Source organism: Leptospira levettii (genome assembly GCF_002812085.1).
Taxonomy (GTDB): domain Bacteria; phylum Spirochaetota; class Leptospiria; order Leptospirales; family Leptospiraceae; genus Leptospira_A; species Leptospira_A levettii.
Genome location: NZ_NPDM01000002.1, coordinates 57,672 through 760,271 on the forward strand (window position 1 = coordinate 57,672; position 702,600 = coordinate 760,271).

The window sequence follows — 702,600 nt, forward strand, 5'->3', positions numbered from 1 at the left end:
ACTTTGGCTGGGTTTATTTCATTTCGGATACTTGATCAACTTTTCCTTTATGGGCCCAGCATCAGCCTATATGCGATGGTTTGTGATCATAGGTGCGATGGCTGGTTCTGTTTATCTCACTGGATTTTTCTTAAGTTATCCTGAAATTTATTTCCCAAGGCTTAAAAAAGCAATTTTTTGGATCTTAAGTAGTGTGGTTGTACTTGTGACTGCATTTTTTGTGTACATCAGTTTGTCAGCTGGTAGATTGTTTTTTTTCAGTGGCCATTATTGGGATTTCCCAGTTCCTATTTTTTATAAAGCATATGCAGTTATCGTTTTAGTCTTTTTTGTTTCCTTTACCATTGTCGCCATCCTGCAATTATTCAAAATGCCAAAAGAATCAAAGTTCACTTTGATTAGCATTCTGATCTCCTTCGTCCTCATTACAATGATTCCTGGTTTTTTGAATGTGTTGTCAAGAGATGGGGCGATTGGAAGGGGTTTGTATCAAACGATTACTGACCTTGTTTTGGTTGTTGGTTTATTTGTTGCCAATGTTGTTTATATCAATAATACAAAAGACAAAACAACTATTTTATCAAGAATCATCGGTATTTCGTTAGCTTCGTTTTTATTGATATTACAACTTGTTGCTTATTCTGTGATCCAACAAACAGAATCTAACTATGATTTGGTGCATACTGCAAGGGCAAAAAATTATATTGCGGGATTGGAAACTGACCAAGTTCCAAGTTTCCATTATTCCTATGATATCCAAAACAGATCTTTTGTCACACACAAAGGATTAGAAGAAACCAAAGTGGAACCAAACGGATATGAAGCTGAGTTTTACAATGTGTGGGCCTTGGAGATGATCTTATCTTTGGAGAAAAGTGAAAATTGGAAATCAAAAGTAAATGAATTATTACTCCGATTGCCAGAAACCAGTAAAGGTTATTCGAATGAAATCAAACGATTGCTAAAAGAGGATAGAATCTCCTCTCCCAAAGAATTAATTTCAGAAATTGAATCTGAAAAACGTAAAATTTTATACACACGTAATAAACTGAGAGAAATTCCTGTTTCCAATTTTACAGAAAAAGCATCTGGTCTTGTCAAAAACGAAGAGGGGGCACTCTCTGGATTTTACGCCGAGGCAAGGAAAATTCTCACTTCTGATCGATCAGAAGAATTAAAATCCAAGACTTTAGACCAAATGTTTTCACCCATGCCTAACCATGGCGAAAGAAACTATCGTGGCCAAGTGAAGTTTGATACAAAAACCCCCGATTTTTCATTTTATGTAAGTTACCTGATCGTTGATAAAAAAAATGAAATCGTTCATGAGGTTGGTTATCCCTACACAGATTACAGAAGTTTCCAACACGAAGTGACTTTGCCTTGGATCATCGGATTACTTGCTCTTGCCGTACTTGTGATTTTGGGATATCGATTGTTTTTTCTCATCGCCCTCATTCGACCAGTGGAACAAATCATTGAAGGATTAACGGAGGTTAACTCTGGAAATTTGGAATACCGGTTAACGGTGCATGTTGAAGATGATATCGGATTTATGGCGAGGTCGTTTAACCGGATGGTGCGTTCGATCCAAGCTGCTCGTAAAAAATTGCAACAGTATGCGGAACAGCTGGAAGAAAAAGTACAAGAACGCACAAGAGAATTAGAAAATACACTAAAGGAAGTTCAATCCTTAAAACACCAACAGGATGGAGACTATTTTCTAACTTCTCTCTTATTACAACCATTTCATACCAATCATGCAAAACACCAAAATGTACGTGTGGACTTTTTATTAGAACAAAAGAAAAAATTCACATTCAAACAATATGAAAAGGAGATTGGTGGTGACCTCAATATTGCCAATCAGATCGTACTCAACAATCGTTCTTACACGGTATTTTTAAATGCAGATGCGATGGGTAAATCGATGCAAGGTGCTGGTGGAGCCCTTGTCCTAGGTTCTGTTTTTGAATCCATTATCACAAGAACCCAACTTTTAAGTGAAGCCAGAAATACGTATCCAGAACGTTGGATCAAAAATACATTTTTAGAACTTCATAAGATTTTTGAAGGATTTGACGGTTCAATGCTTGTGTCACTTGTGTTAGGTGTTGTGGACAATGAAACAGGATTACTATATTTTATCAATGCCGAACACCCATGGATTGTTTTGTATAGAGATGGAATCGCCAGTTTTATCGAAAACGAATTGATGTTCCGAAAATTGGGAACATCAGGTGTCCAAGGGAATTTATACATCAAAACATTCCAATTGGAAGCGGGTGATATCTTGATTGCTGGTTCGGATGGACGTGATGATTTATTAATTTCGCATACGGAAGATGGAAAACGTGTCATCAATGAAGATGAAAAACTATTTCTTAAGATGGTAGAAGCGGGAAAAGGGGAACTTGATTTAATTTATGATGAAATGGCGAAATTTGGAGCTTTGACTGACGACTTATCGATGTTACGTGTTTCTTTCATTGAAGAAAAAGAACGTTATAAAATTGAAAAAGATAAATTAAAAGAAATCCAATCATTACTTGCAAAAGCCAAAGAAGCAAGTGATTCTTCAGATTTGCAGGAAGCGGTTACCTATTTAGAAAAAGCACATTCCTTAGAGGAAAACATTCCAGAAATTAAAAAGAAGTTCATTCAGTTGTATTTGAGACTAAAAGACTATGGGAATGCTAAAAAAATGGCTAAAGACTATAGTTTACTTCGGCCAATGGACACAGAGATCATGTACATCACTGCATTTTGTGCAAGGAAAGTAGCAGATATCAAAACTGCCATTGATTTTGGAGAAAGGGTGCGACTCCGTGATCCAAATCATGTCAAAAACCTAATCAATTTGGGACAAACCTACTTAGCCGATAAAAATTATGGGAGAGCTGAAAATATACTGAGTTCTGCTCTCGAACTTGATCCTGAAAATCCAAGTTTGGTTCGGCTCATTGAACACATTCGGAAAAAACAATTAAAACAAGAAGAAACCCATTAGAGTCTAATCATTTGAGTGGATGAAACAATTAAGATAGGAATATCCCATAGTTTTTTTGAGTTCAAAAAGGAAGAGTGGAACGAACTGGTTCCTAGTGATTCTCTCTTCCAAGAATTTGAATTTTTGTCTGGATTGGAAGAAACAGGGTGCATTGGGAAATCAGATTGGAAACCGGTTATTGTTTCTGCCAGGTTAGAAGGAAAACTTCTGGGTCTTATCCCCAGTTATTTACGGAAAGATTCCTATGGGGAATATATCTTTGATTTCCAATGGGCGAATGCCTTCCATAGGGCGGGTATACCTTACTACCCGAAACTCACAGTCGCTGTTCCCTTCACTCCCGTAACAGGATCTAGGATTTTATTCCATCCAAATTTGACCGAAACAGAAAAAGATTCGTTAGGCCAGAATCTCTTATTGGCTTTAAAAGAATTTGGAGAGAGTGAAGGTGTTTCTTCGATTCACATTTTATTTTGTAAGGACAAAGAACAAACAGTTTCTCAGAACACTGGGTTTCACCCCCGTTTGTCCCACCAATACCATTGGTTCAATCGTGGGTTTTCAAATTTTGAAGAATTTTTGTCTACCTTGGTCAAGGAGAGGCGTAAGTCCATTCGCAGTGAACGTAAGAAAATATTAGAAACAGGACTACAAATCCAAACACTCACTGGGGAACTCATTCAGGAAGAACATGCAAATCTTTTTTATGAATTTTATCAGGACACCCACACTAAAAAATGGGGGCAGGCTTACTTAAACCGAAAGTTCTTTTTAAAGATGGTGGAATCCTTCCGCCATAGATTACTCCTTGTCCTTGCTTCTAAACCAAATGGAGATCCAGTCGGTGGTACTTGGAATTTATACCGAGATGGATTTTTGTATGGAAGGTATTGGGGGGCATTGGAACACATTCCCAATTTACATTTTGAATGTTGTTATTACCGATTGATCGATTATGCAATTGAACACAAAATGGAAAGAGTTGAAGCAGGGGCCCAAGGGGAACATAAATTCCTGAGAGGGTATGAAACAGTTCCCATGTACAGTTCTCATTTTATATACAATGAACAAGGTAGAAGTGCCATAGAATCCTATTTAGAAAAAGAGATCAAAATGGAAAGGGAGAATATTGAAGCATATAATGCACATTCACCTATCAAAGCCTTGAGGGAGGGGTAATGTCTGAAACCAAAAGAAAGTCATATACCGATTTTAACGTCGAATTACTTGAAAAAGAAAAACAGAAAAAACATTTCAAAAAACCAAATCGATTTAAAGTGATTTTAATCAACGATGATTATACACCTCAAGAATTTGTTGTCTATGTTTTAGCAGTTGTTTTTCGGAAATCAATGGAAGAGTCACGACAAATTATGTGGAAGGCACATACAGAAGGGTCTGCTGTTTGTGGGGTGTATTCATTAGACATTGCACGCACAAAAGTAGAGGAAGTACATAAGTTAGCTGATGAGGCTGGTCACCCCTTACAATGCCAATTGGCAAAAGAGGAATAAATATGAATTTTTCAATAGATTTAGAAAAAACCTTAGAACTGGCGCAAAAAGAAGCGACCAAATACCATCATGAATTTGTAACACTGGAACATTTATTATACGGCCTTACCTATAACGAAAAAACAAAAGATGTACTAGTAAATGTGGGTTGTGATTTGGATTTACTTCGTAAGGAGTTACTTGCGTACTTTGAGGAGGATTTATCTTCCATATCCGTACCGAATTTAAAAATCCAACCAAAATATACGGTAGGTGTGCAGTTTGTAATTCAATTTGCTGCCTTTCATGTTCAGAATTCTGGAAAAGAAGAAGTGGATGGAAATAATGTTTTAGTTGCTCTTTTTCGGGAAGAAGATAGCCAAGCTTGTTATTTATTAGCAAAACAAGACATCAAACGATTGGATGTGATCAAATACATCTCCCATGGATTGAAAAAAGAAAACGATTCAAATGAACCAGAAGAATCCTATGAAGAGGAATCCTTAGAGGAAGAAACCGAAGGTAAATCCAAACAGTCTGCATTGGAAAAATTCTGTGTGAATTTGACCGAAAAAGCAAAATCAGGAACATTAGACCCTTGTATTGGAAGGGAAACGGAAATCCAAAGGACAATCCACATCCTTTCTAGACGAAGGAAAAACAATCCTATTTTTGTGGGAGAAGCTGGAGTTGGTAAAACATCGATTGTGGAAGGCCTTGCGGAAAGAGTTGTCCAAGGAAAAGTTCCTAAAAGTTTATTGGGATTGGAAATTTATTCTTTGGATATGGGACTTGTCATGGCTGGAACCAAATTTAGAGGTGAGTTTGAAGAAAGGCTAAAAGCAATTTTACAAGAGTTAGTGGGAAAACCTGAAAAGGTCATTTTTATAGATGAAATCCATACCATCGTTGGGGCAGGAGCGGTGTCTGGTGGGAGTCTTGATGCATCAAATTTAATGAAACCAGCCCTAGCCAATGGTGAACTTAAGTGTATTGGAACCACTACTTATAAAGAATACAAATCCATTTTTGAAAAAGACCATGCCTTATCACGCAGATTTCAAAAAATTGAAGTGGTTGAACCTTCCAGAGAGGACGCCATACAGATATTAAACGGTCTTAAGCCGAAATATGAATCCTTTCATGGTGTCCACTATAGCCAAAAAGCCATTGAAGCATGTGTGGATTTATCTACCTTACACCTTCGGGATCGATTTTTACCAGACAAAGCCATCGACCTTCTCGATGAAGCAGGTGCCTTTGTCAAGTTACGAGACGAAAACAAAGAAAAATCAAAAAAGACTGTTGGTATTTTCGAAATTGAATCCTTGGTATCCAAAATCGCAAAGATCCCAGAAAAAACAGTCAAAGCTGATGACAAAAAGAAATTAGAATCCTTGGATTCCGAAATCAAAACCATTGTTTTTGGACAGGACCATGCCATCGATCAAATTGTGGATGCCATTCATTATTCACGTTCGGGACTTGGGGATGAAGGAAAACCAATTGGTAGTTTTTTATTTGTAGGTCCTACAGGTGTTGGTAAAACAGAAGTAGCAAAAACACTCGCAGATAAAATGGGAATTCAATTTCTCCGTTTTGATATGAGTGAGTATATGGAAAAACATTCTGTATCACGACTTATCGGTAGCCCTCCCGGTTATGTGGGTTATGACCAAGGAGGTCAACTCACGGATGCGATTACCAAAACACCCCATTGTGTGCTTCTCTTTGATGAAATTGAAAAAGCCCATGAGGATATTTATAACATCCTTTTACAAGTGATGGACCATGCTACTTTAACAGATAGTACAGGGAAAAAAGCAGATTTTAAAAATGTAATCCTAATTTTGACAACAAATACAGGAGCACAGGAAAGTTCTAAACCACTTCTTGGTTTTGATTCGGATCGTTATGATGATCGTTCATTAAAAGCAATCGAAAGGACATTTACTCCTGAGTTTCGTAACCGTTTAACAGCAGTCATAGAATTTAATTCCCTATCCATTGCCATTGTTGAACAAGTTGTCAAACGAATGTTTCAAACTTTACAAAATAAAGCAAAAGAAAAAGGAATTCAATTGGACATCACGGAGAAGGCGGTCAGGTATTTAGCGGAAACCGGATATGACAAGGCAATGGGAGCAAGGCCCATCCAAAGGATCATCAATTCGGAAATAGGCAAACCGTTATCGAAAAAACTACTTTTTCATAAAGACAAAGTGAAGGCATTTTTGGTGGACTTACAAGAAAATCTCGGAAATTCAAAATTAGAAATACTAGAAGTAGAAACTTGATGGTTGAATCTTAGAGAAAGGTATTTTCATTTCCATTCAAAATATTCTAATGGGAATGTAGGAATACCTCATCCTCTTTTTTAAAACTTAAGTATCCGAATAGAAAGGCAAAAAACAAGGAGCCTAGGAAAAGGTAAAATGTGATTTGAGTTGTCACCTCACTTGCATTGACAAAATCATAATATGTTCTTTTTGGTTCCAAATATCCCCATATCACAATAATCGCAGAGACCATTTCAGTTGCAAAAAACCAGATTCTTGTCCAAGAAGATTTCCAAAAACCCAAGAAGAAAAAATTAAGTAAACTGATTAAGATAAAAATCGAATTCAGTTTCGGACTTAAAGAGATGGATTCTTTACTTTCAAAAAAAGTAATCTCATAATGGAACCAAGGTAAAACCGCAAACAAAAGTTGGAGGAATAAAAATATAAAAAATATTTTATCATAGAATAGTTTTGTTTTCCAATAACTATATAATGATAATGTAATCCGTTTGCCTAAAAACCACCAAACTTTAAGTAAATCGGGTATTAATTTGATGGTTTCTTTTAGAAAAATTGTAAATTCAGACAATAAATTTAATAATGAATTTGTCATTCTACTTCAACTGTCATTTCTAATTCTACACTTGCATTAAGAGGTAAGGAACTCACCCCGATGGCAAATCTCGCATGTTTTCCATTTTCGCCAAAAATTTGGCCAACAAGTTCAGATGCTCCATTGGCAACTAAGTGTTGTTCTGTGAAGTTTTCATCACTTGCCACATAAACTCCGATTTTCACAACGGATTTTATTTGGTCTAAGGAACTTATCTGCAATAATAAAGCCGAAAGTGCATTGAGTAAACACTGCTTTGCTTCCTCTTTCGCTTCCTCAAGAGTGACCTCTTTTCCAACTTTTCCTATTTTTCGTAATTTTCCGGCGACCAAAGGAAGTTGGCCGGAAGTAAAAACCAAATTACCAGAACGTTTGGAAGGAATATAGGCAGCAAGAGCCGCTGGAACGGGAGGGATTTGGATCCCAAGTGCATTCAATTGATCCGTAATAGCCATTGCCATCCAAACTATGGATTCCTTCCCTATGAGACAAAATTTTTTTTACCGAATGCAAAAATTCTAAATTCGAATTGACAATTGGCAGTCAAATATGTAGAGTGCTAACTAAAGTAGCAGACTACGGATAAGAGTGCTAAAAGGAGATTTTGCATGTTATTTCGAATTCTAGACCCACAAACAAAAACTAACCAGTTTTGGAGAGACTTTGATCGTTTGAACGATGAGTTGACTCGTTCCATTTTGAATGACCAATTCGGAAGTTCATCGCATTTTCCTCCTGTAAATGTGTACACAAAGGAAGATGAGGCACTGGTCACTTGCCTTTTGCCTGGGATGGACACAGACCAAATTGATATCAATGTAAAAGACAATATGCTTTCCATCCACGGAAAGAAAAAGGCGGAAGATTTAGCAGAAGGAACAGAAGTTCATCGAAGGGAAATTTTCCACGGTGAATTCCATAGAACTCTTGAACTTCCATTCCGAGTGAACCAAGAACAAGTTTCTGCAAAATACGTAAACGGTGTCTTAAACATTCACCTACCAAGAAGAGAAGAAGACAAACCGAAAAAAGTATCTATCAGCATCGGATAAGATAAGGAGAAGACGATATGAGTACACTGACAACAGATAATAAACAAACGTTAGATGAAAGAGCTGGGGTAAAGGATGTTCAACCACAAGTAAGGGTTTACTCTCCGAATGTAGATGTTTATGAAACAGAAAACATGATTTTATTCCGAGTAGAAATGCCTGGTGTAGATGAAACATCTGTTGAGATTACAATCGAAAAAGACCAACTCCAATTAGAAGGGAAATTCAAAATTGGAACGGAAGAAAAAGGTCAGGTTCGACTTGCGGAATACAAAGAAGGTAATTATTTCCGAAAGTTTACCATTAGCAAAGCGATCGATTCTGAAAAAGCTGTTGCAAAAATGAAAAACGGAATTTTAGAACTTTCGATTCCAAAAATTGAACCGAAAAAAACAAAAATTGAAATTCGAAATTCATAAATCAACAAAGTATGAATTTGAATCAAGGTGGATTGAGATTTTAACTTTATAGAAACAGAAATGAACAAAATAGAAACCCAACAGAACAGACGTTTTGTTGGGTTTTTTTTATACTAGGTCCTTTAGGGACTGGAAAAGGATATCATTTTCTTCTTTTGTTCCAATCGTAATCCGAATGAATTCCTTACAAATTCCATAGGAAAAATACCGGATGAGGATATTTTTTTCCTTTAAGGAAAGGTATAAGTGTTCTGGAGAAATTCCTTGTTTTGGTTTGCAAAATAGAAAATTAGTAGAAGAGTTTGGGATGGTAAAACCTAAGGATTCCAAATTGGTTTTCAGGCGAGAACGTTCTGATAAAACAAGTTTTCGTTTCTCTAGGAAATATTCTTTGTCCTCATATGATGTTTCTGCAATCACTTGGTCAATGATTCCAACATTATAGGAATCTTTGAGTTTTCGGATCCAGGAAATGGTTTCAAGTGAGGAAACAATGTAACCAACACGAAGACCGGCGAGGGCATATGATTTGGAAAAGGTTCTAGAAACCAGTAGGTTTGGATAGTGTTTGATCTCTGGCATTAAACTAGCGTTTCCATCGGTAAAATCAATGTAAGCTTCATCTGACAAAACAAGACCTGGAAAAGAACGAATTAGATCTAATAGTTTTTCTTTAGGTTCTTCGATACCAGTAGGAGCATTGGGATGGGCAAAACAAAGTAACTTACCTTCTGATTTTTTAAGAGTATCAAAATCAAAATGTAGATTTTCTAAGACTGGAACCGCTTTATATTTGGCTCCAACCATCATTTGTTCGGTAAGCACCGGGTAATAGGAATACGTTGGGTCAGGTGCAACAACAGTGTCACCTGGACCAATAAAAGTTTGGAATAACAAACGTAAGGCTTCATCCGAACCATTGGTGACCAGGATTTGGTTTGGGTCCAAATCATAATCTTTTGCAATGAGTTCCTGTAGTTTCCTTGCATGGTAATTGGGATACTTTCGGAGTAATCCTTTTTCGATCACTTCCTCGATTGCTTTTTGGATTTTCGGAGAAGGAGGATAGGGATTTTCGTTTGTATTTAATTTGATTGTGGAAGTAGTTAGTCCTGGTTGTTCTCCTGGAGTGTAGGGAGAAAAATTTAGGAGTTCCTTTCTCACAAATAATTTTGGATCAAATTGGTTTTCCTTTGAAGCCATTTTTTACAACCGATTCAAAGCATTGATGTAGGCTTTGGCACATGCTTCAATGATATCTGTTGAATCCCCTTTACCCACAACTCGGCGTTCGCCGTCCTCCAATGTGACAGAGGCTTCCGCCATCGCATCGGTTCCTTCTGTGACAGGTGAGATCACAAGGCGAGATAAGAGTGGGGACAGTCCAGTCACGGAACTGATTGCTTTAAAGATACTATCAACAGGTCCATCACCTTTTGCTTCGCCAACTTTTGTTTCACCTTTGCTTTGTAAGTTTACCTTTGCATAAGGTGCTTTGTCGGAACCAGTATTTTGTTCAAAAGAAATCAGTTTATAAGTTTCATCTACTTGTGAACGGCTAATTTCAGATTGGAAAAGGGCAGCAATGTCTTCGTCAAAGACTTCCTTTTTTTTATCTGCAATTTCCAAAAACCGATTGTATGCATTGTCAATTTCTTCTGGTTTTGGATCAAATCCCATACGAATGATTCGGTCCTTGAATCCAGCTCTACCTGAATGACGACCAAGCACCATACGGTTGGATTTTAAACCCACTGACTCTGGAGTCATGATTTCATAGGTTTGTCGGTTTTTGATCACACCATCTTGGTGGATACCTGATTCATGGGCAAATGCATTGGCTCCCACAATCGCTTTGTTAGGTTGTACAACCATCCCTGTAATGGTTTTTACTAAATGAGAACCACGTGTGATGAGTGTGGAATCAATCTTTGTTTCCACACCAAAGGTATCTTTTCTCGTTTTTAAAGCCATGACCACTTCTTCCATGGCTGTGTTACCTGCACGTTCACCGATTCCATTGATGGTACATTCAATCTGGCGTCCACCCGCAAGGACAGTGGCAAGGGAGTTGGCAACGGCAAGGCCTAGGTCATTATGACAATGCGCAGAAAAGATGACTTTGTCCGCACCTTTCACCTTCGTTTTTAAAAATTGAAACAGATCCATGTATTCTTGAGGGGTGGTATAACCAACAGTATCTGGGATGTTGATTGTCGTTGCGCCTTCTTCGATTACAGCTTCAACTAACTCACGTAAGAATTCCCATTCCGATCTTGTTGCATCTTCTGGTGAAAATTCTACATCGGGTACAAAGTCTTTTGCCATTCGAACGGCAATCCTTGCCATCTCTAGGACTTCGGAAGGAGATTTCCCGAGTTTGTGTTTCATATGGATGGGAGAAGAAGCAATGAATGTATGAATGCGTTTGGATTTAGCTGGTTTTAGTGCATCTCTTGCCGCTTCTAAATCTGGGCGGAGGGCACGGGCAAGACCACAAATGGTAGGACCTTCAATTTCGCGAGCAATCCTTTCGACTGCTTTGAACTGAACAGGGGAAGAGACTGGGAAACCTGCTTCAATGATATCTACTTTCATCCTCGCAAGGTGACCCGCAATTTCTACTTTTTCGTCTTCACTCATAGCAGCGCCAGGGCACTGCTCACCGTCTCTCAAAGTCGTATCAAAAATCCGTACGTAATCTTCCATCTCCTTCCAGATCATAGTTTCCCCGAAGTCTGTCAAGGAGTATGGAAAGCACCTGTGATCCAGCGGTATGGTTTCCCATCATCTTGCACTGGCGTTGGAGTTTGTTTGCCTTCTGTCCAAAACCGAATCGGTTTTTCTAGATCATAGGAGACCTCTTGTCTGGTAATCGATTGGTAGAAGGTTTGGACTTCCTTTCGGGGATTGGGAAAAAAACTGAAAATCAAAATCCAAAGGAGAAGGGAAACGGGAAGGATGGGGAGAGGTATTGGATTTCTTTTTTTTGCCAATCCCCAAGAGACACCAAGGAGTCCCAAAAACCAAAGGGGAAAGAGGTAACGAATGGGATAAGGATGGAGGTAAGTAAATCGACCCACCACCACAAGGAGGAAGAGTAAAATTGGAATCAACAAAAGAATCATTTGTTTGAGTTGGTGTGGAAACCGACGAAAAAAGAATACGAACACAAACAACAATCCGAGTAAGGATCGATTCTCATACACTAGCAGTTTGGAAAAATCATATACATAATGAATGGTTAGGAAGCTAATTTCTCCGAATGTTTTTGTTTGGAGAGAACCTAATAAAATTCCAAAACTGTTGGGAATCTGGAGTTTTGTTTTGAGGGAGTAAAGAATGAGTTCCATGATGATGAAATAAAACGGAATGAAAAGAAAGGAAAAAATGGATTTTTTCTGAATCAACATTTTCCAATCTTTAGAATCCATTTCCGAATATTTGATAATGACCAAACAAAAGATCCCAATACAAAAAGAGAATCGATCGGAAATGTATAAGAGGCTAAAACCGAATAAAAATAGAAACCTAGAAACTGGTTTTGGTAAAAACAATTTGGAAAATAAGAAACTTCGATTTATCTTTGTTTTGTGATCATACTCTGGTTGTTTTGGGAAAGAGGAAGTGGGATTTTCATTTGATTGGAATTGGTAATAAAGACTTACGAGGAATAGGCTAAAGAAAAAACCTGTACTATGGTGGGCATTCGAAAGAAAATGCACCAAGGGTAGGGGTTTATCTCCTAAAGATGCACCGAGTAAGGAAAAGACTGTGAATAAGGTTTGGAACCAGATTAAGAATTGGATTGTTTTTTCTTTGGATACCTTCGATGACAAAACCATATACAATCCTAATTGAAGGAAAACCATTTGCACCACACCGTAAATAGTAGGCAGATACAAAAAAGGGAATACCCAGTACAAGATGGCCATACACCCTATGTCGGGAAAAAAATAGGGAGAAGGGGGTAGATACCAATGTAAAATTCCTTCTCCTCTCATCCAATCTTTCACAAATAGTGGTGTATACAGTTGGTCAGCAGAGTATAAGGGAATAAAATAAATAGTTTCGCATAACAAGTAATTAATGATACTAGAAATACTTAAAAATAGTATCAAAACCATTTCTTCTTTCCCTTTGGCCTGTTTCCAAGATGAGTAGAAATATGATTGGAAAAAATTTCTGACGATTAGGATTGGATTCATATGCCAGAACAAATTGTGACTCGTAACAAACCGTTAAACCTCTTCTCTGTCAATTTGGCGGGTGGTGAAAATTGTTCCGAACCTATGCACTTCTACCAATCCATTTTAGGTGGCAAAGTTCTGAAAGAAAGTTTTGGTCATGCGGAACTAGAATTGGAGTCTGGTTTACGAATTGTTTTTTCGAAAGAAACAGAACATTGCCCTGTTCGGGGAGGAACTCTCACTTTACAAGTGGACCAACACGACCCTCTAGACAGAATCCTTTCCCATTGCCAATTGGTACAAGCAGTGCCAACCCAAGGGTATTCGTTATATGAAGACCATTGGGGGAATTGGATCTGGCTTTATTTTGCTAAAAACTGAGCCAACCGATCGGGATAGTCAGTGATAAGACCAGAGACACCAACATCAATGAGAGTTTTCCATTCTTCTTCTGTATTGGGAGTATAAGGAATCACAAGTAAAGACTCAGAATTACATTTGGTTACAAATTCCTTGGAACATGCTGAGAAATGGGGGAGGATCAAATCTGGCTCAAACTCCATATAATTTTCGTTAAGTGAATCTCCTTTTTCAATGAGTAAACCACGTAAAACTTCCGGTTCTTCTTTTCGTACCAAGTCTACTAGTTCCCAATCAAAACTACTCACCCAAATTCGATTTTGTAACTGGAACTTGCGGATGAGTTTGACTACTGCCTTCGCCAATTCTTTTCGTTCTTCTCTTTTGCCTTCACTTTTCAGTTCAATATCAAACACTGTATTATCAGGTAAGGTTTGTACAATCTGGGATAAGGTTGGAATCTGTTCACCTTCAAAATCCTCGGAAAAAAATCCCCCTGCATCAAGCTCGGCTAACTGACGATAGGGGATCTCGGCAACTTTTCCCTCTCCATCTGTTGTGCGGTCAACAGTAAAATCATGGATGACAACCAGTTCCCCAGATCCACATAACATGGTATCCAACTCAAAATAATGGGTGGATTCTGAACCTACCAGAAAAGATACAAGTGTATTTTCTGGAGCAAGACCCCTTGCCCCTCTATGTCCAATATTGACAGGAGTTTTACCGAGGAGAGTATATAATCGTTCGGATCTTGGTTTGAACATGGATTTACCCTGGTTGGATGGAAGATTCATATCCTTCTTCTTCCATCGCTTCCTTGAACATTTGTTGTTTTAAGTTTTCTCCAAGGTATCGATCAATGTAAATGTGGATGGCATACAATACGGGTGTGATGAGGATCGCAACTCCCATTTTGTATAAAAAATTGGTACTGGCAATGGAAACAAGTTTTGGTACTGGGTGGTACTTTCCAAGGGCAATGAAAATCACAACAAAGGAGTCAATGAGTTGTGAAATCACAGTGGAACCAGTAGCTCGTAACCAAATGTGTTTTCCCTTCGTTTTTTTTCGTAAAAAATGAAAGGTATGTAAATCAATCATCTGTCCAATCACATAAGCAATGATGGAACCAAGGATCACAAGACCTGAATTGGCAAACACTCTTTCAAAGGAAACATCATCAATCGGAGAATCAGGGCTTGCTGGAATTTGAATATCAATGACGATGAGAAGGTAGGCAAATCCAATCATTACCATCCCAAGGAAGGTTGTGGCTCGTACCACCTTACGCCCAAAGTATTCATTGAGTAAGTCTGTGATGATAAACGTAACGGGAAATGGGATGACCCCCATTGTCATGGTAAACCCAAAGGCAAAAAATAATTTACTACCCGTAAGTTCCGCAAGGAGTAAAAACGTAAGAAAAAAACTGAGTAGGACAGTATAAAGGATCACCGGTTTTTGTTTTAAGGCATTCATGGATTTCTTTTCCCCCCCAAATGAATTTCGACTAGGAGAGAATGGCTCCTAAAAAATCATGGGATACAGATAGATAGAGTGGGTTTCGATTAATCTCTACTCTTTTTTTCTGAACAGTTCGATAATCAATTTAGTAGAAACGTATATGTCTGAATCACAATCCCCTAATGCCCCAAAACGCCCACTTTCGAATGTGGCGAAGTATTCCTTATTATTTGCCTCTTGGTTCTTTTTATCTGCCATTTCGTTTTATTTGGGAATGAATCTCATGCAAAATTCAGGTTCCACTTTGGTTTTGAAAGACCTTCCTAAAACGGGAAATACAAATCCAAGTGTAGTGGAAGCATCCACTCCTTCTCTCGGCACTCCCTCTGAAATGGAGACGGGCGAGAAAAAAGAAACTGTCACCGTGGAAGAAGAAGTTGTGGAGGCACCAAACTTCGTTCCAGATGAGAATGTCAGTTTTCGGTCTTCCGCTTGGTCCACTGACTGGACGGCGATGAAAAAAACAGTCCACCTCTATAATGAAATCCATCCGTTCATTTACACAATGAAAGGTGGTCTTTCCAATAACGGAGAACTCATCTCCAGTTGGTCAAGTACTTCCCGAAAGGAACGAGTCCAAGAACTCCGTGCCTTAAATCCAAAAGTCAAAATCATCCCTACCATTTTCCGTTGGGAAAACCCAAAAGAAAAAATCCAAGAGAACATTGGTATGGGTGGGCGTAGTGACATCCGAGACCACCACATCCAAGTGATTGTGAATGAAATTATGACCTATGGGTATGATGGAATCGACATTGATTACGAAGGGATGTCTTGCGATAAAAAAGAAAAGTTCGAGGAATTTTTTGCCCTTTTAGCGAAAGAAGTTCATAAAAAAGGAAAACTCATTTCCGTGGCGGTTCACCCAAAAACCCCAGCTGAAAAATCAAAAAAGAAAGAACTACAATGCCGTGGCCTTTCCAAACCCATACACTTGGACTTCCGTGAAAATTGGAGAGGTCCAACAACTCATGATTATGAAGTACTCGCAAAACACGCAGACCGTGTGAAAATTATGGCATATGAACTCCACCCAAGGAAATACCATAACCCAGGCCCTGGACCACAAGCACCTAACGTTTGGTTAAAAGACATCATTTCTTACGCGAAAAAAAGAGTGCCAACTCACAAACTTTATATGGCAATTCCAACCTATGGGTATGATTGGGCACTCAATTGTAAGGCATCTGCAAAAGCGATTTACCATTCGGATGCACAAAGGATCAAATCAGGAACTCACAAAAACCGCCAACCCACTGATATCAACCGCATCTTAAATGAAGAGAATAAAGTGGCAAGTTGGAGAAACTTATCTAAGTTTTCGGACATACATAAGAACAGAGCTTACGAAGATCCATCTTTGTGGTACACAAGTGGTGGTTGTGACCGAGTTGCGTTTTATATGAACAGACGTGCCTTTGAAGAAAAAATGACCCTACTTCGTAAGTATGATTTGGGTGGTTTTTCATTCTGGCAACTCGTAACAGACAATGACCCAGAGATCAATGTGTATTTGAGTAAACTCGTGCAAGGCCAACTCCCACCAGTGGAAAAAGCAAAAGAGGAAGAGGAACCAAAGGAAGAAACGACGATCCAAAATTTGGATCCAAAAGAAGCACTAAAAGTTTCCAATTCACAATCGAAATCCAAATCAAAAACAAAACAGTTTTAACATGAAAACACTTATCTCTTCGGATGTTCGTTTGCTTGCGGACCTCATCCGAAAGGGAGGAGTGGTTGTGTTTCCCACCGAAACTGTTTTTGGAATTGGGGCCTCTAGTTTTAACGAAGAGGCTTGCAAACGAATCTACAAAATCAAAGGGAGACCAAGTGACAACCCACTCATAGCTCATTTTTCTTCCATTGAAAGCATTAAGTTCGTCTGCGAAGTGAGTGAAATCGCAGAACGTTTGTTACTTACATTTTCACCAGGACCTATCACACTTGTCCTACCTAAAAAAAATCCAATTGTGTTTCCAAAAGAGTTACCAACCCTTGGGGTCCGGATTCCAAAGAATCCAATCATCCGTGAGTGGATTGAGGAATGTGGTTCCCCTATCTCTGCACCGTCTGCTAATCTATCTGGTAGACCATCACTGACTCGTATGTCGGATGCTCTTCGGTATTTTGATGGGGTTGTGGATGGGATTTTAGTGGCTGAGGAACCAAATTTAGGAATCGAATCCACTGTGGTTGGGTTGTATGAAGACCCTCCAGTTCTCTTACGGCCTGGTTCCATCGAATCAAATGATCTGAAACGTTTTTTACCAAATTTGGTAATGCCAAATTCTGTGACGGAAAGGGGAGAGTTTGTTCCACCGAGTCCAGGGATGAAGTACAAACACTATTCTCCCAAAGCGAATGTGAAACTCCTCCCATCGGAAAAGTTCCTCTCCGAGTTTCGCAAGTGCAGGAATGATTCCAAAACTGCTTGGATTGGGTTCTCCTATGTGTTAAATCCAAGTCCCGGCGATGAGACTCTGGCAATTGATCCTACTCGAATGAAATTTGTTTCTTCCAACTGGGAATACAGTTCTGCACTCTATGCATTTTTTGAATTTTGTGACCAAATAGGCATCCATACCATCTATTGTGAAGAGCCAAAAGAAGGAGAAGGCAAAGAAGGCCTTCTCAATCGTTTGCAAAAAGCATCTGAAGATAACTAATTCTGATCCAGAGGTTTCCTTCGGACCATGCATAGGTGATTGGAAATACGATTCTATTACCTAAGAGTTTTACCTTCTGTTTTTCCAATGGATTTTGGTATGAGAAAGGAGAGAGACCTCACCGAGAGATTCCAAAAGATTTAACTCAGCAAGTAGTCCACCGAGTAACGGGATTTTATTTTTCAGGTTGTATGCTGGTAATTCTTCAGTCACATAAATTGCCTTTCCGCCTAACTTTTCTTTCACGAGTTTGATTGCATCAAGCAGGCCACCTAATGAATCGACAATATTATTTTCTGTTGTTGGTAGATACACCCTTCCCATTCCAATTTTAGGCAGGGTTTCCAGTGGGATATTTCTTCCTTCCGAAACACGGCGGTAAAACAAAGCCTCAATTTTTTTGATTTGTGCTTCTAAGTACTGAATACTTTGTTTGGAAAGTGGTTGGAATTCGGAATGGATGTCACGGAACGGATAAAACCCGACAGCTTCCTTATTCAATTGAAATTTCTTATATAATTTTTGTAAATTGGCTCGGATGCTCACAGCACCGATGGAACCTGTGATACATACAGGGGATGCAGTGATATGGTCTGTGGCAGTGGCAATATAATAACCTCCACTCGCTACTGTATCTTTAAAGTAAGCTGTTACTAATTTTGATTTTTTTAATTCCAAAATTTCTTGGTGGATTTGTTCGGAATAAAAAGCAGAACCCCCTGGAGAGGAAATTTCTAATATGACAGCTTTTATTTTTTTATCTTCCGCTAATGCCTGTAAAGTGGGTATGAGAGAAAAAGCTTCAATTTTACCATTTTCTCTATTTTTATGTAAGTAGTCTCCGCCAGTAATGTTTCCATCGATTGGAAGTACCACAACTTCCAGTTTCCGTTTCGGTAGAATTGAAAAATCTTTTACGGTTTGGTAAAGAAGGGGAAAACTAGGGGAAAAAAGTTTTCGATCTTCACTAAAAAATTCAGTTTCAGTTTTAATCCCTTGAATGACACCAAAAGAAAGTAAATCATCCGCAGATAACATTGGTTTGTAAAAAAGGGATTCTAGGGATTTTTTTCCCCCTGTGAGTGCATCTAAAATCACGGAACGTAAGTTTAGAATGAGGGATTCTAAATTCTTTTTTGCCTCTTTTGAAAATTCGCTGCGAGTAAAACTTTCGGCAAAAGATTTATATGGGCCTGAGGCAAAGGCTTGGACTTCAATTCCCCAAGTTTTTAGGAATTTACCAAAAAACATTGGTTCGGCGCTCGGTAACATTAAAGTGAATTCGGATTCGGGAGCAAGGTATGTCTCATTTGCGACTGTGATTAATAGTAATGTCCCAAGTCCTCCTTCTTTTGCAAACATCCGAATGGTTTTTCCAGATTCTCGGATTGCCAAAAGTTCATTTCTGATTTCATAAAATTCAGAAAGAGTCCATTCCAGTGGAGGTAAATTGATATCAAGTGATTTGATTTTTGGATTTTTTTTGATGGTTCCGAGTAAGATAAGCAGCTCTAATCTTGTGATGGTTTCTTCTTTCCCTTGCAGTTTTTTGACAAAATAGGATTTGAATGAATCCTCAAACCTAGGTGGCATTTCCAATTCATAAACTTCACGGCCTCTTTGGAACAGGAGGCTTAGACGTAGATAAATTAGGTACAAAAGGCGGAAGGGCAAAAAAAGAATCAAAAAAAGAATTCGAAACACAGGGAGTCCTCTTCCTTCCATTCCTTAAAATTCTTTCCAGAATGAAAGAGGAAAACAAGCTATCCGATGTGGATTCCTTTATTCGTATTCGTGGCGCTCGTGAACATAACCTAAAAAACCTAAACCTCGATATTCCGAGAGACAAACTTGTGGTCATCACTGGTCTTTCGGGTTCTGGGAAGTCGTCCCTTGCCTTTGATACCATTTATGCAGAAGGGCAACGGAGGTATGTAGAATCCTTATCCAGTTATGCCAGACAATTTCTCGGTCAAATGGAAAAACCAGAGGTAGACCAAATTGAGGGTTTAAGTCCAGCCATCTCCATCGAACAAAAAACAACCCATCGTAACCCTCGTTCTACGGTGGGAACTGTCACTGAAATTTATGATTACTTGCGTTTGTTATACGCTCGTGTTGGAAAACCTCACTGCCCAAAATGTGGGACGGCGATCTCCAGTTTGTCAGTCGACCAGATTACAGACAGGATCAATATTTTCCCAGAAGGAACGAAACTTCAGATCCTTGCTCCCGTCATCCAAGGGAAAAAAGGAGAACACAAAGAAGTCCTGGAACGTTTCAAAAAGGAAGGGTTCAACAGGGTTCGTGTGAATGGAGAAGTGTATTCCCTAGAAGATGAGATTCCTTTAAAGAAAAACTTTAAAGCCGACATCGATATTGTTGTGGATAGGATTGTGATGAAACCAGGAATCCAATCTCGGTTGTCGGACTCAGTCGAAACGGCACTCAAAACTGCCGATGGAATAGTCGTTGTGGAAGACGGCGAAAAAGACCACTTGTTTTCTCAAAAACTTTCTTGTCCCAAATGTGATGATGTCAGTATTCCAGAACTCACTCCAAGGCTTTTTTCTTTTAACTCTCCTTTTGGTGCTTGTTCCAATTGTGATGGACTCGGCGCCTTACTCGAGTTCGATGAAGCACTCCTTGTGACGGATAGAGAAGCATCCCTTGCGGAAGGATGTATCGAAGCTTGGGGTGGTTCAAAATCCAATTCTTACTGGTACATGGCCACCATACAGGCGTTATCAAAAAAACTAAAATTTAATTTAAATACACCATGGAAAGATTTATCGGAAAAGGTAAAAAATACAATCCTTCATGGAGATACATCCATCCATATTGATTATGATTTTCGTGGTGCCAACTCACATTATGAATTTTCTCGGAATTACGAAGGTGTGATACCCAATCTAAAAAGACGGTATAAAGAAACCAAATCAGATTCCATGCGCCAATGGTTTGAATCCTTTATGACAAACCATGATTGTGAAGAGTGCCATGGAAAACGACTTCGGAAAGAAGCACTTGCTGTGAAGGTTCAAGGGATTGGGATCGATGCCTATACTGGTTTTTCAATTGAAAAGGCTCTCGAATTCACTAAACAATCGGAATACAAGGGTGCAGAAGACACCATCTCCAAACCCATTCTAAAAGAGATCTTACAAAGGTTACATTTTTTAAATGATGTAGGAGTTGGTTACTTGAATCTCAGTCGTTCTGCAGGAACTTTGTCGGGGGGAGAGATGCAAAGGATCCGCCTTGCAACTCAAATTGGATCAAGGCTTATGGGTGTCCTCTATATCTTAGATGAACCTTCCATTGGCCTCCACCAAAGGGACAATACTAAACTTGTACAAACCTTAAAAGGTTTACGAAACTTAGGAAATACCGTCCTCGTCGTGGAACATGATAAAGAAACCATGGAAGAGGCTGATTTTATCGTGGATATGGGGCCTGGTGCCGGTGTACACGGGGGAGAGATTGTTGCTTTTGGAACTCCCGAACAAATCAAAAAAGACAAACATTCGGTCACAGGAAAGTTTTTATCAGGTGAAAAACGAATTTCGATGCCGGACACAAGAAGGTCTGGAAATGGTAAGTTTTTAAAAATCACAGGTGCTTCGCATAACAATCTAAAGAATATTGATGTATCCATTCCTCTCGGCACTTTAACTGTTGTTACAGGGGTTTCTGGTTCAGGAAAATCCACTTTGATCAATGAAATTCTCTACAAGGAACTCGCAAGTTCTGTAATGGGGATGAAACTTGTTCCAGGAAAACATAAAAAAATCCAAGGGAAAGAACAAATTGATAAAGTGATTAACATTGACCAGTCGGCCATCGGTAGAACCCCACGTTCAAATCCCGCAACCTATACTGGCTTATTCACTTTTGTGCGTGAACTTTATAGTGGTTTAGAAGAAGCAAAAGTAAGGGGTTATGGTCCTGGTCGGTTTAGTTTCAATGTCGCCGGCGGAAGGTGTGAAAAATGTGAAGGAGATGGTATCTTAAAAATTGAAATGCATTTCCTTCCTGATATTTATGTGGAATGTGAAGTTTGTAAAGGCAAACGATACAATAGAGAAACTCTGGAAGTAAAATACAAAGGAAAAAATATTTCGGATGTTTTGGATATGACTGTCGAAGAAGCAGTTGTCTTTTTTGAAAATATTCCCAATCTCAAACGAAAGTTAGATACCCTTATGGATGTTGGTCTTGGTTACATCAAACTTGGACAAGCAGCTACAACCTTTTCTGGTGGGGAAGCACAAAGGATCAAACTTTCCACAGAACTTTCCAAACGCCCGACAGGTAAAACACTCTATATCTTGGATGAACCAACGACGGGTCTCCATTTTGAAGACATAGAAAGGTTATTGTCCGTTTTACAGGTATTAGTGGACAAAGGGAATTCGATGGTTATCATCGAACACAATTTGGATGTGATCAAAGCTGCTGACTACATCATCGACATTGGTCCGGAAGGGGGAGATGGGGGTGGTGAGGTCATTGCCACAGGTACTCCGGAAGAGGTTGTTACTGTCAAACGATCCTTTACTGGTCAATATCTCAAAAAAGTATTGGAAGAAGAAAAGTTACTCGATGCCAAACAATCAAAGAAAAAAGGAAAATCAACTTCGTGAATGAATCTCCTTACCATCTATTTTCCAAATATGGTGAAAAAGATTCAATTTATCCAAAATCAGTGTTAGAAAAAAATGATTTTTACTGCAGTTGGAAACCTTATCTTTTTGCTTCCGGTTTTTATGACTTTATCTTAGGAAAAGAATCATATTTCGAATTCCAAAATAAAATCTCAACACTTGCAGAGGAACCAAATGGAGTATCTCTTGCTCTCTCTTGTATGGTTGAGGTGAATGTAGCAGGGGGGATCCTCCTTCATTCCAAGTACCCAAATCCTGGTTCCCATTTTGTATGGGATGCATTTCTCGGGGTAACACCACCAATCATTCTATCAGTGGGGGTGAGTGAACCTGGGTTTGAGGGTAAGATTAAGAAATTACAATCCTCCGTTGTATCTGGGAAACTAACAGGGATTAAGTCATTTGTGACAAATGGTGGTGAGGCAAATTTTGTATTTTGGGTTACAAAATCAGAAAATGAAAATCCTGTTTACATTGTTCCCATTCCCAAAGAATCAAATTTTCCTTATGTAATCTTAAAAGAAAGTTTCCATACAGATTTTACCCCGCATGTTAGCCATTTAAAAATCCAAGTCAAAGACCTACCGTTAGAAGCTGAGGGTTTACTCATCGAAGATTATGGTGAGTTAGGGATGGAGTTACGACTTAAGGAATTGTGTTCGCTTGTATCTCTCCTCATCGGAAAAACCAAGGTATTATCGACAATAGATTCCGATCTAAATCGGGAACGTAACAAACTCATCCAGTGGAGAGAATCCTATCTCCAAGGTTTCGAAGGAAATCCCACAAAAGAAATGTTACTAGAAGGGTTTCCGTATCCAATATTGCCTCTTTTACTCTCTGTGACAAAGTATTACCAATTGGAGAAACCAGAAGACTTAAAAACCATTGATCCTGATTGGCAATTATTCGTTTGGGAAGATTCCTTAACCAAGTATCTCACCCAATTGAAAAAACGGTCACAATCTCCTTAACTTTCTTAAAATTACCAAATTTTAGGTTCGATGATTTAGGTAAAAGAATCAGTGTTTGTGGGTGTGACCTTTTGGTTTATTTTCTGTATGTTCATGAGAATGACCATGTTCATGCCCATGGTGACCAAATTCTCTTTGTGATTCTCGTACAGTAAGAGTTTCCAGTTTTGAAAGCACACTTGCGGATACAATTTCTACGGATACAAAGGGAACTCCAAATTCTTCTTTTAATACTTTGTGAATTTCGAAAGTGATTTTGTCACGATTTGCAGTATCTTTTACGGCAACTTGGATTTCGATTGAAAACACACCAGAAGTGAGTTTCCGAATCGTAGTTTTAGGAACGGATTCAATTCCTTGTAAAACGTGGATATGTTCTAATAGATGTTCTTTGTCAAAATCACTTGTGTCTGCTTCAATTAAAATTTGGATCGATTCTTTGACGATACCGTATGAAGTTTTTAAAATAAAAAGTCCAAGTAAAATACTGAGGATACTATCGATTTGTTTTACACCAGTAAAATGAATGAGAAGGGCTCCAAAGATCACAGCTAATGTACCTAGCAAATCACTTAACACGTGTAAGTAAGCCGACTTTAAGTTGAGGCTTGTTTTACTCACTCCCACAAGTAATCCAGCTGAAATCATATTAATTCCAAATCCGATGAGAGAATACATAAGCATGGTATCCGCTTCCACTTCAGCATTCCCGTAGTACCGTAGGTAACTTTCATATAAGATAAATAATGCGATGGCAATCAAAAGGAGTCCGTTTAAAAAGGCAGCGATGACTTCAAATCGATGGAAGCCAAAAGGGTATTTTTTGTTAGGTTTTTTAGCAGCGATGATTAGGGCAAAAAGGGAGATGATATGAGCAAATACATCGGTGAAAATATGACCTGCATCTGCAAATAAGGCTAAACTCCCACTTTCTTTAGAACCAATCCATTCAATAAAAAAAATCATCACCGACAAAATGCCGGAGAGACTCAAAAAGAAGATGAGCTTACGCCTTCTTGGCCTTTGGTTAGTCATTATTTCCACCCAAAGAGCTTGTTGCTCTTGGTATCACAACAATATCTACCCGACGATTGAGTGCTTTGTTTTCTTTTGTGCTATTGGGAACAATGGGTTGGTATTCTCCATACCCTGCACTGGAAAAGTTTTTAGGGTTAAGGTTTTTATTCTGTAAAATAAATTCTAAAACAGATAATGCTCGTTCGCTCGATAAGTGCCAGTTATTTCTGAATTTGGTTTTGATAGGAACATTGTCTGTATGGCCTTCCACAACAATGTAGTTTTCTGGATACGCTGCTAAAATTTCTCTAATTTTTTCAATGGCAGGGAGAATTGCAGGTTTTAGTTCAGAGGATCCACTATCAAAAGAGATTTTGTCATCGATGTTGATGATGAGTTTGTTATGAAATCGTTTGAGTCGAATTTGTCCAGAGGTGATTTCTTTTGCGAGTTTTTCTTCAAATTCCTTGGTTTGTTCGGATAATCTTTCTAGTTCTCGTTTCTGTTCTTTGGTAAGTTTACGCAAATTGGCAAGTTCTTCTTCTAAATTGCGAATCCTTTCTTTGAGTTCATCCATTTTGGATTCGTAAGTTTCGCGGAGTTTTTGTTCCTTTTGTAGGCACTCTCTTTCTTTTTCTTCTAACTTACGTTTGAGTGCGTCTATTTCAGCCCTATCTTTTTCTTCTCGTTTTCGATTCTCTTCTGCGAGCGTTCGTTCTTTGTCGGTTCCTTTTTTTTCAATACTACGAAGGCGCATATCGTAATCGCGGAGTTTATCGGAATACTCATCTTGTTCTTTGGCACGATTGCGTTTTTCCAGTTCTAAATCTTCTGTGAGGTTTCGAATTTGGGATTGGAGATCTTTTTTTTCTTCTTCTAATCGATTCAGTTCGTTTTGGTGTTGTTTGCGAATGTCTGCAAGTTCCAATTCCAGCGCATATTTTTCTTTGTAAATTTGGTTGTATTCATAAGGAAAGTACACCCAATCGGCATACACACTCCCTGGTGTAACAAAGAAAAGGGTAAAAAAGAGAACTGTGAAGGATGAAAAGAGGTTCTGTTTATTTAGAATCATCGAAACTATCCTCTAAATTCACCTTCGGTAGGCTTGGTGCTTCTGTTTTGATTCGTTCCCAATCGGATAACCTTCGTCTAGCATCTGATTTTTTTTCAGCATACTGAGTTTCATAGATTTCTTTTTTTACATATTCAGGATCAGCTGGTGTTTTTCCTTGCGATTCTTGGAATTTAACAGCGATTTCTGATCGTACTAACTCGAGTTCTGCGATCATTTCACCGAGTGTCGCTTCTTTCATTTCTAAAAATGCTTTATCTTCTTTTTCTTTTTGCACCCAGGTTTTGTATCTGGTTTCTTCTTTTGCTCTTTCCAATTCAAACATTTGGCTTTCTTCGAGGTAACGTTTGGAAGAGGCAGAGTCTTCTTTTAAAGTAAAGTAGGATTCTTTGGCACGTTTGAGATCTCTTTCCGCAGCATGTTTGTTCACCTTGGCTTGGGAAATTTTAATCGCCTGGGATGTCAGTGCATTTGCCTTTCTTTGGTTTGTGACTTCATTATTGAGTTTGATGATTTTTTCAGTGAGGATTTTGGTAGCATTCTTTTGCTCTGCATTCATCACTTCTTCCCTTACATAAGCGTCTGGGACTTTGTTTAGTTTTGGTTCAAATAAGACACATTGTGAAAAAACTAGGATGAAAAAAAGATTCGTTTTCAAAAAAGGAACTCGTGCCGACATAGGATATAGCCTATGCTTCACGTGACATAACCGTCAATTGGAAAATTCAGGAAATCCGCTGATTTATGGAAGAAGAAAGAAAGAAAGAATCCGAATTCCGAATCAAAATCGACAGAGAAAGTGATTCCTATGAAGAGTTTGTCGAACAAATCAAATCTTCCATTGAAGCAAAGGACCAATCCCATCTTAAGTCACTGCTCGATGGAGCTCACCCAGCAGACGTTGTCACCTTATTCAAAGATTTAGAACGAGAAGAAGAGTTATACCTTTTCCGGTTATTGTCGATTGAGGACCAAGCATATTCCCTCATCAAAATGGAAGAGGAGACACTGGAGTCCTTTTTAGAAGAACTCTCAGTGGATGAAATCTCAAAAACTCTAAGCCATATTGAAACAGATGAAACTACGTATTTATTATCCTACCTTCCGAGTGCCAAACGAGAACTAGTCTTAGCCAATTTGAGTAAAACCGATAGTTTCGAAATCAGGTCCCAACTTGGATTTCGGGAATACTCTGCAGGTCGACTCATGTCAAAAGACTTTGCGACTGTTTCCATTACAGACAATGTCCGCAAAGGGATCATCAATGTCCGAAAAAAAGCAAAGGAAATCGAAGACATTTACCAAATTTATGTAACCAATGAAGATGGTGTTTTGGAAGGATTTATCCCTTTAAAAGATTTATTCCTCACACCCATCAATACAAAAATAGCAAAGATCACTAACTTCTCCGTCTTTGCCTTCCATTATGATGTGGACCAAGAGGAAGTTGCCAATACATTCAAAAAATATGACTTAGTGAGTGCTGCAGTAACTGATGATTTAGGAAGGATCATCGGTCGCATCACTGTGGACGATGTGTTAGAAATTGTGGAAGAAGAAGCATCGGAAGATATCCTCCTCATGGCAGGGGTTTCGGAAGATGAAAGGTTGTCTACTCCCATCTTACAATCTGTCAAACGAAGGATCATTTGGCTCAATGTGAATTTACTAACTGCTTTTGTGAGCTCGAGTGTGGTTGCTTTTTTTGAAGATACCATTTCCAAAATTGTTGTACTCGCGACACTCATGCCGATTGTTGCGGGTCTCGGTGGAAATGCAGGAACACAATCTGTAACAGTTGTGATTCGCAATATTGCAACAGGTGATTTGTCATTTTCCAATTGGTGGGATGCTGTGCGGAAAGAATTCACGATTGGTGTATTGAATGGATTGGCTTTGGGTACAGTTACATTTAGTATGATTTACCTAGTGAAAGGCAACTTAACCTTGGGCCTTGTTGTGGGTACTGCGATGCTCGTGAATATGATGGTTGCTTCACTTGTTGGTTCCCTCGTTCCCATTTTACTAAAAGGAATGAAAATTGATCCTGCCATTGCTTCTTCCATTTTTGTAACAGCAACAACCGATGTTTGTGGGTTTTTCTTTTTCCTAGGACTTGCCACGGTGTTTGCAAAATATTTGGTTTAGGGATTCTCCTTTTTCCCTTAAATTTCTTGCCAGGGGAAGAAACCACCAAATACTGATGTGCAAATGAAATTTTCGTTTCACTCCGCACTTTTTTTCCTTCTTTTTTACCTTGTTTCTTGCCAATCCACAAAAGACTCGACGCAGTCAAAACAGGACGAACCAAAAACGGAACCATCCATCACCAAAGAAATCCTCCCACCTCCAGGTGGCGAAGGGGAAGTGATCCTGAATGAAAGAGGAGAAGAAGTACAAAACCATACAGGAGAAATTCCCTTTTTCCAGAAAAAAAGTGAACTACCCTTAGAAGTGTTCCGTGTTTATATTGCCTCCGATTCTTATATGGTGAGACAGATCCGTTATACGGACAAAATCCGCAGAAAAGCAGATTTAGGAGGGGACGAACTTTCAAAAGAAGAAATGAAAAAATACGATCTTTTGAGTTTTGTCGATGATGGTATCATCTCCATTGGACTCAATACCGTTACAGGCAAACTCGAATCAATTGCCTTTGATAGAAGGGTGCCACGTATCAATGACATTGCAAAAATCATTCAAAATGACGCCTCTCGGTTTAATTATGAACATGCATCAAAAGATGGGACACCACTCATCACACGTTTTTTAATCACCTATCAAATCCGTTTGCACCCTGGTAAAACCAGGGATGAAATCAAACAGATGTTACAGAAGAAAAAATAGATCCTTCGGAGTAAAAAGGAAGCAAATTACAAAAGGAAAAACATTACCATTGGAACTTTCCTTTTTTCTCATACGAAAAGGGAATGTTTTCTCGGAGATTTGGAACAAGGAAACCAGAGTCTCCTCTCAGTTGGTACAAAGCTTCTTTCGATTGAATGGTTTTGTAGAGTGAGGTACCAATGGATGTGATTGGGAACTCATTTGATACTTTGACCGTCGATTCTTTTCCTGAGTTGATGATTTCTTTCGGCGATCCTGTCAGAAAATTTTCACCAGCTAACTGTAGATTGTATTTTAAATCAGTTAAATTTAGATTTGCTGCTGCTTGGTTGGAAAAAACAAAATCAAATTCTGTTTTTAAATTCAATTTCAAGCCGGCTAACCCTGCTTTGGCGGCAGAGGTAACAGGAGTTTTTGATCCTCCGAGTAATCCTTTTAAAAAATTTGTTGTGGTTCCCACCATGGATTCCGTATTCGATGCACTCAAAATTTCTGATTCCGTTGGCATTAAAATCTTAAAGTTTCGAATTTCCACATCAGGTAAAACCGCAGGGATTTCTTTTTTTTGGACAAAGGGAAAACTAATCGAATCCTTTCCTAAAAGTTGCCACTGTTTGGGAATTGCCACCTTCATATTTCCTTCTGCACTGACTTCTAACATGGGTTTTGTGGGAAATTTTTTATACAATTGGACTAAGTCTGTATATTTTAATTTTACTTCTAAGGGAAGGGCTTTGGTTTTTTTTGCTTCAATGATTCCCAAATCTGTTTTGATTTGAGATAATTTCATTCCTTCAATTTTGATATCCATATCCAAAAAAGAACTGGGAAGTGAAACTGGGTAAGGATTGGTAACCGATGTTTCCACACCAAGGGTGATGTCTGTAAACGTAATTTGTTTGATATGAAGGGATTCAAAGGAAAATTCAGGAGTTGGGATTTTGTCTTGGAGGACACCAAGGACAGAACATTGAAAGTGTAAAAAAAGTGGAATGAGAAATAGGATACGTTTCATGAGAGAAGAATTGATCCGAAAAAGAACATTCTGTCAAGAGAATTGGACCTCGAGTACCACGGGGGCGTGGTCTGACATCACAGGCTCTTTTGCAATTTTAGAGTTTAATAATTGAACAAGCTTTGATTTTGTTACAAAAAAATAATCGATCCTCCAACCTTTATTGTTTTTCCTCGCTTGGAACCTGTAGGTCCACCAAGAGTATTCATCCCTTGTGTCTGGGTGTAGTGTTCGAAAACAGTCAAAAAAACCTAAGTTTAAAAAATCGGTCATCCACTTCCGCTCCTCAGGTAAAAAACCCGAATTTTTTTCATTCCCTTTGGGGTTATGGATGTCCATCTCCGTATGGGCAATATTGACATCACCACAGACGAGAAGTGGTTTTTTCTTTTTTAAAAATGGTTTTGCGAGAGCCATAAATGAATCTAAAAACTGATATTTGATCTTTTGGCGTTCTTCTCCACTCGTACCTGAGGGAAAATACAGATTCCAAAGGTAAAACTCATCAAATTCCAAAAAAACAGAGCGACCTTCTGATCGAAATATCCCATCACCATAGCCAATGGACACAGATTTTGGTTTTGTTTTGGTGAGAACTGCCGTTCCACTGTATCCAGGTTTTTCTGCGAGACAGAAATAAATTTCATAACCCAATTCCCGAAACTCATCCCTAACAATTTCTTTTTCGGGAGCCTTCGTTTCTTGGAAACAAATCATGTCAGGATTTTCGTGACGTATAAATTCGAGTAAACCTTTGCTGAGACTGGAACGAATTCCGTTGCAATTTAACGTGATGATTTTCATCTAGAAATGAGATCGATTGAATGCCCATTTAAGTCGATACTAAAAACAGTATGTTAGAAATTTCTGCCGAAATTCCGTTCCTTAGAACGTCCAAACTCACTTTTCTTGTCTGGGATGAAACTCCTGGAAGTTTAGAATCATGGAATGGGGACGACGGGATTACTATATTCTTCCAAACGCGAAGGACAAGGGAATTGGAGTTCCGTTTTGGACCACCTCCTTGGGGGATTCAATTTCCTAACAATCGATTTGAATACCCTTATGTATCCGTTCATCAGATTTCATCTAATAAGTATTTGGCGAAAGCTCTATCCACTGCAAGTGAAGGTAAAAATCTTTTTGTCATTTATCCTAAGTCATTGGAAGTCGAAGTTAGGTCTGTTTTTGCAAGGCTTGAGTATTTATATGATGATCGAATTTCGCCTGATCGAATCTCTCATAAATTTGGACTGACAGGAAAAACCAGTTCCATTCCAGAAATTGTCAGTGGAAAAACAAAAGAAATTGAAACTAAAGTTTTATCTTTCCCACCTTTGGAACTTGTTGGCAGTTCTGGGAAAACAAAAATTCGTCAATTTGAATTAACAACTATCGGTGTTGGTGAAAATGGAAGTTCCAATGGACACCACCAAGCGGAATCCTATTTACCAAGTTCAGAATCTTCCATTGAAAAAGAATCGGTAGTATCGGAAGTTGAAACTGATCCGAATCACCCTTATGATTTGATCGAATCCTCATTTGCATCGGATGGAGGAGATTTCCAATCAGAACCTGCGGATTCGAACGATAAGAAACGGGCATTAGGTGATTCTCCATCAATAGAAAACAAACCAATTCCAGAATCGAAAGACAAACAATCAGATGTTATCGAATCTGGTTTAGCAATTGAATCGAATGTAAACACTAAGTTTTCTCTACAATTAAAGATGATGGGTGTCATTAGCCTTCTGTTTGTTTTGTCAGTTGCCAGTATCATTATTTTTGCTTCTTTTTACTTTAAACGTTCCATCGAACTACAGTTACGTGATAATAATATTCGAATTGCGGAAATCATTGGATCCAAAGTAAAATCTGATATTTTAGGTGTAGTGGAAAAAGGTCGCCAAATTGCCATCACACTCACCACTCAGGGACTGCCTGAAGAAGATCGAAAATTACTCCTTAAAACCTTTTTCCAAAATGATAAGGAATTTATCTACTTAGGTATTTTTGAAAAGAGGGACAACATCCTTGTGATGAAACGAGAGGTGTTTAATGAAGAAGAACTCAAAAAAAGTGCAGTTACCGAAGATGATTTTCATGCAGTTGTCAACAGAAACCGCGATGAATTAGCAGAAGCCTTTAATGGACAAGCCGTTCTCCTCAATTCAAGTCCCGGATTTGTCGAGCCATCCTTTGCTATTGCCATTCCCACAGCAGAAAATGGTGAGTTAGACAATGCTCTTGTCATCATTGTCAAATTAGATAAAATTATTGGAGCATTTTCCAAAAAGGGAATTGAAACAACATTTTTAGTGAATGGTTCAGGCACTGTACTGGCACATCCTAAAGAAGATTTAGTGCTTGCTGCAACTGATTTAACAACGATGCCCATCGTCAAAACGATGCTAACGAGTGCCCCGAGCACAGGCCAGATGAGTTATTTGGATGAGGAATTAGGTGGGTCCTATTTAGGTTCCTTCCAAAAAATTGGATTTGCTGATGCAGGTGTCATCACAATTGTTTCCGAAGAAAAAGCGTTTGCTGATGTTTACAAAAGCCAAAAGACAAACCTTTACATAGCAGGGATTGGATTGTGTTCTGCTCTTATTTTTGTCTTTTTCTTTTCAAAAACAATCACAAAGCCCGTATTGCAATTGTTAACAGCTACTCTTGAGATTGCAAAAGGTAATTTTAAAATTGGAATCAAACCTACAACCCAAGACGAGGTTGGTCTGTTAACAAAATACTTTATCGATATGGGCCAAGGTTTAGAAGAAAGAGAAAAAGTGAAAAACATTTTGGGTAGTATGATTGATCCAGTTGTGGTTCAGGAAGCCATGGTTGATCTTGCTGCTTTAAAACGTGGATCGGAAACTCATATCACTGCATTTTTTTCTGACGTTGCCAGTTTTTCTACAATCTCCGAACAGTTAAAAAGTGCAGATCTCGCTGCACTTCTCAATGAATACCTATCAGCGATGACCCTTCTTTTAAAAAAACACGAAGGTGTTTTGGACAAATACATTGGAGATGCTATTGTTGGAATTTTCAACGCACCAGTACCTGTGACCGACCATGAACTGAAAGCAGCTAGAGCTAGTGTGGATATGGTTTTGAAGCTACAAGAGTTAAGGGAATACTGGACTACCAATAATCTTTATTCCAAAGAAGCACAAGTAATGGATGCAAGGATTGGTCTCAATTCTGGCCCAGCAAAGGTTGGGTTTATGGGAACTGATGCACTCGCGTCTTACACGATGATGGGTGATACTGTCAATTTGGCAGCACGACTGGAAGCAGCTGGTAAAGATTATGGAGTTAACATCCTCATCACAGATCCGATTCGTGAAAAAATCCAAGAAGAGATGATCACTCGGTATGTGGACCTAGTTCGTGTGAAAGGTAAAAACGAACCAGTTCGGATTCACGAATTGGTAGGCTATAAAGCCCTGGTGACACCCAATCTTGTGGAAGCAGTCCAATTGTATGAAGCCGGTTTTCAGGAATACTTAAATCAAAATTGGGCAAAAGCAATTCAGTTGTTCAAAGATTCGGAAAGAAGTAAAGGTTCAAAAGATAAATCCAGTCATATGTTGATCGAACGTTGTGAAGAATATAGTCTCAATTCCCCAGGGAAAGATTGGGATGGGGTATTTACGAGGACACATAAATAATACCATGCGTTTGTTAAATGATACAAGATTTGTAGTAACAGCATTATTATTATTAATTTTGCTTTTTTCTATATTATTGTATCGTAATTTGAATTTTAGAGCCAATGATTCCACTGAACCAACGATAGGTGTGATTACGTTTAAAAATAAAACGGTCTTACGAAAGTACAATGATGCCGTTGTTTGGGATTTAATAGAATCAAAAACAGAAGTCAAAAATAGAGATACAATCCGCACAGAGGGATTGTCAGATGCTATCTTAACTTTAAATGATGGAACTAAGATTAATATTTCAGAAAATTCCATGATTTTACTCGATCTTTCTGACAAAAATATCAATATTAATTTTGCCTATGGTTCCTTTGAAGCAGCGCGAGTATCAGGTTCATCTGGTGATGTAAAAATGAATATCACCGCAGGTGACAAAACCGTTGAGGTCACAAATGGTGATGTAAAACTCGATAAAACAAAGTCTGAGTTAAACATCAAAGTTGACCAAGGGGAAGCAAAATTAACCTCCAATGGAAAAGAGGAAACAATTGTCAAAGACCAAGTTGCCAATGTTTCTGAATCAGGGGTAAAGGTAGCCAAACAAATGTTTCGTCTTGTCAGTCCAGATGACAGAAAAAACATTCTTTCTGAATCTGGAGTGGAACGGATTAACTTTTCTATCGCTGGATGGAATTCGGATTCCGTAAAACGTGCTTCTCCCATGATCGAAGTTTCTTTATTCCCGGATTTTTCCAAGTCACTTGTCAGAGAAAAGTTAACATCTGCTACTATATCGAAAAAATTGGAACCAGGTTCTTATTACTGGAGAGTTTCTTATAATGATCCAAGTACTCAAACTAGATCCGTGACAGAAGTATTCCAATTTAGGATTTTAAACGATCCATCATTGAAATTATTATCTCCAAAAAATGAAGAAGTGATTTCATTTTCAAATGAAACTCCTGTTGTACGATTTGTTTGGAATGTTTTAGACTTATATTCGTCCTATTCTGTTCAAATTGCTCGCGATAAGGCTTTTACGGATATTGTCACTTTAAAACAAACTCAAAACCAATCATTAGCCTTTGATAATTTAAAGGAAGGTACATATTTTGCGAAGATAAAGGCAAAGTCTAGTTTACCAGGAATTGAAGAAAAAACATCAGCAGTGATTTCCTTCCAAATTCAGAAAAAAACGAATAGTTCACCACCTGAATTATTGGAGCCGAGTAAGGGTAAGGTGATCGCAGAAGAACAAACCAAATCACAATTATTCTTTTCATGGAAAGATGATAAGGATTTTGATTTTTACCAATGGGAATTGAGTAGTGATGTAAATTTTTCTACCATTCTCCAAACAGAAAAAATTAAAAATAATTTTTTTAAATCCACAACAGGATTAAAACTTGGAAACTATTTCTGGAGAGTAAAAGGGATTTCAAAGCAAGGGACTCGAATTGATTCCAAATTTTCTTCCTTCACTGTCATTGCAAAAGAGGAGTTGGAATTAGTTTCGCCAAACCAATCTGCAGAAGTTGAGGTGGATGATCGTAACCTTGTGGTTCTCAAATGGAAAAAACTGACTGGAAAATCGAACTATGAAATCCAGGTTTCCAAACAAGCCGACTTCCAAAGTTTGGTCGTGAAAGAATCAGTAGTTGGGAATTATTACGAGTTTAAATCAAAAGATTTTGGAAAATTTTATTGGCGAGTAAAACTTGCTGAAGATGAATCTACGGTAAGTCCCACAAGAAATTTCCAAATGGTATCCAATATTGAACCTCCCAATTTATTGTCACCAGGGAGGAATGAAACAATCGATCTTTTCACAAAAAATTACATCAGTTTCTCCTGGAAACCAGTGGAAAAAATTACGGCATATCGACTGAAGCTCATTGATGTTTCAGGCATTCGAGAAAAGGTAATACTGAATGAACGAATTAGTTCGAACAAATTCCAAATGAACGAAATCCAAAAATTAAATGTGGGTAGATTTCGATGGGAAGTTTCTTCTTTTTATAAAGCGAGTGATGGTTCAGAAAGAGAATCCGTTGCAAACAAACAAGATTTTTTCATCTCTGTTCCCGAACTAAAAATTCCAAAAATCCTCACACCAGGTACTATCTATGTGGAATAAACAGGGGATAATCGTTTTCATTTTTATTTTCATTGGTTTTCCCATTTGGGGAGAACCAGATGGTGAAGAGGGCACACAACACCAGTTACGTTGGATGGAAGTGGAAGGTGCTACTGGTTATGTTTTGGAAATAAAAAATTCCAGTGGGTATTTGGTCCTATCCGAAAAAGTGAAAGGAACCAGTTATGATTTGGTCAATTATACTTCTGGTGTTTATGAACACCGAGTAGCAGTGATCAACAAACTAGGAAAAGTTGGTAGTTATTCTGATTGGGTGAAATTTGAAGTAGTTGTATCTCGTGTTCCCACTCTATCAAAAGATTCTGTGTTTTCTGTATCAAAGGAAGAAAAGGAAAAAGTTTTTTTACTCGAAGGTAAAGATTTTATCCATCCCATGAAAGTATACATGGTCACAGGAGGAAAACGAATCCTTGCCAAAAAAGTAGTGATAGAATCTGATTCGATTGCAAAAGCTACATTTGCCGTTGATCCTGATACGGACACCGGGATATATGATTTGGTCTTAGAAAATCCTAGGAACAAAACACTGACAGTCAAACAACGTGTCGTTTTGTCTGATTCAAAAGAAAGAGCAAATAATTTTGCAAAACGACAAGAGAAAATCATTCGTAAAGAAATACCTGAAGATTATTATGAAACTCCATATTGGTCTACCTTGTGGCGATCTTCTATTTTACCTGGATGGGGGCAAAAGTACATTGATGGAAAGGATTGGAAATTGTATGTGTATCCTGCCATTGCCATTTCTGCAGTTGCTGTTTATGCGAATTCATACAATCGTTTTTTAGCGGCAAGGTCTGATTACCAATCTGCTGTTTTACTTGGAGCTATACTCGCTGACCGAGCTGACACTCAAGTTTTATGGTTACTCAATCGAAATAATGCGGAAACAAGTTTTAATCGCGCAAAATCAGAGTTAGGCGTTATCCAGGTAGGGGCTGGAATCCTTGGGGCATTTTTGATATATAATTTGGTAGATTCGTATTTCTCTGCCAAACGGAATGTGGCGAGTTATGAACCAGGATTTCCTCTTGGAAATGAAAACCAAAGAGTGTATGCCTCAATGCAACCAGAGTCTGGTTTTTCCCAAACCAAATTGGTTAGGGAAGTGGGTTCCCGATACCAAATCGAAATCTCCTCTCGTTTTTGACAAAAAGCTTGTTTAGGAAGGCACTTCCTTCCAAGCTGAAATTATGCCGATTCCCATTCTTTCCTGTGATCGAAATTCTAAAGAGGTATATTCTCGTTTTCTCTCGGGTGCGAGGGAAGACTTAAGTACTGCCACGAGTCGGATTTTACCCATACTGGAAGATGTGCGAACCAAAGGTGATTCTGCTCTTTTTTCTTATACAGAAAAGTTTGATGGCATCAAATTATCGAAACTGACGATCAACCCAAAAGAAGTCCAAACGAATGTTGATTCCAAAACCAAAGAAGCTTTTTTAAGAGCAAAAACCAATATTGAAGCCTTCCACATGGCTCAGAAACGAGAACCTTGGTCCAAGGTGATCGATGGAAATCGTTTGGGTGTGAAGTACACTCCCATTCCATCCCTTGCTGTGTATGCACCAGGTGGGAAAGCATTGTATCCATCGAGTGTGCTTATGGGAATCATTCCTGCAAAAATTGCTGGAGTTAAGTCGATCCAACTCATCACACCACCACAAAAAGAAGGGATCCCAGAAATTTTAGTTTGGTTAGCGCAAATATTGGAGATTGACCGGATTGTGACTGTGGGTGGAGCTCAAGGAATCGCGGCAGCTGCGTATGGTACTGAGTCAGTTCCCAAATCAGAGTTTATTGTTGGACCCGGGAATTCTTATGTTGCCGCCGCCAAATCCTACTTAAGTGGCCAAGGACTTATTGGGATTGATAGTCCTGCTGGTCCAAGTGAAGTTTGTATCATTGCCGATGGAACATCAAATCCAAAGTGGATCGCCTGTGATATGTTATCTCAAGCGGAACATGGTGAAGATAGTTCTGCGATTTTACTCACCACAGAAGTTTCACTTGCGGAGAAAGTAAGAGACGAATTAGAAATTGCATTTCGTGAACGACCCAAACGTTTGGAAATGAAACAAAAGGCTATTTATGAAAATTCAAGCATTCTTGTATTTCCTTCCATTGAGGATTGTATTTGGTTTTCCAATGAATTGGCACCTGAACATTTAGAAATCCAAACAAAAGATAATGATTCAGTATTCTCCCAAATTGAACATGCAGGCAGTGTTTTTTTAGGTCCTTATTCTCCAGTTGCGATGGGTGATTATATTTCAGGGACCAACCATATTTTACCAACTGCCAGAGGCAGTCGAATTTACTCTTCCCTCGGTGTAGATACGTTTTTAAAACGGGTAACCTACCAAGAAGTTACGAGAGAATCACTCGAAACACTTTACCCCTTTGTGAAACTCATGTCGGAACTAGAAGGCCTTGATGAAGAACATGGAACAAGTGTAAAGGTTAGAACCGAAGGCCATACATGAAAGTTGTCTCCGAAATTTCAGAATTAAAGCAGATCATTCAGGAATGGAAACAACAAAAGGATATTCTTGGTTTTTGTCCTACCATGGGAACCCTTCATGCAGGTCATATGGATTTAGTACGCCAGTCGAAAAAACAATGTACAAAAACCATTGTCTCCATTTTCATCAATCCAACCCAATTCAATGATCCAAAGGATTTTGAAGCTTATCCCAAAAACACGGAAGCTGATTTAAAGTTATGCGAAGAAAATGGCGTAGATTTAGTTTTTTTGCCTAGTGTTACTGTCATGTATCCAAAAACAGAGACACCCATCCAAATGAGCATACCCTCATTACAAACAACGTTATGTGGAAGGACTAGGCCTGGGCATTTTGAAGGTGTGTTACAAATTGTATCAAAACTCTTCCATTTAACAGAGCCAGACTATGCTTTTTTTGGATTAAAAGATTACCAACAATTTCGAGTTATTTCGACTTTAGTTGAGGAACTCAATTTTCCAATGAAAATTGTAGGTGTCCCCACAAAACGAGAAGCAGATGGACTTGCGATGAGTTCTCGAAATTTACGTTTATCAAAAAAAGATAGAGAAACAGCTACCCTTGTACCAAGAATGTTCCAACTTGCCAAAAAGACTCTGTTAGGTGGCGAAAAGAACTTAACAGTATGGAAAGAAATTCTATCTGATTTTCTTTTAACAGGTCAAAATGTCAGAATTGATTATTTAGAAGTGGTACACCCTCACACATTACAACCAGTCAAAGAATTGAAAGGAAATGTACTACTAGCAACAGCTGTATTTGTAGGTGAGGTGCGATTGATCGATAACGAAATACTTGTATGTCCCGAATGATCCAAAATGACTAAAGAAATTCAAATTAGACCATACGAAGCAAAGGAAGTATTTACTGAAGCAAAAGACACTCTTGTGAGTCTCAGTGGAATTCCTGAGTCTGCTCATTCTTTTGTCACAAGTGAACTTTTTCAGAGCAAATACGCAAAAAATACGTTTGTCGTTATCCTTCCGACAAACCAAGATGCAGAGAGTTTTTCACGAGAACTTTTAAGTTTTGAATCAAAAGAAAATATCTATTTTTTTCCAGGTCCCGAAAATATTCCGTATGAATATACAAAATGGCAGGCGGAATGGAAAAGAGATCGTATCCTAACGATTAATCGAATTTTATCAGGTGACCGTTGTTTGGTGATAACTTCGGTATCAGCATTTCTTCGTAAACTTCCTAACAAAGAAAGTCTAAAAGGAAAATCCATTACCTTAAAACTTGGTGTCGATTTTCCCTTAGAATCTCTATTATCTGAACTTGTTCAACTCGGATACCATCGGGAAGAAGTTTGTGAACAATTTGGCCATTTTAGCTTAAAAGGTGGAATTCTCGATATTTACACACCTTATTTGCCAAACCCTGTTCGCATTGATTTTTTTGGAGATACTGTAGATGAAATTAGAACATTTGATCCTAACACTCAAAAATCAATTTCAAAAATTAGTGAAATTGTAATCACGGCAGCTAATGAAACGATTGTTACAAAAAGTGAATTAGAAAAATACCATACTCTACTAAAAAAATATACTGATAAACGAATTCCTATTGATTCCGAATTAGAAATCATTGAGGAACATTTACCTCTGGTGAGAAAACAAGAAGGTTTTTTGCAGTTTTTTAAAGAACCACCGATCCTCATTTTTCCGAAATTTCAGGAAACAAAAGAAAGATCCTATGGAATGGAAAGAGAATACAATACCTTATTCGAGAAAAAAAAAGAAGAATCGGTTTGTTTACCTCCCAGTGAGTTATTATCGTTTGGTCCCGAATGGAATGCATTAACCTCTGATGACACGAGTGGAATTCAATTTACACTTCTTCCAAATCTAACAAATAATTTTGGGTATGCTCCAATCACAGAGGTAAAGGGTTTTCGAGGGAAAATCAGAGAAGCAAAGGAACATTTTTTAGAATTACTCTCCGAAAATCCAAATCAGAGTATTTATATCACTTCGTCTTTTCTCGCACAAATGTTGCGTTTAAAAGGTTTATTTTCTGAAACAGAAGTAAATACCATTGGCGAAAATTCGGAAGAACCAATCCCTTTTCCCTTTGCCAATACAAAACCTGGAATCCATTTGATTTTATCTGAGTTAAAACGTGGCTTTCATTTAGTAGAAAGGGGTATCCACGTTTTTACAGATAATGATTTGTTTGGACGTCAATACAAACGTAAAACCCGATATAAAAAACAATCATCTCAAATGATCGAATCCTTCATCGATTTAAAAGAAGGTGATTACATCGTTCATGTGAATCATGGTGTGGGTCGTTTTATTAAAATGGAACGAACAAAAGCCGATGGAAAGGAAAGAGATTTCCTTAAATTGGAATATGCAGGTGGTGATAGTTTATTTGTTCCATTGGACCAAATTTCCCTCGTACAAAAATACATTGGAGGGACTGATTCTCCTAAACTCGATACCTTAGGTAAAAATTCCTGGAAAAAAGCGAAAGAGCGGGTTCAGGAGTCAGTAGATAAACTTGCCGAAGAACTCGTGTTACTGTATTCAAATCGAATGAAACTAAATGGTTTTGCATTTCCGCCTGATACAATTTGGCAGGAAGAGTTTGAAGCTGCTTTTGAATTTGAAGAAACTCCTGATCAAATTTCAGCCATTGAAGCTGTGAAACAAGACTTGGAGTCATCTCGACCTATGGATCGTTTGGTATGTGGTGATGTTGGTTATGGGAAAACAGAAGTTGCGATTCGCGCAGCATTTAAAGTCATTATGGCTGGTAAACAGGTGATGTTACTCACGCCAACAACCATCTTGTCACTCCAACATTTTAATACATTCAAACAAAGATATGAGAATTATCCGATTAAAATTGCTTTTGTTTCTAGATTTAGATCCCCTGCTGAAATTCGAGAAGATTTAAAGAATTTTACTGAAGGTAAAATTGATATGTTGATTGGAACACATGCAATTTTGTCTTCAAAGGTAAAACCGAAAAATTTGGGACTACTCATCATCGATGAAGAACAAAAATTTGGTGTCACTCATAAGGAATCGATTAAAAAATTCAAAAACCTTGTTGATGTCTTAACATTAACAGCAACTCCCATCCCACGAACTTTACATATGGCACTCACTGGAATTCGAGAGTTGTCTATCATTTCCACCGCACCTAAAAATAGACAAAGTGTCGAAACTTATGTTTTAGAAGAAGACGATACCCTAATCCAAGAAGCAATTCGAAAGGAAATTGAAAGGGGTGGGCAAGTATTCTATTTATACAACCGAGTTGAGTCAATTGAAGAAGAAGCCTCTTACGTAAGGTCCTTAGTTCCTGAAGTTTCCGTTGGAATTTTGCATGGACAATTAACTGAAGATGAAATCGAGGAAACTCTCGTAGATTTTTATGAACGAAAGTATGATATTTTGGTGACTACTACGATCATTGAATCGGGTATCGATATGCCAAATGTGAACACCTTAATTGTGAAACGGGCAGATATGTTTGGTTTATCACAATTGTACCAAATCCGAGGACGAGTGGGAAGGTCGGATCGAAAAGCATATGCTTATATGTTTTATCCTTCCAAAAAACTAATGACGGAACTTGCCGAAAAAAGACTCAATACTATTTTCGAATACCAAGAGTTAGGTTCAGGGTTCAAAGTAGCGATGCGCGATTTGGAAATTCGCGGAGCTGGGAATTTATTGGGTAAAGAACAGTCTGGCGACATTATGGAAGTTGGTTTTGATCTCTATGTAAAAATGTTAGAAGAGTCCATTTCCCGTATCAAAGGAGAAGAAGTTCGAGTAGAAGTTCGAACGGCAGTCAATTTAAAAACCAATTTTTATCTTCCCGATGAATACATCCCTGATACAAAACAAAAAATTGAATTTTATAAACGTTTTGAAGGGTCTGCCAATCTGGATGAAATTGAGGAATTGGCTCTTGAGATGGAAGACAGATTTGGTGAACTCCCTCAGATTGCAAAAACCTTTGTCGAATTGGAAAAAATTAGAACTCTTTCCTCCAATTTAGGTTTCGAATTTGTGACAGAAAAACCGGATGAGGTTCTGTTCAAATGTGGTACATACTTTAGGGGGAATCCGGACAGAGTGATCCAAGCCATGGGCCAATTTAAAGGGCTTACAATCGCTCCTTCAGAACCATCTGTTCTTCGTTATACGAACATTGAAAAAGATGATTTGAAAAAAATCAAAAAACTTTTGGGTATTTTGGAATTCTTGGCCGCTTAAATTTTAAGCATAGGAATCAAGTTTCCGTTGGCAAAAAAAGATAGACATTGAGGGAATTGGAGAAACCATCATCTCAAATCTATTTTGGCAATTAAATAATATGAAAAAAATCCTTCCTTTGTTTGTGTTTTTGGCATCTTTCGCCCTAGTACAGTGTTCTGACTCTTCTCCAGTCATCGAAACCTTAGACAACCATAAGATTACAGTAAAAGACTTTGAAGCAGCTTACGACACTGCCCTTGATTCCATCAGCCGTTTACAAAATATTGAAAAGAAAACACTCTTAGAATTCATTGAAAAAGACATCAACGAAGTTCCACCAAATTTCCAAGATCTCAATTACCAACTCCAAAAGAAAAATTTCTACCAAACTTACAGACAGATGATCATGACTCGTTTGGTAGCAGAAAAGAATGGTTTTATTTCAAGACCAGATGTAGCAGAAGTGATCAAACAAGTTGAAATGCAAACAATTGCACAAATGTATGTTTCTGAACAAGTTGAGAAAAAAATCCAAATCACGGAAGAACAAGCATTAGCGGAATGCGAAAGAATGAGAAAGTTGGATCGTAATTTTAACTTAACGATCGACAAATGTAAAACTTTTGCAAAAGCACAATTGAAACAAATGCAAACGAGAGAATACCTTCCTTTAGTAGTAGAAAGAATTAAAGAAGAAGTTAGTATCAAACGAAATGAAAAATTTGATTTGGATGCATACCTTGCTCCAAAGAAAAAAGTAGAAGAACCAACTCCAACACAAACTCCAAATAACTAAGTTTTAATGGATAATACTTTAAATGCGTTTTTACGTGGCATCATAGAAGCTGCCACGGAATTTTTGCCAGTGTCATCCACTGGCCATTTGTTTTTATTTAGTTATTTTTTCCCGTTTCAAAACCTTACTGTCCCTCACGAGGCATTTGAAGATCTGTATGATATTTTCATACAAACTGGTGCCATTTTATCTGTTGTTGTTTTGTATTATAAAACACTTTGGGGCCATTTGAAAATGGCAGTTCAGTTTGGTTTCAGACAAACCACTGACAAGGCCGGTTTCCAATTTTACCTCAATTTACTCATTGGTATTTTACCAATTTTAGTATTAGGATTTGTTTTCAAATCCCAACTCGACCAAATTAAAATGAGACCTGATCTATTATTGATCCTTGGTGTATCATGGTTCGTCGGTGGACTTCTCATGGTCATTGTTGAAAAAAGACATCTGGATGAAAGTCAAGGTAAGTCAATTGGATTCAAGGAATCATTGATCGTCGGTTTTTTACAATGTTTTGCTTTGATTCCAGGTGTATCAAGGTCAGCAGCAACTATCATATCAGCAAGAACTTTGGGTGTATCAAAAAAAGATAGTGCTGAGTTTTCTTTTTTTCTTGCCATCCCTGTTTTAAGTTTGGCCGGATTGTACAAACTATACAAACATCGTCATATTCTAAATTCAGAAACAATAGGTCTTTTATTGTTTGGAAGTATCATCTCTTTTGTTATCTGTTATTTTATCATCAGACTATTTATGGCCTTTATCCGTAGAAGGAGTTTTATTTCCTTTGGAGTGTATCGGATTCTTTTAGGGGCATTCGTTATATTGTATTTCCTTCGTGGCTAAGAAATTCTAAGTAAAAACTCTTTTTATCAAAGTTTTCAGTAAGGTCTAGTAACCGAAAAAATAGTTTTGTGTTTTGTTTGTGAGATTTATTCCTTAAGAATAATCGTTCACACCAGATAACGGCATCTTCGATTTTACCCAATTGGAATTCAGATTTAGCAATCATATACAATAGATTTTCTTTCGACTGGTTTTCATTGAATGCAAGTTTCAGATGGTTTAAGGCTTCTATCCACTTCTTTTGGTGGAAGTAAATTTTCCCTGCAAATGAATGGAAGTTCGGATGCGAAAATTGAGACAAAAGGGGGATCAACTCCGAAAGTGCATTTTCATAATTTCCTTTTTTGGCATCCGTTTGGATATTTAGGAATGTTCTACGAATTTCTTCTGAAATGGAAAGTTTTGGAATTTCCGATTGGTAAGCAATTCTTAAAAAAGATATGTCATCTGTGATTTCCCCGTTGTTTTCTATTTCCTGTACAAGTGGTAAAAGTTTTGCATCTGTTCTCTCCACAAAACGAAGGATCAAAGTTTCATCTTCGTTGATATAGCGGTTCTCTGTTTCACTCATCAATCCAATATCATCTCTTCCATCGGAACCAACGAGAAGTACATCTCCATCCAATAGTGAAAATGTTTTGATTTGAAAGTGTGAGTTGTTTCTTGGAAATCCAAGTTTGCGCATTGAGAGTTCCGTTTCGATAAAGGAAGCCACACCATCTCTGTATAAAATACTCCAAGGGTGTTCAGCATTGATGTAGTAAATGTATCCATTTTTACCTACCATGCCGAGTACCACACTTGATAACATGGAACCATCAAAACTAGCGAATACAGATTGTAATTCTACATAAAGATCTTTTAGCCAAAGTTCAGGTGGTCTTCTTTTGGTATAACTGGATTTTGCTCTCGATAAGACAGCTTGGAATACAACACCTAATACAAGAGCTCCTCCTGCGCCTTGGATTGATTTTCCCATTGCATCGGCATTCGCAAAAACAGTGTATTCTCCTGATTCTAAGTGAATCGAACCAACGATACAGATATCTCCACCAATTTCTCCATTTTTCCCCCTAAATTGAAACTTTTTCTTTTGGTTGGTATAGGATTCAATTTTGAGTTCAGGGATTTTATTTTCAATTCGTGCTAATGGTTGGATGAGGAGTGATGTTAAAAAATAATCACCATCTTGTTTTTCTTTTAAGATTTGTAATTGGTTGAGTGATTCATTTAATGCGTCAGTTCGATCCTCAACTTTTTTCTCCAAGTTTTTATTTAGGTCTTCAAATTCCTCATTTAATTTGACAAAAGAATTCGCAAGTATCATCGCAAGTGAGATGTTAAAGAACAAAAATGCATATCCCATGATTCTAGGGAAAACCCAATAATTTCGGTTTGTTGCCGTATCAATGATAGCTGCTATTAAAACAATGGTAAGTCCGATCGTAATGTAAATTGCCCTTTTTTCTTTTTTTCTCAAATTGCGAATCAAATTGGAAAAAATGAGGATTACATAGAGGATCCATGTTGGTTGCACCAAATTGGAGAGAACAAAATTGAAGTGTTCAATGTTATTGGAAAACAAGAAAAAAGAAAACACAAGTAATTGGAATCCATCTAAAATTTTTGCAAAGATTACATATTTATCTTCAAATAATGTCCGCAAAAAATGGTACATAAATGGAATTAACAACAAAATTGTTAAGTATTCCAATTTTTTCATTTCTAAGAAAGAAAATCCTAATTCATATTTTAATTGGTTCCTTAAAAAATTATAAAGTACGAATGAGAAAGAAAAGAGTGAAAAGAATAAATTTTCCCTGTCTTTTCTCCTTCTAATAAACAAAAATAAGAAGTAACTTCCCACTGTGATATAAATTGTTAAGAAAATTAATTTTATGAATTCATCTTTATAAAAACGATTTTGGATGTTTGTACTCGGACCCAATAATGTTTCGTCTTGTTCAATCCCTCCTGAATTTTGAAAGTACAATTGGATTTTGATTAACAAAAGATTCTTCTTTTTTGGTAAAATTAAATGGGAAGGAATTGAATAGATCCTTAATTTATCATAATTTTGTGGAAAGGGAGAATCCCATTCTCCTGTTTTTCCGATAAGTTTTCCATTTAAGTAAGTTCGGTCACGGTCATTGATGATCCCCAAACGAAAACTATACTGAATGTTAGGATCAACATCCATCTCGATCCATTTCGCTAAAATCACAGTCCTTTTCTGTTTTTCATTCTCTTTGGGAGGGGTTAAGTTTCCGGGAACTTTGATTCGTTTCCAATCGTACTTGGAAAAATTTTCTTCCGTTAGATTTTGAATTTCACTTTCCTCTAGTCCATTTTCCTTCATGTACCAAAGGGAACTTGGATCGTTTTGGTTTGAATCCAAGCTTGTGATGGAATGGGGATGATTCTGGATGGTAAAATCTAAAAGGGGGCTAGATTCCAATTGGGAAAAAGAAAAGACAAGAACAATCAGTAACTTTTTTATCATATTTATACGGGGGTAATCACTCCCAAAACATTTCGTAAAAACAATTGGATGAAGAATGGTCATTCGCTTAAAGAAGAATAAAGAAAAAGCTATATTAAATTTTCATCCTTGGGTATTTTCAGGTGCCATTGATTTTGTTGAGAAACATTGTAAGGCAGGCGATATCGTAGAGGTGCAATCTTCCAATGGTTCCTTTTTAGGTTGGGGATTTTTTGATCCCAGTAGCCAGATTCGAATTCGACTGTTCTCTTTTGAAAAAGAAAAGGATGGAATGTCGGAGTCGTATTGGATTTCCAAATGGAATCAAATACTAAATCTGAAGCTTGCGCTATTGCCAAACGATACAAATGGATTTCGTTTGTTTCACTCTGAGGGTGATGGTGTTCCTGGGATGATTGTGGATATCTATAATGATACTGCTGTTCTACAATTAAAAATCCCCGGTGTCATTCGATTGAAGTCATTACTCGTACAATTCTTAGAATCAGTTGGTTACCAAACAATTATAGAAAAACACGAAAAACAAGATTCGAAAAAAGGGGAAGAAGTTACTCTCGAAAAAGGGGTTCTTTCTGAATGTATTTTTCTAGAGAATGGATATCGTTTTATTTCCGATATTGAAAAAGGACAAAAAACAGGATTTTTTTTAGACCAAAGAGAAAATCGGGCACTCCTGGGTAAATATGCAAAAAATCGGACTATACTGAATACATTTGCCTATTCAGGTGCTTTCTCCGTATATGCGTTGTTAAATGGAGCTAAGTCCGTTCACAGTCTTGATATTTCAAAACAAGCATTAGAAATATGTGAAAAAAATTTGAGACTGAATGGAATTGAGTCTTCTGTTGAAAACGGGACACATAAGAGCATTGAACATGATTGTTTTGATTTTCTAAAACAAATGGAACCTGATTTTTATGATTGTATCATCCTCGATCCACCGGCATTCACGAAAAACATATCTACTGTAATGCAAGCGAGTAGAGGATACAAAGACATTAATATGAGAGCTATTTCGAAAATCCAAGATGGTGGGCTTATATTTACCTTTTCTTGTTCACAACACATTTCCTTTGATTTATTTAAAAAAATAGTTTTTGGAGCAGCAAAGGATGCAAAAAAAAGAGTTAGAATTTTACACCACTTAACCCAAAGCCCTGACCATGGATATTCTGTTTTCCACCCGGAAGGAGAATACTTAAAAGGACTTGTGATTCAGGTTGATGGGGAAATATAAATGAAAATATTGGTGATATCTTAGAATGAAATTTACATCGCTTAGTTTCCTTTTGTTTTTTATTGTAGTGTATGCACTACACTGGTCTATACGAGGTAAGTTTAGACTTGTATTTCTATTTTTGGCATCCTTTGTTTTTTATGCAGCTTGGTCGATTCCATTTGCATTTCATTTTTTAACTTTGGTTTTGATCAATCATTTGTTGAACAAACAAATTCTAAAAAATAAAAACAGTTATTGGTATCCCATATCCTTATTCATCAATTTTGGAAACTTATTTCTCTTTAAATATTTTTACTTTTTATGGTCTCTATTGTTTCAAATCACAGGGAGTTTTTGGTTTTCCAATGAATCTGTTCAGGTTTTCTTAAATTCCCAATTCGGTTTTGATTCCATTACTTTGCCTCTTGCTATTAGTTTTTATACCTTTCAAATGGTTGCCTATACGATTGATGTCAAACGAGGGAATGCAGATGAGAATCCAAGTTTTTTGCAATTTGGATTATTTATCTTCTTTTTTCCCCAATTGGTTGCAGGACCGATCGTAAGGCATGGAGAATTTTTTTACCAATTAGAAGTTTGGAATGCTAAAAAAGAACAATTATTGGAAGGATATTACTTAGTTTTTCTTGGATTATTGAAAAAGGTAGTGATTGCTGATAATTTATCTCCCATCATTGAGCCTATTTTCCAAAACCCAGATTCATATGATGGGGTATCCAATGCACTCGCAATGTTTGGATATGCAGCACGTGTTTTTTGTGACTTTAGCGGGTATACGGACCTTGCTCGTGGTTTAGGAAAATTATTAGGGATCAATTTACCTGAAAACTTTCATGCACCTTATTTGTCAGCATCCGTTCGTGAATTGTGGACACGTTGGCATATGACGCTTGCTACATGGATTAAGGATTATATTTATTTTCCGCTAGGTGGTTCACGCGTAACAGAAGGGAGAGGGTATTTTAACCTTATCCTTACGTTTACATTAGCTGGATTTTGGCATGGCGCCAATTTTACATTTATCATTTGGGGATTTTTACATGGACTCATGCTTAGCATCGAACGAAAGGTAGAAATGATTCTCAATCAACCAAAGAAAGAAACTGTGGTTCTATGGAAAAAATGGATAGGGATCTTTTATACCTTTCTGTTTTTTGTAATCACAATTCCGTTTTTTAACGCACCTACAGTCAAGAATGCAGTGTCGATGTTGTGGCGTTCCTTTGTGAATGCACCAGGAGAAAGAATTGGTCAGTTAGAAAAAATTCTTTATTCTATATTGTTAACATTCCTATTAAACTACTTACAAACAAAACCTAGTTTTCCAAGAGAATCATGGACAACGAAGTTTAGTCTTTTGTTTTTATTTTTGTTTTCTTTTGTTGTGACAGTTTTGTTGGGTTATTTAGCACCTGGAGGTACGGAGTTTATATACTTCCAATTTTAATATGAAAAATAAATTTCCAATTGTTTTGTATCCACTTCTTCTCGCATTTTCACTGTTTTTGTTTGATAAACTTTTTTTCCTACCTGTAATTGTTGAAAACACTTATAGTTGGAAAAAAATTGAACGTAAGTTTTACGAACTAAAAGAAGATCTTTTTGAAGTGATGCTTGAGGAATCAAAGAAAAATCCAGGGAAACAGATAGGTCTTATTTTAGGAAGTTCTCGTTCTGGTGAATTTGATTCCGAAATGGTGGAAGAATTTTTTCCGAATACAAATTCTTTTAATTTTGCTGCTCCCTTTGGTCCCCCAAGTTTCCAAGCATATTGGTTGGAACGAGTGCTAACAACAAACTTACCAATCCGATATGTTTTGTTAGAAGTGGATCCTCTTTTATTTTCTAAATCCGCTATCGACTATTCCTTAAATGGATCATATGATAATCTTTATGTACTCAAACATTTGGATTTTTTTAGAACAAAAACAAGTGATCCATGGTCCACTCAAACAAATGGATTTTCGCTTGATGAAGCAGAAGTATATTTTCTAAAAAAATTATTTGCATTGTATAAATACCCTTTAGATCCCACAGCGATTAAGGCCAATAACAAACTGATTGAAATCAGTTTTGTTCCCGGTATGTCAAATGGTTACACTGGAAAGGAACACAAACGAGCATATGTAGAGAGAATCAAAATGGTAAACCGTGTCAAGTTTGGCGCCTTACCTAATGAGATTAAATTTGCAAATATGGATTTATTTTTAGAGCGAGATGCGGAAGCAATGTACAACCAGTACTTAAGAGGTTCTTCCTTAGCCCCGACTCAAATTTTCTTTTTTAAGAAGATGTTACATCTATTAGAAGGAAAAGGAATTCCTGTCATTGTCTATTTTCCTGCTGTTTCAGAACCTCTACGACGAAGGATGAAAACAGATGGTTTACTCGATCGTTTTAATGCTGAAGTTAGGAAAGAAGTGGAAGTTATCTCACATTCACCAAATTCCAAATTTATTGTGATCGATCCAAATGAAGATCCAAATTGGAAATGTAAAGATTTTGTCGATTCGCTCCATTTGAGTGGTGCATGTTTTCCGAATTTACTTCCCATTTTATTTCCGAAGTCAATTCGTTAAAGGCGAGATTCTTTTCTTTTTTTTAATTGTTTTGGTATGTAAAAAAATCGGAAGAGTAGGTATCCAAAACCGCTGAATCCCAAAAATAGAAAGGAAAGCAGATTAAAGAGAAAGTCATTTTCTTTTGGTGATTCCCCTTCATTTTGGTGGAGTAACGATTGGAATAAAACAATTCCTGAATACAATAACAGGTTGATCACAAGATAGATGGTTGTCTTTTTTAATACCCATAAAGTATCTCCCATCTCACCTTTGAATTTTGAAAACTCGCTGAGAATTTCTTGGTAGGATTTTTTATGACCCAAGCGGTATATGTCGTAAGCCTCTTCCATTTCTGGGTCTTTTGCTTTTCCATCGAGTAATACAAATTCAAAATCCAAATCTGAATCATAGACTTCTCTTTTGTTAGGATCACTTAAAGTCATATAGGCCCTTGTTAGTTCCAAAATTTTTTCTTTTGCCTCTGGACTCCTTGCCTTTTCAAGTTGTTCCCAAAAGAGTAATTCACGAAGGTAAACAGCTTCGATGCCACTTGTAGGAAAATCTCTAGAAATTCCTAAAATTTCATAAAAAGTCTCCCGTTTTGTGTTCGGCATATACCCCTTCCTATCCATTCTTCTTTGCTTTACAAGGAATTTTCTTGGGAAAACATATCATTATGAACCCTACCTTGACAGAAAGCTTAGACAGTATTCCCTCCCTCCAACTGGGAAAGGTCTATGTGGAAACTTACGGCTGCCAAATGAACGAATACGATTCAGGCATAGTAAAGGAACTATTCCGTAAGGAACATTACGAAACCACAAATTCAGTGGAAGACAGTGATATTATATTTTTGAATACGTGTGCCGTCCGAGAAAATGCACACGCCAAGATTTATGGACGACTCCAATCCCTTGGTTACCTCAAGAAAAAGAATCCAAATTTGGTCATCGGTGTTTTGGGCTGTATGGCACAGAATTTAGGAGAAGACTTATTCAACCAAGAATTGCCCCTCGATTTGATTGTGGGTCCAGATAATTACCGTACGTTACCAGAACTCATTCAAAACATTCGTAAGGGAGAAAAGGATGTCCAACTCACAAGGTTATCCAGGACAGAAACGTATGATGAATTAGAGCCAAAAGTTGTCAATGGTATCCAAGCATTTGTTACCATCATGCGTGGATGTAATAATTTTTGTACATTTTGTGTTGTCCCTTACACGAGAGGAAGAGAAAGGAGCCGTGAACCGCAGTCCATCATCCATGAGATCAAACAGTTGGAAACGATGGGTGTCAAACAAGTCACACTTCTTGGACAAAATGTAAATAGTTATTCCTATGAGAATTTTGATTTTTGTGCCCTTGTAGAAGAAATTCTAAAACAAACTAGTATCGAGCGAGTTCGGTTTACAAGCCCTCATCCCAAAGATTTTCCTGATCATCTCATTTCACTCATGGCTAGGGAGGAAAGATTTTCTTCTCAAATCCATATGCCACTACAAGCAGGAAGTTCCAAAGTACTCCGCGATATGAAACGTAGTTATACGAAGGAAGAATATTTGGATTTGGTTCAAAAAATCCAAGCGGTGATTCCAGATATTGGAATTACATCCGACATCATCGTAGGATTTCCAGGAGAAACAGACGAGGAATTCCAAGAAACATTAGAAGTTGTAAAACAAGTCAAATTTGACATGTCTTATATGTTTAAGTATTCCGAACGAGAGGGAACTATCGCAAAACGTAAGTTTATTGACGATGTTCCTGAGGAAGTTAAGAGTAAAAGACTAATCGAACTCGTTGAACTCCAAACAAAAATATCTTTAGAGAAAAATCTAACAAAAATTGGAAAAGAATTTTCCATTTTGGTGGAGAATACTTCAAAAAAATCAAAACAAGAGTTATGCGGAAGATCACATTGTGGTCGGATGGTTGTTTTCCCGATTCCTGAAGGAATGTCTCAAGACTTATCAGATTGGATTGGAAAAACGGTAACCGTACTCATTGAACAAGCAACAAGTGCTACTCTCAAAGGGAAATTGATTGTCTAAACCTGTTGATTTAAGAACCGTTAGGGTTCATTCCAAAGACGATTTACCACCAGATTTTATGGTGGATACGGATAGGTTAGGAAAGTGGAAACGTTTCAAACCTTCCATTTTAAGGATTTACATTCTGAAAGAGATATTAAGTCCGTTTTTGGTTGCTCTTTCTTTTTTTACAATGATCTATATGGCAGTTGCCATCCAAAAGATGATTGGACTTTTTGTTGGAAAGGGGGTCGATTTTTTCCGTTTATTGGATTATATGGGTTATGTTTTTGGGAATACTCTTCCCATGACCATTCCCATGGCTTGTTTGATGTCTGGAATCATGGCGGCTGGTCGGTTGTCTGGTGATTCCGAAATCACTGCGATGAGAGCTTCTGGGGTTTCGTTTCCCTATATCTACAGTAATTTTTTAGTATTTGGCTTTCTTATGACACTTCTTGTAGGGTATCTAAATTTTTATTTAGGACCAGAGAACACTCGTAAGATGAAAGATTTTGATAATTGGATAGCTTCCTATAATCCTTTACTTGCGATCCAACCGGGTCAATTCTCTGGGGATAAAACACAGGATTTTTTCTCAGAGAAAGGTCGTACCATGTATTCTGGTGGTGTGGATGAAGATGGTAACCTAAGTAATGTCCAAATTCGAGAATGGGCAATTTCTGCTAGTGGAACGGATTATATTATGGTGAACAATTTGGCTGTCCCAATGGGTGGGTCAAAAATGTTACAAATCATCAATGCCAAAGAGGGTTTACTAGTTGAAAAGAAGAACTCAGTTGGTGAATACGAAAAGTCAGTTCGATTGAGAAAAGGTTATGTGATTGAATGGGATCCTGAAACCAATGCGATTGGTGTCACCAATTTCATGAATGGGGAAATGGATTACAACACACCAGCAAAAAAAGATACAAAAACATTGAGTATCAATGTAAAACCAGATACGTTCTCCTTACCAATGTTAATCGAGATCAGAAATGCTATAGAATCGGAAGGATTGGAAAATATTCCTGGTTTGGAAATTTTAAAAGAATATGGTTTGTCTATCAAAGGTGTTGGTGGGCTTAAACAAATGGTGGAACAATTCAAATATGAAATCATCATGGGTGCAAATTCAGGGAACCAAGAAGAAATGGCACAAAAATTTGCCTTGTTTACACAGTTGTCTGAACTTCTAAATGAATCCAAAAAAACCCTCACTGGTTTTAATGTGGAAATCCATAAACGGTTTGCAACTCCACTCTCGTGTCAGATTTTTTTCTTCTTATCCTTTCCCCTGGGTCTTGTTGTCAAACGATCTGGAAAGGGTATGAGTTTTACTCTGGCAGTTGTTTTTTTACTCATTTACTATACATTTTTTATCTTTGGTTCTGGGATTTCTTACAAAGAAAACGTTCCGGATTGGGTGGGGCCTTGGTCTGCCAATATCGTGATTGCAACCCTTTCGATTTATATCATGATTTCAAGGACAGATGCAAAATTACCAGAGTCTATCCGAAACAAGTTTGGTTTTTATTTTCGCTGGAAAGACAAGTGGGATGAAACATGGGAAATGTTAAAAAATCGCTTCGCAAGGAAGAAATAATAGAAAATTTGCTAGAAAATTCCCCTGTCTACGGTCCCATAGAGAGTAGTTGTCATTTAGGAGATCGGGTTTGAAAACTTCTTATATTTGGAATCTTTCCCAGGGCCGTCCGTTTCCCGTAGAGCTTTGGAAACATTCAAAAATCAAAATCCAAGTGAACCAAATTGGTTTGTCGGAATTGGATCAAATCACAATCACACCAAACGATATTCATATCCTTTTTATCCAAGTGACGTTCAAAGAATGGAATGAGATTCTACCAAAAATCAAATCCACATTTGAAATGAGTCCTTTTGTTTCTTTGATCTTAGTTTCTTCCGAAGATGGTGTAAACCAAATCCAAGAAATGGTACAATCCCAACCCAAATACCTGGTCTTAGAAAACCCTCTACATGTGCGGGAACTGAGAATGATTTTGGACCGAACCATCCAATCAGAATCTTACAAGGCAGCTGCATTAGATATTGGAAATTCATGTTTAGAAAACGTGGGTTTTTTTGAAGGTGTATTTTCTTTAGCACACCAAGAATACGAAGAATCAAAAAAAGAAAATGAAGCTTTGCGTTCGATCCTAAAGTATGAGGAACTTGTAAAACGTTCACAAGCTGGGATTAATTCTGCACTAGAACGTGTGAATGATATGAAGAACCAAGAACTCATTGAGTTACACCAAAGGGTCAAAGCTATCCAACAATTGGATGAACTTCGGGAAAAGGAACTCAAACAAGCCCTTGAATTACAGAAAGCAACGGAAGAAGTATTAAATTATTCGCGAATCGAAGAAATGAATTTGGATAAAATTTTACGAGCACAAGATCGATTGTTTGAGTATACGGAACAAGAAATCAAAGAACTTGTGGAAGAAAATAGAGCACTAAAGAAAAAACTTGGGATGTTATAATTCAAAAATCCTTTCCGACTTTTTCCTCTATCGCCGCGTATTCCTTTGATTCGCGGCCATAATGCAATTCTGCAAATCTTAATAAGTGTTTTTTCTTTAATTCTTTGAATTCATAATAGAGTTCTTGGTTCTTGGAACGAAAGGCTGTTTGTTCCATTTTCTCATAGGAAAGAGCAAGAAGTCTGTGGGGTTCTGCTTCCATTTCATTTTTGGATGAGATTTCAATATAACGAGTTGTAAAGTCTATGACCTGTAAGTAGTTTTTAAAGGACTCTTGGTGTTTGATGTACTCTCTATAAATTCCAGATTTTAAATCGATATACGAAGCACTTTCTTTCACCTTTGGATTTTCAATTTTATCCAACAAATTCATCGCTTTTACAAGGCGAAGTGTCGTTTGGGTCCTGAGTTCATAGAGTTGTTTTTGGAATTCTTTTTCCTTGTTTTCTTTTCGTGTTACTTTCTGCCATTCGTAACGATCTTCGTAAAAAACTTCTTTTTTAAAATCCTCTCTCCTTTTATCGATTCCCTTTTTTCCAGTTTCAAAACCATCCAAAGCAAGTGAGTATTCTTTGTTTGCATCCGACCATCGTTTTTGAGAGTTTTTTTCATCGACAAAGTCGAGAACAGGTATGGTTCCAATGGCTTGGGTAGAATCACCCCAAGGTGAACCTGATTCTGGTCGGGTAGGGAGAATGGATTCTACCCTTGTTTCGCCCGTTTGATTTGGATCAGTAGCTCCCAGTGGAATCTGGAAGGAAAGGAGGAGGAGGACCCAAAAAAATCGGCGATGGTTTACCATTTCAGGGAAACTTTCCTTGAATCCAGGATATTGGCAAGAACTATCACTTTATGGTACTAATTCAGAGAAAAATGGAAACAACGAAAAAGATCGTTCTCATCGCACATGACAATCGAAAAGAAGATTTACTTGATTGGGTAAAATTTAACCGGGGAACATTGAGTAAACACCATCTTTCAGCAACAGGAACAACAGGAAAATTGATCCACGAACAAATTGGTTTGCCTGTTTTTCGTTTCATTTCGGGTCCACTTGGTGGAGACCAACAAATTGGTGCAAAAATCGTAGAAGATTCAATTGATTTTATGGTGTTTTTTTGGGATCCACTTTCTGCACAACCACATGATCCAGATGTGAAAGCTTTATTACGTATTGCAGTATTATATAATATTCCAATGGCATGCAATCGATCAAGTGCGGATTTTTTGATCTCTTCTCCACTGATGGAAAAAGAATACAATCGGCAACTAATTGATTACGGTTCGAGAATACCCGCTAAAAATTAAATTTGCTTTTACCGTGAAATAATCAGCTGTGAGTTTGTGGCGTTTTTTGAACATAAAATACAACATTGGGTATAAAAAGTATTTGGAAATGGGCCAGAGGTAAAAATTGATATCAATCTCATCCGATAATATGGATTCTTTTTCATTCACTTTGATAAACCGATGTGTATGTATAAACTTTAAAAATGGTCCTTTTTCTTGGGAATCTTGGAAAAGGGAATTTTTCTCGTATTTAGTATGTTTTGCGATCCATTGGGTGTAGAGAAAAGGCAGGATTGGGACCTTTAAAATGGCTGTTTCACCGACATGTAAAGATCTAGGTTTTTGGATCACCTGGATCCCTCGATTTGCCTTCATTAATGTTTCAAAACCGATTGGATCTTCATGGAATTGGAATAACCTTTCAATCGGCACTTGGAATTTTGATTGGTAAATAAATGTATCCATACTCTTTAGAAGGTAATTCATTCCATTATGACTTTGTTTTTTAAGAAAAAGAAACATTCGGTGCCCAAATTACACTCAGAAGTAATCGAAAGGATTAAGGAAGAGTCAAAAAGGCAACAAAGGGAGCAAGTGTTATTGGTACAAATGGTTCGAATCCAAAGCGGATTGGGCGAAGTGCAAGTGAGTTTTTCTGATCGTTTAGTGACGGATTCAAATTGGATTCGTTTTGCCAATGAAGATTCCAAAGAAAGATTACATCACGGCGAATTTTCTATCGAAAACGGAAATATATATTACCATCCAAATGTAGAGTTGAATTGGCAAAATACTCCCAAAGATACAATCCATAAAATTGTATCCAATTATCAATTTACCAATGGGAAAGTTTATTTGGATCGAAAGGATTACGATCAGTTAGTGCCTGTATTAAAAAGTTGTTTTCTATCAGAACAAGTGGATTCTGTTTTTATGGATGGAAACATTTGCCAATTGGAAATTAAATCTTTAGATGATGCCAAAGAAGAACGGATTTCGGATGTTTTATTAACCTTTTTTTCGTCTTTTTATCCTAGTCCGTTTTTAGAACCACATCGTCCCCAGTAGCTAATTCTTTTTCCCATCCACGTTGTTTCGGTTTGATGTTTGAAATCGATTTTCCTAAAGAAATGATTTCGCCTTCAAAAAGAGTTTTTCCTCTTCTTTGGAAAACTGGTTTCGAATCCAATTTTAATCCATCATCCTTACCAAGAGATACGATAACTTCGTCTTTTTTTACCTTAAGAATTTTACCTTCGATTGGCAGAGTCGATTTAATTCTTTCCGCAATTCGATGTACGATGGTTGGCAAACTATCGCGTCCTCTTTGGTTTGTTTTCCAATTGGCGATATCTTTTAATTGATCTCTGTCATAGATAGAAATATCAAATTTAATATCACCATTTTCAATTTGGTATTTTCCATGGACCACATAACGAATTTTAGTTGCATTTCGTCTTTTGGAATCCAAGTGATGTAAGTTATCGATCGAAAAAGGTATTGTTTGAGAAAAAGGATGATAACTGGATTCTTTTAATAAATTACGAATGGACTTAAATTCACTTCCCTCAACCACTCTTACTGATAACATGTTTTTTAATTGGTATCTTAAAACTTCTGCAAACAAACGTCCAGCTTGGAGATGATAAGGAAAAGGACTTACCGATTCTAAATCAAAAACATAAACTTCTGGACTAAACCTAACCGATAAATCGGAAACAGAATTTGGATCAATTTGAATGTATCCTTCCTTAAATTCGATCGAATCCTTTAGATTTTTAATCACAAATTCCAGTTTATTTTGTAATTTAAAAGAATTTGGATCTTCTTCTCGCAAGCGTAATAATAGATTTATATATTTAACAGAATCACCTGATAAATTATAAAAATCTAAAAGTTCTTTTCTGACTACTGGTGTTTGAGCGCTTAAGTCCCTAGCTCTAAATAAATGGAATAAACTACTCTTATGGTATAAGGAATGTTTTTCAGCATAATAACGATCCCTTCGGTAATCCCCCAACTCTCGTCGTAGTTTGGATTCTTCCTTTTCGGAAGAAATAACATACTCTTCTGCTTCAAAACGTAATATTTCATCTAGATCATCGAGTGCTAATGCTCTTCTGTAATGGTATGAAGCAAATTTAGTTTCACCCAATTCCCATGCAAGATTCGCTTCAATGCTATGATAGAGTTGGTTTTCTGGGAACTCTCGTGCTAGTTCATAAATTCGTTTAAAAGCTTTTGTTTTTAAGTCTTTGTCATTATTTGCATTAGCTAAAATCAAATCATGATATACAAAATAGAATCTAGCTTCTTCGTTTTTATCATCTAAATTCAAAGCATTTTCGAGCGTTTCTTTTACACTGGGTAATACGGAAACCAAAGCCCTTGGTTGGAAGTAATTTTCATACAAAAGAACTTTAGCTTTGAAGGAGAAACCGGATGGATCGTTTGGCTCTTTTTTTGTATAAGAATCAATTGTGTCCAAGGCATTTTCAAATTGTTTTTTTGAAAAATACAACTCAGCTAACATTCTCAATAAATCAGAAGGTTCTCCTAATTTATCAGATAAAGATTTTATTTTGTAAAGAGCTGAATCCGTTTTACCTTGTTTTAAAAGTGATTTTGCTTCTGTGATCCTTAAGCTAGTGTGATTTGGAAATTCAGTGAGTAGGGGTTGGATTAAATCATAAACCGACTTAAACTCACCATCCATTAAATAGATTTCAGACAAACCTGTGACTGCTGGTATGTATTTGGAATCTCTTTGTAAAATTTCTAAGTAAAACTTTTTGCTTTCTTTGTAGGATCCTAATACAAAACTACAATCAGCGATTCCTAACTTAGCATCGATGGAATTTCTGTTTTTTTGTAACGCAGATTGGTATAAGGGAATGGCTTTTCTGCAATTATTGTTTGATTGGAAATTTTTGGCTTCTGCAATGTCATCTAATGCACTCGGTTCAGCAAAAACAAATTGTGTGAAAAAAAATAGTATCCCAAGTACACTGTATTTTTTGGTATGTTTATCGAGGTTCTGGAACAAAATAACCTCCTTCGTCCCTTCCTTTTACGCCTCTATGATCTACACCAATGCCTATTTTGATATATCGATTGATGAGTTCAGGATTTGTATCTGTTTTATAGGAAAGAATATAACGGTAATCTAAATGAGATCTAAAGAGCTTGTATAAATCTCTTTCTTCCCCTTCACCATCCAAATAGATATACTTTCCATTACTTGGACCTGTTAAATCAGACCAAGATTCTTCATACGATGGATTGGAATTTGTTGTTAATACATAAATCGGAATGGAATGTGCTTTAGCATAAGATACGATTCTTGATTTTTGGTATTGTAAAAAACTATCTTCTTTTGCTTCTTTTGAAACCAAATACACGAGGATTTTTGGTCCCGTTTCCATTGATAGTTTTTTTAAGGCGGCAATACTTGCTTTGCCAAAATTGTATTTTTCTTCTGCTTGGCTATCTCGGATTTTAGCAAGAATGTCTCTGAGTGATACTGTATCTGGTAAAATCAATTGGCTATCTTTTCCAGCACGATAAAGTGTTATATGGTCTGTATCATGTAAGGACCGAAAAAGAGGGAATAAACCATCTTCTAAATTTGTTTTTCCTTTTTTCAAACTTTCGCTATTTTCATAAACAATCGCAATGTTCAATTTTTCGTTAATTTTGTTTTTGTTCGCTAAAGAGAAGAGTGGGGTCATATTGTCGTTTTCGAAGATTCGAAAACTCAAACGATCAATCCCAACTAATTCTTTACCCCCTCTATTTTTAACGCGAGTGTAAATATGAATATTGGGGAAGTCCGACGTATCAATTGATTCGATTTTTAGGTCAAGATTTGAAAGTAAATTGTTCTTATGCGAAAAAATATCAATTCTATGTTTTCCAAAATCTACAAAATACATACTTCCTGTAGAATCCATATTTGTAGCAAAAGGCCGGTATAATACTCGATAAACACCATTTTTATCTCTGAATTTTGGAAGTTGTCTCCAATCTCCATTTAACATCGAATAGTTCCAAATCCCTGTTAACTCATCCGTTAGAAAAATTTGGTTATCTAAAATTCGGATATTTCGCGGTTTTTTCCATTCTGATTTGGAAATGGTTTCAATGGTATTGCCATCACCATCAAACACAAAAACTTTTAGTTTATCTTTATCGACTACATAGATTTTTTGATTCTCAATTGTAATCCCAGAAGGATTCACAAGTTTGGAATTTCCAATTCCAAGGATTTCTAATACAAATTGTCCATTCTGATTAAACTTTTGGATTCGACCGTTTCCAGAATCAGCTACATATAAATTCCCTAATGGATCAAAACAAATGGAAGAGGGTCCCCGGAATTGGCCTGGATTTTTTCCAGGTCCACCAATAGTTGCCAAATAACTTCCATTCAAGTCAAAAACTAAAACTTCATCTCTAACAAAATCAGCGATATAAACTTTTTGGTTTTGGTAAACGAGTGAAACTGGTCTTTCGAGTTTTCTTGTGATTCCACCTCTCCAATTGGAGATGGGTGTTCCTTGTGCATTAAATTTAACCACATTGGAAGTATCAAAGCCTGCTACATAAAAGTTTCCATCTTCATCAAATGTGATATCAACTGGATTTCGAAAACGATACCCACGAATGGAATCACCTTCTATAGTTTTAAAGTAGATTTTTTCTTTTTCTGTGACACCACCTGCGATCGCTAAGCGGAGAGTCTCAATTTTATTTGTTATAAGCAGGTCATTTTTTGCTTTGGTAGCTAAAATTTCTAATTCATCTAAGGCTTCTTCCCATTCACCTAACAAGTAGTAGTTATTTGCCAATTCTAAACGAGCAAGGTGGAAATCCTTTTTTAAATTCACCGCTTTTTGGAATCGTTCTTTCGCTGCGGAATATTCTCTTAAATTTTTATAGGTGAGCCCACGTTTGAATTCTTCCTTGGCATTCTCTTCCCCCAGGGAAAAATTGGGAAAGTCTAGAGGAAAGATTTGGGTGCAGACCAAAAGAAAGATGATGGATACAAACTTTCGCAAAAAACTTCCCCTCTGTCCCCCATTATAATGGGACATAATATTGTAGTCAACCCCTTCCTCAGAGAAAGGGCAAAGCAATCATTCTTTATTCTCGACAGATTCACCAAATTCGACAACATGGAATAGTCATTATGTCCCCTGATACCATCGAAAAAGAAGTCAATCGACGGAAAACCTTCGCAATCATTGCCCATCCCGACGCGGGAAAAACAACACTCACCGAGAAATTACTGCTCTACGGAGGTGCTATCCAACTTGCAGGGGCTGTGAAAGCAAAAAAGGAAGGAAAATCTGCCACCTCCGACTGGATGGCAATGGAGAAAGAAAGGGGGATTTCCATCACCTCTGCCGCCTTACAATTTGAATACAAAGGTCACATTCTCAATTTATTAGACACCCCTGGCCACGAAGATTTTTCGGAGGATACCTACAGAACGTTAATGGCAGCCGATACCGCTGTAATGGTGTTAGATGCCGGAAAAGGGGTCGAACCACAAACCATTAAATTATTCCGAGTTTGCCGAGACCGAGGCATTCCCATCATCACCTTCATCAACAAAATGGACAGACCCACAAAGGATCTTTATGCTCTTTTGGATGAGATTGAAAAGGTTCTAGAAATTAAGGCAGTTCCCGATGTATGGCCACTCGGTACAGGTTTTGATTTTAAGGGAGTTTATGATTTGAGGGATGCACAATTGTATCTTTTTGATCGAACTCCAGGTGGAAAACAAAAGGCCGGATTTCGGATGGCTGGACCCAATGATCCTAGCCTCGACGAACAATTCGATGAGGAAATTGTAAAAGCTTTCCGTGAACAAATTGACCTGGTAGAAAATGGCATTGGCCAAGTGGACAAAAATTCCTTTTTACTGGGAAAAGAAACTCCCGTGTATTTTGGTTCTGCAGTGAACAATTTTGGGATTGAGTTATTCTTAAATAAATTTTTAGAACTCGCACCCGGACCTGACCATATCCCACTTCGGGATGGTAATTACTTAGATCCCGTGAATTCTCCATTCAGTGCTTTTGTATTTAAAGTACAAGCAAACATGAATAAGGCGCACCGGGACCGAATTGCTTTTTTACGTATTTGTTCTGGTGTTTTTGAACGCGGACTCAACGTAAACCACAATCGTTTAGACAAACCAGTGAAATTGTCCTCTAGTTTTGCATTTTTTGGACAAGATAGGAACACTGTCGATTTGGCATACCCGGGTGACATCATTGGTCTCGTAAACCCAGGAACCTATAAAATTGGTGACGTACTCTCGACTGGCAATACGCCACCACTTAGACCTCTTCCTAGTTTTGCTCCAGAACTCTTTGCAACCATATCCTGTAAAGATACATTACAATTAAAGTCTTTCAAAAAGGGATTGGACCAATTAGCAGAAGAAGGAATTTTGCATCTTTTCACATCACGAACGATAGGTGGCGGTGTACCTATTATTGGTGCTATGGGAAAGTTGCAATTTGAAGTTTTTCAAAGAAGGTTAAAGGATGAATATGGGGCGGATACATCTATCAATGTCCTTCCTTATGGAATTTCTCGTTGGGTAAAAAAAGAAGACCGAACTAAAATTCCATCAAATGCAAATTTGGTTGAAGATTTATTCGGGAATATGGCTTTATTGTTTGATACCGAATGGGATATGAATTATTTCCACAAAAATAATGAAGGAATTGAGTTATTAGACAATCCACCACTTGAATATTAATTAGATGATATCAATACCAATCCAAGTGATATCATCTAATAATTCTTTCCCTTCTGAGTAAGATCGAATTTTGAAATCTAATTCTTGTTTGACGAGTGACATGTGATTACTTGTCATTTGTGAAAAAAATTTGAGTAATTCCGTTTCCCATAATTTTTCCTGACTTTTGTTTTCCACGTCTTTTAAACCATCAGTGAATAAATAAAATCGGTCCTTTGTAGTGATGGGAAATTCCAATATTTTGGGATTCAGTTTTGGTATCATCCCGAACATAGGATTCAGTTTTTCATAACAATGGAAATTTCCATTGGAATAATGGAGCATTCCTGGGTGGCCTGCATTTCCATAATAGACTTTATTTAAATCCAAATCAAAGAGTAAAAACAAAAAAGGAACAAATGCGTAAGGATCAGGGAAATGAGTGCTTACCCCTTCATTCATCTTTAATAATATATTTTTTGGATCTGTTTCTGTTTTTGCAATTTGGTGAAATAATACTTTGAGTACTGTCATCATCATGGCTGCTTTCACGCCATGTCCAATCACATCTCCTAAGGCAAAAATATATCGATTGTCTCCTAAGTTTATATAATCATAATAATCACCACCGACTTGGATAAGAGGTCTGTAAAGAATCTCATAATCTAATTTGGGAAAGATATGAATTCGAGATGGCAGGTATTTTTTTTGCAAATCCTTTGCATATTCCATCTCTCTTTCGAATTCTAATCTTTTTTTTGTTATATTTTGTATGAGTATTAATGCACCACTTGCAAATTGATTATTTTGTTCTAAGAACCAAATTTGGTAGGTGATTTCTAGAAGTATGGTAGATCCATCACTGATAAAGACTTCCAATTCCTCTTTTCGTAATTCTTGTGTGTGATCATTTTGTTCTTTGATTTCTCTTAAAAATTCAGATACTTCTGTTTTTAACCATTTTGCCAAAGGTTCTTGGTAAATATAAACATCTGATACTTGTAGTTTTTCTTCTATGAATGGATTTTCAAGTAAGACATTTCCCAAGGAATCAAAAAGAATCGCTGCATGTGGGTATTCATTTAATATCAACTTTAGTTTTTGTTTGGATTCAATTTCCCTTAGCGAAATGAAGATAGAAAAAAGAAATGTGAAGAATAAAATACCAATGAGTGTTGTAATATTTGTTTTTAATGAGGAGATAATTGGTTGTAATACTAGGTTTATAGGACTTACAACAAAAAGGTGGATGGGAAGTCCATAAAGAGGAACACCTACTAGAAAAAAACCTAAATCATCTTTTTCAATTTCTTTCAAAGTTGGTAAATTGGAATTTGATTGTAAGGAGGATTTAGATTTTTCTTTCCATTCTTCCGAAACCAGAAAATTATCTTCAATAAATCCAGAGATTCCAAAATCACCATTTTGATTTAATAAAAACAAACCTTCATTCGGATCACTAAAGGATGAGTCGAGTAATGCTTCTTCCATGAATACCGTCGGATAAAGATACATTCCTTTTTCATCGGTAATTAAAATATAAGAAGCAACTGTATCTGAATGATTACAAGAAATGAATTGGATGGAAGATTTTTTCTGGATTCTGGATAAATCATTTGAACAATACTGATTTAAATCCGTTGGATTTTTGATTGGGATTAAATCTCCTGTTGGTTTCGAAAATTCATTTTGAATCTGGTTTCGAATTTGATTTTCGATGTCGATTGCTAACAGTTGAATGCGAATTAACTGGAACCTTTGGTTCCAATCCAATGCTTCTTTGTATTCTACATAAATCATCCTTCCAATGAGTAAAGCATAAGGAAGTAAGATGAACAAAACTAGTGAAAAAAAGAGCTTAACAAAGGATAAAGATCGGATGACATAAACAAAATTAGAAACGATACTCCGCATCCGATTGTGGAGATTTTCCATTTACTCGGCCTTTTTTAGACTCTGAATGAATATTTGTTTTGGGACTTCTTCATTCCCTAATCGGTCGACAGCACTGATTTCTAATCGGATGTTTTTTTCACAGCCAGAGAGTATCTCCTTCCAAGAGGTCTCTAACCATATCTGGTATTCGGAAACTTGTTCATCACCGCATGAGGTTCTGTACCGAATGTTGGAAAGTCCTGACCCTTCATCAGAAGAACGGAGTAACAATCCGTTTTTAGGAGAAATAAATGTGGTTCCATTTTTTTGGAATGATGGACTTAAAAAGGAAATTGAAGTCACGGGTGGTCTTGTATCCACCTTAAATTCCCACACTTGCATCCCATCGGAAACACCTAGTTCATTGGTGACCTTGTATTCCAAACGGTAATTACCATCTTTTGAAAAACGTAAGAGAGGAGATGTAGTCGTTTGCCAAGGGCTACCATTGATTCTGTACTGGATACGAATCTTTTTTTCGGCTAAAGTTGGAACGATTGTAATTTGATTGGTTGTGAGAAATAACTCAGGTTTTCCTTCCTTTGTCGGAATGGGTACGAGAACATCTGTTTTCACTTGAATTTTTTCGACTGGCTTGGCAACGGGTTTTGGTTTTTTACCAAACAAAGCCACCTGGTACAACTCGGTCCAAAACCCTCTCACTTTCCGTTTGGCAACGGCTCGGATTCGAAAGAATTCATACCCATCTGGAATGAATAAGTTAATAGGACCTGGATTTGCCAAAACTCGAAAGGGAATTTCTTCTCCCAGTTCATCGGATTTCCAAAGTTCAATTTCATATTGAATGATGTCTTCACGATCTGGAACCAGAGAGAATTGAATTTGTTTTGCGTGTAACGGAAAGTGGCATGTGAAGCTGATTAAGAATAATAGAGCACGTATTCGTAAAGGATTGTACCTGAATAAACAGAAATTCATTTGTTTTCGGGAATAGGAGGATTGGGAACTTGGAATGGTTTTAAAGGTGGTTTTCCCTTTTCAACAAAGGTTGCATACCCAGTGTTAACGAGAACTGTAACTTTTTCTGCCGTTACAGCAACACTTCCTTCATAACAACTGAGAGTGGTATTTCCATTTGCATCCACTTCTGTTAAAAAATCAGTACCTTTGACAACAGATTCAGCAGATTCCGTTTTGAGTAAAAACATCTTTTGGTTGGGAGCAGAGGATTTTGGAATCAGAGAACGAATTCTTCCTTGCTTTAAAAAAATTTCATCAGGTTCGGTATCTGATTTTCCACGTTCCATAATGACATGGCTATTTTCTGTGATTTCAAACCGAGATCCAGATAAAAAAACAAACTGTGCTTCCGATTCCTTGAGAGTTCTCACTTCATCCTTTGCATAAAGTCCTTCTCCATTTTTTGCTTTAGCCCAATCATTTTGTTTTTGTGAGATTTTTAATACCTCTGTCGTACCAGTAAACCGTTGTAAGTCGGCAAGTGGTTTTTTTCCCAAACTTTTAGGGATCCATAACTTCATTCCGGGAATGATTAAGTTTGGATTATCAATTTGGTTGGATTTGAGAAGTTCTTTCCATTTCCTTGGATCATCCAAATAGGTTTTGGAGATGATACTTAATGTTTGTCCTTTTTCTACTACGATTGTAATCCCATCATCTGGATTCGGTTGTATGATTTGTTTTTTAGATTCGGCAAATGTTTGGGAGAGTGGAAAAAGAAAAGTTAGGATGAATAAGGGATGAATGATAAACGAAAGTTTTGAACAATTACTTAGAAATAAAAAATCCAAAAAAGAGTAACCAGTGTTACACTTTTTTGGATTTATGAATAACCCAGAAAAGGGGAATTGGATATTTTTCATCTAGTTCCCCTTTTTTAATTGTTAGTCGATATTTTCGGCGACTAGTTCCGCAATGTCTTTTACTTTTACGGAATCAATTTTTTCTGCCGCTTTGACACCATCTGTGATCATAGTGATACAGAATGGACAAGCAGTTGCGATGGTCGTAGCACCTGTATCAAGGAGTTGTCCTGTACGTTTGCTATTGACTCGCATACTTTCTGGATTGGATTCATCCACGTGTTCTTCCATCCAGTACTGCGCACCACCCGCACCACAACAAAGACCTTTGGAGTGATGGTCGACTGCTTCTTCAATTTTTCCACCGGATACTTTTTTCACAACATCACGAGGGTTATCGTAATTGTTGTTATATCGTCCGATGTAACAAGAGTCATGGTAAGTATACTTTCCAGTGTTTGCATCATCAGCCACTTTTACATCGATTTTACCTTCTTTGGAGAGTTGATTGATGTATTCCGAGTGGTGGATGACTTCGAAGTTTCCACCAAATTGCGGGTACTCGTTTTTGATAGTGTTATAACAATGTGGGCAAGCAGTTACGATTTTTTTGATACCGTATCCGTTGATTGTGTCCACGTTGGTTTGTGCTAGTGTTTGGTAGAGGTATTCGTTACCACCACGGCGAGCAGAGTCTCCTGAGCATCCTTCTTCTGTTCCAAGGATACCAAAGTTTACATCCGCTTTTTGCATGATTTTTACAAAGTCACGAGAGATCTTTTTGTTTCTTTCATCAAAAGCACCCGCACAACCTACCCAATAGAGTACGTCTACGTTTTTGTCTTCTGCTTCTGATAGAACTTTTACATTTAATCCCTCTGCCCAGTCGGCACGAGTGTGTGCACCAACACCCCATGGATTCGAATTGTTTTCCATATTGGTGAATGCTTTTTGAAGTTCAGGACTCATTTTTGATTCTGCAAGAACCAAGTGACGACGCATTTCAATGATGGCGTTTACTTGGTTGTTTCCAACAGGGCATGCTTCTACACACGCATAACAAGTAGTACATCCCCAAAGTGCTTCTTCACTGAGACCTTCGTGTGAGTTGATCACTCCTGTTTCAAGTGCTGCTACTGCTTCCGCTGCTTCTTCTGGCGATTTACCAGCACGTGCAGCAGCCACTTCTGGCATTTTTTCCAACATTTGGTGTTTGAGTTCCACGATGATGGCTTTTGGATTTAATACTTTGCCAGTTCTGTTGGCAGGGCATTCCACTTGGCAACGACCACATTCAATACAAGACATACCGTCGAGTAGGTTTGGCCAAGGGAAATCTTCCACACGGTTGGATCCCCAAACAGCATTTTCATCATCCAAATTGAGTTTGGAAAGTTGTCCTTTTGGAGTGTCAGTTGCGAGGAAATAGTTAAATGGAGCAAAAATTAAGTGAGCATGTTTTGAAGTAGGAACATACAACATAAAAGAGAAAACAGTGATGATGTGACCCCACCACATAATTTGGAAAACGATATCAGCTGAAGAGTTGGCAACTCCTACTGATTCCCAAAGTTTTCCAATTGCACCGTCAATCAAACCAGCATGAGTGTAGTAAGTTGCAGCAACTGTTTTGGCACCGTTTCCAAGTAAGGTGGTGACCATAAGGGTAGCAATCATACTGATGACGATAGCAGAAGCAGGAGAATGAACATCTAGTCCTTTTGCTTTTTTGATCCAACGTCTCCAAGCAAAAAACCCAAGACCAGTTAACACTAAAATGGATACATAGTTAACTGCTTGTTCGTAAATATGGTTAGCGGCTTCCCCAAATAAGAAATTAGGTAGTGCAAATTGGTAAGGATCTTCCATAACATAACCGAATACACCTGCGATCATTTGGCTTGTTGTATGGATCGTATAGACGATAAATCCATAAAAAACAAACGCGTGCATGATCCCACGTACTGGTTCGCGGAAGTTCTTTTTTTGTAAGATTACGTTTAGGAAAAAACTTTTTAAACGGAATCCGATGTTTAGGTTCTTTTTTGCATCTTCATTAAAAAATGCAGGACGACCGTTGAAGATCAATCCGAGCCTGTAAAGGATAGCGCGGACAAACACTACGTTTGCCACGACGAAAAAAGCTGTGAATAATAGGTGAAAGAGAATTCTTCCGATATCCATTTATATTTATGCCCTTAAGGTGTTTGGTATTTCCTAGGATTTCTATAGAAAAATCAATGTCCAGGAAAATTCGGTTTTTACAGGGATATGTCAGAAGATTTCCTGTCCAAGTAGGTAGAGATATGAACTTGTCCTCTTTTTCCCTGAACCCCAATGACCCAGCCGATGTTGTCCTTCTCAAAGCAGTGGATGGCAAACGAATCTCTCCCAGTGAAGCTCTCGTTTTGTACAAGGAAGGAGACTTTCTAAAAATCCAGATGGTAGCCCGGTACCTTCGTGAGAAGGTTAGGCCCCATTCGGAAGCCAGTTATACCATGTTTCGGGTGGTGAATTATACCAATTATTGCAATGTTGAATGTAGTTTTTGTTCCTTTATGGATGAAATTGGAAATGGGAAGGGATATGTTCTCTCAAAAGAGGACATCTTGCAGAAGATGGATTATGCTGTGGAAGAAGGTGCCGACCAAATGTTCTTACAAGGTGGGGTGTATCCGGAACTTCCTTTTGAGTATTATTTGGATGTGATCCGAACCGTGAAGTCAAAATACCCAAAGATGCACATCCGCGCCTTTTCTCCAGTAGAAGTCATCAATTTAGAAACCATTACTGGAAAACCTCTCAGAGAAGTCCTACAAATCCTAAAGGAAGCCGGTCTTGATTCTGTCCCTGGTGCCGGTGCAGAAATCCTTACGGAGAGGATGCGCCAAATCATCTCTCCGAAAAAAGCTTCCGTTGCGGAATGGGTTCGCGCGATGGAAACCTGCCATGAAGTGGGACTGAGAGGCTCTGCCAATATTGTGTTTGGCTCGGAAGAAACAAAAGAGGAAGTCATCGAACACTTGCAAGTGGTGCGTGATTTACAAGACAGAACTGGTGGATTTTTGTCCTTTATCCCTTGGACATTCCAACCACAAACCAAACGGTTTAAGGTAAGGCCTGTTCCGACACATGAATACCTAAAGGTTCTTGGAATTTGCCGTATCTTTTTAGATAACATTCCACATATTGAAACCTCGGTCATGGTGCTTGGCAAAGGGGTAGGCCAACTGGCATTGTATTCGGGTGCGGATGATATTTCCTCTGTTGTGATAGAAGAAAATGTCCTTAGGTCGTTTGGATTAAAAACGGAAAAAGAGGCACGAAAATTTTTGATGGAAGGGGGGTTTCGCCCGGTCCGAAGGAACCTCAATTACGAAGAAGTGAGTTCCCCACTAGAAGTAGTCTAAAATCACATTTTTCAAAAGACCGTTTGGTCTCGAAAGAATTTGGATAGGGAACTGCTTTAGGCAAAAAAAAAGATGGGGGATTTTCCCCATCTCGTAAGTTTTACACCTTATCCGTAATGGACATAAACTGAGAATCAGTCTCATTTGTAAGGTTAGAATCGAATCCTAATTCCGTCGATCTTTTTTTTACATTTCTAGGAGTGTGATGCGGTTTCTGCCTTCGTTTTTGGAAGTGTAAAGTGCCGTATCTATTTTATGGTAGAGTTCATCAAAACTGGGGTCGTCTTCTGGATGGAAAAGAGTGCCACCGATGGAAACCGTAAGAGTCAGGGAATCGCTCGGGTCGTTATAGATCGGAATTTGTAATTCTTCCATTTTTTCCCTGATGGATTCCGTTAACGTATGGAGTCCCTCTTTATCAATGGGAGAAACTAACAAACAAAACTCATCTCCCCCAATCCTTGCTGCAATGTCTGTGATACGAGTTCTAGACTTTAATGTTTTGGCAAAAGCTTGGATCGCAATGTCACCTTGTTTGTGTCCATAACGATCGTTAATGGTTTTAAGTTTGTCTAAATCCAAAATCACAAGACCAATCACAAATCCTTCACGGTGTGATCTTTTTTTATACAGATCAAATTGTTCTAATAGATGCCTTCTGTTAAAAAGTTCCGTCATGGAATCTACACGGGACAAATCTTCTATTTTCTGATTGATGCGTAGGAGTTTACCAACCGTTATGTGGAGTTTTTCTTTGATCCTATACTCTTCAAATCTCCAGTAATTGATGAGGAAATTGGCAACAATTCCAAAGGCTAACAAAAAGGAAACAATGAGAACATCCTGGTAGAAAAAATACCGATCAAATCCTTGGATGCGAGAAAAATTCAAATGAAGAGGGATAAAAATGGAAATATAAATCAAAGATAGGATACAGATTCGAATTGGCTCTAACCAGAGTAAGATGGAAGCTCCAGCGATCACAATTGCAGAACCGAATAAATAATAAGCATGGTTAGGGTTATCAAAAACCATCATCGGGATATAAAGAGTCACGAGTCCAATGAGTACAAGACTTGTGATTCCTAAGATTTGTTTTTGGTATCGTTTGATTCCTCTTTTTGCTAAGAGATAAACAGAAAAACAAATCGCAAGGGATGAAATTCGAAAAAATGCGATCCAAAAACTAGCTTCTTTTGTTCTCACAAGTGAGTCCACAAAGAGTAAAGAGATGATGGATGTAACAGCAGTCATTACGCTGAAAATTTGTAAAGAAGAAGCAATATCATCTAAATTTGTGGAGATAAACTCTGGGTGGTAGGGGCGTAAAAATAATTTACGCAAAACAAAACCGTATCGTTTGAATGTATACCTACGCATGGTGGAAACCAATCTTGAGAATACAGTTTGTCGTTTCGTTGTAAACCATTTAGTGGGTTAGAACAAAATCACTTTTCGTTGCGTTTTGGCTAAGACATCCGGTAAGGACATTCCATCACTTCCCAAAGTCCGGATCCTTTCTCCATTTGAATATAGTACAACTCCTTGGATTCCGAAATTCCCTACGTAGGTAAAGGTAATTTGGTCCAAACGGTCTTTTAAGATTTCCATACTACCTCCTGAACTCAATTCTTCCGAAATGGAAATGTGTAAGATTCCGTTCTCCAAACGATAGTTTGGTTCCATTCGGATTTTTTTAGTCAGAGCAGAAAGTACACCTTTTGATTTTTCAGTCACCGTTGGTCCCTTGGTGAGTTCTTGGAATAAAAATACAATGGGGTCCCCACCTGGAAATTCGCGGGTGAGTTTTACAAGTTGGGACTGGCTATTTTTTCCAGAACCATAAAATTTGAGAAAGTACACAGGAAGGTAGCCAGGCTCAGCACTGATTCGTTTTCCTGCACCAGGGAACCTGTCTTCTGGAAGAGTGATCTCAGGAATGGTTTCATCGATGACTTTTGTTTGTTTGGTGGACTTTGTATTTGTAGGGTAAGAATGATTGAATACTTCTTCTTCCCAATTTAAATCATCTTCAAACGTTTCACTTTGAAACGGATCCACTGGTTCGGCAAATTTTGTTTTTTCAGCTTGTTTTCCAATGTTACGGAACCCCTGTTTTGGAAAAAAATTTCCAGAAACTTTGGGATCAAACCCCATGGACTTTTCAATTAGGACGAGTACAAAGAAGATCCCGCCAAGGAAATAGCGTAATGATTTCCATTTGTCTTCTTGGATTTGGGGATGTACCGCCACAGTATCAATGTCGGAAATGTATTGGATTTCGAATTTAAAAAAATTGTTTTAAATTTGTTAAATCTTCAATTTTCCAATCAAAGTCTGGAATTTCGCCTGGAACTCCATGACCATAGGTGCAAAAACCAAATGGGCATCCATTTTGCCGCGCTGCCTCCCAATCACTGAACCGATCCCCAATCATCGCAATGGAATTTGGTTCTAAACTGTATTTGCGCACATACTCAGCTAAAATTTCACCTTTGGTGTGGATGGTCTCTTGGTTGATCACAACAATTGGTTCGAAGTATTGTAATACGCCGGCTGTATCGAGAACGGTTTCAATATAAGGTTTTCGACCATTGGAAGCGCAAGTGATCGTATAACCTTTTTCTTTGAGATAATGAATGGTAGAACCAACACCAGCGTAAAAATCCCCGCCACCACTGCGGATGGAATCACACAGTAAATCTAAAACTCTAGCCGAAATGGAATCTCTTTCGACTTCTGGTAATGAGGGGAGGAGGTTTGCAAAAATAGTCCGCACTGGTTTTCCAATTTCATTGATGATCTGATCGTGTGTGGGTAGGGATGTAATTTTTCCCGTTTTCTTAGCAAACTCTTCGATTGCCTGCACATACGTCTTAAAGATTATGGATTCTGAGGAAAATAAGGTCCCATCGACATCGAAGGCGACCATACGGATTTCCCCCAAGCGGTTTTCTTGCATTACCACCAGAAAAGAATTTGGTGGTCTGTTGGCAAGTAAGGAATAAAATCTTATGCTCGTGCAAAACAGTTTATCAGAAGTTCTTCGGGCCAGAGAAGAATTGTTTTCCAGGACAATTTGGACTGATCCCACATCACAGTTGCAAAACCGAGTGAAAGGATCGGAACTTTCTCGTTATTTTTTACTCACCGAATCGGAACGAATAGGGATTGAACAAACCATCCGATTATTAGTTTCGACCACTCCCTATTATTTATCTTTGTCTGATCCCACGGACCCAAACTGTCCCATACGAAGGATGATTGTTCCAACAGCGGAGGAGGCAGTATTTTCATTAGAAGAAAGTTCCGATCCTTTGGATGAGGAACGACTAAGTCCTGTTCGTGGGCTCACTCATATGTACCCAAATCGTGTCCTTCTGTTTTCAAACCATTCGTGCAGTGTATATTGTCGCCATTGTATGCGAGGTAGAAAGGTATCTTCTAGTGGGGAAAGAATGGAAAAAGCAGATTTAGAGACTGCATTTGATTACATACGAAACCATCCTGAAGTAGAAGATGTAGTGGTGAGTGGTGGAGATCCATTAAATCTTGCAGATGCAAGGCTTGAGTGGATTTTACAGGAACTAAATCAAATACCACACGTTCGCATTTGTAGGCTTGGGACAAGAAATCCAGTCACCTTACCATTTCGCATAACAGATGAATTGTGTAAAATCATTGAAAGGTATAATGACGATAATTTATCGATATTCTGTCATACCCAATTTAACCATCCAAAGGAATGTACAAAGGAAGCTAAGGATGCTGTATTACGTCTGTTAAAAGTAGGAGTATCTGTAGGGAATCAGGCAGTATTATTAAAAGGCATCAACGATGATGAAGAAATAATGCTCACACTTCATAAAAAGTTATTGGAAATGCGAGTTCGTGCCTATTACCTTTATGACCCAGAACTCATTCCTGGTTCCAGGGGTTTTCGCACTCCACTTGCTCGTGGGATTGAAATCGTAGAGTATATGCGAGGAAAAATTGGAGGGATGGGAATTCCTCATTTTGTCAATGATCTTCCTGGTGGTGGCGGTAAAATTACCATCGGTGCCAATTGGTATTTAGGTTATTATCCAAAAACAAGACAACATGCCTTTCGTTCCGCAGTGACTAAAAAAATACATTTTTCATTTGAACCAGTTGGTTCCGACAAAGAATCTTATTATCCAGTTCTTTTAGATGCAGATTGGGAGAAATTCCAAGCCGAATGAAAACAGTCATTCTTGCATGTGATATTTACAATCCAGACGATCCAAAACGTTCCCAGGAATGGGAATCGGAAGAAACCATATCGCTTATGGAAAATACCATTCGTTCCTTAGGGTATAATGTTGTGTCACTTTCGGATGCAAAAGAAATTACATCTGTTCTTTCCAATATTCCAAAGGGTAACAGGGAAAATTGGATCGTGTGGAATCTTGTGGAAGGTTATACATCTACCTCAAGAGAAGCATACATTCCTGCGTTATGCGAATATTTAGGAATCCCACATACGGGAAGTTCAGCTTCCGTCCAATGTTTCACTTTGGATAAATTTAAAACCAAACTTTTTTTGCATTCGATGGGAATTCGAGTAACGGATTCAGAACTACTGACAGAATTTCAAACCAAACCGAAAATCAAATTTCCAGTATTTGTGAAACCCAATGGAGAAGGATCGAGTTTGGGAATTTCAGAGTCGAATACAATCCAAGACCAAGGAGAATGGGAAGATACAATCCCAAAACTTTTAGAGGAACACTCTCCACTTTTAATAGAACCATTTTTAACTGGAAGGGAACTTACGGTAGGTGTGATCGGAAATTTGAACCACTACCAAGTTTTACCGATAGCATATGTGGATACTCCTTCTGGGATTTACCATGAAGGAATCAAATCTAAATCAGAATTTTTAGAATCTTTGGACTTCGAAGTTCCGATTGCCCTCCAAAAGGAATTAGAATCCACTTCTTTGAAAATTGCAAAATTTCTTGGAAGTTCTGGTTATATTAGAATCGATTATAAATTGGAAAAAGAAATACCTTATTGTTTGGAAGTGAATGCTACACCAGGTTTTTCTAAGATTTACTCCACCTTGCCGATGTTATGGGAAAAATCAGGGAAATCATATTCGGAATTATTAGAATTATGTATCAATTTAGGTTTTGAAGAATACCAAACTCATCCGCGTTACCAATATGGAAAGGACCAAAACGTATGAATCTCATTGGAATGTTAAAAAGGGAAGTGGAAACTCATTCTGTTTTACAAACAAAGTGGCTAAGAGAAAGAAATATTAGAATGAGTTTTGATGATTTAATCCTTTGGCTTAGCCAAGAATACTATGTATCCATTGGATTTGTCGATTGGTTTTTGTTAGTTGCTGCCAATACAAGAGACCAAAATGCCAAAATAGTCCTTGTCGAAAATATTTGGGAAGAATTGGGAGAAGGGAACATCTCCGAAACACATGTATCGATACTTACAAGTTTTTTGGAACAACTTAATTTTGATTTTTCGAAGCATCAAATTTTACCTGAGACAAAAACCTATCTAGATAAAATGAAATCGGTAATTGATTTGGGTTTTTTTTATGGGTTAGGAGCACTAGGACCTGCCAATGAATATTTACTTAAATTGGAATACTCACAAATTGCGAACGCATACCATCAATTGAAAAGAGAATTCAATTTGCCAGAAGGTAAATTTTTTCAGGTGAATTTAGATGCAGATGAAGGGCATAGCAAACGATTGTTTGATCTCATAGAAACTGTTTGTATTACGGAGGAATCCAAAAAACAAGTGATCGAAGGGAACCGATTGGCACTAGATGCAAGAGAAGATTTTTATTTGGGTTTGTCTCGTTTGGATGAAGGGAAACGTTACTTAACCAAGTGATTTCTTAAATTTTTTAAGTAGTACCATTACAAACATTCCTAAAAATGGAACGAGTGGCAAATACAGAATCCAAACAAAATACCGATAGAATCGTAGATTCCATGCCAAAACTCGAACTCCAAAAAAACCAGGAAATCGGTTTCCATTTTGGATGATTTGTACTTCTCCTTTGCATTGATCCTTTGTTAATTGCGAATGGATTTTCTTTAAATCCTCTTCAGAAAAGGTATGGTAAGATACGATTTCAATTGGTTTGATGGACTGTTTTTGTAAGGAAAACGCCAATCGCGTACAAAAGGAACATTCTCCATCATATATTAATTTCATTTTAGTTTTACGTTAATGGAGTTGGTAGACCAAAGTCTTCTGGTTGGGATTTCAGAAGTGAGATGATTCCAGGGATGAGTGATTGGTCCACACCGAGCCAATAATAATACCAAGAGTTATCTTTTTCTATTCCTTGTGCAATGGACATATACCATTTATTGATTGTATTGTCAGGTTTACTCCGCCAAAAAAGAGGACTACAGTGTTCTAAAATTTGGTCCCAAATGTCTCGACCAACACCTGCACCTCTTGCCACACCATTGACAGCAAATTTAGATAACAAATAACCATATTCGGTTTTTTGCATCCAAGCGCAGGCACGATAGGATTCTTCTAAAAATAATACATCAAACTTACTTTGAAAAAAATCTGGTTTTAGTTTTTTTCCAAACGATTCTTCTATCAAACGAAAGAGACGCACCATATCCACACCATCAGTGGATTCAAACTTATGGATTTTATTTTTACGTTTTACAAGGGTTCCACTTCCTTTTACAGTAAAAAGTTCCGTTAACAGTGTGAAAGGTGAAGTGAGAACAATACTGAATTTTGGATCCTCAATTTTGGATAACATTGCCTCAGAAAGTTGGATGAATTCTTTTTGGCTTTCTGTAATGGTGAACCCACTGGGAATCGGAAAGGTATTTTCCATTTGTAAAATTGATTTTACTTTCCCAGAATTTGGATCTTTCAAAGGTCCATCGATGGATACATAAATCACTTTTGAGGAATGTAGGATAGCTCTGCAACGATCTAAGACGGATTCGAGTTTTTCAATTTCATCATTCCAAAGTAAGATTGGGATTTTTTTCTTATTAATAGAAGTTTTAACCGATTCACGAAGTGGTTCATCTCTTGCGATGATTTCATATGAAAATCCTAGTGTCTTTTCATCATTCGGATTGGCTCCCATTTGTTCGAGTGGGAAAAAAACTTTTAAGTACTGAAAACTATCCTCTTCCAAAACAACAAAGGGAAATAAATCCAATTGGTAGAGGAGTTTTAAGTCAGAAAATAAGGCCTCGGAACTTTCAAAGATGGTTTCGGAATCTGCATACAGAATGGCAAACGATTCGGGAGAAAGGGATTGGAATTCTTTTAAGAAGAGAAGACCATCTCTTGGATCTCTAGTGATTTCAAAAACACGACTTAAAATGTCCTTTGATTTCATTTCCCCCCTCTTAACTCATAATCTACGATTTTTGCCTTTAAATTTGCATGTTTCAGTGTGATGTGTTTGTTTTCTTTTAGACCAAATTTCCCAAGGAGAGAAAAATCAGCGCATAATACTGTAAACTTCCAACCACCAAATTCGTTTTTTAAAACTTTACCAAATTGAAAGTACATCTCCCGTAGATCTTCCATTGGTTTACCGATACGGTCACCATAAGGAGGGTTTGTGACTAAGTGACCTTTCGAACCAAATGTATTCTTTAGTGTTAAACAGTCTGAGACTTCAAATTTGATAAAATCTTCCACTCCTGCTTCATAGGCATTTTCCTTGGCAATGCGGATGGCTTCAGGGTCTATATCAAATCCATACAAATGGGGAGAAGTTGGGTTTTCCTTTTTTCTTTCTGAGAAAACATAGGTTGGAAATAAAGTTTGGAAAATAGGGGATTCTGCAAAGAGGAATCTGTTGATTTCACCAAACAAGCGTTCTCTGAGTGCAGCTTCGATCAGAACTGTTCCCGATCCACACATTGGGTCAACTAAGGTTTCCCCTTCCTTCCAATCAGACATTTCAAGCATTGCTTGTGCAATAGGTTCTCTTACAGGGGCATTTCCTGCATGGAGTCTGTAACCTCTTCTTCCCACCGGGTCACCCGATAACGAAAGTTCGACGCTAAAACGATCTGTATGTGACCTGACGACGATGGTAATATCCGCTAAACGTTTCTCAATTTCAGGCAGAGGGACTTTTTTGGCCCTGAGTCTGTCAAGGATGGCATCCTTTGTTCGATGCATTGTAAATTCAGAATTTTTTAATTTGTCTTTAGTTTCTGCATCGATACGAAAACTCACATTGGGACCTATGTATTTTTCCCAAGGGATATCGGATGTTTTGGTATAAAATTCGTCGTAGTTTTGAGCATTGTCGTGGAGGAGTTGCAAATTCACACGAGAGGCAAATTTAGTATGGATGGCAAATTGGATGACATCCTCTTTTTTGCCTGAGAAAAAAATTCCACCACGGTTGTGATTACTGATTTTTAGATGAAAGGATTGGATTTCCGTTTCCAAAAGCGGAGAAAGTCCTTCTCCGCAAATGGCATGATAGGTGGGATGAGTAGGTTTTATTCCGAATCTCCTAATTTTTGAGCCAAATAGTTTTGTAAACCAATGGATTCAATGAGCGAAGTTTGAGTTTCAATCCAATCAATGTGTTCTTCTTCCGAGACTAGGATTTTTTCCAAGAGTTCTCTTGTTCCATTGTCTTTACTTGCCACACAAATATCAATCCCACGGTTCAATCGTTCTACTGCATTGTATTCCAATTGTAAGTCATGTTGTAACATTTCAGGAACAGTTTGGCCTACATTGATTTTCATGTACTTTTGTAAGTCAGGGATTCCATCAAAATAAAGGATGCGTTCCATGATTTCGTCAGCATGTTTCATTTCTTCAATGGATTCTTTTCTAAGATACTCGGCAAGTTCCATGTATCCCCAATTTTTGCATAATTTTGCGTGAATGAAATACTGATTGATGGCTGTGAGTTCCGCAGAGAGAACTTCTGCTAATATGTCGATTACTTCTTTTTTTCCCTTCATATGGGTAACCTCAAATTCTCGGTTCAATTGGAAAGATAATTGGTTTTCATAGAATAGGCAAGCGGAAACTATATTCGAATGAAGAAAGTTTACATTCACAATCCTGCGATGAGTGTATTTGGTAAACACAAAGGATCACAACTCGATTTGTCCTCTGTTACCGCAAAACAATCTGTACATGAGTTTCAATCTCACAAAATTCAATTCATCATCTATGCAAGTTTTTCACCAGATTCCTATAATCAGGAATTTCATCTTTCTGCAAAAATTGCTGCCAGGTTAGGACTAAAAGATCTTTATTCCATCCGGATGGAAACAGCATCCTCTTCTGGTGCAGCAGCGTTCCAATTGGGAGTGAATTTGATTCTCAGTGGTCGGTTTGACCATGGACTTGTGATTGCAACAGAACTCATGTCACAACTCAACCGAGAAGAAAGCAATTTATTGTTAGGTTCAGTTCTCTCTGATTCACAACGCAAACTGGGAATGTCAATGGCACAAGGTGGTGCTATGATCACAAACCAATACCTACATGAATATGGCTACGAGGCAGAGGATTTGTTTGCCATTGCAAAAAAACTGCATGATAATGGATTACAAAATCCAAAGGCACATATCAAAAAAAATCTAACCCTGGAAGAATACAAAAACCAACCTAAGATCACAAGTCCTCTGGGGCTTTATGATATCTCTCCTTTATCTGATGGGTCGGTTGCCTTGATTTTATCCAAAGATCCAAGTTCGGTATCTGTCAAAGGAATGGGTTCTGGTTTATCTCCTTTCCTTCCGAGTGCAGAACCTAGTTTTTTAGCCAATCGGATTGCTTTTGCGAAGGCATACGAGGAGGCAGGAGTGGGACCAAGTGACATCCATTTTGCGGAGTTACACGATGCATTTACCCCATTTGAACTTGTGGGTGCCGAAGACGCTGGTTTTTTCAAACGTGGTGAGGCCTTATTCCAGGTAAAAGCGGGTCTAACTCATCCAAAAGGCAAATTACCGATCAATGCTTCCGGTGGGCTGAAATCACGGGGCCACCCCGTCGGAGCATCGGGACTTGCACAAATTGTGGAACTTTGTAGGTTCTTTTCTGAATGGCCTGAAAAGCGGTTGGCAGTAGCACAAAGTATAGGTGGACTAGCTACAAACAACTTTGTGTCGATATTAGAAAGAGTCTGATGCCTGAAAAAATCCTCATCATCCAAACCGCTTTCCTTGGCGATTTAATCCTCTCTACCTCCTTTTTTCACGCTGTGAAAATGGAACACAAGGAAAGTGAAATCCATGTGTTAGTCAATTTAGGTACGGAATCAGTATTAGATCATAATCCCGATATAACGCAAGTTTGGTGCCTAGATAAAAAGAAAATTAAAAAGAACCCATTTTTTTTCTTAAAGTTCATCCAAAAATTGAGAAAAGAAAAGTTTGATAAAGTGTATTCTCCCCATTTTTCTTATCGTTCCAGTTTAATTTCTTTTTTCACAATGGCTCCAATACGAATTGGTTACAAAGAATCTGGTTTTTCCTTTCTTCATACCAAGTTGGTTCCAAGACCAAAACAAGGTCCTCATGAAGTGGAAAAATTATTTTCATTATTGTTTGAGCCATATGATTTCCCAACAGGAAGGGAACGAAGGCCCTATTTGTATCCAAGTGAAGAAGAGGAATCTTCCTATTTTGCCAAAAGGACAAAACTTCTTAAAAACGAAACAGGTTACATATTAATTGCTCCATCTTCCTTATGGGAAACGAAACGAATGCCAGAAGAAAAATTTGTAAGTGTCATCACACAAATTTTAAGAAAGAGAAATGAATCGGTGATTCTCATTGGAAGTAAGGCAGATTTAGAAATCCAAGATCATATTTTTCGAATGATGAAAACAGAACCATTAGAAATCAAAGAAAGAGAAAGGTTACTTTCTTTAGTCGGACAAACAAGTTTAAAAGAACTTATGGTTTGGATTCAAAATGCAACTGCTATCATTTCCAATGATTCGAGTCCTATTCATTTTGCTTCTGCATTTAATACACCTACGGTTATGATCTACGGCGCAACAATCCCAGAATTTGGTTATGGAAGTTTGTCAGACAAACATCGAATCATGCAAGTGAATGGTCTAAACTGTAGACCTTGTGGAATTCACGGAGGAAGGATTTGTCCTGAAGGCCATTTCCGTTGTATGTTAGATCAAAATCCTGTACGCATTTTTGAAGCACTTGAGGAAGTGATTAAAACATGAAACAACCGCAATTAAAATCTAAAGAATATGATGCATATACGTATCAAAAAAGAATCTCTAAAGTTCAAAAAAAATTAAAAAATGGAGAAATTCTGATTCTTTTTGCGGCGAATCATAAAATTCGTAACCGTGATGTAGAATATAAGTTTAGACAAAATTCTGATTTTTATTATCTAACAGGGATTAAAGAAGAAGATTCTATTTTAATTATAACCTCCGAAACAGTTGGTATGTTTTGTTTGCCCAAGGACAAAGAGAGAGAAATTTGGACAGGGATTCGATTGGGTAAAGAAAAAATTAAATCGATGTTAGGTTTAAATTTTGTTTATGATTTAAATGATTGGGACAAACAAAAATCAGCAATTCTATTAGGAAATCATACATTATACTATTTTTTTGGCGAAAACCCAGATAGAGACCGAGAACTTTTATTGGAATGCAAACAGTTATCGGAACGAGCAAGAGAAGGAAAATTTGGACCACATCGAATTGAACATCCCAATTTTTTGCATGAAGAACGACTCACCAAATCCAAAGAAGAAATTCAAATTCTAAAAAATGCTGCTGAAATCACCAAACTAGGGCATATGCGGATCATGCGAGAAAGTAAACCTGGTATGTACGAATATGAATTAGAAGCCTTACTAGAACAAGAATACTTAAAGTATGGTTCCATAGGTGGAGGGTATGGGCATATAGTTGCTTCTGGAAAAAATGCATGTATTTTACATTATGTAAACAATGATGATAAACTTTCGGATGGAGATTTGGTATTAGTTGATTCAGGTGCTGAATGGAATTATTATACGGCTGATGTGACGCGAGTTTTTCCTGTTGGTAAAAAATTTTCCGAATCACAAAAGATGATCTATGAAGTTGTGTTGTATGCGCAGAAAAATGCAATCCAACATTCAGTCGCAGGAATACCATTCAATGAAGTACATGAAAAAACAGTTCGCTTTTTGGCAGACTGCCTTCGGGAAATGGGATTTTTAAAAGGCAACTTGGATGAAATTTTAGAAAAAGAAACTTATAAAAAGTATTATATGCATCGTACGGGACACTATTTGGGAATGGATGTTCATGATGTCGGCAGATACTTTTTAGAAGGTAAATCAAGACCTTTAAAAGACGGGCAAGTAGTCACTGTCGAACCTGGATTGTATTTTGATCCGAGTGATGAGTCGATTCCAAAAGAGTTTCGTGGGATAGGCATTCGTATAGAAGATGACATTCTCATCAATGGAAAAACTCCTATCAACTTAACAGAATCAATTCCAAAGGAAATATCAGAAATCGAAGCTTTGAAAGCGTAACGATTTTCATTCGGATCATGCCAAGAGAACTGCCAAAAAGGTTTCGCTCCGTACGTTATTTTGATCGTATCAGTTCAGAAATTGCTGATATTGTTCGTATCGAAATGGAGAAGTTAGGTTATCCTGGACTCACAACTTCTCATTTTGAAATTTTAACATTTTTGATTCGAACATCGAAACCTATCAATATGACTCAAATAGCCAAAACGATTGAAAAAACCAAACCTACTTGTACTGTGCTCGTGAATCGATTGGTAAAAGAAGGTCTTGTGGATCGAAATCCGTCTCCCAGTGATGGTAGGGAATGGGCTATCTTACTTTCAAAAGAGGGAAAAAAAATACGGAAAAAAATCGTAACCATTTCCGCAAAATTATTATCCCTGCAAACTTGGGGAATTTCAAAAGAAAGCGAGGATATTTTGTACCCTATCCTCGATGAAATTTATAAACACATCCGAGACAGAAAAGGAATTGTGTAAATTTTTAAGAAGTAAACACAGGTCTTCTGACTTCAACAGATGCGGAGATCCCTTCTTTAGCATCAGGTGATTGGATACTTGCAATCGTGTTTTTAACATCTTCACTCACTAAATCAAGTAAAGGTTTGTGAACACTTAAAATTCCTTTTTTTGTATCTTTCATAGCTGAGTAAGAATTTTTTTTCAGTTTGGTTTGTAATGACTTTGATTTCTTTTTCAGATCATCTTCTGTTTCTGAAATTTCTTCAAATAAAGTAGGGTATTCCTTAGCTTTGAAAGCATCACCAAGCAATACATGACGTTTTGCTAAATCATAACCAACGGCTTCACCCATCAGTGCATACACAAAAGAAGGGACTTGAATTCCAATTTTTACTTCTGGTAGTCCAAAACGAATGTCAGAAGTGGCAAATCTATAATCACATACAAGAGCAAGCATCGCACCATAACCTAACGCATGTCCTGAAACTTCTGCAATGGTAGGCATTGGTAGTTGGTAAATTTCAGTTAAGTTGTGATAAAATAGTTCTAAGAATGGAGCTAGGTCTTTTGACATATCCATCGAACTAACAGTTGTCAAGTCTAGACCCAATGAAAAAGATCCAGGAGAAGTGCTTCTTAAAACCACAACCTTTGCCTTTGAATCCTTAGCTTCTTTGATTGATTGTTTTAATGCCAAAAAAGAATCATTGGAAAAACTGTTCTTGTCATTAATCGCAAGTTGAATGATTCCGATTCCATCATTCAGTTCAAAACTTATCATAATTCCCTCGATTTGGTTAGATATCTAACTAATAATGGAAAGCGATTTAAAAGCAAGGAGAAATTTATGAAAAATCTTGGAGGTAAGTGTGGATGACTTCCTTCATAACGGCAAGGCCAATGGGAAGAGCATCTTCGTCAAAATCAAAAAAGGAACTATGATGAGGGTGGATAAATCCCTTTTTCTCATTTCTAGATCCGATAAAAAAATAACACCCTGGTTTTTGCATGAGAAAAGCAGAAAAGTCTTCTCCACCCATGGTGCGAGTATTTTCTTCCGTAAGGCAACTTTCACCCAGAACTGATTTTGCAGCTTTTCTGACAACATCAGCCATCACAGGGTCATTGATGGTTGGTTTATCAATGCGTTTGTAATCCAATTGAATTTTGGCACCAAAACCAGCACCTACTTGTTCCACTAATTGTTTCATTCGATTTGGGATCATGTCGTAGACTGATTTTGAATAAGTACGAACTGTCCCATGTAAAACCGCTGTTTCTGGAATCACATTAAAAGCATTTCCAGAATGGAATGATCCTACAGTTACAACACATGGTTCTAAAGGATCCACATTCCTTGAAACGAGAGTCTGTAAGGCAGTAACTAAATGGCTCCCGACAAGAATGGGATCAACAGTATGTTGGGGCATCGCTCCATGTCCAGAGGTTCCTTCAACAGTAATTTTAAATTCGTCAACGGAAGCCATCATGGTTCCATTTACGACTCCCACTTTTCCTAAATCAATATGGTTCCAAACGTGAAGGGCAAAGACTGAATCTACTTGGTAACGATCTAAAATGCCAGATTCAATCATCCTATCGGCACCAGAACCACCTTCCTCTGCTGGTTGGAAACAGAGTAGAACTCTACCCTTCGGTACAAAACTAGAAAAATCTTTTTGTAGATCAGAAGCTAACGCAAGTAAGATACTAGTATGCCCGTCATGTCCACAGGCATGCATTTTCCCTTCATTTTTGCTTTTATATGTGTGTACATTTTCCTCATGGATAGGAAGGGCATCCATGTCTGCCCGTACCAAAATGGTTTTTCCTGGTTTTCCAGAATCAAATAAGGCCACAAGACCAGTCTCAGCAATTCCTTCTTCGACTGTAAATCCTAAGGATTCTAAGTGCTTTTTTGCAAAACTTGCTGTTTCCTTTTCTTCATATTTGAGTTCTGGATTTTGATGGAAAGTACGTCGGTATAATACCATTTCATCTTTTCTATGTGTTGGAAACGATTTCATAATTTATCAGTTTCGACTTTAGCTCGTTTTTCTACTTCTTCCAAAATAGAATACAAATCTAAACCATACTTTTCAAATAAAGAATTTTTGGCTAATTCGTAACGAACTAAATTGATATTAAAATTAATTTTGGCTTGGGTGACAGCAAGTTCTGTATTGGCCAAACTATCAAGTGCATTTTTGACATTAACTGCTGTATAACGCCCTTGTCTAAAACGTTCCATAAGACCGTTATAAAATGTTTCAGTTTCTTTTTTAGTTTTCTGTAAGTCTTTGAGTAAAGCATGACTTGCAATTAAAGCTTCATGTCGAATCGCAATTTCTTGTTCAATTTCTTGTTCTAAATTCTGAATCTTTAGTTCATTGATTTTTAAGTTTGTTTCTGCATCACGTATGGCAGCTTTGATTCCCAAATCCCATAATGGATACGACATTTTTAATTCGGCTGCTATTTGCGGATACATAAAGGATGTAACACCACGTTGTCTTGCTATGAAGTTTTCTTGTGGAGACAAAAAGTTTTGTCCAATAGAACTATAAGATACTGTTGCCAAAAGAGAAGGATCATCTTCAGCCAATGCAGTGTTTAATGCCAGTTTTGCGATCTCTCTTTCTCTTTTTAGAATTAAATAATCAGTTCTATGTGCTAATGCATACTCGATATCAGATTTTATATTAATATTAGTAGGTAAAGTTTCGCTTAAATCGGTAACACCTTCTATCGATGAGGATGTATCAACATTTAGAATGCGGATAAGATTTCTTTCTGCTTCAATTCGATCCACTTTTGCTTTTTCAAGTAAAGACTGTGTTTTGAGGTAAGCTTGGTTCCATTGGTTTACTTCGAAACCTTCTGAAAGTCCAAGTCCAGTTTTTCGAAGTGTTAATCTTCGGATTTCCTCAGTATTTTTTGAAACTTTTTCGTAAGTTGCAATTCGGGAATCAACAATACTTAAGGACCAATAATCAACTAAGATTTTAACGACAAGTTGTGTTAAGATATTAATATAATTTTCCCTAACCAGTAGTGTTTGGTTTTTTAATAACTTTTCTTTTTCTTCTTCGTTTTTACCAAAACTATACTTCAGTAATTCCTGTGAAAGGGTCGCCGAAATCGCTCCTGTATACATAGGAGGTGCAGCAAGTAAACTTGCAAAACCCGATGTAGAGGAATCTGGGTTTTCAAAAGCGTTTACGTCAAAACGAATGGTGCTGATTTCCGTTTTAAAATAAGTTCCCGTTTTGAATTGTTTTTCAATCCCAGCAGATATTTTATCTTGAGAACGAATTGTTCCCGCGAAGATGTTATTTCTGTTACTTGGGAATAATTGTTTTGCAGATTGGATACTGGCGAGAGCCCTCCAAGAATACTTGGATTCATTTTTCCATTCAGGACTGTCTGCTTTTACAATTTCCAATTTTGCATTTTGTACGATTGTATTGTTTTCAATGACTTGTTCAATTGCTTGGGCAATGGACAATCGAAGTTTTTTGGGACCTGGCCCTTGGAGAGGTTCCGGTACAACATCACCATTTTCCCACTGTGCAAGCTGCATCCGTTTGATATCGTCATCAAAGTCAGAATCTGCCAAAATTGGGAAAGTTAATATACTCAAAGATATTAACCAGCTGGTCAACTTTTGAGATTTTGTGAGAAAACGTTTGGGGATAAAATTTTGTCTTTTCAATGGAAACTTTTTAAACCCCTTACAGAGACAAGATGAAAAAATCAATGTTGTCAATCAACCGAAAATGTAAAAAGCTTGGCTTGGAAAGCTTCTTTTCTGGGAGAACATTGTGGCAAATTTGTCTAAAAAACCGAATCGTTTGGTTCATGAAAAAAGTCCTTATCTGTTACAACATGCACACAACCCAGTGGATTGGTTTCCCTGGGGACCGGAAGCTTTCGAAAAAGCAGTCAAGGAAGATAAAGTCATCCTTTTATCCATTGGTTATTCCACTTGCCACTGGTGCCATGTGATGGAACGCGAATCCTTCGAAGACGAATCCACAGCAGAAGTTTTAAACCGAGATTTTGTATGCATCAAGTTAGACAGAGAAGAACGTCCCGACATTGATAAAATTTATATGGATGCATTACATGCGATGGGTACCCAAGGCGGATGGCCTCTCAATATGTTTCTGACTCCAGAAAAGGAACCCATCCTTGGGGGAACTTACTTCCCACCTGAAAACAAGTATGGGAAACGAAGTTTTAAAGAAGTCCTAAAACTTGTGAACCAGGCTTGGACCCACCAGAAAGGAGAACTTTTACAAGCAGCAAAGGACCTTACGATTTATTTAAAAGAGAATGAAACACGAACCAATGCCGGACAAGTTCCTGAAAAACAAATTCTCACACAAAATTTCAATCGATACATCCAAGTATACGATAAAGATTATTTTGGTTTCAAAACAAATTCCGTGAATAAATTCCCACCGAGTATGGCTCTTAGTTTTTTACTCGATTATTACATGGTCGAAAAGGACAACCGTGCGTTAGAGATGGCATTTAATACAATGTATGCCATGAAATCGGGTGGAATTTACGATCAAGTTGGCGGAGGAATCTGTCGTTATGCGACAGACCACGAATGGTTAGTTCCGCATTTTGAAAAAATGTTGTACGACAACTCTTTGTTTGTCGAAAGTTTGGCAAAATTATACCGAATCACAAACGAAACTTTCTTTTTAGAAACCATACAAGAGATCATCTCTTATATCGAAAGGGATATGCGCCTGAATGTAGGTGGAATTGCTAGTGCTGAGGATGCAGATTCTGAAGGGGAAGAAGGTAAATTTTATGTTTGGAAAGAAAGTGAAATCAAATCCTTGGTTTCCGATGAAGAAATCCTGAATTTCTGGAATGTAACTGAAGAAGGAAATTTTGAACACAATCAAAATATACTCAATGTTTATTTTAAAGGGAAAAACCCCTTCCTTGATGGAATCCAATTCAAAAATGATTTTAAGGAACGGATTCAGAAAACAAAAGAAATTTTGTTAGAGAGGAGGAACACAAGGATACGACCATTACGTGATGATAAAATTTTAACTTCTTGGAACTGTTTGTGGATACGCGCATTACTTGCCAGTTACGAAGTGACTGGTGAAACCAAATACTTAAACCAAGCAAAAGAAATATACCAATTTCTTCTCTCTTATTTGGTCAAAGAAGATGGATCCGTTTTACGAAGGTTTAGAGATGGGGAAACCAAATACTTTGGAACATTGCCTGATTATTCTGAGTTGATCTGGGTATGCCTTCGTTTGTTTCAGTTAGCTGGTGGTATACATTACTTTAATCAAGGAATTCAAATTTGGGAATACTTAGAGAAACATTTTTTATCGGATGTTGGACCTTATTTCGAATCCTATGAAGGGAATGAAGACTTAATTGTACGCACGATTGAAGGATACGATGGCGTGGAACCGTCAGGCAATTCTACAATCTTACATTGTTTCTACTATTTAAATTCTCTGGGTTTTTTAAATGGAAAATTGGAAACAAGAGCCAATTCTATCTTTGCTTATTTTTTACCAGAACTCACTCAAAACTCGCTCAGTTATCCTTCAATGGCTTCTGCCTTTTTAAAATTCCAAACTCCGTCAAAAGAAGTTCTAGTGGTTTATCGTAACCAATCCGAGGAAACTATAAAAAACCTTCGTTTGAAATTAAGCCAAATCAAAGATCCAGCTCTTGTTTGGTGTGTCTTAAGTGAGGAAGAGTGTCGTTCTTTGGAAAACAAGTTGGGTTTGTTACAAGGACGGGATGCCGGAAATGGAATCCGCTATTATGTTTGCCAAAATTTTCATTGTGAATTGCCAAAAGACAATTGGGAAGAAACCTTACAACTTATAACGTTATAGGAGAAGCATCTCCCCAAAGTCTATCAAGTGAATAATAATTTCTCATTTCGTCTGTCATGATGTGTACACAAATTTCACCATAATCAAGAAGGATCCAACCTGTCGCATCCTTTGGTAAATCAGTCAAATTTTGACGTTTGACTGCCAGTTTTAAAGGTTTCATATACTTATCGATATCTTTCGCACAAGATCTTCCTTGTGTTTCCGTTTTCACAGTGGCGATTACAAATAATGATAAATAGGAATTAACATCTTTAAGATCAAGAAATTGAATATTTTCGCACTTTTTATCAATTAACGTTTGTTTAATTTTTTTTAGATGTTCTAAAGTTTCTGAACTGATATTTGGCATTTTAGTCCTTGGAATTTTGAAAGTCTTCTCCGAGTATCACAGTTGCATCAAGGCCTAAGTCTTTTCGCAATGAAAAGAATACCTTTCTACCCTGAAATGTTTCAGAAATTAAATCAGTATATTGTGTGTTTCCAGAACGATTTAAAATCACAGTGGATTTAAAATTCGAATCCCAAGCATTGTCAACGGTGAGAACTTTCAGACCTTTATCATTGAGTAATACTTTTCCATATCTGGCAAGTCCATTTTTTGCGGTTCCATTGAGCACCTCAATTCTTGCTCTTTCCCCTTCACTGAAACTAGGAGACCTAAGTTCCCCAGAAAATTTATAAAATGCTACCTTAATTGTTTCTTCGTTAGCTTTTAAGATTTGGTCCTTGTATTTGGGACGTAACACTGGTTCACCTGGGACTTCAGAAACTCCAAATTGGATTTTTTCCTTCTTCAAAAAGTCGATCAAAGTTTCCCATTCTTTCGAAGATAGGTTTGTTGTCATTTGTCCATGCAAATAGGTGAGTTTTTGTTTACTCAATGAATCACGTTTTTCATGAATGGTTTCAAAAAGAGTTAACATCACAGTCTCTTGGATTTCTAATCTTCGAAAGTATGAAATCATAGAATCATCAGAAAGAGAGCTCATCCAATCAAAACAATCTTCGCCGTCTAAAACATAAGATTCTTTGTTTCGATTATAGTTTTTAGTGATGTGTAATGACTTTGGTTCAAAAAACAATTGTAATCCACCAAGTAAATTCACCCAATTTTGAAATTGTTCTTTGGTCCAAACAATTTTGAAAGGAATATTGGAATCCAAAGTATCCTCTAAAACAGATTCAACATAGGAAGGAGCTGAATTACCTTTCTCTTTCAATGATTTTTCACCATCATCAAAACTGGTTTTAGGATTTACAAAAAATAGTGCAGCCTTTCTTTCATTCGGATAAAATTCAGCATACAAAGAGAACAAGTATTCTTCTTTATCACCTAGAACTGAAAATAGAATAGGCATTCGTTTGCTTTGGGAAAATTTTTGGTCTAGAGAAAATCCTGTTTTTGACTTTAATATTAAAAATAAAATGGCAAAAATAAAAAATGCACCCGCTATTATGAGAAGTGTCTTTGCCGGTATGGTTTGTTTTTCTTTTGATTCACGTAACATGTATTAAATTTCCTTTAACGATAACAATGATTGGTTATATGTAAAAAAAGTATGGGGATGGATGATTTCTTTTTTTTCCATTAGAAATGTGATTGTCTGGAATGCTTTCATAAAAATGCCAAAATCTAAGTTTTCTTTGGTTTTTTGAAACCAATCCTCTAACTCCATTTTTCTATGACAATAATCCGATCCTAAAAAATCAGCGGCATATAGAATCTGATCAAGTAATGAAGGGTTCGGATTTCCTAAGGTATGATTTCGGATAGCGGATTGGATTTCCTCATCGTAAAAATTATAATTTTTTTTAAGAAAAAGGGGAGCCGAATATGCATGTAAAGCTTGGAAGGGAATCCCATCTGTTGTCAAATGATATTCAGTGAACAAACTTTGATGGACTTTCATTTTTTTTTGTTTGGTGGTATCATGGCATAAACCTGCTAAATACGCCTTCTCTGGATCTTCGTATCCATGAATCAAAGCTAATTCTTTTGCATAGAAAGCCACTCGTAAAATATGTTGCCATCTAGTGTCAGTGACATGATTTGGGATTTCATTTTGGAAGAATTGTATCCATTCCTTCACTTGAGTGGGAGTGAGATTCATTTTTTTTCTCCTCCGTTGGATTTCCCAGTTTGTAAATAGGTATTTAGTAATGATCTTGTTTGGGGTAAAATCGAATGATTTTGCCATTCACTGTTTGGTTGGTTCCTGATTTCAGTGCTACTCATTTTGACAATGGGGTTATTTAAAACCAATACTTGTTTTTCATTTAAGAAGTTTGGTATCAAAATTGGCTTTGGAGATTCTGTGTTTCTTCTAACAACGATTAGTTTGTGTATATTCTTGAGTATAAGATCGTAAGATTTCCATTCGTTAAAATTTTCTAAATTATCTTCACCGATGACAAGGGAAATAGAGCCATCCTTTTCTAAGGATTGTAAACTTGTTAAGGTATCAATTGTGAAACTTGTAGTCTCTTTTTTGATTTCTTCATCCCATAAGATTACATGATTGGATAAAAATTCATGGAATTCTGATTGGCATAAGGACCAAATTTCATCTCTAGAAAATTTTTTTTCATTCAATTTAAAAGGAGATAAAAAATTCGGACAGATATAGATTTTGGATTCAGGAAATTGTTTTTGTAGGGAAAAAATCACATGTCTATGACCAATGTGTGGAGGATTAAAACTTCCACCAAACAAAATCACATCCATTTTATCCTCGGACTTGTCCTTTTCCTGTAACATAAGTTGTGGTGGTTGTTAGGTGGATGAGTCCCATAGGTCCTCTGACATGTAATTTCCCTGTTGAAATTCCCACTTCCGCACCAAGTCCATATTCACCACCATCATGGAACCTTGTAGAACAATTCACAAAAATTGCCGCACTATCCAGTCCTTGTTGGAATGTTTGGATTTCGGTAATGTCTTCCGATAAAATGCATTCCGTATGACCAGAGCTATACTTTTGGATATTTTCCATAGCTTCTTCCACTGAACCAACAATCTTGATACTGAGTCTTGTGTCTAAAAACTCTGTGGAATAATCGTCTTCCGTTGCAAGAGGAATTGTTGGATCCAGTGACTGGATGGATGGATCACCGAGGATCTGAACCCCATTTTGTTTTAATTCATGTAACAAAACTTTGGTGTTTGGGTAATTTTTGTGGATGAATAAATTTTCCAATGCATTACAAACACCTGGTCTCTGGATTTTAGAATTAACTAAGATTGGTAATACAATTTTTTCATCCGCTTTGTCAGACAAATATAAGTTAGTCACACCTTTATCGTGTTTGATGACCGGGATTTTGCTATTTTCTGATACAAATCGAATGAGAGCCTCTCCACCCCTTGGTACAATGACATCAATTAAATCATCCAATTGGAAAAAAGGAAGCATGGCTTCTCGGTTTGTATTATCTACAAAACTTACCACTTCCTTACTCACTGATTCTAATTTTGAATCTTCAATGGCTTTATGGAAGAGGGAGGATAAAATGAGATTTGAGTGGTAAGCTTCACTTCCTCCCCGTAAAATACAAGCATTCCCAGACTTAAAAGACAACGAGGCGATGTCTACAATGACATTTGGTCTCGATTCAAAAATCGTCATCACAACACCGATGGGAACACGTTTTGTTAAAAGTTCGAGTCCATTAGGAAGGATGGTCCCTCTGACGACTTCCCCCACTGGATCTGGGAGGTTTCTAATTTCTGCAACACTTTTTGCCATCCCATGGATTCGTTTGGAATCGAGGAGCAAACGATCCATCATTGACGGACTTAATCCTTTATCTTTTCCATTTTTTAAATCGATTTGGTTTTTTGAAATGATCTCTGCTTCATTTTCTAATAACAGTTTTTCAAATCGAAGTAAAACCGCATTTTTTTGGTTAGTTGTCAGTCGTTTTAAACTTCGACTTGCTTCCTTTGTTTTTGTCGCTATGTTTTTTGCATAGTTGGTGTAGTCTTCAGCCATCATTTACTCCGTAGGGAAAGAAAAAAAGTGAGATTGGATTTCGGAAGCAGTAGGAATTCGGTGAGGGAATCCATCATTGGCAATCAAAGTTCCAAACGTTTCGTTCGTGAAAAATTGGCCAATTGCATGATTTTTTTCACCGTTCACAATTCCCGTTTTGATTCCAAATGGTAACAAGAGTTTTGCGGCATTAATTTTCGTAAACATCCCACCTGTTCCAGGGCCAGAAGGTCCTGTTGCCAGAGATTCTGTTTTTTTTGAAATTTCGGTAAACAAATCAATTTTACTATTTCCCTCTAAAAATCCATCCACACCAGTGAGAATGAGGAGTAGGTCAGCACCTACGATTGAAGCGACGATGGCTGATAAAATATCATTATCGCCTAAATTCAGTTCTTCGGTAGAGACAGAATCGTTTTCATTGACGATAGGTAAAATTCCCCAATCCAATAATTGCCGAAAAGTTTGTTTGAGATTTGTGAAACTGCTATCTTCATTTAAGTCTTTACGACCAAACAAAATTTGAGCAATGGGAATATTCACTCGGCTAAAAAAACTTTCATACAAATTAAGAAGTTTGTTTTGCCCCATTGCGGCAAATGCTTGTTTTTCTGCGAGAGACGTTTTACCATTCGGTAAAACTCCCGTTCCACTTTTGTCAACGAGTAGTTTTTTCCCTTGGGCAATTGCTCCAGAGGATACGAGGATAATTTCTTTCCCTTGGTCGCGTAGATTACGTATATCGCCCACTAAATCATATAAAAAATCATTGATTTTGGTTTCTTCGCCAGATACACGAGCACTGCCAATTTTAATGACGATTAGTTTTGCTTTGTCAAGTGAATCTAAAAAATCCTTACGTGTTTTCATAAACTAACTTTGCTTTTTCGGGAAAAAATACTTTATCAATTCTTTCGAGTAGGTATTCCAAATTATTTTCTTTGTCAGCAGAGATACAAACAATCTCACCGAGGTTCGAATATTTTTTTTTGATTTCTTCGGTAAAACTAGGGTCGTTGTCCCATATGTCCATTTTGTTGATGACAATGAGGTATTTTTTATGTAAAAGAGACACGTTATAATTTCCGAGTTCACTTCGTAACATTTCCAATTCTTCTTCTAATTGTAAATTCCCACCATCAAATAAAAACAAAATCCCTTGTACACGTTCAATGTGTTTGAGAAAACTAATCCCAAGGCCCACACCCTTGGAAGCACCTTCTATGATACCAGGTATATCTGCGACTGTGTAACGAAACAGATCTTCATGCCTATGCACAACACCTAAGTTAGGTGAAAGAGTTGTAAATGCATAACCCGCAATTTTGGGATGGGCATGGGTGATTTTGGCAAGTAGGGTGGACTTACCAGCATTCGGTAATCCTACAATCCCAATGTCTGCGAGGAGTTTTAATTCGAGCCGTAAGGAGAATGAATCTCCTTCTTCACCAGGTTGGCTATAACGAGGTGCTTGTTGGACTGAAGTTTTAAAAAAGGTATTGCCTTTGCCTCCGCGTCCTCCCTTGGCGATGGTGAATGTTTCACCATCATGGCTAAAGTCGTAAATGAGTTCCATGGTGACCGCATCAATGATTTGGGTTCCAATGGGAACTTTCAGGAGTAAATCTTCTCCATTTTTTCCATTTCGGTTTTGGCCAAGGCCAGGACCTCCATCTTCTGCGGCATATAGGCGGTCGGGTAGGTAATTTTCCAAGGTCATCATACGACCTTCGGCAACAAAGATCACATCGCCTCCTTTGCCTCCATCACCACCGTCTGGTCCTCCAAATTCGACAAACTTCTCTTTATGGAAATGAACAGAACCTGCCCCTCCGTGTCCGGCTCGAATTTGAATGGGTACTTCGTCGATAAATCCGCTCATAATTTCCTTTGGTCAAAAAAAAACCCGTTTAAGGATTTCCTAAAACGGGTTTTGCCTCTCAATTGTATGAGAGGATTAAGCTTTCGGGTAAACGGAGATTTGTTGTCTTTCTTTTGTTACGTGTTCAAAAGTCACAACCCCGTCAACGAGTGCATATAGAGTATGGTCACGACCAATCCCTACGTTTTTACCAGGTTTGTATTCAGTTCCTCTTTGGCGCACAATGATGTTTCCAGCAATTGCTTGTTGGCCACCGTATACTTTTACACCAAGTCTTTTCGATACCGAATCACGACCGTTCTTTGTGGAACCACCACCTTTTTTTGTAGCCATTGTTTACCCCTTTATTAGTTCGTCTTGGATGGAAATCGCATTTGAGTGGGAATGTTCTAAACTTCTCAAACCAAACAGAACCATGGCAAGTAGGCTTTGGTAGCCATCTCTCTGGTTTTGTTTGACAAGAAACCGAAGGTATCCGTCTCGTTTTTCTTCTGATTCCAAACTGCCTTGTGATGCCAAATACGAGTGAGCACTCTGAACGAGTGTTGAAACTCCTGCACACAAAAGATTTTCGCCTTTCGAACCGAGGTTCGTTGGAGAATGTCCTTCCAGTTGGATTCCTGCGATTTTCCCTCCTATATCTTTAAAAATTGTACTATAAATCAATTAACCGCTGATCGAAACCACTTGGAGTTTTTGGAGTTGTTGTCTATGACCCCAAGACTTCTTGTAGTTCTTTCTTTTTTTGTATTTGAAACCGTGGATTTTTTCACCTTTGCAGTCTTCTAATACCTTTAAAGTGACTTTTGCCCCAGACAATGCTGGTGACCCAATGTTCACTTTGTTATTATCGGAAAGGAGTAGGACTTTCGTTTCTACTGTGCTTCCAACCGTGTTTCCTGTTTTTTCTGCGACGAATACCTGGTCAGGAGACACTTTAAATTGTTTGGCTCCAAGTTCAATGATGGCGAACATATAACTATCCTAATCTCTTTCTCGAATGTAGTTCTTACCAGGATTTCTGACGGGCACCTCTTGTCAAACTGAAATCCCCATTTACAGCCTAAGCGGATTGGAATTTCTGGTAAAAACAATGGAAATTCGCAACATCGCCATCATCGCACACGTCGACCACGGTAAGACGACACTAACAGATTGTATCCTTCGCCATACGGGCGCCGTAACCGCAAAAGAAGACCGAGAAAGAATCATGGATTCCAACACTTTGGAACAGGAAAAAGGGATTACAATCCTTGCCAAGAACACTTCGGTAAAGTACAAAGGAACTCGCATTAATATTGTAGACACTCCAGGCCACGCTGACTTCGGAGGAGAAGTGGAACGAGTTCTGTCCATGACAGACTGTACACTTTTACTTGTGGATGCATTCGACGGACCTATGCCGCAAACCAGGTTTGTTCTAGGGAAATCACTCCAACTTGGCCATAAACCCATCGTGGTTGTGAACAAAGTGGACCGTGAAGGGGCAAGACCAGGATTTTCAGTAGACAAAGTATTTGATTTGTTTAGTGACCTTGGTGCCACCGAAGAACAGTTAGACTTTCCTATCATCTATGCATCTGCAAAACAAGGATGGGCAGTAAACCAACTTTCCGAAGTTCCAGGAACAAACATAGAACCACTACTTGATAAGGTTTTGGAACATGTTGCTGCTGTTAAAAACGAAAGTGACAAACCATTACAATTTCAAGTCACAGCGCTTGATTATAATGAATATGTAGGTCGTATCGCCATTGGAAAAATCTACCAAGGTACCATGAAAAAAGGTGCTGATGTAACCCTTGCCAAAACAAACGGAACAACTGCTAATTATAAAATCACAAAACTTTATGGTTATGAAGGACTCACTCGGTACGAAATCGACGAAGCGGGATCTGGGGACATCGTTGCTATGGCAGGAATTCCTGATGTTTTCATTGGAGATACTGTTTGTGATATGGGTAATCCACTCCCTCTCCCTGCGATCCAAGTAGAAGAACCGACTGTATCCATGTTCTTTATGGTCAACAACTCACCATTTGCTGGAAAAGAAGGTAAGTTTGTCACCACACGTAATTTAAGAGAACGCCTTGACCGCGAACTTGAAACCAACGTGGCACTTCGTTTAGAAGAAACAGAAGACAAAGATCGTTTTAAAATTCTAGGACGTGGGGAACTCCACTTATCCATCCTCATCGAGAACATGAGAAGAGAAGGATACGAACTCCAAGTATCTCGCCCTGAAGTGATCATCAAACACAACGAAGCTGGTGAAAAGATTGAACCTTACGAAACTCTTGTGATGGATCTTCCAGACCAGTATACAGGTGCTGTCATCCAAGAACTAAACCGCCGTAAAGGTGAGTTAACAGGTATGGATGCTCACACTTCCGGAATCACTCGCGTGGAATACATCATTCCGACTAGAGGGATCATTGGGTTTCGAGGGCATTTTATTTCGGAAACACGTGGTGAAGGGGTTATGTCTAGCCGCTTCTTACGATTTGATAAATACAAGGGTGAAATCCCAGGCCGTAAAAACGGAGCTCTGATTTCTATGGACTCAGGTGAGTCCACTGCGTATGCTTTATGGAAAGTACAAGAACGTGGGGAACTTTTCATTGAACCACAAGTAGCTGTGTATCCTGGTATGATCCTTGGGATGAATAGTAGGGACTCTGACTTGGAAGTAAACCCAGTGCGTGAGAAAAAACTCACAAACGTGCGTGCTTCTGGATCGGATGAAGCAATTCGTCTTGTTCCACCGAAAAAACTCACACTGGAACAATCCATTGAATTTTTAGATGATGATGAACTTCTGGAAGTGACTCCAGCAAGTTTACGACTTCGTAAAAAAGTATTGGATTCTAGTATGAGAAAAAGGTCGAATAACGGTCGTTAAGATCCAAATTCATCCAAAACCAAATTTTTAGGAAACAAAATTTGGTTTCAAAAACAAAAAAGGGACTAAGTGATTAGTCCCTTTTTTATATCAATCGAAGTGAAAGATTAAAAAAAAAGAATAGGGAACTAAAATCCCAATCCTTTTAACGCATTGCCTGCACCAGGAATCTTTTTTAATGCATCTCCCGCTTTTCCCTTAATCACTTCTTTGACTGCACCACCAATGAGGTCCGTTAGAGTTCCGATTCCAACTCCAAGTTCTACATTTGGATTTCGAATGTCTCCATATGTCCGAAAAGGGATAAACAAACGTTCATCCTTCACCAAATTCCCTACGATTTTATTCCGAAGTTCTTTTGGATCCCCTTGTCCTTTGGTCGCTTGTTTGATTTTTTCATCTACAGATGCTAAGGATTTTTTGGATTCAGCTTCATCGTATAACATCCCCATTCTCATTTCATGGTAGTTGGTGGTGGTAACGATATAAGATCCTTTTGTGATCTGAAGGTCATAATTTTTCGTTGGGAAAGTCGGTTCGTCAAGGAAAGTCACCTTTCCGTTGCTATACTCTACTTGGAAACTTACATCTTTTTTAAGTTCTGCTTTTTCTTTTAATTTGTCTAGTTTGAGACCAGCTTGGTTTAGGGTAGGAAGTTCACCAGCAATCGCATCAAAGGCAGCAAATCCTGATAAAAATGAATCTTCTTTCATTGTAACTTCGTAAATTACCTTTGGATTCACTAAACCAGTTTTTTCCACGAATGGAGTTACCTTTCCGCCAGTTTCTAATAAAAACTTTGCAGCTTCTTTTTTGTTTTTACCAATGATTGTGACATCAGTATCAAAATTGACCTTTAGACTGTTATGCGAAGCTAAATCACTGCCATCAATATCAATGTCTTTTAATTCCAAATCCAATTTTTGGACTAGGATTTGTTGGCCAGTTTTACGCATGTTCACTTGGATATTCCCTTCTTGGATTCCAACAAGACTCATTTGAATCGCAATCGGAATGTCTTTGATCGAAAAAGGACCAGAAGGTGGTTCGTTTGCTTTTTCTTTTGCCTCTTGTTCTTGTTCTGCTTTTTTCTCAGCTATTGCTTCTGGTGAGAGAGCAGGATTTTTTTCGCCATTCACAATTTTGGGAGTTTTGAAAAGTGAAGTTAAATTATTGCCACCATCTTCATACATGGTAAGAGCGATATCTGGTTGTTTTAAGACGAGTTTGTTGACCTTAACGGTTTTTGTTAAAAGAGCTAAGAAGGAAATTTTTACATCTACCTTGCCAAGTTGGATTGTACCTTTTGGTTTCGATTTTCTTTCTTCCAGAGGAACCCCTTTGTTTGCTACTTCATCCCTTGGGGCAAGGACGATACCTTCAATTTCGATTCCTGAAAGAACATTGAAGAGATTGATATTTACTTTTTCAACATGTGCTCTGACATTTAAGGAAGATTCTATTTGTTTGACTAGAAAGCTCGGAGTGATGATACTTCCTGCAAATACAAATGCGATGATAATGATTAAAAGAATTGAGGCAAAAAACCCAACAATTCCATAACCTATTTTTTTCATAGTAACTCCTGATTCCATCTAAAACGGTGGACTAGAGACTATATCGATTTAGGAAACTGTAAAGTAAAAAAGGAAAGAAATTAATTCAAAAACCTTACGGAACTTATGATATTGGTTAATTGTTGGAATAAATCATCTCCCACTTCTTCATCAGAATTGTAAGTTAAGAGGATCATTCTTTCTTTATTTGCTACCATATACACCATCCAAACACGATCTTCTCTTTGGAATTCGCAAGCTCGAATGCTTGAACCTTCGTTATTTTCAAAAACCGCAACTTTCTCTGGGTCGTAATCAATTTCATGAATTTTGAGATAATTTTCTAATTCCTTATCCACATCAAAATGTTCTAGTTTTGATTCAAAGGCATAGACTTGTAAGGCACCACCACCTTCGGGGTGGAAAAATGCGGGAATTTCTTCTACCACCATATGTTCCCAGGTAGCTGGAAATAAAAAAGAATACCACCCTTGTGGAGAGCGAAATTGTTTGTACATTGGTTTTGTCATAAGAATTCCCTTTTCTTTCCAGTAAATCAATGGAGGAATGGCAGTAAATGATTTTCAAATCAAAATGGCATTACTTAGTTTCGGTTTTATGTTTTGGTAGTTTTTCCTTTTTACCCTTACACGCCCAAATCTCTGGGTATGACGTTGCCTATCCCTCTGCTTATTTACTTGGACTTTCTTCACAAGGTGTAGTGAGTTCCAATCCAATGTCTAGTTTGTACGGAAATACTGCATTTTTATCATACCAATCCAAACACATGTTAGATGTATCTGCAAATGCAAGTTATGCGAATCCAAACTTTTCTCCTCTGTATTTATCAGGTGCAGGATATCTTTCCTTTTCTGAATCCATCGGATTTGGGATTCGTGGAAAACCGGTTTACTTACGTTCATTTCCTGCTGATGAAAGGTATTCCAATTATGCATTCCAAGCGTTTGTGAATTGGAAGTTCAATCCTTATGTTTCTTTTGCCATACAAATCGGTCCTGGAGTTTCAGGGAGAATTGGAGGTTATAGTTCTTATTCATGGAATGTTTCTCTATCCACAGCCATTCAATATGAAAATTTCAGAATTGGAATTTTATTAGAATCACCAGGCACTTATCGGTTTGATGAATACTTAGGCTCTGAACGATTGAGGGAAAAATTACCGGAGAGGTTCATGTTAGGAATTGGGTATAAATGGAATGATTGGGTGGAAATACAATTGGAAGGTTCTCGAAAATTTTATGAAAACACATCCGTTGATCTAAATCATAAATCACAATTTATACCTTATCCCGTTAGGACAATGTATTCGGGTAATGTCAGTTTGGCGATTGGTAAAATAGAATCATTCCAAGTATTAACAGGTGTTGGACGAGAGATTCGTATGGAACAAAGTTTACGAGGATTTACGACAGGATCGATTGGAGTTGCAGGTTCCTTTTTCCCAAGTTGGTTTGGGGAAGGGTTGTTTTATGCAGTTTCTCTCCAAAGGTCTGGTATCAGTGTCAAAGAAAGGGATGGAGGAGAATCCAGGATGGCCATCCAATTGCAGACACAGTTCTAATCAAGAACACCATTTGCTAATAATATAAGCATTTTGGTTGTTTTCCATAAAGACAAATTTTACGTTTTGTGCAAATTCCATCCAGTTTGTAGAGAAATATAGGATATTTTTACTTCTTTAGGCGAGATGCATCGTCGGTACGATACTTGCATCTCAATGGGAAAGGTATCCAATATGGTTGATTTCAAAGTTTCCAAACGAATGCTCGTCAACTTCCGCGGTCAGAACAAAGTTGTGGGAGGGTTAACAGATAAAGATAAAATTGCAATCCTCCTTTATATCTCCAAAGAATTTGCCAATTTAGATAGAGAAGACCAACTCTTTTCCAAGGTCATCCTGATATGCCAGGAAATATTTGAGTCGGACAACACCACACTCAGGTTATGGGATGGTGAGTTCTTAGTCCCAGTAAAATTTGTCAAAGAAACAGAACCACCTCGTAGGAATTTAAAAATGGGTGAGGGTTACTCGGGGACAGTCTTTGAAACCAAAGAACCAATCCTTGTGAACGATTTGTCCCGTTCTGCTCATTATTTTGATGAAGGGGAAAAAACAAAATCGGTGATGTGTGTCCCTATCATGCAAAAGGAAGAAATCCTTGGAACACTCGCAGTGGAGAGTGAAAGGGAAAATTTTTATATCATTGATGATTTGGAAATTCTCGAAGCATTAACATCACAATTGGCACTAGCTCTCTATGGAGTGCGACTCATTGAAGGACTTGTTACGGCAAGGGCAAGAGAAGCTGCCATCCTAAACCAATTAGAATGGGATTTGAAAATGGGACGAAATGTCCAAAGCCAAATCCTACCCCAAGACTTAAGTGCTTGGAATGGTATTTATTTTGCAAGCCATTACGAACCGATGGCAGAAGTCAGTGGTGATTTGGTCGACATTGTAAGGCAAGGCCATTCACTCACTGCCATTAACATTGATGTATCAGGTCATGGAATTCCTGCAGCACTCGTCACAATGGCCATCCACCACCAGTTCCGTCGTTCTGTGATGGCAGGACTAGGTCTCACTGAAATCATGGAGGAGTTAGGTGAAAAATTACGGGAACAACTCCCTGAATCTACTTACTTTACTGCCTTCATGGTACGTATTTTTAGTGATTATACTTTTGGTTATGTGAATGCAGGCCACCAACGGATGTTACATTACAAAGCATCCGATGATACTTTCATTCAATATGATACAAAAGGAGTTCCTCTTGGAATATTGCCAGTCCGAAAAATCGATTACGAGGAAAAACAAGGAAAACTCGAACCTGGTGATTTTTTACTTTTGATCTCAGATGGATTCAGTGAACAACGAAACCATTTAAAAGATGAAGTAGGTGTGGAGAGAATCCAAACTTGGTTACATGACGAAAGAGAAAAACTAGTTATAGAGGGAAGAGGGAAAGTCGATCTGAAAAAGTTAGCATCCTCTTTTATCAAACGGTTCCGTACTTACCAAGGAGAAGTTCCGAATGGTGACGACTTAAGTTTTCTCTTTCTGTATTGTGGTGATTCCATCCCTGAAGCATCTCATTACATCCAATTAGCAAAACAATCCAATTCTAAAATGAAAATGGAAGAAGCGTATGCACAAGCGCTTAAAGCCTTTAGTATTGATTCTTCCTTAAAAGAGATATTGGTATTTCTTGGGAAAATGTATTACAGAGATGGAAAGTATACGGAAGCAATTCGTTACTTAGAAGAGTATTTGCGAACTTCTGGTGATAATACAGCTGCTTCTCATTTTATGATGGGCAGAGCTTATTATAAAGCAGGTATGATTTCGGAAGCAAAACGGGCATTAAAGATGGCACTTTCCAGTGACCATAGTTTTGCGAAAGCAAGTATCTTACTTGCGCAGTGTTATTTAAAAGAAAATGCGAAACCAAAAGCGATTAAGGTATTACAACAAGGCGTAAAAAACACACCTCAAAATCTGGAATTAAAAACTTCTCTTTTGAGATTAGAATCACATACCCAAAAGGTCAGTTAAGGAACGTTATATGAGATATTTCGGAGTTTATTTTAGTTTAATAGGATTACTTTTGGCAAGTAATGTATTTGCGGAAACGCTTGTTACTCCAGAAAAAGAAAGTTTTGAATCACTCGCCAAAGAAATGGCAGAGATCAAAACCTCACTTGCAGAAACAAAACTTGCTTTGGAAACCACAAAACAAGAAGCAAATTGGGTGTGGACTTGTATTGCTGCCTTCCTTGTATTTTTTATGCAAGCTGGTTTTGCCTATGTGGAAGCGGGATTCACTCGAGCTAAAAATGCAGTAAACATTCTAATGAAAAACTTTTCCGACCTTACGGTGGGAGCTATTGCCTATTGGCTCATTGGATTTTCGATTATGTTTGGTCCTCAAATTGTGAGTGGATTTGGAATTGGACTTCCGTCATTTGCTGAATCTCTCATCAATGCAGAAGATGGAAGTATGGATCCTTCCAAGTATACATTTTTTATCTTCCAGATCGTTTTTGCTGCTACAGCTGCAACGATTGTTTCCGGTGCAATGGCAGAACGAACTAAATTCTCCGCATATCTGATCTTCTCTGTGGTGATCACTGCTTTCATCTATCCTGTGTTTGGTTCATTTGCTTGGGGGAGTTTACTTGGGATCTCAACTGGTTTTCTTGAATCTTTAGGACTTGGTGGTGGAGAAGGCGTTGGCTTCCATGATTTTGCTGGTTCAACAGTGGTTCATAGCATCGGTGCTTGGGCAGGGCTTGCAGGTGCGATTGTAGTTGGACCTCGTATGGGTAAATTCCAATCCGATGGACGAGTGTATCCAATTCTTGGTCATAATATGTCGATGGCAGCACTAGGTGTATTTATTTTATGGTTTGGTTGGTTTGGATTTAACCCTGGTTCGACGACTTCGATCGAGGGAGGAAGTTTTGCTAAAATAGCTGTTGTCACTCATATGGCTGCTTGTGCCGGTGCGATTAGTGCGATGGTTCTCACTTGGTATTTGTTCAAAAAACCAGAAATTGGTCTCACTCTCAATGGTGGTCTTGCAGGCCTTGTTGCGATCACGGCACCTTGTGACAATGTCAGTATCTTCGGTGCCGTTCTCATTGGACTTGTGGCAGGAGTCCTTGTCATCATCTCCGTTCTCTTTTTAGACAAACAAAGGATTGATGACCCTGTGGGTGCAGTTTCTGTTCATGGTGTTTGTGGTGCATGGGGGACTATGGCTTACGGTCTTTTTAGCCTTGATACAGGCCTCTTTTATGGTGCAGGTTTTGCCCAATTCGCGGCACAGGCCATTGGTGTTGTGACAGCATTTTTCTGGGCATTTCCCGTGAGCCTATTGGTATTTTATTTGATCAAAAAAACTGTTGGCCTTCGGGTTTCGGAAGAAGAAGAATTATTAGGATTAGATATTTTGGAACACGGAAACGAAGCTTATCCCGTTTCGAAATAGTCCTTGACCCTAGATTTTCTCTATGGGGAAGTCTAGGGTGTGTTTCGTTTTTTTCTATTTTTACTCCTTTTTTGTTATGGTTGTTTTGAATACGAGGAGACCATTCTCTTTCGTAAAATGAGTTCTGGAACGGTTGAAATTTCCTATACCGTTCCACTCAAAAAAGATTCCAACGAATCTCTAATAAAATTTTTGCCTACTTCGAAAGAAGAAATACTAACGTCTGTTAAAAAGAAATCAAATAACAATTTGCAAGTAAGAGATTTTACCTTTCGAGAATTAGAAAAATCAGAAACAACTGATATGTATTTCAAACGAAAAGGAAAGGTTTCCTATAAATTGGATTTTGAAGATCCAGTTCACCTAGAGGGTGTTCTCATCGGTACATTTTCGATCAAACAAAAACCAAGATCTTTGACTGTCAAAAGAGACTTCCCCAATCTTACGGACAATGCTATTCTTGATTCCAGTGCTGGAGAGAAAAAAATCATTTCGGAAACCTCACGTTTGTTAAGGGAAGGTAAGATCCAATTCAAAGTTCTGTTTCCGAAAGATTCTGAATGTAGTTCCAATCGTGGTTTTATTGGACTTGGTAATTTGGTCTACCAAATCCCATTACAAGAGACTTTAGAAAATCCAGATACAAAAACCTGGGAATACAAAATCCGGTTTTTTTAAATTAGAGTAGTCCCAAACTCCTGGCGGTTTGGATGAATAAGGCAAAACCATCTAAATTTTTTTTCTCGGGAATATAGTGTAACTCTTGTTTGAGATAACGCTCAGTTATGGCAATAGGAAGTCGTTTTTCTTCGCTGATGATGGTTGGAAGTTCTTTGAGTCCATACTCGAGTGCTTTCAAAAAGATTTGGTTGTCCCATTCTTTTCCTTTTGGATAAGCCCAAAACGCAAAACAAAAATAAAGTCCCGTGATTCGATTCCACCACTCGGCTAGGTCAATGGCGCGGTTTCCATCGATAGGGGTTTGTAAAAGAGCATGGTCTCCAAATAATAAATGAGAACCAATCCCTGAATCCATCATTTTGGAAATTTCACGAGCATCAGTGGGAACTACTTCGATTTTTTTCCCATATTCCAAATGGAATAAACATTGTAATAAACAAACACTGGACCTTGAACCTTTGTCTGTGTAAACAATATTGGGAATCCCTGGTTCTGTTTGATTTTGGAAGAATAAAACAGAACGCACGACGTCACGAGCACAAACTCCTACAATCTTTGTATAATCAAATTTGTCTTTGTTTCGTTCACATTCGATGGAAGAAACTAGCGCACAGTCGAGTTCTCCCTGTTTTAATAGTTCGATGAGGACACTTGGGTTCTCATACACGGGGGTAAATTCAGGGGACTTTTCAAAATAGAGGGTAAGTGGGCGTGCATTTAGGTGTTTTACGATACCAATCTTCAAGAAGCGACCTCCATTGGAAAAAACAACTTGTCAGAATCAAAAAACTCTGTTGAATCTTCGTGAGGGCAAATTGGACTTTCGAACATCTTTAAACACAATCGGTGATGCCGAGTTTGAATTCATCAAAAATTTAGTGTACAAACAAGCAGGAATTTTCCTTGCTCCGCACAAAAAAATCATGGTGCAGTCTAGACTCAACGCAAGGTTACGTACACTTGAGATCCAAAGTTTTGAGGATTATGTGGCGAAACTCAAAATGGATCAAAATTTTGCGACCCAGGAAATGCAAGAACTCATCAATCGCATAACAACGAATAAAACAGATTTTTTTCGTGAAAACCACCATTTTGAATTTTTAAAAAACGATTATTTCCCTCAGTTGGAAAAAGAAGCCCAAGAAACAGGGGCTTCAAAAAATTTGCGCATCTGGTGTTCTGCATCTTCCACAGGAGAGGAACCTTATTCGATCGCAATCACAGTGTATGATTATTTCCAAAACAAACCAGGTTGGAATTGTAAAATTTATGCATCCGATATTGACACCCAAGTACTCACCACTGCCAAAAAAGGTGTCTACCGGGATGATCGATTGGAACCTGTCTCTGAAACATTGAAGAAAAAACACTTCAACCAATTCACCGAAAAAGACCATGTGTTTTATGAAGTAAAACCTCACTTGAAGGCGCTCGTTGACTTCCGTCAAATTAACCTTCTGCATTTTCCTTTTCCGATCACGGACAAACTTGACTTGATCTTCTGTCGGAATGTAGTCATTTATTTTGACAAGCCGACACAAAAAACTTTGTTCCAAAATTTTGAAGTGAGTTTGAAACCGAAGGGGTATTTGATTTTAGGCCATTCAGAAACAATGTTTGGAATCTCTGACCAATTCAAATTTCTTGGCCATACGATTTACCAGAAAAAACAGTGAAGGTTTACCCTTCTTCTTTCGACCAAAGAGTCTTTAGGTCTTCCCACATTTGGTAGGGTTCATAGATGACAATCCTTGTATTGGAAAGAACATCTAAAAATCCTGCTTCATTCGGAAACCTAGGTACAATGTGCTCATGGATGTGTGGGATGGAACCACCACTGTTTTTTCCTAGGTTGTACCCTGTGTTAAAACCTTGTACCTTCCATTGTTTTTCTAAGATCCTCATTGTTTTTTGGGTGAGGATGTGGATGTCCAATGCTTCTTCACTAGTCAATTCCAAATAACTGATGATGTGGCGTTTTGGGAAAATGATGATATGGCCAGGATTGTAGGGAAATAAATTGATGGATACGATGGAAAGTTCTGTTTCCGCAATGGTTAAGTTGGGAACGATTTCGTTTTTGTCTCTGACACCACAAAGGATACATTCCACATTGGGTCTGTCCCCTTTGGCATAACCCAATTTGCCGACACTAAAGAGGTTTTTTCGTAAAGAATGTTCTTCATAGGAACTCATGGATACTTTCAATCTCAGAGAAGGATTAAAGGATTGCAAGGATTTTGACAGCTATACAGTAAGAAAGTAACAGTGTTAGAATCTCCCCACATACCAGTCCTACCGATCGAAGTTATTTCCTTATTACAACAGGCACAAAATCCAAACCCAATGTGGTTTTTGGATGGGACTGCTGGAGAGGGTGGCCATTCCAAACTGATCTTAAAAACCTTCCCTGAAGCAAAACTCATCCTGATCGACCGTGATGCCGTTATGTTAGAACGGGCAAAAAAAGAAATCCAAAAGGAAATTGGTTCACTAGACAGGGTACATGCCTTTCAAATGAACTTTTCAGAAGTGGACCGCACTTTACTCGAGGAAGTTGGTTGTTCGGGTCTTGATGGAGCCCTTGTGGATTTAGGAGTTTCACTTTTCCATTTTCTGCATTCAGGACGTGGTTTTACCTTTAAAAACGAGGAACCATTGGATATGCGCCTGGAACCTCAAGTAGGTCAAAAAACAGCTGCCGATGTTGTGAATTATAGTTCGGTCTTACATTTAAAAAAAGTATTTTGGGAATACGGGGAAGAACGTTGGGCATTAAAAATTGCAAATAACATCGTACAGTCGAGACACAAAAAAAAATTCGAAACCAACACTGATCTTGTGAAACTCGTCGAAGCTTCCATCCCAAGAAAATTTTGGCCTAAGGAATCACATCCTGCGACTCGTATTTTCCAGGCACTTCGCATTGAAGTGAATGAAGAATTAATCCATGCTGAAAAGGGAATTCGTTCACTTGCAAACTGCCTACAAATTGGGGGAGTTCTCACATGTATTTCTTTCCATTCTTTGGAAGACAGAATTGTCAAATGGACATTCCGGGACTTAAAAGCGACAAACGAATTCGAAATCCTTACCAAAAAACCGATCTTACCGACTTACCAGGAAATCAAAGAAAACAGAGCCTCTCGGTCAGCAAAATTAAGAGGTCTTCGAAAAATTGAACCGATAAAAGAAAGTAGATGGGAAAAATGAGCCTTTCATTAAAATCGTTCCCCAAAATGGTTTTCGAGTTTTTGGAGCCACTCCAAGGACTCGTTTTGTTGTTCCCATTTTTAGGTTTTTTTTTCTTCCATGTTTGGCAAGGATTGGAAAAGGCCAAATTACAAAGGTATATCCATGAACGTACGACCACCAAAGAAGAGTTAAAGCGTAAGAATGACGAATTAAAAATTGGAATTGTATCGTATACCTCTGCAGAACGAATTGAAACTTTATACAGAAGGACCTATCAATTTTTACCCATCAGTCTTGGCAATCGAACCGTAACCATCGAACTTCCACCGATACCGGAATTACCTTCTAAATCAAATCCATGAAACTCATTGATATCCTAAAAAAAATTCCAGAGATTAAACTCATTAAAGGAGAGAGTGAAGTTTTAATTCACTATGTTTGGGCTGATAGTCGCAAACTGACTCCGAGTGATATTTTTGTCCTTCCTATGGGAAGTGATGATGTATTAGAATCTTATTTACAAATGGCTCACAAGTTGGGTTGCCAAGTGGTTTTGGTTTCCAAACGAAATTTAAAATTAAAGAGTCTTAGTTTATTTTCCACTCTACTGGAATCAGATGAGCCGTTAGGTGATCTACATGGAAAATTAGCATCCTTACTCTTGGGATATCCTTCCAAAAAATTAAAAATCATTGGGATTACTGGTACAAATGGAAAAACTTCCTTAACCTTCATTTTGTTCCATATTGCAAAAAAATTAGGTAAAAAAGTTGCTCTTATTGGTACAGTCCAAATCCAAATTTTAGATCGTATTTTAGAATCTGGTTATACCACACCGGATGCTTCTTCCCTTAATTTATTACTCAAAGAGATGGTAGAAGAAGGTGTGGAATATGTATTCATGGAAATGAGTAGCCATGGATTAAAATTGGGAAGGGTTTCTGGTCTTGAAATTACTTGTGCTGGATTTACGAATTTAACTCAGGATCATTTAGACTTCCATGAAAGTATGGATGATTATTTTGAAAGTAAATTTAAAATCTTTCAATTACTCGAACAGTCATCGGTAAAAAATAAATTCGGACTTGTTGCGGGAGATGTATCCTTTGGTGACAAAATGATCCAAAGGATAAGAGAATCTAATTTAAAATCACCCATCTATATTCTAGGTAAATCTGGAGAATTTCATTATAGTAACACAAAACTTTCGTTATTGGGAAGTGAATACAGATTTCATAAAAAGGAAAAAAATCTTCCTTTTATCGAGGTGAGAACTGTTCATACAAACTTACTCGGTAATTTTAATGTTTTTAATACGGCTTTTGCAATGTCCATTGCATACGAACTTGGGTTTCCCTGGGATGATGTGGTAAAAGCAGTGGAAACAATTCCTACAGTTCCTGGACGTTTTCATGTAGTTCCATTTCCTGACAAATCTCGCATTGCGGTGGTTGATTATGCTCATACACCAGATGCTTTGGAGAATATCTTAAAGAGTTGTGTTGAAATTCGACCAAAACAACTCATATGTTTGTTTGGATGTGGTGGTGATCGTGACCGAACAAAACGTCCGCAAATGGCTAAAATTGCCGAAACTCTAGCTGATTATGTGATATTAACATCTGACAACCCAAGAACCGAAAATCCTGAAATGATTCTCGATGAAATTGAAGCAGGTTTTTCTCGTGGTTTCAAACGGTATGAAAAAATTACAGACCGAAGCCTTGCCATTAAACGAGCTGTTTCCTTTTTAGAAAAGGATGGAATTTTGGTAGTGGCAGGAAAAGGTCACGAAACATACCAAATCCTTGGAAAAGAGAAAATTAAGTTCGTTGATTTTGAAGAAATAGAAAGTGCATTTTTAAATTTAAACACCTAACGATAGAGGATAGAGTATGTTCCAATGGATTTATGAAACATTTGGTAATGATTATGGTTTTTTAAGAGTTTTTAGTTATGTAACTCTCCGTGCAATGATGGCAGGGCTTACTTCTATGTTTATCACATTTATTTTTGGGAAATCACTCATTTCCTTTTTATTATCCTTAAAATTTCGTGAGTCTGTGAGAAATGATGGGCCACAATCCCATGCAACCAAATCAGGAACACCTACAATGGGGGGATTGATTATGATTTTATCATTAACCATCTCTACTTTGTTATGGGGCAATTTAACCAATCTAAATGTTATTTTACTTTTAATCTCTGCCATCCTATTTGCTGGACTTGGATTTACTGATGATTATATGAAGTCTGTAAAAAAAATCAAAGGTGGGATGAGAGCAAGGACCAAATTTGTTGTCACAATACTATTTGCTGTGACAATCACTACCTTATATTTTTATTATACTGGCAAATCCAATACAAATCCGCAAAAAGGAATCATTTTTACAATTACTGATTTGTTTTTACCTTTTGTGAAAGGTCCAGTTTGGAATTTAGGATTTTTGGCTGTTCCATTCGCAATACTCGTGTTAATCGGGAGTTCTCATGCAGTAAATTTGACAGATGGATTAGATGGATTGGCATCTGGCACGGTTGTGATTTCAACAGCAACATTTGCACTTATCTCATATGTATCAGGCACTCCCTCAGCTGCCAATTATTTGCACATTCCTTATTTACCAGGTTCTCACGAATACTCTGTTTTCCTTGCTGGACTCTCAGGTGCTTTACTTGGATTTTTATGGTTCAATTGCCATCCTGCACAAGTGTTTATGGGAGATACAGGATCTCTGTTTTTAGGTTCGACTCTTGGGCTTGTGGCTATCATGTTAAAAAAAGAAATTTTACTCGTGATCCTTGGTGGCATTTTTGTGGCAGAAGCTGTTAGTGTCATTTTACAAGTAGGATCATTTAAATTAACTGGAAAAAGAATTTTTAAAATGGCTCCTCTCCACCATCATTTTGAGCTTTCCGGTTGGTCAGAAGAGAAAGTGGTCATTCGATTTTGGATCATTGGGATCATCCTTGCCATTATCACTCTCTCTACATTGAAAATCCAATAATGGAAATATTTCGTTCCATACGAAATTTATTGCGATTTGGTTCGTCTCGTTTTGACGGACCATTACTCTTTTTCATGTTTTTACTTTTTGGAATGGGAATCATCGTGATGTTCAGTGCTTCTGTGATTCCAGCCGAAAGAGAGTTTTCCGATTCCTATTATTATTTAAGAAAACAATTGTTATGGGGTGCAGTAGGAGTCGTTTTATTTCTTATTTTCTGCCAAATACCATACCAATTTTTGGTTAAATGGTCATTTGTTTTTTCTCTCCTTAGTTTATTATTACTTGTTGCTGTTTTCATTCCTGGTTTGGGTAAGTCTGTTGGAACAAGTTACGGGCGTAGTTTTAACCGTTGGATCCAAATTGCGGGATTTCAAATCCAACCTTCAGAATTTTCGAAGATCAGTATTTTGCTTTTTGCTTCTTACTTCTTTTATAATTTTGATTTTAAAAAAATCAAATGGGATCAAAAGAAGATCGTTTCCTTGGTTGTTATCTTTTTAACATTACTGCTCATTGTGATTGAACCTGCATTTGGAACGACAGTTGAGTTACTACTAGTTCTTTTTTTCTTTGTATTGTTAGCTGGTTTCCCAATGAAACGATTGTTTATTTTAGGTGCATCAGTGATTCCACTTTTAGTTGTACTTGTGACACAAGTAGGTTACCGTAAAAAAAGACTCGAGATATGGCTCGATCCTTATAAGTTTCGGTTTGATGAAGGGCACCAATTGGTTACAAGTTTTCGTGCTTTTTTTGATGGTGGAACAAGTGGAAAAGCGATAGGAACAGGTTATGCCCACAGGTATTTAGCTTATAGCCATACAGACTTTGTATTGTCTTCCTATGTAGAAGATTTTGGTTTTGTTGGATTTTGTTTTTTTCTTTTGGTTGTTTTGTTTTTGATGGTTCGAATTTTTCTACTCTTACAAAGAACGAAAGATAAATTGGGTTACTTCTTAGGTGCGGGGATACTAATTTTATTTGGATTCCAAACCATTTTAAACTTATTTGTGATCACAGGAATTGTGCCCGTGACAGGAATTTCTCTTCCTTTTTTAAGTTATGGTGGTTCTTCCTTACTTACAATTTTTATCCTTTTCGGAATTCTTGCCAACATTACGTGTAAAGAGAATTTGGTCGTATGAGTGGATCGATAATGATTGCAGCGGGTGGAACAGGTGGGCATATCTCACCGGGTGTAGCACTCGCAGAAATTTTAAGTGAAAAAGTAAATGTGTTTGGTTTTGAGTCTGTATACATCCATTCACTTGTGCGGAACCAAAACAATCCAGACCTTTTAAATCCTCCTTGTGAAGTGATTTGGCATAATATCCCCCAATTGGGAGGAATCAAAACGATTCTTTATCCTATTTTATTCATTTTACCATTTATCAAAACAATTATTGTATTTCGAAAGTTAAACGTAAATGCGGTCATTGGAATGGGTGGGTATTCCAGTTTGCCTGCAATTCTATATGCCATCCTTTTTAGAAAACCTTTGTACCTTTGTGAACAAAATTGTGTTCCTGGGAAAATCACTCGTGTATTTGCGAAATTTGCCAAAAAAATTGCCTTTAGTTTTCCTATTGTAGAAGAATTTAAGATACCAGGGAAAATCATTGGAAATCCCATTCGTAAACGTGTAGTTCCAGAACATCTAAATATCCGCCAAAATGAAAATCTACATGAGGGTAAAAAAAACACTATCAACGTTCTTGTATTAGGTGGATCACAAGGTGCAAGACAACTAAACCAAATGATTCTTAAGGCAATGGAAAATTCGGAAATTGCATCTAAGTATAAGTTTCGATTATTAACAGGTACAAACCTTTATGATGAAACAAAGAAAAAAGCGAATGATGATGCAGAAATTATATCATATGCCAATGACATGAAACCAAATTATGAGTGGGCAAATTTAGTAGTTGCAAGGTCTGGAGCAGGTGTTGTTGCAGAGTGTTTGGTTTTTGGTTTGCCCATGATCTTAATCCCGTATCCATTTGCAGCTGATAACCACCAAAAGGCAAACGCCAATTATCTGGAGAAAGAAGGTGCAGCAGTCACGATTCATTCAACCAGTGAGGATCCAACACAACTTGTAAAATTTCTATTATCATGGAAGGATCATTCTGAAGTGTTACGAGAAATGGGTCACGTTAGTTTAGCACTATCCAATGTAAATGCAGCTTACCAAACGGTTTCATATTTTTTTTCGGAAACTAAATAGGCCTTAGCAATGATAAAGGGTCCAGTATTATTTTTAGGAATTGGTGGTAGTGGAATGTCGAGTTTAGCTCATATGGCACTCGATTTAGAAATCCCGGTCATCGGATACGATCAAAAAAATTCTGATATTACTGATTATTTGAAAGAACGTGGAGTGGTTTTATACCATTCTATTGAAGAAATTCCTTTAAATGGAATTCAAATGGTTGTCTACAGTTCCGCTATCAATGACAAACATAAAGAAGTTTTCAATCGTATCAAAGAACAAAACATTCCTTTGAAACATCGATCTGAGTTCATGCACTTACTTGTTTCCAAACAAAAATCCATTTCGGTTGCTGGTAGCCATGGCAAAACTTCTACTACAACCATGGTATCTCAAATTTTAACGGAAATGGGGCTCAATCCAACCATCATGATTGGTGGTGATACCAGTTTGTTACAAAAAAGAGGTGGGAAAATTGGATCAGGTGTTTACGCAGTCTATGAATCAGATGAATCAGATGGTACTTTTTTAAAACACAAAGCCAATTTCCGTCTGCTTACAAACATTGATAATGATCACTTGGACTACTATCATACCCGAGAAAATCTGGAACAAGCATTCCTAACATACATGGGATTTGATGTTCCTGGAGAAGCTGTATTATTTGCAAATGATCCAGGCATTACGTCTGTCTTAAAATCAAACTACAAAACGATAGTTTTTGATAAAGAATTTCACCTCAATATCCTAGTATCAAAAGAACAAACTTACGAAGAATGGTTTCAATATTTAGATTCAAATTACCAAAATCAAATGACTGTCATTGAATATGAAATCACTTCTGATTGTTTGTATTTTGTATTTGAAAATGTCAAATATTCACTTACCTTACCTTACCCTGGTATCCATTATTTAACCAATGGACTCGTTGCCATGACTTGTGCTTTAAGATTAGGAATCATTCCGACAAAATCGATTGAAATCCTCTCTCGATACATTGGAGTCAAACGAAGACAAGAAATTCTTGGAACTTGGAAAGGTGTAACTGTTATCGATGATTATGGTCATCATCCTACAGAGATTCGTATGGTAATCCAATCCTTAAAAGAGAAAAATAAGGCAAATGGGAAACTCCATGTTGTTTTCCAACCACATCGATATACCAGAACCAAATTATTGTTAAATGAACTTGCGGATTCACTATTGGGTGCAGATTATTTATACCTATTACCCATTTATTCAGCTGGAGAAACTCCGATTGATGGGATCTCATCGATGAGTTTTTTACCGTTGGTAGACAAAACCAATACTGTTTTTTTGAGTGGACTTGTGAAGGAAGATTTAAATGAAATCCAATCTAAATTACGGAAAGGTGATATACTGCTTTGTTTGGGAGCCGGAAATGTTAGAGATTGGGGAACTTACTTATTAAATCATCAAAATTAAAATTTTCGATTATAACTCATGGAATAGGGGATTTACTTCTTCCAGGGTTCCCTTAAAATTCATATGACCCATTTTTCTGCCTGGTTTTGCTTCTTCTTTACCATACAGATGCAAACGGTACCGATCGTCTTTTAAGAGTTCCTCAGTGATTTTCAAACTTTCATGATACTGATTACCCAATATATTTTTCATTAAAGTTGGCTTCGGTCTAACATCTGTTGGTGGAACATTTCCGGAAATTGCTTGCACATGAAGGTAAAACTGAGAAAAACTTTGACAATCTTGTGTATAATGACCAGTGTTATGTGGTCTTGGGGCAAATTCATTTAAGTACAATAAATTGTCTTTTACAAAAAATTCTACACCCATCGTTCCTACATACTGTAAGGATAGAGCAAGCTTAGAAGCAAGTTCAATCGATTCTAAATTAAGTCCAATTGGGATCCTAGCAGGAAAAATTGATAAATCTAAGATATGATGTTTGTGTTCATTTTCAACTGCACCATAACAAACAATGTCTCCATTTTGGAAACGAGTTAAAATGATACTAATTTCTTTCTGAAATGGAATCACTTCTTCAATCAAGTATTCAGAACCTTCGTTTTGGAAAGCTTTCTCTAAAAAAACTTTGTAATCAGTTAGGTTCTGAATTTTCACTTGTCCTTTGCCATCATAACCAAAACGCAAAGTTTTAATGATCCATGGAAATGGAATTGATACCTCAAATTTTGAAGTCTCTTTGGTTAAATGAAAAAATTCAGCAGTTCGAAAACCAAGTTTGCGGAAATGTGATTTTTCAAGAAAACGATCCTGTGCAATGATGAGTGCTTGTGCTTGCGGATAAACAGGAGTATCCGTTTGTTGTTTTAGAAACTCTAAAGTTGGTTTGGGAATATTTTCAAATTCAAAACTTAATACATCAATATTCCTCAGAAATTTTTTTAAATCAGCAGTAGATTCGTAGGATGCAACTGTCTCTTTTGCTCCAACTTTCTGTGAAGGTGAATTTTGATCTGGTGAATAACAATAAAATTCGTGACCAAGCGGAATTGCTTCCAAACACATCATTTGCCCTAATTGGCCCGAACCCAATACACCAAGTTTCATTTCAATTTCCTAAACCAATTGGTCATTTTTCGAAAGAGCAGAGACCCGATTTGTATTCGCATATTCTTCCAGTTTTTTAGAAAGTTTTGGATCCAGTAGAGAAAGGATACGAACCGCAAGTAAACCTGCATTCGCTGCACCGCTGGTTCCAATGGCAAGTGTTCCTACTGGCACTCCTTTAGGCATTTGTACGATTGAAAGTAAACTATCCATTCCATTTAAAGCTTTTGATAGTATTGGCACACCTAATACGGGCAATGTGGTTAGGGAAGCTGTCATTCCAGGAAGATGAGCAGCACCACCAGCACCTGCAATGATAACACCAAATCCATTTTCCTTTGCATTTTTTGCAAAATCAAACATTCGTTCAGGCGAACGGTGAGCGGAAACAATTTCCTTCTCAAATGGAATACCAAATTCAGTCAGGATTTCACAGGTTTCCTTCATGGTATCCCAATCAGAATAAGATCCCATAATCACTGCAACTTTTGGTACTAGGTTTGTCATACGTTGAATCTAAAAAAACCTATTTCGCAATCAACCTTTAAATGATTCAAGTTCAGAGGTAATTTCTTCCATTTTCATAGACCTAGATCCTTTGATTAAAATCACAGCACCTCTCGGAATCTCATTTTTGATATAAGAAATGATACCTTGTTTATCCTGAAAATATTTTCCGCGTGAAAACTGTTTTACCATAGGAATTGTATCTTCGCCAAATGCGAGTAAGGTTCCTTTACTCGTTTTTTCCAATTCTTTCCCAACTTTTTCATGATAATATTTGGAAAATTTTCCAAGTTCCTTCATTGTCCCTAAAACCCAAACAATTTCCTTTCCTTGGGCATATTGCAAACTTGCATCAATACTGGATAAAACAGACTCTGGGTTTGCATTATAACTATCATCAATGATCGTAAAATAACCTTTTTTGATGTTGAGTCGTTTGTTTGGACTTTTGTATGATTGGATTGTTCTTTTCATTTGGTATTCAGGAATTCCAAAAAAAGAACCTACAGCGATCATACCACGTACATTACTGAGAAGTTTGGAACCAGGAATTTTCCAATGAATGATTTCCTTTTTCCATTGTAGTTTAAATCCATTTTTTTCGATCGAGTTGATTTTTAATTCAGGATTTTTTGCATGTTTCCAAACAACCATTTTTACATTTTGTTTTCTTGATTTCTGTTTGATACGATCCAAAAAATCCAAATCATCTGGTACAAAGAGTACTCCAGATGCCCTTAATCCCAAGATAATATCAGATTTTTCCTCTGCAATATTCTCTCTCGATTTTAGATTTTCAATATGTGCTGAACCAATATTGGTGATTAAAGCATGAGTAGGTTCTGCAATTTTTGATAATCTTTCTATTTCCCCTCGGTGGTTCATACCCATTTCACAAATAACAACTCTTGTTGATTCCGTGATCCGGAAAAGAGTAAATGGGACACCAATTTCGTTATTGTAATTTTTTTCTGTTATCACAATGGAATTTGAATCCAAATAGGAAAAAAGACCACCTAATAGATCTTTTGTGGTAGTTTTACCTGAGGAACCAGTGATGGCAATGATTGTTGGGTTAAAACGATTTCTGTGGTAATTTGATAGCTTCCCTAAAGCAACTAAAGTATCTTTGACAAAAATTGCTTTTTTTTGGTCTTCCTTTGAAAGTGTTTTGAGAATTGGATGATTTTTCTCACACAAAAATCCAGAAGCTCCGGCTTTCAATGCATCTGCAATGAACTGATGACCATCTCTTTCTGCACGAAGAGGGACAAAAACTGTGTCCTTTTTGATTTCCCGAGACGAGGTTGAAATCCATCGAAATTTTGGATTCTTTGGGTTCTCCCAATCTGGTTTCATCGAAAACAAACTTAGAATAGTTGACAGGGAATATTCAAATGGTGCGATCATAGCTTCTAAGCCAGATTCTCCAAGAAAGAAAGATTTTAAAGAAAAACTTAAATGAAACCAACTAAAATCAAAACGATTCTCATTGGTCTTGGACGAATTGCTTCCAAACTGGAAAAGGATCCTTTTCGGAAAAAACCTTGCACTCATATGGGTGTGCTCATGTCTCCTTGGGGAAAAAGCCATTTTCAATTTGTATCCGGTTTTGATTCGAATCCTGAGGTATGTTTAGAATTCCAAAACCAATGGAAAACACAGTCGGAAACAGTGTTTCCAAGTTCGCTTGTCGAAAACAAATCGTTGCCCATTGATTTCGCGATTATCGCAACTCCGAGCCATACCCATGAAATGGTTGCAAAGGAATGTTTACAACTTGGAATCAGAAACCTCCTCATTGAAAAACCAGTCGCTATGTCCAAAAAGGGAGCGATGGCGATTGCAAGATTGTCAAAGGCAAAAAATGCGAAGGTATGGATCAATCATGAAAGGAGATACCACCCAAGTTATCTTTTTGTACGGGATGAATTAAAAAAAGGGAATTTCGGAATCTTAAAATCCATTCGTGCCTCCGTTTTCACTTCAGCAAAAAATCCAGGAATCGCATTTTCAAAGTTTGGTGGTGGGCCATTACTCCACGATGGAACACATGCATTGGATCTCATCCATTGGCTTGTTGGAAAACCAAAACTGATTTATGCAAAAATGGAAAGACCAAAAAAAGGAATGATCGAAACAAGGGCATTTGCTTGTTTTGAGACTAAACAAAATGTAGAAATTATTTTAGATGTATCTGGTGGAAGAGATTATTTTCAATTTGAAATCGATATCCATACAAGTTCACATCGTATCATATGTTCAAATGACGGTTTTCAGTTTTTTGAGTCAGCACCTTCCCAATTGTATAAAGGATTCCATAGCCTCAAATCCTACATACCCAAACAGTTTCCAAAACCGGAATCTTCCAATGCGTTTTTGGGAATCTATAAAGAAATTCAATCTGTCATTCATGGGAAATCAAATCATATGGAAGGAACATTGTCCGAGAATATCCAAATTTTAGAAAGTATCGAATCTATTTATAGGCACTAATTCATGAAACCAAACAAGAATCGATCTGTATCTGTTTATTCATTTGTTCTCAAAACATACCTTCAGTATCTTTACCTTACCAAATGGATCAAAAGAATATCTTCAAAAGAGAATTATGAAAGAAAGCGGATACTTTTTTTGAAAAAAAAAGGGATCGAAACTAAGAACTTATTTTTTCAACTAGGGGGAGTTTACATCAAAATAGGTCAGTTTGTCAGTAACCTGTTTCATATCCTACCTGAAGAATTCCTTTGGGAATTACAAGACCTACAAGATAAAATTCCTCCAAGAGACTTCTTTGAAATCAATACACGTTGGCAATTAGATTTTGGAAAACCCATGTCTGAACTTTTTGAAACATTAGACAAAGTATCCTATGCAAGTGCTTCGACAGCGCAGGTCCATATCGGCACTTACCAAAACAAAAAAGTAGCCATTAAAACTTTATACCCAGGGATAGAAGAGACAGCCAAATCTGATCTAAAAACTATTTCTAAAGTAGTTTGGATCATTGATCGTTTTGTCATTCAAATCTCAGGCAAAGAGGTAATCGAACAACTACAATCCATGATCCATGCTGAATTGGATCTTAGAACAGAATTAAAGAATTTGAAAATCCTCAAACAAATGTTTGCTTTAGAAAAAGATTTTTACATTCCAAATCCCATTGAGGAACTTTGTGGTCGGCATACCTTAGTCACTGAATTTGTAGAAGGAAAAAAGATTACTGAATTAGAAGGGGAACCCCTTTATTCCAAACGAAATCCAAATTTGGAAAAATTAATCAAAGCATATATCTTAATGGTATTTGATTATCGTTTTTTCCACGCTGATCCTCATCCAGGAAACCTGATTTTTATGGAAACAGGAGAATTATGTTTAATCGATTTTGGTGCCGTTCAGTCAATCTCTGAAGAAGAAACACAAATCCTTGAGCGAATCTTAGTGGGTGCCATGCGAAAGGATTACCATCTGGTTTCAGAATCCATGTATGAATTAGGTGCCGTAACAGAATCCTTATCGAAAGAAGAACTAACTAAGATTGTAAAATACTCATTGGAAAAACTAAATCGAATTTTAGCAGACACAAACCATTTTAGAAACTTAAGTTTAGATACATTACGTCCAGGAGATGATCTGCGTTTTTTAAAAGAAATCCAGGTTAGTTTAAAACAATTGTTAGCTAGTTTGAAACTCCCACCAAATTTCCTAAGTTTACATAGAGTTTTAGCATTGCTCCTTGGAAATTTTTCCTATTTAGATCCAACTCGATCCATGATAGAATATGCTGAGAAACCCTTTTCACAAATTGTACTCAAAGGAAGTAGTTTTAAGAAACTTTGGCGAGACGAAGGGGAAGAATTTCTAACGAGTTTGTTTTCTTTACCCAAAGAACTAAACGATTTTTTATATAAGTGGAATCGAGGTGAATTTCAGCCTAAACAAGATCATAAATGGGCAGAACTAAAACTTAGAGAAATTCTCACTTTTGGAATTTTAGGCACACTATTTTTCTATTTTGGAATGCATTATGCTGAAAAATTATGGAAAGAACCAAGCATAATATTTTATATACTATCAGGACTTAGTTTCTGGTCACTTGCAAAATCCAGTCTAAGTTTCTGGAAACTAAAATAAACGTAAAAAAGAACGATCCCCCGTATGAAATTACCTAACACACCATTTTTTTCTGTATTTAAACCTGGTTACTTGGCATTTGTGGCCTTTGGACTTTTTTTAGATTTACTCACTAAATATATCATTATTACAAAGATGTACGCACATGAAAGTATTCCTGTGTTAGGTGATTTTTTTAGACTTTCACTTACTTTTAATACAGGATTTGTGTTTGGATTATTCCAAGACAATGCATTACCTTCTTTATTCGCAACAGGATTTGCGATTGTTTTTTTAATCTTTTATCGATGGCAAAATTCTGATTTAGGAAATGTTTGGGGTTGGAACTTTGTTATGGCAGGTGCCTTTGGTAATTTTTTAGACAAATTTTTTGTCAAAATTCCAGGTTCGGGATTCCGATTTGGATTTAGCCCTGAAAAACCTGGGATCGAATTTATCGGAGTTGTAGACTTTTTGGACTTTGAATGGCCAGACTTTTTGCTCTTTGACAGATGGCCTGCGTTTAATGTAGCAGATTCTTGTGTTTCCATCGGAATCGTGATTTTATTGTTCACAATGGATTGGAAGGAATTGGATAAAAAATAATCCAACTTTTAATTAGGAACTAATCTACCCATTTAAGAAGTTTGTAATCCTCTAAGATTTCTTAAATGGTTGAGTGTTTTCGGTACCTCTAGGTTTTTTCTTGGAACTGTTTCCGATTGGGAATTTATAGTAAATAACTTCTCATCACATTGACAGATAAGGTTTTAAAAACATCTTTATCTTCTTCAATTTTTCCCACTTTCCAATTAATGCCTGAGGGAGATGCATACAAACTTCTAGCAGGTTTGCCTTCCGTAGATCCACAAACACGAATTAAATGAATGTTTTTTTCTTTTGCAAGGTTTTCGTAATCACTTAAATCATCTTCATATGTCCGATTAGGATTTGCAGTATCCAAATGGAAAATGATTTCAATATTTTCTTTTTTGAATTCTTCCCATATGGATTTGTTTTGTATATCTTCACCAAGTAATAATCCAAATCGAAGTCCACCCATAATGAAAATTGACTCCGTTACACCTTCCTTCACTTCAATGTCCACAGATGGATTAGGTGTTTTTTTCTCATAAAAATCAACTAACACAAGTGATTGGACAATCGGTAATGCAGCCACAAGTTTTCCACTTTCATTATTTCGGTAGTGACTACCACCTAGAATCACTCCAGTAAATTTCTCGGAAATTTCTAAGATATGATCTTGGTATTCTTTTTCGTGTTTTGTTCCTTCTTTCGGAGAAACACTTTGAAACAGGTGAGGGTAACCTTCAGGGAGTAATAAAAAATGTGCCTTACTTTGTTGGATTTTTACAATTTCATCATGGGTAAATCGTTTGTGCAGATTCTTTTGGTAAATTGCGATTTTTATGACTGCCATTAAAAAGGGTTTCCTTTTGGTAAAATGTCATCATCAGAAAGGTCATCAATACTGTCTTCATTTGTTTCATCTAGGTCAGATGTCTCAGTTGCAGTTGTTTCAATTCCTGTAGATTGCACTTCTCCGTTCCCAGACTCGGTTTCATTCTCCAAATCACTAGCATCTGGTGAATTATTTTCTTTCGCAGATTCTGACTCCACGCCAAACGATGACTTCATTTGTTCTGGAGTGAGCTCAACTAAGCCACCAAATAGATCTCCCGTTTCGATACGATCATGTAAGGCAAGTAAGTAACAATAAGCTTCCATGATACATTGTTTGACTGGTTTTTTATTGAGTCGTTTTCGCGACTCCATCGAATCCAATGTCAAAATATCATTCATGTTTGCTACAATTTCCTTTTTCCCCTTCATATCTTTGATAAGGGTGAGAAGGGAGTCTCTTGACTTTAAACTAAAATCTTTAATGGCCATCCTTACTGTTCTGGATTGTCCGGTTCGTTTTTGTTCGATTCCCGTTAGCTTTTTAGATGCTTCAATGTAATTTGCACCAGGATTTGCTTTGTGTTTTTCTAATTCTCTTAGTATATCGTGGTAAATTCGAAATTGGTCTATGATGGTTCTTGTACTTTCGTAAATGTCCAACATCTTTTGACGGTAATCAACCTTTACCCCGTTTATCGATCCAGGTTTGATATCGATTTTTTTGGTTGTCATTACAAAGGAATATTCATCATCAAATTCGTAAAAATAGAAAAGGGCGAGAAGGGCTTTATCCGCATCGGGAATGTTTGCATATTCATTTTTCGGATCAAATTTTTTACGCAATTTTGGGATTGAATACATTTGCATCAAACGTAAGCCATAAGCTTGTTCTTTGGATAAAGGAACTTCTTCTTCTTTCTCCTCTTCTTTGTTTGCGTTTTCTGCTTCTTTATCTTCTTTTGTTTCTACTGGTTTTCCACCTGGAACATTTTCCCCAGACTTTCTTTGACCAGGTTTGTCTTCAGGTGTAATTCCGAGAAGATTCTCCATATAACGAGATATCAGCGGGATATTTTTATTTTCTGCTCGAATCACAACTAGATACAAACGATCAAAAAATCCATCAAACAATGTGTCTATTTCTTGCAAAACTTTTCGTTTTTTGTTCGCATAAATCAGAGCAGGTTTCCCTTCTAACTTTTGTAATTCGTCGTAAGCTTGCGAAAACGATTTTTTTAACGTTTCTTGGTATGGATAAAGAATGTACATTCTTTTAAACAAAGAATAAATTTGGTTTCTGACTCGTTCAATGGCAACTGGAGATTCAGGTGCAGCCATGATGGGTTCAGTGATGTCTGTCAGTTCGGGGCCATTGTATAATTTTTGGCCCATCGCTAAAAGTTCGACGAGTAATGGGTTTATCCGATCGAGTGCTTTACTGAGTTGTGGTGAATACTGTTGGTTTGCGAGTAATTCATTTCCACTGTATTGGAGTTCGATCAGAGCCTGTTTTCCACGGATCGAAAAATCATGCATGAACTTAGGTGTTAGGTCACTTGACCCAAAGGAAGTGACTCTTGCTAACCAACATTTTAATTTGATCGAAAACCTTGCGGAAAAACTGCTGATTTCTTTTTCGTACTGTGCTTTGGAATCAAGTTGTGATTTGGAAGAACTCGAATCTTGTTTGGAAGGACTGCCTCCGCCACTGCCACCTCGGTTTCCTTGCCGACTGTCCTCATTGCCACGAGATACTGTGCTTTGTCGGACCTTTGGCTCTGGACGAGATTTTTTATTGTCATCATCCTTTGCAGGAGTTTTCTCTTTGATGACTTCTCCACCAGCGCTCTTAAACTTGTTGAACATATCCTTTCTTTGGGAATCGTCCAGTTTTCCTACGCCAATGGCTCGCTTGGTATTATCGAAATCGCCCATATATTTACTATCGTTCCAATTTCTCAATATGGGAACCCAATTTCTTTCAAAAAGCAATTTTTAGTAGATTCCCCCGTTTTTCGAAAAAGATTGGAGTCCAAAAGGAAAGACTATGGCAGATTATATCCTATCAGAAGATTTAAAAGAAGCAGTACAAGTGGCAGAGATCACAAAACGTCCGCTCCTTTTGAAAGGGGAACCTGGAACGGGAAAAACCCTTCTTGCAAGTTTCCTTGCAGAAACCAAAAATCTCCCTTTTTACAGATGGCATATCAAATCAACGAGCTTAGCCAAAGAAGGGTTGTACTTCTACGATGCGGTCTCCAGGCTCAATGACTCTCGTTTCCCTGAAGAAGAAGCAATGAATCGGGTGCGGGATGTCAAAAACTACATTCGTCTTGGTGCACTTGGGGAAGCTTTCCTTCATCCAAAAAAGTCAGTGGTTCTCATTGATGAAATTGATAAAGCGGACATTGAGTTCCCAAATGATTTATTACTCGAACTTGATAAAATGGAATTTTTTATCCCAGAAACCAAAGAACACATTGTAGCTAAAGAACGCCCGATCGTCATCATCACTTCTAATAATGAAAAGGAACTACCTGATGCGTTTTTACGTCGTTGTATTTTCCATTACATCGAATTTCCCAAACGTGAATCGATGAAAGAAATCATCAAGGCGCATTATCCTTCCATTGAAACTGAATTTATGGAAAAAGCACTCGCCATGTTTTATTCGATACGTAAAATAGAAAGCCTCCGAAAAAAACCATCAACCAGTGAGTTATTGGATTGGATCCAGGTATTACTAATTTCTGGAGAATCGTTAGAATCGAATAAAATCCCGTTTGCTGGTACATTATTCAAGTCAGAAGATGATTATAGGGTGTACTTAAACTAATATGTTCCTCGACTTTTTCTATAACCTGCGAAAAGAAACAGTTCCTTGTTCCACGGGAGAACTCATCGCGTTTTTAGAAAGTATTCGTAAACTCACAGATCCCACAGGTTATATTTCCCTCGAGCAGTTGTATAGGGTAGGAAGGCTCAATTTTGCAAAGGATTTAAAACACTACGATTCTTATGATGTAGCATTTGGAAAAACATTTGGAAGTTGGAAGGAACAAAGGATTCAGTTTCGTGAAGTTCTTTTGGAATGGTTAGAAGAAAATATTCCAAAAGATCTCTCTGATGAACAAAAACAAAAAGCACCTAACCTTAGTATGGAAGAAGTCATTGAAGAATTAAAAAAACGACTCGCCGAACAAAAAGAGAGGCATGACGGCGGAAGTAAGTGGGTTGGAACTTCTGGCACAAGTCCTTTTGGAAATTCTGGTTTTAACCCCAATGGATTATCAATTGGTGGGAATACTGAGGGAGAAGGAAACAGGTCAGGTGTTAGCCTTTGGAATGAGAGAAAGTACAAAGCGTACCGGGAAGATGAGGTTTTAGACACTCGTTCCATCCAGTTAGCTTTGAAAGAACTCCGGTTTTTGAAAAAGGAAGGAAAACGAGAACTCCATGTTGACAAAACCATTGACAAAACCTGTGAAAATGGCGGAGAAATTGAACTTGTAGAAGAACGAGAGAGAAAAAATTCCCTAAGGCTTGTCCTCATCATGGACATTGGTGGGAGTATGACCCCACATTCAGACAGGGTCAGTAAATTATTCAGTGCCAGCAGAGGTGTGTACCATTTCAAAGAAGTACATAATTATTTTTTCCATAATATCTTTCATGAATACCTATATGCAAATCATGAATTCCAATCTCGGATTTCCTTAAAACATTTTGAAGAAAAGTATAGGAAGAATACAAAACTTATTTTTGTAGGGGATGCTTACATGGCTCCTTACGAACTTATGGGAACACCTTACAATGTATATGCGTATCATTCCCATTCGAAAGAAGAAAAAGAAAAAAAAGCGAAGAGTGGGTTGGAATGTTTGAAGGAATTGGTTGGTTATTTCCCTGATTCTGTTTGGTTAAATCCAGAACCAAAACGATTTTGGGGAGCACCTACCATTGAGGCCATCGAAGATGTTGTGCCAATGTTTCCACTGACGATAGAAGGACTCAGAAAAGCTGTCAAACATTTGGTTTGAAGAAAAGATTCCTTCAGATTTGATTCATTTTCCCCTTTGTATTTGTCGTTAATTAGAGTAAATGTCCATTCAAATCTCCATTCCCAGTCTGGTCATTTGTCTCATTAACCTTTGTACTCTCGCGTTTTATTATTCGTTCTATCGCTTCCATTTTTATCGTTTTACAGAAGGTTTTTTACAATACACAGCCCTTGCATTTTCCTTATTTAGCGCAGGGATTGCCATTGGGTTACAAGCAATGTTTTTGCAATTGGTACCAAGTGGAGGACCAATTTGGAATTCTTTTTTTCTATCTTCCTTTGTGGAAGAGTTTGCGAAGTTACTTGGCATTTACCTCTTTTTTAGCAAAAACCAAGATGAGTTCACTGTGACCGATGGAATTTTTTATGGATTGGTTTTGGGAGGAGGATTTGGGTTAGTTGAAAACATTCTTTATTTTATTAACACTGGACTTTGGTCCCAAGTCTTACGATCCATCACGGCACTTCCCATTCACATGATGAATGGAGGTCTCGTGGGAGCCTTTACGATGATGTTTCTCTTCCATAAAAATCCCGTTTTTAAATGGGGGAATTTACTCAGTGGATTTTTAGTCTGTGTTTTTTTCCACGGGTTGTACAATCTTTCTCTTTTCCAAGAAATTGACCTCCTTCTCATTTTACCCATTTGTATTTTGGCATTGTTTTTTTTACTTGAGGTCACGATTGCAAAATCAAGGATCCTTGTTCCAGGTCATATTTTAAAATTGATGGATATGAGTATGGAAGAGTATGAAATTTTGAGCAGGCACAATCGTCATGAAGGATGGATACAAAATGTCCAAAAACATATTTCCACTTCAGGCATTCGTTTATTCCAATACCCAAATCTCCGCCATACCATACTGACGATTTTCTTTTTAGTACCAGGGATTTTTTCGATTTATTTGTTATACGATTCACCTGAATGGATCGGTAGAAAATTTCCAGATTTAGCCCTCCAAGATTATTTTGCTTTATTTGTGATGTACCCAATTGTCCTTGCTTTGATGTTTTTCTTTGCAGGAATTTTAAATCCCTATTTTTTTAGGGATCGAATGTTAGCTGTACCATTGTTTAGTTCCGTTGACATGCATGTTGGAAACAAAGAAGAAAATTCGGCAATTTTTCATATCAAAGCCAATCTCTTTTATCTACCAACCTCACAAAATTATGAAAAGGAAACGAAAGCCAGTTTTGATTTATGGTTAGGACTCAATTGTTTTTCGGGATTAAAAGGAAAAGTCCTTTGGAGTCGCGAAAATGAAGAAGGGAATTGTGGAGTGATGTGCCAACTTGATTCGATTCCATATGCTTTTTTATTGAAGTGGAACTACTTTCGCTTTAAACAGAATTTAAAAAATCTATTCCTTAGAAAAGTCCAAGTATAACTGCGTTAACATTCAAAATTTAGATTCAAAACTAAAACCATATTGTAAAAACTCATTTGGTTTTTGTGAATACACATTCAATTGGTTAAACAATGTGTTTGGTTTGTAGTCTAACATCGGTTTTAAATAGACAGCTTGTGAATTTTCTTTATTTGATTCTCTTTGTCCTAAATAAAAACTATCTATAAAACTATATGTCAAAATAGAAGCAAAAACAACTCCATAAATGGTAAACCTTTGCCTGTGGAAATCATAACGATCATTACCGATGGTATTCGCAAATAAGAATACACGTCCATCTCCCGTTGGGATGTATTCAATGTCTTGGTTAATTGCTTTAACGGACATATTGTACTCATATGCCATACCGATACCTGAAAGAAATGCAGACCCAAACAATATTGCCGCTTTGCCATATTTTTTTTCAGAAATGGAAGCATAGCCTGGAATCACTTTTGGTGTTTCTTCTTTAATCACTTTAGCAATGACTGATTTATTTTGGTAATCAAAAGATTCAAAATCGAGTGCATCAGCTGATTCTATTTTTTTATCTTCTGTTTCAAAGTTCATCTTCCCTCGGTCGAGGGATTTGTATGTTCCGAAGATTTCTTTGTTGCTAAAAACCCATTTTCCTTTTGCACCAAATTGGATGTATCGATCCACTGGGAGACCAGATTCTTTTTTGATCTTAAGTGTTGTGATTTTTCGAATTGGGATTGTTTCCAATTCCAAGGGACTACTTTTTTTGGAAAAACTAGCACTTGTTTTTGTGAGCCTTGTGAGGATTAGATCACAGTCTTCCACCCCAAATGTTTTGTAATCAGCACAAGCGGGCAGGCCATCGTAACCTACATCAATTCCTAACACGTCTTCATTGGGGAATTTATACCGTTTGACTTGGTCCACCCATTCCACATGAGTGGGGGTAACATTCTGGACTTTACCATTCAGTACTTCCCCCGATTTTAAGCGGATTTTGTCAGCAAATAGATCGAACCCAAATAGGACCAACCCAAGGAAAAAAAGGGTAGGTCCAATCTTACGAATCTTTGCTATGTGGAACATTAAAACCAATGGAAATTCTCAATTTTGTGATAGATTTCTATCACTTGATTATCGACAATACTAGTAATTGCCGTGAACAAAAGCAAAATCAAAACGACGAATTCCTTACGCTTTAAGATTGGACTCTTTTATTCTCTCTTAGCCTTCCTTAATATCATCTTTTTTACGGTGATGATCTTCGAAAACCAGTCAGATTTACTCCTAAAAAACTTCCAGTTCCAATCCGAGAATTTGGCTAATACCATCCTTACCGACATCCAAACCATCGGACTTTCGAGTGAAAGGGATGAAAGTTTTGAAGTTTTCCGAAAAACTCTCAAACTGTATGAAATTAACAAATTTTCGATCTTTGATGCCGAAGGAAAAATCCTACAAGCAGAACCTGAATCAAACACTTCAAATGTAACCATCCCTGATTCCGTACTCAAAAAAACGAAGGAAGTTTCCGCTGATAAAGAAGGAAACTTATTCAAAGCCAGATACAGCTTGGATTTAAATGAATCCGATTTTACTGTCGATTTTCTTTTACCAATTCGCCTCTCTGAAGGAAAGGAAGTATTTTTATACACACATTTTAATATTTCAAGTATCCAAGACAGATTGAAACAACTCTACATCCAAGTAGGTTATGCTGTCATTTGGGGAGTTGTCTTTCATATCATTTTTGCAATTCTTGTGTATCGAGCGATTTTCAAACGTGTAGGTGATTTGGAAATTGCATCTAAGGATATGGCAACTGGTAATTTAGAATCAAGGGTCAATTGGAAATTTAAGAGTGATGACGAACTAGATAGTTTAGGTAAGTCATTTAACCAAATGGCTGAAGAGATTCAAAATAAGGTAACAACCATTACTCGCTTAAACCAAGAGATTAACCAAGAACTCCAAATCGGAAAAGAAGTTCAGGAACTCTTTTTACCGTCAGTTAAAAAATTCAAAAAATTCAATATCGGAAAATTATACCGACCTATGCGAGAGGTTTCGGGGGATTTGTACCAATACTTTCAAATTCCTGAAAAAAACTTTTATGGATTTTTTTTGGCGGATGCATCGGGACATGGAGTTTCCGCTGCTTTAGTAACGGTTGTTATGGCAATGTCAATCCAATCGATCATGAAGGAAAATCCAGCGCCAATCCACGCAATAAACTCGTTAGGTGAAGTGATTGCAAATCGACTCCAAGCTTCCTTTTTTGCTACAGGTGTATTTGTGGTTTTTGATGAACCAGGTGTTGTTAAATTTGTAAATGCAGGCCATAATGCACCATTTATCATACGTCCTTCCACAAAAGAAGTTCGATTTATCGACAGTTCTGGTCCACCGCTCGGAATGGGAGATGACATTCAGTATTCCCTTGAATCCTTTCCAGTTGAACCAGGTGATAAAATCATTCTGTATACGGATGGGGTTGTGGAAACACCAATCAAAGAAGGTGGTTTGTTTGGTTTAGATCGTTTTACGGAAGTAGTATTAGAAAATATTCATTTGTCCAACGCTGAAATTGTAGAGAAGGCGATGGCACTCCTTGATGAAAAACATGAAGAGTATAAGGATGATGTTACGATGTTAGTCCTTGATGTACCAGAATGAAAAAGTTTTTCTTTTTCTCTATGTTTGGATTTTTATTCTTATTCTTCGCAATGGCATCAGAAGCCATTGTGAGTGTTAAATTACAAGAATTAAGATTTGGAATCTTAAGAGACCAATTGATGAATTACGAACTTTCATCGCAGACTTTGCGTGAACGTTTAAAACAAATGTTCTTATCAAAAGATGATTATATGACTGAAGTGAAAGTGAATATCCTTGAATCTGGGATCATGAACTCAGAAACAGAAGGATTAGATCTTAAAATGAACTGGAAAGATAAATTTGGTTTGTATGTCATCAATTCTGTTCGATTTCTCAATTTAAAGTCTCCTCTAGAACTAGAAGAACAACAAAAAACAATCATCCGATTACAATTTGCTTTTTATATGGAGAGAACGAGGAAATATCCGATTGCTTCCAAAAAATACCAGGAACTTGAAGAATCAATAACTGCTACTTTATCAGATGAGATGGCTTTCACATTATTACACCACGGATATTGTTTGGTGATGATGGGAGACCGCGATAAAGCGTATGTAAAACTCAATAAAGCTATCGATTTGTTCCCGGGATCTCATTATGCAGAAAATGCATCTCTTCTCATCAGTTTTCTAGAGGATGGACAAAAGAAAAAAGAAGAACTTAAATCCAAAAAGAAATCACCTGAAGAATTGGCATATTCACTTTTCCAGAGTGGCGATTATGAAGAAACACTCAAAACCTTAGAAAGTTTACCTACACTAACCAATGACCAGTCATATATAAAAGCTCGTTCCATGGAAGAACTGGGAAAAACTTCCAATGCAGTAAAAGAATATATCCAGTTGGTAAAACAAAAAGAAAATAAGGAAGTTGCGATCCGTGCCAATCGAAGGTTACTCCTGATTGGAAATTTTTACCAAGAGAACAAATCATTAGTTGCCTTTTCTAAAGAAGAAGCAACCAAGTTAGGTGATAGTAAGGCTGCTGAAAATATCGAAGAAGGGAAAAGTTTAGTCCTTAAACCTGTCATCATTGAAAAAATCCTAAAAACGGAAAGTTCTGCTAATTTATCAAAAGAGGAAACAACGGAACTCAACCAAATCAAAGATGAAATCAAACTTTCGTTAGAGGATTCCAAACAAGAAACAAAAAATTTAGCCTTAGTTGTTTCAGAAGAAAAAATACCTCTTGTTCCAGAATCAAGTCCCACATCAGAAAAAAAGGCAGAGGAACCGCCTAAGAATCTAACTCAGAATAAAGAGGCAAATGCCCCTCTCAAATTAAAAGTGAAGTTAAGAGATGGAAGGGAAGTTGTCTGCGACGAAGTCCTCATTGAAGGGAACTTAGCAAGCCTTAAGTTAGGTAGCTTTGGTTTGAATTTGCCTTATGATCTCATTGTGTCTGTCCAATCAAGCCAACCCAAAAAAGGGAAAATCAAAATTGGAACGAACACTGGCGTTGCAGGTGAAGCTTCAAAATGGATCCAAAACCAAAGTGGAGATTGGGTGTTGTCTAAGGATTCGGAAAATCCAGTGACTAGAGCCGAGGTAAAGTACTTTCGGCTCTAAGGATAGGAAGGTGGATTACGGAAGTTCCGCTTCTCCACCTAAAATGGTAAAAAATTTGTCCAAACTGGATAATTTCAAAATCACCATCACATCTTGGCTCACATTCAGAAGGAAAAATTGACCTTCTTCTGATTTGAGTTTCTTTTGCAAATTGGCAAGGAGAGCAATCCCAGAGGAATCTAATAATTTGATATTAATCATATCAATTGCTACCGATTCTGCTCCATCATCAATGATCTTATGGAGCTCTTTTTTGAGTGCGGGTGCAGAATAAATATCGAGGGAACCCTCTAGAGTAACAACTGTATGATTTTTAACTTGTTTTGTTGTGAAATTCATTGAACTTCCTACTGGCACGTATACTATCTGTTTTTACACAAATTTTGTAAAGAATTTTTGTAGATTTGGTTCCCAACAGGGACCTTCGTTACCAATCTACTAGAAAAAACCCTAGTTTTGCAATTTTTTCAAGACTAAAGTGATCGCTTGGTTGAATCCATCATAACCACCTTTATCATAGTCATTCAATTCTTTGTATTCCAAATCATTCATATCTAGCAATAACTTTCGTAACTCGTGTTCTAAATACTCTTTTCGGATATAACTCGTTTCAAAAACCTTCGGATGCACAGAGTCCATTTGACGAAAAATCATTGAAAATTCGAATCATTTTTAGGTTGAGATTTTTAGAATTTTCCCTATTCTGAACGAGGGAGAACCGCCTCACCACAACCATAATGGGAAGTCCAATCAGTGTTTTAATTCTAGAAAACGATTCCAATAGCGTTTTTGATATTGTTCGTGAAATGAAATCCAATGGACTGAGTCCACTTTATAAAGTTGTCGAATCCTTTGGTTCTTTTGAAACCACTGTCTTGGAAGAAGATTGGGATGCGATCATTTGTAGTACACGAAAACCATTTTATTTAGAAATTTCGCTTTATCTAAAATTCTTAAACGAAAAAAAAATCGATATCCCGGTCATACTTTTATCTGACCCTGAAGACTTTCAAAAAAATTTACAATATATGAAGTCTGGCGTAAATGATATCATTGATCGCAAAACCTTACTTAGGTTAGGGGAAGTGTTAGAAAGAGAAAGAAGGGAATTGGTTTATCGAAAGGAAAAAAATACCACTGAAAGTTTTTTATTCCAATCTTTAAAAGAAATCCAATTGCAAAAATTTGCATTAGACCAAGCCAATATTGTTTCAATCACTGATGCAAATGGAATCATCACTTATGTAAATGAAGCATTTTCAAAATGTACTGGTTATTTAGTTACGGAATTACTAGGACAAAATCATAGAATTTTAAAAAGCCAAAACAAAACAAAAGATGAGTGGGCAAAAATTTGGGAAAACATTCACAAAGGAAATGTTTGGCGAGGCGAAATACTCAATACTAAAAAAGATGGAAACGGGTTTTGGGTTGATACAACGATAGTACCTTTTATTGGAACAGATGGGTCGGTGTTTCAATACATTGCAATCCATCATGACATTACTGATCGAAAATTAGCAGAAGAACAACTAACTCACGATGCATTTTACGACAATCTAACAGGATTACCCAATCGTGCCTTGTATCTTGCAAGGATTGAACAAAAAATTTTCACCTATAATATCAAAAAAGACGGATATCCAATCTTATTTTGTATCAATATAGATAATTTTAAACGCATCAATCACTCTCTTGGGAATGATGCCGGTGATAAAATTCTAATTATTTTTTCTCAAAGGTTAAAACAGTTCTCTGATAAAGAAGCCGTCATCACTAGGTTAGGTGCAGATAATTTTTCCATTTTACTCAACCATCTGCTTTCGATTGAAGAAGCTTTTGATTATGCATACCGATTACTTGAATACATTGGTGATCCAATTCCAATTGGTGGATATGAAATTTATTTAACAGCTTCCTGTGGGATCTCTGCTTTTGGACTTGGTGGAAAAGAAGCAGATGTATTACTCCGTAATGCTGAGATTGCAATGTTCCATGCAAAATCGCAAAAAGTGGGCACTGTGGCAGCTTTTAACCAAGCAATGCAGGAAAAAATTCACTTCCAACTTGAAATCCAAAATGATTTAAAAAGAGCACTCAATCAAAACGAAATTTCTGTTTTTTACCAACCAATTTTAGACTTAAATACTAACAAAATTGGACATTGGGAGGCGCTCGTTAGGTGGCGTCATCCACAAAGGGGGATGGTATCACCCGCAGAATTCATTCCACTTGCAGAAGATTCTGGTTTGATTGTCCCAATTACCAGATTTGTTTTAGAACAAACTGCCAATGTGATCGAAGAAGTACAAACCAAAAAAGGTTATCCAATTTCAATTGCAGTGAATTTGAGCCCTCAGGTGTTCTTTGATCAAAATATCTTTCATTGGATTGTTGACTTACACAAACAACGAAAAATTCCATACACTTCACTTCAGGTGGAAATCACTGAAAGTTTAGCTATGAAGAATTTATCAGAAACTGTACCTATTTTATCAAACCTAATTGATATAGGTGTAAAAGTGGCACTAGATGATTTTGGAACTGGTTTCTCTTCTTTATCTTATTTAGAAAAACTTCCTCTTTCCATTTTAAAAATTGATAAATCATTTTTAAATAATGTGCATGTAGGGTCGAAAGAAAGTTATTTACTAATTTCCATCATCAATATGGCTCACGATTTGGGTTATTCGGTCGTCGCAGAAGGTGTTGAAGAGTTAGAACAACTAGAGCTCCTGAAGTCATTTAAATGTGACGAAATCCAAGGTTATTGGTTATCTAAACCAATACCATTCCCTGAAATCATTCCATTCTTAGATTCATTTTATAAAAAGGAAAATAAATGAAACACTTACGAATTTTAAGTCTAGTTCTTTTTGTCTTACACTGTAATACTTCACCAACAGGTAGAAAACAAATTATTTTGGTCAGTGATGGCGAAATGAATGAAATGGGAACTCAAGCTTTTGATGATCTAAAATCAAAAACACCAATTGATTCAAGAAACAATACAAATTCATATGTAAAATGTATCGTTGATTCAGAGTTAGGTGTTACTACCGATACAACAGGTGTAGATTCTTGGGAAGTGATTGTATTTAAAGACAATACTCCCAATGCATTTGCCTTACCTGGTGGGAAAATTGGAGTCTTCACTGGAATGTTTTCTGTAGCAAAGAATAAAGACCAACTAGCAGCGGTGATAGGGCACGAAATAGGACATGTCATAGCAAGGCATGGAAATGAAAGGGTTTCCCAAAATCAATTGGCTTCAGGTTCTGTGAAACTACTCGAAACCCTTGGGAAACCGACTGTGGCAGGAGCTCTCGGAATGGGTGCAAAATTTGGTGTTTTGTTGCCATTCTCAAGACAACATGAATCAGAAGCAGATTTGATTGGTTTAGAAATTATGGCAAAAGCAGGATTTGATCCAAGAGAAAGTGTCAATCTCTGGAAAAATATGAGTGCACTCGGTGGTGGAAAACCAAACGAACTTTTATCAACCCATCCTTCTGATGAAACAAGGATGAAACAATTAAACCAAGCCATGCCGAAGGCAATGGCATTGTTTGAATCTGCACTACAATCTGGGAAAAAACCAAATTGTGTTATGTGAAGGAGTTACTCACAAAGTAACTTCCTTCCTGCAATTTTACAATTTCTAGATTTACCATCATCCATTAATACTCCGATACCTTCTTGGCCATCGGAGGTAAAATCTCCTGAAACCGATTTTCCATCTTTGAAACTATAGGTTCCTTTTCCATTGATTTGGCCATTCTGGAATTCTCCAACATACTTATCACCGTTTTTGAAATTGTATTCACCAGGGCCTTGTTTTTTATCTTCCACATAAGTTCCATTGAACTTTTCACCATCGGCATAGAGAAAGTTTCCAGCACCATCTCTTAAATCGTTTTTGAAGGAACCTGTATAAATGTCTCCATTCTCATAAACATATTTACCAACACCATTGACACAATTCCCTTCGATACATCCAAATTTTTTCCCACCTTTTTCGGGGTCTTCCATATTCACATTACGTGAGTTAGATTTAGTATCCTGGTTTTTGGAATCTGTAGTTTCTTTTGGATCATTGGATGCACATGATACAAATACTAATAAAAATGAAGTAATAAGAATGGTTTTCCAGTGATTCTTCATAAATCCCCCAATGGCTTAAATGATCCGAGATGGCAGTAGAAAAATCAATTCAAAAAGTAATTTTGGATATTCTGAAAGGAAGTACTAGGTGGATTGTTTTCCTGGACTTTTCCATTTTTTTTAGCATTGGCTATGTTTTTTGGTTCTAAAGTTTCATATAATTTTAATTCTTTGTCCAAATCTGACAAAAAACGACTAACAGAAGTAAAATGATTCTTATCATTAAATGCCGGATTTGTTAGAAAAAGTAGATCTTTTGCTCTCGTTACTGCCACATATAACAAACGTCTTTCTTCTTCGAGTTCTTCTTTTGTCCGAATACGATGGTTTGGTAAATTTCCCTCAACCACCTGCATCGTAAATACCACTTTCCATTCTAATCCTTTTGCAGAGTGGATTGTGGATAATGTCAAATATTCATCTTTTGATTCATCAGAGTTTCCAATGAGTTTCCCTTCTACAGGATTGAGAATTAAATTGGAAAGATAATCTGATAACTGAGTTTCGTTTTTTGATAAGAGTAAAAGAGAATCCAAATCCTGTTTTCTTTTTTCCGAATCATCATAGTTAACTTCTAATACTGGAATATAATGAGTTAAAATGAATTCCAAAACTTGGTTTGTAGATTGTTGGACAGGGGATAGTGAGTCTAAACATCCCATCAGTTTAGAAAAAGATTGTTTTGTGTTTTCTGGTAATCCAAGGAAAAAATTGGGATCGTTTTTCCATTCGAATTGGTTGGATTCCAATCGTTTGTATAATATTTGAGAATACTTTTTACCTATATGTTCTTCTAATAATAAAATTCGATTCCAAGAAAGGATGTCTCTTGGATTCTCAACCACTTTTAAATAGGCAATGACGTCTTTTACATGAGCCAAATCCAGAAATCGTTTTCCACCAAACTTACGATAGGGGATTTTTTTTGCGTTTAACTGGACCTCCAATAAATGCGAAGAGAAACCTGAACGAAATAAGACGACCATTTGTGACAAGGGGAACCCTTCTTCGTAAAGCTCTAAAATTTTTTCTGCCATCCATTCCGCTTCTTCTTCATAAGACTCGATTGTTACCAAATAAGGAGGTAAGGATTGTTTTTGTGTGGCTGCGATTAAATTCTTTTTATAATTTTCTGAACTTTTTTCTAATACTGCATTCGCAAGGTTTAGAACAGGTTGGACACTTCGGTAGTTTTTTGTGAGTTGGATGGTTTGTGTATTGGGGAAAATTTTAGGAAAGTCCAACATGTTATGAACACTTGCTCCACGAAAACCGTAAATACATTGTGCATCATCACCTACAACTAAAATGTTTTGATGAATACTTGCCAGTAAACAAGCAATATGCGCTTGAATTTTATTGGTATCTTGGTATTCATCTACTAATATGTATTCATAAGTAGAGGACATTTTTTGCCGAATTCTTTCATCCGAGACAAGAATTTTGCGAGTGAATTCTAATAAATCATCAAAATCGAGTGAGTTGTGTTTGGCTTTGAGATCGACAAACTTTGTTTTGATTTCTTGGATTTCTTTTGTGATACCAAGAAACATTGGATATTCTTTTTGTAGGTATTTTTCTAATGAAATTTGTAAATTGAAACAAGATGAAAAAATTTCGGCGAGTGTTTCTTTTTTAGGAAACCGCATCTTTGTTCCTGTTGTGACAACCTGTTCTCTCGCCATTCCAACTAATCCAACAGTGTCTTCTTCATCCAATATCGTAAAATTAGAATCTAATGAGATAACACTGGCAAACTTACGTAAAAAATGATGGCAGAAGGAATGAAAGGTTCCCCCCCGAACAGACATCATACGGTTGTCCAAAATTCCAGAAGCTCGACCCAACATTTCTTTCGCAGCACGCCTTGTGAAGGTAAGTAAAAGGATGGATTCAGGATTTGTACCACTTTTTACCAGATGGGCCAATTTATGGACGAGGGTATTGGTTTTTCCTGTCCCCGCACCAGCAACCACTAAAATCGGGCCTTTCTCAGCCAAAACCACTTGTCTTTGGGCATCGTTCAGTTCCTGGTCCACAATACAGAGATTCGTTGTCGGGATTCTGTTGACAAACGGAAATTATTCTATTTGATAGTGGAGACTGGTTGTATAAAACAATGACATCTATTGTGGAAAATCAAAAAGAAACTGATGTAAAAAAAATCCTCGTTGTCGAAGACGAAAGGATCATTGCGATCAATATTTGTTCAACCTTAAAACAATACGGTTACAATGCCACCTATGTATCGGAAGCCAATGATGCAATTGAACAAATTGAATCCGAACACTTTGACTTAGTTCTCATGGACATTATGTTGAATGGTCCGATGGATGGAATTGAAATTGCGGGTAAAATCAAACGAAGTAAAGAAATTCCTGTCATTTACCTCACTGCTTATTCTGATGAAGCCACAATCAATCGTGCCAAAACCACTGAACCATTTGGTTATTTGATCAAACCATTTAATAGTCGTGATTTGTATATATCTGTGGAAATGGCAATTTATAAATCACAAGTACAAAAACACATCCGGGTGGTAGAAAGTCGATTGGCTGAAAACCAAAAATGGGAAACAATCGCACTTGTTGCTTCCGGTATTTCGCATGAAATTAATAATCCTCTTACATCCATACTCAATCTAGCGGATCTGATTCTCTTAGAGGCAAAAAAAACATCGAATTCAGCCTTAAAGGAAAAAGCAGAAAAAATCACAGAAGAATCAGAACGAATTGCAAAAATTGTGAAAAACTTAGTTTCGTATTCGCAATCAACTAGTTCCCAATGGACTTACTCCAATTTAGTTAGCATTTTAAATGATACACGTTCTTTCCTTCACCAATACTTTTTAAAAGAAGGTATCCAGTGTGAATTGGAAATGGGCGATGTCCCTCATGTGTATTGCCAACCTCAAAAAATCAAACAAGTCCTTCTCAACTTAATCCAAGACGCAAGGTTACGAGTGAATACGAGAGAGGATTCCATTGGCAGGAAAATTTCAGTTTCCTTGTCAGTCATAGGTGAGGAAGGAAAAGAATTTGTCAAAATCCAAATCAAAGACAATGGTGCGGAAGATTTGATGATGGGAATTTCTCAAATGAATTCTTTAGATGTCACTCGTAGCATCATTGCCGAACACAAAGGAAGCCTATCTCGAGATGAAGAGGTTTCGTCTTGGGTGTTTACCTTACCCATTGTAAAACCAGTTTAACTAAAAAACGATTAAGAAAGATTCCCTGATAGGATTGGTTTTTTGTCCAAATGGGGAGTTTCTAATAATTTAAAAAATAATTCGATTCGATTGGAATGTAACAACCAATTGTCTTCTGACAAAAGACCTGCTAAGAAAAAATTAAAATCTTTGTAATAGGCAAAGGAAAGTTGAGGGTTTTTCGTAAAGTCAAGGAGAAGAGCAAGGGCTAATCGGTTGGCACTTTCCTCTGGACCAAAACCATCCGTAAGGATTTGGATCGACGGTTCTGGAACTTGGACAATGTGTTCTTCTCGTCCGTCTCTTATTTTAAGGTTGTACCGTAAGGTACCTGGAATGCGTTCTCCAGAGTAGGTTTTAGCCATTCAAAACTCACCTATGCCCAAGTCTCGAGCCTTTTGATTATGTCCATTCCTCGGAAACTTACGCAACCTCTTTTTCACAGAATTTACAAGATTCAGGTCCGAATTTCTACCTGGTTTTCCATTGATTTTTTCGATAGGGGTAAAACTCTCGTTCTATACTTCCAAAGCCCGCTGTGCAAAAATCCATTCATTTTCTCATACTATTTTGTTGTTTTCTTCTCGGAATGGAAATTCTGGCACAGGATACAAATGGCTTAAAACTGCTATTCCCTGACCAATCATTACCGACAAAAAACCAACAAGAAGAAGAAAGAAAACAGACCACAACACAAATCCAACGAGGCATTGTTCGCAAATCAGTTGATGTGATGACGGACCGAGAAGTGGACGATAACCTAAGAAATTTAGGTTTGAATCCAACAGGTACGATCTATACCAAACGGGAACGATTAAGGGAAGCACTTGTCCCTCCAGAGGAAGTTCCACTCACACCCGAATCCTTACTTGCTTCCCAACCAAAAAAAGGCCCACCCATTCAAATCCAGAATGCTGCCGAGGGCCAACTCATGAACATCGATAAAACAAAAGGTGGAGTTCTTGTTTTAAGAGGGAAGGTACGTGTTAAAATCAAAGCGGGAGAATTGATTGCTGATTCTGTTTCCATCGACGCGAATCGACAAGAAATTTATGCGGAAGGTGGAGTAGAATACAAAGACGGAAATGCTAAGGTGATCGGAGATCGTATGATCTATGATCTAAAATTAAACCAAGGTGTTGTATACAATTCTAAGTTAAGTATGTTTCCATCCCACTTCATTGGTCAAAAGATCAAACGATTGGATGAAAAACGATACCTATTAGAAATGGGTTACTTTACTGCTTGTAACGCGGAACTCCCACATGAATCATTCCAAGCCAAACGGATTGTCATCCATGATGATCGAACTGTAGTTGCGCAGTGGGTTTCTTATAAAGTTGGTGGCACAACTCTATTTATGTTACCGTTTTTGTACAATTCAGAATCCGGTAATGGTGTTACAACACAGTTTGGTAAAAATAATACACAAGGTTGGTTTTGGCAAAACTCATACCAGTGGTCAGATTCTTATCCCAACAGTTTGTTCTTAGCAAACGGATATAAATTTCGTTTTGATATGTATGAAAAAACGGGGCAAGCTGCTCAGTTAGAGATGTGGAAAGTTTCACCCATTCTCAATTATAATATCAACTTAGGTTATGCCAATTATAAAAATACAGCCATCACTCCTGTATATGAAGATCGATTTAAAAATGGTGGAATCGGAACAGTTGCGGTAACCAATAACGTAGACCGGGGAGAATTATTTCCCAATTCAGGTCTTCCTTATCGTAATACGGGTGTTAACTATGATCCATGGTGGAAAGCTGACTTACGTTTAAATGCTAAATTTAATGATTTTTCAAAAGATTACACTCGAAATTTTCAATTACAATACGAAAATTATAGCAACCGATTGTTTGATTATGAATTTGGAAATCGATACCAACCATCCAATTCTTTACAATCATTGTACACTTATCGAGACGTACGTTTTGGACTGATCCGAAACCTTCTAAACTGGAACTTCAATTATACGGAAAATAGAGGGGATTTGAGTGTTGGTATCTCCATGAGTCGAACTCTCATTTACCAAATACAAGCAAATCAATTCTTTGCAGCACAAGATACATTACCAGCTGTCACCATTCGGAATTCCAGTAATATTGGACTCATCCCAGGAACGGCAAGCCCAGTTTATTGGGATTTATTATTCCAAACAAACATCAATCGAATTTATGGTCCTCCACAACAAAAGCTAAATCCAACAACCGGTGTTGTGGATCCAAGAAGCCAATACCAAGATTATGTATTAAGGTCACAAACAAATGTGGTAGGAGAAACAGGATTTCGTTCCCCGATTGCGATGGGAGCATATATGTCCTTTACTCCTTCCGTATATATGGGAGCCACAAAACAATCTGTTGAATTTCCAGGAACAGGAAGTGAGTTAAATGGACCAGACCGCGATGTAAACAAAGCATACGCAACTTTACTCAAACAACAATCATATCAATATGTAAGACAATCACACACAGTACGGATGGGGATTCCAGAAATTTTTCTTTCTACTACGTATCGCAGATTAGATGCAGATAAAGCAGAAGCAAAAGATCCAATTTTAGGAAATCTACGACAACATGAAGCTGAATTTTCATTAGAAAGTTATGCTTTAAATGATTGGGATATTTCAGTTCGAACCATCAGGGACTTACGACAATTTTCATCTTCCTATAACCCAGGTCTTACCAATATGCAACGTTGGTATTATACAGTTGTTAGGATTGGTGGTTTTTTTGATTTTGTGGATGGCTTCACAACGAGAAGACCAAGTTTGTTAGAACGAAAAAGGAATTTTTATTCGGGTATTTTTATCAATAATGATTATGTACATCATACTCCACAAAATAGGTCACTATCCAACAATTTAACTGTATCATACAAAATGGGTGGATTTTCTTGGCCCATCATTCGTGCTTTTCGAAGTTTGGAAATCGGTTCAACTTGGTACCATGTTTACAAAGATAGTTTTTTAGATAGTTATCGCTTCTTTTTCAAAACAGATGTGAAGGTCACTCGTTACACAGGACTCGAATTGGAGTTAGATTCCAGAGTAACGGAACCTTGGCGCCTAACAGCTCTTGCACAAGGTCAGTTTTATGCATTAAATACAAGTCCTGAACTTTATACGGCACAAACTGGAACCAATTATGACCAAACGACTATTTGGGAAGACTTGGCATCAGGAACAGGGGCTAAAGGACAAACGGAAAGACAAAAAACTGTTTTTAATATCAACAGGTTTATGATGACGTTTAAGATGGACCTTCATAATTGGGAGTATCGATTGGGATATAGTATGAACCTTCGTGCTTTACCAGGAGGTCTTGCTCTTAACAACCAATTGACCTTTTACGATCAATCCGTATATTTATCTGTAAATTTAACAAATTTCAGTTTTGGAGATTCAGCATCCGCCCAAGCAACAAGGGTAAGACTGTATCGATTCAGAAAACGTCCATTAGATGGGACTTCGACAGATTTAACTGATTAAAGATGGTAACCATATGCTAAAAGAAAGAAGTCAATCATTCAAATTACTATTTTTAGTTACTGATTTTTTTATAGGCTTAGCTAGTTTTTCAACAGCTTATGTAGTTCGGTATTATTTATCACCAGATTCAAGTTTCCAAATCCAAACGATCGATCCTGTAAATTATTTGATCCTGGGAATAGTGCTTGGATTTTCCCAAGTACTTTCTTTTTTATCAATCGATTTATACCACCCAAGGAGAGGATTATCTTTTTCAGATGAACTTTTTGCCATCATCTCCGGAGTGATCCTCAATCTTCTAGTTGTATTATCTCTTCTCTTTTTCTTTCGTGGGGAAAGTTTTTCTCGATTGGTGATTGGATACTTTGCAATATGTACGGTAATCCTCACTTCCTTTTCCCACTTTGTGCTTAGATCACTCATGCAGTATCTAAGGAGTAAAGGTTATAATTTAAAATCTGTTCTCATCATTGGAACTGGAAAATCAGCCATCAACTTTTCGAAAACATTACAAAAACATTCTATTTATGGGTATACTGTCAAAGGGTTTGTGGCTGGTAAAAAAAACCTTTCCCCAAAACAAATTCAAACTATCACCTCTACAACAAAGTTAGAAAATTTTGTAGAACAAAACCAAATTGATCTAATTGTTTATGCACTTTCACATGAAGAAGGTGATTCTTTAAAAGAAGTGATCGATATTGCTGATTTCCATGGTATCGATTTAAAAGTAATTCCAAGTTACGAAGAGATTGTCACTGCCAAAGGTAGAGTGGAAGTGTTAGATGGGATTCCTATTATTTCCATTCGTAATATTCCTTTGCGCTTAGGTTATAATCTAGTATTAAAGAGAAGCTTCGATATTCTCTTTTCACTGTTTTTTATCCTCTTGTTTAGTCCATTTTATATCTTAATAGCATTACTTGTGAAATTAACAAGCAAAGGTCCAATCTTTTATAAGCAAGAGAGAGTTGGCCTTGATAACAAAGTATTTGGAATGATCAAATTTCGTTCCATGGTTGTGCAAGCCAAAGAAAAATCAGATACTTTATGGACAGTAAAAGATGATCCACGAGTAACTCCCGTAGGTGCTATCCTACGTAAATTATCTTTGGATGAAACACCACAATTTTTCAATGTGTTACTTGGTGACATGTCAGTTGTTGGACCTAGACCAGAAAGGCCATTTTACGTAGAAAAATTCAGAAATGAACACCACCAATATATGCGTCGTCATGCGGCAAAAGCAGGCATCACTGGTTGGGCACAAGTCCAAGGATATAGAGGTGATACCTCAATTGAAAAAAGAATCGAAGCAGATATTTTTTACATCGAAAACTGGTCTTTACTTTTGGATATAAAAATCATTTTACTCACACCTTTAAAAGCGATTATAGATAGGAATGCATACTGAGGAAACCTTATGGATGAAAAAGAATTAAAGAACATTGCTAATTTAGCAAAACTCAATATTGAAGACAGTGAAATTGCAGGTATGCTCAGTGATTTCTCGAGAATTGTACAGTATGTGGATGAAATCAAAAATCTAGATACATCAAAAGTTGGTGATGATGAGATTTATGAACAAATTTTCTATGAATTGAGAAAGGATCTAAGTGAAAACTCACTGAAACGTGATGATTTATCAAAAATAGCTCCTTCCTATGAAAATGGTTATGTGGTTGTTCCTAAGGTGATTGAAACATGAAAGATATTATATTTTTAACTTATTCCGAAATCAAAAAAAAACTGAATGACGGAAGTTTAACCTCACAAGAGTTAGTTTCTGCATATTCAGAAAGAATTAAGAGTAGTGATTCAAAAGTGAAAGCATTTTTGAATCTAAATGCAGACAAAATACTTACTGAAGCGAAAGCAAGTGATGATAGAAGAAAAGTTGGTAAACCTTTCTCTGAATTCGATGGAATCCCAATCGGAATCAAAGACAATATTTGTATCAGAGGAGAAATCACTTCTTGTTCTTCTAAGATTTTGGAAAATTTTGAATCACCATATGATGCCACTGTTATTACAAAACTAAAAGAGAAAGGTTTTGTTTTTTTTCCAAGACTCAATATGGACGAATTTGCAATGGGTTCTTCCACAGAAAACAGTGCATTCCAAACATCTAAAAACCCATTTGATACAGATCGTATTCCAGGTGGATCGAGTGGTGGTTCAGCAGCAGCAGTAGCAGCTTCGATGTTACCAATTTCACTCGGTTCCGACACAGGTGGATCGATTCGCCAACCAGCATCACTTTGTGGTATTTGGGGATTAAAACCTACGTATGGAAGAGTATCGCGTTATGGACTTGTTGCTTATGCATCCAGTTTAGACCAAATTGGACCTTTTTCCAATGACATGGAAGGGATTAGCGACCTATTAGAAATTTTATCTGGACTTGATTCAAAAGACCAAACAACCGCTAAAGTAGATCACTTTGATTCCAAATCTGTGAGTTCAATGGATTGGAAAGGTAAAAAAATTGGAATCATGAAAACAGAAGATTTTAATTTTTCACCTGATGTGAATGCAAGGTATTTAGAAATTTTGAAATCTTTGGAAGAAAAAGGTGCAGAGTTAGTCGCATTGGACTTTTCTCTTTTGAAATATGCAATTCCAGTGTATTACTTAATCGCAACTGCTGAATGTTCTTCCAATTTAAGTCGTTTTGATGGAATTCGATACGGATTACGAAAAGAAACCTCTGGAAAATTGGATGATCTATATTCAGAATCAAGAAGTGCCGGATTTGGAAAAGAAGTCAAAAGAAGGATATTACTAGGAACATTCTCGTTGAGTTCTGGGTACTATGACGCTTATTATGGTAAGGCACAAAAAGCAAGGGTTCTCATCCGAAGACAATATGCAGATTTTTTTAAATCAGTAGATATCATTGTACAACCAACATCTCCAACAACTGCATTCAAAGTGGGAGAAAAAACAAAAGATCCCATTCAAATGTACCAAGCAGACATTCTCACAACTTCTGTGAATTTAGCTGGAGTTCCAGCGATTAGTTGTCCTGCAGGTGTTGATCAAAATGGTCTTCCAATCGGAATCCAATTAACAACTTCTCATTTTGATGAAGTTAAATTACTCAGTTATGCTAAATCACTCTCCCAATTAGATCTTTGTAAGATTACATTGCCTAAAGAGATCAAATAAAATGGATGAATTAACCAAAAGAGTCATTCCTTGTTTGGACATCAAAGGAGGAAGAGTGGTAAAAGGGGTCCAGTTTGTCAATTTGATTGATGCTGGAGATCCTGTTTCTTGTGCAATTGCATATGAAGAAAACAAAGCAGATGAATTGTGTTTTTTAGACATCACTGCTTCCTCTGACAAACGAGACATTCTTTTGCATTTAGTAGAAGAGGTTGCGAACAAATTATTTATCCCTTTCACTGTCGGTGGCGGAATTCGAACCATTGATGATGTCAAAGCCGTGCTTAATAAAGGTGCCGATAAAGTTTCCATCAATACAAGTGCCTTTCAAAATCCAAAACTTTTAAAAGATGCAAGTGAGATTTATGGATCACAATGTATCGTATGTGCAATCGACGTAAAATTCCATCCTGAACGAAAACGATATGAAGTGTATCTCAATGGTGGGAGAAATGAAACTGGTCGTGAAGCATTAGATTGGGGACGTGAGGCATCTGAAATGGGTGCTGGTGAAATTTTACTCACATCCATGGACAAAGATGGAACAAAGGATGGATTTGATATTACATTGATGAAATCATTCACAAATCACCTTTCAATTCCTATTATTGCGTCAGGTGGAGCTGGTAATCCAGAACACATGGCGGAAGTGATTTTACGTGGTGGAGCTGATGCTGTGCTTGCTGCATCGATCTTTCATTTTGGGGAATTTTCCATACAAGAAACAAAACAAACCATGAAAGAAATGGGCATCAAAGTTAGGTTATGAATTCATTTCATATCTTAGATTATTTCTTCTTTCTTTTTCCCTTTTTCATTATTTTTTTCATTTTATATCGTTTCCGTGCTAAAAACAATTCCACAAAAGAATATTTCCAAGCTGAAGGAAGTTTAAATTGGTTTGTTGCAGGAACTGCAATGGTAGCTACAACCTTTGCTGCGGACACACCTCTCGCGGTAACAGAGATTATTCGAACGCAAGGTATCTCTGGAAATTGGATTTGGTGGTATATGGCTGTAGGTGGGTTTGTCACTGTATTTTTCTTTTCAAAACTTTGGAAACGATCAGGTGCAAGTACTGACTTAGAACTCATTCAAATTCGTTATAGTGGTAAGGAGGCAGAATTTCTAAGAGGATTCAAAGCATTTGTGATTGGATTACTTCTAAATTTAGTGATCCTTGGTTGGGTAAATCTTGCCATGTTAAAAATCATTCCTGTTTTTTTCCCAAATACCAACGCATCACTTGTTTTAGTATTTTTATTGTTATTCGGTGTCATTTATACAGCAATTGCTGGGTTACGTGGTATCTCTTATATTGATGTTTTCCAATTTTTTTTAGCGTGGATTGGATGTATCCTATTTGCTTATTTTGCTCTCCAACTTCCATCAATAGGTGGATTGGAAAATTTAAAATCACAATTACCAAAGGACAAAATCCTATTTTTTCCCAATGGGGATCATGGATCCCTGCCTTGGGATCATTTTTTAATCTTACTAACAGTGCTTTGGTGGTCAAGTTGGTATCCAGGTTCCGAACCTGGGGGTGGGGGATACATTGCACAAAGAATCCTTGCTACCAAAAATGAATCTGCAGCACTAAAGGGCAGTTTATGGTTTGTGATTGCTCATTATTTTGTCAGACCTTGGCCTTGGATTTTAGTAGCACTTGTATCCATTGTCTTATACCCAAATTTATCAGAGGTAGAAAGTGGTAAGGGATTCCTTATGGTTTTACAAGAAGGAATGCCAAATGGAATGAGAGGACTCATGTTAAGTGCATTTTTAGCTGCTTATTTATCCACCTTAGCAACTCATTTGAATTGGGGAGCATCTTATTTGGTCAATGATTTATGGAAACCATTCACGAAGGGACAAAAGTCTGATTCCTATTTTGTAAAAGTTTCTTATCTCATACAACTCCTAACAGCAGTCTTTTCGTTTTTTCTGGCAGTCTATGGAATGGAAACCATCAAAGGTGCGTGGGTATTTTTACTCGAAGCTTCTTCTGGAATTGGTTTTGTATTAATTGTTAGATGGTATTTTTGGAGAATCTCTGCTTGGACTGAAATTTTAGCTCTTATACTTTCACCAATTTTATATATTGTATATTCACATTTATTAAATTCTCCATTTCCTTATTCCATACTTTATACTGCCATAAGTTCTGCGATCATCTTACTCCTTTCCACTTATGTATTACCCCATTCAAAAAAAGAAACCTTGTATTCTTTTTATGAAACAACGAGACCTCCGTATTTTTTTTGGAGGGGGTTTTTCAGAAACCATCCTGAATTCAAACAAACTGAATATCCGAACGATATCTTCGTATCTATGGTGGGAACAATATTTGGATTGAGTTTTGTATTCGGCGGACTCTATACGATTCAGTGCCTTTTTTGGAAAGAAGGAGAAATTAAATTTGGAATCTTATTTTTTCTAATTGGTCTTCTTGGACTTATATACTCTCTTCAAAAATTACAGTCTAAATCCAAACCGTAATACTTCATTATGGATGATTTCGAATTTCAGTAATCACTTGAGAAAATAAATTCCGACTTTTTGTATCATCTACATTGATAGTCTGAAATGCCATCATGGAATGATCACAATCACTTACATTGATTTGTTTGCTACTGAGGTTTCCAATCCTTGCGCTGTTGACAGGAACGATTCCATCTGATTGAGTAAATCCCGCATTGGAAAGTAGGGTACATCCAGTGTTATAGTAAAATGTTTCACCAACACTACAGCTACTTAATACCCCTGCAAAACTAATAAACTTACTATTAAAACCTGATTTGAGATAGGAATCATTCAAAGCATCTAACACGAGATTTGTGGCACCAGCTAATACTGGTTGTAAATTACCTTGATTGGTATAAGCAAGTTCCTGGCCACCTTGGGTTTCTACTAAATAGGATCCTAATTCATTTACAAAGGGATTGGAACCTAAAAAATCACTTGTAGCAAAAGGTGATCCGAATTGCGGACTGGCAAGGGTCACGACCAAACGTACGAATGGTAACTCTCCAGTTTCTTTTGCAAGAGCAACACGAGTCACAAGGCCACCCATAGAATGTGCAACAATATAAACGGAATCGGTATCTGCAAAACTTGCACGTAAAGTTGCATAAAACTGTTTACCATTAGTTATTATACTGTTAGAAGTTCTATAAGTATATACATACAAATCAAATTCTGATTTTGCCGAATCCCTTCCTTCTTGGTAATGAATTAAACCATTAGAGAATGTATTTTTTATATTCTGAATTTTTTTTTCATCGTTTGTGATTGGATCAGAATCTCTTTCCGCTGGGTTCCAACCATGAACAAAAATAATCTTTTTGGAATTGGTTTTTGGAAACCAGTCAAGCGATACAAATTGTGAATTTGCCAAATTTCTGGAACTTCCAGGAATAAAGCCAAATAATTTTTGGTTGGGATTGGGTAAAAGTCCAAGAAAAGCAAGTAACAAGGCTTCTTCGTTTTTGTCTTTTTCCGAAACAAATTCTTTTCTGTAAAAATCGTATAAACAAGATTGAAATGTGATGATTGAGAAAATGAAAAATAAAAAAATTCGCATGCTTCGCTTATTGCGAAACATGATGTAGTCGATCCAAGGTAATTCCACAAGCAACTACCACATTGAGCGAAGTAACCGCGCCATATAAAGGAATTCTAGCTACATAATCCGCATCTTCAAGTAAAATTCTTTTGACTCCCTCTCCTTCATTCCCCATGATAACTGCCATTTGGGAAACATCAGGTAAATTTTCCCAGATCTCTTCTTCACCTTCTTCATCAGTTGCAAGGATCCAATACTCATTTTTTTTTAGAAACTCGATTCCGTGTTTTAAATTCGCCACTCTATAAATTTGGATATGGTGGATTGCCCCAGCAGATACTTTTTCAACAACGGGAGTAATAGGGGAAGTGTCCCTATCAGACATTAACACATGTTTTACGCCCATACATTCTGCAGTGCGGAGTAAGTTCCCCAAATTTCCTGGGTCTTGGATACGATCCAATATCAGAATTGGACCTTCGTTTGGCTGAATGTTTTGTTTGAATTGTTCAAAACCAAGGGATGTAAAAGATTTTTGTTTTGTACGAATGATCACATACCCTTGGTGATTTTTATCTTGCGCAATTCGATCTAGTTCCCTGCTAGAAACTGTTGTGAATTTTACAGAATTCAGTAAATAAGACTTTATCCTTTGTTTTTCCTCATTTCCAATTCCATCTTTGACAATGACTTCCCGAATGGTTTTGATTCCTCGTTCCGGCGCCATTTGTTCCAATGATTCCAAAAATTCAAAAAAATTTCGTTTCCCAAAAAGTATTTCTACGGGGCTTTTTTCCATGTTGTGATTCCTTCTTTTGTGTCAGCGAGAAGGATGCCTTTGTTTTCCAACTCTTTTCGTATATTGTCAGCAGTAACAAAATCTTTATTCTGTTTTGCAAATTTTCGATTTGCAATTTGTTCTAAAATCCACTCTTCAGTAATTCCATCCAAATTTGTTTCTGGTTTTTCAAATGAGAATACCGCAAATAGTTCATTCATTTGTATGAACAAACGAAGAGCTTGTTCATAAAAAAGATCTGCATTTTCCTTTTTAGTTTGGTCTAGAGTTTGGTTTACAATACGTACAAGCTCATGAAGAATAGCAAGTGCCTTAGGTATATTGAGATCATCTGCCAAAGCATTTAAAAAATCTTCATTCAGTTTAGTCAGTTCAGGGAGGGAAAAAATCAAATTTTTTCCGTCTTGTGGAATAAAATTCCATAATGAACCACTCTCCAATAACCGAAAGATTGTATTTTGAATTCTATCTAAAGATACTTTCGATTCTTCCAATTTCGCCATAGAAAAATTCAACTTACTTCTGTAATGCGCTGAGATTAAATGAAAACGAATGACTCTTGGTTCGTATCCTTTTTCTAAAATATCCCGTAAGGTATAAAAATTACCCTTACTCTTTGACATCTTTTCACCATCAACTAATAGGTGCTCGCAGTGGAGCCATGTTCCTACAAACTCCTCGTTTGGATAAGCACCTGTCGTTTGGGCAAATTCATTTTCATGATGAGGGAATAGTAAATCAATCCCACCAGTATGTATGTCAATTCCGGAACCATAAATTTTCCGAATCATGGCAGAACATTCTAAATGCCAACCTGGTCTCCCCGTACCTAAACGTGTATGCCAACATTTTTCATCTTTAGTTTTTTGATTTTTCCACAATACAAAATCTCTGACATCGTCTTTTTCGTATTCATCTGCATCGTAACGAACACCAGATTTCATTCCAGATACATCTATTTTTGATAATTCACCATAACGATTGAATTTTTGAATAGAAAAATAAACATTCCCTTCTCGTTCATAAACTAAACCATTCGATTGTAAAGTTTCGACAAGAGACACCATATCTTCAATGGATTCTGTCGCTTTTGGATAATGTTCCAATGTTTGAACATGTAGAGTAGATAAATCTTTAAAAAAAGCCTCAGTCCAAGGTTTCGTAAATTCTTCAACACTAATGTTACGTTTTATGGACTCATTAATGATCTTATCATCAATGTCAGTGATATTCATAGACTGGTTTAACTTATAGCCACCTAACAAAAGTGACCGGCGCAAAATATCTACGAATAAAAATGACCTGATATTTCCAATATGAGCAAAATTATATACAGTTGGACCACAGGAATAGATGGAAACAGAGTTAGGATCTTTGGGTACAAAAGGTTCTTTTTTACCAGATTTTGTATTTAAAAAGACAAAAGGAATCAAACTCATAAGGCAAAAATTTCTTTTACGAATTCTAAATTCGCTTGTGGTTGTTTTTCTTTTCCAGCTTCGTTTCCTTCTGTTGGATATAACTGCATTCTTTTATCACAGTTCATATGATTAAAAAGTGCAAATGTTGATTTAGGATGAGAGATTTGATCTTCCATTCCACAAGAAAATAGAGCAGGTATTTTAATTTTTTTAGCAAAATTCATCGCATCAAAATAAGATAATTCTTTTTTGTAATCGATTTTCTTAGTAGCTCGTTTCTCAAAAAATGGAGTGAGTTCACGAACCCAAGGGTTTCCTTTTAAGGACATTTGTTCCTTATCAATATAACAAAATGAAGGTGTTTCTAAAATCAGACCTTTGATTCGATCAGAATATGCTGCACCAAACACAGCCAAGGCTGATCCAAGTGATTTTCCATGGAGAATGATTTGATCGCCATCAATCCCATCAGAAAGTCTTAGAAACTCTATCGTGCGGATCACATCTAAATAGAGTTTTCTCATATAAAACTCTTCTTTTTGGTCAAGGCCATGGACAAAGTAATTGGGTGTCCAACCAATCGGCGATTTACCAGTAGTTGGATCTACTGGAATTTGGATCATTTCTTCGCCATGTCCACGTAATGTGATGTGAAGTTGGGCTACACCTAAATCAGAATAACCTTTTTGGATTTCCTCTGGAATTGCCAGGTAATCGTGAAAATAAACAACAACAGGGCGATCCCCACGTTTTCTTGGAATTGCTAATTTTCCATGTAACACGTGGTTGTCGATACTCTGAAAACTAATATCATTCAAAGATTCCCAAATGAAAGAACCCTTTAAGACTGTTTTATAGGTTGCTTTGATTGGAACTTTTTTAAGTTCACTAATCCCTGATTTCCAAAAAGTATCTAAATCACTTGGAGGATCTAGTTTTGGAATTGTTTGAAAACATTCATCAAAACTAACGGTTTGTGGCATGAGAATCCAACTTAGGAGAAAATTGACCTAAAAAACTATACATGGTCTGTAAAAGGAGAACGGAAATGGTCATCGGGCCCACACCACCAGGAACTGGAGTGTAGTAGGAAGACTTATCTTTTGCTTTTGAAACTTCGATATCGCCCACATTACCGACGTTATACCCAGCATCTAAAATCACTGCACCTTCTTTGATCCAATCTGCTTTGATAAATTCAGGTTTACCCACAGCACCTACAATGATATCAGCTTGTTTGACTAAATCGGGTAGGTTTTTTGTCTTGGAATGGCATAGGGTGACAGTAGCATTCAAATTGGTTAACATGATCGCCATAGGTTTCCCTAAAATTGGTGATCTGCCTACAACCACTGCATGTTTTCCTGTTACATCAATTCCATATTCTTGCAAAAGCAAAATCATACCGTACGGAGTGCACGGAAAGTAAGCTTCACTATTCATAGATAAATTTCCAAACGAAATTGTTGTCACACCATCTACGTCTTTTTCTAATGCAATTTCATCAAAAGCTTTACGTTCGTCAATTTGGTGGGGGACAGGGTGTTGTAATAAAATTCCATTGATCGATGGATCCGAATTTAATTTACGAATTTCGACTAAGAGTTCTTCGGTGGTAGTTTCTTCTTTCAAACGAATGTACCGCGAATTCATTCCTACTTTTTCACAGGCTTTCACCTTCATATTGACATAGGTTTCTGATGCAGGGTTATTCCCCACAAGGATGGTGGCAAGTGTAGGAATTCCCTTACCTTCCGCTTTCGCTTTTGCTAATGTTTCTTGGATTCGATTTCGGATTTTTTCGGAAATCGCTTTACCGTCTAATAGGATGCTAGATTTCATTCTGTAAGTTCAAAATTTCAGAGAAAATTGAACTGGCAAACAGAAAAAACCATCCATGATTCCAAGTTTAGATCCAAATTCATCCCATCCTACTATGTCTGACGAATCCCTACCATTACAAGGTTGGGTGCAAGGCCTTCGAGGCAATAACCACGTCCAATTCTTACAACTCAGGACCAATGGGAAAATCCTTCAAGTGGTCTGTGAAAAGGAATCCCTTGGGGAAGACCTCTTCAAACAAATCAAAAGTTTACCCCAAGAAACTTCGCTCTTAGTGAATGGGAACTGGCAGGAAAATGAAAAAGCACCTGGTGGACGGGAGCTTACGCTTTCCTCTTTTATCATTGTAGGTCCATCGTCTGATTATCCCATAACACCGAAAGAACATGGACCCGACTTTTTACACAATCATAGGCATTTGTGGTTACGATCCAAACGGCAACTTGCCATCCAAAGGGTTCGGTCTGAATTGTCATTTGCGATCAGAGAATTTTTCCGTAATGATGGCTATACGCTAATTGATACACCTATACTTACTGGATCCATTGGTGAATCCGCAGGAACCTTATTTTCCACTGAATATTTTGATTTGGGCCAAGCGTATTTGGCACAAACTGGCCAATTGTATCTAGAAACTGCTGCTTTTGCACACTCGAAGGTGTATTGTTTTGGTCCCACATTCCGAGCAGAAAAAAGTAAAACCAAGCGGCACCTAACTGAATTTTGGATGTTGGAAGCAGAAACTGCCTTCCTTGGGCAAAATGGAAACTTGGAATTACAAGAACGATTTGTAAAATCAGTTTTAAAAACGACCATAGAACGCACAAAAGAAGACTTAAAGACTCTCGAACGAGACCATTTGCCACTCCTGCAAACCCTGGAGAAACCGTTCCCTCGCGTGGAATATGGAGATGCCATCCAAATCTTAAAAGATGCGGGAGAGAACATCGAATGGGGAGAAGACATCAATGCAGAAAGGGAACAAATCCTAACCACTCATTTTGGTACCGCCATCTTCATCCAAAATTTTCCTAGAGCCATCAAAGCTTTTTATATGAAACAAAATCCTAATGACCCAAGGACAGTCCTCTCTGCCGACTTAATCGCACCAGACGGAATTGGTGAAATCATCGGTGGGTCAGAAAGAGAAGAGTCATACGATAAAATTGTAGAACGCCTAAAGGAAGAAGGTCTACCTCCAGATGATTATTCCTGGTATTTGGACCTAAGGAAGTATGGATCGGTCCCACACGCAGGTTTTGGAATGGGCCTAGAACGAGTGATTGCTTGGGTCTGTGGGTTACCCCATATCCGAGAGTGTATTCCTTTCCCTAGAATGATTTACCGATTGACACCATAATTTTTTTTAACGGAAAAAATGCCATAAGACCGATCCTTTTATAGAAAGAGAGGTACCTTATGGCACAACAAGCAACCCAAGTTTTAACTACAACAGTCGAAAAAGAAGCTTGGGATTTATATGAGGTAGGTTCCAACGAAGATGTTGTGGTGCTTGCAAAACGCCATCCTGACAATTTTTATGTGCAACATCTCAGTTATTTAGCACTTTACGAGCTGACTGGACGGGCAATGGTTCAGGCACCCAAAGGGATTTCCAATTTAGCACCTCTCGTAGATGCCATTCAAAACTTTGAATTGGGAAAAAATGGGGAAGCTTGTAAAAATTTAAATTTGTATTTCCAAACACAAACGAATCCTCTTTGTTTTTCCATCATTCAAACTGCGATCAAAATTTACTTCCGAGCAGAAGCGTATGAAGATGCAAAGAATATAATCGTTCGTTATAAAAAACAATGGAATGATCTTTCCTTTATCAAAGAAGAATTAATATGTACTTATTACTTAAAACGTTATGATGAAGTGATCAAAGTGTTTCGTGATAACATGAAACTCTTAAATGATTCTGATATCCATAAACTAGTTGGAATGGCTTTACTCTTTTTGGATCGTCATAAAGAAGCCAATCTCATTTTTGAAAACATTCCAAACAAATTAAACCTTCCTAGTTTTGAAGAAAAAAGAAAAATGTATGATTCGGTTTACCGTAACATCAATGAACTAGAAAAAAAATCTGGTTCTCTTGCACATAAAGACCTAGAGGATATGGGTTTTGCTTATTTGTTTAATGGTGAATACGGGAAAGCGGAAAAAATGTTTTTGTCTCTCACTGAGAAACTAAAATCAAAACTCTGCAACGTGTAATATTCTTTCGTGTTTCGGGGTGGCTAAGAAGTTTAGCTGCCTCGTCAGTGGGAATGATTAAATCAGTTTGGTTTTTCCCTGCAGTCGAAAGAGCGAGTACAAAATAGGGATTTTTTCCAACCTTCATCTCATACGACTTTCCATTCTGATCTTCTCTATAAACGATATACCCTGTTTCGATCGCGTATGCTTCTTTTACATACAAAGGGGAGTAAACATCAAGCCCTCGATCCGTTTGGATTTTGGGAAATAACGCTCGTTTGACTGGCAAGTGCCTTGCATCCACAACTAGCCCAGAAAACTCCACAGGGATCATTTCTTCACTAAATTCAGGGACTTTTTCAGTTCCATATTCGATCGGAATATGAGCAAGGATCCCATCTTTTCCTTTGATCGGGAGACTTGCTTTTGCTTCCAAAACATTTTTGACAAATTGGAAATCATATTCTTCTTTTTCTGCCCCAATGTAAGAATTGAGACGTAACCGAGCATGTTGGTTCACTTGGGTATATTCAAAAATTGTATAGTCCGCATTGAACAATAGAGACTCCAAACGTTGGCTCAGTCTCACTTTTAGTTTTTCCTTGGCTTTTTTACGAGCCATGGAATGCGCTTTTCCTTGGCTTGTTGCCGTATTTTTGCCGGAAAATTCTGGATCATCCTCATCAAATACAATTTTGGGAATGGTTTCTTTGACGTTAGAAACAATGATCTGATCAGTCCAATTGACGATTGAGGCATAAATATCTTTATCCACAATTGGTTTCGATAGAAGAGTGAAAGAGAAGATTACAAAAGAAAGGAAAATTGTTACAATTCGTTTCATACAAATCACTTCGGCAATAAATGGAATTTTCTTTCCAATTCGTTAAATTCCGTTATGAGAGGAACTCCTTTCGGTAAACTTTGCAACACGTTTTTTCCGTAGGATTTTGTATGGATCCTTGGATCAAGGATACTCACCATGCCAGTGTCAGATTGGGATCGGATAAGCCTTCCAAACCCTTGGCGGAGTAACAAACATGTTTTTGGAACTTGCATTTCCCAAAAAGGGCTTTTCCCTTTTTTTTCCATATCTTCCATTTTTGCCTGTAAAACAGGTTCAGTGGGAACTTGGAAGGGAAGTTTCGTGACAATCACATTCCGGAGTTTATCTCCTTTGATATCCACACCTTGCCAAAAACTTGACACTCCAAATAATACACTATTCTGGTTGGCAAGAAACTCACGTTTGGCGGCGATTGGCCCCATCTCCGTTTGGGCAAAAATAGGATAGGGAACTAAGTTTCGAATTTCTTCGTAAAGTTCCGAAAGAAGTTTATTGGAAGTAAATAGTACAAAAGCATCTCCTTCCGAAAGTTTTAACAGGCGAGTAATCCAATAGGATAAATCTGTTTTGTTACGTTTGGGATCTGATACTGGATCTGCAATTTGTTTGGGTACAAATAATAGAGAATGTGTATTGTAGTGAAACGGGGAACTAAGAGTTTTTGTTTTTACGTCACTTGTACCCACTTCTTTCAAAAAATACTGAAAATTACCAGAAGTGGGAGAAAGAGTTGCTGAGGTTAACACGACGGAATCCATGTTGGGAAACAAGGTATTTGCCAGTATCTCATCTGTGTTTTTCGGTTGAGAAAACAAATAATAAAAAGGATCTTTTGCCACTTGTGAAGGAGGTTCGATCCAAAATACTAAATTTGGATTTGTTTTCAACCGGAAGTCAGTGAGAAAAGAAGAAGCTTTTTTTAAATTTCCTGAAACCATCTCAAGTCCCAGAGCAAGTTCCTTTTCTTCGATGTCATCACTGTCTTTTTTATATTTTGATAACATGGATTCTAAACTTGAGGATAGATCTGCTAATGTATCCTCCAAAGCACCATTATCAAGTTTGATACGTTCCGTATGGCGAGTGGCAAATTGATTAAACTGTAAAGGAATTGCAGATAGTAACATACGAAAAAAATCATTCGCATAACCAATACTTGCTTCAATTTGTTTTATGATTTTTTCATTTGCTTTGAGTTTTAAAACAAGACCTGTTCTTTTTTCTGGAAAATATAAATAATGGAGCAAATTTAGAATCAGTTCATATCGAATTTCCGAACCGAACGCTTTGCCAACAATTTCAGGAAACACATGGGCTTCATCAATCACCAATTGGGAAAATGGTGGCAATAATTTAAAATCTCCAGCCAGGTGACTTGCGAGCAAATGGTGATTTACAATTAAGATATTTGCTTTTTTCCATTTTTCTTTTTCTAAAAAATAATAGGAGGAATTAAAATTAGGGCAATTTCTCCCCAAACAATTGTCAGACTCTCGAGCAACTGATGACCAGAAAGAATTTGATAGATACCCATCATATTCTGCTCGAATTCCACTTTCGGTTTGTTTCTCCCAATTGACGAAGTAAGAAATTGATGATTCCATTTCAGGTCCAAAATCCCCACGTTCCATCACACGATTGTATTTACGTTTGCATAAATAATTATTGGCACCGAGAGCAACCATTGCATTGATTGGAACACCAAGTGCTTCCGAAACAAGAGGAATGTCTTTGTATAATAATTGGTCTTGTAAGGATTTTGTTTCTGTTGATACTACAACAGTACATTCATTTTCTAAAGAAAACAGAGCACTTGGGATGAGATATGCCAATGATTTTCCAACGCCCGTACCTGCTTCGATCACCCAGTTGGTTCCTTGGTTAAAGGCAGACTCAATGGCTTCGGACATTTCCATCTGTTCTTTTCGAACTTCATAATCTTTCCAAAGTTTTGGAAGTTGTTTTGTAAAAACGGAAGATACGTCCAAACTTTAATGCCTATTCCGAAACAAAAGCACGACACAAACAATCGTTAAACTAGTGACAGAAATTAAAGAAACTGCCATGATCATCATCCCTTGCCAATTGAGCTCAACTGCAGTGTTCATTTTGTGACCTTCTCTGTCCTAGAATCGAGTGCTTTTGAGACTAATAAATAAATAAAACCGTAAATGAGTATCAGACCGATCACAACTGACCTCGCCACAATTGCTTTGGTTTTTGCATCGTCTACATTCTGACCTTTATTTTCGGCAAGAAGCCCCATGACCTCAGGATTCATCTTATCCAAATATTCAGGTAAGTTCATATAACAGAAGGAAACAAAGATAAAAAGTAAAAACCATGGAGTGATGTATTTTAGAACAAATTTTATGAGTTTGGGAAAAGGAATGAGACTTCCTTCGTTAGCGTCTGCCTCTCCTCTGTCCACACCAATCTTAAAAACAAAGATAAAGATTTGAATGGATGCCAAAATATAAATCATGATGGTTCCAATATAAAAATCGGCGATATCTAGAGCGGCAAAATCTTTATTAAAATATACGATAGGCAAACACAATACAAAGGTAAAAAGGAAAAGTAATAGGGAAGACTTACGCCTTCCGATTCGGTATCCTTCTTCTAAAAATAAGATGCCAGGTTGTAACATAGTCACCGAAGAAGTAATGGCAGCAAGGAATAGGACTAAAAACCATAGTCCTCCAAAAAAATTCCCTCCAGGCATCATCCCAAAAACAGATGGTAATGCAATAAAACCCATTCCAAAGGTTCCAAAAGATGTTGCCTGTATGCCTAAAAATAAAAATGCCACAGGGATTGTGATCATTCCACCAAACACAACTTCTGCGAATTCATTGAGTGATGCTGAAGACAAACTTGATAAAACTACATCATCTTTTTTCTTAAGAAAACTGGAGAATACAAGAGCAATTCCAAATCCTGTTGATAAGGAAAAGAAAATTTGCCCAGCAGCACTGATCCAAACTTTAGGTTCCGTTAGTTTCGACCAATCAGGATTCCACATAACCGCAAGTCCCTTTTCAATTCCAGGAATTGTGAGAACTCTCACAAGGATGATTGTGGCACAGATACCCATGAGTGGCATTGCAATTTTTGCAAACGCCTCTAGACCCTTTGAAAGACCACGGTAAACGAGTAAAAAATTAAATAATACACAGACTAAAAAGAAAAAGAGGATAGGTGATTGGAAACTGGATCCGTTTTCACCAGCGCCAGTCAGACTCATAAAAAAGGAAGCGGCTTCACTTGTCATACCATCCCTTGTGGTTGCGGATAATGACATTTGGCCTGTTAAGAAATAATAAGCGTAGGCTAAACACCAAGATTCAATGAATATATAGTACACATAAATCATTACTGGAATCATCACTCCAATGGTTCCAGATAGTTTGAGAGGAAATCCTTTTAAGTATTCCCGAAAGATGAAAGGTGTGCTATGACCATGTTTACCACCCATCCTTCCCATTGTCCATTCTGCCAAACAAACAGGGATGCCGAGTAACAGAAAACTGATGATGTAAGGGACCATGAAGGCGCCACCACCGTTTTGTGCTGCTTGCCCAGGGAAACGCAGAAAATTTCCAAGCCCAATGGCTCCACTGGCAACTGCTAAAATTAAACCGACTCGACTGGCCCAACCATCTTGGTGTTCCGCTTGTCTCTCTTTCATCAGGGACTATTGAATGGTTTAGGAATTATGTGACAAAATCTTTTTGTTTTGGTGGGAGAAAAAGCAAGGCTTTTGGAAGCCTTGCTTTGGTGATTTTCAATTTAGCCTAAAAAAAGCTCGTTTTTTTCCATTTTGAGAACTTTAGATACCAGGTTCTTAAAATCTTCTGGTGGTTCTAAAAGTCCAAGTTCCACTTTTGACAGAAACGGAGTCGAAACTTTTAATTTCTTTGCGAAATCATATTGTTTGATTCCTAACTCACGTCGGACTGCCCAAAGTTTGTTTTTCAATCCATTGGAAAACTCAGGGTAGATGTCTTCCACAGCGCTTTCGTTAAAGAGTTTATCAACGGACGTTTTGAGATACTTGGCACAAGATGACTTAAACTTTTCAGTCGGATCTTGGGCACCAGTCTCAATTTTGGAAAGATAACTCGGAGATACCCCCAAAGCTCTTGCCATATCGTACTGTTTGATGCCTCTCTTCTTTCGAAGCATGTAAATGTGATTGTTCATTTATCCCCCCTAACAGTCAAAATATGTCAAATATGGCAAAATTCAATAAAAAAATTTTGCCATATTCCAAAACTTGGTGGGAACTATAATGTAACTTCTTTTAGACGATCGCTTGCGATCACTAAGTTATAAGTAGTTTTTAGGCCAGATACTTTTTGTTCAATGAACGAATTTCGTTGAGAACCTTCCATTTCTGATTTAATTCGTTCTCTTACCGCTGCATATGGCTTCGGAATTCGATTTTGTGGATTTTTAGGATCTTGGTCAGAATATGCATACAATTTTCCAGCTTCATACGCATCACGCATTTGAGTTTCGGTCACAGTTACCGGGATGGCTTTGATTTCATCTTGAAGGGATTTTAATGCCAAACTCACTTTCATTTTATCTAATTGCATGAGGTAACCAATTTCACTATCTACGTTTTGCACTCTTTTAGATGTCTCTGCAATTTTTCCTTGGAGGATTGTAGATTGGAAAAGGTTCAACATATCCCAAGTTTTTGCTTTTTCCGTTTTATACTCTTGTTTGAGTTGGGAAGGGATTGCATCAAAATCAGCAGTTAAATCTTTCCATGTATAACTTTTCCCATCTTTATTAGAATATAAGCTATATTCTGGAGTGAAAACTTTTGGATCAACATCATCCGGTCCTGTGAATCTAGGAAGGTTTGCGACAGTGATTCCACTTTCCTCTGTGATTTTTTTAAGTTCTTTTTGGTACAAACCTTGCTCATACTCTTTCATAGTATGCGATGCAAATTGATTGGCTTTATCTGCAGATTCACCTTCGGTAAAGTATGCAATACTTGCCTTGGTTTCTGCGTCTTCATGGGTTTTACCATATTCCATTGCTTCTTCTTTGAATTCATCAAAGACTGATGTAAAATATTTACGAAGTCTTTCTGGGTGTACTTTTTCCGTTCCGAGAGAACGTACTACATAAGCAATTCTTCCTTCGCCTTGTTTTGCGTAGGCGATAAATTTACCTTGTTTCACACCTCTAACTTCACTTAAAATGTCTTCGAGTGGAGTCTCTGCGCAATTCGTACAAAAAGGTTCTAATTTTCCGCCGATTGGTTTCCTTGTCATATCATCAGTTGATTTTGCGATTTCGATGGCTACTTCTTTGTCTGACATTGTGTTCAAACGGTTAGCAAGATCTTGGGCTTTTTTCAAATTTTCCGCCTCATCTTCACCACGGACTAATGCAAGTTGTAAATTGATAAATTCTAATGGTTTTGATTTTAATCCATTTTTTACATACTCACGCATATAAACATTGAGTTTTAAAAAATCTTTTACTAAAGATTCAATTTTAGTCACATCTGCTTCAGAAACTTTATTGGCTTTGATTGCATCTTTGAGTAAAATTTTTTCCAAAGCGATACTTTCTAATATTTTTGCTTGGATGTCAGCACTAATGGGTTGTGGTTCCGTGTTTCCACGTTTTGACGCTTCAATTACAAAATTCATCTCTCTTCTAGTTACAGTCCCACCATCGAACGTAGCTAGGATTTCAGAATCCTTAGCACAATTGATCAGGGGCAGGAGAATTAAACCGAGTAACATCACTCGATGTATTAGTTTGTTTCGAATCATTGGGGTTCCTTGTCTTTTACAGTCTTTAAATCAATTAATATTTGCGAACAGGTCGGTCTGGTTTTTTCGGTTCCGGGGGAAGGGTTGGACTAATTTCTTTTTTTGTCACATCTACACTTCGAGTGTCAGTTGTTTTTGCCTTTAAGGAATGGACCGAGGTTCCTTGTTTTTCAATGTTTAGGCCTAAAATTTCTGCCTTTTGGTCTTCTAATTTCGACATTTCCGATAAAAATGTTTCTTTTAAGATAGGAGAATATTCTCTGTCAGTAGCAAGCCTGTCGGTGAGTTTTTTTAATTCCACAACATCACGGTCGAGTTCTTCCAGTTTTTTGTAGAGATGAGCAACAGTTACCTTCAAAACACACTTCCTTCCAAAACTTTTATTTACTTGCAATAGAGTGCAAGAATGAAATAAGAAAATTAGAAAAATTTATGAGTTTAGACGATTTAGTAGTTTCCACTGAAAAAATTGATACCGTTTACGTAACCAAATTACAGGGAAATCTAAACAACTTCACAGCAGAAAAGTGCATCAAATCGGTCACCAATTCCTTAAAACATGGGTCAGTCATTCTTGATTTAGAGGAACTGAACATGGTCACAACCCAAGGCATTGTTGCTTTCAAAACATTAAATGAAGAAGCATTTTTACAAAAACACAAAATCATTCTCATCAACCTTCCGTTAAGCGTAAGACAAGCATTCCTAATGGCAGGTGTTCGCAATTTATTCCCCATCGCAAATAATGAAGAAGCCGCGTTCAAAATGGCTTCAAGACCCAGTAGGTAAAACAAAATGAGTTCAGGATTTAATTTTTTTCGTAAAATTTGGCATGTATTGGGACTCATCATTCCCGTTACTTTATATTTGGATCCATTCCGAGATGCTTTCGGACTTGTTTATGCCACTCGAGCCATCCTCGTGTCTTCACTCGGAATTTTCCTTTTAGCACTTTTTCTATTGGAAATATTTCGTTTGAGTCATAGTGGATTTGAAGCCTTTTTTTATCAGTATTTTGGATTTCTCATGAAAGAATCTGAACGAAAACGATTTAATGGGACAGTTCCATATTTTCTTGCCAACTTAATCGTTGTTTGCTTTTTTCCAGCGGAAGTCGCTATCCTTGCAATTCTATTTTTAGTCATAGGAGATCCATTTGCTGCTTATGTGGGCAGTAAATATGGCAAACATCGTTTTTATAATGGGAAATCCATCGAGGGTGTTTTTGGTTTTTTGATTCCGGCTTTTATCTTTTCAGTTTTTGTTTTGTATCTCATCACAAAATCTCACCCTGAAAGTTTTCTTTCTCTGTATGATCACCATGGATTTACTTGGACTCCCATCGTGATCGTTTTTGTATCGGTTGTTTTGTCTTGTGTTACGGAGTTTTTTTCCAATACGACAGCAAAAGGATTGGTTGATGACAACCTCCTCATTCCTGTGGTCGGTGCAATTTCCCTTTCCGTATTATCGTTGTTATATTTAGATTATACACCAATGGATTTTTTCTTTGATCCAAATGCATTGTACATTCAAAAATAAAGATTAAAACTTACGGTTTCCAGCGGAGTTGGATTGTCCTTACTTTGGAAATTGGTTCTTTACCAGGTATTTCCACAATGTAAGTCAGAACAATAGGACCTAAGGCTTCGATTTGAAATGGATTTTTGGCGATGCCAATATGACGGAATTCTTCTTTTAGCAAAGCACCTAAATAATGGAAGGAAACCACCGTTTTTGGTTGGAAAGAATTCCCTTCCATTCTTTCCTTTGCACTCCCATAAACTAAGTAAGCATTGTAATGACTCCGAAATTCTTCGGATGTTTTCCCGTTCCAAGCAGTGTCTAAAACCAATCGAAAACCTGGCGTTTCTCTTGCTGTAAAATAGAGAAAATTGCCAAAATCTTCATAACTTGGATTTTCTTTTTTAAATTTAGATCGGTCCAGAAAAACAATATCATTTTCAGTTTTAGGTTCGATGCACTTAAGTTCATCATTAAAATTATCACAAAATTGAAATACTTTGTCTTCTGAAAGATTACATTGGGATAAAAATAAAAAAGAGAGAATCAATAAAAAAGGAAATAGGAATATGTTCAAAATAACTATTGGTTGCTTAAGATTTAAATTTGTTAAACTCATATGATTCCCTGAGTGTATTAAAAAAATAAATTACCTCTTTTTCTTTGAAATAATTTTGTGTGGAAGGAAGAGGTTGTAAGATGCCCCTAGAAAAATAATAAACTGTTTCCGCATAGACCCCTTGGAACAAATACATACGGTGGAAATCATCCTTAGATTTCGCAATGACTATGTTATGTGAAGTAACATAACCAGGAATTAGTAATGTACTTAAATCCTTTTTTTGGAGGATTGACTGGAATTCTAAACAGTCTTTTTTTTTCTCAACAATTTCTTCTCTATGGATTCTTTGTTTGAAAGACAAAACCTTTGTAAAACGACCTGGATAGGAAAATTCACGTTCCGATTCATCGGGAATCCATCTTGGTAATAGTAATGACTCATAAAGTATTTTAGAAAAACGTTTTTCGCTTAAATTTTTTAATTCAAATAATGTATCTTCATTCTCATAAGATACTATGAGAAAAAATGATGCGCCTGCTGGTCTCTCTAAAATCTCTTGGGGCATGTTTAGTTTTCCATAACACCAGTAATTGTAAATCCATCGAGTAACATATAGGGAACAAAGGATGATTCTCCTATGAGTTCACCCTCTTTTGAAATTGCTTCAATTTGGTTTAAAGCATCAAATGCATTACCTACAATTTGAACTTCGCGAACTGGGATTTTTTCTCCACCCTCTAAGAGATAACCACCTTTCACAACTCCAGAAAAATCTCCCGATGCTCCATCTTTTGTGCCTGAGATTCGATTCACAAAAAGTGTTTTGCCTGGCAGTTTAAAAAACTCATCTTTGTTTGCATTTCCTGGAGCAATTTGTAATTGTTTTGGCCCACAACCTGGTAGGCTTTGGGCACCTCCAGTCGCACATCCATTGGAAATGGGAAGTTTCGCTTTTTTAGCTTCATATGTATTATAAAAATAAGATTCGAGAACTCCTTCAGTTAAGACTTTTTTGAAAGAGGTAGGCATTCCTTCTCTGTCAAAACCAGTCGATCCCATAAAACCTTTGTTTGTTGGATCATCCCATATGGAGAGTAACGAAGAGGCAACTTTTTCACCAATTTTCCCTGCCATTTTTGATTTTCCTTTTCGTAAACTAGTTCCATTCAAGGATCCAATAAAAAGCCCTAGGAAAAAGGAATACACGGCATCTGGTGGGAGTAAAACTTTACCTTGGAATCCAGTTGTTGGTTTTGCATACAAGGCTCCCATACATTTATCTCCGAAATTATGGAACGCCTTTTTCCAAAGTGACTGGAATTGGTCTTTTGTGAAACCACTTGCAGAATCATAGTCAAAACTACCAACGAGATCTCCGTCCACACCCATCCCCATAACAGAAGCAGAAAGTTCAGCACCAAGTTCATGAGCCATCACTCCTTTAGAAGATACGATTAACTTATAACCTTTGCTAAGCGAAAAATCACCTGAGTCAATATTGATTTTATCATACAAATCATTTCGCCAACCTAGTGCTTCTTTGGCGTAGGAAACGAGGTCTTCAATCCCCATCGTATCAAGGGAACTATCATAGGTATCAAATTGGTTTGTGATTGGTCGTGTTTCTGGTAATACTAAATCCGGATCTGGAGTGGACTGGCTTTTTGCCAATTGATATGCTTCTTCGATCGATGTATACAAACTAGGAATGTGATTGGAAATGAGAAACCCTTGGTTTCCTTCATGGATCACGCGGATCCCAAACATATTTTCTTCTGTTGCTGTACAATTATTAAGATCGTTTTTTTCTAAACTTACATCCTCTGAATAACCATAACTGGAATAAATCTCTACTTGTTCGATTCCATTTGATTTTGCTTTCGAAATTAAATTGGTAAGTAAATCTTTCTGGTCGCTTAATCGTTTTTCTATCGCACCACGATCCATTATTTACCACCTAATAAAACTTTTGTGCGAACATACGGTCCACCGGCATCAACTTTCGCAGGTTGTCCTTTCCCACAATGGCCCGATCCCAAATCCCATTTAAATTCTTTGGAAACCATGTCTACATTTTGTAAAACATCAAAGGCAAGACCAGAAACAGTTACCCCTTTCAGCAAATTGGTGATTTTTCCATTTTGGATTCGATACGCTTTTTGTACGGCAAACATAAACTCACCAGTCGCATCCGCTTGGCCGTTTTTAGCTCCATCCAGATAATACCCATCTTTGGTATTAGCAATCATCTCTTCTAAACTAGAATCACCAGGGAGTAAAAATGTATTTCGCATTCGAATGAGAGGAACATCTCCATATTCCCAAGCTCTCGCAGAACCAGTAGGTGCAACTCCAAATCGTTCCGCAGTCTCACGGTTATGGAGGTAAGAGGAAAGAATTCCATTTTTGATGATGACTGTATTTGTTGGTATCACACCTTCGTCATCCACAGGGATGGTACCACCAGCCCCTTCATAAAATTCGGAAGCTCCCGAATCGCATAACGTCACTAAGTCGGAACCAACACGGTGGCCAATTTTCCCTTGGGCAACAGAACCTGAGAGCACAAAATCGGCTTCAACGGTATGTCCAATCGCTTCATGGACAAGCAGTCCAACAATGGAAGGACTGAGAATGACTGTTGATAACCCACCCAGTGGAAGTTCGCTGGAAAGTAAATCCACAGCAGTTTTGCAGGCTTCTTCCGATATCTGAGAAGGGGATTGGCTTCGAAACAAACAATCCCAACCACCAGTGACACCTATGGAATGGGAACCTGATTCCAATTTTCCATCATCTTTGGCAACAGCAGAAACTCGAAATTCTGGTCTTACCAAACTAAAAAAACTGTTTGCCCCATCTGTTGTGACAATGGCTTTTTCTTCATAAATTTCTGAGTAACCACAACCAACTGACTGCAGTTTGTTGGAATGTCTCGTCGCTTCGTTTTGGATATCAAGAACCATTTTCAATTTTTCTTCCACAGAACGAGAACGAAAGTCTTCGATCCCTTTTCCAATAAAGTCACCAACCGCAAAATTTGCCTTTGGTAAATTTGGGATTTTATCTTTGCGTAAGGCAGAAGAAAGCCTAGCTGCTTTTTTTGCGATTTGCATCGCGTTTTGGATAGAGGCCTTTGTGATTTCACTAGTAGAAGCAAAACCCCAAGTCCCTGATTCTAATACTCTGACACCAACCCCTGTACGTTTCCGTAAAGCAGTGGATTCCACACGCCCACGTTCTGCAAAAAAGGAACGACTTTCTTTGTGATGGTAACGTAACTCAACAAATCCAGATTCTTCTGACAAACATTCTTTTAAAAGGTCACGCATCACAAACCATCCTAAGTTTTATTGTTTTATTAAATGAGATTAGATTTTGGAATCAAAAAAATCGAGAAGTATCTTCGGTAACCAACGTCCTTCTGGATTGTCAGGAGATGGATCGCTGATAAAACCAACATGACCACCTTTCTCTGTGAGGACAGTTTGTAACATAGGGAATGACTTCCAACGAATTTCATGCCATACTTCAGAAGGCACAACAGGATCATCATCGGCATGAACAATGAGCCCAGGGATTTTGATCCCAGGTAAATATTTTAAACTAGAACAAATATTGTAATATTCCAAAACATTCGTATAACCAGAGACTGGTGCAGTAAAAAAATCATCAAAGTCAAAAAAAGACTTACTACGTAGGACTTGTTCTTTTCGTTTCTCCGTAATGTCGTAAATTCCACTGGAAACCTTTTCTTTCATTGTTTCCAAAAAATGATCTCTGTAAAAATTCCCTGCACGAGAATCGATAAAATCACAACTACGTTTTAAGTCTAGAGGAGGGGATGTAGCCGTAAATGCTTTTGCATAATGTTCTCTCTTTTCCCCAAAAAACTTTAATACCATATTGGCTGATAAGGAAAAACCGGAAACCAAAATGGATCTCGAAAAATGTTTATAAATATATTTTAATACTACGTCGATATCTTCCGACTGACCAGCATTATATGGTTTTCTTGCAAGGCCTAAACCTCTTCCACAATTCCGAAGGTTCATACGAATCACCCCATAACCTCGGTTTAAGGCTTCTTTCCCAACACTTACCATATAATGGGATTCGGAACTTCCTTCCATTCCATGTACGAGCATGATGTAGGAACCATTCCAAGGGGAAGATTGTTTACGAATTTTGGAAAGAGGGGGATTGTGTTCGAGCCAAAGTATATCCCCAGACCCATCGTTTGTGGGAATGAGGATACTTTCTGAATAATACTCATCCTCCAGTGCATTGTCTGGAGGAAACAGTACATTGTAGACAGTTTGAAGGTGACGACCTTCTAAAAATCTTCTAGGTTTAAACTCTTTGTTAGACGACGTCAATTGTGTTTACGATTTTATCAACGATGCCATAAGCAAGTGCTTGTTCTGCATCCATATAATAATCGCGATCAGTGTCTTCCACCAATTGTTCGTAGGATTTTCCACAAGCTTCTGCTAACATCTGATTGAGTTTTTCTTTGGTTTTGACTATGTCCTGTGCATGGATGAGTAAATCCGTTGCAGGTGCTTGGATTTGCCCACCAATCGATGGTTGGTGGATCATCACACGACCATTCGGCCATATGTAACGATTTCCTTTTTTCCCACCAATGAGTAAGATGGAACCCATGGACGCAGCCATACCCATACATACTGTGTGCACTGGAGAGGAAATCATTTGCATCGTGTCATACACGACGAGTCCCGAGGTGACAACACCACCAGGGCTATTGATATAAAATGTAATTGGTTTTCCAGGATCAACCATCTCTAAATACATGAGTTTGGCTGTCAGTTCCTTGGACGATTCGTCAGTCACAGGACCCCAGAGAAAGATTTTCCGTTTTTCCAGGAACTTCTTTCCCATGTTTTTGTCGCTAATGAGATCTTGGATGGTTTCGGTGATTTCTTTTTCTGGTGTTTCTTCTTCTGGCATATTAGTTCAGTCTTTTCTGGTTAGACGTATGAGGCAAGCGTTTCAGCTTGTAGTACACACCTAGAATCAGGAAAACACTGAAAGAAATAAAAAAGAATCGTAATAAAAACAGAGGTGGTTCTTTCCACTCTCCACCTAAACCTGCTTCTCGGATGGATGTAGGAAGAGCTTTTGGTTTGGCACCAGTTTTCTCTGGAAATTCTTCAAATTTTAGCACATGTGCCGTTTCTGAAAGTAAGTAGTACTTTCGGGCTTCTTGTTCCAAGGCATAGGCATCATTTTTGAGTAACCTTTCCTTTTCTTCAAGCCCTTGGTTTTCTACCTCAAGCCTCTCCACCTCTGCATTGAGATTCATGAGTTCCTTTTCTAAACGCATACGTTCTGCAACCCCCGACTCGGACAAAAGTCCGAGGTAGAGACAAGCACAAACATAGGTTAAGAGAAGAGAGGCTTTGGTTGCTGTCATTTTATCTTAGGTTGTAAAACGTACCCACTCCACTGTAAGTTGCATTTTTTCCGAGTTCTTCTTCGATGCGAAGGAGTTCGTTGTACTTTGCAATTCGGTCTGTTCGGCTTAAGGAACCTGTTTTGATCTGACCTGAGTTCGTCGCAACAGCAATATGAGAAATCGTCGCATCTTCAGTTTCTCCCGATCTATGGGAAACAACTGCAGTATACTGCGCTTTTTTCGCCATTTCGATGGCACTAAGGGTTTCTGTGAGAGTTCCAATTTGGTTCACTTTGATGAGAATGGAGTTACCAATCCCTTTTTCGATCCCTTTAGAGAGTTTTGTGATATTGGTTACGAACAAATCATCCCCCACAAGTTGGATCTTTTTCCCCAGTTTTTCGGAAAGTTTTTTCCAGCCTGTCCAATCGTTTTCATCCAGACCGTCTTCCATGGTAATGATCGGATACTTGGACACTAAATTTGAGTAGTATTCTACGAGTTCTTCGGCGGTCTTCTCTGGTTTTTTCTCTGCTTTGAGAACATACTTTTTCTTTTTCTCATCATAAAACTCAGACGCAGCACAATCGAGACCAATTTTGATGTCGAGGTCTGGTTTGTACCCAGCTTTTTCGATCGCTGTTAGGATTACTTCGATGGCTTCACTGTTACTAGTTAGGTTTGGAGCAAATCCACCTTCATCACCGACAGCAGTATTCAGGCCTTTGCCTTTTAAAACTGTTTTTAAGCTATGGAACACTTCCGCACCCATTCGAAGGGCTTCTTTGAAGTTCGGTGCCGAAACAGGAAGGATCATAAATTCTTGGAAGTCGATGTTGTTATCCGCATGGGCTCCACCATTGATGATGTTCATCATAGGAACGGGAAGTTCACGGGCAAAAGTACCACCAATGTAACGATACAGGGGAAGTCCAGCATGGGCTGCTGCTGCTTTTGCCACTGCCATTGACACACCTAAGATTGCATTTGCACCTAACTTAGATTTATTGGAAGTTCCATCGAGGGATATCATCGTTCCATCAACAAGCAGTTGGTTTGTGGCCGAAAGGCCAAGGATGGATTTAGAAATTTTAGAATTAACGTTATCGACTGCTTTTTGTACTCCTTTTCCAGAGTATCTTTTTTTATCACCATCACGAAGTTCTACCGCTTCGTGTTCACCAGTGGATGCCCCAGAGGGAACCGCCGCACGACCAAACGAACCGTCTTCTAAAGTGACATCCACTTCAACGGTTGGATTTCCTCTCGAATCCATAATTTCACGGGCTTTGACGGAACGAATGCTATCTTTTTGGGACATCGGGATTTGTTTCTCCTAAGGGATAATTTCCTTCCAGTCTTAGGAATTTTAAGCCTCTGACAATAAACTTTTTCGACAAAGAGCCTCGTTCCAGGAAAATGACTTAAAAAGAAGAGGGAACCGTGAACGAACGCCAAAAATTCACCCGCAATTTTTCCATCATCGCCCATGTCGACCATGGAAAGTCCACTCTGGCGGATCGTTTGCTTGAGATTGGTCTTGTCACAGACCAACGTACCAAAAAAGACCAAATCCTCGATTCCATGGACATCGAAAGGGAACGTGGGATCACGATCAAAGCAAACAATGCTTCTTTCGATTACCATGCCAAAGACGGAAACATCTACCACCTGAATTTAATTGATACCCCAGGCCACGTTGACTTTACGTACGAAGTGTCCCGTTCTCTCGCTGCTTGCGAAGGAGTTCTTCTCATCGTAGATGCAAGCCAAGGAGTCGAAGCACAAACTCTTGCTAACTTATACCTTGCGATGGAACTAGACCTTCGCATCATCCCTGTCATCAATAAAATTGATCTCCCCTCTGCAGACATTGATAAATGTAAATTGATGATCGAAGAGTCTCTTGGACTAAACCCAGAAGAGGCAATTCCAATATCAGCAAAAACTGGGCTAAATGTCCAAGAAGTACTCGAAGCCATCTGTTACCTACTTCCACCACCAGTTGGGGATGTAGATGCACCACTCAAAGCACTCATCTATGATTCCTTCTTCGATACCTATATGGGTGTTGTCGCAAAAGTTCGGTTATACGATGGAAAACTTCGTAAAGGGGAAGTAATCCACATGATGAACATTGGTCGCCAGTTTACCGTGACAGAAGTGGGAATAAACCGCCTCTCCATGGTGGCTTGCGAAGAACTCCAAGCGGGGGATGTGGGATATGTGGTTGCTGGTATGAAAAAGATGGGAGATGCCAAAACAGGAGATACCATCACTCATGCCAATCGCCAAACAGCAGAAGACGTAAAAGGGTTTAAAGACGCAAAACCAATGGTATTTGCAGGTCTATTTCCTATCAACGGGGAAGACTTTGATGCTCTTGTGGATGCAATCGAGAAACTAAAGTTAAATGACTCTGCTCTTACCTTTGAAAGGGAAAATTCTGCAGCCCTAGGGTTTGGATTTCGAGTAGGGTATCTTGGACTCCTTCATATGGAGATCGTACAAGAACGGTTAGAAAGAGAATTTAACCTAGCCCTCATCACAACAGCTCCATCGGTAAAATTTCGCATTACAACAACCAAAGATGATGTGATCGAAGTAGACAACCCAAGTAAATGGCCTGACCCCATATTAATTGGAAAATCCGAAGAACCTTTTGTCAAAGCAACGATCATTGCCCCAGAATCGTACGTCGGAAATATCATGTCTCTTGTGATCGAAAAACGGGGGATCCATCTGGATACTGTCTATTTATCAAAAGACAAATTGCAGTTAACGTACGAACTTCCCTTGGCAGAGCTTATTTTCGAATTTTATGACAAGTTAAAATCCTACACCAAAGGGTATGCCTCTCTTGATTACGAAGAAGTGGGTTACCGTGATTCGAAACTAGTGCGAATGGACATCCTTGTAAATGGGGAACCAGTGGATGCACTGTCTTCCATCGTGCATAAGTCCAAAGCAGAAGAAAGGGGAAGGGTCATCATTGAAAAACTAAAGGACCTCATCCCAAGACACCAATTTATGATTCCCCTGCAAGCTGCCATAGGATCCAAAGTGGTAGCGCGGGAAAGTATCTCTGCCCTTCGCAAAAACGTAACCGCAAAATGTTATGGAGGAGATATTTCTCGTAAGAAAAAGCTCCTAGAAAAACAGAAAGAAGGAAAGAAGAGGATGAAACAGATTGGAAACGTGGAAATCCCACAAGAAGCCTTTTTATCCATTCTCAAAACAGGGGACTAAACGATTCAATTGTGCCTAAATAGAATTCAGGCACAAAAAAAGATTTCTGATTCTCCAAAGATAAAACTCCCGAAACTTTTTTTTCGCCTAACGAAACTTTTTTGATCATAATAGAGGAGTAGAGTTACATTCAAAATTGATGTTTCACCATGGTAATCCTGATCTTCCCATACGAATGACAAAATTCGCCGATTTTACGATGGTAAGAGATGACCTGCTTCCTTTTGGATTTGGGACCAAGTGGCGGAAAGTTTCGGGAATCGTTCGTGATGCTAACAAAAATGGTATCAAACGGATTCTCCTTTGGGGTGCAGTCCATGGAAATTACTTAGCAAGTTTTACTTCAATCTTAAGATTCTCAGGTTTTTTTGTCGAAACCATCGCATACACTAAAAATCCGAATCTAAAAACATACAACGAACGTTTGGTGAGAAATCACTCTCACAGGTTCCAATGTTATGCGAACCGCTCTCTTGCCTTGGAAGCATTTCAAGAAAGGAGCCAATCCTTTGATGGACTCAGTTTACCTGAATTTGGAATCAACCCTAGTCAAATTGTTGGTCTTTCCCAATTTTGGCAGGATCTGGAGAATCGAATCTTCTTGGACCTTGGAGATCGAAAAATGACGAACTCGTCACAAACAATAAACGCAATCCTACAAATGGAAATTGGATCTGGAGTGAGTTTTTTATCTGCCAATGATCATTTTCACCAATCTTCCATCCAAATCCAAGCGGTGATGGTTGGTGAATCCAAAACAACATGGTTAAACAAAACAAAAGAATTACAGAAACATCTTGGGTTAAAACATTTACCTGTTAGAGAAGAGAACTTGATTGAAATTACAAGTAACGATGCTCCTCTCCCCGAAGCCATCGATGTCCTGAATCGAAACACCGAAAAGAAACAAACAATTCGGTTTGGAAAACAAAATCCTATGTTAGAAACTTGGATCCAAGAGTTTTACAAAAGAAACCAAGTCCTTTTGGAACCCATTTATAGTGCCAAATCCGTTCACCAAATCTTGACAATGGGAAAACGATCCAAAAAAGAAAATCTAGAACCACCATTGTATTACCTACACCAAGGAGGACAGATACAACACCTTGATTTAGTACTCTCGAGGCAAACTCCTTCATGAGCTCAAAAACTCCACTCATATCAATCGTAATACCAACATATAACAGACAACATCTGATAGAGCGTGCGGTCCAATCTGTTTTCAGACAAACTTATCCTCATTGGGAGCTCCATATCATCGATGATGGCTCAACAGACAATACTTGGTCCTTTCTTTTGGCAAACCTTCCCAGTTGGAAACGACAAATCCAATCCTTCGGTCGGAACAATAAGTCAATCCAGATCCACCAAACAGAACATAGGGGAGTGAGTCATGCACGTAATTTTGGGATTGGAAAATCAGTGGGCGAGTGGATCTCTTTGTTAGATTCCGATGATGAGTGGTATCCAGAAAAACTAACCAAACAAATCGAATTCCATCATGAACACCCAGAAATTCTGTTTTCCCAGACCAAGGAAGTTTGGAACAAAAAAGGGAATCTCCTCGAACCAAAGGGAAAGTATCAAAAACGTTCAGGTAATTTTCTAAAAGAATCCTTAGAAATTTGTATGGTCACTTGTTCTAGTTTTATGGCACACAAAAAAACATGGGAGTCAGTGGGAAACTTTCGAGAGGAAATGAAAACCTGTGAGGACTATGATCTATGGAATCGAATCCTCTTAAAACAGTATCCAATTGGCCTATTAGCAGAAAATCTGCTCGTTCGGTATGGTGGCCATGAAGACCAACTTTCAAATCAGTTCCAAGCAGTGGAACGATTTCGACTCTACTCTTTATTATCAACGAGAAACGAACAAATCTCAAATGGGGAATCCATCCAAAACAGAAATCACCTTTCGGAAGAGAATCAAAGTTTCCACGGAAATTCACGAATTTTACTTAAGGAAGCTATCTTGGAACGGATGGATACTTTGGTCCAAGGAAGGAAAAAACGAGGAAAAGACGTTCAATTTTTAACCCATTTCCAATCACTCTTTTTGAAAGATGAACCCATTCCCCAAAAGGATTTGTTGACTTTGTTAGATGACTCCTTATTCTAATCGATACGAATTGAGGCCTCTATGAAACAACGTCTGGTATTATTAGTTATTTTTTTCACCTTTACGCTGATTGTCCCGATCCATTCCGAACCAAACCCTCCTTATGACATTCGGTTTCGGGTTTCCGTTAATAATGTTCCCTTTCCAACAGAGACCAATCCTTATTACCTAAGCCATATTTTGGAGATGCGGATATTCCGACATTTAAAGTTGGATCTTTCACCAAGTGAAATTGAATCCATGGTGGATTTTATGATCACCCATGCTTCCAAAGATTACCCAAATCAAATTTATTTGCCTGGGTTTGAGAAAGATGCAGATCTTATCATTGGATTTCGTTACATCGAAAAAGAAGGAGGAGAATTACTTTTCTTAGTTGTCACCAATTTTAACGTAGAGACTAACAAAATTGATACTAGCGATTTCCAAAAACAATTGGCTACTATTTGCCATGTAAAGTCTAATCGATTTGTTTATTTTGAGGATTTGTATTCGGATAAAAAAGAAGCAGAATACAAGGAAGAAGGTAAACTACTTAGTTTAGCTAATTTGTATTTAATGGACGAAGATCCAAATAACGACCATTTAGTGGAGCCTTTACTCGATAAAATCCTTAAAGATGAAACAAAACATCCTTTAGAAAAATTTTATGCGTTTTTAACAAAAGGACAACATGCATTGATCCAACGTAATTTTGTTGTAGCTGAAGACATCAAATCAAAGTCATCAACATATCTTACTTCTCTGAAAGGAGAAGACAAAGAACGTGCAGAATATATCCTAAAATTGTTTTCAAAAGAATTGGAAACAATGAAAGTATTTCAAAAAACAAATAATAAACTTTTCAAAGTTTAAATTTTGGCATAAAAAAACCCGGGGATTGATTTCCGGGTTTTTTCCTTTTAGAGAAATATTCCAGTGACTTAGCTAGAAATGTATTCTCTGTTCAGACGTGTGATGAAATTGACTGAAATCTCTTTCGGGCAAGCAGCTTCACACTCGTATTGGTTTGTACAATTTCCAAATCCTTCTTTATCCATTGCACTTACCATTTTACGAACTCTTTCTTTTTTCTCCACAACACCTTGTGGTAAAAGAGCTAAGTGTGAAACCTTAGCCGAAACAAATAACATAGCAGAGGCATTTTTACAAGCCGCAACACAAGCCCCGCAACCAATACAAGTGGCAGCGTCCATCGCAAGGTCCGCATCCACTTTGGGAATTGGCAATGCGTTTCCATCGGGTGCTCCACCTGTGTTCACATTGATGTAACCACCAGCTTGGATGATGCGATCAAAGGCAGATCTGTCCACAACTAGGTCTTTTGTCACTGGAAATGCTTTTGCTCTCCAAGGTTCAATCACAACGGTATCACCATCTTTGAACTTACGCATGTGTAATTGGCAAGTAGTGGTTCCTTTTTCAGGACCATGAGGAACACCGTTGATCACCATAGAACAAGATCCACAAATTCCTTCGCGACAGTCATGGTCGAAAGCAATTGGGTCTTCTCCTTTTTTGATGAGGCCGTCGTTCACAACATCAAGCATTTCCAAAAAGGACATATGTTCATTTACGTTGTTTGCTTCGTAACTGACCATACGACCTTTGTCGTTTTTGTCTTTTTGTCTCCAAACTTTAAGGTGTAACTTCATATTATCCATTATTTGTAGCTCCTTACGGCTAAGTGGATGTTTTCGTATTCGAGTTTTTCTCGGTGTTCTACTGGAGTTTTGCCTTCTCCTTGGTATTCCCAAGCCGATACGTGGCAGAATTTATCATCGTTACGTTTTGCTTCGCCATCTTCTGTTTGGTGTTCTTCACGGAAGTGACCACCACAAGATTCTTCTCTTGTCAGTGCATCGAGACACATGAGTTCACCAAATTCTAGGAAGTCGGCAACACGACCTGCTTTTTCTAGTTCTTGGTTCAGTTCCGAACCAGAACCTGCTACTTTTACATTTTTCCAGAATTCCTCACGGAGTTCAGGGATTTTTTTCAAAGCATCTTTTAGGCCTTTTTCGTTTCTTGCCATACCACATTGGTCCCACATGATTTTTCCAAGTGCTCGATGGAAATCATCTGGAGTTTTATTCCCATTGATGGAGAGGAATTTGTTTGTCATTTCACGAACTCGGGCCTCTGCTTCTTTGAATTCAGGACGGTCTGTGGAAATGTTTTTAGCTCCTTCTTTGGCAAAATAATCACCAATGGTATAAGGAATCACAAAATATCCATCGGCAAGTCCTTGCATGAGAGCCGATGCTCCTAAACGGTTGGCACCATGGTCAGAGAAGTTTGCTTCCCCAAGGACATGGAGACCTGGGATATTAGACATGAGGTTATAATCCACCCAAAGACCACCCATCGTGTAGTGAACCGCAGGGTAAATTCGCATAGGAACTTTGTATGGGTTTTCGCCAGTGATTCGCTCATACATTTGGAAGAGGTTGTCGTAACGGTCAGCGACAACGTTTTCACCCAAACGTTTGATGGAATCAGAAAAATCCAAATACACACCAAGTCGTTTGTCGCCCACTTTTGGACCAACACCGAGACCATTGTCACAAGCTTCCTTTGCAGAACGGGAAGAAATGTCACGTGGAGCAAGGTTTCCGTAAGAAGGGTATTTTCTTTCTAGGTAATAATCCCTTTCTTCCTCTGGGATTTCGTGAGGGGGACGAAGGTCATCTTTTTTCTTTGGAACCCAAACGCGTCCGTCATTTCGGAGGGATTCCGACATGAGCGTAAGTTTGGATTGGTAGTCTCCCGATTGTGGGATACATGTTGGGTGGATTTGTGTGTAACAAGGATTTGCAAACGCCGCCCCTTTTTTATAAGCACGATAGGTTGCAGTTACATTGGATCCTTTGGCATTGGTAGAAAGGTAAAATACGTTCCCGTAACCACCAGTAGCCAAAATCACCGCATCCCCAGCATGGGAAGAAATTTCACCAGTAACTAAGTCACGAACGACAATTCCTTTTGCATGGCCATCCACAAGAACTAACTCTAACATTTCTGTTCTTGGGTACATTTTCACAGCACCACGAGAAATTTGTTTTTCTAGAGCAGAGTAGGCACCAAGGAGTAACTGTTGTCCAGTTTGGCCTTTTGCATAAAACGTACGAGAAACTTGAGCACCACCAAAGGAACGATTGGAAAGTGTTCCACCATATTCACGAGCAAACGGTACACCTTGTGCCACACACTGGTCAATGATGTTTGTGGAAACTTGTGCCAAACGATAAACGTTTGCTTCTCTTGCACGGAAGTCTCCCCCTTTGACTGTGTCATAAAACAATCTGTAAACAGAGTCACCGTCGTTTTGGTAGTTCTTTGCAGCATTGATTCCACCTTGTGCTGCAATGGAGTGTGCTCGTCGTGGACTGTCTTGGAAACAAAATACGGATACTTGGTAACCAAGTTCGGAAAGAGTTGCAGCGGCTGATGCACCAGCAAGACCCGTTCCTACGATGATTACTTTGTATTTACGTTTGTTAGCTGGATTGACTAATTTGATATCTTGTTTGTGTTTGTCCCATTTTTGTTCTAATGGGCCCGATGGTATTTTTGAATCTAATTTCATATTCTCTCCTAAAACCCCTTAGCGAACATACCCGAGTAAAATCGAGATGGGCATGGAACAATTTCCAATCAAAACAAGAAGTCCAAGTCCTGTGGAAATTTTTTGAATTGTGGGATTGTGTTTTGGTGCGAGGATCCCTAATGTTTGTAACATTGAACCCAATGCATGTGAAAAATGTAATGCAAGGAAAACCATAAAAACAATGTAACTAATGGCGATTGTTGGGTCTTGGAATCCAAGGATTACCATTGCATAAACATCATGCACTACATCACCATTCTTCAGAATGTATTCGTGAGTGTAGTGGTCAGGGTTAGTATAACCCAATGTAAAGTGAGCTAAATGGTAAACAAGAAAGGTTAAAAGTAATAATCCACTGTATGCCATAGTTCGCGATGCAAACGATGCTTGAATGGTTGTATTCTTTGCGTAAGAAACTGGTCTCGCAGAACTGTTTTCAAGCTTCAGGAGAATGGCAGTGCATACGTGTCCAAAAAAAGCCACGATGAGTCCAATCCGTGCTACCCAAAGAAGGGGTCCTAAATCTTTGAGAAACTTTGCGTAGGTGTTTAATTTTTCTGGTCCTTGGAAAACTTGTAGGTTTCCGACCATGTGAAGGATCACGAATCCAAACCAGATAAATCCGGTAATGGCCATTATGATCTTCTTTCCAATTGAGGATCGAAAGAAGTCTAGACTCAACGTCATTGAAGAGCTCCTGTTAGAGTATAGGTGTAAATTTTTCTATTACGTCCAGATTTAGACAGATTCCACTTTCCGTAAATTCATAAATCTTGGTAGGGTCAAAATGAGATATTGAGTTTGTTTCTCAATAAAGAAGAGAATCGGAATGGAGTACGAAAAGGGATTGAGTTCCTCCTTCCGGAAAATAGGATAAACAAAGTTTGTTTAACTTCCACTGGAAAAAACCCATTCCTACAATTTTCATTCGAAACCGCTTGTATTTGCCCTTGCTTGTAACATACCTTGCCTTCGTGACCTGTGGTCCAACGAGAGACAAAACCAATTTAGAAACACGGAAAGAGTATCTTAAAGGAGTAGGTTTACCCATCCTTGTATCGATCCAACCCAGGCATAATAGGGATAAAAAAGAACTTCAATTATTTATCAAAACTGAAAACCTAACGAAGATTAAAATCCATACATTTCAGATTTTATTTTTTGCAAGTGACCAAAATCGTCAATTTTTGATCCCAGATGAACAGAAAACTCCTGAGCTCATTTGTTTGATTCCGAAAACCATCCTACCGGACACAATTTATAAATGTAATGTCGGACCTTTTGTCTATAGCCAGTTATGGAATTCGATCGTCATCCATTCGATCTCATTCACTACAGAAGACAAGGTGCGCCATGTGATCAGTGAAGATGACATCGACGATGTCGTAATTTGGCTATAATCTTTTCATACCATCACAAGATAAGCGAACAAATTGTTACATTAGAATCGACTCGTTTCATCCATTCGTCTTGACAAAGGATGCGAGTGAAAATACCGTTTCTAGACCGTTATGTTTTCCCATTTAAAACAAGACATTCCTTCTGGACTCGTTGTATTTTTAGTAGCTCTTCCTCTTTGTTTAGGAGTCGCACTTGCTTGTGGTGCACCTTTATTATCAGGAGTAATTTCAGGAATCGTTGGTGGAATCGTAGTTGGTTTCCTAAGTCACTCCCGTACAAGCGTAAGTGGTCCGGCTGCAGGCCTAGTCACGTTAGTCCTCGCCGCAACTTCTGCATTAGGTGACTACCAAACATTTTTATTATCCGTATTTTTGGCAGGTTTCATCCAAATAGGACTTGGTATTTTAAGGCTTGGGTTTATCGCAAACTACGTACCATCCAATGTGATCCAAGGATTACTCGCATCTATTGGGATCATCCTGATATTAAAACAAATACCACACTCGGTTGGATTTGATATCAATCCAGAAGAAGATTTTATCTTTTTCCAAAGGGATGGAGAAAATACATTTTCAGAATTATTAAACATTCACAAATATTTTTCGTGGGGAGCAGTGATCATATCATCTATCTCTTTGTTACTAATGTTTGTTTATGATCAATTAAGATGGAAGGTGCTTCGTTATATTCCCTCTCCCATTTTAGTGATTCTTGCCGGAATTTTGTTGAACCAAATTTTTAAGAATTTTTTACCAGAGTTCTATCTTTCAGAAAAACATTTAGTAACAATTCCCAATGTGAATCGCTGGGAAAGTATTTTTATGTTTCCCAATTTTTCGATGATTGGACATACGGAAGTTTGGTATTTTGCATTTACAATTGCTGCCTTTGCCACATTGGAAACATTACTGAACTTAGATGCTGTGGAACGTATTGACCCACACAAACGACTTTCGTCACCTAATAGAGAACTATTTGCACAAGGAGTGGGCAATAGTTTGTCAGGGCTCATTGGTGGACTTCCCATCACCTCTGTTATTGTCAGAAGTTCTGTGAATATTTATGCAGGAGCAGAATCAAAACTATCCACAATGGTTCACGGGGTATTCCTTGCCATGAGCATTCTTTTTTTAAGTTCATCTTTGAATTTGATTCCACTTTGTTCTTTAGCAGTTGTTCTTGTTGTGACTGGTTTTAAACTCACAAATTTATCTGTGTATAAATCATTGTATAAAAAGGGACTATACCAATTTTTACCTTTTATAACAACCATTCTTGCAATCATCTTTACTGACTTATTAACAGGTGTGCTCATTGGACTTTGTATTAGTTTCATTTTTATCTTAAAAAATAATTATAAAAATCCTTTTTCTGTTGAAACAGAAAACTTAAATATCGGAGAAACAATCAGGATCGAATTACCCAACCAGGTTTCCTTTTTAAACAAAGCCTCCATCAAAGACACTCTTTGGTCACTACCGGACCACGCAAAACTCATTGTTGATGCCTCCAATTGTAATTTTATTGACCACGATATTCTAGAAGTGTTAGAGGAATTCAAATCAGTCGTTGCTTTAGAAAAGAACATCCAACTGAATTTAGTTGGTGTTAAAGATCATTATGAACTCAATGATCAAGTACAATTTGTAAACATCTTGGACAAAGAAGCACAACAAAAGTTAACTCCAGATGAAATTCTTGAATTCCTTAAACGGGGAAACGAACGATTTGTAAAAGGCAAATGGTCTGAAAAATATTTTAAACACCAAGTAAACGCAACAGCCTTTGGCCAAAATCCAATTGCAGTTGTTCTTTCCTGCATTGATTCAAGAACAAGTCCAGAAATTATCTTTGATGCAGGACTCGGTGATATCATTTCCATTCGGATTGCAGGAAATATCGTGAACCAAGAGATCCTCGGAAGTTTAGAGTTGTCCTGTGCAAAAATTGGGACCAAACTCATCGTCGTACTTGGACATTCAAACTGTGGGGCTGTTTCCAGTGCGATTTATGCATTAAAAGATGGCAACATCGCGAGTATCACAAACAAAATTGAAAAAGCCATTGGAACCTCAGATCCAATCACAAAACAATCAAATCCAGGAAATGAACATATTTTTAATCATGTAGTAAAAACCAATGTGTTAAATTCAATTGATGAAATTTTAGATTCGAGTGAATTTTTGAAACAAAAGGTAGATGCAGGTGAATATAAAATTGTGCCTGCTTTTTATGATACATCTTCCGGCGAAGTTCAGTTTTTTCATACAGTTCAAACTTCACCGAAACGTGATTAAATATTTTTACAGATTATACTTTGTGAACAGGAACAAACAATGGTTTGTAAGCGGAACGATTATAATACGCTAAAAATGCATTTGCAATTACAACAAATATTCCAACTGGCAAACCATCTTGAGCAATCATCAAATGGACTAAAAAGATATTGATAACCACTGGTGCTATCACAACCGAAGCCAAAGGAACAAACCTTCCAGATAAAAAAGCAAGTGCACAAACTAGTTCTGTTACTTTAATCAATGTTAATAAATAACCAGTGGCCTTCATTCCATCATTGAATATCTTAATATTACCAGTCACTTCAGGTTGTTGTACTAAATTGAATAATACAACAACAGATGAAAATAAAAACAAGGCGCCTAACAAAAGACGAACGATTGTATACAAAACTTTCATAAGTTATTCCTTTGGTACTTTCACAAGGGGAAAACTGATTCACTTACCGAAAAAGACTCCCATTGGAAACTATCTACCAAATTTAAAGGGGGAGGGTTCTCATTTCCACCCACAATTTCTAGATTTATTCTAATTTTACTCATTTTTTTGGAAGAATTGGCAATATAATTCCTACTTTTTGGCATTGATACATTAGGAATTCTCAATGAAAATCCGAATTTTCCCTATTTATCTACTGGTATTTTTCTTCACTGTTTGCCAAACAAACCAAACAAACGGACCTGAACATTCCAACTCTAAAGAATCGAAATCATCTTTTACACTCCAATACGAAATGGACTTACCAACCAAAGTTTTGAAGGTGGGGCCAAATCTAGAAATTTCAATCGGTAAATTTGCCTTACATTCCTTTAATCATTTGGCTTCCCAGATATTCAATGTTAGCTCCTATAGTGCAAGAAAAGAGAATGATCCGCTAGAACCAGGAACCATCATTCTCCGTAAGGTCCAAGTCAATCGATCCATGGTATTTGAAGAAGGAACTACAAAATTCCAACATGCTACCTTTGCTTCCATTGTTGAATTTTTATTGGTAAAAGAATCTGGTGAAACCTACCGAATCCTCGGTCAATCCGATCCAATCCAAACGAGTACCATTCCATTTACTTCCAATGATCATGATTCAGAGGAAAAAATAGCAAGTAGCATCCAGTCGGCCATTGCAATTGGACTGAAAAAAATGACCCAACCTAAGGAAGATTGGAAATGGGATGGTAGTCAAATGATGTTCCAACAAGGAAATGGAAATTAAGAAATCCAATGCCATCCTCAATCGCGTCTGAATCTGGATTTTTGTGATCCTTTATTGAAAGCATGTATTGAAACAAAACTGTAAAGGATGTACGAGTACACTCAAATTCGGTATGGGAAGGTCAGATAGGTAACAAAAGAGACAACTCACATAGGTAACACCTACAATGAGTATCGGAGGACAATCCGATGCCTTGGAAGGAAACCAAAGTGATAGAAGAAAGAATCAAGTTTATAGCAGCTGTTAAAAGTGGCGAATGGTGTTTTGCTGATCTTTGCCGGGACTTCAACATCTCAAGAAAAACTGGATATAAGTATCTAAAGAACTACGAGTCGGAAGGAATCGATGGACTCAAAGATAAATCCAGAAAACGAATCACCCAATCCAATGAAACTCCAGAAAAAATTGTTCGATTGATTGTAGATTTACGAGAAGAACATCCATCTTGGGGACCCAAGAAACTTCGACCCATATTAAAAGCTCGATTCCACAGACTAAAACACATTCCCAGTGAAACAACAATTGGTAATATTCTTAGGAAAAAAGGACTTATTAAACCAAAGAAGAAACGACCGAGAGTTCCGCAATCTCTCTTTCCATTTTCTGATGTTGCTTCTCCTAATGATGTCTGGTGTGTCGACTTTAAAGGGCATTTTACTGTAGGAAACGGGCATCGTTGTGATCCATTGACGATAACCGATGCACATAGTCGTTATCTACTTGCCTGCGAAATCTTAAACAAAACGAATGTAGAGCAAACAAAAGCCGTCTTTGAAAGGGTTTTTAAAGAATATGGACTTCCAGTTGCTATAAAGTCGGACAATGGTGCACCATTTGCAAGTAAGGCGATTGGTGGCCTCACAAGTCTTTCTGTTTGGTGGTTGAAACTAGGGATTCGACCGGAACGGATCCAACCTGGGAAACCATCTCAGAATGGACGTCATGAAAGAATGCACCGAACTCTAAAAGAAGAAACTGCTTTGCCACCAAGGTCAAGCCTTGAAGCTCAACAGATTTCCTTTGATAACTTTCGATATGAGTTCAATCATGTTCGACCTCATGAAGCATTGGGATTTCTAACTCCAGCTAAAGAATACAAAAGGTCCATTCGCGAGTTTCCAAAAAGGATCTTAGAGGTTGCATATCCAACTCATATCGTTACTGATAAAGTTCACGAAAGTGGTTTTGCGCAGTACGGGCCCCATCGAGTCTTCTTTGGAAATCCCTTTATTGGAGAGGTAGTTGGCTTTGAAGAGATCTCAGACAGACATTGTCGCCTTTATTTTGCGAACGCAATTCTTGGAATTTTAGATTTGTATACGAGTAAAGTGTTGAAATACCAGAAGCTTTTGTATAGAATTGACGAATCAAAGTGTAACCCATGTGAGTGATCTAATATGTTACCGATGTGCCTTTCTATACAATTCCGCCCACACCTAATGCGACATAATACTAATTATGGGAAGTAACTCACTGCATCACGTAATAATCTACTCGAAACACTAGTCGATTGAATCATCTTAAAATCTAATTGGCACTACATTCAACTCAAACAGCTTTTGTGAAGGTTTCCAAATACTTTGCCAGATTTCCAACATGTTGTTTTCCACCTTCAATGGCTCCATATTTTTGGTTCACTCGTTCTAGTTCATCTTTTGAGGAAAACACTTGTACCATCGTAAGGTTTGTACTGTTTCCTTGGTTCGTAGGTTCAAATACAATTTCAGACAAAAAATTGACATCTTCGTCGCCATCTCCATTGCCTATGTGTTTGTAAGAGATCAAACGAGGTTTTTCAATTTTTAAGAATTGGATTTTATTTTTATAATCATGACCATCTGGACCATGCATCACAAATTCAAAGATTCCACCATTTCTAAAATCAAAAGAGATAACGGTCAAAGTAAAACCATCTGGTCCCCACCATTCTTTTAAGTGATCAGGACTAGACCAAACTTCAAATAATAATTCGTTTGAAACATCAAAGGACTTTCGATAGATCACTTGGTTTTCTGAAATTTCTGTAATCAATTCGGTTGAGCTCATATTGTTTTTCCTTTTTTCAGTTTTAATGCATAACGTTCTAAGCGGTTCAATCGTTTACTCCAATCTTCTCTCACTTTTAAAATCAACTCTTCCATTTCAGAGAAACCATCCAAATTTACAGAATAGATTCTTTTTTGAGCTTCTTTTTTTACATTCAATAATTGTAATTCTCTTAATAACTGTAAGTGTTGGGAGATAGCAGGAGCACTGATGGAGAAATGTTTCGAAATAGCAGTGGAAGTCATCTCACCATTCTTTGCGACAAGGAGTATGATTTCACGTCTCGTATCATCACCCAGGGCTAAAAAACTATTCATACCAAAAATTAATATAGGATTTGCTTAATTAAGTCAACTCTTAATTAAGCAAAGAATTCAGAAATTTATATGAAATGACTCATTTGATTCTCTTTATTTCTCTTCTTTCAAAATTTTAAAACATTAGATCATCTTTGAACATCTACCACCAATGTTCCCTATTGAATCTCTGCTTTTAGAATCACTCTGATTATAATTCTTGAAACCAAATTACCTTTTTCATCTTCTTTATGTTTTTTTGATTGCAAATGTAAGTAGAATTGATTGAATTTTCTTCCAAAGATTAAAAACGGAACATTGTTCAACCCAATGAATTCGGTGTTTTAGGAATGAGGAAATCAAATGGCCAATCAAACAATCAGGGATCCAAAAGTTGTCATCATAGGCGCTGGAATGACAGGAATCCTACTCGCAATTGAATTCAATCGAATCGGAGTGAAAGACATTACTATTTTAGAAAAAAAACATGATTTAGGGGGAACTTGGAGGGAAAACACATACCCAGGTGTGGCTTGTGATATTCCTGCGCACATGTATACATATAGTTTTGCACCCAATCCTGAATGGAGCCACAGGTTTGCCCATGGAGATGAAATCCAATCCTATTTCAAACGTGTGAGTGATGAATACAAAATCACACCTCAAATTCATTTTAACGAAGCAGTCACAGAAGCATCTTACCAAAACGGAAAGTGGACTACAAAAACCTCAAAAGGAAATACATATGTTTCCGATTTCCTCATCTCAGCCACTGGTATCTTACACCACCCTGCAAAACCTAACATCCCCGGACTCGAAAGTTTTAAGGGAAACTGTTTTCATACAGCAGAATGGGATCATTCTGTAAATTTAGAAGGAAAACGGATTGGGATCATTGGAACTGGATCCACTGCAGCGCAGGTCATTCCTGAGATGATCAAAATTGGGAAAAAAGTTTCGGTTTTCCAAAGGACACCACAGTGGATCGTCAAAGTTCCTGATACAACCTACACAGAAAAAGACAAAATAAAATGGAGAAAGGAACCTAACATTCTCAAACGGTTTCATAAATGGTATACATTTGCTGTGGAACAAACTTTTTCCAAAGCTGTGATTGGTAAAAAAATCCCACATTTGCTCATGAGTTTTTTGTGTAAAAGGAATTTACGAACTTCCATTAAAGATCCTGTTCTTAGAAAAAAACTAACTCCAAATTATCGAGTTGGTTGCAAACGTGTGATCGTAAATTCCACATTTTATGATGCCATCCAAAAACCAAATGCTGATTTGGTGACAGAGGGGATTGAAAAAATCACAGAAAAAGGTGTCATCACAAAGGATGGTAAATTACATGAATTGGATGTACTCATCTTGGCAACGGGATTCCATCCATTTAATTTTATGCGCCCGATGAACCTAACGGGAGAAAATGGAATTTCAATTGAATCTGTTTGGAAAAAGAAAGTACAAGCTTACCGTTCCCTATTTATACCTCACTTCCCTAATTTTGTTTTGATGTTAGGACCAAACACTCCAATTGGAAATTTTTCTGTCATCGCCATGAGTGAAGTCCAAACTAAGTATATCATCAAAATCATCGAAGATTGGAGAAAAGGAAAATTTAATGCCATTGATGCAAAGGAAGAAGCCTTACAACGTTTTGCTGCTTATCTCAAAAAAGGGATGGTTGGCACAGTATGGCTCGGTGGTTGCCAAAGTTGGTATTTAGATCCAGATGGAGATCCTGCGATGTGGCCTTATACATGGAGTCGTTGGGAAAAAGAAATGAAATCTCCCGATTATAAAGATTTTAACCTAACCACTACTTAAACTTTTTATAAAATCCTAAACAACATTTTTGCCGGTAATTTTTCTGAATTACCGGCTTTTTTGAACCATTAATTTTGGATTGCCTGTAAATTTCCCTCTAAATAACGAAATGATTTCTCCATCACCATTAAGTTAGTGGTTTCGATCATTTTTTCGACGTTAGCAGTACGAAAAAATCCATAAATTTCAATGGTTGTTTCCGCCTCTTCTGTTATTGTATTTTTTGCAATGAGTTTTGATCCCTGATAAAGGTTGTAATCCAATTGAACCTTATAAAAATGATCCCGAATTTGCACTGGCCAATAAAAGGTTAATGGGTAAATGGCAGGCCAAGTCCACCAATAATTGTACGTATTGGAATACAGAGGCGTGATTGTCACATCAATCGTATAATCTTCGGAAGTGATTTTTGAGTTCAGATCGGGAATTGATACTTTTTGAAATATCCGAGCCGATTTTAAATGGTCGATAAAAACGGTTCTCCAACTATTCACAAATCGCATTCGATCATGCGTAATTATATCAAATTTACCGATATATAATTGGTTTGGGTATTTTGCAATAGATGAAACTGAATCTTGTTTGGAAGGTGGGACTTGTCTGATATCAACTTGGCAAGAAACAAAGATGAGTAAAAATAATAGACTAACGAAGTAATTACGCATATTGATTGTTATTCCTGAGGAACTAACAATTGTCAAGTTTAACTATGATTCTATTTTGATTTTATTCAATGAATCTTCTAGAAAATAACTTTTAGATATCAATTTTCAGATGAGAAAGAGATGATGAGAAATGGATTTTTGTTCCCATCCAAACTATCTACTATTTTGAATAACGTGTCCCGGTTTACACCTACACAACCTGACGTAGGTTTGGTTTCACTCCAAGGATGAAGGAAAATCATACTTCCCATACCAGGTAAACTCGGATTTGTATTATGTTCGATGACCACAAAGAGCTCATAAATATCAGAATCCCATAAAGAATGGACACCTTTTTCTTTTTTTGAGACTAGTTGATTATAGTGCTTTGAATTTGGATCATCATTCCAAAAGTGAAACTTTCGAATTTGAGTGTATTCTAATTGACGAATGGTCTTTTTTCTTTTTCCAAGAATTCTTTTGATGGGAAAATACCCTTCGGGTGTAAATCCGTCTCCTTCTCGTTTGCGATTGGATAGTGTCAGTCCGCTGCGACCAAACCAAACGGGAACTTCTTCGAAATCGGTTTTCCACTCACCTTCCACAAGAGTGAATACGTATAGTTTTCCTTTTGTTTCCCCTGGTCGTCCGACTATGAGTATCACTTGTTCTGTCTGGAAAAACTTTGGTGGGAAAGTTAAATCCGTTGGATTCCCTTCGGGAAATACATTGAATCTGGGCAAAAATAGGAATAAATAGAGAAAAAATCGGGAAATGGGTACAAGTTGGCACGAAAAAATTAGGGAAATGGAGGAATTTCTTTTGCGAAAACTGGGAAATTGGGTAAGATGGATGAATTCCAAATGGCGAATCAGAAGATCCGCTCCCCCTGCTGGGCTCGAACCAGCGACCCAATGATTAACAGTCATTTGCTCTACCGACTGAGCTAAAGGGGAATCTCGAATCTGTGACCATGCTACGGAGAAAGCCTGCTAGGTCAACGAAAAAATTATGTCATAGCGACGAGAAAATTTGCAAAAATTCTAAAAAATCCGATCCCAAGTCTTGAAAAAATAGATGTTTCCAACTTAAGATTCCTTCATTGTGACATAATCCTCTCCGCTCCTGGTAGAGGAAAAAATAGAAATTTTATATGTTGTTTGAGATGGGGTTCTTGCATGAAGATTGAGAGGCATTTTACCAAAGGGAACAAGGGTTTATACCCGAATTTGACATGGGTTCGTAAGGACTCAAAGATTACGAATACGGACGGGTCGGTTGTGTTTGAAGCAAACGGCGTCGAAGTTCCCGATTTTTGGTCGCAAGTGGCTACCGATATCCTCGCACAGAAATACTTCCGCCGCAAAGGTGTTCCGAAGTATCTTAAAAAAGTGGCAGAAAAAGGAATCCCGGAATGGTTACAACGTTCTGTCCCTGATGATGAGAAACTCGTCGCTCTAAACCCCGAAGACCGTTACGTAGGAGAATCAGATTCCAAACAAGTATTCCACCGTTTGGCGGGATGTTGGACGTATTGGGGTTATAAATATGGGTATTTTTCGGATGAAGATAGTGCCCGTGTCTTCTATGAAGAAGTCATCTTTATGCTCGCAAGCCAAATGGCTGCCCCTAACTCCCCACAATGGTTCAACACTGGACTCCACTGGGCGTATGGAATTGATGGTAAGTCACAAGGTCATTATTATGTAGATCCAAAATCGGGAAAATTAGTAAGATCCGCCTCTTCTTATGAACACCCACAACCACATGCATGTTTCATCCAATCTGTGGATGATGATTTAGTGAATGAAGGTGGGATCATGGACCTTTGGGTCAGAGAAGCTCGCCTCTTTAAATACGGTTCGGGTACAGGAACCAACTTCTCCAACCTTCGTGCTGCCAATGAGTCTCTTTCTGGTGGTGGCAAAAGTTCTGGTCTTATGTCCTTCCTAAAAATTGGGGACCGTGCTGCTGGTGCTATTAAGTCTGGTGGTACAACTCGCCGTGCGGCAAAGATGGTTTGTCTTGATATGGACCACCCTGATATCGAAGAATTTATCGATTGGAAAGTCCAAGAAGAGAAAAAAGTGGCTTCCCTCGTCACAGGTTCCATTCTAAACAACCGACTCTTAAATGAAATTATGACGGCTTGTGCTTCCGCCAAACAAACACTTGGTGAGGAAAAAGCATATGACCCAACTGCCAACGTCGAACTCAAGAAAGCGATTCAGAAAGCAAGAAAAGCGTTTGTTCCAGACAACTACATCAAACGAGTGATTGATTTGTCGAGACAAGGATACAAAGACCTACTCTTCGAAGAACTCACAACCGATTGGCAATCCGAAGCATACAACACAGTTTCTGGACAAAACTCCAATAACTCCGTACGAATCACTAATGAGTTTATGGAAGCAGTCGAAAAAGACCTCCCCTTCCACCTTGTGAACCGTACAGAAAAGGAAAAAGCTCGCAAAGAAGGTCGTGAACCAAAAGCGGCAAAAACCTTACGGGCTCGCGACCTATGGGAAAGAATTGCAAATGCAGCTTGGAACTCAGCTGACCCAGGAACACAGTACCATAGCACAATCAACGAATGGCATACTTGTCCAGAAGATGGAGAGATCAATGCATCCAATCCGTGTTCTGAATACATGTTCCTCGACAACACAGCGTGTAACTTGGCTTCTGCGAACCTTGTTAAATTCCTAAAGGAAGATGGATCCTTCGATGTAGAAGGATATCGTTACCTGAACAAAATCTGGACTATCATCTTAGAGATTTCGGTTCTCATGGCACAGTTCCCATCGAAAGAAATTGCGGAATTGTCTTACAAATTTAGAACCTTAGGTCTCGGGTATGCAAACCTTGGTTCCCTACTTATGATCATGGGAATTCCTTATGACTCACAAGAAGCAATGGCTGTGACGGGTGCCATTTCTTCCATCATGCACATGACTGCGTATGCAACGTCAGCAGAGATGGCAAAGGAACTCGGACCATTTGCTGGTTACGAAAAAAACAAAGACCACATGTTGCGTGTGATCCGTAACCACAGACGTGCAGCATATAATGCTCCAAAAGAAGAATATGAAGGACTCACTATCACTCCTGTGGGAATCAACCCTTCTTTCCTACCGTCTTATTTACTCGAAGCAGCAAAAGAAGATTCAGATAGAGCATTGGCAATGGGAGAACAATTTGGTTACCGCAATGCGCAAGTAACAGTGATTGCTCCTACAGGAACGATTGGTCTTGTGATGGATTGTGATACCACTGGAATCGAACCTGACTTCGCTCTTGTGAAATATAAAAAATTGGCTGGTGGTGGTTATTTCAAAATCATCAACCAATCGGTGCCTGCAGCCCTAAAAAAATTGGGTTATAGCCAAGCAGAACAAGATGCGATTGTGAACTACTGTAAAGGCCATGCAACTTTCAATGGAGCCCCTGGTGTTAACACTGCACGTTTGAAAGAAAAAGGATTCACCGAAGATGTATTAGAAAAATTGGAAAAACAACTTCCGTTTGTGTTTGATATCCAATTTGCTTTCAACAAATTTACATTAGGTGAAGATTTCCTTGCCAAAACCTTGGGAATTGACCCTTCCCTTTACAATTCCATGGGTTTCAATTTACTCGAAACATTGGGGTTTACTGCAGATGAAATCGCACAAGCAAATGATTATGTTTGCGGAACGATGACCATCGAAAACGCACCATTTATCAAAGAGAAGGATCTTCCTGTTTTTGATTGTGCAAACAAATGTGGTAAATACGGAAAACGTTTTTTGTCTTATCAATCACACATCCGAATTATGGCAGCGGCTCAACCATTCATTTCGGGTGCAATTTCCAAAACAATCAACCTTCCAGAAGAGGCAACCATCGAGGATGTAAAAAATGCATACCTCATGTCCTGGAAAGTAATGATCAAAGCAAATGCTCTCTACCGAGACGGATCAAAACTTTCACAACCACTTAACTCCGTATTCCAACTGTTAAGTGCTGTGGGAGAAGAGGAAGAAGAACTAAGCTCTACTTCCGCACCGAAAACGGTAACAGAAGTGGCAGAAAAATTGGTGTATAAATACATTTCGGAAAGAAGGAAACTTCCACACCGACGTGCAGGATACACTCAAAAAGCGATGGTGGGTGGTCACAAAGTATACCTCCGAACAGGAGAATACGAAGATGGCCAACTCGGTGAAATCTTTATCGATATGCATAAAGAAGGAGCGGCTTTCCGTTCCCTCATGAATGCGTTTGCGATTGCGGTTTCCCTTGGCTTACAACATGGCGTTCCTTTGGAAGAATTTGTAGAAGCATTTACATTCTTCAAATTTGAACCAAATGGAATGGTATCTGGTAACCCTCACATCAAAATGTCTACTTCTGTGATTGATTACATCTTTAGAGAACTTGCGATCACTTATCTTGGTCGATACGACTTGGCACAAGTATCACCAGAAGACCTAAGAACAGACGAAGTGGGTAGAAAAGCAGAACCAACACGTGATACTGTGGGAAAGCAGGAAAGTAGCGTTCCCCGTACTCCGCTACAAGTAAATGCGATTTCTATGAAATCAGTTCTCGAAGACAAACCGGAAGTTGTAGCAGTGGCAGGTCAAACTCCGCAACAACCAACCCAAGCACAGTCAGCAGCAGCAACACTAAAGATCATTGCGGAAGCAAGAACCAAAGGATATACAGGAGATTCCTGTACAGAATGTGGTTCCTTCCAAATGGTTCGAAACGGAGCCTGTCTCAAGTGTATCTCTTGTGGGTCCACGACAGGTTGTTCCTAAACCCGAATCCAACTACCATCTAGTTTGTAAAAACTAGATGGTGAATCTACATGAGACCTAAAAAAAAAGGGTCACAGTAGGATCTAACAAAAAACAAAAAGGGACTGATGTTTCAGTCCTTTTTTTTTGCCACCACGTGTTTTCAATAGAAAGGAAAGTTTGATTCGTATCTAGATGATCGTTTTAGGGATACAAAACTTTTGATGAAGTTTAAGGAGTAGGTGCCGGTTCAATCGAACCTTCTTCTGGTTTTGGTGCCGCTCCGCCTAATTGGTTTAAGTTGGGAAGATCCACTTTTGGAGAAGAAAAAGTACCACGAACTGGGATACAAGTTTTGCCTGCTTCTTGTGGTAATAAAGCTACCATCCCAACTAAATCTTGCCTTTCTTGTGCAAATTTTTCGGTTAAGGAAAAACATACTTTTAGATCCAATTGAGAAAACGAAATGGTATCAGACAAACGAACGACACCTTGGAATTGGAATTTTGCTAGATTGGAATCAAGACTTCCTCTTTCAATGAGAAGTTTTCCTGATCGAATTTTAAAGAGTAAATTTGCTCGTTTGATATCGGTTCCTTTTAAAGATCCCAAAAAAGGGATGTCCATCGATTCTTTGATTTTGCCACCAGCTAGAGTAATTTCCCCTTCCCCATTCCATTTGGTAATTTTTTCGTCTAACGGCGACAAACGGATGGGCAAATCTAAGGTTTGAATTCCAATCGAAAGATCACTCCCTTCATAACTAAAATACCCTATATTAATATCCCCTTCCAATCGGGACTGCAAAATTCCAAGTACCGAAACACCGAGGCTCACTTCTTCCGCTTTTAAAGATGTTCCCGTGGGAAAACTAACAACAAAACTATCAAAAGACTTCCTACCAATCATGGGAAAATGGATTTCTTTCGCATCCATTAAGATTCCCGTTTCTTTGCCAGTTTTAATTAGGACAGACCTGACAATTTCATTGAGAGGGAAAATAAAAATCGTAAACAAAAGAAAGGAAACAAATGATATTGCAACGAGTGTGAGAATTTGTTTTCGATTTACCTTCGAATGTTCTTCATCAGAATCTTCATCAAAAAGTTCACTATCCTCTTCCAGTAATGATTCTTGAATGGCAACATCATCATCTAAATCAAAGTCTTCTTCCAATTCGTTTTCTTTCGCCATTTTTATTTACCTTTCGACAAACGACTATACGATGATACTTTTAAATTGACATCATAGATTTCTTTTTCTGCAAATGGTTTCCGAAAACTAAGTAGGTCTACTTTTGCTTGGATTTGTTTGTTTTTTTCGATGTCGTAAACCAGTTTAATGATATCTTGTAATAAAACAGAACGAAAGGATACATCAATTGTAATTTTGTTATAGTCCTTTTGGATGACATTACTTGTATCCTTCATGGTTTGCACTTTGTCTTTCAAATTGTATCGAACTAAAATTTGATCGAGTTTAGAATACATAACACTTACGTCTTCTTCACTGCCACCTGATTGTAACCCACGTAAATAATTGTATTCTCGTATCACTCGGTCGAGTTCACCCGCTTGTGATCTTGTTTCGAAAATCTCATCGGATAATCGATTTCTTAAATCGGATAACAAGGTCACAATTGTATAAACACCAAGTAGTGACACAAAACTAATCAGTCCAATCACAAGGACTCGTTCTCTATCATTCAAACGATCAAACATTAAGGTTCATCCTTTGGTGTCACAACATCCATTTTGATTTTAAAACTAACTTTGAATTTATTCACACCTGTGATGAGACGTTTGTTTTGGATTTGGATATTCGTGAATTTTTCTGATTTTTCAAGTGCGGATTGGATGGTACCAATTTCACCAAATTCGTTTACCCTGCCATAAATTTGGATTTCCTTTTCTTCAAAGTTAAATTGATCCAAAATAAAAGGTAATACTTCTGGAGATGGGAATTGTTCGGTTGCTTCATTTAAAACGTCAAGAACACTTTCTTGAGACAAAAACAATCTGTAAATTTCAGTTTTTTTACGTTCTGCTTTAAGCTTCTTATTTGCGGCATCCAGTGGATCTTCGTCTTCCCCTAACTCTCCTCCGATACCATTTTTGTACTTCTCGATTAATATTTGTTTGTTGGCAGCAATTTTTCGTTTATCCAAAATAATGCCAATCAGGAATACACCAAAAAGAAGGATTAGAGAAATACTCACCAAAATGATATGAGGTTTAAAGGCTGCGAGTTTGAACCGATTGGTATGAATTTTTTTTGCAAAACCAGTTTCTAAAAAATTCACCCGGTTTCGAGATTCAAAGTGAACACCAGTAGCAACTGAAGTGACAAAACTTGGATCATTGATTCCTAAGAATTCGTATCGTCCTGTTTTGATTCCTAATTTCTCTTCCAAATACCCAGTCAGTTTCGGATAGAGACTTGCCCCACCAGATAATAAAATGAGGGTTGGTCTCTCTTGTTCTGGAAGAGAAAAAATACTGTTCTCAACTTCGTGAACCACTTGGTCAAGTTTTGCTAAAATAAATTTTCGTAATGATTTAAATTGGATGGCACTGATGTGAAACTGATTTAAAAATTTTGTTTCTTCGGACTTATCCATAGAATCAAATAAAAATCCAACGGGAAGTGATTCTTTGATGAGTCTTGCTTCATCCAAATCAACTTTGAGAATACTTGCAAACTCTGCTGTAATTTCTTCACCGCCAATATAAATTTGGCGTGTGTGCCTTAATTTCCCTTCATGTAAGACGTTTAAGATACAATATCGTCCACCCAAATCTAATTGTAAGATTGATTTTTCAGCAACTAACAGGGGATAATTTTTAGTAATCAGTGCAGAAAGAACAAAAGAATCTAAAGATAGACAACTTAAGGTCAAATCACCTTTGGCAAATGGTTTTAGAGCACGGAATAATTCGGAATGGTGTACATTGAAAGTGATTACATCGGAATTATCTTTTCCTGTTCTCCAAGTTTTACCAATAACCTCTAGTTCTTCCATAGGGTAAGGGACTAAATTTTCCACTTCAAATGGCAAAACTTCTTGGATGGCTTTTTCAGAAACCAATGGAACTGTAAGGTCCCGTACAAATAAATTATGGATCCCTAAATTGATTAAAAAACGATTTTCCTCTGGAAAAAAACTTTGGATAAATCGAATGATATTGTATTCGAATGGGTCCCCTTCATTTTCATCTAGTTCCACAACGGGTAAACTTTCAGTACGAAGGATCACTACTTTGCCTAAAACTTTTTTGAATAAAACACCTTTTAGGAAGGTAGAGCCGTAATCGATTGCAAGGTATTGGTCAAATGATAACATAATTAATCTTCAGTATAGTATAACATCTGGTTGTTGGTAAGATCAAATAATCCCGTTACCTTACGAACCACTTTATCCTTTATAATCCCAACCCCTGTAATTTTGTAAACTTCACCCTTCGTTTTGATCCGGCCACCAGATACGTCGGTTCCTTCCCCTGCAAGTTCCTTATACAAAGTGAGGTCCCCTGTGGTTTTTACTTGGAACTCAGGTTCTGTCTCCAGATCTTTCAATTCTTTAATATAGCCTCCTTTCTGCAACTTGAGTTTCAAAATTTTCATGGCCGCCTGTTTGGTCATAAAATCAGAAAGGGAAATAAGCACAAAATAAGGAGCCGTATTGATATTAATCCGGTCATCATACGAATCTCCCGCAGGTAGGTATGCAGTGATATTATTGGAAAGCACATAGTCTTTATCGGAACGAAGTGCTCTTTCCTCTTCTGTCATAAAGTCTTTGGAATTATTTTTGTCATAATCCTTTGGTTTTAAACTTTCATACACCACGGAGCGGTCGTAGCCCTTCACATTTAAAAGTTCAGAAAGGGAATAAAAAGGAGCATTTTTGATCTTTCTTGGAGGGCTCAAACGACTGTAATAATACTGTTCCGCTCCACCCCCTGTTTCCTGATGGTTTTCATCAATCCAATCGAGAATGGGAAAAATCATCTCTCGTTTCAGACCGAACTGATAGAATAACCGAGTGACCATTTCAATGGTCCTTTGGTTGGGTTGGTCGTCATAAATTTTGACAAGAGAGTTGATGTTAATTTTTCCATCTTCGGGGCTCATTGTGTAATAGATCACACCACCTCCGAGTGGAATGGGGGGAGGATCCATGGCAAGTCCAGATTGGTACAATACTTCTTCTGGGATTTTTTTTAAAGCCCCGACAGCTCCCATAAACCCAGCCTTTGCTAACATATGGGCACGAAATCCATCTGCCTGTGCCCTTGCCACTCGGTATTCTGTGGCAGCATCTTCAAAAAATTTCGAAGCAGTAAACAAAGACGCGGTTCCGATGGCCATTACCAGGAGATAGACCATAAAACCTTTTTTCCAGTGTTTATTTGTAGAGAATGACCGGATGCGCAAGTGATTCATATTTAACAAAAGCACTCCCCACTAATGATATAATTTCAAATCGAATGAGTCTTGGAATTTTTTTGGTTGTACGGGAATTCCAATCATCTACCCATTTGTCTCCACGTTCCGAGAATTTCATTTGGAAACTTTTTACATTCTCAAGCAAAATGTGTTCCACTCCACCTTGTGTCGGAAAGGTATCAACCATTTCGTCTTCTCTACGGATGAGGTAGGACAATCCTTCCATTTTTGGATTGGGCATTTTACGTAAATAAAAGGAAACTTCCCTAACAGATGCTTGGCCCTCTTCTTCCGAATTGGGATTGGAAGTTGCAAACACGATCCGATCGTTCCTTGCTCCCGTTACGCCTTCTTGTTTACCCACAAATAAAATTCGTTTTTGGTTATCGATGAAATAGGTACGAGCAAGTGTTCCTCGGATATTTTCCATTGCATACAAAATATCCTTTCTGTTAGCCCCTTTATTCGAAGCTCCTTTTTTGGAGATTTTATTGGCAGTATAAAAAACTGAAAATATTCCCGTAAAAATAACAGCCATAATCATCACAACAATGGAAATCTCTACGAGAGTGAAACCTCTCCGACTATGACTGGATCGATACAAACGATAGAATTTCCACAAAACATTCATTAGTATTTAGCACTCCTGAATGTTTCAACACTATAGGTTTCCTTTTTATTTCCATCCATGTAAAAGATAGAAACTTTCACTCGGAATACTTTTAATACTCCCCCAGTTTCAAAACTTTTTTTTTGGCCTCGTTTTTTCATGAGGTCACTTAAGCCCACATCTTTATCACCTAACATATCTTTTGGTGCTTTTTTACGAAGTTCTTCGGCATTCGGACCACCCGCAAGTTTGAGTAAATCCATTTCTTCTTCTTTGATTTCCGTTTCAAAGGTATACCCAGGGAAGGCATCGATGGAACCTCGAGATGTATCTGTTTGCATGGTTGTGGAAGAATCGACTTGTGCCATTTTAATTTTCGCCAAATGAACCGCATTGGCAAGTAAGACCGCTTTTTTTTGATACGAAATTCCTTCCGCAATCATTGAATAGGTATAGGTCATCACCATGGCTGCCATCGCCATAGCAATTGTGACTTCAAATAGAGTAAATGCATTACGGGATTGTTTAACGAGGTTGAGTTTTTGCATTGGAATCTACTTGTTCGTCTCGTTCATCTAATCCATAAGACACTTTCTGGATAGGATTTGAATCAGGTTCCGGGAAAAATTCCATTTTATGGATTTTGATTTTTCCACCATATCGATAAATTTGAATTGTACGTTTGATTTCTGTATCGGAACCAATGTATAAAAACAAATCCGTGGTGGTCCCTTGTGGAGTGAAAACAATTCGAATTTTACCTTCGTTTCTTGGTTTACCACCTAAATCGCGTACGCTGACAATTTTAGAATAAAAAGGGAGGGTTGTCTTTTTTAAGATAGGTTCCTCTTCTAACCCACTTTCTTCTCGTTTGAGTAAAAAGAATTGGTATTCTCTTTTTTCAAAATCATAAACAAACAGTACGGATTGGTTTGTGAGTTGGGCTTTGTTATAACCAAATTTAAAGGATTCCTGTAATTTGACTGAAATGTCCTCAGTAGATGGGATGATGAGGTTACGTAAGGACCCTCCCACAATCACCATGAGAAGCCCTAGTATAGAAATGACAACGACGATCTCAATGAGAGTGAGACCGTCGCGGATTTGTCTTTTCCATTTCGGAAATCGTTTTTTATCGGAATGCGGCTGGATAATCATCAGGAGATAGGATATTAAAATCTTTATTTTTTCCATCTCCACCTTCTTTCTTATCTTCACCGAGTGTGAGAATTTGAGGGACAGCACCTTCAAATTTTAACACATACGGTGTTTTCCATGGGTCTTTTAAAACTGCCTTTTCCCGAATGATTGGTTCATAATCATCACCAATCTTGTCATCATCTGGTTTTTCGATTAACGCCTGTAAACCTTGTTCCTCAGAAGGGTATTTATCATAAACTTCCAAATAACGTTCCAATGCAGTTTTTAAAACAGCACTGTCATTTTTCAGTTTTAGTTTTTTTTCCCCTTCACCGCGGTTACCGATACTTGAGTAAAGAATCGCCATAAGGGAACCTAAAATAAGCATCACCACTGTGATCTCAATTAGAGTGAGTCCCTCACGGATCTTTCTGTTTTTTCCTTTCATTTTCATAAACTCTACATCCCCTGGATTTCTTGAGTTAGTTTGTACATTGGCGTCATAATCGCCGCCATAATGGTAAAAATAATTCCACCCATTACAATGATCATCATGGGTTCTAAGGATTGGGTCAAAGATTTTATTGCTGTATCAACCTCAGATTCATAGATTTCTGAGAGTTTATTCATCATTTCAGGAACCTTATCGGAAGCTTCCCCAGCGCTTAGCATCCCGAGAACCATCTGTGGGAGCACTTGCGAACCTTGTAAGGAATCGGATAATTTTCCACCTTCTTTGATTTTGATAATCGCAGCATCAATTTCTTCTTTAAAAACAGTATGCCCAACCACATCCGATACAATATTCAGAGAAACAATTAAGGGAACTCGATTCAGGAGTAAAATAGAAAGGTTTCTTGCAAAATTAGAAACTAAAATTTTACGGAGTAAGGTTCCAATGACTGGTAGTCCCAGTAAAAATTTATCCCAAACTTTTTTACCTTCTTCCGAACTTTTCCATTTCAAAAATCCAAGAAAACTAAACGAGATCAGACCCAAAATAAAATACCAATAATTGGTTAATACATAGGATAAAAAAATCACAGCTCGTGTGAGAAGTGGAAGTTTTGCATCAAAGGATGCAAATAATTGTTCAATTTGGGGAATCACAACAACAAGTAAAAAGATAGATACACCAAGAGAAAGAAGTCCCATAATCATAGGATAAATCATTGCCACTTGCACTTTCGATTTCAATTCAGAAGACTTTTCTTCTAGTTCCGCTAACCGGTGCAAGGTGTTTTCATAATTCCCTGTAGACTCACCGACAGAAATCAAACTCGGATATTGGTCAGGAAACACAGTTTTATGTTTTTTCATCGACTCGGAAAGGCTTGAACCTTCCGTGATATCGGCCCTCATCTCAATTAAAACTTTTTTGAAATAGATATTTTCGACTTGGTCAATGATGGATAATAAACATTTATCAAGAGGAATTCCCGCTCCAATGAGAGTTCCTAGTTGTTTACAAAAAAGTCCAACTTCCTTTCTAGGAATTCGGTACAGCAGTTTGGATAAAAAAGGAAATAATTCTCTTTCTTCTTTTTCTCGATCTTCCTGGATCGAACGGACATACAATCCTTTTGCTTTTAATTTATTTCGTGCTGCTTGTAAATTGACAGCATCGATGATGTTCTTTTCTTCTTTTCCTTTTTTATTAAAGGCAACGTACGTATACAGTGGCATAAAACTTAAGATACCCGAAGGACTTCTTCAGGAGTAGTCACTCCCTCGATGACCTTATACTTTCCGTATTCTTGTAAGGTGGAAAGACCATTTTTGACTGCAAGTTCTTTGATCCGATTGGCATCAGCACCCTGTAAAATTGCACGTTTGATCTCATCATTCATGGTGAGGAGTTCATACAAACCAGTTCGTCCTTTGTATCCAGAATTGAGGCAAGAACTGCAACCTTTACCACGATACAATACACCATTTTTCAGTTCTTTTCTTAGGATGCCAAGTCCCGCCAAATCTTTGTCAGTTGGCCTGTAAGATGTTTTACAATCTTTACAGATCACACGTACTAACCTTTGCGCCATAAAACCAAGTACAGAACTTGTAATCAAATAAGGTTCAATCCCCATATCCACAAGCCTTGTCACAGCAGAAGAAGCATCGTTTGTGTGAAGGGTGGAAAAAACCAAGTGACCTGTAAGGGATGCTTGGATCGCAATCCTTGCAGTTTCTTCATCACGGATCTCCCCCACCATGACAACATCCGGGTCTTGTCGTAAAATCGAACGAAGTCCCGCTGCAAAAGTCAGTCCAATTTTATCATTCATCTGCATTTGGGAAATTCCATCCATTTGGTATTCCACTGGGTCTTCACAAGTGATGATGTTTCGTTCTTCTGTATTGATTTCAGAAAGTGCAGAATAGAGGGTTGTTGATTTTCCAGATCCTGTTGGACCAGTTACCAAAATAATTCCATACGGTTTATAAATGAGTTCTTTAAATTCTTTTAGGATTTGTGGGTTAAAACCCATCGTTTCAATGGAATACTTTTGATCGGTTTTATTCAATATCCTCATTACAATTCGTTCTCCGAATTGGCAAGGGATAATGGACACCCGAACATCCACATCTTTTCCAGCTAACCTAAGTTTGATTCGTCCATCTTGCGGAAGCCTGTTTTCCGCAATGTTTAGGTTCGACATAATTTTAATACGAGTCGAAATACCAGCCAAATAGGATTTTGGTGGATTTAATACTTTTTGTAAAACACCATCCACACGGTATCTGACCACAACAGACTTTTCAAATGGTTCAACGTGGATATCCGATGCCCTTTCCGAAACGGCTTGCGATAAAATCACATTCACCATTTTAATGATAGGTGCTTCATTGGATAAATCTAATGCATCGGATTCAAAGGCATCGGAAAGTTCTCCAAAACTTCCGTCCATCTCATCCATCATCTCTTTTGCTTCTGCAGTTGTTTTATCAAACTGAGAGTGGACGATTCGCATAATTTCGTTTTCTGTAGCAAGAACGAATTGGATTTCGTATCCTTTTAAGAAGGAACGCATATCATCCATGGGATGGAGATCCGTTGGATCACTTGTCGCAACAAAAACCTTTTTCCCTTTTACGAGGAAGGGAACAATTTTCGAACGTTGTACAAGTTTTAGTGGGATTTTGCTAAAAATTTCATCACTAGCAACAAACTCAAGTTTGTCGTAAAACTCCATTTTATGGAGTTTTGCAAGTGCCTTTAAGATATCGGTCTCAGAAGCGAGACCTTTTTTTTGAATGATGTGAGTGATGGGAAGGTTTGTTTTTTCCTGTTGTTTGGAAATATCTTCCAAATCCTTAATGGTAAGGATTCCATCTTCTAAAAGAATCTGACCTAAACTTTTTCTCATCTCAGTTTCTTTTCTCGTTCATCTACCATCCTTTCTTGTTCATTTTTCTTTTGGATGGTCATACGATCCGATTTATCTCGATCATCTAGGATATGCGGAGTTAAAAATACCATCAAATTGGTTTTTCGATTTTGATTGGTAGTGCGGCGAAATAAAGTTCCAAGGAGTGGGATCTCACCCAAAATTGGGATCTTTTGCACTTTTTTCTGTTTGTCATTCGAAAGAAGTCCTCCAATCACAATGGTTTGGATATTGTCCACAACGATGGTTGTTTTGATATCTCGTTTGTTGAAGGTTGGGTTTCCCCCCGTTGCTTCCGAAGAAATCCCCGCTACGTTTTTGATCTCTTGGTACAAATCAAGTGTGATCCGATTGTTTTTATTGATGTGAGGAGTAAATTTGAGTTTAATCCCTGTTGGACGGTATTCAAAGTTTGCCACTGTTACCGCATTGTCTCCACCAAGTCCCGCGTTTCTATTTTGGGTACGAACGGGAACGTCCTGACCCACATTGATCTCTGCTTCTTGGTTGTCTAGGGTCAAAATTTGAGGAGCAGACAATACATTGAAATTTTCATTGGTTGAGTTTGCGTTTAAGATACCAATGATTTGTTGTCCACCACGTCTGATAAAGCCAAGTGAAAATCCTGAAAGTGTGTTTACGTTTGTTGGTCTTCCATTTTTATCAATCACACCCCCTTGCGCCGCAAGACCAGTGTTAAACTGTCCATAGGCAAGTTCTTGGTATCTCCAATCGATACCAAAGTCATTTAGGTCAGTCGAACTGAGTTCGACAATGAGCACCTCAAGTAACACCTGTTTTCTCGGTGTATCTAAAATCTTAATGATCTTTTTGATTTCTTCCCATTCTTGTGGGGTTGCTGTCACAATGAGTGAGTTTGATTCTTTATGGGCAACTGCTTTGATTTTATCTTGTTTGCCAGGCACTCTCTGTGCTTGGGGATTTTGTTGTGGAGGAGGAGTTTGTTTCACTTCTTGCCCCGCTTCCCCAGGTTGGGTTTGCGCGGGAGCAACTGGTGCATCCGGCATATCCAATTTGACAAGGATGGCAGCTAGTTTTTCTGCTTCATTGTATTCCAATGTGTAGATATGAATGTCACCAGCAGACGAAATGGATCCTGGACCATCAGCTCTTACATCCAAATTATCAACTAACTTTAGTAACTTGTTAATGTCAGCAGTTGATCCTGAAAAGATAAGAGTATTTTGGTTTTTAGGAATGATGATATCTGTATCAGGACTTGTCACTCGTTTGAGAATTGGTTCGAGTTCGATCGCATTCGAAAATTCTAAAGGAACAATTTGTGTAATCGTTTTGTTTAAGGCAACTTCCGATTCAGAAACAGGTTCTTTTCCAATTCTGACAATTTGGGATTTGGCAAGTGCATCTTTGATCTTAACGACTTTGATGAGATCATTCTCTTCAATGAGTCCAAAACCTTGTGTTTCTAAAACAGACTTCATAAACCCAAACGCATCTTCAATGCGAACACGTTTTTGAGAGATGATGGTGATTTTTTTACCTTTCACCGCATCATCAATTAAGATGTTCTTTTTGATGATAGCACTCATTCCCATAAGGAAGTCTTTGAGTTCTGTGTCTCGCCAATCTGCAGTGAAACTAGCTGGTTCTTGAGACGTTTTTGCTTTTGGTTTCCCTTTCTCTTGGGAGAAATTGGGTGTCACAATTAAATAAAGGCAAATGCATAGTATAACGAATGGGAGACGATTTCTCATTTTAATTCCGAATGATAAATTCATATGTGATTATTTTGCCTTGTCGTTCTAAATCCACTGTAATTTTCGGAGCCTGTTTGATCGAACCCCAAATTTCCAACATTTTCTCTGTTTCATTGAGTGGCATTCCATTGACTCGTTTGATGATATCACCACCCCGCGCGCCAAGTGAATAAAAGACATGGTCTTTTGCCACCTGATAGATTTTGTAACCCTCGATCTTTCCGTCTACCAAATGAGGGCCAAACCTTGCATTTTTGTAAATGGTGTTTGGGTCCTTTAGCTTACGATTGACATCTTCTCTGGATAGAACTTTTTGAATGGTTTGGCTCGAAGGTCCCAAATTGGAGACAGCTGCCGCATCTTTTGGCCGGATTCTTTCTTTGGCTTGCGCTGGTGTTTCCCCAATATTGACGCGAAGGCTAAGGCCCCCTTTTTTAAGCACTACATAGTGTTGTTCAATGGTTTGGACTTTGTAACCACCTACCATTTCCCCTACACCATATTCTTCAGAATCATTGTTTTGTTTTTCCCTGATGGTAACCCGCGCAAAGGACCAGTGGCCAGACAAAGTACCTGTGACAAGCATCTGGTCATCATCTCCATTGTCTTGGGCGATTTCTGGGTCAAGAGGGCTTCCGTCCGCACCCCGTTTTGTGGCATCGTTCGGATCGAATACTTGTCCACGGATGAGATTCCCAGTGACTATATCTTCATAAGTACTAACAGCAAGGATGACTTCTTGTCTTGTTTGTTTGGGACGGACTTGGCTCCCCACATTCATCCCAGTTTCAGTCGAAAATAAAAGGAGAAGGACAAGTTTTAATAAATACGCAAGGGAAAACGAAAATAACAAAACCACCGGAATCAATGTTAAAAACTGACTCGATTGGATTCTTTGAAGGATTAAATTCATGCTCCCCACAAATCGGAGAAAAACTCCGATTACATTCCGGCTACTTCAGATTTGGGAAGTTTTGTGACATGTTTTTCTGTCATGCCAAGAGCTGATTCAGGATTCATAATTTTCCCGTTTCGGAACACTTCAAAATGCAAATGCGCCCCAGTTGCAGTCCCTGTCCTACCGACAAGTGCTACTACCCGGCCCATCTTCACCGTTTCCCCAACCTCAACTAAAATCTGAGAACAATGGGCGTAAACTGTTTTATACCCATTTTTGTGTTGGATGGTGACAGAATTTCCATACCCACCATTTCGACCCGTAAATACAACTTCACCATCTGCAGCCGAAAGGACAGGTGCCCCCACTTTTGCTGCTAGGTCTAGACCTGAGTGGTACACTCGGTTGTATTTGTTAAACGGGTCCACACGGCGTCCAAAACGAGATGTGACTCGGCTTTGTGGTACAGGTAAAATGAAAATCTTTTTTAAAACTACTCTGGAAGAGGATGCATTTTTGACTTGGACAGGCACTTCTAACACTTGGCCTACCTTCAATTGGTCATTCGTTAGGGAATTTGCTTTTTTAAGTTTCGCAACATCGATGGAAAAGGAACGGGCAATTTTGGAAAGATTGTCCTTTTTTTGGACCGTGTATTTTTTCACAACAATCCCAGATTCATGAACCACTGTGTTACTGACAACTGGGGATACATCGATATATTTCGGGAGGTCTAGTGAGGCAAGTTCCACTTCTTCCTCTTCTGATGTTTGGTTCACACCGACCGAGAATAATTTGTGAACTTCTGATTCTTGGGATTGGTTACTAAAAAGGCGAAATACCGTTCCATCACCAGAAGGAAGGCTATCATTGATTTCTTGGTGGATTTTTTGGAATGGATTGGCAGAAACACCTGTCCCACCCACAAACAACAAAACGAATGTTACCAACCGAAGAACCTTCACAGATATCCTATCGGGAACTAAACCGAAGATTCTTGAATGAGAAAGAAAGAAAGCTGGAAAATCAAAATAATCGAACAATGAGAGCATCCCAAACCTTTATTTCTTTGTTTTTTTGGCGTTTTGTTCCATGAGTGTGAATTTTTGGTTCACCCACTCTTCCACGTCCGCCAAGTCATATTCTCTTTTTTTCACATCATCATTGATGATATAGTCTGCAAGTTTTCCCACCGAAGACTCACGTGATTCTTGGATTGGGTATACTTTCAATTTTAAAAGAGAGGGAGTTGATTCGATGTAGATCTTAACTAGGGTACCTTTTTTCCAAACTTCCGTTTGGGAAAATTTGATATCATCACGCAGTGCGTATGTTTTCCCATCATAGAATTCATTGATCTCCCTTAACTTTTCTTTTTTGATCAGCCGTTGTGAACACTGGCTGAACACAAGGACAAGAACGAGGGGAAATACACGAATGATACTACAAACCAAAGCAAACTCTCAGGAAAAGTCACCATGATGCCTTAATTATGAAAAGTCTTTTTTATTTTTTGGACCAAAAGCGATTCATTCTACCTCTTTTCAATGTGGGACCCAAACGTGCAGAAGTTGGAAGTTTGTTATACGAATGGAATGGTACAAAAGAGATCCAAGTGGAGGTTGGGATTCGGAGGGGTTTCCCCCATTTTCAAATTTTGGGCAATGTCACTCAGGAAACAAAGGAGGCCAGAGACCGCATCCGTTTGGCAATAGAGGCCTCATCCTATGATTTTCCCATCGAAACCATCATCATTAATGTAAAACCCACACACATCCAAAAGAAGAAGGTCTGTTTGGATTTGGCAGTGGCAGTTGGAATATTACAAGCAACAGACCAAATCCAGATTCCAGACCCCAACATCCTCTATTTGGGAAACTTGGGCCTTGACGGTAGCCTTGTGGGAGGAAAAGAACTCCTCCCCTTCCTTTGGCAACGCGAAAGAGAAGAAAATAAAATCCTCTGTGTTCCGACGAGTTTGCGTTTCTTTCCCTTGCCAGAAGGTGAATATTATTTCCTTTCCCACTTACAAGGATTAGAATCCATCGGAAAACAAAAACCAGAAATTCGAAACCAAACATTCGAAACGAATGAGTCCCTTTTTTGGGAGGAAGTTCTCTTAAATCCCTATCAAATGAAAGTTTTCCAGGGATTGTTATATGCCATACTCGGTAACCACCATAGCATTTTACTAGGAAGTCCTGGTGCCGGGAAAACCATGTTACACCGGTTACTCGAACCCCTCCTCCCACCACGAAACCCTTCAATTTCCAAGTTGATTGGAAATTGGACTACAAAAGGTGACTTTGAGATCCCCACAAACAAACCTCCCTTTCGTTCGCCTCATCATTCTACCACTGAAGTGGGTTTAATTGGTGGTGGCCTTCCTTACCAACCTGGCGAAATCACAAAAGCAGAAGGAGGGATTTTGTTTTTAGATGAAGCACTCGAATTTAAGGATCGAATCTTAGAGAGTTTACGAATGCCAATGGAAGATTCTTATCTAGAAATCACAAGGATGAATGAAGTCACAAAAATCAAAACAGATTTCACGCTTTTACTTTCTTCGAATCCTTGCCCATGTGGAAATTACCAAAGCCAAAACCACTGCCATTGTTCCTTACAAAAAATTCGTTTGTACCTTCAAAAAATAAGTGGAGCATTTATTGATCGTATCACCGTATTCCAAACTTTATTTGAAACTTCAGAGGATCGGAATATACGATTGGAAGAAATTCGATTAAAACAGATTGTAAAAGAAAGATTTCGATTTCGAAAGGAAAAAACAATTCCTACCGGAGAACCACTCTCTATCTTGAAACAATTGGAAATGGGTAAAGATACAAAACATTTATCCCTACGAAAGAAAAAACAAATTGTTTCTCTCGCAAGGACGATTGCAGATTGGAACCTCTCCCCTAGAACAAAGGAAGTACATATTCAAGAGGCTTTGGATTATACTTTGGGATACCAGTGGATTTATAGCCTAGGTTGATTATTTGGAAATAAAATGTGATATTTCCATTGCAATCTTATTGATCGCATAATCCATATAGGCAGGATCATCGATTTTTTTCTTATAGGTATCAAATTTTTTTTGGATGGTAGATGCCATTCCCCTCTTGCGAAGGAGTACAGGATCAGGTCCAAATTCATCGGTTTCTGCTAAATTCCCAAATACACTAAATTGACTCATGTGGTTACTTCCTTGTAACAATCAAACTCTCATCCTTGAGAGCGTTTCCCTTGTGGGATACAAAACCAATCGGTTCGGTACAAAATTCCCTTGATGAAGTATTTAGAAGATTGACGAATAAAAACGCACTTCCTTTTTTTCGGTGATATGGAGCAAATTAAAGCTAGTTGTTAGGTGGTAGAAGGCAGGTATTTCCTGTAATAAAGAGAAATATACCTTCCGCATTCGATCACGTTTTGTCACATGAAGGCACTCCTTGGGAAAAAATCCATTTTTTTCATTCCAAGTTTTGACTTCCGAACAATGAAGGGTTTCGTTCTGGAGACTAATTATGTCAATTTCACCGATCCGTTTTCGGTAGTTTTGGAAGAGAATGGTATGGCCTTGGGATTCTAAAAACTCACATGCAAACCTTTCCCCGAGTTTTCCAATCGTTGTTTTATTCAAATTAAAAACCTTTTCATCTATATCTCCTTCTCCTTTTTTATAAAGGAAACATGATGGGTTCACTAATCCCTAATAGATCTGAGAGAATGGAATCGCTTGTTGGATGTACAAATTTAAATCTTTCATTAAATCTACAAATTCAAGGTGTTTGAGTCGTTTGCCATCTGCATCCTTTGTAACACGGATAACAGGCCTTAGTGGTTTGTCTTTATTGGATTCAATCACCATACCCATTCTGAGGTCAGAAAGTACAACTCCGGACCCCACAGGAAACATAGAAAGTTTATTTAAAAAGAGCCTTACCATTTTTAAATCAAAACGGTTCACATTTTCACTAATCATGATCTTCATCGCTTCATACGGAAGGATCGCGGCGCGGTAGGGCCTTGGGTGGATCATAGCAGCAAATTGGTCGGCAATCATAAACACTTTTGTTAGTTCTTCAATTTGGTTGGCAAGGATACGTTGTGGGTAACCGGATCCATCAACTGCTTCATGGTGTTGCAAAGCAACAATCGCAAGTGAGTTTTTTAATTTTAACCTTTGGGTAAGGATTTGGTATCCTGTGACGGGGTGGCGTTTGATGGTCTTTAAATCCAGTTCCGTTAGGTTACCCTTTTTTTCAGAAACTTCTTCGGGAACAGTCACCATTCCAATGTCTGCAAAAAGAGAAGCAAGTGCCAAATCAATGAGTTTGGGTCTAGAGAACTCTAAGAAGTTTCCTAACATCACGGAAAAAAATGTCGCATAACAAATATGAGTGTATAGGTAATATCCAGAGTGGGAATGTGATAAAAGCAAAATAGGGATCTGTGCGTTTGTTTTCGTGTGGTCAGCGATTCGTTCTGCAATTTCACGAAACTCTCTAATTTCCGTATAACGACCTTCAGATGCTGATTTATACGTTTTTTGAACTAAGTCAAAACAATCCTTAAATACTGCATTAAATTCAACTTTGGATGAATTTGCCTTTTCTAGAAGGTATTTATACCGAGTGGAATTTTCGTCATCTTGGTAAAATGGAAGGTTGGTATCGAAATAACCAGGACCAGTTGTACCAGATGATTTATCATTTTGATCCGCAGTGACTTTTTCACCATCAGTCAGGATAAACGTGATCCCAAATTGCACAAGGCGGTCTAAGTCTTGTTGTGTGATTGGTTGGTCGGCTCCAACAAAAACAGTGTCCTTATCCAGGTAAAGAGACTTGGTAAACTTAGAACCTGCCTCTAAGTCACGTATGGAGATTTTCCGCATAATTGCGTAAATCTTAGTAAGAAGCGTAGAAACTTCAATTGTTTTTCTTTTCTCTTTCTAAAACCAGGATCCGAAAGACAGCTGCGACCACTTCATACAATTCTCTTGGAATTTCTTTGCCATTGGGGAGATGTTCTAATGTACTTACCATCACTTCATCCTTTACAATGAGGACACCTGCCTCTTCTGCAATCCGAACTAAGTGATTTGCTAAATTCCCTTCGGCCTTAGCTACAACTTTTGGAGCTACATGTTCTTTCGGGTTGTAAGCAAGAGCTACCATTTTTTGTTTCATCTATAATCCCCGTTATAGGAGGATTGATTCCATTCATCAAAATTGATACTTCCAATTTGAGGGAAGTCCCGTAGTAAATCCTGTAACTTCTGTTTGAGGTCTGGTGAATCCGAAAGACTTCCTACCTTTTCCATTCCATGACTCACAAACTCGATGTGCACAGGATTTTGGTGTTCTGGTTCATAATAAAAAAGAATCCCTAATGGACCAAAATCCTCTGCCTTCCAAAACACATAGAGTGTGAATCCTTTTTCATTTGGTTCCACTACCATCTCTAGGTTTTCTTTTTTTTCACGTTTATGAACCGAAAAAAAATCTGTTCCCTTGGATTCTCCGAGGAAAAAATTCCAAATGTTTTTTAGGGAAGTGGGTTCACTTGTCCTGGAATCGTTTCCACTATATAACGTGAAGGATTCCCAACGAGATAATTCCTTAGCCTTCTGATTTGTAAGATGATGGGAAACAGTTAGTTTCTCTTTTTGTAAGGGTTTTTGATTTTCAAAAACCAACTCTAGGGAAAGATTCCCTGCCTTTTTTGGGATTGGGTGGACTGTTTTTTTGGCCAAACTTCCGTTTGTTTCTAATTCTTGTGGGAGCTTTTTACCGATCGAATGTAGGAGTTGGGAAAAGGCATTGCCAGAAACATTAATGGGAGAAAAGAGAGGGCTCACTCCCTTCCCTTCGGAGAAAATCACAAAAACTCAACCTGTGGATCGGAGAAATTCCAAGTTTTCGTAGAGCCTCCCGGTGTTCTTCCGTTCCATACCCTTTGTGTTTGGCAAAACCATACCCAGGGTATTTGGAATCCATCTTTTCCATAAATTCATCTCGGAAGGTTTTCGCAAGGATTGAGGCAGCAGAGATTGATGGCACTAAATCATCCCCCTTCGGAATGGATAGATACCCTTCGATTGGGTTTGTGAGTTTGAGTTTATAATTCCCATCTAAAAACAGAAAGGGTTTCCTTTCTAAATTCGAAACGGGATCTAAATCTTCTTTTTGGGAATTGGGAATCAGATTCCCAATTTGTTTGGTTCGTCCCATATCGGCCGTAACTTTCGGCAATGCACGGCTTATCCCATAAAAGATGGCTTGGTTGATATTGAACTTGTCTATGTATTTTGCACTGACAAAAGAAACATGCCAATACTGGACGTGTTTTAAAATTTCTTTGCGGAGTTCGAGGCGTTTGGGTTCTGGGATTTTTTTAGAATCGCGTAGGCCTTTTAATATTTCACCTGATTGGATTTTTTGTAAGGAAAGGGAATCAAAAGAAACACAACCTATGGATACAGGACCCGCAAGTGTGCCACGGCCTGCTTCATCAAATGAAAAGCTAACAAATTCGGGGATTTGGAATTCAGGAAAAAACGGCCGTTTGATGGCCGTTAGATCGAAAGAAATTATGCGCTAGGTGCTTCTGCGGTAGCGGCTTTCGCTGCTTTAGAAGCTTCGTCCTGTCTCTTTTTGTCTTTGGCAACAATTGCTTGTCCGCCTTTTCTTTCTTTGATACGTCCTGCTTTTCCTTTTTTATCTCGGAGATAAAAGAGTTTTGCACGACGAACAGATCCTTTACGAACGAGTTCAATTTTTGCAATTCTTGGGCTATGGAGTGGGAAAATACGTTCCACTCCGATATCGTAAGAAACACGTCTTACAGTGAAAGTTTTGCTTTGTGATTTGTTCGCGATAGAGATCACAACACCTTCGTAAACCTGAACACGTTCTTTTCCAGATTCAACGATTTTGTAATGAACTTTTACAGTATCACCAATTTCGAAATTAAGTTCGTTCTTTGCTTCGCCTGCGAGTGCTGTTTCTAGAATCTGATTCATGGCTTCCTCTAAGAATGATTTCTTGTTTTGCGGTTTTTTTGCCGCCATTTCCGGATCTCTTCATGATGTCCACCGAGGAGCACGTCAGGAACAGTCCAACCCATAAAATCATAGGGTTTCGTATACTGGGGGTATTCTAATTCTTCCGTTTCGTTGTGTGATTCTTCGAGAAGGCTTTCTTCCTTCCCCAAAAACCCCGGTACAAACCGAGACAGGCAATCTGCCACAACGAGAGCAGCTAAATCCCCCGATGAAATAACATAGTTTCCAATGGCCACTTCCCTGTCAATTAAATGCTCCGTGACACGATGGTCGACCCCTTCATAATACCCCGAGATCAAGGTAAAGGTATCAGAGGATTCAAAAATCTCACGAGCCAGGGTTTGGTTGAAAAGTTCCCCAGAAGGACTGAGTAAAATGACCTTCCCTTTTTTGTCTCCGAGGGATTCGAGGGCACGGTAAATGGGTCCCACTTGTAATAACATTCCGGGACCACCACCGTAAATGGTATCATCTACCTTTTGGTGTTTGTTGTCGGCAAAGTCACGTAAGTGGACTGTATTAATTTCCACAACCCCTTGTTTCACGGCTTTTCCAGGAATCCCTGTGTCAAAATAAGAGGTGATCTTTTCTGGGAAAAGGGTGATGAAATTAAACCTCAAACCACTGCTCCCATTGGATCATCTCAATTGTTTTTGCTTCTAAATTCCAATCCCCTACAAATCGATTGAGAAAGGGAACAAGGATGGTTTCCCCGTCGCCAGAGATGGGTTTGCATTCTAAGATAGGGTGAGCTGGGTTATCGATAACGTCAGTGACTTTGTAAGCGAGTGGTGATTTGGTTTCTTTGGAAATGGTTTCGAGACCAATTAAGTCTTCTGTATAAATTTCCCCAACATTTGGCTTGGGGAGGTCTTCCTTTTTCCAAAGCAGAGAAAAACCACGATACTTCACAACTGTCTCAGGTGTGTCATACCCTTTGATTTTTACGAGAAAATGATTTCCGTTGGGTTTGATTGATTCAATTTCAATCGTTGTGGTTTTGCCTAGAGGGTCCTGGACGGTGCAGGTGGTAGGACTTTTCAGGGAACCAAGTGTTTCCCCTTCTGTGAAAACTTTGATGAACCCTTTGATTCCATGTGAGGATCCAAAGACCCCCACTTTCACTAAACTTGGTTTAGTCGACAATTTCTAAAGTATAGTTTTTGCCTTGTTTGGTTCCCGCGGCTTGTAACACCGTACGAAGAGATTTCGCAATCCTTCCGTTTTTTCCGATCACCTTCCCGAGGTCTTTTGGAGCCACCCGAAGTTCGATCACAGTTTCTTCCTCTCCGGGTACTTGGTTGACCGCTACCTGGTCTGGTTGGTCAACGAGAGATGTCACGATATAACGAACTAAGGAATCCATGAATCGACTAACCTTTGAATTTTGACCAAACGTCGTCTTTTTTCAAAAGAGCGAGTACAGTCTCAGTTGGTTGTGCGCCTTTTTTTAACCAAGAAAGAGTTTTTTCTTCGTTGAAAGTTGCTTTTTTAACAGCAGAAGCAGTTGGGTGAAAGTGTCCGATCGCTTCGATGAATTTACCATCTCGTGGTGCACGAATGTCTGCTGCAACAATGCGATAGTGCGGGTCTGCTTTTGTTCCCGTTCTTTGTAATCTTAATTTAACCAAGGAAAAATACCCCTTTTCTAGCGAGTTTTTTAAATAGGGACGTTCTGTCAAGAGCGAGTTCTGGCACTTGCAGCAAGTTCCTTTAATTTTTTACCCTGAGCGTTCGGATCACCCGTTTTGTAGAGCCCAGAGCCTACGACAGTGATGTCCACACCCAGTTTTGCGAGTTCTTCCATATTGGATTCGTTCACTCCCCCATCCACTTCCAGTTCGATATTGTATGGTTTTGTGAGTTTTCGAACCGCAGCGATTTTTTCAAATCCCGATTTCACAAAGGATTGCCCATAAAAACCAGGGTCAACAGTCATCAGAAGAACAAGGTCCAGATATGGCAAAATTTGAGAGATCGATTCGGGTGGTGTTTGGGGATTTAAGGAAACACCCACTTTAATCCCTGCTTTGCGGATCTCTTCTGCGAGCCTTACTGAGAAATTGGTCGTTTCAATATGGAATGTAATACAATACGGCTTTAAGTCAAAGTATTTAGGAACATGGAGTTCTGGGTTACTTACCATCAGGTGAACGTCTAGAGGGATGTCTGTGTGAGACTTCACTTCCTTTGTGAATGCTTCCCCAAAGGAAATTTGTGGTACAAAATTCCCATCCATCACATCGATATGGATGAGATCGATACTATCTTTTTTGTAAGTAGGAAGTTCCTGGGAAAGACCAGTGAGTTTTGCTGCAAGAATCGAAGCAGATATTTTCATCTTAATAAGTACCTTTTAATTTCCAAACTTTGGCTACACCCGTTTCTTTTCCCAAAAGAGTGACTTTGGTATTGGCAAAACGATGGATGACAAAACGCACCTTTTCATCTTCTTTGAGAGATTGGCTTGTTAAGATCTCTTTTTCGATTTCTATGTCTTCACCTGGCTTCGAATAACTTACCTTAGCTGAATATACATCATCATCATCAATTTCGTATTCCAAAAATTCATAATCTTGGACAAGTGAAGTAGAAGGTTTTAGATAAAATGCTCCAATTTCGGCACCTGTTGGTTTTAATTCAAAAGAAGAAACAAGTCCATGGCCTTCACGAAACTCAGGTTTTGTGGCTTCTTTAATCCGATATGGAATTTTTTTCCTCTGCAAATAATCAACGGCAAAAGGCACAGGAATTCCAACTAACTTCGATTCATCGGAACCGTCTTTTGCATTTTGGCTCGTTTTTTTCTCCGGATTTGTTTCTGTCACAAGCAGGTAAATTTTTTCGCCGGAATGGGTTTCTTTTCCCGGTGCAGGAATTTGGTCAATGATGGTGTCAGCGGGTTCATCTCCCACTGCAGGAACATATGTGATCCCACCTATTTGTAAGGGAACATACACTTCGCCAGATAATACCTTTTCGAGAATTGCCTTGGCACGTTTGAGATCTTGTCCTTTGACATCGGGGATTGTCACTCGGTCAAACCCAATGTTGACAGTAAGATACAATTTGGATCCAGCCTCTACTTCTTTTCCCGCATCAATCGATTGGCTTAAAATGATCCCATCTGTTTTTTCAGGGATTCGTTCCGATTCCAATCTCACTTTGAGTTGCAAACGTTGTAGTTCGTTATGTACTTCGATGTAGTTTTTCCCAATCACATAAGGCATCATCACCTTTTGTTCTTCTTTGGTACGAACCACAACCACAAGAAATGCTGCGACAAAAAACACTAAAAGTCCTAAGGAAACAAATAGAACATAACCACTGTAAGGTAAAATTTTAAGAAACTTTTCTTTCACGTAAATGATTCTCCGGCCAAAACCCGCGCCCCATTAAAAAATTCAAAACCTTTCATGGGTTTTTTCCCTTCGGGTTGTAAGGTATCTATACCAAGCAGGTTTCCGTCTCCACAGAGGCAGAAAAGCCTTTTTTTCTGGTGAAGAAAAAAGGAACCTGGTTTTGTTCCCTCTGGGATCGGGATCTGTTCACCTTGTTCCTCAGGTAAAAAAGAAGAGATAAGGATTAGCTTTTTCTCTCGGAATTCAGTGGTTGCCAGAGGGTCTGGGTAAAGTGCCCTGATTTGGTTGTGGATTTCATTTGCCGATTTTGCCCAGAGGACTGGCCTGTGGTTTGCCGTGATCTTTTGGCAATGTGTGGCTTCCTCTTCCCTTTGTGGGGTTCCATTCAAACGTTCTCCAGTCGATTCTACCGTTTTTAAAAGTTGGATGATCTCTTCCCCACCCACCTTTGTGATGGTTCGCAAGAGAGATCCTGTTGTCTCTTCCTTTGGGATCTTCCAAGACTTTTGGGAAATGATATCCCCTGAATCAACTTCTTTCGCAAGGTATTGGATGGTAAAGCCAGTGACTTCTTCTCCATGGAGGAGAGCACTTTGTACGGGAGAGGCACCTCTGTATTTAGGAAGGAGACTTCCATGTAAATTGATACTGCCCCATTTGGGATCCAGAAACACTATATCAGGGACGATCGAACCATAAGCATACACCACATGCACGGGAGACTGGTAAGATAGGATTTTTTTTTGCGCTTCCTCATCGGTGCGAAGTCGAACCGATTGGATGATGGGAATTCCTTGTTCCTCGGCGAGAATTTTCACAGGTGTGGGTGTTACGATTTGTTTTCGTCCTACAGGTTTGTCCACATTGGTCACTACATAATCTACTTGGATCCCAGCATCGAGGATCATACGTAATAATTCTTTGGAATGTTCCGGGGAACCAAAATACCCAATTGAGAGTTTCATATCCTTTCCTTATACAAGTTCCAAAGGATCCAAATCATATTCTATATAACATTTTGAATCCACTTTGAAGTTTTGTTTCGTTTCTTTTAATAAATTACGGAGTGATAAAATCGATTTGCTTTTGAGTAAAATATGATACCGGAAGTTATTATCAATTTTATAAAATGGACATTGGCTTGGTCCTAACATGATAATGGAATCATCTTTTTTATCTTTGATGAGTTCGCTATAAAGCACTGATTGTTTGTTTGCTACCTCTTCGTATTTGGAACGAAATACAAGCCTTGCAAGCCTAGAAAAAGGTGGATAAAACAAATCCTTTCTAAATTGTAATTCCCATTCAAAAAAAGCAGGGTAATTTTGTTCCTTTGCCATTTTGAGTACAGGGTGTTCAGGATCGTTCGATTGGATGATCACCTCACCCGGTTTTTCCCCTCGTCCGGCACGACCGGCAACTTGGGAGACAAGAGCATACGTTCGTTCACTACTACGAAAATCAGGGACACCTAACCCATGATTGGCGTTAAGGATACCAACCAAGGTCACATTGGCATAATCTAGGCCTTTTGCTATCATTTGGGTACCTGTCAAAATATCGAGTTCCCCTTCCCCCAATTTTTCTAATACGGATCTAGTTACATCTTTGTTTTTAGAACTGTCCTGATCAAGGCGTTCAATCCTTGCTTGTGGGTATAATGAAAGTAAATACTCTTCTAACTTTTGTGTCCCGGCACCAAAAAGTTCCAAATCTTCACCCATCATTTGTTTTAAATTGCGAAAACTAGATTTATAACCACATAAATGGCAACGTACGGTTTGGTCGGAATGGTAACATAAAGTAGCAGTACATTTTGGACAATGAACAAACTCTTTCGTGTTAGGTGAAAAAATAAAGGGATTATAACCACGCCGATTCAAAAGTAAAATGATTTGTTCTTTTTTTTTCAGACGATCTGCGATTTTAAACTGTAAATCACCTACGATGAGATTTTTGTCTTCTTGTTTTTCAGCCATCTCAACCGTTGGCAGTTTTGCCAAAGGATTGGCACGTTTTTCCAATTGTGAAAAGCCAATCTGCCTTGATTTGGCAAGGTAATACAATTCGACACTTGGTGTTGCAGATCCGAGTAAAAGTTTACCGCCTGATTTTTGGATTCTTTGTAATGCCACTTGGCGAGCATGGTAACGAGGGGAACCGTTCTCTTTATAAGACCCGTCATGTTCCTCATCCATAATGACAAGCCTTAGGTCAGAAACGGGGGCAAAGATGGCAGATCTTGTACCAATACAAATACGTTTTTTCCCTTCCTTTAAATCCAAATAGTTTTGGAATTTTTCGGAGATACGTAAGTGTGAGTGTAAAACGGCAACTTGGCCTGGAAAAATAGTTTCGATTCTAGAAATAGTAGGATAGGTAAGAGAAATTTCAGGCACAAGGAAAATGACTGTCCCTTTTGGTTCTTTCAAAATCTCCAACATCAAATGAAGGTATACTTCTGTTTTTCCACTCCCTGTAATTCCGTATAACAAATGCGTGTTGGAATCCTTACTGTTTTTAATCTCTTGGAATGCTATTTTTTGTGCGTCATTTAACGGGTGTAAACGTTCCGATTGGATGGTAAAATCTTTTACCGTATCAATTTTCCGCTTTTTACCTTTTGGTACCATAAGGAACAATGCTTCTCCAAGAGAAGAAAGATAATGGTCTGCCATCCAAGTGGCTAAATCTAGTTGTTCCTTTGTAAGAACGGGTTCTGTGTCTATTTGTTTGAGAATGGTTAATGTTTCGTAATTTGGTTCGTTGTGGTGGAGTTCGATGACAACACCATCCCATTCTTTTCCATTGAGTGGAACAACTACTCTTATGCCTGGTTTTAAACCAGTCATCTCATTTGGGACTACATAAGTTAAGGTTTTACTTTCCCAAGATAAGTTAAGAGCAATTTCCGCATATTGAATCATTTTATAAATATGGTTTTAATATGGATAAATGGGAGACAAAACTATCTTCTAAGTCTTGTTTTTCTTTGCCATATTGGAAAAGATTGGTTTCGGAATCTGCTTTTTTAGCTTTTTCTCCAAGGAAAACAAGTGCTTCCGGTGACCTAGTTGTGAGTAATGGAATTTTTATCCCACCTAACTCCCATTCCATCACTTTTCCCAATTGATCCTTTGCTTTTTCTGCACCAAAAAGTAACCTAGCAGAAGATCCTAAGATTACAATGCCTTTAATTCCAAATTCCTCAACTGTCTCTTTCACATGAACCTTACAGTTTTCCAATCTAGAGTTCCAATCAGAATCTTTTGAATCTGTATGAGAAAATGTACAGGCAGGATACTCTTCATAATAAAACTCTTCATATGAAAACCCAAATACTTTTTTCACAATCCCATCCCAACTGACTTCTGTTAGTTTGTCTTTGAAGATCTGATTGGGTCTTGTTTTTGTGAATGGTTTTTCTTTGGCAGTGGTTGCACCAGAATAATGTAATACCAATATGGGTTTACGTCCTTTGTGTAAAAACTGCCTAACTCCGCTTAGTTTTCCTTGGCATAATGTGCAAGTAAAATTGATAAGTTCTCTGTTTTTCCTTTGGCTTTCTTTTTGTTGTTTTTTCTGAATTTCCAAGGATTCCGGGACCTTGGATTTCCAAGGAAATGCATAATCATTAGGATCTTTTTCATTTTGAAAACGAAATACTGATACAGATTGGTTTTGAATAAGAAATTTGGTTTCTTTTAAGATATCGGAGAATGTTTCTAAGATCGTTTTTTGGTTCATATTATCCCTCTATCAATTGTTCCACAGAAATATTGAGGGAACGTAATTTTCGATACAAATGTGTTCGTTCGATCCCTAGTGCTTTTGAAGTTCGGGTCACATTTCCTTCACAAATTTGTAGAGTTTTGATGATGTACTGGCGTTCAAACTCTTCTTTTGCATGTTTTAAGTCCCCCCTTGCCACCATTTCATTCGCTTTTTTGAAACCATGAAGTGCCTCTTTCACATCTTTTGCACGGATTGTATCTCCAGGAACAAGGATACTCAATCGCTCAATGATATTGGTTAGTTCTCTGACATTGCCTGGCCAAAAATGGGAGGAAAGAGCATCGAGACCTTCTCGATCAATTGTTTTAGGGGATAAATTGTTTTTCGAGATTGATTTTTTTAAATAAAATTCTGCAAGCAGGGGAATGTCTTGATTTCTTTCACGTAACGGAGGTAATTCGATTGGAATCACATTCAATGCATAATACAAATCTTCTCGAAATTTACCTTCACGGATTGCTTCTTCTACATTAGAATTAGTAGCAGCTATGATCCTGACATCTACAGGAATAGATTCCTTCCCTCCAACTCTTTCCATTTTTTGATCGAGAATGACTTTTAACACCTTCGACTGTAGGGATAAACTCAAATCACATACTTCATCCAAAAAAAGTGTGCCATGTTGTGCCAGTTCCCATTTTCCGATTTTGATTTCGTTTGGTTCCCCTTGGACACTTTCAGATCCAAATAACTCCTGTTCTATTGTATCTTCTGGCAAGGATGCACAATTAAATTCAATGTAAGCTTCATTTTTGCGTTTCGAATTTTGATGGATTGATCTGGCAGTTAATTCTTTTCCAGTTCCATTTTCACCAAAAATAAATACACGCGCATTGGTTTCAGCTGCTTGGAAAACAGAAAATTTAACACGAGTGATGGAAGGAGACTCACCTAAAATTTGGTCTACCTCGAGTTGAAAATCAGGTAATTCTGAATCTTTTGTTTTTTCAATCGAAGTTTCGATTGTTTGAATCACTTTTTCGATGGACAATGGTTTCTCCAAAAAATCAATTGCTCCTTTTTTTGTAGCATTCACTGCCAGTTCAATCGTTCCATGTCCAGAAATCATCACAACAGGAAGACTTGGGTAAAGTTTTTTACACTCATCTAAAATGACTAAACCATCTTCCTTTCCAACCCAAACATCTAATAACAATAAGGAAGGTCTTTCCTTTGATAAAGCTTTCATTAACATTTTGCCATTTGAAAAATCCTCAACAAGATAATCTTCATCTTCCAAAATGACTCGTAATGTCTTACGAATTTCTTTCTCATCATCTAATATATAAATAATTTTTTGCATCAGGAAAGTTCCAAGGGAAGTTCAATTCGAAACTTACATCCACCTAACTTTGAGTTTTCAACCGAGATATGACCATGGTGATCGATAATTGTTTTTTGGACAATGGTCAGACCGATTCCTGATCCATGTTTTTCCTTTGTTGAAAAATAGGGTTCAAATATTTTTTCCTTCCATTCTTCCTTGAGACCAGGGCCAGAATCATCAATCTCAACAATGACACTTTTCCTCAGTGCTTTTTTTTGCAGTTTTGACATGACACGAATTTTTTTACGTTTTGTTTCTAAAATGTCCATATCTTCTTTTGAATTGTCAAATGACAATATTGCTTCCACTGCATTTTTGATAAGATTATTGATCACACCAAGAAACAAACGTTTATCGAGGAATACCTCTGGTAAATTTTCCGCTAATTTTAGTTCAAATTCTATATCAGAGGTATCTCGAAAAAGGGCTACCGCTTCTTCCAAAATAGGATTGATGTGTTGGTTGATGAGGACAGGAACTGGCATCCTTGCAAATTCACTAAACTCCTTAACCAAATGTTCGAGCACGCGCACCTGCCCAATGATGGTCTCTGTTGCATCAAAGATCACTGATTCCAAATTTTCCTTTTTTGGATTTTGGAATTTTCGCTGGATTCTTTGAGCTGAAAGTTGGATGGGAGTGAGTGGATTTTTGATTTCGTGCGCCATACGTTGGGCCACTTCTTTCCAAGCGGCAATCCGTTGTGTATGCATGAGTTCATCAGACTTTGCTTTTAAATCACTTACCATTTGATTGAAACTATCAATCAAAATCCCCATTTCACCTTCTTCTGTTTTTTCTAATCGAACATCAGATTCACCAAGAGAAACCTTTTTTGTCGCATTCGCCAAATCGATAATGGGTTTGGAAATTCGCCTTGCAAATAAAAAGGAAAACAATATTGCAATTAAAAACATAGAGAATGAAAAACTAGCAATCGTAATGCGAACACTAAATGGAATTTTTTCTTTCCACAAACTTACTTTTTCATATGTAGATGTTGCATTAATAATATTCAATACATCCGCTTCCATCCCTTTATGGATTCTCTCTGCAATAATAACTGTTCGATCACCTTCTAGATCAAATTTTGCCACCAAATAAGATTTTTCTGGATCATAATAGCGACTTAAGTAGATTCCGCTTTTACTTGATTCGGTATACTCTAGAGCAGAAAATTGACGGAATAAATTTTTGGATTCAAACTGAACTTTATTTTTTTCACGGTAACCCAAATAGTATTCATTTTTTTCAATCAGTCCATCTTTGATGCCATTTTGAAAAATCATAAACCCATCCGATTTTTCACGAAGTAATCCTGAACGAAAACGAGAGACTAGTTCCAAAAAAGATTTTTGATTTTCCCTCTCTACTTGGTGGACAAGTAAATTTGCAGAACGTAAAGCATTCGATATATCAACTCGATAAAAACCTTCAATGAGCCTTCCCGTCAGATTCGATGACAAAATAAAGATAGGCAAAGAAGGCACAAGGGCTACAAATAAAAAGGCAAGTGTGAGCCTGTACCGAATGGAACTCCGAATTTTACCTGTTTCACGATTCCTACGATTCCTATAGATATAACTCAAAATGAGTGATAGGATAAAAAACGGAATGAGAATGAAGACGTAAGTATCTAATTTTGAGTAAAAGGATATATCTTCTTCTTCTCTGAAGAAAACAAGTTCAGAAAAACCAACGGAGATGGCTAATGTTAAAAAAAAGATAAAAATATCACGTAAATAATAACGATTTTCGTCAGACAGGGATGGCAAAAAACGAAAGTATTTACTTGGCATTTGTTTCAAAATTTTGAGTCACAAGAGTTTCTAAAGCTTGTAATGCCTCCTCTTCCTTGTTTCCATCAGCCTTTACGGAAAATACGGTTCCTGGTCCTAAAGCAAGCATCATAAGGCCCATAATTGATTTCCCATTCACTTCAATGTCATCTTTCATGACAAAAATTTCACAAGGAAAACTAGCGGCAACCTTTACGAATAAAGATGCTGGCCTTGCATGAAGTCCCGTACTATCTTCTCTAATCTTTAATTGGATTTGTTTCAATGGTGCTCTGCTGGATATAGGTATTGAGTTTATTCGAAAATTCTTTTGCGCTATTTTTTCCCATCTTACGTAACCTTTGGTTCATAGCCGCTGTTTCAACAATGATAGGAATATTTCGGCCAGGTTTTACTGGGATTTCGATATAAGGAACGGAAACTCCTAGTATTTCTTCCATACTTTGTTCAATTCCTGTTCTTTCGTAATCTCCAGAAGTTTGTTCTTCCCATTCTTTTAAATTGATGATGAGTTCTATCAGTTTATGATCCCTAACCGATCCAACACCAAACAGATCTTTGATGTTAAGGATACCTAGTCCCCTAATTTCCATATGGTGACGGAGTAAATCGGAACACGATCCTATCAAATAACTTTCACTGAGACGCCTGATCTCAACCATATCATCGGCAACTAAACGGTGGCCTCTTTCAATGAGTTCGAGAGCGGTTTCACTTTTACCTACTCCAGACCGGCCCGTCAGTAAAGTTCCAATCCCAAATACTTCAATGAGGACACCATGTCGCATGGTCCTTGGTGCGAGGGCTCTGTCCAATATCTGCGAAATCAATGTAATGAATCGATGGGTGGCAATTTCTGTTTTGAATAATGGAATTCCTTTTTCTTTTGCTCTTTCCACAAAAGGAATTTGTGGTTCATTCCCATGTGTGTAGATGATACAATTGAGATGGAATTCAAAAAACTTATCTGTGATTTCGTTTAGTTTTTCCCTAGACAAAGAATTGAGATAAGCCCATTCCCCTTTGCCTAAAATTTGAATACGATCGTTGGCAAAAAAATCAAAAAAACCTGTAAGGGAAAGACCAGGTCGATTGATCTCAGCACTATTAATTCGATTCGAAAGTCCAACTTCACCAGTAACCAGTAAAAGTTGTAAATCTTCATGGTCTCGAAGAATGGTTTCCACTGTAATTCCTGGAACTGGCATCGTTTACCCCTTGAGTGAACTGATTCGCTTTCTTTCGTTGGATGGAAGGATGCGTAAAACCTTACGGTATTTTGCCACAGTCCTTCTTGCAATTTCAATACCTTTTTTCTCCATCAGTTCTACGATGTCTTGGTCAGAGAGAGGATTGTTTTCATCTTCTTCTTTGACCAAATTTCGAATGATCTCATGTATTTTTTTGGAACTTTCTTTTCCACCCTCAGCAGATTTAACACCAGAGGAAAAAAACCACTTCAATTCAAAAATTCCCCAAGTGGTTTGGATGTATTTATTGGTGGTGATACGAGAGATTGTTGATTCATGTAAGTTCAGTTTTTCAGCAACCTCTTTGAGAGTGAGAGGTTTGATAAAACCAATCCCACCTCTAAAAAAATCAACTTGGAAATCGATGATACAACTGACAACTCTCTGTAAGGTCTGCCTTCTCTGTTGGATGGACCTGATGAGCCACTGCGCGGAACTATACTTTGTCTGAAAGTATTCCTTCTCTTTTGGTGGAAGTTTATGATTTAATAATTCTTTGTATTCCTCTTGGATCGTGAGTTTTGGTAACCATTCGTCATTGATAAATATATTAAATTCATTTCCCACTTGTTTCACAACAACATCGGCAACAACATAATCAATTTTTCTACCTTGGTAAGTTGTCGCAGGGTATGGTTCTAATTTTTTAATTAATCTAGCTAAATTGAGAATTTCTTCTTCTGTGATTTTTAAATTTTTTGCGATTTTTTTATAATCAACCTTTTCTAAATCAGAAAGGAATTCCCCTATCAGCTGGTGCAAAACGATGTTATCAGGAAACAAAATCCTTCCTTGGATGAGAAGGGTTTCTTGCATATCTTTGGCACCAATTCCGATTGGGTCCAATTCATTGATCACTTGCAATACCCTACGAACTTTGGTTTCTGGATACCCCATCTCTTTGGATACCAGTGACAAATCATCTGTGATGAATCCTTTTTCATCGATCATACTGATGAGCACTTCGCCAATTTCAAATTCTAATTTCGTAAGTTTGATGAGACGTAGTTGGTTCAGTAAGTGTTCTTCTAACGTTTCCCCTCGAGTAGAAGATTCAATGTACTTTTGGTTTCGATCACTTGCTTCTGTATCATAGGTTCTTGGACCTTCTAACGAATAACTATCTTGCCAATTAACATCTGTACTTTTTTCGTGATTGAGTTTTTCCAACCGTTTCACTTCGTCGATGGAAAAAAGTTCGGGCATTTTGGATTTTTCATCAACTCCCACTTCATCAAGTAATGGGTTTTCCAATAATTCGTTTTGTATTTTATCTGATAATTCTAATGTTGATAAAGATAAGAGTTCAATGGACTGACGTAAGTCCTGGGTCATCACCAGTTTTTGCGTTTGGCGTTGTGAAAGTGAAGCCCCGAGTTTCATCTAAAGTTTAAAATCCTCACCTAAATAAATTCGCCTTGTTTCTGGATCGTTGATGAGATCATCCGCAGTTCCCGATATCAAAATTCTACCACTATACATGATATAAGCTCGGTCTGTAATCTTTAAAGTTTCCCTAACATTATGGTCAGTAATTAAAATCCCAAGTCCTCTTTCTTTCAAAGATTGTATCACATTTTGAATATCTTTCACTGCGATTGGGTCAACACCCGCAAACGGTTCATCTAACAAAATGAAGTCGGGATTTGTAACTAGTGCTCTCGCAATTTCACATCTTCGCCTTTCTCCACCAGAAAGTGTATAACCTTTTTGATTTGCCACTCGCATGATTTGTAGTTCCAAAAGAAGTTCATCCCGACGACGGATAATTTCATCACCAGGTAAATTCATTGTTTCCAAAATAGCTTCCAGATTTTCCGCAACTGTGAGTTTACGAAAGATACTGGCCTCTTGGGCAAGATAACCAACACCCATACGAGCACGAATGTGCATTGGTGCTTTCGTTAAGTCCTCATTATCGATAAATACATGGCCTTCATCGGGAGTCACGAATCCAACACTCATATAAAAACTTGTCGTTTTTCCGGCACCATTGGGTCCAAGAAGACCTACAATTTCACCTTTTCGGATATAAAAGCTGACTCCATCCACAACTTTACGTTTGTTATAGATCTTTACCAGATTCTCCATCCTAAATGTTTTTACATTTGGATCGATTTCCTTCTTTTTATCCGCTACTTTACTTTTTTTCACCATTCGGGATTACCTTTAGCCCATCAGTTAACAAGGCTTTGTCCGATTTTGGAAACAAGATGATTTTCCCAGCAGATACTTTTGTAGAGTCTCTCACAAGGGTTGGGTTTCCTTCCAATACTAGTTCATCTTTTTTTTCATAATAAGTGGCAAACTCACCAGTGGCTTTCGCTGATTGTGTTTCTACCTGCACATCACCCCGAGCAACTGTTTCATTTTTTTCATCAAATCTTTCAATAAAGACCGATGTTAATTGTCCACGTTCTACTAAATCTTTTTTATTTAAAAAAACAATTTTGGGAGATTCGGTTAAATAAGAATAACCCTTTTCTTTATCATAAAATAGGATTCCACCTTCCATTCTATAACCATTTTCTTTATCCAAATAACTCACGTTACCCGTAGCTTTTATTTCTTTATTACTTTTTCTACTTTCCAATAAATCAGCTTTAAATTCAGAATTTTTTCTGTACATAAACGCATCACCATTCATAGAAGTAACGGTTTCTTTGCCTTTATTTAAGTGAGTCAAGGTTTTGCCTGAAAACAATGTTAGGACTCTTTCTTTTGTGACTGTATCTTTTTCTTTATCTTTTTTATTTTCGTAACTCACTTGGTAGATGGTTGCGTCTCCATCCAGTTGAATACTTCCTTCTTTCACAAAATAAGAAAGAGTTTGTCCTATGAGAAATCGATTTTCTGAGAACAAAAACGGTTCTCCTTTTAAATCGATACGATCTTCCTTTTCGGAAAAAACTGCATCCTCGCCGAAGACTTGGAATTCTTCAGAGGTAACAACTACTTTTCCTGCGAGAGTTGTTTTTGCTTCTTCCAAATTCCGAAGGATGGATTGGCATTTAATCCTAACCATTTTTCCATCTTTTTTTTGAGTTAAGATGGGATGATTTTCCAAACTAACAGTGCCAGCAACTTTATCATAAACACCTTTTGTTGCGGTGAGTGTCACTCCATTCTGAATGTCTTCAACAATCACTTGGCCTTTTAGGTTTCCGATAAGAGCTTCTTCACCAATGATTTCAATTTCCTTGGCACTAAGTTTAATGGACTTATGCATAATATAAGCCCCACCACCTAAGATAAAAACTTTTACTGGAAATCCATTCACCACTCTTTCTTCTTGTGTGAGACTACTTCCGCCCCAAATGATTGGGATTTTATCTTTTTTCGATTTTTTATCTTCGTTCTTTAGAATTGGATCATCCGATTTAAAAAAATCATCGTTCCCATACAAAATAGGAATCGGCGAAGTATTTAATTGCAAAACAAATCCTAAGAATAGAGATACAACCACCAATTGTCTCATGGTTTTTCCTTCAGTGGATTGGATCCGCCAACTGTGACTGCTTTTGGTTGGATGATTGTGAATTTATTTAAACTTTTATCAGCTCGTAATCCTTTCCCACGAATGGTGGTTCCATCAGAATAAACAAGGACATCCGCTTCAGAAGCGAGAGTTTTTTCTTCTAAATTATAAGTAAGAGATTCTGATTCGATAAATTTTCCGTCATTGGTTCTTAGGCGAACTTTTCCTTCTAATACTACTGTTTTGGTTTGGTGGTTAATCTCACCTCGATTCCCTGTCATGAGAGAGGTAACCTTACCTTTTTCAAACTGATTGAACTCAAATCCATACACAATGGTTTTGTTTTCTTTAGGAAAAATATAAGATTCTGCTCCCTTTAGTTTCCATTCTAATTCACCAGATTCTTTGTAAGAAGCACGGCTAAAGTTTCTCATTGAAACCATGGATCCAGATTCTTTTTCGACTTCGATGCGAAGGTATTCCTTGTCTTTACATGTTGTAAAAACTAAGAGGAAACATAATGTCCATACCTTCTTTTTCATGGGAGACGGACTAGTCCTCTAAAAACTTCGTTTTTACCAAACGATCCAATTCTAAAAGTTGAGTGAGTAATCCCTTTGCCTTTGCTAAAGGGAATTGTGTTGTTGCATCCGATAAAGCCTTTTCAGGATCAGGGTGAACTTCCATAAAAAGTCCCTCCACACCTACAGAAACTGCACCACGCATCATATGTGGAATGAACTCTCGCAAACCACCTGTTATGTTACCAGCAGCACCAGGTAACTGCGCTGAATGTGTTCCATCAAATACAATGGGAATTCCATGTTTATGCATCATAGGAATCCCTCTCAAATCAAACACAAGGTTTCCATATCCGAAACTCGCACCCCGTTCGGTGACCATGTACTTTTCAGAACCAGACTCTTGGATTTTTGTTTTGATATGCCTTGTGTCATCAGGGGCCATAAACTGGCCTTTTTTTACATTTACCCATTTTCCCGTTTCTGCTGCTTTTGCAATAAGATCCGTTTGTCGGCTTAAGAAAGCTGGAATTTGAAAAATGTCCACTGTGTCTTTTAATGGATCCACTTGAATGGTTTCATGGATGTCTGTCAGTACGGGAACATTGTATTTATTTTTGATAAAATCAAGAAGTTTCCGTCCTTCATCCAAACCTGGACCACGATAGGAATTGATAGACGAACGATTCGCTTTGTCAAAAGAAGATTTAAAAATATAAACAATGCCTAACTCATCACAGATGGCCTTCATTTCACCACAAACACGATCCAGTAAGTCTTTGTTCTCCATGACACAAGGCCCAGAGATTAGAAAAAACGGCTGACGACCTCCGATTTTTTTTCCAAAAAATTCTCTTTCTTCAATTAAATCGTACATCTTAATCCTCCGATTTTTTCGCTAATTTCGATGCAGCCTTGATAAAACCTGCAAAGAGTGGATGTGGATCAGTTGGTTTTGATTGGAATTCTGGATGGAATTGAACTCCTATGAACCAAGGATGGTTTGGAATTTCAACTATCTCCACCAAACTACCATCAGGTGAAAAACCAGATAAATTCATTCCTTTTTTCTCAAAATCATCCTTAAATCGAAGTGTAAATTCAAAACGGTGTCTGTGACGTTCTGAAATTCGATCAGCTTTATATTCACTATAAGCAAGTGTTCCTTTTTTAACCACACATGGATAAGCACCAAGGCGCATTGTTCCACCCATACGTTCGATTTCTTTTTGTTCTTCAATCATAGAAATCACAGGGTATTCAACATTTGGTTTGAATTCCGTTGAATTGGCGTCTTTGAAACCTAAAACATGGCGTGCAAATTCAATCACTGCACATTGCATTCCTAAACAAATCCCAAAAAATGGAATCTGTTTGGTTCTTGCATATTGGATGGCTGCAATTTTTCCTTCGATCCCACGTTCCCCAAACCCACCAGGAACAAGAACCCCGTGAACACCCTTAAGCAGTTCTTTGGTATTTTTGGAATCAATGTCTTCCGGATTAATTTTGACAACTTCCACTTCTACATCATTGGCGATTCCACCATGAGCCAAAGATTCGTAAACGGATCGATATGCATCTTGTAAGGAGATATATTTCCCAATTAATGCTATTTTTACGGTCTTTTTTGTATTACGAATTTTTTTAACCATATTTTCCCATTGGGAAAAATTAAGTTTTCGTAAATCCATACCGAGTGCATTGAGAACAACTTCATCCAATTTATCTTCTCTATACATCAGAGGAATTTCATAAATGGAAGTTGTGATATCAACAGCAGAGATTACATTTTGTTCTTTCACATTACAAAAGAGAGAGATTTTATTTTTCATCTCTTTTGACATTGGTTTATTGATCCTACAGATTAATACGTCTGGTTGGATTCCTAGTGCGAGTAATTCTTTTACTGAGTGTTGGGTAGGTTTTGTTTTAGCTTCACCAGCTGCAGTAATCGTAGGGACAAGTGTTAGGTGAAGGAATAAAACCTGGTTACTGCCATGTTCATATCGCATTTGGCGAATTGCTTCCAAAAATGGAATGGACTCAATATCTCCGACAGTCCCTCCAATTTCTACAATCACAAAGTCTGTTTCTTGATCACGCGTTAGATTATAAATACGATTTCGAATTTCATTGGTGATATGGGGTACAACTTGTACGGTTCTTCCAAGGTAATCCCCTTTCCGTTCCCGTTCGATGACTGCGTGGTAAATTTGACCCGTGGAAACAGAATTTTTACGGGAAAATTTTGATTTGGTGAAACGTTCATAATAACCTAAATCTAAATCCGTCTCTGCTCCATCTTCGGTCACATAAACTTCCCCATGTTGGTAGGGACTCATTGTACCTGGGTCAATATTGATATAAGGATCCATTTTTTGTAAAGAGACGGTATAACCTCTGGCTTCTAACAAACAACCGAGAGCGGCGACAGTGACCCCTTTTCCCAAAGAAGAGGAAACACCACCGGTAATGAATATATATCTGGTCTTGGACAAACTGGACCTCAAAAAAGAATGTTTTTTACAGACTGTTGGGATTTGGGTCCAAAATCAATACGTTTAGGAAGGGGATTTCGCTTTTTCTAAAATCTTGGTAGTGGATTTTCCGGAAACAAATGGCAAAATTTGAATATCCGCACCCATCTCCTTTAAAATTTGGTATTCTGGGAGGGTTTCAATTTGGTAGTCCCCACCTTTGGAATGGATAGAAGGTCTCACCTTTTTTAAAATTTCTAAGGGAGTATCTTCTGAAAAACTGGAAACAAAATCCACGGAAGATAAAGCAGCAAGCACCATCATTCGATCTTCACAGGAATTAATAGGTCTAGATTCACCTTTTAACCTTCTGACACTCTCATCAGAATTCACACCAATCCAAAGGTAATCTCCTAAATCACGAGCCTGCGCTAAATAACTCACATGACCTGGGTGTAAAATATCAAAACAACCATTCGTAAATACGATTTTTTTCCCTTCGAGAGTCTTACGTTTTGGTTCGATCTCTTCTTTTGAGATGATTTTACTTTGTATTGACTCGTAAAAATTCATATTGATTCCTCAAGATATCCCAAAGTCCGAAGAGCCTCTTCGATCTCAGATTGTGTCACCGTTGCCGCACCCAATTTCCCAACGACGATTCCAGCACTTACATTGGAGACTAGAGCTGCTTCCCCAATGTTCATCCCACTTGCAACAAACGCTGTATAGGTGGTGATTACCGTATCCCCTGCCCCTGTTACATCAAATACTTCCTTTGCAACGGTTGGGATATGGTAAAAACGATTGGATGTCCTTTCATAAATTGACATACCTTTTTCCCCTCTGGTAATCATCATCGCATCAGGGGTAATTTTCTCAGAAATTTCGCGACAAGCGAGTTCGATTTCAGAATCACTGGATAGTTTTTTACCTAATGCCTTTCCCGCCTCATGATGGTTTGGCGTCATGATATGTATGTTTTTGTATAAGAAAAAATGGCTTACTTGAGGATCAACAGTCACAATTTTTTTTTCTACATTACATAGAGAAATCACAGCTTGGATCAAAGAAGGGGTTAAATAACCCTTATCGTAATCAGAGAGGATTACGGCAGAAGCTTCTTTGATTTTCTCTTTTAATCGTTCCAAAATTTGTTTTTCTTCGTCATTTGTCAGTGGAACAATTTCTTCTCTGTCCACACGGCAAACTTGTTGGTGCGAAGCGATGATTCTTGTTTTTAGAATCGTGGGAATTTGTTTGGATTTTAGTAAGGCTAAGTCTTCTTTTGCTACCGAATTAGAAAGTAAAATTGATTCTAAATTTTCACCAGCTTTGTCTTCCCCAATTCTGCCAAAAACAATACCTCTAACTCCAATGGATGATAAGTTTTGAACAACATTACCTGATCCACCTAAAGTTTGTTTTTCGCTTCTAACCCAAACAACGGGAACAGGTGCTTCGGGAGAGATCCTTTCCACTGAACCAATTAAATATTCATCTAAAATCAAATCTCCTATGACGAGAACTTTGATTTGGGAAAGTTTGGCAAAGGTTTGGTGGAGCAAAGATTTTTTGATTTTCAACAAAGCCGAATCCTTGAATTGGTTTACAACTAAACATGGAATCTAAAACCTTTCTCTGTGTCAACCTTCCCCTTACCTCTATTTCCCTTACCAGATGTATTTCTGTTTCCTGGGATGTTTTTACCCTTACATATCTTTGAGCCGAGATACCGAATGTTACTGGATTTTTGTTTGGAAAACGGAGGAGAAATGGGTATGGCACCTTATCCGAAAGGTTATTTGGGAAATGGATTACCTCCTATTCCTGAGGTTGTAGGTTTTGGACATATCATCCAAAAGGAATCTTTACCTGATGGAAGATCCAATATCATTTTAGAGGGATTAGGAACTGCAGAGATTGTCAGCTTAACATCCACCGAACCCTTTTATATCGCACAAGTATCAAAACGAGAACACCAAAGAAATAAAAATGTTTCGGAGGAATTAAAAGAAAAAATTGAAGAATTGTTAGTTCTCACCAAACGAATCTTACTTGCTGAAGGAGCTGAAGAAGACCTAATTCTAAAAATGAACCAAATTTTGGTTCACCCATTTCCTGTGGATTTTATTGCTTCGCTCATTTATTTTGATTTTAAAACAAAACAAACCATTCTGGAAACAACCAATTTAGAAATCAAAGCAAATTTACTGAAACAAGTGTTAATGGGTCTTAATTTGGGAGAATAACCGTTTTATTTTTTAACTCTGCCACTAAAAACAAAAAGGACGGAAACTCAGAAGTATTCTCTCGATAAAACACCCTTGGATTTGTTTCCTTTGCGTTTAGATAGAAATAACTAGAGTTCTCTTTTCGTATGTATGCTCTTTCCAGATAATGGTTCGTTTGGGAATATAACAAAAAATCTTTCATTAAATCACTAATGGCAACATCAGTTTCACTTTGTTTTTTGGTCGCGATAAAAAACAAAGAAGTGGAATTACCCTCTTTTTTCTCGTAATGAAACTCGTTAGCCCAATGGCCTTTTTTCCCAAAACCAGATTCAGGAGAAGGTGTATCCCCTACCAAGTTAGGAATAAAATCCAAAGTTTCCCAAGGAACTTGTTTCCCTAAAAAATTTTCTTTAGCAAGGAAAGAACGCCACTGTTTCGAAAGGCCTCTCACTTGGAGTTTTGGTAACTCTAAATCTTCCCGAATGAAACCGCGAAGGGTCAAAAATCCAAGAAAACCCAACTGGACCTGTGAAATGGATTGGAAATCCCAAATTTCTTCCTCTTTCAGAGGGGATAAAAACAAGGAATCCATGGCATAAAAATCTTGGTGTTGGTATGGGTAAAATACCCCAGATTGGGAAGAAACGACTGATCCATCTAAACGATTCACAATAGAAGTATCGACGGACTTTGGAAAAGAGAAGAGTAAATTCCGCCCCTTCATTCGAGGCGGAAATCTTTACTTGCAAGGCGAGAAATTAGTCACTAGCGTAAAGTGCAGTAATTTTATCTTTGTATTTCTCAGTGATCAAATGGCGTTTCATTTTAAACAGGTTAGTCAATTCATCACCCACTTCAAATGGTTTTGTGATCAGGATGAAAGGAGTCACTTGTTCAAAAGACTTAAATCCAGTTTTGGTATTGTTCAGTGCTTTGATTTCTTTTTTGTAGAAATCGAGGACTTTTGGGTTTTCAATGAGTTTCTGTTTATCAGTTTCTCCGATACCATTTTCCTTAGCCCATGCCGTTAACTGTTCAAAATCAGGGACAACGATGGCACCTAAATTCTTTTGGTCTTGGCCAATCACCATACACTGTGAAATAAAAGGTGACTCAGTGAGTTTGTCTTCAATCGGAACTGGCTCAACGTTTTCACCACCAAGAAGAACCACTGTGTCTTTCGCACGGCCTGTAATGGTAAGGGTTTTTTTGAAATTGAACATTCCAATATCACCAGTGTCCATCCAACCATCTTTCAGAACTTTTGCTGTGGTTTCTGGGTTTTTGTAGTACCCTTTCATCACTTGAGGTCCACGGATGTGGATGACACCACGTTTGCCATAGGCTCCTGAAACCAATTTTTGGTTTGCATCAATGTGTGTGAGAACCTTTCCCAAATCATCTCGGATTTGTAATTCAGTCTCAGGAGTGATCACTCCAACGGAACCTTGTACCAATCGTTTGAAAGTTCGAACTGAAATCACAGGAGAAGTTTCTGTCATTCCGTATCCTTCCAATACATTGATTCCAATATCATTGAAGAATGCATCAACGTGTCTTTGTAAAGCACCACCACCAGAAACAGAAGCTTTTAACTCACCACCAGTTGCCTCACGAATTTTCGAAAGGACAACCAAATCGAGTAAAAAGTAAGGAATTGCTAAAACGATAGCAACCGTTAGATAGTATACACCTTTAAAAAGGGAAACGATCGGATTTCGCCCAACGTAATCAACTTGGTTTCCTTTTAAAAACCGAGTCGCTGCATTGAAGTGTTTTGAGAAAAAATAAGCCAAATTGAAAAGACCTCTGCGGATTGCAGGTGTTTGTTTTGGATCATTGATTCTTGTATAAATACCATTATAGATACTTTCCCAAAGTCTAGGAGCAGATGCCATAAACGTGGGTTTTGCTTTTTTCATATCATCACGAAGGTCACGAACATTCGTATAATACGTAGCACATCCCGCAGCAATCGCAAGGTATTCGAAAACTCGTTCAAATACGTGCCATACTGGCAGAATAGATAACATTCGTTCGTCGGCCTTGATTTCAATCATACTACCAAGAATGACTCTTGTTTGGTGGAGCATGTTACTGTGTTTTAACATAACCCCTTTTGGCATACCAGTTGTTCCTGAAGTATAAATGATGGTAAAAAGGTCATCAGGAAGAATGGATTTCATTCTTTCTTCTGCTTTTTTGGAACCTTTAGCTCTCAGTTCTTTCCCTTTTTCAATCAGGTCATACATTTTTAAGACACCAGTTGCTGTGGATTTTTTATCCATCACAATGAGTGTTTTTGCAAATTCTAGTTGGGAACGGTTCTTTTGGAACTTTTCCAACATTTTATCATTTTCTAAGAAAACAACTTTTGCTTCACAATGATTGAGAATATAAACAATTTCGGAATCGGTAATATCGGTTCCGCGTGGAACATCAGCAGCACCTGCCATCAAAATTCCATAATCGGAAACAATCCATTCCAATCGGTTATCGGCAAGCAATGCTACATTTTCTTTCGCATTCACACCTAAATCAATTAGAGCTTCTGCTAAGTTGATACCAAGATCATACACTTCTTTGAAGGTGACTGGTTTATAAGACTTCGATTCGTCTTTACTAACGAACGCGGGGCGGTTCCCAAATTTTTCAGCACTCTGCTGGAAGAGTTCGGGCAAATTGGCTGGCATGATTCTGACTCCTTTCTGAAAAGAAAACGGTAAAAGGTATCTTTAAGGGACTTTTTTAACGAACATGAGTCAAGACATTTTCATTCTTGCCATTGAAATCAAGGAACCCGCAAATATTTGTTTGGCATTGCACAATTATGGCAGATCAGACTTTGCCCAAACATGAGAACGGATGACGAGCCCTGTTAGGTCTTCTTTTTCCAAGCCGTACTGACGGTACACAATTTTTCCAGAACGATCAAAAACAAGAACACAAGGTATCCCTTCCACTTTGTAAAAATCTGTCATTTTCCAGTCTTTATCAAGTAAGGTGGGATAACTCATCTTCAATCGAATCATATCCTTTTTAATTTTGTCTAGTGGTTCTGTAGTGTCTGTGTTGATCCCTCGAAAAATAAAATCCGTCTCGGAAACCGAGTGTTTCCATTCGTTGATCGTGGGTACTGCTTTTGCGCATGGTTCACACCAGGTGGCCCAAAAATCCAAAACAATCACTTTGCCTTTCCAATCTGACAAAGTCTCAGTGGTTCCCATAATTGTTGGAAGTGGGTCTGGATAAAAATCTACTTTTACTGCTTCTGGTTTACAAAAAAAGAAAGAAAGGAAAACAAGAAGATAAAATCTGGAAGATATCAATTGGGAGAATACGGTTTTACTTTTTGGAATCATTGATTTATAACTACTTCTCCAACTTAGACGAATGGAATCTTTACGTAAAGGGAAACTGGAAAGGTAAAGGAATTTCGATGATCCCTTCATTCAGAGAACCTTATGAATCTGGTGATGAAACCCTTGTTATATGGAAATTTCAAGAAAATCAAATCAAATCCGTTTTTTCTCGAGGAAAATCCAAATACCACTTCCATTGGTCAGTGGAAGGTGACATCCTTTGTGACCGTATCAAACTATTCGCCAATGATGAAGATTGGGAATGTGAAATCCAGGCCATGACCAAGGAACGATTTCATTTACATGTGGTCCCCAAACAAGACAAAACTAAAATTCTATTTTCAGGTGTAGTGACAAAAAAGAAGGGGATTTTATCCTTCTTCTAAAACGGATCTAAACACAGATTCTGTGATTTTAGCTGCATTTTCCCAACGAAATTCATCAATCGAAACATTCACTGGAGATGGATTTTGAAATAAAAGATCAATTGTCTCTGCCCATCGTTTTGTATCCTCTTTCGAGTGAATGGGTAAATAACAAACATCGTCTTTACCAATTTCATGAAAGGTAGGAATATCGGAAACAATACATGGGACCTTATGAAATAAAGCTTCCACCATCGGAATTCCAAATCCTTCATATTTACTCGCAAAAACAAATAGTCCAGCTCGTTTGTAAACATGTTGCAATTCCGAATCGGAAACTGAATCCAAAATAAAAATATCCTTATAAAGTGTTCTTTCTTGGATTAACTCCTCAATGAATTCGGGAGATTCCCATCCGATTTTTCCAACAATCACCCATGGTCTGTAGTGGTGGGGATTTTTTTTTCTGTATTCTCGATATACTTCTAATAAAAAAGGATAATTTTTCCTAGGTTCGATTGTGGAAACAGACAAAAGATAACCAGTCCCTAAGTCTTTCACTCGGTTTGACATGGGTGTGTCTAATAACTTTGTCATTTCCACTGGATTCACACCTGGATACGCAACTCCAGTTTTTTGAACTGGGTAATCAAATTTTTTACACATATCATCACTTGTTTGTTTGGATATGGATAAAATAAAACTAGATCGCATAACGGAATAACGTTGGAACAATCTTTGTTGTAACCTTGCAATCCAACGCATCGTATTTGGATATAAATATAATACCAAATCACAATAGGTAAGAACTGCCTTGAGTTCCCTTGGCAAAAATGGCGGCAGTACTTGTTGTGAACCCCAAAACAAATCCAATCGATGGGTTAAGAGATAAAAAGGTATGTAGAGATTAAAATACAATCCACCTTTCCATTTCAAAAAACCTCCACCTTCTACCCACTTAACATTTTTTAACCCAAGGACTGCTTTATGGTCAGGATGTATTGGCAAATGTGAAAACAATAAAAACTCATATTTTTCCTGGTTGGGGAAAGCTTTTAAGGTTTCTGCAATGAGACGTCCTATACCTGAAACTCTAGTGGATAAAGGACGAGCATCCAATCCAATTTTATAAGTTTTCACCATCGTTCCTTCACCTTAAGTGAAAGTTGATGGAAATCAATTTTGCTTTCCAAATATTCAACAGCTTTTCTTTTTCCGGCAACAAGTCCAAAAGATAATGTTGTTTTTTGGTTAAATGAATAAGGTTTATCTTTTAATGGGAAAAATGTAAAATTTTCCTCATCTAATAATGCAATCCCACCACAGATATCCCATTCATTTTTAGGTTTTAAGGAAACGATTAAATCGATAAAACCAGCAGATAATAATCCAAGTTTGTAAGCAATGCTACCCATAGATCGAATTTCAAAATCTTCATGCCAAAACGAATCGTCAAAAAGACCTTCGCGCATTTCTGAAGCGGAAACAATTAATACAGGTTTTTTATTTTGCGAATCTGATTCTTGTAACGGATGTAATACGGAACCACTTTCAACAAGTAAGGTTCTAAAATTTTCATCTGTTGCATATGGTGCTTGGAGTTTTGCAAAAAAACTATTTTTTCCTTTCGAAAAAAATTCACCAGTTGCTGGGTTAAAAATAATCCCCCAAATTGCCTCTCCATTCCGAACGAGTCCCAAACTGAGTGCAAATTGATCATTTTTTTTAACAAATTCGCGCGTTCCGTCAATTGGATCTAAAATCCAAACCCATTCCTTATCTAAACGAGAAACCGTATCCGCTCTTTCCTCTGATAAAAATCCATGTCCAGGAAATCGATTGGATATTTTTTCATACAAAAATTCACTCGCATACAAATCTGCTTCCGTAACAGGATCGTTACCACCCTTATCACGAATTTGAAAATCGGTTTTATAAATGCCTAAGATGGAATCCCCAACGGATAGAACCCACCTCCATACTTCCTGAAACTCTTGTTCTTCCATTCCGTCCTTTTTTCTGGACCTAATTAATTCTTTTTTTCTTCTTTATGTGCACCAGAACTTAAATCCAATCCTTCTGGTTTCTCTAATACAATTTCTTCTACAGGTGAAGTCACATATGTTTCTGGATCCACTGGGAATTGGTATTGAAAATAATAATTTTTATACTTCACATAAAAAGTATTTGTACCTTCTGGACGTTCAGTTTGCAGGTCTTGGAATTTTAAATCTTTTAATTCTTTTTTAGGATTTGCAAATCGTTTTGATAATGTACTACGAACGGAACTTACCATATTTGCTTCAAAGTTTTTTTTCTTTTGTTCTTCAGTTAGTTTTGGGTTTCTTAAATGGTCCTCTAATTTGGTAAACTCTTCCGCCAAACCAGTGCTTTGTTGCGAAAATAAAAGTGTAACACTGCAACTCAAGATTACCAATACTTTAATCAAAAACTTCATAAGTTTACCCCTGATTCCTCATGATATTATCTCTAATGGTGTATATGCCAATAAGAATTTTTTATCCAAATGGGATCCAAATCTCACTTCTACCTTTCTATTGTCCCCAGAACCAGACAAATTCAATATACGTCCTTCTCCGTATACTTTATGTCTAACTTTCATTCCGATTTGGAAATCACTGTCTCCTGATTTCGCAAGGACCGATTCAAATTTTTCTTCGGATTTTTGGAACCTTTCCGCACGTGGAGTGGCATCGGGCCTTCTAACACCATAACGATTTTCGGTAAATTCCCCTTCCAAATATTCTTTTGGAATCTCCTCCAAAAATTGGGATGGTAACCTTGCATCCACTTCTCCAAATTTTCGAGTAAATCGACTAAAACTAATTTCTAAATGTTCTCTCGCTCGTGTGATTGCAACGTATGCAAGTCTTCTCTCTTCTTCAATTCCCTCAGGCGAATCAATGGAAAGAAAATGAGGAAAAGTCCCTTCTTCCATTCCAGTCATAAAAACATGAGGGAATTCTAATCCTTTCGCATTGTGAACTGTCATAAGTATCACGTAATCGGGAAGATCTTTTGAATTTTCTTCGCTAGTGATAAGAGAGATATTACTTAAGTATTCTTCTAAGGTTGCTTCCGAGTTGGTTTCTTCAAATTCCTTGAGTGCATTCACAAATTCATTTAAATTGGAAAGTCTCGAAAACGAATCCTCAGTACCTTCATTTTCCAAAAATTCACGATAACCAGAATGTTCCAAAACATCATAAGCAATTTCGGAAGGAGTTTTTTTTCTTAAATCTTCCATTGCTGATTCAAACATACGATACAATGAATGTAATTTTTGTGAGGTACCCTTTTTTATTTCAGGAATCGGTTGGCCTAAACACTCAAATAAAGATAATCCCTCTTTTACAGAATGTGTCAGAAGTCGATTGACAGTCGTATCGCCAATTCCTCTAGGAGGAGAGTTTATGATACGGAGTAAGGATGTTGAATCAACTGGATTCACGACAACTGACAAATAAGCAATTAGGTCTTTAACTTCTTTTCTGTCAAAAAAACGAAACCCTCCAAAAATTTTATAAGGAATTGCTCTTTTTCGAAGTGCCTCTTCAAAGTATCTGGATTGTGAATTGGTTCTGTAAAAAATAGCAAAATTGGAGTACTTTTTTCCTCTCCGGGAACCAGACAAAATTTTTTGAACGATTCCTTCCGATTCTTCCATTTCATTTTGATAGGCAGTAAGTTTAATTTTATCACCTAACGGGTTTTCAGTACGCAAGGTTTTGTTCGTTCTTTGTTTGTTATTCGCAATTAAGGCAGCCGCGGATTCAATGATGGTTTTTGTAGACCGATAGTTCTCTTCTAATTTAACAACAACTGCTTCAGGATAGTCTTTCTTGAAATTTAGAATATTCGAAATATCTGCGCCACGCCAGGAATAAATGGACTGATCATCATCTCCAACAACACATAAGTTTTTATGGAAGGATGAAAGTGACTGAACCAAATGGTATTGAATTTTATTGGTATCTTGGTATTCATCTACCATGATATATTTCCATAATCTCTGGTATTTCTCCAAAATTACGGGGAAATCACGAAATAAAATCACTGTCTTGAGAATCAAATCACCAAAGTCCAATGCATTACGTAATTGTTTCCTTTTTTCATATTCCAAAAATACGGAGGCAATAGATTTTGAATAAGCATCATCAGCCTTTTTTTTAGCAAATTCTTCAGCTGTTAAAAAGGAATCTTTGGCTTGTGAAAATTGGTTCGCAAGACTTGAGGGACGAAATTCTTTTGTGTCCATTTCCTTTGACTTTAAAATTTCTTTGATCAGTGACTCTTGCATATCACTGTCATACACTGTGAAATTACTCCCAAGTCCTAAAACCTTACCTTCTCTCCTCAATAAATACAAACAAAGTGAATGAAAGGTACGGACAAAGGGTTCATAGGTTCCATCCGGCAGTAAACTTCTGCATCTGGAGCGCATTTCCTCCGCAGCCTTATTTGTAAAAGTAACTGCCAAGATTTGGTTTGGATAAATTTTGTGATTGAGTATTAAATTTGCAATTCTGTAGGTGATCACCCTAGTTTTGCCAGAACCCGCACCAGCTAAAATCAGAAGTGGTCCATCGACCGTTTCAACAGCTAGTTTTTGTTCTGCATTTAGACCAACTAACTCCACTTAAAAACGCATGTCCCCAATTCCAAATACAAACTGGAAACTATTATTATCGGGATACAATCCAAAAGGTCTATCTTCTACACCCGTATAACGTATCTTTTGTGCAAAATACAAACGAAGAGGTAATACTGGAATTTGGATCCTTAAACCGAAACCCCAAGAAAATCGAAAATTAGACATGGATAGGTTTTTACTTGAAAGCACCAAATTCCCCGGGTCGTTCACTACAAGTGGAGAATCGTAGATTTTTTTACCAAAAGAATTATAGTTTTCAAATAGGTATGTTTCGACTGGTTCTGTTGATCTTTGAGATGCAACCAAACTATCATAGTTCTTAAAAAATTCCTTTCGTTCTCCGACGGCACGATTGATCTGCTCATACATCGAACCTGCATCAAAGAAGATCACAAACCATAATAAGGAAGGCTCAATTGGAAACCTTAATTCAGATGTAAATAGAACCCTACTGGATGCGCCGTCTTTCCATTCATCAGGATAGTATTTATCATCAAAAAACCACCCTCGTAAGGACTCATAACCACCGAGAAATAATCTGTCTTGTACTTGGATATATGGAATCCTTTCTTTATCTTGGTTTCTATACTTTGGAGTCCTTTCAAAAGTAAAAACAGAGGAAGTTCTAAATTGTTGGACAACTCTCCATCTTCGCAGAGCATTTTTTCGGATTAAACCAAAGAAGGTATAATCGAACCATGTATGATAATATTCTAATATAGGACTAAATTGGTCAAAATGGCTTTCTCCACCTAAAAATTGACCCACATTATCAACTGAAAAAATTAAGTGAAAACCTTGTGTTGAGTTAAATATGTTGTCACGGCTATCGTAGGCTAGACCATTCGTCAACTGTGAACGAAATTGCCATCCGCGATCCACTTCGGCAAGTACTTGGTCTGATACAAGGGAAGTAGGCCTTGTTGAGGCAAAAAAGGATGGAGAATAACGATGGAAATGTGTCCAGTTAATGAGAAACCTGTGTCCAATACCAGCACTGACTCCCACTCCTGATCTTTCATAGGAAGCAACTTCTTTAATCCCTTGGTTGTTATTTTCTGTAATGGAAGTGGCTCCCACAAACAAAGTACGTGAGGAATAAAAAGCAGAAAGAGTTAAGGACCAAGGTTTGTCCATAAACCATGGTTCTGTCCAAGAGATTTGTAAGTACCTTCGAATGGGACCAAATTCCACCCTACCTGTAATTTGTTGCCCAGATCCGTTTAAGTTATTTTCCCCTAACTGCGTGAAAATGGAAAATCCAGTGATGGTTCCGTATCCACCCCCCATCGAAACAGTTCCTGTTGGTTGTTCAACAAGTTCGATGATTAGGTTCATTTTTGTCTCATCTGAACCTGGTCTCATATTGAAGTTTACTTCTTTAAAGTAACCCAAGTTAAAGATCCTTTCCCTGGATCTGTTTACTAGAGTGGAGTTAAATAAATCACCTGGTTTGAATAATAATTCGCGTCGAATGACTCGGTCTTGGGTTTTTTTATTTCCCTTAATGATGATATTTTCGATGAATGCTAAGTTATTTTCACGGATCGTAAAATCAACGTGGATGAATTTTTTACCACGTAACTTCGGATCTTCTTCATAAATTTTTCTGAGTTTTGCAACGTTTAGTCGGCTGTATTCTTCATTACAATCAGCAATTGCATCGGGATTTCCTCTTTTATCACAATTTTCATAACGTGACAAGGATCCATCACTAAGTTCTATGACTTTTCTTCTTGGAATTACCTGAGCAAATAAGTATCCTTTAGCCGAATAAGCTTCGTTAATCGAGGATCTATCCTTTTGAAATTTTGTCTCATCAAAAACTTCTCCCACATCGGCAGGAGCAAATTCAAACTGGTCTTCTAAAAATTTAACAGGGTAAACAGGAGACCACTCCTCTTTTGGAGTTCCAATTGGATTGTTTTCTTTATTTAAAAACTGTGGCATCCCATTAGGAGCAATGGTTAAGTCGTGATTCGTTGTATAACCGTTATAAAAGTATTGTTCCCCTTCTATAATCTTAAAATTAACAATGACAACACGTTTATCTTTTTTCTTGGGATTTTCCCAACGGATTTCCCAGTTTGTACCTTCATTACTAATTTCTGCGTCTACATATCCCCTAGATTTTAGATAAGCAGCAATTTTTTGTTTGTCTGATTCAAAAGCAGACTCTTTGAATACACCCGATTCAATGATACCACTTTCCTTCAAATCCATGATACCTTGGATATCGTATGTATCGATTTCATTATTACCAAAGATATTGATTTTACTGACAGGAATTTCTTCACCCTCATCAATAATAAACTTTACCTTAACCGTATTTGTTTCTGGATTCACTGGTTCCGTTTCAAAACGGACATAGGCTAGAAAAAATCCTTCATCTCGGTATTTTTTCAATATCACTTCCTTTGAAAGAGTCACTTTCTTCGGAGTAATGACTTCGTTTTCCTTCAGTGGAATTTTATCTCTTAAGTCAGAAGGGAAAACTTCATCAGCACCTATAAAATCAATATCTTTTACTCTTGGTCGTTCTTTTACAAGGACTAAGATTTTGACTCCGTCACCATCGGCTTCCCCTTGGATGTCGATGTGATAAAAAAAACCAGAAACAAACAATGCTCGCATATCAGCATTGAGTAAACCCTGGGAAAGTTGGATCCCAGGCCTCATATCCATTAATTCTAAAATATCATCCGAAGATGTATTGATGTTTCCTTTAAATTCTATTTTTGTAATGACTTTATCGATAAATACAGATCGGTTTGACCATAATGATACCCACTCTGCTGATGTTATCAAAAGCAAAGACAATACAAATAGACTAAGGTATTTTAAATTTTTACGAAGTTTCAAAAATTACTTTGTAGTACCTTTTACCATTGCAAGATTAAAGCGACTAACACCTGCAGCATTCACTGCATCTATCACTTTAACAACAACTTGGTAGGAAGCACCACCATCTCCGCGAATGATCACTTTGTTTTTTTTGGGATCTCTTTCTTTTTCTGGTCCTAAAAAACCATTTATTTTATCCGTCAGTCCTTCTAGGGGAACTGGTTCGGAATTTTGATCCAAATAAATTTTGCCCTGTTTATCTACAGTGATAACTAGTTCATCTTTTTGTTTTTCTTTTGCAACACTTGAAGATCTTGGCAATTCCACTTTTAAAGCAGTATTTTTTTCCAATGTTGCATTCATTAGAAAGTAAATTACAATAAACGAAATCACATCGATTAGCGGTGCAAGTTCGATATTATTAAATGACTTTGTCGTTTTACGAAATTTCATTTTTTGTTATCGTTTGTTCAAATGAGGAAGAACTAAATCTGTTACGTTTTCCATTTCCGTAATTTTTTCTTCCTTCATTCTAGAAAAAACATTATAAAAAATATAAGCAGGGATGGCAATTCCAAGTCCCATTGCAGTCGTGATGAGTGCTTCCGAGATACCCACTTCGGCACCTTGTGTTCCCGCACCTTCTGCAAAGGACCTTACAATACCAATCACAGTTCCAAGAACCCCTAACAATGGTGCAATCGTTGCAATCGTCCCAAGTCCAGTGAGGTAACGTTCCATCAAATAAATTTGTCGGAAACCTTCCTGTTTGATATCCTCTTCCCAGAACGACACACCCCGGCGTTTTAAGTCAAAAGCCATTCGGAGTAAGATTGCTGCGGGAGATTGTACGTCTTGTGTGAGGACATCCTTTGCATCATCCCACTTACCTTCCCTGGCAAGTTCTCTTACCCTACGAAAGTGATCTTGTGGGATACTTTTTAATCTCCAATAATACACAAGTCGTTCCACGATGATCGTAAAACCAACGATGGATACAAAAATGATTAGGATGGGAATGGTTTGTGGAGGAACCGATGAAATGATTGAATCTGATTTAGCGAAAGGAAAAGACATGAATGAGACCCCATTGAAGGATTACGAATAGAGTTTTCAGTCTTCCCTTTTTCGCCAAATACTATTTTTAAAGGACTAACCAGCTTTTTTCATCAAAAGGTCAGTTGCTGCTTTGAGAACCGCTGAGGTCACCTGTTTTCCCCCAATCATCCGTGCCAGCTCCCGTTTCCTCTCTTCAAAATCCAAAATCGATGCTTCCGAGACAGTACGACCACCTTCTTGCCGTTTTTCGATCTTAATTTGGTGGTCTCCCGCCGCAGCCACTTGTTGGGTGTGAGTGATGAGAAGGATTTGTGAATTTCGTGCTAGTTTTTTAAGCTTTGTGGCCATTGCCTCCGCCGCTTCACCGCCAAGACCCGTATCCACCTCGTCGAGAACGAGCATTTGAGGTGAAGGAGCTTGTTTGCCAAGGACACTACGAAGTGCAAGCATCACCCTAGACAGTTCACCCCCAGAAGCTACTTTGCGAAGAGGTCGCGGTTTTTCGCCTGGGTTGGCGCTGAAATAGAATTCGATTTGGTCAAGCCCTGATTCTGACAGAAAATAGGACTTAGATCCTTCCTCAACTTCACCTTCAGGATTTTCCTCCCAACGAAGGACAACTTGGAGTTTTCCTCCCTCGAGGCCCAAGTCCACCATTTCCTTTTGTACTTCTTCTTCAAATTGCGAAATGGCATTCCTTCTTAACTTTGAAAGTTGGAATCCTAATTCTTTGAGTTCCGCCAAACATTGGTCTTTTTTGATTCGTAAAAAATCTTCATCACCAGCCTGTTCTTTCCAACGTTCTAGTTCTGATTTTTTTTCTTCTAGGAGTTGGTTGATTTCTCCAATACTACCATTGTATTTTTTCTTTAATTTTTTAAGGTCTTGGAGCCTTGCTTGCACCATATCTAACCTTTCCGGACTGAAGAATAATTCTTCCTCTTCTTCCCGGATCACAGACTTCAAAGATTTAAGTCTGTCATACACTTCTTCCCATTCCTCTAACATATCTCTTTTTTCAGGGATGAGAATGGTTACTTTTTGGATCGCATGGATGAGGCTAGGGAATACTTTGAGGATGGAATTTTCCTTTTCCGAAAGTTCTTCTAACACCAAACGGTAGTTTTCTGCTAATTTTTCTCCATTCGCGAGTAAACTTTCTTCGGAACTTAAACTTTCTTCTTCTCCGTCTTTCGGAGCAATTGCCTCTATTTCTTCTACCTCATATTCTAAGATCTCTTTTCGTTTTAACATGGTTTTCCGAGTTTCTTCAAAATCAGAAAGTTTTTGTTTCCAGTGACGGTATTGTTGTAAGGCAGATTTGAATTTAAATTTTAGCGACTCCAAATTTCCAAATCGATCTAGAAATTCCAATTGGTTGGATTTTTCTAATAGAAAGAGTTGTTCGTTTTGGCAATGGATCTCAGCCATTGTTTTGCCTAGTTCCCGTAAATGAGTGGTGGAAGCAAGACTCTCACCGATTTTCACTCTTGCCTTTCCATCTTTCATGAGTTCCTTTGTGATGACAATTTCATCACCACTATAACGAAAACCTTGTTCCATCAAATAATCTTTTGTTTGGTTTTGGCCAGTGAGGGATAAGACGGCCTGTAAGGAATAACGATCTTTCCCCTGCCGAATATTGGCAGTAGAACACCTTCCACCAAAAAGCGAAGCCAATGCATCGAAAATTAAAGATTTTCCAGCACCAGATTCTCCAGTGAAGACGGACAAACCATCCGAGAGGGAAAGTTCAAGAGATTCAAAAAGGGCAAAATCCTTAATTTTCAAATGTGTGATCATGTAGACTCCTGTTTGCTATACATATAGTTACTACTTAACATATAAGTAGTCAACGAAATTTTTTGAAAAACTTAAAAATTCTCAATTTCTCTTCCCTTCCTTTTTGAAACTCTGGTGGAAAAGGCAGCTTATGAAAGATCTTGAAGGCAAAATCCACCTCGTTTCAAGTTTACCCCTATTCCGTAGTCTTTCCAAAAAAGAAAAAACTTGGGTGGCAGAGTCAGTTCACATTGTGGAAAGAGAACGAGAGGAAATTCTTTTCACAGCGGGTGATAGTGATCGCAGTTTATTTTTAATTCTTTCGGGCGGGATTAAATTGTTTCTCCCCAAAAAAGGGGAAGGCAAACGGGAAGAAGAAGTTCAATACTTAAAAAAAGGGGAATATTTTGGAATCCAAGCTTTATTGACGGGTGAAAAACACAACCATACTGCCGTTACAGTAACTGAATCAAGATTTTTAGTTTTATCCCAATCAGAATTCCAAAAATTAATCCAAAAAATTCCATACCTTTCCATCACCTTTTCCAAAATGCTGACTAAATCCTTACGTGGAGAACTGTTAGGCGGAAAAGAATACTTTCGCAATTCTGTTGTATGTTTGGTTCATTCCGATCCGATTACCAAAGACCGATTTGCCGATGAACTTGTAAAAATGATCGAATTGGAATCTGGTAAAAAAGCCATTATCCTCCATTTTTCCCAAAACGGAGGAAACAATTCTCCTTATTCTAAATCGTATAAATTTAAAGATGAGGACCGTATCAAGGAAACTTTAGGCAAACATTATGCAAGCCATTCCTTTATTTTTTTAGAAGTATTCCCTGATACAGATCATGAATTAAAACAACTGTTTCTAGATGAAGCAGATCATATCGAAAATCTAATCTCTAAAGAATTCTCATCTAATTTATGTGATTCGATCACAAAAGATGCCAAAGAAAGCCAAATCCTCTACCATGAAACCAATATCAGGGATATTTTAGACCACGGCAAATGGGATATTTTCATTCGTAGGAAAGCAAGAGAACTTTCAGGGGTAGAGGTGGGTGTAGCACTTGGTGGAGGGGCTGCCCTTGGTCTTGCGCAAGTGGGGATCATGAAGGTGATGGAAGAAGAAGGTATCGTCCCCGACATGATCGCTGGAACTAGTATCGGTGCCATCATCGGGGCGTTTTGGGCGAGTGGCCTTGGTTACAAAGGGATCCTTCCTTTACTCGGTGAAATTGATAGTCTTTTTAAAATGTTCAAACTGGTCGATTTATCCTTTCCGGGACAAGGTTTACTTCACGGAAAACATGTAAGAACACTCCTCGAAAAATACTTAGGTGATTTGTACTTTGAGGATTTACCAATCAAACTAAGGCTCATTAGTTGTGATATCTCAACAAGGCAAGAAATTGTTTTATCGGAAGGTAAGGTCCTCGATGCAGTGATGGCAAGTATTTCCATCCCAGGAGTCTTTGTCCCCCAACCACAAGAAAATGGAAAAACCTATGTAGATGGGGGGATTGTAAACCCTCTCCCTGTATCTGCACTCACCCAAGAAGGGATCCAAAAAATCATCGCCATTAACTCCATGCCGAGTTCCAAAGATGAAATGAAAACAAACAAACTCCTCAATCTAAATGTACTCGATATCATTGTGAACAGTTTGTATTCGTTGCAGTACCGAATTGGTAAATATAGCGCACAAGAAGCAGATGTCTATTTAAATCCAATCCTCCCCAATTCAAATTGGTTTGAATTTTGGAGGAGTAAGGAGTTTATTGAACTAGGGGAAACAGTGGCAAAAAGTTCGCTTGATGAAATCAAACAACTGTTTAGCGAAAAAAATTAATCCCTATCAGGCGATAAAATCACAATATTAAATGGATTTCTTTCATTTTTCTCTGATTCCGATAGTGTTTCGGAAAATCGAAGGGCACCGGTAATCACAGTACCAGTTGTCAGACCAGCAAAAATCCCTTCCTTTTCATAAAGGTCAGCTTGCAGGTGTAAGGCTTCGTCTTTTGTTACATGGAAATAATGGTCAATGAGTTTTGGATCATAGACTGCAGGAAGGCGAATCCTTTCTCGTTCTTTTGGATTGTCTGTTTTTCCATATTCCATAAAAGGAGAGTTTTGTTTTCCAGCAATGATGACCTTTACCCTTCTGTCTTGAGACTTCAAGTAACGACCAATTCCCGTAATGGCCCCACCAGAACCAGGAGCAGAGATCACAGCACCAACCTTCCCTTGTAAATCACGCCAAATTTCAGGACCAGTTGTTTTAAAATGAAAATTGGGATTGGCTGGGTTTTCGAGCTCATCAGGCAAATATCCACCCATTTTTTTGGATTTCTCTTCCGCAAGTTCCACTAACTTCAAAGGATCGGATTCATTTGTCACTGTCACTTCTGCACCATAACTCCTGAGGAGTTGGACTCGTTCGGGAGAGGTTGTGAGTGGAACCAGGCAATAAACGGGGTACCCTTTCACTTTTCCGATCCATGTGAAACTGACAGAAGAAGATCCAGCGCCGGAAAGGATAATCGGCATTCCTTTTTTTAATTTTCCACGTTTTTCAGCATCTAATACCATCGCAATGGCAGTTCGATCCTTTGCAGAACCAGTAGGGTTTAAAAACTCGGCTTTTAAATAAAACTGAACTCCCGCATATTCGGAACCGATTCGATTCAATCGGATAAGCGGGGTATTGCCAATCAATTGTAAGACATTGTCCTTAATGGGTTTGGCAACGGAAAGTTCCTTTCCAAAGATACCTTGTACATTGTTTAGCGCTTGCAACAAACTGTTGCCAAAGTCATCAATCCCTTTGGAAATTGGATCTATCATTTATTTAACTTTGATTAACTCAACATCAAACACAAGTGTAGAGTTGGCAGGGATTGGACCTACAGCTCTGTCACCGTATCCAAACTTTGGAGGAATGGTAAGTTTACGTTTTCCACCTTCCTTCATACCAACAATCCCACGTTCCCAACCTTGGATCACTTGGCCTTGTCCCAATTGGAAACTAAATGGTTCCCCTCTGTCGACAGAAGAATCAAATACCTTTCCATTGGTAAGTTTTCCCGTATAGTGAACCACCACGGTAGTTCCACGGATCGCCTCTTTCCCTAACCCTTGTTTGGTGTCTTGGATAAGTAGTTCGTCAGCAGAAAGCCCTGTCGCGAATAGAAATAAACTGAGAGTTAAAAATAACTGTTTCATGTGGCTAATTATACACTCTTTCTGTACAACCAGGGAACATCTTTTAGGTTCTTTTCTTCAAATTTTTGAATAAAATCTGCTTTTTGGAGGGTAAGGCCAATGTCATCCAAACCATTGAGAAGGCAATGTTTACGGAAGGCATCCACTTCAAATGGGTATTTTTTCCCTTCCTCTGTGATGACAACTTGGTTTTCCAAATCAATTTCCAAATTGGCACCAGGTTTTTTGTCGATCGTTTGGAAAATTTCTTGGATTTGGGATTCAGGCAAAACAATCGGTAACATTCCGTTCTTAAAACAGTTATTGTAAAAAATATCTGCATAGGATGGAGAAAGGATGGAACGAAATCCATAATCTTCAAGTGCCCAAGGTGCGTGTTCACGAGAAGAACCACATCCAAAATTGTCACGAGTGACAAGAATTGTGGCACCTTGGTATCTAGGTGCATTGAGGACAAAGTCTGGGTTTGGTTTTTGCCCTGCATCATCCAGAAATCTCCAATCATGGAATAAATGTTTTCCAAACCCTGACCTTTCGATTTTACGAAGGAATTGTTTGGGGATGATTTGGTCTGTGTCTACGTTTGCTTTGTCAAGTAAGGCTGCGATCCCTTTTAATTTCGTAAATGCTTTCATCTTATTTCCACTCCCGAATGTCTACAAAATGACCTTCAACAGCAACTGCTGCTGCCATTGCTGGTCCTACTAAATGTGTCCTTCCACCTTTTCCTTGTCTTCCTTCAAAGTTCCTGTTGGAAGTGGAAGCACAACGATCCCCTGGAGATAATACATCATCATTCATAGCAAGGCACATAGAACAACCTGGGTTACGCCATTGGAAACCAGCTTCGAGGAAAATTTGATCGAGTCCTTCACTTTCCGCTTGGCGTTTCACACGACCAGAACCTGGAACAATGATGGCTTCCACATCTTTACTCACCTTTTTCCCTTTGACCGTGTTTGCGACAACACGAAGGTCTTCAATCCTTGAATTGGTGCAGGATCCAATGAATACTTTATTCACTTTTACGTCTGAAAGTTTTTGTCCTGGTTTAAGATCCATATACGCTAACGCTGATTCTGCGGATTTACGTTGGACAGGGTCTGTAAAATCATTTGGACTTGGAACTGTAGCCGTTACAGGAATGACTTGGCCAGGGGATGTTCCCCAAGACACCATAGGTGCAATTTCATTTGCATTTAATGTAACAGTTTTATCAAACTTAGCACCTGGGTCAGTGGCATACGCTTTCCACTTAGCAGCCGCTATCTCAAACTGTTCTCCTTTCGGAGCAAAGTCTCTACCTTTGATGTAGTTAATAGTCGTTTCATCAGGTGATATGAGACCTGCTCTTGCGCCTGCTTCAATCGCCATATTACAAATGGTCATTCGTCCTTCCATACTGAGGGAACGAATGGCTTCACCCGTAAATTCGATCACATAGCCAGTTGCACCGTCTGTCCCAATTTTTCCAATGATCGCAAGCACAATGTCTTTTGCGGATACAAGTGGAGAGAGTTTACCATCCACTCTGATTTCTAAGGTTTTTGGTTTTTTTTGGACGAGTGTTTGTGTTGCTAACACATGTTCCACTTCCGAAGTACCAATTCCAAATGCAAGGGCACCAAAAGCTCCATGTGTCGCCGTGTGAGAATCCCCACAAACAATTGTCATACCAGGATGGGTAAGTCCAAGTTCTGGTGCAACTACGTGAACAATCCCATTATCAGGATGGTTGATATCAAATAAAGTAATGCCGTTTTCTTTACAATTATCCATCAATGTTTGCATTTGCAAAACAGAAATGGGATCCACTGATTTCCAATCTCTTGTTCTCGTGGATACGTTGTGGTCCATCGTTGCAAAAGTTGCATCGGGACGTCTTACCTTTCGGTTGGTTAATTTTAAACTTTCGAAGGCCTGTGGGCTTGTTACCTCATGGACCAGGTGTCTATCAATATAGATTAGGCAGGTCCCATCTTCCTCGTGAACCAAATGGTCATTCCAAATCTTCTCAAACATGGTTTTCATAACTAGACTCCCCCACTTCCAGTCATAACTCGGACATGGGGGTCTGTGTCCAGGGAATTTGAAAAAATAGATTGATTCTTAAGGTGTTTGGACTGTTGAGCCGTCTACATAGGTCCCAGAAATACTGGAACAGTGGGCAGCTGCCGTGCCTGCCCCGCCAGTCAGAGGTGCTGTGTAGACACTGATGATGTATCCCACACTGGATTGGGTTACTTTGCAAGAACCGACGACACCCGTCTCTGTACACTTAGCCGTTTGTTTTGTCCCAGAGAGACAACTTGTCAAATACCCATAATAATTTTGGCAAACCCCTCCGCCAATCGCACAAGCAAATTTGTAGGTTTTGGTGGAACCTCCATTTAATAAATCAGTGAGGTCCGAATCGGAAACAGTTTGTACCGCAGTCCCATCAGTCAGTACAGTCAATGGATTTGTAGTACCACTTTCCGATTGGTAGACATAGAGGAGGTAACTCCCTGATTTGGTGAAACTAATGATTGTTTGGGTTGAGTCAGTTTTGGTGTATTCGGTTCCCTCTTTGGCAAGAGGGGCAACATTTAATTCCAAGGGGCAACTTGAGGAAGTATACACTGCTACCTTTGTGACTCGGGACAAAACGACTCTGGTCCCGATTTGTGCACCTTTGATTTGCATCACGGCGTAATAGGTATCTCCAGCGAGTAAAAATGAAACTGACTGGGAACTTGTGGTGATCCCTGTATAACCCGCTTTCAGCTGAGAACCAAGTCCTGCTACCGTACAACCACTTGCTCCCGATTCCTTTGCAAGGTAAAGTGAAGTAGCTGAATCATTTTTTTTAGTTTCACCAGAACAAAATAAAATTACAGAAAGGAAAACAAAATAAACAATGAACCATTTTACGTTTCTCAATTTTCCAACTGTCGACATTTTAGTATCTCCCTCGAAATGTAAGGATGGTTTTACCCAATTGTATCTCATCCAAATTGTGCAAAACTTTTGGACGTAATAATTTTTTGCCGTTTAAGTATACACCCGAATGGGAGAGACAATCAAACAATATATATTTACCCTTTCGGTTTTTTATCTTTGCATGGATGCCTGAAACATTCGGATCATGTAAGACAATATGATTGGATTCAAAATTGCCAATCGTCATCTCATCCCATTCTAATGGGATAGGTTCATACATTTGGCTCCCTTCTCTTACCTGGATTACCGCATATGTATAGGCAATTCCTGGCAAAATTTCCTTTTCTTTTGTCGCTATCGCAATTTCTCGATCCCTTGCAGCCTTCTCTAAAGTTTCTCCATACATACGATCATAAACGGCAAGTTCATCCTTTCGTTCCAGGTTTTCACCTTCAGGAACTAGGACTGCAGTTTTTTCGATTCTTTTATTGCGTTCATTCTGAACGGGTTCAAACCCTCTTAAATAATAAAGGGAAGCAATACAAAGTAAAATGAGAAAAAGACTGACTGGAAAAAAAACAAATGGATCTGAGATTTTAAGATATAAGGTTTGGAATGGAGATATATCATATTTGAATTCAAAACGAACACCATTGGTAACGGAAGTGAGTGTCCCAAAAATTTCATTTTCTTTCCATAGTGATAAATTCCAAGGAGAAGGATAAGAAATCACCCAATCAGGACTCATTGTTGCTTTTAGATCGGAAAATAAAAATTCAAAACTTTCCGACTTTGAAATTGGATAAAAATTTCCCTTTGTATAACTCACTAGTTTATTCGCTTCCAATGAATTGGGTGAAAGCACAATCAAACGGAAGTTCTTGTCGTTGATACGCCGAGCAAACTCAGGAATTTCAAATCGATCAGGCCATTCATTTGCAAAACTCACAAGCAACAAGATATGATCCTCGCTTGTTTCATTCGTTGGAATCGAATCAACAAATTGTTCCCAATTACGAATTGGAAACTGTGAGTTATTTTCCTTTGGGAAGGGAAAGGATACATCCAAAACTTGGGAGCGAATCCGTTCAAACACATGAAATGTTTGGTCCGACTGGATATGGAGCTTAGAATGGCCTCCACTTTGTTCCGACATTTTGACAAGTTGTTGGACAAGATGGAGTAACCACCTTCTGTCTTCCGCATTTGTATAACTGGGAATGGAAATATTCAGATAAAGTGGGTTTTTCGTTTCAAGTTGAGATAAATGGATATCTTCAGTGAGTCTTACGGTATTTCCCAATTGTTCTTGCAGGGTGTAACCACTTGGATGTAGATTTCCATTTACATGCAAACGGAGTTTTACGTCTGGATAGGACCTTAAGTCAATGGAACGTAATGAAACTGTGCCTTCTGGAAATAGGGCAACGGGCATAAGAAAAAAACAAAGGAAAACAACCCTACTGAAATAAAACAGATGCTTCCTTAAGTTGTTTCCCATATTCCGAATTTGGCTCCAATTGGTGGTTGTTTATGGGAAGCGTTTCAATCACTTCCCCTTCTTTCATTATCGTAACTTGGGATGCTAGACTTTCGATGATCCGAAGTTCATGTGTAATAAAAACAACTGTCATCCCTGATTTTGCAAAGTTTTGCACAGTTTCCAAGACAATTTTTTCAGAAAAAGCATCGAGCCCCGTTGTTGGCTCATCCAAAACTAAGATTTTTGGTAAACGAAGGAATGCTAACGTGAGTAAGATCCTCTGTTTTTCTCCACCCGAAAGGTTTTTGGCAACCCGATTCCAATGCCCGCGTGGGATGGATAATTGATCAAAATAGGATAAAACCATTTCTTCTGAAACAAGGGTTAAATTTGATAGTTTCAAAAAATCTAATACTTGGCTCCCAATGGTTCGATACGGATGGAAAGCTAAATTGGGGTTTTGTGGGACGAGGAAAACATTTTTTTTCTCAGTGAAATCTTTTGAAAAAACGTCACAACCTAACACAGAAAATTGATCATAAGTAAATTTGCTATCGTCTGGTAAAATGGAAAATAAAGCAAGAGCAAGAGTCGATTTTCCTGATCCAGATTCGCCGATGACACCATGAATGGTTCCGGCTTTGATTTCCATTCCAATGGATTTCCATATGGAATGGCCTTCTTTTGTGATTAACGAGGCATTTTTGATTTGGATGACAGGAGGATTAGTCGAGTCCAAACAATTCCTTCTCTATGATACTACAAAGTATATGTCCAATTAGAATATGGGATTCTTGAATCCTTGCAGTGACTTTAGAGGGAACAATCATTTCAACATCTGCTTTTCCTTTCAATTTCCCACCATCTCCACCAAGCAGTAAAACAACTTTCATTCCAATTTTTTTAGCTTCTTCAACCGCCAAAATGATGTTTTGCGAATTTCCAGAAGTTGTTAACCCAACAAAAACATCTTTTTGTTTCCCAAAAGCTTGGACTTGCCTTTGGAATAAAAATTCATATCCATAATCATTGGAACAAGCAGTTAACACCGCTTGGTCACTATTCAGTGCGATCGCAGGAATTGCTTTCCTTTCATTCCCTGATTTATAACGGACAACCAACTCCGCTGCAATATGCGATGCATCACAACTAGATCCACCATTTCCACAAAAAAACAAAGTTCCATCATTTCGTAATGAGTCGACTAACACGTTTCCTGCAGCGGATATATTTGGTAATAAAGAAGGAAGGAGTTGCTCTTTGACTCGGATGGATTCCTCAATTTGGGACTGGATGATTGTACTATGCTCCATGTTCTAATTCCTTTTCTCTTCTTTCTTGTATCAGATTGATTTTATTACCAAATTCTTTTAATGCAGAACCAAAACCATAAAGATTTTTTGTTTTGGAATGTGGGTTGTTTTGGTTACTCACTCCTAGGTTCAAATAAAACAATTCATCCCTTACGAGGCGTTTTTGCCTTTCGGTTGCGATTTTAACAAAAAAATCTTTACACTCGTCTCCAATGGCCAACATCGCAAGTGCCAAAGAGTTCGGTGACATTTGTAATAACAATTGTTCCTGCCAAAATCTTTCCCAACCCAGTACAACCCGCCAATCATCTCTTGGAGCATCGGTCTCTAAAAATAAATCAGCTTTTGGTATGGCAAATTGATTTAGAAAGTCATCCAATTTCCCAATTTCTTTGGTAAGATTTTGGTTCAAATCACCCTCATCAACAAATAACACACCTGCCCATTTGCCATCTTTATTTTTATACAAATGGTTATCGGCGACTAAGATGATGGAATAATCTTCACCTTCGATTCGAAATAGTTTTTCATTTGTTTTTGTTAAGCGAAACTTTTTTGTCTCGGTCACTAGACCTGAATTGACCTGTTTTGTGGGGAGTTTCTTTTTCCAAGATTCGTTTGCGGTAGCCCATTCCATAAGAAACGATTTTGGTTCTTTTTTTCGTTTTTCAGAATCGAGTCCTTTTTCACTCTGATCTGATTGGAATAGGGATAGGATTTGATTCCAAAATCCCCTTTTCTTTGGTGAACTATTTTTTGCCATAGTCTTTTCTTACATTGGAAGGTCGTTCCAACTTCAATTTGTCCAGTTCATATAATTTCGCATATTTCAAAAAAGTCGAAAATGAGGAAGCAAGGGCGATCCATAAACCTGGGATTCCATCTAAAAATCCAAATTTAAATACGTAAATTTCAATGAATTTTCCGAGTGGCTTCAAAATCGTTTTGAGTAAAGAAAAAGATTCTCCTTTCGCATAACGAGTATAAGCAACTATACTTGAGAATTGATTGATCGTATTAATCTGATGGCTAAAATCAGTAAAACTGTAATGTAAGATATCACCTTTCATTACCTTTCCCCGAGATCCCGTTTTTAATTCGATAAAGTCATGAGGGTTTTCACCGACCCAACCTGCACTTTCCTTTCGGAACAATCGGTAACGGCGTTGGGGATACCAACCACTATACCGGATCCACTTTCCTAAATGGAAAGTAAGCCTTGCTATTTTAAATCCCTCACAATGGATTTCCTCTGCTTCGAGGAATGTAAGGATTGATTTTTGGAGTGTTTCATTTGCTCTTTCATCTGCATCTAACGATAAAATCCAATCATTGTTACAATAGGAGATAGCCTTGTTTTTTTGTTCGACATGGCCGGGAAAAGGAGCTTCGTAAAATCGAACGGATGGGAATGAAGTTGCGATTTCTTTTGTTTTGTCTGTACTGAAGGAATCAAGTACAATAATTTCATCTGCAAATGTTAAAACAGATCGAATACAATCACCAATATTTTTTTCTTCATTGAAGGTGATGATAGCCACCGACAATTTTCTTTTTCTCTTGCCATCCATAGGAGTTAAAACCTATTCTTAGAACCAAATATGATTGGGAAAGAAACATTTCATACGGTTTCCTATGTTTTTCTCTGGCTTTTTTTGGCATTTTCCCCTTTTTCCATAAGCCTAAGCCAAATCTTCGCAGGGTGTTCCCTATTCTTTTTATTCGCACACCAAATCAAAAAAAAAGAAATGCCCAAGTTCCCAAATGCACTTCTTTTTTGGATCGGTCTCTACATTAGTTTTTTAATTTTTCCCCTCATCGAATACCAACAGATCCATTGGAAAAAAGACATCGTAAAATCGGAATTTGGTGATCTCTGGATGGGATTTTTACTCCTCCACCAAACATCTCTCACTAACATACAGAAAAAAAAATTACAAAAAGCAGTTCTTTGGGGAGCTTTTTTCCTAATCCTTTCAGGAATTGTTTCTTCGATTTTCCCATATAGGCTTGCTCCCTATGTGATGGATGGATTTCGTTATGTGGAAGGAAAACGGCTACCCCATTTACTCACAAATAGTAACGGCATTTCGATTTATTTGCCAATCGGTTTCCAGAGCACCCATTTAACTTATGGTGGCCTACTTGCTTTATACCTTCCTTCGTTATGGGAAAAAACCTATCGTTTGTGGAAACACAGTAAGAGTCGGTTTCTGTTTTGGAAGATGAGTCTTGTTTCTCTACTTGTTTCTGGATTGGGATTTTTTCTTTTGGTTTTGAACCAAAGTAGATCGATTTGGATTGGGTTTATCTTTGCTGGGTTTCTAGTCTTACAGAAAAGAAAAGGTTCCATTCGGAACATCCTTCCTTGGCTTGTCGCTTTTATATTTTTTATCTTAGCGATTTTTATACTTTTTTATCATACCAATTGGATTTTCCAAAGAGCCATCGACGATTTATTCGCTAAACGTTCGTTAGAGAACCAAAGAATCTGGATTCATAAAATGAACTTTTCTATCCTAAAAGAACATTTTCTTTTGGGAATTGGGGCAGGCAATTACGGAGAACAATTCACAAATTTCGCCATTCCCATTGTGAAAGAATTTCCTGCTTTATATTACGATTTATTCATCACCCCAAAATCCCATGCTCACTTTGATTTTCTACACGATGTTTTGATGGGGGGTATTTTTGCGTTTTGTTTCTACCTGGGATTTTTGTTCTTTGTCACCAAACAACTAGACCAAACGAAAAGTAAGTTTCTTTTTTTCTTGGGTATCTTTGTCATCTTTGTCGCAGGGAGTTTTCAATGTTATCTGTTAGATGATGAAGTGCTCCTTCCGTTCATGGGCCTTTTGGCATTACTTCCAACAAAATATAACTTAGTGCAAACAAAAAAGCAAAAGAGCCAAATTTCCATGTCCACGTTTCTTGTTTGGAAACCAGTAGGAAATGTATCGTTTTCATTTGTGTTTCTTGTCTTATGGTTATCTCTCTCCCTGACAACCACCTACCTTTGGAGTCGTACCGAACCAGGGGATTTGATCCTCCATAGAACAAGGACCAAAGATAACTTTCCAAGTCCCTTCTCACAAATATCCATCAGTGCTACAAAACCTGTCCCACTTCCACCGAATACCAAGGATTGGTATTTCAAACTTTCAGGCTGTTTGGACAAAGAAGTGAATTTTAGAACAAATGCTGTCGTCAGAAAAAAACCAATCCAGCTGAAACTGCTTTGGGATTCCGATTTTAAGGAGCACTTACCCAATTCGATTCGAGTGGAAATTCGAAAACGAGAAAGTTTTGACCAAGACAAAGAATACAAAGTGCACAGTGAACGTGTTCTCAAAACCATTTCGCTCCCCATCACAGGAAAAGATCATCTGGTCACCGTAGATTCAAGTGATATGAAACAGGAAGCACCAGAATTTGTTGATTTTGGATTTTGGTATGTGTGGGAATCGAATACGCCTTATTTACCTAGGATTCAAATCAATGGGAATTGTGAGTGAAGGTGTATTCTTTAGATTGGAAGGAGCGATTGGCTGATTCTTTTTTACCAGGGAAGTCTCTTGAGTTTGCAATGAAAGTCTAGAAATTGCAATGAAAATATTCTAATACACCGGAACTGCATCCCAATACCGACATTCAATCTGTTCGCTTTGTCGATATTTTTTTCTATCCCTTCTCTGCGCCCAATAGCACGTACCGTCAACAACACTTTCTGGCCAATAGTCGCCATCCTTCCAATGTTTTTTATCTTTAATATTGGAAAACTTACCCGGAATCCATGGACTGTTTCGATTAGCTACTTCTTTAATTGAATGATCTACTATATATTGTTGTACAATCCCATCTTTATCAAAGAATACATGAAAATATAGATAATCCATGCCTATATATCCACCATTCGGCAGAGGTGCTGTTACGTAATTTACATAGGCGATAATCTTTTTTATTTCAAACTTACGTCCCATGATTTCTTTAACGATTGGCTTTTTAAATGTCATTCTTAACCAAGGACTATGATACATACCGAGTAGTTCTTGTTCTGTTGTCTTTCCAATCACTGGCAATTTGGTTGGATCATATTGGAATTTTTCCGGTCCGTGAAAAATGTCATCGGCGAAATCAGGATCATTTTTAAACAATATCCCACATGAGATGAATCCCCATTTTATAAGAATTGATAATAATTTTACTAATAAATTAGAATGCTTCATTTTTTTCTGCAATTTCATCGATCACTTCACTATCTTAATGAAAGAACCAACTTAATTCCTTCTTCAATTTGATTGATACTTTTTGTTTTTAATTCTGATACCTTACTCATGAATCTTTCTCTATCAAGAGTTACGATTTGAGAAACATTCACAACCGAATCTTTGGATAGGTTTGTCTCTTTTCGAGTCAGCAACACATTCCCAGGAGCCTTTGCTAAATGCATATTCGTTGTCAAGGGTACGACAATGATTGTATTGATATTGCTTTCATTAAAAGCATCATTTTGAATGATGAAAACAGGTCTTTTGAATCCAGGTTCACTTCCAAATGGAATCCCTAGATCTACCCACCAAATCTCACCACGAGTCATTTTTTAAACTATTTCTCAGCATTGCCACAGAAGCTTCAGAAAGGGAGTGATCCTTGTTATTTGCACCATTTACATAAACTTCATTCAGTTTCTCAGTAATCGTCTCTTTGGAATGATTCTGTATGAATTCTTCCAGAGCTTTTGCAAATAATTGACTTCTTGGAATTCCAAGTTTTTTAGCAGTATTTTCAGCAGATACAAAAAGATCATCTGGTATCGAAATAGCTGTCTTCATACCTCAAGTATAACCCGGGTATAACCATAATTCAAGTTTTTTTCAAGACTTGTGAAGAGAAAGAAAAGGATTCAAAATGAATCTAAGGCGAGATATTGCAGTTCGAAACAGGGGGAATGATTGTTTTGTTTGATTTGGATGGTCAGTAAGAGATGTTGATTTGAGTTTTGTTTGATGATTTGTGTCCGCGGGAATCACTTCCGTCTTCGGCCTTCCTGGCCTTTCGACTTCAGCCCGTCCTACTCGCGACTTCGGACATCCTGTCCTCAGAAAAATGGCTTCACGCTCCCTATAGGTCGCTACCATTTTTTTCGCTCGCAGTCGTTCGATTCATACCTGGAGCGGGAATCGAACCCGCACGGGATTACTCCCACAGGATTTTAAGTCCTGTGTGTCTACCAGTTCCACCATCCAGGCGTTTGTTGTAAGACTAGGCGTCGGCCGGATTCGAACCGGCGGTCAAGCTTTTGCAGAGCCATGCCTTACCACTTGGCCACGACGCCAATCGTGACTTTGGATAGGCTAAAATAGGAGACCTAGGTGTCAAATGGAAACTGAATTCACTTTTCATCGGATTGTAACATTTCTTCCAAAAATCAAATTGCTCCCCCGATTTTTGCAAGTTGCAGTGCAAATATGAAGCTCCAAAGATTTGTTTTTGTAACCATTTTATCATTTTTCCTTCACCCACTTCTAGCAGACACCGTGAAGGTAAAAGCGACAAAAGAAGTATTAGAAAATGTAAAAACTTCTTCTCCAACCGCAAATTATGTTTTAGTGGAATCACAAGATGGCACAAAACAAGCGTTTAAGAAAAATGCCGTTGAAGTGACAACACTTCCAGTCGTTTGGGAACAACCGAAGGAAGAAGATAAACCTGGATTTTTTTCAGGATTATTTGCCTCAAAAGGGAATTCAGAAGGACAAAAAACAACTGAACCGAATGCGGAAGGAAACCAAGAGGCATCCAAAGAAGGGAAAGAAAACGAGAGTATGTTCTCCAAACGGCTCCCTGAGCTCGCTATGGGTGGTATGGCACTGCTATGGATCCTACTCCCGTAATCGAGAAGTAGGACAATTTTTTTCTTCTAAAAACAACCTGAATTGAATCTCTAAATACAAACTTCCTATTCCCATTCAATGGTGCCGGGAGGTTTGTGAGTGAGATCATACATCACAAGTGAGATATTGGGAAGGTTTAATAGCTTGTTTGTGATCTGAGATAAAATGTTTCGGTTCATTTGGTAAAAATTGGCCGTCATTGCTTCTGTCGATTCCACAGGTCGTAACACAACACCATAGGAATTTTCGCGTAATCCAACCGGAACAAGAACAACTGGCATCTGCCAAATTTCATTGTGGATTGATTCTTCATAGAGGATCTGGTTCACAATTGCATCTGCTTCTCGCAAAATATCGGAATGTTCTTTGTCTAACGAAAGTTTTGTGTAAAAGAATTCCCTTTCAAAATGAGTGATGCCTGGAGCAAATACCACACGGTTGATCTCTTTTTTGGTATTGGTGATTTCAACAGACAATTGGTCGAGTTCCTTCCAATCGGAAGTAAAATCACTGAGGACTGCACAGTGAGCATAACTCCTTTGGTCACCTTGAACACCAACCGATAAAATCGGTAAAATTTTGATCTCTGCTTTTGGAAATTTATCGTTCCAGACTGCAAAATCAATGGGAGGAGGATTGGTTTTGGGACTAACAATCATACGAACGACAAGGCCAGGCCCTGGGAAAGGGTGGCGTTCAATCCAACGTTCAGGCAAACCAAGTTTTCGGCCCAAATCTCGGACTTCGTCCTTGTACAAGTCCGCGATTGGTTCTACAATTTTTCCTTCACGGATGAGTGCTTCTATCTGAGGAACACGGTTGTGGTGGGTTTTGATTTTATGAGAATGTTTGGTTCCACCAGACTCAATGGTATCTGGATAAATAGTCCCTTGGCCAAGTAACCAATGTTCGGCGTCAAGCCCAAGCGAGGTTGTGGCTTTTCCCTGTGCTTCTAAAAATAGATCACCTACAATCCTTCTTTTTTTTTCAGGTTCAAATTCATTTTGTAAGTGTTTGTAAAAAACTTCACTTTCATCCCAAACGGTAAGATCAAATCCAACTTGGTGTAAATTGTCCATCAGGTCTTTGACTTCATTTTTCCTCATAAACCCAGTATCCACAAGGAGTCCCTTGACACGGTCCTTTCCTAAAGCTTTTGCGAGGAGTAAATAGGCAACAGAAGAATCCACTCCTCCTGAAACGAGTAAAAATACATTTTTTCCAGATGGGACTTTATTTTGTAAGGTTTGGATTTGTTCTTCTAAAAACTGCGATATACTCCATGTAGCGGAAGCACCACATAACTCTACAAAGTTTTTGAGTAAAATTTCACCTTCTTCTGAGTGGGTAACCTCTGGGTGGAATTGGATCCCATACAGTTTTTTGGAAGTATGGGAAACAAACGCATAACGGCAGTGATCCGATTGTGCGATCACTTGAAAATCATTTGGTAGACGAACCACTTCATCTCCATGGCTCATCCACACTTTTGTTTTTAATGATAACGATTTTGATAATTCCGAATTGGCATTTTCGATCTCAAGAATGGCTGGACCATATTCTTTAGTGTTGGCGGAGACTACCTCTCCCCCGAGGGCACGCATCATGAGTTGGTGGCCATAACAGATTCCTAAAACAGGAACGGAGGTGTTAAAAAACCCAGAGGGTAATTGAGGTGCACCCGTTTCATAAACACTGCTTGGTCCACCGGAAAGGATGATCCCAGCATAGGATTCATAAACAGACAATGGTTCTTCGTTGGAAAGGATTTCTGTATAAGCTCCGAGTCTGCGAATACGGGAAGCAATCAGGTGAGCATACTGGCCGCCGAAATCGACGACTGCGATTTTTTTATCACTTTTCATGGGATGGTTCCAAAATATTTTTGTTAATGTCGGGGTAAACAAATGTCGGAAAAAAAATCAGAATCTTCTTACGAGGACAAACAGGACCATATCCCGTCTTGGACCACCCCTCCCATTGAGTGGTTTGCCAACGTTTACGCTGGCAGAGAGTACAATATCGAATTTACGATTCCCGAATTTACAGCTGTGTGCCCGAAAACAGGACTTCCTGATTTTGGAACCATTTTCATCGAATACATACCCAGAGAAAAATGTGCTGAACTAAAATCCCTCAAAGAATACATGATGTCCTACCGGAATGTAGGTATTTTTCACGAAAACGTGGTAAATAAAATCTTAGAAGATTTTGTGAAGGCTGTAGACCCCATTTATGTCAAAGTGATAGGTGATTATAATGTTCGAGGTGGTGTGAAAACCGTCGTAAAACGAGAGTACAGAGCATAAATGGAAAACTTAATTGGGTATGTGGCTGCTTTTTTAACTACGGTTTCTTTTTTACCACAAGTCCTTCGTGTTGTCATGACCAAACAAACTAGGGATATCAGCCGTAATATGTACATCATGTTCTTTTTCGGAGTGGTGTTGTGGTTTGTATATGGAGTTTTAAAATCAGATTTTCCAATTATCCTCGCAAACGTAGTCACTTTATTTTTTGTAACAATCATTCTATACTATAAACTCAATGAAGGGAAAGAAACATGAGAAAGGCTTATGTAGACAAAGACAATTGTACTTCCTGTAACCAATGTGCAGATAATTTACCTAAGTACTTTATGATGGATGATGATGACTTGTCCCAAACCCATATCGGTGGTGAAACGATCAACGACGCGATGATCCCAGATGAAGACGAAAAAAAAGTGCAAAAGGAAATGGATGAATGCCCAGGGGAATGTATCCACTGGAAAAAACACTAATCAAATCACCTAAACCTGATTCCATTAGGGTTTTGTGGAAACACTTGGCCCTTTGGTTTTCCTTTCCTTTAAACCTAATATTTCTTTTACGATAAAAAATACATCTTTTACTGAATGAAACTGGTGTTTTTTACCTGTTGGATCGTAAACAAATCCGATGGTTTTCATCTCTGAATTCTCATTCCAATACCCATGGCCATGGATTTTACTAGATGATGTTTGGAACAGATCCCCTTTTCTTGTCCCACTAAAAAACAAGTTTTGTTTGGTTAAGAGGATTCCTAGTGCTCGCGGATGGATTTGTGACCTCATTCTTTGATTGGTATTTTCACCAACAGAAACTGTTTCACTCGTCGGTAAACTTGTAAAATCCAACCATTCTGCACCTGGACAAGAGTTCCTAATTTCAGTCACAAGATTTGTGATGGTTTCTTTTGGAAGAATTCCATCGGTCCCAGGCAAAAGGATTGAGATCCCACCAGAACTTTTAAAGGTAAGATGAAAGGTACCTGTTTCATCATTGATGTATCCTTTTTGTTTTAAAAGTACATTGGGCGCACAGACTGACTCAGCGGAAAAAAACCCATGGTCAGATACAATCACAATGTTCGGACTGTTTTTGGTAAAAGCACCTACAGATTTTAGAAAGGTAAAAATGGCTGTGTCAATTTCTGCCAAACGAACCAAGGCTTTTTCGGATCCTGGCCCAAAACCATGGTGCATCGTATCCAAATCAGTTGTATAAACAAACATTAAACTCGGTTTTTTTGTTTGGAAAAGCCAAGTAGCTGTCTTTAACTTCACTTCATCTTTTGCCACATCGTTTAACGGAGAACCAATGGCTAGTTCGGCTTCCTTATGAAGTCCATTTGTGGATATCACACGGAGAATTTTATCATCCTCTGGTATTTTTTTCCTCCAATACTGAGGAAGGTTCCAATTGATATTTGCCCCGACGGTAACAGGCCAGAATACATTGGCTGTTGTTTTTTTATTTTGATTTGCCAAATCCCAAAGAGTTGGAACTAGAATGTCTTCTGCATACCACATCCATCCGCCGTCATTTTTTTCAAATGGATCAGACAATGTATTATTGAAGATTCCATGTTCCCCTGGATCTTTTCCCGTCACCATTGAAGTATGAGCAGGATACGTGACAGAAGGATTAACTGTTTGGATTTCCGAAACACCGTATGTCTCGAAAAGTTCGACTAAATGGGGAAAATAAGAATGATACTTCGGATCTCTCCAATAATAAGAAGGAAAACCATCAATTGAGAGAATGATTGTTTGGCGAGTGGAATGAATTTGTCTGGCGTGAAGATCCGATTCCTTTCGTTTTTTCGGTTTTGCAACTAATGAATTAAATTCACTCAGAGAGAAAAGTAGAGAGATCAAAAAAAGGAAAATCCCAAAATTCCGAAACGAACGAGTCAATGCATATTTCCAAACCAATGGATCCAATCCAATGAGGCGATTCAAAAGTCTGAAAATTCGCATGATACTTGTTTAGCGAAATTTTCTAATATTCCTGTTCTGAACGAGTGGAACCGAGAAGTTCATCTGGGATGTCCTCGATACTATCTCCAATTTGAATTGCGAGACGATTTCCAACACGTCCTGGAGTTGCTTTGAATTTACTGCGATCGCCAACTTTTACCATCAAATCAGTTTTGATAGGAGTGTTTTCTAGTTTGATCACATCACCCACATGGAGATTCATAAGATCATTTAAGGAGATGTCGACACTCCCTACTTCCGAAATCAGAGGGATTTTCACTTGGTCAAGTCGCTCTTGGATCACCGCACGGTTTTCGTCTACTTCCCCTTTTCGAATGGAGGAATACCAGTACTGAGCTGAAAGTTTATTAATGATAGGTTCAATCGTGATATAAGGAATACAAAGGTTAGTCATTCCTTCCACTTCTCCCACTTTTGTCTCGAGAGTGATTAATACCACCATGTCATTCGGGGGAACAACCTGGGCGAACTGTGGGTTTGTTTCGATGTTCCCAAGCCTTGGGCGTAAGTCAATAACCGTCGACCAAGATTCCCGTAAGTTTCCAAGGATCCTTACGATGATCCCTTCCATAACGGATAACTCAATATCAGAAAGTTCTCGATTGACCTTAGAAGACTCACCCTTACCACCAAACAGACGATCAATGATGGTAAAGGAAATGGAAGGGTCAATTTCTAAAATGGCGGATCCGCGAAGAGGATCCATATTGATCACAGCAAGTGTGGTTGGGTTCGGAATGGAACGAATGAATTCTTCATAAGTTAACTGGTCAACCGATGCTACGTGGACCACAACAAGGGCTCGTAACTGTGCAGAAAGACCCGTGGTTGCCAAACGCGCAAAAGTTTCGTGCATCATTTGTAACGTACGAATTTGGTCTTTTGAAAATTTATCCGGACGTTTGAAGTCGTAGATTTTGACTTTTTTTTGTTCCCCTACCGATGAGTATTCATCCTCGGAAACTTCTCCTGAGGAGATGGCATTTAACAGGGCATCAATTTCGTCTTGGGAAAGGATTTCCGTCATTTTTTTACCTTTACGAGTAAGTTTTTAATCTGCCAAAATCCAACACGGTTTCCTTCTTCTTGTCTCAAGGTGTATATATATTCGTACCTTGTTTTGAACCGACCCATCATTCTTTCAACATAAACCTGCACACGAGCATCTCGTTTGGAAGGATAGTCAACACTCATGACTTTAAAGTATTTTAACACACCTGATGGTGATTCCGTCAAATATTCTTTAAATTCTTCAATGATTGTTTCTCTCTCGCCTACACTTGCTTCTGCATAAGCACTACTATACCTGTCATACGCTAAGATGTATTCCGAAAAATCGATCCATTTAAAATGGTACTCCCATCGTTTTTTCATCTCAGCACCAAGGAATAAAAAAATAATTTCTTCAGGAGAAAGGCCACCGTTTTCTGTGATTTGGCGGTTAACCGATTCTTTTTTGATTTGTTTGGAGTTTTGGAATAAAAATCCAACTGTATTTTGTGACCTTAAAAATGCAGATTTATCTTCTGTATAATTGGGATAAAAATACCCTGTGATGTAAAATTTTTGGTCCGGCAAAAATTGGTAGTACTCATCCAAATAGATAGTTTTGGAAAATGATTCGTTTCTGTGGAGGCTAATCTCTTTATTTTCATCGCCAACCAAGTTTACGATTGTGGTTCGCCTTTTTAAAATGGGATCTGGAAACTCAGGGTCCTCAATGGGTGTGAGGATTCGATCGTTTTCATCCTTTACAATAATTTGGAAGGAATAACGAAAATCAAAAGAAGGGAAAATCCTGACAACTTCCTTACCTGTATTGGTTACCGTAAAGGTAAGCGGAATCCTTTCCGAAGCTTCATAACTTCGTTTGGTGAGAGTAAGGCTTATCTTGGATTGGAGAGCGACAAAATTATCAACCCTTTCCCCCCTAGCATCTCTGTCAGGGAATGCAAAAAGGGTCTCGGAAACCAAGAATCCTAATAAAATGAAGGTTTGGAAAGAGCGCATTCACTATTCAATTTCGGCAAAGGTGGAATTTTCCGAAAGAAAATTTACTAGATTTTCCACACTTGACTTTGTGCCTAACTAGTTCCGAGCTTTGCTTCCTCTAGGATATAATCTGCGATTCGTATCAGGCGGACCATAACGGAGCTGAGTTTTTTGTATTGGTAATAGTTTTCCCTTTGTTTATCCAAATGTGGTTCTATAAGGGCAACTGTCTTGGAAGCCAATTTTAGGTTTTTGATTTCATTATCAGTCACTCCATAAAGATTTGCTTCCGAAACAAATCGATTGAGTTCTTTCACCAAACTTTCATCGGTTAGATCTTGGATTTCAAAAACCTTTTCGATTTTTAATATAAAATCGGTGAGTGTTCGTTTGATTTTTGCCTCTTCTTCCGTTGGTCTTTTTTTTGAGGTGATCTGGTTTAGGGATTCGTATTTATCTAGAGCAGTTTCATATAAATGATTCATTTTTGACTTTTGGCCTAAAATGAAACTGATAAAACTAAGCAATCCAACAAAAGTATCAGGGTATTTATTAATCCCTCCAATTTCGTCCAAGGCATTGGCAAAGGCTTCCTCATTATGAGGTACCGTCATTATAAACTTTAACACAGGTTCTACGGAAGAACCTGATGTATACTTTTGGATTACCTCTATGCCTTCTAAGTAGTTCATTGTCTTTTGTCTATGACGAGAACCTTACGAATGGTAGTTTGGAGATTCCCTTTTTCAATGATTCGATCCAGTACATCATAACCGGTGATTAAAAATCCAAACACCGTATGGAGTCCATTCAGGTGAGGTGTATCCACTTGGTTGATAAAAAACTGAGAACCATTTGTATTGGGTCCTGCATTAGCCATGGCGAGAGCTCCACGAGTTGCTTTTTTGCTTGGTAACACTTCATTAAATCGATACCCAACTCGGTATAAAACTTCTAATACAGGGAGTTCCATTGCTTCCTGGTACGCTTTTTCGACTTCAGTCCTTTTTTCTTCGAATTCTTGTCGTGACTTGATATTAAATTCAGACAAAACTACTCTTTGTAATTGCGATTGGTATTCAGGTGCATCTTTGATTTTCAGTTTGTCTAGTCCAAGTGCCTTCCCATTGATTTCATCTTCAAATTGAAATCCAGGTCCACCCGTTCCATCCCCTCTTGGGCATCCCCCTTGTGCCATAAAATTTTCGATCACCCTGTGGAACTTTAATCCATCGTAAAACGGGCGTCTTTCGGAACCTTTTTCGGTTTTAAAATCTTTTTCTCCTTGGGCAAGATCGATGAAATTTTGAACTGTTTTAGGAGCAGCTTGGTCGTAAAGTTCAATGACTAGGTCACCTTGTGTTGTTTGCACCACAGCATATATGGCAGGTTTTTCAGGAAGTTTAACGGTAGTTTGGTCAAATCGTTTGACTAAAACTTTGGTTGGGGAGTATGTTATAGGTTCGTAAGTAATTTTTTTAAACGTTTGGTCACTACAAAAAGCAGTCTGGCTCATGAGTAGGAAAAAAATGGAAAGGGATTTTAGATGAGAAATGGAAACTCGATTCATAATTATTTTTTACCTTTGGATTCTATCGCCTTTAATTTTTTGGTCAATTCGTTTAACTTGGCTTTGGCCTTTTTGATCTGTTCTTTTTGACGAGGGAGAGCTGTGCCTCCATAAACATCTTTTTTATCACAAGAAGTTTCGAGAGAAATGGCAGCTTCATACCCAGGATCCGTGAGGACGGCATGGATTTGACCCCTTTCTCCACTTGGGATTGTGAACAAATCCATCCCTTTTGCAGAACAATGTTTCACAAGTTCCCCCACAATTTCATGGGCGGAACGGAATGGTATCCCTTTGGTACTAACAAGCCAATCTGCTAGGTCTGTGGCAGTGGAAAATCCATTCCGCAAACTCCGAACGGCATTTTCAGGGAATATTTGAATCCCTTCCACCATATCCCGTATCCCTTCTGTACAAATTTTGATTTGTTTGACTGTGTCAAAGAGTGGGAGTTTATCTTCTTGGAAATCGCGGTTATAGGACAAAGGAGTTCCCTTTAACATTACAAGTAGATGATTGAGATTCCCAATCACACGCCCAGCTTTCCCTCGAATGAGTTCCGCTACATCCGGATTTTTTTTCTGAGGCATAATTGATGAGCCTGTAGTTAGGTGGTCAGGCAATTTAAAATAACTAAACTCTTGAGAAGTGTACAAAATGATTTCTTCACAAAACCGAGAAACATGGATCATCAATTGGGATGACGCAAATAAAAATTTAAAAATATGATCTCTTTGGCTTACTGCATCCATAGAGTTTTCAGACATTCGACTCAAATTTAAATCTTTCCTTAAAAACTCTCGATCGGTTTCATAATTAACTCCAGCCAACGCACCTGAGCCTAACACAAGTTCATCTGCTCTATCATAAGCTGATAAAAAATCCTCAAAGTCGCGAACATTCGCCCAAAAATGAGCTAAAAAATAATGCGAAGCTCGGATGGGTTGAGCAATTTGCAGATGAGTGTAGCCAGGGATAATTGTTTTTACGTGAGATTCTGCTTTTTTGACCCAAACTTGTAACAAGTCATATACGAGAACTAAAATGGAGTGGATTTCTGTTTTAATGTACAACCGAACATCTTGTGACACTTGGTCGTTACGACTTCTTCCTGTATGTAATTTTTTCCCCAAATCGCCTAGAAGTTCCGTTAGGCGAGATTCAATGGACATATGAATGTCTTCATTTTCAATTTTAAATTCAAATTTACCAGAATCAATTTCTTTAAGGATTTGGTTGAGTCCAGTTTCAATCTTTCTTTGTTCCGACTCGGAGAGGATTCCGATTCGTTTTAACATACGAGAATGTGATATGGAACCAATAATGTCATGTTGGTAAAGTTCTTTATCAAAACTAATGGATTCACCAATTCGAATCATTAGAGAAGAAGGTGGTGCATCAAACCTTCCACCCCATAATTTTTTTTCCTTCATTCCGATTCCTCACTGAATTTGTTTGCCCAGTTTTTCAAAACCTCTTTGTCCTGATCAGATAATTTGGCACTAGGATGCATCAAAAGGTAATCGATAGGTGGCATTTCCCCTTCATCCACTTGTTCCCAAACTTCATATATTTTTTTGTTTTGTTTTCTTTCCGGTAATTTTCCAAATTCAGAAAAATTCAATTCTTCTCTTCCTTCCGTCACATGGTTGGAAACCAAATAGGAAACAGGAAACACATAGGAATAAAAAGGCCAGGTTGTCTCATTCGAATGGCAATCATAACAACTTCTTTTTAGTATTTGTTTTACTTCATCCGCCACGACAATCTCAGATGTCACTGGTGGATTTTCTCTGGGAACAGGAAACAATTGGAAAAAAAGGAAAACAGATAATAAAAGGTAAAATATTCGTTTCACACTAGACAGCTTCTTTGCCCTATCTCGTGAATCAAAGTATTATTTTTCTTGCCATGATCTGATTGGAACTGTCTACTTCCTTAGAGGATCACACATTGGATTTGATTTTGGCAAACACAGCATACTTATGGATTTTAATCGGAATTGTTCTCCTCTTTTCTGAATTCCTATTGCCGGGAACCTTTGTGATGTTTTTAGGAGTTGGTGCCATTTTTACTGGAATCCTTTCCCGTTTGGTTCCCATGGAGTTTTACACCGAAGTCATCATTTGGGTGGTTTCCAGTTTGATTTCCATCCTCCTCGGAGGATCTCTCATTAAAAAGTTTTTTAAATCAGAATCAAGTGTGGATCCTTTTATCCAGGATGATTATCTAAACCAAATCGTACCTGTTGAAACCGATATTTTAGTGAACCGCCATGGTGGGAAAATCCGTTTCCAAGGAACTGTTTGGGATGCCATTTCGAAAGATTCAAAAATTCCAAAAGGGGAATATGTAAAGATTCTTTCCCGTGAAAATTTGACCTTCACTGTGGAAAAAGTGGAATCATAAAGCCCACCGTTCATTTTTTTTACAAGGTTCAAAAAAAACCCTTTTCTCTTTCGAAAGTCCATGTACCGTCTCCAAGTCACAGAGGAGGAAACAATGGGCGCAACCGTCATCGTTGTCTTTTTGGTCGTAGTTTATATCATCAAAAAAACAATCATCATCGTACCAGAACAAAGTGTTTTTATAAAAGAAAGATTAGGTGTTTTGAATGGAGTTTTAAAATCGGGATTTTATTTTATGATCCCTTTTGTCGACCAAATTCGTTACAGACAAAACCTCAAAGAACAAACCATTGATATCGATCCACAAGTTTGTATAACAAAAGACAACGTCTCCGTAGAAGTGGATGGAGTTTTGTATTTAAAAGTCATCGATGGTGAAAAGGCTTCTTACGGAATTGATAACTTTATGTTAGCAACCACCCAACTAGCACAAACCACACTTCGTTCCGAAATTGGTAAGTTAATTTTTGATAACTTACTTTCCGAACGAGATGAAATCAATGGCCGAGTAGTTTCCAATATTGACAGAGCCACAGACCCTTGGGGCATCAAAGTCACTCGTTATGAAATCCGAAACATCACTCCACCCAAACAAATTTTGATTGAGATGGAAAACCAAATGAAATCCGAACGGGAACGCCGAGCAGAGATCACCATTTCCCAAGGGGAAAAAGAATCCCGAGTTAATCATTCCGTGGGAGAAAGACAAGAATCGATCAATATCTCCGAAGGGGAAAAAATCCGATTGGTAAATGAAGCAGATGGTCGTGCACAGGAAATCACACTCATCTCCAATGCTACGGCAAAAGGACTTCAACTTATCTCAGAAGCCATTAGCAAAAAAGGGGGAAAGGAAGCTGTGAGTTTACAAATCACACAAGAGTACTTGGATGCACTGGGGCATATCTTAAAAACATCCAAAACAACTGTTGTACCTGAAACCTTAGCCAATATCGGTGGGGTCTTCGAAGGGCTTTCCAAAATCACAACCAAAATCCCACAGGTAGGAGAATAAAATGGAATTTGTTTATTTAGCATTTTGGGCAGTTGTTGCCATCTATTTGATTTATAAAATCTTCCGATGCATTCGCATCATTCCTGCACAAGATGTTCTCATTGTGGAAAGGCTTGGGAAGTATTCTCGTTCCTTACGAGCAGGGTTTCATATCCTCATCCCATTCATTGATAGAGATGCATATTACCATACATTGAAAGAACAATCCATTGATGTACAACCTCAGATTTGTATCACACATGATAACGTGCAAGTGAAGGTAGATGGAGTGATTTACTTAAAAATCATCGATCCAGTACGTGCTTCTTATGGAATTGAAGACTTTCAATTTGCTGCGATCCAATTAGCACAAACAACCATGCGATCAGTGATTGGAACCATGGAACTTGATAAAACCATCGGCGAAAAAGACTTAATCAACTCAACCATTGTCGCGGCCATTGACCAAGCATCAGAACCTTGGGGGATCAAAGTAAATCGATACGAAATCTTAAACATTGTTCCGCCTAAATCCGTGTTAGATGCCATGGAGAAGGAGAAAAAAGCACAAATTGCAAAACGTTCCCAAGTCCTTTTATCGGAAGGGGAAAGAGATGCTCGTATCAACCGCTCCCTCGGATTTAAAGAGGAAGCAGTGAATAAATCCGAAGGGGAAAAACAAAGAAGGATCAACTCAGCAGAAGGTAAGGCAACAGAGATTGAAGCTTTGGCTGTCGCAACTGCCAAAGGGATTGAAGCCATAGCGGGTGCCATTTCCGACCAAGGTGGTGCTTCTGCGATCAAACTACAAATCACCAAAGCCTTTATCCAAAACTTCTTACATGTTGCCAAAGAAAGTACGGAAATTCTTATCCCAGCAGATGTGATGAATTTACCAACTCTCATTGCTAACCTAACAGAAGCAAAAAAACCAAAGGCATAGTTTTCTCGACTAACCTAAAGATTCCGGTGGGTCGTCCACCGGAGTTTCCGTAAACAATCGAAAACTTGGTTTGGCCATGGCTTGTGCTGCAAGTGACACAAGTAGTGCCTCATTATCATCAGGTCCAATCCGATTCGCATGGATCACCCCACACCCTTTACAACGATGTAAAATCACCCATTCCCCTTTTCGTACCCAAATGGAAATTGCTTCCATTTTACTCCCACAGGTTGCCTTTCGATCACCAGGTGTATTGTCCAAGTGAAGGCTTGTGAGGCAATTTGGGCAATGGTTCCTTTGGTCGGTTCCGAAACCAGGAGGAAACACCATTTGTTTGCATTCCACACAACGGAACTCTTCTGTATCGGAACGATACCTGTGAGATTTTTTTTTGGATTGAGAATGTGAGATTTCCTCGTCTTCATCCTCAAAACGTTTTTTCTTCGAAATTTTTTGGAAATTCGTTTGGTCATTGTTACGTGACATACCCAGTTTTTGCGGCAAAACAAAAAGGGACACCAAAACAGTGGATGAGAGGGAATAAACCGCCTGCGAAGAGATAGCCGCCTCCTAATATAATTTAGGCGGGGTATCCAAAACAAGATCACCGTTTTGGCGGTTTACACAATGGCTAGAGTTAACATAGATTTACAAACTGTTTGGTATGAGAATTCCCGTCAAGGAGAATCCTTTGTCAATTTTTTACAAAGGAAATAACAATTCTGTCCTTCTGGGTAATTGGGGATGATACCTACTTCTTCGTACCCAAGTTTAGTATAAAATTTAGGTGCTTGGAACCCAAAAGAATACCCAAACACAAGAGTGGCTCCCAATCGAATTGCCTCTTGTTCAATCTCTAGTAGGAGTTTTGTTCCTAAGTCTTGCCCACGTTTTTCTTCGGCAACCCAAAGGAGTTGTAGATTTAATCCTTTAAAGAAGAGATAACAAAGAGAAGCTGCAATGAGTGTTTCCCCTTCTTTGACTAAAATGGCAAAAAATTCTTTCGAGGAGAGAGAATCATCCCCTAACTTGGAGATGCTGTAATCATGTAAACGTTTCCAAAGGTCTTCTTGTAAAGATTCAGAAGGATTGGTGATCCTTTCGATTTGGTATTCGAACTTATTGGTTTCCAAGCGTGAACCATCCTTCTCAGTTTAATATGAGACAAACACTCTTATAAAAAGGCAGGGCCACCAAGGCGTTCCATGGGATCCACAATTTGGGTGATTTGGATTCCGTAATAATCATCGAGTACGATGAGTTTCCCTCTTCCAACAAGTTTTCCATTGGCCAGGATATCGAGTTCTTCTCCAATGTTTTTGTCGAGTTCGACAACAGTCCCTTCTGTGAGTTGTAACACATCTTTGATGAACATTGTTGTTCTACCAAGTTCGATTGTCAGTTGTAAGGTGACATCCAAAAGGAGGTTGAGGTTTGCAGTGTTATTGCCAGAGCCGGATTGTGCTTTTGACTGGGCCCTTGTTGGTGCCGGGGTAGCGCTTGGTCCAAGGGCTGCTGCAATGTCGGCAAAAGAAGGTCCATTGTCATCGCCTCCACCACCGCCGACTAAAGCATCTAGGTCGTCGAGTCCACCGCCACCTCCGCCAGAACCACCACCCGCAGGTGTGCTCCCGCCACTAAATCCACCGAGTAGCGCGTCTATGTCTTCTTGTGATAGTGAACCTTCACCCATAATCCTACAACCTCTACAATGTATTCGTCGGAGGAAATCAAAATCCTTCCTTGAAAAAAAAGCCAATCTTCCCTATTTTGTTCCTTATGTCCAATTCCACCCCTGCCCTGGATTTTTTTAAGGCCAAAGACCTATTTGCCACTGAGTTAAAACAGGCAAATTACCAATTTGTACAAGAAAAAGAAGAAACCATCTTTCGGTTCCGCCAAAATACAGTGGGAAAAGAAAAAATCCTAGATTGCCTTGGAATCGTTAGGAACTACATTGAGAATTTCCGCATTTATAATTTTGAAGAAGGATACTTGAGTTTACAAACATTAGGTGACAACTTATTCGAACCGCAAAAGAATTTATCGGCGAGATTTCGCATTCGCTTTTCGTTTAAATCGGATCTCAAAGTGGAATGTTCAAAGTTAGGAGATTTATCCACAAAAGAAATACAAACCATCATCCACCTTTTTCAATTTTTGAAATTGGAAGGAGGTATAACAAAAGACCCGAGGTCCATCTTGGAACCTCTCGGTGTAGAAGTTTATGACCCCATTTTAGAAAAAGCAAAAGGAAATGATTTGGGATTTGATTCAGTTTTTGGTTATGATTCCGTAAAAGAACAAATCTTAGAAAGTTTAGTGTTCCCACTGAGACAACCAGAACCCTTCCTTGAGATCACAAAACTCACACGAATGAAACCAACAGGGAATCTACCACGGGCAGTTTTATTCGAAGGGGAACCTGGAGTGGGAAAAACCAGTATGGCAAAAATAGTTTCCCACCTTTGTGGTGTTCCGATGGTCTATGTTCCCATCGAATCCATATTGAGTAAGTACTACGGAGAATCATCCCAGAACTTGGCAATGGTATTTGATGCTTCTGCTTTGTTTCCAAAATGTATTTTATTCTTAGATGAAATTGATTCCCTCGCAACTTCACGAGAAGACGGACTTTTTGAAGCCACAAGGAATTTGCTAAGTGTATTACTACGAAAACTGGATGGTTTTGCGGAAAAAACCGGCACCATCACAATTGGAGCAACCAATCGTAAAGAAGACCTTGATTCTGCCCTTTTATCCCGTTTTGACAGAAAAATCAGATTTCCCCTACCAAACCGAGAAGAAAGGACCAAAATCCTAGAGGGTTATGCCAAACAATTGGACAAGAAGGAAAGGGAACAGATTGCCGATATGTTAACAGGAGCCTCAGGAAGGAATTTGAAGGACTACTGTGATTATGTAGAAAGGCGTTGGATCACCAAAAATTGGAAACAATTGGAAGAGTTGACCGCCCCTGGACTTGCATTTTATTTGGAATCCTTTCCAGATTTTGGATGGAAACTCTAAAAAGAGAGAGATTCGGCTTCAATCTTATTCAGGATTTTACCGATACTATTTACAGGATATTTGTTTACGCCCATGGGACGTTCCTTGGTATCCTCAAATTAACCTTTTAGGAAGATTCGGACATGAAAATAAAATCAATTCTCCCCATTTTACTACTTAGCATTGGGGTTTTCGCTCAAACTGGTAGCTCAGAAACAGGCTCTACTTCTGCAGGAATCGATCCTTCTCAATCAGGGAAATCGATGGCTGATACAGAAAAAGAACTCGATGATAATATCTCTGAAGTGAACAAACGCCTTCGCCTTCATACTGTTCTTTTCAAAATGAAAGTAAGAACTCTTCCACACAAAACTGTATTGTACAAAGGTAAACCAAGTGCAGACGGCGAACGTTGTGAAGTAGCTGATAAACAAGAAGCACAAGATAACACTTGTTTGCACCTTGAAGTATTTGATTTTGTTGGAAGTGAAGATGGAAAATCTTCTAAAAACTTAGGTGCAAAATTCAAAAAAATGGAACTCTTTTTTGAAGGATCTAACAACGCAGATCCAGATCCAAGAAAAGAACAACCACGGAACCTTACTAAGGTGAGAACTTACATTTACCAAAACAATTTTGTTTTAGAAGATAAAGTAATTTCTGTGATTGCTGACGTAGCTCCTAATGGTGATCCAGCACATAATGACAAAATTGAATTATTTTACCAACACGATGATTATCCAGTTTGGGGAACTCCAGAAACACCTTCTGAAAAAGGCGTTGGTAAATACATTCTCGCAAACGTGGAAAACACAAAATCAAACCCAATCCGAAATAACTTTAAAAAACAATTTTATTTCAAAAACCTAGATTATTTTGATAAACTATTCACTAAAATCTTTGATTATAATGATCGTGACTCAAACAAACATTATAAGAAAAACGTTGAAGCATTGAAAAGTTCTTTGAAATACTAAGAACATACAGGTTCTTAATTGAATCGCGTAAAACAATGTCCGAATTGTTCCACGATGTTACGGTTCCCTGTTACGCAGGGAACCATTTTGGTTCAATGTCCCGTCTGCTCTCACCGATTTACTTTTGATCCTGAAATCGAAATTGAAGACAGTTTTAATGTCAGTGAAGTTGAAATCCCCTCTTTTCAATTCAAACCAACATTCCAAAATTATAAAGATCTGATTGTTGATTTATTATATGCACCGATTGATTATCTAAAATCAAAACGTGGGAATCGAAAAAATGAAATCCCATGGATACCGATTCTACTTTTTTCCATACTCTTACTGTATGTTTGGAAATGGTCCAATACAGAAGCCAATATGGAAAGAGATTCTCATAAAGATCCAATCTTCCAAGAAGAACCACAGAAAGACCTCCAGCCATTCGAAGTACCACCTGTCGATTCAGAAGAGGAAGGTTTAGAACCCATAGAGCCTAAAAAACCAAGTATCGAGATTTAAATTTTGAATTGGATACTGATTCAAAAAGAAGAGTTACACTTAGATGAGTCGGTAACCCTTAAGGACGAACGCCATATCCATATCAGAACCATCTTAAAAAAAAGACCTGACGATGAGGTTCAAGTTGTGATTCAGAATGAAGGGAATTATATATTTCGAGTCATTCAAATCACAGATATGGAATCTATCCTTGTTAAAAAAGAAACGCTTTCGCTCACATTAAATCCATTACCTATCCACTGTTTTTTTTCTTTACCAAGACCCCAGACCGCAAAAAAAATCCTTCACCTAGCAGGCGCATACGGAATTCATTCACTTAGTTTTTTTGCAACGGAAGCAAAAAACAAAGAATATTGGACTTCACCCATTTACACTAAGGATTGGAATCAGTGGATTCATACAGGAATGAGCCAAACTGGGAATGTACTTTTTCCAACAGTTCAGTTTGGACAGAAAAAAAATTGGAAAGAGTTTCTTTCGAATTGGGATGGGAACGTTTTTGTGTTGGACCGATTGGGAGAATTTGATCTCAAAACATTCAAAGAACCTTTAGATCAAATGCAAAACATCCTTTTTGTTTTTGGTCCAGAATCAGGTTGGAATGAAAACGATATGAAATATTTTAATCAACTAAGATATAAAATAATTACTTTAGGGAATATCAATCTAAGAACAGAATTTGCCTTCTCTTCTTTATTGTATCTTATGTTCAGAAACTAATTCCACCTGAAACCAAAAAACGAATTTCATCGATACTTAGGAAAGTTTTCTCACTGGAGTCCAGATAATACTTACGATAATTCTGAAGCCGTAGGACAATGGGTCCAAATGCCTTTGAAATTTCAGCAGCAGCTTGGGTATTATTATCCATCTCAAAGGCTTTGCCTTGCGAATCAAACCCTTTCTTTGTATAGTAAAAGGACATGAGGAATGAGGAACCTAAAGGAATATAAGCTGCAGCAAACACACGTTTGTTTCCTTTGATTCCATAATCTTCCACAGCAAATTCAAAACCAAGATGGTAAAAATTCACATAAATCGTATGATAATAACCAGTCACTTTTGCATTGGATTGGTTCTCTAAATAATCATATTTAGGTCGGATTGGAGCGGATACTGGGAATTTTTGAAATCGTTCCACTTCATAAAAACTATCAAAGTACATAGGAGCATAATTGGCAGTCATTTGGCGAAACTCAGGTTTTAAAATGACATTCAGATCCTTTGTTCCCAATCGAAAAATAGATCCATAGTGGGCACCCTGTGCACCATCCAATCCCTTGATTTTATTAAAGTCTACATAAGGTGTAAATTCAACAAACGGCAGGTTTAGTAACCTATATTCAATGTCCATTCCTTCAATGGAAGCTCTTGTAACTTCTGTTGTTTTTGGGTTGTCTAACTTTTTCTCAGTAACTGGGGAACCATTTGTATTGTATGCCATTTGAACGGGAGCTTGCCTATCCCATGCTTGTGTATAACCAATCGTCAAACGGTTGTACCATGGGTCATTGTCGACAAGTTCCATACGAGAGTCTTTACTGACAGGACGGATTTCTTTTTTGCGAAGTTCTTCTGCTTTTTTCTTTTGAATTTCTTCAGTACCTGCTTCTTCTTCGACACTGAGTCGCCCCGATTCATCGAGAACATTCCCTCTTAAGTCCATTAAATAAACAAGATCTGCTGATTTATCAAATAAAGAATATAATGATCTTCCAATTGCAAGTGGTTTGATATAAACCCTTGCTGCATTCACTTCAAAATTCACTACTGAATTGGCGAAGTATTGTACACCACCATAATCAGTATTTAAGTCTGCCATCACACCAGGGTTATAGGAATCAAAACGAGAAGAACTTTGGTATTTGTTAACTATCGTTCCATGTCCAATATAACCATCTACCATCTTACCAGTATAAGCAGAATATGTTACCTTTCCTGGAACTTGTTGGTTATACGTTCCATACGATATATAATTGAGGACCCTTGCATAGTCGTTACGGCTATTGTAATCCATTTCACGGATTTTGCCAGCTTTACTCTCTAATTGAACAGGTTCCTTATCCACTGCGAGAACATTGATGGGAAGTGAAAAGGAATAACCAAATTGGCTACCATGATTGAATGTAAAATTGGGTGAGATGAATCCGTAATAATCTTTTTGAAAACTAGATCCACCTGCATCAAATTGGACAGCGGAGGCTCGTCTTCCCTCTGTACCGGTGGGAACCCAAACTTGGGCGATGAGGGTCTGTGTTACCAGAATTTGTGTAACCAGTCCTAAACAAAGATAACGACAAAACTTACCCACGATACGTTCATTATCGTATGATCCATCATTGAAAATAAGAAATAATCTCACCATGGTGCATCCAATAAAACAGAAATAAATTCTATTTTATTGGAGATTTTATTGACAAATGAGAAAGGATGAGAAAACTAGGCGATACCATCGGGGGAATCTATGCCACGTCAATACAAACCAGAAACCATCGCACTCCACGGAGGCCAAGAGCCGGACCCAACCACTACGTCCCGCGCTGTGCCTTTATACCAAACAACTTCCTATGTTTTCAAAGACACAGACCATGCAGCAAGATTATTTGGTCTCCAAGAGTTTGGAAATATTTACACAAGACTTATGAATCCAACCACTGATGTGTTGGAGAAACGTGTTGCTGCTTTGGAAGGTGGTGTTGCTGCTCTGGCAACAGCTTCTGGTCAAAGTGCTGAAATGTTAGCCCTTCTGAATATTGTGGAAGCTGGCCAAGAAATTGTCGCCTCTTCTTCGTTATATGGCGGAACCTATAACCTACTCCATTATACATTTCCAAAATTGGGGATAAAAGTTCATTTTGTTGATCCTTCCAATCCAGAAAATTTCAAAAAAGCATCGAATGACAAAACTCGAGCTTTTTATGCAGAAACTTTGGGAAATCCAAAATTAGATACACTTGACATTGCAGCTGTTAGCAAAGTCGCAAAAGAAGTGGGAGTTCCACTTGTTATCGATAACACAATGCCATCACCATATCTTGTAAACCCACTCAAACATGGGGCAGATATCGTAGTTCATTCCTTAACAAAATTCTTAGGTGGCCATGGAACATCCATTGGTGGTATCATCATAGATGGTGGAAGTTTTAATTGGGGCAATGGTAAATTTAAAAATTTCACTGAACCTGATCCATCTTACCATGGATTAAAATTTTGGGATGTATTTGGAAAATTTGAACCATTCGGTGGTGTCAACATTGCATTCATCTTAAAAGCTCGTGTCCAAGGATTACGTGATTTAGGTCCAGCTATATCTCCTTTCAATGCTTGGCAAATTTTACAAGGAGTGGAAACTCTCCCACTTCGAATGGAACGCCATTCCCATAACGCACTTAAAGTGGCTGAATTTTTACAAAAACATCCAAAAGTGGAATGGGTGAATTATCCAGGTCTTACTACTGACAAAAACTATGCGACTGCGAAAAAATACCATGAACGTGGATTATTTGGAGCAATTGTTGGTTTTGAAATCAAAGGTGGTGTGGAAAAAGCTAAAAAGTTCATCGATGGACTCGAACTCTTTAGTTTACTCGCTAACATTGGTGATGCGAAATCATTAGCAATTCACCCAGCGTCAACGACACACCAACAATTAACCAGTGAAGAACAAATCTCTGCCGGTGTGACGCCAGGATTTGTCCGACTCAGTGTTGGATTAGAAAACTTGGATGACATTCTAGTAGACTTAGAAGAGGCATTAAAAAATATCTGATAATACTATGCCTACCTCCGAAACAAATGAATTTTTTCACGGATCCGTAGGTGTCGTACAGACAAACATTGTCACATTTGAGTCACTAACTCTTGAGGGGGGTGAAACCATCACTCCTCTTGAGATTGCTTATGAAACTTACGGCACTCTCAATGAAAAAAAAGACAATGCAATTTTAGTATGCCATGCTCTTTCTGGGGATGCACACGCGGCAGGCTTTCACGAAGGTGACAAACGACCTGGTTGGTGGGATTATTATATCGGACCTGGCAAAGCCTTTGATACCAATCGTTATTTTATTATCTCTTCTAATGTCATAGGTGGCTGTAAAGGATCCAGTGGACCACTTAGTCTCAATGGCAAAACAGGCAAATCATTTCAATCCACATTTCCTTTTGTTTCCATAGGTGATATGGTCAATGCACAGGAAAAATTAGTCCGCCATTTTGGAATTCATAAATTATTTGCAGTCGCAGGTGGATCAATGGGTGGCATGCAAGCCTTACAATGGTCAATTGCTTATCCAGATCGTTTAAAAAACTGTATCGTCATGGCCTCTTCTTCCGAACACTCTGCCCAACAAATTGCGTTTAATGAAGTAGGAAGACAAGCTATCTTATCTGATCCTAATTGGAACCAAGGTTTGTATACACAAGAAAAACGCCCAGCCAAGGGACTCGCCCTAGCTCGTATGATGGGTCATATCACTTACCTCAGTGATGAGATGATGCGCGAAAAATTTGGTCGTAAACCTCCAAAAGGAAATATCCAATCTACTGATTTTGCAGTTGGAAGTTATTTGATTTACCAAGGGGAATCCTTTGTTGATCGATTTGATGCGAATTCTTATATTTATGTAACCAAAGCATTGGACCATTTCAGTTTAGGTACAGGAAAAGAACTCACAAAGGTTCTATCGAAAGTTAGATGCCGTTTTCTAGTCATTGCCTATACTTCTGATTGGTTGTATCCTCCTTACCAATCAGAAGAAATTGTAAAATCTTTAGAAGTGAATGCAGTGCCTGTGAGTTTCATTGAGCTAAATAATCCTGCTGGGCATGATAGTTTTTTACTGCCTAGTGAAGAACAAGATTCTATTTTGAGAGATTTTTTAAGTGCAACAGATGAAGGAGGATTCTTTTGAATATCCATACAAATGAAGCACTTGGCTTAGATTTAAAAAATAGACCCGATATATCCTACATTGCAAATCTCATCAAACCTGGTGAAAGAGTTTTAGATTTAGGATGTGGGTATGGTGAACTCATGTTGATTTTAAAAAACAAAGGAGTTCGGGTACAAGGCATTGAAAAAGATGATAAGTGTATCATCCAATGTGTAAAAAAAAGTTTATATGTCCACCACGGCGACATTGATGATGGATTAAAACATCACTTAGACCATAGCTTTGATTTTGTCATCTTAAACCAAACCATTCAACAAACATTAAATCCAGGTGACATCATCAAAGAATGTTTGCGGATCGGTAAACAGGTAATCATTGTATTCCCCAATTTTTCCCATTGGCAAATCAGAACTTCAATTTTACTAAGTGGAAAAACACCTGTCACGGATTTAATGCCGTTCCATTGGTATGACACTCCAAATTTACATTACCTTTCAGGAAAGGACTTTGAAGACTTCTGTGAATTTGAACGTATCAAAATATTACACAAAGCATTTTTCAATCGCACTCGTCAGATTAAGTTATTTCCCAATCTATTTGCTACCCTTGCATTATTTGTGATACGAGCTTAATCCAATCGATTTCGATTCATTCTGAAACACATCTTACATAAGCCAGCAGATCTTTGTTGAGGTAAGATTCATTTCCTGGATTAAAATTGATCATATATGCCTGTATATCTCCACCACCTGGAAACGTTTGTGAACTCCAGTAGTTATCAGCGATAGTTCCCGGAAATAAAATTGGATCTGCAGTCGCACCAGGATATTTAGTTGCGTCTCCCACGGTGAGACAACCATCTTCCCCTGTGATCACTCCAGTATTTGTAGCGCTACAACGAATAATAGAAAACATTTCAGTGTATAAAGGAAGTCTCCAATTAGAGCTGCCATAACGTTTCGAATTACGACTGTTTAAGCAGGCCGAAAATATAGGTCCTGAATCCACTAAAAGAGAATTATTTCCATCATTACAGGCGTTAGGGTTGGTTGCAGGGTTGTATCCCTCTCCTGTGGTGCAAAAGCTCAATGCTGTTGCATTACCTAAAGTACAATCTCCATTGCCAATTCCCGTGCTATTTCCATCAGGATTCCAACTTGTCCCATATGTACATCGATCCCAAAGCAGTGTTTTTCCAGAAACTATAGTTTTAGCAAAAGGACAAGTAATTTGGATATTATATTGTTTGGTGCCATTCCAAATACCTCTATCCCAAACAATACAATGAAGGTTATCTGGTTGCACAGAAATACGAATGTCGAAGTATTTTGGGGATGCAAATACAGTCATAGAAAAAGTGCCATTTGCACTAATTGGAAGTGAGGTTCCATCAGAGGAAGATACAATGGTTATAACATTTTGATACAATCCAGACACTTTACCTTCAATGACAAAAGTTCGAGGATAAGCGACCAACCAATCCTCAACAAACCTAGTTTGCCAATAATCCTTCGTGAAGGGATCACCTGCATTGTGTTTCCAATCCAAGTTGCAGTTTAAAAAACATAAACAGACAAATAGTATATTATAAAATAGATGATTTGTACACTTCACTGAAACCAATGCATTCTCCTCTAATTTCCAGGAAATAAAATTATGAGCAGATTCTCAATGAAAGAATTACAAACAAAGAATTGTTTTTGTGGTGAATTATGTTACGAAACTTGGTCTCGGAAGGTATACCATCCCCGCCCTATTTGAACTGGGTGGGGTTATTCACCCGCCACCCAATACGGCCTACATATCACAATTCACAATAAAGCAAAACCACAACTTGGTTCCCTGAAATTTTTATAGAAGAAAAGTTCATCTTAATGCAAAAAACCCGGCAATCACTCCGGGTTTCTTAGCTGTACGGCGATCAAAGGATCATTTCTTATATCGATCTTTTTGGAAATTCCTTTAGGAAATTCATTCGAAATAGAAAAAATGATTTATAGGATTCACTTTTACAAATTCTGGAAACATTTGTTTTTTATTTTAAATTAAATATTCAAATAGATTTTCGTCTTCATTGATGACTGTAAAATTCAATCGAAATTCTTTCATCCGAATTAATAAACTTTGAAAATCATCTTTTGATTTTAATTCAATTCCGATGAGTGCAGGCCCAGATTCTTTATTATTCTTTTGGATAAACTCAAATCGAACAATATCATCATTAGGTCCTAAGATTTCATTTACGAATTGTTTAAGTGCTCCCGGTTTCTGTGCAAATCGAACAATAAAATACTGTTTTAATCCTTCAAACAGTAAGGACCTTTCCTTTATTTCTTGCATCCTATCGATATCATTGTTTCCACCACTTAAGATACAAACAATCGTTTTCCCACGAATGAATTCCTTGTAATCATCTAATGCAGCGATACTGAGAGCACCAGCAGGTTCACTCACAATGGCATCTAAATTATAAAGATTTAAAATTGTCGTACAAACTTTGCCTTCTGGAATTAAGACTAAATCACTTAAAACAGATTGGCAGATCGGGAAAGTAAGTTCCCCCACTTTTTTGACAGCGGCTCCATCGACAAATTTATCGATTTTCTCCAACGAGATTGGTTTTCCCGCCCTTAATGCTTCTTTCATTGATGGTGCACCCATAGGCTCTGTGCCAATAATTTTTGTGAGCGGAGAATGAATCTTAAAATAGGATCCTACACCGGCACATAGTCCGCCCCCTCCAATTGGCAAAAACAAATAATCAATCTTTGGAAGTTCAGCTAATATTTCTTTCCCGACAGTTCCTTGTCCTTCCATGATTTTATTATGGTCAAATGGAGGGATAAAAGACATCTTGCTTTCATTTGCGAACCCAATTGCTTCTTTTTGGCATTCATCAAAAGTATCTCCAATGAGTTTGATCTCTATAAATTCACCACCAAACATCCGCACTTGGTTAATTTTTTGTTTGGGAGTAACTTCAGGCATATAAATGACTCCGTAAATCTGCAGTAATTTACATGAATATGCGACTCCTTGTGCGTGATTGCCTGCGCTTGCACATACAACTCCATTTGTTCGTTCATCCAGAGTTAAACTTTGGATCATATTGTAAGCCCCTCTAATTTTATAGGAACGTACAACTTGTAAATCCTCTCGTTTGATATACACCTGGGCACCATACAACTCCGACAATCGAGAATGAAATTGTAACGGAGTTTGATTGATGATTGGTTTTAATATCTGATAGGCAGAGTCAATTTCTAAAGGCATCGGTTCCACTTTCTTAAATTATTCAAAACAGAATTCTTGATTTTATTTCCTTTTTCCATTGCTCAATTTTCTTTGTTATGGGAAAAATTTACTTACAATAACTATTGCAATATTTCCATGATATGATAAGATAACTTCAATTTTGCAACATCATATGCAGTTTGACCTTGCTTGTTTTTAATTTCTTTATTAATTCCTCTTTGCAATAAATACTCAACAATTTGTTTGTTTCTATTAAATGCGGCCCAATGTAAAATTGTATCACCCTGATTTGTTGTTTCATTTAAATTCCATTTTTTGAGAGAGTCAATGTATTTAACCAATTCCAAATCATTAAAATAAACAGCATATGTAAGGGCAGTAAATCCAAGTTTGTCTCTATATTGGAAATCCACTTTCTTTTCTAACAAATATTGAAAAATTTCTCGATTCGCTCTCACATTCAATGCATGTTGGAAAAGATTTAATTCAATGGTATTATTCTCATCATACAATATAATGTGTGTATCATTTTGAATACTACCGTTTGCAAAAAGTTCTTTCAATTTCGGCAAATCATTGTTAGTAATCGCGATGAAAGCAAGTCTTGGCCCGTATGATTCTTCACGTGTTACGTCATAGATTTCGATCGAAGGCTGTTTGTTTTTCAATGTATATAAAATACTATACATAAAAGATCCCTTTTTGTCTGCGGTGGGAATTTCAAGAGATGCTTTTTTATCTTTATGAACTGTTGCTTTGGCACTTGCGTTTTCACTCGAATATGAATCTGATCTTCGTGACTCACCTGTTGTAAGGTTCACACTTGCATTAATTCGATGGATTGAGCGACCAAATGAAAACGCTAAAACAGCATCATTTGAATCAATTTGCTCAACACATCCAGCCAATGTAGTCGTTCCATTCATGATATAAAAATCTGGCTCAACAACTGTAAGCCAAGTGATCTTACATTTCGGATTTAGTTTGACGTTATCGATGACTTGGAATTTTGGAATTGTTTTGCAACTAACGGAAAGTAGAAGTAAAAATAGAACCGAGACTTTTTTCATATGATTAAAAATACGGTATTTTCGATTTTGTCAAATCAAAAAGGGAAGTTAGGGTTTTAAGATGAAAGTGAAGATTGAGGAATAAAATTTGATATTAAAAGAAAACATTAAAATAGAAAATCGAGAAACCAAAAATCCAGGCCCCAACCACCCTGCCCGGAACTTTGGTTTCTCTTATCCTATTACTGGAGCAATCTCATCACTGACTGAGACTTCATGTTTGCTTGCGCAAGCATTGATGTAGCAGCCTGAGTTAAGATTTGGTATCTCGTGAAGCTGGTCATTTGTTCAGCCATGTCAGTATCACGGATACGAGACTCAGAAGCTTGTGTGTTTTCATAAGCATTCATAAGTCCTTTCGCAGCATGCTCCATACGGTTGTAATAAGCACCAAGGTCAGCTCTTTGTTTAGAGATCACTCTTAGGGCATCATCACAAAGTCCGATTACGGAGTTTGCTTTACCTGCAGTCGAAAGAGAGATGAAAGTAAGAACCGTAGGGTTTCTTAATCCCAATGCCGCAGTGTTCATTGTTTCAATGTACACGCGCTCTCTTTGGTGCATGTTAGCTCCAATATGGAACCACATACTAGCAGTTGGGTTGAGACGAGCAAAAGCTCCTGTAAGCAGTTTCATTTTGTTGAATTCTGCTTGAGAAGCAATACGATCGATCTCGTCCACTAGCTGTGAAACCTCGACTTGGATCTGTTGTCTATCTTCTTCCGAGTAGATACCGTTCGCAGCTTGCACCGCGAGTACACGAACACGTTGAACGATTTCGTGTGTTTCTTGAAGATATCCTTCCGCCGTTTGAATGAGGGACATACCATCTTCAGTATTCTGTTCTGCACGTCGAAGACCAGCAATCTGAGTTCTCATTTTCTCAGACACTGCAAGTCCAGATGCGTCATCTCCGGCTTTGTTAATACGCATACCAGAAGACAACTTTTCGATATCTTTGCTCAGGTTCGCGTCGTTAGACTTCAAAGTTCTGTGTGCAAAGATCGCACTTACGTTGTGGTTGATAATCATCCGGGTTCCTCCTTGAATCCGTTCTCTCACCGCTCAAAGTTTTCACCTTGAACCCAAGAAATTGATGAATTTTCGAAGAGGCCATCCTTGGCCTTTTCAAGATAAGGATCGGTCATTCTGGGAGGGAGGATAATAGGGAAAATGAAATAAAATTTGAATAAAAACAGAACTTCCCCTTTTCTAAAATATGTCCTAGGAATTCTATGGAAATGGACTTGAGTGAAAAGGTAGGTTTTTCGTGTTAGAAACGGTTTATTTAGCAAACCCACGAGGTTTTTGTGCAGGTGTCAAATATGCGATTTCTTATGTGGAACAGGCTTTTGAAGAAAATTCAGGTAAACCTCTTTATGTGAGAAAAGAAATCGTCCACAACCAAAGAGTCGTGGAAGAGATGAAAAAAAAAGGAATCCAATTCATTAGTGAACTCAGCGAAGTTCCTGATGGTGCAACGGTGGTTTTCTCCGCCCACGGTGTTTCCCCCGAAGTGGTAAAAGAAGCCACTGATCGAAAAATGAAAATTGGAGATGCCACCTGTCCACTTGTCACAAGGGTTCATAAAAAAGCACGAAACATCAAAGACAGCCACCAAATCATTTATATCGGGCACAGAGGACATGACGAAGCCATTGGCACCATGGGAGAGGCAATGATGTTCCTTGTGGAATCTCCAGAAGACGTGGAAAGTTTAAAAGGAAAAATAACTTCAGACAAACCACTAACCTATTTGATGCAAACCACACTTTCGGTAGCGGATACCAAAAATATTGTCAAAAAAATTGAAGAAGTTTTTCCATTTGTGGAACATCCGCAAAAAGATGATATTTGTTATGCGACAACGGAAAGGCAAGATGCAGTACAAAAAATGTTGGAGTCCGTCGATGCCATGTTAGTTATCGGTGCTGAAAACTCATCGAACTCAGTTCGACTTTGCCAATTGGCCAAAAAAACTAGACCATCAAGTTTCCAAATTTCGAAAAAAGAAGATGTAAATCCAAATTACATTATCAAAGAGGGAATCAAAACTTTAGGGATCACTGCTGGCGCATCAAGCCCACAAGTATTGGTTGATGAAATTGTAGAAGAAATACTCAAACATTTTCCCAATGCAAAAGTATCTCTATACCCAGAAAGTCGTGAAGATACAATGAGTTTCAAACTACCAAAGGAACTCTTAAAACAATTTTAATATGATCCAAGATCCCTTGTCATTATTTAAAGCCTCTTTGGAGGGAAATGATTGGGGAACAGCCATTATACAAATTAATTTAAAAGAAAAGAATTATGCAATTTTATTAAAAAACTCCAACTTCGCACAATTTGAAGAAGAGTTTGACGTACCCAATTTTTTAAAAAACAAAATCGCACATAAAGATTTTAATACGGAAATCGTTTACAAAACAGATGGAAAAGTATTAGAGACATCCTTTGGGCATTTTGATTATCCATCTGGTTCCAAAGATTTCCAATACACAAAGTTTTTTATACGTGATATCACAATCAAACAAAAACAAGAAGAGGAAATCGCATGGCGGCTTCGGTTTGAACTAGGAGTTGCTTCCTCCATCCAAATTCTCATTCAAAAACCATCCATCCGTGAAAGTTTACCCCAAGCCCTTTACCAACTTTTATATTTCACGGAGATGGATTCGATTTTCTTTTTAAAAAATATTGGAACGGATGAATCACAAAAATTTGAAATTTGGGTGAATGAACGAAAGTCCACCGAATACCCGTTACTTCCAAAAAAATTCGAAACATTAGATTGGAAAAAAGAAGGGATAAACCGATGGCTCCATAAATTAAAAAATGGAAAGATCATTTACCTAAAAAAAGAAAAAGCATTACCAAAAGAACAATGGTATTTTGAAGAATCAAAAGCAGAGTCGATTTTATTCATTCCGGTAAAATTCGAAAACAAATTCCTCGGCATTATGGGATTCCAAAAATATGTTCCCAATTTTGTGATTCAACATGAAAATTTACTCATTTACCAAACTGTGAGTCGGTGGATGGGATTATTTGTACAAAGAGATTCCGATTTAACGGAACTCAATCGTTACAAGTCTACATTGGAATCTTTAATCTTAGAAAGAACTTTGGATTTATCCAGAACCAAAGAAGAATTAGAACGTGCCTACAAAGCAAAAACAGAATTTTTAGCCCATGTCAGCCATGAACTTCGTACCCCTCTGAATTCCATCATAGGATTTTCGAAACTGATCCAGTTGCCCGAAGGAGATGTGACAGGGAAAGAATACCTGCATTACATATACTCAGGTGGAACGAGACTTCTAAAGATGATCAATGAAATTCTCAGTTTGATGAAAATTGAATCTGGTCAAATCAACATTTTGTATTCTGAATTCAAACCCGAAGAAATCTGCAGACAAAGTTTAGAATTAATCCAACCACAGGCAAATGCCAAAGGAATGGAAATCCGTTTTTTCCCTCCTATCCAATCGAAAACGATTCGTTCCGATAGCGGAAAAATCCAACAAATCCTCTTAAATTTACTTTCGAATGCGATCAAGTATGCTGACCATTCTTATGTCGAATTCCATTGTGAATGGTCCGATTTTGGGGTGAATTTTTCTGTTCGCGATTTTGGACCAGGAATTTCACAAGAAGACCAAAAAAGGATCTTTCATAGTTTCACAAGACTCAATGACGATGGAAAAATCGAAGGAACAGGACTTGGTCTTTCCATTTCCCAAGGACTAGCTGAAAAATTAGGAGGGAGTATCACTCTCCATTCAACTCCAGGTGAAGGTTCCACTTTTATACTCAATATACCCGAAAATATTAAATAAAGGTATTGAACGGATTCGGAAACTCGAATAGAATTTCCGATATTCTATATGGTGGAACCAATCTATACGACATATACTTCTGTTTCCAAAACAGAACACCAACGTAGGCCGAAAGAACCTATCCTTATCATTGAAGATAAAAAAGAAAATCAGGTTCTCTTAGAAGGGATCTGTAAACGCGTTGGTGTAGCTTACGAGGTGGCTGAAAACGGTAAAATTGCCTTGGAAATGGCAAAAAATAGGTCGTATAGCCTCTATTTGGTGGATTTGATGATGCCCGTGATGGATGGGAAAACATTCATCGCCGAACAACGAAAATTCGATCCGAGATCGGTTTTTATGGTACAAACTGCCATCGACCAAACAGAAGAAATCATCGAAATCATGAAAATGGGAGTTTATGATTACCTAATCAAACCTCTCCATGTAGAAATTGTCGCCGATCGTCTGGAAAAAGCATTAGAATACGTCTACTTAAAACGGATGGAATCTGTTCTCATTGATGAAGAATCTAAAGAATTAAAAAGCCAATTAGAATGGCTCAATTATAAAGAGTCTCATCGCAAAACCAATGAAGTGAATTCGGAACTAAATTCAATTTTGAATTTAAAAACCACTTTAATGCAAGGTTCTGGTCTTGGTGCGATGACAACCATTATTGATTCAATCGAAAAGATGAAAACGGTTGAAAATGGAAACTATATCATTCCAAAAGATTTTTGGGATTTACTTTCTGAAAACCAAGAACATAACAAAACAATGTTGAAAGGCCTAGATATGGCCGTGGAAACGATCCAATCCCATATACAATTATCTAAAATCACAAGTGACGAGTTGTTACGGATCCTTCCTGAGATTGTAAAAGAATTCCAAAAGGAAACCGAAGCCAAAGAAATCAAAATCAACCTTCCCGTTGTAAAACAAACAGTAAAATTAGAAGTCAATTTGGATGCGATACGAACCATCATCCATGAAATATTTACGAATGGATTAAAGTATTCCAAACCCAAGTCCAATTTTGATATTTTTGTAACTTTCGTTGATGGTTACTTTTGTTTATCCGCTAAAAACAATTTAATCGAAGATGATTATGCAAAACAACTCACAGTCTCAGAAAAAAAATTAGTAGAACCATTTTACAGAATCCATCCACCCGTTGAATCATTCCACCACAAAGAAAAATTTAGCCTGGGTCTAGGACTGACTATGGTTGATTTTTTATTACATAAACACAATGGAATGTTTTTTATCCGAAATGCAATTGATCACACGACCGAAACAAAAGCATCTTGTGTGATCGCAGAAATTTTTCTCCCGATCCAATCTTAAAAGGAAAACAAAATGAATAGAAAAATCTTAATTATTGATGACTCAGCAGTGTTTCGCAAGATCATCTCTGTCCACTTAAAGAATGCCAATTTTGATCTCATTGAAGCTGGGGATGGACTAGAAGGCCTAAAACAATTAGAATCAAATCCTGTCGATTTAATTGTATCTGATATGAATATGCCAAACATGGATGGGATTTCTTTTATCAAAAAAGTAAAAGAAAATGCAAAGTTTAAATTCACCCCCATCATTATGTTAACAACTGAATCACAACCAGAAAAAAAACAACAAGGTATCGATGCTGGTGCAAAGGCATGGTTAACCAAACCTTTTTCCCCTGAAGAATTGTTAGATACCATTACAAAATTATTACCTTAACTATGGAACCAAAACAAACCATTCAAAATACGAAAGAAGGTATGGAGATCCAATGGCATGGATACCTGACTGTACCTTTCATTAAAGAATGGTTAATATATACAAACCAATGGGAGACCCAAAAAGGGAAAAAGATCATTTTACATTTGAATGGAATTGAAAGAATCGATTCTTCAGGCATTCAATTTTTGGTGTTTTTAAAAAAACGATGCCAGACTAACCAACAAATTTTGTCGTTAACAAACCACTCCTTACCAGTGTTAAAGGTATTGGATTTACTTGGTTTGGTTTCATTTTTTGGCGATCGTATCAAAGTGAAAAAAGAACATTCAAATGAAGTCGAATTTCGTTATGGAACAAGGAAAGTATCCTAATGGACTTATCCGAAGTCATAGATGCCTATTTAGTTGAATCCGATGAACTCTTACGAGAGATGGAATCAATTTTACTCCGAACAGAATCTTCATTACCAAATGATGAAGACCTCAATGCCATCTTTAGAGCAGTGCATACCATCAAAGGAACTGCGGGTATGTTTGGGTATGAAACCACTGTTTCGTTTACACATGTTGTGGAAAATTTATTGGATGAACTTCGTTCCCATCTCATTCCATTCCAACCAATCCTCACGGAATTATTACTCAAAGCAAAAGACCATTTATCCTTTTTAGTTTCAGAAGAAACAAAGGGTAAAATCAAAAATGAAAAAATAACGTTTGGCCAATCTATTTTGGATGAGATGAAACCCTTCCTTCAGTCGTCGTCAGGAGCACCCGAAACGAATCGAGAAAACAAGGAAAACCAAATAGGGAATCAGGAAGAATCCAATACAAATGAACTCAAGAAAAGCGGAACAAATCCTGGTGTAGGAAAAAAAATAACAGAAACGACAAGTTACCTGATTTCCTTCAGACCCAATCAAAATGTATTTTCCCAAGGTCTTGATCCCATTTCGTTTATTGGATACTTAAAAAAGATTGGTACCATCCTCTCCCTGAAAACCATTGATCAATTTTTACCTGATCCGATCGAATTTGATCCTGAAAATTGTTATTTAGGATTTGAAATCAATTTTAGTTCAAAAGAAAATTTGGAAACAGTTCAAAATGTTTTTAACTTCATTGAAGCAGATTGTTTTTTGCACATTTACCCTCCTGGGTTTTCCGTTGAGGATTTGGTAGATTTATCAAACCAACTCCCAGAAGAAGAAATTTATTTAGGCAATGTTTGGAAAGAAATCCAAATCCTCGACGACAATCTTTTCCTAACCTATCTTGAAGAGATCAAATCAAGAAAAACAGGTATCCCTTCTCTCTCTTCACTGGTATCCCAAACAAATCAGAAAGAGGAATCGGAATCAATCGCAAAGAATCAAAATGCAGACCAAATCAAAGATTCTCACAAATCTTCCACGATCAAAGTAGATTCAAAACGAATTGATAATTTAATCAATCGAGTTGGAGAACTAGTGGTGTCTTGTGCCAATATGAACCAACTCATTGGTGACTCAGACGATTCGAATTTGCAAGAATCCTCTCTCATTGTGATGAGATTACTAAACGAAGTCAGGGAAATTTCCTTAAAACTCAGAATGGTTCCCATTGGAGAAAGTTTTCAAAAGTATTCTCGAATCGTACGTGACTTAGGAAAAGAACTGAAAAAAGACATTCGTCTCATAACAGAAGGAGACGAAACAGAACTTGATCGTAATATCGTAGAAAAATTAAGTGATCCCCTCACCCATTTGGTACGCAATGCATGTGATCATGGATTAGAGTTACCAGAGGAACGAAAAAAGAATGAGAAGGATCACCAAGGAACTGTTAAACTCACTGCCTATCATGAAGCAGGAAATGTGATCATAGAAGTTTCAGATGATGGAAACGGAATCTCTAAAGAAAAAGTTTGGAATAAAGGCATTGAAAAAGGCATTGTTTTTGGTGAAATGCCAGACTCTGATGAAGAAGTATACAAACTCCTATTCCACCCAGGATTTTCAACTGCATCTCAAATCACCAATGTATCAGGCCGAGGTGTTGGTCTTGATGTAGTTTATAAAAATATAGAATCATTACGCGGATCCATTTCTATTAAATCAATCCCAAACCAAGGTAGCAGATTTATTTTGAGGTTACCTCTTACTCTTGCCATCATTGAAGGATTTTTGGTAGCAGTGGGTAAAAGTCATTTTATCATTCCGATGGAAATGGTTTTGGAGTGTTTACACTTTTCAGATGACCACAAAACAGATTCAAATCAATTTTTTGCCTTACGAGGTAATTTAATTCCCTTCCTTCGACTGAGAGACTATTATCCATGTGATGTTGATTCAGAACAACCAAGGGAAAATATCGTAATCGTTCGAAACGGAGATAAAAAAGCAGGCATCGTTGTCGAAAAATTATTAGGCGAATACCAAACAGTGATTAAACCGATGGGATCTGTTTTTCGCCATGTAAAAGGTGTCAGTGGATCAAGTATCCTTGGCGATGGAAATGTTGCACTCATCATAGATGTTCCTTCCCTATTCGAAAGAACAATCACAGTAGAAAATCAGAAATTTTATAGTCACAGAGGTTAATATGAAGTCAATTAGCACAAACACAAAGTTAGTCGGGTATTTTTTAATCGGAGTTTTGTTTACCATCTGGATCAATATGTATCAATATGGATTATTCTCGAAACAAGACACTCCAAGTATTAATACGGAAGAAAAAATCCAAAAGTCGGACTCCATTACTCATTTAATCCAACTGAGTTTATCAATTCAGGAAGAAGTCACAAATTTACTGCTGTCATCCGAACCACAGGAATCACAGATTGCGAAAATCAAATACGATATTGAAAAATTAGACAAATCATATGAGATTGTATCCAATCTTTTCACCAAAGAAGAGGAAAAGAAAAAACTTCAAACAACTATTAATGACAAAAACATATATACAGAATCTGTTCGTTTTAGTTTAAGCCAACGCGAATCACAATCCAACAATAAACAAAAAGAAAGTTTAAATCCAGATTTATCTACTAAATGGAAAAATTATTCTAATAGTTTACAGGAGTTACAAAAATTCTTTTTCGAATCAAATTTAAAAGAAGTGAATGTTACTTTATCGAACCAATCAAAACAAGACTTATCGATCCCAACTGTTAGCATAGTATTCCTCGTAATTTCTCTCATTTTATTACTTTTCCTCATCAAACAAATTTCTAAACCCTTTAAAGAATCAATCCAAATCAAAACCGCACTTGATTCTGTTTCTACAAATGTGATGATTGCAGACTTGAATTTAGATGTTGTTTATATGAACAAATCAATTCATAAAATGTTCTCTAATTCGGAAGCAGACATCCAAAAACAAATCCGAAACTTTTCACTTAAAAATCTTATGGGAAGTAACATAGATGGATACCATAAGGACCCAAGCCACCAAAGAAGGTTACTTGGAACCTTCACTTCTGAACATCGGACAAACATCAAAATAGGAAATCGGGAATTCAATTTAATTGCCAATCCCATTCTTACGGAAACAGGAGAAAGATTAGGCAGTGTTGTTGAATGGGCAGACGTAACAGAAACAAATGCACAATCTAGAGCGGTAGACAGGTCTCAAGCGACTATCGAATTCCAAATGGATGGAACCATCATCACTGCCAATGAAAACTTTTTAAACTTAATGGGGTACAATTTACCTGAAATTAAAGGCCAACACCATCGAATGTTTGTGGAATCAAAGGAGTATTCTTCTGATGCCTATAAACAATTTTGGGCTGCCTTAAACCGTGGGGAATTCCAAACCGCTGAATACAAACGGATTGGCAAAAATGGAAAAGAAGTTTGGTTACAAGCAACTTACACTCCAATCCTCGATGCGAATGGAGTGGCCACAAAGGTAATTAAGTTTGCAACTGATATCACTGAAAATAAAAAACGCACCCAAGAATTTACAAGCCAAATTGAAGCTATCAATCGTGCACAAGCTACCATTGAATTTTTAGTGGATGGAACCATTTTAACTGCAAACGAAATCTTTTTGAATACAATGGGTTATTCCTTATCAGAAATCGAAGGAAAACACCATCGTATGTTTGTGGAACCAAGTTATGTGAATTCGGAAGAATACAAACAATTTTGGGCATCTTTAGCACGTGGTGAATTCCAAACAGCCGAATACAAACGAATTGGGAAAGGTGGAAAAGAAGTTTGGTTACAAGCAACTTACAACCCTATTTTGGATTTGAACGGTAAACCATACAAAGTCATTAAATTTGCAACCGACATCACGGATCAAAAAAAATTGGCAATCGAAACAGCAAGGATCGTGGATGATTTAGTGGTTGGACTTGCCGCTCTTGAAAATGGAGATTTAACACAGCTGATCACAAGCCATTATGAGGGTGGATTTGCAAAACTAAGAGACTCCTTCAATAATACAGCCAAAAAACTGGTTGAGATCATTAATGATGTAAGAACAAACACAGATGCCCTTGTTTCTGCCGCAGATGAAGTTGCATCCACAGCAAGTACGTTATCACAAGGTGCAAGTGAACAAGCAGCCTCAGTCGAAGAAACATCTGCATCTCTTGAAGAGATGGGTGCATCCATTGACCAAAATGCAGAAAATGCAAAACAAACCGATACCATTGCAACAAAATCTGCAAAAGATGCAAAACAAGGTGGTGAAGCAGTCAAAAACACTGTGAAAGCAATGAAAGAAATTGCAGATAAAATTTCCATCATTGAAGACATTGCTTACCAAACCAACTTACTTGCATTAAATGCCGCGATCGAAGCAGCAAGGGCTGGAGAACATGGAAAAGGTTTCGCTGTTGTCGCCTCCGAGGTGAGAAAACTCGCAGAACGTTCCCAAAAATCAGCAAATGAAATTGGAACCCTTGCGGGAAGTTCCGTTCAAATTGCAGAATCAGCAGGTAAGTTAATTGAAGAGATTGTGCCCGCGATCAATAAAACGGCAGACCTAGTGCAAGAAATCACTGCAGCGAGCCAAGAACAATCATCTGGCGTCAATGAAGTGAACAAAGCCATGGGCCAACTCGACCAAGTATCACAACAATCTGCAAGTGCATCGGAAGAACTAGCAGCAATTGCAGAAGAATTACAAGCGCAGTCGGAAAGGCTCATGTCTTCGATTAGTTTTTTCAAATTAGGAAAGTTATCAACTGTAACAAACCAAGTGGAAAACAAATCGAGTAGACTTTCTCTCTCAAAACAACCCACAGGGAAAAAAGAAAGTGGAAATACAAAAATAGACCATTCCAATGATCATGATAAATTCCAAAAATATTAAGGGAGGGAAACAAAATGCAGGAAATTCAATACCTAACCTTTTTACTCTCCAATGAATTATTTGGATTAGGGATTTTATACATAAAAGAAATCATCGAATTTGATTCAGTGACTCATGTTCCCATGATGCCAGAATACATTCCAGGAGTGATCAATTTACGAGGAAATGTAGTTCCCGTGATTGATTTAAACATGCGGTTTTATAAAAAGAAAACGGAAACCAATCGCAAAACCTGTATCATCATCACTGAGATCAAATTGGAAAAAGAAACAATTGATGTGGGTCTCCTGGTTGATGCGGTCAATGAGGTAGTAGACATTCCCGAAAACCAAATCGAAGATGCACCCAGTTTTGGATCCAAAATTCGTTTGGATTTTATACAGGGGATTGGGAAATTAGAAAATCAATTTGTCATTATTTTGAAAATCAACCAAATCCTCGATTTAACAGAAATCCAAACCATCCAAGAAACATCATCACAAGTGAGTTAAATGGAACCTCCTGTTGAAGTGATAGACCGGTTTCTAAATCCTGGAGAAATTTTCTTCGGTGATAGTAACTATCGGGTACGTACACTTCTTGGTTCCTGTGTTTCCATCGTATTATGGCATCCAACCCTTTATATCGGAGGTATGTGCCATTTTTTACTTCCCTACCCTGCTGACATCAAATTGGAAAAAACATACAAATACGGAATCGATGCATTTCAGTATTTTATATCTGAGATCAAAAAAAAACACACAAAACCCAATCAATATTCAGCTAAGATATTTGGTGGTTCGAATATGTTTCTCGGCGAGGAAAGGGAAATTTTTCGAAATGATACAACAACTCTAATCGGTACCAAAAATACAGAATTTGCAAAAAAAATTCTATTAGAAAATCAAATTAAAGTTATTTCAGAAGATACTGGTGGAAACCAATCGAGAAAAATTTATTTTTCGATTTGGGATGGTGAAGTTTGGGTAGAAAAACATTAAGTTATGAATAAAATTAAAGTTTTTGTCATCGATGACTCTGCTGTCGTAAGACAAGTGTTAACCGAAATTTTTAAAACAGATTCAAATTTCCAATTTTTAGGAAGTGCCTCTGACCCTATTTTTGCCTTGGACAAAATGAATAATGATTGGCCTGACGTAATTGTTCTCGATATTGAGATGCCTAGAATGGATGGTTTGTCATTTCTCAAAAAAATCATGACAGAGAGGCCAACACCGGTTGTCATCTGCTCTACCTTAACAACAGAAGGTTCAGAAACGGCTATCCTTGCAATGAACCTAGGTGCTTGTGATATCATCACCAAACCAAAAATTGGACTAAAAGACTTTTTAAATGAAAGCACAATTGCCCTCACGGATGCGGTGATTGCAGCTGCCTCTGCCACCATCAAACATTTACCTAAACCAAGTCATTCGAATGAATTTAAAATCCAATTGGATAAAAAACAAGAACTCTCATCTTTACAAGCCACAGAAAAAATAGTCGCAATCGGCACGTCAACAGGTGGCACCATTGCCCTGGAACACGTGTTAACCAAATTGCCAAAAGATAAAACTCCTGGAATTGTCATTGTGCAACATATGCCAGAAAAATTTACAGAGGCTTTTGCCAAACGATTGGATTCCATATGTGAAATTGTTGTGAGAGAAGCAAAACATGGTGATCGGGTTGTCAAAGGACTTGCCCTCATTGCTCCTGGGAACAAACATATGACACTCAAACGTTCTGGAGCTCAATACTTTGTAGAAGTTGTGGATGGACCTCTTGTCAACCGACACAAACCATCTGTAGATGTTTTATTTCGTTCCGTGGCCAAGTCAGCTGGGAAAAATGCCAGAGGTATCATCATGACGGGAATGGGTGACGACGGGGCATCAGGTCTTGTTGAAATGAAAGAGGCTGGAGCAGAAACAATTGCCCAGAATGAAGAGACATCTGTGGTGTTTGGAATGCCTAAAGAGGCAATCAAAAGAGGATGTGTAGACCACATCCTCCCTCTCGGTGAAATTCACAAATCCATTGTAGGCTTCGGTTAAATCAACCGAGCCCCAATTCCTTTGTTACCTTTACTTTTCTTGCTCGAATTTCTTCGGGAGATTCTTCCTTCAAAATTTCGTCTGGTTTGATTTTGAAGATAGGTTGTGCTTTTGTCACAATCTTTCCATCGGAATCCACCATCAAATTTTTCACGATTGTCCCACTCACTGGTGCCAGGATTTTGTTAAACATCTTCATCACTTCAATGATAAAGAGTGGTTGTCCTGCTTGGAAATGGTCTCCTTCATTGATGAGAGGTGGAAGGTTGGGAGCTTCTTTGGAATAGAACATTCCTCCCATCGGAGCAACAATTTCATCACCTGACATTTTTGGTGGAGGGTTTAGTGTTTTGATGAACGCATCGCGTGTGTCTTTGTTTTTGAATTCATCTGGAACAACTCCATCCAAATCCGCATTCACATCTAAACCAAAAAAATTCGATTTCAATCCGATTTTGGGAAGTAATAACAAAGTTTCGAGTCCCGCTTGGAATCCGTTATGACTTGCTTTTACTTTTTCCCAAAGTTCATCTGAAATTTCTTTGGATGGGTTTTTCCCTTTCGCAAACACATCGACGATTTCTTTCCAACTTTTAAGACCGGTGCGTTTAGAAAATTCAGAATAAAACTCTTTTGCTTCGATGAGTAAGTTTTCGTCGTGATCCCAAATCTTTTCTGAACTTGCTTTTTGTTCCGTCGCATCTAGATTTAAGTAGTAATACAAAGAATCTAAGAATTGGATTGGGTTTTCGTTGAAAGAAACTTGGTTTCCTGTTCGTGACCATAGTTTACCATCAAAGTATCCTAAAAATCCACCTAGTAAATGTGGATTGGCAAGCAGTCTTTCCATAGGTCGGATCACAAGGGTCATTTTTTTCCCAAGGACTTTCTTTAGATCAGCATCTGCTGCCTTGGTTTTTTCCGACCAAAGGTATTCCAAATCCAAATCATTGATAATGGATTGTAAAGCACCAATCCCTGCTAGATACGATATCATAAACGCAGTGGAAGGTTTGAACATCGCATCCTTACCTAAAATCCATTGGATGAGACCATAGTGGACAAGTAAGTTGGTTTCAAGGTTTTGGCCTCTAAGTTCTGTTTTTCGAAGAATGTTCCCTAACACTTCTAAGTTTTCAGAACGGCTATTGCCATAAGAAACGATGAGGGCCACATTGGAATCGTAAGCACCAGCCAAGTTGTAATGCACAAATGCTCCCGTGTCTGGGTTTCTTGTACAAATCCCTTGGTCATCTCGAATCTCTTCTGGAAGTGGGTTTGACCAGTTTTGGATGATTCCACCTGCGTGTGGTTGTAAGGCACGGTTAGTGGCATTGATACGAACTTCTGCCCCAGAAACATTTCGCACGATACGTTCTGGTTTTGGAACACGTGGTCCGTGGATGGAAAGAACTGCCATCGCTTCCACTAGAGAATCTATGTAGAAGAAGTCATTTGGATCGTTAGGATTGGTAAACTTCATCTTGTAAACCATCTCGGTCACACGGTGTTCTACCTGGATCCGAGTGTTTACTTCCATAAAGAAAAAACTATTCCCTTCTACGATACACTCAAATGTTGATACGGAGTTAAGGCGAATTGCCTTCCCAAACACTTCTGCTTGGTGTTCCATGTCTTTCAGCGTTTGCACATCTTTATCTAAGATAGCTGCTTTTTTTGCATTCGAAGAACGAACTAGGTCAGCTTCTTTTTGTAAAAGTTCCACAGTTTGTGAAATCTCTAAGAGTTTTTGTTCGTGCATCTGAAGGGAACAATCACGTCCCCCAAGAGACAAGGACCATTCACCGTTACCGATAAGCTGGATTTCATTGTGACGAGTGTTTTCGATATTTAACTCAATGAGGAAGTTTCTGTTGGATCCAACGGCAGTCACTTTGGACTCTGCTAAGATTTCCATCACAGCAGATTCGATTTCTCCTTTGGAAGAAATCACACGTTGGCCTTTACCACCACCACCACCAATGTATTTGAAGCGAATTCGTTTGCCTGGATACTTTTTCCAAATATCTTCACAAAGGATTTCTGATTCTTTTTGAAGGTCAGGAATGGAAGTGATGTCGATCGTTTTTTCGTAAGACAATTGGAGTAAATTTTCCGCATTGTCTTCTAACGATTTTTTTTCATCAAAGGAGAAGTTTAAGTTATTTTCTTTGGCTACCTTTAGAAGGCCGTCCTTGGAATTCCCAGTTTTACGAAGTAAAGCAAGTGCTGTGATATTATCCACACCAGGGGTAACAGAAACATTGAGACTACGTGCCAGTTTTTTTGCTTCGTCTTTAGCACCCGCACCTTTTGCGACATGGGAACTTGGTCCCATAAAAATGATGCCTGCTTTTTCAATGGCTTCGATGAACTCAGCATCTTCAGCCATAAATCCGTAACCTGCAAAGATATGAGTGTATCCATTGTCTTTGGCGATTCCAATGATTTGGTGAATTCTTTGTTCTTTTTCTTCCTTGCCTGCTCCCATATAATCCGGAACTCGGTGGATGTTTTCTGGGAAACGGAAGTTACGAAGTTCTGGAGCCAGTGCCTTTGGGTAGACAATGGAATCTTTTTCAGAAAGTAAAATTCCATATTCTTTCACACCAATAGCATCAAATACATCCATGGTTTCCTTACGAACTGGACCACGGCAAACGATGAGGCACTTGATCGATTCCACACTGAAGGAACGAATCCATGCGGATTCTGATTCTTGGAACTGAATGCGTTTTAAATTCTTATCTAACATGGAAATTATTCAAACTCCCTTTGAGGTCCGGACATTTCCGCCGGTTTGTATTTCGACATCAGGAAACTTAAGTTTTTGGATAAAACATTACGAGTGTAACCTGGTAGGATGATGGAAGAAACAGAACCAAGAGAAAGAGCTTCTTTTGGATTCATCAGCTCTTTTTCGTATCGTTGGCCAATTTCAAAGAGTTTTCCATCTCGAATGGAAATCGCTTCTTTTTCACTCATTCCTTTTTTGATGTTGGCAAGGTATTCTTTTTGAACCCCAGTGATTTCATCTTTATAGACATACTCTTTTCCAGCAGGTCCCATAACGGCAATCCTTGCAGTCGGAAGAGCAAATACCATCGATGCTCCCGTAAAATAGGAGTTAAATGTAGCATAAGCACCACCAAACGCATTCCGGATGATGAGAGTCAGTCTTGGTGTACGAAGGTCAATGATGGAATCGAGGAGTTTTCTTCCTTCGAGTACAATTCCATTATGTTCTTGGTCACGACCTGGTAAAAATCCAGTCGTATCTTCTACAAACACCATTGGGATATTGTACAAGTTACAGAATCGAACAAAACGAGTCCCTTTACGAGACGCTCCAATGTCAATCTGACCAGAAGACACAGCAGAATTATTGGCAAGAAAACCAACAACATGACCACCAATTCGACCAAAGGCAGTGACAATGTTTCTTGCTCTTTGTGGTTGTAGTTCAAAGAACTCACCGTGGTCACAAATCTGTTGTAAATAGAGTGTGATGTCAAATGGAGTGTTCATTCCTGTAGGGGAATTGAAGGTTTTTCGGAACAGAATGTCTTCTTCGTAAATAAATCTGTCAACAGGGTCTGAGGTTGGGTAAAAAGGCGCAAAACTATGGTTATTGTCTGGTAAATAAGAAAGAAGACGGATTGCTGTGCGAAGAGATCCCAACTCATCACCTGTGACAAGGTCAACCACACCAGATTGTCCGTGTACTTTGGGTCCACCTAAGTCTTCCGCAGAGATATCTTCTCCAAGGACTGACTTTACAACTCCAGGTCCAGTCAGACCAAAAAAAGTACCATCACATTGGATCATAAAGGATCCTTGGCGTGGGAGGTAAGCACCACCACCAGCGTTAAACCCAAACATCAGCATCACAGAAGGAACAACACCACTGATTTTACGTAAGGCAGTGAAGGCTTCCGAATAACCGTCTAGACCACCCACACCCGCTGGCACATACGCACCTGCAGAGTCGTTCATCCCGATGAGTGGAATTCCATGAGTTCCAGCCATTTGGATGAGTCGCGCGAGTTTACTTCCGTTCGTCGCATCCATGGATCCAGCACGAAGGGTAAAATCATGACCGTAGACCGCAACGTCGCGACCTTTGATGTTTAGAATCCCCGTAACAATGGAAGCTCCATCTAAATTGGGACCCCAGTTTTGGTAGGTGATATTTGGTTCTTCGTCTGTGAGAACTTTAATTCGTTCCCAAACCGTCATCCTACTTTTGGAGTGTTGGACACGAATTCTGTCTTCACCACCACCAAGAAATGGTTTTTCGATTAATTCTTTTCCAAGTTTGAGTGCATCATCATAAATTCCGGTTTTGGTCTCCGGAGCCTTGGATTCTTTGAACGGGTTGTTTAGGGAATACTGCATGGTTTCCATAAGTTTTTTTCCAATGTTTTGTTTAGGATCACTTAGAAAAGTGATTTTTACTTTAAAGCTGCTTCTAAATCAGGATAAATTGTGAATAACTGCTGCATCCCGATGATATCAAAGACTTTCTCAACTGCTGGTTGTAAACCACAGATGGAAATGCTGATTTTCTGTTCTTGGCAATGCCTAAGGGTTGTGACAAGGAGGCGAAGTCCGGCAGAAGAAATAAAAGGCACTTCACTCAAATTAAAAATCACAGACTTTCCCGAAGAACTAACGAGAGTGAGTAAATCTTTTTCAATTTTGTGTGTGTTGTGAACATCCAAATTGCCTTGGACGTGTACAACCATCTTGTTTCCCAATTCTTCCGAACGGATTCCAATTTTATCTTCGTTCATACGATTGTTTTCTCCAAATAGGTTATGTTTTGTTTCCCATTGTATTCATACGATACTTTGTCCATAAGGGTTTCCATGAGATAAACACCGAACCCTCCCTTTCGTTCACCTTTCAAATTGGCTTCCACGGAAGGTTTAGGAACTTTTTTCCTGTCGAAAGGTTTCCCTTCGTCTACGAGAACAATTTTTAACTTATCTCCAATGAGTTCAAATTTACATTCAAACTTTGGATTCTGCAGATTCGTATCTTTGTAACTATGCATCACAATATTGGTAGCTGCTTCATCCAAAGATATTAAGATGTCATCAAAGGCAAAAGGTTTTGTGATTTTCTTCTCTAAATGTTCGGAAATAAAATCACGTAGTTTTGGGATTTCATTCGGGTGTGCATCAAAGGTTTTTACCATTTCAAAACTTTCCACCTCCGCAAACTTCAAAATCATAACGGTAAAGTCATCGTATTGTTCTTCCGCCTTTGAAAAAGACCGAATGTCATCATAAACGGATTCGATAATCGTTTGAGATGATTCCTCTCTTCGTTGAATGATATAATCAATGAAGCGGTCGAGACCATATTCTTCCCCATCAGGACTTTTTTCCTCAATGGCTCCATCTGTATAAAAGACCAAAATATCACCTGGTTCTAATTGGATCTCACCACCATGGTAATTGGTATGAGGGACCACACCCAGAGGTGCCCCTTTTCCTTTTAGGAGTTCAAAACTTCCATCCTTTCGGATCCATATTTGATCGTTATGACCTGCGGATGCAAATTTTAGGGTTCGGGTTTTTCTTTGGTAATTGACTAGGAATAAGGTAACAAACATCCCCGACTGCGAATCTTCATAAATCAATTGATTGGCCCGATAGAGTAATTCGGAGGGAGACATATCCGTAGTTCTGGAAAGTGTTCGGATAATCGAACTGGACATAGCCATAAAAATAGCAGCAGGTAAACTTTTCCCAGACACATCGGCCACAAGAAAGGAAAACTGTTCATCCCCAAAAGCATGGAAATCATAAAAGTCACCTGACACCTCTTTGGCGGCAACTGACTTTACACCCAAATCAAATAATGGGGATTGGATAAGAGCATTGGGTAAAATATTGTTTTGGATTTTTCTTGTGATTTCGATTTCTTTTTCGATCGATTTTTTGGTAATGATTTCTTGGTTAAGGCGTAAATTTTCGTAAGCTTTGGCTAACGGCGAGGATAATGTTTTTAACATCCGAAGGTCTGTTTCATTAAAGGAATGTGCGGAATGTTTCCCACTAACATACAGCGCCGCGCGTAAATTCCCTCCCCTAGGAGAAATGGGCAAAATGAGAAAATTTTTCCTAAGTGTATAAAACTCCAATTCCAAAAAAGATTCTTCCAATTGGGGAGTGACGACTGCCATTCTAGGATTCCCAGATTCCATAAGGCTTAAGAACAAACGACTTTCAAACATGGGGAAAAAGGATTCCCTTACGATCCCCAACTGCCTTGCATACACTTGGATTCTATTTTTGTTTTTTTCCTCAATGATAACCATTCCCGCATCTTCACATGACAATTCTTTGGTGAGAATGCTAAGGGTTTTTGACATAAGACCCAATTCATCATGCGATTCAAGAACCGCTTGTCCCAAATCAAAGATAGATTCAAGAGTACTTAACTTTTGTTTGAGTTCTAAGTTTGTGACATTTAGGTTATCTAATAACCTTGTTTTTTGTATCGCAACTGCACACGCACTGGAAAAAGATAAAAATGTATCAATATCATCTTGGCTAAAATTGTTCCGATCAATGGTGTTAATTGCCTCAATCACACCAATCACTTCGTCTCCCACAATGAGAGGACTTGCCAATATATTACGGGTCACAAAATTGGATGCTTTGTCCACATCCCGAAAGACCCTGTCATCATTTTGTGCATCATTGATGATCATCGGCTGTTTGGTCACCGCTACAGTGCCTGCAATTCCCTGCCCCACAGGTACTTTGATTTTCGAAACCTCTTCTCTTTTTTCACCAGTTACCGTATGAAAAACCAAATACTCTTTTTTATCATCTAACAAAAGTAAGGAACTCGCTTCTGTCCGAAACACAGATTTTGCAGATTCCATTACCATTACAAGTACATGTTCCAAATCAACACTTGTATTGATGAGAACCGCCACACGAATGATTTCCTCCAAAAAGTATTGGAGACGATTATTATTGTTATGAATATTTGCGTTATCAATCAGAAGGAGAACAGAAGTTGTCAGTGAGTTAAAAAACTGAGGCTCAACATCAGAAAAAACAGTGTCTTTAAATAAAGCGTTTAAGTTGGCACTAAAATAATTGATAAGATCTAAATCTTGTTCTGAAAAATTTTGGAAATGTTTAATTCCTTCCAAAACCAAAACACCAAGGGACATGTCCCCTATTTCATCTCCCAAATAACAAGCTATATATGATTCCGAAACAGGCGCATCATTCGTATTTAACTGAGTACCTTTTTTAACAAGAATGCTTTTTTTAGACTTAAACACATGTTTGGCGATGTGTCCGGCATTTGTTTTGTCTGCGACTAACCCAATTTTACTTAAATTCCCTTTTCCATTGCGAAGGTATAATGCCGCTGATTTTGCAGAAACAAATCGTTTCGCTTGTCCTAAGATAAAATGGTATAAATCATCTAGTTCGTTTGAGGAAGAAAGATAAAATCCGCCATCTTCGTTTTTTAAGATAATCGGCGGAAGGGAATGAGGTTTCAATGTTCTAATCTTTGCTAAACTTTAAAGATTCTTCTCTGAGTTTACGGTTTGCATCTTCGAGAGATTTGATTTTATCAAATGCGGACATAAGTTCATCACGACTCAAATTAGATACCATTGTACTTGCTTGGACAGTTTCTTTGGCTTCTCTTAATTCTACTCGTGAGTAATCGATGATTTGTTCGTACATACGAATGATCTCGTCTGCGTTTGCTAATTCTTGTTCATTGAGCCTAAGAACTTTTTCATAACCTTTAATGATATCCGATTGGATTTTCAATTTTTTAGTGAGTTCTTCTACCGTATCTTGTCCCATAAAGTCTTTGGTTCCTTAGCCATTTTGGGATTCTGTTGACAGACAAACGCGGTCTCGCACCTTGGAAAAGCACAAGGGGACGTAGCTCAGTTGGGAGAGCGTTTGAATGGCATTCAAAAGGTCGGGGGTTCGATTCCCCTCGTCTCCAAAATCCCTCACGAGATTTCAGCGTTTTAACCCCAGACTGTCAAATTCTTTTTCAATCGATTAGGAGTTCACTTGATCATTCAGTGACCTTTTTCAATCTATTCCATATTAGATTATGGCAGTACGTAAAATTCTTAAAATTGGTAATCCGCTCCTTAGGCAAACAAGTGAAGATGTGACCGAATCCGAAATCCAAACCAAGGATTTCAAAAAATTGATACGCGATATGTTTGAAACCATGCGCCATGCGGATGGAGTGGGACTTGCTGCCCCACAAATTGGAGTTTTAAAAAAATTAGTGGTCGTAGGGCAAGAAGATGACAACGAACGATACCCAGGAACCCCTGAAGTCCCAAACCAAATTATCCTAAATCCAGAGATCACCCCGCTTGCTCCTCCAGGGGATGGATTTTGGGAAGGATGTTTATCGGTTCCTGGAATGCGTGGGTATGTAGAACGACCTAACAAAATCCGAATGAAATGGCGTGATGAAAATTTCGAAGAACACGACGAAATCATTGAAGGGTATAGAGCTATCGTATTACAACATGAATGTGATCATTTATTCGGCGTATTGTATGTAGATCGATTAAAAAGCACAAAACTGTTTGGTTATAACGAAGACATTGATACCGCAGGTAAATTGTTAGATTAAAATAAATTTCATTTTGATTTTTATAGGTTCACTCTTATAGGAGATTCCATGGGTTCATCCATAGTACAGTATTTTCTTTCCAAAAGTTTATTCGTAAACCTATTAACTTTTTTAATCATATTAGTTGGTGGATTCACTGCTGCTACGATGAACAGAGAAGCATTTCCCAATATCAATTTCGATATTGTGAGTGTAACCACTCTTTATCCTGGTGCAGCTCCTGCTGATGTGGAAAAACTTGTCACCAAACCATTAGAAGATGCGATTAAAGAAGTAGATGGAATCAAAGAATTTCGTTCTGCTTCGTTAGAAAATCGTTCTGGGATCATCATTACAATTGATCCGAATACAAAAAACACTCAGAAAGTGGTAGATGATTTAAAATCAGCAATTGATAGGATCCAAGATTTACCAACCGAAGTAGAAGATCCCATTGTCACAGAGATTACAACAGCAAGACAACCTGTGATTGAAATCCATCTCTCATCGACACTAAAAGACGGAAAACCAATCCTGAGTGCAAAAGAACTCAGAGACCAAGCAAAAATTTTAGAAGAAAAACTAAAAGACCTACCTTCTGTTGCAAGGATCACCAAACGAGGTTGGCGTGAACGAGAGATGAAAGTGGACTTAGATCCTGATAAATTGAGAGCATTCTCTCTCTCTTCCACACAAGTCATCAGTGCCCTTCGCCAAAGAAACATTAACTTTCCAGGCGGAAACATTAACGAAAAAACAAGAGAAATCATTGTACGAACTGTTGGTGAGTTTGATACTGCTGAGGAAATCGAAAACGTCTTTATCAGAACCAATGATGCTGGTAGATCCGTTCGGATTCTAGACGTAGCGCGAGTCACAGAAGGGTTTGAAGATTCAGAGTATCTAGATAAATCAAATGGTAACATTGCCATTGCACTTACTGTCATCAAACGTGAAAAAGCAGATGCCATAACTGTTGTAGATGATTCTAAAAAAGTAGTCGAATCGTTTATTAACTCGTCAAATGGAGCCATCAAACACGCGTTTGTAAACGACTTATCAAAATACATCAGAAGGAGACTTGGAGTATTAACTTCAAATGCTGTATCTGGTTTATTTTTGGTAACAGCATCCTTATTTGTATTCCTTGGATGGAGAATGGCACTGATGACAGCACTTGGAATTCCCATCTCCATTGCTATGACCTTTGTTGCCATGAATTATATGGGACTTACTTTAAATCTCATTTCGATGATGGGACTCATCATTGTAGTGGGAATTTTGGTCGATGATGCCATTATCATTTGTGAAAACGTATACCGCCATTTAGAAATGGGAGAAGAACCATTTGAAGCGGCCATGCGTGGGACCAGTGAAGTATTGGCGCCAGTAACTGCTACGGTAACAACAACCATCGCAGCTTTTGGACCGATGTTATTTATGACAGGGATCTTCGGAAAATTCATCCATTCCATCCCCCTTGTGGTCATCCTTTCTTTGTGTAGTTCGTTGTTTGAAGCTTTTTTTATGTTACCGTCTCACTTATATGACGTGAGTAAGGCAAGTGATATGAAAGGTGAAGTAAAAGAAGAATCACACTGGTTCATCAAATTTAAAGAAAACACCTACCTTCCCCTCTTACGTTTTGCTTTGAGTAATCGTTGGAAAATGGTAGGTTTATTACTTGGATTATTTGTTTTTTCATTAGCGATCCAAACCAAATTCGGGAAATTCAAACTTTTCCCAGGTGCCATTGAAACATTCCAAGTGAGAGTCACAGCGGAAACAGGGTTAAAACTTGAAGAAACCGATCGTTTCATTCGAGCGATTGAACATAGTATCGCCAAACTTCCGGAAGGTGAAGTTGAAAACTTTATATCCAGAGTGGGAATCATCCAAAAAGACCCGAATGACCCATTTACAAAACGTGGAAAAAACTATGCTCAAGTTATGGTGTATCTAACACCAGATGACAACAGGGATCGTTCAACAGAAAAAATCATCGAAGTTGTTAGAGAAAACACAAAGTATCTATTAAATGAAAAGGCTCTTGCTTTACTCGAAGAAAAATTAGCAAAAGAAAATGTAGACAAAAAACAAGAGGATAAAGTTCAAATTGATGCCATTCCGAGTGAATTTTTACCCTTAAAAGGCAAACTGGTTAACTTGGAATTTGAAAAATTAGCAGGTGGACCACCCGTTGGAAAACCAGTAGCAATTGAAATCAAAGGAGACGACTTTGCCACCTTACTTAAAATTGGTGCCGAATACAAAGCCGCTTTAGCAAAAATCAAAGGTGTTACTGATATCGGAGATGACTTTAACGAAGGAAAAGACGAAATTCGTGTCTCCGTTGACGAATCACTAGCATCGTTTGCAGGTGTGAGTGTTCAGTCAGTTTCCCTTGCGATCAACACTGCTTTACAAGGGACTGTTTCCACCAAAATCAAACGTGCGGATGAAGAAGTGGATGTACGTGTTCGATTCCCTGAGGAATACAGGTCATCTCTTACACATTTGAATAAAGTATATGTAAATAACCTTACAGGAAACCTAATTCCCGTTTCACGATTGACAAGTTATGATCGGAATCCAGGCCGTGCATCAATCAACCATTTGGATGGAAAAAGACTTTTAACCGTTACTTCGAATATTGATGAAACGGTTTCCACATCGAGACAAGTGAATTTGGAAGCAAAACAACTCACAGAAGGAATTATAGCCAAATATCCCGGTTATTCGGTCCGTTTTTCTGGGGAAAATAAAGACACAGAAGAATCAATGGCATCCCTTGGGCGAGCTTTCCTTGTGGGACTACTCATCATTTATATGATCCTTGCCTCCCTCTTCCGGTCCTTAGCCCAACCTCTCATTGTGATGAGTGCCATTCCATTTGCTGTCATTGGTGTGATTTTTGCCTTTTTACTTCATGGGCAACCATTTTCCTTTTTGGCCTTCCTTGGGATCATTGGACTTGCGGGGGTGGTCGTAAATGACTCCATTGTACTTGTGGATTGTGCAAACCAATTACGCATTGAAGACCCATCCAAATCCACCTTTGAATTGTTAGTGGAAGCAGGAAGTATCCGCTTACGTGCAGTGATGTTAACAACCGTTACTACTGTCCTTGGTCTTTTACCAACCGCGTATGGAATTGGAGGAAAGGACCCTTTTCTTGTTCCTATGGCTCTTGCATTTGGTTGGGGACTTGCTTTTGCCACGTTTATTACTTTGATTATGGTTCCTGTCTTTTACTTAAACTTATATACGTTTAAAGACAGTGTCGTGAATCGGTATCAAAATCGAAAAAAGAGATTTGTCTAAGCGATTAGTCTCTTGAGTGATCCCACTGTCCAAACAAAACAGTGGGAGAAAAAATCTCTGAGCGTTAATCTTTTTTATCGTTTAGAACTTCAGAAAGGGTTACAAATTTGTAACCCTTTTCTTTCATTCTTTCAATGAAAGTAGGAAGGATATAAATCAATTTATCAAATTTTCGAGGACCACCAAGGTGCATGAGGATAATCGCACCGTTCATTCCATTTGGATCCGCTTTTTCCCAATTGTCTAAAAACGTAAGAGTTTCCTCCCCTGTTTTGTAATGTGGGTTTTTTACGACTTCCTTTTTGCCTTTTGACGTTTTTTTATAAAGGAATTGTTTGCTGATATAATCTGGTAAATCAAGAGAGCCTTTGGCATTATTTGACCACATAATGTGATCCGTATAACCAAGGCTTGCATGGGCATCTAAAATCAATTGGCTAAGAGCTCCATAAGGCAAACGGTAATATTTTTTTAACTCTTGTTTGGTGAGAGAATAAAAGGTATCTTCCACTCGTTTGAGTTCTTCTGCCATACGAGGGAGGTCGAGTACTGACTTAGATAAGTATTCGAGTACCATTCTTTTTTTTAAGGAAGTTTCAGTCACAGAACGTTGGTAGTTAAAATGGGACCAAGTATGATTCCCAAATTCGACAGCACCAGTTTTTGCCATCCGTTTGATATAATCCAAATTTTGTCTGACAAAAAAGGAACCATTGATATCGGATGGTCTTTCATTGGATAAAAACAAAGTCACTTTGATCTTATGTTCTTTTATGTAATTATAAAGTACAGGAAGTTCTTCGCCAGTTGCCAAGTCAAAGGTCAACGCAATTTCCTTTTGAGATTCATTCCCACGTAAGATGTTACGACCTTTGGTATTTTGACTTACTTCCTTTAAAAACTCGATATTTTCTTCGACTTGTTTGGCAAGTTCGGTATCAGGTTCGGTGTCCCCTGCCAGAGCATTCTCTTCCCTGAGTTGTTCTTGGTACATCAAAGAAAAAAGAGACTGTTCCAATTCTCTTAAACTTCGGTCTTTTTCTTTTACTTCAGATTCGAGTTTTGTGACACTGAGGCTCAAATAGAGCATATAACTAAGTAGTACAAAAACAGTAAGTCCAACAAAGGATAAGGCAGAGATAAAGGCAAAACGACGGAGTTTTTTAGCAAACAATCGATCCTTTTCTATGTCCTTAGAAAGTTCATGGACAATGTCCTGGATTTCTTTCTCTTCGTTTGTCGGATCGAGTGACATGTAGGTATGGCTTTCCTTAGTATCGATTATCGGAATTGGGACTAGGGTTCTATACTAGTCCCACTCCCAAGTTTAGGTTTTGATCTTTAAAAATTTCCCTTTTTTACCTTGCCTGATGAGGTATTCTTTCCCCTGTTCTAAAACAAGGCCAGGGTCTGTTATCTTTTCCTCATCCAAATACAATCCTCCAGCTTGGACAAGCCTTCGGCCTTCCGAAACACTCGGTATGAATTTGAGTTGGGACAATACATACACAAGGAGGGGTGGTTTTTCCGCAAAATAACTGGAGTCCAAACTTTCGGTTGGTATTTCGTCTGGGAGTGCTCTGTTTTTGGTATTATGGATTGCTGTCCACTCTTCCACAGCTTTCAGGTTCTCTTCTTTTGCATGGAGTTGGTCCATGATGAGAAGTGCGAGTTCCGTTTTCACTTCTTTCGGGTGAAGGGATTTGGAACGAATCCCTTCTTTCCGTTTTTCCACATCTGCCATCGGAAGGTCAGTCAGTAGTTCAAAATAATTCCACATCAAATCGTCAGAGATAGACATGATTTTACCATACATGTCGATGGGTTTTTCAATGATGCCCACATAATTACCAAGAGACTTGGACATTTTTTTCACACCATCAAGCCCCACTAAGAGCGGCAAGGTGATCACTGCTTGTGGTTTTTGACCGTATTCTCTTTGTAAGTCGCGACCAACGAGCATATTAAACTTTTGGTCTGTTCCTCCAAGTTCCACATCGGACTTCATTGCAACGGAATCGTAACCTTGTACAAGTGGGTATAAAAACTCTATCATTGAAATGGGTGTTCCCGCTTTATGGCGTTTGGTGAAATCATCTCGTTCCAACATTCGGGAAACTGTATACTTTGAAGTCAGAACCAATACATCTTCAAATTTTAGTTCCGAACACCAATGTGAATTGTAAAGGATACGAGTTTTATTTGGGTCCAAAATTTTAAAGACTTGGGTTTGGTAGGTTTTGGAATTTTCCAATACCTCTTCTTTGGAGAGTCGTTTGCGTGTTTCCGATTTTCCCGTAGGATCACCAATCATCGCCGTAAAATCACCGAGCATAAAACAAACATCATGGCCCAAATCTTGGAAATGTTTGAGTTTTCTCAGTAACACAAAATGACCTAAATGTAAATCAGGTGCCGTAGGATCAAATCCTGCTTTGATGGTTAAGGAAGGTTTGGATTTGATTTTTTCTAAAAGTTCCCCTTCACTGATGATTTCGACAGTGCCTCGGCGGATGGTTTCTAATTCTTGGTTCAATTCTCTTTCAGTTTTCATAACAATTTCAAAAATTTTCGATGGTAGAAAAGGTGACTTTTGACAACACTAACCTTAGAATCTCTATAGGCAACCACCAAAGTACGTAAAAACCCTTATGAACCATTTAGATGAAAGAAAACAAACGCTAAAACATTTAGAATCAACCCAGTATGATATTTTAATTTTGGGTGGTGGTGCCACCGGTTCCGGTACTGCCCTTGATGCCAGTCTCCGAGGTTACAAAGTAGCCTTATTGGAAAAAGGAGACTTTTCGCAAGGTACAAGTTCCCGATCTACAAAACTCATCCACGGTGGTGTGAGGTACCTTGCCCAATTCCATTTTAAATTAATTTACGAAGCATTATCAGAGCGGAAACGGCTTCTCATCAATGCACCTCACTTAGTCAAACCACTTCCATTTGTTTTACCAACCTATGTTTGGTGGGAAAAACCGTTTTATTCCATTGGTCTTACAATGTATGATCTCCTTGCTGGGAAATCCATTGTCCCAGGCCATGAACGAATTTCGAAAGCAACTGCCCTCGACTACTTTGCCTCCCTCAAAAAAGAAAACTTAAAGGGTGGAATCTCCTACTATGATGCACAGTTCAATGATGCAAGACTCAATGTAACAACCATTCGGGCTGCAAAAGAAAATGGTGCGGACATTGTCTCAAGGATTGAAGTGACATCCTTTTTAAAAGATACAAATGGAAAAATCATTGGTGTCACTGCAAAAGATTCTCTTACCAAAAAGGTTGTCTCCATCAAAGCGAAAGTAGTCGCAAACACAACAGGTGTTTGGATTGATTCTCTCCGTAAACTAGATGATCCAAAAGCAGAGAATGTACTTGCTCCAAGCCAAGGAATCCACCTCGTATTTGACAAAGAGAAACTGCCTTGCCGAACAGCAATGATCATTCCCAAAACAGCTGATGGCAGAGTGGTATTTGTGATCCCTTGGGAAGGGAAAGTACTCCTTGGAACCACTGACACTCCCATCCAAAAAATTGACGATGAGCCACTACCATTACAATCCGAAGTGGAATTTTTACTCCAAACTGGAAATGATTACCTTGATACAAAATTAACAAAAGACGATATCGAATCCGTGTTTAGTGGTTTACGCCCTCTCATATCCACTGGAGACAAAAAGGACACAAAATCCATTTCCAGGGAAGAAGCCATCCTCGTTTCGGATTCTGGTCTTGTGACAATGTCAGGAGGGAAATGGTCCACTTTCCGCAAAATGGCGGAAGACCTCACAGACAAATTAATTTCTGTTGGAAACCTTCCTTCTAAAATGAACTGTGTCACAGCAAGTTTTGCTTTCCCTGGTGCAGATGGGTATAGCAAACATTTGGTGGCAAAGATCCAAACGATGTATGACCTTCCTTATGAGACAGCCGTTCGACTCGTGGATTCTTATGGAGGGGAAGTGCCTCTGATCCTAGGTAAAAAACCAAAAGAAATCAAAAAAGGGTCAGGTTACTTCGCAGAAGAAATCAAACATTTTGTGAAAAAGGAATTTGCACTTTCTGTTTCGGATGTTCTTTCCAGACGATGGAGAGTGGTTTTTCTAGATCTAAAACTGGCAGAGTCACTTGCCGTTCCAGTCAGCAATGTGCTCGGGAAAGAACTCGGATGGAAAGAAACAGAAAAAAAATCCTCATTAAATGAACTTCTCAAACACATCAAGGATTTAAAGAAAACAATTTCCTAACGAAAAAAGACTTAGAACATAAATTAGGTGCTGGATTCTCTTGCACCTAATTTATTTCGGAATGGGCAACTCATAATGATAAAAGGTTCTTCCCGTTTCTTTTTCCTTCAATACAAAGAGAAAATGGGTTTTGGGTTGGTAAACTTCTGAAAACTTCGTTCCTAGTTTTGTCTTAAAATTTTCATAATCTTCATCACCAACTTCCGCTCGTTTGAAGATCCAAGATATATTCCTTTCAATCCCACCTTGGTCAAAATAACTGAGATTGATTTCTAACCCTTCCTCTGTTGCTTGTAAGATTGTGTAAGTGCCAATGAGTGATGGTAAAAAACTAGTTGGGTCACCTTCCCCATACATCTCAGAAAAACTAAAGGTTTGGTCTGGTTTAAAAAAAACAGGTAAAACAGTTCCTTGGTCGTAAAATAAGATTGTACCCTTTTCGTTCGCCAAAACTAATTGTTTGAAACCATATGCATGTCGTTCCGCCTTAACAAATTGAGAAATGGCCAATTTGATTTTATCAAAGGACACCCAAGGTGATGCAGAAAAACTATCTTTAATCATCTCTCCCATTTTGACTTCCGAGAGACAAACACGACTAGTACTACCAAGTCCATAAGTCTCTAAAATCTCAAAACGAATCACATTCCCTTCGAATGTAGAATCTAAATCCAAAACTTGTAGACCTTGTTTCCCAAATTTTGCCTTGGAAAGTTCAACATCTTTGGTTCGGTCGAGTTTAAACTGATTTTTAGAGTCGTTTTTCTCCATCCAAAACGATGAAACTCTCAGTTTTTTAATCATATCATTGGACTTTAGATCATTTACAGAACGATGGTATCCATTTAACAATTGCAATGCTGTAAATTTCGTTTGGTTTGATAAAAATAAAGTAAATCCAGATCCTATCTCTTTTGCATTTGCACAAAATGCAGTCCCATATTTTTCATCCAACGCAAATTCAGGGCTAAACCTCCAAGGTTCTTCGGGACTCACTTGGCCAACACTTTGGGTTTTCTCGTAATCCAATTGTTTTTCCGAAGCTTTACAATGAATCAGGAAAACGAGAAGAAGGATAGGAACGAATGTATAAACATGATGGAAAAAAATTGGTACTTTGAACTTTTTCCCAACGTTTCGAGATGAATCAAACGGAAACATTTTGTTTTGAGTATAAAAAAAGAGATCCATGGATTTTCCAAACCATGAATCTCTTCCAAAGACCAATCAAGCGAAAAACAATTTTGTTTAATCGATATAGTCTTTGAGCTTTTTGGATCGACTTGGGTGGCGGAGACGACGTAACGCTTTTGCTTCAATCTGACGAATCCTTTCACGAGTGACTTTAAATTGGTAACCCACTTCTTCAAGTGTTTGTGCATACCCATCATCCAAACCAAAACGCATACGAATGACTTTTTGTTCACGAGCAGGAAGTGTTTGTAACACCTGTCTGATTTGTTCGGAAAGGATAGAAGATGCCGCTGAGTTCAGAGGTGAAATCACTTCTTTGTCTTCGATAAAATCACCAAGTTCTGAATCCTCTTCGGAACCCACTGGTATCTCGAGTGAAATTGGTTCCCGTGCTACGTTTTTCACTGCCTTTACTTTTTGTACAGGCCATCCTAATCGTTCTGCAATTTCATCATTGGACGGATCACGCCCAAACTCTTGGACAAAGAGGCGAGTTTCACGGATCACTTTGTTTACCTGTTCAATCATGTGTACAGGTACACGGATGGTACGCGCTTGGTCAGAAATGGCACGTGTGATGGCTTGCCTGATCCACCAAGTGGCATAAGTGGAAAACTTATACCCCTTTTTGTATTCAAACTTATCTACTGCACGAATGAGACCAATGTTTCCTTCTTGGATGAGGTCAAAAAAATGCATCCCACGGTTTGCGTAACGTTTTGCAATGGATACCACCAAACGAAGGTTTGCTCGCACAAGTTCTCGTTTTGCTTGTGCAATTTCCCTTTCCCCTTTGATGATTTTTTCACCCCAGTCTTTGATTTCCCCAACGGGAGAACCAGCTTCCTGTTCCATTCGACGAAGTTTACGTTCGTTGTTACGAATGTCTTTGATGACTTCTCTCACTTCATCAATGTCACAACCCATCATCTTTTCGATTTCATCTAGGTTTTCATTTTTTTCGATGAAACGGTTGAGAGCTTTGATTTCACGAACATCATGACCGTATTTGGCTTTGATTTTTAAGAAATGTTTTTCGATTTCCTTAACACGGAAAACCATCGACTTAATCTTTTGAGAGATCTTTTGGATTTCTTTTTGAGAAACTCCAATTTTGCGAATGGCCTCATCAATTTTGCCCGTAGACATATCGATTTTTTCTTTGAGTTCTTTGAACTTCTTAGAATTTTCAGAATACTTACGAATACGGTTTGTGGATTCGTTGAGAACTTTTTCATCCTGTTGGATGAGTTCCATATTTTCAAAAAATACTTTTTCTAATTTGTCCGCTTGCTCTTGGTTGAGTGCGTACATTTTGTCCACTTTTACCAAGTCATACACTTTGATTTTTTTGGACTTAATCTTTGGAATGAGTTTTGCGAAGTTTTGTCGGAGGATCGAAGAACTAAGGATCGTTTCTTCAATGATTTTTTCACCCTTCTCGATTCGTTTCGCAAGGAAAACTTCTGTTTCCCCAGAGATCAGAGAAACTTTACCAATTTCTTTTAGATAAAGCCGAATCGGATCCTCAGAACTCGAAGAAACACTGGACTCTCTTTTTTTACGTGCCGGTTTTTCTTTTGTTTCTTTGGTAGTTTCTTCTTTAGTCGTCGTAAGAGAACTGGATTCTTCCAAAGATTTTTTGGAATACTCCTCTACAATTTCAATCCCCATCTCGTGTAACAAGGTGAAGACATCGTCAATCTTTTCGGAATTTAGAATTTTATCCGGTAGTATTTCATTGATCTCATCATACGATACCTCTCGGTTTGCTTTTCCGATAGAGATAATCTTTTGTACTTCTGGTAGGCTTGCTAGATTTTCCATTCTACCTTTATCCTCTTTAGACTTCTAACGTTTGGATCGTTCTGAGATACACAGATCTCTTATTTTTTTCACTCTTAAGGAGTGAAAGTTCTGACAGTAGATTGTTCTTTTCTTCAATCGTTAAGTCAGGTTTGGCCATCTCTTTCACAAGTTCTTCCATCCTTGCGTCATCCAACAAATCCGCATGGTAAAGAAACATCGCTTTAAATGTAGCTGGGGTCACTGATACATCGGCCGAAAAATGTTCAGCAATTAGTCCCAGGTATTCCGATGGAATTTCTTCCCTCGAAAGAATTTCTGCAGCCGTTAGGTTCTCATTCTGCAAATACTTTGTATATAAATAGTCCCAAAAAAAGGCAGATACCTCATCACGAAACTCGAGCGACAACAAATCATCAGCAAAACTGAATAACTCCAAGTTTTGGATGAGCATGGCGATCATTTTCCGTTCACAGACAAGAACGGGAGAAGGTTTCCCCGGTTTTTGAATGGAACGGTCTTTCTTAGTATCGACAACGGCAGGGGTCGAAGTTACACCTGGTTTCCCACGAAAGTCCTGAAAAAGAGAAGAAAACGAAAGCCCCAGTTGGCGTGCGCCCTCTTCTAAATAGACCTGTTTGTCGGTTTCCTTCTCCATAGGTTTTAGGAATTCGAAAAGTTTTTTCACCCCAGCTTGTTTTTCTTCTGCAAGAGATGTGGGACCGGCCCCACCGAGGATCTCTCGGATCATAAACTGAGAAGCAGGTGCAGCACCCTCGAGTAAATCTCGGATTTCTTGTTTGTTATGATGGAGGGAATAATCAAAAGGATCTTTTCCTTCTGGGATATGGCATACTTTGACAACCACTCCTTCTTTGGAGAGAAGGTTCACCGCACGGAATGCACCTTTGGTTCCCGCTTTATCAGAATCCATCATGAGATACACTTTGTCTGCCATGTTCTTTAAGATACGAACATGCCCTTCCGTAAATCCCGTACCCAGTGGAGCCACAACAAATTCGATTCCCCTTCGAAAGAGTCCAATGGCGTCAAACACACCTTCTACGATGACGGCTTCCCTCGTTTTTCGAATGTTATCTTGGGCTAAATTTAAATTGTAAAACGTACGGCTTTTATCGTAAATCAGTGAGTTAGGGCTATTGATGTATTTGGCTTCTTCGGAATCTCCGAGGATCCTACCCGAAAAGGCAACCACTCTTCCCCTGGTATCAATGACAGGGAACATGATCCGATTGCGAAAAAAATCATAAGGGTCTTTGTTTTGGTCTTGGCGTTTGAGGAGACCTAACTGTTCCCCTAATTTGATTTCGGCTTCTGTTTTTAGTAATTCACCACGCAAATTTCCAAATCCAGGAAGACCAAATCCAATTTGAAACACTTTAATGTCTTCACTATACAACCCACGTGATTCCAAATACTTTAATGCAAGTTCGCCGGCAGCCGTATTTAGATTTTTTTGGAAGTATTCAAGAGCTTTTTGGGAAATTTGGTAAAGTGCTTCTTTTTTTCGCTCAGACTCTTCCTCTTCTTTGGTTCGTTCGACAAGGGGAATGCCAGAGTATTCCGAAAGGATTTCGAGTGATTTTAAAAAATCAACCTTTTGGTAATCCATCACAAAACGGAATAAATCACCAGATGCCTTACAACCAAAACAATGGTAAAAACCACCTTCTGGGTTTACATTGAATGAGGGAGTTTTTTCATTATGGAAAGGACAAATACCAACTAGGTTCCTACCCATTCGGCGTAAGGGAACAAAACGGTTGATGTAGGAGTCAATGGAGACTTCTCTGCGAACTCTTTCTTTAAAACTTTGGTAAGGATTCACAGTTTAGTTATTTTAACTGGCGCTAAGTGCTTGTTTAACGAGGGAGGATACCTTGGAGCCGTCTATATTTTGTCCTTTAAATTTTGCCATTACATTCCCCATCACCTTTCCCATATCCTGAGGTCCACTTGCACCTAACTGGGTTACAGCTTCTTTTACTGCTTTGTTAATTTCTTCTTCGGAGACTTCTTTTGGAATATAACGTGAGATGATTTCTGCTTCTTCAATTTCCTTACTCGACAGATCGGGACGATTCGCTTTGTCATATTCCAAAGCGGTATCCTTACGGCGTTTGTAATTGGATTTGAGGATCTGCATGACTGCAGTATCCGAAAGTTCAGAAGCGCCAGTTTTCGTTAATTCATATTGAATTTCTGCTTTCATTAGACGTAAGGTGCCGAGGACTTTTTCATCCTTGGCTTTTAACGCCGTTTTTAGATCGGAATTGATCGTCTCTTGCAGGGTCATAGGAAAACCGGCTTAAAGATTAAAGTTTATCTTTTTTAGCAAATAATCTTTTCTTTTTGTCTCGTTTGCGTTTTGCAGCTTCCACTGCTTTTTTCTTAATGACACTTGGCTTTTCAAAGTATTCACGGCGTTTGATTTCGCTCATGATACCAGCATTTGCACAATCTCTTTTGAATCTACGAAGCGCTGCCTCAATAGATTCCCCTTCTTTTAAATAAATCCCTACTTGTGGGGTCATAGACAAACAACTGTCCTTTTGTAAAAATGGTCTAGTTTTGACGGTATCGGAAACCGCCCTATTCTGTCAATTCAGCGTAAAAATGCTTTTAGAAATTTTCAAGAAAAATGGACGAAAACTTGGCATCATCAGCCAAAACGTCCCCATCGATCGGGAAAATCTTCAATTTATAGTCCAAAATCAAATGTTTGGAGGGAAAGTACAACGATCCAAACCGATGGTTTGCTCCATCCAATGTTTCTCCAGGGCAAAATAAAAAATAAGACCTAGGGTTCAGTTGGAAATTAAATTCATTTTCCCTCGTTTCCTTGTGGAGGGTGGCAGTGACTTCTCGCAAAATTTCTTGGCTTTTGATGACCCCCATCGGTTTAAAAAAGGGGCTTAAGTCTTGGAGGTGGAAAAAAGCGATCACTCCCGATTTTGTATCTCCCAGGAATGCCTTCTCCATTCGTTTGCGAATGGGTTCTGTGATGGTTTCAAAATCGAGTAAATTCTTTTCGCGAAGGGAAATCCCTGTCGCACAAAACGTGAGGACTTGGTTCGACAGATCTTCCCAAACCCTAGGGGGTAAACTTTGCCCTTTTTCCAAAAAAACCAAAACAAAAACAGGAACTTCTCCTTCAGGCAATCGGATGACGGATAATTCCACTTCCCTCTCATTCTCACGAAAGGACTCGATGGTGGTAGGAGATAAATACCCCATACTTCGGGTCCACTGGGAGTAAGAACTGGATACAATCCCTCGGATCTTCTCTTCTTCCTTCGTTTGCCCAAATTCATACACCAATTCTTTTCCCAAATACACCCAACCAAGATAGGCACCGACACTGGCAAAACTGAGTCCTAAACGGCGGGAATGGTAGTCGGTCATCTGCATAGAAGGAGAAGGGATTAGGTGCATTGGCTCAGTCATGGAGGTTCTAACGTACAGTATCGGATTTGTCATCCACTTTCAAAAGGAGAAAGGATTTGCTCCCTACCCACAACCACAAAAATGGTGTAAAAAACATCCTCGGGGAACCTGTGAACGCAACACCGAAACAAAAAAAACTCATTTCTCTCTCACAATTCATCTTAGAAGAGCAACTCAAAATCCCACACGCATCGGGAGAATTCACTGCCCTTCTCAGTCATTTGGTTTATGCGGCAAAAATTGTAGGCCGTGAAGTGAGAAAAGCGGGTCTCCTAGATGACATTTTGGGTGCCACGGAAGACACAAATGTCCAAGGCGAAACCCAGATGAAACTGGACCAATACGCGGACAATGCGTTTAACCAATCCTTAAAAATCTGTGGTCACCTTTGTGTACTCGCAAGCGAAGAACATGAAGCCATCATCCCCATCCCAGGAGGATACAATATTGGAAAGTACACAATGGCGATCGACCCACTCGATGGTTCTTCCAATATTGACACCAATGTCTCCATCGGAACGATTTTTTCCATCCACCAAAGATTAGAGCCTAATTCCAAAGAACCAGGAACCGAAAAAGACCTGCTCCAAAAAGGCCATTTGCAACGTTGTGCTGGTTATATCATTTATGGATCCTCTACCATGTTAGTTTTATCTACCGGCAAGGGAGTTTCTGGATTCACACTTGATCCAAGTGTGGGTGAATTTTTACTATCGCACCCAAACATGCAAATGCCAGAATCAGGGGATATTTATTCTGCCAATGAAGGGAACGCATCCTATTGGTCACCAGAAGTACAAGCCTACTTACAAAAAATCAAATCCATCGAAGGGGGAAAAAAACCAAAAACAGCACGTTACATTGGTTCCCTCGTGGCAGACTTCCATAGAAACCTTTTAAAAGGTGGGATTTTCCTCTATCCTAACGATACAAAATCCAGCAAATACCCAAATGGAAAATTGCGTTTGTTATATGAAGCAGCTCCCATGGCCTTTATTGCCGAACAAGCAGGTGGTATGGCAGTGACCGTGAAAGGAGAACGAATTTTGGACCTAACTCCTAAGGAACTCCATGAACGAACAACGCTCATCATTGGAAGCAAAAGAGAAGTAGAAGAATTCCTTACATTTGTTCCGAAATAAATTCTTTAGAAATTTCTGATTCCATTCAGAAATTTCTTTCAATGGAAACGAAGATCGTGTAGTTTTGGCAGAATTAAAAGATTTTTAGGAGAAAACTTTCGATGAACAAAAAACTACTCGTTTTAATTCTCGGTGTAACTATGGCTTCTGGACTTGCATTCTGCAAAAAAGAAGAGCCAGTTGTAGAAGAAAAAATGGAAACTGTTGAAGATGCAGCAAAAAAAGTAACTACTGAAGTTGAGAAAAAAGTAGACGCAGCGGTAAAAACTGCTGAAACAGAAGTAAAAAAAGCTGCTACAGGCGCTGTTAAAGACGCAACAAAAGACATTAAAAAACCAGCTGGTTTCTAATTATCTTTCGATCGTTTTTAAAACAAAAAACCAACCGATCTTCGGTTGGTTTTTTTTTGCCCTTTTAGGAATCAGTGTATTTGATTTTTGCGTGAAGCTCTTCCTCTAACGCACATTTGGGATAGGTTCCAACATCTAATGCAGTACCAATGTAACCGAAAGGATCTTGAGGAGAAATAATCCGAAGGTCCCAACCATTCACAATCCATGGGCATTGGTAATTTCGATCCTTACAAACAATCTGCGAAGATTTTGGTTTTGGATAGGCCCATGCGGATGTTTGGAATTTACATTTATTTTCGATTTCGGCAATGGTACGAATCCTTTTGATCGCATGATCAAATTCTTTAAACCGATCAATCATTGGATCTGCCAAATCTTTTCGGAAAAGTCCCTTCTCTGCATTATAAGTAAACATCACCAGGAGTTTTTCGGAAACATGTTCTTTGTCAGTTGTGACCTTTAGGTTCTCCATGATATACCGAGCAATCTTTAATGCATCTAACGTGACTTCTGCAGTGTTATCAGCATATTCTCCCGCTTCTTCCTCATCATCACTTGCATCGTCTTCCATTCCACTGCCTAGTAGTAAGTCTTGGTTCAATTGGTGTTTTCTTAAGTCTTCTACATTCACATTCGCTGGGTTCACACCTGGAATTTCAAAATTAGAGTTTCCATGATTGTTAATTGCACTGATCACTTCTTCTGGCAAATTGAGTTTACGTGCAATTTCGATACTGAGGTTTACTGCAGTTGACAGAGAAGAACCAAAAAAACTTTGTCGATACAAACCTTCTTTGGATACAGCTATATCAGCGCATAAACCTGCTAAAAAACTATAACGGTTCACCATTTTGAAACCATATTGTTTTTGGATGACTGAACCCAAACTGAGTAGTCCAAAGTCCGCTAAATGATTAAAAAATTCTTTATGTGAAAGTAAGATACGAAAGAATGATAGAGCGACTGTCTTCGAATAAAATGAGTTTTGAATGATCCCTTTAAGACTTGCCATCCGTTCTGCATTTTGTTCATAAAGGTGGAAAATAAATTCATTCGAACGATCATCAATACGGTTTAAGATCGCTTTTGACAAAACTTGTCTTAGCATCTTCATTAAATCTTTTGACATTGCCAGTTTGAAGGAAGGAATATAATTCCCTTCTAGGCCTTCCAATTTTTTTAATACGTTTTCTTTGATTGCTACTTTTTCTTTGATAAGAATGTTTCCATTTTTATCTACAACAGGTTCACTGAGTGAGACAGAACCTAACAGATCATAATCCACAGCAAAATTTTTAAATTCATTGAATTCTAGGAATTCGATACCAGCACTCGTAATTTTCATAAAGGTCCTAGGGAAACTGTCTTTTATGTTCTTTTAAGAGCAAGATTTTTGCTTTCTTTCTTTGTCTAAATAGTGTAGTTTTTTAGTGGTTTTGGAGGTTCTATTTGGTTTCTTCTATCCCCAAAGACTCACAATCTGTGAGCGAATTACAAGAGTTCTACAGACAAATGGTACTTATACGAAAGTTTGAAGAGGCTGCTGCGAAAGCATACAGTGTTGGAAAAATTGGTGGGTTTCTCCATTTGTACATTGGGCAAGAAGCAGTTGGTGTTGGTTCCATTGCTTCTCTCACTCCTCATGACTACATTGTCTCTACTTACCGCGACCATGGACATGCTCTTGCACGTGGTCTCCACCCGAGCCCACTCATGGCAGAACTTTTTGGAAAGGCAACTGGAGTCTCCAAAGGGAATGGAGGATCGATGCATTTTTTTGATAAAAATGCACATTTTATGGGCGGGCATGGAATTGTAGGTGGCCATATATCACTTGCTGCTGGCATTGCTTTTGCTTCCAAATACAGAAAAGAAGATTCTGTCACCATATGTTTTTTTGGTGAAGGAGCTGCTAATATTGGTTCTTTTCATGAAGGGCTAAACCTTGCTGCCATCTGGAAACTACCAGTTGTTTTCATTTGTGAGAACAACCATTATGCGATGGGAACACCCGAATACAGAGCCCTTGCTGTCAAAGATGTGTCAGTGAGAGCATACGCTTATGATATGGCGAGGGACCATATCGAAGGGGATGAAGTCAGAAAGGTGAGAGACCATGTAAAAGTCGCTGTAGACAGAGCTCGCAGAGGGGAAGGTCCAACACTCATCGAAGTATCCACCTACCGGTTTCGTGGTCACTCTATGTCAGACCCAGCCAAATACAGAACAAAAGAAGAATTAGATGCCTATAAAAAAAAGGACCCACTAATGCGTGCAAGACATGAACTTGAGTTAGGTGGAATTAAACCTGAAGTTTTGGACAAATTAGAAATCGATATCCAAACCCAAATTGATGAAGCATATGCCTTTGCGGAAAACTCTCCCGAACCACCCCTTTCCCAACTCCACAAGTATGTGTATGCGGAGGATAAATAAATGGCAGTGTTAACCTATAGAGAAGCACTCAACCGTGCCATGGTGGAAGAAATGGAAAAAGATCCACTGATTTATCTGATGGGAGAAGAAGTGGGCCATTACCAAGGTGCCTATAAAGTTTCCCAAGGGATGCTCGATAAGTTTGGAGAGGCCCGAGTGATTGATACCCCCATTTCCGAAAATGGATTTGCAGGGATTGGAGTGGGATCGGCGATGGTAGGACTTAGGCCCATCATTGAATTTATGACTTGGAATTTTTCACTGGTTGCAATCGACCAAATCATTAACTCGGCAGCTAAGATGAATTATATGAGTGGTGGTCAATTTCCGATGCCTATCGTATTTCGCGGAGCTGGTGGTGCAGGAGGAAGGCTTGGGGCTCAACACTCACAAGCATTTGAATCCTGGTATGCCCACTGCCCTGGTCTTAAAGTTGTATGCCCAGCCACACCAAAAGATGCCTATGGTCTCCTCAAATCTTCGATCCGGGATAACAATCCAACCATCTTCATTGAATCAGAAGTTTTGTATGGTTCCAAAGGAGAAGTCCCTGAACAGGAATATACGATTCCCTTGGGACTTGGCGAAATCAAACGAAAAGGAACTGATATAACAATTGTTACCTGGTCAAGGGCTCTCAGTTTTGCAGAGGAAGCAGCAGTCATTTTAGAAAAAGAAGGAATCTCTGTGGAAATTGTGGATTTACGCAGTTTACGACCGTTAGATGAAAATCTAATTTACGAATCGGTCAAGAAAACAAACAGAGCCATTGTAGTTGAAGAAGGGTGGCCTGTTGCCGGTTTTGGTGCACAAATTTCTCACCTCATTCAAAAAAATGTTTTCTCATACCTAGACCACCCTGTCGAACGAGTCACACAAATGGATGTTCCGATGTCCTATGCTGCAAACCTAGAACGAATGAGTTTGCCGAATGCCAACCGAGTGGCAGATACCATCCGAGAGATGTTACGTTAAGGAGACCAGAGTGGCAAAAATACAAGAAATGACCCAATTATCCCCTACGATGGAAGAGGGAACCATTGTGAAATGGCTGAAAAAAGAAGGTGATTCCGTAAGCCCAGGTGACATCCTCGCGGAAGTGGAAACTGACAAAGCAGTGATGGAAATGGAAGCGTATGATTCAGGAGTGATTTTAAAAATCATCCAAGGAGAAGGCACCAAACTAAAAGTAGGTGAAGCCCTCGCCGTCATTGGAAAACCAGGAGAAGACATCACATCCCTACTCACAAACCTTCCGAAAAAATCTCCAGGTTCGACGCAAACCACAACGAGTGAAACTCCAAAAGAGGTGGTCCCTTCTACACCAAACGTTGGAACAAAAGAAACTGCTTCTAAGGAAACTTCCAATCTACAAACTCAAGCCGTTCCCCAAAGCCAAACTACGACCCAAGTTCCAACACCAACTCTCCCCAAAGAGACAACCAATGGAACTCCGTCTGTACCACGAGGAACACTTCGTGTCCTTGCTTCTCCTTTAGCAAAATCCATTGCCATCGAACATGGAATCGACTTACACAAAGTCATCGGAACTGGCCCCGAAGGAAGGATCACAAAAAAAGATGTCCTAGATACCTTAACACAAGGAATCGGAACAACTAGTGGTGGGTTTGATACACAAGTGAGTGATGAAGTGATCAGTTTGAATGGGATGCGTAAAACCATTGCCAAACGACTCACCGAATCCAAACAAAACCTTCCTCATTTTTATTTGAATGTTGATGTCAATGCGAAAGCACTTGAGAATTTGCGAAAAGAAATCAATGATTTCCAAACCGCACAAAACCCAGAATCACCTACTAAGGTGAGTTTGAATGACATCATAGTCAAAGCGACAGCTTCTGCCCTCAAACTCCATCCCAAAGTGAATGCAAGTTTCCAAGGAGATTCCATATTACAATTTGGTCGCATTGATGTGGGAATCGCTGTGTCCATTGATGGAGGCCTTTTAACACCTGTCATCCGTGACGCAAACAGAAAGTCCATCCAACAAATCTCAATTGAGGTGAAAGAACTCGCAAAAAAAGCAAGGGAAAGAAAGTTAAAACCAGAAGAGTTTACCAATGGTACTTTTACCATTTCCAATTTGGGTATGTATGGAATCAGTCGGTTTACAGCCATTATCAATGAACCAGAAAGTGCAATCCTTGCAGTTGGTTCTGTAGAGGATAAACCTGTTGTGGAAAACGGAGCTGTGGTTGTGGGAAGGATTCTTTCTCTCACACTCTCCTGCGATCACCGTGTGATCGATGGAGCTGTGGGAGCAGAGTTTTTAAAGACTTTAAGGAGTTTATTGGAAAAACCAAACCTTCTCCTTGCAGTCGGTTAAACAAGTTTGGACTTAAGCAGCAAAAAAATCTGCACTTTGGATATCGGCAATGGGAATGCGGACTACACCAGTGGCCAAATTCCCGATCACAACATCGTCCGTCATTTGTCGGTTTTTATCGAGTTCGATACTCTTCCCATCTTTGAGGTGTAAAACGATATCAATTCCTCGGTAGTGGATGTAACGTTCGAGTGTGTTTTTGAATTTGTGAGCTTTGTCCATCTGGTTTTCGTTCCTTTATCTTTGTAACTTACAAAGGGTATCGTACGAAGTGAATGAGACCTTTAGAAAATTTTGTCTCATTAGATAAGTTTTTTTTGACATCCATGGGAAACTAAGAGAATTATGTCACATGAAGTCTGAGAACCCAACCTCCGCCACTCCTGGCGTACGAAAAGCTGCCCTCCTCCTCCTATCCCTTGGCAAAGAAAGAGCTGCCGATGTTCTAAGACACCTAGACGATTCCATGTTAGAGGCCGTGATTTTGGAAATGTCCAAAATTAGGTCCGTTTCCAAGGAAGAAAGGGAAACCATTTTAAAAGAATTCCATCATACCATCGAAGACATTTCCGAATCCACTTCGGGTGGATTGTCAACGGCAAAATCCCTACTCGAACACACGGTGGGATCTGAAAAAGCCAATGTGATCCTAAAAAAGATCCACAAAGAAGAAACAAAGAATGATTTTGAATTTTTAAACTTAGTAGAACCGACTGTCTTACAAACGATGCTCGCGACAGAGTCACCACAAATCATAGCTGTTACCCTTTCGCACCTAGATCCCAAAAAAGCAGCTGACGTTTTGAAACTATTCCCGAAACCAGAACAAGCAAAAATTGCCGTTCGGCTTGCCACCACTTCGAAAACCCACCCTGATGTGATCCAAAACATTGCAAGGATCTTAAAAAAACGGTACGAAGAAAGAGACAAACAAGAGTACTCAGAAGCCGGTGGTGCTCACGTACTTGCAAACATCCTTAATTTTATGGAAAAGGGTGCAGAAGAAACCATCCTTTCTGAATTAGAAGAATCTTCACCGGAAGTGGCAGACCAAGTCCGCGAAAAATTATACACATTTGAAGACATTTTATCTCTCGATAACAAAGAGATGCGCGTACTCATCAATCGATTGGCGGATGATACATCCATCTCTCTTGCCATTCGTGGAGCTGGAGATGAAATCCGAAAAAAATTCCTAAACAATATGAGCCAAAACCGAGCGGAAGATATATTAGATATTTTAGATATGAAACCGCGAGTCACCTTACGAGAGATAAACGAAGCACGTAGTAAAATTGTTCAGGTTGCAAGAGTGTTAGAAGAGGAAAATCAAATCCTATTCAAAAAAGACAAAGAAGAATACATCGAATGAAAGTGGGATGAAACAGAAGGGAAATTCCCGATGGCGGAGTTGACGGGGCTCGAACCCGCGACATCCTGCGTGACAGGCAGGCACTCTAACCAACTGAGCTACAACTCCATCGGAATAAAAACCAAGGTATAGATTCGACTCCAATCGTCAACATTGTTTTCATTTGTTTTCTTGCCTTCGGTTAGAATTTTGAGAATCTGGCATAGGTTCTATGCAAATCGAAGAAAAAAAAGCCAAAGACCTTTTTCAGGATCGAATCTTCACTCTATCCAATTTTTTATCCATATTCCGTGTATTGTTATTACCATTTTTTTTCTATAGTACGTATGATTATGCGAAAGACCCATCGAACTTGAGTGCATTCTTTGCATCCATCGGTTATGCATTGGTGGCCGTTATCACTGATTATTTGGATGGACTCTTTGCAAGACTCTTACACCAAGAAACCACACTTGGTCGTTACCTAGATCCTGTTTGTGATAAACTGGTGACCTTAGGTGGACTTTCCGTAGTAACACTTCATTTTGATTTTCCCAGTTGGATCCTCATTGTTTATTTTATACGTGAGGTTTTAGGTGTTTGGCTAGGTGGGTTCTTGTATTTAAAACGTGGGCTCCAAGGAAGGCCGAATTGGTGGGGAAAATTTGGTGTGGGAATTGTTGCCGTCTCTGTGATTTGGTACATGTCACTTCCCTACTTCCACCAATTTGGTGCCCCTTATCCGTTTCTATTACACCCCGTGATTTCAGCTTATGTTTTACTTTTTGTACTCACAGCAGGTGTCATTGCTTATGTTGTTCGGTATTGGAATATTGTCCTACATCCAGAAGCAATCGAACTAGACCCAGAAAACAAAAAACAAGCGAAGAAATACCAAAAGATCTAAATGATCAATTCTGATTTTGTCTGATTTGTATCTGGAAAGGTGAGATGTATGGAGAGATTAAGGGATAATAGCTTCAATACATCTGAATACCAATGGGTATGATGTTCGAATCTATTATCCCAAAGGGATTAACGTCGTTTTTTCTTTGCCGCTCTTTTTTTAGATGCTTTCTTCTTTGCACCTTTCTTCTTTTTAGGAGCAACTTTTTTTGTTTTTTTCTTGGCTGCTTTTTTCTTTTTAGCTGCCTTCTTCTTCTTAGGAGCTGCTTTTTTTGCTCTTTTTTTCTTTGCCGCTTTCTTTTTGGCTGCTTTCTTCTTTTTAGGAGCTGCTTTTTTCGCAACAACTGTTACTTCAGGAGCAGGTTCTTCCATTACTACGGGCATTTCTATTGTTTCGTTTTCTTCCATACATGTAACCTTATGAAGATTGGTTCTATCTTCCGTCTGGAAACGATAACAATGGTTGGATTCTAAAAAGTAAATTCATTTTTATTTTCTAAAGATGATCTGACCTAATTTCTTTCCAATTTAAATTGAGAATGTTTTCAAACCTGAAATCTCATACGATGATACAAAGAATTACATACGATTTTACCATATTCATAAAGCGATCCCTCAATTTGTAGATGATTTCAACTTATGGTAAATCGACACAACTTCCTTAGCACGTTCAGGACGTTTTGATTTTTGGTACAATTTGATTAGGACTTTTAATACAGGTAAAACATCTGGTTTTCGACTATAAAGTCTCTCTGCTAAATCGATGGCTTCTTCTATCATACCGGCTTTCGCATATTGAATGACACCATTCCAAATCATCTGTAAACCTGATGGATGGACATTCGAAAAAGATTCTGCAGCATGTCCCGCCAAGGCAAACTTACCTAATTTACGATACAATTGGTACAATACTTTCCAAAATAAGGGATTTTCATTTTCAATCTCTAACTCTCCCTCTAAAACATGTAATGCTTCTACATTTTGGTTTTTCTCTACCAAATGGATGCTTTTGTCGATTGATTCGGATCGAAAATTCCTTCTCGGGGGTTCCATTGGTTGGAATTTGATGCTAAGAAAGGACAAATCATCTGTTAACTCACCAATCGATTGTAATCTGAATCCCAATGCAATGACGTCTGCTTTCGTTTCTTCCACTTGTTTTAAGATAGAGGTATGATCAAAATTGATGACTCGTTTTTGGGATGCATCCAAACCCAAATCCAAATCATCTCTGCCATCACTTCCTAAAATGATAGTGTCTCCTGGTCGAATCCAACAGGTTTCAATCTTTGCTCTCTCCGTTTGCATCCCTAATTTAAAATTTGTGGCTTGTTCGGAAAGGAACTGTGCTTTTCCCTCTCGGTATCGTATCGGAAAAGGATGTTCTGCATTGATATAGTACATATATCCATTTTTTTCATCAACAAGTCCAAAAAGTAAGGACATTGACATTGATCCATCAAACCCTTCAAAAACATTATTCAAATCATTGAGTGCTGTGTGTAACCAACGTTCGGGATAGTAAGTGGATAACACCCCTTCTCGATTCGTTCGTTCGATGAAAGCACGAAAGGCTGTTCCAAATACTAAGACCCCACCTGCTCCTTGCATGGATTTCCCCATCGCATCCCCGTTCGCAAACACACAATAACTACGCCCTCGTAAAACAATTTGGTCAGTAACACAAATATCCCCTCCCAATTCATACTCTCGGTCCTTAAAATGGAAAGATTTCTTCTGTTTGACATAGGATAAAAAAGACACTGATTTAGAGTGATTGCGAATCCCTGAGAGTGGACGTGTGAGAAGTGAAGTGAGATAATAGTCACCGTCTTGTTGTGACTTCAATCGACTTACTTCCAAAATCGCATCTTCATAAGAACGATTCAGTGTGCGTAACATGAGTCCTAACAATAATAAAACAGAAACTGCTGTGATGAGGAAATCCTCACTCCTTGCTTTTAAAGAAGAATAATCGGAAAACCATTCAGGAAATCCATCTTGGATTTCACTGATCACAAACAAGAGTGAAACAAAAAAAAGGATCGCAACACTATCCCATTTTTTGCCGAGAATTAACATATTCAGAACAAGGATAGGAGCAAGTAACATCACATTGGCACTGACGATTCCACCGCTGTATTTAATTTGTAAACAGGCAGTGAGAGAACTGATGATGAAAGTGGGGACAATTAAAATTTGAAAGTAACGTTTCACCCGAGACAAATAATAAAATAAAATGGTAAAACCAAATGCTGCCCATAAAGCAAGTAATCCTCCCATTTCAAATCCTTCTCGGAAAAACTCAGATCCAAGTCCAACTAACATGGCTATGAGTCCCGCAAACAATGTGCCATTCAAAATCCGGTGGCGCATCACAAATAGGTCAGTAGGACCAAGGACATTCACGATCCAAACGGACAACGTTCGTTTGCAGAAAGAAAGGACTAATGGGAAATACGCATGTTTCATCTCTTCAAAACCTGGTGTAGTTTGCAATTTTACCGACATTTGTCGATAAATTAAATGACAAAAAGGAACTCAAAACAGTGGACGAATCGACAAACGGGAGTATTTTTTAGTCGACAATTGTCGACTATTGTTCATCTTAGGAAAGGAAGGAAAATTTGATGACCCTCGACCCAAAAAAAACTAAATCCATCCAAAAAGAGATGATAACCGCCTGTATTCAGTTAGCTGATCTTGGTTTTTTGGCTGGGATCGGTGGTAATTTAGCTGTACGTGTGGATGAAACCTATATGGTTGTCACACCTTCTGCGAGTGATTATTACACAATGAAACCGGAAGACCTTTGTGTTTTACGCATTGATAACTTACAGATGGTAGAAGGGACAAAACAACCGACAACCGAAAGTGGTATCCATGCTAGTTTTTTTAAGAAACGACCAAACATCAATGTGAGTTTACACACGCACCAACCCCTAGCAAGCGCCATTACATTACTTGGGAAAGATTTAGAATTGAGAGAGAAAGAAACAACAGAACGACTAGGGGATCGATTGATCATGGTTTCCTATGCTCCTTCTGGAACCTCCTTTTTAGTACGAGCCTTTCAATCAAAAATTTCAGACAAATCAAATGGATACTTACTCAAAAATCATGGAATTGTCTGCGGAGCAAAGGATTTAAAATCAGCTATCCGATCTGCTTCGCTGATTGAAAAAGAAGCTTCTGAATTTTTACGACATTCCATTCAAAATCAACAAAATCAAAATCGGCTTTCGTCACGAGTACTCAAACAAATCAATACGATATTCTTAAGTGCACGACATACTTAAGAAACAATAGGAATCATCATGATCCAATTAGCTAAAAAAACAAATCGGGTGAAAAAAAATCAATCTCCAGACGAATTGGAGTTACTTGACCTATGGAACCGATTGGAATCAAAGGGTTTGTTCCAAAACCTAACAGCAAGTTTGTCCTTTTTATTGCCTGGTGAAGGTAAAATGATCCTAATGGTGAAAGGGGAAGGAAAAAAGAAACAACCGCTTGTCGGAATTTATCATCTAGAAAATCCAAATACAATGTTAAGTGGAGATGATTCATTACCCAATCTCCCATCCTTAATTCGTTTCCATGTTGACCTTTATAAAATTCGCCCTGATGTAGGAGCGATTGTGAGATTCATTCCCCCTTGGAGTTCTCATTTACATGAGATCGACCACCCTCTTCCTCTGGTTTTTGACGAACAATGCCGGCAATTAGGGGCACCAGTTTTACAATTGCCAATCGATCTAAATGGAAATTTACTACCAAGTCCAACGCTAACTTCCGGTGCCAACGGATTTCTGTTAGGTGAAGAAGTGATCATCACGAGTGTGACTCGTGAGAAGGCTATTTATAATTGTGAATTGATCGAAAAATGTGCCAAAGCATACCTATTAGCCATTGCCACTGGGGGCAAGGTAAAACAAATTCCATGGTTTGTCCGTTTCATTGCAAAAAGTCGGTTATTAAAAGATGAAAAAAAAGCGATGGAATTTTACAAACGTGGAGAAAGGCCAACTGGTTTCAAAGCCTACTAACAATTGGAACGTCGGGGTATAAAATCAATTCAGCTTTGTTTTATTGATTTAAAATAGGTTCAATTTTTTAATTTCTCTATTTCTTCTGGCCATTCTGCTTTGATTTCTAAAACTTTAGGTAACACCTTTAAGAACTCTTTTACCAATTGAGGATCAAAGTGAGTTCCAGCTTCTTTTTGTAAAAACGACAATGCATCCTCGACTTCCCATGCTTTTTTGTAGGGTCTTACTGTTGTTAAAGCGTCAAAAACATCGGCAATTGCAATGATCCTTCCTTCTAGTGGGATATTTTCCCCTTTTAATTGGTAAGGGTATCCAGTCCCATCAAATTTTTCATGGTGAGTGAGTGCTATGGATTTTGCTAATTTTAACAAACTGGAATGATGGTCTCCTATGATTTCTGCTCCAATTTGCGGATGCCGTTTCATAATCTGCCATTCTTCTTCCGTGAGTTTTCCTGGTTTTTGGATGATGGAATCTGGGATCCCAATTTTTCCAACATCATGCATAGGTGCTGCATTCAGAATTTCTTCTGCACCTTCTTCACTGTATCCGATGGCAAGAGCCAGAGTTTTGGAATAGTGGCTCATACGAATGACGTGCATCCCCGTTTCATTGTCTTTATATTCTGAAGCCATACCCAATCTTTGGATGATTTGTAATCTAGTAATTTTCACTTCTTCACTATCCACGAGCGACAAATGTGTTTTGACTCTCGCTTTGACAATAGAAGGACTTACTGGTTTTGTAATATAATCAACAGCACCTAATTTAAATCCTTTTTCTTCATCTCCTACGTCAGTGAGAGCCGTAACAAAAATCACAGGAATGTATTTGGTACTTGGGTTTTCTTTTAACCTTTGGATGAGTTCATAACCTGTGACTTCAGGCATCATTACATCCAAAAGAATTAAATCAGGACTTTCGCGATTGGCAAGTTCCCAACCTTTCTCTGCATCCTTGGCAAAAAATAGGATATAATCATTTTTAAGAATTTCGTTTAAAATTTGCAAATTGGTAGGTTCATCATCAATGATTAGGACCTTTGCTTTTGTATTCTGTATCATCTATCGATCTCCTAATTGTTGTTCCAGTTTTTTCAAACTTTGTATGGATGTTTCAAAATCAAATTGTTCAATGGATTTTGTAATCGAGTGAATCTCTGTTAGAAATGAAGGTAACGATAGTACCTTCACGAGTTCCTGCCAATCAGTTGGGTTGAGATTTCCTTTTTCGAATGAGAGGATTAGGTTTTGAATCAATTGGATGGCTTTTTTGGCATCTAAAGGATCCAAAGTTTTATTCTCATTAAGATCGGATTGTGGCTCCGTTTCCCCATTGTCTTGGGATAAAATACCTAGAAGGTTTTGGAACTCCGTTTGGACCAAATTCCATAAGGTATGGAACTCAGATTCAGCATGAGATTCGTTTTCCCAACCTTTTAGAATTTGTAAGACTGATTTGATACCCAAATTTGAAGTGACTCCTTTCCATTTATGGATCACTTCCGTGATTTGGTTTTGTGTAGTCATTTGATTTTGGAAATCGGGTATGGTTTTGACTTGTTCACGTAAATAATCTAGCAACACATGTATGTATTTTGTTTTGGAACCATAAATTTTAATCCCTCGATCCCAATCAATTGGAGTTTGGAATGGATCTTCCAGTGTACTTTGATTTTGCAAAGGAGTTTGTTTCTCTATAGAACCGTCCGAAACTTGTTCTGTCTTGGGACCCCGACGTTTCAAAATCCATTTCGCAATTTCTTCGTAAAGTTCCTCTACATCTATGGGTTTAGATACAAATCCATCCATTCCAGCAAGTCTTGCTTGTTCTTTGTCCTCTTCAAATACACTTGCAGAAAGGGCAATAATTGGAGTACGATTTCGCAATTGAGTCGATTCAAACACACGCATTTGTTTTGTAGCTTCTAATCCATCCATCTCAGGCATCTGGATGTCCATTAGAACCAAATCAAAAAAATTTGTCTGAAACGCATTCAGTGCTTCTAAGCCATTATGAGTAACTTGCACCTTATGTCCGTTTGTTTCCATTAAGATTTGGATGAGTTCCACATTTTGTTTGACGTCATCGGCAATGAGCACATTTAAATTGGGAAGGGAATGAAATTCTTTGTTTTGGATGAGAGTTTCTAAATTCCCTTTTTTCAATGGTAAACTGAAATAAAAATCACTCCCCTCTCCCATTTTACTTTCTACCCAAATTTTCCCACCCATCAGCTCCACCAATTGTTTGGAAATGGTTGTACCAAGGCCTGTTCCTCCGAATCGGCGACTCATCGAAACATCAGCTTGTGTGAATGGTTCAAAAATTTTTTCGAGTCTATCTTCTGCAATGCCAATCCCTGTATCATGGATATGAAACAACACCTGATTTTCGTTTGGTGTGACTGAGAGATGGATATTCCCTTCTTTTGTAAATTTAATCGCATTGCCAATTAAATTAGTTAAGATTTGCCGAATCCGAAGATTATCCCCCTTATAATAATCTTCCAATGAATCTGAATAAAATGTAGTAAATGGTAATCCCTTTTTCTTTGCCTCCATGGCAAATGTTGAGGATACTTGGTCGATGAGAGAGAGTAAAGAAAAGTCAAAAATTTCTAACTCGACTGAACCACGGTCAAGTTTTGCTGAATTCAATATATCATTTAACAGACGTAATAGAGATTTTGCTGCATTTCGTATGGTTTCTAAATGTTTTTTTTGTGGATTGGGTAGAGAGTCCGCAAGTAAAACTTCTGTAAATCCGATGATGGCATTCATAGGAGTACGAATTTCATGGCTCATATTCGCTAAAAAAGTTGTTTTGGTGATCGAAGCCATCTCTGCTTTTTCTTTTGATTCAATCAGAGCCTCTTCAATCATTCGTCTGTCAGTATTATCGAGTATCACTCCATCCAAAAATTTTACTTCTTTGTTTTCATCGTAGACAAGACCACCATATTCCAAAACCCAACGAATGTCCCCACTCCTATGTAAAATTCGATAATTTAATACAAAAGTATCAGAAGTAGCAATTGCATTTTGAATCGTATTTGATACATGATCTTTGTCATCAGGATGGATGATGTCCGAAAAATTACGAATACGATTTGGTTCTAAAAAATCACTCGCAGGATAACCAGATAAACTATAAATTGCATCACTTAAAAAAATAGAAGACCAATATTCATCAACCAAACACCTATATACAACACCAGGAATGTTTTGGATAAATGATTTTAATTGTTCCTCATTGTCTTTTAAAGCATTTTCAATCATGATTCTCTCTGAGATATCACTAATGAGTCCAACAAAAATATCGTCTTGTGGTAGTTTGGTGTGCCCGATTGCAAGTCGAATTGGAAACGTAGTTCCATCTTTACGAACTGCGATAGTTTCCCTACCAATGCCTATGATTTTTGCTTCACCTGTATTCAGATAATTGGATAAGTATCCATCATGTTCTTCTCGAAAAGGGCTTGGCATCAAAATTTTTACATTTTTTCCAATGATCTCCTTAGATGACCAACCAAACATTCGTTCTGCTGTTACATTAAATTCCTGAACAATGCCACGTGTATCAATCATTACGATGGCATCAGCTGCCGTTTCAATGATTGCTCTAAGTCTAGATTCACTTTTGACTAAGTTTTGGAATAAATCCTTGTAGCTGATAAACGCGATTGTAACAACTGCAGAACCAATCACGAATAAACTTCCAAAACCTACTAAAAAGGCTAAAAACAATTGGTCATTTGTAGAACCTTCTACACTGGTTCCAATCGGTACAACAAAACGAGCAGCTGCCATACCTGTGTAATGCATTCCAGAAATTGCAGAACCCATAACAATTCCGCTAACTAATGTTAAGTAAATACTTCTAATCTTTAGGTTAGAGTTTTTTAATCGGAATTGAATGAAAATGGATAGAATCGAAAGTGCAATGGCAACAACGAGTGAAACCAAAAAAAGAATAGGATCATACATCAATTTTGGTTTCATCTGCATAGCAGACATCCCCATGTAATGCATAAATCCAATGCCAACACCCACAAGAATCCCGACAGATACCAATTCAAATTTCGAGATTTGTTTTTTGCTGAGGGTCTGCAGAGCAAAGAAGGAAGCAATAAAACTAGGAAGGATGGATAATGTTGTGATCACCTTATTATAGGTTACGGTAGTACATAACTCAAAGGAGATCATTCCGATGAAATGCATGGACCAAACAGCACCACCAAGAGATAAACTTGCCGTAAACAATATCGCAAATCGATAGAATTGATTCCCTACTTCAGAGAATCGATGTAATAGGTATAAAGAAATCCAAGACGCAAGGATGGAAATGAAAATGGATAACAGTACAAACCACGGGTTGTAAGTTCCTTCGACAAAGTACACATTGGTGGGTGAGATGATGAAAAATTCCTGCAATAAATCCATACGTAAATAAACAGTGGTTTAGAAAAAACGAATGTTTCGTCCCCATTCTTTGACTCTCGATGGAGAGGGAAAGGAAGTATTTTGAATCATCAAATTTCAGTTTCCTCCTATCCGTACTATTCCTAAAAAAATCGATTGGAAACAGATCAAAAGTAATGAGATTCACTATGGAGACAAAACCTTTGCAAGTGTGAATCATGTCTTTTACCAACTGGAGATTCGAGTGAGACAAAACCTGTCCTTATCCCAATTTTCTCATTTTACTTTTAGATAAGCAGGAACATTAGAAGGAATGAATATCCTTTCCAAACGAAAACGACAAACCTTTCCTCTCTTACGATTCAAAAAGTATACCGAACGGTTCACCATTCAACTAACATGGAAATAAAATAGATTGCCATTCTCCTGATTCTTCACAACTTACGTTTATGGATAAAAGTTTAGTTGGAAAAAATGCAATCGTAACAGGAGCGGCACTGGGAATCGGAAGGGAAACCTCTCTCCTACTTGCGAAAAGAGGAGCCAATGTCATTGTCTCCGATATCAAAGAAGAAGAAGGGAATCTTTTGGTAAACGAAATCCAAAGTTTTGGTGGGTCTGCATCCTTTGTATATTGTGATGTTAGTCGTGAAGAGGATATTATCCAGTTAACCAATTACCTTCCAAACCAAAACAAACGGATCGATATCATGGTGAATAATGCTGGTATCGCCAATAAACCAACATTCATGCACAAAGTTTCAACGGAAGTTTGGAACCAATTGATTTTACTAGACCTAACGAGTGTATTTTGGTGCCAAAAGTATGCAACAAAATTGATGTTAGCCGACAAAAAAGGTGGTTCCATCATCAATGTGGCATCCATTGCAGGGCTTGGTGCCTCCCCTTCCCTTGGTCCCTATTGTGTCGCAAAAGCAGGTGTAATTGAACTATCGACAACTGGTGCTTTGGAAGTTGCCAAGTATGGGATTCGGATCAATGCGGTCTGCCCTGGTTGGACAGAAACTGCTATCCTCGATGTGGCAGGAGAACGAGGAAAATCAGCGATGGAAAAAAACATTCCCATGGCTAGGCTTGGCAAACCATCGGAGGTAGCAAACTTGATTGTTTTTTTAGCATCAGAGGAATCGAGTTTTATCACTGGATCCGTGTACCGAATTGATGGGGGGACTAGGAGTTAGGTTTGGGAAAGGGATCTGCAGGGCTCGGTCTGACGAATGTCAGACGGGAGCGTTTAGCGCACCCCGAAGGAGCCCGGTCCCCGAAAAAAACCAATTTTGCATTCAAGTAGAATTGAATGTACCAATTGAATCAATTTTTCGGGGATTCACCCTAATCTCTAAGCTCCAATCCGCACAAATCCCCTAATTCCGCCAAAGAATCTAACGCCTGTGATCCCAAAGCAGGCTCTCCCAACGTATCCCCTTCTCCAAACCTTTCCCAACGAACTTCAGCCTCTACAAATGTATCCTCGAAGCAAATACACCCTAACAAACCTACTCTAAGGACTAAAAAAGTATCACCCAAATTATCCTCAAAGGGTAATGTTACACCTGCTACCTCAAAGTCTACAAGCGATGGTGCTTACGTTCCCTCACCTACCTCCTCAAAGCTACACTTAGAAGGGGAAAATAATTACCACTCTAAGGAGCATCTTTATGAGAACCTTACAGATGATATATTTGTAGAAGCAGAGGCTTTTAAGGACTTTAAGTATAAATCTACTTCGGGAATCCATACAGAGAAATTTCAAAAGCTCACATATAAAATCCTCTATGATCTTTACCCGAAGTATTGCCCTAAGTGTAATGTAATTTTATCAAAAGGTGTAAAAAATAGACCAGACCTTGTAAGATGTGGGAATAAAAACTGTCACCACCAAGTATCTAGGCTCTCATATACACCATTACATCATTTCAAGCTCCCCATTTGGATGTTTGGATATATCTTAGAGGAATCTATCCTACAATTTCCAAAGGTAATTACTTCTGTAGAAATTAGTAAAAGGTTAAGCATATCATATAAGTCTGCGAGGCTTTTGAAGCAACGTTTACAGGTGTTTTCTAGCCATCAGGTAGAGGTACTTAGAAAATTATATTACAATGACCTCAAGGAAACTTTTAAGAATGTTACTCTTCCAAAAGTAGAAGATGGTAAGGATGTAAAGAAGCACTTAGGTAAAAAACTTTATAGAAAAATACCACATACAGATACCGCAGTCCTCTATTCTGCTTCACAGAGGAGTAATCAACATCGTAAAAGATTTCGTCATGGTGGTCTCACTGCCAGTATCTATCAAAGTGATTCAGTTGGTGGTAGGCAGATAGGAATACTTGTAAGCACTATAGCTACTCAAAATGGTTGTGTTTTTTTTGATTCAGTTCCAGATCAAAAAGCTAATACTTTAGGAACCTTACTACGCAAAACTGTTCCCTATGAGTCTCCCCTTTTTAGTGATGAAGGGTATCCCTGGTTATGGGGTATTTACAAGAAGCATAGAACAATAAATCATCAGGCTCATAGTAAGGACAAAAGGTATAAGTTCGCAAAGAATCGTTGGAGTAAATTTTCCATTCACAATCAAGTTGCTGAAGGTAATCAGAGATTATTAAAAAGTGCTTTTAGTGCTTACTGTTATATAAAACCAACTTACTCACAACTCTATTTGAATGAGCTGTCATTCTATAAATCCATAGTGGCTGTTGGGATGGATAGATTAGTGACAGCTCAGAGGGAAGGAGTTGTGCTGAATGTATCTAGGATATTCACCCTACCTCATCACTTCAAATAAACGGCCGAGTAAACTATCTTGTGTTTGCATGGTTTTGGAATTGGCTTCATAAGCACGGTTCACTTCAATCATATCCACCATCTCTGTCACAACCGATACGTTAGATGCTTCCAAATACCCCTGTAACACTTGCGGGGCAAGTAGTTCTGGGAAAGGAGTTGGTTCACCCGATTCCGGAGTGTCGGAATAAAATGAATCCCCTTCCTTGTCGAGATGGCGCGGGTTTTCCACTGTGCGGATTTTCAATTTATCAAGTAACACTGGTTCTTCGAAACGATTTTCGCTAAAATTGGTTCCATCCTTTGGTGCGGTTCCAAGTTTGGCATTGATATAAATCTCACCATTTTCCTTCACAAGGAAATTTCCTTGGTTCACTTGGATGGGACCTTTTTCGCCAAGGAGAGGAAATCCTTGTGGGGTTACGACAAAACCATTCTTATCGAGTACAAAACTACCACTCCGAGTGAGGCGTTCACCCCGGTTGGTCAGAACAGAAAAAAAGGCAGGTTTTTCCATTCCTGGTTGGTCTTGGACCATAAGGTCGAAGATATTGTCAGTTTTTTTCACTGCCCCTTGTTCAAATCTTGTGTACACTTCGTTCACTTCGGCACCAAACCCTAGTTTACCGACAACTGGAGAGGTATCAAAGGAACCCATGGGAGTTTTTCCAATCCCATCTTCAGAATAACGATGTAATAACATTTCAGGAAAGGTTTTGAAGACAGTGGTATCTTTTTTGAATGCAGTTTTATCCACATTGGCCAAATTATTGGCAATCACATCCATACGCACCTGTTGGGAAATCATCCCGTTTGCACCAGTATACAATCCTCGTAACATAAGTCCCTACCTATGTTTCCAATCGACCAAATCCCCGATTTCCCCAAGAGAAAATGCGACATAGTCAAAAAAGAGTTGAAGTTTTGGAGATTTTTTCGGAAAAATGAAGGACATGAAGTTATCTATCGGAAACCTCCCCCAATCACTTACGGACGATGCCCTCGAGAAACTTCTTTCCGCACATGGAAAGGTAACACACCTACAAATCAAACGTGACAAACTCACTAAGGTTTCACTAGGGTATGGAACTGCTGAAATGGCTGATGCAGATGCGGAAAAAGCCATCGCAAACCTCAATGGAAAGGAATTGGAAGGGAAAAAAATCGTCGTGGTCAACCAAGAAGAATTGACCAAAGCGCAAAATGAAGCCCAAAAGAAAAAAGGAAGTCCTGCAGTTGCAAAACCAACCTTTGGTAGAAACCAAACATCGGGTGGCGGTAATACAGGAGTCCAACGCCGTGGTGGTTCTCGCGGGTCATAAATGAAACAATTACATGGAAGTTATCTCTCCGTTGGTGCCGGAGAGAACCAAATCCCTCTCATTCGCGCAGTGAAACAAAGAGGACTTAAGGTCATTGCTGTGGATAATAATCCAATGGCACCTGGCCTTATTGAGAGTGATATTAAAATATTAGAATCTACTCACGAATACCGTAAAATTTTACACGCAATGAGTAAGGTCCCTCTTCCCTATAAATTACTTGGTGTGGGATCGAGGTCTTATGGTAAAGCAGTGTATACGGTTTCCTATCTTGCTGAAAAACTAAAACTACGTGGAAATCCAAGAGAAAGCACAAATCTATTTTTAGACAAAGAGAAGTTTAAACAATCAGTTTCCAAATATGGAATTCCAGTTCCATCCCTGATTCCCACTTCAGTTTCAACAAAAACAAAAGATAAAAAATTAGATCTACAATTCCCATTGATTGCCAAACCCAAGGAAGGATCTGGCAAAAAAGGAATTACGATCCTTGAGTCAGAAGTTGATTATAAAAAATTCTTAAAAAACAAATCGAGTGAGACGTATTTAATCGAACAGTATACTCCAGGAGATGAAGTGACTGTCCTTGGGTTTGTCATCAATAAACGTTTTTATTTAATATCACTTACCGACAAAGTCACAACAGGTATCCCTCAATTTATGGAAGTGGCGCACATAACTCCTTCGCAACATTTAACAATGGCAGGAGAATTAAAAATGATCTGCCAAAGCATTGTCACCGCTTGTAAATTAAAAACGGGTCCCTTTGTTGCTGAATTTAAAATCACCAAAAACAAAGAATGTATTCTCATTGAAGCAACACCTGAAGTGGGCGGTGAGTTTTTAGCAGACCAACTATTACCTGCACATTATGGGTATGACTATTTCAAAGATTTACTTTCTGTCACGATAGGTGAAAAAACAAGACCTCAATTTTTAAAAACTCCCGGAAAAGGGATCATACATTCTGGTATCTTTTTTATCCTTCCTTCCACCAAACAAAAAAAGGTGACGGAACCAAAAGGCTTCGTTCCCAATTCGATGGAAACTTTGTTCTTTCAAAAACAGTTGATACCAACGGGAACAAGTTTGGAAACACGGGAAGGAAACCACAGACGAACCTACGCATTTGGTATCTCTACCAAACAAAATATTTCCCAAAAAGAATGGTACAAGTCAATCCTTGACCGAATGGAAACATGAAAAACGTCTGGGACAAACACTACGAAAGACCAAAATCAAAACTAAATTTCCCGGATGAGAATCTGGTACGCCTACTGTCTAAAATTGATCCACCAAATCGAAAGGCATTGGATTTTGGTTGTGGATCAGGTAGGCATACTTTCCTTTTACAGAGTTTTGGATACGAAGTAAAGGCTTGTGACAATGCCAAAACCACCATTGATTTACTAACAAAATCGGAACCATCCATTGAGTTCCTCCACACTCCAAACCTCCCATTACCATTTGGACAAAACGAGTTTGCTGTGATTGTCAGTTGGGGAGTATTTCATTATAACAATCGCAGTGATGCAAAAGAACTCCTTTCTTCTCTTTACCAATCTTTAACACCAAACGGGTATTTGCTTGGTTCCATTCGAGCTGAAGGTGATACACATTTAGGTTTAAGCCAAGGTACGATCAACCTAACTGATCTTAGCGGAGGGTATGCCGAAACGTATTCACTCCAAGACCTTAAAGATTTTTTATCGATTTTTTCCGAAGTTTCGATCGGTTATACAGAGAGAACACCACTCGGTAAACTCACAGAACGAATTTGCCACTGGTTTTTCCTTGCGAAAAAATAATGGATGAGTTGGATTCTTTAAGAAAAGAATGCCCTCTCCAAGGTGAGTGTGATTGGAAACCACTTTACCAAACGAAAGGCCATTACAAAGGTTTGTCCATTGTTGAATGCCAAACCTGCAAACTCCAAGCACTTTCACCACGACCCAACCAAAAAGAATTATACACAAAAGAGTATTACCAAGGGAGAGCCGATTACAGTTATATAGATGAACGAGAACAAAAACCATTTTTTCGTTTTGTCTGGAAGGCAAGGATCCAAAACATCAAACGTTTTTGTCCCACTGGCCATTTTTTAGACATTGGTTCTTCCTTTGGTGGATTTTTGGAAGTAGCTAGGGAAGAAGGTTACTCTGTCCAAGGAGTGGAAATTTCCGCATATGCAGCTAGTTATGCGAATGAAAATCAAATCCCAACATTCAATGGCAATCTTTATGAGGCAAATTTTCCAAATCAAAGTTTTGATGTGATCACAATGATCGAAGTGATCGAACACATAGAAAATCCACTTTCCTTTTTCCAAGAATTAAATAGGATTTTAAAACCTGGTGGGTTACTACTTCTACAAACTGCAAATTTTGAAGGTTGGCAGGCAAAAACGGAAGGTTCTGGTTACCATTATTATATGCCAGGGCATGTGTTTTATTACTCTGATACCCTGTTAAAAAAAATATTGACTCGTCTTGGATTTGGAAGTTTCGTATCTTACTTCGGTGTGGATTTTCCATTAATGGCTAAACTCAAAAAAGTAAGGGGTTCCTTCCAAACTTGGAAAGATTACCTGAAATGGTTTCGCATTTCCTATTATCATTTTTTATCCAAAATGAAACGGAATGGATTCCCCCTCACCTCTAGTTATGTTTTGTATGCATTTAAAAAATAGGACAGTTTATGAGCGACACCATCAAAACCCCTCTCCTTGTTCGTCTGACAACCATTCCAGAAACACCTAGTATCAAACAAAAAATCATTTTAGGTTTACGAGTGTTACTTGTATCGGTGCACCGATTTATGAAAGATGATTGTCTGATCATTGGCTCAAGTTTAGCTTACACAACAATAGTTACACTCATTCCAACATTAACTGTCGCTCTTGCTCTCATCACGGTGGCGTCCGGAGTGCACACAAACCAAGGGGAACTAGTTGATAAAATCAATTCATACTTATTACAAAACAATATCCAATTTGATATCACTCCCTATTTAGAAACTCTAACAGATATTATCTCCACAGCAACACAAATTGGAGCTGTTGGATTTGTAGTATTCATCTTTTCTGCCACAGCTGTATTACGTTCGTTAGAAAAAGCATTTCATATCATTTGGAAAATTGACTTTCATCGAAATTTTATCAATAAATTTGTGTTTTATTTTTTCCTAATTTCTTTCGGACCATTGTTATTCGTTGTTGGTAAAAATATTACAGATACAATTTCTGATTCTGTTCGTTCACCACATTTAAAGTCTATTGTTGCAACGAAACATGGAGAAATTTGGGTGGCGGGAGAAAAAGGGAATATTGGTGTGATGCGAGAGTTGAACAAATCCATTTCCTTCATTCCGGAAGCAAGTATTGATTTTGAAAATATGCTCTGTATTGATATGGAAACCGTCGAAACAGGAACATGCAAAAAACCAAATATCAGAAAAGAAAACTTTTTTCGAATCCGAAGTGTAGGGAATGATTTATTTACCATTTCGGAAGAAGGTACTTTTTTATACTCGAATGATTTAGGAAAATCTTGGAAAGTACATGCACTAAAAGGAATTTTAGTTTCCGATTTTGGTGCGATTGATTACGACACACTCTACATTTTAACAAAAGATACAAGAACCTTACGTTATGACTTAGGAAAACCATTTAAGGAAATCAAACGATTCCATGATGAAGCAATCACACCAATCCGAGTTCGATTTTTCTCCGAAAAAGACGGATTCATTTTGGACCGAGAAGGAAGGTTATGGAAAACGAGTGATGGTGGTACAACATTTTTCCCACAAGAAATCTCTAGCAAACCTCTAAACGATATCTCCTTTCTCAATCGTAGTGTGGGTTTTTTAGTTGGAGATAGTGGCGCTATTTTCAAAACAACTGATGGTGGTTATACTTGGACAGATCTTAGCCATAGAAAATATTCGTATGAACGTGTTTGGGTATTTGTTTCTCCAAAAAAACAAGACTATGATATCTTTGTTTTAACCTCACTCGGAGACATTCTCCTATCAGAAGATGAAGGTGAAAATTGGTCAGTTGCTTACAAAGGAAAAGCAGGAATGATCTTAGACATGTTATTACTCTCTAAGAAAAAATCAGATTCTAATTTAGAAAATGGAGTCCCAAAAGAGACAGTTTCTTCCATTGTTTCTAATACGTTAACATCCGAAGAACCAATTGAAATCGAAAACCAAAATGAGGCAGAAAGTCCAAATGAGGGAATGTTAGGAATTGTTGGAGTTGGTGAATTTAATAAAATCATTCGTGTGGAAGAAGATGGGAACGGCCAAACCATTTGGAAAAAATACCAAGGAGGGAAACGGTTTTTTTCCCTTTATTCCATTTTTCAATTTTTATTACCACTGTTAGCATTATGGTTATTCTTCTTACTGATTTTTAATATCATTCCGAACACAAAAGTTCCACTCAGAGCCTCATCGATTGGTGCTGCCGTTACAGGTTTGATTCTCATTTTGTTTTTTTGGGGGTTTATCAATATTTACCTCACTTCTTTCACCGAAAAAACAATGTTAGTCTATAAAGCATTGGCAGCCATTCCCATCACCTTACTTGCAATTTATTCCATTTCACTCATCATCTTGTATGGAGCAGAAGTAACGGCAACCCTTCAATTCCCTGATCGATACTTACTTCCGAAACATCCTTTTGATGATATTGATGGAACACTTTCCTTTGAATTTTATAAAATTCTGCAAGTATTAACACTCACCTATTCTCACCAACAGAACCAAGGTGAACTCATCAAACTTTCACAATTACGAAAGTCACTTGTTTTACCTGAAAAGGAATTAAATCAAATATTGGACAAATTAACAGAGGCTCAATTCATCCAAATCACGGAAGACAAACGTATCACACCAATGAAATTAAAAGAACAAATCAATTTGGTATCAGTGTATGAAGAAACTTCTAGTTTTAAATTGGGTGCACCAAAAGAAAGGGCAAGTTTGTCGCCAAAACTAAACGATAACCTCACCCAATTGGAAGAAAAATGGAAAGAAGAACTTCGAAAAACTTCTTTCTCGAATTTGATTTAAAGATACGGTTTTGATTTCACAGGCGGAAGAGACGCAGACATTTGTTTGTAGATCTCTTCTGCAAGTCCCATGGATTCATTTTGTGAAATATTCTTAGCATACTCATCATAAAGCATATCTTCAAAAATCTCTTCAGCATACCCACCATCGATGAGTTTTTCTTTATGGATGGTGTTTTTCATTTCTTTTAACATCATCTTCACAAATACAGATTCAAATTCCACTGAAGCATCATATAATTTTTTACGATACGGATCCGCAGTAATTTCCTCACGGATGTTTTGTGGTACTTTTAAAGAAGAGGAACTCACCTTTCCCATGAGTTCTTCATGGGTCTCGAGTAAATTCTGGAATTCCGAACTATTTTTTCCGTTTGTTTCTTTCCCTTTGGGGTCAGATAACGACTTCATCCGATTCAGGATGGTTTCGTCTTTGGATCGGCTGAGTCTTCCTGAGTAATCTTGGATTTTGTGAATGTCCATATTATGTCTACTTAAAGTATCGGCAGAATTTCCAATTACTGGATCACAAGTTCTGCTTTTAATGCCCCTTGTTTTTTTAAGGCTTCTAAAATGGAGATGATATCCTTTGTGGAAGCTCCCACCTTATTTAGGGCTCCTACCACATCCGATACCTGGGTGGTTTCCTTCAGAACAAAAACAGACTCACCCTTCCCATCGTCTTGGATGGGGAAAAAATACCGTGATTTGTCTCTGTTGGCGATTTGGATGGATAGACCTTGTTGGGAAATGGCCACCTCATCAATGGCAATGTTTGCTCCCATCACGATGGTTCCCGTGCGTTCATTAATGACCACCCTTGCCACGGGAGACGAGTTGATGGTTAGGTTTTCTAATTTTGATAAAAAAGTTAAATCTAGTTTCGGTGCACCTGTCACCAATTCACCATTAGGACCAGTTGAGTCTTTTGCCATTGGTAGAGGAACGAGTATTTCTGTTGGTGACACCACTTCAGGAACCACCGATAACTCAGAGGTAATGGTATCCACAATGGCTCCCATAGTGGTATAATCCTTCTCTAGTAATGTGAGTTTCACTGATTTGGTGATGGGAGCATTCGGGATGGACTTCTCCAAAATGGCTCCAAACGGAACAAGTGCCGTGTTCGAACCAGATTTTTTATCAGCGCCTCTCTTCTTCTCTTTACCACCAAACACAAGTACACCGGAAGCAACTGCAATTGTTTCTCCATTACCAGCTTTCAGTGGAGATTGGAGTAATACTCCACCTTCTAGAGAACGGGCATCACCTAGAGAGGATACAACAACATCAATTTTATCCCCTTCTTTTAAATTCACAGGGACATTGGCAGTGATGAGTACGGATGCAGTGTTTTTCGCATCTCGCAAATTCTTTTTCGTATTCACCCCAAGACCTGCAAGGTAGTTTTGGAGTGCTTCTTCTGTTAAAGGGTTTTTGGTATCCCCTGTTCCATTAAGACCCACCACAAGGCCAAATCCTGTCAGTTGGTTTTCCCGAACCGCATCAATTCGCACGAGATCTTTCAGCCTTGTTTCCACTGCAAAAAGGGAACCGTTGAGACAGAAGAAAAATAAGAGAAACAGAAATATCGAAACTCCCTCTCTTCGAATCAGTTGAAGAATTGTTGGCTTCAAGTTTGCATTTGCGACAAATTCCAACTTTGTGAAAGTTTTTTTTAGTTTGTTGTTTCGAATCATAAAGGATTACTCACTTTCACCTAAGAGTCGTTTAATGTTTTTTAAGATGATTTCTTGTTTTTCTTTGTCAGAGAGTTCTGCTTTTTCTGTTACAGATCCATCTGGATTTGTAATCCGTTTCATTTGGATATTGGGATCATTTAATTCTTTCGGATTGAGTGTTCCTTGGTATTCCACTCGCAGATTGGCAATCAGGTCACTGGCAATGAATCGATTTTTATCTAGGTCTTCTGGTGAAATCGTTCCCGACAAACGAAGGTTAATTCTTTCTTCCGAAAGATTAAATACACGACTGCCTTCTAATTCTAAATTACCAGTACCTGGATCTATGCCAGTCACAAGAACTGCCATCACACCCACCACTTTCCCTTGGGATTTGGATTTTCCCACTTTGGATCGCATATAGGTAGAGTTTGCGGTATAATTGGGAAGGTCTGGGACTAATTTTTTATCAGGAACGGTTTTGATATCATTGTCAAAAGTTGCTTTGTATTCCGATTCGTATTCAACGCGAAGTCCGTTTTTCAAAACCACTTTCACAACGGTTCCTGGTTGGATGGTTTTGGGATACGAATACGGGTCCTTGTCCTTCCATAAAGATTCTGCATGTAAGGTAGAAGTCATTGTTAGGGAAGACAATGATACCAGAAATTCGCAGTAGGATGTGATCATAAAACAAAAAAAGACAACAAAACACTGAGCCAAAGGACGTTTCCAAAGAGATCGAAAAACCAAAAAGGAAGGACTGTGTTTCACGACTGTTTTCCATTTTGCAGATCTGGAATTGGATAAAAACTTGGAATTGGATTTTAAATCAAACATCACTTATCTCTCTTCCAAAAGGCAAACACCTTCGTTTTGTACACGTGCTTTGATCGTCTTTTGCGTAGCCAAATTCAAAAGCGGAATCTCTTCTCCCTGATTCCCTGACGAAAGAGCTCTTGTTTTGATTTTTAATAATAAATTTCCAGTTGTGTAGACAAGTTCCACTTCCTGGCCACGTTCGATGGTATGGAGTGTGCGCACTTGTTTTTTTTCGATCGCAGTGTCAGGCAAAAATCCATTGAGTGCTGTTTTACCAACGGGGTTTTCCTCCGTGAATTCCCGAAATGAATCGGCGGAAAAAAAACTGCGTAGTTCCACATCGTTTTCTGTTAAAACCGTTTTTGCTGGAATTTCTTTCGTCGTGAAGTATGCTTTTTTCTTTTCTTCAATGAGGAAGGGTATGGATTCTGAATGCACGAGTTTCCCTTCGAAGTAAAAATCCAAGGGAAACAAACGTTTTCCGGGATGAAGGGAACGGCCAAGGCTTCGCCAAACAGGAGAGGTCCCTGAAATGATAGGAAAGGATTCCTTTTCGGATTGGATCCGAAAGTTTTCTCCCATTTCGCCTAAACCATTTTGGTTCGAAAGTGAAAGTGCTTTCCAGAGAGAATCTTCTAATTCTTTTTTGGAGGCATTGGATGTTCTCGGAAGTAGGATCCCTTCTTTTCCCATCACTTCAAAGGATGTTTCTCCTCCAAATTCTTTGGAATAAAGAGTTGTGATCGTATCTGTGAGAAATTCAGGACTGATGATGATCGGTGCTTTTACATTGCGGAATACAATTGGATTCCAATTTCCTTTCCAGTTGGTAAATTCTGACAACCGTACCTCACCAACACCAATAATGGTTTTTGGTTTGAGATACAATCGGTTGTTTTCTTTGTTTGCAAACAAAGACAAACAAAACACCATACTAGTGAGAATGGAAATCCAAACTTTCATTAACGTTTGAGACCAATCGCCGTAGAAAGCATGTTATCCGAAGTTTGGATGGTTTTGGAATTGGATTCGTAAGCCCTTTGTGCTACAATCATATTCACCATCTCTTCTACGATTTTTACGTTACTCATTTCTAAAAATCCTTGTAAGACACTCCCATACCCTTCTTGGGAAGGCATTCCTGGAATTTCTTGGCCAGAAGCAACAGTTTCTCGGAATAAGTTTTTACCCACAGCTTGTAGGCCGGCTGGGTTTACAAATCGATAGAGTTCCAATTGGCCAATGGTTGTCGGACGAATATCATTCCCAATTTTCACTGTGACTTCCCCTTCTTCAGAAACCATAAGGGTATTTAAGATGGCATTTTCAGGAAGGATGATAGGTGGTTCGAGTAAGTACCCGTTTGAAGTGACCACTTGTTGGTTGGAATCTATTTTAAAGGATCCGTCTCGGGAATACGAAAAAGTGCCATCAGGCATTTGGATTTTGAAAAATGCCATCTCCCCTGTGAGTGCTAAATCTAATTTATTTCCTGTTGCTTGGAAGGAACCAATTTCGAATAACTTCTGTGTGGCGGCAACTTTCACACCATGCCCCACATTCACACCAGTAGGAATTTCGGAAACAGAGGTAGCTGGAGTTCCCGCAAGCACTTGGTGTTGGTACACTAAATCTTCAAAGTCCACACGGTTTTTCTTAAATCCTGTGGTGTTTACGTTGGCAAGGTTATTGGCAACGGTATCAATATGAAATTGTTGGGCAATCATCCCGGTAGCGCCGGTCCAAAGGGATCGCATCATAAAAAGGCACCTCTACAGCTTCTATCGGAAGACTGTCAAAAAAGCTAAGTGTCTTTTTTTATGATTATGTCTTATTTTCCTGTACTCCCAAACCCACCCGTCCCACGTTCTGTGGAACCGAGTTCCGGTACCACTTGGATGGGAAATTTTACCACTGCTTGGACCACCATTTGGGCAACACGTGTGCCTGGCTCTAAAAGGAAATCCGATCCGCTGAGGTTTAGAAGTGGGATGAGGATCTCACCCCGGTAATCGGAATCAATGGTGCCAGGGCTATTCGGCATGATGATCCTTTGTTTTGTGGAAAACCCACTCCTAGGTCTGATTTGCCCTTCATACCCATCGGGAATGGCCATCGCAAGACCTGTCGGAACCAGGACCACTTCCCCTTTCGGGAGGAGAAGGTGTTCCGAAAGGCAAGCAGAGAGATCCATACCAGCTGCCCCATCTGTTTTGTATTCAGGGACTGAAGCCCCCTCTCTTAGAATTTGGATTTGCAAGTATTTGTGAGAAGCTAACATAAATTCCTTTGTATCATACTAAAATTGGATGTCCCAGAATCAAAATCTTGGATTCGAAAACGGAAGCAATGCAATCATCGCAAGGAACCCGAACTTTGGAAGACTAAACTAGTTGGTTTCCGTTAACCGCCAAATTGCACAGGGATTTTGGCAAATTGGGTTTCTGTCATATCTCCCACACAAGACAAATGCACTTTGTCTAAACCAAACATCTCTTTGGCAGCTAGATTAATTTCCTCTAAGGTAACTGACTTAATTGCCTTCATACGATCTTCCAAAGAATAATAGGTTCCGTAATAGATTTCCTGTAATCCAATATTATTCATTCGGTTTTCAGGCAGTTCATACCCGATGGCAATCGAGCCCATTTGATTGGATTTGGCATCCGCAAGTTCAGATTTGGTAAAACCATTTTTTGTAATCGTTTCCAATTCCTTAAGAATGAGTTCCACACAACGTGCTGCTTTTTCTTTGGACGTAGCAGACGAGATCGAAAAAAGCCCTGTGGTTTTGTAATAGGAAGGAAAACTATAAATGCTATAACAAAGCCCTTCTTTTTCACGGATGTTTTGGAAAAGACGAGATGCCATTCCTCCACCGAGAATGGTGGAAATAAGTCCAGAAACAGTCACAGTTCGGTAGTCTCTTTTTTTTCCATTCACACCGAGCATGATATGAAACTGTTCAATTTTACGACGTTCTAAATGTTTCGAATAACTTTTTTTAGGTGCTGGAATGATGAGTTCTGACGGGTTTTTGCCTTTTGGGTTTTCAAAGGAAAAGTATTTTTTGGTGAGGTCTAACACCTTCTCCCAAGTAAAATTTCCCGAAACAGAGATCACCATATTCTTTGGGAAATAATGTTTTTCAAAAAACGTCCGTATGGATTTTTCTGTAACACCTGTTACTGATTTTTTCGTACCAATGATATCACGTCCGTAAGGTGACTTCCCAAAGATATTGCGAAAGTAATAATCGTATACAAAGTCATCAGGTGCATCTTCATAGGAACGCATCTCTTCCATGATGACACCCTTTTCGGTATGGATGTCTTCTTTTCGAAAGAGGGGTCGAAAGAGCATGTCAGATAAAATTTCAAAGGCAAGTTCCGCTTGGTTTTTGATGGCAACTACATAGTATTGTGTGTATTCACGTCCAGTAGACCCGTTTAAAATCCCACCCACTCGTTCGATGGATTCTGCGATTTCTTTACTTGTGCGCGTTTCTGTGTCTTTGAAGAGCATATGCTCTAAAAAGTGAAAGTAACCATGTTCGGAATTGGTTTCAGCAAGACTGCCTTGTTTTAAAAAAACACCCACCCCCATAGAGGATGCGTGTTTCATAGGTTGGAAAAGAACTGTAAGACCATTGGGTAATACAGTTCGTTTGCATTCAATGACGGGTGCCATTTGGTTCACTCCCCCCAAACAGAAGTTTGGGGACTGTTTAGTTGTCTAAAAGGACATCCTTTCTGGAAAGATCAATTTTTCCCATTTTATCAACGGAAATCACTTTCACTTTGATTTTTTCCCCTTCGGAAACAATGTCACGAACTGATTGAACTCGTTTCACATCTAATTTAGAGATGTGGCAAAGCCCTTCTTTTCCTGGTAAAATTTCAACAAAGGCACCAAAGTCAGCGATTCGTTTGATGACACCTTCGTAGATTTTTCCTACTTCGATTTCTTCAAAGATTCCATCGATCATGGCAATGGCTTTTTCTTTGGACTCTTCACTTGGAGAGGCAATGGTTACCTTTCCAGAATCATCCACAGAAATTTCCGAACCCGATTGTTCGATGATGGCACGGATCATTTTCCCACCAGGGCCAATGAGTTCTCCGATACGATCTTTTGGAATTTGTTTTTGGGTGATACGAGGAGCGTTCTCGCTTAAGTTTCCTTTGACAGAAGAAATCGCTTTGTTCATCTCACCGAGGATATGGTCACGACCCACTTCGGCTTGTTCGATGGCTTTTTGCAAAACTTCGAGTCCAAGACCATTGACTTTTAGGTCCATTTGGAAGGCAGTGATGCCTTTTTTCGTTCCAGCAAGTTTAAAGTCCATATCACCAAAGTGGTCTTCGATCCCAGCAATGTCAGATAGTACTGCAAAACGACCTTTTTCATCACTGAAAAGTCCCATGGCAATTCCTGACACAGGGCCAGAAATCGGAACCCCACCCGCCATAAGCGCTAAGGTACCCGAACAAACAGATGCCATAGAAGAGGATCCATTGGATTCTAAAATTTCAGATACAAGTCTTATCACATACGGAAACTCAGTTTGAGTCGGAAGGACTTTTTTAATGGCACGTTCTGCAAGGTTACCGTGACCAATTTCTCGCCTTCCAGGGCCTGAGTTACGTCGCACTTCACCTACTGAAAACGCAGGGAAGTTGTAGTGTAACATAAAATTCTTTTCTTTCGAACCTTCGAGTGTTTCGTACCTTTGGTTGTCCGAAGTCGTTCCGAGTGTCATCACTCCAAGAGACTGTGTTTGCCCTCTTGTGAAAACAGCAGAACCATGTGGTCCAGGTAGCACATCAATCTCACAGGAGATTTGTCGGATTTCGTTTGTTTTACGACCGTCAAAACGAATCCCTTCACCTAGCACGAGTTCACGAACGACTTCATATTCTAATTCATGAAGGAAATGTTTGATTTCTTTGGTTTTGTCTTCTGGAGCCAATAAGGTTTTAAAATGTTCAACCGTTTCTTTGTTAATGGCTTTGATGTCATCGTTACGTTTTGCTTTGTCTGCATTTTTGTTAGCAGCAGTCAAACGTTCGAATGCGAACTCACGAATTTTTGCATGGAGTTCTTTATCAGGAGTTTTTAAAACGACTTCTTTTTTAACAGTTCCGTTTTTCTTCGCCAATTCTTCTTGCATTGCCACAGCCACTTTCAGCTGTTCTTGTGCAAAACGAAGGGCTGCCATCATGTCTTCTTTGGAGATTTCACTTGCTTCGCCTTCGATCATGACGATGGCATCTTTGGTTCCTGCGACTACTAAATCCAAATCAGATTTTGTGATTTCTTCATTGGTTGGGTTTAGGATAAACTCACCAGCAATCCTTCCGATACGAGCACCCGCAATCGGGCCTGCAAACGGAATGGAAGAAACAGAAAGTGCCGCCGAAGCTGCGTTAATCGCATGGCCTTGGACAGAAACTTGTTTGTCAGCAGATAATACTTGTACAAGAAGTTGGACTTCAGAGAAGTAACCTTCTGGGAACATCGGACGGATGGGACGATCTAGAATTCTAGAAAGTAATACTTCGTGTTCGGCAGGTTTTGCTTCCCGTTTGAAGTAACCACCAGGGAAACGACCTACTGAGTAAGCTTTTTCCGTGTATTCGCATGTAAGAGGGAAAAAATCTTGGCCTTCTTTTGGTTCGTCCGCTGCACAAACAGTGGCAAGCAGAACCAAATTTCCGGTTTTGTATACAACCGACCCGTGAGCTTGTTTCGCCCACTTGCCGGTCTCTAGGGTAATGGAATCTCTACCCCAAACACCAGTGAACTCTGTAGCCATAGGAATTATTTCCTAAGGCCGAGTTTTTCAATCAGCTTTTTATAACTTTCTAAGTTGGAACGTTTTAGGTATTCCAACAAACTCTTTCTCTGATTTACCATAGCGATAAGGCCACGGCGAGAGTGGAAGTCCTTCTTATTTGCTTTGAAGTGTTCCGTAAGGTCTTTAATACGAGAGTCGAGAAGAGCGATTTGTACTTCTGCAGAACCTGTGTCGTTTGGTTTGCTACCGAATGTAGCAATGATCTGCTGTTTTTGTTCTTTTGTGATCATACTAGTGTCCAGATTTTAAGAAGGACTCATTTAGAAAACATAATTTTTGCAGAAGGGTCAAAAAATACTTTTCGGTAGCGGTAGGGAATGTGGTTCGGTTTCTCTTCGTAAGAACACCAGGCAAGGATTGTGGTTTCGTCAGCATCCACGATGTAAAACCCAAGGGAATCGGCTTTGGGGAGTTTGTCCCAGATATACCCACCATGGATGACTGCTTTTTTCTCAGCCTCGTCTACGATCCGTAACGGCAATGGAAACACTTCTTTCCAGTTTTTGAGGTCAGTTGCCGAGACCTCCGCTAGAGTTTTGGCAGAAGAGACGTTATACTCTCCGATCGATTCCCGCACAAGCCTACCCAGGGAAAGTGGAATCCCCCATTTGTCAGAAAGGTCAAGGACCAGTTTTCGAATGTAGGTTCCAGAGCTCACATGGACCCGGAAAGAGAACCCAATTTCTGTTTTTTGGATGTCTTTTACCGAATGGATGGTGATGGTCCGTTCCTTTTCTTCCACCTCAGTTCCCTCTCGAAAGAGGTCGGATTGGCGTTTGCCCCCTACTTTCAGAGCCGAGATTTTGGGTGCTTTTTGTGTTGTGAGTTTTGTGAGACTTTGTAGTTCCTCTTCCAATTGTTGGACGGAGAAGAGCGATTCAAATTGTTTGCGGGAGGATATACGTTCGTCAATTTCTACCATTCCATCCGGGTCACCTGAATCGGTGCGGTATCCCACAATCACTTCTGCCAAATAGGTTTTGTCTTTTCCGAGGAATACTTGAGAGAAGGCAGTATAATCCCCACAAGGTAAAATGAGTAAACCTTCGGCAAATCGGTCGAGAGTTCCTGTATGCCCTACGGATTTTTGATTTAACAAACGTTTTGTTTTCAAAACCAAATCGGAACTTGTAATCCCAGGTGGTTTGTAGACAAATAAAAATCCGGATACATAGGGTTTTGCCATTCGAGGTCACCAAATTCAATTTAGGTGCTTATTATTTATTTTCTTTTGCAGGAAAATCCGATTGCGAATCTGTGGTTTCCGTTTCGGAATCGTCAGACTCTGCTTCTTTGCCTTCCTCATCAGTGTCTTCATCCTCATCTGTTTCATCGGGATGGAGTTCTTCAAATAAAGTTTTTGGGGCAGATTCATCGATGAGGCGATTCACTTCTAAACTTTTGATATAGTTATTATCCCAGACAAAACTAAACTTTGGGTTCGTATGTAAGTGGAGGTTTTTTCCAACAAGTGAAGATAAAAACCCCGCACAAGAAACAAGTCCTTGTGTGAGTTTTTTTCGTTCGTTGTTATTACAAAGGGCTGTGAAGTAGACCTTCGCATACCGTAAGTCTTCGCTGATTTCAATCCTATGGAAACTTGGTAAAAAGACCCGAGGGTCCTTTACCTTGCCTTCCAAAATCGCAGAGGAGATGAGGCGAATGATCTCCGATTCGAGTTTTTTCATTCGAATGGGATTCATTTAGACCGCCTTATAGTTTACGAGCAATCTCGCGAATCTCGTATGCTTCGATTTCATCACCCACGGAGAAGTCATTGAATCCATCGAGTAAGATACCACACTCAAATCCAGTGAGAACATCAGCCACATCGTCTTTCATACGTTTGAGGTTTTTGATTTTCCCTTCCCAAGTGATCTCACCTGTTTCGCTGGAAATCACACGAACGTATGCTTGTTTGGTCACCTTACCGGATTTCACCATACAACCTGCAATGTTCCCCACTTTGGAGATTTTGAATACATCACGGATTTCGACTTTACCAATGATGTTTTCCACTTTTTCAGGTTCGAGCATTCCTTCCATGGAAGCTTTCACTTCATTGACCACATCGTAGATGATGCTATAGTATTTGATTTCGACTTTTTCTTTCTCAGCAAGAGAAACCGTTTTTGGATTCGCACGAGTGTGAAAACCAATCACGATCGCATTCGATGCCGATGCTAGGATGATATCGGAATCCACAATCGCACCAGTTCCTGCATGGATTACGTTGAGGCGAACATCTGCCGTTGAAAGTTTTTCAAGGGCTTCTTTTACCGCTTCTGTCGATCCACGTACGTCTGCTTTGATGATGACTTTGAGTTCTTTGAGGGCACCTTGTTTGATGATCTCACTCATATTATCGAGTGTCACACGAGTTGCCGCATTTTTCGACTGGCCAAGTCTTTCATAATCTTGACGGCTATGAGAGATGGTTCGTGCTTCTTTGTCGTCAATCACCACATCAAATGGTGCTCCTGCATCTGGTACTCCATCGAGTCCCGTGACAAGGGCTGGAAAGGATGGACCTGCTTCTTTGATGGAACGACCAAGGTCGTCATACATCGCACGGACACGTCCTGCATGTACTCCCGCAACAAAGGCATCACCCACACGAAGAGTTCCGTTTTGGATGAGAACGGTTGCCACAGCACCACGACCTGGATCGAGTTTTGCTTCGACAATGGTTCCTTTTGCTTTTCGTTTCGGATTGGCTTTGTGATCGAGAAGTTCTGCTTGGATGATGAGCATCTCAAGGAGTTTATCAATTCCAATATTACTTTTTGCTGATATATCACAGAAGATGGTAGTTCCACCCCATTCTTCTGGTTGTAAACCGTAGTTTGAAAGTTCTTGTCTCACCTTTTCTGGGTTAGCTGCTGGTAGGTCAATTTTGTTGACCGCAACAATGATCGGAACTTCTGCTTCTTTGGCATGGTTAATCGCTTCAATGGTTTGAGGCATCACACCATCATCTGCAGCAACAACAAGGACAACAATGTCAGTTACCGATGCTCCGCGTGCTCTCATCGAAGTGAAAGCCTCGTGACCTGGTGTATCGAGGAAGGCGATTTTTCCGCGTTCCGTTTCTACTTGGTAGGCACCAATGTGTTGTGTGATTCCACCAGATTCCCCTTCTGCCACTCGAGATGACCGAATGGTATCGAGGAGTTTTGTTTTACCATGGTCAACGTGACCCATGATGGTGACAACAGGTGGACGAGTGATGTAATCTGCTGGATCATCTTTTTCTTCTTCAATGACAGTTTCATCATAGAGGGAAACAATCTTCACCTTACAGCCGTAATCGTCTGCTAGGATGGAAGCAGTTTCGGCATCGATCACATTATTGATCGTTACCATCATCCCCATTTTCATGAGTTTACTAATCACTTCACCTGGTTTTAGGTTTAGTTTTTTAGCAATCTCACCCACTTGGATGTTTTCTAAAATTGAGATTTCTTTTGGTACAGCGGCTAGTGCTGCCGCCTGTGCCTTTTGTTTACGAAAGGATTGTTTGAAAAACTTAGTGTTTTCGTTTTCTTCCCTTCCGCCTTTTTCTTTATCAAAAACTTTCTTTTTGGCGCCACCTGGTCCACCTGCACCCGGGAGTCCTCCTGGAGGAGCACCAAACGGAGCATCACCTGGAGGTCTACCACCACCGCCTGGCCCACCTTGTCCAATTGGTCTTGCACCGCGGTTTCCTTGGTACCCACCACCTGGTCCACCTTGGCCTGGTCCTCTGTTCCCTTGGTAACCACCACCTTGTCCTGGTCCGCGATTCCCTTGGTATCCACCACCTGGTCCACCTTGGCCTGGTCCTCTGTTCCCTTGGTAACCACCGCCTTGTCCTGGTCCGCGATTCCCTTGGTATCCACCACCCTGACCACCTTGGCCTGGTCCTCTGTTCCCTTGGTATCCGCCACCTTGGCCTGGCCCACGGTTTCCTTGGTAACCACCACCCTGTCCATCTTGTCTTTGTGGACGTGGGGTTGTTGGTCGGCTGACAATGGGATTACGGTCTTCTTTTCTAAAATAACCTTGGTTTCCACCACCTTGGCCACCACCAGAACGGTAGTTTGGCGAAGATGTGTCCCCAGAAAGAATGGATTCCGGCTTGCGGTCCATCTGCGGTTTTTCTCTTTCGATTTGCGGAAGAGGTTCCGGTTTTCTTTCAGGACGAGATACTATCGGAGAGGCTTGGGAAGGAGCTTGCGGACCGGATCCGAGACCTTGTCGTTTTGCTTCTTCGCGAATGAGTTCGTTTAAATCCTTTTTTTTGTCCCCACCAGAAGTGGAAGGTTGTTTCACTTCCGCCGCTTGTTGTTGGCCTTGGGAACCGGATTCTTTTTTCTCATCAGAAGGGGCCGCTTTCTTTTTGATGACAAGTTTTTTCTTGGTTTTGTCACCACTGGCTCCCTGCTGGAGGGTTTCTTTGATCGATTTTTGCTCTTCCATATTATGCCTTAAAACTTAACCCTCTTCTACCCATTCGATTGACTCACGTAACAGACGTAAAATTTGTTCTGCCGTGGTTTTTCCGATTCCGGAAATTTTCGAAAGTTCTTCCTGGCTGAACTCAAGAAGGGTTTCCACATTTTTGATCCCACCAGCCTCTAGTAGGCCAACGATTCTTGGTGTGAGACCAGGGATTTCAGAAAGAGGTGTGTAACCAGAATCTTCTTCCTCTTCTTCTTGTCCCGATTGGTTGTAATTGTCTTCCGATTCTTCCATTGCTTCTTGTTGTGCATTGAAAAGTCGGTCGAGTTTTTCGCGTGCTTCAGGCGACGCGAGTTCTTGGTTGTATTGTGATACAGTTTTGATATCGATTTTGAATCCAGAAAGTTGGGAGACAAGTTTTACATTGGACCCGTTAATCCCAATCGCAAGCGATAAAGATTCATCTGGAACAATGACTAGTGCATCCCCACGTTTTCTGTCCACATGCACTTCCACAGGTTTTGCAGGAGAAATCGCGTTGGCAATAAAAACACTTGGCTCATCGGAATGGAGGACAATATCAATCCTCTCATTTCCTAGTTCCCTAACAATCGCCTGGATCCTTACCCCTTTCATTCCCACACAAGCTCCCACTGGGTCTACATCGGACTTACTTGTGGTCACAACCACCTTTGTTCTGTAAGATGGAATGCGGGCAACATCTCTGATTTCGACAATCCCATCATACACTTCCGGAATTTCCATTTCAAAGAGTTTTTTCACAAAATCACCAGAAGCACGTGAAAGTGTGATCACTGGCATTGGTTCCCGTGGGCGAAGTTCCACACGAGAGATAATGGCTTTGAGACGATCCCCTTGGCGGTATTTTTCACCTGGGTTTTGGTCTTTTTTCAACATAATGCCTTCTACCTTACCTAGGTCGATGGACATGATGTCTTTTTTCCAACGTTGGAAGTACCCGTGTGTGAGTTCCCCTTCTTTGGATTTGTATTCTTGGTAGAGTAATTCTTTTTCCATATCGCGGAGGCGTTGGAAAACCATTTGTTTGGCTTGGCTCGAAAGGACCCGAGACAAGTCTTGTGGTTTTTCAAACACTCGGATTTGGTTTCCCACTTCAATTTTTGGATCGATTTTAACTGCATCTTCCAAAGAGATTTCAAGTGGGTTTGTTGTTTTCCCTTCTACGACATCGCGTAAAACAGAGATGATGATTTCATTTTTATTATCGGAGCCAAATTCCACTTGGCAACGATCATCGGTTTCCGCTTCTAAACCGACTTTTTTGCGATAGGCAGCAAGGAGTGAGTCGCGGATGACACCGTATACGAGATCTTTATCAAGAGATTTATCCTGACAGAATTGTTGGATGGCTTCGAATAGCCCAGTTTCTTTCGTTGCTTGTTTTGTCGCCATAGTCTTAAATTTCTAAATACAAATTTCCCTTTCGTATTTCTGCGATGGGCATAGATACCGATTTTTGGTTCTTTTTGTGTCGAGTTTTACGATCGTAAAGCGTAAGCTCAACGGAATCCCCCGAAACCGGTCCCAAACGAAATAATCGTTTGTCCCATTTCCCTGATTCCAGCGGCACTTCTAGTTTTGCTAAAAGTCCTTGGAAACGAATTAAATCCTCCGGCAAACGTAAAACACGTTCTGCTCCCGCGGAGGAGACTTGGAGAGTGAAATCAAATTCCTCTCCCCATTGGTCCAGCTCCTCTTTGAGTCTCCTAGACACAGTCTCACAATCTTCTAAACTAGCAGAGCCAGTTTTGTCTGTGAGATGATCAAGTTCTATCTCAATGAGGGCGTGGTTTTTCCGATTCTGTACTTGGAGCGAAAAAAGCGCTAGAGGTGGAGCGAGAACTCGTAAAATCAGTTCTCTGATGTTTTCCTCGGTATATACCAAACCATATCCAAAGATTCCAATAGGAATCTGTATAAGAGACCAAAGCTCATGCTAAAATTTAGCACGTCTCATGACAGGCTAGGAAAAGCGAGTTGTCCTGTAAATAAAAAATTAGGGAATGGATGTTGCACCATGAGACCCCTGTATTTTAGCCTCCTTCTTTTTGTTTCCGTTTCCTGCTTACGTTTCCGTGTTGAGAACCTAAAAGAAGAAATCCTCTTCCGAATCCCCCTTGGGGCGACTAATGAAACCTTTGAAGGTGTGGTGGTAAACCAGGTATTGACCAATGTTCCCTTAACCATCCCTACATCCTCAAATATTTCAGCCCTAGCCGACAACAAACAGTCGGTGATCAAACTATTTGATCGGAATGGAAGGCTTGATGCCACCATCGGGAACCCTGATTTTAAATCGGTTGCAGGGATCCCCCATTACCCTTTTCGCTTCGGTGGGATCGGAATTGTGGCAATGAATGAAGACGGAGACCTCGTGGTCCAAAACCGAATTTCTTCCAAAGGGATGGAACTCCCCCCCGGCCAAGAAAATTTATACAAAACCTATAGTGGTGCTTTTTCCACCCAAGGGACTACCGTTCTCCCTTCCTTTCTTGTCCAAATCACCCAAAAAGGTGTTGTGAAATTTATGTTAGGTGCTTCTGGGAAAAACTCAGAACCATTCCGTTACATTGAATCCATTTTACCTGGTGAAGGGGATAAATTATTTGTATACCATCGGATTGCAGAAGAAATGCGACTCTCGTATTTTGAAGAAGGAGAACTCAAAGGGAATTTAAAAGAATCCACTTTGGATGTTTTCAATAGTAATGATGCCAAAGAATATGACATCACGTTAGACAAACTTCTCCCCCACCCAGAAGGAGAGTATGTACTCGGTTCCTTTAGTTATGATTCCAAAAAAGACAAACGTTTTAAATTTCGTCGGATTTACAGGTTTCAATTTGATTCCAAACAATCAGAACTCTTAAAAGAAATCCAAGACCCTTCTGAGATTTTATTTTCCATCCGGAATAATGGTGAATTTTACATTTGGGAAACAGAAGATGGAGGAAACTCTGTCCGTCTCCAAGTGCATGACAAAGAAGGAAACCACATCAATAACAAAAGAATTCCGTTTTCGAGTCCACGAGGACAGTGGAGGGAAACCTACACGGATGCCTTTGACACCATTTATTCAGTTCGCATTCGAGCGGGTGCCTTAGAAGTGTACCGCTGGATTTAAATGAAACAAATCCCTCTTTTTACAAATCAAGAATCGAAACATTTAGATTCATTGGCAATTTCCTCTCTCGGGTTTTCTGAACAAACTCTTATGGGTATGGCCGCCTTATCAGTGTTTCACGCAAATGAAGACCTTTGGAAAACGGCAGAATCCATATGGATTGTTTGCGGAAGTGGTGGAAACGGTGGTGATGGTTATGCACTTGCCCACACTCTTTTCCAAGAAGGATATGATGTTAAAGTTTACCAAACTTCAACTAACAAAAATATTGCGGGGAGATTTTATGAATCACTCGTGAAATCTACCTTAAGCAAGATTGGAGATTTACAAAAATTCGAATCTGATTTGGAAGATGGGGAGACAGATTCAGTCCTACTCGTAGATGCACTCCTAGGAACTGGATTCCAATCCCCAATCACATCCCAATTAAAATCCACAATTGAAGCCATTAATGATTCCGATGTTATTTTTTACAGACTATCACTCGATACACCGAGTGGCTGGGATCCATACCAATTAGGTTATCAAACCAAAGAGAATCATGTTTTTGTGTATGCCGATTCCATTGAAGAACTTGGCACTCGCAAATGGGAAAATGTAGGGTATATTTATGAAAAAGACAACCTGATCCCCAGGTATTATGAATCGATTGGATTTCCCATCCGCACCCATTTATCAAACATTCATTTTTCCAATCGTTTTTATCTAGAACCAGATCCAGAAAAAGCCACCCAAGTCCTCAAACGAAAACAAAAAGCACATAAATACAGTGCAGGGTCTGCGATGTTTTATGGAGGTGGCGAAGGAATGGAAGGTGCCATCTTACTTTCGGAATCTGCTTTTTCCAGATTGGGTGGCGGAATCTCAAAAGTATTTTCACCATCAAAATCCATCACAAACTTAGTTTTAAAAGAAGACTTATCGAAGATGGCATTGACTTCTGATTTTTTGTCAATGGTGAGTGATCCCTTTTTTGCTAAAACCAAAACGATCGTTGTAGGACCTGGTCTCACTTCTTATCCAAAAGGACTGGAAGGATGGAAGATGGAACCTGGCAAAACATTGGTTTTGGATGCAGGTGCGATTCCAAGTATTGGAACCAAACTACCCATTGGGGATCGAGTGATTCTTACACCGCACGTAGGGGAACTAAACCGTATGACTGGTAAAATTCACAACTCCGTACAGGAAGCCTATGATACCTTGGTTCCTTTCGCAAAAGAAAACCAGGTGTATGTACTTTTAAAATCATTCGTAAGCCTTCTTGTATGCCCTGATGGAACCAGTTACGTTTGGGAATCTCCGAATCCAAAACTGGCAACCATGGGAACAGGTGATTTATTATCAGGAATCCTTGCACGTTATTTTAGTTTGGATTTGGATTTGTCAGTAGTGGAAGTGGTTTTACTTGCGTTATCGTTCCTCGACCAATCCAAACAATTAGAGGAACCCTATCCTACTGCAAACCAAATCTTAACATCCCTTGTGGAGACATTATAATGGGAAAAGGTTACCACTCACGTTCTCCAGAAGAATTTCGTGACTATCTAAAACAAATCAATGATAAACACAAAAAAACAAGATGGAGGCAAATTGTCCTTTTTATTGATTTGGTTTTAGTTGTTCTCATTTTTTATATTGGTTTCAAAGCTCTGAACCCAGGAAGTTTTCAAAATAGCACAAAGTCCGACAAACAGGTGGTAGATGGATATCCTACTTATTTAAGTTTATCAAGAGAGGAAGACCCAACATACCAAGGTTATTTTTTATTCATTGAAAATCATACAAAATTTGAAACCAAAGTTCCATTTGCCACATGGAAATCTGAGTTTCGAATCAAAACAAAAAATGGTATTTTGTGTTTTTCGGAACCCATTGAATGGGAAGAAAGAACCATTCCTTCCGAGGCTAATGGATTTTTATACCATTCCGTTTCTAAAGAAAGATGGAAGTCACTTGTGCCAGATTGCCGAAAGGAAATTTTTGATGAGGAAGCATCCATCTTTCGTTCCAAATTTCGGTCCCTTGATTTAGGGTTTTATGCGCAAGTGGTTATCCATACAAATGATAGGTCTTACACCTTTCAAATCAAACAAAAACCTTATAAATGAACTTCTGGGTACTCCTCAGTATAATTTTCCCCATTCACACCATAATAAATGACTTTCCTTCCAATCAAATCAACATCATAACCGATTACTCCTGCCTCCCATGTTTCCTTTAAAAATTCTGGGAAAGTACTTCCACCATTTTGGTCTTTTCGGAGTGCCTTAATCAAATTTTCTCTTTGAAAAACAGGTATTTCGTGAACACCTGAAACAATTGGAGTTCCTTGTTGGAGAACAGATCCACCTTGCATCTGATAAACGGCTTGGCAAGATGGTAAGGTCCAACGGTTTATGATCACACCAGCTTGCCTTAATACTTCAGCAAGGACGGGAAATCCACCCACTTTTGGTCGGATGGACATGGCATACTTTTGTGCTTCTGTCAGCTTTGTCACTAGGTTTGACATTGGTTATTACCTCATTCAATAGGATTTGTATTTAAATTATGTAAGTTCGTGAGTTTCTTCAAAATGTTTCGAAGTTGTTTTTTTTCCAATCCAGTTAACTTTGAAAAAAAGGCATCATCGTTCTCGTCCGCTATTATTGCTAGTTTTGGAACCAGTGTTTTTCCTTGTTTTGTGAGTTTGATCTCTTGGTATCGCCTGTCGATCGTTCCTTCTTCACGACTCACAAGTCCTTTGTGTAACAGTCGATCAATGAGTTTGGAAACTGCCCCTCTGCTAAGACCTGTAATTTCAGCAACAATACTAGGTGATGTATTTGTTTCATGAGAATACATTTCTCTGAGGATCACCCATTCAGCAACGGTGACATCCAAATTGGTTAGTTTTTTGGCAAAAGTATGTGACACTGCATTTGAAACCACTCTTAAATGATAACCTAAATGCGATTTTAAATGGCTAGGTTCCACTGACTTTGTTTTCTTCACACACAAATTATAGTTTCCTAGTAAACTATTGTCAAGACAATTATAAAGTCTTTTATTTAGAATGAAGTAGATTCTCGGAATTTTTGATTTCAATTGAATTCATTCATATATTTGAAAGAGGAAGAAAATAGTGATTAATGTTAGAGACGATAGTAGGGAGAAAACGGATTGTCGGATTGACTGATTCCCCTTTCTCCCCAAGAGCAGGTTTATTTTACACAAACGACACAATTTTGAATATTGTCAGCAAATTGCGACATGTAAATCTCCCCTTGTGGGCCATAATTGGATCCACTAGCTCTTGAATAAAAACTCAATTGGGCAGATGTTAATCCACTGATTGTAGAAGCAGAACAGATTAAATTTGATACGCTGGAAGAAGGTGCGGTTGGACTTGTCGCTGACCGGATATATGGTAATTGCATATAATCTGTGTAAGCGATATTCCACCCAGTTGCACATGAGGTTGTGCCCCATGCAACATAAGTAGCGCCAATTGCAACGTCTCCTCCAGCACCAGTTCCCATAAATGCCGACAATCCCAAAACTGCCATGAGTCAAAATCCAACATCACTCCAATTCTTTTTCTAATCTTCTTTTGACAACATCCAATACCATAACACGTGCATGGTATTTATCGTTTGCAGGTACTAGGTGCCAAGGAGCTTTTGGAGAGTCTGTTTTTTGGAACATTTCATTTGCGGCTTCTTCATACAAATGCCATTTGTCTCGGTTACGCCAGTCTTCCTCTGTTAATTTCCAACGCCTAAGAGGATCATTTTTTCTTTCCTCAAATCGTTTGAGTTGTTCGTCAGAACTGATATGCAACCAAAATTTAATGATGATGGTTCCAAAACTCTGGAGTTGTTCTTCAAATAAAAAGATTTCTTCATAAGCCCTTTCCCATTCTGAATCCTTTGCAAATCCTTCCACACGTTCCACTAACACACGCCCATAATAGGAACGATCGAAGATTCCAATTTGACCAATTTTTGGAATTCGATTCCAAAAACGCCAGAGGTAATGGTGTTGGATTTCTTCTTGGTTAGGAGCAGAAATATTGTGCACTTCAAATAAACGAGGATCAATTTCAGATGTTAGCCGACGAATGGCTCCCCCTTTACCTGCTGCATCCCAACCTTCAAAAACTACCAACACAGGTGTATCCTTCGTTTTTGCCAAAAAGGTTAATTCTCGAATTTTATTTTTTAAATCTTTCATTTGGATTTGGTATTCGTCACGTGTAAGTGCCAAACTAAGATCCAATTGATTCAAATTTAAGATACGTGATTTTGTAAGATTTTGTTTCATGGGATTAGTTCCATACCGTGGTTGATCAATTGTAAGTTTGCTTTGGAATCAAAATTTAAGGTACGTTCCAATCGTTCCAAAATTGCCTCAAAGACTAGTAGTTTTGTATTTTCCTTTTGATCACTCGAAATGACAAGCCAAGGCGAGTCAATCGTACGGGAAGAACTTAAGATTGAATCGAATATTTCAAAATAACGTTTGTAATGTTCTCCTTGGTCCTTGTCATAACTCGAAAGTTCCCATACTTTTTTCTTTTTTTTAGCATCCTCGAATCGTTTTTTTTGTTCTTTTTTGGAAAGATGCAAAAAGAATTTATGAACAATAATTCTATCTTTCGATAGTATTCGTTCTGTATTCAAAATTGATAAGAGTCGGTGGTCATATTCGGAAATACTAATTTTTTTCTGTGACCTAAGATACGCCAAACGGCTGTAATATGTATTTAAATAAAATAAAAATTCACCATACCTAGGTAAAACCTTCCAAAAATTCCACAAAAAAGGATAACCTCTATCTTCTGATTGGTCTACATAGGGAGAATATACTTTGAATTTTCTGGGATCGAGACGAATGGTTAATGACTGTAAGATGGAACCTTTTCCAGTGGAGGCATACCCTTCCAAAATAAAGATATGTGCGATTTTTTGGTTCGCACTTTCTCTTTGTAAGAGGAAAAAACGTTCTTGTAAACTCTCGATACCATCAAGTGAAGTATGAGGGATTTGGTTTGTCGGGTGTCTTTCTAAAATCACAAAGAAAAAGTCTAAGGTGATTTTTCAAAACCTCCAACCATTTTTTACATGGGTTTTGGAAATCCTGGCCCTATTGCCTGCGCGATGTGTTCAATTCCTCGTGTTTGGCCTTCAAAACGTGGAACCAAATGGACATGCAAATGTGGGACTCTTTCTGCAATGGCAGTCAAATATACTTTCTCAGGATGAAAGGAACCTATGATCTCGATTCCTTTGTGGAGAGCGCGTCCATATGCTTCCAATTGTTGCAAACTGAGTCCACTCCAAGATTCTCCATGACCTTTTAATTCTAAATAAAGATATCCTTCGAGGTTTTGGTTTGCTTTTCGTAAGACCCAAGATTCATTTTCAAAGAGGATCTCCTCAGGATTTTTATGGGCTTGGCAGATTGGACAGTTCATCATTGTCCCCTATTTTGCCGATACTAAGGAAGATGAGAATCTATTTTTTTGTGCTCTTCATCTTTCTTTTCTCACTTTTATCCCCTATCTCCGCAGAAGGGACCATGGAGAAACAAGACCCAATCACAGAATTATTACTCACTCTATCAGAAGTTGTATTTTCTGATCCTTTTCAAAAGGAAGAAATTGAAATTCGAAAACGACTTTTAGAAACAAACCAATCCGAAATTCGTGATCTACGCATCCGTTTGAAACATACACTACGCAATCGTACGATCCAAAAAGAATCATTTGTTGAAAAAAAAGGAATTCCTTCGGAATGGGAAAATGATTTAGAACAACTGGGAAATTTGGGTGGATTTCTCTGGAAGGATGACAGGGGAACCATTTACCAATGGGGTGATTGGTCAGATTTTTATGAAGATGGATTTAGCAAAAACAAAATCAGACTCGAAGGCCAAATCCCCTCCTTTCCTTATGAAGGTGGGACCATTTATTTTTTCATTCGAAACCCACCTGGTTCGTTTCCAATCCATTTTGATTTTATAGGTTGGGAAACTTCCTTTTATGCATTTGGTGATGAAGGTTCATTACGTTATACCAACGATTTTGCTTTGGACCCTTCCGAACGATTAGGCGAATTTCGAAAGAACTTTGATGCCATCCGTAAAAAAATCCCGGGATCCCTCCTTTTCCAAGCAAATGACTTAACCATCTTTCTTGTTCCAGGGAAACCCAGACCAATTTACTTCGTCTTTTTGTTCTTACGAATTTTACTTGTGGTATGGACCATCCTACTCTTTCTCTACATTGTCCGAATGAGTTTTTCTTTTCCAAAAAATCAATTGCCCGAGGACACGGCCCACCTATCCTGACAATACATCCCAATCCCATGCCCTGGTAGTTCAACGGATAGAACATCGGTCTTCGGAACCGACAGTGGGGGTTCGATTCCCTCCTGGGGCACCAAATTTAAATTCTAAAATCAAGTCCAACTAACACAAATAATTCGGGAATCGAACAGTTTTGTGATCAGAAATGAGAACGACCCATAGGGAGTGAGCATTTCTGTCCCGTAGCCAGGATGGCGAAGGGAGAGCAAAACCGTGCCTCGGAGCGAAAGACAACACAGGATGTGTTCACAGCGGAAAGGGTGATTCCCAAATTGTGTTACTAATTTTCCAATCAATTGACTTTAAATCGGAACTTCTCTACCAAAACCATTAAGTGTTCAGACTGACGACTCATTTCATTTGCTGTTGCAGATAGTTCTTCAGAACTTGCGGCATTATTCTGTGTACTTTCATTTACTTGGGTCATAGCATCTGTAATTTGTTGTACACCCATTGCTTGTTCTCTAGATGAATCAGAAATTTCTTGAACAAGACTTGCTGTTTTCGCAATGGAAGGCACAATTTCGTCAAGTAGTGATCCAGCTTCTTTTGCAGTGATCAAACTTTTATTGGCAAGTTCACTGATTTCTTTGGCAGAAGCTTGGCTACGTTCAGCAAGTTTACCTACCTCTGAAGCCACTACGGCAAATCCCATTCCTTGCTCACCTGCTCTAGCTGCTTCAATCGCAGCATTTAAAGCAAGTAAATTGGTTTGGCTTGTGATCTCGTTTATGATGCTTATTTTTTCTGTAATTTTAGACATGGCTAGGACAGTGGCATTCACTGAATCTCCCCCTTTCACTGCATGTTCTGCAGAAAGTTTCGCAATTTCATCTGTATTTTTTGCATTAAAGTTTGTCTGAGATATTGAAGCTGACATCTGTTCTACGGCAGCAGTTGTTTGTTCAATATTTGAAGCTTGGACTGTAGTCGCTTCCGCTAACGATTGTGAGGTAATTGAGATTTGAGCTGAAGCTTGTGATATGACAACTGCAGAACTTCTAACTTCGGAAAGTGCTTGTGAGAGAGTATCCAAGGTATTGTTTAAAGAAGTTGCTAATGTCTCAAAATCACCCAAATAGTGAGATGATACTCTTTGTGTTAAATCTCCATCGGCCATGGCAATTAGGACATGATTCACATCGTCGATAATATTTGAGCTAGTATCTGAAAGTAAATTGATACTGTTTCCCAAATCTTTCGCAAATCCTTGTTTATTTTCCAGATTCACTCTTAATTTCAGATTCCCTTTTCCAGCTTGGTCAACGACATCTTGGGTTTCTTTAATCATATATTGTAATCGAGTGACCATACCTTTAATTGAGTATAACATACTCATTTGGTCGCTAGGAATCGTTTCTATATCTATATTTAGATTCCCTTTCGTTACTTCTGATACAATTCTGTTCGCATAAGCGGGCTCACCACCCAAGTATTGGAATAAAAGTTTTAACTGGATTCCTGCATACAAAAGGATACCAAGAGTGATGATGACTACGAAGATCACTACATAGATCCAAAAATTTTGGTTATAAATAGCATCATCTACTTTCTTTTGTGTCCGATGATCTAAAATTTGAAAAAACTCGGAGACCGGTTTCATAATTTTTGCTTTGTTTATATGATATTCATCGTTATGCATCAATCTCCGTGCTTCTTCAAAATCAGGAGTTTTTTTGATCGTAAACTTTCCTTCACTATCAACATAAAGACCTTTCACCATATTCATCGCAATGGTTTCCGTTTTCACTAATGCGTCAGAAATTTCCTTTGCCTCATCTAGTTTTTTCAATTCTAATTGAGAAAATCCTTTTTCTTTCATAAGGTCAAGTAACGCAATTGCCTTGTCTTTGGGACGAGGATTCAAATCTCCAGCTGCTACAAAATCCCAATAGATATTTTCGTAATGGACTGGCCTTGGCAAAATTCCATTTCGTATATCAAGTATTTCAAAATATTGTTTTTCCCATTTGGGATCTCCACCAGAGATTACATAAGTTCTAGCTAAACGAGTTAAATCATCCGAGCTTTGTCTCATCTCATCTGCTAACAAATACGACTCATACCTGGATATCGTAGCTTCAGCAAGAGATTCTGATGCTCTTCTCAATTGTAGGGTCACAAAAATCAATGCAGTGATCGAAACTGCAATACTAACAAACACAATAATGAAGATGGAACGCATATTCTCTTTCATAGTTTAACCTTTATTCTCGTTTATATTAAAATTTCATTGAATAGCCAATTTGAATCACAAAAGTATTTTTTACAAAATCTTGTTGTTGGTATTTATAAACCAATTTCTGTCTTAAATTTGGATCAACTGGCATATGATTGATAGCATCTATATTAATCTGATTTGCTAAACCATACCTTTTCGAAGGATCGGTAATTCTCTGATCATTTTGATTGTTATCCGCATAGATCACACCTGTTTGTGGGTTAAAAGTTGCATTATCCCATAAATAGGTATCTGGTCTATATACATGAATTGCTTTTACAAAAAAGTTTAAAATACTCAATTTAAAACTAGTGTTTACATCTGAGATACCTCTTCTTTGCAAAGTTACATCATTCACATATTGGTATCCGATATGTGTTGCTGGAGTTAAGAAAATATTATCAGAAATTTGAAACTGATGATGAAAGGCTAAATTTTGATATACACTTCCTGTTCCATAACCACTAAACTCTGATGTGAATTTATAGTATGTAGATAGTGTGGGATTTATATATTTTAAAAAAGGAGTCCTCCAAATAAAGGTATAATCAGAAGTAGCAAATCTTGAATTGTCACCTACATTGATGAGAACATAAAGTCCGGTCGAAAAAGATCCCGCACGATTTTCCCAATTAAAATAAAATTCGCCTAAGGCAGAATCACCTAGAGCATTTTTTTCACGCCTTCTTTTGACAAGATTTGGATCCGTTGTTAATGTCCCTGTGGACAATTGATTGATAACTGTGTTTGTTTGGTCTATTCCACCTGGCTTATCCTGAAAATAGGAATCGTTGTCACGATTGGTTCTACCCACCATTGGATTAAAAAACATCATATTGGTGGTAAATCTTTTATCACCAGTATGAAAGGCTAGTTCCGTTGTCAGAAACCAAGCATCGGGAACCGATTTGTATTCGGTATTATTCCTCCTAGCATAACGATCACCATAGACACTAATCCCTCGGAAATTATTCTCATTTGCCACATACTGTGTGAGTGTAATCACTGGTTCAGAATTTGTTCCTTGGTTAACATCTGTGCCAACACCCAGTGAAACAGAATCTGCATCTTTATTTTTCTTCAATCTCCGCTTCTCAGAAAAAACAGAAGAAACACCAAAACATAGGAATATAAGGAAGATGAAATATTTCAATATTGTACCAATCCATAACGAAATTACAAAGCAAAGAAACGACGGTTTTCAATTATGTGGCACAATATGTGACATACGAACATATTGTAACAATTTTTACGACTAAATCCAAGGTTCAGAGGAATGGTTTTTGTGCAACTATAAATTAAGAAGTATAAGGCGAGTTAGACTTTGATCACATTAGGAGAAATCACTAATATTAATCTTGGGATTTCCCTATAACGAAAATTTGATTCCATTTCGAAACGAGAAAAATATTCGATTCAGCATTCATTTCTTCGAATATATAAAAATACAACTGTTATAAATAAAAGGCTTCGCCTTGCAAATTGATTCGTATATTAGTATATAATATTTTAATTATGCTTAAAACGATAACACTGAAACGAATTTTTCTCAACTTTGATCCTATTTTCATTCCATTTCTGTGCCATGAATCATTCCACATGGTCATGCCAATGGGGACAAATTACCCGTTACAGTTTTCTAATCATGTACCAACGAAAACAAAAGGCAAAACTTGAGGTAACTAAATGATTTCGAAAAAAAGATACGTTGCTATTTTGTTTCCCACCCTCTTTTTAAAAAATGAGTGAATACTCACTTTTTGTATTGACAATTCTTAGAATTCATCCATTTTCCTCCTCTTATGGGTTTTGGTTCGGAACTTCGTTTGGCAAAAAAAGGATTCTATGTGTTCGTTATTGTCTATTTGGGACTCAGTCTGGGACTGAAGGCACAAGAAGCAATCCCGGAGCCAGGTTGTATCAAAGACCCTCCTCCCAAGAATCTTCCCTTTCCCATGGATGTTTCCAAACAACTTTGTAAAAAGGACATTGAAGACAAAAAGGATGGTTGGTACCCAACGGGCCTACCCTTAATCAATTCCGATCCTAACGAAGGCATCGGTTACGGTGCAAGAGCCTATATCTACAATAATGGACCAAAAACTGATCCATTGTTCCATTACACACCTTACCGAATGAGGCTCTTCGCTCAGTATTTTAATACAAATAAAAATGCACAGTACCACCAGATCAGCTTAGATATGCCTTTTATCGCTGACACACAATGGAGACTTCGTGCAGATGCATTTTTAACCATCACTCCAACTACCTTGTACTTTGGTATAGGTGAATCAAGTATGAGGTCTTTGTCTTATTTAGAGAGGAACCAACCATACAACCGTCAGGTGAACAATGCTAGTTTTGTCGACCAAGAAACCAATTTGACTTTTTATCGTCCAGGGACTAGTTCTGATCCTTTTTCTGTCGGAGGAAAAACGTTTTCAGGAATTCCGCAGATGCCTGGTTATGTGGTGACTGACAGAATGTACAACCGGTATACCATTGAAACTCCAATGGCTACAGTGAGTGGAGAGAGATCGTTTGTTGGTGGAACGGTTCGATTGGTATCAGGTTTAAAATTTTCAAACAATATCATACGAACTTATGATGGGAAAATGGTACGAGGTGTGGATCCAACATTTGACCAATTATCTGCAGACGTTCCTAATGGAAAAACAAGACTCACGGAAGACTATGAGGGAAAAAAAATAATCGGTTACCAAGGTGGCTATGTCAACGCATTACGACTAGGAATTGTTTATGATACTCGTGATTTTGAACCAGATCCTAATTCTGGAATTTTTGCAGAAGTTACGTATGAAAAACATAGTAAAGCATTGGGTTCGGATTTTCAGTACCAAAAGTATTTTGCCCAAACTAAAATGTTTTGGAGCCCTTTTCCTAAGTTAGTTGATAAATTAGTTGTGGCAAATCGGTTTGGACTTGGTGTTACAGAAGGAGAAGCACCTTTTTTTGAATATAGAAATATGTGGGGAACAGAAGGTCTAGTGGGAGGACTTGGTGGACTTCGTACCTTACGTGGATTCAAACAAGATCGTTTTGTAGGACGAGCAATGGGATGGGGAAATTCGGAAATTCGATGGAAATTTGCAGAAGCAAAATTAGGATCGGAGTTTTTTGCCTTTAATATTGTACCGTTTTTTGATTATGGAAGGGTTTGGGATGATGAACATAAAATTAATTTAAAAAATTATTTTTATTCCAAAGGTCTTGGTTTACGCATCGCTTGGAACCAAGCAACTATCATTATGATTGATTATGCTAAATCAAGAGAAGACGAACAATTATTCGTTAACTTTAGCCATGTCTTTTAGATTTTGAAAAAATCAATAGTTTGTCTTAAGTTAGAAGCTTTATTAGACAATGCCGAACACAACTTATCAATATCATTCACAAATTGATTTAAGTATTCTGTCCCTTCTGTAATGGTTGCAATACTCTTTGCAAGTTCTTCCGAAGTACTAGCCTGTTCATTTGTATTTTGTTCAATCTCCATTGCAGACATTGTCAATTTCTCAATATTTTCTTTTACATTTTTCACAAGATCTAATTGTTGTTTTGTCATCTCACTTGATTGTTTGATAAGTTCAATAGTTGTGTGAACAGACTTTCCAATTTGAGTGAAGGTTTTTTCTGTATTGGACACAGCAAGCCTTCCTGATTTTGTCGAAGCGGATGCTTTTGAAACCGCTTCCAAAATTCGTTTTGTGTTCGAAAGAGTTTGTTCCCCTAATTTAGAAATCTCACTTGCAACGACTGCAAATCCTCTACCCGCATCCCCTGCCCTGGCAGCTTCAATCGAAGCATTGAGTGATAATAAACCAATTTTGTCTGAAATTTCCCCAATTACCTGGATTACATTGGATGTGTTTTCAACACTCGATTCGATATCAGACATCGCAACCAAAGTAGAGTGAAGAGCAGATTGACCTAATTTCGTTTCCTCTTCCATTTGTTTGGTTTCGGTTTGTGTTAAATTCATCATATCATGGATTGATACAATAGAAGACTCCATATCGGTGACTAAATTTTTTGCTTCTTTTGTAATATCATGTTGTTTTTTGGCGCCAAAAGCAGTAGAACGAATGCTTGCTGACATTTCCTCCACACCTGCAGACATCTCTTCCGAAGATGATGCTTCTTCCATCATTGCTTGAGTTAACCCTTGTGTTTGTGTTGCAATAACCTTCGCATCCGAATTCACCTTATCTGATTCTTCAATCACAATAGATGTAATTTTTCGAATACTTGTGATGAAAGAATTGAGCGAAATAGATCCATGTCCTAGTTCATCCGTCGAAATGATTGGAACCGATTCACTTAAATCCCCACTTGCTAAAGATTTATAACGATTTGCCATTTGGATGGTGTTAAACTTCATTGCTTTTACAAAAAGAGAAGTAAGTACAAAGATATTGATGGTGATAAAAGCTGCCATCAATACCAGAGTAACTTCTGCATTTAGGATTTGTACAAATTTTGTAACTTCTGCCAAAAGAAGGTACCCTAATGCAGTGAGTGTCATACTAAACACAGCAGACATTGTAAAAAATATTCGAGCATAAATTCCAACTTTTGGAATCGATTCAGCATTTAATGGTAAATCTTTTAACTCTGGTGTAATCAAAACTTCAGAGATCACAAGTTCGCTTAAAAAAAAATGCGAAACACCTAATACTGGATAAATGAGAATTGGCAAAATAATATAAGGCAGGTATTCCGCAAGTGTTGGAGTAAAAAATTGGAATGTCACGAACGCAGCAAATGGAATTCCGAAACTCCATTGAATCAAAAAATAACTCAAATTATGTTTCGGAAATTTTAAAAGTGTTAATTTGATCTTTTGTTTTTCTTCCAGTGATAACGAGTGAAATAAATCGGGAATGGTTTTCTTTAGTAATTTTTTAAGTCTTAAGAAACGAATGGTAGGGATAACATAAGAAGTAAAGAGTGCAATGGTTGCACCTAACACAACAAGTAAAGACTTTTCAAATGAATATACACCGGCTATGACAATGAATAACACTGCAGTTGGTACAGCAAGCACCGCTGTCAATAATTCTAGTCCTATTGTCAACCGCCAACATAAGGATTTAATTTTGGCTCCATCCATTTCCGCTTTTTCCTTTTTCAGGACAGTGTAGGAAAAGCAGAGAATCGTATAGTATTATTTTGACGTACGGGTGTAAACGCCATCCCAGTCGACAGGTGGTGGGTTTTGGAACAAAGTTTGGCAACGTTTGATAAGTAAGTGGCTACTCACATCTTCTTTCCCTAGTATTTTAGAAACATTCTTAAAATGTTCGATGGCAGTTTCCCAATTTCGTTTGGAATATTCGGAAAAACCGAATTCATACTCTTCGAATGCTTTGGCAGAAACTGGCGAAATTTCATCTTTAAATGATTCTAAACTATAGATTTTCACTGGAGCTTCTTTTCCCTTCACACGGATCCAATCCAAAAATCGAAAGGAAAATGTGTCCTTACAAGCGACTTCGATGTTTTCTGAAACTAAGATTGAGACACCATAATCTTTGGCAGCAGCTTCTAACCTCGCAGCTAAGTTTACTGTATCACCCATCATCGTGTAGGATGCCAAACTATCTGTTCCCATAAATCCAACTTTAGCCAAACCACAGTTAAGTCCGATACGAAATACCATAGCGCGTGCTAGTGGTGTATAATCCCCTCTTTCATTCCATTCTTTTCTTAAACCTTCCAACTCTTTCACCATTTCAAGAGCGGTCTTACAAGCAAGTTTTGGGTGTTCCATGTTTTGGATAGGAGCACCGAAAATACCAACGATTGCATCGCCAATGTATTTATCCAAAGTTCCTGAATTGGCTTTTAAAACATTGGTCATAGCGGAAAGGTATTCATTTAATAACTTTGCTAAATCTGTTGCACTTAATTCCTCACTAATGGAGGAGAAACCAGCAACATCCGAAAAAAAGGCAGTAATTTCCCACTCCCCTCCTCTTTTTAAGGATTCCATATTCTCGAGAGCAACACTCACCACTTCAGGATCGACTAAGTTCCGTAAGATGTGATTGAATTTTCGTTTTTCCTTTCCTTCTGTGTAAGTTAAATAAGCAAATCCAAGTAAGTAGGAAACTGGGAATCCAAACACAAAAGAATAAGTAGACAATACATAATCCATTCGATAAAGGAAATAGAACAATCCGAGAAACAAAGAGATTGCAAATATTGGATAAATATTCTTCAATAAATGCCATTGGTTAATAAACAAAACAAGAACACCAACAAACAAAATTAAAATTGTAAATAGAAATCCATACGCCACAGGTAATTCTTTTAGTAAATGCCCTTCTGTTAAATTCGAAGCAAACACAGCCTGAGCAATCACACCAGGAAACAATCCGTGGGGAGTGACAACATCATCATGTGTAGCTGCAGCAGAAGTACCAATTAGGACAATTTTATCTGCAAACAATTTGGGAGGCACAAGGAGTGTGTCTGGATCTTCCACCTCACCACTGTTTAACTTTTCTAATGATTCAATGATCCCTGCTGCTGAATACCTAGGAATATTTCTCAACTCATCTTCTGTATAAAAATAAGCTCTTACGAGCCCATCTTTTCCAATGGGAATGATTCGTTTTGTTCCTTCTTTTTCTAAGTAAACATTGGATTCTTTTGTTTCTACAGTGAAAGGATCACCTAATGCGAATGCTTGCGTCGCAAGTGTTGGGAAATACAATCCATTCCAGCTTACAAAGGGGGAAAATCTCCTTAATATCCCATCACTATCCGATATCACATTCACCACATGGATAGTGGGAGCAGTTTCTGCAATTTGACCAATGGGAAAGGATGCATTTTCATATTTTGGAAAAGGAATATTTGTACTCAAAGGAACACTGAATTTTTGACTAATGGTATCGATACTTTTTCTAGGAATCACTATCCCACCATTTCGGAAATTAGCTGCATGGGAAATCTCCCCCAAACTTTCGTTAGCGATAACCAAAGCATCATCATAATCCGATCTCTCAGTGAACATGATATCGATGAGTGTAAATTTCGGTGGGGTGAGGAGTTTTGTGTATCCGATGAGAGTGGGATAAATATGACGTTTCCAAGGCCACTGCCCGAGCTCTGGATGGTCTGCATATTTGGCAATACTCTGCTCATCGATGTCAATGATCACAATGTCTTTTGAAAATGTATGATGGGAAGGTAATAGATGAAACAATGCATCTGATAATTTTCGATCTAATGTCGTAGAAAATCGGAAAAAGGAAATGAAAGTAGTGAGTAAAGTCGGAATCACTACCATTAAAAAAATTGGGAAGAGTATTTTATTTTGTTTCATTTGTTGTTAATCGTTTTTTGTAATCACTCCAACGGTCAATGATGACAGGAGTTCCTTCCATTGACACCGAAGATTCAATAAACACGAGTTTTGCGATTCTTAAATTTGTTTCAGGATGTGTTTTTTTCAGAAGGTCCGTACCTTCTGATTTTGACATTGTATTTAGATAACTAGACAATCCCAGTGGAGAATATCCTATTTGAGAAACAAGACCTACAGCTGCCTCATCCGCCTCTAATTCCACCTTTGCATCTCGGCCTGTTTCAAAAAATTGTTTTTCCATTTCAGTGATCGCAGTTGCCATCGCTGAATTGACAACCTCACTGCCTGGTGGAGATAATAATCCAGAAAGGATATCAACAAATACATTCGATTCTTTGAATTCACCATTATGAAATAAAATCACATGACCCATCTCATGTGCAATGATACCAGCTAACTCTGCCTCCGTTTGGATTTTTTTTAGAGTGCCTGTGGTGATAAACAAATAACCACCAGGACAGGAAAATGCATTTACTTCTTGTGAATCAATGATCCCTACTCGAAATTCCAAATCTTTACGAGATGAAACAGAACCTAACTTTGATGCGATGGAATTGAGATACCTTGTGAATTCTAAATCACGAACTAAATTGTATTTTTTCAATAGTCTTGCCGCAAGTGAACGGCCCATCTTCACTTCCGCTTTTGTTTCCCCAAGTACTGGTAATCCAGAATTAGATGAGAATGAAAAAAAACTCGAACTTTGTGTGATCCCAGTTTTTTTTTCTTCTTTTGGATTTGTTTCCTCAAAAGCCAATGGTACGGATTCAAGCCAACGTAAGGATTCAAAATCATACAATTCTCCTTCTCCACGCACTCTCATCTTTTGGGTTTCAGATAGCCCTCTTGCAGCAGCGGTTTTCGTAAAATCAGAAGCACGTTGCCTCGCCACAACAGCTTCCGAGGAATTAGAAGTGATGCCTAATTTCATCTGTGTTCCAGGTGGGAGAGGAGAAACAAATAATTTTGAGACCCAACCTGTTTTCTCTTCGACTCGCACTTGGACAAAGAGCCCTTGTTCGGTGATAGGCGTTAGTACTTCTCCTATTTTTAAAAGACTTCCTTCTGCATTTAACTTAGGTTGCGTCAGTAACTTTGCTTTGTTGCTTTGCACATAAACATTACCTTTTGCAAGTAGTGAAACACTGACAAAAAGGAATAAATAGGATAAAGTGTTCGACTTCATTACCAATGAGTGTTGGGTTTCATCTATCTTTGAAAACTCTTTTTTTAATTTTGACTTTCGAATTGACAATTCTTATCCATCCATTGTGATGAACGGGCAATGAAACATTTTTTTCTACTTCTCATCGTATTGTTTATGACGTTCGAAGGTTGTAAAAAAGAAAAAGATGAAAGTAATACTCTCAGTGCATTAGCCACTCGGTTTTTCATTCGTACATTATTTTCTTCCAATATCAATACAGAACTTCCTTCCAACCTCAGTGTGGCTGTCCCTCGTTCGATTCGGAAACCTTCCAGTGGATTAGGTGCAAGTTTTTTGCGCCAAAATCGTTCTTCCAAAATGGCTTTTACCAACAAAGGAATTGCACAAGATACTTTGGATTACGGATTTACTGGACAAAACTTTTTAACAGAAGGAACAAGTATCGTCGCTGAGATATTGAGGGATTCTAAAAAAGACTTAGTACTCATCAGCGGTTCCTATGCAATTGCAAAAGCAAGTCCAGGAGTGTGTATCCCTGGTGGTACGGGAACTGTGCGTATCACACAAAGTATGGAAGAAGAGTTCCTGGAAGGGATCGAAAGGCTTGGCCTAAGCCCAGAAGAAGCAAGAGGAGAACTCGTTAGTTTACAAAACGAAGGGATTTTACCATTCACTGGCCAATCAGTGCCAACACCTGCCATGGTGTATAAACGATTGAGTAATGATGAATATGATGTTGAAGTTGAATATTCGTTTGCTGATGCGATCGGCACCCCTCAACCTTGTCCTTCCAATAATAAATTCCAAAAGGCAATCAAATTCAAAACAGATAAATCGAAAGTATTTAGTTCAATCAATCGTTCCTTAAAAGTATTTGGAATTTCCTTAAGTGTAGAAGCATCGATCACTTACATCACACAAGCAGGGAAAAAAGACAAAGCCATCCTCAATATCAAACAAGTGACAAGTGGATCCGGGAATACTGACAAATCCACAACACGGTTTACCTTCGAAGAATGTGAGAAGGATACAAGTGCCAATGCCAATAATTGTGTCACATTAAATTATAGTAATGTTTATGATGACCCTGCTGGGAATAAAATCACAACCTCAGTCAAAGGGAGGACGAATGACCTAGGAGGTTATGTCCTGACGGAATACATAGATAATGCCGATAATTTTGAATATTATTTAACCGAAACTTATGATCCGAACGGTGATATCACTTATTTTGCTGTTGATTATTATGACATTGGAACCCCTGCTAACGATGATTATGAAGAATTAGGAGTTCTTGATACAGATCTTTACGGTGAGTTTATCGAAACCACTTATACCTTTGAATGGGATGCTTATGTTGATTTTACAACTGCACTTCCTGGAGGCGGAATTGGACAAGGAGCTGGATTTACTGAATATGATGCATATGTCATCATGCCTTCTGGAGTTGATCCCAATGTATTTCCAGATGAATTTATAGGATGGGGAGAATTTTATAATAATGTCAATAGTGGTGGTCCAGTTTATTATGTAGACTTTTATGGGACAGCCAATCAAATTCCATCAGCAGTTGTCTGGCGGTATGCAATTGATACAAACGGAAACGAAGTATATACTATTCGAGCAAATACTGTCGTTCAAATTTAATTGAAATTCTTATATTTGGAACCAAACAAAACGAAATTTATATGTTAATCCTTAAAAAAAATCGTAAACACAACTTAAATACAATTCAGAAATTCATAATTCATTCCATATTATTTTTGGGTATCTGTTTTTTACCTGTCTCATTGTTTCCTTCGGAACCATTTAACAACATACAAGGATTTTATGGAGAAAGAGCAGCGGGACTAGCAGGTGCCTTTACTGCCATCGCTGACGATCCATCCGGTGCTTATTACAATCCTGCAGGGCTTGGGTTTACTCATAATGATGGGATATCGATCTCTGCGAGTAATTTTAAAGATGTCAAACGTAGTTATATCAATATAGACACACCAGGCCAAAGATACAACCAAACCCACCAAGGTTTTGATCCCAATTTCATTGGACTACTTAAAAACTTTGATCGATGGAAGTTTGCCTTTTCAATCGTCAATACTTATAACTATTCCTATAATCGAGTTGATCAGGTGAACTACCCTCTTGTATCTCCTTCGATTAATTCCACTCGGAATTATACAAAAGAACGATATAACCAACTTTTAGTCGGACCCAGTTTGGCATACCTTCTCAATGATAAACTTTCTCTAGGTGCCACACTGTATTACTTGAATGACACGAAGGAAGTTTCGAGAACCCAATTCCAACAATTCTCAGATCTAAGTTATGTGATGCGCTCGTATGTAGACAATCGTCGCACATCAGGACTCATGCCAGTCCTTGGGATCCAATACCAACCAAATCCTAAACTATCTTTAGGATTTAGTTATCGTCGAATTTTTGTTACCGGTGGGGACAGATTGTACAATGAAGTTTATGTTGATTCTACACGTAGACCAGGTTCCTCTGCTGTTGACTTTATTGAAGGGACTGGAAGTGGAGCCTCTTCGATTGAACAAGGAGTATTGACACAAAAACCGAAACTTGTCACGTCCATTCCGCAAACACAAGAAATGCGATTTGGTGTGGCTTTTTTCCCAACGGCAAGATTCTTAGCATCCTTTGATATGATTCATACCTCCGGTTATAAAGTAAGAAGGAACCAAGATGAGATTAGTACCTTCGGTCGACGTGTCACTTACACAATCAATGATACAGAGGTTAGAGAACTAACAAGGTATTCCACCACTAATTTTGCTGCTGGTATGGAATACTATTTGGCAGACACTTTTTCTGTGTTAGGTGGTATTTACACAAACGAACCAAATACAAAACCAGTTTCATGGACAGAATCGGCAGTTGATTTATACCTTCAAAATACCTTTGGTAACCAAGTATCGGCAAGTTCTGGTGACGCGAGTGTCATTTACAAAGTTGCTCGTTCTGGAACAAATCCTCGAAATGAATATTCAAGGAACAAAGGTTTCAGTTTGGGATTTTCATGGGTGACTTCAAAATCGTCAGTATCTGTTACCTATATCCGCGAAACAGGATATGGAAATTCTAGGATCGACCCAAATTCATTAGCCCAATCCTTTGAATATATGGCCCAGTCCATTTATATTATGGTTAGTTCCAGGAATTGATCATTTTTTCTTAGATTTGGTTTGGAAAAATTCTTTAGTGTCATCATAACCTTGCACTAAGAGTTTTTCAGCTTGTTCTTTCTTAAAATTGAGAATACTACCAAAACCTAACATTTGTTTTGGGGCGATGACAGAAATTTTAGCGTTCGTAAATTGTGTCCTTAGGTTCAGGAGAAAATTCTCAATTGATGTGAGACCATTCATCACAGATTTTCGGTATTCCAATCCTTGTTCTACACTTTTATAGGAACCAAGTAAGTAGAGTTCAAATAACCTTTGTAATGCCTCATCCTTTGTCACAGGAGTTTCCATAATCGCCGAACTTCCAACGGGCGAAAGTAATACCACAACGATATCGGAAGCTTCATGTGTTAATGCTGGAAGAATCGGAGTATTTGCCATCACCCCCCCATCCCAATAAGGTTCTCCATCAATCACTTGCCACGGAAAAATCATGGGAATGGCCGAAGAAGCAAGTAAATGTTCAATCTGCAGTTTTGGATTTTCAAAGAATCTAAGCTCTGATGATAAAATATTAACGGCCGAAATGATTACCTTTGTTTTTGACTCGTTTAAGTGACTAAAGTCTAAATGTTCATGAATGAATTTTTTTAAAGGATATGTCTCTACCAAAGGATAGTATTTTCTTCGAAACAATCCTTTTAACATATTCCATACCGAATAACGCATGATATGTTTTTGATTCAGTTTTAACCATAATTCGGATAATTTTTTTGAATCCATTCCAGAACCAATGGCACATGCATTGATCGCTCCAACAGATGTTCCACAAATTATATCTGGTTTCCAATTGATTTCTTCTAAATATCGTAACACACCTGCTTGGTAGGCACCTCTTGCACCACCACCAGACAATACCAATGCTTTCTTTTTTGCCATATCAATTGCCACTAAAGAAAGATATCTCTACCTGTAACATACCTTTCCTTCCACCATTTTTCATCTAGGGATTGAATGACAACACCTCTGCTCGTTGAAGCGTGGATAAATTTTCCATTTTCTAATACCATACCCACATGTGTGATCTTTTTAGTATTGGGAGACGCAGAGAAAAAAACCAAATTTCCAATTTCTTGTTTTTCCCTGGGAACAAATTTACCAATTTGTGATTGGTCTTTTGCTGAGCGAGGAATGGCCTTCTCCTTCATTCCAATTTTTGGATCCGTTAAGATGGATTTTGTCAATCCAGAACAGTCAACTCCTCGTTTGGAATAACCTCCATACAAATATGGTGTTCCGATCCATAATCTACCAACTGGATCCACTAACTTACGTTTGGAAACATTCTGTGCTTCTGTTGTTTGGGAGGTAGTTTGTTCTTCCATAAAAATGAGATTTGGATCTAGTTTTGGTCTTTCATTTGTGATCCATTCTCCTTCTTCATTCCAAATTATTTCTGTCCTACGATCAGAAACTTTAAAATCATCAATCGTATTTTTCCCAGAAAGAACAGAGATCGTATCCTCAATGACCGTATTCCAACGTTTGGCAAAATCAGAATTCTTTGACTCTGGTTTCATCTCTAACATCAGTTTTTTTTGTTTTTCTGAATTGAGTGTAAGGATATTCTTGGGTATTTTTTTTTCTAATTGTTTGAGAATTACATTTGGATTGGATTCTTGTTTTCGCAACAGAACATACAATCGACCAACCACAAATAATGTTTCGCCCGTCCAAGATTTACTCTTTGCAGTTTGGAAAAAATTTAACATTTCTTCCTCAGACAGTTGGCTTAATTTCATTTCCCGATAAAACTTACCTAAAAACGGAATCTCTTTTTTGTTAGGTTTGGTTGTGATGAGATAGGGAATTAAATCTTCCGTCTCTTCCCAATCATATCCGTGATCTTTTAAAATCACAAACCTTTCTACTTCCAATGCAAATTCCGAAGGTGACATGGTTTCAAATACCGCCCACACACGTAAAGATTGGATGATGTTTTGGATTTCTTTTTGGTTTGCTCGGTCACCTAGTTTCTTTCGAATTTCACTTCGAATGAGTAAGGTTTCTTGTTTATTATAACCTGATTCTAAAAGTGTGTCTAAATTTTGTGAATGTAAAAACCAAGGGAAAAGGAAAACCAATATAAAAATAGATAGATGGTATTCTTTTGATAACATGAACCAAGGAGTAAAGGAATCTAAACTGATTGTAAAGAAGGATTTAAAAATTTCTCTCGGTTCATTTTAATTTTCTGGGAAGAGGAAATATATCCAAGCTCAATCAAACGTTCATACGCAAACCAATCAAGTAATCCAAAATTATTGGTAGGGATTTGTAAAAACAAATCTGAAATTTTTTCTGTTTGGCGGATTCGTTCTCGGCTCGATGCTAAAATCGATCGGATGATGATATCTCCAATAGGTGGAAATTTCGGTTTTAAGATGTCTTGGAAATTGATAAGGTTTGTCATTTGAAAGATGGGATTTGTCATTACACCAGGTTTGTTTGCATCAAAGTATTCACAAAGTTCGCGGTCTTGGTCTGGATAAATGTCACCAAATACATCTACCGAAATCACTTTTCCAACACCTTTCTCCTTTAGAGTGATGCCAGGAACATTGTCAAGAACTCCCCCATCCACATAAACGATTCCATCATCAATAAAAGGAGGTACAATACCGGGAATGGAAGTACTGGCACGGATTGCTTTCCATAGACTCCCAACTTCTTGTACATGGATTTCGGAATGCGAAAGATTTGTTGCGACTGCAAAATAAGGAATCCACAAGTCTTCAATCTGAATCTCTCCAAAAAAATTCCGAATGGCTTCCGTGTATTTTCTCCCAGTTGTTAATGATAAAATAGGAATTGTATATTCATTTAATAGATCTTTTGATACCCAAAATTCCTTGGCTTTGACTTTACTCCCTTCACTTGATTCCCCCATCGCAATGAGAGCAGCAAAAATGGAACCGGCACTTGTACCAGAAACCATATCAATGGGAATCGAATTTTCTTCTAAAGCTTTTAATACACCTAAATGGGCAAACCCTTTGGCACCACCACCACCTAATGCAAGGCCTATTGATTTTCCAAGTAAACCCCTCCCCAATCTTTCCCAAGTGTCCATTCGTTCTAAATGGACATGGAAATGACGATGGAATCTCCTTTTCTCTAGATGTTTAATTGTTCCTTCGCGAACCAATTCTCGGTTTGGCTGGAGTAAGACAAGAACATGATTACGATCACTAAACTTACGTTTATCGATGAGTGATTCCAATTGGATACAATTTGGATCCTCATCTGCATCTTTGATATAAACAAATGTATCAGACTGGCGTAAAGTCCTTTCGGCATAAGGACTTAATTTGCCTTCGTCCTTCACAAGATAAAAAATATAATCGTATTCGGCTTCAATTTGAGTGAAAAAGCGAATGATCCAAGGTTCACGATCTGCTTCCTCTAATTTGTCCAATTCCTTCATTCGATCGTTGAACATCGATTCATCGACAACATAAAAAGATCCATACCGAAGGAAAACGATTCCTAGATAATGAATCATATCCAAAATCACTTTTTCAGGCAGTGAGGAAAGTAAGGTGAAGGTTTTTGCCTGTGGGACAAAACCTTTTGTTTCCGTTTTGGCATGAGCCAATCGTTCTGCGATGATTTTCGTAATCTGAAGTAAACTTTCTGGGTATTTTAAAAGAATGGATAAAGCCACTTCTCTTGGAACTCGGATGAGTTCGGAGTCTCGCACTGCCTTTACAGTCGCAGAACGTTTTTCTCCTGTAAATAAACTCAGCTCCCCTATGATATCGAGACGTTTGAATTCACCTACATCTCGGATACTACCATCTGCACTTCGTTTTTCGTAACGAAGTTTTCCGGCAGCCAAAATGTACAAATCATTTCCATCCGATTGTTCCAAAAAGAGAATCTCTCCCCCTTTTAAAAATTCACGAACTGTATGTGCCATCATTTCGCGTAACACGGAATGTGGGAGGTTTTTAAACAAATCCGCCAATGTCAAATACTGTGCAAGAGTCGGAATTTTAGATTTTCGGATCCGTTTCACAACAAAGGTTTTAGTAGGATTTAAAAGAAATTTCAAGCAACCTTTTCTTTGTTTTTGTGTCAACGAACAGATTCGTTTGAAAAAAGAAGAGTAGTCATAATTCTTCCCTCCCTACAATGGGAAAGGAGAAGAGGATTATGATCGCAAGTTTACGTGGAAAATTACTCCAATTAGAGATTGATCGTTTGGTTGTGGAAGTGTCTGGCGTGGGTTATGAAGTGATGATCCCTTTCCCTTTGCACTTAGAATGTAAGGATAAAATTTCGACTGAGATTTTTTTACATACCTTTCATTCCATCACAGATCGTGGACAAAGGTTATTTGGATTTTCCTCAAAAAAAGATCGCGAATTATTTGAACTCATCAAATCCCTTCATGGAATTGGCGAACTTACGGCATTAAAAATATTATCTTTTTTCCAAGCAGATGATCTCTACCAAATCGCAAAAGCCGATGACAAAAAAACTTTGGAAAAAATTCCAAAAGTGAAAGGAAAAACTTCAGAAAAGATTTTATTTGAAATCAAACAAAATTTAAAAAAATTTGAAATGTTCTTAAATGAAGGAACAACAGAATTTAGTATTGTAGACAGAGAAACAGATTTAGCAACCCTTGCTCTCATCCAACTTGGTTTTGATGAAAAAACTGCCACCAAACAAGTAACTGATGCAAAAAAAACAAACCCTGGTTTGTCGGCATCCGATATTGTAAAACAGGTGATCACAGGGACCAAATAAATCAAAACATTCTATGTAAGTACCAATTGTTTCCTGTTTTAATAAAACTCGGGTTGATCAAATAACGTTCTAGTTTGGGATTTGAATCAAATCGAAATTTGAGTTCCACCTCTTCTTTTGATCCAACATAAATATCAATTACCACAGGACCCGCTTGTACAAATACATCACGGATCGTAAGATTCCCTTGGTTTCCTTTTTTTAGGTCTAGTTTTTTCTGATCAAAATAATACAAAGAAAAATATCCATTTGGATCTTTTAAGTCCAATGCCACTTCTTGTTTGGACCAATACCCTTTGGCATCAACAAATAAACCAGTTTCTGCATCAACAAAACCTAATAGGTGAGAAAAATGCCCCTCACATAAGTCAAATAACAACTGCTTTGTTATAAACATTATAAAAGTTGAATCAAATTTAGAAATTCCTTTTCCATACACGACCCCTTGTTTGATAGGGAAAGGACAGTTAATTTTTATGATATTTCGCGATTGAGGGTTTTCTGTTTCAATGTTTGTGTTTTTACTAACACAGGAGGACAAAAATAGGATAAGTAAAACGTGTATATACAAGCAGTGGAAATGTTTGGAGAAAAGAGACCGCATTACATAGTTTTGTTGAGAAGATCCTCAAACAAATCCCCCGAATACATTTCAAGTGCTCCATTACTTGCTGCGATGATTTTTTTACCAGCTTCTGTCACATCAAAATTCCCAATCACAAACCCTTTCGTAGCACCCATATCTTCCATTTGGTTTGTCATCTCTCGTAAAAAAACATCCGATACCTTTGCGTCTTTCCACTTACGCACTCGAAAGAGGGCACGTTTGTTTACATCTTCTTTGGAAGACGCAAGTAAATTGACTCCATCTGCCTCTGGGTTTGCAATTTCCTTAGTGACTCGATAACCAAGGCTCATGACCATACGAGTGGCTTGGTTTTTAAAATTGGTTCCTGGCAAACTAATGAATTTTTCAAATTTATCGAGGCCCAACATATCCAATTTGGATGTGAGTTTTTTTCCATTTTCATCCACCATCCCTTTGATATTAAAAGGTTTGGAAGAACGCATTCCACTTAACTCAAAATAACGTGAGTTAGGAAATAAATTCACAGACAATAAATTTAATTCACGTGTTAGGTCGTATTCATGAGTTAAGGATTCGACAGTACCAGTTCCTCGTTCCAATCGGTATTTTAAATTGGCTAAAGCAACAACGTCTGGATCATCTAATCTTTCTGCTTCGGCTTCAATTAAGTACTCAGCACCTTCTTCGTAACGACCCATGTATGTTGTGATCATCGCAAAATGGATACTACACTCTGTAATTTCACTTTGCCAAGCATTGAGTTTTGCCATTTCCAGACATAACCTTCCATACTTTAAGGCTTCCGGAAAATTTTGCATGAGGATGGCTTCTGTCATCAGGAATTGGAATAAGGTGAATCTCACAAATTCATCTTCGATTTGTTCACTGATGGCGATGGCAGTTTTCACTGCATCTTTGTGTTTGTTTTCTCTGGAAAGGGATAGAGCATATAAAAATCCAGATACTGGAGTCTTTTCAATTTTATATGCTTTTTCAAAGTATTCTCTTTCTTTTCCACCACCGGTCACACCAGAGATCACACCTTTGGCAATATAATACGATGTGAGATTGACCTTCTCTTCAGGGATCCTCGCAAAAAAATGGTCAGCGATTTTGAATTCTTTTTGTCCGAGCGCCATAAAACCCAAACGAATACAAGCAATCGGATTGGATCTGTCCACTTGGAGTGTGTCTAGGTAATGGAAAAAGGCTTCTTCAAAAAAATCTTTGTTATAATAAATCTCAGCAATCCGGTTGGAAACCGTGACCGGATCAATTTCCTTGGTGTATCGGTTATTTTTTTTGATGATTTCGAGGTGTTTTGCTTCGTTGAGTGGGTCATTCTCCATGGCATAAATTTTTGCCATCACGTAATGACCATAGGGATTTTGGTGGTCTTCTTCTAGTTTTTCCCTCACAAGTGCCCTTGCATCTAGAAAATTCCCTAAAGTGGCAAGGCTTAAGGCTTTTGCATAACTATCCCGCCTCTGTCCAATGACAAAGGTCAAAAGAAACCCAAGTAAAATCACTGCGGCTCCTACAAAGATAAAAAATGCCAATTTCGAATACTTCCTATTTTCCTATTTTGGTTGGTAAAAAAGAGTCTTACGCCAATTCTGTCCTGGAAGTGATACAACTCACCTACATTTCGTTTGCTCTTCGACTTCTCGTTAGAGATCGTCTCTATTCCTTGGCGTATGGCCTTGTAGGAACTCTTGTTTTTACTTTCCTCGTCCTAGCAGTCAGGATCCACTTCCATTTGTATGCGGGAGTGTCTCTTACTAGTATCGTTTCCTTTGACAAGTCTCCTCAGATTCTTTTTTACGCTACTAGCTTTGCACTCATGACTTTATTTTTCTTCCATTGCCTTCATTCCCTCGGTGATATCGGTGTGATGATGGCTGTCGGAGGCAATCGTTTTGGCTGTATTCTACTCCATTCTTTGTCCTTATTTTTCCTATTTTTACCAAGTTTCCTACTCGCGGTCGTCCTGAACTTGGGACTCCTTATTCCTCCACCCGACTTTGGCCTTTTTGCGGAAGTAAAATCCATTTTCACTTGTTTGGTGCTTTTTCTTTTTTTAGGAATCCTTGTCTCCTTTCCCACCGTTGGCATCAGTACCTTCATTGATCCTTACAAGTCCATACGGAGGCAAAAATAATGTTACTCCGTGTCCACAATCTCACCAAACGTTTTGGAAACGAAGAGGCAGTGAGTTCAGTCAGTTTCGATGTGAACCAGGGAGATTATGTTGCCATCATCGGTCCCTCCGGTTCCGGAAAAACAACTCTCCTTTCGATGTTAACAGGAATGTTATCTCCAACAGAAGGGGACATTTTGTACGACCAAATCAAACTCTCGCAGATTTCCAAACAGGAACTAGCGGAAATTAGAGCTCGTGACCTGGGACTCGTGTTTCAATTTTCAGAGTTAGTCGGGAACCTAACCATCAAAGAAAATATCCTACTCCCTGCTTTGTTTACTAAAAAATTTTCGAATGATGATTATATCCGTAAATGTGATTACCTCATCGATCACCTAAAATTAGGTGACATCCAAAATTCATTGCCTAGGACTTTGTCAGGGGGACAAATCCAAAAAGCAGCTATTGCTCGTTCTCTCATCAATGATCCTGCGATCCTGTTTGCGGATGAACCTTCTGGGGATTTGGATCCCGAAAATAGTTATTTAGTCCAATTATTACTCAATGAATACAATAAACGAAATCATTCGATCATACTTGTCACACATGATATGAAACTTGCTTTTGATGCCCAAACCGTTTATGAAATGAAAAACGGAAGGTTCGAACAAGTGATCAAGGGCGAGTGAAGTTTTGAATCAGGCAATTGGTGTTGATATTGGTGGTGGGAGTATCAGAGTTTCTCTCTTTAATCAAAAAGGGGAAGAACTGAAGTCCAATCACAAAAAAACACCAGACCACTTAGACAATGATTCGTTTTTATCCGTTTTAATTGATGCCATCCAACCTTTGGCAAAAGAATGTATGGGGATTGGTGTTGGTTCCCCTGGCCCACTCAATAATGAAACAGGTGTTTTGCTGAAAAGTGCCAATATGATTGGTCTAAACAACCTACCCATCAAATCTTCCTTAGAAAAAAAATTTTCTCTTCCCGTATTTTACGAAAATGATGCAAACTGTGCAGCATTAGGAGAAGCAATTTTTGGTAACTACAAAGACTGTGAGTCCCAACTGATCCTAACTTTAGGTACAGGAATTGGTGGCGGGTTTGTTTCAAATGGCAAATTGTATTCAGGGTATTTAGGCAATGGAATTGAAATTGGTCATACCACTTCTGTCATTGGTGGAGCAATTTGCGGGTGTGGAGTGAGAGGTTGTGTCGAAAGTTATTTTTCTACGATAGGATTTCTCAATCGTTATTTAGAAAAAACAAATTCCAAATTATCCAATGCTGAAGTTTTTTTCCAATTGGTAAAAAATGGAGACTCCGCGGCAAAGGAAATATTAGAATTTGGAACCACGGCACTTGCGCATGCAGTTCGCGGAGCCGTGCATCTACTCAATCCAGAGGCAGTCGTTTTTGTGGGTGGGATTACCAAGTCTTATGATTTATTTGGAAGTGCATTGGAAACAGAAATTCGCTCTTCCATCTTCCCCGTGTTAAATGAAAGATTAAAATTAGGGCCAGGTGGGAATGTATCTGGAACGTTAGGTGCAGCATCTCTAGTATTCGCAAAGGAAAAAATTTAAGATGGAAAACTGTATTTTTTGTAAAATCATAAAAGGTGAAATCCCTGCCAAAAAAGAATATGAATCTGATTCTATCTTTGTATTTCACGATATCACCCCCCAAGCGCCAATTCACCTACTCATTATTCCCAAAGTCCATATCAATAGTATGAATGAAATTTCGTCATTGGATCCAAAGGTAATCCAAGAAATCTTCCAGGTGATTCCAAAACTTGCTGAAAAAAATGGAATCCATGAAAAAGGATATCGTCTCGTCAATAACTGCGGAAGCCATGGTGGCCAAACAGTTGGACACCTCCACTTCCATCTATTAGGCGGAAGGCATTTACAATGGCCACCAGGGTAATAACACAATGAGAAAATTAATCTTTGGAATCATCGTTTCAGGCATTGCCATTTATTTTTTACAAAAAAACTTTGATATCAGTGAATTCAAACGTTTAGAAGGAAAAGTCAATTGGTGGGTATTCCCACTCCTCATCCTTTCCAACCTTTGGGCCTTTGTTCCATTTTCCATTCGTTGGTTCCATCTTTTAGAGAAAAAAATCACCTTTACCCAATCCTTCACTACTGCAATCATTGGAGTTGGATTGAATATGGTATTACCTGCGCGCGGTGGTGATTTGGTAAGACTACTCATGAACAAACGAGATTCGGATTTACCTCTCACTCATCTCTTAAGCCGAATATTTTTGGAAAAAGTAATGGATTTGGGTGCAGTGGTTGTGATAGGTGCTGGTGCTCTTTTTTATATGGGACTTGGCCAATCAAAAAATCTTAGCCTGTTACTCATATCTGCACTCGTCATCTTGGCAATGTTAGTTGGACTAATTTTAGTCAAATACTTCCTATCCACTCTTCAAAAACTTTTATTAAATATTTTTTCTCTGATCGGAAAACAATCCTTTTATGAAACAAAACTAGACCACCACCTAGTTGAATTTTCAGAATTTTTGCAAGGTGACAAACTGATCAAACCTTTGGCATATTCACTTCCTACATGGATTTTTGGTTATGCGATCACGTATTACTTAGCTGGTATGCTTATCGGTATGCCAATACGATTCCCCGAAGCCTTACTCTTTATGTTTTTAGGGGGAATGGGAGTTGCGATCCCTTCTGCACCATCTGGAATCGGAGTATTCCACGCGGCAATCATTTCAGGGTTTATCATACTCGGAAGGGACCCTGGGGAAGGGCTTGTGTATGCAACTGTTGTCCATCTAACACAGTTTCTCATCACAACATTCTTAGCTTGTTTTGCTTATCTGCACTGGCGTTTTTTGCACAAAAAAATGTTATAGATTCCATTATTTTTTGAATCAAATATTCTTTCTTTTCCACTCTAAGAGGAGATGGAAGGGAATTTATATTTCAACCAAAAATGGAAAGTTTTGTGTTTCTATATTTTAATCGTAACATTTTTCCAATGTTCTCCATCACTTATTCCAAATGATAAAAATTCGTCAAATTCCGAAAACCCATTCCTTCCATTCCTTTCTGTTAGTTTAGGAACTTACCTTTCTCCTTCGCGTTTTGATGTCTTTGCAGAAAAAAATATAGATTGGAATCGATTTTTAGGAACATGGTATGAGATCAAACGGATTGACAATCCATTCCAATCTGGACTTACCAATGTCTCTGCCGAATACTCCCTAAGAGAAGATGGGAATATACGAGTAAAAAACCAAGGAACATCCGCTAACGGTCCAATTACGATAGAAGGAGTTGCTCTTTTACCAGATCCGAATCTTGGCAAATTAAAGGTTAGTTTTTTATACCCAATTTTTTTTGGTGATTATTTGATTCTAAAGGTTGATCGTCAAGGGTACCAAACAGCCCTAATCGGTGGGCCAGAATCAAATTTTTTGTGGATTTTTGCCAGAGAAAAAACGATTCCGCAATCAATTGAAACTGAATATATACTGTATGCACAAACGATTGGTTATGATACCAACCGTTTGCAAAAATTCTAAGAATTAACCTAGCGCTTTGATCACATCCTCTGGAGCTTGCACTAATTCAACAAGTACCCCTTCACTACAAAGTGGGAACTCTTCGTTTCCTTTCGGGTGGATGAAACAAACATTATACCCCGCAGCCCCTTTTCGAATTCCGCCAGGAGTGAACCTAACACCTTGTTTGGTGAGGTATTCTACACAGGCTTCTAAATGATCAATCCAAAGGCCAATGTGATTGAGTTTTGGATCGTGTACTTTGGGACTTTTGTTTGGATCAATCGGTTGCATCAGATCAATTTCTACTTTGTAAGGGCCATTCCCCATAGAAAGGATGTCCTCATCAACATTTTCTTTTTCACTTTTGTAATCGGATACTTTTGTAAGTCCCATTACTTCAACCCAGAATTTTGATAATTTTTCTTTTGATTCTCCACCAATCGCAACTTGTTGGATTCCTAATACTTTAAATGGACGTGACATATAAATTCCTCTATCAATAGAACAATAAAGATTTCTTCTTCACCAATGTAAAAAACTTACCTCTGGAAGAAACTTATTTTTCAAATGCATCCAAATCAGGAATACTGATTTTAAAAATTTAGGTAATTATTCCGCTAAAATCAGTAGTGTACTAAACTGAGAGTTTAAGATTTGGAATTTTTGTAAAAATTCTTTAATCCCTTCCTCACTCACACCACCCGAATAATCAAAATCACTCTCCAATATGAGCCGGCCATCAGCATCCATATAACTTCTTGAATACCGCATTTTCTGATTCCATTTATTGGCTAATTCGATTTTATTTTTTTTATCTGTGTTGAACGATGAATAAAATTGAATGGATGAGTCATTGCCGGAGACAAGTCCTACCTTATAATCTTGGTAGGATACGATCAGAAGTTTATCTTCATCACTCAAAATTTTATAACCTAATTCTACCAAAAGTTTTTTGAGCAAATTCTTTTCGACTTTGTAATGTAAGGTGACAGACTTAGAAGCTAATTCTGTTTCCTTTCCTTTGACTGACTGAGCACCCAAGCTAAAAAATAAAGAGAAAAACAAAAGGGATGAAACAAAAAATCTCACAAAAACCTCGGAACCTGTAGTGTTAAATTCAACGGTAAATGGAGGAAAAAAATTCCATTTTACCAATCTAATTACAAGATTTGGTATTTAATCAGAAAGAATTCAATCCATTTCTATGCAAAAATTTTGTAAAAGGAAAAAAAGTAGAATAGCCAAAGAAATTCATTTGCTTTTCCATTCACCTAGGAACTGCTAAACCATTATCCATGAAGATTTTGTTTCCTTTTTTTGTGATTTTAAGCCTCTTTTCCTTTTCCCTATTTAGTTGCAGACCAGGTCAGACAAAAACCAGAAACCATTCTAACCCAAAGATTGATTCCATCGAAACTTTTAAAAAGGAATCTAAATACCCCTACCTCTATACTGGAAAAATCAATTTAGAACATTTCATCAAATTAAAGAACGATATTGCCATACTTCACCTTACTAACGATAAACTGAAAACCAATGCATTCATTGCAGGTGCCATCCGAAAGGCTTACGAATTCGTATCCATTGATTTTACTCCCAAAAGTTTTTATGAATTGAATTTAAAAAATCATGATATCATCCCACAAGGAACCATACTCCCCACAGAGGACCAAACGTATGTTCTCATCAAAAAAAATCCCTCTTATAAAATTGAAACCAAAGAATGGGACATCAAAAAACGTATCGAGTTAAATCAACATTTTGCCTCTTTAAACATAGATATTCATGATTTGGAAACACATTTAGATAAAATTTATTCAATTGCCAAAAATGATCCAAATCAAATGCAAAATCAGAATGAAATCCTAGAAAAAATTATTTTTCTCGCTATGTTAGGTTATACAGAAGAGATTGATCCACACACTCGTGTTTACGATGCAAAAGAAATTAAAACTGATACATCATTTAATGTTTTAAACAATATTTCCCACCGAATCATAACTGGTTACCCCGATATACTTTATATCAAAATTAAAAATTTCCTTCAATTTAATGATAACTTCACCATTGCCAGTGCGACTAAAAAAATCATCGAACATGAATTAGCAGAAAAAAAGAATAATCAGAATACAATTGGCGCTCTACTCATAGACCTTAGAGAAAGTGAACAATCAAATCTCATCGAACTTAGAAAATTCCTCTCATTATTCACATCTACTCAAAACTTGTTTAGCATTCGCAGCAGGTATGAAACCAATATCTATCCTTCACTTAAAGGAGATACGATCCTTTGGGATGGTCCTATCGGAATATTAGTTGGTCCCAAAACGACTGCAGGAGGAGAACTAGTTGCTGGAAGTTTAAGAGAAAACAAAAAGGCAATCATTTTAGGTTCAAGGACTTTTGGACAAGGCACCTTTCAATTGTTTTACGAAGTTGGTAAAAAAACAGGATACTTCTATGCGATTACAAATTCAAAGATGGTGTTACCTTCAGGCGAAGAAATCCAAGGATTTGGAATTTTACCTGATATCATCATTGAGGATCCAAACAAAGAATCAAGTACCCCACACGAAACAAAATTTTGGAACTGGATCAAACCTACAAATGCCAAAAACCCATACATTCCAAAAAACATCCAAACCAAACTGGAAGAAAAAATGGGGTTAAACCAAACAAACAAAGGTTTGTTTGCGGAAGAAAATCCTACTGACTTAGACCCATTACTCACCCAATCCATCGAATACTATAAAACATATTTAAGCACTAATAATGAACTCAATTTAAAATAAGAATTCCATCGCAATTAAAATCAAATATGATCCCAATTGTCTGTTACGATTTTGAGTCGATTTTAAATTGATAAGCAATGTCTTTCATATCAATTGCAGTTTGGTTTAATTCAGCGGAACTATCTGCTGTTTGCATCGAAACTTCACTCATTTGATTGGTTCCGGAACTGATTTCCCCTAATGCCAAAGCATTTTGGTTCATCGCTTCGGAAACGGAGATGATTGCATGGTGGACTTCGCTGATACTACCACTGATTTCTTTTGCCAACATAAATGTTCGTTTTGCTAGTGTATTAATCTCTTCCGATTGACTTTTGTATTCTTTTCCAGAGGCAACTACTGTTTCATAATCAGGAATCACTTTGCCAGTGATCATATTTAATAATTCTTTTACAGAATCTACCATTTCCATCATTGCCTTTTCTAGTTTGTGATTTAACTCCACAATCTTTTTGACGGTATCTTGTGATTTACCGGCTAAATTTGAAACCTCTGTAGCAACGACTGCAAACCCTCTTCCATGTTCCCCTGCTCTTGCTGCTTCTATGGCAGCATTGAGAGAGAGTAAATTTGTTTGGTCTCCAATTTCAGCAATCATACTTGCCAACTCACGAATCTCTTTGATTGCCTCCGCATCTTTTACTGCACTTTGGATTTTGACATTGATGGTTTCAAATAAAGATTTAGCATCGACTAAAGATTTCCCGACAAAAGATTCCAATTCACTTGCTTTGCCTTCAATTTTTTCTGCCCCTTTCGAAACCAGTTCCATTTCGGTTCCCAATAAATTTAAGGTTTCAATCATGGAATTGGATTGAGATGAAATTTCTTCGGCAGATGCGGATACATTTTCAGCACTTGCAGAAAGTTCTTGGACCGAGGATGCAATTTCTTCAATGGTAGCGGAAGAATCAGAAGCTAACGAAGACAAATGAGAACTTTTTCCTGTAATGGATTCGGATAAACTTTGGATTTTTTGTACAATTGAAATTAGGTTATGGCGCATTTTTTCTAAACTTTTTGCCATTCCTCCAATTTCATCATTTCGTTCTAATTGGACTTTTGGAACTTCAAAAGACAATTCATTATGAGAAATTCGATTCATCAACATAGAAGCTTCGCGAATTGCATGTGTTACCTTTGTTAATACATAACCCATCCCTATGGATACAACGATCACTGAAAATAAAATACTAAAGATTGTGAAAAGAGCAATAGAATCCAATGACTTTGTCATGGCAGAAACAGGAACACGGTATATCACTCGCCATGGAACAGAATGCAATTGGTAACTACCATATAAACACTGTTTGCCTTTTGAATCCTTTCCTGCAAAAATAAGTACAGGTTCCTTGGACGCTTTTAATGAAGAAGCCACTTCTTCGGGGAATGTATCGCTTACATCTTTGTCTAATAATTGGCTATCAAGGGCAAGTTTGATCTTCCCTTTCCCATCCACGAGCCAACTTTCTCCCCCAAATTGGTCTTGTTTTGTGAATTGTTTGGAAGCAACCGATACATCGATGCCTAATGAACTAATCAATACTGGATTTCCATTTTCAAAGGAGACACCATTTACAAAAATAGCATACGATTTGTATTCCGCCGTAAAATCCATATTGATCACAAGTTCCTGTTTCGATTGCATGAGGTTAAAAAACCAACTATCATCAGGATCCTTATCACTTAATGTATCAATTTTTTTGGCAGAATGATTCCAATAGTTCCGAGTCTTAGGATTGATAAGTCCTAAATACGTGATGTTACTTAATTTTTCTTTGTAAGAAGATAAATTCTTAAAAACTTGTTCCGCTGGATCTCCTGTTGGTTCTCCCGCCTTTGCCCAACGAATGGTATTATGATCGGAAACAATGATCACGGCAGTTTCCTTGGCGCGTTCCAAAATAGAATCAATGGTTGCTGATTTGGACTCTAAAATCTTTACCATATCAAAACTTTCTAATTTTGAAATGATCGTACTTCTCCCAACATAATAACTGAGAAAACCAGTTAGGCCACAGGCAAGAGTGACGGAAAGAATGGTTAAACTAATGAGTTTTGTACGAAGCGAATTTGGCTCCCATTTGAATTTCATAAATTGTGAATCCTTTCCTAAGATTATTAGAATGTTTTCTTGCTAAAACAAAGCTTCTAGTATAAAGTGTTCTAACATTTTTGCATCCAATGTCACAAGGAAAAAATAAAACATGAAGTCTCTTTTTTATATTCTTTTCTTGGGATGGATCATCACAATGCAATCTAGTATCATTGCGGAAACAAAAGAAAAGGAAGAAACAGTTTCTAAGGATCCAACCTCATTGTATCCAGCAAAAACATTGGATACTTCACAAAGCCAACAAACAACGCCAGGTGAATTGAGTTACCGTTTGACGGGAATGTTAAAAACAGATTTCGCTTATGCCAATCATTCTCTGTTATCGTTTGGTTTTGATAATTTAGTGGGTCCAACAGTTGCCAAAAGACAAGTGCAAGCAAGAGATTCCGAACCACGTTCGGGGATTTACCCCACAAGCTCCTTACTCGGGACAGAGATTAGTTATGGCACAAAAGCCAAGGCAATCTTCGAAGCAGACTTTGTAGATCTTACGAAAAGTAGTGTAGGAGCAGAAACAAAACCAAGGGTCAGACAAATGTATTTCCAATACAATCCCAGTTCCCATTTACAATTGTTTTTAGGACGAACTTGGGATATGTTTGCAGGAGTTTTCCCTCAATCTTATAATGCGAGTGCCTTTATGTCTGCCTCTGGGAATATCGGTTGGCAAAGGGAACAAATTGGACTTTGGTACAAATTAGGTGAATTCAAGTTTGGTTCTGCCATTGGAACAACAGGTTTTCATAATGATCCAAATGTAAAAACGAATATTGAAAGGAATACGATGCCAACCATCACTGTTCGTTTGGATTGGATCCCTTCCACAAATTTACTTTTCACAACCTCGGCAATTGGAACCAAACTGAAAGTAAGTGATCCGAGAACCGATTCGGCAAGAGATGGTTTACCTCTTTATCCAGACCAAACGATTGATCCAAACCCCTCACTTGCCAAAACAATCACGAGTCAAAATGCAAACCAAAGAACCACCCTCGATTCAGGTGGTGTTTCCTTTGGATTTGTTTGGAAACAAGGGAAATTTGAATCACGAGGTGAGATCACTTATGGGAAAAACATAACATCGATTACATCAGGTGGGATCGCACCATTCCAAACGACAACTTATGGGGAAACATTTTCCGATAGTAGTCTCGGATTTTTATCAGGTGGGATTGGTAGTGATGCCAAAACAAATAACAAACGAAAATTTGAATCACCAAAAGAAGTCAGTGGATTTCTCAGTTTGAATTATGAAATTACGAAACAGTTTGGTTTTGGGATTCATGCGGGTATCTCCAAAATAACAAATCCAGAAGTACTCGTGGGTGCAGATTTTAATTCCCTCTCGACAAGTCGTTCCGATCAATTCCAATGGACCTCCAATCCTAAAATTATGGGATCCATCCGGGAAAATTTGAATTATGGATTTCGAATGAATTATGATCCAGAAGAAAGGATTCGTTTTTTTATACAAACAGATGTATTTCGCACCTACTACAAAGATGTAGATCGTTATTCAGGTGTATCAGCACATATCGGAAGTTATGACCCCATTACCCAAATAGGTGAATTGCGGGATCCAGGAAACGAGTTTAGCCGTTCCAGTGCCGTTTCAGAATCACTCATGATCCGACTCGGTGGATTATTTCGATTTGATACTTGAGTTTTTATTTTCTAACCATTTCAAAAGCATTTGTTTTAGATTTTCTTTATGAATTGGTTTACTCAAATAATCATTCATTCCCACTTCAAAACACTTTTCTTTTTCACCAGCAATGATTCCCGCTGTTACGGCAATGATCGGTATATTTTTCCCTTTCTGTATTTTCCGAATTTCGATTGTGGCATCATAACCATTTTTAATCGGCATTTGGATGTCCATGAGGATTAAATCGGGAGATTCCTTTTGAAACACTTTGATTGCTTCCTCTCCATTTTCGGCTTCAAGAATCTCTGCATCGAAAATAATCCGTTTGATAAAATTTTTCATCAAACCCATATTCACAACATTATCCTCTACCACTAAAATTTTGATCCTACGTTCATTTGAATTGGAATCAGAAAATCCTTTAGATTCAATAACCGGTACGTTCGATTCTATTTGTAAATTTTGATCATGTTCTGGAATACGAAAAGGAATCTCAAAATAAAATTCACTTCCTTCCCCTACTTCGCTATTCAATTTTAACTTTGACTTCATCAAACTCAAAAGTTGCCTACATATGGCAAGTCCTAGACCAGTTCCACCAAACTTCCGTGTTGTGGAAAAATCTTCCTGTGTAAACGAATCAAATATTTTCTTTTGGTTTTCTTTTGCGATTCCAATCCCCGTATCTTTTACAGAAATTCTAATTCTAACTTCATTTTCTACACTTGTTTTCAAACGCACAAGTTTACATTCGATAAATCCTTTTTCAGTAAATTTAATTGCATTTCCCATTAAATTCAAAAGAACCTGCCGTAAACGATTGGAATCAAACATTAAAGTTTGTGGAATATTCTCATCCACGTACAATCGTATATCCAAACCTTTTATAATTGCTTGGATATCCATAATTTTGATTGCTTCTAGGACTAATTTTTTTAGGTCACTAGCTTCTTCTGCTAATTGTAATTTTCCTGCTTCAGCCTTTGAAAAATCCAATATATCATTAACGATATTTAAAAGAGTATGTGCTGATTGTTTTATAATTTGTGCGTATTCATTGAATGAAGTATCAACCAATGTTTCTGCAAGTAAATCCGAATAACCGATAATTCCATTCAGAGGAGTGCGAATTTCATGGCTCATATTCGCTAAAAATTCAGATTTGGCATTGTAGGCATTTTCAGCCAATTCTTTGGCATGTTTTAACTCAAGTTTGGTTTCGTAGGATTCAGTGATATCTCTTGTGAACATTAAAATACCACCAATTCCACCAGAAAGTAAACTCCAAGGCCGTATTTCCCATTGGATCACTTGGTCTTTTTCCCAACCAGGAGGCCGCCAAATATCCTCATCCCTTTTTAGAATTTCACCTTTTAATCCACGAGAATGGATCTGTTTCCATTCCTCCCCAATATTGGGAAAAATTTCATAATGGCATTTACCAATGATCTCTTCTTTAGATAGAGGGATTTTATAATCATCAATCCATCTCTGGCTGAGAGCAACGTAACGCATTTCTTGGTCGAGCATGGCAACTGCAGCAGGTGCATGTTCTACAAAAGACCACAAAATCGCTGTTTGGGAGGCAAGAGCCATTTCCCATTTTTTTCTTTCGTTTATGTCTTGGATGATCCCATAAATTTTGACTACACGGTTATCCTCATATTCTGCACGACCGATAGTTCTAACCCATGTTTGGTTACCCTTAGCGGTAACCATTTCCAACTCTAAATCATATTCTTTACCAGTTTCCAAAAGCTCTTGTACTGCATTTGTAATCTTATTTCGACTTTCTTCACTATGATAAAATTGTAATCCTGTTTCTACGCTTGGTACATAGTCATCACTCACTTCGTGGATTCGTTTTGTTACATTGGTCCAATTGGCTTGATTTGTTTTTAGATCTAAATCCCATCCTCCAATTTTTGCCAAATTTGCCATTTGGTCTAATAACCGCGAGATAGATCGAAGTTCCATTTCAGATTGGATGGAATCTGTGATGTTTAAAATTTGAGCCAAATAATAGATGGGATTTCCTATATGATCACGAATGATGGATTTATTAAGTATTGCCCAAATAGTTTGGTTGTCTTTCGTTAGATAACGTTTTCTAATTTGGAAACTTGGTATGAGTCCTCTATTTAATTTTTCTAAGTATGCCAATTCCAATTCAAGATCATCGGGATGTGTGAATTCCGATAAAGTTTTTTCTTTTAACTCCTCCGCTTGGTAACCAAGCCATTCGCAAAAAATTGGATTCACTTCAATCATCTCTCCGTGCGGATTTGAGATTTCCATTCCAATATTCGAATACCGAAAGGAAGATATAAATAAATCTCTAGAAATTTCTAAGGATTGCAAAATGGGAGGTAATACTTTTTCCTTTCCTTCTGAAAAAGAATCCAAGGCAAGTAAGATGAATTTTCTACCCAATTCATTGAATTCTTTTGTATGGAATCGAAATGGAAAACCAGAACTATTACTGGGATCAAAACAAATTCTACCTAAAATGGAATCGGTGATTGTTTTTTCGGATTGTATCTTAATACCAGAGTGGGTTAAAATACATTGCTCAGGGAATGGTTGGTCAATGGTGAGACCCATTGATTTTGTTGCTACTGGGCTTGGGTATACAATGCCCACATTTGTATCCCATACTAAATATCCGAACGAAGCTTTCTCAAATACAAATTCACATAACTCTGGTTTGTTTGCGATGAATTTGACTGGACTTAACATATTTTATCTTCAGAACTTCATTTCTTAAAATTGACAACAAAGAGTCCACGCAGATCTCCAATTTGGTAATTGGTTGCCAAGTCATTTGGGTAGAGTTTGTTTAGGGTAGTTTTGGTTTCGGTTGACATTTCTTCTTTTTTTCCATGGCAGGGAACACACTGTCCCATAAGTGCAATGGGAACATACACTGTCACGTTCTTATCAGACGAAACAACTCGATTTGGAAATACACCTTCACTTGATTTCTGCTTTTGGATTTCCTGAAACACCATCATCTCTTCAGGGGAAAGGCGGTTATTCTCATTACGAGGTTTATCCGTAATACGTTTTAAAGTTACATTGTTTGCTTTTCCCATTTTTGCGGTGAAACCTAAGGCATTCTGTTGGCAAAAAGGTATCGCAGCAGTTGTGCCTCCTTCAGCTAAAGCAGTCGAAAGTTTTTTTTGTAAATTGGATTTTGCTTCCTTTGTAATCTGAATTGCCAATGATTCATAATTCAAAGATTCTTTTTGGCATTGGTAAAAAGTGATTGGAAAGAGGAAAAAAACGAAAAGGTTCCATTTGATCTGAGTCATACATATTTCCTTTGGTTATTCATTTGATTTGAGGAGAGGTAAGTTCACAATAAATTCCGTTTTCCCTGGATGGGACACAAAGGATAGAGTTCCATTATGTTCTTCTATAATGGTTTTGCAAATGAAAAGACCAAGTCCAATTCCTTCCCCTTTCTCTTTGGTTGTATAAAATGGTTGGAAGATATGTTTTTGTGAGTCGATGGGAATTCCGATCCCATTATCGATGATTCTGATTTCAATCCTTTCCGAATTATCTGAGGATAGTTTCACTTTGATTTCCCCTGTTTTTGGCTCTGTGGCTTGGATGGCATTAAAAATCAAATGAGACCATACTAATTTCAAAGATGCTTCATTTACATAAGTCGAAAGTTGGTCATTGATTTCTGTAACAAGGAGACGGTTCATTTCCCAATATTGGTTATATAAAATGAGAATATCACGTATTCCATTCCCAATCCGAACATAGGATTTTTCTTTATCGGCAAAAGGTTTTGAAAATTGTTGGAAAGTTGAGATTACTTTTTCCGTTCGATCAATTGCATTCGTAATGAGTAAACTTGCATTCTCCATGGTTTTGTATTTTAACCATAAAAAAATAAAATCCCAGGAAGTTTTGTCTTCTCCCGAAATCCCTTCAAAACTTTTGTAATCAATACCGAGTTCGATACAACGATCTGCAAAATAAAAACGATCTTGGCGTTCGAGAAAAGGAAATAGTTCGAGGATTACATCTAATTCCTCTCTCTTTTCTTTTTTTGTACGGTGTTTCCAATGAATTTGTTTTTCCTTTTCATACCAAAGTGGATCTTTGTTTGTAAGATAATTTTGTTCTTCACTCAAAAGGTAAGACACCATTGATTTAATGCCAGCAAGTGGATTTTTGATTTCGTGAGCAACGTTCGATGCAAGAGACCCAAGAGTCACAAGACGATCATTTTGAATCAAACTTGTTTCTCTTTGGTTTAATTCTTCTGATAATTTTTGGTTATTATTATCTAAAATATCGAGTAAAAAGGAAACTAGTTTAACAATACAGATTGTCTTTGCTAACAAGAGTATGACTTTCAAAATTTCCAAAACAAAAACAATCCGATTGGGTCCTTGTGGAGTGAGTTGGTATCCAAATTCAATTAAGGCACCTCCTAGGTACGCAACATACATACCACATAGATACCCAAAGATGACAACAACCCCCATTACCATGGAAAAAGTTCTGTGTAAAAAAAAGGAAATGTAGAGTTGGAATAAAAAAAACAAAGTAAAAAAAATTGAATTTTGGATGGGCAAGGCTTTCAAACCTTGTGGGTGCAAAATAATCGAAGCATAAAAACCTCCAAGTAAAACGAGGTAATCCACCACTAAAAAAAACATGATCGTTGCATTGGAAAGTTTGTTAGATGTTTCCTTCTGAACCAATTTTTTACCAATAAAAGATGTAGTAAAAAAATAGAATGTAAAAACTAGAGCAATGGTAATAGGAGGTTTTCCAAAATTCAAAACAGAAGCTATCACGCCAACCCAAGCAATCACCATTCGGATGGAAATCAAAATCAAGAGACCTTTTGATTTCATCTGGTTTGCAAACTGCTCAAGTAAATTGGAAGAAGTCACCATATATTTTTTAGTCAGATCATTACATAGGCTGATTTGGGAAAATCAAGCATTTCTCTTGCAGAGCCGTTTGACATAGGAGGATTGTCCTAAAATCTTGGATTAGGTTCCCTCATATGAAACAAACAAAAATTGCAATTATTGGTGCAGGTGGGCTTACAGGCAAGGAGCTTGTAGGATTACTGGCTCACCACCCACATTTCCAAGTCGTTCATATTACTTCCAACCAAGTTGATGGGAAACATATCCGTGAGGTTTTTCCAGACCTTTCCCACTTACCTGACTTAAGGTTTCAAAAACACGATGCACCCATTCCAGAGGATGCCCATATTGTCCTTGCAACTCCTAATGAAGTTTCCTTAGAAAAGGCTCCAGAGTTTTTACAACAAGGAAAGAAGGTCATCGATTTATCGGGAACATTTCGACTCCACGACCAAAACCAATTTGAATCCGCATACAAATTCAAACACACAAAGTTTGAATGGATGGACAAGGTTGTATTTGGACTTCCTGAATTATTCCGTGAAAAAATTAAAAATGCAAACTTCATATCCAATCCAGGTTGTTTTGCTACTTCTGCTATACTTCCTATTGCCATTTTAGGAAATCTTAGAAAAAAAATCCAAGGACCTGTCATCGTTGATGCAAAATCAGGAGTGAGTGGAGCTGGAGGAAGAACAGAAGAAATTAAATATGCATACACTCATGTTTATGAAAACTTTAGAGCTTATAAAGTATTAAGCCACCAACATGAACCAGAAATGGAAGAATATTCGTTTGTTGGATCAGATCCTAAAAAAATCCATTTCACTCCTCACCTACTGCCTGTTTACCGAGGTATATTGGCAACAATTTATATCACATTCGAAAACCCAGTCGATCCAAAAGAAGTAAAAGAGAAAATCCAATCTGTTGCAGACAATGAAACCTTCATTCGTTTTTACGAAACTCCGGAAGAAATTGAAATCAGAAAGGTACAAAACACAAACTTCCTAGACATCGGATTTACCACAAAAGGGAATACCTTAGTACTCGTAACTGCACTTGATAATTTAGTCAAAGGTGCTGCAGGACAAGCATTACAAAACTTGAATTTAATGTTTGGTTATCCGGAAACCTTGGGCCTTGTTACCATTTAATCCAAAACAAACACTTGTTACTGGTGCTTTTGAGGGAGAGGTAAATCTATTAAAAAACCACCCCCAATTTCCATATGTAAAAGAGATGGGAATTGGAAATTTAGAACAAGCTGTACAATTATTTGCCTACCTAAACCAAAACCCACAGATTCAAAACATTGTGTTTTTAGGATCCTGTGGTGTTTACCCTTGGTCAAAAACCAATCCTAATACAATTGTTTCTCCGAATGTCGTATGTTCATTGGAACTCTCGGCAAGTTTAGGTTTTTCCAAACAACTACCACAAAGTCCCCTATCCTTTCCTCTCGTAGCAGATCCCATGTTTGCGAGTGGAATTTGTAATGCGCCAACTTGTATCACACTCCAAACACTGGATTCTCCACCCGAAGGAAATTGGAGAACTCTTTCGTATGAAAATCTAGAGTTATTTGGGCTTACGAAAGTGGCAAACGAGTTCAAAATCCCTGTCACAGCATACTTAGCTGTGACAAACAAAGTTGGTCCACAAGGTTCTACCGAATGGGCAAAAAATTGGCGGGAACTCTCAAACAAATTACAAAGTTATTTCCTACCTGCCTAAAGAAAGACAAGGAACACAGTTTATGGGAAAAGAACTGCCTTGACAGCTCGTTCTTCCATCACTCGTTTGATCCAATTTTGTACGGAATCGGGAGTGTTTGTATCCATCATTTGGTTGTGTTCTATAAATGGAGCATATAAAATTTCCAAAAGTCCAAATTCATTCACAAACAAATATTGGTCTTTGGAAAGGATAGAATCAATGATTTCCAAATGCCTTCCGATTCGTTTCGAAGAGTCCTTCATTCGTTTTGGTTCCCATTTTTCTTCTGGGATAAATTTTTTAGAGAAATAAACCACACTATTTGGAAAACAATATTCTGATTCACATTGGTTCACCATTTGGTTTAGGATTGCCCTCTTTTGTAAATCGGAAGGGAAAAGTGGATTCGAAAACTGATGTTTCTCTTCTAAATAACGAATGATCGCAGAGGATTCCGAAAGTAAAAACTCTCCATCTTTTAAAACAGGAACCTTTCCATAGGGATTGATGGATAAAAATGGTTTTTTTCGATTTTCCAATTTGTCGAGAGCCACATGGATCGTTTCATATTCCAAATTTCGATACTTCATATAGATATGAACTCGTTTGCTATAGGTGGAATTTGGATGGGAATATAGACTGTACATATTTACCTCAATGGTTTCAATTCAAATGGTAGACTCAAGATAATTTCAATAAGGAAACCAAAAGATCCCTTCTCGTTTTAATTTTTCAATGGCATAACGATCAGTCATACCTGCGATATAATCGCAGATAATTCTCATCCTTCCATCTTCCTCTTCTCTGTTTCGGTAGGACTCAGGGATGGAATTTGAAAGGTTTTCAAAATGTTCAAATAACAAATATATGATTTCTTTACCCCTTTCGCTCATCCTGGAAACTTCAGAATGACGATACAAATTTTGGAATAAAAATTGTTTGAGTTCGATGAATTCTTTTTGTAATCCTTCTGAAAATTGAACGATTTTGATTTTTTTTATATATAAATCGGAAATTGATTCTCTTGTATTAACATCATATTGAATCAATGTTTGGTGAATGTTTTCAATCAAATCGGAAACCATTAAATTCAATAATACTCGACCGATTGACCTAGAAATGGAATGAATCTCTAACCCAGATTTTTTTTCGGTTTTAGGCAAACTATCATGGATTCGTTTCCAAATCGAAAGTGATTTCACTTCGTCCAATTGTAATAAACCACTTTCCAATCCGTCTTCCAAATCATGTGCAGAATAAGTAATCTCATCGGAAGCATCCACAATCATTGCTTCTAAAGATGGACCTTTTTCCCTTCTCACTGTAAGTAAGTTAGTTGGTTCGTACCCACCACCATGTTTCATAATGCCAAGCAAAGTTTCTTCGCATAAATTGAGACCAGGAAATTCAGGATACCTCCTTTCCAACTTTTGTACGACCCTAAGTGATTGTTTATTATGTTCAAAACCACCTTTTTCTTTCATGAGTTCTGCAAGTGCATCTTGGCCTGCATGTCCAAAAGGAGAATGGCCCAAGTCATGGGCAAGTGCGATGGACTCACTTAAATCTTCATTGAGACCAAGAACTTTCGAAATTGTTTTCGAAATCCCTGCCACTTCTAAGGTATGAGTCAATCGATTTCGAAAATGATCTCCTTCTGAATACACAAAGACTTGTGTTTTGTATTCCAATCGTTTGAATGCATGTGAATGGATAATCCGATCCTTATCCCTTTGGAAGGGCAATCGATACGGATGCTCTGGTTCCACAAATGCACGAGCGCCAGAATGACGACTTTTGACAGCATAGGGTGCAAGGATTTTTTCTTCTTCAAGAAGGAGTTCATTTCTCCCTTTCTTCATAAATCTCTTTCCTTTTTCGGCGAAACCATAAAATCAGTATAAATCCCTCATGGACTTTCTACAAACCCTAGTTACGATTTTTATGCAATACGGTTATTTTGCCGTTTTTGGAATTCTCATCCTTTGTGGATTCGGACTTCCGGTTCCAGAAGACATTTCTCTCACTGCAGGTGGTGTCATCTCGGGGCTTGGTTACGCCAATGTTCATATTATGTTTTTTGTGGGTATGGCAGGGGTTCTCATTGGAGACAGTTTTGTTTTTTGGTTAGGAAGCCATTATGGGGAAAGGGCATTGACCCTACCGGTTCTACGGACGGTTCTCCACCCAGAACGATTTGATAAAGTCAGAGAACAATTTAAAAAATATGGACGTTGGGTTGTATTTGTGGGAAGGTTTATGCCGGGGCTTCGTATGCCTATATTTTTTACAGCAGGGACCTCCAAACAAATTAGTTTTTTCTTATTCCTCTTAACAGATGGATTTGCAGCCCTTATCTCTGTTCCCATCTGGGTTTACCTAGGGTATTATTTTGCCCATAATTTTGATGAACTCATGAGTTGGGTGCGTGGGGGCCAAACGATCATCTTAATCCTCGTAGGGATCCTTGTTGGCGTTTTATTCTTCTACTGGTGGCGGAGGAAACACCAAGAGGGAAAAGGAGACAAATGAACCTACCACGGGCAAAGTTTGCTTCTTTTCTGTTACTCACCTTCGTTTGGGTCTGGAATTGCACCAATTATTCCACAACAGCTTCTGTCCAAGCACCACCCACTCTCATTTCCATTACTAATAATGGAAATTCTAATTTTACCATTAAAGTGAGAGCTCAAAATCCGGAGTTCATTTTCCAAGGGTATCGTTTGTACCAAGCGGCGACAGAAAGTTTGGCACAAAATCCTACAGATACAAACTTAGGAACCGATTGTATATTAGCCCAAGCATCCATTGTCCAACCGATTGAATATACCTTTGAGGTTGATCCTACCACAAAGGCGAATACAGCTGGGGTTTCTTGCCGCATTTTTGCCACATTATCCCCAGGATCCTATATTTCGATGAGAACCCTTGGACTAGCCGTAAACCTTCAAAATAGCACAAGTTCCTACCGAGTTTCTCTCCCATCTAACGCGCTTATTGTCCCATAAAATAAAACTTTCTTGCATTTAAGTCAAATGCGTGTATTTTTTTCCGGAATCATGGGATTTCTTTGTGCTTTTTTTAGAATTTTTCTAAAATTTTGCCCCAAACTGTCCCGTTGGTGATACAAATAGAAAAGGAGAAATCCTAAACATTTTTGGAGGATGAGAAAAAAATGAACCAAACGAAACATTGGTCAAAAATCGCGCTCGCAACTCTGGTACTTGTGTCAGTCGTTGCTTGTGGAAAATCAAGACAATTGAAAATTACAGCATCGGATGTGACTCGTGCAACCACACCAGCAAAACTTCCTGCTGACATCGAAAAACTCTGGAAGAACCGTCACAACGAACAAGATCTTAGACAAGCGCTTGTTAGTTTAGAAAAATTTGCAACTGAGAACCCACAATATGCAGATGTAAAAGTTTTATTGTGTCGTGGAAATTATTTGATGGGTGATGGCCACTTATGGCTAAAACTGACTGGCGATGCAGATGATGATGCAAAAGTAAAAGAAGAATCCATCGCATTTTATGATGCTGCAGTGACTTGGTGTGAAGCCGCTCTTGCTATGAATCCAAAATTCAGAGACAAAGTTCTTAAAGAAGGTTTAGAAATCGAAAAGTCTCTAGATGTACTTGGACCAGAAGACATTGATGCTCTCTATTGGAGATATGCATCTCTCGGAAAATGGTCAAGGTTGGTTGGTTTTACTACCCTTCTCAACAACCGATCTAAATTTACTGCTATGGTAAACCGCGTAAAAGAAATCGAAAAAGCAATGGGTAAAGAATACTTTTATTCTGCTACTCTAAGATATGATGCAGCAAGTAACGCTCTTTCACCAACTGGTGATAAAAAATTAGCTGATAAATATTTTGAAGAAGCAATTGCAAAACACCCAAATTATTTTGCGGTTCGAGTTCTTTATGCAGAAAGCCGTTTAAAAGGTAACGAAGAGAAATTCAAAAAACAATTAGATTACGTGATCAAAGGGAAAGCAGCTTCTTTACCAGAAATTGAACCTGATCAAATCGTTGAACAACGAAAAGCTAAAAAATTACTCGACGAATTATAATCGATCACTAGGAGAACTAGATGTTTTTAAAGCAGTTAAAATATTTAGTTTGTGTAACTATGGCCCTCACAATCAGTGGGGGTCTTTTTGCTCAAACAACCGTTAAATTGGCTACAGTTGCACCAGAAGGATCACCTTGGGCCAACGAATTAGCTAAAATCAAAAAGAAAATCGAAAGTGAATCACAAGGACAAATTAAATTTAAAATTTATCCTGGTGGGCAAATGGGTGGAGAAAATGAAATACTCCAACAAGTCATTCGTGGAAAACTGCAAGGGGCAGGTTTAACAGCTGGAGCTCTTGCCAACACAGTCAAAGAATTAAACGTACTCGAAATTCCATACCTCTTTAATTCATATGCACAAGCGGATTGTGTTCTCGACGATCATCTATTAGAAGATTTTAGAAAACTTTTTGAAGCAAAAGGACTTATTTTTGTCACTTGGGCAGAAAATGGATACAGGTCCATCGGAACAAAATCCACTCTCGTGAAAAAACCGGAAGACCTAAAAGGGATCAAAATCAGAATCCAGGAATCTCCTGTTCACATTGCGTATTGGAAACAATTAGGTGTGAGTGGAATTCCCATTGCAATCCCAGAAGTTTTACCATCGTTACAAACTGGTGTGGTAGAAGGATTCGACAACACTCCTCTATTCACTCTTGCAGCAGAATGGCAAACAGCGATTAAGTATTTTACATTAACTCGCCATATTTACCAACCTGCAGCAATCCTTTACTCTAAAAAGTATTGGGACACACTGAATGACGAACAAAAAAAGACACTTATGGGTGAAGGTAACAAACTCGCTCCAGGTGCAAGACAAGCTGTTCGTTCCATCGAAAAGAACATGATTGCTACTTTGAAAAAAGCAGACGTACAAGTTTATGAACCTTCGAGTGCAGAACTAGCAAGTTTCAAGGCAGCTGGAAATGCAGTCGCAGGACAAGTCGTTGGAAAAATCGGTGGTCAATCGAAACAAATTTACGATAAAATCCAAAAAGCGAAAGCAGCTTGTGGTGGTTAGAGTAAGGTAGGATATAGATAAATGAAATTCGTCGAACGAATTCTAAATACTTTGAGTTTCGGCGAGAAATGGGCAGGGGGAATTTGTTTCCTTCTGCTCACTCTTCTCATGATTGCTGACGTTTCCAAAAGAGAAGTCATCGATAAAGTGTTAGGTTGGACATTAGAAGCCTCAGAAGCATACCCAAGTACCGGTGTCGCAGGACTCATTGGCGATTGGAGTATCTACATTGCAGAGTCCATTCACAGTGGAACTTCCAGCTTCTTAGAGTGGATGGGCCTCGGTGGAATCATTTGGGCACAAAAATTATCCCTTTATTTTATGTTATGGGGTGGTTTGTTCGGATCTGCATTGGCAAGTGCCAAAGGCTCACACTTACGCCCAGAAATTGCAGACAAGGCATTACCAAAAGCCGTTTTGCATTATGTAAAAATCATCGAACAATGGGTGATTTCGATTTTCTTTTTATTCTTAGCTTACTTATCAGTCATTTATGTTTTAGAAAGTATTAGTTTGGATGAAGTCAATCCAGTGACAGAAATCCATTTATGGAAAGTCCAATTGATTTTTCCTTACATTTTCCTTTCTATGGGATTTCGACATTTGTGTTATGGAATTTTTCCTTCACTCATCCCTTCCGACATCAATGAAGCCACTGAGGCTTTGGAACTTGCGGAAAAAGAACTTTCCGAATCAAATTCAGGAGGGAAACGTTAATGGGTTCTTGGGGAATACTCATACTCTTACTTGCCTTAATTTTATTGAGGCAACCATTGATCGTTCTCATGGGTGCGATCACAGTATACTGTTATTACTTTTTACCAGATCCACCTCTTGAGTCTTTTCATGAACTCAATAGTATCATTGGAGATTTATTTTTTGCAGGTGATAAAGAGATCCTTCTTGCGATCCCACTTTTCATCATTGCTGGAAATTTGATGACCCATGGTAGTATTGCAAGACGACTCATCCGCATTGCACAAGCAATGACAGCACCGATTCCAGCAGGGCTTGCCATTGCAGGTGTTTTCTCCTGTGGGATATTTGCTGCGATTTCTGGATCATCCCCAGTGACACTCATTGCCATTGGTGGGCTCATGTATCCTTCTCTTACCAAAGCAGGATACCCAACTCAGTTTTCCATGGGACTACTTGCTTCTGGAGGTACACTCGGTATCATCATTCCACCGAGTATTCCGATGATTGTGTATGCAATCATGGTAGGAGTATCCGTAACAGATCTATTCATTGCAGGGATTGGACCTGGAATTTTACTCATGAGTTTACTGATGATTTATTCCGTGTTCCGTGCAGGGAATGTTGGTCGAGGGAAATGGGACTGGGCAGAAATTCGAATCGCTTGGAAAGAAGGGATTCTTGCTCTCATGATGCCAGTTGTGATCCTTGGTGGAATCTATTCTGGATTTTTCACTGCGACTGAATCGGCAGCCATTGCCGTATTTTATGCAATCCTTGTAGAAGTATTCATTCACAAAGAATTGAGTTTTCCGAAAATTCCGAAAATCATGGCAGAAAGTGCGGAGATGCTCGGGATCTTATTTCTCATCCTCATCCTTGCGGTCAGTTTGAATAAGTTCATGATCGAAAATGAAATTCCACAAAACCTAGTGGCAAAGATGTCAGAACTCATTTCAAGTCCTGTCACCTTTCTCGTTGGTGTGAACATTCTACTCCTCATTGTAGGTATGTTCATGGATATCATGAGTGCGATTCTAGTACTTGCTCCTCTACTGGCTCCAATGGCTATCAATTATGGAATCAACCCAGTTCACTTTGGGATCATCATGATTGTCAATTTGGAAATCGGTTACCTGACTCCTCCTGTGGGTGTGAATTTATTTGTGGCTTCAGGAATCTTCAAACAACCGTTAGGAAAGGTGATCCAATCAGTGGCACCCATTGTGGGAATGTTTCTTATTGGACTTATCCTGATCAGTTGGATCCCTGAAATTTCACTCGGCCTTCTTGGTGGAGAAGCGACGACACCTAGCCCTTAAGACTAGTAGTCATTAGATTTACATCCTCTTTTCTTTTGTTTCTTTCGCTAAAGGAAACGGGAATCGTAGGAGGGAATTGAAAAAAGCCGGAGGTAACACTTCGGCTTTTTTATTCTTTTGACCACCAAACACGAAGTCGCTCCAAGGAATTTTTTGCATCATTCGCCCATAAACTTGTGGGATGTTGTTTGAGTATATTGGCATACACTTGCAAAACAGGTTCCAATTCTTTTTGTAATTGAACGAGTTCTTTATTCAATGCACTCGAAAGTTCGATGGGATGTAGGTTTCGTTTTTCAAAATAACGTAGGATCACTTCCGTCTCTTTTTCTTTGGCTAATTTGTACTCTTGGAAAATCGGATCCTTGGAAGGTTTGTTCTCCAAACTTTCTTTTATACTTTGGTTTGTATTTTTGGAATGCGAAACGTTACCATCTGGATCCACATAAGTTTCTTCTGGGTGGATGAGTAGGAATTCCTTTAAATTCTCGTAATGTTTGTTTAACTCTACAAACATTACATCACTTGTAAATTCACCACTATCAGGGTGGTATTTTTTTGCTAATTTGTGATAAGACTCTTTTAAATCAGACTCTGTAAATCCAGAACTTAACCCTAAAAAATGCAATGAATCATTTAACAGTAATTTTTTGTCCATGAAAGACCAGAGGAAAATACCAAATGAGATTTTAATCTACGTTTGATACTGAACTCCCAATATTCTTTTTTACTCTCATTCATTTCGAATACAAGTAATTCTTGGACTTTTTGTTGAAGGGTTCTTGCTTCATCTAATTTAGAAAAAACAGTTTCGGAAAGGGCAATTTCTTCTTCCGTATGAACATCTAATTCTTGGTGTTCTAAAATTTCTGCATCCAACTCTTCCAATTTACGAACAAGGGTTTCATTTTTAAACTCAATCTTAACAGCTGTATCTGCATCTCGATAAGATAATAATTCTTCTTCTCGTTTTAGATTTGTGATCAGGGAATTTAGGAGCTGGATTTTTTTATGCAGTAAGTGTTTATACGATATTTGTTTCATAAGCGTTGATAAAAAATTAACCAGTAATGGAAATGCCAGTCGATCTTTGGCCTAAATTTTGTTGTGGAGATTGTGGTTCCTTCTTCTCCAACTCTTCCCAAGAAACTTTTAGTTCTCCTAAAATTTTGATGCATTCGTCAATGATGGCTTTGTCCTTACGCATATTCGCTTCGAGTAGTCTTTTTTTGAGATAAATGTACAAAGACAACAGGTTATTTGCGACTTCTTTCCCCTCATCCATATTGAGTGACAAAAGTAATTCTGTGATGATGTCTTGGGTTTTGATGATGTTGTTGTTTACGACATCATACTTTCTTGGAGTCATATTGTCTTTTGCAACACCAAGGAAACGGATGGCCCCATCAAATAACATGACAATCAATTTGATTTGGCTAACGGTAGAGATCTCGTTGGCTTTGTATTCATTGTAAGCAGAGGCACCGGTTTTTCTCGCAAGCGACATTTTTTTCTCCTGTGTATTCCCATCGACCAAAAAGGATACTTGCTTAATGATCCATCTGAATATTCTTAGATTATCACATGGGAAAAACAAAACGTGTTGTTTTTTTGGCTTCTGGCAGAGGGTCAAATTTTTCGGCTTCCGTCGAATATATCCGTAAAAAGAAGCTGAAACTAGACATCCAGGCCTTGGTTTCCGACAATCCAGAAGCAAAAGCCCTTACCATTGCTAAAAAATTCGGGATTTCCACCAAAGTGATCCCATACCAAACCTATTCCTCCAAATTGGATTACCATAGGGACTTACTCCACCAAGTGGAATCCTATTCCCCAGACCTAATTGTCGCCTGTGGGTATATGAGAATTCTAAAACCAGACTTTGTGGGGCGTTTTCCAAACCAAATCATCAATGTCCACCCTAGCCTCCTCCCAGCTTTCCCAGGGCTCGACTCCCAAAAACAAGCTTTGGAGTACGGCGTTAAAATTGCAGGTTGTACGGTCCATTTTGTCTGGGAAGGAGTGGATACAGGCCCCATCATTTTACAAAAAGCGATTGCCATTCGTCCTGAATGGACTGAAAAAGAATTATCATTGGCAATCCTTAAGGAAGAACACAAAGTCCTTCCCCTCGCTATACAACTGTTTTGTGAAGATAAATTAAAAATCAAAGAACGAAAGGTAGAAATCCTAAAATGATCCAAATCAAAAGAGCACTTGTTTCTGTTTCTGATAAAACAGGAATCACTGAAATCTGTTCCTTCCTTGCAAAAAACGGAGTGGAAATTTTGTCCACTGGTGGAACCTATGATGCTTTATCGAAGGCAGGCATACCTGTGAAAAAGGTAGATGAGTTTACTGGTTTTCCAGAAATCTTACATGGCCGCGTAAAAACCCTCCACCCTAAAATCCACGGTGGTTTACTTGGTGATACAACGAATCCCGACCACGTGAAACAAATGGAAACCAATGGAATTGTACCGATTACTCTTGTGATCGTCAATTTATACCCATTTGTAAAAACTGTGATGAAACCTGATGTGACTCTCGAAGACGCAATTGAGAACATTGATATCGGTGGACCATCTATGTTACGTTCGGCGGCAAAAAATCATAAAAACGTTGTTGTTTTAACGGATCCAAAAGATTACGAATCTTTCCAAAAAGAATTTACGACGAACTCAGGCAAAATCTCAAGAGAAACTGCATTTAGTTATGCGGCAAAAGTGTTTTCAGAAACAGCATCGTATGATTCAGCAATCTCAACATACTTTAACAAGCGTTTAGGAATCAAATACCCAGACAAAATTACATTTGCATTTAATAAAAAACAAAAACTTCGTTATGGTGAAAACCCACACCAAGATGCTGCTTTTTACGAACCTTTGTTTCTGAAATCACAATTTGAGGCTTTACAAGGAAAAGAACTTTCCTTTAACAATATGTTGGATTTTGACGCAGCATTCCATGTTGCAAGTTTACTTCCGAAAAATGCAGTTTCCATTGTAAAACACCTAAATCCATGTGGAATCGCATTTGGAGAAACTGTTTTGGAATCGTTTGAACTCGCGAGAAAAACAGATCCTATTTCTGCTTTTGGTGGAATCATCGGAATCCATGGACGAGTGGAAAAAGAGTCAGCAGAAGAAATCACAAAAAACTTTGTAGAAGGTGTAATTGCCGAAAGTTTTTCAAACGAAGCATTGGAAATTTTCTCAAAAAAACCTAACATCCGTTTAATCCCAATTGCTAAGTTTGACGAAGCACTTGATGAATTGGATTTACGCTCCCTCCACCATGGACTTCTCATCCAAAACAGAGATTATGATCTCATCACCAAAGACAAATTGAAAATCGTTTCGAAAAAACAACCCACGGAAGACGATTTGGAAGGTTTGATGTTTGCTTGGAATTGTGTAAAGTTTATCAAATCCAATGCCATCGTATATACAGACCAAAATTCAACACTTGGAATTGGCGCAGGCCAAATGTCTCGTGTGGATTCTGTTGAACTTGGTGCAATGAAGGCTCAAAAAGTAGGACTATCTGTCGTTGGATCCTATGTTGGAAGTGATGCATTTTTTCCATTCCGTGATGGAATCGATGCGATTGCAAAAGTGGGAGCAAAAGCAATCATCCAACCAGGTGGTTCCATCCGGGATGAAGAAGTGATCCAAGCAGCGGACGAACATGGACTCATTATGGTCTTCACTGGAATGAGGCATTTCCGTCACTAATGGAATTTTTTCTTTTCCTACTCTTTCTGATTTGTTTTGGACTGCTGACTTCCGTAATTTCCTATTACGTAAAAATATTATTTTTTTCAGCGAAATCCAATTACCGAAGAGAGGAACTAACAGACATTCGAGGGGATGTGATTCGCATTTTCCTCGATCTGTTAGAATCAAACGGGAACATTCTGTACGGAAGTTTGGCTTTTTTTCTGAGTGCGCTTTTTGTATGGCTTTGGTCCCTTCTTGGTTCGTTACTCGGAGAAAAGGGACCTGGTGTATTTGAACATATTTTCCACATGCCGATTTTCTTTTTGGCCCTATTTTTTTCCTATCCTGTCATAAAAGAAGCCTACCAGGAACGGTCCCTTTTAGGACTCTGCAAACCCGTTTTGTCTGGATTTGCCCTTGGCAATTTATCGAGTGGAGCCGTTCATTATGGCCTCGATCGGGATTTGTATTTTTTATTCTACCTCCTTCTCTTCTTTTTGCAAATCCCTGTTCTTGTTTTCCTTTGGAACCAGGAACCAATTTTTGGGGTTAGTTTTGAAACCACACCTTCTTACGAAGGGGAATCAGATTGGGGAGGCTCGGATTCCATTGAAGACTCCTTTGGTGAGAGTGGTACGACCACAGATGATTTGGAAGAAAATCCTTTTGCCGATGAAACCGACTCATATGGGCTCGGGGACGATCCTTTCTCCGAAGAATTTAAGTGAGAAACGAGTTCTCTTTTTTCGGAGAATGGCCGATAGAAATCTTATGAAGAAATATCTGCTAGTCCTCCTATTTTGTTTTCCTGGTTATCTATTTTCGCAGACAGAAATACCAAATACTTTGGATGGATTTGCGGAAGCCTCATGGGGGATGACCTTTGAATCCATCCGTGAGAAATTCCTTTCCATGGCGACAAACCCAGAATCAAAAGAGAAAATTGAGATCTTAAATGAAAAAAAAGATGTCAGTTTGCTCATCCGCCGGAATGGGATCCTTTACCTCTATCGTTTTTATAAGACCCCAGAACTCCTAAAAGAAGTCCGCCCCAAACGAGAAGGACAACCAGAAACGGACCCAACAATCGATGGTCAAACAGAGTTCCGAGAAAACGGAATTCTATTCTCAGTGGGTGTGACTTTCAATTTGGTTCCCACTGACAAAATCAAAGAGAAATTAGAAAAGAAATATGGAAAACCAAGAAAGGAATCCATAGGGGATGATAAAGTTTCGGGAGCTGCGATTTGGGAACTTGTGGAACGCCGGGAAAACCCTCCAAGGGGTGGGTTTGCTGTCGTTTGGCGTGAAGGTTACAAAAAACTCCCCTACACACGTCGCATTGATTACTTTTCAGCCAATATCCGAGACATCATTGCCAAAGATTACGTGGATTTCTTCAGCGTTCAAGAAACAAAAACCTTGCGGGATTTAATCCCGTAGTTACCTTGTCTCGTGAGGCTCGGAACTAAAGTTCCGAGCAGACGAGGCAAAATGAATTTATTTTTAGACACAGCCAACATTGACGAAATCAAAAAAGTCCATGAATTAGGCTTACTTGACGGTATCACCACTAACCCATCCATCATTGCAAAATCTGGTCGCAAATTCACAGAAGTCATCAAAGAAATCTGTAGTTTTGTAAAAGGACCTGTCAGTGCAGAAGTTCTTGCAACTGATGCTCCTACCATGATCAAAGAAGGTTTAGAACTTTCTAAAATTGCGGAAAACGTTGTCGTAAAAGTTCCTTTAATCCCAGAAGGGATCAAAGCGGTCAATGCATTTGCAGAAAAGGGAATCCAAACAAACGTTACACTTTGTTTTACAGCAAACCAAGCGTTACTTGCAGCAAAAGCGGGAGCAAGTTTTATTTCTCCATTTGTAGGTCGATTGGATGATGTTGGTTATGATGGACTCGATCTTATTTCTGAGATTCGTGAAATCTATGATAATTATGGAATCGAAACACAAATCCTTGCTGCATCCGTTCGCCATCCGATCCATTTCAAAGAAGTTGCGTTACGTGGAGCTGACTGTGTGACATTACCATACTCTGTCTTTGAAATGTTATTCAAACACCCACTCACTGATAGTGGTCTTGCTAAATTTGTGGAAGACTCAAAAAAACTAAATTGGTAATCTAAAACCAAACCACCGGATACTTCCGGTGGTGCACTAAATTGTTCACAACAAGGGCATTTACTAACAACACAAATACCCCTACCATGACTGGGAAAAAAATAAAATCCACTCCCACTCCTCCGATCACACCAATCAGTGCTGTGGCCCCTCCTGGTGGGTGTAAGGTATGAGTTAGGTACATCACAAGAATCGATAACCCAACCGATAAACCAATTGTGAAAAAATTGGTCCCAAACAGATACACAAGTAAAACGGCAATCATTGCTGATAAAAGATGACCACCTATCAAATTTCTTGGTTGTGATAAAGGTGCATCAGGGACTGCAAATAACAAAACCGAAGTGGCACCAAAGGATCCGATGAGAAGAGTATGACCAGAGAGATTGGTGATGATTAAAATCGACCAAATGGAAATTGTACTACTTAAAAAACTCCATATCGCAAACCGGTAGGATATTTGATTCCGTTTTGCGAGAAGTGGTGCCTTAATTTTATAAGGAATATTTTTAAATCTACTTTTCAGCGGTATTGATCCAAATTTCTTTCATCTGGTCTACAAAACAAAATGCAGATTGGTGAGACGCATCATTGAACAAATCGCAAGTATTCGGCGTATTCCAATTGAGTGTATTTGCATCATATTTCTTTGCCAATGTTTCAACTTTGTTCCACCAAACTTCTTTTATATGAAATTTTTCGTAATAAGAATAATAATCTGGAAAAACTTTTGGCCACAATACCAAGGTTTTGATTTTTTTCTCTTTAGTGATTTTTAATATTTTTTCTACATAGGGAAATTGGGAAGAACCAATTGAATAGGATCTCATGTACAAATTTCCAATTCGAATCGTGTCATTTTTAATTTTTTCTATTGGATTGGATTGAACGCCATACATCAAATATTCACCCTTCGTATAATTGATAAGCTGAAATTCTTTGTTGTGTGAAGATTTGTATTCTTTTAATTTTCCTTGTTTGAGCCTGGAAGTAAAAAGAGATAAATTGAATTCTATACTTCGGATGGCAAATACTCGATCTAAAAGGTAATCCCACTTTTCTTTGAAAGGGACATCTTCCCAAACAGTCTCAATACAATTGGAATCACATCCCATTCGTAAAAATGGAGATAGAATAAACCCTTTGGAATCATCAAAGGCCTCAGGGCTTAAAGAAAGAATGACAAAATCGGGAGTAACACCAGATTCCAAAATTTCTTGGAACTGGATGTAGGAATTCATTGGAATTCCTTGTGGGCTGCTGAAATTATAGAGTGTCCAATTTTTTTTATAAGGTTCAGGGATTCCTATTTCTGAAAAAGGATAAGAACGAGAATCTCCAAAAACCAAAGTCAGTTTTTTTTCCTTCAAATCTGGATCTTTTAGCAAACGATCTTTTAAAACCTTTCTTTGAAAGTAAAATACTGAATTACCAGCTTGCAAAAATTCATCATGAAAGATGGGTAATAAAAAAATTTTATCTATGACAAAGATAAATAAAAAGACTACGACTGGGTAAAATAAAAATGGTTTTGATTTCAAAAAAACAAATCCCCTAACCTCACCATTTTATGAGTCGAGTGGATTCTTCAACTAAATTAAGAACTTGGATTGCCTAGAACTTGTCCTTCTGTGACCTCTTTGTATTTTCCTTCTTCCAAATGAAAATTGCGGAGATCCAATTTACCGATCCGAATTCGATACAAATCAAGAACAACTAAATCCTTTGTTTTACACATCCTACGAATTTGTCTTTTTTTCCCCTCTTTTAGGACAATGCTAAGGTAACTTGTAAACCCTGGTTGGGTTTTTTCGGGAACCACATTGGCTGGTTTTACAGATAGGGCACGTAGAGTTTCTCCTCCTTCTCTTACACCTAACATAAATTCTTCGGCAATTTTTTTCCAACTCACAGGTTGTTTTAAACTGATGATGTATTCTTTATCGATTTTGTTTTTGGGATGTGTTACTTTTTGGATAAAATTCCCATCGATAGACAAAAGGATTAGTCCCCTTGAATCTAAATCCAAACGGCCGGCATAATTGTATTTTTGGAACGATTCTGGTAATAAGGTGAAGATGGTGTTCTCATGGTGTTTGTCTTCATGAGAGGTGAGAAATCCAGCTGGTTTGTTGAACGCTATGATTTTTGGTCGAGAGTCAAATCCTTCCTCTTTTCCGACTGGTTTTCCATCGAAAAGGATGGTGTCATCCTCATTGACTTGGAAGGACAAATCCGTGATCGTACTACCATTGATTTTGACCCGGCCCGAAAGGACCAATTCTTCCACTTTTCGTCGGGAACCTAAACCTAATTTGGCAAGAAATGCATTGATCCTCATGTTTTTCCATTTTACAAAGTGGCCTCATTTCAAAAAGTCTAAAGAAGGTATGAATCCACTAAAAAAGAAACCTCGCTCAAAACATTTGAACCCCACCCAACCTCTCCCAGATTGGATGAAGGTGCGAGTGAGTTTCCCAAAAGAGTCCGATGCCTTATCAACAGTTCGGGCGGAGGTGGAAACCAAACAATTACATACTGTTTGTGAGTCGGCAAGTTGCCCAAACCTCAACCATTGTTGGAACCGAAAAACAGCTACCTATATGTTGGCAGGGGATATTTGTACAAGACGTTGCCAATACTGTGATGTGGCGTTTGGAAAACCAAAACCCCTTGAAATGGATGAACCAGAAAAAGTAGCAAGGTCTGTTGAAGCACTGGGGCTTAAACATGTGGTACTCACTGCAGTCAACCGAGATGATTTAAAAGATGGCGGGGCAAACCATTTCGCAGAAACCATCACAAAAATCAAAACCTACCGACCTGAATGTTCCATCGAAGTACTCATCCCTGATTTTAAGGCCAAAGAAGAATCCTTACAAATTCTATATGCCGCCAAACCCAATATCATCAACCATAACATTGAAACCGTGGAACGACTCTTTCCCACAATCACTCCCCAAAAAAATTACCGTAGGTCCCTCGAAGTTTTGACTCATATCGCAAAACATGGATTCCTTACAAAAAGTGGACTGATCCTTGGACTTGGGGAAACAGAAGAGGATGTCAATCAATGTTTACAAGATTTATATGATCATGGAGTGCGAATGTTGACCATTGGGCAGTACCTTCAACCTGGTCCAACTCATTACCCAGTCCAAAGTTTTATCCCCCCAGAAACATTCCAATTGTGGAAAGAAACAGCTTACAAAATTGGATTTAAAACTGTCGCATCTGGCCCACTTGTCCGTTCCTCTTACCATGCAGACGAATATTTTACTGAGGATTCTCTGAATCTACCGAAAGAGTAGATATGAACGAAGAGGAATCAGCGGAATTTCAACGAGAACTCGCCAAAACTTTTTTTTTGTCCATCCTAAAGGACTTAGGTGAGATCGATGAAACACTTTCTGATTTTGAAGTAAAAGTCCTCATCCAAAAAGCACTTACCCACCATCCAGAATTACAAGTAGAATGGGGAGAAATGGACCGATTTGGCCAAAACACACTCCTTGTGAAATACCAAAACAATTTACTTCTCATCGAGGTTAGTCCTCTCATCAATGCCATTCGGATCCTTTGGAACGAATACAAAAACGCGAGTACATAAAAAAAGCCCGAAGGGAATTCCCTCCAGGCTTCTTTTCTACGTAAGGGTGTGGTTGTTTTAGAATTTGGATTTTTGTTGAAGGTCGTAAATGACTTCTTCTACATTGTCCATATCAATTTTTTTAACACCATTTTCAGTGTGAACAATCAATTGACCATTTTCTTGGTTGATGATTGCACCAATCACTGTTTTTCCATCGACTAACACGATTTTTTCGATTCTTTCGTAGTAGTTTACGATGTCTTTTTTAGATTTGAATTCTTTTGGTTGGCTAGCTAAAGATTCTTCGAATTTTTTCTTCTCTTCTTCTTGTCGTTTCGCTACTTCTTTTTCGATCGCTTGCTTTTTAGTGTCGATTTCTTGTTTTTTCAATTCATCGAGTTTATCAGTTTGAGCTGATTCACTAAGTTTTACAATCTCTTGTGCTGTCTGTTTGTCAACAGTCACGATCGTTTTGATTTCTTGTTCTTCGTTTTTAGTAAGTTTTGCACTTTCTACTACGAGTTTTTCTTTCTCAGTAGTTTTGAATGCTTTTGATAAATCCAAAGATTGAATGTCAGCTGACTTCGCAAGTTCTGCAGATTTTGCTGATTGAGTAGAAGCTTGGTCTTTTTCCAAGATCACTTCAGCCTTTGCAATTGACTCTTGTAGTTTTTTAAGGTCAGCGTTTTTTGAAATTTCTTCTTCAGAAAGTTTCTCTAAAGCTGGAACCCGTGGAGCAAATGCTACTGCACCTTCAACCACTTTCACTTTTGCTGGTTTTCCTTCAGCTGATTCTACGATGAAAGAAGTTCCTCGCACACCCGCAATTGCAGTTGGTGTTACGACAGTAAAGTTGTCTTCTTTTTTTGCTTTGTTAACTTTCGCGAATACTTTTCCGGAAACAAGAGCAATTTGAGTGTCTGTTGTTCCAGCGTTGTCTTGAGAAAGTTTTGCAAAGTCAATCGCGGACTTTGGAGAGATACGAATGCTCGAGCCATCTGCAAATTGGATGTCTACTTTTCCATTGTCGCCTGTGACTACATTATCCCCTGTTTTCAGAAGAGCACCAAGTTGTGCTTTTTCTTCCGTTTGGTCTGCGTGTTGGATTTTAGAATCTCCTACCGCAAATACGACTACCGCAGATAAGTCTGCTGGTTTTTTAGGTGCTTCTGATACTTCTGCCTCTGGTTTCTTACAAACTGTAAGCCCAGTGAAAAGAAGCGCAAGTCCCATGATGGTTAGTTTCGATGCTTTCATATCGTCCTGTCCCTTAGTGAAATTGTACTTTCGTTACTCTCTAATCAACAAACTGAGCTAGCTAAAATTCCCAGTTTTTTTGTATTTTTTTCTAGAATGAAAAAAATTTCATTAGTTCGGAAAAAAAATAATTTAGCGATCGGATTTGTAAACGAATATTCAGTATTTTCGTTCGGATCCTACGTTTTTCGGGGGTTTTTCGCTCGTTCTCTGGGAAAATCGCTTTGTCTAAGAGAAAGGAAGAAAAAAACTCCAAATATGGCTGAAACCTCTACATTGCACCAAAGACCTGCCTCCTCCCTCTCTTTATTAGAAGAAATGGAAAGAACGTATAAAGACTTACCTATGGAAGCCATTGTCAAACAAGACATCTTAAGACAAGGGATTCATTTTTTCCCAGAGGCCTTCCAAGTCAAAGACCCTTATAAATCTAAGGATTACTTTATCTTTTCCTTTGATCATATTCCGCTAGCGGACCTAAAAGATGGAGCAGATACCAAAGCCCCAGAAGAAATCAAAATCAGCGGTGGCCATTTTGGACTTTTAAAGACCGTCATCTCCACACGAAATAACCCAAATTCCCCGTACAAAATGAAACTAAAAGAGGGAAAACCAACTCTGTTTTTAGAGGATACAGAAATTGGAACAGCAGAATACCCACCCATTCCTTCTTGGTACAGACACAAAACAAAATCCGGAAAACTTCCTGGTGAAATTGCACCTGTCATCGAATGGGGTTACCTTCTGTATTTAACTGTCTTTCGTAACTGCCAGTACTTTGGAAAAGACGAAGAATGTGCGTATTGTGACATCAACCATAACTACCGCCAACAAAAAGGAGCGGGTCGTCCTTATACGGGAGTCAAGGATGTAGAAGATATTTTAGAAGTGTTATCTTGGGTAGATGCAGAAGACGAGATTGCAAAAGTGTATACAATCACAGGTGGATCCGTCCTCACCAATCTTAAGAAAAAATCGGAAGTTGATTTTTACTTACAATACCCTGAAGCCATTGAAGCTAGGTTTCCGAAACGATGGATGGGAAAACTGGTAGCTCAAGCCTTTGAAAAGGAAGATTGCCAAAAATTCAAAGATGCAGGGATTCAAATTTACCATCCCAATTATGAAGTATGGGACAAAGCACTATTTGAAAAAATATGCCCTGGGAAAGCAAGTTGGATTGGGTATGAAAATTGGATCCGAAGAGTTGTGGATTCAGCAGAAGTATTTGGACCCGAAAATGTAATTCCTAACTTTGTAGGTGGAGTTGAACTTTCTGAACCTTGGGGATTCAAAACAGTAAAAGAAGCCATCACATCCACAAAACAAGGGTTAGACTTTTTTATGTCAAAAGGAATTGTGCCTAGATTTACAGCATGGTGCCCTGAGCCATACACAACTCTTGGCCAACAAGCGGGCCCTCCTCTTGTTTATTTTTGTGAACTGTTACGAGCATGGAAAGAAACGTTCGAATCTTATGGTTTACCAACCCCTCCAGGGTATGGCGAACCTGGGCCAGGAAAGGCTGTTTTTTCTGTTTCTGCATTTATGGATGTCATAGGATATACTGGACGAAATTAGTTCTTTCCATTCCATAGATAGAAAGAAACTAAAGAACATGCGAAAGAGTTTTCTGGGATTGGTCTATGCCTCCATTGTCTTATGTTTTTGCCAGTGCCAAAACCCAGACTTCGATCGGAATTTACACTTCCGCCAAGGTGTATTAGATTTAACAGAAATCACCTTTAAAGAAGACACAGCGATCGATCTAGAGGGGGAATGGGAATTGTACTTTGGGGAATTCCACTACCCTCCTTTTCATGGAAAAAAAGAACTCACAGGTTACCTAGCAATTCCCAACTCTTGGCAAAATGAAGAGTATGGAGGAATCGAATTACCTAGAACGGGGAAAGTCACCCTACGTGCATTCATCCACATCAACAAACAAACCGTAGGCCAAGAACTTAGGATTTATATTCCAGATATCGCCACTTCCTATCGGTTTTTTGCCAATGGAGTTCTCATTGGTGGGCAAGGAAAACCAGGCATCAACCAATTTGATGACACTCCTAGGATCAAATCCAAGTATTATACTCTCATTCCTGATGATGAAGTGATCGAACTTGTGTTTCATATTGCCAATTATGAAAACAATTTTGGTGGGTTTTGGGGAACTCCCATATTAGGAAACAAATATGCGTTAGATCGGGAAAAGATGTTTTCCAATGCGAGAGAATTGTTTTTACTCGGCGCACTATCACTCATAGGTTTATATCATTTTGGTTTATTCTTTTATAAACGAAAAGAAAAATCCATTTTTTACTTTGCGATCTTTTGTGTATTACTTGGAATACGCCTTGCATTTACGGGTGAAAGGTATGTTTTAGAACTGTTTCCAAAATTCCATTGGCCAACAGCATTTCGAATTGAATTTGCCTCTTATTACTTTGCTGTTCCTACGTTTTTATTATTCATTCATTCTTTATTTCCAGAAGAATCAAAGGCAAAACACGTTCGTCGTGCACTCATTGTTAGTTGCCTTTTTGCTCTTACATTGTTTTTGCCAATTTCAGTGTTTACCATTTTACTCTATGGTTTTCAAATACTGGCGTTTGTCATCATTGGTTATGTCATACATATTAATTTAAAAGCAGTCATCAATAGCCGACCAAATTCAAAACTATTTTTGATTGGTTTACTGATATTAGCATTTTCTGTTTCTTTTGATATTCTAAAACATAGTTTAAACAGTCGAGGGATTGGACTTACTCCCTATGCCTTATTGTGTTTCATTTTCATCCAATCTCTGATCCTCTCAAGTAGGATCGCTAATGCATTTGTACGGGCAGAAGAATTGGCAGAAAGTTTAAAAATTAGCAATGAATCTTTGTTAGCTGTTACTGAGAATTTGGAACAAATTGTATCGGAACGAACTTACCAGTTGAACTTTTCTTTAAATCGTATCAAAAAAGATCTATTACTCGCAAAAAAAATCCAACAAAAGATCTTACCGGAAGATGGAATCAAGTTTGATCCATTAAAAATCCATCTCTACTTCCAGCCCCAAGACGAAGTGGGTGGAGATTTTTATGATATCTTTGAATTGGATAATGGAACGGTTCGTTTTTTTGTAGCGGATGCAACAGGTCATGGAATCCAAGCAGCCCTTTACACAATGGCCATCAAATCGGAATATGAGGCCATCAAACGATTTATCACCAAAACAGATGATTTGATGAACCATCTCAACCAAAAGATCCAAAATAAATTCTCAGGTTTGAAAATCGTATTTTCAGGATTTTTATTGGACATTGATACCAAAACGAAAACGGTCTATTATTCTTCAGCGGGCCACCCCAATCAGATTTTCCAATCTGTAGGAAATCAAATCATACTAAACCGAACAGGGAATATCATTGGTTTAAAGAAGGACCAACCTTATACCCAAAAACAATTCCAAATTATGGAAGGGGATCGTATTTTACTTTTTACCGATGGAATGTTGGAACAAAAAAATGAAGCAAGAGAAGAGTTTGGTATGGATCGAATCCAAAAAATTCTTTCTGATTTTCAAAATAAAGAATCAGAAAGGGTTCTTGCCGAACTAGTCATCCAATTGTTTTTATTCCAAGGAAAAGAAGAACAAGAAGATGACCAAACGATGGTACTCATTGAATGGGAAAAAAATGATTCCAATCAAAACTTAATTTAAGTGTTGAATTCTCATTACTTTCCCTTCGGTTGTTTTACTTTTTTAAGAACAAACGATCCACACCATTCTTTTCAAATTCAGAATCATATTTTTCTGCTTCTTTGGCTACTTTTGTTTCGTAGGTTTCTGGTGCTAATGCTTCCAATTCTTTTTCTGACATAGAAAGTTCCAAATCTCTTTGGGCTAGTTCTGTTGTGAGTTCAGTCCAAAACACATCATCGTTATATGGTTCTATATAAGATTCAAATACTTCTTGGAAATATTCTTCCGCGATGGTATACATTCCGTTTTCAGATACAATTGGACTATTTTCCATTGTTTTGGAAAGTTTTCCGAGTAAGGATTGGAGGAATCCATCCACACTTGGATCGGATTCTTCATGGGGAGCATTACTCACCCATTCAAATACAGTGAGTGCATCTAAAAGTTGTTTTGTTTCTTGTGGAGTGAGATCTAGATTCATAATTACCTACTTTCCTTCCATAGAAATAGGAAAGGGAATGTGAAGCAAATCAAAGAATCACTGTAGACCTGTTTTCCTTATAGTTTTGGTAGATCTGTTCCACAATCATCCTAAAGTTAGGATCATCTTTGAGGATTTCCAATTTTTCCTCCAAACTGAGGACAGAAAACTTTGGATGTAAAGCTTTGGTGACAGCAGGCTTCATACTTATTAAGTAAACATACATATAGCATTTGTCAAACAAAATTTACTATACGTTTGTTACGTAATTATGTCGCGATAAACAGAAACGATCCGCTTTACACCCTCTTCCATTTCAAGGCTTGGCAAAAAACTATAATTCATTCGAAAGAAGGCAGAATCTTTACCTACCAAACGAAATTCATTTCCAGGAACCATCACAACTTTTTTATCCATAATACCCTCCATCATATCCTTCTCTGTCACATTTGGGTATTCTGTCCAAAGGAACATCCCTCCTTTTGGTTCCTCAAATCTAACTTCGGGAAGGTGGAACTTCAGAAGTTCTACCAAATGTTCCTTTTGTTTCGCATAATACGATTGGATTTTGGATAGGTGTTCTTTCCAATCCAAAGAAGATAGGAGAAGGTCCATCACAACTTGGGAAAATTGATTGGTGTTTAAATCATTTCCTTGTTTGGCATTGGTGAAAATTTTTTGGTACAACTCGGGAACGACTACCCATCCCAACCGAAATCCTGGCGAAATAATTTTTGAAAAACTTCCTAAAACAAACGTTAGGTCCAGCCTTTCCCGAAAAGAAGATAGGGAAGGATAAACAACACCCTTAAAATCTAAATACTTATAGGCTTCATCCTCAAATATAATAACTTCATATTGATCCAAAAGAGAGGCAACAAGCTTTCTTTTTTCCAATGACCAAGTAATTGTCGATGGATTTTGGTAACTTGGGTTTGTGTAAAAACAATGGATCTTTTCTTCCGAAAGGATTTTTTCCAGTTCCAAAAGATTTGGTCCATCAGACTCCATGGGTAATGGAATCATATTAGGTCTGTAAGGTGAAAAAGCCTGTAAAGCACCTAAATATACTGGTTCTTCTAATAAAAGAGTTGTGTTTTCATCTAAGAACAGTTTACCGAGAAGGTCCAATCCTTGTTGTGAACCATGGGTGATGAAGATAGAATGACTGTGAACCTGAACATCCAAAAACTCAAGTTGGATTCTTTTTCTCAGTGATTCGTAACCTGCAGAATCTCCATATTGGAACGCAACTCGACTGTAAGATCGAATCGTCTCTTCTGTTGCTTTTAATAGTAAATTCTCGTCCAATAAATTTGGATTGGGAAGTCCACCCGCAAACGACAAAAATTCGGAATCCTGTACTGTTATTTTTAATATTTCTCGGATGACTGAAGATCGAATTCCGTTTGTCCTTTTTGCTAAAAATTGGTTTGCAAGATTCGTTTCCATAATGATAATTTATCAGATAGAGAAACATCTGTCCATATACAGATCATTATAACTATAGGTATACAGATGGTAAAAACTAAGTACGAACAACTCGCCATTGATTTAAAAAATGAGATTCGATCAGGATTTTATTCAGAAAATGAGAAAATACCATCTTTAAGAGAAATCCAATCTATCAAATCCTGTAGTCTTACCACTGCAAAAGAAGCCTATAGGATTTTAGAGGAAGAAGGTTACATTTATGTACAAAATAAATCTGGATACTATGTTCAAAAAAATATAAGTTCACTCATCCTCGGACCTCAAAATGAATTTTATGATACTGTGGAAGCAGATGATAGAATCCAACAAATCATGAATACAGTGATGGATCCGAAACTCATCTCTTTTGGAGCTGCAATTCCATCCGAGGCCTATTTACCAATCCATGAGTTAAACAATGCATTCAAAAAAGCACTCTTACACAAAGAAATATTTAGGTATGGTGACCTTCAAGGGAATCCCCACCTGAGAGAATGGTTAGCAAAACGTACTTCCATGTTCGGTTACAGAGTGAATACAAACCAAATTCAAATCACATCTGGTTGTACAGAAGCAATCACCTATTCTCTGATTGCTGTCACAGAACCTGGTGATACTGTCATTGTCCCGTCTCCCATTTATGTTGGCCTATTCCAAATCTTAGAAACACTAAAATTGAAAGTTGTAGAAATTCCCTACCGTGGTAAGGAAACGATCAGTATCTCGGAATTTGAAAAACTGGTCAAACGCCACAAACCAAAAGTATTTTTGTTTGCTTCCAATTTTAATAACCCAAATGGAATTTTATTCAGTGATGAAACAAAACATAGCCTAGCAAATGTATCATACAAATATGGAATTCACCTTGTTGAAGATGATATCTACGGTGATTTGTACTTTGAAGGAACTAGGCCAAAACCATTAGTAAGTTTTTTCCCTCATACAAACAATGGTCCAAAATCATTCTTATGTTCATCCTTTTCAAAAACACTTTCACCAGGCCTTCGTATGGGTTGGGTTGTGACAAAAAACGGAATCCATTCGGTTTCCAAAATTGCAAGAGCTTTCAAAATTGCAGAAAACCATCCAACTCAAATCTGTGTACTTGAATTTTTGAAAAGGCAAACTTACGAAAGGCATTTGAAATTTTTAAGATCTGAATATAAAAAGTTAAGCAAAGAAACTATGGAATTACTCATCACCCAGAGTGATGGAAACCTCAAAATCACAAAACCAGATGGTGGATTTGTTCTTTGGATTGAATCCGCGTTAGATGGAGATAAATTATTATTAGAAGCAAAAAAAATAGGAATGGCGATTGCACCTGGATCTTTATTTGGACTCTCCAAACATTGGAATCATTTTTTCAGACTGAATGTTTCCGTTGGGCAATCATCCAAAATCCGAGAGAATCTGATACTCTTTGCAAATCGTTTTCAGAAAAATGGAAATCGAAAAAAAACTTTTTAGTTGCTCGTAAACGAAACCAAAATCAACTTTAGGAATATGTCTGAACAAGCGCGAAAGTATTTGGAAACTTCCCAAATCATTCCTTCCAAAGGTATGTCTTATACCATGTATGAAATTGAAGGCCAAGATACCATTCTGAGAATGTTAACCTTCATTCCCGATAATGACGAAATCCACATCTACCCAAAACCTCCAGTGAAAAAACTATATAAACCTGAACTTTGTAAAAAAGTAGAAGAGAACGAATTTTTAGGTCTTTGGTCGATGGGAGAAGAAAGAAAGGTAGGAAAATAGGTAACCTTGGCCCCGGACAGAATCGAACTGCCGACACGAGGATTTTCAGTCCTCTGCTCTACCGACTGAGCTACAGGGCCTCGGTTACGACCAAAGTATTTTTTCATAGCCCTCTGTCAACGAACCTTTGAATTTTTTGTAAGGACCAAAATGAAACCAAACCAAACACTCAAACTCACCATTCTTCTAGTCGTTTTTAGTATCTTAGGATGTGCATCCAGTCTTCACAAAACAGGCATTAGCATCGAAAGATTCAGGTCTGACTTGGAATCAAAATCGATTGTGGTTGATGATTTGGTATGGAAGTATACGGAAAAACCTGGGAACGGAGAAACACTTCTCGTCGTACACGGCTTTGGTGGTGACAAAGACCATTGGACACGTTTTTCAAGACACCTTCCCAAAAACATACGGGTAATCGCACCTGATTTACCTGGATTTGGCGAATCAAGTAAACCCGAATCCATCCCATACACCCAAGAAGCACAAGCGGTGCGTCTGCAACAATTCACGGAAAAATTAGGGCTTACCGAATTTCATATCGCAGGAAATTCAATGGGTGGTGGGATATCAGGAATTTTTGCAGCCAAATACCCGAAACTTGTGAAGTCACTGATCCTATTTGACAATGCAGGGATCAAAAGCCCTGTCCCAAGTGAAATGCAAACAATTGAACTTACTGGTAAGGAAAGCCCACTGCTTGTCAAAGACACTGAAGATTTTGACAGACTTCTCAAATTTACATTTGTAAAACCACCTTACTTACCATCTTTTCTTAAGTCCTATTTTGCTGAGAAATCTGTAGCCAATCGAGAGTGGAATGGACAAATATTAAAACAAATCAGGAAAGAGGGTTATGTCTTAGAGTCACAACTGGATAAAATCCAAGCTCCTTGCCTTACCATTTGGGGAAAAGAAGACAAGGTAATCCATTATTCGGTTATGGATGTATTAAAAAAGAAACTAAAAACAAAATTGGAAACCGTACTCCTTGAAAATATAGGACATGCTCCCATGATTGAAGACCCAGAATTGTCCGCCAAACTCGTACAAGACTGGATCATCAATGGAACTGTAAACAAAAACTAATCGAATAAAACTTTAGTATTTTTTTTCTAAAACTGGATAAAAAAATACTTGTACTTTCACGGGTTTTTTATGTTATAAACCCGTGGCACTCGTTTCCAACAAAACATTAATTGGGATCACTGGATCGATAGGATCAGGGAAATCCACTGCACTTTCCATCTTTGGAGAATTAGGTGCAGTGACGATCAGTTCTGATGCGATTGCCCGTACATTCACAGAACCAAATAGCCCAGTCAAATCAGAATTAATCTCTATTTTTGGACCTTCCATTGAACTGGAAGATGGTACAATCAATCGTACTAAAATTGCCGAACTCGCTTTTAGCAACGAATCAAAGTTAAAGTCATTAAATGAACTCCTACATCCTTTGGTCAGAAAATCATTCCTTCAATTCTTCCAATCCCAAAAAGAAGGGAGTATTGTCGCTTGGGAAGTTCCACTCCTATTTGAGACTGATGCTCATACCATTTGTGATTTCACGGTGACAGTTTACCTTCCCAAAGACCAAAACTGGGAACGAGTGAAACAACGAGGCGGGATGGAAAAATCTGATTTTGAAAGAAGAACTTCATCACAGATGGACATTGAGAAAAAAAAGTCTCTCTCTGATTTTGTCGTAACGAACGATACTGATAGAGAAGGCTTAAAAGAACAAATCGTAATTATCTATAAAGAAATTCAAAAAAGGATTCAAAAATGAAAGAGAGAGTTTTTTACGTTATCAATTTAGACAAACAAAGGATTGGAGTATTATCACTCTTTCTATTTGCCTTATTTTTTTCGATTTTCTTCTTAGGAGTTTCAGTCGGGAAAGGGAAAACGGAAGAAACACATACTTCCATGAAACCGGCTCTCGCTAACACAAACCCAGAGACTACGGAAACGAATCTACCTACTCCCGATTCATTGGCCAAAAAAGGAGAAGAGACTACAAATTTGAATCCGCAAGGAACTCAAGTTGCTTCCTCTTTAGTCCAAGGTACAAAACCAAAAGAATCCGTTTCTTCACAAGAAATTCCAATGGCTGATATTGGGAACCATCCATACTACATGGAAACTTCAACAGCGAAAGATGAGGAAGAAGAAAAGAAACAACAAGTTGTTGATTTGACAAAATCAAAAGAACAAAGAAATGTTTATGTGGCAAAAGAAGAGAAATTAAAAAACATTTCTCCTGTTTCCAAAGGAAAAGAAAAACCAAATCATGTTTCTTCCAACATTCCAAAATCGGTAAAAAATAACGACGGAAAGTATTTAACCATCCAATTAGCTGCATTTACAAACCGTAAATCAGCAGAGACATTTTTATCCCAACTCCAAGCGGATAACCAAGGCAAACTCAAATCTAAATCATTCATTGTAGTGAAAAATGGATTTTTTGTGGTACAACTTGGTAAATCCAAAGATAAGGATTCGTTGTTAAAAACGTTATCCAAAACAAATATGCCGAAAGAAATTAAGGCAAAAGCAATGGTCATCCAATACCAACCATTATCATAAAAACACAAATCGTCTATCCTTGGCAACTTGGCTTTCCCGTTAATCATGGGAGAGCCTTTTTCTTTATTTAATGTTTACCACCATGAAACAAAAGTTCCCATTCAAAAATAAATTCTATGGAAAGATCATTGGTTTTGTCTAAAAGATAATATGGAAGAATCCACGATCCCCCACCACAGCCTCACATATGGAACCAGTCGACTAGCACCCGCAATTAGTTTGGTGGATCGTGCAAAAGAAATTGAATTGGCGGAAGAATCAGTCAAACTCCATGTTCATGGAAAGTTGGAGGTCATTGCCAAACAAATTCGTGCTTTGAAAGAAGAAGCTGAACTCATCCTCAAACAAGCGGAAAAGGATATTGAACTGCATAAGGCAAAATGCCAATTTGAAAAAAAACCAGGTCAGGTGATTTACCTTTATTCGAAAGAGGAAGGAGATTATTTTTCTCTTCTATCCCCAATCGAATGGGGAGGAAATCCTCCACATCCTTTTAAAGGGGCTTATACCATGAACCCTGACCGCAGTTTTTCAGAAATCAAAGATAATATCTAAACAATTTTGATCACCCTATTTAGTGAATAAGGATGCCAAACTGGAAAGTTGAGAAGTGATGTCTCCAGATGGTTCATTGCCATCAGGTGATAATTTATCAATAACGATAGGCAATAAATTTCCAACAAGCCCTGCTGTAGCGTCAGTATCAAGACCCACTTTTTTCGCTAGTTCCTTCACTGAGTCATTTCCTAAGACCTTCAAAACATCATCGGCACCGATGCTTACATTTTCACCAGTTCCTACCCAAGAAGAAGCAGCATCTGCAAAACCTTTTTCTTTGAATTTTTGCACAATTCCCGATACTCCACCATTTTCTTCGATGATCTTTTGGATCCCAGAAACAACTTGGGGATTGTTTTGGACTAGCTCTACTGCCTGAGCTGCGACGGCTTTTAAACTTTCAAAAAAACTCATGCGGAGTATGGTCTTTGAAGCAAAAAGAAAAGGAAAGATATTTTTTTCTAAAAATCTCGATTTCTCTCTGGAATCATCGCAATTATTGATTGCCTTCCCGTAAACAAAATCAAAACATCAACTCATTGTTAGTTGTAAACAAAAATGGCAAAACGTGTTTTTTTTAACATATTTAAGCGAAGTATTGTTGCCATTGGTTTTTTTCTATTTTTATCCAATTGTTGGGCAAATCCTTTAACCCACCCTCCTCTCGAATGTCTGATGAAGTTAGACAATTTCCTTTGTCCAAATAAAGATTTGCTCAAACGATATTCACCTGGAATTTATTTATATTTATTACCAGAATCTAGAGCTACCATTTCCAATTTGACAAATTACTCCATCGTGGAGACGGGCTTTGTTGTAGGAACTGCACCATCTGACGTCAGTTTTGTGAATGTCGGTTATGATGACGCCCCACCGACAAGAGTCCCTGTTGTCAATGGAAGTTGGAGTTTTCCTTTACCAGCAAAAGCGATAACAAATAGTTTTTGGATCTATGGAAGTTTGCACACTATTTATGTACAAATCCCATTAGAAAAACCGAATGTTATCCTTGTTCGTAAAGGTACAAATAAAGACACGAACGGAGATGGGTATCCTGATTTGATTGTGTCGGCGAATAATTCAGCTGCAAATATAGGATATGGATACGTATATACAACAAACATTAATACAAAACAACTGAATGTTACACCGAACACAAGTTTAACGGATGGGATCACGCAAACTTATTTTGGTTCTCGGATTGCATCTGGAGATTTCAACGGAGATGGGTTTGCTGATGTGTTTGTTGGAGCTCAAGCTTACACTCCCGCTACAAATTATCTAGGTAAAGCATATCTTTTCCTAAGCCGTGGTCAATCAGGTATCCCATCCCAAAATCTAAATTCGGGTGGAACAGCGGACGCAGTTCTTAGCGGATTGTCTGGGACAGGGAGATTTGGAACGAATATTATCGGAGCCGACATTAACAACGATGGTTATGATGACGGAATTTTTGCATCTCCTTGGAATGATGAAGTATTTATATTTTATAGCCAAGGATCTCCTGCAATCAAGACACAGGATACCAATACTGCTGATATATCGTATAAACCAAATGTTAACGATAATTTCGGATCGTATGCATTAGCAGGAGATGTGAATGGAGATGGTTATTTAGACCTTGTTGTCAGTGCAGCTACCTATTCCTCTAGTTTGGGAAGGATCTATATTTTTATTTCCAATCAAGGATTATTGCCATCATCTCCCCAGCAATTTTTGGTTGCCCCAGTTGTACCTTCCCCTGGTTGTGCGACGGGAACTGGTTGCCAATTTGGGGCAAATTTTGTTTTGGATTATTTTAATTCAGATCGTTGTATCGATCTTGCTGTTGGTGGACCCACCTTCAATACAAACCAAGGGATTGTTTTTGTATACCATTCCAATTGTGATTCCACAAGTCCTTATCAAAATCAGCCAGTGTCAACATTCATTGGACCTCCTACTCTTAGTTGTAATGGTAGTAGTTGTTTGTTTGGAGGTACTCTTGCATCAGGTGATTCAAATGGAGATGGATCGCCTGATCTTTTGATTGGATCCACTGGTGCTAGTTCTGGGATCGGTGACGTTTATTTAGTGTTAAATGATCAAAACACAGGATTTCGCAATATGGATCTAAGCGCCGGAGGATCATCGGCTAGTCTCTTTTCAGGTTCATTTGCAAATCGAAATTTTTCCCAAGGAATTAGATTCCAAGATACCAATGCTGATGGCCTACAAGACATTGTGATCTCTGAACCAACAACCACCAATCAAGTATATACCTTCCATAGCATCCGTGGAGGAGTTCCAACAAACCAGAACCTAAATTCTGGTGGTGTGACAAGCCAAACACTGATCCCTCCAGCTGGAACTGCTTTTGGGAATACAATTGCACAATTGAGAAACAAGGCAGAAGAGTATTTGATTGCAATGATAATGAAAGCTAAATTCTTTATGGGTTGGATTTAGTACAGTTTCATAAAAACCAAAACAATCATAAATTCATTGGAACTAAAAACTCTCCCCCAAAGGAGATGATCTTCCCTCCCACTTTTCCACCTCACTCCACTACTGCATGGGGGAAATAAACACCTTGGTAATCCAAAGATAAAACATTTTGTTTATTCACTTCCACATATTGGTATTTGTTTTCATTGATTTGTTTTACTTTATAGTAAGTTTTGTTTCCAATAAAGTCTGAATCCAATAAAATAGGATCTGTGATTTCTAACGTAACGAGTTCAAATTCACAATCTTTTAACCAATTGATTTTATTTTTCACATAGAATTTATCGATAATGCGATGGAAGGTTGCAAATTCATTTGTGATTTCGACATGGATATTTAATTCTCCATTCTCCAAAGGAATTGTCTCCAAGTAATAACCAGTTTTCAGACGACATTCTAAATTTGATTGGTTTGCATTAGGAATGGAAAAAAGCCTAGCAGAATGAAGCTGAAAACTCATCGCAGTAACTAAAATAAAAGAGAATAATAGTAATTTCTTTGGAATCATAAAATAACCAACTTACCACTAACAAAAAGTAGAGTAAGAATTAGGAAAGATATTTTTAGAACCATTTTTAAAAAACTGGTATCTAGAAAATTAATAAGAAATACCGACACCAAACTTTGCCGAATATTCTTTCAAAGACCAAATGTGATCCAATTTTTCTCTAAAAAGATTCGCAGCTGTTGGGCTTGGTGTTTTTTTATGGGAATCATATTGATTGCCTATAACTTCTACCATCAAATAAAATTGATCATGTAACAATATTCTGGAACCTAACGTGAGGTTTGATTGGACTAAATAGGAATCTGTAAATCGTTCCCTACCCAATCCAAATCCAACACGGACATATGGATCAAATGTGGAACTTTCTAAGAAATGGTATCCCAATTGAAACGAAAGGTACCGCATATGTAAAAAACTATTATCATTATAGGTTTGGTATGGTAATAGGATTTCATAAGCAATCAGATGATTCATATCATAACTTGGAAAATTGGGAAGTTCTCGAGTCAACAATCCTAAATTAAAGATGGTATTTGATTTATCTGGCCGAATGTCCTTTGCCTGAAAATTTGAACTATTAACACTGATTCCAAGACCAACTCCAGATTTGAATACAGATTCATAGAATAGAGAAACATTTTGACCATCGAGTTTTGGTTTGGGAGCATTTTCAAATGCGATCCAACTTGCCACTTTTTGTTCGTGAGTCCCATAATGGTTTGTTAAATTTCCAATGACATTGGAGCGGTTGTTGATATTGTTTTCTGTATTTGAATAACTGCTACTAATTTTGTAAGGACTAAATTGTGGGTAAGCCACAACTTCCGAATAGGCACCTTCAAAATAAGATTTTTCTCTAATTTTATTTTGAGAATAGATTCCTAAATGAAAGAAAAGAAATAAAAAGAAAACCACAACTTTATTTTGATTCATTTTACTTCGAGCTACCATTTATCTTTTAATTAATTTCTTCTTCCGAGTCATGTATAAATTTTCCATTATACTCATATTCATAATACAAAAGTTGTTCTCTAGGTGTTACCACCTTCAGCTCATTTGTACCTTTCTTTTGTATAGAACCATCAAACTCGAGTAAATTACGAACACAAAAGTACTGGTCATAACCTGTCGTTTGTTTCCATTCGTTCTTTGGATACCGTTCCGATTGGTAATACGGCAATTTTTGCCGAATCCGATTTCCCTTTTTATAATAAGAGTATGGATATAAATATGAGATTTTTGATTTTGGTTCGTTTCCATTCCATTCAAATTGATACTGTTCCTTATCCTCATCTATTTGGATTGGTTTTGTTTGGTCGTAACAATATTCAAAAAGGATCCTAACAGAAGACTTATCTTTGGAAACGGAATCAAACAATTCCTTATGATTGAGTATGTGATTGTTTGGGTCAGACAGAAGAGCATCCAAATTTTCTGGTTCCATATAAAAAGCAGTTTGTGTATAATGCCAAGTACCATAATATGAGGCTTCTAACATCCGAATTCCGCCAATTGATTTGAGTCGGTAATCAGATGTTACACCTGGCGAAACGATCGTCAGATAATAACGAGAAGAACAAAGTTGAAAAAGAAAACAAAAGAGAAAAAAACCAAAAATTCGAATGATCATCTTTTGAATATAATTCTCTTAGCTCACATCATACCGCAGGAAACTACAATTCCATTCCATTGAGTATCACAGGCTCTTAGATCGTTTGGATAGATGATTCTACAAACTTGGAATAATTTCCAAGCATCAGAACAAGCTTTACTCGATGAGCCAGTTTCTTTTTCGGTATTGAACTCACAGTTGGTAAAACATAAAAAACAAATAACGAATGTAAAGACATAAAGACGCATAAATCAAAGACCCTCTTAAAGTTAACTCATTCACTACAAATTTGTTACATTTTCCACCTAACAAACTAGTGAATACAAGAAAATTTTAATTTAACAATATGAATTGCTCGTGAGAATGTAAAATTCGTTAGTTGGCTTACGATGGCATTATTGTTCGAAGCGATTTTGCTTCGGGACTTGACCTCTCCGCGGCAAACACTTCGTATGTTTGTCACGCTCCGAGGCACGGCTCCGCTCGACGTTTGCCTTCCTGGCAAACTTACAGAAACTATGACTCCCTATGGGTCGTCACAGTTTCTGGTCGCGTCACTGTTCAAGCCCCTCCGGGGTTGGTGATTTGTTTGAATGTTGGTGAAAAAATGAAAGGAGTGTTTTGCGGGCGGAGGGACTTGAATTCCTAAGCGATGATTATGTAGCATAAAAATGAAGTTAACTATGGTTAGCGTTTTTCCGTATTTTAAATATGGAAAAATTCAAACTCTCTAATATTCTAAATCTTCCTGTTAGCAAAAGAGAACTCAACAGGTTTTTATCCTTTTATAAATCGCTTAACGGAAAACAAATCACATCGGAAGCTATCATCCGTTATCTTCTCACAAGAAGGCAAGCTGGTATCACTTCCAAAACCTTGAAGGCAGATAAATCCGCTATTTTGCACTGCTTAAAAATCCTCTCTCTTGGTTCTGAAAAATCTCAACTCGAATTAACAAAGATTAGATCCATTGTGCATGAATCAGTCAAACTCCATTGTCCACCTACAAGAATCAGAGAAACCGATTTAATCTCTGAATCGGAAATGAAACTCTTCATGAAGCAAGCACCTTTACGGCTTCGCCTCATCGCCTATTTTCTTTGGACAACAGGACTCAGGCCACATGAATTGCTTAACCTAAAATGGAAGGATGGGATCCAGAAAGGGGAATTCGTAGAATTCACGTTAAAGGGCAAAGGAGAAAGGATCCGACACATCCTAGCACCTTCAGAACTTGTCGCAAAGCTATTCCCTACTTTCCAATCTAAAGACTATCTATTTGCAAATTTAAAGGGAGAGCAACTTACCCAAAACGCACTAAACAAAATGTTTTCTCGTTATGGTGTAAGGATCTTAGGAAGGCGAGTGTTCCCCTATTTGTTCAGGCATACTTTCGCAACTTCTCAAATCAAAGCTGGAATCGATATCGGAGCAATCTCCGAGTTTATGGGTAACTCACCTGAACTCTTGGTTAGGGTATATCTTCACTCATCTATGAAAGCAGATTCAATCATGAGCCAATACCAACGGATAGCATAACAAAGGATAAACAAAAAAATGAAAATAGAAACCAACGGGAACCTTCTGTCTTTTCCAATGAGACATAACACATTAAAGCCATGCTCTCGATGTAAGAGAGTAACGAACCTATTTCAATACAATCTTTGTCGGGTTTGTTTGAATCAAGATTTCAAAGATATCAAAGAAGAATTTGCAAAGCATGGAGTAACATTCTGATGATTGAACTCGTACAAAAAGAACTACAGAAGTCTATCCCTGCCAAATATTACGAAAGTTTTTTTGCAAAGATGACTCTCGTGAAAATGAATGAAACTAGAATCGTTTTCGGCTTAGAAGGATCAGGAGCTTCCACAACAAAGAAGCATATTGAAAATAAATATTTCAATGAACTTGAATCAGCCGTTTCCTCTTCTGTCGGGAAAAGGAAAATTGAAATCCTTGTATTAGAAAAAATAGATACAACGAAAACGCCTAAACAATCGGACAAAATAGATTATGACGGCGAAGTCCACAAAGTCGAATCCTATTTAAAAGATCATCTTACCATTCGCTACAATGTTCTAAACCGATGCTTAGAACACAAACCGAAAGGAATGAAAGACTTTGTCCTTTGGAGTGATCGAGATTTTTCAGACCTTTATTTAAACCTACGAAGACAAAAGGAATTTAAGTATGTTTCGAGAGATACTCTCCTTGCGATACTTACTTCTAGTTTTGTTCCTTCTTTCCATCCTGTAAGAGAATACTTCCCTTCTATTGCTGACCAGTGGGATGGAAAAACAGATTATATTGGACAGGTCTGCTCTTGTGTAAATGTGACGAATGATATCAAGTTTAGACAATTCTTTGAAAAATGGCTCTTTGCTTCCTTACATACATTGTATTCAGAAAGACCATTTAAGAATGAATACTGTTTAATCTTCCAAGGTTCTCAAGGCTGGTTTAAATCGACTTTCATTGATGGATTGATTCCGAAAGCACTTGCACCTTATTATAACTCTAGAATTCCAGAGAATCTAAAATCAAAAGACTTGGTTATCATGGCTTCTAGTGTTTTCATTTGGAACCTTGATGAAATCGATAGCATCACAAGAAAAAAGGAAGCGGCTGAACTCAAACAGTTCCTTTCCAATTCAGTAGCGATTGAAAGAGCGGCTTATGGTCGAAATATGCAATCATGGACTAGGATATCAAATTTCCTAGGAGCATGTAACAAGGTTGAATTCCTCATCGATGAGACAGGAAACAGAAGGTTTATTGTTTTCTCACTTGCTGAAGCAATTAAGATAAACAAATTTCAAAAGATACCAATTGAAAAGTTTTGGGCACAAGTTTACTGCAAATACAAAAAAGCAAAGACTTCTCAAATTTATATGTCACCAGAAGAGAAGTTAGCAATTGCAGCTAACAACCTTCAATACGAATATCATAACAATGATTATGAAATCATTCTAAAATACTTCCAAATGCTTCCTTTAAATCAATACGATTCAAAGAACAAGAGTCATCAATGGCTGAGTGCAACCGATATATTTTTATTCATACATTCAAAGCACCCTACCTTTAAAATGAATACTGCCTGGATCGGCAGAGGACTGATGCAATTAAAATTCGAGAAAAGACGAACCAATGCAAACGGTAAACAATTTCTCGTTTCAATCCAAAATCAAAAAAACTAGCCATGTCGGCATGTCGGCATTTTCAGAAAAACTCTAGGATTTGAAAAATGGAAATAAAACAAGAAATCAGATTTAGTCATCGATACTTTAAGTTAAAGACTCTTGGTGGCTATGTAGAAGAGGCTCATCTACTTGCCGTTATTCGAATTGATCTTGAGGATCTTCCAAAGGTTTTCAAAACATTCGATTGCATTCATTCTGATGGGAAATATCCACTTCCTGACTTTGGCGAGTATATGCTATTGCTATTTCAAAAATCTGGATGGTGGTCTTTGTTTCCAACTCTCAGAAGATACACCCCTAGCAAGTTCGAATATTACAACGGTCTCATAGGACAAACTTTCAAAGTAATCATTAAGGAGTAACGCATGACAAAGACTAAAGGAAAACAAGCCTACCAAGAATCATCTGAACTAAAACCCGTATGGGCCAATGAACTTGAAAGAATCAATATCAATATCGAGGCCTTTCGAAACAAAGTCGGAAATTTGATTTATGCTCTCAACTCAACTCAGGTTGAACTTGAAAAACTAATTGCCCTTAGAAGCAAACTCCTGGCAGAGAGAAAACAACCAGGACTAGGGTTAAAAGCATGAACGTAGAATTAAACGAACATGAGTTATACCATATTGCTCTAGGCTTACGAACTGTATACGAATACCAAGGGAAATTACTAGAGAGTTTAGAAAGAAATCCCAAATTGCATTCAATAGGAAAAATCGAGAATCTAAGAAAGAATCGAAACGAAGTAAAAGAGATGTTGGATAAATTTCATTTATTGACTTCCTCTTTGACAAAGGGAGAGACCAATGTTTCCTGATGAATTATTAAACTGGAATTCCTTTCGTATTGGTTGCCTAATAGCTTCGGCTTTGCTGATTTTAATATTAGACGAACACTTAAACAACAAACAAGACTAACTTTCTTCTTGACAGCTTTCCCTCCATTGCCTTGGACTTAGGCAATGGAAATGAAACTTACACAAAAACCCCTAGAGTCATACACTCAAACCGTTAAGGAAGTCTTTCGGCTTTCTGAAAAATATTTCAAAGATTTATTGGAATTCAATAAACATGGTAAACCAATCGCATCTTTTGAACCTATTGAATTTTTCAAATATGTTCAAGATTGCGAATATGTGAAAGATCCACCTGGAATCGAATTCGTAAACCGTCCAAAGATATCTTTGTTGCTTGCTGGTAGTGGTCATCCTTTTGATTGCGATGATAGAACCATTCTCTCCTTAGCATATTTCAAACTAAGGAACTATACTCAAAAGCTATTAGGTAGAAAAGAACTTTTTGACTATAGAGTGTTAGTTGTCGGGAAAGCAGATAGACCACATCACATCTACATTGAATTCAAAAACAAAACAGATTCAAACTGGATCCCATTTGATCCAACTTACCCTTACAATGTTTTCGGAGTTAAACCTTTTACTCCTGGATTCATAAAGATTTTTTACGAGAACGATCTTTAACTTAGTATTATATAAAAACTATTTTGTATCAAAATGATATATAGTCACTGTTAGTTTATTTAATTCTTGTACTTTTTCTCATTAGTTTTAATTGCTTAGTTAAGTCATGCAACCAACTCTAATGACACTTGAAGGGAATCGATCCGAAAGCGATTTGATTCTAATCCCTCAGACCAAAGAACATAAGGCGGAGGGTGTTTATCTTTTTGGTGATAACCAATCAGGGAAACAATTTAAAGTTTCTCTTAATGGTGATTACATCGAACAGTTTGAATACTCTCCGCTTTATCGTCAGTATTTACCTTCAAACAATGGGTATGTTGAAGCCAAAGATTCCTTTATGGATGAGGAAGGTGTATTATGGCATTCAGACAAAAACGGCTTCCTTTTAGGTTGTTCTGTTTGTGTCAGCAATCAAACCCTTGCAGGTGACGAACCAGAAATTTTCTATCATTTCAATTTAGATGGATCTATGGCAGGTTATTCCTTGCCAGACCAAAGCGGACGTTATGTGACGCTTTCAGGTGTAGATGAACTCGGATTCTTCAAAGGTCTTAAAATGCCTTCCTTCAAGGTTCCTAAGATCAGTATGCCTAAGATGAGTTTTCCGAAAATTAGCCTGCCTAAGTTTTCGATGCCAAAGATTAACATACCAAAGATATCTATTCCAAAACTTCCTAAAATCAATACGAGTGGAATCACTAAAGGGATTTCAAATGTAGGCAAAAGTATTTCCAAAGTTGGAAGTAAAATTGGCCAAGCTGTCGATACTCATTTTCAAAAAGTTGGCGAAGCAGTTTCCAAAGCTGGTGAATTCGCAAGTAACATCGTTTCTACTGGATTGGATGTTGTATCCAATTTGATGCCAGGTGGACAACAACAAGCAATGCCAGAACAGGATCCAAATGCGGAAGATCCGTATGCAACGGATCCTTATGGAGAGCAAATTCAGGAGCAACCTATGGACTTTACAGTTCCAGGATACCAAGACGAACAAGGCTATACTGCCAGCGATGGAATGTATTATTTAAACGATGGAACGGGTTTCCTCAATCCTCAAACCAATGAATGGTTCAAGATGGATGGAACGTCTTATGGCTCTACAAATCAATCCTATGAGCAAATTTACACCGATTCACAATACCTTTATGGAGAGAACGCAGAGTTAGGATTTCTTCCTGCTTTGGCGGCTGCTCTTCCTATGATGTCGTCTGCAATGCCGATGATGCAAAATATGATGCCTGCAATTCAAACAGCAGTGCAAAAGCCAAACAAACCTGATAATTCAGCTTTGTTACTTGCTACACTTAATAAACTGACAGCGGCTAAACAAAATAACCAACCAGTTGCAGTGAGACAGGCTCCGCCTCCTCCTCCTCGAATACAACCGCAAGTTCAAAGTCAAAATACAAATGTAATTTCAAGATCGTTACCGGCTCTTCCTCCTCCTCAACCAGCAAAGACAGATGATAACAAAAACCTTATCATGTTCGGTGGATTAGGTGCTTTGGCTTTAGTCGGAATCTTGCTATTAAAAAAATCTTAAACAAAGGACATAAGGAATGAGTGCTAGAAAACCAAGGCGACCAAAATTCCCAAAGAAACCTAAATCGAATAATCCAGAAGCTTTAGAGCGATGGGTAAAGCGATGTAGTGAACTCCGATCGGACTATGATAAAAAATACTCCGAATGGAAAAAGAAAAACGATCGTGTCAAATCATTGATCGAGAAAGGCAACAAAGCCAAGGCAGTAAAATAAGATGAGCAAACAAGTAGTTGAATCCGTAAAACTCGCAACTTCTGGGACTATCTCATTCTTACTCACAAGAGCAATTGCAAAAGCTGACGCTGTGAGAAAAATCGGTGAAGATAAATATCCTGGTGTTGGCCCTGCTTTGGTTTCAGGTGGAATCTTTGCCGGTGCAGTCAAGATGGGAAAAAACATCAAAGACGGTGCGATTCGAACAGGTGTTATCGTTGGAACTGGTGTTGCCACTGGTATTGCGATTGCAAACGTTGACAAAGTAAAAGAGAACCTTCCTCCTTCTCTCCAAAATCTTTTAGCTGGTGATAGTTCTCCTTCCAATGCAGTTGTCGTTGGTTCTGGTGAACTTGAACAAATGGTAAGTGCAGAGGCTCATCGAATTGCTAACAAGGCTCTCATCGATGCAGGTTTTGTCATCGAAAACCAAAATCATTCACAACCTACAATTACAGATTCAGTTTCTGAATCAACTGTAGACGGTGATGAAGAAATCTATTTTGTCGGACAGGATGAAATCTATTCTTCAATGACATAGATCCTTAATCGCTTTCGGTTCGGTTCCCTTCAAGTGTTAGGTGTTGGTTGCAAATAACCTAGTAAGGTAACAAAATGAATCCACAACTTAAAAAACCTACAGACCTCGTTCGTAGCGTAATCGAACAAGGAAAACTGTTCGATACAAAACAATCGGCTTTCAAATGGGAAGAAACTTCATCAAAGTTCAATGTCTTTGGTGGAGAAGAGATCCGCAAAAGCTATCCAGAATATGCTCTATACAATACGAGCGGTAAAAACCCTTTCGATGGAAACAAAGGATCCACATTAGGAATTAAATTCTATTCCATGGGTGCGAACTTTGAACCATTCGATTTAGCAGGGCCAAACTTTGATTTTGCTCCGTTAAAAGCACTTAACAAAGTTCTTAATCTTTCCAAAGTAAAAGTAACACTCGGAAAGGATGAAGTTCGTTCTTTCTTTTTAGCTGAAGCACACGATCCAATTCCACAAGTAATCAATCACTTGCGAGTTGGTGCTGGTATTACACCTGCAAACGTAACTACAGCGGCGGTTCTTCCTCCTCCTGGTTCAATTGAAAACGAAAGAAATATCATTCGTTTACCGTTGAAACTTCAAGATGGACTTACTCTCAAATTTGAGGGTGAACTCTTGGGAGGGATACAAGCAGGAGCTGCACTTGCTAACACGTTTTTGGTAGCAAGACTCTTCGTAATCGAAGAAAAATCAGAAAACAAGTAACTAAACTTAGGTGAGTCAATAACTGGCTCACCTATTCCGAGGATATATGAAAGACTCAAATTCTAAATCACAAAATCATTTTAACTTTATGTCTGGAACTTCAAAAGCGATTCCAGCAAACTCAAACTCATACCAAAGGGCAATCGTTCTTAGCAGTGCAAAGAATATTCGAAAACGGGTCCATGGAATTGTAATTCGTTACAAATCAGGACTTGAAACTTGTGGTGTTCAAATAGAATCATTCTCTCTCAAGAATTTAATAAAAGGTTATCTTCCGTTAGGTGTATTAGGATCCGAATTTAACACACCTGGATTTCATATCTTCCCTTTCCTTGGAAAAAAACCGATCATCAAGGGTAACGAGCAAATTGAAATCAAAATTCAAACCAAAGGGCAAGAGATAGAAGCGGATGATGTTTCCTGCACTTTGTTAGTTGAAGAAATTACTCACGATGATGGAGAACAGGAAAAGAAAAATCCTTTCTATATCCTTGCGGGAATATCTGACAGCGTAGGCGTAAACCAAACTGACAAGAAAGCAATCCTTCTCGCAAATGATTTTAGTTCAGATGTTAAAATCCATGGTTGGGTCATGCGATACAAAGAAAATTTGGATAAGTTGAAATTCGATATCTATTCAGCGAATTTACAAAGATCAGGTGGAATCATAGAAGGGCCAATGTCTTTTGCAGTTGGTGGAGCACCGTTTGGATCCCCTGCTTTTGATATGTTTCCTATTCCTGGTAAAAAACCTGTTTTTGAAACAAGTGATAGTTTGGAAATCCAAGTAACAACCAGTTCAACTATACAGCTAAACGCGTTAGAATTAGGAATTGCTTTAATTGTAGAGGCTATCTAATGCAAGCAACAGTCTCACATCAATTTGTCTACGGTCAATCTTACAGAAGGCAAGATCAATTGCCTCCTCCTGATGATTTTCCAAGATACACTGAGTTCTCATCGATTACAAAAGTTTCAGTTGAGAAAGCAAAATCTGTTAGGGTTAGTAATCCCGTCTTTATGGTGAATACCTTTAGATCAAAGCTAGCAGTCCGAACAGGCGTTCAACTTGCAATGTTCTTAGCTAACGAAAACATTGAACAAGTTTTCAACGATCCCTTTCAAAAGCTTTTGGATCCAAACTTAGGAGTTTACGGAATTACTTTAAATCCAAATGAAGAGTTTCCAAACATCATTCGTCCTGAAGTCGTTCAATCTCAAGAACCATTTATTATTTGTTACGATGTAATTCCTGAATTTGCAGACTTCCCGACAAACTCTGTGAACAATCGATTAGAAGCAAAAACAAGTAAGATCGTTTTAGATAACTCTCAAAAGAGACAACTGGTAAGCATTCATCAAATTCAATCCGCTACCTTTTCAACAAACAGTGACATTGTAGTTGAGAATACAGATGGATTTGAATTTCTCTATCTCGTTCCATACATCGACCTCTTGCAACGAACTGAAATCACAGTTTCTGGAAGAGTGAATTTCATGTTAGAGTATGAAAGATGATTACATTTGAATATGAAGTAAAAGGAATTCCATTTCTTTTAGAATGGCTCGATTTTATTGTTACTTCTAAAAATGGTGAATACCTTGGAGGAGATGCTACTGGTTTCCTTTTAGATGAAACTGACTATGCAGAGTTAGCGAATGCAATTTCTGATGTAGGAAATAGTATAACAGATTTCTCAACACTTTTAGGAAATGAGGTTACTGCACGTTCGGAAGGTGATGAATTTCTTCAGGAGCAACTATTCCTTTTAGATGAAAGAATCAATAACTTACTTTTTGATCCAGTTGACAATTCTGATGTCATGGATGGTGCGAGAAAGTATGTAAGCGATTTTATAGAAGTTTTTTCTACCGATCAAGTAGACGGTTTAAATCAGAAGTTTGCTCTTTTTACAAATGTTTTAAATTCAAAACTTTCTGACATTAATGCTTCAGCTGGGACAGGATTACTCATTGATAAATCAAATCCAGCATTCCCTTTGATTACACAAAATCGACCTGCATGGAATCAAGTTCAAAACAAACCAATGTTATTTCCACCTGAAGCACACAATCACTCAGTGCCTCAAATTAATGGTTTGTTGTCTCTTCTAGAACAAAAAGTAAATAATGTTGAAAAAGGAGCTGCACTTGGTGTTGCTTCTTTGGATGCTTCTGGAAAAGTGCCAGCTTCTCAACTACCTGCTTTAAATACATCATTCCAAATTGTAAATACTATTGCAGATCGCAATGCACTTACTCCTACCGTTAATCTTTTAATCTATGTTAAAAATGCAACAAGTGATCCAACCGTTTCAAGTGGAGGTGCTTTTTATCTTTATGAATTAGCAACCGAAACATGGATAAAAGTTTCTGAAATTGAATCAATGGATATCATCCAATCATGGGAGAATATAACAGGAAAGCCTACTTCATTTAATCCTTCATCTCATGGCCATTCACAATCTGAAATATCAGGATTAGAAACTCTTTTAGCAAGTCTTCAAACTCAGATTGATGCTTTAACAAGTGGAGGCACTTCTTTAGATGCAATTCGAATATACTCAGGCTGGTTTACCGATCAATGGTTTTCAAGAACAAGTGCAGTTGATAATGCCTGGCGATCAGTTTGTTGGTCACATGAATTGAATTTATTTGTTGCTGTTGCAAGTTCTGGAACAGGAAACCGAGTAATGACTTCTCCTGATGGAATCACTTGGACTTCTAGAACGAGTGCAGTTGATAATGCCTGGAATTCAGTATGTTGGTCACCTGCATTAGGTTTATTTGTTGCTGTATCTACTTCTGGAACTAGTAACCGAGTAATGACTTCACCTGATGGAATCGCTTGGACATCTCGAACTACTCCGAATAATAATTGGAGTTCAGTATGTTGGTCACCTGCATTAGGATTATTTGTTGCCGTGGCTATCACCGGAACAAGCAACAGGGTTATGACTTCACCCGATGGAATCACTTGGACTTCTAGAACAAGTGCTTCAGATGATGGTTGGCGTTCAGTTTGTTGGTCTGCTGAATTAAGTTTATTTGTTGCTGTTGCTGATTCTGGAACAGGCAACCGAGTTATGACTTCATCCGATGGTATCAATTGGACTTCTAGAACAAGTGCAGTCGATAACGCATGGATGTCAGTTTGTTGGTCTGCTGAATTAAGTTTATTTGTTGCTGTTGCTAACACTGGAACAGGCAACCGAGTTATGACTTCATCCAATGGTATCACTTGGACTTCTAGAACAAGTCCAGCCGATTATCAGTGGAATTCAGTTTGTTGGTCACCTGCATTAGGTTTATTTGTTGCTGTTTCCTTTGATGGAACAGGTAACCGAATTATGACTTCGCCCAATGGAATAAACTGGAGTTTGAGAACGAGTGCAGTCGATAACGCATGGATGTCTGTTTGTTGGTCACAAAAATTAGGAATTTTTGTTGCCGTGGCTATCACTGGAACGGGAAACCGAGTTATGACAACTAGAACATTAGGATTAGGTCATACATAATGGAAATAGGAATTAAAGAATTACTAGGTATTGCAATTGGAGTTTCAATCTATTTTGTAAGGAATGAAAACTTAAAAGGGATCCTTAAACTTGAAAAAGAAACAAACGAAAAGATCCAAGCAAACAAGGACTTAATCATTGAGGTTAAAAATGAAAATGAAAAATCAAATGAAAGAGTTATCTCTAAACTAGGAAACATCGAAGACGATGTGAAAAGAACTGAATACTCCATTAAAACATTTGCAGGGGAATCCTCGGCAACAAGAGAACTTGTTTTAAAAATCTATGAAGAAGTGATGGGGATCGGGAAAACCAAATCTCAAAGGAGAAGCAAATAATGGCCTTATCATGGGGAATTTGTTTACCAGGTGGAGCGGTTCAAACTGGACGCAAGGTTAGATTTGCAATCGATTATAAATCTTTTCCATTCAATCCAGTTATAACTTCATCTATGAAATCAAGATATGGATTCGTAGACAATAGAGATAAGAAAAGAATGTCAATCTTAGTGAATCCACAACTTACCAAGAGATGTGATTTCACTACCAAATTGATGACCGAGGATCCAATAGCAGAAATCTTTTATAATGAATTCATTGATGCTCAAATGATTAACCTACCCCAAAAAACTTTGGTAACGACTCTTATTAGTTATTATGTTTTCGATGAATCAGGAACGGACATACCATTAATTCCAAATAAAAACGATATCACTTCAGCTACTGGAATCGATGAATTTTCAAATACATTGAAGTCCTTTGGTTTTCCAGTTCTCATTCTAGGTGGACTCTACTTCGGAAGACCTTACCTAAAAAAATTATTCAAAAAGAAGGGAAAAAGATAAATGAACGCTTGGATACCGATAGGAATTGTTTCCTTGTTTTTTTTTTGCAAAACTCACAAAGGAGGATCCGCAAAGTGATAGATCCTAAACAAAGAGAAAGAATCAAATCTTTCATAGCCAATCAATACAATGTAAACTTTAACGAGTGGGTAGTTGTTGGAATTCGAGGCGGTCTTCCAAATGACAATGGAATCATTATTCAAAACTCAAATGCAAATGATGAGTGGAATGATACAATCATTCGGATTAAAAATGATACTGCCTTAGCATACCAAGGAACATTGGACGCAGGCAAGAAATGGATCGATGCTCCAATGAATCCAAAAGGAACCTTTCGAATCGGAGAGGGATTACACTATTTTGGTCCCGGTCTACATGACAACAAACCTGCTTTTCGTGCGATGTCCAAACTCTATGGATCCCGTGACTCAAACAAGGATGGTAAGTGGACTGCAAGTGATTTGCAAGTAACAGAATCTTATCCAGGTGAATTTGGAGTTAATATTCATGCAATGTATCGAGACGGGAAAGTTCACGGTAACTCTGCTGGTTGTATCGTATTAAGACATTTTTGGAATTCTTCAGATTGGAATGAATTCAAAACCTCGCTTTATAAATTACAAAAGTTTCCCGTTGTGATTCTTCCAGCGGAAAGGATATCTTAAATGAAAAAGAGAAATAGAAAAACAGAATTTTCTTTTAATGATCTTAGTTTCAGAATCCCTGGAATCGTTATTTTAATTTTCTGCATCATTGCAGAATTCACAATAATTCTTTCTGGAAGATCCTCACAAGTTCAACTAACAGAAAATATTTCCTTCCCTGGTTTCTTAGCTTTGGGAATGGTCGGACTTATAATGTTTATCATTCCATACATTCTTATGGGATACGACATTTATAAGAAGAAAAAAGAATCAAAGAAAAGTATTGATAAACAAAATTCAAAAGGAGAATAAAATGTTACTATCACTTGGATCAAAAGGCCCATTAGTTGCCACTCTACAAAACAACCTTACTCGTTTAGGTTTCATTTTAAAACCAGATGGAATCTTTGGCACTGCCACTAAAGCGGCTGTCATAGCATTCCAGAAAAAACATGGACTTGTTCAAGATGGAATTGTAGGCCCTGCAACTAACAGTAAAATCAATTCTGAACTCTCAAACGTGAATCCTGTAACAGCGGCTTACAATACAATGATATTGCAACCAAAACCAACAGATCCTGTTCCAGTGACGAATACGAGTGCCCCTACTCCTACCATTCCAATTGCAATTCCTCCGGTGCAAATGCCAACGTATGCGGTAACTCAAGACAAACCTCAAACAGAAGCAAAAGGCGGATCCTCTTTACTGCTTTGGTTTGGTGTTGGTGCAGTTGCATACTTTGTAATGAAAAAATAATGAAACCAATTTTAATAATCGGATACATTGTCTTTTCTATAGTCTTCTTTCCCTTTTGTTCTTCTCTAGAGAAACAAGAGGGAAGCCTTACAAGACAACTTGCACTTATCGAAGATTTAGAAACTCACTTGCCTGAAGCAGAAAGAAAAAGATTTCAGAAGTTCAAAGAGAATTTAATTCAAGAGGATAAAATCATAGATAAGTCTTTGGCAGAGTCAAAGGAAAGGGTTATTAGAAACCAAGAAATAGCATTAGAGAAGTCGGAAGACTCCGGGAAGTGGAAAGGGATACGAAACGGTTTTATTTTACTTGGAATCGGCTTCGGACTGTTTTTTATCTACCGAGTATTTAGATCCAAGCTTAGTCCTCTTTAAATTCTCGGATCTTGCTTCAAAATAGGAACAACCAACTAGAATAAAATCATCTCTACAAATCAGGCCAACCGAAGAGACCTTTTCATTAAAGAGATTACAAAAAACAACATGACCTTTCGAACCGGCATAAGTTGAAGCGTAATTTTGATTTATACATTTTGAACACTTAGGAATACCATTGAACAATCTCGGAAATTTTATTTCAGGATTCACTTGCTAGGCTGATTCATTTTGTCCGGATCAAAATTATTAATGATATAACGGAGGGCCACACTATCGGAAATTTTCTGCATCAAAGAAAGTTCTAAAGTGGATTTCACTTTCAAAAACTTTTGATACTCCTCTCCTTTTACACTTCCTTGAACTCTGTAAGCATTCATACACGTATACAACCAAACACAACCTGTTTAGTCAAGCCTAACACGTACTATTTTCTAAAATCAAAATAAAATACTTGTACTTATAACTGGAATCGTACTACAACACAACTAAGCGTTAACTAAAATCAACTAAGATCAACTTAGAAACGGAGATTTAAGCTATGATTCAATTAGATTCCAGTTGGAAAGGTTTTCGGACAACTTTGGCAAGGATCAAAAAAGCCCTCGATGAGTCCGATTCGGATAAAGAAATTTCAATTACCATTGAAGGCGACAATGGAATTCAAGAATATAGTTTCGAAACAGTTCCAACTTCAGAAGCGATCAAAGAAATTTTTGCAGGATCCAAAAAACTTATCGGATATGTTTATATTTCAGATCGATTGAGACACAAACAAATTCTATTTGAAGAAATTCAATCAGTGAGTGCAGATCCAACTCCCACAAAGCAAAGTGAACCTATAGCAAATTTTGGGAACTCATTGGAAAGTTTTATGGCTCAAATGAAACTTATGATGCAAGCGAGCGATGAGATCAATCGACAAAGAACCCAACTACTAACAGACTCTTTTAGCCAACAGTTAAACGCTACAAAAGTAATGTATGACGAAAGAGACAAGGTTTTCACAGAATTGCAAAGAAAAGAAATCGAACTTCGTATTAAAGAAGTCGAGATGTCTCAAAAGAAGAAAACAGAACTTCTCGAATCTGTAATTGTTGGAATCGGCTCTGGAATCAAAGAGACCATCTCATGGGCCAAAGAGAACCCTGGAGATTTTGCAGAAATATTTTCCTTACTCAGATCAAAACCAACTAACTAGAGATAATATACATGAACGATATTGATAAACTAAAATCAGACAATAAGAACCTCAAAACAATAGTATTCAATCTTTTGGATATCATTGAAGAGAAAAAACTCTTTTCCTTTGCTGTAAAGAAAACTCCTCAATACCAAAACATAACAAACGCAATCCATGAATTACAAAAAGGAGATTAAACAATGGATATTACTGAAGTTTCGAAAGGGATCGTTACCCTCTTAACGGAAATCAAAGAAGCAGTTTCTCGACCAGGAACCACTTCAAATCCAATCAAAGTAGATTTGGATCTACAAGTCATCAAAGAGCACACGGAAGCTTTAAACGAAAACAATCGTCTTTTAGCAAGGCTCATTGAGATTCAACAAGAAACTCCGAAACCTGCTTAGGCTTTGGCGGTTTCTATTAAGTAACTTTATAGGGATCGAAAGATCCCTTTTTTATAAGGAAGGTATAAAATTGGAATGGCTATTAGACTTTTATTTCGATATGTCGATTAACTCGACCCATGTCGAAGATCATGGACTCTCTCTAAAAGAAGTTTATCAATTTTTCGAACAAGAAAATTACTTGGAATATAAACGAAAAGATGGTAGCTTTGAAGCTGTGGGAATAATCGGGTCTAAGGAAATCAAAGTGATTTTCAGAAAGAAAGTGAATACGAAAAAGAAGAAACACTTCTTTGTTATCACGGCTTTCCCTTACACATTATCAGAACTTGACCATATCAATTTAGAAGGTAATAAGTATGAAAACTAAAGTTAGTTTTAATGTTGTTATTCCATCAAAAACGGAAGATAAGAAAATCAAAAAGTTACTAGCAGAGATTGAGAAGGAAAAGAAAGAGAATTCAGGTTGGGATTATAAAAAAGTAAAACATCCCGATGGTTCTCCTGTAAAGCATCGAAGCGTTCCAAAGAAAAAGAAAACGGCTTAATCTATAACAAAATCAATTTGATGAATCACTTTCATCACCAACACTTGATAAGAAACTCTTTATGCCGACACCTCCGAAAATTCCTGCAACCATAGACAATGCAGATGAAAAAATCGTAATACCAAAAGGATGATTTACATAAAGCAGGAAGCAGGAAAATATTAAAACTCCTGCACCGACTAAACACATCCCTGTAACTATTTTATATTTTCTTTTTTGAGTTTCGTTGTAAGCAGTAAAGTGAATTGAAAGTTTTTCGGTCTCAATTTTTTCTAAAGCAATTGCTGTTTCCATTTCTTTGAAACGAATCTCTTTATTACTTTCAATTTCAAGCCTCTGGTTTTCTTTTTCAGCTGCTTGAACAGTTAAGTATTTATTAAGAAATTCGTCTTTGCTTTCTGATGGACCTTGATTTGACACGAACCCTCTCTCCAACTTTTTGAAAGTATTCAGCGTATGTCATTGAAACAACACTGACTTTAGAAGTATTTACAACAATTCTATGAATCAAAGAGGGATCTTCTTTAAATCTCTTCTTGATTTCAACGATTGCAAACTTAGGGTTACTAAAACTTTTATCCGTCGGTAAATTGACTGACTCTAGGGTAATATCCTTAGTTTTCATTCAGAGACTTCCTAAACACGTAAGTTAGACAATACAAACTTCGGCTGTCAAACAAATAATTATCCATTTATTTTAGTATATATTTCTTTTTTGAGCGTTTTTGACAATACAATGCTTGCTTTCAAAAACTCATTTTTCCCTTTCCGAAAACCGATTTTGCCACGTCCAAGAGGGTTTGGTCAAAATGGACCCGATTGACACTCTCGGGGTAATTGTGCTGAATTTCGATATCGGACACCCTAGAGGATGGATCCATATTTACTTTCTCATGTGCTAGATCGATTAAGTGGTTATTGAGATCCACCATCTCTTCACAGATCCGATTGAAAGCCTCGTAAACCTCTATATCTAGTTTATCGGTAATCATTAACTTTGAGTTAATAGAATCGAAAGCAGACTTTATCGATTTTTGGCCTACTCTGAAATTTTGATAGATGGTTTCAAAATCGGATTTTGACAACTTTGGAATTCCATTGGATTTGAACTTACAATATTCGGAGAAAGCGGAATCTATAGATTCCAAAACTATTGGATCTAACTTTCCATTCTCGATGAATTCTTTGAAATCATTGAATGACTTTAAAGAATCGGTAAGGTCTCCCGTTTGAATAAAATCCTGGATTGCATCAAACATAAATAAGTCTCTAATTGCTTGAGCACGAATCCAATTTCCGAATCCATTATCCTTCTTTAATTCTTCATCATTCAACGTAGAATACCTCGTTAGTTTATTAAAATCTCATTTTTGGCTTTCGGGAAAGTGATTTTTCATTCCTCCTCCGGAGATTGCCCTAAAAAGTATTTTTCTGTTTGGATAAGTTTTTCAGAAAATGCCGACATGCCGACATGGGAATAAAATATGATAAAATAAACAAAAATAATATTGACATAATTCGGCTTTGGTTTAATTTTCGGGTATCCTTCAAGGAGGTATATATGGCGGCAACTAACAAAGAAACTAGAGTTTCAGTGATTTTTGATAACGAAACAATCCAACAAATCCAGAGTTATGCTCAGGCAAATGAAATGGATGTTTCTAAAGTTATTCGACTATCAGTGAAGAAGTTTTTAATGCCGCTTAACGGGAAAACTGCAAAGCAAGGTTAACTGTTAGGCTACAATCTTGTGGTGGGTTTTTGTCCCAATAATCGTCTGCGGGCGGAGGGACTTGAACCCCCACGCCTCACGGCGCCAGAACCTAAATCTGGTGCGTCTGCCAATTTCGCCACGCCCGCATTGTGGTTGTATAAGCAGGTTTTTGTACTAATGAAATCTGTCTAGTGAGATTTTGTGATTCACTTGCCTTTGTTTTGGAATTTTATAGTACTGTCAGATATCTATAGGATAAGTCCGATGAACATACTTGAATTTATGCAAAACATCTCCACACAAGTGTATCTAAGGGGAGATGTTATCTTTCGGGAAGGGGATCCACATGACGGAAGTATGTACTGCATCATGAGCGGTATGTTCGCTGTCACCAAACGGATGCCAGATGGTTCACAGGAAGTGATCAAAGGGCTTGGTCCTGGTGAATTTTTTGGCGAACTTTCCCTCATCACAAGAAGGCCACGAGCCATGACGATAAGTGTGGTATCTGCCAATGCACGAGTTGGCATTTTACGAGAGGACCAGTTCGAAAAACTAGCTCGTATCAATACGCATTTTTTATTCCAACTTACGAAAAGTACAGTCGAAAAACTCCATCGAGCAGAAGCAAGACTGGCAGAACTCGACAAAATGATCGAAGAAATCCAAAAAGAGGAAACCAAATGAATGTAGAACACTTACGTAAATACATTACCGAAGTTCGCATCGACCATTTTGCCCAAGGAACAAAAGTATTTTCGGAAGGGGAAGAATGTAATGGTAAAATGTATTTTGTTTTTTCTGGATTGTTACAGGTTTACAAACGGAAAGCGACTGGCGAAGAACAATATATAAGAGATATCAAACCTGGAGAATTTTTTGGTGAGATGGCACTTGTATTCCCTTCTCCAAGAGCTGCATCCATTGTAGCAGCGGCAGAGGATACAAAAGTGGGAATCATCACAAAAGATATTTTTATGGGTATGGGGAAAGAAAGCCCTGGCTTTTTATCCGTCATCCTTCATAGTATCATCAATCGACTAACAGCCGTAGAAGATTCAATCTCTGAAAAACAAAAAGAATTGCATATTCTAATCAATGGAATCCACCAAAAAGAGGGAGAAACAACGAACACAGAAACTGTCACAAAGACTGAGGACAACACACAGGATTCTGAACCAGTTGTAGCTGAAACAGAAGAGAACTAAAGACTTAAGTTCTCCTGTTTCAAAACCCAAACTTCAAAAATAAGTTGACTAAACTTAAAAAAAGCAGTTTCCTTTTCGGGTGACATTTCGGTTCTTCAATTACCCTATTCCAGTTTTACTTGTAACTCTTGGTTTTTTTGCCGTACCATTTGTTATATTTTTTGCCATTGCGTCCCTTTACGATTTGGACTTCGATCATGTGGGAATGATCCTCACGCGGATCCAACCATGGCAGTATGTTTTTTCGTTTTTAAGTGCTATCATTGCTTATGGCCTGATCACTAAAAAAAAATTTGGTTATTACCTATTCCTTTGTTTCACCTTCCTCATCCTCACATATAATTTCTGGATGGTTTTATCTGTTTCTCTTGGGAAAAAATTCTTCCTTGCAGGCATTCGTATCAAAACAGACGACATTGTTTGGAATATGGGAATCACAACGATTCTTCTTGCGATTGCCTTCTATTTTTTGAGAAGGGAAATTGCAGCTCCTTATTTAAGTTCCACAAGACGGGGATGGCGCACAAAATACCGAGAAACACATCCCATTCCTTTCCATTGGACCAATGCAGATGGAGAAAGAGAAGGAGACGGACTCACCATCAATATTTCCAAAAATGGCGTATTACTGCCGTTAACCAAACATCATTTTTTAAACCCTGGTGATCCAATTAACCTTCTTTTAAAGTTGGAAAAAGAAAATAGAGAACCAGCTTCGATTTCAGTACAAGGAAAGGTAGTTCGAATCGATAAGGAATCAGATGGAACTGAAATTGCGGGCGTTCAATTACAATTTCTCATCGCACAGAAAGAAGAAAAACAAATTTACGATTCGTTTTTACACCGAGTATTTGCCCCTCGTTACCCTGTTTCAAACCCAGTCCAATTTTTCAAATCAGAGGACAAAACATACAACGGTACCCTTCTCAATGTTTCCTTAGAAGGTTTGTACATCGAATCAGAAGTAGTGTTTTCTGCTTCCGAGTATTGCCGAGTGAAGATTCAAACCCGTTCAGGTGAAATTGCCGTAGGTGGTGTTGTTAGGTGGTCTAATCCCCAAGGGAAGTATGGAAAACCAAAAGGATTTGGGATCCAGATTGATTCCATCGAAAACAAAAACCTATTTCGAGTTTGGATTTGGAAACAAAGGTTTAAATTATTCCACGGTAGATAATGATTAATCGTTGGTATAGAGGGAATCAGCAAGGACCAAATCACCTGGACTTGTCACTTTGGTATTGTGAAAGTCAGTTTCCACAATCCCTACTCTTCGTTCCCCCATCCAAGTACATAAGTCTGTTGGGTGGTGTTTAGGATTTTCTGGCAACGGATCTACCAACAAATCTTTCAGCATAAAACCAGCCACTGCTTGAGGGGTTTTCACGGCATAGACTTCTTCTCTTTTTAATGGTTCCTGTGAATAGTTTTGGTGGAGTTTCACTCGCACTAAACTTTCTGTTACAGGACAAACTAATGATGCACCACCAAATATTTTAGTTTGTTCCACTAACTGATAAAGTTCGTTTTGTTTGAAATTGGGACGAGCCACATCATGGATAAAGAATATATCTTTTTCATCATATGAAATGGATTGAATTCCATTTAAAGTGGAAAGGTGCCTTGTTTCCCCTCCTTCCACAATGCAGTCGTTAGGTTCTAATAAATCCTCTAATTCTTTTTCAGTCTCCAAAACCCAATCGGGATGGGAAACAACAGTGATGGATTTTAAGAGACCAAACCTTTTGAATCGTTTTACCGAATGCCTAAGGAGTGATTCACCCCTTAGTTTCAAAAATTGTTTAGGAACATCAGATCCCATCCTACTTCCCGTACCTCCGGCAAGTAGGATCGCATATAAATTGTTCATTCCACCACTAAGATTTCGTTTCGGAAGATTTCCATCACCGGTTCTTTTTTACGGATGAGTTTTGGAGTTCCATCTTTTCGGATCAAAACTTCTTGTGTTTCTGGAAAACTATTGTAGTTCTTAGTGGACATACTGGAACAATACGCACCAATTGCTTCCATCACAACATAATCACCAATTTCAGCCTCTCCCATTAGTCTTGTGATTGGTTCCCCACCTTCTTTTTGAGTGAAAACATCGCCTGATTCACAACAATGCCCAACAACAACATATTCCTTGTTAGACTGTGGTGTTCCACCATCTTTTTTGACAGTGATGAGGGGATGGCGTGCACCATAAAGAGATGGTCGAGTATTTGAATCCATCCCAGTGTCCAATTTTAAAAACTGGAATCCATTTTTTCCTGTGTCTACTTTGTCATCCACAGTGGTTAGAAGTGCCCCACAAAGTGCAATGAGGTAAGTGCCTGGTTCAATTTCTAAAATGAGTTTTCTACCGTGTTTTACGGCAAATTCTTCAAATTGAATTTTGACAGGTGCACCTATCTTTTGTAAGTCGGTTGTTTTTTCATCTTCCATCCGCCCAACTTTGTAACCTCCACCAAGGCTCACAACAGTAACTGATGGGAAACTTTCTGCATATTCAAGTGTGTATTTGGCAACAGCCTTCCAAACTTCAGGGTCACTTCCCGATCCAATATGAGTATGGACCTTTTCGACAACGAGGTTGTATTTGTTTACGATCGCTTTGACTTCATCCAGTTTTTCATGCCAAATTCCGAAGGAAGAAGTAACCCCACCCACATCGGTTTTTTTGGTATGACCAGAACCAAGTCCTGGGTTAAAACGAATGGATACTGATTTTCCTGGGAAGGTTTGGCCAAAGAGTTCCAATTGGCGGAGAGAACAAGCATTGAACTTCACACCCTTCGCAATGAGTTCGGCAAATGCCTTTGGAAATTCTTGGGAAGTGAGCATGATGGATTCTGGAGAAAATCCAAAATGCAGGGCACGTACCACTTCATGTTCCGAGGAAGCATCGATGAGGATGCCTTTTTTTTTCATGATTTGTAAGATATTGGAATTGGGATTTGCCTTCATGGCATATCGGACTTGTAATCCGAAAGCATTCGGAAATGCCAATGTGTCATCGCATTTTTGTTCAATTTCTTTCTCAGAATAGACAAAGAGAGGGGTTCCAAATTCTTTTGCCAAAGCTCGCACTTGGTCTTCTTTCAAAAACTTTAGTTTTTCGATTGATGTCATAGGATTTAAGATAAACCTTTCAATAGGTTCCAATCCATAAAGTCAAAAAAGTAGAAAATGGCAGGAAAGATCACACATATTGAAGCACTCTCCCAAGTGAAAAAACACTTGGAACATGGCAATGCCACTCAAAGGAAAATTGCCAATTTACTCTCTAGGCCTGATGTGGCATCGTACGCCAACTTAGGTGCTGTTGCCCCCGATATCTTTTATTTCTATCATGTATTACAACCCAAACGTACAAAAAAAGCAGCATTCTTTGGAGACTTGGCCCACCACCACAATGTGGCAGAGTTAATCTTAAGTTTCCTCGACCAAGTGTATGATACCGAAATGGGATTGTACCGGGACAGATTCCTTGCTTTTACACTTGGTTACATCTGCCATTGTGTGGTGGATATCCAAACCCATCCTTATATCTTTTATATCTCAGGTGATTACTATAACAACGATAAGAAGATTTCGTACCAAGCACAAGTGAACCATATGAAAGTGGAATTTGGTTTGGATACCTTACTCATCAACCACCGTTGGGGGATGAGTGCAAGGGAATATGATTTTCCACAGTACATTGATATCCGCCACCGAACCGTTGGAATCAAAAACAAAATGGATCCAGTCCTTTGGAACTTTTGGTTGCAGTCTTTAAAAGAAACCTTTCCCAAAGAATTCCAAACTTCTTATATTGGATCTGAAAAAAAAATCATCCCAGGGGATATCTTAAACGAATCCTATCTTGGGTTTTACCGATTTACCTCTACATTGGATTCGAGAAGTGCTTTTATGCGAGGACTTGTGAGTGTAGTGGATGCACTTACTTTCCATAAATACAATGCCTCAGTTTTAATGTTACCAACACTTGAGGCGATCAATCCGAAGATCATGAACGACGAAAAAAGAGAATGGTTTTACCCAGCTGATCCGAATCGTAAGTTTAACGATTCGTTCATTGATTTACTGAACCAAGCAAGCCAAGCAAGTAAGGAAATTTTGACCCGCGCCTATGAATATAGTTTTTCACCTGAAAGCCGTTCTAAGATTCTGGACTCACTTGGTGGTTATAATTTAGATACTGGCCTTCGATACCACGGCATTGATCACATGAAGGAATTTTCCCCACTCGTTTAGTGGGAATTTGAAAAAGGAAATTGTATGAAACAAGAACCCGTTGGGCTCTTTGAAAAGTATTTTATCATTTGGTTTCGAATCGTAACAGAAAGGATTTGGACAGGAGACAAAAAAGTTAGGAATACCTTCCTTGCCATTTTGGGTTTTGGGGTTCTCAATGTTTTTTTACTCACAGGTTCCATTAAAGATTTTTTTCGTCTCGATGAAGCTGCTGTTTACGATATCCCATCCACCTTATACGGGCTAAATGATAAAGGGGAATATGAACCCATTGCCGAGTACTATAAATTCTCTCGTATCCCTGTCAAATTAGAAGAACTTAAACCAGAGTCTACAGATTATTCCGCGGATAACCGTCACAAAGTGATCCAATGTTTTTTATCCACTGAAGACAATTCGTTTTATTCCCACAACGGGATTGATCTGAAAGGGATTGCCAGGGCTTTTGTGGTAAATCTTATGGCGGGTCGAGTCAAAGAAGGTGCATCCACCATCACCCAACAAGTCGCAAGGCTTAAGTTTTTATCCATTGAACGTTCCATTGCAAGAAAAGCACGCGAAGCTTGGCTTGCCATTTTACTCGAACTCGTTTACCCAAAAGACAAAATTCTGGAAGTGTATTTAAACGAAATCCCACTCGGGCACGGAACCATTGGTGTTGGTGCTGCTTCCAGGTTTTACTTTCGTAAAGAAGTACAAGATGTCACTTGGGGAGAAGCGGCAATCCTTGCAAGCCTCACCACAAGACCCACTCAGTTTAGCCCGATTGTCAACCCAGTATCCAGTATGAACAAGGTGCGAGTTGTTTTTCGAAAACTAGTTGAGAACGGAAGGATGACTGTAGCGGATGCAGAAAAAGAATTTGCAAGCTTAGAAGAATATTATACAAACCTCAATCGATCCCCCAACGATTCTGCGTTTTCCGACAGACTCAATCGTTTTCCCTATGTCACAGAATACATCCGTAAAAACCTAATTCGTTCAATTGGTTCCAGTCGGTTGTACAATGGTGGACTCAAAATTTACTCCACAATCCAAATCCGCCACCAAGAAGAAGCAGAAAAAGCCCTTCTACCTGCACTCCAAAGGCAAACAATTGAATCCAACCAACGTGCCTTCCGTAACATTGATGCCTTTGATGATTTGTATGGAAGTGGGTATTCCTTAATTGCTGATTTATATGACTTACCTGAATTTAAATTTAAAATTTCGAAAATAGAACGTACATTTTCCTCTGCTTACCAAGAGGACATTCGTGATGAATTTTATGCCCTCAATTTACTGATAGGTGACGACTTTCTCGGGGATACCCTTGACAAAAATTACACATCACAAAGTACAAAGGACCATTTACTCCCAGTGGAAGGATCACTCATTGCCATTCGTCCGGAAACTGGTTACATCACAGCCCTTGTTGGTGGGTCAGGTTTTCGTTCTGATAACCAACAAATCCGTCCTTTCCAAGCCTTTCGCCAACCAGGTTCCGCCTTTAAACCAATCTTATACGCAGCAGCAATGGACTATTCAGGAAAAAACCCAGATCCTGAAAAAAATGTAACACCTGCTACACTCTTTGCAGATTCTCCCTTACAATACCTAATGGAAGATGGAGATGAGTGGGCTCCCGAAAATTACAGTAGTGAATACTCTGGATTTATTTTGTTACGAAAGGCATTGGAACAATCTAAAAACTCAGTTGCAGTGCGGGTATTAGAACAAGTGGGACTTTCCAATTTGATGGATAGCCTACGCGGATTATTACAATTACAAGGAAGGGACATCCCTTATAATTTTAGTGTTTCGCTTGGATCCTTTGAACTCACTCCCTATGAACTCACTCGTGCTTATGCGGCCCTTGCTTCCGGTGGCAAAACAGTCAATCCCATCTCCGTTTTATATGTAGAAGACAATGCAGGCAAAGTCATCAAAGACTTTCGTAAAGACTACGAAGATGTAGAACGAAAACAAATCATCTCCAAAGAAGCGGCCTTTCTCATCACTTCTATGATGAAAGATGTTGTGGAAGAAGGAACAGGACGTGGTGTCCTCTCTTATGGATTAAACCGAAAAGCCTACGGGAAAACAGGTACCACAAACAATTTTAGGGATGCTTGGTTTGTGGGTTACACCCCAGAACTTGTCACCTCGGTATGGTTTGGTTACGATGTGGGCACCATTTCCCTTGGTCGTGGGATGACAGGCGGAAAACTTTCTGCCCCTGTATGGGGACGGTTTATGGCTAGAGCCCTGGAAAAAGAACCAGCCAAAGAATTCCCTTGGCTCGCGGATGTCAAAATCACAAAACGAACCGTTTGCCGCATGTCTGGGAAACTCCCCGGTGGCCAATGCCATGACCTACTGGAAGAATACTTTATCCCCCAAACGGTTCCAAAAGACGTTTGTAACGACCATGGATCCGCATGGAATGTAGTGGAATCCAAACCACAACCCCAATCCACTCAAATTGCCGTGGAGAAGAAAAAACAAGACACCAAAGTGGAGAAAAAACCCACACAAGGCAAACCTCCGAAACGAAAAAACTCAGTCTTTAGCGGAGATGAGGAAATTGATTACTAAAAAGGCTTGTCAGATAGACCGAAAATTTTGATTCTCACAGAAGGGGAAAAGGAGCAGGAATGGCAATAGGTAAGGATTCCATCAACAGCGTTATCGGACCAGGGTCGATATTTGAAGGTAAATTTTATATCGCAGGTTCACTTAGAATCGATGGAAAATTCGAAGGTGATATCAAAACAGAAGACGCTCTCGTCATTGGAGAGACCGGAAAGGTAAAAACCAATATCAGCGCAAGAGAAGTCATTGTCTCCGGAACCCTCATTGGCAATATCAAAGCCGAAAACGAAGTCAAATTAGAAGGGACAGGACGTATGTTAGGTGACATCACTGCTCCTTATTTAGAACTTCAAAAAGGTGTCGTAGCAAAAGGAAACATCACTATCACAGGCGGACAGAAAAAAGACGTTCGTAAGATAGTAGAAGAATCTTTTGGCGGAATCAAATCTTTAGATTCAAAGGACTAACCTAAACTCCATTTAACACATGCTACTTCGTTCACCTGAAAAGTCTACGATCGGCAAGCATGTGTTACGTTGGGGAAACATAAACGTCATCCAAGTTTCCCCAGGTAAGTATTTTTATAACCTACAATCACAATCGAGCGTTTTACACGGGACAATCGATCTCAACCGCAAACGATATCGAATTTTACCCCTACTCGGTTTTTCATTTTTATTTGCTTTTTTACTCTCCATCATTGTCGACAAACAAACTTACGAAGAAAGTTTAATGGAAAAAGAATTCCTCAGTATGTCCACTGAGGTCGAAGAAAATGATACAAAAGACAAGGAAGCAAAACTAGCAGACGAAAAATACTTACAAGAAACCGAAGATAAAAAAATGGCGATCCTTCGGTCGGCAGAACTAGATAAACTCGCAGACAATAAAAATAAAAAACTAAAAGTCACTCAATACAAAGTCAAAAAGAATGAATCCTTATCGGACATTGCTCGAAGGTTTAAGGTTTCTGTTGAATCGATTGCAGGTAGTTCTGGAATCAATCCAGAAATTTCCCTCATCGCTGGCCAAATTTTAAACATTCCGAACAAACACGGCCTAATGTACAAACTTAAAAAAGGGGATACATTGGCAAAAGTAGCAGATTATTATAAAGTCAAAATTGATGACATTTATGCGGAAAACCAATTAGAAGATTATGATTTATTTAAGTCTGGACAAAAAGTATTTTTACCTGGTGCAGTGATCCCAGATACAGGTCCCGTTTGGAGGATTCCTGTTTCATCTAAAGTCATCACTTCTGGATGGGGAACACGTTCCTATCCACAATACAAATTCCATATGGCCCTTGACTTACGTGCTAATTATGAATCAGTGTATGCAGCAAGGAAAGGGAAAGTCACCTACTCAGGTTGGATGGGTGGATACGGAAATGCCATCATCTTATCTCATGACGACAATTACCAAACCTTATATGCTCATAATTCCAAACTTTATGTGAAAGAAGGGGATTATGTGAGTGCTGGAAAAATCATCTCTCGTTCGGGATGTACGGGGTATTGTTTTGGTCCTCATTTACACTTTGAAGTCATCAAAGACGGGAAAAATATCAATCCGACAAAACTCATCAAAGGATTTTCGTACAAATGAAACAATTCAAATCAAATCACTCCAAATCCTTTCCAAAACACAATATTCCCGGAATCACTTCCTTGGGTATACAAAAGAGTATGCCCACTTCCCTATTGATTTGTTTGGCACTTACATTATCTTTACTCATTTCCTGTGCACCAAAAATTGGAGAACAAATCAACAAACGATTGGTTGATCCCTTTGATGAAACTAAAAACATCAACGTTCATTTTGTTACAACAAGAAGGGAAATGGGAGCCAAAGATCGTTGTGATGGGAATAGTTTTGGTTTTATTACCGATATTAACCCACATTTTGGGATTTGTATCGTAAACGTTCCCGCAAAACACATCATTGGTGATATTTCCTTGGATAATGACCAAGACAAAAACAGTTTTTTCCAATTCAAAGGCCGAGTGAACACAGATGACAGAGAATTTTTATCCAAATTAAAATCATCTGCAAGTGAAGAAGTATTAGTTTTTGTTCATGGATTTAATGTCAATTTTGATGAGGCAGTGTTACGAGCTGGCCAAATTAAATATGACCTCAAATTCCCAGGGGAAGTGGTTGTGTATTCATGGCCGGCTGGAGCCGATGTTGGTTTACTGGGACAAGTGATGGTGAAATCAACCTATGATTTGAACTTTACAGAAGCAAAAATCAATCGTGAACCATTTGCAAATTTTCTAAATTCCATATCTTCCATTGGGAAAAAAATCCATTTAGTGGTTCATAGTATGGGTCACCAAGTTGTTTTACCTTCCCTTGCCTCCCTTTCTAAATCTGGTAAAAAACAATTTCTCTCTGAACTCATCCTCAATGCCCCCGACTTCGACAAAAACGAATTTGAACTCATCTTATCTGATTTGAGTAAAACCTCAGAAAGGATCACCTTGTACTGTTCTCCAGGTGACAATGCCTTGGTTGCCTCTCAAAAAGTAAATGGTGCTCCAAGGGCTGGAATGTGTTTTAAGTATTCTGGGGTTGATGTGATCAATGTGAACGAAGTGGATGACCCAGTGCTCGGTGTGGGCGGACTAGGCCATGGATATTATTCATCAAGGCCAATCCTTACAGACATATACCAAGTGTTACTCGGTGTATCTGTTGAAAAACGCCTCTTTATCCGAAAATCAGGACCCAAAAATGGGGAGAACTTTGTTTTACGCAAGTAGATTAGAGTCGTTTCCTATTTAAGGAACCACAACCTCTTCTCCTGATTGGATTGCACGATTTCGCATTTGGTTCGGTTGGATCTCTAGAGATTCCTCACTGGTTTCTCCTTCTCCTTGTTTCAAAATGGAGAGTTTCATTTTGATTTTTTTTCCCAACGAAAGTTGGTCTTTTGTGAGTTGCACCAAACGATCCCCTCCTGAAATTTTTGGATGTGTAGGAGTTGGTAATACAGCAAATACCAAATGCCTCGCATAGGTAACACCTGGTTTTGATTTTGGAGGAGAAAGAGGTTCCATCGGAATCCATCCGTAACCATCTATCCATACCTCTACATATTTATGATTAAAACTCATTTCATCAGAAGTTTCAGTTGGTAAATAATTCCATACCAATCTAGCAGGAATTCCTTTTCCACGTAACAATGACATGGTGACATAGGAATGTTCCGTACAACCTCCATTGTTTTTTTGGATCACATTTGGGGCTGATTCAAACTTGCCTGATTTATAAGGGATTGAGGAAACATATTGGGATGTCTCCATCAGTAGTTCTTTGATTGAAGTCTTATCTTGGAACAATTCTTTTCGTTTTGTGACAACAATCGGATCCTCAAGTTTGACAAACCAATCATCTCGGAGTTCGTTTGGATGTTTGGATTCATTTTCCTCTCGATTGACAATTAACCCTGGATCGAGTTTCCAATGGATTTTATAACGAGTGAGTTTTCCTCGATACACAGAAATGACTTTTGATTCTCCTTCTTTCATCGGAGGGACTTTCACAGTGAGAGTACGATTACCAAAATCATCCAAACTGAATGTGCTAGGAGAATAAAACGATTCTTCTCTTAGCTCCTGGGAATAAGTATCTTTTTTGGGAAGGATCACATGGAAATTGGATTCAGGGATGTCTGACATTGATGTTAAATCCAATTGGTATTCGAGATTCGATTTGATGGGTGAAAACCTAACTGCCTTTTCGTCGGAACGCATAAAAAGTCCATCCCCAATGGGAAAAAAATGTTCATCAAAGAAAAACCATTCCCCATAAATTTTAGTAATTGGATCAAAAATTAAAAACCGATCAGATCCAAGGGAAACCATTTTAAAAAGAGCTCTATGGTTAGTTGGGAATTTCCATTCTTTTGATGTTGTTCCTTCCTCCAAAGAAAACACCTGAATTGTATTCCCCGCAAAAGAAGAAACCAAGAGGATTTCGGAATCACTGTGTTTGATGATCCTTTGAACTGATTTCATGGGAAGCGGAAGCTCCGAAATTTTTTCAAAAGAATTTACATCCAAAACTTCTAATTGGTCCTTATCCAAACGAAACATTTTATCTTTCACACAAACAAAATCCTTCCACCCATTGGATTTACTTGTTAGATTGTATTCTTTTTGGATCACAAAAGAATCTAACGATACAGCATATAACATTTGTTTGGTCTGAACATAAACACTGCCACTACACAAAGCCCAACCAAGAACCCTTCCCTTATCCCAGGAGATGGGGGTTATTTTTTTTGTTGGTAAATCGTATTGGTAAAGATGGAATTCTTTGTCTTTATTTTTGGTTTGGAAATAAAGTTGAGATTTTACCTGTAATAAGGACTCAAACAATTCGACAGACTCTGCATCAGGAAAACTGAAATTAGGATCATATTCATATTTTGCACCAATTTGTTTCCATTCAAATGGAACTTCCCCTCGTTCCATTGCTAGGAGTGAACCACTTGTGAATACAATCAGGAAACCTAAAATCCAATGTTTCATTTGATAATCCTTGCCTTTTTTGAAACCATATGAAAGATTTTTTTAGTATATGGATGAGGAAAGAAAAGGAAGTCTTTTTTATTTTGGAGAAAGGATTCTCCTTGGCACACAAGGCCTTGTCACCGAACCACATTCCCACTATGCAGTTTCGATTCTAGTTTCCAAACAACTGCCATTTCGATTGACTACAAAAGAGAATCAAATCATTGAAACGAAGGGAATCATCATCCCTCCCAATTATTTCCACCGCTTAGAAGCTAATCATACTGAAATTGTTGTGATCCAATTGGATCCAAAATCAGATGAATACAAAAAAATTGAAATGAAGGACCCCTACACTCAATTAGAAACAAAGACGATACAGAGAATCCAATCCTTATCCGAACCGTTATTTGGCAGCGGTTTAAACTGTACAAAAGCGAAATTAATTTATGAACAGATTTTAGCTGAACTTGGTTCCCAAAAATCAGTGAAAACTTGGGATCCAAGAATTGACATAGCCCTTACAAAAATTAAAGAAACACTTCCAAACACAATCAATGTAGCATTTCTCTCCAATGAAACAGGAATCTCAAAGGATCGGTTTATGCATTTGTTTAAAGAAAATATGGGAATCCCACTGCGACAGTACTTACTTTGGCAAAGATTACACATAGCAGCAAGGCTTTTGCAAAGTGGGGAGAACCTAACAACTGCATCCCATGCAGCGGGTTTTAGTGACCAAGCTCATTTGTCTCGAACCTTTAAAAAGATGTTTGGTGTAAAACCCTCTTTATTCCTCGGAGGGTCACATTTACACCAAGTTTGTTTTTGCGATCAAATTTAATTTATGCGGTTTTGTGGACGCTAAAGTCTTTCCAAACTCCTTTTTGTTTTAATTCATCTTCCACTGCTTTTTTTAATTCTGATCGATATCCTAATTCAAAGAACACATCTGCCACGACAAAGAGTGGTGCAGAAACAAGTGCTTGGAATAAATTGTCGAAAAGTGCTGGTCTACTTTTCTCAAAGATAAAATGCCCATAAAACTGGGATCCCCAACCTACCACTTGACCAATTCCAAAAATAGTCCATGCGGTTTGAGATGGGAGTTGCACTGTGATCCATTCAGCAGTCACAAACAATCCACCAAACAATAATGTTGCGATAAATGCAAAAAATACATCTAAGGTATAATAATACCCTAAAACACCCAAAGTAAATACAAGAGATGCAGTTACGGAAAAACCATTGTATTCAAATAAAGAAAATCGACTTAGTACAACAAAGAGAGTAAACGTAATCGTTGGTACTCCTAAAACGTGAATCCAAACATTTCGTTTTTCTTGATGGTAGGCAGAATAAAATGCCATTTCTTTTGCAAATCTCAAAGGGAACCTCCAAAGTAGAGTTCCACTTTACCAAACAAAGTGAAAATCCACTTGAACGATTCTGTCAAAATTTAAAAAAATTCTAATTTCTTCCGGAAGAATGAACGAGTTTGCGTAAGGTAAAATTACGTTTGAAGTCTTCCGCGTAGTCTTCTATGAGAATCGGAAACCGGTAGGTCCAATTGGAATGGTCTGGGGTTCCTGGGTAATTGATTCTGTGTTTTTCCGGATTCAACAAAACGTCGGAAACACCGAAGGCTAGATCCTGAAAGAGTTGGATGCTAAATACACTTTTGGTTTGGAACACAAAATCGAGTAAACCTTCCAAAATTTGGTCTTCTGATTCGGGTCTTGGTTTTCCCAAACGGTCAAAGAAAAACTGAAGTTTTGGTTCTAATTCTCCTTCTCGATTCCACCACTCCATCACCAAACTCGTGTCATGTGTTGATAAGACAGATATCGCATTTTCACGGTAGTGGTCTTCTTCGATGTAGTCCCCAGTTGTAAATGATTTTGTCCAACGTACAACATCAATCCCAATCATTTGGCGTTCAAACAAGGAATCACGAATGAAAGTAGGAACTGAACCCAAATCCTCGGCACAAGGAACCATGGAGGAAAAGGACTCAAAAATTTCTAAAATGGTCTCCCCTGATTCTTTCCAATGTTTCTCTTCTTCATTGATATGAAGTTGAGACAGAGGAAATAAGTTAGCTTTCATTTCCTCAGGAAGAGACTGGTAACCTTCCTCTTTCCAGAAGTCCCAATAAAAAATATAATGATTGGGTTTGAATTCATGGATGAGTCCGCGTTTTTCCATTTCATTTGGATCAATGCCAACTTTTAAAAATTCACTAGTCTCAATTCCAAATTGAGGGTGAAACCATCCCTTTAATGCGGTTCTGTGTTCTTTGGGAATGGCCCAAATGCGGTACATACCAATCACATGGTCAATGCGGTACAAATGGAAAAAATTTTCTAAATATAACAGACGATCTTTCCACCAACTATAATGGCTTTTTTGTAACACTTCCCAATTCAGAACAGGGAAACCCCAGGTTTGACCCGTTTGTGAAAAATGATCTGGGGGTGCACCTGCTTGTAAATCCAACAAAAAGTTTTCAGGGTGTTCCCAAACATCACAGGAATTACGAGCTGTAAGGATAGGCATATCACCTTTTAAAAAAATTCCATTGTCCTCTAAATGGAGTTTGACGGCATTTAACTGATCAAATGCGATTTTCTGTAAATATACCCAGAACGATGCTTCTTCTCTTTGTTCTGTGAACACTTTGTCCTTTGCATTGTATGGATCTTGGAATTCTTTTGGCCATTCCCACCAATTTTTTCCTTCGTATGTTTCATACAATACCCGAAACGAAACATATGAATAACACCAAGGTTGTTTTTCTAAAAAGTTAAGAGCATCTCTCATAGACTCTTTTTGATGAGAAAGATAAAATTCTCTTAGGTATTTTATTTTTAAATCTCGTACTCTAATAGGATTGTTTTGTAAGTTTACGATTTGGTTTTTACGTGATTTGTAAGGCAAACCAAGTTTGTATAAAGATATGTATAATGGATCAATTGCAAAAGCTGAAATGGCACTATAAGGTGAATAACCATAACCAGTATCATTGAGTGGTAATAATTGGATGATACTAAATCCAATGTCCTTTGCCCAGTCACAAAGTGGGTATAAACTATAGATGTCTCCACATTCGAATGAATGCCTAGAAACAATTGAGGACAGAGATACAAGTACCCCTGCCCTTCTTTGTTTGATTGGAATCAATGAGCCCAATGTTTTACATTAAGCAACTGTGATTTCTTTTGAAAGATAAACGTCTTGGATTGCGTGTAATAGTGATACACCTTCTTTCATCGGTTTTTGGAACGCTTTTCTACCAGAAATGAGTCCCATACCACCAGCACGTTTATTGATGACCGCAGTTTTTAATGCTTCTTGTAAGTCATTTTCTCCAGATGCCCCACCTGAGTTAATTAGCCCTGCTCTTCCCATGTAACAATTTGCTACTTGGTAACGAGTGAGGTCAATTGGATGCTCAGAAGTCAAATCAGAGTAAATACGTTTATCAGTTTTACCGTAAGAAGACTCTTGGTTGAGTACATTGTAACCACCATTGTTTTCAGGTAACTTTTGTTTGATGATATCCGCTTGGATGGTGACTCCTAAATGGTTTGCTTGCCCTGTTAAGTCAGCAGAAACATGGTAATCTTTGTCTTTTTTGAACGCATTGTTTCTGATATAACACCAAAGGATCGTAGCCATTCCAAGTTCGTGTGCCATTTGGAACACTTTTGAAATTTCAACGATTTCACGACCAGCATCAGCAGATCCAAAATAGATTGTGGCGCCGATGGCAACACATCCTTGGTCATAGGCTTGTTTTACAGTCGCAAACAAAATTTGTTCACTTTTGTTTGGGTAAGTGAGAAGTTCGTTGTGGTTGATCTTTAAAATAAAAGGGATTTTGTGAGCATACTTACGAGCCACAGAACCTAACACACCTAAAGTTGTAGCCACACCATTACAACCACCTTCTATTGCGAGTTTGATGATATTTTCGCCATCGAAGTAAATTGGGTTTTTGGCAAACGAGGCACCAGCGGAGTGTTCAATCCCTTGGTCTACCGGAAGAATGGATACATATCCAGTTCCACCAAGTCGGCCATGACCGAGTAAAGTTTGAATGCTTCTGAGAACAGGGATGGACCTGTCTGAAGGTGCAAAAATTCTGTCTACCCAGTCGCTACCAGGTACGTGAATGAGTTCTTTTGCGATTTTTGGTGATTTGAATCCAAGGAGGGATTCCGCGTCGTTTCCAAGATGTTTCGAGATTTCGTCGAAGTTCAAAGTTGTTCTCCTTAAAAATAAATTCTCGGGTTGGGCCAAGGTGACAACATCTTTTTTTGCTCGTCGTCCTTCCCCATACCCTTATCTTGATTTAAGAGGCAAAATTGAGAGGATCAGCACAATTTCGTATGTTTTTTTCCCTGGCCTGGCTCTCCCTCACTCTGTCACTTGGAGTCTGGTGGTGGATTTTAGGGTTTCGCCAAGCCAAAACCATTTCTGAAATTTCTGTTAGCACAGAAAGACAGTTTGAACTGAACCGAGTGAATCGGATGTTACAACTAGAAGGGTCATTTTTCTTATCGATGTTAACCCTGGGTGGTGTGACTCTCGCCGTTTTATCCTACAGAGACCACAAACGTTCCAAACTCATTGCTGATTTTTTCTCTACAGTCACTCATGAAATGAAAACTCCAATTGCCAGCTTACAACTGCAAGTTGAAGTCCTATTGGAAGATACAAAAGATTTAGAACTGAAAAGAAAATTGGGAAAAATCTGGAAAGAAAACTTAAGGATTGAATCCCAAATGGGAAATGCCTTTTATCTGGCAAGTCTCATGCAAGGAGAAGCTCTTTACTTAGAAACGTTAACCTTACAAGAAATCAAAGATTCCTATTCCCACCATGAACCAGATTTGCTTTGGGAAGTATCCATCCCTCTCTCAAAAAAAGTACACCTCGATAAAAAAGCATTTTTTGCCATGTTAAAAAATCTGACTGAAAATGCAAAACGACATGGAAAAGCAAACCAAATCAAACTTCACATTGACCAAGAAAAAGATCGAATTTGTTTTCTGTTAGTAGACAATGGATCTGGTTTTATGGGGAATAAAAAATACCTCACCCAACCGTTTCTCCGCCATTCGAATACGAGCGGGAGTGGGATTGGACTTTATATCGTTAAAAAATTAATTGAAAAGATGAAAGGTAAAATCGAATTCCCGGACAGTCCGTACGGTTTCCAAGTCAAACTTTGTGTGAGAGAGGTCATATGAAACCAAGGATTTTACTTGTGGAGGATGATGAAGGACTCGGAGAAACATTAAAAGAAAGATTAGAACAAGATAACTACCGAGTAAAATGGGCAAAAACCGTCTCGGAGGCAGAAACTCTTTTTGCACCAAATTTGTATGATTTAGTTGTCCTCGACTTACGCCTGCCAGATGGAAATGGATTTGAACTCGCAGAGACGATGGTTTCTCTAGAAAAGGATCTTCCTTTTTTATTTTTAACAGCCCAAGCAGGAGCTCAGGAACGACTCCGTGGGTTTGAACTCGGAGCAGCCGAATTTATCCCCAAACCTTTCCATCTCAAAGAATTTCTCATCCGTTTAGAAAGGGTTGTTTCCCTCACTCGTCCCCATTTTGGTCAAAAATGGCAAATGGATTCGAAAGAAATCCATTTGGATTCCTTTTTAGTGAAAAACAGGGATGGTTCCAGTATCCTACTTTCCAAACGTGATTGTTCCCTCTTGGCTTTACTTCTGAGTGATCCCGCAAAAGTATTCAGTCGCTCTGAAATCCTTGATGTCATTGTGGGAGAAGACAGTTTTCCCACGGAAAGGACCATTGATAATGCCATTGTTCGGTTGCGGGATGCCTTAGGGGAAGATTCCATTCGCAATGTCCGAGGGGTTGGTTACCAGTGGATTGCAGAAGTCCAACCTCTGAAATAAACCAGTTCTTCCTTATGGAAACTGGACGATCCTCCGATATTTGATCCTGATGAAACGAGGATTTTTTAGCATTTGGATTTTTTGTATCTCCTTGTTTTCGCTTTCTTTAGGTGCCTGGGAAACAGACATTGATTACAATTATGAATACCAAAAAAACGGACCCTATACAAAATTTTCAGACTGGGTTCCTTATAAATTACACAAATGGGAACCTAAATACTTAGAAGATTTTTACGAATTGTACAATCTGAAACAACATTATAATGATAATGAACTGCGTAAAAATATCTATTGGTTAAAAATAGCACTAGGCAAACGATTCCGACATCCAAAACACGCATTATGCGAAACTAAAACGGAACAAGAATACTATAAATATCGAAATTTGATGTTTATGCATATCAATATCCAAATCATGCGATCTTATATGCGACTTGGTTCCAAATTTGACAAACGCCATGTATACTTTTACAACCTCGACTTTGCTCATGAACTAAAAGAAAGTTTCACAGTGGCAGAGAGTTTTTACAAAGAAGCAATTCCCTATTGGGAAAAAGCAAAAGAATATGCAGACAAAGCCAATGAAGTGCCTGTGGATTTGGATTTAGGAACTATCGAAACCGAACGATATGAAATTGTGACTGGAAAATTAGATTTTGGTCATATCATTGATACACATTTAAACCGACTAGATGGCAAAAAGAAAATTGTATCGGAGTATTTGGCGAAGTATCCAGAAGCGGATGCCAAAGCTCTCGACCTCATCGACCAAACGAATTAAAATTCCAAAAACAAAACTGCTATATCATCATGAATGATTCGTTCCTTTTCCACCAGGCAATTGGCAATCATCTTTTTGATGAGGCTATCAGTATCTTCTGAAACAGAAATCATCTCAGAGAGTTCTTGTAAAAAAACATCAAGTCCAATATAACCGCCTGTTTCTTCTTCCAATTCATAAATCCCATCGGAATAAAGTAAAAGACGATCTCCTTTTTCAAAGGTTTTTGAAATGTTTTTCCCTTTCCAATCATCAAGGAGTAATATCGGATACATTTCATCTTTTACAAATTTCATCACACGGTCTTTCTGGTTCCAAAAAACACCTGGTGGATGGCCAGCAAAACTAAACTCGATCCTTCTTTCCAAGGGATATATCCGCATCACACAGGCAGAGATATGGTGTTTGAAAATAATCGTTTTGAGTTCAATGTGCATCGCTTCCAAAATGGCAGCAGGTGAAGATTCTACTAATGAATGTTTTTTAAACGAAACGGCAGCAATACCTGAAACCAAAGCAGAGGAAATCCCATGCCCAGAGATGTCTCCAAAAAATATATCAATACAATCCGGTTTTGGTTTTTCGTATAAAATTAAATCTCCCCCAATTTCATCATAAGGTAAAAACCTAGATTCTATTCTTATATTGGGAATCGTACCAAAATCTTTTGCGACCCAAGCTTCTTGGGTAAGTTTTGCAAGGGCTAAGTCTTCTTTTACATCAGAATAAAATCTTTGCAGAATTTTTTCCTTTTTCATCAGTTTGATTTCGTTTTTGGCACGAACCAAACCTTGTGAAACAAATCCTGCAACCAAACCTAACATTTGCTTGGTCTCACTTGTCCAATCACCTAAAGATTGGTATGTGGTCACACCAAGGATTCCAATTAAATTCCCTTCATCCCGTAATCCAATGACCAAAATAGAACGAACTTCTGCTGATTTAAATAATTGTAAATGCCAAGGTTCATCACTCAGTGCTCGTGTATCGGGAATATAAATCACACCATCACCAGCAAGAACCCCTAACCTTTCCGGGTTCATTTTGGCTATGGGAAGTTTTGTTCCCACTTCAAAGAGAGATGGCACACCACCAGTTAACCATTCATGGCTAACTGATAAAAATTGTTTATCAGAAGAGATCTCTGCCACAAAAACCCTATCTGCTTTTGAATACTTTCCCAATTCCTCTAAGGCAAACTGAATGGCATCGGAAACAAATTCAGCTTTGGTGTGAACAAACATTTTTGAAACTTCAGTCACAATTTGGGAAAACTGCAAAAGACCCGAAAGTTTCGACTCAGACTCCCGAATATTGGAAATTTCAATTTGTTGGCCCCAAATCCGAACCAGATGCCCATCGACAATTTGCCCATGGGAATTGATGAGATAAACACGAGGCAAAATGGATGTATTTTCTGTGTATTCGTAATCCTCTAATTGGTAAGAATTCTCAATGAACTTACGGAGGAGATGGATACTAGTTAAAGAAACAATTTCTTTCAGGTATTTACCATTCACCTCTTCCAAACTTCGGAATCCATTCAGCTTCACCATGGCGAGGTTACATTCCCGCACCACAGAATGGTTCCAAATGTATTCCATCTGTTCTTCCAAAGGCAAAGAAATGGGCATTGGGATGTCTAGTTCATAACACCAAATGGCGTCTTTCGAAAGGTGGATAAAACTCTCCAAGTGTTGGAAACGACCAAAATCTGGTTTGCGAGAGCTCATCGTCCTCTACAGTTTCTTTTGATCCTTTGATTGCCACAAAAAAAACATACATTGAAGGGTTTTCGAAAAAATTTCAATTTTGAAGAAAAAAAATCCTGATTCCGTTGACCAAGGAATGCCCTTTTCCTAAAATACATTGGAATGGCGGAGGCTTAGATACCGTGTATTATGCACATATTTTAAGCATTTATCATTTTAAATACGCAATCTGTTTCGTGCCTAAGCACCAATTTCAAAACAATCTGCTTAGAAACTCCACGAAACCCTTATATTTCGGTCGAAATGCCTTGGTATAAATCTTGCATTTAAAGTGGTAACAGATTACAACAATCAGACCGACCTCTGAACGAAGGAGAATCAAATGCAGTTCGCAACCCCAAAATTTACTTCCGGAAAGGAAGTGGTTGAGTATGCCAAAAAAAATGGAGTCCTTTTCTATGACTTCCGATTTACGGATATCAAAGGAATGTGGCACCACGTTTCGTATTATGTGAATTCCGTAAATGAAGATACATTCAAAGGAATTCCTTTTGATGGATCTTCGATTGCTCGTTGGCAGCCAATCAATGCTTCCGATATGCAATTACATCCAGAAATTTCTACGGCATTTTTAGATCCGTTCACAGCTGACAAAACACTTGTTATGTTCTGTGATGTTTGGGACATCTATAAAAACCAATACTATGAAAAATGCCCAAGATCCATCGCGAAAAAAGCATTAGAATTCATGAACAAATCTGGAATTGCAGATACTGCATACTTTGGACCAGAAAATGAATTTTTCGTATTCGATAGTTTGAAAGTTCGTGATGAAATCAACTGCCAATACTATGAGTTAGATTCAAACGAAGGGATCTGGAACACTCACTCTGAAATTCCAGGTTCAAACAACACAGGAAAAATTAACTTTAACTCTGGACACCGTCCTGGAACAAAAGGTGGTTACTTCCCAGTTGCTCCAATTGACTCTCAAGTTGACTTAAGAGCAGAATTTGTAAAAACATTAGAGGCCATTGGAATGGAAACGTTTGTGGTTCACCACGAAGTTGCCCAAGCACAAGGTGAGATTGGTGTTAAATTTGGAACACTCATTGAAGCTGCTGACAATGTTCAAAAACTAAAATACATCGTTAAGATGGTTGCTCATAAACACGGAAAAACTGCTACCTTCATGCCAAAACCACTTTTTGGTGATAACGGTAACGGTATGCACGTTCATATCTCTCTTTGGAAAGGTGGAAAAAACCTTTTTGCCGGAGACAAATACCAAGGTCTTTCTGACTTCGCATTCAACTACGTTGGTGGAGTTCTGAAATATGCAAGAGCGTGTGCTGCATTCACAAATGCATCTACTAACTCTTACAAACGACTCATCCCTGGTTTTGAAGCACCATCGATCTTAGCTTACTCTGCACAAAACCGTTCTGCTTCTTGCCGTATTCCTTTTGTGAGTGGCGAAAAAGCAAAACGTGTGGAATTCCGATTCCCAGATTCTACAGCTAACCCATATTTGGCGTTTGCTTCTCTTCTTATGGCTGGTATGGCTGGAGTTGCTGAAAAGATTGATCCAGGTCCTGCTCGTGAAGAAGATCTTTTTGAACTTTCATTGGATGAGATCCGTGAAAAAGGAATCCGCCAAATGCCTCACACACTTCGTGAAGCAATGGAAGAGATGCTTGCTCAAAGAGAAATCTTCAAACAAGGAGATGTTTTCACTGAAAACTTCTTACAAACCTACCAACATTATAAGTTTGAGACAGAAATTTGGCCATGGGAAGGTCGCCCTCACCCGTACGAATTCCTCACTACTTACTCTTGCTAAGAGAAAAAGCCCCGGCAACCGTCGGGGCTTTTTTTTGTTTACCATTCCCTATCCATTCAAAAAATGACAAAAGAACTAAAGATTTAGTTCAACCAAACGATCTAAGGTTATAGGGCGAGGTAGCTCAGATGGTTAGAGCACAGGATTCATAACCCTGAGGTCACGGGTTCGACTCCCGTCTTCGCTACCAAAGATCGAGAGGACAAGGTATGAAAAAAACAAACCGTTTGTTTTCAATTTTGGTTCTAGTGTTATTCACTGGATCCATCCAAGCAGCAGATTTTCCTAAGTGTAAAGAAGCTTGTGATAAGTTTTACAATTGTTCGGTCCAAGTGAATCCGAATGCAACTGAAGAACAAAAATCAACTCTCCGCAGAGGTTGTGAGTTCAATTGTAACCGACCTAAATACTACAATAAAATTGCTAGTTGCCTCACTGCAGGTGACAGTTGTAAAGCCTTCTCTACTTGTATCATGAAAGAGATGCAAGCAAACAAATAGAATTTCCATTGTCTTACGTCAGATTCGAAACAAAAGAAAAAACCTAGGGGATCACTCTCCTAGGTTTTTTTATACCTATCGACTTTGTTTCATTTTAACAAGTCTTGAGGGTATCCCATCCCAAAGAGATAGGATAGGAATTTACCTCTGTCCACTTTTTAGCTATTAATTTTCTGTTCCTGTCTTTTGGGAAATTTGTTTCGAAAAGGATTTTGCTTCATCGAGTCGTAACGAAAGGATCTTTGAAATCCCTGGTTCTTCATTGGTGACTCCAAATATTGCATTGGCCCTTGAGATCGTGGATTGTGCGTGAGAGACAACAATGAATTGAGTTTTGTCTTTGAAACGGTCAAGGATTTGGCAAAAACGAAGTTTGTTTGCTTCATCAAGTGCTGCATCAATCTCATCTAAAAAGCAGAATGGACTTGGTTTCACCATGTAAATTGCAAAAAGAAGTGCAATCGCCGTGAGTGATTTTTCACCACCAGATAACAAACGTAAGTTTTGAACATGTTTGCCCGGAGGTTCTGCCATAATTTCAACCCCAGAATTCAAAGAGTCTTCTTTTTCTGTAAGTTCTAAAGTAGCTCGTCCCCCATTAAACAATGTGGAGAATGTTTCTTGGAAGTTTTCCTTGATCCTTTCAAAGGTCAATTGGAAGAGTTTTTCTGACTCTTCATTGATCCGTTTTAAAACTTCTTCGATATCTTTTTTCGAACTTTCAATGTCTTGTTTTTGTTTTAAATTGTGTTCGAAAATTTCTTTGATATTGCGATACTCTTCAATGGCAAGTGGGTTGATGGAACCAAGTAGTTGGATTTCTGATTTGGCAGAACGTAGGCGTCTTTCTTCTGCTTTTTGTTCCAACTCTAGACCTCCCCTTTCAGCTTCTAACTCTGAATCGGTTAAGGAATAATCGTTGTACAACTCTTCCACTAGGGAATCAATTTGTACTTTTAGTGCAGAACTTGTTCGCTCTTTTTCAGAAAGAAGTGGAAGTAAATTTTGGAATACTTCTTGGTTTTTGGAAATATTCGATTTGATCCCAGAAATTTCTTCCACTAAAGTTTGTAAGGTTTCCTTTTCTGATTCCAAAATACGACTCATCGAAAGGAATTCCTGGTAAGCTTCTTCAATTTCCTTTTCTAAGAACTCAACTTCCTTTTCAAGACTTTCCTTTTTCTCTCGGATCACCGACTCTTGTTCTTTGGCACTGGTGATTCGGAATTGGATTTCACCTATCCTTTCCTCAAGGACTGAAATTTCCTTTTGTTGGTTTTCCAACCTTGAATTCGATTCGAGTAGTTTTTTCTCTAACTCTACAATTTGAGTTCTAGTTTCTTCCCATTGGTTTCTAAAAAGAATGATATTACTCTGGTTATCTCGAATACCACGCGTTAGGTTTTCGTTTTCTAATATTAAATCTTCGATCTCTTGGTCGATGGATTCTTTTTTGGATAAGATTCCATCTTTATCAAACAGAAGGTTTCTAAAATCATCTTCTTTTTTGAGGAAATCAGTGAGTTTTTCAGAATACAGATCCAAACGAATTTCTTTTAAAACTTCTTTTGCTTCCGTAAGTTTAGAACCTTCTAACTCTTGGAGTGCCGATTGTAATTTGATTTGGAATTCACTGGTAAGAGAGACTAGTTCCAACTTGTTTTGGTTTCGAATCTCTTCACCTTCTTTGGATTCTCTTTTTTTGTTTTCTAACTCTTGGATGAGTTCGAGGATGACTGTCTTTTGTTTTTCGCGAAGGATGATATGTCGTTTTTCATTTTCCCCAATGCGAATTTCCTTCTCTTCGATTGCTTTTTCTTCTTCTTTGATGGAAAGTTCTAAAGAAACACGTTTGGATTCTAATTCTGTAATTTCTTCTTGGAGAGTTGCTTGGATTTCCCTTTGGCGTTCGTTTTCGAGTTCAATTGCCTTTTTTTCCACTTCCAATTTGATTGTGGCTTGGTTTTCCAATTCTAAGGAAGATAAGATTTCACCAATGCGTAATTCATATTCTTGGATGAAGGTTTTGTTTTTTGCGATTTTTTCTTTTTGGATTTGGCTTTTAGAAAGATGATCGAATAATTTTTTATCAATCTCTGCAATCTCTCTTTCTTTTGCTTCCTTGATCGTTTCCTTTTCGGAAATCAAATTGGTTTCATTCTGGATGAGGGATAAAATCGATTTGTTTTTTTCCCGGATTTCTTGTAGTTCCTCATCCGATTTTTTCATCCTACGTTTGAAGTCTCTCAGTTTGAGGTAACGTAAGTTTTTATCGGATTCATCTAAATCAGATTTGAGTTTGAAGTATTGTTCTGCTTTTTCGGATTGTTTTTCTTTAACTTCCAAATCCTTTTGCATGGAACTCATAATGTCGTGGATACGAAGTAGGTTTTGGTTTGTGTCTTCTAATTTTTTAGTCGCTTCTTTACGGTCTAATTTAAAACGACTCACACCAGCAGCTTCTTCAAAGATAGCACGTCTTTCTTCCGGTTTGGAATTGAGGATTTGGTCCACTCGACCTTGTTCTAGAATGCTATAACTGGATTTACCAATCCCTGTATCGAGTAAGGTTTTTTCGATGTCCTTTCTTGTGGTACGGATATCATTTAAGTAGTATTCATTTTCACCATCAGGGTAAAGCCTACGAGTGATTTTGACGGAAGGGTAATCGATATTAAAAAAGCGGTCATCATTATCAAATAAGATGGACACTTCGGAAAAGCCAGCGGCTCGCCTACTCTCTGTTCCGTGAAAAATAACATCGTCCATTTTTTCGCCGCGGAGTCCTTTGGCACTTTTTTCACCAAAAACCCATTTTACGGAATCGACAATATTTGATTTTCCCGAACCATTAGGTCCGACGACTGCGGTAAACCCTGGATCAAAATTGATCTCGGTCTCATCTGCAAAAGTTTTGAATCCAACAATGTTTAGGCTTTTTAAATGCATATCTGTTTTGCCGTTTGATTTCCTTGTTTCCCAGTTGACAGACCCTGAGAGACATAAGAAAAAACCTTAGATAGTATTATGTCCCAAATGATCGATCCGATTTCCAGTGAAATTTTTGAACGGAAGCCCTACTTACAAAATTATTTCAAAAACTTTGTGTCCGATCACAAGTGGGAATTGGCTTCGGCAAAGAAGGAAGGAGAATATTATGTCTCATTAGATGGGAACCCACTCTCTTCTTCCTTCTCCCCCCTAACCCAAGCAATACGGCTACTCGAAACCTATTCTTTAAAAGCGACTGATATAGTCATACTATTTGGACTCGGGAACCCACACCTTTTAACGAACGTTAATGAGAAACTAAACCCGGGACAAATTGTAATTTTTGTGGGAGAAGAGGAAACTCTTGTTCCAATCTTATGGGATACTTTCTTAAAACCAATTTTACAAGTGCCAGGAAGGCATTTGTTTTCGGGAGAACTCTTTTATCCTTTATTTTTTAATTACTTAGAATCCCTTCCCATTGAACGAGTGAGTGGACTGAAGATCATTCGCAACCCCACAGACACAAATCGAAATCCCATTTACAAAGAATTAGAAGACAAAACACAAACTGTTTTTTCTGCCAAGATGAGCGACCTACTCACCAAGTTTGAGTTTGAACGGTTATGGATCAAAAACAGTGTTTATAATTTAGTTCATGCAGAAAACTCCCCTCCAATCAAATTTCCAATTTCGTTTTTACGAGATAAATTCAAAGGCCTCACCGCTGTACTGGTGTCAGCTGGTCCAAGCTTACGAAAGAACCTTTCTTGGTTACAGGAAGTAAGAGACAAAGTTTTCATTCTATCTTGTGATACTTCATTGAAAGTACTCATCAAAGCAGGAATCAAAGCAGACGGTGTTGTCACACTCGATGCCCAAACCAATTCCTTTTTTCATTTTATGGGTGAGTCACTGAGAGAGATCCCACTGTTTGCCGACCTTGTGAGCTCCCCCACACTACTCCGCGAACCAATGTTCCAAACTGTTTTCCATTCTGTGACTGCAAAATACCAAGTGGATGCGGAAGGATCCCTTGTCAGAGAAGTGACAGCAGGTGGGGAACTTGCGGAACATGTATTCCAAGATGTAGGTGATATCCAATCAGGCGGGTCTGTGGCAACCACCGCCTTTGACATGTTACGGTTTATGGGATTTGGAAGTGTTTATTTTCTAGGTCAGGACCTTGCGTATTCTGGACGTGAAATTCATTCCACAGGTACCCATCATAACGAAAAATGGTTAACCTTAGTCAGTCGAAAAAACAGTCTCGAACGCATCAATGAAGTCATCATCAGAAAACGCGAAACTCGTTTTGTTCCCTCTTGTAGCGGTAACGAGGTGTTAACGGATTATGTTCTCGATTTATACCGTCACTGGTTTGAGGAGTCAGCGACTAGTGTGAAAGAGATGTCACTCTGGAATGTGAATGAAGATGGTGCAGAGATTGTAGGCATTCCATCACTTTCTCCTAAGGCCGCCAAAGACAAGTTAACTTCTGTTCCCAATCATCATTACCCTTGGAGAGACCATCCAATTTGGTCGGGAATACTAGCGAAAGACAAAGTTTTTGCTGGCAGATATGAAGGAAAAGGCCTCACGAAAGGATTTGATACCAAAAAAACCAAACAAAATCGTAACGACCGAGAGACAATCACCACACAAGGCACCATTCCCAAAAGTGGAGAAGGACTTTTCCAGAAGATCAAAACTGACCTAACCTTTATCGAATCCAAACTAAATGTTTTTGAGATGGAAACTTCGGATACCTCCTTCCAAGATTCTGAAATTTGGATTTGGATGCAAAGTGAATCCTATTTACGGAGGCTCATCCGAAAAACAGAAATTTATTTATTACGCCATAAAGATTTGGATTTAAAACGAAAAAACCAGATCCTCATCCAGTCCATCCGTAAAGAGATCCGGTATTTGAAACGAAGTCTTTATCCGATGATGGATTCGTTTCCAGAAAAAGGATGAAAGACTGCATTGTCTTCAAACTCTGGGAAATAATCAAAAAATAATTTTTGGGAGACCACTCGGTAAGCAAAAGGATTTTTTTCCGCATAACCATCCGTATGTGGTAATGCTGGCAATTGGTGGAAATTGATACGCTCTTCAAAATTAATAAAATCACGGCGAGTGAGTTCGGGGCGAAGTTCAAGCACTGTTTCTTTTAATAAATTCCAATCCAATTTGAAACTCATCCTTGCCCCGCGGAATGCTGGGGAACGTTCGAGTAAATTCACAATCCGTTTGACGGGGCAATCCATATGGTAATACTTTGTGAGGTATACTTTTACATACCTAGCGGCAAGACCAACGGGTTCCCAAACAAGTTCTGATTCTACATTTTGTTCTTCTTCTTTTTTAATTTCATTAAGGACTAAGTGAAGTTCAGGGATCGAAAGTTTTCCTGTCATGATGAGTGTGGATTCTTCCATTCCAAACTCACCATAATACAACCATTTGTAGAAGTCTTGGATTTCCGCCTCTGGGTGGTCTTCTACAAACTTAGTGATGAGAAAGAGTTTTTCTTTCTGCGAGAGTGTAGATTCCCTTTCATTTTGCATATTGGGAAGCTCTCAGTTCCTTACCTGAAATGAGACGTTTGATATTTTCCCGATGGGAATAGGTGATGAGAAAAAAAGTAGCCACTAACACAAAAAAGATGATTGGTTGGTAGTTGGAACTAGGTAATACTTTAGAAGAACCAAAATACCAAAAGGGCATGGAAAGAGTTCCGATGATAGACCCAAGGGAAACAAATCCAGAGATTTTATAAACGATAAAAAAGATCAGAAGAGCACAGAGTGTTACAATGGGGACAAGGGTCATGTACACACCAAGGGCTGTTGCGACACCTTTGCCACCTCGAAAGTGGAGAAAGGGTGTGAACGTATGGCCAAGGATGGCGACAGATCCAAGAAGGATTTCGGTTGTTGTGAGGGAGTAAGGGGAATCAATGTAGGAGGCTGAAATGACAGGGATGGCACCTTTTAGTGCATCAAGAAGCAGAGCTAAAAATCCATACTTCCAACCAATCACTCGGCCGACATTTGTGGCGCCGATATTACGACTCCCGTGCTCACGGATGTCAATCCCTCGCACTTGTTTGGCAAGGATAAACCCCACCGGAATGCCACCAAAAAGGTAACTGAATAGGATCGCGGCAAGAATCATTCCCTGCCCTCCTTTCCTTCGTTTCGGTTCCGGAGTTCGATCTCAACCGCAAGGCCGTCGAGTCCAAATTCCTTTACAATACTCTTTCGGTAGAAACTCAAAATATTTGAGGGAAAGAGTTTTGTGTCGTTCACGAAGAACAATATTTTAAAAGGGATCTGCGAGACCTGGGTGGCGTAATACACCTTCGGAGGTCGGTTTGATGCCTTCTGTACCTTATTTTTTCCCCCCCACTTGCTTAACCAGTCATTTAATTGGCGGGTTGTGAGCTTTTTTTGGGACTTTTCAAAGAGGGAAACCACTTCCTCTAAGAGTTTGTGGGTACGGAGTTTTTCTTTTGCTGAAAGAGAAAGAAGTGGGCGTTCTTTTAGAATCGAAAGTTTTCCTTCCATTCTGTCTTTGTAGTGTTTCCAGGAATTGGATTCTTTTTCAGGAACCAAGTCCCATTTGTTCACTGCGACAATCATCGGTTTACCGAGTTCTTGGATTTCCCCAAAGATCTTTTTGTCAAATTCTCCAAGGCCTTTCATGGCATCGACAAGGAGGACAACCACGTCAGCTTCCCCTAAACTATGTAAGGTTCGTTTGTAAGAATAAAATTCCAAACTTTCGCTTGTTTTGGATTTCCTTCTGATCCCCGCCGTATCGATGATTTCCAATTTATGGTTTTGGAAGTAAAACTGATCGGAAACAGAATCCCTTGTTGTGCCAGGGACATCACTCACCACTGCACGTTTATAACCAAGGAAGGTATTGAGTAGTGACGACTTACCAGAGTTTGGTTTTCCGATGATGGCAATTTTGCAATACGGATCCTCTTGGGTTTTGATTTTATCTGGAAGGAAAAAATTAATCTTTTGGTAGAGTAAATCAAAATTCCTGCGACCCAGGGCAGAGATCGGAAGTAGTTCGTTTAACCCCAGTTTGTAAAATGGTTCCAGATCATATTCGTCTTGTTCTGTATCCACTTTGTTGATAAGTGTTAGTACATTTTTACTTTTAAGAATTTCATCTTTTTTGAAAAGATCAATGAGTTTATGATCATACTTCCGTAAGTCTTTGTGATCGATCACATGTAGGATGAGATCAGAATTACGTAAGTGTTCAAAGGCAATCTCAATGATTTCTTTTGAGATTTCATCAATGTTTTCAATGTCAAGACCTGGTGTATCAGACAACGTAAAAGGAATTTTAAACTCAGAACGTTCGACAGTCTTTTGTAAAACATCCCTGGTTACACCCGCTGTGTTTTCTGTGATGGCACTTTGTGCTCGGAGAATGGCATTAAATAATGTGGATTTTCCCACATTTTGTCTACCAACAATGGTAACGACGGGAAGTCCCTTCATTTGCGTAAATGTTCCTTCATGGCTCTTTCCATATCGATTTTGGCTTCCTTCTTTTGGATATCGTCACGTTTGTCGTATAATTTTTTTGGTTTGGCTAAAGCGACGTCAATCTTAACCAAACGATTGTTCTTAAAGAAACAACGTGTGGCAACTAACACAAGCCCCTTCTCTTTGATGGAACGATCTATCTTCTCAATTTCTTTTGCTTTGAGGAGGAGTTTTCTAGGGCGAATTTCTGGGTGATTCGCATAACCCCCGTTTTTGTAAGGAGGGATTTGAAAGTTTTCTAAAAACACTTCCCCGTTCCTTACCTTCGCAAAACAATCGGTAAGGTTTCCTTTTTTTTCCCTAAGAGATTTTACCTCAGAACCCGTGAGTACAACACCTGCTTCGAACGAATCTAATAGTTCGAAATTGAACTTTGCCTTTTTGTTGATTAAAGGATCGGTTCCGCGTGGTTTATCGTCTTTTTTGGTTTTGCCCATATAGATTATTGTCTTAAAGAATGGTGGATTTGTACAAGCCTTGCTATTTCTGCCCCAATGAGATTTGGCATCGAATAAAAATTGTCAGCCGTGATCTGAAGTGAGTCGTGGAACACATGTTCTGCAATGTAACGAGAACCAAGTCCTACCCCTAAAAATACATAATTTTTCTCTTCGTTTTTCAGTACAGCTTCTTTCATTTTTCTCGTGTCAAAAGAAGCAAGTTCATCCTCTATGTAGGTCTTGGCACGTTGTCCTCGGAAGTCAGAAAGGATCACAATAATTTTGGTTTGGGCATCTGGCGAAAAGTAACGTTCACAATTGGAAAGGACTTGGAATTCAGGAATGCTATCTCCTTGCCAATTTTTGCAAAGAGCACTGAATACTTCCTCTTCCTTCTCAGGAGTGTAATCTTCTTCTGCTGATTTGAGATTAAAAATATCAACAGTGTCTTTTGAGTTTTTGATATCACAAAATGTATGAACACTTGTTTTGATATCATGTTCGTTTAGGATATGCAAACTCACAAGAAGGGCCGATAACATCGCAATCGAATACTCAAAGTTAAAGATCCTTCGGCATTTGGAAACGAGGAAGGTAACCTCTACTCCTTTCAGTTTTTCATCATTTTTTTCAATGGTGGTTTTATCAAAAATTTTGGTATCACCCCTTCCACTTTTGTAAGAGATGTACTTCCTTGCATCCACACGTGAGCCTTCGTTTTTGTACATGCGGTGGATGTCAATTTCTGGATCAAAGAGTTGTTCTAAGTTGAGTTCCACTTCTTCCAGTTCTTTTCCAAACACTGACTTAAATTCTTCGAGACCCACCATAATGGAATAATCCCATAGAAGACGTCGTTTTTTTAGGAATTGTTTGTAGAGTTCCTCGGTACGATACCCCCAAGCACCACCACCACCTTGTGGTTCGCCCTGGCCTTGGTTCCCTTGTGTGTCCTGACCATACCAAGCATCAGGTCCTTCTTTCGTTCCACCACCCGTTTCGGGTGTATTGATTTCAATTCCGCGTCTCGTTTCTTCGCCAGAGTTTAATTTTTTAGCAACACCTGTTAGGGGATCCCGTTTGTGAAGTTCAGGATCCCACCAATTCTTTCGATTTAGCCCTGATTCAACGGTAAATGTTTTTTTTTTCTCTTCGATTTCCTCGAAGAGTGTTGAAACCAATTCCACACCAGAAAGAAAGCCCTCTAACAGGCGTTCTAACTCTTTTCGTTCCTTCGGATCGGCAATTTGGTTCGTGTAATAAATTTTTCCACCCCGAATCGCAATGTCTTTAACATCCGTTTGGTTGTAACGGTAAATATGGTTTTTCCATTTGAGAAGGTTTGCGATTCCAAATCGGTAAGGCATGAGGTTCGCCGAACCAATGGTGCGTTTTTCAGAAAGTTCTTTTGCCTTGAGGTGAAAACGAGCAAGAGACCTTGGTAACACACCTTCCGGTAAAAAGAATTCCAAAATTTCTTCCAGGACTTTTACATCTTCCAACTCAGGAAATAAAATGGGTGTAAAACGGTTACGGAAAGCACGAGAAATCGTTGTCACAGACTTGGAAGCACGAAAGGACTTCATCCCAAATACCACAGAGGTTTCTGTCAGTTTGACGGGAAGGTATTCTCCAGACTCTGGTGGAAGAGTGAGTGACCTTGCATCATCCGTTAACATATTCATTTTTTCAACAAGTTCCGCACCTGCAGATTCCAAACCTGAGATGAGGATGATGTGACCATTTCGGATAGCACGCGTAAGGGGGCCATCCACCCAAGTGACACTTTCGATGTTTCCCTCTTCTGTTGGTTTTAACGCACCTACGACATCAGAAGTATGCATCCCTTTGGATAACATTACCGATTCAAGTTGAATCCCTGTGAGTTCTGTAAATAAAGGTAAAAATTCTTGTGGGTCCTGGTCTTCCCTGTATTCGATGAGGATGTTTTCTTTTGCTTGGATGGCGGTAAACACTTGGTCTAGGAAATGTAGGATTGGTTCTGGAGTTGGGTATTTGGAAAGTAGAGAGATGGTTTTTGTTTCGTCCCAAGTTTTAATTTCTTTGTCATTCCAGAATATGGTTGAGCTTTGCACATAACCTTTGGTTGGCACTAGTTTTACAGAACCACCAAACTCTGACTCGATAAGTTCTCTTTGTTTTTCACGATCTTCTTTTTTACGAAATGGTTCTTCAAAGAGATACAATGCTTCGCGAACGGAAACCGTTTTGTCTTTGGTGCCAAATAACACCAAACGGTTACAATACTTTTGGAGAGTTCGTAAATTAAAATGGTATTTTTCTAAATCCCCTTTTCCGATTTCACCTGATTTGATTCGTTTTTCTGATTCGATACTGATACGAATGATTTGTTTCAAAACCTCTTCCGATAACATGGGATAAAGTTTTTTTAAGATATAGAACATCTCATCCGGGGTATATGGATCTACATACACGACTGCAAAATGTTTGGTGATATCAAAAGGCAAGGGTTTACGACCTTCAAATCCTTCACTTGGGTTTTGGGTTCCAATAAACCAAAATCCAGTTTTGCCTTTGACTCGTTCTCCACTCCCTTCGAGTAAGTCGAGGTAATTGGATTCATAGACCGAGGAAAATCGTTTGATGATGTTTGGTGCACAAAGATTCATCTCATCAGCCACAAAACTTAAACCCTCAGAGAGGGCATTTGTGAGTGGGCCATTCGACCAAGTGAAACCTTTTCCATCGAGAAGGATTCGATACGATCCAATCAAATCTTCTGGGAGTGTGTCCTCGTTAAAACTGAACCGAAGGGTCGGTTGTTTCCGGAGGGAATTGATGTAATAGATTAAAGCGTTTTTTCCAACCCCAGCATCTCCTACAAGGAGGACAGGCATTCCTTCGAGCATGGGGTAGAGGATTTTTTGTAAGGTTTGTTTCACCGAGTCAGTTTCAACAAGGCTAGAAGGGAAAACGGGAAATTTTTCGGAGTGCGGGAGAACCGGCACTTTCACATCGGCGATGGTTACAAATTCCATATCCTTCAGATTTCTACTCAATTCCAGGGTGTAAACCAAATTCTATTGACCCGTACCTCCCCAAAAAACCATGATGATTCCATGGAATTTGCCAATAGAATGAATGGGATCGACTCCTCCCCCATCCGTAAAGCTTTCGAACTTGCAAGGAGCATCCAAAACCCGATCAATTTGAGTATCGGTCAGCCTCATTTTCCTTGTCCACCTAACATCATCGAAGCGATGAACAAAGCTGCCATTGAAGGAAAAACTTCTTACACCCTCACAGCAGGAATTCCTGAATTAAAAACGGCGATGGCCGAAAAATATAGAATCCAAAACCATATCAAGTATGCCCATGAAGATCGTATCCTTGTGACTGCTGGAATTTCTTCTGCACTCTTTTTAATCTTTAACGCGCTCGTCAACGAGGGAGATGAGTGCCTTGTGATCTCTCCTTATTTTTTAATGTATCCTGCCATGCTTAAATTTTACGGAGGAAAGGTTGTCCCTCTTTCGGAAGACTTCACACCAAACGATGTTGAGGCACTAAAAAACAGAAAATTCAAACTCATCATTTTTTCGAATCCTTCCAATCCAACAGGAAAGGTGTTATCCAAAGAACAACTCCGTGCTCTTGCCAATTTAGCGGAAACCACGGGAGCCTACCTCATCAGCGATGAAATTTATGAACTCTTCGATTATGATGGGAAGTTTTTTTCAATTGGAAGTGAGTATGAAAAAACCATCACCCTTACTGGCTTTTCCAAAACGTATAATATGACAGGGCTTAGACTTGCAACCATCCTTGCCGAAGACAAAGTCATCAAGGCACTAACCACCTTACAACAGTATACCGTAGTGTGTGCCCCTTCCATCACACAGTGGGCCGGCATCGAAGCTTTAAAAACAGACATGACAACTTACATCCAAGATTACAAAGAAAAACGTGATTTTGTATACGAATCCTTAAAAGACCATTACCCAATCCAAAGATCAGGGGGAGCCTTTTATTCCTTTTTCCAAGTGCCTTGTGACGATGAGGAATTCATCAAACGTGCTGTCAAAAAAGACTTAATCCTTGTTCCTGGTTTTATTTTCTGTGAATCCAAAAACTTTGTCAGACTGTCCTTTGCCACCGAATGGGAAACACTGAGACGGGGAATGAAGGCATTACAAGAACTTTCGAAAGAAACATAAGTCTTTCGATGATTTAGGTATGATTCGTGGATTTTTTTGAAGATACAAATTGGTTTTTCCTTTGGAAATTGTCCACATATACCATCTTGTTTTTGTTTGGTGGGGCACTTGCCAGTTTTTATGCTACACTTGCTGACCGAATTTTATATTACTGTTATGAAAAAGGTAGAAAAGAGTTCAAAGGGCTCAATCGTTGGCGGGTCATCTTCACAAAACCTAGCCACTGCCCCGAATGTAAAACTCCCATAACCAAACTCTATTTGGTTCCTATTCTAGGATGGTTTTTAACGAAAGGAAAATGTACTCATTGCCATACAAAGGTTCCCAAACTCTACCCATTGTCTGAATTTTTATTTGGAATCATTGCTGTGGTTGTGTATTCCATTTCTGATTCCCTATTTGGTACAATTTGCCTACTATTTTTATTGGGACACCTTCTCATTTCCATGATGACGGATGCAAAAAAATTATCCCTCGATTATGAAAACTTACCCTTCCTTTTGGGATTTGGTTTTTTATCCAATTCTCTTTTGTTTGGTGAATCCATTGGCCAAGAACATTTGGTTGTGTACTTTGGTTTTTTGGTTTTTTATCTTGTCATCTATCTATTGTTCCGTGGGGGAACTGGCCTCGGGGATGTGCTCTTTTCACCAGTTTTTGCGACCCTTGCAGGGAATCCTTTTTGGATCGTTTATTTGAATACTTCTTATCTACTAGCAGTCATGTTTAGTTTATTCCTTCGAAAAAAAGGAGAACCCCTCAAAGGAATGAAGGTTCCCATGGGACTCTATTTTTCGATTGGACTCTTTTTTACTTTTTTTTGCAAACTCATCGTTCACAATTATGAATGGGAAGGATTTTCAGATTTATGGAACCAATAAATGATCTCGCACATATGCGCCAATCTTACCAACGTTCTGTTCTTTCAGAAAACACAGCAGGAACTGATCCTCTGACACTGTTTTCCCTTTGGTTTTCTGAAGCAAAAGAAGAGGGAGAACCAGAACCTAATGCAATGAGTTTAGCCACGGTAAACAAAGAAGGACAACCAAGCGTACGGATTGTACTCCTCAAAGGTCTTATCCGTAACGAATTTCAATTTTTCACGAACTACCATTCTGATAAAGGGAAAAACATCAGTGAAAACAATCGAGTGGCATTAAATTTTTTTTGGCCCAAACTCGAAAGGCAAATCCGGATTGAAGGGATTGCCAGTCAAATTCCGAAAGAAGAATCAGAACGTTATTTTGCAGTTCGCCCTAGAGAATCCCAAATTGGAGCTCATACATCAAACCAAAGTTCTGTGGTGCCATCTAGAGATTATTTAGAAGAAAAGTTTGTCTCACTTTCCAAACAATGGGAAGGAAAGGAAATTCCGATGCCTGAGTATTGGGGTGGATATTCTGTATCCCCTACCAAAATCGAATTTTGGCAAGGAAGAGTTGGGAGATTACACGATCGGATTTTATTTGTAAAACAAAACGACAATTGGGAAAAAACAAGGCTCTCTCCATAAGGAAAAGGGCCTTATCATCAATTTCAACCGTGAAGGTTTAAGAGATGTCCTAATTTCGTTTTTTTAGTCTGTAAATAACGAGAATTTTCTTCCACAGGGTCAATTTCAATTGGTACCCTTTCTGTTACGTGCAAATTGTATCCTTCAAGTCCCACAATCTTACGAGGGTTATTCGTGATGAGTTTCATCTGTTTTACCCCGATATCTCGGAGGATTTGTGCTCCAATTCCATATTCCCTAAGGTCAGGAGCAAATCCTAATTTTTCATTGGCTTCGACTGTATCGAGGCCTCCCTCTTGTAAGGAATATGCTTTGAGTTTATTGATGATGCCAATCCCACGGCCTTCTTGTCTCATATAAAGTAAGACACCTGTTCCTTCTTTTTCAATCATTCGAAGGGCATTATGAAGTTGAGGACCACAATCACAACGTTGCGAAGAAAAAATATCTCCCGTCAAACACTCGCTATGTACTCGAACAAGCACTGGTTTATTTGGATCGATTTCACCCTTAACAAGTGCCATATGAATTTTATCATCAATTTGAGTGGAATATGCTTTGATTTTAAAATCACCAAATTCTGTGGGAAGGTTTGCTTCCACTTCTAAGTGAATGAGTTTTTCTTTATGACGACGGTATCGAATCAGGTCTTCAATGGTATAAATATTCAGACCATGTGTTTTGGCAAATTTTTCCAAATCGGGAATTCTTGCCATCGATCCATCATCATTCATAATTTCACAAATAACACCACTTGGATAAAGACCAGCTAACTTAGACAAGTCGACTGCAGCCTCTGTATGACCAGCTCTACGTAATACACCACCGGTCACAGCCTGTAAGGGAAATAAATGTCCAGGGCGCATCAAATCATCAGGTTTAGTTTTTGGATCTAGTAAGACTTCAACTGTTTTTGCTCGATCATGTGCAGAGATTCCTGTTGTTGTTCCCTGTTTGGCATCAACAGAAACAGTAAAGGCAGTTCCATGTTTGTCACCGAGAGATAGATCATCGACCATTTTGCCAAGACCCAGGCTCTGTAACCTTTCTCTCTCCATTGGGACACAAATGAGTCCCCGTCCATGGGTCGCCATAAAGTTGATTTTGTCTTTGTCTGCAAATTGGGATGCACAGACCAAATCTCCTTCATTTTCCCTGTCTTCAGAGTCGACGAGGATGATCATTTTGCCTTGGCGGATTTCTTCGATTGCTTCTTCGATCGGACGTATCATGGGGAAAGGCCTCTATATACTAAAACTCTGAAAGCCGTTCCGAATTAAAGAAGATTCCCAAAGAAATTCATTGATTTTTCCTATTTCTTTTGTCTAAATGTTTCGATCGGAGGGAGCTTTGGAGCTAAAATTAAACACCACAGGGAAGATCAAAACGATAGAAATCGCAGGTAAGTTTGATATTGAGTCAACAGAAGAATTTGAATCGATTTTTAACAAACTCATCGAATCCAGTCCCAGTCTTGTTTCGATTGAAATGAGCCGACTTGATTACATTGACTCTTCTGGAATTGGATCTCTCATCAAAAGTCTCAATTCCTTAAAAAACAAAAAAGGAAAACTCCTCCTCGTTGGAATGAAACCCATGATCCAAAATGTTTTCAAACTGGCAAAACTAGATATGTTTTTTGAAATTCTTAGTACTTCTGATTTTCAAACGAGATACGTCGATGGGGATTCGGATGATTCTGACATCGACGATTTATTAAAAAGAAATTAATTTCCTTCCGATTCCCCTCTTTTTGCCAAATAGTTTTCGATGTATTTGGCAAGAACATCCACTTCCACGTTGAGTTTTCCATCCACTTTCCAAAACTTAGCATTTGTTTTTTGCATGGTCTCTGGAATGAGGATGAGTTGGATTTTGCCATCTACTACATCTACAACAGTTAAGCTGATTCCATCTAATGTGACAGACCCTTTTTTCACAAAAAAACGGAGAAGGTCTTTCGGGATTTCCACCCAAAACTCTTCCACTTCATTTTCAATTTGTTTTCGACTGGTAATTTTTGCGACTCCATCGACATGACCTTGGACCATATGACCACCAAACCGTTGTCCCATGGCCATAGCTCGTTCCAGATTGACAACAGACCCTTCCCCTAATCTCGATAAGTTGGTAAGTTCCAAAGATTTAAATGAAGCATAAAATTGAAAAATATTTCCCAAATTAGAAAATTTGGTAACCGTCATACAGGCACCATTGATTGCAATGGAATCACCTAATTTTAGATCGGGATTTTCCCATTCTGTAACAACTGTAAATTGAATCCCTGAATCAATGGGTTCAATTTGGATGACTTTTCCAAGAGTTTCAACAAGGCCTGTAAACATAGTTTAAATTCTCCTTTTTAGTTTCCGAATGAAAATAGAATTGGAACCAATCGAAAATTCAGAATGAATTGGTTCATTATGGTACAAAAACGGAATTCCATCGGGAATTGATTTTTCCATATTTCGTATCTCCAAAATACAATCTTCATCGGTAAGTTCATTCTCTAAAAAATTCGGGAAAAAACTTCCTGCCTCACATAACACAGTATTAATGCCAATTTTACCCAATGTTTGTAAAAACAAATTCCCATCGGATTTATTGATTGGAAATACAGGATGGAGAGAAAGGGTTTCGATTTTTGTTTTGATGGGATCTGGTAAAACATGACTCACACCAAACTCAGTATTCAGTAGGAAAAAAAGACAAAGTTTTTTTCCATACCGTTCGGTAAGTTCTTCTTGTTTTTTCCAAAACGATTCATTGGGAAGGGTTTTCGAGTCCAACACAAAGACACGGTAGGGTTGGTATTTTTCTTCTTCTAATTGGTGAGTCGCAACAGATTCTTTCCCCCACTGTGTGAGTGCAGAAAACAAATTCGTAGCAGCGTCAAAAAAAGGAATCAGACTTGTGATACGTTTGGGAATTCCAACCTTCTCAATCATAGAGTCAGTGATCCGAAAGTGTAACGATGGTTCGTCAATTTTGGTTGTATTGGGACCTACAGCCACAGCATCAAATTTCCCACGTAACATTTGCAAATATAAGTCTGAGTCTTCGCCACTGATTCTTTCTTTTTGATAATCAGAACTCGTATAATTACCTTCTTTCGAAGTGGCAACTTTGATCCATACCCATGGAGATCCAGTTTTCATTCGTTTGAGAAACCCTTGTAAAAATGGTAAGGACGTATTCGCAAGAACAGGATCCAATCGAACTTGTATTCCCTTTTTTTGATAAGAAGACCAATCTCCAGATGTTATGAGTGGATTTGGGTCCTTCCATCCCAGAAGTAATTCTTTGGGTTGGTATTCTAACACCAAATCTCGACAAGGTGGTGTTTTACCAAAATGAGTACAAGGTTCTAGACTAACTGATAGAATGGAATCAGAAAGAATTAAATTTGGTTTGGTTAAGGATCGGGTATGTTTCTTTTCAAAGAGTGAGAAAAGTTCTCGTTCCGCGTGGTTTCCACCAAATTCTTTGGTATGTGCTTTTTCTAACACATCCCCCTTTCCATTGGTAAGAACTGCTGAGACAGGGGGGTTTCCACCCGTTTTGCCCATGCCAAGAAACCCGAGTAAGGAATGTAGAGAATAAAGTTCCTTCTTTTTCCCTACATCCATCTAATTTGGGTTAAGCGAATTTTTTCTTCCTGAGCCTGTCATAAATCTCAGAAATAGGTGCTGCAATGTAAATTGAGGAATAAGTTCCAACAATTACACCAAATAATAATACAAACGCAAAGTCATATAATTCTGCTGCTCCACCAACGATAATAGCCACAACAGAAATCATTGTTGTAAACGATGTATTGATGGTTCTACCAAGTGTTTGCGCAATGGAAACATTGATTATATTGGAAAGAGCTAAATTATCTTTTCCATGTGCATTCTCACGAATCCTATCAAACACCACAATTTTATCATTAATGGAGTACCCAAGTAACGTAAGAAGTGCTGCAATGATTGGTACACTTGGTTTGATTTGCAAAAATCCAATAAGCGCAAGTGTCATCAAAATATCATGAACAAGTGCGATAGCCGATGCAAGGGCAAATTTAAACTGCGATCGTATGCTCAAATACAATAGAATGATAGCAAGTGTCGTTAAGAGTAAGGTGATTCCAACTTCTGTTAATTCACCACCCACTACGGCACCCACTTGGTCAGCAGAAAGAACTTTTTCTTTGGGAAGGTTAAACTCAAAACGTAAAAGTTGAACAAATCTGTCAATCGCTGACGTAGAAGATTCTCTTTTGTCTTCTGGGATTTCTTTGTAAAGGGTCTCGATGGTAGGAAGTGATCCTAGACCAATATCTAATTGGTAAATATTCTTTTCCTTTTCGAGTAAAATCACAACTGCTTCAATTTGTTTGGATTGGAAATAGGTTTCAAGATCCGTTCTTGTTTTGTCTTTCGGTAGTTCTACAACTGTTCGAAGTCCCCCATTAAAATCGAGGGAGTGAGCAAACCCACCGTATTTCGAAAATGTCACAACAAAACCGAATACAATTGCTAAAAAAGAAAGACTAAGAGTGAAGTATTTGTACTTCGTGAAATTGATATTACGCATGTTTACCCTCTTTTTTTCCAAAGAAAAAAGGTCTTAAGTTCAAGTGGTGAATTCCCATTCGGTTCACAGAAAGTTCCATAAACAAACGAGATAAAAATAAGGATGTGAAAAGTGTTGTTACAATTCCCCAACAAAGTGTGATCGCAAAACCTTTGATAGGTCCATTTCCAAGTCGGATCATTAGAATTCCTGCAATGAGGGTTGTAACGTTTGCATCCATAATGGTCCAGAAGGCATTTTCAAAACCCCTCGTGACAGCAATGGACAATGCCCTTCCTTCTTCGATTTCTTCCCGTATCCTTTCATAAATGATTACGTTTGCATCTACAGCCATACCAGCTGTTAAGATAATCCCCGCAATCCCAGGAAGGGTAAGAGTAAAATCCATGAGAGTTAATAGAGCCGCAAGGATGATGATATTCACAAGTAAGGAAAGATCAGCAATAAACCCACCTAACCGGTAGTAGAAGATCATATAAACCATCACTAAGAAAAATCCAATCGCAACCGCTTTTACACCGACTTCAATGGATTCAATCCCAAGAGTTGGTCCAATAAAACGCATTTCTAAAACGGAAAGAGGAATCGGAAGAGCACCTTCTGAAATCACGTTTGCCAATCGAATGGCTTCTTGTTCCGAAAAACTGCCAGAAATTTCTGCACGCCCACCCGCAATAGGATCATTGATCACTGGATTGGAGATCACTTTGTCACCCCAAACAATCGCTAGGTTACGACCTCGGTTTTCAGAAGTTAGGTCAAAAAATTTCTCAGCACCATTCGGTGTTAGAGTAAAACTTACCATCCATCCATATGAATTGGAGTTATAAGATGGTTGTGCATTGGTCATATCATTCCCAGAAAGAGCAATTTTACGTTCCAATACCACAAAACTTCTAGGGAGTAAAGTTGACTTAGCCGAATTCCCACGAGCCCACATCGCATACACTTTGTAGTCTTTTGGAATATTGTATTTTCTTTCTAGTTCTGCCAAAAACTCATCTTGGGCTTTTTTACCTGCTTTGTTTTTTACAAGTTCTTGGAATACATAAATGTCAGTTTTTTCCCTTTGTCCAAGATCCATCATTCGTCTCTCGTTTTCAGCAATTTGAGATTTGAATGTAAATGGATTTGGTTCTTCTAAGCGGTATTCAACAGTTTCCGTGTTTTGTAAAATTTCTAAAATCGCAGCAGAGTTCGAAACACCAGGAAGGGAAACCTCAATTGCATCTTGTTCTTTTTGGATCCTAACTTGTGGTTCTGTTAAGTTTTGAGTTGTGAGACGATTATCAATGATCATCTTTGCTTTTTCTAACTCAACGATCTTTCGCATCGGAGATAAATCAAAACTAGATTCAATTTCAGATAATCGATTTTTTGCTTTTTCTTTCTCTTCCGGTTTTGCCGCTTGGTTGTTCAATGTAAGATTTAATTCAGCAATTTCTTTTGCATAAAGGTCACGAAGTTTGGAAGTGTAATCCTCAAAATCCCCTTTTAATACAACTCGCATACCACCTTGTAAATCGAGACCAAGTTTGATGGACAAAGATTTTCCACCACGGATCATGTTTTCAATCCATGTTGGTTCCAATTTGTTTTTGGATTCATTCACCAGACTTTGGTTTTCTTGAGAAATTTGGTTTATTTTTGCAGATGTGATAAATCGTCCCTTTACTATATAAAAAGGATTTTCTTTAGGAGGGAGTGTTCCTTTTGGTTCGATTGTCCAACCAGAACTTTTTCCATAATCTTTTTCCCAACGATCAAAAAGCCCACTAACAAGCGTCTTTTGCTCTGCTTCAGGAAGTGAATACACATCCTCTCTTACAACCACTTTTAAAGTACGGTCGGCAAAGTTTGGGTATAAAATGGTAAAGGATACCACTAATATGAAAAACGGTAGAAGTAAGAGTCGATACGATTGCAAGTTGGTTTGCTCCTAAAAATTTTATCTTCTATATGAACGGCTGCTAGAGCCTGGACGTGCGGATCTAAGTCTATAAAAAGCAAATAGAATGATAATTCCAAGGATCATCATTGCTTTTTTGTATTTCGCAAAAAAATCAGAAAAGTTAAAGAACGATTTTCCTGAATCTTTGTTTACAGTTGATTCAGAACCGACATTCGTAACTTCAGAATTTGCTAATTTTAAGTCTGTGGCAAAACCTGGAAGGCCTGTTGGTTCCACAGAAACTTGTGGATCTAACCAATTTGCATTGGTTACAACTTCTTCCTCTTCGGTCACAAGTGGTTGTTTTTCCACTGGATTCAAAGTTTTTTCAACTACAACAGGGTTACCATTCTGATTCGACACCAAATTGTTGTTTTGTGGAAGGGTTTCGGTAGCCAGTTGGTTTTGTTTTGATTTCTTTTTGGATTTTTTCTTCTTCCCTGTTGTGGTTCCAGTCTGTGTTACAACAGTTGATTGTTTTTTGGATGTCGTTTGGACTGAATCTTCCTTGGGTTTAGTGGAAGTTTTAGGTTTATCATTCACCTTATCCAAAAAATCCAAACCCTCTTGTGATAAGAGGGAAGTTGTCAAAACGAGAAGCAGTAATAGGGAGAAGAATGATTTCATCTTATGCTTTTTTCTTGAGGATAGCGCTAGTATCAAATGTTACATTTGTATTCGCTGCCACATTCAAAACAACTGTTTCATTATTGTCTTTGAATTCTACAATTTTACCGTGAAGGCCACTGCTTGTCACAACAGTATCACCTTTCTGGAGGTTCGTGATCATTTCTTTTCTTTTTTTCTCTTCCTTTTTGTTAGGAAGGATCACAAGAAAGTACATCGCGACGAGCATGATCGGAATGATAATGAGCGACTGAAGAGAAGACTTAGCTCCTTCTTCTTGGGCAAGGATTAGGAATTGGGATGTGAGAAAATTTAAATTGAGCATAGCTATTTATCCAATGTTTACAGGCCTTATGTTAAATTCAATGTTTCACGAGTGAATCGGAGAACTTTTTTCGATAATAATGCATCTTTGGCAATCTGATAACCAGTCGGAATGTCTTTCACTTCACCGAGTAAAAATAAAGACACTCCGACGTTCAGTGCCACCATCGCCGTTCCACCCGTTGCTGCTTGTGGGTCAAGGACAGCGCGAAACAGTGCCTCTGCCCCCTCTTTGGAAGAAGAGAACACTGTATTTCGATCCAATTCACTAACCTCCAAACGGAGTTCTTTCGGATCAAAACTGAGTTCTGTTGTGGTCTTTCCATCAAAATAAGCATAATCCGTTGGTTCAAAAATGGAAAACTCATCGAGCCCATCCCTGGAATGGCAAACGAGTGCCCCTTTTGCCCCTAATTTTGCCAATATTTCCACCATCGGCAAACACAAAGAACGGTCATACACTCCCACAATTTGGTGTGTGGGGGAAAAGGGATTGGAAAGTGGCCCTATCAAATTAAAAAATGTTCGAAAACCTAGTGCTGTCCTTACGGGACCCGCATATTTCATCGCCGGGTGCCAGGATGGTGCAAACAAAAACACAAAACCAGTGCGCACAAACTCCGCTTCACATTCCCCATGAGTTCGTTCTAAGGGATAACCAAGTTTGGAAAGGATATCTGAACTTCCGGAAAGGGAAGAAACGGATCGGTTTCCATGTTTTGCCACTTTGTGGCCAAGGCTTGCCAGAGTGAGGGCCGATAAAGTGGAAACGTTGAGTGTTCCCTTTCCATCCCCACCAGTCCCACAGGTATCTAAAAAATCGAAACCAAAATTTGTTTTAGGTTTGATGGCATGATTCTGCATTGCACGAACAAATCCGTACAGTTCGTCCGTTGTTTCCCCTTTCATTTTCATGGCAGTGAGAAAGGAAGCAAGGACTGGTTCTGTCACTTTACCATCCATCACTTCATTTAAAAAGTATTCTGCATGGGTATCCACCAAATGGTGTCCAGACACCACTTGGCCGAGGATTTCCTTACTTGTGAGAGCGGTCATAAAATATCCTTTTGAGATTGGAAAAGGTTAACAATTGATAATTGGTAATGATATACCGTAGTCCTGAAATCACAGTGATAAAAGTGGTAAATAACATTCCAAAATAAGGAACAAACGAAGCAATGGAATCAAAAATATCTTTCCAACTGATACTTTCAGAGGTTTTAACCAAAGTATAAAACTCATTAGCATGCTGGGACGCCACTTCGAAAGTTGAATACCCTGCGAGTTTTCCCATGGCATAAGTTTCATTGATCATCGCCCGGCGTTTTCCAGAGATGAGCATAAAAACCACGAGAATGATGAGGATGGCTCCCATCTGGAATGCCGTTTTTACCTTTCCCATCATTGTTGTTCGCAAACTATTACCAGAACGAACCGCAATGTAACGAAGGAAGGTGATGAGCATATCCCTACCAACAATGAGGACAACCATCCAAACTTCTATGGGTTCATGGATGAATAAAAAAGTAACAAAACAACCAATGACTAAAAATTTATCAGCGAGTGGATCTAGGAATTTTCCAAACTCAGTTTGTTGGTTCCATTTTCTAGCAAGATAACCATCCACTAAATCGGTGAGTGATGCGAGTGCAAAAAGTACAAAGGCAAAAATTTGGTATTCCCATTCCTTTTGGAATAAGGCAAAGATAAAAAACGGTAATGCCAATACACGTAGTACGGTTAGTAAATTAGGGATATTGGCAATGGTTTTCCAATCTTCCACTATTCCACCCAAGTCCCTGACATATCGAGTTCATAAAAAGAATCCACTCGCACTTTACCATACTGACCAACTTTTAAATTGGAAGCATCCACATACACCACTTCATCAATTTCAGGTGCATCTTGCAAGCGACGTACAATCGCGCCTTCGTCTAACACTTCATCTACGACACATGGGTATATTTTTCCAATTCGGTTTTGGTGGATGGTTTTTAAGGTTCCAAGGTAGGCTTCCCTCACAAGGTTCACTCGGCGGGCAATTTCTTTGTCTTTCAATTGTCCCTCCATGGTGGCTCCTTTTGTACCATCTTGTGGAGAATAAGGAAAAAGATTCACCTTTTCTGGTTTTACATCTTCCACAAACCGAATGATCTCTTCGACATCTTCCATCGTTTCGCCAGGAAAACCTAAAATAAACGAAGTTCGGATTTCTAAATCAGGGCGGATGTCCCTTGCTTTTTGGAATAAGGATTTAAAGAATTCATAATCACCAGTGCGGTTCATGGATTTCAAAACGGATTTGGAAACATGTTGTAAGGGACTTTCCAAATACGGAGCAATTTTAGGAATTTCTCTGTACAAATCGAGTAACTTTTCTGTTTTTTTATCAGGGTATAAATAGAGAAGTCGTAAGATCTCAAGTCCATCCACAGCTGCCACAGAACGAACCAAATCCATGAGTTTGTCTGTGTCCTTTCCATAAAAAACTGTGTCTTGGGAAACAAGGCAGATCTCTTTGGAACCTGCTTTGACTGCAAGCCTTGTTTGTTCTAGGACATCTGTAATTTCTGTGTCTCTATATTTCCCACGTAAATTGGGAATGATACAAAAATGGCAACCACGGTTACACCCGTCTGAGATTTTTACATACGAATAAGGTTTCGAATAATTTTCGATGCCTTTTGAAGTTTTGAGTCTTTCCAGAAGGTCTTCGTTGAATTCAGTTAGGTCTTTAAAATCGAGAGGGAAATGGGAACGTAAAATTTCACCTGCTTTGTCATACTTACCTGTTCCGAAATGTAAATCCACTTCAGGAAGGTCGGCGGAAATTTCTTTTCCTGCCCTTTCTGCAAAACAACCCACCACAACTAACTTCTGTTTGTTCTTTTTCTTAATATCGATGGAATCAAGGATGGTTTGGATGGTTTCCTTAGTGGCATCTTGGATAAACGTACAAGTATTTACCAAATGGAAGTCACTGGCTTCAGGGTCAGCAGCTGGAAGGAGCCCTTCTTTGAGTAAGGACTGGTGCATGGCCATGGAATCGACAGTGTTTTTGGGACAACCAAGAGTCGTAATAAAAAACGACTTTGGTGTTTCTTCCGTTTGGTCTTTGGACTTTGGCATTATTCGCCTAACTCTCCAATGATGGACTGAGTGGAGTCATATGGATTTGCTTTGCGGATAAAGATTTTTTTCACAAGTTTGCCTGGTTTTCCAAGGACCACTCGTTCCTTTCCGTTTTGTACCATCTCCACGGCTCCACCGTCCCCTACTTTGATCTCAAGTCTGTCACGAGCTTCTAAGTGTTTTACTTCTCCCGCAGAAACAAGACCACGTTCGCCCATTTGACCATCTAACACGAACTCAACGTAACTTGGTTTCGAGAAAAATAATGTCACTTGGATCGGAACATCTCCCACAGGAGATTTCACAGCGACCCCTTCTCTTTCTTCTTTTAAGGTCACAAGGACTTTTGCCGATTTTTCAGTAACTGCTTGGGTCACCACACGGATGTCACGACGTAGCGATGCAAGCTCTTCAATTTTATAAGAAAGAATGGTTTCTTCCCCTTCCGCTGTTTGGAAAAAATACACATTTTTTTCAGGAAAAATATTAAATCCTAGGTTTGCTTTTCCATTGGAAACACCTCTGATGAACATCTTACACTGTTGGTTGTTCACACTGAAACTCACACCACGATCTTCTGTGAGGATAAAAGGCACACTTGCATTTTCAGGAACACTTTGGCTCACAAAGTTGATACCGGAAGGAATATCAGAACTACTTGTAGGCTCAACACTTTGGCTTACTTCTGTATTTTCCTCATCCATAGAAACCGAACCAGAGTCTTCAAAACTAATGTAGATGATATAAGCCGAGATCACGAACAAAAAGAGAGAAACAAGACTTATGATCTTATTACGATCTAAACTAAACGGAGTGGTTGTGGGACGAGTGAGTTCTTCGAGAGGTGCTTGTGATTCTTCGATTTGTTCCCCACGATACAAATTGAGTAACATCGCTGTATCGAGTTTTAGGTAACTTGCATAGTTCTTTAAAAAACCAAGGGCAAACGTTTCTGCTGGGAACTGAGAATAATCTTCTGTTTCTAATGCGATGATGTATTTTGCCGCAATGTTTGTTTCTTTTGCGACATCTTTCACAGAAAGTTTTTTGTCTTCTCTTGCTTCTCTTAGGATTTGACCAACACGTTTTGTATTCAAAATGAACTCCTCTTAGGTTTAGTTCTCAGAGACAAGTGGGTTGTTGACAATCTTCGCGTTCCCGCTCATATGAAAATTGAAAACACCATCTTGGATATCTTCCGAAAAATTAATGTTTGAAAATGAAATCGTTGTTACTTTGCCACGACCATCTGTTGCGACTGCTTTTTTGATGAGGTAAGATTCTGAATCCACAAAAAGTTTCATCTTTTCGAACCCACCAATTTTTTCCCTTTGGTCTAAATCGAGGACAAAGTATTTTGTAGCATCACCCATAGAACGCGGTTGTTCAATGGTATCAAATTTATAATGGTATTTACGAAAGAGACGGTTGAGTCCATCAGGACTGTTTGTGGTAAAGATGGGACCTGAGGAATTTTTACGATCGAGTGTAAGGTCTTGTTTTCCCACAGCACCTAACCGTTTGATAAAGATATGGAGAGTTTTTCCATCGGAAACAATTTCGTCCCCTTCTGGTTCGACAAAATTATAACGAATTTTTCCAGGGCGTTTGTAAAAACATTTCCCGCGCATTTGTTTTTCTTTTTTGTTGTCTTCCGTTTTGATGAGAAAATCAGCGGAATACGAATTGATTTCGCTGAAGTTTTTTTTGATCTTTTTGACAACTTCGGAAGGTGAATGCCAATTGTGAGCCGGACTTGTTTGGGCCTCCAAAGAAACTCCCAAAACAAGTAACAAAAATCCGATCCATACTTTCATAGATTCCCAGTTTTTCAGACAAACTTCTCTTGTCGATGATTTACGCTGAACGTAAGATTTCCCGAGGTTTTGCCCCGACTTGCGGAGAAACATAACCCCTCATTTCCATGAGTTCCATTAGCCTTGCCGCTTTGTTGTAACCAATCCTCATCCTACGTTGCAAATAACTGGCACTGGCTTTTTTCTCAGTCACAACAATATTCCAAGCCTCTTCGAATAATTCTTCGTCCTCGTCAGAGGCCATTTCAATATTCGTTTCATCATCCCAGTTCATCTCCACATAGGCTGGGGCCCCTTGTTTTTTGGCCTCTTCCACAATGGAATCAATTTCTTTCTCTTCAATATAAGGAGCTTGGATCCGCATGAGGTCACTCGATGTAGGCGAACGGTACAAAAAGTCCCCTTTTCCCAGGAGGGTTTCCGCCCCACTGGTATCGAGGATGGTGCGAGAATCTGTTTTTTGTGCCACCTGGAAGGCCACCCTTGCTGGGCAGTTTGCTTTGATGACCCCGGTGATCACATCCACGGATGGCCTTTGGGTTGCCATCACCAAGTGGATTCCAACCGCCCTCGCTTTTTGGGAAATCCGTTGGATCTGTTCTTCCAAATCCTTACCGGAAACCATCATAAGGTCTGCAAGCTCATCAATGAAAATCACAATGTAAGGGAGTTTTTGGAAACCTTTGGCATGGGCATATTCCTCTACTTTTTCATTAAAACTTTTAAAGTCCCTACTTTTCAATTGGGAGATCATTTGGTACCGACTCTCCATTTCTTGGATCGCCCAGGAAAGTGCCTTCGTTGCTTTTTTCGGATCGGTGATCACAGGCATGAGTAGATGAGGGATCCCTTCATAAAGAGTCATCTCCACCATCTTTGGATCGATCATAATGAACCTTACTTCTTCTGGGGAACGAGTGCAGATAAGGCTTGTGATCATCGCATTGATACTCACCGACTTACCAGATCCAGTGGTTCCTGCGACAAGTAAGTGAGGGAGTTTTGCGATATCGATCATCACAAGTTTTCCCGAAATATCCTTTCCGATACAAATGGAAAGGTCTTTTGTTTTGTGTTGGAGGATAGTGTCTTTTAAAATCTCTGATAAAAACACATCTTCTCTAACACGGTTCGGAACTTCGATTCCGATGGACGCCTTACCAGGGATAGGTGCTACAATCCGGATGTTTTTCACTTCGAGGTAAGCCCTGATCTCATCTGACAAAGACACAATTCGGTTGAGTTTGATACCATTCGGGATCGTAATTTCGTAACGAGTGATGATGGGTCCTCGTTCTTTGGTAATCACCTTGGATTCAATTCCAAAGTGACCCGTTGACTCTTCGATTTTTTTAGCGATGAGGTCAAGTTCCGAATCATTTTTTAGAATATTGGCAACAGGGACTTGGTGGGACGCAAGCAGTCTTGGAGAAATATAATATTTCCCTTTTTTCAATTTTGGTTTTGGCACCATCGAACCAAACATCAGTTCTTGTTCGGTTTTAGTTTCCTTCGGAGGTTGTTTTTTCTTACCAAAATTTCCCGCACTCAAATTGGAAGGAACAAGAGGTGAAGATTCCTCGACAACCAAGGTTTCTAACGTTTCTTCTTCCAATTCTCCTTCGGAAAGAGAAAATGATGGTTCCGAATCACCTGTTTCATCCCATTCTTCTGTTTCTAAACCCGTTTCTTCTACAAGAGACAATCGAACCGATTCAGGAATCGGAATGGTAAGAGATTGAGTTTTGTTCTCTCGGGTAGAAAGATTTTCGTCATCCTCTTCCAATGACTCAGACTCTTCCCAATGTCCACTAGCTTCCATCGATTCATGAGTCTCGTCTTCATCCCAATTGCCCTCTTCCGTGTTTTCATCAAAATGAGAAACACCAAACCCGACGTCTCGAGTTTCGTTTTTTCCGAATCGACTTGTATTGGTCAGAGGTAACTGGTCCCCGAATCCATGTCTCATTGGTTCTAATTTGGGAAGTTCTAAACCTTCGAGTGAAATTTCCTTGTCCAATTTTGGTTTCCATTTTGCTTCTGGGAACTGGAAGAGGATTTTGGATTCACGTATGGCTTCTAAATTTTGGGTGTCAGGAGAATTAATTTCTTCAATCTCACTTAACTCCCGTTTATCGACAACATGTAACTTTGGTTGTGATTTCAGATTACGATTTGATTCGGTGTGTTGTGTTGGCCTTTGTTTTTGGAAACGAAAAACATTTCCTGACGCATCAAAAAATCCTTCAAACAGTTTGGCATTCTGGAAAACCACTGTTTGCGATTTTGGTTTTTCTTTGGATGGGTGTGTTAACGAATTTTGGAATGAGTGATTGTCCTCTTCCATAGTACGAGAGGAAGGAGGAAAATCATTCTGGAAACGATATCCCTTTCCTGTTTCATTTGCCACGACATTCCAAAAATGACGAGCGAGGTCATCTTTTGATTCCCCTTCTGTTTGGATTTGAAACCAATCCTTTTGTCTCACTTCGTTCACAGGGGCACGGCGTGTGGAGACCGCCGATTCCATAAAGGAAGGAAGTTTAAAATGTGGCAAATCTCGCCTTCCTCCCATTAGGTGGTAGAGTTTTTCAGAAACGGAATGGATGGTAGAAAATGTATAAGACCAAGCCCCGTCTTCTAACCAAATCACAGCAAAGTACAAATACAGAAAAAAGACAACAAGCACTCGACCTGTTTCCCCAAATAGATAGGAAAAGATCCAAGAAAAAAATTGGCCAAGGATACCTCCACTATCACCCACATGTCCCATGGGCGTTTCGAGAAGGTTCAAACTCACCGTTGTGGCAATGAGGAAAATGGGAAAAAATAAAGCCTTACTTAAGGCATCAAAGTCGGGGTTCCGTAACGAAAGGACACCTAAGAGTAATACAAACCCAGCGAGTAAAAAGGAAGTTTTTCCGAGTAGGTAAAAAAGGGTAAGAGCAATGTAATGCCCGAGCCTTCCAAACCAATTAAAAAGTGATCCATCCTCTCCTTCTTGGAAGGAAAAAAGGGATAACAGTAAAAATACTCCAGAAAATACAAATAAATACGGGAGGAAATCCTTTCTAGGCAAAGTCCATCCCCATACGGATTTTTTAGGGTCCATACGGGAAATATCGGACGGTTTCGAGACATAGACAGAAAAAATTTGGAAGCCAATACGGCTTTCCTTTCTGTCAGGATTTACCCTTTGAAGTTCGTAAAATTGGCGTCAAAATTGAAATTTGCATTGCGAATGGCTGCCATCACCTCTTGCAAATCGTCCTTTTTTTTACCTACCACACGCACCGAATCCCCTTGGATGGTCGCCTGGACTTTTAATTTTTGGTCTTTGATAAGGGTTGTGATTTGTTTCGTTTGTTCTTTGTCCAAACCGTTTTGGATTTTCACCTTCATCCGAACCGTTTGCCCTGTGGCGGGTTCCACTTTGGAATCAAAATCGAAGGCTTTCAGACTGATGCCACGTTTTGCCATTTTGGTAGTAAGGACATCAATCACTTGCTTCAATTTGATTTCGTTTTCCGAAGTCAAAACCAATTGGTCATCTGTGATTTTGATTTCGGAATTGGATCCTTTAAAATCAAAACGAGTTTGGATCTCGTTCATCGCTTGCGAAACAGCATTTTGTAATTCGGGGCGATCGAGTTTTGATACAATGTCAAAGGAAGGGTCTTGAGCCATTTGGATTCTCCTATTCTGTTTCCTACAAACTGAAATTTACGATAATTTTGTTTTGGCAAGGGAAAGGGCAAACTCTAAGGACTTGGCCACAGATTCTGGTTTTTTTCCACCACCTTGTGCCATATCAGGGCGTCCGCCCCCTTTTCCATCTAACATTACTAAGGTTTCTTTTAGCATCTCACCACAGTGGATACCTTTGTCATTGAGAACCTTATTGCACATAAAAACAAGAGTACTTGATTCCCCTTCGGTGGTTCCAAACAAACAAAGGATCTCTGGTTCTTTCGCTTTGAGTGAATCAGCCAAATCTTTCAGAGCCTTTGCATCAACTGATGGAAATACTTCTGTAACCACTTTGCCTTTAGCGAACTTGTGTGCCTTTTGTAAAAGACCATCTACAAGCTCAGGGTTCATTTGGAACTTTTGTTGTTCTAATTTCTTTTTTGCCTTAAACAGTGAAGATGATTTTTCTTCCAGTTCCGCTTCGAGTGATTCTCTGAGTTTACGAAGACTTGCCACCGCAGTTTTCCCATCTTTTAAAAAGATGGATTGAAGACTTTCTGGAGAAGGAACTTCTTTTGAAATACCAAACTCTTTCAAATCACCAAACGTTTCTTTGGCGGATAGGTTATGTGTTTCGATTTTGGATGCCAAGGTTTGGAACTGGTGTAAAAAATAAGACACAACCGATTCTCCACAAATGGCCTCAATCCTTCGGTTTCCGGCACCAGGGCTTCCTTCTTTGACAATCGCAAAAAAACCAATGTCTTTGGTGTTTGAAACATGGGTTCCCCCACAGAATTCTTTTGATTTTTCTCCCATGGATACAACACGAACAAGGTTTCCATACTTTTCATCAAACATGGAAAGTGCCCCAGATTCTTTGGCTTGGTTGATATCCAATACTTCTGTTTTGACTGGGATATTCGCACTCACGGCCTCATTCACATCGGATTCAATTTGGATGATCTCTTCTTGGGATAAGGCTTTGGGATGGGAAAAATCAAATCGTAAGTAATCTGCCGATACGATGGAACCTTTTTGGGTCACATGTGTTCCTAAAATCCGTCGGAGTGCACCGTTTAACAAGTGTGTACCGGAGTGGTGGTTGGCAAGGTTTTGCCTCCGTTCGATTTCAATTTCGGTATCCACTACATCACCAACGGAAATATTTCCTTTTAAGACCATACCCATATGAAGGAAGGTATCATTTTCTTTTTGGGTGTCTTGGACTTGGAATTGGAAACCATCTTTTTTGAAGTAACCAGTATCACCAATCTGCCCACCACCTTCTGCATAAAAAGGAGTTTTATCGAGAACGATTACAACTTCTTGCCCTTGTTTGGCAGAAGCAACTGACTTTCCATCCACAAAAAGATACAAAACCTTTCCCTTTGTTTTGGTTTCAGTATACCCTAAAAATTCTGTTTTTAATTCAGGCGAAGCAGAAAGTCCAGTGAGGTATTGGATTTTTTTCCCTTTCCAACTCGCACGAGATAAGTCGCGGTCTTTTTCCAGTTCTTCTTCAAATCCTTTGTCATCGAAACTAAAACCCCGGTCTTCCACAAGTTCCTTTGTCATCTCACGAGGGAACCCGTATGTGGAATACAATCGGAATCCTTCTTTTCCAGTAACAAACGTTTGTTTGTTTGCCGTTAGATGGGAAAGTAAAGATTCTAATTCTTCGAGTCCCACTTCGAGTGTATGTAGGAAAAGTTCTTCTTCTTTTTTTAAGATGGATTCAATGTCTTTTGCTTTGTCTTTTAGTTCTGGGTAACGAACCGAATACAAGTCTTTTAGAGTACCAACTAGTTTGTATAAAAACGGCTCATGGATTCCGAGTTTTCTTGCAAAAAGGGAGGCACGTCTGATGAGACGGCGGATGACATACCCACGTCCTGTGCGGTCAGGGTAAATCCCATCCCCAAGTGAAAAAAAGACAGAACGGGAATGGTCAGTAATCACGCGGAATGATTGTTTGGTGGACTCATTATATTGAAAACCAGAGAGTGTTTCAATTTGTTTGATGATGGATTTTAATTCATCCGAATCATAAACAGAGTCTACTTCTTGTAATAACATAGCCACACGTTCGAGGCCCGATCCTGTATCAATTCCAGTTTGTTTGAGTGGGAGAAGTTCTCCCGAAACCGTTTGGTTGAACTGGTTAAATACTAAATTCCAATATTCTAAATAACGGTCACAGTCACAACCTGGTTTACAATTGGGGTTATTGCCACAATTGGGACCACCTTTTTCAGGCCCTCTGTCCAAATACAATTCGGAACAAGGACCACAAGCTCCACTGTCGCCAGCAGGTCCCCAAAAATTATCTTTTTTACCAAGGCGTACAATTCGTTCTTCTGGGATCCCTGCATCCATCCAGATTTTTTTGGCTTCATCATCATCGAGGTAAATTGTCACCCAAATTTTATCTTTGGGAATTTCTAAGTGGTTCAGTGAAAAGTCTAACGCGTATTCGATGGCCTCTTTTTTAAAATAATCGCCAAAGGAAAAATTTCCTAACATTTCAAAAAACGTACAATGCCGTTCCGTTTTCCCGACTACTTCCAAATCAGTGGTACGAACACATTTTTGAATGGAGGCAGCTCTTGTGTATGGGAGCTCCACTGCTCCAGTAAAAAGAGGTTTGAACTGTACCATCCCTGCAGTTGTGAATAAAAGTGTAGGATCCCCTTTGGGAATGAGACTCGAGGAAGGCACAATGGTGTGTCCTTTCTCTTGGAAATAGTTCGTGTACAACCTTGCGATTTCTTGGACGGTTTTCGACTTCATACACTTACACGGAAATCGAATTTGCCTCCTAGGGCAAGGAAATTCGAATTTAACTTTGCCTTAAATCTTTGTAACGGAAAAAAGAAAATAGGGAGATCACAAGAAACCCCATACCAAGTCCCGTAAATGTCCAAAGGCTTCCCACTGTATCATTTAAAAAGGCAGCAAAAAATCCAGAAACAGCCGGTGTGAATTGGAAACAAACTGTATAGAGGGATAAGATCCTACCTCTAAGTCCGTCCTCTGCACGTTTTTGTAATATCGCCGGCATCAGGCTCGAAAGTACTCCACCCGAAACTCCAAAACAAAAAAGAAAGATGGAAGTGGCCTTTGCCTCAAAAAACGGGACAAATCCTAAAAAGAAAAATGAGGACAAACCAAAGACAATGAGTAATACCAACCCTTTTCGTTCCAAATGGTGGTAGAGGATGGTGAAAATCCCACCTAAAAATAATCCAGGACCAAGAAACATTAACACAGATCCCCGTGCCAACTCTCCTAGTCCCAATTCTAGTTTTACATATTGGGGAAGGACCACCTGGATGGGACCTAATGCTAACATACTAAAAATCGCAATCCACATCACCTGTCTGGAGACAGGGTCCATATGCAAAAACCCTAATACTGCTCGTAAATTTTCTCCAAGTGATGGAATTTCAGAATTTGGGATTCTTTTTTGAAGTTTTGTTTGAGAGGAATTGGACATTGTTTCCTTCTCGTTTAACTTTAATAAGGTAAAAGCAAACATCGACAAAACATGTAAAAAAGCCAAAAAGAGAAATAGTATTGAGTAAGATTGGAATTCTCGTATCCAACCCACAACAAGGGGACTCATCCCAAAGGAAAATATCAGAAGTAAATTCCCAGCGATCGTGTGGAATACGAGTCGGTGTGATTCCATCACTTCACAGAGAAGTGCCATCCTCCCTGGCAATACCGTTGTCATACCAATTCCATTGAGAAATGCCAAGGGTAACAACAAAAGAGGATAGGTTTCAAAAATATGGGTCAATCCACCTAACAAAAATGCTGCTAAAAATAAAAAAAACTGAAATCCAACTACTACCCACCTCTTGGAATAATGATCGAGCAGGTAACCAGTATACAAAAAGAAAAGTGGAAAGGGTAAAAACAAAAAGAAAAAAACAATCCCAGAATACCCTTTTACAACCGTTAGAGTCTGTGTAAAAATCACAATTGAATATAAAAAACAACTGCTGGCAAAAGTTCCAAAGGCGAAGGCAAGGTAAAAGATGATTTGGTTCATAGGTGGAACGGTTATCCTAACCGAAAAAAAAAGCCTCCCAAAGGAGGCTTCTCTATCGGAAAAAAAAGAGGAGTTTTCCGATTAACGTTTTGAGAACTGAGTTCCGCGACGAGCTTTGTGGAGACCGTATTTTTTACGTTCCACCATACGGCTATCACGAGTGAGGAAACCTTCTTTTTTCAAAGTAGGTTTGAGTGATTCATTGAAAGCAACAAGAGCACGAGCCACTGCGTGACGAATTGCTCCTACTTGTCCAATCACTCCACCACCAGTAACATTGAGTGCGATATCATATTTGTCACGAGCATCTAAAACAAGAAGAGGCTCAAGTGCACGACGAACTAAGTGTTCTCCGTTTTTGATGTAATCTTTTACATCTTTGTGGTTTACTGTGATTTTTCCTGTTCCAGAAGCGATTTTTGCTCGTGCAACAGATGTTTTGCGTCGGCCAACTGCCCAAACTGCTTTTTGCGCCATATTATTTCAACTCCAGTTTTAGGGGCTTTTGAGCTCCTAGGTTGTGGTCATTGCCTGCGAACACTCGGCAATTTTTTAACATTTGGTCACCTAATTTTGATTTAGGTAACATTCCTTTCACTGCTTCCATGATCACTCTTTCTGGGTTCTCTTGGATGAGTTTGTGGAAAGCGATCGCAGTCATACCACCTGGGTAACGGGAGTGGTGGTAGTAAATTTTTTGTTCTCTTTTGCGACCAGTCACAGCCACTTTAGAAGCATTAACGATGATGATGTTATCTCCACAATCTTGGTTCGGTGTGAATGTAGATTTGTGTTTTCCGCGAAGTCGGGAAGCGACTTGACTTGCCAATCTTCCGAGAGTCTTATCAGTTGCGTCCACAACAAACCACTGTTTTTGTACGGCTTCTTTTGCGATAGAAGGGGTCTTGTGGGCTTTAGACAATAGTTCCATAAGTACGAGATTTTCCTCTTTTATGTCAGGATTTTCGGTTTTCACAGTGGGTCAAACAAATTTATTGGAAACGAAGCTTTGAAAGAATCAGATATCATCCGTACTCTTTTTGGAACAACTCCTCCCCCAGAGGACGATTGTTATTTTTTGGCACCGAACCGCCTTGTCACAACGGATTCCCTCTCCGAAGGAACCCACTTCCTCCATGAATGGTCAACCCCCGAAGTCCTAGCAGGAAAACTAGTGGAAGTGAATGTCTCTGACATCACTGCATCCGGAGGGGTTCCGAAAGAATGTTTTTTAAACCTCGGTCTATCTCCTACCTCCCGGAAAAAAGATTGGGTGAAGAGGTTTGCCAAAGGACTGAGGGTTTCCCTCCACCAATATGGAATGAAACTCGCTGGTGGCGATACCTTTTCCTCCCCCACAACCCAATTGGCACTGACTGTGGTGGGAACGGTCAAAAAACCTTGGCTACGATCGGGAGGAAAACCAGGTGATTACCTCTATGTCACAGGGGATTTAGGCCAAAGCCTTCTTGGGTATCATTCTTTAAAAAAGAATTGGAAGGAGAAAGATTTTAAACCTGCTATTGAAAAACACCTTTTGCCAAAATCAAAACAGATCCTGCTAAAACCACTCTCAAAGTATAAAATTCACGCCTGTATGGACATCACAGATGGGCTCATCCAAGATGCGGAAAGGTTAGCACTTGCCTCCAAAGGAAAACTCACAATCCAAGTGGAATCTGTCCCCTTACACCCGCTTGCTGTACGAAAATTGGGAGTGGATTTTTGTCTGGGTTCTGGTGAAGAATTGGAACTTTTATTTTTATCACCGAACATCCTACCAAACGAAATTAACTCCATTCCTGTGACGATGATTGGTAGATTTGAGTCTGGAAAACCAGGAACAAAATTCTTAAGCGAAGGAAAAACATACCTTCCCAAAACCAAAGGTTTCCTTCACTTCAATGAAGAAGAATGAGGGAGTGTGATCTTAAACTCAACCTTAGGTTCTACTTTGTCTCCTAAGTGATCAAATATATTGGATACTAACACTGAACCACCAAACTTTTGTATGGTTTCTTTCACAAGTGAAAGCCCGATTCCGAAATCGAGAGTTTCATACCGTTCGTAAAGGTTCTTTGTTAATCGGAAAAATGGTTCAAACACGAGGTCCAAATATTCATTTGGAATCCCTTCCCCTATTTTTAAATCACTTCCCACCGAATTGATGACGGAAAAAGAAACAGAATCTGATTTTAATTGGAGTAATACAAAAATAGAAGATGAGTCCAAAGAAAACTTCATTGCGTTGATGAGAAGTTCCCTTATAGATTTATGAAAGTACTCGCGATTCCAACGAATGGAAATCGAATCCATTTGAACTGAACTAACATCGGTCATTTGGATGGAGTGGTGTTTGATTTTTGTTTGTGATTCTAATTCTTTTATAATACTAACTATCTCTTGCCATAAAACGGATAAAGGTACTACTTCCTCATTGACTCGATCGAAAATAATATTTTCAATTTCAGAGAATGTATTTAAAACTTTTTTCGAATAATTGGCATTGTCTTCTAAAATGGATAAAACTTCTTTTTCTAAGATATAATCTCCATTTTCCGTTTGTTTCATCCCTTTTATAATATCGATGATTTGAACTAAGATTCCAAAACCAGCACCTTGGGATAAACTAGCACGCAAAACATGGAATAAATTTTTATGTAACTCTTGGGCATTAAACTCACCCTTTTCCAAAGATCGATTTTTGAAACTATACCAATCCAAAAGTTTTTCAAGAGAGATGATTTTTTCTTTTTCTAATATGGAAGTTTTATAATCCAATGAACGTTTGGAAAGGTGGTATTCCACTTTTTTCAATAATTCCTTTGGAAATACAGGTTTGATCAAATAATCCTGCACATTTTCCTTCATCACTTCGATGATGGAGATGGAATCGGATTCGGAAGTGACCACAAGGATGGGGATCTGTGAATTTTTTTTCCGTATTTCCCTTACTAGTTCGGTGCCAGTTCCATCTGGAAGTTTTAAGTCAGTTAGGATAAGATCAATTGATTCAATCCCATCTTTTTGTAAGAGGTGTAAGACTGGTTTGATTCCAGAAAACACAACAAAATTAGCATCAAGCGAACGTAAGGCCCCTTGGTATAAGAGTGCCGTTGTTGGGTCATCTTCAACGATTAGGATTTTATTTTGGGTGATCATTCCATAACTCCCAGATCATTCGACGAGAGTTATGGACAAAAATCTTATCAAGAGTCTAAGGAAAGTCTGTTATTCCTCAGTATCTTGATGTTCTAATGAAGGGTTACGATTTTCGTTTGCCTCACCTTTCCCATTTTCATGAGTTTGGTTTGACCCAGAATCTTGTTGGTTCTGGTTCCCGTTCCCTCTTCGATCTCTATGTTTTTTGCGTGGTGGGCGTTTTTTATTGCCTTCTTTTTTTCGGTTCTGTTGGCCAAACTGGTGGCTATCTGGCTTTGGTCTCTGCCTGAGAGATATTTCCCAGAAAAATGCAGTTTGTACAGCAGCTTCGTTGTTTTCAGAGATAGCAACAATTTTGTACACCATAAACGCATCGTAAAAATAATCTTTCTTTTTGAAGAAAGAATTTTGCCTTTCTTTTTCATCATCCGTGATGTGAAAACGAGGTTGGCTAATGAAAATTTTTACTAAATTGTCTTGTTCCCGTTTAGGAATTCCCATACGTTCAAAAACAGGTTGTAAACTTTCTTTGATGTTATGCGCTAGGTGACCACGATCGTTTTCATACAAATCTTTTACGATATCGTAAAAAATTAACGAATAAAAAATCGCAGGAGTCATCTCCTCTCTTGCTGAGAGCAGTTTGTCAGTAACAGCGAGTCTTTTCCCAAGTGGTGTGTCCATAAAATGTTCACGCCATTCTGGGTCGGTTTTTTTCAGTTTGTCCGCTGGTTCCTTGAACAAAACATCGAGTAGGTGGTTTTCTGCAAGTCCTTCAAAGATAATCGATGTTTTCCAAGTACGAAACATTTTATTGTATTCTTCTAGTAGTCTTGCTGTGGATGATTTTTCGAGTTCCAAACGATTCTTTTTAATGGCCAGTTTGGTTTTTTTCTCGATATCAAGTCCGAGCAAAACGGAAAACTTCACTGCTCGTAACATACGAACAGGATCTTCTTTGAAAGAAATATCAGGATCACCAATGACCCTAACGATTTTCTTTTGGATGTCTTCAAATCCACCTACGTAGTCCAAAATGGAATCGTTTTTAGGATCGTAAAACAATGAATTGATGGTAAAGTCGCGTCTTGCCGCGTCTTCCTTTGCTGTACCGAAGGAATTGTCCCGCTTGATGAGATAATCGTTTTCTGCTTTGTGTTTTTCCAAACGATGTTCCGGTAGTGAACGGAACGTAGAGACTTCAATAATTTTGCCTTTAAAAATGATGTGTACAATTTTAAATCGTTTACCGATGATCCGGCAGTTATTGAAGATCCTTTTGATTTGGTTTGGTGTCGCACTTGTGACGATGTCAAAATCTTTTGGGCGTTTGCCCATCAGCAGATCTCTGACTCCTCCACCGACTAAGTAGGCCTTGTAACGAAACTTGTTCAATCGATTGATGATTTTGATGGCATCTTCATCGATATTGGCCCTGCGTATGGAGTGAGTTTCTCGATAGTATCTCTTTCCCTCGGGGTACATCAAAAAGGAATCGACAGAGTCGGCTTTCTTTCTGAAAAGAGAAGTGAGAAATTTAAACATATTGGATTCATCCACTTTCCCCTGAAAAATGGCATGGGCAAGGAAAAAATTGGCTGGATAACGAACATTGGCAGAAACTTACGTCACAACCGCCTACGAAAGGCTCCAAATTGCACATTTACGGTGGCGAAAACGCTTACAAAAGTGGATTTCCCGCAGCCGAGAGAAGGTGAGTTTTGTCCTCATCCCGAGTGACGAAAAACCCCTCGCCCAAATCGAGATCTCAGTCGGTATGCTTGGGTTCCTCTTTGGACTCTCTCTATCCCTTGTACTTTTATCCTTTGGCCTACTTGTTTATTTTTCCTTTTTCTTTGAAAGAAACCTTTCTCTCGAAAAAAAAACAGAAACCCAACTTGTATCGTTTTTATTTTATGACCTACTTTCCAAGGATTTACGCGAATCCGTTGAAGAACTGGAATCCATGACGGAATCTCTCAATTTACTTGCCTGGGAAGAAATCCCAGAAAAGGAAATGATCACACAAGATTATCTCTTAAAAGAAGAGTTTCGAAAAGACGCCAGTGAACTCGATTCCAATTTATTACTCTTCCAACAAGTTGTCACCACTTACACCCAGTTTGGTGTAAGACTGGGAAACCTTGTTCCTAATTTTCAAAATGCCATTGATTATCTTTCCATGCGAGAAAGTATCTTTTATTCCATGCCAAGGGGCCGGCCTCTGAAACCTGGTGTGGGAGTTGTGACTTCCACCTTTGGGTATCGTAGTGATCCATTTGGAATCTTACCTGTTGGAGAATACCACTCAGGGATTGACTTTGCCGCAGGGGAAGGAACACCGATTTATGCAACAGGTCCTGGGATCATTGCTGTGGATACAGCGGTTGGGGGTCTTGGAAAATCAGTACGCATCAACCATGAAAATGGATTTTTCACTTTGTATGGCCACTGTTCTCTCATTTTAGTCAACCCAGGGGACCGAGTCAAACGTGGGGATAAAATTGCCCTTGTGGGACAAACGGGAAAAGCAACGGGAGCCCACGTCCATTATGAAGTGAGAATTGGACTTGATGCTCCCCTTGACCCAGAAGAATACATCAACTTAGATTGATGCCCTAGGAATAGCAAAACGAGTTTTGGACCATTGATTCTCTTTGAAGCAATGACAATAGAAGGGATTGGGAAAAAACTAGAAGGGTTTTCGAAATCGCTAATAGATCTTTTGTGATGAGAACCAACTAACCTTGTTTAGAATTTATCTTCCAAACAAAGATTAGTTGAGAGTATTCTTTTAAGAAAAATTGGTCTTAGAACTTTCCAATTAAGTTAAAATCAACAGAATACACACCTGCTCCACCAACAACGAGAGCAATGAGAAGTCCCGCAGCTAAGATATGGAATTCATACCCTTCCCCTTTTTGGTTTCCATTCCAATTGATGAAAAAACCATTCTGTCTGTGCGCGATGAATGCGGCACCGATCATGATGATGGTAATGGACAATGCTGCAAATTTAGTTAAAAATCCCACAAGTAAAAGAAGAGGTCCAAAAGACTCACCTAGTATGATGAGAACAGCAAGGATCCCTGGGAATTTCATGGTTCCTGTGAAAAATCCATACGTTCCTTTGAAACCGTATCCACCAAACCAACCGAGGAGTTTTTGGGCACCGTGTGGGAAAATCACAACAAAAGCTGTGATACGAAGGATGAGTGGGATGATGTCCCCGGATGTAGAAAATAATAAATCAAACATAGTGAATTCTCCTTAAATCAATATTAGATAGTTTAATATTGAACTATCTAGGGTCAAGCTATTTTTCCTTCCTTTTTTCTCGTTTATCCCGATTTAAATTCTCCTTTCCCCTGTGGGCATAGAATTTACCCTTTCCCCTATGTTAGATCGAATTCCGATTCCCAATCCCTTTGGCTGGGAGGGTCTGTCCACTTTCAGCCTTCTTATGATGTTAGCCTTTCTTGTTGGTTCCTATCTTCTCCCAAAGGAACTGGAACGAAAAAAATTAGATCCATACCACTCCGATTGGTTGATCTTTCTTGGGATTTTAGGCACACTTGTGGGTGCAAAAATATTCTTTATCTTTGAAATTTGGGACCAAGTGTTCATCGATGTCCCTGGTTATGATGGCAAGTATTCTTATCCTCTGACCCACTGGAACGGTTTCCCAGGCCACCCAGGATTATGGTCCTCTCTTTTTAGTGGTGGTGGTCTTGTCTTTTTTGGTGGCCTTCTTTTTGGTTGGCTCTTTATCACCTTATACTTTCGTTACTACAAACTTGATATCGGTGCTTATTATGATGCAGTCATTCCGGCAATTAGCATGGGTTATGCGATTGGTAGACTAGGGTGTTTTGTGAGTGGTGATGGTTGTTATGGGTTTGCTACCGATGAAAGGATTCCATTTTTTGTATTTGAATTCCATGGAGCTCACCCGTCTGGTGTTCCCGTTTGGAATACACCTGTGATGGAATCCATTATGGCCTTTGGTTACTTTTCCTATTTTCAATTTTGGGCACGTTACCAAAACTTTCGGAAATGGAGTATTGGAGCGCAGTTTCTCATCATCCATGGTTTTGCAAGACTCATCATTGAATTTTTGAGAGTGAACAAAGCTGTGATTCCTTTCTTTGACCCACCTACCCTTGTCAACATTCCGGATGCAAATGGAAATCCAACATTCCTCACAGGTTATTACTGGCATGGTTTTTCCCAGTCCCAATACATTGCAATTGGACTGATCCTATTTGGTGTGTATCTGATGGTTTCCAAAAAACTTTGGTTAAAGGAAGAAACAAACGTATGAACCCATCTCCCTTTTTTACAATCGAAAGAAGAAAAAATATTGCGATTCTTTGGCTGAATCGTCCTGAAAAAAGAAACGCGATGAATTGGCCTTTCTGGCGTGACCTTCCCGATATGGTGGCCGAGATTGATGCCGATCCAAAAATTCATTGTTTTGTGATCGCAAGTAAAGGGAAATCCTTCTCCACTGGCCTTGACTTAGAAGAGTTTTTCCAAGAGTTCAAACCGGTTGTACAAGGTGAACTTGCTGATGGTAGGGAAAAACTCTACCAACTCATCCTTACCATGCAAAAAGGGATCAATGCCGTTTATAATTCAAAAAAACCATCGATTGCACTTGTTCAAAAACATTGTATCGGTGGTGGACTGGACTTAGTCTCTGCATGTGACATTCGTTATGCGTCTGAAGATGCGGTATTTTCCTTACGGGAATCAAAAGTCGCAATTGTTGCGGACATGGGTTCCTTACAAAGGCTCCCCCATCTCATTGGAAATGCTCACACAAGAGAACTTGCCCTAACCGGAAAAGACATCACAGCGACAGAAGCATTCCAAATGGGACTTGTGACAAAGGTCACTAAGGATTTTGATACCTTACTTACAGAAGGATTAAAAACAGCGGAAGAAATTTCAGAAAATCCAACCATTGTCATCCGTGGTGTCAAACAAGTGTTAAACCATGGCATTGGGAAAACCATCGAAGAAGGTTTGGATTACGTAGCAGTATGGAATTCCAGTATGCTCGATTCCAAAGATTTCAGAAGTGCCATAAATGGGTTTATGGAACGAAAACGACCGGTTTTCAATCCAGAAACCCGTGTGGACCAATGATTCTGAAAACGACTTAGCAGTAGATGTCGAGTAACCTTTCGCTATTTGCCACAGGACCCAGTTTTTCTTCCACAGCCAACTTCATCAGTTTTTCGGTGAGTTGGTTTTGTGCCTGGAAAATTTCCTTCGGCAAATTGACAATTGGGTTGATAAGTGTAGATGGAACCATAAGTGGACCTCCTTTTACAATCTTTACTCCCTATTCTACGCATCGACGAATCCGTGATTTCCTGAAGTAAAAAATGTTGATGAATCCTTTTTTTTCTCTGATCCGTGAAGCAAAACAATTGGAAGAGGAAAAGGATTTTACACGGGCTTTCAATTTGTATGCAGAGAGTGAAGCCTATACAAAAGACGAATCCGCTCTCATTAAAATCAAAGCGAAAAAAGCTTGGTGTTTGTATTCGGTTGGTAATCCAAAAGAAACAGAAACTGTTTTCCAAGACATCATCCAAAACTATCCATCCCACCCCTTAAGTATTACCGTTTATTCACGTTATCTCATTAAATTAAAAAAATTTAAATCGGCAAAGGTATTACTCCAAAAAAGTATACTCCAATTCCCATCTTACCTAGAAAACTACCTCCTTCTCGCTTCTCTACTAAAGGATATGGAACGATCCGAGGAAGCGATTGAAGTTTTGAAACAAGCATTGTCCCAGGAACATCTGAGTAATGGTCGTGGGATTGATCGCAAAGACATCTGGGCAGAACTTGGCTCTTTGTATTTTTCAAGAGGAGACTTCAACTCTGCCCTTGCCTCTTTGAAAAAATCATTAAAAATGGTGGAACCGGAAGAATTCCTACACTACGACTTACTAGCGTTATGTTATTTGGATGCTGAAGATCCGGAAAATGCCCTCTCTTCCATACGTACCCATATTGAATACTGTAAGGAAATAGATCCTGAAACTCTTATCATTCTTGCTCGGGCACATTGCCGTTTAGGAAAGTTGGATGAAGCAGCAAATAACCTAATCCAAGCTTATTCCATAGAAGATTCGTTATATTTAAAAGCAGCTGATTTTATTGATTTTGCACCACTACTTAGAAATGGTTTTTTTACAACTTTGGAGAATATTGAATGGGAAGATCCATAAAACAGTCGTTTGATTCTCTTGAGGATGAAATTAATTCCATTGAATCTTTATTAGTAAAAGAAAGAGAAATTGAAAGAAACCTGTACTTAGAGAAGGAATCCGAATCCCAAATCATTAAAGTTGCTACATTTGTTGATCTTCGTTTTGTTGTGGGAAATACTTGGAGAGCTGAATTCCAAGTCAATTTATCAAATAAAGCCAAACTCTGGACCAAACAGGGAGTGCCTGTTTTCATCCAAAACCAAAACGAATCCATTTATGGAAACATCTACCAATGGTCAGATACAAAACTCATCATCCAAGTACGTGGTGATTATGAATGGGAAGGAGAAGAATACCAGATTCGCAAATGGTTTCCAGAATCTACTTACGATTTGTACAATGAGATTTTTAAAAAAGTCAAAGATGAAAAAGATTCTCCATCCTACAAAAAACTTAAATGGATTTTGGGTTATAGTTTAGGTGACAAACCAATTCCACCCAAACAATCAAAGGAAAACTCTCCACTAGAAAGGATATTTTCCATTTTAGATTATGGAATGGTTTTTGGACCACCAGGAACAGGAAAAACCACCTTACTCATGCAAGCGGTCACGGAAATTAAAAACAGAAACCAATCTGTCCTTACCCTTTGCCCTACCAATTTTGCTTGTGATTATATTGTAGAACTTGCCTGCCAAAATGGAATCCGTGTGGTTCGTTTGGGAAACTCCACCAAAATCAAAGAGAATGTTCTCCCTTACCATATTGATCATCTTATCGAAACCCATCCCGATCAAAAACAAATCCAAAACTGGACAACAGAACTGAAAGTAATCCAGAAAAAAATCAATTCATGGAAACGTAAGTTTGGCAAAGAAGAAAGAGAAGAACGAAACCAATTACGAAAAGAAGCAAAGTTTTTATTGAAAACCATTCGTGATGCAGAAACAAATATTCGAACGAGGTTACTGGATGCAAGTGAACTCATTGTCTCAACCTTTGCAGGTTTTGGAAGTGAGTTTAAAAAAGGAAGAGAATTTGATTTTGTATTTGTAGATGAAGCAACCCAAAGTGTGGATCCAGGTTGTTATATGGCACTTTTCTCTGGGAAAAAAACATTTTTTTTCGGAGACCCAAAACAACTAGGTGTGAACTACTCCTTACCAGAACACGAATCCTTCGATAGTTTTTTGGAAAAAGCAATCGAACATGATTCAGGAGAACGGACGATTTTTTTAGAAAAACAATTTCGGATGAAACCAGAAATCCTTGGTTTTCCTAACAAGTCTTATTATGGGAACCAGGTTTTTACACACCCAGACCTGCAGTTCCAAAACATAGAAGTCATGAAAGAGATTTTTGGATCCGATTCCGCCATTCTATGGATTGATACTGCAGGTAGTGATACGTTAGAAGAAACAGAAGGTGAGGAACTGAGTTTCATCAATGAAACAGAAATAACACTCATTGAAACTCTTATAGAAAAAGGTTTACCCAAGGAATCCACTACCATCATATCACCTTACAGAGGGCAGGTGGAACGCCTCATCCAAAGAGCAAATGGAAGGTGGTATACGCAAACCATTGATTCGTTTCAAGGAAGAGAGTCTGAGATAGTGATCCTCAGTTTGGTACGTTCGAATCCAGACGGTGAAATCGGTTTTTTAATGAATCCAAAACGATTGAATGTGGCCCTTACCCGTGCGAAGTTCCATTTGATATTGATTGGAGATTCGGCAACTCTCTGTGGGCACAAAGAATTCCAAGATTTGTATAACTACATAGAAACCCATGGCGAAATTCGGTCCATTTACGAATTTATGGAATGAAGCTTTTTACAAAACTACCCATTTCGGTTCATCAAGTGTATAAAGAAGTTTGTAGGCACCATCCGAACCTGGTGGGATATCTTTTATTGGTTCAAAATCAAAATCCGTGGTTTCATCAGCATTTTCTTTCACAGCACTTGTCACAAGGATCTCCCAAGCTTTGGCTGTATCTTCCCCTAGTTTGGACGCAGCATTCACTTCGGCACCAAACACATCAGTATCCCCAATTTTCAAAATTTTTCCATAACCTAAACCAACACAGAGAAGGATTTGTTCTTCGGCAATTCTACCTTCATTATACCGTTTGCAGGCTTTTTGCATATGGATGGCACATTGGATCGCTTTATTGGTATTACGAAAGAGTACCATAAGGCTATCCCCTTCATCTTTCATCAGGATTCCATCATACTCATCTAGAACAGGAATGAGGATACGTTGTGATTCATAGATAGTCTGTAAAAAATGGATGATTCCAAATTTAGCAACACCTCTGGAAAAACCGGAAAGGTCAGTAAACATGACACACCACGTTTCTCCAAATAAATCCCAAATTCGTTTATCAATGATTTCATGATTGGAACCTTCCGTTAGTCGTTCTTCTAAAAGTTTTTCCAATCGTTCTTCTGAGGCGGAGGTGGCAATGGTACGTTTTTGACCCATGTGTGTGAGTATAAGCGATTTTAGTGGAATGTCAACGGCATTGCGATAGTAGATGGTCACGAAACGAAAGATATAAGGAATCGTATACTTTGCGATCATTCATTACTTTACCCATTGCGAAAGTAGCTTCTTGGAAGGTTACAATAAATTCCGCGAGTTTAAGTGTATCTGTTTTTGGTTTTAGGATTTTTTTCTTTCGGGCAATATCCAAGTAAGTTTTTGTGTTCTGAATCCAATTGGACAAAAGTTCCTTCGCTTTTTTTTGGAACTCAGGATCAATCGAAGACATTTCTTGCCCTAAATTATTCAGTGGACAACCCCTCGAAACAAATTCATCTGGCCATTCGTCAAAAGTTTTTTTATATGTATGAATGATTCCTTCGACTGGATTATCATATTGTTCCAAAGGCAATATCCAACGATCCAAAATACCTTTGGATAAAAACTCATCAATGATGGCATAACCCACGTGATTCTTTGTAGGAAAGTGGTAAAAAAAGGCACCGATGGTTAAATTTGCTGAAAGTGCAATTTCACGAACCCCCACGCCTTGAAATCCGTTTTGGTAGATCAGTGCAAATGCAGACTCAATGATCAGTTTACGAGTTTCCTCTTGTTTCCCCATCCTGCACTTGTTCCTTCATCTCCTATAACACAAACACAAAAGAGAAGACCAATTTGCCCCGAAATCGAGGCCACTCCACGTTCAATCAATTCAGTTGGTTATGCATCGAAATTTTATTGACAACATATCACTTGATATGTTTTTATTGCAAGAACGTTTTTCAAGCAGGTGATGTTATGAACGAAATTAACCAATCCCCAACCTACCTTTGGGTGGGACGAATTTTAAGTGGCCTAGTAATCGCATTTTTACTCTTCGATGCAGGCGGAAAATTAGCTAAGATTGATCCAGTGTTAAAAAGTATGGAAGAACTGGGACTACCTGCCCAGAGTGCAATGACGATCGGCGTCATTCTATTGGTGATCACTGTTATGTATGCCATACCGCAAACTGCCGCACTTGGAGCTCTCTTACTCACTGGATATTTAGGTGGTGCGGTTGCCATCCACGTTCGTGTGGAAAATCCACTTTTTAGCCACACTTTATTTCCCGTTTATATAGGAATTCTCCTTTGGGTAGGACTTGCCTTACGTAACCCAAAAGTAAAAGACCTATTTTGGAATTTCTAGAACAATCAATACAGAATTCTAGGCAAACATATACTAAGTATTAAAACAATTGCTTATCGATTCGATGTTTATTTTATCGAATTAACTTGGATCAACTGTTATGACCATCACATAACGGTTGAAGAAACCAAATCATTCCAATCATTTATATTCCTTAACCATTCATATTTAGAATTTTAATGGTTAGTGGTACCATTAAAATCGAAATTCCAATATAAATAATAACACGTATATAATTCCAAATCACCCATTTCTTAATATCACTGAATACTTTGATTGAATGTTTATCGATTGTATTTGCCATAGATTGGAACCAAATAATTTTATTTGCGAAATAAATGATAGTCCAAGCTCTCACTCCTATATGTAGGATAAAAAGTAGGAACAAATCGTTACCAATCCCATTTATTTGGTAACAAAATATAAGTGATACTAAGAAGATAATTTCATGTAATGAATGAAACAAAATCCAAAAGTATTTTAAATCTGCAGACTTATACTCTGTATTTAGTAAACCCAAATCAGGAACTGTTCCATTAGCCCAACGTGGTACAAAAACAATCGTTTCAAAAATTTGAGCTCCATTCATTAAAAAATAGATTAGTAGATTTAATAATAAAGTATACTTAGCAATTGATAAAGATTGGTGGGAAACAAAATTGGTTACATCTGAAAGTCCAAACGTTGTTGCAAAAACAAAACAATTTTCTACTATCATATTCATATCCCATTCGTATCCTTTAAATTTTTTGAAACTTTATCCATTATCTTGATCGCAGATTCGAAATAACGATGGACGACTTCTATCTCAAGACTTGAAAAACTAGAAATCAATTGGTCCGTTTCTTTTTGTAATTTTTTAAAAATTGGTGAAAACAGTTGGTTTGCCTTCTCCAAATTTGGAACAATGAAAACCTTCCTTCTATCCGTTTGTAAAAATTTCCTTTTTACGAGTTTACTCTTCTCCAATCGATCAATGACTCCAGTGATCGCCCCAGTAGTAAGCCCAGATAATTTTGCCAGTTCCCCCGCAGTCATCTCTCCATTTTCAAGTAGGTATCCTAAAAATTTATGATCTGTGCCTGAAAGCCCAACATGCGTTGCGATCGATTCATGCATAAAAAGGGCTGTTTCGAAATACCGACGTGTAGTTTTTTTAAAAATTTCTATTTCCATAAAAAATCCATTAGTTAACAAACTGATTATCTTATTAACTTAAAGTCTTACTATCTAAGATATTCTGCGATTGTAAATCCTAAAATTTCAAATTTTGGAATAATTTTCGAAAGATAGTTTACCTGCGTTTTAGAATCGAATTTGAAATAGCATAAGATTATGGAAAATCTCATAAATTCCAAGAATCAAAAGCTGGTATTTTCCTGATTAAATTGATTACAAATAAAATTCAAAATTGTTGAATGGGGATCAAACTCCTTTTTTAAAACTGCAGATTATAGGAAACAATGGAACCTCGCCCGTTTTCGAAAATAAGGAGTAAAACAATTTAGGACTGAGTTGATGATACAAAAATTATTCCAAAAATTCCAACCTTATACGATTTTTTTATTGGATGCCTTTGGTGCATCTATATCCTTACTCGTGTTATTTGGTGTGGTTCTGCCCTTTCAACCTTATTTTGGGATGCCCACAGAAGTGTTATACAAATTAGGAATCCTTGCCGGCATTTTGTTTTTTTATTCCAATACCTGTTTTATGCAAAAATCAAAACACTGGAAAACGTTTCTTCTCGGTGTGATCTTTGGCAATCTTACTTATTGCGGTGTTTCTATGTATTTTTTGATCGAAAATTGGAATGTGATCCAACCTCTCGGTGCCTTTTATTTCATTTGGGAAAAATTCGTGATCTTGGCGATAGTAGCCTACGAGATAGTCTTACTAAAGAAATAAAAGAATCTTCACAATCCGCAAAAAAAAAGACCCTTGGTTTCCCTTGGGTCTTTTCCAAAACATCTGCCAGTAGAATCATTCCCACTAACAGCTGTCGCTTTGTTTTTACAAAAACATCTTAGTTTTGTTTCAACATGTTTTTGTTTACGTAAGTTTCTTCTTCCAAACCTTTTGTGAGTTCAGAAAGAGGGATTTTTTCCTTTGGAAGGTCCTTCAAATTTCCATACTCAGTCCCTCTTGGGTAATGAGCTTTGTCTGTCGGATCATAAAAAGGTTTTGAATCTGTTACGAGTCCTTTGGAGTATCTCCAAACACTATTTGCCGGATCTTGTCCAACAACAAAACATCTAGGACTCATATAACCTTCGTTTTTTGCTGTTTGAACTTTGATAAAGTATTTTGGTGCCCATACGTTATGGTTACGAGCATCAAACACCTTTACAACAGTTCCTACTGGAACAAACTCTACCACCTTAGAATTAGAATCTGGTTCTGAATACAAAGGAACAGTAAAATCCAAACTTGCTTTGTTGGTTTTGGCATCACAATTTTTATGCCAAGTTACCTCTGCGTTTTTGGAACAAGCTGTTACGCTCATCCCAACGATCAAGAATGCTACTAATTTCAGTTTCAAAACAATTCTCCTATTGGTGGTGGTGAAGGCACTCATCTAAACGAGGGTCACCGACCGGAACTAAACTATGTTTTTCGAACTTTTTGAAGACAAAGAAACCAAAAAGACCAACCACTCCCACTGTTCCGCCAAATGCTAAAACAAAGTGTAGGATTGAGAATTTTTCAAAATTTGCAGGGAATACCAACCAGAAGAGTTCAAAGAACTGAACTGTCAAAATCCATGCCGCTAATTTCCAAAGGAAATTAATGTTTCGTTTGTTAGGACGATTGAGTAATAAAAGGAAAGGGATCACAAACTTCACAAAAGGAAGAAGTAATGTTGTATAACCCCATCCACCTGTCATACGCATTTCATAAAAGAATGTTTCTTCTGGAATGTTTGCATACCAAATGAGCATAAATTGTGAGAATCCCACATAAGCCCAGAAAGTTGTCATACCAAGTAAAAACTTTGAAATATCGTGGTAATGGTTTTCATTCACTGCCTCGCCGAGGTATCCATTTTTCTTAAGTATCGCAATGACAATCAAATACGATGCAAGAGATGTTTGAAAAGCACCAGCAAAGGCATACACACCAAACATAGTGGAGAACCAGTGTGGGGAAAGGGACATGAGTAGGTCAAACGACATGAGACACCAAGAGACTGCAAAGAAGAGTATAAATCCTCCAGCAACCTTAGCAAGAGTCTTAGTTGTATCCACAACCTTATCTTTGTCTTGGCCAACAGACTTTCCATGAAAGATGTAAGCAAACACAGACCATACCCCAATGAAGAGTACACATCTGATGATGAAAGAAGTAGGATTTAAGTAACCTGATTTGTGGTGGATGAGGTGGTCGTTTTCACGAACTGTCGCATCTGCCCACTCATATAGGTCATGCATTCCAAAGATAACTCCCACTAAGAGAAGTCCAGCTACTGGTGCAAAAAGTCCATACGTTTCGAAAATCCTACGAACCGTCACCGACCACTGTGAACCAGTAAGGTGTTGGATCGCTGTAAAGAAAATCCCTGTGATGGAAAGACCAATCACAAAGTAAGTACCGATGAGTAAGATATGGTATCCTAAATTCGTATGGTGGAAATGACCAGCTTCGTCCATATGACGAGACGTCTCATGACCAAATCCAAAAAAGGCGATGAGAAAACTCACCACTCCAATTCCGATCATGGCAATGAGGGCATTACGAAGGGATCCTGGCAGTTTAAACTGCAATAGTGTTTCGTCTAGTTTCGCTGCTTTTGTAGAGCTCATAATTTCCCCTAGTTCGCCTTTTTATTTTTCACTTCATATTCTTGAAGTTTGCGGATGTAAGCAATGAGCTTCCATCTGTCTTCAGGTTCGATTTGGTAAGCATAACTTCCCATGAGACCACGACCCATCGTGATGATGTGGTAGATTTGTCCATCGGACCAACCGCGGATCTTGTCAGAAACAACAGAAGGAGGTGGTTGTTGGAACTTAGGTGCAGGTCCTACAACAGCTCCGTTTCCAAGACCTTGCACACCATGACAAGGAGTGCAATATGTTTGGTAACGTTTTTCCCCAATCATCAAATCCCCCAAACTCACCTTTCCAATTGGATTTTTTAATCCTTTGTCTGGACCAGGAAGGGTATCAGGAGTTGCTTCCGCCGCGTATGGGTATGGAAAGTATCCTACAGGGATTGCACCTTTTGGTGGAATCCGGGAAGCAGAACCATTGGCAGCAAAGGAATCCGCTTCTTGCGATTCTCTAGCAGGAGAGTCATACATATTCGGAAAGTATTCGTAAACGGGAGTTTTATAATCACAATTTGCGACAAAAACCAACGCCACAAGTGCAAAAACTCGAAAGATGTTTTGTTTCATTTTTGGTTCTCCGGTTTCACAACGGTTACTTCGGATCCGCCAAGGCTTTTGACAAACGAAACCACATCGGACTCGTTATAACCTTTGGCAGACTTTGGAATCCAAAGACCGAATTTATGAGACGTCAAATCTGGGTGAAGGATCCTACGTGTCGCTTTGGGAATACCGCTTAAAAAACATAAAGCAGCTACTGTATAAATCCCTGCGGCAAATACAGTTAATTCAAAGATGATTGGCACATAGGCAAACCAAGCATTGAGAGCTTTTCCCGAGATATTGAGAGGCCAGTCATGTGCATGTGTTAGGTATTGGAATAAAATTCCAATCGTGCATCCAAAAATCCCAGCAAAGAAAGTGACCCAAGGGAGTCCTGATCTAGGAGTTCCCATGGCTTCATCAATTCCGTGCACCGGATAAGGAAGGATACAATCAAAACCAATGTAATCCTTTGCCTTTGTTTTTTCCGCAGCATGCATAATGGCTTCGGGAGTGTCGAAAATTCCGAGGACTCCTTCATCCATTTCTTTGTATTTATGAAACTGTTCTAATTTTGGAAGATACATACTAGTGGTGTGCTCCTTCTTTTTGTGGCATCACTGTTTTTACTTCTGCAATCGCAATCACCGGCATAATTCGGCACCAGAGAAGGAAGAGAGTAAAGAAGATACCGAACGTTCCGATTAACATCGCGTAGTCGAAAAGTGACGGTGTATACATTGCCCAGCTGGATGGTAAAAAGTCGCGGTTCAGTGTCATCATGATCACAAAACGTTCGAACCACATACCTACGTTCACCACAAGGGAGGCAACAAACATCACAGGGATGTTGTAACGAAGTTTGCGGAACCAAAACACCTGTGGTGAAAGCACGTTACAGGAAATCATAATGAAGTAAGCCCAACCATAAGGTCCGAAAGCTCTATTCCAGAATGCAAACACTTCGTATTCGTTACCAGAATACCAAGCGATGAAAAACTCTGTTCCATACGCAAGACCCACGATAAGACCAGTGACCATCATGATTTTATTCATGTTGTCCAAGTGTTTCATTGTGATGTAGTTCTTTAAATTAAACACTTCACGAGCAATGACCATAAGGGTTACCACCATCGCAAATCCGGAGAAAATCGCACCGGCAACGAAGTATGGAGGGAAGATGGTCGTATGCCAACCTGGAAGGATGGAAACTGCGAAGTCGAAGGATACGATGGTATGCACTGAAAGAACAAGTGGAGTGGAAAGAGCTGCCAAAATCATGGAAACGATTTCCAAATGAGACCAAGCTCTCGCCGATCCCACCCATCCGAAAGCAAGAACATTGTATAAGTTCTTTCTCCAAGTTTCTGTCGCACGGTCCCTAAGGGTCGCAAGGTCAGGAATAAGACCTAAGTACCAGAACACCATGGAAATGGAAAGGTAAGTCGATACCGCAAACGTGTCCCAAATCAGAGGGGAACGGAAGTTCACCCAAAGTGGACCTCTTTCATTTGGATACGGGAAGAGCCAGAATCCGAGCCAAGGACGACCAACGTGGAGGATGAGGTTCGATGCCGCAACTAGTACGGCAAAGATGGTCATCGCTTCTGCGGCACGGTTAATCCCTGTTCTCCAACCTTGGCGGAAGAGGTATAATACCGCAGAAATCAAAGTTCCTGCGTGACCAATACCAATCCAAAATACGAAGTTGACGACGAAAAATCCCCAACCCACTGGGTTGTTAATCCCGAGGAGGTAAAGACCTTCGTAAAACAAATACCCGATAATGGCTACGTCGATCAGGGTGATCGTCAAAACCAAAAGGAAGGTATTCCACCAAAGTTTGGTAGGGAAATCTTCGTTTGGTTTTGCGATATCAACGGTTACATCTTTAAGCGATTTCCCGCCTGTTACCAGGTCGGGGATATCTAATTTATCTCTAACTGCTTGTGTTAATGACATTCCCTTTGTGTTCTCCCTGTTAAACTTCGTTTCGAACTCGGGTCAAATAACTGACGGCAGGTCCGATGTTTAGGTATTCCAGAAGTTTGTAAGACCTAGGGTCTTTCAAGAGCTTCGCTACTTTTGATTCAGGATCATTTACGTTACCGAACACAATGGCTCCAGATGCACATGTTTGTTCACAAGCGGCTTTCACTTCCCCATCTTTCAGAGTTCGGCCTTCGTTTTTCGCTGCGATTTTTTTCTCAGCAACTCGAGAAGCACAGAAGTTACATTTTTCCATAACTCCACGCGAACGAACGGTTACATCTGGGTTGAGGCCTAAGTTTCTTGGAGGACGAGCCTTAAAGGTAGGCATTGACTCTCCGAGTAAGCTGTGTTCATTCCAATGTTCTAACCAGTTAAAACGACGCACTTTGTAAGGGCAGTTGTTCGAGCAGTAACGAGTTCCCACACATCGGTTGTAAACCATATCGTTGGTTCCTTCCGAACTGTGAACGGTTGCTGCCACTGGACAAACTGTCTCACAAGGAGCGTTATCACAATGTTGGCACATGAGTGGTTGGTGTGCAATTTCGAGTGATTCTGGTTTTTCAGGATCACCGATGTAGTAACGGTCAATCCGAAGCCAATGCATCTCACGACCCATTCGCACTTCGTCACGTCCTACCATAGGCACGTTGTTTTCAATGTTACATGCAACCACACAAGCACCACAACCAGAACAAGAAGTTAAATCAACTGCCATACCCCATTTGTATCCTGGGTATGCAAATTGGCTTCCTGGTTGGTCAGAAGGAGCGTTTGCTCCTTGTGCTCTTTGGAGTTTTCCATCCACTAAGATTTTTGGGATCTCAGGCTCAGGGATTCCGGCACTTGGATTTTTAGTATAGTCTTGTAGTTTTGCGGAGATGATAAGAGGTCTCTCTTTCCATTCCACACCCATCATCACACCAGGGCTCATCATATGGTGGTCCTGAGTGGTAGCGAGTTTGTATTTTTTACCTGTAGGGGAAAGTGTGATGGATAAACCAGAGTAAACATAAGATCCGTTTACTTCTGTTGCAAGGACACTTGCATTTTTACCAACACCATTTCCGATCTCACCAACGTTTGTTCTTCCGTAACCAAGAGCAATTCCCACTGCTTCTGGATGAAGACCTGGTTGGACAAGAGCTGGAAGTTCGAAGGACTTACCGTTTACAGTCACAGTCACAACATCATTGAGTTTGATTCCCGACGAACGAGAGTATTGTGGGCTGATCGCAACGTAATTATCCCAAGTCACTTTTGATACTGGATCTGGAAGTTCTTGGAGTTGGGAGTTGTTTGCTCTTTCTCCTTGTCCGAGAGCCGTGCTTTCGTAAAGAGAAACAGTTAAACCAGACTTAGATGCTGAAAGTGGTGCGATGGTTCCTCGGAAAGAACGACCACCCTTGTCTGCTTTTGGATTTCCAGAAACAAGGACACCTTTTCTGAGTAAGTCTTCCCAGTTGGTTTTTTTAGAATATTTTGCTTTGAGGTATTCGTAGAGAGACTCGGATCCAAGTAACTTTCCACCAGCCCAACCAATGAGCATATCTTCAAATGCTTTGGATTGGAACAGAGGTCGGATGGTTGGTTGTTGCACCGATACAATCCCTGTTACGGATTCGTTATCACCCCAAGACTCAAGGAAGTGTGATACAGGAGCAAGCCAGTTGGACGCAAGTGCAGTTTCATCCGCACGGTCAGAAACTTGTACGACTTGTGCTGCTTCATGAAGGAGTTTTTTCCACTCATCTCCATTTGGCGCTTCATACACTGGGTTCACACCAAAAAGAATGACCACTCCGGCCTTTCTTTCTTTTAAGTCTTTTGCCAATGTTTTTAAGTTTTCAGCGTAGTTTGACTTTCCTTCTTTCAAAGGATTTCCTGGATCGATGGTTTTCCCATCGTTACCGAGCATGCTGTTTAACATGTTCACAGCGATTTGTAAATCCACTGCATCTTCTGTTAACGTGTTCGAACCACCAGCGATGACAAGAGACTCACCTTTTGCGGAAGCGAGTGCTTTTGCTGTACGAACCACAACTTCTTTGGAAATTCCAAGCTCAGATGCTGTCGTATCTACATTGATTCCAGAAACACCCGATCCCCCGCCTACTCCCAAATCAGAAAGTGCCTTTGCAATTAAGAGGGCAAACTTTCTTTGGTCACCTGGTTTTAATGGAACTCTTTGGTCCGCATTGGAACCTGTCATGGACGGGTGAGTTTCTGCAGCGATAAAGGAATTGAATGACTTTGAATTTTTTTGTAAGTCTCTTCGTTTTGAAAAGTCATTGTGGTAGTTGACTTGGTTTAAGAAGTCACTATCGATGGAAAGGATTACTTTTGCTTTGTCAAAGTGGTAGTTTGGAAGAACTGCCTTTCCGTATGATTTTTCTTGAGCGATTGTAATGGCGTCATCAGAAGAAGCAAATGCAACTTCTAAGTGTTTTCCACCACCAACAGAACGTAAAAACTCAGAAACAAATTCTTTTGTCGCAGGAGATGTGAGTGGTTTTGTTACCACAACCGTCTTACCTTTGTTTGCCGCGAGTTTTTCTTTTACGTCTTTATCAAGAACAAACCAATCGCTAGACTTCGCAACACCATTCACAATTTGTTGTGGTTCTTTTGCTCTGTCTGCATCATAAAGATCAAAAATAGAAGCTTGTCCAGAAGCACATAAAGCACCTTCTGAAATTGGATGGCTTGGATTTCCTTCTAGTTTTAAAGGACGACCATCTTTTGCTTTTACAAGTACCCCACAACCAACAGAACAACCGCCACAAACCGAAGCATAGTGGTAAGAGTGTCCATGTTTTACGAAGTCGTATTGTTCTACTTCGTTGTTGTCTGGATTTTTAATGGTGAGGTTCACATAAGGAACAATTTTTTCAGCAGGTTTTTGGATACAACCAACAGTTGTCATCACAACTGATGCACCCATAAACTTAAGGAATGTTTTTCTATCAAAGTCACCTTTTTTGATTTTAGCAATCAAAGGGTCTGGTGATTTGTAGAACTCTTGTTTTTGGAGTTCTTTTTCGCGAGAAGTACCGCGAAGTTCATAAGACTGCCAAAGTGACTTTTTTTCTTTTTGGAAACTATCGTCTTTCATCATAAATTATTACTTGTCTCCCGATTATCTGTGGCACGTAGAACAATCGTTAGGAGCATTGTTCTCTCTATGGCAATCGACACAAAATCCCATATTGAGGGACTTGGACTGTCTAACCTTTACCATCTCTGCCATGTTGCCATGACATGTGGAACAATCAACGCCACGTTGCACGTGTCTTGAGTGGTTGAAGTATACGAAGTCTGGTTGGTCATGGACCTTCACCCACGAAACGGGAGTGTTACTATCGTACTGTGCTTTGAGCCACTTAACATGTTCTTGGTTGCCCGCTACGTTACCTGCTCCATGGCAGTTCATACAAGTGGAACTTGGAGGAACTGTGGCATGGGCCGAGTTTTCAACGCCTGTATGGCAATACTTACAATCGATTTTGTTATCGCCTGCATGTATCTTGTGGTTGAAGGGGATGGGCTGGTCGGGTGAATAGCCCACATAACGGCTAGGTGAAAAAATCAAATATGCAAGCGCTGCAATCGCAACGATAGGCACAGAGATCTTGAGTATTTTTATATTCATTCGCAGATTTCCTGAATCCGTTTACACTGTCTTCTGACAAGGAAAGGTAAAATCCGAAAAAAAGCAAGTATGTAAGGGTTTTGGTCGTGAAAAAACATTAAAAGAGACATAATCTGAAATTTTTTCTGAACTTTCTTAGTTGAAACTTAGTCTCAACTAAACACCAAAATACCACCAAACAAATGTTATGAAACTTGAAATCAAAAAGTCTGAATCCATTCAGAATGAGGAATCAAAGGGAAATACCGAATGTGTTGGTAGGAAGGGACAAAAAAAAAGGCCCTGATTTTGACATCGAAGGGCCCTAAAAACCAGACTTACACAATTTAGCCTAGTTATACTTTCGAGTTTTTAAATGATTTCCCCTGCATTTTTTTCACCCAAACCAAAGAAATTTTCTTTGTGACCAGGTTTCTTGTCTCTTTTTTGAGAAAAGCGATCGTTGGTGTTGCTACTTTGAAGGATTCTTTTTCCATAACAGGTATGATTTGGTATTCTGTACCCACCATCTCTTGCAGTTGTGGTAACTTATCTGATGGGAGTACGATGAGTCGCTCCGATTTTTCGACCCACAACCTGTCCAATTTTTCTTTATCATAGATATTTCTAAAATTTCGTTCGGCATAGAACCCATAGGAACGTTTCGAATTGGACATCCAGAAGGTATAAAGGACTGGTTCATTCGGCTCTAATTCTTTAATCTTGGCTCCAAATTCCCTAGAAGGTTGAAAACTGGTAAGGAGCGGATAAAACTGTAAGCTAATCGCACAAAAAAACAAAGTAGCACCCACAAGGGTCAGTAGGATTTCCAAAGGAATGAGTTGTGCGGAAAGTAAAATGAAAAGGATCCCAATCGCTCCGAATACATAATACAGTATGCCAACATCGGAAACAAAGACAGGAAAGAGAAAATACCCTACCAAATACACAATCCCTGCGATGAGAAACGATGGACGTAACCTGGCGACATTGGACTGGAACAAACTTTCTTCCATGATTTTCCCAAAGTACAAAGCGGCACCAGGTAAAACCCAATAGGTATATTGTGGGAGTGGGTAACGAGAAAACGAGATGAGGAACAAAAAGAGAAAGACCCAGAATGGAATCACAAAATCCACTTCTTTGTATTCATTGGCACGGATCTTACGTAGGATCTCTTTCCAACCCAATGTTTTGGTATACTGGTAAGAATGGAAAATCACGTAAATGACCATAGGCAAAAGCCCACTAAAGAAAGCCCATGAGAATGATTTATAAAAATAAAATGGATCAAACTTCACATCATACATCTCGCGATAAAAGCGACCAAATGATTGGATCCATAAAAAGAAAACAGGCCCGTATGAATTAAAGTTTTTGAATAAGAAAAAACACCAAAGTGCAGGAAGTGATGCCAATACAAAAATACCAGTCGGGATTCTCATAGAGAGTAAAAGTTTCCAATCTCTTCGGAATAATATATCCCCTCCAATCGAAATGGCTGGTATGACTACGGAGATAGGCCCTTTTGTGATAAATCCCATCGACATCATGAGATACATCAGATAAAAATAATTGGGATTTTGTTTTTTACCTAAATAATAAAAATGATATGTGAATACAAGATAGGCTGTGAGATATACATCGATTTTGGGATCCACCACCATCGCATACACACCAGGTGCGAGTAGATATGCTATGGAAGCTAAGTAACCTTGCCTCTCCTTTCCACCAGATAAAATGGTGATTCGGTAAATCGAATAAACAGAGAGTAAACTTAAAAAAATCGCAGGGATTCGAAAGGCGATGTTACTAATGCCAAAGAAAAAAAACGAAGTGGCAATGGTCCAAAAAGTAAGGATGGGTTTATCCAAATACCTTCTTCCATTATCGATGAGTGTGAAAAAATCATTGGATAGGACTAGTTCACGACTGATGCCCGCATACTGTGCACTATCAATATCAATGACATCCAGTGGCAAAGTAAACAAAATCGGCAAAGATGCCATCAATAATAAAATACGATAAAAGATGCGTTCGGAAGGAGAAAGTGATTCTTTCATTCAAATGTTCCTATTTGTACCAAACATTGGCCGAATCCTTTACAAGAATTTGGCTCTTGGTCAAAACACTGGAGGATATCACTATTATGAGTGGTACATCCGTCCATACATTGGATCCTACCTGTGCGTTTTACATCAGGTGCCAAAGTAAGTTTGAGTTCTTCTTCTGTACATGTGACAAATTTTTCACATGCTAATTGGCATTTTTGTTCTACTATGTCTTGGCAATTGTTACCAAACAAAACCAAACATAAAACCAATATCCATTTACTTTGTTGTTTCACTTCGAATTCCTTTGAGAGCTAACATACCACAAGCACCGTTGATGTCCCTACCTGGACTACGGCGATTGAGGATGGGAGCAGTCGTTTTAGCTTTGAGATGCATTACAAATTCTTTGACTTCATCATCAGTTGGTCTACGCCATCCCGTAAAATCAGTGTTTAACGGAATCACGTTGATTTTACATTTGTTCACTGACCTTGCAATTTTTGCGAGTCGTTCTGCATTGTCTCGACCCATGTTTACATCAGGGATCATCACGTATTCAAATGTGATGGCCCGATCAAGTTCCTTTGTGAAACGTTTCGCTGAATCAATGAGTTTCTCCAAGGGGTGTTTGTCGTTTACATCCATCACAGAAGAACGTGCATTGGGATTGGGATGGTTCAGTGAAATGGCAAAATTAAAAGGTTCTTTGTTCTCAATGAAACGATTGATCCCCGTTGTCACACCAGCGGTTGAAATCGTGATCCGAAGGGCACCAAGTCCAAAAGCATCTTGGTCTCTTAGGATATGGGCAGCTTTCATCACTGAAAAATAATTGTGCATGGGCTCCCCCATTCCCATAAACACGATGTTTGTGGCACGGTCTCCCACAAGTCGTTCCACTTGCAGGACTTGGTCAAGGATCTGCCAAGTGTGTAAATTGCCTTTGTATTCCAAAAGGCCAGTGGCACAAAATTTACAATTGAGGGTACATCCGATTTGGGAAGAGATACAAATGGTTTTACGCCCACCGTCTCCCGATGGAATCCAAACCGCCTCAATCTCTTTGTTTTCGCCTACGTAAAATGTAAACTTACGAGTCCCATCATCTTTGGAAACCAGATCACGTCCAATTTCAATTTCGGGGTAGGAAGTATGTTGTTTTAACTTTTCCCTAACTTCTTTTGAGAGGGTTGTAAATTGGTCAATCGTCGTATAACGACTCTTATAAATTCCTGTATAAATCTGTGCTGCTCGGTATTTTTCAAGACCTAAGGAAACACATATCTCTTCTAGTTCTTTTTTGGTTTTCCCTTTGAGAACCGGTATTTCCTCTTTCATTGTGTAGGTCCCTTCACCATTAGCCAATCTTTTCTTTGCCACCTTACGGGACAAGAAATTACACTCTTTCTAAATGTCTTACTCCAAAAAGCCCTGTAGAACAAGTCTAAATTCACAGAATCGTCACAAAGTCGCTAGTTTCCTCGGAAGAAATGGACATTGACTTAGTGGACATGATTCAAAAGCCTAGTCGTTAGTGAGGAAAATACACGCATGAATAGCGATGCCTTTATGGAATACGCCTTTATCGTCATGGTCGCACTGATCGGGATTGAAATTTTTGTTTCTTATATGAAGGGCAAACAGTTTTACCGATTGAATGTTCTTATAGCGGATGTTAGCACAGGTGTGATCTTTGCACTTGTTGGGGTTGTCATCCTACTTGGGGCTTTATATGTTTACGACATCATTGAAAAGAATTACTCTTTATCTGCTCTTGGTTATCATTTTTTCCCTCTGACAAGTCCTTTCCAATTTTCACCAAGTTTTGTTGTGAATTGGCATGCACTCGGTGCCTGGACATTTTCTGTTGTGTTGGCTGATTTTATCTATTACTGGTTTCACAGACATTGCCATGAGATTAATCTTTTCTGGGCAACCCATGTCACCCACCATTCCACACAAGAAATGAACCTGTCCGTCGCTTTCCGAGGGAATGGATTACAACGAATTTTTGAATACATGTATTTCCTTGTGATGGCTCTCCTTGGTATCCCATGGGCGATGTTTTTACTCAGCCACAGGATATTAAAAGTGTACCAATTTGTGGTGCACACTCGTTTTATTGGGAAGTTAGGATTTTTAGAAGAGTTTATGGTGACCCCTTCCAACCACAGAGTCCACCACGGAACCCAAAGGAAATACCTAGACCGAAACCATGGTGGAATTTTTATCATTTGGGACAGAATGTTTGGCTCCTTTGAATGGGAAACCGACGAACCCATTTATGGTTTAACAAAACCTGTAAACTCATTTAACCCAATCACTGTCAACTTACACGTGTTTAAGGATCTGTTCTTTCAAATCTTCAAATGTAAGTCGATAGGAGATGTGTTTAAAACAATCTTTGGTCCTCCTGGTTGGAAACCAACTTACCTACAAACACCAGACGATGTATTCAAAGAACCAGCTTATACAGAAAAATATGATCCAAAACCACCAATGGGTGTAATGGTATATGTAGCGTTACAAGCAGCGGTTCTTATGGCAGTGGGACTTGTGATTTGGAAAGTAGCAAAAATCAACTTAGAACAAGATATGACAATGCTTGGTATTTTATCTGCAGTGATTATCTTTAGTTTGTTTTCCATTGATCGTACAATGGAAATGAAACGTTGGTCAAGAAGGACAGAAGTAGTGCGTAACGTACTTTTTATCTTTGCGTTTGTTCTCACCCTACTTTATTCCAACATTCCAAACATCGCGATGTTTGCGATCCCTCTCATTGGCCTTTCGCTTGTTTCCTTATTATGGATCATCATCAAACGAAAGACATTCTTTGATTTGAGTAATATTTCTAATACTTGGTATTAGTTTTTATCGATTGTAAAACGGACTCCGAAGGGAACAATTTGTTCGACTTTAGGAGTTCGTCTCCCATATTCAAATAGGCTTTTGTTTTCTCAGCATGTTTGTTACAGAGACTTAAATCTTTGTAACAAAGGCCTAGATCCACAAATGGTTCTTTGATGGTTTTTGTTTCCCCTTGTCCGCCTGATACTGATTGGTAGTATAAAAAATCATCCTCAATCCAACCAAAGATATTTCCATATGCGAAGTAAGCAGAGGATCCTTTTACCTTTCGCAAATCTCGGCCCATCACACTGAAATATACCTCTCTTTCCATAAAACCAAGAATCGTTGGAATTAGATCAAGTTGTGATGTTACATCTTCCCTTAACTCTGGTTTGATTTTGCCAGGAGCATAAATGAGGAGAGGGACATTTCGATCTTCATAATAATTTAGGAAACGATGGTGGCTATGATCTGATACAAAAAAGAAAACAGTGTCTTTAAAATAAGGAGCTTTTTTGGCCTTTTCCATGTATTCGGCAAGTGCAAAGTCAGCATAATGCAAAACATTTAAGTATTCGCTGTCTTGAGTGTCTTTTCCAAACAAACGGTATTTTTCATCTGGGACTTTGTATGGGTAATGGGTTGTACCTGTATGGATCACAGAAACAATTGGTTTTTCTGGACTCACATTTAACAGACGTTTGTGCATAGCATCAAGCGATGCTTCATCTAAGTAACTCCAAGGCCCAGTTTTATATTCTGGATTTTTTTCCAACTCTTGTTTCCCAACTAGTGTATCAAAACCCCAGTGGTACATGATACTACCCTTATTATTGAAGCTTAAATCTGTTCCTGTTACAAAAAGAGTTTGGTAACCTATAGTTTTTGCAATGTTTCCTAGGCCTGAAAACCTGTTAAGAATTTGTGGTGTTCTGACAGCAGTGAGCCCTGGCCTGTCGGGGATACCTCCCATCAGTGCCATCAGTCCATTCGTAGTTCGTCCGCCGCTTGCAAAAAAATGCTTAAAGAACATTCCTTGGCGGATGAGTTGGTTGAAGAATGGTGTGACTACTTTTCCTTCCACCTTCCCTGATCCAATGATATCAATGAACTTTCCAGTCCAACCTTCGAGAACGATGACAACAATATGAGGTAAAGGTTTTTTAGAAGTGATATTTGTTTTACGAAGCAGAGGATACTCTTCCGAAATAAACTCAGCTCCTGGATACGAAACTTCCTTTCTGACAATGGATGTTGCATCCGATAACTTCATCGTATGCCGATCGTCCACTTTTGTCATTTTGAGATCTGTGATGACCGTAAACCCAGGGTTTAAAACCAAATCATTGGTAATCGTTTCTTTTGTGATAATGGCATCACTTGTACGAAGTGGACTTGTTTGGATTCCACCTCGAATGCCAAGAACAAGTAAAGCCAACACAATTAGAAATTGTAGACCAGCCCATTTGTAATGTAAGTTCACATGTGAGTATGGAAATTTTGATTGGATTTTATAAATACCAAATCCAATTCCCAAAATGATGAGTAAACCGAGTAAAAACAAAAATGGATTTTGTGAAAAAGCAGATCCAACTAGTGGTAACATTTCGAAACCTAAGTAAGCAAAGGCTTCATACCCCAAATGTTTGTTTCCATTCTCATAATAAATCAAATCGGCAATGAGTAAAAAAAGAAGTAAGATGATAAAGATAACAGGAATTGTCCTCCATACAGATCTGTACCACCGATTCCGATTTAGAAAATGAAATGTTGAATAAACAAGACTAAATCCAAGTAACACACATAAGACGGAAATATCAAAACGTGCACCTTTTGCAAATGCTTTCAGAATGATCCAAAATGATTTATCATTCATCCGATAGGAATACATCAGAAAAAAAGCGACACGGTAAATGGTTAAAAAAACAATTCCGAGTCCAGCAAGAAGCAGGTGGAAACGGATATAAAAAGGGACATGGGTAAACAATTTTTTCATAGAAGGATCAACTTTTAAATTTTAAACAATCAAATGGATCTTTTGTTCCAATACTGATGGGTTACGGTTTTCCCAATTTGTAAATGGTTCCTGATTGGTAATCAGCAACAAAAATTTCACCATCATTATCTTTGCCAAAGGTTGGAATGAGTAGGTTCCACTTTCCAAGTGCAATGGTTTCTGTACTCTTTTGGTTGGTTCCAGGTTTTGGCACTTCAATCGCCCAAATTTTTCCTTGGATAAAATCACCAAAAACGTATTTTCCCTTTAATTCAGGAATAGAAGATCCTGTATATACATACCCACCCGTAATGGATTGGCCTTCTTCACGGCCATATTCATAAAATGGAGGTTGGTACAAAGAGGGATTACATCCATCTGTAAAACAATGAAAACCTTCTGTTTGGTTCCATCCATAATTTTTTCCAGAAAGGATAACATCTACTTCTTCATAAGCATCTTGTCCTACATCAGCTACAATCAAACGACCGTCAGGTGAAAAACTCATCTTCCAAGGGTTACGAATCCCATAGGCAAAAATTTCAGGCAAAAAACCTTGTTTTCCAAGGAAAGGATTATCTTTAGGAATGGAATATGGTTTTTTTCCATCGACATCTGGCATGGGAGAAATGCGTAAGATAGAACCAAGTAAGGTGTTTGGATTTTGTCCGTTGTTTTTTGGATCGGCTCTCCATCCCCCATCTCCAAGACCAATGTACAAATACCCATCAGGCCCAAAACCAATTTGGCCTCCATTATGGTTTGGATATGGCTGTTCTACTTGCAATAACACACGTTCATTTTTTAGAACCATGGATTCATATGAGTTGGGATTTTCCACTAACCATTCAGCAATCACTGTCATATCTTTACTTGCAGAAGAGATTACCGTATGGGAATACACCTTTGGTTCTTTCGGATAATTCGGGTGGAATGTAAAACCAAGTAGACCTTCCTCACTATCTGTGATGACGGGAAATTTATGTAACACTCGTTTGGTTTTTTTTTCTCTATCAAAAAGAATGAGGTCCCCTGCTTTTTCCAAAATAAACATAAAAGGACTCTCGGCAGGTGGAAACTGAATGTCGGTTGGTTCTTTGACCTTCACCACTTCTGTAAGTGAAATCGATAGTTGTTTGCGGAGAGCATCGGGGCCAATAAAAATTGGTTTGGATCCTAATACCTTTCCATCTGTTTCATATTTCTTATTGAATGTTTTTAATATCTTTCTGCCTAAATCATCACAAGCGAGAGAAGATAAGGATACGGTAAAAAAGGACACGGATAATAAGATTTGGATTTTCATACGCGGGTTTCTCCTTTTAGGATAATTCGCTTGGATTTGTATCCGCAATCAAAAAACTTTGGAAACTGTGATGAAACTATTTTCCCTCATTTGTATTCCCATATTCTTTTTATTTGCTTACTTGCAATTGAACGATCCAGATCCGTATTTATGGTTTCCGCTCTATGCAATCGTAGGAATCCTTGCTACTGTTCGTTTTTTCCGTCGATTGCCAAGATGGGTGGGAACTGTTCTCATTCCCTTGTATTTGGTTCTATCAGTATTTTATATGACCGAAGCACCTTATTTTGGAATGGAAGTGGAAGAAGTGAGAGAAAGCCTCGGCCTACTCATCGCAAGTGTAAGCCTCTGGGTTCTGGTATTGAAACGATAAACCTTGTTTTGGTTTTTTAAGTTTCGGAGATGACTTTTCCGTCTTCCAGGATCATTCGAATGAGTTTTGTCATCTCAACCGAATATTCTACATCTAAGTGTTTGGTGACCCCTTCACAAAAGCCATTGATGATGAGTAGTTTTGCATCGTCTTCTGACATTCCGCGAGACTGAAGGTAAAACAATTGGTCATCATCAATTTTGGAAACAGTTGCTTCGTAGTTGAGAGTTCCCTCTTCCCCTGACACATCGTTGTATGGATAAGCATGAGACTGGGAACGGTTGTCCATCATAAGACCATCACATTTGATGTGGCTGTACGATCCTTTACTGGATGGTTCAAATTTAACTAGACCTCGGTAAGAATTGATCCCTCCGTCAAGGGCAACCCCTTTTGCTAAAATATTGGACCTTGTGTTTTTTCCCACATGGATGATCCGGGCCCCCGTGTCTTGCACTTGGCCATTCCCAGCAAATGCGAGTGAAAGTACATCTCCCGTGGAATGATCCCCTTGTAAGATGATCCCTGGGTATTTGATGGTATTGGCGCCAATATTACAATCAGTCCATGTGATGTGAGCTGCCTCTTCGCATAGCCCACGTTTCACTGTCCAATTATACATATTCTTTTTCCAGTTTTGGATGGTGGTATAGAAGATTTTAGAATTCTTTTTAGCAACCAGTTCCACAACAGCTGTGTGGAAATTCGTACCCTTATCTTGGACAGAAGTACAACCTTCACTGTATTCCAAATGGGCACCTTCATCTGCAATGAGAAGAGTGCGTTCGTATTGTCCAGAACTAGCAGCTGTTACTTTGAAATATGCCTGAAGCGGCATAGGAGTTTTCACTCCTTTCGGAATGTAAGCAAATGACCCACCACTAAAAACACAAGAGTTGAGGGCTGAGAATTTATTATCACCAATGGTAACAACAGTTCCCAAATACTCGCGAACGAGTTCTGGGTATTCGCGGATGGCAGTATCAATGTCACAAAAAATAATTCCCAAATCAGTGAGTTCCTTTTTGACATTGGCATAAATGGTTTCGGAATCGTTCATTGTCTCGATTCCTGCTAAGTATTTCCGTTCGTGTTCAGGGATTCCCAGTTTTTCGAAACTACGTAGAATTTCGGGATCCACTTCATCCCATGATTTTTTCTTTTTCTGGTTGGAACCTACATAATGTACATAATCATCAATGTTGATTTGGAATTGTGGGATAAAACCCCAGGTTGGCATTGGTTTTTGTTCATACACCTCAAAGGCTTTTAAACGAAACTCACATAACCAACTCGGTTCATTTTTAATATGGGAGATGGACTCTACAACCTTACGTGTCAAACCTTTAGGAAAATTATCAGCCTTATAAAATTCGACATTCGGTTTTTCTGTATTTGTTGTAGATTCCATTAGTTCTCCCATTTTCTCGTTTTAGAGAAACTGCAATTAATTGACGGAAGCGAAGTAAGCTTTTGATCCAGTAGGATCCGCTTTCATCGTTTTTTTCCCTTCATCCCAGTTTGCAGGACAAACTTCACCGTGTTTTTCCACAAATTGGAAAGCTTTGATGAGTCTGAGTGCTTCTTCAATGTTACGTCCTACTGGAAGGTCGTTAACAGTTGCTTGGCGGATTACACCTTGTGGGTCGATGATGAAAGTTCCGCGAAGCGCAACCCCAGCATCTGGACCTGACTCAATGAGGACACCAAAAGACTTTGCAATTTCTTTTGTTTTGTCTGCAATGAGTGGGTATTTAATCTCACCAATACCACCTTCTTTTTTAGGCGTTTTTTTCCAAGCTAAGTGTGAAAATTCGCTATCTACAGATACACCTAAAACTTCAGCTCCGATCTTTTTAAAATCTTCTAGTTTTGCATCGTATTCAATGATCTCTGTAGGACATACAAATGTAAAATCAAGTGGATAGAAAAAGAGTACCACCCATTTTCCTTTGTAATCAGATAATTTGATTTCTTTGAAACTGTCCCCGATCACTGCGGTTGCTTTAAAATCAGGGGCATGTGATGTCACTTGTGGCATAATGTCACTCCTTAGAATTATTCTAAGTACAGTCCTTAGATTCTGTCTAGATGTTTTTCAGTGAGCCGGAAGTTTTCCAATACCCACTCTCTCGTTGTCACTGTTTCCACAAATCGCCGATCATGGCTCACTACAAGGAGAGCCTTTGGGAAACGCCCGAGTGATACCTCTAAGGCTTCTACCGATTTTAGATCCAAATGATTGGTAGGTTCGTCTAAGAGCATCACTTCAAAACTCTCTTCTAGGTGGAGAGACAGATACAGTTTTTTACATTCTCCTGGACTCAAAGACTCGGACTCGGCAAACCGTTTGGGATCACTGCCTAAACGATGGAGTGACGAAAGAACTTTTGCTCTTTTTATGTCCGAGAGGTTTTGGAACTCGTTGTACAATTGGAATACCTCCTCATTCGAAAATTCTTGTGGGAGGTAAAACGTGCTTATCCCTTTTTTCTGCAATTGATTTGCCAGATATAGGAGTAAGGTTGATTTCCCAACACCGTTTTTTCCTGTGATGGAAATCCTATCATGAGATTGGATGTCCAAATTTTTTTCTAAACTCAATTGCAAAAATCCTAAATCCAAATTACCACCATCTAACAAACATAAGTGACTCTTTTTGTATGGAGTAGACAACCAATCGATCCCGATTGTTTCCTTTTCGGGAAGTGTTTTCCCAATTTCTATTTCTCGTTTTTTAGAATGTTCGGTTCTTGTTTCAATTTGGTTTTTGAGTCGGCCTGCTTGGCCATCTTTCCCTGACACTCGAGCCAAATTGATTTTGTGGCGTGCATCGTGGTCATGGAGGTCTAAACCTTTTTTTGATCGGTGGATGTGGGAAAGTTTAGCCACCTCTCTCCTTCGTTTTAATTCAGCATCGAGTTTTTTTCTTTCCCGTTTTACAATTTCCCAATCATGTAATCTCTCTCCTTTTTCACGTTCCAGCTCAATTTTCCCTGCAGAATAATTTCCATTCCTTTGGCTCACAAAGTTTTTTTCGAGGAAAACACATGAATTGACGACACCATCTAACAAGTCTCTGTCGTGGCTAATGAGAATACCAATTCCTTTGTATAACAAAAGTGATTCCCGAATGATCTTGGCACTGTAAAAATCCAAATGATTCGTGGGTTCATCTAAAACCAAAACATCTGATTGTTTTGATAAGACCATTGCAAGTAACAATCTTCTTTTTTCACCAAAGCTGAGAGTCGAATAGTGATCCATCGATTCGAACTTAACTTGTAAGAGATTTTTCCAGTACCCAAATTCTTGGTCCTCATCATATAAAAATTCTTGGAGTCCATCACTGGTTATCTCTGTACCTTGCGAAAGAAAAGTAACAGACTCGTTCCCAAGGACAATCCCCTTTGCTGTTTCAATTTCACCACATATGATTTTTGCTAACGTGGATTTACCACTTCCATTTTTCCCAACAATTCCCGTCCATCCTGTAGTAAAATGAAGGTTCAGGTTTTGGAACAATGGTTCCGATTGAGATTCGAATTGGAATGTAAGGTTGTGAACGGAAAGAAAACTAGACATAGAACAAACTCCCATTGTTTCCAAGTGGAAATCGGTAAGTATGCCTTGTCCTAAAAACAAAGGAGAAGTGTGGATTGGTTTTAAAATTTACTTACCGATTGTTTGTTTGGATTCTCATCGGAGTGTACCTTGCCTGTGTTTGTTAGACTAAAAAAAACAAAGCTAAGTTGTCAAACAATTCCATTTGAAGATGGGATCAGTTTCCTTTTGCCATTAGGAATTTTTCCATAAACTCTGTGATGTCTCGAATGTTTCGATTGATCATCTTACGAAGTTCAGGTGGGATATTTTGGGATTTGATCACGCGGTAATAATTGAGAGCATTTTTTAACATCTTACGACGGGCAAACTCTTGTGCTTTCATGAGCATCGGTTTGTATTTATAATACGAATATTCCATAATAGAATAATTCTTAGATAATCGGAACGCATGTGGGATTTTTCCAAAATCATAAGTCAGAGTTAAAAACGGAGCATCATCCGCTTCTGGTGGTTTTAATTCCAAAACCCCATGGATGATTTTTTCAGGTTCATCCTCTGTGGCTTTTTCGGCCATCTCCTCGAGAGGCATAGGAGATTCTTCTTCTGCGATCTCCCCCAAATCCCCATCGACAATTTCAATATCAGGACCATCTACATCATCAAACGAAGGGCCTTCTGTTTCACCTTCTTCTTCTTTTCGTTTGCGATCACGAAACACTTCATCCGCATCAGGTAAACCGATTTTAATATCATCAGCGACAAGTGGTCTGTTTGTAAGTTCCACTTGGATGGGCATATCCGTTTCAATAATCGTTTCCGACTTATGTTTGTTAGGATCAACTGCTTCTGGGAGTTCTACTTTTGAAGAAATTAATTCATCAGTTTGTGGATCAACTGGATCAGGGAGTTCCAGTTCTTTGCGTAAAGAATCAGTCGTATCTTGGAACCAATTTGGTTCCTCACCAGTTTGTTTCCTCTCGTCTGGATGGAGAAGAGGTTCTTTTTCATCCCTTCTCAGGTCATTTGGATCTGGTAATCCAATGGGTTCGAGGTCCCATGATTCAGGTAATTTTAAATTGGGTTGTTCTGGAAAGTATGATTTTAATAAATCATTGAGAGATGATTCTTCCCCTTTCGCTTCAAATTCTTTTGCTTTTTTTTCTAGTTTTTGAAGGGCTTGGTTTTTTAAGAACTCTTCTCTTTCTTTAAAACGATCACGTTTACGTCTGTCTTCCCCGGACCTTCTATCTTTCCTACCAACTAAATTGGTTCTTCTGTCAGGATTTTTCCTTCGCTCTTCCCCAGACCTTCTATCAACGAGAGGTAAATCTTTAAACTGTTTCCAATCATTTGAAAAAAATGTATCTTCAGGTAAATCAAGCTCAGATACATCTTTTTTAGAAATTTGCTCCGCTAACTCCTGCAAGTCGAAAGGTTTTCTTTCTTCTTCTTGCCTTTGTTTGTTTTCTGGTGGAACAAAAAATGGACCTACAATTCCAGAACCTGCTGGTGCCATAGGAATACCAGCTTGTGAAGGTGTTAATCCTCCAGCTGTCAAACCTTGGTTCAAGGATTGTAATAATTGGTCTTGGTTTTGTAAAAGTTTTGGATCGATGACGCCAGGAGATTGTGGACTTGATTGTAAAAACTGATACACAATTGGATGTACCAATTGGTTTCCACCTTCAACCGTTTGGTTGATTTGTGGTCCACTGGGAGGTTGTGGATCATTTTTCCCTTTTGGGAGTGGAGGTGGTGGGAAGTCTCCCAAATTTTGCCCAGGAGGTAAAGATGGTTCTTTTGGCAAATTTGGAAAGTTAGGTGGTGGAGAATTTTGTGCAAATTGAATGGCACGAGCAATTGATTCCGCAAATAATTCGGATACTTCTTTTAGGGCATGCACCAAATCACTTAAGTCTTTGTCTGATTTCTCTAAATTCCCTGGTGGTTTTGGTTTGGGTTTTTTCGGAGATTCATTGTCCTGGGTTTTGCCATCTTTGCCAGTTTCTTCGGATCCTTTTTCTGGATTGTCCTCTAAAAACTCTTCTAAATCCTGAATGTTTTTTTTGATTTTTTCTTTGATAGCAGGATCAGGAATACGATTGCCAGTCCTTTCAAAGATCTCAATTGCTTCCTCAACTTGTTCTGCTTCGACAAGTGCTTCCGCATTGAGAAGTGGCCTACGATGGAAACTATACTTCGAATTTTTAGAGATAATATCATCAGCTGAAAAACTAATCTCAGGACTCTCTCGCCTAGGTCTAGACGGTGAATCTTCAACCTCAGGATTTTCTTCACCAAAGTCACCTAACGGAAGCTCGCTCAGTGATTTAGGAGGTTTTTGTTTTTCTCGTTTCCTTCTTGGTGTATTCTTAGTTTCATCACCACCTAAACTTGGTTCGTCGAAATCTTCTTCTAAGTTGGGTAAGTCTGATAGTTTTTCAGAGAATGATTTTGGTTTTGATTTGGGACTTTTGGTATCTGTTTGGAAACCAAGTTCCTCTCCCCTACTTTGTTTGTTCCCTTTCTCGCGGGAAGATATCCCACCACCTTTTTTAGGAACTTCTGCCTCATCAGTTTCATCACCTTGCTTCTGTTTGAGTCTCCGTTTTTGCCTTGGACTCAAAGACGCACTGGACTCACCACTCCCTTCACGACGAGAGATCTCATCGAGATCGGCGCCAGCACCAGAGAGACCGAGTAACATCATAAGGGTTGTTAACATAAAAGGGTTCTACTCTTTATTTTCGAGGTTTAGAGAGGCGTAACTTAAGAAAATACCAAAGAATATTGCATTTCCAAGTATTTTACGAGGCTTTTTAAGCCAAACTGACCGCAAGTTCTTTTTCTGCTTGACACAAGAGAATTTCTTGCGTTCCATGGTGGCATGAAATCCGTTGCGAAAAAAAATCTCAGCTTTGCCTCCTCTCCGGACAATGCAGACGGGTTGCAGTTAAAAATCACATTCGATGAAGACACAAAAACTGCCTTCGGTGATTACACCTGCCCCGAAAAATACCAGGGTTTACCAGATCAAATCCATCCAGGGATTATCTCAACCATCCTTGATGAGATCATGGTCAAGATCAATGAAGCGATGAATTTCGAAACCACAACAGGGGAACTAACCATTCGTTTCCTACAACCTGCAAAGGTGAATGAACCTCTTCACTTACGTGGATGGTTTGTGAAAAAGAACAAAAAAATCATCGAAAACCGTGCTGAAATTGAAAATGAGATCGGCAAAATAGTGGCCCGCGGAAAAGGTAAATATATCGAAGCTGAAGACTGATAATGCCGATGTGGTGGAATTGGTAGACGCAGTGGATTCAAAATCCACCGATGGTAACATCATGCCGGTTCGATTCCGGCCATCGGTACCAAAAGTTATTTAGTTCGAAATCTCGCACAAGCTTTTTGATAAAACTCCTTTTCGATTTTATCAATTGCTTGTAAAACGAGATCCATCTCTTGCCTCGTTAACAAATCAAAAATTTTCTGTCCTTCCTTTAGAATCGAAACTCCAAGTGAAATTCCATTTTTATCATTCTCTGTATAAAGAGATTGTTTCGATTCCATCTTCAGAAGGATATCTTCCATAATCAATATGATCTTTCGAACGAGTTCTTTGTCAGAAAAAATAGAAAAGAGTGAACACACATCTTTCCGAAAAGCATCTGCTTTCTCTTTTTCCACAAAGGAGATGAGTTTCTCCATTGCAAAGTTCGATTCTAAAAACTCTTTTGGATTCTCTTGTGCATCAAGAGCCATCACCAATTCTTCTTCAAAACTATGAGCTGTCACATAAGAATGAAGAGCTGACATTCCCGCTTTTAATGCCATAGGAAAATGTTTACCAAAACGAAAGATGGACATAGCCAAGTTTCCGAGTATCCCCCATATTTTGGAAGGATGGTTTACAAATCCAGATAACGCATCAAAGGCGGCATCTAACTTTTTTCTTTTTTCATAAGAGGGATACAAATACTCTAAAAAAAACGTTAGCAGTTCTTGGATTGTTTTTTCCGAAATGGAATGGAATTCTGGATAATTCTGTAAATTATCTTTTGAATAACGAATCACCAAAGACTTTTGGTATAACTGGATAAACTCAGGAAACAAGGAATGATGTAAAACTTTAGATGTTTCTTTTTTTGGCTTCATATACTGTTAAGATTATAATACGTCTTCAAAATAAGTTTCATATCGTTCCCAATTTACCTTTTTTCCCTTGGGGTTATAAGGAAGGTTTGGATTTTTTTTCACATCAAGTCCAACAAACAAAGAATAAATGCCGACTGCAAGCGAGATGGCTGTTTCCTTTTTATTTTGGGTTAAGTATTTGATATCACGGCTTCGGTTCACATACCCAATTTCGATAAAAGCACAAAGTGCATTGGTATATGTAGGTAAACTATAGGTAGAAATATATGGCTTTTGGATAGGACCAAGTTCTGGATAAGGAGAATCTTTTTCTTTTAGTTGGATAGGAAGCCCATATTGGACAAAACGCATCAGTTCCCGTGATACATAATGGTTGTCACCTCCAAACCCTTCTTTCCCACCTTCTCTCCTCCACTCCTCTTTTTTCCCCATTTCCCGTTCCCAAAATCGACCCGACTCTAAAAACTCTTCGTGTGTTTTGGCATAAGGACCCTTTTTCCCAATATTTTTTTCCCAATTAGGATCGTCAGCATACTTCCAACTAATCATGTTTTGGCGGTAACCTTCAAACTTAGATAAGTCTGTTTCCTTTCCATTTTTTTTGGACCAATACCCATGTAGGTAAATCCAAGTATCGGCTGTAGCATTTTCTAATTTACTCCAACCAGATTGGAAAATAAGCCAATCAGACCAAGGACCTTTCAAAAATACACTCTGTGATTTTTGTTTTTCAGATATTTTTTTTAGATTAGAAAAAGTTTTGTACCCGGGAGTGAGAACTGCTGCCATTCCTCCTTTTTGGCCTTTACTAGCAGGGTTTAGGTGGAGGGATAAAACCAAATGGGGTTTTAGTTCATTGATTTTTGACAACCTACCTTTTTTTCTGATTCCAGATTTGGGATCGGGAAAATCATAAAGGCGGTACGGTGCATTTGGATCTTCTGAGATGGCATCATCATCAAACGATGTTTCTCTTGTTAGGTGGCTTAAGAGTTTCACACGAGTGAATTCATGTTTTTTGGAAAATAATTTGAGATAACCTTCAAATTCTTTCCAACCAACCTCGGTCTCAGTTAATTTTAATACCTTGTGGACTTCTTTTGCTAAATCAAGTACAACCTTTCTTTCCGTAATACTTCCATGTTCTGTACCTTGTTTGTATGTTTCCAAATAAGTTTGTGTGACACTGTCATATTTATCTCCATGTTGAGCTTTTGGATCTTTGGCAACGCCACCATGGCCAGGATCAATCACGATACGGAAACTTGGTTCCGAAAAAATAGAACTAGTAAAAACGAAAAAACAAACAGGCAATAACCGAAGTAAAAATGAAAGGTAGTTTGGATAAGATTGAGACACGCTTGTGCCATTCTCCGCCCTATAGCGAGCGGAGAAAAGAAAAGTTTGAAGGTATTATTTTGTGTTTTGGCTTACGATTTGATTTTTGTTATCAACAAGATCTTTCGCATATTTATCAGTGATCACTTTTTTATCTGCTTCTTGTTCTTTGAAATCAGTTAAAATTTTGATTCCATAGTCCTTTGCGATTCGGTAATGTACGATAGCATCGTAGTAACGATCATCCCTTGTCATATCTGTCGCTAACCCAAGTTGTCCATAGGCAATTCTTAGTTTTTGTTGTGCTTCAGCAATTTCACGGTATGGCACAACTGGTTTTACACCTTCTGTCGAAGTATCAACCAACTGAGCTTGTTCTTGGCCAGTAATGGTATCAGCACACTCAGCAAGTAAGTTTTGAGTTTTGGTGTCGTAACTTTTGGCAAATTTACCAAGTAGGGCATTGATGTCTTTTTCAAGAATCACCATCGCCTTACCAGAAGCAATATATGCCCTTCGGTAGTAATAACGTAATACAATTTGGTAGTCTTTTTTGATTTTATCTAATGCTGTTTTGGAGTCTGGAACTTCGTCTCCAAAGTTTGCCGTAACAATCGTTAACAATTTAATCGAATTGATGACTCTGTCTTTATTGTTTTCAGAAATATTTTTGTATTGTTTTCGTTCTAAATTGGTTCCTTGGTCCAATTTGTCTAATTCTTCAAAGGATTCCTTTCCTTTTTCAGGTGCACCTGATTCCTGTGCCGTTACCGAAAGACTCAAACAAACCATAGACAGAATCAAAAAACTTTTTTTTAACACGAAACGTTTCTCCTTAAACCAAGGAGCAGATTACACGAAAAGTTCTAGGTTTGACTACTATTTTTTCTACTTCCGAAAAAAGAGTAAGCCGTCTCCGACGGGGAACAAGGTATAGTCCGAAACTTGGGATTTCACCGCATTCCAAAGTTCCATCACTGCCATATCGGATGGTTTTTTGGGGTCTGGATGCAAAACTCGCCCATGCCAGAGTACATTATCAAATACAAAACTGGAGCCCTTTTTTGCCTTAGGCCAAAGGGTTTGGAAAATCTTTGGGTAGGTGATTTTATCACAGTCCACAAAATAAAAATCCGTATCGATCCAAAACATTTCCTCTTCCAAAGCTTCCAAAACAGAACCTGTCACCCGAGTAACATCCATTTGGTCTTTTACACCCATTTTTTCGGCATACACTTCTAATAATTTTGCTTGTTCTTCATGACGGTCCACCGTAACGATCTTTGAAGATTTAGATCCATAAAACATCCAAAGTGTTGAATAACCAAGACCAGTCCCTAATTCTAAAATGGTTTTAGGTTTGAGAAAGGAAACCAAATGGGACAAAACACCACCCGTTGCCGCAGTCACAATGGGTATGTTTTTTTCTTTCGCATATGCTTCCATTTCTGAAAACACAGGACTTGGTTTGCATACAAGATCTGTGTCAATAAATGGTTCTAAACCTTCAATGAAAATGCTGGGTCTCGGTTTCATGATTTAGGAGGTAAAAACAAAGAGATTCGATCTTTTAAAATGGTAGGGACTTTTTTTCGCAATAGATCGTTTAACTCACGATAACTGTAACGTTTGGAAGGATGGATAAGGACAATCGCTTCATTCTCAAAGGAGGAAGCATGTTCGACAATTTCATCAAAATGGGTATGACCCCACTCCCTAGCTCGACTTACATCTCGTTTCTCACAATAATAAGTACATTCCATAAAAAGGATTTTACTCTTACGAACGTCTTCGTTGGCTAAAACATATTCAATTTTGGAATCCCCAGAAAAAGAAACAAGAGGGACTGAAATTTCTTCTGTAGGATCGATTCCGTTTTCTTTTGATTTTCGAATTTCATCGGAGTGAAGAGATGCAAATTCTTTCTTTAACTTTCGTTTGGTTTCATATACTGTATATCCTTGCGAAGGAACTCTATGAAAACTTTCTAAAGGTTTAAAAAAATAACCCGGTTTTAAATCAACTCTATCTCCAAAATTTAATCCATAAAGTTCACATTCATAATCAAATTCTTCTATTTCGGAATAGAGTTTTAAAATTTGTGAGAGTTTTGGTTCGAGCGCCTTTGGTACATAAATTTTAGGTACGGGAAGTTTTCGAAGGCTTCTCTGTGAAACATAGTATGGGATTCCACAAGAATGGTCTAAATGTGCATGGGTAAGAAGGATTTTACCAATATGAATTTTATCAGGATTGATGTATCCAAAATCAAACATAAAGTCAAGCGAGGGACAAATAATGGAAGTGCGGATCCCACCTTCGGAGATCCCTTCAAATTTAATTCCTTTGTATTCAAAACTTGCTGTTAACATCAATCTTCTGGTTGTAAAACTTTCACTGAACCTTTCCAAAAACTTGTCAGTGATTTTGGACCAACTATGGTTGTGATCATTTTATCCGATTGGAAATAAAGATTTCCCACTCGTTTTAAGTCTGCAAGGGTTACTTTTTCAATTTCTTTACGAAAGTTTTGTAAGTATCCTTCCGGCATTTTGTGATCACGCCTTCTCACTTCACTTGATAGTGTTCGTTTATCATCTTCAAATTGAAACACAAACTGATTGATGATGGCATTTTTTGCACGTAACAATTCTTCTTCCGTGAGAGAATTGATGAGTTTTGGTTGGATGAGTTCTTTCATTAAAGACAAAACATCTTTTGCAGATTCTGATTTTGTCATGGCATAAAATTGGATGGTTCCATAATTTTCTTGAAAATCAGTATTACTGCCTGCGGAATAAGCGAGTCCTCTATTGTTTCGGATTTCTCTCATATAATACGAGTTAAACCCCCCGCCCCCGATGATATAATTTAATACTTGAATCGCATAAAAATCAGGATGGTTGTGTTCTGGTAAAACTCCCATCATGGAGATAAAAGTTTGGTTTACATCTTTTGTTACCAAACGAATGTCCTTACCCTCTTTTGTAACATTCTCACTTAAAATAGAAGGAGTGATCATTTCGTCTTTTGATTGAATCGTTTTTGGTAGATTCAAAAAAAATCCATCCCAAGATTTTAAATCAAAATCACCCGTGATGAGTAACCTTCTTTTTGATTCAGAAAGGATCTGAGATTGAAAAGTAAGTAGTTCATCCATACTAACAGAATTTATATTTTCTTTTTTCATGGAAGTGCCGGCAATGGTCCCGCGAAACATTGCTTCTTTTGCTTTCCTACTTCCTAAAGCAGAAGGATTATCATTCCTTCGATTGATCTCTTCCGTTAACTTTCCTTTTGTGACTTTTAGTAAAGTTTCATCCAAATTTGGATTCTGGAAAAATGATTGCATCACTGGTAATACAATCGACTCGGTTTTCTTTAAATAAGAAAGACTTACGATCGTTTTTTCATAATCCACTGAAACAGAAAAAGATGCCCCGTAAAATTCGAGGGTTTCTAAAAACTTTTCTTTTGGATATGTTTTGGAACCAGACAATTCCCAAGTATCTTCCAAGATTCTCGCAATTTCGACAGGGCGAGACCCTAAATGTTTTTTTCCATGGTAAATCAAAATATCTGCATATACGATAGGAAATTCTGAATTCTTTAAGGAAAATACTTCTACACCTGAAGGATTTGTAGAGGAAGTAATTCCTGGAACATCGAATTGTAAAGGTTTGATCTGGATATCTTTTACAAATTCTCCCATTTCGCGAGAAAACAAGGGAGAGAGACAAAGGATCAGTAAAATTAGGATTCGTTTCTTCATTATTTTTTCCTTACATCCTCTAATACACCGATGACTACATTTTCTTTCGTTAGGTATTTGGGAATCAAAGATTGGATTTCACTGCTTGATGCATTCATAATGGTTTGGTATTGTTTGAATAACCCTGACCAATCTCCATATAACAGCTGATAATAACTTAATAAGTCCGCAATTGTTCCATTTTCATCTAATGTTTTGATAAAATCAGATACCATTTGGTTTTTTACCTTATCCAATTCCTCTTTTGGAATTCCGTTTTCTTTAATTCGGTTGATTTCTTCCCAAATGATGGACTCTATTTTTTCAATATTTGCACCTTCATTTGGCTTAATGAAAAAAACGAAATAATTTTGGTATCGTTCGCCAGGGTAACCGTTGGCAGCACCAATGCTCAGCACTAACTTTTCTTCCAAAACCAAACGTTTATAAAGTCTTGAACCAGTACCAGAAGTTAAGATTGTAGAGAGAACATCAAAACTGGAATTATCTTTATGAGGATAAGGTGGTTTTAACCAACCCATCATCATTTGGCTACCAGAGGGATGGTATACCTTAAACCGTTTTTCACCAGGAAATGATTTTTCCTCAACTTTGTAATTGGGTCTTGGTTTACCAGGTTTTAGATCGGAAAAATATTTACGGATGATTGATTCCGTTTCTTCCATATCAAATTGGCCCACAATGGAAATCACCATTCTGTCTGGAGTATAATGTTTTTTGAAAAATTCCTTAGTTTCATCAATTTTGAGAAAAGGAAGTCCAGTGGAATAACCAATCACAGGTTTTCGGTATGGATGGCTTTCAAATGCTAAAGAAAAAAACTTTTCTCGCAAAACACCTGCTCCACTATCATCAGTTCTCATCCTTCTTTCTTCAATGACAACATCACGTTCTGTATAATATTCACGTAAGATTGGATCCTTTAATCGGTCGGATTCAATTTTTGCCCAGATTTCGATTCTGTTGTTTGGTAATTGGATTTGGTAATTGGTTACATCTTGCGAGGTGTAAGCATTAAATCCAACTTCTCCATTTTGTTCATAAATATAAGAATCTTCATTTTTCACGATGAACTCATCTTGTAATTGGATGAGATTTTTTAACCTTCGATTTAATGTTTCGATTTCAGATTCCAAAGAAGTGGGAACCATCTCCCCTCTTGTTAACAAATCCCTTCTTTGTAATTTTAAATTGTCGAGCTCAGTTCCCCAAACTTCGATTTGTTTTTGGTATTTTTCTTCTTTTTGGTAGTCAGATGTGCCAACATATTTTGTTCCTTTGAAGAGCATATGTTCCAATAAATGTGCGGTCCCTGCTTCTTCAGGCGTTTCATCCACAGCTCCCACCAAAAATTTGATATAAAGTGCAACTGTCGGCGAAGTTCCTCGTTTCATCATCACAACCGTCAGTCCATTTTCTAATTGGATGGTTTTGATTTTTTCGCGGAATTGGGACTCGGAAGTTCCAAAAAAAGAATCCTCTGAAAAAAGAGGTAAAAATTGTAGAAGGAAACAAAGGAAAAAGATTCGTAATTTCGACATCATCTACTAGTCTTGAAGTTGGAAATGGTTCGTAAACTTCTAATTTTAAGTCTCTTTTGTTCCTGCCGCCTCTTTACGATCGCCGATCCCAATTATGTGGAACGTGCCTTACAAAACGAATCGGATGAAGGTTTTATCTCTAGGGAATTTTTCCAAATCAAAGTAGAGATTCCCGTCACCTATCGTGAGATAGCAGGAAAAGAAAGAAGAGAGGAATGTAAAAAAAGAGCATTCATCGAAAGAGAAAGCCTAAGTTTGCCCTTCCTTCTCAAAATCCAGAGACAACAGCATCGATTTGGTGAAGGTTTAGATACTTCTTCGAAGTCATTAGAAGGTAAAGATCGGCAAACGAGACTTGTGACAAACGCACCTCAGATGACGACTGCCACAGGGACTATCGCAACCACTTCTACAACACATACAGTTGTTCCGCAGAGCCAACAAAGTGTTGGCACAACCAGTAACACAAATACAACACCGAATCCAACCCAGAACCTAGACGGAGTTAGGGGGATTCCCCAAACCCAAAAAAAGAACGACCGAGAAAACCTTCACAACTTTGCTTGGTTTTTCGACAGTTTACACTTATACAAAGAAGATTACTCAGACCCAACAAAATGTGCTTTCCTATTCCGAAATATCCAACCTAAACTAATGGAACGAGTGGAAAAAACACCGATCTCTGATTTCAGGAAACAATAGATGAACAAACACCTAACAATTGCATTGCTATCAATTTCGATTTCTTTTCTTTTTTTTCAATGTAAATCCAAAGAAATAAAAGAAACAAATGAACCCAAAGAAACAATAGAAACCAAACCTGAAGAGTCACCACTCGTCATAGAATTTACGAAAGCAAAAGAAGGATTTGTAACGGAAAGTTTATTCCAAGTAGCAGTTTCCAGTGTTCTCCCAACAGAAAAAGAAAGAGAAGAAGAAGCTAAGTCAATTGCAGAACAAAAATCACTCAACCTACTGAAAACGTATACCATTACCAACTTATCTGACAAAGGGAAAAAGGAACTGAGAGAAATCTCAAAAGAAGGAAAAATCGTCAACAAAAACGTTTCAGTAGGTGGCAGGTACTTTTTTCTTTACCAAATCCAAAAACCTAACTTAAAACGTCTTGTGACGAAAGACTTAGAATAACACTAATTAGATGGAAAAAGTTTTTGTAACTTTTGCCGGAATACAAATATTCTTAAGAAAGTTACAATAAAATAGTTTTCCTTCCATTAACAATTTCCCTTTTCCTTCCACTTGGAAGGTTAAGGGTTTTACATATTCAAAGTATTCTGGTTTTTTTGGGTGTGTTGGTCCCGTTAGTTTTAATTCTGCAGTCGTTACTTTAAGTCCTTCCGAACCTGATAAAAAAATTCTATGGGGGGCTTCGATTTGAAATCCAAAATCTTTCGGTAAGAACAATTCTAACTCATACTTACCTGATGATTTTTCCTTAATGGAGACTTCAATGGGATGTGATTCCATTGTTTCTCCCACTTGGACTTCCTTTGACTCATTACATCCAACAAATCCAAAGATTAAGATCGAAACAAACAAAGATGTTACAAATTTCCAGTTCATATCCTTTAGACTTATAACACTTTCCTTAGCACTACACAACGGTTCGAATTTGTTCCCTTTTCGTTGTTGGAGACTTGCCAACAATTGGATAGTTTTGTAAAACTTTGGGTATGGACATAGGTTTTGTTCCAAACAAGACCCGTTCCTTCCGCCATCCTAACCACATCTTCATCGAGGTACAAAATGGAATTTCCTTTTTTGACTTCACCCACTTCCATCACCATATAAGCACCTTTCTTTAAAACACGTGCCGATTCTTTCAGTGTAGATCGTATAAACTCATTCCAATCATTGAGATTACTAAAAATACTGAGTTTACGGTCTTTTGATTTTTCTATATCTAAAAACCAGTGGCGTAACCAATTATCCCCTTCATAGTCAACTTTATCTAAAAAAGGTGGAGAGGTAACAATCAAATCCACTGATTCTGATTCGACATTTGGAACAGAATTTGCCGAATTCAGAGAGTACAAATTGTTCTTAGAAAATTCATGATAAAAAGGTGGGATGGGCAGAGCCAAATCACGTTTCATCTTTTGGTAAATTCTAGGTTTGATCGGCCGGTATTCCGGGTTTATCCCTTTTTTGGCATTGTTTTTTGCCTGAGCTTCTGGAGGGATTGATACTTGTGGGAAAGTATACACTGAAAAAAATCCAGTACTATGACCATGTAACCGAGACAATGCGATAAGGGAAATGAACTTCATTTCAACGGAATCATCAATCGCCATATATTTTTTGAGATTTTTAATCTCTTTTAAGGTTTTCGGATGGAAAAAAGGAAGTAAATTGACATCAAAAGGATCTTCTTCCACTTCTTTGTCTAAATCTAGAGAGTTTAATTTTTTTTCCAAATCAACTAGTTTAGGAACATATTGTCTCGAACTTGCTAAAAAGATTGAAAGTGGATGGATGTCATTGTGAATCGCCGCATGACCTTCAATATTTGCTTGGATCGCTGTTGTTCCACGTCCACCAAACGGATCGTATACGACTCTATTTTTCTTTTTAAGAAATTCCTTCATAAAAAAAGAAGGAAGCTCTGGTTTAAAAGATGCTCTATAACTAACGGTATGATGGATTGGATGTCCTTGCCTTTGTTTTGCTGTCCAAAACTCACCAAAAATAATCTTATCCGAATCTTTAAGTAATCTGCCTGCTCCTGCCATCCTTTGCAAAAGCCTCCTCTTTCTTTCTTAAAAGATCGGAGGAAAGGTAAATCTAGAGTTGGATTTTTATTAAAATCTATGGGACATAGTTTTTCCAATTGGGGAAGTAAAAATCCATTTCATTCATTGGATTCGAATGAACATGTACTATTTGGTTTGTTCTTTCGTCCACAAAACGTATGCTATATGCATGTAACAACTGCCTATCAAAAACCAACTCTTCTTTTAAAGCTTCAGTCATTCCAGAATTAACAAAATCTAAAAAGATTGATTCCCTGTTTCCATACATTTTATCACCCAGGATAGGATAACCCAAATACAATAAACTGGCACGGATTTGGTGGATCCTCCCCGTAATGGGTTTCACAAGAACCAAACTCATGTCCTTCTCTTCGTTGTATAAAATAGGGAAAAAATGGGTTTGGCAAGTTTTTGATTCAGGAAATTCATCTGATGAATACACCATTTTTTTTCTGATCGCAGAATGAATATCTTTACCAATAAACCCATTTAACGTTTGTTCTGTTTTAAAATTTCCAGAAACGATTGCAAAGTATTCTTTATACACTTCTCGGTTTTCAAATTTTTTCTGGAGCCACATCCTACTCTCTTCGGATTTTGCAAAAATGACAATCCCAGATGTTTCGCGGTCTAGCCGGTGTACGGGAATGATTTTTGGGTATTTGGTTTCCAAAAAACTGAGTAAGGTTTTCGTTCGATAACGACCGGCTGGGTGCATGGGAAGATTGCCCGGTTTTTCCACAAAAAGGAACTCATTTGTTTCTTTCAGAATGGAATAATTTTCATCCACTTCTGGTTCAAGAATCCTGCCTGGAATTGGTTCGTATTCCAAGAGATCACCATCTGACAATTGTTTGTCGCCATTAACAAACTCACCTTCTACCTTAATGCGATTTTCAGCGATTAAAAATTCCCATTCTTCTAGACTATGATATGGAAATTTTTGTGTGAGATAGGTGATCACCGTTTTCCCAGTATAGGGTGGACGAATGACAGACCGGTAAGAAGTCATTTAATTAGGTTCTTCTGGATTCTCTGTAAAATTGTCTTCCATATGATTGGCAAATGGATCTGCCTCAGAACCTTCTTCCAATACTGTTTGTGAACTTTCACCTTCAGAAGTAGTCGATGTGGAATCAAAATTCTCTTCATTTTGTTCCCCTTCGTTTCCATCAGAACTTGCATTTTCTTGTGCTTCTTGTTCTTCAGGGTTCGGAACTTCTTCTTTTCCAACATTTAAAAAATCTTCGAGAGTCTCTGTATCTTTTTCTGTTAGGTTGTAGAACTGGCAACCAACCCGAAAGTTTGTTTCCTGGTTTCTAATATTTTTAATGATACCACGGATAGTTACTTTTTTGCCAGCTTCTAAGTTCAAATCAAAAAGGATGGTACCATTTAAAGTAACAGACCTAGAAAAAGAACGGGAAGGAGCATGGATAAAACTAATCCCTCCCATACTTAAGTCCATTACCTGGCAGACATCTCTAGATTCTTGGAATACACCAGTGTTAATGATATCGCGACTCACTGCATTCGCAAATGTTTGGATTTGTTTGTACACTTCAAACTCAAGTGGTTTTTCGGATAACACCTGTACATACCCTAAGTGAACATATCCTTTGTATTTGATGGGAACACAAATCTCTGAAATATAATTGTCAGGGATTTTGGAATTATCGAAAATCCGTAGATACTCATCAAACGGAAAAAAAGCTGGTGAGGCTGTTGATTTTTCTTTTCGGTCTACTATGAAGATATCTTTGTCATAATGGTGCATTAGACGAAGACGGTTGTCCATTCTCCCTGCAAAAAAAATGGAAGAAAGTGGGAAAGCTTTAGCCAGTTTCGTACGGTATGCAAGTAAAATAGCATCCACTTTTTTATCATCAAAACCAATGGCTTTGGATACATCGTTAACATTGATTATATTGGTAACAACCATCCCAGTTTGGATTTGGCTTGCTTCAACCCTTGTTCCCTGTCTAGATGCTGTAGCAATTTGTATTTTAACAGGTGTTAGAATTTCAATTCCATTCCCATCTCCACCTGCCAAATTAAAATGTGCTAAAAATTTGCTTCCATTATGTACAACAGTAAGAATACGTTCCCGTGTTGGAAACTTTAGATTGGTGTTGATGATGAGTGCTTTGTTTTTGAGGGCAATGATTTTGACTGGAAATTCTTTTTCTGAGTTTACGATATAAGCAGGTAATTTTCCAAATAAAGCAGTAATTACCTTCAAAATACCTTCAGGGTCTTTGATTTCTTTATCCATACTCAACCGTGTAGTTTATGAAGCAACATAGAGCGCTTAATGTCCACTAAAGTTTTTGCACCTGTCACACTCATTGACTGTTTTAGTTCTTCCGAATATTTTTGTAAAAGAAATCGTATCCCTGCGTCTTCCCCACCAACAAGTGAAATGGCAACTGGTCTTCCGACAAGAACAGAGGATGCTCCAAGGGCCAACATTTTGAACACATCCATACCAGAACGAATTCCCCCATCCACAAGGACTGGGATTTTTCCATTGACGGCTTCTGCAATTTTGGGTAATACCCTGGCAGTTCCTGGCATTCCATCCAAAACTCGACCACCATGGTTCGATACTACAATAGCAGAAAATCCACCTTCCACTGCTAATTTAGCATCTTCCTCATTCATGATCCCTTTTAAGATAAAAGGTAGTTTTGTTTTTTCACGGAGCCTTATGAGTTTTTCCAAAGGTCTCGTTACACTCGATAAATTTTTCTGTACCATTGTTTTAAAATTCACAGCATCGATGTCCATACCGATGGCGAACACTCCGTCCGCTTCTGCTTGTAAAAAACGTTCGAGGAGTAAAGATTCATCTTCCCTTGGTTTACAAATGAGAATTCCTTTTCCAGAAACTTTTTTAAGTGCTTCTAACATGATTTTGTATTTTTCAGGAGAAGCTCCATCACCAAGCCAAGCAAGGCTTCCATTTTGCGAGAAGGACCGAACAACAGTTAAAGCATAATCTGCGTCGGTCATGACAAAATTCATATTGGTGCCCACACCTGTCATAGGTGCTGCCATGATGGGAGTTTTTAAATCATAACCCAAAAACTTTGTATGTATTTCAGGACTTACATGTTCCCTGATATAACCTGGTAGGATTTTAAATTCGGAAAGGGCTTCATAATTGTCCTGAAATGTTTCCATAAGGCCAACACCACCCATTCCAGGTATCCCAGACGCACAATTTTTCCCATCACATACTTTACAGACCCAACAGATTTCTTTTCCAAATCGAATCCGAGCTTGGTCTCCAATTTCTTTTTCCGTAATCGAAAATTGTTCATCAACTTCAAATACGATGGTTTGTTTTACTTTCTCAAATACAAGTTCTGCTTCTTTTAAACTGTCTGAGACGATGATCACATGACCCGACTTATCAATGTTATTTGTCGGTTCTTTAATAATATCTCCAGGTTTGGACTGAAGGAAAACTTCAGAAACCCCTTCAATTTTTTTGATTTCCTCAACACCACTGATAGAGATGAGTTTTCCAGGTTTGGAGAGTAAGGATCTTTCAATGGAAACTCGATTCACGACTGGCTCTAGATTGTCGGGAGTTTCACCAAGTGAAATGAGTAGTGCAGCGCGGTTGAGATTCACTCCTGTAGACAATGGATAGGTGAATGCTGACATAAAACCACCAGAAAGCCTTGCAGCAATCTCACCAATTTTTACACCGTCTTTTGTAACCTTGATATCACCTTTCCCAGCACCTAAATGGATTCCGAGTGCCCTCATTCCTCCCGCCATCACACGTTCCACTTCATCTAAGACATCTTTTGGCATCGCCGAAGGCATGTTATGTCCGACTTCGATAAAATATGGTTCCCTTTCAATGATCCGATCGGCAATCCCTGTCATATGAATTTGGCCTTGGAATGCTAAAGCATCCACTGAAAGTTCTGGCCCTTCCATATATTCTTCTAAAATCAATTCACCTGTGGGGCAAAACCTCTTTGCATGACGGAAAGCAACTTGTAAGTCATCACGGTTTGTGACCTTAATCACACCTCGTGCTCCCATATTATCAGCTGGTTTCATTACAAGAGGAAAGGTCAACTCATCTAACGCATCTTTTGCGTCCTGCATCGACCAAACTGGAGCAAAACGAGGAATGGGAAGTCCAAATTCTTTCAGACGTTTTCGCATCTTTACTTTATTGGATGCTGCTTCTGCATCAACAAATCGAATGCCAGGAAGTTGTAAGGCAGAGGCAACAGCGGCTACTGTCATACTCGCATCTGTTCCTGCGGTGATCACACCATGGATTGTATTTTTTTGGGAAAACTTCTTGGCTTCACGTACCATACCTTCCACATCCTTTGTGGACATGAGGATGGTTTCGTCAGCAATTTGGAATCCTATCGAAGTGGGATTCATATCAGCAACAACTGTATGCAAACGCATTGTTTTTGCTGTTTGGATGATGGGAACCTGTAACAACCCTCCTCCTATGATGAGGATTGTTTTTCCTTCAACTGATTTCAAATGGGAACACTCTCCCTAGATACTTCAATGTTTGATTTCACTTTACGTGTGATGGAACCTTTTTGGATGATACCACCTGCATAAAGATAATCTCCATTTGTTGGATAAAACGTTGCAGATTGACCGGGTGTAACACTTTTTACGTCTTCTAAAAATTCAACTTTCCAAGTATCACCAAGTGAAGTCACCTTACAATGAACAGGTGCACTTCTATACCTGATTTGCACCTTCATTTCGAGGGATTGTCCAGGTAACAAAGGAGTTAATGCTTGGTAAGTGATTTCTTCCAAGACAAAAGATTCAGAAACTGTTTCTTCTTCTTCTCCTAAAATGACAGTCCCATCATCTTCAATGGAAAGTACATAGAGAGGATTTTTCCAAGCGATCCCAAGGCCTTTTCTTTGGCCAATGGTGAATCCTTCTTTTCCTTGGTGTTTACCAATGATTTGTCCTGAAGCTAATTTAAAAAATCCAGGGGTAAACTCCATTCCCTTTTTTTTAAGGAAGGATCTGTAATCATTTTCAGGGATAAAACAAATTTCTTGAGATTCTGGTTTTTCGGCAACAGGGAGACCCATCCGTTTGGCAATTTCTCGGACTTGTGATTTGTCCATCTCACCTAATGGAAAAACTGTATTTTTAATATTTTCTTGGGACAAACCGTACAGGTAGTACGCCTGGTTTTTCTTCATATCGACAGCATTACGGATCGCATAACGACCGTTTACTTCGATGACTCGTGCATAATGGCCAGTGGCGATTTTATCAATTCCTAATTTTTTGGCTTGTTCAAATAAAGCACCAAACTTCACAAAGGTGTTACATTCTACACAAGGATTTGGGGTTCGGCCATCTTTATAATCACTGATAAATCGATCGATAACACGTTCTCCAAATACCTTTTCCATTTTGATGACGTAAAACGGAATGTTTAAGGAAAGACCAACATCACGGGCATCCCGGATGTCTTCAGGGGAACAACAGGATTTTTTAGTGGTATCACAAGCAGGTGCTTCGTATTCCCAAGTTCTAAGGTTGACACCAATGACATCGTAACCTTCTTCCATAAGAAGTCCCGCTGCAACAGCACTGTCTACGCCACCACTCATCGCCACTATGATTTTTTCTTTTTCTTTCACCTTAGTTCTCTTGGTGGATGATCCCAATACGGTTCCGAGAAAAATCCCAAAACAGAGGACGAGTCCTCAAAATACCAAGCCCAATCACCCAACCCTCTTCCTTATCCTTGTCCCCTGATAAATGGAAATTCTCAAGTGAAATTCCTGTGAGAAACTCTACGTTCTGGTAATCTTCCCGAAATCCTGATTTGGCGATGAGTGTGAGAGGTTCCATGGACCGCCAGTGGTTCATGATGAGGATGGAATTCCCTGGCCGAAAGACCCTCCTTTCCCCTAAAAACTCATCGTCCCCTCCTTTTGGTAACAAACTGAGGGAAGCTCCTGTATCGATATGAGCATAGGACTGGAAGGATTTTGGGTATTCAAAGGATACAAATGTATGTTCTCCCTTCTGTTTGGTAGAAAGGATTTTCAATTGGGTGCCAAGGTATGCATCCGGGTGGACACAAAAAGGGGAATTCTCCGAAAACCAATACAAGTCCTTTTGGTCCCAAAAGATACAAGTCCCTCGGAAGAAATCAAGACCCACCAGCCCTTGGATGCCTTTGGGTAAAATCCCCTCTCCCCTTCGAATTGATACAACTTGTCCACCAATTTGGAATTCTTTGGAATTGGAAGGATCTGTTCCTTCATAAAAACTGATATTTGAACCTGTATCCCATAAAAAAGAAAAGGATTCATTCCCTGATTGGAACCCAAGTAGTAATAGGGAAATCCCAGTATCTAACACTTGTATTTTGGTATGAGGAGGAAGGGTTCTAGGAAAACGAAACGAAGAGGGAAAATTTTGTGAGGACTTCAATTCTTTTTTAGTGGGGGTTGGCAGACACACCCACAAACAGATGCTAAGAGATACTAAACCAATTTTTTGATACAACGAGAATGTGGGCATCTGGAATAATCTACCGTACAATCTCTGTATTCAATCCCTGTGTTTGCATCTTTTGTTTTGTATTCAATGAAACAAGAGTATGGTTGGAAATTGAAGGAAGACAACCCAAGGGCACGGTTACGGATGGATTCGTATACATCTGAGGGAACAGAAGGAGAAAGGTCTTTGAGTAAGTATGCAGGTTCTGCCATACTCTACCCATCGGCTATTTTCCTAATCTTTATAACAAATTGTGCGGTTTCTTCCAGAATGTTTGGCTTGGTACAGGGCTTTGTCCGCACGTTCAATCAGATCTTTATTGTTTCTGTCAGTGGCACGAAAACTAGAAACCCCAACAGAAAGTGTGACTTTTAAGTCAGAACCATCGTTTGGATTTTTGACTACCATTTCTTCCACTGCTTTTCGGATTTCTTCCCCTTTGGCAATGGCCTCCTCTTCTGTGGCGCCAGGCATCACGAGGCAAAACTCTTCTCCACCATACCGTGCGGGGATATGATGGCGTTGTGCTTTCCCAATGAGTTGTTTTGCCACTTCGATGAGGACAACATCCCCAGCTTGGTGGCCATAGGTATCATTGAACGTTTTGAATTTGTCCACATCCGTAAAAAGTAGGGATAGTTTGGTGCCTTTTTTACGACAACGTTCCATCTCTTCTTTGAGTTTGGTTTGGAAGTAGTGATGGATTTTTAAACCCGTCATCATATCGACGGTGGCAAGTTCATAAAGCCTTGCATTGTCCACTGCAATCCCTGCGAGGTTTGCAAGGGTTGTCATAAATTCTTTTTCATCTTCCAAAAATTCTTCGGAAGTCATTTTGTCCCCAAGGACAAGTAACCCGTTGACCTTACCTTTTGCATTGAGAGGGACAAGGATTTCTGCTCCCATTTTGCGAAGGTAAACAATATCAGGAATTTTGTTTAGGACTTCCATCTGCAAAATTTGGTCCATTGTGATGGCCTTCGGTTTTTCTTCAAAATAATGGATGAGTGGGCTATCGATTTTGATTTCGTAGTTTTGTTCGTCTGTGCTTAACTCAAATCCTTTGATGGATTGGGGTTCTAATTTAAAAATTCCAAGGTCAATTTCTGGTTCAAGGTACATGGCGGCATGCAGGGTCTGCAACTGCGCCAAACAGATGTTAAGAATTGCATCAATTAAATACTTATAGTCTAACGTGGAATTTAATGCACGGGAGATTTCCAGTAGTTGTTTTTGGTCGTAGATTTTTTTTTCGTAATGCTCAAAAACGATATCAGTGTTTTCTTTAAAAGACAAAACGCACCGCCAGAATTCTATATAAGATAGGAATCATTCGTTATATTTGACACCTGTAAAGTAAGATTTATGCGGAAATCGATAAATTTCAGTTGGGTAGTAAAAAGGAAAGTTTCTGTATTCATTTTGTTGACAATAAACGAATCTTTAAAATAATGGTCGTATACCGCGCGGTGGAGCAGCTGGTAGCTCGTTGGGCTCATAACCCAAAGGCCACAGGTTCGAATCCTGTCCGCGCAACCGTTATCATCCCTTTCCCAATTCTTTACTTCTCTCTGTTGCTCTTCTGACAGCATCCCGAACTGCGGTAGAAAAACCGCCTCGTTCCAAAGCATCTAGTCCATGAATGGTAGTCCCTCCTGGGGAAGTCACCCAATTGCGCACTTCCATAGGATGAAGTGTGTGGTCTTTGGAACGTAACTCACGGAAATACACAAGAGTTCCTTCGATGGTCTCCATGGCAAGACCCAAGGATTCCTCATAACTGAGTCCCTCTTGTAAGCCTGCTTCTGCCATGGCTTGCAAAAACGTAAGCACATAGGCAGGACCAGATCCTGACAATCCAGTGACAACATCCATCAGAGATTCCTTGCTGATACGAATTGTCTCCCCCATTCCATAAAATAGTCGTTCGGTATGGGACACCGCTTCCTCTTCACAATAATACCCCATCGCACCTCGATTGGACACAAGTGGTAAATTTGGCATCACTCGTACACAAGTGGATCCTTTAGGAGTGGATTTCACCAACTGTCCATAAGAAATACCTGCTGCAATGGAAACAAAAATCGCAGGTTTCGTAAATTCTCCTAGGACTGGTTCTACTAGATTTGGTTTCACTGCGATCACAAACAAACCTGCTTCCTTTTCTAATGCATCCAAAGTGGAAACCAAACTAACACCTTCGATGGGAGATTGTTTGAGGTTTGGATCAAATGCAAAAAGTTTTGTTCCTTGGGCCACAAGTGCTTTGGCAATGGCTCCTCCCATTTTCCCAAGTCCAACCATCCCAACTGTTTTAAACGGAGTGTGTACCATAATCCCTTTCTCCAAATATTTTTGATCCAATCCGAACAAAGTTAGATCCAAGTTCCACCGCTAATCCATAATCCCCACTCATACCCATCGAAAGTTTTTTTTCTGGAAAATGTTCTTCACGTAACTTAGCTAAATTTGTAAAAACCTCTTTTGTTTGGTTGGGATCTCCCGAAGAAGGTCCCATTCCCATAAACCCTTCCCAAATACAATACTCGTTCTGGTATTTGGATAACTCATCTTTGTTTGTTAGAATCGTTTCTAAACTAAAACCATGTTTGGTATTTTCATTTGTCAGGTTTGTTTGTAAAAAATAACGAATTTTCTTTTTCTCTTTTTCAGCTCGTTTTAAAAGTTCACTCAAACTTGAAAAAGATCCCACACCATGTGTATAAGAAAATATACCGAATAACTTACGTAAGGTTCCAGATTGAACGGGTCCTATATGATGGACATTGACATTCGATTCTGACTCTGGAAATTCTTCTCGCAACCGAGTGAACTTATCAATTGCTTCCGGTATATAGTTTTCTCCAAATTCTCGAATCCCTTGGAGGTATGCTTCCTTCACAACTTCATAGGGTTTGGTTTTGGAAACTGCGATGAGGGTTGGAGGATTCCCTTGGGAAAGGGAATTCATTTCGTGTTGGATGGACTGGTAAACTGAAATGTAATCAGACACGATTACTTAGCTAATGCTTTTTCTAAGGAATCAATTCTACGTTCGATTTCCAAAAATCGTTTTTCATTTCGATCGTTGGAAGAGTTGAGTTTTTGTTCCACTTCTTTCATCCGAACTTCCAAAGAAGAAGAATTTCCCGTCTGTTTGGAATTTGTCTTTTTACTCACATTTGATTCTTTGTAAGTTGTGGTTTGTGTTTTGTAACTGAGTTTGGAACTCGATTTTTTACGTTTTGACTTGGGGGTAACAGTAGAAGTTTCTTTTACAAGTTTCCCTTGTTTTGATCTTTGCACTGTTGTTTTAGGTTCCGAACTGAAGTCTTCTTCGTTTTTGGAAGTAACTTGTGGTGTTTCACTCACAGATTGTTTTTTCACAACTTCTTTTGTTTTCGGCTTTTGTGATTCTTTGTTTTCTTTGGGAGAAATTTGTTCTTCTACTTGGTCTAGTTTTTCTTGTAAACGAGAGCTACTGTCTTTTGGTTCTCTCGTTTTGGCACCTGATGCAACAGATACTGACCTAGGTCTTTGTGACTCCGGTTCCATATCATCCAAACTTGGAAGTTCTGGGAGTTTGGAACGGTCTTCCCTAGATTCCCTTTCATTTGGTTCTTCCATCAGATCCTTAGGAGGCGTCATGGAATCAGGTGCTTTGGTGATTTCTCGGTCAACCATCTCAACTTCTTTGTTTTTTCCGATGGTTTGGAGCTTTTGGTAAATTTCATTCCTATAGATAAATGCGAAAATGAACGATGAAAGAAGTAGGACCACTAGAATGGCAGTTGTGAGTATTTTCAAATTGTCGCGGCGGCCCATGACGTGCGGATTCCTTTCCTTTGATACGGATAGAGTACACGTTTTTGCGCTTTCGAAAAGTGAGAAATCATGCAGAACATAAAAAAATTCACATTCTTTCTAGGTTTCTTACTGAGTTTTGCCAGTCTTCTGTCTCTTCCGAGACCCCATGACCCAGACGAACTTGGCCGAGTGCAAATTTTAAAATCTGCTCTGGCAATGGACACACATTACCTACTCTACCTTGTCGAAGACTTTGAAGGGGAAAGGCCTTGGGATTTTTACCGAGTGGATTCCTTTTTGGCGGAAACACAATTTGCAGCATCCGTTTCCAAATCGGATGCCTTTTTAGAAGAATCAAAATTACTAAAAGAATCTGGTTATCCCAACTTACAAAACCAAACCAGTTTCCTTGTGCAAAGTTATGTCGAAAACCCACGACTCGACCACTGGGAAATCAGACCCAAAGAACCAGTCCTTCTCCCTTTGGGAATGCCCATCCAAGGGATCCTTTGGGTGTATTCGGAGGGCCACCATATCAATTTGAGTATGGGCCTCTCACAAAAAAAATCGAAGGACTTGTATTTTGATTTGGGAACTCTCAATTTTGTTGGTTGGCGAAGGCTGGAATTTAAAATCACTTTGCCAAAAGAAAATACGAGACTCATCCAATCGATGTCCTTTCCCATCTCGTTTGCTTCCTTTCGATTAAAAAGTTTAGCGTCTCAAAAAAAAGGTGAGTTCCATTTGTATTTTGATAATCTTTGTTTTGTGATTGATAAACGTACTTTTAGTTATCCAGGTGCCGAAGTGAATGATACTTGGGGTAACAAACGCTAAATGGTCTATTTTTTTTACAATATCCTTTTGTTCAAAATTTGGATCTTATTAAAATTAGTTTCCCTTTTCTCAAAAAAAATCCGGACTGAAATTTCCAAACGAAATCGTTCTTTGGAAACTTTGTACAAAAATCCCCCGAATGGAAAAACTGTGATTTGGTTCCACTCAGCAAGTGTAGGAGAACTAGACCAAGCAAAAGCATTAGCAGAAACCATACGCCGGCATAGACCAAATGTGTTCATCATCCAATCCGTATTTTCCTCATCCGTGAAAGAATCCGCTTTTTCGGATCCTCTGGCAAACTGTTACTTTTATTTGCCCTTTGATTTACCGTTTGCTTATAACAAAATCTTTAAACGATTTCGTCCAAAATTTTTATTCATCATGGCTTGGGACACTTGGCCTAATCTTTTAAAAAAAGCAAATCAGTTTGGAACAAAATCCTACCTTTGTTGCGCCAGTTTGTCGTCTCAGTCTTCCAGAAAAAATCCATTGGTGCGCCTTCTGACTAAATCTTCTTTTCGATACCTTTCTGGAATTTATCCAAGCCACCAACTAATGGCAAAGGAATTTGAAGGTTTGGTTTCCACAGAATCCGACTTTTCGGTATTAGGTGACACAAGGTTCGAATCGGTTTGGAATAAATTGGAAACAAAATCTCCAAATCCAATTTTTACAGATTTTATACAAAAACAAAAAGAGTTTCTGAATTCAAACAAACCAGTGATCCTTGGTTCCACCTATCCAATTTGTGAGTCACATTTTTTAAAGTATTTAGGAACACATAAAGACCATCATTCCTATTGGATATTCCCACACCAATGGGAATCCAAACGGATGATGGAATGGAAATCAAAACTGCAAGATTATGGTTCTGTGAGGATTTTTTCTGAACTAAAAGAAAAGGAAACCCTACCAAAATTTTTACTTTTTGATCTTTTGGGGATACTTGCATTTGCATACCAGTATGCTAGTTTTGCTTATGTTGGTGGAGGTTTTCACAACCGAATCCACAATACCATCGAACCTGCTGCTTTGGGCCTACCCATCATCACAGGTCCCAGAATCCAAAATGCACCAGAAGCAATCGTTATGCAAGAATTAGGTGGTCTTTTCAAAACGGTATCAGAATCAGATTTTTGTTCCCATTTTTATGAACTGACGAAAAACAGTGAACTTAGGGAAAAGATGGGAAGTATCAATCGAAACTTTGTTGTAGAAAATAGAGGTGCATCGGAAAAGATTTATAACCGAGTTTTTCCGTATGACAAAATCTAAAATTGCCGCTGTTTCACTGAATACGACCCCTCTTGATTTTTTAGGCAATTTTGAAAGTATCGTTTCTGCCATCCAAAACAAAGAATCAGAAGATGCCGATCTCATCCTGTTTCCAGAACTTTGTATTTCAGGGTATGGTTGTGAAGATGCATTTTACCGACCAAGTCTTTGGGAAAAATCAATCGATGTTCTAAACAAAATCAAAACCATTTCTCCCAAACAAGTGATAGTGGTTGGCCTTCCTCTTTTTGTAGATTCATTTTTGTACAATTGTATGGCGGTTTTGTATGATGGTAAAATCCAAGCACTTGTTCCCAAACTCAATTTGGCAAATACAGGCGTACATTATGAACGGCGTTGGTTCCACTCACCACAATCATTTACAAAGAAACGGATCACCATTGGGGATACAGAAATACCCTTTGGCCATTTTTTGTTTGCAATGAAAAACTTCACCTTCGCGATTGAAATTTGTGAAGACAGTTGGTCTACTCAGAAACCCTCTCTGTTTTATAATTTATCAGGTGTGGATGTTGTTCTTTCACCAGGTGCTTCCCATTTTGCGATGGGAAAACAAAATACCCGTAGGCAAATTTTTAAAGAAACAAGCCGTAACCAAAACAATTTACAAGTCTTTACCAATCTCTGTGGAAATGAATCGGGAAGGATCATCTTTGAAGGGGGTGCATTTTTTACTTCTTGTGGTTCTATTTTAAAAGAAGGCCCAAGATTACACTTCACTCCTTTTGCCATCACGAGTTTTTCCTTTGATCCAAATGAAATGAAAGCTTCCAAAGCAAGGAATTTACGAGAACCAAATCCTAAACCCGACGGAAACGAACTCACCACAATCAACTTAAAACCAAATGGACAAAATGGAAAAGAATCCCGAGTGAACTTCCAAATTTTAGACAAACGTGGGGAAGAGAAGTGGGAAAATCTTGTTTCGACAGAATCCTTAAGCCCTTTTGAAGAATTCACAAAAGCAGTTTGCCTTGGGTTATTTGACTATTTGCGAAAATCCAAAACTAAAGGGTATACCCTCTCACTCTCTGGTGGGGCCGATAGTGCAACCTGTGCCCTACTTGTTTCCACGATGGTATCGATTGCCAAAGAAGAAAATGGTGAATCCATATTCACCAAACTTGGGTTAACCGAAAAAAATCTCCTGGTTACTTTGTACCAAAAAACAAAAAATAATTCACCCATCACGGAAGAAATCGCAAAATCCTTAAGCGAAGAATTGGGATGTGAATACCATTCGATATCCATCGATGAAATGGTTTCCAGTTCCGTTTCCATCATCGAATCGGTAAAGGGAACCAAACTCAATTGGAAAGAACATGACTTAGCTTTACAAAACATCCAAGCAAGGGTGCGTTCTCCACTCATTTGGTTACTGGCAAACCTAAATGGGCATCTCCTACTTTCCACAGGGAACAGAAGTGAAGCAGCTGTTGGTTACACAACGATGGATGGAGATTCTTCAGGTTCCATTGCCCCACTTGCTGGTGTGAGTAAGGAATTTTTACTCGACTGGTTAGATGATATCCAAAAGGGAAACAATCGATACATCACTCCGAAACAATCTATTCAGATGTTACGAAATACAAAACCAACTGCTGAGTTGAAACCTCTCGCCGAACACCAAGAAGATGAAAAGGATCTCATGCCATATCCCATCCTCAATTCCATTGAACGGAAATTGGTGTACTTGGGAATGGAAGAATCCAATGTCTTAGATGAGTTAAGAAGAGAATTCCCCTGGGAACGAGAGGACAATTTATTCGGTTATGTCCAAAAATTCAAAAAACTATTTGGGATTTCGCAATGGAAAAGAGAAAGGCTCCCTCCCTCTTTCCATTTGGATGAGTATGGACTAGATCCTAAATCCAGTTACCGGTATCCAATTCTTTCAAACGAAACTTAAGTAGGTGGTGGAAGTCCTGCTTTTGCATAAGCACTGGCAGCTTCTTTTTCGATTTGTTCGTTTTGGAATTGGATGTTTTTTAATATCTCTTGGAACTTTTTATCCATTTCAGGATCATCCCCACCTTGAGATTCGATGAGATAATTAATGATCTCAAGTCGATCCTTTCCTTGTTTTCGCACATGCCCGTAATACGTGGTTAAATCGGAAGCATTTGCATTACCACCAAACACTGAATTAGTGGCTCGAGTGAGTTTTTGATTGAACTCAGCTTGTTTTTTCTTTTCTTCTGCCGTCATTCGTTTTGGAATGAGGTCATTGTCAGGGAATTGTTCTCTTAATTCCTCAAAGGCTTGCATTGCTTCAGGAGGATATGGTTTTCCTGTTTGGGGGTTAATCGGAATTTCTCCTGATTCCCCAGCTGCAATGTTTGGGTCATCTTCATACCGCATCCCACCCGCATTGTAATAATCGGAATCAAAGATGGAACCCGAGTCTTCTCCACGAACTCCCAATCGATTTGTGCCTTTGGGATTGTTCGAACCTCCTCCGAATAAAGCAAGGGCCTGCGAACTTCTTTCTTTTTTACGACGGAGCTCATCTTCATCCTCACCACCGAGCATAAGGAGGATGAGAAAAAAAAGCCCAATGAGGGAAATGGAGACAAAGAGTAATTTTTTTTGGATTCCCATAGATTGAATTCCTGAAAACTTGGAAGGGAAACGAGAAATAGAATGCGTTTTCCCTCTTTACATCCAATTTACTATATCTGCGTATCTTTTCTCTCTTTTTTTCATTGTGGAGTGAACACAGACACCCCGGTAGCCCCATTTGTATTTTTAGTGCCACCCAATGTTCCACAGCTCCTTTCTGTGGTTGCAGTGAATAGTAACATCACAAACGACTTCCAAACTGATATTCTCAATTATAATGCTGACCCAAGACCTGAATACATTCTGAAATACTATGTTACCAATAGAGAACCTCAGTTTGTTGGGTATAATTTGTATGTGACAACCGCCTTCCCTGGGATCATCCAAACTGTCCAAGGAGAATGGTTAGAAGATGGGGTACAACCCAGTTTCCCACATTTGCCATATGAAGCTTCCACTTCTTCCAGTCGGATCATGGTCAAACGGATTCGGTTTGCCGTCCCACCCCCTGGGACTGAATTTTTCCAAAAATGCCAAATCTACAACTTCACCATTCGTGCCATGCTGACAGGGGGTCTTATTTCCAATCCATCAGCTGCTGTGAGCACATGTGCCATTCCCAACCGAGTGAATGACATCCAAACTCTATGTTCTGTTGGTGTAGGTTGTAATACAACTATCTGTTCCAATCCTGCTTGTACAACCCCATCCTCTTGTGCGTTAGGAACTGCTTGTAACCCTTGCACCAAGGGGAATAATGATTTGGGTTGTACTTGTCCTGCGGGACAATCTCCTCCTGGGTGCCAGTACGTTGGCCCATAAACGCGAATCCGGAAATTTATATGTTGTGGCCACTCCCATTGGGAATATGGGAGACATCACCCTTCGAGCCATCGAGGTTTTCAAAGAGGTAGAACTTGTACTTTGTGAATCCACGAAGGAAACCAAGTCCCTTTTCCACAAACTCGGGATCGTGACTCCTGTCCTTGCCCTTTACAAAGACCATTCCGAATCTCCGTATGCCAATGTCCTCGACCAATTGAAAAAAGGGAAATCCATGGCACTTGTTTCCGATGCAGGAACCCCAGGTGTTTCCGATCCGGGAAGCCAAATGGTTCGCACCGCAAGGGAAAATGGAATTGCGATCATCCCCGTTCCAGGTGCGTCCGCCTTAACTGCTCTCCTTTCTGTTTCTGGGTTCCAAGTGAATCCTACTTATTTTTTAGGTTTTCTCTCTGAAAAACCGAGTAAAAAACGCCGAGAATTAGAGAAGGCAAAGGAAATTGAGGGACTGATCGTCTTCTATGAATCTGTCCACAAACTCCCAAGGTTATACCCTCTACTCGAGGAATTGTACCCCGAAACAGAGGTTCTTGTGGGAAGGGAGTTGACAAAGGCCTTCGAAGAGGTACTTTATTATGCAAATCCAAGGGAATTGGCAGAAAAACCTCCCAATGCGAAGGGAGAATTTGTATTTCTCTTAAACCATCGAAAAAAATCACTTAAGGGAAATTCAGATTCCTCCGATATGTGATGTAGGAAGAGGACTAAATATATGAACATCGATAAAGTAGGTCGAGTTGGTGGTTACGGTTACGAACCAAAAAAACCACAAGGGCCAAAGGAAACAGAATCCCAAACACCGGTAGATACAATTTCGATCTCCGATGCAGCTAAAAAAATTGCTTCGGAAGCAAAACTCCAAGCAGAAGTAAAACAAATTGCAAAACAAATTGTTCAAGCTCCTCCAGAAGAGGATCGCACTGAAAAAATCAAAGCGATCAAAGAACGATTGAAAAACGGAGACTATGACACTCTTTCACCAGAGATGTTAGATAAAATTTCCGACCAAATTGCAACGTCTTTCCTCGGACAACAGTAAAAAGGACAGGTGGTGAGGGATCCTTTTTTATTGTCCTCTCCGAGGATTTCTCACGCTTCGCTTATTCATAGTTAGGGGATCATATGCCAGTTCTCCCCGAATGGATCAATTTTCAATTTCCTCCGAAAATACATTTTGAAATCGATTGTGGTTATAAACTCGGTTCCTTTGTCAAAAACATTGGATCGAGAGTTGTACTCATTACCACACAAAAAGAGTTAGAAAACTCGGAAGAACTTTCCATTATCAAAACCAGTTTAGAAAAACACGCAGAAGGTGTGATCATTTATGATGACATTGTTGACCGTGTTCATTTCAAAGACTTAGATACTTGTGCTCATTTTTTACGAATCTCCAATGCCGATTGTGTGGTAGCCTACGGTTCCTTTGAATCGATGAACGCTGGTAAAGCGGCATCTCTACTCGCAACAAACGACTTGTTTGCAGAAGAACTTCTTGTAGGAAGAAAACAACCCAAGAAAAAAGGCCTTCCTCTTGTGGTTGTTCCCACAAAACCCCTACTCGGAAATGAGTGTTCTCCATTTTTCTCCATTGTAGATGACAAAGACAAAAACAGAAAGTACTTCGCTCATGAATGGGCTTTCCCCGAACTCATTGTTTCTGATCCCAAAATTGGTGCGGGAATGTCTAGCTCAGAAACAGCAAAAACAGGAATCTCCATTTTATCAGCTGCAGTCGATAGCATTCTCTCTAAGTATGCAAACGAAATCACTTCTTCCACTGCGTTACGTTCCATCGAACTCATTTCGAAAAACATTGTACCTGCCATTCGGGAACCAAGAAACTTAGGACCAAAAAACTCCATTTATGCGGCAAGTTTACTGGCAGGGATTGCCCAATCCACAAGTAGCCTTGGACTCTGTTATGCCCTTTCTTTGGCAGTGACAACTGTTACTAACTTAGATATCTTTCAAAGTATGTCGATCCTACTCCCACACGTTATGGAATACAACCTAACTTCTTCTGCTGGTAAGTATGTAATGATCGCAAGAGCCCTTGATGAAGATGTGACAAACATTTCCGTGATTGAAGCGGCGATCAAAGCGGTGGAAGGGATCCGAAAAATTTATCTCGAATTACGGATCCCACAACGTCTCTCTGAGTATGAAGTGAAAAAAATCGACTTACCTGGGATTGCGACACTTGCTGCAACGTATTCATTTCTTGATTGTCTTCCAAGAGAACTTCCTAAAAATGAAATCGAAACCATCCTCGTGGCTGCGTTTTAGGAAAATTTTGATCCAACTCACAGAATTTGAACAAAGACTCTTAGAAACATTTTCCTTAAGTGATAGAGATGCAAGGCGTTTGCAAAGAGTGATCCAAGACTTATCGATTGTGGTTGGGATGGAACACGAAGAGATCTTTGACTTTATGCGTTTTGGTGTAGACCAGGAGTTGGAAATTTTAAAAAAAGATTACAACTGGGAACACTTTCGCATTCGCATCCAAAAGAAATTAAAAAAATCCCCACCTGTTTGATTTACCTCCAAGGAAACAATACCCATTTTTTTTTAGCAGACTTAGATTCTGTTGCTCGTTTTGTGGCTTCTCCCGATCCCTTTTACCCAATTCCTATCAAAAAAATCCCATCACTGCCTTCTGTATCTACTGATCCGATTCTATTCCCACGTTTTTTATACAATCTTCAATATGCCCGCCAAACTTTTGATAGGACAGCTGTCTCCACTCCTCCCTACTACAATAGTCCCGACCAAAAAACAGATTTTTTCCAAAAACCAAAACCAGGATTTTTACCCACCAAACGAACTATTGGTGGAACAAAACAAACCAAAACAGATTTGGTACGGAGCAAACGGGACAAGTTCAATCAAACAAAATACTTATCCCTTCGAGACATCGTAAACCCTGAGTTTGATGAATCCATGGTGCTAAAGGAAATAGATTCCTTGTACATGGACAAAAAAAGTAAACTCTACTTAAATCGACTCGTTGCCATCCTTTATTCTGGAACCAAAGAAGAAGAAATGAGAATTGTAACAAACCTCTTTCGGTTTGAAACAGACTTTGCATTTTTTTTAAGCAAACAAATGTTCACGGTGGAACTCATACCTCTTATCCATGGACTCTTTTTGCAAGAAATACTCCGCACACATGATGAACGGTATTTTCATTTTATTCTACCTAAACTTTCCCCACCTGTTTTAGGAGTGATTCGAAGATCCATCTCCAAAAACAAAATGAAACAAATTGAATCTGCACCCAGCGTTAAACCACCTGAAGGTGAAGATTTAATTTCCATCATCGAATCAGAACTTTATAAACGATTTGCGAGGAATTTGTATTATGAAGAAGGAACCATCTTCACTTACAGAGAAGATGGTGATGAAAATGGAAAAGAAACCATAGCTTTTGAGGATTCCAAACGATTTGATTTTTGTGTGAATGGTGAGTTTTTAGAATTTTATGGGAAAACAAAAACCAAACTATTTTTCAAAACCAAAGATTGGATGGAAACCATTCGATTTGATTTTTTTCTCACAAGAAAAGAAATCGAAACAAAAGAATTCCACCGTTTGCCAAAGGACCTCATCCTTGAGATCCCTTATTATGAAACGGGTTTGTTCCTGGTAGGGGCTGGGATCACCAAACCAAAACAATGTTTTGAATTTTCACTGTTATGGTTTGATTACTAATTAATTTCCAGTTTTAACCCTACTGATTGCAGAATTCCATTTATCAATTTCTTCTTTTCGTTCTGCCTCTTTCATTTTTGGTGTGAACTGAGTGGTTTTGGTTTCTTCTTTTCGCAGATGTGCTACTGATTTGAAAAACCCTCGTTCAAGGCCGGCTAAATAGGCTGCACCAAGGACCGTTGTATCCACGTTTTGTGGCCTTATGACTTTTGTTCCTAAGATGTCTGCTTGGAATTGCATAAGCCAAGCGTTTGCAGTTGCCCCGCCATCCACTCGTAAAAACTTAAGTGGTTTTCCTGTTTCTTTTTCCATCGCATTGGCCAGTTCGTATGATTGTAAAGCGATTGCCTTTAGGGCAGCCCTTGTGATCTGAGCTGGTGTTGTGTCACGAGAGAGTCCAAAGATGGCTCCACGTGCCTCTTGGTCCCAATGAGGGGCACCAAGTCCCGCAAAAGCAGGAACAAAAACAACATCATCTTTTGTTTTAATCGACTTAACCAATTTTTCAGAGTCTTTGGAGTATTTAAAAAATTCTAAATTGTCTCGGAGGAACTGAACAACAGCTCCACCAATAAACACAGATCCCTCTAAACAATAGACGGTTTTCCCTTCAGGACCGAGTGCCAGTGTGGTGATAAGACCTTGGTTTGAAATTCGGAATTCATCCCCAACATTGAAGAGTAAAAAACAACCGGTTCCATATGTGTTTTTTGCTTCCCCTGGTTCTGTGCATAACTGCCCAAATAAAGCACCTTGTTGGTCACCTACAAGGGAAGAGATTGGAATTCCATCAGGGATGGATTTAACATTCGATGTAAACCCAAATAGGTTTTTAGAATTAAAGGCTTTCGGCAACATCGACATGGGAACTTTTAAAATCTTACAAAGTTCTTCATCCCATTCCTTGGTCTGGATATTGAAGAGTAAGGTACGCGATGCATTGGTATGATCGGTTTTGTGTTCTTTGTGGCCAGTGAGTTTGTACAATAACCAAGTATCGATGGTTCCAAAAAGTAAGTCACCACGTTCTGCTCTTTCTCTTGCTCCTTTCACATTGTCGAGGATCCATTGGATTTTGGTTCCTGAAAAGTATGCATCTAACACAAGTCCTGTTTTGTTACGGAAGTTAGAATCTAGGCTTTGTTTTTTTAAATCCTTACAGATATCGGATGTCCTTCGGCATTGCCAAACGATCGCATTATAAACTGGTTTTCCTGTTTTTTTATCCCAAACAACGGATGTTTCCCGTTGGTTGGTAATCCCAATGGCAATGGCATCTTTGGGATTTAATTTTCCATTTTTGATCGCAAGTGCGATGAGTTTTTGGGTTTTTTGCCAAATCTCTTCTGGGTCATGTTCCACCCAACCTGGTTTTGGATAGTATTGTTTGAATTCTTGGTAGGCAGATGAAATCACTTTTCCTTTGTCATTAAAACAAAATGTTCGAATCCCAGTTGTCCCCGCATCAATCCCAATGATGTAATTTTTTTTTGCCATTTTATACCTCTATTTCCAAACCTTCATAAGCCATAATGATTTCTAATTTTCCATGTGGATCAAACATCTCTTTGTACTTTAGTGCACGTAAGTATACCAAATCTAACTTCTCATCATCGTAAGAAGGGTCATGATGGAACATTACTAATTTTTTTACTTTTGCCCTGAGAGCAATGTCAGTGGCAATGGAGGCCGAACTATGGCCCCAATCAATTTTTTGTAAAGACTCTTCAAAGGTATACTGTGTATCAAAAACCAATACATCCGCATCTCGGAAATAATCAATGTAAGTATCAATGTTTTCCATTTCTTCCAAATTGAATTCGGCATCGGATGCAAAGATGATCGATTTCCCATCTTCCGTAAACCGGTAGGAAAAACTACCTCCGGGATGGCGCACAGCTTTGCTAAACGCTTGGATGTTTGGACCAAGGGATACAACCTCTCCTTCTTCAATGAATTGAAAGGTTTTTTTAGCTGCATAATGATCAAAGGAAACAGGAAAATGTGTGAATACAAATTGGTGTTCTAACCTTTTTTCGGTATCACTCATGGACGAAATGAACTCAAAATGATTTCCAGGTAAAAACAAAGGAATAAAAAAAGGGATTCCTTGGATATGGTCCCAATGTGTATGAGTGAGAACCCAATAAGCATGACCCACACCCTTTCCAAATTGAGATGACATCATTTGGTTTCCAAGTTCCCGTAAACCAGTCCCACCATCGATGATGATGAGAGTTCCTTCTTTGTCTCGGATTTCAACACAGGTCGTATTACCACCGTAAGTCGAGGAAGAGGAAAAACTAAGCGAATTTAAAAAACTATGAATACTTTGTTCGTTTTGGATGTCGGTTGGACTTGCCAAAGAGAGAATTTTTTCGATTTTATGTTTTACGTTTTCTGGCCGGATGGGTGAACCTATGGAACCTCGAACACCCCAAAACTTAATTTTCATTGCTCTTTTTCTAGAGTCCTTTTTGGAAAAATCAAACGTTTTTTGATTGTATTTCCTCTTTCAGATGTTGTCTTAACTGAAGTTATGTTTCAGTATGAAATCAAACGTGAGAATTCAAAAGCCATCATCGATCTGAATGGTTCCTTATCATTAAGGGACACACCCAAATTAAAATTGGAAATTAAGGAATTGATCGATTCAGATTCGGTCACAGAACTGGTTTTCGATTTCCAACATTTGACGTATCTGGATTCTTCGGGAATCGGAATCCTACTCCACACCTACAGTTGGACAAAAGAAAAAAACAAAATCGTAAAAATGGTCCATCTCTCGAGTGAAATCAGAACCATTTTTAGCGTCGCAAATTTATTAGAAATTTTCCAAGTCGAATAACTATACTCGGTAGTCTTGGATGGTTTGGATGAGAAAGGACACTATCCCCGAGAACACATAAAAACCAACCGCACCATACATCACATAGGGCCATCGGTAGAATCCAATCGCAAACAAAATGAGTCCTAACCCAAGAAGGCTAATTCCTAATTTTTTCCAAGAAAACAACCCACGCATTGCCACTTGGGGTTTGCTGTATCGTAAAGTGGAAACCATGAGTAACGCCGTGATCACAAAAAAAGTAACAGCAGTCCATAACGGCACTTGGGATACAGAAAATACGAGGGGGAAAATTCCAATCACAACACCTGCCACAGGAGAAGGGAGTCCATTAAAAGACTTTGGATCGTGTGCCACATTGAACCTTGCTAATCGATAAGCGGCACAAATTGGATACAAAGCAGCGATAAACATTCCAAGTGGTAAATAATCTGGTTTATCAAAGATATCGAGTTTGATATCAAAAAAGAACATTTTATACGCTAAAAAACCAGGTGCAATACCGAAAGTGGTAAGGTCAGCTAGGCTATCTAAATCAGCTCCTAGTTCACTCGTACAATTGAGAGCTCTTGCTGCCATACCATCAAAACCATCGAATAACGCAGCTAAGATGATAAATACACCTGCGAGGGAATACAATTCATGTGAATTTGGTTGGCTTGGGTTTGTCTCAGAGACAAGTAACATGGAAACAAAACCTAAAGTCAGGTTTCCGAGGGTTAAGGTATTGGGGATCCAAGTTAATTTTAGTTTCATAGTATTTGTTCAAAGTTTCGTTTTGGACTGACTTTAAAATCGAGTCCTACAAATTTTTTTTCTTTCCAAAGATGGTATCCAAGACATGCCACCATCGCTCCGTTATCCGTGCAGTAAATTTTTTTTTGGGGGTAATACAATTGGAACTCTCGATTTTGGGCTTCTTTTTGGAGGGTAGACCTAAGTGTTTCATTCGCCATTACTCCCCCAGCAGCCACAACCGTTTTGATTTGGGTTTTTTCGATCGCTTTTGTTAAATTCCGTACTACGAGCTCAAAGGCTGTTTTTTGAAAGTAATATGCAATTTTTCCAATGGGCGGAGTTTCTGTGAATGACTTTATGTAATACAACACTGCTGTTTTTAAACCACTGTAGGAAAATCGAATTGTATCTTGTGTGTCTTCCTTTAATAATTTTGGAAAGGGGCTTTTTTCCCCTTTCTCTGTTTGATAAGCAGAAGCCATTTTTTCAATGATGGGACCACCTGGGTAAGGTAAACCCAAAATGGCACTGACCTTATCAAACGCTTCGCCAAGAGAATCATCCCTTGTATCGGCAAGTAACTCCAAATCACCAAATCCTTTGTAGACGTAAATGGATGAATTCCCACCAGAGAGAAGGACACCTAACCAAGGAAATGCGGGCAATTCGTTTTCGAGTCCAATCACAGTTAAATGTGCTTCTAAATGGTTCACAAGAACAATGGGGATTGAATGGACAAGTGAAATACACCTTGCCAGTTGTGCTCCAATCATGAGAGAACCAACAAGCCCCGGATAGCCCGTTACTGCCACATATTGCAGATCAGAAAACTTCAAATTTGTTTCTTCCATACAAACAGAAAGAAGTGAATTTATTTTTTCCAAGTGAGCACGCGAGGCTATTTCTGGAACTACTCCCCTATAGGGAGAATGTGTTTCGATTTGACTATATACTTTGAGTGAAACTAATTCTTTGCCATCTTTGACAATGGCAATTGACGTTTCATCACAACTGGATTCAATCCCAATTCCATAAACCATTTATTTCAATAGGTTAATTGCTTCTGATAATTGGATGTCCAAATCGAGTCTTGGTTTGGATTGGGAAGAACCCATTCTCATTTCATTGAATAAAAAAATACGAATCACAGAATCAGAAATCTTCAAATTCTCTTTTTTTAGGATATCCTTAAAATCTGTAATCGATGATTCATTAAATTCAGAATGAGATTCTAAAAAAGGCCGAATTAAGTTTTTCTTAAATAGTTTTTCCAATGCATACTTTTCGTCTTCATTAGCAGAAACTGGATTGATAACATGGTCAGGAGTGATTCCTTTTCCATGGATGGATATCCCAGATGGTGTATAATATTTTTGAATGGTGATTGCTACACCAGCACCAAAGGATAGAGGAATGATGGACTGAACACTTCCTTTTCCAAAACTCTGAGTCCCAACAATTAACGCCCGTTTGTTGTCCTTTAAAGCTCCAGCTAAAATTTCGGATGCACTCGCAGACCCACCATTGACCAAGATGGCAACAGGTAAATCCAAGAATTTTAAATCACGATCTTCTGACTTAAAACTTTTAATGAGAACTCCGCCTCTTCCTTTTACAGAAACTATATCTGAATTGGGAGGAAGGAATAAATCGGCTAAATCAATTGCTAGATCAAGGAGTCCTCCTGGATTCATTCGCAAGTCGATCACAAGTTTTTTGGCACCTGAGTCTTTTAAGTTTTTAACAGCAGTTGCAAACTCTTTACCTGTATCTTTGCCCATGAACTGAACTAGTTTGATGTAACCGGTTTCTTTTTCAGGAAGGTAAAAGGAACGTAAAAATCGAATTTGAATGAGTTCTCTTACTAAATTGACAACAAAAGGTTCTTTTAATCCCTTCCTTTCAATTTTCATGGAAATAGAAGTGCCCACTTCGCCACGCATCATGGCAAAGGATTCTGCCTGGGATAATGATTTGACTGGTTTCCCATTGATTTCGATGATTTTGTCCTGTGGTAATAGACCTGCTTTCCAAGCAGGAGTTCCTTCAATCGGTGCTACAATGACAAATGCATTTTCTTGGTAGTTGAGTTCTACACCTATGCCACCAAAACTCCCCTTGGTTTCGTTTTGTAGTTCTTTAAATTCATCCACATCGATGAACCGAGTATGTGGGTCACCTAAACTATGTAAGGCACCTTGGATTGCTCCAATGTATATTTTTTTCTCTTCTTGGGGTTCAACAAAGTCGTTTTCGATATAAGCGACAACTTCATGTAATATTTGTAAGTATTTTTCCCCATCAGAGGAGATAGCTTTAACTTTTTCAATGCTTAGGAAAAAAACTAATCCTAACAGGGACAAGGTGACACTTATCCATAAAAAACGTTCTGAAAATTTCACTTTATTCATTTCCATAAATTGACTCGTATAATGCCTTATTCTCTTTTTTTAACATTTCTTTTGCCTCTGGAATCGACAAACGATACACATCACATGCTTCTTCAAATAGTTGTACATCTGATGGAGTTGGTCGTTTAGTATCTGCCATCAGCCCCGTTTGGATTCGGTTTTGAGCAAATCGTTCCAAAACACGTTTTAAATCATAAGCATTGATTTCTTGTTTTTTGGGAGCACAACTGACAAGGAAAAGGGAGAGTGTGATACAGGCGAGTGAGAAGAGATGTTTCGACATCCCTTCTAGGATGAAAGGAAACCTACTCTTGGTCAATCAGTAAATACGATAGAGACCAATGAGTTTTCCAATTATCGTTGCTTTCTTTGTGCGAATGGGTTTGAGTTTTGCGTTCCGAGGTTCCAGACGGATCATGTCTGGTTCTTTGTAAAACACCTTGAGAGTGGCTTCATTATCGATCATCGCTACGACAATTTCACCATTCCGTGCCGTATCTTTTTTTTGGATGATGGCGATATCCCCATCACTGATCCCTGCTTCCACCATAGAATCACCTTTTACCTTTAAGGCAAATGTTCCGGGTTTTGTTGCCAAATCATCTGGAACGGCAATGTATTCTTCAATATTTTCTTCCGCAAGGATGGGATTTCCTGCTGCCACTTGGCCAAGGAGTGGGATCCCAGAAGCACGAACGAGAAGTGCTTCGTCCGCATTCCCTTTGAGAAGTTCGATGGCACGGCTTTGGTTTTTGGAAGTGCGGATATAACCTTTTTTTTCAATCGCTTTTAGGTGGTCGTAAGCACCTTTGGCAGTGATTCCAAATTGGTCACCAATCTCACGGATGGTAGGGGGAAATCCCTTTTCTCGGACCGTGTCCGAGATGTATTGCAAAACAGATTCTTGTTTTTCCGTGAGGTCTTTCATACTAAACAGATAAATAGGAAATGGGCGTTATGTCAACAAAAAACTAGTGATTAGAGTTTCAAATATTCACTTTTTAAGACAAAACTCCCCTCTTCCACGATGGCTTCTCCCGATCCAACACCATCTGTCACTTCTACCCAATTGTCATACGTTTTTCCGATACCAATTTTTTTCGCAGAAAAAGAGCCATCCGGATTTCTGACAAAAATAAAATTTTCCCCTTCGATTTTATGAATACAATTAGATGGAATCACCTTTGCTTTGTTAACCGATGATGTGACCATTGCGCCAACGACAGTCGCTGTGACACTTTGGCCAGGGCGTAATCTACCTTTTGAGTTGCGAACTTCCAACCGTATCTCTGCTGTTTTTTTCACAGGGTCAATTACGTCACCCACATGAGAGACAACGGCTTTTAATGATTCATCTTTAGAGCCAATGGGAATGACTTTTGCTTCATTTCCCACACGAATCGAAGCCAAATCCTTTTCATACACCTCTAGATTAATCCATAACACTGATAAATCGGCAACAGTGAATAAATTATCACGTGCATTGACTGCTTGTCCAATGATCGCTTCCCTTTCTGTGACTGTGCCTGAGATGGGAGTTCGTATATATAAATTTTTAGAATTGTATTTTCCAGCCTCTAAATTTGCGATTTCAGTTTCATTGAGACCAAGGTTTTCTAAGGCATTCCTCGATGTCTCCATCTCTGCCTTCACGGATTTATAATCCATAAGAGACATTTCATATTCTTTGGCAGATGTTACTTTTCGTTCATACAAATCTTTTGCACGATCAGCTTGAACTTTTAATGCTTCAAGTCTTGCGCGAGCTTTCAAGTAATTAGCTTCTGTTGTTCCTAAATCAACAGATTGGATGGAAGCAAGTGCAGTACTTTTTTTTACGTATTCACCTTCTTTCACAAAAACTTGAACGATTCGGCCATTCACACGAGAACCAACTTTTGCCACATTATTCATGTCATACGATACTGTTCCTGGAAGTTGTAATTCTTCTTCTAATGCTCTTTCCTGTAAATAAACCACAGAAAATGGATGGTTTTTTTGGATTTCATTGGAAATGATAAATTTGGATTTATCCTCGGTGAGAGCTTCTGTTTTTTTTCCAGATCCAAAGAACTTTGTATAACCAAAATACAAAACACTTCCAAGTAGAACGAGAATACTGATATTTCTAATTTTTTTTAAATTCAATTCATTTTGCATGTTGGGTTAAAACTCCGAGTTTTCCATTTTTCCTATGGATGCTTTATATCCTTCCAAAGCGTTGTAATAAAGGTAAATGATTTCATAATAACTTCTAAGCACACTAAGATAGTTTTTTTCCGCTTCCAAAAATGTAACTAAATTGGAAGCACCACGAATGTATGCAAGCCTCGATTTTTCTTGCACTTCTTTGTTTTTTTCTAAGAGTCCCATTTTCTGGTAATCAAGTAACTGTGACTCTCTTGCTTGTAATTCTTTGATGGCTGCAGATATTTCCGATAAAATTTCATTTCTTTTCGCATCTACATCAAATCCTAATTTTTTATATGATTCTTCTGATTTTAAAATTTCACCTTGTTTTCGATCAAAAAGTGGAAGTGGAGTGGCTGCATAAATACCTGCAACATTTTCATTTCCTTTATTCAAAAACTCTACTCCAAGGGTTAGCGGAGGAATGATTTCTCTTTTTTTGAGTTCAATATTCATCCGTTCTCTTTGTTGTCTGATTTTTAAAGCAACAAGGTCTGGTCTTTCTTCTATATCAAAATCATTCAGATCAATTCCGAATTCCTTTGTGGAGATAAATTCTAACCTTCCTTTAATATTGAGAGGTGAATTGATATCAGAAATCCCAATTAACACTCGTAAGTTTTTAACAACTTGAGCACGAAGGATCCTTGCATTTCGGTATTCTCTTTCGATTTGAACCCTTTCCAGAGCCAAACGGTCGTACTCTAAAAACGAAATATCCCCTTTCTCGGCACGTAACTTCGTTAAATCGAGAAGGTCTTGGTAATTCTCTAAAAATTCTTTTTGGTAATTAATCTGTTCTGTAACGTATAAGTAGGTCCAAAAATTTTGGCGGAGTCGTAATCGAAACAACCGATCAAAATCCCGAAAACTAGCAATTGTAGCCAAAAACTCTTGTTTGGCTACCTTTTCACGTTGGGGGATTACACCACTCATATCAAAAGGTTGGTTGTAAATGATCGATGTTTCGGGAAGACCTGTTGCTGCTTTGGAAGAGGCACCCATAAACTGCTGTTGCATGTTCACAATGGGATTGTAATACAAACTCGCAGTGATCACATCACCACGGGCCATACCAATATTTTGTTTTTCTCGCAAATACAGTGGATTACTCGTGACTGCAAAATTTTCCAATTCGTCTAAATTCCATTTTTCTTTGGAATCCTGCGCTCTTGAATCTTCGCCCAAATAAAACAACTCATCCTTTGAATGTAATTCATATACAGCTTTTTCCTTTGAAAAAACTGCACTTGCCATGAATCCCAAAAAAGGAATGAGTAGATATCTAATTAATTGCTTCATACAGTTACAAATTTTTTGATATAATCCTCTATACCAAATTGAATGACCTTGATCGCTTCAGCCCGATCATACACTTCTGTTATTTCGACTGTTCCCGTGGATGGAGAGTTCGGATCTAATTTATAAGTGAGAAAATAGTGATGGAGTTTGTTAATGAGTGCTTTTGGTACTTCTGAAATGTCTTTGATTTGACCAAATACTTCATCTCCTTTGAGTACAGCGACAATTTTGTCATCTGCTTCCCCTTTATCAATCATACGTAATCCACCAATCGGAATCACAGTCAGAATCATGTTACCATGAGTGATTGGATTCACACTCAATACACAAATATCAATTGGATCTCCATCACCCACAATATCAGGTCTTCCCACTACATCAGAACAATGTTTGCCAGAAGCTTCACCGGAAAATGTACGAGGGATAAAGCCATATAAAGTAGGAGAACGGTTGCTATACTTTTGTGGTCGGTCTACACGAATAAAACCAGAAGCTTTATCAATTTCATATTTCACTGTATCTTGCGGAGTCAGTTCAATGAAAACATCTAACTCATCTGGAGCTTTTGGTCCTAATTCCAATCCATGCCAAGGGTGTGCTACGTAATAATTTGGTTTCATCTATGTCCTCTTTCGTTTTGATTTTTGATTTTGTTTTGATTGTTTTGGATCTTCTTCATCTTCTTGGACTTCCTTTACTAAGTGAGTTCCATGGGAATGGTCAGTAGAATGGAATGAATCTGATGCTTTGTATTTTTTCATTTCTTCTACAAAGTAATCGTTCATCTTTCTTTCTCGTTCCATTTGTCTTAGTTCTTGTCTTTGTGCTAGTTTGACTAAAAACTCAAATGCAATTGGTAATAAAAATCGAGACAAAATGGTAGCAACAAGTACCCCTCCCATCACCACTGTGGCGAGTGGCCTTTGTACTTCCGCTCCAGCACTCGAAGCAATCGCCATCGGTAAAAATCCAATGATGGCCACAAGTTCTGTTGTCGCTACTGCTCTTAGGGTATAAACAGCAGCTTCAACCACTGCGATTGATGGATCCCTTGTGATTTTTAATTGGTCTTTTAATGCAGATGCATACACAACCCCGTTTAACACGGAGATACCTGCTGCTGCGATAAACCCAACACCAGCTGGAATTGAGAAGGGAAGCCCCCTCATCACAAGAGATAAAATCCCACCTGACAATGATAGAGGAACAAGGATAAATACACCTAACGCATAGTAAACACTGCCAAATGCAATGAATAACATTCCAAAAATAATAGCACCTGCAATGGGAATTACAATTGCCAACCTGTTTTTGGCACGAGTAAAGTTCTCAAATTGTCCACCCCAATCCACATAATAACCTTGTGGTAAACTTGACTCGATGGACTCCGTTGCAGATTGTACATCATTCACAAAACCAATCATATCTCGTCCGCGAACGTTTACTTCTACAAGGATTCTACGTTTGAGTCCCTCGTGATACAATGCAGCAGGACCTTCTGTCATTTGGATATCTGTGACCTGACCTAACGGAACAGTTCCTCCGAGCTCAGTCATGACGGGCACATTCTCAATCACACCAATATCTGTTACGTCAGCATCAAGGCGAACAATCAAATCAAATCGTTTGTAACCTTCATATACTTTACCCGCGTTAAACCCAACACGAAGTGTTTCGATGGTTGTTAAAACTTCCTCTGCTCTGACCCCGTAACGAGCCATATTGCCACGGTTCATTTTGATCTCGAGCAGAGGTAGACCGAGTAACTTTTGAACTCGTAAGTCAGCAGCACCTTGGATCTTTTTGATTTTGGATGCATAATTATCTGCGATTGATTTTAATGTTTTTAAATCATCACCATAGATTTTAATCACAATATCTGCTTTTGATCCAGATAACAAAGCATTCACGCGATTTTCGATCGGTTGCGACAAACTGATGTAAGAAGAAGGAACATTTTGGTTGATTGAGACTTTCATCTTCTCCATCAACTCTTCTCTATCTTTTGCGGTGACCCATTCTTTCCTTGGTTTTAACTTCACCATCATCTCACCTTCTTCCGAACCTATGGGTTCTGCCGCAGATTCCCCACGGCCTTGCCTTGAGACAACACTCACTGTTTCTGGAAACTTCAAAATCACCTTCTCCATTTCCAAATTCAAATCCCTGGAATGGTTGATCGCTGTAGAGGGAAGGCGTTTGATATCAACTGCGATTTCACCCTCATCAATCCTTGGTAAAAATTCTGAACCTAGAGTAGAGGCGAGCATAAAGGAAATGACAACTACTCCAATCCCTGCATAGGTAAACTGGCGTTTGAATTTCATTCCATACGTTAAAATTTCAGCATATTTGTTTTGGAATTTTTCCCAAAAAGCGGACTCATGTAAAATTGGTTTTTTGTAAATATAGGACATGAGGGCTGGGAATGTTGTGATGGAATAAAGGAGTGCTGCACCTAACGCAAATGCTACGGTAATTGCCATTGGACGAAACATCCGCCCTTCCACACCTTCCAGTGTCATCAGTGGTAAATATACGAGTAAAATAATCCCCACACTAAATGCAGAAGCCCGTACTACCTTGATGCAGGATTCCATGATGACATCTTCCATTCCATCTTCCATGTCTTGGGCAGAAGTTTTGGAGAGAAGGAAACTTTTTCGAATGAGAAATCCATGGAGAGTGGATTCTAACATCACAATGGAACCATCCACGAGGAGTCCAAAGTCAAGTGCTCCGAGAGACATTAAGTTCCCCACAATCCCAAAGGCATTCATCAAAATTGTGGCAATCATCATCGAAACGGGAATGGCAAGGGCAACAGCAAACGCACCTTTAACGGTGCCAAGTGTTAGGATCAAACAAACTAAAACGATGATGGCGGCTTCCACTAAATTGGTAAAAACTGTGGAGAGTGTTCGGCCAATGAATTCAGACCGGTCATAATACACTTGGATCTTCATCCCTTGTGGGAGTCTTGACTCAATTTCCTTCATCTTCTCTTTCACTCGGCCTACAACTTGTAATGAGTTACTACCAAGTAACATCATGGCAGTTCCACCTACCACTTCTCGTTTGCCATTCATGGTACTCAGACCAAACCTGAGTGCAGGTCCTGTTTCCACTCGGGCAATTTGACCGAGTGTGAGTGGGATCCCATCTCTTGAAGTTCGAACCGATAAACGAGCGATATCATCGATGGATTTAAATTGGCTTTCTCCCCGAATGACAAATTGTTCCTCACCCTTTTGGATGTATCCTCCACCCAAGTTTACATTGGCTCCTTCTAAAGCTTCTGTGATATGGGAAAGAGTGAGATTATGAGATAACAGTCGTTTGGGGTCGATTTTGATTTGGAATTGTTTGGCATCTCCTCCCACAACGTTTACATCAATGATCCCTTTGACCGAACGAAGTTGCCTTGCGACTTCCCATTCCATCACTGTGCGGAGTTCTTCTGGAGTATGACTTTCTGATACTAAAGCAAATTCATAAATATCACCAAGACCTGTGGCAATAGGAGAAAGTTCAGGTCTACCATATGATTTCGGAATAAAATTCTCAGCCTGTTTTAGACGTTCATTTACAAGTTGCCTTGCAAAGTAAATGTCGGTTCCGTCCTCGAATATAACAGTTACCGAACTCACACCTGTTCTTGAAATGGATCGAATTTCGGTAACTTTTGGCATCCCGTTAAACTCAAGTTCAATGGGATATGTGATAAATTGTTCTACCTCAAGAGGAGATAAACCTGGAACGGAAGTAACGGCGGATACTTGGACGTTTGTCACGTCCGGAATCGCATCAATGGATAAATTGAGTGCATTATAAAAACCCACAAGGGTGAGTACTGCGGTGATCACAAGAACTGTTGCCCTTTTGTGGATGGAAAACTGAATGATTTTTTCTAACATAATACCTATTTCAAATATGAAACCACCCTATAAAAATTTTACAGGGAATGGACGTAAATTACATGCAACGTTTACGCCAAAAAGGGCGGAGGTAGGTAAAGAAAGAAAAATAAGATAGAGATTTCGGTAAAAAATTCAGTTTCTGTCGTTAAAATCGAAAATCGATTGAGGCAAATTTTGACAAGGGAATGTTCTCGTTTGCTCGGAACGAGTTTGAGAACCTGATTGGATTCCTTAGAGGAAGAAAGCACACGAGTCGTTTCCTCCAACTCGTAAGATTGGTATTGGAAATCCAAATCTTCGAGGGGTGAAACAAACCGGTCGTCAACCAGATTTAGATTGATGAAAACCGCTAGAAGTAGGATGAACCCAGACTTCCAGAAGCGCCTAATTTTCACTGCTGTTTCCTATTCTTTGAGACCCAGTTTCAGAGATGGAACCAGTGAGACAAGAGAATTCCCTTCAAAATATGAACTTTTTTCCGTTTAATTCAAAACACCGAAAACGATAGAGTTGCCAAAACTTAACTATGAAAACACACTATCCCTACTGATGAAAGACGAATCGATAGACACAATTATAAGCGACGACATCACGTTTCGCGGAACCCTTTCCTTCAACCAAACATTAAAAATCAAAGGCCAATTCAAAGGTACCATTACTTCCCATGGCAAACTCATCATCGATGAAACGGGTGATGTAGAAGCGGATGTGGAGGTAGGAAGTTTAGTGGTTCTTGGCAATCTGAAAGGGAATGTCGATGCGAAAGAAAAAGTGGAACTAAAAAAGAATGGAAAGGTAGTTGGTGATATCAAAACACCAGGACTTGAAGTGGAATTTGGTTCCAAAATTATTGGCAATTGCATCATGTAACAAAGGTTCACTTCGGACCAACTTTATCCGAAGTTCGAACCAAAGTTGATTCTAAAAGACCCATCCTTCGGTATTTAGTCGATCGAAGGGAGGGTTTCCAAAGCATACACCCAAAAGAACTCCTTCATTCTGATTTTTCCTGTTTCCATTCTCCTTTTTCCCTTCCTGACATGGGAGAGGCAGTTTCTTTACTGTTAACAGTAGTAAAATCCAATCGTAAGATCTTACTCTATGGAGATAGAGATTCGGATGGAGTCAGTTCCACTTGTTTACTTGCATTCTTTTTAAAATCACATCCAGAATTCCAATCTGCCAATTTAGAAGTGATGGTTTCCTCTGAAAGTGATCCATACGGACTTTGTAAAGAAGCAGTTTCTAAAATCAAAAAAGCAAAACCCGATTTATTAATCACTCTTGATTTTGGTTCAAGCCAAGCAGACGAAATTGATGAATTAACTTCCCTTGGAATCCAAGTGATTGTCCTCGATCACCACGAAGTACCAGTTCGTATTCCCAAAAATTGTGCTCTCATTAACCCAAGACGCACCGACTCAGAATACCCAGAAAAAAAAATCTGCACCGCTGCCTTGTCGTTTAAATTAGTTACGGCGATTTTATTCCACCAAAGTTCTGAATGGAATCAGTATTATTCCAAAACCATTCTAGCAGAAGATGGTTCGAAAGTTGTTCAGTATTTCCAAAATGGAATCAAACTAAGCTCCGAAACCACAAATACGATAAACTTTTCGAATACGACTGTAAATCCTTACCCAGAAGATTTTTCCACAAATATTCCGTTAGATGACGAAAGAAAATTATTCTATTTCCAATGCCAAAAAATCCCTCAGTTTTTTGAACAATTGGAGGAAGAAACAGACCTTGCAGGCATTGGAACCATCACCGATATGATGCCTCTTGTGGGAGAAAATCGCCATTTTGTGAAACTTGCTCTAGAATCCCTCACCAAACTCTATATAGGTGACAAAAAAAGAAAAGGCCTTAAAGAACTTCTCAAAGAACTCAAACTCAATCCAAATGGAATCACAACCAAAGATTTAGGATGGTCCATTGGTCCCGTTGTGAATGCCGCAGGTCGGATGGGGAAAACGGAAGAGGCAGTTTCCCTACTTTTATCGGAATCGGAATCCGACGCTAAAATACGAGCCAAACTCCTCCTATCGATCAATGAAGAACGGAAAGAACGTACCAAACGGAATATGGACCGTGTGGAACGATATTTTGCCAGAAAACCAGAACGAACAGGGAAAGAAGTGGTGTATTGTTACGAACCTGATATGGAACCAGGTGTCAGTGGAATTGTTGCCACAAGAATGGTAGATACATATAAAAAACCTGCTATTTTTATAGCACCTGACAATGGTGATGCGAGAGGTAGTATCCGTTCTTATGGACAAGAGAATGTACTCCAACTCTTAGAATCACTTTCTCATCATTTTTTACATTTTGGTGGTCATCCCGAAGCAGGTGGTTTTTCCATCACGATTGATCAACTTCCAAAATTTGAATCCGAATTGTATGAGAAAGCAAAACTTTGGTTAGACGAAGATAATCTAAGTAAGAATATTCATCAAATTGAGACTGACTTTACTGTTTTACCCGAAGAAATGGGTGATAAACTTTTAAAGGAATGGAAAGACTTAGAACCATTTGGCCAAGGGAATCCTGACATCAAATTAGGAATCAAAAATGCCAAAGCAATTCATCTAACTCCTCTGAGCGGAGGGAAACATGTTAGGTTCCATATTGTGGGGAGTGGTTCATTAAAGTTTATGATTTGGAACAAAGGGGAAGAATTCCAAAACTTTATGTCAAAACATGGAAGTTTTGATTTGGTAGGAAGTTTGGAAGAAAACTTTTACCAAGGAAGGAAAACCTTACAATTCATAGTGGAATGGTTTGGAATTTCTGAATCTGATGGACCCAAATCAACATAACTGAATTAAAAAAACTTAAAAAACCCGAGTCCCAACGAGAATCCTTGCGTAACATTTTGCCGTAACCCACCCACCCGAACAAATCGGGAGAATGGTTTTTATCAGAATGTTAATTCTATTTTTTAAATCTCTTATGCATTGATGAGAACTTTTGACTCATCTACATACACAGGGGTCCAACCAGAATTATCTTTAAAATAACGAACTGCTTTGATTCGTAAATTTTTGTCCAATGTGAACCAATGGTTTGTATTTGCAGGGATGGAAATAAAGTCTCCTTTTCCCACATGCACTTCAAATCGTTCTCCATCGATGATAAATCCAAAAATTCCACTTCCATCGATGATATAACGAACTTCCTCATCAGTATGGATATGGAGTTTGTCAAACTTCGCGAGCATATCATTGATGCCAGGAACTTCATCATGTAGGACCACAAGGTCATTTGCTTTATAACCATGCTCTTTTTTCAATTGGTCAAAACGGTATTCCAAACCAGAAAGTATTTCTTCTTTTTCCGCATCGGATAAACCTTTTTGGCCAAGGATAAGATCTAATGACTCAGGAGTTTTATAAGACTCATACACGAGACCTTTTTGGGTGAGGAATGCTTTCACTTGGTCTTTGTCCTGGATCGTTTCGTTTTTTCTGACTATCGTTGCCATTCGAATTTACCACCTTTCCACTAGCCTTTTCCCGTTCCTCTGGGAATCAACTTGTTTTTCGCTATCCTGGATGTAATTCTGCTATAACAGATTTAGAGTAAGGCACCTGGTTGGAAAAAAAGCCATCCTGCAGTAAAAAACACGCAGAGTAAAAAGACCAAAAATCCAAGTGTCGGCATTGTTGGCAAATCTCGTACACCTGCGACTGTGCCTGTTTCCTGTTTCATATAGGATTGGATTGTGATTTTCATATAATAATAAAAAGCGATACAGGAGTTTGCCACCGCACCAAAGAGTAGGACACGATTGAAAAATAAATCCGATTCTGCCATTTTCTGTAAAAGGAAAAGTTTAGTCCAAAATCCTATGAGTGGGGGAAACCCAGCAAAGGATAAAAAAATCACACTGAGAGCAAGAGCAGTTAACGGATGTTCACCGCTTAAGTGAGAAATTCCACTCACAGTGACTTCATGTTTCCCTTGTTCCAAATAGGAGATAATAGCAAATGCAGCTAGGTTGAGTAAAGAATACGAAAAAAGATAATATAAAGCTTCAAGTGAAGCACCACAAGCAATCCCGGCAACAATATATCCCGCGTGTGAAATGGAAGAGTAGGCTAACATTCGTTTTAAATTTTCTTGTTTGAGTGCAACGATATTTCCCCATGTCATGGAGATTAGTGCAATTGAACCCATGAGTATTTTCCAAACATTCCCAATCTCACCGACAGGAACATGATTAAAAATGATGATTACAAGTCCAAGAGCAGAAGCTTTTCCAGCACTTGCCATAAATCCAGTGATTGGAGTTTGAGCACCTTCATATACATCGGGTGTCCAAGAATGAAAAGGAACCAACGCAGCTTTAAAGGATACTCCAACTAAAAATAATCCAAGACCTAACTTTGAAAAGTTGGCTTCGTATCCTTTTAAAAATAAACCTCGTAAAGCTCCATCTAAATTCGTTGTACCAGAACCACCATACAAAAAGGCAATACCAAGTAACATAAAACCAGAACTAAAACTTCCTAACAAAAAGTATTTCATCGCACTTTCTAAAGCTGAAACGGAAGTCCTTGCCATTCCAATCATCACATACAATGCAAGGGAAAGGATTTCCAATCCAACAAAAATGACGATGAGATCATAACCCGAAGTGAGAAACATCATTCCCGACAAACAGAAAAGTAATAAGGGAAAAAACTCTGGGAATAGAGTTTTGTGTTGTGATAAAAAAGGAGGTGCGATGAGTAATGTGATGAGACCTGCAATTAAATAAATAGCACTGAGCCAAACAGTTAGAGGACTGATTGATATTTGGGATCCAAAAAATTTTCCATACCCTGGAGAAGATGTAATGTGATAAAGCGCATACATTGCAGCAAGAATTCCCAATACAGAAAGGATCCAAAGTGGTTTACCCTCTTCCTCTTTCGGAATTAAAAACTGAACGACAAGAGAAAGTAAAGCAATTCCACATAGAATAAGCATAGGAGAGATTGCGATTAAATCATTAGAAGAAGGAGTATAAGACATGTTAGTTTCCTTTTTTCTCGCTAGGAGTTTGTTCCAATTTAAAATCGGATTCAATGGAGTTCTCTAGATTCTCCAAGTTCTCTTCTACTTTTGGAATTGATTCTTGGTTTATGGCCATAGTAGGTAATGCAAATGAAGATTTATAAGATCCTAATCTTTCTTCAAAAGTTTTTGGTTCCTTACCTAAACTAATATAATCTGCAAATAATCTTTGTTCGCCTGTTCCCAGAAAATCCTTTTGGATTTGTTTTCTTTCTGAAACAGATTCGATGGATCCAGCATTCAAAAAAACATTCGAGGATGAATGTAAAATTTCTAAAAATGGTTTTGGATAAAGACCGATCCAAAAAATCATTACGACAAGTGGACTTAAAATTCCCATTTCTCTAAATGTGAGATCTTTGTATGGTTTTGCTTGTATGGTTTTACTCACACCAAAAAGGAAACGTTTCACAAACCATAACAGGTATAAGGCTCCGAGCACTACACCAGTTGCGGCAATGCCTCCAAGCCATACATTGGATTTGATCGCTCCCATTAGGATGAGAAACTCTCCTACAAACCCATTTGTTCCGGGTAGGCCAATGGAAGAAAGTACTGCAATGAGAAAAAAAGTAGAAAAGACTGGCATCTGGCCCGCAAGACCACCAAACTCGGATATGTTTCTGGTATGTGCTCTTTCATAGATCATACCAATCATAAGAAAGATCATGCCAGTGGAAATTCCATGGGAAACCATTTGTAACATCCCACCCACTACACCTTCTGTAGTAAAAGAAAAGATACCGATGATACAAAATCCGAGGTGGGACAAAGAACTATAGGCAACGATTCGTTTAATATCAGTTTGCACAAGCGCTGCCATCGATCCATATACAATCCCTATTACGGCAAGGGTTTGTACACCTGTTTGTGAAAAAAGACTTTGTTCTGGGAAAAACGGAATACAAAAACGGATGAATCCATAAGCACCAATCTTTAATAACACACCTGCAAGGTCGACCGAACCGACTGTAGGTGCTTGTGTATGGACATCTGGCATCCAAGTATGGAATGGGAAAAGTGGGATTTTGATCGCAAAGGCGAGAAAAAAACTAAAAAACAAAAACCATTGAAGGGGCTCTGAATACAGAGCTAAACTTGCAGTGGAAAGGGATTCAATGGAAGTTTTCCCTGTTTTAAAATAAAGTGTTAAAATCCCACCTAACATAAACAAGGATCCAGCCATCGAAAATAGAAAGTATTTGAGTGCGGCTTTCGTTCTTTCTTCCCCACCCCAAATTCCAATCATAAGAACCATCGGAAGCACCATGAGCTCCCAAAATACATAAAACAAAACTAAGTTCCCTGCGGCAAATACCCCAAGCACTGCCGTCTCCAAGACAAGTAAACAGATATGGAATTCTTTGATCTTTTTTGGGATATTGGACCAAGAGGCAATGCTCGACAAAAAGAACATAAAGGCAGTGAGGGCAAATAAAAGTAAGGAAACTCCATCGAGACCTACGTGGTAATCCACACTGAGTTTGCCTGAAAGGATCCAATCCGGAATCCAATGGACAAATTGTAACCCAGATTTAGAAGCATCATAAAAGAAAAAGAGACCCACAGATAGAATCGTCGTAAACGCAGAGGATAATGCAGAGATGACAACCACTGCTCCCACACGTTTTTGTACTACGATGAGAAAAGAGGAAACAATCGGTAAAAAGATAATGATGGATAAAATTTGTTCCGGCACCTTACACCCCCCTTGTTAATAAATATACCAAGATACAAAACGTACCAAGAACCACATACAAAGCATAATCACCGATGAATCCAGATTGGAGTCTACGTAACCCATTGGCAATCAAACCAAAACTCCCACCAATCCCCAGAAAAAAACGATCTAGGATTTTGACATCAAAGGTAAATGCAATGCCTTTGGATAGGAAGACATAGGGTTTTACAATAAGCACATCATAGAGTTCATCAATGTAGTATTTATGAAAGAGTATCTTACGAAAACCTGTATGTTCCTCGAGGATTGGACTTTGTTTCCTTTGGTAAATCAAATAGGCTAAGAGTAGTCCAATACTTGCGATGGCGACAGAAAAAGCCGCAAGGGAAATCTCAACTTGATGAGTGAGTTCTGTGTGTTTGGTAAATGTTCCCATTTGGTTGGCAAGCACAGTCCCCCGTTCCAAAACTGGAGCAAAGTATCGTTCCAATGTATCGATGTGCAAAAAGAAATGAGGAGTGAGAAAAAATCCACTCAAAACTGCTCCCACAGCCAGTACCACAAGTGGTAACGTCATGGTCCAAGGAGATTCATGTACTTTATGATGGGAGTCTATATTGTCCTTTCCAAAAAATACAACAAACACAAGACGGAACATATAAAACGAAGTGAAAAAAGCAGCCACAACACCCACTGTCCATAGGATGGAACCAAACGCACCGTAGGTGTAAGTTTTTTCTAAGATTAGATCTTTTGAAAAAAATCCAGAAAATGGGAAAAAACCAGCAATCGCAAACGTTCCGAGTAAAAAGGTTAAGGAAGTGATTTTGATTTTTCCAAAGAGTTTCCCCATATGTTTGATGTTTTGTTCATGATGAAGGGCATGGATAACAGAACCTGCACCAAGGAATAACAATGCTTTAAAAAATGCATGGGTCATTAAATGGAATAGTCCTGCCACATAACTCATGCTACCCATGGCAAGGAACATAAAACCTAACTGGGATACGGTGGAGTATGCGAGGATTTTTTTGATATCGTTTTGCAAAAGCCCAATGGTTGCCGCGAATAAAGCAGTGAGAGCTCCAATGCATGCAATGAAAAAGGAAGTATCAGGTGCGAGGAAAAATACAAAGTTAAGCCTTACAATGAGAAATACTCCTGCAGTCACCATAGTGGCCGCATGGATGAGAGCCGATACAGGAGTTGGACCTGCCATCGCATCTGGTAACCAAACATAGAGTGGGATCTGTGCTGATTTACCCATCGCAGCAATAAAAAAGAAAAGGGCAATGAGATTTGCGTAATTTGCAAACCCAGACAGTTCACTCAAATTGGTTTGTAGGGTAAGGTATTGCAAACTCCCACCTAACCAAAAAAGAAATCCTGTCCCTAAGATAAAACCAACATCCCCAATTCGATTTAAAATAAATGCCTTCATCCCTGCTTCTGCTGCAGAGGATTTGTCATAATCAAAACCGATGAGTAAGTAGGAAGCAAGACCAACCCCTTCCCAACCGAGGAAGGTCAGAACCAAATTGTCACTCAGGACAAGGTTTAACATACAAAAGATAAATAAATTGAGGTAAGCAAAAAACCGGTTGTATCCTTTATTCCCTTTCATATAACCCATCGAATACAAATGGATGAGTGATCCAATTCCTGTAATGATGAGAGTCATGTAAAGCGACAGTTGGTCGATTTGGTAACCAAAGGAGGATTTAAAATCGCCAATCACAATCCAATCAAAGACTGGCACAAGATGTGGTGCTGTTCGTTCCATTGGATTAAATTCGTTAAACGCACCTAAGGTGATAAGGAAAGGGATAAATACGGCAAGGGTTCCAATGGCTCCAGCAAATCGATGCGGGATCCGGTCTTTTAAGAGTCCGTTATGCAAAAAACCAAGCAGAGGGAGGAGAACAACGATTGGAAATAAATCTAACATAGGTTTACCATTTCATCGATTGGAGTTCATCCACATTCGTGGATTTTTTGTGACGGAAAATCGCGATGACAAGAGCAAGGCCCACAGCTGCTTCCGCTGCAGCAATTGCCATCACAAAGAAAACAATGGTTTCCCCATTGATATGAGATAAGGCTTTGGAGAAAGTAACAAAGACTAAATTCACTGAGTTGAGGATGAGTTCCACAGACATAAAAATGATCACAATGTTTCGTCTGATGAGAACTCCAAGTACCCCAATGGAAAATAGGATTCCCGCAAGGCCGAGGAGATAGTGAACGGGGATTCCGTTGATAACTGGATTCATAAAACCGTATCCTTTGTTTGGTCGATTTCTGTGAGTTTCTTTTTGGCAAGGATCACTGCCCCAAGAACTGCCACAAGTAACAGAATCGAAATCATTTCAAATGGCAAAAGGTAATCCAAATAGGTGGATGCACCAACAGTGGCAACATTCCCTTTGGCATTCACAGTGGCCGTTCCTTGGATGGGGAAGGAATACTCTGCATTCTCATAGCCTTTTCCCATTTGTTCCGAATGAGGGACACCGGTAGTGAGTGCCGAATAGAGCAGGAAAAAAAATCCGATCACAAATACAGTTAATAATACCAAACGAATGGGGTGTTTGCGATAACGAGACATTGTTTCTGCTCTTTGGGAAAGTAACATGAGAACAAACACAACAAGCACCATAATGGCGCCCGCGTACACTAACACCTGCATGGTGGCGATGAACAAGGCTCCCATAATCCCATAAATCCCTGCGAGGGAAAAAAAGGTAAAAACTAGGGAAACTGCTGAGACTACTGGATTTTTTTGGAAAATCACACTTAACGCTGTGATCACAGTGACTGTTCCAAAAAACACAAAAAGCAAAAGTGATGGAGAAGTTTCTAGGTTCATATAAATAATTTCATCCATCCTTCTTTCCAATACACTGTATAGATGGAGGCAAAACACACAACAAATAGCCCCCAAGGGATCATCTTTTTCCAACCGAGTTTCATGAGTTGGTCATAACGAAATCTTGGAAGGGTCCAACGAACCCAAATGAACAAAAAGGCAAAAAACAATACTTTTAAGATAAAAAACCCAAGTCCAATGAAGGCTTGGTATTCTGATCCGGCTCCAATATGGAATGGCACATTATATCCACCAAAGAAAAGTAAGGTGGTTAGGCAAGACATGGTGATCATGTTCATGTATTCTGCCAAAAAGAAAAGTGCAAACTTAAACGCACCGTATTCTGTATGGAAACCAACCACAAGTTCCGACTCAGCTTCCGCTAAGTCAAAAGGCAAACGGTTCGTTTCAGCAAACATAGCCGTCACATAGATAAAAAACGCAACAAAACCAGGTGGGGATAAGATATTCCACATGTCTTTTTGAGAGTCACTGATGTCTGTGAGTTTGAGAGAACCAGTCATAATCACAATCGACACAATTGAAAGTCCCATGGGAAGTTCGTAACTAATCATCTGCGCTGTCGAGCGAACTCCACCGAGTAACGAGTATTTGTTGTTACTTGACCAACCAGCAATCATGATTCCGTACACTGACAATGAGGAAATCGCAAGCATGTACAACACGCCAGAGTCTGGGTTTGCAATTTGTAAGTCGATGGTTGTCACACCGGTAAGTGCAGTCAGCCACTCTGGTGCAGGAAGTGTCCCACCAAAGGGGATCACAGCCCAAGCCATGATTGCACACGTCATAGAAATTGTGGGTGCCAGGAGGTACATTCCCTTCGAGACATTTTTTGGAAAAATTTCCTCTTTGGCAATGAACTTAATCCCATCAGCCAAAGGTTGGAAAATTCCAAAAGGACCCGCACGGTTAGGGCCAGGTCTGTCCTGAATGAATCCAGCAAACTTTCGTTCGGCGAGGGTATAATACGCAACACCAGTTAAGATTACAAAAAACAAAGAGAGGATTTTAATCCCCCAAGCAAGTATTAAAGCCCAGTCCATCGTATTTGGTGACCTTTAGTGAGAAACACTCACTTCCTTTTTCAATCGAAGAGAAAACTCTTCCTTAAATTTCGTCATCGTAGGCCGAACTGCCATCACACAAGCATCCGCTAACGGACAAATGGTGGTGCCACCTTCCATATTTCGGGAAAGAGAAAAGATGAGTTCTACATCTTTTTCTGTCCCTTCTCCCACTTTGATTTTGTGGAGAAGGTCTTTGACCCAATGTGTTCCTTCGCGACAGGGTGTACACTGCCCACAAGATTCATGAGAATAAAATTCTGCCAAACGGTATGTGGTTTCCACAAGATCTGTTTCTTCCGATAAAATGATCACTGCCCCAGAGCCTAACATGGATTTGAGGGAAGCAATGGATTCATAATCCATTGTTGCCGTCATTGCTTCTTCTGCTGTGAGGATGGGTGAAGAACTTCCACCAGGGATCACTGCTTTTAGAGATTTATCGTTTTTGATTCCGCCACAGATGTCAAAAATGAGTTCCTTCATCGGAGTTCCCATTTCCACTTCATAAATCCCAGGTTTTTTCACATGCCCACTGACAGCAAAAAGTCTCGTGCCTGGAGATTTTTCGGTTCCGATTTTTTTGTATTCCTCCCCCGTCATACGAATGATATGCGGGACATTACAAAATGTTTCCACATTATTCACAACTGTTGGGCAAGCATAGAGTCCTGATACCGCAGGGAATGGAGGTTTAAGGCGTGGGTGGCCCCTCCGGCCTTCGAGAGAATTAATCAGAGCAGACTCTTCTCCGCAGATATACGCACCTGCACCAGAATACACAGCCAAATCAAAATCATACCCAAGGCCTAAGATATTTTTTCCGAGAAGTCCTGCTTTGTAAGCTTCTTCCACAGCGGTTTCCACAATCCGAATCCCCTTGTGAAATTCACCGCGGATGTAAATGTAACCTTGGTGGGAGTCAATGGCTTTTGCAGCAATGATCATGCCTTCAATGAGCATGTGAGGGAAACGTTCGATGAGCATTCGGTCTTTGAATGTCCCTGGTTCCCCTTCGTCCCCATTACAAATTAAGTATTTTGGTTTGTCGGTTTTAGGAATGAATCCCCATTTGTTTCCAGTAGGAAACCCAGCTCCACCCCGACCACGAAGCCCAGAATTTTTGACATCGTTTACAATTTGTTCGGCGGTCATACTGGAGATTGCTTTTTTTAAACTTTCATACCCACCTACCGATTGGTAATGTTTTAATGTATGAGAATCTCCGGCACCAATATGAGTTGTGAGTAAGGTTTTAAGTCCCATGTTATCCTTCTTTTTCCAATTCAGAAAGAATCTTTTCGATGGATTCTGGAGTTAAATTTTCATAATATTTGTCATTGATCTGAGCGACAGGTCCAAACCCACAAGCACCAAGACACTGCACTTCATCCACAGTGTATTTTTTATCCTTCGTGGTTTCCCCTTTACCGATTCCCAATTTGGAACAAACATGTTCAGTGATAGAATCAGAACCTGCCAGATAACAAGAGATATTCGCACAAATTTGGATGTGGAATTTCCCAACCGGTTTTTTGTTGTACATCGTGTAAAACGTAGCTACACCGTGCACATGTGCGAGGGACACTGGTTCACCAATCCGATCGGCGATGTATTGCATCCCTTCCGTATCCACAAAACCTTTGTCAGCTTGTAATAAAAAAAGACATGGCAAAATGAGAGAACGTTTGCTTGGAAATTGTGGGATAAGTCTTTGGAACCGTTTTTCCGATTCTTGTGAAAATTGATACGCCATTAACAATCAAGCTCCCCTGCAATGACATTGAGTGAGGACATCGTCGCAATGGTATCAGCAAGTAGTCCACCTTTCACCATCTCTGGGAATGCTTGGTAATACCAAAAACAAGGACGTCGCACATGCACCCGCCAAGGAGATTTTTCCCCTTCGGATACTACATAAAATCCAAGTTCCCCATTGGCCGCTTCTGTGGCATGGTAGTATTCCCCCGGTGGAACTTTGACTCCGTGCATAATGATTTTAAAATGATAAATCAGTTCTTCCATATTGTGGTACACACGGTCTTTCGGTGGAAGGAAAGTGTGTGGTACATCTGCGTGGTATGGTCCTTCAGGAATCCCATCAATCAGCTGTTCAATGATCCGCATGGACTGACGCATCTCTTCCATACGAACAAGAGTCCTGTCAAGAGCAGAGCCATCTTCTCCTACCGGGATGTCAAAATTTACCTTATCATAAAACATATAAGGATCATCTTTCCTTACGTCCCAAGGAACCCCTGCTGCACGTAAGTTTGGTCCCGAAAAACCATAAGCAATGGCACGTTCCGCAGAAATCCCACCAATGCCTTTGGTCCTTTCATTGAAGATTTTATTCCGAATGAGGAGTTCTTCGAATTCATCTAACGCTGGTTTGAGACCTTTTAGAATGAGTTTGATCTCAGATTGGAACTCAGGGTAAATATCACGTTCCATTCCACCCACACGGCAAAAGGTAGTTGTGAGGCGTGCTCCCGTGAGTTTCTCTAAAATTTGGTAAATGTTTTCGCGGTGGTGAAAAAGGTGTAATAAACCAGAGAAGGCTCCAAGGTCCACACCCATAATCCCATTACAAATGATATGATCCATAATCCGAGAAAGTTCTGAGATGATCATACGAACGTATGTCACACGATCAGGGACTTGGATTTGCATCATCTTTTCAACGGTAAGGATCCAACCGATGTTGTTGAGTGGAGTGGATACATAGTTCATTCGATCCGTACAAACTAAGAACTGGTTATAGTCGTAACGTTCCCCTAATTTTTCAAAACAACGGTGCACATAGCCAATCACAGATTCGGTGTCGACAACTCGTTCCCCATCAATCTGGATTACGTTTTGTAAAATTCCATGGGTAGCTGGATGGCTTGGTCCTAAGTTAACGAGTAAATGACCTTCTGGTAGGTCTTTGAATTTTTGGCCAAAGTGTTCGGCTGTTTTTTCGTACATTACCATATTGATTGTTTACCGCCTAACCGGCAATATCCTCTTCTACGTGAATGGTCAGTAAATCCTCGATGAGATAATCTTGGCCTGGACCTTCGAGTGGGTAATCTTTCCTGAGTGGGTGACCCACAAAGTTATCAGGCATAATGAGTCGTTCCATTCGTGGGTGGTTGGAAAATGAAATCCCCATCAGATCAAATACTTCTCGTTCGGGCCAATTCGCAGCAGGGAAAATTCCAGCAATGCTTGGAACCGATTCCCCTTCTCCCACAGGAACACGGAGTTGGAATCGGAAATGGTTGTTTTTTGGGGAACGAAGCAGGTATACCACTTCAAATCTTGGTTCCCTTTTTCCTAACCAATCGATCGATGTGAGATCATTTAAAAAAGTAAATGCAAACTCTGGATGATCCTTTAACGTCTGTACGACGGTAGTAAGACTTTCCTTTTGGATGCTAAAGTAGAGGAGATTAGTGTTTATGTCCCTTTGCGGGAGTAAACTATCTTTGAATTGCGATTGGATAAATTCGGTTAGTTTTTCTTTCATGCCACTACGAGGGGTTTGTTACGTTCGTTGATCTCTTGGATCTTCTTCATGACTTCTTGGCGGCGAGCTTCCAAACCTTGGCTTTGGACTTTTTTTTGTAACTTCACAAGGGCATCAAGCAACGCTTCTGGTCTAGGTGGACAACCGGGAACATACACATCCACTGGAAGGATACGGTCTACACCTTGTAACACACCATAGGTGTGAAACATCCCACCGGAGGAAGCACAAGCTCCCACAGAAATCACAAATTTAGGTTCTGCCAATTGATCGTATATCTGGCGTAATACGGGAGCCATTTTATAAGTGATGGTTCCGAGCACTAAGATCATGTCAGCTTGGCGAGGAGAAAAGGAAGGTCGTTCGGCACCAAAACGTGCGATGTCATAATCAGCACAAGAAGTACTCATGTACTCAATTCCACAACAAGCCGTCGCAAAAGGATAGGGCCACAAAGAAAAACTTTGTCCCCACTGTACCACATTGTCGAGTGTGGCAACTTGGAACATGTCACCAAACATCTCACCTGGTTTGGATAGTGTTTCTGTTAATCCCATTCCAGTGCTCCTTTTTTCCAGATATAGTATAGACCCACCACAAGGATGAGTAAAAAGAAAAACATTTCGAAAAGAAAAAACGTACCGAGCCCTGCTTCTTTGAATCCAATGAGATTTACAGCCCAAGGGTATAAAAACACTGCTTCAATATCAAAGAGGATAAAGAGGACTGCTACCAAGTAAAACTTGATGTTAAATAGTCCTCTGGCATCTCCATAATACGTAACACCACATTCAAAAGTATCTTGTGGTTTTGATTTTTTCTTTGGGTTTAAAAGAAAGGCAAGTGATAAGATCAGAGCGGAGAAACCGACTCCGAGCAAAAGTTGTAAGAGGATTGGTGCAAAACTATCCGGTGCGGATCCCATGTATGAAAATGCTCTCACGAAAGGGGTTAGTTGTCAAGATGAGAAAGAATTTCCCCTTTGTTTTCGTGTATTTTTCGCGATGGGAGGCAAAATCTCTAATTTTTGAGATAAACTCTCAATACCGGTCTCCCCATAACCTTTCCAATTGTTCTTTTAGATTTTTCTCCATCCCTTGGTTGGAAGGAGAATAAAAACTTGGTGGGTTCGGATAAAAGGACTCAGGGAAGTATCGTTCTTTCAGGAAATGTCCTGGAAAATCATGTGGGTATTTGTAACCTTCTCCCGCTCCTTCGTTACGGTGAGTGGCAGTGGGTGCATTTCGTAAATGGTTTGGGATTTGGAAGGAACGATTCCTTGCCTTCACAAAGGCCAATGCTTCATTGATTGCCACATAACTTGCATTAGACTTTGGTGCGGACGCAAGGAAAGTGGTACATTGCCCAAGAGAGATTCTTCCTTCTGGCATTCCTACACGTTCTACCGCCTGCCAAGTAGCAATTGCGAGAGGAAGAGCATGTACACTTGCATTTCCTACATCTTCACTGGCAAAAATCACAAGCCTCCTAGCAATAAAAAGTGGGTCTTCCCCACCCTCGAGCATGAGCGCCAAATAGAATAAAGCAGCATCCGGATCACTGCCCCGAAGGGATTTGATAAAAGCTGAAATGATATCATAATGGCTTTCACTATTTTTATCATAGGTAACAAGGGTGTCCCCAAGGATGACGGATAACTTTTCTTCTGTGACCTCTTCCCCTTCCTTTGTGGCACTTAAGATTCGTTCTAGATACCCAAGGAGTTTTCGTGCATCCCCAGCACTCCTTCGAAAGAGTTCCTGTTTCACCACTTCTGGAATCGTTCGATTTGAGTTTTGTTTGGTTAGGCAGGAGGAAAATATTTGGTCCTCTTCTTCTTCCGTGAGAGTCGTGAGCCGGTAGACCAACATACGAGAGAGTAAGGCCTTATTCACTCGAAAACTTGGATTTTCAGTGGTGGCGGCAATGAGGATAATTTCCCCTTCTTCCACAGCTGATAACAACGCATCCTGTTGGGAAGAAGAGAACCTGTGGATCTCATCCAAAAAAAGGACAATGGTGCCAAGTCGTTTCCCTTCTTCCAACACTTCCCTTACTTCTTTGACGCCACTTGTCACACAACTTAAGTATCGTTTTTCCAATTTCCAAGATTCGGCAAGGAGGTGTGCAAGAGTGGTTTTCCCAGTACCGGGTGGACCATAGAATAAAATGGATGTGGGTTTTGAAATGGAACGTAAGGCAGAGACCACTTTTGATTGGCCCACAAATTCGGACCAAGTTTTTGGCCTCACCAAGTGGGCAAGAGGGACTTGTTTGGAATGAGAAAAAAGGGAATCCAATTTAGTTTAAATCCAATTCCTTTTTCACTGCCATATAACAGTTGTAAATGGTTTCATTACACACATCACAACCTGAATGGCAACAGATAAGAGCACGTTCGGAAACCTTTCCATCGATCAGGTTTTTGACAAAAGCTGCAGTCCTATCTGGTAAAAAGAAAAACCTGACTTTTTCTAAAATCACTTCGTCGACTGACTTAGGGAATAGTCGTTCCTCGGTCATCTTAACCTCCCGTGATCCAACCGATGTACATAGCATAAAAATAAACAGAGATACGAACAAACCGAAAGAGAGACCCGAGAAAAAACAATCGGTATGGCATCTTAAACGTTCCAACTGTATATGCCATCCAAGAATACGGAATCGGAGTCAGGGCACTGAGAACCACGGCACCAAATCCGTACTTTCGAATGTAAGGAAGGAGTTTGTCTTCGTAGTGTAAAACCATTTGCCGGCCCAAATGGAATCTTGGGATAAGATAAAGCCCAATGTAATAGGCAATGGTTCCACCAATGATACTACCAACTGACATCGATAAAATGGTCTTTAGAGGGTCCATCTCTCCTGTAATGGCTAACATCAAAAAAGCATCGGGTGGGACAAAGGCAGGTAGGCTATCGGAAAGGATCATTCCAATGAATAGTCCGAGGAATCCAAAAATTCGGACAAAGTGTTCGCTAAACCCAAGTAGTTCTTTACGAAAAAAATAAGCAAGGCCAAACACAATGGCGAGAACGATTACAATCGAAAGAATGGTTTGAAAAAATAAGGTTCGTAGATTGATGGATGTCTCTTGTTCTTTTGACATTTGTTATGCCTTGGTTTCTTTTAAAAGGAGGTTACGACTCGTTCGGATCCAATCTTCGATTTTGGAAACAGAGTCTTTGATGAGTGCCTGCAACTGTGTTTTTTCTTCCGCGTAGAAGTTTTGTAAAACAAAGTCAGCCACGTCCATCCCCCCTTTTTCCGGTTTGCCCACACCAAACCGTAGCCGATGGAATTCTTGGGACCCGAGTTTTGCCACGATATCTTTTAGACCATTATGGCCAGCAGTTCCCCCACCAATTTTGTTTTTGATTTTTCCAAATGGCAAATCGACTTCGTCCTGGACCACAAGGATTTGTGAGGGTGGAATTTTATACAAATTGGCAAGAGTTTGTGTCGCTTTGCCCGAGAGGTTCATAAACTCCAAAGGTTTTAGTAAATGGATTTTATCACCTTCCCAAGTATGTGTGGTTTCAGCATATTTTTTGGCGTCCTTAAAGGACACACCAAATTCGGAAGCCAAAACATCTAAGATCATAAACCCAATATTATGCCTGGTGTTTTTGTATTTGTCTCCAGGATTTCCAAGACCAACAATTAAAAAGTGAATCATAAACTCCCAAGAATTATATGTAACATTCGTTCGGTGGCTTTGACTGCAGCAACCTGTTGGTCCGAATCAATACCGATTGTGCGGATGGGGTGACCTTCTCCCTCTTTTTTCCAAGTGATGACAGTCTCCACGAGTGCATTGGTATTCCCACCAGGTGGAATCCTCACTTCATAATCAAAGAGTTTTGGGATTTGGATCTTCAAGGTTTTTAAGATGGTTCCGAGGGCATTCATAAACGCATCGTAACCACCATCCCCTTCTCCTTTTCCTTCATAGAGTTTGCCTTGGTACATCACTTTCACTTCCGCCTTTGGTTTGACACCAATGCCACTTGTGACTGTACATGTTTCGATCCGAAAACTAGATTCTAAGTTTTCCCCTGTGATATCAGAAATGATATAAGGTAAATCTTCTTTGGTGACAGTTTTGTTTTGGTCCCCAAGTTCGATGACCCTTGCGAGAACCTTCTTTTCGATCTCAGGGGAAAGCACCATTCCCAATTGTTTTAAGTTCTCGGTGATACTTGCTTTCCCTGCTAACTTACCGAGTGCATAAACACGGCTCCTTCCAAATCGTTCGGGAAGGATGGGATTTGCATATAAATTACCCTTTTTGTCTCCATCGGCATGGACACCTGCTGTTTGTGTGAATACATCTTCTCCCACAATCGGTCTGTTATCCGAGATTCGTTTTCCTGAAAATACTTCCACAAGTCTTGAGGAACTTGTGATTTCCTTTTCGACAACTGAGGTTCTAAATTTGGTTTTGTCATGAAGGGCAGTCACTACCGCTTCCAGTGGAGAATTCCCAGCTCGTTCCCCAAGACCGTTCACAGCGACATGGAGTCCTCGAACCCCTGCTTTCACTGCTTCCAAACAATTTGCAACAGCTAGGTCATAATCATTATGCCCGTGAAACTCAAACCATAAATTGGGAAATAGGCTAACAAGATCTGTCACCGCGGTTCGCACTTCTTCGGGGGATAAAACACCCAATGTATCGGCTAAATAAAAACGTTTGATAGGAAATTTGGAAACTGTTTGTAAGTATTGAATGACGTAATCTCTGGAATGTAAGTATCCATTGGACCAGTCTTCTAAATAAACATTCACTGTGATCCCGGCTTCTTGAGCAAATTCCACAGTTTGTTTGATATCGGAAAAATGTTCTTCGGGAGTTTTTCGCAATTGGTTTGTTAGGTGATTAAGTGATCCTTTTGTCAAAAGGTTTAAAACCTTAACCCCAGTGCCCTTCATCCACTCCACAGTTTTGTCTACGTCAACAAATCCTAAAATCTCAATCCGGTCCTGAAGACCTTCTCCTTTTGCCCATTCAATGATTTTCCTAACAGCTTCAAATTCTCCAGGGGAAACTCTTGCACTCGCAATTTCTACTCTGTCAGTTTTTAGATCCTTTAAAAGGTGTTTGGTGATGTTTAGCTTTTGTTGCCAAGAGAATGATACACCATTGGTTTGTTCCCCATCCCGTAAGGTTACGTCTAAAATTTCTATTTTGGAATTTGGTTCTGTCATGCTTTCAATCGATTGATGTATTCTTTGGAAGGTGCGAGGATTTCCACAAGGGTACTACCTGGGTTCTGCCGAAACATTGGATCGGATTCCACTAATTTCAAAAACCCTGAGCTAGTCACGTAGTCAATCGCCATTCGGCGTAATACCCCTTCCCCGATTCCATGTAGGATTTCCACATAGGTTTCCCCATCCATAAAGGCTTCATGGAGTTCCCTCTCGAGTTTGGTCCGAGCTTCTTCGAATCGGAGTTTACGAATGTAAATGGTACGCACCGTAAGTCCAAAAAAATGGACTTAGGTCAAATTGCAACAGAAACGAACTGCATCCAATAGTTCCTTGGTATTCCAAGGTTTGGAAAAAATCGCATAGGTTTTGGCTTCTTCTTTTACACGGTTGATTGCATCCCTGTCTGCATGCCCAGAAATGAGGATGGATTTGATGTGAGGGTATTTTTGGTGGACTTTGATGAGAAATTCGTCTCCCCGCATCCCGGGCATGAGCCAGTCCGATAAAATGAGAATCACTTCCACACCTGATTGGCAGAGGTCATCAATCACTTCCATGGCTTCTTCTGGGTTTTGAGCCGTTTCATATGTGTAACTGCCCCCGATCTCTCTTTTGAGTTCTTGTACGAGAGAAAGAAGGAGGATTGGTTCATCATCAACACATAGAATGGCATTTTTCTCGTTTTTGATCTGCGATAAATTCAAACTCTTTCCCCTTCCATTACTTTTGGTATGTACACCCTGAATTCCGTTCCAGTAGGATCTGAAATAAAATCAATTTTTCCATTCATTTTTTCCACGATTTGTTTACAAATGTCAAGCCCAAGCCCAATCCCCTCTCCATGTTTTTTTGTCGTAAAAAAAGGCAAAAAAACTTTGTCTTGGATTTCGGGATCAATTCCTTTACCATTATCCTTAATCGATGTTAGGATAAAGTCTGATTCTGTTGTGACTGAGATTCTAATTTTACCCTTATAATCCATTGCTTGTAAAGCATTATTGATTAAATTGATCCAAACTTGGTTGAGTTTATCTCGATCCGCCAAACAAGAATCAGATGTAAAATAGTTCTTAATGATTTCCACATCTTTTTTAATTTTTGCCTGGTATAAAGTTAAAATTGAATCCAATTCTGAAGGAATATTCACATGTTGTGAGTTAGTGTCGGCAACAGATTGGTCGGTATACAAATAATGTTTGAGTGCATTCACTACATGTGAGGCTTTTTCCGTAGCAGATTGAACCACGTACACCAATCGATACAAACTTCCCAAAGTCACAACATTTTGTAATAAGAGATTCGCTCCTGGTTTTTCTATAATGGAAAAGATTTGAGAGTCCCAGATAGTGACTCCAATTGATGTTAGATGGTCGAGTATATCTTCAGGATTGGGAATATTTTTTTCTTTGAGTTGTGCCATCCTTTCCTTTTTTTCCGCTCGACTCATAAGACCAGAACTTCTATCTCCAAAATTAACACTTAACATGAGTAATGTTTGAAAGTCTTCCAATTCATCATGGTTTAATTTTTCCAAAAATTGTGGAAGGAGTAGGATATCCTTTTTTAAAATTTCCGACATGGCACGCACGCTGGAAGAAATTGCACCAAGTGGTGTATTCAATTCATGAGTGATGCCTGCTGCAAATTGTCCTAGTGCTGCTAATTTTTCACTGAGTAATAACTGGTTTTGTGCATTATGTAGATCGAGTAAAATTCGTTCTTTGGTGGCAATGGTTTCCAGTAAATTCTTGTTACTTTCCATAAGAGCAACCGTTCGGTCATTGACGATTTTTTCCAAATTAGTATTGGTTTCCATCACCATCCTTTGGCTTGCACTCACCCTTTCGAAACTGGATTTTAATTCCCTCGACATAAAACGGAATGCATCCGAAAGCCCTCGGAGCTCAGCAATCATACTCTCACCCACAGGAAAGTCCCAATCTCCTTTTGCCAGTGATTTGGATGCAGAAGAAAATCGTAAAATTGGACGTGTGACAAGTTCTGCCAAAACTACAGCTAGGATCAGACTCAAAAGAATGGCCCAAGCAAATACCATAGCTGACTCACTATTCCCTGTATACACTCCACTCAAATAAAAGGAATAAGGAAACAGTGTAACTAGGTAGATGGATTTTTTTTCTTTTGGGATTTCGAATCTCGAAACATTGGCATTCCAATTTTCTCTCGATAGTGGTTTTTTTGTCACAACAGAAAAACTCAAATGTGTTTCTGGGTAATGAAGGTCACTTGCTTGTTTTTTTAATTCGACACGTAAAGTTTCCAAAAGACGAGAAGATTTTGGTTCGTTCGATAGACTAGAAATGAGTGTTAGGTGAGAATCCAACAAGTACACTTTTCCTTGGGTGTTCACCATGGAAACATCCAATAATTGTTGGAGTAAAATGGGACTTGCGTTTATGGAGCCAGTACTTGATTCCAATTCTGATAATTGTAATTGAATGTTTTTTGACCATTGTTTGTGTAAAATTTCAACCATATGGTATGCAGATTCTTCTGCATTTTTTAAAGTCACATACGATGTAATCCCAACTAATAACAAAACCAAACAAACAAATGGTGCCACAATGAATAATTGTAAGGATATCCCGGTTCTATCTTCAGCATATTGTTCATTTGAAGGCCCAAGATTCGATGCTGATACCCAAACCATTCTTGGTTCTGTGATGCTAACTTCCTTTACTTGGAATGGGATCTCAGCCCAAAAATATCCAATTTTTTTAACAATGGGAAACAACAAAAAAGTGATGAGCGGAGCTAGGATCCAGGTGATTCCAGTTGTGAAAATAAGAGCTGAACTAATGGTATGATAGGAAATTTCAGATCCAAATTGTTTGGAACATAAAAACCCCCATAAAAACGGTTCGAGTAATAAAAACAAAAAAACAAATATGAAATAATAAATCCAGACTCTCACCTTACTAAAATTTGGTGACTTACCAATCATTTGGTAAGAGAGCCAAAACATGGATGGATTAATGAAATACCCAAGTAACCAGTCCCATAAAAAGTCTGGAGGAACCCCTTCGATCAAATCGGATAGACCATAAGCAAAAGGCACTGCAAGTAATGCTGGGTATCCAAAAAAATTAAGGCATAAAAAAACAGATAAATCCTTAAGACTTTCTAAGGTCTGTGCTCCAGGGATGAGGACAATGGAACTCCCTAAATAACCAGTTGCAAATATGGAGATAAAGGTAATGAGAAAAAAATAGAAACTTTTGAGATTCCATGTCCAGACTTCCCTCGAGATCCGGAATTGTTTTCCATTCCTAAATGTAAATCCAGTATAAGCAAAAACTGCAATGAGAGATCCCAATAAAAACGAAAATCGACCCCAGACTTCTAAAATAGGCAGTGGGATTTTGGAAATGACAAACTCTAACCAAACGATGATCTCTGCCATGACCAAAAAATCGTAGGTGGTATTTTAAATTAGTAAAGCAAAATCTTTTTTACTTTCTTTGCAAGTGAGGAAGGGAACTCGGTTTCAAGTGAATCCAGTTTTACCCATTTAAATTCAATATTCGATGTTTTCAAAAAAGTTTCCAATTCCATTGTCTGATTTAATTTTAAATGGGGAACAGAATATTCTAATTTATGATGAGTGATGGTATGTTTGATGGTTCCTAAGTTTTGGCATTGTCCTTGATACGATCCTAAAAAATGAAAAAAATCGGAAGGATGATATTCATTGTTAGGTAGTTCACCTAAAAAACCATAGGGAAGATGGAACATACCTTTTAAAAATCGATTTTTATGTTCTTTAATGAGGAGGTAAACATCGTCCTTCTGGACAATCCATATCTCACCTTGCAAAACAATTTGTTTTTGATTTTTTTCGCGAATGGGGATTTCTTTTGTTTTCCCATGGATTCTAGCAAAACATCCTTCCATGAGTGGACAAACCAAACATTTAGGTGATTCAGGTAAGCAGATTGTTGCCCCAAGTTCCATCATGGCTTGGTTATGGTCACCAGGAAATTCCAAGTTTAAAAATTCATTTGCCTTTTCCTGCAGTTCTAAATCTGCTTTTGGACCTAGAATGTTTTTCACATAACCAGTGTAACGCGAAAGCACGCGTTTTACATTTCCATCAAGTACTGCATAAGGTAAATCATAGGCAATCGATAAAATAGCACGTGCTGTATAATTCCCAATGCCTGGTAACTTTAATACCAATTCTAAGTCTTTTGGAAAGGAACCATTGTACAAATTGACAATTTGAATGGCAGCTTTTCGTATGTTCCGAGCACGGCTATAATACCCAAGGCCCTTCCAATGAGCAAGGACTTCTTCTTCACTTGCCTTAGCCAACTCTTCTGGGTTTGGAAAACGTCTTAGGAAATTTTCAAACAAGGGTAACATCGCCGCAACTCTTGTTTGCTGCAACATCACCTCAGAAATCCAAATGGGATATGCTTGTTTTTTTTTACGAAAAGGTAAGTCACGTTTGTGTAATAAATACCAATCGTGAAGTTTTTTCTGTGGGCTCAAATGTCCGAATCTTGTATGCTATAACGAAGGTAGGTATTACAACTTCCCTCTTCCGTATACCGAACCAAGTCATAATCCAAACGGGTGGATCGGAAAAATTTGGAATGAGCCAATCGTTCGCGGATTTCCTGACGGATGTGGTCACGAGCTTCTTGTCTTTTATCATAATAGGCAGGTGATAAAATTTCACTTTTGTAAGACAAATTTCCCTCACGGTAAATCGCTACAGTCACCTGCACTCGGTATTTGCGTTGTAATCCTTGTTTTACTTCCGTATTCATTGGTTCCAAAAAGCCCAGGTTTTCTTCCTAAATTGATTTTCGGTTTGGAAGGTAGTGAAATTGAAAGCCACAGATTTTTTTCATACTGCTTGCCCAAATTTTCGAATTTAATTTCCTAGATAATGAGAACATAAGATTCAAATGAGCACCAAATATAACGAATCGCCATTTTTTTACAGAAGAAGACCTACAAGAGAAGTGAAAGTGGGAGATGTTGGAATTGGAGGGAAAAACCCAATCCGTGTCCAATCGATGATCACATCTAACACAAGAGATACGGATGCGAGTATCCAACAAATCTCAGATTTAGAGAAAGCTGGTTCGGAAATCGTTCGCCTAACAGTACCTAGTCAAGCTGATGCAGATAACTTACCAAATATCCGAAAACGGATGAAAGAACTTGGTCTAAAAGTTCCTCTTGTAGCTGATATCCACTTCACACCACAAGTTGCATTAAAATGTGTGGAATGGGTTGAAAAGGTGCGCATCAACCCAGGAAACTTTGCTGACAAAAAAAAATTTGAGATCATCGAATACACTGACAAAGATTATAATGAAGAACTAGAACGGATTGAAGAAGTATTCACTCCTCTTGTATTAAGAGCCAAAGAACTTGGTGTTGCCATGAGAATTGGAACGAACCATGGAAGTTTATCGGATCGTATTATGAATCGATTTGGGGACACACCTCTTGGAATGGTAGAGTCTGCATTGGAATTCATCCGAATTGCTGAAAAAAATTCGTATCGAGACATTGTTGTTTCCATGAAAGCATCCAATCCTCAAGTCATGATACAAGCTTACCGTATGTTAGTTGCTAGATTTTATGACTTAGGAATGGATTATCCACTCCACTTAGGTGTGACAGAGGCCGGAGATGGTAAAGATGGAAGGATCAAATCAGCGATCGGAATCGGAAGTTTACTGGAAGATGGTCTGGGTGATACAATTCGTGTCTCATTAACAGAAGATGCCATTTTTGAAATCCCCGTTGCGAAAGAACTGGTTCAAAAATATAACAATCTCTATTTTCATTCCTTAACGGCAAAAGAAAATCCAGTGGTGCGAGATAGCATATATTCGGAATTTCGAGACCCTTACCAATACTCTCGGTTTTATTCCAAAGAAATTGCAGTTGGGGAAACAAAAATTGGTGATACAAATCCAGTTAGGATTGAATCCTGTTTTCCTTTTTTTGGAGAAGGAACTGCAGAAGAAGTCCTGCATCTCATCCAAAGGGGAAGCAAATCAGGTCGAGTTCCAGAACTGATTCATTTTAACATTGATTCCGAATTCGATTTACTAACTCTTGGAACGATGGTAAGGAGAGGATCATTCCCATTACCTGTTTCCATCGCACTTTCTGAAGAACTAATGTACCAGTATGATACCTTTGCTGAAGATTTGTATAAGTTTCAAAAATGGGTCATCTCCCCTTCTCTCTTTTTAAAAGAATCGGAAGAATCCTGGGATGACCTTTTACAATTTGTACATCGATATGCAAAAGACAAACGATCAGTGGAATGGACTTTTTCATCATCTAATGTTGAGCAGGTGTCTATTGTCTTAAAAGAATGCAAAAAAAGAAAAATTGAAAATATTCTTTTTTCAACTTCAGATGGTGACTTACTCACAACCCGAAAACTAGCATTCTTATTAAGAGAATCCGATTACCCCATTGTATTAAATGTTTCTGGAAAGAACAAAGACCAATTGATGTATGATGCTTCGATCCAAGCAGGAGGAAGTTTATTAGATGGAATTGGAGATGTCATCAGACTATCCTACGGTGACGGAGAAGCAGAAGAATGTTTGCATTTAAATTTTGATATTTTGCAAGCAACTCGGCTTAGACTTACCAAAACAGAATACATTTCCTGCCCTTCGTGTGGAAGGACCATGTTTGACTTACAAACAACAACAGCAAAAATCAAAGAAAAAACGGGCCATCTAAAAGGTGTAAAAATTGCTGTGATGGGATGTATTGTGAATGGACCAGGTGAGATGGCAGATGCTGATTTTGGATATGTTGGGGCAGGAATTGGTAAAGTCCACCTCTACAAAGGGAAAGAAATTGTAAAAAAAGGAGTCTCTGAAACGGAAGCTCCCGACCTACTCATCGAACTCATTCGTGAAAATGGGATGTGGAACGATCCAGAATAAAAAATAGTTTCCTTTTGTTTCTTCCATCTGTAACTTCACCCAGGTGGAAGAAAAAGAAAAAAAAGAAATTTTATCCAAAATCCAATCGATGGAGAAGGAACTTTTTTTCTTAAAAGAAAAAGTCCTTTCTCTATCAGAACCAAAAGTGATATCCAAATCGGAATCATTTGAAAGTCCAAAACAAACACTTGTTATAGAAGAAACCGAACCTGTCTCGATTGAAGAAGGTCCCAATTGGTTTATCCAATGGATAGGACAAAATTTATTTGTAAAACTAGGTGTGTTTTCACTCATCCTTGCGTCGATTTGGTTTTTTTATCTAGCAATCGAAGAATATTGGATCAACGAATCCGTTCGCATTTGGATTGGTATTCTCTCATCTCTTCCCATCCTCTGGTATGGTTACAAAACAAGGATAACAAGACCTTATCTTTCACCAAGTTTATTTGGACTTGGGATTGCAGTCTTATTTTCAGCTTATTATTCAGGATATGTTTGGTATGATTTGTATGGTACGGAAACTTGTTTTGTTGGACTGATCCTATTAAGCCTAACAGCTGTTGGAATTTCTTACGCTGAAAAAAGTGAAGTATTATTTGGATTTGCGAGTTTGGGTGTGTTCCTTTCCCCCATTTTAGTTTCCACAGGACAAAACTCTTATCCATTTTTATTTACCTATTTACTCATTTGGAACGTATTATTCTTCTTTATCCGCAAGGAAATGCCTTGGAAGGTAATCCCTTTACTCATCCTAATCGCAAATCACTTAATTTTTGCAACCTGGGCAGAATCCAAATTAGAAGAATCTAAGATCTTTTTTCCATTCATCTTCCAATTGGGTGTATACCTTCTATTTTTACTTCGAGAATTCGATGTTTTAAAAAGAACCATCGACAACAATCCAAACCTAACATTGGTTACTATCGGACTTACGTTAGGTCTTGGTTTTATCCAATCCTTTTGGATGTTTGGAATCTTTTACCCTACACTAAAACCTTTTCTCCTAACCCTTGTCCTCATCGTATTTTATGGAATCTACCAAAGGTCTCTCCGTGAAATCACACTTACGAGTGAAACAAAAAAAGTGTACGATATCATAAGCCTTTTTGGATTACCACTCATTATCAGCGTGATTGTGATGGGAATGACAGGTAAAGTATTGGCATTTAGCCTGATTAGTTTTGCATTTGTTGTGACAATAGCAGCAACGTATTCCAAACAATTGTATATGTATTTGGCAACATTCCCTGTTTGGTTTTTTGCTTTGTTTTATATTTTCGCGTTTACCTATCGAACATACAATGAAGTTCCTTTTCTAAATGGTAGATTTCTCATTTTTACGACGGGCAGTTTGTATTTAGTATTATCGTATTGGTACAGTAGACATTTTTCCAATTTTTCAAAACTATTTTTATACGCTGCTTATCCTTATTTCCTACTGGGAAACTTTGTAGAAATCCATTTAGGTTTCCCTGAAGAAAAACGAATGTTTTTATACACGATTTGTTTGATTTTTTATGGATTTGCAACACTCGTGATTGGATTCAAAAAACACATTCACTCCATAAAAGTGGTTGGATTTGTTTCTTTGGCCCTTGTTGTTGCTAAATTTTATTTATATGATTTTTGGAACTTATCGCTTGGATACCGTATCCTAGCAGGTTTGTTTTTAGGAATCACTCTTATCGTTACAGGAACGTTTTACAATCGAATCAAAAAGGAAACTACATGAAAACTTCATACACAATTTCATTACTGATCATTTTACTTACGGCAACAAACATTTTCGCAAGACCCTTACCTGTTGAGAATTTTAAATATAAAAAAGACATCACACTCCCTTCCAAAATGGGAGAGAGTCAAATTGTGAAAGTTTTGCTCGATGAAGAGTTTTATAAACATTCTTTTTATGGCGATTTACGTTTGACTCTAAATGGAGAAATTGTTCCTTACAGAATTCAAAATGCTGAAGAAATTAGCAAATACACGGAAAAACTAAAACCAGATTTACTTTTCACCAAAAAAGATGAAATGGAAATTTATGTATTAGAACTACCAAAACTTCCGGAAGGAATGTCCTACTCAAAATTGACAGTGACGAGTTCATATGATTACGAAACCTCTATCACACTTAAGTTAGGTGATAATCCAGACAGTTTTTCAGAAACGAAAAATGTATTTTTGTACAAATATGGTTCACAGACTTCTGGAGAAATTGATTTAGGAAATACCAAATACCGATACGTTCGATTAGAAGTGGAAAATGGATCCAATTTAAAATTTCCGTCCGTCACACGCTCAAAAGAAAATAAACACTTATATTTTGAAAAAAAACACCAAGTGCCCAATCCATTACTCGAAGAAAATGCAGTGCTTTTTTCATTCCCCAATGAAAACCAAACTAGTTTCCAGAAACTTAAACTATCTTTTGAAGAAAAAAATTGGGAACGTATGATTACAGTTCGAGGGAAAATAAATAAAAAAGAATGGGACACAGTATTCCAAGGTACTATCAACCATGATGAAAAAGAGGGAAATTTTGCAGAAATCCCAATCTCTTCTCCATTGAGCTCCGAATTTACAATCCAAATTGAAGACGGAGAAAATCAAACCTTACATTTAAAGGAAGTGGTCACCGTACAACCATTAGAGGAGATATTATTTTTTGCGGATAACCTTACCAAAGATTCACATTACAGTTTGTATTATGGAAATCCATACCAATGGCCTGCCAATTTTGATCCTTACACTTTCCCCTCTTCTGATGATTTGAGGGAAAAAACTCCACTGGAAGGCAAATTAACCAAGGAAGTTGAGAATGCAGAATTTGGATATAATTTGATTTACCCTCCCATGTCTGGATATATCACAACTGGACTTTTTTATCTCGGAATAGGAACACTTCTTGTGTTTATCTTTTCGATTTTACGATCAAAACGACTTGTTGCCAGTGAAACAGTCTAACAAAAGTATTCTGGCATTTCATTTGAAACCATTCTAATGACAAAGGATTTGCCAGGTTCCAAAAAATTTGCAAAGATTCAAACAGGTTCAATAGGGGATAAATATGAAACAACTAAACTATACAACAAACCTTATAGGTATACTCACCTTACTCTTCATTTTGAATTGTACGGGAACAAGACCAGACAATTTGGGAATTCGATCTGGAAAATTATTAGAATGTCCAAAAACACCAAACTGCATTAGTAGTTATTCAGATCCTACGGACAAAGAACACTATCGAAGTTCAGTATCGTATCAAAAACCAACAGCAGAGGCAATTTCCATTTTAAAGGAAAGAATTCTAAACCACCCTAGAACCAAAATCATTAAAGAAGAAAACAATTACCTATATATCGAATTTACAACCCTTATCATGCGTTATGTGGATGACGTAGAGTTTTATTTTGATGAAAAAACAAAACAATTACACTTTCGATCAGCTTCTAGACTCGGAAAGTCTGATTTGGGATTGAACCGAAAACGAATTGAAACCCTCTTAAAGGACATTCAAATTTAAATCTTTAATTGTAAGTTAAGATTTCATAAGAGAAAGTAGATACGATTCCAAACTAAAAAAGCTTAAGAATCGTATCGATTTTCTTTATTTCTTTTTATGAATTTCCTGTAATGAATTTACTGAATACCCTTTATCTTTCATTTCCACTAGTCCATGAATCAAAGCTTTTGCAGCTTGGGATGTTGTGAGACAAGGCACTTTGTATTTAATTGCCGCTTGGCGAATCGTAAATGCATTTTCTCTTGTGACTCTGGACAAAGGAGTGTTGATGATTAAATGGATTTTTTTCTCTTTGATGTAATCAATTACATTTGGAAAATAACCATCGTAGATTTTATTAATTTTACTCGATAAAATTCCATTATCAGATAAAAACTTATGAGTTCCTTCTGTCGCAATGATATTATAACCCAAATTTGACAATGACCTAACAGGTTCTAATAATTCTTTTTTGGTTTTATCATTGATGGTAACAAAAACAGTTCCATGTTTTGGAGGTTCTTCCCCTGCCATAATCTGAGCTTTGACAAAAGCTTCTCCTTTTGTGGAGGCAACTCCCATCACTTCTCCAGTTGATCTCATTTCTGGACCAAGGATTGTATCTACACCTGGGAATTTACTAAATGGCAAAACAGCTTCTTTTACAGTGATCATCGGAGCAGAAAAACGCTTTCCTAATTTGAAAGACGCCAAAGATTCACCTAACATAAGTCTAACGGCAATTTTTACAACTGGGATTCCGATTGATTTTGCAACAAATGGAACTGTTCTTGATGCTCTTGGATTTACTTCTAGGACATAGAGAGTTTCATCTTTAATTGCATATTGCACATTGATAAGACCCTTAACATCTAATTCCAATGCAAGTCGGTATGTTGCTTCTTCAATTTCTTGGATCATTCGTTGGGAGATACTTTGAGGAGGTAATACACATGCGGAATCACCAGAGTGGATCCCTGCTTCCTCAATATGTTCCATAATACCTGCGATAAACACATCCTTTCCATCACATAAAGCATCTACGTCTACTTCCGTCGCATCTTGTAAAAAGGAATCTACAAGTAGTGGCCTATCTTCAGAAACCTCTTCAGCTTCTTCCATGTATTTGTCTAATTCTGTTTCTTCATTGACAATCAACATAGCTCGACCACCTAACACATAAGAAGGTCGAACGAGCACTGGATAACCGATTTTTCTTGCGATTTCTCTTGCCTTGTCTTTAGAAGAAGCAATTCCGTTTTCTGGTGATTTTAAATTTAATTTATCTAATACTTCAGCAAATCGTTTTCGATCTTCTGCTCGGTCAATGGAATCAGGGCTTGTTCCAAGAATTGGGACTCCTCTTTTTTCCAAGGATTTAGCTAGTTTGAGTGGCGTTTGCCCACCTAACTGCACAATCACACCATCAGGCCTTTCTTTTTTGAAAATTGCCATCACGTCTTCTAAACTGAGTGGCTCAAAATACAACCTGTCCGATGTATCGTAATCTGTGGAAACTGTTTCAGGATTGGAGTTTACCATGATGGACTCAACACCAGCTTCCTGTAAAGAAAAGGATGCATGACAACAACAATAATCAAATTCGATTCCTTGCCCAATTCTGTTTGGTCCACCACCGAGGATCATAACCTTTTTCTTAGAAGTTACATCAGATTCATCTTCTTCATCATACGAAGAATACATGTAAGGAGTAAATGCTTCAAACTCACCCGCACAAGTATCAATCCGTTTATAAACAGGATGTATGTTTTTCTCTTCTAAGTAAGATTCAATTTTTTCTTCTTCTTCTCTTAAAGTTTTATCAACCTTTGCTTTGGTGATATCAATAGCAGCACCACTTCGGACTTGTGCTAAAATCTGTTCTTCCTTCGATAGGAAAGCAAGTTGTCTATTGGAGAAACCAGCTTGTTTCATTTCTTCAATGATGGCATTCCCTTCTTTTCGATATTTATTTTCTAATTGGAAAAGTTCTTCAAATTGGTATAAGAACCATGGATCTATTTTACAAATCTCATGGATTTCTTCGACACTCATTCCAAAATCAAATGCCATCTTTACATAATAAATTCGTTTGTCAGTTGGCCGTTTAACTTTCGCAGTAAGCCATGTTTTTCTTTCTTCTTTTGGAACAGCTTCCCATTCCATCAGTTCTTTTAAATACCCATCACTTCCAAAACCAAATCGGTCTGTTTCAAGTGAACGTAATGCTTTTTGAAAACTTTCTTTAAAGTTTCTACCGATAGCCATTGCTTCCCCAACAGCTTTCATTTGGACACCTAATGTGTTGTCAGAACCTGGAAATTTTTCAAAAGCAAATCGAGGGATTTTGGTCACAACATAATCGATGGAAGGCTCAAAACTAGCAGGAGTTACGCGAGTGATATCATTGCGAATTTCATCCAAAGTGTATCCGATTGATAACAAGGCTGCAATTTTTGCGATAGGAAATCCAGTTGCTTTTGAAGCAAGAGCCGATGATCTAGAAACTCTTGGGTTCATTTCAATGACAATTACGTCCCCATTTTCTGGGTTAACCGCAAATTGAATATTGGATCCACCAGTTTCCACACCTATTTCTCGGATGATATCAATCGACATATCACGTAATCTTTGGTATTCTTTATCACTTAACGTTTGTTGTGGAGCAACAGTAATAGAGTCTCCTGTATGAACACCCATAGGATCTAAATTTTCAATGGAACAAATGATAACTACGTTATCATTTAAATCTCGCATTACTTCTAATTCAAATTCCTTCCAACCCATTACAGATTCTTCTACAAGGATCTGTGAAATGGGAGATGCTGATAATCCTTTTTGAGCAATATCATCAAATTCAGATTCATCATAACAAGTTCCACCACCAGTACCACCCAATGTGAATGCAGGCCGGATGATGATGGGAAATCCGATTTCGTCTTTTGCTTTTCTCGCTGCATCCATGTCGGACACCATAAAAGACTTAGCAACTCGGATACCAAGTTTTTCCATCGCTAGTTTAAAGAGTTCTCTATCTTCTGCTTTTCGAATTGCTTCTACTTTTGCACCAATGAGTTCTACATTGTATTTTTCTAATACACCTTCTCTATGTAAGGCGAGAGCTAAATTGAGAGCAGTTTGCCCACCAACTGTTGGTAAAATGGCATCTGGTTTTTCTTTTTTGATGATTTTTTCGAGAACGGGAACGGTGAGAGGTTCAATGTATGTAGCATCTGCAAGATCAGGATCAGTCATGATGGTCGCAGGGTTTGAGTTTACCAATATCACTCGAATCCCTTTTTCCCGAAGTGCTTTTGTTGCCTGCGTTCCTGAGTAGTCGAACTCACATGCCTGCCCGATGACGATTGGTCCGGAGCCGATGATCAAAATTGATTTTAAGTCGTTACGTTGCGGCATAGTTTCCTCTTTTTTTTCTTATTAATTTTCATTGATGTCAGATAAAGAACTTGGGATTAAATATTCTCCTGCCAGTGAAGCATTCTCCCACTTCACTACAGTTTTGTATAAGGTTTCTCTCATTTTTGAAGCCATTGGATGGTTGGGGTATAAATTATTTTTGTTCAAAGGATCTCTCATTCGGTCATACAACTCAAACTTTACACCTTCCCTTGTGGGAATATAGATCAATTTGTAATTTGAATTTTGTATACTTCGGTGTTTCGAAAATGCAATGGTTTCACGATAAATGGGATCTGTGATCATGATTTGGTAGTCTTCTTCAGGTACAACTTGGTGCAGTGAGAGTATATTCGGATATGGGATTCTTTGTTTTTGGAAAAAATGGTTACCAACATCGGAAAACCAAATTCCAGTTTCAGAATAAACAAATCGATCTTCCCTCCAATCCTTTTGTCCAAGGATGGTTAACAAGGATTTACCAGGGTATTCCAATTGGGAAGGGATTTCAAAATAATCCAAAAGAGTGGGAACTAAATCAATACTGGAAGTAATGCCATCGAAATATTTTTCAGTCGAGGGAATGGATTCGAACTTGGATGATTTCGGGAATTTGATCATCAGTGGAACATGGGTGACAGATTCACCACGAAGGTGTTCTCCATGGCCTTGGCCATGAATGTCCTCATACAATGCTTCTCCGTGGTCGGCAGTTAAAATGATGATCGCTTCATCATAAATCCCTTTTGTTTTTAGATAACCAACCATTTCACCAAATTCTTGGTCAAAGGCATAAACTGCGCTATCAAATAAGCTTCTGATTTGAGAGATTTCTTCCTGATTGGGAAGACTTGCGTCTGTCGGATCAACAAATTTGAGATACTTATATTTTCCATAATACTGGGAATTCGTAAAACGTTTGTAATGTGGATAAGCAGGTGTATACGGAAAATGAATCACACTGGAAAAATAGGTAATGGAATAAGGGGATTTGCCCCTTTCATTCACCAAAGAATCAAATCTTTTGAGTAAACGGGTCCCATCTCCCCAAGTGGAAAGTCCATCCAGTTCTTCTAAGTATTTTTCACCGGAAAACCAAGAACCAACAAGGAATGGCAAAATTAGAATTTGTGTTTCTGTTGTCCTTTGGACCGTCATAATCCTTGCATTAAAATTGGGAGCATACACTTCATCAAAACCGAAGTTGGCTCTTGGAAATATGTCTGCCGCAAAACTACCAATAGCAAAGTGATCGTATCCAATTTTTTTAAGGATTTGTTGGAGTGTAGGAAAGGAAGTAGAGCCAATCCTTTGTTTTTCTTCGGGTGACGGGAACATGTCTCGAATTTTATGTTCCATCGAGTATTTACCAGTTAGAGTATCTGCCCAACTCGGGAAAGTTCGTGGAATCGTTGTATGGTGGTCATGAAATACAAAACTATCTTTCGTAAACAAATCGATATTTGGTGTGATGGATTGGCCATTGATCTTTGCACCAATCTTATCGTAACGTAATGAATCTGCTGATAAGATAAAGATAGGTGGTTTCCCTTTCACTTCTGAGTAACGTAAGGAAGAAATTCCCATCCATAAACTTGGTAGAACATACAAAAACAAAAGGAAAATCAATAGAAGGCCATATGTTTTGATATGAACATTCTCATAGTGTTTCCCTTGCAGTATCACAAACACAAAATAAAGTAATCCAAGTAAGTACAATCCATGGGAGTGTATAAACCCTAACACCAAAACATGTAAGATGGCAAAAAAACTTTCTTTGTTTTTATGAAGGTACACATGGCGCCCTAAAAGTACAAAGAGAAGTAAAACCAAAATCCCCAAAACAAAATTGAGAAATATTGGTGAGATAGTATCTGTTAAAAAATAGAGAAACGGTGCAAAACTAGGATACCGAAAGAAGAAAAATTCCCCATAAATTTGAGGGAACATGATCATTGATTGGAAAAGAGCGAAACATTCTATGATTAGAACACTTCCCACCAAAAAATACCATTTAACAACGGAACGATTCCAAAAGGAAAAACCCAAGTGAACCAGTGTGAATAAACTTGTATGGATAAAAAGAGAAACGGCAAAAACTTTAGCCGTAGTGGTCAAATAAACACCAAAAAAGGCACCTAAGTATTGTTTAAGGAAGTCGCCAACGTCGACACCCATAATGGTAAAGCTGGTATTAAAAAGGAGAAAGAATAGATAAAAAAAAACTGAATAATAGAGGGAAATTTTAAAAATTCGGATGGGGAAAAAAGGGGCTTGGTTCGGACCCATTAGAGTCATCATTCCAAACCCACTTTATCCGTAAACTTTTCCTAGTCCTTATTTTCCGAAATCCTAACGATTTCGTTAGGCCATTCGGCATGTGTTTCAGGTGAATACATGGCTTCCACACGTGTTGGTGGTAGGATAAAATTCCCCACGTGGTTTAATCGGTAACTGTGTTCGATCACATGTTTTCCCTTCGGCAGGTATTCAAAATAAGCTCGGTAGAGGGATAAGGTTTTTTCCTCAAAACTCAAGTAATAGGAAGTATCCCCTGGTTTGTCCTGGTTTATCTGTGATTCCCTACCGAACCCACGCCCAAGAGGTAGGGATCCAGGTGGAATTGGATCTTCCACTACCACCCAAGTTTTGTCAGAGTCTGCCTCAATTTCTAACTTGATTTTGATCGTATCTCCCTTTGATAATACCCCTGGTTTTGCCACTTGCACAGGTTCAAAAGAACGTTTCAGGCGGTAACCACTGGAGATTGGAGTTTGTAAAGGAAGGACAGATTGAACGGACCATTCCAACCATGGTTTTCCTTTTCCATCATAACTCACGGTGAAGGTTTCTGGATTCATTCCCAGAGTTTGTGTGACGGTTTGTTTGCCATTGGGTTCCAAACTTAAGGATTCTTTTTCTGTTTGGATTTTGACTTTTCCACCACTCACCTTTTCGCCTTCCAGAAGTTTACTCACACGATCAAAAACTAAAACCGAATAAGCATTCCCAAGTGTGCTATCATACCTTCCTTGTTTTTGCATTTTGACAAATGCTTTGACGATTCGTGGCATATCTTTTTTGTATGCGGGTTCCGAAATGGACCATAACAAAAATTTTGCCATCGTATAATCTTTACTTCCAAGAATCCACCATGGATTGGTAAAACCAGAATCAGCAATGATTAACTCGGATCCTTGTAGGTTTAGTTTTGATCGCAAAACACTGTACAGACGATTTTTGACTTTTGGATCGGCTCCATTCACACGATTGTAAATTTCAGATAAATCAATGAGTGATGCAGTCGGTAAAAATTCCAGGTTATCAAAAATGGGACGCACTTGTTCCCACTCATACGTTTGGTAACGAGTTAATGCCTCCCATACGATGATTTTTCTGACAACAAGATCGGCACCAAATCGATACCTTTCACCATAAACCCTTCCGTCCAAAAATCCTTGTAAACCATTCATAATCTTTGATAAAACTTCATCAGGAATGGTTTTATTTGTCAGTTTAGCAGATGTTAAAACATACGCAGAAAGTAACTCACTTCCATAATCCATTCGAGCAAAATACTTCACAAGACCATCTGAATCTAAAAATGAATTTAGATCGGCTAGAACATCATTCCATAATCCATCCGATCGTAATCCTATCGCTTTTGAAACTCGTTGTTCCATACAAGAATAAGGATAGGTTTGGAAATACTTTTGGATTCCAGATGTACTGGTTAAAATAGTAGGTGAAGCTTTCCAAACCATCTTGCCAGTATTTGGTTTAGAGCCTGGAGGAGTTTGTGCTGATTCCTTAAATGGTGCTTCATATAATAGAAGCCCTGCTTGGTACACTCTTTCCGTAAAAGCTGGAATCACATTTTGTTCCACTGACAAAGAATCCATCACAGTTCCGTTAGGTGAAGAAACTTCTAATGAAAATTTACGTTTCACAATCTCTTCTGGAACGGTAAGATCCCAAGTGATCACTTTTGATTCCCCAGGAGATAACATTGCCGATTTGGTTTCTAATTCTGTTTTGTTTTCCGATCCATTTTTTGTGTCTACGACACTGAGTCGAAGCCGAAGTTGTTCTTTGGTATCACTTGCGTTTCGCAAAGTCACTTCGTGGTGCAAACTATCCCCCATGCGAACAACTGGTAGGATTCCAGAAAAAGTTTGGATTTTTTGGGAGGTTTGGATTTTTGCCATCCCTGTTCCAAATTCTTTTGGACCGGAACTGGCAACGGCAACGATACGAAAACTGGTGAGTGAGTCGTTTAATGGAAAACTAAATTTATACTTTCCATCTTTTCCTACAATCACCTTTCCTTTCCAATACAATAAGGTTTCAAAAAGAGAACGAGTGGATTGTTTTCCCCCACCACCTCCTTCAGGTTTTGCTTTGAGCCCAAAATGACGTTTCCCAATGATTTGTGATTGAGCTGTCGACGTTACCACTTGTAGAGGTCTTGTCCCCATCATCGCATCTAATAAATTCCAAGTTGGATTGGGAGAAAGTTCTAATAAGGCTTCATCCACAACTGCCAATGTAACTTCCGTTGACTCGGATGGGATTTTACCATCTGATGATTTAATTTCCAATTCCACTTCTGCAGTTTCTCTAACCTGGTATTGTTTTTTATTGGGAGTGACCGAAACGGACAAACTGTACGGTTTGTATCCAACTTTCAACATAGAAAGCCCCAAACGGTAACTTGGTTTGGCTAAGTCAACAAGGCCTGTTGGTTTTGGATCCCCCATTCGCCCACGCACAAGAAAAACAGAAACATAAACATTGGGAGCATATTCTTTTTTGATTGGAATGTTGATAAAGGGATCTTTTCCACTCACTGGTGTAACAAAATAATCGATCACACCTTCTCTCTCTAAACTGACTAGAGCAGTTCCCTCCCTAAAAGGAGATCTAACCTGAACCTTGATGGTTTCACCAATTTCAACGGAGCGTTTTTCAGGTAAGATGTCCATTCGGTTATGATCACTGACATCAAACCAAATTTCTTCCTTAGAACTCACCCATACATTATAAGTGGAGTTAGTTTGATTTCCATTTTTATCTTTTGTTTCCGCAACAAAAACGATGTCACCTGTAGCTGGTGCTTTTGCTTCACAAATTAGAATCCCTTTGTTATCCGTTTTTCCTTCGCAAAACTCTCCTAACTGATTGACTTCTTCATAGTGTTCGTAAGCATAAAAACCTCCAACGAGTCGTTTCCGATTGGAATAAAATTCTTTTTTGTAAGCATTTACCTTAATTTTCTGAGATGGAACGGGTTTGTCTTTAGCATCCAATACAACTAACTGTAGTTTTACTTTGTCTTCTGTGAAATACCATCCGTCAGGTAAAATTCCTAAATGAACTTCTGATGGTGAAACAGGAAAACTCCTGGAAATCGTATGAATTTCTCCAGTTGGGTCTGCATATTCCATTTCCACTTGGAAGTTGCCATACCCTGGAAGGGATTTTAAATTTTCAAATTTGTATTCTAAAAATCCTTTTGAATCCGTTTTTGCATTTGTGGAAAGGACCTTTGGTTTTGTTTCCTCAACTTCCTCTTCCTCATACCCACTCACCTTCCACTTTCCTTCTTTGATGGTTTCTGGCGAAAATGTAAATTCTGAATATTCTTCTTTTGGACTATAATAACCTGGCACCACTTGTGAACGAATTTTCACAGGAGTAAGTGATGCACCACCACCTGACAGGTATTCCAATCCAAAAAGTACCTTTGTTTCTTTGGGAGAAACAAGGCTTTGTGATTCGGAAGATAGTTGTATATTCCCCTTTAGGACTGGCAGACGGAATTCTTCCACACGAAATTGTGTGATGGTTCGACCATAACTTGTATCTTCTTGGTTATATGGATAGGTTACTAGATAAACACCATGTTTTGCATTTTTTGGAATTTTAAACTCGGACTCGGCGTGGCCTGGGAATGACCAAACCAATGGTGTCGTATAACTTTCACCAGAACCTTCATGTTTGATGACAACAGTATTCGGATAGTCTTTTGGTTCTGCAGGTATTAAACCCTTATTTCCAAAACTACGTCTAACGTGTTTTAGGTGAACAGTTTCCCCTTTTTTGAAAAGTGTCCGATCAAGAACAATGGATTCTAAATAATTTGCGTATCCTGCACTAGTTTGTGGAAGTTGGTAACGCCAACTCTCAATTCCCTTTTCCCATGTACTGGAAGTAAAACTGATATCATCATTTTTTTGAGCAAAAACGGTAAGACCAGAACCCAGCTCATGATAACCACAATACGGTACTTCCTGGAAATTGATATTTCCAAAGAGCATGGTTCCATCCTTTCCAGTGATCCCAGCTCCTCGAATATTACCGTTACAATCTAAAACTTTAATTTGTACGCCAGCTTCAGGAAGACCCGTATCCAAACTTGTCACCCAAACTAAACTAGTATCCTTTCCCCATTTAAAATGTGGAGATAAATTGGTAACAAGTGCCGCACTCGATACATACATTTTTTTACCTTCTCCTTGTGCAAAGAGATGGTTTGCAAGTACTTCACTCGTTAATTCAACAACATAAAATCCAGGTGAATCAAAAGGAATTCCGACAACTTCCATTGGTTTTTTGCCATTCGGTTTAGGTAACTGGAAAGAATTTATTTTTGTATTGGAGATAGGTGATTGGAAAACAGATTGGTTCCTTTCCACTTTGGATAGAGTTTGAAACCACTTTTGGATTTCTACAATGTCCATCGTTTTTTGACTTTTTGCACCCATTCCCAGGGAAGTCGATTTGATAGGCAGACTTGCTTCTAAGTTACGTAAGGTGACAGGAAGTGCAGGATTTGCTTTTGCTTCCAAAATTCCAAACTTTGCACTAAATTTTGCAAGGGGAGGAAATTCATCCGTTTTAAATTTTAATGGGAAGGCCGCGCTATTCGCCAAACTCCTGTTTGCATCATCTACTATGTCGGGAATCTTAATCTGGAACTCAGCATTTTCTGGGAAAGGACCTGGAAAACTTACCCAATCCGAATATTCGTTCCCTTTACTTGTTACTTTTTGCTTTGGATACTCTTTTCCATCCTTATCCACCAACTTAATTTTTTCAATTAACTCTTGTGAGACGGGTGAGTTAAAAGATAAACTTACTGGAAGTATGGGAATACAATTTGCATCGGCGGTTGTCCTCTCACAACTAAACCGTGCAGAAAATACAGGTCTTACCGTGAAAGTGAGAACTTCATCTTCTGGGATGGCACCACCCCATACAGACTTAATTCCTTTTCCAAGCACAAGTTGGATTTGTTTTTCTGGCAAAAACGTTTGTTTGGATTTTAAAACAATGGTTTCTTCTTTGTCCTTTTTCCCCATTGTTTGCAAAAATGTTTTTCGTTCAGAACCAGTGATGATTACAACTGGAATACGATTTCCCAATTCTTCGGAACGAAAGTACGCAAATTTTTGAAAACTACCAAGGTCAGGTATTCCATCTAAGTTTAATATAAATACTTGGTCTTCCGCAATCGTACTTTCTTGGTAAGGGGTAACATGCTTTACAGATGGTCCACCTGTGTGGAATCCAAACGATCTTTCCCCTTGTATCTTTTCACCACTAAATGACTTAATTCCCTCTTTTAAAACAAAGGAACACTCCACTCCGCCTGGTAATTCTTTTTCAAATTCATACACCCAAGTGGTGGAATCAATGAACCGACTGGTTCCAGGAAAAGGACACTTCACTTGGAAAATTTCAGTTTCTGGGCGGACATCACCCAGCGCCACCATGGGTTTTGTGAAACGAGCGGTTACTTGTTTGGGTTCTTTGACAAAACCATTGGGGGTAAAAAATTCAATGGAAGGTGGTGAAACTTGGGAAAAATCGGAACGCACCAAAATAAGAGAGAGAATGACGGACAAAAAAATGCGGAATCGAAAGAACATGGAAAGAAATTAGAAACGGGAACTGGATTGGAAAGAAAAAAAAGAAAATCAGGGATATTGGCCCCTCCCTGCGGGTCTCATAAGGAGAAACATCTATGAACGAAATTTAGACCTCGTTTTCTGAAAAAAGGTTTTCACTTTTTAGATCCTTTCCATCCCTGAATGCCCTTTTAGGCCCAAACAAAACGTTATCATTTCGGTTCCTTCGTTTAGTCAGAGTTTCTACTACAATCATAATGATACACTCACAATCATTTCAAAAACCAGATGCCTTAATGGCATTGTTTGAACATGGATTATTGTTTGGATCACAACTATACATCTTAAAGGTAAATGTTTGATTGGAGTTTGGTCTTTGCGTACTTGTGCCAAAATTTGTATTATTGGGAGGTGAAAATCCAAGGGAGTTACAATTTGATAGAGAAAGATTCCACTTTTCTAAATCCGTATTGAATATCCCTCCAGAACCTCCTTGCGGCGTATTATAATAGTTAGATGGACTCACAACAATTCCAACCAAAGTGAAACTGTCATAACATTCTCCTGTAAAGGATAGGTTTACAAGGTCGGCTCTTTTGATATGGACTAAAGATCCATTATTGTATTTATCGGATACAGCTCCATTGGATGCATTATTCAATAACAATGCTGTCATTCCATCTGTATTTTTAACTTTCGATTGAACACAATACATCTGTAATACGATAATTGATATGATATAAAATTTTTTCATGTTAATTCCTCTAATTTGATCGATAACCATACGATTCTGGAGATGTTGTGCCTGTCCAAAAATTTGCTTGTACTTGGAGGTATATCCTTCTGTCATCAATGAGCATTGGGCTTCCCGTATTCACATCTCTATCAAGTTTGTTTGCAAGGATTTCATAATAAAGTTGTACTTTATAATGATGTTTATCACCAAATAGATTTAATCCAATCCAATAGATACGTAAGGTTTCATTTGGATCATGACGATTACCATTTCGATTAAAATCTCCCATCAATTGGTCATATTTAAAGATTGGCATTAGATAAAATTTGTTAGTAATTGGGATATTGTATCCAAATGTTGTATGCCAACCGATAAGACCGTTCGAAGCAGGCCCACTCATTTTTGTATAAGCAGTATTGAAATAAAACCCACTCCAGGTAAAGGTAGCATCATATGTATGGGCAATTAGCCCCATCTTCGTACGTCCTGGAGTTGTGCCACCATTTTGTGTATTGTATCCAAGTGTTGAACTTCCTCCATCAGCGGAAGGGTACCCATTCACTCCTTGGGGAGTAACAAATGCGATTCCATTTGTTGTTCCAGCATTATATTCCATTGCAGATACAGCAGGTGTGACAAGGTTTTGAGTTTGTTGGAAAGCCGATCCTAAAGATAATTTCATATCCCTTTGGAAAATTTCCTCTCCCTCTTGCCAATTCACTTCACGGCCATCGGATTCTCGTTTTAAACTTCCCAAGACATTCCAAACTGCCCTACCATAATATGTTGGAGAAATATTAACAAAACCGTAACGATTGGATGTGGTAAGGTCTTGCCTTCTTCCAGTTCCATAATCACCACCCCCACCTTTTCCATTTCCCACCATAAACGATAGATGTAGGTAACGTTCGTACTTCGGATGAATTTCCTTCAATGGTGTTGCTTGTAACATGATACCATTGTCGAATTGTGGAAGAGCCGCTGTCACCATACTCCTCTCCAAAGAAACAAGATTGGCACTTGAACCAATGTATTCTCTGTTAAATGGCACATTGATTTGGCCTAATGTGATTCGACCACCAGCATATGGAAGTTTTGTATAAATCACTGCTTCTTGGATATAACCTCTGTTGTCTTTTAATCGTTCGTTGGTTACAACATTAACACTTCCTGGCCTTCCACTCGCATCCGTATAATTTACGGTTTGTGTTGTTTGAGAGAGATCAACACGATTCAACATATTCTCTAGTCGAAGTTGGATACTTGCTCCCCACCAATCGTTCTCATACATTGCACCTAAGCGTAACCTGCGAAATGCATAATCAATGGCATTAAAATCTCTATGTCCGTTGGAAAGTGGAGATTGTGCGGTTCCACTGGCACCTCGAAACTGAACCCTTCCTGTAATCGTAAGTTTTTCTTTACTGACATCATCAGGTCGATGTGCAAAGGCATCTGGTAATGTTGTTACATTGTGATTGGTTTTGTTTGTACGATCATCAGGAACACTTGGGAATTTATCTATCTTAACCCGATTATTCCCTGGTTTCGTAAAAATTTGTCCTGTATCCTTGTCCTCATATAACTCAGTTGCACTTTGAGATAAAACTGGTTGGAAAAGAGAAATACTACTGAATAAAAAAAATAAGATGATGTTCCTTTGTGGGATACGTACCCCATAAGGATTTTTAAAGAGATGAAACATTTAATTCTCCAAAATAAATAGAATCTAATATTGGTTAGCCCAATGAATTGGGTTACCGTTTTGGTTTTAAAGATTGAATTTAAATTAGAGAAGGAGGTGGGATGTTGTATTCGTGATAATAACTTAATTTGTGAAAATAGTATTGATTTTCGAAATGATTCCTTTGGCATTCGATGTTTGGTTCGATTTCCTTAGGACAATTCAAAAAACAGAGGTTTGATTCTACAAAAGTTTGACCTTCTTCTTCTTGGTCGTTTGTATCAGATTCATTGATTAAAAACGTTTCTTCAGGATTAGCAGGAAACTGCTTCGTTGCATGGAATACCATTCCAAGGGAAGGTTCCTCTAAATCTTGCTTATATAGATTTTCTTTCTCGAAAAGAAGGTTACCCGCAAATCCTGCTAATAAAAAAACAAATAGTAGGTTTCGATAGACGGAACTAACTCGGGAACTCTTTATCTTCATTTTTGAAACAAAATGCATAGGTAAATAACAATCTGCTATTAATTTAACAGTATGCAGGACTATTGTTACAAATAGATTACATTCAGTTTACAATTGTCTCTTATTTGCAATGGAATTGAGATGGAACAAAACCAGAAGGAAACTCAAAATTTCAAAGAAAATGCTACAATGACTAAATCTTCTTTTTTTGAGGTCAGCCCATCTCGGTAGGCAAATATAGAATCGGCGGAACGTCGGTAAACATATTCCAATCGTAATAAACCGGGATCAAAACTTAAAATATCAAAAGTAGTTGTGTAACCATTGGCCATAAATCCATTCCTTGTTCCAGTGGTAGCTAACACTTGCAAAGGATCATAAAAACGTTCCAGTCGAAAACTCAAACGGTATTCTGGGGTTAATAAAAAACTAGCCCAAATCGTACCATGGTACCATTGCCGATACGCATTGGAAAGAGTCTCACGATATTCTCCTAAACTTGGATCATATAATGCCAACCATGGCGCATATTCAAAACTTTGTTTTGCTTTCTGTGCACCTATATCAAATTGACCAACTAGTTTGAATCGATCAGTAACATTCCACTCCAAAATTGTATTATTGTAGTAACGCATCTGTTTTCTTTCGAAGTTAGGCGCTTCATTCCCAACAAATTGATTGAGTGTAAGAGTAAAATATTGATTGAATATATATTTTATCTGGCTTCCAAACGATTTGTCTTTATTATTATCCGTTATGTTTTGCCAACCGTTTAAGATTTGAATCTGTCCACTCAACTTGTCAGTAAATTGGTGAGACAAACGAACCCCGGAAGAATAGTAAGGTACATAATCTAAGGCAAACGCTCGTGTGTAGTTTACATTATTATGTGAAATCCAAGACTCATACCCAATATTACCAAAAAAAATTCCCATATCGATCCAAGTATCTTTCCCAAGTTTGAAACCAGTATAGGCTTCTTGGATATTCTTAACAGAAGCCTGATTTGAGTATTTTTCAGTCGTCACTTCAGCCGCATAATTCGCGTTCACTGAGGTTCCCCACTGAAATGCCAATCGACCACGATAATTTTTTTCTTCAACTTTCGCATCTAAATATGCTAAATTGATATTAAATTCACCATTCCGAACAGCTTGTGTCGTGTAGTTTCTTTCGGTAACTTTGGGAAGATTTCGGTTGTATGCATAATACGAATCAATAAATCCACCAAACTGAAAGGAACTAGGAAGGGTTATTGTTTTTTGTTTCAAAGCAGACTTGGTATCATCCTCTGTTTCTTTGTTTCCTTCTGATTGGATCGGAGAAAACAAGAGGCAAAAACCAAAAAGTATCAAAACAAATTTTACAATTGATTTCACTTGTAAAATATTTGAAAGGTAAAAATGAATTGTGACTTGATTCAACATGATACTAATACGGTATCAGAAAAAGATCCATGCCACAAGCGTTGAGAGATTATGAAAAACGATTTCGAGTTAAGAAAACATTAAGAATACAAAATCCATTCAAATGACAAACAATCAAAAGAAATGGTTACAGAGTGGAATGAACTAATCTGCCCATCGGTAACCAACACCTGGAACTGTTATGATCCACTCTGGTTGGTTAGGTGTATTTTCAATTTTTTTACGCAATTGGGTGATATGGACACGAAGTGAATTCATCTCATTTTGTGCCATTTCTCCCCATATGGTTTTAATTAAGAGTTCATGAGAAATGATTTTTCCTGAATTTTTCACAAGAAATGTCAAGATTTGAAATTCAGTTGGTGTTAATTGAATGGTCTGATTACTTTTTACCACCTGGTGGTTAAGAAAATCAATGACCAAGTTTTCATTTTCCCAATTGATAGGAGTATCTTCCGTTGGCAATCTACGAAATGCAGTGCGAATCCTGGCAAGGAGTTCACCCATACTAAATGGTTTTGTGATATAATCATCTGCACCTGCATCAAGTAAGGCAATTTTATCTTCCTCAGAATTCATTACTGACAATACGATAAAAGGAACATCGGAAAAGGTACGCACTTCTTTGATTACCTCCAAACCATTTCCATCAGGTAATTGTAAGTCGAGTAAGACTAGTTTTGGAGAATGTAGCGCGATTGATTCAATTGTATCTTTTTTAGAAACAGCTTCCATGATCTGATACCCTTTTGCCTCAAGTGCAATTCGTAACATTTTTCGAATGGCACCATCATCATCTACCAATAGTATCATATCATGATTCATATATTTTTTTTATGGCCTTAAAGAGGAATGTCAATGACAAACTTTGCTCCACCTTCCTTACGGTTTACAGCTTCAATTTGACCGCCATGTAATTCTACTATCGATTTTGTAATGGCAAGGCCAAGCCCGGTACCAATTTTACCAGACGATTCACCTCGATAGAACTTCTGAAATATCCTAGAAGAATCGATAGGCAATCCATTCCCATTATCTTCCACAACCCAACGTAAACTTTCTTCATCCAATTTCTGAATTGAGATCCAAATTGTTGATCCAGATGGTGTGTACATACATGCGTTGTATAATAAATTAAAGATTGCATGTGAAAACAAAACACGGTCTAAATCCATAACAAAATCATTTTCATTTAAATTTGTAACGATCGTATGATTCAATTTGTTTTTACCAAGGTAAGAAATGGCATCGTGAATAATGTCGGAGGGATATACCTTTTCTTTTTTAATGGTCAAATACCCCGATTCGATTCGACTTATATCCAATAAATTCCCCAATAACAAATTCAATACAAGTGAACTTTCTTGGATTTCCTCAAGTAATGCCCTCCTTGCCTTCGGATTAGATTCGATATCTGGATCTAATAAGGCTGAAGCAGAACCCCTAATAGACGTTAGCGGTGTTTTCAATTCATGGGAAAGAGAATTGAAAACTAAATTGTATAACTTTTCCGACTCTTTGATCAAATAGTTTTTTTTCGCATCTTCCGAGAGAGCATCCCTATCGAGGGCTAAAGCAACTTGGTTAGCAACAGTATTTAATAAAATCTCCATTTCCAAACTTGGCTCAATACTCGCTTTCACACTAATAACTCCTGTTATACCACCTGGTGACACCAAAGGATAAAAGGTTGTATTCGAAAGTGACAAAGTATCAGTATATCTACCCGCTGGTTTTCCGTTCTTAATGGTCCATGAGGCAACTGCTAAATCTTTTTGGTCTAAAATACTTGGAATAAATTCACCTGATTGGTAAAAATGTAATTTCACTGGGAATGGAAAGATGCGCTTAAAAAAGGAATCTCCTGTTTCTACAATTTCTTTGGATGTCGATGTCTTAGATAAGTTTTGTGCTAATTCATATAAGATTGATAATTTTTCTTCACGGGATCTAAGTTTGGTTTCATTTTTTTTCAGTCTAGCTGTCAATCCACCGTTTATCAAAGCAATCAACATAAAGATGATAAACATCAAGGCATCTTCTAATTTGGAAATATAAAAAGTATACAGAGGAGGTATGAACAAAAAATTCCAAAAACTTGCAGATAAAATGGCTGCAAGTAAGACAGGACCTCTGCTAAAAAACATTCCCAGCAGAGCAACGTAGAACAAATATAAAATAGAAACGGTCCAGTATCCTATATAAGAAATAAAAAATAAGTTAATGACTGTAACAAAGGATGTTAATACAAAGATAGCAACGTATTGTCGTAAACTAGAAGAAGGAATTAATTTTTGATAAAACTCAAAATGGAATTTGCGATCATCATGGTAGGGAATGATGATCACTTCTACATCTCGGAGTTGGTTTAAGATTTTTTCTGTAATGTTTTTGTGTAACAAAGAAAAAAAACCACGTTTTCTCGATCCCCCGATCACCAAACGATGGATTCTTTTTTCTTGTACAGCAGAGACAATTCCCACTACAGGATCTGATTCAAATGAATGAACCACTTCTGCACCAAGTTCTTTTGCAAGGCGGATGTGGGAACGAATGGCATGGGCAGATTCTGAGTCTTTTGTTTCCTCACTTTCAGAAAAAAAAGCATACAATTCGGAATTCCGCTCTAAGGACAAACGTTTTGCATTCCTTAACAATGTTTTAGAATGAGGGCTTGCCGAGATTGCAACCATTATCCTCTCTCTACCTTGAGGCATTCTTTTTTCAACATACTTGGCTGTATAGGTAAGTGATAATTCCCTGAGATACGTTAGATTTTCTTTTCGAAAAAAATTCTCTTTGGCTTGTACTATTTTATCGGCAATATACACTCTACCTTCAGAAAGTCTTTTTAACAATTCATCAGGGATAATGTCAATTAACACAAGTTCGTCTGCTCTCTCTAAAACACTATCTGGAATGGTTTCTTTTACTGGACTTTGTAGAATCTTTTCGATCGAATCAACTTGGCTTTCTAAATGTTGGACATTGACTGTTGATAAAACATTGATTCCTGCATCTAGTAGTAATAATACATCCTGGTATCGTTTGTTATTGACTGACCCTGGAATATTTGTGTGCGCCAATTCATCCACTAATACATAACTTGGTTTTTCTTTTAGGATCGTTTCAACGTCCATTTCCTCCCAAAACTTTCCACGGTATTCAATTTTTTTGAGTGGAATCCTTTCCAATCCATCCACTAAAGCTTTTGTTTCAGCCCTACCATGTGTTTCAACAATACCAATTTTAACATTTTCACCATCTTGTTTTAGATGGTGAGCTTCCGTTAACATCGCATAGGTTTTTCCTACACCAGGAGACATTCCAAAATATACTTTTAAAGTTCCAAATTTGTTTGTCTCTAACTGGTTTGCAAGAGACAAAAAATCTTCAGGTCGTTTGCCTTCATTCATTTTGGATTTGTTCCCATTTGCATTTGTTTCCATTTTTGGTTTAATTTGGTAACATTCACTCGCCCGTGCCCGATAAAACCAAACAATGGAGATTCCACATATTGTAATACGAGAGTTTTTAGAGAATCCAAATTGACTCCTGTCACTGAACTTAAGTGTTTTGTTTGTTCTAAAGCACATTCCTTTGTGATATGTGGATCAAGTCCAGATCCAGAAGTATACAAAAGTTCTTGGCATATGATTGGGTTTATGCCCATCAACATTAATTCTTTTTTCCTCTCTTCCACCAAATCCTTTAAATCCAAACTGGAAGGACTTAAATTTGATGCCCCACTTGGAAGAGTAGAATAAGACGCAGCACTTGGACGGTAGCGAAACAATAACTCGGATGTTTCCTTTTTTGCAAAAAGCTCAGTTCCCACAATTTGCCCATTTGATTCGATTAAACTTCCCTTTGCTTGTTTAGGAAAAAGAAATCCCCCAATCCCTGTGATGGTAAGTGGATATAAAAAACCGAGGAATATGATCGATAGAAAAAGGAATCGAATTGTGATTTCCCATTGGTGTGTTTCTTTTGATTTCATTAAAATCCTCCTGATAAAATCCAATCGATCAATTTGATACCAAAAAAAGGAAACACCATACCACCACCTCCATAGATTAGAAAGTTCCTTAGTAGAGCTTGGTCCGGTGATTTGGGAACATACTTAACTCCACGGAGTGAAAGTGGAATGAGTGCTGGAATTACCAAAGCATTAAAAATCACTGCCGAAAGAATCGCATTGTCTGGACTAGACAATTGCATGATATTTAAAGGAGCCAAAGGTAAAAACAAGGCAGGCAGGATTGCAAAGTATTTGGCAACGTCATTTGCGATACTAAACGTTGTGAGTGCACCTCTTGTCATGAGAAGTTGTTTCCCAATTTCAACAATTTCAATCAGTTTACTTGGATTACTATCCAAATCGATCATATTACCTGCTTCTCTTGCTGTTTGGGTACCTGTGTTCATGGCGACTCCCACATCTGATTGGGCCAGAGCAGGTGCATCATTTGTACCATCTCCAATCATTGCCACCAAATACCCGTTTGCTTGTTCTTCTCGGATTCGTTTTAACTTGGCTTCTGGAGTGGCTTCTGCGATAAAATCATCAACACCTGCTTCAGCAGCAATTGCAGCTGCAGTAAGTGGGTTATCTCCTGTGATCATCACAGTGCGAATCCCCATTCTCCTTAGATAGGCAAACCTTTCCTTTAAACCACCCTTCACAATGTCCTTGAGTTCAATCACTCCGAGTAATTTTTTTCCCTCGGAGACGAGGATTGGTGTACTCCCTTTTCTAGAAATTTGTTCAATCATTAATTGGTTCTTATCTGAAACCACTCCACCCAATGATTCGATATGTTTTTTGATAGAATCAAACGCACCTTTTCGAATGTTTCGAACTTCCACTCCTTTTTCATATACTTCCACACCACTCATCCTTGTTGATGCTGAAAATGGAATCCACCTAACATCTAATGCATTTAAGTTTCTTTCTCTGATTGCGTATTTTTGTTTGGCCAAAACGACAATCGAACGTCCTTCTGGTGTTTCATCGGATAAGGAAGAAAGTTGGGCGGCATCAGCGAGTTCCTCTTCCGAAATACCATCAACAGGATAAAATTGATGTGCTTCCCTATTGCCCAATGTAATTGTTCCTGTTTTGTCAAGTAATAGGACGTGGATGTCGCCTGCTGCTTCCACAGCTTTTCCACTTTTAGCAATGACATTGTACCGAATGAGTCTTTCCATACCAGAAATCCCTATCGCACTTAACAAGGCAGCGATCGTTGTTGGTATTAGGCAAACAAACAAGGCAAGCCAAACTGAAAAATCAAAATTCCAGTTTTGACCAATTTGATTTCCCACAAAATTCGCAATCGGTATCAACGTGACGACACCTAAAAAAAACAAAATGGTTAAAGCGATTAATAAGATTCCCAAAGCGATTTCGTTAGGTGTTTTTTGCCTAGAGGCTCCTTCTATCATCGAAATCATTTTATCAATGAAACTTTCTCCAGGTTTTGCCGTGATTTGGATATAAAGATAATCCGAAATGACCTTCGTTCCTCCTGTCACTGCAGAACGATCGCCTCCACTTTCGCGGATCACTGGAGCAGACTCACCAGTCACAGCGGATTCATCCACACTGGCGATTCCCAAAACCACTTCCCCATCTCCGGGAATGGTAAAACCAGCTTCCACGAAAACAATGTCTCCCACTTTCAATTCACTCGATGTGATCTCGGTAAATTTTTTATCACCTGCTGTGTTTACTTTTTTTGTAAGAGTAGAAGATCTTGTTTTACGAAGGTCATCGGCTCTTGCCTTACCTCGTCCTTCCGCAACACTTTCTGCGAAATTGGCAAATAACAAAGTCAATACTAACCAGAAAAAAATTGGAAACTCATTCTTTAGAGTAACTCCAATGGCTAAATAATATAAAATTTGAATGAACAGTAGTAAGGTTCCGATCCAAACCGTGGCCATCACTGGATTGGAAAATGCATACTTCGGTGAAAATTTTTGGAATGCATTCCCAGTAGAGGAAAGAAACAATTCCTTTGAAATAAAATAGTTAGACTTCATATATAATTCCTCTTAAAAGAAAATTCCACTTCGCATCAGTAACTCTTCCAAAATCGGACCAAGAGCCAACACTGGAAAAAAAGACAAACCACAAACAATCACAATCACACTGAAACTTAGGACCCCAAACAAAACTGTATCCAATCGAAAGTTTCCTTCTGATGACTTTGTTGTGATTTTACTGCCTAAACTCGCAGCTACCATGATGACTGCATAAATCACACTAAAACGACCAACAAACATACAAAATCCGAGAGATAAATTCCCCCACATGGTATCTGCTCCAAATCCAGCAAAGGCAGATCCATTATTGCCTGAAGCAGAACTAAAAGCATAGAGGATTTGAGAAAGTGCATGGGGGCCTTTTGCGGTAAAACCAGAGTTCAAAAAAATAGTAATCGTTGTTCCGATCAAAATACAAACGGTTGGTGCTAAGATTCCAAACAAGGTCCATTTGATTTCATAACTTCCGATTTTTTTACCAAAATATTCTGGTGTTCTTCCTGTCATGAGACCTGATAAAAATACGGTAAGGATGAGGAAAAGAACCATTCCATACATGCCTGCACCAACCCCACCAAAGATAATTTCACCTAACATAATCTGGAATATAGCAACTCCGCCAGCTAACGGAGAATAACTATCATGCATCGAATTGACAGAACCGTTCGATGCTGCAGACGTAATCGATAACCATAAGGAAGATTCCGTTAATGAAAACCGAGTTTCCTTTCCTTCCCAAAATCCTGGGTGATTCCATTCGGAAAAGAATACGGCAAAAAAACCTAAAATGAGCAAACTCAGCATAACAAAAAATACAACCCATGCATGTCTGAAGGAATTGGTAATCTTTCCATACAAAAATACACAGGAAGCAGGGATAAAGAGAATCGAAAACATTTCGATCAAATTAGAGATTGGTGTTGGATTTTCAAATGGATGTGCACTATTCACTCCAAAGTATCCTCCACCATTGGTTCCAATTTGTTTGATCGCGATTTGTGATGCAGCAGGACCAAGTGGGATCGGTTGGTAGTCTGTTCCCAGAAGAGAAATCGGTTCCCTCAAAGTTTGGATGACTCCTTGTGAGATCAAAAGAATCGCAACAAGGATCGATACGGGAAGAAGGATATAAAATGTAGAACGAAACAAATCTTGCCAAAAGTTTCCAAACTTTTGTTCAGAAGAAGAAACCAATGCCCGGCTCACAAACGCTAATACAGAAATCCCAACACCAGCACTCAAAAAATTCTGAGGTGTAAGGCCAACCATTTGTGAAAAGTAACTGAGTTGGCTCTCTCCCGAATAAGCTTGCCAATTGGTATTCGTAATAAAGGAAATGGTAGTGTTCAGAGCCAAGTCCCAATCCATACCTTCGATTTTCATCGCATTCAGAGGTAAAACATTTTGGTATCGTAACATCAAAAATAGGAATGCCCCACCTAGTAGATGAAACCAAACTAAACTCTGCAAATATTGTTTGGCATTTTGGTTAGTTGGTTCACCGGAGTAAAGGAATCGATTCAAAATACCTTCACCAGGCAAAACGTTTGCATTCAAAATGAAGGCCATGTAATAACCGAAAAATGGTGAAACTAAAATCAGTAACCCAATGTAAAAAGGAAAATAGAGTAATTCTACCATACTCTTATCTTCCCATAAAACAGGTTTCTAGTAAAGACTTGGCAGTTTAAGGATAAACAAGATTACATTAAGATAGTATTAAGATAAAAATTTTAGTCTGCTCAATTTCTAAGAGGCAAATAAACCACAATGCCCCAAACAAGATGGAGTAAAATTAAAAATAAAAACGAAAAGATACCTTTCGTTTCATATTCAGAATCCAATCGATCTTTCCAAATGATAAAAATAGAATCTTGATTCAATTTTGTTTCCTTTGTTTCCCAGATTGTTTCTTTTAATAAAACTCCTCCCGAAAATAGACTTGAGACCGAACAATTTCCATTCTCTTTCGAATAACACAATGCATACATTGGCAATTTAGTATCCTTTCCAGAAACTGCACGAATCCTTTTGTATTGGAAGGTAATGACGGGACCATAAACAACACTACCTGATCTACGTCTGACAAGTAAGGGAGATCGAAATGAACCGGAATCAGAATCATCCAAATAAAATTCTCTTAAATATAAATAACGATTCCCCAGTGCCAAATGTGACTCTTCTGGTAAGACATCAAATTGGGAAGTGAGACCTACCTTGTAGCCAATGGCGTCCCCTAAAAACAAAAGAACGTTCCCTCCCGCAAGTAACGACAAAAAAACAGCAAAGAGGATTATATACCCACTTGATTTGATAAAGTGAATTCCTATAAAAACCAAAGGTAAAAAAAAGACCAGTAAGATCCAAATAGAATGAGAAAGTGGCCAATAAACACCAAACGGTAACAATACGACGCTAAAGACAAATATAAATGCCAAACCTAACCATAGTTGAAAGAATAACGACGGAGACCCATCACTCGGTTCGGGTTTTTTCCGGTATTTATTTTCAACAAAAGAGACAAACATATTGGTTCCTAATCGATTTTAATCTTTCACAACAAAACTACTTCGAATCGTATTCCAGTACTCATCTGCTTTCTTTTTTTCTCGTTTTGGATAGGATAAGGCTAAAAAATAACCTCTCGGAGAATTGTATAAATAATATTCCTTCATTTCCATTTCAATTCGGTTTCCAATATCATCAACTTCCACCCATTCACTCAAATAAACATTCTCTTTTTCAGAACGTTTGAATTGTAGTTTTCTCATTTGGCTTTTGTTTAAGGAACGAACAGAGTCCCAAAACACAAAATAATTTTTGGTATTACGGAGAGGCCTTACTTTATCAAAACTAGAACCAATTGACAAAATGATTTTTGGTAATGTTTTCTTTTTTTTACCAGAGACCTGCAAAAGAAATGCCTCTTCCCATTCTGTTTGGCCTTCGGGAAGGTAATTGGATAAAAACTCAACAAAACGTACGATCCTATAAATGTTATCTCGATTTTCGCCATAAATCCCAAGTCGATTTCCATAAAGACCTTCATACCGTAGACTCGATGGGATTTTTAAGCGATAACGAAACGATTCCGATTCCAGATACAAATAATCTCTGAAGGAAACTTCATCCACATAACAACCATAAGGATCACTTACTAAATCTAATGGAATCGTTTGGTCAGACCATTCATTGGCCGCACGATTTGTAATTTGATTCGACTGTATCAACCATTCGGGAAAAAAACCTGGATCCTTTTCTTGTTTTAAACGGTAACAAAGATGGATCCCCTTTCCCAGGAATACAACATCCTTTTCCTTTCTTACTTCATACAATACTTCTAATTCTTTTGCTGCAATGTCCGCTTCTACTTGGAGTGGAAATTCTTTATAATACTCATCATCGATAAGGAACCTGATTTTGCCTGACGGTGACACCAGGTAATTCCTACCAAATCGGTCTTTCTTTTTTACAGAGGATTGTTTGTTCTTAAACTCACTTAAAAATCGATGGTAACTTCTTGTCTCTTCCTCTTCTGCATCTGGGATCCATGGTTTTTGGAGGAGAGGATCAACGATGACACTCGGTTGGTTTTGGGAGTATAGATTTGAATTCCCTAATGCAAAAAGAATCGCTAGTGAAATACAACAAACACCAAAAGACCAATTCCAACCTAAAAAAGAGAGAGAATTTTTCTCTCCAGTCATCCCTTATACCTGGAATTTGGATTGGATAAAATTGAGAGCCATAGTAAAGATTTTTGAAAATTCTTTTTTATGGGCATCGCCATTCACTCGTGACAAAATACCACGTAACAAAGTTTGCACTTGTTGGTAGTTTGGAACTTCATAAAACGATTTTTGGATATGAGGCCATGCCATTTTGACAATCTGCATAAATTCAGGACTACCTTTTTTGAACTCCTGAATCATTCTATCTAACGTAAGTTTCACGATCTGGAAATTTTTGATTTTTTTAACAATGCCTTTAAGGACATCGGGTTTTAGTTCTGATTTTGAACTCATCATTTGGAAAAGTGAATTCCAATCAACAACCTCATTTTTTTGTTCTTTTAGGACTTGGGTTCGTAATGATACAACTGCTTTATCAAACTCAGATAGGGTTCTTAACCAATTTTGATAACCTACTTGGTCACCTTTAGTTTGATAGGTGGTAATGGTTTGCACGAGGTCCATAAATTCTTTTACAGAATAATTTCCCAATCGTATTAAATTTAAGTCAACTGGAGGAGGAGCAGGTGTCTCTTCTTCGTATTCAATTCCTAAATCATCAGAAAAATCATCGTGTTCTTCCGAATGAGTTTCGTTTGTTTGACTCGATTCTGAATCTGATGAATCATCAAATTCAAGATCTTCTATTTCATATTCTTCGTTTGTTTTGGCAGAATTGCCATTTGTATTGGATTCTAAGTGAGGAGTGTCTGTTACTTCTGGACCGATTTTTACCTCTAACCTTTCCCCTGTTAAAACGTCACTGAAGGTTTCGGCGATTTCCTGTAAGATGGATTTTTCTTTTTCAGGAATCAATGATTGTTTTTTTGCGATGGGAGTGGGAGGTGCATTGGCAACCGCCAGTGCTTCCGTTAAGGATACTGGTTCTTTTTCCGATTCCGAACCTGATGGAATTGATAATGCCGCTTTTGCCGATGCAGCCATAAGACCTTGTGGTTCAATGATCTCACCCGTTAAAGGATTTTCTAAAACCATCAAAATCCCTTTTTGAGCAAAAACAAAATCTGTGGGATGAGTAAAATGTAATCCTTCTACAATTTCTTCGGCAATGGAAGAAAAACTAGGAACTGGAGCATTTTTCATTTTTTCCAATTCTTGGGTTTTCAGTTTTTCTTGTACTTTGTTTAGGACTTCTATAAAATTCGAATTGAGATATGCTGATACTTCTTCTTTGGAGACACCTAACAACGTCGCAAACTGTGGGAGGTGTTCAAAAAATTGATCCGTTTTTTTGATGTTCCCCGTCATGTAGGATTTGATTTGTTTGGCGACTTCTTCCACTTTTGCGGGATCCATCTTTTTGGCTTTTAAGAGGCGTTTGAAAATATCAATATGGGCATGGAAATAGGACAAAAATTCCCCATACGCGGTGAATTCATATTCCCCTTGTCCTTTTTTCTCTAAGACTTTTTTGCTAGTTTCTGCCATAATGGAATCTCATCCAAAACATAGGAAAAGAAACAAGGGTCAAGATTTTTACGAACCGATTGACGAAATGCAAGCAGAGAGGAGTCTATACGATATGAAACGTTTTTTTTTACTGGTGACACTTGGATTTGTCGTGTTCTTTTCTACATCTTGCCAAAAACGACAAGATAAAACTCTGGAAAGAAACTTATTCACATTCATCGTTTCCTGCACTGGGGGTAGTCTTACTGCATGTAATGCTGATTGTGCAGCCAAATACCCAAACATCACTGGTGACAATTATCCGACTGCTTCTACCTGTTTCAGCAATTGTTCCACCAATTGTAGTTTGTCAGCGACCTTACTCCTCTTAACCAACAAATAAACTGGCCTTACGTGCCATAGACCAAAAAACTTGCGGCAACAATCCCGCAAGTTTCCGTCCTAAGGACACCGCCAGGTAAAGTCAATTTCGGAATCTGATTGTGTTCCATCCACGTTTCTTCTTCCTCATGGAAACCACCTTCTGGTCCGATCACAGGAATTTTGTTTACCAAACCGGACAATTCGAACGGTTTTTGTCCAAAAGGATGGAAGACCACCAAACTTTCTTTATGTGCTTCCATCCAATTCTTTGCTGTTTCAATCGATAGTTTTAAGATTTCAGTCTGTTTGGATTGTGCTGCCGCTTCCTTTACAATCTTTTCAGCTCGTTCCAAATTAAATTCTTTGCGGATGGAATGACGAAACACTAAAAATACCACTTCATTCAGTCCAATCTCAGTCACCTTCTGTAAGAAAAAATCCAAACGATTTCCTTTTGGTAAAGCGATGGCAATTTTTTTTCGATCGGCTTTAGGAGGAACAAATGTTTCTCTTTGGAACTTTAGTTCCTTCGAATGGGGAGTGATTAGGTAATCATACAATCCACCCTGCCCATCCCGAATTTGAATGATGGTGGCTTCACTACCTAAACGAAGTGCACGAAGGTGATTCACTTCTTCCTTCGTTAATTCAATTTTGTCTTTTTTTTGGAATGGAATGCGAAATAGGATGAGACCCGGTTCCAATGATTATCTACTTAAATTATCTACATTAAAGAGAGAAGCGTCTGGGTTTACAGTTTTGTCCACTTCTTGGATTTCCCAAACCGTGATACTACCTGTATTCAAATCTAACATTTCCAAACGAGAAGCTTTTTGTACATCTTCCACTTTTCCCGTTGCGTCTTTGATTTTGACAGGTCCATATTTTAAGTTTAATGTTTTAAATAAAATACCATCACGGTCATGAAAGTCAACGCGGTAAGGTTTTAAATCTTTTTTACCAACGAGTAACACCAGTTTTTTGTAGAAATATGGTAAAATTGGTTTGAGAGAAACTCTGTAATACATCTCTCCGCCAATTTCCAAATCACCATTCACAAGTGGGTTGTAATTAGCCTGATAGGAATATCCAGACAAATCTACATAAAAAAATCCAGTTCCCATTAGGGATTCGTATTTTTCGTCATCTGTTTTTCGAAACAGTTTGGCACTGAGAACATTGAAGAAAAATACATTTTCCCCTTCATCCTTTGTTAGCAGTTTGGATTCGAGGCCTCGCCCTTTTCTGTCAAAAAGAAGCAAAGCGTCTTCCCCATTAAAAAATCGATTGATTCTCCATGTTTCCGATGTTCCGTTCCTACGAATGAGAACATAGGTTCCTTTCACAAGGCCCTTTCCATAATCCATTTCTCGGTCAAGCCTCGCGAGTAATTCTTGGGCCGATAAACTAGTGTCAGGTGCTTGGGCCTCGAGAGATACAAAAGAAATCAAAAATAATAAATACCAAAGTTTTCGCATGTGATTTCTTTATTCAGCTCTCATTGAAGGTTTTGTATAGGAATACAATCCATGCACACTACCTTGTGCTTGGGCTGATTCTGTCCTACGTTCAAAACGAAGTTGTCCTGCACGTAATGCCTTATGAAGGTCAGGAATATTTCGGTATCCCATGTCTTGGAAACTTTGTCTGAGACCTTGAACTAGGTAAGGGATTAGATTTAAAACAGATCCTTTGTCCACAACATAACCAGAAACACCTTGTGCGACTTTGATTTTTTGGGATTCAGAGAAATACCGTTTGTCTCCACCTTTGTTCATCGCTTCTAAACTTGCCATTCCTCTATATTTCTTTAGACGAATCCCATTCTCATAAAAATACTCACCAGGTGCTTCTTTTGTTCCTGCAAACATAGAACCCATCATACACATGGATGCACCAATTGCGAGAGCATTGGCGATATCACCAATGTTTGAAATACCACCATCTGCGATCACAGGAACCCCGTGAGCTTGTGCATACTCTGCAGTTTTAAATACAGCAGTTGCTTGTGCACGTCCCACTGCCATTGTATCTTGTGTGATACAAATAGAACCAGGTCCCATACCAATGCGAAGACCATCCGCACCAGCTGCAATGAGGTTTGCCGCTTGTGCTTTTGTGACAACGTTTCCACCAATCACATCAGTATTTGGGAAATTGGATTTAATCCATTGGATCATTTCCATTTGGTAACTTGAGTTTCCTTGAGCGGAATCTATAATGATTGCATCCACTCCCACTTCTGCAAGAGCTGCCATCCTGTCACGTGACTCTGGTAAGGTGGAAAGTGCAGCACCCACTCTTAATCTTTTTTGATCGTCTTTTGAGGATTGAGGGAATTCTTTATTTTTTTTCAGGTCACTGCGGCAAATGAGAGCTACAAGTTTCCCTTGTTTGTCAACAATTGGCAGTTTTCCTTTTTTACTTGTACGAAGGATGTCATTTGCTTCTCGTAAGCTGATTCCCACATTTGCGGTGATGAGCTCCGTAGTCATCACCTTCCCTAATTTGATGTCGCGATCTCTTTCAAAATCTACATCACGGTTGGTAACAATACCAACTAACTTGGTTCTTGCGGTGCCATCTTCCGTAATTGGGATTCCACTGAATCCATATTTTTCTTTCACAGCATCTAAATCAGCAAGTGTGTGTTCAGGAGAGAGTAAAATTGGATCTTTGATAAAACCATTTTCAAATCGTTTTACCTTACGCACTAACTCCACTTGTTCTTCAATTGTATTATTATAATGAATGATTCCAATTCCACCCATGAGTGCCTGCGCAATTGCCATTTCTGACTCTGTGACAGTGTCCATAGGAGAACTCATAAGAGGTCTTTTGAGTGTAATATTTTTAGAAAGTTTTGTTTCGAGATCAACATCGCTTGGATTGAAGTCTATATACCCAGGTAGTACTAAAAAATCTCGATACGTGAGTCCCATGTTGACCGAGAAGAGCTCTTGTCCACTGACTCCATCGAGAAGCTCAGATCCTGGTAGGGGGTGATTTGACATAATTATCCTTCCTTTTTCTACTTTAGGTAAGAAAACTCTAAGTGCAAGAGAATTTCAGGAGAAAATTGACCGATAATAGTGAGTACCACGACCTTTTATGGAAACAGTAGAAAGAAACAAACGTTCCTTGGATGTTTTTTCCGACACGGAAAAAAAACTGCATGTTTTGACCAAATTTCTATTAAATCAGGAATTAAACCTGAAGGACGATATCCATTCGGGAGAAATTTGTTACCTCAAAAAAGTGTCTCAAGACGGGAACAAAGTTCTTGTGAGCGTAAGGCCAACCATCACCCTTTCTGTGGGTCAAAAAATCACTCTCTACAAAATCCTTGGCCGTTACCTCCACTTAGAATGTACTGTGGAACAAGATAAAGGTGAATCTCAATACATCCTGCATTTGAACAAAATTGCCATTGCTAAAAAGGATAGAGAAAGTTCGAGGATTCCTGTCCCTCCTGGATCCGCTTGGATTACCAATGTGGTGTCCAGTAAGGCAAAAATTGAAACTGATATGTTTCATGTTCCTACGGCAGTGAAAGTCAACTTCCAAGACTATGAAACCAAACTGAAAAATTCAGTGGATTTTATCAAAATTTCCACATTTAATTCCCGTGAAGATGGTGAAATCATACGCCTCATCAAAAAAACAAAAAAAGGATTACTTCTCGAAGATGTCAACAATCGGGAATGTTATGAAACTTCACCTAACGAAGATTTTATAGTTTTTGCTGACGAAATTGAAGAAGATATCAATAAAGAAATCAACAATCGTCGTAATTTAAAAATCAAATCGGAACTCATTCTACCGATTTTGTATTTAAACGATGAAGAAGAATCCATTCCCATCGGATACATCCACATGCAAAGTAAAACTGAAAACTTTGATCTCTTAAAAGCAATGGAGATGAAAACTTTGTGTTTTGAAATGGTGGATCGAATTCGTCATTCGAATATGATCAAATCAGATGGTAAGTTTCCAGTGATTGATATTTCAGAAGGTGGATTAAAAGTGATTGTAGACCACCCAGATCTCATCCAAAGCCTTCCCAAACTCACTGGTTTTCAGTTTGATATTTTCTTTAAGATGCAATCCCCTCTCACTGCTTTTGGACAGATCAAAACGATCACTAAAAATGAAGAAGGCCACCTAACAGTGGGTCTTGCAATTGCAGGGCATTCCTCACGTGCAGGTGAGAAAAAACGATTCTTAGAAAACGTAGAATTTTTCCGAAAACAACTCCAGAAAAACTAAGCACTTGGGATTGCAGAATAGGATCGGTTTATAATTCTCCGTAACCCAATACTTCCATTGACCATTTTTCTTCCCAGTTTCTACTTGTGAACGTGATTGCCTCTGGGTCCAATTGTTTTAACAATTCCCAATCTTTCGTTGTGATTGTTTCACCTGAAACCAAATAAAAAAACGAATCTTCAGGATCTAATTTGGAAATGGTTTCCGGATGTATCCTTTCATAAACCAAAAAGGATTCTTCTCCAGTGAATGAATCCCTCCAATTCCAGAATGAATCTTTTCCTTCTGGGAACACAAAAACCAATCGGTGTTGTAAATTTTCACCTCGGTATTCTAAGGTTTTTGCCAAATAGGAATTTCGTTTGGAATGGAGTAAGTTCTCTAAACTTGAGATTTCATTTAGTTTTGGAACTTCTAATAACGGGATCACAAAATCGATGGTACAAAATGGTTCTGCTTCTATTTTTTTTTCGATGACATCCATAATTTCCAATCGATCTTTCGAAAGGGAATCGGTATGGAACCAAACACTTTGGTGCCTTGTCCCACGTTCTATGGTTTCAGAAAAATACGATGTAGATTGTTTTTTGTCTTTTGGATACCAGTCAAATCGATCATTTTTGTCTGGTGCCACATCACATAAAAATGGCCTCGGAAATTCATCTAACCTTCGTTCCAATAAATCTTCTGCAAAATATACGGAATCACGTAAAGCTTCTGGGGTAAAGCTTGGTGTTTGGATGATCCGATAAGGAGGTGTTGGCATATAAACGAGGCCTTCTTTAGCTGCATCTTTACGCATACTTGTGCCAGGCAATACAGAAAGTGGGAAGGCTTGTACCCATTCACCTAATCCATGTTCCAAGAAAAAATGAATCCCTCTTTCGACATCATCTGGAGTATCACCAGGAAGACCAATGATCAAATCAAGTAGTAGATCAATCCCTTCCCCTGCCAACATCTTGGCAACTTCTGCTACTTTATGAGGACTACCAAAACGTTTCACACGTTTTAAAGTTTCTTCATTCACAGACTGTAACCCAAGTTCAATCCGATTGAACCCAGCTTTTCTTAGTTTGTTGGCAAGTTTTGGAGTCACACCCTCTGATCGAAGTTCTGCGAACATGGTCATTTGGCCATCAGAATTCACTTCTGCAATTGCATCTAAAAAAGAATCAAAACCTGGTCTATGATTGAATGTTGGATCTAAAAATACAAGTTCCCGTGCCCCCTTTTCTTTTAAGTTTGATATCAAGTGGATAGTTTCTTTGATATCAAGTGTCCGAAGGTTTTGGGATGATTTTGGATAAAAACAATATGTACATTGAGACTTACAACCTCTAACGGTTTCTAAGTAAGTAGACCGTTTTGGATTCACTAACAAATGACCAGTTGTATAAGGTGATGGAAAATCCGTTAATGGAAAGTTAGCTGGCGATGGAATTCCAAATGGACTTAAAAAACCATCCTTTTTTCGATAGGCAACATTTTCTACATTCTCTAAAGATTCCTTGTTTAACAAAGCCTTCATCAAACTTCTAAAATTATGTTCTGCTTCTCCTGAGACTGCAATATCATATCCATCTTCTCCAAGAACATATGGATTGTCTTCGTTGACTTCTGGTCCACCGATTAGGATCTGAATCTCTGGGTTTCTCTTTTTGACTTCTTTGGCGATATAAAGACTTCGTTCTGTATTCCATAAATACAAAGAGAGTCCCAAAAAATCAGGACCTTCTTTACAGATTCGATCAATTAAGTCTTTATCCCCCAAAGAGTCTGTGTCTTCAGGCGAAATGACAGAAGGGATTATCCCTTGGATAGGATCTTCTTTGGATTCAAGGCAACTCGCCAAACTAGCAGCCGCTAGAGGAACATTTCCTGTAGCCGCAAAATAACTCGGTGGAGGAACGGGTAACTGCAAAAACTGGATTTTTGCCATATCTCTAACCAGTTTTCATGTTCCGATTGGTTCGGCAAAAACTTTCAGCTGCGAGACACGATTACATCGATAAATAAAATCAAATTCTCGGACAAGTTTCTAGCAAATGTCCGTAACATCATCCGTTCCGAAATGTCATGGTACATTTGAGAGAGAGTCCATGCGTCTCGGCTCGTTTTGGATTTATGTAAATGTTCAAAAAAATAAGGCCGAAACGACCAGTTTTTTCCAAGGATGGAATAATCAGGTTTCATTTCTCCCGTTTCCGACCTTGCATAATTGGGAGAAACTTGGAAACCCATATGGTTCGTAATGTACATCCGAAAAAAGTCCCCATCACCAAAGACGGATGTGGAAAAATCCTCTTTCCATTCCCAAATCCCATCTTCTTCCCCAAACCCCATCACAATTTCAGAAAGTTTATTTTTCCAAATGGTTTCCCATTCAATTTGATGGTTCATCTCTTTTTGTTTTCTTGCATGAAAGTATTCCAAAGAAGATTGCATTTCCGATCTGTATTCAAACCGACCAGAAAAATTCATCTCTGGTTTTGCAAAGTAATACCCTTGGATGTACCTGGCTCCGTAATTCAAAGCATTGTACAATTCATCTTCTGATTCAATTCCCTCAAATAACAGGCTACTACCGAGAGACTCACCTAATTTTGATAAGTTGAGTAATATCTCTTTAAAATTTCTTGAAAATGTAGATCTGCGTAACATCTGTAAATCCACTTTGATGATCTCAGGGTGAAATAAACCGATTCGATCTAAATTACTTGCCTCAGAACCCGCATCATCTACGGCGATGGAAAATCCTTCCTTTCTATACAAATTCAGAACAGGTTTTAAGAGTTCCAAATTATGGGGAAAACGTTCTTCGGTAATTTCAATCACGATCCTAGAAGGATCAAGTTCCACTTCTCTCACCATTCGAATGGTTTGAGGTAAGGTTGTTTCCAAATTAAGGAGAGCATGGTACAAAATGTTCGGTGATATGTTTAAAAAGAGTTTGGTTTCCGGAGGTGCTTCTTTTGCAAATTTCTGTAAGGCAGAAAATCGAATTTCTTCATCCACCTGTTTTTTCAGAAAAAACAATTCATCATAACCCAAGGTATGAGTGAGAAAAAAATCACCTAAACTAAATAAACCTTGGTCTGTGGACAATCGGCCGAGGAGTTCATAACCATAAATTCCAGTCGATTCAGAGGATAAAATAGGTTGGAAAACGGGTGTGAGTTCTCCACTGGCAAGCCACTCTTTCCACTCGCGAACCAGTTTATGACTTTCACTTTCTATTTGCATAGAGGGGTACATACATTCCTGTTGCAAGAACGGTACCAATGAGCAATGTAGTGAAGATTACTGCATCATGCTTGTTTTTTTAGCATTAGAGAACAAGGATTGTAAAAATCTGTAATTTTTGTAGAAGTTTTTAGCAAAATGGTAAAAAAAAAGCCACCCAAGTCTCCTTGAGTGGCTTCCGAACAGAAAGTATCAATTACTTGATGTCTCTTGCTCTTGTTTTGAATGAGTCATCCAATTTTGGCTTTTTAGAAGGTTTTGGTTCTTCTACCACTGGCTGAGTCGGTTGTTTCACTTCTTCAGAGGCACAGTTGATCATAAATACAGCCAATAAAGCAATGATTAGCATAGACGAAATTTTTTTCATGTATTTGCTCCTTAGACTAAACTGTCGAATTTCGTAAATAAGTCGAGGAAAAAACGATGATTCTGAATATGGAGGAGATATGACAGTAAAGTCGCAGTTTTTTGTGTTCGAAGGGATCGATGGTTCAGGGAAAACAACAGTTTCTAAAAGAGTTTCTGAAATTCTAAATGAAAAATTGTTCCCAAATGTCTGGCACAGGGAACCTACCGATAGTGTTTTCGGACAAAAAATCCGAGAATTCCTCCAAGGTAAAATCAAACTCAACCAAGAAGAACAGTTAAAACTTTTTTTACAAGATAGAGAACTATCAGTTCAGGACATCATCTTACCAACGTTAAAGAATGGTAAGTCAATTGTACAAGACAGATACTATTTTTCAACTGCAGCTTACCAAGGTAGAGACGAAGAACATGCTGCGGACATTTTGTACATGAATGAAGACAAAGGTTTCCCAGAACCAAACCATGTTTATTTTTTAGACTTATCTCCAGAAGAGGCCTTAGAGAGAAGGAATACTCGTGGAGGAAAACAAGAAGTGTTTGATGAAAGTTCCGAACAAACGCGTATTTACCAAAACTATCTGGCAATTTTACCTGAATCGACAATTTTTGTAGATGCTACTGCCGATTTAGATGAGGTTGTTTCCTTTTGTGTTGAGGATATTTTAAAATCACTTTCCGTCTGATTTGTCTTTAGTCACACGAAAGACCATCATGTCTCCCATTTGGAACCATTTCACAAAACGATCAAAAAATGCCTTTCGCAATCGAAAGAAAACGCTGGCATTTTTTCGGCTTGTGAGTCCACTTCCATAGGTAAAGGCTTTGGGAGATTTGTATCCAAGCGAAATGAGTAACTGTTTTAATCCTGAAAAAGAATAATAATATAAATGTTCTGGTACATTTAAATACCTCCAATGGATTCCATTCCATTTTGCAAGGAATCCATACCGACAAGTAGACAAAATCAGAATTCCACCAGGTAACAAGTGTTTCATAATTTTTTCTAACGTTTCTTTTGGTTTGTGTAAATGTTCGATTGTAGCCCAAAGAGTAATGACATCAAATTGGTTTTGGTAACCAAGGTCCCATTCTAAAAAATTTTCTTGGAAAATCGAAAGTCCAAGAGTTTCCCTAGCATACTTAACAGGACCATCTGCAATTTCAATGCCTTTGGCATCATACCCTCTTTCTTTCATATATGCGACGAAGTATCCTGCAGCACAGCCAATGTCCAATGAGGAAAGTTTGGTAATCTCAGATTGTTTGACTTGGATTCGATTTTTCTCCCAATGAAAAAAATCTAAATCTTGTAGATTCAGTTGGAAAACACGAGAGATTTCTTTTCGGAGGTCACTGGAATAATAATTATCATACCCACGTTCTGTCCTTTGGGTAAAATAGGAATCATCATAGTATTTTTTAACTTCTAACAAACTTGGCTGTGGGTTCACCTGCACAAGGCCACAATGGTCACAACTAACAATCGAAAATGATTCCCCTAACGGGCTATTTTTCGTATGCAAATGGGAAAAAGAAAGTTTGCCACAGGTATTACAAGGAATGGTTTCCACAGATTTCCTATCGGCTTTTTTGCGAAAAAAAGGAAGTGATTAGAAACCGACTTATATGAATAAAAAATGCAAAAAAACAAAGAACAAGGATGATACTGGAGGAAGTGGGAAAATATATCATTTCTCCGTTCCTTTCCAAACCAATAAGGGATACCATAAATCCTAAATATGTCGAAGTAATTGAAAACAAAACACATACAACAGTTAAAATTTTTAAAGAACGAATGATGGGAAGTAAAGCAAATACAGGGAGTAAAAGATGAGCAATGCTGTAAAAGGTTCCAAGTAAATTAACCGCAACTGTTAGAGAGGCAGCAAGGATGATATAAAACAATAGATCAAACGGAAGTGGGTTCCCTACTTGGATTTTGTATTCGTCTCGATCAAAACTAATAAACAAAAACCTACGAAAAAAACTCAAATATAAGATAAAAAAGAAAATGGCAACATAAATGCCCCAAGAATCAGCTCTGACTTGTGAAGTTAAAATATCTCCAAAAAAAGCTGCCATTAAATGATTTTGAACGTTTCCACCGAGCGCCAACATAAACTGCGATGCTGCCGAAAAGAAAACAAATAAAATACCAAGGATCACTTCTTCCTTCATCCCAGGAAGTTTTCGCACATACAATAATGGAAATACTAAGATACAAGAGAATAGGATGGGAAAAATTTCACCAGGCCATTCCATAAATAAAGACAAAGCCACTGAAAACGTAACCGCTTGGGATAGGGTCACACCAAAAAATGTCATTCCCCTTAAAACTATCAGGATTCCGATGACAGACAATAAGGCACCAACAAGGCTACCTACTAAAATTTGAGGTAAAAATAAATTCCAACTGGAAAGGAGACTAGTCATGGTGGTGGCAATTGGGAGGCCTTTCTCCTTTTGTGATGTTAAATAATTTCCCTTCATCAATTTCCAAAACTTCATCAAACCCAAATCCCCAATCGTGTTCTAGGCTATGGGTGATGAAAAACAAAGTCCGATTTCCTTGTTTTAAATATTCTGATAAAACGGATTGGAAAAGTTCCCGAGCGTTATGGTCTAAGGAATCCATTGGCTCATCTAAAAATATCAAATTCGCTTTTGTCAGTAAGGATCGTAAAATCAGTACTTTTTGAAGTTGCCCACCACTACATAATGAAATTTGTTTATTTAAATAGGAACTAACACCCGTTCTTTCAATGAGTTCCCTATCCTCTTCTGAAAATTTAGATTTAGGCAAAAAACTAAGTCCAATATTTTTGGGCATGAGTAAAACATCTTCCACTCTAAGAGGGAAATCCAATGCCATCTTTTTCGCTTGAGGAACATAGGAAGTGGTAATTGATTTAGAGAAAGTGATGGTTCCCGCAAGTGGAGGGAGTAAGTCAGTGAGTGTTCGGAACAATGTTGTTTTTCCGGCACCATTTCCACCTACGAGGGCATATGTTTTATTGGATTCAATGTGTAAGTGAATGTCTGAGACAACAGGAAACTCTTTCCTATAGCCAACAGACAAGTGGTCTGCATGGATAAAGGTGGTTTGGACCTTAGGATTATTTTGTTTTGTCGCTTGCATCGCGTATCTTTTGTAAACTCAAACGTAAGGTCTCTTCATAACTAGTTGTGTCTAGTGCACCCACGGAAACAGGGAGTGTGACCACAACCGATCCCGGCACCTTGGACGATACGTACTCAGCATATTTTGGATTATGATAGGGACCGATCAAGATAATTTTTATCTTTTCTGCGATCATATAACTGATGACTTGGTCCATATAACGAACAGAAGGTGGAACTCCAGGACGTTCTTCTATGGTAAGATTGGCATTAAATTTAAACCGAGATGCCAAATACACAAATTGATCATGGAACACGGCTACTTTTAAGCCAAAATAGGGTTCCATTTTTTTCATCTCTTCTTTTGTCACTTGGATGAGACGTTTTTTAAATGAATTAAAATTATTCTCATAGTATTCCCCGTTGAGTGGATCCACTCTTGTGAGGGCATTTTTGATGTTTTGTGCCATTTGGATGGCATTGATAGGGTCATTCCAATAATGAGGGTTTCCATAAATGTGCATGTCTCCCATAGACCGATCCATCATCACTGTTGGTTCCCCAAGGATTTTGACTCCAAATGATGTGTCACAATACCCAGGTTGGCCTTTTTGGATTTTCATATTCCTAGATTGTTGTTGGAGATAAGGGATCCAACCAATCTCTAAATCCAGTCCCACAACACATAAAACATCTGCTTCACTGAGTTTGACCAAAAAATCAGGACGAGTCATCACAAAATGCGGATCATCCACACCACGGATCATTCCATACACATCGGCTCTATCACCTGCCACCTGTTCAGCGATATACTTGATATCAGAGATACTGGCAACAAGTGATACCTTTCCGAATACAGGTGAGGTAAACAGAAAAACGAAAAAAAGGATTAGAATAAGGAAGATATGATTTTTCTTCGAATGTTTATGATGGTAAAATGAAGATTCAAATTGAGGCATGATTTCCTGTTTCCTTAATAACTATGTGCTGGATGAGAACCTAAAATGGCGACTGCTTGTACATAAAATCTCCACTCGCGTTGTTCCTGGAATTCTTGTTTGGAAAAATCCTGGATGTATCGCCTTTCGATTGAACCACGAATCCTTCCAAATTCTGAACTATGAAAGGTGATTTGAGTCGAATGGGCTTCTATTGCATTGTCTGCTAGTTTTCCATTTTTGTCGACAAGTGATTTATCAGTAAAATAATCATAGCGATACCCAAGTGACCACAATTGGTGGAATTTATAATCCACAAAAAAGTAATAACCCCATTGGTCTCTGGATGCGGCTTTTGATTTTTGGAAAGTGCTTGGGTCCATTTGTTCTGGGAAAATTTCTTGTTGGTACCACCCTTCGGACATGATCATAAGTTCCCTAAGATTGGAACGATTCCATCTTAATACTGCATCCATTCCATACAAATACCGTTGGTTTTTTCTGTCTGTTGTTGGTTCATACCGAACTCCAGAAAATCCAAATTGGGTTCCCCAGTTATTTCCAAAATAATAAAAATGTTTTAGGTGGGCATAACCCATAGGGTTATTTTTTTGTTGGCCTTCCGTATGGGCGTGACCCCATTTTCTTCCATTTGTTGCACCTAACACTAATTCTTGGGTAATCCATTTCCATGGTAATAAAATACTAAACTCTGCTCCTGTATCCATCGCAGACTCAAAACCTATGAATTTTTCGTGTACAATTGGATTCATCGTAAAAGGTCTATCGTGAAGGTGGATTCGATTTAACCTTCCAATATCGAGAAACATCTGTCCAACTTTGAGTGAAGTATTAAATGGCAAAAATGGGAACAAAACATTCGCTTCATGGACTTCAAAATAGTATTTACCATCTTCGCCATGTGCCGCCCCTAAAAAATTGGCTCGCATCCATTGGTCAACCGCTGCCGTAAATCCAAACTCAGCAGAACGAACATCCATTTTATTATCGATACGTTCCCCTGTTCCCCTTGGTTTGTTTCGATCCCATGCACCAACAATGTCTATAGCGGCTGAAACATCCATCATCAAGTTTTGTGCAGAACGATTGATTTGGTTGGGCTGTTGTACGTTGGATGTGACTCCACGACTTCCTTCTGTACTTTTACTTCTTGTTTCTTGGTCTTTTAAATCTTTGTCAAGTTCTGCTTCCCAATCATTGGGTTCTGGATTTTGTGATTTGGTTTTAAGTGAACTTCCTTGTTTTTTGGTATCTGGTTCTTCTAGTTCTTTTTCCCAGTCATTTGTATCCGCATACAACCAAAATGCAAAAAAGACTGGTAACATAACAACCACCAGCCGAAGAAAAGAAAAATGTTTATGGAATCCAAGTTTCACAATGATGTCTTTTTTTTACCTATCGAATCATTCCAGAAGTGCCAATGACAGACGAATAAATTGTCATCGATTTGACAATGACTTGATTCAGCCTAAGCCCAACGCGATCACCATTTACATTCACTGTCACACTGTCCTCTTCAAATTGGTATGTTCCCCGATTGACAGAATCACAAGATCCTTCCCAACCAAAGATATGAGCACCATTTTCTTCATGTACTTCTAAACATAGAGTTTTTTCAATCCCGAGAGAAGTTCCCCATGATGCAGGAGTGCTAAAAGCGGAAGATACATTATCCACTAATTTCTGAATGGTAGTAGCAGATATCAGAAAACCAGGTCCATTGAAATTGGTTTCTCCAGGCAAAATTGCTTTTAATGTGGACGAACCTGAATTCAAGACGTATGTAATTTCAATCCCTGCTTTTTTTTCCCCACCAGAGGAAGATAAACTACTGGCACGTGTGACAATTGTAGATGCATCACTAGTTCCTGAAAGGCCACCATTAAAACTCACATTCTGCGCAGTAAACCCTAAGCCAAGTAAGGTTGTTGTCGCGTCACCAGAACAACCAAAAAAATTATACCTCGTTCCATTTCCCGCAGCTCCAGAGCGTGCCGATTGACCGCAAGAACCAGAGTTTGCCAATAGAGCAGCAAAAATCGCATCATTATTATTGTCTTTTTTGGAAGCTTGGAAAAGTTCCGCACAATTGCCCAGAGAGACAAATACCACAAATACAATGATTGGTTTTAAGAAATTCATAAGTACCTCTGTTGGGACATCATTTGCAACGCTGTTGCAAATGCAACCACGTTTCATTTAAAAAATCGGTTTTTAGCGTTTTCGAAGAGGATTTTATGTTTGGCTTTGTCGGAGATGGGGAGGTCCAAAAATTTGGAAATGGGATGGTTTAGATTATAAGGGATATTCGGAAAATCGGATCCAAAGTAAATCTGATCCTTGTAACGTTCCAAAAGTGGGATTGCCTCATCCACATCGGTTTCCTTTCCAGTCGCTAAAAAATCTACAAAGACCATAGTTGTATCCAAAGCTAAATTGGAATACTCATCAAGTAACGAAGCATAGGCGGATATTTCATGGGCTCCCATATGAGCGACAATTACATGTAATTTTGGGTAGGTTTGGATAAATGGTTTAAAAAATTGAATCCCTGTAAATTCGCCAGGCAACGGAGCCGTACCAGTATGGATGACGATCGGGATTTCTTTTTTTTCCAAATATCCAAAACAATCGCTGAGTTCTGGATCATTTAAGTTGAGTTTGGAAACTTCACAGTGGAGCTTAAAACCTAAAAAACCATACACCTCAACTGCTTCTTTAACATAGGAGTACACTCCTTCTTCAGGATAAAAAGTTCCGAAGGGTATAGCACCTTGCCAATTTTGATAATTGTGATAGGTCCAATCATTCAGTGATTTTGCCATATTTTTTTTATGAGCATAGTTGAGGGTGGTAAATTGTTTGATCCCATTATGGTGCAAACGGTTGACCCTTTCCATTTCCGGCAGGCGGTAACCGATTGCCCAGTTCACATTGTCAAACCAGCGCCAAATGAGTTTCATAATGGTTTCTGGAAAAAAATGAGTGTGGATATCGAAGATATGAGGGATGCCTAAATCGGAAATCTTTTCTAAGTGGTCGGGGATTGGATCGTCAAGAATGGGAGGAAAAAAATCTCCCCTCCATGAAAAGGGAGAGGAGAATCGTGTGTCTGTAACATTTGCAGAAATACCATCTTCTACTTCCTTCGCAAAACAAGCGTAACAAGGAAGTAGAGGTGAATCCAGTTTGTGGTTATGCAGTGACTGGAGTTTTTTTCTTTCCACGAATTTTAGTTAGGTTAGATGCCAAGATAGCTGCACTGTCTAAAATATAACTTTCAGTAAGTGTCTTTCTATGATTTCGTCTTTCTACTTTGGATCTTCCAATACTTCTTTCGAGTAACAAACTATTATGGAATCTTGCAGCAGATTCTACCACTTCAAATGCTAACTCTTCACGAAGAGGTGTTGAATCAATTTCAGCATATTCTGCCACAACAGTTTCAAATTGTTTGAAGAGTTCGTTTAATTCAGAAGAAGAAACAAAACCAGACATTTCCGATTTTAAGTATTCACGGTAAATTCCAGTCTCTGTCATACCAGAAACGATACCACCGATACAAGCTACTGTTTGGAGTTGTGTGGTTCCTTCGTAAATGTTTGTAATCCGCACATCTCGATACAACCTTGCAACATCATAGTCTTCCGTATAACCAGAACCGCCATGGATTTGTAGGGCATCATAAGCAACTACGTTTGCCATTTCCGTAATGTAGTATTTGGAAAGTGGTGTGAAGAGTGAGGCTAGTTTTTCCCATTTTTTGAAGGTTTCATCCTTTTTGATGTCCTTTTCAGTAAGGCCTTTCATTTTTCCTCGTTCTTCTTTCCAACGGTATTGGTCGACTGCAAAACTAGCTTCGTATAAAATACAACGCATTGCAGCAACTTCACGTTCCATTCTTTCTAACATTTTTTTCACAGCAGTGATGTTACTGATGGTTTTTCCAAATTGAACACGTTCTTCTGCATATTTTTTTCCTTCAAAATAAGCAGCTGTTGCAATTCCCATCGCTTGGGCTGCAATGTTTAACCTTGCTTGGTTCATCATTGCCATTGAATACTTAACGAGTCCTTTTCCTTCTTCACCAATCAGAATACCTGGAGAATTTTCAAAGACAACTTCACAAGTAGGTGAACAATGAAGACCCATTTTCTTTTCGATGGATGCAACAAATACATCTTTTGAATGAACCAAGAAAAAGGAAAGTCCTCGTGCTCCACTGGTTGTAGTGCCAGTTCGTGCTAAGGTTAAAATGATGGAAGGTGCATTCCCAAACCCACACGCATGTGTGATAAATCGTTTGGTTCCAGTGATTTTCCAAACGCCATCCTCACCCTTAATTGCTTTTGTTTGCAAATTAGGGAGATCTGAACCATAGTTAGGTTCTGTGAGTGCCATAGCTCCACAAAGTTCACCAGATGCCATTTTTGGAACATACTCATGGATCATCTCATCAGTTCCAAATCGCTCCACAGTTTCTGCAAGGTTCATACAACCAAGAGTAATCGCAAGAGATCCATCACCACGTGATACACACTCAGATAACATAGATTGAACGACAGATGGTAATCCAAGTCCACCGTAGTGTCTATGGATTCCATAGGGCAATAAACCCGCAGATTTAATTTTTTCTACGACGTCTAACATTGGTTTAGGGAAACCAACTTGGCCATCTTTGTATTTGAGTCCCTCTTCATCCATTTGTTTGGCAACTTGAGAGATGTCATTTCCAGCAATGTCCCCACCTGCTTCGAGTGTGGATCTGTAAAATTCAATTGCATCTTCGTAATTACCAGGAGCGAAGGTGAGTTCCTCTTTCCCTGATTTTTGGAATTCTGCAAAATCTTCGAACCCTTGTTCGTATTGGTCGATGACCGCATTCCAAGGTGTGAGAGAATCAAAATGATCAATTAGGTCATCATTATCATTAAAATAGTTATTAGATATCATACAATTATTGGCTCCTAACAAGGACTTTCACTCACGTTTCAATATCGTGAAAAGAATTACAAATAATTTTCCCTGGTGGATTCCTGAACGAATGTCCAATCCGTTAAGTTAATGGTGTTAAACAAGGATCATTTGATGCGATTGGCAAGGACCTGGATGTCTTCGATGTGTTCAGCAAGCACCCTTGTGTTCTCTGCGACTACTTGGACTGCATCTTCAATGTTTTGGGCAGCACGCATCACTTCCTGGTTTCCTATGGATTGTTCTTTGGCAATGGTTTCCAGTTGGGAAGAAATATCTTTTAATTCTTTTTGCGAATCCACTACCCTTGCATTTAATTTTTGTAATTCGATGATTTTTTCATTAAAACTAATGACTTTGACTTGGATGTTTAACATCTCCTTTTCTTGGTTATTCGCAAGAGAATTTGCTTCTTTTGCAGATAAATTCCCTTTCATCAAGTCTGACTTTGACTTCAATATGGTTTTGGAAATGATACTAGCATTGGTTGCAGAATTATCCGCTAGTTTGGCTACTTCTTGTGCGACTACTGCAAATCCCCTTCCATGTTCACCTGCCCTCGCAGCTTCAATTGAAGCATTTAACGCAAGTAAGTTGGTTTGGTCCGCGATTTCTTTCATGATTTGATTGACATCTTCCACTTTTTGAAAACTGACACTGACTTCGGAGAGTACATTGTTTAGATTTTCCATGGAAAGTGTGACCAAATTACTGAATTTGGAAGACTCTTTAATTAACCCAGAGATCAATTCAATTTCAGAACGAACCGAAGTGACAATTCCTTCTAACGTTTTACTTTCTTCATTTAAGGATTCAATCCTTTGGTACTGATCTTTGACAAAGGAAAAAGAATTTTCTGTTGATTGGGCAATTTCAGTAAGGGAAGCAGATATTTCTTCAATGGATGCGGCTTGGTTTTGGACAAGACCATTCAAATCATCAGTAAACACTTTTAAAGCAGCAACAGACTGGTTTAAGTTTTCGCCTGTTTCGACCATTGCTTCTTTTTGGGCTGATACTACTTTGGCATGGGAATCTGCTTCTTTTTTCCCAACCATTGCTTCTTCGCGAATGGAGATCAGAAGTCCCACCATCTTACTCATAAAGTAAGTTGCTAAGATTAAAAAAACAATTTTGACAACCTCAATTGGTAAAGATAAGGAATGAGGCAAATGATGGACATCGTTTCTATCTACAAAACTTACCCCCATCTTGTATGAAAATACCAAAGAACCTATATGGATGAAAATCAGAAGTACACCAACGATAATAGTTTGTTTGGAAGAAAATAAAAACCCGGAATACAAGATCACAAAAAAACAAATCGTGTAATTCACGCCTAGTTTTAAAGCCGCAGCTGATAAATCTAAAGTGATGAGTGATTGGCCCCAAGTGGAAATTCCTACTAAAATTGCATCACCAATCACAAACAAAAAAGGATAAGGATTCCGATTACGCTTAAATAAATACAATTGTGTAAAGGCAAAAATCCCATAAAAGACTGTTGCAATGACCATCACAACCAATTGGTCGGTTCGAAGTGAACCTAAACTTCCTAATATACCCATTACATAAATTCCAAATAAAATAAAACGTATGGTATTAATGGTTTTGGCTGATTGTAATTTGTATTCGTCCATGGTTTTTTCCCTTACTTATTCCCCTATCAAATTGATAGAGGAAACAAAAATTAAGACATCAGTTGACTCTTAATTCTTAATTTTATTACTTAGTAATCGATTCCGTAATGCAAGAAAGGGTTTTTCAGTGATTAGGTAATACAAATACGCATAACCTAGGATAATGACTCCAATTGGAATTGTCCAAATCAAAATTTCATAATAATGAATTTTATGATACCCAATGAATTTTTTCGAAAGAAACCCTAAACACAATAAATGTATAATGTAAGCGCAATAAGATAATTTAGCAACTGGTGAAAAAATTCGAACTGACAATACTTTATAAGTCAAACTGTTTTCATCTAATGTTTTAATTAAGATTATAGACCATGCGATAGAAGCAAAAAGAAAACGGAAGACGCAAGTAAATAAGTCTGGCCTATCTTCCGATGTGAACATCATGATGGAAATTAATGTTAATAAGGACATAGCCAATACAAATACTGATTTTTTGTTCTTCAAAAACTGATCAATTTTTTCGGGAAAGTAACTTTGAACCGCTGCAAGCAAAACTCCAAGAAACAAACCATCCATTCTTGAATGAAATGGATAATAAAATGTAACCGAATATTTCCAAAAATCCAATTCATCGGGACTGATCTGTAAAAATTGAATCAACCGTATGATGGTTGGTAATATCACCAATATAGAAAGAGAAAACAAAACTTGTTTTTTTTGTTTCAACTTTAAAATAAAAAAAAGTAACACGGGCAATAAAATATAGAATTTTTCTTCAACACTTAGTGACCAACCATGAATCATAATTCCTGCGAAATAATCGCTCATATAAGCATAATCCCAAATCACTTTTTTCACTAACTGTAGCGATTCAGTTTTAATAAGTTCATCAGTTGCAAATTTTGATAGATTGTAGATAAATATAAATTGAAAGGTTAAAAATATATAATAGGGAGGGAAAATTCTTAACACACGTTTTGTGATAAAATTTCCATAATTAATTGAATTTGTTTTGATTTTTTCTTTTAATAACTGGCCGCCAATCAAATAACCGCTTAATACAAAAAAGGCATCCATACACAAGGAGCCATTGTTTAAAAAATTTTCCATCCAAACATTTGGTTCATAAAATCCAAAAAGTTTGTAAGGTCTAAACATATGAGTGTAAATCACCATAAAAAATGCGATCCCACGAATTCCATTGAGTCCCTTCATTTCTAGGGGATTGGTTTTAAAAACGGATAAAAAATAATCTTTCATGAAATAATCTGTCGATTTCAGGAAACCAAACTTATCCTTTCGGTCACTTTATTTTTTTACTGGGTGAAAAAATTACTTCTCTCTCGATTTTGCACTTCACCTTAGGCCCTTAATATTCAGGACATCCTTTCGCAACATAGTTGCATTTGTGTTTGACAAAAATACTCTCCTTTTTTAAATGCAACTTAATTGCAAAAGGATGGTTTCCCCATGGACCAAAGAATACCGGTTACGGTTCTATCAGGATTTTTAGGAGCAGGTAAAACAACTCTTCTCAACCATGTTCTTTCGAACAGAGAGGGTCTACGTGTTGCAGTCATAGTCAATGATATGAGCGAAGTGAATATTGATGCCAAATTAGTAGCGAATGGAGCTTCACTCAGCCGAACAAACGAATCTCTCGTCGAAATGTCCAATGGTTGTATTTGCTGTACATTACGAGAGGATCTACTCATTGAGGTTACTAAACTTGCAAAAGAGAATCGTTTTGATTACATACTAATCGAATCAACTGGAATATCAGAACCATTACCGATTGCTGAAACATTTACTTTTGAAGATGAAGCAGGAGTTAGTTTATCAAACCTCGTTCAACTTGATTCCATGATCACAGTTGTTGATGCTGTCAATTTTTTAAAAGACTTTGAAAGTTTAGATTCCTTAAAAGAACGAGAATTAGGTGCAGGTGAAGAAGATGATCGAGATTTAGTTGATTTACTGGTAGACCAAGTTGAATTTTCGAATACTTTGGTTGTTAACAAAATTAGCCTCCTATCCGAATCAAACAAAAACAAACTTCTCACAATTTTACGTTCGCTCAATGCTGAAGCTGAAATCATCACTACAGATTTTGGAAAAATTCCTCTTAATAAAGTATTCAATACGGGCAAGTTTGATTTTGACAAAGCGAGTCAATTTCCATTGTGGTTGAAAGAATTAAGGGGAGAACATATTCCCGAGACCGAAGAATATGGAATCAAAAGTTTTGTGTATGTAAATCGGAAACCCATGCACCCAAAACGTTTTTATGACTGGTTGGAATCTGAAAAAGAAGGTCTTGTTAGAGCCAAAGGATTTGTATGGCTTGCCTCTAAAATGGATTGGGTGGTGTTATACTCACAGGCTGGCAACATTTCTTCATATAAACCAGAAGGGTATTGGTGGGCAAGTATCAGAGATGAGGACATTCCTGACGACCCTGATGTTCTAGAAAATCTAAAACACCATTGGTTGGAACCTTGGGGTGACAGACGACAAGAAATTGTCCTTATCGGTCGAGACATGAATGAAAAAAAAATAAGATCTTCTCTCAACAAATGTTTGTTAACCGACGAAGAGTACAATCAAGGACCAGATTTTTGGGCAAACTTTGATGATCCATTTCCCAATTGGGAACCATTGTTGGAAGAAACAGAGGAAAAACAAATCCAGATTATGGATTTGCCTTCGCCCAAACATTCCACTCTCTAGCCGTTCTAAATTTTTGACCAGTAATGGCTGTTAGCGCATAATAACTTAATTTGCGTTTTTCAGCGTTATCACCGTTTACAAATGAAATCAGGAGTGGAATTGATTTTTTGTCTTTTCGTTTGGCAATTTCTTCCATCGCAGGTCGGTATACTTCTGCATCCTTAGAGCGAGTGGAATCTTCGATGAGATACCTTGCCTCTTCGGTTGGTATCAGCGCAACGGTTGATAGAATTTGAGGAGCCATTTTAGGACGGTCTGATAATAGTTCCTTTAGTTTTGGTAAGGTACTTGGATCTGCAATGGACCCGAGTGCTTCCAATGCATATCCCATCAATTTGGCATCCCCTTTGTCTAAGGCTTTCATGAGATCTGGTACGGCTTCTTTTGCTCCCATAACACCGAGTGCCCAAGCAGAACCATAAGGTCCCTCTTTTTCCCCAGAGAGTAAAACTTTGCGTAGGATAGGAATAGAACTTGGATCTCCAATCCATCCAAGTGCTTCCGCAAAATTATCTCGTTCCGGAGTAGATGGTTTTTGGAGTAATTCTTCGATTCGATTTTTTCCTTCTTTGTACTTTTGGCGACCAATGATTTTTGCCGCATAACCCCAGTTTCTCGTTTCATCTGAAGTTAAGATTCCAAAGGCAAGTTTTGCTGCCTCTTTAGAAGGAATTGCACATAAGACATCAGTTGCATACATTTTAGATTCAACATTATCTGATTTTAAAACATCAAATACTTTTGGTACAACAGTTGGATTAGCAATTTCAATGAGTGCCATGGAAGCATTTTCCTTTCCTTTATCATAAGGTAAGGTAAGGGCTCTGATGAGGACATCACTAGCATTTTTAGCCTTAATCCTACCGAGAGCTAAATAGGATGCTGCGAGTGTTGGAGTTTCATCTTGGATTTTTGTTAGACCAAGTAAATACGATTCAGCGGAAGATACATTTAATTTTCCGAGAGCCATTGCAAAGGTTTTGTCTTTTTCTCTGTTTTTGTTTTTCAAAGCCAACGTTAAAATTTGAGAACCTACGGATCGATTTCCAATCTGCACCAATGCATCTACAGTTTGTAATCGTAGAGTTGCATTATCATCTTCTAATAATGGATAAATGCGATTCACTACGGAAGGTTCTTTCATTCGAGTTAAAGCATCTAAGTAAACATCTTTTGGATTTTCTGTATCGGACCACATCAAATTGGCAATGGTAGAGGAAGAAACTTTGTCCTTTAATTCTCCAAGGGCAATGGCTGCTCCCGCCCTTAGGCCAGGATCTTTTTCATTTAACATCTTTCGAAGACTTGGAATTGCTTTTGTGATCCCACGGCTTCCCAGTTGGATCGCTGCTTGTCCTCTATCAAAATTGGAACCAGATTCCAATGTTTTCATGAGAATTTCAGTCGGAATCTCTTCTTCCACAGGTAGTACCTCCTGAGTTTCAGGTTCGTTTGGACCACCGAAACAATTTAGGCTTAGGCCAAATACGAAAAGGAAAAGGAATGATTTTTCTAAGATTTGCATGGATGTATCTATGGTTTTAAATTTGGTGAGGATTGTAAAACAAAAAGCTTCCTAACACTAGGAAGCTTTATTCTTTGGAATGATTTGAATGTTTAACTATTTGGAACTTGGTTCCTAACTTCTTTTAACGTCGCTAGTTCTTTGCGCCAAACTTGTAAATCTTTCTCAGCAGAACCTTTGACTTCACTATCCGGTTTTTTGTTTTCGAGCCAATATTCAACCATTTGGATACGTGACTCTAACTCATTGATTTTAAAATCAAAGTAAGCTTTTTGCGCTTTAGGCGTAGGACGTTCTCCCGCATTCGGCTCTTCACTCGAAGGTTTGTCTGCCCACTTTTCCTTTGATTGGCTCGCTGAAAAACTCGCATCCATAGCAGTAAAAGAATCCAACATATCGAGTTGTTCTTTCTCTTGTTTTTCAGTGAGAGGAGCACGAATTTCACGAGGAATGTAGAAATTATTTGGGTATTTCGCCGCAAAATCTCTCCACTCCTCCTTAATCTCTTCCTTACGGTTTGGTTTTTTTTCGAGAGCAAACGGCCATAGTACTTCCGCTTGTGCTAATTCCAATTCTTCAGGATTGGGAGCATCCGCAAATTCTGGATCATCAAACAACGAATTTGCGTGTTTTTCTGAACTGCCAAAATCGGAATTTGACACAACTGTATCTTGTTTTGTTTTATCAGAAGTGAACTTCCATATCGAAAAAACAAACAAAGCTAAGAAAAAACCACAGACCGAAAGAATTCCTATAAACCGTTTACTCATCGTTAACACCTTATGTAAAGATAGATACTACCCAAGAAATTGCCTGACCGAAAATATTCTCTGTTAAGAATTTTTTCAAATCAACTGGATTTCGATTTAATGTATCGTAATACCAAGCAGTATATTCACTTACTTGCGGAATTGAATATCCATAACGAGTGTTAATTGCTTTAATCAACTCGTTTGCGAATAATGAGTGACCATACATATTTGGGTGAACTCCATCTAAACCAAAAACACCTGGTTGGTTAGGAAGTGGCCAGTTTGCTCGTGCATTTCCTGGTGACCAACCTGAAGCACTACGAATCGGTCTTCCGTTTTCTTTTAGGTCATCAAAAATCACTCGTAAGTCAGCAACCGCAAAACGCATTGTAGCAGCCTGAGCTTTGATTTCGTTGTTCAACATATTTAAGAAGTTGGAAATCGTTCCGATTTCATTTGCATCTAAAACTTGGTTCGGATTTGATACAGAGTTTCTAAAAAATGCTTTGAGTCCAGAGTAATTTGCTCTGCCACTTGGATCTCTATAAGGTTCAAGGAAAGCAATTGCTGTTACATTAGGAACAGTAAATAAAACCCCACCTTTTAAACTTCCCATAGCTGCCATTCTTCTGAAAAATTCACGAATGTCTCTTTTGAAACGAGCTTCGTCTAAACAATCAGTAGATGTATGGAGTGCAGTACAGAGTACGTGGTTTGCTCCAGCAGAACCAAATAAGAAAGTTGGTTTTACTTTTTCCATCACTTGTGCTTGTGTTCCTGCATCACGTAAACCAAATCTGTGGAATTTGTCTGGTTCTTTGCAATCAGCAACAGTCACCCAACGGTAAGTATACCAATACCACTTTGCCCAGTACCATTCTTTTGCTTGTTTCGTAGCTGTGATATCTTCACATTTACCAGATGTTTTTAATAGTGTTGTATACTCTGCGCCTGTGATACCTGCATGTGATGGCAAGGAAACGGTAGATTTGTTTCCACCGATGATACTTTCTGCAATACAAAAAATCCCACAGTCCCACTTAAGGACATCTTCTAAGTTTACGAAAGGTCCTTTTAAAACATTATAAGAAACAGATGCTCCTGCTTGTTTTGAGACAAGAACGGGATACGCCCAGTCTTGTGTTTTTTTCTCTACGGTAACACCAAAGAACCCTTGGCTTAAGGAATCACCTACGACCCCAACTCTTTGGAACATTTCACCTTGTGTTTGTGCAGATAAAGATCCTGCCAGAAACAAAGCGAGCACCAAACTGAATGCTTTATTTGTCTTCATATTTCCTCCCAATCGGAACATTTTCAACATATTTTAAACAATTGAGACAATTTGGTGTCTTTTTGAACGAGCGTCAAATAATTTATTTCCGAACCATTGCAATTTTTTGAACTAAGTTCATAATAAATCCCACTACATTTGGTTCCATTTTTTCATTTACGGGAGGGACCCACCTAGAGAACCTTGTTTAATTGACAATGAGATTAAATCTCATTCGCAAGGGAGATAAACTGCCGATGTTCTGGATGCGAATTTTTACCATCGTACTAATACTTGGGATATCCACGATAGGATGCACCAAACAAGAAAATAACGAAACTTCCCTACTTGCTTCCTTAGCACTTGTTAGTGCGGGTGGAAACCAAACTGCCTTTTTAGAAACCTATTCACAAATTGCCTTCCAAAACTATAGCGATGCGTATGCGGACGTTGTATTGATGCGAGAAAAGGTAACTACTTTTACGCAAAAAGCCTCACCTACTCTTTCCGAACTGAATGAAATCAGAACCCTTTGGAGAAAAGCAAGGAGGAGTTACTTACAAGCAGAAATTTTCCGTTTTAGCCAAGGACCAGTAGATAATCCAAATCTTACAGGTGGTGTGGAACTAGAACCATTGATGAATTCCTGGCCATTAGATGAAGGTTACATTGATACAGTTGTGTTAGCAGGAACTGTCACAAAACAAGGATTAATCGACAAAAACCAAGGTGACTGTTCTGGAGGAACTTGCCCAGATGGAGATACTGCGAAAAATATATCCGTTGGTTGGCATGCCATTGAATACATCTTATGGGGAGTTGATGCACCAAATAACTCAACACCAGGAACCACCATCACACAAACGAACTTTACGACTGCGAATGGATCAGGAAGTGCGCAAGCAAAACGTTCCGCTTATTTAATGTATGCCACTGAAATATTAGAATCACATTTACTGCTCATTAAAAATGCATGGGATCCTTCAATCACAGGTTCCTATGTTCAAAAATTCAAAACAAGTTCCACCTCTTTTGAAAATATCCTAAGAGGGATTGCCAAGTTTGCAGGTGGTGAATGGGGAGGAGAAAGAATGACTGGTGTTTTTGGTGGAGACCAGGAAGAGGAACATTCTTGTTTTTCCGACAATACAAAAGCTGACTTTTATTATGATGCAAAAGGTTTGGAAAATATCTTTAACGGAACCTACACTGGTTCCAAGACCATCACAGGGTATGGACTGAAAAATCTTTTAGGCAAAGAAACAAATTATATCAAAGAAAGGATTTCAACTGCTGAACAATTCTGTTTGAATGAATTTGTGGAAGATACTTCCCTCAACCAAACCTGCAGTGGCAACCTTATCTCCAGCCGATTTGATCGAATGATCGCAACTGTCAATGCTTCAGGTTCTGCTACTGAAAATGCAGATTACCAACTCTTTCGATATCAAATCCAACCAGCCGTACAGGAAATCGCAAAGTCAATGCAAAGAACCGCTGCGAGTTTCGGAGTTTCCATCGGCGATGATGGTCTTGTGATCCAATAAAAAGAAAAAAATGAAATACATCCACCTTATCCTTGTTCTAATATCAATTGCATTTGGGAATTGCAAAACTCATGCAAATGATGATGAAAAAAACTCAGTTTTACTTTTGGCAGTTTTATCCGCTACTTCCTGTTCTTCAGGAGATTCATTGAATGACCCTTGTGAACAATACAGTGGTGGAGAAACAACAACATTCGATTCAACAGAATCCGCATTTGATCTAGAAGCTGCGAATGTTCTAGATTCAAAAAGGTCCATTGATTTCCAAGATGGAAATGCTAACTTTAATCGGACTTGGTTACCAGCAGGTAATTCTTCTGTTGCTGGACTTGGACCCGTTTTTAATAACAGGTCTTGCCAAAGTTGCCATGTCAAAGATGGACGAGGTCGTCCCCCTGCGGACGGAACAAGTTTATCCTCTATGTTAATTCGTTTGAGTGTTCCAGGAAATAACCCAACAACTGGGGGACCTCTTGCCATGACAAATTTCGGAACACAATTAAATACAGAAGGGATTACCGAATATGGGACTGGCACACAAATTCCAAAAGAAGGAATTGTTACGATTACCTATACAGAAGAACCAGGCAACTTTCCCGATGGAGAAACCTACTCTTTAAGGAAACCAAATTATGCAATCACATGGAATGTGGGAGGTGGTGCCACACAAATCAATGTCACAAATCCTGGCCAACCTTACCACCCAACAAACAATGCTTCTGGATCCTATTTCATCTCACCAAGAACTGCTCCTATGATGCCCGGACTAGGTTTATTGGAAGCAATTCCAGAGGCCACCATACGATCGTTTGCTGATGAATTGGATACAAATGGTGATGGGATTTCAGGTAGACCCAATATTGTATGGGATACCTCACAAGCAAAAACCTTCTTAGGAAGATTTGGTTGGAAAGCAAACCAACCGAATTTAAACCACCAAAATGCAAGTGCCTTTCTTGGTGACATGGGACTCACTACTTCCGTTTTTCCAACAGAAAATTGTGCGACAGGACAATCCTTATGTTCTTCTAGTCCCACTGGGAACGGAACAAATCCAGAAATTTCAAATGATCGATTAGCGAGAGTTACATTCTATACTAGTTTAGTTAGTGTACCTGGACGAAGGGGATGGAAAACTGAAGATGTGAGAAGAGGAAAAGAAATTTTCATTCAAATAGGATGTGCATCTTGTCATATCCCAAGAATCAAAACAGGCGACCACCCTATCCCTGAAATTGCAAACCAAGAGATTCGTCCCTATACGGATTTACTCATCCATGATATGGGTGATGGACTTAGCGATTTTCGATCTGATTTTAAAGCAAACGGAAATGAATGGAGAACTACACCTTTATGGGGATTGGGACTCATTGAAAGGGTCAATGGACATGAACTTCTGTTACATGACGGAAGGGCAAGAGGAATCCAAGAAGCGATTCTTTGGCATGGTGGCGAAGCCGAACAAACCAAAAATAATTTTAAGTCATTATCAAAAGACCAGAGAACCAAATTAATTTCATTTCTAAAATCATTATGAAACAAAATAGTATTTTATCAAAAATTTTATTCTATAGTTTCTACATACTTTTGATTAGTTGTGGTCCAAAACCTGGCCAATCCTCAGACAATTCCCAAATATTAGGACTTGTTGATACTTACTTTCGAAATTATTCAACTTCCAGTTTGTTACTTGACATTTCGAATAACCTAATCCTTCCTAAGTATACCAATTTAAACAATAAAATCACAAATCTTCAGACTGCAGCCAATACATATGTAACTACAACCGATGTGACAAACCTTACAAATCTAAGAAATGCTTGGATAGAAGCAGATTTAGCATATCGGCAAATTGAATGGGCATATTTTGGACCTGCTTCTATTCCTTATAATGTATATTTATACTTAGATAGTTTTACAAGATCCTATCCGATTGACCCAACTTCGATAGAATCCAAAATCACTTCTAATCTAGCACCAACGGGATTAAGAGTGGATGGTATGGATGCAGTAGAATACCTACTCTTCAAAGACAATGCAACAACTACCAATACAGCTTTTGCCGATACAAATCGAAAAACATACCTAACAAAACTCATCCAAGATATCAAAACACAATCAGGATTATTACTATATCATTGGGATCAATCGAGATCATCTTCCTTTTATAATTCCTTCACAAGTGCGGGAAAAGGAAGTGTTGAATATCCAAATACAAAAGACGGTTTAACGGAAATTACAAACCAATTGGTTTTTTTCTGCAATACAATGATCGATATCAAAATTGCTGAACCGTCCGGATTACGTGCATCCAATCTAGGTGTGAAAGATATTACAAAAGTCGAAACTCCCTATGCAAATTTATCTTTTGACTCACTCATCCAAAACTTACAAGGTATTTCTGATTTAGGAGATGTGGGACTTTATCGATTTTTAGATATTAGAAATGAATCCATCGTCCCAAGATTACAAGATCAAATTAAAACAACAATTTCATCTGTTAATTCCCTCAAAACAAAGTATGGAACGTTCCAAAATGCAATCACAAACGGAAACCAAGATGTAGAAGCAATGTTAGGTGAATTCAAAAAACTCCGAGTGATTATCAGTACAGAATTAATCAGTTCTCTTGGCGGAACCATTGGGGCCAGTACAAATGACGGTGATTAAATATCTTAATCAACCCGTCTCCTCATTATCCTTACATTTCTTTCGTTTTGGTTACGGGCTTGCAACTACCATCATCATCATTCGGTATTTTTATTTTGGATGGATCCATACATACCTAATCCAACCAACTTTTTTCTTCAAACATTTTGGTTGGGGATGGGTTCCAAATTTACCTCCAACTTTTACATACCTATTATTTATCATTTTGCTCTTGAGTTCGATTGGTATTTTATTTGGTTATTTTGTTCGAACAAATCTTTTGGTTTTTACAATCGGTTTCACTTGGTTCCATTTTTCAGATGCGACCATTTACCTGAATCATTATTATCTGGTATCAATTCTTGGTTTTTTACTCTGGTTATCGCCGATCTCAAAATACGATACACCAATTTTCGGAATTCAAAATTGGATCCAAACTCCAATGCCAATCACCAAACTATGGGTATACGCATTCCGATTACAAATTGGATTGGTCTATTTTTTCGGTGGAATTGCTAAACTACAACCTGATTGGATGTGGGAAGCCTTACCATTAAAATTATGGTTGTACCAATCGGAAGGGAAACTACCTTGGCTCGATCCAATTCTTGGATTACCAGTTACCGCATATGTTTTCTCCTGGATTGGAATCCTCTTTGATCTATCGATTCCTTTTTTATTAGCTTTCAGCCGGTATCGATTGGTAACATGGAGTGTAGTCCTTCTCTTTCATACGTTTACTTCATTTTTGTTTCCGATAGGCGTTTTCCCAATTGTGATGAGTTTATCCTCGCTCATTTTTTTTCCACCTAACTGGCCAAAACAAATATGGAACGGAATTTTAAATCAGAATGATAGACAAGTTCAGTTGGAAAACAAATTGGATGAAATTTCATCAAACAGTCGTTTATTTATAACTGAATGGATTCTCGTTGTTTTTCTCTTATTCCAAGTTTTGATTCCTTTTCGCCATATATTTTATCCTGGTCAGGTAATTTGGACTGAAGAAGGAATTAAATTTTCATGGCAAGTGATGGTAGCTGATAAAGTAGGAGAAGCTCTCTTTTTTGCCCAAGGAAAAACCATTGATCCAAGAAACGAACTAACAGAATACCAATACAGAATGATGGTGATTCAACCCGAACACATCATTCAATATGCCAAACACATCCAATCAAAACTGGCGCTCGAGACAGGCCAAAGAGACATACCAGTCTATGTACAATCCAATGTCTCATTGAACGGCAAACAAGCAAAACCTTTGTTTGCTCCAAATTTAGATATAACGAAAATCGAACCAAATTTTTTACCATTAAAAGGACTCAATCGATGAATACTTTCCGATTCCGTTTTCTATTATTTGTTATCCTCTTTTTCTTTCTTAGTCATAACATTTACACACAATCTAGTACAGAAGAGAAAGAAACAGCTCCTCAAAAAAACGAAGGAATCCATGTCATTGGTAACAAAAAAGAAGACCTAAAAAAAATCCCAGGTTCAGCCTATATTCTAGATAATAAATATCTACAAGAAGCATCACCAACTGATCCAATGGAAGCTTTACGGAGAGCTCCTGGAGCAAGTGTTCGGTTCCAGGATGCTGCAGGACTCACACCTAATATTGGTTTTAGAGGAGTAAGTAATGAAGAATCAAGGAAAACTTTAATCCTTGAAGATGGGATTCTCACATCACTTTCTCCATATGGACAACCTGAAAGTTATTATTCACCCTCTATTGAAAGAATGGAACGAATTGAAGTGATCAAAGGATCTGGTTCCATATTATTTGGACCAAATACGATTGGTGGAATTGTGAATTTTGTCACCAAACGTCCACCAGTTGAATCAACCTTTTATACAAAAAACGTAGGCGGTGAAAATGGATACCTTTCCACCTATAATTCCTATGGTAAAAGTTTTGGATCCAGTGCATTTGAAGTTTCTCTTCTAAGAAAACAAGGAAATGGATTTCGTAATTACCAAAATTTTGACGTTACAGAAGGAAATGTAAAATGGATCCAAGATTGGAATGAAAACCATAGTACTACTATCAAATTAGGTTATCATATGCAAAATGCCCAGTCGACTTACTTAGGTTTGTCGCAAGGTTTATTTTGGAAAGACCCAAGAATTAATCCTGCCAAATATGATGAAAAACAATTAAATCGTAGCCAAACCGTTATTTCTCATAACTGGAAATTAACAGATGAACATTCCATCATCATTCGAGGATATGTTTCCCAAGCGGAAAGAAATTGGGCAAGGCAAGACTTTTTATCTGGAAAATCAGATGAAGGGGGATATTTGAATCCACCAACCGATACACTTAGGACCTACTCGCCAGGAATCATTGGCAACCGACCTGGTGACAGTATCTATATGCGGGAAACATATACGAGCAGGGACCAATCCTTTTTAGTTGGTGGATTGGAAACAAAACTGGAATCCAAATTTTCTACCTTTGGTATCAAACACGAAACTGACCTTGGAATCAGATTCCATGGTGAAAATAATCTTACCCAAACGAATGTTAAAAAAACTGATGATCCATTAGGGTATCTAACCAAAGCAAGTTTGCAAGAAGAATCCCTAACTAATAATTTACTACAACCTTCACTGCCGAATTTTAATCTAAACCGACAAGAAAGAAAAATTGAAGCCTTTGCCTCTTACTTCCAAGACAGAATCCAATTATCAGAGAACTGGAAATTGATTCCAGGGATTCGATATGAAGAAGTGAGACAAAAAGCAATTACAACTAGAAGGCAAGCGACACAAGAAGATTATAGATTAGGCGCTGTTTTACCCAATGATGTTTCTGTGAATAGAAGAAGTTCAAGTGAATCCAGAACTCATATCATACTTCCTGGAATTGGAATTACATATGATATCACAAAAAAATTCATTTGGTTTTCGGGTGCACACAAAGGATTTTCTCCACCTACCTTTGGTACTTCCTTTAGCCCACAAGGGAATGACTATCGACTCAAACCAGAAACTTCTACAAATTACGAATCCGGTATACGAGGTGATTTAACTTCTTATCTTTATACAGAGCTAGTTGGATATAAAATGTATTTTCGTGATCAAATCATCAATGTGAACGAAGTTGGTGGTGAAAATGGAATACGACCTGCAAACACTGGTTATTCGACACATACTGGTGGAGAGGCTGTTGTCGTTTGGGATCCAGCAAAAATGCAAAAATCAGAATGGAGAGTTCCCATTGAGCTGATCTATTCTCGTATTGAAGCAAAATCAAGAAGTTTTAATCCTTTCCCAGTATCCCAAACAAGTGATGGCCGAGAATTGATAGAGATATTACCAGCTTATACAGTCAATAACTACCAATTCATTTCAAGTGATACAACCGGAAACTATTTGCCCTATGTTCCCAAAGAAACGATTACAACAGCAATTTCTGTTTCGTCACCACAAGGATATTATGGTCGTTTAGAATACCAATACATTGGAAAACAATATTCAGATCTACTAAACACAAAAGATGAGTCGGAAGATGGCAATAAAGGAATCATTCCTAAAGTCGAACTATGGAATACAAGTTTTGGGTATCGATCTCCCGATAAATGGTCGGTCTTCATCAACGCAAAAAACATTCAAGATAAACAATATGTATCTGGAAGATTACCTACAGGAATCCAACCAGGGCCATTCCGACAAGTCAATGTTGGTTTTACCTTGGAGTTATAATTCAGACAATAGGATACAAATTCATTCCTATTAAATTTGCTTACGGAAGAGATTAAAAATATTTTCCCACTCGATCATAATTTAATAGAGCTGATTGTAATGTTGTTTCTTCCCATGAATCAAGGACAACACCATTACCCTTTAAATACACCAATACATCGTTTCGTTCTGCAGTTGGTATTTTAGTGAGTTCTTTTAAGACGAGAGACATACGATTGGAATTTCTTTCCTTGGGAGTTAAATTGATTTCTTTTTGCAAATCATACTTATCTTTTATTTCCTGACAAAAAGTTTCCCAAACATGAATGGAACTTAATATGGTTTCAAGTCGTTTTCTGTTTTCAATTTCCTTTTCACTGATTTCCTCATGTTTTTGATTTCCAGAAACCATCATCATTCTTAAGTAATAATACAAAGTATGACTGTTTAATAATATTTTGCGTATTTCGTTTTCTCTTAAGTTTGAAAATATACCAAGCAAGGTTTGCATTGTCATATTTTTTTCTTCCAAGAGATCAAAGTATGCTTCCCATGTTTGAGGATCCAAATTGGAAAGTAGATGAATTTTTAAAGTGGGATCACGATCCATCTCTTCACCAAGAGATAAAATTCTTAAACTTTGAGCAGAATCAAACATACCTCGAATTTGCAAAAAATATGCATTCGAATCAAAATGATCCAATAAAAACTGTTTTCCATATCCAAAATAAATAAATCTCATCAATAGTTCTGGAGTTATGTTGGGATCGTTTAAGAATTGTTTTGTTGCATCCTCTGTGCGTAACAGCCATAAATATTCAAATACTAAGTCACAGAACTCAGGATCTGATAACATGTGTTCTGCTAATGATTTAAGATCTTCCCCTTTATCAATGGAGGAAAAAAATGATAAAAGCTCATTTGGCGATGCGTTTTTCCAAAATTGAGAGGCCTTCCATCGCATGACTATTCATAGTGTGAAAAAAGAACAAAGTCAATTGAAATTTAGATCGTTCTTTTTTTTAGTATATTAATATACATTCCAATACGAACTAAGGAGAAGATTTTTACAAATTTTTCCTCTAGAACCAGTATTAATCGTTAGGATTGAATCATACGTATGTGGCACAGCCACTATCTTTCCGTTAGGTGTTAAAACACCATCTCCCCATTTATTTCCACTTCCAATACCAGTATTATGTGTTGTATAAGCAAAACTGACAGGATCTATCGCAAGTATATCTGTGATATCAGCAGGAATTGCGATTATCCTACCATCTGCAGAAAAAATTCCACCCCTCCATTTTCCTGTCCCTCCGACTGGAGAAACACGTAAAGATACGGAATCGTTAGAAGGGTCTAAAAAGATAAAATCTGAATCGTTGGAGGGAATACCAACTAACATACCATCAGATGTAACAACCGAATGCCTCCACTTTCCTAACCCAGTTTTAGGTGATGGGATTGTATACGTTCTTTCCGAATAAGGATCCAATACAAAAATAGAATCGATATCAACAGGGAATGCATAAATTTTTCCATTGGGAGCAAGCACTCCCCCTTCCCACATATTTGATAATGACACAGGAGAAGGAATCGTTCGAATCAAATCAGTTTGTGGGTCTATGACTAAAATTTGATTTGCCGAATTGGGAATTCCATAAATGAGACCGTTCGGAGCAAGCACACCACCACGCCACTTACCAACACCTGTTAGTGGGGAATTTAAAAAATAACTTTGATTTGTGAGTGGATTAAAAACAAGGATTTGGTTTGCATCCCTTGGAATTCCATAAATTTTACCATTTGGTGCGAGAACTCCCCCTTCCCATTGTGCCGATCCAGTCGATGTTGTATTCACATTGCTAGAGGAATTTTGTGTTGGATCAATGACGAGAAGATCGGAACGATTGTAAGGAAGAGAATACACCAACTCTTGGTTCGAGAGAACACCACCAAGCCATTTTGCTAAACCAGTTTCCGGTTGGGTGAATGTTTGAAAACTCACTCCGTCAGTACCTAATGCAGCTTGTTTTTTAAGTTCTTCCGCCACATACTTCCAACGTCGAGGTTGGATGATGGAAAGTGGGTCCATATCACAGATTGATTTATTGGGAGCTCGTGAACCACAAAACTCTCGGTCATCATCAGTAAGGATCCGTGCTAGATAAAAATCGCGGAAGGATTCTGAGTTAGGATCACAACCATTCCCAAGTTTTGGGAGTTGGCAATTCAGGATCAGTAACGATACAAGGAGAATTACGTATTTATAATATTGGTTTCCTCGAATTTCCAATCCAAACCCTCTAGATAGAATGATTCCAACCTAGATCGTTAATTTGTCAAATGAAAGAAATTTCTTGCCATTAAGGAACTGTCTCAAGTTTTTTTCAGAATACAAATGAAGATCTGAAAGATAAAATGAAATCGGTGTTTCGTATGTAGAGTCAGACAAAAAGAAATAACCAAGTTCCATACGAATTTAATTTCATTGACGTAGAGCAAAAAGACAATTTATTTGAGACGTCGTCATGGTGAAGTCCCTTACCTTTTTTGATTCCCTTCCTTTTTCTCAGGACTTGTCCCTAGTATACACAATCATTTATAGATAGAACCAATCCTCAATGAAATCGAACACAGAACATTTAAACCTTAGAGTGAGTTCCCAAACAAACTCTGGATCCGAAAAATTCCAAACAGCAAATATAGCGAGGTGTATCTATACCCTTGTCATGGTATTGGTTTTTTACCACTTCCAATTACCTTGGATTGTTGCGATTGGTTCAGTACATTTAGTTTTTTCAGTGATTTGGTTTTTACTCATCCACTTCGACATCTTAGTAGAAAAAGATGTTTGGTGGAGTGGTTACGTTCCAGCAACTTTCGATTTGATATGGCTCACTGTCCTTGCTTATGGTACAGGGCATATCACTTCTTTTTTTATACTAGGTTACCTTGGCTCAATTGCCCTTAGCAGTATGTCTCTTGATCGAAATTATGGCGTTTACAATGCCTTTTTAGCAACTGTGTTATTTAGTGCAATGGGTTTTTTTGTGTACTATGATGTTATACCACTCGTAAATATCTTAATGCCACCTGTAAAACCTACATTACTCAGTATCTTTATTTCGTCGTTATTACTTGGTGGAAGTGCATTCATAGTAAATCAAATCGTTTCAAAGTTGTTCTCTTCATTAACGGATGTGAACGAAAAATTATTAGCAATTGCGATGACCGATCCACTAACAGGAATTTCAAATCGGAGATCTTTTTTTTCCAATTTAGAAATTGAAATGGCAAGGCAACACCGTAGCACATCACCCTATCCCATTGCATTCCTTTTGTTTGATTTAGATCTCTTCAAATCCATCAATGATACATATGGACATGAAATCGGAGACTTAGTACTCATTGAATTTGCAAGTGTCTTAAAAACGTCCTTACGAAAACAAGACTTTCCTGCGAGATGGGGTGGCGAAGAATTTTTGGTGTTATTACCCAATACCGATTTGGATGGAGCCATTGCCACCGCTGAAAAAATCAGAAGCACATTCCATTCCTTAAAGATACCGATGAAAGGTAAGGAACTCCAATGTTCTACTAGTGTAGGGATCTCCATCCTTAGGGACCAAAATACGAATCCAGAATCTGCCATCAATCTTGCAGATGAATATTTATACGAAGCAAAACGAAAAGGTAGAAACCAAGTTTATTCTGAGAAAAATCTTTGATCACCTCATCAGATAGAGTGGATTTTATAAATTGGTAACAACAGAACTGGTATTAAACATTACGAAAATTCTTTAACGAGTCTGTCAAAACCAGCATTTGTCCCTTCGATTCTACCTTCAATTTCGATTTTTTGGACTCCTTCATCGGAAACTTTTCCCAAGAGTACAATTTGTTCGGTAAATGACATTTTCGTTCTACCCTCTATTAACGTATCAAAAATGACAGTAACCAAAGAAACGGAAATTCGGATATCATTCATATACATACCAAATGCATACACAATTCTTTCATTTGGAATGATATCATAATAAGTAGCATCAAAAACATGTCTATTTCCAGAAGGTGTGATGACTAAATTAGATTCTTTTCCACCCACTTTAAAATCCATACTGAACTCTACAGTTTTCCAATCATCATGACATGAAAACCATCTACGTTTTGACTCTGGGTTTGCCCAAGCTGCAAAAACTTTTTCTCTTGAAGCAGGTAAAATTCTTTCAATCGTAAAAGATGTATTGTTGACTACCATTTGGTTTTTTTATACTCCATCCGAGTTTTCTTCTGACGTTTCAATTAAAAATTGGCTCAATCGATCAAAACTACGATTCCAAGCAGACTTCCTTTCATCTAACCATGCATTGATGCCACTCAATTTAGAAAAATTTAATTCGTATGTTCGAACTCTGCCTGATTTATTGGAATGCACTAATCCACCATTTTCTAAAACTTTTAAATGTTTTAATACTGAAGGTAACGCCATATCCAATGGTTCAGCTAATTCCTTAACGGAAGCAGAGCCCAAACTCAATCGTTCTACCATTTGCAAACGACTCGGATCAGCGAGTGCATGAAAAATTTGGTCTAGTCCAGGATCGGTCAGTTTCATAATGGAATCAATTCAGTGTCTAAAAACCAGAAATAAAGTCCTTACTTTTTTTCTTTCAAAAATCTTTTTGGAATTTGATCAAAAAATGGATACATATGGAAAAAAGGTTCTGCTTCGTCTAATGTCCGCTTTACGGAACTTTTTTCTAACAATCTTTCAAAATAATTGGTTAGCTTTGGGTAATCCTTTTGAAAACTCAAAAGAGTATCTGCATAAAACAAAGCAGGTACTGCAGCACAATCTGCCATGGTAAAAGTATCGGAAACAATATATTTTTTTGCATCCAATTGTTTTTCTAACATACCATAGGCGACAGACAAACGTTCATATGCTCGTTCCACACCAAATGGATCTTTTTGTCCTTCAAGTCGAATGCGATCCAAAACAATTTTTTGAACAGAATCACTGATGTACAAATCAAAAAATCGGTCCCAAAGCCTGACTTCAATGGCTTTTTGTGGTTCAGATGGTAGTAAATTGGCTGTCCCTGGATAGTATTCGCAAATGTATTCAATGATGACACTTGTTTCAGGGATGATTTGATTCTGCATCCGATCCCGTAATAATGGAATTTTCCCGACAGGCCAATAGGCAAATAATTCTGATCTCGATTCTTCCTCGGATAGGTCTACGAACCTTGGTTTGAATTCCGTTCCATTTTCATACATTGCAATGAGGACCTTGTGGCAAAAGGAAGCGAGCAGGTGGTAGTAAAGGAGCAGGTTTTTAGAGCTATTGTTATCCATTTGGCTAACTTTTCAAATCAAACCCGCCTGGCAATCCAAATAGTTATCTATTTGGGTAAGTATTCATCTTTTCCCACACATTCCCACCTTGGGGAACAAAAACATGAACATTCTAGCAAAAAAATGTTAGCCACTGGGTTCTTTCTTTGCAAATGAGGTGGGTGTGATAAAGGGGGAAGCGCCACCTGCCCACGAGCCACTCCCCTCCACCCTAACTCGGGAGGGGGATTTTAGATTCACAGCAACATTATGTCTCATAACAAGCCTCTTCTTCCGGGCGAGCCCCGAGCACGGTCCTTCAAACTGCATTGGTTTCGTGTTTCTTGTGACGATTCGTTGATCGGGGTCAGGCTATCCAGGGCTTCGGTCGCAAAATGCGACCGCTGTCGCGCCCTTTCTATCCTTCTCGCATGGTAGTCTCTTGTAACTCAATTCCTATATAGAAGAATGAATTCACCAACACACTTCTAAAAATGATCGTTCCATCCTTTGTCTTGTTTCAAATTCCAGAATCTCATTTGTATGTTTCAAAGTGATATCGATGTCGTCCCAACCATTGCGGATCCGATTGACGGATGCGGAATCCAATTGGAATGGAAAGGTATGTTCTAAAGTTTTCACTTCCAATCTTTCTAAATCAATTTGGATCTCTACAACTCCTTGTTTGGAAACCCATTCTTGTAAAGTTTGAATATCTCCTTCTGGCAATCGAACGAGTGCGATTCCATTTTTGGCAGCATTGATCGAAAATATATCTGCAAAAGAGGGAGCAATAATCACTTTGAATCCAAAATCGGCGAGTGCCCAAGGTGCATGTTCCCGACTCGAACCACATCCAAAATTTTTTCCGGCAATGAGAATACTTGCATGTGAATATCCCTCTTGGTTCAAAACAAATTCTGGATTCAACACCTTTCCTTCAAAATCTAAATACCGCCAATCGTGGAATAAATGATTTCCAAAACCATTTTTATCGATTAACTTCATAAATTGTTTAGGAAGGATTTGGTCTGTGTCAATGTCCTCTCTTGGAATGGATACAACCACACCTGAATGGATAGTCCAATGATTTGTTTTCATGCGAATCTCCTTACATCTGTTAACTTTCCAGTGATTGCTGCTGCAGCTGCCATTGAAGGACTCACTAAATGTGTCCTACCTCCTCTTCCTTGCCTTCCTTCAAAGTTTCGATTAGAAGTAGAGGCACATCTTTCTCCTGGTTGTAAAACATCGTCATTCATGGCAAGGCATAAGGAACAACCAGGTTCTCTCCATTCAAATCCTGCTTCTAAAAAGATTTTGTCCAAACCTTCTCGTTCTGCTTGGCGTTTGACTCCACGAGATCCAGGGACCACAAGAGCTTGTACACTCGGATGAACTTTTTTCCCCATCGCCACTTCAGCAGCAGATCGTAAGTCTTCAATTCTACCATTCGTACAAGATCCAATAAACACCTTATCGATGTTAATTTCAGAAATGGGAGTTCCAGGTTTTAAATCCATATACACCAAAGCATTTTTTGCAGATTCTTTTTTCTTGTTATCTTCTATCTCTTCAGGATTTGGAATGACCGCACTGATAGGTAAAGTCTGTGATGGATTTGTCCCCCAAGTGACTTGTGGTTCAATTTTCGAAATATCCAACTCAATCTCTTGGTCAAAAATTGCGTCGACATCTGAAAAAAATGTTTTCCAATATTCGACTGCTTTTAAAAAACTTTCCCCTTTAGGAATAAGTTTTTTATCTCTTAAATATTCAAATGTAATCTTGTCTGGTGCAATCAGACTCGCCCGAGCACCAGCTTCGATACTCATATTACATAAAGTCATCCGAGCTTCCATAGACAATGATTCAATCCATTCTCCTGAATATTCTATCGTGTATCCTCTTCCTCCGGATGTTCCAATTTTTGCAATGAGTGCAAGGATAATATCTTTTGCCGTAATCCCAAATCCTGGTCTTCCAATAAATCGAACTAACATTGATTTGGTTTTTGTCTGTTTTAAGGTTTGTGTCGCGAGAACATGTTCCACTTCACTTGTACCAATTCCAAATGCTAAGGCTCCAAAAGCACCATGGGTTGCTGTGTGAGAATCCCCGCATACAATGACTGAACCTGGGATTGTAAAACCTATCTCTGGACCAACAACGTGAACAATCCCTTGATTGGGATCCTCTGGACCATACAATTGAATTCCAAACTCTTTGCAGTTTTTCTCCATTGTATCAATTTGCAAACGTGAGACTGGACCTGCAGCATCTCTGTTTTTTCGATCTCTTGTGGAAACATTGTGATCCACAACTCCAAAACAAAGATCTTTCCTTCTTACATTCCGATTTTTAGTTCTTAACCCTTCAAATGCTTGGGCGGATGTCACCTCGTGAAGGATATGCCTATCCACGTATAATATTGTTTCAGAATCAGAACTTTCTATGATCCGATGGTTTTCCCAAATTTTGTCGTATAGAGTTTGTGCCATATTTTCCTCTTGGTAAATACGATATCAAAATTATCAGCATAATGCAAATAAATTGGTTTTATAAATTCTATAACTATAAGTTATATGATAATTATGGAATTCAGACAGATTACTTACTTTCTAGAAATCGCAGAATCAGGAACATTTCAAAAAGCAGCAAGTCGATTGGGATTAACACAACCAGCACTCTCCAAACAAATGTTCCTTCTTGAAAAGGAATTGGGGATCACTGTATTGGAAAGAGGAGGAAGGTCGGTTCGACTCACACATGAAGGGGAAAGGTTTTATCAATATTCAGTTAGGATGAAAGAGTTGTGGGAAGAAATCCAAAATGCGTTTTCAAAAGAAAATGAATTAAAAGGTAACTTTTCTATTTCAGCAGGTGGAACAGTATCCGCTTGGATCTTACCTCAAATCCTAAAAGATATTTTAAAAAAAAGACCTGGGCTTTCTCTTTCTGTTCGAGAAGGAGATGCTTCTGAAACAAAGAACGCAGTATTAAAGGGCGAAGTTGATCTTGGTATCTTAACAGGACCTATTTCTGAACCGAGTTTGAATGTATTGGAATTTTTATCTGACAAAATCTATCCTGTTGCCGCAAAAGACCATCCGATCTTTCAAAAAACAAAAATCAAAATTGAGGATATAAAAAAACAACCTTTTGTATGTTTCCACCCAGGATCAGCCCTGAGAAAAGCTGTCGAAAAAAAAATTAAATCGTTTTCAAAAGATTTTGGTCCAAACATCGCCATGGAACTTAGGAGTGTGGAATCTGTGATTCAATCATTAGAAGCAGGACTCGGGATTGGATTTTTATCTGAATATTCAATTAACTCCAAATTGAAAAAAATTAATTTCCAAGACTGGAACACCGAACGAAAATTTTATCTCTGTTATCGCAAAAAATCGGGACCAACACTTGCTTACCTAGCAGAAGAAATACTTAAATCTGCTGAAAAATGGAAATTGGAACGGGAGTAAGTGATCAAATGAAACTTTATAGAATATCTAACAAAGAGTATGCGAAGCAAATTCAAAAAAAGGATTATTGTTCCACACAGATTAACTGCTGATTACTTAAATTACAAGGATCAGGTGTCCAACCAGCTGTAATATCAGCAATCAATGTAGAATTTCCTTGCCCCATCACTCCCGTAAAGGATCCAGTTGCACTTCGCCACAAGTCACAAGTATTACTTGTATTTGTTGTCCAATTGGTATTTAATCCAGTCCAATACTTTGAATTGACGGAGAATCTCACTGACAAGGCAGTTACGAATAATCCCGCCGAATTCGTTGTACTAATAATTCCTTCTGATTGGCGATATGTCCGATTCGGTGCAAATACCCAATCGATTTGTCCATCACCTACATTGGCAGTGTTCGATGCGTTTCTCGTTACCCCATCAACTACCATCGCCTTATAATTTCCAGTTCCAGGATAATTCCCATCAGCCATACACGAAGTATCAAAATTCTTTGCACTTCCTGGGTTTGGAGGGTATCCAGCAATCGTTAGGAACAAATTACAAGGATTACATGTGGGAGCACAAGTAACGGAAACCGAATTTACATCAGAATTTTTAACGATGCCATCACCATTGGTGACCGTACATAAAAAACCGGCAGGTTGGCTTGAGACCTTTACTGTATACGAAGATCCGCTGGTGAGTAAGTTCAAAAAATAAAAATTTTTACTGCCACTCTCAACTGGTAAAGTAACAATTCCATTGAGAGAAAGTTTTAATCCAGAACTATTCAATCCTGTTATTGATCCAGTAACTGAATAAGGGATGATGTTTGAAATATAATCTTTCCCACAAAGAGGAGAGTTATCCTTAGTAAGGATTTTCGAAATTTGTACTTCTTTAAAGGTATCTGAATTTGGATCACAAAGATTGTTATTTTCTAATGGCTTACAATCTTTTAAAATTAGAATCAATAAAGAAAATTGGAAGACGAGAAGTAAAAATCTTTGCCTCTTGGGATTCATTTTGAAGCCTATTGGAAATGATTTTTGATTTCTCAATTCTATGCAATAAATTATTGCATAGGATTGGATTTTATTCAAAAGGAACTGTATTCGATTTGTAGTAAATTATGCTTATATCCTTACGTCTCGTTTAAAAATTAAATCGATAATTTGCACCAACTTGAACATAGGTAAGGATTGTCTTTGAATCCAATAACATGGGGATGAGAATTTGTGGAACATATACTTTCACTAAAATTTGAGAAGGGTCAGAATTCCCCCCACCTCCATCGTTTTCTGAAATATAACCTGATCCCAATTTATTTTTTAAGACCATATTACTTGCTTCCAAAAAGAAACTAACATCACCTTTGATCTTTGTGGAAAATTTTACATTCACTTCTGTTCCAGTAGATTTCCATTGGTAGTCCAACCCAAATGGTCGGTATTTAAATGGCGACGCATCAAAACTAAACTCATTATTTTGAAATGAGGAAGGTCCTTGCATATCCAAATGTAAAATCTGACCTTGCAGTGTGAATCGATCCCAAAATTTCCATTCATAACCAATCCCAACACTATACCCTTTGAGTGAATGACTTGATTCACGGTAACTAATACGATTAGGATTCACGCCAGTACTTGTGAAAGCACCAATACTATCCACTTCGTGATTGGATCTAGTCCAAATACGTTCCACACCTGCTACAATTTGAAAGTCAAAGAAAGGGTGTGGGTAAGGAGTAAATCCAATCCGAGAGGATACTTTTTGAAACTTTGTATCACCATGTCCAAATAATGCATTCGATGTTCGCTCTGTACTAGTAGAAGAACCGCCGCCTCCACCGAAAGCCAGAGTTTGGAATCCACTTACATTATAATTTCCATTCGCTTCTGTCCCGCGAATTTCAAACGTAAATCGATTCCACGCATAAAACAATCGAGGTGTAAAACTGTGATTTTTGGTTTTGTAAGGTGTAGTTTGTAACTCGGTTTGTCCACCTCCAAACAGAAGTCCTGCGAATTGAATGGTTTGGAAGAAAGGACGGAGTTCCATCTGGTTCTCTCCACTTCCGACTCCTAAGGAACCTTCTAGATAATGGCGTTTTGCATTTGAAAGTTGTTCTTCTCTTTTTTTGAGTTTATCTTCTTTGGCCTTGAGTTCTTCTGCTTCCTGTTTTTGTTTTTCAGCAAGTTCCTTTTCTTCTCTCAGTTTTTTTTCTTTCTCTGAAGGTTGAGGTTCTTTTTTGAGAGCCGCAGTATCTGTTTTACGCCCATATAAAACTTTTTGGATCGACGTCTTTGGATACACTTTTGTATTTCCGTCTGCCAGCTTAATCGTCACTGAATCCTTATCTTGGGCTAAAACAGAACCTTCTATTTTTTCTCCTGACTTAAAAAGAATGGTTTCACTACGAAGGGAAAGATTGGCAAAAAGAAGAATGGTAAATAGCAAAAGTAAATATTGTTTCATAAAGTGGGCAAACGGATTCCTAACGTCCTTATATGATAACACATAAACGGGAATACTGCAATTCGATTCAAGAAATCTGAGAACAATTTTAAAGTAAAATTATATAGCCAATTGAATCAACTCGAGTTCTTCCTTATGTTAAAAATACCATAACTTACGTTTTCGAAAGATCCAAAACCAACTAAAATCAAAATACTTGGCTATGCAGATTTCCGAAAAATAATGGCTGGAATTTAGGGAAAGTTCCTATCAAAACCACAAAGAGTGAGTAAACAATCACTTTCACAAGAGCTAAACTTCGAAAATCATCACAGACCTTTAATTTTGAAAAATTGACAGAAAAAAAAGCAAATTCGCCATTCAAATTTTGGTCTCTTATGATAAATTTGTATGGTATGAAGTCACTAACACTTTTCGTTTTCACTTTCCTATTCTTTAGTTTCATAACCAATCATGCTCAGACTGGAAGTACATCGAACGAACTCAGAAAAAAGCACTTCCGCTTAAATCATCATGGCGTCGCACTCGATGGATATGATCCAGTTTCATATTTCTCTGACAAACCTACGAAAGGGAAAAGTGAACTTAGCTTCGAATACAAGGGAATCATTTATCATTTTACATCCATCGAAAACAGAAAGAAATTTGAGAAAAATCCAGAAAAATTTGAACCCGAATATGGTGGTTGGTGTGCCTTTGCAATGGGAGAAAACGGAGATAAGGTTGAAGTGGATCCAATGAGGTATAAAATTATCAATGGAAAAATCAATTTATTCTATAATGGAATTTTGGGTGATACTTTAATACCGTGGAATGAAAACGAAAAAGAATTAATTCCTAAAGCAAACGCAAATTGGAATATGGTAATGAAATAACAATACTTAGTTAGTAGGTAATAAATTTATAAAATTTTCCATAATAAAATAGAAAACAAGATTCTAGTCCATCATCCATTCGAATCATTCAAAAGATGAAGGTTATCGATTCACCTGCTGAGTAGAGTAAGCGATTCCAAATCCATCACCCACAATGATATTTGGAAAAGAGGTTAAAAGTGCAATTTTTATTATGGCTAAATGATGAACTGCATGTTCATTACAATAAGCGAGTTCACGTAAGCTTGTACTCGCAAGTAATGGTCTTACGTTTTTATCATGAGTGGAAACTCGTATCGCAATTGGGATGTCGACAAATCCTTCAAACAATTCTTTTTGGATTAAACGTATTAATTCAAGAGCAAATTCAGGGTTTTCTTCTAACTGCTTTGACCTTTTTCTTTGATCAAAATCGATTTCTCCATGTTTTATACCAAAATTAAATTCCTGATAAAATTCTAGAATATGACGTATGTGCTGCGAAATACTTCCATAGTTCAAAATAGAAAGGGGCATAGAAAATTCTTTTTGAGAGAATTGCTGGATTAACTCTGAAATTGAATTTGTAATGAGTCGAGTTTCTTCGACAAGAATCGTAACTTTTTCTTCTACTGTTCCCAAATTTTCCACATCATTTCACGTTCGTTATATATAAGGAAAGAACAGCCTATAAAATTAATGATTGCAAGACAAAATAACAATCCATTGCCTTGTGATACTTCAATTCCAATGCTAAAAAAATGAGCTAAAATAGCTCCCAACATTGCAAACAAACCAAGCGTTGCACCTAACCAAACAATTCGAGGAATTAATAACATCAATACGATAATTAGTTCAACAAATCCAGTTCCAATTCTTCCCCATGGCTCAACACCAAGTTTAGAAAAAATATAAACAGATTCTTCTGCTCCACTAAATTTAAAAAATAAAGTTTGTAAAAAAATGACTCCTACTGCCAATTTCACTATATTCTTAATCCAAGATATTTTCATCTTACAAATGCATTCCTGGTTTAGGTTTAAATTGCAATTTATACTTTGGTAGAGTATATCAATTTGATTCACAAATGCAATGGACAAACTGGAATATTTTATGTCAATTTTTCCTGATTCGAAACGCGGTAGGAGATTTCCCTGTGATTTTTTTGAATAATTTACTAAAATGACTGGAATCTTCAAACCCTAACTCCTCCGAAATTTCGTTTACTGATTTAAGAGTGAATAAAAGCATACGTTTTGCTTCTAAAATAGTCCTTTGGTGAATTATTTGAAGCGGAGGATCTAATTTTGCATAACGAAACAATTCAGACAATTTTTTAGAAGATATATTTAACATAAAAGCGTATTCAGAGATTTGTTTGCATTTCCTAAAATTCTGTTCTACTAGTAAATTAAACTTACGAATGGTTTCAATACTTTGATAATCACTTTGTATTCCTACAATATGATTTCGTCCAATTCTGGTTAATCGTATGATTAGTA

General features: G+C 38.5%; 651 protein-coding genes and 11 tRNA genes (1 of these 662 cut by a window edge). 260 read left to right on the forward strand and 402 right to left on the reverse strand.

The window, feature by feature from the left end; all coding sequences use genetic code 11:
• The 4 genes in view from CH354_RS07910 to clpA are tightly spaced (at most 15 nt apart) and all read left to right on the forward strand, a layout consistent with a single transcriptional unit that may run on beyond the window.
• Positions 1-3,010, forward strand: partial view of a SpoIIE family protein phosphatase gene (locus CH354_RS07910; RefSeq protein WP_100766472.1) — the 3' portion only. Its footprint begins 140 nt before the window's first position; only the last 3,010 of its 3,150 coding nucleotides appear in the window; the start codon falls outside the window, past its left edge; its stop codon occupies positions 3,008-3,010.
• A gap of 15 nt (positions 3,011-3,025) precedes the next feature.
• Complete coding sequence (locus CH354_RS07915) at positions 3,026-4,189, forward strand: GNAT family N-acetyltransferase (RefSeq protein ID WP_100728032.1); 1,164 nt, start codon at positions 3,026-3,028, stop codon at positions 4,187-4,189.
• Positions 4,189-4,524, forward strand: a complete 336-nt coding sequence (clpS, locus tag CH354_RS07920) for an ATP-dependent Clp protease adapter ClpS (RefSeq protein ID WP_100766393.1) — start codon at positions 4,189-4,191, stop codon at positions 4,522-4,524. The genes CH354_RS07915 and clpS overlap by 1 nt, the downstream gene beginning before the upstream one ends.
• 2 nt (positions 4,525-4,526) lie before the next feature.
• The gene (gene clpA / locus CH354_RS07925) at positions 4,527-6,800 is read left to right on the forward strand and encodes an ATP-dependent Clp protease ATP-binding subunit ClpA (RefSeq protein WP_100728034.1); all 2,274 of its coding nucleotides are present in this window, start codon (positions 4,527-4,529) and stop codon (positions 6,798-6,800) included.
• A gap of 46 nt (positions 6,801-6,846) precedes the next feature.
• On the opposite strand, the gene CH354_RS07930 is transcribed toward clpA, so the two are convergent.
• Together CH354_RS07930 and CH354_RS07935 are read right to left on the reverse strand one after the other, a co-directional pair.
• The gene (locus CH354_RS07930) at positions 6,847-7,398 is read right to left on the reverse strand and encodes a hypothetical protein (RefSeq protein WP_100728721.1); all 552 of its coding nucleotides are present in this window, start codon (positions 7,396-7,398) and stop codon (positions 6,847-6,849) included.
• A complete protein-coding gene (locus CH354_RS07935) occupies positions 7,395-7,853 on the reverse strand; it encodes a RidA family protein (RefSeq protein WP_100728100.1) in 459 nt (152 codons plus the stop codon). Before CH354_RS07935 ends, CH354_RS07930 begins: the two co-directional genes overlap by 4 nt.
• Positions 7,854-8,006: 153 nt before the next feature.
• Here CH354_RS07935 and CH354_RS07940 point away from each other — a divergent pair, with 153 nt between their 5' ends.
• Positions 8,007-8,450 (forward strand): Hsp20/alpha crystallin family protein, encoded by a 444-nt coding sequence (locus CH354_RS07940; RefSeq protein WP_100728096.1) that lies wholly within the window; start codon positions 8,007-8,009, stop codon positions 8,448-8,450.
• A gap of 17 nt (positions 8,451-8,467) precedes the next feature.
• Positions 8,468-8,869, forward strand: a complete 402-nt coding sequence (locus tag CH354_RS07945) for an Hsp20/alpha crystallin family protein (protein WP_100728095.1) — start codon at positions 8,468-8,470, stop codon at positions 8,867-8,869.
• A 108-nt stretch (positions 8,870-8,977) separates the two neighbouring features.
• On the opposite strand, the gene hisC is transcribed toward CH354_RS07945, so the two are convergent.
• From hisC to CH354_RS07960, 3 genes are read right to left on the reverse strand one after another with little or no spacing between them, the layout of a single operon-like run.
• Complete coding sequence (gene hisC / locus CH354_RS07950; RefSeq protein WP_100766394.1) at positions 8,978-10,072, reverse strand: histidinol-phosphate transaminase; 1,095 nt, start codon at positions 10,070-10,072, stop codon at positions 8,978-8,980.
• A 3-nt stretch (positions 10,073-10,075) separates the two neighbouring features.
• Entirely contained in the window at positions 10,076-11,593 is a 1,518-nt protein-coding gene (locus CH354_RS07955) for a 2-isopropylmalate synthase (protein ID WP_100766395.1), read from the reverse strand.
• 17 nt (positions 11,594-11,610) lie between these two features.
• Positions 11,611-13,077, reverse strand: a complete 1,467-nt coding sequence (locus CH354_RS07960; protein ID WP_100766396.1) for a hypothetical protein — start codon at positions 13,075-13,077, stop codon at positions 11,611-11,613.
• On the opposite strand from CH354_RS07960, the gene CH354_RS07965 reads away from it, so the two are divergent.
• On the forward strand, positions 13,078-13,440 hold the full coding sequence (locus CH354_RS07965; RefSeq protein WP_100766397.1) for a VOC family protein: 363 nt from the start codon (positions 13,078-13,080) through the stop codon (positions 13,438-13,440).
• Here the strand turns inward: CH354_RS07965 and CH354_RS07970 are convergent.
• The gene (locus tag CH354_RS07970; protein WP_100766473.1) at positions 13,422-14,186 is read right to left on the reverse strand and encodes a glycerophosphodiester phosphodiesterase; all 765 of its coding nucleotides are present in this window, start codon (positions 14,184-14,186) and stop codon (positions 13,422-13,424) included. The two genes, CH354_RS07965 and CH354_RS07970, sit on opposite strands and share 19 nt — an antisense overlap.
• Before the next feature lie 4 nt (positions 14,187-14,190).
• Positions 14,191-14,901, reverse strand: coding sequence for a queuosine precursor transporter (locus tag CH354_RS07975; RefSeq protein ID WP_100728090.1), 711 nt, complete (start codon positions 14,899-14,901; stop codon positions 14,191-14,193).
• Positions 14,902-15,046: 145 nt separating this feature from the next.
• Here CH354_RS07975 and CH354_RS07980 point away from each other — a divergent pair, with 145 nt between their 5' ends.
• Entirely contained in the window at positions 15,047-16,618 is a 1,572-nt protein-coding gene (locus CH354_RS07980) for a glycosyl hydrolase family 18 protein (protein WP_100728089.1), read from the forward strand.
• A gap of 1 nt (position 16,619) precedes the next feature.
• On the forward strand, positions 16,620-17,612 hold the full coding sequence (locus CH354_RS07985) for an L-threonylcarbamoyladenylate synthase (RefSeq protein ID WP_100728088.1): 993 nt from the start codon (positions 16,620-16,622) through the stop codon (positions 17,610-17,612).
• A 69-nt stretch (positions 17,613-17,681) separates the two neighbouring features.
• On the opposite strand, the gene CH354_RS07990 is transcribed toward CH354_RS07985, so the two are convergent.
• On the reverse strand, positions 17,682-19,205 hold the full coding sequence (locus CH354_RS07990; protein WP_243396014.1) for a S49 family peptidase: 1,524 nt from the start codon (positions 19,203-19,205) through the stop codon (positions 17,682-17,684).
• Between the two features lie 152 nt (positions 19,206-19,357).
• On the opposite strand from CH354_RS07990, the gene uvrA reads away from it, so the two are divergent.
• Positions 19,358-22,258: an excinuclease ABC subunit UvrA gene (gene uvrA / locus CH354_RS07995; RefSeq protein ID WP_100728087.1), complete on the forward strand. Its 2,901-nt coding sequence runs from the start codon at positions 19,358-19,360 to the stop codon at positions 22,256-22,258.
• Positions 22,255-23,253 (forward strand): acyl-CoA dehydrogenase, encoded by a 999-nt coding sequence (locus CH354_RS08000; RefSeq protein ID WP_243396015.1) that lies wholly within the window; start codon positions 22,255-22,257, stop codon positions 23,251-23,253. Before uvrA ends, CH354_RS08000 begins: the two co-directional genes overlap by 4 nt.
• Positions 23,254-23,301: 48 nt before the next feature.
• On the opposite strand, the gene CH354_RS08005 is transcribed toward CH354_RS08000, so the two are convergent.
• From CH354_RS08005 to CH354_RS08015, 3 genes are read right to left on the reverse strand one after another with little or no spacing between them, the layout of a single operon-like run.
• Positions 23,302-24,288: a cation diffusion facilitator family transporter gene (locus CH354_RS08005; RefSeq protein ID WP_100728085.1), complete on the reverse strand. Its 987-nt coding sequence runs from the start codon at positions 24,286-24,288 to the stop codon at positions 23,302-23,304.
• Positions 24,281-25,345 (reverse strand): OmpA/MotB family protein, encoded by a 1,065-nt coding sequence (locus tag CH354_RS08010; protein ID WP_100728084.1) that lies wholly within the window; start codon positions 25,343-25,345, stop codon positions 24,281-24,283. Before CH354_RS08010 ends, CH354_RS08005 begins: the two co-directional genes overlap by 8 nt.
• Positions 25,332-26,024, reverse strand: coding sequence for a hypothetical protein (locus tag CH354_RS08015; RefSeq protein ID WP_100728083.1), 693 nt, complete (start codon positions 26,022-26,024; stop codon positions 25,332-25,334). The genes CH354_RS08010 and CH354_RS08015 overlap by 14 nt, the downstream gene beginning before the upstream one ends.
• 65 nt (positions 26,025-26,089) lie before the next feature.
• Between CH354_RS08015 and mgtE the strand changes: the two genes are divergently transcribed.
• Both mgtE and CH354_RS08025 read left to right on the forward strand, forming a co-directional pair.
• On the forward strand, positions 26,090-27,493 hold the full coding sequence (gene mgtE / locus CH354_RS08020; RefSeq protein WP_100728082.1) for a magnesium transporter: 1,404 nt from the start codon (positions 26,090-26,092) through the stop codon (positions 27,491-27,493).
• Positions 27,494-27,556: 63 nt separating this feature from the next.
• Positions 27,557-28,192 (forward strand): LA_2219 family laminin/E-cadherin/plasminogen-binding protein, encoded by a 636-nt coding sequence (locus tag CH354_RS08025; protein WP_100728081.1) that lies wholly within the window; start codon positions 27,557-27,559, stop codon positions 28,190-28,192.
• Positions 28,193-28,235: 43 nt separating this feature from the next.
• Here the strand turns inward: CH354_RS08025 and CH354_RS08030 are convergent, their stop codons facing one another.
• Together CH354_RS08030 and CH354_RS08035 are read right to left on the reverse strand one after the other, a co-directional pair.
• Positions 28,236-29,207 carry an LEA/WHy family protein gene (locus CH354_RS08030; protein ID WP_100728080.1) on the reverse strand — a complete coding sequence of 324 codons (972 nt, stop codon included), beginning with the start codon at positions 29,205-29,207 and terminating at the stop codon, positions 28,236-28,238.
• A 33-nt stretch (positions 29,208-29,240) separates the two neighbouring features.
• On the reverse strand, positions 29,241-30,011 hold the full coding sequence (locus CH354_RS08035; protein WP_100728079.1) for an exodeoxyribonuclease III: 771 nt from the start codon (positions 30,009-30,011) through the stop codon (positions 29,241-29,243).
• A gap of 50 nt (positions 30,012-30,061) precedes the next feature.
• On the opposite strand from CH354_RS08035, the gene CH354_RS08040 reads away from it, so the two are divergent.
• The 8 genes from CH354_RS08040 (at position 30,062) to CH354_RS08075 (ending at position 43,426) form a co-directional block, all read left to right on the forward strand.
• Positions 30,062-32,887 (forward strand): adenylate/guanylate cyclase domain-containing protein, encoded by a 2,826-nt coding sequence (locus CH354_RS08040; protein WP_100728078.1) that lies wholly within the window; start codon positions 30,062-30,064, stop codon positions 32,885-32,887.
• A 4-nt stretch (positions 32,888-32,891) separates the two neighbouring features.
• Positions 32,892-35,015 carry a FecR domain-containing protein gene (locus CH354_RS08045; RefSeq protein ID WP_100728097.1) on the forward strand — a complete coding sequence of 708 codons (2,124 nt, stop codon included), beginning with the start codon at positions 32,892-32,894 and terminating at the stop codon, positions 35,013-35,015.
• Complete coding sequence (locus CH354_RS08050) at positions 35,005-36,186, forward strand: LIC11435 family protein (protein ID WP_100728077.1); 1,182 nt, start codon at positions 35,005-35,007, stop codon at positions 36,184-36,186. Before CH354_RS08045 ends, CH354_RS08050 begins: the two co-directional genes overlap by 11 nt.
• Before the next feature lie 43 nt (positions 36,187-36,229).
• Positions 36,230-37,522 (forward strand): histidinol dehydrogenase, encoded by a 1,293-nt coding sequence (gene hisD, locus CH354_RS08055; RefSeq protein WP_100728076.1) that lies wholly within the window; start codon positions 36,230-36,232, stop codon positions 37,520-37,522.
• Positions 37,519-38,373, forward strand: a complete 855-nt coding sequence (panC, locus tag CH354_RS08060) for a pantoate--beta-alanine ligase (protein ID WP_100728075.1) — start codon at positions 37,519-37,521, stop codon at positions 38,371-38,373. The genes hisD and panC overlap by 4 nt, the downstream gene beginning before the upstream one ends.
• Before the next feature lie 6 nt (positions 38,374-38,379).
• A complete protein-coding gene (gene mfd, locus CH354_RS08065) occupies positions 38,380-41,802 on the forward strand; it encodes a transcription-repair coupling factor (protein ID WP_100728074.1) in 3,423 nt (1,140 codons plus the stop codon).
• A 100-nt stretch (positions 41,803-41,902) separates the two neighbouring features.
• On the forward strand, positions 41,903-42,580 hold the full coding sequence (locus CH354_RS08070; RefSeq protein WP_100728073.1) for a lipoprotein LipL31: 678 nt from the start codon (positions 41,903-41,905) through the stop codon (positions 42,578-42,580).
• A 6-nt stretch (positions 42,581-42,586) separates the two neighbouring features.
• Positions 42,587-43,426, forward strand: coding sequence for an undecaprenyl-diphosphate phosphatase (locus CH354_RS08075; protein ID WP_100728072.1), 840 nt, complete (start codon positions 42,587-42,589; stop codon positions 43,424-43,426).
• On the opposite strand, the gene CH354_RS08080 is transcribed toward CH354_RS08075, so the two are convergent.
• Positions 43,401-45,929 carry a 7TM diverse intracellular signaling domain-containing protein gene (locus CH354_RS08080; protein ID WP_100728761.1) on the reverse strand — a complete coding sequence of 843 codons (2,529 nt, stop codon included), beginning with the start codon at positions 45,927-45,929 and terminating at the stop codon, positions 43,401-43,403. The two genes, CH354_RS08075 and CH354_RS08080, sit on opposite strands and share 26 nt — an antisense overlap.
• Before the next feature lie 55 nt (positions 45,930-45,984).
• Here CH354_RS08080 and CH354_RS08085 point away from each other — a divergent pair, with 55 nt between their 5' ends.
• Genes CH354_RS08085 through CH354_RS08095 form a run of 3 tightly spaced genes read left to right on the forward strand, consistent with a single transcriptional unit; the run spans position 45,985 to position 49,748 of the window.
• Complete coding sequence (locus CH354_RS08085) at positions 45,985-47,166, forward strand: class I SAM-dependent rRNA methyltransferase (RefSeq protein WP_100726891.1); 1,182 nt, start codon at positions 45,985-45,987, stop codon at positions 47,164-47,166.
• Positions 47,167-47,191: 25 nt separating this feature from the next.
• Complete coding sequence (locus tag CH354_RS08090; RefSeq protein ID WP_100726890.1) at positions 47,192-48,616, forward strand: MBOAT family O-acyltransferase; 1,425 nt, start codon at positions 47,192-47,194, stop codon at positions 48,614-48,616.
• A 1-nt stretch (position 48,617) separates the two neighbouring features.
• On the forward strand, positions 48,618-49,748 hold the full coding sequence (locus tag CH354_RS08095) for a DUF1574 domain-containing protein (RefSeq protein WP_100726889.1): 1,131 nt from the start codon (positions 48,618-48,620) through the stop codon (positions 49,746-49,748).
• Here the strand turns inward: CH354_RS08095 and CH354_RS08100 are convergent.
• Positions 49,745-50,344, reverse strand: coding sequence for a DnaJ domain-containing protein (locus CH354_RS08100; protein ID WP_100726888.1), 600 nt, complete (start codon positions 50,342-50,344; stop codon positions 49,745-49,747). The two genes, CH354_RS08095 and CH354_RS08100, sit on opposite strands and share 4 nt — an antisense overlap.
• Before the next feature lie 62 nt (positions 50,345-50,406).
• Here CH354_RS08100 and miaB point away from each other — a divergent pair, with 62 nt between their 5' ends.
• The 3 genes from miaB to CH354_RS08115 all read left to right on the forward strand — a co-directional run bounded on the left by miaB (position 50,407) and on the right by CH354_RS08115 (position 54,269).
• Positions 50,407-51,783 carry a tRNA (N6-isopentenyl adenosine(37)-C2)-methylthiotransferase MiaB gene (miaB, locus tag CH354_RS08105; RefSeq protein WP_100726887.1) on the forward strand — a complete coding sequence of 459 codons (1,377 nt, stop codon included), beginning with the start codon at positions 50,407-50,409 and terminating at the stop codon, positions 51,781-51,783.
• Positions 51,776-53,368 carry an LptF/LptG family permease gene (locus CH354_RS08110; protein ID WP_100726886.1) on the forward strand — a complete coding sequence of 531 codons (1,593 nt, stop codon included), beginning with the start codon at positions 51,776-51,778 and terminating at the stop codon, positions 53,366-53,368. Before miaB ends, CH354_RS08110 begins: the two co-directional genes overlap by 8 nt.
• Positions 53,369-53,438: 70 nt before the next feature.
• Positions 53,439-54,269: a hypothetical protein gene (locus CH354_RS08115; protein WP_100726885.1), complete on the forward strand. Its 831-nt coding sequence runs from the start codon at positions 53,439-53,441 to the stop codon at positions 54,267-54,269.
• A 1-nt stretch (position 54,270) separates the two neighbouring features.
• On the opposite strand, the gene CH354_RS08120 is transcribed toward CH354_RS08115, so the two are convergent.
• Positions 54,271-55,071 (reverse strand): FcpA-related putative periplasmic flagellar protein, encoded by an 801-nt coding sequence (locus CH354_RS08120; protein ID WP_100726884.1) that lies wholly within the window; start codon positions 55,069-55,071, stop codon positions 54,271-54,273.
• Between the two features lie 71 nt (positions 55,072-55,142).
• Here CH354_RS08120 and CH354_RS08125 point away from each other — a divergent pair, with 71 nt between their 5' ends.
• On the forward strand, positions 55,143-55,577 hold the full coding sequence (locus CH354_RS08125; protein WP_100726883.1) for a methylglyoxal synthase: 435 nt from the start codon (positions 55,143-55,145) through the stop codon (positions 55,575-55,577).
• Here the strand turns inward: CH354_RS08125 and CH354_RS08130 are convergent.
• On the reverse strand, positions 55,539-56,081 hold the full coding sequence (locus CH354_RS08130; protein WP_338092380.1) for an SRPBCC family protein: 543 nt from the start codon (positions 56,079-56,081) through the stop codon (positions 55,539-55,541). The two genes, CH354_RS08125 and CH354_RS08130, sit on opposite strands and share 39 nt — an antisense overlap.
• A gap of 3 nt (positions 56,082-56,084) precedes the next feature.
• Between CH354_RS08130 and CH354_RS08135 the strand changes: the two genes are divergently transcribed.
• Positions 56,085-56,627: a hypothetical protein gene (locus tag CH354_RS08135; RefSeq protein ID WP_243396016.1), complete on the forward strand. Its 543-nt coding sequence runs from the start codon at positions 56,085-56,087 to the stop codon at positions 56,625-56,627.
• Here the strand turns inward: CH354_RS08135 and CH354_RS08140 are convergent.
• Both CH354_RS08140 and CH354_RS08145 read right to left on the reverse strand, forming a co-directional pair.
• The gene (locus tag CH354_RS08140) at positions 56,593-58,605 is read right to left on the reverse strand and encodes a tetratricopeptide repeat protein (RefSeq protein ID WP_100728584.1); all 2,013 of its coding nucleotides are present in this window, start codon (positions 58,603-58,605) and stop codon (positions 56,593-56,595) included. The two genes, CH354_RS08135 and CH354_RS08140, sit on opposite strands and share 35 nt — an antisense overlap.
• A complete protein-coding gene (locus CH354_RS08145) occupies positions 58,586-60,655 on the reverse strand; it encodes a 6-bladed beta-propeller (protein WP_243396017.1) in 2,070 nt (689 codons plus the stop codon). The genes CH354_RS08140 and CH354_RS08145 overlap by 20 nt, the downstream gene beginning before the upstream one ends.
• A gap of 95 nt (positions 60,656-60,750) precedes the next feature.
• Here CH354_RS08145 and CH354_RS08150 point away from each other — a divergent pair, with 95 nt between their 5' ends.
• On the forward strand, positions 60,751-62,340 hold the full coding sequence (locus tag CH354_RS08150) for a peptide chain release factor 3 (protein ID WP_100766398.1): 1,590 nt from the start codon (positions 60,751-60,753) through the stop codon (positions 62,338-62,340).
• Here CH354_RS08150 and CH354_RS08155 read toward each other — a convergent pair whose 3' ends face one another.
• From CH354_RS08155 to CH354_RS08170, 4 genes are read right to left on the reverse strand one after another with little or no spacing between them, the layout of a single operon-like run.
• On the reverse strand, positions 62,341-64,254 hold the full coding sequence (locus CH354_RS08155) for a PP2C family protein-serine/threonine phosphatase (RefSeq protein ID WP_100728586.1): 1,914 nt from the start codon (positions 64,252-64,254) through the stop codon (positions 62,341-62,343).
• A complete protein-coding gene (locus CH354_RS08160; protein ID WP_100728587.1) occupies positions 64,255-65,193 on the reverse strand; it encodes an LBF_2017 N-terminal domain-containing protein in 939 nt (312 codons plus the stop codon).
• A complete protein-coding gene (locus tag CH354_RS08165) occupies positions 65,190-66,098 on the reverse strand; it encodes a FecR family protein (protein ID WP_243396018.1) in 909 nt (302 codons plus the stop codon). The genes CH354_RS08160 and CH354_RS08165 overlap by 4 nt, the downstream gene beginning before the upstream one ends.
• 21 nt (positions 66,099-66,119) lie before the next feature.
• A complete protein-coding gene (locus CH354_RS08170) occupies positions 66,120-68,222 on the reverse strand; it encodes a (Fe-S)-binding protein (RefSeq protein WP_100726876.1) in 2,103 nt (700 codons plus the stop codon).
• Between the two features lie 122 nt (positions 68,223-68,344).
• Here CH354_RS08170 and mqnC point away from each other — a divergent pair, with 122 nt between their 5' ends.
• Positions 68,345-69,448, forward strand: coding sequence for a cyclic dehypoxanthinyl futalosine synthase (mqnC, locus tag CH354_RS08175; protein WP_100726949.1), 1,104 nt, complete (start codon positions 68,345-68,347; stop codon positions 69,446-69,448).
• Between the two features lie 186 nt (positions 69,449-69,634).
• Here the strand turns inward: mqnC and CH354_RS08180 are convergent, their stop codons facing one another.
• From CH354_RS08180 to CH354_RS08190, 3 genes are read right to left on the reverse strand one after another with little or no spacing between them, the layout of a single operon-like run.
• Positions 69,635-70,828, reverse strand: a complete 1,194-nt coding sequence (locus tag CH354_RS08180; protein ID WP_100726875.1) for a GGDEF domain-containing protein — start codon at positions 70,826-70,828, stop codon at positions 69,635-69,637.
• A gap of 57 nt (positions 70,829-70,885) precedes the next feature.
• Positions 70,886-71,701 carry a GerMN domain-containing protein gene (locus CH354_RS08185; RefSeq protein WP_100726874.1) on the reverse strand — a complete coding sequence of 272 codons (816 nt, stop codon included), beginning with the start codon at positions 71,699-71,701 and terminating at the stop codon, positions 70,886-70,888.
• Positions 71,702-71,735: 34 nt separating this feature from the next.
• Complete coding sequence (locus CH354_RS08190; RefSeq protein WP_238761094.1) at positions 71,736-72,380, reverse strand: HAD family hydrolase; 645 nt, start codon at positions 72,378-72,380, stop codon at positions 71,736-71,738.
• An 82-nt stretch (positions 72,381-72,462) separates the two neighbouring features.
• Between CH354_RS08190 and CH354_RS08195 the strand changes: the two genes are divergently transcribed.
• From CH354_RS08195 to CH354_RS08205, 3 genes are read left to right on the forward strand one after another with little or no spacing between them, the layout of a single operon-like run.
• Positions 72,463-73,671: a KamA family radical SAM protein gene (locus CH354_RS08195; protein WP_100726872.1), complete on the forward strand. Its 1,209-nt coding sequence runs from the start codon at positions 72,463-72,465 to the stop codon at positions 73,669-73,671.
• Positions 73,668-74,660 (forward strand): D-alanine--D-alanine ligase family protein, encoded by a 993-nt coding sequence (locus CH354_RS08200; RefSeq protein WP_100726871.1) that lies wholly within the window; start codon positions 73,668-73,670, stop codon positions 74,658-74,660. Before CH354_RS08195 ends, CH354_RS08200 begins: the two co-directional genes overlap by 4 nt.
• Positions 74,657-75,337 carry an iron-containing redox enzyme family protein gene (locus CH354_RS08205; RefSeq protein ID WP_100726870.1) on the forward strand — a complete coding sequence of 227 codons (681 nt, stop codon included), beginning with the start codon at positions 74,657-74,659 and terminating at the stop codon, positions 75,335-75,337. The genes CH354_RS08200 and CH354_RS08205 overlap by 4 nt, the downstream gene beginning before the upstream one ends.
• Here the strand turns inward: CH354_RS08205 and CH354_RS08210 are convergent.
• The 4 genes from CH354_RS08210 to bfr are packed head-to-tail and all read right to left on the reverse strand — an operon-like array spanning position 75,326 to position 78,438.
• Complete coding sequence (locus tag CH354_RS08210; RefSeq protein ID WP_100726869.1) at positions 75,326-75,664, reverse strand: DCC1-like thiol-disulfide oxidoreductase family protein; 339 nt, start codon at positions 75,662-75,664, stop codon at positions 75,326-75,328. The genes CH354_RS08205 and CH354_RS08210 overlap by 12 nt on opposite strands.
• A 7-nt stretch (positions 75,665-75,671) precedes the next feature.
• A complete protein-coding gene (locus CH354_RS08215; RefSeq protein ID WP_100726868.1) occupies positions 75,672-76,835 on the reverse strand; it encodes an acetylglutamate kinase in 1,164 nt (387 codons plus the stop codon).
• A complete protein-coding gene (locus tag CH354_RS08220) occupies positions 76,832-78,013 on the reverse strand; it encodes a THUMP domain-containing class I SAM-dependent RNA methyltransferase (RefSeq protein ID WP_409036404.1) in 1,182 nt (393 codons plus the stop codon). Before CH354_RS08220 ends, CH354_RS08215 begins: the two co-directional genes overlap by 4 nt.
• A complete protein-coding gene (gene bfr, locus CH354_RS08225) occupies positions 77,962-78,438 on the reverse strand; it encodes a bacterioferritin (protein ID WP_100726948.1) in 477 nt (158 codons plus the stop codon). The genes CH354_RS08220 and bfr overlap by 52 nt, the downstream gene beginning before the upstream one ends.
• A 78-nt stretch (positions 78,439-78,516) precedes the next feature.
• Between bfr and CH354_RS08230 the strand changes: the two genes are divergently transcribed.
• From CH354_RS08230 to CH354_RS08245, 4 genes are read left to right on the forward strand one after another with little or no spacing between them, the layout of a single operon-like run.
• Entirely contained in the window at positions 78,517-79,617 is a 1,101-nt protein-coding gene (locus CH354_RS08230; protein WP_100726866.1) for a thiolase family protein, read from the forward strand.
• Positions 79,617-80,678, forward strand: coding sequence for a lipopolysaccharide heptosyltransferase II (gene waaF, locus CH354_RS08235; RefSeq protein WP_100726865.1), 1,062 nt, complete (start codon positions 79,617-79,619; stop codon positions 80,676-80,678). Before CH354_RS08230 ends, waaF begins: the two co-directional genes overlap by 1 nt.
• Positions 80,675-81,994 (forward strand): aminopeptidase P N-terminal domain-containing protein, encoded by a 1,320-nt coding sequence (locus CH354_RS08240; RefSeq protein WP_100726864.1) that lies wholly within the window; start codon positions 80,675-80,677, stop codon positions 81,992-81,994. Before waaF ends, CH354_RS08240 begins: the two co-directional genes overlap by 4 nt.
• A gap of 17 nt (positions 81,995-82,011) precedes the next feature.
• Entirely contained in the window at positions 82,012-82,473 is a 462-nt protein-coding gene (locus CH354_RS08245) for a MarR family winged helix-turn-helix transcriptional regulator (protein WP_100726863.1), read from the forward strand.
• Between the two features lie 4 nt (positions 82,474-82,477).
• Here the strand turns inward: CH354_RS08245 and CH354_RS08250 are convergent, their stop codons facing one another.
• The 3 genes from CH354_RS08250 to CH354_RS08260 all read right to left on the reverse strand — a co-directional run bounded on the left by CH354_RS08250 (position 82,478) and on the right by CH354_RS08260 (position 86,038).
• Entirely contained in the window at positions 82,478-83,236 is a 759-nt protein-coding gene (locus CH354_RS08250) for an enoyl-CoA hydratase/isomerase family protein (protein ID WP_100726862.1), read from the reverse strand.
• 64 nt (positions 83,237-83,300) lie between these two features.
• Positions 83,301-84,482, reverse strand: a complete 1,182-nt coding sequence (locus tag CH354_RS08255; protein WP_100726861.1) for a M20 metallopeptidase family protein — start codon at positions 84,480-84,482, stop codon at positions 83,301-83,303.
• Positions 84,479-86,038: a TolC family protein gene (locus CH354_RS08260; protein WP_100726947.1), complete on the reverse strand. Its 1,560-nt coding sequence runs from the start codon at positions 86,036-86,038 to the stop codon at positions 84,479-84,481. The genes CH354_RS08255 and CH354_RS08260 overlap by 4 nt, the downstream gene beginning before the upstream one ends.
• Before the next feature lie 241 nt (positions 86,039-86,279).
• Here CH354_RS08260 and CH354_RS08265 point away from each other — a divergent pair, with 241 nt between their 5' ends.
• Positions 86,280-88,352, forward strand: coding sequence for a thioredoxin domain-containing protein (locus CH354_RS08265; RefSeq protein WP_100726860.1), 2,073 nt, complete (start codon positions 86,280-86,282; stop codon positions 88,350-88,352).
• Here the strand turns inward: CH354_RS08265 and rsfS are convergent.
• From rsfS to rplU, 10 genes are all read right to left on the reverse strand, one after another.
• A complete protein-coding gene (rsfS, locus tag CH354_RS08270) occupies positions 88,339-88,704 on the reverse strand; it encodes a ribosome silencing factor (protein WP_100726859.1) in 366 nt (121 codons plus the stop codon). The genes CH354_RS08265 and rsfS overlap by 14 nt on opposite strands.
• A 1-nt stretch (position 88,705) precedes the next feature.
• A complete protein-coding gene (locus CH354_RS08275) occupies positions 88,706-89,863 on the reverse strand; it encodes a LytR C-terminal domain-containing protein (protein WP_100726858.1) in 1,158 nt (385 codons plus the stop codon).
• A 3-nt stretch (positions 89,864-89,866) separates the two neighbouring features.
• Positions 89,867-90,466, reverse strand: coding sequence for a bis(5'-nucleosyl)-tetraphosphatase (symmetrical) YqeK (gene yqeK, locus CH354_RS08280; RefSeq protein ID WP_100728588.1), 600 nt, complete (start codon positions 90,464-90,466; stop codon positions 89,867-89,869).
• Positions 90,463-91,080: a nicotinate-nicotinamide nucleotide adenylyltransferase gene (locus tag CH354_RS08285; protein WP_100726856.1), complete on the reverse strand. Its 618-nt coding sequence runs from the start codon at positions 91,078-91,080 to the stop codon at positions 90,463-90,465. The genes yqeK and CH354_RS08285 overlap by 4 nt, the downstream gene beginning before the upstream one ends.
• Before the next feature lies 1 nt (position 91,081).
• On the reverse strand, positions 91,082-92,347 hold the full coding sequence (locus CH354_RS08290; protein WP_100726946.1) for a glutamate-5-semialdehyde dehydrogenase: 1,266 nt from the start codon (positions 92,345-92,347) through the stop codon (positions 91,082-91,084).
• Positions 92,348-92,350: 3 nt separating this feature from the next.
• Positions 92,351-93,217 carry a glutamate 5-kinase gene (proB, locus tag CH354_RS08295; protein ID WP_100726855.1) on the reverse strand — a complete coding sequence of 289 codons (867 nt, stop codon included), beginning with the start codon at positions 93,215-93,217 and terminating at the stop codon, positions 92,351-92,353.
• Complete coding sequence (gene obgE, locus CH354_RS08300) at positions 93,204-94,229, reverse strand: GTPase ObgE (protein WP_100726854.1); 1,026 nt, start codon at positions 94,227-94,229, stop codon at positions 93,204-93,206. The genes proB and obgE overlap by 14 nt, the downstream gene beginning before the upstream one ends.
• Before the next feature lie 75 nt (positions 94,230-94,304).
• Positions 94,305-94,562, reverse strand: a complete 258-nt coding sequence (gene rpmA, locus CH354_RS08305) for a 50S ribosomal protein L27 (protein WP_015678054.1) — start codon at positions 94,560-94,562, stop codon at positions 94,305-94,307.
• 3 nt (positions 94,563-94,565) lie between these two features.
• A complete protein-coding gene (locus tag CH354_RS08310) occupies positions 94,566-94,895 on the reverse strand; it encodes a ribosomal-processing cysteine protease Prp (RefSeq protein WP_100726853.1) in 330 nt (109 codons plus the stop codon).
• A complete protein-coding gene (rplU, locus tag CH354_RS08315; RefSeq protein ID WP_012388757.1) occupies positions 94,896-95,204 on the reverse strand; it encodes a 50S ribosomal protein L21 in 309 nt (102 codons plus the stop codon).
• 118 nt (positions 95,205-95,322) lie between these two features.
• Between rplU and typA the strand changes: the two genes are divergently transcribed.
• A complete protein-coding gene (gene typA / locus CH354_RS08320; RefSeq protein ID WP_100726852.1) occupies positions 95,323-97,131 on the forward strand; it encodes a translational GTPase TypA in 1,809 nt (602 codons plus the stop codon).
• Between the two features lie 128 nt (positions 97,132-97,259).
• Here typA and CH354_RS08325 read toward each other — a convergent pair whose 3' ends face one another.
• Positions 97,260-98,708 (reverse strand): AsmA family protein, encoded by a 1,449-nt coding sequence (locus CH354_RS08325; protein ID WP_100726851.1) that lies wholly within the window; start codon positions 98,706-98,708, stop codon positions 97,260-97,262.
• An 80-nt stretch (positions 98,709-98,788) separates the two neighbouring features.
• Positions 98,789-99,217, reverse strand: coding sequence for a hypothetical protein (locus CH354_RS08330; RefSeq protein ID WP_100726850.1), 429 nt, complete (start codon positions 99,215-99,217; stop codon positions 98,789-98,791).
• A 47-nt stretch (positions 99,218-99,264) separates the two neighbouring features.
• Between CH354_RS08330 and CH354_RS08335 the strand changes: the two genes are divergently transcribed.
• The 4 genes from CH354_RS08335 (at position 99,265) to CH354_RS08350 (ending at position 104,380) form a co-directional block, all read left to right on the forward strand.
• Positions 99,265-100,269 (forward strand): hypothetical protein, encoded by a 1,005-nt coding sequence (locus tag CH354_RS08335; RefSeq protein WP_100726849.1) that lies wholly within the window; start codon positions 99,265-99,267, stop codon positions 100,267-100,269.
• Between the two features lie 174 nt (positions 100,270-100,443).
• The gene (locus CH354_RS08340; protein ID WP_100726848.1) at positions 100,444-102,264 is read left to right on the forward strand and encodes a GAF domain-containing SpoIIE family protein phosphatase; all 1,821 of its coding nucleotides are present in this window, start codon (positions 100,444-100,446) and stop codon (positions 102,262-102,264) included.
• A 10-nt stretch (positions 102,265-102,274) separates the two neighbouring features.
• Complete coding sequence (locus tag CH354_RS08345; RefSeq protein WP_100726847.1) at positions 102,275-103,702, forward strand: ammonium transporter; 1,428 nt, start codon at positions 102,275-102,277, stop codon at positions 103,700-103,702.
• Positions 103,703-103,741: 39 nt separating this feature from the next.
• The gene (locus CH354_RS08350; protein ID WP_100726846.1) at positions 103,742-104,380 is read left to right on the forward strand and encodes an LIC11874 family lipoprotein; all 639 of its coding nucleotides are present in this window, start codon (positions 103,742-103,744) and stop codon (positions 104,378-104,380) included.
• 1 nt (position 104,381) lies between these two features.
• Here the strand turns inward: CH354_RS08350 and CH354_RS08355 are convergent, their stop codons facing one another.
• Positions 104,382-105,128 carry a menaquinone biosynthetic enzyme MqnA/MqnD family protein gene (locus tag CH354_RS08355; RefSeq protein ID WP_100726845.1) on the reverse strand — a complete coding sequence of 249 codons (747 nt, stop codon included), beginning with the start codon at positions 105,126-105,128 and terminating at the stop codon, positions 104,382-104,384.
• Positions 105,129-105,198: 70 nt separating this feature from the next.
• Between CH354_RS08355 and CH354_RS08360 the strand changes: the two genes are divergently transcribed.
• Entirely contained in the window at positions 105,199-106,059 is an 861-nt protein-coding gene (locus CH354_RS08360) for a CheR family methyltransferase (RefSeq protein WP_100726945.1), read from the forward strand.
• A gap of 4 nt (positions 106,060-106,063) precedes the next feature.
• Here the strand turns inward: CH354_RS08360 and CH354_RS08365 are convergent, their stop codons facing one another.
• Positions 106,064-106,579: an HIT family protein gene (locus CH354_RS08365; protein WP_100726844.1), complete on the reverse strand. Its 516-nt coding sequence runs from the start codon at positions 106,577-106,579 to the stop codon at positions 106,064-106,066.
• A gap of 72 nt (positions 106,580-106,651) precedes the next feature.
• Here CH354_RS08365 and rsmH point away from each other — a divergent pair, with 72 nt between their 5' ends.
• From rsmH to murC, 7 genes are read left to right on the forward strand one after another with little or no spacing between them, the layout of a single operon-like run.
• Positions 106,652-107,596 (forward strand): 16S rRNA (cytosine(1402)-N(4))-methyltransferase RsmH, encoded by a 945-nt coding sequence (gene rsmH / locus CH354_RS08370; RefSeq protein WP_100726843.1) that lies wholly within the window; start codon positions 106,652-106,654, stop codon positions 107,594-107,596.
• Positions 107,593-107,940: a hypothetical protein gene (locus CH354_RS08375; RefSeq protein ID WP_165780338.1), complete on the forward strand. Its 348-nt coding sequence runs from the start codon at positions 107,593-107,595 to the stop codon at positions 107,938-107,940. The genes rsmH and CH354_RS08375 overlap by 4 nt, the downstream gene beginning before the upstream one ends.
• The gene (locus tag CH354_RS08380; RefSeq protein WP_100726841.1) at positions 107,937-109,457 is read left to right on the forward strand and encodes a UDP-N-acetylmuramoyl-L-alanyl-D-glutamate--2,6-diaminopimelate ligase; all 1,521 of its coding nucleotides are present in this window, start codon (positions 107,937-107,939) and stop codon (positions 109,455-109,457) included. Before CH354_RS08375 ends, CH354_RS08380 begins: the two co-directional genes overlap by 4 nt.
• 16 nt (positions 109,458-109,473) lie before the next feature.
• Positions 109,474-110,586, forward strand: a complete 1,113-nt coding sequence (gene mraY, locus CH354_RS08385) for a phospho-N-acetylmuramoyl-pentapeptide-transferase (RefSeq protein WP_100726840.1) — start codon at positions 109,474-109,476, stop codon at positions 110,584-110,586.
• Positions 110,586-111,734 (forward strand): FtsW/RodA/SpoVE family cell cycle protein, encoded by a 1,149-nt coding sequence (locus CH354_RS08390; protein WP_100726839.1) that lies wholly within the window; start codon positions 110,586-110,588, stop codon positions 111,732-111,734. The genes mraY and CH354_RS08390 overlap by 1 nt, the downstream gene beginning before the upstream one ends.
• Positions 111,731-112,816, forward strand: coding sequence for a UDP-N-acetylglucosamine--N-acetylmuramyl-(pentapeptide) pyrophosphoryl-undecaprenol N-acetylglucosamine transferase (locus tag CH354_RS08395; RefSeq protein WP_100726838.1), 1,086 nt, complete (start codon positions 111,731-111,733; stop codon positions 112,814-112,816). Before CH354_RS08390 ends, CH354_RS08395 begins: the two co-directional genes overlap by 4 nt.
• 9 nt (positions 112,817-112,825) lie before the next feature.
• Positions 112,826-114,247 carry a UDP-N-acetylmuramate--L-alanine ligase gene (gene murC / locus CH354_RS08400; RefSeq protein ID WP_243396019.1) on the forward strand — a complete coding sequence of 474 codons (1,422 nt, stop codon included), beginning with the start codon at positions 112,826-112,828 and terminating at the stop codon, positions 114,245-114,247.
• Positions 114,248-114,256: 9 nt separating this feature from the next.
• Here murC and CH354_RS08405 read toward each other — a convergent pair whose 3' ends face one another.
• Genes CH354_RS08405 through CH354_RS08415 form a run of 3 tightly spaced genes read right to left on the reverse strand, consistent with a single transcriptional unit; the run spans position 114,257 to position 117,271 of the window.
• Positions 114,257-115,354, reverse strand: a complete 1,098-nt coding sequence (locus CH354_RS08405) for a 5-(carboxyamino)imidazole ribonucleotide synthase (RefSeq protein ID WP_100726837.1) — start codon at positions 115,352-115,354, stop codon at positions 114,257-114,259.
• Positions 115,355-115,363: 9 nt separating this feature from the next.
• A complete protein-coding gene (gene purE, locus CH354_RS08410) occupies positions 115,364-115,861 on the reverse strand; it encodes a 5-(carboxyamino)imidazole ribonucleotide mutase (protein ID WP_100726836.1) in 498 nt (165 codons plus the stop codon).
• A 30-nt stretch (positions 115,862-115,891) separates the two neighbouring features.
• Positions 115,892-117,271 (reverse strand): UDP-N-acetylmuramoyl-tripeptide--D-alanyl-D-alanine ligase, encoded by a 1,380-nt coding sequence (locus tag CH354_RS08415; protein WP_100726835.1) that lies wholly within the window; start codon positions 117,269-117,271, stop codon positions 115,892-115,894.
• A gap of 51 nt (positions 117,272-117,322) precedes the next feature.
• On the opposite strand from CH354_RS08415, the gene CH354_RS08420 reads away from it, so the two are divergent.
• From CH354_RS08420 to CH354_RS08430, 3 genes are read left to right on the forward strand one after another with little or no spacing between them, the layout of a single operon-like run.
• Entirely contained in the window at positions 117,323-118,357 is a 1,035-nt protein-coding gene (locus CH354_RS08420; protein WP_100726834.1) for a Gfo/Idh/MocA family protein, read from the forward strand.
• 3 nt (positions 118,358-118,360) lie between these two features.
• Positions 118,361-119,995, forward strand: a complete 1,635-nt coding sequence (locus tag CH354_RS08425) for an ABC1 kinase family protein (RefSeq protein WP_100726833.1) — start codon at positions 118,361-118,363, stop codon at positions 119,993-119,995.
• Between the two features lie 24 nt (positions 119,996-120,019).
• Positions 120,020-120,580 carry a lipoprotein signal peptidase gene (locus tag CH354_RS08430; protein WP_100726832.1) on the forward strand — a complete coding sequence of 187 codons (561 nt, stop codon included), beginning with the start codon at positions 120,020-120,022 and terminating at the stop codon, positions 120,578-120,580.
• Between the two features lie 124 nt (positions 120,581-120,704).
• Here the strand turns inward: CH354_RS08430 and CH354_RS08435 are convergent, their stop codons facing one another.
• Together CH354_RS08435 and CH354_RS08440 are read right to left on the reverse strand one after the other, a co-directional pair.
• Positions 120,705-121,415, reverse strand: coding sequence for an amidohydrolase (locus CH354_RS08435; protein ID WP_100726831.1), 711 nt, complete (start codon positions 121,413-121,415; stop codon positions 120,705-120,707).
• Entirely contained in the window at positions 121,415-123,334 is a 1,920-nt protein-coding gene (locus CH354_RS08440) for a hypothetical protein (RefSeq protein WP_100726943.1), read from the reverse strand. The genes CH354_RS08435 and CH354_RS08440 overlap by 1 nt, the downstream gene beginning before the upstream one ends.
• A 112-nt stretch (positions 123,335-123,446) precedes the next feature.
• On the opposite strand from CH354_RS08440, the gene CH354_RS08445 reads away from it, so the two are divergent.
• From CH354_RS08445 to CH354_RS08455, 3 genes are all read left to right on the forward strand, one after another.
• Positions 123,447-124,235, forward strand: a complete 789-nt coding sequence (locus CH354_RS08445) for an AAA family ATPase (protein ID WP_100726830.1) — start codon at positions 123,447-123,449, stop codon at positions 124,233-124,235.
• Position 124,236: 1 nt separating this feature from the next.
• Positions 124,237-125,439, forward strand: a complete 1,203-nt coding sequence (locus CH354_RS08450; protein WP_100726829.1) for a vWA domain-containing protein — start codon at positions 124,237-124,239, stop codon at positions 125,437-125,439.
• Between the two features lie 61 nt (positions 125,440-125,500).
• Positions 125,501-126,847, forward strand: coding sequence for a PrsW family glutamic-type intramembrane protease (locus CH354_RS08455; RefSeq protein WP_100726828.1), 1,347 nt, complete (start codon positions 125,501-125,503; stop codon positions 126,845-126,847).
• Between the two features lie 12 nt (positions 126,848-126,859).
• On the opposite strand, the gene CH354_RS08460 is transcribed toward CH354_RS08455, so the two are convergent.
• Positions 126,860-127,912, reverse strand: a complete 1,053-nt coding sequence (locus CH354_RS08460) for an LB_137 family protein (protein WP_409036350.1) — start codon at positions 127,910-127,912, stop codon at positions 126,860-126,862.
• Positions 127,913-127,984: 72 nt separating this feature from the next.
• On the opposite strand from CH354_RS08460, the gene CH354_RS08465 reads away from it, so the two are divergent.
• The gene (locus CH354_RS08465) at positions 127,985-129,502 is read left to right on the forward strand and encodes a PP2C family protein-serine/threonine phosphatase (RefSeq protein WP_100726826.1); all 1,518 of its coding nucleotides are present in this window, start codon (positions 127,985-127,987) and stop codon (positions 129,500-129,502) included.
• A complete protein-coding gene (locus CH354_RS08470) occupies positions 129,499-131,052 on the forward strand; it encodes a tetratricopeptide repeat protein (protein WP_100726825.1) in 1,554 nt (517 codons plus the stop codon). The genes CH354_RS08465 and CH354_RS08470 overlap by 4 nt, the downstream gene beginning before the upstream one ends.
• A gap of 15 nt (positions 131,053-131,067) precedes the next feature.
• Here the strand turns inward: CH354_RS08470 and CH354_RS08475 are convergent, their stop codons facing one another.
• Positions 131,068-131,391, reverse strand: a complete 324-nt coding sequence (locus CH354_RS08475; RefSeq protein WP_100726824.1) for an STAS domain-containing protein — start codon at positions 131,389-131,391, stop codon at positions 131,068-131,070.
• 111 nt (positions 131,392-131,502) lie between these two features.
• Positions 131,503-131,682: a hypothetical protein gene (locus tag CH354_RS08480; protein WP_100726942.1), complete on the reverse strand. Its 180-nt coding sequence runs from the start codon at positions 131,680-131,682 to the stop codon at positions 131,503-131,505.
• A gap of 107 nt (positions 131,683-131,789) precedes the next feature.
• On the opposite strand from CH354_RS08480, the gene CH354_RS08485 reads away from it, so the two are divergent.
• Both CH354_RS08485 and CH354_RS08490 read left to right on the forward strand, forming a co-directional pair.
• Entirely contained in the window at positions 131,790-133,898 is a 2,109-nt protein-coding gene (locus CH354_RS08485) for a putative bifunctional diguanylate cyclase/phosphodiesterase (protein ID WP_100726823.1), read from the forward strand.
• A complete protein-coding gene (locus tag CH354_RS08490; RefSeq protein WP_100726822.1) occupies positions 133,895-134,668 on the forward strand; it encodes a M48 family metallopeptidase in 774 nt (257 codons plus the stop codon). Before CH354_RS08485 ends, CH354_RS08490 begins: the two co-directional genes overlap by 4 nt.
• Before the next feature lie 5 nt (positions 134,669-134,673).
• On the opposite strand, the gene CH354_RS08495 is transcribed toward CH354_RS08490, so the two are convergent.
• Positions 134,674-135,216 carry an MORN repeat-containing protein gene (locus tag CH354_RS08495; protein WP_100726821.1) on the reverse strand — a complete coding sequence of 181 codons (543 nt, stop codon included), beginning with the start codon at positions 135,214-135,216 and terminating at the stop codon, positions 134,674-134,676.
• Between the two features lie 44 nt (positions 135,217-135,260).
• On the reverse strand, positions 135,261-137,255 hold the full coding sequence (locus CH354_RS08500; protein WP_100726820.1) for an ATP-dependent helicase: 1,995 nt from the start codon (positions 137,253-137,255) through the stop codon (positions 135,261-135,263).
• Positions 137,256-137,335: 80 nt separating this feature from the next.
• Here CH354_RS08500 and CH354_RS08505 point away from each other — a divergent pair, with 80 nt between their 5' ends.
• Positions 137,336-138,427: a response regulator gene (locus CH354_RS08505; RefSeq protein ID WP_100726819.1), complete on the forward strand. Its 1,092-nt coding sequence runs from the start codon at positions 137,336-137,338 to the stop codon at positions 138,425-138,427.
• An 11-nt stretch (positions 138,428-138,438) separates the two neighbouring features.
• On the opposite strand, the gene CH354_RS08510 is transcribed toward CH354_RS08505, so the two are convergent.
• Entirely contained in the window at positions 138,439-138,792 is a 354-nt protein-coding gene (locus CH354_RS08510; RefSeq protein WP_100726818.1) for a hypothetical protein, read from the reverse strand.
• A 224-nt stretch (positions 138,793-139,016) separates the two neighbouring features.
• Here CH354_RS08510 and CH354_RS08515 point away from each other — a divergent pair, with 224 nt between their 5' ends.
• The 6 genes from CH354_RS08515 to CH354_RS08540 are packed head-to-tail and all read left to right on the forward strand — an operon-like array spanning position 139,017 to position 147,596.
• Positions 139,017-141,923: an LPS-assembly protein LptD gene (locus tag CH354_RS08515; protein ID WP_100726941.1), complete on the forward strand. Its 2,907-nt coding sequence runs from the start codon at positions 139,017-139,019 to the stop codon at positions 141,921-141,923.
• 13 nt (positions 141,924-141,936) lie between these two features.
• Positions 141,937-143,337 (forward strand): undecaprenyl-phosphate glucose phosphotransferase, encoded by a 1,401-nt coding sequence (locus CH354_RS08520; protein ID WP_100726817.1) that lies wholly within the window; start codon positions 141,937-141,939, stop codon positions 143,335-143,337.
• Positions 143,338-143,346: 9 nt separating this feature from the next.
• Positions 143,347-143,631, forward strand: a complete 285-nt coding sequence (gene gatC, locus CH354_RS08525) for an Asp-tRNA(Asn)/Glu-tRNA(Gln) amidotransferase subunit GatC (RefSeq protein WP_100726816.1) — start codon at positions 143,347-143,349, stop codon at positions 143,629-143,631.
• Positions 143,628-145,094: an Asp-tRNA(Asn)/Glu-tRNA(Gln) amidotransferase subunit GatA gene (gene gatA / locus CH354_RS08530; protein ID WP_100726815.1), complete on the forward strand. Its 1,467-nt coding sequence runs from the start codon at positions 143,628-143,630 to the stop codon at positions 145,092-145,094. The genes gatC and gatA overlap by 4 nt, the downstream gene beginning before the upstream one ends.
• Position 145,095: 1 nt before the next feature.
• Positions 145,096-145,863: an imidazole glycerol phosphate synthase subunit HisF gene (gene hisF, locus CH354_RS08535; protein WP_100726814.1), complete on the forward strand. Its 768-nt coding sequence runs from the start codon at positions 145,096-145,098 to the stop codon at positions 145,861-145,863.
• Positions 145,860-147,596, forward strand: coding sequence for a sodium:solute symporter family protein (locus CH354_RS08540; RefSeq protein ID WP_100726813.1), 1,737 nt, complete (start codon positions 145,860-145,862; stop codon positions 147,594-147,596). The genes hisF and CH354_RS08540 overlap by 4 nt, the downstream gene beginning before the upstream one ends.
• A 7-nt stretch (positions 147,597-147,603) precedes the next feature.
• Here CH354_RS08540 and CH354_RS08545 read toward each other — a convergent pair whose 3' ends face one another.
• Genes CH354_RS08545 through folD form a run of 5 tightly spaced genes read right to left on the reverse strand, consistent with a single transcriptional unit; the run spans position 147,604 to position 152,724 of the window.
• Positions 147,604-148,701 carry an alpha/beta hydrolase gene (locus tag CH354_RS08545; protein ID WP_100726812.1) on the reverse strand — a complete coding sequence of 366 codons (1,098 nt, stop codon included), beginning with the start codon at positions 148,699-148,701 and terminating at the stop codon, positions 147,604-147,606.
• Positions 148,688-149,461, reverse strand: a complete 774-nt coding sequence (gene rlmB, locus CH354_RS08550) for a 23S rRNA (guanosine(2251)-2'-O)-methyltransferase RlmB (RefSeq protein WP_100766399.1) — start codon at positions 149,459-149,461, stop codon at positions 148,688-148,690. The genes CH354_RS08545 and rlmB overlap by 14 nt, the downstream gene beginning before the upstream one ends.
• Complete coding sequence (gene cysS, locus CH354_RS08555; RefSeq protein ID WP_207762684.1) at positions 149,443-150,894, reverse strand: cysteine--tRNA ligase; 1,452 nt, start codon at positions 150,892-150,894, stop codon at positions 149,443-149,445. Before cysS ends, rlmB begins: the two co-directional genes overlap by 19 nt.
• Positions 150,895-150,896: 2 nt before the next feature.
• Entirely contained in the window at positions 150,897-151,865 is a 969-nt protein-coding gene (locus CH354_RS08560) for an acetylxylan esterase (RefSeq protein ID WP_100726809.1), read from the reverse strand.
• The gene (gene folD / locus CH354_RS08565; protein ID WP_100726808.1) at positions 151,849-152,724 is read right to left on the reverse strand and encodes a bifunctional methylenetetrahydrofolate dehydrogenase/methenyltetrahydrofolate cyclohydrolase FolD; all 876 of its coding nucleotides are present in this window, start codon (positions 152,722-152,724) and stop codon (positions 151,849-151,851) included. Before folD ends, CH354_RS08560 begins: the two co-directional genes overlap by 17 nt.
• Positions 152,725-152,779: 55 nt before the next feature.
• Between folD and asnS the strand changes: the two genes are divergently transcribed.
• Positions 152,780-154,084: an asparagine--tRNA ligase gene (gene asnS, locus CH354_RS08570; RefSeq protein WP_100726807.1), complete on the forward strand. Its 1,305-nt coding sequence runs from the start codon at positions 152,780-152,782 to the stop codon at positions 154,082-154,084.
• 59 nt (positions 154,085-154,143) lie between these two features.
• A complete protein-coding gene (locus CH354_RS08575) occupies positions 154,144-154,947 on the forward strand; it encodes a hypothetical protein (protein ID WP_100726806.1) in 804 nt (267 codons plus the stop codon).
• Here CH354_RS08575 and CH354_RS08580 read toward each other — a convergent pair.
• The 6 genes from CH354_RS08580 to CH354_RS08605 all read right to left on the reverse strand — a co-directional run bounded on the left by CH354_RS08580 (position 154,910) and on the right by CH354_RS08605 (position 161,941).
• Positions 154,910-155,773 carry a hypothetical protein gene (locus CH354_RS08580; RefSeq protein WP_100726805.1) on the reverse strand — a complete coding sequence of 288 codons (864 nt, stop codon included), beginning with the start codon at positions 155,771-155,773 and terminating at the stop codon, positions 154,910-154,912. The genes CH354_RS08575 and CH354_RS08580 overlap by 38 nt on opposite strands.
• Positions 155,774-155,778: 5 nt before the next feature.
• Positions 155,779-157,764: an ATP-dependent DNA helicase gene (locus CH354_RS08585; RefSeq protein ID WP_100726804.1), complete on the reverse strand. Its 1,986-nt coding sequence runs from the start codon at positions 157,762-157,764 to the stop codon at positions 155,779-155,781.
• A 116-nt stretch (positions 157,765-157,880) separates the two neighbouring features.
• On the reverse strand, positions 157,881-159,467 hold the full coding sequence (locus tag CH354_RS08590; RefSeq protein ID WP_100726803.1) for a sodium:neurotransmitter symporter family protein: 1,587 nt from the start codon (positions 159,465-159,467) through the stop codon (positions 157,881-157,883).
• A 101-nt stretch (positions 159,468-159,568) separates the two neighbouring features.
• A complete protein-coding gene (locus CH354_RS08595; RefSeq protein WP_015678327.1) occupies positions 159,569-159,964 on the reverse strand; it encodes a helix-turn-helix domain-containing protein in 396 nt (131 codons plus the stop codon).
• A 101-nt stretch (positions 159,965-160,065) separates the two neighbouring features.
• The gene (locus CH354_RS08600; RefSeq protein WP_100717008.1) at positions 160,066-161,583 is read right to left on the reverse strand and encodes an LIC12015 family putative lipoprotein; all 1,518 of its coding nucleotides are present in this window, start codon (positions 161,581-161,583) and stop codon (positions 160,066-160,068) included.
• A 34-nt stretch (positions 161,584-161,617) separates the two neighbouring features.
• Positions 161,618-161,941 carry a hypothetical protein gene (locus tag CH354_RS08605; protein ID WP_100717009.1) on the reverse strand — a complete coding sequence of 108 codons (324 nt, stop codon included), beginning with the start codon at positions 161,939-161,941 and terminating at the stop codon, positions 161,618-161,620.
• A gap of 74 nt (positions 161,942-162,015) precedes the next feature.
• Here CH354_RS08605 and CH354_RS08610 point away from each other — a divergent pair, with 74 nt between their 5' ends.
• A complete protein-coding gene (locus tag CH354_RS08610; RefSeq protein ID WP_015678196.1) occupies positions 162,016-162,372 on the forward strand; it encodes an STAS domain-containing protein in 357 nt (118 codons plus the stop codon).
• 6 nt (positions 162,373-162,378) lie between these two features.
• Positions 162,379-163,125 (forward strand): diacylglycerol/polyprenol kinase family protein, encoded by a 747-nt coding sequence (locus CH354_RS08615; RefSeq protein ID WP_100717010.1) that lies wholly within the window; start codon positions 162,379-162,381, stop codon positions 163,123-163,125.
• A 10-nt stretch (positions 163,126-163,135) separates the two neighbouring features.
• Here CH354_RS08615 and CH354_RS08620 read toward each other — a convergent pair whose 3' ends face one another.
• The 8 genes from CH354_RS08620 to eno are packed head-to-tail and all read right to left on the reverse strand — an operon-like array spanning position 163,136 to position 170,412.
• Positions 163,136-163,726: a hypothetical protein gene (locus tag CH354_RS08620; protein WP_239671180.1), complete on the reverse strand. Its 591-nt coding sequence runs from the start codon at positions 163,724-163,726 to the stop codon at positions 163,136-163,138.
• Complete coding sequence (locus CH354_RS08625; protein ID WP_100726802.1) at positions 163,701-164,234, reverse strand: DUF4416 family protein; 534 nt, start codon at positions 164,232-164,234, stop codon at positions 163,701-163,703. Before CH354_RS08625 ends, CH354_RS08620 begins: the two co-directional genes overlap by 26 nt.
• 2 nt (positions 164,235-164,236) lie before the next feature.
• Positions 164,237-165,616, reverse strand: a complete 1,380-nt coding sequence (locus CH354_RS08630) for a TldD/PmbA family protein (protein ID WP_100717012.1) — start codon at positions 165,614-165,616, stop codon at positions 164,237-164,239.
• Entirely contained in the window at positions 165,616-167,001 is a 1,386-nt protein-coding gene (locus tag CH354_RS08635) for a TldD/PmbA family protein (RefSeq protein WP_100717013.1), read from the reverse strand. The genes CH354_RS08630 and CH354_RS08635 overlap by 1 nt, the downstream gene beginning before the upstream one ends.
• A 39-nt stretch (positions 167,002-167,040) precedes the next feature.
• Positions 167,041-168,048, reverse strand: coding sequence for a YheT family hydrolase (locus tag CH354_RS08640; protein WP_100717014.1), 1,008 nt, complete (start codon positions 168,046-168,048; stop codon positions 167,041-167,043).
• Positions 168,035-168,643: a ClpP family protease gene (locus CH354_RS08645; RefSeq protein WP_100717015.1), complete on the reverse strand. Its 609-nt coding sequence runs from the start codon at positions 168,641-168,643 to the stop codon at positions 168,035-168,037. The genes CH354_RS08640 and CH354_RS08645 overlap by 14 nt, the downstream gene beginning before the upstream one ends.
• A gap of 1 nt (position 168,644) precedes the next feature.
• A complete protein-coding gene (locus CH354_RS08650; protein ID WP_100766400.1) occupies positions 168,645-169,109 on the reverse strand; it encodes an FtsB family cell division protein in 465 nt (154 codons plus the stop codon).
• 1 nt (position 169,110) lies between these two features.
• Entirely contained in the window at positions 169,111-170,412 is a 1,302-nt protein-coding gene (gene eno / locus CH354_RS08655; RefSeq protein WP_100717017.1) for a phosphopyruvate hydratase, read from the reverse strand.
• Between the two features lie 122 nt (positions 170,413-170,534).
• Here eno and lepA point away from each other — a divergent pair, with 122 nt between their 5' ends.
• From lepA to CH354_RS08675, 4 genes are all read left to right on the forward strand, one after another.
• A complete protein-coding gene (gene lepA / locus CH354_RS08660; RefSeq protein WP_100717018.1) occupies positions 170,535-172,340 on the forward strand; it encodes a translation elongation factor 4 in 1,806 nt (601 codons plus the stop codon).
• 139 nt (positions 172,341-172,479) lie between these two features.
• Positions 172,480-173,481, forward strand: coding sequence for a hypothetical protein (locus tag CH354_RS08665; RefSeq protein WP_100726801.1), 1,002 nt, complete (start codon positions 172,480-172,482; stop codon positions 173,479-173,481).
• Positions 173,478-174,461: a glycosyltransferase family 2 protein gene (locus CH354_RS08670; RefSeq protein ID WP_100726800.1), complete on the forward strand. Its 984-nt coding sequence runs from the start codon at positions 173,478-173,480 to the stop codon at positions 174,459-174,461. The genes CH354_RS08665 and CH354_RS08670 overlap by 4 nt, the downstream gene beginning before the upstream one ends.
• Before the next feature lie 21 nt (positions 174,462-174,482).
• A complete protein-coding gene (locus tag CH354_RS08675) occupies positions 174,483-175,316 on the forward strand; it encodes a hypothetical protein (RefSeq protein WP_100726799.1) in 834 nt (277 codons plus the stop codon).
• Positions 175,317-175,384: 68 nt separating this feature from the next.
• Here the strand turns inward: CH354_RS08675 and CH354_RS08680 are convergent, their stop codons facing one another.
• The 3 genes from CH354_RS08680 to CH354_RS08690 are packed head-to-tail and all read right to left on the reverse strand — an operon-like array spanning position 175,385 to position 178,758.
• Complete coding sequence (locus CH354_RS08680) at positions 175,385-176,116, reverse strand: succinate dehydrogenase/fumarate reductase iron-sulfur subunit (protein ID WP_100717114.1); 732 nt, start codon at positions 176,114-176,116, stop codon at positions 175,385-175,387.
• A gap of 8 nt (positions 176,117-176,124) precedes the next feature.
• On the reverse strand, positions 176,125-178,050 hold the full coding sequence (locus CH354_RS08685) for a fumarate reductase/succinate dehydrogenase flavoprotein subunit (protein ID WP_100717022.1): 1,926 nt from the start codon (positions 178,048-178,050) through the stop codon (positions 176,125-176,127).
• A gap of 18 nt (positions 178,051-178,068) precedes the next feature.
• Positions 178,069-178,758 carry a succinate dehydrogenase cytochrome b subunit gene (locus CH354_RS08690; protein WP_100717023.1) on the reverse strand — a complete coding sequence of 230 codons (690 nt, stop codon included), beginning with the start codon at positions 178,756-178,758 and terminating at the stop codon, positions 178,069-178,071.
• Positions 178,759-178,955: 197 nt separating this feature from the next.
• Here CH354_RS08690 and CH354_RS08695 point away from each other — a divergent pair, with 197 nt between their 5' ends.
• Positions 178,956-179,471, forward strand: coding sequence for a hypothetical protein (locus CH354_RS08695; protein ID WP_243396021.1), 516 nt, complete (start codon positions 178,956-178,958; stop codon positions 179,469-179,471).
• Positions 179,472-179,582: 111 nt separating this feature from the next.
• Positions 179,583-181,769 carry a bifunctional SulP family inorganic anion transporter/carbonic anhydrase gene (locus CH354_RS08700; RefSeq protein ID WP_100726797.1) on the forward strand — a complete coding sequence of 729 codons (2,187 nt, stop codon included), beginning with the start codon at positions 179,583-179,585 and terminating at the stop codon, positions 181,767-181,769.
• Positions 181,770-181,782: 13 nt separating this feature from the next.
• Here CH354_RS08700 and CH354_RS08705 read toward each other — a convergent pair whose 3' ends face one another.
• Entirely contained in the window at positions 181,783-182,169 is a 387-nt protein-coding gene (locus tag CH354_RS08705) for a DoxX family membrane protein (protein ID WP_100717025.1), read from the reverse strand.
• A gap of 205 nt (positions 182,170-182,374) precedes the next feature.
• Here CH354_RS08705 and CH354_RS08715 point away from each other — a divergent pair, with 205 nt between their 5' ends.
• A complete protein-coding gene (locus CH354_RS08715; protein ID WP_100726795.1) occupies positions 182,375-182,980 on the forward strand; it encodes a hypothetical protein in 606 nt (201 codons plus the stop codon).
• A gap of 188 nt (positions 182,981-183,168) precedes the next feature.
• Entirely contained in the window at positions 183,169-184,371 is a 1,203-nt protein-coding gene (locus CH354_RS08720; protein ID WP_100726747.1) for an integrase core domain-containing protein, read from the forward strand.
• 157 nt (positions 184,372-184,528) lie between these two features.
• On the opposite strand, the gene CH354_RS08725 is transcribed toward CH354_RS08720, so the two are convergent.
• Both CH354_RS08725 and CH354_RS08730 read right to left on the reverse strand, forming a co-directional pair.
• Positions 184,529-185,026: an SRPBCC domain-containing protein gene (locus CH354_RS08725; protein WP_100726746.1), complete on the reverse strand. Its 498-nt coding sequence runs from the start codon at positions 185,024-185,026 to the stop codon at positions 184,529-184,531.
• Positions 185,023-185,343 carry an ArsR/SmtB family transcription factor gene (locus CH354_RS08730; RefSeq protein ID WP_100726745.1) on the reverse strand — a complete coding sequence of 107 codons (321 nt, stop codon included), beginning with the start codon at positions 185,341-185,343 and terminating at the stop codon, positions 185,023-185,025. The genes CH354_RS08725 and CH354_RS08730 overlap by 4 nt, the downstream gene beginning before the upstream one ends.
• 342 nt (positions 185,344-185,685) lie before the next feature.
• Between CH354_RS08730 and CH354_RS08735 the strand changes: the two genes are divergently transcribed.
• On the forward strand, positions 185,686-187,152 hold the full coding sequence (locus CH354_RS08735) for a flavin-containing monooxygenase (protein ID WP_100726744.1): 1,467 nt from the start codon (positions 185,686-185,688) through the stop codon (positions 187,150-187,152).
• A gap of 68 nt (positions 187,153-187,220) precedes the next feature.
• On the opposite strand, the gene CH354_RS08740 is transcribed toward CH354_RS08735, so the two are convergent.
• The 3 genes from CH354_RS08740 to CH354_RS08750 all read right to left on the reverse strand — a co-directional run bounded on the left by CH354_RS08740 (position 187,221) and on the right by CH354_RS08750 (position 188,752).
• Positions 187,221-187,817, reverse strand: coding sequence for an LBF_2127 family putative lipoprotein (locus CH354_RS08740; RefSeq protein WP_100728730.1), 597 nt, complete (start codon positions 187,815-187,817; stop codon positions 187,221-187,223).
• A 98-nt stretch (positions 187,818-187,915) separates the two neighbouring features.
• Entirely contained in the window at positions 187,916-188,461 is a 546-nt protein-coding gene (locus tag CH354_RS08745) for a L,D-transpeptidase family protein (protein WP_165780335.1), read from the reverse strand.
• Between the two features lie 218 nt (positions 188,462-188,679).
• Positions 188,680-188,752, reverse strand: a tRNA-Asn gene (locus CH354_RS08750).
• 222 nt (positions 188,753-188,974) lie between these two features.
• Between CH354_RS08750 and CH354_RS08755 the strand changes: the two genes are divergently transcribed.
• Positions 188,975-192,601: a vitamin B12-dependent ribonucleotide reductase gene (locus tag CH354_RS08755; protein WP_100766401.1), complete on the forward strand. Its 3,627-nt coding sequence runs from the start codon at positions 188,975-188,977 to the stop codon at positions 192,599-192,601.
• Positions 192,602-192,811: 210 nt separating this feature from the next.
• On the opposite strand, the gene gspN is transcribed toward CH354_RS08755, so the two are convergent.
• The 14 genes from gspN to CH354_RS08825 form a co-directional block, all read right to left on the reverse strand.
• Complete coding sequence (gene gspN / locus CH354_RS08760; RefSeq protein ID WP_100766402.1) at positions 192,812-193,774, reverse strand: type II secretion system protein GspN; 963 nt, start codon at positions 193,772-193,774, stop codon at positions 192,812-192,814.
• 2 nt (positions 193,775-193,776) lie between these two features.
• Complete coding sequence (locus tag CH354_RS08765) at positions 193,777-194,301, reverse strand: hypothetical protein (protein ID WP_100717035.1); 525 nt, start codon at positions 194,299-194,301, stop codon at positions 193,777-193,779.
• Positions 194,301-195,923 carry a cell division protein FtsA gene (pilM, locus tag CH354_RS08770; RefSeq protein ID WP_100766403.1) on the reverse strand — a complete coding sequence of 541 codons (1,623 nt, stop codon included), beginning with the start codon at positions 195,921-195,923 and terminating at the stop codon, positions 194,301-194,303. The genes CH354_RS08765 and pilM overlap by 1 nt, the downstream gene beginning before the upstream one ends.
• 2 nt (positions 195,924-195,925) lie before the next feature.
• The gene (locus CH354_RS08775) at positions 195,926-197,026 is read right to left on the reverse strand and encodes a type II secretion system minor pseudopilin (RefSeq protein ID WP_238761049.1); all 1,101 of its coding nucleotides are present in this window, start codon (positions 197,024-197,026) and stop codon (positions 195,926-195,928) included.
• Positions 196,989-197,660, reverse strand: coding sequence for a type II secretion system protein GspJ (locus CH354_RS08780; RefSeq protein WP_100717038.1), 672 nt, complete (start codon positions 197,658-197,660; stop codon positions 196,989-196,991). Before CH354_RS08780 ends, CH354_RS08775 begins: the two co-directional genes overlap by 38 nt.
• The gene (locus CH354_RS08785) at positions 197,660-198,187 is read right to left on the reverse strand and encodes a prepilin-type N-terminal cleavage/methylation domain-containing protein (protein WP_100717039.1); all 528 of its coding nucleotides are present in this window, start codon (positions 198,185-198,187) and stop codon (positions 197,660-197,662) included. The genes CH354_RS08780 and CH354_RS08785 overlap by 1 nt, the downstream gene beginning before the upstream one ends.
• Positions 198,165-198,797, reverse strand: a complete 633-nt coding sequence (locus tag CH354_RS08790; RefSeq protein WP_243396022.1) for a prepilin-type N-terminal cleavage/methylation domain-containing protein — start codon at positions 198,795-198,797, stop codon at positions 198,165-198,167. Before CH354_RS08790 ends, CH354_RS08785 begins: the two co-directional genes overlap by 23 nt.
• Positions 198,772-199,233, reverse strand: a complete 462-nt coding sequence (locus CH354_RS08795) for a type II secretion system protein GspG (protein WP_100717040.1) — start codon at positions 199,231-199,233, stop codon at positions 198,772-198,774. The genes CH354_RS08790 and CH354_RS08795 overlap by 26 nt, the downstream gene beginning before the upstream one ends.
• Positions 199,234-199,238: 5 nt before the next feature.
• Positions 199,239-200,465, reverse strand: a complete 1,227-nt coding sequence (locus CH354_RS08800; protein ID WP_100717041.1) for a type II secretion system F family protein — start codon at positions 200,463-200,465, stop codon at positions 199,239-199,241.
• 5 nt (positions 200,466-200,470) lie between these two features.
• Positions 200,471-202,147, reverse strand: a complete 1,677-nt coding sequence (gene gspE / locus CH354_RS08805; protein WP_100766404.1) for a type II secretion system ATPase GspE — start codon at positions 202,145-202,147, stop codon at positions 200,471-200,473.
• Positions 202,144-203,904, reverse strand: a complete 1,761-nt coding sequence (gspD, locus tag CH354_RS08810; RefSeq protein ID WP_100726932.1) for a type II secretion system secretin GspD — start codon at positions 203,902-203,904, stop codon at positions 202,144-202,146. Before gspD ends, gspE begins: the two co-directional genes overlap by 4 nt.
• 1 nt (position 203,905) lies before the next feature.
• Positions 203,906-204,820: a general secretion pathway protein GspC gene (locus CH354_RS08815; RefSeq protein WP_100717044.1), complete on the reverse strand. Its 915-nt coding sequence runs from the start codon at positions 204,818-204,820 to the stop codon at positions 203,906-203,908.
• Between the two features lie 29 nt (positions 204,821-204,849).
• On the reverse strand, positions 204,850-205,770 hold the full coding sequence (locus CH354_RS08820) for a peptidoglycan DD-metalloendopeptidase family protein (RefSeq protein ID WP_238761047.1): 921 nt from the start codon (positions 205,768-205,770) through the stop codon (positions 204,850-204,852).
• A 96-nt stretch (positions 205,771-205,866) separates the two neighbouring features.
• Complete coding sequence (locus CH354_RS08825) at positions 205,867-206,259, reverse strand: type II secretion system-associated lipoprotein (RefSeq protein ID WP_238761046.1); 393 nt, start codon at positions 206,257-206,259, stop codon at positions 205,867-205,869.
• A gap of 38 nt (positions 206,260-206,297) precedes the next feature.
• Here CH354_RS08825 and CH354_RS08830 point away from each other — a divergent pair, with 38 nt between their 5' ends.
• Positions 206,298-207,800 carry an ATP-binding protein gene (locus tag CH354_RS08830; protein ID WP_243396023.1) on the forward strand — a complete coding sequence of 501 codons (1,503 nt, stop codon included), beginning with the start codon at positions 206,298-206,300 and terminating at the stop codon, positions 207,798-207,800.
• Here CH354_RS08830 and CH354_RS08835 read toward each other — a convergent pair whose 3' ends face one another.
• The 28 genes from CH354_RS08835 to rfaE1 form a co-directional block, all read right to left on the reverse strand.
• Positions 207,801-208,001, reverse strand: a complete 201-nt coding sequence (locus tag CH354_RS08835; RefSeq protein ID WP_012476271.1) for a hypothetical protein — start codon at positions 207,999-208,001, stop codon at positions 207,801-207,803. It abuts the gene before it with no gap.
• A gap of 102 nt (positions 208,002-208,103) precedes the next feature.
• Positions 208,104-208,448 carry a YraN family protein gene (locus tag CH354_RS08840; protein WP_100728731.1) on the reverse strand — a complete coding sequence of 115 codons (345 nt, stop codon included), beginning with the start codon at positions 208,446-208,448 and terminating at the stop codon, positions 208,104-208,106.
• Positions 208,449-208,517: 69 nt separating this feature from the next.
• Positions 208,518-209,705, reverse strand: coding sequence for an HD-GYP domain-containing protein (locus tag CH354_RS08845; protein WP_100717045.1), 1,188 nt, complete (start codon positions 209,703-209,705; stop codon positions 208,518-208,520).
• Between the two features lie 34 nt (positions 209,706-209,739).
• On the reverse strand, positions 209,740-210,000 hold the full coding sequence (locus tag CH354_RS08850; RefSeq protein WP_100717046.1) for an EscU/YscU/HrcU family type III secretion system export apparatus switch protein: 261 nt from the start codon (positions 209,998-210,000) through the stop codon (positions 209,740-209,742).
• A complete protein-coding gene (locus tag CH354_RS08855; protein WP_100726736.1) occupies positions 209,997-210,671 on the reverse strand; it encodes a hypothetical protein in 675 nt (224 codons plus the stop codon). The genes CH354_RS08850 and CH354_RS08855 overlap by 4 nt, the downstream gene beginning before the upstream one ends.
• The gene (locus CH354_RS08860) at positions 210,646-211,407 is read right to left on the reverse strand and encodes a ribonuclease HII (RefSeq protein WP_207762682.1); all 762 of its coding nucleotides are present in this window, start codon (positions 211,405-211,407) and stop codon (positions 210,646-210,648) included. Before CH354_RS08860 ends, CH354_RS08855 begins: the two co-directional genes overlap by 26 nt.
• Entirely contained in the window at positions 211,404-211,835 is a 432-nt protein-coding gene (rplS, locus tag CH354_RS08865) for a 50S ribosomal protein L19 (RefSeq protein WP_100728732.1), read from the reverse strand. The genes CH354_RS08860 and rplS overlap by 4 nt, the downstream gene beginning before the upstream one ends.
• Before the next feature lie 8 nt (positions 211,836-211,843).
• Positions 211,844-212,497 (reverse strand): tRNA (guanosine(37)-N1)-methyltransferase TrmD, encoded by a 654-nt coding sequence (trmD, locus tag CH354_RS08870; protein ID WP_100717050.1) that lies wholly within the window; start codon positions 212,495-212,497, stop codon positions 211,844-211,846.
• Positions 212,487-213,023, reverse strand: a complete 537-nt coding sequence (gene rimM / locus CH354_RS08875) for a ribosome maturation factor RimM (protein WP_238761041.1) — start codon at positions 213,021-213,023, stop codon at positions 212,487-212,489. The genes trmD and rimM overlap by 11 nt, the downstream gene beginning before the upstream one ends.
• On the reverse strand, positions 213,013-213,243 hold the full coding sequence (locus tag CH354_RS08880) for a KH domain-containing protein (RefSeq protein WP_012388646.1): 231 nt from the start codon (positions 213,241-213,243) through the stop codon (positions 213,013-213,015). The genes rimM and CH354_RS08880 overlap by 11 nt, the downstream gene beginning before the upstream one ends.
• A 7-nt stretch (positions 213,244-213,250) precedes the next feature.
• The gene (gene rpsP, locus CH354_RS08885) at positions 213,251-213,508 is read right to left on the reverse strand and encodes a 30S ribosomal protein S16 (protein ID WP_100717122.1); all 258 of its coding nucleotides are present in this window, start codon (positions 213,506-213,508) and stop codon (positions 213,251-213,253) included.
• A gap of 47 nt (positions 213,509-213,555) precedes the next feature.
• On the reverse strand, positions 213,556-214,218 hold the full coding sequence (rpe, locus tag CH354_RS08890) for a ribulose-phosphate 3-epimerase (protein ID WP_100717051.1): 663 nt from the start codon (positions 214,216-214,218) through the stop codon (positions 213,556-213,558).
• A gap of 1 nt (position 214,219) precedes the next feature.
• Entirely contained in the window at positions 214,220-215,239 is a 1,020-nt protein-coding gene (locus CH354_RS08895; protein WP_100726734.1) for a PASTA domain-containing protein, read from the reverse strand.
• On the reverse strand, positions 215,236-216,204 hold the full coding sequence (fmt, locus tag CH354_RS08900) for a methionyl-tRNA formyltransferase (RefSeq protein ID WP_100726733.1): 969 nt from the start codon (positions 216,202-216,204) through the stop codon (positions 215,236-215,238). Before fmt ends, CH354_RS08895 begins: the two co-directional genes overlap by 4 nt.
• Before the next feature lie 9 nt (positions 216,205-216,213).
• Positions 216,214-218,166, reverse strand: a complete 1,953-nt coding sequence (gene priA, locus CH354_RS08905) for a replication restart helicase PriA (RefSeq protein ID WP_100726732.1) — start codon at positions 218,164-218,166, stop codon at positions 216,214-216,216.
• 1 nt (position 218,167) lies between these two features.
• Positions 218,168-218,986: a hypothetical protein gene (locus CH354_RS08910; protein WP_100726731.1), complete on the reverse strand. Its 819-nt coding sequence runs from the start codon at positions 218,984-218,986 to the stop codon at positions 218,168-218,170.
• 1 nt (position 218,987) lies between these two features.
• Entirely contained in the window at positions 218,988-220,337 is a 1,350-nt protein-coding gene (locus tag CH354_RS08915; protein WP_100726730.1) for a sigma-54-dependent transcriptional regulator, read from the reverse strand.
• Positions 220,337-222,160 (reverse strand): LIC_11548 family sensor histidine kinase, encoded by a 1,824-nt coding sequence (locus tag CH354_RS08920; protein WP_100726729.1) that lies wholly within the window; start codon positions 222,158-222,160, stop codon positions 220,337-220,339. The genes CH354_RS08915 and CH354_RS08920 overlap by 1 nt, the downstream gene beginning before the upstream one ends.
• Positions 222,150-222,425 carry an HPr family phosphocarrier protein gene (locus CH354_RS08925; protein WP_100717058.1) on the reverse strand — a complete coding sequence of 92 codons (276 nt, stop codon included), beginning with the start codon at positions 222,423-222,425 and terminating at the stop codon, positions 222,150-222,152. The genes CH354_RS08920 and CH354_RS08925 overlap by 11 nt, the downstream gene beginning before the upstream one ends.
• Positions 222,400-223,368 carry an HPr(Ser) kinase/phosphatase gene (gene hprK / locus CH354_RS08930; RefSeq protein WP_100726728.1) on the reverse strand — a complete coding sequence of 323 codons (969 nt, stop codon included), beginning with the start codon at positions 223,366-223,368 and terminating at the stop codon, positions 222,400-222,402. Before hprK ends, CH354_RS08925 begins: the two co-directional genes overlap by 26 nt.
• Before the next feature lie 3 nt (positions 223,369-223,371).
• Positions 223,372-224,793, reverse strand: coding sequence for an RNA polymerase factor sigma-54 (rpoN, locus tag CH354_RS08935; RefSeq protein ID WP_100717060.1), 1,422 nt, complete (start codon positions 224,791-224,793; stop codon positions 223,372-223,374).
• Positions 224,794-225,501, reverse strand: coding sequence for an LPS export ABC transporter ATP-binding protein (gene lptB / locus CH354_RS08940; RefSeq protein ID WP_100717123.1), 708 nt, complete (start codon positions 225,499-225,501; stop codon positions 224,794-224,796).
• A 49-nt stretch (positions 225,502-225,550) separates the two neighbouring features.
• Positions 225,551-226,888: an LptA/OstA family protein gene (locus CH354_RS08945; RefSeq protein ID WP_100766405.1), complete on the reverse strand. Its 1,338-nt coding sequence runs from the start codon at positions 226,886-226,888 to the stop codon at positions 225,551-225,553.
• Positions 226,885-227,430: an LPS export ABC transporter periplasmic protein LptC gene (gene lptC / locus CH354_RS08950; RefSeq protein WP_100726726.1), complete on the reverse strand. Its 546-nt coding sequence runs from the start codon at positions 227,428-227,430 to the stop codon at positions 226,885-226,887. Before lptC ends, CH354_RS08945 begins: the two co-directional genes overlap by 4 nt.
• Before the next feature lie 10 nt (positions 227,431-227,440).
• On the reverse strand, positions 227,441-228,286 hold the full coding sequence (gene kdsA / locus CH354_RS08955) for a 3-deoxy-8-phosphooctulonate synthase (protein WP_100717063.1): 846 nt from the start codon (positions 228,284-228,286) through the stop codon (positions 227,441-227,443).
• A gap of 1 nt (position 228,287) precedes the next feature.
• Positions 228,288-229,910 (reverse strand): CTP synthase, encoded by a 1,623-nt coding sequence (locus CH354_RS08960; protein WP_100726725.1) that lies wholly within the window; start codon positions 229,908-229,910, stop codon positions 228,288-228,290.
• Between the two features lie 63 nt (positions 229,911-229,973).
• On the reverse strand, positions 229,974-230,462 hold the full coding sequence (rfaE2, locus tag CH354_RS08965; protein ID WP_100717065.1) for a D-glycero-beta-D-manno-heptose 1-phosphate adenylyltransferase: 489 nt from the start codon (positions 230,460-230,462) through the stop codon (positions 229,974-229,976).
• On the reverse strand, positions 230,459-231,478 hold the full coding sequence (gene rfaE1 / locus CH354_RS08970) for a D-glycero-beta-D-manno-heptose-7-phosphate kinase (RefSeq protein WP_409036352.1): 1,020 nt from the start codon (positions 231,476-231,478) through the stop codon (positions 230,459-230,461). Before rfaE1 ends, rfaE2 begins: the two co-directional genes overlap by 4 nt.
• 111 nt (positions 231,479-231,589) lie before the next feature.
• Between rfaE1 and CH354_RS08975 the strand changes: the two genes are divergently transcribed.
• Positions 231,590-232,141: an LON peptidase substrate-binding domain-containing protein gene (locus CH354_RS08975; protein ID WP_243396049.1), complete on the forward strand. Its 552-nt coding sequence runs from the start codon at positions 231,590-231,592 to the stop codon at positions 232,139-232,141.
• Here CH354_RS08975 and CH354_RS08980 read toward each other — a convergent pair.
• The 3 genes from CH354_RS08980 to CH354_RS08990 all read right to left on the reverse strand — a co-directional run bounded on the left by CH354_RS08980 (position 232,125) and on the right by CH354_RS08990 (position 235,488).
• Positions 232,125-232,850 (reverse strand): LIC11631 family protein, encoded by a 726-nt coding sequence (locus CH354_RS08980; RefSeq protein ID WP_243396025.1) that lies wholly within the window; start codon positions 232,848-232,850, stop codon positions 232,125-232,127. The two genes, CH354_RS08975 and CH354_RS08980, sit on opposite strands and share 17 nt — an antisense overlap.
• A gap of 34 nt (positions 232,851-232,884) precedes the next feature.
• The gene (locus tag CH354_RS08985; protein ID WP_100726723.1) at positions 232,885-234,819 is read right to left on the reverse strand and encodes an AMP-dependent synthetase/ligase; all 1,935 of its coding nucleotides are present in this window, start codon (positions 234,817-234,819) and stop codon (positions 232,885-232,887) included.
• Between the two features lie 135 nt (positions 234,820-234,954).
• The gene (locus CH354_RS08990; RefSeq protein WP_100726722.1) at positions 234,955-235,488 is read right to left on the reverse strand and encodes a TlpA family protein disulfide reductase; all 534 of its coding nucleotides are present in this window, start codon (positions 235,486-235,488) and stop codon (positions 234,955-234,957) included.
• 77 nt (positions 235,489-235,565) lie between these two features.
• Between CH354_RS08990 and CH354_RS08995 the strand changes: the two genes are divergently transcribed.
• The gene (locus CH354_RS08995) at positions 235,566-235,874 is read left to right on the forward strand and encodes a hypothetical protein (protein ID WP_100726926.1); all 309 of its coding nucleotides are present in this window, start codon (positions 235,566-235,568) and stop codon (positions 235,872-235,874) included.
• On the opposite strand, the gene CH354_RS09000 is transcribed toward CH354_RS08995, so the two are convergent.
• The 8 genes from CH354_RS09000 to recN form a co-directional block, all read right to left on the reverse strand.
• Positions 235,860-236,996 carry a glycosyltransferase family 4 protein gene (locus tag CH354_RS09000; protein ID WP_100726721.1) on the reverse strand — a complete coding sequence of 379 codons (1,137 nt, stop codon included), beginning with the start codon at positions 236,994-236,996 and terminating at the stop codon, positions 235,860-235,862. The genes CH354_RS08995 and CH354_RS09000 overlap by 15 nt on opposite strands.
• Positions 236,990-237,859, reverse strand: a complete 870-nt coding sequence (locus CH354_RS09005; RefSeq protein ID WP_100717070.1) for a 3'(2'),5'-bisphosphate nucleotidase CysQ — start codon at positions 237,857-237,859, stop codon at positions 236,990-236,992. The genes CH354_RS09000 and CH354_RS09005 overlap by 7 nt, the downstream gene beginning before the upstream one ends.
• A 23-nt stretch (positions 237,860-237,882) precedes the next feature.
• Complete coding sequence (locus CH354_RS09010; RefSeq protein WP_100726720.1) at positions 237,883-238,311, reverse strand: LIC11625 family surface-exposed protein; 429 nt, start codon at positions 238,309-238,311, stop codon at positions 237,883-237,885.
• Between the two features lie 18 nt (positions 238,312-238,329).
• Positions 238,330-240,513, reverse strand: coding sequence for an ATP-dependent helicase (locus tag CH354_RS09015; protein WP_100726719.1), 2,184 nt, complete (start codon positions 240,511-240,513; stop codon positions 238,330-238,332).
• Complete coding sequence (locus CH354_RS09020; RefSeq protein ID WP_100726718.1) at positions 240,514-243,390, reverse strand: BamA/OMP85 family outer membrane protein; 2,877 nt, start codon at positions 243,388-243,390, stop codon at positions 240,514-240,516. It lies immediately after the preceding gene.
• A 3-nt stretch (positions 243,391-243,393) separates the two neighbouring features.
• Positions 243,394-243,825, reverse strand: coding sequence for an ExbD/TolR family protein (locus tag CH354_RS09025; protein ID WP_100726717.1), 432 nt, complete (start codon positions 243,823-243,825; stop codon positions 243,394-243,396).
• Between the two features lie 6 nt (positions 243,826-243,831).
• On the reverse strand, positions 243,832-244,449 hold the full coding sequence (locus CH354_RS09030) for a MotA/TolQ/ExbB proton channel family protein (protein WP_100717075.1): 618 nt from the start codon (positions 244,447-244,449) through the stop codon (positions 243,832-243,834).
• Positions 244,450-244,524: 75 nt separating this feature from the next.
• Complete coding sequence (gene recN, locus CH354_RS09035) at positions 244,525-246,234, reverse strand: DNA repair protein RecN (RefSeq protein ID WP_100726716.1); 1,710 nt, start codon at positions 246,232-246,234, stop codon at positions 244,525-244,527.
• 130 nt (positions 246,235-246,364) lie between these two features.
• Between recN and CH354_RS09040 the strand changes: the two genes are divergently transcribed.
• Entirely contained in the window at positions 246,365-248,071 is a 1,707-nt protein-coding gene (locus tag CH354_RS09040) for a patatin-like phospholipase family protein (RefSeq protein ID WP_100726715.1), read from the forward strand.
• On the opposite strand, the gene CH354_RS09045 is transcribed toward CH354_RS09040, so the two are convergent.
• The 10 genes from CH354_RS09045 to CH354_RS09090 all read right to left on the reverse strand — a co-directional run bounded on the left by CH354_RS09045 (position 248,068) and on the right by CH354_RS09090 (position 256,736).
• Positions 248,068-249,069, reverse strand: a complete 1,002-nt coding sequence (locus CH354_RS09045; RefSeq protein WP_100726714.1) for a PLP-dependent cysteine synthase family protein — start codon at positions 249,067-249,069, stop codon at positions 248,068-248,070. The two genes, CH354_RS09040 and CH354_RS09045, sit on opposite strands and share 4 nt — an antisense overlap.
• The gene (locus CH354_RS09050; RefSeq protein ID WP_100726713.1) at positions 249,070-249,447 is read right to left on the reverse strand and encodes an FKBP-type peptidyl-prolyl cis-trans isomerase; all 378 of its coding nucleotides are present in this window, start codon (positions 249,445-249,447) and stop codon (positions 249,070-249,072) included.
• An 8-nt stretch (positions 249,448-249,455) separates the two neighbouring features.
• Complete coding sequence (gene leuD, locus CH354_RS09055) at positions 249,456-250,082, reverse strand: 3-isopropylmalate dehydratase small subunit (protein WP_100766406.1); 627 nt, start codon at positions 250,080-250,082, stop codon at positions 249,456-249,458.
• Position 250,083: 1 nt separating this feature from the next.
• Entirely contained in the window at positions 250,084-251,478 is a 1,395-nt protein-coding gene (gene leuC / locus CH354_RS09060) for a 3-isopropylmalate dehydratase large subunit (RefSeq protein ID WP_100717081.1), read from the reverse strand.
• A gap of 78 nt (positions 251,479-251,556) precedes the next feature.
• Positions 251,557-252,387 (reverse strand): hypothetical protein, encoded by an 831-nt coding sequence (locus CH354_RS09065; RefSeq protein WP_100726711.1) that lies wholly within the window; start codon positions 252,385-252,387, stop codon positions 251,557-251,559.
• 1 nt (position 252,388) lies between these two features.
• A complete protein-coding gene (locus CH354_RS09070; RefSeq protein ID WP_100726710.1) occupies positions 252,389-253,870 on the reverse strand; it encodes an FHA domain-containing protein in 1,482 nt (493 codons plus the stop codon).
• Complete coding sequence (locus CH354_RS09075; protein WP_238761027.1) at positions 253,830-254,591, reverse strand: ATP-binding cassette domain-containing protein; 762 nt, start codon at positions 254,589-254,591, stop codon at positions 253,830-253,832. The genes CH354_RS09070 and CH354_RS09075 overlap by 41 nt, the downstream gene beginning before the upstream one ends.
• Complete coding sequence (locus CH354_RS09080) at positions 254,578-255,165, reverse strand: D-sedoheptulose 7-phosphate isomerase (protein WP_100726709.1); 588 nt, start codon at positions 255,163-255,165, stop codon at positions 254,578-254,580. The genes CH354_RS09075 and CH354_RS09080 overlap by 14 nt, the downstream gene beginning before the upstream one ends.
• Positions 255,155-255,928 (reverse strand): LBBP_01157 family protein, encoded by a 774-nt coding sequence (locus tag CH354_RS09085; protein WP_100726708.1) that lies wholly within the window; start codon positions 255,926-255,928, stop codon positions 255,155-255,157. The genes CH354_RS09080 and CH354_RS09085 overlap by 11 nt, the downstream gene beginning before the upstream one ends.
• Positions 255,915-256,736, reverse strand: a complete 822-nt coding sequence (locus tag CH354_RS09090) for a glycosyltransferase family 2 protein (RefSeq protein ID WP_100726707.1) — start codon at positions 256,734-256,736, stop codon at positions 255,915-255,917. Before CH354_RS09090 ends, CH354_RS09085 begins: the two co-directional genes overlap by 14 nt.
• A gap of 30 nt (positions 256,737-256,766) precedes the next feature.
• On the opposite strand from CH354_RS09090, the gene CH354_RS09095 reads away from it, so the two are divergent.
• A complete protein-coding gene (locus CH354_RS09095) occupies positions 256,767-258,680 on the forward strand; it encodes an O-antigen ligase family protein (RefSeq protein ID WP_100726706.1) in 1,914 nt (637 codons plus the stop codon).
• Positions 258,681-258,782: 102 nt separating this feature from the next.
• Here the strand turns inward: CH354_RS09095 and CH354_RS09100 are convergent, their stop codons facing one another.
• The 5 genes from CH354_RS09100 to CH354_RS09120 all read right to left on the reverse strand — a co-directional run bounded on the left by CH354_RS09100 (position 258,783) and on the right by CH354_RS09120 (position 260,500).
• Entirely contained in the window at positions 258,783-259,409 is a 627-nt protein-coding gene (locus tag CH354_RS09100; protein WP_243396026.1) for a hypothetical protein, read from the reverse strand.
• Between the two features lie 11 nt (positions 259,410-259,420).
• Entirely contained in the window at positions 259,421-259,762 is a 342-nt protein-coding gene (locus CH354_RS09105) for a type II toxin-antitoxin system PemK/MazF family toxin (protein WP_100726705.1), read from the reverse strand.
• Positions 259,749-259,997, reverse strand: coding sequence for a ChpI protein (locus CH354_RS09110; RefSeq protein ID WP_100726704.1), 249 nt, complete (start codon positions 259,995-259,997; stop codon positions 259,749-259,751). The genes CH354_RS09105 and CH354_RS09110 overlap by 14 nt, the downstream gene beginning before the upstream one ends.
• 333 nt (positions 259,998-260,330) lie before the next feature.
• A tRNA-Leu gene (locus tag CH354_RS09115) sits at positions 260,331-260,414 on the reverse strand.
• A gap of 15 nt (positions 260,415-260,429) precedes the next feature.
• Positions 260,430-260,500 (reverse strand) — tRNA-Cys (locus tag CH354_RS09120).
• A 133-nt stretch (positions 260,501-260,633) separates the two neighbouring features.
• Here CH354_RS09120 and CH354_RS09125 point away from each other — a divergent pair.
• Positions 260,634-261,059 carry an LIMLP_04285 family protein gene (locus CH354_RS09125; RefSeq protein ID WP_100726703.1) on the forward strand — a complete coding sequence of 142 codons (426 nt, stop codon included), beginning with the start codon at positions 260,634-260,636 and terminating at the stop codon, positions 261,057-261,059.
• Between the two features lie 65 nt (positions 261,060-261,124).
• Here CH354_RS09125 and guaA read toward each other — a convergent pair whose 3' ends face one another.
• Complete coding sequence (gene guaA, locus CH354_RS09130; protein WP_100726923.1) at positions 261,125-262,924, reverse strand: glutamine-hydrolyzing GMP synthase; 1,800 nt, start codon at positions 262,922-262,924, stop codon at positions 261,125-261,127.
• Positions 262,925-262,966: 42 nt separating this feature from the next.
• On the opposite strand from guaA, the gene queF reads away from it, so the two are divergent.
• Genes queF through CH354_RS09145 form a run of 3 tightly spaced genes read left to right on the forward strand, consistent with a single transcriptional unit; the run spans position 262,967 to position 263,841 of the window.
• Positions 262,967-263,368 (forward strand): preQ(1) synthase, encoded by a 402-nt coding sequence (gene queF, locus CH354_RS09135; protein ID WP_100717090.1) that lies wholly within the window; start codon positions 262,967-262,969, stop codon positions 263,366-263,368.
• A complete protein-coding gene (locus CH354_RS09140; protein ID WP_100726702.1) occupies positions 263,369-263,626 on the forward strand; it encodes a SemiSWEET transporter in 258 nt (85 codons plus the stop codon). It begins immediately after the preceding gene.
• The gene (locus CH354_RS09145) at positions 263,623-263,841 is read left to right on the forward strand and encodes a ferredoxin (protein WP_100717092.1); all 219 of its coding nucleotides are present in this window, start codon (positions 263,623-263,625) and stop codon (positions 263,839-263,841) included. The genes CH354_RS09140 and CH354_RS09145 overlap by 4 nt, the downstream gene beginning before the upstream one ends.
• Positions 263,842-263,865: 24 nt before the next feature.
• Here CH354_RS09145 and CH354_RS09150 read toward each other — a convergent pair whose 3' ends face one another.
• From CH354_RS09150 to CH354_RS09180, 7 genes are all read right to left on the reverse strand, one after another.
• Positions 263,866-265,341 carry an alkaline phosphatase family protein gene (locus tag CH354_RS09150; protein ID WP_100726701.1) on the reverse strand — a complete coding sequence of 492 codons (1,476 nt, stop codon included), beginning with the start codon at positions 265,339-265,341 and terminating at the stop codon, positions 263,866-263,868.
• 22 nt (positions 265,342-265,363) lie between these two features.
• Complete coding sequence (fliM, locus tag CH354_RS09155) at positions 265,364-266,389, reverse strand: flagellar motor switch protein FliM (RefSeq protein ID WP_002974265.1); 1,026 nt, start codon at positions 266,387-266,389, stop codon at positions 265,364-265,366.
• Complete coding sequence (locus tag CH354_RS09160) at positions 266,386-267,372, reverse strand: hypothetical protein (RefSeq protein WP_100717094.1); 987 nt, start codon at positions 267,370-267,372, stop codon at positions 266,386-266,388. Before CH354_RS09160 ends, fliM begins: the two co-directional genes overlap by 4 nt.
• Positions 267,373-267,446: 74 nt before the next feature.
• Complete coding sequence (locus tag CH354_RS09165; RefSeq protein WP_100717095.1) at positions 267,447-268,046, reverse strand: hypothetical protein; 600 nt, start codon at positions 268,044-268,046, stop codon at positions 267,447-267,449.
• Positions 268,043-268,870, reverse strand: a complete 828-nt coding sequence (locus CH354_RS09170; protein ID WP_243396050.1) for a peptidylprolyl isomerase — start codon at positions 268,868-268,870, stop codon at positions 268,043-268,045. The genes CH354_RS09165 and CH354_RS09170 overlap by 4 nt, the downstream gene beginning before the upstream one ends.
• A gap of 56 nt (positions 268,871-268,926) precedes the next feature.
• The gene (gene argH, locus CH354_RS09175) at positions 268,927-270,357 is read right to left on the reverse strand and encodes an argininosuccinate lyase (protein WP_100717097.1); all 1,431 of its coding nucleotides are present in this window, start codon (positions 270,355-270,357) and stop codon (positions 268,927-268,929) included.
• Complete coding sequence (locus CH354_RS09180) at positions 270,354-270,782, reverse strand: heme-binding domain-containing protein (RefSeq protein WP_100726698.1); 429 nt, start codon at positions 270,780-270,782, stop codon at positions 270,354-270,356. The genes argH and CH354_RS09180 overlap by 4 nt, the downstream gene beginning before the upstream one ends.
• A gap of 107 nt (positions 270,783-270,889) precedes the next feature.
• Here CH354_RS09180 and CH354_RS09185 point away from each other — a divergent pair, with 107 nt between their 5' ends.
• From CH354_RS09185 to CH354_RS09195, 3 genes are all read left to right on the forward strand, one after another.
• Entirely contained in the window at positions 270,890-271,333 is a 444-nt protein-coding gene (locus CH354_RS09185; protein ID WP_238761020.1) for an NfeD family protein, read from the forward strand.
• A 93-nt stretch (positions 271,334-271,426) separates the two neighbouring features.
• Entirely contained in the window at positions 271,427-272,347 is a 921-nt protein-coding gene (locus tag CH354_RS09190) for an SPFH domain-containing protein (RefSeq protein WP_100726922.1), read from the forward strand.
• Position 272,348: 1 nt separating this feature from the next.
• The gene (locus CH354_RS09195; RefSeq protein WP_100726697.1) at positions 272,349-273,269 is read left to right on the forward strand and encodes an SPFH domain-containing protein; all 921 of its coding nucleotides are present in this window, start codon (positions 272,349-272,351) and stop codon (positions 273,267-273,269) included.
• Between the two features lie 9 nt (positions 273,270-273,278).
• Here the strand turns inward: CH354_RS09195 and CH354_RS09200 are convergent, their stop codons facing one another.
• From CH354_RS09200 to fliN, 3 genes are all read right to left on the reverse strand, one after another.
• Positions 273,279-273,755, reverse strand: a complete 477-nt coding sequence (locus CH354_RS09200) for an RNHCP domain-containing protein (protein WP_207762671.1) — start codon at positions 273,753-273,755, stop codon at positions 273,279-273,281.
• Positions 273,756-273,946: 191 nt separating this feature from the next.
• Positions 273,947-274,402: a GNAT family N-acetyltransferase gene (locus CH354_RS09205; protein ID WP_100726696.1), complete on the reverse strand. Its 456-nt coding sequence runs from the start codon at positions 274,400-274,402 to the stop codon at positions 273,947-273,949.
• Between the two features lie 41 nt (positions 274,403-274,443).
• Complete coding sequence (gene fliN / locus CH354_RS09210) at positions 274,444-274,962, reverse strand: flagellar motor switch protein FliN (protein ID WP_100717103.1); 519 nt, start codon at positions 274,960-274,962, stop codon at positions 274,444-274,446.
• An 86-nt stretch (positions 274,963-275,048) separates the two neighbouring features.
• Between fliN and CH354_RS09215 the strand changes: the two genes are divergently transcribed.
• The 4 genes from CH354_RS09215 to CH354_RS09230 all read left to right on the forward strand — a co-directional run bounded on the left by CH354_RS09215 (position 275,049) and on the right by CH354_RS09230 (position 278,479).
• Positions 275,049-276,299, forward strand: a complete 1,251-nt coding sequence (locus tag CH354_RS09215; RefSeq protein WP_243401546.1) for an AAA family ATPase — start codon at positions 275,049-275,051, stop codon at positions 276,297-276,299.
• Between the two features lie 122 nt (positions 276,300-276,421).
• On the forward strand, positions 276,422-277,255 hold the full coding sequence (fcpB, locus tag CH354_RS09220; protein WP_100717105.1) for a flagellar-coiling protein FcpB: 834 nt from the start codon (positions 276,422-276,424) through the stop codon (positions 277,253-277,255).
• An 87-nt stretch (positions 277,256-277,342) separates the two neighbouring features.
• Positions 277,343-277,759, forward strand: coding sequence for a hypothetical protein (locus CH354_RS18455; protein WP_243396027.1), 417 nt, complete (start codon positions 277,343-277,345; stop codon positions 277,757-277,759).
• A gap of 3 nt (positions 277,760-277,762) precedes the next feature.
• Positions 277,763-278,479 (forward strand): RsmE family RNA methyltransferase, encoded by a 717-nt coding sequence (locus CH354_RS09230; protein WP_100726694.1) that lies wholly within the window; start codon positions 277,763-277,765, stop codon positions 278,477-278,479.
• Here the strand turns inward: CH354_RS09230 and CH354_RS09235 are convergent.
• The gene (locus CH354_RS09235; protein WP_243396028.1) at positions 278,469-280,124 is read right to left on the reverse strand and encodes a hypothetical protein; all 1,656 of its coding nucleotides are present in this window, start codon (positions 280,122-280,124) and stop codon (positions 278,469-278,471) included. The two genes, CH354_RS09230 and CH354_RS09235, sit on opposite strands and share 11 nt — an antisense overlap.
• A 99-nt stretch (positions 280,125-280,223) precedes the next feature.
• Between CH354_RS09235 and CH354_RS09240 the strand changes: the two genes are divergently transcribed.
• From CH354_RS09240 to metW, 3 genes are read left to right on the forward strand one after another with little or no spacing between them, the layout of a single operon-like run.
• Positions 280,224-281,528 (forward strand): O-acetylhomoserine aminocarboxypropyltransferase/cysteine synthase family protein, encoded by a 1,305-nt coding sequence (locus tag CH354_RS09240; RefSeq protein WP_100726693.1) that lies wholly within the window; start codon positions 280,224-280,226, stop codon positions 281,526-281,528.
• 7 nt (positions 281,529-281,535) lie between these two features.
• Entirely contained in the window at positions 281,536-282,672 is a 1,137-nt protein-coding gene (gene metX / locus CH354_RS09245; RefSeq protein WP_100726692.1) for a homoserine O-acetyltransferase MetX, read from the forward strand.
• Positions 282,669-283,286 (forward strand): methionine biosynthesis protein MetW, encoded by a 618-nt coding sequence (metW, locus tag CH354_RS09250; RefSeq protein WP_100726691.1) that lies wholly within the window; start codon positions 282,669-282,671, stop codon positions 283,284-283,286. Before metX ends, metW begins: the two co-directional genes overlap by 4 nt.
• A gap of 16 nt (positions 283,287-283,302) precedes the next feature.
• Here the strand turns inward: metW and CH354_RS09255 are convergent, their stop codons facing one another.
• The 4 genes from CH354_RS09255 to CH354_RS09270 form a co-directional block, all read right to left on the reverse strand.
• A complete protein-coding gene (locus CH354_RS09255) occupies positions 283,303-284,202 on the reverse strand; it encodes an Lcl C-terminal domain-containing protein (protein ID WP_243396029.1) in 900 nt (299 codons plus the stop codon).
• Between the two features lie 492 nt (positions 284,203-284,694).
• Positions 284,695-285,927, reverse strand: a complete 1,233-nt coding sequence (gene ilvA, locus CH354_RS09260) for a threonine ammonia-lyase IlvA (protein ID WP_100726689.1) — start codon at positions 285,925-285,927, stop codon at positions 284,695-284,697.
• Between the two features lie 101 nt (positions 285,928-286,028).
• A complete protein-coding gene (locus CH354_RS09265) occupies positions 286,029-286,979 on the reverse strand; it encodes an ankyrin repeat domain-containing protein (RefSeq protein WP_100726688.1) in 951 nt (316 codons plus the stop codon).
• A gap of 182 nt (positions 286,980-287,161) precedes the next feature.
• On the reverse strand, positions 287,162-288,010 hold the full coding sequence (locus CH354_RS09270; protein WP_002974229.1) for a flagellin N-terminal helical domain-containing protein: 849 nt from the start codon (positions 288,008-288,010) through the stop codon (positions 287,162-287,164).
• A gap of 238 nt (positions 288,011-288,248) precedes the next feature.
• Between CH354_RS09270 and ispH the strand changes: the two genes are divergently transcribed.
• The 10 genes from ispH to CH354_RS09325 are packed head-to-tail and all read left to right on the forward strand — an operon-like array spanning position 288,249 to position 299,872.
• On the forward strand, positions 288,249-289,196 hold the full coding sequence (gene ispH / locus CH354_RS09280) for a 4-hydroxy-3-methylbut-2-enyl diphosphate reductase (RefSeq protein ID WP_100726686.1): 948 nt from the start codon (positions 288,249-288,251) through the stop codon (positions 289,194-289,196).
• Position 289,197: 1 nt separating this feature from the next.
• Positions 289,198-290,820, forward strand: a complete 1,623-nt coding sequence (locus CH354_RS09285) for a sensor histidine kinase (protein WP_100726685.1) — start codon at positions 289,198-289,200, stop codon at positions 290,818-290,820.
• A 48-nt stretch (positions 290,821-290,868) separates the two neighbouring features.
• A complete protein-coding gene (locus tag CH354_RS09290) occupies positions 290,869-292,149 on the forward strand; it encodes an ATP-binding response regulator (protein WP_100726684.1) in 1,281 nt (426 codons plus the stop codon).
• Positions 292,150-292,161: 12 nt separating this feature from the next.
• Positions 292,162-292,527, forward strand: coding sequence for a response regulator (locus CH354_RS09295; RefSeq protein ID WP_100718518.1), 366 nt, complete (start codon positions 292,162-292,164; stop codon positions 292,525-292,527).
• A gap of 2 nt (positions 292,528-292,529) precedes the next feature.
• Positions 292,530-292,901 (forward strand): STAS domain-containing protein, encoded by a 372-nt coding sequence (locus CH354_RS09300; protein ID WP_100726683.1) that lies wholly within the window; start codon positions 292,530-292,532, stop codon positions 292,899-292,901.
• Positions 292,901-295,108, forward strand: a complete 2,208-nt coding sequence (locus CH354_RS09305; protein ID WP_100726682.1) for a chemotaxis protein CheA — start codon at positions 292,901-292,903, stop codon at positions 295,106-295,108. Before CH354_RS09300 ends, CH354_RS09305 begins: the two co-directional genes overlap by 1 nt.
• 1 nt (position 295,109) lies before the next feature.
• Positions 295,110-297,836 (forward strand): methyl-accepting chemotaxis protein, encoded by a 2,727-nt coding sequence (locus CH354_RS18565; protein ID WP_100726681.1) that lies wholly within the window; start codon positions 295,110-295,112, stop codon positions 297,834-297,836.
• 14 nt (positions 297,837-297,850) lie between these two features.
• Positions 297,851-298,327 carry a chemotaxis protein CheW gene (locus tag CH354_RS09315; RefSeq protein ID WP_100718522.1) on the forward strand — a complete coding sequence of 159 codons (477 nt, stop codon included), beginning with the start codon at positions 297,851-297,853 and terminating at the stop codon, positions 298,325-298,327.
• A complete protein-coding gene (locus tag CH354_RS09320) occupies positions 298,328-298,816 on the forward strand; it encodes a chemotaxis protein CheD (RefSeq protein ID WP_100726680.1) in 489 nt (162 codons plus the stop codon). It begins immediately after the preceding gene.
• Positions 298,817-298,819: 3 nt separating this feature from the next.
• Positions 298,820-299,872 (forward strand): protein-glutamate methylesterase/protein-glutamine glutaminase, encoded by a 1,053-nt coding sequence (locus CH354_RS09325; RefSeq protein WP_100726679.1) that lies wholly within the window; start codon positions 298,820-298,822, stop codon positions 299,870-299,872.
• A gap of 1 nt (position 299,873) precedes the next feature.
• Here the strand turns inward: CH354_RS09325 and CH354_RS09330 are convergent, their stop codons facing one another.
• From CH354_RS09330 to CH354_RS09350, 5 genes are read right to left on the reverse strand one after another with little or no spacing between them, the layout of a single operon-like run.
• Entirely contained in the window at positions 299,874-302,627 is a 2,754-nt protein-coding gene (locus CH354_RS09330) for an ATP-binding protein (RefSeq protein ID WP_100726678.1), read from the reverse strand.
• A gap of 5 nt (positions 302,628-302,632) precedes the next feature.
• Positions 302,633-304,279, reverse strand: coding sequence for an acyl-CoA carboxylase subunit beta (locus CH354_RS09335; RefSeq protein ID WP_100726677.1), 1,647 nt, complete (start codon positions 304,277-304,279; stop codon positions 302,633-302,635).
• Between the two features lie 47 nt (positions 304,280-304,326).
• Complete coding sequence (locus CH354_RS09340; protein ID WP_100718526.1) at positions 304,327-304,668, reverse strand: STAS domain-containing protein; 342 nt, start codon at positions 304,666-304,668, stop codon at positions 304,327-304,329.
• A complete protein-coding gene (locus tag CH354_RS09345) occupies positions 304,665-307,412 on the reverse strand; it encodes a SpoIIE family protein phosphatase (RefSeq protein ID WP_100726676.1) in 2,748 nt (915 codons plus the stop codon). Before CH354_RS09345 ends, CH354_RS09340 begins: the two co-directional genes overlap by 4 nt.
• A gap of 4 nt (positions 307,413-307,416) precedes the next feature.
• Positions 307,417-307,728 (reverse strand): hypothetical protein, encoded by a 312-nt coding sequence (locus tag CH354_RS09350; RefSeq protein ID WP_012388560.1) that lies wholly within the window; start codon positions 307,726-307,728, stop codon positions 307,417-307,419.
• Positions 307,729-307,803: 75 nt separating this feature from the next.
• Here CH354_RS09350 and CH354_RS09355 point away from each other — a divergent pair.
• From CH354_RS09355 to CH354_RS09365, 3 genes are all read left to right on the forward strand, one after another.
• Positions 307,804-307,876: transfer RNA gene (locus CH354_RS09355), tRNA-Ala, on the forward strand.
• Positions 307,877-307,990: 114 nt separating this feature from the next.
• Positions 307,991-308,530: a peptide deformylase gene (gene def / locus CH354_RS09360; RefSeq protein WP_100726675.1), complete on the forward strand. Its 540-nt coding sequence runs from the start codon at positions 307,991-307,993 to the stop codon at positions 308,528-308,530.
• Between the two features lie 48 nt (positions 308,531-308,578).
• Complete coding sequence (locus CH354_RS09365) at positions 308,579-311,833, forward strand: efflux RND transporter permease subunit (protein ID WP_100726674.1); 3,255 nt, start codon at positions 308,579-308,581, stop codon at positions 311,831-311,833.
• Between the two features lie 64 nt (positions 311,834-311,897).
• Here the strand turns inward: CH354_RS09365 and CH354_RS09370 are convergent, their stop codons facing one another.
• Both CH354_RS09370 and tyrS read right to left on the reverse strand, forming a co-directional pair.
• Entirely contained in the window at positions 311,898-313,088 is a 1,191-nt protein-coding gene (locus tag CH354_RS09370) for a polysaccharide deacetylase family protein (protein WP_100718530.1), read from the reverse strand.
• A 72-nt stretch (positions 313,089-313,160) separates the two neighbouring features.
• Complete coding sequence (gene tyrS, locus CH354_RS09375) at positions 313,161-314,387, reverse strand: tyrosine--tRNA ligase (RefSeq protein WP_100718531.1); 1,227 nt, start codon at positions 314,385-314,387, stop codon at positions 313,161-313,163.
• A 97-nt stretch (positions 314,388-314,484) separates the two neighbouring features.
• Here tyrS and CH354_RS09380 point away from each other — a divergent pair, with 97 nt between their 5' ends.
• Positions 314,485-316,092: a glycerol-3-phosphate dehydrogenase/oxidase gene (locus CH354_RS09380; RefSeq protein WP_100718532.1), complete on the forward strand. Its 1,608-nt coding sequence runs from the start codon at positions 314,485-314,487 to the stop codon at positions 316,090-316,092.
• Between the two features lie 51 nt (positions 316,093-316,143).
• On the opposite strand, the gene CH354_RS09385 is transcribed toward CH354_RS09380, so the two are convergent.
• The 6 genes from CH354_RS09385 to CH354_RS09410 form a co-directional block, all read right to left on the reverse strand.
• Positions 316,144-317,283: an NADase-type glycan-binding domain-containing protein gene (locus CH354_RS09385; protein ID WP_100726920.1), complete on the reverse strand. Its 1,140-nt coding sequence runs from the start codon at positions 317,281-317,283 to the stop codon at positions 316,144-316,146.
• Positions 317,284-317,340: 57 nt separating this feature from the next.
• Positions 317,341-319,113 (reverse strand): RNA polymerase sigma factor RpoD, encoded by a 1,773-nt coding sequence (rpoD, locus tag CH354_RS09390; protein WP_100718534.1) that lies wholly within the window; start codon positions 319,111-319,113, stop codon positions 317,341-317,343.
• Positions 319,114-319,129: 16 nt separating this feature from the next.
• A complete protein-coding gene (dnaG, locus tag CH354_RS09395) occupies positions 319,130-320,941 on the reverse strand; it encodes a DNA primase (RefSeq protein ID WP_100718535.1) in 1,812 nt (603 codons plus the stop codon).
• A 12-nt stretch (positions 320,942-320,953) separates the two neighbouring features.
• Entirely contained in the window at positions 320,954-321,409 is a 456-nt protein-coding gene (locus CH354_RS09400) for a GatB/YqeY domain-containing protein (protein WP_100718536.1), read from the reverse strand.
• 19 nt (positions 321,410-321,428) lie between these two features.
• The gene (rpsU, locus tag CH354_RS09405; RefSeq protein WP_012388550.1) at positions 321,429-321,647 is read right to left on the reverse strand and encodes a 30S ribosomal protein S21; all 219 of its coding nucleotides are present in this window, start codon (positions 321,645-321,647) and stop codon (positions 321,429-321,431) included.
• Between the two features lie 88 nt (positions 321,648-321,735).
• Positions 321,736-322,560: a hypothetical protein gene (locus tag CH354_RS09410; protein ID WP_165780334.1), complete on the reverse strand. Its 825-nt coding sequence runs from the start codon at positions 322,558-322,560 to the stop codon at positions 321,736-321,738.
• A 110-nt stretch (positions 322,561-322,670) separates the two neighbouring features.
• Here CH354_RS09410 and fbp point away from each other — a divergent pair, with 110 nt between their 5' ends.
• Together fbp and CH354_RS09420 are read left to right on the forward strand one after the other, a co-directional pair.
• Positions 322,671-323,702 carry a class 1 fructose-bisphosphatase gene (gene fbp / locus CH354_RS09415; RefSeq protein ID WP_100718555.1) on the forward strand — a complete coding sequence of 344 codons (1,032 nt, stop codon included), beginning with the start codon at positions 322,671-322,673 and terminating at the stop codon, positions 323,700-323,702.
• Positions 323,703-323,803: 101 nt separating this feature from the next.
• Positions 323,804-324,052: a hypothetical protein gene (locus CH354_RS09420; RefSeq protein WP_100718538.1), complete on the forward strand. Its 249-nt coding sequence runs from the start codon at positions 323,804-323,806 to the stop codon at positions 324,050-324,052.
• Positions 324,053-324,116: 64 nt separating this feature from the next.
• Here CH354_RS09420 and CH354_RS09425 read toward each other — a convergent pair whose 3' ends face one another.
• A complete protein-coding gene (locus CH354_RS09425; protein WP_100718539.1) occupies positions 324,117-325,400 on the reverse strand; it encodes a hypothetical protein in 1,284 nt (427 codons plus the stop codon).
• Positions 325,401-325,504: 104 nt separating this feature from the next.
• On the opposite strand from CH354_RS09425, the gene pdhA reads away from it, so the two are divergent.
• The 3 genes from pdhA to CH354_RS09440 are packed head-to-tail and all read left to right on the forward strand — an operon-like array spanning position 325,505 to position 328,838.
• Complete coding sequence (gene pdhA, locus CH354_RS09430) at positions 325,505-326,491, forward strand: pyruvate dehydrogenase (acetyl-transferring) E1 component subunit alpha (RefSeq protein WP_100726672.1); 987 nt, start codon at positions 325,505-325,507, stop codon at positions 326,489-326,491.
• Complete coding sequence (locus CH354_RS09435) at positions 326,492-327,466, forward strand: pyruvate dehydrogenase complex E1 component subunit beta (protein WP_100718541.1); 975 nt, start codon at positions 326,492-326,494, stop codon at positions 327,464-327,466.
• A 10-nt stretch (positions 327,467-327,476) separates the two neighbouring features.
• Positions 327,477-328,838 (forward strand): pyruvate dehydrogenase complex dihydrolipoamide acetyltransferase, encoded by a 1,362-nt coding sequence (locus CH354_RS09440; RefSeq protein WP_100726671.1) that lies wholly within the window; start codon positions 327,477-327,479, stop codon positions 328,836-328,838.
• A 12-nt stretch (positions 328,839-328,850) separates the two neighbouring features.
• Here the strand turns inward: CH354_RS09440 and CH354_RS09445 are convergent, their stop codons facing one another.
• Positions 328,851-329,060: a hypothetical protein gene (locus CH354_RS09445; protein ID WP_012388542.1), complete on the reverse strand. Its 210-nt coding sequence runs from the start codon at positions 329,058-329,060 to the stop codon at positions 328,851-328,853.
• Between the two features lie 130 nt (positions 329,061-329,190).
• On the opposite strand from CH354_RS09445, the gene fliG reads away from it, so the two are divergent.
• Positions 329,191-330,210, forward strand: coding sequence for a flagellar motor switch protein FliG (fliG, locus tag CH354_RS09450; RefSeq protein WP_100726670.1), 1,020 nt, complete (start codon positions 329,191-329,193; stop codon positions 330,208-330,210).
• A 31-nt stretch (positions 330,211-330,241) separates the two neighbouring features.
• Here fliG and CH354_RS09455 read toward each other — a convergent pair.
• A tRNA-Asp gene (locus CH354_RS09455) sits at positions 330,242-330,318 on the reverse strand.
• A 103-nt stretch (positions 330,319-330,421) separates the two neighbouring features.
• On the opposite strand from CH354_RS09455, the gene CH354_RS09460 reads away from it, so the two are divergent.
• The gene (locus CH354_RS09460) at positions 330,422-331,096 is read left to right on the forward strand and encodes a CDP-alcohol phosphatidyltransferase family protein (RefSeq protein WP_100718544.1); all 675 of its coding nucleotides are present in this window, start codon (positions 330,422-330,424) and stop codon (positions 331,094-331,096) included.
• Positions 331,097-331,224: 128 nt separating this feature from the next.
• Here CH354_RS09460 and CH354_RS09465 read toward each other — a convergent pair whose 3' ends face one another.
• Positions 331,225-331,503 (reverse strand): hypothetical protein, encoded by a 279-nt coding sequence (locus CH354_RS09465; RefSeq protein WP_100726669.1) that lies wholly within the window; start codon positions 331,501-331,503, stop codon positions 331,225-331,227.
• Between the two features lie 207 nt (positions 331,504-331,710).
• A complete protein-coding gene (locus tag CH354_RS09470; protein WP_420843823.1) occupies positions 331,711-333,606 on the reverse strand; it encodes a SpoIIE family protein phosphatase in 1,896 nt (631 codons plus the stop codon).
• Between the two features lie 119 nt (positions 333,607-333,725).
• Here CH354_RS09470 and CH354_RS09475 point away from each other — a divergent pair, with 119 nt between their 5' ends.
• Together CH354_RS09475 and CH354_RS09480 are read left to right on the forward strand one after the other, a co-directional pair.
• Entirely contained in the window at positions 333,726-334,394 is a 669-nt protein-coding gene (locus CH354_RS09475) for a class II aldolase/adducin family protein (protein ID WP_100726668.1), read from the forward strand.
• 18 nt (positions 334,395-334,412) lie between these two features.
• Entirely contained in the window at positions 334,413-335,144 is a 732-nt protein-coding gene (locus tag CH354_RS09480) for a class II aldolase/adducin head domain-containing protein (protein WP_100726667.1), read from the forward strand.
• Positions 335,145-335,203: 59 nt separating this feature from the next.
• Here the strand turns inward: CH354_RS09480 and CH354_RS09485 are convergent, their stop codons facing one another.
• Both CH354_RS09485 and CH354_RS09490 read right to left on the reverse strand, forming a co-directional pair.
• A complete protein-coding gene (locus CH354_RS09485; protein ID WP_100718550.1) occupies positions 335,204-336,211 on the reverse strand; it encodes a response regulator in 1,008 nt (335 codons plus the stop codon).
• Positions 336,212-339,592, reverse strand: coding sequence for an MHYT domain-containing protein (locus CH354_RS09490; protein ID WP_100726666.1), 3,381 nt, complete (start codon positions 339,590-339,592; stop codon positions 336,212-336,214). It abuts the gene before it with no gap.
• Positions 339,593-340,020: 428 nt separating this feature from the next.
• Here CH354_RS09490 and CH354_RS09495 point away from each other — a divergent pair, with 428 nt between their 5' ends.
• Both CH354_RS09495 and CH354_RS09505 read left to right on the forward strand, forming a co-directional pair.
• Positions 340,021-340,773: an SDR family NAD(P)-dependent oxidoreductase gene (locus tag CH354_RS09495; RefSeq protein ID WP_100726665.1), complete on the forward strand. Its 753-nt coding sequence runs from the start codon at positions 340,021-340,023 to the stop codon at positions 340,771-340,773.
• A gap of 857 nt (positions 340,774-341,630) precedes the next feature.
• Positions 341,631-342,383, forward strand: coding sequence for a transposase (locus CH354_RS09505; RefSeq protein WP_243396030.1), 753 nt, complete (start codon positions 341,631-341,633; stop codon positions 342,381-342,383).
• Here CH354_RS09505 and CH354_RS09510 read toward each other — a convergent pair.
• Entirely contained in the window at positions 342,363-343,223 is an 861-nt protein-coding gene (locus CH354_RS09510; protein WP_100718909.1) for a flagellar hook-basal body protein, read from the reverse strand. The two genes, CH354_RS09505 and CH354_RS09510, sit on opposite strands and share 21 nt — an antisense overlap.
• Before the next feature lie 112 nt (positions 343,224-343,335).
• Here CH354_RS09510 and CH354_RS09515 point away from each other — a divergent pair, with 112 nt between their 5' ends.
• From CH354_RS09515 to CH354_RS09535, 5 genes are read left to right on the forward strand one after another with little or no spacing between them, the layout of a single operon-like run.
• Positions 343,336-343,704 (forward strand): RNA recognition motif domain-containing protein, encoded by a 369-nt coding sequence (locus tag CH354_RS09515; RefSeq protein WP_100718907.1) that lies wholly within the window; start codon positions 343,336-343,338, stop codon positions 343,702-343,704.
• Complete coding sequence (locus CH354_RS09520; RefSeq protein WP_100726663.1) at positions 343,705-344,907, forward strand: ATP-grasp domain-containing protein; 1,203 nt, start codon at positions 343,705-343,707, stop codon at positions 344,905-344,907. It abuts the gene before it with no gap.
• Complete coding sequence (locus CH354_RS09525) at positions 344,904-345,512, forward strand: class I SAM-dependent methyltransferase (protein WP_100726662.1); 609 nt, start codon at positions 344,904-344,906, stop codon at positions 345,510-345,512. Before CH354_RS09520 ends, CH354_RS09525 begins: the two co-directional genes overlap by 4 nt.
• Entirely contained in the window at positions 345,512-346,393 is an 882-nt protein-coding gene (locus CH354_RS09530; RefSeq protein ID WP_100726661.1) for a class I SAM-dependent methyltransferase, read from the forward strand. The genes CH354_RS09525 and CH354_RS09530 overlap by 1 nt, the downstream gene beginning before the upstream one ends.
• 8 nt (positions 346,394-346,401) lie before the next feature.
• Positions 346,402-348,783 carry a YhjD/YihY/BrkB family envelope integrity protein gene (locus CH354_RS09535; RefSeq protein WP_100726660.1) on the forward strand — a complete coding sequence of 794 codons (2,382 nt, stop codon included), beginning with the start codon at positions 346,402-346,404 and terminating at the stop codon, positions 348,781-348,783.
• Here the strand turns inward: CH354_RS09535 and CH354_RS09540 are convergent.
• The 14 genes from CH354_RS09540 to rimP all read right to left on the reverse strand — a co-directional run bounded on the left by CH354_RS09540 (position 348,780) and on the right by rimP (position 363,516).
• Positions 348,780-349,265 carry a rod-binding protein gene (locus tag CH354_RS09540; RefSeq protein ID WP_100718902.1) on the reverse strand — a complete coding sequence of 162 codons (486 nt, stop codon included), beginning with the start codon at positions 349,263-349,265 and terminating at the stop codon, positions 348,780-348,782. The two genes, CH354_RS09535 and CH354_RS09540, sit on opposite strands and share 4 nt — an antisense overlap.
• Before the next feature lie 35 nt (positions 349,266-349,300).
• On the reverse strand, positions 349,301-350,482 hold the full coding sequence (locus tag CH354_RS09545) for a flagellar basal body P-ring protein FlgI (RefSeq protein ID WP_243401512.1): 1,182 nt from the start codon (positions 350,480-350,482) through the stop codon (positions 349,301-349,303).
• A gap of 6 nt (positions 350,483-350,488) precedes the next feature.
• A complete protein-coding gene (locus tag CH354_RS09550) occupies positions 350,489-351,154 on the reverse strand; it encodes a flagellar basal body L-ring protein FlgH (RefSeq protein ID WP_243396052.1) in 666 nt (221 codons plus the stop codon).
• A 153-nt stretch (positions 351,155-351,307) separates the two neighbouring features.
• Positions 351,308-352,249 (reverse strand): flagellar basal body P-ring formation chaperone FlgA, encoded by a 942-nt coding sequence (flgA, locus tag CH354_RS09555; protein ID WP_100726659.1) that lies wholly within the window; start codon positions 352,247-352,249, stop codon positions 351,308-351,310.
• Positions 352,249-353,046, reverse strand: coding sequence for a flagellar basal-body rod protein FlgG (flgG, locus tag CH354_RS09560; protein WP_012388518.1), 798 nt, complete (start codon positions 353,044-353,046; stop codon positions 352,249-352,251). Before flgG ends, flgA begins: the two co-directional genes overlap by 1 nt.
• A 71-nt stretch (positions 353,047-353,117) precedes the next feature.
• Positions 353,118-353,567 (reverse strand): dUTP diphosphatase, encoded by a 450-nt coding sequence (gene dut / locus CH354_RS09565; protein ID WP_100726658.1) that lies wholly within the window; start codon positions 353,565-353,567, stop codon positions 353,118-353,120.
• A gap of 122 nt (positions 353,568-353,689) precedes the next feature.
• On the reverse strand, positions 353,690-354,976 hold the full coding sequence (locus CH354_RS09570; protein WP_100726657.1) for a M16 family metallopeptidase: 1,287 nt from the start codon (positions 354,974-354,976) through the stop codon (positions 353,690-353,692).
• A gap of 37 nt (positions 354,977-355,013) precedes the next feature.
• Positions 355,014-357,104, reverse strand: a complete 2,091-nt coding sequence (gene pnp / locus CH354_RS09575) for a polyribonucleotide nucleotidyltransferase (RefSeq protein ID WP_100726656.1) — start codon at positions 357,102-357,104, stop codon at positions 355,014-355,016.
• A gap of 5 nt (positions 357,105-357,109) precedes the next feature.
• Complete coding sequence (gene rpsO, locus CH354_RS09580) at positions 357,110-357,376, reverse strand: 30S ribosomal protein S15 (protein ID WP_012388514.1); 267 nt, start codon at positions 357,374-357,376, stop codon at positions 357,110-357,112.
• A gap of 26 nt (positions 357,377-357,402) precedes the next feature.
• Complete coding sequence (truB, locus tag CH354_RS09585) at positions 357,403-358,332, reverse strand: tRNA pseudouridine(55) synthase TruB (RefSeq protein ID WP_100726655.1); 930 nt, start codon at positions 358,330-358,332, stop codon at positions 357,403-357,405.
• Positions 358,333-358,363: 31 nt separating this feature from the next.
• Complete coding sequence (gene rbfA, locus CH354_RS09590; protein ID WP_100726654.1) at positions 358,364-358,849, reverse strand: 30S ribosome-binding factor RbfA; 486 nt, start codon at positions 358,847-358,849, stop codon at positions 358,364-358,366.
• A 10-nt stretch (positions 358,850-358,859) separates the two neighbouring features.
• Entirely contained in the window at positions 358,860-361,607 is a 2,748-nt protein-coding gene (gene infB, locus CH354_RS09595; protein WP_100726653.1) for a translation initiation factor IF-2, read from the reverse strand.
• A 15-nt stretch (positions 361,608-361,622) separates the two neighbouring features.
• The gene (gene nusA / locus CH354_RS09600) at positions 361,623-363,023 is read right to left on the reverse strand and encodes a transcription termination factor NusA (RefSeq protein ID WP_100718894.1); all 1,401 of its coding nucleotides are present in this window, start codon (positions 363,021-363,023) and stop codon (positions 361,623-361,625) included.
• 4 nt (positions 363,024-363,027) lie between these two features.
• Complete coding sequence (gene rimP, locus CH354_RS09605) at positions 363,028-363,516, reverse strand: ribosome maturation factor RimP (RefSeq protein WP_238760995.1); 489 nt, start codon at positions 363,514-363,516, stop codon at positions 363,028-363,030.
• Positions 363,517-363,648: 132 nt separating this feature from the next.
• Between rimP and CH354_RS09610 the strand changes: the two genes are divergently transcribed.
• Genes CH354_RS09610 through CH354_RS09620 form a run of 3 tightly spaced genes read left to right on the forward strand, consistent with a single transcriptional unit; the run spans position 363,649 to position 366,866 of the window.
• On the forward strand, positions 363,649-364,755 hold the full coding sequence (locus tag CH354_RS09610) for an LIC_12708 family protein (RefSeq protein WP_100726652.1): 1,107 nt from the start codon (positions 363,649-363,651) through the stop codon (positions 364,753-364,755).
• Entirely contained in the window at positions 364,756-366,255 is a 1,500-nt protein-coding gene (locus CH354_RS09615) for an NAD(P)H-hydrate epimerase (protein WP_100766409.1), read from the forward strand. It abuts the gene before it with no gap.
• On the forward strand, positions 366,255-366,866 hold the full coding sequence (locus tag CH354_RS09620; protein ID WP_100718890.1) for a hypothetical protein: 612 nt from the start codon (positions 366,255-366,257) through the stop codon (positions 366,864-366,866). Before CH354_RS09615 ends, CH354_RS09620 begins: the two co-directional genes overlap by 1 nt.
• Here the strand turns inward: CH354_RS09620 and CH354_RS09625 are convergent.
• From CH354_RS09625 to CH354_RS09650, 6 genes are all read right to left on the reverse strand, one after another.
• Positions 366,857-367,270, reverse strand: coding sequence for a DUF1398 domain-containing protein (locus tag CH354_RS09625; RefSeq protein WP_100718889.1), 414 nt, complete (start codon positions 367,268-367,270; stop codon positions 366,857-366,859). The two genes, CH354_RS09620 and CH354_RS09625, sit on opposite strands and share 10 nt — an antisense overlap.
• Positions 367,271-367,281: 11 nt before the next feature.
• A complete protein-coding gene (locus CH354_RS09630; RefSeq protein ID WP_100726650.1) occupies positions 367,282-367,752 on the reverse strand; it encodes a MarR family winged helix-turn-helix transcriptional regulator in 471 nt (156 codons plus the stop codon).
• A gap of 209 nt (positions 367,753-367,961) precedes the next feature.
• Positions 367,962-368,306: a hypothetical protein gene (locus CH354_RS09635; RefSeq protein WP_100726649.1), complete on the reverse strand. Its 345-nt coding sequence runs from the start codon at positions 368,304-368,306 to the stop codon at positions 367,962-367,964.
• A gap of 16 nt (positions 368,307-368,322) precedes the next feature.
• The gene (locus CH354_RS09640) at positions 368,323-369,063 is read right to left on the reverse strand and encodes a UDP-galactose-lipid carrier transferase (protein WP_100726648.1); all 741 of its coding nucleotides are present in this window, start codon (positions 369,061-369,063) and stop codon (positions 368,323-368,325) included.
• Positions 369,060-369,815, reverse strand: a complete 756-nt coding sequence (locus CH354_RS09645) for a polyphosphate kinase 2 family protein (protein ID WP_100718886.1) — start codon at positions 369,813-369,815, stop codon at positions 369,060-369,062. The genes CH354_RS09640 and CH354_RS09645 overlap by 4 nt, the downstream gene beginning before the upstream one ends.
• Positions 369,816-369,859: 44 nt before the next feature.
• Positions 369,860-370,216: an HIT family protein gene (locus CH354_RS09650; RefSeq protein WP_100726647.1), complete on the reverse strand. Its 357-nt coding sequence runs from the start codon at positions 370,214-370,216 to the stop codon at positions 369,860-369,862.
• A 32-nt stretch (positions 370,217-370,248) separates the two neighbouring features.
• On the opposite strand from CH354_RS09650, the gene CH354_RS09655 reads away from it, so the two are divergent.
• Together CH354_RS09655 and CH354_RS09660 are read left to right on the forward strand one after the other, a co-directional pair.
• Positions 370,249-371,091, forward strand: a complete 843-nt coding sequence (locus CH354_RS09655) for a hypothetical protein (protein ID WP_100726646.1) — start codon at positions 370,249-370,251, stop codon at positions 371,089-371,091.
• Positions 371,092-371,110: 19 nt separating this feature from the next.
• Positions 371,111-371,185: transfer RNA gene (locus tag CH354_RS09660), tRNA-Arg, on the forward strand.
• Between the two features lie 216 nt (positions 371,186-371,401).
• Here the strand turns inward: CH354_RS09660 and CH354_RS09665 are convergent.
• Positions 371,402-373,306, reverse strand: coding sequence for a methyl-accepting chemotaxis protein (locus CH354_RS09665; protein WP_100726645.1), 1,905 nt, complete (start codon positions 373,304-373,306; stop codon positions 371,402-371,404).
• A gap of 25 nt (positions 373,307-373,331) precedes the next feature.
• Entirely contained in the window at positions 373,332-374,414 is a 1,083-nt protein-coding gene (locus CH354_RS09670) for a hypothetical protein (RefSeq protein ID WP_243396031.1), read from the reverse strand.
• A gap of 718 nt (positions 374,415-375,132) precedes the next feature.
• Between CH354_RS09670 and omp85 the strand changes: the two genes are divergently transcribed.
• Positions 375,133-376,665: an Omp85 family outer membrane protein gene (gene omp85, locus CH354_RS09675; RefSeq protein ID WP_243401508.1), complete on the forward strand. Its 1,533-nt coding sequence runs from the start codon at positions 375,133-375,135 to the stop codon at positions 376,663-376,665.
• On the opposite strand, the gene CH354_RS09680 is transcribed toward omp85, so the two are convergent.
• From CH354_RS09680 to CH354_RS09690, 3 genes are read right to left on the reverse strand one after another with little or no spacing between them, the layout of a single operon-like run.
• The gene (locus CH354_RS09680; RefSeq protein ID WP_100766410.1) at positions 376,662-378,464 is read right to left on the reverse strand and encodes a methyl-accepting chemotaxis protein; all 1,803 of its coding nucleotides are present in this window, start codon (positions 378,462-378,464) and stop codon (positions 376,662-376,664) included. The genes omp85 and CH354_RS09680 overlap by 4 nt on opposite strands.
• A gap of 54 nt (positions 378,465-378,518) precedes the next feature.
• A complete protein-coding gene (locus CH354_RS09685) occupies positions 378,519-380,687 on the reverse strand; it encodes an adenylate/guanylate cyclase domain-containing protein (RefSeq protein ID WP_100726643.1) in 2,169 nt (722 codons plus the stop codon).
• Positions 380,674-381,915: a M48 family metalloprotease gene (locus tag CH354_RS09690; protein ID WP_100726915.1), complete on the reverse strand. Its 1,242-nt coding sequence runs from the start codon at positions 381,913-381,915 to the stop codon at positions 380,674-380,676. Before CH354_RS09690 ends, CH354_RS09685 begins: the two co-directional genes overlap by 14 nt.
• 99 nt (positions 381,916-382,014) lie before the next feature.
• On the opposite strand from CH354_RS09690, the gene CH354_RS09695 reads away from it, so the two are divergent.
• Positions 382,015-383,544, forward strand: coding sequence for a hypothetical protein (locus CH354_RS09695; protein ID WP_100726642.1), 1,530 nt, complete (start codon positions 382,015-382,017; stop codon positions 383,542-383,544).
• Between the two features lie 41 nt (positions 383,545-383,585).
• Complete coding sequence (locus CH354_RS09700; RefSeq protein ID WP_243396033.1) at positions 383,586-385,085, forward strand: OmpP1/FadL family transporter; 1,500 nt, start codon at positions 383,586-383,588, stop codon at positions 385,083-385,085.
• Here CH354_RS09700 and CH354_RS09705 read toward each other — a convergent pair whose 3' ends face one another.
• Genes CH354_RS09705 through CH354_RS09715 form a run of 3 tightly spaced genes read right to left on the reverse strand, consistent with a single transcriptional unit; the run spans position 385,086 to position 389,127 of the window.
• Positions 385,086-385,985 carry a patatin-like phospholipase family protein gene (locus CH354_RS09705; protein WP_100766475.1) on the reverse strand — a complete coding sequence of 300 codons (900 nt, stop codon included), beginning with the start codon at positions 385,983-385,985 and terminating at the stop codon, positions 385,086-385,088.
• Between the two features lie 11 nt (positions 385,986-385,996).
• Positions 385,997-387,226 (reverse strand): C40 family peptidase, encoded by a 1,230-nt coding sequence (locus CH354_RS09710; RefSeq protein ID WP_100726641.1) that lies wholly within the window; start codon positions 387,224-387,226, stop codon positions 385,997-385,999.
• A 20-nt stretch (positions 387,227-387,246) separates the two neighbouring features.
• Positions 387,247-389,127: a patatin-like phospholipase family protein gene (locus CH354_RS09715; RefSeq protein ID WP_100726913.1), complete on the reverse strand. Its 1,881-nt coding sequence runs from the start codon at positions 389,125-389,127 to the stop codon at positions 387,247-387,249.
• 137 nt (positions 389,128-389,264) lie between these two features.
• Between CH354_RS09715 and ruvA the strand changes: the two genes are divergently transcribed.
• Positions 389,265-389,864, forward strand: coding sequence for a Holliday junction branch migration protein RuvA (gene ruvA / locus CH354_RS09720; RefSeq protein WP_100726640.1), 600 nt, complete (start codon positions 389,265-389,267; stop codon positions 389,862-389,864).
• Position 389,865: 1 nt separating this feature from the next.
• On the opposite strand, the gene CH354_RS09725 is transcribed toward ruvA, so the two are convergent.
• Both CH354_RS09725 and CH354_RS09730 read right to left on the reverse strand, forming a co-directional pair.
• Positions 389,866-390,261, reverse strand: coding sequence for a hypothetical protein (locus CH354_RS09725; RefSeq protein WP_243396035.1), 396 nt, complete (start codon positions 390,259-390,261; stop codon positions 389,866-389,868).
• A gap of 206 nt (positions 390,262-390,467) precedes the next feature.
• Complete coding sequence (locus CH354_RS09730; protein ID WP_100726639.1) at positions 390,468-392,012, reverse strand: restriction endonuclease; 1,545 nt, start codon at positions 392,010-392,012, stop codon at positions 390,468-390,470.
• Here CH354_RS09730 and CH354_RS09735 point away from each other — a divergent pair.
• Genes CH354_RS09735 through CH354_RS09760 form a run of 6 tightly spaced genes read left to right on the forward strand, consistent with a single transcriptional unit; the run spans position 392,006 to position 396,162 of the window.
• Entirely contained in the window at positions 392,006-392,614 is a 609-nt protein-coding gene (locus CH354_RS09735; protein WP_100726638.1) for an ABC transporter permease, read from the forward strand. The genes CH354_RS09730 and CH354_RS09735 overlap by 7 nt on opposite strands.
• On the forward strand, positions 392,614-393,285 hold the full coding sequence (locus CH354_RS09740; RefSeq protein ID WP_100716774.1) for an ABC transporter ATP-binding protein: 672 nt from the start codon (positions 392,614-392,616) through the stop codon (positions 393,283-393,285). Before CH354_RS09735 ends, CH354_RS09740 begins: the two co-directional genes overlap by 1 nt.
• Before the next feature lie 4 nt (positions 393,286-393,289).
• Complete coding sequence (locus CH354_RS09745; protein ID WP_100726637.1) at positions 393,290-394,186, forward strand: ROK family protein; 897 nt, start codon at positions 393,290-393,292, stop codon at positions 394,184-394,186.
• 1 nt (position 394,187) lies between these two features.
• Entirely contained in the window at positions 394,188-394,532 is a 345-nt protein-coding gene (locus CH354_RS09750; protein ID WP_100726636.1) for a histidine triad nucleotide-binding protein, read from the forward strand.
• Positions 394,533-394,539: 7 nt separating this feature from the next.
• Positions 394,540-395,490, forward strand: a complete 951-nt coding sequence (locus CH354_RS09755; protein WP_100726635.1) for a lysylphosphatidylglycerol synthase transmembrane domain-containing protein — start codon at positions 394,540-394,542, stop codon at positions 395,488-395,490.
• A 51-nt stretch (positions 395,491-395,541) separates the two neighbouring features.
• Complete coding sequence (locus CH354_RS09760) at positions 395,542-396,162, forward strand: lipocalin family protein (protein WP_207764237.1); 621 nt, start codon at positions 395,542-395,544, stop codon at positions 396,160-396,162.
• A gap of 3 nt (positions 396,163-396,165) precedes the next feature.
• Here CH354_RS09760 and CH354_RS09765 read toward each other — a convergent pair whose 3' ends face one another.
• Positions 396,166-396,627, reverse strand: a complete 462-nt coding sequence (locus CH354_RS09765) for a VOC family protein (RefSeq protein ID WP_100726634.1) — start codon at positions 396,625-396,627, stop codon at positions 396,166-396,168.
• Between the two features lie 126 nt (positions 396,628-396,753).
• Positions 396,754-397,233 (reverse strand): YbjN domain-containing protein, encoded by a 480-nt coding sequence (locus CH354_RS09770; protein ID WP_243396036.1) that lies wholly within the window; start codon positions 397,231-397,233, stop codon positions 396,754-396,756.
• 206 nt (positions 397,234-397,439) lie between these two features.
• Here CH354_RS09770 and CH354_RS09775 point away from each other — a divergent pair, with 206 nt between their 5' ends.
• On the forward strand, positions 397,440-398,936 hold the full coding sequence (locus tag CH354_RS09775) for a S41 family peptidase (protein WP_100726633.1): 1,497 nt from the start codon (positions 397,440-397,442) through the stop codon (positions 398,934-398,936).
• A 43-nt stretch (positions 398,937-398,979) separates the two neighbouring features.
• Here CH354_RS09775 and CH354_RS09780 read toward each other — a convergent pair whose 3' ends face one another.
• Positions 398,980-401,031 (reverse strand): methyl-accepting chemotaxis protein, encoded by a 2,052-nt coding sequence (locus CH354_RS09780; protein ID WP_100726632.1) that lies wholly within the window; start codon positions 401,029-401,031, stop codon positions 398,980-398,982.
• Between the two features lie 112 nt (positions 401,032-401,143).
• Between CH354_RS09780 and CH354_RS09785 the strand changes: the two genes are divergently transcribed.
• Positions 401,144-402,715 carry a hypothetical protein gene (locus CH354_RS09785; protein ID WP_100726631.1) on the forward strand — a complete coding sequence of 524 codons (1,572 nt, stop codon included), beginning with the start codon at positions 401,144-401,146 and terminating at the stop codon, positions 402,713-402,715.
• On the opposite strand, the gene CH354_RS09790 is transcribed toward CH354_RS09785, so the two are convergent.
• Genes CH354_RS09790 through CH354_RS09800 form a run of 3 tightly spaced genes read right to left on the reverse strand, consistent with a single transcriptional unit; the run spans position 402,695 to position 407,628 of the window.
• Entirely contained in the window at positions 402,695-405,439 is a 2,745-nt protein-coding gene (locus CH354_RS09790; protein WP_100726630.1) for a PAS domain S-box protein, read from the reverse strand. The two genes, CH354_RS09785 and CH354_RS09790, sit on opposite strands and share 21 nt — an antisense overlap.
• A gap of 17 nt (positions 405,440-405,456) precedes the next feature.
• A complete protein-coding gene (locus CH354_RS09795; RefSeq protein ID WP_243396037.1) occupies positions 405,457-406,014 on the reverse strand; it encodes a Tll0287-like domain-containing protein in 558 nt (185 codons plus the stop codon).
• Between the two features lie 15 nt (positions 406,015-406,029).
• Complete coding sequence (locus CH354_RS09800) at positions 406,030-407,628, reverse strand: sensor histidine kinase (RefSeq protein ID WP_100726629.1); 1,599 nt, start codon at positions 407,626-407,628, stop codon at positions 406,030-406,032.
• 113 nt (positions 407,629-407,741) lie between these two features.
• Here CH354_RS09800 and argC point away from each other — a divergent pair, with 113 nt between their 5' ends.
• On the forward strand, positions 407,742-408,764 hold the full coding sequence (gene argC, locus CH354_RS09805) for an N-acetyl-gamma-glutamyl-phosphate reductase (RefSeq protein ID WP_100726628.1): 1,023 nt from the start codon (positions 407,742-407,744) through the stop codon (positions 408,762-408,764).
• Entirely contained in the window at positions 408,751-409,344 is a 594-nt protein-coding gene (locus tag CH354_RS09810; protein WP_100726627.1) for a phosphorylase, read from the forward strand. The genes argC and CH354_RS09810 overlap by 14 nt, the downstream gene beginning before the upstream one ends.
• A 20-nt stretch (positions 409,345-409,364) precedes the next feature.
• Here the strand turns inward: CH354_RS09810 and CH354_RS09815 are convergent, their stop codons facing one another.
• The gene (locus CH354_RS09815; protein ID WP_100726626.1) at positions 409,365-409,973 is read right to left on the reverse strand and encodes a glutathione S-transferase family protein; all 609 of its coding nucleotides are present in this window, start codon (positions 409,971-409,973) and stop codon (positions 409,365-409,367) included.
• Between the two features lie 45 nt (positions 409,974-410,018).
• Complete coding sequence (locus CH354_RS09820) at positions 410,019-411,188, reverse strand: deoxyguanosinetriphosphate triphosphohydrolase (RefSeq protein WP_100766411.1); 1,170 nt, start codon at positions 411,186-411,188, stop codon at positions 410,019-410,021.
• A 49-nt stretch (positions 411,189-411,237) separates the two neighbouring features.
• Between CH354_RS09820 and CH354_RS09825 the strand changes: the two genes are divergently transcribed.
• The 6 genes from CH354_RS09825 to CH354_RS09850 all read left to right on the forward strand — a co-directional run bounded on the left by CH354_RS09825 (position 411,238) and on the right by CH354_RS09850 (position 416,450).
• A complete protein-coding gene (locus tag CH354_RS09825) occupies positions 411,238-411,858 on the forward strand; it encodes a DedA family protein (RefSeq protein ID WP_100726624.1) in 621 nt (206 codons plus the stop codon).
• Positions 411,855-412,334 (forward strand): LIC11661 family lipoprotein, encoded by a 480-nt coding sequence (locus CH354_RS09830; RefSeq protein ID WP_100726623.1) that lies wholly within the window; start codon positions 411,855-411,857, stop codon positions 412,332-412,334. Before CH354_RS09825 ends, CH354_RS09830 begins: the two co-directional genes overlap by 4 nt.
• Before the next feature lie 167 nt (positions 412,335-412,501).
• The gene (locus tag CH354_RS09835) at positions 412,502-413,404 is read left to right on the forward strand and encodes a TRAP transporter TatT component family protein (RefSeq protein WP_100726909.1); all 903 of its coding nucleotides are present in this window, start codon (positions 412,502-412,504) and stop codon (positions 413,402-413,404) included.
• Positions 413,405-413,424: 20 nt separating this feature from the next.
• On the forward strand, positions 413,425-414,432 hold the full coding sequence (gene dctP / locus CH354_RS09840) for a TRAP transporter substrate-binding protein DctP (protein WP_100726622.1): 1,008 nt from the start codon (positions 413,425-413,427) through the stop codon (positions 414,430-414,432).
• Between the two features lie 21 nt (positions 414,433-414,453).
• Positions 414,454-415,149, forward strand: a complete 696-nt coding sequence (locus tag CH354_RS09845; protein WP_100716756.1) for a TRAP transporter small permease — start codon at positions 414,454-414,456, stop codon at positions 415,147-415,149.
• Positions 415,149-416,450, forward strand: a complete 1,302-nt coding sequence (locus CH354_RS09850) for a TRAP transporter large permease (RefSeq protein ID WP_100716755.1) — start codon at positions 415,149-415,151, stop codon at positions 416,448-416,450. The genes CH354_RS09845 and CH354_RS09850 overlap by 1 nt, the downstream gene beginning before the upstream one ends.
• 109 nt (positions 416,451-416,559) lie before the next feature.
• Here CH354_RS09850 and CH354_RS09855 read toward each other — a convergent pair whose 3' ends face one another.
• The 3 genes from CH354_RS09855 to fliS are packed head-to-tail and all read right to left on the reverse strand — an operon-like array spanning position 416,560 to position 417,957.
• Positions 416,560-417,108 carry a J domain-containing protein gene (locus tag CH354_RS09855; RefSeq protein ID WP_100726621.1) on the reverse strand — a complete coding sequence of 183 codons (549 nt, stop codon included), beginning with the start codon at positions 417,106-417,108 and terminating at the stop codon, positions 416,560-416,562.
• Complete coding sequence (locus CH354_RS09860) at positions 417,087-417,494, reverse strand: flagellar protein FlgN (RefSeq protein ID WP_100716753.1); 408 nt, start codon at positions 417,492-417,494, stop codon at positions 417,087-417,089. Before CH354_RS09860 ends, CH354_RS09855 begins: the two co-directional genes overlap by 22 nt.
• Before the next feature lie 16 nt (positions 417,495-417,510).
• Complete coding sequence (fliS, locus tag CH354_RS09865) at positions 417,511-417,957, reverse strand: flagellar export chaperone FliS (RefSeq protein ID WP_100716752.1); 447 nt, start codon at positions 417,955-417,957, stop codon at positions 417,511-417,513.
• Positions 417,958-418,034: 77 nt separating this feature from the next.
• Here fliS and purN point away from each other — a divergent pair, with 77 nt between their 5' ends.
• Genes purN through fsa form a run of 5 tightly spaced genes read left to right on the forward strand, consistent with a single transcriptional unit; the run spans position 418,035 to position 422,311 of the window.
• Positions 418,035-418,649, forward strand: a complete 615-nt coding sequence (gene purN, locus CH354_RS09870) for a phosphoribosylglycinamide formyltransferase (protein WP_100716751.1) — start codon at positions 418,035-418,037, stop codon at positions 418,647-418,649.
• Positions 418,646-420,187 (forward strand): bifunctional phosphoribosylaminoimidazolecarboxamide formyltransferase/IMP cyclohydrolase, encoded by a 1,542-nt coding sequence (gene purH / locus CH354_RS09875; RefSeq protein ID WP_100766412.1) that lies wholly within the window; start codon positions 418,646-418,648, stop codon positions 420,185-420,187. The genes purN and purH overlap by 4 nt, the downstream gene beginning before the upstream one ends.
• Positions 420,187-420,900, forward strand: coding sequence for a hypothetical protein (locus CH354_RS09880; RefSeq protein ID WP_100766413.1), 714 nt, complete (start codon positions 420,187-420,189; stop codon positions 420,898-420,900). The genes purH and CH354_RS09880 overlap by 1 nt, the downstream gene beginning before the upstream one ends.
• 43 nt (positions 420,901-420,943) lie before the next feature.
• Positions 420,944-421,615, forward strand: a complete 672-nt coding sequence (locus CH354_RS09885) for a hypothetical protein (protein ID WP_100726618.1) — start codon at positions 420,944-420,946, stop codon at positions 421,613-421,615.
• 51 nt (positions 421,616-421,666) lie between these two features.
• Entirely contained in the window at positions 421,667-422,311 is a 645-nt protein-coding gene (fsa, locus tag CH354_RS09890; protein ID WP_015675796.1) for a fructose-6-phosphate aldolase, read from the forward strand.
• A 1-nt stretch (position 422,312) separates the two neighbouring features.
• Here fsa and CH354_RS09895 read toward each other — a convergent pair whose 3' ends face one another.
• From CH354_RS09895 to CH354_RS09905, 3 genes are read right to left on the reverse strand one after another with little or no spacing between them, the layout of a single operon-like run.
• Positions 422,313-422,843 carry an HPP family protein gene (locus CH354_RS09895; RefSeq protein ID WP_420843828.1) on the reverse strand — a complete coding sequence of 177 codons (531 nt, stop codon included), beginning with the start codon at positions 422,841-422,843 and terminating at the stop codon, positions 422,313-422,315.
• On the reverse strand, positions 422,827-423,852 hold the full coding sequence (locus CH354_RS09900) for a DUF1574 domain-containing protein (RefSeq protein WP_100766414.1): 1,026 nt from the start codon (positions 423,850-423,852) through the stop codon (positions 422,827-422,829). Before CH354_RS09900 ends, CH354_RS09895 begins: the two co-directional genes overlap by 17 nt.
• 56 nt (positions 423,853-423,908) lie before the next feature.
• On the reverse strand, positions 423,909-424,652 hold the full coding sequence (locus CH354_RS09905) for a pseudouridine synthase (protein WP_100766415.1): 744 nt from the start codon (positions 424,650-424,652) through the stop codon (positions 423,909-423,911).
• A gap of 49 nt (positions 424,653-424,701) precedes the next feature.
• Between CH354_RS09905 and lipA the strand changes: the two genes are divergently transcribed.
• A complete protein-coding gene (gene lipA, locus CH354_RS09910) occupies positions 424,702-425,622 on the forward strand; it encodes a lipoyl synthase (RefSeq protein WP_165780333.1) in 921 nt (306 codons plus the stop codon).
• A 2-nt stretch (positions 425,623-425,624) separates the two neighbouring features.
• Positions 425,625-425,921: a hypothetical protein gene (locus tag CH354_RS09915; RefSeq protein WP_100726614.1), complete on the forward strand. Its 297-nt coding sequence runs from the start codon at positions 425,625-425,627 to the stop codon at positions 425,919-425,921.
• Positions 425,922-425,978: 57 nt separating this feature from the next.
• On the opposite strand, the gene CH354_RS09920 is transcribed toward CH354_RS09915, so the two are convergent.
• Positions 425,979-427,160, reverse strand: a complete 1,182-nt coding sequence (locus tag CH354_RS09920; RefSeq protein ID WP_100766416.1) for a lipoprotein LipL45 — start codon at positions 427,158-427,160, stop codon at positions 425,979-425,981.
• Between the two features lie 258 nt (positions 427,161-427,418).
• On the opposite strand from CH354_RS09920, the gene CH354_RS09925 reads away from it, so the two are divergent.
• Both CH354_RS09925 and CH354_RS09930 read left to right on the forward strand, forming a co-directional pair.
• Entirely contained in the window at positions 427,419-428,741 is a 1,323-nt protein-coding gene (locus CH354_RS09925; RefSeq protein WP_100726908.1) for a radical SAM protein, read from the forward strand.
• A 37-nt stretch (positions 428,742-428,778) separates the two neighbouring features.
• Positions 428,779-430,872, forward strand: coding sequence for a PP2C family protein-serine/threonine phosphatase (locus CH354_RS09930; protein ID WP_100726612.1), 2,094 nt, complete (start codon positions 428,779-428,781; stop codon positions 430,870-430,872).
• Between the two features lie 34 nt (positions 430,873-430,906).
• On the opposite strand, the gene CH354_RS09935 is transcribed toward CH354_RS09930, so the two are convergent.
• Both CH354_RS09935 and CH354_RS09940 read right to left on the reverse strand, forming a co-directional pair.
• On the reverse strand, positions 430,907-431,335 hold the full coding sequence (locus CH354_RS09935; RefSeq protein ID WP_100766417.1) for a hypothetical protein: 429 nt from the start codon (positions 431,333-431,335) through the stop codon (positions 430,907-430,909).
• Between the two features lie 261 nt (positions 431,336-431,596).
• Positions 431,597-432,787: an aminotransferase-like domain-containing protein gene (locus CH354_RS09940; RefSeq protein WP_100766418.1), complete on the reverse strand. Its 1,191-nt coding sequence runs from the start codon at positions 432,785-432,787 to the stop codon at positions 431,597-431,599.
• A 66-nt stretch (positions 432,788-432,853) separates the two neighbouring features.
• On the opposite strand from CH354_RS09940, the gene CH354_RS09945 reads away from it, so the two are divergent.
• Positions 432,854-434,278, forward strand: coding sequence for an aminotransferase-like domain-containing protein (locus CH354_RS09945; protein WP_100726609.1), 1,425 nt, complete (start codon positions 432,854-432,856; stop codon positions 434,276-434,278).
• 36 nt (positions 434,279-434,314) lie between these two features.
• Entirely contained in the window at positions 434,315-434,572 is a 258-nt protein-coding gene (locus CH354_RS09950; RefSeq protein WP_100716785.1) for a hypothetical protein, read from the forward strand.
• 7 nt (positions 434,573-434,579) lie between these two features.
• On the opposite strand, the gene CH354_RS09955 is transcribed toward CH354_RS09950, so the two are convergent.
• Positions 434,580-434,652 (reverse strand) — tRNA-Phe (locus CH354_RS09955).
• Between the two features lie 70 nt (positions 434,653-434,722).
• On the opposite strand from CH354_RS09955, the gene CH354_RS09960 reads away from it, so the two are divergent.
• From CH354_RS09960 to CH354_RS09975, 4 genes are all read left to right on the forward strand, one after another.
• Complete coding sequence (locus tag CH354_RS09960; RefSeq protein WP_100726608.1) at positions 434,723-435,661, forward strand: alpha/beta fold hydrolase; 939 nt, start codon at positions 434,723-434,725, stop codon at positions 435,659-435,661.
• A gap of 82 nt (positions 435,662-435,743) precedes the next feature.
• A complete protein-coding gene (gene coaE, locus CH354_RS09965) occupies positions 435,744-436,361 on the forward strand; it encodes a dephospho-CoA kinase (protein WP_100726607.1) in 618 nt (205 codons plus the stop codon).
• Entirely contained in the window at positions 436,358-437,161 is an 804-nt protein-coding gene (locus CH354_RS09970; RefSeq protein ID WP_100766419.1) for an SPOR domain-containing protein, read from the forward strand. The genes coaE and CH354_RS09970 overlap by 4 nt, the downstream gene beginning before the upstream one ends.
• Before the next feature lie 150 nt (positions 437,162-437,311).
• Complete coding sequence (locus CH354_RS09975) at positions 437,312-437,716, forward strand: DUF2452 domain-containing protein (protein WP_100766420.1); 405 nt, start codon at positions 437,312-437,314, stop codon at positions 437,714-437,716.
• Positions 437,717-437,731: 15 nt separating this feature from the next.
• Here CH354_RS09975 and CH354_RS09980 read toward each other — a convergent pair whose 3' ends face one another.
• Positions 437,732-438,133, reverse strand: a complete 402-nt coding sequence (locus tag CH354_RS09980) for a YidB family protein (protein WP_100716733.1) — start codon at positions 438,131-438,133, stop codon at positions 437,732-437,734.
• Positions 438,134-438,277: 144 nt separating this feature from the next.
• Between CH354_RS09980 and CH354_RS09985 the strand changes: the two genes are divergently transcribed.
• Positions 438,278-440,167: an FG-GAP-like repeat-containing protein gene (locus CH354_RS09985; protein WP_243396038.1), complete on the forward strand. Its 1,890-nt coding sequence runs from the start codon at positions 438,278-438,280 to the stop codon at positions 440,165-440,167.
• Positions 440,168-440,258: 91 nt separating this feature from the next.
• Here CH354_RS09985 and CH354_RS09990 read toward each other — a convergent pair whose 3' ends face one another.
• The 4 genes from CH354_RS09990 to CH354_RS18290 form a co-directional block, all read right to left on the reverse strand.
• Positions 440,259-440,714, reverse strand: coding sequence for a hypothetical protein (locus CH354_RS09990; RefSeq protein ID WP_100726603.1), 456 nt, complete (start codon positions 440,712-440,714; stop codon positions 440,259-440,261).
• 90 nt (positions 440,715-440,804) lie between these two features.
• Positions 440,805-441,647: a porin family protein gene (locus CH354_RS09995; RefSeq protein WP_125172397.1), complete on the reverse strand. Its 843-nt coding sequence runs from the start codon at positions 441,645-441,647 to the stop codon at positions 440,805-440,807.
• A gap of 25 nt (positions 441,648-441,672) precedes the next feature.
• Complete coding sequence (locus CH354_RS10000) at positions 441,673-442,344, reverse strand: hypothetical protein (protein WP_100726601.1); 672 nt, start codon at positions 442,342-442,344, stop codon at positions 441,673-441,675.
• Between the two features lie 23 nt (positions 442,345-442,367).
• Positions 442,368-442,574 carry a hypothetical protein gene (locus CH354_RS18290; RefSeq protein ID WP_125172395.1) on the reverse strand — a complete coding sequence of 69 codons (207 nt, stop codon included), beginning with the start codon at positions 442,572-442,574 and terminating at the stop codon, positions 442,368-442,370.
• A 463-nt stretch (positions 442,575-443,037) separates the two neighbouring features.
• On the opposite strand from CH354_RS18290, the gene CH354_RS10005 reads away from it, so the two are divergent.
• From CH354_RS10005 to CH354_RS10115, 23 genes are all read left to right on the forward strand, one after another.
• Positions 443,038-443,865 (forward strand): tyrosine-type recombinase/integrase, encoded by an 828-nt coding sequence (locus CH354_RS10005; protein WP_100766421.1) that lies wholly within the window; start codon positions 443,038-443,040, stop codon positions 443,863-443,865.
• Positions 443,866-444,062: 197 nt separating this feature from the next.
• Complete coding sequence (locus CH354_RS10010) at positions 444,063-445,526, forward strand: VapE domain-containing protein (protein WP_100766422.1); 1,464 nt, start codon at positions 444,063-444,065, stop codon at positions 445,524-445,526.
• 47 nt (positions 445,527-445,573) lie between these two features.
• Positions 445,574-445,891, forward strand: coding sequence for a hypothetical protein (locus CH354_RS10015; RefSeq protein ID WP_100766423.1), 318 nt, complete (start codon positions 445,574-445,576; stop codon positions 445,889-445,891).
• A gap of 3 nt (positions 445,892-445,894) precedes the next feature.
• On the forward strand, positions 445,895-446,122 hold the full coding sequence (locus CH354_RS10020; protein ID WP_100766424.1) for a hypothetical protein: 228 nt from the start codon (positions 445,895-445,897) through the stop codon (positions 446,120-446,122).
• Positions 446,119-446,346 carry a hypothetical protein gene (locus CH354_RS10025; protein ID WP_100766425.1) on the forward strand — a complete coding sequence of 76 codons (228 nt, stop codon included), beginning with the start codon at positions 446,119-446,121 and terminating at the stop codon, positions 446,344-446,346. The genes CH354_RS10020 and CH354_RS10025 overlap by 4 nt, the downstream gene beginning before the upstream one ends.
• 150 nt (positions 446,347-446,496) lie before the next feature.
• Complete coding sequence (locus CH354_RS10030) at positions 446,497-447,006, forward strand: hypothetical protein (RefSeq protein WP_100766426.1); 510 nt, start codon at positions 446,497-446,499, stop codon at positions 447,004-447,006.
• Positions 447,007-447,112: 106 nt separating this feature from the next.
• Positions 447,113-448,552, forward strand: coding sequence for a hypothetical protein (locus CH354_RS18570; RefSeq protein ID WP_243396039.1), 1,440 nt, complete (start codon positions 447,113-447,115; stop codon positions 448,550-448,552).
• A gap of 215 nt (positions 448,553-448,767) precedes the next feature.
• Positions 448,768-449,307, forward strand: coding sequence for a hypothetical protein (locus CH354_RS10045; protein WP_100766429.1), 540 nt, complete (start codon positions 448,768-448,770; stop codon positions 449,305-449,307).
• A gap of 74 nt (positions 449,308-449,381) precedes the next feature.
• Positions 449,382-450,029, forward strand: a complete 648-nt coding sequence (locus tag CH354_RS10050; protein ID WP_100766430.1) for a hypothetical protein — start codon at positions 449,382-449,384, stop codon at positions 450,027-450,029.
• Between the two features lie 46 nt (positions 450,030-450,075).
• A complete protein-coding gene (locus CH354_RS10055) occupies positions 450,076-450,888 on the forward strand; it encodes a hypothetical protein (protein WP_100766431.1) in 813 nt (270 codons plus the stop codon).
• Positions 450,888-451,547, forward strand: a complete 660-nt coding sequence (locus CH354_RS10060) for a hypothetical protein (RefSeq protein WP_100766432.1) — start codon at positions 450,888-450,890, stop codon at positions 451,545-451,547. The genes CH354_RS10055 and CH354_RS10060 overlap by 1 nt, the downstream gene beginning before the upstream one ends.
• On the forward strand, positions 451,544-453,547 hold the full coding sequence (locus CH354_RS10065) for a beta propeller repeat protein (protein WP_100766433.1): 2,004 nt from the start codon (positions 451,544-451,546) through the stop codon (positions 453,545-453,547). Before CH354_RS10060 ends, CH354_RS10065 begins: the two co-directional genes overlap by 4 nt.
• Positions 453,547-453,885 carry a hypothetical protein gene (locus CH354_RS10070; RefSeq protein ID WP_100766434.1) on the forward strand — a complete coding sequence of 113 codons (339 nt, stop codon included), beginning with the start codon at positions 453,547-453,549 and terminating at the stop codon, positions 453,883-453,885. The genes CH354_RS10065 and CH354_RS10070 overlap by 1 nt, the downstream gene beginning before the upstream one ends.
• Before the next feature lie 158 nt (positions 453,886-454,043).
• Complete coding sequence (locus tag CH354_RS10075; protein ID WP_125226280.1) at positions 454,044-454,391, forward strand: hypothetical protein; 348 nt, start codon at positions 454,044-454,046, stop codon at positions 454,389-454,391.
• A gap of 74 nt (positions 454,392-454,465) precedes the next feature.
• Complete coding sequence (locus CH354_RS10080) at positions 454,466-455,056, forward strand: hypothetical protein (protein ID WP_125226281.1); 591 nt, start codon at positions 454,466-454,468, stop codon at positions 455,054-455,056.
• A complete protein-coding gene (locus CH354_RS10085; RefSeq protein WP_100766437.1) occupies positions 455,057-455,347 on the forward strand; it encodes a hypothetical protein in 291 nt (96 codons plus the stop codon). It begins immediately after the preceding gene.
• 1 nt (position 455,348) lies between these two features.
• The gene (locus tag CH354_RS10090) at positions 455,349-455,792 is read left to right on the forward strand and encodes a peptidoglycan-binding domain-containing protein (protein ID WP_100742661.1); all 444 of its coding nucleotides are present in this window, start codon (positions 455,349-455,351) and stop codon (positions 455,790-455,792) included.
• Positions 455,792-456,166, forward strand: a complete 375-nt coding sequence (locus tag CH354_RS10095; protein WP_100766438.1) for a hypothetical protein — start codon at positions 455,792-455,794, stop codon at positions 456,164-456,166. Before CH354_RS10090 ends, CH354_RS10095 begins: the two co-directional genes overlap by 1 nt.
• 541 nt (positions 456,167-456,707) lie before the next feature.
• Positions 456,708-457,367 (forward strand): hypothetical protein, encoded by a 660-nt coding sequence (locus CH354_RS10100; protein WP_100766439.1) that lies wholly within the window; start codon positions 456,708-456,710, stop codon positions 457,365-457,367.
• Between the two features lie 11 nt (positions 457,368-457,378).
• Positions 457,379-457,546, forward strand: coding sequence for a hypothetical protein (locus tag CH354_RS18340; protein ID WP_165780940.1), 168 nt, complete (start codon positions 457,379-457,381; stop codon positions 457,544-457,546).
• A gap of 3 nt (positions 457,547-457,549) precedes the next feature.
• On the forward strand, positions 457,550-457,756 hold the full coding sequence (locus CH354_RS10105; protein WP_100766440.1) for a hypothetical protein: 207 nt from the start codon (positions 457,550-457,552) through the stop codon (positions 457,754-457,756).
• A gap of 100 nt (positions 457,757-457,856) precedes the next feature.
• Positions 457,857-458,126, forward strand: a complete 270-nt coding sequence (locus CH354_RS10110) for a hypothetical protein (protein ID WP_100766441.1) — start codon at positions 457,857-457,859, stop codon at positions 458,124-458,126.
• Complete coding sequence (locus CH354_RS10115; protein ID WP_100766442.1) at positions 458,116-458,304, forward strand: hypothetical protein; 189 nt, start codon at positions 458,116-458,118, stop codon at positions 458,302-458,304. Before CH354_RS10110 ends, CH354_RS10115 begins: the two co-directional genes overlap by 11 nt.
• Before the next feature lie 12 nt (positions 458,305-458,316).
• On the opposite strand, the gene CH354_RS10120 is transcribed toward CH354_RS10115, so the two are convergent.
• Positions 458,317-458,724, reverse strand: a complete 408-nt coding sequence (locus CH354_RS10120; RefSeq protein ID WP_100766443.1) for a hypothetical protein — start codon at positions 458,722-458,724, stop codon at positions 458,317-458,319.
• A 326-nt stretch (positions 458,725-459,050) separates the two neighbouring features.
• Positions 459,051-459,638 carry a hypothetical protein gene (locus CH354_RS10125; protein WP_100766444.1) on the reverse strand — a complete coding sequence of 196 codons (588 nt, stop codon included), beginning with the start codon at positions 459,636-459,638 and terminating at the stop codon, positions 459,051-459,053.
• 227 nt (positions 459,639-459,865) lie between these two features.
• Between CH354_RS10125 and CH354_RS18345 the strand changes: the two genes are divergently transcribed.
• The gene (locus CH354_RS18345; protein ID WP_165780941.1) at positions 459,866-460,036 is read left to right on the forward strand and encodes a hypothetical protein; all 171 of its coding nucleotides are present in this window, start codon (positions 459,866-459,868) and stop codon (positions 460,034-460,036) included.
• 46 nt (positions 460,037-460,082) lie between these two features.
• On the opposite strand, the gene CH354_RS10135 is transcribed toward CH354_RS18345, so the two are convergent.
• Positions 460,083-460,164: transfer RNA gene (locus tag CH354_RS10135), tRNA-Leu, on the reverse strand.
• Between the two features lie 118 nt (positions 460,165-460,282).
• On the opposite strand from CH354_RS10135, the gene CH354_RS10140 reads away from it, so the two are divergent.
• The 3 genes from CH354_RS10140 (at position 460,283) to CH354_RS10150 (ending at position 462,400) form a co-directional block, all read left to right on the forward strand.
• A complete protein-coding gene (locus CH354_RS10140; RefSeq protein WP_100716729.1) occupies positions 460,283-460,705 on the forward strand; it encodes a cyclic nucleotide-binding domain-containing protein in 423 nt (140 codons plus the stop codon).
• Positions 460,702-461,226, forward strand: a complete 525-nt coding sequence (locus CH354_RS10145) for a Crp/Fnr family transcriptional regulator (protein WP_100726600.1) — start codon at positions 460,702-460,704, stop codon at positions 461,224-461,226. The genes CH354_RS10140 and CH354_RS10145 overlap by 4 nt, the downstream gene beginning before the upstream one ends.
• A gap of 79 nt (positions 461,227-461,305) precedes the next feature.
• The gene (locus CH354_RS10150; RefSeq protein WP_100726599.1) at positions 461,306-462,400 is read left to right on the forward strand and encodes a PilZ domain-containing protein; all 1,095 of its coding nucleotides are present in this window, start codon (positions 461,306-461,308) and stop codon (positions 462,398-462,400) included.
• Positions 462,401-462,403: 3 nt separating this feature from the next.
• On the opposite strand, the gene CH354_RS10155 is transcribed toward CH354_RS10150, so the two are convergent.
• Both CH354_RS10155 and CH354_RS10160 read right to left on the reverse strand, forming a co-directional pair.
• The gene (locus tag CH354_RS10155; RefSeq protein WP_100726598.1) at positions 462,404-463,093 is read right to left on the reverse strand and encodes an IspD/TarI family cytidylyltransferase; all 690 of its coding nucleotides are present in this window, start codon (positions 463,091-463,093) and stop codon (positions 462,404-462,406) included.
• Complete coding sequence (locus CH354_RS10160; protein ID WP_100716725.1) at positions 463,090-464,358, reverse strand: diaminopimelate decarboxylase; 1,269 nt, start codon at positions 464,356-464,358, stop codon at positions 463,090-463,092. Before CH354_RS10160 ends, CH354_RS10155 begins: the two co-directional genes overlap by 4 nt.
• A 57-nt stretch (positions 464,359-464,415) precedes the next feature.
• Here CH354_RS10160 and CH354_RS10165 point away from each other — a divergent pair, with 57 nt between their 5' ends.
• The 5 genes from CH354_RS10165 (at position 464,416) to CH354_RS10185 (ending at position 470,831) form a co-directional block, all read left to right on the forward strand.
• Entirely contained in the window at positions 464,416-465,486 is a 1,071-nt protein-coding gene (locus CH354_RS10165) for a zinc dependent phospholipase C family protein (RefSeq protein WP_100716724.1), read from the forward strand.
• A 24-nt stretch (positions 465,487-465,510) separates the two neighbouring features.
• Complete coding sequence (locus tag CH354_RS10170; RefSeq protein WP_100766446.1) at positions 465,511-468,063, forward strand: penicillin-binding protein 1A; 2,553 nt, start codon at positions 465,511-465,513, stop codon at positions 468,061-468,063.
• Positions 468,064-468,122: 59 nt separating this feature from the next.
• On the forward strand, positions 468,123-468,527 hold the full coding sequence (locus CH354_RS10175; RefSeq protein WP_012388418.1) for a bactofilin family protein: 405 nt from the start codon (positions 468,123-468,125) through the stop codon (positions 468,525-468,527).
• A gap of 19 nt (positions 468,528-468,546) precedes the next feature.
• The gene (locus CH354_RS10180) at positions 468,547-469,671 is read left to right on the forward strand and encodes a peptidoglycan DD-metalloendopeptidase family protein (RefSeq protein WP_420843824.1); all 1,125 of its coding nucleotides are present in this window, start codon (positions 468,547-468,549) and stop codon (positions 469,669-469,671) included.
• Between the two features lie 80 nt (positions 469,672-469,751).
• Positions 469,752-470,831, forward strand: coding sequence for an alpha/beta hydrolase (locus tag CH354_RS10185; RefSeq protein WP_100766478.1), 1,080 nt, complete (start codon positions 469,752-469,754; stop codon positions 470,829-470,831).
• Between the two features lie 18 nt (positions 470,832-470,849).
• On the opposite strand, the gene CH354_RS10190 is transcribed toward CH354_RS10185, so the two are convergent.
• A complete protein-coding gene (locus CH354_RS10190; protein ID WP_100766447.1) occupies positions 470,850-472,604 on the reverse strand; it encodes a transglutaminase-like domain-containing protein in 1,755 nt (584 codons plus the stop codon).
• A 49-nt stretch (positions 472,605-472,653) separates the two neighbouring features.
• Here CH354_RS10190 and CH354_RS10195 point away from each other — a divergent pair, with 49 nt between their 5' ends.
• On the forward strand, positions 472,654-473,430 hold the full coding sequence (locus CH354_RS10195) for a helix-turn-helix transcriptional regulator (RefSeq protein ID WP_100726595.1): 777 nt from the start codon (positions 472,654-472,656) through the stop codon (positions 473,428-473,430).
• Position 473,431: 1 nt separating this feature from the next.
• Here the strand turns inward: CH354_RS10195 and CH354_RS10200 are convergent, their stop codons facing one another.
• The 3 genes from CH354_RS10200 to CH354_RS10210 form a co-directional block, all read right to left on the reverse strand.
• The gene (locus CH354_RS10200; RefSeq protein WP_100716720.1) at positions 473,432-473,974 is read right to left on the reverse strand and encodes an Mpo1 family 2-hydroxy fatty acid dioxygenase; all 543 of its coding nucleotides are present in this window, start codon (positions 473,972-473,974) and stop codon (positions 473,432-473,434) included.
• An 82-nt stretch (positions 473,975-474,056) separates the two neighbouring features.
• The gene (locus tag CH354_RS10205; RefSeq protein ID WP_100728804.1) at positions 474,057-475,778 is read right to left on the reverse strand and encodes a 4-alpha-glucanotransferase; all 1,722 of its coding nucleotides are present in this window, start codon (positions 475,776-475,778) and stop codon (positions 474,057-474,059) included.
• 9 nt (positions 475,779-475,787) lie between these two features.
• Complete coding sequence (locus CH354_RS10210) at positions 475,788-476,852, reverse strand: class I fructose-bisphosphate aldolase (RefSeq protein ID WP_100726906.1); 1,065 nt, start codon at positions 476,850-476,852, stop codon at positions 475,788-475,790.
• Positions 476,853-476,980: 128 nt separating this feature from the next.
• Here CH354_RS10210 and CH354_RS10215 point away from each other — a divergent pair, with 128 nt between their 5' ends.
• Genes CH354_RS10215 through CH354_RS10225 form a run of 3 tightly spaced genes read left to right on the forward strand, consistent with a single transcriptional unit; the run spans position 476,981 to position 479,305 of the window.
• The gene (locus CH354_RS10215) at positions 476,981-477,844 is read left to right on the forward strand and encodes a sensor histidine kinase (RefSeq protein ID WP_100726593.1); all 864 of its coding nucleotides are present in this window, start codon (positions 476,981-476,983) and stop codon (positions 477,842-477,844) included.
• On the forward strand, positions 477,841-478,524 hold the full coding sequence (locus tag CH354_RS10220; RefSeq protein ID WP_100716717.1) for a response regulator transcription factor: 684 nt from the start codon (positions 477,841-477,843) through the stop codon (positions 478,522-478,524). The genes CH354_RS10215 and CH354_RS10220 overlap by 4 nt, the downstream gene beginning before the upstream one ends.
• A 49-nt stretch (positions 478,525-478,573) precedes the next feature.
• A complete protein-coding gene (locus CH354_RS10225) occupies positions 478,574-479,305 on the forward strand; it encodes a hypothetical protein (protein WP_100726592.1) in 732 nt (243 codons plus the stop codon).
• Here the strand turns inward: CH354_RS10225 and CH354_RS10230 are convergent.
• Positions 479,302-481,038, reverse strand: a complete 1,737-nt coding sequence (locus CH354_RS10230) for a GAF domain-containing SpoIIE family protein phosphatase (RefSeq protein WP_100726591.1) — start codon at positions 481,036-481,038, stop codon at positions 479,302-479,304. The genes CH354_RS10225 and CH354_RS10230 overlap by 4 nt on opposite strands.
• A 361-nt stretch (positions 481,039-481,399) precedes the next feature.
• On the opposite strand from CH354_RS10230, the gene glnA reads away from it, so the two are divergent.
• The 3 genes from glnA (at position 481,400) to CH354_RS10245 (ending at position 483,360) form a co-directional block, all read left to right on the forward strand.
• Positions 481,400-482,860, forward strand: a complete 1,461-nt coding sequence (gene glnA, locus CH354_RS10235) for a type I glutamate--ammonia ligase (protein WP_100716713.1) — start codon at positions 481,400-481,402, stop codon at positions 482,858-482,860.
• Between the two features lie 113 nt (positions 482,861-482,973).
• Positions 482,974-483,050: transfer RNA gene (locus CH354_RS10240), tRNA-Met, on the forward strand.
• 19 nt (positions 483,051-483,069) lie between these two features.
• Entirely contained in the window at positions 483,070-483,360 is a 291-nt protein-coding gene (locus tag CH354_RS10245) for a Cys-rich protein (RefSeq protein WP_100726590.1), read from the forward strand.
• 165 nt (positions 483,361-483,525) lie between these two features.
• On the opposite strand, the gene CH354_RS10250 is transcribed toward CH354_RS10245, so the two are convergent.
• Positions 483,526-486,309 carry a chromosome segregation SMC family protein gene (locus CH354_RS10250; RefSeq protein ID WP_100726589.1) on the reverse strand — a complete coding sequence of 928 codons (2,784 nt, stop codon included), beginning with the start codon at positions 486,307-486,309 and terminating at the stop codon, positions 483,526-483,528.
• A gap of 78 nt (positions 486,310-486,387) precedes the next feature.
• Between CH354_RS10250 and CH354_RS10255 the strand changes: the two genes are divergently transcribed.
• Positions 486,388-488,331, forward strand: coding sequence for a motility associated factor glycosyltransferase family protein (locus CH354_RS10255; RefSeq protein WP_100766448.1), 1,944 nt, complete (start codon positions 486,388-486,390; stop codon positions 488,329-488,331).
• Here the strand turns inward: CH354_RS10255 and CH354_RS10260 are convergent.
• The 5 genes from CH354_RS10260 to CH354_RS10280 are packed head-to-tail and all read right to left on the reverse strand — an operon-like array spanning position 488,295 to position 494,391.
• Complete coding sequence (locus CH354_RS10260) at positions 488,295-488,924, reverse strand: hypothetical protein (RefSeq protein ID WP_100716709.1); 630 nt, start codon at positions 488,922-488,924, stop codon at positions 488,295-488,297. The two genes, CH354_RS10255 and CH354_RS10260, sit on opposite strands and share 37 nt — an antisense overlap.
• Positions 488,914-489,534: a glycerol-3-phosphate 1-O-acyltransferase PlsY gene (gene plsY / locus CH354_RS10265; protein ID WP_100726587.1), complete on the reverse strand. Its 621-nt coding sequence runs from the start codon at positions 489,532-489,534 to the stop codon at positions 488,914-488,916. Before plsY ends, CH354_RS10260 begins: the two co-directional genes overlap by 11 nt.
• Positions 489,531-490,883, reverse strand: coding sequence for a ribosome biogenesis GTPase Der (gene der, locus CH354_RS10270; protein WP_100726586.1), 1,353 nt, complete (start codon positions 490,881-490,883; stop codon positions 489,531-489,533). Before der ends, plsY begins: the two co-directional genes overlap by 4 nt.
• Complete coding sequence (gene smpB, locus CH354_RS10275; protein WP_002974168.1) at positions 490,880-491,368, reverse strand: SsrA-binding protein SmpB; 489 nt, start codon at positions 491,366-491,368, stop codon at positions 490,880-490,882. Before smpB ends, der begins: the two co-directional genes overlap by 4 nt.
• Before the next feature lie 5 nt (positions 491,369-491,373).
• Positions 491,374-494,391, reverse strand: coding sequence for an AAA family ATPase (locus CH354_RS10280; protein WP_100726585.1), 3,018 nt, complete (start codon positions 494,389-494,391; stop codon positions 491,374-491,376).
• A gap of 81 nt (positions 494,392-494,472) precedes the next feature.
• Between CH354_RS10280 and CH354_RS10285 the strand changes: the two genes are divergently transcribed.
• From CH354_RS10285 to pdxH, 3 genes are read left to right on the forward strand one after another with little or no spacing between them, the layout of a single operon-like run.
• Positions 494,473-495,570, forward strand: coding sequence for a pyridoxal phosphate-dependent aminotransferase (locus CH354_RS10285; protein WP_207762680.1), 1,098 nt, complete (start codon positions 494,473-494,475; stop codon positions 495,568-495,570).
• A gap of 26 nt (positions 495,571-495,596) precedes the next feature.
• Positions 495,597-496,451 (forward strand): prepilin peptidase, encoded by an 855-nt coding sequence (locus CH354_RS10290; protein WP_100726584.1) that lies wholly within the window; start codon positions 495,597-495,599, stop codon positions 496,449-496,451.
• Positions 496,448-497,086: a pyridoxamine 5'-phosphate oxidase gene (pdxH, locus tag CH354_RS10295; protein ID WP_207762679.1), complete on the forward strand. Its 639-nt coding sequence runs from the start codon at positions 496,448-496,450 to the stop codon at positions 497,084-497,086. The genes CH354_RS10290 and pdxH overlap by 4 nt, the downstream gene beginning before the upstream one ends.
• A 23-nt stretch (positions 497,087-497,109) precedes the next feature.
• Here pdxH and CH354_RS10300 read toward each other — a convergent pair whose 3' ends face one another.
• Positions 497,110-498,318, reverse strand: coding sequence for a bifunctional 3,4-dihydroxy-2-butanone-4-phosphate synthase/GTP cyclohydrolase II (locus CH354_RS10300; RefSeq protein WP_100716704.1), 1,209 nt, complete (start codon positions 498,316-498,318; stop codon positions 497,110-497,112).
• A gap of 118 nt (positions 498,319-498,436) precedes the next feature.
• On the opposite strand from CH354_RS10300, the gene CH354_RS10305 reads away from it, so the two are divergent.
• Positions 498,437-498,817 carry an STAS domain-containing protein gene (locus tag CH354_RS10305; protein WP_100716778.1) on the forward strand — a complete coding sequence of 127 codons (381 nt, stop codon included), beginning with the start codon at positions 498,437-498,439 and terminating at the stop codon, positions 498,815-498,817.
• Here CH354_RS10305 and CH354_RS10310 read toward each other — a convergent pair.
• The 17 genes from CH354_RS10310 to rplM form a co-directional block, all read right to left on the reverse strand.
• Entirely contained in the window at positions 498,814-499,431 is a 618-nt protein-coding gene (locus tag CH354_RS10310) for a riboflavin synthase (RefSeq protein ID WP_100716703.1), read from the reverse strand. The genes CH354_RS10305 and CH354_RS10310 overlap by 4 nt on opposite strands.
• Positions 499,432-499,434: 3 nt before the next feature.
• Positions 499,435-500,655 (reverse strand): dihydrofolate reductase family protein, encoded by a 1,221-nt coding sequence (locus tag CH354_RS10315; RefSeq protein WP_338092383.1) that lies wholly within the window; start codon positions 500,653-500,655, stop codon positions 499,435-499,437.
• A gap of 70 nt (positions 500,656-500,725) precedes the next feature.
• The gene (secF, locus tag CH354_RS10320; protein ID WP_100726582.1) at positions 500,726-501,664 is read right to left on the reverse strand and encodes a protein translocase subunit SecF; all 939 of its coding nucleotides are present in this window, start codon (positions 501,662-501,664) and stop codon (positions 500,726-500,728) included.
• The gene (secD, locus tag CH354_RS10325) at positions 501,657-503,591 is read right to left on the reverse strand and encodes a protein translocase subunit SecD (RefSeq protein WP_100726581.1); all 1,935 of its coding nucleotides are present in this window, start codon (positions 503,589-503,591) and stop codon (positions 501,657-501,659) included. Before secD ends, secF begins: the two co-directional genes overlap by 8 nt.
• Before the next feature lie 21 nt (positions 503,592-503,612).
• A complete protein-coding gene (locus tag CH354_RS10330; RefSeq protein ID WP_100716699.1) occupies positions 503,613-504,242 on the reverse strand; it encodes an SRP-less Sec system protein in 630 nt (209 codons plus the stop codon).
• 1 nt (position 504,243) lies between these two features.
• On the reverse strand, positions 504,244-504,567 hold the full coding sequence (gene yajC / locus CH354_RS10335) for a preprotein translocase subunit YajC (RefSeq protein WP_100716698.1): 324 nt from the start codon (positions 504,565-504,567) through the stop codon (positions 504,244-504,246).
• Positions 504,568-504,593: 26 nt separating this feature from the next.
• Positions 504,594-505,622, reverse strand: a complete 1,029-nt coding sequence (gene trpD, locus CH354_RS10340) for an anthranilate phosphoribosyltransferase (RefSeq protein WP_100726580.1) — start codon at positions 505,620-505,622, stop codon at positions 504,594-504,596.
• Positions 505,603-506,349, reverse strand: a complete 747-nt coding sequence (pgsA, locus tag CH354_RS10345; RefSeq protein WP_100716696.1) for a CDP-diacylglycerol--glycerol-3-phosphate 3-phosphatidyltransferase — start codon at positions 506,347-506,349, stop codon at positions 505,603-505,605. Before pgsA ends, trpD begins: the two co-directional genes overlap by 20 nt.
• The gene (locus CH354_RS10350) at positions 506,349-507,695 is read right to left on the reverse strand and encodes a MiaB/RimO family radical SAM methylthiotransferase (protein WP_100726579.1); all 1,347 of its coding nucleotides are present in this window, start codon (positions 507,693-507,695) and stop codon (positions 506,349-506,351) included. Before CH354_RS10350 ends, pgsA begins: the two co-directional genes overlap by 1 nt.
• Complete coding sequence (locus tag CH354_RS10355) at positions 507,695-508,795, reverse strand: helix-turn-helix domain-containing protein (RefSeq protein WP_100716694.1); 1,101 nt, start codon at positions 508,793-508,795, stop codon at positions 507,695-507,697. Before CH354_RS10355 ends, CH354_RS10350 begins: the two co-directional genes overlap by 1 nt.
• An 18-nt stretch (positions 508,796-508,813) precedes the next feature.
• Positions 508,814-509,515, reverse strand: a complete 702-nt coding sequence (locus CH354_RS10360) for a LolA family protein (RefSeq protein WP_100716693.1) — start codon at positions 509,513-509,515, stop codon at positions 508,814-508,816.
• Positions 509,516-509,555: 40 nt separating this feature from the next.
• Positions 509,556-512,627, reverse strand: coding sequence for a DNA translocase FtsK (locus tag CH354_RS10365; protein WP_100726578.1), 3,072 nt, complete (start codon positions 512,625-512,627; stop codon positions 509,556-509,558).
• A gap of 77 nt (positions 512,628-512,704) precedes the next feature.
• Positions 512,705-513,202 carry a YajQ family cyclic di-GMP-binding protein gene (locus CH354_RS10370; RefSeq protein WP_100726577.1) on the reverse strand — a complete coding sequence of 166 codons (498 nt, stop codon included), beginning with the start codon at positions 513,200-513,202 and terminating at the stop codon, positions 512,705-512,707.
• Between the two features lie 36 nt (positions 513,203-513,238).
• On the reverse strand, positions 513,239-515,998 hold the full coding sequence (gene alaS, locus CH354_RS10375) for an alanine--tRNA ligase (RefSeq protein ID WP_100726576.1): 2,760 nt from the start codon (positions 515,996-515,998) through the stop codon (positions 513,239-513,241).
• A 49-nt stretch (positions 515,999-516,047) separates the two neighbouring features.
• A complete protein-coding gene (locus CH354_RS10380) occupies positions 516,048-517,265 on the reverse strand; it encodes an MFS transporter (RefSeq protein WP_100726575.1) in 1,218 nt (405 codons plus the stop codon).
• Positions 517,266-517,346: 81 nt separating this feature from the next.
• A complete protein-coding gene (rpsI, locus tag CH354_RS10385; protein WP_100716688.1) occupies positions 517,347-517,742 on the reverse strand; it encodes a 30S ribosomal protein S9 in 396 nt (131 codons plus the stop codon).
• Between the two features lies 1 nt (position 517,743).
• A complete protein-coding gene (gene rplM, locus CH354_RS10390) occupies positions 517,744-518,196 on the reverse strand; it encodes a 50S ribosomal protein L13 (protein WP_015675928.1) in 453 nt (150 codons plus the stop codon).
• Positions 518,197-518,274: 78 nt separating this feature from the next.
• Between rplM and thiL the strand changes: the two genes are divergently transcribed.
• Positions 518,275-519,183, forward strand: a complete 909-nt coding sequence (gene thiL / locus CH354_RS10395) for a thiamine-phosphate kinase (RefSeq protein WP_100726574.1) — start codon at positions 518,275-518,277, stop codon at positions 519,181-519,183.
• Here the strand turns inward: thiL and CH354_RS10400 are convergent.
• Both CH354_RS10400 and pcnB read right to left on the reverse strand, forming a co-directional pair.
• On the reverse strand, positions 519,162-520,427 hold the full coding sequence (locus CH354_RS10400; RefSeq protein ID WP_100726573.1) for an ATP-binding response regulator: 1,266 nt from the start codon (positions 520,425-520,427) through the stop codon (positions 519,162-519,164). The two genes, thiL and CH354_RS10400, sit on opposite strands and share 22 nt — an antisense overlap.
• A gap of 69 nt (positions 520,428-520,496) precedes the next feature.
• Positions 520,497-521,972 (reverse strand): polynucleotide adenylyltransferase PcnB, encoded by a 1,476-nt coding sequence (pcnB, locus tag CH354_RS10405; protein ID WP_100716685.1) that lies wholly within the window; start codon positions 521,970-521,972, stop codon positions 520,497-520,499.
• A gap of 67 nt (positions 521,973-522,039) precedes the next feature.
• On the opposite strand from pcnB, the gene CH354_RS10410 reads away from it, so the two are divergent.
• Complete coding sequence (locus CH354_RS10410; protein WP_100716684.1) at positions 522,040-523,041, forward strand: M23 family metallopeptidase; 1,002 nt, start codon at positions 522,040-522,042, stop codon at positions 523,039-523,041.
• 196 nt (positions 523,042-523,237) lie between these two features.
• Here the strand turns inward: CH354_RS10410 and CH354_RS10415 are convergent, their stop codons facing one another.
• Complete coding sequence (locus tag CH354_RS10415; RefSeq protein WP_100716683.1) at positions 523,238-523,684, reverse strand: DoxX family protein; 447 nt, start codon at positions 523,682-523,684, stop codon at positions 523,238-523,240.
• Between the two features lie 139 nt (positions 523,685-523,823).
• On the opposite strand from CH354_RS10415, the gene CH354_RS10420 reads away from it, so the two are divergent.
• Both CH354_RS10420 and CH354_RS10425 read left to right on the forward strand, forming a co-directional pair.
• Positions 523,824-524,750 (forward strand): prolipoprotein diacylglyceryl transferase, encoded by a 927-nt coding sequence (locus CH354_RS10420; RefSeq protein WP_100716682.1) that lies wholly within the window; start codon positions 523,824-523,826, stop codon positions 524,748-524,750.
• The gene (locus CH354_RS10425) at positions 524,747-525,580 is read left to right on the forward strand and encodes a crotonase/enoyl-CoA hydratase family protein (protein ID WP_100716681.1); all 834 of its coding nucleotides are present in this window, start codon (positions 524,747-524,749) and stop codon (positions 525,578-525,580) included. Before CH354_RS10420 ends, CH354_RS10425 begins: the two co-directional genes overlap by 4 nt.
• 13 nt (positions 525,581-525,593) lie before the next feature.
• On the opposite strand, the gene CH354_RS18350 is transcribed toward CH354_RS10425, so the two are convergent.
• Positions 525,594-525,749, reverse strand: coding sequence for a hypothetical protein (locus CH354_RS18350; protein ID WP_165780332.1), 156 nt, complete (start codon positions 525,747-525,749; stop codon positions 525,594-525,596).
• A 79-nt stretch (positions 525,750-525,828) separates the two neighbouring features.
• On the opposite strand from CH354_RS18350, the gene CH354_RS10430 reads away from it, so the two are divergent.
• Positions 525,829-526,680 (forward strand): tetratricopeptide repeat protein, encoded by an 852-nt coding sequence (locus tag CH354_RS10430; protein ID WP_100716680.1) that lies wholly within the window; start codon positions 525,829-525,831, stop codon positions 526,678-526,680.
• A complete protein-coding gene (locus CH354_RS10435) occupies positions 526,665-528,491 on the forward strand; it encodes an AAA domain-containing protein (protein ID WP_100726572.1) in 1,827 nt (608 codons plus the stop codon). Before CH354_RS10430 ends, CH354_RS10435 begins: the two co-directional genes overlap by 16 nt.
• Before the next feature lie 6 nt (positions 528,492-528,497).
• Here CH354_RS10435 and CH354_RS10440 read toward each other — a convergent pair whose 3' ends face one another.
• Positions 528,498-529,151, reverse strand: coding sequence for an adenylate/guanylate cyclase domain-containing protein (locus CH354_RS10440; RefSeq protein ID WP_100726571.1), 654 nt, complete (start codon positions 529,149-529,151; stop codon positions 528,498-528,500).
• A 31-nt stretch (positions 529,152-529,182) separates the two neighbouring features.
• Positions 529,183-529,776 (reverse strand): TetR/AcrR family transcriptional regulator, encoded by a 594-nt coding sequence (locus tag CH354_RS10445; RefSeq protein ID WP_100726570.1) that lies wholly within the window; start codon positions 529,774-529,776, stop codon positions 529,183-529,185.
• Positions 529,777-529,952: 176 nt separating this feature from the next.
• On the opposite strand from CH354_RS10445, the gene CH354_RS10450 reads away from it, so the two are divergent.
• A complete protein-coding gene (locus CH354_RS10450) occupies positions 529,953-530,345 on the forward strand; it encodes a DoxX family protein (protein ID WP_100728874.1) in 393 nt (130 codons plus the stop codon).
• 154 nt (positions 530,346-530,499) lie between these two features.
• Here the strand turns inward: CH354_RS10450 and CH354_RS10455 are convergent, their stop codons facing one another.
• Both CH354_RS10455 and CH354_RS10460 read right to left on the reverse strand, forming a co-directional pair.
• Complete coding sequence (locus tag CH354_RS10455) at positions 530,500-531,063, reverse strand: hypothetical protein (RefSeq protein WP_243396040.1); 564 nt, start codon at positions 531,061-531,063, stop codon at positions 530,500-530,502.
• A gap of 2 nt (positions 531,064-531,065) precedes the next feature.
• Positions 531,066-531,521 carry a MarR family winged helix-turn-helix transcriptional regulator gene (locus CH354_RS10460; protein WP_100726567.1) on the reverse strand — a complete coding sequence of 152 codons (456 nt, stop codon included), beginning with the start codon at positions 531,519-531,521 and terminating at the stop codon, positions 531,066-531,068.
• A gap of 342 nt (positions 531,522-531,863) precedes the next feature.
• On the opposite strand from CH354_RS10460, the gene CH354_RS10465 reads away from it, so the two are divergent.
• Positions 531,864-532,253, forward strand: coding sequence for a hypothetical protein (locus tag CH354_RS10465; protein WP_100726566.1), 390 nt, complete (start codon positions 531,864-531,866; stop codon positions 532,251-532,253).
• Positions 532,254-532,371: 118 nt separating this feature from the next.
• Here CH354_RS10465 and CH354_RS10470 read toward each other — a convergent pair whose 3' ends face one another.
• The 10 genes from CH354_RS10470 to rlmN all read right to left on the reverse strand — a co-directional run bounded on the left by CH354_RS10470 (position 532,372) and on the right by rlmN (position 543,735).
• Positions 532,372-532,887: an Lsa16 family lipoprotein adhesin gene (locus CH354_RS10470; protein ID WP_100726565.1), complete on the reverse strand. Its 516-nt coding sequence runs from the start codon at positions 532,885-532,887 to the stop codon at positions 532,372-532,374.
• A 10-nt stretch (positions 532,888-532,897) separates the two neighbouring features.
• The gene (locus CH354_RS10475; RefSeq protein ID WP_100726564.1) at positions 532,898-534,148 is read right to left on the reverse strand and encodes a hypothetical protein; all 1,251 of its coding nucleotides are present in this window, start codon (positions 534,146-534,148) and stop codon (positions 532,898-532,900) included.
• Between the two features lie 8 nt (positions 534,149-534,156).
• On the reverse strand, positions 534,157-534,744 hold the full coding sequence (locus CH354_RS10480; RefSeq protein ID WP_100726563.1) for a c-type cytochrome: 588 nt from the start codon (positions 534,742-534,744) through the stop codon (positions 534,157-534,159).
• Positions 534,741-535,307, reverse strand: a complete 567-nt coding sequence (locus CH354_RS10485; protein ID WP_100716672.1) for a DUF3341 domain-containing protein — start codon at positions 535,305-535,307, stop codon at positions 534,741-534,743. Before CH354_RS10485 ends, CH354_RS10480 begins: the two co-directional genes overlap by 4 nt.
• Position 535,308: 1 nt before the next feature.
• Positions 535,309-536,682 (reverse strand): NrfD/PsrC family molybdoenzyme membrane anchor subunit, encoded by a 1,374-nt coding sequence (gene nrfD / locus CH354_RS10490; protein ID WP_100726562.1) that lies wholly within the window; start codon positions 536,680-536,682, stop codon positions 535,309-535,311.
• 19 nt (positions 536,683-536,701) lie between these two features.
• Positions 536,702-539,827, reverse strand: coding sequence for a TAT-variant-translocated molybdopterin oxidoreductase (locus tag CH354_RS10495; RefSeq protein WP_207762676.1), 3,126 nt, complete (start codon positions 539,825-539,827; stop codon positions 536,702-536,704).
• A 24-nt stretch (positions 539,828-539,851) separates the two neighbouring features.
• Entirely contained in the window at positions 539,852-540,364 is a 513-nt protein-coding gene (locus tag CH354_RS10500) for a cytochrome c3 family protein (RefSeq protein WP_100726560.1), read from the reverse strand.
• Positions 540,365-540,699: 335 nt separating this feature from the next.
• The gene (locus CH354_RS10505; protein WP_100726559.1) at positions 540,700-542,406 is read right to left on the reverse strand and encodes an ArnT family glycosyltransferase; all 1,707 of its coding nucleotides are present in this window, start codon (positions 542,404-542,406) and stop codon (positions 540,700-540,702) included.
• Positions 542,403-542,690: a Cys-rich protein gene (locus CH354_RS10510; RefSeq protein WP_100720603.1), complete on the reverse strand. Its 288-nt coding sequence runs from the start codon at positions 542,688-542,690 to the stop codon at positions 542,403-542,405. Before CH354_RS10510 ends, CH354_RS10505 begins: the two co-directional genes overlap by 4 nt.
• A complete protein-coding gene (gene rlmN / locus CH354_RS10515; protein WP_100720605.1) occupies positions 542,674-543,735 on the reverse strand; it encodes a 23S rRNA (adenine(2503)-C(2))-methyltransferase RlmN in 1,062 nt (353 codons plus the stop codon). Before rlmN ends, CH354_RS10510 begins: the two co-directional genes overlap by 17 nt.
• A 213-nt stretch (positions 543,736-543,948) precedes the next feature.
• Between rlmN and CH354_RS10520 the strand changes: the two genes are divergently transcribed.
• Positions 543,949-545,268 (forward strand): sterol desaturase family protein, encoded by a 1,320-nt coding sequence (locus CH354_RS10520; RefSeq protein WP_100726558.1) that lies wholly within the window; start codon positions 543,949-543,951, stop codon positions 545,266-545,268.
• On the opposite strand, the gene CH354_RS10525 is transcribed toward CH354_RS10520, so the two are convergent.
• A complete protein-coding gene (locus CH354_RS10525; protein WP_100726557.1) occupies positions 545,252-547,246 on the reverse strand; it encodes an LTA synthase family protein in 1,995 nt (664 codons plus the stop codon). The genes CH354_RS10520 and CH354_RS10525 overlap by 17 nt on opposite strands.
• Before the next feature lie 61 nt (positions 547,247-547,307).
• The gene (locus CH354_RS10530) at positions 547,308-548,552 is read right to left on the reverse strand and encodes a PQQ-dependent sugar dehydrogenase (RefSeq protein ID WP_100726556.1); all 1,245 of its coding nucleotides are present in this window, start codon (positions 548,550-548,552) and stop codon (positions 547,308-547,310) included.
• Between the two features lie 70 nt (positions 548,553-548,622).
• Between CH354_RS10530 and CH354_RS10535 the strand changes: the two genes are divergently transcribed.
• Entirely contained in the window at positions 548,623-548,925 is a 303-nt protein-coding gene (locus CH354_RS10535; RefSeq protein ID WP_100720599.1) for a transmembrane 220 family protein, read from the forward strand.
• Between the two features lie 16 nt (positions 548,926-548,941).
• On the opposite strand, the gene sufB is transcribed toward CH354_RS10535, so the two are convergent.
• From sufB to CH354_RS10555, 4 genes are all read right to left on the reverse strand, one after another.
• Positions 548,942-550,336, reverse strand: coding sequence for a Fe-S cluster assembly protein SufB (gene sufB, locus CH354_RS10540; protein ID WP_100726903.1), 1,395 nt, complete (start codon positions 550,334-550,336; stop codon positions 548,942-548,944).
• A 36-nt stretch (positions 550,337-550,372) separates the two neighbouring features.
• Positions 550,373-550,966, reverse strand: a complete 594-nt coding sequence (locus CH354_RS10545; RefSeq protein WP_100720598.1) for a peroxiredoxin — start codon at positions 550,964-550,966, stop codon at positions 550,373-550,375.
• Between the two features lie 35 nt (positions 550,967-551,001).
• Positions 551,002-552,510 carry an ATP-binding cassette domain-containing protein gene (locus CH354_RS10550; RefSeq protein ID WP_100726555.1) on the reverse strand — a complete coding sequence of 503 codons (1,509 nt, stop codon included), beginning with the start codon at positions 552,508-552,510 and terminating at the stop codon, positions 551,002-551,004.
• Positions 552,511-552,706: 196 nt separating this feature from the next.
• Positions 552,707-555,217, reverse strand: coding sequence for a hypothetical protein (locus CH354_RS10555; protein ID WP_100766449.1), 2,511 nt, complete (start codon positions 555,215-555,217; stop codon positions 552,707-552,709).
• Positions 555,218-555,379: 162 nt separating this feature from the next.
• Between CH354_RS10555 and CH354_RS10560 the strand changes: the two genes are divergently transcribed.
• Together CH354_RS10560 and CH354_RS10565 are read left to right on the forward strand one after the other, a co-directional pair.
• Positions 555,380-555,784: a PaaI family thioesterase gene (locus tag CH354_RS10560; protein ID WP_002973585.1), complete on the forward strand. Its 405-nt coding sequence runs from the start codon at positions 555,380-555,382 to the stop codon at positions 555,782-555,784.
• Positions 555,785-555,788: 4 nt separating this feature from the next.
• Positions 555,789-555,875 (forward strand) — tRNA-Leu (locus CH354_RS10565).
• A 4-nt stretch (positions 555,876-555,879) separates the two neighbouring features.
• Here CH354_RS10565 and CH354_RS10570 read toward each other — a convergent pair.
• The 7 genes from CH354_RS10570 to CH354_RS10600 form a co-directional block, all read right to left on the reverse strand.
• Positions 555,880-556,656, reverse strand: a complete 777-nt coding sequence (locus CH354_RS10570; RefSeq protein WP_100726553.1) for a hypothetical protein — start codon at positions 556,654-556,656, stop codon at positions 555,880-555,882.
• Between the two features lie 12 nt (positions 556,657-556,668).
• The gene (locus CH354_RS10575; protein ID WP_409036362.1) at positions 556,669-558,015 is read right to left on the reverse strand and encodes an N-acetylmuramoyl-L-alanine amidase CwlD; all 1,347 of its coding nucleotides are present in this window, start codon (positions 558,013-558,015) and stop codon (positions 556,669-556,671) included.
• A gap of 54 nt (positions 558,016-558,069) precedes the next feature.
• Entirely contained in the window at positions 558,070-558,816 is a 747-nt protein-coding gene (locus CH354_RS10580; protein WP_207762668.1) for a hypothetical protein, read from the reverse strand.
• A gap of 66 nt (positions 558,817-558,882) precedes the next feature.
• A complete protein-coding gene (locus tag CH354_RS10585) occupies positions 558,883-559,530 on the reverse strand; it encodes an O-methyltransferase (RefSeq protein ID WP_100726552.1) in 648 nt (215 codons plus the stop codon).
• Positions 559,527-560,366, reverse strand: coding sequence for an MBL fold metallo-hydrolase (locus CH354_RS10590; RefSeq protein WP_100718095.1), 840 nt, complete (start codon positions 560,364-560,366; stop codon positions 559,527-559,529). The genes CH354_RS10585 and CH354_RS10590 overlap by 4 nt, the downstream gene beginning before the upstream one ends.
• Complete coding sequence (locus tag CH354_RS10595; RefSeq protein WP_100726551.1) at positions 560,366-561,766, reverse strand: M16 family metallopeptidase; 1,401 nt, start codon at positions 561,764-561,766, stop codon at positions 560,366-560,368. The genes CH354_RS10590 and CH354_RS10595 overlap by 1 nt, the downstream gene beginning before the upstream one ends.
• On the reverse strand, positions 561,766-563,310 hold the full coding sequence (locus CH354_RS10600) for a M16 family metallopeptidase (RefSeq protein ID WP_100726550.1): 1,545 nt from the start codon (positions 563,308-563,310) through the stop codon (positions 561,766-561,768). The genes CH354_RS10595 and CH354_RS10600 overlap by 1 nt, the downstream gene beginning before the upstream one ends.
• A gap of 21 nt (positions 563,311-563,331) precedes the next feature.
• Between CH354_RS10600 and CH354_RS10605 the strand changes: the two genes are divergently transcribed.
• Positions 563,332-564,009 (forward strand): hypothetical protein, encoded by a 678-nt coding sequence (locus CH354_RS10605; protein ID WP_100766479.1) that lies wholly within the window; start codon positions 563,332-563,334, stop codon positions 564,007-564,009.
• A complete protein-coding gene (locus tag CH354_RS10610; RefSeq protein ID WP_100726549.1) occupies positions 564,010-564,456 on the forward strand; it encodes a lipoprotein in 447 nt (148 codons plus the stop codon).
• Between the two features lie 6 nt (positions 564,457-564,462).
• Here CH354_RS10610 and mpl17 read toward each other — a convergent pair whose 3' ends face one another.
• The 9 genes from mpl17 to CH354_RS10655 all read right to left on the reverse strand — a co-directional run bounded on the left by mpl17 (position 564,463) and on the right by CH354_RS10655 (position 573,917).
• Positions 564,463-564,891: a cell surface protein MPL17 gene (gene mpl17, locus CH354_RS10615; protein WP_100726548.1), complete on the reverse strand. Its 429-nt coding sequence runs from the start codon at positions 564,889-564,891 to the stop codon at positions 564,463-564,465.
• 11 nt (positions 564,892-564,902) lie between these two features.
• Positions 564,903-566,060, reverse strand: coding sequence for a DNA methyltransferase (locus tag CH354_RS10620; RefSeq protein ID WP_100726547.1), 1,158 nt, complete (start codon positions 566,058-566,060; stop codon positions 564,903-564,905).
• A 76-nt stretch (positions 566,061-566,136) separates the two neighbouring features.
• Positions 566,137-567,093, reverse strand: a complete 957-nt coding sequence (locus tag CH354_RS10625) for an RluA family pseudouridine synthase (RefSeq protein WP_100729033.1) — start codon at positions 567,091-567,093, stop codon at positions 566,137-566,139.
• Entirely contained in the window at positions 567,094-568,356 is a 1,263-nt protein-coding gene (locus CH354_RS10630; RefSeq protein WP_100726545.1) for a PilZ domain-containing protein, read from the reverse strand.
• 2 nt (positions 568,357-568,358) lie between these two features.
• On the reverse strand, positions 568,359-570,611 hold the full coding sequence (locus tag CH354_RS10635) for an alpha-hydroxy-acid oxidizing protein (RefSeq protein ID WP_100718088.1): 2,253 nt from the start codon (positions 570,609-570,611) through the stop codon (positions 568,359-568,361).
• Positions 570,608-571,750: a tRNA 2-thiouridine(34) synthase MnmA gene (gene mnmA / locus CH354_RS10640; RefSeq protein WP_100726544.1), complete on the reverse strand. Its 1,143-nt coding sequence runs from the start codon at positions 571,748-571,750 to the stop codon at positions 570,608-570,610. The genes CH354_RS10635 and mnmA overlap by 4 nt, the downstream gene beginning before the upstream one ends.
• A 1-nt stretch (position 571,751) precedes the next feature.
• Entirely contained in the window at positions 571,752-572,552 is an 801-nt protein-coding gene (locus tag CH354_RS10645; protein ID WP_243396042.1) for a hypothetical protein, read from the reverse strand.
• A gap of 53 nt (positions 572,553-572,605) precedes the next feature.
• The gene (locus tag CH354_RS10650) at positions 572,606-572,833 is read right to left on the reverse strand and encodes a hypothetical protein (protein WP_012388329.1); all 228 of its coding nucleotides are present in this window, start codon (positions 572,831-572,833) and stop codon (positions 572,606-572,608) included.
• Positions 572,834-572,855: 22 nt separating this feature from the next.
• Positions 572,856-573,917 carry a sensor domain-containing diguanylate cyclase gene (locus tag CH354_RS10655; RefSeq protein WP_100718085.1) on the reverse strand — a complete coding sequence of 354 codons (1,062 nt, stop codon included), beginning with the start codon at positions 573,915-573,917 and terminating at the stop codon, positions 572,856-572,858.
• Positions 573,918-574,084: 167 nt separating this feature from the next.
• On the opposite strand from CH354_RS10655, the gene CH354_RS10660 reads away from it, so the two are divergent.
• A tRNA-Met gene (locus CH354_RS10660) sits at positions 574,085-574,157 on the forward strand.
• A 6-nt stretch (positions 574,158-574,163) separates the two neighbouring features.
• Here CH354_RS10660 and CH354_RS10665 read toward each other — a convergent pair.
• From CH354_RS10665 to CH354_RS10675, 3 genes are read right to left on the reverse strand one after another with little or no spacing between them, the layout of a single operon-like run.
• On the reverse strand, positions 574,164-574,955 hold the full coding sequence (locus CH354_RS10665; RefSeq protein ID WP_100766450.1) for a pyrroline-5-carboxylate reductase family protein: 792 nt from the start codon (positions 574,953-574,955) through the stop codon (positions 574,164-574,166).
• Entirely contained in the window at positions 574,936-575,634 is a 699-nt protein-coding gene (locus CH354_RS10670; protein WP_100718083.1) for a YggS family pyridoxal phosphate-dependent enzyme, read from the reverse strand. Before CH354_RS10670 ends, CH354_RS10665 begins: the two co-directional genes overlap by 20 nt.
• Before the next feature lie 2 nt (positions 575,635-575,636).
• The gene (locus CH354_RS10675) at positions 575,637-576,446 is read right to left on the reverse strand and encodes a hypothetical protein (protein WP_100766451.1); all 810 of its coding nucleotides are present in this window, start codon (positions 576,444-576,446) and stop codon (positions 575,637-575,639) included.
• 69 nt (positions 576,447-576,515) lie between these two features.
• Between CH354_RS10675 and CH354_RS10680 the strand changes: the two genes are divergently transcribed.
• From CH354_RS10680 to nadE, 3 genes are read left to right on the forward strand one after another with little or no spacing between them, the layout of a single operon-like run.
• Positions 576,516-577,265: a flagellar filament outer layer protein FlaA gene (locus tag CH354_RS10680; RefSeq protein ID WP_100766452.1), complete on the forward strand. Its 750-nt coding sequence runs from the start codon at positions 576,516-576,518 to the stop codon at positions 577,263-577,265.
• Complete coding sequence (locus CH354_RS10685) at positions 577,266-578,543, forward strand: 3-deoxy-D-manno-octulosonic acid transferase (RefSeq protein ID WP_100766453.1); 1,278 nt, start codon at positions 577,266-577,268, stop codon at positions 578,541-578,543.
• Entirely contained in the window at positions 578,530-580,473 is a 1,944-nt protein-coding gene (gene nadE / locus CH354_RS10690; protein ID WP_100766454.1) for an NAD(+) synthase, read from the forward strand. Before CH354_RS10685 ends, nadE begins: the two co-directional genes overlap by 14 nt.
• Here the strand turns inward: nadE and CH354_RS10695 are convergent.
• On the reverse strand, positions 580,470-581,165 hold the full coding sequence (locus CH354_RS10695; protein ID WP_100766455.1) for an LIC_20245 family lipoprotein: 696 nt from the start codon (positions 581,163-581,165) through the stop codon (positions 580,470-580,472). The genes nadE and CH354_RS10695 overlap by 4 nt on opposite strands.
• Positions 581,166-581,207: 42 nt before the next feature.
• Here CH354_RS10695 and CH354_RS10700 point away from each other — a divergent pair, with 42 nt between their 5' ends.
• The 6 genes from CH354_RS10700 (at position 581,208) to CH354_RS10725 (ending at position 585,686) form a co-directional block, all read left to right on the forward strand.
• Positions 581,208-581,948, forward strand: coding sequence for an LIC11073 family putative lipoprotein (locus CH354_RS10700; protein WP_100726536.1), 741 nt, complete (start codon positions 581,208-581,210; stop codon positions 581,946-581,948).
• Positions 581,938-582,660: a 16S rRNA (cytidine(1402)-2'-O)-methyltransferase gene (rsmI, locus tag CH354_RS10705; RefSeq protein WP_100718076.1), complete on the forward strand. Its 723-nt coding sequence runs from the start codon at positions 581,938-581,940 to the stop codon at positions 582,658-582,660. Before CH354_RS10700 ends, rsmI begins: the two co-directional genes overlap by 11 nt.
• A 21-nt stretch (positions 582,661-582,681) precedes the next feature.
• Entirely contained in the window at positions 582,682-583,008 is a 327-nt protein-coding gene (locus tag CH354_RS10710) for a flagellar biosynthesis anti-sigma factor FlgM (protein WP_100718075.1), read from the forward strand.
• Positions 583,009-583,091: 83 nt separating this feature from the next.
• The gene (locus tag CH354_RS10715) at positions 583,092-584,258 is read left to right on the forward strand and encodes an iron-containing alcohol dehydrogenase (RefSeq protein ID WP_100718074.1); all 1,167 of its coding nucleotides are present in this window, start codon (positions 583,092-583,094) and stop codon (positions 584,256-584,258) included.
• 7 nt (positions 584,259-584,265) lie between these two features.
• Complete coding sequence (locus CH354_RS10720) at positions 584,266-584,511, forward strand: hypothetical protein (RefSeq protein ID WP_100718073.1); 246 nt, start codon at positions 584,266-584,268, stop codon at positions 584,509-584,511.
• A complete protein-coding gene (locus tag CH354_RS10725) occupies positions 584,508-585,686 on the forward strand; it encodes a flagellar motor switch protein FliG (protein WP_100726535.1) in 1,179 nt (392 codons plus the stop codon). Before CH354_RS10720 ends, CH354_RS10725 begins: the two co-directional genes overlap by 4 nt.
• Here CH354_RS10725 and glpK read toward each other — a convergent pair whose 3' ends face one another.
• The gene (gene glpK / locus CH354_RS10730) at positions 585,687-587,183 is read right to left on the reverse strand and encodes a glycerol kinase GlpK (RefSeq protein WP_100718071.1); all 1,497 of its coding nucleotides are present in this window, start codon (positions 587,181-587,183) and stop codon (positions 585,687-585,689) included.
• Between the two features lies 1 nt (position 587,184).
• Complete coding sequence (locus tag CH354_RS10735) at positions 587,185-588,141, reverse strand: MBL fold metallo-hydrolase (protein ID WP_100718070.1); 957 nt, start codon at positions 588,139-588,141, stop codon at positions 587,185-587,187.
• A 42-nt stretch (positions 588,142-588,183) separates the two neighbouring features.
• Here CH354_RS10735 and CH354_RS10740 point away from each other — a divergent pair, with 42 nt between their 5' ends.
• A complete protein-coding gene (locus tag CH354_RS10740) occupies positions 588,184-588,534 on the forward strand; it encodes an STAS domain-containing protein (protein WP_238760863.1) in 351 nt (116 codons plus the stop codon).
• Here CH354_RS10740 and CH354_RS10745 read toward each other — a convergent pair whose 3' ends face one another.
• Genes CH354_RS10745 through CH354_RS10785 form a run of 9 tightly spaced genes read right to left on the reverse strand, consistent with a single transcriptional unit; the run spans position 588,535 to position 599,092 of the window.
• Entirely contained in the window at positions 588,535-589,290 is a 756-nt protein-coding gene (locus CH354_RS10745) for a CDP-alcohol phosphatidyltransferase family protein (RefSeq protein ID WP_100718069.1), read from the reverse strand. It abuts the gene before it with no gap.
• A complete protein-coding gene (gene tsaD, locus CH354_RS18465; RefSeq protein ID WP_100726534.1) occupies positions 589,287-590,312 on the reverse strand; it encodes a tRNA (adenosine(37)-N6)-threonylcarbamoyltransferase complex transferase subunit TsaD in 1,026 nt (341 codons plus the stop codon). The genes CH354_RS10745 and tsaD overlap by 4 nt, the downstream gene beginning before the upstream one ends.
• Positions 590,313-591,674 (reverse strand): S41 family peptidase, encoded by a 1,362-nt coding sequence (locus CH354_RS18470; RefSeq protein ID WP_207762667.1) that lies wholly within the window; start codon positions 591,672-591,674, stop codon positions 590,313-590,315.
• Position 591,675: 1 nt separating this feature from the next.
• Positions 591,676-591,966, reverse strand: a complete 291-nt coding sequence (locus tag CH354_RS10760; RefSeq protein ID WP_100718101.1) for an LA_1448 family UV-C exposure upregulated protein — start codon at positions 591,964-591,966, stop codon at positions 591,676-591,678.
• 36 nt (positions 591,967-592,002) lie between these two features.
• Positions 592,003-592,611 (reverse strand): transcriptional repressor LexA, encoded by a 609-nt coding sequence (gene lexA, locus CH354_RS10765; protein ID WP_100718067.1) that lies wholly within the window; start codon positions 592,609-592,611, stop codon positions 592,003-592,005.
• A 50-nt stretch (positions 592,612-592,661) separates the two neighbouring features.
• The gene (locus CH354_RS10770) at positions 592,662-593,843 is read right to left on the reverse strand and encodes an efflux RND transporter periplasmic adaptor subunit (RefSeq protein WP_100718066.1); all 1,182 of its coding nucleotides are present in this window, start codon (positions 593,841-593,843) and stop codon (positions 592,662-592,664) included.
• 6 nt (positions 593,844-593,849) lie between these two features.
• On the reverse strand, positions 593,850-595,175 hold the full coding sequence (locus CH354_RS10775) for a TolC family protein (protein WP_100766456.1): 1,326 nt from the start codon (positions 595,173-595,175) through the stop codon (positions 593,850-593,852).
• On the reverse strand, positions 595,172-595,795 hold the full coding sequence (locus CH354_RS10780; protein WP_100718064.1) for an inorganic pyrophosphatase: 624 nt from the start codon (positions 595,793-595,795) through the stop codon (positions 595,172-595,174). The genes CH354_RS10775 and CH354_RS10780 overlap by 4 nt, the downstream gene beginning before the upstream one ends.
• Positions 595,796-599,092 (reverse strand): efflux RND transporter permease subunit, encoded by a 3,297-nt coding sequence (locus tag CH354_RS10785; RefSeq protein ID WP_100726532.1) that lies wholly within the window; start codon positions 599,090-599,092, stop codon positions 595,796-595,798. It lies immediately after the preceding gene.
• Positions 599,093-599,644: 552 nt separating this feature from the next.
• Here CH354_RS10785 and CH354_RS10795 point away from each other — a divergent pair.
• Both CH354_RS10795 and recJ read left to right on the forward strand, forming a co-directional pair.
• Positions 599,645-599,965 (forward strand): bactofilin family protein, encoded by a 321-nt coding sequence (locus tag CH354_RS10795; protein WP_012388301.1) that lies wholly within the window; start codon positions 599,645-599,647, stop codon positions 599,963-599,965.
• Positions 599,953-601,920, forward strand: a complete 1,968-nt coding sequence (recJ, locus tag CH354_RS10800) for a single-stranded-DNA-specific exonuclease RecJ (protein WP_100726531.1) — start codon at positions 599,953-599,955, stop codon at positions 601,918-601,920. The genes CH354_RS10795 and recJ overlap by 13 nt, the downstream gene beginning before the upstream one ends.
• 131 nt (positions 601,921-602,051) lie before the next feature.
• On the opposite strand, the gene CH354_RS10805 is transcribed toward recJ, so the two are convergent.
• The 23 genes from CH354_RS10805 to CH354_RS10915 all read right to left on the reverse strand — a co-directional run bounded on the left by CH354_RS10805 (position 602,052) and on the right by CH354_RS10915 (position 623,327).
• Positions 602,052-602,585 carry a cupin domain-containing protein gene (locus CH354_RS10805; RefSeq protein ID WP_100726530.1) on the reverse strand — a complete coding sequence of 178 codons (534 nt, stop codon included), beginning with the start codon at positions 602,583-602,585 and terminating at the stop codon, positions 602,052-602,054.
• Positions 602,586-602,677: 92 nt separating this feature from the next.
• The gene (locus tag CH354_RS10810; protein WP_100726529.1) at positions 602,678-604,120 is read right to left on the reverse strand and encodes an NADH-quinone oxidoreductase subunit N; all 1,443 of its coding nucleotides are present in this window, start codon (positions 604,118-604,120) and stop codon (positions 602,678-602,680) included.
• 1 nt (position 604,121) lies between these two features.
• Complete coding sequence (locus tag CH354_RS10815; RefSeq protein ID WP_100718058.1) at positions 604,122-605,861, reverse strand: complex I subunit 4 family protein; 1,740 nt, start codon at positions 605,859-605,861, stop codon at positions 604,122-604,124.
• A 1-nt stretch (position 605,862) separates the two neighbouring features.
• Positions 605,863-607,791, reverse strand: a complete 1,929-nt coding sequence (gene nuoL / locus CH354_RS10820) for an NADH-quinone oxidoreductase subunit L (protein ID WP_100766457.1) — start codon at positions 607,789-607,791, stop codon at positions 605,863-605,865.
• A gap of 4 nt (positions 607,792-607,795) precedes the next feature.
• Positions 607,796-608,116: an NADH-quinone oxidoreductase subunit NuoK gene (nuoK, locus tag CH354_RS10825; RefSeq protein ID WP_100726527.1), complete on the reverse strand. Its 321-nt coding sequence runs from the start codon at positions 608,114-608,116 to the stop codon at positions 607,796-607,798.
• A complete protein-coding gene (locus tag CH354_RS10830) occupies positions 608,113-608,730 on the reverse strand; it encodes an NADH-quinone oxidoreductase subunit J family protein (protein WP_100726526.1) in 618 nt (205 codons plus the stop codon). The genes nuoK and CH354_RS10830 overlap by 4 nt, the downstream gene beginning before the upstream one ends.
• Positions 608,709-609,779: an NADH-quinone oxidoreductase subunit NuoH gene (nuoH, locus tag CH354_RS10835; protein WP_100718054.1), complete on the reverse strand. Its 1,071-nt coding sequence runs from the start codon at positions 609,777-609,779 to the stop codon at positions 608,709-608,711. Before nuoH ends, CH354_RS10830 begins: the two co-directional genes overlap by 22 nt.
• Before the next feature lie 15 nt (positions 609,780-609,794).
• On the reverse strand, positions 609,795-611,066 hold the full coding sequence (gene nuoF, locus CH354_RS10840) for an NADH-quinone oxidoreductase subunit NuoF (protein WP_100718053.1): 1,272 nt from the start codon (positions 611,064-611,066) through the stop codon (positions 609,795-609,797).
• A gap of 1 nt (position 611,067) precedes the next feature.
• Positions 611,068-611,556, reverse strand: coding sequence for an NADH-quinone oxidoreductase subunit NuoE family protein (locus tag CH354_RS10845; protein ID WP_100718052.1), 489 nt, complete (start codon positions 611,554-611,556; stop codon positions 611,068-611,070).
• Positions 611,556-612,776, reverse strand: coding sequence for an NADH-quinone oxidoreductase subunit D (locus tag CH354_RS10850; RefSeq protein ID WP_207762666.1), 1,221 nt, complete (start codon positions 612,774-612,776; stop codon positions 611,556-611,558). Before CH354_RS10850 ends, CH354_RS10845 begins: the two co-directional genes overlap by 1 nt.
• A gap of 16 nt (positions 612,777-612,792) precedes the next feature.
• Positions 612,793-613,314 carry an NADH-quinone oxidoreductase subunit C gene (locus CH354_RS10855; RefSeq protein WP_100726525.1) on the reverse strand — a complete coding sequence of 174 codons (522 nt, stop codon included), beginning with the start codon at positions 613,312-613,314 and terminating at the stop codon, positions 612,793-612,795.
• The gene (locus tag CH354_RS10860; protein ID WP_100718050.1) at positions 613,311-613,871 is read right to left on the reverse strand and encodes an NADH-quinone oxidoreductase subunit B; all 561 of its coding nucleotides are present in this window, start codon (positions 613,869-613,871) and stop codon (positions 613,311-613,313) included. The genes CH354_RS10855 and CH354_RS10860 overlap by 4 nt, the downstream gene beginning before the upstream one ends.
• Entirely contained in the window at positions 613,862-614,239 is a 378-nt protein-coding gene (locus CH354_RS10865) for an NADH-quinone oxidoreductase subunit A (RefSeq protein ID WP_012476226.1), read from the reverse strand. Before CH354_RS10865 ends, CH354_RS10860 begins: the two co-directional genes overlap by 10 nt.
• 115 nt (positions 614,240-614,354) lie before the next feature.
• Positions 614,355-615,614, reverse strand: coding sequence for a replication-associated recombination protein A (locus CH354_RS10870; protein ID WP_100726524.1), 1,260 nt, complete (start codon positions 615,612-615,614; stop codon positions 614,355-614,357).
• 1 nt (position 615,615) lies between these two features.
• Positions 615,616-615,837 carry a hypothetical protein gene (locus tag CH354_RS10875; protein ID WP_100718048.1) on the reverse strand — a complete coding sequence of 74 codons (222 nt, stop codon included), beginning with the start codon at positions 615,835-615,837 and terminating at the stop codon, positions 615,616-615,618.
• A 1-nt stretch (position 615,838) separates the two neighbouring features.
• Complete coding sequence (locus CH354_RS10880; protein ID WP_100718047.1) at positions 615,839-616,423, reverse strand: YqaA family protein; 585 nt, start codon at positions 616,421-616,423, stop codon at positions 615,839-615,841.
• Between the two features lie 3 nt (positions 616,424-616,426).
• Entirely contained in the window at positions 616,427-616,993 is a 567-nt protein-coding gene (gene pth / locus CH354_RS10885; protein ID WP_100726523.1) for an aminoacyl-tRNA hydrolase, read from the reverse strand.
• Positions 616,990-618,525, reverse strand: coding sequence for a (R)-citramalate synthase CimA (gene cimA / locus CH354_RS10890; RefSeq protein WP_100726522.1), 1,536 nt, complete (start codon positions 618,523-618,525; stop codon positions 616,990-616,992). The genes pth and cimA overlap by 4 nt, the downstream gene beginning before the upstream one ends.
• Positions 618,522-618,797, reverse strand: a complete 276-nt coding sequence (locus tag CH354_RS10895) for a Smr/MutS family protein (protein WP_100718044.1) — start codon at positions 618,795-618,797, stop codon at positions 618,522-618,524. The genes cimA and CH354_RS10895 overlap by 4 nt, the downstream gene beginning before the upstream one ends.
• Positions 618,798-618,818: 21 nt before the next feature.
• On the reverse strand, positions 618,819-619,235 hold the full coding sequence (locus CH354_RS10900) for a response regulator (protein ID WP_012388280.1): 417 nt from the start codon (positions 619,233-619,235) through the stop codon (positions 618,819-618,821).
• Positions 619,232-621,955, reverse strand: coding sequence for a sensor histidine kinase (locus CH354_RS10905; protein WP_100726521.1), 2,724 nt, complete (start codon positions 621,953-621,955; stop codon positions 619,232-619,234). The genes CH354_RS10900 and CH354_RS10905 overlap by 4 nt, the downstream gene beginning before the upstream one ends.
• Before the next feature lie 29 nt (positions 621,956-621,984).
• Entirely contained in the window at positions 621,985-623,046 is a 1,062-nt protein-coding gene (gene mutY / locus CH354_RS10910; protein WP_100726520.1) for an A/G-specific adenine glycosylase, read from the reverse strand.
• A complete protein-coding gene (locus tag CH354_RS10915) occupies positions 623,043-623,327 on the reverse strand; it encodes a hypothetical protein (RefSeq protein WP_100718098.1) in 285 nt (94 codons plus the stop codon). Before CH354_RS10915 ends, mutY begins: the two co-directional genes overlap by 4 nt.
• A gap of 141 nt (positions 623,328-623,468) precedes the next feature.
• On the opposite strand from CH354_RS10915, the gene ispG reads away from it, so the two are divergent.
• The 4 genes from ispG (at position 623,469) to CH354_RS10935 (ending at position 629,013) form a co-directional block, all read left to right on the forward strand.
• Positions 623,469-625,490 (forward strand): (E)-4-hydroxy-3-methylbut-2-enyl-diphosphate synthase, encoded by a 2,022-nt coding sequence (gene ispG / locus CH354_RS10920; protein ID WP_100726519.1) that lies wholly within the window; start codon positions 623,469-623,471, stop codon positions 625,488-625,490.
• A 43-nt stretch (positions 625,491-625,533) separates the two neighbouring features.
• Positions 625,534-627,222, forward strand: a complete 1,689-nt coding sequence (locus CH354_RS10925) for a DUF2339 domain-containing protein (protein WP_100726518.1) — start codon at positions 625,534-625,536, stop codon at positions 627,220-627,222.
• Positions 627,219-628,454, forward strand: a complete 1,236-nt coding sequence (locus tag CH354_RS10930; protein ID WP_100726517.1) for a hypothetical protein — start codon at positions 627,219-627,221, stop codon at positions 628,452-628,454. Before CH354_RS10925 ends, CH354_RS10930 begins: the two co-directional genes overlap by 4 nt.
• A 103-nt stretch (positions 628,455-628,557) precedes the next feature.
• On the forward strand, positions 628,558-629,013 hold the full coding sequence (locus CH354_RS10935; RefSeq protein ID WP_100718038.1) for a DUF1499 domain-containing protein: 456 nt from the start codon (positions 628,558-628,560) through the stop codon (positions 629,011-629,013).
• 84 nt (positions 629,014-629,097) lie between these two features.
• Here CH354_RS10935 and carB read toward each other — a convergent pair whose 3' ends face one another.
• The 15 genes from carB to CH354_RS11010 form a co-directional block, all read right to left on the reverse strand.
• Positions 629,098-632,409: a carbamoyl-phosphate synthase large subunit gene (carB, locus tag CH354_RS10940; RefSeq protein ID WP_100726516.1), complete on the reverse strand. Its 3,312-nt coding sequence runs from the start codon at positions 632,407-632,409 to the stop codon at positions 629,098-629,100.
• Positions 632,410-632,430: 21 nt separating this feature from the next.
• Positions 632,431-634,698: a sulfatase-like hydrolase/transferase gene (locus tag CH354_RS10945; RefSeq protein WP_100726899.1), complete on the reverse strand. Its 2,268-nt coding sequence runs from the start codon at positions 634,696-634,698 to the stop codon at positions 632,431-632,433.
• Between the two features lie 41 nt (positions 634,699-634,739).
• Entirely contained in the window at positions 634,740-640,343 is a 5,604-nt protein-coding gene (locus CH354_RS10950; protein WP_100766458.1) for an alpha-2-macroglobulin family protein, read from the reverse strand.
• A gap of 256 nt (positions 640,344-640,599) precedes the next feature.
• Positions 640,600-641,076, reverse strand: a complete 477-nt coding sequence (locus CH354_RS10955; protein WP_100728796.1) for an LA_3150 family lipoprotein — start codon at positions 641,074-641,076, stop codon at positions 640,600-640,602.
• 10 nt (positions 641,077-641,086) lie between these two features.
• Positions 641,087-642,763 carry a hypothetical protein gene (locus CH354_RS10960; RefSeq protein WP_100766459.1) on the reverse strand — a complete coding sequence of 559 codons (1,677 nt, stop codon included), beginning with the start codon at positions 642,761-642,763 and terminating at the stop codon, positions 641,087-641,089.
• Positions 642,764-642,842: 79 nt separating this feature from the next.
• Entirely contained in the window at positions 642,843-643,229 is a 387-nt protein-coding gene (locus CH354_RS10965) for a hypothetical protein (protein WP_125169762.1), read from the reverse strand.
• A gap of 143 nt (positions 643,230-643,372) precedes the next feature.
• Complete coding sequence (locus CH354_RS10970) at positions 643,373-644,635, reverse strand: porin (protein ID WP_100728793.1); 1,263 nt, start codon at positions 644,633-644,635, stop codon at positions 643,373-643,375.
• A 144-nt stretch (positions 644,636-644,779) separates the two neighbouring features.
• Positions 644,780-645,460, reverse strand: a complete 681-nt coding sequence (locus tag CH354_RS10975) for a response regulator (protein ID WP_100718155.1) — start codon at positions 645,458-645,460, stop codon at positions 644,780-644,782.
• Positions 645,461-645,477: 17 nt separating this feature from the next.
• Positions 645,478-648,051, reverse strand: a complete 2,574-nt coding sequence (locus CH354_RS10980) for a sensor histidine kinase (RefSeq protein ID WP_100728797.1) — start codon at positions 648,049-648,051, stop codon at positions 645,478-645,480.
• On the reverse strand, positions 648,048-648,635 hold the full coding sequence (locus CH354_RS10985) for a potassium-transporting ATPase subunit C (RefSeq protein ID WP_100728794.1): 588 nt from the start codon (positions 648,633-648,635) through the stop codon (positions 648,048-648,050). Before CH354_RS10985 ends, CH354_RS10980 begins: the two co-directional genes overlap by 4 nt.
• Positions 648,635-650,683: a potassium-transporting ATPase subunit KdpB gene (kdpB, locus tag CH354_RS10990; RefSeq protein ID WP_100728795.1), complete on the reverse strand. Its 2,049-nt coding sequence runs from the start codon at positions 650,681-650,683 to the stop codon at positions 648,635-648,637. The genes CH354_RS10985 and kdpB overlap by 1 nt, the downstream gene beginning before the upstream one ends.
• A gap of 12 nt (positions 650,684-650,695) precedes the next feature.
• Positions 650,696-652,327, reverse strand: a complete 1,632-nt coding sequence (gene kdpA / locus CH354_RS10995; RefSeq protein ID WP_100766460.1) for a potassium-transporting ATPase subunit KdpA — start codon at positions 652,325-652,327, stop codon at positions 650,696-650,698.
• Positions 652,328-652,428: 101 nt separating this feature from the next.
• Positions 652,429-653,214: a hypothetical protein gene (locus CH354_RS11000; RefSeq protein ID WP_100766461.1), complete on the reverse strand. Its 786-nt coding sequence runs from the start codon at positions 653,212-653,214 to the stop codon at positions 652,429-652,431.
• 18 nt (positions 653,215-653,232) lie between these two features.
• Positions 653,233-654,393, reverse strand: coding sequence for an LIC10775 family protein (locus tag CH354_RS11005; RefSeq protein WP_100729084.1), 1,161 nt, complete (start codon positions 654,391-654,393; stop codon positions 653,233-653,235).
• A 3-nt stretch (positions 654,394-654,396) separates the two neighbouring features.
• On the reverse strand, positions 654,397-655,866 hold the full coding sequence (locus tag CH354_RS11010; RefSeq protein WP_100729083.1) for a hypothetical protein: 1,470 nt from the start codon (positions 655,864-655,866) through the stop codon (positions 654,397-654,399).
• A gap of 94 nt (positions 655,867-655,960) precedes the next feature.
• Between CH354_RS11010 and CH354_RS11015 the strand changes: the two genes are divergently transcribed.
• Positions 655,961-656,230 carry a hypothetical protein gene (locus tag CH354_RS11015; protein WP_207762665.1) on the forward strand — a complete coding sequence of 90 codons (270 nt, stop codon included), beginning with the start codon at positions 655,961-655,963 and terminating at the stop codon, positions 656,228-656,230.
• Between the two features lie 7 nt (positions 656,231-656,237).
• Here the strand turns inward: CH354_RS11015 and CH354_RS11020 are convergent, their stop codons facing one another.
• Genes CH354_RS11020 through guaB form a run of 3 tightly spaced genes read right to left on the reverse strand, consistent with a single transcriptional unit; the run spans position 656,238 to position 659,225 of the window.
• On the reverse strand, positions 656,238-656,915 hold the full coding sequence (locus CH354_RS11020) for a 16S rRNA (uracil(1498)-N(3))-methyltransferase (protein ID WP_100766462.1): 678 nt from the start codon (positions 656,913-656,915) through the stop codon (positions 656,238-656,240).
• Positions 656,916-656,918: 3 nt separating this feature from the next.
• Entirely contained in the window at positions 656,919-657,689 is a 771-nt protein-coding gene (locus CH354_RS11025; RefSeq protein ID WP_100718147.1) for an outer membrane lipoprotein-sorting protein, read from the reverse strand.
• Positions 657,690-657,698: 9 nt separating this feature from the next.
• Positions 657,699-659,225 (reverse strand): IMP dehydrogenase, encoded by a 1,527-nt coding sequence (gene guaB / locus CH354_RS11030; RefSeq protein ID WP_100718146.1) that lies wholly within the window; start codon positions 659,223-659,225, stop codon positions 657,699-657,701.
• 97 nt (positions 659,226-659,322) lie between these two features.
• Between guaB and CH354_RS11035 the strand changes: the two genes are divergently transcribed.
• Positions 659,323-660,480 carry a DUF1577 domain-containing protein gene (locus tag CH354_RS11035; protein WP_100718145.1) on the forward strand — a complete coding sequence of 386 codons (1,158 nt, stop codon included), beginning with the start codon at positions 659,323-659,325 and terminating at the stop codon, positions 660,478-660,480.
• 28 nt (positions 660,481-660,508) lie between these two features.
• Here the strand turns inward: CH354_RS11035 and CH354_RS11040 are convergent, their stop codons facing one another.
• From CH354_RS11040 to CH354_RS18360, 3 genes are all read right to left on the reverse strand, one after another.
• Positions 660,509-662,422, reverse strand: coding sequence for a B12-binding domain-containing radical SAM protein (locus CH354_RS11040; protein WP_100766463.1), 1,914 nt, complete (start codon positions 662,420-662,422; stop codon positions 660,509-660,511).
• A 44-nt stretch (positions 662,423-662,466) separates the two neighbouring features.
• Complete coding sequence (locus tag CH354_RS11045; protein WP_100718143.1) at positions 662,467-663,726, reverse strand: EAL domain-containing protein; 1,260 nt, start codon at positions 663,724-663,726, stop codon at positions 662,467-662,469.
• Positions 663,727-663,922: 196 nt separating this feature from the next.
• Complete coding sequence (locus CH354_RS18360) at positions 663,923-664,093, reverse strand: hypothetical protein (RefSeq protein WP_165780331.1); 171 nt, start codon at positions 664,091-664,093, stop codon at positions 663,923-663,925.
• A gap of 79 nt (positions 664,094-664,172) precedes the next feature.
• Here CH354_RS18360 and tmk point away from each other — a divergent pair, with 79 nt between their 5' ends.
• Positions 664,173-664,778: a dTMP kinase gene (gene tmk, locus CH354_RS11050; RefSeq protein ID WP_100726502.1), complete on the forward strand. Its 606-nt coding sequence runs from the start codon at positions 664,173-664,175 to the stop codon at positions 664,776-664,778.
• Here tmk and CH354_RS11055 read toward each other — a convergent pair.
• The 10 genes from CH354_RS11055 to CH354_RS11100 all read right to left on the reverse strand — a co-directional run bounded on the left by CH354_RS11055 (position 664,764) and on the right by CH354_RS11100 (position 676,048).
• Complete coding sequence (locus CH354_RS11055) at positions 664,764-665,666, reverse strand: class I SAM-dependent methyltransferase (RefSeq protein ID WP_100726501.1); 903 nt, start codon at positions 665,664-665,666, stop codon at positions 664,764-664,766. The two genes, tmk and CH354_RS11055, sit on opposite strands and share 15 nt — an antisense overlap.
• Positions 665,667-665,673: 7 nt before the next feature.
• The gene (locus CH354_RS11060; protein ID WP_100726500.1) at positions 665,674-666,528 is read right to left on the reverse strand and encodes a metal ABC transporter permease; all 855 of its coding nucleotides are present in this window, start codon (positions 666,526-666,528) and stop codon (positions 665,674-665,676) included.
• Complete coding sequence (locus CH354_RS11065) at positions 666,521-667,234, reverse strand: metal ABC transporter ATP-binding protein (protein WP_100726499.1); 714 nt, start codon at positions 667,232-667,234, stop codon at positions 666,521-666,523. Before CH354_RS11065 ends, CH354_RS11060 begins: the two co-directional genes overlap by 8 nt.
• Positions 667,212-668,174, reverse strand: a complete 963-nt coding sequence (locus CH354_RS11070; protein WP_100718138.1) for a metal ABC transporter substrate-binding protein — start codon at positions 668,172-668,174, stop codon at positions 667,212-667,214. Before CH354_RS11070 ends, CH354_RS11065 begins: the two co-directional genes overlap by 23 nt.
• 14 nt (positions 668,175-668,188) lie before the next feature.
• Entirely contained in the window at positions 668,189-669,499 is a 1,311-nt protein-coding gene (locus tag CH354_RS11075; protein WP_100726896.1) for a hypothetical protein, read from the reverse strand.
• Between the two features lie 70 nt (positions 669,500-669,569).
• A complete protein-coding gene (locus tag CH354_RS11080; RefSeq protein ID WP_100726895.1) occupies positions 669,570-670,316 on the reverse strand; it encodes a hypothetical protein in 747 nt (248 codons plus the stop codon).
• Between the two features lie 53 nt (positions 670,317-670,369).
• A complete protein-coding gene (locus tag CH354_RS11085; protein WP_243396053.1) occupies positions 670,370-671,305 on the reverse strand; it encodes an amidohydrolase family protein in 936 nt (311 codons plus the stop codon).
• A gap of 64 nt (positions 671,306-671,369) precedes the next feature.
• Positions 671,370-673,127: an acyl-CoA dehydrogenase family protein gene (locus CH354_RS11090; RefSeq protein WP_100726498.1), complete on the reverse strand. Its 1,758-nt coding sequence runs from the start codon at positions 673,125-673,127 to the stop codon at positions 671,370-671,372.
• 128 nt (positions 673,128-673,255) lie between these two features.
• On the reverse strand, positions 673,256-674,788 hold the full coding sequence (locus CH354_RS11095; RefSeq protein WP_100726497.1) for a methyl-accepting chemotaxis protein: 1,533 nt from the start codon (positions 674,786-674,788) through the stop codon (positions 673,256-673,258).
• Positions 674,789-674,857: 69 nt separating this feature from the next.
• Positions 674,858-676,048 carry an acyltransferase family protein gene (locus CH354_RS11100; RefSeq protein ID WP_100726496.1) on the reverse strand — a complete coding sequence of 397 codons (1,191 nt, stop codon included), beginning with the start codon at positions 676,046-676,048 and terminating at the stop codon, positions 674,858-674,860.
• 210 nt (positions 676,049-676,258) lie between these two features.
• On the opposite strand from CH354_RS11100, the gene zigA reads away from it, so the two are divergent.
• Positions 676,259-677,518 carry a zinc metallochaperone GTPase ZigA gene (gene zigA, locus CH354_RS11105; RefSeq protein ID WP_100766482.1) on the forward strand — a complete coding sequence of 420 codons (1,260 nt, stop codon included), beginning with the start codon at positions 676,259-676,261 and terminating at the stop codon, positions 677,516-677,518.
• On the opposite strand, the gene CH354_RS11110 is transcribed toward zigA, so the two are convergent.
• The 3 genes from CH354_RS11110 to CH354_RS11120 form a co-directional block, all read right to left on the reverse strand.
• Positions 677,481-679,043 (reverse strand): HEAT repeat domain-containing protein, encoded by a 1,563-nt coding sequence (locus CH354_RS11110; RefSeq protein ID WP_100766464.1) that lies wholly within the window; start codon positions 679,041-679,043, stop codon positions 677,481-677,483. The two genes, zigA and CH354_RS11110, sit on opposite strands and share 38 nt — an antisense overlap.
• 92 nt (positions 679,044-679,135) lie before the next feature.
• Complete coding sequence (locus CH354_RS11115; protein WP_100726893.1) at positions 679,136-679,813, reverse strand: hypothetical protein; 678 nt, start codon at positions 679,811-679,813, stop codon at positions 679,136-679,138.
• A gap of 10 nt (positions 679,814-679,823) precedes the next feature.
• Entirely contained in the window at positions 679,824-681,089 is a 1,266-nt protein-coding gene (locus CH354_RS11120) for an SGNH/GDSL hydrolase family protein (RefSeq protein WP_420843827.1), read from the reverse strand.
• A gap of 197 nt (positions 681,090-681,286) precedes the next feature.
• Here CH354_RS11120 and CH354_RS11125 point away from each other — a divergent pair, with 197 nt between their 5' ends.
• From CH354_RS11125 to CH354_RS11145, 5 genes are read left to right on the forward strand one after another with little or no spacing between them, the layout of a single operon-like run.
• Positions 681,287-682,615 (forward strand): imelysin family protein, encoded by a 1,329-nt coding sequence (locus CH354_RS11125; protein WP_238760800.1) that lies wholly within the window; start codon positions 681,287-681,289, stop codon positions 682,613-682,615.
• A 10-nt stretch (positions 682,616-682,625) separates the two neighbouring features.
• A complete protein-coding gene (locus tag CH354_RS11130; protein WP_100728751.1) occupies positions 682,626-684,152 on the forward strand; it encodes a di-heme oxidoreductase family protein in 1,527 nt (508 codons plus the stop codon).
• Complete coding sequence (locus tag CH354_RS11135) at positions 684,149-685,285, forward strand: imelysin family protein (protein WP_100728750.1); 1,137 nt, start codon at positions 684,149-684,151, stop codon at positions 685,283-685,285. Before CH354_RS11130 ends, CH354_RS11135 begins: the two co-directional genes overlap by 4 nt.
• Positions 685,272-686,597 (forward strand): HTTM domain-containing protein, encoded by a 1,326-nt coding sequence (locus tag CH354_RS11140; RefSeq protein WP_100766465.1) that lies wholly within the window; start codon positions 685,272-685,274, stop codon positions 686,595-686,597. Before CH354_RS11135 ends, CH354_RS11140 begins: the two co-directional genes overlap by 14 nt.
• Complete coding sequence (locus CH354_RS11145; RefSeq protein WP_100729017.1) at positions 686,594-688,975, forward strand: TonB-dependent receptor family protein; 2,382 nt, start codon at positions 686,594-686,596, stop codon at positions 688,973-688,975. Before CH354_RS11140 ends, CH354_RS11145 begins: the two co-directional genes overlap by 4 nt.
• Before the next feature lie 52 nt (positions 688,976-689,027).
• Here the strand turns inward: CH354_RS11145 and CH354_RS11150 are convergent, their stop codons facing one another.
• Positions 689,028-689,918: an LBF_1199 family protein gene (locus tag CH354_RS11150; RefSeq protein ID WP_100729018.1), complete on the reverse strand. Its 891-nt coding sequence runs from the start codon at positions 689,916-689,918 to the stop codon at positions 689,028-689,030.
• A 66-nt stretch (positions 689,919-689,984) separates the two neighbouring features.
• A complete protein-coding gene (locus tag CH354_RS11155; protein WP_243396044.1) occupies positions 689,985-691,250 on the reverse strand; it encodes an NHL repeat-containing protein in 1,266 nt (421 codons plus the stop codon).
• Between the two features lie 328 nt (positions 691,251-691,578).
• On the opposite strand from CH354_RS11155, the gene CH354_RS11160 reads away from it, so the two are divergent.
• Positions 691,579-692,685, forward strand: coding sequence for a GGDEF domain-containing protein (locus CH354_RS11160; protein WP_207764239.1), 1,107 nt, complete (start codon positions 691,579-691,581; stop codon positions 692,683-692,685).
• Positions 692,686-692,744: 59 nt separating this feature from the next.
• On the opposite strand, the gene CH354_RS11165 is transcribed toward CH354_RS11160, so the two are convergent.
• From CH354_RS11165 to leuC (CH354_RS11190), 5 genes are all read right to left on the reverse strand, one after another.
• Complete coding sequence (locus CH354_RS11165) at positions 692,745-693,215, reverse strand: SRPBCC family protein (protein WP_100728981.1); 471 nt, start codon at positions 693,213-693,215, stop codon at positions 692,745-692,747.
• Positions 693,216-693,224: 9 nt separating this feature from the next.
• The gene (locus CH354_RS11170) at positions 693,225-693,572 is read right to left on the reverse strand and encodes an ArsR/SmtB family transcription factor (protein WP_100726489.1); all 348 of its coding nucleotides are present in this window, start codon (positions 693,570-693,572) and stop codon (positions 693,225-693,227) included.
• A 41-nt stretch (positions 693,573-693,613) separates the two neighbouring features.
• A complete protein-coding gene (locus CH354_RS11175) occupies positions 693,614-694,318 on the reverse strand; it encodes a glutathione S-transferase family protein (protein ID WP_100728980.1) in 705 nt (234 codons plus the stop codon).
• 453 nt (positions 694,319-694,771) lie between these two features.
• Complete coding sequence (leuD, locus tag CH354_RS11185) at positions 694,772-695,398, reverse strand: 3-isopropylmalate dehydratase small subunit (protein ID WP_100728979.1); 627 nt, start codon at positions 695,396-695,398, stop codon at positions 694,772-694,774.
• On the reverse strand, positions 695,395-696,798 hold the full coding sequence (leuC, locus tag CH354_RS11190) for a 3-isopropylmalate dehydratase large subunit (protein WP_100728978.1): 1,404 nt from the start codon (positions 696,796-696,798) through the stop codon (positions 695,395-695,397). The genes leuD (CH354_RS11185) and leuC (CH354_RS11190) overlap by 4 nt, the downstream gene beginning before the upstream one ends.
• Positions 696,799-696,891: 93 nt before the next feature.
• Here leuC (CH354_RS11190) and CH354_RS11195 point away from each other — a divergent pair, with 93 nt between their 5' ends.
• Positions 696,892-697,779: a LysR family transcriptional regulator gene (locus tag CH354_RS11195; protein ID WP_100766467.1), complete on the forward strand. Its 888-nt coding sequence runs from the start codon at positions 696,892-696,894 to the stop codon at positions 697,777-697,779.
• A 64-nt stretch (positions 697,780-697,843) separates the two neighbouring features.
• On the opposite strand, the gene CH354_RS11200 is transcribed toward CH354_RS11195, so the two are convergent.
• Both CH354_RS11200 and CH354_RS11205 read right to left on the reverse strand, forming a co-directional pair.
• Entirely contained in the window at positions 697,844-698,791 is a 948-nt protein-coding gene (locus tag CH354_RS11200; protein ID WP_100728976.1) for a DUF1554 domain-containing protein, read from the reverse strand.
• A gap of 130 nt (positions 698,792-698,921) precedes the next feature.
• On the reverse strand, positions 698,922-700,244 hold the full coding sequence (locus CH354_RS11205; protein WP_100728975.1) for an LA_0442/LA_0875 N-terminal domain-containing protein: 1,323 nt from the start codon (positions 700,242-700,244) through the stop codon (positions 698,922-698,924).
• A 395-nt stretch (positions 700,245-700,639) separates the two neighbouring features.
• Between CH354_RS11205 and CH354_RS11210 the strand changes: the two genes are divergently transcribed.
• Positions 700,640-701,119, forward strand: coding sequence for a YHS domain-containing (seleno)protein (locus CH354_RS11210; protein ID WP_100729073.1), 480 nt, complete (start codon positions 700,640-700,642; stop codon positions 701,117-701,119).
• Between the two features lie 102 nt (positions 701,120-701,221).
• Here the strand turns inward: CH354_RS11210 and CH354_RS11215 are convergent, their stop codons facing one another.
• The 3 genes from CH354_RS11215 to CH354_RS18400 all read right to left on the reverse strand — a co-directional run.
• The gene (locus tag CH354_RS11215) at positions 701,222-701,740 is read right to left on the reverse strand and encodes a hypothetical protein (RefSeq protein WP_100729069.1); all 519 of its coding nucleotides are present in this window, start codon (positions 701,738-701,740) and stop codon (positions 701,222-701,224) included.
• Positions 701,728-702,111: a DoxX family protein gene (locus CH354_RS11220; protein WP_100729070.1), complete on the reverse strand. Its 384-nt coding sequence runs from the start codon at positions 702,109-702,111 to the stop codon at positions 701,728-701,730. The genes CH354_RS11215 and CH354_RS11220 overlap by 13 nt, the downstream gene beginning before the upstream one ends.
• A 103-nt stretch (positions 702,112-702,214) precedes the next feature.
• On the reverse strand, positions 702,215-702,600 hold a 386-nt coding region (locus tag CH354_RS18400; protein ID WP_207764240.1), incomplete at its 5' end, for a helix-turn-helix domain-containing protein.

Bases quoted from the DNA above. Each gene is read 5' to 3' on its own strand.
- CH354_RS10570 (WP_100726553.1), bottom strand. From the start codon at position 556,656: ATGAAGCCAAAAAAAGAAACATCTAAAGTTTTACATCATTCCTTGTTT.
- CH354_RS09385 (WP_100726920.1), bottom strand. From the start codon at position 317,283: ATGGATCTCTTTTTTTATACTCAAAACAAAATGTTTCCGTTTGATTCA.
- CH354_RS09915 (WP_100726614.1), top strand. From the start codon at position 425,625: ATGAACGAAGAGGAATCAGCGGAATTTCAACGAGAACTCGCCAAAACT.
- CH354_RS08685 (WP_100717022.1), bottom strand. From the start codon at position 178,050: ATGAAATTAGATTCAAAAATACCATCGGGCCCATTAGAACAAAAATGG.
- CH354_RS09285 (WP_100726685.1), top strand. From the start codon at position 289,198: ATGATCCAAGATCCCTTGTCATTATTTAAAGCCTCTTTGGAGGGAAAT.
- CH354_RS09885 (WP_100726618.1), top strand. From the start codon at position 420,944: ATGAAGAAATATCTGCTAGTCCTCCTATTTTGTTTTCCTGGTTATCTA.
- CH354_RS10190 (WP_100766447.1), bottom strand. From the start codon at position 472,604: ATGAAACATTGGATTTTAGGTTTCCTGATTGTATTCACAAGTGGTTCA.
- CH354_RS11075 (WP_100726896.1), bottom strand. From the start codon at position 669,499: ATGTTACCAGTCTTTTTTGCATTTTGGTTGTATGCGGATACAAATGAC.
- CH354_RS08165 (WP_243396018.1), bottom strand. From the start codon at position 66,098: ATGAAAAATATCCAATTCCCCTTTTCTGGGTTATTCATAAATCCAAAA.
- nusA (WP_100718894.1), bottom strand. From the start codon at position 363,023: ATGGCGACAAAACAAGCAACGAAAGAAACTGGGCTATTCGAAGCCATC.
- CH354_RS08180 (WP_100726875.1), bottom strand. From the start codon at position 70,828: ATGCGTAGGTATACATTCAAACGATACGGTTTTGTTTTGCGTAAATTA.
- CH354_RS08030 (WP_100728080.1), bottom strand. From the start codon at position 29,207: ATGAAACGTATCCTATTTCTCATTCCACTTTTTTTACACTTTCAATGT.
- CH354_RS09040 (WP_100726715.1), top strand. From the start codon at position 246,365: ATGAAAGATCTTGAAGGCAAAATCCACCTCGTTTCAAGTTTACCCCTA.
- CH354_RS10255 (WP_100766448.1), top strand. From the start codon at position 486,388: ATGTCCCAAATGATCGATCCGATTTCCAGTGAAATTTTTGAACGGAAG.
- CH354_RS08615 (WP_100717010.1), top strand. From the start codon at position 162,379: ATGAGTTCAGGATTTAATTTTTTTCGTAAAATTTGGCATGTATTGGGA.
- nuoL (WP_100766457.1), bottom strand. From the start codon at position 607,791: ATGTTAGATTTATTTCCAATCGTTGTTCTCCTCCCTCTGCTTGGTTTT.
- CH354_RS09790 (WP_100726630.1), bottom strand. From the start codon at position 405,439: ATGTTAAGTCCAGTCAAATTCATCGCAAACAAACCAGAGTTATGTGAA.
- CH354_RS10085 (WP_100766437.1), top strand. From the start codon at position 455,057: ATGAAAAAGAGAAATAGAAAAACAGAATTTTCTTTTAATGATCTTAGT.
- flgA (WP_100726659.1), bottom strand. From the start codon at position 352,249: ATGAAAGTTTGGATTTCCATTCTCACTAGTATGGTGTTTTGTTTGTCT.
- CH354_RS07985 (WP_100728088.1), top strand. From the start codon at position 16,620: ATGAAAACACTTATCTCTTCGGATGTTCGTTTGCTTGCGGACCTCATC.
- CH354_RS11160 (WP_207764239.1), top strand. From the start codon at position 691,579: ATGAAATCGAACACAGAACATTTAAACCTTAGAGTGAGTTCCCAAACA.
- CH354_RS11110 (WP_100766464.1), bottom strand. From the start codon at position 679,043: ATGCAAATCTTAGAAAAATCATTCCTTTTCCTTTTCGTATTTGGCCTA.
- CH354_RS08755 (WP_100766401.1), top strand. From the start codon at position 188,975: ATGAAGATTGAGAGGCATTTTACCAAAGGGAACAAGGGTTTATACCCG.
- CH354_RS08945 (WP_100766405.1), bottom strand. From the start codon at position 226,888: ATGAGACAATTGGTGGTTGTATCTCTATTCTTAGGATTTGTTTTGCAA.
- dctP (WP_100726622.1), top strand. From the start codon at position 413,425: ATGTTTTTAAAGCAGTTAAAATATTTAGTTTGTGTAACTATGGCCCTC.
- CH354_RS09085 (WP_100726708.1), bottom strand. From the start codon at position 255,928: ATGGCAAAAAATAGTTCACCAAAGAAAAGGGGATTTTGGAATCAAATC.
- CH354_RS10400 (WP_100726573.1), bottom strand. From the start codon at position 520,427: ATGATCACCCAAAATAAAATCCTAATCGTTGAAGATGACCCAACAACG.
- CH354_RS08520 (WP_100726817.1), top strand. From the start codon at position 141,937: ATGCTAAAAGAAAGAAGTCAATCATTCAAATTACTATTTTTAGTTACT.
- CH354_RS08665 (WP_100726801.1), top strand. From the start codon at position 172,480: ATGTTTCACCATGGTAATCCTGATCTTCCCATACGAATGACAAAATTC.
- CH354_RS10555 (WP_100766449.1), bottom strand. From the start codon at position 555,217: ATGTTAACAACCCTTATGATGTTACTCGGTCTCTCTGGTGCTGGCGCC.
- bfr (WP_100726948.1), bottom strand. From the start codon at position 78,438: ATGAAGGGAAAAAAAGAAGTAATCGACATATTAGCAGAAGTTCTCTCT.
- CH354_RS08445 (WP_100726830.1), top strand. From the start codon at position 123,447: ATGGCAGATTATATCCTATCAGAAGATTTAAAAGAAGCAGTACAAGTG.
- pth (WP_100726523.1), bottom strand. From the start codon at position 616,993: ATGATTCACTTTTTAATTGTTGGTCTTGGAAATCCTGGAGACAAATAC.
- CH354_RS09515 (WP_100718907.1), top strand. From the start codon at position 343,336: ATGAAGTTATCTATCGGAAACCTCCCCCAATCACTTACGGACGATGCC.
- CH354_RS09150 (WP_100726701.1), bottom strand. From the start codon at position 265,341: ATGCGAATTTTCAGACTTTTGAATCGCCTCATTGGATTGGATCCATTG.
- CH354_RS08630 (WP_100717012.1), bottom strand. From the start codon at position 165,616: ATGGATCGTGGTGCGATAGAAAAACGATTAAGCGACCAGAAAGATTTA.
- CH354_RS09780 (WP_100726632.1), bottom strand. From the start codon at position 401,031: ATGAAATTCAAATGGGAGCCAAATTCGCTTCGTACAAAACTCATTAGT.
- CH354_RS08765 (WP_100717035.1), bottom strand. From the start codon at position 194,301: ATGTTTGATCGTTTGAATGATAGAGAACGAGTCCTTGTGATTGGACTG.
- gspD (WP_100726932.1), bottom strand. From the start codon at position 203,904: ATGAGAAATCGTCTCCCATTCGTTATACTATGCATTTGCCTTTATTTA.
- CH354_RS10175 (WP_012388418.1), top strand. From the start codon at position 468,123: ATGGCAATAGGTAAGGATTCCATCAACAGCGTTATCGGACCAGGGTCG.
- glpK (WP_100718071.1), bottom strand. From the start codon at position 587,183: ATGGCAAAAAAAAATTACATCATTGGGATTGATGCGGGGACAACTGGG.
- nadE (WP_100766454.1), top strand. From the start codon at position 578,530: ATGACAAAATCTAAAATTGCCGCTGTTTCACTGAATACGACCCCTCTT.
- CH354_RS09200 (WP_207762671.1), bottom strand. From the start codon at position 273,755: ATGTCACGTAACAATGACCAAACGAATTTCCAAAAAATTTCGAAGAAA.
- rpsO (WP_012388514.1), bottom strand. From the start codon at position 357,376: ATGATCACAAAAGAACAAAAACAGCAGATCATTGCTACATTCGGTAGC.
- clpA (WP_100728034.1), top strand. From the start codon at position 4,527: ATGAATTTTTCAATAGATTTAGAAAAAACCTTAGAACTGGCGCAAAAA.
- CH354_RS08155 (WP_100728586.1), bottom strand. From the start codon at position 64,254: ATGGAAAATCTCCACAATCGGATGCGGAGTATCGTTTCTAATTTTGTT.
- CH354_RS10855 (WP_100726525.1), bottom strand. From the start codon at position 613,314: ATGAAAGAAAAACTAACCGAATTTATCCAATCGCAATTCAAAGATAGT.
- argC (WP_100726628.1), top strand. From the start codon at position 407,742: ATGAAACAAACAAAAATTGCAATTATTGGTGCAGGTGGGCTTACAGGC.
- CH354_RS08575 (WP_100726806.1), top strand. From the start codon at position 154,144: ATGGCACAACAAGCAACCCAAGTTTTAACTACAACAGTCGAAAAAGAA.
- CH354_RS08985 (WP_100726723.1), bottom strand. From the start codon at position 234,819: ATGCCAGCCAATTTGCCCGAACTCTTCCAGCAGAGTGCTGAAAAATTT.
- leuD (WP_100728979.1), bottom strand. From the start codon at position 695,398: ATGAAAACAAATCATTGGACTATCCATTCAGGTGTGGTTGTATCCATT.
- CH354_RS09435 (WP_100718541.1), top strand. From the start codon at position 326,492: ATGGCAGTGTTAACCTATAGAGAAGCACTCAACCGTGCCATGGTGGAA.
- CH354_RS08200 (WP_100726871.1), top strand. From the start codon at position 73,668: ATGAAAACAGTCATTCTTGCATGTGATATTTACAATCCAGACGATCCA.
- CH354_RS08190 (WP_238761094.1), bottom strand. From the start codon at position 72,380: ATGGTCGCCTTCGATGTCGATGGGACCTTATTTTCCTCAGAATCCATA.
- CH354_RS09215 (WP_243401546.1), top strand. From the start codon at position 275,049: ATGTCCAATTCCACCCCTGCCCTGGATTTTTTTAAGGCCAAAGACCTA.
- CH354_RS09045 (WP_100726714.1), bottom strand. From the start codon at position 249,069: ATGATAGATCCAATTTCCAAAGGGATTGATGACTTTGGCAACAGTTTG.
- CH354_RS09340 (WP_100718526.1), bottom strand. From the start codon at position 304,668: ATGAACGAAGATAAAATTGGAATCCGTTCGGAAGAATTGGGAAACAAG.
- CH354_RS10595 (WP_100726551.1), bottom strand. From the start codon at position 561,766: ATGAAGAAACGAATCCTAATTTTACTGATCCTTTGTCTCTCTCCCTTG.
- CH354_RS07965 (WP_100766397.1), top strand. From the start codon at position 13,078: ATGCCAGAACAAATTGTGACTCGTAACAAACCGTTAAACCTCTTCTCT.
- leuC (WP_100717081.1), bottom strand. From the start codon at position 251,478: ATGAAAACCATGTTTGAGAAGATTTGGAATGACCATTTGGTTCACGAG.
- CH354_RS10260 (WP_100716709.1), bottom strand. From the start codon at position 488,924: ATGCAAAATGAAAGGGAATCTACACTCTCGCAGAAAGAAAAACTCTTT.
- CH354_RS09655 (WP_100726646.1), top strand. From the start codon at position 370,249: ATGAGAATCTATTTTTTTGTGCTCTTCATCTTTCTTTTCTCACTTTTA.
- CH354_RS09025 (WP_100726717.1), bottom strand. From the start codon at position 243,825: ATGAAATTTCGTAAAACGACAAAGTCATTTAATAATATCGAACTTGCA.
- CH354_RS09110 (WP_100726704.1), bottom strand. From the start codon at position 259,997: ATGAAGACAGCTATTTCGATACCAGATGATCTTTTTGTATCTGCTGAA.
- fliN (WP_100717103.1), bottom strand. From the start codon at position 274,962: ATGGGTGAAGGTTCACTATCACAAGAAGACATAGACGCGCTACTCGGT.
- CH354_RS08100 (WP_100726888.1), bottom strand. From the start codon at position 50,344: ATGCCGAACACAAAACGGGAGACTTTTTATGAAATTTTAGGAATTTCT.
- CH354_RS09070 (WP_100726710.1), bottom strand. From the start codon at position 253,870: ATGGGAAACAACTTAAGGAAGCATCTGTTTTATTTCAGTAGGGTTGTT.
- infB (WP_100726653.1), bottom strand. From the start codon at position 361,607: ATGGAAGAGCAAAAATCGATCAAAGAAACCCTCCAGCAGGGAGCCAGT.
- CH354_RS08800 (WP_100717041.1), bottom strand. From the start codon at position 200,465: ATGCCACTGTATACGTACGTTGCCTTTAATAAAAAAGGAAAAGAAGAA.
- CH354_RS09930 (WP_100726612.1), top strand. From the start codon at position 428,779: ATGCGAAAGAGTTTTCTGGGATTGGTCTATGCCTCCATTGTCTTATGT.
- CH354_RS09800 (WP_100726629.1), bottom strand. From the start codon at position 407,628: ATGGTGACTTCTTCCAATTTACTTGAGCAGTTTGCAAACCAGATGAAA.
- CH354_RS10480 (WP_100726563.1), bottom strand. From the start codon at position 534,744: ATGAAACAAAACATCTTTCGAGTTTTTGCACTTGTGGCGTTGGTTTTT.
- CH354_RS09980 (WP_100716733.1), bottom strand. From the start codon at position 438,133: ATGAGTTTTTTTGAAAGTTTAAAAGCCGTCGCAGCTCAGGCAGTAGAG.
- CH354_RS08010 (WP_100728084.1), bottom strand. From the start codon at position 25,345: ATGATTCTAAATAAACAGAACCTCTTTTCATCCTTCACAGTTCTCTTT.
- CH354_RS11035 (WP_100718145.1), top strand. From the start codon at position 659,323: ATGGAAACAGTAGAAAGAAACAAACGTTCCTTGGATGTTTTTTCCGAC.
- CH354_RS09240 (WP_100726693.1), top strand. From the start codon at position 280,224: ATGCCACGTCAATACAAACCAGAAACCATCGCACTCCACGGAGGCCAA.
- CH354_RS10100 (WP_100766439.1), top strand. From the start codon at position 456,708: ATGATTCAATTAGATTCCAGTTGGAAAGGTTTTCGGACAACTTTGGCA.
- CH354_RS11210 (WP_100729073.1), top strand. From the start codon at position 700,640: ATGAAGTCACTAACACTTTTCGTTTTCACTTTCCTATTCTTTAGTTTC.
- CH354_RS08015 (WP_100728083.1), bottom strand. From the start codon at position 26,024: ATGTCGGCACGAGTTCCTTTTTTGAAAACGAATCTTTTTTTCATCCTA.
- CH354_RS10505 (WP_100726559.1), bottom strand. From the start codon at position 542,406: ATGAAAGAATCACTTTCTCCTTCCGAACGCATCTTTTATCGTATTTTA.
- CH354_RS10025 (WP_100766425.1), top strand. From the start codon at position 446,119: ATGAACGTAGAATTAAACGAACATGAGTTATACCATATTGCTCTAGGC.
- CH354_RS09190 (WP_100726922.1), top strand. From the start codon at position 271,427: ATGGGCGCAACCGTCATCGTTGTCTTTTTGGTCGTAGTTTATATCATC.
- CH354_RS10365 (WP_100726578.1), bottom strand. From the start codon at position 512,627: ATGGACCCTAAAAAATCCGTATGGGGATGGACTTTGCCTAGAAAGGAT.
- CH354_RS08090 (WP_100726890.1), top strand. From the start codon at position 47,192: ATGAAATTTACATCGCTTAGTTTCCTTTTGTTTTTTATTGTAGTGTAT.
- CH354_RS09000 (WP_100726721.1), bottom strand. From the start codon at position 236,996: ATGGTGAAAACTTATAAAATTGGATTGGATGCTCGTCCTTTATCCACT.
- CH354_RS10450 (WP_100728874.1), top strand. From the start codon at position 529,953: ATGAACGAAATTAACCAATCCCCAACCTACCTTTGGGTGGGACGAATT.
- CH354_RS10315 (WP_338092383.1), bottom strand. From the start codon at position 500,655: ATGGGCAAAACGGGTGGAAACCCCCCTGTCTCAGCAGTTCTTACCAAT.
- CH354_RS09975 (WP_100766420.1), top strand. From the start codon at position 437,312: ATGGAAGAATCCACGATCCCCCACCACAGCCTCACATATGGAACCAGT.
- CH354_RS10465 (WP_100726566.1), top strand. From the start codon at position 531,864: ATGATACAAAAATTATTCCAAAAATTCCAACCTTATACGATTTTTTTA.
- CH354_RS10415 (WP_100716683.1), bottom strand. From the start codon at position 523,684: ATGTTTGATTTATTATTTTCTACATCCGGGGACATCATCCCACTCATC.
- CH354_RS08845 (WP_100717045.1), bottom strand. From the start codon at position 209,705: ATGCGGAAAATCTCCATACGTGACTTAGAGGCAGGTTCTAAGTTTACC.
- CH354_RS09815 (WP_100726626.1), bottom strand. From the start codon at position 409,973: ATGTACAGTCTATATTCCCATCCAAATTCCACCTATAGCAAACGAGTT.
- obgE (WP_100726854.1), bottom strand. From the start codon at position 94,229: ATGAGCGGATTTATCGACGAAGTACCCATTCAAATTCGAGCCGGACAC.
- CH354_RS09520 (WP_100726663.1), top strand. From the start codon at position 343,705: ATGAAACAATTACATGGAAGTTATCTCTCCGTTGGTGCCGGAGAGAAC.
- CH354_RS10880 (WP_100718047.1), bottom strand. From the start codon at position 616,423: ATGTCAAAAGAACAAGAGACATCCATCAATCTACGAACCTTATTTTTT.
- CH354_RS08705 (WP_100717025.1), bottom strand. From the start codon at position 182,169: ATGAAAGTTTTGTATACAATCGTTCGTCTTTTGTTAGGCGCCTTGTTT.
- CH354_RS08620 (WP_239671180.1), bottom strand. From the start codon at position 163,726: ATGAGTTTAACAAATTTAAATCTTAAGCAACCAATAGTTATTTTGAAC.
- CH354_RS09265 (WP_100726688.1), bottom strand. From the start codon at position 286,979: ATGAAAAAAGTCTCGGTTCTATTTTTACTTCTACTTTCCGTTAGTTGC.
- CH354_RS10220 (WP_100716717.1), top strand. From the start codon at position 477,841: ATGAAACCAAGGATTTTACTTGTGGAGGATGATGAAGGACTCGGAGAA.
- CH354_RS10775 (WP_100766456.1), bottom strand. From the start codon at position 595,175: ATGAAGCAATTAATTAGATATCTACTCATTCCTTTTTTGGGATTCATG.
- CH354_RS08495 (WP_100726821.1), bottom strand. From the start codon at position 135,216: ATGAAGAATCACTGGAAAACCATTCTTATTACTTCATTTTTATTAGTA.
- CH354_RS09860 (WP_100716753.1), bottom strand. From the start codon at position 417,494: ATGAAACAAATATCGTATAAACACTTACTGCATAAAAAAATCCAGCTC.
- CH354_RS09950 (WP_100716785.1), top strand. From the start codon at position 434,315: ATGTCTGAACAAGCGCGAAAGTATTTGGAAACTTCCCAAATCATTCCT.
- pcnB (WP_100716685.1), bottom strand. From the start codon at position 521,972: ATGTTTAAATTTCTCACTTCTCTTTTCAGAAAGAAAGCCGACTCTGTC.
- nrfD (WP_100726562.1), bottom strand. From the start codon at position 536,682: ATGTCATTAACACAAGCAGTTAGAGATAAATTAGATATCCCCGACCTG.
- CH354_RS10650 (WP_012388329.1), bottom strand. From the start codon at position 572,833: ATGGCAGAACCTGCATACTTACTCAAAGACCTTTCTCCTTCTGTTCCC.
- CH354_RS09935 (WP_100766417.1), bottom strand. From the start codon at position 431,335: ATGAATCTAGATCTCACTCCACAAGAAACAAAACAACTTTTAGATGCA.
- CH354_RS09685 (WP_100726643.1), bottom strand. From the start codon at position 380,687: ATGAAACAAAATAAAATACTCTTCCCAATTTTTTTAATGGTAGTGATT.
- CH354_RS09725 (WP_243396035.1), bottom strand. From the start codon at position 390,261: ATGTTTATAACAAAGCAGTTGTTATTTGACTTATGTGAGGGGCATTTT.
- CH354_RS10500 (WP_100726560.1), bottom strand. From the start codon at position 540,364: ATGAATATAAAAATACTCAAGATCTCTGTGCCTATCGTTGCGATTGCA.
- CH354_RS09010 (WP_100726720.1), bottom strand. From the start codon at position 238,311: ATGAAGTTTTTGATTAAAGTATTGGTAATCTTGAGTTGCAGTGTTACA.
- CH354_RS08040 (WP_100728078.1), top strand. From the start codon at position 30,062: ATGTTAGAAATTTCTGCCGAAATTCCGTTCCTTAGAACGTCCAAACTC.
- CH354_RS09695 (WP_100726642.1), top strand. From the start codon at position 382,015: ATGAAACATTTTTTTCTACTTCTCATCGTATTGTTTATGACGTTCGAA.
- CH354_RS08405 (WP_100726837.1), bottom strand. From the start codon at position 115,354: ATGAAACTTGGTGTATTGGGTTCGGGCCAATTAGGGCAAATGATGTGT.
- CH354_RS08490 (WP_100726822.1), top strand. From the start codon at position 133,895: ATGAAACACTTACGAATTTTAAGTCTAGTTCTTTTTGTCTTACACTGT.
- CH354_RS18350 (WP_165780332.1), bottom strand. From the start codon at position 525,749: ATGGTTCCATCTACACTTATCAACCCAATTGTCAATTTGCCGAAGGAA.
- CH354_RS10735 (WP_100718070.1), bottom strand. From the start codon at position 588,141: ATGAAAATTAAGTTTTGGGGTGTTCGAGGTTCCATAGGTTCACCCATC.
- miaB (WP_100726887.1), top strand. From the start codon at position 50,407: ATGAACCCTACCTTGACAGAAAGCTTAGACAGTATTCCCTCCCTCCAA.
- CH354_RS09880 (WP_100766413.1), top strand. From the start codon at position 420,187: ATGGAATTTTTTCTTTTCCTACTCTTTCTGATTTGTTTTGGACTGCTG.
- CH354_RS08460 (WP_409036350.1), bottom strand. From the start codon at position 127,912: ATGTTCCACATAGCAAAGATTCGTAAGATTGGACCTACCCTTTTTTTC.
- CH354_RS09570 (WP_100726657.1), bottom strand. From the start codon at position 354,976: ATGGCACCCGTCATTGAATGCAAACGAACTGTATTACCCAATGGTCTT.
- purN (WP_100716751.1), top strand. From the start codon at position 418,035: ATGGGAAAAACAAAACGTGTTGTTTTTTTGGCTTCTGGCAGAGGGTCA.
- CH354_RS08025 (WP_100728081.1), top strand. From the start codon at position 27,557: ATGAAATTTTCGTTTCACTCCGCACTTTTTTTCCTTCTTTTTTACCTT.
- CH354_RS09300 (WP_100726683.1), top strand. From the start codon at position 292,530: ATGGAACCAAAACAAACCATTCAAAATACGAAAGAAGGTATGGAGATC.
- CH354_RS10795 (WP_012388301.1), top strand. From the start codon at position 599,645: ATGAAAGACGAATCGATAGACACAATTATAAGCGACGACATCACGTTT.
- CH354_RS10020 (WP_100766424.1), top strand. From the start codon at position 445,895: ATGACAAAGACTAAAGGAAAACAAGCCTACCAAGAATCATCTGAACTA.
- rfaE2 (WP_100717065.1), bottom strand. From the start codon at position 230,462: ATGAATTTTTACGAGTCAATACAAAGTAAAATCATCTCAAAAGAAGAG.
- CH354_RS09970 (WP_100766419.1), top strand. From the start codon at position 436,358: ATGAAAGAGAGAGTTTTTTACGTTATCAATTTAGACAAACAAAGGATT.
- CH354_RS10010 (WP_100766422.1), top strand. From the start codon at position 444,063: ATGATTGAACTCGTACAAAAAGAACTACAGAAGTCTATCCCTGCCAAA.
- CH354_RS09445 (WP_012388542.1), bottom strand. From the start codon at position 329,060: ATGGACAAAGCTCACAAATTCAAAAACACACTCGAACGTTACATCCAC.
- CH354_RS10830 (WP_100726526.1), bottom strand. From the start codon at position 608,730: ATGGATGAAATTATTTATATGAACCTAGAAACTTCTCCATCACTTTTG.
- CH354_RS10435 (WP_100726572.1), top strand. From the start codon at position 526,665: ATGGGAAGATCCATAAAACAGTCGTTTGATTCTCTTGAGGATGAAATT.
- CH354_RS08510 (WP_100726818.1), bottom strand. From the start codon at position 138,792: ATGGCTAAAACCTACTCTGGAGAACGCATTCCAGGTACCTTACGGTAC.
- CH354_RS10715 (WP_100718074.1), top strand. From the start codon at position 583,092: ATGCCAGTTCTCCCCGAATGGATCAATTTTCAATTTCCTCCGAAAATA.
- CH354_RS11135 (WP_100728750.1), top strand. From the start codon at position 684,149: ATGAAACAAAATAGTATTTTATCAAAAATTTTATTCTATAGTTTCTAC.
- CH354_RS07930 (WP_100728721.1), bottom strand. From the start codon at position 7,398: ATGACAAATTCATTATTAAATTTATTGTCTGAATTTACAATTTTTCTA.
- rplU (WP_012388757.1), bottom strand. From the start codon at position 95,204: ATGTTCGCCATCATTGAACTTGGAGCCAAACAATTTAAAGTGTCTCCT.
- CH354_RS09765 (WP_100726634.1), bottom strand. From the start codon at position 396,627: ATGTCACGTCCATTTAAAGTATTAGGAATCCAACAAGTTGCGATTGGT.
- CH354_RS09125 (WP_100726703.1), top strand. From the start codon at position 260,634: ATGAAGCTCCAAAGATTTGTTTTTGTAACCATTTTATCATTTTTCCTT.
- CH354_RS08275 (WP_100726858.1), bottom strand. From the start codon at position 89,863: ATGTTACGTGAATCAAAAGAAAAACAAACCATACCGGCAAAGACACTT.
- CH354_RS10495 (WP_207762676.1), bottom strand. From the start codon at position 539,827: ATGAAAGACGATAGTTTCCAAAAAGAAAAAAAGTCACTTTGGCAGTCT.
- ilvA (WP_100726689.1), bottom strand. From the start codon at position 285,927: ATGCCTTTAGAAATTGACTCTGCCTATCAGATATTAAAACCAATCATC.
- CH354_RS08915 (WP_100726730.1), bottom strand. From the start codon at position 220,337: ATGCAAAAAATTATTTATATATTAGATGATGAGAAAGAAATTCGTAAG.
- CH354_RS10845 (WP_100718052.1), bottom strand. From the start codon at position 611,556: ATGGCGTATCAATTTTCACAAGAATCGGAAAAACGGTTCCAAAGACTT.
- leuC (WP_100728978.1), bottom strand. From the start codon at position 696,798: ATGGCACAAACTCTATACGACAAAATTTGGGAAAACCATCGGATCATA.
- CH354_RS08835 (WP_012476271.1), bottom strand. From the start codon at position 208,001: ATGAGTCAATTTAGTGTATTTGGGAATTTAGCAGAAACCGATGAATTT.
- CH354_RS09785 (WP_100726631.1), top strand. From the start codon at position 401,144: ATGAAGTCTCTTTTTTATATTCTTTTCTTGGGATGGATCATCACAATG.
- purH (WP_100766412.1), top strand. From the start codon at position 418,646: ATGATCCAAATCAAAAGAGCACTTGTTTCTGTTTCTGATAAAACAGGA.
- CH354_RS10110 (WP_100766441.1), top strand. From the start codon at position 457,857: ATGTCGATTAACTCGACCCATGTCGAAGATCATGGACTCTCTCTAAAA.
- CH354_RS10005 (WP_100766421.1), top strand. From the start codon at position 443,038: ATGGAAAAATTCAAACTCTCTAATATTCTAAATCTTCCTGTTAGCAAA.
- CH354_RS10115 (WP_100766442.1), top strand. From the start codon at position 458,116: ATGAAAACTAAAGTTAGTTTTAATGTTGTTATTCCATCAAAAACGGAA.
- CH354_RS10350 (WP_100726579.1), bottom strand. From the start codon at position 507,695: ATGCCAAAGTCCAAAGACCAAACGGAAGAAACACCAAAGTCGTTTTTT.
- CH354_RS10550 (WP_100726555.1), bottom strand. From the start codon at position 552,510: ATGTCTAGTTTTCTTTCCGTTCACAACCTTACATTCCAATTCGAATCT.
- CH354_RS09680 (WP_100766410.1), bottom strand. From the start codon at position 378,464: ATGGATGGAGCCAAAATTAAATCCTTATGTTGGCGGTTGACAATAGGA.
- waaF (WP_100726865.1), top strand. From the start codon at position 79,617: ATGCCTGAAAAAATCCTCATCATCCAAACCGCTTTCCTTGGCGATTTA.
- CH354_RS09710 (WP_100726641.1), bottom strand. From the start codon at position 387,226: ATGTTATCAAAAGAATACCATCTATCTATTTTTATATTGGTTTTCCTT.
- CH354_RS09845 (WP_100716756.1), top strand. From the start codon at position 414,454: ATGAAATTCGTCGAACGAATTCTAAATACTTTGAGTTTCGGCGAGAAA.
- CH354_RS09100 (WP_243396026.1), bottom strand. From the start codon at position 259,409: ATGAAATTGCAGAAAAAAATGAAGCATTCTAATTTATTAGTAAAATTA.
- CH354_RS07945 (WP_100728095.1), top strand. From the start codon at position 8,468: ATGAGTACACTGACAACAGATAATAAACAAACGTTAGATGAAAGAGCT.
- CH354_RS08375 (WP_165780338.1), top strand. From the start codon at position 107,593: ATGAGCCTTTCATTAAAATCGTTCCCCAAAATGGTTTTCGAGTTTTTG.
- CH354_RS09320 (WP_100726680.1), top strand. From the start codon at position 298,328: ATGGAACCTCCTGTTGAAGTGATAGACCGGTTTCTAAATCCTGGAGAA.
- CH354_RS10370 (WP_100726577.1), bottom strand. From the start codon at position 513,202: ATGGCTCAAGACCCTTCCTTTGACATTGTATCAAAACTCGATCGCCCC.
- CH354_RS09925 (WP_100726908.1), top strand. From the start codon at position 427,419: ATGGCTGAAACCTCTACATTGCACCAAAGACCTGCCTCCTCCCTCTCT.
- CH354_RS08095 (WP_100726889.1), top strand. From the start codon at position 48,618: ATGAAAAATAAATTTCCAATTGTTTTGTATCCACTTCTTCTCGCATTT.
- CH354_RS08150 (WP_100766398.1), top strand. From the start codon at position 60,751: ATGTCCCCTGATACCATCGAAAAAGAAGTCAATCGACGGAAAACCTTC.
- CH354_RS10425 (WP_100716681.1), top strand. From the start codon at position 524,747: ATGAACCCATCTCCCTTTTTTACAATCGAAAGAAGAAAAAATATTGCG.
- metX (WP_100726692.1), top strand. From the start codon at position 281,536: ATGCCTACCTCCGAAACAAATGAATTTTTTCACGGATCCGTAGGTGTC.
- CH354_RS08340 (WP_100726848.1), top strand. From the start codon at position 100,444: ATGGTTGATTTCAAAGTTTCCAAACGAATGCTCGTCAACTTCCGCGGT.
- lptC (WP_100726726.1), bottom strand. From the start codon at position 227,430: ATGAAAAAGAAGGTATGGACATTATGTTTCCTCTTAGTTTTTACAACA.
- tsaD (WP_100726534.1), bottom strand. From the start codon at position 590,312: ATGGTTTATGGAATTGGGATTGAATCCAGTTGTGATGAAACGTCAATT.
- CH354_RS10865 (WP_012476226.1), bottom strand. From the start codon at position 614,239: ATGGGATCCGCACCGGATAGTTTTGCACCAATCCTCTTACAACTTTTG.
- rpsU (WP_012388550.1), bottom strand. From the start codon at position 321,647: ATGACCCCACAAGTAGGGATTTATTTAAAAGAAGGGGAATCTATTGAG.
- CH354_RS10875 (WP_100718048.1), bottom strand. From the start codon at position 615,837: ATGACCGAGGAACGACTATTCCCTAAGTCAGTCGACGAAGTGATTTTA.
- CH354_RS08005 (WP_100728085.1), bottom strand. From the start codon at position 24,288: ATGACTAACCAAAGGCCAAGAAGGCGTAAGCTCATCTTCTTTTTGAGT.
- CH354_RS09640 (WP_100726648.1), bottom strand. From the start codon at position 369,063: ATGAAACAAAATCTTACAAAATCACGTATCTTAAATTTGAATCAATTG.
- CH354_RS09990 (WP_100726603.1), bottom strand. From the start codon at position 440,714: ATGATTCCAAAGAAATTACTATTATTCTCTTTTATTTTAGTTACTGCG.
- CH354_RS08470 (WP_100726825.1), top strand. From the start codon at position 129,499: ATGAAAAAGTTTTTCTTTTTCTCTATGTTTGGATTTTTATTCTTATTC.
- CH354_RS09270 (WP_002974229.1), bottom strand. From the start codon at position 288,010: ATGATTATCAACCACAACGTAAGTGCGATCTTTGCACACAGAACTTTG.
- kdsA (WP_100717063.1), bottom strand. From the start codon at position 228,286: ATGTACGATTTAATTGAAGAAAGAGAATTTTTTGGAAAAAAAATCGGA.
- CH354_RS08670 (WP_100726800.1), top strand. From the start codon at position 173,478: ATGAGCTCAAAAACTCCACTCATATCAATCGTAATACCAACATATAAC.
- CH354_RS08610 (WP_015678196.1), top strand. From the start codon at position 162,016: ATGAGTTTAGACGATTTAGTAGTTTCCACTGAAAAAATTGATACCGTT.
- CH354_RS09835 (WP_100726909.1), top strand. From the start codon at position 412,502: ATGAACCAAACGAAACATTGGTCAAAAATCGCGCTCGCAACTCTGGTA.
- CH354_RS08975 (WP_243396049.1), top strand. From the start codon at position 231,590: ATGTTTTTACCCTTACATATCTTTGAGCCGAGATACCGAATGTTACTG.
- CH354_RS09960 (WP_100726608.1), top strand. From the start codon at position 434,723: ATGAAACCAAACCAAACACTCAAACTCACCATTCTTCTAGTCGTTTTT.
- CH354_RS08045 (WP_100728097.1), top strand. From the start codon at position 32,892: ATGCGTTTGTTAAATGATACAAGATTTGTAGTAACAGCATTATTATTA.
- CH354_RS09370 (WP_100718530.1), bottom strand. From the start codon at position 313,088: ATGTCACTCGATCCGACAAACGAAGAGAAAGAAATCCAGGACATTGTC.
- CH354_RS08980 (WP_243396025.1), bottom strand. From the start codon at position 232,850: ATGAAGGGGCGGAATTTACTCTTCTCTTTTCCAAAGTCCGTCGATACT.
- CH354_RS09295 (WP_100718518.1), top strand. From the start codon at position 292,162: ATGAATAGAAAAATCTTAATTATTGATGACTCAGCAGTGTTTCGCAAG.
- CH354_RS08650 (WP_100766400.1), bottom strand. From the start codon at position 169,109: ATGACAGCAACCAAAGCCTCTCTTCTCTTAACCTATGTTTGTGCTTGT.
- CH354_RS11045 (WP_100718143.1), bottom strand. From the start codon at position 663,726: ATGCAAATAGAAAGTGAAAGTCATAAACTGGTTCGCGAGTGGAAAGAG.
- CH354_RS10090 (WP_100742661.1), top strand. From the start codon at position 455,349: ATGTTACTATCACTTGGATCAAAAGGCCCATTAGTTGCCACTCTACAA.
- CH354_RS10770 (WP_100718066.1), bottom strand. From the start codon at position 593,843: ATGCAAAATGAATTGAATTTAAAAAAAATTAGAAATATCAGTATTCTC.
- mqnC (WP_100726949.1), top strand. From the start codon at position 68,345: ATGAACTTGTCCTCTTTTTCCCTGAACCCCAATGACCCAGCCGATGTT.
- CH354_RS09750 (WP_100726636.1), top strand. From the start codon at position 394,188: ATGGAAAACTGTATTTTTTGTAAAATCATAAAAGGTGAAATCCCTGCC.
- CH354_RS10860 (WP_100718050.1), bottom strand. From the start codon at position 613,871: ATGGGATTAACAGAAACACTATCCAAACCAGGTGAGATGTTTGGTGAC.
- kdpB (WP_100728795.1), bottom strand. From the start codon at position 650,683: ATGAAGTCTAACTATTTTATTTCAAAGGAATTGTTTCTTTCCTCTACT.
- pilM (WP_100766403.1), bottom strand. From the start codon at position 195,923: ATGTTATCATTTGACCAATACCTTGCAATCGATTACGGCTCTACCTTC.
- CH354_RS09760 (WP_207764237.1), top strand. From the start codon at position 395,542: ATGGAAGGGAATTTATATTTCAACCAAAAATGGAAAGTTTTGTGTTTC.
- CH354_RS10030 (WP_100766426.1), top strand. From the start codon at position 446,497: ATGAAACTTACACAAAAACCCCTAGAGTCATACACTCAAACCGTTAAG.
- CH354_RS08160 (WP_100728587.1), bottom strand. From the start codon at position 65,193: ATGAATTTCTGTTTATTCAGGTACAATCCTTTACGAATACGTGCTCTA.
- CH354_RS07935 (WP_100728100.1), bottom strand. From the start codon at position 7,853: ATGGCTATTACGGATCAATTGAATGCACTTGGGATCCAAATCCCTCCC.
- CH354_RS10195 (WP_100726595.1), top strand. From the start codon at position 472,654: ATGGATGAGGAAAGAAAAGGAAGTCTTTTTTATTTTGGAGAAAGGATT.
- rsfS (WP_100726859.1), bottom strand. From the start codon at position 88,704: ATGCCAAATATCAGTTCAGAAACTTTAGAACATCTAAAAAAAATTAAA.
- CH354_RS08390 (WP_100726839.1), top strand. From the start codon at position 110,586: ATGGAAATATTTCGTTCCATACGAAATTTATTGCGATTTGGTTCGTCT.
- CH354_RS09170 (WP_243396050.1), bottom strand. From the start codon at position 268,870: ATGAGCCAGACTGCTTTTTGTAGTGACCAAACGTTTAAAAAAATTACT.
- CH354_RS10475 (WP_100726564.1), bottom strand. From the start codon at position 534,148: ATGAGCTCTACAAAAGCAGCGAAACTAGACGAAACACTATTGCAGTTT.
- CH354_RS10965 (WP_125169762.1), bottom strand. From the start codon at position 643,229: ATGAAGATAAAGAGTTCCCGAGTTAGTTCCGTCTATCGAAACCTACTA.
- CH354_RS11005 (WP_100729084.1), bottom strand. From the start codon at position 654,393: ATGACTGGAGAGAAAAATTCTCTCTCTTTTTTAGGTTGGAATTGGTCT.
- CH354_RS08335 (WP_100726849.1), top strand. From the start codon at position 99,265: ATGATTTTCAAATCAAAATGGCATTACTTAGTTTCGGTTTTATGTTTT.
- gatC (WP_100726816.1), top strand. From the start codon at position 143,347: ATGGATGAAAAAGAATTAAAGAACATTGCTAATTTAGCAAAACTCAAT.
- CH354_RS10160 (WP_100716725.1), bottom strand. From the start codon at position 464,358: ATGACATCAATCGAAAAACTAAAGTTTTTGAAAGAAGACCAAGTGCGA.
- omp85 (WP_243401508.1), top strand. From the start codon at position 375,133: ATGGGTTTTGGTTCGGAACTTCGTTTGGCAAAAAAAGGATTCTATGTG.
- CH354_RS08415 (WP_100726835.1), bottom strand. From the start codon at position 117,271: ATGATCGCACCATTTGAATATTCCCTGTCAACTATTCTAAGTTTGTTT.
- rpmA (WP_015678054.1), bottom strand. From the start codon at position 94,562: ATGGCTACAAAAAAAGGTGGTGGTTCCACAAAGAACGGTCGTGATTCG.
- CH354_RS08050 (WP_100728077.1), top strand. From the start codon at position 35,005: ATGTGGAATAAACAGGGGATAATCGTTTTCATTTTTATTTTCATTGGT.
- CH354_RS10680 (WP_100766452.1), top strand. From the start codon at position 576,516: ATGCAGAACATAAAAAAATTCACATTCTTTCTAGGTTTCTTACTGAGT.
- CH354_RS18565 (WP_100726681.1), top strand. From the start codon at position 295,110: ATGAAGTCAATTAGCACAAACACAAAGTTAGTCGGGTATTTTTTAATC.
- CH354_RS08395 (WP_100726838.1), top strand. From the start codon at position 111,731: ATGAGTGGATCGATAATGATTGCAGCGGGTGGAACAGGTGGGCATATC.
- CH354_RS10760 (WP_100718101.1), bottom strand. From the start codon at position 591,966: ATGTCGAAACATCTCTTCTCACTCGCCTGTATCACACTCTCCCTTTTC.
- CH354_RS10140 (WP_100716729.1), top strand. From the start codon at position 460,283: ATGAACATACTTGAATTTATGCAAAACATCTCCACACAAGTGTATCTA.
- CH354_RS09850 (WP_100716755.1), top strand. From the start codon at position 415,149: ATGGGTTCTTGGGGAATACTCATACTCTTACTTGCCTTAATTTTATTG.
- kdpA (WP_100766460.1), bottom strand. From the start codon at position 652,327: ATGGTAGAATTACTCTATTTTCCTTTTTACATTGGGTTACTGATTTTA.
- CH354_RS10710 (WP_100718075.1), top strand. From the start codon at position 582,682: ATGAACATCGATAAAGTAGGTCGAGTTGGTGGTTACGGTTACGAACCA.
- CH354_RS09050 (WP_100726713.1), bottom strand. From the start codon at position 249,447: ATGAAACAGTTATTTTTAACTCTCAGTTTATTTCTATTCGCGACAGGG.
- CH354_RS09705 (WP_100766475.1), bottom strand. From the start codon at position 385,985: ATGGCAAAAAAGAAAGCATTGGTATTGTCTGGTGGTGGTGCAAGAGGT.
- CH354_RS10455 (WP_243396040.1), bottom strand. From the start codon at position 531,063: ATGATAGTAGAAAATTGTTTTGTTTTTGCAACAACGTTTGGACTTTCA.
- der (WP_100726586.1), bottom strand. From the start codon at position 490,883: ATGAAGGGACTTCCCGTCGTTACCATTGTTGGTAGACAAAATGTGGGA.
- guaB (WP_100718146.1), bottom strand. From the start codon at position 659,225: ATGTCAAATCACCCCCTACCAGGATCTGAGCTTCTCGATGGAGTCAGT.
- CH354_RS09065 (WP_100726711.1), bottom strand. From the start codon at position 252,387: ATGTCGACAGTTGGAAAATTGAGAAACGTAAAATGGTTCATTGTTTAT.
- priA (WP_100726732.1), bottom strand. From the start codon at position 218,166: ATGATTCAATATGCGGAAATTGCTCTTAACTTATCTTGGGAAAGTAAA.
- yajC (WP_100716698.1), bottom strand. From the start codon at position 504,567: ATGCTCAATTTAAATTTTCTCACATCCCAATTCCTAATCCTTGCCCAA.
- proB (WP_100726855.1), bottom strand. From the start codon at position 93,217: ATGAAAACACGTAAGGATTTTTTAGATTCACTTGACAAAGCAAAACTA.
- CH354_RS09460 (WP_100718544.1), top strand. From the start codon at position 330,422: ATGCAAATCGAAGAAAAAAAAGCCAAAGACCTTTTTCAGGATCGAATC.
- CH354_RS10785 (WP_100726532.1), bottom strand. From the start codon at position 599,092: ATGTTAGAAAAAATCATTCAGTTTTCCATCCACAAAAGGGCAACAGTT.
- rpoN (WP_100717060.1), bottom strand. From the start codon at position 224,793: ATGAAACTCGGGGCTTCACTTTCACAACGCCAAACGCAAAAACTGGTG.
- CH354_RS08740 (WP_100728730.1), bottom strand. From the start codon at position 187,817: ATGCGTAATTACTTCGTTAGTCTATTATTTTTACTCATCTTTGTTTCT.
- CH354_RS11140 (WP_100766465.1), top strand. From the start codon at position 685,272: ATGACGGTGATTAAATATCTTAATCAACCCGTCTCCTCATTATCCTTA.
- CH354_RS10520 (WP_100726558.1), top strand. From the start codon at position 543,949: ATGAATAGCGATGCCTTTATGGAATACGCCTTTATCGTCATGGTCGCA.
- sufB (WP_100726903.1), bottom strand. From the start codon at position 550,336: ATGGAATCTACAACAAATACAGAAAAACCGAATGTCGAATTTTATAAG.
- CH354_RS11090 (WP_100726498.1), bottom strand. From the start codon at position 673,127: ATGATATCTAATAACTATTTTAATGATAATGATGACCTAATTGATCAT.
- recN (WP_100726716.1), bottom strand. From the start codon at position 246,234: ATGATCACACATTTGAAAATTAAGGATTTTGCCCTTTTTGAATCTCTT.
- CH354_RS08435 (WP_100726831.1), bottom strand. From the start codon at position 121,415: ATGGCAGTCATAAAAATCGCAATTTACCAAAAGAATCTGCACAAACGA.
- CH354_RS10145 (WP_100726600.1), top strand. From the start codon at position 460,702: ATGAATGTAGAACACTTACGTAAATACATTACCGAAGTTCGCATCGAC.
- CH354_RS08790 (WP_243396022.1), bottom strand. From the start codon at position 198,797: ATGATTATCCAGCCGCATTCCGATAAAAAACGATTTCCGAAATGGAAA.
- CH354_RS10805 (WP_100726530.1), bottom strand. From the start codon at position 602,585: ATGGCAACGATAGTCAGAAAAAACGAAACGATCCAGGACAAAGACCAA.
- CH354_RS11145 (WP_100729017.1), top strand. From the start codon at position 686,594: ATGAATACTTTCCGATTCCGTTTTCTATTATTTGTTATCCTCTTTTTC.
- purE (WP_100726836.1), bottom strand. From the start codon at position 115,861: ATGACAAACCTAGTACCAAAAGTTGCAGTGATTATGGGATCTTATTCT.
- CH354_RS11170 (WP_100726489.1), bottom strand. From the start codon at position 693,572: ATGAAACTGACCGATCCTGGACTAGACCAAATTTTTCATGCACTCGCT.
- CH354_RS08475 (WP_100726824.1), bottom strand. From the start codon at position 131,391: ATGAATTTCACAACAAAACAAGTTAAAAATCATACAGTTGTTACTCTA.
- fcpB (WP_100717105.1), top strand. From the start codon at position 276,422: ATGAAAATAAAATCAATTCTCCCCATTTTACTACTTAGCATTGGGGTT.
- CH354_RS09160 (WP_100717094.1), bottom strand. From the start codon at position 267,372: ATGCGCTCTTTCCAAACCTTCATTTTATTAGGATTCTTGGTTTCCGAG.
- CH354_RS09325 (WP_100726679.1), top strand. From the start codon at position 298,820: ATGAATAAAATTAAAGTTTTTGTCATCGATGACTCTGCTGTCGTAAGA.
- CH354_RS08540 (WP_100726813.1), top strand. From the start codon at position 145,860: ATGAATTCATTTCATATCTTAGATTATTTCTTCTTTCTTTTTCCCTTT.
- CH354_RS11060 (WP_100726500.1), bottom strand. From the start codon at position 666,528: ATGACTAGTCTCCTTTCCAGTTGGAATTTATTTTTACCTCAAATTTTA.
- CH354_RS08645 (WP_100717015.1), bottom strand. From the start codon at position 168,643: ATGCCAGAAGAAGAAACACCAGAAAAAGAAATCACCGAAACCATCCAA.
- CH354_RS09380 (WP_100718532.1), top strand. From the start codon at position 314,485: ATGAACCATTTAGATGAAAGAAAACAAACGCTAAAACATTTAGAATCA.
- CH354_RS10685 (WP_100766453.1), top strand. From the start codon at position 577,266: ATGGTCTATTTTTTTTACAATATCCTTTTGTTCAAAATTTGGATCTTA.
- CH354_RS09145 (WP_100717092.1), top strand. From the start codon at position 263,623: ATGAGAAAGGCTTATGTAGACAAAGACAATTGTACTTCCTGTAACCAA.
- CH354_RS10070 (WP_100766434.1), top strand. From the start codon at position 453,547: ATGGAAATAGGAATTAAAGAATTACTAGGTATTGCAATTGGAGTTTCA.
- CH354_RS08795 (WP_100717040.1), bottom strand. From the start codon at position 199,233: ATGAAAATGAAAGGAAAAAACAGAAAGATCCGTGAGGGACTCACTCTA.
- CH354_RS10215 (WP_100726593.1), top strand. From the start codon at position 476,981: ATGTTTTTTTCCCTGGCCTGGCTCTCCCTCACTCTGTCACTTGGAGTC.
- CH354_RS10985 (WP_100728794.1), bottom strand. From the start codon at position 648,635: ATGAAATCAAAAGAAACACACCAATGGGAAATCACAATTCGATTCCTT.
- CH354_RS08215 (WP_100726868.1), bottom strand. From the start codon at position 76,835: ATGAAATCAAAGGACATTTTAAGTCGTGTTTTTGAAATCACTAGAGAT.
- CH354_RS10440 (WP_100726571.1), bottom strand. From the start codon at position 529,151: ATGGGTCAAAAACGTACCATTGCCACCTCCGCCTCAGAAGAACGATTG.
- CH354_RS09830 (WP_100726623.1), top strand. From the start codon at position 411,855: ATGAACCTACCACGGGCAAAGTTTGCTTCTTTTCTGTTACTCACCTTC.
- CH354_RS09165 (WP_100717095.1), bottom strand. From the start codon at position 268,046: ATGAACTACTTAGAAGGCATAGAGGTAATCCAAAAGTATACATCAGGT.
- CH354_RS11065 (WP_100726499.1), bottom strand. From the start codon at position 667,234: ATGCAAGCGACAAAACAAAATAATCCTAAGGTCCAAACCACCTTTATC.
- CH354_RS09495 (WP_100726665.1), top strand. From the start codon at position 340,021: ATGGATAAAAGTTTAGTTGGAAAAAATGCAATCGTAACAGGAGCGGCA.
- CH354_RS09635 (WP_100726649.1), bottom strand. From the start codon at position 368,306: ATGGCAGTTTTGGGATTGTCGGCATTTATGGGAACTGGTGCTGGAGGA.
- CH354_RS07970 (WP_100766473.1), bottom strand. From the start codon at position 14,186: ATGTTCAAACCAAGATCCGAACGATTATATACTCTCCTCGGTAAAACT.
- CH354_RS09005 (WP_100717070.1), bottom strand. From the start codon at position 237,859: ATGGAAGAACAAGAGTTTCAGGAAGTATGGAGGTGGGTTCTATCCGTT.
- CH354_RS08920 (WP_100726729.1), bottom strand. From the start codon at position 222,160: ATGCCAAGTAAATACTTTCGTTTTTTGCCATCCCTGTCTGACGAAAAT.
- CH354_RS09475 (WP_100726668.1), top strand. From the start codon at position 333,726: ATGACCCTCGACCCAAAAAAAACTAAATCCATCCAAAAAGAGATGATA.
- CH354_RS08425 (WP_100726833.1), top strand. From the start codon at position 118,361: ATGAAACCAAACAAGAATCGATCTGTATCTGTTTATTCATTTGTTCTC.
- CH354_RS09425 (WP_100718539.1), bottom strand. From the start codon at position 325,400: ATGAAAATTACGAGTGCTGGTATCGAATTCCTAGAATTCAATGAATTT.
- CH354_RS08735 (WP_100726744.1), top strand. From the start codon at position 185,686: ATGGCCAATCAAACAATCAGGGATCCAAAAGTTGTCATCATAGGCGCT.
- CH354_RS11115 (WP_100726893.1), bottom strand. From the start codon at position 679,813: ATGAGTAAACGGTTTATAGGAATTCTTTCGGTCTGTGGTTTTTTCTTA.
- CH354_RS10300 (WP_100716704.1), bottom strand. From the start codon at position 498,318: ATGATACGTCCGATCGAAGAAGCAATCGAAGAAATCCGCCAAGGCAAA.
- clpS (WP_100766393.1), top strand. From the start codon at position 4,189: ATGTCTGAAACCAAAAGAAAGTCATATACCGATTTTAACGTCGAATTA.
- def (WP_100726675.1), top strand. From the start codon at position 307,991: ATGGCAGTACGTAAAATTCTTAAAATTGGTAATCCGCTCCTTAGGCAA.
- CH354_RS10630 (WP_100726545.1), bottom strand. From the start codon at position 568,356: ATGGATAAAGAAATCAAAGACCCTGAAGGTATTTTGAAGGTAATTACT.
- CH354_RS10380 (WP_100726575.1), bottom strand. From the start codon at position 517,265: ATGAACCAAATCATCTTTTACCTTGCCTTCGCCTTTGGAACTTTTGCC.
- carB (WP_100726516.1), bottom strand. From the start codon at position 632,409: ATGCCGCAACGTAACGACTTAAAATCAATTTTGATCATCGGCTCCGGA.
- CH354_RS08700 (WP_100726797.1), top strand. From the start codon at position 179,583: ATGTTTTCCCATTTAAAACAAGACATTCCTTCTGGACTCGTTGTATTT.
- CH354_RS18345 (WP_165780941.1), top strand. From the start codon at position 459,866: ATGGCGGCAACTAACAAAGAAACTAGAGTTTCAGTGATTTTTGATAAC.
- CH354_RS08830 (WP_243396023.1), top strand. From the start codon at position 206,298: ATGAAAAGTCTTTTTTATTTTTTGGACCAAAAGCGATTCATTCTACCT.
- CH354_RS10935 (WP_100718038.1), top strand. From the start codon at position 628,558: ATGAAACAACTAAACTATACAACAAACCTTATAGGTATACTCACCTTA.
- gatA (WP_100726815.1), top strand. From the start codon at position 143,628: ATGAAAGATATTATATTTTTAACTTATTCCGAAATCAAAAAAAAACTG.
- uvrA (WP_100728087.1), top strand. From the start codon at position 19,358: ATGAAAGAGGAAAACAAGCTATCCGATGTGGATTCCTTTATTCGTATT.
- CH354_RS10420 (WP_100716682.1), top strand. From the start codon at position 523,824: ATGTTAGATCGAATTCCGATTCCCAATCCCTTTGGCTGGGAGGGTCTG.
- fliG (WP_100726670.1), top strand. From the start codon at position 329,191: ATGAAGTCTGAGAACCCAACCTCCGCCACTCCTGGCGTACGAAAAGCT.
- CH354_RS08205 (WP_100726870.1), top strand. From the start codon at position 74,657: ATGAATCTCATTGGAATGTTAAAAAGGGAAGTGGAAACTCATTCTGTT.
- CH354_RS10590 (WP_100718095.1), bottom strand. From the start codon at position 560,366: ATGTTAACAGCAAGTTTTGAATACAAAGGAATTAAATTTGAAGGGATC.
- CH354_RS07960 (WP_100766396.1), bottom strand. From the start codon at position 13,077: ATGAATCCAATCCTAATCGTCAGAAATTTTTTCCAATCATATTTCTAC.
- CH354_RS08080 (WP_100728761.1), bottom strand. From the start codon at position 45,929: ATGATAAAAAAGTTACTGATTGTTCTTGTCTTTTCTTTTTCCCAATTG.
- fliM (WP_002974265.1), bottom strand. From the start codon at position 266,389: ATGACGGAAATCCTTTCCCAAGACGAAATTGATGCCCTGTTAAATGCC.
- CH354_RS08290 (WP_100726946.1), bottom strand. From the start codon at position 92,347: ATGGCTGAAGACTACACCAACTATGCAAAAAACATAGCGACAAAAACA.
- CH354_RS10585 (WP_100726552.1), bottom strand. From the start codon at position 559,530: ATGAAACCGAGACCCAGCATTTTCATTGAAGGTTTAGAACCATTTATT.
- CH354_RS11015 (WP_207762665.1), top strand. From the start codon at position 655,961: ATGAAACGTTTTTTTTTACTGGTGACACTTGGATTTGTCGTGTTCTTT.
- CH354_RS08850 (WP_100717046.1), bottom strand. From the start codon at position 210,000: ATGAAACAAAAAATGGTAGCTCTTGCTTACAACCCGAAAGAACATGTA.
- eno (WP_100717017.1), bottom strand. From the start codon at position 170,412: ATGTCCCAAAAAGATAGCATTCGTTCCGTCAAAGCCCGTGAAATTATG.
- CH354_RS09305 (WP_100726682.1), top strand. From the start codon at position 292,901: ATGGACTTATCCGAAGTCATAGATGCCTATTTAGTTGAATCCGATGAA.
- CH354_RS08625 (WP_100726802.1), bottom strand. From the start codon at position 164,234: ATGCCCCAAGAGATTTTAGAGAGACCAGCAGGCGCATCATTTTTTCTC.
- CH354_RS10980 (WP_100728797.1), bottom strand. From the start codon at position 648,051: ATGAATGAAGGCAAACGACCTGAAGATTTTTTGTCTCTTGCAAACCAG.
- CH354_RS10180 (WP_420843824.1), top strand. From the start codon at position 468,547: ATGCTACTTCGTTCACCTGAAAAGTCTACGATCGGCAAGCATGTGTTA.
- CH354_RS08690 (WP_100717023.1), bottom strand. From the start codon at position 178,758: ATGACGTTGAGTCTAGACTTCTTTCGATCCTCAATTGGAAAGAAGATC.
- CH354_RS08230 (WP_100726866.1), top strand. From the start codon at position 78,517: ATGAAGAAAGTTTACATTCACAATCCTGCGATGAGTGTATTTGGTAAA.
- CH354_RS08780 (WP_100717038.1), bottom strand. From the start codon at position 197,660: ATGAATGTTTTGTGGAAATTCTATCGTTTGTATCGATCCAGTCATAGT.
- CH354_RS08995 (WP_100726926.1), top strand. From the start codon at position 235,566: ATGATCCCTTCATTCAGAGAACCTTATGAATCTGGTGATGAAACCCTT.
- CH354_RS10970 (WP_100728793.1), bottom strand. From the start codon at position 644,635: ATGTTGAATCAAGTCACAATTCATTTTTACCTTTCAAATATTTTACAA.
- CH354_RS10250 (WP_100726589.1), bottom strand. From the start codon at position 486,309: ATGCATTTAAAAAGCCTAAACATTGTTGGATTCAAAACTTTTGCAGAT.
- asnS (WP_100726807.1), top strand. From the start codon at position 152,780: ATGATTCCAAGTTTAGATCCAAATTCATCCCATCCTACTATGTCTGAC.
- CH354_RS08675 (WP_100726799.1), top strand. From the start codon at position 174,483: ATGAAACAACGTCTGGTATTATTAGTTATTTTTTTCACCTTTACGCTG.
- CH354_RS11150 (WP_100729018.1), bottom strand. From the start codon at position 689,918: ATGCGATGGAAGGCCTCTCAATTTTGGAAAAACGCATCGCCAAATGAG.
- CH354_RS09755 (WP_100726635.1), top strand. From the start codon at position 394,540: ATGAGAAAATTAATCTTTGGAATCATCGTTTCAGGCATTGCCATTTAT.
- rpsI (WP_100716688.1), bottom strand. From the start codon at position 517,742: ATGGCGCAAAAAGCAGTTTGGGCAGTTGGCCGACGCAAAACATCTGTT.
- tyrS (WP_100718531.1), bottom strand. From the start codon at position 314,387: ATGAAAACTGAAAGAGAATTGAACCAAGAATTAGAAACCATCCGCCGA.
- CH354_RS09480 (WP_100726667.1), top strand. From the start codon at position 334,413: ATGATCCAATTAGCTAAAAAAACAAATCGGGTGAAAAAAAATCAATCT.
- mraY (WP_100726840.1), top strand. From the start codon at position 109,474: ATGTTCCAATGGATTTATGAAACATTTGGTAATGATTATGGTTTTTTA.
- CH354_RS09365 (WP_100726674.1), top strand. From the start codon at position 308,579: ATGGGTTCATCCATAGTACAGTATTTTCTTTCCAAAAGTTTATTCGTA.
- CH354_RS08345 (WP_100726847.1), top strand. From the start codon at position 102,275: ATGAGATATTTCGGAGTTTATTTTAGTTTAATAGGATTACTTTTGGCA.
- guaA (WP_100726923.1), bottom strand. From the start codon at position 262,924: ATGAAAAGTGATAAAAAAATCGCAGTCGTCGATTTCGGCGGCCAGTAT.
- CH354_RS10535 (WP_100720599.1), top strand. From the start codon at position 548,623: ATGAAACTATTTTCCCTCATTTGTATTCCCATATTCTTTTTATTTGCT.
- CH354_RS10780 (WP_100718064.1), bottom strand. From the start codon at position 595,795: ATGAAACCAAATTATTACGTAGCACACCCTTGGCATGGATTGGAATTA.
- CH354_RS10280 (WP_100726585.1), bottom strand. From the start codon at position 494,391: ATGGAATTTGTAACCATCGCCGATGTGAAAGTGCCGGTTCTCCCGCAC.
- fmt (WP_100726733.1), bottom strand. From the start codon at position 216,204: ATGAAACTCTCAATTGGGTATTTTGGTTCCCCGGAACATTCCAAAGAA.
- CH354_RS10155 (WP_100726598.1), bottom strand. From the start codon at position 463,093: ATGAACAATTTATATGCGATCCTACTTGCCGGAGGTACGGGAAGTAGG.
- CH354_RS08380 (WP_100726841.1), top strand. From the start codon at position 107,937: ATGAAACTCATTGATATCCTAAAAAAAATTCCAGAGATTAAACTCATT.
- CH354_RS10095 (WP_100766438.1), top strand. From the start codon at position 455,792: ATGAAACCAATTTTAATAATCGGATACATTGTCTTTTCTATAGTCTTC.
- CH354_RS08285 (WP_100726856.1), bottom strand. From the start codon at position 91,080: ATGGATGTGATTTTGTTTGGTGGAAGTTTTAATCCTCCACACATTGGT.
- CH354_RS11070 (WP_100718138.1), bottom strand. From the start codon at position 668,174: ATGCCTCAATTTGAATCTTCATTTTACCATCATAAACATTCGAAGAAA.
- CH354_RS11220 (WP_100729070.1), bottom strand. From the start codon at position 702,111: ATGAAAATATCTTGGATTAAGAATATAGTGAAATTGGCAGTAGGAGTC.
- CH354_RS08680 (WP_100717114.1), bottom strand. From the start codon at position 176,116: ATGAAGTTACACCTTAAAGTTTGGAGACAAAAAGACAAAAACGACAAA.
- CH354_RS09330 (WP_100726678.1), bottom strand. From the start codon at position 302,627: ATGTTAGATAAGAATTTAAAACGCATTCAGTTCCAAGAATCAGAATCC.
- CH354_RS10285 (WP_207762680.1), top strand. From the start codon at position 494,473: ATGGAATTTGCCAATAGAATGAATGGGATCGACTCCTCCCCCATCCGT.
- CH354_RS09525 (WP_100726662.1), top strand. From the start codon at position 344,904: ATGAAAAACGTCTGGGACAAACACTACGAAAGACCAAAATCAAAACTA.
- CH354_RS08485 (WP_100726823.1), top strand. From the start codon at position 131,790: ATGGGAAGTCCAATCAGTGTTTTAATTCTAGAAAACGATTCCAATAGC.
- CH354_RS09700 (WP_243396033.1), top strand. From the start codon at position 383,586: ATGTTAATCCTTAAAAAAAATCGTAAACACAACTTAAATACAATTCAG.
- CH354_RS18360 (WP_165780331.1), bottom strand. From the start codon at position 664,093: ATGAAAAAAATTTCGTCTATGCTAATCATTGCTTTATTGGCTGTATTT.
- queF (WP_100717090.1), top strand. From the start codon at position 262,967: ATGTCGGAAAAAAAATCAGAATCTTCTTACGAGGACAAACAGGACCAT.
- CH354_RS11205 (WP_100728975.1), bottom strand. From the start codon at position 700,244: ATGAAACAATATTTACTTTTGCTATTTACCATTCTTCTTTTTGCCAAT.
- CH354_RS10625 (WP_100729033.1), bottom strand. From the start codon at position 567,093: ATGACTTCTTACCGGTCTGTCATTCGTCCACCCTATACTGGGAAAACG.
- CH354_RS08590 (WP_100726803.1), bottom strand. From the start codon at position 159,467: ATGAAAGAGAGACAAGCGGAACACCAAGATGGTTGGGCCAGTCGAGTC.
- CH354_RS08715 (WP_100726795.1), top strand. From the start codon at position 182,375: ATGAAAATCCGAATTTTCCCTATTTATCTACTGGTATTTTTCTTCACT.
- CH354_RS10605 (WP_100766479.1), top strand. From the start codon at position 563,332: ATGGTTCGTAAACTTCTAATTTTAAGTCTCTTTTGTTCCTGCCGCCTC.
- CH354_RS08990 (WP_100726722.1), bottom strand. From the start codon at position 235,488: ATGATTCCAAAAAGTAAAACCGTATTCTCCCAATTGATATCTTCCAGA.
- CH354_RS08240 (WP_100726864.1), top strand. From the start codon at position 80,675: ATGAAACAACCGCAATTAAAATCTAAAGAATATGATGCATATACGTAT.
- CH354_RS11195 (WP_100766467.1), top strand. From the start codon at position 696,892: ATGGAATTCAGACAGATTACTTACTTTCTAGAAATCGCAGAATCAGGA.
- CH354_RS09795 (WP_243396037.1), bottom strand. From the start codon at position 406,014: ATGACTCAGATCAAATGGAACCTTTTCGTTTTTTTCCTCTTTCCAATC.
- CH354_RS08170 (WP_100726876.1), bottom strand. From the start codon at position 68,222: ATGGATATCGGAAGAATTCTCTTTCACCTATTATTCACAGCTTTTTTC.
- mfd (WP_100728074.1), top strand. From the start codon at position 38,380: ATGACTAAAGAAATTCAAATTAGACCATACGAAGCAAAGGAAGTATTT.
- CH354_RS09400 (WP_100718536.1), bottom strand. From the start codon at position 321,409: ATGACCCTGCAAGAGACGATCAATTCCGATCTAAAAACGGCGTTAAAA.
- CH354_RS10000 (WP_100726601.1), bottom strand. From the start codon at position 442,344: ATGATCATTCGAATTTTTGGTTTTTTTCTCTTTTGTTTTCTTTTTCAA.
- CH354_RS10360 (WP_100716693.1), bottom strand. From the start codon at position 509,515: ATGAAAGTATGGATCGGATTTTTGTTACTTGTTTTGGGAGTTTCTTTG.
- CH354_RS09620 (WP_100718890.1), top strand. From the start codon at position 366,255: ATGGGAAAAGGTTACCACTCACGTTCTCCAGAAGAATTTCGTGACTAT.
- CH354_RS08195 (WP_100726872.1), top strand. From the start codon at position 72,463: ATGCTCGTGCAAAACAGTTTATCAGAAGTTCTTCGGGCCAGAGAAGAA.
- CH354_RS10610 (WP_100726549.1), top strand. From the start codon at position 564,010: ATGAACAAACACCTAACAATTGCATTGCTATCAATTTCGATTTCTTTT.
- CH354_RS11100 (WP_100726496.1), bottom strand. From the start codon at position 676,048: ATGAAAGATTATTTTTTATCCGTTTTTAAAACCAATCCCCTAGAAATG.
- CH354_RS09490 (WP_100726666.1), bottom strand. From the start codon at position 339,592: ATGGATTTATTGCAGGAATTTTTCATCATCTCACCCACCAATGTGTAC.
- CH354_RS10975 (WP_100718155.1), bottom strand. From the start codon at position 645,460: ATGAATCATGATATGATACTATTGGTAGATGATGATGGTGCCATTCGA.
- CH354_RS11130 (WP_100728751.1), top strand. From the start codon at position 682,626: ATGAAATACATCCACCTTATCCTTGTTCTAATATCAATTGCATTTGGG.
- CH354_RS09030 (WP_100717075.1), bottom strand. From the start codon at position 244,449: ATGTCTTTTCCTTTCGCTAAATCAGATTCAATCATTTCATCGGTTCCT.
- CH354_RS08725 (WP_100726746.1), bottom strand. From the start codon at position 185,026: ATGAGCTCAACCGAATTGATTACAGAAATTTCAGAAAACCAAGTGATC.
- gspN (WP_100766402.1), bottom strand. From the start codon at position 193,774: ATGGCGAAAGAAAACGAATTGGAAGAAGACTTTGATTTAGATGATGAT.
- CH354_RS07955 (WP_100766395.1), bottom strand. From the start codon at position 11,593: ATGATCTGGAAGGAGATGGAAGATTACGTACGGATTTTTGATACGACT.
- CH354_RS09530 (WP_100726661.1), top strand. From the start codon at position 345,512: ATGGATGAGTTGGATTCTTTAAGAAAAGAATGCCCTCTCCAAGGTGAG.
- CH354_RS10620 (WP_100726547.1), bottom strand. From the start codon at position 566,060: ATGGCAGGAGCAGGCAGATTACTTAAAGATTCGGATAAGATTATTTTT.
- CH354_RS09350 (WP_012388560.1), bottom strand. From the start codon at position 307,728: ATGGGACAAGATACGGTAGAAGAACTCACTAAAAAATTGAAAATCCAA.
- CH354_RS09550 (WP_243396052.1), bottom strand. From the start codon at position 351,154: ATGATCACATCCTACTGCGAATTTCTGGTATCATTGTCTTCCCTAACA.
- CH354_RS09665 (WP_100726645.1), bottom strand. From the start codon at position 373,306: ATGAAAGAGAATATGCGTTCCATCTTCATTATTGTGTTTGTTAGTATT.
- hisD (WP_100728076.1), top strand. From the start codon at position 36,230: ATGCCGATTCCCATTCTTTCCTGTGATCGAAATTCTAAAGAGGTATAT.
- CH354_RS09095 (WP_100726706.1), top strand. From the start codon at position 256,767: ATGATTGGGAAAGAAACATTTCATACGGTTTCCTATGTTTTTCTCTGG.
- CH354_RS08130 (WP_338092380.1), bottom strand. From the start codon at position 56,081: ATGTTTCTTTTTCTTAAAAAACAAAGTCATAATGGAATGAATTACCTT.
- CH354_RS08430 (WP_100726832.1), top strand. From the start codon at position 120,020: ATGAAATTACCTAACACACCATTTTTTTCTGTATTTAAACCTGGTTAC.
- CH354_RS10530 (WP_100726556.1), bottom strand. From the start codon at position 548,552: ATGAAAATCCAAATCTTATTATCCGTGTCCTTTTTTACCGTATCCTTA.
- CH354_RS09195 (WP_100726697.1), top strand. From the start codon at position 272,349: ATGGAATTTGTTTATTTAGCATTTTGGGCAGTTGTTGCCATCTATTTG.
- CH354_RS09235 (WP_243396028.1), bottom strand. From the start codon at position 280,124: ATGGTGAGATTATTTCTTATTTTCAATGATGGATCATACGATAATGAA.
- CH354_RS10015 (WP_100766423.1), top strand. From the start codon at position 445,574: ATGGAAATAAAACAAGAAATCAGATTTAGTCATCGATACTTTAAGTTA.
- folD (WP_100726808.1), bottom strand. From the start codon at position 152,724: ATGAAATCTAGCATCCTATTAGACGGTAAAGCGATTTCCGAAAAAATC.
- CH354_RS10045 (WP_100766429.1), top strand. From the start codon at position 448,768: ATGAGCAAACAAGTAGTTGAATCCGTAAAACTCGCAACTTCTGGGACT.
- smpB (WP_002974168.1), bottom strand. From the start codon at position 491,368: ATGGGCAAAACCAAAAAAGACGATAAACCACGCGGAACCGATCCTTTA.
- CH354_RS09905 (WP_100766415.1), bottom strand. From the start codon at position 424,652: ATGAGGATCAATGCATTTCTTGCCAAATTAGGTTTAGGTTCCCGACGA.
- hisF (WP_100726814.1), top strand. From the start codon at position 145,096: ATGGATGAATTAACCAAAAGAGTCATTCCTTGTTTGGACATCAAAGGA.
- CH354_RS08120 (WP_100726884.1), bottom strand. From the start codon at position 55,071: ATGGTAAACCATCGCCGATTTTTTTGGGTCCTCCTCCTCCTTTCCTTC.
- CH354_RS09410 (WP_165780334.1), bottom strand. From the start codon at position 322,560: ATGACTGAGCCAATGCACCTAATCCCTTCTCCTTCTATGCAGATGACC.
- CH354_RS10930 (WP_100726517.1), top strand. From the start codon at position 627,219: ATGAAAACTTCATACACAATTTCATTACTGATCATTTTACTTACGGCA.
- CH354_RS08545 (WP_100726812.1), bottom strand. From the start codon at position 148,701: ATGTTTCGCAATAAGCGAAGCATGCGAATTTTTTTATTTTTCATTTTC.
- rlmN (WP_100720605.1), bottom strand. From the start codon at position 543,735: ATGAAAGAGGAAATACCGGTTCTCAAAGGGAAAACCAAAAAAGAACTA.
- CH354_RS10700 (WP_100726536.1), top strand. From the start codon at position 581,208: ATGCGTTTTCCCTCTTTACATCCAATTTACTATATCTGCGTATCTTTT.
- rpe (WP_100717051.1), bottom strand. From the start codon at position 214,218: ATGAAAATATCTGCTTCGATTCTTGCAGCAAAACTCACTGGTCTTTCC.
- pnp (WP_100726656.1), bottom strand. From the start codon at position 357,104: ATGGCTACAGAGTTCACTGGTGTTTGGGGTAGAGATTCCATTACCCTA.
- CH354_RS08910 (WP_100726731.1), bottom strand. From the start codon at position 218,986: ATGAACCAAAAAACGATCTTAGAAACATTCTCCGATATCTTAAAAGAA.
- CH354_RS09615 (WP_100766409.1), top strand. From the start codon at position 364,756: ATGAAACAAATCCCTCTTTTTACAAATCAAGAATCGAAACATTTAGAT.
- CH354_RS08125 (WP_100726883.1), top strand. From the start codon at position 55,143: ATGGAAACAACGAAAAAGATCGTTCTCATCGCACATGACAATCGAAAA.
- CH354_RS11165 (WP_100728981.1), bottom strand. From the start codon at position 693,215: ATGGTAGTCAACAATACATCTTTTACGATTGAAAGAATTTTACCTGCT.
- CH354_RS08210 (WP_100726869.1), bottom strand. From the start codon at position 75,664: ATGAAATTAATATATGATGGAGAATGTTCCTTTTGTACGCGATTGGCG.
- CH354_RS10460 (WP_100726567.1), bottom strand. From the start codon at position 531,521: ATGGAAATAGAAATTTTTAAAAAAACTACACGTCGGTATTTCGAAACA.
- CH354_RS09485 (WP_100718550.1), bottom strand. From the start codon at position 336,211: ATGATACAGAATACAAAAGCAAAGGTCCTAATCATTGATGATGAACCT.
- CH354_RS09920 (WP_100766416.1), bottom strand. From the start codon at position 427,160: ATGAAAGCATCGAAACTAACCATCATGGGACTTGCGCTTCTTTTCACT.
- lipA (WP_165780333.1), top strand. From the start codon at position 424,702: ATGAATCCACTAAAAAAGAAACCTCGCTCAAAACATTTGAACCCCACC.
- CH354_RS11200 (WP_100728976.1), bottom strand. From the start codon at position 698,791: ATGAATCCCAAGAGGCAAAGATTTTTACTTCTCGTCTTCCAATTTTCT.
- CH354_RS10445 (WP_100726570.1), bottom strand. From the start codon at position 529,776: ATGGGGAAACAAGAGGAAACTCGTAAACTGATCATTGAGTCTGCATTT.
- flgG (WP_012388518.1), bottom strand. From the start codon at position 353,046: ATGATGCGATCCCTTTGGACCGGCGCTACCGGGATGATTGCCCAACAA.
- lptB (WP_100717123.1), bottom strand. From the start codon at position 225,501: ATGGAGAATCTGGTAAAGATCTATAACAAACGTAAAGTTGTGGATGGA.
- CH354_RS07980 (WP_100728089.1), top strand. From the start codon at position 15,047: ATGTCTGAATCACAATCCCCTAATGCCCCAAAACGCCCACTTTCGAAT.
- ruvA (WP_100726640.1), top strand. From the start codon at position 389,265: ATGATCGCAAGTTTACGTGGAAAATTACTCCAATTAGAGATTGATCGT.
- CH354_RS10905 (WP_100726521.1), bottom strand. From the start codon at position 621,955: ATGGCAGAGATCATCGTTTGGTTAGAGTTTGTCATTTCCAAAATCCCA.
- fsa (WP_015675796.1), top strand. From the start codon at position 421,667: ATGAATTTATTTTTAGACACAGCCAACATTGACGAAATCAAAAAAGTC.
- CH354_RS10745 (WP_100718069.1), bottom strand. From the start codon at position 589,290: ATGAAACTAAAATTAACTTGGATCCCCAATACCTTAACCCTCGGAAAC.
- dut (WP_100726658.1), bottom strand. From the start codon at position 353,567: ATGTTAGCTTCTCACAAATACTTGCAAATCCAAATTCTAAGAGAGGGG.
- CH354_RS07975 (WP_100728090.1), bottom strand. From the start codon at position 14,901: ATGAATGCCTTAAAACAAAAACCGGTGATCCTTTATACTGTCCTACTC.
- nuoK (WP_100726527.1), bottom strand. From the start codon at position 608,116: ATGAATCCAGTTATCAACGGAATCCCCGTTCACTATCTCCTCGGCCTT.
- CH354_RS09775 (WP_100726633.1), top strand. From the start codon at position 397,440: ATGAAGATTTTGTTTCCTTTTTTTGTGATTTTAAGCCTCTTTTCCTTT.
- CH354_RS10600 (WP_100726550.1), bottom strand. From the start codon at position 563,310: ATGATGTCGAAATTACGAATCTTTTTCCTTTGTTTCCTTCTACAATTT.
- CH354_RS10675 (WP_100766451.1), bottom strand. From the start codon at position 576,446: ATGGGCCGCCGCGACAATTTGAAAATACTCACAACTGCCATTCTAGTG.
- gspE (WP_100766404.1), bottom strand. From the start codon at position 202,147: ATGAGAAAAAGTTTAGGTCAGATTCTTTTAGAAGATGGAATCCTTACC.
- CH354_RS11025 (WP_100718147.1), bottom strand. From the start codon at position 657,689: ATGCGAAAACTTTGGTATTTATTATTTTTGATTTCTTTTGTATCTCTC.
- CH354_RS09420 (WP_100718538.1), top strand. From the start codon at position 323,804: ATGAACAAAAAACTACTCGTTTTAATTCTCGGTGTAACTATGGCTTCT.
- CH354_RS08455 (WP_100726828.1), top strand. From the start codon at position 125,501: ATGTCCATTCAAATCTCCATTCCCAGTCTGGTCATTTGTCTCATTAAC.
- CH354_RS10060 (WP_100766432.1), top strand. From the start codon at position 450,888: ATGCAAGCAACAGTCTCACATCAATTTGTCTACGGTCAATCTTACAGA.
- CH354_RS10245 (WP_100726590.1), top strand. From the start codon at position 483,070: ATGAAAAAAACAAACCGTTTGTTTTCAATTTTGGTTCTAGTGTTATTC.
- CH354_RS10485 (WP_100716672.1), bottom strand. From the start codon at position 535,307: ATGTATCTTCCAAAATTAGAACAGTTTCATAAATACAAAGAAATGGAT.
- CH354_RS11000 (WP_100766461.1), bottom strand. From the start codon at position 653,214: ATGTTTGTCTCTTTTGTTGAAAATAAATACCGGAAAAAACCCGAACCG.
- trpD (WP_100726580.1), bottom strand. From the start codon at position 505,622: ATGACCGCTCTCACAAGTAAGGAAATCCTCGGCCAAGTGGTGTCTGGA.
- CH354_RS11080 (WP_100726895.1), bottom strand. From the start codon at position 670,316: ATGAATTTCTTAAAACCAATCATTGTATTTGTGGTATTTGTCTCTCTG.
- CH354_RS10955 (WP_100728796.1), bottom strand. From the start codon at position 641,076: ATGAAAAAATTTTATATCATATCAATTATCGTATTACAGATGTATTGT.
- CH354_RS08245 (WP_100726863.1), top strand. From the start codon at position 82,012: ATGCCAAGAGAACTGCCAAAAAGGTTTCGCTCCGTACGTTATTTTGAT.
- CH354_RS10055 (WP_100766431.1), top strand. From the start codon at position 450,076: ATGAAAGACTCAAATTCTAAATCACAAAATCATTTTAACTTTATGTCT.
- CH354_RS10430 (WP_100716680.1), top strand. From the start codon at position 525,829: ATGAATCCTTTTTTTTCTCTGATCCGTGAAGCAAAACAATTGGAAGAG.
- CH354_RS11120 (WP_420843827.1), bottom strand. From the start codon at position 681,089: ATGAAGACAAATAAAGCATTCAGTTTGGTGCTCGCTTTGTTTCTGGCA.
- typA (WP_100726852.1), top strand. From the start codon at position 95,323: ATGGAAATTCGCAACATCGCCATCATCGCACACGTCGACCACGGTAAG.
- cimA (WP_100726522.1), bottom strand. From the start codon at position 618,525: ATGACAGAACCAAATTCCAAAATAGAAATTTTAGACGTAACCTTACGG.
- CH354_RS10185 (WP_100766478.1), top strand. From the start codon at position 469,752: ATGCCCACTTCCCTATTGATTTGTTTGGCACTTACATTATCTTTACTC.
- CH354_RS10230 (WP_100726591.1), bottom strand. From the start codon at position 481,038: ATGAGCTCTCGCAAACCAGATTTTGGTCGTTTCCAACACTTGGAGAGT.
- ispG (WP_100726519.1), top strand. From the start codon at position 623,469: ATGAGCACCAAATATAACGAATCGCCATTTTTTTACAGAAGAAGACCT.
- mgtE (WP_100728082.1), top strand. From the start codon at position 26,090: ATGGAAGAAGAAAGAAAGAAAGAATCCGAATTCCGAATCAAAATCGAC.
- CH354_RS08255 (WP_100726861.1), bottom strand. From the start codon at position 84,482: ATGAAATCGTTTCCAACACATAGAAAAGATGAAATGGTATTATACCGA.
- leuD (WP_100766406.1), bottom strand. From the start codon at position 250,082: ATGAAAGCATTTACGAAATTAAAAGGGATCGCAGCCTTACTTGACAAA.
- CH354_RS08365 (WP_100726844.1), bottom strand. From the start codon at position 106,579: ATGAGTTCCTATGAAGAACATTCTTTACGAAAAAACCTCTTTAGTGTC.
- CH354_RS09315 (WP_100718522.1), top strand. From the start codon at position 297,851: ATGCAGGAAATTCAATACCTAACCTTTTTACTCTCCAATGAATTATTT.
- CH354_RS09545 (WP_243401512.1), bottom strand. From the start codon at position 350,482: ATGATTCGAAACAACAAACTAAAAAAAACTTTCACAAAGTTGGAATTT.
- zigA (WP_100766482.1), top strand. From the start codon at position 676,259: ATGGACCAAAGAATACCGGTTACGGTTCTATCAGGATTTTTAGGAGCA.
- CH354_RS09985 (WP_243396038.1), top strand. From the start codon at position 438,278: ATGGCAAAACGTGTTTTTTTTAACATATTTAAGCGAAGTATTGTTGCC.
- yqeK (WP_100728588.1), bottom strand. From the start codon at position 90,466: ATGAATCTCACTCCCACTCAAGTGAAGGAATGGATACAATTCTTCCAA.
- CH354_RS08635 (WP_100717013.1), bottom strand. From the start codon at position 167,001: ATGCGTGACCTTTTAAAAGAATGTTTGTCAGAAGAATCTGGATTTGTT.
- CH354_RS08450 (WP_100726829.1), top strand. From the start codon at position 124,237: ATGTTCCTCGACTTTTTCTATAACCTGCGAAAAGAAACAGTTCCTTGT.
- CH354_RS10545 (WP_100720598.1), bottom strand. From the start codon at position 550,966: ATGCCACAAGTGACATCACATGCCCCTGATTTTAAAGCAACCGCAGTG.
- CH354_RS09625 (WP_100718889.1), bottom strand. From the start codon at position 367,270: ATGTCAAACCTAGTGACAAAGCTGACAGAAGCACAAAAGTATGCCATG.
- CH354_RS11095 (WP_100726497.1), bottom strand. From the start codon at position 674,788: ATGGACGAATACAAATTACAATCAGCCAAAACCATTAATACCATACGT.
- CH354_RS08515 (WP_100726941.1), top strand. From the start codon at position 139,017: ATGGAAATTCTGGCACAGGATACAAATGGCTTAAAACTGCTATTCCCT.
- CH354_RS18570 (WP_243396039.1), top strand. From the start codon at position 447,113: ATGCAACCAACTCTAATGACACTTGAAGGGAATCGATCCGAAAGCGAT.
- rlmB (WP_100766399.1), bottom strand. From the start codon at position 149,461: ATGGAAAAAAGCCCCGTAGAAATACTTTTTGGGAAACGAAATTTTTTT.
- CH354_RS08250 (WP_100726862.1), bottom strand. From the start codon at position 83,236: ATGATAAGTTTTGAACTGAATGATGGAATCGGAATCATTCAACTTGCG.
- CH354_RS08730 (WP_100726745.1), bottom strand. From the start codon at position 185,343: ATGAATAGTTTTTTAGCCCTGGGTGATGATACGAGACGTGAAATCATA.
- fliS (WP_100716752.1), bottom strand. From the start codon at position 417,957: ATGTCGCTTGCGAGAAAAACCGGTGCCTCTGCTTACAATGAATACAAA.
- CH354_RS09995 (WP_125172397.1), bottom strand. From the start codon at position 441,647: ATGAATCAAAATAAAGTTGTGGTTTTCTTTTTATTTCTTTTCTTTCAT.
- CH354_RS09940 (WP_100766418.1), bottom strand. From the start codon at position 432,787: ATGGAAACGAATCTTGCAAACCAATTTTTAGCAAAAAGGACAAACGGA.
- CH354_RS08325 (WP_100726851.1), bottom strand. From the start codon at position 98,708: ATGAAAAAAATAGGTTATGGAATTGTTGGGTTTTTTGCCTCAATTCTT.
- CH354_RS11010 (WP_100729083.1), bottom strand. From the start codon at position 655,866: ATGGCAGAAACTAGCAAAAAAGTCTTAGAGAAAAAAGGACAAGGGGAA.
- lexA (WP_100718067.1), bottom strand. From the start codon at position 592,611: ATGAAAGACCTCACGGAAAAACAAGAATCTGTTTTGCAATACATCTCG.
- rpoD (WP_100718534.1), bottom strand. From the start codon at position 319,113: ATGGAAAATCTAGCAAGCCTACCAGAAGTACAAAAGATTATCTCTATC.
- CH354_RS08330 (WP_100726850.1), bottom strand. From the start codon at position 99,217: ATGACAAAACCAATGTACAAACAATTTCGCTCTCCACAAGGGTGGTAT.
- CH354_RS10050 (WP_100766430.1), top strand. From the start codon at position 449,382: ATGAATCCACAACTTAAAAAACCTACAGACCTCGTTCGTAGCGTAATC.
- CH354_RS08775 (WP_238761049.1), bottom strand. From the start codon at position 197,026: ATGAATCACTTGCGCATCCGGTCATTCTCTACAAATAAACACTGGAAA.
- CH354_RS10075 (WP_125226280.1), top strand. From the start codon at position 454,044: ATGTCAATCTTAGTGAATCCACAACTTACCAAGAGATGTGATTTCACT.
- CH354_RS09540 (WP_100718902.1), bottom strand. From the start codon at position 349,265: ATGGACATTCACAAAATCCAAGATTACTCAGGAAGACTCAGCCGATCC.
- CH354_RS08560 (WP_100726809.1), bottom strand. From the start codon at position 151,865: ATGCCACAAACCGTTAGTTTTGATGAATGTTTTCAAACAATTCCAAAA.
- CH354_RS11040 (WP_100766463.1), bottom strand. From the start codon at position 662,422: ATGGCAAAAATCCAGTTTTTGCAGTTACCCGTTCCTCCACCGAGTTAT.
- CH354_RS08085 (WP_100726891.1), top strand. From the start codon at position 45,985: ATGGTCATTCGCTTAAAGAAGAATAAAGAAAAAGCTATATTAAATTTT.
- CH354_RS08600 (WP_100717008.1), bottom strand. From the start codon at position 161,583: ATGATTCGAAACAAACTAATACATCGAGTGATGTTACTCGGTTTAATT.
- CH354_RS10945 (WP_100726899.1), bottom strand. From the start codon at position 634,698: ATGGGTCCGAACCAAGCCCCTTTTTTCCCCATCCGAATTTTTAAAATT.
- CH354_RS08145 (WP_243396017.1), bottom strand. From the start codon at position 60,655: ATGTCCCATTATAATGGGGGACAGAGGGGAAGTTTTTTGCGAAAGTTT.
- CH354_RS10850 (WP_207762666.1), bottom strand. From the start codon at position 612,776: ATGGTAATGTACGAAAAAACAGCCGAACACTTTGGCCAAAAATTCAAA.
- CH354_RS09690 (WP_100726915.1), bottom strand. From the start codon at position 381,915: ATGAAGTCGAACACTTTATCCTATTTATTCCTTTTTGTCAGTGTTTCA.
- CH354_RS09335 (WP_100726677.1), bottom strand. From the start codon at position 304,279: ATGGAAACCATGCAGTATTCCCTAAACAACCCGTTCAAAGAATCCAAG.
- CH354_RS09610 (WP_100726652.1), top strand. From the start codon at position 363,649: ATGAGACCCCTGTATTTTAGCCTCCTTCTTTTTGTTTCCGTTTCCTGC.
- nuoH (WP_100718054.1), bottom strand. From the start codon at position 609,779: ATGGACTGGGCTTTAATACTTGCTTGGGGGATTAAAATCCTCTCTTTG.
- CH354_RS10330 (WP_100716699.1), bottom strand. From the start codon at position 504,242: ATGAAATCATTCTTCTCCCTATTACTGCTTCTCGTTTTGACAACTTCC.
- rplM (WP_015675928.1), bottom strand. From the start codon at position 518,196: ATGGAACTATTGTCTAAAGCCCACAAGACCCCTTCTATCGCAAAAGAA.
- CH354_RS08880 (WP_012388646.1), bottom strand. From the start codon at position 213,243: ATGGATTCCTTAGTTCGTTATATCGTGACATCTCTCGTTGACCAACCA.
- CH354_RS09735 (WP_100726638.1), top strand. From the start codon at position 392,006: ATGCCAATTTCGAATACTTCCTATTTTCCTATTTTGGTTGGTAAAAAA.
- CH354_RS10950 (WP_100766458.1), bottom strand. From the start codon at position 640,343: ATGTTCTTTCGATTCCGCATTTTTTTGTCCGTCATTCTCTCTCTTATT.
- CH354_RS09090 (WP_100726707.1), bottom strand. From the start codon at position 256,736: ATGGATGGCAAGAGAAAAAGAAAATTGTCGGTGGCTATCATCACCTTC.
- CH354_RS07940 (WP_100728096.1), top strand. From the start codon at position 8,007: ATGTTATTTCGAATTCTAGACCCACAAACAAAAACTAACCAGTTTTGG.
- CH354_RS09535 (WP_100726660.1), top strand. From the start codon at position 346,402: ATGAGCGACACCATCAAAACCCCTCTCCTTGTTCGTCTGACAACCATT.
- CH354_RS09510 (WP_100718909.1), bottom strand. From the start codon at position 343,223: ATGTTACGAGGATTGTATACTGGTGCAAACGGGATGATTTCCCAACAG.
- rplS (WP_100728732.1), bottom strand. From the start codon at position 211,835: ATGAATCAGATTCTAGAAACAGCACTCGCAGGCGAAGCAAAGAACGAA.
- CH354_RS10105 (WP_100766440.1), top strand. From the start codon at position 457,550: ATGGATATTACTGAAGTTTCGAAAGGGATCGTTACCCTCTTAACGGAA.
- CH354_RS10695 (WP_100766455.1), bottom strand. From the start codon at position 581,165: ATGGGAATCCAAAAAAAATTACTCTTTGTCTCCATTTCCCTCATTGGG.
- hprK (WP_100726728.1), bottom strand. From the start codon at position 223,368: ATGCCAGTTCCAGGAATTACAGTGGAAACCATTCTTCGAGACCATGAA.
- CH354_RS07990 (WP_243396014.1), bottom strand. From the start codon at position 19,205: ATGCCACCTAGGTTTGAGGATTCATTCAAATCCTATTTTGTCAAAAAA.
- alaS (WP_100726576.1), bottom strand. From the start codon at position 515,998: ATGAAGTCGAAAACCGTCCAAGAAATCGCAAGGTTGTACACGAACTAT.
- CH354_RS18340 (WP_165780940.1), top strand. From the start codon at position 457,379: ATGAACGATATTGATAAACTAAAATCAGACAATAAGAACCTCAAAACA.
- CH354_RS08440 (WP_100726943.1), bottom strand. From the start codon at position 123,334: ATGGGCGATTTCGATAATACCAAGCGAGCCATTGGCGTAGGAAAACTG.
- CH354_RS08785 (WP_100717039.1), bottom strand. From the start codon at position 198,187: ATGCAAAAACTCAACCTCGTTAAACAATCCCGTAATGCATTTACTCTA.
- CH354_RS09820 (WP_100766411.1), bottom strand. From the start codon at position 411,188: ATGAAGAAAGGGAGAAATGAACTCCTTCTTGAAGAAGAAAAAATCCTT.
- CH354_RS10665 (WP_100766450.1), bottom strand. From the start codon at position 574,955: ATGGTACACACTCCGTTTAAAACAGTTGGGATGGTTGGACTTGGGAAA.
- truB (WP_100726655.1), bottom strand. From the start codon at position 358,332: ATGGCAAAACCCTATGTATCCGGATTTTTATTTGTCTACAAACCACCT.
- CH354_RS10310 (WP_100716703.1), bottom strand. From the start codon at position 499,431: ATGTTTACAGGCCTTGTTGAAACTCTTGGAAAAGTCATCCAAATTGAA.
- CH354_RS09105 (WP_100726705.1), bottom strand. From the start codon at position 259,762: ATGACTCGTGGTGAGATTTGGTGGGTAGATCTAGGGATTCCATTTGGA.
- CH354_RS10560 (WP_002973585.1), top strand. From the start codon at position 555,380: ATGAAATCCGTTGCGAAAAAAAATCTCAGCTTTGCCTCCTCTCCGGAC.
- CH354_RS10810 (WP_100726529.1), bottom strand. From the start codon at position 604,120: ATGTCTTATACTCCTTCTTCTAATGATTTAATCGCAATCTCTCCTATG.
- nuoF (WP_100718053.1), bottom strand. From the start codon at position 611,066: ATGGGACTTAAAACCTTACTCACAACTCATATTGGTGCCGGAGATTCT.
- plsY (WP_100726587.1), bottom strand. From the start codon at position 489,534: ATGATTCTTGCCGCGATCCTATTCAGTTACCTTTTTGGTGGCATTCCG.
- hisC (WP_100766394.1), bottom strand. From the start codon at position 10,072: ATGGCTTCAAAGGAAAACCAATTTGATCCAAAATTATTTGTGAGAAAG.
- panC (WP_100728075.1), top strand. From the start codon at position 37,519: ATGAAAGTTGTCTCCGAAATTTCAGAATTAAAGCAGATCATTCAGGAA.
- CH354_RS10065 (WP_100766433.1), top strand. From the start codon at position 451,544: ATGATTACATTTGAATATGAAGTAAAAGGAATTCCATTTCTTTTAGAA.
- CH354_RS09825 (WP_100726624.1), top strand. From the start codon at position 411,238: ATGGACTTTCTACAAACCCTAGTTACGATTTTTATGCAATACGGTTAT.
- CH354_RS09650 (WP_100726647.1), bottom strand. From the start codon at position 370,216: ATGAACTGTCCAATCTGCCAAGCCCATAAAAATCCTGAGGAGATCCTC.
- mpl17 (WP_100726548.1), bottom strand. From the start codon at position 564,891: ATGAACTGGAAATTTGTAACATCTTTGTTTGTTTCGATCTTAATCTTT.
- CH354_RS08580 (WP_100726805.1), bottom strand. From the start codon at position 155,773: ATGAAACGAATTGTAACAATTTTCCTTTCTTTTGTAATCTTCTCTTTC.
- CH354_RS09465 (WP_100726669.1), bottom strand. From the start codon at position 331,503: ATGGAAGAAAACGAAACAATAGAAATGCCCGTAGTAATGGAAGAACCT.
- CH354_RS08505 (WP_100726819.1), top strand. From the start codon at position 137,336: ATGACATCTATTGTGGAAAATCAAAAAGAAACTGATGTAAAAAAAATC.
- murC (WP_243396019.1), top strand. From the start codon at position 112,826: ATGATAAAGGGTCCAGTATTATTTTTAGGAATTGGTGGTAGTGGAATG.
- CH354_RS08260 (WP_100726947.1), bottom strand. From the start codon at position 86,038: ATGCAGCTTGCACAGTGGGAAAATGGTGATGTTGTACCGGAACCTCTC.
- CH354_RS10165 (WP_100716724.1), top strand. From the start codon at position 464,416: ATGGCAGGAAAGATCACACATATTGAAGCACTCTCCCAAGTGAAAAAA.
- tmk (WP_100726502.1), top strand. From the start codon at position 664,173: ATGACAGTAAAGTCGCAGTTTTTTGTGTTCGAAGGGATCGATGGTTCA.
- CH354_RS08070 (WP_100728073.1), top strand. From the start codon at position 41,903: ATGAAAAAAATCCTTCCTTTGTTTGTGTTTTTGGCATCTTTCGCCCTA.
- CH354_RS08035 (WP_100728079.1), bottom strand. From the start codon at position 30,011: ATGAAAATCATCACGTTAAATTGCAACGGAATTCGTTCCAGTCTCAGC.
- CH354_RS08420 (WP_100726834.1), top strand. From the start codon at position 117,323: ATGAAACCAACTAAAATCAAAACGATTCTCATTGGTCTTGGACGAATT.
- CH354_RS11125 (WP_238760800.1), top strand. From the start codon at position 681,287: ATGAGATTAAATCTCATTCGCAAGGGAGATAAACTGCCGATGTTCTGG.
- CH354_RS10525 (WP_100726557.1), bottom strand. From the start codon at position 547,246: ATGAAAAAATTGTTTACCCATGTCCCTTTTTATATCCGTTTCCACCTG.
- CH354_RS09945 (WP_100726609.1), top strand. From the start codon at position 432,854: ATGGTAAAAACTAAGTACGAACAACTCGCCATTGATTTAAAAAATGAG.
- CH354_RS08815 (WP_100717044.1), bottom strand. From the start codon at position 204,820: ATGAATTTAATCCTTCAAAGAATCCAATCGAGTCAGTTTTTAACATTG.
- CH354_RS09740 (WP_100716774.1), top strand. From the start codon at position 392,614: ATGTTACTCCGTGTCCACAATCTCACCAAACGTTTTGGAAACGAAGAG.
- CH354_RS10915 (WP_100718098.1), bottom strand. From the start codon at position 623,327: ATGAATACGGAAGTAAAACAAGGATTACAACGCAAATACCGAGTGCAG.
- CH354_RS10225 (WP_100726592.1), top strand. From the start codon at position 478,574: ATGAAACGAGGATTTTTTAGCATTTGGATTTTTTGTATCTCCTTGTTT.
- CH354_RS09140 (WP_100726702.1), top strand. From the start codon at position 263,369: ATGGAAAACTTAATTGGGTATGTGGCTGCTTTTTTAACTACGGTTTCT.
- CH354_RS11175 (WP_100728980.1), bottom strand. From the start codon at position 694,318: ATGGATAACAATAGCTCTAAAAACCTGCTCCTTTACTACCACCTGCTC.
- CH354_RS09290 (WP_100726684.1), top strand. From the start codon at position 290,869: ATGGTGGAACCAATCTATACGACATATACTTCTGTTTCCAAAACAGAA.
- CH354_RS18290 (WP_125172395.1), bottom strand. From the start codon at position 442,574: ATGCGTCTTTATGTCTTTACATTCGTTATTTGTTTTTTATGTTTTACC.
- CH354_RS10960 (WP_100766459.1), bottom strand. From the start codon at position 642,763: ATGTTTCATCTCTTTAAAAATCCTTATGGGGTACGTATCCCACAAAGG.
- CH354_RS09470 (WP_420843823.1), bottom strand. From the start codon at position 333,606: ATGTCGGTAAAATTGCAAACTACACCAGGTTTTGAAGAGATGAAACAT.
- CH354_RS09855 (WP_100726621.1), bottom strand. From the start codon at position 417,108: ATGGACAAAAAATTACTGTTAAATGATTCATTGCATTTTTTAGGGTTA.
- secF (WP_100726582.1), bottom strand. From the start codon at position 501,664: ATGCGTAATATCAATTTCACGAAGTACAAATACTTCACTCTTAGTCTT.
- argH (WP_100717097.1), bottom strand. From the start codon at position 270,357: ATGAAGGAAAAAAAATTATGGGGTGGAAGGTTTGATGCACCACCTTCT.
- CH354_RS08595 (WP_015678327.1), bottom strand. From the start codon at position 159,964: ATGCTTCGAAAGAAGAGAGGCATCAAACAGTACGATATGGCAAGAGCT.
- CH354_RS09080 (WP_100726709.1), bottom strand. From the start codon at position 255,165: ATGGAGCATAGTACAATCATCCAGTCCCAAATTGAGGAATCCATCCGA.
- CH354_RS10170 (WP_100766446.1), top strand. From the start codon at position 465,511: ATGAAACAAGAACCCGTTGGGCTCTTTGAAAAGTATTTTATCATTTGG.
- CH354_RS08720 (WP_100726747.1), top strand. From the start codon at position 183,169: ATGCCTTGGAAGGAAACCAAAGTGATAGAAGAAAGAATCAAGTTTATA.
- glnA (WP_100716713.1), top strand. From the start codon at position 481,400: ATGCAGTTCGCAACCCCAAAATTTACTTCCGGAAAGGAAGTGGTTGAG.
- rbfA (WP_100726654.1), bottom strand. From the start codon at position 358,849: ATGAATCCCATTCGAATGAAAAAACTCGAATCGGAGATCATTCGCCTC.
- CH354_RS08075 (WP_100728072.1), top strand. From the start codon at position 42,587: ATGGATAATACTTTAAATGCGTTTTTACGTGGCATCATAGAAGCTGCC.